Annotated in this window: 793 protein-coding genes, 10 tRNA genes, 3 rRNA genes, 21 pseudogenes and 1 riboswitch (1 of these 828 cut by a window edge); of the genes and pseudogenes, 359 read left to right on the top strand and 468 right to left on the bottom strand. The window is 70.2% G+C overall.

Translation table 11 applies throughout. The features are described 5' to 3' along the window. Nucleotides 1-4 precede the first annotated feature (4 nt). Nucleotides 5-1,249, top strand: coding sequence for a cytochrome P450 (locus OG798_RS31655; protein WP_121415335.1), 1,245 nt, complete (start codon nucleotides 5-7; stop codon nucleotides 1,247-1,249). Here OG798_RS31655 and OG798_RS31650 read toward each other — a convergent pair. From OG798_RS31650 to rpsL, 6 genes and pseudogenes are all read right to left on the bottom strand, one after another. Beyond that, a pseudogene (locus tag OG798_RS31650) lies at nucleotides 1,239-1,394 on the bottom strand (hypothetical protein); the annotation flags it as partial. The gene OG798_RS31655 and the pseudogene OG798_RS31650 overlap by 11 nt on opposite strands. 2 nt (nucleotides 1,395-1,396) lie before the next feature. Next, complete coding sequence (locus tag OG798_RS31645; protein WP_183127217.1) at nucleotides 1,397-1,540, bottom strand: hypothetical protein; 144 nt, start codon at nucleotides 1,538-1,540, stop codon at nucleotides 1,397-1,399. A 109-nt stretch (nucleotides 1,541-1,649) separates the two neighbouring features. Next, complete coding sequence (gene tuf, locus OG798_RS31640) at nucleotides 1,650-2,843, bottom strand: elongation factor Tu (protein ID WP_060900339.1); 1,194 nt, start codon at nucleotides 2,841-2,843, stop codon at nucleotides 1,650-1,652. A gap of 168 nt (nucleotides 2,844-3,011) precedes the next feature. Continuing rightward, the gene (gene fusA / locus OG798_RS31635; RefSeq protein ID WP_095853111.1) at nucleotides 3,012-5,138 is read right to left on the bottom strand and encodes an elongation factor G; all 2,127 of its coding nucleotides are present in this window, start codon (nucleotides 5,136-5,138) and stop codon (nucleotides 3,012-3,014) included. A 39-nt stretch (nucleotides 5,139-5,177) separates the two neighbouring features. Continuing rightward, nucleotides 5,178-5,648: a 30S ribosomal protein S7 gene (gene rpsG / locus OG798_RS31630; RefSeq protein WP_003992340.1), complete on the bottom strand. Its 471-nt coding sequence runs from the start codon at nucleotides 5,646-5,648 to the stop codon at nucleotides 5,178-5,180. A 2-nt stretch (nucleotides 5,649-5,650) separates the two neighbouring features. Continuing rightward, nucleotides 5,651-6,022: a 30S ribosomal protein S12 gene (gene rpsL / locus OG798_RS31625; RefSeq protein WP_003948652.1), complete on the bottom strand. Its 372-nt coding sequence runs from the start codon at nucleotides 6,020-6,022 to the stop codon at nucleotides 5,651-5,653. 640 nt (nucleotides 6,023-6,662) lie between these two features. Between rpsL and OG798_RS31620 the strand changes: the two genes are divergently transcribed. From OG798_RS31620 to OG798_RS31595, 6 genes are all read left to right on the top strand, one after another. Further along, nucleotides 6,663-7,319, top strand: coding sequence for a Crp/Fnr family transcriptional regulator (locus OG798_RS31620; RefSeq protein WP_257016621.1), 657 nt, complete (start codon nucleotides 6,663-6,665; stop codon nucleotides 7,317-7,319). A gap of 555 nt (nucleotides 7,320-7,874) precedes the next feature. Further along, nucleotides 7,875-8,720, top strand: a complete 846-nt coding sequence (locus OG798_RS31615) for a hypothetical protein (protein ID WP_328758055.1) — start codon at nucleotides 7,875-7,877, stop codon at nucleotides 8,718-8,720. After that, entirely contained in the window at nucleotides 8,717-10,873 is a 2,157-nt protein-coding gene (locus OG798_RS31610) for a hypothetical protein (RefSeq protein ID WP_328758054.1), read from the top strand. Before OG798_RS31615 ends, OG798_RS31610 begins: the two co-directional genes overlap by 4 nt. Nucleotides 10,874-10,897: 24 nt before the next feature. Then, nucleotides 10,898-12,256 (top strand): PE-PGRS family protein, encoded by a 1,359-nt coding sequence (locus tag OG798_RS31605; protein ID WP_328758053.1) that lies wholly within the window; start codon nucleotides 10,898-10,900, stop codon nucleotides 12,254-12,256. After that, nucleotides 12,253-12,756: a Pycsar system effector family protein gene (locus OG798_RS31600; protein WP_095853116.1), complete on the top strand. Its 504-nt coding sequence runs from the start codon at nucleotides 12,253-12,255 to the stop codon at nucleotides 12,754-12,756. The genes OG798_RS31605 and OG798_RS31600 overlap by 4 nt, the downstream gene beginning before the upstream one ends. Nucleotides 12,757-12,782: 26 nt before the next feature. Further along, nucleotides 12,783-14,246, top strand: a complete 1,464-nt coding sequence (locus OG798_RS31595) for a M48 family metalloprotease (protein WP_328758052.1) — start codon at nucleotides 12,783-12,785, stop codon at nucleotides 14,244-14,246. Between the two features lie 91 nt (nucleotides 14,247-14,337). Here OG798_RS31595 and OG798_RS31590 read toward each other — a convergent pair whose 3' ends face one another. The 11 genes from OG798_RS31590 to OG798_RS31540 all read right to left on the bottom strand — a co-directional run bounded on the left by OG798_RS31590 (nucleotide 14,338) and on the right by OG798_RS31540 (nucleotide 28,827). Beyond that, entirely contained in the window at nucleotides 14,338-18,237 is a 3,900-nt protein-coding gene (locus tag OG798_RS31590; protein WP_095853118.1) for a DNA-directed RNA polymerase subunit beta', read from the bottom strand. Nucleotides 18,238-18,351: 114 nt separating this feature from the next. Then, complete coding sequence (gene rpoB / locus OG798_RS31585; protein WP_095853119.1) at nucleotides 18,352-21,837, bottom strand: DNA-directed RNA polymerase subunit beta; 3,486 nt, start codon at nucleotides 21,835-21,837, stop codon at nucleotides 18,352-18,354. A 638-nt stretch (nucleotides 21,838-22,475) separates the two neighbouring features. Then, nucleotides 22,476-22,859, bottom strand: a complete 384-nt coding sequence (rplL, locus tag OG798_RS31580) for a 50S ribosomal protein L7/L12 (RefSeq protein ID WP_067367157.1) — start codon at nucleotides 22,857-22,859, stop codon at nucleotides 22,476-22,478. A 125-nt stretch (nucleotides 22,860-22,984) separates the two neighbouring features. Next, a complete protein-coding gene (rplJ, locus tag OG798_RS31575) occupies nucleotides 22,985-23,515 on the bottom strand; it encodes a 50S ribosomal protein L10 (protein ID WP_060901499.1) in 531 nt (176 codons plus the stop codon). A gap of 360 nt (nucleotides 23,516-23,875) precedes the next feature. Then, nucleotides 23,876-24,727: a DUF1396 domain-containing protein gene (locus OG798_RS31570; RefSeq protein ID WP_328760103.1), complete on the bottom strand. Its 852-nt coding sequence runs from the start codon at nucleotides 24,725-24,727 to the stop codon at nucleotides 23,876-23,878. A 168-nt stretch (nucleotides 24,728-24,895) separates the two neighbouring features. Continuing rightward, nucleotides 24,896-25,834: a hypothetical protein gene (locus OG798_RS31565; protein WP_267062584.1), complete on the bottom strand. Its 939-nt coding sequence runs from the start codon at nucleotides 25,832-25,834 to the stop codon at nucleotides 24,896-24,898. Between the two features lie 155 nt (nucleotides 25,835-25,989). Further along, nucleotides 25,990-26,715, bottom strand: coding sequence for a 50S ribosomal protein L1 (rplA, locus tag OG798_RS31560; RefSeq protein ID WP_060901502.1), 726 nt, complete (start codon nucleotides 26,713-26,715; stop codon nucleotides 25,990-25,992). A 94-nt stretch (nucleotides 26,716-26,809) separates the two neighbouring features. Continuing rightward, nucleotides 26,810-27,244, bottom strand: coding sequence for a 50S ribosomal protein L11 (rplK, locus tag OG798_RS31555; protein ID WP_095853122.1), 435 nt, complete (start codon nucleotides 27,242-27,244; stop codon nucleotides 26,810-26,812). 168 nt (nucleotides 27,245-27,412) lie between these two features. Next, the gene (gene nusG, locus OG798_RS31550; RefSeq protein WP_095853123.1) at nucleotides 27,413-28,288 is read right to left on the bottom strand and encodes a transcription termination/antitermination protein NusG; all 876 of its coding nucleotides are present in this window, start codon (nucleotides 28,286-28,288) and stop codon (nucleotides 27,413-27,415) included. A gap of 77 nt (nucleotides 28,289-28,365) precedes the next feature. After that, nucleotides 28,366-28,647: a preprotein translocase subunit SecE gene (gene secE / locus OG798_RS31545; protein ID WP_067367170.1), complete on the bottom strand. Its 282-nt coding sequence runs from the start codon at nucleotides 28,645-28,647 to the stop codon at nucleotides 28,366-28,368. 107 nt (nucleotides 28,648-28,754) lie between these two features. After that, nucleotides 28,755-28,827: transfer RNA gene (locus OG798_RS31540), tRNA-Trp, on the bottom strand. 247 nt (nucleotides 28,828-29,074) lie between these two features. Between OG798_RS31540 and OG798_RS31535 the strand changes: the two genes are divergently transcribed. Next, complete coding sequence (locus OG798_RS31535) at nucleotides 29,075-30,301, top strand: pyridoxal phosphate-dependent aminotransferase (protein ID WP_267062583.1); 1,227 nt, start codon at nucleotides 29,075-29,077, stop codon at nucleotides 30,299-30,301. Between the two features lie 130 nt (nucleotides 30,302-30,431). Continuing rightward, complete coding sequence (locus tag OG798_RS31530) at nucleotides 30,432-31,472, top strand: adenosine deaminase (protein WP_095853125.1); 1,041 nt, start codon at nucleotides 30,432-30,434, stop codon at nucleotides 31,470-31,472. Here the strand turns inward: OG798_RS31530 and OG798_RS31525 are convergent. Further along, nucleotides 31,417-32,136 (bottom strand): hypothetical protein, encoded by a 720-nt coding sequence (locus OG798_RS31525; protein WP_267062582.1) that lies wholly within the window; start codon nucleotides 32,134-32,136, stop codon nucleotides 31,417-31,419. The two genes, OG798_RS31530 and OG798_RS31525, sit on opposite strands and share 56 nt — an antisense overlap. Before the next feature lie 51 nt (nucleotides 32,137-32,187). Beyond that, entirely contained in the window at nucleotides 32,188-32,799 is a 612-nt protein-coding gene (locus OG798_RS31520; protein ID WP_095853127.1) for a TetR/AcrR family transcriptional regulator, read from the bottom strand. A gap of 124 nt (nucleotides 32,800-32,923) precedes the next feature. Between OG798_RS31520 and OG798_RS31515 the strand changes: the two genes are divergently transcribed. Then, nucleotides 32,924-33,556: an NAD(P)-dependent oxidoreductase gene (locus OG798_RS31515; protein ID WP_267062581.1), complete on the top strand. Its 633-nt coding sequence runs from the start codon at nucleotides 32,924-32,926 to the stop codon at nucleotides 33,554-33,556. 28 nt (nucleotides 33,557-33,584) lie between these two features. Here OG798_RS31515 and OG798_RS31510 read toward each other — a convergent pair whose 3' ends face one another. From OG798_RS31510 to OG798_RS31475, 8 genes are all read right to left on the bottom strand, one after another. Beyond that, nucleotides 33,585-34,640 (bottom strand): UDP-N-acetylmuramate dehydrogenase, encoded by a 1,056-nt coding sequence (locus tag OG798_RS31510; RefSeq protein WP_095853129.1) that lies wholly within the window; start codon nucleotides 34,638-34,640, stop codon nucleotides 33,585-33,587. 147 nt (nucleotides 34,641-34,787) lie between these two features. Further along, on the bottom strand, nucleotides 34,788-36,251 hold the full coding sequence (locus tag OG798_RS31505) for a DHA2 family efflux MFS transporter permease subunit (RefSeq protein WP_121415342.1): 1,464 nt from the start codon (nucleotides 36,249-36,251) through the stop codon (nucleotides 34,788-34,790). A 103-nt stretch (nucleotides 36,252-36,354) separates the two neighbouring features. Further along, nucleotides 36,355-36,924: a TetR/AcrR family transcriptional regulator gene (locus OG798_RS31500; protein ID WP_179436469.1), complete on the bottom strand. Its 570-nt coding sequence runs from the start codon at nucleotides 36,922-36,924 to the stop codon at nucleotides 36,355-36,357. A gap of 438 nt (nucleotides 36,925-37,362) precedes the next feature. Next, nucleotides 37,363-37,791: a MaoC family dehydratase gene (locus tag OG798_RS31495; RefSeq protein WP_095853131.1), complete on the bottom strand. Its 429-nt coding sequence runs from the start codon at nucleotides 37,789-37,791 to the stop codon at nucleotides 37,363-37,365. A gap of 2 nt (nucleotides 37,792-37,793) precedes the next feature. Beyond that, nucleotides 37,794-38,246 carry a MaoC family dehydratase N-terminal domain-containing protein gene (locus OG798_RS31490; RefSeq protein ID WP_060899260.1) on the bottom strand — a complete coding sequence of 151 codons (453 nt, stop codon included), beginning with the start codon at nucleotides 38,244-38,246 and terminating at the stop codon, nucleotides 37,794-37,796. 165 nt (nucleotides 38,247-38,411) lie between these two features. Beyond that, the gene (rpmG, locus tag OG798_RS31485; protein WP_004571794.1) at nucleotides 38,412-38,576 is read right to left on the bottom strand and encodes a 50S ribosomal protein L33; all 165 of its coding nucleotides are present in this window, start codon (nucleotides 38,574-38,576) and stop codon (nucleotides 38,412-38,414) included. Between the two features lie 87 nt (nucleotides 38,577-38,663). Then, nucleotides 38,664-38,736 (bottom strand) — tRNA-Met (locus OG798_RS31480). Nucleotides 38,737-38,782: 46 nt separating this feature from the next. Next, nucleotides 38,783-38,855 (bottom strand) — tRNA-Thr (locus tag OG798_RS31475). 559 nt (nucleotides 38,856-39,414) lie between these two features. On the opposite strand from OG798_RS31475, the gene OG798_RS31470 reads away from it, so the two are divergent. Next, on the top strand, nucleotides 39,415-40,665 hold the full coding sequence (locus OG798_RS31470; RefSeq protein ID WP_267062580.1) for an amidohydrolase family protein: 1,251 nt from the start codon (nucleotides 39,415-39,417) through the stop codon (nucleotides 40,663-40,665). 196 nt (nucleotides 40,666-40,861) lie between these two features. Further along, nucleotides 40,862-41,518, top strand: a complete 657-nt coding sequence (locus OG798_RS31465; protein WP_095853133.1) for an SDR family oxidoreductase — start codon at nucleotides 40,862-40,864, stop codon at nucleotides 41,516-41,518. Between the two features lie 33 nt (nucleotides 41,519-41,551). Here the strand turns inward: OG798_RS31465 and OG798_RS31460 are convergent, their stop codons facing one another. After that, entirely contained in the window at nucleotides 41,552-41,764 is a 213-nt protein-coding gene (locus OG798_RS31460) for a hypothetical protein (protein WP_060901523.1), read from the bottom strand. Nucleotides 41,765-42,841: 1,077 nt separating this feature from the next. On the opposite strand from OG798_RS31460, the gene OG798_RS31455 reads away from it, so the two are divergent. Continuing rightward, a complete protein-coding gene (locus OG798_RS31455) occupies nucleotides 42,842-45,250 on the top strand; it encodes a restriction endonuclease (RefSeq protein ID WP_328758051.1) in 2,409 nt (802 codons plus the stop codon). A 174-nt stretch (nucleotides 45,251-45,424) separates the two neighbouring features. On the opposite strand, the gene OG798_RS31450 is transcribed toward OG798_RS31455, so the two are convergent. After that, the gene (locus OG798_RS31450; RefSeq protein WP_328760102.1) at nucleotides 45,425-46,576 is read right to left on the bottom strand and encodes a helix-turn-helix domain-containing protein; all 1,152 of its coding nucleotides are present in this window, start codon (nucleotides 46,574-46,576) and stop codon (nucleotides 45,425-45,427) included. Continuing rightward, nucleotides 46,557-47,198 (bottom strand): hypothetical protein, encoded by a 642-nt coding sequence (locus OG798_RS31445; protein WP_328758050.1) that lies wholly within the window; start codon nucleotides 47,196-47,198, stop codon nucleotides 46,557-46,559. The genes OG798_RS31450 and OG798_RS31445 overlap by 20 nt, the downstream gene beginning before the upstream one ends. Before the next feature lie 44 nt (nucleotides 47,199-47,242). Between OG798_RS31445 and OG798_RS31440 the strand changes: the two are divergent. The 3 genes and pseudogenes from OG798_RS31440 to OG798_RS31430 all read left to right on the top strand — a co-directional run. After that, a pseudogene (locus OG798_RS31440) lies at nucleotides 47,243-47,500 on the top strand (site-specific integrase); the annotation flags it as partial. Nucleotides 47,501-47,607: 107 nt separating this feature from the next. Next, nucleotides 47,608-48,060 (top strand): GntR family transcriptional regulator, encoded by a 453-nt coding sequence (locus OG798_RS31435; RefSeq protein ID WP_328758049.1) that lies wholly within the window; start codon nucleotides 47,608-47,610, stop codon nucleotides 48,058-48,060. Next, nucleotides 48,057-48,959 carry a phosphotransferase enzyme family protein gene (locus tag OG798_RS31430; RefSeq protein ID WP_328758048.1) on the top strand — a complete coding sequence of 301 codons (903 nt, stop codon included), beginning with the start codon at nucleotides 48,057-48,059 and terminating at the stop codon, nucleotides 48,957-48,959. The genes OG798_RS31435 and OG798_RS31430 overlap by 4 nt, the downstream gene beginning before the upstream one ends. 5 nt (nucleotides 48,960-48,964) lie before the next feature. On the opposite strand, the gene OG798_RS31425 is transcribed toward OG798_RS31430, so the two are convergent. After that, nucleotides 48,965-50,338 (bottom strand): hypothetical protein, encoded by a 1,374-nt coding sequence (locus OG798_RS31425; RefSeq protein WP_328758047.1) that lies wholly within the window; start codon nucleotides 50,336-50,338, stop codon nucleotides 48,965-48,967. A 957-nt stretch (nucleotides 50,339-51,295) separates the two neighbouring features. Between OG798_RS31425 and OG798_RS31420 the strand changes: the two genes are divergently transcribed. The 21 genes from OG798_RS31420 to OG798_RS31320 all read left to right on the top strand — a co-directional run bounded on the left by OG798_RS31420 (nucleotide 51,296) and on the right by OG798_RS31320 (nucleotide 68,170). Further along, complete coding sequence (locus OG798_RS31420) at nucleotides 51,296-51,607, top strand: hypothetical protein (protein ID WP_328758046.1); 312 nt, start codon at nucleotides 51,296-51,298, stop codon at nucleotides 51,605-51,607. Then, on the top strand, nucleotides 51,604-51,936 hold the full coding sequence (locus OG798_RS31415) for a hypothetical protein (protein ID WP_328758045.1): 333 nt from the start codon (nucleotides 51,604-51,606) through the stop codon (nucleotides 51,934-51,936). The genes OG798_RS31420 and OG798_RS31415 overlap by 4 nt, the downstream gene beginning before the upstream one ends. Next, complete coding sequence (locus OG798_RS31410) at nucleotides 51,933-52,823, top strand: DUF2637 domain-containing protein (protein WP_328758044.1); 891 nt, start codon at nucleotides 51,933-51,935, stop codon at nucleotides 52,821-52,823. Before OG798_RS31415 ends, OG798_RS31410 begins: the two co-directional genes overlap by 4 nt. Nucleotides 52,824-52,852: 29 nt before the next feature. Next, entirely contained in the window at nucleotides 52,853-53,083 is a 231-nt protein-coding gene (locus OG798_RS31405; RefSeq protein ID WP_328758043.1) for a hypothetical protein, read from the top strand. 46 nt (nucleotides 53,084-53,129) lie between these two features. After that, entirely contained in the window at nucleotides 53,130-53,660 is a 531-nt protein-coding gene (locus OG798_RS31400; protein ID WP_328758042.1) for a hypothetical protein, read from the top strand. Nucleotides 53,661-53,691: 31 nt separating this feature from the next. Then, entirely contained in the window at nucleotides 53,692-54,147 is a 456-nt protein-coding gene (locus tag OG798_RS31395; protein WP_328758041.1) for a hypothetical protein, read from the top strand. Next, a complete protein-coding gene (locus tag OG798_RS31390; RefSeq protein WP_240361329.1) occupies nucleotides 54,144-54,389 on the top strand; it encodes a carbohydrate ABC transporter in 246 nt (81 codons plus the stop codon). Before OG798_RS31395 ends, OG798_RS31390 begins: the two co-directional genes overlap by 4 nt. Before the next feature lie 151 nt (nucleotides 54,390-54,540). Next, on the top strand, nucleotides 54,541-56,508 hold the full coding sequence (locus OG798_RS31385) for a hypothetical protein (protein ID WP_328758040.1): 1,968 nt from the start codon (nucleotides 54,541-54,543) through the stop codon (nucleotides 56,506-56,508). Nucleotides 56,509-56,517: 9 nt separating this feature from the next. Beyond that, the gene (locus tag OG798_RS31380) at nucleotides 56,518-56,937 is read left to right on the top strand and encodes a conjugal transfer protein TraB (RefSeq protein ID WP_328758039.1); all 420 of its coding nucleotides are present in this window, start codon (nucleotides 56,518-56,520) and stop codon (nucleotides 56,935-56,937) included. A 78-nt stretch (nucleotides 56,938-57,015) separates the two neighbouring features. Beyond that, on the top strand, nucleotides 57,016-59,103 hold the full coding sequence (locus OG798_RS31375) for a chromosome segregation protein ParM (protein ID WP_328758038.1): 2,088 nt from the start codon (nucleotides 57,016-57,018) through the stop codon (nucleotides 59,101-59,103). A gap of 98 nt (nucleotides 59,104-59,201) precedes the next feature. Continuing rightward, the gene (locus OG798_RS31370; RefSeq protein ID WP_328758037.1) at nucleotides 59,202-59,513 is read left to right on the top strand and encodes a hypothetical protein; all 312 of its coding nucleotides are present in this window, start codon (nucleotides 59,202-59,204) and stop codon (nucleotides 59,511-59,513) included. Between the two features lie 89 nt (nucleotides 59,514-59,602). Then, nucleotides 59,603-60,331 carry a DNA methylase gene (locus OG798_RS31365; RefSeq protein WP_328758036.1) on the top strand — a complete coding sequence of 243 codons (729 nt, stop codon included), beginning with the start codon at nucleotides 59,603-59,605 and terminating at the stop codon, nucleotides 60,329-60,331. Continuing rightward, complete coding sequence (locus OG798_RS31360) at nucleotides 60,328-60,597, top strand: hypothetical protein (RefSeq protein WP_328758035.1); 270 nt, start codon at nucleotides 60,328-60,330, stop codon at nucleotides 60,595-60,597. Before OG798_RS31365 ends, OG798_RS31360 begins: the two co-directional genes overlap by 4 nt. Continuing rightward, complete coding sequence (locus OG798_RS31355) at nucleotides 60,594-60,866, top strand: hypothetical protein (RefSeq protein WP_328758034.1); 273 nt, start codon at nucleotides 60,594-60,596, stop codon at nucleotides 60,864-60,866. Before OG798_RS31360 ends, OG798_RS31355 begins: the two co-directional genes overlap by 4 nt. Further along, a complete protein-coding gene (locus tag OG798_RS31350; protein ID WP_328758033.1) occupies nucleotides 60,863-61,375 on the top strand; it encodes a hypothetical protein in 513 nt (170 codons plus the stop codon). The genes OG798_RS31355 and OG798_RS31350 overlap by 4 nt, the downstream gene beginning before the upstream one ends. Next, entirely contained in the window at nucleotides 61,372-63,237 is a 1,866-nt protein-coding gene (locus OG798_RS31345) for a DNA polymerase (RefSeq protein ID WP_328758032.1), read from the top strand. The genes OG798_RS31350 and OG798_RS31345 overlap by 4 nt, the downstream gene beginning before the upstream one ends. 12 nt (nucleotides 63,238-63,249) lie before the next feature. After that, the gene (ssb, locus tag OG798_RS31340; RefSeq protein ID WP_328758031.1) at nucleotides 63,250-63,726 is read left to right on the top strand and encodes a single-stranded DNA-binding protein; all 477 of its coding nucleotides are present in this window, start codon (nucleotides 63,250-63,252) and stop codon (nucleotides 63,724-63,726) included. Between the two features lie 92 nt (nucleotides 63,727-63,818). Continuing rightward, nucleotides 63,819-64,739: a bifunctional DNA primase/polymerase gene (locus OG798_RS31335; protein ID WP_328758030.1), complete on the top strand. Its 921-nt coding sequence runs from the start codon at nucleotides 63,819-63,821 to the stop codon at nucleotides 64,737-64,739. After that, nucleotides 64,736-66,514: an ATP-binding protein gene (locus OG798_RS31330; RefSeq protein ID WP_328758029.1), complete on the top strand. Its 1,779-nt coding sequence runs from the start codon at nucleotides 64,736-64,738 to the stop codon at nucleotides 66,512-66,514. The genes OG798_RS31335 and OG798_RS31330 overlap by 4 nt, the downstream gene beginning before the upstream one ends. Before the next feature lie 85 nt (nucleotides 66,515-66,599). Then, nucleotides 66,600-66,809, top strand: a complete 210-nt coding sequence (locus OG798_RS31325) for a helix-turn-helix transcriptional regulator (protein ID WP_328758028.1) — start codon at nucleotides 66,600-66,602, stop codon at nucleotides 66,807-66,809. After that, entirely contained in the window at nucleotides 66,806-68,170 is a 1,365-nt protein-coding gene (locus OG798_RS31320; protein WP_328758027.1) for a tyrosine-type recombinase/integrase, read from the top strand. The genes OG798_RS31325 and OG798_RS31320 overlap by 4 nt, the downstream gene beginning before the upstream one ends. 154 nt (nucleotides 68,171-68,324) lie before the next feature. Here OG798_RS31320 and OG798_RS31315 read toward each other — a convergent pair. Next, nucleotides 68,325-68,406, bottom strand: a tRNA-Tyr gene (locus OG798_RS31315). 202 nt (nucleotides 68,407-68,608) lie between these two features. On the opposite strand from OG798_RS31315, the gene OG798_RS31310 reads away from it, so the two are divergent. Next, complete coding sequence (locus OG798_RS31310) at nucleotides 68,609-69,097, top strand: YajQ family cyclic di-GMP-binding protein (protein WP_095857852.1); 489 nt, start codon at nucleotides 68,609-68,611, stop codon at nucleotides 69,095-69,097. 131 nt (nucleotides 69,098-69,228) lie between these two features. Here the strand turns inward: OG798_RS31310 and OG798_RS31305 are convergent, their stop codons facing one another. Further along, nucleotides 69,229-69,495 carry a GlsB/YeaQ/YmgE family stress response membrane protein gene (locus OG798_RS31305; RefSeq protein WP_054228314.1) on the bottom strand — a complete coding sequence of 89 codons (267 nt, stop codon included), beginning with the start codon at nucleotides 69,493-69,495 and terminating at the stop codon, nucleotides 69,229-69,231. A gap of 171 nt (nucleotides 69,496-69,666) precedes the next feature. On the opposite strand from OG798_RS31305, the gene OG798_RS31300 reads away from it, so the two are divergent. Further along, complete coding sequence (locus OG798_RS31300; protein WP_328758025.1) at nucleotides 69,667-70,911, top strand: APC family permease; 1,245 nt, start codon at nucleotides 69,667-69,669, stop codon at nucleotides 70,909-70,911. A 77-nt stretch (nucleotides 70,912-70,988) separates the two neighbouring features. Here the strand turns inward: OG798_RS31300 and OG798_RS31295 are convergent, their stop codons facing one another. From OG798_RS31295 to OG798_RS31230, 14 genes are all read right to left on the bottom strand, one after another. Next, complete coding sequence (locus OG798_RS31295) at nucleotides 70,989-71,555, bottom strand: SMI1/KNR4 family protein (protein WP_095853135.1); 567 nt, start codon at nucleotides 71,553-71,555, stop codon at nucleotides 70,989-70,991. Nucleotides 71,556-71,607: 52 nt separating this feature from the next. Then, complete coding sequence (locus OG798_RS31290) at nucleotides 71,608-72,753, bottom strand: barstar family protein (protein ID WP_267062578.1); 1,146 nt, start codon at nucleotides 72,751-72,753, stop codon at nucleotides 71,608-71,610. Nucleotides 72,754-72,768: 15 nt separating this feature from the next. Then, nucleotides 72,769-73,161 (bottom strand): YccF domain-containing protein, encoded by a 393-nt coding sequence (locus OG798_RS31285; RefSeq protein ID WP_095853137.1) that lies wholly within the window; start codon nucleotides 73,159-73,161, stop codon nucleotides 72,769-72,771. After that, nucleotides 73,158-74,021, bottom strand: coding sequence for a zinc metalloprotease HtpX (gene htpX, locus OG798_RS31280; RefSeq protein WP_095853138.1), 864 nt, complete (start codon nucleotides 74,019-74,021; stop codon nucleotides 73,158-73,160). The genes OG798_RS31285 and htpX overlap by 4 nt, the downstream gene beginning before the upstream one ends. Before the next feature lie 168 nt (nucleotides 74,022-74,189). Then, nucleotides 74,190-75,689 (bottom strand): NADH-quinone oxidoreductase subunit N, encoded by a 1,500-nt coding sequence (locus OG798_RS31275; protein ID WP_097225100.1) that lies wholly within the window; start codon nucleotides 75,687-75,689, stop codon nucleotides 74,190-74,192. Then, nucleotides 75,686-77,263, bottom strand: a complete 1,578-nt coding sequence (locus OG798_RS31270; RefSeq protein ID WP_095853140.1) for an NADH-quinone oxidoreductase subunit M — start codon at nucleotides 77,261-77,263, stop codon at nucleotides 75,686-75,688. Before OG798_RS31270 ends, OG798_RS31275 begins: the two co-directional genes overlap by 4 nt. Nucleotides 77,264-77,269: 6 nt before the next feature. Continuing rightward, entirely contained in the window at nucleotides 77,270-79,261 is a 1,992-nt protein-coding gene (locus OG798_RS31265; RefSeq protein WP_097225101.1) for an NADH-quinone oxidoreductase subunit 5 family protein, read from the bottom strand. Next, nucleotides 79,258-79,656, bottom strand: coding sequence for an NADH-quinone oxidoreductase subunit NuoK (nuoK, locus tag OG798_RS31260; protein ID WP_095853142.1), 399 nt, complete (start codon nucleotides 79,654-79,656; stop codon nucleotides 79,258-79,260). The genes OG798_RS31265 and nuoK (OG798_RS31260) overlap by 4 nt, the downstream gene beginning before the upstream one ends. Continuing rightward, entirely contained in the window at nucleotides 79,656-80,327 is a 672-nt protein-coding gene (locus OG798_RS31255) for an NADH-quinone oxidoreductase subunit J family protein (RefSeq protein ID WP_095853143.1), read from the bottom strand. Before OG798_RS31255 ends, nuoK (OG798_RS31260) begins: the two co-directional genes overlap by 1 nt. Then, nucleotides 80,324-81,043 carry a NuoI/complex I 23 kDa subunit family protein gene (locus OG798_RS31250; protein ID WP_267062576.1) on the bottom strand — a complete coding sequence of 240 codons (720 nt, stop codon included), beginning with the start codon at nucleotides 81,041-81,043 and terminating at the stop codon, nucleotides 80,324-80,326. The genes OG798_RS31255 and OG798_RS31250 overlap by 4 nt, the downstream gene beginning before the upstream one ends. Before the next feature lie 2 nt (nucleotides 81,044-81,045). Continuing rightward, complete coding sequence (locus tag OG798_RS31245; RefSeq protein WP_095853145.1) at nucleotides 81,046-82,014, bottom strand: complex I subunit 1/NuoH family protein; 969 nt, start codon at nucleotides 82,012-82,014, stop codon at nucleotides 81,046-81,048. Continuing rightward, complete coding sequence (locus OG798_RS31240) at nucleotides 82,011-83,297, bottom strand: NADH-quinone oxidoreductase subunit C (protein WP_328758024.1); 1,287 nt, start codon at nucleotides 83,295-83,297, stop codon at nucleotides 82,011-82,013. Before OG798_RS31240 ends, OG798_RS31245 begins: the two co-directional genes overlap by 4 nt. Further along, entirely contained in the window at nucleotides 83,294-83,944 is a 651-nt protein-coding gene (locus OG798_RS31235) for an NADH-quinone oxidoreductase subunit B (RefSeq protein ID WP_257016622.1), read from the bottom strand. The genes OG798_RS31240 and OG798_RS31235 overlap by 4 nt, the downstream gene beginning before the upstream one ends. Continuing rightward, nucleotides 83,935-84,348, bottom strand: a complete 414-nt coding sequence (locus OG798_RS31230; RefSeq protein WP_121415350.1) for an NADH-quinone oxidoreductase subunit A — start codon at nucleotides 84,346-84,348, stop codon at nucleotides 83,935-83,937. Before OG798_RS31230 ends, OG798_RS31235 begins: the two co-directional genes overlap by 10 nt. Before the next feature lie 382 nt (nucleotides 84,349-84,730). On the opposite strand from OG798_RS31230, the gene OG798_RS31225 reads away from it, so the two are divergent. The 5 genes from OG798_RS31225 (at nucleotide 84,731) to OG798_RS31205 (ending at nucleotide 92,132) form a co-directional block, all read left to right on the top strand. Next, a complete protein-coding gene (locus OG798_RS31225; RefSeq protein ID WP_328758023.1) occupies nucleotides 84,731-86,023 on the top strand; it encodes a sensor histidine kinase in 1,293 nt (430 codons plus the stop codon). Between the two features lie 260 nt (nucleotides 86,024-86,283). Beyond that, nucleotides 86,284-87,639, top strand: coding sequence for a sensor histidine kinase (locus OG798_RS31220; RefSeq protein WP_328758022.1), 1,356 nt, complete (start codon nucleotides 86,284-86,286; stop codon nucleotides 87,637-87,639). A 504-nt stretch (nucleotides 87,640-88,143) separates the two neighbouring features. Further along, the gene (locus OG798_RS31215) at nucleotides 88,144-88,803 is read left to right on the top strand and encodes a LuxR C-terminal-related transcriptional regulator (protein WP_323138804.1); all 660 of its coding nucleotides are present in this window, start codon (nucleotides 88,144-88,146) and stop codon (nucleotides 88,801-88,803) included. A gap of 325 nt (nucleotides 88,804-89,128) precedes the next feature. Further along, nucleotides 89,129-91,060: a 2-oxoacid:acceptor oxidoreductase subunit alpha gene (locus tag OG798_RS31210; RefSeq protein ID WP_095853151.1), complete on the top strand. Its 1,932-nt coding sequence runs from the start codon at nucleotides 89,129-89,131 to the stop codon at nucleotides 91,058-91,060. Beyond that, nucleotides 91,053-92,132: a 2-oxoacid:ferredoxin oxidoreductase subunit beta gene (locus tag OG798_RS31205; protein WP_095853152.1), complete on the top strand. Its 1,080-nt coding sequence runs from the start codon at nucleotides 91,053-91,055 to the stop codon at nucleotides 92,130-92,132. Before OG798_RS31210 ends, OG798_RS31205 begins: the two co-directional genes overlap by 8 nt. Nucleotides 92,133-92,154: 22 nt before the next feature. Here OG798_RS31205 and OG798_RS31200 read toward each other — a convergent pair whose 3' ends face one another. Further along, nucleotides 92,155-92,517, bottom strand: a complete 363-nt coding sequence (locus OG798_RS31200) for a winged helix-turn-helix transcriptional regulator (protein ID WP_097285807.1) — start codon at nucleotides 92,515-92,517, stop codon at nucleotides 92,155-92,157. A gap of 191 nt (nucleotides 92,518-92,708) precedes the next feature. Here OG798_RS31200 and OG798_RS31195 point away from each other — a divergent pair, with 191 nt between their 5' ends. The 4 genes from OG798_RS31195 to OG798_RS31180 all read left to right on the top strand — a co-directional run bounded on the left by OG798_RS31195 (nucleotide 92,709) and on the right by OG798_RS31180 (nucleotide 96,398). Further along, on the top strand, nucleotides 92,709-93,563 hold the full coding sequence (locus tag OG798_RS31195) for an SDR family oxidoreductase (protein ID WP_328758021.1): 855 nt from the start codon (nucleotides 92,709-92,711) through the stop codon (nucleotides 93,561-93,563). A gap of 253 nt (nucleotides 93,564-93,816) precedes the next feature. Then, complete coding sequence (gene rarD / locus OG798_RS31190) at nucleotides 93,817-94,782, top strand: EamA family transporter RarD (protein WP_121418356.1); 966 nt, start codon at nucleotides 93,817-93,819, stop codon at nucleotides 94,780-94,782. 68 nt (nucleotides 94,783-94,850) lie between these two features. Next, entirely contained in the window at nucleotides 94,851-95,309 is a 459-nt protein-coding gene (locus OG798_RS31185; RefSeq protein WP_095853155.1) for a VOC family protein, read from the top strand. A 144-nt stretch (nucleotides 95,310-95,453) separates the two neighbouring features. Beyond that, nucleotides 95,454-96,398 (top strand): M28 family metallopeptidase, encoded by a 945-nt coding sequence (locus tag OG798_RS31180; RefSeq protein WP_095853156.1) that lies wholly within the window; start codon nucleotides 95,454-95,456, stop codon nucleotides 96,396-96,398. A 70-nt stretch (nucleotides 96,399-96,468) separates the two neighbouring features. Here OG798_RS31180 and OG798_RS31175 read toward each other — a convergent pair whose 3' ends face one another. Further along, complete coding sequence (locus tag OG798_RS31175; RefSeq protein ID WP_267062574.1) at nucleotides 96,469-97,647, bottom strand: tetratricopeptide repeat protein; 1,179 nt, start codon at nucleotides 97,645-97,647, stop codon at nucleotides 96,469-96,471. 181 nt (nucleotides 97,648-97,828) lie between these two features. Here OG798_RS31175 and OG798_RS31170 point away from each other — a divergent pair, with 181 nt between their 5' ends. After that, nucleotides 97,829-98,365, top strand: a complete 537-nt coding sequence (locus tag OG798_RS31170) for a DUF6668 family protein (RefSeq protein ID WP_323138803.1) — start codon at nucleotides 97,829-97,831, stop codon at nucleotides 98,363-98,365. A 184-nt stretch (nucleotides 98,366-98,549) separates the two neighbouring features. Then, on the top strand, nucleotides 98,550-99,155 hold the full coding sequence (locus tag OG798_RS31165; protein ID WP_095857856.1) for a flavodoxin family protein: 606 nt from the start codon (nucleotides 98,550-98,552) through the stop codon (nucleotides 99,153-99,155). Between the two features lie 30 nt (nucleotides 99,156-99,185). Here the strand turns inward: OG798_RS31165 and OG798_RS31160 are convergent, their stop codons facing one another. The 5 genes from OG798_RS31160 to OG798_RS31140 form a co-directional block, all read right to left on the bottom strand. Then, nucleotides 99,186-100,094, bottom strand: a complete 909-nt coding sequence (locus OG798_RS31160; protein WP_121415356.1) for an ABC transporter permease — start codon at nucleotides 100,092-100,094, stop codon at nucleotides 99,186-99,188. Beyond that, entirely contained in the window at nucleotides 100,081-101,076 is a 996-nt protein-coding gene (locus tag OG798_RS31155; protein ID WP_095853159.1) for an ABC transporter ATP-binding protein, read from the bottom strand. The genes OG798_RS31160 and OG798_RS31155 overlap by 14 nt, the downstream gene beginning before the upstream one ends. 77 nt (nucleotides 101,077-101,153) lie before the next feature. Continuing rightward, nucleotides 101,154-102,395, bottom strand: a complete 1,242-nt coding sequence (locus tag OG798_RS31150; RefSeq protein WP_328758020.1) for a LolA family protein — start codon at nucleotides 102,393-102,395, stop codon at nucleotides 101,154-101,156. A gap of 245 nt (nucleotides 102,396-102,640) precedes the next feature. Then, on the bottom strand, nucleotides 102,641-103,672 hold the full coding sequence (locus OG798_RS31145) for a CHRD domain-containing protein (protein WP_328758019.1): 1,032 nt from the start codon (nucleotides 103,670-103,672) through the stop codon (nucleotides 102,641-102,643). A gap of 219 nt (nucleotides 103,673-103,891) precedes the next feature. Continuing rightward, nucleotides 103,892-104,902, bottom strand: a complete 1,011-nt coding sequence (locus OG798_RS31140; protein WP_095853161.1) for a polyprenyl synthetase family protein — start codon at nucleotides 104,900-104,902, stop codon at nucleotides 103,892-103,894. Between the two features lie 285 nt (nucleotides 104,903-105,187). Between OG798_RS31140 and OG798_RS31135 the strand changes: the two are divergent. The 3 genes and pseudogenes from OG798_RS31135 to OG798_RS31125 all read left to right on the top strand — a co-directional run. Next, nucleotides 105,188-106,189: pseudogene (locus OG798_RS31135) on the top strand (CocE/NonD family hydrolase); the annotation flags it as partial. 272 nt (nucleotides 106,190-106,461) lie between these two features. Further along, complete coding sequence (locus OG798_RS31130) at nucleotides 106,462-106,722, top strand: hypothetical protein (RefSeq protein WP_443053884.1); 261 nt, start codon at nucleotides 106,462-106,464, stop codon at nucleotides 106,720-106,722. 272 nt (nucleotides 106,723-106,994) lie between these two features. After that, a riboswitch (cyclic di-AMP (ydaO/yuaA leader) is annotated at nucleotides 106,995-107,155 on the top strand. A 4-nt stretch (nucleotides 107,156-107,159) separates the two neighbouring features. After that, on the top strand, nucleotides 107,160-107,858 hold the full coding sequence (locus OG798_RS31125) for a LysM peptidoglycan-binding domain-containing protein (protein WP_267062571.1): 699 nt from the start codon (nucleotides 107,160-107,162) through the stop codon (nucleotides 107,856-107,858). Between the two features lie 146 nt (nucleotides 107,859-108,004). Here the strand turns inward: OG798_RS31125 and OG798_RS31120 are convergent. The 3 genes and pseudogenes from OG798_RS31120 to OG798_RS31110 all read right to left on the bottom strand — a co-directional run. Further along, a pseudogene (locus tag OG798_RS31120) lies at nucleotides 108,005-108,808 on the bottom strand (HAD family hydrolase); the annotation flags it as partial. A 304-nt stretch (nucleotides 108,809-109,112) separates the two neighbouring features. Beyond that, entirely contained in the window at nucleotides 109,113-110,315 is a 1,203-nt protein-coding gene (locus tag OG798_RS31115; RefSeq protein WP_095853163.1) for an FAD-dependent oxidoreductase, read from the bottom strand. A gap of 27 nt (nucleotides 110,316-110,342) precedes the next feature. Then, nucleotides 110,343-111,614 carry a carboxylate--amine ligase gene (locus tag OG798_RS31110; protein WP_095853164.1) on the bottom strand — a complete coding sequence of 424 codons (1,272 nt, stop codon included), beginning with the start codon at nucleotides 111,612-111,614 and terminating at the stop codon, nucleotides 110,343-110,345. A 333-nt stretch (nucleotides 111,615-111,947) separates the two neighbouring features. Between OG798_RS31110 and fahA the strand changes: the two genes are divergently transcribed. From fahA to OG798_RS31075, 7 genes are all read left to right on the top strand, one after another. Then, a complete protein-coding gene (fahA, locus tag OG798_RS31105) occupies nucleotides 111,948-113,171 on the top strand; it encodes a fumarylacetoacetase (RefSeq protein ID WP_121415359.1) in 1,224 nt (407 codons plus the stop codon). A gap of 403 nt (nucleotides 113,172-113,574) precedes the next feature. Continuing rightward, a complete protein-coding gene (locus tag OG798_RS31100) occupies nucleotides 113,575-114,354 on the top strand; it encodes a GntR family transcriptional regulator (protein ID WP_179857080.1) in 780 nt (259 codons plus the stop codon). Between the two features lie 166 nt (nucleotides 114,355-114,520). Continuing rightward, nucleotides 114,521-114,748 carry a 4Fe-4S dicluster domain-containing protein gene (locus OG798_RS31095; protein ID WP_010986276.1) on the top strand — a complete coding sequence of 76 codons (228 nt, stop codon included), beginning with the start codon at nucleotides 114,521-114,523 and terminating at the stop codon, nucleotides 114,746-114,748. Nucleotides 114,749-114,763: 15 nt separating this feature from the next. Next, a complete protein-coding gene (locus OG798_RS31090; RefSeq protein WP_121415361.1) occupies nucleotides 114,764-116,113 on the top strand; it encodes an ABC transporter substrate-binding protein in 1,350 nt (449 codons plus the stop codon). Then, nucleotides 116,110-116,967 carry an ABC transporter permease gene (locus OG798_RS31085; protein ID WP_267062570.1) on the top strand — a complete coding sequence of 286 codons (858 nt, stop codon included), beginning with the start codon at nucleotides 116,110-116,112 and terminating at the stop codon, nucleotides 116,965-116,967. Before OG798_RS31090 ends, OG798_RS31085 begins: the two co-directional genes overlap by 4 nt. Further along, complete coding sequence (locus OG798_RS31080) at nucleotides 116,951-117,757, top strand: ABC transporter ATP-binding protein (protein ID WP_328758018.1); 807 nt, start codon at nucleotides 116,951-116,953, stop codon at nucleotides 117,755-117,757. Before OG798_RS31085 ends, OG798_RS31080 begins: the two co-directional genes overlap by 17 nt. 11 nt (nucleotides 117,758-117,768) lie before the next feature. Next, nucleotides 117,769-120,540, top strand: coding sequence for a fumarate reductase/succinate dehydrogenase flavoprotein subunit (locus OG798_RS31075; RefSeq protein WP_443053882.1), 2,772 nt, complete (start codon nucleotides 117,769-117,771; stop codon nucleotides 120,538-120,540). Between the two features lie 30 nt (nucleotides 120,541-120,570). On the opposite strand, the gene recQ is transcribed toward OG798_RS31075, so the two are convergent. The 15 genes from recQ to OG798_RS31000 form a co-directional block, all read right to left on the bottom strand. Further along, entirely contained in the window at nucleotides 120,571-122,556 is a 1,986-nt protein-coding gene (recQ, locus tag OG798_RS31070; RefSeq protein WP_097225116.1) for a DNA helicase RecQ, read from the bottom strand. Between the two features lie 238 nt (nucleotides 122,557-122,794). Beyond that, nucleotides 122,795-124,444, bottom strand: a complete 1,650-nt coding sequence (gene nuoN / locus OG798_RS31065) for an NADH-quinone oxidoreductase subunit NuoN (protein ID WP_095853172.1) — start codon at nucleotides 124,442-124,444, stop codon at nucleotides 122,795-122,797. Next, nucleotides 124,441-126,012 (bottom strand): NADH-quinone oxidoreductase subunit M, encoded by a 1,572-nt coding sequence (locus OG798_RS31060; protein WP_095853173.1) that lies wholly within the window; start codon nucleotides 126,010-126,012, stop codon nucleotides 124,441-124,443. The genes nuoN and OG798_RS31060 overlap by 4 nt, the downstream gene beginning before the upstream one ends. 5 nt (nucleotides 126,013-126,017) lie before the next feature. Further along, a complete protein-coding gene (gene nuoL / locus OG798_RS31055; protein ID WP_101400045.1) occupies nucleotides 126,018-127,931 on the bottom strand; it encodes an NADH-quinone oxidoreductase subunit L in 1,914 nt (637 codons plus the stop codon). 14 nt (nucleotides 127,932-127,945) lie between these two features. Next, the gene (gene nuoK, locus OG798_RS31050) at nucleotides 127,946-128,245 is read right to left on the bottom strand and encodes an NADH-quinone oxidoreductase subunit NuoK (protein ID WP_095853175.1); all 300 of its coding nucleotides are present in this window, start codon (nucleotides 128,243-128,245) and stop codon (nucleotides 127,946-127,948) included. Next, complete coding sequence (locus tag OG798_RS31045) at nucleotides 128,242-129,060, bottom strand: NADH-quinone oxidoreductase subunit J (RefSeq protein ID WP_097225117.1); 819 nt, start codon at nucleotides 129,058-129,060, stop codon at nucleotides 128,242-128,244. The genes nuoK (OG798_RS31050) and OG798_RS31045 overlap by 4 nt, the downstream gene beginning before the upstream one ends. Continuing rightward, nucleotides 129,057-129,659, bottom strand: coding sequence for an NADH-quinone oxidoreductase subunit NuoI (nuoI, locus tag OG798_RS31040; RefSeq protein WP_097225118.1), 603 nt, complete (start codon nucleotides 129,657-129,659; stop codon nucleotides 129,057-129,059). Before nuoI ends, OG798_RS31045 begins: the two co-directional genes overlap by 4 nt. Next, nucleotides 129,652-131,028 carry an NADH-quinone oxidoreductase subunit NuoH gene (gene nuoH / locus OG798_RS31035; protein ID WP_121415366.1) on the bottom strand — a complete coding sequence of 459 codons (1,377 nt, stop codon included), beginning with the start codon at nucleotides 131,026-131,028 and terminating at the stop codon, nucleotides 129,652-129,654. The genes nuoI and nuoH overlap by 8 nt, the downstream gene beginning before the upstream one ends. Further along, nucleotides 131,025-133,529, bottom strand: a complete 2,505-nt coding sequence (locus tag OG798_RS31030) for an NADH-quinone oxidoreductase subunit G (protein ID WP_095853179.1) — start codon at nucleotides 133,527-133,529, stop codon at nucleotides 131,025-131,027. The genes nuoH and OG798_RS31030 overlap by 4 nt, the downstream gene beginning before the upstream one ends. Next, nucleotides 133,526-134,875 carry an NADH-quinone oxidoreductase subunit NuoF gene (nuoF, locus tag OG798_RS31025; protein ID WP_177324079.1) on the bottom strand — a complete coding sequence of 450 codons (1,350 nt, stop codon included), beginning with the start codon at nucleotides 134,873-134,875 and terminating at the stop codon, nucleotides 133,526-133,528. Before nuoF ends, OG798_RS31030 begins: the two co-directional genes overlap by 4 nt. Continuing rightward, a complete protein-coding gene (gene nuoE / locus OG798_RS31020) occupies nucleotides 134,872-135,681 on the bottom strand; it encodes an NADH-quinone oxidoreductase subunit NuoE (protein ID WP_095857858.1) in 810 nt (269 codons plus the stop codon). The genes nuoF and nuoE overlap by 4 nt, the downstream gene beginning before the upstream one ends. 29 nt (nucleotides 135,682-135,710) lie before the next feature. Further along, nucleotides 135,711-137,054: an NADH-quinone oxidoreductase subunit D gene (locus OG798_RS31015; protein WP_097225121.1), complete on the bottom strand. Its 1,344-nt coding sequence runs from the start codon at nucleotides 137,052-137,054 to the stop codon at nucleotides 135,711-135,713. Then, the gene (locus OG798_RS31010) at nucleotides 137,051-137,791 is read right to left on the bottom strand and encodes an NADH-quinone oxidoreductase subunit C (RefSeq protein WP_121415367.1); all 741 of its coding nucleotides are present in this window, start codon (nucleotides 137,789-137,791) and stop codon (nucleotides 137,051-137,053) included. The genes OG798_RS31015 and OG798_RS31010 overlap by 4 nt, the downstream gene beginning before the upstream one ends. Then, nucleotides 137,788-138,342 carry a NuoB/complex I 20 kDa subunit family protein gene (locus OG798_RS31005; RefSeq protein WP_053743379.1) on the bottom strand — a complete coding sequence of 185 codons (555 nt, stop codon included), beginning with the start codon at nucleotides 138,340-138,342 and terminating at the stop codon, nucleotides 137,788-137,790. Before OG798_RS31005 ends, OG798_RS31010 begins: the two co-directional genes overlap by 4 nt. Before the next feature lie 14 nt (nucleotides 138,343-138,356). Further along, nucleotides 138,357-138,716: an NADH-quinone oxidoreductase subunit A gene (locus OG798_RS31000; protein ID WP_007383963.1), complete on the bottom strand. Its 360-nt coding sequence runs from the start codon at nucleotides 138,714-138,716 to the stop codon at nucleotides 138,357-138,359. 725 nt (nucleotides 138,717-139,441) lie between these two features. Between OG798_RS31000 and OG798_RS30995 the strand changes: the two genes are divergently transcribed. Further along, on the top strand, nucleotides 139,442-140,287 hold the full coding sequence (locus OG798_RS30995) for a C40 family peptidase (protein ID WP_095853181.1): 846 nt from the start codon (nucleotides 139,442-139,444) through the stop codon (nucleotides 140,285-140,287). 132 nt (nucleotides 140,288-140,419) lie between these two features. On the opposite strand, the gene OG798_RS30990 is transcribed toward OG798_RS30995, so the two are convergent. Next, complete coding sequence (locus OG798_RS30990; protein WP_095853182.1) at nucleotides 140,420-141,715, bottom strand: geranylgeranyl reductase family protein; 1,296 nt, start codon at nucleotides 141,713-141,715, stop codon at nucleotides 140,420-140,422. A 98-nt stretch (nucleotides 141,716-141,813) separates the two neighbouring features. On the opposite strand from OG798_RS30990, the gene OG798_RS30985 reads away from it, so the two are divergent. After that, the gene (locus OG798_RS30985; protein WP_095853183.1) at nucleotides 141,814-142,320 is read left to right on the top strand and encodes a GNAT family N-acetyltransferase; all 507 of its coding nucleotides are present in this window, start codon (nucleotides 141,814-141,816) and stop codon (nucleotides 142,318-142,320) included. 59 nt (nucleotides 142,321-142,379) lie between these two features. Continuing rightward, complete coding sequence (locus OG798_RS30980) at nucleotides 142,380-142,712, top strand: PASTA domain-containing protein (RefSeq protein WP_095853184.1); 333 nt, start codon at nucleotides 142,380-142,382, stop codon at nucleotides 142,710-142,712. Between the two features lie 48 nt (nucleotides 142,713-142,760). Here OG798_RS30980 and OG798_RS30975 read toward each other — a convergent pair whose 3' ends face one another. The 4 genes from OG798_RS30975 to OG798_RS30960 form a co-directional block, all read right to left on the bottom strand. Continuing rightward, nucleotides 142,761-143,456, bottom strand: coding sequence for a demethylmenaquinone methyltransferase (locus OG798_RS30975; RefSeq protein ID WP_095853185.1), 696 nt, complete (start codon nucleotides 143,454-143,456; stop codon nucleotides 142,761-142,763). 72 nt (nucleotides 143,457-143,528) lie between these two features. Continuing rightward, nucleotides 143,529-144,914, bottom strand: a complete 1,386-nt coding sequence (locus OG798_RS30970) for an acyltransferase (protein ID WP_328758017.1) — start codon at nucleotides 144,912-144,914, stop codon at nucleotides 143,529-143,531. 1 nt (nucleotide 144,915) lies between these two features. Beyond that, entirely contained in the window at nucleotides 144,916-147,327 is a 2,412-nt protein-coding gene (locus OG798_RS30965) for a bifunctional polysaccharide deacetylase/glycosyltransferase family 2 protein (protein WP_328758016.1), read from the bottom strand. Nucleotides 147,328-147,346: 19 nt separating this feature from the next. Continuing rightward, entirely contained in the window at nucleotides 147,347-147,667 is a 321-nt protein-coding gene (locus OG798_RS30960; protein WP_306454735.1) for a hypothetical protein, read from the bottom strand. Nucleotides 147,668-148,058: 391 nt separating this feature from the next. On the opposite strand from OG798_RS30960, the gene OG798_RS30955 reads away from it, so the two are divergent. After that, the gene (locus tag OG798_RS30955) at nucleotides 148,059-149,111 is read left to right on the top strand and encodes a chitinase (protein ID WP_328758015.1); all 1,053 of its coding nucleotides are present in this window, start codon (nucleotides 148,059-148,061) and stop codon (nucleotides 149,109-149,111) included. 118 nt (nucleotides 149,112-149,229) lie between these two features. On the opposite strand, the gene OG798_RS30950 is transcribed toward OG798_RS30955, so the two are convergent. The 5 genes from OG798_RS30950 to OG798_RS30930 all read right to left on the bottom strand — a co-directional run bounded on the left by OG798_RS30950 (nucleotide 149,230) and on the right by OG798_RS30930 (nucleotide 154,423). Continuing rightward, nucleotides 149,230-149,676, bottom strand: coding sequence for an imidazolonepropionase-like domain-containing protein (locus OG798_RS30950; RefSeq protein ID WP_121415373.1), 447 nt, complete (start codon nucleotides 149,674-149,676; stop codon nucleotides 149,230-149,232). 7 nt (nucleotides 149,677-149,683) lie between these two features. Further along, nucleotides 149,684-150,898 (bottom strand): cyclic dehypoxanthinyl futalosine synthase, encoded by a 1,215-nt coding sequence (mqnC, locus tag OG798_RS30945; protein ID WP_267062564.1) that lies wholly within the window; start codon nucleotides 150,896-150,898, stop codon nucleotides 149,684-149,686. 72 nt (nucleotides 150,899-150,970) lie between these two features. Then, nucleotides 150,971-151,723 (bottom strand): A24 family peptidase, encoded by a 753-nt coding sequence (locus OG798_RS30940; protein WP_328758014.1) that lies wholly within the window; start codon nucleotides 151,721-151,723, stop codon nucleotides 150,971-150,973. Nucleotides 151,724-151,725: 2 nt separating this feature from the next. After that, nucleotides 151,726-153,465: a serine/threonine-protein kinase gene (locus OG798_RS30935; protein ID WP_328758013.1), complete on the bottom strand. Its 1,740-nt coding sequence runs from the start codon at nucleotides 153,463-153,465 to the stop codon at nucleotides 151,726-151,728. A 109-nt stretch (nucleotides 153,466-153,574) separates the two neighbouring features. Beyond that, nucleotides 153,575-154,423, bottom strand: a complete 849-nt coding sequence (locus OG798_RS30930; protein WP_095853193.1) for a menaquinone biosynthetic enzyme MqnA/MqnD family protein — start codon at nucleotides 154,421-154,423, stop codon at nucleotides 153,575-153,577. A 344-nt stretch (nucleotides 154,424-154,767) separates the two neighbouring features. Here OG798_RS30930 and OG798_RS30925 point away from each other — a divergent pair, with 344 nt between their 5' ends. Next, nucleotides 154,768-154,971 carry a cold-shock protein gene (locus OG798_RS30925; RefSeq protein WP_028805073.1) on the top strand — a complete coding sequence of 68 codons (204 nt, stop codon included), beginning with the start codon at nucleotides 154,768-154,770 and terminating at the stop codon, nucleotides 154,969-154,971. Between the two features lie 137 nt (nucleotides 154,972-155,108). On the opposite strand, the gene OG798_RS30920 is transcribed toward OG798_RS30925, so the two are convergent. Next, nucleotides 155,109-157,013 carry an AMP-dependent synthetase/ligase gene (locus tag OG798_RS30920; protein ID WP_121415377.1) on the bottom strand — a complete coding sequence of 635 codons (1,905 nt, stop codon included), beginning with the start codon at nucleotides 157,011-157,013 and terminating at the stop codon, nucleotides 155,109-155,111. 192 nt (nucleotides 157,014-157,205) lie between these two features. Beyond that, nucleotides 157,206-157,499: pseudogene (locus OG798_RS30915) on the bottom strand (ATP-binding protein); the annotation flags it as partial. A 186-nt stretch (nucleotides 157,500-157,685) separates the two neighbouring features. Between OG798_RS30915 and OG798_RS30910 the strand changes: the two are divergent. The 3 genes from OG798_RS30910 to OG798_RS30900 all read left to right on the top strand — a co-directional run bounded on the left by OG798_RS30910 (nucleotide 157,686) and on the right by OG798_RS30900 (nucleotide 160,463). After that, nucleotides 157,686-158,843, top strand: coding sequence for an RNA-guided endonuclease InsQ/TnpB family protein (locus OG798_RS30910; RefSeq protein ID WP_266648999.1), 1,158 nt, complete (start codon nucleotides 157,686-157,688; stop codon nucleotides 158,841-158,843). Nucleotides 158,844-159,251: 408 nt separating this feature from the next. Further along, entirely contained in the window at nucleotides 159,252-159,512 is a 261-nt protein-coding gene (locus OG798_RS30905) for a DUF397 domain-containing protein (RefSeq protein WP_121418362.1), read from the top strand. 111 nt (nucleotides 159,513-159,623) lie between these two features. Then, entirely contained in the window at nucleotides 159,624-160,463 is an 840-nt protein-coding gene (locus OG798_RS30900; RefSeq protein ID WP_328758012.1) for a MaoC/PaaZ C-terminal domain-containing protein, read from the top strand. Between the two features lie 5 nt (nucleotides 160,464-160,468). Here OG798_RS30900 and OG798_RS30895 read toward each other — a convergent pair whose 3' ends face one another. The 8 genes from OG798_RS30895 to OG798_RS30860 all read right to left on the bottom strand — a co-directional run bounded on the left by OG798_RS30895 (nucleotide 160,469) and on the right by OG798_RS30860 (nucleotide 167,220). Next, nucleotides 160,469-161,113 (bottom strand): TetR/AcrR family transcriptional regulator, encoded by a 645-nt coding sequence (locus OG798_RS30895; RefSeq protein WP_121415380.1) that lies wholly within the window; start codon nucleotides 161,111-161,113, stop codon nucleotides 160,469-160,471. A 42-nt stretch (nucleotides 161,114-161,155) separates the two neighbouring features. After that, on the bottom strand, nucleotides 161,156-161,461 hold the full coding sequence (locus OG798_RS30890; protein ID WP_075028610.1) for a DUF4229 domain-containing protein: 306 nt from the start codon (nucleotides 161,459-161,461) through the stop codon (nucleotides 161,156-161,158). Between the two features lie 94 nt (nucleotides 161,462-161,555). Next, entirely contained in the window at nucleotides 161,556-162,095 is a 540-nt protein-coding gene (locus OG798_RS30885; RefSeq protein ID WP_257038861.1) for a GNAT family N-acetyltransferase, read from the bottom strand. Nucleotides 162,096-162,276: 181 nt separating this feature from the next. Then, nucleotides 162,277-163,440 carry an aminofutalosine synthase MqnE gene (gene mqnE / locus OG798_RS30880; protein WP_067367542.1) on the bottom strand — a complete coding sequence of 388 codons (1,164 nt, stop codon included), beginning with the start codon at nucleotides 163,438-163,440 and terminating at the stop codon, nucleotides 162,277-162,279. Between the two features lie 85 nt (nucleotides 163,441-163,525). Further along, the gene (locus OG798_RS30875) at nucleotides 163,526-163,981 is read right to left on the bottom strand and encodes an Lrp/AsnC family transcriptional regulator (RefSeq protein WP_054232130.1); all 456 of its coding nucleotides are present in this window, start codon (nucleotides 163,979-163,981) and stop codon (nucleotides 163,526-163,528) included. A gap of 123 nt (nucleotides 163,982-164,104) precedes the next feature. Further along, nucleotides 164,105-164,779: a UbiX family flavin prenyltransferase gene (locus OG798_RS30870; RefSeq protein ID WP_121415381.1), complete on the bottom strand. Its 675-nt coding sequence runs from the start codon at nucleotides 164,777-164,779 to the stop codon at nucleotides 164,105-164,107. 31 nt (nucleotides 164,780-164,810) lie between these two features. Next, nucleotides 164,811-165,716 (bottom strand): menaquinone biosynthesis prenyltransferase MqnP, encoded by a 906-nt coding sequence (gene mqnP, locus OG798_RS30865; RefSeq protein WP_095853202.1) that lies wholly within the window; start codon nucleotides 165,714-165,716, stop codon nucleotides 164,811-164,813. Nucleotides 165,717-165,762: 46 nt separating this feature from the next. Beyond that, the gene (locus OG798_RS30860; RefSeq protein WP_095853203.1) at nucleotides 165,763-167,220 is read right to left on the bottom strand and encodes a menaquinone biosynthesis decarboxylase; all 1,458 of its coding nucleotides are present in this window, start codon (nucleotides 167,218-167,220) and stop codon (nucleotides 165,763-165,765) included. A 453-nt stretch (nucleotides 167,221-167,673) separates the two neighbouring features. On the opposite strand from OG798_RS30860, the gene OG798_RS30855 reads away from it, so the two are divergent. After that, nucleotides 167,674-168,081, top strand: a complete 408-nt coding sequence (locus tag OG798_RS30855; RefSeq protein ID WP_097225132.1) for a PLD nuclease N-terminal domain-containing protein — start codon at nucleotides 167,674-167,676, stop codon at nucleotides 168,079-168,081. An 89-nt stretch (nucleotides 168,082-168,170) separates the two neighbouring features. Next, nucleotides 168,171-169,562 carry a purine-cytosine permease family protein gene (locus tag OG798_RS30850; RefSeq protein WP_328758011.1) on the top strand — a complete coding sequence of 464 codons (1,392 nt, stop codon included), beginning with the start codon at nucleotides 168,171-168,173 and terminating at the stop codon, nucleotides 169,560-169,562. A 4-nt stretch (nucleotides 169,563-169,566) separates the two neighbouring features. Here OG798_RS30850 and OG798_RS30845 read toward each other — a convergent pair whose 3' ends face one another. Then, nucleotides 169,567-170,169 carry a hypothetical protein gene (locus OG798_RS30845; RefSeq protein ID WP_328758010.1) on the bottom strand — a complete coding sequence of 201 codons (603 nt, stop codon included), beginning with the start codon at nucleotides 170,167-170,169 and terminating at the stop codon, nucleotides 169,567-169,569. 43 nt (nucleotides 170,170-170,212) lie between these two features. Further along, a complete protein-coding gene (locus OG798_RS30840) occupies nucleotides 170,213-170,548 on the bottom strand; it encodes an ArsR/SmtB family transcription factor (RefSeq protein WP_097225134.1) in 336 nt (111 codons plus the stop codon). Between the two features lie 117 nt (nucleotides 170,549-170,665). Here OG798_RS30840 and OG798_RS30835 point away from each other — a divergent pair, with 117 nt between their 5' ends. The 3 genes from OG798_RS30835 (at nucleotide 170,666) to OG798_RS30825 (ending at nucleotide 173,418) form a co-directional block, all read left to right on the top strand. Continuing rightward, nucleotides 170,666-171,685: a quinone oxidoreductase family protein gene (locus tag OG798_RS30835; RefSeq protein WP_328758009.1), complete on the top strand. Its 1,020-nt coding sequence runs from the start codon at nucleotides 170,666-170,668 to the stop codon at nucleotides 171,683-171,685. Between the two features lie 116 nt (nucleotides 171,686-171,801). Beyond that, on the top strand, nucleotides 171,802-172,191 hold the full coding sequence (locus tag OG798_RS30830; protein ID WP_143669698.1) for a hypothetical protein: 390 nt from the start codon (nucleotides 171,802-171,804) through the stop codon (nucleotides 172,189-172,191). Nucleotides 172,192-172,314: 123 nt separating this feature from the next. Continuing rightward, entirely contained in the window at nucleotides 172,315-173,418 is a 1,104-nt protein-coding gene (locus tag OG798_RS30825; protein WP_267062553.1) for an abortive phage infection protein, read from the top strand. A gap of 48 nt (nucleotides 173,419-173,466) precedes the next feature. On the opposite strand, the gene OG798_RS30820 is transcribed toward OG798_RS30825, so the two are convergent. Next, nucleotides 173,467-174,747 carry a PucR family transcriptional regulator gene (locus OG798_RS30820; RefSeq protein ID WP_095853211.1) on the bottom strand — a complete coding sequence of 427 codons (1,281 nt, stop codon included), beginning with the start codon at nucleotides 174,745-174,747 and terminating at the stop codon, nucleotides 173,467-173,469. Nucleotides 174,748-174,848: 101 nt separating this feature from the next. Between OG798_RS30820 and OG798_RS30815 the strand changes: the two genes are divergently transcribed. From OG798_RS30815 to OG798_RS30800, 4 genes are all read left to right on the top strand, one after another. Beyond that, nucleotides 174,849-175,307 (top strand): nucleoside deaminase, encoded by a 459-nt coding sequence (locus OG798_RS30815; protein WP_095853212.1) that lies wholly within the window; start codon nucleotides 174,849-174,851, stop codon nucleotides 175,305-175,307. Further along, complete coding sequence (locus OG798_RS30810; protein ID WP_328758008.1) at nucleotides 175,300-176,292, top strand: isopenicillin N synthase family dioxygenase; 993 nt, start codon at nucleotides 175,300-175,302, stop codon at nucleotides 176,290-176,292. Before OG798_RS30815 ends, OG798_RS30810 begins: the two co-directional genes overlap by 8 nt. Before the next feature lie 142 nt (nucleotides 176,293-176,434). Continuing rightward, entirely contained in the window at nucleotides 176,435-178,543 is a 2,109-nt protein-coding gene (locus OG798_RS30805) for a hypothetical protein (protein ID WP_328758007.1), read from the top strand. Then, nucleotides 178,543-180,084, top strand: coding sequence for an ABC transporter substrate-binding protein (locus OG798_RS30800; protein ID WP_328758006.1), 1,542 nt, complete (start codon nucleotides 178,543-178,545; stop codon nucleotides 180,082-180,084). Before OG798_RS30805 ends, OG798_RS30800 begins: the two co-directional genes overlap by 1 nt. Before the next feature lie 75 nt (nucleotides 180,085-180,159). Here OG798_RS30800 and OG798_RS30795 read toward each other — a convergent pair whose 3' ends face one another. The 8 genes from OG798_RS30795 to hemL form a co-directional block, all read right to left on the bottom strand. After that, nucleotides 180,160-180,558, bottom strand: a complete 399-nt coding sequence (locus OG798_RS30795) for an SRPBCC domain-containing protein (protein WP_267062550.1) — start codon at nucleotides 180,556-180,558, stop codon at nucleotides 180,160-180,162. A 34-nt stretch (nucleotides 180,559-180,592) separates the two neighbouring features. Continuing rightward, nucleotides 180,593-181,705 (bottom strand): c-type cytochrome biogenesis protein CcsB, encoded by a 1,113-nt coding sequence (ccsB, locus tag OG798_RS30790; protein WP_179436475.1) that lies wholly within the window; start codon nucleotides 181,703-181,705, stop codon nucleotides 180,593-180,595. Further along, nucleotides 181,702-183,519 carry a cytochrome c biogenesis protein ResB gene (gene resB / locus OG798_RS30785; protein ID WP_121415387.1) on the bottom strand — a complete coding sequence of 606 codons (1,818 nt, stop codon included), beginning with the start codon at nucleotides 183,517-183,519 and terminating at the stop codon, nucleotides 181,702-181,704. The genes ccsB and resB overlap by 4 nt, the downstream gene beginning before the upstream one ends. 3 nt (nucleotides 183,520-183,522) lie before the next feature. Then, on the bottom strand, nucleotides 183,523-184,296 hold the full coding sequence (locus OG798_RS30780) for a cytochrome c biogenesis CcdA family protein (RefSeq protein WP_121418366.1): 774 nt from the start codon (nucleotides 184,294-184,296) through the stop codon (nucleotides 183,523-183,525). 5 nt (nucleotides 184,297-184,301) lie between these two features. After that, nucleotides 184,302-184,925: a TlpA family protein disulfide reductase gene (locus OG798_RS30775; RefSeq protein ID WP_121415388.1), complete on the bottom strand. Its 624-nt coding sequence runs from the start codon at nucleotides 184,923-184,925 to the stop codon at nucleotides 184,302-184,304. A gap of 66 nt (nucleotides 184,926-184,991) precedes the next feature. Continuing rightward, complete coding sequence (locus OG798_RS30770) at nucleotides 184,992-186,347, bottom strand: hypothetical protein (protein ID WP_267062547.1); 1,356 nt, start codon at nucleotides 186,345-186,347, stop codon at nucleotides 184,992-184,994. A gap of 174 nt (nucleotides 186,348-186,521) precedes the next feature. After that, complete coding sequence (locus tag OG798_RS30765; RefSeq protein WP_095853219.1) at nucleotides 186,522-187,235, bottom strand: histidine phosphatase family protein; 714 nt, start codon at nucleotides 187,233-187,235, stop codon at nucleotides 186,522-186,524. Further along, on the bottom strand, nucleotides 187,232-188,548 hold the full coding sequence (gene hemL, locus OG798_RS30760; RefSeq protein WP_267062546.1) for a glutamate-1-semialdehyde 2,1-aminomutase: 1,317 nt from the start codon (nucleotides 188,546-188,548) through the stop codon (nucleotides 187,232-187,234). The genes OG798_RS30765 and hemL overlap by 4 nt, the downstream gene beginning before the upstream one ends. A 409-nt stretch (nucleotides 188,549-188,957) precedes the next feature. Between hemL and OG798_RS30755 the strand changes: the two genes are divergently transcribed. Both OG798_RS30755 and OG798_RS30750 read left to right on the top strand, forming a co-directional pair. Further along, nucleotides 188,958-189,395, top strand: coding sequence for a hypothetical protein (locus OG798_RS30755; protein WP_003974483.1), 438 nt, complete (start codon nucleotides 188,958-188,960; stop codon nucleotides 189,393-189,395). A 115-nt stretch (nucleotides 189,396-189,510) separates the two neighbouring features. Next, the gene (locus OG798_RS30750) at nucleotides 189,511-190,116 is read left to right on the top strand and encodes a flavin reductase family protein (protein ID WP_095853222.1); all 606 of its coding nucleotides are present in this window, start codon (nucleotides 189,511-189,513) and stop codon (nucleotides 190,114-190,116) included. Nucleotides 190,117-190,135: 19 nt separating this feature from the next. On the opposite strand, the gene OG798_RS30745 is transcribed toward OG798_RS30750, so the two are convergent. Then, nucleotides 190,136-191,233 carry a magnesium and cobalt transport protein CorA gene (locus OG798_RS30745; protein WP_328758005.1) on the bottom strand — a complete coding sequence of 366 codons (1,098 nt, stop codon included), beginning with the start codon at nucleotides 191,231-191,233 and terminating at the stop codon, nucleotides 190,136-190,138. A 239-nt stretch (nucleotides 191,234-191,472) separates the two neighbouring features. On the opposite strand from OG798_RS30745, the gene OG798_RS30740 reads away from it, so the two are divergent. The 3 genes from OG798_RS30740 to lysA all read left to right on the top strand — a co-directional run bounded on the left by OG798_RS30740 (nucleotide 191,473) and on the right by lysA (nucleotide 194,069). Continuing rightward, the gene (locus tag OG798_RS30740; RefSeq protein WP_183127223.1) at nucleotides 191,473-192,012 is read left to right on the top strand and encodes a universal stress protein; all 540 of its coding nucleotides are present in this window, start codon (nucleotides 191,473-191,475) and stop codon (nucleotides 192,010-192,012) included. Between the two features lie 212 nt (nucleotides 192,013-192,224). Next, nucleotides 192,225-192,641, top strand: coding sequence for an SAV_915 family protein (locus OG798_RS30735; protein ID WP_121415391.1), 417 nt, complete (start codon nucleotides 192,225-192,227; stop codon nucleotides 192,639-192,641). A gap of 9 nt (nucleotides 192,642-192,650) precedes the next feature. After that, entirely contained in the window at nucleotides 192,651-194,069 is a 1,419-nt protein-coding gene (gene lysA, locus OG798_RS30730) for a diaminopimelate decarboxylase (protein ID WP_328758004.1), read from the top strand. A 54-nt stretch (nucleotides 194,070-194,123) separates the two neighbouring features. Here the strand turns inward: lysA and OG798_RS30725 are convergent, their stop codons facing one another. Then, the gene (locus OG798_RS30725; protein WP_328758003.1) at nucleotides 194,124-195,938 is read right to left on the bottom strand and encodes an APC family permease; all 1,815 of its coding nucleotides are present in this window, start codon (nucleotides 195,936-195,938) and stop codon (nucleotides 194,124-194,126) included. Nucleotides 195,939-196,315: 377 nt separating this feature from the next. Here OG798_RS30725 and OG798_RS30720 point away from each other — a divergent pair, with 377 nt between their 5' ends. From OG798_RS30720 to OG798_RS30700, 5 genes are all read left to right on the top strand, one after another. Then, complete coding sequence (locus OG798_RS30720; protein WP_328758002.1) at nucleotides 196,316-197,206, top strand: hypothetical protein; 891 nt, start codon at nucleotides 196,316-196,318, stop codon at nucleotides 197,204-197,206. Between the two features lie 139 nt (nucleotides 197,207-197,345). Continuing rightward, nucleotides 197,346-198,023 (top strand): class F sortase, encoded by a 678-nt coding sequence (locus tag OG798_RS30715; RefSeq protein WP_095853227.1) that lies wholly within the window; start codon nucleotides 197,346-197,348, stop codon nucleotides 198,021-198,023. A gap of 51 nt (nucleotides 198,024-198,074) precedes the next feature. Then, the gene (locus tag OG798_RS30710; RefSeq protein WP_121415393.1) at nucleotides 198,075-198,848 is read left to right on the top strand and encodes a transglutaminase domain-containing protein; all 774 of its coding nucleotides are present in this window, start codon (nucleotides 198,075-198,077) and stop codon (nucleotides 198,846-198,848) included. A 100-nt stretch (nucleotides 198,849-198,948) separates the two neighbouring features. Then, nucleotides 198,949-199,512 (top strand): hypothetical protein, encoded by a 564-nt coding sequence (locus OG798_RS30705; RefSeq protein ID WP_267062542.1) that lies wholly within the window; start codon nucleotides 198,949-198,951, stop codon nucleotides 199,510-199,512. Nucleotides 199,513-199,673: 161 nt separating this feature from the next. Further along, nucleotides 199,674-201,659 (top strand): APC family permease, encoded by a 1,986-nt coding sequence (locus OG798_RS30700; RefSeq protein ID WP_438948426.1) that lies wholly within the window; start codon nucleotides 199,674-199,676, stop codon nucleotides 201,657-201,659. A gap of 67 nt (nucleotides 201,660-201,726) precedes the next feature. Here the strand turns inward: OG798_RS30700 and OG798_RS30695 are convergent, their stop codons facing one another. Next, a complete protein-coding gene (locus tag OG798_RS30695; RefSeq protein ID WP_147474176.1) occupies nucleotides 201,727-203,358 on the bottom strand; it encodes a hypothetical protein in 1,632 nt (543 codons plus the stop codon). 356 nt (nucleotides 203,359-203,714) lie between these two features. On the opposite strand from OG798_RS30695, the gene OG798_RS30690 reads away from it, so the two are divergent. Then, nucleotides 203,715-205,682 (top strand): amino acid transporter, encoded by a 1,968-nt coding sequence (locus tag OG798_RS30690; protein ID WP_267062540.1) that lies wholly within the window; start codon nucleotides 203,715-203,717, stop codon nucleotides 205,680-205,682. 345 nt (nucleotides 205,683-206,027) lie between these two features. On the opposite strand, the gene OG798_RS30685 is transcribed toward OG798_RS30690, so the two are convergent. The 4 genes from OG798_RS30685 to OG798_RS30670 form a co-directional block, all read right to left on the bottom strand. Beyond that, nucleotides 206,028-207,497 (bottom strand): sensor histidine kinase, encoded by a 1,470-nt coding sequence (locus OG798_RS30685; RefSeq protein WP_095853231.1) that lies wholly within the window; start codon nucleotides 207,495-207,497, stop codon nucleotides 206,028-206,030. Next, the gene (locus OG798_RS30680) at nucleotides 207,498-208,238 is read right to left on the bottom strand and encodes a response regulator transcription factor (RefSeq protein WP_121415395.1); all 741 of its coding nucleotides are present in this window, start codon (nucleotides 208,236-208,238) and stop codon (nucleotides 207,498-207,500) included. It lies immediately after the preceding gene. Nucleotides 208,239-208,484: 246 nt separating this feature from the next. After that, nucleotides 208,485-209,195, bottom strand: a complete 711-nt coding sequence (locus tag OG798_RS30675; RefSeq protein ID WP_121415396.1) for an FMN reductase — start codon at nucleotides 209,193-209,195, stop codon at nucleotides 208,485-208,487. After that, nucleotides 209,192-210,277 (bottom strand): LLM class flavin-dependent oxidoreductase, encoded by a 1,086-nt coding sequence (locus OG798_RS30670; protein WP_054232090.1) that lies wholly within the window; start codon nucleotides 210,275-210,277, stop codon nucleotides 209,192-209,194. Before OG798_RS30670 ends, OG798_RS30675 begins: the two co-directional genes overlap by 4 nt. A gap of 166 nt (nucleotides 210,278-210,443) precedes the next feature. On the opposite strand from OG798_RS30670, the gene OG798_RS30665 reads away from it, so the two are divergent. Beyond that, nucleotides 210,444-211,262, top strand: coding sequence for a helix-turn-helix domain-containing protein (locus tag OG798_RS30665; protein ID WP_095853234.1), 819 nt, complete (start codon nucleotides 210,444-210,446; stop codon nucleotides 211,260-211,262). A 327-nt stretch (nucleotides 211,263-211,589) separates the two neighbouring features. Here the strand turns inward: OG798_RS30665 and OG798_RS30660 are convergent, their stop codons facing one another. Further along, a complete protein-coding gene (locus OG798_RS30660; protein ID WP_121415397.1) occupies nucleotides 211,590-212,489 on the bottom strand; it encodes a LysR family transcriptional regulator in 900 nt (299 codons plus the stop codon). Between the two features lie 62 nt (nucleotides 212,490-212,551). Here OG798_RS30660 and OG798_RS30655 point away from each other — a divergent pair, with 62 nt between their 5' ends. Next, nucleotides 212,552-213,508 (top strand): alpha/beta hydrolase fold domain-containing protein, encoded by a 957-nt coding sequence (locus OG798_RS30655; protein WP_267062539.1) that lies wholly within the window; start codon nucleotides 212,552-212,554, stop codon nucleotides 213,506-213,508. Nucleotides 213,509-213,567: 59 nt separating this feature from the next. On the opposite strand, the gene OG798_RS30650 is transcribed toward OG798_RS30655, so the two are convergent. After that, nucleotides 213,568-214,452 carry an NADP-dependent oxidoreductase gene (locus tag OG798_RS30650; RefSeq protein ID WP_328758001.1) on the bottom strand — a complete coding sequence of 295 codons (885 nt, stop codon included), beginning with the start codon at nucleotides 214,450-214,452 and terminating at the stop codon, nucleotides 213,568-213,570. Between the two features lie 144 nt (nucleotides 214,453-214,596). Here OG798_RS30650 and OG798_RS30645 point away from each other — a divergent pair, with 144 nt between their 5' ends. Then, nucleotides 214,597-215,055, top strand: coding sequence for a winged helix-turn-helix transcriptional regulator (locus OG798_RS30645; RefSeq protein WP_095853238.1), 459 nt, complete (start codon nucleotides 214,597-214,599; stop codon nucleotides 215,053-215,055). Here the strand turns inward: OG798_RS30645 and OG798_RS30640 are convergent. Beyond that, nucleotides 214,986-215,525 (bottom strand): MarR family winged helix-turn-helix transcriptional regulator, encoded by a 540-nt coding sequence (locus tag OG798_RS30640; protein ID WP_095853239.1) that lies wholly within the window; start codon nucleotides 215,523-215,525, stop codon nucleotides 214,986-214,988. The genes OG798_RS30645 and OG798_RS30640 overlap by 70 nt on opposite strands. 86 nt (nucleotides 215,526-215,611) lie before the next feature. Next, entirely contained in the window at nucleotides 215,612-216,088 is a 477-nt protein-coding gene (locus OG798_RS30635; RefSeq protein WP_257038890.1) for a hypothetical protein, read from the bottom strand. A gap of 194 nt (nucleotides 216,089-216,282) precedes the next feature. On the opposite strand from OG798_RS30635, the gene OG798_RS30630 reads away from it, so the two are divergent. The 6 genes from OG798_RS30630 (at nucleotide 216,283) to OG798_RS30605 (ending at nucleotide 220,034) form a co-directional block, all read left to right on the top strand. Beyond that, on the top strand, nucleotides 216,283-216,621 hold the full coding sequence (locus tag OG798_RS30630; protein ID WP_121415400.1) for a YnfA family protein: 339 nt from the start codon (nucleotides 216,283-216,285) through the stop codon (nucleotides 216,619-216,621). A 92-nt stretch (nucleotides 216,622-216,713) separates the two neighbouring features. Continuing rightward, nucleotides 216,714-217,490 carry an SDR family NAD(P)-dependent oxidoreductase gene (locus tag OG798_RS30625; protein ID WP_095853240.1) on the top strand — a complete coding sequence of 259 codons (777 nt, stop codon included), beginning with the start codon at nucleotides 216,714-216,716 and terminating at the stop codon, nucleotides 217,488-217,490. Then, nucleotides 217,487-217,672: a hypothetical protein gene (locus tag OG798_RS30620; protein WP_373558951.1), complete on the top strand. Its 186-nt coding sequence runs from the start codon at nucleotides 217,487-217,489 to the stop codon at nucleotides 217,670-217,672. Before OG798_RS30625 ends, OG798_RS30620 begins: the two co-directional genes overlap by 4 nt. A 37-nt stretch (nucleotides 217,673-217,709) precedes the next feature. Then, nucleotides 217,710-218,975 carry a tyrosine-protein phosphatase gene (locus tag OG798_RS30615; RefSeq protein ID WP_328758000.1) on the top strand — a complete coding sequence of 422 codons (1,266 nt, stop codon included), beginning with the start codon at nucleotides 217,710-217,712 and terminating at the stop codon, nucleotides 218,973-218,975. Between the two features lie 144 nt (nucleotides 218,976-219,119). Then, complete coding sequence (locus OG798_RS30610; protein ID WP_328757999.1) at nucleotides 219,120-219,692, top strand: LAGLIDADG family homing endonuclease; 573 nt, start codon at nucleotides 219,120-219,122, stop codon at nucleotides 219,690-219,692. A 6-nt stretch (nucleotides 219,693-219,698) separates the two neighbouring features. Further along, entirely contained in the window at nucleotides 219,699-220,034 is a 336-nt protein-coding gene (locus OG798_RS30605; protein ID WP_328757998.1) for a hypothetical protein, read from the top strand. Between the two features lie 19 nt (nucleotides 220,035-220,053). Here the strand turns inward: OG798_RS30605 and OG798_RS56615 are convergent. Both OG798_RS56615 and OG798_RS30585 read right to left on the bottom strand, forming a co-directional pair. Next, nucleotides 220,054-221,123: pseudogene (locus OG798_RS56615) on the bottom strand (IS630 family transposase). Between the two features lie 66 nt (nucleotides 221,124-221,189). Then, nucleotides 221,190-222,383: an RtcB family protein gene (locus tag OG798_RS30585; RefSeq protein ID WP_267063894.1), complete on the bottom strand. Its 1,194-nt coding sequence runs from the start codon at nucleotides 222,381-222,383 to the stop codon at nucleotides 221,190-221,192. 213 nt (nucleotides 222,384-222,596) lie between these two features. Between OG798_RS30585 and OG798_RS30580 the strand changes: the two genes are divergently transcribed. From OG798_RS30580 to OG798_RS30570, 3 genes are all read left to right on the top strand, one after another. Further along, a complete protein-coding gene (locus OG798_RS30580) occupies nucleotides 222,597-223,433 on the top strand; it encodes a hypothetical protein (protein ID WP_095853245.1) in 837 nt (278 codons plus the stop codon). Nucleotides 223,434-223,580: 147 nt separating this feature from the next. Further along, on the top strand, nucleotides 223,581-224,477 hold the full coding sequence (locus OG798_RS30575; RefSeq protein ID WP_267062534.1) for a DUF3558 domain-containing protein: 897 nt from the start codon (nucleotides 223,581-223,583) through the stop codon (nucleotides 224,475-224,477). Between the two features lie 203 nt (nucleotides 224,478-224,680). Then, the gene (locus tag OG798_RS30570) at nucleotides 224,681-226,003 is read left to right on the top strand and encodes a DUF2637 domain-containing protein (protein WP_328760098.1); all 1,323 of its coding nucleotides are present in this window, start codon (nucleotides 224,681-224,683) and stop codon (nucleotides 226,001-226,003) included. A gap of 73 nt (nucleotides 226,004-226,076) precedes the next feature. On the opposite strand, the gene lysS is transcribed toward OG798_RS30570, so the two are convergent. After that, nucleotides 226,077-227,819: a lysine--tRNA ligase gene (lysS, locus tag OG798_RS30565; RefSeq protein WP_095857869.1), complete on the bottom strand. Its 1,743-nt coding sequence runs from the start codon at nucleotides 227,817-227,819 to the stop codon at nucleotides 226,077-226,079. A gap of 146 nt (nucleotides 227,820-227,965) precedes the next feature. On the opposite strand from lysS, the gene argS reads away from it, so the two are divergent. From argS to OG798_RS30550, 3 genes are all read left to right on the top strand, one after another. Further along, a complete protein-coding gene (gene argS, locus OG798_RS30560; protein ID WP_095857870.1) occupies nucleotides 227,966-229,738 on the top strand; it encodes an arginine--tRNA ligase in 1,773 nt (590 codons plus the stop codon). A 459-nt stretch (nucleotides 229,739-230,197) separates the two neighbouring features. Beyond that, complete coding sequence (locus OG798_RS30555; RefSeq protein WP_095853248.1) at nucleotides 230,198-230,797, top strand: lamin tail domain-containing protein; 600 nt, start codon at nucleotides 230,198-230,200, stop codon at nucleotides 230,795-230,797. A gap of 178 nt (nucleotides 230,798-230,975) precedes the next feature. Beyond that, the gene (locus OG798_RS30550) at nucleotides 230,976-231,857 is read left to right on the top strand and encodes a DUF4253 domain-containing protein (RefSeq protein WP_267062533.1); all 882 of its coding nucleotides are present in this window, start codon (nucleotides 230,976-230,978) and stop codon (nucleotides 231,855-231,857) included. Between the two features lie 144 nt (nucleotides 231,858-232,001). On the opposite strand, the gene OG798_RS30545 is transcribed toward OG798_RS30550, so the two are convergent. From OG798_RS30545 to OG798_RS30535, 3 genes and pseudogenes are all read right to left on the bottom strand, one after another. After that, nucleotides 232,002-232,904 carry an SAM-dependent methyltransferase gene (locus OG798_RS30545; protein ID WP_095853250.1) on the bottom strand — a complete coding sequence of 301 codons (903 nt, stop codon included), beginning with the start codon at nucleotides 232,902-232,904 and terminating at the stop codon, nucleotides 232,002-232,004. A 117-nt stretch (nucleotides 232,905-233,021) separates the two neighbouring features. Further along, nucleotides 233,022-233,330, bottom strand: a pseudogene (locus OG798_RS30540) (transcriptional regulator); the annotation flags it as partial. After that, nucleotides 233,285-233,551, bottom strand: a complete 267-nt coding sequence (locus OG798_RS30535) for a helix-turn-helix domain-containing protein (protein ID WP_267062532.1) — start codon at nucleotides 233,549-233,551, stop codon at nucleotides 233,285-233,287. The pseudogene OG798_RS30540 and the gene OG798_RS30535, both read right to left, overlap by 46 nt. A 162-nt stretch (nucleotides 233,552-233,713) precedes the next feature. Between OG798_RS30535 and OG798_RS30530 the strand changes: the two genes are divergently transcribed. After that, nucleotides 233,714-234,424: a DUF4232 domain-containing protein gene (locus tag OG798_RS30530; protein ID WP_095853252.1), complete on the top strand. Its 711-nt coding sequence runs from the start codon at nucleotides 233,714-233,716 to the stop codon at nucleotides 234,422-234,424. A 4-nt stretch (nucleotides 234,425-234,428) separates the two neighbouring features. Here OG798_RS30530 and hemB read toward each other — a convergent pair whose 3' ends face one another. From hemB to OG798_RS30500, 6 genes are all read right to left on the bottom strand, one after another. Continuing rightward, nucleotides 234,429-235,442, bottom strand: a complete 1,014-nt coding sequence (gene hemB, locus OG798_RS30525; protein ID WP_095853253.1) for a porphobilinogen synthase — start codon at nucleotides 235,440-235,442, stop codon at nucleotides 234,429-234,431. A 216-nt stretch (nucleotides 235,443-235,658) separates the two neighbouring features. Further along, the gene (locus tag OG798_RS30520) at nucleotides 235,659-237,380 is read right to left on the bottom strand and encodes a uroporphyrinogen-III synthase (RefSeq protein WP_095853254.1); all 1,722 of its coding nucleotides are present in this window, start codon (nucleotides 237,378-237,380) and stop codon (nucleotides 235,659-235,661) included. After that, the gene (hemC, locus tag OG798_RS30515; RefSeq protein WP_079064986.1) at nucleotides 237,377-238,399 is read right to left on the bottom strand and encodes a hydroxymethylbilane synthase; all 1,023 of its coding nucleotides are present in this window, start codon (nucleotides 238,397-238,399) and stop codon (nucleotides 237,377-237,379) included. Before hemC ends, OG798_RS30520 begins: the two co-directional genes overlap by 4 nt. Further along, nucleotides 238,396-240,165, bottom strand: coding sequence for a glutamyl-tRNA reductase (locus OG798_RS30510; protein ID WP_097225166.1), 1,770 nt, complete (start codon nucleotides 240,163-240,165; stop codon nucleotides 238,396-238,398). The genes hemC and OG798_RS30510 overlap by 4 nt, the downstream gene beginning before the upstream one ends. Next, a complete protein-coding gene (locus OG798_RS30505; protein ID WP_095853256.1) occupies nucleotides 240,162-240,926 on the bottom strand; it encodes a redox-sensing transcriptional repressor Rex in 765 nt (254 codons plus the stop codon). Before OG798_RS30505 ends, OG798_RS30510 begins: the two co-directional genes overlap by 4 nt. A gap of 362 nt (nucleotides 240,927-241,288) precedes the next feature. Further along, nucleotides 241,289-241,588, bottom strand: a complete 300-nt coding sequence (locus OG798_RS30500) for a glutaredoxin family protein (protein ID WP_075033738.1) — start codon at nucleotides 241,586-241,588, stop codon at nucleotides 241,289-241,291. Between the two features lie 128 nt (nucleotides 241,589-241,716). Between OG798_RS30500 and OG798_RS30495 the strand changes: the two genes are divergently transcribed. The 3 genes from OG798_RS30495 to OG798_RS30485 all read left to right on the top strand — a co-directional run bounded on the left by OG798_RS30495 (nucleotide 241,717) and on the right by OG798_RS30485 (nucleotide 245,538). After that, the gene (locus OG798_RS30495) at nucleotides 241,717-242,667 is read left to right on the top strand and encodes an HAD family hydrolase (RefSeq protein WP_095853257.1); all 951 of its coding nucleotides are present in this window, start codon (nucleotides 241,717-241,719) and stop codon (nucleotides 242,665-242,667) included. 588 nt (nucleotides 242,668-243,255) lie between these two features. Then, nucleotides 243,256-244,035 carry an ECF subfamily RNA polymerase sigma factor, BldN family gene (locus OG798_RS30490; protein WP_054230018.1) on the top strand — a complete coding sequence of 260 codons (780 nt, stop codon included), beginning with the start codon at nucleotides 243,256-243,258 and terminating at the stop codon, nucleotides 244,033-244,035. A 279-nt stretch (nucleotides 244,036-244,314) separates the two neighbouring features. After that, nucleotides 244,315-245,538, top strand: a complete 1,224-nt coding sequence (locus OG798_RS30485; protein ID WP_267062529.1) for a DUF5667 domain-containing protein — start codon at nucleotides 244,315-244,317, stop codon at nucleotides 245,536-245,538. A 90-nt stretch (nucleotides 245,539-245,628) separates the two neighbouring features. On the opposite strand, the gene OG798_RS30480 is transcribed toward OG798_RS30485, so the two are convergent. The 12 genes from OG798_RS30480 to OG798_RS30425 form a co-directional block, all read right to left on the bottom strand. Then, entirely contained in the window at nucleotides 245,629-246,711 is a 1,083-nt protein-coding gene (locus tag OG798_RS30480; protein WP_121415410.1) for a lysophospholipid acyltransferase family protein, read from the bottom strand. 14 nt (nucleotides 246,712-246,725) lie between these two features. Continuing rightward, nucleotides 246,726-247,787: an NAD-dependent epimerase/dehydratase family protein gene (locus OG798_RS30475; RefSeq protein ID WP_121415411.1), complete on the bottom strand. Its 1,062-nt coding sequence runs from the start codon at nucleotides 247,785-247,787 to the stop codon at nucleotides 246,726-246,728. A gap of 405 nt (nucleotides 247,788-248,192) precedes the next feature. Continuing rightward, on the bottom strand, nucleotides 248,193-248,291 hold the full coding sequence (locus OG798_RS30470; RefSeq protein ID WP_003948845.1) for a 30S ribosomal protein bS22: 99 nt from the start codon (nucleotides 248,289-248,291) through the stop codon (nucleotides 248,193-248,195). A gap of 165 nt (nucleotides 248,292-248,456) precedes the next feature. Then, nucleotides 248,457-248,669, bottom strand: coding sequence for a helix-turn-helix domain-containing protein (locus OG798_RS30465; protein ID WP_004984898.1), 213 nt, complete (start codon nucleotides 248,667-248,669; stop codon nucleotides 248,457-248,459). A gap of 129 nt (nucleotides 248,670-248,798) precedes the next feature. Next, the gene (locus OG798_RS30460; protein WP_095857871.1) at nucleotides 248,799-249,614 is read right to left on the bottom strand and encodes a phosphatase; all 816 of its coding nucleotides are present in this window, start codon (nucleotides 249,612-249,614) and stop codon (nucleotides 248,799-248,801) included. A gap of 538 nt (nucleotides 249,615-250,152) precedes the next feature. Next, nucleotides 250,153-251,325, bottom strand: coding sequence for an acetoin utilization protein AcuC (locus OG798_RS30455; RefSeq protein ID WP_267062528.1), 1,173 nt, complete (start codon nucleotides 251,323-251,325; stop codon nucleotides 250,153-250,155). Then, nucleotides 251,276-252,526 (bottom strand): MFS transporter, encoded by a 1,251-nt coding sequence (locus OG798_RS30450; RefSeq protein WP_328757997.1) that lies wholly within the window; start codon nucleotides 252,524-252,526, stop codon nucleotides 251,276-251,278. The genes OG798_RS30455 and OG798_RS30450 overlap by 50 nt, the downstream gene beginning before the upstream one ends. A 60-nt stretch (nucleotides 252,527-252,586) precedes the next feature. Beyond that, a complete protein-coding gene (locus OG798_RS30445; RefSeq protein ID WP_267062527.1) occupies nucleotides 252,587-253,309 on the bottom strand; it encodes a VC0807 family protein in 723 nt (240 codons plus the stop codon). 134 nt (nucleotides 253,310-253,443) lie between these two features. Further along, nucleotides 253,444-254,088 (bottom strand): HAD family hydrolase, encoded by a 645-nt coding sequence (locus OG798_RS30440; RefSeq protein ID WP_121415412.1) that lies wholly within the window; start codon nucleotides 254,086-254,088, stop codon nucleotides 253,444-253,446. Between the two features lie 74 nt (nucleotides 254,089-254,162). Then, nucleotides 254,163-254,279: ribosomal RNA gene (gene rrf, locus OG798_RS30435) — 5S ribosomal RNA — on the bottom strand. 92 nt (nucleotides 254,280-254,371) lie between these two features. Further along, a 23S ribosomal RNA gene (locus OG798_RS30430) occupies nucleotides 254,372-257,492 on the bottom strand. Nucleotides 257,493-257,808: 316 nt separating this feature from the next. Continuing rightward, nucleotides 257,809-259,334, bottom strand: a 16S ribosomal RNA gene (locus OG798_RS30425). Together the 16S, 23S and 5S rRNA genes form the textbook arrangement of a ribosomal RNA operon. A gap of 862 nt (nucleotides 259,335-260,196) precedes the next feature. On the opposite strand from OG798_RS30425, the gene trpS reads away from it, so the two are divergent. Further along, nucleotides 260,197-261,195, top strand: a complete 999-nt coding sequence (gene trpS / locus OG798_RS30420; RefSeq protein ID WP_095853263.1) for a tryptophan--tRNA ligase — start codon at nucleotides 260,197-260,199, stop codon at nucleotides 261,193-261,195. A 77-nt stretch (nucleotides 261,196-261,272) separates the two neighbouring features. On the opposite strand, the gene proC is transcribed toward trpS, so the two are convergent. The 3 genes from proC to OG798_RS30405 form a co-directional block, all read right to left on the bottom strand. Then, nucleotides 261,273-262,082 carry a pyrroline-5-carboxylate reductase gene (gene proC, locus OG798_RS30415; RefSeq protein ID WP_054228694.1) on the bottom strand — a complete coding sequence of 270 codons (810 nt, stop codon included), beginning with the start codon at nucleotides 262,080-262,082 and terminating at the stop codon, nucleotides 261,273-261,275. Between the two features lie 275 nt (nucleotides 262,083-262,357). Next, on the bottom strand, nucleotides 262,358-263,158 hold the full coding sequence (locus OG798_RS30410; RefSeq protein WP_121415415.1) for an ABC transporter permease: 801 nt from the start codon (nucleotides 263,156-263,158) through the stop codon (nucleotides 262,358-262,360). After that, complete coding sequence (locus OG798_RS30405) at nucleotides 263,155-264,015, bottom strand: ABC transporter ATP-binding protein (RefSeq protein ID WP_095853265.1); 861 nt, start codon at nucleotides 264,013-264,015, stop codon at nucleotides 263,155-263,157. The genes OG798_RS30410 and OG798_RS30405 overlap by 4 nt, the downstream gene beginning before the upstream one ends. A 303-nt stretch (nucleotides 264,016-264,318) precedes the next feature. Between OG798_RS30405 and OG798_RS30400 the strand changes: the two genes are divergently transcribed. Further along, a complete protein-coding gene (locus OG798_RS30400) occupies nucleotides 264,319-265,755 on the top strand; it encodes a SulP family inorganic anion transporter (protein ID WP_097225172.1) in 1,437 nt (478 codons plus the stop codon). Here the strand turns inward: OG798_RS30400 and OG798_RS30395 are convergent. The 3 genes from OG798_RS30395 to OG798_RS30385 all read right to left on the bottom strand — a co-directional run bounded on the left by OG798_RS30395 (nucleotide 265,719) and on the right by OG798_RS30385 (nucleotide 267,656). Beyond that, nucleotides 265,719-266,570: a class I SAM-dependent methyltransferase gene (locus OG798_RS30395; protein WP_121415416.1), complete on the bottom strand. Its 852-nt coding sequence runs from the start codon at nucleotides 266,568-266,570 to the stop codon at nucleotides 265,719-265,721. The two genes, OG798_RS30400 and OG798_RS30395, sit on opposite strands and share 37 nt — an antisense overlap. 225 nt (nucleotides 266,571-266,795) lie before the next feature. Next, complete coding sequence (locus tag OG798_RS30390) at nucleotides 266,796-267,275, bottom strand: hypothetical protein (protein ID WP_054228689.1); 480 nt, start codon at nucleotides 267,273-267,275, stop codon at nucleotides 266,796-266,798. A gap of 48 nt (nucleotides 267,276-267,323) precedes the next feature. Then, a complete protein-coding gene (locus OG798_RS30385) occupies nucleotides 267,324-267,656 on the bottom strand; it encodes an SH3 domain-containing protein (RefSeq protein WP_095853268.1) in 333 nt (110 codons plus the stop codon). A gap of 204 nt (nucleotides 267,657-267,860) precedes the next feature. Here OG798_RS30385 and OG798_RS30380 point away from each other — a divergent pair, with 204 nt between their 5' ends. Then, nucleotides 267,861-269,999, top strand: a complete 2,139-nt coding sequence (locus OG798_RS30380) for a serine/threonine-protein kinase (RefSeq protein WP_328757996.1) — start codon at nucleotides 267,861-267,863, stop codon at nucleotides 269,997-269,999. Between the two features lie 115 nt (nucleotides 270,000-270,114). On the opposite strand, the gene ilvD is transcribed toward OG798_RS30380, so the two are convergent. From ilvD to OG798_RS30360, 4 genes are all read right to left on the bottom strand, one after another. After that, nucleotides 270,115-271,968: a dihydroxy-acid dehydratase gene (gene ilvD / locus OG798_RS30375; protein ID WP_095853270.1), complete on the bottom strand. Its 1,854-nt coding sequence runs from the start codon at nucleotides 271,966-271,968 to the stop codon at nucleotides 270,115-270,117. A gap of 200 nt (nucleotides 271,969-272,168) precedes the next feature. Continuing rightward, the gene (locus OG798_RS30370) at nucleotides 272,169-272,786 is read right to left on the bottom strand and encodes a TetR/AcrR family transcriptional regulator (RefSeq protein WP_095853271.1); all 618 of its coding nucleotides are present in this window, start codon (nucleotides 272,784-272,786) and stop codon (nucleotides 272,169-272,171) included. Continuing rightward, nucleotides 272,783-273,607, bottom strand: a complete 825-nt coding sequence (locus OG798_RS30365; RefSeq protein WP_095853272.1) for a sugar phosphate isomerase/epimerase family protein — start codon at nucleotides 273,605-273,607, stop codon at nucleotides 272,783-272,785. Before OG798_RS30365 ends, OG798_RS30370 begins: the two co-directional genes overlap by 4 nt. 250 nt (nucleotides 273,608-273,857) lie before the next feature. After that, nucleotides 273,858-274,790, bottom strand: coding sequence for a Ppx/GppA phosphatase family protein (locus tag OG798_RS30360; RefSeq protein ID WP_095853273.1), 933 nt, complete (start codon nucleotides 274,788-274,790; stop codon nucleotides 273,858-273,860). A gap of 71 nt (nucleotides 274,791-274,861) precedes the next feature. Between OG798_RS30360 and OG798_RS30355 the strand changes: the two genes are divergently transcribed. Then, nucleotides 274,862-275,722, top strand: a complete 861-nt coding sequence (locus tag OG798_RS30355) for a hypothetical protein (RefSeq protein ID WP_095853274.1) — start codon at nucleotides 274,862-274,864, stop codon at nucleotides 275,720-275,722. A 49-nt stretch (nucleotides 275,723-275,771) separates the two neighbouring features. Here OG798_RS30355 and OG798_RS30350 read toward each other — a convergent pair whose 3' ends face one another. Beyond that, nucleotides 275,772-277,559, bottom strand: a complete 1,788-nt coding sequence (locus tag OG798_RS30350; protein ID WP_328757995.1) for a BACON domain-containing protein — start codon at nucleotides 277,557-277,559, stop codon at nucleotides 275,772-275,774. 204 nt (nucleotides 277,560-277,763) lie between these two features. On the opposite strand from OG798_RS30350, the gene radA reads away from it, so the two are divergent. Continuing rightward, the gene (gene radA / locus OG798_RS30345; RefSeq protein ID WP_095853276.1) at nucleotides 277,764-279,173 is read left to right on the top strand and encodes a DNA repair protein RadA; all 1,410 of its coding nucleotides are present in this window, start codon (nucleotides 277,764-277,766) and stop codon (nucleotides 279,171-279,173) included. 79 nt (nucleotides 279,174-279,252) lie between these two features. Next, nucleotides 279,253-280,377, top strand: coding sequence for a DNA integrity scanning diadenylate cyclase DisA (gene disA, locus OG798_RS30340; protein WP_067373625.1), 1,125 nt, complete (start codon nucleotides 279,253-279,255; stop codon nucleotides 280,375-280,377). Between the two features lie 192 nt (nucleotides 280,378-280,569). On the opposite strand, the gene OG798_RS30335 is transcribed toward disA, so the two are convergent. After that, nucleotides 280,570-281,397 carry a hypothetical protein gene (locus tag OG798_RS30335; RefSeq protein ID WP_328757994.1) on the bottom strand — a complete coding sequence of 276 codons (828 nt, stop codon included), beginning with the start codon at nucleotides 281,395-281,397 and terminating at the stop codon, nucleotides 280,570-280,572. A 339-nt stretch (nucleotides 281,398-281,736) separates the two neighbouring features. On the opposite strand from OG798_RS30335, the gene OG798_RS30330 reads away from it, so the two are divergent. From OG798_RS30330 to cseC, 5 genes are all read left to right on the top strand, one after another. Next, a complete protein-coding gene (locus OG798_RS30330) occupies nucleotides 281,737-282,660 on the top strand; it encodes an A/G-specific adenine glycosylase (RefSeq protein WP_121415422.1) in 924 nt (307 codons plus the stop codon). A 270-nt stretch (nucleotides 282,661-282,930) separates the two neighbouring features. Next, on the top strand, nucleotides 282,931-283,470 hold the full coding sequence (locus OG798_RS30325; protein ID WP_060898668.1) for a SigE family RNA polymerase sigma factor: 540 nt from the start codon (nucleotides 282,931-282,933) through the stop codon (nucleotides 283,468-283,470). Further along, complete coding sequence (locus tag OG798_RS30320) at nucleotides 283,458-284,111, top strand: hypothetical protein (RefSeq protein WP_373558953.1); 654 nt, start codon at nucleotides 283,458-283,460, stop codon at nucleotides 284,109-284,111. Before OG798_RS30325 ends, OG798_RS30320 begins: the two co-directional genes overlap by 13 nt. A 19-nt stretch (nucleotides 284,112-284,130) precedes the next feature. After that, nucleotides 284,131-284,835: a two-component system response regulator CseB gene (gene cseB / locus OG798_RS30315; RefSeq protein ID WP_095853279.1), complete on the top strand. Its 705-nt coding sequence runs from the start codon at nucleotides 284,131-284,133 to the stop codon at nucleotides 284,833-284,835. Nucleotides 284,836-285,188: 353 nt separating this feature from the next. After that, nucleotides 285,189-286,514: a two-component system sensor histidine kinase CseC gene (gene cseC, locus OG798_RS30310; protein ID WP_095853280.1), complete on the top strand. Its 1,326-nt coding sequence runs from the start codon at nucleotides 285,189-285,191 to the stop codon at nucleotides 286,512-286,514. A 572-nt stretch (nucleotides 286,515-287,086) separates the two neighbouring features. Here the strand turns inward: cseC and OG798_RS30305 are convergent. Beyond that, nucleotides 287,087-288,685: an MDR family MFS transporter gene (locus OG798_RS30305; RefSeq protein ID WP_257016635.1), complete on the bottom strand. Its 1,599-nt coding sequence runs from the start codon at nucleotides 288,683-288,685 to the stop codon at nucleotides 287,087-287,089. 150 nt (nucleotides 288,686-288,835) lie between these two features. Between OG798_RS30305 and OG798_RS30300 the strand changes: the two genes are divergently transcribed. Beyond that, on the top strand, nucleotides 288,836-289,447 hold the full coding sequence (locus OG798_RS30300; protein WP_095853281.1) for a TetR/AcrR family transcriptional regulator: 612 nt from the start codon (nucleotides 288,836-288,838) through the stop codon (nucleotides 289,445-289,447). On the opposite strand, the gene OG798_RS30295 is transcribed toward OG798_RS30300, so the two are convergent. After that, the gene (locus tag OG798_RS30295; protein WP_328757992.1) at nucleotides 289,444-290,034 is read right to left on the bottom strand and encodes a M23 family metallopeptidase; all 591 of its coding nucleotides are present in this window, start codon (nucleotides 290,032-290,034) and stop codon (nucleotides 289,444-289,446) included. The two genes, OG798_RS30300 and OG798_RS30295, sit on opposite strands and share 4 nt — an antisense overlap. 492 nt (nucleotides 290,035-290,526) lie before the next feature. Here OG798_RS30295 and OG798_RS30290 point away from each other — a divergent pair, with 492 nt between their 5' ends. After that, nucleotides 290,527-293,667: an NACHT domain-containing protein gene (locus OG798_RS30290; RefSeq protein ID WP_328757991.1), complete on the top strand. Its 3,141-nt coding sequence runs from the start codon at nucleotides 290,527-290,529 to the stop codon at nucleotides 293,665-293,667. A 65-nt stretch (nucleotides 293,668-293,732) separates the two neighbouring features. Here OG798_RS30290 and OG798_RS30285 read toward each other — a convergent pair whose 3' ends face one another. After that, nucleotides 293,733-296,258: an ATP-dependent Clp protease ATP-binding subunit gene (locus OG798_RS30285; protein ID WP_054237510.1), complete on the bottom strand. Its 2,526-nt coding sequence runs from the start codon at nucleotides 296,256-296,258 to the stop codon at nucleotides 293,733-293,735. A gap of 430 nt (nucleotides 296,259-296,688) precedes the next feature. Here OG798_RS30285 and OG798_RS30280 point away from each other — a divergent pair, with 430 nt between their 5' ends. Continuing rightward, entirely contained in the window at nucleotides 296,689-297,357 is a 669-nt protein-coding gene (locus tag OG798_RS30280; protein ID WP_267062517.1) for an SCO3374 family protein, read from the top strand. 34 nt (nucleotides 297,358-297,391) lie between these two features. Here the strand turns inward: OG798_RS30280 and OG798_RS30275 are convergent, their stop codons facing one another. The 10 genes from OG798_RS30275 to OG798_RS30230 form a co-directional block, all read right to left on the bottom strand. Continuing rightward, nucleotides 297,392-297,727, bottom strand: coding sequence for a histone-like nucleoid-structuring protein Lsr2 (locus OG798_RS30275; protein ID WP_095853285.1), 336 nt, complete (start codon nucleotides 297,725-297,727; stop codon nucleotides 297,392-297,394). A 226-nt stretch (nucleotides 297,728-297,953) separates the two neighbouring features. After that, nucleotides 297,954-298,505 (bottom strand): amino-acid N-acetyltransferase, encoded by a 552-nt coding sequence (locus OG798_RS30270; protein ID WP_095853286.1) that lies wholly within the window; start codon nucleotides 298,503-298,505, stop codon nucleotides 297,954-297,956. Nucleotides 298,506-298,514: 9 nt separating this feature from the next. Beyond that, nucleotides 298,515-299,048, bottom strand: coding sequence for a BlaI/MecI/CopY family transcriptional regulator (locus OG798_RS30265; RefSeq protein ID WP_121415425.1), 534 nt, complete (start codon nucleotides 299,046-299,048; stop codon nucleotides 298,515-298,517). A 142-nt stretch (nucleotides 299,049-299,190) separates the two neighbouring features. Further along, complete coding sequence (locus OG798_RS30260; protein ID WP_095853288.1) at nucleotides 299,191-299,370, bottom strand: hypothetical protein; 180 nt, start codon at nucleotides 299,368-299,370, stop codon at nucleotides 299,191-299,193. A gap of 13 nt (nucleotides 299,371-299,383) precedes the next feature. Next, nucleotides 299,384-300,007: a hypothetical protein gene (locus tag OG798_RS30255; protein WP_267063891.1), complete on the bottom strand. Its 624-nt coding sequence runs from the start codon at nucleotides 300,005-300,007 to the stop codon at nucleotides 299,384-299,386. Nucleotides 300,008-300,562: 555 nt separating this feature from the next. Continuing rightward, on the bottom strand, nucleotides 300,563-301,360 hold the full coding sequence (locus OG798_RS30250) for a type III pantothenate kinase (RefSeq protein WP_054237503.1): 798 nt from the start codon (nucleotides 301,358-301,360) through the stop codon (nucleotides 300,563-300,565). 5 nt (nucleotides 301,361-301,365) lie between these two features. After that, nucleotides 301,366-302,376: a carboxylating nicotinate-nucleotide diphosphorylase gene (nadC, locus tag OG798_RS30245; RefSeq protein ID WP_095853290.1), complete on the bottom strand. Its 1,011-nt coding sequence runs from the start codon at nucleotides 302,374-302,376 to the stop codon at nucleotides 301,366-301,368. A gap of 5 nt (nucleotides 302,377-302,381) precedes the next feature. Beyond that, nucleotides 302,382-304,172 (bottom strand): L-aspartate oxidase, encoded by a 1,791-nt coding sequence (locus tag OG798_RS30240; RefSeq protein ID WP_097225178.1) that lies wholly within the window; start codon nucleotides 304,170-304,172, stop codon nucleotides 302,382-302,384. Next, entirely contained in the window at nucleotides 304,169-305,161 is a 993-nt protein-coding gene (gene panC, locus OG798_RS30235; protein ID WP_267062516.1) for a pantoate--beta-alanine ligase, read from the bottom strand. The genes OG798_RS30240 and panC overlap by 4 nt, the downstream gene beginning before the upstream one ends. Then, a complete protein-coding gene (locus OG798_RS30230) occupies nucleotides 305,158-306,090 on the bottom strand; it encodes a Rossmann-like and DUF2520 domain-containing protein (RefSeq protein ID WP_075032433.1) in 933 nt (310 codons plus the stop codon). Before OG798_RS30230 ends, panC begins: the two co-directional genes overlap by 4 nt. A 174-nt stretch (nucleotides 306,091-306,264) precedes the next feature. Between OG798_RS30230 and OG798_RS30225 the strand changes: the two genes are divergently transcribed. After that, nucleotides 306,265-307,503: a threonine aldolase family protein gene (locus OG798_RS30225; RefSeq protein WP_267062515.1), complete on the top strand. Its 1,239-nt coding sequence runs from the start codon at nucleotides 306,265-306,267 to the stop codon at nucleotides 307,501-307,503. Between the two features lie 62 nt (nucleotides 307,504-307,565). Here OG798_RS30225 and OG798_RS30220 read toward each other — a convergent pair whose 3' ends face one another. Continuing rightward, nucleotides 307,566-307,784, bottom strand: coding sequence for a hypothetical protein (locus OG798_RS30220; RefSeq protein ID WP_328757989.1), 219 nt, complete (start codon nucleotides 307,782-307,784; stop codon nucleotides 307,566-307,568). Nucleotides 307,785-307,951: 167 nt separating this feature from the next. On the opposite strand from OG798_RS30220, the gene OG798_RS30215 reads away from it, so the two are divergent. Then, nucleotides 307,952-309,058 carry a DUF5937 family protein gene (locus OG798_RS30215; RefSeq protein WP_095853295.1) on the top strand — a complete coding sequence of 369 codons (1,107 nt, stop codon included), beginning with the start codon at nucleotides 307,952-307,954 and terminating at the stop codon, nucleotides 309,056-309,058. Between the two features lie 72 nt (nucleotides 309,059-309,130). On the opposite strand, the gene OG798_RS30210 is transcribed toward OG798_RS30215, so the two are convergent. From OG798_RS30210 to OG798_RS30200, 3 genes are all read right to left on the bottom strand, one after another. Further along, on the bottom strand, nucleotides 309,131-309,763 hold the full coding sequence (locus tag OG798_RS30210) for an AAA family ATPase (protein WP_097225181.1): 633 nt from the start codon (nucleotides 309,761-309,763) through the stop codon (nucleotides 309,131-309,133). 94 nt (nucleotides 309,764-309,857) lie between these two features. Further along, nucleotides 309,858-310,529 (bottom strand): response regulator transcription factor, encoded by a 672-nt coding sequence (locus tag OG798_RS30205; RefSeq protein ID WP_095853297.1) that lies wholly within the window; start codon nucleotides 310,527-310,529, stop codon nucleotides 309,858-309,860. Between the two features lie 70 nt (nucleotides 310,530-310,599). Continuing rightward, complete coding sequence (locus tag OG798_RS30200) at nucleotides 310,600-311,805, bottom strand: sensor histidine kinase (RefSeq protein ID WP_095853298.1); 1,206 nt, start codon at nucleotides 311,803-311,805, stop codon at nucleotides 310,600-310,602. Between the two features lie 142 nt (nucleotides 311,806-311,947). Here OG798_RS30200 and OG798_RS30195 point away from each other — a divergent pair, with 142 nt between their 5' ends. Beyond that, nucleotides 311,948-313,096: an SAM-dependent methyltransferase gene (locus tag OG798_RS30195; RefSeq protein ID WP_328757988.1), complete on the top strand. Its 1,149-nt coding sequence runs from the start codon at nucleotides 311,948-311,950 to the stop codon at nucleotides 313,094-313,096. Here the strand turns inward: OG798_RS30195 and OG798_RS30190 are convergent. After that, nucleotides 313,061-314,212, bottom strand: a complete 1,152-nt coding sequence (locus tag OG798_RS30190; RefSeq protein ID WP_095853300.1) for an NADH-quinone oxidoreductase subunit D — start codon at nucleotides 314,210-314,212, stop codon at nucleotides 313,061-313,063. The genes OG798_RS30195 and OG798_RS30190 overlap by 36 nt on opposite strands. A gap of 31 nt (nucleotides 314,213-314,243) precedes the next feature. On the opposite strand from OG798_RS30190, the gene OG798_RS30185 reads away from it, so the two are divergent. Then, nucleotides 314,244-314,759, top strand: coding sequence for a PH domain-containing protein (locus tag OG798_RS30185; protein ID WP_054237490.1), 516 nt, complete (start codon nucleotides 314,244-314,246; stop codon nucleotides 314,757-314,759). Continuing rightward, nucleotides 314,756-316,090: a PH domain-containing protein gene (locus tag OG798_RS30180; RefSeq protein WP_095853301.1), complete on the top strand. Its 1,335-nt coding sequence runs from the start codon at nucleotides 314,756-314,758 to the stop codon at nucleotides 316,088-316,090. The genes OG798_RS30185 and OG798_RS30180 overlap by 4 nt, the downstream gene beginning before the upstream one ends. Nucleotides 316,091-316,151: 61 nt before the next feature. Here the strand turns inward: OG798_RS30180 and OG798_RS30175 are convergent, their stop codons facing one another. Beyond that, on the bottom strand, nucleotides 316,152-317,645 hold the full coding sequence (locus tag OG798_RS30175) for a hypothetical protein (protein ID WP_328757987.1): 1,494 nt from the start codon (nucleotides 317,643-317,645) through the stop codon (nucleotides 316,152-316,154). 257 nt (nucleotides 317,646-317,902) lie between these two features. Continuing rightward, nucleotides 317,903-319,033, bottom strand: coding sequence for an alpha/beta hydrolase (locus OG798_RS30170; RefSeq protein WP_328757986.1), 1,131 nt, complete (start codon nucleotides 319,031-319,033; stop codon nucleotides 317,903-317,905). A gap of 223 nt (nucleotides 319,034-319,256) precedes the next feature. On the opposite strand from OG798_RS30170, the gene OG798_RS30165 reads away from it, so the two are divergent. The 6 genes from OG798_RS30165 (at nucleotide 319,257) to OG798_RS30140 (ending at nucleotide 324,548) form a co-directional block, all read left to right on the top strand. Continuing rightward, nucleotides 319,257-321,062: a phosphatidylglycerol lysyltransferase domain-containing protein gene (locus OG798_RS30165; protein ID WP_095853304.1), complete on the top strand. Its 1,806-nt coding sequence runs from the start codon at nucleotides 319,257-319,259 to the stop codon at nucleotides 321,060-321,062. Between the two features lie 332 nt (nucleotides 321,063-321,394). Further along, nucleotides 321,395-322,255, top strand: a complete 861-nt coding sequence (folP, locus tag OG798_RS30160; protein WP_328757985.1) for a dihydropteroate synthase — start codon at nucleotides 321,395-321,397, stop codon at nucleotides 322,253-322,255. After that, nucleotides 322,252-322,746 carry a nuclear transport factor 2 family protein gene (locus OG798_RS30155; RefSeq protein ID WP_097225186.1) on the top strand — a complete coding sequence of 165 codons (495 nt, stop codon included), beginning with the start codon at nucleotides 322,252-322,254 and terminating at the stop codon, nucleotides 322,744-322,746. The genes folP and OG798_RS30155 overlap by 4 nt, the downstream gene beginning before the upstream one ends. A gap of 289 nt (nucleotides 322,747-323,035) precedes the next feature. Beyond that, the gene (gene folB, locus OG798_RS30150) at nucleotides 323,036-323,395 is read left to right on the top strand and encodes a dihydroneopterin aldolase (protein WP_054237484.1); all 360 of its coding nucleotides are present in this window, start codon (nucleotides 323,036-323,038) and stop codon (nucleotides 323,393-323,395) included. Then, the gene (gene folK / locus OG798_RS30145; protein ID WP_095853308.1) at nucleotides 323,392-324,003 is read left to right on the top strand and encodes a 2-amino-4-hydroxy-6-hydroxymethyldihydropteridine diphosphokinase; all 612 of its coding nucleotides are present in this window, start codon (nucleotides 323,392-323,394) and stop codon (nucleotides 324,001-324,003) included. Before folB ends, folK begins: the two co-directional genes overlap by 4 nt. 56 nt (nucleotides 324,004-324,059) lie before the next feature. Beyond that, nucleotides 324,060-324,548 carry a DUF3180 domain-containing protein gene (locus tag OG798_RS30140; RefSeq protein ID WP_095853309.1) on the top strand — a complete coding sequence of 163 codons (489 nt, stop codon included), beginning with the start codon at nucleotides 324,060-324,062 and terminating at the stop codon, nucleotides 324,546-324,548. Nucleotides 324,549-324,584: 36 nt separating this feature from the next. On the opposite strand, the gene folE is transcribed toward OG798_RS30140, so the two are convergent. The 6 genes from folE to dacB form a co-directional block, all read right to left on the bottom strand. Further along, nucleotides 324,585-325,190, bottom strand: coding sequence for a GTP cyclohydrolase I FolE (folE, locus tag OG798_RS30135; protein ID WP_095857877.1), 606 nt, complete (start codon nucleotides 325,188-325,190; stop codon nucleotides 324,585-324,587). Between the two features lie 144 nt (nucleotides 325,191-325,334). Next, nucleotides 325,335-327,362 carry an ATP-dependent zinc metalloprotease FtsH gene (gene ftsH / locus OG798_RS30130; RefSeq protein ID WP_095853310.1) on the bottom strand — a complete coding sequence of 676 codons (2,028 nt, stop codon included), beginning with the start codon at nucleotides 327,360-327,362 and terminating at the stop codon, nucleotides 325,335-325,337. A 198-nt stretch (nucleotides 327,363-327,560) separates the two neighbouring features. Further along, nucleotides 327,561-328,121: a hypoxanthine phosphoribosyltransferase gene (gene hpt, locus OG798_RS30125; RefSeq protein ID WP_054237479.1), complete on the bottom strand. Its 561-nt coding sequence runs from the start codon at nucleotides 328,119-328,121 to the stop codon at nucleotides 327,561-327,563. Nucleotides 328,122-328,279: 158 nt separating this feature from the next. Beyond that, a complete protein-coding gene (gene tilS, locus OG798_RS30120; protein WP_095853311.1) occupies nucleotides 328,280-329,287 on the bottom strand; it encodes a tRNA lysidine(34) synthetase TilS in 1,008 nt (335 codons plus the stop codon). 192 nt (nucleotides 329,288-329,479) lie between these two features. Next, nucleotides 329,480-330,604 (bottom strand): zinc-dependent metalloprotease, encoded by a 1,125-nt coding sequence (locus OG798_RS30115; RefSeq protein ID WP_095853312.1) that lies wholly within the window; start codon nucleotides 330,602-330,604, stop codon nucleotides 329,480-329,482. A 298-nt stretch (nucleotides 330,605-330,902) separates the two neighbouring features. Next, nucleotides 330,903-332,516 (bottom strand): D-alanyl-D-alanine carboxypeptidase/D-alanyl-D-alanine endopeptidase, encoded by a 1,614-nt coding sequence (gene dacB / locus OG798_RS30110; RefSeq protein WP_121415431.1) that lies wholly within the window; start codon nucleotides 332,514-332,516, stop codon nucleotides 330,903-330,905. 79 nt (nucleotides 332,517-332,595) lie between these two features. Between dacB and OG798_RS30105 the strand changes: the two genes are divergently transcribed. Together OG798_RS30105 and OG798_RS30100 are read left to right on the top strand one after the other, a co-directional pair. Beyond that, nucleotides 332,596-333,087: an inorganic diphosphatase gene (locus OG798_RS30105; RefSeq protein ID WP_054237475.1), complete on the top strand. Its 492-nt coding sequence runs from the start codon at nucleotides 332,596-332,598 to the stop codon at nucleotides 333,085-333,087. A 118-nt stretch (nucleotides 333,088-333,205) separates the two neighbouring features. Beyond that, the gene (locus OG798_RS30100; protein ID WP_095853314.1) at nucleotides 333,206-334,846 is read left to right on the top strand and encodes a threonine/serine ThrE exporter family protein; all 1,641 of its coding nucleotides are present in this window, start codon (nucleotides 333,206-333,208) and stop codon (nucleotides 334,844-334,846) included. 120 nt (nucleotides 334,847-334,966) lie between these two features. On the opposite strand, the gene OG798_RS30095 is transcribed toward OG798_RS30100, so the two are convergent. Next, nucleotides 334,967-335,971 carry a DedA family protein gene (locus OG798_RS30095; protein ID WP_328757984.1) on the bottom strand — a complete coding sequence of 335 codons (1,005 nt, stop codon included), beginning with the start codon at nucleotides 335,969-335,971 and terminating at the stop codon, nucleotides 334,967-334,969. Between the two features lie 166 nt (nucleotides 335,972-336,137). Between OG798_RS30095 and OG798_RS30090 the strand changes: the two genes are divergently transcribed. Continuing rightward, entirely contained in the window at nucleotides 336,138-336,503 is a 366-nt protein-coding gene (locus OG798_RS30090) for a YbjQ family protein (RefSeq protein WP_097225190.1), read from the top strand. A gap of 73 nt (nucleotides 336,504-336,576) precedes the next feature. Here OG798_RS30090 and OG798_RS30085 read toward each other — a convergent pair whose 3' ends face one another. Next, nucleotides 336,577-337,344 carry a MerR family transcriptional regulator gene (locus OG798_RS30085; RefSeq protein ID WP_095853317.1) on the bottom strand — a complete coding sequence of 256 codons (768 nt, stop codon included), beginning with the start codon at nucleotides 337,342-337,344 and terminating at the stop codon, nucleotides 336,577-336,579. Between the two features lie 129 nt (nucleotides 337,345-337,473). On the opposite strand from OG798_RS30085, the gene OG798_RS30080 reads away from it, so the two are divergent. Both OG798_RS30080 and OG798_RS30075 read left to right on the top strand, forming a co-directional pair. Beyond that, on the top strand, nucleotides 337,474-338,739 hold the full coding sequence (locus OG798_RS30080; protein WP_328757983.1) for an ion channel protein: 1,266 nt from the start codon (nucleotides 337,474-337,476) through the stop codon (nucleotides 338,737-338,739). Between the two features lie 137 nt (nucleotides 338,740-338,876). After that, nucleotides 338,877-340,283 (top strand): glutamate decarboxylase, encoded by a 1,407-nt coding sequence (locus OG798_RS30075; RefSeq protein ID WP_095853318.1) that lies wholly within the window; start codon nucleotides 338,877-338,879, stop codon nucleotides 340,281-340,283. A gap of 23 nt (nucleotides 340,284-340,306) precedes the next feature. Here OG798_RS30075 and OG798_RS30070 read toward each other — a convergent pair whose 3' ends face one another. The 4 genes from OG798_RS30070 to OG798_RS30055 all read right to left on the bottom strand — a co-directional run bounded on the left by OG798_RS30070 (nucleotide 340,307) and on the right by OG798_RS30055 (nucleotide 344,135). Beyond that, nucleotides 340,307-340,948, bottom strand: a complete 642-nt coding sequence (locus tag OG798_RS30070; protein WP_121415433.1) for a PadR family transcriptional regulator — start codon at nucleotides 340,946-340,948, stop codon at nucleotides 340,307-340,309. 37 nt (nucleotides 340,949-340,985) lie between these two features. Then, complete coding sequence (locus OG798_RS30065) at nucleotides 340,986-341,522, bottom strand: DinB family protein (RefSeq protein WP_095853320.1); 537 nt, start codon at nucleotides 341,520-341,522, stop codon at nucleotides 340,986-340,988. Between the two features lie 139 nt (nucleotides 341,523-341,661). Beyond that, nucleotides 341,662-343,122 (bottom strand): aldehyde dehydrogenase family protein, encoded by a 1,461-nt coding sequence (locus OG798_RS30060; RefSeq protein ID WP_267062510.1) that lies wholly within the window; start codon nucleotides 343,120-343,122, stop codon nucleotides 341,662-341,664. Nucleotides 343,123-343,310: 188 nt separating this feature from the next. Beyond that, the gene (locus tag OG798_RS30055) at nucleotides 343,311-344,135 is read right to left on the bottom strand and encodes a helix-turn-helix domain-containing protein (RefSeq protein WP_095857879.1); all 825 of its coding nucleotides are present in this window, start codon (nucleotides 344,133-344,135) and stop codon (nucleotides 343,311-343,313) included. A 337-nt stretch (nucleotides 344,136-344,472) separates the two neighbouring features. Between OG798_RS30055 and OG798_RS30050 the strand changes: the two genes are divergently transcribed. Beyond that, nucleotides 344,473-344,991 carry an ATP-binding protein gene (locus OG798_RS30050; protein ID WP_267062509.1) on the top strand — a complete coding sequence of 173 codons (519 nt, stop codon included), beginning with the start codon at nucleotides 344,473-344,475 and terminating at the stop codon, nucleotides 344,989-344,991. Between the two features lie 124 nt (nucleotides 344,992-345,115). On the opposite strand, the gene OG798_RS30045 is transcribed toward OG798_RS30050, so the two are convergent. The 6 genes and pseudogenes from OG798_RS30045 to rpmG (OG798_RS30020) all read right to left on the bottom strand — a co-directional run bounded on the left by OG798_RS30045 (nucleotide 345,116) and on the right by rpmG (OG798_RS30020) (nucleotide 348,739). Next, the gene (locus OG798_RS30045) at nucleotides 345,116-345,385 is read right to left on the bottom strand and encodes a DUF397 domain-containing protein (RefSeq protein ID WP_060896084.1); all 270 of its coding nucleotides are present in this window, start codon (nucleotides 345,383-345,385) and stop codon (nucleotides 345,116-345,118) included. Between the two features lie 700 nt (nucleotides 345,386-346,085). Next, nucleotides 346,086-346,328, bottom strand: coding sequence for a 30S ribosomal protein S18 (gene rpsR, locus OG798_RS30040; protein WP_190171232.1), 243 nt, complete (start codon nucleotides 346,326-346,328; stop codon nucleotides 346,086-346,088). A gap of 3 nt (nucleotides 346,329-346,331) precedes the next feature. Then, nucleotides 346,332-346,862: pseudogene (locus tag OG798_RS30035) on the bottom strand (GTP-binding protein); the annotation flags it as partial. A gap of 774 nt (nucleotides 346,863-347,636) precedes the next feature. Next, nucleotides 347,637-348,245, bottom strand: a pseudogene (locus tag OG798_RS30030) (GTP-binding protein); the annotation flags it as partial. Further along, on the bottom strand, nucleotides 348,245-348,568 hold the full coding sequence (locus OG798_RS30025; RefSeq protein WP_267062508.1) for a type B 50S ribosomal protein L31: 324 nt from the start codon (nucleotides 348,566-348,568) through the stop codon (nucleotides 348,245-348,247). The gene OG798_RS30025 and the pseudogene OG798_RS30030, both read right to left, overlap by 1 nt. Before the next feature lie 5 nt (nucleotides 348,569-348,573). After that, nucleotides 348,574-348,739: pseudogene (gene rpmG / locus OG798_RS30020) on the bottom strand (50S ribosomal protein L33). A gap of 63 nt (nucleotides 348,740-348,802) precedes the next feature. Between rpmG (OG798_RS30020) and rpmB the strand changes: the two are divergent. The 4 genes from rpmB (at nucleotide 348,803) to OG798_RS30000 (ending at nucleotide 350,899) form a co-directional block, all read left to right on the top strand. Then, on the top strand, nucleotides 348,803-349,039 hold the full coding sequence (rpmB, locus tag OG798_RS30015) for a 50S ribosomal protein L28 (protein WP_095853324.1): 237 nt from the start codon (nucleotides 348,803-348,805) through the stop codon (nucleotides 349,037-349,039). Next, nucleotides 349,039-349,344, top strand: a complete 306-nt coding sequence (gene rpsN / locus OG798_RS30010; protein WP_095853325.1) for a 30S ribosomal protein S14 — start codon at nucleotides 349,039-349,041, stop codon at nucleotides 349,342-349,344. Before rpmB ends, rpsN begins: the two co-directional genes overlap by 1 nt. 272 nt (nucleotides 349,345-349,616) lie before the next feature. Next, nucleotides 349,617-350,087, top strand: coding sequence for a hypothetical protein (locus tag OG798_RS30005; protein ID WP_095853326.1), 471 nt, complete (start codon nucleotides 349,617-349,619; stop codon nucleotides 350,085-350,087). Between the two features lie 260 nt (nucleotides 350,088-350,347). Further along, the gene (locus OG798_RS30000; RefSeq protein WP_328757982.1) at nucleotides 350,348-350,899 is read left to right on the top strand and encodes a DUF4232 domain-containing protein; all 552 of its coding nucleotides are present in this window, start codon (nucleotides 350,348-350,350) and stop codon (nucleotides 350,897-350,899) included. A gap of 53 nt (nucleotides 350,900-350,952) precedes the next feature. Here the strand turns inward: OG798_RS30000 and OG798_RS29995 are convergent, their stop codons facing one another. Further along, nucleotides 350,953-352,101: a DUF2786 domain-containing protein gene (locus OG798_RS29995; RefSeq protein WP_328757981.1), complete on the bottom strand. Its 1,149-nt coding sequence runs from the start codon at nucleotides 352,099-352,101 to the stop codon at nucleotides 350,953-350,955. 126 nt (nucleotides 352,102-352,227) lie between these two features. On the opposite strand from OG798_RS29995, the gene OG798_RS29990 reads away from it, so the two are divergent. Then, nucleotides 352,228-352,989 carry a Clp protease N-terminal domain-containing protein gene (locus OG798_RS29990; protein WP_328757980.1) on the top strand — a complete coding sequence of 254 codons (762 nt, stop codon included), beginning with the start codon at nucleotides 352,228-352,230 and terminating at the stop codon, nucleotides 352,987-352,989. Between the two features lie 47 nt (nucleotides 352,990-353,036). After that, complete coding sequence (locus OG798_RS29985; protein ID WP_095853330.1) at nucleotides 353,037-354,728, top strand: bifunctional 3'-5' exonuclease/DNA polymerase; 1,692 nt, start codon at nucleotides 353,037-353,039, stop codon at nucleotides 354,726-354,728. Nucleotides 354,729-354,778: 50 nt separating this feature from the next. Here OG798_RS29985 and OG798_RS29980 read toward each other — a convergent pair whose 3' ends face one another. The 7 genes from OG798_RS29980 to OG798_RS29950 form a co-directional block, all read right to left on the bottom strand. After that, the gene (locus OG798_RS29980; protein WP_328757979.1) at nucleotides 354,779-357,973 is read right to left on the bottom strand and encodes an AfsR/SARP family transcriptional regulator; all 3,195 of its coding nucleotides are present in this window, start codon (nucleotides 357,971-357,973) and stop codon (nucleotides 354,779-354,781) included. Nucleotides 357,974-358,324: 351 nt separating this feature from the next. Further along, a complete protein-coding gene (locus OG798_RS29975; protein ID WP_373559069.1) occupies nucleotides 358,325-359,182 on the bottom strand; it encodes a glycosyltransferase family 2 protein in 858 nt (285 codons plus the stop codon). A gap of 141 nt (nucleotides 359,183-359,323) precedes the next feature. Next, nucleotides 359,324-359,752: a DUF3052 domain-containing protein gene (locus OG798_RS29970; RefSeq protein WP_267062503.1), complete on the bottom strand. Its 429-nt coding sequence runs from the start codon at nucleotides 359,750-359,752 to the stop codon at nucleotides 359,324-359,326. A gap of 204 nt (nucleotides 359,753-359,956) precedes the next feature. Next, nucleotides 359,957-360,253, bottom strand: coding sequence for a hypothetical protein (locus OG798_RS29965; RefSeq protein WP_095853333.1), 297 nt, complete (start codon nucleotides 360,251-360,253; stop codon nucleotides 359,957-359,959). 126 nt (nucleotides 360,254-360,379) lie between these two features. Further along, the gene (locus OG798_RS29960; protein WP_267062502.1) at nucleotides 360,380-361,135 is read right to left on the bottom strand and encodes an NPP1 family protein; all 756 of its coding nucleotides are present in this window, start codon (nucleotides 361,133-361,135) and stop codon (nucleotides 360,380-360,382) included. Between the two features lie 213 nt (nucleotides 361,136-361,348). Further along, nucleotides 361,349-361,504, bottom strand: coding sequence for a hypothetical protein (locus OG798_RS29955; RefSeq protein ID WP_328757978.1), 156 nt, complete (start codon nucleotides 361,502-361,504; stop codon nucleotides 361,349-361,351). A 151-nt stretch (nucleotides 361,505-361,655) separates the two neighbouring features. After that, a complete protein-coding gene (locus tag OG798_RS29950; protein ID WP_382127062.1) occupies nucleotides 361,656-362,123 on the bottom strand; it encodes a MarR family winged helix-turn-helix transcriptional regulator in 468 nt (155 codons plus the stop codon). Nucleotides 362,124-362,379: 256 nt separating this feature from the next. Here OG798_RS29950 and OG798_RS29945 point away from each other — a divergent pair, with 256 nt between their 5' ends. After that, nucleotides 362,380-363,843 carry an MFS transporter gene (locus tag OG798_RS29945; protein ID WP_121415440.1) on the top strand — a complete coding sequence of 488 codons (1,464 nt, stop codon included), beginning with the start codon at nucleotides 362,380-362,382 and terminating at the stop codon, nucleotides 363,841-363,843. Nucleotides 363,844-363,943: 100 nt separating this feature from the next. Here the strand turns inward: OG798_RS29945 and OG798_RS29940 are convergent, their stop codons facing one another. Further along, nucleotides 363,944-364,141, bottom strand: a complete 198-nt coding sequence (locus OG798_RS29940; protein WP_095853337.1) for an MbtH family protein — start codon at nucleotides 364,139-364,141, stop codon at nucleotides 363,944-363,946. Between the two features lie 257 nt (nucleotides 364,142-364,398). On the opposite strand from OG798_RS29940, the gene OG798_RS29935 reads away from it, so the two are divergent. After that, nucleotides 364,399-367,395: an AfsR/SARP family transcriptional regulator gene (locus OG798_RS29935; RefSeq protein ID WP_267062500.1), complete on the top strand. Its 2,997-nt coding sequence runs from the start codon at nucleotides 364,399-364,401 to the stop codon at nucleotides 367,393-367,395. Nucleotides 367,396-367,470: 75 nt separating this feature from the next. Here OG798_RS29935 and OG798_RS29930 read toward each other — a convergent pair whose 3' ends face one another. Continuing rightward, nucleotides 367,471-367,653 carry a hypothetical protein gene (locus OG798_RS29930; protein WP_095853339.1) on the bottom strand — a complete coding sequence of 61 codons (183 nt, stop codon included), beginning with the start codon at nucleotides 367,651-367,653 and terminating at the stop codon, nucleotides 367,471-367,473. A gap of 245 nt (nucleotides 367,654-367,898) precedes the next feature. Here OG798_RS29930 and OG798_RS29925 point away from each other — a divergent pair, with 245 nt between their 5' ends. Further along, entirely contained in the window at nucleotides 367,899-369,752 is a 1,854-nt protein-coding gene (locus OG798_RS29925) for an AfsR/SARP family transcriptional regulator (RefSeq protein WP_121418375.1), read from the top strand. 27 nt (nucleotides 369,753-369,779) lie between these two features. Here the strand turns inward: OG798_RS29925 and OG798_RS29920 are convergent, their stop codons facing one another. The 22 genes and pseudogenes from OG798_RS29920 to OG798_RS29815 all read right to left on the bottom strand — a co-directional run. After that, the gene (locus OG798_RS29920; protein WP_121415442.1) at nucleotides 369,780-370,340 is read right to left on the bottom strand and encodes a YbaK/EbsC family protein; all 561 of its coding nucleotides are present in this window, start codon (nucleotides 370,338-370,340) and stop codon (nucleotides 369,780-369,782) included. Continuing rightward, nucleotides 370,337-371,959 carry a phosphoglycerate dehydrogenase gene (gene serA, locus OG798_RS29915; protein ID WP_095857883.1) on the bottom strand — a complete coding sequence of 541 codons (1,623 nt, stop codon included), beginning with the start codon at nucleotides 371,957-371,959 and terminating at the stop codon, nucleotides 370,337-370,339. The genes OG798_RS29920 and serA overlap by 4 nt, the downstream gene beginning before the upstream one ends. A gap of 110 nt (nucleotides 371,960-372,069) precedes the next feature. Beyond that, nucleotides 372,070-378,024: a non-ribosomal peptide synthetase gene (locus OG798_RS29910; RefSeq protein WP_328757976.1), complete on the bottom strand. Its 5,955-nt coding sequence runs from the start codon at nucleotides 378,022-378,024 to the stop codon at nucleotides 372,070-372,072. Between the two features lies 1 nt (nucleotide 378,025). Continuing rightward, nucleotides 378,026-381,304, bottom strand: a complete 3,279-nt coding sequence (locus OG798_RS29905; RefSeq protein ID WP_328757975.1) for an amino acid adenylation domain-containing protein — start codon at nucleotides 381,302-381,304, stop codon at nucleotides 378,026-378,028. Next, nucleotides 381,301-382,119 (bottom strand): thioesterase II family protein, encoded by an 819-nt coding sequence (locus tag OG798_RS29900; protein ID WP_328757974.1) that lies wholly within the window; start codon nucleotides 382,117-382,119, stop codon nucleotides 381,301-381,303. Before OG798_RS29900 ends, OG798_RS29905 begins: the two co-directional genes overlap by 4 nt. Before the next feature lie 219 nt (nucleotides 382,120-382,338). After that, nucleotides 382,339-383,001: a DUF4097 family beta strand repeat-containing protein gene (locus OG798_RS29895; protein ID WP_095853344.1), complete on the bottom strand. Its 663-nt coding sequence runs from the start codon at nucleotides 382,999-383,001 to the stop codon at nucleotides 382,339-382,341. A gap of 38 nt (nucleotides 383,002-383,039) precedes the next feature. Then, nucleotides 383,040-385,292 (bottom strand): MMPL family transporter, encoded by a 2,253-nt coding sequence (locus tag OG798_RS29890; protein WP_179436479.1) that lies wholly within the window; start codon nucleotides 385,290-385,292, stop codon nucleotides 383,040-383,042. A gap of 215 nt (nucleotides 385,293-385,507) precedes the next feature. After that, nucleotides 385,508-385,801 carry a hypothetical protein gene (locus OG798_RS29885; protein WP_373558955.1) on the bottom strand — a complete coding sequence of 98 codons (294 nt, stop codon included), beginning with the start codon at nucleotides 385,799-385,801 and terminating at the stop codon, nucleotides 385,508-385,510. Then, nucleotides 385,798-386,160: an ArsR/SmtB family transcription factor gene (locus tag OG798_RS29880; RefSeq protein ID WP_095853346.1), complete on the bottom strand. Its 363-nt coding sequence runs from the start codon at nucleotides 386,158-386,160 to the stop codon at nucleotides 385,798-385,800. Before OG798_RS29880 ends, OG798_RS29885 begins: the two co-directional genes overlap by 4 nt. Before the next feature lie 246 nt (nucleotides 386,161-386,406). Then, a complete protein-coding gene (locus tag OG798_RS29875; RefSeq protein ID WP_257038943.1) occupies nucleotides 386,407-387,666 on the bottom strand; it encodes an MFS transporter in 1,260 nt (419 codons plus the stop codon). After that, nucleotides 387,663-388,637: an ornithine carbamoyltransferase gene (locus OG798_RS29870; protein WP_267062495.1), complete on the bottom strand. Its 975-nt coding sequence runs from the start codon at nucleotides 388,635-388,637 to the stop codon at nucleotides 387,663-387,665. The genes OG798_RS29875 and OG798_RS29870 overlap by 4 nt, the downstream gene beginning before the upstream one ends. Before the next feature lie 88 nt (nucleotides 388,638-388,725). Next, entirely contained in the window at nucleotides 388,726-409,050 is a 20,325-nt protein-coding gene (locus tag OG798_RS29865; protein WP_328757973.1) for a non-ribosomal peptide synthetase, read from the bottom strand. Next, nucleotides 409,047-414,032, bottom strand: coding sequence for a non-ribosomal peptide synthetase (locus tag OG798_RS29860; protein ID WP_328757972.1), 4,986 nt, complete (start codon nucleotides 414,030-414,032; stop codon nucleotides 409,047-409,049). The genes OG798_RS29865 and OG798_RS29860 overlap by 4 nt, the downstream gene beginning before the upstream one ends. 102 nt (nucleotides 414,033-414,134) lie before the next feature. Beyond that, complete coding sequence (locus tag OG798_RS29855) at nucleotides 414,135-414,344, bottom strand: MbtH family protein (RefSeq protein ID WP_097225204.1); 210 nt, start codon at nucleotides 414,342-414,344, stop codon at nucleotides 414,135-414,137. A gap of 234 nt (nucleotides 414,345-414,578) precedes the next feature. After that, entirely contained in the window at nucleotides 414,579-415,517 is a 939-nt protein-coding gene (locus OG798_RS29850) for a TauD/TfdA family dioxygenase (protein WP_267062492.1), read from the bottom strand. A 60-nt stretch (nucleotides 415,518-415,577) separates the two neighbouring features. Then, nucleotides 415,578-416,567, bottom strand: coding sequence for a 2,3-diaminopropionate biosynthesis protein SbnB (gene sbnB / locus OG798_RS29845; protein WP_267062491.1), 990 nt, complete (start codon nucleotides 416,565-416,567; stop codon nucleotides 415,578-415,580). An 8-nt stretch (nucleotides 416,568-416,575) separates the two neighbouring features. Next, the gene (gene sbnA, locus OG798_RS29840; protein ID WP_218835957.1) at nucleotides 416,576-417,523 is read right to left on the bottom strand and encodes a 2,3-diaminopropionate biosynthesis protein SbnA; all 948 of its coding nucleotides are present in this window, start codon (nucleotides 417,521-417,523) and stop codon (nucleotides 416,576-416,578) included. 162 nt (nucleotides 417,524-417,685) lie between these two features. Beyond that, nucleotides 417,686-420,490, bottom strand: a complete 2,805-nt coding sequence (locus OG798_RS29835; RefSeq protein WP_328757971.1) for an amino acid adenylation domain-containing protein — start codon at nucleotides 420,488-420,490, stop codon at nucleotides 417,686-417,688. Between the two features lie 188 nt (nucleotides 420,491-420,678). Continuing rightward, nucleotides 420,679-421,758: a hypothetical protein gene (locus tag OG798_RS29830; protein ID WP_328757970.1), complete on the bottom strand. Its 1,080-nt coding sequence runs from the start codon at nucleotides 421,756-421,758 to the stop codon at nucleotides 420,679-420,681. A 165-nt stretch (nucleotides 421,759-421,923) separates the two neighbouring features. Beyond that, a complete protein-coding gene (locus OG798_RS29825; protein WP_267062488.1) occupies nucleotides 421,924-422,181 on the bottom strand; it encodes a hypothetical protein in 258 nt (85 codons plus the stop codon). A gap of 355 nt (nucleotides 422,182-422,536) precedes the next feature. Continuing rightward, a complete protein-coding gene (locus OG798_RS29820) occupies nucleotides 422,537-424,405 on the bottom strand; it encodes a hypothetical protein (protein WP_143670774.1) in 1,869 nt (622 codons plus the stop codon). Between the two features lie 218 nt (nucleotides 424,406-424,623). Next, nucleotides 424,624-424,861 (bottom strand): annotated as a pseudogene (locus OG798_RS29815) (DUF2201 family putative metallopeptidase); the annotation flags it as partial. On the opposite strand from OG798_RS29815, the pseudogene OG798_RS29810 reads away from it, so the two are divergent. The 4 genes and pseudogenes from OG798_RS29810 to OG798_RS29795 all read left to right on the top strand — a co-directional run. Then, a pseudogene (locus OG798_RS29810) lies at nucleotides 424,834-425,264 on the top strand (tyrosine-type recombinase/integrase); the annotation flags it as partial. The pseudogenes OG798_RS29815 and OG798_RS29810 sit on opposite strands and share 28 nt — an antisense overlap. 693 nt (nucleotides 425,265-425,957) lie before the next feature. Then, the gene (locus OG798_RS29805; RefSeq protein WP_328757969.1) at nucleotides 425,958-429,071 is read left to right on the top strand and encodes a tetratricopeptide repeat protein; all 3,114 of its coding nucleotides are present in this window, start codon (nucleotides 425,958-425,960) and stop codon (nucleotides 429,069-429,071) included. A 225-nt stretch (nucleotides 429,072-429,296) separates the two neighbouring features. Further along, nucleotides 429,297-429,698, top strand: a complete 402-nt coding sequence (locus OG798_RS29800; protein ID WP_328757968.1) for a hypothetical protein — start codon at nucleotides 429,297-429,299, stop codon at nucleotides 429,696-429,698. Nucleotides 429,699-431,024: 1,326 nt separating this feature from the next. Further along, entirely contained in the window at nucleotides 431,025-432,107 is a 1,083-nt protein-coding gene (locus tag OG798_RS29795) for an RICIN domain-containing protein (protein ID WP_328757967.1), read from the top strand. Nucleotides 432,108-432,517: 410 nt separating this feature from the next. Here the strand turns inward: OG798_RS29795 and OG798_RS29790 are convergent, their stop codons facing one another. Beyond that, nucleotides 432,518-433,192, bottom strand: coding sequence for a YdcF family protein (locus OG798_RS29790; RefSeq protein WP_328757966.1), 675 nt, complete (start codon nucleotides 433,190-433,192; stop codon nucleotides 432,518-432,520). Next, entirely contained in the window at nucleotides 433,189-433,983 is a 795-nt protein-coding gene (locus tag OG798_RS29785; protein WP_328757965.1) for a GntR family transcriptional regulator, read from the bottom strand. The genes OG798_RS29790 and OG798_RS29785 overlap by 4 nt, the downstream gene beginning before the upstream one ends. 417 nt (nucleotides 433,984-434,400) lie before the next feature. On the opposite strand from OG798_RS29785, the gene OG798_RS29780 reads away from it, so the two are divergent. From OG798_RS29780 to OG798_RS29725, 12 genes are all read left to right on the top strand, one after another. Beyond that, nucleotides 434,401-434,667, top strand: coding sequence for a DUF6284 family protein (locus tag OG798_RS29780; RefSeq protein ID WP_328757964.1), 267 nt, complete (start codon nucleotides 434,401-434,403; stop codon nucleotides 434,665-434,667). After that, nucleotides 434,664-435,107, top strand: coding sequence for a Pycsar system effector family protein (locus tag OG798_RS29775; protein ID WP_328757963.1), 444 nt, complete (start codon nucleotides 434,664-434,666; stop codon nucleotides 435,105-435,107). Before OG798_RS29780 ends, OG798_RS29775 begins: the two co-directional genes overlap by 4 nt. Beyond that, entirely contained in the window at nucleotides 435,104-436,003 is a 900-nt protein-coding gene (locus tag OG798_RS29770) for a DUF2637 domain-containing protein (RefSeq protein ID WP_328757962.1), read from the top strand. Before OG798_RS29775 ends, OG798_RS29770 begins: the two co-directional genes overlap by 4 nt. Next, a complete protein-coding gene (locus tag OG798_RS29765; protein WP_328757961.1) occupies nucleotides 436,003-436,386 on the top strand; it encodes an RRQRL motif-containing zinc-binding protein in 384 nt (127 codons plus the stop codon). The genes OG798_RS29770 and OG798_RS29765 overlap by 1 nt, the downstream gene beginning before the upstream one ends. Nucleotide 436,387: 1 nt before the next feature. Next, complete coding sequence (locus OG798_RS29760; RefSeq protein ID WP_328757960.1) at nucleotides 436,388-436,723, top strand: hypothetical protein; 336 nt, start codon at nucleotides 436,388-436,390, stop codon at nucleotides 436,721-436,723. 109 nt (nucleotides 436,724-436,832) lie between these two features. Next, complete coding sequence (locus tag OG798_RS29755) at nucleotides 436,833-439,013, top strand: FtsK/SpoIIIE domain-containing protein (protein ID WP_328757959.1); 2,181 nt, start codon at nucleotides 436,833-436,835, stop codon at nucleotides 439,011-439,013. 237 nt (nucleotides 439,014-439,250) lie between these two features. After that, nucleotides 439,251-439,727 (top strand): hypothetical protein, encoded by a 477-nt coding sequence (locus OG798_RS29750; RefSeq protein ID WP_328757958.1) that lies wholly within the window; start codon nucleotides 439,251-439,253, stop codon nucleotides 439,725-439,727. A 90-nt stretch (nucleotides 439,728-439,817) separates the two neighbouring features. After that, nucleotides 439,818-440,558: a DNA methylase gene (locus OG798_RS29745; RefSeq protein WP_328757957.1), complete on the top strand. Its 741-nt coding sequence runs from the start codon at nucleotides 439,818-439,820 to the stop codon at nucleotides 440,556-440,558. Next, nucleotides 440,501-441,394 (top strand): DNA primase, encoded by an 894-nt coding sequence (locus tag OG798_RS29740; RefSeq protein ID WP_443053872.1) that lies wholly within the window; start codon nucleotides 440,501-440,503, stop codon nucleotides 441,392-441,394. Before OG798_RS29745 ends, OG798_RS29740 begins: the two co-directional genes overlap by 58 nt. A 2-nt stretch (nucleotides 441,395-441,396) precedes the next feature. Then, nucleotides 441,397-442,872: an ATP-binding protein gene (locus tag OG798_RS29735; protein ID WP_328760096.1), complete on the top strand. Its 1,476-nt coding sequence runs from the start codon at nucleotides 441,397-441,399 to the stop codon at nucleotides 442,870-442,872. A gap of 467 nt (nucleotides 442,873-443,339) precedes the next feature. Continuing rightward, nucleotides 443,340-443,543 (top strand): helix-turn-helix domain-containing protein, encoded by a 204-nt coding sequence (locus OG798_RS29730; RefSeq protein ID WP_328757955.1) that lies wholly within the window; start codon nucleotides 443,340-443,342, stop codon nucleotides 443,541-443,543. A 65-nt stretch (nucleotides 443,544-443,608) separates the two neighbouring features. Continuing rightward, the gene (locus tag OG798_RS29725) at nucleotides 443,609-445,006 is read left to right on the top strand and encodes a tyrosine-type recombinase/integrase (RefSeq protein WP_328757954.1); all 1,398 of its coding nucleotides are present in this window, start codon (nucleotides 443,609-443,611) and stop codon (nucleotides 445,004-445,006) included. Between the two features lie 51 nt (nucleotides 445,007-445,057). On the opposite strand, the gene OG798_RS29720 is transcribed toward OG798_RS29725, so the two are convergent. The 12 genes from OG798_RS29720 to bldG form a co-directional block, all read right to left on the bottom strand. Beyond that, nucleotides 445,058-445,131: transfer RNA gene (locus OG798_RS29720), tRNA-Thr, on the bottom strand. Nucleotides 445,132-445,238: 107 nt separating this feature from the next. Further along, entirely contained in the window at nucleotides 445,239-446,798 is a 1,560-nt protein-coding gene (locus OG798_RS29715; RefSeq protein ID WP_328757953.1) for an alpha/beta hydrolase, read from the bottom strand. Between the two features lie 368 nt (nucleotides 446,799-447,166). After that, a complete protein-coding gene (locus OG798_RS29710) occupies nucleotides 447,167-448,372 on the bottom strand; it encodes a DNA polymerase III subunit delta' (RefSeq protein ID WP_095853359.1) in 1,206 nt (401 codons plus the stop codon). 77 nt (nucleotides 448,373-448,449) lie between these two features. Next, a complete protein-coding gene (gene tmk / locus OG798_RS29705; protein WP_328757952.1) occupies nucleotides 448,450-451,758 on the bottom strand; it encodes a dTMP kinase in 3,309 nt (1,102 codons plus the stop codon). 174 nt (nucleotides 451,759-451,932) lie between these two features. Next, nucleotides 451,933-454,746 (bottom strand): type I DNA topoisomerase, encoded by a 2,814-nt coding sequence (gene topA, locus OG798_RS29700; protein WP_095853361.1) that lies wholly within the window; start codon nucleotides 454,744-454,746, stop codon nucleotides 451,933-451,935. A gap of 236 nt (nucleotides 454,747-454,982) precedes the next feature. Beyond that, nucleotides 454,983-455,180: a hypothetical protein gene (locus OG798_RS29695; RefSeq protein WP_095853362.1), complete on the bottom strand. Its 198-nt coding sequence runs from the start codon at nucleotides 455,178-455,180 to the stop codon at nucleotides 454,983-454,985. A 108-nt stretch (nucleotides 455,181-455,288) separates the two neighbouring features. Further along, entirely contained in the window at nucleotides 455,289-457,631 is a 2,343-nt protein-coding gene (locus tag OG798_RS29690; protein ID WP_328757951.1) for a serine/threonine-protein kinase, read from the bottom strand. A 156-nt stretch (nucleotides 457,632-457,787) separates the two neighbouring features. After that, the gene (locus OG798_RS29685) at nucleotides 457,788-459,317 is read right to left on the bottom strand and encodes a DUF7059 domain-containing protein (protein WP_373561041.1); all 1,530 of its coding nucleotides are present in this window, start codon (nucleotides 459,315-459,317) and stop codon (nucleotides 457,788-457,790) included. Between the two features lie 228 nt (nucleotides 459,318-459,545). Next, nucleotides 459,546-460,130 carry a small secreted protein gene (locus OG798_RS29680; protein ID WP_095853364.1) on the bottom strand — a complete coding sequence of 195 codons (585 nt, stop codon included), beginning with the start codon at nucleotides 460,128-460,130 and terminating at the stop codon, nucleotides 459,546-459,548. A 212-nt stretch (nucleotides 460,131-460,342) separates the two neighbouring features. After that, complete coding sequence (locus OG798_RS29675) at nucleotides 460,343-462,748, bottom strand: sodium-translocating pyrophosphatase (protein WP_097225212.1); 2,406 nt, start codon at nucleotides 462,746-462,748, stop codon at nucleotides 460,343-460,345. Nucleotides 462,749-463,047: 299 nt separating this feature from the next. Then, nucleotides 463,048-463,482, bottom strand: coding sequence for an ATP-binding protein (locus tag OG798_RS29670; RefSeq protein WP_328757950.1), 435 nt, complete (start codon nucleotides 463,480-463,482; stop codon nucleotides 463,048-463,050). Between the two features lie 117 nt (nucleotides 463,483-463,599). Continuing rightward, a complete protein-coding gene (gene bldG / locus OG798_RS29665) occupies nucleotides 463,600-463,941 on the bottom strand; it encodes an anti-sigma factor antagonist BldG (RefSeq protein ID WP_010986038.1) in 342 nt (113 codons plus the stop codon). An 80-nt stretch (nucleotides 463,942-464,021) separates the two neighbouring features. Between bldG and OG798_RS29660 the strand changes: the two genes are divergently transcribed. After that, nucleotides 464,022-466,475, top strand: a complete 2,454-nt coding sequence (locus tag OG798_RS29660) for a DEAD/DEAH box helicase (RefSeq protein WP_328757949.1) — start codon at nucleotides 464,022-464,024, stop codon at nucleotides 466,473-466,475. On the opposite strand, the gene OG798_RS29655 is transcribed toward OG798_RS29660, so the two are convergent. From OG798_RS29655 to ssd, 7 genes are all read right to left on the bottom strand, one after another. After that, nucleotides 466,441-466,887 carry an Rv3654c family TadE-like protein gene (locus OG798_RS29655; RefSeq protein ID WP_095853367.1) on the bottom strand — a complete coding sequence of 149 codons (447 nt, stop codon included), beginning with the start codon at nucleotides 466,885-466,887 and terminating at the stop codon, nucleotides 466,441-466,443. The genes OG798_RS29660 and OG798_RS29655 overlap by 35 nt on opposite strands. Further along, complete coding sequence (locus OG798_RS29650) at nucleotides 466,884-467,303, bottom strand: TadE family type IV pilus minor pilin (RefSeq protein WP_328757948.1); 420 nt, start codon at nucleotides 467,301-467,303, stop codon at nucleotides 466,884-466,886. Before OG798_RS29650 ends, OG798_RS29655 begins: the two co-directional genes overlap by 4 nt. Then, a complete protein-coding gene (locus OG798_RS29645) occupies nucleotides 467,290-467,496 on the bottom strand; it encodes a DUF4244 domain-containing protein (protein WP_328757947.1) in 207 nt (68 codons plus the stop codon). The genes OG798_RS29650 and OG798_RS29645 overlap by 14 nt, the downstream gene beginning before the upstream one ends. A gap of 61 nt (nucleotides 467,497-467,557) precedes the next feature. Then, entirely contained in the window at nucleotides 467,558-468,319 is a 762-nt protein-coding gene (locus OG798_RS29640; RefSeq protein ID WP_328757946.1) for a type II secretion system F family protein, read from the bottom strand. After that, the gene (locus tag OG798_RS29635; RefSeq protein WP_183127232.1) at nucleotides 468,316-469,185 is read right to left on the bottom strand and encodes a type II secretion system F family protein; all 870 of its coding nucleotides are present in this window, start codon (nucleotides 469,183-469,185) and stop codon (nucleotides 468,316-468,318) included. The genes OG798_RS29640 and OG798_RS29635 overlap by 4 nt, the downstream gene beginning before the upstream one ends. Continuing rightward, on the bottom strand, nucleotides 469,185-470,378 hold the full coding sequence (locus OG798_RS29630; protein WP_328757945.1) for a TadA family conjugal transfer-associated ATPase: 1,194 nt from the start codon (nucleotides 470,376-470,378) through the stop codon (nucleotides 469,185-469,187). The genes OG798_RS29635 and OG798_RS29630 overlap by 1 nt, the downstream gene beginning before the upstream one ends. Continuing rightward, nucleotides 470,375-471,469, bottom strand: coding sequence for a septum site-determining protein Ssd (ssd, locus tag OG798_RS29625; protein ID WP_267062484.1), 1,095 nt, complete (start codon nucleotides 471,467-471,469; stop codon nucleotides 470,375-470,377). Before ssd ends, OG798_RS29630 begins: the two co-directional genes overlap by 4 nt. Before the next feature lie 596 nt (nucleotides 471,470-472,065). On the opposite strand from ssd, the gene OG798_RS29620 reads away from it, so the two are divergent. Continuing rightward, nucleotides 472,066-472,899, top strand: coding sequence for an HAD family hydrolase (locus OG798_RS29620; protein ID WP_095853374.1), 834 nt, complete (start codon nucleotides 472,066-472,068; stop codon nucleotides 472,897-472,899). 358 nt (nucleotides 472,900-473,257) lie between these two features. Here the strand turns inward: OG798_RS29620 and OG798_RS29615 are convergent, their stop codons facing one another. Further along, entirely contained in the window at nucleotides 473,258-474,082 is an 825-nt protein-coding gene (locus tag OG798_RS29615; RefSeq protein WP_095853375.1) for an oxidoreductase, read from the bottom strand. A 101-nt stretch (nucleotides 474,083-474,183) separates the two neighbouring features. Here OG798_RS29615 and OG798_RS29610 point away from each other — a divergent pair, with 101 nt between their 5' ends. Next, complete coding sequence (locus OG798_RS29610) at nucleotides 474,184-475,164, top strand: ATP-binding protein (protein ID WP_095853376.1); 981 nt, start codon at nucleotides 474,184-474,186, stop codon at nucleotides 475,162-475,164. Here the strand turns inward: OG798_RS29610 and OG798_RS29605 are convergent. Beyond that, the gene (locus OG798_RS29605) at nucleotides 475,154-476,416 is read right to left on the bottom strand and encodes a hypothetical protein (protein WP_095853377.1); all 1,263 of its coding nucleotides are present in this window, start codon (nucleotides 476,414-476,416) and stop codon (nucleotides 475,154-475,156) included. The genes OG798_RS29610 and OG798_RS29605 overlap by 11 nt on opposite strands. A 334-nt stretch (nucleotides 476,417-476,750) precedes the next feature. Here OG798_RS29605 and OG798_RS29600 point away from each other — a divergent pair, with 334 nt between their 5' ends. From OG798_RS29600 to OG798_RS29575, 6 genes are all read left to right on the top strand, one after another. Next, nucleotides 476,751-479,174 carry a SulP family inorganic anion transporter gene (locus tag OG798_RS29600; RefSeq protein ID WP_121415462.1) on the top strand — a complete coding sequence of 808 codons (2,424 nt, stop codon included), beginning with the start codon at nucleotides 476,751-476,753 and terminating at the stop codon, nucleotides 479,172-479,174. A 425-nt stretch (nucleotides 479,175-479,599) separates the two neighbouring features. Beyond that, nucleotides 479,600-481,600 carry an acetate--CoA ligase gene (gene acs / locus OG798_RS29595; RefSeq protein WP_095853379.1) on the top strand — a complete coding sequence of 667 codons (2,001 nt, stop codon included), beginning with the start codon at nucleotides 479,600-479,602 and terminating at the stop codon, nucleotides 481,598-481,600. A gap of 872 nt (nucleotides 481,601-482,472) precedes the next feature. Next, complete coding sequence (gene nhaA, locus OG798_RS29590; RefSeq protein ID WP_267062483.1) at nucleotides 482,473-483,873, top strand: Na+/H+ antiporter NhaA; 1,401 nt, start codon at nucleotides 482,473-482,475, stop codon at nucleotides 483,871-483,873. A 190-nt stretch (nucleotides 483,874-484,063) separates the two neighbouring features. Further along, on the top strand, nucleotides 484,064-484,540 hold the full coding sequence (locus OG798_RS29585; protein WP_095853381.1) for a phage holin family protein: 477 nt from the start codon (nucleotides 484,064-484,066) through the stop codon (nucleotides 484,538-484,540). Continuing rightward, nucleotides 484,537-485,487: an alpha/beta fold hydrolase gene (locus tag OG798_RS29580; protein ID WP_095853382.1), complete on the top strand. Its 951-nt coding sequence runs from the start codon at nucleotides 484,537-484,539 to the stop codon at nucleotides 485,485-485,487. Before OG798_RS29585 ends, OG798_RS29580 begins: the two co-directional genes overlap by 4 nt. A gap of 150 nt (nucleotides 485,488-485,637) precedes the next feature. Beyond that, complete coding sequence (locus OG798_RS29575) at nucleotides 485,638-485,817, top strand: hypothetical protein (protein ID WP_075033566.1); 180 nt, start codon at nucleotides 485,638-485,640, stop codon at nucleotides 485,815-485,817. 60 nt (nucleotides 485,818-485,877) lie between these two features. On the opposite strand, the gene OG798_RS29570 is transcribed toward OG798_RS29575, so the two are convergent. The 3 genes from OG798_RS29570 to nth form a co-directional block, all read right to left on the bottom strand. Further along, nucleotides 485,878-487,077, bottom strand: coding sequence for a MarP family serine protease (locus tag OG798_RS29570; RefSeq protein ID WP_095857887.1), 1,200 nt, complete (start codon nucleotides 487,075-487,077; stop codon nucleotides 485,878-485,880). A 13-nt stretch (nucleotides 487,078-487,090) separates the two neighbouring features. Next, the gene (locus OG798_RS29565; protein ID WP_095857888.1) at nucleotides 487,091-487,750 is read right to left on the bottom strand and encodes an NUDIX hydrolase; all 660 of its coding nucleotides are present in this window, start codon (nucleotides 487,748-487,750) and stop codon (nucleotides 487,091-487,093) included. Nucleotides 487,751-488,030: 280 nt separating this feature from the next. Next, on the bottom strand, nucleotides 488,031-489,110 hold the full coding sequence (gene nth / locus OG798_RS29560) for an endonuclease III (protein ID WP_121415464.1): 1,080 nt from the start codon (nucleotides 489,108-489,110) through the stop codon (nucleotides 488,031-488,033). Between the two features lie 303 nt (nucleotides 489,111-489,413). Here nth and OG798_RS29555 point away from each other — a divergent pair, with 303 nt between their 5' ends. Beyond that, nucleotides 489,414-490,088, top strand: a complete 675-nt coding sequence (locus OG798_RS29555) for a Crp/Fnr family transcriptional regulator (RefSeq protein ID WP_006382668.1) — start codon at nucleotides 489,414-489,416, stop codon at nucleotides 490,086-490,088. Nucleotides 490,089-490,195: 107 nt separating this feature from the next. Here the strand turns inward: OG798_RS29555 and OG798_RS29550 are convergent, their stop codons facing one another. The 4 genes from OG798_RS29550 to OG798_RS29535 form a co-directional block, all read right to left on the bottom strand. Beyond that, nucleotides 490,196-491,026 carry an MBL fold metallo-hydrolase gene (locus OG798_RS29550; RefSeq protein WP_267062480.1) on the bottom strand — a complete coding sequence of 277 codons (831 nt, stop codon included), beginning with the start codon at nucleotides 491,024-491,026 and terminating at the stop codon, nucleotides 490,196-490,198. Further along, nucleotides 491,023-491,892, bottom strand: coding sequence for an NUDIX hydrolase (locus OG798_RS29545; protein ID WP_261688375.1), 870 nt, complete (start codon nucleotides 491,890-491,892; stop codon nucleotides 491,023-491,025). Before OG798_RS29545 ends, OG798_RS29550 begins: the two co-directional genes overlap by 4 nt. Before the next feature lie 108 nt (nucleotides 491,893-492,000). Beyond that, nucleotides 492,001-492,471: a RidA family protein gene (locus OG798_RS29540; protein WP_095853386.1), complete on the bottom strand. Its 471-nt coding sequence runs from the start codon at nucleotides 492,469-492,471 to the stop codon at nucleotides 492,001-492,003. Next, nucleotides 492,468-492,629 carry a DUF4177 domain-containing protein gene (locus OG798_RS29535; RefSeq protein WP_075033571.1) on the bottom strand — a complete coding sequence of 54 codons (162 nt, stop codon included), beginning with the start codon at nucleotides 492,627-492,629 and terminating at the stop codon, nucleotides 492,468-492,470. Before OG798_RS29535 ends, OG798_RS29540 begins: the two co-directional genes overlap by 4 nt. A gap of 95 nt (nucleotides 492,630-492,724) precedes the next feature. Here OG798_RS29535 and OG798_RS29530 point away from each other — a divergent pair, with 95 nt between their 5' ends. Next, nucleotides 492,725-493,702: an ArsA family ATPase gene (locus tag OG798_RS29530; RefSeq protein ID WP_097225221.1), complete on the top strand. Its 978-nt coding sequence runs from the start codon at nucleotides 492,725-492,727 to the stop codon at nucleotides 493,700-493,702. Beyond that, on the top strand, nucleotides 493,699-495,132 hold the full coding sequence (locus OG798_RS29525; protein ID WP_121415467.1) for an ArsA family ATPase: 1,434 nt from the start codon (nucleotides 493,699-493,701) through the stop codon (nucleotides 495,130-495,132). Before OG798_RS29530 ends, OG798_RS29525 begins: the two co-directional genes overlap by 4 nt. 236 nt (nucleotides 495,133-495,368) lie before the next feature. Here the strand turns inward: OG798_RS29525 and wblA are convergent, their stop codons facing one another. Beyond that, nucleotides 495,369-495,707 carry a transcriptional regulator WblA gene (gene wblA, locus OG798_RS29520; RefSeq protein ID WP_028799159.1) on the bottom strand — a complete coding sequence of 113 codons (339 nt, stop codon included), beginning with the start codon at nucleotides 495,705-495,707 and terminating at the stop codon, nucleotides 495,369-495,371. Between the two features lie 408 nt (nucleotides 495,708-496,115). Here wblA and OG798_RS29515 point away from each other — a divergent pair, with 408 nt between their 5' ends. Next, on the top strand, nucleotides 496,116-498,419 hold the full coding sequence (locus OG798_RS29515; RefSeq protein WP_095853389.1) for a transglycosylase domain-containing protein: 2,304 nt from the start codon (nucleotides 496,116-496,118) through the stop codon (nucleotides 498,417-498,419). Nucleotides 498,420-498,510: 91 nt separating this feature from the next. Here the strand turns inward: OG798_RS29515 and OG798_RS29510 are convergent, their stop codons facing one another. Continuing rightward, nucleotides 498,511-498,663: a hypothetical protein gene (locus OG798_RS29510; RefSeq protein ID WP_328757943.1), complete on the bottom strand. Its 153-nt coding sequence runs from the start codon at nucleotides 498,661-498,663 to the stop codon at nucleotides 498,511-498,513. Between the two features lie 37 nt (nucleotides 498,664-498,700). Continuing rightward, the gene (locus tag OG798_RS29505; RefSeq protein WP_095857889.1) at nucleotides 498,701-499,165 is read right to left on the bottom strand and encodes a GatB/YqeY domain-containing protein; all 465 of its coding nucleotides are present in this window, start codon (nucleotides 499,163-499,165) and stop codon (nucleotides 498,701-498,703) included. Between the two features lie 153 nt (nucleotides 499,166-499,318). Between OG798_RS29505 and OG798_RS29500 the strand changes: the two genes are divergently transcribed. The 3 genes from OG798_RS29500 (at nucleotide 499,319) to OG798_RS29490 (ending at nucleotide 501,286) form a co-directional block, all read left to right on the top strand. Continuing rightward, on the top strand, nucleotides 499,319-500,245 hold the full coding sequence (locus tag OG798_RS29500) for a metallophosphoesterase (protein ID WP_097225222.1): 927 nt from the start codon (nucleotides 499,319-499,321) through the stop codon (nucleotides 500,243-500,245). 138 nt (nucleotides 500,246-500,383) lie between these two features. Continuing rightward, nucleotides 500,384-501,184 carry a Pr6Pr family membrane protein gene (locus OG798_RS29495; protein ID WP_101896746.1) on the top strand — a complete coding sequence of 267 codons (801 nt, stop codon included), beginning with the start codon at nucleotides 500,384-500,386 and terminating at the stop codon, nucleotides 501,182-501,184. 28 nt (nucleotides 501,185-501,212) lie between these two features. Beyond that, nucleotides 501,213-501,286 (top strand) — tRNA-Pro (locus OG798_RS29490). A gap of 117 nt (nucleotides 501,287-501,403) precedes the next feature. Here OG798_RS29490 and OG798_RS29485 read toward each other — a convergent pair. Next, a pseudogene (locus OG798_RS29485) lies at nucleotides 501,404-501,823 on the bottom strand (tyrosine-type recombinase/integrase); the annotation flags it as partial. Here OG798_RS29485 and OG798_RS29480 point away from each other — a divergent pair. The 3 genes and pseudogenes from OG798_RS29480 to OG798_RS29470 form a co-directional block, all read left to right on the top strand. Further along, nucleotides 501,803-502,040, top strand: a pseudogene (locus tag OG798_RS29480) (hypothetical protein); the annotation flags it as partial. The pseudogenes OG798_RS29485 and OG798_RS29480 sit on opposite strands and share 21 nt — an antisense overlap. A 556-nt stretch (nucleotides 502,041-502,596) precedes the next feature. Further along, complete coding sequence (locus OG798_RS29475; RefSeq protein WP_328757942.1) at nucleotides 502,597-502,944, top strand: hypothetical protein; 348 nt, start codon at nucleotides 502,597-502,599, stop codon at nucleotides 502,942-502,944. Nucleotides 502,945-503,076: 132 nt separating this feature from the next. After that, the gene (locus OG798_RS29470; RefSeq protein ID WP_328757941.1) at nucleotides 503,077-504,939 is read left to right on the top strand and encodes a recombinase family protein; all 1,863 of its coding nucleotides are present in this window, start codon (nucleotides 503,077-503,079) and stop codon (nucleotides 504,937-504,939) included. A 98-nt stretch (nucleotides 504,940-505,037) separates the two neighbouring features. Here OG798_RS29470 and OG798_RS29465 read toward each other — a convergent pair whose 3' ends face one another. Beyond that, a complete protein-coding gene (locus OG798_RS29465; RefSeq protein ID WP_328757940.1) occupies nucleotides 505,038-508,235 on the bottom strand; it encodes an FG-GAP repeat domain-containing protein in 3,198 nt (1,065 codons plus the stop codon). Nucleotides 508,236-508,567: 332 nt separating this feature from the next. Here OG798_RS29465 and OG798_RS29460 point away from each other — a divergent pair, with 332 nt between their 5' ends. Next, nucleotides 508,568-508,861, top strand: coding sequence for a DUF1330 domain-containing protein (locus tag OG798_RS29460; protein WP_121415470.1), 294 nt, complete (start codon nucleotides 508,568-508,570; stop codon nucleotides 508,859-508,861). Nucleotides 508,862-508,906: 45 nt separating this feature from the next. Here the strand turns inward: OG798_RS29460 and OG798_RS29455 are convergent, their stop codons facing one another. Continuing rightward, nucleotides 508,907-509,470, bottom strand: coding sequence for a hypothetical protein (locus tag OG798_RS29455; RefSeq protein WP_328757939.1), 564 nt, complete (start codon nucleotides 509,468-509,470; stop codon nucleotides 508,907-508,909). On the opposite strand from OG798_RS29455, the gene OG798_RS29450 reads away from it, so the two are divergent. The 3 genes from OG798_RS29450 to OG798_RS29440 all read left to right on the top strand — a co-directional run bounded on the left by OG798_RS29450 (nucleotide 509,407) and on the right by OG798_RS29440 (nucleotide 510,822). Further along, nucleotides 509,407-509,784, top strand: coding sequence for a DUF4291 family protein (locus OG798_RS29450; protein WP_328760095.1), 378 nt, complete (start codon nucleotides 509,407-509,409; stop codon nucleotides 509,782-509,784). The genes OG798_RS29455 and OG798_RS29450 overlap by 64 nt on opposite strands. Nucleotides 509,785-509,879: 95 nt before the next feature. Next, complete coding sequence (locus tag OG798_RS29445; protein ID WP_179436178.1) at nucleotides 509,880-510,026, top strand: hypothetical protein; 147 nt, start codon at nucleotides 509,880-509,882, stop codon at nucleotides 510,024-510,026. Nucleotides 510,027-510,351: 325 nt separating this feature from the next. Continuing rightward, on the top strand, nucleotides 510,352-510,822 hold the full coding sequence (locus OG798_RS29440; protein WP_257016648.1) for a GNAT family N-acetyltransferase: 471 nt from the start codon (nucleotides 510,352-510,354) through the stop codon (nucleotides 510,820-510,822). 118 nt (nucleotides 510,823-510,940) lie between these two features. Here the strand turns inward: OG798_RS29440 and OG798_RS56610 are convergent, their stop codons facing one another. Next, nucleotides 510,941-511,015 carry a 50S ribosomal protein bL37 gene (locus tag OG798_RS56610; RefSeq protein WP_101896790.1) on the bottom strand — a complete coding sequence of 25 codons (75 nt, stop codon included), beginning with the start codon at nucleotides 511,013-511,015 and terminating at the stop codon, nucleotides 510,941-510,943. 160 nt (nucleotides 511,016-511,175) lie between these two features. Between OG798_RS56610 and OG798_RS29435 the strand changes: the two genes are divergently transcribed. From OG798_RS29435 to OG798_RS29425, 3 genes are all read left to right on the top strand, one after another. Next, entirely contained in the window at nucleotides 511,176-511,589 is a 414-nt protein-coding gene (locus OG798_RS29435; protein ID WP_121418377.1) for a cytidine deaminase family protein, read from the top strand. A gap of 353 nt (nucleotides 511,590-511,942) precedes the next feature. Further along, nucleotides 511,943-512,221, top strand: coding sequence for a hypothetical protein (locus OG798_RS29430; protein ID WP_121415473.1), 279 nt, complete (start codon nucleotides 511,943-511,945; stop codon nucleotides 512,219-512,221). 101 nt (nucleotides 512,222-512,322) lie between these two features. Then, nucleotides 512,323-512,670 (top strand): hypothetical protein, encoded by a 348-nt coding sequence (locus tag OG798_RS29425; RefSeq protein ID WP_267062459.1) that lies wholly within the window; start codon nucleotides 512,323-512,325, stop codon nucleotides 512,668-512,670. An 84-nt stretch (nucleotides 512,671-512,754) separates the two neighbouring features. On the opposite strand, the gene OG798_RS29420 is transcribed toward OG798_RS29425, so the two are convergent. Together OG798_RS29420 and OG798_RS29415 are read right to left on the bottom strand one after the other, a co-directional pair. Then, a complete protein-coding gene (locus OG798_RS29420; protein ID WP_147474179.1) occupies nucleotides 512,755-513,867 on the bottom strand; it encodes a glycoside hydrolase family 3 N-terminal domain-containing protein in 1,113 nt (370 codons plus the stop codon). Nucleotides 513,868-514,258: 391 nt separating this feature from the next. Then, entirely contained in the window at nucleotides 514,259-514,969 is a 711-nt protein-coding gene (locus OG798_RS29415) for an MBL fold metallo-hydrolase (RefSeq protein WP_267062458.1), read from the bottom strand. A 178-nt stretch (nucleotides 514,970-515,147) separates the two neighbouring features. On the opposite strand from OG798_RS29415, the gene OG798_RS29410 reads away from it, so the two are divergent. Both OG798_RS29410 and OG798_RS29405 read left to right on the top strand, forming a co-directional pair. Next, nucleotides 515,148-515,579: a (2Fe-2S) ferredoxin domain-containing protein gene (locus OG798_RS29410; RefSeq protein ID WP_328757938.1), complete on the top strand. Its 432-nt coding sequence runs from the start codon at nucleotides 515,148-515,150 to the stop codon at nucleotides 515,577-515,579. A gap of 112 nt (nucleotides 515,580-515,691) precedes the next feature. Then, nucleotides 515,692-517,656: an NAD-binding protein gene (locus tag OG798_RS29405; RefSeq protein ID WP_328760094.1), complete on the top strand. Its 1,965-nt coding sequence runs from the start codon at nucleotides 515,692-515,694 to the stop codon at nucleotides 517,654-517,656. A 381-nt stretch (nucleotides 517,657-518,037) separates the two neighbouring features. Here the strand turns inward: OG798_RS29405 and OG798_RS29400 are convergent, their stop codons facing one another. Then, a complete protein-coding gene (locus OG798_RS29400; RefSeq protein ID WP_328757937.1) occupies nucleotides 518,038-519,924 on the bottom strand; it encodes a S9 family peptidase in 1,887 nt (628 codons plus the stop codon). Between the two features lie 153 nt (nucleotides 519,925-520,077). On the opposite strand from OG798_RS29400, the gene OG798_RS29395 reads away from it, so the two are divergent. Continuing rightward, on the top strand, nucleotides 520,078-520,959 hold the full coding sequence (locus OG798_RS29395; RefSeq protein ID WP_328757936.1) for an SURF1 family protein: 882 nt from the start codon (nucleotides 520,078-520,080) through the stop codon (nucleotides 520,957-520,959). On the opposite strand, the gene OG798_RS29390 is transcribed toward OG798_RS29395, so the two are convergent. The 4 genes from OG798_RS29390 to OG798_RS29375 all read right to left on the bottom strand — a co-directional run bounded on the left by OG798_RS29390 (nucleotide 520,929) and on the right by OG798_RS29375 (nucleotide 525,838). Beyond that, nucleotides 520,929-522,179, bottom strand: a complete 1,251-nt coding sequence (locus OG798_RS29390) for a hypothetical protein (RefSeq protein ID WP_267062456.1) — start codon at nucleotides 522,177-522,179, stop codon at nucleotides 520,929-520,931. The two genes, OG798_RS29395 and OG798_RS29390, sit on opposite strands and share 31 nt — an antisense overlap. Beyond that, nucleotides 522,176-522,751, bottom strand: coding sequence for a SigE family RNA polymerase sigma factor (locus tag OG798_RS29385; protein WP_054231405.1), 576 nt, complete (start codon nucleotides 522,749-522,751; stop codon nucleotides 522,176-522,178). The genes OG798_RS29390 and OG798_RS29385 overlap by 4 nt, the downstream gene beginning before the upstream one ends. 716 nt (nucleotides 522,752-523,467) lie before the next feature. Then, nucleotides 523,468-524,526: an aspartate-semialdehyde dehydrogenase gene (locus OG798_RS29380; RefSeq protein ID WP_097225228.1), complete on the bottom strand. Its 1,059-nt coding sequence runs from the start codon at nucleotides 524,524-524,526 to the stop codon at nucleotides 523,468-523,470. A 34-nt stretch (nucleotides 524,527-524,560) separates the two neighbouring features. Then, on the bottom strand, nucleotides 524,561-525,838 hold the full coding sequence (locus tag OG798_RS29375) for an aspartate kinase (RefSeq protein ID WP_095853423.1): 1,278 nt from the start codon (nucleotides 525,836-525,838) through the stop codon (nucleotides 524,561-524,563). A gap of 305 nt (nucleotides 525,839-526,143) precedes the next feature. On the opposite strand from OG798_RS29375, the pseudogene OG798_RS29370 reads away from it, so the two are divergent. Both OG798_RS29370 and OG798_RS29365 read left to right on the top strand, forming a co-directional pair. Continuing rightward, a pseudogene (locus OG798_RS29370) lies at nucleotides 526,144-526,275 on the top strand (response regulator); the annotation flags it as partial. A 351-nt stretch (nucleotides 526,276-526,626) separates the two neighbouring features. Continuing rightward, on the top strand, nucleotides 526,627-527,334 hold the full coding sequence (locus OG798_RS29365; protein WP_267063886.1) for a sulfite exporter TauE/SafE family protein: 708 nt from the start codon (nucleotides 526,627-526,629) through the stop codon (nucleotides 527,332-527,334). 224 nt (nucleotides 527,335-527,558) lie between these two features. Here the strand turns inward: OG798_RS29365 and OG798_RS29360 are convergent, their stop codons facing one another. Then, nucleotides 527,559-528,080, bottom strand: coding sequence for a MarR family winged helix-turn-helix transcriptional regulator (locus OG798_RS29360; RefSeq protein WP_121415478.1), 522 nt, complete (start codon nucleotides 528,078-528,080; stop codon nucleotides 527,559-527,561). A 91-nt stretch (nucleotides 528,081-528,171) separates the two neighbouring features. Between OG798_RS29360 and OG798_RS29355 the strand changes: the two genes are divergently transcribed. Both OG798_RS29355 and OG798_RS29350 read left to right on the top strand, forming a co-directional pair. Then, a complete protein-coding gene (locus OG798_RS29355; protein WP_095853425.1) occupies nucleotides 528,172-528,639 on the top strand; it encodes a cupin domain-containing protein in 468 nt (155 codons plus the stop codon). 41 nt (nucleotides 528,640-528,680) lie between these two features. Then, a complete protein-coding gene (locus OG798_RS29350) occupies nucleotides 528,681-529,577 on the top strand; it encodes an alpha/beta hydrolase fold domain-containing protein (RefSeq protein WP_267062455.1) in 897 nt (298 codons plus the stop codon). Nucleotides 529,578-529,590: 13 nt separating this feature from the next. On the opposite strand, the gene OG798_RS29345 is transcribed toward OG798_RS29350, so the two are convergent. Genes OG798_RS29345 through OG798_RS29335 form a run of 3 tightly spaced genes read right to left on the bottom strand, consistent with a single transcriptional unit; the run spans nucleotide 529,591 to nucleotide 531,241 of the window. Further along, nucleotides 529,591-530,250 carry a DUF5063 domain-containing protein gene (locus OG798_RS29345; protein WP_267062454.1) on the bottom strand — a complete coding sequence of 220 codons (660 nt, stop codon included), beginning with the start codon at nucleotides 530,248-530,250 and terminating at the stop codon, nucleotides 529,591-529,593. After that, entirely contained in the window at nucleotides 530,243-530,842 is a 600-nt protein-coding gene (gene recR / locus OG798_RS29340; protein ID WP_095853428.1) for a recombination mediator RecR, read from the bottom strand. Before recR ends, OG798_RS29345 begins: the two co-directional genes overlap by 8 nt. A 57-nt stretch (nucleotides 530,843-530,899) precedes the next feature. Beyond that, the gene (locus OG798_RS29335) at nucleotides 530,900-531,241 is read right to left on the bottom strand and encodes a YbaB/EbfC family nucleoid-associated protein (RefSeq protein ID WP_075033091.1); all 342 of its coding nucleotides are present in this window, start codon (nucleotides 531,239-531,241) and stop codon (nucleotides 530,900-530,902) included. 316 nt (nucleotides 531,242-531,557) lie between these two features. Between OG798_RS29335 and OG798_RS29330 the strand changes: the two genes are divergently transcribed. Next, nucleotides 531,558-532,298 carry an SLATT domain-containing protein gene (locus OG798_RS29330; RefSeq protein ID WP_097225231.1) on the top strand — a complete coding sequence of 247 codons (741 nt, stop codon included), beginning with the start codon at nucleotides 531,558-531,560 and terminating at the stop codon, nucleotides 532,296-532,298. Nucleotides 532,299-532,556: 258 nt separating this feature from the next. On the opposite strand, the gene OG798_RS29325 is transcribed toward OG798_RS29330, so the two are convergent. The 4 genes from OG798_RS29325 to OG798_RS29310 all read right to left on the bottom strand — a co-directional run bounded on the left by OG798_RS29325 (nucleotide 532,557) and on the right by OG798_RS29310 (nucleotide 537,390). Next, on the bottom strand, nucleotides 532,557-534,089 hold the full coding sequence (locus OG798_RS29325) for a substrate-binding domain-containing protein (RefSeq protein ID WP_328757935.1): 1,533 nt from the start codon (nucleotides 534,087-534,089) through the stop codon (nucleotides 532,557-532,559). Between the two features lie 110 nt (nucleotides 534,090-534,199). After that, the gene (locus tag OG798_RS29320) at nucleotides 534,200-536,146 is read right to left on the bottom strand and encodes a serine/threonine-protein kinase (protein ID WP_095853431.1); all 1,947 of its coding nucleotides are present in this window, start codon (nucleotides 536,144-536,146) and stop codon (nucleotides 534,200-534,202) included. An 84-nt stretch (nucleotides 536,147-536,230) separates the two neighbouring features. Then, nucleotides 536,231-536,755 carry a MarR family winged helix-turn-helix transcriptional regulator gene (locus tag OG798_RS29315; protein ID WP_328757934.1) on the bottom strand — a complete coding sequence of 175 codons (525 nt, stop codon included), beginning with the start codon at nucleotides 536,753-536,755 and terminating at the stop codon, nucleotides 536,231-536,233. After that, nucleotides 536,752-537,390 (bottom strand): type 1 glutamine amidotransferase family protein, encoded by a 639-nt coding sequence (locus tag OG798_RS29310; RefSeq protein ID WP_267062450.1) that lies wholly within the window; start codon nucleotides 537,388-537,390, stop codon nucleotides 536,752-536,754. Before OG798_RS29310 ends, OG798_RS29315 begins: the two co-directional genes overlap by 4 nt. Nucleotides 537,391-537,567: 177 nt before the next feature. Here OG798_RS29310 and OG798_RS29305 point away from each other — a divergent pair, with 177 nt between their 5' ends. The 3 genes from OG798_RS29305 (at nucleotide 537,568) to OG798_RS29295 (ending at nucleotide 540,755) form a co-directional block, all read left to right on the top strand. Continuing rightward, nucleotides 537,568-538,923 carry an aspartate aminotransferase family protein gene (locus OG798_RS29305; RefSeq protein ID WP_328757933.1) on the top strand — a complete coding sequence of 452 codons (1,356 nt, stop codon included), beginning with the start codon at nucleotides 537,568-537,570 and terminating at the stop codon, nucleotides 538,921-538,923. A gap of 327 nt (nucleotides 538,924-539,250) precedes the next feature. Continuing rightward, a complete protein-coding gene (locus OG798_RS29300) occupies nucleotides 539,251-539,946 on the top strand; it encodes a GntR family transcriptional regulator (RefSeq protein WP_095853435.1) in 696 nt (231 codons plus the stop codon). 158 nt (nucleotides 539,947-540,104) lie between these two features. After that, entirely contained in the window at nucleotides 540,105-540,755 is a 651-nt protein-coding gene (locus OG798_RS29295; RefSeq protein ID WP_095853436.1) for a hypothetical protein, read from the top strand. 107 nt (nucleotides 540,756-540,862) lie between these two features. On the opposite strand, the gene OG798_RS29290 is transcribed toward OG798_RS29295, so the two are convergent. From OG798_RS29290 to OG798_RS29265, 6 genes are all read right to left on the bottom strand, one after another. Beyond that, nucleotides 540,863-541,756: an esterase/lipase family protein gene (locus OG798_RS29290; protein WP_095853437.1), complete on the bottom strand. Its 894-nt coding sequence runs from the start codon at nucleotides 541,754-541,756 to the stop codon at nucleotides 540,863-540,865. A gap of 245 nt (nucleotides 541,757-542,001) precedes the next feature. After that, nucleotides 542,002-543,834, bottom strand: a complete 1,833-nt coding sequence (locus OG798_RS29285; RefSeq protein WP_095853438.1) for a bifunctional metallophosphatase/5'-nucleotidase — start codon at nucleotides 543,832-543,834, stop codon at nucleotides 542,002-542,004. Between the two features lie 278 nt (nucleotides 543,835-544,112). Next, entirely contained in the window at nucleotides 544,113-544,526 is a 414-nt protein-coding gene (locus tag OG798_RS29280) for a hypothetical protein (protein WP_328757932.1), read from the bottom strand. Beyond that, nucleotides 544,523-544,786, bottom strand: coding sequence for a hypothetical protein (locus OG798_RS29275; protein ID WP_328757931.1), 264 nt, complete (start codon nucleotides 544,784-544,786; stop codon nucleotides 544,523-544,525). The genes OG798_RS29280 and OG798_RS29275 overlap by 4 nt, the downstream gene beginning before the upstream one ends. 116 nt (nucleotides 544,787-544,902) lie before the next feature. Next, nucleotides 544,903-545,817: a hypothetical protein gene (locus OG798_RS29270; RefSeq protein ID WP_328757930.1), complete on the bottom strand. Its 915-nt coding sequence runs from the start codon at nucleotides 545,815-545,817 to the stop codon at nucleotides 544,903-544,905. A 285-nt stretch (nucleotides 545,818-546,102) separates the two neighbouring features. Then, the gene (locus tag OG798_RS29265) at nucleotides 546,103-547,242 is read right to left on the bottom strand and encodes a winged helix DNA-binding domain-containing protein (protein WP_328757929.1); all 1,140 of its coding nucleotides are present in this window, start codon (nucleotides 547,240-547,242) and stop codon (nucleotides 546,103-546,105) included. A gap of 9 nt (nucleotides 547,243-547,251) precedes the next feature. Here OG798_RS29265 and OG798_RS29260 point away from each other — a divergent pair, with 9 nt between their 5' ends. Further along, a complete protein-coding gene (locus OG798_RS29260; protein ID WP_179436485.1) occupies nucleotides 547,252-547,422 on the top strand; it encodes a hypothetical protein in 171 nt (56 codons plus the stop codon). A gap of 32 nt (nucleotides 547,423-547,454) precedes the next feature. Here the strand turns inward: OG798_RS29260 and OG798_RS29255 are convergent, their stop codons facing one another. After that, the gene (locus tag OG798_RS29255) at nucleotides 547,455-548,738 is read right to left on the bottom strand and encodes an adenylosuccinate synthase (protein WP_095853442.1); all 1,284 of its coding nucleotides are present in this window, start codon (nucleotides 548,736-548,738) and stop codon (nucleotides 547,455-547,457) included. A 191-nt stretch (nucleotides 548,739-548,929) separates the two neighbouring features. Between OG798_RS29255 and OG798_RS29250 the strand changes: the two genes are divergently transcribed. After that, the gene (locus tag OG798_RS29250; protein WP_267062446.1) at nucleotides 548,930-549,880 is read left to right on the top strand and encodes a diacylglycerol kinase; all 951 of its coding nucleotides are present in this window, start codon (nucleotides 548,930-548,932) and stop codon (nucleotides 549,878-549,880) included. 173 nt (nucleotides 549,881-550,053) lie between these two features. Here the strand turns inward: OG798_RS29250 and eutC are convergent, their stop codons facing one another. Together eutC and OG798_RS29240 are read right to left on the bottom strand one after the other, a co-directional pair. Then, nucleotides 550,054-550,818 (bottom strand): ethanolamine ammonia-lyase subunit EutC, encoded by a 765-nt coding sequence (gene eutC, locus OG798_RS29245; protein WP_267062445.1) that lies wholly within the window; start codon nucleotides 550,816-550,818, stop codon nucleotides 550,054-550,056. Continuing rightward, nucleotides 550,815-552,209, bottom strand: a complete 1,395-nt coding sequence (locus tag OG798_RS29240) for an ethanolamine ammonia-lyase subunit EutB (protein WP_097225242.1) — start codon at nucleotides 552,207-552,209, stop codon at nucleotides 550,815-550,817. The genes eutC and OG798_RS29240 overlap by 4 nt, the downstream gene beginning before the upstream one ends. A gap of 217 nt (nucleotides 552,210-552,426) precedes the next feature. On the opposite strand from OG798_RS29240, the gene OG798_RS29235 reads away from it, so the two are divergent. Continuing rightward, a complete protein-coding gene (locus tag OG798_RS29235) occupies nucleotides 552,427-553,947 on the top strand; it encodes an APC family permease (protein WP_328757928.1) in 1,521 nt (506 codons plus the stop codon). A gap of 40 nt (nucleotides 553,948-553,987) precedes the next feature. On the opposite strand, the gene OG798_RS29230 is transcribed toward OG798_RS29235, so the two are convergent. Beyond that, a complete protein-coding gene (locus OG798_RS29230) occupies nucleotides 553,988-554,503 on the bottom strand; it encodes a GbsR/MarR family transcriptional regulator (protein ID WP_097225244.1) in 516 nt (171 codons plus the stop codon). A 98-nt stretch (nucleotides 554,504-554,601) separates the two neighbouring features. Between OG798_RS29230 and OG798_RS29225 the strand changes: the two genes are divergently transcribed. The 3 genes from OG798_RS29225 to OG798_RS29215 all read left to right on the top strand — a co-directional run bounded on the left by OG798_RS29225 (nucleotide 554,602) and on the right by OG798_RS29215 (nucleotide 557,487). After that, nucleotides 554,602-555,555 carry an ABC transporter ATP-binding protein gene (locus OG798_RS29225; RefSeq protein ID WP_328760093.1) on the top strand — a complete coding sequence of 318 codons (954 nt, stop codon included), beginning with the start codon at nucleotides 554,602-554,604 and terminating at the stop codon, nucleotides 555,553-555,555. Continuing rightward, nucleotides 555,552-557,177 carry an ABC transporter permease gene (locus tag OG798_RS29220; protein ID WP_267062444.1) on the top strand — a complete coding sequence of 542 codons (1,626 nt, stop codon included), beginning with the start codon at nucleotides 555,552-555,554 and terminating at the stop codon, nucleotides 557,175-557,177. The genes OG798_RS29225 and OG798_RS29220 overlap by 4 nt, the downstream gene beginning before the upstream one ends. 70 nt (nucleotides 557,178-557,247) lie before the next feature. Beyond that, a complete protein-coding gene (locus OG798_RS29215) occupies nucleotides 557,248-557,487 on the top strand; it encodes a hypothetical protein (RefSeq protein ID WP_267062443.1) in 240 nt (79 codons plus the stop codon). Here OG798_RS29215 and OG798_RS29210 read toward each other — a convergent pair. The 8 genes from OG798_RS29210 to OG798_RS29175 form a co-directional block, all read right to left on the bottom strand. Then, a complete protein-coding gene (locus OG798_RS29210) occupies nucleotides 557,471-558,718 on the bottom strand; it encodes a cytochrome P450 (protein WP_328757927.1) in 1,248 nt (415 codons plus the stop codon). The two genes, OG798_RS29215 and OG798_RS29210, sit on opposite strands and share 17 nt — an antisense overlap. Nucleotides 558,719-558,844: 126 nt before the next feature. After that, nucleotides 558,845-559,519: a response regulator gene (locus tag OG798_RS29205; RefSeq protein ID WP_095853451.1), complete on the bottom strand. Its 675-nt coding sequence runs from the start codon at nucleotides 559,517-559,519 to the stop codon at nucleotides 558,845-558,847. Then, on the bottom strand, nucleotides 559,516-560,865 hold the full coding sequence (locus OG798_RS29200) for a sensor histidine kinase (protein ID WP_179436486.1): 1,350 nt from the start codon (nucleotides 560,863-560,865) through the stop codon (nucleotides 559,516-559,518). The genes OG798_RS29205 and OG798_RS29200 overlap by 4 nt, the downstream gene beginning before the upstream one ends. A 169-nt stretch (nucleotides 560,866-561,034) precedes the next feature. Further along, on the bottom strand, nucleotides 561,035-561,709 hold the full coding sequence (locus OG798_RS29195) for a response regulator (RefSeq protein WP_054231356.1): 675 nt from the start codon (nucleotides 561,707-561,709) through the stop codon (nucleotides 561,035-561,037). Continuing rightward, the gene (locus tag OG798_RS29190; RefSeq protein ID WP_443053871.1) at nucleotides 561,706-563,112 is read right to left on the bottom strand and encodes a sensor histidine kinase; all 1,407 of its coding nucleotides are present in this window, start codon (nucleotides 563,110-563,112) and stop codon (nucleotides 561,706-561,708) included. The genes OG798_RS29195 and OG798_RS29190 overlap by 4 nt, the downstream gene beginning before the upstream one ends. Before the next feature lie 10 nt (nucleotides 563,113-563,122). Further along, nucleotides 563,123-564,301 (bottom strand): acyltransferase family protein, encoded by a 1,179-nt coding sequence (locus OG798_RS29185; RefSeq protein WP_121415488.1) that lies wholly within the window; start codon nucleotides 564,299-564,301, stop codon nucleotides 563,123-563,125. Nucleotides 564,302-564,437: 136 nt separating this feature from the next. Continuing rightward, nucleotides 564,438-565,556, bottom strand: a complete 1,119-nt coding sequence (locus OG798_RS29180) for an alpha/beta hydrolase (RefSeq protein WP_328757926.1) — start codon at nucleotides 565,554-565,556, stop codon at nucleotides 564,438-564,440. Nucleotides 565,557-565,695: 139 nt separating this feature from the next. Further along, nucleotides 565,696-566,574, bottom strand: a complete 879-nt coding sequence (locus OG798_RS29175) for an alpha/beta hydrolase (protein WP_095853455.1) — start codon at nucleotides 566,572-566,574, stop codon at nucleotides 565,696-565,698. A gap of 185 nt (nucleotides 566,575-566,759) precedes the next feature. Here OG798_RS29175 and OG798_RS29170 point away from each other — a divergent pair, with 185 nt between their 5' ends. After that, nucleotides 566,760-567,440 carry a TetR/AcrR family transcriptional regulator gene (locus OG798_RS29170; protein ID WP_328757925.1) on the top strand — a complete coding sequence of 227 codons (681 nt, stop codon included), beginning with the start codon at nucleotides 566,760-566,762 and terminating at the stop codon, nucleotides 567,438-567,440. A gap of 486 nt (nucleotides 567,441-567,926) precedes the next feature. Here the strand turns inward: OG798_RS29170 and kynU are convergent, their stop codons facing one another. The 11 genes from kynU to OG798_RS29115 form a co-directional block, all read right to left on the bottom strand. After that, entirely contained in the window at nucleotides 567,927-569,162 is a 1,236-nt protein-coding gene (kynU, locus tag OG798_RS29165; protein WP_097225248.1) for a kynureninase, read from the bottom strand. After that, nucleotides 569,155-570,003, bottom strand: a complete 849-nt coding sequence (locus OG798_RS29160; RefSeq protein WP_095853458.1) for a tryptophan 2,3-dioxygenase family protein — start codon at nucleotides 570,001-570,003, stop codon at nucleotides 569,155-569,157. Before OG798_RS29160 ends, kynU begins: the two co-directional genes overlap by 8 nt. Nucleotides 570,004-570,219: 216 nt before the next feature. Then, nucleotides 570,220-570,633 carry a DUF3151 domain-containing protein gene (locus OG798_RS29155; protein WP_095853459.1) on the bottom strand — a complete coding sequence of 138 codons (414 nt, stop codon included), beginning with the start codon at nucleotides 570,631-570,633 and terminating at the stop codon, nucleotides 570,220-570,222. Between the two features lie 101 nt (nucleotides 570,634-570,734). Continuing rightward, nucleotides 570,735-572,252 (bottom strand): MFS transporter, encoded by a 1,518-nt coding sequence (locus tag OG798_RS29150; protein WP_267062439.1) that lies wholly within the window; start codon nucleotides 572,250-572,252, stop codon nucleotides 570,735-570,737. Nucleotides 572,253-572,357: 105 nt separating this feature from the next. Next, nucleotides 572,358-573,380 carry a class II fructose-bisphosphate aldolase gene (fbaA, locus tag OG798_RS29145; protein WP_060901612.1) on the bottom strand — a complete coding sequence of 341 codons (1,023 nt, stop codon included), beginning with the start codon at nucleotides 573,378-573,380 and terminating at the stop codon, nucleotides 572,358-572,360. A gap of 184 nt (nucleotides 573,381-573,564) precedes the next feature. Continuing rightward, a complete protein-coding gene (gene pyrE, locus OG798_RS29140) occupies nucleotides 573,565-574,113 on the bottom strand; it encodes an orotate phosphoribosyltransferase (protein ID WP_075033060.1) in 549 nt (182 codons plus the stop codon). Nucleotides 574,114-574,123: 10 nt separating this feature from the next. Next, on the bottom strand, nucleotides 574,124-574,912 hold the full coding sequence (locus OG798_RS29135; RefSeq protein ID WP_121415491.1) for an aldose epimerase family protein: 789 nt from the start codon (nucleotides 574,910-574,912) through the stop codon (nucleotides 574,124-574,126). 162 nt (nucleotides 574,913-575,074) lie between these two features. After that, complete coding sequence (locus tag OG798_RS29130) at nucleotides 575,075-575,863, bottom strand: SRPBCC domain-containing protein (RefSeq protein WP_328757924.1); 789 nt, start codon at nucleotides 575,861-575,863, stop codon at nucleotides 575,075-575,077. A gap of 68 nt (nucleotides 575,864-575,931) precedes the next feature. Continuing rightward, a complete protein-coding gene (locus tag OG798_RS29125; protein ID WP_328757923.1) occupies nucleotides 575,932-577,575 on the bottom strand; it encodes a polyamine aminopropyltransferase in 1,644 nt (547 codons plus the stop codon). 145 nt (nucleotides 577,576-577,720) lie between these two features. Then, on the bottom strand, nucleotides 577,721-578,242 hold the full coding sequence (locus OG798_RS29120; RefSeq protein ID WP_095853465.1) for a DUF2617 family protein: 522 nt from the start codon (nucleotides 578,240-578,242) through the stop codon (nucleotides 577,721-577,723). 393 nt (nucleotides 578,243-578,635) lie between these two features. Further along, on the bottom strand, nucleotides 578,636-578,962 hold the full coding sequence (locus OG798_RS29115) for a hypothetical protein (RefSeq protein WP_179857090.1): 327 nt from the start codon (nucleotides 578,960-578,962) through the stop codon (nucleotides 578,636-578,638). Between the two features lie 268 nt (nucleotides 578,963-579,230). Here OG798_RS29115 and OG798_RS29110 point away from each other — a divergent pair, with 268 nt between their 5' ends. From OG798_RS29110 to OG798_RS29100, 3 genes are all read left to right on the top strand, one after another. Further along, nucleotides 579,231-581,282: a fibronectin type III domain-containing protein gene (locus OG798_RS29110; protein WP_328757922.1), complete on the top strand. Its 2,052-nt coding sequence runs from the start codon at nucleotides 579,231-579,233 to the stop codon at nucleotides 581,280-581,282. 116 nt (nucleotides 581,283-581,398) lie between these two features. Then, on the top strand, nucleotides 581,399-582,613 hold the full coding sequence (locus tag OG798_RS29105; protein ID WP_267062436.1) for a pyridoxal phosphate-dependent aminotransferase: 1,215 nt from the start codon (nucleotides 581,399-581,401) through the stop codon (nucleotides 582,611-582,613). 106 nt (nucleotides 582,614-582,719) lie between these two features. Continuing rightward, nucleotides 582,720-583,919: a hypothetical protein gene (locus OG798_RS29100; protein WP_328757921.1), complete on the top strand. Its 1,200-nt coding sequence runs from the start codon at nucleotides 582,720-582,722 to the stop codon at nucleotides 583,917-583,919. A gap of 15 nt (nucleotides 583,920-583,934) precedes the next feature. Here OG798_RS29100 and OG798_RS29095 read toward each other — a convergent pair whose 3' ends face one another. Beyond that, on the bottom strand, nucleotides 583,935-584,471 hold the full coding sequence (locus OG798_RS29095; protein ID WP_067374173.1) for a YbjN domain-containing protein: 537 nt from the start codon (nucleotides 584,469-584,471) through the stop codon (nucleotides 583,935-583,937). Between the two features lie 174 nt (nucleotides 584,472-584,645). After that, nucleotides 584,646-587,231 (bottom strand): ATP-dependent chaperone ClpB, encoded by a 2,586-nt coding sequence (clpB, locus tag OG798_RS29090; RefSeq protein WP_095853467.1) that lies wholly within the window; start codon nucleotides 587,229-587,231, stop codon nucleotides 584,646-584,648. A 132-nt stretch (nucleotides 587,232-587,363) separates the two neighbouring features. On the opposite strand from clpB, the gene OG798_RS29085 reads away from it, so the two are divergent. Beyond that, entirely contained in the window at nucleotides 587,364-587,777 is a 414-nt protein-coding gene (locus OG798_RS29085; protein ID WP_183127242.1) for a pyridoxamine 5'-phosphate oxidase family protein, read from the top strand. 446 nt (nucleotides 587,778-588,223) lie between these two features. On the opposite strand, the gene OG798_RS29080 is transcribed toward OG798_RS29085, so the two are convergent. Beyond that, nucleotides 588,224-588,520 (bottom strand): (2Fe-2S)-binding protein, encoded by a 297-nt coding sequence (locus OG798_RS29080; RefSeq protein ID WP_179436836.1) that lies wholly within the window; start codon nucleotides 588,518-588,520, stop codon nucleotides 588,224-588,226. A 345-nt stretch (nucleotides 588,521-588,865) separates the two neighbouring features. On the opposite strand from OG798_RS29080, the gene OG798_RS29075 reads away from it, so the two are divergent. Beyond that, the gene (locus OG798_RS29075) at nucleotides 588,866-589,849 is read left to right on the top strand and encodes a helix-turn-helix transcriptional regulator (protein WP_095853470.1); all 984 of its coding nucleotides are present in this window, start codon (nucleotides 588,866-588,868) and stop codon (nucleotides 589,847-589,849) included. Nucleotides 589,850-589,872: 23 nt separating this feature from the next. Beyond that, the gene (locus tag OG798_RS29070; protein WP_095853471.1) at nucleotides 589,873-590,892 is read left to right on the top strand and encodes a helix-turn-helix transcriptional regulator; all 1,020 of its coding nucleotides are present in this window, start codon (nucleotides 589,873-589,875) and stop codon (nucleotides 590,890-590,892) included. Here OG798_RS29070 and OG798_RS29065 read toward each other — a convergent pair. After that, nucleotides 590,825-591,889, bottom strand: a complete 1,065-nt coding sequence (locus tag OG798_RS29065; RefSeq protein ID WP_095853472.1) for a helix-turn-helix transcriptional regulator — start codon at nucleotides 591,887-591,889, stop codon at nucleotides 590,825-590,827. The two genes, OG798_RS29070 and OG798_RS29065, sit on opposite strands and share 68 nt — an antisense overlap. A 360-nt stretch (nucleotides 591,890-592,249) precedes the next feature. Here OG798_RS29065 and OG798_RS29060 point away from each other — a divergent pair, with 360 nt between their 5' ends. The 4 genes from OG798_RS29060 (at nucleotide 592,250) to OG798_RS29045 (ending at nucleotide 596,214) form a co-directional block, all read left to right on the top strand. Continuing rightward, entirely contained in the window at nucleotides 592,250-593,839 is a 1,590-nt protein-coding gene (locus OG798_RS29060) for a circularly permuted type 2 ATP-grasp protein (RefSeq protein ID WP_095853473.1), read from the top strand. Next, entirely contained in the window at nucleotides 593,836-594,768 is a 933-nt protein-coding gene (locus OG798_RS29055; protein ID WP_328757920.1) for an alpha-E domain-containing protein, read from the top strand. The genes OG798_RS29060 and OG798_RS29055 overlap by 4 nt, the downstream gene beginning before the upstream one ends. A gap of 5 nt (nucleotides 594,769-594,773) precedes the next feature. Then, a complete protein-coding gene (locus OG798_RS29050; RefSeq protein ID WP_179436490.1) occupies nucleotides 594,774-595,628 on the top strand; it encodes a transglutaminase family protein in 855 nt (284 codons plus the stop codon). A 187-nt stretch (nucleotides 595,629-595,815) separates the two neighbouring features. After that, the gene (locus OG798_RS29045; RefSeq protein ID WP_328757919.1) at nucleotides 595,816-596,214 is read left to right on the top strand and encodes a DUF397 domain-containing protein; all 399 of its coding nucleotides are present in this window, start codon (nucleotides 595,816-595,818) and stop codon (nucleotides 596,212-596,214) included. On the opposite strand, the gene OG798_RS29040 is transcribed toward OG798_RS29045, so the two are convergent. Further along, nucleotides 596,192-596,731 carry a hypothetical protein gene (locus OG798_RS29040; protein ID WP_328757918.1) on the bottom strand — a complete coding sequence of 180 codons (540 nt, stop codon included), beginning with the start codon at nucleotides 596,729-596,731 and terminating at the stop codon, nucleotides 596,192-596,194. The genes OG798_RS29045 and OG798_RS29040 overlap by 23 nt on opposite strands. A 98-nt stretch (nucleotides 596,732-596,829) precedes the next feature. Between OG798_RS29040 and OG798_RS29035 the strand changes: the two genes are divergently transcribed. Continuing rightward, the gene (locus tag OG798_RS29035; protein WP_147474180.1) at nucleotides 596,830-597,681 is read left to right on the top strand and encodes a hypothetical protein; all 852 of its coding nucleotides are present in this window, start codon (nucleotides 596,830-596,832) and stop codon (nucleotides 597,679-597,681) included. On the opposite strand, the gene OG798_RS29030 is transcribed toward OG798_RS29035, so the two are convergent. Both OG798_RS29030 and OG798_RS29025 read right to left on the bottom strand, forming a co-directional pair. Next, nucleotides 597,678-598,319 (bottom strand): hypothetical protein, encoded by a 642-nt coding sequence (locus OG798_RS29030; RefSeq protein WP_147474181.1) that lies wholly within the window; start codon nucleotides 598,317-598,319, stop codon nucleotides 597,678-597,680. The two genes, OG798_RS29035 and OG798_RS29030, sit on opposite strands and share 4 nt — an antisense overlap. Nucleotides 598,320-598,347: 28 nt before the next feature. Continuing rightward, nucleotides 598,348-598,716 (bottom strand): helix-turn-helix domain-containing protein, encoded by a 369-nt coding sequence (locus OG798_RS29025; protein ID WP_257017304.1) that lies wholly within the window; start codon nucleotides 598,714-598,716, stop codon nucleotides 598,348-598,350. A gap of 413 nt (nucleotides 598,717-599,129) precedes the next feature. On the opposite strand from OG798_RS29025, the gene OG798_RS29020 reads away from it, so the two are divergent. The 7 genes from OG798_RS29020 to OG798_RS28990 all read left to right on the top strand — a co-directional run bounded on the left by OG798_RS29020 (nucleotide 599,130) and on the right by OG798_RS28990 (nucleotide 602,310). Further along, entirely contained in the window at nucleotides 599,130-599,441 is a 312-nt protein-coding gene (locus OG798_RS29020) for a hypothetical protein (RefSeq protein ID WP_328757917.1), read from the top strand. Then, the gene (locus OG798_RS29015) at nucleotides 599,438-599,950 is read left to right on the top strand and encodes a hypothetical protein (protein ID WP_095853478.1); all 513 of its coding nucleotides are present in this window, start codon (nucleotides 599,438-599,440) and stop codon (nucleotides 599,948-599,950) included. The genes OG798_RS29020 and OG798_RS29015 overlap by 4 nt, the downstream gene beginning before the upstream one ends. Continuing rightward, nucleotides 599,947-600,135 (top strand): MerR family DNA-binding transcriptional regulator, encoded by a 189-nt coding sequence (locus tag OG798_RS29010; protein ID WP_095853479.1) that lies wholly within the window; start codon nucleotides 599,947-599,949, stop codon nucleotides 600,133-600,135. Before OG798_RS29015 ends, OG798_RS29010 begins: the two co-directional genes overlap by 4 nt. A 301-nt stretch (nucleotides 600,136-600,436) precedes the next feature. Then, nucleotides 600,437-600,838 carry a hypothetical protein gene (locus tag OG798_RS29005; RefSeq protein ID WP_095853480.1) on the top strand — a complete coding sequence of 134 codons (402 nt, stop codon included), beginning with the start codon at nucleotides 600,437-600,439 and terminating at the stop codon, nucleotides 600,836-600,838. A 55-nt stretch (nucleotides 600,839-600,893) separates the two neighbouring features. Next, nucleotides 600,894-601,490: a phage tail tube protein gene (locus OG798_RS29000; RefSeq protein WP_095853481.1), complete on the top strand. Its 597-nt coding sequence runs from the start codon at nucleotides 600,894-600,896 to the stop codon at nucleotides 601,488-601,490. A gap of 119 nt (nucleotides 601,491-601,609) precedes the next feature. Then, nucleotides 601,610-601,900, top strand: coding sequence for a hypothetical protein (locus OG798_RS28995; protein ID WP_095853482.1), 291 nt, complete (start codon nucleotides 601,610-601,612; stop codon nucleotides 601,898-601,900). 149 nt (nucleotides 601,901-602,049) lie between these two features. After that, nucleotides 602,050-602,310, top strand: coding sequence for a hypothetical protein (locus OG798_RS28990; protein ID WP_413253569.1), 261 nt, complete (start codon nucleotides 602,050-602,052; stop codon nucleotides 602,308-602,310). A gap of 6 nt (nucleotides 602,311-602,316) precedes the next feature. Here the strand turns inward: OG798_RS28990 and OG798_RS28985 are convergent, their stop codons facing one another. Beyond that, a complete protein-coding gene (locus OG798_RS28985) occupies nucleotides 602,317-602,724 on the bottom strand; it encodes a hypothetical protein (protein ID WP_147474182.1) in 408 nt (135 codons plus the stop codon). Nucleotides 602,725-602,785: 61 nt separating this feature from the next. Here OG798_RS28985 and OG798_RS28980 point away from each other — a divergent pair, with 61 nt between their 5' ends. From OG798_RS28980 to OG798_RS28940, 9 genes are all read left to right on the top strand, one after another. Next, nucleotides 602,786-603,400, top strand: a complete 615-nt coding sequence (locus OG798_RS28980) for a hypothetical protein (RefSeq protein ID WP_095853485.1) — start codon at nucleotides 602,786-602,788, stop codon at nucleotides 603,398-603,400. Between the two features lie 38 nt (nucleotides 603,401-603,438). Beyond that, on the top strand, nucleotides 603,439-604,434 hold the full coding sequence (locus tag OG798_RS28975; RefSeq protein ID WP_095853486.1) for a hypothetical protein: 996 nt from the start codon (nucleotides 603,439-603,441) through the stop codon (nucleotides 604,432-604,434). A gap of 9 nt (nucleotides 604,435-604,443) precedes the next feature. Continuing rightward, complete coding sequence (locus OG798_RS28970; RefSeq protein WP_095853487.1) at nucleotides 604,444-605,283, top strand: hypothetical protein; 840 nt, start codon at nucleotides 604,444-604,446, stop codon at nucleotides 605,281-605,283. Beyond that, complete coding sequence (locus OG798_RS28965) at nucleotides 605,270-607,651, top strand: hypothetical protein (protein WP_097225259.1); 2,382 nt, start codon at nucleotides 605,270-605,272, stop codon at nucleotides 607,649-607,651. Before OG798_RS28970 ends, OG798_RS28965 begins: the two co-directional genes overlap by 14 nt. Beyond that, nucleotides 607,648-607,827, top strand: a complete 180-nt coding sequence (locus tag OG798_RS28960; RefSeq protein WP_097225260.1) for a hypothetical protein — start codon at nucleotides 607,648-607,650, stop codon at nucleotides 607,825-607,827. Before OG798_RS28965 ends, OG798_RS28960 begins: the two co-directional genes overlap by 4 nt. A gap of 79 nt (nucleotides 607,828-607,906) precedes the next feature. Further along, on the top strand, nucleotides 607,907-608,548 hold the full coding sequence (locus OG798_RS28955; protein WP_121415506.1) for a hypothetical protein: 642 nt from the start codon (nucleotides 607,907-607,909) through the stop codon (nucleotides 608,546-608,548). Between the two features lie 7 nt (nucleotides 608,549-608,555). Beyond that, complete coding sequence (locus tag OG798_RS28950; RefSeq protein WP_328757916.1) at nucleotides 608,556-609,395, top strand: peptidoglycan-binding protein; 840 nt, start codon at nucleotides 608,556-608,558, stop codon at nucleotides 609,393-609,395. Between the two features lie 50 nt (nucleotides 609,396-609,445). Further along, nucleotides 609,446-609,682, top strand: a complete 237-nt coding sequence (locus tag OG798_RS28945) for a hypothetical protein (RefSeq protein WP_097225262.1) — start codon at nucleotides 609,446-609,448, stop codon at nucleotides 609,680-609,682. Continuing rightward, nucleotides 609,669-609,923: a hypothetical protein gene (locus OG798_RS28940; RefSeq protein ID WP_095853492.1), complete on the top strand. Its 255-nt coding sequence runs from the start codon at nucleotides 609,669-609,671 to the stop codon at nucleotides 609,921-609,923. Before OG798_RS28945 ends, OG798_RS28940 begins: the two co-directional genes overlap by 14 nt. A gap of 123 nt (nucleotides 609,924-610,046) precedes the next feature. On the opposite strand, the gene OG798_RS28935 is transcribed toward OG798_RS28940, so the two are convergent. Next, a complete protein-coding gene (locus OG798_RS28935; RefSeq protein ID WP_095853493.1) occupies nucleotides 610,047-611,117 on the bottom strand; it encodes a sugar ABC transporter substrate-binding protein in 1,071 nt (356 codons plus the stop codon). Nucleotides 611,118-611,449: 332 nt separating this feature from the next. Here OG798_RS28935 and OG798_RS28930 point away from each other — a divergent pair, with 332 nt between their 5' ends. Genes OG798_RS28930 through OG798_RS28925 form a run of 3 tightly spaced genes read left to right on the top strand, consistent with a single transcriptional unit; the run spans nucleotide 611,450 to nucleotide 612,287 of the window. Continuing rightward, nucleotides 611,450-611,836, top strand: coding sequence for a PA14 domain-containing protein (locus tag OG798_RS28930; protein ID WP_443053866.1), 387 nt, complete (start codon nucleotides 611,450-611,452; stop codon nucleotides 611,834-611,836). Continuing rightward, nucleotides 611,833-612,003 (top strand): hypothetical protein, encoded by a 171-nt coding sequence (locus OG798_RS56605; protein ID WP_323138739.1) that lies wholly within the window; start codon nucleotides 611,833-611,835, stop codon nucleotides 612,001-612,003. Before OG798_RS28930 ends, OG798_RS56605 begins: the two co-directional genes overlap by 4 nt. Continuing rightward, the gene (locus OG798_RS28925) at nucleotides 612,000-612,287 is read left to right on the top strand and encodes a hypothetical protein (RefSeq protein ID WP_267063995.1); all 288 of its coding nucleotides are present in this window, start codon (nucleotides 612,000-612,002) and stop codon (nucleotides 612,285-612,287) included. The genes OG798_RS56605 and OG798_RS28925 overlap by 4 nt, the downstream gene beginning before the upstream one ends. Before the next feature lie 63 nt (nucleotides 612,288-612,350). Here the strand turns inward: OG798_RS28925 and OG798_RS28920 are convergent, their stop codons facing one another. From OG798_RS28920 to OG798_RS28900, 5 genes are all read right to left on the bottom strand, one after another. After that, nucleotides 612,351-612,797, bottom strand: a complete 447-nt coding sequence (locus tag OG798_RS28920) for a heat shock protein transcriptional repressor HspR (RefSeq protein WP_054231331.1) — start codon at nucleotides 612,795-612,797, stop codon at nucleotides 612,351-612,353. 4 nt (nucleotides 612,798-612,801) lie between these two features. Continuing rightward, nucleotides 612,802-613,986 carry a molecular chaperone DnaJ gene (gene dnaJ / locus OG798_RS28915; RefSeq protein ID WP_328757915.1) on the bottom strand — a complete coding sequence of 395 codons (1,185 nt, stop codon included), beginning with the start codon at nucleotides 613,984-613,986 and terminating at the stop codon, nucleotides 612,802-612,804. Nucleotides 613,987-614,019: 33 nt separating this feature from the next. Continuing rightward, nucleotides 614,020-614,688, bottom strand: a complete 669-nt coding sequence (gene grpE / locus OG798_RS28910) for a nucleotide exchange factor GrpE (RefSeq protein ID WP_095853494.1) — start codon at nucleotides 614,686-614,688, stop codon at nucleotides 614,020-614,022. Beyond that, complete coding sequence (gene dnaK / locus OG798_RS28905) at nucleotides 614,685-616,535, bottom strand: molecular chaperone DnaK (protein WP_067374231.1); 1,851 nt, start codon at nucleotides 616,533-616,535, stop codon at nucleotides 614,685-614,687. The genes grpE and dnaK overlap by 4 nt, the downstream gene beginning before the upstream one ends. Before the next feature lie 95 nt (nucleotides 616,536-616,630). Further along, on the bottom strand, nucleotides 616,631-617,698 hold the full coding sequence (locus OG798_RS28900; RefSeq protein ID WP_121415508.1) for an MraY family glycosyltransferase: 1,068 nt from the start codon (nucleotides 617,696-617,698) through the stop codon (nucleotides 616,631-616,633). A 281-nt stretch (nucleotides 617,699-617,979) separates the two neighbouring features. Between OG798_RS28900 and OG798_RS28895 the strand changes: the two genes are divergently transcribed. Next, nucleotides 617,980-620,247: a (Fe-S)-binding protein gene (locus tag OG798_RS28895; RefSeq protein ID WP_267062424.1), complete on the top strand. Its 2,268-nt coding sequence runs from the start codon at nucleotides 617,980-617,982 to the stop codon at nucleotides 620,245-620,247. 160 nt (nucleotides 620,248-620,407) lie between these two features. On the opposite strand, the gene OG798_RS28890 is transcribed toward OG798_RS28895, so the two are convergent. Beyond that, nucleotides 620,408-622,075, bottom strand: a complete 1,668-nt coding sequence (locus OG798_RS28890) for a subtype B tannase (RefSeq protein ID WP_328757914.1) — start codon at nucleotides 622,073-622,075, stop codon at nucleotides 620,408-620,410. A gap of 282 nt (nucleotides 622,076-622,357) precedes the next feature. Between OG798_RS28890 and OG798_RS28885 the strand changes: the two genes are divergently transcribed. The 3 genes from OG798_RS28885 (at nucleotide 622,358) to OG798_RS28875 (ending at nucleotide 625,132) form a co-directional block, all read left to right on the top strand. Beyond that, a complete protein-coding gene (locus OG798_RS28885; RefSeq protein WP_328757913.1) occupies nucleotides 622,358-623,677 on the top strand; it encodes an FG-GAP repeat domain-containing protein in 1,320 nt (439 codons plus the stop codon). A 223-nt stretch (nucleotides 623,678-623,900) separates the two neighbouring features. Then, nucleotides 623,901-624,056, top strand: coding sequence for a hypothetical protein (locus OG798_RS28880; protein WP_179856962.1), 156 nt, complete (start codon nucleotides 623,901-623,903; stop codon nucleotides 624,054-624,056). Nucleotides 624,057-624,121: 65 nt separating this feature from the next. Then, nucleotides 624,122-625,132, top strand: coding sequence for a Yip1 family protein (locus OG798_RS28875; RefSeq protein ID WP_328757912.1), 1,011 nt, complete (start codon nucleotides 624,122-624,124; stop codon nucleotides 625,130-625,132). A 204-nt stretch (nucleotides 625,133-625,336) separates the two neighbouring features. On the opposite strand, the gene OG798_RS28870 is transcribed toward OG798_RS28875, so the two are convergent. Together OG798_RS28870 and dcd are read right to left on the bottom strand one after the other, a co-directional pair. Further along, complete coding sequence (locus OG798_RS28870; protein WP_097225268.1) at nucleotides 625,337-625,852, bottom strand: phosphoribosyltransferase; 516 nt, start codon at nucleotides 625,850-625,852, stop codon at nucleotides 625,337-625,339. Between the two features lie 23 nt (nucleotides 625,853-625,875). Next, nucleotides 625,876-626,451 (bottom strand): dCTP deaminase, encoded by a 576-nt coding sequence (gene dcd / locus OG798_RS28865; protein WP_054231394.1) that lies wholly within the window; start codon nucleotides 626,449-626,451, stop codon nucleotides 625,876-625,878. Nucleotides 626,452-626,951: 500 nt separating this feature from the next. Between dcd and OG798_RS28860 the strand changes: the two genes are divergently transcribed. Then, nucleotides 626,952-627,022 (top strand) — tRNA-Gly (locus tag OG798_RS28860). Between the two features lie 305 nt (nucleotides 627,023-627,327). On the opposite strand, the gene OG798_RS28855 is transcribed toward OG798_RS28860, so the two are convergent. Next, the gene (locus OG798_RS28855; RefSeq protein ID WP_095853514.1) at nucleotides 627,328-627,771 is read right to left on the bottom strand and encodes a PIN domain-containing protein; all 444 of its coding nucleotides are present in this window, start codon (nucleotides 627,769-627,771) and stop codon (nucleotides 627,328-627,330) included. Further along, entirely contained in the window at nucleotides 627,768-628,028 is a 261-nt protein-coding gene (locus tag OG798_RS28850) for a CopG family transcriptional regulator (protein WP_095857906.1), read from the bottom strand. The genes OG798_RS28855 and OG798_RS28850 overlap by 4 nt, the downstream gene beginning before the upstream one ends. 673 nt (nucleotides 628,029-628,701) lie before the next feature. Between OG798_RS28850 and OG798_RS28845 the strand changes: the two are divergent. The 6 genes and pseudogenes from OG798_RS28845 to OG798_RS28820 form a co-directional block, all read left to right on the top strand. Next, nucleotides 628,702-628,881 (top strand): annotated as a pseudogene (locus OG798_RS28845) (MFS transporter); the annotation flags it as partial. Beyond that, nucleotides 628,868-629,029, top strand: a pseudogene (locus OG798_RS28840) (transcriptional regulator); the annotation flags it as partial. The pseudogenes OG798_RS28845 and OG798_RS28840, both read left to right, overlap by 14 nt. Nucleotides 629,030-629,574: 545 nt before the next feature. Beyond that, a complete protein-coding gene (locus tag OG798_RS28835) occupies nucleotides 629,575-630,009 on the top strand; it encodes an STAS domain-containing protein (protein ID WP_121415513.1) in 435 nt (144 codons plus the stop codon). 56 nt (nucleotides 630,010-630,065) lie between these two features. Next, nucleotides 630,066-630,707 carry a hypothetical protein gene (locus OG798_RS28830; RefSeq protein WP_328757911.1) on the top strand — a complete coding sequence of 214 codons (642 nt, stop codon included), beginning with the start codon at nucleotides 630,066-630,068 and terminating at the stop codon, nucleotides 630,705-630,707. Beyond that, nucleotides 630,704-631,465, top strand: coding sequence for a GAF and ANTAR domain-containing protein (locus tag OG798_RS28825; protein ID WP_267062419.1), 762 nt, complete (start codon nucleotides 630,704-630,706; stop codon nucleotides 631,463-631,465). Before OG798_RS28830 ends, OG798_RS28825 begins: the two co-directional genes overlap by 4 nt. 134 nt (nucleotides 631,466-631,599) lie before the next feature. Next, nucleotides 631,600-632,316 carry a GAF and ANTAR domain-containing protein gene (locus OG798_RS28820; protein WP_095853517.1) on the top strand — a complete coding sequence of 239 codons (717 nt, stop codon included), beginning with the start codon at nucleotides 631,600-631,602 and terminating at the stop codon, nucleotides 632,314-632,316. A 483-nt stretch (nucleotides 632,317-632,799) separates the two neighbouring features. Here OG798_RS28820 and OG798_RS28815 read toward each other — a convergent pair whose 3' ends face one another. Next, nucleotides 632,800-633,060: a hypothetical protein gene (locus tag OG798_RS28815; protein ID WP_267062418.1), complete on the bottom strand. Its 261-nt coding sequence runs from the start codon at nucleotides 633,058-633,060 to the stop codon at nucleotides 632,800-632,802. A 503-nt stretch (nucleotides 633,061-633,563) separates the two neighbouring features. Between OG798_RS28815 and OG798_RS28810 the strand changes: the two genes are divergently transcribed. The 3 genes from OG798_RS28810 to OG798_RS28800 all read left to right on the top strand — a co-directional run bounded on the left by OG798_RS28810 (nucleotide 633,564) and on the right by OG798_RS28800 (nucleotide 635,376). Then, nucleotides 633,564-634,178 carry a DUF5994 family protein gene (locus tag OG798_RS28810; protein WP_121418383.1) on the top strand — a complete coding sequence of 205 codons (615 nt, stop codon included), beginning with the start codon at nucleotides 633,564-633,566 and terminating at the stop codon, nucleotides 634,176-634,178. Between the two features lie 370 nt (nucleotides 634,179-634,548). After that, the gene (locus tag OG798_RS28805; protein ID WP_147467612.1) at nucleotides 634,549-635,082 is read left to right on the top strand and encodes a DUF5994 family protein; all 534 of its coding nucleotides are present in this window, start codon (nucleotides 634,549-634,551) and stop codon (nucleotides 635,080-635,082) included. Between the two features lie 21 nt (nucleotides 635,083-635,103). After that, complete coding sequence (locus OG798_RS28800; protein ID WP_095857907.1) at nucleotides 635,104-635,376, top strand: hypothetical protein; 273 nt, start codon at nucleotides 635,104-635,106, stop codon at nucleotides 635,374-635,376. 92 nt (nucleotides 635,377-635,468) lie between these two features. Here the strand turns inward: OG798_RS28800 and OG798_RS28795 are convergent, their stop codons facing one another. Both OG798_RS28795 and OG798_RS28790 read right to left on the bottom strand, forming a co-directional pair. Then, nucleotides 635,469-636,710, bottom strand: a complete 1,242-nt coding sequence (locus OG798_RS28795; RefSeq protein ID WP_267062417.1) for a PP2C family protein-serine/threonine phosphatase — start codon at nucleotides 636,708-636,710, stop codon at nucleotides 635,469-635,471. A gap of 479 nt (nucleotides 636,711-637,189) precedes the next feature. Continuing rightward, on the bottom strand, nucleotides 637,190-638,254 hold the full coding sequence (locus OG798_RS28790) for an ice-binding family protein (RefSeq protein ID WP_328760091.1): 1,065 nt from the start codon (nucleotides 638,252-638,254) through the stop codon (nucleotides 637,190-637,192). 699 nt (nucleotides 638,255-638,953) lie between these two features. Here OG798_RS28790 and OG798_RS28785 point away from each other — a divergent pair. Both OG798_RS28785 and OG798_RS28780 read left to right on the top strand, forming a co-directional pair. Then, on the top strand, nucleotides 638,954-639,727 hold the full coding sequence (locus tag OG798_RS28785; RefSeq protein ID WP_095853522.1) for a polysaccharide deacetylase family protein: 774 nt from the start codon (nucleotides 638,954-638,956) through the stop codon (nucleotides 639,725-639,727). A gap of 765 nt (nucleotides 639,728-640,492) precedes the next feature. Next, nucleotides 640,493-642,652, top strand: a complete 2,160-nt coding sequence (locus OG798_RS28780; RefSeq protein ID WP_328757910.1) for a serine/threonine-protein kinase — start codon at nucleotides 640,493-640,495, stop codon at nucleotides 642,650-642,652. Nucleotides 642,653-642,665: 13 nt separating this feature from the next. Here the strand turns inward: OG798_RS28780 and OG798_RS28775 are convergent, their stop codons facing one another. From OG798_RS28775 to OG798_RS28755, 5 genes are all read right to left on the bottom strand, one after another. After that, the gene (locus tag OG798_RS28775) at nucleotides 642,666-643,394 is read right to left on the bottom strand and encodes a helix-turn-helix transcriptional regulator (protein ID WP_267062414.1); all 729 of its coding nucleotides are present in this window, start codon (nucleotides 643,392-643,394) and stop codon (nucleotides 642,666-642,668) included. A 295-nt stretch (nucleotides 643,395-643,689) separates the two neighbouring features. Beyond that, a complete protein-coding gene (locus OG798_RS28770; protein ID WP_328757909.1) occupies nucleotides 643,690-645,996 on the bottom strand; it encodes an N-acetylmuramoyl-L-alanine amidase in 2,307 nt (768 codons plus the stop codon). Nucleotides 645,997-646,225: 229 nt separating this feature from the next. Next, the gene (locus tag OG798_RS28765) at nucleotides 646,226-648,541 is read right to left on the bottom strand and encodes a transglycosylase domain-containing protein (protein WP_328757908.1); all 2,316 of its coding nucleotides are present in this window, start codon (nucleotides 648,539-648,541) and stop codon (nucleotides 646,226-646,228) included. Nucleotides 648,542-648,720: 179 nt separating this feature from the next. Beyond that, complete coding sequence (locus OG798_RS28760) at nucleotides 648,721-649,503, bottom strand: hypothetical protein (RefSeq protein ID WP_183127246.1); 783 nt, start codon at nucleotides 649,501-649,503, stop codon at nucleotides 648,721-648,723. A gap of 173 nt (nucleotides 649,504-649,676) precedes the next feature. Beyond that, nucleotides 649,677-650,171, bottom strand: coding sequence for a DUF1877 family protein (locus tag OG798_RS28755; RefSeq protein WP_095853528.1), 495 nt, complete (start codon nucleotides 650,169-650,171; stop codon nucleotides 649,677-649,679). A 165-nt stretch (nucleotides 650,172-650,336) separates the two neighbouring features. Here OG798_RS28755 and OG798_RS28750 point away from each other — a divergent pair, with 165 nt between their 5' ends. The 3 genes from OG798_RS28750 (at nucleotide 650,337) to OG798_RS28740 (ending at nucleotide 652,424) form a co-directional block, all read left to right on the top strand. Continuing rightward, entirely contained in the window at nucleotides 650,337-650,750 is a 414-nt protein-coding gene (locus OG798_RS28750) for a hypothetical protein (protein WP_183127248.1), read from the top strand. 192 nt (nucleotides 650,751-650,942) lie between these two features. Beyond that, a complete protein-coding gene (locus OG798_RS28745) occupies nucleotides 650,943-651,575 on the top strand; it encodes an RNA polymerase sigma factor (protein WP_179857094.1) in 633 nt (210 codons plus the stop codon). 87 nt (nucleotides 651,576-651,662) lie between these two features. Beyond that, a complete protein-coding gene (locus OG798_RS28740; protein ID WP_097225280.1) occupies nucleotides 651,663-652,424 on the top strand; it encodes a hypothetical protein in 762 nt (253 codons plus the stop codon). Between the two features lie 46 nt (nucleotides 652,425-652,470). Here OG798_RS28740 and OG798_RS28735 read toward each other — a convergent pair whose 3' ends face one another. Beyond that, nucleotides 652,471-653,802 carry a helix-turn-helix domain-containing protein gene (locus tag OG798_RS28735; RefSeq protein ID WP_267062409.1) on the bottom strand — a complete coding sequence of 444 codons (1,332 nt, stop codon included), beginning with the start codon at nucleotides 653,800-653,802 and terminating at the stop codon, nucleotides 652,471-652,473. A gap of 236 nt (nucleotides 653,803-654,038) precedes the next feature. Between OG798_RS28735 and OG798_RS28730 the strand changes: the two genes are divergently transcribed. Both OG798_RS28730 and OG798_RS28725 read left to right on the top strand, forming a co-directional pair. Next, a complete protein-coding gene (locus tag OG798_RS28730; protein ID WP_328757907.1) occupies nucleotides 654,039-654,587 on the top strand; it encodes a DUF4232 domain-containing protein in 549 nt (182 codons plus the stop codon). Nucleotides 654,588-654,845: 258 nt separating this feature from the next. Beyond that, nucleotides 654,846-655,904, top strand: coding sequence for a zinc-dependent alcohol dehydrogenase family protein (locus tag OG798_RS28725; RefSeq protein WP_097225283.1), 1,059 nt, complete (start codon nucleotides 654,846-654,848; stop codon nucleotides 655,902-655,904). A 62-nt stretch (nucleotides 655,905-655,966) separates the two neighbouring features. Here the strand turns inward: OG798_RS28725 and OG798_RS28720 are convergent, their stop codons facing one another. From OG798_RS28720 to OG798_RS28705, 4 genes are all read right to left on the bottom strand, one after another. Beyond that, complete coding sequence (locus OG798_RS28720) at nucleotides 655,967-656,392, bottom strand: hypothetical protein (protein WP_328757906.1); 426 nt, start codon at nucleotides 656,390-656,392, stop codon at nucleotides 655,967-655,969. Nucleotides 656,393-656,481: 89 nt separating this feature from the next. After that, on the bottom strand, nucleotides 656,482-656,712 hold the full coding sequence (locus tag OG798_RS28715; protein ID WP_328757905.1) for a hypothetical protein: 231 nt from the start codon (nucleotides 656,710-656,712) through the stop codon (nucleotides 656,482-656,484). Nucleotides 656,713-656,855: 143 nt separating this feature from the next. Further along, nucleotides 656,856-659,864: a hypothetical protein gene (locus tag OG798_RS28710; protein ID WP_328757904.1), complete on the bottom strand. Its 3,009-nt coding sequence runs from the start codon at nucleotides 659,862-659,864 to the stop codon at nucleotides 656,856-656,858. Nucleotides 659,865-659,967: 103 nt separating this feature from the next. Beyond that, complete coding sequence (locus OG798_RS28705) at nucleotides 659,968-662,277, bottom strand: hypothetical protein (protein WP_328757903.1); 2,310 nt, start codon at nucleotides 662,275-662,277, stop codon at nucleotides 659,968-659,970. 436 nt (nucleotides 662,278-662,713) lie between these two features. On the opposite strand from OG798_RS28705, the gene OG798_RS28700 reads away from it, so the two are divergent. Beyond that, nucleotides 662,714-663,745 carry a polyphosphate kinase 2 family protein gene (locus OG798_RS28700; protein WP_328757902.1) on the top strand — a complete coding sequence of 344 codons (1,032 nt, stop codon included), beginning with the start codon at nucleotides 662,714-662,716 and terminating at the stop codon, nucleotides 663,743-663,745. A 66-nt stretch (nucleotides 663,746-663,811) separates the two neighbouring features. Then, a complete protein-coding gene (locus OG798_RS28695; protein ID WP_328757901.1) occupies nucleotides 663,812-666,532 on the top strand; it encodes a cation-translocating P-type ATPase in 2,721 nt (906 codons plus the stop codon). A 19-nt stretch (nucleotides 666,533-666,551) separates the two neighbouring features. Here OG798_RS28695 and OG798_RS28690 read toward each other — a convergent pair whose 3' ends face one another. From OG798_RS28690 to OG798_RS28655, 8 genes and pseudogenes are all read right to left on the bottom strand, one after another. Beyond that, the gene (locus OG798_RS28690; protein ID WP_095853542.1) at nucleotides 666,552-667,556 is read right to left on the bottom strand and encodes an MASE1 domain-containing protein; all 1,005 of its coding nucleotides are present in this window, start codon (nucleotides 667,554-667,556) and stop codon (nucleotides 666,552-666,554) included. Nucleotides 667,557-667,626: 70 nt separating this feature from the next. After that, nucleotides 667,627-668,496: a PP2C family protein-serine/threonine phosphatase gene (locus OG798_RS28685; protein WP_267062401.1), complete on the bottom strand. Its 870-nt coding sequence runs from the start codon at nucleotides 668,494-668,496 to the stop codon at nucleotides 667,627-667,629. Between the two features lie 133 nt (nucleotides 668,497-668,629). After that, entirely contained in the window at nucleotides 668,630-669,886 is a 1,257-nt protein-coding gene (locus OG798_RS28680; RefSeq protein WP_267062400.1) for a serine hydrolase domain-containing protein, read from the bottom strand. A 138-nt stretch (nucleotides 669,887-670,024) separates the two neighbouring features. Further along, nucleotides 670,025-670,371: pseudogene (locus tag OG798_RS28675) on the bottom strand (KR domain-containing protein); the annotation flags it as partial. A 128-nt stretch (nucleotides 670,372-670,499) separates the two neighbouring features. After that, nucleotides 670,500-671,261 (bottom strand): SDR family oxidoreductase, encoded by a 762-nt coding sequence (locus tag OG798_RS28670; RefSeq protein WP_095853545.1) that lies wholly within the window; start codon nucleotides 671,259-671,261, stop codon nucleotides 670,500-670,502. 104 nt (nucleotides 671,262-671,365) lie between these two features. Then, entirely contained in the window at nucleotides 671,366-671,839 is a 474-nt protein-coding gene (locus tag OG798_RS28665; protein ID WP_328757900.1) for a VOC family protein, read from the bottom strand. Nucleotides 671,840-671,874: 35 nt separating this feature from the next. Further along, nucleotides 671,875-672,384 carry an allene oxide cyclase barrel-like domain-containing protein gene (locus OG798_RS28660; RefSeq protein WP_267062399.1) on the bottom strand — a complete coding sequence of 170 codons (510 nt, stop codon included), beginning with the start codon at nucleotides 672,382-672,384 and terminating at the stop codon, nucleotides 671,875-671,877. 135 nt (nucleotides 672,385-672,519) lie between these two features. After that, on the bottom strand, nucleotides 672,520-673,116 hold the full coding sequence (locus tag OG798_RS28655; protein WP_267062398.1) for a TetR/AcrR family transcriptional regulator: 597 nt from the start codon (nucleotides 673,114-673,116) through the stop codon (nucleotides 672,520-672,522). Between the two features lie 204 nt (nucleotides 673,117-673,320). Between OG798_RS28655 and OG798_RS28650 the strand changes: the two genes are divergently transcribed. After that, the gene (locus tag OG798_RS28650) at nucleotides 673,321-673,914 is read left to right on the top strand and encodes an ATP-binding protein (protein ID WP_257016668.1); all 594 of its coding nucleotides are present in this window, start codon (nucleotides 673,321-673,323) and stop codon (nucleotides 673,912-673,914) included. 25 nt (nucleotides 673,915-673,939) lie between these two features. Here the strand turns inward: OG798_RS28650 and OG798_RS28645 are convergent, their stop codons facing one another. Beyond that, entirely contained in the window at nucleotides 673,940-674,503 is a 564-nt protein-coding gene (locus OG798_RS28645; RefSeq protein WP_267062397.1) for a CGNR zinc finger domain-containing protein, read from the bottom strand. A gap of 118 nt (nucleotides 674,504-674,621) precedes the next feature. On the opposite strand from OG798_RS28645, the gene OG798_RS28640 reads away from it, so the two are divergent. The 4 genes from OG798_RS28640 (at nucleotide 674,622) to OG798_RS28625 (ending at nucleotide 677,492) form a co-directional block, all read left to right on the top strand. Beyond that, nucleotides 674,622-674,807 carry a hypothetical protein gene (locus OG798_RS28640; RefSeq protein ID WP_095853550.1) on the top strand — a complete coding sequence of 62 codons (186 nt, stop codon included), beginning with the start codon at nucleotides 674,622-674,624 and terminating at the stop codon, nucleotides 674,805-674,807. 202 nt (nucleotides 674,808-675,009) lie between these two features. Then, a complete protein-coding gene (locus OG798_RS28635) occupies nucleotides 675,010-675,561 on the top strand; it encodes a hypothetical protein (protein WP_267062396.1) in 552 nt (183 codons plus the stop codon). A gap of 288 nt (nucleotides 675,562-675,849) precedes the next feature. Next, nucleotides 675,850-676,926 carry a chitinase gene (locus OG798_RS28630; protein ID WP_121415535.1) on the top strand — a complete coding sequence of 359 codons (1,077 nt, stop codon included), beginning with the start codon at nucleotides 675,850-675,852 and terminating at the stop codon, nucleotides 676,924-676,926. Between the two features lie 83 nt (nucleotides 676,927-677,009). Further along, on the top strand, nucleotides 677,010-677,492 hold the full coding sequence (locus tag OG798_RS28625; protein WP_220788861.1) for a DUF5990 family protein: 483 nt from the start codon (nucleotides 677,010-677,012) through the stop codon (nucleotides 677,490-677,492). A 57-nt stretch (nucleotides 677,493-677,549) separates the two neighbouring features. On the opposite strand, the gene tatA is transcribed toward OG798_RS28625, so the two are convergent. After that, nucleotides 677,550-677,804, bottom strand: a complete 255-nt coding sequence (gene tatA, locus OG798_RS28620; protein WP_121415536.1) for a Sec-independent protein translocase subunit TatA — start codon at nucleotides 677,802-677,804, stop codon at nucleotides 677,550-677,552. A 78-nt stretch (nucleotides 677,805-677,882) separates the two neighbouring features. Here tatA and OG798_RS28615 point away from each other — a divergent pair, with 78 nt between their 5' ends. After that, nucleotides 677,883-679,412 carry an LCP family protein gene (locus OG798_RS28615; protein WP_267062395.1) on the top strand — a complete coding sequence of 510 codons (1,530 nt, stop codon included), beginning with the start codon at nucleotides 677,883-677,885 and terminating at the stop codon, nucleotides 679,410-679,412. Here the strand turns inward: OG798_RS28615 and OG798_RS28610 are convergent. From OG798_RS28610 to OG798_RS28595, 4 genes are all read right to left on the bottom strand, one after another. Continuing rightward, the gene (locus OG798_RS28610) at nucleotides 679,403-679,639 is read right to left on the bottom strand and encodes a hypothetical protein (RefSeq protein WP_120985331.1); all 237 of its coding nucleotides are present in this window, start codon (nucleotides 679,637-679,639) and stop codon (nucleotides 679,403-679,405) included. The two genes, OG798_RS28615 and OG798_RS28610, sit on opposite strands and share 10 nt — an antisense overlap. Nucleotides 679,640-679,711: 72 nt before the next feature. Beyond that, nucleotides 679,712-682,429 (bottom strand): magnesium-translocating P-type ATPase, encoded by a 2,718-nt coding sequence (gene mgtA / locus OG798_RS28605; protein ID WP_328757899.1) that lies wholly within the window; start codon nucleotides 682,427-682,429, stop codon nucleotides 679,712-679,714. Further along, complete coding sequence (locus OG798_RS28600) at nucleotides 682,422-682,784, bottom strand: ArsR/SmtB family transcription factor (protein WP_095853556.1); 363 nt, start codon at nucleotides 682,782-682,784, stop codon at nucleotides 682,422-682,424. The genes mgtA and OG798_RS28600 overlap by 8 nt, the downstream gene beginning before the upstream one ends. Before the next feature lie 69 nt (nucleotides 682,785-682,853). Then, complete coding sequence (locus OG798_RS28595) at nucleotides 682,854-684,578, bottom strand: LCP family protein (RefSeq protein WP_328757898.1); 1,725 nt, start codon at nucleotides 684,576-684,578, stop codon at nucleotides 682,854-682,856. Between the two features lie 281 nt (nucleotides 684,579-684,859). Between OG798_RS28595 and OG798_RS28590 the strand changes: the two genes are divergently transcribed. Both OG798_RS28590 and OG798_RS28585 read left to right on the top strand, forming a co-directional pair. Next, on the top strand, nucleotides 684,860-685,921 hold the full coding sequence (locus tag OG798_RS28590) for a permease (RefSeq protein ID WP_435863962.1): 1,062 nt from the start codon (nucleotides 684,860-684,862) through the stop codon (nucleotides 685,919-685,921). After that, nucleotides 685,918-686,700, top strand: a complete 783-nt coding sequence (locus OG798_RS28585; protein WP_267062391.1) for a TIGR03943 family putative permease subunit — start codon at nucleotides 685,918-685,920, stop codon at nucleotides 686,698-686,700. The genes OG798_RS28590 and OG798_RS28585 overlap by 4 nt, the downstream gene beginning before the upstream one ends. Nucleotides 686,701-686,709: 9 nt before the next feature. On the opposite strand, the gene OG798_RS28580 is transcribed toward OG798_RS28585, so the two are convergent. Then, nucleotides 686,710-687,312 carry a response regulator gene (locus OG798_RS28580; protein WP_121415542.1) on the bottom strand — a complete coding sequence of 201 codons (603 nt, stop codon included), beginning with the start codon at nucleotides 687,310-687,312 and terminating at the stop codon, nucleotides 686,710-686,712. A 44-nt stretch (nucleotides 687,313-687,356) separates the two neighbouring features. Then, the gene (locus tag OG798_RS28575) at nucleotides 687,357-688,817 is read right to left on the bottom strand and encodes an RNA-guided endonuclease InsQ/TnpB family protein (protein WP_328757897.1); all 1,461 of its coding nucleotides are present in this window, start codon (nucleotides 688,815-688,817) and stop codon (nucleotides 687,357-687,359) included. A gap of 155 nt (nucleotides 688,818-688,972) precedes the next feature. On the opposite strand from OG798_RS28575, the gene OG798_RS28570 reads away from it, so the two are divergent. Beyond that, nucleotides 688,973-689,968: an NAD-dependent epimerase/dehydratase family protein gene (locus OG798_RS28570; protein WP_328757896.1), complete on the top strand. Its 996-nt coding sequence runs from the start codon at nucleotides 688,973-688,975 to the stop codon at nucleotides 689,966-689,968. A 59-nt stretch (nucleotides 689,969-690,027) separates the two neighbouring features. Here the strand turns inward: OG798_RS28570 and OG798_RS28565 are convergent, their stop codons facing one another. Beyond that, on the bottom strand, nucleotides 690,028-691,158 hold the full coding sequence (locus OG798_RS28565; protein ID WP_097227523.1) for a sensor histidine kinase: 1,131 nt from the start codon (nucleotides 691,156-691,158) through the stop codon (nucleotides 690,028-690,030). A 56-nt stretch (nucleotides 691,159-691,214) separates the two neighbouring features. Continuing rightward, nucleotides 691,215-691,985 carry a response regulator transcription factor gene (locus OG798_RS28560; protein ID WP_121415544.1) on the bottom strand — a complete coding sequence of 257 codons (771 nt, stop codon included), beginning with the start codon at nucleotides 691,983-691,985 and terminating at the stop codon, nucleotides 691,215-691,217. 175 nt (nucleotides 691,986-692,160) lie between these two features. Between OG798_RS28560 and OG798_RS28555 the strand changes: the two genes are divergently transcribed. From OG798_RS28555 to OG798_RS28545, 3 genes are read left to right on the top strand one after another with little or no spacing between them, the layout of a single operon-like run. Further along, a complete protein-coding gene (locus tag OG798_RS28555) occupies nucleotides 692,161-692,949 on the top strand; it encodes a glycosyltransferase family 2 protein (protein WP_257039663.1) in 789 nt (262 codons plus the stop codon). Next, nucleotides 692,946-693,566 carry a TIGR04282 family arsenosugar biosynthesis glycosyltransferase gene (locus OG798_RS28550; protein WP_075031714.1) on the top strand — a complete coding sequence of 207 codons (621 nt, stop codon included), beginning with the start codon at nucleotides 692,946-692,948 and terminating at the stop codon, nucleotides 693,564-693,566. Before OG798_RS28555 ends, OG798_RS28550 begins: the two co-directional genes overlap by 4 nt. Beyond that, nucleotides 693,563-694,423 (top strand): class I SAM-dependent methyltransferase, encoded by an 861-nt coding sequence (locus tag OG798_RS28545; protein ID WP_443053863.1) that lies wholly within the window; start codon nucleotides 693,563-693,565, stop codon nucleotides 694,421-694,423. The genes OG798_RS28550 and OG798_RS28545 overlap by 4 nt, the downstream gene beginning before the upstream one ends. Before the next feature lie 367 nt (nucleotides 694,424-694,790). Here the strand turns inward: OG798_RS28545 and OG798_RS28540 are convergent, their stop codons facing one another. Further along, entirely contained in the window at nucleotides 694,791-696,035 is a 1,245-nt protein-coding gene (locus OG798_RS28540; RefSeq protein WP_328757894.1) for a molybdopterin-dependent oxidoreductase, read from the bottom strand. Nucleotides 696,036-696,148: 113 nt separating this feature from the next. Here OG798_RS28540 and OG798_RS28535 point away from each other — a divergent pair, with 113 nt between their 5' ends. Both OG798_RS28535 and OG798_RS28530 read left to right on the top strand, forming a co-directional pair. Continuing rightward, nucleotides 696,149-697,570, top strand: coding sequence for a hypothetical protein (locus tag OG798_RS28535; protein WP_413253567.1), 1,422 nt, complete (start codon nucleotides 696,149-696,151; stop codon nucleotides 697,568-697,570). Nucleotides 697,571-697,907: 337 nt separating this feature from the next. Beyond that, nucleotides 697,908-698,450 (top strand): hypothetical protein, encoded by a 543-nt coding sequence (locus OG798_RS28530; protein ID WP_121418390.1) that lies wholly within the window; start codon nucleotides 697,908-697,910, stop codon nucleotides 698,448-698,450. 25 nt (nucleotides 698,451-698,475) lie between these two features. Here OG798_RS28530 and OG798_RS28525 read toward each other — a convergent pair whose 3' ends face one another. After that, complete coding sequence (locus OG798_RS28525) at nucleotides 698,476-699,285, bottom strand: L,D-transpeptidase family protein (protein ID WP_121415546.1); 810 nt, start codon at nucleotides 699,283-699,285, stop codon at nucleotides 698,476-698,478. A 353-nt stretch (nucleotides 699,286-699,638) separates the two neighbouring features. Here OG798_RS28525 and OG798_RS28520 point away from each other — a divergent pair, with 353 nt between their 5' ends. Beyond that, nucleotides 699,639-700,541 carry a Cof-type HAD-IIB family hydrolase gene (locus tag OG798_RS28520; RefSeq protein ID WP_097225303.1) on the top strand — a complete coding sequence of 301 codons (903 nt, stop codon included), beginning with the start codon at nucleotides 699,639-699,641 and terminating at the stop codon, nucleotides 700,539-700,541. Between the two features lie 10 nt (nucleotides 700,542-700,551). Here OG798_RS28520 and OG798_RS28515 read toward each other — a convergent pair whose 3' ends face one another. From OG798_RS28515 to OG798_RS28500, 4 genes are read right to left on the bottom strand one after another with little or no spacing between them, the layout of a single operon-like run. Beyond that, nucleotides 700,552-701,073 carry a hypothetical protein gene (locus OG798_RS28515; protein ID WP_267062388.1) on the bottom strand — a complete coding sequence of 174 codons (522 nt, stop codon included), beginning with the start codon at nucleotides 701,071-701,073 and terminating at the stop codon, nucleotides 700,552-700,554. Continuing rightward, nucleotides 701,051-702,340, bottom strand: a complete 1,290-nt coding sequence (locus OG798_RS28510) for a WXG100 family type VII secretion target (RefSeq protein ID WP_267062387.1) — start codon at nucleotides 702,338-702,340, stop codon at nucleotides 701,051-701,053. Before OG798_RS28510 ends, OG798_RS28515 begins: the two co-directional genes overlap by 23 nt. Beyond that, nucleotides 702,340-702,642, bottom strand: coding sequence for a DUF6317 family protein (locus OG798_RS28505; RefSeq protein ID WP_267062386.1), 303 nt, complete (start codon nucleotides 702,640-702,642; stop codon nucleotides 702,340-702,342). Before OG798_RS28505 ends, OG798_RS28510 begins: the two co-directional genes overlap by 1 nt. Continuing rightward, a complete protein-coding gene (locus tag OG798_RS28500) occupies nucleotides 702,642-703,172 on the bottom strand; it encodes an SAV_915 family protein (RefSeq protein WP_267062385.1) in 531 nt (176 codons plus the stop codon). The genes OG798_RS28505 and OG798_RS28500 overlap by 1 nt, the downstream gene beginning before the upstream one ends. Nucleotides 703,173-703,437: 265 nt before the next feature. Here OG798_RS28500 and OG798_RS28495 point away from each other — a divergent pair, with 265 nt between their 5' ends. The 3 genes from OG798_RS28495 (at nucleotide 703,438) to OG798_RS28485 (ending at nucleotide 705,262) form a co-directional block, all read left to right on the top strand. After that, on the top strand, nucleotides 703,438-704,010 hold the full coding sequence (locus OG798_RS28495) for a SigE family RNA polymerase sigma factor (RefSeq protein WP_267062384.1): 573 nt from the start codon (nucleotides 703,438-703,440) through the stop codon (nucleotides 704,008-704,010). Nucleotides 704,011-704,078: 68 nt separating this feature from the next. After that, nucleotides 704,079-704,510: a hypothetical protein gene (locus OG798_RS28490; RefSeq protein ID WP_267062383.1), complete on the top strand. Its 432-nt coding sequence runs from the start codon at nucleotides 704,079-704,081 to the stop codon at nucleotides 704,508-704,510. Nucleotides 704,511-704,725: 215 nt separating this feature from the next. Further along, a complete protein-coding gene (locus OG798_RS28485) occupies nucleotides 704,726-705,262 on the top strand; it encodes a universal stress protein (protein WP_267062382.1) in 537 nt (178 codons plus the stop codon). A 44-nt stretch (nucleotides 705,263-705,306) separates the two neighbouring features. Here the strand turns inward: OG798_RS28485 and OG798_RS28480 are convergent, their stop codons facing one another. Together OG798_RS28480 and OG798_RS28475 are read right to left on the bottom strand one after the other, a co-directional pair. After that, a complete protein-coding gene (locus tag OG798_RS28480) occupies nucleotides 705,307-706,833 on the bottom strand; it encodes a serine/threonine-protein kinase (RefSeq protein WP_095853569.1) in 1,527 nt (508 codons plus the stop codon). A 107-nt stretch (nucleotides 706,834-706,940) separates the two neighbouring features. After that, entirely contained in the window at nucleotides 706,941-708,437 is a 1,497-nt protein-coding gene (locus OG798_RS28475; protein WP_443053862.1) for an esterase/lipase family protein, read from the bottom strand. 19 nt (nucleotides 708,438-708,456) lie between these two features. On the opposite strand from OG798_RS28475, the gene OG798_RS28470 reads away from it, so the two are divergent. The 5 genes from OG798_RS28470 (at nucleotide 708,457) to OG798_RS28450 (ending at nucleotide 715,333) form a co-directional block, all read left to right on the top strand. Then, nucleotides 708,457-710,619 (top strand): ATP-binding protein, encoded by a 2,163-nt coding sequence (locus tag OG798_RS28470; protein WP_328757893.1) that lies wholly within the window; start codon nucleotides 708,457-708,459, stop codon nucleotides 710,617-710,619. Next, the gene (locus OG798_RS28465) at nucleotides 710,616-713,054 is read left to right on the top strand and encodes a WD40 repeat domain-containing protein (protein ID WP_328757892.1); all 2,439 of its coding nucleotides are present in this window, start codon (nucleotides 710,616-710,618) and stop codon (nucleotides 713,052-713,054) included. The genes OG798_RS28470 and OG798_RS28465 overlap by 4 nt, the downstream gene beginning before the upstream one ends. A gap of 381 nt (nucleotides 713,055-713,435) precedes the next feature. Next, complete coding sequence (locus tag OG798_RS28460; protein ID WP_095853572.1) at nucleotides 713,436-714,149, top strand: RES domain-containing protein; 714 nt, start codon at nucleotides 713,436-713,438, stop codon at nucleotides 714,147-714,149. Between the two features lie 313 nt (nucleotides 714,150-714,462). After that, complete coding sequence (locus OG798_RS28455) at nucleotides 714,463-714,882, top strand: XRE family transcriptional regulator (RefSeq protein ID WP_095853573.1); 420 nt, start codon at nucleotides 714,463-714,465, stop codon at nucleotides 714,880-714,882. Between the two features lie 55 nt (nucleotides 714,883-714,937). Next, nucleotides 714,938-715,333, top strand: coding sequence for a TOBE domain-containing protein (locus tag OG798_RS28450; protein ID WP_054234136.1), 396 nt, complete (start codon nucleotides 714,938-714,940; stop codon nucleotides 715,331-715,333). Nucleotides 715,334-715,400: 67 nt separating this feature from the next. Here the strand turns inward: OG798_RS28450 and OG798_RS28445 are convergent, their stop codons facing one another. The 3 genes from OG798_RS28445 to OG798_RS28435 all read right to left on the bottom strand — a co-directional run bounded on the left by OG798_RS28445 (nucleotide 715,401) and on the right by OG798_RS28435 (nucleotide 718,169). Beyond that, complete coding sequence (locus tag OG798_RS28445) at nucleotides 715,401-716,561, bottom strand: NAD-dependent formate dehydrogenase (protein ID WP_328757891.1); 1,161 nt, start codon at nucleotides 716,559-716,561, stop codon at nucleotides 715,401-715,403. Between the two features lie 135 nt (nucleotides 716,562-716,696). Further along, nucleotides 716,697-717,629 (bottom strand): LysR family transcriptional regulator, encoded by a 933-nt coding sequence (locus tag OG798_RS28440; protein WP_328757890.1) that lies wholly within the window; start codon nucleotides 717,627-717,629, stop codon nucleotides 716,697-716,699. 63 nt (nucleotides 717,630-717,692) lie between these two features. Beyond that, on the bottom strand, nucleotides 717,693-718,169 hold the full coding sequence (locus tag OG798_RS28435; protein WP_121415554.1) for a molybdopterin-dependent oxidoreductase: 477 nt from the start codon (nucleotides 718,167-718,169) through the stop codon (nucleotides 717,693-717,695). A 177-nt stretch (nucleotides 718,170-718,346) separates the two neighbouring features. On the opposite strand from OG798_RS28435, the gene modA reads away from it, so the two are divergent. The 6 genes from modA (at nucleotide 718,347) to OG798_RS28405 (ending at nucleotide 723,358) form a co-directional block, all read left to right on the top strand. Continuing rightward, a complete protein-coding gene (gene modA, locus OG798_RS28430) occupies nucleotides 718,347-719,183 on the top strand; it encodes a molybdate ABC transporter substrate-binding protein (RefSeq protein ID WP_328757889.1) in 837 nt (278 codons plus the stop codon). After that, a complete protein-coding gene (gene modB, locus OG798_RS28425) occupies nucleotides 719,180-720,046 on the top strand; it encodes a molybdate ABC transporter permease subunit (RefSeq protein WP_121415556.1) in 867 nt (288 codons plus the stop codon). The genes modA and modB overlap by 4 nt, the downstream gene beginning before the upstream one ends. Beyond that, nucleotides 720,043-721,128, top strand: a complete 1,086-nt coding sequence (locus OG798_RS28420) for an ABC transporter ATP-binding protein (RefSeq protein ID WP_121415557.1) — start codon at nucleotides 720,043-720,045, stop codon at nucleotides 721,126-721,128. The genes modB and OG798_RS28420 overlap by 4 nt, the downstream gene beginning before the upstream one ends. A gap of 163 nt (nucleotides 721,129-721,291) precedes the next feature. After that, nucleotides 721,292-721,753: a cupin domain-containing protein gene (locus OG798_RS28415; RefSeq protein WP_323138738.1), complete on the top strand. Its 462-nt coding sequence runs from the start codon at nucleotides 721,292-721,294 to the stop codon at nucleotides 721,751-721,753. 199 nt (nucleotides 721,754-721,952) lie between these two features. Then, a complete protein-coding gene (locus tag OG798_RS28410) occupies nucleotides 721,953-722,375 on the top strand; it encodes an ATP-binding protein (protein ID WP_229889357.1) in 423 nt (140 codons plus the stop codon). A 125-nt stretch (nucleotides 722,376-722,500) separates the two neighbouring features. Then, entirely contained in the window at nucleotides 722,501-723,358 is an 858-nt protein-coding gene (locus tag OG798_RS28405; RefSeq protein ID WP_328757888.1) for a hypothetical protein, read from the top strand. 72 nt (nucleotides 723,359-723,430) lie between these two features. Here the strand turns inward: OG798_RS28405 and OG798_RS28400 are convergent, their stop codons facing one another. Further along, the gene (locus tag OG798_RS28400) at nucleotides 723,431-723,709 is read right to left on the bottom strand and encodes an SCO5918 family protein (RefSeq protein WP_267062375.1); all 279 of its coding nucleotides are present in this window, start codon (nucleotides 723,707-723,709) and stop codon (nucleotides 723,431-723,433) included. A gap of 255 nt (nucleotides 723,710-723,964) precedes the next feature. After that, on the bottom strand, nucleotides 723,965-724,168 hold the full coding sequence (locus OG798_RS28395; protein ID WP_010986199.1) for a cold-shock protein: 204 nt from the start codon (nucleotides 724,166-724,168) through the stop codon (nucleotides 723,965-723,967). Nucleotides 724,169-724,601: 433 nt separating this feature from the next. Between OG798_RS28395 and OG798_RS28390 the strand changes: the two genes are divergently transcribed. Beyond that, entirely contained in the window at nucleotides 724,602-725,729 is a 1,128-nt protein-coding gene (locus tag OG798_RS28390; RefSeq protein ID WP_328757887.1) for a hypothetical protein, read from the top strand. A gap of 174 nt (nucleotides 725,730-725,903) precedes the next feature. Here the strand turns inward: OG798_RS28390 and OG798_RS28385 are convergent, their stop codons facing one another. Together OG798_RS28385 and OG798_RS28380 are read right to left on the bottom strand one after the other, a co-directional pair. Continuing rightward, the gene (locus OG798_RS28385; RefSeq protein ID WP_328757886.1) at nucleotides 725,904-726,692 is read right to left on the bottom strand and encodes a L,D-transpeptidase; all 789 of its coding nucleotides are present in this window, start codon (nucleotides 726,690-726,692) and stop codon (nucleotides 725,904-725,906) included. A gap of 115 nt (nucleotides 726,693-726,807) precedes the next feature. Next, nucleotides 726,808-727,302: pseudogene (locus OG798_RS28380) on the bottom strand (SigE family RNA polymerase sigma factor); the annotation flags it as partial. A 134-nt stretch (nucleotides 727,303-727,436) separates the two neighbouring features. On the opposite strand from OG798_RS28380, the gene OG798_RS28375 reads away from it, so the two are divergent. From OG798_RS28375 to OG798_RS28345, 7 genes are all read left to right on the top strand, one after another. After that, entirely contained in the window at nucleotides 727,437-728,375 is a 939-nt protein-coding gene (locus tag OG798_RS28375; RefSeq protein WP_121415559.1) for a L,D-transpeptidase, read from the top strand. Between the two features lie 89 nt (nucleotides 728,376-728,464). Next, nucleotides 728,465-729,067 (top strand): SigE family RNA polymerase sigma factor, encoded by a 603-nt coding sequence (locus tag OG798_RS28370; RefSeq protein WP_121418395.1) that lies wholly within the window; start codon nucleotides 728,465-728,467, stop codon nucleotides 729,065-729,067. Then, nucleotides 729,064-729,765, top strand: coding sequence for a hypothetical protein (locus tag OG798_RS28365; RefSeq protein WP_095853582.1), 702 nt, complete (start codon nucleotides 729,064-729,066; stop codon nucleotides 729,763-729,765). Before OG798_RS28370 ends, OG798_RS28365 begins: the two co-directional genes overlap by 4 nt. A 143-nt stretch (nucleotides 729,766-729,908) precedes the next feature. Then, nucleotides 729,909-731,675 (top strand): transglycosylase domain-containing protein, encoded by a 1,767-nt coding sequence (locus OG798_RS28360; protein WP_413253655.1) that lies wholly within the window; start codon nucleotides 729,909-729,911, stop codon nucleotides 731,673-731,675. Further along, a complete protein-coding gene (locus tag OG798_RS28355) occupies nucleotides 731,672-731,893 on the top strand; it encodes a hypothetical protein (RefSeq protein ID WP_054234148.1) in 222 nt (73 codons plus the stop codon). Before OG798_RS28360 ends, OG798_RS28355 begins: the two co-directional genes overlap by 4 nt. 91 nt (nucleotides 731,894-731,984) lie before the next feature. After that, nucleotides 731,985-733,823, top strand: a complete 1,839-nt coding sequence (locus OG798_RS28350; RefSeq protein WP_095853583.1) for an alkyl/aryl-sulfatase — start codon at nucleotides 731,985-731,987, stop codon at nucleotides 733,821-733,823. Nucleotides 733,824-733,892: 69 nt separating this feature from the next. Beyond that, the gene (locus tag OG798_RS28345) at nucleotides 733,893-734,477 is read left to right on the top strand and encodes a GNAT family N-acetyltransferase (RefSeq protein WP_323138737.1); all 585 of its coding nucleotides are present in this window, start codon (nucleotides 733,893-733,895) and stop codon (nucleotides 734,475-734,477) included. 223 nt (nucleotides 734,478-734,700) lie between these two features. Here OG798_RS28345 and OG798_RS28340 read toward each other — a convergent pair whose 3' ends face one another. After that, a complete protein-coding gene (locus OG798_RS28340) occupies nucleotides 734,701-736,044 on the bottom strand; it encodes a helix-turn-helix domain-containing protein (RefSeq protein ID WP_328757884.1) in 1,344 nt (447 codons plus the stop codon). Between the two features lie 152 nt (nucleotides 736,045-736,196). On the opposite strand from OG798_RS28340, the gene OG798_RS28335 reads away from it, so the two are divergent. Then, nucleotides 736,197-736,358 carry a hypothetical protein gene (locus OG798_RS28335; protein ID WP_183127257.1) on the top strand — a complete coding sequence of 54 codons (162 nt, stop codon included), beginning with the start codon at nucleotides 736,197-736,199 and terminating at the stop codon, nucleotides 736,356-736,358. Nucleotides 736,359-736,412: 54 nt separating this feature from the next. After that, a pseudogene (locus tag OG798_RS28330) lies at nucleotides 736,413-737,667 on the top strand (amidohydrolase). Here the strand turns inward: OG798_RS28330 and OG798_RS28325 are convergent. From OG798_RS28325 to OG798_RS28315, 3 genes are read right to left on the bottom strand one after another with little or no spacing between them, the layout of a single operon-like run. Further along, nucleotides 737,645-739,144: an extracellular solute-binding protein gene (locus tag OG798_RS28325; protein WP_121415561.1), complete on the bottom strand. Its 1,500-nt coding sequence runs from the start codon at nucleotides 739,142-739,144 to the stop codon at nucleotides 737,645-737,647. The pseudogene OG798_RS28330 and the gene OG798_RS28325 sit on opposite strands and share 23 nt — an antisense overlap. Continuing rightward, nucleotides 739,144-741,846, bottom strand: coding sequence for a caspase family protein (locus OG798_RS28320; RefSeq protein ID WP_267062368.1), 2,703 nt, complete (start codon nucleotides 741,844-741,846; stop codon nucleotides 739,144-739,146). Before OG798_RS28320 ends, OG798_RS28325 begins: the two co-directional genes overlap by 1 nt. A 4-nt stretch (nucleotides 741,847-741,850) precedes the next feature. Beyond that, nucleotides 741,851-742,216: a hypothetical protein gene (locus OG798_RS28315; protein ID WP_211179035.1), complete on the bottom strand. Its 366-nt coding sequence runs from the start codon at nucleotides 742,214-742,216 to the stop codon at nucleotides 741,851-741,853. Nucleotides 742,217-742,365: 149 nt separating this feature from the next. On the opposite strand from OG798_RS28315, the pseudogene OG798_RS28310 reads away from it, so the two are divergent. Next, nucleotides 742,366-742,734, top strand: a pseudogene (locus OG798_RS28310) (Ig-like domain repeat protein); the annotation flags it as partial. 52 nt (nucleotides 742,735-742,786) lie between these two features. Here the strand turns inward: OG798_RS28310 and OG798_RS28305 are convergent. The 3 genes from OG798_RS28305 to OG798_RS28295 all read right to left on the bottom strand — a co-directional run bounded on the left by OG798_RS28305 (nucleotide 742,787) and on the right by OG798_RS28295 (nucleotide 745,845). After that, nucleotides 742,787-743,854 (bottom strand): hypothetical protein, encoded by a 1,068-nt coding sequence (locus OG798_RS28305; RefSeq protein ID WP_328757883.1) that lies wholly within the window; start codon nucleotides 743,852-743,854, stop codon nucleotides 742,787-742,789. Between the two features lie 87 nt (nucleotides 743,855-743,941). Next, nucleotides 743,942-745,096, bottom strand: a complete 1,155-nt coding sequence (locus OG798_RS28300) for a PP2C family protein-serine/threonine phosphatase (RefSeq protein WP_121418397.1) — start codon at nucleotides 745,094-745,096, stop codon at nucleotides 743,942-743,944. A gap of 113 nt (nucleotides 745,097-745,209) precedes the next feature. After that, the gene (locus OG798_RS28295) at nucleotides 745,210-745,845 is read right to left on the bottom strand and encodes an NAD(P)-dependent oxidoreductase (protein WP_095853590.1); all 636 of its coding nucleotides are present in this window, start codon (nucleotides 745,843-745,845) and stop codon (nucleotides 745,210-745,212) included. 154 nt (nucleotides 745,846-745,999) lie between these two features. Between OG798_RS28295 and OG798_RS28290 the strand changes: the two genes are divergently transcribed. Together OG798_RS28290 and OG798_RS28285 are read left to right on the top strand one after the other, a co-directional pair. Beyond that, entirely contained in the window at nucleotides 746,000-746,458 is a 459-nt protein-coding gene (locus tag OG798_RS28290) for a hypothetical protein (protein WP_257016677.1), read from the top strand. A gap of 241 nt (nucleotides 746,459-746,699) precedes the next feature. After that, nucleotides 746,700-747,599 carry a hypothetical protein gene (locus tag OG798_RS28285; RefSeq protein ID WP_095857932.1) on the top strand — a complete coding sequence of 300 codons (900 nt, stop codon included), beginning with the start codon at nucleotides 746,700-746,702 and terminating at the stop codon, nucleotides 747,597-747,599. Here the strand turns inward: OG798_RS28285 and OG798_RS28280 are convergent. Further along, a complete protein-coding gene (locus OG798_RS28280) occupies nucleotides 747,514-748,854 on the bottom strand; it encodes an aminotransferase-like domain-containing protein (RefSeq protein WP_121418398.1) in 1,341 nt (446 codons plus the stop codon). The two genes, OG798_RS28285 and OG798_RS28280, sit on opposite strands and share 86 nt — an antisense overlap. 151 nt (nucleotides 748,855-749,005) lie before the next feature. Here OG798_RS28280 and OG798_RS28275 point away from each other — a divergent pair, with 151 nt between their 5' ends. The 3 genes from OG798_RS28275 (at nucleotide 749,006) to OG798_RS28265 (ending at nucleotide 752,892) form a co-directional block, all read left to right on the top strand. Beyond that, entirely contained in the window at nucleotides 749,006-749,791 is a 786-nt protein-coding gene (locus tag OG798_RS28275; protein WP_121418399.1) for an alpha/beta fold hydrolase, read from the top strand. 71 nt (nucleotides 749,792-749,862) lie between these two features. After that, nucleotides 749,863-750,870, top strand: a complete 1,008-nt coding sequence (locus tag OG798_RS28270; protein WP_095853591.1) for an endonuclease/exonuclease/phosphatase family protein — start codon at nucleotides 749,863-749,865, stop codon at nucleotides 750,868-750,870. 39 nt (nucleotides 750,871-750,909) lie between these two features. Next, nucleotides 750,910-752,892: an FUSC family protein gene (locus OG798_RS28265; RefSeq protein WP_328757882.1), complete on the top strand. Its 1,983-nt coding sequence runs from the start codon at nucleotides 750,910-750,912 to the stop codon at nucleotides 752,890-752,892. 117 nt (nucleotides 752,893-753,009) lie between these two features. Here the strand turns inward: OG798_RS28265 and snpA are convergent, their stop codons facing one another. Then, the gene (snpA, locus tag OG798_RS28260; RefSeq protein ID WP_179436500.1) at nucleotides 753,010-753,684 is read right to left on the bottom strand and encodes a snapalysin; all 675 of its coding nucleotides are present in this window, start codon (nucleotides 753,682-753,684) and stop codon (nucleotides 753,010-753,012) included. Between the two features lie 199 nt (nucleotides 753,685-753,883). On the opposite strand from snpA, the gene OG798_RS28255 reads away from it, so the two are divergent. Continuing rightward, the gene (locus OG798_RS28255; protein WP_267062365.1) at nucleotides 753,884-754,825 is read left to right on the top strand and encodes a LysR family transcriptional regulator; all 942 of its coding nucleotides are present in this window, start codon (nucleotides 753,884-753,886) and stop codon (nucleotides 754,823-754,825) included. Between the two features lie 30 nt (nucleotides 754,826-754,855). Here the strand turns inward: OG798_RS28255 and OG798_RS28250 are convergent, their stop codons facing one another. Beyond that, on the bottom strand, nucleotides 754,856-756,940 hold the full coding sequence (locus OG798_RS28250; protein ID WP_267062364.1) for a PhoX family protein: 2,085 nt from the start codon (nucleotides 756,938-756,940) through the stop codon (nucleotides 754,856-754,858). Between the two features lie 242 nt (nucleotides 756,941-757,182). On the opposite strand from OG798_RS28250, the gene OG798_RS28245 reads away from it, so the two are divergent. From OG798_RS28245 to OG798_RS28230, 4 genes are all read left to right on the top strand, one after another. Beyond that, a complete protein-coding gene (locus OG798_RS28245) occupies nucleotides 757,183-758,916 on the top strand; it encodes a VWA domain-containing protein (RefSeq protein ID WP_328757881.1) in 1,734 nt (577 codons plus the stop codon). Between the two features lie 180 nt (nucleotides 758,917-759,096). Beyond that, nucleotides 759,097-760,833 carry a methionine--tRNA ligase gene (gene metG / locus OG798_RS28240; RefSeq protein ID WP_097225321.1) on the top strand — a complete coding sequence of 579 codons (1,737 nt, stop codon included), beginning with the start codon at nucleotides 759,097-759,099 and terminating at the stop codon, nucleotides 760,831-760,833. A 128-nt stretch (nucleotides 760,834-760,961) separates the two neighbouring features. Then, a complete protein-coding gene (locus OG798_RS28235; RefSeq protein WP_121415567.1) occupies nucleotides 760,962-761,438 on the top strand; it encodes a hypothetical protein in 477 nt (158 codons plus the stop codon). Between the two features lie 117 nt (nucleotides 761,439-761,555). Then, nucleotides 761,556-764,693, top strand: coding sequence for an FG-GAP repeat domain-containing protein (locus OG798_RS28230; RefSeq protein WP_328757880.1), 3,138 nt, complete (start codon nucleotides 761,556-761,558; stop codon nucleotides 764,691-764,693). Nucleotides 764,694-764,775: 82 nt separating this feature from the next. On the opposite strand, the gene OG798_RS28225 is transcribed toward OG798_RS28230, so the two are convergent. From OG798_RS28225 to OG798_RS28215, 3 genes are all read right to left on the bottom strand, one after another. Beyond that, nucleotides 764,776-766,122, bottom strand: coding sequence for a pectate lyase family protein (locus OG798_RS28225; RefSeq protein ID WP_328757879.1), 1,347 nt, complete (start codon nucleotides 766,120-766,122; stop codon nucleotides 764,776-764,778). A 134-nt stretch (nucleotides 766,123-766,256) separates the two neighbouring features. Then, on the bottom strand, nucleotides 766,257-766,925 hold the full coding sequence (locus OG798_RS28220) for a hypothetical protein (RefSeq protein ID WP_328757878.1): 669 nt from the start codon (nucleotides 766,923-766,925) through the stop codon (nucleotides 766,257-766,259). 138 nt (nucleotides 766,926-767,063) lie between these two features. Beyond that, nucleotides 767,064-767,897 carry a helix-turn-helix domain-containing protein gene (locus OG798_RS28215; RefSeq protein ID WP_121415570.1) on the bottom strand — a complete coding sequence of 278 codons (834 nt, stop codon included), beginning with the start codon at nucleotides 767,895-767,897 and terminating at the stop codon, nucleotides 767,064-767,066. Nucleotides 767,898-768,066: 169 nt separating this feature from the next. Here OG798_RS28215 and OG798_RS28210 point away from each other — a divergent pair, with 169 nt between their 5' ends. Next, nucleotides 768,067-768,792 carry an alpha/beta fold hydrolase gene (locus tag OG798_RS28210; RefSeq protein WP_095853604.1) on the top strand — a complete coding sequence of 242 codons (726 nt, stop codon included), beginning with the start codon at nucleotides 768,067-768,069 and terminating at the stop codon, nucleotides 768,790-768,792. Between the two features lie 77 nt (nucleotides 768,793-768,869). On the opposite strand, the gene OG798_RS28205 is transcribed toward OG798_RS28210, so the two are convergent. Both OG798_RS28205 and aspS read right to left on the bottom strand, forming a co-directional pair. Next, nucleotides 768,870-769,796, bottom strand: coding sequence for an intradiol ring-cleavage dioxygenase (locus OG798_RS28205; RefSeq protein WP_121415571.1), 927 nt, complete (start codon nucleotides 769,794-769,796; stop codon nucleotides 768,870-768,872). A gap of 128 nt (nucleotides 769,797-769,924) precedes the next feature. Beyond that, nucleotides 769,925-771,688, bottom strand: a complete 1,764-nt coding sequence (gene aspS, locus OG798_RS28200) for an aspartate--tRNA ligase (protein WP_054234171.1) — start codon at nucleotides 771,686-771,688, stop codon at nucleotides 769,925-769,927. Between the two features lie 173 nt (nucleotides 771,689-771,861). On the opposite strand from aspS, the gene OG798_RS28195 reads away from it, so the two are divergent. Next, entirely contained in the window at nucleotides 771,862-774,057 is a 2,196-nt protein-coding gene (locus tag OG798_RS28195) for a SpoIIE family protein phosphatase (protein WP_267062359.1), read from the top strand. Here the strand turns inward: OG798_RS28195 and OG798_RS28190 are convergent. The 3 genes from OG798_RS28190 to OG798_RS28180 form a co-directional block, all read right to left on the bottom strand. Beyond that, nucleotides 773,982-775,073, bottom strand: a complete 1,092-nt coding sequence (locus OG798_RS28190; protein WP_267062358.1) for an AI-2E family transporter — start codon at nucleotides 775,071-775,073, stop codon at nucleotides 773,982-773,984. The two genes, OG798_RS28195 and OG798_RS28190, sit on opposite strands and share 76 nt — an antisense overlap. Nucleotides 775,074-775,199: 126 nt before the next feature. Continuing rightward, entirely contained in the window at nucleotides 775,200-776,171 is a 972-nt protein-coding gene (locus tag OG798_RS28185; RefSeq protein ID WP_097225328.1) for a pirin family protein, read from the bottom strand. A gap of 123 nt (nucleotides 776,172-776,294) precedes the next feature. Further along, the gene (locus tag OG798_RS28180) at nucleotides 776,295-776,759 is read right to left on the bottom strand and encodes an SseB family protein (protein ID WP_095853608.1); all 465 of its coding nucleotides are present in this window, start codon (nucleotides 776,757-776,759) and stop codon (nucleotides 776,295-776,297) included. A 143-nt stretch (nucleotides 776,760-776,902) separates the two neighbouring features. Here OG798_RS28180 and OG798_RS28175 point away from each other — a divergent pair, with 143 nt between their 5' ends. From OG798_RS28175 to OG798_RS28165, 3 genes are all read left to right on the top strand, one after another. Continuing rightward, nucleotides 776,903-778,729 carry an acyl-CoA dehydrogenase gene (locus OG798_RS28175; RefSeq protein ID WP_095853609.1) on the top strand — a complete coding sequence of 609 codons (1,827 nt, stop codon included), beginning with the start codon at nucleotides 776,903-776,905 and terminating at the stop codon, nucleotides 778,727-778,729. Between the two features lie 212 nt (nucleotides 778,730-778,941). Continuing rightward, entirely contained in the window at nucleotides 778,942-780,294 is a 1,353-nt protein-coding gene (locus OG798_RS28170; protein ID WP_328757877.1) for a M18 family aminopeptidase, read from the top strand. A gap of 78 nt (nucleotides 780,295-780,372) precedes the next feature. Beyond that, a complete protein-coding gene (locus tag OG798_RS28165; protein WP_095853611.1) occupies nucleotides 780,373-780,606 on the top strand; it encodes a hypothetical protein in 234 nt (77 codons plus the stop codon). Between the two features lie 24 nt (nucleotides 780,607-780,630). Here the strand turns inward: OG798_RS28165 and OG798_RS28160 are convergent, their stop codons facing one another. Next, a complete protein-coding gene (locus tag OG798_RS28160) occupies nucleotides 780,631-782,436 on the bottom strand; it encodes an NHL domain-containing thioredoxin family protein (RefSeq protein WP_267062356.1) in 1,806 nt (601 codons plus the stop codon). A 128-nt stretch (nucleotides 782,437-782,564) separates the two neighbouring features. On the opposite strand from OG798_RS28160, the gene OG798_RS28155 reads away from it, so the two are divergent. Continuing rightward, nucleotides 782,565-783,077: an LURP-one-related/scramblase family protein gene (locus tag OG798_RS28155; RefSeq protein ID WP_095857934.1), complete on the top strand. Its 513-nt coding sequence runs from the start codon at nucleotides 782,565-782,567 to the stop codon at nucleotides 783,075-783,077. A 52-nt stretch (nucleotides 783,078-783,129) separates the two neighbouring features. Here the strand turns inward: OG798_RS28155 and OG798_RS28150 are convergent, their stop codons facing one another. Further along, nucleotides 783,130-783,924, bottom strand: coding sequence for a carbon-nitrogen family hydrolase (locus tag OG798_RS28150; RefSeq protein WP_097225331.1), 795 nt, complete (start codon nucleotides 783,922-783,924; stop codon nucleotides 783,130-783,132). Between the two features lie 154 nt (nucleotides 783,925-784,078). Between OG798_RS28150 and OG798_RS28145 the strand changes: the two genes are divergently transcribed. Beyond that, nucleotides 784,079-784,903, top strand: coding sequence for a maleylpyruvate isomerase family mycothiol-dependent enzyme (locus tag OG798_RS28145; protein WP_261691408.1), 825 nt, complete (start codon nucleotides 784,079-784,081; stop codon nucleotides 784,901-784,903). A 103-nt stretch (nucleotides 784,904-785,006) separates the two neighbouring features. Here OG798_RS28145 and OG798_RS28140 read toward each other — a convergent pair whose 3' ends face one another. Then, entirely contained in the window at nucleotides 785,007-786,311 is a 1,305-nt protein-coding gene (locus tag OG798_RS28140; RefSeq protein WP_267062355.1) for an MFS transporter, read from the bottom strand. Then, nucleotides 786,308-786,982, bottom strand: a complete 675-nt coding sequence (locus OG798_RS28135; RefSeq protein WP_095853616.1) for a GntR family transcriptional regulator — start codon at nucleotides 786,980-786,982, stop codon at nucleotides 786,308-786,310. Before OG798_RS28135 ends, OG798_RS28140 begins: the two co-directional genes overlap by 4 nt. Before the next feature lie 221 nt (nucleotides 786,983-787,203). On the opposite strand from OG798_RS28135, the gene OG798_RS28130 reads away from it, so the two are divergent. Continuing rightward, entirely contained in the window at nucleotides 787,204-788,100 is an 897-nt protein-coding gene (locus OG798_RS28130; RefSeq protein WP_095853617.1) for a D-alanyl-D-alanine carboxypeptidase family protein, read from the top strand. Between the two features lie 102 nt (nucleotides 788,101-788,202). On the opposite strand, the gene OG798_RS28125 is transcribed toward OG798_RS28130, so the two are convergent. The 3 genes from OG798_RS28125 to pdhA (OG798_RS28115) are packed head-to-tail and all read right to left on the bottom strand — an operon-like array spanning nucleotide 788,203 to nucleotide 791,913. Further along, nucleotides 788,203-789,669, bottom strand: a complete 1,467-nt coding sequence (locus OG798_RS28125) for a dihydrolipoamide acetyltransferase family protein (protein ID WP_267062354.1) — start codon at nucleotides 789,667-789,669, stop codon at nucleotides 788,203-788,205. 10 nt (nucleotides 789,670-789,679) lie between these two features. Beyond that, a complete protein-coding gene (locus OG798_RS28120; RefSeq protein ID WP_095853619.1) occupies nucleotides 789,680-790,660 on the bottom strand; it encodes an alpha-ketoacid dehydrogenase subunit beta in 981 nt (326 codons plus the stop codon). Nucleotides 790,661-790,662: 2 nt separating this feature from the next. After that, entirely contained in the window at nucleotides 790,663-791,913 is a 1,251-nt protein-coding gene (pdhA, locus tag OG798_RS28115; RefSeq protein ID WP_095853620.1) for a pyruvate dehydrogenase (acetyl-transferring) E1 component subunit alpha, read from the bottom strand. Between the two features lie 380 nt (nucleotides 791,914-792,293). Between pdhA (OG798_RS28115) and OG798_RS28110 the strand changes: the two genes are divergently transcribed. The 3 genes from OG798_RS28110 (at nucleotide 792,294) to OG798_RS28100 (ending at nucleotide 794,721) form a co-directional block, all read left to right on the top strand. Further along, nucleotides 792,294-792,959, top strand: coding sequence for a response regulator (locus OG798_RS28110; RefSeq protein ID WP_267062353.1), 666 nt, complete (start codon nucleotides 792,294-792,296; stop codon nucleotides 792,957-792,959). Nucleotides 792,960-793,094: 135 nt separating this feature from the next. Further along, complete coding sequence (locus OG798_RS28105) at nucleotides 793,095-793,517, top strand: pyridoxamine 5'-phosphate oxidase family protein (RefSeq protein WP_121415578.1); 423 nt, start codon at nucleotides 793,095-793,097, stop codon at nucleotides 793,515-793,517. Between the two features lie 103 nt (nucleotides 793,518-793,620). Further along, entirely contained in the window at nucleotides 793,621-794,721 is a 1,101-nt protein-coding gene (locus tag OG798_RS28100; protein ID WP_183127751.1) for a phosphotransferase, read from the top strand. A gap of 126 nt (nucleotides 794,722-794,847) precedes the next feature. On the opposite strand, the gene OG798_RS28095 is transcribed toward OG798_RS28100, so the two are convergent. Continuing rightward, nucleotides 794,848-796,419 (bottom strand): protein kinase domain-containing protein, encoded by a 1,572-nt coding sequence (locus OG798_RS28095; RefSeq protein ID WP_267062352.1) that lies wholly within the window; start codon nucleotides 796,417-796,419, stop codon nucleotides 794,848-794,850. A gap of 435 nt (nucleotides 796,420-796,854) precedes the next feature. On the opposite strand from OG798_RS28095, the gene OG798_RS28090 reads away from it, so the two are divergent. Beyond that, nucleotides 796,855-798,495, top strand: a complete 1,641-nt coding sequence (locus OG798_RS28090) for a protein kinase domain-containing protein (RefSeq protein ID WP_095853625.1) — start codon at nucleotides 796,855-796,857, stop codon at nucleotides 798,493-798,495. A 105-nt stretch (nucleotides 798,496-798,600) separates the two neighbouring features. On the opposite strand, the gene OG798_RS28085 is transcribed toward OG798_RS28090, so the two are convergent. Then, entirely contained in the window at nucleotides 798,601-799,143 is a 543-nt protein-coding gene (locus OG798_RS28085; RefSeq protein WP_054234194.1) for a bacterial proteasome activator family protein, read from the bottom strand. Between the two features lie 156 nt (nucleotides 799,144-799,299). Here OG798_RS28085 and OG798_RS28080 point away from each other — a divergent pair, with 156 nt between their 5' ends. After that, the gene (locus OG798_RS28080; RefSeq protein ID WP_095853626.1) at nucleotides 799,300-799,779 is read left to right on the top strand and encodes a hypothetical protein; all 480 of its coding nucleotides are present in this window, start codon (nucleotides 799,300-799,302) and stop codon (nucleotides 799,777-799,779) included. A gap of 51 nt (nucleotides 799,780-799,830) precedes the next feature. Here the strand turns inward: OG798_RS28080 and OG798_RS28075 are convergent, their stop codons facing one another. The 7 genes from OG798_RS28075 to pdhA (OG798_RS28045) form a co-directional block, all read right to left on the bottom strand. Continuing rightward, the gene (locus tag OG798_RS28075; RefSeq protein WP_095853627.1) at nucleotides 799,831-800,820 is read right to left on the bottom strand and encodes an NAD(P)H-quinone oxidoreductase; all 990 of its coding nucleotides are present in this window, start codon (nucleotides 800,818-800,820) and stop codon (nucleotides 799,831-799,833) included. A gap of 182 nt (nucleotides 800,821-801,002) precedes the next feature. Beyond that, nucleotides 801,003-802,109 carry a potassium channel family protein gene (locus tag OG798_RS28070; protein ID WP_179436503.1) on the bottom strand — a complete coding sequence of 369 codons (1,107 nt, stop codon included), beginning with the start codon at nucleotides 802,107-802,109 and terminating at the stop codon, nucleotides 801,003-801,005. Nucleotides 802,110-802,151: 42 nt separating this feature from the next. Further along, nucleotides 802,152-803,546 (bottom strand): molybdopterin molybdotransferase MoeA, encoded by a 1,395-nt coding sequence (locus tag OG798_RS28065; RefSeq protein WP_267062350.1) that lies wholly within the window; start codon nucleotides 803,544-803,546, stop codon nucleotides 802,152-802,154. Beyond that, complete coding sequence (locus tag OG798_RS28060; protein WP_097225336.1) at nucleotides 803,543-804,496, bottom strand: NTP transferase domain-containing protein; 954 nt, start codon at nucleotides 804,494-804,496, stop codon at nucleotides 803,543-803,545. Before OG798_RS28060 ends, OG798_RS28065 begins: the two co-directional genes overlap by 4 nt. A 25-nt stretch (nucleotides 804,497-804,521) precedes the next feature. Continuing rightward, entirely contained in the window at nucleotides 804,522-805,907 is a 1,386-nt protein-coding gene (locus OG798_RS28055) for a dihydrolipoamide acetyltransferase family protein (RefSeq protein WP_095857935.1), read from the bottom strand. Further along, nucleotides 805,907-806,911, bottom strand: coding sequence for an alpha-ketoacid dehydrogenase subunit beta (locus tag OG798_RS28050; protein ID WP_095853631.1), 1,005 nt, complete (start codon nucleotides 806,909-806,911; stop codon nucleotides 805,907-805,909). Before OG798_RS28050 ends, OG798_RS28055 begins: the two co-directional genes overlap by 1 nt. Continuing rightward, nucleotides 806,908-808,050: a pyruvate dehydrogenase (acetyl-transferring) E1 component subunit alpha gene (gene pdhA, locus OG798_RS28045; protein WP_328757876.1), complete on the bottom strand. Its 1,143-nt coding sequence runs from the start codon at nucleotides 808,048-808,050 to the stop codon at nucleotides 806,908-806,910. Before pdhA (OG798_RS28045) ends, OG798_RS28050 begins: the two co-directional genes overlap by 4 nt. A gap of 173 nt (nucleotides 808,051-808,223) precedes the next feature. Here pdhA (OG798_RS28045) and OG798_RS28040 point away from each other — a divergent pair, with 173 nt between their 5' ends. After that, entirely contained in the window at nucleotides 808,224-808,724 is a 501-nt protein-coding gene (locus tag OG798_RS28040; RefSeq protein WP_373558965.1) for an Lrp/AsnC family transcriptional regulator, read from the top strand. A 12-nt stretch (nucleotides 808,725-808,736) separates the two neighbouring features. On the opposite strand, the gene OG798_RS28035 is transcribed toward OG798_RS28040, so the two are convergent. Together OG798_RS28035 and OG798_RS28030 are read right to left on the bottom strand one after the other, a co-directional pair. Further along, a complete protein-coding gene (locus OG798_RS28035) occupies nucleotides 808,737-809,327 on the bottom strand; it encodes a TetR/AcrR family transcriptional regulator (protein WP_121415581.1) in 591 nt (196 codons plus the stop codon). Continuing rightward, complete coding sequence (locus OG798_RS28030) at nucleotides 809,324-810,838, bottom strand: 3-hydroxyacyl-CoA dehydrogenase (RefSeq protein ID WP_095853633.1); 1,515 nt, start codon at nucleotides 810,836-810,838, stop codon at nucleotides 809,324-809,326. Before OG798_RS28030 ends, OG798_RS28035 begins: the two co-directional genes overlap by 4 nt. 148 nt (nucleotides 810,839-810,986) lie before the next feature. Here OG798_RS28030 and paaN point away from each other — a divergent pair, with 148 nt between their 5' ends. Beyond that, a complete protein-coding gene (paaN, locus tag OG798_RS28025; RefSeq protein ID WP_328757875.1) occupies nucleotides 810,987-812,687 on the top strand; it encodes a phenylacetic acid degradation protein PaaN in 1,701 nt (566 codons plus the stop codon). Between the two features lie 72 nt (nucleotides 812,688-812,759). Here the strand turns inward: paaN and OG798_RS28020 are convergent, their stop codons facing one another. From OG798_RS28020 to OG798_RS28010, 3 genes are read right to left on the bottom strand one after another with little or no spacing between them, the layout of a single operon-like run. Further along, on the bottom strand, nucleotides 812,760-813,566 hold the full coding sequence (locus tag OG798_RS28020; RefSeq protein ID WP_267062346.1) for a TrmH family RNA methyltransferase: 807 nt from the start codon (nucleotides 813,564-813,566) through the stop codon (nucleotides 812,760-812,762). Continuing rightward, a complete protein-coding gene (locus OG798_RS28015) occupies nucleotides 813,563-814,792 on the bottom strand; it encodes an HTTM domain-containing protein (protein WP_328757874.1) in 1,230 nt (409 codons plus the stop codon). The genes OG798_RS28020 and OG798_RS28015 overlap by 4 nt, the downstream gene beginning before the upstream one ends. Beyond that, entirely contained in the window at nucleotides 814,789-815,712 is a 924-nt protein-coding gene (locus tag OG798_RS28010; protein ID WP_328757873.1) for a DUF5819 family protein, read from the bottom strand. The genes OG798_RS28015 and OG798_RS28010 overlap by 4 nt, the downstream gene beginning before the upstream one ends. 366 nt (nucleotides 815,713-816,078) lie before the next feature. On the opposite strand from OG798_RS28010, the gene OG798_RS28005 reads away from it, so the two are divergent. Then, entirely contained in the window at nucleotides 816,079-817,212 is a 1,134-nt protein-coding gene (locus OG798_RS28005; RefSeq protein WP_095853638.1) for an acyl-CoA dehydrogenase family protein, read from the top strand. Between the two features lie 177 nt (nucleotides 817,213-817,389). On the opposite strand, the gene OG798_RS28000 is transcribed toward OG798_RS28005, so the two are convergent. The 4 genes from OG798_RS28000 to OG798_RS27985 all read right to left on the bottom strand — a co-directional run bounded on the left by OG798_RS28000 (nucleotide 817,390) and on the right by OG798_RS27985 (nucleotide 820,855). Next, complete coding sequence (locus tag OG798_RS28000; RefSeq protein WP_054237233.1) at nucleotides 817,390-817,719, bottom strand: rhodanese-like domain-containing protein; 330 nt, start codon at nucleotides 817,717-817,719, stop codon at nucleotides 817,390-817,392. Nucleotides 817,720-817,846: 127 nt separating this feature from the next. Further along, nucleotides 817,847-818,746, bottom strand: coding sequence for a hypothetical protein (locus tag OG798_RS27995; protein ID WP_257039120.1), 900 nt, complete (start codon nucleotides 818,744-818,746; stop codon nucleotides 817,847-817,849). Between the two features lie 80 nt (nucleotides 818,747-818,826). Further along, on the bottom strand, nucleotides 818,827-820,347 hold the full coding sequence (locus OG798_RS27990; protein WP_097225342.1) for a DUF2252 domain-containing protein: 1,521 nt from the start codon (nucleotides 820,345-820,347) through the stop codon (nucleotides 818,827-818,829). A 136-nt stretch (nucleotides 820,348-820,483) separates the two neighbouring features. Continuing rightward, the gene (locus OG798_RS27985; RefSeq protein ID WP_095853641.1) at nucleotides 820,484-820,855 is read right to left on the bottom strand and encodes a winged helix-turn-helix transcriptional regulator; all 372 of its coding nucleotides are present in this window, start codon (nucleotides 820,853-820,855) and stop codon (nucleotides 820,484-820,486) included. A 104-nt stretch (nucleotides 820,856-820,959) separates the two neighbouring features. On the opposite strand from OG798_RS27985, the gene OG798_RS27980 reads away from it, so the two are divergent. Then, complete coding sequence (locus OG798_RS27980; RefSeq protein WP_095853642.1) at nucleotides 820,960-821,613, top strand: FMN-dependent NADH-azoreductase; 654 nt, start codon at nucleotides 820,960-820,962, stop codon at nucleotides 821,611-821,613. 232 nt (nucleotides 821,614-821,845) lie between these two features. Here the strand turns inward: OG798_RS27980 and OG798_RS27975 are convergent, their stop codons facing one another. Both OG798_RS27975 and OG798_RS27970 read right to left on the bottom strand, forming a co-directional pair. Continuing rightward, entirely contained in the window at nucleotides 821,846-822,688 is an 843-nt protein-coding gene (locus tag OG798_RS27975; RefSeq protein WP_097225343.1) for an NAD(P)H-binding protein, read from the bottom strand. Between the two features lie 176 nt (nucleotides 822,689-822,864). Then, nucleotides 822,865-823,899 carry a helix-turn-helix transcriptional regulator gene (locus OG798_RS27970; protein ID WP_097225344.1) on the bottom strand — a complete coding sequence of 345 codons (1,035 nt, stop codon included), beginning with the start codon at nucleotides 823,897-823,899 and terminating at the stop codon, nucleotides 822,865-822,867. A 148-nt stretch (nucleotides 823,900-824,047) separates the two neighbouring features. Here OG798_RS27970 and OG798_RS27965 point away from each other — a divergent pair, with 148 nt between their 5' ends. Continuing rightward, nucleotides 824,048-824,650 (top strand): TIGR03086 family metal-binding protein, encoded by a 603-nt coding sequence (locus tag OG798_RS27965; RefSeq protein ID WP_095853645.1) that lies wholly within the window; start codon nucleotides 824,048-824,050, stop codon nucleotides 824,648-824,650. 101 nt (nucleotides 824,651-824,751) lie between these two features. On the opposite strand, the gene OG798_RS27960 is transcribed toward OG798_RS27965, so the two are convergent. The 5 genes from OG798_RS27960 to OG798_RS27940 all read right to left on the bottom strand — a co-directional run bounded on the left by OG798_RS27960 (nucleotide 824,752) and on the right by OG798_RS27940 (nucleotide 831,946). Further along, nucleotides 824,752-826,263 (bottom strand): FAD-binding oxidoreductase, encoded by a 1,512-nt coding sequence (locus tag OG798_RS27960; RefSeq protein ID WP_328757872.1) that lies wholly within the window; start codon nucleotides 826,261-826,263, stop codon nucleotides 824,752-824,754. Between the two features lie 224 nt (nucleotides 826,264-826,487). Next, nucleotides 826,488-828,188 (bottom strand): NAD(P)/FAD-dependent oxidoreductase, encoded by a 1,701-nt coding sequence (locus OG798_RS27955; protein ID WP_095853647.1) that lies wholly within the window; start codon nucleotides 828,186-828,188, stop codon nucleotides 826,488-826,490. 110 nt (nucleotides 828,189-828,298) lie between these two features. Then, on the bottom strand, nucleotides 828,299-829,774 hold the full coding sequence (locus OG798_RS27950; protein WP_095853648.1) for an FAD-dependent monooxygenase: 1,476 nt from the start codon (nucleotides 829,772-829,774) through the stop codon (nucleotides 828,299-828,301). Between the two features lie 235 nt (nucleotides 829,775-830,009). Continuing rightward, nucleotides 830,010-830,405, bottom strand: a complete 396-nt coding sequence (locus tag OG798_RS27945; RefSeq protein WP_095853649.1) for a pyridoxamine 5'-phosphate oxidase family protein — start codon at nucleotides 830,403-830,405, stop codon at nucleotides 830,010-830,012. Between the two features lie 47 nt (nucleotides 830,406-830,452). Then, nucleotides 830,453-831,946, bottom strand: coding sequence for an MFS transporter (locus OG798_RS27940; RefSeq protein ID WP_095853650.1), 1,494 nt, complete (start codon nucleotides 831,944-831,946; stop codon nucleotides 830,453-830,455). A gap of 137 nt (nucleotides 831,947-832,083) precedes the next feature. On the opposite strand from OG798_RS27940, the gene OG798_RS27935 reads away from it, so the two are divergent. Next, nucleotides 832,084-832,557: a winged helix-turn-helix transcriptional regulator gene (locus OG798_RS27935; RefSeq protein ID WP_121418401.1), complete on the top strand. Its 474-nt coding sequence runs from the start codon at nucleotides 832,084-832,086 to the stop codon at nucleotides 832,555-832,557. 14 nt (nucleotides 832,558-832,571) lie between these two features. Here the strand turns inward: OG798_RS27935 and OG798_RS27930 are convergent, their stop codons facing one another. The 3 genes from OG798_RS27930 to OG798_RS27920 form a co-directional block, all read right to left on the bottom strand. Beyond that, nucleotides 832,572-833,096, bottom strand: coding sequence for a flavin reductase family protein (locus OG798_RS27930; protein WP_225900379.1), 525 nt, complete (start codon nucleotides 833,094-833,096; stop codon nucleotides 832,572-832,574). Between the two features lie 79 nt (nucleotides 833,097-833,175). After that, entirely contained in the window at nucleotides 833,176-834,486 is a 1,311-nt protein-coding gene (locus OG798_RS27925) for a cation:proton antiporter (RefSeq protein WP_121415588.1), read from the bottom strand. Continuing rightward, entirely contained in the window at nucleotides 834,483-834,929 is a 447-nt protein-coding gene (locus OG798_RS27920; RefSeq protein WP_095853652.1) for a nuclear transport factor 2 family protein, read from the bottom strand. Before OG798_RS27920 ends, OG798_RS27925 begins: the two co-directional genes overlap by 4 nt. 248 nt (nucleotides 834,930-835,177) lie before the next feature. Between OG798_RS27920 and OG798_RS27915 the strand changes: the two genes are divergently transcribed. From OG798_RS27915 to OG798_RS27905, 3 genes are all read left to right on the top strand, one after another. Then, nucleotides 835,178-835,873 carry an antibiotic biosynthesis monooxygenase family protein gene (locus tag OG798_RS27915; RefSeq protein WP_067384753.1) on the top strand — a complete coding sequence of 232 codons (696 nt, stop codon included), beginning with the start codon at nucleotides 835,178-835,180 and terminating at the stop codon, nucleotides 835,871-835,873. 304 nt (nucleotides 835,874-836,177) lie between these two features. Continuing rightward, complete coding sequence (locus OG798_RS27910) at nucleotides 836,178-837,131, top strand: aromatase/cyclase (protein ID WP_121415589.1); 954 nt, start codon at nucleotides 836,178-836,180, stop codon at nucleotides 837,129-837,131. Next, entirely contained in the window at nucleotides 837,128-837,934 is an 807-nt protein-coding gene (locus OG798_RS27905) for a 4'-phosphopantetheinyl transferase family protein (RefSeq protein ID WP_129592043.1), read from the top strand. Before OG798_RS27910 ends, OG798_RS27905 begins: the two co-directional genes overlap by 4 nt. A 156-nt stretch (nucleotides 837,935-838,090) precedes the next feature. On the opposite strand, the gene OG798_RS27900 is transcribed toward OG798_RS27905, so the two are convergent. From OG798_RS27900 to OG798_RS27825, 16 genes are all read right to left on the bottom strand, one after another. Continuing rightward, nucleotides 838,091-838,393, bottom strand: a complete 303-nt coding sequence (locus tag OG798_RS27900; RefSeq protein ID WP_097225348.1) for an acyl-CoA carboxylase subunit epsilon — start codon at nucleotides 838,391-838,393, stop codon at nucleotides 838,091-838,093. Nucleotides 838,394-838,407: 14 nt separating this feature from the next. Then, the gene (locus OG798_RS27895) at nucleotides 838,408-839,976 is read right to left on the bottom strand and encodes an acyl-CoA carboxylase subunit beta (protein ID WP_067384835.1); all 1,569 of its coding nucleotides are present in this window, start codon (nucleotides 839,974-839,976) and stop codon (nucleotides 838,408-838,410) included. 55 nt (nucleotides 839,977-840,031) lie between these two features. Next, a complete protein-coding gene (locus OG798_RS27890) occupies nucleotides 840,032-840,346 on the bottom strand; it encodes an acyl carrier protein (RefSeq protein ID WP_095853656.1) in 315 nt (104 codons plus the stop codon). Beyond that, entirely contained in the window at nucleotides 840,330-841,694 is a 1,365-nt protein-coding gene (locus tag OG798_RS27885) for an MFS transporter (protein ID WP_328757871.1), read from the bottom strand. The genes OG798_RS27890 and OG798_RS27885 overlap by 17 nt, the downstream gene beginning before the upstream one ends. 4 nt (nucleotides 841,695-841,698) lie before the next feature. After that, on the bottom strand, nucleotides 841,699-842,598 hold the full coding sequence (locus OG798_RS27880) for an alpha/beta hydrolase (RefSeq protein ID WP_177324387.1): 900 nt from the start codon (nucleotides 842,596-842,598) through the stop codon (nucleotides 841,699-841,701). 136 nt (nucleotides 842,599-842,734) lie between these two features. Further along, on the bottom strand, nucleotides 842,735-844,198 hold the full coding sequence (locus OG798_RS27875; RefSeq protein ID WP_443054199.1) for an FAD-dependent monooxygenase: 1,464 nt from the start codon (nucleotides 844,196-844,198) through the stop codon (nucleotides 842,735-842,737). Nucleotides 844,199-844,407: 209 nt separating this feature from the next. After that, on the bottom strand, nucleotides 844,408-845,928 hold the full coding sequence (locus OG798_RS27870) for an FAD-dependent monooxygenase (RefSeq protein WP_121415591.1): 1,521 nt from the start codon (nucleotides 845,926-845,928) through the stop codon (nucleotides 844,408-844,410). A 2-nt stretch (nucleotides 845,929-845,930) separates the two neighbouring features. After that, a complete protein-coding gene (locus OG798_RS27865) occupies nucleotides 845,931-846,866 on the bottom strand; it encodes an aromatase/cyclase (RefSeq protein ID WP_267062338.1) in 936 nt (311 codons plus the stop codon). Between the two features lie 50 nt (nucleotides 846,867-846,916). Next, the gene (fabG, locus tag OG798_RS27860) at nucleotides 846,917-847,702 is read right to left on the bottom strand and encodes a 3-oxoacyl-ACP reductase FabG (protein WP_060898869.1); all 786 of its coding nucleotides are present in this window, start codon (nucleotides 847,700-847,702) and stop codon (nucleotides 846,917-846,919) included. A 125-nt stretch (nucleotides 847,703-847,827) separates the two neighbouring features. Further along, complete coding sequence (locus OG798_RS27855) at nucleotides 847,828-848,103, bottom strand: acyl carrier protein (RefSeq protein ID WP_054237212.1); 276 nt, start codon at nucleotides 848,101-848,103, stop codon at nucleotides 847,828-847,830. Nucleotides 848,104-848,176: 73 nt separating this feature from the next. Beyond that, entirely contained in the window at nucleotides 848,177-849,391 is a 1,215-nt protein-coding gene (locus OG798_RS27850) for a ketosynthase chain-length factor (protein ID WP_095853661.1), read from the bottom strand. Then, on the bottom strand, nucleotides 849,388-850,659 hold the full coding sequence (locus OG798_RS27845; protein ID WP_054237210.1) for a beta-ketoacyl-[acyl-carrier-protein] synthase family protein: 1,272 nt from the start codon (nucleotides 850,657-850,659) through the stop codon (nucleotides 849,388-849,390). The genes OG798_RS27850 and OG798_RS27845 overlap by 4 nt, the downstream gene beginning before the upstream one ends. Beyond that, a complete protein-coding gene (locus tag OG798_RS27840) occupies nucleotides 850,656-850,985 on the bottom strand; it encodes a TcmI family type II polyketide cyclase (protein WP_054237209.1) in 330 nt (109 codons plus the stop codon). Before OG798_RS27840 ends, OG798_RS27845 begins: the two co-directional genes overlap by 4 nt. Nucleotides 850,986-851,170: 185 nt before the next feature. Beyond that, nucleotides 851,171-852,946, bottom strand: coding sequence for an acetyl/propionyl/methylcrotonyl-CoA carboxylase subunit alpha (locus tag OG798_RS27835; RefSeq protein ID WP_267062337.1), 1,776 nt, complete (start codon nucleotides 852,944-852,946; stop codon nucleotides 851,171-851,173). A gap of 410 nt (nucleotides 852,947-853,356) precedes the next feature. Next, the gene (locus tag OG798_RS27830) at nucleotides 853,357-854,316 is read right to left on the bottom strand and encodes an NAD-dependent epimerase/dehydratase family protein (protein WP_328757869.1); all 960 of its coding nucleotides are present in this window, start codon (nucleotides 854,314-854,316) and stop codon (nucleotides 853,357-853,359) included. 56 nt (nucleotides 854,317-854,372) lie between these two features. Further along, nucleotides 854,373-855,467 (bottom strand): ScbA/BarX family gamma-butyrolactone biosynthesis protein, encoded by a 1,095-nt coding sequence (locus OG798_RS27825; RefSeq protein WP_328757868.1) that lies wholly within the window; start codon nucleotides 855,465-855,467, stop codon nucleotides 854,373-854,375. 474 nt (nucleotides 855,468-855,941) lie between these two features. Here OG798_RS27825 and OG798_RS27820 point away from each other — a divergent pair, with 474 nt between their 5' ends. After that, the gene (locus OG798_RS27820; protein WP_095853665.1) at nucleotides 855,942-856,736 is read left to right on the top strand and encodes a response regulator transcription factor; all 795 of its coding nucleotides are present in this window, start codon (nucleotides 855,942-855,944) and stop codon (nucleotides 856,734-856,736) included. Between the two features lie 222 nt (nucleotides 856,737-856,958). After that, nucleotides 856,959-857,579 carry a ScbR family autoregulator-binding transcription factor gene (locus OG798_RS27815; protein WP_054236402.1) on the top strand — a complete coding sequence of 207 codons (621 nt, stop codon included), beginning with the start codon at nucleotides 856,959-856,961 and terminating at the stop codon, nucleotides 857,577-857,579. A gap of 453 nt (nucleotides 857,580-858,032) precedes the next feature. Here the strand turns inward: OG798_RS27815 and OG798_RS27810 are convergent, their stop codons facing one another. Then, nucleotides 858,033-858,638, bottom strand: a complete 606-nt coding sequence (locus OG798_RS27810) for a TetR/AcrR family transcriptional regulator (RefSeq protein WP_328757867.1) — start codon at nucleotides 858,636-858,638, stop codon at nucleotides 858,033-858,035. 311 nt (nucleotides 858,639-858,949) lie between these two features. On the opposite strand from OG798_RS27810, the gene OG798_RS27805 reads away from it, so the two are divergent. After that, nucleotides 858,950-860,155, top strand: a complete 1,206-nt coding sequence (locus tag OG798_RS27805) for a sensor histidine kinase (protein WP_267062335.1) — start codon at nucleotides 858,950-858,952, stop codon at nucleotides 860,153-860,155. Nucleotides 860,156-860,289: 134 nt separating this feature from the next. Here the strand turns inward: OG798_RS27805 and OG798_RS27800 are convergent. Next, nucleotides 860,290-860,376 (bottom strand) — tRNA-Leu (locus OG798_RS27800). A 367-nt stretch (nucleotides 860,377-860,743) separates the two neighbouring features. Between OG798_RS27800 and OG798_RS27795 the strand changes: the two genes are divergently transcribed. The 7 genes from OG798_RS27795 to pknB all read left to right on the top strand — a co-directional run bounded on the left by OG798_RS27795 (nucleotide 860,744) and on the right by pknB (nucleotide 869,080). After that, the gene (locus OG798_RS27795) at nucleotides 860,744-860,887 is read left to right on the top strand and encodes a hypothetical protein (protein WP_179436504.1); all 144 of its coding nucleotides are present in this window, start codon (nucleotides 860,744-860,746) and stop codon (nucleotides 860,885-860,887) included. Further along, entirely contained in the window at nucleotides 860,875-861,732 is an 858-nt protein-coding gene (locus OG798_RS27790; RefSeq protein ID WP_097225354.1) for an FhaA domain-containing protein, read from the top strand. The genes OG798_RS27795 and OG798_RS27790 overlap by 13 nt, the downstream gene beginning before the upstream one ends. A gap of 10 nt (nucleotides 861,733-861,742) precedes the next feature. Then, a complete protein-coding gene (locus OG798_RS27785) occupies nucleotides 861,743-862,273 on the top strand; it encodes an FHA domain-containing protein FhaB/FipA (protein WP_095853669.1) in 531 nt (176 codons plus the stop codon). Nucleotides 862,274-862,363: 90 nt separating this feature from the next. Beyond that, nucleotides 862,364-863,950, top strand: coding sequence for a Stp1/IreP family PP2C-type Ser/Thr phosphatase (locus OG798_RS27780; protein ID WP_328760088.1), 1,587 nt, complete (start codon nucleotides 862,364-862,366; stop codon nucleotides 863,948-863,950). A gap of 26 nt (nucleotides 863,951-863,976) precedes the next feature. Beyond that, nucleotides 863,977-865,425, top strand: coding sequence for an FtsW/RodA/SpoVE family cell cycle protein (locus OG798_RS27775; RefSeq protein WP_095853670.1), 1,449 nt, complete (start codon nucleotides 863,977-863,979; stop codon nucleotides 865,423-865,425). Beyond that, a complete protein-coding gene (locus OG798_RS27770; RefSeq protein WP_097225356.1) occupies nucleotides 865,422-866,906 on the top strand; it encodes a peptidoglycan D,D-transpeptidase FtsI family protein in 1,485 nt (494 codons plus the stop codon). Before OG798_RS27775 ends, OG798_RS27770 begins: the two co-directional genes overlap by 4 nt. Nucleotides 866,907-867,076: 170 nt before the next feature. Further along, nucleotides 867,077-869,080, top strand: coding sequence for a Stk1 family PASTA domain-containing Ser/Thr kinase (gene pknB, locus OG798_RS27765; RefSeq protein ID WP_121415598.1), 2,004 nt, complete (start codon nucleotides 867,077-867,079; stop codon nucleotides 869,078-869,080). A 105-nt stretch (nucleotides 869,081-869,185) separates the two neighbouring features. Here the strand turns inward: pknB and OG798_RS27760 are convergent, their stop codons facing one another. The 6 genes from OG798_RS27760 to OG798_RS27735 form a co-directional block, all read right to left on the bottom strand. Next, entirely contained in the window at nucleotides 869,186-869,938 is a 753-nt protein-coding gene (locus OG798_RS27760; protein WP_257039139.1) for a class E sortase, read from the bottom strand. A gap of 62 nt (nucleotides 869,939-870,000) precedes the next feature. Then, nucleotides 870,001-871,272, bottom strand: a complete 1,272-nt coding sequence (locus OG798_RS27755) for a class E sortase (RefSeq protein ID WP_095853673.1) — start codon at nucleotides 871,270-871,272, stop codon at nucleotides 870,001-870,003. Beyond that, entirely contained in the window at nucleotides 871,269-871,907 is a 639-nt protein-coding gene (locus OG798_RS27750) for an aminodeoxychorismate/anthranilate synthase component II (protein WP_267062334.1), read from the bottom strand. The genes OG798_RS27755 and OG798_RS27750 overlap by 4 nt, the downstream gene beginning before the upstream one ends. Next, nucleotides 871,904-872,065 carry a hypothetical protein gene (locus tag OG798_RS27745; RefSeq protein ID WP_179436505.1) on the bottom strand — a complete coding sequence of 54 codons (162 nt, stop codon included), beginning with the start codon at nucleotides 872,063-872,065 and terminating at the stop codon, nucleotides 871,904-871,906. Before OG798_RS27745 ends, OG798_RS27750 begins: the two co-directional genes overlap by 4 nt. Nucleotides 872,066-872,138: 73 nt before the next feature. Beyond that, nucleotides 872,139-872,894 (bottom strand): class E sortase, encoded by a 756-nt coding sequence (locus tag OG798_RS27740; protein WP_267063875.1) that lies wholly within the window; start codon nucleotides 872,892-872,894, stop codon nucleotides 872,139-872,141. A 35-nt stretch (nucleotides 872,895-872,929) separates the two neighbouring features. Continuing rightward, nucleotides 872,930-873,709 (bottom strand): DUF881 domain-containing protein, encoded by a 780-nt coding sequence (locus OG798_RS27735; RefSeq protein ID WP_095853674.1) that lies wholly within the window; start codon nucleotides 873,707-873,709, stop codon nucleotides 872,930-872,932. Nucleotides 873,710-873,851: 142 nt separating this feature from the next. On the opposite strand from OG798_RS27735, the gene crgA reads away from it, so the two are divergent. After that, the gene (gene crgA, locus OG798_RS27730) at nucleotides 873,852-874,106 is read left to right on the top strand and encodes a cell division protein CrgA (RefSeq protein ID WP_054236413.1); all 255 of its coding nucleotides are present in this window, start codon (nucleotides 873,852-873,854) and stop codon (nucleotides 874,104-874,106) included. Between the two features lie 264 nt (nucleotides 874,107-874,370). On the opposite strand, the gene OG798_RS27725 is transcribed toward crgA, so the two are convergent. Both OG798_RS27725 and OG798_RS27720 read right to left on the bottom strand, forming a co-directional pair. Then, the gene (locus tag OG798_RS27725) at nucleotides 874,371-875,282 is read right to left on the bottom strand and encodes a rhomboid family intramembrane serine protease (RefSeq protein ID WP_267062333.1); all 912 of its coding nucleotides are present in this window, start codon (nucleotides 875,280-875,282) and stop codon (nucleotides 874,371-874,373) included. A gap of 175 nt (nucleotides 875,283-875,457) precedes the next feature. After that, nucleotides 875,458-875,991 carry a peptidylprolyl isomerase gene (locus tag OG798_RS27720; protein ID WP_095853676.1) on the bottom strand — a complete coding sequence of 178 codons (534 nt, stop codon included), beginning with the start codon at nucleotides 875,989-875,991 and terminating at the stop codon, nucleotides 875,458-875,460. A 312-nt stretch (nucleotides 875,992-876,303) separates the two neighbouring features. Here OG798_RS27720 and OG798_RS27715 point away from each other — a divergent pair, with 312 nt between their 5' ends. Further along, nucleotides 876,304-876,990 carry a DUF5324 family protein gene (locus OG798_RS27715; protein WP_095853677.1) on the top strand — a complete coding sequence of 229 codons (687 nt, stop codon included), beginning with the start codon at nucleotides 876,304-876,306 and terminating at the stop codon, nucleotides 876,988-876,990. Nucleotides 876,991-877,481: 491 nt separating this feature from the next. Here OG798_RS27715 and OG798_RS27710 read toward each other — a convergent pair. After that, nucleotides 877,482-877,554, bottom strand: a tRNA-Ala gene (locus tag OG798_RS27710). A gap of 183 nt (nucleotides 877,555-877,737) precedes the next feature. Between OG798_RS27710 and OG798_RS27705 the strand changes: the two genes are divergently transcribed. Continuing rightward, nucleotides 877,738-878,286, top strand: coding sequence for a DNA-binding protein (locus OG798_RS27705; protein ID WP_095853678.1), 549 nt, complete (start codon nucleotides 877,738-877,740; stop codon nucleotides 878,284-878,286). Nucleotides 878,287-878,418: 132 nt separating this feature from the next. Further along, nucleotides 878,419-880,002, top strand: coding sequence for a serine/threonine-protein kinase (locus OG798_RS27700; RefSeq protein ID WP_328757866.1), 1,584 nt, complete (start codon nucleotides 878,419-878,421; stop codon nucleotides 880,000-880,002). A 37-nt stretch (nucleotides 880,003-880,039) separates the two neighbouring features. Here the strand turns inward: OG798_RS27700 and OG798_RS27695 are convergent, their stop codons facing one another. Continuing rightward, nucleotides 880,040-881,440, bottom strand: coding sequence for a hypothetical protein (locus OG798_RS27695; protein ID WP_328757865.1), 1,401 nt, complete (start codon nucleotides 881,438-881,440; stop codon nucleotides 880,040-880,042). A 169-nt stretch (nucleotides 881,441-881,609) separates the two neighbouring features. Then, a complete protein-coding gene (locus tag OG798_RS27690; RefSeq protein ID WP_003999697.1) occupies nucleotides 881,610-881,738 on the bottom strand; it encodes a DLW-39 family protein in 129 nt (42 codons plus the stop codon). A gap of 348 nt (nucleotides 881,739-882,086) precedes the next feature. Between OG798_RS27690 and OG798_RS27685 the strand changes: the two genes are divergently transcribed. Then, nucleotides 882,087-882,440, top strand: coding sequence for a DUF6344 domain-containing protein (locus OG798_RS27685; RefSeq protein ID WP_097225363.1), 354 nt, complete (start codon nucleotides 882,087-882,089; stop codon nucleotides 882,438-882,440). 448 nt (nucleotides 882,441-882,888) lie between these two features. Here OG798_RS27685 and OG798_RS27680 read toward each other — a convergent pair. The 9 genes from OG798_RS27680 to dnaA all read right to left on the bottom strand — a co-directional run bounded on the left by OG798_RS27680 (nucleotide 882,889) and on the right by dnaA (nucleotide 896,050). Continuing rightward, nucleotides 882,889-882,965, bottom strand: a tRNA-Ile gene (locus OG798_RS27680). A 112-nt stretch (nucleotides 882,966-883,077) separates the two neighbouring features. Then, nucleotides 883,078-883,857 (bottom strand): DUF3566 domain-containing protein, encoded by a 780-nt coding sequence (locus OG798_RS27675; protein ID WP_328757864.1) that lies wholly within the window; start codon nucleotides 883,855-883,857, stop codon nucleotides 883,078-883,080. Between the two features lie 18 nt (nucleotides 883,858-883,875). Beyond that, nucleotides 883,876-886,470: a DNA gyrase subunit A gene (gene gyrA, locus OG798_RS27670; protein ID WP_095853683.1), complete on the bottom strand. Its 2,595-nt coding sequence runs from the start codon at nucleotides 886,468-886,470 to the stop codon at nucleotides 883,876-883,878. A gap of 42 nt (nucleotides 886,471-886,512) precedes the next feature. After that, nucleotides 886,513-888,573, bottom strand: coding sequence for a DNA topoisomerase (ATP-hydrolyzing) subunit B (gene gyrB / locus OG798_RS27665; RefSeq protein ID WP_177324351.1), 2,061 nt, complete (start codon nucleotides 888,571-888,573; stop codon nucleotides 886,513-886,515). A gap of 365 nt (nucleotides 888,574-888,938) precedes the next feature. After that, nucleotides 888,939-889,520: a DUF721 domain-containing protein gene (locus OG798_RS27660; RefSeq protein ID WP_095853684.1), complete on the bottom strand. Its 582-nt coding sequence runs from the start codon at nucleotides 889,518-889,520 to the stop codon at nucleotides 888,939-888,941. Continuing rightward, nucleotides 889,517-890,638: a DNA replication/repair protein RecF gene (gene recF, locus OG798_RS27655; RefSeq protein ID WP_095853685.1), complete on the bottom strand. Its 1,122-nt coding sequence runs from the start codon at nucleotides 890,636-890,638 to the stop codon at nucleotides 889,517-889,519. Before recF ends, OG798_RS27660 begins: the two co-directional genes overlap by 4 nt. A gap of 63 nt (nucleotides 890,639-890,701) precedes the next feature. Next, nucleotides 890,702-891,577 carry a phosphogluconate dehydrogenase (NAD(+)-dependent, decarboxylating) gene (gnd, locus tag OG798_RS27650; protein ID WP_067376663.1) on the bottom strand — a complete coding sequence of 292 codons (876 nt, stop codon included), beginning with the start codon at nucleotides 891,575-891,577 and terminating at the stop codon, nucleotides 890,702-890,704. Between the two features lie 171 nt (nucleotides 891,578-891,748). Further along, nucleotides 891,749-892,879 (bottom strand): DNA polymerase III subunit beta, encoded by a 1,131-nt coding sequence (gene dnaN, locus OG798_RS27645; RefSeq protein WP_121415604.1) that lies wholly within the window; start codon nucleotides 892,877-892,879, stop codon nucleotides 891,749-891,751. 1,089 nt (nucleotides 892,880-893,968) lie between these two features. Then, entirely contained in the window at nucleotides 893,969-896,050 is a 2,082-nt protein-coding gene (dnaA, locus tag OG798_RS27640) for a chromosomal replication initiator protein DnaA (RefSeq protein ID WP_097225365.1), read from the bottom strand. Between the two features lie 399 nt (nucleotides 896,051-896,449). Here dnaA and rpmH point away from each other — a divergent pair, with 399 nt between their 5' ends. From rpmH to OG798_RS27595, 9 genes are all read left to right on the top strand, one after another. Continuing rightward, nucleotides 896,450-896,587 (top strand): 50S ribosomal protein L34, encoded by a 138-nt coding sequence (gene rpmH / locus OG798_RS27635; protein ID WP_006381191.1) that lies wholly within the window; start codon nucleotides 896,450-896,452, stop codon nucleotides 896,585-896,587. Nucleotides 896,588-896,607: 20 nt separating this feature from the next. Further along, on the top strand, nucleotides 896,608-896,979 hold the full coding sequence (rnpA, locus tag OG798_RS27630; protein WP_075031495.1) for a ribonuclease P protein component: 372 nt from the start codon (nucleotides 896,608-896,610) through the stop codon (nucleotides 896,977-896,979). After that, nucleotides 896,976-897,341 (top strand): membrane protein insertion efficiency factor YidD, encoded by a 366-nt coding sequence (gene yidD, locus OG798_RS27625; RefSeq protein ID WP_054236429.1) that lies wholly within the window; start codon nucleotides 896,976-896,978, stop codon nucleotides 897,339-897,341. The genes rnpA and yidD overlap by 4 nt, the downstream gene beginning before the upstream one ends. Nucleotides 897,342-897,344: 3 nt before the next feature. After that, nucleotides 897,345-898,637 (top strand): membrane protein insertase YidC, encoded by a 1,293-nt coding sequence (gene yidC / locus OG798_RS27620; RefSeq protein WP_328757863.1) that lies wholly within the window; start codon nucleotides 897,345-897,347, stop codon nucleotides 898,635-898,637. A gap of 15 nt (nucleotides 898,638-898,652) precedes the next feature. After that, complete coding sequence (locus OG798_RS27615) at nucleotides 898,653-899,162, top strand: Jag family protein (RefSeq protein ID WP_060901646.1); 510 nt, start codon at nucleotides 898,653-898,655, stop codon at nucleotides 899,160-899,162. Nucleotides 899,163-899,308: 146 nt separating this feature from the next. Beyond that, nucleotides 899,309-900,025: a 16S rRNA (guanine(527)-N(7))-methyltransferase RsmG gene (gene rsmG / locus OG798_RS27610; protein ID WP_095853690.1), complete on the top strand. Its 717-nt coding sequence runs from the start codon at nucleotides 899,309-899,311 to the stop codon at nucleotides 900,023-900,025. Nucleotides 900,026-900,364: 339 nt separating this feature from the next. Continuing rightward, entirely contained in the window at nucleotides 900,365-901,438 is a 1,074-nt protein-coding gene (locus tag OG798_RS27605) for a ParA family protein (RefSeq protein ID WP_075031515.1), read from the top strand. Beyond that, complete coding sequence (locus OG798_RS27600) at nucleotides 901,435-902,529, top strand: ParB/RepB/Spo0J family partition protein (RefSeq protein WP_095853691.1); 1,095 nt, start codon at nucleotides 901,435-901,437, stop codon at nucleotides 902,527-902,529. Before OG798_RS27605 ends, OG798_RS27600 begins: the two co-directional genes overlap by 4 nt. Before the next feature lie 319 nt (nucleotides 902,530-902,848). Continuing rightward, nucleotides 902,849-903,466, top strand: coding sequence for a GNAT family N-acetyltransferase (locus OG798_RS27595; RefSeq protein ID WP_054236435.1), 618 nt, complete (start codon nucleotides 902,849-902,851; stop codon nucleotides 903,464-903,466). 116 nt (nucleotides 903,467-903,582) lie between these two features. Here the strand turns inward: OG798_RS27595 and trxA are convergent, their stop codons facing one another. From trxA to OG798_RS27560, 7 genes are all read right to left on the bottom strand, one after another. After that, entirely contained in the window at nucleotides 903,583-903,933 is a 351-nt protein-coding gene (gene trxA / locus OG798_RS27590) for a thioredoxin (RefSeq protein WP_054236436.1), read from the bottom strand. A 42-nt stretch (nucleotides 903,934-903,975) separates the two neighbouring features. Continuing rightward, entirely contained in the window at nucleotides 903,976-904,938 is a 963-nt protein-coding gene (gene trxB, locus OG798_RS27585; RefSeq protein ID WP_095853692.1) for a thioredoxin-disulfide reductase, read from the bottom strand. A gap of 184 nt (nucleotides 904,939-905,122) precedes the next feature. After that, on the bottom strand, nucleotides 905,123-906,067 hold the full coding sequence (locus OG798_RS27580; protein WP_328757862.1) for an anti-sigma factor family protein: 945 nt from the start codon (nucleotides 906,065-906,067) through the stop codon (nucleotides 905,123-905,125). Continuing rightward, on the bottom strand, nucleotides 906,064-906,795 hold the full coding sequence (gene sigM / locus OG798_RS27575; RefSeq protein WP_097225368.1) for an RNA polymerase sigma factor SigM: 732 nt from the start codon (nucleotides 906,793-906,795) through the stop codon (nucleotides 906,064-906,066). Before sigM ends, OG798_RS27580 begins: the two co-directional genes overlap by 4 nt. A 28-nt stretch (nucleotides 906,796-906,823) precedes the next feature. Then, nucleotides 906,824-908,539 (bottom strand): protein kinase family protein, encoded by a 1,716-nt coding sequence (locus tag OG798_RS27570; RefSeq protein ID WP_267062325.1) that lies wholly within the window; start codon nucleotides 908,537-908,539, stop codon nucleotides 906,824-906,826. Between the two features lie 118 nt (nucleotides 908,540-908,657). Beyond that, the gene (gene murJ / locus OG798_RS27565) at nucleotides 908,658-910,949 is read right to left on the bottom strand and encodes a murein biosynthesis integral membrane protein MurJ (RefSeq protein ID WP_097225369.1); all 2,292 of its coding nucleotides are present in this window, start codon (nucleotides 910,947-910,949) and stop codon (nucleotides 908,658-908,660) included. Between the two features lie 46 nt (nucleotides 910,950-910,995). After that, entirely contained in the window at nucleotides 910,996-913,440 is a 2,445-nt protein-coding gene (locus OG798_RS27560) for a DUF6049 family protein (RefSeq protein WP_328757861.1), read from the bottom strand. Nucleotides 913,441-913,661: 221 nt separating this feature from the next. Here OG798_RS27560 and OG798_RS27555 point away from each other — a divergent pair, with 221 nt between their 5' ends. Next, nucleotides 913,662-915,128: a CCA tRNA nucleotidyltransferase gene (locus OG798_RS27555; RefSeq protein WP_328757860.1), complete on the top strand. Its 1,467-nt coding sequence runs from the start codon at nucleotides 913,662-913,664 to the stop codon at nucleotides 915,126-915,128. Between the two features lie 127 nt (nucleotides 915,129-915,255). On the opposite strand, the gene OG798_RS27550 is transcribed toward OG798_RS27555, so the two are convergent. From OG798_RS27550 to OG798_RS27535, 4 genes are all read right to left on the bottom strand, one after another. After that, entirely contained in the window at nucleotides 915,256-915,765 is a 510-nt protein-coding gene (locus tag OG798_RS27550) for an LppU/SCO3897 family protein (protein WP_095853699.1), read from the bottom strand. A gap of 112 nt (nucleotides 915,766-915,877) precedes the next feature. Beyond that, nucleotides 915,878-917,140 (bottom strand): MFS transporter, encoded by a 1,263-nt coding sequence (locus tag OG798_RS27545; RefSeq protein WP_328757859.1) that lies wholly within the window; start codon nucleotides 917,138-917,140, stop codon nucleotides 915,878-915,880. A 124-nt stretch (nucleotides 917,141-917,264) separates the two neighbouring features. Next, nucleotides 917,265-918,347 carry an inositol-3-phosphate synthase gene (locus tag OG798_RS27540; protein ID WP_067376714.1) on the bottom strand — a complete coding sequence of 361 codons (1,083 nt, stop codon included), beginning with the start codon at nucleotides 918,345-918,347 and terminating at the stop codon, nucleotides 917,265-917,267. Between the two features lie 44 nt (nucleotides 918,348-918,391). Then, nucleotides 918,392-919,123: a PadR family transcriptional regulator gene (locus tag OG798_RS27535; protein WP_095853701.1), complete on the bottom strand. Its 732-nt coding sequence runs from the start codon at nucleotides 919,121-919,123 to the stop codon at nucleotides 918,392-918,394. Between the two features lie 374 nt (nucleotides 919,124-919,497). On the opposite strand from OG798_RS27535, the gene OG798_RS27530 reads away from it, so the two are divergent. Next, the gene (locus OG798_RS27530; protein WP_267062321.1) at nucleotides 919,498-922,113 is read left to right on the top strand and encodes a transglycosylase domain-containing protein; all 2,616 of its coding nucleotides are present in this window, start codon (nucleotides 919,498-919,500) and stop codon (nucleotides 922,111-922,113) included. A gap of 106 nt (nucleotides 922,114-922,219) precedes the next feature. Next, nucleotides 922,220-922,746: the 5' end (the start) of a glycosyltransferase family 87 protein gene (locus OG798_RS27525; protein ID WP_267062320.1), read on the top strand. It continues 985 nt past the right edge of the window; the window shows 527 of its 1,512 coding nt (coding positions 1-527); it begins with the start codon at nucleotides 922,220-922,222; its stop codon lies beyond the right edge, outside the window.

Below are 922,746 nucleotides of genomic sequence, written 5' to 3'. Positions count from 1 at the left end.
ACGCATGGCAGAAGAAACCAGCACACTCGCCGAGCGGCCCGAGCAGCCCCTTCCTCCTGTTCGGGACTGGCCCGCCGGTGAGCTGAACGCCACCGAGTTCGAGCCGGTGCTCGCGGAGCTGATGCGGGAGGGGCCGCTGACGCGGATCCGGCTTCCGTACGGGGAGGGCTGGGCGTGGCTGGCGACGCGCTACGCCGACGTGAAGATGATCACGAACGATCCCCGGTTCAGCCGGCGGGAGGCCTCCGTCCGGCAGGTCACGCGACTGGCGCCGCACTTCGCACCGCGCCCCGGAGCCCTGGCCTGGGCCGATCAGCCCGACCACAACCGGCTCCGGAACGCCGTCTCGGCCGCCTACACCGTGAGCGCCGTGAAGCGCCTGCGCCCCCGTGCCCAGGAGATGCTCGATGCCCTGATGGACGGGACGGTGGCGGACGGCCCCCCGGCGGACCTGGTCGAACGGGTCCTCGAACCCTTCCCGATCAACGTCGTCTGCGAGGTCATGGGCGTACCCGTCGACGAGCGGCAGAAGTTGCACGACTGGACGCGGGAGATCATCAGCACGGCGGGCGGCGCCGAGGCCTCCGAGCAGGCCAAGAAGGGGCTCTTCGGGTGGATCGGGGAGGCCGTCCGCGAGCGCAGCGAAAGCGAGAGCGACGGTGACAGCGAGGACGTGTTGTCCCTGCTCGGTGGTGCCGTGCGGCGGGGCGAGCTCGGCCTGGAGGAGGCGATCAGTGTCGCCGGGCCGCTCCAGATCGGCGGCGAGGCCGTCACCAACAACAGCGGCCAGATGTTCTACCTCCTCCTCACCCGGCCCGACCTGCTGGCACGCTTCCGCGACGACCCCGCCTCCCGCCCGGCGGGCATCGAGGAACTCCTGCGCCACATCCCGCACCGCGCCGCCGTCGGTCTGCCCCGCATCGCCACGCAGGACGTCGACCTCCACGGCACCCTCGTCAGCGCGGGCGACGCCGTCTACGTCTCCTACCTGGCCGCCAACCGCGACCCGGACGTCTTCCCCGACCCCGACCGGATCGACTTCGACCGGGACGCGGGCCCCCATGTGTCGTTCGGCAACGGGCCGCACTTCTGTACGGGCGCCGTCTTCTCCCGTATGCAGATCGAGCTGCTGATCGACACCCTGCTCGAACGCCTGCCCGGGCTGCGCCTCGCCGTACCCGCCGATCAGGTCCCCTTCCGGCAGCGCACGATGATCCGCGGCCCGGTGGCACTGCCGGTCACCTGGTGACACCCCGGTCCACGCGACGGCTCTCCGGCGGGCCCAGGTACGTCGGCCCGAGCCCACCCGTGTCGATCACCAGCCGTTGCAGCACCACCGTCCGGTCGACCATCCAGAACTTCAGGCGGCGCACGCCGGGAGCAGCGACCTCATGCTTCACTGCCACACCAGCGCCGGCTGCCGCCACTTCGCCTCCACGGCATCGGCCGGGCCACGCTGATGCGCCCCCGCCACGTCCGGAAGAACCGGCTTCGTCGGCAGCGGCCGGCGTCCCACCATGCCCAGGTCATTGGAATCCACTCACGCAGTGTGCGCGATGGGCACGGCAAAGGGGCCCGTACGACCGAAGTCGTACGGGCCCCTTCAAGGAGCTCGCGAGGAGCTACCAGGCTGTCAAGCCAACAAGGACTTACTTGTTGATCTTGATGACCTGGCCGGCGCCCACGGTCCGGCCACCCTCACGGATGGCGAACTTCAGGCCCTCCTCCATGGCGACGGGCTGGATGAGCGAAACGGTCATCTCAGTGTTGTCGCCCGGCATGACCATCTCGGTGCCCTCGGGGAGGGTCACAACGCCGGTCACGTCCGTGGTACGGAAGTAGAACTGCGGACGGTAGTTGTTGAAGAACGGCGTGTGGCGGCCACCCTCGTCCTTGGACAGGATGTAGGCCTGGGCCTCGAACTCGGTGTGCGGCGTGACCGAACCGGGCTTGATGATGACCTGGCCGCGCTCGACGTCCTCGCGCTTGATGCCACGGAGGAGCAGACCGACGTTCTCACCGGCCTGGCCCTCGTCGAGCAGCTTGCGGAACATCTCGATGCCGGTGACCGTGGTGGTGGTCTTCTCCTGCTTGATGCCCACGATGTCGACGGTCTCGTTGACCTTGAGGACACCACGCTCGATACGACCGGTGACGACGGTGCCACGACCGGTGATCGTGAAGACGTCCTCGATCGGCATCAGGAACGGCTTGTCGACGTCACGCTCGGGCTGCGGGATGTTCTCGTCGACGGCCTGCATCAGGTCGAGGACGGTCTGGCCCCACTCCTTGTCGCCCTCAAGGGCCTTGAGCGCCGAGACCTTGACGACCGGCAGGTCGTCGCCCGGGAACTCGTACTCGGAGAGCAGCTCGCGAACCTCGAGCTCGACGAGCTCCAGGATCTCCTCGTCGTCCACCATGTCGGCCTTGTTCAGGGCGACGACGATGTAGGGAACGCCGACCTGGCGGGCCAGGAGCACGTGCTCCTTGGTCTGCGGCATCGGGCCGTCGGTGGCGGCAACCACGAGGATGGCGCCGTCCATCTGCGCCGCACCCGTGATCATGTTCTTGATGTAGTCCGCGTGACCGGGGCAGTCGACGTGGGCGTAGTGACGCGTCTCGGTCTGGTACTCGACGTGCGCGATCGAGATCGTGATACCGCGCTGGCGCTCCTCAGGAGCCTTGTCGATCTGGTCGAAGGCCGAGGCCTCGTTCAGGTCCGGGTACGCGTCGTGCAGCACCTTGGTAATGGCGGCCGTGAGGGTCGTCTTACCGTGGTCGATGTGACCGATGGTGCCGATGTTGACGTGCGGCTTAGTCCGCTCGAACTTCGCCTTCGCCACTGGGTCCTCCTGTGGAGTGGTTCTGGTACGCCTTACTCATCGGCGCCAGGTGATCTTTGCTGGGATGCCGCCCGCCGGGGTTCTCCCCCGGGGGACGATCCCTCGTCCCCTTGCCGGTTCGAAGCCCCGGCGGTCGGTGTCAAGCCTAAAGCGTGTAAACGGGGTGCGTTACTCGCCCTTGGCCTTCGCGATGATCTCCTCGGCGACGTTCCGGGGAACCTCGGCGTAGGAGTCGAACTGCATCGAGTAGCTTGCGCGACCCGAGGTCTTGCTGCGGAGGTCGCCGACGTAGCCGAACATCTCCGAGAGAGGTACGAGGCCCTTGACGATCCGGGCGCCCATACGCTCCTCCATGGCCTGGATCTGACCACGGCGGGAGTTGATGTCGCCGATGACCTCACCCATGTAGTCCTCGGGCGTGGTGACCTCGACGGCCATCATCGGCTCGAGCAGCACGGGGCTGGCCTTGCGCGCGGCCTCCTTGAAGGCCTGCGAACCGGCGATCTTGAACGCGAGCTCGGAGGAGTCGACCTCGTGGTAGCCACCGTCGAGAAGAATGACGCGGACGCCCGTCATCTCGTAGCCGGCCAGGATGCCGAACTGCATGGCCTCCTGCGCACCCGCGTCGACCGAAGGGATGTACTCCTTCGGGATGCGGCCACCGGTGACCTTGTTCACGAACTCGTACGAGGCGTCGCCGCCCTCGATCGGCTCGATCGCGATCTGCACCTTGGCGAACTGACCGGTACCACCGGTCTGCTTCTTGTGCGTGTAGTCGTGACGCTCGACGGCCTTGCGGATCGTCTCACGGTACGCGACCTGCGGCTTGCCGACGTTGGCCTCGACCTTGAACTCACGGCGCATACGGTCGACCAGCACCTCGAGGTGCAGCTCGCCCATACCACCGATGATGGTCTGGCCGGTCTCCTCGTCCGAGTGAACCTGGAAGGAGGGGTCCTCCTCCGCGAGACGCTGGATGGCGACACCCAGCTTCTCCTGGTCACCCTTGGACTTGGGCTCGATGGCGACCTGAATGACCGGCGCCGGGAAGTCCATGGACTCCAGGATGACCGGGTTCTTGTCGTCGGCCAGCGTCTCACCCGTGGTGGTCTGCTTCAGGCCCATGACGGCGACGATGTCGCCGGCGCCCACCGACTCGATCTCCTCACGCTTGTTCGCGTGCATACGGTAGATCTTGCCGATGCGCTCCTTCTTGCCCTTGACCGAGTTCAGCACTGCCGAACCCGACTCCAGGCGGCCCGAGTAGACCCGGACGAAGGTGAGCTTGCCCAGGTGCGGGTCGCTCATGATCTTGAAGGCGAGCGCGGACAGCGGCTCGTCGTCCGACGGCTTGCGCTTGACGACCAGCTCGGGGTCCTTCACGTCGTGGCCCTCGATGGCCTCGACGTCGAGCGGGGTCGGCAGGTAGCGCACGACCGCGTCGAGCAGGGGCTGGACGCCCTTGTTCTTGAACGCGGTGCCACAGAACACCGGGGTGACGGTGACGCCGTTGGACTTGCCGGACGCGATGGTGACGCGACGGATCGCGGCGTACAGCTGCTCCTCGGTGGGCTCCTGGCCCTCCAGGAACAGCTCCATGATCTCGTCGTCGTGCTCCGCGACCGTCTCGACCAGCTTGCCGCGGTACTCCTCGGCAGCCTCGGCGTGCGTGGCCGGGATGTCGACGACGTCGTACATCTCGCCCTTGGCGGCCTCGGCGGACCACACGAGCGCCTTCATGCGGACCAGGTCCACAACGCCCTTGAAGTCCATCTCGGCACCGATCGGCAGCTGCATGATGATCGGAACGGCGCCAAGCCGGTCCTTGATCATGTCCACGCAGCGGTGGAACTCGGCGCCGGTGCGGTCAAGCTTGTTCACGAAGCAGATGCGCGGCACGCCGTAACGGTCGGCCTGACGCCACACCGTCTCGGACTGCGGCTCCACACCGGCGACACCGTCGAACACCGTGACGGCACCGTCGAGGACGCGGAGCGAACGCTCCACCTCGACCGTGAAGTCGACGTGCCCCGGGGTGTCGATGATGTTGATCGTGTAGTCGTTGTCCTCGAGCGGCCAGTGACAGGTGGTGGCAGCAGAGGTGATCGTGATGCCACGCTCCTGCTCCTGCTCCATCCAGTCCATGGTGGCAGCGCCGTCGTGGACCTCACCGATCTTGTAGCTGACGCCGGTGTAGAAGAGGATCCGCTCGGTGGTGGTCGTCTTGCCCGCGTCGATGTGGGCCATGATCCCGATGTTGCGGACCCTGGCCAGGTCAAGTGAAGTGGTAGCCATAAGGCTTCGGTCTTCTCTCGGTCTCGATGGGGGTAGCGACTACCAGCGGTAGTGCGCGAAGGCCTTGTTGGACTCGGCCATCTTGTGGGTGTCCTCGCGCTTCTTCACAGCGGCACCAAGGCCGTTGGAGGCGTCGAGAAGCTCGTTGAGCAGACGCTCGGTCATGGTCTTCTCGCGACGGGCGCGGGAGTAACCGACGAGCCAGCGCAGCGCGAGCGTGTTGGCGCGACCGGGCTTGACCTCGATCGGAACCTGGTACGTCGCACCACCGACACGGCGGGACTTGACCTCGAGGGTCGGCTTGATGTTCTCCAGCGCGCGCTTCAGCGTGATGATCGGGTCGTTGCCCGTCTTCTCACGCAGACCCTCCATGGCGCCGTAGACGATGCGCTCGGCGGTGGAGCGCTTGCCGTTCAGCAGCACCTTGTTGATGAGGGAGGTCACCAGAGGGGAACCGTAGACCGGGTCGATGATGACCGGGCGCTTCGGGGCGGGGCCCTTACGAGGCATTTCTACTTCTCCTTCTTGGCGCCGTAGCGGCTGCGGGCCTGCTTGCGGTTCTTGACACCCTGGGTGTCGAGCGAACCACGGATGATCTTGTAGCGAACACCCGGCAGGTCCTTCACACGGCCGCCGCGCACGAGCACGATGGAGTGCTCCTGCAGGTTGTGTCCCTCACCCGGAATGTAAGCGGTGACCTCGATCCCGCTGGTCAGACGCACACGCGCGACCTTACGCAGGGCCGAGTTCGGCTTCTTCGGGGTGGTCGTGAACACACGCGTGCAGACGCCGCGACGCTGGGGCGAACCCTCGAGTGCGGGCGTCTTGTTCTTCTCGACCTTGTCCTGCCGGCCCTTCCGGACCAGCTGCTGGATCGTAGGCACTACTTCTCCGGTTTCTGTGTGCCGAATGGTGAAGCTAACCTGGAACATCTCCGACCCACGCGGTCGGGTGTGTCGAATGCTGCAGACTCCCGCCGCGAGGCGAAAAGGGCGCAGATTACGGTGGCCGGTTACGGCTCGCCTTGCGGTTTGAAGGCACGCACGCGAGCCAGGGCACACCCCAGGCACAAGGTCTGAGCGTACCTACCTCAAGGACTTCGGTCAAAACAAATGCTGTCCAGGGCGACACGCCGGACTTCTTGCCACGTCAGCGCGGTGCTCCCGCAGGTCGGACGGGAGTCCGGTACGGGGCGGTCGTGAGGCGGTCGTGAGGCGGTCGTGGGGCGTTGCGGTGCCATGGCGGGGCCGTTGCGGGGTGATCGTTGGGCCGGCCTTAGCGCATTCCCGGGGCGCTCGTCCCCAAAAGTTTCCGATCCCCGACGGTACCGCGCAATCTCTGTCCACCGCCGTGTGCCCTTCAGTACCTTGATCGGTCGGCTGCGGCGATCGGGGGACCATGACGGCAGCACACGCACCGGACTCATCCGGGGCATCCGGGTCATCGGGGTCATCCGGGTCATCGGACTTACCGGGATCGTGGGATTCGTCGGGCTTACCCGGCGACGGGGGGCTCGACGACCGGGTGCCGTTCCTGGCCCGGCTGGAGAGCGAGGACCGCTCGGCGCTGCTCGATCTCGGGCACGAGCTCTCGTTCGCGCCCCGGATGGTGCTACTGCATCAGAGCGAGCCGTCCTCGCACGTCCTGTTCGTCACGCACGGCTGGACGAAGGTGACCGCGGCCGCCTCCAACGGCTACGAGGCGCTGCTCGCGCTGCGCGGCCCCGGCGACATCATCGGGGAGTCCGCGGCGCTCACCGGGCGCCCGCGGTCGGCCACCGTGACGGCCCTGGAGCCGGTCCGTACGGTCGCGGTCGAACGCGGCCGGTTCACCGAGTTCCTCGCCCGCTTCCCCGCCGTCTCCTTCGCCCTCCTCGGCCTCACCACTGATCGCACCCGGGCGGCCGATCGGCGCCGCCTGGAATTCGCCTCCCTCAGCGTGCGGGAGCGCTTCGCGATCCTGCTGCTGGACCTCGCGCGCACGCACGGACGGCGCACCGACCAGGGCATCGAACTCTCCGTCCCCCTGAGCAAACAGGAACTCGCCGGGTCCGTGGGGGCCTCCCGCGAGATGGTCCAACGCCTGCTGAAGGACCTGCGGGAACGGGGGGTCGTGATGACGGGGCGCCGGGCGCTGGTGATCGTGCGGCCGGATGTGCTGCGGCGGATTGCGCGGGGGTGACGTGAGTCTTGTGGATCACTTCGACTGCGGGCCGGTGGGGGCTGGTCGCGCAGTTCCCCGCGCCCCTGGGGGGCCGGGGCTGCGCCCCGGGTCCCCCGGCCGCCAGCAGTTCTCCGGCTGTCGGCCGGTGGGGGTCGGTCGCGCAGTTCCCCGCGCCCCTAAAAGCCTCGGGGTGTCCGGCGTTCGAGGTCGGAGGCCGTGGGCCGCTCCCCGCCCGTCCTGGCCCGCATTTTCAGCCCGTCCGGCGATTGACGACGAGACCGTTCAGGCCGAAACGGGGCCTGGGGGCGCAGCCCCTGGCGGGGGTTCGGGGGCGGAGCCTCTGGCGGAGGTCCGGAGGCACAGCCCCTGGCAGGGCGCCGGGGGCACAACCCCGCCGGGGGCCGGGGGCGAAGGGGCGGAGCCCCTGGGGATGGGACGGGTAGGGGCGGCGGGGGCGAGGGACCGGCCGTTCTGTGTACGCCGTCACACTCCGACTGCGTCATCCGCCCTCACGCCACCACAACCCCGCCCGCCACTCTGCTGCCACTGCCGCACCACCTGCGAAAGGCGACCATGACCGACCCCGTGAGCCGGACGATCCTGTTGCTCGACATCGAGAAGTACAGCGACCGGGACGACATCGAGCAGGCGTACCTGCGGCGCATGCTGTACGACGTCGCCGACCGCACCCTGGAGCGCGCCGGCATCGACGAACGCCTGCGCCTGCGCGCCGACCGGGGCGACTCCGTGATGGAGCTGATCGACGCCAACGCCTCCGTCACCGCACTGCTGCGCGCCCTGCTCACCGAGGTCCCCACCCAGCTGCACGCGGTCAACCGGATGGCGTCCAGCTCGGCGCAGATCCGGCTGCGCGGCGTCGTCGCCACGGGCTACGTCGCCGTGGACGAGCACGACGGCTGGGTCGGCTCCGACCTCAACCACGCCTGCCGCCTCCTCGACGCCCAGCTGCTGCGCGCGGCCCTGCGGGAGCGGAGAGACGACTTCGCCCTGTGCGTCTCGGAGAGCGTGCACACGGGGATCGTGCGGCACGGTCACGCGGGCATCCCCGCGGACGACTTCCACGCGGTGACCGTGGACAGCAAGAACGGCCCGCTGCGCGCCTGGCTGCACGGCCCGGTGCCGGGGGCCGACGCCGACCACAGTGAGAAGGGGGGAACCTCGGTGCCGGGCGCCAGCTCGGGGGAGCGTCCGGCACCGAGGCGGGACCAGCCCGGGGCCCAGGCGCCCGAGGCCCGCGCGGCCCGGCCCTCCGCCCCTCCCGCGGGCGCCGTCTTCCACTTCGACGGAGGCGCCCCCACCTTCGGCGGCAGCCTCGTCGGCGGCGACCAGCACGGCGTGTCGGGCGGGCAGGTCACCGGAGACGTCCACCTCGGCGGGTCCGGGAGTGAGTCGGCGTGACGGTGCCTCCCCCCACGTCGCCGGCCCCCGACGACGTACCCCCGAACGACGTACACCCGGCCCCCGAACCGGACACCCGGCGCCAGGACGCGGAGGCGGAAGGAGAGGCGGAACAGGAGCGGACGCAGGAGGCGCGCGCGGCTCAGCGCGAGCTCTTCGCGCACACCCCGGGGTTCATCCTCGGCTCGGCCGCGTCCTTCGGCGGGAGTCTGGTCGGCGGCGCCCAGCACGGCGTGTCCGGCGGCGAGGTCGCCGGTGACGTGTTCATGGGCGGCAAGACGGAGATCCACCACCACGGCTCGGCGGCTTCGGCGACGTACGCCTCCGGAGAGATCCCACGGCGCCACCTCGAAGACCTGGACGCCGTCTTCGTCGAGAGCCCCTCCTTCGCCGCCGCCCTGGACCGGCTCCGCGAAGAACGCGTCCTCGTCCTCGCCGGCGCCCACGCCACCGGCCGCCACGCCGCCGCGCTGATGCTCCTGCACCGTCTGGGCGTGCCCGCCGTGCACGCCCTCTCGCCGGAGACGAGCCCGGCGACCCTGAGCGCCCCGCTCACCGCACCCGGCGGGCACGTCCTGCGCGATCTGCCGCTGAGCCGCAACCGGCCGCTGCGCGACACCCATCTCTACGCGGCCCGCGACCAGCTCAAGAAGGTCGACGGGTATCTGGTGGTGACGGTCGAGAACTCGCCCTTCCTGCTGGGTGCCACCGCCTCCGTCTGGCAGCCGCCGGAGGCGTCGGCCGTCGTCCGCGCGTATGTGAGCAGGCACCGCGCGCAGGACACCGACGGCCTCCTCGCCCTCGCCCCGGTGCGGGACTTCCTCGCCCGGGGGCACCATCAGCCCGCCGAGGCGGCCGAGTTCGCGAAGGAGGTGGCGGGTTACGACGGCGGCGAGGCGGCCGCGGCCCGGCTCGCGGAGTTCGGGCAGGCGGCCGTGGAGCAGCAGTGCCGGGAGTGGCTGAGCGACCCCGAGTCCACGCTGCGCGACAAGGCCTTCCTCATCTCGCTCGCCGTCTTCGACCGGGCGCCGTACGTCCTCGCGGCCGAGCTCGCGGACAAGCTGTTCGTGCACTTCCAGCGCTTGCAGCACCCCGAGGAGCCGCCGGAGATCCCGGTGTTCGGGCTCGCCGCCGAGACCCGGCTCGCGCGGGCCCGCGCCGAGGGGGAAGTGCGGAACGAGGCGACCGAATGGGGCCCGGTGCCGCAGTTCACCGCGTTCTTCCGGAAGGAGAACACCCCGCGCGCCCTGCTCACCGAGGTGTGGACGGGACATCCCTCGGCCCGGCCCGCGCTGATCGCCTGGCTGAGGGAGCTGGCCCGCGACGGGCGTCCCGTCGTACGGACCCGGGCCGCCGCGGCCACCGCCCTGCTCACGCTCGCCGACCTGCCCTCCGCGGTCGCGCTGCTGATCGACGGCTGGGCGGTGTCGAAGACGTTCGGCCCCCGCGTCACCGCCGCGAACACCCTCACGCTCGCCCAGCTCCTCGACGCGCCCGTCGTCCTGCGCCTGCTCACCCAGTGGTGCACGGACTCCCACCCGGCCCGCCGCTGGACCGCGATCCGCGCCTTCGGGCTGCTCGCGCCGCTGCGCCCGGACCTGGTGGCCCCGGCCCTGAGCGCCCTCGCGACCCTGGCCCGCGCCGACAACAGCAGCCCGGCCGAGGCGGCCAACCTGATCGAGTCCACGGCCCTGCTGCTCTCGGTGGGCCTCAGGCGCGGCGAGATGCTCTCCGAGCTGGTGCGGCTGCTCCACCACGACACCCCCGCGGTCCGCGCCCTGGCACTGGGCGCCTTCGTACTGGCGTGCGACAACGCCGAGGAGGGCGCGCTCGTCGAGTGGTACGCCGGCGACGGCATGTACCAGGCGGACTCGGCCCGTGACCTCGCCACCCTCTGGCGCACCGCCCTCGGCGACCGCGCCCACACCCGGGGCGCCCTGAACGCCCTGCACACCTGGGTGTACGTGGCCGAGCGCCGCCCTGACGCGGCCCAGGCCCTGGAGCTGCTGCTGCCCGCGCTGGTCGTCACCGCGGACGACCACAAACGCCTCAGCCACGAACTGCGCACCCTGCGCGGCCGGGACGGCGGCCCGCGTCCGCCCCTCGCCGACCGTCTGCTCGCCGCACTGCGTCCCCCCGTCCCGACAGCCTGACACAGAGTTACGAGGAGTTGACCCATGGCGGAATTCCGCCGCCCGCCGGAGTGGCAGCAACAGGCCGACCGGCACACCATGCTGATCGACCCGGTGCTCACCGTGCGGCCGATCTCCCGTTTCGACTACACGGCCCGGCGGCCGGTCTCCGCGATCGACCACGCACTGGTGTTCGCCACCGCGGGCGGCGGCTACGACGCGTACATGCCCCCGCACCGGCCGAGCCGCACGGACGCCGCGACCCGCCGCTACACCTCGGTCTACGAGGTCGACATGGGCAGCCACCCGGTCCAGCTGGAACTCGAACTGCCCAGCGACGACGACGCGTTCTCGTTCGGCGCCATCGCCGATCTGACCTGGCGCGTCTCGGACCCGATCGCGTACGTGGCCGGCGGCGAACGCGATGTGCCCACGCGGCTCACCCGTGAACTCCACCAGCTGGCGCGACCGGTCAGCCGCCGGTTCTCCATCGAGGACAGCCGGGACGCCGAGGCCGAGGTCCAGTACGCGGTCGAGAGCGGCGTCTTCGCCGACGGCATCGGGCTCGCGGTCACGTGCGCGGTGCGGCTGCGCCTGGACGACGACGCGATCGCGCACAGACGGCGCAAACGGGCGCTGCGCTACGAGGCCGACATGCTCGACCCCGAGCACGAGTACCGGCTGCGCCAGGCCCAGCAGCTGCACGAGCTGGAGGTGCTGCGCCAGTACCAGTCGCAGGAGCTGATGGCCCAGAAGATCGCCTTCTACCAGCACCACCTGCAACACGGGGGTGTCGCCCAGTGGGCCTTCCACCTCGCCGCGCACCCCGAGGACACCCGGATGGTCATCGGCGCCCTCCAGAAGGACCAGCTCTCCGCCATCGAGAGCCAGCTGGAACTGATCGCCGGAGACACCCTGGAGGACTATCAGAAGGCCGAGTCGGCCCGCTCCACCCTGCGCGTCGTCAAGGAACTCAACAGCCGCCAGGAGCCCCCGCCACAGCCCCCGGTTCCCGGCCGACCGGCGCCGCCGCCCGGGGGCGTACCGCAGCAGCCGTACGACCCCTCGCAGCCGCAGCCGTACAACCCCCCACCGCCGTACGGGGCCGCCGCCCAGCCCTACGGCGGCGCTCCGGTCCCCGGCGGCGTACCGGGCGCCCCCTACCCCCCGCCGGGGCCGCCCGTGTCCCACCAGCCGTACGTCCCGCCCGCGCCCGGAACCGTGCCGCCGGGGCCGTACCAGGCCGAGCCCCCGGCCGCGCCCGCCGCCGGGAACCCGTACGACCAGGCCCCGCCGCCCCCGGCCGTGGCTCCCACGCCCGTCATCCCGCCCGCGCCCTCCGCCTATCCGCCGCGCCCGCCCTCGCCCCCAGCGCCGGAGTCCTCCGAGACGGGCCCGGAGTGACCACCACCGCTCCCGGCACCGGAACCGCCGAACGGCTGTTGGAGGAGCTGCGGGGCGAGATCGCCCGGGCCGACAGCAAGGCGTCCGTGCTCGTGGCGGCGCTCGGGATGACGGCGGGGGTGTTCAGCGGGCTGCTGGCCGGGCGGAACTGGTCACCGAGCTCGCTCTCCGCACCCGGTACGGCCGTCTGGTGGAGCGGCGCCCTGGCCCTCGCCTTCGCCCTGTTCGCGCTGCTGCTCGCGGTGCTGCCCCGGTACCGCGCCAGTTCATGGGCCCCGGGCCGGCCCCTCTGTTTCTTCGGCGACATCCAACAAGCCGTACGTGAAGGTCAGTTGGCGACCGCTCTCGCCGACACCGACCGCGACCCCGCCGCCGGACTCACCGCGGCGCTCACCGAGACCAGCCGCATCGCCGCCCGCAAGCACCAGTGGATCCGTACCGGCCTGATCGCCTTCTGCGCGGGCACGGTGCTGCTTCCCGCCGGGCTGCTCATCGGCTGACGTCCCCATCCTGAAGGAGCCCCACCTTGTCCTACCCACCAGACCCGGCTGCCCCGGAGCCCGGCCCCGTCTACCCGGACCCCCCATACCCGGGCACACCCTCGCCCCCGTACCCCGGGGCCGCCTCGCCCCCACCTCCGTACCCCGGGGCCACCGCCCCCTCGCCCCCGTACCCCGGGGCCACCGCCCCCTCGCCCCCGTACCCCGGGGCCACCGCCCCCTCGCCCCCGTACCCCGGGGCCGGCGCTCCCCCGCCCCCGTACCCCGGAGCCGCCGCCCCCTCGCCCCCGTACCCCGGAGCCGCCGTTCCGCCCGCGTACCCGCAGACCCCCGCGCCCCCGTCCTATCCGGGCGGCGCACCCCAGTACCCGGGGGCCGGGGCCGCACCTTCGTACCCCGCGGCGCCGCCCGCCTACCCGGGGGCCACGCCCACGTACCCGAACGGCCCGCAGCCCACTGCCACCGCACCGCCGTACATCCCGCAGCAGACGCCCCCCGCCCCCACACCCGCAACACCGCCGGAGGCCCCCGCACCCGACGACCTCGACTACCGTCACGCGGGCTCCCGCATCCACGTGGCCGCGCACCAGCGCGGTGCCGACGCCACCGCGATCGGGCAGCTGGCGGTCCAGGTGCCGGGCTTCCTGGTCAGCCTCGCCGTGGTCGCCGCGTTCGCCGTGGGAATACTCGGCACGGCCATGGGCTGGCTGGTCATCCTCGCCTGGCTGGCCTCCGGGGCGCTCGTCTTCCACCGGCCCACCGAGCTGGCCTTCGCCCGGCACGTGATGAAGCTCAGGGCGCCGCTCGCCGAGGAGCGGGCCCGTCTGGAGCCGATCTGGCGCGAGGTCACCGCCCGAGCGGGCATCGAGGCGCACACGTACGAGCTGATGGTGGAGAACAGCACGGACCTGAACGCCGTGGCGGCCGCCGGCCATGTCGTCGGCGTCACGACGTACGCGCTGAACGAGATCCCCAGCAGCAACCTCGCCGCCGTACTCGCCCATGAACTCGGCCACCACACCGGCGGTCACGCCTGGACGGGCCTGCTTGGCTACTGGTACTCGCTGCCCGGCCGGATCGCCTGGGCCTTCATGCGGGGCATCGCCAGGATCGCGATCCGGGTCGCGAGCGTCTTCTCGCTCGCCGCGACCGGGATGGTCTACCTCTTCATCGGGATGTTCGTGATCGGCGGGTTCGTCGCCGCCTGGTACATCACCGTGCCGCTCGTCGTCGCCCCCTATCTGCTCGCCTACGTGGGTCGCCAGGGCGAGCTGCGTGCCGACCGGCAGGCGGCGGACCTCGGCTTCGCGCCCCAGCTGGCACAGGTCCTGTACCACTTCCAGGCCCAGGAGGACGCCGTGAAGGCGCAGGCCGCGGCGCAGGGCAAACAGCTCAAGGAACCGGGCGGCCTGGCCAGGCTGCTGACCACCCACCCGGACAACCACACCCGGCTGCAGGCCCTGGAGCCCTACCTCCAGCTCGGCCGCTGACCACGGACCACGACCGGCACCGGACAACGCCGAAGGGCGGCCACCCCGTACGAAACGGAGTGGCCGCCCTTCAGTACTTCAGACGTACGCCTTACTGGTTGTACGGACCGTAGTCGTAGTCCTCCAGCGGGACGGCCTGGCCGGAGCCGGTGCCGAACGGCGAGTAGTCGATGTCGTCGTAGCCGACGGCCGAGTACATCGCGGCCTTGGCCTCTTCGGTCGGCTCGACCCGGATGTTGCGGTAGCGGGACAGACCCGTACCGGCCGGGATGAGCTTACCGATGATGACGTTCTCCTTGAGGCCGATCAGGGAGTCGGACTTGGCGTTGATCGCCGCGTCCGTCAGAACCCTGGTCGTCTCCTGGAAGGACGCCGCCGACAGCCACGACTCGGTCGCCAGCGAGGCCTTGGTGATACCCATCAGCTGCGGACGGCCGGAGGCCGGGTGGCCGCCTTCCTGGACCACACGACGGTTCTCGGTCTCGAACTTCGAGCGCTCGACCAGCTCGCCGGGCAGCAGCTCCGCGTCGCCCGACTCGATGATCGTCACCCGGCGCAGCATCTGCCGGATGATGATCTCGATGTGCTTGTCGTGGATCGACACACCCTGCGAGTTGTAGACCTTCTGGACCTCGCCGACCAGGTGGACCTGGACGGCACGCTGACCCAGAATGCGCAGCACGTCGTGCGGGTTGGTGGCACCCACGGTGAGCTTCTGGCCCACCTCGACGTGCTCGCCCTCGGACACCAGGAGCCGGGCACGCTTCGAGATCGGGAACGCCGTCTCGTCGCTGCCGTCGTCCGGGGTGACCACGAGCTTCTTGGTCTTCTCGGTCTCCTCGATCCGCACGCGGCCGGAGGCCTCGGAGATCGGGGCGACACCCTTCGGCGTACGAGCCTCGAAGAGCTCGACGACACGGGGCAGACCCTGGGTGATGTCGTCACCGGCCACACCACCGGTGTGGAAGGTACGCATCGTCAGCTGGGTACCGGGCTCACCGATGGACTGGGCGGCGATGATGCCGACCGCCTCACCGATGTCGACCAGCTTGCCGGTGGCCAGCGAACGGCCGTAGCACATGGCGCAGGTGCCGACGGCCGACTCGCAGGTCAGGACCGAACGGGTCTTGACCTCCTCGATGCCGTGCTTGACCAGCTCGTCGATGAGAACGTCGCCGAGGTCGGTGTTGGCCGGGGCCAGCACCCTGCCGTCGACGGTGATGTCCTCGGCCAGCGCACGTGCGTACACGCTGGTCTCGACGTTCTCCGTCTTGCGCAGCACGCCGTCCTCGCCGCGCTCGGCGATGGCCAGACGCAGACCACGGTCGGTGCCGCAGTCCTCCTCACGGATGATGACGTCCTGCGAGACGTCCACCAGACGACGGGTGAGGTAACCCGAGTCGGCGGTACGCAGGGCGGTGTCCGCCAGACCCTTACGGGCACCGTGCGTGGAGATGAAGTACTCCAGCACGGACAGACCCTCACGGAACGACGCCTTGATCGGACGCGGGATCGTCTCGTTCTTGGCGTTCGACACCAGACCGCGCATACCGGCGATCTGACGCATCTGCATCATGTTTCCTCGGGCACCCGAGTCGACCATCATGAAGATGGGGTTCGTCTTCGGGAAGTTCGCGTTCATCGCCTCGGCGACCTCGTTGGTCGCCTTGGTCCAGATCGCGATGAGCTCCTGAGTGCGCTCTTCCTTGGTGATCAGACCGCGCTCGTACTGCTTCTGGACCTTCTCGTCCTGCGCCTCGTAGCCCTTGACGATCTCCTTCTTCGCCTCGGGAACGACGATGTCGGAGATGGCCACGGTGACGCCGGAGCGGGTGCCCCAGTAGAAGCCCGCCGCCTTCAGGTTGTCGAGCGTCGCCGCCACGATGACCTTGGGGTAGCGCTCGGCCAGGTCGTTGACGATCTCGCCGAGCTGCTTCTTGCCCACCGAGTAGTCGACGAACGGGTAGTCCTCGGGCAGCAGCTCGTTGAAGAGCGCGCGGCCCAGAGTCGTACGGAGGCGGAAGGTGTCACCCTGCTGCCACTCGGGCTCGCCCTCCTCCTGCGCCGGCGGGGTCCAGCCGCGCGGCGGGATGGTGCCCACCGGGAAGCGGATGTCGACGGCCGACTGGAGCGCGAGCTCCCCGGCGTCGAACGCCATCGTCGCCTCGGCGGTCGAGCCGAAGGCACGGCCCTCGCCCTTGACGTCGCGCAGCTCGCCGTCCGTGGTCAGGAAGAACAGACCGAGGACCATGTCCTGGGTCGGCATCGTGACCGGGCGGCCGTCGGCGGGCTTGAGGATGTTGTTCGAGGACAGCATCAGGATGCGGGCCTCGGCCTGCGCCTCCGCGGAGAGCGGCAGGTGGACGGCCATCTGGTCACCGTCGAAGTCCGCGTTGAACGCGGTGCAGACGAGCGGGTGGATCTGGATGGCCTTGCCCTCGACCAGCTGCGGCTCGAAGGCCTGGATGCCGAGGCGGTGCAGCGTGGGCGCACGGTTCAGCAGAACCGGGTGCTCCGCGATGACCTCTTCCAGGACGTCGTACACGACCGTGCGGCCGCGCTCGACCATCCGCTTGGCGCTCTTGATGTTCTGCGCGTGATTCAGGTCGACCAGGCGCTTCATCACGAACGGCTTGAAGAGCTCCAGCGCCATGGCCTTGGGCAGACCACACTGGTGCAGCTTCAGCTGCGGACCGACGACGATCACGGAACGCGCGGAGTAGTCCACACGCTTGCCGAGCAGGTTCTGACGGAATCGACCCTGCTTACCCTTCAGCATGTCGCTGAGGGACTTCAGCGGACGGTTGCCGGGGCCCGTGACGGGGCGACCACGACGGCCGTTGTCGAAGAGCGCGTCGACGGCCTCCTGAAGCATGCGCTTCTCGTTGTTCACGATGATCTCGGGGGCACCGAGGTCAAGGAGTCGCTTCAGACGGTTGTTGCGGTTGATCACGCGGCGGTACAGGTCGTTCAGGTCGGAGGTCGCGAAGCGGCCACCGTCCAGCTGCACCATCGGACGAAGGTCCGGCGGGATGACCGGCACGCAGTCGAGCACCATGCCCTTGGGGCTGTTGCTGGTCTGCAGGAACGCGGAGACGACCTTGAGGCGCTTGAGCGCACGGGTCTTCTTCTGGCCCTTGCCGGTGCGGATGATCTCGCGGAGGCGCTCGGCCTCCTCGTCGAGGTCGAAGGACTCCAGGCGCTTCTGCAGCGCCGCGGCACCCATCGAACCGTCGAAGTACGTGCCGAAGCGGTCACGCAGCTCGCGGTAGAGGAGCTCGTCACCCTCAAGGTCCTGGACCTTCAGGTTCTTGAAGCGGGTCCACACCTCGTCGAGACGGTCGATCTCGCGCTGCGAACGGTCACGCAGCTGCTTCATCTCACGCTCGGCACCCTCGCGCACCTTGCGGCGCACATCGGCCTTGGCACCCTCGGCCTCGAGCTCGGCCAGGTCGGTCTCGAGCTTCTTGGCGCGGGCCTCGAGGTCGGCGTCGCGACGGTTCTCGATCTGCTGACGCTCGACGGAGACGTGCGCCTCCAGCGAGGGCAGGTCGCGGGTGCGGCGCTCCTCGTCGACGAACGTGATCATGTACGCCGCGAAGTAGATGACCTTCTCGAGGTCCTTCGGGGCGAGGTCGAGCAGGTAGCCCAGACGCGACGGAACGCCCTTGAAATACCAGATGTGGGTGACGGGAGCGGCCAGCTCGATGTGGCCCATCCGCTCACGACGCACCTTGGCGCGAGTGACCTCGACGCCGCAGCGCTCACAGATGATGCCCTTGAAGCGGACACGCTTGTACTTACCGCAGTAGCACTCCCAGTCCCGGGTCGGGCCGAAGATCTTCTCGCAGAAGAGTCCGTCCTTTTCGGGCTTGAGGGTGCGGTAGTTGATGGTCTCGGGCTTCTTGACCTCGCCGTGGCTCCACTGACGGATGTCGTCAGCGGTGGCCAGACCGATCCGGAGCTCATCGAAGAAGTTGACGTCGAGCACTATGCGTCAATCCCTCTCAGGGTTGTAAGTCTTAGGGGTCTGATACGGGGGTCCTGGGGCCGGCGGGCCTTGGTCACCTTTTCCACAGGCGGTCAAGGCCCGGCCGGACTCCCGTCAGACCTCTTCGACGCTGCTCGGCTCGCGCCGGGACAGGTCGATGCCGAGCTCCTCCGCCGCGCGGAAGACGTCCTCGTCGGTGTCACGCATTTCGATGGACATACCGTCGCTGGACAGCACCTCCACGTTGAGGCAGAGAGACTGCATCTCCTTGATGAGCACCTTGAAGGACTCGGGGATGCCGGGCTCGGGGATGTTCTCGCCCTTGACGATGGCCTCGTAGACCTTCACGCGGCCGGTCACGTCGTCGGACTTGATGGTCAGCAGCTCCTGGAGGGCGTAAGCGGCGCCGTACGCCTCCAGCGCCCACACCTCCATCTCACCGAAGCGCTGGCCACCGAACTGAGCCTTACCACCCAGCGGCTGCTGGGTGATCATCGAGTACGGACCGGTCGAGCGGGCGTGCAGCTTGTCGTCGACCAGGTGGTGGAGCTTGAGGATGTACATGTAGCCGACCGAGATCGGCTCCGGGAACGGCTCGCCGGAGCGGCCGTCGAACAGCGGCGCCTTGCCGGACGGAAGCACCATGCGCTCGCCGTCGCGGTTCGGGATCGTGTGCTGCAGCAGACCCGCGAGCTCGTCCTCACGCGCACCGTCGAAGACGGGGGTGGCGACGTTGGTGCCCGGGGCGACCACGTCGGCCTCGATGGCCTGCAGTCGCTGCGCCCAGTCGTCGGCGAGACCGGAGACGTCCCAGCCGCGGCTGGCGAGCCAGCCGAGGTGGATCTCCAGGACCTGTCCCGGGTTCATTCGGGACGGCACACCGAGCGGGTTGAGGATGATGTCGACCGGGGTGCCGTCCTCCAGGAACGGCATGTCCTCGATCGGCAGGATCTTGGAGATGACACCCTTGTTGCCGTGACGGCCGGCGAGCTTGTCACCGTCCGTGATCTTGCGCTTCTGCGCCACGTAGACACGAACCAGCTGGTTCACGCCCGGCGGCAGCTCGTCGCCCTCTTCACGGTCGAAGACGCGGACGCCGATGACCTTGCCGATCTCGCCGTGCGGCACCTTCAGCGAGGTGTCGCGCACCTCGCGCGCCTTCTCACCGAAGATCGCGCGGAGCAGGCGCTCCTCCGGGGTCAGCTCGGTCTCACCCTTGGGCGTGACCTTGCCGACCAGGATGTCGCCGGCGACGACCTCGGCACCGATGCGGATGATGCCGCGCTCGTCGAGGTCGGCGAGGACCTCTTCGGAGACGTTCGGGATGTCCCGGGTGATCTCCTCGGGGCCGAGCTTGGTGTCACGGGCGTCGACCTCGTGCTCCTCGATGTGGATCGAGGAGAGGACGTCGTCCTGCACGAGGCGCTGCGACAGGATGATCGCGTCCTCGTAGTTGTGACCCTCCCACGGCATGAACGCCACGAGCAGGTTCTTGCCGAGCGCCATCTCGCCGTTCTCGGTCGCCGGACCGTCGGCCAGAACCTGACCGGCGACGACCCGGGCGCCCTCGTCCACGACAACCTTCTGGTTGACGGAGGTGCCCTGGTTCGAGCGGGAGAACTTGTGCAGGCGGTACGTGGTGTACGTGCCGTCGTCGTTGGCGGTGGTGACGTAGTCCGCGGAGACCTCCTGGACCACACCGTCCTTCTCCGACTTCAGGACGTCACCGGCGTCGACCGCACAGCGGTACTCCATGCCGGTGCCGACCAGCGGCGCCTCGGACTTGATGAGCGGCACGGCCTGACGCATCATGTTCGCGCCCATGAGGGCACGGTTGGCGTCGTCGTGCTCGAGGAACGGGATCATGGCGGTCGCGACCGACACCATCTGGCGCGGCGAGACGTCCATGTAGTCGACGTCCTCACCGGGGACGTAGTCGACCTCTCCGCCACGACGGCGGACCAGGACGCGGGACTCCTCGAAGCGGAGCTCGTCCGTCAGCGGCGCGTTGGCCTGCGCGATGACGAACCGGTCCTCTTCGTCGGCCGTGAGGTAGTCGACCTCGTCGGTGACGACACCGCCGGTGACCTTGCGGTACGGCGTCTCGACGAAACCGAACGCGTTGACCCGGCCGTAGGAGGCGAGCGAGCCGATCAGGCCGATGTTCGGGCCTTCGGGGGTCTCGATCGGGCACATGCGGCCGTAGTGCGAGGGGTGCACGTCACGGACCTCGAAGCCGGCCCGCTCACGGGAGAGACCACCCGGGCCAAGAGCCGACAGACGGCGCTTGTGGGTGAGACCCGACAGCGGGTTGTTCTGGTCCATGAACTGCGACAGCTGGCTGGTGCCGAAGAACTCCTTGATGGAGGCGACGACCGGCCGGATGTTGATCAGGGTCTGCGGCGTGATCGCCTCGACGTCCTGGGTCGTCATGCGCTCGCGGACGACGCGCTCCATACGAGCCAGACCCGTGCGGACCTGGTTCTGGATGAGCTCGCCGACGTTGCGCAGACGACGGTTGCCGAAGTGGTCGATGTCGTCCGTCTCGACAACGATCTGCGTGCCGTTGTCACCGACGGTCTCGGTCTCACCGGCGTGCAGCTTCACCAGGTACTTGATCGACGAGATGATGTCCTCGACGGTCAGGATGCCGGCGTCCAGCGGGGCCTCGCCGCCCAGCTTCTTGTTGACCTTGTAACGGCCGACCTTCGCGAGGTCGTAGCGCTTCGGGTTGAAGTAGAGGTTCTCCAGAAGCGTCTGCGCGGCCTCGCGGGTCGGGGGCTCGCCCGGACGCAGCTTGCGGTAGATGTCGAGCAGAGCGTCGTCCTGGCCCTGGGTGTGGTCCTTCTCCAGGGTGGCACGCATGGACTCGTACTCGCCGAACTCCTCGAGGATCTGCTCGGTCGTCCAACCGAGAGCCTTCAGGAGAACGGTGACGGACTGCTTGCGCTTGCGGTCGATGCGGACACCGACCATGTCACGCTTGTCGATCTCCATCTCCAGCCAGGCACCCCGGGACGGGATGACCTTCGCGGAGAAGATGTCCTTGTCGGACGTCTTGTCGATGGAGGAGTCGAAGTAGACGCCCGGCGAGCGGACGAGCTGCGACACCACGACACGCTCGGTGCCGTTGATGACGAAGGTGCCCTTGTTGGTCATGAGCGGGAAGTCGCCCATGAAGACCGTCTGGGACTTGATCTCGCCGGTCTCGTTGTTGGTGAACTCGGCGGTGACGAAGAGCGGGGCCGCGTACGTGAAGTCGCGGTCCTTGCACTCGTCGATGGAATTCTTCGGAGGCTCGAAGCGGTGGTCCCGGAACGTCAGGGACATCGACCCGGAGAAGTCCTCGATCGGGGAGATCTCCTCGAAGATCTCCTCCAGACCGGACTTCGTGGGGACGTCCTGTCCGTTGTCCAGAGCCGCCTCGACACGAGCCTTCCACGCGTCGTTGCCGAGCAGCCAGTCGAAGCTCTCGGTTTGCAGCGCAAGAAGGTTCGGAACCTCGAGGGGCTCCTTGATCTTTGCAAAGGAGATGCGCAGCGGGGCGGTGCTGGCGCCGTTGTTCGTATTCGCGGTCGAGGCAGTGCGCGAGGCGGCCAAGAGGGGGTCCTTCCGAGGGCTCGGACTCACTACGCGCGTACCGGCCCCCCACTGTGGGCACAGAGACAGTCCGTTCCCGATTCAGCCAAAAGGCCAGGTCAGGGATGATCTAGTCATCGGTGCTCACGCGAGGGCATGCCCCTGGTGACGGGCAGGAGGCAGCTAACAGGCAGCGCAAAGGGTCAGTGTAGCCACTAGGCCCACTGATGTCCAGTCCCGGTTTTTTGAGACCATCGTTGTTCTCAACACCTGCGGCAAGCCACGCCCTCAATGCACATCGATACTGCCCTCTTCGCCACCGATCCATGCCTCGGATCCGGATCGTTGTGACGACGCGTCCTGAGAATTGCGCGCTGCGTGCGGTTCGTCAAGGCCCCCCATGCCCTAAGCAAGTGCCGCGATCGTCACGTGCAACCTGTCTTGCAGCCCGCCTTGCAGCCCGTCACGGGCTCGGCCGGAGGCAACAACGAAGATCACCATACTCGTCGCCACCGACAGTGCAAGGCAGCCGCCACCGGACCCCAGGAACGCCGAAGAGCGACCACCCAGTTGGGTGATCGCTCTTCAGTGCGTCAGCGTTACAGGCGCACTAGTGGACCTGTATCAGCTCGCGAGGGGCCCTCAGCGGGCCCGTGGGACTACTTGACCTCGACGGAGGCGCCGGCGCCCTTGAGGGACTCGGCAGCCTTCTCGGCGGCCTCCTTGGCGACCTTCTCGAGAACGGGCTTCGGGGCGCCGTCCACGAGGTCCTTGGCCTCCTTCAGACCCAGGGAGGTCAGCTCACGCACGACCTTGATGACCTGGATCTTCTTCTCGCCGGCACCCGTGAGGATGACGTCGAACTCGTCCTGCTCCTCGACGGCCTCGGCAGCGGCGGCGGGGCCGGCCGGACCGGCAACGGCGACCGCGGCGGCGGCGGTGACGTCGAACTTCTCCTCGAACGCCTTCACGAACTCGGAGAGCTCGATGAGGGTCATGTCCTCGAACTGCGCGAGCAGGTCTTCCTGGCTGAGCTTCGCCATGATGGGCGATCCTTCCACTTATTCGGCTGGTGCCGGGATGTACATGTGAGGCGGGCGTACTTTCGGCCCGCTGCGACCACTGCCTAGGCGGAACTGCTCAGGCGGCGGTCAATGCGCGAGCCGAATTACTCGGCACCGCCCTGCTCGGCCTGCTTGGCACGAAGAGCGTCCACGGTGCGGACGAGCTTCGAGGGGAGCGCCTGGAAGAGCTGGGCAGCCTGAGTCTGCTTGCCCTTGAAGGCACCCGCCAGCTTGGCGAGCAGAACCTCGCGGGACTCGAGGTCCGCAAGCTTCTTGATCTCGTCGGCGGACAGCGCCTTGCCGTCAAGGACACCGCCCTTGATGACGAGGTTGGGGTTGTCCTTGGCGAAGTCACGAAGACCCTTCGCGGACACCACCGGGTCACCGGTGATGAACGCGACCGCCGTCGGACCGTTGAACAGGTCGTCGAGCGTGGAGATCCCGGCCTCGTTGGCCGCAATCTTGGTCAGCGTGTTCTTCACCACGGCGTACTGGGCGTCTTCACCGAGCGAACGACGCAGCGTCTTGAGCTGCGCCACGGTGAGACCCCGGTACTCGGTCAGCACAGCGGCGTTCGAGCTGCGGAACTGGTCCGCGAGCTCGGCTACCGCGGCAGCCTTGTCGGGCCTTGCCATAGAGCGTCGGCCTCCTTCCGGGTGATGAGGACCGCTCAGAAGGGGCTGGGCAAAACGAAACGCCCCGGCGCAGGCGCACGGGGCGTAGCTCGACCGGTACGTCCGCAAGCTGGGCAAGCGAACTCCGGGAGCACATCCACGGTCACCTACGCGGGTCGTCCGCAGTTTCAGCGGATCCTTCGGCCGCCCTGCCCTCTTGCGAGCACAAGGCAACGACCAGCGGTCTTTGGCTTCTGGGGAACAGTACGTGACGGGGTCGCTGTCAAGCAAATCCGCTCGACAGCGCCTCGTCCCGGCACTCGACGGCGCCTCGGCTCAGCGCCCCACGGCGCCTCGTCTCAGCGGCGGTTCAGTGCCGGATCAGCCCTTCTGGGCGTCCTTCATCAGCTGCGCGAGGTCGACGGTGTCCTTGGCGGGCGGGGCCTTCACCGTCACCGGCTTGTTGTAGTCGAGGAAGACCATGGTCATGTCGAGCGGGCCCTTGTCGGAGGCGGCGCGCACCCGGACCTGCTTGGTGTGGTCGTCCGGCCCGACCCACATGTCCATCGTGAGCTTGTCGGCGCCCAGCTCCTCGTACTGCTTCAGGCTCTTCTCGCGCTTGTCCCGCGTCGCCTTGTCCTTCTTCTTGAGCTCGGCGCGGAGTTCGTCGAGGGTGACCGTGCCGTTGTAGTGGGTGGTCTGCACGCCGTCGATCTTCTCGGTGCCGACCTTCTTCACGTCCTTGGAGCCGGTCAGGTAGGTGGACTCCTGGGACGGGTCCTGGTCGGCCTGGTCGGAGAGCTTGCTCGCGTCGATGCCCGCGGAGCCGTCGGCGCCCTTGGCCATCCCGGAGATGTCGAACTTCATCCAGCTCTTGCCGTCCATCTCCTTGGCGGCGGCCGCGCCCCCGCCCAGGTACATCGCCCCGTCGACGACCCGGATCTCCATCTTGCCGTCGGCGCCCTGGTCGAGAGCGGTCATCTTCATGCTCATGGCCAGCGGCTTCATGCTCATCGACGCCTGGGCCTCGACGCGGCCCGTCTCCGGGACCTTGCCGGTCATCCGGTAGCTGAGCGAGGTGATGGCCTCGCTGTTCTTCGCCGCCTTGGCCACGGCCGCCGCGGGCGTCATCTTCGGCGACTCCTCGCCCTTCGCACAGGCGACGGCGCCACCGCCGAGGACCAGGGCCGCGAGCGCGGCTCCCGCCACTCCATGCCGTACGGAGTCACGCACAAAAAACATCAGGATCCCCCCAGGGAACACATGAGCGATACACAGACTGCGCCAGCAGCGTAGCCCAGGGAGGTTCCAGCGGTCTCGTGAATTCTTTTGAGTTTCTTGGTACTTCAGTTGCTTGGTACGTGAGCTTCTTGGCGCCTGGCCCTCCAGGCGCCCGGAGCCTCAGCTCGTGGTGTCCGACGACCCGCTCGAAGTGTCGCCGCTGCCCGGCGTCAGGCCCTGTGTCTTCAGCAGGTCCTTGAAATCGGTCGTGTCGCTCGCCGGGGGCGCCACGGCGGCGACCTTCACTCCGTAGTCGCTGTAGTACGTCGTGGAGGACATCGTGCCGCTCGACAACTCGCCCTTGGAGACGGCCTTGACGAGCAGGTCCTTGCCGTTGACCCAGATGTCGACGTCCTCCGTCGTGATGCCGGCCTGGGTGAACTGCTTCTTGAGGTCGGCGAGTTGGCTCGCGGTGAGGTGGGAGCTCTTGGCCGCGAGGTCCGAGACGTTCACCGTGCCCGCGTAGTGCGTGGTCTTCTCGCCGCGGACCGTCTCGTCGCCGACCTTCTTCACATCGCCGGAGGCCAGCAGGAGCTTCACCGACTGGTTCGGCGAGCTGTTCTGCATCTGGTCCTTCAGGAACGCGCCGGAGCCGCCCGCGATCTTCGCCAGGTCGTCGTACGCGTACCTGATCCAGTGCTTGCCGCCCGTCTGCTCGGCGAACGCCTCGCCCATCTTGGCGTAGTAGGCGTCCGACAGATAGCGAGCCTGCATGGAGGTGCTGCCCGTCTTGCGCATCGCCTCGGCCATCGTGCCGCCGGTGTACGTGATCGTCATGTCACCGGTGAGGCCTCCGCCCCAGCCCATGGAGCCGTCCGACTTCATGGACATCAGCGTGCCCAGGCTCGTCGTGGACTCGATCCTGGCGGAGTCGGCGCCGTCGGTGGACTTCTCGGCCGACTGCAGGGCCGCTATGGGGCTGACGCGAGTCGTGTCCTGGGCCGCCTTGTCGTCCTTGCCGGAGCCTCCGGAGGAGCCCGAGGAACAGGCGGCCACCCCCGCCAGCGCGCTCACCAGCGCGATCGAAAGGGTCACTCGGCGCACGCTCGTGCTCTTCATTTCGTCCCACCCCTATGCGAATCCTGAGAGCTGCACGCTAACGCAGCCCACTGACACACGTATCCGGGAATGGAGACGGGCCCCGCACCTCGAAAGGTTGCGGGGCCCGTGCCAAGAACGCGTATGCGACGCGGTCACCGTGGTGAGCGGAAGGCTCAGACGGCGGCCGGGTCCTCCTCGACGAGGAGGTTGCGGGTGCGGTTCGGGTCGACCGGAACGCCGGGGCCGATCGTGGTGCTGATCGCGGCCTTCTTGATGTAGCGACCCTTGGCGGCGGACGGCTTCAGACGAAGGATCTCGTCCAGCGCGGCGCCGTAGTTCTCCACCAGCTTGGCCTCGTCGAAGGAGGTCTTGCCGATGATGAAGTGCAGGTTCGAGTGCTTGTCGACGCGGAACTCGATCTTGCCGCCCTTGATCTCGGTCACGGCCTTGGCCACGTCCGGGGTCACGGTGCCGGTCTTCGGGTTCGGCATCAGACCACGCGGGCCGAGGACACGGCCCAGACGGCCGACCTTGCCCATGAGGTCCGGGGTGGCGACGACGGCGTCGAAGTCCAGACGGCCCTTCGACACCTCGTCGATGAGCTCGTCGGAGCCGACGATGTCGGCGCCCGCGGCGAGTGCGGCCTCGGCACGGTCACCGGTCGCGAAGACCAGGACCCGGGCGGTCTTACCGGTGCCGTGCGGGAGGTTCACGGTGCCGCGGACCATCTGGTCGGCCTTGCGCGGGTCTACACCCAGGCGGAAGGCGACCTCGACGGTGCCGTCGAACTTGCTCGTGGAGGTCTCCTTGGCGAGACGGACGGCCTCGAGCGGGGCGTAGAGCTTCTCCCGGTCGATCTTGGCGTCCGCAGCGCGGAGAGACTTGCTGCGCTTGCTCACTACTGCTCCTGATGTGTTCTGAGGAGTCGTGGTACGGACCGAGCAGGCCCTGCCACGTGCGGCTCGCGCCGCATGATTCCTACGAAGGTGGGTGTCAGCCCTCGACCGTGATGCCCATGGAACGGGCGGTGCCGGCGATGATCTTCGACGCGGCGTCCAGGTCGTTGGCGTTGAGGTCGGGCATCTTCGTGGTGGCGATCTCGCGGACCTGCGCCTGGGTGATCTTGGCGACCTTGGTCTTGTGCGGCTCGCCGGAGCCCTTCTCGACACCCGCGGCCTTGAGGATCATCTTGGCGGCCGGCGGAGTCTTGGTGACGAAGGTGAAGGAGCGGTCTTCGTAGACCGTGATCTCCACCGGGATGACCCAACCGCGCTGCGACTCGGTCGCGGCGTTGTAGGCCTTGCAGAACTCCATGATGTTGACGCCGTGCTGGCCCAGCGCCGGGCCGACCGGCGGAGCCGGGTTGGCCGCGCCGGCCTGGATCTGGAGCTTGATAAGCCCCGTGACCTTCTTCTTCTTGGGAGGCATGTGCTCTCTCCGGGTCCTAGTGAGAGTTTTCAGCTTCCGCCCGGTTCATCCGGATGGAGGCATACCGCACAACGATAACGGGTATCCATGCGCGGCCAAAAACCGAGCAGGTCAGACGGGCTGCGTGAGCCCGTCTGACCTGTTCGGAAGACGTACGTCCAGAAGCTGCTAGTTCTTCTGGATCTGGTCGAACGAAAGCTCGACCGGGGTCTCGCGACCGAAGATCTCCACCAGGCCCTTGACCTTCTTGGAGTCGGCGTTGATCTCGTTGATGGTCGCCTGCAGCGTGGCGAACGGGCCGTCCGTGACGGTGACCGAGTCGCCGACCTCGAAGTCCAGCACCTGGACCTCGACCTTGCGCTGCGGAGCGGGCTTGCCCTCGGCCTCGGCGGCCTCACGGGCGGCCTTCTCCTCGGCCTCCGGGGCGAGCATCTTGACGATCTCGTCCAGCGTCAGCGGGTACGGGTCGTAGGCGTTGCCCACGAAGCCGGTGACACCGGGAGTGTTGCGAACGACACCCCAGGACTCGTTCGTCAGGTCCATGCGGACCAGGACGTAGCCCGGGAGCTTGTTCTGCTTGATCGTCTTGCGCTCGCCGTTCTTGATCTGCGCGACCTCTTCCTGCGGCACCTCGGCCTGGAAGATGAAGTCCTCGACGTTCAGCGAGACGGCGCGCTGCTCGAGGTTGGTCTTCACGCGGTTCTCGTAACCGGCGTAGGTGTGGATGACGTACCACTCGCCGGGGAGCGTGCGCAGCTCCTCGCGCAGTGCGGTGACGGGGTCGACGGGCTCGGCCTCTTCTTCGGCCTCTTCCTCGTCGCTCTCTTCGGCGTCTTCAGCGAGGGCCTCGTCGGGAACGTCCTCGTCCTCGACGTCCTCACCGGACTCGTCCTCGACGTGCAGGGCCGCTTCCTCGGCGGGCTCGCCGGTGGCGGCATCGGCAGCCTCGAACTCGTCCACGACGTCCGCGCCCTCGACGATGTCGAGCTCGTCGTCAACGGACTCGACCGACTCGCTGGCATCGTTCAGGTTCGGGTCAGACACGGTGGCTGCTTCTTCCTGGATACATGGGGGTGGAACGCGCGAAAGGGGCGCCGGTGACGGCGCCCTTCGCTCTCGGCTCAGCCGAAGACGTACTTGGCGGCGTGGTTGAGCCCATAGTCAATCACGGTCACCAGGCCAATCATGATGACGACGAAGACAATCACCACTGTGGTGTACGTCGTCAGCTGATTGCGAGTCGGCCAGACGACCTTGCGGAGTTCCGCGACGATCTGGCGGTAGAAAGTGGCAAGGCGCTTCAGCGGGCCCTTCTTGGCACGCTTACCACCCTTGCGGGCCTTCTTCTGAGACTCTGGCGCCTCGGCATCAGGCATGTCGATGGAGCCCACGGCGTCCGTCACTCGTCCTCACCTGATTCCGGGTCGTGGCCGTGCCGCGCCCGGTTGAGCCGCACGGCGGTGCATTGCAGTACGTACATGCGCACACATCCTGGCGAAGGTGTGTGTAGCAGGGCCGGAGGGACTTGAACCCCCAACCGCTGGTTTTGGAGACCAGTGCTCTACCAATTGAGCTACGACCCTTTGTTTTCCCCAACGTACCGCATCCACCCGGATGCTCGGTGTGCATCGGATGAGTGCGGCCGGTGAAGGCCAACGAGGTGAGAGTGTACGTGGTCCGGGGCCGGTCGTCGAACAGAAAGTGTCCGTACGGGCTTTGTCCGCCGAAGATCGACCGGTGAGGGATCCGGATCCGGACGGTTGTTCTCTTGCTGTTCAGTCTGTGAAACCCGCGTGCCGGGGGAGTTTCCGGTCTGAAACGATGGGTGCCATGAGCCCTGCAACCCCTCCCACCGAGCGCCGGGTCTCCGCCCGAGTCGGCGCGATCTCCGAGTCCGCCACCCTCGCCGTGGACGCCAAGGCCAAGGCACTCAAGGCCGCTGGACGTCCGGTGATCGGTTTCGGCGCCGGTGAGCCCGACTTCCCGACCCCGGACTACATCGTCCAGGCCGCCATCGAGGCCTGCTCGAACCCCAAGTACCACCGCTACACGCCGGCCGGCGGGCTCCCCGAGCTGAAGGCCGCGATCGCCGCGAAGACCCTGCGCGACTCCGGCTACGAGGTGGAGGCCGCCCAGGTCCTGGTCACCAACGGCGGCAAGCAGGCCATCTACGAGGCCTTCGCCGCGATCCTCGACCCGGGCGACGAGGTCATCGTCCCGGCGCCCTACTGGACGACGTACCCGGAGTCGATCCGTCTCGCCGGCGGTGTCCCGGTCGAGGTCATCGCCGACGAGACCACCGGCTACCGCGTCTCGGTCGAGCAGCTGGAGGCCGCCCGCACCGAGAACACCAAGGTGCTGCTCTTCGTCTCCCCGTCCAACCCGACGGGCGCCGTCTACAGCCGCGAGCAGATCGAGGAGATCGGCCGCTGGGCCGCCGAGAAGGGCCTGTGGGTCCTGACGGACGAGATCTACGAGCACCTGGTCTACGGGGACGCGGAATTCCACTCCCTCCCGGTGGTCGTCCCCGAGCTCGCCGACAAGTGCATCGTCGTGAACGGCGTCGCGAAGACGTACGCCATGACGGGCTGGCGCGTGGGCTGGGTCATCGGCCCGAAGGACGTCATCAAGGCCGCGACCAACCTCCAGTCGCACGCCACCTCGAACGTGTCCAACGTCGCCCAGGTCGCCGCCCTCGCCGCCGTCTCCGGCGATCTGACGGCCGTCGCCGAGATGCGCGAGGCCTTCGACCGCCGCCGCAAGACCATCGTGCGGATGCTCAACGAGATCGACGGCGTGCTCTGCCCCGAGCCCGAGGGCGCCTTCTACGCGTACCCCTCGGTCAAGGCCCTCGTCGGCAAGGAGATCCGCGGCAAGCGCCCCCAGGACACGGTCGAGCTGGCCGCGCTCATCCTGGAGGAGGCCGAGGTCGCGGTCGTCCCGGGTGAGGCCTTCGGCACCCCGGGGTACCTGCGCCTGTCGTACGCCCTGGGTGACGAGGATCTCGTCGAGGGCGTCAGCCGGATCCAGAAGCTCCTGGCCGAGGCACGGGACTGACGTTTTCGCGCTCCACGCGTGTGTGCGGGCCGTCTCCCCCGGGGGGAGACGGCCCGCTTCTTCGTGCGAGCAAGACCACGAACGGGGAAAGCGCTACCGACACGGCGGGAACGTACGGCAGGATCCTGGAATGGAGCGCGTACGTGATCTCTCTGAACTGCCGAAAGCCCATCTGCACCTGCACTTCACCGGTTCGATGCGGCCCACCACCGTGCTGGAGCTGGCCGACAAATACGGCGTCCGGCTGCCCGAAGCCCTCACCGACGCCCTGACCAGCGGCGAACCGCCCAGGCTGCGGGCGACCGACGAGCGCGGCTGGTTCCGCTTCCAGCGGCTGTACGACGCGGCGCGGTCCTGCCTCAGAGAGCCCGAGGACATCCAGCGGCTGGTGCGCGAGGCCGCCGAGGAGGACCTGAAGGACGGCTCCGGCTGGCTGGAGATCCAGGTCGACCCGACCTCGTACGCGCCCCGCCTGGGCGGGCTCATCCCGGCCCTGGAGATCATCCTGGACGCGGTGGACTCGGCCGTGCGGGAGACCGGGCTCGGAATGCGCGTCCTGGTGGCCGCGAACCGTATGAAGCACCCGCTGGACGCCCGCACCCTGGCCCGGCTCGCCGTGCGCTACGCGGACCGCGGCGTCGTCGGCTTCGGGCTCTCCAACGACGAGCGGCGGGGCATGGCGCGGGACTTCGACCGGGCCTTCGCCATCGCGCGGGACGGCGGCTTGCTGTCCGCGCCGCACGGCGGCGAGCTGACCGGCCCTGCGTCGGTCCGCGACTGCCTGGACGACCTGCACGCCACCCGCATCGGGCACGGTGTGCGCGCGGCCGAGGACCCGCGGCTGCTGAAGCGGCTCGCGGACCGCGGCATCACCTGCGAGGTGTGCCCGGCGTCGAACGTCGCCCTGGGGGTCTACGAGAAGGCCGAGGACGTCCCCCTGCGCACCCTCTTCGACGCCGGCGTCCCGATGGCCCTCGGCGCCGACGACCCCCTGCTGTTCGGCTCCCGGCTGGCCGACCAGTACGAGCTGGCACGCCATCACCACGGCTTCACGGACGCGGAACTGGCCGAGCTCGCACGCCAGTCGGTGCGGGCCACAGCGGCCCCCAAGGACGTCAAGGAGAAGCTGCTGTCGGGCATCGACGACTGGCTGGCCGCCCCGGTCGCCTGAAGTGGGTGTACGGCGGATACGCCTGGAAGCCGATGTCCAGCTCGACGTGACGGCCTCGGGACGGCGGCAGGTGCCGGGTGAGGGAGGCGGCGAGCACGTCGAGCCCCTCGGCGGCCCGCTTCCCCCGCGGCCCGAACCCGGCCGCCGCCTCCAGGTGCGTGGCGGCCGAGGCGAAGGTGTCACGGGCGCCGAGGAGGAAGAGCGTCCCCGCGTGCACGGCCGGATGGATCCGGTCCCGCGCGTCGAGGCGGTCCCAGCCCTGCTCCCAGCGCGCCTCCCAGGCGGCCGCGTGGGCGGCGGTGCGCTCCTCGTCCGTGCGCACGGTGAGCGGGGTGCCCGCACGCAGCCGACGGCGCAGTTCGGGCCAGGCGGAAGCTCGCAGGCCCGGCGACCGGTGGGCCAGGACGAGGTCGACCGGCACTCCGGGCGCAAAGGCCCTGGGGATGCTCCGCCGCAGCGGGACGTACACGATCGTGTGCCGGGAGAACGCGGCGAACGAGAAGAGCGCGGCGAGGCGGGCGAGTCCGTCGTGGTCGCCCACGAGGTAGCCCCAGCCTTCGACGGGGTCACTGAGCGTGGTGTGCCGCAGCGGCGGACGCGGCTGGACGACCCGGTAGGCGCGGGGGCCGACGCGCGGCGTGAACTCCGTGACGCTCAGCCGCACAGGGAGCGTCGCACGGCCGTGGGGGCTTGTCTCATCGGGCCAGGTTGATCGTCACGAGGGCTCGTCCGCAACGGAGATTCCGCCCAGCAGCGTGCGGGCGATCGACAGGGCGAACTCGTCCACGGGCGGCGGCTTGCCCTCCTGCGTGGAGTCGTAGGCGAAGGCGCGTTGGGCGCAGGCGCCCAGCAGGAGCGAGGCGGCCGCGTAGGTGTCGACCCCGGCGCGGACCCGGCCCGCCTCCTGCTCGGCACGGAGATAGGCGTCGAGACCCCGGATGGGCATGTGGGGTCCGGACCCCATGGAGCGCATCGACTCCTCGTGCCGGCGCTTGAGCTGCGTTTCCGCGTACAAGGAGGCGGCGATCGGAAAACTCTGCTCATAGAAGAGGGCCGCCTGGCGGGCGATCCCGGTGAGGTTCTCCAGGAGGGTGCCCCGGCCCGGCTCGGCCGCGAGGCCGGCCAGCAGCGGGGTCAGCTGGGGCAGGCGTTCTTTGAGCACGTTGACGAACAGTTCCTCCTTGCTCGGGAAGTACTTGTAGAGCGCCGCCTCCGAGCAGCCCGCGGCCTTGGCGATCTCCTTGGTCGTGGCGCGGGCGAGGCCGATGGTGAGCATGAGCTCGTGCGCCGCCTCGAGGATGCGGATCCGGGCCGGTTTCTGCTGCATGGGCCCCAAGGATTCCATGGTCACCCCTGTTCGGCCTTGACGGGTGGGTGAGTGCTTACCCACTCTAGGAGCAAGCAGAGGTGAGTGAATACTCACCCACCCGATCATCCAGGGGGATCACGTCATGAAACTCACCGTCTTCGGGGCCACCGGCGGCATCGGCCAGGAGATCGTCCGGCAGGCGCTGGACTCCGGCCACCAGGTCACGGCCGTCGTACGGGACCCGGCGCGGCTGACCGTCACGGGTGCGGGCCTGGATGTGTTCCGCGCGGACCTCACGGACCCGCAGGCGCTGCGCCCCGCGGTCGCGGACCGGGACGCCGTCCTCTCCGGGCTCGGCGCCCGCACCCGCAAGGACGCCGGGATCGCGACCCGGCTGACCCGTACGGTGCTGGGCGCCATGGAGGCCGAGGGGGTGCGCAGGCTGCTGGTGGTGAGCGCGGGGCCGGTCGGTCCCGACCCCGAGGGCGCGGCGTTCGTCGACCGCGCCGCGCGGGGCCTGGTCTCGCTGATCCTGAAGGACGTCTACGCCGACCTGGCGGCCATGGAGGGCGAACTGGCCCGGAGCGCGACCGACTGGACGGTCGTACGCCCGCCGCGCCTGCAGAACAAGCCGGCGCCCGGCTCGTACCGGACGGTCGTCGGAGGCTTCCCGCTCAAGGGCCGCTTCATCGGGCGCGCCGACGTGGCGCACGCGATGCTGGCGATGATCAACGACCCCGGGACGGTGAAACAGGGCGTCGGAGTCGCGTATTAGGAGTCGCGTACCAGAACTGGAGCCCTGCCTAGAGCTCCACGCCCACCGTCACCGGCTCGTTGACGAGGGTGATCCCGAAGGCGTCGCGTACGCCGGTGACGACCTCGCGGGCCAGCGCGAGGAGGTCCTCGGTGGTGGCCCGGCCCCGGTTGGTGAGCGCCAGGGTGTGCTTGGTGGAGATCCGGGCGGGTCCGGAGCCGTAGCCCTTGGTGAAGCCGGACTTGTCGATCAGCCAGGCCGCGGAGGTCTTGGTGTGGCCCTCGCCCGCCGGGTACGCGGGCGGCACGACGTCGCTGCCCAGCCTCTCCACCACGCGCGCGTGGAACGCGGCGAAGTCCTCGTCCGTGAGGATCGGGTTGGTGAAGAACGACCCGGCCGACCAGGTGTCGTGGTCCTCGGGGTCGAGCACCATGCCCTTGCCGGAGCGCAGCTTCAGGACGGTCTCGCGGGCGGTGGCGAGCGGCACCCTGTCGCCGGGCTCGACCCCGAGGGAGCGCGCCGTCTCGGCGTACTTGATCGGCGCCGACAGCCCGTCCGCGTCCTCCAGCTCGAACCTGACGCGCAGCACGACGTACCGCTCGGGGTCGGTCTTGAAGCGGCTGTGGCGGTACGAGAAGGCGCAGTCGGCGTTGGCCAGGGTGACCGTCTCGCGCGCCCCACGGTCGTACGCGATCACTTCAGTGATGGTGGAGGACACTTCCTGGCCGTACGCGCCCACGTTCTGGATCGGGGTCGCGCCGGCGGAGCCGGGGATCCCGGCGAGGCACTCGACGCCGGCGAGCCCGGCCTCGACGGTGCGGGCGACCGCGTCGGTCCACACCTCGCCCGCCGCCAGCTCCAGCCTCGTACCGTCGAGGGCGAAGCCGGTGGTCGCGATGCGCAGGGCGGTCCCGGCGAAGCCCTTGTCGCCGATGACCAGGTTCGATCCGCCGCCGATGATCAGCAGCGGCGTACCGGTGTCGTCGGCCTCTTGGACGGCGGCGATCACCTCGGCGTCGGTCGTGGCGGTGATCAGCCGGGTCGCGGGACCCCCCAGCCGGAAGGTGGTCAGTGGGGCGAGCGGAGCGTCGTGGAGTTCCTGCACGGGCTCAAGAGTACGAGAAGGGCCCCGCCGGTCGAGGCGGGGCCGCTTCTGGGTGCGCACGGGATGGACCAATCAAGGGTTTGGATCCTGGACCCTCTACCGGGGAGCGGTTGCCCTCCCACTCACCGCGAGGTGGTTTCCCTTGCCTCAGCGTGAGGCGGTTTCCAGAACCGGCGCCTGGGCCAGATCCTGCCCCTGGGGCGACTCGGAGGCGACGACCCGGGTCCGAGCCGCACGTCGCGCCGTCGGGATGAGCAGCGCCGCGACGCCCGCCAGGGCGACCACCGCCGCACCCACCACGAGCGCGGGCCGCAGACCGTCCACGAAGGTCTGCGCGGTCCCGTAGCCGCCCTGCGCGGAGAAGATCGAGGACATCACCGCGATGCCGAGCGCGCCGCCCACCTCACGCAGCGCGTTGTTGGCGCCGGAGGCGATGCCCTGCTCCTGCGGACGGACGCTGGACATGACCAGGTTGGAGGCCGGGGCGAAGTACAGGGACATTCCGATGCCGCTGACGATCAGGGCGGGCAACTGGGCGGCGTACGAGGCGTGGGCGGCGACCACGGAGGCGTAGTACGCGAGCCCGGCGGCCTGCAGGAAGAGCCCGGTGGCGACCACGGGACGCCCGCCGACGCGGTCGGAGAGGTACCCGGCGATCGGCGCGACGAGCATCGGCATCCCGGTCCAGGGCAGCATCCGCAGGCCGGCCTGGGTGGGCGAGTAGCCGAGGACGCCCTGCATGTACTGGCTGAGCAGGAAGATCGAGCCGAACATTCCGAGGAACATCAGCAGGCTCGCGGCGTTGATCCCGGCGAAGGCACGGGAGCGGAAGAGCCGCATCGGCAGCATCGGGTTCTTGGCGCGGACGCCGTGGACGACGAAGCCGGCGAGCAGCGCGGCGCCGGCGAGCAGACCGGTCAGGACGATCGGGCTGGTCCAGCCCTCGGCGGGCCCGCGGACCAGGCCGTACACGATCCCGAACAGACCGCCGCTGACGAGCAGGGTGCCGGTGATGTCGAGCGGGGCGCCGGTGCCGTGGGACTCGGCCAGCCGCAGTCGGGCGAGGGGCAGCAGGGCGAGGCCCAGCGGAACGTTCAGCCAGAAGATCCAGTGCCAGGAGACGTGTTCGGTGAGACTGCCGCCGATGAGGGGCCCGGAGGCGACCGCGAGTCCGTTCACGGCGCCCCAGATCCCGTACGCCATGCCGCGCTTGGCGGCCGGCACCGCGGCCGTCAGCAGGGTGAGCGTGAGCGGCATCATGATCGCCGCGCCGACGCCCTGGACCGCGCGGGCGGCGATCAGCGAGTCGAGGCCGGGCGCCATGGCGGCGGCCGCCGAGGCACCGGTGAAGACGGAGAGACCGACGAGGAAGAGCCGACGACGGCCGAACCGGTCGCCGAGCGCCGCGCCGAACATCAGCAGGACGGCGAAGGTGAGCGTGTAGGCGCTCACGGTCCATTCCAGGTCGTCCAGCGCTCCGCCGAGATCCCTGCGGATGGAGGGCAGTGCGGTGGTGACGACGAGATTGTCGAGAGCCGCCATGAATCCGGCGACGCTGGTGATGATGAGGGCCCAGGTTGCTCCCCCGCGACGTGCGGTCTGCTGTGACATCGCTCCCCCTAAGGGCGATCGTTCCCTATAATTAGTTATTGCTGACTAACTTTCGCGGCCAAAAAAAGGCGCTTCCACCCGCCTCCCCCACCCGCTTCCCTGCCTACTTCTCCAGCCGGCCACTGAGCCGCGCCGACGGATAGAGCCCTTCCCAGACCCTGTGCTCGGGCGGAAAACCCATGGCCACCAGGCAGTTGATGAGCATCCCGTACGCCATGAAGCCCGTCGTCTCGTTCAGATCGGCGCCCAGCGACAGGTGGGCGGTCTCCCACAGCCGCATCCAACCGGCCCGTACGGCCTCACCGAGCTCGCGATCACCGGCCTGCTCAGCGGCAGCGGTCGCGACGTACATCTGCATCTGCATCAGCAGTTGCTCCGGGTGCTCCGCGATGCTCTTCGTGTACGCGTTCGCCATGGCATGCAGGGCACCTTCGCCCTCCAGCCCCTTGGCGGCTTCCTCGAAGGCGCGGATGGTGTCCTCCATGCAGCGCTGGGCCGCCGCGAGGAACATTGCCCGCTTGTCGGGGAAGAGCCGGAAGAGATACGGCTGCGAGACGCCCACACGCTTGGCGATCGCCTCGGTGGACGTGCCGTAGTAACCACCCCGGGCGAACTCCGCGATCGCCGCGCGGATGACGCTCTCGCGCCTCTCGTCTGCGCTCATCCTGACCATGCGAATAAGTTAGTGCCCAATCACTAACTAAGTCAAGCGGTAGACGGGAGCGGCTTCGGGCGACCCCCGCGGCCACCGACGACCCGCAGCCGCCATGCGACACGAGGGGCCGTGCCGGTACGTCGCAAGCCCGTCGCTTACGCCCGGATCGAGCAGCGGCTCCCACGTCTGATCCAGCGGCGACGGGCTCGACGTACCGGCACGGCCCCGACCCACCACCGGCGGGCAGCCGGACCGCGGACGACAGACCACGGACACCGGCAGACAGCCGGACCCCGGACAACAGACCACGGGAACCCGCAGACAACCGGACCACGGACGGACAAGACAGGGACGGTAAGACCAGGCGAGGCCGGGCGCGACCGGACGCACGTAAGGGGCGCCGACCATGGCCGACGCCCCTTACCCGCTCCTACCCATCGCTTCTCGGGCCGGCCATCAGGCCAGTCGAACGACCGCTCGCGACATGCCCAGGACCTTCTGCCCCGCGCTCATCGCGGTGAGGTCGACGCGGACGGTGTTGTCGTCCAGCTTGGCCGCGACCTTGCCGCTGACCTCGATGGTCGCTCCCTTGTCGTCGTTGGGGACGACGACGGGCTTGGTGAAGCGGACGCCGTACTCCACGACCGCACCCGGGTCACCGGCCCAGTCCGTGACGACACGGATCGCCTCGGCCATGGTGAACATGCCGTGCGCGATGACGTCGGGGAGACCGACCTCGACCGCGAACTTCTCGTTCCAGTGGATGGGGTTGAAGTCCCCGGAGGCGCCCGCGTACTGCACGAGTGTGGCGCGTGTCACGGGAAAAGTCTGGGCCGGCAGCTCGGCACCGACCTCTACGTCGTCATACGCGATCTTCGCCGTCATGGTCAGCCCTCCTCCGCCGCACGTGCCACAAGCTTGGTGACGGCCGTCACCACGTGCTCGCCCGCCTCGTCGTGGACCTCACCACGGATGTCCACGATGTCGTTGCCCGCCATGGACTTGATCGCCTCGATGGTCGAGGTGACCGTGAGCCGGTCGCCCGCGCGCACCGGACGGGTGTAGGCGAATTTCTGGTCACCATGCACCACGCGGCTGTAGTCGAGACCCAGTTGGGGGTCCTGGACGACCTGCCCCGCGGCCTTGAAGGTGATCGCGAACACAAAGGTCGGGGGGGCGATCACATCGGAGTACCCGAGCGCCTTGGCGGCCTCCGGGTCCGTGTACGCCGGGTTGGTGTCCCCCACGGCCTCCGCGAACTCGCGGATCTTCTCCCGACCGACCTCATAGGGATCGGTGGGCGGGTAGGACCGCCCCACGAAGGACTGGTCGAGCGCCATGGGCTCGGTACCTCCTGGTTTTCAGCCGGTGCAGCGATTCTCGGACCGATGCCCGTACGAGGACTGTCGGCGAATGCTCGACGACCACTCGCGCCTCGGCACTCGGCCGGTGAACGACGCGAGGCCGCCCCCGTTACTGGGGACGGCCTCGTGTACGAGCCTGATTTATCGCGTTTCGCGGTGCGCGGTGTGCGCGTTGCAACGCGGGCAGTGCTTCTTCATCTCCAGTCGGTCCGGGTCGTTACGCCGGTTCTTCTTGGTGATGTAGTTCCGCTCCTTGCACTCCACGCAGGCCAGCGTGATCTTCGGGCGGACGTCGGTGGCAGCCACAGGAGTGCTCCTTGACGAACGGATGGGACATTAATGCATAGAAGAGTAGCCGATCGAAGGACCGACCCCACAATCGGCTACTGTCTGTAGCGGTGACCGGACTTGAACCGGTGACACAGCGATTATGAGCCGCTTGCTCTACCGACTGAGCTACACCGCTGTGATGCGATTGGTCCCCGCCTTGCGACGGGAACCCCTCACACCAGAGCCCCAATACGGAATCGAACCGTAGACCTTCTCCTTACCATGGAGACGCTCTACCGACTGAGCTATTGGGGCGAGCGATGAAGACATTACACGCTCGCCCGCCGATCGCCCAAATCCGTTTCACGGCTCCCGCCCCGGCCTGTTACCAGCCGTTCCCCGCCGCTCCTTCGGCCCCTCACGAACGGTGCGTCACGGCCGCGACTCCGGCCGCTCCCGCCCCACGGATCACGGGCACACAGCCCGGTCGACAGCCCCCGGTCCCAGCCTCTCCGCCCGGCCGACCAGCGGCTCCGTCCCGCCGACCAGCGAGTCCGCCCGGCTGCCCCGACTCGCGTGTCCGGCTCTCATCTCCCGCCTTCTGTCCGTGCACGGACCACACCGGTACGACTATTGCGCTCCTCCCGGACGAGGAGGGCTCGCCACCCTAGGCTCGACTCACGCTGCGTGATCATGCCCCTCACCACCCACGACCTCGCCCCACCCCTCCACCCGGCCACCTCCCACTCCTCCCCCCAGCCACTCCACAACCCCACCACCGAAGCGCCCGCCTCCCCGGTCGGCCCTCCCCACCGAAGCGCCCACCTCCTCAGTCGCCCCTCCCCCGCAGCCGCCCCCGAGCCCCAGGAGCGCGATGCCCGACAGTCAGCCGCAGCCACCCCACTCCTCGTCGGGACAGACCGACACCGCCACCCTGCTGCTGCGCGGAGCGCGGCTCACCGACGGCCGGACTGTGGACGTGCGGCTGGGCGGCGGGCGCATCGAGGCGGTCGGCACCGCCGGGAGCCTGGCGACACCCGCCTCCGGCTCGCGCGCCGCGAAGGTGGACCTCAACGGCTACCTGCTCCTGCCGGCCCCCGCCGAGCCCCACGCACACGGCGACACGGCCCTGACGGCCGACGGCGACGGTCCCCTCTCGTACGACACCCAGGAGGTCCAGCGCCGGGCCACCGAGGCCGCGTTGCTGCAACTCGGGCACGGGGCGACGGCGTTGCGCTCGCACGTGCGCGTCGGCGACGTACAGGGACTCGACGCGCTGGTGGCGGTGCTCCAGGCGCGGCGGGCGCTGCGCGGGCTGGCCGAGCTGACGACGGTGGCGATGCCGCGGGTGCTCACCGGGGTCGCCGGTGCCGACGGGCTCGCGATACTGCGGGACGCGGTGAAGATGGGCGCTTCGGTGGTGGGCGGCTGCCCGGACGCCGACCCGGATCCGACGGGGTACGTGGAGGCGGTCCTGGAACTCGCCTCGGAACACGGCTGCCCGGTCGACCTGCACACGGACGCCTCCGATCCCGCCCGGCTCGCCCGGCTCGCGGCGATGTCGGGGGGCCTGCGGTCCGGCGTGACGCTCGGCCCGTGCGGCGGCCTCGGCCGGCTGCCGTCCGAGGTGGCCTCCCGGGCGGCCGATCAACTCGCCGCGGCGGGCGTGACCGTGGTGTGCCTGCCGCAGGGCGGCTGCGGGGGCGTCGACCGGCGCGGAACGGCTCCGGTGCGGATGCTGCGGGCGGCCGGGGTACGGATCGCCGCGGGCAGCGGCGCCCTCCGGGACGTATCGAACCCGGTGGGCCGCGGTGACCCCCTGGAGGCCGCGTACCTGCTGGCCTCACGGCACGGTCTGCGCCCCGAGGACGCGTACGACGCCGTGAGCTCCGGCGCGCGGGCCGCCCTCGGACTGCCCGAGGTACGCGTGGAAGCGGGTTTCCCGGCCGAGTTGCTCGCGGTGCGCGGGAACCGGCTGGCAGGGGCGCTGTCGCTCGCGTACAGCCGGATCGTGGTGCACCGGGGGCGCGTGGTGGCACGGACCAGCGCGGTGCGGGAGTACTGCAACTCGGTGGCAGCGACGGGGCTGGACCTGCCCCGACAGGGACGCGGAGAGCCCTCCTAACCACAACTGCCGTCCACCACCCCACACGTGGTGCGCGCACAGCCACAACCGCCGCCCGAGCGCCCCCTGTTCACCACGCGGGCCGAGGGCACGACTGCCTCCGCCGCCGCGCGTCCTTGTGGACAACTCAAGAGACCCCTGAGTTGTCCCCAGGGTCGTGCGGCGAACGGGTCCATCCGGGCGTACGGTCGGAAACATGCGCATTGTCATCGCTGGAGGTCATGGTCAGATCGCGCTGCGGCTGGAGCGACTGCTCGCCGCGCGCGGTGACGAGGTCGCGGGGATCATCCGCCGCGCCGAGCAGGGCGACGATCTGCGGGCGGCCGGTGCCGAGCCGGTCCTCTGCGATCTGGAGTCGGCTTCGGTGGAGGAGGTCGCCGCCCATCTGCAGGGCGCGGACGCGGCCGTCTTCGCGGCGGGCGCGGGCCCGGGCAGCGGTCCGGCCCGCAAGAAGACGGTGGACAGGGACGCCGCCGTCCTGTTCGCCGACGCCGCGGAACGAGCGGGCGTACGGCGCCACGTCGTCGTGTCATCCATGGGCGCGGACCCGGCGCACCCGGGCGACGACGTCTTCGACCTGTATCTGCGCGCCAAGGGCGAGGCCGACGAGTACGTACGCGGTCGTACGTCCCTGGAGTGGACGATCCTGCGCCCCGGATCGCTGACCGACGACCCCGGCACCGGCCTCGTACGCCTGGAGGCCTCGACCGGCCGCGGAGCGGTCCCACGGGACGACGTCGCGGCGGTCCTGGCGGGGCTGGTGGAGACTCCTGCGACGGCCGGGCTGACCCTGGAGTTGATCAGCGGCTCGACGCCGATTTCGGTGGCTCTCAAATCGGTCGCGGGGAACTAGACACCGACCGCACCAGGCCATTCGCCGACCCACTCAGAACAACGGAAGCTGCCCGGGGAAGTCGGGCACGGAGTACCCGTCCAGCGTCGGCTGGGCCGCCCCCAGCTGCGCCGGCCGACGCGACCCAGGACACGAGACCAGCTCACCGCTCCCCCGCGCACCAGGCGGATCATGCCGGGCGAACCGTCCCGCGACGACGGCGATCTCCCGACGGCACTCGGGGCAGTTCCTACGACGCGATGACATGAGATCAGTCTGCCCGGCGGGCAGCAGCCGCACCGACAGCACCCGACCCCAGCCCCGGTCGCCATCCACCGAGACCTGCCACGGCGAGGGGGACTACGCCTGGGTGGGCACCTTGGTCGCCATCGCCTGGCGCCAAGGGCGTCTCCGGCTGCATCGGCGACGGCGCCAATCGCTGGCCCGCAGCACACCGCCTCGATATCGCACGGCTGTCGACTGGCAAGCCGACCCACCCCGGCCTCCTCGAAGACCTCGAAAAGGGCCTACCCCGACACACATCGAGTCGCACGCAAGGAATGGGCAGAGGGGCCCAGTTGGGCTGAGGCCGACGGCTTCGGCCATGCGGCTGATCCGGCAGAGGCTCGGGAGAAGTCGCCCACCGAGGCTGAGTGACAGCCCGCCCGTCCCCTGGGGGACGCCTGGGGGACACAGGCCGATCAGGAGCGGAATCCGGGTGGGACGCGGTGAGACAAGTCACCTTGTTTCGATTCCACTCACTAGATCATGTTCGATAACGCAGAAACCCCCTCTGATCTACGTTCTCGCAGATCAGAGGGGGTTTCCCTCAGCGTGGCGGCGCCAGGATTCGAACCTGGGAAGGCTGAGCCGGCAGATTTACAGTCCTCTCGAGATCGCGCCTCAGAGCATGCGTTGACCTGGCAAAATCGGGGCGTTCGCGCCGCGTCCGCCAGTGACTGTCCACGCCTCGTCCAGAGATGCGTGAGGAACCGCCAACGTTGGTGGCCTAAGGCTCAGACAGCGGCGCCCATCGTGCACGCTCAGTGAGTTCGTCCCAGACCCCCGTGCCTCGGTCCGTGGATCGACGGATCGGGCACATAGCCCCACGAGATCCGCCTTTGGGTACAGCCGCGGTCGCGTGGAGGCATGCGGACCGCCCGCAGCAGCGGAAACGCGTCTACTTTGACGATCTACCTACCTGTTGTCGGCTCGCTGCCACTAGGACCAACAGTGCATTTGGGAAAAATCAGGATATTCTCTGCTTCCTTGTTCGTGCGACTGGAGGGCAGGAAATGCTATGGCCAGGCTTCAGCTACTCAAGGGCAGCAGGGGAAAGACTCAGTGAACGCACCCGACTACGATTTTAAGGAACTATCGCCCTACGATTTCGAGGCTCTGGCCCGCGATCTACTATCTCGACACGAGGGAATTACCTTCTCGACGTATGCGATTGGGCGTGATGGTGGAATTGATTTGCGCGCCAAGGATCATAGGGGAGTTCATGTTGCTCAGTGCAAACACACCCCTGAAGCTCGACGCGGAAAACTCCTCACGCACGCAAGAAAGGAAAAGGAAAAGATTGATAATTCAGGCGTAAGTCTCGGTAGGTATCTGTTCTTAACGACGGCTGATATTTCTCCGGGACTAGAGGATGACCTGCTCGAAATACTCGATGGCCTTGCAGATACGGTGGAAGTCCATGGTCGGGGTTGGCTGAACGCACTTCTCTCTGAACACCCCAAGGTTGAACGCCGACACTTCAAGCTGTGGCTTAAATCTTCGATGGCAGTCAGTGAAATGTTGCGCGGAGGAGTCTTTCTGCGCGGCCACTCAAGAGTAAGTAAAATCAAGAGAAACTACATGAGGTTTGTTCATCATGTAGGATGCGAAAATGCTGAGCGGGCATTAGCGGACACCGGAGTGGCCATCATTAGCGGAGCGCCGGGGTCAGGGAAGACAGCTATAGCAGAGTATCTAATTCTTCAATGGTGGCGGCGCGGGTACCGGGTGATCGTGGACCCGCGCACCGTAGATAGTTGGTGGGGGTGGCTTGAAGACGATGTCCCGACCATATTCTTCTTCGATGACGCGTGGGGACAAACGCGTCTTCATGATTTCGCTTCCAGCCACTACGAAAAGGATTTCGCCGAATTTCTTGCATCGGTACTGGAAAAGCGCCTTCATGGTGTAGTAGGCGAAAATTACGAAAAAGTTGTGGTGATCACTAGCCGGTCGCTTATCATGCATGACCTTCTCAGGAGCAGCGACTCTACAAGCCACCTCTTCGAGGGGCTCCCTGACTCAATAGTTCGCGTTGAAAAGCTCCCACATGAGGTACGGGCGAGGATACTTTTCAATCACGTCAACTCAGCTTTCGCTGACCAAAGGATGAGGGACGAGCTCGCTACCGGTAACTGGTGGCACCGAATATCCGCCCACCGCAATTACTCGCCTCGTATCATCGAGCTCGTCACTGCTAGGCGCGGCTTCAAGTCGGGGCACGAGATAATCGACGCACTTGACGCAGCACTACAAGACCCTAAGGAGATTTGGGAGAAATCCTTCAACTCCCTGTCTTCATTCGAGCAGTTGTTCCTGTCGATGCTTGCGGTATCCAGTTCCAGGGGATCTAGCAGCGTTGACCTAGCGAGACGGCTGAGGTCGCATTCAATGACCGACCTCAGTAATGCGCTGGGCCGCCTAACTGGGACTTGGGTAGAACGAACGCATTCGACCTCTATCGACTTACTTGACTTGGCAGATCCCAGTCAGCGAGATTTCCTAGTGCACCACCTTGCCCGCGAGTCTATGGCGTGTCTCGATGTGATTAAAAATACTGACTCTATCGGCGACCTAGCTTTAATCTGCGAGCGAGGGCGCCCCCCTGAATTGGAATACCAGCAATCCCTCTTCTCTTTCGAGGAAGACTCTTTAAGAAATTCATTGGATGGCTGTGCATCATTGCTCCTGGAGAAACTTAGGGCGACATTCGATTACAGGCTAGACGAGATTATGAGGCAAGTTGGCGGACAGCCCGCCATAAATGATCTCGTGGAGGCGTTCCGAGACCTTACACGCGCTCTCATATACCAAGCGGACAGGTACGCTGTTCCTGATACGAACGCGATGGAGGTTGCAGTTTGGTTCGAGGCGAGCGTAGCTATTTTGTTTCCGCTACTGGATCAGATCCAATTTGAGACTTTTGGAGACGCGCTCGATTCGATTTCAGATATGGCTGGAACTTTAGGTGACCTCACTGAAAATCGAGTGTTCCCGGAGCCATACGCAGAGATGATCGAAGGTCTTCGCTTGGCAGTCGCGCTGATGTGGGAAGAGTGGGATGTTCAAGTGCAGGGCGCATCGGGCCTACTCGGCTTCAGTGATGCCGTACATGCAGCCTTAGTGGATCAGCCCGGAGTATTCCGCGAGATCGGGCTGACGCGAACCGCTAAGGAGGTTCTTGATGTTGAACTGCTGGATGCTGAACTCGCTAGCCGTATAGAGGAGGATCCTTTCCGGAATTGGGATTGGGTAACAAGCGACTTGGAGCATCTCCTCAAGTGCAGGCTTGACGTATCCCGAACTGCACTTGCGATACTGGCGAGAGAAGAGGATCGAGCATTTCGGAAGGGAATCAAACCTAAGGTGCCCCGTATTCAACTTGAACTAGGTGGCCCAGAAGTGCCATCTGGCGAAGTTGATGTTCTTTTTAGGTCCCTCGCGGTTTCTGCTAGCGCTGAGGATGTGTAAACCCATCGCTAGCGTCTGGGTACCTTTTTGGTCCATATCCAGCACCTCGTGCCGCATCGAGCGAGAGAACAGTGAAGGGCGCCGGTAGACCGGCGCCCTTCACTAGTACTCGGCGTCAGTGGCCTGCGTCGCCAGCGCTGCCAATCACCACGTGGATCAGGAGCCGACCAGTGACTAGAGAGCCTGGAGGCGGGAGCTCTGACGGCGGCGGTCACCGAGGTTGATGACATTGGCGACTGCACGAGGCGCTGGGTCGATCGCGACGTCTGGCGCCAGGGAGCGCATGAGCACGGGGTGGAGTCCTAGTTCCTCGGAAGCCTGGAGCAGGGACGGCGGCTCGCCGTACTTGCGACCGAGCATTGCCCTCATCAGGGTCGGCTGCTCCGCGTGGACCACAACAGGCTCGTTCGTCCTCCACCCTCGGGCGCCGAGCTGCTTGTAGAGACTTTCTCGGCGGGCCTGGTCGATGTGCCCGAGATCGTAGGCACGGTTGATGAGGGCCTGGATTGAGATACCCCACCGCTTTTTGAGTGCGGCGAACTCCCTCAGCATTAGGGGCCCCGTGAACGCTTCTTCCGCACGCTCCCGCGGCAGCAGGAAGGCGCCGGCGAACCGGTGGGCCTCGCTCTCTGCGCGCTTGCCGTCCAGCCCGTTGCGGCGCGCGGGATGGAGTACCAGGTGCCCCAGTTCGTGCGCCGTTGTGAACCGCTGCCGGTCTCCGCTCCCGGCAGAGAAATAGCTGATCATGGACGGCTCGGCCGTCCCTCGCCAGCAGGAGGCGCCGGAGTGACCCACCACGATGTCTTCTCCCTGCCCCTGGGAGTCGACCAACATGAGAGGAACGACAGGGAGGCCTGCGCGCTCGCAGGCGCGGATGACGTGCCCGATCACCCCATCAGAGCCGATGCCCAGCGCCGCGCGCGTCTGCGCGGCCAAGTCCTCAATGTCGTCGGCGGTGATGTCCCCCTCTGCCCGAGGCAGAGAGGTCCGTCGCACCTTGGTGTCGGCCATGAGGCGTACTGAAACTCGGTACGCCTCCCTGACCGTCGCCTCTACTCGAGCGACCTCCTTGGCCGACGCGCTGGCCTTCTTGCGAAACATCAGCGTGTCGGCAGGGAGGTCAGCAGGGTCAACGTCGAAGAAGGACATGGGCGTGCCGGTCGCCTCAGCGATGCGCACAAGTACGTCATCGGTGACGAGCTTGATGCCCTTCTGGATCTGCGAGATGAGTGGCTGTGACACGCCAGCAGCCTGCGCGAGCTCCCCCTGAGTCAGCCCCATGAGGAGCCTCAGAGTTCGAATGCGCTCAGCTGGATCCCGTGCCACTTCCTTCACCCTCTTCGCGCTGGTCTTCTTCGAACTCGAAGGGCAGTGCCAAGCCCTTGTCGTCGGGGACGAACTCCCAGTCTGTGAACGACTCAGTGTTCCTGGGGAGCTCAAAATCGAGGTCGAACTTCGGGGGCCGACCCGGCTTCCACTCACCGATCGGACGAACGATGCGTACGGAGATCTCTCCGCCCTCCTCAGGAGGGGAGAGCCATACGGCGAGGAGGTTGCTGGCCTCGACCCCAAATAGATCGACAGTTCGATTGTAGTAGTAGCTGATCCGCGCCCTGTTGCGGCCCGGTGCCGGAATCATGTCGTACGGAGTGGCATGCAGGAGCCGCAGGGTCATCATCCCGTTGCGCAGGTGCAAGCGCCCGCTGGAGTTCTTGATCGGTTCCCAGCCGCCGAGGTCAAGGTGCTCCCCGTGGCGACGCTCGATGAAGCGGCGCGCATGGTCCCGGGCCAGGTCGGTGCGGCCCTTGGCGTAGCCCTCACCGGTCATGCCGGAGTCGTCGTAGTGACCGTGGGCAGCGGTGTAGCCATGATCGAGAGCTTCGTAGAGGGGGGTGGCAAGGCCCTCGGTGGCCGTGGTGATGAGAGACGCGTCCTCAGGTGTGAGCATGGCGGTTATTTTATAACTGCTCTACGCACGTCATCAATGACCGGGACGCGCGAGTTCGGGACGGCCGGCTTCACGACGCCCGGCACACGGCCGCCACCGGGCTCATGCTGCTCGGGGTCCCGGACCGGGTCATCGACCAGATCATGGGATGGGGACCAGGCGCCTCCGCACGCATGCGGGCGAGGTACCTCCGCGTCCCCGACGCGATGGTCAAGGACGTCGCCCGGAAGATCGCCGATGCGATCCTGGGAAGCCCGGAAGCACCCGCTGTGGGCAAAAACCCGGACAACGAGCGGTGCTGAACAGAACAGGGGAGACAGGACCATCGGTCAGTTGCGCGGGACGTGGAAAACTTGAATCTGTGAGGCGCCCACTGGGACGCCGGCGAGGTCTAGGAAGGGGAGGCCACGTGCCGCAGGGCAGTCCGCGAGGTACGTACCTTGAGGTCTCGGAATCTCTCCGCGAGAAGATCGGGAAGGGGAAGATCACTGAGGCGCTGCCGTCTCAGGCGGCTCTCGTGAGCCAGTACAGCGTGAGCCGGAGCACCATCGAACGGGCGCTCGCCACGCTCAAGGCTGACGGCGTGATCGAGTCGGTACAGGGTGCCGGGTGGTTCGTGGTGGGGACCGGTGACCGTCGGCCGCTGGTCGAGAAGGTGACCGACCTGTTGCGGGCCGACGGGGTCAAGGTTGGCGACCGCTTCCCCACCGAGAAAGACCTGTGCGAGCGGTTCGGAGCGTCGCGGACTGCCGTCCGTTCCGCCATCGCGCAGATGGAGGGGCAAGGGCTCATCGGCAAGGGGGCCGCGCGAGGGCGGGAAGTCCGCGCGCTGCCGGTCGGACGGGGGACTCAGACGGCATGACAACGACCGAGCGCACCGAGTTCGACGCGGACGCGGCAGCGACCATCCTGCGCAAGGCGTGTGAGGTGGCCGCCGTGGACCCGGACGGAATCGAGATGTTGCGATTCGGGGACCACGCGGTGTTCCGCGTGGATGGCGGCCGTATCGTCTCCCGGGTTGGCCGGAGTCCCGATCGGCTCACCTCCGTGCGGGGGGAAGTAGCCGTGGCGGAATGGCTTGCGGCCGAGGGGTATCCAGCGGCGAGACTCGTGACGGCGGCCGAACAGCCGGTCGTCATCGAGGGCCACCCCGTGACGTTCTGGGAAGGGCTCGCTGACGGGGAAAAGTACGCGAGTACGGGCGAGATGGGTGTTCTGCTGCGGCGGCTTCACGAATTGGAACCGCCGCCTTTTTCGCTACCGCTCCTTCGACCCTTCGAAAGGGTCACACAGCGTTTGGAGCGCGCTGCGATCCCAGACGCTACCCGCGCATTTCTCCGTTCCATGGCTGATGATTTGGCGGCCGAGTACGACCATCTTCAGTTCGCACTTCCGGCCGGCCATCTGCACGGGGACTTCAACGTCGGCAACGTCCTCCATGACGCGGCTGGCCGTCCCAAGGTCATCGACCTGGACGGGTTCGTCACCGGGCCTCGCGAGTGGGACCTCATGCAGACGGCCATGTACTACGACAGCTTCGGTTGGCACACGGAGGCCGAGTACGCTGACTTCGTCGCCGGGTACGGGTTCGACGTGCGGGAATGGTCTGGGTACTCCGTTCTCCGGAGCGTCCGCGAACTACTGATGGTCACGTGGCTCTCGCAGAACGCTGGCACCAATTCGCGTGCGGCCGAGGAAGTTGAGAAGCGGGTGGAAAGCCTGCGCTCTGGTGGATCTCGCCGAGACTGGGCGCCTTTCTAGAGCCATCAGGCGATCTGTTGCCAGAGGCGGAAGCCATAGGCCTGTTCCTCGAATTGGCGGAACTCCGTGGCCCGCCTCATCCCGTCGGTGACGCGCTCTTGGAACTCACGCACGTACTGAACGCAGCGTGCAGACTTCAACCCTTCGCCGAGTTCCAGCGCACTCAGTGCGAACTCAAAACCACGGCCAATCTCGCCGTGGATGATGTATGACTCGGCCTGCACCATCGTCGCGAAGAAGTCACTTCGGTTGTTTAGGCCGTCGCCGAAGATGGAGCCCGCTCCGCGCTCCGTGGCTTCGACAGAGCGCCCCAGGTCGCGGAAGCAGTGGCCTATCTCGGCTGCAAGCTCGACCTCGTCGAAGTAGGCGATGTATGGCGGGTCGCTGTCGGCCGTCTTCTGGCTGAGCTTGCGTTCCGCCTCCACAAGGGCGAGGTCACAGCCTCGCTCATCCCCGAGACGGGCGAGGGCCCGCGCCTCCATCGCCAGGTGATGCGCCGCCATCGTCGGCCCCAGGCTGCCGGCCGGGCCCGCGATCGCAGCACGGGCGAGAGTCGCAGCATCCTGGTACCGCCCCAGGAACGTCGCCTGATGACTCATCGCAGAGAGAATGCTGCTGCCGAGAAGCCGATCACCGGCCGCCTGCGTCATGCGCAGGGCCTGGGTGAAGTACCGCTGTGCGATGCCGTGCAACCCGCTGTCGTACGACATGAATCCGGCGAGCAAGAGTGCTTCGGCAACAGCGGAGTGGAGTTGCTTGCCCACGGAATCGGAGTATGTCCCTTCCAGCATCGGCCGGACATCCGTGTGCAGGTACTGAATCAGGGCGCGCCGGGCGTGGCCGCCGCCGAACTTCCCGTCAAGCATGCTGAACGCGTCGGCTGTCGAGCGCACCATGTCCACGTCCACGGCGCCGACCGCCTGGTTGCCCGCCCGTGTCAGTTCTCCGTCCGGCGGGGCCACGATCCAGCGCAGAGACGCGGTGTTCCAAGCTGCGGAATCGGGCAGTGCCCGAACCAGCGTCTCAGCATCGGCCAGGTCGGCACGCCAGAGGTCAGCAACGGCCTTGGCCGAGCTCTCCGGCTTGTCCGCGAAGTCAAGCCCCAACTCCGGCTGTACTGCGGACACCGCCGCGTCGCCCATCCCGATGTCATCGATCGTGAGGCTACGCCCCAGCTTGCGCCCGATCGCGTCGGCGATGAACTGCGGCATGTTGCCGCGCGGGATGGAGCCCTTGAGCCACCTGGTCACGTATGTGTGGTCACAGGTGATGTCTTCACCTGACCGAGCGGCAGCAGCGACCACCGCGCGAGCAAGCGACTTGTGCGAGAAGTCGCTTTCCTGCATGAGCGCGGCCAGTCTGGCGTTCCGGTCTGCCATTGAACCCCCAGAGAGCGGCCGTAGTGCCAGCTTGACTCACCGTCACTCTACGCAGGTCAGAGCCGGTGAGTAGAGGGTTTGCCCGCAGGAGTGCACAAGTGCACCCCCAAGTACACGCTCCCGAAGTCCTTGCCGTCTGGCGACAGTTGAACCACCACAGCACGGAGCAGGTCAGCGGGTCCGAGTCGAAAGCCACGGGTTGACGGCGCGGAATCCTTCTGGCAACGTGAGTGGTAGGTAATACACACCACGCATTGCAGGTGTGTATGTCGTAATCGCTTGACCTGCAAGAACCTCACCACCCTCTGGCCGTCAGGTCGGAGGGGCGCGGCAGACACAGCCCGTCGGCTGTCAGACCCGGTGCGAACAACTTGGACAGCGGTCCACGAGCGCGGAACCGAACTTCGCAGGCTCGTGAGTGCACTGGCACTGAGACACCGAATCCCGAGCGAGGGCGACTCCCCGCGATGACCGGTCGGTGGATAGGACCGGGCGACACAGCTTCCGAGTGTCGCCACGGACGGTGTAGGTACTCACTCACGTTGCGCGTGAGAGCCGAAACGGACGATGTCACCGGAAGACCTCGGCCGCAGCGCTTCGAGCGCTCACGTGGCCGCCTTGCACTGTTTCACCCTTATTGACCTCAACTGATGGGAAATCCAGTGCACCGACGAAGACTGTGGGCGCCGCCGCGATGGACCGGCCGGCGGGCGCCCGTACGGCATCCCGGCCCGTGAGCGGAACGCGCGCTCACGGCCAATCCGGTCCGCTCTCTACCTGCCATCGCGGCGGCTAGCGCTGCGGCCGGTTGCCTCCGTCGCCCGTCCGGCCCTCGCGGTCGTACGGGCGGGGTTGCAGGGAGCCGGATTCCCCTGGTTCTACAACGGCGTGCGGCCCCGGTGCTCGAACACCGGGGCCGCTGTTTTGGGCCGTTCCCGTCTGAGAGGAGTACGTCCCATGAGGTACATCGTTGCTGGTCATGAGGCTGTTACCGCACGGGAGTTCGCGGAGTTGGCGTTCGGTATCGACCTGGAGCTGTTCACCGGTCCGGCTGTGGAGTCCGCGAAGGAGCGGACGGCGCGGCTGGACGTTGCCCGCGAGGTGCTCGTGGAGCTCCGCGAGTCGGACCCGGAGGCCGCGGCGTACGCCGAATCGCTGCTGCGTACGAGCCCGCTGAAGGACGCGCGGGCCGCCGGTCGCCGACCGCGCCGGACGTCGGCACGCCGGTCGGTGCGGCGCCACGTGGCGGGTACGGCGGTGGCGGCGTGAGCGAGAACCTGACGTTGGACGACCTGGTCGTGCCGCTGTGCGCGCTGCGCCTGCTGGCGGTCGACTTCGGGCATCTGCCGGCACCGAGCGTGAGTATCTCGCCCATCTACCCGGACCGGTTGGAGCTGTCGCTTCACTCCGGCCTGCCCGGCTTCGAGGCGTGGCGTGAGGCGCTGGCCATCGTTCCCGAGGACGTGAACTACCGCGTGCAGAGTGACGGCCGGACGTGCGTCCTGCGCTCGACGGCTGCCTACGCGGGTGCCGAACTGGAGCTGATCGGCTACGGCGACGTCGCCGTCCCGGCGACGGTGGAAGCGGGTGCGGCATGAGCGCCGCGGCCCGCGTCGAGGCACGGTCGACGGGCGTCGAGCCCGCGTTGACGCCCGTCGGTGTGGAGCGTGCGATCACCACCCTGGCGAGTGTGCTGACGGTGGTCCTCACCGCGGTGGCGTTCTGGCTCTCCTACGAGCACTTGCAGGAAGTCGCCGCCGCACACGGCATGGCGGAAGCGGTGGCCCGTTCGTGGGCCTGGCCGGCCACGGTGGATCTGTTCATCGTGATCGGTGAGCTGTTGATCCTTCGTGCCTCGCTCGCCCACCGGGTCGACTGGTGGGCAATCGGGCTGGTCACCGCAGGGGACGGCGCCTCCATCGGGCTGAACGTGGCCGGGGTCGGCCAGGACGCGAGCGCCCTGAACTACGTGGTGGCCGCGGTGCCTCCGGTGGCCGCGCTGCTGGCGTTCGGCGCGCTGATGCGGCAGGTGCACGCCTACCTCGCCCGCCGCGCGATGACGGGCGTCGGCGCCCCGCCGCCGGGCGTCGAAGCACCGTTGACGCCCGTCATGGTGAGCGTCGACCGCCCGACGCCCCCTCCGCCCGTGGAGACCGCGGGCGGAGCGGAGCCGCTGCCGGAGCTTCCGGCGCTGGTGCCGGGAGCCGAGGGAGCGTCGACGCCCGTCGCCGTGGATCCGGCTTCCGTCGCTGCGTCGTCGACGGCCGTCGACCTGTGCACGCCGGTGGTCTACCCGAACCGGGTCGATCAGTTGGTGCGGGCTCTGTATGGGACCGACTTCACCCAGCCGAGTACCGCCCGGATGACTCAGGCGATGGCGGCGGTGGGATTGGGTGCGTCGGAGTCGACGGCCCGCACCGCCCGGGGCCGGGTCAAGGCGCGTGAGCCGTACCTGACCGGCTTTCCCACCGCGATCGCCGGCTGAACATCCGCATCCTCGTGAGGAGTCGCCCCGTGAGCACCCCGACCAGCGTCGGTGCCGGTAGGGCCGTCGGTTTCCACTACATCCTGACCGTCCAGACCGCCGCTGGCGACGTGCTGACCGTGTCGTCGGTCGCCACGTTCGACCCCGCTGTGTTCTCCCGCTCCGCGGCCTATCAGGAGATCCGGTCCATCGCCGCGGACGAGCTGGGTCACGACCGGTTCAGCGTCCTGTTCTTCGCGCTCGAACCCGACCGGTTCTGACCCGCACAGCACCCCATCCCAGCCCCTTCTCTCCAGGAGATCCGCTGTGTCCAGCCGTACCCGCTCCCGGATACGCACCCTGAAGGTGCCTGCCGGGATCACCACCGTCCGCATCCCGCGCCAGCGCGGGCGCCGCTCCGCTCAGCCGTTCGTCGTCATCGTGCCCGAACGTCGGTCCCTGGCCGGCGAGATGGCCGCCGGCCTGGCGCTCATGGTGTGGGATCACCGCCGCCAGCTCGCCCCGCTCGCCCTCGCCGTGCTGGCGCTGCCGCTGACCGGGCTCCTGCACTGGTGGGCGTGGTGGTCCGGGCTGATCCTCGCCCCGCTGGCCGCCGCCCCGGCGGCGTGGCTGGCGTTCGTCCTGCTGCGCCGCCCGGCCGGCCGCTCCGTCCTGCTGTGGCGCCTGGGTCTGACCCTGGGGGCCACCTCGGTGCTGACCTGGCTGGCGATGGCCGCCGCGTTCGGCCCGCTCGCCGGACCGCTCCTGACGCTGTGGCTGATCACCACCATCGCCGCCCAGGTGGCATGGCTGGTCATCCGCAGGACTGACGGCCGACGCATCCACACAGAGGCGTGACCAGCCCTTTTCTCGAAGGAGTGTTCCACCCGTGAACGAGCAGAACCCCGCGCCGCTGCGTGACGTGGCGGCCAACCCGCACGCCTTCACCACCTACCTCAAGAGCCACCAGAGCAGCCTCCTGGACTCGGAGGACAGCCTGGCCGTCCTCGCTCGCGAAGCGAGGGTCCACTGCCGCAACACTCGCGTGGACGGTGATCGCTGGTACCACCCCCGGATGCGGTCCGCGCAGGTCGAGAAGTCGATGCGGCGCGTACTGAAGCACCTCGAAGCGGCTGCCGCCGAGATGGAGAAGGCCACCGCCGCGCGGCACGCGTTCGAGGAGGACGTGCGGACCCTGCCCGGCAAGCGCCGGCAGAAGGCCCTGGAGAAGGCCCGCAAGAAGGGCGCCGTCCCGGCCCAGGCGGTCAACGGCACCACCGTGCCGCAGTCGCCGCGCTACACGAGTCCGGCCTCCGTCTTCGATCTCGGGAAGGAGAGCGCGTGAGCACTTCGATGCCCGCCCGGCCGCTCACCAAGGAGGAGCTGCGCAAGCAGCGCAGCCGCGAGTATCTGATGCGGCAGCAGCAGCGGTTCATCGACCGGCACGGTGAGGACTTGGGTGTCCTCTACTTCGTGCTGATGCTGCTCCAGACGCACGGCAGCAAGGCGTACAAGCGGGGTGATGTGCAGTCGCTGCGGCTGCTCGCCCACGACTTGAACGCGATCTACACCAAGCACACGGCGTAACCGCCGCGACCGTGCGAAAGAGGGGTCCCGTCGCCGCGGGGCCCCTCTTTGGAACCTCCAAGGCGCAGGCGCCCAGGCACCTAGACGCCCAGACGCGCACGCGCGTACGCGAACCGACCACTCTCCGTCAAGACTTGAGAGGAGGGAATCCGTGTCCGACGACACCGAGGGAAGGCTGATTCACTTCCCCGCCGGCGACGATGTGACGAGCCGCCCGCCGGTGATCCCGGATCTGGGCCGTCTCTACGGCCCCGACGACATTCCACCGGAGACTCCAGAAGAGACCACGCTGGAGCTCCCGGCGATCCCGCAACCGATGGACCCCCAGCAGGCGATGGCCTCCACGCTGCCGAACGTCGTGGTCCCCGGCGGGGACGGCGAAGCGGGCCACGATGGGGGTGCGCAGGGCGAGTTCACCCCCCGTACCCCGCTTGCCGAGCGTCTGGGCGCCTGGATCGACTACCGCATCCGCCTCGGACAGGCCCGTATGGAAGCGGAGGCGCCGCTGCGTGAGGCCGAGATTGCCCACAAGGCAGCCCGGCTGGAGGCGCAGACCAAGCGGGACCTGGCACTGCTGGAAGCACGCAACAAGCTCCGCACGGCGCAGATGAAGGCCCAGGCGGACCGGGCGGCGGCCAAGGGCAAGGCGGACGCCGACCGGGCGAAGGCGGCGGGGAAGGCATCCGCCGCCGGTATGGGTGCGGACAAGGGACGATCCAAGCGAGGCCAGCAGGGGACCACGCCGAAGCCTCAGCCCAAGCCTGCACCGAAGCCTCAGTCCAAGGTCGCGCCGAAGCCTGACGACAAGGCGAAGGCGAGGGCGGACGCCGACCGCAGGAAGGCGCAGAACAAAGCCGCTGCCGACAAAGCCAAGGCCAGGGGCCAGGAGCAGGCCGCGGCAGCCAAGGCCAACGAACGGAAACGGCGGGCGGACGACAAGGCCCGCGATGACCGGCGAAAGGCCGCCGACCAGCGCAAGGCCGACAAGCAGGCATCCAGGGCCGGCAAGCAGGCGTCCAAGATCGCCGATCAGAAGGCCAAGGACGATCAGCGCAAGCGGGAGGAGAAGTCCCGCGATGACCGCAAGAAGGACAAGGCCGCAGGCGAGCGCAAGTCCGACAAGACCGCCGACCACAAGCGCAAGCAGGGCGGGAAAGACGGCGCCGCGGACCGCGAGAAGACAGAGAAGGTCGACCTCCGCAAGGGCGACAAGAAGGACGGCAAGGAGAAGGGCTCCGGGAAGCCGAAGGACAGCAAGCCGAAGGACGCGCCCAAAGTCGCCCCTGATGCGCCTTCTGGCGGCCCAAAGGGTGACGAGGCAAAGCCGGAGGGTGGCAAGAGCGGCCCGGAGAAGGCCGATGGTGGCCCTGAGGAGGCGAAGCCGGACGGCGCCCCCGGCAAAGGCGCCGGCGGCAAGGCCGGGCCGGATGCCGAGGAGACCGCGAGGCCCGGCGAGGACGGGCCCGAGAGGGGCCGTTTCTGGGAGAAGTTCAGCAAGAACCGCCCTGCCCCGGAGGAGCCCGGCGGTCCTATCCCGGCGGAAGAGGCCGGTATCACCGTCGAGCGTGCCGACGCGCCGTCGAGCCGGCAGCCCGCCCCGTCCGAGCCGGCGGCAATCGCCCCCGGGCCCAAAGGTCTGCCGCCCGCACCGGAGCCGCACGCGCAGCGACCCGGCACCAACAGCCCAACCACGCAGGAGAACGTCATGAGCGCAACCGCACCCGGACAGTCCGACCTGGCCACCAAGCACCGGGCATCCATAACCGTCTACCAGTACATGCACGAGATGGAGGACATCGCCCTCCAGGCTGGACAGGACCGGGACGTGGCCGAGCGGCTGTCCGAAGCACTGGGCCGGATCGCACGCGAACTCAAGGCGATCGCCGCAGAGTTGGCCGACGACGACAACGTCATCACCGAGGTCGCCGACGAGGTGTCCGGCCTCGCGAGCGATGCCGCCGCCATGGCCGTTATGGCGGACCACTTCGCCCAGGTCAGCCGCACGGCCGCCGACTACGCGCACACCGCCTCCGACTGGGTCGCCAACGTCTACGGCGAGGACATCGCCGCGATGAAGGACTCGGGTCTGACCATGGCTTCCGCCGCGAGCCACCACTAGGAGAGCGACATGGGTGAGATCGAACCCGCAGGCAGCAAAACCCTTACGCCGGCCGCCGGAGGAGAGGCCCGCTACACCGCCCTCCAGCGCAAGCTGAAAGGCTTCGCGGAGGACATGGACCAGGCAAAGGTGCTGCTCGACCTGCTCGCCACGCGCGTCGGTCAGAACGCCACCAGGGCCGGCAGCGTCTCCCGGCGCGCAGCAGAGACCGAGTTCGACCGCAAGCCCGTCGAACTCGCGATGGCCGTCGCGACCGCCCTGGGCGGCGTCGCGACCGACGGCGCAAGGCTGGTCGAAAAGGCCGGCGAGGTCGCCGCCAAGGCGCACCGGACGCAGGTCACGCACCAGAAGCGCTACGAGCGTCTGCACACCGTCCGCCAGCGCAGGGAACGGACCCCGAAACCCGGCGCATTCGTCAGGAACAACTGACCCAGCGACCTCACCACCACCGAGGGCAGCCCCGCCACGGGGCTGCCCTCGCCCTTTCCCGGAACCAGGAGGTTTCCCGTGTCCGCCACTGGCATCGCATGGCGCACGCCCCGCAGTGTCGTCCTGGAGCGCTGGATGTACGCGGCGGGCGCGCCCGTGCTGGCCATCGCCCCCAACGCCTCCCCGGACGGCACAGTCAACGGCGTCATCCTCGCGGCCGGAGCCGCCGCGACGGCGCTGGCCGCCAAGAAGCTGCACGACGGCGCGCACGGCGCCGGCTGCACGCTGATCCGGCTGTCGCCTCTGGTGACGGCCCTGGGGGTCGACATCTTCGCGTTGCAGACGTCCGGCTGGGGCCCGGATGCGCTGCTGGCCGCGGGCTGGGCCGCCCTCGGGGTGCTGTTCTCCCCGCTGTCGCGGACCTCGCGCAAGGGCCGCCGCCCTGTCCTGACGCACGTCGCCGTCCCGCAACTGGCGCCGGCCGTAGAGCCCGAGCCCGCGGCGGACTGGGGTGTCGATGACTTCACCCAGGGTGTCCGGTACCTGTGGGAGCGCGCTGGCAGGCCGGGTCGGACGGTCGTCGCCCACGTCGAGCGCCATCCGGGCATGCCGCACGACTTCACGATGATGCTGCGCGCCTCCGAAGAGGGCCGCCCCATCACCAGCCTGACGGAGGTCGACGTGGCCGCCGCCTTCGGCGTCGAGCCGGAACCGGAAGAGGTGCAGATCCTGCGCACCCAGCGCACTGCGGGCCGCCCCTCCGGCCCCGGCTGGGCGGAAGTCCGCGTCACACCCGACGCCGCCAGCCGGCCGCGGCAGGCGCTGACCGACGCCGAATGGTGGGACCTCAAGGTCGGCCACGCCAAGGGCCCGGTCCCGAACACCAGGTTTGTCAGGAAGGGCCGCGACACGCAGCGCGGCTTCACCTACTGGATCGCGCGTAGTACGGACGGCGGCGAGCCGCTGTGGGACACCGCGGCCATGTGCGCTGTCCTCGGGGTCAAGCCCGAGGACAACGTCGTGCAGTTCTACGACGACGGCGACCAGGTCATGGCCCAGGTGTGGGACGTCTCCCCGCTGTCCAAGGTCTACCCGGCGAGCAGGGACCTGCTGACGCCAGGAGCTGATGGCCGGTACGTGGTCGGTTTCCTGGAGAACGGCCAGCCCGCCCGTGGGCGCGTCTACACACCGCGCGGCGCCGCTCACGACATGTACATCGCGCCGTCCGGCGGCGGCAAGACGGAGCTGATCGGGGCGGCGGCCGCGGCCTACGCCAACTGGGGCGCGATCGTGATGGTGGCCGCCGAAGCGCCGGACGGCAAGACGCGGATGCTCGCCGAGCACGTCGCCCGGCTCGGGTACGGGCCGCTGTACATGGTGCGCCTGCTGCGCATGCTCATCGCGCTGATGGAGATCCGCGGCGAGATGCCCTGGGCCGATGGCGGCTACCACGACTGGAGCCCGGACGCCGTCGGCTGCCCCTACCTGCCGCTCAAAGCGCTGCTGGACGAGTTCCTGTCCGCGGCCCGGCACCCGGTGTACGGGGCGGAGATCACCGACCTGGGCGAGCAGGTCACGGTCAAGGGCCGCAAGTACGGCATCGGCCTGGGCATCGGCGCCCAGTCCGCCGAAGTGCAGGACGGCTTCACGCGCCTGATGGCGGAGAACATCCGGGAGAACTCCATCCCGGTCCTGCTGCGCACCCCGCCCGGCAGGATCACCGAGGAATTCAAGGCCCTCGGCTTCCCGAAGGACAAGATCCCCGAACCGCTGCCACGCACCTTCACCAGCCTGAAGGCAACCGGCCGCTTCGACCGCATCATGAAGGGCGAGGCAGAGCCCCCGGCGGACCCGAACACGGGCGGCGTCGGCTGGATCATCGAGGGCAACGAGGCGCCCCGGCTGCGCACGCTGCAGGTGTTCGCCCCCGGCCAGAGCATCGACCACCTTTTCCCCGGCCTGGTGGCCCACCTCACCGACCACGAGATTAGCGAGCTGGACAAGCGCGGTCTGTGGGGCGACTGGAACGCACCCGACTCCGACCTCATCGAGCCCGAGGGCGGGACCAAGACGGGCGGGCGCGGCAAGAGGCCGCGCCGCACCGGCACAGCGGGATCCGCCGCGCTGGCCGAGGCCGAGGCGCTCATGAAGTCGGTCATGGACTGACCAGCAGCGCCAACGAACGGACGGAACCCCTGGGGCCACATCCCCAGGGGTTCCTGCTTCTCCCGATTCCACCCACCCCCGACTTGAAGGAGCACGTCATGGACCGGACGGACCCGCCGGGGTTCCTCGCCCCGCACATCCCTGCCGACACCTGGAACCGCGCGCAGGCGATCGGGCAGCCCGTCGTCATCGTCGTCCAGACCACCGACCCCAACGCCATCGCCTGGCGCCGGGTCCTGGTCCCGTTCGCCATCGCCGGCGCCGTCGTCCTCGGAGGCTGGGGACTGGTCGCCGCGCTGTGCGCGCTGATGGACGCCGCCGCGCACACCGCCACCGTCATCGCCGGCGCCGCCGGGCCCGTCGGGGCCGGTGGCATCACCCTCAAACTCGCCCGCGGCAAGGGCGAATGAAGCCCGGAGCGGGCCGCCCACATCTCGCCAAAGATCGCGGCCCGCTCCGGCAGTCCAGTCCCTTCAAAGAGATCTGGAGACCTCCCAGCATGACCCAACCCACCGACATCCGGCGAGCGCACGGCTTACGGCCGCGAGCGCTGGACGTGTTCTCGTGCGCCGGCGGCGCCGGTACCGGCTACCAGCGAGCAGGGTTCGACGTGGACGGCTGTGACATCGCTGACTGCCCGAACTACCCCTTCCCGTATCACCGGGGTGACGCGCTCGAATACCTCGCCCACCTGATCACCACGGGGGACATCGAGCGGTACACGCTGGTCCACGCCTCCCCGCCGTGCCAGGGCAAGTGCTCCCTGACCGTGGGCACCAACCGCTCGCAAGGGTGGGGCGGCACCCACGAAGACCTGGTGGCACCCACCCGTGACCTGCTCGACAAGACCGGGCTGCCGTACGTCATCGAGCAGCCCAACGGCCGCGCGGAGATCCGCAAAGACCTGACCCTGTGCGGTGAGATGTTCGGGCTCGGGGTGATCCGGCACCGCAACTTCGAGTTGGGCGGCTGGACGCTTGCCCGGCCGGCGCACGTCCCGCACCGGGGGAGGGTGCGCGGGTGGCGGCACGGTGAGTACTTCGACGGCCCGTACGTCGCCGCGTACGGCGCCGGCGGGGGTAAGCCTTCCATCCCCGAGCTGCAAGCGGCGATGGGTATCACGTGGACCGACATCCGCGAGGAGCTAACCGAGGCCATCCCACCCGCCTACACCGAGTGGATCGGCCGCGGCTACCTCGCCGCACTCGCGGCGCGGGAGGCGGCGTGACCGCCCCGCCCGCCGAACTGGCCCTGTTCGACGCCGAGACCGACCCGGAGCAGATGCCCGGGGCGGTCCGCTACCAGGCCGCCAATACCGCCGCCTACGGCCGCGCGCTGGCCGGGGACGGCTACACGTGGCTGGCCCGCATCCTGCCGCCGCCCACACCGCTGCCCTGCCCGCGCTGCCGCCGCCCGATGAACCTGGGCACCGTGCCGCTGCTGTGGGAGTGCCCGCCTTGCGACACCCGCGACGAAGGGAGGAACAGCACGTGACCAGCAAGAAGAAGGAGGAACCATCCACGCCCCCGGCCGGGGCCCAGCTCACCTATCCGGAGGGCAGCCCACACGCACGCTGCGAGATCTGCCGACAGCCGCGCAAACCGCTGTTCCAGACCACCCCGGAAACCCACCGCATCGAGCAGTCCGGCAAACCGGTCGCCGCGCGGGTGTGCCTGCGCTGCTGGTCACGGCTGCACATCGACGCCGACGACGTGTGCCCGCACTGCGGTAAGCGTCTCGATGAGGAGCCGACGCTGTGGTGACCGCTGTGGAAACCCCGGCCCAGGAGTACACCCGCCTCACCGGCGAGCGCGGCGAGCTCGCCGCAGCCCTCCGCAAGGCAGGTGACGCGAGCCCTGAGAACAGGGACCGGCTCGCATCGGTGGACCGCCGCCTGCGCGAGCTGGTGGCCTCCCCGCCGCCCGGCTACGTACTGCCGAAGGCCGCGGCTGATCTGGTCACACATGCCCAGGTGCACGGCTGGCTGACGCTCGTGCAGTGGACGCCACCCGGCTACGGAGGCGAGCCGTTCGTGAGCGTCCAGGTGGGCCGCCTCCTGCATGCGGGAGAGCAGTCCGGCGCCCGCGGAGACCGGTGGACCTACAACGTGACCTGGCATTCCCGTGACTGCGCGCCGGGAAGGGTGCGGCTGTTCGGGCGGCACCTGGCGACGACGCCGGAACAACCGTGGCTGCACGACGGGCCGTCAGTGAAGGCGATCCGCGCCGTCATCACCCAGCACCCCGCACCCCGGGACGGCGGTGCATCGTGACCGACTACACCCGCACCCACGGCGGCCACACGATGACCATCAACGCCCCTGCGGACGCGACGGAGTTCGATCCGGCAGCCTTCGCGGCGTTCGCGGCATCGGATCTGGTGCTGGGGCTGGACGTGGAGACCCGCGCCATCGTCAAGGGCGGCCCCGGGCACTTCGGTCCCGACGCTGGGGTCCGCCTGGTGCAGTTCGGCGCACCCACCGCGGCGTGGGTCCTCAACCCCCTCATCCCCGAGCAGCGTCGGGCCATCGCGGAGGTTCTGGCAGACGAGCGGCGCCGCTTCGTGACCCACACCTCCTATGACGTGCTGGCGGTGTGGTCGGCGTTCGGCCTCGGGCTCGGACACCGGGTCATCGACACCCACCTGCTGTCCAAGCTGCTGGCGCCCGACGAGCGGGCCGGACACGGCCTGAAGGAACTCACCGGCCGCTACCTGGACGACGGTCTGAAGCAGGCGGAGACCGCGCTGCACGCGCGGATGCGTGAGTTGGCCCCGGTCGGCTCCCGTGCCGGGAACAACCCGATCGACTGGGGATGGAACCATCTGCCGGCCACGGATGAGGCGTTCACCGTGTACGCGGGCCTGGACGCTGTCTACGTGCGCCGACTGCTGCCGCTGCTACTCAGCCGCTGCGCCCCGTTCTCGCACCTGGTGCGGATGGAGGCGTGGCTGGCCGCGCAGTCCACCGGCATCACCGTGCGCGGCCTGCTCCTGGACACCCTCTACACCCGCGGTCTGCTGGCGGAGTTCCGTAGCGAGTTCGACCAGGGTGACCAGGTCATCCGCCAGGCGCTCGGGTTCTCCGGGCGCTCCCCGAGGTTCGCGGCCTGGCTGGAGTCGCAGGTGGACGGCTTCACCCTGCCCCGCACCGAGGGAGGGCAGGTCTCCACCAGCGCCGACAGCCTCACCGCGCTCCAGGACGCCGTGACCGCGGGCGCCGCCCGGATCTCGGAGGAGGGGGCCGCGATGGTGGCCGCGCGGCAGCGGCTGGCGGCCACCTCCAACACCATCAGCAACCTGGAATCGTTCCTGGCCGCAGCGGACGCGACGGGGCGGGTGCATCCGCAGATCAACACGCTGCGGGCCCGCACCGGCCGCATGTCGATCACCGGACCGGCGCTCCAGACCCTCAAGAAGCACGACCCCAGGTTGCGGCACTGCTTCCGCGCGGACCCCGGGCACGTGCTGGTCGCCTGCGACTTCTCCCAGGTGGAAGTGCGGGTGGCCGCCGCCCTGTCTAGGGACCGGACCCTGATGGACGTGATCGCCTCCGGGGTGGATCTGCATGACGCGACCGCGACCCTGATGTACGGGCCCGGCTTCACCAAGGAACAGCGCACCGTCTCCAAGCGGGCCACGTTCGGCACGATCTACGGCGGCGGCGCCAAGGCCCTCGCCGCGCAGACCGGGGTGCCCGTGCATGTGGCGCGCGGGGTGATCCAGCGCTGGCAGCGCACCTACCCCGAAGTGATCCGCTTCGGCAAGGACATCGCCAACGCGACCACCGTCATCACCGGCTCCGGCCGCAGGATCCCGGCCGACCCGGACCGGCCGTACGCCAACAGCAACTACGCGATCCAGTCCACCGCCCGTGACCTGCTGGTGGCCGCCGTCTACGAACTCGCCACCACCCACGGCCTGGCCGGCGCTTTGTGGCTGTTCGTCCACGACGAGGTCATCGTCCAGGTCCCCGAGCAGGACGCCGAACACGTCCGCGACCTGCTCACGAAGGTGATGACCAGCGCGTTCCGCGGCGTCCCGATCGCCGCGGACGCCGAGATCCTCGGCACCCACTGGGGCCGCCTGCCACAAGAGCAGGCAGGTCCGTCCGTACCGGAGCACGCCGGAGCCTAGGAGGCCCGCACCATGCCCATCGGAGAAACCACCCTCACCCTGGTCGGCAACCTCACCGCCGACCCCGAACTGCGCCACACCAGCGACGGCACCCCCTGGATCTCGTTCAACGTCGCCTCCAACAGCCGCAACTGGGACAAAACCCGCGCCGAATGGAGCGAGGGCAACACCCTGTTCCTGCGATGCACCGCCTGGCGCTGGCTCGCCCAAAACGCCGAAGCCACCCTCACCAAAGGCACCCGGGTCATCGTCACCGGCGCCCTGCGCCAGTTCGAATACACCAGCCCCGACGGCGTCACCCGCACCGGCGTCGGCCTGGACGTCGAGGACATCGCCGTCAGCCTCCGCTACGCCACCGCCACCATCCACCGCACCAAGGACGCCGCCAGCAGCTCCAGCGGCCAGGGCGACCGGCCGGCGACCGGATCGAAGAACGACCCCTGGGCCACCGCCGGTGCCGGCAGCTACGACGACAAGCCCCCGTTCTAGACCCCACCTCATGAGTTGGGCGCCCGCGCGACTTTGGCGAGCCGCGGGCGCCCTGCTCCAGCCCAGCACCAGCGACCCGGAGGTACTCCAGCATGACCCAACAGCGCCCCGGCGACCAGCGGCCCGGTCCGTTTTGGGCCGCGGCACGCGCCCACGCCCTGTCCGCCGCGACCCTGCACGGCCTCCCGGCCTTCCCCCTCACCCGCAGCAAGCTGCCGGCCATCGCCACCGCCCACCGCGAGGCGTCCGCGACGTGCACCGGCCAGTGCGGAAAGGCTGGCCACGGTGTCCACGACGCCAGCGCCGACCCCGACCAGGTGCGGGCGCTGTTCGCCGCAGCCCCGTGGGCGGCCGGCTACGGCATCGCCTGCGGGCGGCCCCCGCATCACCTGTTCGGCCTGGACCTGGACCGCAAAGACGGCACCGGCGGCACCGACGGCATCGCCAACTTCCGGGCCCTCGCCGCCCGGTACGACTTCGAGCTGCCGCGTACAGCGACCGTGGTAACCCAATCCGGCGGCCTGCACCTGTGGCTGACCGTTCAGACTGACATGCGGATCCCCAACACGGCCAGCCTCCTCGCACCGGGGGTCGACACCCGAGGCACCGGAGGCTATCTCGTCGGCCCCGGCTCCCTGGGCCCCAAGGGCCGCTACCGCTTCGCCCCCGGCTCTGGGCCACGTCACATTGCTTCCGTCCCGACCCGCCTGCTCGAACTTCTGCTGACGTCGCAAGCGCCCGAGCGAGCGAGCCAGACGCTGTCCCCGCTCGGCAGTCCACAGCGGCGCCTGGACGGCCTGGTGCGTACCGTCCGAGCAACCCGGACGGGACGGAACAACTGCCTGTACTGGGCCGCCCGAAGGGCCTTTGCCGCCTCGGATATCGACCCTGAGATCGCCACAGCAGACTTGCTGGCCGCCGCACTGGAGACCGGCCTGCCCGAAGCGGAGGCCCAGCGCACCATCGCCAGCGCCGCCAAGGGCGCCGCACGCAGCAAGGAGACCCGCACATGAGCGCCGGCGACAAGGGCCCCTCCCAGGCATCCCAGCTCGTCAGCCTCGCCAGGGCCGGATACGACCTGGTCATGTCCGAAGACGGACGCCCCTACGGCGTGCGCCGCAACGGCCCCCACATCGCCCTCCCCCTGCGCGGAAGGGCCGGGCTGCGCACCCAACTGGCCCGCCGCTTCACCATCAACAACGGCGGCCAAGTCCCCTCCCAGTCCGCGCTGGCCGACGCGATGACCGTCCTGGAAGGCGAGGCCGCCGCCGGTGACCCCGTCCCCGTCCACCTGCGCGTCGCCGGCGACGCCTCCCGCGTCGTCGTGGACCTCGGCACCGCCGACGGACACTGCGTCATCGCCACCCCCGACGGCTGGCAGAACGCCGACCGCTCCCCGGTCCTCTTCCGCCGCTCCGGCGCCATGGCCCCCATGCCCCGCCCCGAAGGCACCACGGACGGCCTCGCCCTGCTGCGCGACCTGGTCAACATGGACGACCCCACGTTCCACCAACTCGTCGCCTGGCTGATCGCTGCCTGGATCCCGCACATCCCCCACCCCGTACTCACCTGCAAGGGCGAGCAGGGCACCGGGAAATCCAAGGCCGCCCAGATGATCGTCAACCTGGTCGACCCGTCCGCGGCCACCAAGCGCTCCCAGCCCAGGGACGTCAAAGCCTGGGCCACCCAGGCGTTCAACTCCTGGGCCCTGTGCCTGGACAACATCAGCACCATCCCGCCCTGGCTGTCGGACACCCTGTGCAAAGCCGTGACCGGCGACGGCATCGTCGACCGCGCGCTGTACACCGACGACGACGTCGTCGTGCTGACGTTCCGCCGAGTGCTGGCACTGACCACCATCGACGCCGGAGCACTCGCCGGTGACCTCGCCGAACGCCTGCTGGTCCTGGATCTCCAGCTCATCGGCGAGGACCGGCGCCGTTCCGAGGAAGATTTGGACACCGCCTACGACACCGCCCGGCCCGCGATCCTGGGCGCCCTGCTGGACCTGCTCGTCGCCGTCCTGCGGGAGCTCCCGTCCGTCCGGCTGGAGCGCATGCCCCGCATGGCCGACTTCGCCCGTGTCCTCGCGGCCGTGGACCACGTCCAGGGCTGGGACACTCTCGGCAGCTACACCGCCGCTGCCCAGACCGTCTACGCCGACGCCCTCGAAGGCGACCCCTTCGGCACCGCTGTCGTCGGCTTCGTCGAAACCCACGGGGCCTGGTCCGGCACCGCTGGCCAACTCCTGGACCTGCTGCCCCCGCCCGACGGCTACCACCCCAAATGGCCCAAGGACGCGCCACGCGCCGGAGGGCAGCTCAAGCGACTCGCCCCGATGCTGCGCTCCGTCGGCATCAACTACGACGACACCAGCCGCACCCCCGACCGGCGCCGCCAGCGGCTCATCAGCCTCACCCCTACAGAGATGGGTCGCAAAACACTGTCCGCACCCGCCCTACTGTCCGCAACCACGTCTGACCAGGCCAAACCTGCGGACAGTACGGACGCTTCTACTGTCCAGATGCTGTCCGCGCACTGTCCGCAGCCTCCCGCCGCGGACAGTGCGGACAGTGCGGACAGTGAAGCGGACAGTGAAGCGGCGTTACTGTCCGCACCTCCGCATGCCTCTGAGCAGGCCAACCGACCCCCTGCGGACAGTAGGGCGAGTACGGACAGTAAAACGCACGCCATCTCTGGCCCACACCTGATCTGCCCGGTATGCGAACAGCCCATGGCCCCGGAACTGACCACCGTCGGCCACCTCATTCACCCCAACTGCCAATAGCGGCCTGACAGTCCAGCGACCCATCCCACCCATGCGGGGCCCTACCGGGCCCCGCATTCCGTTTCTGTCCCAAGGAGATCTCGGCATGGCCACCCCTTCCCGCCGACGTCGCTCCCCCAAAGACGAACTGCTGCCGCTGAGCGACGCCCTGGTCGAACTCGGCATAACCCGCGCGACCTGGTATCGCTGGCGCAACCGCGGCTACGGGCCGGAGGCCAAGCGCACCCCGACCGGCCGCATCTGCGTGCGCCGAAGTGTCCTGGACGCCTTTCTCGATGAAATGGACGCTGCGTGACGGAGTGGAGCTACACCGTAAAGATCTGGGCCATCCGCAAGCGTGACTACCGGAAGCCCTACCAACTCCGCTGGAAGGTGGGCACGCGCCCGCACTCGGAGTCGTTCCTCACGCTGGGCCTGGCGGAGAGCCGACGGGCCCAGCTCATCACCGCGGCCCGCCAGGGTGAGCCGTTCGACGTGGACAGCGGACTGCCGAAATCCATGGTCGCCAAGGAACGGGATATCTCGTGGTACGAGCACGCCCGGAACTACATCGAGATGAAGTGGGACGACTCCCCCGCCTCCACACGGCGGACTCTGGCTGAAGCGATGGCGACCGTGACGCCCACGCTAGTGAAGGACACCAAGGGGATGCCCGACGCCAGCGTCGTGCGCACCGCCCTGTACAGCTGGGCATTCAACAAGAACCGTTGGGAGGAAGACACCCCCGCCGACGTCACCAAGGTGCTGGACTGGTTCAAGCGCAAGTCCGTGCCCACGTCCGCGCTCACCGATCGCCTGCTCGTACGGGCCACCCTGAACGCCCTCTCCAAGAAACTGGACGGCAAGACGGCCGCGGCAGCGACGATCCGGCGCAAGCGAGCGATCTTCCACAACTCCCTGGAGTACGCGGTAGAGGCCGAACTCCTCAGCGAGAACCCGCTCACCCGCATCAAGTGGAAGCCGCCGGAGCAGGTGGAAGAGGAGGTGGACCCAGCCTGTGTGCCAGATCCCGAGCAGGCCTCGAAGCTCTTGACCGCCGTACGGGACCAGAGCCCCCGTGGTCGCCGTCTGGCGGGGTTCTTCGGCTGCATGTACTACGCCGCGGCCCGCCCGGCGGAAGTCATCGGGCTACGGCTCCAGGACTGCGACCTCCCGCGCCGCGGCTGGGGCATGCTTCGACTCCGGCAGACACGGCCGCGATCGGGCTCAGCGTGGACAGACAGCGGCGAAGCGCACGACAAGCGAGGACTGAAGCACCGTTCGAGCAAGGCGGTCCGACCAGTCCCGATCCCGCCCGAACTGGTGGCCCTACTGCGCTGGCACGTCACCGCGTACGGCACGGCGCCCGACGGCCGGTTGTTTCAGACCCAGCGCGGCGGGCTGATCCAGGACACCGGATACGGCGAAGTCTGGGCCGAAGCCCGATCACGCGCCCTGACACCCGCGCAGAAGGAATCACCCCTGGCCAAGCGACCATATGATCTACGTCACGCGGCAGTCTCCACATGGCTCAGCTCAGGGGTAGAACCTCAGCTCGTGGCCAAGCGCGCCGGCCACAGCGTCGGCGTCCTCTTTCGGGTCTACGCGAAGTTCCTCAGCGACGGCGACGATGCCGCTAACGCCAAGATCTCCGCCCGCCTGGGGAAGCACGTCTGACGGGGCCGGACTGCCCGTCCACGGCCCGTCCACACACCCCGAGACGGGGCGTTCTAATGCGAGACAGCGCGAGACAGTGCGCCCCTCGCAAGAGCACATGACAAAGGCCCCGTGACCTGCGTAGAGGGCAGGTCACGGGGCCTTTGTTCCCGTGTGGCGGCGCCAGGATTCGAACCTGGGAAGGCTGAGCCGGCAGATTTACAGTCTGCTCCCTTTGGCCGCTCGGGCACACCGCCGGGGTTGCTGCCCTGAGGACCGCTTTTTGGCGGCGCTCCCTGGCAACGACGTAAACGATACCTGATGCTCGGGGGTGCTTCGCCACCCAATTGATCTGCGCTTGGAGGGGAGGGGGTGGCTAGGCTTATGCGGATGCGGCCGGGGACCTACGCCGGGCTCGATGGCCGCCCCTACGCACCCCGATACAAGGAGCCACAGGACATGGCCGACTCCAGTTTCGACATCGTCTCGAAGGTCGAGCGGCAGGAGGTCGACAACGCCCTCAACCAGGCCGCCAAGGAGATCTCGCAGCGCTACGACTTCAAGAACGTGGGCGCCTCCATCTCCTGGTCCGGCGAGAAGATCCTGATGGAGGCGAACTCCGAGGAGCGGGTCAAGGCCATCCTCGATGTGTTCGAGACCAAGCTGGTCAAGCGCGGTATCTCGCTGAAGTCGCTGGACGCGGGCGAGCCCCAGCTCTCCGGCAAGGAGTACAAGATCTTCGCGTCCATCGAGGAGGGCATCTCCCAGGACAACGCGAAGAAGGTGGCGAAGATCATTCGCGACGAGGGCCCGAAGGGCGTGAAGGCGCAGGTGCAGGGCGACGAGCTGCGCGTCAGCTCGAAGAGCCGTGACGACCTGCAGGCCGTGCAGGCACTGCTCAAGGGCAAGGACTTCGACTTCGCGCTGCAGTTCGTGAACTACCGGTAGCCATCGGCCGCCAACCGGCTTCGGCCGGTGGTTCATTACGCGTACGAGGAAAGTTTCGCGTACGAGGAAGGGTGGGCCCCCGGGGGGTGCCCACCCTTCTCGCCTGCTGGCTGCGGCCTAGGGGGGCGCGCTCAACGGCGCGAGTCGCCGAACAGGATGCGGTAGAGAATGAGCAGGACGAGCGAGCCGCCGATCGCGGCGGCCCACGTGGCACCGTCGTAGAACTGCTTGGCGATCGGGTGGTCCAGCCAGCGCGCGGAGATCCAGCCGCCGATGAAGGCGCCCGCGATGCCGATGACGGTCGTTCCGATGAAGCCGCCCGGGTCACGGCCCGGCAGCAGGAATTTGGCGATGGCTCCGGCCAACAGTCCCAGAATGATCCAGCTGATGATGCCCATGCCCTGAACCTGCCTCTCCGCGCTGTGCCTGTGCTGTGATCCTGCTCCGGACCTGCTGTCTCATGCCTTCGCGTTCGAGCAGCCGGTGGTCGTGCTGGTGTTCGTGGCGCGTTGTCGGGAAGGACGCCTGGTCGACGGCGGTCGGTTGCAGCGATCGGTAGGGTGCCGCCCATGGCACAGTCCGGATCCGAGTTGCGGCGCACCCTGGGCGTCGGGGACGCCGTGGTCATCGGGCTCGGGTCGATGGTGGGTGCCGGGATCTTCGCGGCGTTGGGACCGGCCGCACGGGCGGCCGGGTCCGGCCTGCTCCTCGGACTCGCGGTCGCGGCCGTGGTCGCGTACTGCAATGCGATGTCCTCGGCACGGCTGGCCGCTCTGTATCCCGCCTCCGGTGGCACCTATGTGTACGGGCGTGAGCGTCTCGGCGCCTTCTGGGGGTATCTGGCGGGCTGGTCGTTCATCGTCGGGAAGACGGCCTCCTGTGCGGCGATGGCGCTCACCGTGGGCGCGTACGTCTGGCCCGAGCAGGCGCACGCGGTGGCGGTCGGGGCCGTGGTGGCCCTCACCGCGGTGAACTACGGCGGCATGCACAAGTCCGCCCGGCTGACCCGGGTGATCGTTTCGGTGGTCCTCGCGGTCCTCGCTTCCGTGGTGGTCGTGTGTCTCGGATCGGACGCCTCCGACGCCGGGCGGCTGGACGTCGGGGTCTCCGGTGGCGCGGGCGGGGTGCTTCAGGCGGCGGGGCTGCTGTTCTTCGCGTTCGCCGGATACGCGCGGATCGCGACTCTCGGTGAGGAGGTACGGGATCCGGCGCGCACCATTCCGCGCGCGATCCCGACGGCTCTGGGCATCGCGCTCGTGGTGTACGCGGCGGTCGCGGTGGCGGTCCTTTCGGTGCTGGGGGCGGAGGGGCTCGGGCATGCCTCGGCGCCGCTGGCCGACGCGGTGCGGACGGCCGGTGTGCCGGGGCTCGTGCCGGTGGTACGGGTGGGTGCGGCCGTGGCCGCGCTCGGCTCGCTCCTCGCCCTGATCCTGGGCGTCTCACGGACGACGCTGGCCATGGCCCGCGACGGTCATCTGCCGGGCACCCTGGCCGACGTGCATCCGCGTTTCCAGGTGCCGCACCGGGCGGAGCTGGCCGTGGGCGCGGTGGTCGTCGTGCTGGCCGCGACGGTGGACGTGCGGGGCGCGATCGGGTTCTCCTCCTTCGGTGTACTGGCGTACTACGCCGTGGCCAACGCGTCGGCGTGGACCCTGAGCCCCGCTCCGGCGGCGCGGCTGGTGCCGGTGGTGGGACTCGTCGGGTGCGTGACCCTGGCGTTCGCGCTTCCAGCGCTTTCGGTGGTCGTGGGCGCGGCTGTGCTGGGTGTGGGGATGGCGGCGTACGGCGTGAGGCGGTGGCGGCGTACGGCGTGAGGGGGTGGGTGGCGTACGGCGTGAGGGGTGGGCGGCCTCGCGGTAGCCATCGGCGGGCGTCGATGGCGGGCGGGTCGCTACGAGGCCTGTGCCGCCGCCGTGCGTATGCGGAAGTCGGGCCAAGGGGCCAAGTCCGTGTCGTCGTTGGACTCCTCGTACCAGCCGGAGCCCTCCAGCCAGGTGTCCAGCCACGCCTGTAGGTCGGGTGCGTCCACGTACCAGGCGTGGTCGGCCTCGTCGGCGTTCGGCTCGAAGAGCAGGACCATGCCCCGGGGGCTGCGGCAGTCCACGCACGCGTACATCCCGCAGCCCCAGTGGGATATCGGCAGGACGCCCTCCGGCCAGGGCCAGTCGGGGTCCTGGCGGCCGCTCTCCCGGTGGGCGAGATACTGCGGGACGGCGGCGGGCTCGCCGGACGGGGAACCGTCGAGCAGCGGCAACAGGCCGTACTCCGGACCAAAGCCGCCATCCCCTATCTGCAGGTAGAGCGCGGCGAGCAGTGGCGGCAGGGTGAAGCCCAGGACGGCTTCGGCACGGGTGACCGTCGCCGCGTCCACGGGCGCGGGGAGCGAAGGCCAGCCCCACGGGCGGGTGTTGCGGGCCTCCGTACCGACCCGTGCCAGCAACTGCTCGATTTCGGTCATGGCTTCATGATGCAGCGCGCCACTGACAATCGGGCGGCCTGTGGATAACCCATCAGGCGATGCGTACGTCGACGCCGTTATCGGTGAGGAAGGTGAGCAGTTCCTCGAATGTCGGGGGTCTGCGGTCGCGGTACGGCGTCACGCCGAGGCAGGTGCGGGCGACGTCGGCGTCGTGCCAGACGAGGGTGAAGGGCGGCTCGGCGCCGTAGCCGCCTCGCAGGCAGTCGGCGACGGCGCTCAGGTCGTGGCCGAAGTAGCCGCCGGGACCGTTCACCGCCTCGCCGAGCGCGCAGTGGAAGGCCGGCGCGTCGGTGACGTGGCGGCCGTCGAGGTGGTAGGTGGAGCCTGGCTCTGGGTCGGGCCCGGACGGGTTCGTTCCTTCGCGTGCCCGGTCGAGCCAGAACTCGCGCCCCTGCGAGCTGCATCGGGCCCAGCTGTTCGGCTCGGACTGGCGTTCGCGCCACCACACGTCCCAGGCCTCGCGGGCTGCTCTGGGAAGCCGCCGCGACCAGGGGTCGAGCGTGAGATCGACCAGGCCCCGGCCGTGCGCGGAGGGGATCCACGCGATGATCTCGCCTTCGAGTACGGAGCCGACCGTCCGGCCGACCCAGTTGAGGCGCAGCACGCTGGCGTGTCCCAGGTCCTCGTCGCCCGCTTCGAGCGCGTCGCGCAGGGATCCGCGCGGGGAGCAGCCGAGCAGGCGTACCGGCGGGTCCGCCGGTGCGATGAATTCGCCCGGGACTTGGCCGAGGTCCCTGCAGTGGCCCCACGGCTCGCCGTCCGTGCCCAGGAGCCGGTGTCCCGCGGAGAGTAACGGCCGTTGGGGGTGTTCGGCCTGGGTGTCCGGGACCGCCGACGCCTCGACGGTGATGTCGCGCAGCGTCGGGTCGAGCGCGCACGGGCGGTCGCCGAGAACCCGTGCGTACTCCAGTGGCCATGCCTCCCCGACCGGGGTGTGTGTGGCGTCGAGGGTCCGCACCAATAGGCCGCCCAACGGAGCGGAGCCCGTGGTGCGGGCCCGCACCACGGCCCCGGCCAGCTCGCCCCGGGGTGCGCAGCCGAGCAGGTCGTACCGGACGCGCGGGGGAGGGAGCGGATCGGCGTAGAGCTCGTCAGTGGCGTCCTTGCACAGCGCCCATATCGACTCGCCGACGCCCCTGTTGCTGTACGCCGCTACGGCGTACTTCGGATTCTGCACCCCCGCGCCGCCCCGTCAGCGCGTGGCGAACGGCTCGTCCGTGCGGACGATTTCGCGGCCCAGCGGGAGCAACGAGACCGGGATGAGCTTGAAGTTGGCGATGCCGAACGGGATGCCGATGATCGTGATGCACAGCAGGATGCCGGTGACGATGTGGGCGAGGGCGAGCCACCAGCCCGCGAGGATCAGCCACAGGACATTGCCGACGCAGGAGGGGGCGCCCGCGTCGCGGCGCTCCACCGTCGTATAGCCGAAGGGCCACAGGGCGTAGACGCCGATACGGAAGGCCGCGATGCCGAACGGGATGCCGATGATGGTGATACACAGCAGCACGCCGGCGGCCAAGTAGCCGAGGAAAAGCCAGAAGCCGCTCAGGACGAGCCAAATGACGTTCAGGATTGTCTTCATTGCTGGCGACCTGCCATCTGCTCGAGCCGGGCGATGCGCTCCGCCATCGGCGGGTGCGTGGAGAACATCTTCGACATTCCCTGGCCCGGGCGGAAGGGGTTGGCGATCATCATGTGGCTCGCGGTCTCGATGCGCGGCTCGGGAGGCAGCGGCAGTTGCTTGGTGCCCGCGTCGAGCTTGCGCAGGGCACTGGCGAGGGCGAGGGGGTCGCCGGTGAGCTGGGCGCCGGACGCGTCCGCCTCGTACTCCCTGGAGCGGCTGATGGCCAGCTGGATGAGGGACGCGGCGAGCGGACCCAGGATCATGATCAGCAACATGCCGAGGATGCCGGGGCCCTCGTCGTCGTTCGAACGGCCGATCGGGATCAGCCAGGCGAAATTCACCAGGAACATGATCACGGAGGCGAGGGCGCCCGCGACCGACGAGATCAGGATGTCGCGGTTGTAGACATGGCTGAGCTCGTGGCCGATGACGCCGCGCAGCTCGCGTTCGTCCAGGATGCGCAGGATTCCCTCGGTGCAGCACACCGCCGCGTTGCGCGGGTTGCGCCCCGTCGCGAACGCGTTCGGCGCTTCGGTCGGTGAGATGTACAGGCGCGGCATGGGCTGGCGGGCCTGGGTCGAGAGCTCCCGGACGATGCGGTACAGGGCCGGGGCCTCGAATTCGCTCACCGGGCGTGCGCGCATCGCGCGTAGAGCCAGTTTGTCGCTGTTCCAGTACGCGTACGCGTTCGTCCCGATCGCGATGAACAGCGCGACGACGAGGCCGGTACGCCCGAAGAAGCTGCCGATGACGATGATGAGTGCGGACAGTCCCCCGAGGAGTACGGCGGTCCTGAGCCCATTGTGCCGGCGGTGCACGGTACGCCCTCCAAGTGGTGCGGCAGGGGAACCCTTTGCTTGCTGATACCTTGCTTCCACTTTTCAGTGGAACCTCCCGCACTGGTCAACGCCAGGCGAGGAGCACTAGTTCCCTTGTGCGCGCGACAGCACACGTGGACCGTCCGGGTGACGGTCCGGGTGACGCTCTCAGAACAGGCCGGTCGCGGAGAAGCGCAGGACCAGCTGAGGTGCTCCGGAGAGAGCGATGCCCAGGACGGCCGTCAGGGCGATCGCGGCGGTCAGCGGTGCCGGGACGCGGTGCTTCTCGGACTCCCCCTCGGGGGCTCGGAAGAGCAGGGTCGTCCACTGGAGGTAGTAGAAGAGCGCGATCACGACGTTGACGGCCATGACCACGGCCAGCCAGCCGAGCCCCGCGTCGACGGCCGCCGCGAAGACGGTGACCTTGGCGAAGAGCCCGATGATGCCCGGCGGCAGTCCCGCGAGGCAGAGCAGGAAGAAGCCGAGGATCAGCGCGGACAGGGGGCTCCTCGCGTACAGGCCCCGGTAGTCGCTGATGCGGTTCAGGGGGCTCGTACGGGCGACGAGGGCGGCCACGGCGAAGGCGCCGAGGTTCACCACCGCGTACATCAGCGCGTACGCGACGGTGGAGCCGATGGCCTTGTCGGCGTCCTTGGAGTAGGCGGCGGACGCGATCGGGACCAGGAGGTAGCCGGCCTGGCCGACGGAGGACCAGGCGAGCAGGCGGACCGCGCTGTACGCGCGTGTGGCCTGCTGGCGCAGGGCGCCGACGTTGCCGACGGTCATGGTGAGGGCGGCCAGCACGGCGAGCGCCGGGCCCCAGACGTCCCCGTACGAAGGGAGGGCGACGACGGTGACGAGGATCAGGCCGGAGAAGCCGACCGCCTTGCCGACGACCGACAAGTAGGCGGCGATCGGCAAAGGCGCCCCTACGTAGGTGTCGGGCACCCAGAAGTGGAAGGGCACGGCGGCCGTCTTGAAGGCGAAGCCGACGAGGGTGAGGACGACGCCCGCCTGGGCGAGGGTGTGGAACTGTCCGTCGACGTGCTGGATCTTGTCCGCGATCTGGGTCAGGTAGAGGCTGCCGGTCGTCGCGTAGATGAAGCTGACGCCCATGAGACTGACGGCGGTCGCGGTGACGGAGGACAGAAAGAACTTCAGGGCCGCCTCGGAGGACTTCTTGTCGCCGCGTTTGATGCCGACGAGTGCGAAGGCGGGCAGTGAGGCGACTTCGAGGGCGACGATGAGTGTCGCGAGGTCGCGGGAGGCGGGCAGCAGGGCGGCGCCCGCGGCCGAGGAGAGCAACAGGAACCAGAACTCCCCTTCGGGGAGGTCTTTGTTGGCGTCCTTCAGGGCCGTGACCGACAGCAGTGCTGCCAGGAGCGCGCCGCCGAGGACCAGGAACTGGATGACGAGGGTGAAGCGGTCCGCTGTGTAGCTACAGGCGTGCGCGTCGCCCGTCAGACAGAAGGTGGCGCGGTCGCCGTCCCGGAGGGGCAGCAACAGGAGTGCGGACGCGGCGAGCCCCGCCACCGACACCCAGCCGAGTACCGCCTTCTTCTCCTCTCCGATGAAGAGGTCGGCGACGAGCACGACGAGTCCGACGACCGCGGCGAGGGTGGGCGGCGCGATCGCGAGCCAGTCGACGGACTGGACCAGGGAGCTCATCGGGTGCCTCCTGCGAGGAGCTGCTGTACGGCCGGGTCGGTCAGGCCGAGGAGGGCCTTGGGCCACAGACCGGCGACGACGGTGAGGGCTACGAGCGGCGTCCAGGCCGCGAACTCGTAGCTCTGGACGTCGGCGAGCTTCGGCGCCTCCTGTCGCGGGGTCTCGCCCATGCACACACGGCGTACGACGGCGAGCATGTACGCGGCCGTGAGCAGCGTGCCGAAGGCGGCGATCGCCATGAACGTCAGATACGCGGGACGGCTGAGGTCGGCGGCGGGTTTGAACGCGCCGAACAGAGCCAGCATCTCGCCCCAGAATCCGGCGAGGCCCGGAAGCCCGAGGGAGGCGACGGCGGCGAAGGCGAGGAGTCCGCCGAGACGCGGAGCCTTGCCGTAGAGCGCTGCGCCGGTCCCCTCGGCGAGGGTGTCGAGGTCGGTGGTGCCCGTGCGGTCCTTCAGCGCCCCGACGAGGAAGAAGAGGAGTCCGGTGATGAGACCGTGGGCGATGTTGGCGAACAGCGCGCCGTTCACCCCGGTCGGGGTCATCGTCGCGATGCCGAGCAGGACGAATCCCATGTGACCGACGGACGAGTACGCGATGAGCCGCTTGAGATCGCCCTTCGCGCCCTGTTTCGCGAGGGCCAGGCAGGCCAGGGATCCGTAGATGATCCCGACCACGGCGAAGGCGGCGAGGTAGGGGGCGAAGGTGTGCATCCCGTCCGGCGCGATCGGCAGCAGAATCCGGACGAAACCGTACGTACCCATCTTCAGCAGTACACCGGCCAGCAGGACCGAGCCGACGGTGGGCGCGGCGGTGTGGGCGTCCGGCAGCCAGCTGTGCAGCGGCCACATCGGCGTCTTGACCGCGAGCCCGATTCCGATCGCCAAAACTGCGATGACCTGCACGGATGTGGTCAGCGACCGGCCGTTGTCAGTGGCGAGTGCCACCATGTCGAATGTGCCCGCCTTGATTCCGATCAGGAGCAGGCCCAGCAGCATGACGACCGAACCGAGCAGTGTGAAGAGGATGAACTTCCAGGCCGCGGCCTGGCGCTGCGCACCGCCCCACCGGGCGATGAGGAAGTACATCGGGATGAGCACCATCTCGAACGCGAGGAAGAACAGCAGCAGATCGAGGACGGCGAAGGTCGCGAGGGTGCCGGACTCGAGGACGAGCAGCAGTGCGACGAAGGCCTTCGGGGTCGGCCCCGCGGGCATCTTGAAGTAGCTGTAGAGCGCGCAGAGGAAGGTCAGCAGCGCGGTCAGGACCAGAAGGGGGAGGGAAATGCCGTCGATGCCGAGGTGGATCCGCACGTCGAGTGCGGGGATCCAGCTGATGTCCGTCGTGGCCTGCATCTTTGACGGGTGGTCGTGGTCGAAGCCGAGCGCGAGGACGATCGTGGCGATGAGCACCACGCCGGTGACGATCACGCCGTGCCGCAGCACGGCCTGGTCCGGTGACTTCCCCTTCAGTCCGGGCGGCGCGGGCAGGAGCGCGGCGGCGGCGCCGATGAGCGGCCCGACGACGATCAACGCGAGAAGAATCTGCATCACGGATTCACTGATATCGATCACGCCTGCTCACGCTCCCGTGGCGACGAGGAGGGCGGCGACCACCAGGACGACGGTGCCGGCGAGCAGCGCGCTCACATAGGTCTGCACATTGCCGGTCTGCGCGCGCCGTACGGCGGCGCCGAGCAGGCGGGGTAGGGCGGCCGCACCGCGTACGTAGGTGTCGACGACCTCACGGTCGAGGAACCGGACGAGTGCGGCTCCGGCCTGGACGGGGCGGACGAACAGCACGTTGTACACGGCGTCGAGGTGGAATCCGACGGCCGCGTGCCGGTGCAGCGGGCCGAGCAGCAGCCGTCCGGGATCCGCCGGGTCTGGGGCGTAGGCCACGTCTCCGAACACGGGCGCGTGACTGGCGATCGCCTCCGCCTCGACCCGCGCGGGCTCGGCGTCGGGGTGGGCCACGACCGCGCCCATCGGCACGCGGGGAGCCAGCGCGGTGGTGTGCCGCCAGGCGCCGTAGGTGACGATCCCGCCGACCAGGGCGAGCCCCGTGCCGAGGACGGAGGTGGTGAGGACCGGTGTCAGGTCACGGCCGTCGAACCAGTCGGGCAGTGGGCCGTACGCGAGCCCGAAAGCGAGGGAAGGGACGGCGAGCACCCACAGCACGACGGTCATGCTGCGCGGCTCCTTGCCGTGGTCGGGGGCCTCGACGCCCCGGCCGTGGAAGGCCAGCAGCCACAGCCGGGTCGCGTACGCGGCGGTGAGTACGGCGGTGACCAGACCGGCGACGAGGACGATCCAGCCCGCGGAGCCGGGGGCGTGCTCGGTGTGGCCGGTGGCGACGTGCTCGGCTGCGCCGAGGACGGCCTCCTTGGAGAAGAAGCCGCTGAACGGCGGGATCGCGGCGAGCGCGAGCAGCGCCACGGTCATCGTCCAGTAGGCGTCGGGGACGCGGGATCGCAGGCCCGTCATGCGGGACATGACGGCCAGCGAGTTGGTGCCGGAGGCGTGGATGATCACGCCGGCGGCGAGGAACAGCAGCGCCTTGAAGGCGCCGTGGGACAGGAGGTGGAAGACAGCGGCACCGCGGTCGCCGACGGCGAGGGCGCCGGCCATGTAGCCGAGCTGGCCGATCGTCGAGTACGCGAGAACCCGCTTGATGTCGTCCTGGGCGAGTGCGGCGAGAGCCGAGCCCGCCATCGTGACGGCGGCCATGACGGCGAGGACCACCATCGCGGCCGAGGAGGCCTGGAAGACGGGGAGGAGCCGGGCGACGAAGTAGATACCGGCGGCGACCATCGTCGCGGCGTGGATCAGGGCGGAGACGGGTGTCGGGCCCGCCATCGCGTCGGGCAGCCAGGTGTGGAGCGGGAACAGCGCCGACTTGCCCGCCACGCCGGCGAGGAGCAGCAGGGCGATCAGCGTCGGATGGTGCAGTCCGCCGCTCGCGACGGTGCCGAGGACCGTGGTGATGCGGAAGGACCCGGCGTCGGTGCCTAGGGCGAACAGACCGATGAGGAAGGGGACGTCGCCGAGTTTGGTGACCAGGAAGGCCTTGATCGAGGCGGCGCGGGCCTCGGGGGTCTCCCAGTAGTGGCCGACCAGGAAGTACGAGCAGATGCCCATGACCTCCCAGCCGACCAGGAGCACGATCAGGTCGCCGGAGTAGACGACGAGCAGCATCGCGGAGGTGAAGAGGGAGACGAGAGCGGCGTACGAGGGGTAGCGCGGGTCGTCGCGCAGGTAGCCCGTCGAGTAGATCTGCACGCAGGAGGCGACGACGCCGACGAGTACGGCGACGAGGGCGGCGAAGCCGTCGATGTGCAGGGCGAGTTCGATCGGGACCGAGCCGGTGGGCGTCAGTTCGGTGGCCGCGTTGATGGCCTGGCCGCCGCCCTGGCGCACGGCGACCAGTACGGCGAGGACGAGCGAGGTGAGGGACGGGAGTACCGCGAGGGGGCGGACGTAGCCGGGGGCCGTGCGGCCGAGGAGGAGTCCGGCAGCGGCGCCCAGGAACGGAAGGAGGGGGACGAGGACGGCGAGGGTGGTCGTGGTCACGCGGTGGCCTCAGCCTTCTCGTCTCCCGTGACGGGGGCTTCTTCGGTGCCGTCGCCGTGGGAGCCGTCCGGAACGGGGCCCTCGGCGGTCTCGCGGAGCTTGTCGATGTCCGAGGTGCCGCGGCCCCGGTAGACGGCGAGGACGATCGCCAGGCCGATACCGATCTCGGCGGCCGCGATGGCGATGGTGAACAGGGTCAGGGCCTGGCCGGAGTGGAGCGTGTCGCGGGCGGTCCTGGAGAGCCAGACGTCGAAGGCGACGAGGTTCAGGTTGACGGCGTTGAGCATGAGCTCGACGGACATCAGGACCAGGATCGCGTTGCGGCGCGCGAGGACTCCGTACAGGCCGGTGCAGAAGAGGAGGGCGGAGAGCACGGCGGGATAGGCGAGGTGCATCAGCGGGTCCCTTCCTTCTCGCTCCGGCGGCTCTGGGCACCCGAGGGGGTGGCGGTGCCCGCGGGGGTGGTCGCGTTCGCGGGGGTGGTCGCGTCCCCCTTCGCCTTGCGGGAGAGGACGATCGCGCCGACCAGGGCGGCGAGGAGGAGGACGGAGAGGGCTTCGAAGGGGAGGACCCAGTTCTGGAAGAGGCTCGCTCCGGTGACCTCGGTGGAGCCGGCGGCGGGGCCCTTCAGGTCGACCCAGGTGGTGCGGAAGGCGTCCACGACCACCCAGACGAGGGCGGCGGCCGCGGCGACGGCCACGGTGAGAGCGGCCCAGCGGTTGCCCGAGTCGGCGTCCGGGGAGCGGCCGATCGGGGCCTTGGTGAGCATCAGACCGAACAGAAGGAGGACGACGACGGAGCCGACGTAGATGAGGACCTGCACCCAGGCGATGAACTCGGCCGTGAGCAGGAGGTACTCGACGGCGAGGCCGCCGAGCGCCATCACCAGCCACAGGGCGGCGTGCACCAGCTGCTTGGTGGTGACGGTGACGATCGCGGCGCCGAAAGTGACCAGGCCGACGAGGAGGAAGGCGATCTCGACGCCCGTCGGGGAGAGGAAGCCGTGGCTCTCGGCGGCGGTGGTCGTGGCCCGCGCCGCGGCGGCCGTGGCTGCTGCGAGGCTCACGACGCACCGTCCTGCAAGTCGGAGGGCTTGGAGGGCTCGGGCGTGCCCGTGGTCGGGTCCGTGGTCGTGCCCGCGGTCGTGCCTGTGGTCGTAGTCGTGCCGCTGGCCGGGGGTTCGGGCTGGGGAGCCTGTTCGGCTGTCTGCGCCGCGAGTTCGGCTGCCGTGGCTGCCTCGGCGGCGAGCTTGTCGGCGGTTTTGCGGGCGGCGGCCAGTTCCTTCGGTTCCTCGGCGCCGGGGTCGAGGGCGGGCGGGGCCGGAACCGTCCACATCCACTCGCGGAGCTTGTCGCGCTCGTGGGTGAGTTCGTGGATGTCGGTCTCCGCGTACTCGAACTCCGGGGACCAGAACAGCGCGTCGAAAGGACAGACCTCGATGCAGATACCGCAGTACATGCACAGGGAGAAGTCGATGGCGAAGCGGTCGAGGACGTTGCGGCTGCGCTCGCGGCCACCGGGGGCGGCCGGCGGGACCGTCTCCTTGTGGGAGTCGATGTAGATGCACCAGTCCGGGCACTCGCGGGCGCACAGCATGCAGACCGTGCAGTTCTCCTCGAACAGGCCGATGACGCCGCGGGAGCGGGGCGGGAGTTCGGGCTGGGCGTCCGGGTACTGCGCGGTGACGGTCTTCTTCGTCATCGTGCGGAGGGTGACGGCCAGGCCCTTGGCGAGTCCGGAGCCAGGAATGCGGGGACGGGTGGGCGGGAGAGGCTCAGCCATGGTTACGAGATCACCACCTTGACGATGCCGGTGAGGGCGATCTGGGCGAGAGAGAGGGGGACGAGGAGGGTCCAGGAGAGTTTCTGGAGCTGGTCCTCGCGCAGGCGGGGGTAGGTGACGCGCAGCCAGATCACGACGAAGGCGAGGAGGGCCGTCTTCAGAAGGGTCCAGACCCAGCCGAGGCCGTCGGCACCCCACGGGCCGTGCCAGCCGCCCAGGAAGAGGACGGTGGTCAGACCGCACAGGACGACGATTCCGGCGTACTCGGCGAGGAGGAAGAGCGCGAAGCGCAGGCCGGTGTACTCGGTGTACGCGCCGAAGATGATCTCCGAGTCGGCGACGGGCATGTCGAAGGGCGGGCGCTGGAGTTCGGCGAGGCCCGCCACGAAGAAGACGACCGCGCCGACGATCTGCCAGGGCACCCACCACCACTCGAAGGCGGCGACGATGCCGGGCAGGGAGACCGTGCCGGCCGCCATCGCGACGGAGGCGGCGGTCAGCAGCATCGGGAGTTCGTACGCGAGGAGCTGCGCGGCGGTGCGCAGGCCGCCGAGAAGGGAGAACTTGTTGGCCGAGGCCCAGCCCGCCATGAGCGAGCCGAGGACGCCCACGCCCATCACGGCGAGAACGAAGAAGATGCCCGCGTCGACGACCTGGCCGACGGCGCCCTCACCCGGGCCGATCGGGATGGCGAGGAGGACGAGGAGGTACGGGAGAAGGGCGACGGCGGGGGCGAGCTGGAAGATACGGCGGTCCGCACCCGCGGGGACGATGTCTTCCTTCTGCGCGAACTTCACACCGTCCGCGACGAGTTGGGCCCAGCCGTGGAAGCCGCCGGCGTACATCGGGCCGAGGCGGCCCTGCATGTGGGCCATCACCTTGTGCTCGGTCTGACCGACGATCAGGGGGAACGTCAGGAACACGACGAAGACGACGAGGAGGCGTAGGGCGACGTCGAGAGCGTCGTTCACTGCGTGCCTCCGGCTGGGTTTCTGGGGGTGGGGTCTTCGGTGGTGGGGTCTTCGGGAGCGGGGGTGGAGTCGGGGTGCGAGTCGGGGCCCGGCTCGGAGTCCGGCTCGGGGGATGCCGGGGGTTTCATGGTGGCCTCGGGGTCCGGACTCGGGGCAGCCGCGGGCTCCGGGGTGGCCCCCGGCTCCGACTCCGACCTGGACTCCGGCTCCTGCTTCGACTCCTGCGCCTGCTCCGGCTCCGGCTTCGGCTCCTGCTTCGGCTCGTCGAACGCGGGGCGGGCGTGGTGCCAAGGGGCGTCGGAGCTGCGCGGCGCCGCGGCAGCGGGCTGCTGCTCCGTGGCCTGTGTCCTTTGTGTCGCCGAGCCCTGGCTCGCGCTGCGCGTGCGGCGGGGGCCGGCGGGAGGCGTCGGCTCGGTGGTCCCCGAGGCCGCGGGGGCGGCTGCCGAAGGCGCCTGTTCGTCGGCGGCCGAAGCCTCGGTCTGCTGGCTGGCCGAGCCCTGGCTGGCGCTGCGCGCCCGGCGAGGGGACGTGGGGGCCTGCGCACCGGCGGCGGCAGCAGCGGTTGCAGTGGTGCCACCGGCGGCGGGACCGGTTCCCGTGTCGCCGGTGGTGGTGGTCTGGCTCGCCGAGCCCTCGCCCGCCGTGCGGGCCCGCCGTACCGGGCGGTCGCCCGCGGCTCGGGCCGCTCCGCGCGCCGGGCGGGCGGGGGCCGGGGGGAGTTGGCCCTTCAGGGGACCCCATTCGTTGGGGTCGGGTACGCCGGGCGGAAGCATCTGGCGGCGCTTGGGGCCACCGTGATCGGACTCCCCCGGCTCCTTCGCCCCGGGCCAGGCCTTGGCGACGCGGGCGGCCAGGACGAAGTCCTTGCGGAGGGGGTGGCCTTCGAAGCCCTCGGGGAGAAGAAGGGGGTCGAGGCCCGGGTGGCCCTCGAAGGTGACGCCGAACATCTCGTGGGTCTCGCGCTCGTGCCAGCCGGCGCCGGCGTACACGGAGACCGCCGTGGCCAGGACGGGTGCCGAGTGCGGGACGGTCGTACGGACGAGGAGACGGCGTACGGGAGACAGGGCCACCACGTGCGCGGCGACGCGGAAGCCCGTGCCGGGTTCGTCGACGGCGCTCAGCCAGTCGAAGTAGGTGCAGCCCAGCGAGTCGCGCGCGGTCTCCAGGGCGGGGAGCCAGGCGGTCGGCGGTACGTCGACCGTCAGGACCTCGTACGACTCCTCGGCCGTGGCCTCCGGGCCGAAGAGCTCCTCGACGGGGGCGGGGAGCCAGCCGACGGTCATCGGTCCTCCCCCACGGCGGGCGGACGCACCAGGTCGCTCTGGAGGGCGGCGGCCGACGGACGCGGCGAGGAGCTGTAGCGCTCCCCCAGCGACTCCCGGGCGATCTTCTCCTGAAGCTTGAGGATGCCCTGCAGCAGCGCTTCGGGGCGGGGCGGGCACCCGGGGACGTAGACGTCCACCGGGATGATCTGGTCGACGCCCTTGGTGACGGAGTAGGAGTCCCAGTACGGGCCGCCGCAGTTGGAGCACGCGCCGAAGGAGATGACGTACTTCGGCTCGGGCATCTGCTCGTAGAGGCGCTTGACGGCCGGGGCCATCTTGTCCGTGACCGTGCCGGAGACGACCATCAGGTCGGCCTGGCGCGGACCCGGTGCGAACGGGATCACGCCGAGCCGGATGAAGTCGTGGCGGGCCATCGACGCGGCGATGAACTCGATCGCGCAGCAGGCGAGGCCGAAGTTGAAGACCCAGAGCGAGTAGCGGCGGCCCCAGTTCAGGACCACCTTCATCGGCTCCGGAGCCAGCCGGGAGAGCACACCGAGCCGCTTCGGCTCGGGAAGCAGCACCGGTTCGGGCAGCAGCGGCTCGGGCAGCGGCGCCGACTCGGAGGGCGTCGAGGGGGTCACGTCCGAGGGGGTCACGTCCATGTCAGGACGCCCTTCTTGTATGCGTACAGCAGGCCCACGGCCAGAAAGCCGAGGAAGATGAACATCTCCACGAGGGTGGCCGCGCCGTAGCCGGGCGCGGCGAAGACGGTCGCCCAGGGGAAGAGGAAGATCGAGTCGACGGCGAAGATGACGTAGAGGAAGGCGTAGACGTAGTAGCGGACCTGGGTGTGGGCCCAGCCCTCGCCGACGGGGTCGACGCCGCACTCGTACGTCAGGAGTTTCTCGGGGGTCGGGACCACCGGCCGCAGCAGGCGGCCCGCCCCGAAGGCGACGGCGACGAAGAGCACGCCGACGACGACGAGCAGTCCGACGACCGAGTACGACTGGAAGTAGCTCGCCGCGACGACGGCCCCGGTTGCCGTGACAACGGTCGGTTCCGGCACGTCAGCCCCTCACTCCCTGACCTCGTTGCGCCCGGCGCACGCCCCGTCGCGCACGCTGTGATGCGCCCCGTTCGACGATCTGTACGGACGGGAGTCTAGGGCCTGCTAAAGAGACGGTAAGCAGCCCGTCACGCATTGGCTATCGGGGACATGTCACGGACTCGTCCGCCTCGCCCGTCGCCGGGTTCGCGCACTCGCCCGGCTCACGTGTCACCGGGTTCCCGTCCGCACCTCGCGGTCACTTCCCATTTCACCTCGCGAGCACATCCAGGTACACCGCCCGGCGGCCTTCGCTTTCACCTCAAGGGGTGGGGTTTTCCCCAGTGGATCGTGGCGGTCGACCTCATGGCGCGGCGGCTCGCCGCCGGGCAGGCTAGCGAATATGACCGAACGCATCATCCCTGCCGGCCCGCTCGGCCCCCTCGGCCCGTCGGACACGCCGCAAGCACCGGACATACCGGGTGTACCGGGTGTACCGGATGTACCAGATGCACACGATGTACCGGACGAGTCGGCCGACAGCGACCGGCTGCCTCCCCCACGCTTCGCACTCGGCCGGCAGACGTGGAAGGAGATCGCGCACCTCCTCGCCAATCTGCCGGTCTCGATCTTCGGCTTCGTGTACGTCGTGACGCTGGTCTCCACGGGCACGGGGCTGGCCGTGACGGCGATCGGGCTGCCGCTGCTCGCGGGCGGGCTGCGGGGCACACGGCTGCTGGGCCGGATGGAGCGGGCGCGGGCGCGCAAGCTGCTCGGCGTGCGGATCGACGAGCCGAGCCCGATGCCGGTGCGCGGGACGGGCTTCTTCCCCTGGTTGTGGTCGAGCCTGCGGGACCCGGTGGCCTGGCGGACCGTGCTGTACGACTTCATCCGGCTGCCGTGGGGCATCGTCACGTTCACGGTCACGCTGACGTCGTTGTTCCTGCTGTGGCCGGTACTGCCGTTCCTCGCGCGGGGGCTGACGAACGTGGACCGGGCCATGGTGCGCGGGCTGCTGTCGCCCTCGGACGAGTTGGAGCGGCGCATCGCCGAGCTGGAGTCGGACCGGGGGGTCGTGGTCGACACGGCCGCGGCGGACCTGCGGCGCATCGAACGGGACCTGCACGACGGGGCGCAGGCGCGGCTCGTCAACCTCGCGATGGGGCTCGGTCTGGCCAAGGAGAAGATCCTCGAAGGGCAGGCCGACGAGACCGTCGCGGCCATGGTCGACGAGGCGCACGGCGAGGTGAAGCTGGCCCTGCAGGAGCTGCGCGATCTGGCCCGCGGCATCCATCCCGCGGTCCTCACCGACCGGGGCCTCGACGCGGCGCTGTCGTCGGTCGCCTCGCGCTGCACCGTGCCGGTGAAGGTGACGGCCGACCTCCCGACGAGACCGGCCGCCGCCATCGAGGGCATCGCCTACTTCACCGTGTCCGAGCTGTTGCAGAACGTCAGCAAGCACAGCGGGGCGCGCTCCGCGTCCGTCGACGTGTGGCGGACGGACGAGCGGCTGCTCATCCAGGTCCAGGACGACGGGCGCGGTGGGGCCGCCCTCGACGGCGGTACGGGGATGGCGGGGCTCGCGGACCGGCTGGGCGCGGTGGACGGACTGTTCATCATCGACTCACCGCCCGGCGGCCCGACCACCATCACGGCGGAGCTGCCTTGGCGGGACCGGGGGGACGGGCGGGGCTGACGGGACGGGCGGGGCTGACGGGACGGGCGGGGCTGATGGGACGGGCGGGGCTGACGGGGGCGGCCTACGGGGTGACCTGTGCGGGTCCGCCTTGGCGCGTTCGCCTTGGCTGGGGCCGTCGGTATTCGGCTTCCGTCCGGCTTCGAGGTAGGGAAAACCCCCGTCCCAAGACGCCGACCCGCTCCATGGTCGGCAAGGGCCGAGAACAGCAGGGTGGGAGTACGAACCGACGAGCAGGACGAGCAGAACGGACGAGACCGATGGCGACGGAGTACGGACAGGGGTACGGGTACCCGAGCGGGCCCGGATTCCACGAGGCGGGTGCCGAGGAGCGGCGGCACCGTCTCCCGACACCGCTGCGGGCGCCGATCGAGGCGCGCAGCTGGCGCGAGTTCGGTTACGTGATGTCGAGCCTGCCGCTCGGCATCCTCATGTTCACGTTCGCCGTCACGATGTTCTCGCTCGGCATGGGCCTGCTGATCACCTTCCTGGGGATCCCGGTGCTCGCCGCGGCCCTCGCCGGTGTCCTGGGGTTCGGCGCGCTGGAGCGGGCGCGGGCGCGCGGGTTGCTCGGGATCGAGGTGGCCGCGCCGGAGCCCCTGCGGGTGCGCAAGCACGGGGCGCTGGCGTGGATGGGGGCGATCCTCAAGAACGGTTCGGCGTGGCGGCATCTGCTGTACTCGGTGGTGCAGTTCCCGTGGTCGGTGTTCTCGTTCGTGGTGGCGCTGACCTTCTGGGCGTACGGCTGGGCGATGCTGACGTATCCGCTGTGGTTCTGGCTCTTCCCGGTGTACGGCGGGCAGGGCGGCCTCCAGCTCTACGGCGACGGCGCGCACCTTATCTACCTGGACAACCCCTTCGAGATCACCGTCACCGCGCTGCTGGGGCTGCTGATCACGATGGCCACGCCGTGGATCGTGCGGGCGCTGACCACGGTGGACCGGGTGATGGTGGCGGGGCTGCTCGGGCCGTCGCGGCTGGCGAGCCGGGTGGTCGAGCTGGAGTCGGACCGGGGGGTCGTGATCGACACTGCCGCGGCGGACCTGCGGCGCATCGAGCGGGATCTGCACGACGGAGCGCAGGCGCGGCTCGTCAATCTCGCGATGGGGCTCGGTCTGGCCAAGGAGAAGCTCACCGAGGATCCGCAGGCCGCGGCGCGGATGGTGGACGAGGCGCACGGTGAGGTGAAGACGGCGTTGCAGGAGCTGCGGGATCTGGCGCGGGGGATTCATCCGGCCGTGCTGACCGATCGTGGGTTGGATGCGGCGTTGTCTTCCGTGGCCTCGCGGTGCACCGTGCCGGTGCAGGTGGATGTGGATCTGCCCGCTCGGCCGGCGCCGGCGATCGAGGGGATCGCGTACTTCACCGTCTCCGAGCTGCTGCAGAACGTCAGTAAGCATGCGCGGGCGACGCGGGCCACGGTCGATGTGTGGCGGGTCGAGAACCGGTTGATGCTTCAGGTTGTCGACGATGGTGTGGGTGGGGCCGATGTTTCCGGTGGGTCCGGGCTTGCGGGGCTGGCGGAGCGGCTCGATGCGGTGGACGGGGTTCTGGTGGTGGACTCTCCCGTGGGTGGGCCCAGTCGGATCACTGCGGAGTTGCCCTGGCGGGGGTGAGTGGGGGCCGGGGGGTGGGGTGGGGTGTCTCTCGCCCCCGCCGCCCCTACCCGTCCCATCCCCGGGGGCTCCGCCCCCGAACCCCCGGCGGGGCTCCGCCCCTGCGCCCCGCCGGGGGCGCTGCCCCTGGCCTCCGCGGGGCAACTGCCCCGCACCCCACCACAAGCGTCACCTCTGACCCCCATGGGGCTGCGCCCCGCACCCCGCCGGGCGCAGCCCCAAACCCCCGCGCGCGGGGGCTCGGCCCCAACTCCGACGGAGCTCCGCCCCCGCCCCCTGCTCCCCACCGCCAGCCCGAAATCCCCGCCCCCTAAGCCCCACCCCGGAGCCAAAAGTGCGCCCCCCCGTATTCCCCCTTCCCCCTCCCCCTGATTTCCCTTGATTCCCCTTGCTCGGGGGCAGGTGGGTCCGAATGCTGGGATGCTGTGGGCTGATGTAGGGGCGGGGACGCGGCCGACGTGGGTCGGGGAATGGTGTGGGGGGCCGAGAATCGTGGAGGACAGGGTGCGGGTGGTCATCGCCGAGGATTCAGTGCTGCTCAGGGAGGGCCTGACCCGGTTGTTGACCGACCGCGGGCACGACGTCGTGGCCGGTGTCGGAGACGGCGACGCGCTGATCAAGACCATCACCGACCTGGCGGCCCAGGACTCGCTGCCGGACGTCGTGGTCGCCGACGTACGGATGCCGCCGACGCACACCGACGAGGGCGTGAAGGCCGCCGTGCAGCTGCGCAAGCAGCACCCGGGAGTGGGGGTGCTGGTGCTGTCGCAGTACGTGGAGGAGCGCTACGCCACCGAACTGCTGGCCGGTTCGAGCCGCGGCGTCGGCTACCTGCTCAAGGACCGCGTCGCGGAGGTGCGCGAGTTCGTGGACGCGGTGGTGCGGGTGGCCCGGGGGGGTACCGCTCTGGACCCGGAGGTGGTCGCGCAGCTGCTCGGGCGCAGCCGTAAGCAGGACGTACTGGCCGGGCTCACCCCGCGGGAGCGGGAGGTCCTAGGACTTATGGCCGAGGGACGCACCAACTCGGCGATCGCACGGCAGCTCGTGGTGAGTGACGGAGCGGTCGAGAAACACGTCAGCAATATCTTTCTGAAACTCGGGCTTTCCCCGAGCGACGGCGATCATCGGCGTGTTCTCGCGGTCCTCACCTATCTGAACTCCTGAGGGACTGACACTGGGGCAGCCGAAACGCACTGGGTCGGCCGAACGGAATCGCCCTCGAAGGCCGGGGGCCGAAGAACCGGGGGCCCGACACGGCACCAGAGCGGCGCGAGACCGGCACGAGAACCAAAGGATGAGGTAGAAGCGTCTTCCAGAGCAGCGTCGGGGGCGAGTAAGTCATGACAAGTCAGGGCGTCGAACCATCTCAAAATGGTGTCCATCATGCGAACGGCCGAGGGAAGGCGACCCTTACAGACGTAGGGTTGATCCCGGGAAGGCCTGCGGGAAGGCCGCTCCCAGACAGCCGCCTCGAAGGAGGTCCAGTTAAGTGACCAGCCAGGTCAGTAGCCCAGCGGAGCAGGCCGACGGAGCCGTCGTAGGAGAACAGCGCAAACCGGCGGGGGCAAAGGAAACACGCCGGCTCGACCGGGTGATCATCCGGTTCGCGGGTGACTCCGGTGATGGAATGCAACTCACCGGCGACCGCTTCACCTCCGAGACGGCGTCCTTCGGCAATGATCTTTCGACGCTGCCGAACTTCCCCGCCGAAATCCGAGCGCCCGCAGGCACACTGCCGGGCGTTTCTTCATTTCAGCTGCATTTCGCGGACCATGACATCCTCACGCCCGGTGACGCGCCGAATGTGCTGGTGGCCATGAATCCGGCGGCACTCAAGGCGAACATCGGTGATGTGCCGCGCGGCGCGGAGATCATCGTCAACACGGACGAGTTCACGAAGCGGGCGATGGCGAAGGTCGGCTACGCCGCCAGCCCGCTGGAGGACGGTTCGCTGGACGGGTACGCCGTCCATCCGGTCCCGCTGACGACGATGACGGTCGAGGCGCTCAAGGAGTTCGAGCTGTCCCGCAAGGAGGCCGAGCGCAGCAAGAACATGTTCGCGCTGGGGCTTCTGTCGTGGATGTATCACCGGCCCACCGAGGGCACGGAGAAGTTCCTGCAGACCAAGTTCGCGAAGAAGCCCGAGATCGCCGCCGCCAACATCGCCGCGTTCCGGGCGGGCTGGAACTTCGGCGAGACGACCGAGGACTTCGCGGTCTCCTACGAGGTCGCCCCGGCCGCCAAGACCTTCCCGACCGGCACCTACCGCAACATCTCCGGGAACCTGGCCCTGTCGTACGGCCTGATCGCCGCCTCCAAGCAGGCGGACCTGCCCCTCTACCTGGGCTCCTACCCGATCACCCCGGCCTCCGACATCCTGCACGAGCTCAGCAAGCACAAGAACTTCGGTGTGCGGACCTTCCAGGCCGAGGACGAGATCGCGGGCATCGGCGCGGCCCTGGGCGCGGCCTTCGGCGGCTCCCTCGCCGTCACCACCACCTCCGGGCCGGGCGTGGCACTGAAGTCGGAGACCATCGGGCTCGCGGTCTCCCTCGAACTGCCACTGCTGGTCATCGACATCCAGCGCGGCGGGCCGTCCACGGGGCTGCCGACGAAGACGGAGCAGGCGGACCTGCTCCAGGCGATGTACGGGCGCAACGGAGAGGCCCCGGTCCCGGTGGTCGCCCCGTGCACGCCGGTCGACTGCTTCGACGCCGCCCTGGAAGCGGCCCGGATCGCCCTCACCTACCGCACCCCCGTCCTCCTGCTCTCCGACGGCTACCTGGCCAACGGCTCCGAGCCGTGGCGGATCCCGGAGGTCGACGAACTTCCGGACCTGCGGGTGCAGTTCGCGCAGGGTCCGAACCACACCCTGGACGACGGCACCGAGGTGTTCTGGCCGTACAAGCGCGACCCGGGGACCCTGGCCCGCCCGTGGGCGATCCCGGGCACACCGGGACTCGAGCACCGCATCGGCGGCATCGAGAAGCAGGACGGCACGGGCAACATCTCCTACGACCCCGCCAACCACGACTTCATGGTCCGCACCCGCCAGGCGAAGATCGACGGCATCGACGTCCCCGACATCGAGGTCGACGACCCCTCCGGTGAGGCCAACACCCTGGTTCTGGGCTGGGGTTCGACGTACGGCCCCATCACCGCGGCGGTACGGCGGCTGCGGGCCGCCGGGGAGAACATCGCGCAGGCCCATCTGCGCCACCTCAACCCCTTCCCCCGGAATCTCGGCGCGGTGCTGGGGCGTTACGAGAAGGTGGTGATCCCCGAGATGAACCTCGGCCAGCTCGCCACGCTCGTCCGGGCGAAGTACCTGGTCGACGCGCACTCCTACAACCAGGTCAACGGCATGCCGTTCAAGGCCGAACAGCTCGCCACGGCGCTCAAGGAGGCCATCGATGGCTGAGACGACCACAGGAAGCGCGGACACGATCGAGGCCCTCACCCTGGTGCCCAAGGCCGAGGCCAGGCAGTCCATGAAGGACTTCAAGTCCGATCAGGAAGTGCGCTGGTGCCCCGGTTGCGGTGACTACGCGGTCCTGGCCGCCGTGCAGGGCTTCATGCCCGAGCTCGGCCTCGCCAAGGAGAACATCGTCTTCGTGTCGGGCATCGGCTGCTCGTCCCGCTTCCCGTACTACATGAACACGTACGGCATGCACTCCATCCACGGCCGCGCGCCCGCCATCGCGACGGGCCTCGCCTCCAGCAGGCGGGACCTGAGCGTGTGGGTGGTGACCGGTGACGGGGACGCCCTCTCCATCGGCGGCAACCATCTGATCCACGCGCTGCGTCGCAACGTGAACCTGAAGATCCTGCTGTTCAACAACCGGATCTACGGCCTCACCAAGGGCCAGTACTCGCCGACCTCCGAGGTCGGCAAGATCACCAAGTCGACGCCGATGGGCTCGCTGGACGCGCCCTTCAACCCGGTGTCCCTGGCCATCGGCGCGGAGGCGTCCTTCGTGGCCCGGACCGTGGACTCCGACCGCAAGCACCTCACCGACGTACTGCGGCAGGCCGCCGCCCACCCGGGCACGGCACTGGTGGAGATCTACCAGAACTGCAACATCTTCAACGACGGCGCCTTCGAGGTCCTCAAGGACAAGCAGCAGGCCGAGGAGGCGGTGATCCGCCTCGAACACGGGCAGCAGATCCGCTTCGGCGCGGACGGCGCCAAGGGTGTCGTACGGGATCAGCTGACCGGTGACCTGAAGGTCGTCGCCGTCACCCCGGAGAACGAGGCGCAGATCCTGGTCCACGACGCGCACGCCGCGTCCCCGACCACGGCCTTCGCGCTCTCCCGGCTCGCCGACCCGGACACCCTGCACCACACCCCGATCGGTGTCCTGCGCTCCGTGGAACGGCCGGTCTACGACACCCAGATGGCCGACCAGCTCGACACGGCCATCGAACAGAACGGCAAGGGCGACCTCGCCACGCTCCTCGCGGGCGGGGACACCTGGACGGTCGTCGGCTGAGCGAGCCGACCGTTCGAGGCGTTCAGGAAGTTCCAGGGGCCCGGGTGGCTGACACCCGGGCCTCGTCGTATGCGTGGCGGGACTTCTCGACGTCGTCCATCCGGTCCTTGGTCCAGACGGCCAGCGCGCGCACCTGCTCGGCGGCCTCGCGGCCCAGTTCGGTGAGCGAGTAGTCGACGCGGGGCGGGATCACGGGCTTCGCGTCACGGTGGACAAGACCGTCGCGCTCCAGCGTCTGGAGGGTCTGGGTGAGCATCTTCTCGCTGACCCGGCCGATCGCCCGGCGCAGCTCGCTGAAGCGGTAGGGACGGTCGAGGAGCTCGATCAGTACGAGCACACCCCAGCGGCTGGTGACGTGCTCCAGGACGAGGCGGTACGGGCACATCGCCTCGCCCGTGTCGTACTTGGAGACGGCCGCGGGCCTGGAGACGGCCGCGGGCTTGGACGCGGCCGGGGTGTCGGTGGATACCTCTGCACTTACTCCCATGCCAGTACCTTACTTCAAAGTGGGTACTTTCGCAGAGTTAGCGCACCTCCTAGGGTTAGTGGCAGACCTACCCCACAAGGAGCCAAGTCATGAGCATCGTCGTCACCGGAGCCACCGGACACCTCGGCTGCCACGTCATCGAGGGACTGCTGGAGAAGGTTCCGGCCGACCAGATCACCGCCGTCGTCCGCGACGCGGAGAAGGCCGCCGGCTTCGCGGCCCGCGGCGTGAAGCTCGCGGTCGCCAACTACAACGAGCCCGAGACCTTCGGGACCCTCTTCGCCGCCGGCGACAAGGTGCTGCTCATCTCCGGCAACGAGTTCGACAAGGGCCGCGTGGCCCAGCACCAGGTCGTCCTGGACGCCGCCAAGGCCGCCGGGGTCGCGCTCTTCGCGTACACCAGCGCCCCGGGCACCCTCACCGCCGCCCTCGCCGACGACCACAAGGGCACCGAGAAGGCCATCCTGGAGTCGGGCGTGCCCTACGCCCTGCTGCGCAACGGCTGGTACAACGAGAACTACACCGAGAACCTCGCCCCGGTCCTCGAGTACGGCGCCGTCACCCAGGCCGCCGGCGACGGCAAGGTCGCCTCCGCCGCCCGCGCCGACTACGCGGCCGCCGCCGTGGCCGTGCTGACCGGCGAGGGCCACGAGAACAAGACGTACGAGCTGAGCGGCGACACCGCGTGGAGCTTCGCCGAGTACGCCGCCCTGGTGGCCGAGCGGTCCGGCAAGGAGATCGTCTACAACGCCGTCTCCGTCGAGGCGCTCACCGGCATCCTGACCGGCGCCGGACTGCCCGGCCCCCTCGCCGCGATCCTGGCGGGCGTCGACGCGTCCATCGAGAAGGGCGAGCTCGCGGGCACGAGCGGCGACCTGTCCCGGCTGACCGGCCGCCCGACCACGCCGGTCGCCGAGTCGATCGCGGCGGCGCTGAAGGGCTGACTCCCCCTCGGGGTCCTGGCACCGTCGCCCTCCACACCCCCACCTGTCATGACCGTATGGCGATACGGGCATGACAGGCGGGGGTGCTCGGCGCTACCTTCTTGGAGGCTGCACGGGAGCAGCTGTGCGAGAGGGAGGGCCGGTGGCCGTGCAGCAGGCGAAGAATTCGATGGGTGCGACCGGCTCCACGGGTTCCAGTGGCCCCGTCGGCTCCGCGGGTTCCAGTGGTCCCGTCGGCTCGACGGATCCCCGGATGTCCAAGGCCGAGCAGCGCATCGGGCTGTTGAACGGCTTCGCCGCGTACGGCATGTGGGGGCTCGTTCCCCTCTTCTGGCCGCTGCTGAAGCCGGCCGGAGCCCTCGAGATCCTCGCCCACCGGATGGTGTGGTCCCTCGCCGTGGTCGGCGTCGCCCTGCTGGTGATGCGGCGCTGGGCCTGGCTCGGCGAGCTGCTGCGACAGCCGCGCAAACTGGCGCTGATCAGCGTCGCGGCGGCCGTGATCACGGTCAACTGGGGCGTCTACATCTGGGCCGTGAACAGCGAGCACGTCGTCGAGGCGTCCCTCGGCTACTTCATCAACCCGCTCGTCACCATCGCCATGGGCGTCCTGTTGCTGAAGGAACGGCTGCGCCCCCTGCAGTGGACGGCGGTCGGTGTCGGCTTCTCCGCGGTGCTCGTCCTCACCATCGGGTACGGCCGGCCGCCGTGGATCTCCCTCACCCTCGCCTTCTCCTTCGCCACGTACGGACTGGTGAAGAAGAAGGTCAACCTCGGCGGGATCGAGTCGCTCGCCGCCGAGACGGCGATCCAGTTCCTGCCCGCGCTCGCCTATCTGCTGTGGCTGGGTTCGAGCGGGGGCGCGACCTTCGGCACGGAAGGCGCGGGGCACGCGACACTGCTCGCGGCGACGGGCGTGGTGACCGCACTTCCGCTGGTGTGCTTCGGCGCGGCCGCGATACGGGTGCCGTTGTCCACGCTGGGGCTGTTGCAGTACCTCGCCCCGGTGTTCCAGTTCCTGCTCGGCATCCTCTACTTCCACGAGGCCATGCCGCCGGAGCGGTGGGCCGGGTTCGCGCTGGTCTGGCTCGCGCTGTCGCTGCTCACCTTCGACGCGCTGCGGACCGCGCGGCGGGCGGCCAGGGCGCTCAGGGCCGGGGCGGTCGCGGGTGCCGTCGCCGGCGTACGGGATGCCACCACCACCGTGGACGCCAAGTCGTAGAGAGTTGTTCGGCGGCACGTGCGCAATCCCGTTGCACCCCTTGTCACGCAACCACTATGAGTGGCTGTATGACGCCTACGCCCGTGCACTGGAAGCTGGTCATCGACGCCACCGACCCGCATGCCCAAGCCGACTTCTGGGCCGCCGCCCTCGGTTACGAGGTCGAGGACAACAGCGCGCTCGTCGAACAACTGCTGGGCCTCGGTGCCCTGCCTGCCGAGGCCACCGTCGACTTCCACGGCCGCCCGGCCTTCCGGGACCTGATCGCCGTACGGCATCCCGACGACCCGTACGACAAGGAGCGCGGCATCGGGCTCGGACGGCGTCTGCTCTTCCAGCGCGTCCCCGAGCCGAAGACCGTCAAGAACCGGCTCCATCTCGATCTGCACCCGGGCGAGGGCCGACGCGCGGACGAGGTCGCCCGGTTGGAGGGGCTCGGCGCGGAGGTGCTGCGGCACGTGAAGGAACCGGCCGGCGAGTGGGTGGTGATGGCCGACCCGGAGGGGAACGAGTTCTGCGTGCAGTGAGCGTGCGTGCTGCGAGCGTCGCCACCCCGGCGGCCCGGGTTCGTTATGCGAACCAGCCTGACCGGATTACGCTCTTGACGGAACGTCAGCCTCAGAAACACCATCAGGCACCTCATTCCCACAAGGAATCCGGAGCCCCCCCACATGAAGCTCTCCGTTCCCGGGCGTGCCGCCGGCGCCGTCGTCGCGGCCGTCACGCTCCTCACCACCGGCGCGATAACCGGCGCGGCGCCGGCCCCCACCGCCGCGGCAGCCGCACCCGACATCCCCGTGGCCAACGTCAAGGCACATCTCGCACAGCTGCAGTCCATCGCCACCGCCAACGGCGGCAACCGCGCACACGGCCGCACCGGCTACAAGGCCTCCATCGACTATGTGAAGGCGAAGCTGGACGCGGCCGGATTCACCACGACCCTCCAGCAGTTCACGTCCTCCGGCCGCACCGGGTACAACCTGATCGCCGACTGGCCCGGCGGCGACGCCAACCAGGTCGTCATGGCGGGCTCCCACCTCGACAGCGTGACCGCGGGACCCGGCATCAACGACAACGGATCCGGGTCCGCCGCGATCCTGGAGACCGCGCTCGCCGTCTCCCGGGCCCAGTACCAGCCCACCAAGCACCTGCGGTTCGCCTGGTGGGGCGCGGAGGAGCTGGGGATGGTCGGCTCGAAGTACTACGTGAACAGCCTGTCCTCCGCGAACCGGGCGAAGATCAGCGACTATCTCAACTTCGACATGATCGGGTCACCGAACCCCGGCTACTTCGTCTACGACGACGACCCCACGATCGAGAAGACCTTCAAGGACTACTTCGCGGGTGTCGGCATCGCCACGGAGCCGGAGACCGAGGGCGACGGCCGCTCGGACCACTCGCCCTTCAAGAACGTGGGCATTCCGGTCGGCGGTCTCTTCAGCGGCGCCGACTACATCAAGACGGCGGCCCAGGCCGCCAAGTGGGGCGGCACCTCCGGCCTGGCCTTCGACCGCTGCTACCACGCCTCCTGCGACACGGCGTCCAACATCGACGACACGGCGCTGAACCGGAACGCGGACGCGCTGGCGTACGCCGTGTGGACGCTGTCCTCCTAGGACTCCTGGGCTCCTAGGGGCCCGCTGGGGCTCCTAGGGCTCACTGGGGCTCCTCGTCCTCCCAGCCCTCCTAGGGGGTGTACGGGTTGTCCGCCAGGGAGCGGGACCGGGCCCGGTCCGCGAGGCGGGTCATGCGGGTGCGGGCCGACTCGAGCTGTTCGAGGTCGTCGGCGGCGGGGCCGCCGTCGGCCACGAGCTCGGTCCACAGCGTGATCAGGTCCTGTCCCAGGTTCAGCCCCTGCACGGGGTCGCGCACGGCGCGCCAGGCCGTGGCGGCGCTCTGTACGTTGCCGTACGCGGCCTCGGCGTCCTGGTGCCGCCTGCGGACGCGGGCGAGGTCGAGGGACAGGTGGAACGCCCGGAGCGGGTCACCGGCCAAATAGGCGATGTACGAGGTCAGCTCGCGCAGCCGCAGCACCTCCGGGTGCTCGGGGCCCAGCGACCGCGACGCGTCCGCGCCCACCCGCTCCGCCATCCCCGTGGCCTCTTCGATCCGGCCCATCTTCACGGCCTCGTTGATCCGCGCCACGGGCTCCACGAGGAACGCCGCGCCCTCCGTCTCCTGAACCGGTGCCAGCACGGACTCGGCGACGGCGTCGAAGCCGCGCGCGGGAGTGGGCTTCGGTTCCGGCTCCGGCTCGGGGTCCATGACCGACATGGCCTCCATCGCGAGGGCCGGACGCTCAGGAGTCAGCCCCACGGGCGGCGGGCCGAACTCGCCCGTCGGAGCCACCGCGACACCGGGGGCGGCGTCCCGCGTCGGCTCCGGCAGCGCCCGCAGCACATGCGTCGCCGCGGCACCGGGCAGGGGCTGCGGCTCCGACACCGGCACCGGTGGCGCCGCGGGTGGGGTCACCGGCATCGCGGGAGGAGCCGCGGGCATCGCGGGAGGAGCTGCAGGCACCCCGGGCACCTCGGCCGGCGGCCCCACCCGTACCGGCTCACCCGTGTACCGGCTCGACCCGTCCCCGTACACCTCCAGCGGTACGACGAAGCCGATCCGTTCGTCGTGGATGGTGGCGAGGACGGAGTGACCGGCGGCGAGGGCGAGTCGGTGGAGGTGGTTCAGGACGGTGGCCTGGACGGTCTCGCCGGCCATGACGCCGACCGGCACGCCGCCGACCGTGACGCCGCCCCCGCTTTCCCCCGCGGGCGCGGTGACCCACACCTCCAACGGGCCGGCACCGGGGCCGACCGCCGAGCGCTGCCGCTTGGATTCCCGCTTCTGTTCGCGGCTGAGTCGAGACATCGCTTCCCTCACTCGGGTCGTACTTCCATGCGTCGACCTTGCCTCAAGATCCCGTCAGGTACATACAGTCAAGTCTCTCGGCTCACCACCGCTGCATGCGTCACTACGGCGTCACAGCCTCGTAAGAGTGGCCGACAACGCCGACAACGACGAGGAGAGTGGTCAGGTGATGCAGGGGAGCATGCGGCAGGGGGCGGAGGGGCCCGAGATCTGGCTCCGCGGGCCGGTCGCCGACGCGGTGGAACCCACGCGGTGGCCCGAACCCGCCGGGAGCGAACCCGACCACCTCGACGTCGGCCCACGGCGGTTCGCCTGGGTCGCGACACACGGCGGGGCCGGCACCACCACGCTCGCCGCGGTCTTCGGCGGCCATGACGCCGGGCGGAACTGGCCCCGGCCCGACCAGGGAGAACCTGGGTCGGTGCTCCTCGTCGGGCGTACGCACGCGGCCGGACTGGACGCCGTCTCGCACACCCTGGACACCTTCCGCCGGGGCGAGGCGCCCCCGGGGCTCGACCTCGACGCCGTGGTGCTGGTCGCGGACGCGCCCGGACGACTGCCCCGCCCACTCGCCCAGCGCGTCAAGGTGATCGATTCGATGATCGACGTGTATCAGGTGCCGTGGATCCCGGCGTGGCGCATCGGTGACCTCACCTCGGCGCCGCCCCGCGAGACGGCCGCGCTGGCCCGCCTGACGGGCGCCGCGCGCCTGCCCTGAACCCCGGCAGAACCCCGACGGACCCCGACAGACCCAGGAAGCCGGTTGTCGGCGCCCGGCATCCGCCATCCGTGTCTCTCGGGATCTCGGGATGGACGTCACATGCGTATGCATATATTGTGTACGCATGCAGTTGCCGGTCGTGGTGTTCCGCGACCCGTCGCACGCGCACCCTGGGGGACCCATGAGCCGTCACTTCCTGTTCCTGCTCGGCAGCAGCCGCCCCGACGGCAACACCGAGCTCCTGGCCCGCCGGGCCGCCGAACAGTTGCCCGCGGATGTCGAGCAGCGCTGGCTGAGCCTCGCCGAGCACCCGCTGCCCGACTTCGTGGACCTGCGGCGCGACAGCGACCACGTACACCCGGCCGCGGGGAGCAGTCCGGCGCTGCTGCTCGACGCCACCCTGGCGGCCACCGACATCGTGATCGCCTCGCCGCTGTACTGGTACTCGGTGTCCGGTCTCACCAAGCGCTACCTGGACTACTGGTCGGGCTGGCTGCGCACTCCCGGCGTCGACTTCAAGGCCAGGATGGCGGGGCGCACCCTCTGGGGCGTCACCGCGCTGGCCCACGAGGAGGAAGAGGTCGCCGACCCGCTGATCGGCACGCTCAACCACTCGGCCGCGTACCTGGGCATGCGTTTCGGCGGGGTCCTGCTCGGCAACGGCAGCAAGCCCGGTGACGTACTGAAGGACACGGCAGCGCTGGCGCACGCAAAAACGTTCTTCGACGGGGAGGCACCGCTCGCCCGCTACCCCTACGAGACGCAGGGCATGGCAGCCGCGCGCTAGCTGTATTGACCCGCAGCGTTGTTCACACGGCTACGCGGTGATGTCCTTCGCCGTGAACCGCGCCCACGCCGCCGAGCCGAACACCGCCGCGTACAGGCCCTGGAGTCCGAGATTGCGGACGAGGTCGTCCCAGTACACCGGGTCGCGCATGAGGTCGGCGAAGGACAGCCAGTAGTGGGAGAAGAAGTACGGCTGGAGGGCGTGGAGCTGGGGGATCTGGTCGAGGATCTGGATGGTGATGAGAAGGCCGACCGTCGTCGCCATCGCCGCGATCCCGCTGTTGGTCAGCGTCGAGACGAACAGGCCGAGGGCCGCGACGCCTATCAGTGACGCGGCGACGACCAGCGCGATGAGGAACGCCCGTCCGAGCCCCTCGGTGAAGCTGATCCGGGTCCCGGAGATCGTCGTCAGCTCGCCCAGGGGGAAGAGCAGCGCGCCGACCGTGAGCGCCGAGAGCGCCACCACCAGGGTCGCGACCAGGCAGAACGTCATGGTGGTCGCGTACTTGGTGAGCAGCAGGCGGGTACGGCCGGCGGGCGCGACCAGCAGGTAGCGCAGCGTCCCCGCGTTCGCCTCGCCCGCGATCGCGTCGCCCGCGATGACGCCGATGGCCATCGGCAGGAAGAAGGGGAGGGTCGCGGCGAGCGCCGTGAACACCAGGAACAGACCGTTGTTGGTGATCTGCGCGATGAACGCCGGTCCTTCGCCGCCGCCACCGCCCCCCGTCGAGCCGTCACGCGTCTCGATCTTGATCGCGATGCCGATGAGGATCGGCACGGCCGCGAGCACGGCGAGCAGCGCGATGGTCCGCCAGCGCCGGAAGGTGGTGAGGAGCTCGCTGCGGAAGAGTCCGAAGGTCCACAGGGGGCTCGGTTTCCGTATCACCGTGTCCTCGACGCGTACCGGCTCGGCCCCGGCCTCGACCTCAGCCCGCGACATCGAACCCCTCCCCCGTCAGCGCCACGAACGCGTCCTCCAGTGAGGCCCGTTCGACGCCGAAGCCACGGACGCGGACGCCCGCCGTGACCAACGCGGCGTTCAGCTCGGCGAGTTCGCGGTCCGGAGGTTCGGCACTCACGCCCGTCTCCGTCACGACGAGATCCGCGACTCCCTGTTCCTTCAGTACACGCGCCGCGTCCCCGGGGTCCGGGGTGGTCACGACCAGCCGCCCCCGCGCCCCCGCCGCGAGCTCCGCCACCGGGCCCTGGGTGATCAGCCGCCCCTGTGCCATCACGGCGGCGTGCGTGCACACCTGCTCGATCTCGTCGAGCAGGTGTGAGGAGAGGAAGACGGTCGTGCCGTCCGAGGCCAGCTCCCTCACGAGGGAACGGATCTCGCGCATGCCCTGCGGGTCGAGGCCGTTGGTCGGCTCGTCCAGGACGAGCAGGCGGCGGGGCTGGAGCAGCGCGGCCGCGAGCCCGAGCCGCTGCTTCATGCCGAGCGAGTACGCCTTCGCCTTCTTGCCCGCGGCCGCGGTGAGTCCGACCCGGTCGAGGGCGGCCTCGACGCGGGTACGCCGGGTGCGCGGGTCGGCGGTCGGGTCGGCGGCGTCGTACCGGAGGAGGTTGTCGCGGCCGGAGAGGAAGCCGTACAGCGCGGGGCCCTCGATGAGGGCGCCCACGTGCGGGAGCACGGCGCGGGTGGCGCGGGGCATGGGCTGCCCCAGCACACGCGCCGTGCCCGAGGTCGGCTCGATCAGGCCCATCAGCATGCGGATGGTGGTGGTCTTGCCCGAGCCGTTGGGTCCGAGGAAGCCGAAGACGCTGCCCGCCGGGACGGTCAGATCGAGGCCGTCCACGGCGAGCTGTCCGCCGCGGAAGCGCTTGGTGAGGGCGTGGGTGGCGATCACCGTGCCCTCGGCGGACGCGCTGGCGGTGCCCGCCACAGGCGGGTCCGTACCCTCGGCGGACCGCTCCTCCATGGGCTCCCTCGTTTCGGCTTCGTCCGAACGTCGGTTCCGTACGTCAGTTTCGTACGTCAGTTCCGTACGTACGGTACTCAGTGGGCCGCGTTGGCCGCCTTCACCAGCGCGTCCTTGGTGACCGCACCGGCGTACACCTTGCCGTCGACCGTGATCAGCGCGTTGACCAGGCGGGTCGAGAAGACCGTGCCCGAGCCGAACTTGCCCTTGACGTGGTCACCGAGGGAGTTCAGGAACCCGGAGACGTCGCCGCCCTCGGACGACGAGCCGGAGGGCATGCCCTGGCCGCCCGTGTCGAACTCCGCGATGGTGCTCCAGCCCTTGCCGATGGTCTTCAGACCGTCGAGCCCCTTGCCGAGGTCACCGTGGCTCGGAGCGGACTCCGGGGCCTTGGATTCCTTGGATTCCTTGGTGTCCTTGCCATCCTTGTCCTCGGTGACCTTCGCGCCCTTCGGCGGGGTGAAGTCGAAGGTCGAGGCGGCCGGCTTGGCGAAGGCGACCTGGGTGAACCCGGCGTCCACGACGGCCGCGCCGCCACTCGTCGGGACCAACGTGAACTTCAGCGGCACCCCGGTCTTCGCGTCCACCGCGACGGTGATCGCGCCGACCGTGGAACCGGACTGCTTCGGCTTGATGAGCAGCTTGTAGGCGTCACGGCCCGCGACCTGCGCCGTGCCGTCGACCGTCACGGAGGTCGTGTCGTCGACCGACTTCAGGGCCTCGTCGGCGAGCTCCTTGGGCGTCGTCGGGACGTCCTTCGGCGCCTTCTCCTCGCCCTTTTCGGCTGCGGGGGCCGTCGAGTGGTACACCTCGTTCGACTTGCTGTCGTACGCCCACACGTCGTTGCCGTTGTGGATGATGCTGTACTCGGCGGCGTTCTCCAGGACGGAGACCTTGGCCTTGTCCGGGCCGTCTGCCGCGACGCGTACCGTGTGCGTGCCGGAGGCCAGCTCCATGAGCTTGGACTGCGGGTCGGCGGAGGAGCCGCCGGACCCCTCGGTGGCGCCGGACAGCATGCCGCTCTCCAGGCCGCCCAGGCTGGGCAGTCCAAGATCGGTGCTGACCTTGACCGTGCCGGACAGCTGCTGGACGTCCGACTTGGCGATCTTCTCGATGAGCTGCTCTGCGGTGATCTTCGGCAGGCTGGGGTCGCCGGAGTCGGCGAGCGCCGGGACGAGCCCGATGGTCGCGGCCGCCACCCCCACCACTGCGACCGGAACGACGTAACGAGCCGCCTTGCGCCGGCCGGCGCGGACGTCGTCGGCCTCGTCGGGCAGCCCTTCCGCCCCGGCGGTCCTGTCGGATTCGTACGGTGCCATGTGTGCCTTACCTCCGTCGTCGGCGGCGGCCTACCGTCCTCACTTCTCCACCCCTATAGCCGCCATTCTCACCCGAACCGGTGAGGAGTGGTGTTCTCAATCTGACCAAATCGGCCGACGAGAAGCGTCAGACCCCGGACTCAACTCCGTGTAGTCCTGCGGTATGACGTGAGGAGGCGGTGGCTCCCCCGACCCGTAGGGGTTGGGGAAACCACCGCCTGAGCCTCACTGAGCCCCGGTACCCGTCAGCGCTGCACGAACACGTAGTCCGCCTGGTAGGGCACTCCCACGATCGCGCCCGGTGAGCAGGAGCCGGCCGGGGCGACGCCGCCCACGGTGTTGAGCCGCAGGATCTCCTGCGTGTCGGCCAGCAGACCGCGGTGCTTGCCGGACTGGGTGGCCTTGAGGTCCAGCTCGGCGATGTTCTTCTCGCCGTTCGGAGTCTTGGAGATCACCGCTCCGGTGACCGCGCTGCGGTCGGGTGCGACCCACTGCGGCGTACCGGAGTTGGGCTTCACGAACGTGTGCACGATGTTGCCACCGAGCAGCGCCGCGACGTCACGCTGAGCGAAGGCGTAGCCACCGCCCTCGGCGGGCTTGCACTCGTAGATCTGCTTGCCCTTGACCACGGACGCCTGGAAGTTGCCCAGGGCGTCGCGGAAATCGAGGGAACCGGTGACCTTGTGGAGCTGGCCGCGGACGGCTCCACCCGGGAACTCGGCGGTGTGCAGATTGGCGTAGAACGCCCCCGGGTCGTTCTTCAACCGCTCCAGCAGGGCGGCATCCTTCACCTTCACGGTGCCGACCACGTGGTGGCCCTTGATCCTGCCGAGCAGCTTGGTGAAGTCGATCTTGACGCCGCCGTTGGTGCCCTTGGCGCCCTGGTGGATGTGGAGCATGGTCGGCCTGCCGGTGCCGCGCCAGGTCACGGCGACGGACACCTTGTCCCCCTTGACCTTGATGAACTCCAGAGCCGCGCCGTGCTTGTCGCCGACGGCGGGGCCGCCCTGGACGGGCACCTCGTTGGCGCCACGGAGGCTGGTGGCGAGGATGGTGCCGCCGCTGCCGCCGACGACTCCGCTCTGCGCGACGATGGTCTGGTCGCCGTGCGCCGAGTGGCTCATGCCGCCGTGGTCACTGTGGTGGCTGCCGCCTGCGGCGACCGCCGGGATGACGGCGGCGGCGACACCGGCCGCGGCTGCCACCGCGACACCGGCCATGATCAGGCCCTTGCGGCGCGTGTCCGACATGGCCTTGAACGTGGCGTTCGATTCCATGATTCTTTTTTCTCCCCGTAATGCAGCTGACGCCCCCTGCGTCAGCTTCTGTGCGGGAGTACGGACCGATTCCTACTCTGGACTCAATCCAGCAATGTGACGTGCGTCACAGGGGGGAGGGCCCGCGTCGACACCCGGGGAGGGCGTACGCCAGTGGGCCGCTCCGGTAGCGGCTCGCTCCGGCAGGGGCTCGCCCAGGCAGGGGCTCGCTCCGGGCACCTATCCGGCCCGGTGCACCACCGCGTCCACCAGCTCCATGAGCGCCGCCTTCGCGTCGCACTCGGGGAGCGGGACGAGCGCGGCGCGGGCTTCCTCCGCGTACCGCACGGTGTCACGGCGGGCCTGCTCCAGCGCGGGATGCGCCCGCAGCAGGGCCAGCGCCTCCGCGTGCCGGTCGTCGTCCGTGAGGTCGGAGTCGAGCAGCTCGCACAGCGCGATGTCCTCGGCGAGACCGAGCCGCTCCGCCCGCTCACGCAGCCGCAGCACCGGCAGCGTGGCGATGCCCTCGCGCAGGTCCGTACCGGGCGTCTTCCCGGACTCGTGGGAGTCGGAGGCGATGTCCAGCACATCGTCCGCGAGCTGGAAGGCGACGCCCAGCCGCTCCCCGTACTGCGTCAGCACGTCCACGACCGTCTCGTCGGCGCCCGACATCATCGCGCCGAACCGGCATGCCACGGCGACCAGCGAGCCGGTCTTGCCGCTGAGCACGTCGAGGTAGTGGTCGACCGGGTCGCGCCCGTCGCGCGGCCCCGCCGTCTCCAGGATCTGTCCGGTGACGAGCCGCTCGAACGCCTCGGCCTGGATACGGACGGCCTCGGGCCCGAGGTCGGCCAGGGTGTGGGACGCGCGCGCGAAGAGGAAGTCGCCGGTCAGTACGGCGACCGAGTTGCCCCAGCGGGTGTTCGCGCTGGGCACGCCGCGCCGCGCGTCGGCCTCGTCCATCACGTCGTCGTGGTACAGGGTGGCGAGATGGGTCAGTTCGACGACCACGGCCGAGGGCACGACACCCGGCGCGTAGGGGTCACCGAACTGCGCGGCGAGCATCACGAGCAGCGGACGGAACCGCTTCCCGCCGGCGCGCAGCAGGTGCTGCGCGGCCTCTGTGATGAAGGGGACCTCGCTCTTGGTGACTTCGAGCAAGCCCTCCTCCACAGCCGTCAATCCGGCCTGGACATCGGCTTCGAGAGCCTGGTCCCGCACGCTCAGCCCGAACGGCCCGACGACGGTCACGAGAGGTTCTCCTGTCTGCTGACGATCACATGGCGAACTCGGTCGATCATTCGGTCGATGACACGGTTTGTCGATGTGTCGCTGCCATCACTCAAGTCAGCGTATCCGGTCACGTTTCGATCACCACGAGCGCCCACCGTCCCCACTGCCGACTTCCTCCCGACTTCCCTCTCCCCCGCCACCTGATGTCCCCCGAGCGGCAGACAGTCCCGCACCTGGGCGGTACGGGATCACGGGCGGTATGTTCCCGATCGGTCGATATGACCGGATGTGACCGTGATGAGCATGCACATCCGTACGCCCTTCTCCCACGAGACGACTCACGAGGATCTGTGGATCCCGCTCCCGGACGGCATCCGCCTGCACGCGCGCGTGTGGCGCCCGCTGACCGACGCGCCCGTCCCCGCGCTCCTCGAATATCTCCCGGACCGGCTCACCGACCGGACCGCGCCACGCGACTGGCAGCTCCACCCCTGGTACGCGGGCCACGGCTACGCGTCCGTCCGGGTGGATGCCCGCGGTCACGGCAACTCGGAGGGCGTGCCGACGGACCCGTATGGGGAGGGCGAGTGTGGCGCGCCATGTGGGTGAAGCGCCTGGAGACGGTGGAGCCGTTCATCCATACGTGGCTGTAGGTGGCTGTACGTGGCTGTCCCACCCGACCCGGGACGCGTACTGGCGCCACGCCAGTGTGTGCGAGGACGGGGGATCGCGAGGATGGGGATACGGAGGGACCCGGACCGAGGCCTGCCGCCGGGCCCGGCGATCGGCTTCCTCCAGGAGACGCCGGGGTGGTGGGACTACTGGCTCAGGCCGGCCGATCGCGTCGGGGTCAAGGGCCGGGTCAGGCCCGGACCCGGACCCTGACGCGATCGGCCATCCCGACCTCGGTGTGATCAACAGTCCGACCCCGGCGTGAGCAACCGTGACGTCATGGCCGCGGCACCCCCCGGCGACGACGTACCCGTCCCTCCCCGGCCGCTGGGTGGGCGACACCGCCTGACCCTCCCCCTCCGCGACCCCGATCGCGTACGCGCTGCGGGGCGCACCGTGCTGGTGCGCTCCCCTCAGCACACGGGCGTGGACGCGGGCCGTTTCCGCCCCGTCGGGAACGACGCGGGCCTGCCGCCGAACCAGCGGGAGGAGGGCGCGAGGTCGGCCCGCTTCGAGTTCGAGGTCCCGGGGGGACCTGGACCCCGGGGCGCCCCAGGGTCCGCCTCCGCCGACGTCGCTGCCGACGGTTCCTCGACGCTGGTGACCCGGGGTGCTCTGAACCTGTCAGCGCGCTAGGGCCCCGACCAGGCGGTCTCCTGGAAACCGGGCTCTACGGAGGACGTGTCTTCCCTCGAACTTCCGGTGCGAGCAAGGGAGTCGGACCCGGGCGCGTACACCATCGACGAGCCGAACCCGCTCTCCGCCCGTACCTCTCGACGACGTCGATCCGTCTGCACCGCCCGGAGCCGCCCTGGGACGCCCGGGTCGAGACACGCTCCGAACTCAGCTGCGACGCCCGGGAGTTCGTCACCTCGAACGAGCTGATCCGCAAGGACGGCAACGAGGTGGTCTTCCATCGGACGTGGGAGCGAAGAATCCCCCGGGCCGAGGCGGTGACGAGGACCAACAGGGCTTACGCGGGGCAGGAGTTCGGGCCCCACCCGGACCTGATGCGCCACGAACTCCCCGAATATTGGGCCTACGGCCTCTACTTCAACCCCAACGCCGGCCGGCTCCCCGACGACGACCTCGACACGGACCTGTCCGCGGGGGAGGTCCGCCCGGCTCCGCCCGCGGACTCACCGGCCTGGACACTCGAGGCGTGATGTCCGATTTGCCGCCAGTGCCGCTTTATTTCTGCTTGGTCGCGTGAATTGGGTCACTCCCATACAGGGTGGGCTCTTTATCCCGTCTTGACGACTCCCCCTTTGCATAAGGCAAGTTGAGTGTCACGTTCCGGATTAATCGGGCATTTTCTCCCTCGTATTGCCCAGGTGAAAGCGATCTACACCGGGAAATGAGGGCTTGTTCCGGACATGTGCTCTCGCATACGTTCACGTCAATCCGGACGGACCGCCCAATCCTGCCGCCGACCGGAACATCCCAGCCACCCACACACACGCACGGCAGGAGCGGGGGACCCAGGTAAGCCGCCGATCCGGACACCGGAACGGCTAGGGGTGAAGTCGCACACACCGTGCGGCCGGGCAGCTCCCGCCCGAACCCGACAGCTCACTTCGCAGGCGCCGGAGAGGAATTCGCCATGTCCGCACGAGGCAAGCACCGCAGCTTCAAGATCCACGGCATGCTCACTCGGGGCATCCTCGCCGCGGGAATGGGCGGAGTCACACTCGCCCTTCCGCTCGTGAGCGCGGCCTGCGCGCAGGCCGCCACGGCCACCACCACTGATGTCCAGCTCATCACGTACAAGGTGGTCGCGGGCGACACCCTGGCCAAGATCGCGCAGAAGTACCCCAAGAGCGGCGGCGCGGCGAAGCTGTACGCCGCCAACCGCGCGGTCATAGGCCCCAACCCGACGACGCTCCGTCCGGGCCTCACCCTGACCGTGGGCACCAAAACCGTCCAAATCCCCGCCAAGAAGACCCCGGCTAAGACGGCGCCCACCACGTCGAAGACGTACGCGAACAACCTCGACGGATGGATCAAGCACTCGCTGGACATCATGGCCCGCAACAAGATTCCCGGCACCTACAACGGCATCCACCGCAACGTCATGCGCGAGTCCTCCGGAAACCCCCTGGCCATCAACAACTGGGACTCCAACGCCAAGGCCGGCATCCCCTCCAAGGGCCTGCTCCAGGTCATCGACCCCACGTTCAAGGCCTACCACGTGCCGGGCACGTCGATGAACCCCTACGACCCGGTCGCGAACATCACGGCGGCCTGCAACTACGCGGCGCACAAGTACGGCTCGATCGACAACGTCAACGGGGCCTACTGACAGGACTGGTGGGGCTGGTTGGGCCGGTAGGGCTGGTACGACTGCCGGGGCTGATGCGGCTGATACGGCTGATGAGGTCGGAGAGACTCGGAGAGCTGCCGGGACCCACCGGGCTCTCCGGACTCCCGGAACCGATCCGACCGGCACGGGAACAGCCGCTCCAGCACCACCGCGATCCCGTCGTCCTCGTTCGACAACGTCACCTCGTCGGCCACCGCCTTCAGCTCCGGATGGGCGTTGGCCATGGCGACCCCCCGGGCGGCCCAGTCGAACATGGGGATGTCGTTGGGCATGTCGCCGAAGGCGATGGTGGCGGCGGGGGTGAGACCGAGGTGGGCGGCGGCGAGCGCCAGACCGGTTGCCTTGGTCACGCCGCATGGCTGGAGTTCGACGGTCCCGGGCCCCGACATGGTGACGGTGGCCAGCGAGCCCACCACACCCCGGGCCGCCGACGCCAACTCGTCGTCGGACAGCGACGGGTGACGGAGCAACACCTTGCTGATCCGCTCCGTCCACAGGTCGTCGCGGTGGCGCACCCGTACCGCCGGAAGCGTCGGATGCGGCATCACGTACCCCGGCTCGATGAGCGTCAGCCCGTCCACGCCGTCCTGGTCCACCGCGGCGTAGAGCAGCCCGACTTCCGCCTCGATCTTGCCGAGCGCGGTCTCCGCGAGTTCCCTGTCCAGGGTCACCGACCACAGCAGTCGGTCCGCCGCCGCGTCGTACAGCTGCGCCCCCTGCCCGCACACCGCCAGCCCCGCGCCGCCGAGTTCGTCGAGCAACGGTCGTACTCTCGGCGCCGGGCGCCCCGTCACGACCAGGTGTCGGGCGCCCGCCTCGGCGACCCTCTCCAACGCGGCCCGGGACCGGTCGGAGAGGGTGTCGTCGCCGCGGAGCAGCGTTCCGTCCAGGTCAGTGGCGATAAGTGAATATGCAGTCGGAGCGGCCATGATCCGAAGAATACGGATCGAACGACTCGTCGGCCCGGCGGGAACCGGACGACGTCCGGTATCCCGTCAGCAACTGCGTTCACCGTACGAGGCGTACCGGGCGTACAAAGTGCACTTCCGCCCCCGCCCACCGAAGCGGGCGATACGAAAAGACTCCGAGCGGAATGTCACTCCAGAGGATGACGCGGCTGCGGTGACTGTGGCCGCCTGAACCCAACACGAGCTCCGACGCGGCGGGTTGGGCCCCGCCCACGGCGTGGCCCACCGGTCACCGACCCCTCCGGCCGTACGGCCCCCCGTCACCTCATGCGTGCGCGCCCGCCAAGTGCTTGGCCAGCCGCGGCGAAGCGAACTCCGTACCGCACACGAACCGCATCACCGGCCCGTACGAAGCTGCCGCCGGCAACCCCGTGAAGTACAGCCCGGGCACCGAGGAGCAGTACCCCGCACCGAGCTTGGGAGTGCCGCGGCTCACCGCGAGTGCCGTACGCAACTCGTGTCCCAGGAAGTCCATCGCGGCGATGTCGACGCGATATCCGGTCGCCGCGATGACATGGTCGGCGGCGAGCTCCTCGGCCCGGCCGCCCAGGGTCTGCACGGAGAGGACCGGACGCCCGTCCGAGACGTCGGCGCGAACGATCCCGGAGACCTCGCTGACCTCGACCTTGCCCTCGAAGCGGTCGCGCAGCCACCACGCCCCGAGGGGGCCGAGCACCCGGCGGACCAGGTAGTGCCGGGCCTCGCCGGGCAGATAGCGGTACGGATGCGGGTAGTAGCTGAGCGCCCACAGGGACCAGGCGCGCCCGAAGGGCGACTCGGGACGCAGCTTCGGCTGCTTCCAGGGCGGTGCGCCGAAGGCGACCCTGCCCCGTCCCCGGGACACCACCCGGACCTGCGCGCCCGCCTCCGCCGCGAGCGCCGCCGTCTCCAGCGCGGACTGGCCCGCGCCGACGACGATCAGTTCCTTGCCGGAGAACCGGGTGAGGTCGTGGTGCTGGGAACTGTGCGAGACGGGGCCGGTGGGTGTGGGTCCGTCCGCCGCCGCGCCGCCCAGTTCGGGTGGCAGATGGGCGAGTCCGTACAGTCCCGTGGCCACGACGACCGCCCGCGCCGTGAACGACTCCCCCGAGTCCAGCTTGAGTTCGAAGCCCTCGCTGCCCCGGCGGTCGACGGACACCACCCGCACCCGCTCCAGCTCGGGCACCAGCTTCTGCTGGAACCACTCGCCGTACGCGATGAACGTCTCGACCGGAATGATGTCCTCGTCCGTGACGAGCCGGCGGATCCCCGCCGCGTCGCAGTAGTCGGCGATCGTGTGGCCGGGCTGCGGGGCGTCGAGACTGGACGCGACCGGGGTCGACTTGAGGAGCATCCCCTCGGGCATGTGGTCACGCCAGCTCACCATGGGCTCGCCGAACACACGCACCGGGATGCCACGCGCCCGCAGATGGGCGGCGGTGGACAGGCCGAACGGGCCGGCACCGATGACTGCTACCGGATGAATCACGAAGTCCCTCCCCAGGACGTACTTTCGTCACTTCGTGGTCGTACTGGTGCTGTTGCCACGGCGGTTGGTCCGCCACAGCTGATAGAGATGCCTCGCGCCCGGCCGCACGAAGCGCGCGAGCATCGTGAAGAACGGCCGCAGGTCGTCACCCGCGAGCCAGGCCAGCTCCGTGCCACTCGCGCGAGTCGGCGCGTGCGGGGTCGTGTAGCCGCTGCGCCGGTAGGCGAGCAGGGCCGGCAGGTCGATGTTCTCCACGATGTACCGGTGACCGGCCCGTTGTTCCCCTTCGGGAACGGTGCGCCCGGTCAGGTCGAGATGCATGGCCCGGACGACGTCGATCCCCGACTCGTTCTCGAAGAGCCGGAACTGCGCGCCCATCCGGGGGTTGAAGTCGAGGAGTTTGTACTGCCCGTCGCGCCGGTCGAAGCGCAGGTCGAGGTCGATGACGCCGCTGAAGCCGATCTGTTTGATGAAACGTGCGGCGAGGTCCGCGAGTTCCGGATTGTCGACGACGTACGCGTTCGCCGTCATTCCCGCGTGCGGCGGCCAGGAGCGGACCTTCACGCCCGTGAACATCGCGAGCGGCGTCGAGTCCGCGTCGAAGTACGCGTGCACGATCCAGTCCTCCGCCTCCTCCCTGGGCAGGTACTCCTGGAGGATCACGCCCGGCTGATCACCCCAGTCCCGGGCGAGTGACAGCAGCCCCTCCCGGGTCGCGATCCTCGTCGTCCCGTTCACCGCCGGCTGGCTGCGGCGAACGAACGCCTCCCGGTTCTTGGCGACGATCGGAAACCGAGCGCTCTCGGCGAACTCCACGATCTCCTCGTACGACTGCGGAAAGGCCGCCGCCGGACTGGGGATGCCGTGTTCCACACAGAGTTCGTGCAGGCCCTGCTTGCTGGCGAGGCGCCGGGGCAGTTTGGCGTCGACCCGGGGGAAGAGAAACCGCTCCCCCAGCTCCTCCTGGTGCTCGGCGATCAGGACGGCCGCCTCCTCGTCCGTCGGGACGAGCACCGTCGGCCGCCCGATACGGGCCCCGATCCGCAGCAACCCCTCGACGAGACGCTCCGGCTCCTCCGTCCCCGTCGTCGGCCAGACGAAGGCACGGCGCAGATAGCGCGAGGCCGCGGCAGGCGTGTAACGGTCCTCGGTGATCGCATACATCGGTATGCCGAGGCGGCCCAGACTTCGGATGGCGCCCACACCGCCGTGGTGCAGCGGATAGTCGCCAAACTTCACGATCAGGCCCGGAACGTTCCGATCGGCGTCGACCGGTACTCCGCTGACGCTCCTGGCCACGGGTCCCCCCACGTGTCCCCCCTACGGACCGGACCCACCCCGTCCGTGTCCCCAAAGGACGCTAAGCCGGAACTACCGCGTCCGACAAGGCCTATTCGGACATTGCGAACTCTTTAGGCACTGTCGAGGCAACTCTTCGGATACCGCCCCGGCGACTCACGACAACTCGCGGCAACTCGGTGGGCACTGCCACAGCACGTCACTCCCCCGTAACCTGTGCCGCGACCACCCGGAACACGTGAAACACCCGCACATGCACCGCGCGGATGACACGGCCAAGACAGTCACACGAACCACACAGCGCGCACGACCACGAAAGCGAGGCACCACCCGATGCCCCCCTTCGATGTCCCCGAGGGCGATCCCTTCGGCCCGCACAACCTCCCCTACGGCGTCTTCTCCCGGGCCGGAGCGTCCGAGCGGAGCGTCGGCGTCCGGCTCGGCGACCACGTCCTCGACGCGGGAGCGACCGCCCGGGCACTCGGCTCCCCCTACGCCGAACTGCTCGCGCAGCCCACCCTGAACCCGCTGCTCGCCGCCGGCCGCACGGCCTGGTCCGACGTACGCCGCGCACTCACCGCCTGGGTGACGGTCCCGGCCCACCGGGAGACCATCGCACCCCTCCTGCACCCTCTCTCCGAGGTGACCCTGCACCTCCCCTTCGAGGTCGCGGACTACGTCGACTTCTACGCCTCCGAGAACCACGCCCGGAACGTCGGACAGATCTTCCGCCCCGACGCCACCGACTCCCTCACCCCCAACTGGAAGCACCTGCCGATCGGCTACCACGGCCGCTCCGGCACGGTCGTGGTGTCGGGCACGGAGGTGGTCCGCCCCTCGGGCCAGCGCAAGGCTCCTTCCGACACCGCCCCCGTCTTCGGCCCCTCCGTCCGGCTCGACATCGAGGCGGAGGTCGGCTTCGTGGTCGGCGCACCCTCGACCAGGGGCACGTCCGTCCCGCTCTCCTCCTTCCGCGACCACGTCTTCGGCCTCTGCCTCCTCAACGACTGGTCGGCGCGCGACATCCAGGCCTGGGAGTACGTCCCGCTCGGCCCCTTCCTCGGCAAGTCCTTCGCCACCTCCGTGTCGGCCTGGATCACCCCGCTCGACGCGCTGGACGACGCACGGGTCGCGCCCCCGGCCCGCACGCACCAGCTCCTCCCCTACCTGGACGACTCCGAGGACGAGCCCGGCGGCTACGACCTCCGTATCTCCGTCGCCGTCAACGGCCACGTCGTCTCCGAACCCCCCTTCTCCACCATGTACTGGACGGCCGCCCAGCAACTGGCCCACATGACGGTCAACGGAGCCTCCCTGCGCACCGGCGACCTGTACGGCTCGGGAACGGTCAGCGGCCCCTCCGAGCACGAACGCGGCTCCCTCCTGGAACTCACCTGGAACGGCCGCGACACCCTTGACCTCCCCGACGGCAAGCGGGCCTTCCTGGAGGACGGCGACGAGGTCACCCTGACGGCCTGGGCCCCGGGCCCCGGCGGCACACGAGTGGGACTGGGCGAGGTGAGGGGCCGCATCACCCCGGCACCCAACCCCTCCTGACTCCAGCGGCGTCCGGGGGCAACTGCCCCGGCGGAGTCTGGGGCAACAACCCCGGCGGAATCCAAGGGCAATGGGCCCGCACTGTTCCGGGGGTGCAAACCCCGCCGGGGTGGCAGGGGCGAAGCCCCGCGGTGGTTCCCCCGGGGAGGGCAGCCCAGGGGGTCGAAGGGGCGGAGCCCCTGGGATGGGACGGGTAGGGGCGGCGGGGGCGACGACCCCTACCCCGTCGGCCCCACGCCCCCGCACCCACAAGACACCCCCGCCCCACACCGCGCCCCCACGGGTGGCAGATCTCCCCTCCTCCCGGCCAAAACCGCAGGCCAACCACCGACCTTCACCATCGACAGGTGGCGCAACACTCCAGCAACACCACCACCCGCACCCCGTCGGTATGGTCCGTCGCATGCCCACCGAACGCGTCCGAGAGCACGCCGGCCCCGGCGCGACCACCGTCGCCGCCCACCGGCGTCGGCTGCGCGCGGACCGGGCGAGGCAACTCGCCGACCTGCTCCGCCACCAGGTGCTGACCGGCGGTTTCCCGGACGGCGCCCTGCCGCACGAAGCCGCCCTCGGCACCGACTACCGCGCCTCGCGCAACACCGTCCGCCAGGCCCTGGACCTGCTCCGCGCGGAGGGATTGGTGCAGCGCCTCCCCGGCGTCGGCACCGTCGTCGTCGCCCAGAAGTACCCGCACGGACTCGACCGGCTGATGGGACTCGCGGAGACCCTGCGCGAACACGGCCAGGTCACCAACGAGGTCCGCACGGTCGGCCCCGTGGCCGCGCCCACCCCCGTGGCCGACCGCCTCCGTATCGCCCCCGGCGCCGACGTCCTCTACATCGAACGCCTCCGCCGCCTCGACGGACTCCCTCTCTCCCTCGACCTCACCTACATCCCGCTCGACCTCGGCACCGCCCTGCTCGGCGCCGACCTGGAGAACACCGATGTCTTCCGCCTCCTGGAAGCCATCGCCGGCCAGCCGCTGGGGCACGCCGAGATCACCCTGGAGGCGGTCAACTCCGACGCACACTCGGCGGCCGTCCTGCAAGCGCCCCGCGGTGCGGCCGTCCTCATGCTGGAGCGGCTCACTCACCTCGCCGACGGCCGCCCCGTGGACCTGGAGTTCATCCGCTTCCGCGGCGACCGCATCACGATGAGCGGCCAGCTCAACCGCGCGCTCTGACGCCTCTGCTCACCACGCCACCGTCACCTCCCTTCCTCACCGCACCACGCCCCCCACCACAGCTCCCTTTCACCGCCGCGCCCCTCACCGCCGCGCCCCTCCACCCCTTCATCGTTTCGAAGGGTCCTTCCGGTTCATCCCACGCACGACTTTTCTGGAGACAGCCATGCCCTTGGCGCCCCAGCGGGCCGACGTGCCCGTGACCATCGACGAGTCGAAGTGCATCGACGGCTGCACGCTCTGCGTGGACATGTGCCCGTTGGACTCCCTCGCCATCGACGAGAGCAACGGCAAGGCGTACATGCACGTCGACGAGTGCTGGTACTGCGGCCCCTGCGCGGCCCGCTGCCCCACCGGGGCCGTCACGGTCAACATGCCCTACCTCCTCCGGTGAGAGGACCGAACTCCCATGAAACTCAAGGCATTCGCCGCCCTGGCCACGGCCGCCCTCGTGCTTCCTCTCACCGCCTGCGGCAGCGGCACCACGACCGGCGCCGGCTCCACGGTCACCATCACGGTCGGCTACCAGTCCAAGACCATCAACACCGTCACGGCGGGAACCCTGCTTCGTTCCCTCGGCTCCTTCGAGAGGGAGTTGAACGCCCTGAGCGACGGCACCACGTACAAGGTGAACTGGCAGGACTACGCGACCGGCGCCCCGATCACCGCCCAGATGACCGCCGGGAAGATCGACATCGGCTCGATGGGTGACTTCCCGCTGCTGATCAACGCGGCCCGCGGCAAACAGCTCGGCCGCCCCACCCGCCTCGTCTCCGTCACCGGCTACAACCTCCGAGGCGGCCTCAACACCATCGTCACGGCGCCGGACTCGAAGCTCGCCACCCTCGACGACCTGCGCGGCAAGAAGGTGTCCACCAGCATCGGTTCGGCGGCCGACGGCACCCTCGTACGAGCCCTGCAGCGCGCCGGAATCGACCCGGACAGGGGCATCCAGAAGCTCAACCAGCAGCCCGCGGTGGGCGCTTCGGCCCTCACCGCGGGCAGCACCGACGCGCTGTCGCAGTTCGTCGCCTGGCCCGGCCTGCTCGCCTTCCAGGGCAAGGCGAAGGCCCTGTACGACGGCGCCGCACTCGATCTGCCGACCTTCCACGGCGTCACCGCCCGCGAGGACTTCGCGAAGAAGCGTCCGGCCGTGCTGGAGGCCTTCCTCCGGGCGCAGTCGGAGGCGACGGCCTATCTGCACGACCACCCGCTGGCCGCCGCCCAGAAGGTCGCGAAGGCGACCGATCTGCCCGCTGAGGTCGTCTACCTCTACAACGGCGCTCACGGCATCGCCACCTTCGACCCGGCCCTCAAGTCCCAGCTGATCTCCGCGCTGAAGAAGGACGTCTCCGTCCTGAAGTCGGCGAAGCTCGTGGGCGACGTCGACGTGGACGCCTTCGTCGACGACCAGTACGTGAAGCGGGCCCTCGGCCCGACCGCGTACGCCGATCAGCTCGCCGCGTCACCTCCACCGGCCGCGAGCGAGGTGTGGCCCAAGGGCGCCTCCTCGACCCTTACCTTCGCCTCCCCCTCCGCTCTCCTCCACTACGTGTCCTCCCACCGCGACACCGTCCGCGCCGCGTACGTCCCCGACGCCACGACCGGCACCCTGTGGTTCGCCGACCGGGCGGTGTGGGTGGCCGACGGCAGCGACCTGCGCCCCTTCGTCACGGCGGCGACAGCCCTGGCGTACCTCGCCGGCCACCAGGGCGCGCACACGATCTCGTACGCCTCCGCGCTGGAGCGGGCGTCATGACCCGGTATCTCGTCAGGGCCGCGTCGCTCGCCGTGGCCCTGACCGCCTGGCAGCTGCTGACCAGCCTGAACGTCGACCTCTGGCTGCGCTTCTCGCAGTTCCCGACCGTCGCCGACGTGGCCCGTGCCTTCGCTGGCCGCCTCGGCGGCCACGACTACTGGACGGACCTCACCGACAGCCTCACCCGGATCCTCACCGGCTTCCTGCTTGCGGCCGTCCTGGGGGTGGCCACGGGCGTGCTCGTGGCCCGCTCGCGCCTCGCCGAGGACCTGCTCGGCCCGCTGGTGGAGGTGCTCAGGCCGATCCCCGCGATCGCGCTCGTCCCGGTGGCGATCCTCCTCTTCCCCAGCAACGAACAGGGCATCGTCTTCATCACCTGCGCCGCCGCCTTCTTCCCGGTCCTGGTCTCCACCCGGCACGCGGTTCGGGCCCTCGTCCCCGTGTGGGAGGAGGCGGTGCGCACCATGGGCGGCGGCCGATGGCGGATCCTCGGCTCGGTCGTCCTGCCCGGCGCCCTCCCCGGGATCTTCGGCGGTCTCTCGGTCGGCATCGGCGTCTCGTGGATCTGTGTGATCTCCGCCGAGATGATCTCCGGCCAGTACGGCGTCGGCTACCGCACCTGGCAGGACTACACCGTCGTCGACTATCCCGGTGTCTTCGTCGGCATGGTCACGATCGGTGTGCTGGGCTGGGTCACCTCCACGGCCGTCGAGCGCGTGGGGCGATGGCTCACCCGGTGGCTGCCACGCACCGAGTACGTCGCCGCGGCGCGCGTGCGCAGGGCCCCCGCCCCGGTCTCGTCCGTCCCGGAGCCTGTCCGCGAGGAGGGGGTGTGCGATGAGCACCTCGTCTGAGACCGGGACGCCCGTCGCCGCACGCGGCACCCGGCTGTCCCTCACCCGCGCCTCGCTCGGCCGCCCCGGCGCCCCCGTCCTCGAAGGCGTCGACCTGGACACCACCCCCGGCGAGATCCTCACCGTCGTCGGCCCCTCCGGCTGCGGCAAGTCGACCCTCCTGCGCACCCTCGCCGGGCTGCTGCCCGCACTCGCCGGAACCGTCACCCAGGACGGTCGCCCCCTGGTGGGCCCCGGTGCCGACCGGGCCCTCGTCTTCCAGGAGGACGCCCTCCTTCCCTGGCGCACCCTGCGCGCCAACGTCGAACTCCCGCTGGCCATCAAGGGCTCGTCCCGCACCGAGCGACGCGCGCAGGCCTCGGTCTGGCTCGCCCGCGTCGGACTCGCCGACCGCGAACGGCAGTTGCCGCATCGCGTCTCCGGCGGCCAGCGCCAGCGCGTCCAGCTCGCCCGCGCCCTCGCCGGAGCACCCCGCGCCGTCCTCATGGACGAACCCTTCGGCGCCCTCGACGCCCAGACCCGCGCCGGCATGCAGGGCCTCCTCGTCGAGGTACTGCACGGCACCGGAGCGACCGTCGTCTTCGTCACCCACGACGTGGACGAGGCGCTGTTCCTGGGCGACCGGGTCGCACTCCTCGGCTCCGGGCACCCGGCCGACGACAGCGGTCCCGGCAGCCCCGGCCGGCTTCTCGCCGTACGTGAAGTACCGCGCCCGCGTGATCGATCCGCACTCGACGACCCGGCGCGGCTCAGCCTGCGCCGCGAGGTCCTCACGTCCCTCAGCACCTGAAAGGCACCCTCGTGGACACCCCCGTCGACACTCCCGTGGAGATCCCCGCGCTCGCGGACGCCGAAGAGCTGTCCTGCGACGTCCTCGTCATCGGCGGCGGCACGGCCGGCACCATGGCGGCACTCACCGCCGCCGAGCACGGGGCCGATGTCCTCCTCCTGGAGAAGGCGCACGTCCGCCATTCCGGCGCTCTCGCCATGGGCATGGACGGCGTCAACAACGCCGTGATCCCCGGCCGCGCCGAACCCGACGACTACGTCGCCGAGATCACCCGCGCCAACGACGGCATCGTCGACCAGTCCACCGTCCGCCAGACCGCGACCCGCGGCTTCGCGATGGTGCGGCGCCTGGAGTCGTACGGCGTGAAGTTCGAAAAGGACGAGCACGGCGAGTACGCGGTCCGCCAGGTGCACCGCTCCGGCTCGTACGTGCTGCCGATGCCCGAGGGCAAGGACGTCAAGAAGGTCCTCTACCGGCAGTTGCGGCGCCGCGAGATGCGCGAGCGCATCCGCATCGAGAACCGGGTGATGCCGGTACGGGTCCTCACGGCGGAGGGGCGTGCGGTGGGTGCCGCGGGCTTCAACACCCGCACCGGGCGGTTCGTCTCCGTACGCGCCGGGGCCGTGATCCTCGCGACCGGCGCCTGCGGCCGCCTCGGCCTGCCCGCCTCCGGCTACCTCTACGGCACGTACGAGAACCCGACCAACGCCGGTGACGGCTACGCCATGGCCTACCACGCCGGGGCCGAACTCACCGGCATCGAGTGCTTCCAGATCAACCCGCTGATCAAGGACTACAACGGTCCCGCCTGCGCCTACGTCGCCAACCCCTTCGGCGGCTACCAGGTCAACCGGCACGGCGAACGCTTCGTCGACTCCGACTACTGGTCGGGCCAGATGATGGCCGAGTTCGCCGCCGAGATCGCCTCGGACCGGGGCCCGGTGTACCTCAAGCTCAGCCACCTCCCCGAGGAGTCCATCAGCGCCCTCGAGTCCATTCTGCACACCACCGAACGCCCCACGCGCGGTACCTTCCACGCCGGTCGCGGCCACGACTACCGCACCCATGACATCGAGATGCACATCTCCGAGATCGGTCTGTGCGGCGGCCACTCCGCTTCGGGCGTACGGGTCGACGACCACGCCCGTACGACCGTGCCCCGTCTGTACGCCGCCGGGGACCTGGCCTGTGTCCCCCACAACTACATGATCGGCGCGTTCGTCTTCGGCGACCTCGCGGGAGCGGACGCCGCCCAGTACAAGCCCTACGAGGGCGAGTTGCCGCAGGACCAGCTGCGCGACGCACACGAACTGGTCTACCGCCCGCTGCACCACCCGGACGGGCCCCCGCAGTCCCAGGTCGAGTACAAGCTCCGCCGCTTCGTGAACGACTACGTGGCGCCGCCGAAGTCCGGCGCCCGGCTCTCCCTCGCCCTGGAGGCGTTCGAGCGGATGCGCGCGGACATCGCGGAGATGGGTGCCCGCACTCCGCACGAGCTGATGCGGTGCGCCGAGGTCACGTTCATCCGCGACTGCGCGGAGATGGCGGCCCGCGCCTCCCTGGCCCGCACGGAGTCCCGCTGGGGCCTGTACCACGACCGCACGGACCATCCCGCGCGCGACGACGACTCCTGGTTCCACCACCTCGACCTGCACAAGTCCCCCTCCGGCTCCATGAAGTTCACGGCCCGTCCCGTGGCCCCCTATCTCGTCCCGGTTCCCGACTTCGCCCCGACGGGCGGCGCCTCCCGACACCTCGGCGAGGTCCACCCGGAGCCGGTCGCCACGGCGGGGGCACAAGACGCCGCGCCGGTGGCCTCGGCGCCCCCTTCCGGCACGGTCCCCGTCACCGATCCCGACCGCAGGGGACTCGACCACACCGGCGCCGGCACCTCGCCCCGCCTCCTCGAACTTCTCGCCCTCACGGAACAGGAGCCCGAACTCACCGCGCTACTGCCCTACTTGGACGACCCGTCCCCCGCTGTCCGACGCTCGGCCGTCGACGTCCTCACCGAGACCGTGCCGCCCGGCACCGGCCCCGCCCTCGCCGCCGCACTCCGGGACCCGCACGGCGACGTACGGGCCACCGCCGCGGCCTCGCTGCGCGAGCTGGTGGAGACCCTGCCGGCCGAGCCGAACCTGAGCGAAGGCCTCGCCGCCGCCCTCGCCGAGGACGATCCCGTCGTACGCGCCGCCGCCCTGGACGTCCTGCGCGCGCTGCGCCTGGGCGACGGTGAACTGTTCGCGGACGCCCTCGCCGATCCCGAGATCGCCGTCCGCGTCGAGGCCGTGCGCGCCCTCGTCTCCGTCGACGCCGCGGAGCACCTGAGCCGGGCCGCGGCCGACCCGTCCCGCGAGGTCCGCGTCACGGTGGCCAAGGCCCTCGCCAACGTGACCCCGGGAAAGCTCGTCGCGGACACCCTCGACCGGCTCACGACCGATCCGGACGCCCTGGTCCGGGCAGCGGCCTTCGCGACGCTGGCCGTCACCGGCTGTTCGACGTCCCTGGCCGTGCGTGCCGTCGCCGCCCAGGCCGACCCCGCCTGGCAGGTCCGCTCCGGCGCCGCGACCGCGCTGTCCGCCGCGGAGGCCCGGGTCGCCGTCCCGGCGCTGGCCCGGGCTCTGGAAGACCCGAACGCCGACGTCCGCAAGGCGACGGTCCTGGCCCTCGTGCAGCACTCCGCGATCGACGAGGACGCCCGCGCGGCCCTGGCCACGGCCACGGCGGACTCCGACGCGGACGTCAGGGCGTACGCGTCACGGGCCCTGTGCCCACAGGGCTGAGCAGAGAGCTGGGCAGAGGGCCGGGGTGCCCTATATCCAGTCCTCCGGCTCCGGTTCCGCGTCCATCTCGGGCCAGTCCGGGTCCGGTGCCTCACCGGCCGCGGCGGCCGGTGCCGCTCCGGGGGCACCGCCACCCAGGGAGGCGAGCACTCCGATCACGCCCTCTCCGTATGTCGCGAGCTTCTTCTCGCCCACCCCGCTGATGCCGCCGAGTCCTTCGACCGAGGTGGGCCACACCGTGGCGATCTCCCGGAGCGTGGCGTCGTGGAAGATGACGTAGGCCGGGACGCCCTGTTCCTTGGCCTGTTCGGCGCGCCAGGAGCGCAGCGCCTCGAAGGCGGGGACGAGCTCCTGGGGCAGGTCGACCGCGGCGGCCTTGGCCTTGCGATCGCCCCGCGAGGAGGAGGACGAGCGGGAGACGGTGGGCTTCGGCGGCTCCTTGCGGAGCGGCACCTCGCGCTCGCGCCGCAGCACCGTCCCGCTCTCCTCGGTCAGCACCAGCGTCCCGTACTCGCCCTCGACCGCGAGCAGGCCTTGCGCCAGCAACTGCCGCACCACGCCGCGCCATTCGGACTCGGCGAGGTCCTCACCGATGCCGAACACGGACAGCTGGTCGTGATCGAACTGGATCACCTTGGCGGTGCGCCGCCCCAGCAGGATGTCGATGATCTGGCCGGCGCCGAACTTCTGTCCGCGCTCGCGCTGCAGCCGTACCACCGTGGACAGCAGCTTCTGTGCCACGACCGTGCCGTCCGAGGTCTCGGGCGGTGCGAGGCACGTGTCGCAGTTGCCGCATGCCGGGGTGTGCGGGTCCTGGCCGAAGTAGGCGAGGAGCTGGGAGCGCCGGCACTGGACCGTCTCGCACAGGGCCAGCATCGAGTCCAGGTGGGCGGCGGCCCGGCGGCGGAACGCCTCGTCGCCCTCCGAGCCCTGGATCATCTTGCGCTGCTGGACGACGTCCTGAAGCCCGTACGCCATCCATGCCGTGGACGGCAGTCCGTCACGACCCGCGCGTCCCGTCTCCTGGTAATAGCCCTCGACCGACTTGGGCAGGTCGAGGTGGGCGACGAACCGCACGTCCGGCTTGTCGATACCCATGCCGAAGGCGATGGTGGCGACCACGACCAGGCCCTCTTCGCGCAGGAAGCGCGACTGGTGGGTGGCGCGGGTGCCCGCGTCCAGACCCGCGTGGTACGGCACCGCCTCGACGCCGTTGCGGGAGAGGAACTCGGCCGTCTTCTCCACCGAGTTGCGCGAGAGGCAGTACACGATGCCCGCGTCGCCCGCGTGCTCGTCGCGAAGGAAGGACAGCAGCTGCTTCTTGGGATCGGCCTTCGGGACGATCCGGTATTGGATGTTGGGACGGTCGAAGCTCGCCTCGAAGTGACGGGCGGTCGGCATGGCCAGGCGCTGGGTGATCTCCTTGTGCGTCGCGCGGGTGGCCGTGGCCGTCAGCGCGATGCGCGGGACGTCCGGCCAGCGCTCGCCGAGCAGTGAGAGCGCCAGATAGTCGGGGCGGAAGTCGTGGCCCCACTGGGCCACGCAGTGCGCCTCGTCGATCGCGAAGACGGAGATCTTCCCGCGTGACAGCAGGTCCAGCGTGGTCTCCAGGCGCAGGCGCTCCGGGGCCAGGTAGAGCACGTCGAGCTCCCCTGACAGGAACTCGGCCTCCACCACGCGCCGCTCGTCGAAGTCCTGCGTGGAGTTCATGAACCCGGCCCGCACGCCCAGCGCGCGCAACGCGTCCACCTGATCCTGCATCAGCGCGATGAGGGGGGAGACCACGACGCCCGTACCCGGTCTGACCAGGGCCGGAATCTGGTAGCAGAGCGACTTGCCGCCACCCGTCGGCATCAGGACGACAGCGTCACCGCCCGCCACCACGTGCTCGATGATCGCTTCCTGCTCGCCGCGGAAGGCGTCGTACCCGAAGACCCGGTGGAGCGTGGCCAGTGCCTCGCTCACTCCCAGTGTCTCCGTCGCGTCCGCTTCGGTCATCACACCCGTCCCGCCCATCGTCCTGTCCCCCGTACGTCGCGCCTCGACCACTGCGTCCACGATAGGGGTCCGCGCCGACAGTCTCGGAGTTATCCACAGGCTGTGACTGGCCGACTTCCCTACGCACCGGCGCCCGGCCCGTCCAGCCCGCACAGCCCCCTGACGCACGCGGGACACACGGGCCACGCGGCCGACCGGACATGGCTCGGGCCCCGCTCCCTCACGAGGAGGGAGCGGGGCCCGGCCGGTGCGTGGTTCAGCGGACGAAGACTCCCGCCTGGCTCGCCAGGTTCAGGAAGTACTGCGGCGCCACACCGAGCACCAGCGTGACCGCCACGCCGAACCCGATCGCCGTCATGGTCAGCGGCGAGGGCACGGCGACCGTCGGTCCCTCCGGCCGGGGCTCGCTGAAGAACATGAGCACGATCACGCGGATGTAGAAGAACGCCGCGATCGCCGACGAGATCACACCGACCACGACCAGCGGGCCCGCGCCGCCCTCCGCCGCCGCCTTGAAGACGGCGAACTTCCCGGCGAAGCCGGAGGTCAGCGGGATGCCCGCGAAGGCCAGCAGGAAGACCGCGAAGACCGCCGCCACCAGCGGTGAGCGGCGTCCGAGGCCCGCCCACTTCGACAGGTGCGTCGCCTCGCCGCCCGCGTCGCGGACCAGGGTCACGACCGCGAAGGCCCCGATCGTCACGAACGAGTACGCGGCCAGGTAGAAGAGGACTGACGAGACGCCGTCCCGCGAGGTCGCGATGACGCCCGCGAGGATGAATCCGGCGTGCGCGATGGACGAGTACGCCAGGAGCCGCTTGATGTCGGTCTGGGTGATCGCGACGATCGCACCGCCCAGCATGGTGACGATCGCGACGGCCCACATGACCGGCCGCCAGTCCCAGCGCAGGCCCGGCAGGACGACGTACAGCAGCCGCAGCAGCGCCCCGAAGGCGGCCACCTTCGTCGCCGCGGCCATGAAGCCGGTGACCGGTGTCGGCGCACCCTGGTAGACGTCGGGGGTCCACATGTGGAACGGCACCGCGCCGACCTTGAAGAGCAGGCCCATGACGACCATCGCGGCGCCGATGAGCAGCAGCACGTCGTTGCCCATGGTGCCGGCGAGCGCCGGGTCGACGTTCGGGATCGTGCCGTCCACGACCTGCGCGATCGTCGCGTACGACACGGAGCCCGCGTAGCCGTAGAGCAGGGCGATGCCGAAGAGGGTGAACGCGGAGGCGAAGGCGCCGAGCAGGAAGTACTTGACCGCGGCCTCCTGCGACATGAGCCGCTTGCGGCGGGCCACGGCGCACAGCAGATAGAGGGGCAGCGAGAAGACTTCCAGCGCGATGAACAGGGTCAGCAGGTCGTTGGCCGACGGGAAGACCAGCATGCCGCCGATCGCGAAGAGCAGCAGCGGGAACACCTCGGTGGTGGTGAACCCGGCCTTCACCGCGGCCTTCTCGCTGTCGCTGCCGGGCACGGAGGCGGCCTGCGCGGCGAACGAGTCGACGCGGTTGCCGTGCGCCTCCGGGTCGAGCCGTCGCTCGGCGAAGGTGAAGACACCGAGGATGCCCGCCAGCAGGATCGTGCCTTGCAGGAACAGGGACGGTCCGTCGACGGCGATCGCGCCCATGGCCGCGATGTGCGCCTTCGTGGTGCCGTATCCGCCCGCCGCCAGTGCGATCACCGCGGCGAAGGCGGCGGCGAGCGCGACGACGGACAGAAAGACCTGCGCGTAGTAGCGGGACTTGCGCGGCACGAAGGCCTCGACGAGCACCCCTACGAGCGCCGCCCCGATCACGATCAGGGTGGGCGACAATTGCCCGTATTCGATCTTCGGCGCGTCGATCTTGGAGATCGGTTCGGCCGCGGTTGTCCACAGGCTGTGGACAGCTGCTGTGCTCACTTGGCCGCCTCCACCTCGGGCTTGGGGTCCGTCTTATGGACGTCGGACATGGTCTGCTGAACCGCCGGGTTGACGATGTCGGTGACCGGCTTCGGATAGACGCCCAGGAAGATCAGCAGGGCGATCAGCGGGGCGACCACCAAAAGCTCACGCACCCTGAGGTCGGGCATCTCGGCTACCTCCGCCTTCACCGGGCCCGTCATCGTCCGCTGATAGAGGACGAGTGTGTAGAGCGCGGCGAGGACGATGCCGAAGGTGGCGACGATGCCGACGGCCGGGTAGCGCTCGAACGCGCCCACCAGGACCAGGAATTCACTCACGAAGGGCGCGAGCCCGGGGAGCGAGAGGGTCGCGAGACCGCCGATCAGGAAGGTGCCCGCGAGCACCGGGGCGACTTTCTGCACCCCTCCGTAGTCGGCGATCAGACGCGAACCGCGCCGCGAGATCAGGAAGCCCGCCACCAGCATCAGGGCGGCGGTCGAGATCCCGTGGTTGACCATGTAGAGCGTCGCGCCCGACTGGCCCTGGCTGGTCATCGCGAAGATGCCCAGGATGATGAACCCGAAGTGCGAGATCGACGCGTACGCCACCAGCCGTTTGATGTCCCGCTGGCCGACCGCGAGCAGCGCCCCGTAGATGATGCTGATGAGGGCGAGGACGAGGATGACGGGCGTCGCCCACTTGCTCGCCTCCGGGAAGAGCTGGAGGCAGAAGCGGAGCATCGCGAAGGTACCGACCTTGTCGACCACCGCCGTGATCAGTACCGCGACCGGGGCCGTGGCCTCTCCCATGGCGTTGGGCAGCCAGGTGTGCAGCGGCCACAGGGGCGCCTTCACCGCGAACGCGAAGAAGAAACCGAGGAACAGCCACCGCTCCGTGTTGGTCGCCATGTGCAGCGAGCCACTGGCGCGGGCCTGCACGATCTCCTGGAGCGAGAAGTTTCCGGCCACTACGTAGAGGCCGATGACGGCGGCCAGCATGATCAGGCCGCCGACCAGGTTGTAGAGGAGGAACTTCACCGCGGCGTACGAGCGTTGGGTCGCCGCCGCGTCGTTCCCGTGCTCGTGGGCACGGTCCCCGAAGCCGCCGATGAGGAAGTACATCGGGATCAGCATGGCTTCGAAGAAGATGTAGAAGAGGAAGACGTCGGTGGCCTCGAAGGAGATGATCACCATCGCCTCGACGGCCAGGATCAGGCCGAAGAAGCCCTGGGTCGGCCGCCAGCGCCTGCTTCCTGTCTCCTGTGGGTCGGCGTCGTGCCAGCCCGCCAGGATCACGAACGGGATCAGCAGCGCGGTCAGCGCGACGAGCGCCACCCCGATGCCGTCCACGCCCAGCTCGTACCGCACCCCGAAGTCCTTGATCCAGGCGTGGGATTCGGTGAGCTGGTAGCGGTCGCCGCCGGGGTCGAAGCGTACGAGCACGATCGCGGCCAGGACGAGCGTGGCGAGCGAGACGAGCAGCGCCAGCCACTTGGCGGCGACGCGTTGAGCGGCCGGCACGGCGGCCGTGGCGATCGCCCCGACCGCCGGGAGCGCCGCCGTCGCTGTCAGCAGAGGAAAGGACATCGGTATCAGACCGCCCTCATCAGCAGGGTCGCGGCGACGAGGATCGCCACACCGCCGAACATCGAGACCGCGTAACTGCGCGCATAGCCGTTCTGCAGTTTGCGCAGCCGCCCGGAGAGGCCGCCCATGGAGGCCGCGGTGCCGTTGACGACCCCGTCGACCAGGGTGTGGTCGACGTACACCAGGGAGCGTGTGAGGTGCTCCCCGCCGCGCACCAGCACGACGTGGTTGAAGTCGTCCTGGAGCAGGTCGCGCCGGGCGGCCCGGGTGAGCAGGGAACCGCGCGGGGCGACGACCGGGACGGGGCTGCGCCCGTACTGGGCGTACGCGATTCCGGCGCCGACGACGAGCAGCACCATGGTGGCCAGCGTGACCGTGAGGGCGCTGACGGGCGAGTTGCCCTCCGAGTGCCCGGTGACCGGCTCCAGCCAGTTGAGGAAGCGGTCGCCGATACTGAAGAAACCGCCCGCGAAGACCGATCCGAAGGCCAGCACGATCATGGGGATCGTCATGGACCTCGGGGACTCGTGCGGGTGCGGCTCATGCCCTTCGGCGTCCGGCTGCCAGCGCTTCTCCCCGAAGAACGTCATGATCATCACGCGCGTCATGTAGTACGCCGTGATGGCCGCGCCCAGCAGGGCCGCGCCGCCGAGGATCCAGCCCTCGGTGCCGCCCTTCGCGAAGGCCGCCTCGATGATCTTGTCCTTGGAGAAGAAGCCGGACAGGCCCGGGAAGCCGATGATGGCGAGGTAGCCGAGGCCGAAGGTGACGAAGGTGATCGGCATGTACGTGCGCAGGCCGCCGTACTTGCGCATGTCGACCTCGTCGTTCATGCCGTGCATGACCGAGCCGGCGCCGAGGAACAGGCCGGCCTTGAAGAAGCCGTGCGTCACCAGGTGCATGATCGCGAAGACGTAGCCGATGGGGCCGAGGCCCGCGGCCAGCACCATGTAGCCGATCTGCGACATCGTCGATCCGGCGAGCGCCTTCTTGATGTCGTCCTTCGCGCAACCGACGATCGCACCGAACAGGAGCGTGACGGCACCGACCACGGTGACGACGAGCTGGGCGTCGGGCGCGGCGTTGAAGATCGCGGCGGAGCGGACGATCAGGTAGACACCCGCGGTCACCATGGTCGCGGCGTGGATGAGGGCCGAGACCGGGGTCGGGCCCTCCATCGCGTCCCCGAGCCAGGACTGCAGCGGCACCTGGGCGGACTTGCCGCAGGCGGCGAGCAGCAGCATCAGGGCGACTGCGGTGAGCTTGCCCTCGGTCGCACCACCGACGAGCCCCGGGTGCCCCTCGGTACCGAGCACCGGCCCGAAGGCGAAGGACCCGAAGGTGGTGAACATCAGCATGATGGCGATCGACAGGCCCATGTCGCCGACGCGGTTGACCAGGAAGGCCTTCTTCGCGGCGGTGGCGGCGCTGGGCTTGTGCTGCCAGAAGCCGATCAGCAGGTACGAGGCGAGGCCGACGCCCTCCCAGCCGACGTACAGCAGCAGGTAGTTGTCGGCGAGGACGAGCAGCAGCATCGCCGCGAGGAACAGGTTCAGGTAGCCGAAGAAGCGGCGGCGCCGCTCGTCGTGCTCCATGTATCCGATCGAGTACAGGTGGATCAGTGAGCCGACGCCGGTGATCAGCAGGACGAACGTCATCGACAGCTGGTCGAGCTGGAAGGAGACGTCCGCCTGGAAGCCCTCGACGGGGACCCAGCTGAACAGGTACTGGCTCATGGCCCGGTGGTCCGCGCTCTTGCCCAGCATGTCGGCGAAGAGGATCGCGCCGATCACGAAGGACGCGGCCGCGAGCGCCGTGCCGATCCAGTGGCCGACGGCATCGAGCCGCCTGCCGCCGCACAGCAGTACGGCCGCTCCGAGCAGAGGCGCCGCTACCAGCAGCGCAATCAGGTTCTCCACGATTCAGCGACCCCTTACAGCTTCATCAGGCTGGCGTCGTCGACCGAGGCCGAGTGGCGGGAACGGAAGAGCGACACGATGATCGCGAGCCCGACGACGACCTCCGCGGCGGCGACGACCATCGTGAAGAAGGCGATGATCTGGCCGTCGAGATTGCCGTGCAGGCGGGAGAAGACGACGAACGCGAGGTTGCAGGCGTTGAGCATGAGCTCGACGCACATGAACACCACGATCGCGTTGCGTCTGATCAGCACGCCGGTGGCGCCGATCGTGAACAACAGGGCGGCGAGATAGAGGTAGTTGACCGGGTTCACTTGGACGCCTCCTCCGTCTTCGTGCGCTCCAGGCGTTCTTCGGCCCGCTGCTCCAGCGCCTTCAGATCGCTCAGCGCCTCGGTGGACACGTCACGGATCTGGCCGCGGTCCCGCAGCGTCTTGCTGACGGTCAGCTCGGACGGGGTGCCGTCCGGGAGGAGGCCGGCGATGTCCACCGCGTTGTGCCGGGCGTAGACACCGGGGGCCGGCAGCGGCGGTAGGTGCTTGCCTTCCCGTACGCGCTGCTCGGACAGCTCGCGCTGGGTCTTTGCGCGCTCGGTGCGCTCGCGGTGCGTGAGCACCATGGCGCCGACGGCCGCCGTGATGAGCAGGGCGCCGGTGATTTCGAAGGCGAACACGTACTTCGTGAAGATGAGGGCGGCGAGGCCCTCCACGTTCCCGTTGGCGTTGGCCTTGCTCAGGCCGTTGAAGTCCTTCAGGGACGCGTTGCCGATGCCCGCGATCAGCAGGACGCCGAAGCCGAGTCCGCACACCAGGGCCAGCCAGCGCTGACCCTTGATGGTCTCTTTCAGGGAGTCCGCCGCGGTGACACCGACGAGCATGACCACGAAGAGGAACAGCATCATGATCGCGCCGGTGTAGACGACGATCTGCACGACGCCCAGGAAGTAGGCGCCGTTGGCGAGGTAGAACACCGCCAGGACGATCATGGTGCCGGCGAGACAGAGCGCGCTGTGCACGGTCTTCTTCATGAAGACGGTGCACAGGGCGCCGATCACGGCGACCGTGCCGAGGACCCAGAACTGGAAGGCCTCTCCGGTGGAGGTGGAGTAGGCGGCGAGCTGCGCGCTCATGCCCCCACCCCCTCTTCCGTGGGCTTCTCGCCCTTGGACACGGCGACTTGGCGCTGCGTGCCCGGCGCCGCCTCGGTCACCAGACCCTGGTAGTAGTCCTGCTCGTCCGTGCCGGGGAAGATCGAGTGTGGTGTGTCGACCATGCCCTCGTCGAGCCCGGCGAGCAGCTGCTCCTTGGTGTAGATGAGGTTGGCGCGGCTGGAGTCGGCGAGCTCGAACTCGTTCGTCATCGTGAGCGCGCGGGTGGGGCACGCCTCGATGCACAGGCCGCACAGGATGCAGCGGGCGTAGTTGATCTGGTAGACGCGGCCGTACCGCTCGCCCGGCGAGTAGCGCTCCTCTTCGGTGTTGTCCGCGCCCTCCACATAGATGGCGTCCGCGGGGCAGGCCCAGGCACACAGCTCGCAGCCGATGCACTTCTCCAGACCGTCCGGGTGACGGTTGAGCTGGTGCCGGCCGTGGAACCGCGGGGCGGTGGTCTTCTGCTGCTCCGGGTACTGCTCCGTCAGGCGCTTCTTGAACATGGCCTTGAAGGTCACGCCGAAGCCTGCGACGGGGTTCTGGAAACCAGGCTTGGTCTCCTTCGGCTCCTCAGCCATCGGACCCCTCCTTTCCGTCACGAGTTCCGCCATTCGATCCGTCACTCGCAGTATCGGACCCACCACTGACAATCAACTCGCGCTCGCGGCGCGGGCGGCGCCGTGGCACGGGTGGCAGCTCCTGTCCCGGCAGTGGCGGCACCGGGAATCCACCGGCCATCGGGTCGAAGGCGGCGGGCTCGGCGGGCGCTTCCTGGGCGCCCTGCTTGTCGCGGAAGATGTCCGCGGCGAACGAGAGCAGCAGCAGGACGAGGACACCGCCGCCGACGTACAGGGCGATGTCGGCGAAGTCGTAGTTCTCGTTCCTGAGGGTCCGTACGGTCGCGACGAGCATCAGCCAGACCACGGAGACCGGGATGAGGACCTTCCAGCCGAGCTTCATCAGCTGGTCGTAGCGGACACGCGGCAGCGTGCCGCGCAGCCAGATGAAGAAGAACAGCAGCAGCTGCACCTTCACCACGAACCAGAGCATCGGCCACCAGCCGTGGTTGGCACCCTCCCAGAAGGTGCTGATGGGCCACGGGGCCCGCCAGCCGCCCAGGAAGAGCGTGGTCGACACGGCCGAGACCGTCACCATGTTCACGTACTCGGCGAGCATGAACAGCGCGAACTTGATCGACGAGTACTCGGTGTTGAAACCGCCGACGAGGTCGCCCTCGGACTCCGGCATGTCGAAGGGGGCGCGGTTGGTCTCGCCGACCATCGTGATGATGTAGATCACGAACGAGACCGGCAGCAGGATGATGTACCAGCGGTCGTGCTGCTGTTCCACGATCGTCGAGGTCGACATCGACCCGGAGTAGAGGAACACCGAGGCGAAAGCGGCGCCCATGGCGATCTCGTACGAGATCATCTGCGCGCAGGACCGCAGACCGCCCAGCAGCGGGTAGGTGGATCCAGAACTCCAGCCCGCGAGCACGATCCCGTAGATGCCCACCGAGGCGACCGCGAGGATGTAGAGCATCGCGATCGGCAGGTCCGTGAGCTGCATCGTGGTGCGGTGGCCGAAGATCGAGATCTCGTTGCCGGCGGGCCCGAAGGGGATCACCGCGATCGCCATGAAGGCCGGGATGGCCGCGACGATCGGCGCGAGGACGTAGACCACCTTGTCCGCGCGTTTGACGATGACGTCTTCCTTGAGCATCAGCTTCACGCCGTCGGCGAGCGACTGGAGCATGCCCCAGGGGCCGTGCCGGTTGGGTCCGATGCGCAGCTGCATCCAGGCGACGACCTTGCGCTCCCACACGATCGAGAACAGCACGGTGATCATCAGGAAGGCGAAACAGAAGACCGCCTTGACGACCACCAGCCACCAGGGGTCGCGGCCGAACATGGAGAGGTCTTCAGTGGCGAGGTACAGACTGTTCATGCCTCCACCTCCTTGGGGGCCTCGGTGGCGAGCGTCGCCGGGCCGATGCGGACGAGTGCGCCGGGCAGCGCCCCCGTGTCGGAGGCGACGCCCCCTCCGGTGGAGTTCAGCGGGAGCCAGACCACTCGGTCGGGCATCTCGGTGATCTGCAGCGGGAGTTCGACGGTTCCGGCGCTACTGGTGACCGCGAGGAGATCGCCTTCCTTGACGCCCGCCTCGGCGGCCGTGGCGGCCGACACACGCGCGCGTGCGGCATGCCGGGTCCCGGCGAGCGCGTCGTCGCCCTCCTGGAGGCGGCCCTGGTCGAGCAACAGCCGGTGCCCCGCGAGCACGGCCTCCCCCGCGGCGGGACGCGGCAACGATGCCGCGATCTCCACGGGCCCGGTGGCCCGCAGGCCGCCCCAGGGACCGAGCCGGTCCAGCTCCCCGCGCGTGGTGCGCAGGTCCGGCAGACCCAGGTGTACGTCCATGGCGTCGGCGAGCATCTGCAGGACGCGCGCGTCGGTGGGTGCCAGGCGGCGGGTCATCTGGTCGGGCTTGAGCGCGGCCTCGAAGAAGCGCACCCTGCCCTCCCAGTTCAGGAAGGTGCCCGCCTTCTCGGCGACCGCGGCCACTGGGAGGACGACATCCGCGTGCTCGGTGACCTCACCGGGCCGCAGTTCGAGCGACACCAGGAAGCCGACTTCGGAAAGGGCCGCACGCGCGCGTGCCGGGTCGGGAAGGTCGGCGACCTCCACGCCCGCCACCACCAGGGCCCGCAGCTCCCCGCCGACGGCGGCCTCGACGATCTGGCCGGTGTCACGCCCGTAGCGGTGCGGGAGATCGGAGACACCCCAGGCGGTCGCGACCTCCTCCCGCGCGCGCGGGTCGGTGGCCGGACGCCCGCCCGGCAGCAGCGACGGCAGCGCGCCCGCCTCGATCGCGCCGCGCTCCCCGGCCCGGCGCGGGATCCACACCAGCGTGGCGCCGGTCGCGGACGCGGCCCGTACGGCGGCGGTGAGACCGCCCGCCACGCCCGCGAGCCGCTCGCCGACGACGATCACCGCGCCCTCGGCGCGCAGCGCCTCGGCGGCCCTGGCACCGTCGCCCTCCACACCGACACCGCTCGCGAGGGCGTCCAGCCACTCGGTCTCGGTACCGGGCGCGGCGGGCAGCAGCGTGCCGCCCGCCTTCTCCAGGCCGCGTGTCGCGTACGTGGCGAGCGAGAAGGTCTTCTGTCCGTGTCCGCGCCAGGCCTTGCGCAGCCGCAGGAAGACTCCGGGCGCCTCCTCCTCGGACTCGAAGCCGACGAGCAGGACGGCGGGCGCCTTCTCCAAAGAGGTGTAGGTGAGGCCCGTACCGTCGAGGTCCCGTCCGTGTCCGGCGACCCGGGAGGCCAGGAAGTCGGCCTCCTCGGCGCTGTGCACGCGCGCGCGGAAGTCGATGTCGTTCGTGTCGAGGGCGACGCGCGCGAACTTGCTGTAGGCGTAGGCGTCCTCGACGGTGAGACGACCGCCGGTCAGGACGCCGGTCCGGCCGCGGGCCGCCAACAGTCCCCGGGCCGCCGCCTCCAGGGCCTCGGGCCAGGAAGCGGGCTCCAGTTCGCCCGACTCACCCCTTACGAGGGGTGTCTCGAGCCGGTCCCGCTGCTGCGCGTACCGGAATCCGAACCGCCCCTTGTCGCAGAGCCACTCCTCGTTGACCTCGGGGTCGGGGGAGGCCAGGCGCCGCATGACCTTGCCGCGCCGGTGGTCGGTGCGGGTCGCGCAGCCGCCCGCGCAGTGTTCGCACACCGAGTGCGAGGAGACGAGGTCGAACGGACGCGAGCGGAAGCGATACGCCGCCGAGGTCAGCGCGCCCACCGGGCAGATCTGGATGGTGTTCCCGGAGAAGTACGACTCGAACGGGTCGCCCTCGCCGGTGCCGACCTGCTGGAGCGCGCCCCGCTCGATCAGCTCGATCATCGGGTCGCCGGCGATCTGGTTGGAGAAGCGGGTGCAGCGGGCGCACAGCACGCACCGCTCGCGGTCGAGCAGTACTTGCGTGGAGATCGGGACCGGCTTCTCGTAGGTCCGCTTCTTGCCCTCGAAGCGGGATTCGGCGTTGCCGTGCGACATCGCCTGGTTCTGCAGCGGGCACTCGCCGCCCTTGTCGCAGACCGGGCAGTCCAGCGGGTGGTTGATGAGCAGCAGCTCCATCACACCGTGCTGGGCCTTTTCGGCGGCGGGCGAGGTGAGGTGAGTCTTCACCACCATTCCGTCCGTACACGTGATCGTGCAGGACGCCATGGGCTTGCGCTGGCCCTCGACCTCGACGATGCACTGGCGGCAGGCGCCGGCCGGGTCGAGCAGCGGATGGTCGCAGAAGCGGGGGATTTCGATGCCGAGCTGTTCGGCGGCCCGGATGACCAGGGTGCCCTTGGGCACGCTGATCTCGGCTCCGTCGATCGTCAGCGAGACGAGATCCTCCGGCGGAACCGCCGCCTCTCCCCCTCCCGAGGGAGCGCTGGTGGTCACCGTCATGCGTTCACCTCCGTGCGGTCGGCCCAAGCCGTGGACTTGGCCGGGTCAAAGGGGCAGCCGCGGCCCGTGATGTGCTCCTCGTACTCCTCGCGGAAGTACTTGAGCGAGGAGAAGATCGGCGAGGCGGCGCCGTCGCCGAGGGCGCAGAACGACTTGCCGTTGATGTTGTCGGCGATGTCGTTGAGCTTGTCGAGGTCCGACATGACTCCCTTGCCGGCCTCGATGTCGCGCAGCAACTGCACGAGCCAGTACGTCCCTTCGCGGCAGGGTGTGCACTTGCCGCAGGACTCGTGGGCGTAGAACTCGGTCCACCGGGTGACCGCCCGCACGACGCAGGTCGTCTCGTCGAAACACTGGAGTGCTTTTGTGCCGAGCATGGAACCCGCGGCACCCACTCCTTCGTAATCAAGAGGGACGTCGAGGTGCTCGTCGGTGAACATCGGGGTCGAGGAGCCGCCCGGCGTCCAGAACTTCAATCGGTGGCCGGGGCGCATCCCGCCACTCATCTCGAGGAGTTGACGGAGTGTGATGCCGAGCGGAGCCTCGTACTGGCCGGGGCTGGCGACGTGGCCGCTGAGCGAGTACAGCGTGAAGCCCGGGGACTTCTCGCTGCCCATCGACCTGAACCATTCCTTGCCTTTTCGGAGGATTGCGGGAACTGACGCGATCGACTCGACGTTATTCACCACAGTCGGGCACGCGTAGAGGCCCGCGACGGCTGGGAAGGGGGGACGGAGCCGCGGTTGACCACGGCGGCCTTCGAGCGAGTCGAGCAGTGCGGTCTCCTCACCGCAGATGTACGCGCCCGCGCCCGCGTGCACGGTGAGTTTGAGGTCGAGTCCGCTGCCGAGGATGTTCTCGCCCAGGTAGCCCGCCGCGTAGGCCTCTCGAACGGCCTCGTGCAACCGCCGCAACACGGGGACGACTTCACCGCGGAGATAGATGAACGCATGCGAAGACCGGATGGCATAACACGCGATCACAATGCCCTCGATGAGGCTGTGCGGGTTCGCGAAGAGGAGCGGGATGTCCTTGCAGGTTCCCGGTTCCGATTCGTCGGCGTTGACAACTAGATAGTGAGGTTTGCCATCGCCCTGAGGAATGAACTGCCACTTCATTCCGGTGGGGAATCCCGCGCCGCCCCGGCCGCGCAGACCGGAGTCCTTGACGTACGCGATCAGGTCGTCCGGCGACATGGCCAGCGCCTTGCGCAGCCCCTCGTACCCCTCGTGCCTCCGGTAGACGTCCAGCGACCAGGACTTCTCCTCGTCCCAGAAGGCCGACAGCACGGGTGCGAGCAGCTTCTCCGGGCTGGTCTCGTCGATCTCGGGTGCCAACGTCATCACTCCCCCTCCTCGGCTGCGGGACCTGCCGGGTGCGACGGATCGGAGGCCGATGTCTCCTGCGGCGCGTCGTGCGAGCTCAGGTGCTCGGCCGGCGGCTGGTCCTGCGGTGCCCGGCCGCCTCGTGGGTGGACCACGCGCGCGTGCACGCTCTCCCCCTTGGCCAGGCGGAGACCGATCAGTGAGGCGGGGCCCGCGCTGCCGCCCGCCTCCACGGCTCCCTCGCGCTCGTCGGGGAAGCCCGCCAGGATCCGCGCGGTGTCCTTGAAGGTGCACAAGGGGGCGCCGCGGGTGGGTGCGACCTGTGCTCCCGTGCGCAGGTCGTCCACGAGGCGCTTCGCGGAGGCCACGGTCTGGTTGTCGAAGAACTCCCAGTTGACCATCACGACCGGTGCGAAGTCGCAGGCCGCGTTGCACTCGATGTGCTCCAGCGTGACCTTGCCGTCGTCGGTGGTCTCGCCGTTGCCGACGCCCAGGTGGTCCTGCAGGGCCTCGAAGATCGCGTCGCCGCCCATGACCGCGCACAGGGTGTTGGTGCACACACCCACCTGGTAGTCACCGCTCGGCTTGCGCCGGTACATCGAGTAGAAGGTCGCGACAGCGGTGACCTCGGCCGTGGTCAGGTTCAGTACGTCCGCGCAGAACCGCTGCCCCGTGCGCGTGACATGGCCCTCCTCCGACTGCACGAGATGCAGCAGCGGAAGGAGCGCCGAACGGGAGTCCGGGTAGCGGGCGACGATCTCGCGCGCGTCCGCCTCGAGCCGGGCTCGGACGTCGTCCGGATAGTCGGGCGCGGGCAGTTGGGGCATGCCCAGGCTGACGCCCTCGGGGGTGGTGGTCACCGGTCGACGCCTCCCATCACGGGGTCGATGGACGCGACGGCGACGATGACGTCGGCGACCTGGCCGCCCTCGCACATCGCCGCCATGGCCTGCAGATTGGTGAAGGACGGGTCGCGGAAGTGGACCCGGTAGGGGCGGGTGCCTCCGTCGGACACGGCGTGCACCCCGAGCTCGCCCTTGGGCGACTCGACCGCCGCGTACGTCTGTCCCGGCGGGACGCGGAAGCCCTCGGTCACCAGCTTGAAGTGGTGGATCAGGGCCTCCATGGAGGTGCCCATGATCTTCTTGATGTGGTCGAGGGAGTTGCCGAGACCGTCGGGGCCCAGTGCGAGCTGGGCCGGCCAGGCGATCTTCTTGTCGGCGACCATGACCGGGCCGGGCTGCAGCCGGTCCAGGCACTGCTCGACGATGTGCAGCGACTGGCGCATTTCCTCCAGGCGGATCAGGAAGCGCCCGTAGGAGTCGCAGGTGTCGGCGGTCGGGATCTCGAAGTCGTACGTCTCGTAGCCGCAGTACGGCTGGGCCTTGCGCAGGTCGTGCGGCAGGCCCGCGGAGCGCAGGATCGGGCCGGTGGCGCCGAGGGCCATGCAGCCGGCCAGGTCGAGGTAGCCGACGTCCTGCATACGTGCCTTGAAGATGGGGTTCCCGGTGGCGAGCTTGTCGTACTCGGGAAGGTTCTTGTGCATCTTCTTCACGAACTCGCGGATCTGGTCCACCGCGCCGGGCGGCAGGTCCTGGGCGAGTCCGCCGGGGCGGATGTACGCGTGGTTCATCCGCAGGCCGGTGATCAGCTCGTAGATGTCGAGAATGAGTTCGCGATCACGGAACCCGTAGATCATGATCGTGGTGGCGCCGAGTTCCATGCCTCCGGTGGCGATGCACACCAGATGGGAGGAGAGTCGGTTCAGCTCCATCAGCAGGACGCGGATGATCGAGGCGCGGTCGGGGATCTGGTCCTCGATGCCGAGGAGCTTCTCGACGGCGAGGCAGTAGGCCGTCTCGTTGAAGAACGGCGTCAGATAGTCCATGCGCGTCACGAACGTGGTGCCCTGGGTCCACGTGCGGAACTCGAGGTTCTTCTCGATGCCGGTGTGGAGGTAGCCGATGCCGCAGCGGGCCTCGGTGACCGTCTCACCGTCGATCTCCAGGATGAGCCGGAGCACGCCGTGGGTGGACGGGTGCTGCGGGCCCATGTTGACGATGATGCGTTCGTCGTCGGACTTCGCCGCGGACTGGGCGATCTCGTCCCAGTCGCCACCGGTGACCGTATATACGGTGCCCTCGGTCGTCTCCCGCGCCGCCGCGGCGGACGCGCCGGAAGAAGGGGTCTGCGTGCTCATGAGTACGACCTCCGCTGGTCCGGAGCAGGGATCTGGGCGCCCTTGTACTCGATGGGGATGCCACCGAGGGGGTAGTCCTTGCGCTGCGGGTGGCCCTGCCAGTCGTCCGGCATCATGATCCGCGTCAGTGCCGGGTGGCCGTCGAAGATCAGGCCGAAGAAGTCGTACGTCTCGCGCTCGTGCCAGTCGTTCGTCGGGTAGACGGAGACGAGCGAGGGGACGTGCGGGTCGGCGTCGGGGGTGCTGACTTCGAGGCGGATCAGCCGGTTGTGGGTGATCGAGCGCAGGTGGTAGACGGCGTGCAGCTCCCGGCCCTTGTCGCTGGGGTAGTGCACTCCGCTCACACCCGTGCACAGTTCGAAGCGCAGGGCCGGGTCGTCGCGGAGGGTCTGGGCGACCCGGACCAGGTACTCGCGTTCGATGTGGAAGGTGAGCTCGTCGCGGTCGACGATCGTCTTCTCGATGGCGTTGTCGGGGACGAGTCCCTGTTCCTCCAGGGCGCCTTCCAGCTCGTCGGCGACCTCGTCGAACCAGCCGCCGTAGGGGCGGGTGGCCGGACCGGGGAGCCGGACGGAGCGGACCAGGCCTCCGTAGCCGGTGGTGTCGCCGCCGTTGTTGGCGCCGAACATGCCGCGCTGGACGCGGATCTCCTCGCCGCCCTCGCCGCGCTGGCCGGGGAGGTTCGAGGCGCCGAGGTCCTTCTCGGGGTTCACCCCGTTGCCGTTCGCGTCACTCACCGCAGCAGGCCCTTCATCTCGATGGTGGGGAGCGCCTTGAGCGCCGCTTCCTCCGCCTCGCGGGCCGCCTCCTCGGCGTTCACACCGAGCTTGGAGGTCTGGATCTTCTGGTGGAGCTTGAGGATCGCGTCGATCAGCATCTCGGGCCGCGGCGGACAGCCGGGCAAATAGATGTCGACCGGGACGATGTGGTCGACGCCCTGCACAATGGCGTAGTTGTTGAACATTCCGCCCGATGAGGCACAGACCCCCATGGAGATCACCCACTTGGGGTTGGGCATCTGGTCATAGACCTGCCGCAGCACCGGCGCCATCTTCTGGCTGACGCGGCCGGCGACGATCATGAGGTCGGCCTGGCGCGGTGAACCGCGGAAGACCTCCATGCCGAAGCGCGCGAGGTCGTAGCGGCCCGCGCCGGTCGTCATCATCTCGATGGCGCAGCAGGCGAGTCCGAACGTGGCGGGGAAGACGGACGCCTTACGCACCCAGCCCGCGGCCTGCTCGACGGTGGTCAGCAGGAATCCGCTCGGCAGCTTTTCTTCGAGTCCCATGTCTTAAAGGCCCCTCAGTCCCATTCCAGGCCGCCGCGCCGCCATACGTACGCGTACGCGACGAAGACGGTGAGCACGAAGAGCAGCATCTCCACGAGCCCGAAAACACCCAGGGCGTCGAAGGTGACGGCCCAGGGGTAGAGGAAGACGATCTCGATGTCGAAGACGATGAAGAGCATCGCCGTCAGGTAGTACTTGATGGGGAAGCGCCCGCCGCCGGCCGGCGTGGGGGTCGGCTCGATACCGCACTCGTAGGCCTCGAGCTTGGCCCGGTTGTATCGCTTTGGACCGATAAGCGTGGCCATGACCACGGAGAAGATCGCAAAGCCTGCCCCGAGGGCTCCCAGTACGAGGATCGGCGCATACGCGTTCACGCTCCTCGCTCCTCTCAGTCGGCACTGACTGCTGGCGGTTGCGTCAGGCAAGCACTTCCGCCCCACCCGTCCCACGAACCCCGTGCGTCCCGACGAAGATCGCGTACATGTGAAGCAGGTCACAAGCCCAACTGCCTCGCATCTTATGCCCGCCGGTCTGTGATCTGCGACACGGGGTATTGCACAAGCTTTGTGATCTCCACCACCTGACGAAGGATCATGAAGTCGGATGAGCAGTGATCTTCATACGCGAAGCGTCCGCGCGATCACGAGATGTGACATTTCCGCTCGTCATCACAGGTCCGGGGCGGCGTCTCCATATCAAGAGACTTCCGACGCATGCAAATTGGTGCTGGACGTGGGGGCTTGATAGAGGAGCGCGTTCACACATCAGGGGGAGGGGTGTGGACGGATGTGGACGGGCATCGGCGCGTGCATGCGTTCACGAGCGCGGGGCAGTCGAGAGGTGCGCGCGAGACGCCGCCGACCCGGTGACCGTTCCGTGACCTGTGTCACATCCACCTATGGGTCAGATAAGCCGGCCTTGGCCACAGGCTGCAACCAATGGTAAGCAGAGGGCAATTCGGACGTAATGCGGAAAGCGCATGATCACAGGCTTGATCATCTCTGTCCGGAATGCCCGTTACGGCGTCAATAAGAAGTGACGCGCCGTGGATTCGGCCGCGGATTGAACAACTGTGGCGCACCACACGTTTCTTGAAGGTATGAGGGAGTCCCTGATACCGGTTGTACCCATGTCCCACACCGCTCACATACGCAACCACCGGAAGCCCCGCCGCAACGCTTCGACGCTAGCGATGCGCGCCGGAGTTGCCGGTGGTGTTCTCAGCACCTTGGCCGTGGCCGGTGCGGCTGGTTCGGCGAACGCTGCCGAGCCCGTTACTCAGACCCTCGAACTGCCCACCCTGACGGCCGACCTGGCCACTCAGTTGGCGCAGTCCGCGGACGCCACGCAGCAGGCAGCCGCGAACTACGAGCTGCAGGCCGAGCGCGACGCGGCCGCCGCAAAGGCCGCGAAGCAGGCCAAGGCGGACCTCGCGGACGCCAAGAAGAAGGCCGAGGCCAAGAAGAAGGCCGAGGACGCGCGAAAGGCCGCGGCCGCCCAGGCCGCCTCCCGGTCGTCCACGCGGACCGTCCTGTCCAGCTCCGCGGGCTCCTCGGGCTCCTCGAGTTCGTCCGTCTCCGCCCCGGCCAGCGGCAGTGTCGCCACCGTCATCGCCTTCCTCAAGGCTCAGGTCGGCGACGCCTACGTGATGGGCGGTACGGGCCCCAACGCGTGGGACTGCTCCGGCCTCGTGCAGGCGGCGTTCCGGCAGGTCGGTGTCGACCTGCCGCGCGTCTCGCAGGACCAGTCGACGTCCGGTACGCCGGTCTCGCTGTCCAACATCCAGGTCGGCGACATCCTGTACTGGGGTTCGGCCGGTTCGGCGTACCACGTGGGTGTGTACATCGGTAACGGCCAGTACCTGGACGCGGCCAACCCCTCCAAGGGTGTGGTGATTCAGAACCTTTCGGGCTACCCGGCCACGGGCGCGGTGCGCGTTCTCTGAGTCGCGGGACCTTGTGAGTCATACGGCATGAAGGCCGCCACCCGAGTGGGTGGCGGCCTCGTCGTGCTGTCCCGGGGAGGGCGAGAGCGTCCCCGGAGGCCGCCCGGGCCCCCGGGCGACCCCGTGAAGGCGTCAGGACTTCGGCGCCACCTTCGAGAGGCCGTTGATGATGCGGTCCATCGCGTCGCCGCCGGTCGGGTCCGTGAGGTTCGCGAGCATCTTGAGGGTGAACTTCATCAGGAGCGGGTGGGTCAGGCCGCGCTGGGCCGCGATCTTCATGACCTTCGGGTTGCCGATGAGCTTCACGAAGGCGCGGCCGAGGGTGTAGTAGCCGCCGTAGGTGTCCTTGAGGACACGGGGGTAGCGCTGGAGGGCCAGTTCTCGCTGGGTGGGCGTCGAGCGGGCGTGGGCCTGCACGATGACGTCCGCGGCGATCTGGCCCGACTCCATGGCGTAGGCGATGCCCTCGCCGTTGAAGGGGTTGACCAGGCCGCCGGCGTCGCCGACCAGCAGCAGACCCTTGGTGTAGTGCGGTTGGCGGTTGAAGGCCATGGGGAGGGCGGCACCGCGGATCGGGCCGGTCATGTTCTCCGGCGTGTAGCCCCAGTCCTCCGGCATGGACGCGCACCAGGCCTTCAGGACCTCGCGCCAGTCCAGCTCCTTGAAGGAGTCGGAGGTGTTGAGCACGCCGAGGCCGACGTTCGAGGTGCCGTCGCCCATGCCGAAGATCCAGCCGTAGCCGGGCAGCAGACGGTCCTCGGCGCCCCGGCGGTCCCACAGCTCCAGCCAGGACTCCAGGTAGTCGTCCTCGTGGCGCGGGGACGTGAAGTACGTACGGACCGCGACACCCATCGGGCGGTCCTCGCGGCGGTGCAGGCCCATCGCCAGGGACAGGCGGGTGGAGTTGCCGTCGGCGGCGACGACCAGCGGCGCGTGGAAGGTGACCTCGCGCTTCTCCCCCGCGTCGCCCAGCTTCGCGTGCACGCCCGTGATGCGGCCGGTGCGGTCGTCGATGATGGGGGCGCCGACGTTGCAGCGCTCGTACAGCCGCGCGCCCGCCTTCTGCGCCTGCCGGGCCAGCTGCTCGTCGAAGTCGTCGCGCTTGCGGACGAGTCCGTAGTCCGGGTACGAGGCGAGATCCGGCCAGTCCAGCTGGAGGCGGACGCCGCCGCCGATGATGCGCAGGCCCTTGTTGCGCAGCCAGCCGGCCTCTTCGGAGATGTCGATCCCCATGGAAACAAGCTGCTTGGTGGCGCGCGGGGTCAGGCCGTCACCGCAGACCTTCTCCCTCGGGAACGCGGTCTTCTCCAGGAGCAGGACGTCGAGTCCGGCCTTCGCCAGGTAGTACGCGGTCGTGGAACCGGCTGGTCCAGCCCCGACGACGATCACATCTGCGGTGTTTTCGGAGAGGGGTTGGGGCTCGGTCACGGCGGGGTCTCCCCAAGACTCGAAATCTGCGTGCTGACGGGCACTGGACATGGGCAGTCTATGCAGCGGTACTGATCACCTGGCTGAAGGGTTGCCCCGTGAACCGAGCTCTCCCCGACGTACGGCTGCGTGTCCCCACCGACGAGGACGCGTTCGCCTGGCACCGGATCTTCGCCGACCCCGAGGTCATGGAGTTCCACGGTGGGAAGGCGGCCGAACTGTCCGTGTACGAGGAGCTCACCGCGCGGCAGCGCCGGCACGACGCCGAACTGGGTTTCTGTCTGTGGACCATGGTCGGCCCGGAGGACGAGGTGCTGGGCTTCACCGGGGCGCAGCCGTGGCCGCGCGAGTGGGGACCGAAGGGCGAGATCGAGATCGGGTGGCGGCTCGGCAGGGCGCATTGGGGCAAGGGGTACGTCACCGCCGCCGCGCTCACCACTCTGGAGCGGGTGCGCGCGGCGGGCGTCTCGGATGTCGTCGCCGTGGTCAGACAGGGCAACGAGCGCTCCATCGCCGTGACCCGACGCGTCGGCATGGAACTGGCCGAGGTCTTCACCCATCCCGCGACGGCCGAGCCCGCGCACTGCTACCGCCTCGCCCTCTGACGGCTTCCGAAAGGGCCCGGCGCGGGCTTACCCTTCCGGTACCGCTGGGGGTGACGTCTGTGCGTATAACACCCGAGACACCCGAAGTGCGCGTGCCGCGGCTCATCGGCCTGATGGCCGTGGACGCACGTGAGACGGCCGAGGCGCGAGGTGTGCTGCTCGTCGCGCCCGACCGGCCCGACTTCCATCTCACGGTCGTCGACTACGTCGTACGCCAGTTTCCACCGCCCGGCTCCGAGGTACCGCGCGGGGCCGTGGTCACCGTGTGGTTCGACCTCGGTGACGCGGAGGGCGGCTCGGGAGTGCGCGAGCCGCGCCTGCCTCGTCCGCCGTCGGGCGGAATGCGCCGCGAGCTCGACGAGCCCGGAAATTCCTTCGAGGTGCTCAGGTGAGCCGGGCACTCGCGAGAGCCGGGTGCGGCAGGTTGTCCGGCCCAGCGGTCAGGCGGCTTTGAAGCCTCGGTGCAGGGCCACCACGCCGCCCGTCAGGTTCCGCCAGGCCACCTTCGACCAGCCTGCCTTGCGCAGCTTCTCGGCGAGCTCGGGCTGGTTCGGCCAGGCGCGGATGGACTCGGCGAGATAGACGTACGCGTCGGGGTTGGAGGACACGGCACGGGCGACCGGCGGCAGCGCGCGCATCAGGTACTCGGTGTAGACCGTGCGGAACGGCGCCCAGGTGGGGTGCGAGAACTCGCAGATCACGACCCGGCCGCCGGGCTTGGTCACCCGGTACAGCTCGCTCAGCGCCGTGTCGGTCTCCTGGACGTTGCGCAGGCCGAAGGAGATCGTCACCGCGTCGAAGGTGTCGTCCTTGAAGGGCAGCTTCGTCGCGTCGCCCGCGGTCAGCGGCAGCCAGGGGTGGTTCTTCTTGCCGACCCGGAGCATGCCGAGGGAGAAGTCGCAGGGCACGACGTACGCGCCGGTGCGGGCGAAGGGGAGCGACGAGGTCGCCGTACCGGCCGCCAGGTCGAGGATCTTCTGCGCGGGGCGCGCGTCGACCGCCTTCGCGACCTCCTTGCGCCACACCCGGTCCTGGCCGAGCGACAGCACGTCGTTCGTCAGGTCGTACCGTTCCGCCACGTCGTCGAACATCGAGGCGACTTCGTGCGGCTGCTTGTCCAGGGATGCGCGGGTCACTCCCCCATTGTGGCAGCACGGGCCGGGCGACTCTGCGGCGCCCGGCCCGTACGCCGGTCTCACACGCCCCCTTCAGGGGAGCAGCTTCGGCTTCTTCTTGGCGGCCACGTCCTCGACCCAGCCGACCAGCGGGATGGCGACCCAGATCAGCACCCAGCCGATGCCGAACATGAACCACTGGCTCTCCAGCGGCAGCCACTTCTCGAAGGCGGGCACCTTCCAGAACTGGTCGATCAGCGGGACCGTGAGCACGAGGGCGATCTCGTGCCAGAGGTAGATCGTCACCGCCCGGCCGTTGAAGATCGTCACGATCCGGTCGAGCCGCTTGAAGCGGGCGAGCCAGGCGAAGTCGACGTCGTAGTACGCCTTGAAGTACATCAGCAGCGTCACGAAGCCGGCCGACCAGAAGGTCTGCGCGACGGGGACCACCTCGTCCAGGTCGTACGTACCGAACTCCGCCTGGTGCGCGAAGGTGTACCAGCCGCCGTACGCCAGGAGGGCGAGCGACGCCAGGATCACCAGGGCGGGCTTGAGCCGCTGGAGCACGCCCTCGCGGTGCGCGAAGCCGACCAGCCAGCAGAACAGGAAGGTGGCGAAGTCCGTCAGGCCGCTGCCGAAGCGGTTGGACGGAGGCTGCCAGGCGTACTGGAAGACCAGGATCGGGGCGAGGGAGAGGAGCAGGACCGGGAGGGGGGCCTTGCGGAAGACCTTGAGGAGCAGCGGGGACATCAGGACGAACCAGAGGTACGTCCGCAGGTACCAGAGGATCTCCCAGGCCTGGATGCCCCACTGGTTGCCCGGCGGGTCGCCGACCGGCACGATCCAGAAGACGATCTGCCAGCCCGGCATCCAGTCGTGGATCAGCATCGCCACCACGACGAAGAAGCTCCAGAACCAGAAGGGCGGCAGCAGCCGTCGCATCCGGCTCTTGACCACCTTGAGCGCGGGGCGTTCCAGGGACTTGGCCATCAGCGAGCCGGCGAGCGCGAACATCACGCCCATCGACGGGAAGACGAGGCCGGCCCAGGCCCAGCCGAAGGTGTGGTACGCCACGACACGGACCAGCGCGACGGCGCGCAGCGCGTCGAAGTAGCGGTCGCGTCCGGTGCGTTTGGCCTTCGGCGCCGGGTCGGCGGCGGGGCTTTCGGGCTCCCCGGCGTCAGGGCTGGGCTCGGTCGGGACGGCTGCGTCCGCCGCGGGCTCCGGCTCGATCACCGGCACGGGCGCCGTCTCGGTGACGTACACCTGGCCATGGTCGACGTACCCCTGGCCGTAGCCGTACTGCTGGGGGATCTGAGGCTGCCGACCCTGGCCGTAGGGATCGGGCTGCTGCCCGTACCCATAGTCATATCCCTGCTGGCCCTGCTGGCCCTGGTACTCCTGCTGGCCCTGGTACTCCTGCTGGCCTTGGTACCCCTCATATCCCTGGTACCGCTGTTGTTCCGAGCCCCAGCTCATGTCAGCTCACTCCTGCCGGGGTCCCGACCTCACCCGTGCGCTTGAGCTTCTGCCAGCGGAGGCGGCCGCCGGTTAGGGCGGTCACGGAGGAGTGGATCAGGACGAGGTACATCATCTGGCGGTAGGCGAGCTGCTGCAGCGGCAGCATCGCGAGGTAGCGGTACTTCTCGCGGTCGAGGCGGAACGCGTAGGCGGCGCAGACGAGTTGGACGACCAGCACCGCCAGCCAGGCCAGCAGTGAGGCCCAGAAGTCCACGAAGATCATCGAGTAGATGGTGAACACGTCGATGAGCGGAGCGAGGACCGGCGTGATGATCTGGAAGATCACGACGAGCGGCATGCCGATGCGGCCGAAGCGGCCCGACGGACCCTTGTCCGTCAGCGACTTGCGGTGCTTCCACAGCGCCTGCATGGTGCCGTACGACCAGCGGTAGCGCTGCGACCACAGCTGCTTCAGCGAACTCGGCGCCTCCGTCCAGGCCCTGGCGTGCTCCTGGTAGACGACCCGCCAGCCCGCGCGGTGCATCGCGATGGTGATGTCGGTGTCCTCGGCGAGCGTGTCCTCGCTCATGCCGCCGACCTCGAGGACCGCGTCGCGGCGGAACGCGCCGATCGCGCCCGGGATGGTGGGCATGCAGCGCAGCAGGTCGTACATGCGACGGTCGAGGTTGAAGCCCATCACGTACTCGATGTGCTGCCAGGCGCCGATGATGGTGTTGCGGTTGCCGACCTTGGCGTTGCCCGCGACCGCGCCGATGCCCGGGTCCGCGAAGGGCTGGACGAGCTGGTGCACGGCGTCCGGTTCGAAGACGGTGTCGCCGTCCATCATCACGACGATGTCGTAACTGGCGTTGCGGACACCGTTGTTGAGGGCGGCCGGTTTGCCCGCGTTCTCCTGGCGGATGACCCGGACGTTGGGCAGGCCCAGTGACTCGGCGATCTCCTTGGTGCCGTCCGTGGAGCCGTCGTCGACGACGATGATCTCGATCGGATGGGTGCTCTGCGCCAGCGAGTGGAGCGTGTTGGCGATGCACTCCTTCTCGTTGTACGCGGGCACGATCACCGTCACCGGCCTGGTGACCGTCGGCCCCCAGCTGAACTTGCCGCCCTTGCCGCGTTTCCTGTTGCGCTGTCTGTAGTGGCGGCGGGCGAGGATCAGCATCATCCCGAAGCGGCCCATGACGGAGATGCCGACGACCAGCAACAGCCAGGAGAGCAACGGCAGGACCCATTCGGCGACCGCGACCGCGTAGATGAGGGCCTTGCCCTCGTAGAGGGTCGAGCCGGTGGCCTTCTGCTGGCCGGACTGCTCGATGTTCACCTTGTTGGAGGAGTTGTTGGAGGAGCTGTTGGCAGAGCCCGAACCGGGCGCGGACTGCGCGCCGCCCGGCTGCTCGCCCAGCGCACCGGCCCCCGCACCCGCACCCGCTCCGACACCCGCACCCGCACCCGCACCGGTCTGTCCGACCCCGGCCTCGACGGCCTGTCCGGAACCGGCGGTGCCCGTGCGGCCGGCGCCGTTCTGCGCCCCGTTCAGCTTCGCCATCGCGCCGCTGACGGTGGTGAAGGAGTACCCCTTCGCCTTCATCTTCTTGATGTACGTGTCGAGCGCCTTGACCGTCTCCGAGCGGTCGCCGCCCGCGTCGTGCATGAGGACGACGGCGCCCTTGTTGTCCTTCGGCGTGGCCCACTGGACGATCTTCGAGACGCCCGGCTTCTTCCAGTCGTCGCTGTCGGTGTCGACGAAGACGCTGGTGTAGCCGAGGTTGCCGATCTCCTTGTAGACGGGCCAGCTGTAGTTGTCGACGGCGTTGATCTCCGAGGAGTACGGGGCCCGGAACAGCGTCGTCGTGATCCCCGCCGCACCCGCGAGCGCGAGCTGGGTCTGCTTCAGCTCGCGCTGGAGCCGGCCCGCGCCCTGGTAGGAGAGGTCGACGTGGGTGAAGGTGTGGATGCCGACCTCGTTGCCCTGGTCCACGAGGTCCTTCACGACGCCCGGATAGCGGGAGACCATCGAGCCGACCATGAAGAAGGTGGCCTCGACGTTGTTGTCGTCGAGCACCTTGAGGATCTGGGGGGTCCAGGTCGGGGTCGGACCGTCGTCGAAGGTGAGCACGATGGTCTTGTTCGGAACGGACTGGGTCTTGGCCGTGCCGCCCGTGAACGTCAGGAGCGGACCGCCGTCGAGGATCTTCTGCGGCACCTTGTCGTAGGCCGCGCCGTCGCGCACCCGCGCGTCGTTGCCGATCTCGGAACGCAGATAGCCGTCGAGCAGCATCACGCTGGTGAGCCCCAGCAGAAGCAGCAGGGCGAGGATCACACGCGGTTTCTGCAGCGCCGCGGCCTTGCCGGCCGCCCGCTCCATCTTGGTGGGGGCGCGCCGGCGGCCGCGTGAAGGCGTCGTCGAAGTCATGGAGGTGGGTCCGTTCCGGTCAGTTGGCGCCGGTGGAAGCGGACGCGGATGCGGCTGGGGAAGCGACCGAGGAGGGGGCCGTGCCCGTGCGCAGGCCCGACGGCGGGGTGCCGGTCGGCCTGCCGGTGGGGGCCACGCCGCCCTGCGGCCGAAGGTTGCCCCCGGGTGCGGAGCCGGCCTGGCCGCCGCCGAACGGGAAGAGCGAGGACGGGGTCAGCGAGGTGCCCCAGCCCATGAAGGCCATCCCGAGGACGACCGCGTAACCGAAGCAGACGGCACCGACGAGCATGCCGAACCTGCGCAGCAGACGTGCTCTGCGCCCGGAGTTGTCAACGAACACGGGACCGTCTTCGGACGCGTTGCCGCGTTTACGGCGGCGGCCGCGCCCTTGACTGTGGTTTTCGATGGCTGACTCGGATTGCATTCCCCGGATATTAGGGCTCCTTTATGTGGCCAATTCTCTGGTTCTCATGTGAGGCGCCCATGAAACTTGGCCCAAGCTGTCCATTCCCTGAGAGAATCCTTGAACATCCACGCAGCCCAGGGTCGATACATATTTACCTTGTGTACCGATTCGCGACCCTGCTTGCCCGATTCGCGTACCGCTACTCATGGGTTACCCATGCGCTTCCTGTATTCGGGAATCACCCTCGGATGTGCCACCTTGGAACTCCCGAATCGCACTTTGTTTCGGTCCTGAGACAGAAATCACGAGAGCGGGTGCATACGCAATGAGGGGTTATCTGAGGCCGGCTGCCGGGCTCACCTGCCTGTTTGCTCTGGCGGCGGCGGGGTGCTCGTCCGGTGGTACGGGTACCACGGACGCGGCGCCCGCGCAGACCTCCCGGGCTCCGCGGACGAGTGCGGCGCCCTCCGAGAGCGCGTCCTCCTCCGACACCTCGCCCAGCACCTCGTACGCGCCCTACGTGAGCGCCACGGAGGCCTCCGCGACGGACTCGACGGGGTCTCCGACCACGTACAACCTGGCCTTCGTGATCTCCGACGGCACCCACTGCACGGCCAAGTGGAACGGCACGGACGCCATCGACAAGGCCGCCGTGAAGTCCCGGATCTCGGCGCTGAAGGAGTCCGGCGCGAGTGTGCGCGTCTCGTTCGGCGGGGCGTCCGGCAAGGAGCTGGCGGAGGTCTGCGGCAGCGCGAGCGCGCTCGCGGCGGCGTACGGGGCGGCGCTCGACGCCGCCGGGTCCACCCAGGCCGACTTCGACATCGAGGGGGACGCGCTGACCGACTCCGCGTCGGTGGCGCTGCGGTCCAAGGCGATCGCGCTGCTCCAGAAGGAGCGCGGTGACCTGAAAGTGTCCTTCACGCTGCCGGTGATGCCGTCCGGGCTGGATTCGGACGGTCTGGCGCTGCTGGAGTCCGCCAACGACAACGCCGTGACGGTCTCCACGGTCAACATCATGACCATGAATTACGGGAGTTCGTACGCCGGGGACATGGGCGACTACGCCGAGACGTCCGCCAAGGCGACCCACGATCAGCTGCAGGAGGTGTTCGGGCTGTCGAGTGCGGGGGCCTGGCAGGGGCTCGCGTTGACGTCGATGATCGGGGACAACGACGTGGCCAATGAGAAGTTCAGCCTCTCGGACGCGGCGCAGGTCCGTGCGTTTGCCGAGTCCAAGAAGATCGCTTGGGTGTCGATGTGGTCGACGTTCCGGGATCAGCAGTGTTCGAGTGATGACGCTTCTTCGGACGATGCGGCCACCAATTGCAGTGGGGTTTCGCAGAGTTCGGGGGCGTTTGCGGAGGCGTTCGCCGGGTGACGGCGCATCTCTGATCTGCGGGCCGGTGGGGGCTGGTCGCGCCCCGCGGCGGAGCCGCATATATACACAGTCCCGCGCCCCTAAAAACGGGGCGCTTCCCCGCCCGGGATGAAGAAGTTCAGCGGCGTCTGTGTACCAAGCGTCCGGCGCACACCGTCGCCAAGCACGTCCCGTCCGCGTCGAAGACCGCCAAGTCGGCCCGGCCGGTGTCGGTGATCTCGGGCTTTCTTGCACTGCGGAGTACGGCGACCTCGTTGCGGGAGGCCGCCGCGCGGAGGCCGGGGGTGTCGGCGTACTCCGCCAGTACCGCCGTGGCACCCGACTTCAGAATGGCGTGAACCCGTTCCCGTGGGGACGGCGCCTCCGGCAGTGGGTCCTCGTGGACGAGCGCCGGCCCGAGGGTCCCGGGCCAGCTGCGGACCCGCGCCCCCGGAAAGCGCTCAAGGAGCACGTCCAGCGGGCCGGTGCCCGCGACCCGGTCGCCCTCCACGGCGACCGCGCCGTCCTTCAGCGGGTCCGCGTCCCAGCTGATGCGCAGCTCGTCGGCGGTGTGGATCGTCAGCACGGCGGGGCTAGTTGGAGGCGAGCAGCTTCAGCTCGGGGTGCGCCGTGCCGCCCTCGATCGCGGTGGACGAGATGTGGGACATGACGCGCTCGTCGACCGGGTCGTTCGCCGGGTCGTCGTGGACGACGATGTGCTCGTAGGTCGTGGTCCGCTGGGCGGGCACGCGGCCGGCCTTGCGGATCAGGTCGATGATCTCCATACGGTTGGAGCGGTGCTTGGCACCGGCGGAGGAGACGACGTTCTCCTCCAGCATGATCGAACCGAGGTCGTCCGCGCCGTAGTGCAGGGAGAGCTGGCCGACCTCCTTGCCGGTGGTGAGCCAGGAGCCCTGGATGTGGGCGATGTTGTCCATGAACAGCCGGGCGATCGCGATCATCCGCAGGTACTCGAAGAGCGTCGCCTGCGTGCGGCCCTTCAGGTGGTTGTTCTCGGGCTGGTAGGTGTACGGGATGAAGGCGCGGAAGCCGCCCGTGCGGTCCTGTACGTCACGGATCATCCGCAGGTGCTCGATGCGCTCGGCGTTGGTCTCGCCGGTGCCCATGAGCATGGTGGACGTCGACTCGACGCCCAGCCCGTGCGCGGTCTCCATGATTTCCAGCCAGCGCTCGCCGGACTCCTTGAGGGGGGCGATCGCCTTGCGGGGGCGGGCCGGCAGCAGTTCGGCACCGGCGCCCGCGAAGGAGTCCAGGCCGGCGGTGTGGATCCGCTGGATGGCCTCCTCCACGCTCACCTTGGAGATGCGGGCCATGTGCTCGACCTCGGACGCGCCGAGGGAGTGGATGACCAGCTGCGGGTAGGCGGCCTTGATCGCGGCGAAGTGCTTCTCGTAGTACTCGACGCCGTAGTCCGGGTGGTGTCCGCCCTGGAACATGATCTGCGTGCCGCCGAGTTCGACGGTCTCCGCGCAGCGGCGCAGGATGTCGTCGAGGTCGCGCGTCCAGCCCTTGGCGGTGTCCTTGGGAGCCGCGTAGAAGGCGCAGAACTTGCACGCCGTGACGCACACGTTCGTGTAGTTGATGTTGCGCTCGATGATGTACGTGGCGATGTGCTCGGTCCCCGCGTACCGGCGGCGGCGCACCGCGTCCGCGGCGGCGCCCAGGGCGTGCAGCGGGGCCTCGCGGTAGAGGACGAGCGCCTCTTCGGGGGTGATCCGCCCACCCGCGGCAGCACGGTCGAGGACGGCTGTGACATCAAAAGACGTGAGGTCGGCCTTCTCGGTCACCGGGAGCGTCCCTTTCGTAAGGGTTCTGGACGGACCCGGCCAGCCTACGCCAGCCCCGCCCGCGGCCCGACGTCAGGCCGCGTACGCCCCGATCAGCAGCCCGACGTACGCCCCCGCGATCAGGAACGGTCCGAAGGGGATGGACGTCTTGCGCCCCGCGCGTCGCATCAGCACCAGCCCCAACCCGTACAGGCCGCCGAACAGGAACCCGGCGAAGGTCCCGAGCACCACGGTCCCCCATCCGTACCAGCCGAGCACGGCCCCGATTCCCAGCGCGAGCTTCACATCCCCGAAGCCCATGCCGTTCGGGTTGACGAGAAAGAGGAGGAAGTACGCGCCACCCAGCACGAGCGACCCGAACAGCGCGGTCGGCCACGCCCCCGCGTGCTCCGGTACGAGGGCCATCACGCCCAGCAGGACGAGCGCCAGGCCCGCGAGCGGGAGGGTCAGGACGTCCGGCAGGCGCTGCACCCGGAAGTCCACGACCGCGAGCAGCACGCCGAGCGGCGCGAGCAGCAGCCAGACCGCCAGTTCGGGGCGGGCGCCGGTGGCGAGGGCGAGACCGGCGCAGGCCCCCGCGGTGGCGAGGGCGACGAGCGGGGTGCCGGGGCCGTAGCGGCAGTCGGGGCAGCGGGCGAGGCCGAGCCAGCCGCCCGCGGCGCCGGTGAGGACGTGTCCGTCGGGGCACCGGGTCCGCCACGCCTCGTCCGGCTCCACCGCGAAGCGGTAGGCGGCCCGCGGTACCAGCAGTCCCGCCACCGCGCCCCAGAGAGCGGCGAGGACGGTCAGCCACAGCGGCCGGACGGACCAGAGTTCGAGGTCCACGACTACTCGGCCTTCGACATGCGCGCCACCGGATCGCCCGCGTCCGCGTTGTCCGTCTCGTACTTGAGGTCGCCCCCGGCTGGGATCAGCCGCACCTCGTGGCTGCCCGTCGTACAGGTGCCGGAGTTGGACGTCTTGGCGATGCTCGTCGCGGTGAGCTGTTTGTCCGTGACCTTCTTCAGGACGAGTACGTCGTCACAGATGCCGCCGATCAGATCCGTCGACCGGAACGTGCCCAACTCCTTGCCCACGGCGGCCTGGTGGAGGGTGACCCGGAACGTGCCCGCGGGCAGCTTCCCGCTCAGCGCGTAGGCGTCGCCCGACCAGGTGCCGAGGTAGTGCGCGGGCACGGAGGCGAGCGTCGCGTCGGCCGAACCGGCGGCGCTCGGTGTCGCCGCCGGAGGGGTGGCCGCGGAATCGGAGCCGCCGGAAGCCGAGTTGTCGTCACCGCCGCCCGGGAGCAGATGGAACATGAACACCGAGCCCACGGTCACCGCGGCCAGCGCTCCCGCCACGGCCAGCGCGAGCGTGCAACTCACCCTGCGGCCACGGCCGTTCGCACCGGGCGCGGAGGTCGCGGCCATGCTGACGGAGAGTTTGCCCGGGTGATCTCGCCGGTCGTCGTCCCGGTGGCCGGGGCGGGCATCGGACGTGCTCGGGTGGACCGTCGGCGCCGCGACCGCGTCCTGGACATCGCGCTGCCCCGGCACGTACGTCGGCATGGCGTACGGCGGCATGGTCGGCGGCGGACCGAACACCCCGCCGGGCGGCGGCGTCCCGGCCCCGGAGCCCGTGCCCACCGAAGGGCTGCTGAACCCCACCGGGCCGGACGGCGTCACCTCCGCCGCCTCCAGGTTCAGCAGCTGCACCGCGCTGCGGCTGACCTGTTCCACCAGGGGCCCCGGCAGCCAGCCGGCGGTCACCAGCCGCGCCGCCCCCTCGGGGGCCAGGCGTCCGGCCACCTCACCCGGGGTCGGCCTACCGGCCGGGTCCTTGGCGAGGCAGGCGGCCACGAGTTCCCGTAGCTCCCCCTCCAGGGAGCCGAGCCGGGGTTCCTCGTGCACCACCTTGTAGAGGAGGGCGGCCGAGGAGTCGCCCGGGAACGGGGACTCGCCCGTCGCCGCGTACACCAGCACCGCGCCCAGGGAGAAGACGTCCGCCGCGCCCGTGACTCCCTTGCCGAGGATCTGCTCGGGGGACATGTAGCCGGGGGAGCCGACGGAGACGCCCGTCGAGGTGAGCGAGGCGGTGCCGTCGGTGGCCCGGGCGATGCCGAAGTCGATGAGGAGGGGGCCGTCGAGGGTGAGCAGGACGTTGGAGGGCTTGACGTCACGGTGGACGAGGCCCAGTGCGTGCACCGCCGTGAGCGCCTCGGCCAGGCCCGCGCCCAGCACCCGCACCGAATGCGCCGGAAGCGGACCGCCCGCGTCCGCGACCGCCGCCGCGAGCGAGGGACCGGCCGCGTATCCGGTCGCGACCCACGGCACGGACGCCTCCGGATCCGCGTCGAGGACCGGGGCCGTCCACGCGCCGCCCACCCGCCGCGCGGCCTCGACCTCGCGGCGGAAGCGGGCACGGAACTCCTCGTCGAGCGCGAAGTGCGGGTGCACGATCTTGACCGCGACCGTCCGCCCGCCCGCGCTGCGGCCCAGGTACACCCGCCCCATACCGCCGGAACCCAGCCGGCCGAGCAGCCGGTAGGGCCCCACGACCGTGGGTTCATCCACTCCGAGCGGCTGCATGGCGCTCCCACCTCCCCCGTACGCACGGACGCACTGCCCAGCAGGGTAGTTCCGTACGCCCCCGCGGGGTCCCGAACACCCCCGCGGGTTCATCGACGTCCCCGCGATCTCAGGGAGTCAGCAGTTCGACCCTCACGTCGGTCGGGAAGCCGGTGGTCGAGCCGACCCGCCGGGCGAACTCCTGTACGGCCGCGAGCTGCGGGCCGCCGAAGCGGAAGTCGAGCGTGGTGAAGTACTGCTCCAGGGTCCGCTCGTCGAAGGCCTCCCAGCGGGCCGCCTGCTCGGCGACCTTGGAGACCTCGTCCAGCGAGAGGTCCCGGGAGGCGAGGAAGGCCTCGTGCACCTTGCGGGTGACGGCGGGCTCGCGCTCCAGGTAGTCGCGGCGGGCCGCCCACACGGCGAAGACGAACGGCAGGCCCGTCCACTCCTTCCACAGCGTGCCGAGGTCGTGCACCTCCAGACCGAACTTCGGCCCGTCGAGGAGGTTGGCCCGCAGTGCCGCGTCCCCGATGAGGACGGCGGCGTCGGCCTCCTGCATCATCAGGCTGAGGTCGGGCGGGCACGTGTAGTAGGACGGCTGGACGCCCACGCTCTCGGCCAGCAGCAGTTGCGCAAGCCGAACGGATGTCCGAGAGGTGGAGCCGAGGGCGACGCGGGCGCCGTCCAGCTGGTCCAGCGGGACCTGCGAGACGATCACGCAGGACATCACCGGACCGTCGCAGCCGACCGCGATGTCCGGGAAGGCGACCAGCTCGTCGGCGTGCTTGAGGAACTCGACGAGCGTGATGGGCCCGATGTCGAGGTCGCCCTGCACCAGCTTCTCGCTGAGCTTCTCCGGGGTGTCCTTGGTGAGCTCGAAGTCGAGGAGCGTGCCCGTTCTCGCGAGCCCCCAGTAGAGGGGCAGGCAGTTCAGGAACTGGATGTGGCCGACGCGCGGCCGGGTGCGGTAATTGTCCACATCGCGAGGCTAGACCCCATGGAGTACCGTGCAGTCCCCAGGGTCCCCGCGTGGTTTCCGAAACCCTTCCGCCCTCTTGTGTCAACCCTTGCGACAGCGTGTCGACACCACCCTCGTCAACCCATCCGCCATGCGGGTCAAACATCCGGGTGACGTGATCTTGCCCCCTATTGCTTTCGGCTGCCTGCGTGCTAGGCTCGCCGCAAGTTGCAGTTTGGTTTCCCTTGCAGTACAGAGCCTGCGGAGCATGTGACCGCGGGCTCTCGTCGTTTTCAGACGAATGCAGTTGTTTACACAATCGCAGGTTCTGGAGCAGGGCAACCCTTTGGGCCCAAGGAGGGCTTATGGCTACCGGAACCGTGAAGTGGTTCAACGCCGAAAAGGGCTTTGGTTTCATCGCCCAGGAAGGCGGCGGCCCGGACGTCTTCGTCCACTACTCCGCGATCAACGCGAGCGGATTCCGCTCTCTCGAAGAGAACCAGTCGGTTTCCTTCGACGTCACGCAGGGTCCGAAGGGCCCGCAGGCGGAGAACGTCACCCCGATCTGAGTCTGCGGGCTTCATGAGCCCAATGCTTTGATCCGGAACGGATCGCATTACCCAAGGAGCCCCGCGCCAGCCGGTCGCGGGGCTCCTGCCTTGTCCTCCCCTGCCCTCTCTTGTCCTGTCTTGTCGGCGGTGCGTCCCTACCGCACGTACAGCTCCTCGATCTCCTTGCTGAAGTCACGCTCGATCGCCGCCCGCTTCAGCTTCAGGGTGGGGGTCACGTGGCCCGCCAGTTCCGTGAAGTCTCCCGGGAGGACGGCGAAGCGGCGGATGGACTCGGGGCGGGAGACGAGTTTGTTGGCCTCGTCGATCGCGCGCTGGAGGATGACGTTCAGCTCCGGGTCGTCCATGAGGAGCTCCGGCGGGACGGGGTGCTTGCCGATCATCTGGCGCCAGTGGGTGACGCCGTCCTGGTCGAGGGTGATGAGGGCGGTGACGTAGGGGCGGCGGTCGCCGAGGACGATGCACTGGGCGATCAGCGGATGCGAGCGGAGCCAGTTCTCCAGGGGCGCGGGGGCCACGCTCTTGCCGCCCGCGGTGATCAGGATCTCCTTCTTGCGTCCGGTGATGGTGAGGTAGCCCCCGTCGTCCAGTTCGCCGATGTCACCGGTCGCGAACCAGCCGTCCGGCGCCGCGTCGACGACGCCGCCCGCGTTCGGGTCCCAGTAGCCGCGGAAGATCTGTTCGCCGCCCAGCAGGATCTCACCGTCCCCGGCTATCCGTACCCGGGTGCCCGGCAGCGGCCAGCCCACCGTGCCCAGTCGGGGTTTGAGCGGGGGCGTGACGGTCGCGGCGGCGGTGGTCTCCGTCAGGCCGTACCCCTCGAAGATCTCGATGCCGGCACCGGCGTAGAACGCGGCGAGACGGCGGCCCAGCGGGGAGCCGCCGCAGATCGTGTAGCGGACCTTGCCGCCCAGCGCGTTGCGGATCCGGCGGTAGACCAGGGGGTCGTAGAGGGCGCGGGCGGCGCGCAGGGAGCGCGAGGGACCAGGCCCGGTGCCGTGCTGCTTGGCCTCGACCGCCTCGCCGTAGCTGCACGCGATGCGCGCGGCGCGGTCGAAGGAGGACCCGCGGCCCATCTTCTCGGCCGTGGCCCGGCCGGTGTTGAACACCTTCTCCATGACATAAGGGATGGCCAGCAGGAAGGTGGGTCGGAAGCTCGCCAGGTCCGCGAGCAGGTCCTCGGTACTCAGGCTCGGCGCATGGCCCAGGCGCACCCGGGCGCGCAGACAGGCGACCGCGACCATCCGCCCGAAGACATGGGAGAGGGGGAGGAAGAGGAGCATCGACGCGGCGTCCGAGGTCTTCGCCTTGAAGATCGGGTACAGCAGTTCGATCGCGTTGTCGATCTCGGCGAAGAAGTTGCCGTGGGTGAGTACGCAGCCCTTGGGGCGGCCGGTGGTGCCCGAGGTGTAGATGAGGGTGGCGAGCGTGTCGGGGCCGAGCACCCCACGGCGCACGGCGACCTCCTGGTCCGGGATGTCCCGGCCCAGCTCGGCCAGCCGCTCCAGGTGTCCCTTCTCGAAGACCCACATGTGCCGCAGGTCGGGGATCCGGTCGCGTTCCGGGCCGAGCGCGGACGCCTGCGCCACCGTCTCCGTGGCGAGGGCGACGGCTCCCGAGTCCTGGAGGATCCAGCGGACCTGGAAGACGGAGGAGGTGGGATAGACGGGGACGGTGACCAGACCCGCCGCCCAGGCCGCGAAGTCCAGGAGCGTCCACTCGTACGTCGTCCGCGCCATGATTGCGATGCGGTCGCCGGGCGCCAGACCCTCGGCGATCAGGCCCTTCGCCACCGCCAGCACCTGCGCGGCGAACTCGGTGGCGGTCACGTCCTCCCAGGCGCCGTCGGCGTTCTTCCTGCTGAGGACCGCCGCGTTCGGGGCCACGGTCGCGTTGTCGAACGGGATGTCCGCGAGCGAGCCGTGGGTCACCTGACCGACGAGGGGTGGCACGGACACCTCGCGCACCACTCCGTCCAGCCGCCTGATCTCGGGCTCCACGAGGGAGGGTGGGGAGTCGTACGGGCTGGGCTGGGTGGACATGGAGTGGCTCCTTGGCTACCAGGACCCGGTCGGTATGAGGCGGGTTGGGGGCGCAAAGCCTCATACGTGCCTGGGACGTGGGGGGTTCATGCGAGTTTCAACAAGGCAGGGGTGAGCGGGATCGTACGGGGCGGGAGTGTGGGCTTTGTGGGTGTTCAAGGCGGGCGAAGTGCGAGTTACCCGGGGTAAATCTTAATTCTTCAGTGGAAGTTCGGCCCATACCGTCTTGCCGACCAGGCGGTGCGCGACGCCCCATACGGTGGCGAGCACGGCCACGACGACCAGACCCCGCCCTCCCTCACCGTCCACCTCCCGCGCGCCGAACCGCAGATGCCGGTCACCGCGCGTGTCACTCACCTCGATGCGCAACGTGCCCTCCGGGAGGCGCAGCAGGCGGAGTTCGAAGTCGCGTCCGGGTACGCGGCCGTGGGTGACCGCGTTGGCGGCGAGTTCGGCCACGACGTGCTGTGCGGTGTCGTTCACGTCAGGGAGGAATCGCGTCCCGGACCGTGACGCGGAGCGTCACTGCGCCCCACGGCCAGGTGCGGGGCACCCTCATCGATTCCCAGCGGAACCGGGAAATGCGCACGCGCGTGCGATGCGGTCGCGGGTATGGGTGAGCGCATGCGAAACCCGCCCGGGTGTGCGAAGCATTGTCTAGGTTGGCGTGTTGTGAAGCTGGTGGTGCAGGTGAAGCTGCTGCCGTCGCCCGAGCAGGCGGCGGCGCTGGAGGCGACTCTGCGCGCCTGTAACCGGGCCGCCGAGCACGTCTCCCAGACGGCCTTCGCGTCCGGAGTGATGGACCGTAACGGCCTGCAGAAACTGGTGTATACGGACATCAAGGCCAGTTTTGGGCTGTCAGCGCAGCCGGCGGTGCGAGTGGTGAAGAAGGTCGTGGACGCCTACCGCACGCTCGCGGCGAGTCTGCGGGCCGGGCGGCTGGGCCGCCCGTCGTCGAAGCGGTACCGCAAGGCCGTCGGCTCTGCTGTCGGCTTCCGGCCGGAGGCGGCGCAGCCGTTTGACGACCGGTGCCTGTCCTGGCAGACGGATGCGCGCACGGTGTCGATCTGGACGGTGGACGGGCGGATGCGCGGCATCCGCTACACCGGCTGTGCGGACCAGCTCAAGACGCTGGCCGAGTACCGCAAGGGCGAGTCCGACCTGGTGCGGCGGGGCGGGAAGTGGTTCCTGATCGCGACCTGCGAAATCCCCGAGCCGGAGGTGTTCGAGCCGGTGGACTGGATCGGGGTGGACCGTGGCATCGCCAACTTGGCCACCACCAGCGACGGGACCAACTACCAGGGCCGTCGCCTGAACCGTTACCGCAGGTGGCAGGCCCGCAAACGCGCCGAACTCCAGGCCAGGTGCACTCGCTCGGCCACCCGCCGCTTAGCCCGCCATGCGAAGAAGGAGCAGCGCCATGCAGCGCACGTGAATCACCGGATTTCGAAGGAGATTGTGTCTGTCGCGCAACGCACCGGTCGTGGGATTGCCGTCGAGCAGCTCGACGGGATCCGCGAGCGGGTACGGCTTCGTCGCGACCAGCGGGGCACGCTCTCCTCATGGCCGTTCCACCAGCTCGGACAGCATCTCGCCTACAAGGCGCGCCGGGCCGGGGTGCCGTTCCTGGCAGTGGATGCGGCCTACACCTCGCAGCGCTGCCCGCGCTGCGGGCACACCGGGCGGGCCAACCGGCCCACCCGGGACCGTTTCTCCTGTCGTCGGTGCGGCCTCGCTGGGCCCGCCGACCACGTCGCCGGGGTCAACGTGCGCGACCGCGCGCGCTCGGCGTGGGTATTTGTCACCATGCCCGTCCCGTCATCGGCATAGCCGGAACGCGGGAGATGCGCCCCGTGACCGTCCTGTCGTAGGGGACAGTCGGGAGCGCGACAAGGTGTGAACGACCGAGTTGCACAAGCTCTGCCGTTCACGGCCGAGAAGGTGACATCGCCGAGCGTGGTCGGCTCGTCCTACGCTGACCAGGAGCGATCTGGCGACGCTGCGTAGCCGTACGGGTGCGGTGCGCGGGTTGTCGGGCGTGGCGGTGAGCGTGTGAAGGCGGTGGCGTACGTGACGGAAGAGACCGACCGGAGGCCGGAGACTCCGGCGGAGGCCCGAGGGAACGACGGGCTTGTGCACCGCGCTCGGCAAGATGCTGAAGCTCTTGCGTGAGCGGCGGGGATGACACAGAAGGAGTTCGGGCAGATGGCGGGATACGGGCCCGACGCGATCTCGGCGATGGAGCGGGGCGTACGGCAGTTGAACTGGTTCAAGTCCAGCTACAGCAGCGGCGAGGGCGGCGACTGCCTAGAAGTCGCCTACATCTGGCGCAAGTCGAGCTACAGCGACGGCGAGGGAGGTCAGTGCCTCGAAGTCGCTGTCACCCCCCACCCCATCCACATCCGCGACTCCAAGGACCCCACCGGCCCCCGCCTCACCCTCTCCCCCACCACCTGGTCCGCCTTCGTCACCGCCGGGCCCGGGATCGCGGGCCCCTGACGCGGACCACGCGACGAACGCGCGCCGTGCTCTGCCCCGGCAGGTATTGACGCGGACTTACCCCGGGTAACCTGACTCCGGAGTAAATACATCCGAGCCGGGAGCTGGACCATGGCCGACCGCTATCCGATGACCCCTCTCCTCGCCCGAGGCGCCCTGTTCTCCCCCTTCAAACGACCCCGCCCGGACGCCCACGTGCCGCCGACCCGGCTCGTTCTCCCGGACGTCCGTATCGATCTCGCCCGGCTCGCCACGTACGAGCGGGTCTGCGGGTTCGCCACGGGGGCGGACGCGCTGCCGGTGACGTATCCGCATGTCCTCGGGTTTCCGCTCGCCATGCGGATCATGGCGAGCCGCTCGTTCCCCCTGCCGCTGCTCGGGCTCGTCCACACCTCGATCGAGATCACCCAGCGGCAGCCACTGGGCGCCTCGGAGGCGTACGAACTCGACGTGCGCGTAGCGGGGTTGGAACCCCATCACCGTGGGACGCAGGCCTGCGTCGTGACCGAGGCGAGGGTCGACGGCGAGCCGGTGTGGGAGTCGAGGAGTACCTATCTCGCCCGGCACCGGACGGCCGGGGAGCCGACGTCCACGCCCCCGCGGGAGCCGGGCGACGGCAAGCCTCTCCCCGTCCGTGCCCAGTGGCGGCTGGGCGGTGACGTGGGTCGGCGGTACGGCGCCGCCTCGGGGGACCGCAACCCCATTCACCTGCACCCCCTCACCGCCCGCCTGTTCGGCTTTCCCCGCGCCATCGCGCACGGCATGTGGACGGTGGCCCGTTGCCTCGCGGAACAGGGTCCCCAGGACGCGGTACGTCTGCGTGCCGAATTCAAGGCCCCCGTCCTCCTCCCGGGCACGGTCACCTACGCCGCCGACGGCCCCGTGTTCGAGCTGCGCGGCACGGACTCCGGACGCCTGCATCTGACGGGCGATCTACAGCCCGTACGGTGAAGGGGTCAGTCCTGCGGAGGCGTCCACGGGCGGTTCTCCATCAGGTCGCCCAGGCCCGCCCAGGCGAAGTTCATCAGGGTCGCCGCGGCCTGCTTCGCGGAGACGCCCGGCGTGGCGTTGGCCCAGGCGGCGAGGGACTCGGCGGCGCCGACGAGGGCCTCGGCGAGTCCGGCCACCTCCCGTTCGGGGAGCGACGGATCACGGTGTGCGTCGCGCGCGGCGACCACGATCAGCTCGGTGACGAACGCGACGAGTTCCTCGCGCATCGTCGCGACCTCGGCCGCGAACGGCTCGCCGTGCGTACGCGCCTGACGGTGCAGGACCGCCCAGCCGTCCGGATTCTCCGCCGTGTGCGTGAAGAACGCCCGCAGGCCCGCCCAGAGTTGACGGTCGGCGGGCAGGCCGGGCCGGACGCCCGCGCGTACCGCCGTGGTCAGTGCGGCCGCCTCACGGCGGATGCAGGCGGTGAAGAGGTCTTCCTTGGAGTTCAGGTACAGGTACACCAACGGCTTGGACACGCCCGCCAGATCGGCGATCTCGTCCATCGAAGCGGCTCGGTACCCCCGCTGCCCGAAGGTCCGCACGGCGGCGTCCAGCATCTGCTGTTCGCGTACGGCGCGCGGCATCCGCTTGTTCTTCACAGCACCCATACAGGCAAGCGTACGATCGGCCGCCGTCGGCCAGGCACAGCGTTACGAGGTCTGGCCCTGCACGCCGCCGCGGGCGGCGTCGTCCACGCCGTCCTCCTGGCTGCGGTTCTGCTCCAGGTTGGTCTTCATGCGATCCACGCGCGCGACGACCTGGGCGGAGGCGCGGTCGCGCTCCTTGCGCAGCACGACGAAACTGATGGGCGCGGAGATCACCAGCGCGAGCAGGACGATCCACATGTAGTTGGAGTCACCCAGGCCGCGCGGGGCGATGCCCAGGTAGACGAGGCCCCAGACGACCACGAGGCAGCCGGCGAAGACGCCGAGGCGCATCAGTGTGTAGCGGCCCATGTCAATCCACTCTTCCGTTCCGAACCGTTTCGAACGTTCCCAAAGGGCACCGTCCAGTGAAGCACGCCCGGCGTTCCCGGCGCGCAGGGGGGCCTCAGTCGGTGCGCGGGAGAGGCAGCAGCATCGTGATCTCGTCGCGGTCGTCGCCCGGCGCGACACGCAGCGCGTCGGGCGCCCGGCCGATCTCCTTGTAGCCGCAGGAGGCGTAGAAGCGTTCCAGTCCCTCCCCGCCCCGGCAGGTGAGCCGGAGTCCCTCCAGGCCGAGCGCGCGGGCCTGATCCTCGGCCTCGCGGAGCAGGTCGGCGCCGTAGCCGCGGCCCTGGAGGGCCGGGTCGACCATGACGGTGTACAGCCAGGCCCAGTGGAGCATGAGGGGGTGGTCGTTGAAGGCGAGGAACGCGGTGGCGGCGAGCCGGCCGTCGGGGGTGAATCCGGCGAGGAGCCGGGTGCGGCCCTCGGCTATCGCGGTGAGGTGGGCCTCGGCGCGGGGACCTATGTCGACGGCGGTCACCGGCGGCACGAAGCCGACCGCACCGCCCGCGTTGGTGACATCCGTCCAGAGGGTGAGCAGTTGGTCGGGCAGGGGGTGGGGCGGCTTGGCGTCACGGGTGAACAGGGTGAAGGTCAGTGGCACGGCCACCGAGCGTAGAACACCGAGGTCGGAGCGGACCAACTGCGGATGTCACCCGCCCACGCCAGGTTGAACTTCCGGAACACGACCGCGGAGTCGTCGCACGAAGCGACATGCCGGCCCCCTCCGCGAGGAGGGAACCGGCACAGGGACCGTCATGGGCGTACGACCGGACCGCGGAGCGTCAGACGCGCATCGGCTGCGGCGACTCGCGGCGCGCCGGGTCCGGACCGTCGTACTCGCGGATGATCTCGTAGCGGGTGTTGCGCTCGACCGGCCGGAAGCCCGCGTCGCGGATCAGGTCGAGCAGGTCCTCGCGGGTCAGCTTGTTCGGCGTGCCGTAGTTGTCCGCGTCGTGCGTGATCTTGTACTCGACGACCGACCCGTCCATGTCGTCGGCACCGTGCTGGAGGGCGAGCTGCGCGGTCTGCACGCCGTGCATCACCCAGAAGACCTTGACGTGCGGCACGTTGTCGAAGAGGAGACGGGAGACCGCGAAGGTCTTCAGGGCCTCGGCGCCGGTCGCCATCTGGGTGCGCGCCTGGAGCCGGTTGCGGACCTTGCCGTCCTTCATGTCCACGAAGTCGTGCTGGTAGCGCAGCGGGATGAAGACCTGGAAGCCGCCGGTCTCGTCCTGGAGCTCACGGAGCCTGAGGACGTGGTCGACGCGGTGGCGGGGCTCCTCGATGTGCCCGTACAGCATCGTGCACGGGGTCTTCAGACCCTTCTCGTGCGCGAGCCGGTGGATGCGCGACCAGTCCTCCCAGTGCGTACGGTGGTCCACGATGTGCTGGCGGACCTCCCAGTCGAAGATCTCCGCGCCGCCACCGGTGAGGGACTCGAGGCCCGCCTCGATCAGCTCGTCGAGGATCTCCGACGCCGACAGCCCGGAGATCGTCTCGAAGTGGTGGATCTCCGTCGCCGTGAAGGCCTTCAGGGAGACGTTCGGGAGGGCCTTCTTCAGCTCGCTCAGCGACCGCGGGTAGTAGCGCCACGGCAGGTTCGGGTGCAGGCCGTTGACGATGTGCAGCTCGGTGAGGTTGTCGTTCTCCATCGCCTTGGCGAGGCGGACGGCCTCCTCGATGCGCATCGTGTACGCGTCCTTCTCGCCCGGCTTGCGCTGGAACGAGCAGTACGCGCAGGACGCGGTGCACACGTTCGTCATGTTGAGGTGGCGGTTGACGTTGAAGTGGACGACGTCGCCGTTCTTGCGCGTGCGCACCTCGTGGGCGAGCCCGCCCAGCCAGGCCAGGTCGTCCGACTCGTACAGCGCGATGCCGTCCTCGCGGGTCAGCCGCTCACCGGCTCGAACCTTCTGCTCCAGCTCGCGCTTGAGCCCGACGTCCATGCCTCTACCTCTTCCTCAGACAGCCTTCGTAAACCGTACTCCCCCACCCTCCGGGCGGGAGGGGCCCCATCAGGCACTTCGTGCCCTAGCCTTCTTCGGGCAGCTCTCCGACCCGGTTCTCCCACTTCGTGGAGAGCACGATCGTCGTACGGGTCCGGGAGACGCCCTTCGTCCCCGAGAGCCGTCGGATGGTCTTCTCCAGCCCGTCGACGTCACTCGCCCGCACCTTGAGCATGAACGAGTCGTCGCCCGCGATGAACCAGCAGTCCTCGATCTCGCCGAGGTCCCGCATCCGCCGGGCCACGTCCTCGTGGTCCGCGGCGTCGGAGAGCGAGATGCCGATCAGGGCGGTGACGCCGAGACCGAGCGAGGCGGAGTCCACGGTGGCGCGGTAGCCGGTGATGACCCCGGCCGCCTCCAGCCGGTTGATGCGGTCGGTGACGCTGGGTCCCGACAGACCGACGAGGCGCCCCAGCTCCGCGTAGGAGGCCCGGCCGTTCTCTCTCAGGGCCTGGATGAGCTGCCTGTCCACCGCGTCCATGCGATCGCTAGCCTTCCGCTGAAGTGTGTGAGTCGTGAGTGGTGCGATGTTGCTCAGTGGTGCTCGGGTCGTGCGTACTCGGGTCGTGCGTGCTTCGCTTCACAGGTGCTCGGTCGTGGCCGCTCAGGTCGCTCGGGAACCGCCGCCGAGTTCGCCCTCCCACCGGCGGTACAGCTCGTGTTCGACGCCCGCCGCGTCCAGCACCCGCCCGGCGACGAAGTCCACCAGGTCCTGGATGTGGGTGGCCCCCGCGTAGAACGCCGGCGAGGCGGGCAGCACGGTGGCGCCCGCGTCGTCCAGGGAGACCAGATGGCGCAGCGTCTGCCCGTTCAACGGGGTCTCGCGGACGGCGACGACGAGCTTGCGCCCCTCCTTGAGCGTCACACTCGCCGCGCGCTGCAGCAGATCCTTCGACAGCCCCAGGGCGACTCCGGCCACACAGGCCGTCGAGGCCGGCACGATCAGCATGCCCTTCGAGGGGTACGAGCCCGAGGACGGCCCCGCCGCCAGGTCACCGGCGCTCCAGTGCCGTACGTCCTCGATGCGCACGTCAAAAGTGCCGGGCTTGCCGTCCGCGCCACGCGCCAGCCATTCCCGCAGGTCGTTCTGCCAGTGGGCGTCCCGGAAGGGGAGGCCGGTCTCGTCGAGCAGCGTGAGCCGGGAGGCGCGCGAGACCACCAGGTCGACGCTCTCCCCCGCCGCCAGGAGCGCCCGCAGCACGGAGGCGGCGTACGGCGTACCGGAGGCACCCGACACCCCCACGATCCAAGGCCGTCGCTGCGTCTGTCCTGGCTTCATGATGTCGAGGGTATCCGGCGGCTGTCGGGATTCAGACCGTGAGCCCGCGGACCAGCAGATCGAGCAGGGCACACACGAACAGGGCGATGCCGATGAATCCGTTGACTTGGAAGAACGCGCGGTTCAGACGGGACAGATCGTGCGGCTTCACGATGGAGTGCTCGTAGAGGAAAGCGCCCGCGACGATCAGCAGGCCCAGCCAGAAGAACGCGCCCGCGTGGGTGGCGACGGCGTACCAGGCGAACAGGGCGGTGGTGACGGCGTGACAGCCGCGCGCCCCCCAGATCGCGGCGGGGATACCGAAGCGCGCCGGCACCGACATGACCCCGATCTCGCGGTCCGTGTCGACGTCCTGGCAGGCGTAGATCAGGTCGAAGCCGCCGATCCAGATCCCGACCGCGAGCCCCAGGATGACGGCGTCCCACGACCACTCGCCGGAGATCGCCAGCCAGCCGCCGATCGGACCCATCGCCTGGGCCAGACCCAGGATGGCCTGCGGGAAGTTCGTGAACCGCTTGCCGTACGGGTACACCACCATCGGGATCACCGCGATGGGGGCGAGGGCCAGGCACAGGGGGTTCAGGAGGGCCGCGGCGCCCAGGAAGAAGACCAGCGCGACCAGCGCGCCCGTCCACGCGTGCTTCACGCTCATCGCGCCGGTGACCAGCTCACGGTGGGCCGTGCGCGGGTTGCGGGCGTCGATCTCGCGGTCGATGATCCGGTTCGCCGCCATCGCGAACGTGCGCAGCCCGACCATCGCGATCGTGACGAGCAGCAGCCTGCCCCAGTGGACGTTCCTGTCCCACTCGAACATCGCGGTCAGCGCGGCGATGTAGGCGAAGGGCAGCGCGAAGACGGAGTGCTCGATCATGACGAGCCGGAGGAAGGCCTTGGTGCGCCCCGGCTGCTGCGGGAGCGCGGCGGATGCGCTGGTCACCGGCCGGCCGCCTGTCCGCTGTCGATCCGTCCGCTGTCGATGGACCTCACAGGCCGTACTCCTTCCAGCGGCGGTCGACCGTCGCCGCCGTCTCCGGGTCGGAGAGAACCATTTCCGGCCATCCCCCGTCCCGGGTGTAGCCCTCCTCGGGCCACTTCCTCGTCGCGTCGATGCCCGCCTTGCCGCCCCAGAACTGCTGGTAGGAGGCGTGGTCGAGATGATCGACGGGGCCTTCGACGACGGTGAGGTCGCGGGCGTAGTCGGTGTTGCCGAGGGCCCGCCACGCGACCTCGTGCAGATCGTGGACGTCGCAGTCCGAGTCCACGACCACGATGAGCTTCGTGAGGGACATCATGTGCGCCCCCCAGACGGCGTGCATCACCTTCTGGGCGTGCTTGGGGTACTTCTTGTCGATCGCGATGATCGCGCAGTTGTGGAAACCGCCGGCCTCGGGGAGGTGGTAGTCCACGATGTCCGGCACGATGATCTTCAGGAGGGGGAGGAAGAAGCGCTCCGTCGCCCGTCCGAGGGGGCCGTCCTCCGTCGGGGGCCGCCCCACGACGATCGACTGGAGCAGCGGCCGCTTGCGCATGGTGACGCAGTCGATGGTCAGCGCCGGGAAGGGCTCCTGGGGCGTGTAGAACCCGGTGTGGTCACCGAAGGGCCCCTCCGGGAGCATCTCCCCCGGCTCCAGCCACCCTTCGAGCACGACCTCCGCGTTCGCGGGCACCTGCAGCGGGACGGTCTTGCAGTCCACCATCTCGATCCGCTTGCCCTGGATGAACCCGGCGAAGAGGTACTCGTCGATGTCACCGGGCAGGGGGGCGGTGGAGGCGTATGTCACGGCGGGGGGGCACCCGAAGGCGATCGCGACCGGCAGTCGCTCTCCCCTTCTCGCCGCCACCTGGTAGTGGTTGCGGCTGTCCTTGTGGATCTGCCAGTGCATGCCGATGGTGCGCTTGTCGTGGCGCTGGAGGCGGTAGAGCCCGAGGTTGCGGATTCCGCTCTCCGGGTCCTTGGTGTGGGTGAGCCCGAGGTTGAAGAAGGAGCCGCCGTCCTGGGGCCAGGTGAAGAGTGCGGGGAGGGCGTCCAGGTCGACGTCCTCACCGTGCAGCACGACCTCCTGCACGGGCGCGTTGTCGGACTTCACCTTCTTCGGCGGTACGTGGGTCATCGCGCCGAGCTTGCCGAAGGCCTCGCGTACGCCGACGAAGCCGTGCGGGAGTTCGGGCCTGAGCAGGCCGCCGATCTTCTCGCTGATCTCGCCGTACGACTTCAGGCCGAGGGCCTTCAGCAGCCGTCGGTCGGTGCCGAAGACATTCATGGCGAGCGGCATGGCGGATCCGCGCACGTTCTCGAAGAGCAGCGCCGGGCCACCCGCCTTCTGGACCCGGTCGACGATCTCCCCGACCTCCAGATGCGGGTCCACCTCGGCCTTGATGCGCTTGAGGTCGCCCTCGCGCTCCAGCGCCCTCAGCAGGGATCGAAGATCGTCGTAAGCCATGCGTCCAAGTATCGCTGAGGGGTGCTTGGCGCCTACGTGCGCCCCACCGCCGTGGGCTGAACCACCTGGTCTCGCCCCCGCCGCCCCTACCCTCCCCCAAGCTCTCGGCTTCGCTCGAGCAGGGGGGACCCCCATCATCCCTGGGGGCTGCCGCCCCCAGCCCCCCGCATCGGCCTGAACGGCCTCGTCCTCAAACGCCGGACGGGCTGAAGATGCGCGCAGCGCCCCTTCAGGGACGCGGGGAACTGCGCGACCAGCCCCCACCGGCCGGTGGACGAGCGACTGGGGTCGGCGGGGGACCCGGGGCGCAGCCCCCGGCCCAGGGGCGCGGGGAACTGCGCGACCAGCCCCCACCGGCCCGCAGTGTCATACCCCCGTTGAAGTCAGCCGCTACCCTGTGCGCGTCACCGGGGCGCACCGCCCCGCCACCGTCCACTGGGGGACCGTTCCGCCATGCTCAGGTATCTGCCGTTCCTGCTGGTCCTGGCGCTGTGGATCTACTCGTTCATCGACTGCCTGAACACGCCGGAGGAAGAGGTCCGCGGCCTGCCCAAGGTGGTGTGGGTGATCGTCATCCTGCTCTTCGGAGAAGTCCTCGTCGGCCCGATCGCCTGGCTCGTCGCGGGTAAGGTCGGCCGGGGCCCGACCCGAGGCGTCACGCCCTCCGAGTGGCACCGCGACCAGCGTCCGCAGTACGTCGCCCCCGACGACAACCCCGAGTTCCTGAACTCCCTCGGCGCGGAGCCCGCCCCCTCCAAGAACGTCAAGGACGAGGCACTCCTGAAGGACTGGGAGGCCGACCTGCGGCGCCGCGAGGAGGAGCTGCGCCGGCGCGAGGCCGGCGAGGAGTCCGAGAGCTGACGCCCGTACAAGGTGTACGCCGACGAGCCTCCCGGAACGGACAGTGCGCCTCTGCCCGGGGGTGACGGGGCCCCGGACACTTACGGTGCATGACGACCGCTCCCGCCGGCACCACCGCACCGATCACGCCCGAGTACGGCGACCGAGTCATCGCCGTCGAGACGGCGGGCTCGGAACCGATCCCCGACGCCGAACGCCACGGCAGTCCCCTCCAGTTGCTGTGGACCTGGGCCTCCCCGAACATCGAGTTCGCGACCGTGTACATCGGTGTGATCTCGGTCCTGTTCTTCGGGCTGAACTTCTGGCAGGCGGCCGCGGCACTGCTGCTGGGCACGGCGCTGGGCGCGCTGACGCAAGGCGTCCTGTCCCTCGACGGACCCCGGTTCGGCGTCCCGCAGATGGTGATCGGCCGCCTCTCCTTCGGCTACCGGGGCAATCTGCTGCCGGCCGGAGTGAACGCCCTGGTGGCGGGCGTGGGCTGGTTCGCCGTGAACAGCGTGAGCGCCGCGTTCGCGCTGAACACGCTGACGGGTCTGCACCCCCTGCCCTCCCTGCTGCTGGTGGTGGCGGTCGAGATCGTGATCGGCTTCATCGGCCACAACTTCGTGCACGCCTTCGAGAAGTACGCGTTCCCGGCGCTGGCGGTGGTGTTCCTGGTGGCGGGGGTGTGGACGTTCGACCACGCGGACCTGGGCGCCTCGGGCGGGGGCGGCGGCATCGGCGGCTTCCTGCTGGCGTTCAGCACGGCGTGGGGGTACGCGGCGGGCTGGAACCCGTACGCCACGGACTACTCGCGCTACCTCCCCCGTACGGCGAACAGGTTCAGGACCGCCCTCTACCCGGCCGTCGGACTCTTCCTGTCCGTCGCGGTCGTCTCCCTCATCGGTGCGGCGTCGGCGACGATCGCCGCCCCCGACAGCGCGACCCCGACGGCCGCCTTCACCGGTCATCTCCCGTCCTGGCTCGGCGACCTGGTGCTGCTGTCCATCATCCTGGGCGGCATCTCGGCGAACGCGCTGAACGTCTACTCCTCCGCCATGTCCATCACCTCGCTCGGCCTGCGGCTGCCGGCCTGGCTGGGGCGCGGCGTCCTGGTGGTGGTCTCGGGCGTGGCGGGTACGGCGGCGGCGTGGGCGTCGCTGTCCGACGCCGGGCATGCGTACGAGGCGTTCCTGCTGGTCATCGCGTACTGGATCGGACCGTGGCTGGGCGTGGTGCTGGTGGAGCGGTGGCTGCGGACCCGTACGCCGGACGACGAGCCGGCCCGGCGTCTGGGCGACCGCGCGTTCACCAACTGGCCCGGTATCAGTGCCCTGTTGGTCGGCGTGGCGGTTTCGGTCCCGCTCTTCTCCAACCAGGAGAAGTACGTCGGCTGGGTGCCGAAGCACTGGGCGTCCTTCGGCGACATCACCTGCCTGGTGGGCTTCGCGGTGAGCGCGGCGTTGTACGCGCTGATACGACGGGCGCCCCGCACGGGCTGAGCGGTCAGCCGGTGGTGCTCAGCAGCGAAGCCTGTTCGGCGTACCCCACCTCGATGTGCCGTGCGCCGAAGGCCTTCTTGACGAGGGGCGCGGCGGTGGCGGGGTCGTCGACGCCCACGAACACGAACCCGGCCTCGTCCACGCCGACTGCGCGCAGGTCGAAGGTGCCGTTCCAGCGGGTCATGTCCTCGGCGATCCGGTCGGCGAGGGCCTCCAGGTCGGTCCGGTTGGCATCGGTGTCGTGCAGCCGCACCGTGACGCCCTTCTCGGCGGCGCCGCAGAGGTCGGCGTCGAAGGAGGCGGACGGCATGCGGTACACGTCCGTGGCCCGGTCCTCCTCGTCGACCGACATGCCCGTGTACACGGCGGCGTAGCGGGCGGACTCCGCCATCCTGTCCACGTGGGCCAGGGTGCGGTCCAGCGGGGTGAAGTCCTCGGCGCCGCGGTCGGGAAGGCTCCCGGGCGCCCGTGTCCCGACGCAGGTGGCGGTGACGGGCGCGGCATGCGCGGGCTCGGCCTGCGCGACGGCGCTCGATCCCTGGAGAAGGGCCCCCAGCAGCACGACGGCACCGGTCACGGTGACACCGGTGGCCGTCCGATCCCTCACACGCTTCTTCATGCCCCTTCGACGCGGGAGGCGGCGAATCGGTTCAGTGCGTCGGGTCCGGACGCAGAACCAGGTCGAGGAGTCCGGGGAAGCGGGCCTCGAACTCCTCGCGTCGCAGGCGGTTGACGCGCTTGGGGCCCTCGTCGCGCTGCTCGACCAGGCCCGCGCCGCGCAGCACCGCGAAGTGGTGACTGAGGGCCGCCTTGCCGACGGGCACGTCGAAGCTGCCGCAACTCCGTGTCCACTCCGCCGAGTCGGCCAGCTCCCGTACGAGGGTGACGCGTACGGGGTCGGCGAGGGCGGCGAGGGCGGTCTGGACCGGAACGTCGTCGGGGTGGGTGTGTTCCGGGGCGACCCGGTGACTCGCTCGTTCCGCCACGCCCGACTCCCCTCAGATCTCCGGCACCTTGCCGAGTGTTCGATGAAAACCATACACTCCCGAGTGTTCGGTTTTCATTGAACAGTCGAGCGGACGAGTTCTCGTGAGAGGTGTGCCATGCGCGCGGTCGAGATCCAGGAGTACGGCGGTCCCGAGGTGCTGAGGGTCGTCGAGACGGAGGTGCCCGCGCCGGGTGCGGGGCAGGTGAGCATCGACGTGGCGTACACCGGTGTGAACTTCGCCGACCTCAAGGCGCGGGCCGACGGCTATCGGGTGCCCGCCCTGCCCTTCGTCCCCGGTCTGGAGGTCTCGGGCCGCGTCCGGGCCCTCGGCGCGGGGGTCACCGGCCTGGCCGTGGGGCAGGAGGTGGCGGCCCTGACGCAGAGCGGCGCGTACGCGGACGTCGTCGTGGCCGACGCGGTGACCGTCTTCCCGCTGCCGCCCGGCGTGGACCTGCGCACCGGCGCGACCCTCCCCACCGTGCTGCCCACCGCGTACGCCCTGATCCACACCGTGGGCCGGCTCCAGCCCGGCGAGACGGTGCTCGTGCAGGGCGCGGCGGGCGGGGTGGGCACGGTGCTGGGGCAGTTGGCGAGCGCGGCGGGGGCCGGAGCGGTCCACGGGGTGGTGTCGAGCGCGGCGAAGGCCGAGTACGCGCGGGAGCACGGCTACGACGAGGTCTTCATCACCTCCTCCACTCCCCCCTCCGCCTCCTTCGTCAAGGAGGTGCGCGAGGCGACGGACGGTCGCGGGGTCGACCTGGCCCTCGACCCGGTCGGCGGCGAAACCCTCCGGGCCTCCCTCGACTCCCTCGCCCCCTTCGGCCGCCTGGTCTCCTTCGGCAACGCGAGCGGGGCGCAGCCCTGGCAGGTGGGCCAACCGGACCTCTACCCCCTGGCCCTCTCGGTCTCCGGCTTCTCCATCCTCACCCTGGCCCAGACGTCCCCGACCGAACTGCGCACCCTCACCGAACGCGCCTTCCAAACGGTGGTCGACGGGGTGGTGTCCCTGCCGGTGACGGCAGAGTTCGCCCTGACAGACGCGGCGAAGGCACACCGACTGATGGGCACACGAACAAGCACGGGCAAGCTCCTACTGCGCGCCCACGGCACGAACGGGCCCGCCGACCTCGCGTGACGACGACGCCCACGAGAACACCCCGCAGGCGTTCGTGCTGGCTCGCAGGGCGGAACCCTCGGCGTGACGTCGGCGTTTTTCTTCGAGGGACGGGATGAGGCGGGGAGAGGACACGAATGAGAACACGGTTGAGGCTGACCCGGGACGGGGACGCGTTCGTCGCCCGCCTCGCCCCGTCCCAGACGGCGGCGATGCGCGAGGCGCTGATCTACCTGCGTCACCGGGACGACAGTGACCTGACCCTGACCCTGCAGCTCGGTACCGGCCGCGAGACGGTCGACGCGCTCATCGAGCGGCTCTCCGGCGGGCACACGGAGTCGCGCGACATCCGCTTCCGCGCGGAGGAACTGCACGCGGTACACAGCGCGCTGACCACCGTGCCGACCAAGTTCGTCTCTCGGGAGGGCGCGTTCACGGAGGAGCCCTTCCACATCCAACTGGGCTTCTACCGGGAGAACTTCGACGCCCTGGCGCGCGGCATCGTCGAGGCGGCGTCCGAGGTGTGACGTTCACTCGAGGTACCCGCCGATACTTTCGTCGGCCGTCCGTAGACCATCGGCGGACGGCGGGACGAAGGACCGCCTCCCAGACTGAAGTCCGCGAACGCGAAGACGGACACAGGAGGCGCGATGCGGGGGATCACTCGGGCACGGTTCATGGGGATGGCCGCGGGGGTCGGGGGCGCGGTGATGCTGCCCGGCGGGCGGGCCGGGGCGACGGGCCGTCGGCCGGGGCTGACACACCGGGGTGTGGTGTACGAGGTGGCGGACGGGGAGACGCCGAGCACCGGGTGGAGCCCCGTACGCATGCGCCGCGACCTGCGCGCCATCGCGCACGACCTGCACGCCGACTCCGTCAAGGTCACCGGCGACGGCGTCGAACGGCTCACCGCCACCGCGGCCGAGGCGGCGGAGCTCGGTCTGAACGTCTGGCTGGAGCCGACCCTGGGCGACGTACCGGAACGCGAGATCCTCGACCACCTCGCGCAGACGGGCCGGTTCGCCGAGCGGCTGCGGCGACGGGGCGCGGGGGTGCATCTCAGTGTCGGCTGCGAGTTCGTGCTGTACGTGCCCGGGATCGTGCCCGGCGCCAACGCCCAGGAGCGCGTCGAGCATCTGCTCAAGGGCGACTTCGATCCCGTACTGATGGCACGGCGCCTGCACCGGTTCACGGCGAAGGCCGCGTCCGTGGGCAGGTCCGTCTTCCACGGGCGGCTCACGTACGCCGCCGCTCAGGACGAGGACGTCGACTGGAGCCTCTTCGACCTCGTCGGTGTCGACTACTACGGCTGGTTCCGGGACCGGAACGCCTACGTCCGCGACCTCACCGCGCTGCGGCGCTTCGGGAAGCCCGTCGCCGTCATGGAGTTCGGCTGCTGCACCTTCGAGGGCGCGCCGGAGAAGGGCGGCATGGGCTGGGACGTCGTCGACTACAAAAAGGAGCCGCCGGAGATCAAGGCGGGTCTCGTCCGCAGTGAGCGCACCCAGGCCGCGTATCTGACGGACGTACTGTCGGTGTTCGAGTCGATGGGCCTGTACGCGGCGATGGCGTACACCTTCGTCACCCCCGACGCCCCGCACCGCCCCCGCGACCCTCGCCACGACCTCGACATGGCGAGTTACGGCATCGTGAAGACGATCGAGGACCGCCACGGCGGATGGCACTGGGAGCCGAAGGAGTCCTTCCGCGCACTGGCCCGGCAGTACGCACGGGCCCGCGCACACACCTGCTGACGGTCGGGTCGGATCAGATCGGATCGGATCAGGTCAGGTCAGGTCAGGTCAGGCCACTGTCCGCAGGCCGCCGTCCACGGTCGCCGAGACCCCTCGCACGATCCGGTGCGCGCACAGGGCCGCGAGCAGTTCTCCCAGCAGGTCCGGGTCGTCGATCTCCAGGCCCAGGAGGGATTCGATGCGTTCCAGGCGCTGGTAGAGGGACTGGCGGCCGATGTGGAGCAGGGCCGCCGTGCGGGTGGGTGAGCAGCCGTGGCGGAGGTGGATCTCCAGGGTGCGGACAAGGTCGCTGGGGTGGGCGGCCTCCCAGGCCAGCAGGGGGCCCAGGGTGTGCTGGACCAGGCGGGCGAGGCGGTCGCGGTTGGCGTCCACGCCGCCTCGGGTCAGCTCGCGTTCCAGGGTGAGGGAGCGGGAGGAGGTGACGACGGGGCCGCCGGTCGGGCCGGGTTCGGCGGACGGCACGGTGAGCGCCAGTTCCAGGGTCGTCCGGGCCGCCCGCAGTGTCTCGCTCCAGCGCAGCCAGCCGCCGCCCGCGAGGACCGCGTGTCCGACCGCCACGGTCACCCCGGCCTCGGCGACCGTCCGGAAGGCCTCCTGCACGGCCCGTACGACATCCCGCCGCGCCGTCACCGCCCGTACGGCGTCGTCCGGCATCGCCACCAGCGCCAGTACGTCCCCCGGGAACGCCGCCCGCAGCACCGCGACCCCGCCCAGGGAGCGCGCCGCCCGGTCGACCACGCCCAGCTCGCGCGCCCCGTGCGCCGACACCCCGACCAGCCGCGCGCCCGGCCCCGGATGGAACCCGGCGAGCGCCGCGCGTGCCTCCACCTCGGGCTGGTTGAGGGCCTGCCCGTCGGCGAGGTCGGCGAGCAGGGCGGCGGTGTGGTCGCCGCCCCAGGGCCGTACGGAGGCCGCCCGCCCCGACAGGCCACGCGCCACGATCGCCCGGTTGGCGGCCTCGGTGATGCGGACGAAGGGCACCACCCGGTGCAGGGCGAGCAGGGGCAGCCCGAGCCGCCGGGCCTCGTCGACGACCTCCTCCGGCATCCGCACCAGCGACCGTCCGACCTCCACCGCGAGCCCCGCCGCTCCGCGCGCGGTCAGCTCGCGGACGTAGCGCCGCCGGGTGTCCTCGTCCGCGTCGGTCAGCCCGAAGCCGTTGGTCAGAAGCAGTTCGCCGCCGTCGAGGAAGTTCGCCCCCTCGTACACCTCGCTCGAATGCACCCAGCGGACCGGGCGGTCCAGGGCGCCTTCGCCGGCGAGGAGTTCGGGCGCGCTGCCACGGACGGGGTCGAGGGCCAGGATGTCGCGGAGGGTGAGTGCGGGCACGGGTACCTCCTTCAGGCGCTGACAGTCCGTCCGGGTGCGGCTTGCCGGGAGAGTACTTTCCGCACGTTGCCCTCGTGTTTCGGCCACAGGAGAGTGGAGTCATGGAGCGCATCGATCAGGCACGGGCACGGATGTGGTTGTCGACCGCCGTCGCGGAGGCCCGCGCCGGGCTGGCGGAGGGCGGCATCCCCATCGGCGCCGCGCTGTACGGCGCGGACGGCACGCTGCTGGGCCGCGGCCACAACCGTCGGGTCCAGGACGGCGACCCGTCCATGCACGCGGAGACGTCGGCGTTCCGTGCGGCGGGACGACAGCGTTCGTACCGCGGTACGACCATGGTGACGACCCTGTCGCCGTGCTGGTACTGCTCGGGCCTGGTGCGCCAGTTCGGCATCTCGCGGGTCGTGGTGGGCGAGGCGGAGACCTTCCACGGCGGCCACGACTGGCTGGCCGAGCACGGCGTGGAGATCGTGCTCCTGGACGATCCCGAGTGCGCCGCGCTGATGCGCGACTTCATCAAGGACAACCCGGCTCTGTGGAACGAGGACATTGGTGAGTAGCCCGAACAGCCCCCGTACCCCCGGTACCCCGCGCATCCCGACCATCGACCTGCGGCCCTGGCTGGACGGCGACCCCGAGGCCCGTACCGTCATCGCCCGCACCGTCGACGAAGCCCTCCAGAGCGCCGGTTTCCTCCTCGTCACCGGACACGGTGTGGACCCGGCCCTGCGCACCCGCATCCGCGAGGCCGCCCGCGCCTTCTTCACCCTCCCCACGGAGGTCAAGCAGCCCTACGCCGTCCAGGTCGGCGGGCGCGGCTGGCTCGGCCCGGGCGCCGAGGCCAACGGTTACTCGGAAGGTACGCGGACGCCCCCCGACCTCAAGGAGTCGCTGACCTTCGCGACGCACGAGCCCTTCGAGGACCCGGCGACGAACGCGGAGTGGTACGCGCCGAACGTGTGGCCCGCCGAGGCCCCGGAGCTGCGGAAACTCTGCGAGGAGTACCTGAAGGGGATGGGCGAACTGGAGAACCACCTGCTGGCCCTCCTGGGTGAGGCCCTCGGTCTGGAGCCGGACTTCTTCACCCGGCACATGGACCACCCGACGTACGGCTTCAACATCAACTGGTACCCGGGGACGGAGGTCGTCGGCGAGCCCGAGCCCGGCCAGTTCCGTATCGGCCCCCACACCGACTTCGGCACCGTCACCATCCTCGACCGCCAAGCGGGCAAGGGCGGGCTGCAGGTCTACACGGACGAGGGCGGCTGGGCGGACGCGCCCTTCGACCCGGCGGCCTTCACGATCAACATCGGTGACCTGATGGCCCGTTGGACGGGTGACCGGTGGCGCTCGGGCCGGCACCGTGTGCTGCCTCCGCCCGCCGACGCGCCGGCCGAGGAGCTGATGTCGCTGGTCTACTTCGGCGAGTGCACGCCGGGGACTGTGGTGGAGTCGGTCCCCGCGCCGGTGGGCCGCGTCGCGTATCCCCCCGTCGACTCCCATGTTTATCTGCGCGAAAAGCTGGATTCGATCACCGTGGGATAGACGGGCGAAAGGGCGCGGATAATTTTCGTAACCAAACGGACATCCTATGCCCTAGTCCGAATCAACTCCCCCTTTTTACACTGGTGTTGATAGACCTCACAGCAGCACAGAGCAGGACCGGACCGCGCCAGGGGGAGATGCGGTGCACAGAGGGCTGCACGGACGCGGAGCGTTGTTCGACACGGATCCGCCCGGTCTTGCACTACGGCTCGTCGGCCTGCGCCCGTACCAGCTGCGCTCGAACCCGTACGAACACCCGAAGGAACTGCCCTTCGTGGTGTTCGCGGGCGGGCGGGGGCTCGGCAAGAGCGCCGTACTGCGGGAGCTGCGCGACGCGTACCGCGGGCACACACCGGTCGCGCTGATCGACGGCGAGGAGCGGCAGTTCGCGGGGCCGCCCGCCGAGCGGCCCGCGGAGTCCTGGTCGCCGGTGGGACAGGCGCTCACCACCATCGCCGAGCAGCTCGCGGAGCCGGTCACCGGCGCCGTGCGGATCGGCTTTCCCCGCCTGACGTCCGGGCTGCTGGCCGTCGCGGCGGGCGGCTGGAGCGACCGCGACGTGCCCCGCATCCGGCAGGAGGCGGAGCGGATCCTGCTGCTAAACGAGACCGGCTCATGGCTCTCGGGGTTCGCGGGGCGCTGGGTGAGCAAGGTCATCTCCAAGCTCATCGCCTCGCTCAGCGGTACGGGTCCCGTGATCGCGCCGATCATCGAAGCCACCCTGGAGGCGTTCGCCGAGGGGATCGGCCCCGCTCCCCGCCGGCTGCGCAGGGCCGCCACCTGGTACCGCGACTATCCGAACGCGGGCGGCAATCCCAAGCTCGGCCTGATCCTGCTCTCCTCGCACTTCCGGGCCGGCGGCGACTCCCGCACCCACGCCGAGCGCTATCTCGTACGGGCCCTGCTGGCCGACCTCGACGACGCCTACGCGGGGGTCATGCAGCGCTCGCACCGGCTGGGCCGCCCGGTCGTGCTGATCGACAACGTGCAGGAACGGGCGGGCCTCGGCCTGATGGAACCGGTGCTGCGCGACCGCGCCGACGGCATCGCCGACCACGTCGTCTTCTTCGCCGCCCTGCGCGGGTACACCCATGGAGCGCTGCGCAACGCGAGCCGCCGCACCCTCCCCGAGGTAGCCCGGCACGCCGGCTGGGAACCGGGCACCTCACCGTCCTCGCGGGCGCTGCTCGTCGCGCTGCCGCCACTGACCCCGGACGACACCCTGCATCTCGTGGGCGGCGTCTCGCAGGGCCTCGCCGTTCCCCCTCAACTCCCGCACGCCACCCACCGGCTGTCCGGCGGCAGCCCGCTCGGCGTCACCCTCCTCGCGGAGTCCGCCCGCCAGAACCTCCCCCAAGGCGCCAAGTCCCTGGGCGAGTTGCTCACCTCCGACGTCGCCGTCCACGAGGACAACGACGGCCGGCCCACCTATCAGGAGCTGCTCGACCGGCTCGTACCCGGCGGCCGGCTCGACGAGCTGACCGTGCTCGCCGCGGCCCACGACCGCGACTCGGCCTGCGTGCTCGCGGAGGTCCAGCTCTCCGACGACTTCGGCGCGTCGGGGGTCCTCGCGCTGGAGGAGCGGCTCACGGAGGAGGGCTGGACGAGCGCCGCCGGGCAGTTCGTGGGCGATCCGTTCCTGCGTGCGCTGCTCCTGCTGCGGCTGCACCACGACGACCCCGACCACGCACGCTGGCGGTCCGTGCACCGCGCCCTCATCGACCACTACGGCGACGGGGACCGGCCGGACAGCGCCCGCTATCGACTGCACCACGAACTCGCCCTCGGCAAGGCCGACTTCGCGGTGGCGCACCTGCGCGACACCTTCCCGCGCACCGACACCGGGTCCTGGCTGTCCTCGCTCGTCTTCATCGCGTCCGCGCCCTACTATCACGCACACGACCCGGACGGCCGCGACTTCGGCGGCCACGGCGGTCACGACGACCGGGCGGCCGTCGCGCTCGGCCGCACCGACGCCGCCCAGCAGCCGCCGGACAGCGTGGACGCCGTGCTGCACCTACGGGTACGACGGCTGCTGCACGCGGTCTGGCAGCTCACCGATCCGCTGGTGCTGCCGGACCCGAAGGTGTCCGACCGGCTCCGTTTCGAGCTGGAGCAGCTGTCGAACCTGCGGGCCGCGGGCAACCCACTGCTGTGGCGGGCCTCGCGGGAGTGGCCGTCCGACGCGCTCGCCGGCCGCCCCCTGCGCATCCCTGGCGACGACGACGACAACGGGAACGGGGACCTGTGATGGCGCGCTTGTGGACCTGGCTGCGCGAGGACGTCTGGGAGATTCGTTTCCGTAGGTATGTCGCGCTGACCCTCGCGGCGGTGCTCACGGGCCTCGGCGTCTGGGGCGGTATGACGGCCACCAAGGAGAATCGCTCCTGCGCGCCCGGCGTCGTCCAGCCGAAGGGCAGCGACGAGTGCGTGGGTGTCTCGTGGACGACGTACGCCTTCGGGCGTGCGCAGTTCGCCGACACCGTACGGGCCATCCACCGCGAGAACGCCCGTCTGGCGCCCGGCAGTTACGTCACCGTCGCGCTCCTGGAACCCTTCACCGCCACCGACGCGGATAACCTGGCCGATGTGCTGCACGAGCTGCAGGGCGCCTATCTGGCCCAGTACCAGGCCAACCACGACACCACCGGCCTGAAGCCGAAGATCCGCCTGGTGCTGGCCAACCCCGGCTCCACCGGCACGTACTGGCAGCACACGGTCGACCAGCTGGCGGGCATGACGGGAGGCTCCGACCGGCTGCGCGCGGTGACCGGGGTCGGCCTGAGCACCGACAACAACAAGAAGGCCGTCAAGGAGCTCACCGGCCGGGGCATCCCGGTGATAGGGAGTTCGATCACCGCCGACGACCTGGCCAACGGGCAGAACGGCAAGGACCCGTTCCCCGGGCTCGCGCGGGTCTCCCCCACCAACACCGACGAGGCACGCGCCCTCGCCTCCTTCGCCAAGGTCTCCGCCGCCAACGCCTTCCTCGTCTACGACCGCACCGGCGACCCGTACACGCGCACGCTCCAGGCCTCCTTCGAGAAGATGCTCAAGGGCTCGCGCTACGAGGCCCAGCCGTTCACGCCGCCCGCCGACCGCAGCAAGGAGGGCAGCACCTCCAACGTCTTCATGCAGATCACCAACATCCTCTGCAACACGCCGACCACCACGAACACCATCCTGTTCGCGGGGCGCCACACGCAGCTGCGGCAGTTCATCAACATGCTGGGTCAGCGCGGCTGCCACGACCGCCGGTTCACCGTGCTCACCGGCGACGAGGGCTCCTACCTCGCCGGGGACAAGGACCTCGACCCGGCCGCCCTCAAGGACCCGCTACTGACCGTCCGCTACACGTCCCTGGCCCATCCGGACGCCTGGCTGAAGGACACCGCGAAGACGGGCGGCAGCGCGGCCGACGCGAAGGTGCTGCAGTCGCTTCTGGGGAGCGCCGGGAAGGAGCCGGTCGGGCCCGTCGGGCCCGTCGCCCTCGACGACGGCCAGCTGATCATCGCGTACGACGCCATGCGGCTCGCCGTGCGGGGCATCCGCGGGGCGTCGCCGACCGGGAAGATCCCGGCCCTCGCGGACGTCGGGCTCCAGTGGCCGCAGGTCAAGGGCAAGGAGCTGCGTGTCAACGGGGCGAGCGGGTGGATCTGTCTGGACGCCCACGGCAATCCGTACGACAAGGCGGTGCCGATCGTGCAGCTCACGCCCGAGTCGCGGGCTCGTTTCGTGAAGATCGCGTGGCCTGAGGGGAAGCCGCCCACGGGGTGTCTGCCGCCGGCTTGACAGGGGGCGCCGTTGGGGGATCGGTGGTTCGTATGTGCGGGTCGTGTGTGGCTGGTCGCGCAGTTCCCCGCGCCCCTACGGGGCGCTCATCAGTCCCTCGAAACGTCGGCGCCAGCCCGGGTCCTCGTCTCTTGGGGACTCGTGGGTGAAGCGGACCGTCGTGCCTGACGGGCGGGTCGGTTCCAGGTGGAAGCGGATGCGGCCCCGGCCCTCGACCGTGTACTCGGCGATCCGCTCGACGTCCCACGCCGTGATCCGGCCGCTGCCCAGCCCGCGCAGCGTGACCTCGCCGCCGAGTCGCGGCTCGAAGACCTCGGCCTCGGCCAGCCACGCCCTCAGGCCCTCGGGTGTGGCCACCGCCTTCCAGACGTTCTCCACAGGCTGGGGAAAACGCAGCAGGTAGTGAAGGACGCGGGTGCCGTCCTCCCGGGTCTCGGTGGCGCCCTCTTCGATGCCTCGGGTCACTCCGGTCATGACACCAGCGTGGCCCGAGACAGCGGGATCCGCATCAGACCCCGGCGTACGAGTGCTTGCCGGAGACGAAGATGTTGACTCCGTAGTAGTTGAAGAGGAAGCAGGCGAAGGCGATCAGGGCGATGTACGCGGCCTTGCGGCCCTTCCAGCCGGCCGTGGCGCGGGCGTGGAGGTAGCAGGCGTAGGCGACCCAGGTGATGAACGCCCAGGTCTCCTTGGGGTCCCAGCCCCAGTAGCGGCCCCACGCGTCGCCCGCCCAGATGGCGCCCGCGATGATCGTGAAGGTCCACAGCGGGAAGACGGCGGCGTTGACGCGGTAGGAGAACTTGTCGAGGGAGGCCGAGGAGGGCAGCCGCTCCATGACGGAGGTGGCGAAACGGCCCGGCTGACCGCCGGTGGCGAGCTTGTTCTCGTACGAGTCCTTGAAGAGGTACATCAGGGTGCCGACCGCGCCCACGTAGAAGACGGCGCCGCAGAGGATCGCGGTCGAGACGTGGATGTACAGCCAGTACGAGTGGAGCGCGGGCACCAGCTGGTCGCTCGCGGTGTACAGGACGGTGACCGCGAGGCCGAGGTCGAGGAGGACCGTGGTGACCAGGGGCAGGCCCAGCCAGCGGATGTTCTTCTTCAGCGCGAGCATCACCAGGTACACGGCGACGGCGACCGTGGAGAAGGTGACGCTGAACTCGTACATGTTGCCCCACGGCGCCCGCTGCACCGACAGCGCGCGGGCGACGACACCGGCCGCCTCGACGGCCCAGGCGAGCACGGTGAGGGACACCGCGATCCGGCCGTAGAGGTCGCCCTGCTCGTCACCGCCGTGTGCGCCGGGCCCGTCGGGCACGTCACGGGCGCCCGCCGCCGACCGGGTGACGACCTTCGGCCGCTCCAGGACGGCCGTACCGCCCGCCGACTGCACGGTGACCGCGGGGGCCTTCGCCTTCTCCGTGGTGGTGAGCGCGGCGGCCGTACGGGCGACCTTGCTGCGGCTGCCGAAGATCCACTCGGCGATGTACGCGAAGAAGGCCAGGGTGTAGACGGCCATCGCGGAGTAGATCAGCGTGTTGCTGATGTTGGCGAGGTGTTCGTTGGTGGCCGTGGCCAGATCGGTCACGGCGCCCAGGTCGGTTGCGGTGGCGAGAGTCACTTCTCAGCCCCTTCGGCGGCAGGTACGGAGGGTTCGGCGTCGGGGTCGGTTTCGACTGCGGCTTCGTCTGTGTCGGGCTTGGTGGGCGCCTGTTCGTGGACGAGTGCGGCCAGGTCGCCGAGTTCTTCGGGGAGCTTCGCGGACTCGCTGCGGCCGAGGCCCGCCATCTCGACGACGGTGACGCCGTCGGCCCCGGTGGTCGCCCGCACCCACACGCGGCGGCGCTGGATGAAGAGCGAACCGGCGAGACCGAAGATCGCGGTGAAGGCACCGACCAACGCCCAGTCACTGCCGGGCTGCTGGGTGACCTGGAAGTTCGCCCACTCCTTGATGCCCTTGTCGAAGGTGATGGAGCCGGCCCCGTTCGGCAGCTTCATCGTCTCGCCGGGCAGCAGGCGCGCCTTGACGATGTTGCCCTTCGCGTCCTTGAACTGCTTCATCTTCGAGGTCTCGAGCTGGTACACGTTCTGCGGGATGCCCGCGTCGACCCCCAGGCTGCCGTGGAATCCGGACAGCGCGAGCACGGGGAAGTCGAGCGCGGGGAACTGGGAGAACATGTCGCCCTTGCCCGCACCCGCGAAGGTCGGCACGAAGAAGGCGGAGAAGCCGAGCTGTTCGCTCGTCCCCTGCGCGTTCTTGTAGCCGTCCATCACCTTGATCGCGCCCTGCGAGGTGACGTTCGAGTCGAGGGGCAGCATCGGCACGGCGTCGTGGTAGACGACGTTGCCCTTGCCGTCCCGGACGGTGACGACGGGCGCGTAGCCGTGCGCGGTGAGATAGACCTTCGAGTCGCCGATCTCCAGCGGCTCGTTGACCTTGACGGTGGTCTTCTTCGCCTTGCCGTACGCGCCGATGCTGTAGGTGATGTCCGCCTGGTACGTGCGAGGGGTGCCCTTGTTGGGGCCGGTCCGCTCGTAGGTGCCGGTGAACTTCTTGAGGTTGAAGCTGAACGGCGTGAGGTCGTCGGTGCTGAAGAGGTTGCCGGACTTGAAGTCGTCGTACTGCGAGATCGTGTTGGAGAACCCGCCGCCCTCGACGATCAGCTTGTTGCCCTCGGACTTGAAGAGCTGGCCCCAGGCGAAGGCGACCAGCATCACGATCAGCGCGATGTGGAAGAGCAGGTTGCCGGTCTCGCGGAGGTAGCCCTTCTCGGCGGCGACGGCGTCCTTCTCGATGTGCGCCCTGAACCGCCGCTGCTTGAGGATCTTGAGGGCGGCCTCGCGGACCTGCTCGGGCTCGGCCCCGGTGCGCCAGGTCGCGTACGCGGGCAGCCGGTTCAGCCGCTTGGGGGCACCCGGCGGACGGCCGCGCAACTGCCCGACGAACTGCCAGGTGCGCGGGACGATGCAGCCGATGAGCGAGACGAACAGCAGGATGTAGATCGCCGAGAACCACACCGAGCTGTAGACGTGGAACAGGCCGAGCTTGTCGTAGACGGACCCGAGGATGCTGTGCGCGTCCTTGAAGGCCGCCACCTTCTGGGCGTCGGTCCCGGACTGCGGGATCAGCGAGCCGGGGATCGCCCCGAGCGACAGCAGGAAGAGCAGGATCAGGGCGACCCGCATCGACGTCAGCTGCCGCCAGAACCAGCGGGCCCAGCCGACGACCTCACGGCCGGTCCAGGTCAGCCAGCCCAGGGCGCCGGGCGCGCGGGACCCGCCGAAGGAGCCGGGCACGGCCGTGTCGACCGGCGCGGTGGACAGCTGGGATCCGGCTTCGCCGAGTTCGCCGTCGGCGCTCACCCCGATGTGCCGCTTGGCGGTCGCCGGGTCCTTCGTCCTGCCCGTGCCGGTGTCGGTGTCGGTCGTGCTCATCGATCAGATCCCTACCGTGAAGCCGTTGGACCAGGTCTGCATCTGCTGCACGATGCTGTCCCAGGCGCCGGTGAGCAGGAGCAGGCCGGTCACGATCATCATGCCGCCGCCGATCCGCATCACCCATGCGTAGTGCCGCTTGACCCAGGCGAAGGCACCGAGCGCCTTGCGGAAGGCGACGGCAGCGAGGACGAAGGGCACTCCCAGACCGACGCAGTACGCGACGGTCAGTATGGCGCCGCGGCCCGCACTCGCCTGGTTCATGGAAAGAAAATTGATGGAGGAGAGCGTGGGTCCCAGGCAGGGCGTCCAGCCGATGCCGAAGAGCGCGCCGAGTATCGGAGCGCCCACCAGGCCGGTCACCGGCCGCTTGTGGAAGCGGAACTCGCGCTGCGTGAGCCAGGGCATCATCCCCATGAAGAACACGCCCATCGCGATCATCAGCACGCCGAGGATCTTGCTGAGCGTGCTCTGGTACTCCTGGAGGGTCGATCCGAAGTAGCCGAACAGCGCCCCGCCGGAGACGAACACGGCGGTGAACCCCACCACGAACAGGCTGGCGCCCGCGACCATCCGCCCCCGTCTGGCGTCCGCCAGATCCGTGCCGGTGACACCGGTCACGTACGACAGATAGCCGGGGACGAGCGGCAGCACGCACGGTGAGAAGAAGGAGACGAGGCCGCCGAGGACGGCGATCGGCAGGGCGAGCACCAGGGCGCCGCTGACGACGGTGTCGGACGACGCGGCGAGGTTCGTGGACGCGGCGAGAAGGGACACGTCGGTCACTTCTCCGCGACGACGGGGTCGAGCATCTCGCGGAGCTTCTCCTCGCTGAGGGCCTGCAGCGTACGGGCCGCGATCTTCCCGTCCCGGTCGATGACGATCGTGGAGGGGATCGTCTGCAGGTTCAGCGTGCCCTTCTTGAAGCGGAGCAGCAGCTTGCTCGTCGGGTCGTAGAGGCTGGGGTAGGTGACGCCCTGCTGCTTCTCGAACGCCTGGGCCAGACTGATGTTGGCGTCACGGGTGTTGATGCCGACGAACTGCACGCCCTTCGCCGCGGTGTCCTTGGCGACCTTGACGAAGTTCGGCGCCTCGGCGCGGCACGGCGGGCACCAGGAGCCCCACACGTTCACGACGACGACCTTGCCCTTGTAGTCCTTGACGTCGAGCTGCTTGCCGTCCACGGTCGGGCCGGAGAGGTCGGGGGCCTCGGCCCGGGAGCCCTTGGCGACGGTCGAGATGCCGTCCTTGCCCGCCACGAAGTTGCTGTTGCCCGAGCCCCCGGACGTCCCTCCCGAACCGCACGCGGACAGGACAAGCGTGGCGACGGCGGCCCCGGTGGTGAGCAGGGCGGCGCGGCTACGGGTGCGGTTCGAGCGCTGTTCGGCGCGGCAGGCGGCACTCATGTGAAAAGTTTCGCATGCCCGTTTCGAGGATCTTCCGCACCCCCCTTGCGGGCGGAAAACACCATTTCAGGCGGCGTTCCCGGACCCCTTGGAAGCGCCCGTCCCGGAACCCGTACCGGTACCCGTGCCAGTGCCGGTACCCGAACTCGTACCAGCCCCCTTGCCGGTGTCGCCGAGGAACGTCTTCCAGCCACCCGCGGGCCGCTGTCCCACGTCCAACGTCCGCAGCTTGGCCAGGATCTCGGGCTTCTGTACGTCCATCCAGTCCACGTACTGCCGGAAGGAGACGAGGCGGACGTCCTCGCCCTTCTCCTTCTCCCGGGCGATGTGCTTGAAGGCGTACTCGACGGCGTCCATGTAGATGCCGCCGTTCCAGTGCTCGAAGTGGTTGCCGATGAAGAAGGGCGCCCGGTTGCTCTCGTAGGCCCGCCGGAATCCGGCGACGTACGCCTCGCCCGCCTGCTGCCGCCACGCCGGGTAGTTGTGCGCGGGCGCCTTCGTCGAGTTGATCGACTGGTTGGCCAGCATGTTGTAGTCCATGGACAGCACCTCGAAGCTGCGCCCCGGGAAGGGGATCGCCTGGAGGGGCAGGTCCCACAGGCCGTGCCGCTTCTGCGGCCAGACCTGGCGGCCGCCGGGCGAGGAGGCGTCGTAGCGCCAGCCGAGCGCCTTGGCGGTGGGCAGCAGGTTGTCCTGGCCGAGCAGACAGGGGGTGCGCGCGCCGACGAGTTCCTTCTCGTAGTCGAAGGGCAGCGGGGGCAGATCGGTCCAGCCCGTGTTGGTCCGCCACTCCTTGACGAAGGACTTGGCCTGGTCGATCTCGCTGCGCCACTGCGCCGGCGTCCAGTTGCCGACGGTGCCGTGGCCGGAGCAGAAGTGGCCGTTGAAGTGCGTGCCTATCTCGTGGCCGTCGAGCCAGGCCTGCCGGACGAGCCCGAGCGTCGACTTGACGTGGTCGTCGGCGAGATAGCCGATGTCGGAGGCGCCCCGGGGGTTGTTCGGCGGCAGGTACTTGCGCTTCTTCGACTCGGGCAGGAGGTACAGCCCGGAGAGGAAGAAGGTCATGTGCGCCTCGTGCTCGCGGGCGAGCCGGAGGAAGCGGGAGAAGAGCCCGGTCCCGACCTCACCCGCGCCGTCCCAGGAGAAGATGACGAACTGCGGAGGGGTCTGGCCGGGCTCCAGAGGAACCGGCTTCGCGGGCTGGTTCGGCTGCTTGCCCGTGAAGGAGGTGGAGCCGTCGCCTATCAGGCGGGCGGGGTGCGCGGAGGCGCTGGGCTTGCCGGACGGACCGGGCTTGCCCGACCGGGAACCACCGCCCCCGCCATGACCGTCCTGTTGGTCGGTGCCGCACGCCGCGAGTCCCATCGCCGCCGCGGCACCCGTCCCGAGGCCGATCATTCCCCTCCGGCTGATGTCCCGCATTCGGTCCCCATCTCATCGTGCCCTCTCAGCTGGCTCCCAGCTGACACACAATGAGAGGGCACGACAAGCAGATAGGTTCCTTCGAACGCGCAACGTTGATCGTATTTTACGAAGAACAGTTCGGGTAGCGACGCATACAAACACTTTGCGCCAAGATGTACGGGAATGGACGCTCTACGCCCCGAACGCCTTGCCCTTCCCCTTCACCGGCTTGGCTCCCGCGAGGAGATGGGCGGGAACGAGATCCCGGGCGGGCTCGCTGTACCCCACGGACACGATCTTGTCGCCGCGGTAGGTGAAGGACGTCAGGGACGCCAGCGTGCACTGCCGCTTGCGCGGGTCGTGCCACAACCGCCGCTTCTCCACGAAGGACCGCACGATCCAGATCGGCAACTGGTGGCTGACCAGCACCGCTTCATGCCCGCGGGCCGCGTCCTTGGCGGCGTCGAGCGCCCCCATCATCCGTACGACCTGATCGACGTACGGCTCGCCCCAGGACGGCTTGAACGGGTTGACGAGGTGCTTCCAGTTCTCGGGCCGCCGCAGCGCCCCGTCCCCCACACCGAAGGTCTTCCCCTGGAACACGTTCTCGGCCTCGATCAGCCGCCCGTCGGTGTCGAGGTCGAGACCGTGCGCCTTCGCGATGGGCGTCGCGGTCTCCTGCGCCCGCTCCAGCGGGGAGGCGACGACATACGTGACGTCCCGCGGGGCCAGGTGCTCGGCGACCCGCTCGGCCATCTGCCGCCCGAGCTCGGACAGGTGGTAGCCGGGCAGCCGCCCGTACAGCACCCCGTCCGGGTTGGCGACCTCGCCGTGCCGCATGAGATGCACGACGGTGATGTCCTGATCCCGGCCCTGCGTCTGACCCTGCGTCTGATCCTGGCTCATGCCGTGGCCTCCGCCGCTGCCCGAGCCGCCGCCGGAAGGGCGTCGGCGATCCGCTGAATGGCCCGCTCGTCATGGGCCGTGGACACGAACCACGACTCGAAGGACGACGGGGGCAGATAGACGCCCTGCGCCAGCATCGAGTGGAAGAACGCGGTGAACCGGAAGGACTCCTGCGCCTTCGCGCCCTCGTAGTCGCGCACGTCACGCCCGGTGAAGAAGACCGAGAACATGTTGGAGGCGTTCTGCAGCCGGTGTGCCACGCCCTCCTTGCTCAGCGCCTCCGTGACCAGCCCGCGGATCTGCTCGGAGACGGCGTCGACCTTGTCGTACGCGGCGTCGTCGAGCAGCCGCAGCTGGGCGAGCCCGGCGGCGGTCGCGACGGGATTGCCGGAGAGCGTGCCGGCCTGGTAGACGGGCCCCACGGGAGCCAGGTGCTCCATGACGTCCTTGCGGCCACCGAAGGCGGCGGCGGGGAATCCTCCGCCCATGACCTTTCCGAACGTCATGAGATCGGGACGTACCCCGTCGATCCCGTACCAACCGGCCTTACTGGTCCGGAATCCGGTCATGACCTCGTCGGAGATGAACAGGGCGCCGTTGCGCGCGCAGGCGTCCTTGAGTCCCTGGTTGAACCCGGGCTGGGGCGGCACGACGCCCATGTTGCCCGGCGAGGCCTCGGTGATCACACAGGCGATCTCACCGGGGTGCGCGTGGAAGGCCTCGTTCACGGCTTCGAGGTCGTTGTAGGGCAGCACGATCGTGTCGGCGGCCTGGGCGCCGGTGACACCGGGGGTGTCGGGCAGCGCGAAGGTCGCCACCCCACTCCCCGCCGACGCCAGCAGCGAGTCGACATGCCCGTGATAGCACCCGGCGAACTTGATCACCTTCGACCGCCGGGTGAACCCGCGGGCGAGCCGGATGGCGGACATGGTCGCCTCGGTCCCGCTGGAGACGAGCCGGACCTGCTCGACGGGCTCGACGCGGGCGACGATCTCCTCGGCGAGCGCGACCTCGCCCTCACCGGGAGTGCCGAAGGAGGTGCCGCGCGCGACGGCCTCCTGGACGGCGTCGATGACGTCGGGATGCGCGTGCCCGAGGATCATCGGCCCCCATGAACACACGAGGTCGACGTATTCCCTCCCGTCGGCATCGGTCAGGTATGGACCGTTTCCGGACACCATGAAGCGGGGCGTACCGCCCACGGCACGGAACGCGCGCACCGGAGAGTTCACGCCGCCGGGCGTGACGGCAGCCGCACGGTCGAAAAGAGTCTGCGAAACTGGGGCTTCGTACGGATAGCTCACACGAGCCATGGTGTCAGAGGCTGCGAAGATCCTGCGGACAGGTGTTTCAGCGTACGTTTCGGCGTGCGGCCGTGGGGGAGGTCACTGTCACGATGATCGGGTTGCGTGGCGGGGGTCGCGCGCCTTAGAAAAGCAGTCGGGTGGAGATATGCATCGCGGTGGCGGACTGGGCGAGGGGACCGATGACCTCGGTCCTCGGCGTGCCCGGCGGGGAAGGCACCGGCGCGAGGCGGAGGAAGCGGCCGAGGCACGACAGACGCAGGGGTCGCCGGGCTCTCCCGGATCACCCGGAGCACCCGGGTCGCAAGGAACACAGAACGATCCTGAGCGGATCGACCCGTCGGGCCGTATGGACGGTATGGACTACACGGACCGCGGGGCAGACCGGCTCAGGGCAGGAAGCGGGAATGGTGGCCGGGTGGGGGTGACCTACAAATACTTCGGCGCGCCGGACGGCGCGACGGCGGCCCGCGTGCCGATCTCGATGCGCCCCGAGGAACTCGGCGGCGACGAGCTCGGCATGAACGGCATGTTCACCAAGATCAAGCCGGAGACCATGGCCGCGATGGTCCTCACCGGCATCGAGGGCGTCCCTCTCCACAAGGTCCCGCCCCTGGAGCTGGTCGTCCTGCACCCCGACTACGCCGTCGTGAAGCTCCCCATGACCGTCGTCGACCCCCTGCGGGGCATCGGCGAGGAGGCGGTCGGCGCGGCGGCCTTCATCTGGTCGACGGTCCCGGACCGCGGGGGCCCGCGGGACGCCTTCAACGTGTACCAGCTCCTCCACGAATGGCAGGATTTCAGCCATCGTCTGCACGAGGCGGGACATCAGCCGTACTGCCTGGTGTGGCCCTGATCTCAGTTCTCCGTGACACGGGCGAGGCCTTCGGGTCCCGCCCGGGAACGGCCCGCGCGGCGGACATGTCGGGCACGACGGGCATACCGCACCGGCCCGGCGGATACTGGGTTTCATGCGCGTCGATTTCGACCCGGAAGCCATGCCCGGAGCCGACTTCTACCGGTTCCTCACCTCGGTCGTCATCCCTCGTCCGATCGCATGGATCTCCACCGTCACACCGGACGGCTCGACCGAGAACCTCGCCCCGCACTCCTTTTTCAGCATCGCCAGTACCGACCCGCCGATCGTGCAGTTCACCTCGATCGGCCGCAAGGATTCCCTGCGCAATGTCGAGGACACCGGGGAGTTCGTCGTCAACTTCTCCTCCGAACCGCTGCTGCAGTTGATCAACGCCACTGCCACCGACTTCCCCCGGTCGGTCAGTGAATTCGACTACGCGGGAATCGACCGCGAACCGAGCCTGCGGGTACGACCGCCCCGAGTGGCGGCCTCCCCCGTCGTTCTCGAGTGCCGTTCGCACACCACCCTGCGGATGGGAAACTCCACCCTGGTCTTCGGACGGGTGCTCCACGCGGCGGTGCACGAGGACCACATCGTCGAAGGCCGCCCCGGCTCCGCACGGCTGCTCCCGCTCACCAAGCTCGGCGGCGACGAGTGGGGCACGCTGGGAGAGGTCCTGCACCTGAGCCGCATCCCCTACGAGGAACCGCGTCCCTAGGGCCTGGGCACAGCCGCGGTCACAGCCAGCCGTTGCGCTTGAACCCCCGGTGGATGACGAAGCACGACACGGCGATCACCGTGAGAGCCAAGGGGTAGCCGAAGCGCCAGTGGAGTTCGGGCATGTGGTCGAAGTTCATGCCGTAGACGCCGCACACCATCGTCGGTACGGCGATGATCGCGGCCCAGGCCGTGATCTTGCGCATGTCCTCGTTCTGGGCGACGGAGACCTGGGCGAGGTGGGCCTGGAGGATGGAGTCGAGGAGGGCGTCGAAGGCGGTGATCTGTTCGGTGACCCGGGACAGGTGATCCGCGACGTCACGGAAGTACGCCTGTATCTCGGGGGCGATGAGGCGCATCGGCTCGGTCGCCAGGCTGTGGAGAGGGCGGCCGAGGGGAACCACCGCGCGCTTGAGTTCGAGGAGTTCGCGCTTGAGCTGGTACATGCGGCCGGCGTCGGCCCCCTGGGCACCGCGAGGTGAGAAGACGGACGTCTCCACCTGGTCGATGTCGTTCTGGACGGCGTCCGTGACGGTCAGGTAGTCGTCCACGACGTGGTCGGCGATGGCGTGCAGCACCACGGTCGGCCCCTTGGCCAGCTGCTCCGGCTCGGCTTCCAGGTCCTCGCGCAGGGGGCCGAGGGAGCCGTGCCGTCCGTGTCGCACGGTCACCACGAAGTCGGGGCCCGCGAAGACCATGATCTCGCCGGTGTTCACGACCTCGCTGGTGGCGGTCAGTTCGGCGTGTTCGACGTAGGAGACCGTCTTGAAGATGGCGAACAGGACGTCGCCGTACTGCTCGACCTTGGGGCGCTGGTGTGCGTGGACCGCGTCCTCGACGGCGAGCGGGTGCAGGCCGAACAGTTCGGCGACCCGGGCGAACTCCGTCTCGGTGGGCTCGTGCAGCCCCAGCCAGACGAAGCCGTGGCCGCCGCGTTTACGGACCCGGGCGACGGACTCCTCGACGCTGGGCGCGGCCTCCTGGCGGACGCCGTCGCGGTAGATGACGCAGTTGACGACGGCGGAGCCGAGCGGGGAGCGGGCGGGGTGGCTCAGGTCCACCCGGCGTCCGCCGCGTGCCAGACGGGCGACTTTGCGCAGGTTGCCGACCATCGACATGCGGTACTCCTTCCCCGGATTTCCCGGAACGGACGGCCAGTGTGCCAGCAAGGGGTAAGACCGACGTCAGAGCCCGGTTCGAGCGTGCGCCCCGCGCCCGGCCCCGCGGTGTCAGGAGGGCGTCATAAATCACGCCCGCGCCGTCAGGCCCACGCCAACGCGACGGTCCGCCGCCGTCCTCCGGCCGTTCGATGGCCGATGGGTACGTGTGTGGACCGACGTCGAGGAGTGCGCGAGCGATGAGCGAGGAAGAGCGGGGACCGCGCGTGGTCGCGGGAGTCAGCGGTTCGCCGGGGAGCCTGGCGGCCCTGCGCCGGGCCGCCGCAGAGGCCCGGCGCCGCGGAGCCGAGCTGCTGGTCGTGATCGCCTGGGAGCCGCCCGGTGGTGACTTCGCCCACCGCAGTGCGCTCGGTCCACTGCCGACGGCCATGCTCCGGCTGGACGCGGGCCGGCGGCTGCTCGCCGCGCTGCACGCCGCCTTCGGCGACGCGGGGCCCGGGGTCCCGCACCAGGGTCTTGTCGTACGGGGCACACCGGGGCAGGCGCTGGTCGAGACCGCCGACCGGGCCGAGGACCTGCTGGTGGTCGGCCCGGGGTGTCGAGGAAGGATGCACCGGTGGCTGTTCCCGTCCGTCGCCCGGTACTGCCTCGCGCACGCCGTCTGCCCGGTGCTGGCCCTGCCGCCCTCGCCCCTGTCCCGCGAGCTCGCCTCGGTGCACCGCCGAATCCGGCTGTGGCTGCCGCTCGACGCGCGGGAGCTGACCGAGGGCAGATCCTGAGCGACCCGGGGGGGTGTCGCCTGGGTCACCACGGGTCCGGGGTGACCCGCACAACACCCCCAGCCCCCACGTCAGGGGCGCGTTACGGGTCGGGGGCAGCGCGTCAAGCCTCCGTCAGCGAGCGGCTCCGTCCGCGGCCCGGCGGGCATAGCCTCACAGAGGCGCCCGGCCGAACCGGCCGGCGCCCATCGTCTTCCGCGAGGAGCAGCATCATGTCTGCAGTCGAATATTCCGAGGACCCGGAGCCTTCCGAACGCTTCCCGGCCGGACTTCTCTTCGTTCCTGTCCGGTCGGGGCCCGCGGGCTGTACGGCCCGGTTCTTCCGCACCCCGCTGGGCGGCCGTACGGCCGTCGGCTTCACCTCGGCGGCCGAGCTCACCGCCACTCTCGGCACGGACCAGGCCTCCATCAGGCTCTCCGAAGCCGCGCTGCGCGCCCTCGCCGCGCCCCTGGGCGTCACCGCCCTCACCATCGACCCGCAGTTCTCCGCCCCCTCGGCCGACCGCACCGCGGCCACGGCCCGCGAACGCGAGAACTCCTGGCGCCGCTGGCATCCCCAGCACGTCGGCGCCCTGCGGGTGACCGGCGCCGCCGCCGTCGTCGCGTGCCTGAACCTGCTGATCGGCTGAGGAGACGCCATGTCCATTCAGGAACTGCCCGTTCAGGAACAGCCCGTTCAGGAACTACCCGTTCAGGAACCGCACTGGGCGCCCGGGACCGACAGCCCCGGCCAGAAAGCCCACGCCGACGCACGCGACGCCGAAGGCCTCTCCGTCTGGCCCCGCTCCGCCCGCCCCGAACCCCACGGTGACGTCCGCGTCGGGGGTGTCTCCCTCACCGAGGCCGCCGACCGCTTCGGCACCCCTCTCTACATCCTCGACGAGAGGGAAGTCCGCGAGCGCTGCCGCACCTACCGCACCGCCTTCCCCGACGCCGACATCGTCTACGCCGCCAAAGCCTTCCTGTGCCGGGCCATGGCCCACTGGGTCCAGGAAGAAGGCCTGGGCCTGGACGTCTGCTCCGCCGGAGAACTCGCCCTCGCCGTCACCACCGGCTTCCCGCCCGAGAAGATCGTCCTGCACGGCAACGCCAAAAGCCCCGAAGACCTCAGCACCGCCCTGCGCCTCGGCGTCGGCCGCATCGTCGTGGACAGCACCTCCGAGATCGCCCGGCTCGCCGCCCTCACACCCCCCGGCACCCGCCAGCCCGTCATGGTCCGCGTCGTACCCGGCATCGTCGCCGGCGGACACACCAAAATCCGCACCGGCACCGACGACCAGAAATTCGGCCTCTCCCTCACCGACGGCTCCGCACAACACGCCGTCACCCGCATACTCGACCAGCCCCACCTCGAACTCGTCGGCCTGCACTGCCACATCGGCTCCCAGGTCACCACCGTCAAGCCCTACGTCGCCGCCGTACGCCGCATGATCGGACTCCTCGCCCGCATCCGCGACCAGCACGGCATCACCCTCCCCCAGCTGAACATCGGCGGCGGCCACGCCATCGCCTACCGCCCCGGCGAAGAAGCCCTCAACATCTCCGTCCTCGCCGGACGCGTCCGCGCCGAACTCGAAGACGGCTGCACCCGCGCCGCCCTGCCCGTACCCCGCCTCACCCTCGAACCCGGCCGCGCCATCGCCGGCCCCGCCGGCATCGCCGTCTACCGCGTCCTGGCCGTCAAACGCACCGGCACCCACACCTTCGTCGCAGTCGACGGCGGCATGAGCGACAACCCCCGACCCGCCCTCTACGGAGTGCGCTACGCACCCCGCCTCATCGGCCGCCCCTCCACCGCACCACCCCGCCTCGTCACCGTCGTCGGCCGCCACTGCGAAGCCGGCGACATCCTCGCCGACGACGTAGCCCTCCCCGGCGACATCCGCCCCGGCGACCTCCTCGCCGTCCCCGCAGCCGGCGCCTACCACCTCTCCATGGCCTCCGGCTACAACCTCGTCGGCCGCCCACCCGTCGTCGCCGTATCCGACGGCATCGCACGCGTACTCGTACGCCGCGAATCCCTCGACGACATGAACCGCCGGGACATCGGACTGTAGGGCTGTAGGGCTGTAGGGCCCCTCTTCGGGATCAGGCCCTGGCCGGCGGCCGGTTCAGAGGCTGAGCCGGTAGGGCACCACGCAGACGACCACGTCCGTGCGGGCCCGCAGCGCGGCGGCGAGGAGCAGGCCGCGCTGGTTCTGCAGGATCTGATAGCGGCGGTGGAGGGGCTCCACCTCGGGGATGAGGACGGCGATCTGCCGTCCTCCCTCCTGCGCCCTTTGGACGTAGTCGACGATCGGTTCCACGAGCGAGCGCTGCGGGCTGTCGACGACGTCCAGGCGTACGCCCGGGTTCCAGCGGTCCCAACTCTCCCTGAGCGCACGGACTTTGGCCGGGTCGGCGTGGACAGCGACGGCGACCACCTCGTGGCCGAGGGCGCGGGCGGCGGACAGCGCGTGCTGGGTGAGTCTGCTGACCTCGCCGACCGGCACGATGACGAGGGAGTCGCCGCCGCGCACGGGCGGCGGGACCTCGCCGAGTCCGAGTTCCCGGCCGACGGTCGTGTAGTAGCGCTGGATGCGGTCGAACAGCAGCATCAGCAGCGGGATGGCGACGACCACCACCCAGGCTCCTTCCAGGAACTTGGTGGTGAGCAGGACGACGCCCGCCACGGCGGTCAGTACCGCGCCGACCCCGTTGAGGAACGCGCGCCGCAGCCAGCCGTGCGGACGCTGCCCCGTCCAGTGCCGCACGAGACCGATCTGACTGATGGTGAAGCCGATGAACACGCCGATCGCGAAGAGCGGGATCATGCGGTGGGTGTCGGCGTTCACGGCGATCAGGAGAACGGCCGCGAGCAGGGCGAGGGTCACCACGCCCCAGCGGTACACCGGCCGTTCCGTGCGCAGCCCGAAGAGGTGCGGCAGCCGGTGGTCCTTGGCGAGCAGGCTCATCAGGACGGGCAGACCGCCGAAGCTGGTGTTCGCGGCGAAGGCGAGGGCCAGGGTGACGATGAGATTGGTCGCGTAGTACGGCCATCCCGTCCCGTACGCGCCCGCCGTCAGCTGCGCGAGTACGGTCACGCCGCCACGCGGGGCGACATGGTCGCGGCGGATCAGCAGGGCCATGCCGATGAGCATCAGACCGAGGAGTGCGCCGAGCATCAGCTCCGTGCGCTGGGCGCGTTTGACGCGCGGCTCGCGGAAGGAGGGCACGCCGTTGGCGATGGCCTCGACCCCGGTGAGCGCGGAGCAGCCGGAGGAGAACGCCTTGAGGAGCAGCAGGACGCTCACTGCCTCGGTGGCGTGGACGGGCTGGGCGGTGCCGACGAACGCCACGGGATGGCCTCGCGCCAGGCCGATCACGACGATGCCGAGGATGCTCACAATGAACAGCACGGTGGGCAGCATCAGCACCCGCGCGCTCTCGGCCACACCGCGCAGGTTGACGGCCGTGAGCAGGGCGAGCCCGATCAGGCAGACCGCGAGCAGGTGCGAGTCGAGCACCGGGAACGCGGAGGCGAGGCTGGCCGCGCCCGCCGCCAGACTGACCGTCACGGTCAGCACGTAGTCGACGACGAGGCTGGCCGCCGCGAGCAGGCTGACGGTCGGTCCGAGATCCTTCTTCCCCACCGCGTACGCGCCGCCGCCGTCCGGATGCACGGCGATCACCTGTCCGTACGACACGACGAGCACCGCCAGCAGTCCGGCGATGACGAGCGTCACCGGGAGCGTGGCGGACAGCGCGCTCGTTCCGGCGGCGATCAGTACGAGCACGATCGCCTCGGGGCCGTACGCCACCGAGCTCAGCGCGTCCAGGGAGAGCGCGGCGAGCCCCTCGACGCTGGTCAGGTGGTACTTGTCGCCCTCCCCGTGCCGCAGTGGAACTCTCGGCCGCAGTTCGCGGCGGGCCAGGCCGTACGCCATGGGGACCTCGCGGGGGTGGGGGTGTTTGAGTCAGTGTGACCGGCTTGGTGCGGCGTGTCGGGGCAAGGACGCGCCAGGACCGCCGCGGACCGAAGGTGCGGGACGCGCAGTCGTGTTGCCGCCGATCGGGTAGTACCCGAGGCACGGTGCGGGCGGGGCCACGGCCACTCACCCCTGACGAAACAGCAGGTCAGTGCAGTCTGACGAGTCATCGGTTGGCCCAATGGGCCCGAGTGGGCGTGACCTCGGGGGTGCGCCAGGTGAGCGGCTCGAGTGGTGCGCGGAGCCCGGCGGACTGACGGTGGATCACGTCGGGGTCGGGTTCTCACGAGCTGACGCAGTGTCAGCTGCCTGGCTGCGACGGAAGGACTCCGAAGATGCGATCTGCCCGCATGCTCCTCGCCACCGCGACGGCCACAGCCGCCCTCGCGATCGGCGCACCAGGCGCCCTCGCCGCCACGGCGGGTGACGAGGGCCACGATGACTCTTCCTACAGCAGGGAGCACCACAAGCCGAACGGGGGGATCCACGCGGGCGGCGGAGCACTGACCACCGTGCGCGGTGACGACTCGGGTTCCGACCGTGGAAAGAGCGATTCGGGCTCGGACCGTGGCAACAGCGATTCCGGCTCGGACCGTGGCAAGAGCGACTCGGGCTCGGACCGTGGCAAGAGCGACGACTCCGGCTCCGAACACGGCAAGAAGGGCGGCTCCGACTACGGCAAGGGCGACGACTCCGGCTCCGAACGCCACGGGCCCCGCGGCGGCGTGCACACCGGCGGCGGCGCCCTCAGCGCCGTGCGCGGCGAGGACTCGAACAGGGACGACTCCGGCTCCGACCATGGCAAGAGCGACTCCGGCTCCGACCATGGCAAGAGCGACGACTCCGGCTCCGAACACGGCAAGAAGGGCGGCTCCGACTACGGCAAGGGCGACGACTCCGGCTCCGAACGCCACGGGCCCCGCGGCGGCGTGCACACCGGCGGCGGCGCCCTCAGCGCCGTGCGCAGTGACGACTGGAACAAGGACGACGAGAAGTTCAACCCTGAGACCTACAAGGACAAGGGCGACAAGGGCAACGACGACTCGGGTTCCGACCGCGACAGCGACTCGGACTCGGGGCGCGACAAGCCCCGCGGCGGCATGCACACGGGTGGCGGTGCGCTCGCCACACCGGGCAGGACGGCCGGTGGGCTGGCGGTCCTGGCTCTCGCCGGTGCAGGTGCCTACGTCGTGCGCCGCAAGCGTGCGGCGGTCGGCCTTTCCTGATCCATGCCTGACGACATAGCAGCCCGGGCCGCCTCCTGCGCACAGTGTGGCGGCCCGGCTGGTTGCCCCCGTGCCGCGCCGGCTCCGCCGCCGTGGTCCAGCGAGTTGTCCCGTACGTGTTCCAGTGAGGTGGTGCCCGATGGCATCCCGGTTGTCCTCCCCTGTCGAGCCCCGGGCCGTGACGCCGCTCCAGGGCGCGCGGCCCGGCGTGCCGATGTTCGTGTGGTGCGTCGGAATCCTGGTCTTGGCGCTGAGCCTGTTCGGCGGCCATGGCAAGCCCTCCGACCCCTCCGACCCCTCGGCCAAGCCCCATGGCGCGGCGGCGCTCGCACCGCCGTCCCCGGCCCGGCCGCTGGGCAAGCATCTGCCGCGGTCCGAGCCGACGCGGCTGCTCATCCCGAAGATCGAGGTGGACGCCCCGTTCACCGAACTGGCCGTCGACGCCGCGGGCAAGCTCCAGCCTCCGGTCGCCGACGACACGAACCTGGTCGGCTGGTACTCCAAGGGTGTGTCCCCCGGTGAGCCGGGCACCGCGATCATCGCCGGCCATGTCGACACGACCACCTCCGCGGCCGTCTTCGCCGACCTCAGGGAGTTGGAGAAGGGCGACCGGTTCACCGTGGACAGGGCCGACGGGCGCAAGGCCACCTTCGAGGTCGACAACGCCGACACGTTCGCGAAGGACGACTTCCCCGACCAGCGTGTGTACGCCGACACCCGCGACGCCGAGGTCCGGCTGATCACCTGCGCCGGCGACTACGACCATTCGGCGAAGGACTACACCGAGAACCTGGTGGTCTTCGCCCACCTCGTCTGACCTCTGGTGTCGAAGCGTAGGCTGAGAGGAAACGGGGGAAATGGGCGGGCCATGACGAGTCGTTTGCTGATGCCGTGCCGACGTGCGGGAGGCGACCCGGTCGCCCCGGGGACCGAACCCGTACCCGGCTCCACGCGCCCCACCCCGATCCTCGACTGGACCCACCCGAACGTCACCGCCCTCGTCGAGCGGATCCCCACCGACGACACCGCCCGCGAGTCACTCCGCGTGGCACACGGGATCATCGCGCGTGAGGTACGCCCGGTGTACTCCGTGGACGACCTGCGGAGCACCTCGCGGACGCTGACGCTCGGGCGGGGCTCGTGCAGTCAGCGGATGGCGGTGCTGGAGGCCGTCGCGCGGGCCATCGCCGTACCCACGCGTGTACGGGGCCTGCTCGTCGACGGAGTCTTCTGGTATCCACGGTTCCCCCGGCTCAAGCCGCTGGTCCCGGAACGGATCCTGCTCGCGTGGCCCGAGTTCCTGCTGGACGGCGACTGGGTACCGATCGCCGGGCTGTTCGCAAGCCCGGACGAGATGAGCGCGGCCTCGGGCGGCTTCACCAACAAGGGTGGCGAGACCCTCTTCGACGCCGTGGCCCGTACGGCGGTCGACTGGGACGGTCACGCCGCCGCGAGCTGCGACGGCGGCCCGGGAGCCGTCTGCGACCTGTCCGGCCACCTCCGCCTCGACCTCGGTCACTTCACCTCCCGCGACGAACTCTTCGCCCGCCACGGCCAGACCCTGTGCCTCCCGGCCCGCACCTTCGCGGAGCCGGTGCTCGGGCGATGGGCCGCGGGAGGCCGGGCCGCCCGGGTCGCGTAGCGGCAGGCCGACGCTTCTTGTCGCATCCTTGACGCCCGCGTCATCAGAGACCCGTCAAGGCATGCTGCCCCGGGCCTCCCCGGTCTCTACCGTCGGTCGTATGGAACGCCGCAACCGCCGCAGCGACACGCGTACCGCGGTCGCCGCAACCGCCCCACCCTCGGCGGAAGTCGCGCGCGACCGCCTCTGGGCCCAGGACGTACGCAGTTCGATCCGCTGCGCGGCCGTGCTGCTCGCCCTTCTCCTCCTCATCGACTGGGGAGTCGGCACCCTCTCCGCGCCGCGCGCCACCCTGTGGGCCGCGCTCGCGGTGCTGCTGTTCGTCGTGCTGTACCCCACCCGGGTCTCCGCGGGCGAGGGCTGGCTGGTGGCGCGCGGGCTGCTGCGCACGCGGCTGGTGCGCACCGACCACCTGGTGTCGGTGCGCTGCCTGGACGGAGTCGGCCAGCGGCTCGTGCTGAGGGACACGTTCGGCGCGCGCGTCGAGGTCGACCCCCGGGTCCTGGTCGCCAATCCGCCGCTGTGGCGCCGCCTCGACGAGGACGCGCGCCTGTCCGCCCTGCGCTCCACGCTCTCGTGCGGGCAGACCGCGCTGCACCGCGTCTCGGAGCGGATCGACCGCGAGACGGCAATGACGGTCTTCAAGGTGTCGGGGCTGGAGTGAGCGAGCGGTCGTGCGGAAGGGGACCTGTGCCCGCCCTCGCCGACATGGTGAGGAGCGGCCCGGAGTGAGTGTCGGGCCCCTTCCCGGCCCCTCCCCCGGCTTACCCTCCGCCCGTGTTCAACGTCACGGGGATCCTCAAGCGGCTGGTGATCGGCCGGGCCATGCGCAGCGAAGAGCTGCACGAGACGCTGCTGCCCAAGCGGCTCGCCCTGCCGATCTTCGCCTCGGACCCGCTGTCCTCGGTGGCGTACGCGACCCAGGAGATCCTGCTGGTCCTCACCCTGGGCGGCCTTGCCTACCTGCACTTCACCCCGTGGATCGCGGCCGCGGTCGTGGCGCTGATGACGGTCGTGGTGCTGTCGTACCGCCAGGTGGTGCACGCCTACCCGAGCGGCGGCGGCTCGTACGAGGTGGTGTCGACGAACCTCGGCCCGACCGCCGGACTGGTCGTCGCCGCCTCGCTCCTCGTCGACTACGTCATGACGGTGGCCGTCTCGGTCGCCTCCGGCGTCGACAACATCATCTCCGCCGTCCCACGCCTCGCCGACCACCGCGTTCTGATGGCGATCGGCTTCGTGGCGGTCCTGACGGCGATGAACCTGCGGGGCGTCCGGGAGTCGGGACGCGCCTTCGCCGCACCGACGTACCTGTTCATCAGCGGTGTGCTCGTCATGGTGGTCACGGGCCTGATCCGCTACGCCCTCGGGGACGCGCCGGTCGCCGAGAGCGCCCGCTACGGCGTCGCGCCGGACCCCTCGGACGCGCACCTGACGGGTCTCGCCCTGCTGATGCTGGTGCTGCGCGCGTTCTCCTCCGGCTGTACGGCGCTGACCGGGGTGGAGGCCATCTCCAACGGCGTACCGGCCTTCCGCAAGCCCAAGTCGAGGAACGCGGCCGAGACACTGACCGCGATGGGCGCCCTCGCGATCGTCATGTTCGTGGGCGTCACCGCGCTGGCGCTGATCACCAAGGTGCACATCACGGACGACGCGTGCCGGCTGACGGGGCTCACCGGCGACTGCGGCTCGTACACCCAGCGCACGGTGATCGCGCAGATCGCGGCGGCGGTCTTCGGCGGCGAGCACAGCGTCGGCTTCTACGTCATCCAGGCGGCGACCGCGCTGGTCCTGATCCTGGCCGCGAACACGGCCTTCAACGGCTTCCCCCTGCTCGCGTCCATCCTGGCCCAACACCGTTACCTTCCGCACCAGTTGCACAACCGGGGCGACCGGCTCGCGTTCTCCAACGGCATCCTGGCGCTCGCGATCGTCGCGGCTCTGCTGTTGTGGGGCTTCAAGGCGAACGTCACCAGCCTCATCCACCTCTACATCCTGGGCGTGTTCACCGCCTTCACACTCTCCCAGCTGGGCATGGTCCGGCACTGGAACAGCGAGCTGCGCACGGAACGCGACCCGGCGCCGCGCCGCCGCCACCACACGGCCCGCGTGATCAACGCACTCGGCGCGGTCGTCACCGGCCTGGTCCTGGTGATCGTGCTGGCCACCAAGTTCACGGAGGGCGCGTGGCTCGCCGTACTCGCGGCGATCGTGCTCTGGGTGATGATGCGCGGCATCCGGCGCCATTACGACGCCACGTCGGCGGAACTGGCGGTGACCGACCCGAAGGGCGAACTCACCCTTCCTTCACGCGTGCTGGGGATCGTACTGGTCTCCACCCTGCACAAGCCGACCCTCCGTGCCCTCGCCTACGCGCACGCCTTCCGCCCCGACCGGCTGGAGGCCCTGACGGTCTCCGTCGACCGTGCCGAGGCGGCGGCGCTGCTCAGGCGCTGGGAGGAGTACGGCATCGACATCCCACTGAAGATCATCGACTCGCCGTACCGCGAGGTGACCCGGCCTGTCGTGGAGTACGTCCGCTCGATCCGCCGCGAGAGCCCGCGGGACATCGTCGCCGTCTTCATCCCCGAGTACGTCGTCGGACACTGGTGGGAGAACCTCCTGCACAACCAGTCGGCGCTGTGGCTGAAGAACCGGCTCCTGTTCACGCCGGGGGTCATGGTCACGAGCGTGCCGTGGCAGCTGACGTCCTCGGCCCACGCCGACCGGCCCGCGGCCAGGGCGCCGGGGTCCTTCCGGCGGGGGGAACCGCAGGGGCCGACGCCCCGGGCGGGCACCCGGCACCGGTGACGCGCCCTCGGCGGAACCCGGCTCGGCGCACCCCCGCTCAGCGCACGCCCGTTCAGCGGACCCCGGTTCAGCGGAACTCGGCGAGCCTCGGTCGCAGCCCCAGCAGGATCAGCGCACCCGCGCCGAGCAGCAGACCGCACGTCCACGGGAGCAGTCCGGTGGCCTCGAAGCGGCCCGCGCGGACCGCCGCCGTGAAGTGCCGCCGGTTGATGTCCGTCACCTGGTCCAGCGCCCTCATCCAGGCCCCGAAGTGGGCGTTGGACGTGCCCGGCTCCCAGCCCATGCAGAACGCGACGGCCTCGCGCTCCTTGCCCTGCGCGACCAGGGCCCGGATCCTCCGGTCGTCGCGCTGGTAGACGGCGTACGCGTCCACCGTCCGCTCCGCCGCGGTCCGTTCGCCGGGGAAGGTGAGGTTGGCGAGCTCACGCGCGAACTCGCCGCCGAAGTCGAGGGTGTGGTGGTCGGCGCGGTACTCCTTCCAGGTCGTGGCGAGCCCGAAGTCGTACGAGTCGAGACGCGCGCCCTTCATCCCGTACAGCTGCTGCGACTTGGCGAGGAACGCCTGCGCGTACTGTTCGCGGCGCTCGGGGTCCAGCAGGTAGCGGCTCTCGTCGGCGTTCGCGTCGTAGGCGATCGCGCGGGCGCGGGAGAGGGCGACGACGGAGTCGAAGGCGTCGCGGCGGGCGCCGTACAGCCGGTCGGCGGAGGCGGCGAGCGCCTGGCCGCCGAGGAGCACGGCGAGCAGCGCGCAGACGGTGGCGGCCAGCACGCCGGGGTTGAGGATCCGGTGGAAGCGGCGGGCCAGGTACCACTGGAGGACGCCGAGGGCGGCGAGCAGCAGCGCGCCGAGCACGAGGACGGCGGCAAGCTGGGCCGAGAGGACCGAACGGGCCTGGTCGTACTGCCGGTCGAAGGCGCTGTCGTTGGAGTCCACCAGCTTCCTCGCGCTCGGCAGGAGCTGGGCCTGGAGGAGATCGGTGGCCTCGCGGTAGTCGACGAGGGCGGCCGGTCTGCCGCCGGCGCGGTCGTCGTTCTCCAGCGCGCGGCCGATCAGCTCCTGGTACTCGGCGAAGTCGTCGGTGAGCGACTCCACGGTGTGCTCGTCGGCGGCGTCGCCCTGGGCGGCGACGGCGAGGGTGCGCAGGTCGTGGCCGATCGCGCGGCGCGCGTCCCCGTAGAAGCCGACCGCCTTCTCGTACGGCGTCGCCAGGCGTCCCTTGCCCCCGTCGCCGCCGGCCAGCAGGAGGTTGGCGGCCTGCGCGTCCATGTCGTTCAGGGCGAGGTTCAGGTCGGCGGCGCTGGTGGTGCGGGGTGCGTCGCGGCCCGCGACCGTGTCCCAGGTGCCGGTGGCGGCGAGTCCGGCCAGCCCGAGCAGCAGGGCGAGGGCGACGGTCAGCAGGAGGGTGACGGTCCGCAGCAGCCGCAGTCGCGCGGGCAGGGTCGCCCAGAAACGGCGGTGCAGGGCGGTGGCGGCTCTTCGGGGTGCGAGGCGGAGAGGCAGCCGGGGACTTCGGGGCCGCCCGGCGCGTCGGGGGCGTCTCGATCGCGGCCCCCCGCGCCTGGGCCGAGGCCGGCGCCCACCCCCGGAGGGGGCGCTCGCCACACGCGGTGGCGCTCCGACGGTGCCGGCTCGCGCCGGACTGTGCGTGGTCGCGGCTCGCGCCGCGGGACTGTGCGTGGTACCGGTCGTGACAGCCACGAGCCCCTCCATCGGCACGCCACGGACGCTCGTCCGTGTCCCCCGTGCCGTGCACAGTCTGCGACCGCTCCACTCACACACACCGAACCTTGATGGGCCCCTGATGTCACACCGGACGACTTTGACGCGGCCTTGACGCCTTCGGCCGACCATGTGTGCGAAAGCACGGCATTCTCGTGGTCGGGGGGCCGACCGGAGTGCCGGACCGCGATGCCGCACCGGGGGCTGCCACCCCCGCGACCGCACCGCCGTCCCCCGTTCGCCGTAATGTCCGCCCGCCCTGCCGTTCCCTCTCCCAGTGACCACAATCGGATCACCATGGGCACGACGCCGGGCAGCACGTCAGGAGCACCCCGATGGCCACCACCGACCACGCTCGTACCAGAGGTACGACGGGTACGAGCCGGCTGCGCGCGTGGATGCTCGAGGGACTGTCCGACATGGGCAAGACCCCGCAGGGCCCACACGCCCCGCCGGAGCCCGTGCACCAGGGGCAGCGCTGGTGGCGGGTGATGTGCCTGACCGGCGTCGACTACTTCTCGACACTGGGCTACCAGCCCGGCATCGCGGCCCTGGCCGCCGGACTCCTCTCGCCCATCGCGACCATCGTGCTCGTCATCGTCACCCTGACGGGCGCACTGCCCGTCTACCGGCGGGTGGCCGAGGAGAGCCCGCGCGGCGAGGGCTCGATCGCGATGCTGGAGCGGCTGCTGTCGTTCTGGAAGGGCAAGCTGTTCGTCCTGACCCTGCTGGGCTTCGCCGCCACCGACTTCCTGATCACCATCACCCTGTCGGCGGCCGACGCCTCCACCCACCTGGTCGAGAACCCCCATCTCACCAGCACGCTGCACGACCAGCAGATGCTGATCACGCTCATCCTGGTGGCCCTGCTCGGCGCGGTGTTCCTCAAGGGCTTCCTGGAGGCGATCGGCGTCGCCGTCGTCCTGGTGGGGATCTATCTCGCGCTCAACGTCGTGGTCGTGGTCGTGGGCCTGTGGCACGTGGCGACCGCCGAACATGTGATCACCGACTGGACCAGCGCTCTGACCACCCAGCACGGAAACGTTTTCGCGATGGTCGGGGTCGCCCTCCTGGTCTTCCCCAAGCTGGCCCTCGGCCTCTCCGGCTTCGAGACCGGCGTCGCCGTCATGCCGCACGTCCAGGGCGACGCCACCGACACCGACGCGAAGCCGGCCGGCCGCATCCGGGACACCAAGAAGCTGCTGACCACCGCCGCCGTGATCATGAGCGTCTTCCTCATCTTCACCAGCTTCATCACCACGCTCCTCATCCCGGAGCAGGAGTTCAAGTCCGGCGGCCAGGCCAACGGCCGCGCCCTCGCCTATCTCGCGCACGAATACCTCGGCGGCGCCTTCGGCACGGTCTACGACGTGTCGACCATCGCCATCCTGTGGTTCGCGGGCGCCTCCGCCATGGCCGGACTGCTCAACCTCATGCCCCGCTACCTCCCCCGCTACGGCATGGCCCCACACTGGGCACGCGCCGTCCGCCCCATGGTGATCGTCTTCACCCTGGTCGCGTTCCTGGTCACCTGGATCTTCAACGCCGACGTCGACGCGCAGGGCGGCGCCTACGCCACCGGTGTCCTCGTCCTCATCAGCTCCGCCGCGATCGCCGTGACCATCGCCGCGCGCAAGGCCGGCCAGCGCAACTGGACCATCGCCTTCGCCGTCATCTCCGCGGTCTTCCTCTACACGACCGTCGTCAACGTCATCGAACGCCCCGACGGCGTCAAGATCGGCGCCTGCTTCATCGCCGGCATCATCCTCGTCTCGCTGCTCTCCCGGCTGGCCCGCGCCTTCGAACTGCGGGTGACCAGCGTGAGCCTGGACGACATGGCGGACCGGTTCGTACGCGACATAGCCAGCCGCCGGATCCGGTTCATCGCCAACGAACCCGACAACCGCGACAAGGCCGAGTACCGCGAGAAGATCGAGCAGATCCGCGCCGACAACGACCTCCCGGCCCAGGAGGACTTCGTCTTCGTCGAGGTCACCGTCCTGGACCCCTCGGAATTCGAGGCGGGCCTGACCGTACGCGGCGAGGTGCTCCACGGCCGCTACCGCGTCCTGACCCTGGAGTCCTCCTCCATCCCCAACGCCCTGGCCGCCCTGCTCCTGTACGTCCGCGACCGCACCGGCTGCACCCCGCACATCTACTTCGAGTGGACCGAGGGCGACCCCTTCACCAACTTCCTGCGCTTCTTCCTCTTCGGCCAGGGCGAGGTCGCCCCCGTCACCCGGGAGGTCCTGCGCGAGGCCGAACCCGACCGCTCCCGCCGACCGCGCGTACACGTCGGCTAGGGCCTGTCCGGCGGATCAGGTCGCAGGCAACGAGCGGTGCCTCGTGAACGCTGGTGAGCGGGGCTTGGTGCGTGCAGCTGCAAGGCGGAGGAGGGAGTCGACGCGATGGGGGTCCCCCCTGCTCGAGTGAAGCCGAGAGCTTGGGGGAGTCGGCGAGTGACGACAACGCGGCTGGGGGCACCCCCTGCTCGAAGAGCTTGGGGGAGTGCGTGCCAAGCCCCGCGTCTGCGGCATGATCCGCCGGACAGGCCCTAGGCACTCCGCCGAAAGCGCGGTACGCCACCTGCGGGTCCGTCGTGGCTGGTCGCGCGGTTCCCCGCACCCCTTCAGGGCGCTGTCCGCCCGTCAGTCCTCCTCCGTCGGGTAGTCCGCGCTCACTGTGAAGCCGATGACCGCGCCTCCCCCCTCCCGCCGGAAGGCGAACGGCGCTCCGCCGTGGCCGGTGGCCACCTCACGGACGATGGACAGACCGAGCCCGGAACCGGGCAGGCTGCGGGCGTCGGTGGCGCGGTAGAAACGGTCGAAGACCCGGACGAGATCGCCCTCGACCACGCCCGGACCCCGGTCGAGGACCTCGATCCGGACGCTGCCGGGAAGACCGCCGCCCACCCCGACGCCGGGGCGCACCGGACCGGTGACCGCGATCTCGATCGGCGCCTTGCCCTCGCGGTCGAACTTGGCCGCGTTCTCCACCAGGTTGGATATCGCCCGCTGGAGCGCCGTGGGACGGCCGTCGACCGTCGTGTCACCGCCCACCCGGACGAGGATGTCCCGCCCGGTGCGGCGCCGCGAGGCGATCGCCACGTCCTCCGCGAGATCGGCCAGGTCGATCCGCTGCACGGGCTCGGTGTCGGACCGCCCGGCCGCGAGCGCCACCAGCTCGTTGACGAGGTCGGTCAGCTCACGGGACTCCTGTGCCAGGTCGGCGACCAGTTCCTCGCGGGCGTCGGGCGGCAGCTCGTCGATGCGGCGCAGCATGGAGATGTTCGTGCGCAGCGAGGTCAGCGGCGTACGGAGTTCATGGCCCGCGTCCTGGACCAGCCGACGCTGGTCCTCCTCGGACTGCGCGAGCCGGCCGAGCATCCGGTCGAAGGAGCGGCCGAGGCGGGCCACCTCGTCGTATCCCGCCACCGGCACCTGGATGCCGAGCCGCCCGGTGCGCGCCACGTCCTCCGCGGCCCCGGCCAGCCGCACCAGCCGCCGGGTGATGCGCCGCGCCAGCCACCAGCCGAACAGCCCCGACGCGATCACCACCGCTCCCACAAGGAGCACGGTCCGCTGCTGCAGCTCCCGCAACAGATCCTCGGTGTCGCTGAACTGCTGGGCCACCTGCACCGCGCCCCGCCCGCCGCCGAGCGCGACGGTCGCCACCCGGTAGCGGTCGCCGGCGACGTCGACCTCCCCGTGCTCCACCCACTTGCCCGCGGTGGCGGACGCGGCTGTCCGCCGGTCGGCGGCGGTCACGGGCAGCGCGGGGTTCCCGCGGTCGGATATCACCCCACCGCGCCCGAGCACCTGCACATCCGTTCGAGCGGGCCGGATGATGTCGTCCAGGGGCCCGTCGTGATCGGGGTCGGACGACGAGAAATCACCCGGGTCCAACGCCGTCTCGCGCACCTGGACCCGCAGGTCCTGCACGACCCCGGAGAAGACGGTCTGCTGGTCCACCCGCACCAGCCGGGCGGCGGCGTCGTAACTCAGGAATCCGACGAGGACGGTGACCGCGGCGGCCACGGCGGCGAAGGACAGGGTGAAGGTGGCCCGCAGGGAGGACACCCGCCGGGGCCGCAGCCCCGTGAGCCATCGGGGGGGCACTCAGTCCTCCCTCAGCACATACCCCACGCCCCGGACGGTGTGGATCAGCGCCGGTGCCCCCGGCTCGTCGAGCTTGCGCCGCAGATATCCCACGTACACGGCGAGGTTCTTGGAGCCGGGACCGAAGTCGTAGCCCCAGATGCGGTCGTAGATCGTGGCGTGGTCGAGGACGATGCCCGCGTTGCGGACGAGTAGTTCGAGCAGCTCGAACTCGGTGCGGGTGAGCTCCAGCTCGCGCTGTCCGCGCCAGGCGCGGCGTGCCTGGATGTCCATGCGCAGCCCGGCCGCGGAGATCTGCCCCGCCGCCTCCTTCGACGCGGACGCGGACACCGACGGCGACGACGCCGGTACGTCTGCGGGGGTGCCGTTCACCGGAAGGGTCCGGCGGAGCAGGGCCCGCAGCCGGGCGAAGACCTCCTCCACGTCGAACGGCTTGACCACGTAGTCGTCGGCCCCGGCGTCCAGGCCCGCGATGCGGTCGGCCGTCTCGACCAGTGCGGTGAGCATCAGGATCGGCGTACGGTCCCCCTCCGCGCGCAGCACGCGGCACACCTGCAGCCCGTCGATACCGGGCATCATCACGTCCAGGACGAGGACGTCCGGTGGCGTGCGGTGGGCCTGGGCCAGCGCCTCCACGCCGTCGGCGACGGCCGTCACCGCGTAGCCCTCCAGTGTCAGTGCCCTTTCCAGGGCATGGCGGATGGCACGGTCGTCCTCGGCGAGCAGCACATTCTGGGGCACCCCACCAGTCTGCCAAGCCGCCGGCCGGGTACCACCTGGTGGGCGGTGGTGGGGGTGGGCTTCTTACCGGCCTCTCACCCCTCCTCCCGCGCGCGCCTTACCTCGCCCGGTCAGTCTGTCCCGTATGTCAGGACGGGCGGACCCGCGAATCCCCCAGTAGGGGTCCGGCCGGTGCGGAGGGGGTGGGCCGGAAGCGCAGGACGGTGGCGGCCCACCCCCTCTTTTGGCCTTTACGGCCTGCTCCCCCTACGGCCGCAGCGCGGCGAGCTGCTGCTCGAAGGGGATGACGGTGAACCTGTCGGCCGAGGCGAGGGCCCCGTCGAGCGCGCGCGGCGCGATGGCGGCGGCGGTGTCGGTGTCCACGGCCATCGACGCGTCCGCCCTTTCCGCCGCATCCGCCGCGTCGGCCCTTCGCACAGCCCCGGTCTCAGCCCCGGCCCCGGAGCCCAGGCCTTCCATGAGCCTCCCCAGTTCGCCCGCCGCGCGGTCGATCCGCTCGGCCAGGCCTTCCGCGCCCCAGTCCTCCGAGGCCGCGTAGACCGCGGTCGGGACGACCACGGCGCGCAGGTAGGCGAAGAGGGGACGCAGGGCGTGTTCGAGGACGAGGGAGTGGCGGGCGGAGCCGCCGGTCGCGGCGATCAGGACCGGCTTGCCGGTGAGCGCGTCCTGGTCCAGTACGTCGAAGAAGGACTTGAACAGGCCGCTGTAGGAGGCGGAGAACACCGGGGTGACCACGATCAGCCCGTCCGCCTCCGTCACCGCCTCCAGGGCCGCGGACAGGGCCCGCCCGGGAAAGCCGGTGGTGAAGTTGTGGGCGATCTCGACGGCCAGGTCGCGCAGTTCGACGACCTGGACGTCGACGGACGTGTACCGGCCGGTGGCGGCGGCCAGCCGGTCGGCCAGCAGCCGGGTCGACGAGGGGACGCTCAGCCCCGCCGAGACGACGACGAGCTTCATGCGACGCTCACTTCCTGAGCCTTGAGCAGGGACTGGTGGGTCGGCGCGTCCGGCACATCCGCCGGGCGCCCCTTGGCGAACTCCTCGCGCAGCACCGGGACGACCTCCTCGCCGAGCAGGTCGAGCTGCTCGAGGACCGTCTTCAGCGGCAGCCCGGCGTGGTCCACCAGGAACAGCTGGCGCTGGTAGTCACCGGCGTACTCGCGGAAGGCCAGGGTCTTCTCGATGACCTCCTGCGGGGAGCCGACGGTCAGCGGGGTCTGGTCGGTGAACTCCTCCAGGGAGGGACCGTGCCCGTAGACCGGCGCGTTGTCGAAGTACGGGCGGAACTCGCGCACCGCGTCCTGGGAGTTCTTCCGCATGAACACCTGCCCGCCGAGACCGACGATCGCCTGCTCGGGCGTGCCGTGCCCGTAGTGCGCGTACCGCTCCCGGTAGAGCTCGACCATCCGCTGGGTGTGGTCGGCCGGCCAGAAGATGTTGTTGTGGAAGAAGCCGTCACCGTAGTACGCGGCCTGCTCGGCTATCTCCGGCGACCGGATCGAGCCGTGCCACACGAACGGGGGCACCCCGTCCAGCGGACGCGGCGTCGAGGTGAACGACTGCAGCGGCGTGCGGAACTTGCCCTCCCACGTCACCACGTCCTCGCGCCACAGCCGGCGCAGCAGCGCGTAGTTCTCCACGGCCAGGTTGATGCCCTGGCGGATGTCCTGCCCGAACCAGGGATACACCGGCCCGGTGTTCCCGCGCCCCATCATCAGGTCCACCCGCCCGTCGGCCAGGTGCTGCAGCATCGCGAAGTCCTCCGCGATCTTCACCGGGTCGTTGGTGGTGATGAGCGTGGTCGACGTCGACAGGATCAGCCGCTCGGTCCGCGCCGCGACATAGCCGAGCATCGTGGTGGGCGACGACGGCACGAACGGCGGGTTGTGGTGCTCGCCGGTCGCGAACACGTCCAGGCCCACCTCCTCGGCCTTCTGCGCGATGGCGACCATGGCCTTGATCCGCTCGGCCTCGGTCGGCGTACGGCCGGTCGTCGGGTCCGCCGTGACATCGCCGACGCTGAAGATTCCGAACTGCATGGTCGCTCACCCTCCAGGTTGTTTACGATTCAACTATACCCCCAAACGATCCACCCCCCGTCGCTATTCCGCGCACCCCCCACCCCCGACTCCTCACCCCTGCCCCTGCCCCTACCTCCGGCTGCCTCTGCCCCCGACTGTCAGTGCTCCGCCCTACGATCCCTTCATGGCCGCCCCACGCCGTGACACCCGAGGCATCGTCGACGCCGCGGAGCTCTTCGCGCGCGTCCGCTTCCGCCGCCGCGAACCCGCCGAGCCGCTCCGCCCCTACCTGGAGCACTACTGGCTGATCGACTGGGACCTGCCCGAGCCGTACGCCTCCCACGTGGTCCCGCACCCGTCCGTGAACGTCGTCTTCCAGAGGTACGCGGGTCAGCACCCCGTCGACTTCGGCGAGGTGGCCGGCATCGGCCTCGACCTGTTCACACAGAAACTGGAGGGCCGGGGACGGGTGTGCGGGATCCAGTTCCGCCCGGGGGGCTTCCGCCCCTTCGCGCCGGGACGGGCCCTGACGTCACTCACGGGCGAGCGCATCGCGCTCCACACGGTGTTTCCCACGGTGGACGCCGCCACGGTCCCCTCCGTCCTCGACCCCGCCGACGAGGACGCGCGCGTGGCCGCACTCGACGCGTTCCTCCTGGGCCTCGGTCCGCGCCCGGATCCCCAGGCCGACCTCGCCATGTCCCTGGTGGACCGCATCCGGGGCGACCGCGCCATCCGGCACGTCGGCGACTTCGCACGCGCCGAGGGGATGACCGTACGGGCCCTGCAACGGCTCTTCGCCGCGTACGTCGGCGTCGGCCCGAAGTGGATCATCCTGCGCTACCGGATCCACGAGGCCCTGTCCCGCGCGGAGGCCTCCGGCCCGGTCGACTGGGCCGCCCTCGCCGCCGACCTCGGCTACGCCGACCAGGCCCACCTCGTCCGCGACTTCACAGCGACGGTAGGAGTACCCCCCACCACCTACGCAACCACCACCCACTGACCCGACTCCGATTGCGGGGCGGGCGGGGGCTCGGCTGCGGGCGGGTGGGGGCTTGGCGCGCAGCCGTGCCCCTGGGGCACGGGGCTGCGCCCCGGTGCCCCATCGCCCCATCGGCCTCGTTCTCACACGCCGGACGGGCTGGAGGCTTTCAGGGGCGCGGGGAACTGCGCGACCAGCCCCCACCGGCCCCGCAGCCAAACGAATCCGGGCAGGCAGGGGACGCGGGGCGAAGCCCCCGCATCAGGGGCGCGGGGAACTGCGCGCCAAACCCCCACCGGCCGGCAGCCGACAAACCCACCCAAAACCTGGGGACGGAGTCCCCGGGCCTCACCGCGTGGTGGTGCTGGTGATCGTGTCGCGGAGCCAGCGTTGCGCGGCGTCGTCGTCCAGGCGGGGATGCCAGGACATCGCACAGCTCAACGGGCCGATCTCGCTCGGCGCCGGGATGACGGTGGTGCTCCCCGGCGACGCGTGCCGGATCGCGAAGCTCCTCGGCAGAGTCGCCATCAGCAAGGTTCCCGGCACCGCGGCGGCCGCCGCCGCGTGGTAGGGCACGGTCACGCTCGCTCGCCTCGGGCTGCCCAGCAGTTCGAGACACCGGTCGACGTGCCCCTGCCGTCCATCGGCGACGTCCACCACGATGTGCGCGCACTCCAGATAGTCCCGCAGCGACACGGCAGAGCGTTGTGCGAGCGGGTGGTGGCTGGAGACCAGGCAGGCGTAGTCCTCCTCGAACAGCACCTGCGAGCGCAGCGGCGGCGGAGCCGAACCACCGTGGACGAGCAGGTCCACCATGCCGTGCTCGGCGTCGCTGAAGACGGCATGGTGCCAGCGCGAGAAGAACACGGTCGAGCCCGGCGACTGCTCGAACACTCGGGCGAGCAGCGCCCCGCTGAGTACGGAGACCGTGTAGTCGGTCCCGGCCAGGCGGAACGAACGTGCCGCTGTCGCAGGATCGAACACCTCACCGGAGAAGACGTGTTCGAGCCTTGGCAGTGCGTGCTCCAGTTCGGCCCGGATCCGCTCGGCCCGAGGGGTGAGCCGGTATCCGCCGGGCCCGCGCACGAGCAGCTCGTCACCGAGGGTGGCACGCAAGCGCTGGAGAGCCCTGCTCATCGAGGGCTGGCTCATGTGCAGCCGGCCCGCCGCGCGGGAGACGTGCCGCTCCTCGAGCAACGCGTGCAACGGCGCCAGCAGGTTCAGGTCCACCGAATCTATACGCGGCACGCATACACGGTATGCAACATATGGCATTGCCGCATAGTCCCTGGATGCAGAACGCTGAGGGCATGAGTAAAGAGCAGCGCGAAGCGCTCGACACCCTCTTCCGCAACGGCCCGCTCGACATCGGCGGCGACCACGTGCAACAGCGCGAGATCTTCAGCCGGATGCTCACTTCCCGGCCGCTGCCCGAGGACGTGGTGCTCACCCCCGGCAGACTGGGCGAGATCCCGGTGCTGGAGATCGACATCGACGGCGTCACCCCGGACGGCACACTGCTGTGGTTCCACGGCGGCTTCTACGTGTTCGGTTCGGCGCGCACCTCGGCAGGTCTGGCCTCGAACGTCGCCCGCCGGACCCGGACGAGGGTGATCCTGGTCGACTACCGGCTCGCGCCCGAGCACCCCTTCCCGGCCGCGCCGGACGACGCCCTGGCCGCCTACCGCGCCCTGCTCGGCGAGACCAAAAGCGGCAACCCGGCGCGGATCGCCGTGGTCGGTGAGTCGGCCGGCGCCGGCCTCGCCGGGGCCCTGCTGGTGCGTGCGCGTGAGCAGAACCTGCCGATGCCGGCCGCCGGCGTGCTCTTCTCGCCGTACGCGGACCTGACGCTGAGCGGCGCGAGCATGACGACCAAGATCGCGGTCGACCCGTCGTTCACCCCCGATGCCATCGCGGTCCGGGCCAAGGACTACACAGGTGCCGCGGACCCCGCGGATCCGCTGATCAGCCCGGTGTTCGCGAACCTGCGTGGCCTGCCGCGGCTGCTGATCCAGGCCGGGTCGAACGAGCTGCTGCTCGACGACGCGGTCAGGCTCGCGGCGCGCGCGGCCGCGGACGACGTCCCGGTCACACTCGAGGTCACCCCGGGCGTCCCGCACCTGTTCCAGGCTTTCGCCCCGATGCTCGACGAAGGCGAGGCCGCGCTCAGTCGGGTGACCGCGTTCCTGCACGCGGCCTTCACCCTCCCGCCCCGGGCAGGGACGACAGCTCGACCTCACCCCGACAACGTTGAGCCGAACGGGTGAGGGGCAGAAGCACCCAGGACTTCGCAATCACCCCAGGACCCCTTCGGGCACCCGCGGACTCAGGGGATCAGGACCAGCCGCCCCCGCAGCCCGCCCTCGGCCAGCCGCGCGTGCGCCTTCCCCGCCTCCTCCAGCCCGTACGTGCCGGCGACCCGGGTCGTGAGCACCCCCTCGTCGACGAGCGCCACCAGCTCCGCGAGGCGCGCCCCGTCGGCGCGCACCTCCACCGAGTCCGTCCGCACCCCCCGCACGGACGCCGGATGCATCCCCGGGATGACACCCACGAACACCCCGCCGTCCCGCACCCACTCCAACGCCGCCGCGCCCAGAATCGCCGCGTCCAGCACCCCGTCCACGCCCTCCACGCCACCCGGCGCGAAGTGGGCCGCCCCCAGCGACCGTACGAGCTCCTCGTCGCCCTCGCGGGCCACCCCCGTCACCACGAGACCCCGGTGGGCGGCGAGTTGGACGGCGTACCCGCCGACCGCCCCCGCCGCACCCGTCACCGCCAGGCTCTGCCCGGGCTCCAGGGCCAGCAGGTCCAGGGCCCGGTCCGCGGTGAGGGCGTTGAGGGGCAGGGTGGCCGCGTGGACGGGGTCCACCGAGCTCGGCGCCCCGGCCACCGCGTCCGCGCCCACGACCACGTGATCGGCGTGCGTGCCAAGGGACTTGACCGCCCCGTACGACAGCGCCACCACCTCGTCGCCGACCCTCCACCCCGCGTCCGCGCCCACCGCGTCCACCGTCCCGGCCACGTCCCAGCCCAGTCCGAGCCGCCGCCCCGCGCCCCCGAAGCCACCCGCGCGCACCCCGGCGTCCACCGGATTGAGCGCGGCGGCCGCCACCTTGATCCGTATCTGCCGGGCACCCGGCTCCGGCACCTCGACCTCCGCGATCTCCACCGCTTCCGGCCCACCGAACTCCGTCACGACCACTGCCCGCATGTCGGCTCTCCCTGTTTCCCGCGCCCAGCGCGTGGATTCACCTGATTCACCCGGGTTTCTCTCCCGTTGCAACAACCCTAGGAAGAGCTACTCTCTTTTGGTAAGTAGGCACCTGAAGGTGCGTACATCACCCGGAGGTGAGTCATGGCGACCACGACCGCGGCACAGCGGCGCGCGCAGGCGCGGATCGAGTACGACGCGTTCATCCGCAGCTGCCCCACCAACCAGCTCCTCGACCGCATCAGCGACAAGTGGGTCAGCCTGGTCGTCAGCGCGCTCGCCCAGGCGGACGAGGCGTCGATGCGCTACAGCGACCTGGGCCGCAAGCTCGCGGGGATCAGCCCCAAGATGCTGACGCAGACGCTGCGTTCACTGGAGCGCGACGGCATCCTGGTCCGCACGGTCACGCCGTCCGTGCCCGTCCGCGTCGACTACGAACTGACCCCCCTGGGCACCAGCCTCGCCGGACTGCTCTCCGCCGTGAAGGACTGGGCGGAACTGCACATCGAGGAGGTCAACGAGGCGCGGGAGCGCTACGACGACGACGGCCACGCCTCGTCCGCAGGCTCCGCAGACTCCGGGCGGTCCTCGTCGGCCTCCTGAAGGTCCCCGTCCCGCAGGCGGGCGATCTGCTCCGCGCTCAGGTCCACCGTGCGGCGCATGTGCCCGATGATCAGGGCCAGTTCGTCGTCCGCCAGCTCGTCGAAGAGCGCGTACCAGCCGCCGCCCAGCCGGTCCCACACCCGCCCGAACTCGGCGACCTTCTCCGGCACGGTCGCCACCAGCACCCGTCGCCGGTCGACGGCGTCCCGCTGCCGTACGACATAGCCCGCCTTCTCCAGCCGGTCCACCAGCCGCGTCGCCGACCCGGTCGTCAGACCGGTCAGCTCCGCGATCCGGCCGGTCGTCACCGGCCCGCCCTCCAGGCTGAGCAGGTTCACGCACTGCATGTCCGTGGGGTGCAGCTTCAGACGGTCGGCGAGGGCCTGGTTGAAGAGCGCGTACGAGGCCATGTAGCGGCGCGAGACGGTGGACAGCTCGTCGAGCAGCCGCGCACGCGCATTCCCTGGCATGGCACGCCCCTTCGCTGCCGCTTCACCCACGTCGGACAAAGATCGTACGTGCAACCAGCACAACCACCCGGCGAACCGGACAGCTCCTAGAACACGTACGAGTCTCCGGTGTCCAGCACCAGCACCCGCTGCCGGTCGTTGCCGTGATTGCGGTCGACCGCACCGCCGCCCCACACCGTGTCGATCTCCAGCATCACCTCCGACGGCTCCCCCAGCAGCCGTACCGTCAGCCGCGTCCGGTCCCCCGGCCCGTCCGCCGCCAGCGGCCCCGTACGGCACACCACCTCCCGTTCACCCGAACGCGCGCAGTCGCCCGGCAGCCGCTGCACATCCGCGAGCGGGGCCGACCAGCGCAGCCGGACCGTCGCGTCCTCGACGGTGCTCGGGCCGTGGTTCTGCGGGGTCAGCCACAGGTCGACGAGCCCGGCCGCCATGGTCACCGAGCCGTGATAGGCGAGATCGGCCTCGGGAGCGAGGGCACCGACGGACGACGCCCCGCCCATCGCCAGGGCCGCCCCCACACCCACCACACCCATGCCCCGCACCCACGCGCCATTCCCCATCCCCGACCGCATCCCCGACCGCTTCCGCAATCGCATCCGCATCTCCATCATCCGCATGACGTCGCTTCCTTCGCTCGGGGCCCGCACGCACTCACGCTCACGTGATCACCCGATGTATGCCACCCCAGACCGTCGACAGGCGCCGTCCATCAGGTGACGGAAGTGGCGGAAGTGGCCCGTGCGAGAGTGACGGCATGCTGGTCGTCCGCTCCGCCGCCCTCTTCGTCATCGCCGCGCTCTTCGAGATCGGCGGCGCCTGGCTGGTCTGGCAAGGCGTGCGCGAGCACCGCGGCTGGCTCTGGATCGGCGCGGGCGTCATGGCGCTCGGCGTCTACGGCTTCGTGGCGACACTCCAGCCGGACGCCGAGTTCGGCCGCATCCTCGCCGCGTACGGCGGAGTGTTCGTGGCCGGCTCCCTCGTCTGGGGCATGGTCGCGGACGGCTACCGCCCTGACCGCTGGGACGTGACCGGCGCCCTCATCTGCCTCGCCGGAATGGCCGTGATCATGTACGCGCCGCGCGGCGGCAACTGAGCCCACGACCCCGCGAACGCCGACCGCCTGCCTATCCTGACGAGGACCGACCACACCACGTACGCCAGTCAGCCACGTCCTAGGAGCAGCCCATGACGTCCGCCGTGCCCTCCGCCTCCTCCCGTATCGCCGTCGTCACCGGCGCGAGCAGCGGCATCGGCGCGGCGACGGCCCGGCAGCTGGCCGCGGCCGGCTACCGCGTCGTGCTGACCGCCCGCCGCAAGGACCGCATCGAGGCACTCGCCGAAGAGATCAACGCGACGGGCCACCAGGCGACCGCGTACGCGCTGGACGTCACGGACCGCGCGGCGGTCGACGAGTTCGCCGGCGCCTTCAAGACGATCGGTGTCCTGGTCAACAACGCGGGCGGCGCGCTGGGCGCCGACCCGGTCGCGACCGGCGACCCGGCCGAGTGGCGCCAGATGTACGAGACGAACGTCATCGGCACGCTGAACATCACCCAGGCCCTGCTCCCGGCGCTCACCGCGAGCGGCGACGGCACGGTCGTCGTGCTGTCGTCGACGGCGGGGCACGGCACGTACGAGGGCGGCGCGGGCTATGTCGCCGCCAAGCACGCCGAACACGTCCTCGCCGAGACCCTCCGCCTGGAGATCGTCGGAACGCCGGTCCGGGTCATCGAGGTCGCGCCCGGCATGGTCAAGACGGACGAGTTCGCGCTGACCCGCTTCGGCGGCGACACGGAGAAGGCGGCCAAGGTCTACGCGGGCGTGGCCGAGCCACTGACCGCCGACGACGTCGCCGACACCATCACCTGGGCCGTCACCCGCCCCAGCCACGTCAACATCGACCTCCTCGTCGTCCGCCCCCGCGCCCAGGCGTCGAACACCAAGGTCCACCGGGAACTGTGATGCCGGACGGGATACCGATCGAGGCGCCGGACGAGACGTCGGAAGCGCCCTCCGCGGAGCGCCGCCACCTCGCCGCGGAGAAGAAGAACCGGCGCTACGTCTGGTGGTACCTCGCGTACTTCCTCTTCGGCATCCACATCGTGGCCTTCGTCATGATCTACGCGATATCCCACGCGAAGTGATCGCGGCAGCCGTACGTCCGCCGTACGCTGCCGCGATGTGAACGGACACGATGCGAACAGACACCTGCCCTTCGCCCGTCTGCACAACTTTCGCGACCTGGGCGGATACACCACCGCGGACGGCCGTACGGTCCGCCGGTCCCGCCTGTACCGCGCGGACTCGCTCGGCAAACTGACGCCCGGTACGCAGGACTGGGATCTCTTCCTCTCCCTCGGCATCCGCACGGTCGTGGACCTCCGCTATCCCTGGGAGATCGACGCGAAGGGCCGCGTCCCCGAGCACCCCTCCCTCACGTACCACAACCAGAGCATCGAACACCGCCCGTACGACCAGGCGGCACTGCCCCCGTCCGTCGCCCCCGGCCCCTACCTGGCGGCGCGCTACGCGGAGGTCGCCGAGGACGGCACCAAGGAAATCCGCGAGACACTGCAACTGATCGGGGCAGCGGCCGAATCGGACACCCCCCTGGTCTTCCACTGCGCCTCGGGCAAGGACCGCACGGGCCTGGTGGCGGCGCTGGTCCTGTCTCTCCTGGGCGTCCCCGAGCAGACGATCACCGACGACTTCACCCTCACGGAACATGCCATGCCCCTCCTGGTGGCGGACTGGCGCGCCAACAACCCCGACCGCGAACTCCAGTGGCCGGCCTACGGCACGGCCCCCGCCGAGGTCATGACCCGGTTCCTGTCGACGATGAACTCCCGCTACGGCTCGATCCAGTCCTACGTCACGGAGCCCCTGGGCCTGGACGCCACCTTCACCACGGCCCTCCGCTCGACCCTCCTCGAACCCGCCTCTCCCCTCACCTACCGCCAGGCGACCGAGGCCGACATCCCCACCCTGGTCCGCCTCCGGGACGAAGCGGCCCACTGGCAGATCACCCACGGCATCGACCAGTGGAAGCCCGGCCAACTCACCGAACCCCACTTCCGCACCCGCCTGGCGAAGGGCGAAGTCTGGCTGGCCCTCCTGGACGACCAGGTGGCGGGCGCCTGGGAACTCTGGTGGGACGACCCGGCCGCCTGGGGTCCCCAACCCCCCACCGCCGCCTACATACACCGCCTGATGACCGACCGCCGCGTGGCCCCGCCCGGAGCGGGCCGCCACATGCTGGCGGAGGCGGAACGCCGCATCGCCGCCGCGGGCCGCCCGCTGTCCCGCCTGGACTGCCTCTCCACCAACCCCCGCCTGCGCGAGTACTACCAAGCCGCCGGCTACACGGTCGTAGGCGAACAGACCGCCAAGGACGGCGGCCTGGACACCCCCTACGCGGTGACCCTCCTGGAAAAGCGCCTCCGCTAACTCACAAGGGTGAACCGCATAGATCACCCATACGACACCAGAACTCCCGACCTAGGCTCGCGCCACAACATCAAACACGACGGCCCTCGGCCGGGACTGCCATCCCGCCCGAGGGCCTGACCAAGAAGGAAGGCGGACTTCCTCATGGCTGAACGCGAGCCTAACGCGCACCAATTCACGCTGGACGAAGCCCTCGGCATTGACACGGCGGGGTTCATGGACCTGGAAATCCCGGAGTACGCCTACATGTTCGGGTTTTTGCAGGCCGACGGGCATCTCTCCCAGCAGTCAAGGCAGCGAGGGCGACTGACCGTCGAGATCAACGTGCGGGACATCGACCTCTTGCGCAGATTTCAGGAGTTGACGCCACATAAAAGCAGCATTACCGAACGCACCCGGTCCACGAACTTCACCGAGACCAGTCACACCGCTCTCTGGAGCCTGTACTCCCTCGAAGCCCGGACCAAACTCAACCAACTCGGCCTGCCCTACGGCCGCAAGTCGAAAACGATCACTCCGCCACGCGTCGTCTTCTCCCGTCGCGACTACCTCCGAGGCTTCATCGACGCAGACGGTTCCTTGGGCTACACCCAGGGCTACCCCTTCATCTCCTTGACAACAGCCAGCACGTCCATCATGGCCGACCTGTGCTCCTACGCGGAGGAGATCACAGGCACCGAACGCAGGCTACGACGCAACCAACGCGACGACCTCTAAAACATCATGTACATCACCGAGGCAGCACAAAGTCTGGCTGCGCACCTCTACTATCCGGGCTGCCTGTCCTTGAAGCGTAAGCAGACAACCGCAGAGGGCGTCGCGGCATGGACTCGCCCAGCCGGCTCCAAGCCCAGGCCACCGCGCATCGAGTGGACCCACGAAATGGACCGGGTGCTGCTCGCCGCCCCGACCATTGCCCACGCAGCAGCCGAATTGAACTACTCCTGGAGCGCCTGCCAGGTTCGCCGCTGGAAACTGCTAAACGCGCAGCAGGACTGCCGGACCAACCGGTTCAAGATGGGCGCGGCAAATGTCCGCCACGCCCATCGCCGCTTCTAGAGATCTTCAATGGCTGAGGTTACGGCGCTCGGAGGTCGAGGCCGGTCTTGGCGATGAGGCCGTCAATGAGGCCGGGACGGTACTGCATCCGTTTGAGGCGGGTCTTCACCAGCGCGGTGAGCTGGTCGAGGCTGTGTTTGGTGAGGTTGGCCAGGGACCGTTTCAGGTGTGACCACACGCCCTCGACCGGGTTGAACTCAGGAGCTTACGTGGGGAGTTGGTAGACGGTCAGCCATAATCGGGCGTCGATGAGCTCCCGCATGGTGCGGCTGACGTGTGTGTTTAAGTTGTCCCAGACCAGGACGATCGGGCCACCGAGCTGCTGGTGTGCGGCGTCGAGCAGGCGGGCGTAGTCGGCCTCGGTGAAGCCCTTGCGGCGGCCTTTGACGGGACCGCGGTCGAGGTGGATGCGGTAGATCAGTCGGGACCGGTGGCCAGACTTGGTGCAGATCAGCGCCGCCATCGAGATCCGTTTGGTGCCCGCGGCGGTGATCCGCACGACCGGCGTGTGGCCTCGTCGGCCCCAGGTTCGGCCTTTGGGCGGCCTCAGGCCCTGGCCGGCTTCGTCTTCGAAGCAGAGCCAGGCGCCCAGGTCCGCCGCCGTCTTTCTATGACGGGCCACTGCTCGTCCTTCCAGGCGGCGATCTTCTCCTCATTCCGCTCGGTGGCCTTGCGGGAGGGAACCTGCACGCTCCAGCCGATGCGGTGCAGCAGCAGGTCCAGCCCGGCCAGGGTGTACTCGACGCCGAACCGGCGGCGCACGACCTCGGCGATCCTCGCCAGAGTCCAGCACTGGTCGCTCCAGCCGGCGGCGGCCGGGCCGGCGTCCAACACCGCCTCCAGCACGCGCAACTGCCCCGCATCGAGCTTGCAGCGGGCACCGCCGGGACCCTTGGAGACCAGGGCCTGCCTGCCGCCCGAAGTCAACGCCCGCCGCCAGCGATTCGCCGACATCCGGGTCACCCTGAACCGCCGGGCCACCTCCCGGTCACTGGCCCCGGCCTCGATCAGATCAGCGGCCGCCAACCGGACTCGCTCACGCCGAACCCGCTCCTCAGCCGTCAGCCCTCCGCCATCGGGATACCTCATCCCTCCGGCATAGCGCGGCCCCCGACAGCCGTCACGACCCCACGTAACCCACACCCTTAATGATCTCTAGCCCTTCACGCAGACGACCTGCTTCAGCTTCGCCACGACCTCCACGAGGTCGCTCTGCTGCTCGATGACCTGCTCGATCGGCTTGTACGCACCCGGGATCTCATCCACGACGCCGGAGTCCTTACGGCACTCGACGCCCTGCGTCTGCTCCTCCAGGTCCCGCGTCGAGAACTTGCGCTTCGCCGCGTTGCGGCTCATGCGCCGGCCCGCGCCGTGCGACGCGGAGTTGAAGGCCTTCTCGTTGCCGAGTCCCTTCACGATGTACGAACCCGTGCCCATCGAGCCCGGAATGATTCCGTACTCGCCGGAGCCCGCGCGGATCGCGCCCTTGCGGGTGACCAGCAGGTCCATTCCGTCGTACCGCTCTTCGGCAACGTAGTTGTGATGCGCACTGATCTCCTGCTCGAAGGTCGGCTTCGCCTTCTTGAATTCCTTGCGGATCACGTCCTTCAGGAGCGCCATCATCAGGGTGCGGTTGTACTTCGCGTACTCCTGCGCCCAGAACAGGTCATTGCGGTACGCGGCCATCTGCGGAGTGTCCGCCACGAAGACCGCAAGATCACGGTCGACCAGCCCCTGGTTGTGCGGGAGCTTCTGGGCGACGCCGATGTGGTACTCGGCCAGTTCCTTGCCGATGTTGCGCGAACCGGAGTGCAGCATCAACCAGACAGAACCGGTTGTATCTGTGCAGACCTCGATGAAATGATTCCCCGATCCGAGCGATCCCATCTGCTTAATGGCACGCTCCTGACGGAATTTGACCGCTTCGGCGATGCCATCGAACCGCCCCCAGAAGTCGTCCCACCCACTCGTCGCCAGCCCATGGAAGCCGCCCGGCTCGACCGGGGAGTCGTGCATCCCCCGTCCCACCGGAATCGCCTGCTCGATCTTCGACCGAAGCCGCGAAAGATCCCCCGGCAGATCATTGGCCGTGAGCGACGTCTTGACGGCAGACATCCCGCAGCCGATGTCGACCCCCACCGCCGCCGGACACACCGCGTCACGCATGGCGATGACCGAGCCGACCGTCGCGCCCTTGCCGTAGTGGACGTCCGGCATGACGGCGAGCCCCTTGATCCACGGGAGCGTGGCCACGTTCTGGAGCTGGCGCAGGGCCACGTCCTCGACCGACGCCGGGTCCGTCCACATGCGGATGGGCACCTTGGCACCCGGTATCTCTACGTACGACATAACATCCTCATTCCCCCGACAAACAACAAAAGTCATAGAACGCAAAACCCGCGCCAAGGTCGACGTATCGGACAACGGACCGGCATCCACGGCTGTGCGTGCGATACACATTGTCTGCAGGGGCCGCCCCCGTGCGGCAACCGAATAACCACAGGACAGCACCACAGAGCATCCCGGCCACAGGCCCCGGGAGCCGTCGAGAGGAGCCCGACCGTGCAGCGGAAGGCGTACGTTCCCGGCATCGCCGCGCTCCTCGCGGCTCTGCTGGCCGGCTGCACCGGAGGTTCGGGAAGCAACAGCAAGGCGGCCGACCCCAAGCCGGGCGACGTCAGCGTGAACACCCCGGCCGCCCAGCCGGGCAAGTACCGCACGCTCCCGGAGGCCTGCGCCGCGGTGAGCCACGACAGCCTCGACTCCCTCCTGCCCGGCATCAAGCAGATCACCGACCCGGACCAGCGCGACACGGCGTACGAGGGCCAGGCCACCCTCACCTACGACACCGACCGCCGCGTCGGCTGCGGCTGGAAGGTGGAGTCCACGGACGCCACCGACCATCTCAGCGTCGACTTCGAGCGCGTGGTCTCGTACGACAACGCGGTGAGCGACGACTCCCGCGCCGAGGACATCTACGCGACCGAGGAGACCGCGGCGAACCTCCCCGAGGCCTCCGCTTCGGCCACGCCGTCCGACACGGCTTCCGCCACCGGTTCCGCCACCGCCACCCCCTCGGCGACCCCCTCCACGTCCGCCTCCTCGACCTCCTCCGCCTCCGCCTCGACCTCGGCCGGCCCGAGCCAGACCCCCGCCGACCTCCAGCCCCGCAAGCTCAGCGGCCTGGGCGACGAGGCGTTCCTCGACGACAAACTCAACTCTGGCTCCTCGACGGCCCAGCAGCGCACCGTGACTGTGGTGTTCCGCACGTCCAACGTGATCGTGAGGATCGAGTACGCCGAGCAGCCGACCGCTTCCACCGGCACCCCGGACAGCGAAGAAATGCAGGACAAGGCCCGGAATCTGGCACGGAAGCTCGTCGACCGGTTCAACGACTAGCGGGTCCGCCGGGGCGCAGGGGCACCCCACGCGAACCCCTCGAACGGGAAACGCATGACTGCCTCACCGCGTACCGTGGCCCCTCGGACCCGACCGGCCGCACCAGCCACGTGCGGTCGCACCACGAGCGCCACGAGTGAAGGAACCATGCACCGACCAGCACAGCGAGTAGGCCGAGCCCCGCGACTCACCCGCATCCTTGTCAGCGCAGCCGCCGTCCCGGTGGCGCTCGCCGCCGCCGGTTGTTCCTCGGACTCCGGCTCCGGCTCGGGATCGGGTTCGAGCGCCGACAACGCCGCCCAGAAGGGCACGGCCGCGACCTCGTCCGTGTCCCCGAGCACCTCCGCGGACGCCGTCAAGCCGGCCGCGTACGCGACGCTGCCGGCCCCCTGCTCGGTGTTCTCGAAGAAGACGCTGGGCGAACTCGTACCGAAGGGTCTGAAGTCCGCCAAATCAGGCAAGTCGGACGACGCGAAGGACCGCAGCAGCTGCTCCTGGAACAGCCTCGACAACAAGGGCGTCAAGGGTTCCCAGTTCCGCTGGCTGAACGTCTCCCTGCTGCGTTTCGACTCGGACGCGACCCGCGGTGAGGGCAACCAGCTCGCGCAGGCCTACTACGACAAGCAGGCCAAGGAGGCGCAGACGGTGATCGGCGCCACGGGCGCCCGGTCGGAGCCGGTCTCCGGGATCGGCGACGCGTCGACGGCGGTGCGCTACGACCTGAAGAAGAAGGAAGGCTCCTTCAAGCAGCAGACGGTCGTGACGCGCGTCGAGAACGTCGTCATCACGCTCGACTACAACGGCGCCGGTCTGGCCGGCGACAAGGCCCCCAGCGCGGACGACCTGACGAAGGCCGCGGAGAAGGCCGCCAAGGAGGCGGTGGCCGCGGTGGCCTCCGCGAACAAGGACGGCAGCCGGGCGACCACCGCCCCGTCGAAGTCGGCCTCCCCCTCCAAGTCCGCGAGCCCGTCGAAATCGGCCTCACCGTCGGCATCGGCCAGCTCCAAGCCCTCGGCCTCGGCGTCGGCCACCAAGAAGAACTGACCTTCGAGAAGTACTGACATTTCACGGGCGTCGGCGCGCAACTCGCCCGCCCAGCAGGGCATTTGACGGAGTCCGGTGACCTCACGGGCCGGGCTCCTGCCATACCGGCCGCCCGTGCGCCGTACACATGTGCCACCCTGTTGCGCGCAACAACACGCAAGGAGAGGGGAGTACGGGTGTCCGCGCCAATCCAGCTCACACGAATGCACCGGATTCTCATCGGTGTGGTCGTCGCCGGTGCGCTCGTCATCGCGGGTATCGGCTTCGCGGGTTCGTACGCGGCCGTGCGCGAGCTGGCCCTCAAAAAGGGCTTCGGGAACTTCGCGTACGTCTTCCCGATAGGCATCGACGCGGGTATCTGCGTCCTGCTCGCCCTGGACCTCCTGCTGACCTGGATCCGCATCCCCTTCCCGCTGCTGCGCCAGACGGCGTGGCTGCTGACGGTCGCGACGATCGCCTTCAACGGCGCGGCGGCCTGGCCGGACCCGCTGGGCGTCGGCATGCACGCGGTCATCCCGGTCCTGTTCGTGGTCTCCGTCGAGGCGGCCCGGCACGCGATCGGCCGGATCGCGGACATCACCGCCGACAAGCACATGGAGGGCGTCCGCCTCACCCGCTGGCTGCTCTCGCCCATCCCGACCTTCCTCCTCTGGCGCCGCATGAAGCTGTGGGAGCTGCGCTCCTACGAGCAGGTCATCAAGCTGGAGCAGGACCGCCTCGTCTACCAGGCCCGCCTCCACTCCCGCTTCGGGCGCGCCTGGCGCCGCAAGGCCCCGGTGGAGTCCATGATGCCGCTGCGCCTGGCCCGCTACGGTGTCCCGCTCGCCGAGACCGCCCCCTCCGGCCTGGCGGCGGCGGGCATCGAGCCGGCCCTCCTGCCCCCGGCGCCGCAGTTGGAGGTGGCGCGCGAGCCGGAACCGACGGCACCCGTCGTGCAGAGCAACGCGGCGTCTGTCCGGGAACAGCTTCCCGCCGCTGGGGCGAACGAGCCCCCCGAGCAGCCGGAGGACTACGCCGAGCCGCAGAGTCAGTGGCTTCAGGCGCGGAACCCCCAGTCCGTCGCGTATCAGGGCGGCTACGACCCGACGTACGACCCGGATGTCGCGTACCGGCAGTGGTACGAGGAGCAGCAGCAGGCCGAGCAGTTCGAGGAGCAGCAGCAGTTCCGGGCTCGGCGGGAGTTCGAGGAGCAGCAGCGGTTCGAGCAGCAGACGTTCCCGCAGCAGCGGTACGAGGAGCAGCCTGCCCCCGAGCCCTCTCCGGAGGACACCGGCACCTTTCCGATCCCGTCCGGCCCGGGCCGTACCCGCGAGCTGGGTGCGGGCGGCGGCTCGGAGCCGACCGAGGAGGACTACTACCTGGTCTTCAAGAAGTCGATAGACGGCAGCTATCCGACCTCGGGCCAGTTCAGGGGCGACGTGGAGGCGACGTACGGCACCACGCTCCCGCCGCGCGAGGCCGACCGCTTGGTCAACCGCTTCACCAACCGCCACACGGCGGAACTCCAGGAAGATCACATCGCGTAGGCACGTCAGCGTGCAAAAGGAAGGGGGCGCCCGGTGTTCACCGGGCGCCCCCTTCCTCGTACAGCCGAAGGCCCTACGCGCCGAGCAGCTTGCGCACCCGGTCCTGTCCGACCGCGAGCAGCAGCGTGGGCAGGCGCGGTCCGGTGTCACGCCCGACCAGCAGGTGGTACAGCAGCGCGAAGAAGGTGCGCTGGGCGACCTTGATCTCCGGCGGGAGCTCCTTGGCGGTGGCGTCGGCGGGGAAGCCGGCCTGGACCTTGGGGACGCCGTAGACGAGGTGGGTGAGGCCGTCCAGGGACCAGTTCTGCTCGAGTCCGTCGAGGAGCAGTCGCAGCGACTCGCGGCCCTGGTCGTCGAGCGACTTGAGCAGGTCGACGTCGGGCTCGTCGCGCACGACGGTGCGCTCCTCGGCCGGCACCTGGGTGTTGATCCAGGTCTCGGCCTTGTCGAGCCGGGGCCGGGCCTCGTCCAGGGAGGCGAGCGGGTTCTCGGGGTCGAGTTCGCTCAGGATCCGCAGGGTCTGGTCCTCGGCGCCGGCGGTGATGTCGGCGACGGAGGCGAGGGTGCGGTACGGCATCGGGCGGGGGGTCCTGGGCAGCTCTCCGGCGGCGGTGCCGACCGCGCGGGCGTACGCGGCGGCGTCGGCCGGGAGGACCGAGCCGTCGGCGACCTTGCCCGCGAGCTTGTCCCACTCGTCGTACAGCCGCTGGATCTCCTGGTCGAAGGCGATCTTGAACGACTGGTTGGGTCGGCGGCGGGCGTACAGCCAGCGCAGCAGCTGCGGCTCCATGATCTGGAGGGCGTCGGCCGGGGTGGGCACCCCGCCCTTGCTGCTGGACATCTTGGCCATGCCGGAGATGCCGACGAACGCGTACATGGGCCCGATGGGCTGCTTGCCGCCGAAGATGCCGACGATCTGGCCGCCCACCTGGAAGGAGGACCCCGGCGAGGAGTGGTCGACTCCGCTCGGCTCGAAGATGACGCCCTCGTAGGCCCAGCGCATGGGCCAGTCGACCTTCCAGACCAGCTTGCCGCGGTTGAACTCGCTCAGCCGGACGGTCTCGGAGAAGCCGCAGGCGGAGCAGGTGTAGGCCAGCTCGGTGGTCTCGTCGTCGTAGGAGGTGACGGTGGTGAGGTCCTTCTCGCACCGGCCGCAGTAGGGCTTGTACGGGTAGTACCCGGCGGCGGAGCTGCCGTCGTCCTCGGCGGCGGCACCGGAGCCTTCGGCGGCTTCGAGCTCGGCCTCGTCGACCGGCTTCTGGCCCTGCTGCTTCTTCGCGGGGCCCTTCTTGGTCCGGTACTGGTCGAGGATCGCGTCGATGTCACCGCGGTGCTTCATCGCGAACAGCACCTGCTCGCGGTAGACACCGGAGGTGTACTGCTCGGTCTGACTGATGCCGTCGTACTCGACGCCGAGCTCGGCCAGTGCCTCGACCATGGCGGCCTTGAAGTGCTCGGCCCAGTTCGGGTGCTGCGAGCCCTTGGGGGCGGGGACGGAGGTCAGCGGCTTGCCGATGTGCTCGGCCCAGGAGTCGTCGATGCCGGGGACGCCGGCCGGGACCTTGCGGTAGCGGTCGTAGTCGTCCCAGGAGAGCAGGTGGCGCACGGTGTGCCCGCGGCGGCGGATCTCGTCGGCGACCAGGTGCGGGGTCATGACCTCGCGGAGGTTGCCGAGGTGGATCGGGCCGGAGGGGGAGAGCCCGGACGCGACAACGACCGGTTTGCCCGGGGCTCGACGCTCCGATTCCTCGATGACCTCATCCGCGAAACGGGAGACCCAGTCGGTGGTCTCGGTGCTCTGAGCCACGATCGGCACGTCCTTCTTTCTCATACGCCAGTACGGCTGACCCCACCATTCTCCCAGCTCGGGCGTGAACCGCGAAAACGGCTTTTCACCGCATGGGATACTGGCTTTCCTGTACTCAGAAACTCCCGGAACCCGAGCAGAACGGCAGCCACTCCATGGCCTCGGTCACGTCCCTCACCGCCTCCGTCCACCAGCGCCTCGCGGACGCCCTCTCGGCAGCCCTGCCGGAGGCCGGTTCCGCGGACCCGCTGCTGCGACGAAGCGACCGGGCCGACTTCCAGGCCAACGGGATCCTGGCCCTCGCGAAGAAGGCGAAGGCGAACCCGAGAGAGCTGGCGACGCAGGTCGTGGCGCGGGTCGAGTCGGGTGACGTGATCAAGGACATCGAGGTCTCCGGGCCCGGCTTCCTGAACATCACGATCACCGACAAGGCCATCACCGAGAACCTGGCCGCGCGGTACGAGGACGGCGAGCGCCTCGGTGTGCCGCCGGCCGAGAACCCGGGCACCACGGTCATCGACTACGCGCAGCCGAACGTGGCGAAGGAGATGCACGTCGGTCACCTGCGTTCGGCGGTCATCGGTGACGCGGTGGTCCAGATCCTGGAGTTCACCGGCGAGAGCGTGGTCAGGCGCCATCACATCGGCGACTGGGGCACCCAGTTCGGCATGCTCATCCAGTACCTGATCGAGCACCCGCACGAGCTGGACCACAAGGGCGCGGCGGAGGTCTCCGGCGAGGAGGCCATGTCGAACCTGAACCGGCTCTACAAGGCGGCGCGGACGCTCTTCGACTCCGACGAGGAGTTCAAGACGCGGGCGCGGCGCCGGGTGGTCGACCTCCAGGCGGGCGAGCCCGAGACCCTCGCCATGTGGCAGAAGTTCGTGGACGAGTCGAAGATCTACTTCTACTCGGTCTTCGACAAGCTGGACATGGAGATCCGGGACCCGGACGTGGTCGGCGAGTCGGGCTACAACGACATGCTGGACGAGACCTGCCGCCTCCTGGAGGAGTCGGGGGTGGCGGTCCGCTCGGACGGCGCGCTCTGTGTGTTCTTCGACGATGTGAAGGGCCCGGACGGCAACCCGGTCCCGCTGATCGTGAAGAAGTCGGACGGCGGCTACGGCTATGCGGCGACCGACCTCTCGGCGATCAGGGACCGTGTCTTCAACCTCAAGGCGAACACCCTCGTCTACGTGGTCGACGCCCGTCAGTCCCTGCACTTCAAGATGGTCTTCGAGACCGCGCGCAGGGCGGGCTGGCTGGGCGACGACGTGCAGGCTCAGCAGCTGGCCTTCGGCACGGTGCTGGGCAAGGACGGCAAGCCGTTCAAGACGCGTGAGGGCGAGACGGTCCGGCTGGTGGATCTCCTGGACGAGGCGATCGAGCGGGCCACCGCCGTCGTGCGGGAGAAGGCCGAGAAGGTGGGTCTGAGCGAGCAGGAGATCGAGGAGAACGGCCGGTACGTCGGTATCGGCGCCGTGAAGTACGCGGACCTCTCGACCTCCGCCGTCCGGGACTACAAGTTCGACCTGGACCAGATGGTCTCGCTGAACGGCGACACGTCCGTGTACCTCCAGTACGCGTACGCCCGTATCCGGTCGATCTTCGGCAAGGCCGGCGATCGTGCGCCGCTGGCCCACCCGGAGCTCGAACTGGCCCCGGCGGAGCGGGCGTTGGGTCTGCACCTGGACCGGTTCGGGGAGACGCTGGACGAGGCGGCCGTCGAGTACGCGCCGCACAAGCTGGCGGCGTACCTGTACCAGCTGGCGTCGCTCTACACGACGTTCTACGACCAGTGCCCGGTCATCAAGCCGGCGCCGGCGCAGGAGGTCGCGGAGAACCGCCTCTTCCTGTGCGACCTCACGGCCCGCACGCTTCACCAGGGCATGGCCCTGCTGGGCATCAGGACGCCCGAGCGTCTCTGATCTCCCGCAGGGCGCCGAGCCCGGCGCACCCGACCCGTAGTACCTGATCCCGTAGGCCGCTGACGCGCCTGCGGGATCAGGCGTTTCCGCACCCGGACGCGCGTACGCACGATCACCCGAGCGGGTACCCCTGTCCGCTCGGGACTGTTACTCACTTTCGGGTGACGGCGGCGGTCGCGGACGGGTGGCGCGGCGTGGCGAAGAAGTGGCGCAGGCCAGTACTGATGCGGCCACACCCCCCGAAGGGGCGTCAACCCGACACACCTTCACAAAACGTGCGCACTACATGCGACTATCACGACAATGTCGTTGATCAGCAACGCCCTCCGATTCCAGGACGTAGCGGAGCACTTCAGTCGGCAAGCTATGCGGTGTCCGGCCAGCAGGCCGGGTGCACGAACAGCGGGCCGACAGCACGATCCTGTCGCCACGGCCCGCCAGTACCCCAAGGGGGCACCCATGACCGCTTCGCAGACCTTCACGGCCCGTCGCCTGGCCGCCGCCGCTCTGTCCGCCGCCGCGCTGGTGGGGGCAGCCGCCCTGCCGGCGGTGGCCGACGGATCAGGGCCGCGCGATTCGCGGGTGGAGATCAGCAAGGTCCAGTACGACGCCCCGGGACACGGCTCCAGGTCCAACCGCTCGCTGAACGAGGAGTGGGTGCAGATCACCAACAGCGGGCGCGAGAGCGTGAACCTGGACGACTGGACGCTGTCCAACCGTCAGGGCCGCGTCTACACGTTCCACCACCTGCGCCTGAACGGTCACTCCACCGTCCGCGTCCACACCGGCTTCGGCCGTGACACCTACCGCGACGTCTACCAGGACCGCCGCAACTTCGTCTGGGACGACCGCAAGGACACCGCCACGCTCCGCAACGACCACCGTCGCGTGGTCGACACCATCTCCTGGGACGCCAGGCACCACGGCGACGACGGTCGCGGCCACGGCGACGGTCGTGGCCACGGCGACGACCGCGGACACGGCGACGACCGTGGCCACGGCAGTGACCGCGGACACGGCGACAACCACGGCGGCGGTCCGGGCCACGGCCACCGCTGACCCCTGGCGGGTCGGGACCGGCGTACGGACTGCGCCTTCCTCGACCCGCGCCTGACCCTCTTCGCGCGGCGTGCCACGAACCACCTGTGGCACGCCGCGCACGTGTGTCCCGGCCGTCCAGGACCTCGTACGCGGACCCCGAGGCGCGTTGTCAGTGGCGGGCCCTAAAGTCACCGACATGGCGACACTTCCGAACCCGCTGCCCTCGCTGGCGGCAGATCCGAGCGGGCGCGCGCTCGGCCTCGAACTCCCGCCCGGGAAACTGATCGACGCGACAGACGAGGGCCCCTGGCACGAGCCGTTGCTGTGGCACGCCGAGGCGCCGGCCACCCCCGGAGACTGGGCCACGCTGGGTTCCGCCCCCCGCACGGCCGGCCTGCTCCCCCTCCTCATAGACGTCGGCGGCGGCCAGGGCGGCCCGGAGGAATGGGAGTTGATGCCCGAGGAGACGTCGTATCCGGGGGATCACGACGCCGACGAGGTACTGGCGGGGTACTGGGAGGAGTACGCGGAGGACGAGCTCGAAGCCGACGCGGACTACCCCGGCAAGGAAGCGGTCACCGAACTCTTCGGTGAGGCGAAGGAGTTCGCCGAGACGATCGCGCCGCACGGCGTGCAGTGGCCCGGCCTGGCGCCGGCCACCGCGCCCGAGGCGGACGCGGACGACCGGGCCACCGAGGTCGCCGACTCCCTCGCGGGCGGCGGCTCCTGGCTGAAGGAGCCGCGCCTCGCCCTGGTCCCGGCGCGCCGCAGCGCGGACATCCCGGCGGCGATCGGCTGGTCCGGTCCGGTGAACTACGAGGGCGACGTGGCCCGCCTCTGCGCGGTCCTGCGCTCCTGGGAGGACCGCTTCGGCGTACGGGTCGTGGCCCTCACCTTCGACCAGCTGGTCCTGTCGGTGGCGGCCCCGCCCACGACGGCGGCCGAGGCCGAGGCGGTGGCCGCCGAGCACTTCGCCTTCTGCCCGGACAACATCACGCAGGGCGAGAGCGAGACGCTGCGCGCGTACGCGGCGGACGAGGTGCTCGGCAGGCGGGTGTGGTCCTTCTGGTGGGACTGACCGGCTCCCTGTCCACCGAAGCGAGTCTTTCAGGGGCGCGGGGAACTGCGCGCCCAGCCCCCACCGGCCCGCAGGCGGCGAACGCACCCGGGGGCTGGGGGCGGAGCCCCAGGCCGGGACGGGTAGGGGCGGCGGGGGCGGGAGTCAGGGCTTGATGCCCGTCACCCCGTACACATTGATGTCCGCGTCCGTCACGTCATTGATGTCGCGATAGCGGATCTTCTCGATGTCGTCGAGGCCGGCGAAGTACGTGGGATCCACCTTCTCGGGGAGCGGAGCCGCACCGTCGGGCCGCCAGCGGTGCACGGGCACGACACCCGGCTCCTCCACCTCGAGCCCGTTCTCCGTGAAGAACCGCTCCACCTCGGCCCTGGACCGCAGCACGAACGTGAACCCCCGCTCGGTGAACGTCCGCTGAACCGCCCGGATGTTCTCCGCGTTGAGATCCTCGGTGAGGTGGCTGAGCACGAGCCGGCTGCCCGAAGGCAACGCCTCCACCAGCTCACGCACGATCGGATAGGCCGCCTCGTCCTCGATGAAGTGCAGGATCGCCACCAGCACGAGCGCGATCGGCTGCTCGAAGTCGAGGGTCTTCGCGGCCTCTTCGAGGATCCGCGCGGGCTCCTCGAGGTCCGCGTCGATGTAGTCCGTCCGCCCCTCGGGCCCACTGGTGAGCAACGCACGCGCGTGAGCGAGCACAACGGGGTCGTTGTCGACGTACACGACCCGCGACTCCGGAGTGATCCGCTGCGCGATCTGGTGGACGTTCTCCTGCGTCGGCAGCCCGGTACCGATGTCCAGGAACTGGCGGATACCCGCTTCCTGGGTCAGCGTGGTGACCGCCCTGCGCAGGAAGTCCCGGTTGTGCCGGACGTCGAGGTACCCGCGCGGATTGGCCACGACCGCCGCGGCGGCCGCGGACCGGTCGACCGGGTAGTTGTCCTTGCCCCCGAGGAAGACGTCGTAGACGCGCGCCGGGTGCGCCTTGGTGGTGTCGATCCTCCTTCTCAGCTCGGCGGGGTCCTGGCTGAGAGCATCACCGGGCATAAAGCCTCTCCCTGGAGAGTCGCGTCATTCAACGGGCAACAACGTAACTCCTAGGGGGACTTGATAGTGCCCGTCTCCTGGCTAACCTGTCGCGGCCGTCTCCCACTCGCTGCCGCCGTCGTGCGCCCGCGCGTCCGCGAAGACGTAGAAGACCTCGGGATCGGACTCGCTGACCTCGTAGGGGAAGTCCCGCTGCCCGGCCTTGGGCGGGGTCACGGGCCGCACCGCGTCGAGATCCACGGCGAAGGACTTCGCCTCCACGCCGCCGCAGCAGCCGACGCCCATCGCGTAGACGTTCCAGGCGAGCGGCGCGTTCTTCCCCACCACCCGCACGTGCAGCCCGTCCAGGACCACGGTGGCCTTCCCGGTCCCCTGCACGGTCAGCGCGAGCATCTGCTCCTGACCGGCGACCCCGCCGAGCGCCGTGCCTCACCCGCGAGCCGCTCCACGGGTGCGTAGTCCGTCGGTACGGCGTCCCCGTTGACGTACCGATGCGGCGTGGACGTACTCACGTGCAGCCGCTTCGCGAGCACCCCGTAACTGAGTCCGGACCGCTCCTTCAGCTCCCGCAGCAGCCCCGCGATCTCGTCCCCGTCCACCGTTCCTCCACCCCCCGTGTCCCGGTCCGCGTTCCAGGGGGACGACATTCCGCCTGGTCAGACCCCCTGCGAACGTTCCGGCGTCCCGTATCCCCCGGCAACCGTGGCGCCCGGGACGGATCAACCGACAAGCTGTGGTCATCCCAGCACGCCGCTCCCCTCGACCGGTCGAGCGGCCACCGACCAGCCACACCCACAGGGGGATCACCCATGTCCGCACGCACCGCCCGCACCCGCCTCCTCGCCGCCACGACGGTCGCGCTCGCCGCGCTCGCCCTCACGGCGTGCGACAACGGAAAGGGCGTACGTGACGAGGGTCCGTCCGCCGCGTCCCATTCCTCGTCGCAGCCGACCGCGTCCACGGCCGACGGCGGTACGACGGCGAAGCCGGCGGGTGAGACGGGAGGCTCGACGGCCGCCCCCAAGAGCACCACCACGCCGGGCACCACCACGGCGGGCACCAGCGGCGGCTCCGGCTCCGCGGGCAAGAACGGCGGAGGCACCACGACCACCCGGAACCCCGCCTGCAACGGCGCCAACACCAAGACCACCGCGACCGAGGTCTCCCGCCCCCTCAACCACCTGCTCCTCACCGTCACCAACACCGGTGCGAAGAACTGCGATCTGACCGGCTACCCGATCGCCCGCTTCGGCGAGGCCCAGTCGGTCCCGCCGGTCGCCGAGTCGACCCACCCCCAGGCGGTCGTCACCCTGACCCCGGGTGAGTCCGGCTACGCGGGCGTCCTGCTCTCGGCCGCCGACGGCAGCGGCAGCAACGGCTACACGGCCAAGACCCTGGTCGTCGGCTTCGCCAAGGGCAGCAGCGCGACCCCGGCGCTCCCGGCGAAGGGCGTACACGTGGACGACAAGCTCACGGTGACTTACTGGCAGCAGAGCCTGGACGACGCGCTGGCCTACTGAGCGCCTACTGAGCGGCTGCCGGGCCCTGTCGGAGCTTCTGCGCGACCTCGGTGGCCCAGTAGGTGAGGATGTTCTGGGCGCCGGCCCGCTTGATGCCGGTCAGCGTCTCCAGGATCGCCTTGTCACGGTCGATCCAGCCCTTCTCGGCCGCCGCCTCGATCATCGAGTACTCGCCGGAGATCTGGTAGGCGGCCACGGGCACGTCGACGGAGTCCGCGACCCGCGCCAGGATGTCCAGATACGGTCCCGCCGGCTTCACCATCACCATGTCGGCCCCCTCCTCCAGATCGAGGGCCAACTCCCGCAGGGACTCCCGCGCATTGGCGGGGTCCTGCTGGTACGTCTTGCGGTCGCCCTTCAGCGAGGAGGCCACGGCCTCCCGGAAGGGCCCGTAGAAGGCGGAGGAGTACTTCGCGGTGTAGGCGAGGATGGCGACGTCCTCGCGCCCGATCTGGTCCAGGGCGTCCCGGATGACCCCGATCTGCCCGTCCATCATCCCGCTGGGCCCCACCACGTGCGCCCCGGCGTCGGCCTGGACCTGGGCCATCTCGGCGTAGCGCTCCAGGGTCGCGTCGTTGTCGACGCGGCCCTCCGCGTCGAGCACTCCGCAGTGCCCGTGGTCGGTGGTCTCGTCGAGACACAGATCGGACATGACGATCAGTTCGTCGCCGACCTCGGCGCGCACGTCGCGGAGGGCGACCTGCAGAATCCCGTCCGGGTCGGTCCCGGGGGTTCCGACAGCGTCCTTCTTCGCGTCCTCCGGCACACCGAAGAGCATGATCCCGGAGATCCCGGCCTCCACGGCCTCCAGCGCGGCCTTCTTCAGGCTGTCGCGCGTGTGCTGCACGACGCCGGGCATCGCCGCGATGGGAACCGGCTCGCTCACACCCTCCCGTACGAACGCGGGGAGGATGAAGTCGGCGGGGTGCAGCCGGGTCTCGGCGACCATGCGCCGCATGACCGGCGTCGTACGCAGCCGCCGCGGCCGCGTACCGGGGAAGGATCCGTACTTCGTCATGCCCTCTACGCTACGCCCGCCCCTCCACTCCCCTTGCCGACACCGTGCCGGTACCCGTTCGTTCGGTGACGGCCGGTGGAGCACTGGGGCGCAGCCCCGTGCTTCAGGGGCGCGGGGAACTGCGCGACCGGCCCCCACCCACCCGCAGCCGAAAAACACGCGGGGGGTATGGGGGCCGAAGCCCTCATACCCCCTGCGCACACCTATGCCGCACGACTACGTCGTACGACGCCTCCGCGCCCCCGGCCGACGCTCACTCGGCCGAGTAACCGGATCCCCCGCCTCCGCGGCGGCGGCCCGACGCCGGAGACCGAAGTCCGCCAACGCCTCGGCCAGCTTGTGCACGGACGGCTCCGGAGCCATGACATCGACCCGCAGCCCGTGCTCCTCCGCCGTCTTGGCGGTGGCCGGACCGATACAGGCGATCACCGTCACGTTGTGCGGCTTGCCCGCGATGCCCACCAGATTGCGTACGGTCGAGGACGACGTGAAGAGCACGGCGTCGAAACCGCCCCCCTTGATCGCCTCCCGCGTCTCCGCCGGCGGCGGCGAGGCCCGTACGGTCCGGTAGGCCGTGACGTCGTCGACCTCCCAGCCCAGGTCGATGAGCCCCGCGACCAGCGTCTCGGTGGCGATGTCGGCCCGCGGCAGGAACACCCGGTCGATCGGGTCGAACACCGGGTCGTACGGAGGCCAGTCCTCCAGAAGACCCGCGGCCGACTGCTCACCGCTCGGCACCAGATCCGGCTTCACGCCGAAGGCGACCAGCGCCTTCGTCGTCTGCTCACCCACCGCCGCGACCTTGATCCCGGCGAAGGCCCGCGCGTCGAGCCCGTACTCCTCGAACTTCTCCCGCACGGCCTTGACCGCGTTCACGGAGGTGAAGGCGATCCACTCGTAGCGGCCCGTCACCAGGCCCTTGACCGCGCGCTCCATCTGCTGCGGAGTCCGCGGCGGCTCGACGGCGATCGTCGGCACCTCGTGCGGCACGGCTCCGTAGGACCGCAGTTGGTCGGAGAGCGAGGCCGCCTGCTCCTTCGTCCGCGGGACGAGCACCTTCCAGCCGAACAGCGGCTTCGACTCGAACCACGAGAGCTGCTCACGCTGAGCCGCGGCGGAACGCTCACCGACCACGGCTATCACCGGGCGCCCCCCGTCCGGGGACGGCAGCACCTTCGCCTGCTTCAGGGTCTGGGCGATGGTCCCGAGCGTGGCCGACCAGGTCCGCTGACGCGTCGTCGTACCGGCGATCGTCACCGTCATCGGCGTGTCCGGCTTGCGGCCGGCCGCGACCAGCTCGCCCGCGGCAGCGGCCACGGAGTCCAGCGTCGACGAGACGACGACCGTCCCGTCCGACGCCCCGACCTCGGTCCAGCACCGGTCGGAGGCCGTACGCCCATCGACGAACCGCACGTCGGCGCCCTGCGCGTCGCGCAGTGGCACACCGGCGTACGCGGGCACGCCCACGGCCGCGGCAACACCCGGCACGACCTCGAACGGCACGCCCGCGGCGGCGCAGGCCAACATCTCCTCGGCGGCGTACGTGTCGAGCCCGGGGTCACCGGACACCGCACGCACGACCCGCTTGCCGCCCCGCGCGGCCTCCATGACAAGATTGGCAGCGTCCCTCAACGCGGGGTCACCAGCGGTCGTTGACACGGCGTCAACAACCGCTAGTTGAGGCGTGCCTGTGCCCGGATACGTACTGGAAGACGTGCCCAAAGGCGTCCCCCCGTCCGTATTCGTACTCAGTACGGCGACGCCTTGTCTGGCATGGACGCGGACCATGTCGAGTACCTCGTACTCGGCGACGAGAACATCCGCGTTCGCCAGCGCCTCGACGGCGCGCAGTGTCAGTAGTCCCGGATCTCCGGGTCCGGCACCGAGGAAGGTGACGTGCCCGTGATCGGGACCGGCGGGAAGGGTGGTGGGGCTCAATGTGCTCGCTCCCCCATCAGACCGGCCGCGCCCTTGGCAAGCATCTCGGCGGCGAGTTCACGGCCGAGCGCCATTGCTTGGTCATGTGTCTCGGGCACGGGACCGGTGGTGGACAGCTGCACCAGCGTCGTGCCGTCGGTCGTGCCGACGACGCCGCGCAGGCGCATCTCCTTGACAATCTGCCCGTCGGCCAAAAGGTCGGCGAGAGCACCCACAGGTGCGCTGCAGCCGGCCTCCAGGGCGGCGAGCAGGGACCGCTCGGCGGTCACGGCGGCCCGGGTGAACGGGTCGTCGAGTTCTCCGAGCGCGGCGACGAGATCCGCGTTGTCCGCGGCACACTCGATCGCCAGTGCCCCCTGGCCGGGGGCGGGCAAAACGGTGTCGACGGACAGGAAGTCCGTCACGTCCTCTATCCGCCCGAGGCGGCCGAGGCCGGCGGCGGCGAGCACGACGGCGTCGAGCTCCCCGCTGCGTACGTATCCGATCCGCGTGTCGACGTTCCCACGGATCGGGACCGTCTCGATCGTCATCCCGTGGTTACGGGCGTACGCGTTCAGCTGGGCCATCCGGCGCGGCGAACCGGTGCCGACGCGCGCGCCGTCCGGAAGCTCCTCGAAGCGCAGCCCGTCGCGGGCGACGAGCACGTCGCGCGGGTCCTCGCGCAGCGGCACGGCGGCCAGCGCGAGCTCGTCGGGCTGCCCGGTCGGCAGGTCCTTCAGGGAGTGCACGGCGAAGTCGATCTCACCGAGCAGCAGCGCCTCGCGCAGCGCGGTGACGAAGACGCCCGTGCCGCCGATCTGGGCGAGGTGCTCACGGGAGGTGTCTCCGTACGTCGTGATCTCCACGAGCTCGACGGGCCTGCCGGTCACCTGGCTCACGGCCTGCGCCACCAGCCCGGACTGGGCCATGGCGAGCTTGCTGCGCCTGGTCCCCAGCCTCAGTGCCGCCTTCTCATCTGGTCGCCCTTGGGGCGCTCCAGCCTGCCCCTGCGGCGCACGTGGCTCACGTGGCTCACTCATGCTCGCCCTCGGTTCTTGGCGTTCTCGTTGTTGTTCTCGGCCCGCGAGACGGAGGCGACCGTCTCGGGGTCCAGGTCGAACAGGGTGCGCAGCGCGTCCGCGTACCCGGCGCCACCGGGTTCGGCGGCGAGTTGCTTGACCCGTACGGTCGGCGCGTGCAGCAGCTTGTCGACGACGCGCCGCACGGTCTGCGTGATCTCGCCCCGCTCCTTGTCGTCGAGGTCCGGCAGCCGCCCGTCGAGCCGCGCGATCTCGCTCGCGACGAGGTCGGCGGCCATGGTGCGCAGCGCCACGACGGTGGGGGTGATGTGGGCGGCCCGCTGGGCGGCGCTGAAGGCGGCCACCTCGTCGGAAACGATCCTCCGCACCTGGTCCACGTCCGCCGCCATCGGCGCGTCCGCGGACGCCTCGGCCAGCGACTCGATGTCGACGAGCCGCACGCCGAGCAGCCGGTGCACGGCCGCGTCGATGTCACGGGGCATGGCGAGGTCCAGCAGCGCGAGCACGGGCGCGGGCCGGGGGGCCTCGGCGACCGGCTCGGGCCTGCGGCGCTCGGGCACCCGGCCGACGGTGGCGACGGCCAGGACGAGCGCGGCGATGGCCTCGGCGTCGGCCTCCGGGTCGAGCACGGCCGCCCCACGCGGGGCACGGGCCGCGGCATCGCCCTTGTCCACCCAGGCCGCGTGCTGCTCCAGCTCGGCGGCGGCCATTCCGGCGACGGCGGCCTCGCCGAGCACGGAGAAGCCGGCCGTGCCCTGCACGGCGGACAGGTCGAGCGGACAGTCGTCGTCGGTACCGACACCGGTGGGAGCGAGCTGCGCCTGGTCGCCCACGACCGCGGACGACGCCGTGCGAGCGGAGCCGGCACCGCGCACGGCGGGCTTCACCGCCGGCTCGGCCGTGGCCACGGACTCTCCCGTACGTCCCGCCACGGCCGCCGCGACCGACTCGGCCGTCAGGACGAGCCCGGTGGCGCCGGTGCACGAGATGGCGATGTCGGCACGTGTCAGCTCGACCGGCACCGAATCCATCGGTACCGCGCGGGCCACCACGTCCGTGTCGCCGCCCTCGTTCTCGTTGAGGATCTGGGCGAGCCGCTCCGCGCGGTCCGGGGTGCGGTTGGCGATGACGATCTCGGAGACTCCGGCGCGCGCGAGCGTCGCCGCGGCCAGCGAGGACATCGAGCCCGCGCCGATGACGAGGGCCTTCTTGCCCTTGGCCCAGGCGTCAACGGCGGTGCCGGCCGACAGCTGCTGGAGGCCGAAGGTGACGAGGGACTGCCCGGCGCGGTCGATGCCGGTCTCGGAGTGCGCGCGCTTGCCGACCCGCAGCGACTGCTGGAGCAGGTCGTTCAGCAGCCGGCCCGCGGTGTGCATCTCCTGCGCGGTGGCGAGCGCGTCCTTGATCTGGCCGAGGATCTGCCCCTCGCCCACGACCATCGAGTCGAGCCCGCAGGCCACCGAGAAGAGGTGGTGGACGGCCCGGTCCTCGTAGTGCACGTAGAGGTGGGGGGTGAGCTCGTCGAGGCCGACCCCGCTGTGCTGGGCGAGCAGCGTGGACAGCTCGGCGACGCCCGCGTGGAACTTGTCCACGTCGGCGTACAGCTCGATGCGGTTGCAGGTGGCGAGCAGCGTGGCCTCGGCGGCCGGTTCGGCGGCGACCGTGTCCTGCAGCAGCTTGATCTGGGCGTCCGCGTTCAGCGTGGCCCGCTCCAGGACGCTGACCGGGGCGCTGCGGTGGCTCAGCCCGACGACGAGGAGACTCATGCCGGCATCACGGCGGGGATGTCCCCGTCAGGACCTTTGCCGTCGTCCTCCTGGGCGGCCTGGGCCACGGCGGCGGCACCGGCCTGGGCCTCGGCCTCCTCGCCGGCCTTGCGCTGCTCGTGGAAGGCGAGGATCTGCAGCTCGATGGAGAGATCGACCTTGCGCACGTCGACGCCGTCCGGGACGGACAGGACGGTCGGCGCGAAGTTGAGGATGGAGGTGACCCCGGCGGCGACCAGGCGGTCGCAGACCTGCTGGGCCACGCCCGGCGGGGTGGTGATGACGCCGATGGAGACGCCGTTCTCGTCGATGATCTTCTCGAGGCCGTCGCTGTGCTGCACGGCGATCCCTGCGACCTGCTTTCCGGCCATCTCCGGATCGGCGTCGATCAGCGCGGCGACCCGGAAACCACGGGAGGCGAACCCGCCGTAGTTGGCCAGCGCGGCGCCGAGGTTACCGATACCGACGATCACTACCGGCCAGTCCTGGGTCAGGCCCAGCTCACGGGAGATCTGGTACACGAGATACTCGACGTCGTACCCCACACCACGCGTCCCGTAGGAGCCGAGGTAGGAGAAGTCCTTGCGCAGCTTCGCGGAGTTGACCCCCGCCGCGGCCGCGAGCTCCTCGGAGGAGACCGTGGGTACCGAGCGCTCCGACAGTGCGGTGAGGGCTCGGAGGTACAGCGGAAGCCGGGCGACGGTGGCCTCGGGAATCCCTCGGCTGCGGGTCGCCGGTCGGTGAGTTCGGCCAGTTGCCACGGTGCTCCTGCGGGTAGCGCGGGGCTGCAGGCGGTCACACGTACCTAGACCGCCCCGTCGAATGCAGGCTATGTCTTTGTGAACGCGTGCACAAAGATGGTGTCCGATTTGCCCGGGCAACGTGACGGGCGTCACGCACTCCCGGCGCGCCCGTATGGAACCGGCGCGCACACCGCTTCGTTCCGCTCCTGAAGGGGGCAAAACCGCACACTCTCCTCAACGAACCCCGCCCCCGAGACCAATCGCCGTCGATCCTAGGCGACTTTCCGGACCCGTTGGACTCACCGGTCAGGACGGGGTCCGGACCCGATCACGGCACAATCCGGACGGAACACCAGGCCTCACCGCGCCACACCGCGCCGCTACGGAGCGAGGGCTTTACGCAGCCGAGCCTCGTCCACACGCCAGAAGGTGTGCTGCGCCCCGTCCACCAGCACCACGGGGATCTGCTCCCAGTAGGCACGGTGCAGCTCTTCATCCTCGGTGATGTCCTTGTGCTCCCAGGGGACCCCGAGATCCCCACACACCTTCTCCACCACTTCTTGTGCGTCATCACACAGATGACAACCAGGCTTCCTGATGAGCGTGACCAGCCGCTCCGAGGGTGCCTTCTGCGTCGTACGGCGCCCACCGCGCCGGAACATGGAACTCATACGGGTCATTCTCCCGCCACCCGCGCGGCCCGGAGGTGCCGGTCGGACCACTTCTTTAACGGCTCGGTCGCGGAGAGTTCACAGCCTCGCATCCTCTCGACTCCGGAAGCTCCGAACAAACTGGCTATGCTCACGACATGGCCGCTCTCGGATGGCTCACTCCCCGTAGGCGCTCCGCCACCGCGCGGAGCGTGTTGGCAGGCGAGGCCTCGGCAGAGGCAGCGCGCAAGTCCTCCCAGGAACTGGAGGAACTAGCCCACGACGCCGCGCCCGACGCCGACGCGCCCGACCAGGAACCGGAGTTCCCGGTCCTCGGCGACGAGAAGGCCGCGGCCTTCTTCGACCTCGACAACACCGTGATGCAAGGCGCCGCCCTCTTCCACTTCGGCCGGGGCCTGTACAAGCGGAAGTTCTTCGAGACCCGCGACCTCGCCCGATTCGCCTGGCAGCAGGCGTGGTTCAGGCTGGCCGGCGTCGAGGACCCGGAACACATGCAGGACGCCCGCGACTCGGCACTCTCGATCGTCAAGGGCCACCGGGTCTCGGAGCTGATGTCGATCGGCGAGGAGATCTACGACGAGTACATGGCCGAACGCATCTGGCCCGGTACGCGCGCCCTCGCCCAGGCCCACCTGGACGCGGGCCAGAAGGTCTGGCTGGTCACGGCGGCCCCCGTGGAGATCGCCACGGTGATCGCCCGCCGGCTGGGCCTGACCGGTGCGCTGGGCACGGTCGCGGAGTCGGTGGACGGCGTCTACACGGGCAAGCTGGTGGGCGAGCCCCTGCACGGCCCGGCGAAGGCGGAGGCGGTCCGCGCGCTGGCCAGTGCCGAGGGCCTGGACCTGTCCCGCTGCGCCGCCTACAGCGACTCCCACAACGACATCCCCATGCTGTCCCTGGTCGGCCACCCCTACGCGATCAACCCGGACGCGAAACTCCGCAAACACGCTCGTACGTTCGAGTGGCGTCTGCGGGACTATCGCACGGCCCGCAAGGCCGCGAAGGTCGGCATCCCCGCCGCGGCCGGAGTGGGCGCCGTGGCCGGCGGCACAGCCGCCGCCATCGCCCTCCACCGCCGCCGCCGCTGACCCCCGGGGCCACGCCCCGCATCCCCTGCGCGCCCATAGTTCTTCGACTACCGGCCGGTGGGGGCTGGTCGCGCAGTTCCCCGCGCCCCTAAAGACCTCCAGCCCGCCCTGCGTGCGAGGACAAGGCCACTCAGACCACTCAGGCCGATGGGGCGCCGGGGCACTGGGGCGCAGCCCCGTGCCCCAGGGGCGCGGGGAACTGCGCGACCAGCCCCCACCCACTCGTACCCGGAGAACCCACCCGGGGGTCTGGGGGCGGAGTCCCCAGGACACCCCGCCGGAAGTCGGCCAATCCCCTGTCCTACCCCCGTGGCCCCCCACCCAGTCACCCCACCCCCACACGGCCACAACACGCCCCGCGCCCAGACGGAAACCGAACCCATCCGATCAACAACCGGTCACTGTCCGGCACTTGATCAGGCGTCAATCGGTTACAGAAGCGACGTAATCGATGATTTGAGCAACTCGGTGTAGCGCTGCCTGTACGAAGCGTTATTCTCCTCAGACGCAAACCGGTACCCCTCCGTCGCTACGACGGGTGAACGGTCCCGCACTGCACGTGATGGAAGCTCTGCCTCTGGGAGTCCCGTGTACTCACACGTCGGGGTTGACGCCTCGGGCCTGGCTACGCTGCGCGCAACGGTCCTGGACCGCTTGCGCGGCTTCGTCCCCACCGCGTACGCCGTCCCCGCCCTCGCCGCCGTCCCCGCGCCCCTCGGTCCTTGCTACGCCCTGGCCGAGGGCAGCGCGGCGGTCGGCAGACGAGGCCGCTCAGGCTCGGCCGCCACGCCCACCGCACGCCGCCCGGCCGCAGACAGCGACAGCGCCCGGATGATGGATCTCGTCGAGCGCGCCCAGGCCGGCGAGGCCGACGCCTTTGGCCGCCTCTACGACCAGTACAGCGACACCGTGTACCGCTACATCTACTACCGCGTCGGCGGCAAGGCGACCGCCGAGGACCTCACCAGTGAGACGTTCCTGCGCGCCCTGCGCCGCATCGGAACGTTCACCTGGCAGGGCCGCGACTTCGGCGCCTGGCTGGTCACCATCGCCCGCAACCTGGTCGCGGACCACTTCAAATCGAGCCGATTCCGACTCGAAGTGACCACCGGCGAAATGCTCGACGCGAACGAGGTCGAGCGAAGCCCCGAGGACTCCGTCCTGGAGTCACTGTCGAACGCGGCCCTGCTCGACGCCGTACGACGGCTCAACCCTCAGCAGCAGGAGTGCGTCACCCTGCGCTTCCTGCAGGGGCTGTCGGTCGCCGAGACCGCCCGGGTGATGGGCAAGAACGAGGGCGCGATCAAGACCCTCCAGTACCGAGCCGTCCGCACCCTGGCACGGCTCCTCCCGGACGACGCCCGCTGAAAGCTGAAACCCGTACGAACACCGGCCCGTACGAACGCCCCCGCGATCCCACACACTCAGCGACGCTCAACTCACCCTCCGTGAAAGTCCGTTGACTTCACGGTCCGATCATCCGTCGTCCGTAACCCAAGTGCCGCGACGCTCGTTGTGCGGGATACAGGCTCCCTGTGGTCACGACCCGGCCATCGCCGATCACTCGATCGTGTGGATGCGCTCGGGGCGTGCAACCCTCAGGACCCCCTGGGGAGTCGACCGTCTTGACGAGAGGAGGTGCCGCCAGTGATCGCGAACGTATCGGCACACCGGCGGGCGAACGCCTTCGCCCAGGCCCTGGAGGACCAGTCCGACCAGGGCACGGCGGCCGAGCAGCCCGATGGATCGGCACCGTCCCAGGCTGCTTCGGAACAGACTGAGCAGGGCCTGCTGTTGGCCCTCGCCACCGGTCTCGGCGAGCTGCCCAAACCGGAGCTGGACCCCGAGGTCAAGGTCGTGCAGCGAGCACAGCTCGTGGCAGCGATGGAGGCCATGCTGCTGGAAGGCACCGCCGCGGGGGGCGAAGGTCCGGACCGTTCCGTGCCCGAGCAGCGCTCGCACCGGGCACGGGGCGCACACCGGGCGACCGGACTGGGGAAGCTGCGACCGCGTTCGCGTTTGTCCAAGGGCCTGGCCGCGGGCGGGCTCACCGTGGGCGTGGCCGCGGGAGCCTTCGGCGGCGTGGCAGCCGCCAGCTCCGACGCCCTGCCCGGTGACTCGCTCTACGGGCTCAAACGAGGCATGGAGGACATCAAACTCGGCCTGGCCCACGGCGACAGCGACCGCGGCGAGCTCTACCTCGACCAGGCGTCCACACGCCTGAGCGAGGCCCGCCGGCTGATGGAGCGTGGCCGCTCGGGCCCCCTCGACCACGAATCCCTGGGCGAGATCCGCCGCGCCCTGTCAGGCATGCAGCACGACGCCTCCGAGGGCCACCGCCTGCTGTACGAGGCGTACGAGCGGGACGGTTCACTGGGCCCCATCCAGGCCCTGTCCGCCTTCGCCCAGTCGCACCGCGAGGCCTGGGGCGCACTGCGCGACCGGCTGCCCGTCCAGCTCGGCGACGTCAGTCAGCAGGTCTCGTCGGTGTTCGCCGCCATAGACGAGGAGGTCGACCCGCTGCTCCCGGGCACCCCCGCGAAGGAGGGCACGGGCCGTCACCGGGGTGCCAGTTCGGACGCCCCCGGCTCATCGTCCGGTACGGACCGTCCGGCGCCCAGCGCCAGCAGCGGCTCCACCGCCGGCAGCCACAGCAGCGGCAAGCCGAAGCCGTCCAGCTCCAGCAGCACCGGCGAGGGCCTGCTCGGCGGCACCACGGGCGGTCTCCTGGACCCGCCCAAGGACACCACCAGCTCCTCCCCGTCGGCCGGCAAGTCCACCCCGACGAGCGGCGGCCCGGACGTCACCCTGCCCCCGCTGCTGCCCGGTCTCCTGCCGGGCCTGGGCATCGACAGCGAGGACAGCAGGTAACACCGCGACGTGGCTGGGGGCGCCCTTCTCAGGAAGGGCGCCCCCAGCCACGTACGTCCATCGCCGACGGAACATCCGGCCGCATGTCCGTCAGAAGAAGACCGACCGACGCTGCACCAGCAGCTTGTACAGCGTGTGCTGGATCTGCTCCCTGACCTGGTCCGTCAGGTTGAACATCAGCATCGGGTCCTCGGCGGCCTCCGGCGGATAGCCGTCCGTGGGGATCGGCTCGCCGAACTGGATCGTCCACTTCGTGGGAAGCGGGACGGCGCCCAGCGGACCCAGCCACGGGAAGGTCGGCGTGATCGGGAAGTACGGGAAACCCAGCAGCCGCGCCAACGTCTTCGCGTTGCCGATCATCGGGTAGATCTCCTCCGCGCCGACGATCGAGCACGGAATGATCGGGGCGCCCTGCCGCAGGGCCGTCGACACGAACCCGCCCCGGCCGAAGCGCTGGAGCTTGTAGCGCTCGCCGAACGGCTTGCCGATGCCCTTGAAGCCCTCCGGCATCACACCGACCAGCTCGCCGCGCTCCAGGAGCCGTTCGGCGTCCTCGGCGCAGGCGAGGGTGTGGCCGGCCTTGCGGGCCAACTCGTTGACCACCGGCAGCATGAACACCAGGTCGGCCGCGAGAAGGCGCAGATGGCGGCTCTCGGGGTGGTTGTCGTGGACGGCGACCTGCATCATCAGGCCGTCCAGCGGGAGGGTGCCCGAGTGGTTGGCGACGATCAGCGCGCCGCCGTCGGTCGGGATGTTCTCGATGCCCTTCACCTCGACCCGGAAGTACTTCTCGTACAGCGGCCGGATCAGGGACATCAGGACCTGCTCGGTGAGCTCCTGGTCGTACCCGAAGTCGTCGATCTCGTAGTCACCGGTGAGGCGCCGGCGCAGGAAGGCGAGGCCACCGGCGACGCGCCGTTCCAACCCGCCGCTCACCCGTGCCTGTGACGTCGACGGCGCGTCGTTCGGCGTCGACGGCTGAGGCTGCTGTTCCTCACGCGTCACAGGAACATCATCCTGCGGGAAGGTCCGGCCGGGCAGGGGCTGGACCTCACGTACCACCACGGGATCGCCCTTGCGCCGGCTCCCCGCGGCCCGCCGCCGCGGCGGGCGCTGCACAGCACCCCCGCGCGACCGGTCGTCGTCGAACGGAATGACCTTGGCGTCCGCCATCGTCGATGCGCTCCTCAGTTGGCGCTCAGTGTCGGGGGGTGGCCGCCACCCACGTAACGCAGCGCGGCGATCCGGTCGACGGCCCCCGCGAGGGCCTCGGGGGGCAGGAGTCCGGGCCCCCGGCTGCGTGCGAAGTCCGCGAAGGTCTCCGCGGTCGAGTATCTCGGTTTGTAGCCCAGCGTCTCGCGCATCTGGTTCGTCGACACGACCCTGCCGTGGGTGAGCAGCCGCAGCTGCTCCGGCGAGAAGTCCGTCACGCCCAGGGTACGCACAACCGTGCCCGCCCAGCTGAGCGCCGGCAGCAGCAGAGGCACCGTGGGGCGGCCCAGGCGTCGAGCGCACTGCGAGAGCAACAGGACGCCGTCTCCGGCGATGTTGAAGGTGCCGCTGTTGAGCGTGCCGCGCTGCGGATCGTGCGAGGCGATCCGCAGCACCTCGATCACGTCGTCCTCGTGCACGAACTGCAGCCGCGGGTCGTAGCCGAAGACGGTCGGCAGCACCGGCAGCGCGAAGTACGAGGCGAGCGGCGAGTCGGCGCTCGGCCCGAGGATGTTCGCGAACCGCAGCACACACACGGCGACGTCGGGCCGCCGCCGCGCGAAGCCACGCACATACCCCTCGACCTCCACCGTGTCCTTCGCGAAGCCGCCGCTGGGCAGCGACTTGGGCGGGGTGGTCTCGGTGAACACGGCAGGATCCCGCGGCGCGGACCCGTAGACGTTCGTACTGGACTTCACGACGAGCCGCTTGACCGACGGGGACTTCTGGCAGGCGCCCAGCAGCTGCATGGTGCCGATGACGTTGGTCTCCTTGACCGTCGTCCGGCTGCCACCGCCCAGCGCGATGCCCGTCACGTCCATGTGGACGACCGTGTCGACGGAGTGCTCGGCGAGCACGCGGGCGATCGTGGGCTGGCGGATGTCGGCCTGGACGAACTCGGCCTCGCCCAGATGGTGCTCGGGCAGCACCGCGTCCACGGCGATCACCCGGTCCACCTGAGGGTCACGCTGGATCCGTCGTACGAACCGGCCTCCCAGCTGACGGGCCACTCCGGTGACGAGCACGACCTTCCCCAAGATCAGCGCCTCTCTTCCCGTTCTGGACGTGAGCCGACGTAGCTCTGCTCGTACCCTGCCGTGTTCCCCGTGTGCCCCAACCTAGCGGGTTGATGTTGCGCTGTGATGACCGCCCGATGCACGAAGTGACGACAGCCACGAACGTACGATCAGACCAAGCCACCCGGCACATGGGCGTATGCACAGCATCGCCCTCCGGGGCCCTCGCGCAGGAGACGCGCGCCCGCTCCCCACGGAAAGTACCCGCTCTGGGCGAAAGCCGCCGCGACGGCGGAGGCCGGTACGCCGAAAGCCTGGCCGGAAAACGGCTGTGGCCCCCCACCGGCCGGTGGGGGGCCACAGAGCGCGCCGTTCGCAGCGCTCGCACAAGCGCAAGGACGAGCCCCGGCGATCCGGGGCACGGTCTTACTTCTTGTTGCGACGCTGAACGCGAGTGCGCTTGAGCAGCTTGCGGTGCTTCTTCTTGGCCATCCGCTTGCGCCGCTTCTTGATAACAGAGCCCACGACTACCCTCGCTCACTTCTCTTTACTCGGTGCTGGGCTGCATGGGCCCACACGACCTATGAGGGGCCAGCCTACCCGTCCGAGCGCTGAGGTCGTAATCGAGGGGATCCGAGTGGATTCCCGAGGTGACCACAAGGGCCTCTCGGGAACCCCTCGAAGCAACCGTCAGGCTGTCTCCACCCCCACATAGCTCTCGCGGAGATACTCGTGAACCGCTTGCTCCGGCACCCGGAAGGACCTCCCCACCCGGATCGCCGGCAGATGACCGCTGTGCACCAAGCGGTACACGGTCATCTTCGACACTCGCATCACCGAGGCGACTTCCGCCACGGTAAGGAACTGAACCTCGTTCAGAGGCCTCTCGCCAGCTGCAGCCATGACACACCTGAACCTTCCGCACTCGACGGCCACCGGCTTCCCCTTCCGGTGACTCTTCGTCGTTGCGTGCTCACTCCCCAATGTAGGGGCGGGTGATGCGAGTGGGGAAGAGGAGATGGCATCGGCCGCCTACTGTGACAGACACGCTCGATTGAGTACATAGCGAGTAAGCGGTCGGTAGTAATCAGACCGCACAGCGTCATCAAGCGGAACGACGACGGACACCCGCCCCTCTGCCTCTCCGACGAAGAGCGCAGGATCGTCCGTATCGGCCAGCCCCATGGCCTCGAACCCCAGCTGACCTGCTCCGCAGACCCAGCCGTGGTCCCCGATGACGAGTTCCGGGAGCGGCCCGCCACCCTCCGCGGCGGCCGCCAGAACCGTCCGAACCGGCAGCGGTGAGTGGGTATGTGCGCCGGTCGCACCACCGGGGGCTTGCGTGCCGGGTTCGCGTACCAGCGCGACACCTTGTACGTAGTCAAGGTTGTACGTGCGTAGGCCGAACCGGGTCGTTATGTCGACAGAGCTACCCTGCGCGGGGGTGAGGACGGTACATCCCGCCGCCGACAGGGCGTCCGCAAGGGCGGCGTAGAAACCGAGCAGACGGTGCGGGTGACCGGTCCCGAGGAGTACCGGCTCACGCTTCCGGGCCGCCGTTCCGAGTCGCGCCGCGAAGGAATCCAGCGCGACCAGAGTCCGCTCGGGGTCGATCACATCATGCCCACTCGTGTGCGTCGGATCGGCCGAAACTCCACACTTGTCGGCCATCAACTCGATCAGATCCCGCTGCTCCCACGTCCACTCGGGATCGAGCCCGAGCAGCACACGGGGATCGCGGGCCGCGAAAAGCCGATAACTCCGCAGACTCTCCTCACGCGAGGTGGCAACGGGCCCGGCCAACCGGGCCGCCAGCAGGTGCGCACGTAATGCTCCGGTGCTCAACACGACAGCGATGCTGACGCACACACCCCCCCTTCACCCCGAATTTCCCGAAAACGCCCCACACTTGGCGTAATGCACACTCTGGCCCCCTATCCCCCGACAGAGCCCCATCCGGGGCACGGGAGCCCGGCCTCCGGGGGGCGGGGCGAAGCCCCGCGGAGGGCAGGCTGCGGGGGTGCGGGGGCGGAGCCCCGCGGGGTGCAGGGATCCGGGGCGCAGCCCCGCAGGGGGTGCGGGGATCCGGGGCGCAGCCCCGCAGGGGATCCGGGGGCGCAGCCCCGCAGGGATCCGGGGGTGCAGCCCCGCAGGGATCCGGGGGTGCAGCCCCGCAGGGATCCGGGGGTGCAGCCCCGCAGGGGTGCAGGGGCGGAGCCCCGCAGGGGTGCAGGGGCGGAGCCCCGCAGGGGTGCAGGGGCGGAGCCCCGCAGGGGTGCAGGGGCGGAGCCCCGCAGGGGTGCAGGGGCGGAGCCCCGTCGGGGTTGAAGGGGCGGAGCCCCTGGGGATGGGTCGGGTAGGGGCGGCGGGGGCGAAGGAAGAAGGGTCAGGGCAGGAGGCCCCGAAGGGGGAAGACCGCGCGGCGCGTCGCAACGATCGCCTGGTCGAGGCGGTCGGCCGGGTCGTACCCGGACTCCCACCCCTTCCAGGACACGGGCCACCGCCCGTCCGTCATCCGCACGGGCGCCAACTGCCGCGTACGAGCGAAGACCTCCTGCCGCCAGCTCTCAGGAATCACCGTCTCGGGGTCGATCGGCCGCCCCGCCGCGACGGCGACCAGATGCGTCCAGGACCGCGGCACGACGTCCACGACCGCATACCCGCCCCCACCCAACGCGACCCACCGCCCGTCGGCGTACTCGTGCGCCAGGTCGTGACAGGCGACCTGCACGGCCCGCTGCGCGTCGAGCGAGACGGCCAGATGAGCGAGCGGGTCCTCGAAGTGGGTGTCGGCACCGTGCTGGGTGACCAGCACCTGCGGCCGAAACTCGGCGACGAGCTCAGGCACCACGGAGTGGAACGCCCGCAGCCACCCCGCGTCCCCGGTCCCGGCCGGCAGCGCGACATTGACGGCGGAGCCCTCCGCCGAGGAGGCCCCCGTCTCCTCCGGCCACCCGGTCTGCGGGAACAGCGTCCGCGGATGCTCGTGCAGCGAGATCGTCAGAACCCGGGGGTCATCCCAGAACGCCGCCTGCACCCCGTCCCCGTGATGCACATCGACATCCACGTACGCGACCCGCTCGGCCCCCAGCTCCAGCAGCCGCGCGATCGCGAGAGAGGCGTCGTTGTAGATGCAGAACCCGGACGCCCCGCCCGGCATCGCATGGTGCAGCCCACCCGCGAAGTTCACGGCGTGCAGCGCGTCCCCGTGCCACACCGCCTCCGCCGCCCCGACCGACTGCCCGGCGATCAGCGCCGACACCTCGTGCATTCCCACGAAGGCGGGATCGTCCATGGTCCCGAGCCCGTACGAGGCATCCGCGGCCCCCGGATCCACCGACGCGACCTTGACCGCCTCGACATAGTCCTCACGATGCACGAGCCGCAACGTCGACTCCCCGGCCGGCTTCGCCGCGACGACATCGACCTCCCGATCGAGCCCGAAGGCATCGACCAGTCGCCGGGTCAGCGCCAGCCGGACTGGATCCATCGGATGGTCCGGGCCGAAGTCATAGCCCGTTACTGCCTCGTCCCACATCAGCTGTGCGCGGCCGCTCATGTCCGTCACCGTATCGGTCCGGTTCGGGCGCGAACGAGCGGGCGTACCCCAAGGTCGCAAGGACCAACACCATCGGCACAAGCATGGCGCCCCGGTAGTTCCAGGCGTCGCCCAACGCCCCCACCAACGGCGAACCGATCAAGAACCCGACGTAATTGAAGATGTTCAGCCGTGCGATGGCAGCGTCCGAAGCCCCGGGAAACAACCGTCCGGCCGCCGCGAACGTCTGCGGCACCAGCACACACAACCCCAGCCCCAGCAACGTGAACCCGAGCATCCCGACCCACGCCCCCGGTGCCACCGCCACCACCGCGAACCCCAGCGCCGCCACGACCGCCCCCAGCCGTACGACGGCCACCGCCCCGAACCGCCGCACCCCGAAGTCCCCGACGGCCCGTCCCACCAGCGTCATCACCATGTAGACGTTGTAGGGAACGGTCGCCAACTGCTCCGAACTGCCCAGCACATCCTGCAGATACTTCGCACTCCAGTTTGAAACTGTCGAGTCCCCGATGTACGCGAACGTCATCACCAGGCACAGCGGCAACAGCAGCCTGAAGACCAGGGCCCCACTCTCTCCCTGCCTCTTCCCGGCCTCCGCATCCACACTGGCATCGGCATCGGCCTCAAGACCAGAGGCGGCGCCCCCGTCGACGTACCACCGACTCCCCACGAACGCCGCCGGCAGCAGCACGAGCACCACCGGCAGATAGGACACCAACAGCGAGAGGTGCCAGTGCGCCCCCACCCACGCGAGCGAGGCGCCCACGATCCCGCCCAGGCTGTACGTGGCGTGAAAGCCGAGCATAATGCTGCGCCCGTACGTCCGCTGGAGGCTCACCCCGAGCATGTTCATGGACGCGTCGAGCGCGCCGACCGCGAGCCCGAAGGCACCGAGCGCGACCGCCAGTTCGACCAGCCGGTCCCCCGCCCCGACCCCGAGCAGCGCCAGGAGCACAACAGGCTGGGACCAGCGCAGCAGCCGACTGGGCCGTATTCGCTTCACCAGCTGCTCGGTCGTCACGCTGCCGACCCCGGCGAGGATCGGCACGGCGGCCAGGAACGCGGGCAGCAGAGCGTCGGAGACGCCGTACCGGTCCTGGATGGCCGGAATGCGCGTCACGAGCAGGGCAAAGGCGGCGCCCTGAGCGAAGAAGCTGAACGCCAAAGAGGCCCTACCGCGACGCAGCACATCTGTCATGGCGGCGAGCGTAGGGCCCCGGCATACCGGTGGGTAGATCCAGCCGAAGATGAATTTTGCTCAACTCTTGGACTGGATCGTCCCGGCGACGTCGTTCTCCAGCATCTTCTCCATCGGACCGACCGCCAGCCGCCCACTGACCAGGATGGCCACCGCGATCGAACCGATCATCACGACCGTGCCCAGCCAGACCATCGTGTCGACCGGCAGGGTGTACGCCCCCACGACCCGCGCGACGCACTCGCCGAGCAGCACCACGCCCCAGACCAGGGAGAAGGTCCGCTCGGCCTTCCGGAACCGCGGGGAGCCTGCCGCCAGCCGGTCCCAGGCGGCGTTCTTGGCCGCGTCGCCCTTGATGAGGAACGGCTTCATGCCCGCCGTCATCATCGGCCTGCCGAGCTTCACGGAGACCAGGATGCCGATGCCGATCGCGCTGCTGACCCCGCTGTCCTTGGCCAGCATCAGCCGCGGGTCACCGGCGACGAGGCTGAGCGCCAGCCCGACGACGTTGACGAACAGGATCAGCCCGGCCAGGGCGTTGGCCTTGCGCTCCTTCACCACGCCCCACACGGTCCGCACCGCCGGCACCACGCTGCTCCAGCCGAGGGCCGCCATGGTGCTCATGCCGAACCCGTTCTTGAGGAGGTAGTACGACCCGACGGGCACCGCCACGTCGAGGATCAGCGGCAGGAAGCTGGGCCTGGCGGCGGCAGCGGCGCTCGTGGCTGCCGGTGCCTCGACGGTGGTCGCTCCAGTGCTGGTCTCGATGGCCGTGATGCTCATGATCGGGTCCCTCCGTCGTCGCTGTGTACGTCCCGTTCCGATGTACTCAGCTTCGCGGTCGGACCCCACTCGCCAACAGAAACGATCGTCCGGAGCTCGGCGTGACAAATGTCAGTGCCGCGCGATGGGTGCCGTCATACGAGCAGGTCAGCCAACTCTCCCAGCTCGGAGAAGAGTTGAGTGGCACCGGTGAGCTTGGCGGCCGGCGTCATGGCGGTGAACCCGTACACGTCCATCCCCGCGGCGTTCGCGGCCCGCACCCCGAGCGGACTGTCCTCCACGACGACACACCGCTCCGGCGCCACGCTCATCCGCTCGGCCGCGTAAAGAAACAGATCGGGGGCCGGCTTGCCCCGCCCCACATCCTGCGAGCTGAAGACACGCCCCTCGTCGAACCATCGGTCGAGCCCGGTCTTCCGATGCCCCACCCGGATCCGCTCATGGCTCCCGGAGGAGGCCACGCAGTACGGGACCTCGTCCGCGGCCAGCTTCTCCAGCAACTGCACGGCACCGGGAACGGGTTGCAGCTCCCGCTCGAAGGCGGCGAACACCCGCCCGTGAAAGACGTCGTCGAAATCCTCCGGCAGCCGCTGCCCGCTCCGCTCCTGGACGAGCTCGTGGATGCGGTGCATGGCAGACCCCATGTAGTCCCGGATGGACTCCTCGTACGAGGTCGGGTATCCGAGTTCGGTGAGATAGGCGGCCAGAATCGTGTTGGAGATCGGCTCACTGTCCACGAGGACGCCGTCGTTGTCGAAGATCACCAAGTCATAGCGCATGACAAAACACTAGACCCCCGAACGCAGAAAACCCCCGTACCGATTTCCCGGTACGGGGGTTCTCCCTACAATTAGTTCGGCGGCGTCCTACTCTCCCACAGGGTCCCCCCTGCAGTACCATCGGCGCTGTGAGGCTTAGCTTCCGGGTTCGGAATGTAACCGGGCGTTTCCCTCACGCTATGACCACCGAAACACTATGAAACTGTAACTACCGCACCATTGCCGTGGCCCGACAACGGGGTTGTTCGTGGTTTCAGAACCAACACAGTGGACGCGAGCAACTGAGGACAAGCCCTCGGCCTATTAGTACCGGTCACCTCCAGCGGTTACCCGCCTTCCAGATCCGGCCTATCAACCCAGTCGTCTACTGGGAGCCTTAACCCCTCAAAGGGGGTGGGAATACTCATCTCGAAGCAGGCTTCCCGCTTAGATGCTTTCAGCGGTTATCCCTCCCGAACGTAGCCAACCAGCCATGCCCTTGGCAGGACAACTGGCACACCAGAGGTTCGTCCGTCCCGGTCCTCTCGTACTAGGGACAGCCCTTCTCAATATTCCTACGCGCGCAGCGGATAGGGACCGAACTGTCTCACGACGTTCTAAACCCAGCTCGCGTACCGCTTTAATGGGCGAACAGCCCAACCCTTGGGACCGACTCCAGCCCCAGGATGCGACGAGCCGACATCGAGGTGCCAAACCATCCCGTCGATATGGACTCTTGGGGAAGATCAGCCTGTTATCCCCGGGGTACCTTTTATCCGTTGAGCGACGGCGCTTCCACAAGCCACCGCCGGATCACTAGTCCCGACTTTCGTCCCTGCTCGACCCGTCGGTCTCACAGTCAAGCTCCCTTGTGCACTTACACTCAACACCTGATTACCAACCAGGCTGAGGGAACCTTTGGGCGCCTCCGTTACTCTTTAGGAGGCAACCGCCCCAGTTAAACTACCCATCAGACACTGTCCCTGATCCGGATCACGGACCCAGGTTAGACATCCAGCACGACCAGAGTGGTATTTCAACGACGACTCCCCCTGAGCTGGCGCTCAGAGTTCAAAGTCTCCCACCTATCCTACACAAGCCGAACCGAACACCAATATCAAACTGTAGTAAAGGTCCCGGGGTCTTTCCGTCCTGCTGCGCGAAACGAGCATCTTTACTCGTAGTGCAATTTCACCGGGCCTATGGTTGAGACAGTCGAGAAGTCGTTACGCCATTCGTGCAGGTCGGAACTTACCCGACAAGGAATTTCGCTACCTTAGGATGGTTATAGTTACCACCGCCGTTTACTGGCGCTTAAGTTCTCAGCTTCGCCACCCCGAAGAGTGACTAACCGGTCCCCTTAACGTTCCAGCACCGGGCAGGCGTCAGTCCGTATACATCGCCTTACGGCTTCGCACGGACCTGTGTTTTTAGTAAACAGTCGCTTCTCGCTGGTCTCTGCGGCCACCCCCAGCTCACGGAGTAAATCCGATCACCGGTGATGGCCCCCTTCTCCCGAAGTTACGGGGGCATTTTGCCGAGTTCCTTAACCATAGTTCACCCGAACGCCTCGGTATTCTCTACCTGACCACCTGAGTCGGTTTAGGGTACGGGCCGCCATGAAACTCGCTAGAGGCTTTTCTCGACAGCATAGGATCATCCACTTCACCACAATCGGCTCGGCATCAGGTCTCAGCCTTAATGTGTGACGGATTTACCTATCACACGGCCTACACCCTTACCCCGGGACAACCACCGCCCGGGATGGACTACCTTCCTGCGTCACCCCATCACTCACCTACTGCAGGTCTGGTCCGTCGGCTCCACCACTCCCCTTTGCCCGAAGGCTCCGGGGCGGCTTCACGGACTTAGCATCGCCTGGTTCAATGTTTGACGCTTCACAGCGGGTACCGGAATATCAACCGGTTATCCATCGACTACGCCTGTCGGCCTCGCCTTAGGTCCCGACTTACCCTGGGCAGATCAGCTTGACCCAGGAACCCTTAGTCAATCGGCGCACACGTTTCTCACGTGTGTATCGCTACTCATGCCTGCATTCTCACTCGTGAACCGTCCACCACTGCCTTCCGGCGCGGCTTCACCCGGCACACGACGCTCCCCTACCCATCACAGCGGGCGTTGGCCCTATTGCTGCAATGACACGACTTCGGCGGTACGCTTGAGCCCCGCTACATTGTCGGCGCGGAATCACTAGACCAGTGAGCTATTACGCACTCTTTCAAGGGTGGCTGCTTCTAAGCCAACCTCCTGGTTGTCTCTGCGACTCCACATCCTTTCCCACTTAGCGTACGCTTAGGGGCCTTAGTCGATGCTCTGGGCTGTTTCCCTCTCGACCATGGAGCTTATCCCCCACAGTCTCACTGCCGCGCTCTCACTTACCGGCATTCGGAGTTTGGCTAAGGTCAGTAACCCGGTAGGGCCCATCGCCTATCCAGTGCTCTACCTCCGGCAAGAAACACACGACGCTGCACCTAAATGCATTTCGGGGAGAACCAGCTATCACGGAGTTTGATTGGCCTTTCACCCCTAACCACAGGTCATCCCCCAGGTTTTCAACCCTGGTGGGTTCGGTCCTCCACGACCTCTTACAGCCGCTTCAACCTGCCCATGGCTAGATCACTCCGCTTCGGGTCTTGAGCGCGCTACTAAATCGCCCTATTCGGACTCGCTTTCGCTACGGCTTCCCCACACGGGTTAACCTCGCAACACACCGCAAACTCGCAGGCTCATTCTTCAAAAGGCACGCAGTCACGAGGCAAGCACAAGTGCTTGCCCGACGCTCCCACGGCTTGTAGGCACACGGTTTCAGGTACTATTTCACTCCGCTCCCGCGGTACTTTTCACCATTCCCTCACGGTACTATCCGCTATCGGTCACCAGGGAATATTTAGGCTTAGCGGGTGGTCCCGCCAGATTCACACGGGATTTCTCGGGCCCCGTGCTACTTGGGTGTTTCTCAAACGAGCCGTTGACGTTTCGACTACGGGGGTCTTACCCTCTACGCCGGACCTTTCGCATGTCCTTCGCCTACATCAACGGTTTCTGACTCGTCTCACGGCCGGCAGACCGTGAAAGAGAAATCCCACAACCCCACATACGCAACCCCTGCCGGGTCTCACACGCATATGGTTTGGCCTCATCCAGTTTCGCTCGCCACTACTCCCGGAATCACGGTTGTTTTCTCTTCCTGCGGGTACTGAGATGTTTCACTTCCCCGCGTTCCCTCCACATACCCTATGTGTTCAGGTATGGGTGACAGCCCATGACGACTGCCGGGTTTCCCCATTCGGAAACCCCCGGATCAAAGCCTGGTTGACGACTCCCCGGGGACTATCGTGGCCTCCCACGTCCTTCATCGGTTCCTGGTGCCAAGGCATCCACCGTGCGCCCTTAAAAACTTGGCCACAGATGCTCGCGTCCACTGTGCAGTTCTCAAACAACGACCAACCACCCATCACCCCAAACCTTCCGGTTCGAGTGCACTGGGGCCGGCACTGAAGGCAGCCGATTCGGCCGTACCTTCAGACACCCAACAGCGTGCCCGGCACCCTTGCCGCTTCCCTCATTCGTTCCACGCCCCGAAGAGCAGTACTGGAAGGAGAAGACAGTCAAGTGTGCCGAATAATCAACGTTCCACCCATGAGCAACCAGCATCAGACATTCGCCGATGTACTGGCCTCTGACCTCACCCCGGAGGGATCGGTAAGAAGTGCTCCTTAGAAAGGAGGTGATCCAGCCGCACCTTCCGGTACGGCTACCTTGTTACGACTTCGTCCCAATCGCCAGTCCCACCTTCGACAGCTCCCTCCCACAAGGGGTTGGGCCACCGGCTTCGGGTGTTACCGACTTTCGTGACGTGACGGGCGGTGTGTACAAGGCCCGGGAACGTATTCACCGCAGCAATGCTGATCTGCGATTACTAGCAACTCCGACTTCATGGGGTCGAGTTGCAGACCCCAATCCGAACTGAGACAGGCTTTTTGAGATTCGCTCCGCCTCACGGCTTCGCAGCTCATTGTACCTGCCATTGTAGCACGTGTGCAGCCCAAGACATAAGGGGCATGATGACTTGACGTCGTCCCCACCTTCCTCCGAGTTGACCCCGGCAGTCTCCTGTGAGTCCCCATCACCCCGAAGGGCATGCTGGCAACACAGAACAAGGGTTGCGCTCGTTGCGGGACTTAACCCAACATCTCACGACACGAGCTGACGACAGCCATGCACCACCTGTACACCGACCACAAGGGGGCGACCATCTCTGGCCGTTTCCGGTGTATGTCAAGCCTTGGTAAGGTTCTTCGCGTTGCGTCGAATTAAGCCACATGCTCCGCTGCTTGTGCGGGCCCCCGTCAATTCCTTTGAGTTTTAGCCTTGCGGCCGTACTCCCCAGGCGGGGAACTTAATGCGTTAGCTGCGGCACCGACGACGTGGAATGTCGCCAACACCTAGTTCCCACCGTTTACGGCGTGGACTACCAGGGTATCTAATCCTGTTCGCTCCCCACGCTTTCGCTCCTCAGCGTCAGTAATGGCCCAGAGATCCGCCTTCGCCACCGGTGTTCCTCCTGATATCTGCGCATTTCACCGCTACACCAGGAATTCCGATCTCCCCTACCACACTCTAGCTAGCCCGTATCGAATGCAGACCCGGGGTTAAGCCCCGGGCTTTCACACCCGACGTGACAAGCCGCCTACGAGCTCTTTACGCCCAATAATTCCGGACAACGCTTGCGCCCTACGTATTACCGCGGCTGCTGGCACGTAGTTAGCCGGCGCTTCTTCTGCAGGTACCGTCACTTTCGCTTCTTCCCTGCTGAAAGAGGTTTACAACCCGAAGGCCGTCATCCCTCACGCGGCGTCGCTGCATCAGGCTTTCGCCCATTGTGCAATATTCCCCACTGCTGCCTCCCGTAGGAGTCTGGGCCGTGTCTCAGTCCCAGTGTGGCCGGTCGCCCTCTCAGGCCGGCTACCCGTCGTCGCCTTGGTGAGCCACTACCTCACCAACAAGCTGATAGGCCGCGGGCTCATCCTTCACCGCCGGAGCTTTTAACCCACCCAGATGCCCGGGCAGGTGTTATCCGGTATTAGACCCCGTTTCCAGGGCTTGTCCCAGAGTGAAGGGCAGATTGCCCACGTGTTACTCACCCGTTCGCCACTAATCCACCCCGAAGGGCTTCATCGTTCGACTTGCATGTGTTAAGCACGCCGCCAGCGTTCGTCCTGAGCCAGGATCAAACTCTCCGTGAATGTTTTCCCGTAATCGGGACGACACCACGAGAGCGGAACCGAGGAGAGGAATAATCCCCCCGGTTCACAGCGTCCTCGCTGTGCGCCTGCCAGGCAGTGCCCGGCAGGACTTTTTCAAAGGAACCTCGTCCCAGCCGATCGGCCGGAGACGGGGTATCAACATATCTGGCGTTGATTTTTGGCACGCTGTTGAGTTCTCAAGGAACGGACGCTTCCTTTGTACTCACCCTCTCGGGCTTTCCTCCGGGCGCTTCCCTTCGGTCCTGCTGTCTTGCTTTGTTCTTGCGTTTCCGACTCTATCAGACCGTTTCGCGATCCGATTTCCTCGGTGCTTTCCAGGTTTCCGCTCTCGCGTTTCCCTTTCCGGCGGTTCCGACTCTATCAGATCCTTTCGGGCCTGATTCCCAGTCAGCGGGGCTTGTCTTCCAGGCCCTTGGGCCGTTCCGACGAGTGAGACTTTAGCGGATTCCTGGCTCCCGAGCTAATCGGGGTGGCGCCCTTTCGAACGCGGAATCCTCATTTCGCAAACACGCATGAAAACGAGCCGACGACGAGTCGCCGTTCGCTGAGTGCTTGTTGCGGAATGGCTGTCCGGGGACCGACCGGAGTCGGCGCTCACGTCGGACAACTCGGAGAACACTACGTACGGGGTAGGGGCGTGTCAAATCCGCCCCGGGGCGCCCTCCGGAGGCGTAGCCTCTGGGCCATGACTACGCATACGTGCACCCAGCAGTGGTGGGCCGCCTGACGGCGGCCGTACTCACGTATGTACTCAACGGCCGCCGCCTCGGCGGCCGTTTTTGTGTCTCCCTCCTGGGAAGCCGGCCGACGGGTGCGGCGGCCTCGACCAGGAGGTGGAGAGATGACGCGGGTCTTCAGTGGGGTCAAGCCGACCGGGCATCTGACGCTGGGGAACTATCTCGGGGCCATGCGGCGGTGGGCCGATGTCGATCAGCACCAGGCCGACGCCCTGTTCTGCGTCGTAGACCTGCACGCGCTGACCGTGGACCACGATCCGGGACGGGTACGCAGGCTCAGTAGGCAGGCGGCGACGTTGTTGCTGGCCTCGGGGCTCGATCCGGAGCTGTGCACCGTCTTCGTACAGAGTCATGTGGACGAGCACACGCGGCTGTCGTATCTGCTGGAGTGCGTCGCGACCGACGGGGAGATGCGGCGGATGATCCAGTACAAGGAGAAGGCCGCGCGCGAGCGGGAGCGGGGCGGGAGTGTGCGGCTGTCCTTGCTGACGTATCCCGTACTGATGGCGGCGGACATCCTGGCGTACGGGACCGACGAGGTGCCGGTCGGGGACGACCAGACGCAGCATGTGGAGCTGACCCGGGATCTCGCGGTGCGGTTCAACCAGCGCTACGGGCACACCTTCGTGGTGCCCCGTGCCACGCGGCCGCAGGTCGCGGCGCGGGTCATGAATCTGCAGGAGCCGACGTCGAAGATGGGCAAGAGCGATGACGTGGGGCCGGGCGTCGTCTATCTGCTCGATGAGCCGGATGCCGTACGGAAGAAGATCATGCGGGCCATGACCGACAGCGGGCAGGACGTCGTGTACGACCCCGAGGCGCGGCCGGGGGTCTCGAACCTGCTGGAGATTCTCGCCGCGTGTGAGGGTGGGGATCCGGAAACCCTGGGCGGCGCCTATGAGTCGTACGGCGCCTTGAAGAAGGACACCGCCGAGGCCGTGATCGAACTTCTCCGGCCCGTGCAGGAGAGGCACAAGCGGTTGTGCGCGGATCCCTCTTATGTGGAGGCGGTCTTGCGCGACGGCGCCGTGAAGGCCCGGGAGATGGCGCGTCCTCGGGTGGACGCGGCGTATCGGGCGATCGGGCTGCTGGCCGTCGGCTGAAGTCCCGGAGGGGGCGGGGTTGAGTGAGCGGCGGGCCGGGGCGGTGGCCCCGGCCCCGGTCCCGGCCCCGCTGTCTTTCAGCTGTTGCCGGAGGCCAGTTCGCGGCTGCGGTCGCGGGCTGCCTCCAGTGCGGCGATGAGGGCCGCGCGGACGCCGTGGTTCTCGAGTTCGCGGATCGCGTTGATCGTGGTGCCCGCGGGAGAGGTGACGGCCTCGCGGAGTTTCACGGGGTGCTCCCCGCTGTCGCGGAGCATCACGGCGGCGCCGATCGCGGACTGGACGATCAGGTCGTGGGCCTTGTCGCGCGGCAGGCCCAGCAGGATGCCCGCGTCCGTCATGGCCTCGACCAGATAGAAGAAGTACGCCGGTCCCGAGCCGGAGAGCGCGGTGCAGGCGTCCTGCTGGGACTCGGGGACGCGGAGCGTCTTGCCGACGGCCCCGAAGATCTCCTCGGCGTGGGCGAGGTGCGCTTCGGTGGCGTGGCTGCCGGCGGAGATGACGGACATCGCCTCGTCGACGAGGGCCGGGGTGTTCGTCATGACCCGGACGACGGGGGTGCCCGCGGTCAGGCGCTCCTCGAAGAAGGAGGTGGGGATGCCGGCCGCGCCGCTGATCACCAGGCGGTCGGCGGGGACGTGGGGGGCGAGTTCGTCGAGGAGGGTGCCCATGTCCTGCGGCTTGACCGTGAGGATCAGGGTGTCGGCGTTCTTGGCGGCCTCGGCGTTGGTGACGGCGGTGACGCCGTAGCGCTCCTGGAGTTCCCTGGCGCGCTCGGGGCGGCGGGCCGTGACCAGGAGGTCGGTGGGGGCCCAGCCGGATCGGATCACTCCGCTGAGCAGGGCTTCGCCGATCTTGCCGGTGCCGAGGACTGCGACTTTCTGGGTCATGGTGCGGGTGCCCTCCGGGGGTGCGTCGTCCTGGGGTCATCCTCGCACTTGGGGGGTTGGGCGGGGTGGGGTGTCCGTTGGGCGGACGGGGGTGGGTCTGCCGCCGTGGGGGGTTTCTCGCCCCCGCCGCCCCTACCCTTCCCATCCCTACCTGGGGGCTCCGCCCCCAGACCCCCGGGTGGGTTTGTACCTGCGAGCCGGTGGGGGCTTGGCGCGCAGTTCCCCGCGCCCCTGGGGGCGGGGCTGCGCCCCTGCCCCCCATCGGCGGGGATTCGTCATGCGGTGCGGCGCCTCAGGGTTGCCGCGCCCAGGGCCAGGACCAGGAGGGCGCAGCCCGCCACGATGAACGCGTCGCGGACGAAGTCGGTCGTCATGTCGGTGTGCTTGAGGACTTCGTTCATGCCGTCGACGGCGTAGGACATGGGGAGGACGTCGGAGAGGGCTTCGAGGACGGGGTGCATGGTCGAGCGGGCCGTGAAGAGGCCGCAGAGGAGGAGCTGGGGGAAGATCACCGCCGGCATGAACTGGACCGCCTGGAATTCCGAGGCCGCGAAGGCCGAGACGAAGAGGCCGAGCGCCGTGCCGAGCAGGGCGTCGAGGAGGGCCACGAGCAGCAGGAGCCAGGGGGAGCCCGTGACGTCGAGGCCGAGGAACCAGACCGCGAGGCCCGTGGCCAGGGCCGACTGGACGACGGCGACGGCGCCGAAGGCCAGGGCATAGCCGGCGATCAGGTCGCCCTTGCCGAGGGGCATGGCGAGGAGGCGTTCCAGGGTGCCCGAGGTGCGTTCGCGCAGGGTGGCGATGGAGGTGACCAGGAACATCGTGATCAGCGGGAAGATCCCGAGGAGGGAGGCCCCGATGGAGTCGAAGGTGCGCGCGCTGCCGTCGAAGACGTAGCGGAGCAGGACGAGCATCAGGCACGGGATGAGGATCATCAGCGCGATGGTGCGCGGGTCGTGGCGGAGCTGGCGCAGGACGCGGGTCGCGGTGGCGGTCGTACGGGAGTAGTTGATCGCGCTCGGGCGGGCGGGGGTCGTCGTGTCCGCGTGCAGGGTCGCGTTCGTGGGCGTGGTCATCGGACGGTCTCCTTGCGGGTGTCGGCGGTCGCGGTGGCCTCGTCGACCAGGTGGAGGAAGGCGGCCTCGACGGTGTCGCGGCCGGTGCGTTCGCGCAGGGCGTCGGGCGTGTCGTCGGCGAGGATCTCGCCCTCGCGCATCAGGAGCAGGCGGTGGCAGCGCTCGGCCTCGTCCATGACGTGGGAGGAGACCAGCAGCGTCGCCTTCCGTTCCGTGGCGATGGCGTGGAAGAGGTTCCACAGGTCGCGGCGCAGGACCGGGTCGAGGCCGACGGTGGGCTCGTCGAGGACCAGGAGTTCGGGGGTGCCGAGCAGCGCGACGGCGAGGGAGACGCGGTTGCGCTGGCCGCCGGAGAGGTTGCCGGCGAGGGAGTCGGCGTGGGTGGTGAGGTCGACGTCGGCGATGGCCTGGGTGACATGGGCGGCGCGGCGGTCGGCGGCGGCGCGGCCGGGGTCGAGGATCGCGGCGAAGTAGTCGAGGTTCTGGCGGATGGTCAGGTCGTCGTAGACCGAGGGGGCCTGGGTGACGTATCCGATGCGGGAGCGGAGTGCGGCGTCTCCGGCGGGGCGGCCGAGGACTTCGAGGGTGCCGGTGACTTTGGCCTGGGTGCCGACGATGGTGCGCATGAGGGTGGACTTGCCGCAGCCGGAGGGGCCGAGGAGGCCGGTGATCTGGCCGCGGGGTACGGCGAAGTCGAGGCCGCGCAGGACGGTGCGGGGGCCGCGTACGACGGTGAGGCCTTCGGCGTGGATGGCGGTGGCCGGGGGCTGGGAGGACTGGGAGGGCTGGAAGGACCGGGGGGTGGTGGTGGCCGTGGCCGTGGGGCGGTCGGGGGGCCGGGGAGCAATATTCATCATGCGATGAATATTGCTCGGGAGGGGTGGCGTCGTCAACCCCGGCAACCCCGGTCGCATTCGACGGCGCAGGCGCGCGGCGGCGTGATCGGAAGGGGGCACTCCGGCATGCGGTGGGGTGGTGCGCTTCCGTGTTCACTCGACGGTTACGCGGAAGGGCTGCGCGATCAACTCCCGTTACCGACAATGGATTTCAGTGCGCGGTCATATGCCCACCGGCCTTGGTGCCGCGCCGCTGGATCCGCCGTGCCCTCCCCCGGCCCGGCACCCACGCATCTTCCGCTCTCAACCGGAGGTGCCGTCGCCATGCGTAAAGCCGATCTGCGTCGAGCCGATCTGTCCGCGTCTCTCGTCGTGTTTCTCGTCGCGTTGCCGTTGTGTGTAGGGGTCGCCATCGCCTCGGGCGTGCCGGCCGAGTTGGGGCTGGTGACCGGGATAGTCGGCGGGCTGGTCGCCGGGGTGCTGCCCGGGAGCAGCCTTCAGGTGAGCGGGCCCGCGGCCGGGCTGACCGTGCTGGTGTACGAGGCGGTGCAGACGTACGGGCTGCGGGCCCTGGGTGTGCTGGTGCTCGGCGCCGGGCTGGTGCAGCTCTTGCTCGGGGCGCTGCGGCTCGGGCGGTGGTTCCGGGCCGTGTCCGTGGCGGTGGTGCAGGGGATGCTCGCCGGTATCGGGCTCGTGCTGATCGCGGGCCAGGTCTACGCGATGGGTGACGCGTCCGCGCCCGCGAGCGGGCTCGGGAAGATCGCCGGGCTGGTGTCGCTGCCCGGGGACGCGGACCCGGTGGCCCTCGCGGTCGGGGGCGCCACCGTGGTCGTACTGCTGCTGTGGCCGCGTTGGCGGCGCGGGGCGCGGGTGGTGCCGGCGCCGTTGCTGGCGGTGGCGCTCGCGGCGGGGGTGACCGGGGTGTTCGATCTGTCCGTGCGGCGGGTCGAGGTGCGCGGGCTGCTCGATGCCGTGCAGCCGCCGTCCTTGGCGGACCTGGGGCGGCTCACGGAAGTGGGCATGCTCGGGACGGTGGTCGCCTTCTCGCTGATCGCCTCCGCCGAGTCGCTGTTCAGCGCGGCGGCGGTGGACCGTCTGCACCGGGGGCCGCGGACCGACTACGACCGTGAACTCATCGCGCAGGGTGCAGGGAACGCCGTGTGCGGGGTGCTCGGGGCGCTGCCGATGACCGCGGTGATCGTGCGGAGCGCGGCGAATGTGCAGGCCGGGGCCCAGACCAAGGTCTCGCGCGTACTGCACGGGGTGTGGCTGCTGGTCTTCACCGTGGTGGTGCCCGGGGTCCTCGGGATCATTCCGGTGGCGGCGCTGGCGGGGTTGCTGGTGCACGCGGGCTGCAAGTTGGTGCCGGTGCGCGAGGTGCGGGTGCTGTGGCGCGGGCATCGCGGGGAGGTGGTCGTGCTGGGTGTGACGGCGGTGGCGATCGTGGTGGGGAATCTGTTTGAAGGGGTGCTGGTCGGGCTTGCGCTCGCCGTCGCCAAGACCGCGTGGGACATCAGCCATGTGCATGTGGAGACGGAGGACCGGGGGGCCGCGGGGGTGGTCGTCCGGGTGATGGGGAACGCCACGTTCCTACGGCTGCCGAAGCTGCTGGACGCCTTGGAGGCGTTGCCGCACGACCGTGACGTACGGCTGGAGTTGGGCGGGTTGCGGCATGTGGACCACGCGTGTGCGGCGGCCCTGGAGCGGTGGGCCGCCGCGCGGGATCACGAGCGGGTGGCCACGATCACCAGTACGTCGTAGACCTCCTCGACCCGGCCGTCCGGGAAGGTCTCCAGGAGGCGGGTGCGCTCCTCGGCGAGGAAGGCGTCGGTGCCTTCCTTGCCGAGGACCAGGAAGGCCGAGTGGCTGCCGATGTTGGCGAGGTGGGTGTCCACGGGGACGTGGCGGCTCCAGCGGACGACGCGATGGGTGTGGGGCGGGGGTTCGGGGGCGCCTTTGAAGGCGCGTTCGGCGAGGAAGCCTGGGGCTCGCTGGTGGGATTCGGTGTCCTTTTTGGTCTTGGTGGCGGTGCCTTCTTCGGTTTTCGTGGCGGTGGCTTCTTCGGTGGGGTGGGCGTCCTCGAAGTACTGATCGATGCGCTGGGCCTGGGCGGCGATCCAGGGGACGTCGAGGGCGGACGTGTTCCACCAGAGCGCGAGGGCGCCGCCGGGGCGCAGGACGCGGAAGGCCTCCGGGAGGGAGTGGGCCGGGTTCGTCCAGTGCCAGGACTGGGCGTAGGTGAGGAAGTCGGCGGAGGCGGTGGCGAGGGGCAGGGTGTCGCCGGTGCCCCGGACCAGGGGGATGTCGGGGTGGGCGCGGCGGAACTCGGCGGCCATGCCCGCCCCGGGTTCCACGGCGATGACGTCCGCGCCTCGGGCGTGCAGGAGGGTGGTGGAGATGCCGGTGCCCGCGCCCACGTCGATGACCTTCGCGCCCTTGAGGGGGCGGGCGGCCAGGTCTTCGAGGGTGGTGAAGAGGGCGGGTGGGTAGGAGGGGCGGTTCGCGGCGTACTGGGCTGCGGCCGTGTTGAAGGAGTGGGCTCGGGTGGTGTGGGAGAAGCGCGGGTGGGTGGTCATAAGGGAATGGTGGTGCGGGTTGGGGGTGGGGCACAGCGGTTTTCGCCCCCGCCGCCCCTACCCTCCCCCAAGCTCTCGACTTCGCTCGAGCAGGGGGGACCCCCATCATCCCTACCTGGGGGCTCCGCCCCCAGACCCCCGGGTGGGCTTGTCGGCTGCGGGTGGGTGGGGGCTGGTCGCGCAGTTCCCCGCGCCCCTGGAAGGCACGGGGCTGCGCCCCTGCCTTCAGGGGCGGCGGCGTTTTTTGGAGGGGTTGCGGGAGCGGCGCTCGTACTGGCGGCGTGCCTCCTCGTACTCCTCGCGGGCCAGCTTCTCGCCCGGGGCCTCGGTGAGGGTGCGGAAGGCGTAGGCGAGGAGGGAGCCGATGAAGCCGATGGCCAGGAGGCCGCGGAGGGAGGCCTGGCGGTCGGGGTCGGGGCGCTTGGAGAAGGCGTCCCAGGTGTGGCGGAACGCGAGCGCGCTGCACACCGCGAACATCACCACGACCAGGAGGGTCACCGGTTTGCCGACGTCCGCGATCGCCAGGCCCTGGTAGGCGAAGCGAAGCACGAAACAGGCGGCGACCGCGGCGGCGAGCGAGCCGACGGCCACGGCGATGCGGCGGGCCGTGTAGCCGCCGTCCTGGGCCACCCAGGTCGTCCCGAAGAAGCGGAGGGGTTCGGGCTGGGGTCCCGCGGGGGTACCGGACTGGTTCTCGTCACTCACTCGACGATTATCGCTCCGGCCGGCCGCGGGGCCCCAGGCCTCGTTCCGTCAGGAGCAGCGCGGCGCGACGTAGCCGTCGCTGCCGGTCTTCACGTAGGCGTCGGAGATGTACTCGCCGTTGGCGATGTTGTCCCAGATGCTGGTGGTGCCGTACGGGCCACTCACGGAGTCGCCCGGGCGCTGGCAGGAGATCGACACACGTGAGCCCTCGGGCAGGACCCGCACGATGCGGTAGCCGGTGCCGGGGCCGCTGCGGACGTTCACCGCGTAACCGGGTGCGATGGGGTAGGTGACTTGCGCTGCGGTCGCGCTCGCGGTCGCCGTCGTCGACACCGCTTCCCCGTCACTGCTTTCCACGTTTTCAATTCGCTCAACAGCCATTGAGAACTCCCCCGTTGAATCAGATGGAACAGATCCAGCAGATCGAGCAGTTCGAGCTGATGGATCGGTGGACCGATGGATTCAGGCAGTGCACATGTGTACGCCTGTCGCACGCGGAGGCTAGCAAGCCGCCTCGGTCTCGTACGAGGAATCGACTAGGCTCCGTGCGTCGGGCGCGCGGACGAACAGCACGGGGGTGGGTCCATGGCGCCACAGCGGAACTCCGGAGCGGATCCGGAAGCGGAACTTCCCGAGTATGCGGGGCAGTACCGCCTCGACGAGCGCCTCGGATCCGGCGGCATGGGCGTGGTCCATCTGGCCCGCAGCGGCTCGGGGCTGCGGCTCGCGGTGAAGGTCGTGCATGCCGCGTTTGCCATGGATCCCGAGTTCAGGGGGCGTTTCCGGCAGGAGATCGCCGCGGCGCGGCGGGTGAGCGGTGCGTTCACCGCCCCCGTGGTCGACGCCGACCCGGAAGCCGAGCGCCCCTGGATGGCCACCCTGTTCATCCCGGGCCCGACCCTCGCCGAGCAGGTGAAACGGAACGGGCCCATGTCCGCCTCCCAGCTGCGCCGGCTGATGGCCGGGTTGGCCGAGGCACTGCGCGACATCCATCGGGTGGGCGTCGTACACCGGGATCTCAAGCCCAGCAACGTCCTGCTCGCCGAGGACGGCCCGAAGGTCATCGACTTCGGTATTTCACGGCCGTCGGACAGTGAACTGCGGACCGAGACGGGCAAATTGATCGGAACGCCGCCGTTCATGGCACCTGAGCAGTTCCGCCGTCCGCGGGAGGTGGGACCGGCCGCCGACATCTTCGCCCTGGGCTCGGTGATGGTGCACGCGGCGACGGGACGTGGCCCCTTCGACTCCGACAGCCCCTACGTCGTCGCCTACCAAGTCGTCCACGACGAGCCGGACCTGACCGACGTGCCCGGCAACCTCGCACCGCTCATCACCCGCTGCCTCGCCAAAGAGCCCGAGGACCGGCCGACGCCCGACGAGCTGATGCGGGAGCTGCGCTCGTTGGCGGCTTCGTACGACACGCAGGCGTTCATTCCGGCTCAGCGCACCAACCAGGCCGACGACCCCGCCACTCCGGCCGCCCCCACCGCCCCGTCCGCTCCCGCCGACGCGCAGTCTCCGCCGCCCGCGCGACGCTCCAAGGGCCGAGCGCTCAGGCGCGTCGCCCTCGCCATCGGCGCTCTCGTCCTTGTCGCGGGCGGGACACTGGCCACGACCCGGCTGCTCGGACCGGACGGCACCAGCACCGCTCCGCCGGACCATCAGCAGCGGTCCGCACCGGCCGCCTTCGGCGGGTGGGACACGAAGCCCGCGGCCCGAGCCGACGGGGCGCCCCAATGCTCGTACGGCGGCGGGAAGTTGTTCTGTGCCCAGCCGGGACTGGTCTCCGCCCTCGACCCGGTCGACGGCAAGGTGCTGTGGCGTCACGCCTCGGCCGAGCAGGGTCTCCCGGACGGGGCGCCGACGATTTCGGGCGGCCTGGTGCATGCCGTGACGCACGCCGGTCGGCTCCTGGAGGCGCTCGATCCTGCCTCGGGCAAGGTGCGCTGGAAGATGGACCTCACGGCGTACGGTCGATGGCAGCACGTGGGGGGCCTGGTGCTCCTCACCCGTGCCGACGGGAAGGTCAGCGGGGTGGACGGCGCCACGGGTGAGGACCGTTGGAGCCGCCGGCTGCCGGGACAGACCGCGCCGAACGTTGCCGCGTTCGCCGGGGACGAACTCGCCTACGCCACGAGCACGACGGGCGACGGAACGCGTACGCAGGTGACCGCGGTGGACCCGGAGAGCGGCGACGTGCGGTGGAACACCGGTCTGAAGGGGACGCTGTATCCGGTCGGCGCATGGCGGGGCACCGTTTTCTTCACGTCGGTCGACAAGTACACCCAGACCGTCGCCCTGGTCCAGTACGACCCGAAGAGCAGGACGTCGCACCGGGTGGGGCTCGATGTGGCGCTGCCGCAGGCTCAGACCACCGTCCGCGGGAGCACCGTCTACATGATGAGCACCCTCGGCGCGCTGGTGGCCGTCGACATGGACGCCCGGGAACAGCTCTGGCGCCTCGAGACCTCCGCGAGCCGGGGCTCGGCACCGGCCGCCGACGCCAAGCACGTGTACTTCACCGCGGCCGACGGGCGGCTGCTCGCCGTGGACGCCGTCCGGGGCAAGCTCGTCGGCCAGACCCGGACAAGACTCGGAGCGGAGTCGGACCGGGTCGCGGCCGGACTGCAGAAGCCGATGATCGCCGATGGCCACGTCTACACGAGCGCGCCCGACGGGACCGTGTTCGGCGTGGCGGGGGACGATCCGGCGGCCTGGTGAGCCGAAGGGGCAGAACTACAAGCGGGCGGAACAACAAGGGGGCCGAACAACAAGGGGGCGGAACAAAGGAGCCGCTTCCGAAGAAGCGGCCCCTTCATGAGCTTGTGAGGTCGGGTCAGCCCAGCTTGGAGACGTCTCGTACCGCGCCCTTGTCGGCGCTCGTTGCCATCGCGGCGTAGGCGCGGAGGGCGGCGGAGACCTTGCGGTCGCGGTTCGCGGGGGCGTAGACGCCGTTCAGGGCGTCGCGGCGGGTGGTGAGTTCCTCGTCGGAGACCAGGAGCTCGACCGACCGGTTCGGGATGTCGATGCGGATGCGGTCGCCGTCCTGGACCAGGGCGATGGTGCCGCCGGAGGCCGCCTCGGGGGAGGCGTGGCCGATGGACAGGCCCGAGGTGCCGCCGGAGAAGCGGCCGTCGGTGATCAGGGCGCAGGTCTTGCCGAGGCCGCGGCCCTTGAGGAAGGACGTCGGGTAGAGCATCTCCTGCATGCCGGGGCCGCCCTTGGGGCCCTCGTAGCGGATGACCACGACGTCGCCGTGCGTGATCTCCTTCTTGAGGATCTTGTCGACGGCCTCGTCCTGGGACTCGCAGACGACCGCGGGGCCCTCGAAGGTCCAGATGGACTCGTCGACGCCCGCCGTCTTCACGACGCAGCCGTCGACCGCCAGGTTGCCCTTGAGGACCGCCAGGCCGCCGTCCTTGGAGTAGGCGTGCTCGGCGGAGCGGATGCAGCCGCCCTCGGCGTCCTCGTCCAGGGCCTCCCAGCGCTCGGACTGGGAGAAGGCCTCGGAGGAGCGGACGCAGCCGGGGGCCGCGTGCCACAGTTCGATCGCCTCGGGGGACGGGGATCCGGCGCGCACGTCCCAGGTCTTCAGCCAGTCGGAGAGGGACGGGCTGTGGACCGAGTGGACGTCCTCGTTCAGGAGGCCCGCGCGGTGCAGCTCGCCCAGCAGGGCGGGGATGCCGCCGGCGCGGTGCACGTCCTCCATGTAGTACGTGCGGTCCTTGGCGACGTTCGGGGCGACCTTGGCGAGGCACGGCACGCGGCGCGAGACCTCGTTGATCTCGTCCAGGCCGAAGGGGACGCCCGCCTCCTGGGCGGCGGCCAGCAGGTGCAGGATCGTGTTGGTGGAGCCGCCCATGGCGATGTCGAGGGCCATGGCGTTCTCGAACGCGGCGTGCGTGGCGATGTTGCGGGGCAGGACCGACTCGTCGTCCTGGTCGTAGTAGCGGCGCGTGATGTCGACCACCGTGCGGGCCGCGTCCTCGTACAGGCCCTTGCGGGCCGTGTGGGTGGCGAGCACCGAGCCGTTGCCGGGGAGGGACAGGCCGATGGCCTCGGTCAGGCAGTTCATCGAGTTGGCCGTGAACATGCCGGAGCAGGAGCCGCAGGTCGGACAGGCGTTCTCCTCGATACGGAGGATGTCCTCGTCCGAGATCTTGTCGTTCACGGCGTCGGAGATCGCGTCGACCAGGTCGAGCGTACGGACCGTGCCGTCGACCAGGGTGGCGCGGCCGGACTCCATGGGGCCGCCGGAGACGAAGACCGTCGGGATGTTCAGGCGCAGGGCCGCCATGAGCATGCCGGGGGTGATCTTGTCGCAGTTCGAGATGCAGATCAGGGCGTCGGCGCAGTGCGCCTCGACCATGTACTCCACCGAGTCCGCGATCAGGTCGCGGGAGGGCAGCGAGTACAGCATGCCGCCGTGGCCCATCGCGATGCCGTCGTCGACCGCGATCGTGTTGAACTCGCGGGCGATGCCCCCGGCCGCGGTGATCGCCTCGCTGACGATGCGGCCGACGGGCTGGAGGTGGGTGTGACCCGGCACGAACTCCGTGAAGGAGTTGGCGACCGCGATGATCGGCTTCCGTCCGATGTCCGCGCCCGGTACACCGGAGGCGCGCATAAGGGCGCGTGCGCCCGCCATATTGCGGCCGTGGGTGACTGTGCGGGACCTCAGCTCGGGCATCGTCGCTCGCTCCTTCGGAGAGTAATGACTGAGGTCGAGCCTACGCCGGTGCGCCAGGATTCGGACGGGGCGTCCGGAATGCGGGATGCGCGTCTCGGTGGGCGAGTGTCGGGGGCTGTTCTCGGTGGGTGGCTGGATGGGGATGCGGGTTCGGTGTGACTTGGCACGCGGTTCCTCGCGCTCCTTACGGGGCGCTCAGCTCACGGGGCTGTCAAGTGACCCTGTACCACCGGCGCCACCCGCTCGACGATGCGTTCCACGTCCGCCGATGCCAGCGGCTCGACCTTGATGACGTAGCGGAGCATCGCCACCCCCACCAGCTGGGCCGCCGCCAGTTCGGCGCGCAGTTCCGCGTCGGGCAGGTCGAGGCGGCCCGCGATGCGGCGCAGCAGCTGGGCGGCGACGAGGCGGCGGAAGACGGCGGCCGCGGTCTCGTTGTTCACGGCGGAACGGACGATGGCGAGCAGCGGGGTCCGAGTGGTGGGGTTCTCCCAGATACCGAGGAGGAAGCGGGTCAGGCGCTCGCCGACCGTGTCGAGCGGGCCGTCCTCGACCGCGGTCGGCGCGGCCAGGGCGGGCGCGAACGCGCCCTCGATGGCCGCCTCGAAGACCTGCTCCTTGGTGCCGAAGTAGTGGTGCACGAGGGCGGAGTCGACCCCGGCGGCCTTGGCGATGCCGCGCACCGATGTTTTCTCGTAGCCGCGCTCGGAGAACTCCTCGCGGGCCGCGTCCAGGATGCGGTCGCGGGTGGCGGGGGCCGCCGCCGTCTCCGTACGGGAAGGCCGTCCCCTACGACGGGGGGTCGCGGCGTCCGTCACCGGCGGGGCACCTTCACCGCGGAGGCCAGGTGCAGGCGGGTGAAGGCCAGCGCCTCCGCCAGGTCCGCCTCGCGTTCGGCGCTGGACATGGCACGGCGGGTGTTGACCTCGATGACGACGTGACCGTCGAAACCGGAGAGGGCGAGGCGCTCCAGCAGTTCGGCGCAGGGCTGGGTGCCGCGGCCCGGAACGAGGTGCTCGTCCTTGTTGGAGCCGTTGCCGTCGGCGAGGTGGACGTGGCCGAGGCGGTCGCCCATGCGGTCGATCATCTGCAGGGCGTCGCTGCGGGCCGTCGAGGTGTGGCTGAGGTCGATCGTGAAGTGGCGGTAGTCGTCCTTCGTCACGTCCCAGTCGGGGGCGTACGCGAGCATCTCGCGGTCGCGGTAGCGCCAGGGGTACATGTTTTCGACGGCGAACCGTACGTCCGTCTCGTTCGCCATGCGCCACATCCCCGTGACGAAGTCGCGCGCGTACTGGCGCTGCCAGCGGAAGGGGGGGTGTACGACGACCGTCGACGCGCCCAGCTTCTCCGCCGCCGCCTGGGCGCGCTGGAGCTTGACCCAGGGGTCGGTGGACCAGACGCGCTGGGTGATCAGCAGGCAGGGGGCGTGCACGGCGAGGATCGGGATCTGGTGGTACTCGCTGAGGCGGCGGAGGGCTTCGATGTCCTGGCTGACCGGGTCGGTCCAGACCATCACCTCTACACCGTCGTAACCGAGGCGCGCGGCGATCTCGAAGGCCGTCGCCGTCGACTCCGGATACACGGACGCCGTGGACAGCGCGACCTTCGCATCCGGGATGCGCACGACTGGTTCTGCCACGAGGGACAGCGTAAGCCTCCGGCGGTTGGGCGGGGGGTGGTGGGGGTTGGGTGGGGGGTCGGCGTTCGGTGGGGCGCCCTGTCGCCGTTGTGGGGTTCACCGTGGGCGGGTGCGGGTGGTTTGTGGCTGGGCGCGCAGTTCCTCGCGCCCCTGGGGGGCGGGCGTCGGTGGGTCAGTGTGGGTTGTTTGTGGCTGGGCGTGCCGTTTCCCGCGCCCCTGGGGGCGCGGGGCGTGACGTCGGGCTAGTTGGTCACTCTGAGGCCATCTGGTCCAGGCGGCGGAGGATGACGCCTTCCCGTAGGGCCCAGGGGCAGATTTCCAGGGTTTCCACGGCGAAGAGGTCCATGGCGCCCTCGGCGACGAGAGCGCCGGCGAGGAGTTGGCTGGAGCGGCCGGGGGAGACGCCGGGGAGTTCGGCGCGTTCGTCGGCGGTCATGGAGGCCAGGCGGGGGACCCAGTCCTCCAGGGAGCGGCGTTTGAGTTCGCGCTGGACGTAGAGGCCGTCCGTGGAGCGGGCGGCGCCGGCCAGGCGGGCGAGCTGCTTGAAGGTCTTGGAGGTGGCGACCACGTGGTCGGGGGCGCCGAAGCGGCTGAATTCACCGACGGTACGGGCGATCTCGGCCCGGACGTGGCGGCGCAGGGCCTTGATGTCCGCCGGGTCGGCGGGGTCGGTGGGCAGCCAGCCCGCGGTCAGCCGTCCGGCACCGAGTGGCAGCGACGCCGCCGCGTCCGGCTCCTCGTCCATGCCGTACGCGATCTCCAGCGAGCCGCCGCCGATGTCGAGGACCAGCAGCTTCCCCGCCGACCAGCCGAACCAGCGGCGGGCCGCCAGGAAGGTCAGCCGGGCCTCTTCCGCCCCGGTCAGGACCTGGAGCTCGACACCGGTCTCGGCCTGCACCCGGGCCAGTACGTCGTCGGCGTTGCTGGCCTCGCGCACGGCAGAGGTCGCGAACGGCAGCAGGGCCTGGACGCCCTTGTCCTCGGCGGCCTCCAGCGCGTCCCGGACGGTCGCGATCAGTTTTTCGACACCGTCGAGGCCGATCGCCCCGCTCTCGTCGAGCAGTTGGGCGAGCCGCAAATCGGCCTTGTGCGAGTGCGCGGGCAGCGGGCGCGCGCCGGGGTGTGCATCCACCACCAGCAGGTGCACCGTGTTCGAACCCACGTCGAGGACACCGAGTCTCATATACGGAACGCTACTGCGAGTACGGCGATCGTCCGTCCCCGGAGCAGGCTGAAGCGACTTACCCTGGACGGGTGCCAAAGACGAAAAAGGCGAAGCCCGACAAATCGACCAAGGGCTCTTCGCAGGCGAAGGCCTCCGCGTCCAAGAAGTCCCCGACGAAGTCCCCGAAGAAGGCCACCGTGACCGACGAGAAGGGGCTCGACTTCGCTCGGGCATGGGTGGAGTTTCCGGATCCCGCCGACGACGAGCAGGTCTTCCGGTGCGATCTGACATGGCTGACCTCTCGCTGGAACTGCATCTTCGGAAGTGGCTGTCAGGGCATCCAGGCCGGTCGCGCCGACGACGGCTGCTGCACCCTCGGAGCCCACTTCTCCGACGAGGACGACGAGAAGCGGGTGGCCGGGCACGTGGCACGGCTCACGCCCGACATCTGGCAGCACCATGACGTGGGGCTGAAGACCGGCTGGGTCTCCGAGGACGAGGACGGCGACCGCCAGACCCGCCCCTACCAGGGCTCGTGCATCTTCCAGAACCGGCCCGGCTTCGCCGGCGGCGCGGGCTGCTCGTTGCACATCCTGGCGATCAAGGAGGGGCGCGAGCCCCTGGAGACCAAGCCGGACGTCTGCTGGCAGCTGCCCGTGCGCCGGACGTACGAGTGGATCGACCGGCCCGACGACACGCGCGTGCTCCAGGTCTCCATCGGCGAGTACGACCGCCGGGGCTGGGGCCCGGGCGGCCACGACCTGCACTGGTGGTGCACGTCGGCGACCTCGGCACACGGCGCGGGCGACCCGGTGTACGTCTCGTACCGCCCGGAACTGATCGAGCTGATGGGCAGGGCGGGGTACGACCGGCTGGTCGAGCTCTGCGAGGAGCGGCTGGCCTCGCAGCTGCCGTTGCTGGCGCCGCATCCCGCGGATCCGGTCGCCTGAGACCCCCCGGTCCATCGTCTTCCCGCCCCTTCCCGACCCGCAGGCGGTACTAGGACGGGGTCGGGGCGGAGCTGTCGCCGGGCGGCGGCGTCGAACCGCCCGGGTCCGACGGGTCGGACGGGCCCGACGGGTCCGGCGAAGGGGGCGGGGACGACGTGTCCGTGGGCGTCGGCTGGGGGTCGCTGGGCGTCGGTGGCGGGTCCGAGGCGGGCGGGGTCGGGCCGGGGGCGGACGGAGTGGGACGGCCGGGCGTCGGGCCGGAGCCGACCGGGGCGGACGGACCCGCTGTTCCGTACCCCCCGATCGTGACCACCGCTCCCGCCGGTGCGATCGCCACCCGCGCGCCCCAGGGGCCCACCGGCTCGCGAAGATGATCGACGTACACCTTGATCGTGAACGTTTCTCCTGGGGCCAGCGTTCCCGACGACTGACTGAAGTAGAGCCAGGACGCTCCCGTCTCGGCGGACCAGTGGACCGGTGAGTTCCCGGAGGCGGCGAGCGTGACAAAGGTCGTGTCGCCGCTGCCCGAGGCCCGGACCGAGAGGTGTCCGGCGCCGCTTCCCGCACTGGGGGCGCTGATGACCTCCACGGAGACGTCGGGCGAGCGGTTCCCCTTGGCGAAACGGGCGTCGGGTCTGGCGCCGGCGTTGCCGGCGTTCTCGTAGCCGCCCGCCTCCTCGCCGGTGATGCCGTCGGGGCCGTGCGCCTCACTCGCGGTGATCGAGCGGCCGTCGGCACCCTCACCGGTGAGGGGCGCGCCACGGTAGGCCGCCCAGAGGGCCAGGACGGGTGCGGCGACGACGGTGGCGACGACGGTCGTCGTGACGGCACGCGCGCGAAGTCGGTCCCGGCGGGCGGCGTGGTCCTTGGGGTCCACGGGGAAACCGCGCCGGTCGAATCGTGGAGCGGCACCCCGCGCGCGCGGGACGTGTGCCATCGCGATGTGCAGGGCCGCGCGCGGGGCCTCGATGACGGGGAGCTCGGCGGGCGTGACGGTGGTGCCGGGCCAGGCGCCGGGCGCGGCGCGCTCGGCGGTGCGGCGGCAGCGCGGACAGTCGTCGACGTGCCGGACCAGTTCCCGGCGCAGGGTGGCGCTCAGGACGAGCTGGTTGTCGCCGGTGAGGCGGCCGACGCTCGGACAGGTGCCGGTCTCCACGACGGCGAGGGCGGCGCGGGTGCGTTCGACCTCGCAGGCGGCGGTGGCGAGCAGTTCGCGCGCCTTGACGAGGTCCAGGCCGAGAACGGCGGCGACCTCGGCGGCGGCGAGCTGGTGGCGCACGGCGAGTTCGAGCGCCTCGCGCTGCTCGGGGGTGGTGCCGGCCGCCTCCGGCCAGGCCAGCAGGGCGAGTTCGTGCCGACGCCGGTCCTGCGCCTCCTCGGAGACCGGGGCGCTCTGGGCCTCGGCCGCATGCCGGCCGGCGGCTTCCTTGTGCCCCTTGAAGAGGGCCTTGTGGCCCTTGGCGGGCGTACGCCGGCCGGAGGCGTGGGCCGCCTGGCGCCTGCGCCGGGCCTCGGTGAGCTTGCGCAGACAGGACCAGCGGGCGAGGGCGTACAGCCAGGCCCTGCGGTCGTCCGCGGACACCGGGCCACGCTGACCACGGCGCTCGGCCAGCGCGAGGGCGTCCCCGAGGGCGGCGGTGGCCTCGTCGTGGTCGCACAGCACGGACAGGCAGTAGGTGAAAAGGCCGTCCAAGTAGGGCTCGTAGCGCGCGGGAGGGCGCTGAGCCAGGGTGCGGGTGTGCGCACCACGGGGCGCGGTCACCCGCTTGCGCGCATCTCCGTGCGCCCGGTGTGCACCGGTCGTGTGCGTGGAGGTCTCCGGACTGCTGCTCATCACCCGTGCGACCGTAGGTGCCCCGGGGTGGCCCCTTCCTCCCCCTTGAGCACATTTAATCCGTACGGGTGAAACGATCCCTCAAAAGGGGACAGGACCCTCCGATTCCGTGGCCCACACCGTCACAGGCGGCAACGGCAGGCCATGGCGGATGCCTCACCCAGCGGGCCCGCCCGTGCTGTCAGTCCTCTCGGTTACGGTTCCGTCATGGCTGCCCGTACGAAAACCGCGAAGGACCGGCCGTCCTACCGCTGCACCGAGTGCGGATGGCAGACGGCCAAATGGCTGGGCCGCTGCCCCGAGTGCCAGGCGTGGGGCACGGTCGAGGAGTACGGCGCGCCCGCGGTCCGTACGACGACACCGGGCCGCGTCACCACCTCCGCGGTGCCGATCGGGCAGGTCGACGGCCGCCAGGCCACGGCCCGCTCCACCGGCGTACCCGAGCTGGACCGCGTCCTCGGCGGCGGTCTCGTGCCCGGCGCGGTCGTCCTGATCGCGGGCGAGCCCGGTGTGGGCAAGTCCACGCTCCTCCTGGACGTGGCGGCGAAGGCGGCGAGCGACGAGCACCGCACGCTGTACGTGACGGGTGAGGAGTCGGCCAGCCAGGTCCGTCTGCGCGCCGACCGCATCAAGGCGATCGACGACCACCTGTATCTGGCGGCGGAGACCGACCTGGCCGCCGTGCTCGGCCACTTGGACGCCGTGAAGCCCTCGCTCCTCATCCTGGACTCGGTCCAGACCGTCGCCTCTCCGGAGATCGACGGGGCGCCGGGCGGTATGGCCCAGGTCCGGGAGGTCGCCGGGGCGCTCATCCGTGCCTCCAAGGAGCGCGGCATGTCCACGCTCCTTGTGGGCCATGTCACCAAGGACGGCGCGATCGCGGGCCCCCGCCTGCTCGAACACCTCGTGGACGTCGTCCTGAGCTTCGAGGGCGACCGTCACGCGCGCCTGCGCCTCGTCCGAGGCGTCAAGAACCGGTACGGGACGACGGACGAGGTCGGCTGCTTCGAGCTGCACGACGAGGGCATCACGGGCCTCGCGGACCCCTCCGGCCTCTTCCTCACCCGCCGTGCCGAGCCCGTCCCCGGCACCTGCCTGACCGTCACTCTGGAGGGCCGCCGCCCGCTGGTGGCCGAGGTGCAGGCCCTCACCGTCGACTCCCAGATCCCCTCCCCCCGTCGTACGACGTCCGGCCTGGAGACCTCCCGGGTCTCGATGATGCTGGCGGTCCTGGAGCAGCGAGGCCGGATCAGCGCCCTCGGGAAGCGGGACATCTACTCGGCGACGGTGGGCGGCGTGAAGCTCTCCGAGCCCGCCGCGGACCTCGCGATCGCCCTCGCGCTCGCGTCGGCGGCGAGTGACACCCCTCTCCCCAAGAACCTCGTGGCGATCGGCGAAGTAGGGCTCGCGGGCGAGGTCAGACGGGTCACGGGAGTGCAGCGGAGGCTCGCCGAAGCCCACCGTCTGGGCTTCACGCACGCCCTCGTTCCCGGCGATCCGGGCAAGATCCCCGCCGGTATGAAGGTCCTGGAAGTCGCCGACATGGGCGAGGCGCTGCGGGTCCTTCCACGCTCCCGTCACAGAGAGGCCCCACGGGACGAGGAGCAGCGCCGGTAGACTTTGCCCTGGTCTTGCCCGTCCGTACGAACTCTGGACGAATCTTGGGCGACCGGAAACCCGCGACCGGAGGAGTGCAGTGGCAGCCAACGACCGGGCAGCAGCTCCCGGAAAGTCCGGTGGGAGCTCCGGTGCCGATGGCCTGATGCGCGCCTCACTGAGCGCCGTGGCACCTGGCACGGCCCTGCGCGACGGGCTCGAGCGGATCCTCCGCGGAAACACCGGCGGACTCATCGTGCTCGGCTGGGACAAGACCGTCGAGTCGATGTGCACGGGCGGCTTCGTCCTGGACGTCGACTTCACGGCGACCCGGTTGCGCGAGCTGTGCAAGCTCGACGGCGGCATCGTCGTCGACAAGGACATCACCAAGATCCTGCGGGCGGGCGTCCAGCTCGTGCCCGACCCGACGATCCCGACGGAGGAGACCGGCACCCGGCACCGCACGGCGGACCGGGTGAGCAAGCAGGTCGGCTTCCCCGTCGTCTCGGTCTCCCAGTCGATGCGTCTGATCGCGCTGTACGTCGACGGTCAGCGCCGCGTCCTGGAGGACTCCGCCGCGATCCTCTCCCGCGCCAACCAGGCCCTCGCGACCTTGGAGCGCTACAAGCTCCGCCTCGACGAGGTCGCGGGCACGCTCTCCGCCCTGGAGATCGAGGACCTCGTCACCGTCCGGGACGTGTCGGCGGTGGCGCAGCGTCTGGAGATGGTGCGGCGCATCGCCACGGAAATCGCCGAGTACGTGGTGGAGTTGGGCACGGACGGGCGTCTGCTCGCCCTCCAGCTGGACGAGTTGATCGCGGGCGTGGAGCCCGAGCGGGAGCTGGTGGTCCGGGACTATGTGCCGGAGCCGACCGCGAAGCGTTCCCGCACGGTCGACGAGGCCCTCTCCGACCTGAACGCCCTGCCCCACTCCGAGCTGCTCGAACTGCCCACGGTGGCAAGAGCCTTGGGCTACACCGGCTCCCCCGAAGCGCTCGACTCCGCGGTCTCCCCGCGCGGCTTCCGCCTCCTCGCCAAGGTCCCGCGTCTGCCCGGCGCGATCATCGACCGCCTCGTGGAGCACTTCGGTGGTCTGCAGAAGCTCCTCGCCGCGAGCGTCGACGAGCTTCAGGCGGTCGACGGGGTGGGCGAGGCGCGGGCCCGCAGCGTCCGTGAGGGACTGTCGCGGCTGGCGGAGTCGTCGATCCTGGAGCGCTACGTCTGACGCACTGCGTCTGACCCGCTCCGTCGTACGCACTCCGTCGTACGCGCTGTGCCTTACGCACTGTGTCTTACGCGCTACTACTTACGGGGCCGGGTACGTTTCAAGGGTGCGTGCGGGCCGTGCGGGCGCGATCGCGCGCCTGGGACCTCGGGGGCTCCATGGCCGCCCCTCCGAGGGCTCCCGCCCCCGGGCTCAGTCCTGGGACAGCACGAACGACGTCGTCGCCTTCGCCAGGCCCGGCGCCTTCGCCTCCACCAGATAGGTGCCCGCGGTCGCCGAACCCGCCGGAGGCGTGGCGCACTGGGCGGCGCTCGCCGTGCGGTCCCAGTCGACCGTGTAGGTCACCTGGTCGCCGGCCGGAACGCGGAAGAAGAGACTGGCCGCGTCCTTGGGACAGTCGCTCGAAGACCAGAAGCTCTTGTCGCCGCCGGCCTGAGTGATCGTCAGGACCGCGCTCTTCGGGCCGAGATCGACCTTGCAGTCATTGGCGGAGGAGTTCTTCGCGATCAGCTCGATCGAGGGCTTGTCGCCGGGGGCGTACGTGTTGTGCACGCTGCGCAGGGTCAACTTGACGGCGTTCGCGGTGCAGTTGGGGAGGGTGGAGCCGGCCGGGACCTGATCCCCGGAGCTGGTGCCACCGCTGGAACCGCCGTCCGAGCCACCGCCGTCCGCGCTGCCGGTCCCGCCGGACCCGTCCCCACTGCCGCTACCGCTGCCACTGTCACTGCTGCCGCCACTGCTGCCGCTTGCCGTGCCGGCACTCGTACCGGGGCTGGACTCGTCGCGGCCGCCCGGGTGTTGGCTGATCGCGGGTCCGGAACCGGAGGGGCCCGGCGTGATCGTGTGCACGGGGTTCTTCCCGTTGGACCCGTCCGCGTTCTTCTTGCCGCCCCCGCCGCCGCTGCTGACCACCCAGGCGATCAGCAGCGCCAACAGCGCTACCAGGGACAGCAGAACGGCCCTCCGACGCCAGTAGATGGTGGAGGGAAGTGGCCCGACCGGATTGCGCATAGATCCCACGGCGCAAACTGTACGAGAGATCCACGCCGGCGCTCGCCCCACCCGCCGCCCTGAGCGCCAACTTTTCCTGATCATCATTCCGGCACACCGGCCGAGTTGCCCCCACACCACCCCTTCCCGTCCTCCAGGGGGCTGCCGCGCACGGCCCTCCGGCCGACCGGAGCGCCCCTTCAAGTGCGTGGGGCTGTGACATTGCGCGGCTCCGCCGCGTGGGCGCGACCAGCCCCCACCGCCCCACGGGCGAAGGAGCCCGTGTGGGACCGGGGCGAAAAGCCACTCCTCCGCGCCTTCGGAGGAAACCGCGTAGTCCCACCCCCGCATGGCAGGATCGGAACCGCCATGACTGCACCCACCATGCCCACACCCAGCCCCCAGCCCGACGCCCCCGGCAAGACCCTGCACGAGCCGGTGATCACCTGGTTCGACGAGCACGCCCGCGACCTCCCCTGGCGCCGCCCCGACGCCGGGCCCTGGGGCGTGATGGTCAGTGAGTTCATGTTGCAGCAGACCCCGGTGAGCCGTGTCCTGCCCGTGTACGAGCAGTGGGTCGCCCGCTGGCCCCGCCCCGCCGACCTGGCCAAGGAGGCTCCGGGCGAAGCCGTCCGCGCCTGGGGCCGGCTCGGCTACCCCCGCCGTGCGCTCCGGCTGCACGGCGCCGCGGTCGCCATAACGGAACGGCACGGCGGCGACGTACCCACGGAGCACGCTCAGCTGCTCGCGCTGCCCGGTATCGGGGAGTACACGGCCGCCGCCGTCGCCTCGTTCGCGTACGGGCAGCGGCATGCCGTGCTGGACACGAACGTCCGGAGGGTGTTCGCACGGGCCGTCAGCGGCGTGCAGTACCCGCCGAACGCCACCACCGCCGCCGAGCGCAAGCTCGCCCGTGCCCTCCTGCCCGAGAACGAGGGCACCGCCTCCCACTGGGCCGCCGCCTCCATGGAGCTCGGCGCGCTCATCTGCACGGCGAAGAACGAGGCCTGCCACCGCTGCCCGATCGCCACGCAGTGCGCCTGGCGGCTGGCGGGCAAGCCGGCGCACGACGGCCCGCCACGGCGCGGCCAGACGTACGCGGGCACGGACCGCCAGGTGCGCGGCAAACTCCTCGCCGTACTGAGGGAGGCCGTCGAGGGCCCGGTCCCGCAGTCCGTACTCGATCGCGTGTGGGACGAGCCCGTGCAGCGGGCCCGCGCCCTCGACGGACTCGTCGCCGACGGACTCGTGGAGCCGCTCCCGGGTGGTTTGTATCGGCTGCCCTTGACCTAGTCACCGCCCCCAGGACACCGGTCACACCCGCAAAACCACCCCAACCGGGACTTGTAACCACACCGCCTTACCCACCTCATACATCCGTTACACAACCGACGTACAGCCGAGCGCTCACCGAAGGCTGCCTCGGACAACCCCGTGACAACGCCTCCGTAGCTTCATTTCCGTACCGCGCACCCAGCAGAACGACAGCGGGACACAGGAAACGGACAACCGGCAGCAGGCGCGAGCCAGGCACGTCGGAAACGGGGATGGAGGCGGTTGATCATGGCGCACGGCGAGGTGCTCGAATTCGAGGAGTACGTCCGCACTCGGCAGGACGCGCTGCTGCGCAGTGCCCGTCGCCTGGTCCCCGACCCCGTCGACGCCCAGGACCTCCTGCAGACGGCGCTCGTACGGACGTACGGCCGCTGGGACGGCATCGCGGACAAGCGGCTCGCGGACGCCTACCTGCGCCGCGTGATGATCAATACGCGGACCGAGTGGTGGCGGGCGCGGAAACTCGAAGAGGTGCCCACCGAGCAGCTCCCTGACGCCTGCGTCGACGACTCGACCGAGCAGCACGCCGACCGGGCGCTTCTTATGGACATCATGAAGGTTCTCGCTCCCAAGCAACGCAGCGTCGTGGTACTGCGACACTGGGAGCAGATGTCCACGGAGGAGACGGCCGCCGCCCTCGGCATGTCGGCCGGAACGGTCAAGAGCACGCTGCACCGGGCGCTCGCCCGGCTCCGCGAGGAGCTGGAGAGCCGCGACCTGGACGCACGCGCGCTCGAACGTGAGGAGCGGGAGCGTTGCGCGGCCTAGGAACTCGGGCCAGGCAGGTCCTGAAGGCGGGGAGCGCGGTGACGGCCGCGCTCGCCGCCATCGGCCTTTTCCTGACCGCCTGCGCCACGGGTGGCACGGGCGCCCGCGACGAGGGCCCGGCGAGCAGTGAGGCGGTGGCGAAGGGGGCGGCCCCGAGCCCCGCGGCCTCCGCCCCCCCGTCCAGGACGCCCAAGCGCGTGGACGCGGTCAAGCTCGTCAAGGACGACCCGGAGGTCAGCGAGTCGGTCAAGAGCGCCCTGACGAAACCGTGCGTCGCCGACGAGTACCCGGTCGACGTGTCGTACGGGGATCTGACCGGAGGAACCACCGACGACGTCGTGGTCAACGTCATGACCTGCGGGGATGCCGTGGGGATCGGCTCGTACGTCTACCGCGAGGAAAGCGGCAGGTACGAGAATGTCTTCAAAACCGAGGAGCCGCCGGTCTACGCGGAGATAGACCGGGGCGACCTGGTGATCACCCAGCAGTTGTACAAGAAGGGCGATCCGGTGGAATACCCCTCCAGCGAAGAAGTGATCACCTACGGGTGGACCGCGACCCGCTTCACCGAGAGGTCCCGGACGCACAACGACTACAGCAACGCGGTGGGCGGCGTCGACACGCCCGCTCCCGCGAACTGAGCGCAGACGGAGCAGCCGGATGGCAGAACAGACCCACGTCCTGTTCGTCGAGGACGACGACGTCATCCGCGAGGCCACGCAGCTCGCTCTCGAGCGCGACGGCTTCGCGGTGACGGCCATGCCCGACGGGCTGTCGGGCCTGGAGGCGTTTCGCGCCGACCGTCCCGACATCGCCCTGCTGGACGTGATGGTCCCCGGACTCGACGGTGTCTCGCTGTGCCGCCGCATCCGTGACGAGTCGACCGTCCCCGTGATCATGCTGTCCGCGCGTGCCGACTCGATCGACGTCGTGCTGGGCCTGGAGGCGGGCGCCGACGACTATGTGACCAAGCCCTTCGACGGGGCCGTGCTGGTGGCCCGGATCCGCGCCGTGCTGCGCCGTTTCGGACACGCGAGCGGTCCGAACGGAACCCCCGAAGAGGCCTCGTCCGTCGACGGCGGGGTGCTCTCCTTCGGTGACCTGGAGATCGACACCGAGGGCATGGAGGTGCTCAGGAGTGGTACGCCGGTGGCCCTGACGCCCACCGAGATGCGACTGCTGCTGGAGTTCTCCTCCGCGCCGGGTACGGTGCTGAGCCGCGACAAGCTGCTCGAACGCGTGTGGGACTACGGCTGGGGTGGGGACACCCGTGTCGTCGACGTCCACGTACAGCGGCTGCGGACGAAGATCGGCCAGGACCGGATCGAGACGGTCCGTGGCTTCGGCTACAAGTTGAAGGCCTGAGCAGGGGTATGCGGGGGATATTTCGGCGCCGGACTCCGGCGGGCGGCGACGGCCCGGCCGGCCGCAACAGACCGGCCGGCGGGGGTGGCGGGGGTGGCGGGCGCGGGCCGGTCAATGGGTACGGCCCGTCCGACGGGCACGGGCCTGTCAACGGGTACGGCTCGGCCGACGGGCACGGCTCGGTGACAGGGAGGAGTCCGGTGATCGGGAGCGGTCCGGTGACCGGGAGCAGTCGGACCGGCTGGAACACACCTGCCGACGGCCGGGGCACACCCGTCGGCCGGGGCGCACCCGTTCGTCGCGGCACGCCCGTCGGCCGGGGCCCGGCTGCCCGTCGCGGCGCGCCTGTGGGCATGCGCATGGCGGCCGCCGCCGGGAACTCCGGCATTCGCACGGGTATCCGGTGGAAGCTCAGCGCGGCGATCGCCATGGTCGGCGCGCTGGTCGCGGTCGCGCTCAGCCTCGTCGTGCACAACGCGGCGCGCGTGTCGATGCTGGACAACTCGCGCGACCTGGCGGACGAGCGCATCACGGTCGCCGAGCGCATGTACGAGTCCGGGCGGACCCAGGCCTTCGGGGTCAAGGTCGACGACCCGGCCATCCCGAAGGACCTGCTGGCGAAGGTCATGCAGGGCCGGCGGGCCACCTTTGTGGCCGACCGTCCGAACGGGGTCCCGGACATCTGGGCGGCCGTACCCCTCAAGGACGGCCGCGTCCTCTCGCTCCACACCGGTTTCACGGACCGCAACACCGACGTCATGAAGGACCTCGACCAGGCGCTGATCATCGGCTCGATCGCGGTCGTCTTCGGCGGCAGCGCGCTCGGCGTGCTGATCGGCGGCCAGCTCTCGCGCCGGCTGCGCAAGGCCGCGGCCGCGGCGAACCAGGTCGCCAAGGGTGAGACCGACGTACGGGTACGGGAAGCGATCGGCGGGGTCGTACGGGACGAGACCGACGACCTCGCGCGCGCGGTGGACGCGATGGCGGACGCGCTCCAGCAACGCATCGAGGCCGAGCGCCGGGTGACCGCCGACATCGCCCACGAACTGCGCACGCCGGTGACCGGCCTGCTGACGGCGGCGGAGCTCCTTCCCCCCGGCCGCCCCACGGAACTCGTCCGCGACCGGGCCCAGGCGATGCGGACCCTCGTCGAGGACGTCCTCGAGGTGGCGCGGCTGGACGGCGCCTCCGAGCGGGCCGAACTCCAGGACATCCTGCTCGGCGAGTTCGTGTCGCGGCGGGTGGCCGCCAAGGACGCGGACGTCGACGTACGCGTGATCCACGAGTCGGAGGTCACGACGGATCCGCGTCGCCTGGAGCGCGTGCTGTTCAATCTGCTGGCCAACGCGGCACGGCACGGCAAGCCGCCGATCGAGGTCTCGGTCGAGGGCCGGGTCATCCGGGTCCGGGACCACGGTCCCGGCTTCCCCGAGGAGCTTCTCGCCGAGGGCCCCAGCCGGTTCCGCACCGGCAGCAGCGATCGCTCGGGCCACGGTCATGGCCTCGGCCTCACCATCGCGGCCGGTCAGGCCCGGGTGCTCGGTGCCCGGCTGACCTTCCGCAACGTCCGGCCCGCGGGAGCCCCGGAGCACGTGCCTGCGGAGGGTGCGGTCGCGGTGCTGTGGCTGCCGGAACATGCGCCGACGAACACCGGCAGCTATCCGATGCTGCCGACCTGATGCCGGTGAGCGAGTACCGGTTGCTGTTGCCGTAGTTGTCGCGGGAGTTGTCACCGTCGGCCGGGCCCGGCTCGACCCGTTCCCCCGATTCGTTCGGCTGCGGGCCGGCGGGGGCTGGGCGCGCAGTTCCCCGCGCCCCTAAAAACCTCGCCTCACCCGGTGCCGCGAACACAAGGCCGAACACCAACCCGCATCACTCAGCCCGTCCGGACTTGAGGACGAGGCCGAAGGGCGACACCCCACCCACCCCGACCCGCGTCGCTCAGCCCGTCCGGCACTTGAGGACAAGGCCGAAGGCCGATACCCCACCCACCGCACATCCACCCCACCCACCCCGGCCCGCTCCCTTCAGCCCGTCCGGCGTTTGAGGACGAGGCCGTTCAGGCCGATAGCGGGGGTCTGGGGGCGCAGCCCCCAGGGATGGGACGGGTAGGGGCGGCGGGGGCGAGAAGGCTCGGGTGGCGCCAGGTGCGTACAGGAGAAGACCCCCGGGGCGGACACTCCGGGGGTCTTCGAATCAAGCGGGGTTGGATCGGGCGAGGTCGGGTCAGGTGCTGTCGGGTCGGGCGACGTCAGACGGTCTCGGCGACGGTCGGCTTCGGCGCCGAGTCGTTCACCGCACCCTCGTCCGAACCCTCCGGCGCAGACGCCCCCGCCCCGGCCCCCCGAAGCGGAACCTCCTTCACGAACACCGCGGCCACCAGCGCCCCCAACGACACCACCGCACCCAGCAGGAACGCGGAGTGCGTTCCGGAAGACACCGCGTACTGGTACGCCTCCCGCGCCGCCGCCGGCAACTTCGCCAGGCTCGCCGCGTCCAGCTGCGCCGACTGCTCGGTGACCTTGGACCCCAGCGCCCCGGCCCGCTCGTTCATCACGTCCTGGACCCGCTGGTTGAACAGCGCACCCATGATCGCGACGCCGAAGGAGGAGCCGAGCGTACGGAAGAGGGTGGTGGACGAGGACGCGACGCCCATGTCCTTCATCTCGACGCTGTTCTGCGCGACCAGCATGGTGATCTGCATCAGGCAGCCCATGCCGAGGCCGAGTACGGCCATGTACAGCCCGGAGGTGAACCGGGTCGTACCGGTGTCCATCTGAGCGAGCAGGAACAGGCCGACCGCCATGAGGACGCCGCCGACGATCGGGAAGGCCTTGTAGCGCCCGGTGCCGGTGGTGACCCGACCGGCGACCATCGAGGTCACCAGCATCGCGCCGAGCATCGGCAGCAGGAGCAGCCCGGAGTTGGTCGCGGACGCGCCCTGCACGGACTGCTGGTACAGCGGCAGGAAGAGCGTGGCGCCGAACATCACGAAGCCGGTGATGAAGCCGATGATCGACATCAGCGTGAAGTTGCGGCTGCGGAAGATGTGCAGCGGCATGATCGGCGCGGCTGCCTTGGTCTGCACGAAGACGAAGCCGACCAGCGCGGCGACACCGATACCGATGAGCTCCATGATCCTGGCCGAGCCCCAGGCGTACTCGCTGCCGCCCCAGGTGGTGACCAGCACGATGGACGAGATACCGAGGGCCAGCAGTCCGGCACCGAGGTAGTCGATCTTCGCCTGGACGCGCTTCTTCGGCAGGTGCAGGACGGCACTGATGGCGAGGAGCGCGACGATGCCGAGCGGCAGATTGATGTAGAAGGACCAGCGCCAGCCCCAGTGGTCGGTGATGGTGCCGCCGATGAGCGGTCCGCCGATCATGGCGAGCGCCATGATGCCGGCCATCATGCCCTGGTACTTGCCGCGCTCCCGCGGCGGGATCAGGTCACCGATGATCGCCATGACGCCGACCATCAGACCACCGGCGCCCAGGCCCTGAACGGCACGGAAGCCGATGAGCTGCCCCATGTCCTGGGCCATACCGCTGAGCGCGGAGCCGACCAGGAAGATCACGATCGAGGTCATGAAGGCGCCCTTGCGCCCGTACATGTCGCCGAGCTTGCCCCAGATGGGGGTGGAGGCGGCGGTCGCGAGGGTGTACGCGGTGACGACCCATGACAGGTGCTGGAGGCCGCCCAGCTCGCCCACGATCGTCGGCATCGCCGTGCCCACGATCATGTTGTCGAGCATGGCCAGCATCATGGTGATCATGAGCGCGAGCAGCACGACGCGTACGCTGCGCGGTTGTTTCTCGGTCTCTATGACCGCTTCCTTGTTGTCCGCCACGGTTCCACTCCCCTGGGTACTTACTTGCCGCCCGGCAAGTTGACTACACTGAGGGAAGTTAGACCGGTAACTAGCCGGGCGTCAAGTAAGTTTTCCTGGATTTGCCAGTCGGACGACGCGTACGTTTCAAGGAGTGCGAGGAGTACAGGGATGGGCGGCGACACCATGGACGGCACCAAGCGACAGCGCCGCGGGGACACCCGCCAGCGCATCCAGGACGTCGCCCTCGAACTCTTCTCCGAGCACGGCTACGAGAAGACCTCGCTGCGCGAGATCGCCGAGCACCTCGACGTCACGAAGGCGGCGCTCTACTACCACTTCAAGACCAAGGAAGACATCCTCATCAGTCTCTTCCAGGACCTGTCCAGGCCCATGGACGAGCTGATCGAGTGGGCGCGGCAGCAGCCTCGCACGCTGGAGACGAAGCAGGAGATCCTGCGCCGCTACAGCAACGCGCTCGCCGACGCGGCCCCGCTCTTCCGCTTCATGCAGGAGAACCAGGCGGCCGTCCGCGAGCTGCGCACGGGCGAGGACTTCAAGGACCGCATGATCCGGATGGTCGGCCTGCTCAAGGAGCCGGACGCCGATCTGACGGACCAGGTGCGCTGCATCAGCGCACTGTTCTCGATGCACGCCGGGATGTTTTTGCTCAAGGACGTCGAAGGCGACCCCGAGGAGAAGCGCAAGGCTGTCCTCGAGGTCGCGATCGACTTGGTGACGCAGGCGCACGGTGGCGCCGTCGACACCCCTGAAGCGTCTTAGACGGTCACGCCCTTGGCGCGCAGGAAGGCCACCGGGTTGACCGCGGAACCGTAGTTCGGGGTCGTACGGATCTCGAAGTGCAGGTGCGGGCCGGTGGAGTTGCCGGTGCTGCCGGAGAGCGCGATGTGCTGGCCGGTCGCGACGACCTGCCCGATCCGCACGTCTATCCGGGACAGGTGGGCGTACTGCGAGTAGGTCCCGTTGCCGTGCTTGACGACGACGGCGTTGCCGTACGCGGGACCGTCACCGGCGCCGTTGCCGCCGGCCTTGACGACGGTGCCGCCGTGCGCGGCGACGACCTCGGTGCCGGTGGGCACGGCGAAGTCCTGGCCGGAGTGGTTGTGCTGCCACAGGTTGCCGGCCTGGTTGAAGCCCGCGGAGAGCGTGTACTTCTTCACCGGGTCGACCCAGGAGGCGGTCGCCTTGGTGGCGACCGTCTTCACGGCGGCCTGCGGGGCCGCCTCGGTGGCGGCGGCCGCGACCCCGGCGCCCAGTACGGCCGTGGCACCCACGCCGACGGCCAGGACGGCCGCCCTGGAGCGGAGCAGGGACATACGGGAGTGGCGGGACGTGACGCGCTTCGACATGCGGAACCTCGTGGGAACGGAGACGGGGGTCAGGTCCACCCGGCGGACAGGTTGTCGCCGAGTGGGCCATCCCTTGGTAACCCGAGTCCTGGCCGTCCCACAAAGTCCCCATCTACGACGCCAGGTCGTAGTTCACCCTAAAATTTCCAGCTTCTTGACAGACGCCCCACCCCGTATAGAATACGCCCGATTTTTCAGAGTAGAGACGTTTAACCCCACATACGGGCGTTGCGTTCCGGCGCGAGACAGCCCCACCGCACCGCCGACCACGGCACCGCACACCCCATGGGGGTTGTGCACCGTTACGTCCGTTTTGCCCTTCCCTCGTTGTCTACTACACGCCCTAGTAAGGGAAAAATCGCCTGTGCGTCATGTCACCGCGAGGGCGTGTCACAAGGCTGTGCGGCACCCTCGATCCCGACCGCACACCCCACCTGCGACAGGCCCTAATGTGGTCTGCGCAGCCGTCACCGTGCCGTCCGGGGGAGCGTCATGGAACCAGCGTCCGTAGGTGCCAAACTGGCCTCGAGCGTGGTCGCGCCGCTCATCAGGAAGCTGTTCGTGGCGGACGGGCCGGGCGCCGGGCTGGTCGAGAAGCCGCTGCGGATCTCCGGGTTCGTCTCCTTCAGGGGAGAGAAGCGGACCCTCGGGGAGAAGGAGCTGACCAGGCTGGCGGCGGAGCTGGTCGCACGAGCCCTGCGCACCGGGGAGCGCCCGCTGGCCCCCGACGAGGAGCAGGCCGTCGTCCACGCCCTCGGCGACACCCTGCACGCCCTCGGCGACCTCGCCATGACCGACGTACAGGCCGTGGAACTCGGTCACGAGGCGCTCGCCCTGCGGCTGCGCGCCGCGAGCGGCAACCCCGAGCGGGACCTCTCCTTCGACGCGACCCTGTCCTACGAGCGGATCCTGAGCGCGGCCTGCCTGCACATCCTGCACTTCTTCACCCAGCGCTCGGCCTTCGTGGCCCGCACGCTGGTGGAGCAGAGCCGCAGGCAGAGCGAACTCATCGCCAAGGTGGACGAGCTGATCGCGCGGACTCCGCCGCCCGGCGGCACGGATCCCGCCTTCGAACAGCGGTACCTCGCGTACGTCGCGACCAAGCACAGCCGGCTCACGATCTACGGCATCGATCTCGTCAACTCCCCCGAGCGCTGGCCCCTCGACGCCGCCTACCTCAGCCTGCAAGCCGTACGGGCCACCGAGGACGCGGAGGCGACCGGCCCGAGCGGGACACACATCGCGGCCGCCGGCAGCACCCTTCCCGCCGACCAGGCCCTCGCCGAACAGGACCTGGTGCTGCTGCGCGGAGTGGCCGGCTCCGGCAAGACCACCCTCGTGCAGTGGCTGGCCGTGACCGCGGCCCGGGGTGAGCGCGGCGACCGGATCCCGTTCGTCCTGCCCCTGCGCACCCTCGTACGCCGCCCCGACGGACTCCCGGCACCCGACGGCTTCCTCGCCGCCGCCCGCGTGCCCATCCACGCGACCCAGCCGGACGGCTGGAGCGACCGCGTCCTCGCCGCCGGGCGCGGGCTGCTCCTCGTCGACGGCATCGACGAGATCCCCGAGCGCGACCGCGAGCGGACCCGCCGCTGGCTGCGCGAGCTGCTGGACGTCTATCCCGGCAATCAGTGGCTGGTGACCTCCCGCCCCTCGGCCGTCCGCGAGGACTGGCTCACCCCCGACGGCTTCACCGAGCTCGCCCTCACCCCCATGAGCCGCGACGACGTCACCGCCTTCATCCGCCGATGGCACACGGCGGCCCGGCTCGACGCCCCGGACACCGACCGTCTCGACGGCTACGAACACTCCCTCCTCACCGCCGTCGGCACCAAGCCCGACCTCGGCCGGCTCGCCACCAACCCGCTGATGTGCGGGCTGATCTGCGCGCTGCACCGCGACCGGCGGGGCTATCTGCCGCACGGCCGGCAGGAGCTGTACGACGCCGCCCTGTCCATGCTGCTGTCGCGCCGTGACGAGGAGCGCGACATGTTCGCGCCCGAACGCACCGGCGGCATCCACCTCACGGAACTCCCGCAGGTCCAGCTCCTCCAGCGCCTGGCCTACTGGCTCATCCGCAACAACCAGTCCGAGATGGACCGCGACCGTGCCGAACGCATCGTCGCCGACGTCCTGCCGTCCCTCCCGTCCGCCGCCGCGCAGGGCGACGCCCCGGCGATCCTGCGCCACCTTCTCGTCCGCAGCGGCCTGCTCCGCGAACCCACCCTCGGCACCGTCGAGTTCGTCCATCGCACCTTCCAGGACTACCTGGGCGCGCGGGCGGCGGTGGAGGACGGGGACTTCGGGCTGCTGGTGCGAGGCGCCTTCGACTCCCAGTGGTCGGACGTCATCCGGATGGCGGTCGCCCACGCCCGCCCCCGCGAACGAGCCACCCTCCTGTCCGACTTGGCCAAGTCCGCCGAGGAGACGTCCGGAACGGCGGGTACGCGTATACGACTTCTCGCCCTGGCCGCGCTGGAACACGCCACGGAACTCGACCCCCACGTCCGCGCGACCGTGGAGCGGAACGCCGCCTCGCTCATCCCGCCCCGTACGACCGAGGAGGCCCGCACCCTCGCCGACGCGGGCCCGCTCGTCCTGGAACTGCTGCCCGGCCCCGAGGGACTCACCGACGATCAGGCCAGGGCCGTGGTCATCACCGCGTCACTCATCGGCACGGACGCGGCGCTTCCGGTCCTGTCCCGCTTCCGGTCGCATGCGTCGCTGCCCGTACGGGCCCAACTCACCTGGACGGCCCACCGGTTCGACACCCGGCGCTACACGGCCGACGTCATCGCCCATCTGCCACCGGACGACCTGTATTTCGTCGCGCACACCGCCGCCCAGCTGCGCGCCCTGCGCGACCTCGGCGGCCGCCCCATGCTCCAGGTCGTCGGGGACATCGGCGCGGACGACCTACGCGAGGGGCTGCTGCCGGACCAGCTGTGTGAACTCGTCGTACGCGACAATCGGATCCTGCGCGACATGACGTTCCTGTCGGACCAGGGGCGGCTCACGCACCTGGACATCAGCGGCAGCAACCCGAGCGTCGACGACCTCACCCCGCTCGCCGAACTGCCCCTGAAATGGCTTTCGGTGGATACCGTGCCAGGACTCGAGAAGCCGGGTGCCCTGACGCCGCTCTCCGCCTCCCGCACTCTACGGATGCTCGACATCGGTTTTCCGCTGCACGGCGACTCCCTCGACGCCGCTCTCCCCCGGGACCTGCCGCTGACGTATCTGCGGCTCACCAGGAACGCCCTCCGATTCACCGGATTGCGCGGCCTGAGTCATATGCACTCGCTGAAGCAGCTGAGTCTGGCCACACTCCCCGAAATCCTCACCCCCGAGGACTTCGAAGAGATCACCCGGCTTCCCGCACTACAAGAACTTCGTGTGAACTGGAATGCCGTCGGGTGGAGCGCGGGTCCGGTACTGCCGAACGTGACGAGACTGCGGCTCAACAAGTTCACAGGAAACGAAGACCTCTCAAATGTCCCGGCCCTCTTTCCCGGGCTGCGCAGGGTCACGTTCCATCTCGCCCCGGACGTGACCGACGTACCGGAGCATCTCCTGGCGTCCCTCCCGGACACCGCGGCCTTCACGATCGAGAAAACGGACAGCGTGGTGTGAAAAAAAGGGGCTGCCCCGGGACCGAGGTCCCGGGGCAGCCCCTTCGTTCAGGCGAGCGCCGAGCGCTACGCCTCCTTGCTCAGGTTGGGTCCTGCCCCACCCGCGGCCTGCTCGATCGGCGGGACGTCGGGCAGCGCCGACTTCTCCTCACCGCGGAAGGTGAAGGTCTTGGTGTCGCCCTCGCCCTCCGTGTCGACGACCACGATGTGACCGGGTCGCAGCTCGCCGAAGAGGATCTTCTCCGAGAGCGTGTCCTCGATCTCGCGCTGGATCGTGCGACGCAGCGGCCGCGCGCCCAGGACGGGGTCGTAACCCTTCTTGGACAGCAGTTCCTTGGCGGACTGGGAGAGCTCGATGCCCATGTCCCGGTCCTTGAGGCGCTCGTCCACCTTGCCGACCATCAGGTCGACGATCTTGAGGATGTCCTCCTGCGTCAGCTGCGGGAAGACGACCACGTCGTCGACGCGGTTGAGGAACTCGGGGCGGAAGTGCTGCTTGAGCTCGTCCGACACCTTGTTCTTCATGCGCTCGTAGTTCGACTTCGTGTCACCCGTGGCCGCGAAGCCCAGGTTGAAGCCCTTCGAGATGTCCCGCGTGCCGAGGTTGGTCGTCATGATGATGACCGTGTTCTTGAAGTCCACGACCCGGCCCTGGGAGTCGGTCAGACGACCGTCCTCCAGGATCTGCAGCAGCGAGTTGAAGATGTCCGGGTGGGCCTTCTCGACCTCGTCGAAGAGGACCACCGAGAACGGCTTGCGCCGCACCTTCTCCGTCAGCTGACCGCCCTCTTCGTAGCCCACGTATCCGGGGGGCGAACCGAAGAGACGCGACACCGTGTGCTTCTCGCTGAACTCCGACATGTCGAGGGAGATCAGCGCGTCCTCGTCACCGAAGAGGAACTCGGCGAGGGCCTTGGACAGCTCGGTCTTACCGACACCGGACGGGCCCGCGAAGATGAACGAACCACCCGGACGCTTCGGGTCCTTCAGACCGGCCCGCGTACGACGGATCGCCTTCGAGAGCGCCTTGACGGCGTCCTTCTGACCGATGACCCGCTTGTGGAGCTCGTCCTCCATGCGCAGCAGACGCGAGGACTCCTCCTCCGTCAGCTTGAAGACGGGGATGCCGGTCGCGGTCGCGAGGACCTCGGCGATCAGCTCGCCGTCGACCTCGGCGACGACGTCCATGTCGCCGGCCTTCCACTCCTTCTCGCGCTTGGCCTTCGCCGCCAGCAGCTGCTTCTCCTTGTCGCGGAGAGAGGCCGCCTTCTCGAAGTCCTGGGAGTCGATGGCCGACTCCTTGTCGCGGCGGACGCCCGCGATCTTCTCGTCGAACTCGCGGAGGTCCGGCGGCGCGGTCATCCGGCGGATGCGCATCCGGGAACCGGCCTCGTCGATGAGGTCGATCGCCTTGTCCGGCAGGAAGCGGTCCGAGATGTACCGGTCGGCCAGGGTGGCGGCCTGGACCAGCGCCTCGTCCGTGATGGAGACCCGGTGGTGCGCCTCGTAGCGGTCGCGCAGGCCCTTGAGGATCTCGATCGTGTGGGGGAGGGAAGGCTCCGCCACCTGGATCGGCTGGAAGCGGCGCTCGAGGGCCGCGTCCTTCTCGAGGTGCTTGCGGTACTCGTCCAGGGTCGTCGCACCGATGGTCTGGAGCTCACCGCGCGCCAGCATCGGCTTCAGGATCGACGCCGCGTCGATGGCGCCCTCGGCGGCACCCGCACCCACGAGCGTGTGCAGCTCGTCGATGAACAGGATGATGTCGCCGCGGGTGCGGATCTCCTTGAGGACCTTCTTCAGCCGCTCCTCGAAGTCACCGCGGTAGCGGGAACCGGCGACCAGCGCGCCCAGGTCGAGGGTGTAGAGGTGCTTGTCCTTGAGGGTCTCGGGCACCTCGCCCTTGACGATGGCCTGCGCCAGGCCCTCGACGACGGCGGTCTTGCCGACGCCGGGCTCGCCGATGAGGACCGGGTTGTTCTTGGTCCGGCGGGACAGCACCTGCATGACCCGCTCGATCTCCTTCTCGCGCCCGATGACCGGGTCGAGCTTGGACTCACGAGCGGCCTGGGTGAGGTTCCGGCCGAACTGATCGAGGACCAGGGACGTGGAGGGGGTGCCCTCGGCAGGACCGCCGGCGGTGGCGGTCTCCTTGCCCTGGTAGCCGGAGAGCAGCTGGATGACCTGCTGCCGCACCCGGTTGAGGTCTGCGCCCAGCTTGACCAGGACCTGGGCGGCGACGCCCTCGCCCTCTCGGATCAGGCCGAGCAGGATGTGCTCCGTGCCGATGTAGTTGTGGCCCAGCTGAAGGGCCTCGCGGAGCGAGAGCTCCAGGACCTTCTTGGCACGGGGGGTGAAGGGGATGTGCCCGGACGGGGCCTGCTGCCCCTGCCCGATGATCTCCTCCACCTGCTGGCGGACCGCCTCGAGCGAAATCCCGAGGCTCTCCAGGGCCTTAGCGGCGACACCCTCACCCTCGTGGATCAGGCCCAGGAGGATGTGCTCGGTGCCGATGTAGTTGTGGTTGAGCATCCGGGCTTCTTCCTGAGCCAGGACGACAACCCGCCGCGCGCGGTCGGTGAACCTCTCGAACATCGTTAATCGCTCCTCAGAGCGGTCAGGCAGTAAGGGGACGCTCCCCTCCCTGTCCTTCCGCAGCTTAGTCCCGCAAGCGGGGACCGCTCATTCCAACTGCCGACACCGTCCTTGGCCTCCTGACCCCGAACGCCGACATCCTGTCCAACCTGATGGTGCGAGACGATGTTCCCGCAGGCCAGGCAGATACCCTCACCAGCTGTACGCCGATGGCGAACGTGAGATGCCCGAGCCATGCGTGTCGCCCTTCCCACTAGGGATGTCTTACCCGCACGCACTGACACTCCATGCCGCGCGCACCGGTTCCCTCCGCTATGGGCGAACATCCTTGCGCCACCGATCGCCCCCACACGCCCTTTCTTTCGATACTCAGCGCACATGACGAAACACCCAGCGTAACCCTGGAGCCCTTCTGACGGTTGCTCCTGACATGCTTCCCACTGTCCCCCTCCCCCGCCGCCCGCTCCACCCGAGCGACCGGGTGCGGCAGTGGTACGAGAACGAACTCGGCTGGGCGACAGTGCCCGGTTCGCCGCTACGACTGGCCGCCGGCCTGCGCTTCGACGTCCTGGACGTCCCTGCGGAGGCGGGTGTCAGGGCCCTGCGACACCTGGGACCGGTCTCTCCGGTGGCACTGCACGCAAGCCGATCGGCACCGTGCGAGGATCCGGCGGCTCGGCGTGAGAAGTGGCCGGCGCGGCACGGGAAGCGGATGTGGCTACTGGTGGCCGCGGGAAGCGCGGAGGAGCTGCCGGGGCTGCTCGACTGGCTGGAGTGGGGCGCTCTGGCGCTCGATCTCACGGCGATCGGCGCGGGCGGGAGCATCGAGGCTCCGCTGCCGCCGGGGGTGCCCGAAGGGCCACTCACCGCTGACGGGGCCGGGACGGACGGGCCCGGCGGGTCCGGTCCACAGGGGGCCGCCGTCTGGCTGCGGCCCCCCGAGCCGGGGTGCGAGGTGGAACCCTCGTTGCCGACTCTGTCGGCCGTGGGGGGCGGTGGGGGCGCCCCCGATCTCGTACGACTCGTGAACACGGTGGCGACGCAGTGCCACCGGGTCCGGCTGCGACGCGCGTGCGCCCAGCCGCCGGCCTACTCGTAGACCTTGGCTGGGCAACTGGGCCATGGGCCTCGACTCAGCCGTTGGCCTTCTCGTAGGCCTCGCGAATGGACGCCGGAACGCGGCCACGGTCGTTGACCTCGTAACCGTTCTCCTTCGCCCACGCGCGGATCTGCGCGGTGTCCTGGCTGCCACCGGAAGCGACACGCGCCTTTCCACGCCCCCCCGCAGCGCGACCTCCGGTACGACGACCACCCTTCACGTAGGCCTCGAGAAGGCCACGGAGCTTGTCCGCATTGGCGGTCGTGAGATCGATTTCGTACGTCTTGCCGTCCAGCGCGAACGTCACGGTCTCGTCCGCCTCGCCACCGTCGAGGTCGTCGACAAGAAGGACCTGAACCTTCTGTGCCACCGGATTTCCTTTCATCGATAACTGAGGGTCGAGGGCCTGCGGCGTCTGCCGCTGTTTCACGTCCCCTGATATATGCAGTACTGCAGTACGTCGGAAAGCAAACCGCTTTTGCTGGAAAAACACAAACCCCTGGGTGAGACCCAGGGGCCGCTGGAAGACCGGAAACGTGCGCGTTTCGGACATAGGGAACGCGGGCAAGGCGGTCGGACGGAATAGTCGCCGGCGATCACAGATGCAGAAGCATCCGACTGTTGCCCAAGGTGTTCGGTTTCACTCGTTCGAGACCGAGGAACTCTGCCACACCCTCGTCATAGGAACGCAGCAGCTCGGCGTAGACATCCCTGTCGACGGGCGTCTCACCGATCTCCACGAAGCCGTGCTTCGCGAAGAAGTCGACTTCGAAGGTCAGACAGAAAACCCGGCGAACGCCGAGCCAGCGGGCGGTCTGCAGCAACTTCTCCAGCAACTGATGACCGGCGCCGACGCCCTTGACCGCGGGGTTCACCGCGAGAGTGCGGACTTCCGCGAGGTCTTCCCACATGACGTGCAGCGCACCGCAGCCGACCACCTCAGTACTTGAGCCGGTGCCGCGTTCCGCGACCCAGAACTCCTGGATGTCCTCGTAAAGCGTCACCGTCGCTTTGTCGAGCAGGATGCCACGGCGGACGTTCGCGTCGAGGAGGCGGCGCACGGCCGGGACATCACTGGTCCTGGCCCGCCGGACGGTGACGGCTTTCGCGAAGTCTTCGGGACGCGGTGCTGGATGCTCTGCTGGCATGGGCGGACGCTATCGCCCGGTACCGCCCGGGCCGGAGTCGGGGTTCTCGCCCGGCTTCTCACCCGGCTTCTCGCCCGACGCCTCAACGGGCTTCTCGTCGGGCTTCTCGACCCGCTTCTCGTCGGCGGCATCAGGGGTTACACGTGTTTCGCCGCCGCCCTCGCCTTGTTCGGGGCCTTCTTCAGGGCCTTGCACGATGTGTACGGCATCCCGCAGCGCGCGCCGCTGTTCCTCACTCATCATGCCGAAGAAGGCGACGAGAGCGGCGGCGGGGTTGTCGCTCTGGGACCACGCGTCGTTCATCAGTGCGGCCGAGTAGGCGGCACGTGTGGAGACCGCCTCATATCGATAGGCCCGGCCTTCCGCCTCCCGGCGCACCCAGCCCTTCTGATGGAGATTGTCCAAAACGGTCATCACGGTGGTGTACGCGATGGACCGTTCCTGTTGAAGGTCTTCCAGGACTTCTCGAACGGTCACCGGGCGGTTCCACTTCCACACCCGCGTCATGACCGCGTCTTCGAGTTCTCCCAATGGGCGAGGCACAGCTCAGAACAATAGTGGGAGATCACCAACAAAAAGGGCGTACGACTCGAAAAACGTATGAGAACGTATGAGTCGTACGCCGATGAGTGCCCCGGCGGGGACGCGGGCCGCGTCGGCCGGGGCATGTGACCTTGGTGTCGCCTCAGGCCTTGATGTCGGGGGAGGCCTGACGGGCGCTCTCCGCGCGCGCGAGGGCGGCGTCGACGACCGCGTCCTCCTTGGACTTGTTGGCCCCGCCCTGGGTCTTCACGATCGTCACGATCAACCCGATGAAGAACACGGCCATCACTACGGGGGGCACCAGCGCGGAGACATAGTCCATGCCCCCAGAGTAGCTAGCCCGCGGCGAGTTGCTGCGGCGGGTTCGCCGGTGGCGGCGCGGGCTTGCGCTTCGGCGGGAAGACCTCGCCCGGGGTCGGGATCGGACGGTCCGGGCGCGGGCTCCTGGCCGGGGACTGCGGCCGCGGCTCGGCGGCGGGGCTGCCCGCGGGCTTCTTCGCGGGTTCCTCCGCGGCCGAGATCGCGGCCAGGCCGCCGGGCAGGGCCGTCAGGCGGGTACGGGAGGCGGGGACCGTGGGTGTGGTGCCGCAGCCCGCGAGGCGGGTGCGGACGTCCTGTTCGGCGAGGGTGTGGCAGCGGTCCAGGAGGGCGGCGGCGGTGGGGTTGCCGCGCAGCGCCCGGAGCGCGGCGAGGTCGTCCGGGTCGGGACGGTATCCCGAGCCGAGCGCCTCCTCCAGGAGGACGAGATAGCCCGCGACGGTGCCGGGCAGGGCGGCCCGGTAGCGGGCGAGGTCGGCCAGCAGGAAGGCCCTGAGCCTGGCTCCCTCGCGGGCCGCCTCGTCGACGGACTCGGCGAGACGGAGGCAGTCCTGGACGTCTTCGGCCGAGGCGGGGGTGGGGTGGAGGGCGAGGGCGAGAGCGCGACGGAGCACACGCAGCTCCTGTGCTCCGAACGCCATGCCGCCGCGGGATCCGTAGGGCGTGGGCATGCGGTGACGATACGCGCTAATCAGACAAAATCCGCATAGCGTCTGCGCGTGTCCCTCCGGGGGTCGGCGGGGGTTCGACCGCGGGTGAGTGTCCCCGACGGCACCCCCTGCCGGGGCTCCGCCCCGCATGCCCCGCCCGCCCGAGTTCGTTCGGCTGACGGCCGGTGGGGGCTGGGCGCGCAGTTACCCGCGCCCCTGACGGGGCGCTGCCGACGCGGGATTTGCGGCTGCGGGACGGTGGGGGCTGGGCGCGCAGTTCCTTGCGCCCCTGAGAGCCTCGGCTCGACCGGCGTTTGAAGGCGCGGCCGAAGGTCGCATCGCAGCCCCGGCCCGCATCCGTCCAGCGTCCGGCGTTCGAGGACGAGAACTCGCAGACCGATCCCCACCCACCCCCGTCAGCCCACCCACCCCGGCCCGCACCACCCAGCCCGTCCGGCGTTTGAGGACGAGCCCTTCGGGCGATGCGGGGGTCCGGGGGCGGAGCCCCTGGGATGGGACGGGTAGGGGCGGCGGGGGCGAGGGAAGCTAGGTGCGGGACACGTTGCGTTCGTAGACCAGGCGCAGGCCGATCAGCGTGAGCCACGGCTCGTGCTCGTCGATGACCGACGACTCGCCGAGAACCATCGGCGCCAGCCCACCCGTAGCGATGACGGTGACGTCGTCGGGATCCTCCGCCAGCTCGCGCACCATCCGGTTGACGACCCCGTCGACCTGCCCCGCGAACCCGTAGATGATCCCGGACTGCATCGCCTCGACGGTGTTCTTGCCGATGACCGCCCGCGGCCGAGCCACCTCGATCTTGCGCAGCTGGGCCCCCTTGACCCCGAGCGCGTCCACGGAGATCTCGATCCCGGGCGCGATGACACCGCCGACGTACTCACCCCGCGCACTCACCGCGTCGAAAGTGGTCGCCGTACCGAAGTCGACGACGATCGCCGGCCCCCCGTAGAGCTCGACGGCGGCGACCGAGTTGATGATGCGGTCCGCGCCGACCTCCTTGGGGTTGTCCGTGAGGATCGGCACGCCGGTCTTGACGCCGGGCTCGACCAGCACGGCCGGCACGTCGCCGTAGTAGCGGCGGGTCACCTCGCGCAGTTCGTGCAGTACGGACGGGACGGTGGCGCAGATCGCGATGCCGTCGATGCCGTCGCCCAGTTCCTCGCCGAGCAGCGGATGCATGCCCATCAGGCCCTGGAGGAGCACGGCGAGCTCGTCGGCGGTGCGGCGGGCGTCCGTGGAGATGCGCCAGTGCTCGACGATCTCCTCGCCGTCGAAGAGACCGAGGACGGTGTGCGTGTTGCCGACATCGATGGTGAGCAGCATGGGTCCTACTCCGCCTCGTCCGTCGAGGCCTGGTCCGTCGACGCCTCGCGCAGGTCGAGGCCGATGTCCAGGATCGGCGAGGAGTGGGTCAGCGCGCCCACGGCCAGGAAGTCGACGCCGGTCTTCGCGTACACCGCGGCGCCCTCGAGCGTGAGCCGCCCCGAGGCTTCGAGGAGCGCCCGGCCCTCCACGATGGCCACCGCCTCCTCGCACTCGACGGGCGTGAAGTTGTCGAGAAGGATCAGGTCGGCGCCCGCGTCCACGACCTCGCGCAGCTGGTGCAGAGTGTCGACCTCGACCTCGATCGGCACCTCCGGGAAGGCCTCGCGGACGGCCTCGAAGGCCTGGGCGACGCCGCCGGCGGCGACCACATGGTTGTCCTTGACCAGCGCCGCGTCCGACAACGACATGCGGTGGTTGACGCCGCCGCCCATGCGCACCGCGAACTTCTCCAGGGCGCGCAGGCCCGGCGTCGTCTTGCGGGTGTCGCGCACGCGGGTGCTGGTGCCCTCCAGGGCGTCCGCCCACGCGCGTGTGGCGGTCGCGATGCCGGACAGCCTGCACAGCAGGTTCAGCGCGCTGCGCTCGGCGGTGAGGAGGTCGCGGGTGCGGGTGGTGACGCTGAGGAGCTTCTGGCCCTCCTCGACCCGGTCGCCGTCCTCGACGTGCCGCTCCACCTCGAACTCGTCGGTGCAGACCACGGAGATGACCGCCTCGGCCACCCGCAGGCCCGCGACGACGCCCGCGTCACGGGCGACGAAGTCGGCGGTGGAGACGGCGTCCTCGGGGATGGTCGCGACGGTCGTCACGTCCACGCCGTGGTCGAGGTCCTCCTGGATGGCGACGTTCGCGATGTCCTCGACCTCCAGCGGGTCGAGTCCGGCGTCGGCGAGGAGCTGGGCGAGCGCGGGGTCGAGGCCGCACTCCATGTACGCGTCGTCGTCCGCTTCGGCGCCGCAGCCGCAGCCGTCGCCGCAGCCGCCGCTCTGGGCGAGGGGAAGGTCGGGGGTGCTCACTGCTGTCACTGCTCCTGGAGGCGCTGGGGCACGGGGGTCCCACCTGATCGGGGGGAGCCGGGGGTTTGCTGGAGGGTCGGGGGGAAGTCTGCGGTGTCCGTGGTGTGTACGGCCAGCGTGCGGTCGGGATTCAGCCGTACGACGATGTGGCGGCGCCAGTCGGCGTCGTCGCGGTCGGCGTGGTCCTCGCGCCAGTGGCAGCCACGGGTCTCCTCGCGCAGGCGCGCGGCCGCGACCAGGACCCGGGCCACGCACAGGAGGTTGGTGGCCTCCCAGGTGTCGACGCCGGGCTCGGAGGTCTTGCCGTTCTCGTCGAGGGCGTCGCGGGCGTCGGTGTGGAGCTGCTGGAGCCGGCCGGTGGCGGTCGCGAGGGAGGCGGCGGAGCGCAGTACACCGGCGCCCTCCGTCATGATCCGCTGGATCGCGAACCGAGCCTCGGGGGCGAGCAGGGGGTGGGCGGGCTTCTCGGGGTGCGGGACCGGTACGGGCACGCGCGCGTGGATGCCGTTCTCCGAGCGGCTCCGCGCGATGTCCGCAGCGATGCGCTCGGCGTAGACGAGGCCCTCCAGGAGGGAGTTGGAGGCGAGCCGGTTGGCGCCGTGGACGCCGGTGCAGGCGACCTCGCCGCACGCGTAGAGGCCGGGCACCGTGGTGCGGCCGCGGGCGTCCGTGCGGACGCCTCCGGAGGCGTAGTGGGCGGCCGGGGCGACCGGGACGGGCTCGGTGACCGGGTCGATGCCGTGGGCACGGCAGGCGGCGAGGATGGTCGGGAAGCGGTGCTCCCACATGTCGGCGCCGAAGTGCCGGGCGTCGAGGTACATGTGCTCGGCGTCCTGCTCCTGCATGCGCCGCGTGATGCCCTTGGCGACGATGTCCCGGGGCGCCAGTTCGGCCAGCTCGTGCTGGCCGACCATGAAGCGCACGCCGTCCGCGTCGACCAGGTGGGCGCCCTCGCCGCGTACCGCCTCCGACACCAGCGGCTGCTGGCCCTCGGCGTCCGGGCCGAGGAAGAGCACGGTCGGGTGGAACTGGACGAATTCGAGGTCGGAGACCTCGGCGCCCGCGCGCAGGGCGAGTGCCACGCCGTCGCCCGTGGAGACCGACGGGTTGGTGGTCGCGGAGAAGACCTGGCCCATGCCGCCGGTGGCGAGGACCACGTTGGGGGCGTGGACGGCTCCTACGCCGTCGTGCTGGCCCTCTCCCATGACGTGGAGGGTCACACCCGCGGTGCGGCCGTCGGAGTCCGTGAGGAGGTCCAGGACGAGCGCGTTCTCGACCGTGCGCAGGCCACGCGCGCGTACCGCCTCGACGAGGGCCCGGGAGATCTCGGCGCCGGTCGCGTCGCCGCCGGCGTGCGCGATGCGACGGCGGTGGTGACCGCCCTCGCGGGCGAGTGCCAGCTCGCCTTCGGTGGACTCGTCGAAGTGGGCGCCGGTCTCGATCAGGCGGCGTACGGCGTCGGGGCCCTCGGTGACGAGGATGCGTACGGCGTTCTCGTCGCACAGGCCCGCGCCCGCCACCAGGGTGTCGTCGAGGTGCTGCTCGGGGGTGTCGCCGTCGCCGAGGGCCGCGGCGATGCCGCCCTGTGCCCAGCGCGTGGATCCGTCGTCGAGGCGGGCCTTGGTGACGACGACGGTCCTCAGGCCCGCGGCCTCGCAGCGCAGCGCCGCGGTGAGGCCCGCGACGCCGGAGCCGACGACCACCACGTCAGCGGTGAGGGCCCAGCCGGGGGCGGGCGCGTGCAGTCGTATGCCAGTGCCCGTAGGTGTACCTGTACCTGTGCCTGTGCCGGTCACGAGGCGGCTCCGAAGGTGAGGGGGAGGTTGTCGATCAGGCGGGTCGTCCCGACCCGGGCGGCGACGGCGAGGACCGCCTCGCCGGTGAAGTCGTCCTCGATCTCGGTGAAGTCGGACGGATCGACCAGCGCCAGGTAGTCCAGGACCACCGGCGGCTGGAGGCGGGCGGCCTCGTCCAGGACGAGGCGGGCGGCGGCGCGGACGGCCGCGGGGGCGCCGGGTGCGGCCTTGGCGACCGCGTGCGCATCGGCGGCGGCGCGGGATTCGCCGATCGCGCTGAGCGCCTCGGCACGCGCGCGTGTGGCGGGCACTTCGCGGGCCCGGGCGCGCAGGGCCTCCTGGGCGGCGTGCCGGTCGCGGCCCGCGAAGAGGGCCTGCGAGAGGGCGAGCGCGGTGCGCCGCTCCTCGGGCGAGAGGAAGCGGTTGCGGCTGGAGAGGGCGAGCCCGTCCTCCTCGCGCACGGTGGGCACGCCGACGATCTCCACGCCGAAGTTCAGGTCGCGCACCATGCGGCGGATCAGGGCGAGCTGCTGGGCGTCCTTCTGCCCGAACAGCGCCGCGTCGGGGCGGGTGAGGTGCAGCAGCTTGGCGACGACGGTGAGCATGCCGTCGAAGTGACCGGGGCGCACGGCACCCTCCAGGCGCTCGCCCATGGGTCCCGCGGAGAGGCGGACTTGGGGGTCGCCGCCGGGGTAGACCTCGTCCACGGAGGGGGCGAACACGGCGTCCGCGCCCGCCTCCTCGGCGATCTTGAGGTCGGCGTCGAGGGTGCGCGGGTAGCGGTCGAGGTCCTCGCCCGCGCCGAACTGGAGCGGGTTCACGAAGACCGTGACGACGACCTCGCCCTCGGGCCCGGCGATCTCGCGGGCGGCGCGGATCAGCGTGGCGTGGCCCTCGTGCAGGGCGCCCATGGTCATCACGACGGCCCGGCTGCCGCGCCGTACGCGCGCGTGCAGCTCGTCGGCGGTGTGCAGCAAGGTGGTGGTCATCGGTCGCTCCCGTCGTCGGGCAGGGTCGCGCCGTCGGCGAGTACCCCGAGGAGGTCCTCGGCGAGTTCCGGCTTCAGCAGACCGTGGGCCAGCGCCCGGTCGGCGGTCGCGCGGGCCATCGCGAGATAGCCGGCGACGGTCCCCGGGGCGTGCTTGCGCAGCTCGGCGACGTGCGCGGCGACCGTGCCGGCGTCTCCGCGCGCGACGGGCCCGGTGAGGGCGGCGTCGCCCGACCTGAGGGCGTTGTCGAGGGCGGCGCCGAGCAGCGGGCCGAGCATCCGGTCCGGGGCCTCCACGCCGGCGGTGCGCAGCAGTTCCATGGACTCGGCGACCAGGGTCACCAGGTGGTTGGCGCCGAGCGCGAGGGCCGCGTGGTAGAGCGGGCGGGACTCCTCGGCGATCCACTCGGGCTCGCCGCCCATCTCGATCACCAGGGCCTCGGCGGCCAGGCGCAGCTGTTCGGGTGCGGTGACCCCGAAGGAGCATCCGGCGAGCCGCTGCACGTCCACGGGGGTGCCGGTGAACGTCATGGCGGGGTGCAGCGCGAGCGGCAGGGCGCCCGCCCTGAGCGCCGGGTCGAGCACCCGCGCGCCGTACCGCCCGGAGGTGTGCACGAGCAGCTGTCCGGGCCGGATGGCGCCCGTCTCGGCGAGCCCCTCGACGAGCCCGGGCAGGGCGTCGTCCGGGACGGTCAGCAGGACCAGGTCGGAGCGCTCCAGGACCTGCGCCGGGGAGAGCAGCGGCACATCGGGCAGGAGCAGCGCGGCCCGCCGCCTGGAGGCGTCGGAGACCCCGGAGACGGCCACCGGGCGGTGCCCGGCCAGCTGGAGCGCCGCGGCGAGGGCGGGGCCGACCCGGCCCGCGCCGACAACGCCGACGGTGAGCCGCGCGGGGCGGTCCTTGGGGTCTGGCTGGGGGAATGTACTCACTCGACGGCGGCCTTCCGTTCCAGTCCGCTCGGGGTACCGGACGATTTCTCGTCATGTTAACGCGATTGGTTCGAGCGTCGTTTCCGTTGTCCACAGGCTGTGAGTTTCCGCAGGTCGCGGGGGGTGTGGAAAACGAGGATGCCGAGGCGGGGCCGCGCGCGACATCATCCGGGGATGAGCGATACGGCGGAAGCGACGGCGGGACAGGACCCGATGACGGTGGGACAGGACCCGGAGACGGCGGGGCAGGAGCCGGAGAGTGCGGGCCAGGATCCGGAAGCGGCGGCCGAGCGGCTGCGGGAGCGGCGGAGTGCCGCGCTGCGGGCGGCCCGGCGCGTGCTGTGGCAGCCCAGCTACCAGCCCACGGTCCGGGAGCGGCTGACCTGGCTGAACGACGGCGCCGAGGGCGTGTACGACCTCGACCGGCCCGTCGACATGTACGGCGGCCAGATCGTCGAGACCCTGGAGGAGCGGGTCGCGGGCCTGCTCGGCAAGGAGGCGGCCGCCTTCTTCCCCACCGGCACCATGGCCCAGCAGGTCGCCCTGCGCTGCTGGGCGGGCCGTACCGGGAACCCGACCGTCGCACTCCATGCGCTCGGCCACCCCGAGGTCCATGAACGGCAGGCGTTCAGCCAGGTCAGCGGCTTGCGACCGGTGCGGGTGACCGACGAGCCCCGGCTGCCCACGGCCCAGGAGGTACGGGACTTCGAGGAGCCCTTCGGGGCGCTGCTGCTCGAACTGCCGCTCAGGGACGCCGGTTTTGTGCTGCCCTCCTGGGAGGAACTCTCCGAGGTCGTGGAGGCCGCCCGGGATCGTGACGCGGTGGTCCATTTCGACGGGGCCCGCCTGTGGGAGTGCACCTCGCACTTCGGCCGCCCGCTGGACGAGATCGCGGGCCTCGCGGACAGCGTCTACGTGTCGTTCTACAAGTCGCTCGGGGGCTTCGGCGGGGCGGTGATCGCGGGCCCGAAGACGCTGATCGACGAGGCGAAGACCTGGCGCCACCGGTACGGCGGCATGATCCTCCAGCAGTTCCCCACGGTGCTCGCCGCGCTCATCGGCCTGGACCAGGAGCTGCCCCGGCTGCCGCGGTACGTGGCCCACGCGCGCGTGGTCGCCGCCGCCCTGCGCGAGGGTTTCACGGAGGCCAAGGTCCCCTGGGTGCGCGTGCACCCGGAAGAGCCGCACACCCACCAGTTCCAGGTCTGGCTGCCGTACGACCCGGACGTCCTCACGGACGCGGCGCTGCGGCAGACCGAGGAGACGAAGACCTCGCTCTTCTCCCACAGGTGGATGCGGGGCGGTCCGGGGCTCGCGTTCACCGAGGTCACGGTGGCGGCGGGCGGTCTGGAGTGGACGGCGCAGGACGTACGGGCGGCCGTCCGGGAGTTCGTCGAGCGACTGCCCGGCTGACCGCACAGGGCGACCGGCGACCCGCCGACCCCGCACGGAAACCCGCGCGACCCGCACGGAGGTCAGCAGCCCGGGTGCGGCCGCCGTCCGCGCAGCCACCGGCCCAGGGCCCGGCGTATCCGCCCGTGGGCCGGGCGGCCCGCCACGACCGCCCGGAACCGCCGGAGGTCGCGCAGCTCGCGGGCGACCTGCCAGTCGTGCGCGCCGGGCGCCGGAGGAGTCGGCTCGCCGCGCCGACGGGCCCGGTAGGTGTCGAGGAAGTACTGCTGGGTGATGCTCATGGCTCGTCGCCTCTCGGGACGGGAAACACGCGACGGGAGGGAAATCCGAAGGCCCGCGGTTGCCCCGGTCGTCCCAGATTGCGGCCGGCCTCGGCGGCTGTCGCCCCGATTGACGGTCGCCGTCAATCGACGACGGCGTTGTCAGTGGCGGGGTGCACCATGAGGTCATGAGCGTGCACATCGACGTCACCGGGCTGCGCCAGGAGCGGATCTCCGTCGTGCCGTCGCCCCTGGCCGAGCTCTGCATGGCGCTGCACGCGCTGTCCGAGCCGGGTCACCACCCCGGGCTGCAGGGCTGGGCGACCGGCGTGACCGCCCGGCTCGACTCGCATCTCGCGGACCGGATGTCCGAGGCCGACTTCCTGTGGCGGACGACGTTCTCGGACCTGTTCCTGCCGTACGCGGGGATTCCCGGCAGAACCACACTCCCGGGCGCCACGCTCGCCGAGGAGCTGGACCTGCTGGACAAGCTGACCGACGAGCAGTTCGTGGACGCCGCCCTGGAGTTCACCTGCGCGCTTCCGTACGCGACGCCGTGCCGGGACACGCTCTCCGACCCCGAGCTGCAGCAGCGCGCGCTGGAGCTGGCCGCCGCGCGCGGACCCCAGCAGGTGCGGTTCAGCAAGCGGCTGCTGGACGATCCGCCGCAGATCCGGGCCTGGCTGCGGCAGTTCCTGGAGGACTGCGACGAGGCCTTCTTCGCCGAGACCTGGTCCCGGCTGCGCCACCAGCTCGCGGCGGACGCCCGCCACAAGACGGACCTGCTGCGGCACAAGGGCCTGGCCGAGGCCATGGCCTCGGTGTCCCCGGCGGTGACGCTCGACGAGACCGGCCGGACGATCACGGTCGACAAGCTGGGCCAGGGCCAGACCGCCACCGGGGAGGGCGGGCTCCTCCTCGTGCCGACCAGTCTCGGCTGGCCGCACCTGATGGTGCTGCATCGCTACGGCTGGCAGCCGGTGCTGCACTACCCGGTCGGTTCCCCGGAGCTCGCGGCACCGTTCTCGCTGGAGCAGCTGACCCTGCGGATGACCGCGCTGTCCCATCCGGTCCGGATGCGGATCTGCCGCAGCCTGGCCCGCAGCGCGTTCACCACGGGCGAGCTGGCGCAGGTGAACGGGATGACGGCCCCGGAGATATCCCGGCACCTGGGCGTGCTCAAGAAGGCGGGCCTGATCACCACGAGACGCCGCGGGCGGTACGTGCTGCACCAGCTGGACGTCAGCGTCGTGGCCCGGCTGGGCAGCGACTTCCTGGAGGGCATCCTGCGCTGAGCCCGGCGGACCCATGCCGACCCGGCGGACCCACGGCCGGCTCGACGGCCGCGTGTCCGGCGCTCCGGAGGCTCAGTCGAACCGGATGTGCTTGGCGCCGGTCCACGCCCGTCGCAGCCGTCCCCGCACCGCCCCGTCCTTGTTCGGCGTCAGCGTCAGTCCCGCGAGCACGGCGATCCGGTCGGCCGTCTTGGCGACCGTCGTGTGATCGGTCCACAGGTGCTCCGCGAACTCCGGCTCGCGCAGCCGCTCCAGGCAGTCGTCGAGCTGCCGCACGGCCCAACTCTCGCGCCGCAGCGGGGCGCCCTTCCCGGCGACGTACTGAAGGAGGTGTCCGAAGCCGCGTTCCCGCAGCCGCTTCAGTACGGTCTCGCGCTCGGCGAGGAGCGCGAAGTGCCGTACGTCGTGGCCCAGTTCGGCAAGTCGCCCGACCGTCTCCTCGAAATAGCGGGCGTTGGTGACCGTCATGGGGGCGATGACCACGCCGTCGTGTTTGCCGAGGGCGAGGTCGAGCACCTCGACCACACCCTGCCGCCAGGACGCCAAGTCCTGGAAGTCCCCGCGCAGTTCGGGCGGCAGCATGCGGCGCAGACCGAAGCCGGCGTGTTCCGGGTCGCAGACGACGCTGCCGGGCAGCCGTCGCTGGATCTCGTGTGCGGTCTGTGTCTTGCCGCCCCCGAAGGGGCCGTTGATCCACAGGAGCATGCGCAGACCCTAGTGGGCCCCGGTTACGCCCCGGTCACGCACCCACGATCGCCCCGTCGGCCCGTCGGCCCGGATCAGCGGTGCCCGCCCCGGATCAACGCTGCCCGCCCGCCCGTACGAGCCCGGTCTCATAGGCGAGGACCACCACCTGCACCCGGTCCCGCAGCCCCAGCTTGGTCAGGATGCGCCCCACATGCGTCTTCACGGTGGCCTCGGACAGCACGAGACGGGCCGCGATCTCGCCGTTCGACAGACCCTGCGCGACCAGCACCATCACCTCGCGCTCACGGTCGGTGAGCCGCTCCAGCCCCTTGTGCTGGGGCTCCTTGCCGGCGTGGGGCAGCATCGGCGCGAACCGGTCGAGCAGGCGCCGGGTGGTCGAAGGCGCGACCACGGCGTCACCGCTGTGCACGGAGCGGATGGCGGTGAGCAGCTCGCCGGGCGGCACGTCCTTGAGCATGAAGCCGGAGGCGCCCGCCTTCAGCCCGGAGAAGGCGTACTCGTCGAGGTCGAAGGTGGTGAGGATCAGCACCTTCGGAGGGTTGGGGTCCGAGCAGATGCGGCGGGTGGTCTCCACACCGTCCAGCTTCGGCATGCGTACGTCCATCAGCACCACGTCGACCGCGGTCGACCGCAGGACCTGGAGGGCCTCGACGCCGTCGCCCGCCTCGGCCACGACCTCCATGTCCGGCTGGGCATCGAGCACCATCCGGAAGCCGGTGCGCAGCAGCACCTGGTCGTCGACGAGCATCACGCGGATCGCCATCGGGGTCTCTTCCCTCTCCATCAACGGTCAAAAAGCTCTTGGAACTGACCAAAAGGTGTCGTTACAGGTGTCAGTGAGCCGACTTGAGCGGCAGCAGGACGCTGATGCGGAAGCCTCCACCGGGGCGCGGCCCCGCGTCCAGAGTGCCTCCGACCATACCGACGCGCTCGCGCATCCCGATCAGGCCGTGCCCCTGGCCGTCGGCGCCGCCCTCCTCGTACAGCTCGTGGGGCGCGCCCTTGCCGTCGTCCTCGACGAGCAGCCCGAGCCCGTCGTCGAAGTAGACCAGGCGCACGCTCGCGCCCGCGTTCGGGCCACCGTGCTTGCGCGTGTTGGTGAGCGCCTCCTGGACGATGCGGTACGCCGTGAGCTCCACCCCGCTGGGCAGCGGGCGCGGGGTGCCCTCGACCTTGAAGTCGACGGGCAGGCCCGAGGTGCGGCACTGCTCGATGAGGTCGTCGAGCTGCTCGACGTCGGGCTGCGGCACGTACTCACCGCTCTCCTGGTGCTCGCCGGTGCGCAGCACGCCGAGCAGGCGGCGCATCTCGGCGAGGGCCTGGCGACCGGTCCCGGAGATGGTCTCGAGGGCCTTCCTGGCCTGCTCGGGGGCGGCGTCCATGACGTACGCGGCGCCGTCTGCCTGGACCACCATCACCGAGACGTTGTGCGCGACCACGTCGTGCAGTTCGCGGGCGATCCGGGCGCGCTCGGCCGCGACGGCCACCTTGGCCTGCGCCTCGCGCTCCTTCTCCAGGCGGGCGGCGCGCTCCTCCAGCTGGGCGAGGTAGGCGCGGCGGGTGCGGATGGAGTCGCCGAGCACCCAGGCGAGCGCGAACGGAACCGTCTGGAAGATCACTATCAGGACGGCGCCCAGCGGGCCCTCATCCCGCAGGGGCCAGCGGAGCTGCCCGACGGTCGCCGCGCAGAGGCCACCGATCAGCCCGAGGCGCGAAGCCCAGCGGGCACCGTCCGCGGCGACGGTATAGATGATCACCAGCATCGCGAAGTCCGCGGGCGCCGGCGGGACATCCAGGACCACCTGCGCGACACCCGTCACCGCGGCCAGGACCAGCATCTTCTCGGGCATGAGACGGCGCAGCGCGACGACCGCACTCAGTACGACGGCGATCGGGAGCGCCGCGGCGAGCGACCCGCGCTGGTCGGCGGCGCCGTTGACATTGGTCAGGCTCACGCCGGAGATCCCGAGCAGGACGACGGCCCAGAAGCTGTCGACCCACGTCGGGTGCCTGCGGAGAAAGTCATAGAGGCGCTGCACGTAACCCAGCGTAGGGAAGCATGCAGTGTGCAGGGGTCAACCGGAGGGTCGATCCGCAAGGGGCGCTCGTACTCCCCAAGGTGGATGCTCCCCCGCCCGAGACGGCTAGAGCCTCTCGTCCAGGGGGGCCTAGCCTGGTTCGGTGAGTCGTGTGGGGACGGGTGCGTGGCGAGGTTGGCGCGAGGCGACGGAGGAGGCCCTGTACGGGCCCTCCGGCTTCTATCGCGGGCCCGAGGGGCCGGCCGGCCACTTCCGTACGTCGGTGCACGCGTCCTCGCTGTTCGCCGCGGCCGTGGCCCGGCTGCTGTGCCGGGTCGACGAGGCCCTCGGCCGCCCTGCCGAGCTCGCCTTCGTCGACATGGCGGCGGGCCGCGGTGAGCTGGTGACCGGTGTCCTCGCCGCGCTCCCCGCCGAAGTGGCCTCCCGCGCGCGCGGGTACGCCGTCGAACGCGCCGACCGCCCCGCTGTTCTCGATCACCGGATCGAGTGGCTCAGCCGGCCCCCGAAGGGGATCACCGGGCTGCTGTTCGCCAACGAGTGGCTGGACAACGTGCCGGTGGAGGTGGCGGAGGTGGACGCGACGGGCGTACCCCGGGTGGTTCTCGTACGGGACGACGACGGGGCCGAGCGCCTGGGTGAGCCCGTGGGCGGGGCGGAGGCGGAGTGGCTGCGGAGGTGGTGGCCACTGGCCTCCGAAGAGATGCCTTTCCCAGGGGCGCCCTCCGAAGAGATGCCTTCCGATGACGTGCCCTCCCATGGGATGCCCTTCGAGGGGGCCCGCGCCGAGATCGGTCTCCCTAGGGACACCGCTTGGGCCGGTGCGGTCGCCTCCCTGGACCGGGGCCTCGCCGTCGCCGTCGACTACGCGCACTTCGCCGCCGCGCGACCGCCTTTCGGGACACTCACCGGCTTCCGCGAGGGCAGGGAGACGGCGCCCGTGCCGGACGGTTCGTGCGACATCACGGCGCATGTGGCGCTGGACGCGTGCGCGCTGCCCGGAGGGCGCGTGGTGACCCAGCGGGCGGCTCTGCGCGCGCTCGGCGTGAGCGGCGCCCGGCCGGCGCTCTCACTCGCCGCCACGGACCCCACCGCCTACGTACGCGCTCTGGCGGGCGCGGGGGAAGCCGCCGAGCTCACCGCGGCCGGCGGCCTGGGCGACTTCGGCTGGCTGCTCCAGCCGGTGGGAATTCCGAACCCAACGATCGACGGCCTCCTCGCCGACGATCCACCAGCCGATGATCCACCGGCCGACGGCCTACTTGTCGATGTCCCCGACCACGAAGAACAGTGACCCCAGGATCGCCACCATGTCCGCGACCAGCGTCCCGGGCAGCAGCTCCACCAGCGCTTGGATGTTGTTGAACGAGGCCGAGCGCAGCTTCAGCCGGTACGGGGTCTTCTCGCCCTTGCTGACCAGGTAGTAGCCGTTGATCCCGAGGGGGTTCTCGGTCCAGGCGTAGGTGTGTCCCTCGGGCGCCTTCAGGACCTTCGGGAGGCGCTGGTTGATCGGCCCGGGCGGAAGGTCCGCGAGTCGGTCGAGACAGGCGTCCGCGAGGTCGAGCGCGTTGTGGGTCTGCCCCAGGAGGCACTCGAAGCGGGCCAGGCAGTCGCCCTCCTGGCGGGTGACGACCTTCAGGGTGTCCTGGAGCTCCCCGTAGGCGAGGTACGGCTCGTCCCGGCGCAGGTCGAAGTCGACGCCCGAAGCGCGCGCGATCGGCCCGCTCACTCCGTAGGCGTGCACGGTCTCCGGCGTGAGAGCGCCCACACCCCGCGTACGCCCCCGGAAGATCTCGTTGCCGAGTACCAGGTCGTCGTACACGCCCATCCGCGAGCGCAGGGCCGTGACGGCGCCCCGCGCGCGGGTGGTCCAGCCGGCCGGGAGGTCCTCCTTGAGACCGCCGACGCGGTTGAACATGTAGTGCATGCGCCCGCCGGAGATCTCCTCCATGACGTGCTGGAGTTCCTCGCGCTCCGTGAAGGCGTAGAAGATCGGGGTGATCCCGCCCAGCTCCAGGGGGTACGAGCCCAGGAACATCAAGTGGTTCAGGACCCGGTTGAGCTCCGCGAGGAGGGTCCGCATCCACACCGCGCGCTCGGGGACCTCCATGCCGAGCATCCGCTCCACGGCGAGGACCACGCCCAGCTCGTTCGAGAAGGCGGAGAGCCAGTCGTGGCGGTTGGCGAGCATGATGATCTGGCGGTAGTCGCGCGCCTCGAAGAGCTTCTCCGCGCCGCGGTGCATATAGCCGATCACCGGCTCCGCGTGCTGGATCCGCTCACCGTCCAGGACCAGCTTCAGCCGCAGCACCCCGTGCGTGGACGGGTGCTGGGGTCCGATGTTGAGCACCATGTCGGTGCTCTCCGCGGCGCCGCCGATACCGACCATCGTCTCCGTCGTAGGAGTCATGGGGACAGTCTGTCGTACGTACCCTTGCGGCATGGATACGGGGAGCGCGGAGACCGCGGGAAACACCGTGGGAAGCACGGCGGCGGAGCCGGTCTGGACCGGGCTGCCGCCGGGACTGCTGCGGATGCGCCGGCTGCTGCTGGTGGTGTGGCTGGGACTGCTGACGATCGTCCTGGGGGTGCTTCTCGCGGTCTTCGCGGGCGCCGTCTGGGCGGCCTTCGCGCTGCTGCCGTTCGCCCTGCTGGTGTGGGGCTGGGGGATGCTGGGGCGCAACTGGCGCTCCTGGCGGTACGCCGAGCGCGCGGACGACCTGCTGATCAGCCGGGGTGTGCTGTTCCGCGAGGAGACCGTGGTGCCGTACGGGCGGATGCAGCTGGTCGAGGTGACCTCCGGGCCCGTGGAGCGGCACTTCGGGCTGGCGAGCGTGCAGCTGCACACGGCGGCCGCCGCGACGGACGCGTGCATCCCGGGCCTGGACCCGACCGAGGCCGAGCGGCTGCGCGACCGGCTGACCGAGCTGGGCGAAGCCCGATCGGCGGGGCTGTGAACGCGCCGGCGCCCGGCGCGGAGGACGCCATACGGGAGCAGAAGCCGCTGGTGGAGCGGCGGCTGCACCCCGTGACACCGTTCCGGCGCGCCTGGGCGCCGGTCGCCGTGATCGCCGGTTGGGCCGTGCACGACCCCAACCAGGCACAGGAGCAGCTGACCAGGCTGACGACGACCGCGCTGCTCATCGGGCTCGCCGTCATCGTCCCGGCGGCCGCCCTCTACGGCTTTCTGAGCTGGTGGTTCACGCACTTCGCGGTGACCGAGACCGAACTGCGCATCCGTACCGGCCTGTTGTTCCGGCGCACCGCGCACATCCGACTCGACCGGCTGCAGGCCGTCGACGTCACCCAGCCGCTGCTGGCCCGTGTCGCGGGCGTCACCAAGCTCAAACTCGACGTCATAGGAACGGACAAGAAGGACGAACTTGCCTATCTCGGCGAGGACGAGGCCCGCGCCCTGCGCGCCGAACTCCTCGCCCGCGCCGCCGGTTTCGCCCCCGAGACGGCTCACGAGGTCGGCGAGGCGCCGGTACGGCAGCTGCTGCACGTGCCGGCGGGCTTCCTCGCCGTCTCCCTCGTCCTCACCGGCGCCACCTGGGGTTCCCTGGCCGCCGCGCTCGTCGTGCCCCCGTTCCTGTGGTTCGCCACCCACAGCGTGTGGACGGTCCTCGCCACCGGGGTGCCGCTGCTCGGCGCCGCGGGCGCGAGCAGCGTGGGGCGGTTCGTCGGCGAGTACGACTGGACGGTGGGCGAGTCGCCGGACGGGCTCCGCATCGACCACGGCCTCCTGGACCGTACGCACGAGACGGTGCCGCCCGGACGCGTGCAGACCGTACGGATCGTCGAACCGCTGCTGTGGCGGCGACGCGGCTGGGTACGGGTGGAACTCGACGTGGCGGGGTCCTCGAACTCCGTCCTCGTGCCCGTCGCTCCGCGCGAGGCCGCCGAGTCGGTGATCGCGAGGGTGCTGCCCGGGGTGACGGTGCCGTCCGCCCTGTCCCGGCCGCCGCGCCGGGCCTGGTGGTGCGTGCCGCTGTGGTGGCGGGGGTACGGGCTCGCCGTCACCGACACCGTCTTCGCGGCGCGTCACGGACTGCTGCGCCGCCGCCTGTCGCTCGTGCCGCATGCGAAGGTGCAGAGCGTACGGCTGACGCAGGGGCCCTGGGAGCGCTTCAGGGGCGTCGCCGACGTCCATGTGGACACGGGGGCCAACCACACGGTGACGGCGCGGCTGCGGGACGCCGCGGAGGCCGCGGAGCTTCTTCAGGCGCAGGCCGACCGGTCACGGACGGGGCGGCGCGAGGCCCGGCCGGACCGCTGGATGGCGTGAGACGACCAGAGGGCAGTGGCCCGAGCCACTGCCCTCTCGTCGTGAGCCACGTACAGACGCCTCAGGAAGCCGCGGTCCGCAGCTCCGTCAGGTCGATGTGCTCGGTCTCGTCGTGCGCGGTCAGGTCGATGACCTGGCCGACACCGCGTGACCCCTCGCCGACGGGCTTGAAACCGGACTCGGCCTCGGCCTTGTGCAGGGCGAGCGCCTCCTGTCCGACCACGTCCGCGAGGTCCTCGTTCTGCATGGCGTCCATGGCGGCCGAGGACGCCCCCTTCTGCGTACCGAAGAAGTCGAACCCGCCCTCGACCGAGGGGCGCCGCACGGGCGCGGCCGGGGCGACGGCCACCGCGGTCGGCACGGTGAAGTGCCCGGAGGCACGGGCGGGCTTCGTCGGCTTCACGGGGTGGGCCGCCGGGGCGGTCGGCTCCGCCGGGGCGGACACCGCGCGTGCGGCGGGGACGGGCAGCGCCGCCGTCTTGGCGTCGGTCAGGGGGCGGTTGCCCTTCGGAGGACCGTCCGTCGGGGGTTCCCCTTTGTCGGACTCTCCTTTGGCGGGCTCGCGCTCGTCGGAACCGGAGGCGGCGGCATCCGCATCCGCATCGGACTCGGACTCGGAATCCGAGGCGGTCTCGGTTTCGACCGCGACTTCGGAATCGGCTTCGGTGTCGACTTCGGCTTCGGCTTCGGCGACGGGCTTCGCATCGTCGTCCGGATCAGTGTCCGGGTCGATGTCCGGATCGGCGTCCGCGTCGGAGACGTCGGTCGCCGCGTCGCCGTGCGTGATCCGGCTCAGCGCGGCGTCGGCGCGCAGGAAGAGCGACGACCCGGCCGGGGAGAAGACCTGGGGAGACTCGGGCGCGTCCGTCGGCTCCTCGGCGGCGTTCTCCGCCTCTACGGTGGTCACGTCTTCGGCGGTGGGACCGTCCGCGGCGCCCTCGCCCGCGTCCTCGCCCGTGCCTTCGCCCGCGCCCTCGTTCATGTCCTCGTCCGTGACAGCCACGCCCTCGGGAGCCTCCGGCTCCGCCGAGTCCACGGCGTCCACAGATTCCGCGGACTCCACGGTCTCCGTCGCGGCGGTCAGCGCGCGAGCGGGGGCCACCGTCTCTATCTCGAGCAGCCGGCGACCCTCCAGGGCACTCGCCCGCTCGGTCTCCGCCGTGGCGTACCGCCGAAGCAGCGCCGCGTGTTCGTTGCGCAGGCCCGCCAGCTCCGCCCGCTTCGCGCGCAGCTTGTGCTCGAGCTTGGTGCGCAGCTCGCGCGACTCGTCGAGGTCGGTCTCGAGCTCGGCGACGCGCTCCTCGTGACGCCACTCGTCACTCGCCCGCGCGCGCGTGAGGTCCGCGACGCGCTTGCCCGCCGCCGTGTCCCAGCGGCGCATGACGATGCCGCCCACGACGGCGGTCACCGCGGCGGCCGCGGCCAAGGCGCGGAGCACCGTTGGTTCCGTGAACAGCCAGGGCCCCACGGCGCAGACGAGCGAGACGCCTGCGATCGCCGAAGGAGGCAGCAGCCGGTGCAGAGGTGGGGAATGGCGGTGACGTCCACGTGGCATGGCCAGAAACTTACCGCGCGTAGGCGAATCTTGGAGCCCAGCCCGGTAAAAACACGGCTACCCCAGGGGCTTCACACCGCCTCAGCCGCCTATAAGGGCAACTCCTTGTCCCACAAGGGCTCCCGCTTGCCCCGCAAAGCGGCTACTTGTTGATCAATTCCCTTGAGTTCGCGTGATTCGAGAGATTCGAGGGACTCCATGAATTCCAGGAGGCTCGGCGCGGATCACGAGGGCCGTCACCTATTCGGGGACGACGGTCAGCGGTCGCTCAGCCGCCCGCTGAGCCACTGAAGCGTCGGCGGGATCTCCCGCCGCCACGTGTTGAAGTTGTGGCCGCCGCTGTCGAGGATGATCGACGCGATCCGGGTGCGGTGCTTGGACTGCACGAGGCTGATGAACTTGAGGGTCTCCTTGTAGTTGTGCTCGCCCACCTTGCTGCTGGTGACCAGCAGCGATGTGTCGGGGGCGGGCTTGTGCTGTATGAACCAGCGCAGGTCCGCGCTGTTGCGCAGCTCCTTGTTCCCGTGGAAGAGGTCGCCCGTCGTGGGGTCGATCGGCGCCTTGTAGTACGGCGACAGTCCCGCTGCGGCGGCGTACGCCTCGGGGTGATGCAGGGCCAGCTTCAGCGCGCAGTAGCCGCCCGTGGAGTCACCGACGATGCCCCAGCTTCCGGGCTTTTTGCCCACCCTGTAGTGAGCCGACACGGCATCGGGGAGGTCCTTGGCGAAGAACTTCTCGGTCTGCGGACCACCCGGGATGTCCACGCACTCCGTGTCCCGCGGCGGCGCGACCGTCGGCCTCATCATGACGAGGATCATCGGCTGCATCTGCCCGTTCTTGGACAACTCGTGAGCCGTCTGCGGATAGTGCAGGCCCTTGATGAGCGCCGCGGCGGTGCCCGGGTAGCCGGTGAGGATCGTGACCGCCGGGAAAGTGCGGGTGCGGTAGCGCGACTGGAAGTACTCGGGGGGAAGGTAGACGTACGCGGGCGTGGCGATGTGCGTCGTACGGCCGACGATGTCGACCTTCTGGATCTGGCCGCCGATCGTCGGCCGGGTCCCGCCCGACACGCTCACCGGCTGGGTGCCGACCACTTGGAGAGGCCCGCCGGCGGGGCCGCCTTGGCCGCCGTGGTACATGACGACGCCCTGGCCGCTCTCCTGACCGAAGAGGTCCGCCCAGCTCGCGTAGAACCCGAACGCCTGGTTGGCGAACAGGCCGATCGAAGCGAAGACCGCCACCTGGGTGACCAGAAGCAGCCCGATCCGTCCGCTGACGGCCCGCCAGTTGCGCCGCGCCAGCCGCGGCCACCACCACACCGTGCCGACGAACAGCAGCACGGCGAACAGAATCGCCAGCACCAGCACCTTGTTGCTCGTGAGACCCATGAGCTGTCCTGCCTGCGCTTTCCGCCCCTGGCCGCCGTGCTGCTTCGCGAGGCCTTGCCCTGGACTTTCCTTGCCTTTTGAACCGGCTTTCCGCTGGGGAGTGAACCTGACTCCCCAAGACACCGTCCTAGAGGGCGCAATGTCGCCGGATGCCGGAATGGCGCCGGATTCAAGGTCTCTCGCAGAACTACGGGATGCGATGTCTGTCAGGATAGATGGGGAAATGTCGAGCGAGGTTCCAGACCGCACGGGCAGGACGCGACGCATACTCCGTGGTCCGCGCCCAGATGCCGTTCCCGCCCTCGTCGCCAGGGCCTGCACACTCGTAGGGGTCCTGGACATCGCCGCGGGGGTCTTCCCGCGCTTCCGGCGCAGCCGTATGCACGCCATGGCCGAGGTGCTGCCCGGCTCGTTCGGCCCCTTCGCCGCCGCGCTGTCGCTCAGCGCGGGCGTACTCCTGCTGCTGCTCGCTCATGGGCTGCGGCGCCGCAAGCGCCGAGCGTGGCGGGCCGCCGTGGTCCTGCTGCCGGCGGGTGCCGTCGCCCAGTTCGCGTATCGCCATTCGATCATCGGCGTCGTCATCTCCCTCGCGCTGCTCGCGCCGCTGCTGCGCCACCGGAGCGAGTTCGCCGCCCTGCCCGATCCGCGCAGCCGCTGGCGCGCGCTCGCCAACTTCGTCCTGATGGGCGCCGGTTCCCTCCTCCTCGGACTGGTCATCGTCAGCGCCCACCAGAACCGGATGGTCGGCGACCCGAGCCTGGCCGACCGCATCACGCACGTCCTGTACGGCCTGGTCGGCTTCGAAGGCCCCGTCGACTACGCCGGACCCACGTCCTGGACGGTCGCCTTCTCGCTCGGCGCGCTCGGCTGGCTGACCGCCGTCACCACGATCTACCTGGCCTTCCGGCCCGAACACCCCGCCGCCCGCCTCACGGAGGACGACGAGACCCGGCTGCGAGCCCTGCTGGACAAGCACGGCGGCCGTGACTCGCTCGGCCACTTCGCGCTCCGCCGCGACAAGGCCGTCGTCTTCTCCCCCAGCGGCAAGGCGGCCGTCACCTACCGCGTCGTCTCCGGCGTGATGCTCGCCAGCGGCGACCCCATCGGCGACGTCGAGGCCTGGCCCGGCGCGATCGAACGCTTCATGGACGAGGCCAAGGCCCACTCCTGGACCCCCGCCGTCATGGGCTGCTCGGAAACGGGCGGCGAGGTGTGGACCCGCGAGACCGGTCTCGACGCCCTCGAACTGGGCGACGAGGCGGTGGTGGACGTCGCGGATTTCTCCCTGTCCGGACGCGCGATGCGCAACGTGCGTCAAATGGTGAAGCGCATCGAACGGGCTGGCTACGAGACCCGGGTGCGGCGCATCCGTGACCTCAGCGAGGGCGAGCTGGAGCGGATACGCCGGGCGGCGGAGGCCTGGCGCGGCACGGACACCGAGCGCGGCTTCTCCATGGCGCTCGGCCGCATCGGCGACCCGTCCGACGGCGACTGCCTGATCGCCACCGCCCACAAGGCGGACGACGCGCTCGGCCCGTACGGCGATCTGAAGGCCGTCCTGCACTTCGTCCCCTGGGGCACGGACGGTGTCTCCCTCGACCTCATGCGCCGCGACCGCTCGGCCGACCCCGGCATGAACGAGCTCCTCATCGTGGCGGCGCTCGAGGCGTCCCCGCGTCTGGACATCAACCGGATCTCGCTCAACTTCGCGATGTTCCGCTCGGCGCTCGCACGCGGCGAGAAGATCGGCGCGGGGCCGGTGCTGCGGGCCTGGCGTGGCCTGCTCGTCTTCCTCTCGCGCTGGTTCCAGATCGAGTCCCTGTACAAGTTCAACGCGAAGTTCCGCCCCCGCTGGGAGCCCCGCTTCGTCGTCTACCGCTCCTCCCGCGACCTCCCGCGCATCGGCATCGCCGCCATGCAGGCCGAGGGCTTCGTGAACCTGGCCCTCCCGAGCCTGCTGCGCCGCCGCACACCGGCTCCGCGCCCGTGCGCCCACGCCGTGGCGGAACGCGGGGTCAGGGCGGCGTAGTCCCCCTGAACAGGCCCGAGCGAGGGCCCCTCCCCCAGCCCTGGGGACCCTCGCTCGTGCCGCGGCCTCTCCTGGGGCCCGATATCAACACTCCCGCCCTTTTCGAGGCACTATTCACCTGCCCGAGGCCCTGCCCCGAGGGCATCCCTCACCCGCCCGAGACCCCACCCCAAGGGCACTCCTCACCCGACCGAGACCCCACCCCGACGGGGCTGCTTGGCCGACCGAGTCGGGTGGGTGGGCGGGAAACAGGCCGCGAAGCGGCCAAAAGACCCCCGCCGGAGCGAACCCGCAGACGATTCGGCCCCCCGCCGGAGGCCTAGGCTGGACGTATGAACTCCGAGCGCCGCCGCGGCCACGTCGCGGGACTGCCGACCTGGGACCGCTGCGCGGTCATGGGGGTCGTCAACGTGACCCCCGATTCCTTCTCCGACGGCGGCCGCTGGTTCGACACGACGGCCGCCGTCAAACACGGCCTCCACCTGGTCACCGAGGGCGCCGACCTGGTGGACGTCGGCGGCGAGTCAACCCGCCCCGGCGCGACCCGCGTCGACGAGGCGGAAGAGCTCAAGCGCGTCATCCCGGTCGTCCGCGGCCTCGCCTCCGAGGGCGTCACCGTCTCCGTCGACACCATGCGCGCATCCGTCGCCGAGCAATCGCTCGCCGCGGGCGCCGCCCTCGTCAACGACGTGAGCGGCGGTCTCGCCGACCCCGCGATGATCCCCGCCGTCGCCGCGGCCGGCGCACCCTTCGTGGTCATGCACTGGCGCGGCTTCCTCGAGGGCGGCAACGTGAGGGGAACGTACGCGGACGTCGTCTCCGAAGTCGTCGACGAGCTGCACGCACGTGTGGAGGCCGTTCTGGCGGGCGGCATCGCCCCCGACCGCGTCGTCATCGACCCGGGCCTCGGCTTCTCCAAGGACTCCGAGCACGACCTGTCGCTGCTCGCCCACCTCGACCGGCTGAGCGAACTCGGCCACCCCCTGCTCGTCGCCGCCTCCCGCAAGCGGTTCCTGGGCCGCGTACTGGCGGGCCCTGAGGGCGCCCCGCCGCCGGCCCGCGAGCGGGACGCCGCCACCGCCGCCGTCTCCGCGCTCGCCGCCCACCAGGGTGCCTGGGCGGTCCGGGTCCACGAGGTACGGGCCACCTCCGACGCCGTACGAGTCGCCCGGGCCGTAGAGGGAGCCCAGTGAGCGCACCCCGCACCGACATCGAGCAGGTCGAACGCGCCAACACCGCCTTCTACGAGGCACTCGAGCGGGGTGACTTCGAAGAACTGTCGTCACTGTGGCTGGCTCCCCTGGACACCTCCGACGACGACATCGAGGGCGACGGCCCGGTGGTCTCCTGCGTCCACCCCGGCTGGCCGGTCCTCAACGGCCGTGGCGAGGTCCTGCGCTCGTACGCGCTGATCATGGCGAACACGGAGTACATCCAGTTCTTCCTCACGGACGTGCATGTCTCCCTCACGGGCGACACCGCGCTGGTGACCTGCACCGAGAACATCCTCAGCGGCGGCCCCGCCCCCGAGGACAGCGACGAGCTCGGCCCGCTCGTCGGCCAGCTGGTCGTCGCCACGAACGTGTTCCGCCGCACGGCCGACGGCTGGAAACTCTGGTCGCACCACGCCTCACCCGTACTCGCCGAATCGGGCGAGGAGGAGGACGAGGACACCCCCGGCTGAGGACGAGAACACCCCGCTGAGCCCCTGGACACCCCCGGTCGGGTGGGCGGGCGGTCCACGGGGACCAAGGAGTGGTTGGAATCACGAACCGCTGGGTAGGGGCGGCTACCAACCCGTGAGCCGCCGTGTTCCCCAGAGGAAACGCCCGATGAAGCCTCGGACCATCATGTGGGCGCGTGTCCCCGTGGGTGAGCGCTGTCAGTGCCCGCAGGTAGATTCGTTTGAGGCCGGTGCGCCGACCGCACTCGGTGGACATCGGCCGCTACCGACGATTGCAGGAGTGATTCGCGTGGATCGTGTCGCGCTGCGCGGCCTCAAGGCCCGCGGGCACCACGGTGTCTTCCAGAAGGAACGCGAGGAAGGCCAGACCTTCATCGTGGACCTGACACTGGGCCTGGACACCCGACCGGCCGCGGCCGAGGACGACCTGTCGAAGACCGTGCACTACGGCATCGTGGCGGAGGAGGTCGTGGCCGTCGTCGAGGGCGAGCCCGTCAACCTCATCGAGACCCTCGCCGAGCGCATCGCCCAGACCTGCCTGAAGCACGACGGGGTCCAGGAAGTCGAGGTCTGCGTGCACAAACCGGACGCGCCGATCACGGTCCCCTTCGACGACGTGACCGTCACGATCACCCGGAGCCGAGTATGACCGCCTACTTCACCGAGGGTCAGAGCGACCCGACCGTACAGCCGGTGCCCGCCTCCGTGGTCGAGCGGGTGGACGCCGCCGACACGACCCTGCAGAACCCGAAACGGGCGGTGCTCTCCCTCGGCTCGAACCTGGGCAACCGCCTGGAGACCCTCCAGGGCGCCATCGACGCCCTGGAGGACACCCCCGGCGTCCGCGTCAAGGCGGTCTCCCCCGTCTACGAGACGGAGCCCTGGGGCGTCGAACCGGGCAGCCAGCCGACGTACTTCAACGCGGTCGTGGTCCTCAAGACCACCCTCCCGCCGTCCTCGCTCCTGGAGCGGGCACACGCGATCGAGGAGGCCTTCCACCGCGTACGGGACGGGCGCTGGGGCCCGCGCACGATCGACGTGGACATCGTGGCGTACGCCGATGCCGTCTCCGGCGACCCGGTCCTGACCCTCCCTCACCCGCACGCCCACGAACGGGCCTTCGTGCTGGCCCCCTGGCACGACGTGGAGCCCGAGGCCCAGCTGCCCGGCCGCGGCCCCGTGCACCACCTGCTCACCGCCGTCACCCGGGAAGGCGTCCTGCCCCGGCCCGACCTGGAACTCCGGCTGCCCGAGTAGTCGTTAAGGTCAGGACGACCAAGACGGGCTTACAAGAGGGGCAAAGGGACAACAACGTGAAACAGCTGCGCATCAGGACGCTGGCAGCCGTGTTCGTGGTGGCCGGTGTGCTGTCCTGGGCGGGCGCACGCCTGTGGAGCGCGGTGGGGACCCTCCCGCGAGTCCCGCTGGCCGCCCCCATCGTCCTGGCCCTGATCGCCGTCGTCCTGCTGTCCACGGCGCTCTCGCTGCGCGCCCGCCTCAAGGCCCAGCGTGAACGCCGCCCCGGCGCCAAGGGCGTCGACCCCCTGATGGCGGCCCGCGCGGTCGTCTTCGGCCAGGCGAGCGCCCTGGTCGCCGCCCTGGTGTCGGGCATGTACGGCGGTACGGGCGCGTTCCTGCTCGAGTCCCTGGACGTCCCCGCCCGCCGCGACCAGGCCATCTACGCCGGTTTCTCGGTCCTCGCCGGCATCGCCGTGATAGCGGCCGCCTTCTTCCTGGAGCGCGTCTGCAAGCTCCCTGAGGACGACGACAACGACCACGGCGGCGCGGCCCCGGTCGCCTGACGGACGGGGCGCGCAGCGGGCGTACGGGCCGGGGCGCTAGCGCGCCATGATCAGGCTCATCGCCTCGTTGCGCGTGGCCGGGTCGCGCAGCTGGCCGCGTACGGCCGAGGTGATGGTCTTCGCGCCGGGCTTGCGCACCCCGCGCATCGACATGCACATGTGCTCGCACTCCACGACGACGATCACCCCGCGCGGCTCCAGGATCTTCATCAGGGAGTCGGCGATCTGCGTGGTGAGCCGTTCCTGCACCTGTGGCCGCCGGGCGTAGACGTCCACGAGCCGGGCCAGCTTCGACAGGCCCGTGATCTTGCCGTCCGTGGACGGGATGTAGCCGACATGCGCCACGCCGACGAACGGCACCAGGTGGTGCTCACAGCTGCTGAGGACCTCGATGTCCTTCACGAGCACCATCTCGTCGTGTCCGAGGTCGAAGGTGGTCGTCAGCACGTCCTCGGGCTTCTGCCACAGCCCCGCGAATATCTCCCTGTACGCCCTGGCGACCCGCCCGGGCGTCTCGCGCAGCCCCTCGCGGTCCGGGTCCTCTCCGACCGCGATGAGAAGCTCTCGTACGGCGTTCTCCGCGCGCTTCTCGTCGAACTCGCCGATCACACCTTCGCCGTCCAGCGTCACGGGGTCGGTCATGTGGTCCTCGTTCCTGTGGATCTTCCGCGTGCTGGTCGACGCGTCCAAAACGTGCGGTCGTGTCAAAATGCCGCGCCCCCCAGGCTAGAACCTGGGGGGCGCGGCATGCATTCCGGGCCTGGTGGGGCCACACCGGGAGCCGGATCAGCTCTCGGAGCGGTCCTCCGGAGCCACTTCCTTCGCCGGGACGGACTCCGTCACATTGGCGATGGCCGGCGTCGATCCGTTCGCCCCGTTCGTCAGCGACAGCTCCTTGGGGGAGAGCACCGGCGGGCGGGTGGACGGGGTGCGCCGGGAGGAGCCGGTCCACGCGGGGCGGGCCGGGCGCTTGTGGATCGGAGCGAAGATCTCGGCGATCTGCTCCTTGCTCAGCGTCTCCTTCTCCAGCAGCTGGAGCACCAGCTGGTCGAGGACGTCGCGGTTCTCGACCAGGATCTCCCAGGCCTCGTTGTGCGCGTTCTCGATGAGCTTCTTGACCTCTTCGTCGACGAGCGCGGCGACCTCTTCCGAGTAGTCACGCGGGTGCGACATCTCCCGGCCCAGGAAGGGCTCGGTGTTGTCGCCGCCGAACTTGATCGCGCCCAGCCGCTCGGTCATGCCGTACTGCGTGACCATCGCGCGGGCCGTTGCGGTGGCCTTCTCGATGTCGTTCGCAGCGCCCGTGGTCGGGTCGTGGAAGACGAGCTCCTCGGCCGCGCGGCCGCCCAGCATGTAGGCCAGCTGGTCCAGCATCTCGTTGCGCGTCGTGGAGTACTTGTCCTCGTCCGGCAGGACCATCGTGTAACCGAGGGCACGGCCACGCGACAGGATCGTGATCTTGTGGACCGGGTCGGAGTTCGGAGACGCCGCCGCGACCAGGGCGTGGCCGCCCTCGTGGTACGCGGTGATCTTCTTCTCCTTGTCCGACATGATCCGGGTCCGCTTCTGCGGGCCCGCGACCACGCGGTCGATCGCCTCGTCCAGCATGGAGTTGTCGATCAGCTTCAGGTCGCTGCGGGCCGTCAGAAGCGCGGCCTCGTTCAACACGTTGGCGAGATCGGCACCCGTGAAGCCGGGGGTGCGACGGGCGACGGCCGAGAGGTCGACGTCCTGCGCGACCGGCTTGCCCTTCTGGTGAACCTTGAGGATCTCCAGACGGCCCTGCATGTCCGGGCGGTCGACCGCGATCTGACGGTCGAAGCGGCCGGGACGCAGCAGCGCCGGGTCGAGGATGTCCGGCCGGTTCGTGGCGGCGATGAGGATCACACCGCCCTTCACGTCGAAGCCGTCCATCTCGACGAGCAGCTGGTTCAGCGTCTGCTCGCGCTCGTCGTGACCACCGCCGAGGCCGGCGCCGCGGTGGCGGCCGACCGCGTCGATCTCGTCGACGAAGACGATCGCCGGAGCGTTCGCCTTGGCCTGCTCGAACAGGTCACGGACTCGGGAGGCACCGACACCGACGAACATCTCGACGAAGTCGGAACCCGAGATCGAGTAGAAGGGCACGCCCGCCTCGCCCGCGACAGCGCGTGCGAGCAGCGTCTTACCGGTTCCAGGAGGCCCGTACAGGAGCACACCCTTGGGGATCTTCGCCCCGACCGCCTGGAACTTCGCCGGCTCCTGGAGGAACTCCTTGATCTCCTGGAGCTCCTCGACCGCCTCGTCCGAGCCCGCGACGTCCGAGAACGTCGTCTTCGGGGTGTCCTTGGTGATGAGCTTCGCCTTGGACTTCCCGAAGTTCATGACCCGGGAGCCGCCGCCCTGCATCTGGTTCATCAGGAACAGGAAGACGACGACGATGAGGACGAAGGGAAGCAGAGACAGCAGGATGCCGAGGAACGGGTTCTGCTTGGACGGCGAGACCGTGTAGCCGTCCGGAATCTGCTTGTTCTGGAACTTGTCCTGGAGTGTGTTGGCGAGGTTGACGCCCTGGTCACCGATGTAGCTCGCCTGGATCTTGGAGCTGCCGGAGACCTTCTGGCCATCCTTGAGCTGCACCTTGATGACTTGCTCGTCACCGGTGGTCAGCTTGGCCTCTTGAACCTTGTTGTCATTGATCGCCTGGACGACCTGGCCGGTGTCCACTGTCTTGTAGCCGCCGGACGAGCCGACGACCTGCATCAACACGACCACGGCAAGGACGGCCAGCACGATCCACATGACCGGCCCACGGAAGTATCGCTTCACGTCCATCCATACGGAGCGGTGCCGCCCCGTCCCTCCTGCCATAGTGAGTTTGATAAAGACTTATAAAGACTGTTCTTCGGACGGTACCCCAGCATTGTCACCCGAAGCTGCAGGGGACGACTGGGAATCCCTCCCACGCATGCTCCAACGGCGCGAAACCCGCTGGGGTTCCCGATCGTCTTACGAGGACTGGGACCCGGAGGTTCAGCCGCCGTAGACGTGAGGCGCGAGCGTACCGACGAACGGGAGGTTGCGGTACTTCTCCGCGTAGTCGAGGCCGTAGCCGATCACGAACTCGTTCGGGATGTCGAAGCCGACCCACTCCACGTCGATCGCGACCTTGGCCGCCTCCGGCTTGCGCAGCAGCGTGCACACCTTGAGGGAGGCCGGCTCGCGGGAGCCGAGGTTGGAGATCAGCCAGGACAGGGTCAGCCCGGAGTCGATGATGTCCTCGACGATCAGGACGTGCTTGCCCTTGATGTCGGTGTCGAGGTCCTTGAGGATCCGCACCACACCCGAGGACTGGGTGCCCGCGCCGTACGACGACACCGCCATCCAGTCCATGGTGACGGGGGTGGACAGCGCACGTGCGAGGTCCGCCATGACCATGACGGCGCCCTTGAGCACACCGACGATCAGCAAGTCCTTGCCCACGTACTCCGCGTCGATCTTCGCAGCCAGCTCAGCCAGCTTGGCGTCGATCTCTTCCTTGGTGATGAGCACCGACTTGAGGTCGGTGCCCATGTCTTTCGCGTCCACCCGCATCACTTTCGGTCGTCCGTCCCGCTCTTCTCGGGCTCGTTCACCTACGGGGCGCCGATGTCGCTCCCCTTCGGCTCACTCGCTCGGCCGCCCGGACCGCCCGCGACCCGAGTCAGGGGTCCCGGAAAGCCGCGTGAGCGGTCCCGATGGAGGGTCCGGTTTCAGCCTTGCCGAATCACCAGTCTGCCACCCTGTCGCTGAGCGACGACTTTGCCGGGGAGATTGATGGCTCCCTGACCGCGCCAGCCGGTGATCAGCCGGTCGACTTCTTCGATGTGGCGGGCGAACAGCGAACCGGCCGGGGCGCCCGCCTCGATGGCGGCGCGGCGCAGGATGCGGCGGCGTACGGCGGGCGGCAGGGCGTAGAGCTTCGCGCACTCCAGGAGGCCCGCCGTGTCGCGTACGGAGGCCTCGGCCTGGCGGGCCCAGGAGTCGAGGGCGTCGGCGTCGTCACGGGACAGCTGTGCCGTCCTGGCGAGGGCCTCGACGACTCCCTTGCCGAGCGCCTTCTCCAGGGCGGGCAGGCCCTCGTGGCGCAGCCGGGAGCGGGTGTAGGCCGGGTCGGCGTTGTGCGGGTCGTCCCAGACGGGCAGCGACTGGACCATGCAGGCCTTGCGGGCGGTCTGCCGGTCCAGGTGCAGGAACGGTCGGCGGTAACGGCCGCCGGCCCCCGAGACCGCGGCCATGCCGGACAGGGAGCGGATGCCGGAGCCGCGGGCGAGACCCAGCAGAACCGTCTCGGCCTGGTCGTCACGGGTGTGGCCGAGCAGGACGGCGGAGGCGCCGTGGCGCTCGGCGGCGGCGTCCAGGGCGGCGTATCGGGCGTCGCGGGCGGCGGCCTCGGGGCCGCCGTCGCGGCCCACGGTGACGGCGAGGGACTCGACGGGGGTCATGCCGAGCTCGACGAGGCGGGAGACGACGTCGTCGGCGCGCAGATCGGAGCCGGGCTGCAGACCGTGGTCCACGGTGATGCCACCGGCGCGGATGCCGAGTTTGGGGGCTTCGAAGGCGAGAGCCGAGGCGAGCGCCATGGAGTCGGCGCCGCCGGAGCAGGCGACGAGGACGAGCGGGGAGGACTCGCCTGGGGGACGGGTGTGGTCGGTGAGGACGTCGTGGAGTACGCGGCGGACCGCCAGGCGTATCGCCGCGACCGCAGGATGGGGACCCATGTCCGGTTCCCTTCATGAAGTTTTCGGGGGGTGAGCCCGAGTCTGGTCACGCAGAGTGTGTAGATGGTGACAGAAACGGGCCGTTCCCCGAGCATTGCACGCCTACGGTTGGCTCACGGTCCCTCGGACGGGTGATTGGAGGGGCGTTCACCTGCCGTCGGCCGAATTCGTTTCACGACCTTGCCGTAGGCTTCACGACTCCGCCTTGCGGTGCACCCGTGCGACCCAGTCCGCCGGTTTGGCGATCTCCGTCTTGGTCGGGAGGGTGTTCGGGGAAGTCCACACCCGGTTGAAGCCGTCCATGCCCACCTGGTCGACGACCGCGCGCACGAACCGCTCACCGTCCCTGTACTGCCTCAGTTTGGCATCCAAACCGAGCAGCTTGCGCAGGGCGAGGTCGAGCCGCGAGGCCCCCTTGGCCCGGCGCTGCTGGAACTTTTCGCGGATCTCACCCACGGACGGGACCACGTCGGGCCCCACGCCGTCCATCACGAAGTCCGCGTGGCCCTCCAGGAGGGACATCACGGCGGTGAGGCGGCCGAGGATCTCACGCTGGGCCGGCGTCTGCACGATCTCGACCAGGGACCGGCCCCCGTCGTCCTCCTCGCCCTCGGGACGGCCGCCCGCGAGCGACTGGGCCGCCTCCCTGATGCGCTCCAGGACCGTCATGGGGTCGACCTCGGTCTCGCCCAAGAAAGACTGGATTTCGCCCTCCAGGTGGTCGCGCAACCAGGGCACGGCCGTGAACTGCGTACGGTGCGTCTCCTCGTGCAGACACACCCACAGGCGGAAGTCGTGAGGCTCCACGTCGAGTTCGCGCTCCACATGGACGATGTTCGGCGCGACGAGGAGGAGCCTGCCGCCGCCGTTCTCACCCGCCGGGAGTTCCCTCGTCGGCGGGGCGAAGGTCTCGTACTGCCCGAGGACGCGCGACGACAGGAACGACAGCAGCATGCCCAGCTCCACGCCGGTGACCTTGCCGCCGACGGCGCCGAGGACGGCCCCGCCCGGGGTGGTCCCCCGCCGTTCCTGCATCTTGTCCAGCAGGGGCTTCAGGAGCTCCCGGAACCCCGCGACGTTCGCCCGGACCCAGCCCGGGCGGTCCACCACCAGGATGGGGGTGTCGTGGATGTCGCCCGTGCCCATACGAGTGAAGCCCCGGACGTGTTCCTCCGAGGCCTTCGCATGCCGACGCAGCTCCGCGACGACCTCTCGGGCCTCGTCGCGGCTCACCTCGGGGCCAGGCCGCACAAGCCGTGTCGCGGTCGCCACCGCGAGATTCCAGTCGACCATCTCGGCACCACCGATGCTCGTCATGCGTCAACCGTACGTGAGCGGGTCCGAGTGCGGTGAGGGGTAAGGCACCGGATGCGCCTGTGCTCGGGGGCGCACGGGGCTCCTGATACGAGTGGTGCCCCAGGACCTGCGCGGGCAGGCCCTAGGCCCTGTCGTCACATTCCCGTCGTCCGCCCGGAGGGCGGGCCCTGCGGCGTCAGGTGCGTGCTCTCGGCGTGCCGCGCACAGGCCCTCGTACTGGATGTACTTGGGTCTGTGCCCGGTGCGGCGAGAGGGCGTGCATGGCGTCGCGGGGCAGACGGGAATGTGACGACAGGGCCTAGCGGCAGCCGCAGCCTGCCAGTGCCGAGGCCGTGCGGTCCAGGGCCGACTGGGCCGCCGACGGGTCGGTCGTGTCGGAGGCCAGGAAGGCGAAGGCCAGCAGGCGGCCGTCGGCGTCGACGACCGTGCCCGCCAGGGTGTTCACCCCGGTCAGCGTGCCGGTCTTGGCGCGTACGAGGCCGGTGCCGGACGCGTCGTGGGCGTAACGGTCGCTGAGGGTGCCCGTGAAGCCGGCGACCGGCAGACCGGTCAGGATGGGCCGGAGTTCGGGGTGCGCGGGGTCACCGGCCTTGACCAGGAGGGCCGTGAGCAGGTCCGCCGTCAGTCTGTCGTCCCGGTTCAGACCGCTGCCGTCCGTGAAGTGCGCGCCGGACAGCGGGAGTCCGAGCTTCTTCAGCTCGGCGTCGATCGCCGCCGCGCCGCCGTCGAAGTCGGCCGCCCGGCCGGTGGCGAGGGCGACTTGGCGGGCCATGGCCTCCGCGATGTCGTTGTCGCTGTTCGTCAGCATCCGCTCGATGAGGGCGGACAGGGGCGGCGAGGAGACCGAGGCGAGGGACTGCGAGCGGTTCGTCGCTTTGGAGGGGCCGGGGGTCGTCGTCTTGATGCCCTTGGCCTCCAGCAGCCCCGCGAACTTCACGGCCGCGTCCGCCGCCGGGTCCGCGGCGCGGTTGACCGGGCCGCTGGCCGAGCCGTCGGTGCGGGCCTCGTCGACCATCAGGGCGCTGACCGGCGCGAGGTTGGGGTTGGAGCCGATGGGGTGCAGGGCGGGACCGGTGTAGAGCGAGGTGTCGTAGGAGAGCGTCACCTGGTTCAGATGACGGGCCTTCAGGGCGGTCGCCGTCTCGTCGGCCAGGGTCCGCAGGCTCGCCCAGCCCGCCGCCTCCTTGCGGGCGGTCAGCGTGGGGTCGCCGCCGCCGACGAGCACGACCTCCTTGGTGCCGGGCTCCAGGACCGCGCGGGTCTCGATGCGGTGGTCGGCGCCCGCCGCGGAGAGCGCGGCGACCGCGGTGGCGATCTTCGTGGTGGAGGCCGGGGTCTGCGCGTCGTCGGCGCCCTTGCCGTACAGCCGCTTGCCGGTCGCCACGTCGACGACCACGGCCGTGCGCCGCCCGCCAAGCGCGGGGTCGCCCAGGAGCCGGTCGAGGGTGCTCGTGAGGGCCTTCTGGGTGGGTGCGGGCACCGAGACGGTGGAGCCGCCGAGACCGGTCAGCACGGAGGCGGCGCTGGGCGCGGGCTTCGGCGCCGTGGGGGACGTATCGGAACTACGTCCGTGATCTGCGCCACCCTCCCCTTCTCGCGATGCGGCCCAGTCACGCTCGGCCGTACGCTGACCGGAGGAGTCCCAGGGGCCGGCGAAGGCCACCGCCCCGGCCGCGAGTGCCAGGCCCGCGGTGGCGGCGACGGCTGTGAGCCGCGGGGTCGTGACCTTCACGGGACGCGGCCGCACGGCTTGAGCAGCCCGCACCACATGCGGTCGCACGGACTGCGCAGCCTTCGTCACACGCGGCTGCACGGCCTGCGCGACCCGCGTCACATGCGGCTGCACGGTCCGCTTGATCCGCACCACATGCGGTCTCGCGGCCCGCCAAGCCCTCAGCTCTGGCACGACCACCAGCCCCTTTCGCGATCACACACCTGCGTGAGGGACACTTAACCACCAGAACTATGTGTTGATCATGGAGGAGCCACCGGTGGAGTTCGACGTCACGATCGAGATTCCGAAGGGTTCGCGGAACAAGTACGAGGTGGACCACGAGACCGGTCGGATCCGCTTGGACCGTCGACTCTTCACCTCGACCAGCTACCCGGCCGACTACGGCTTCGTCGAGAACACCCTCGGCGAGGACGGCGACCCGCTGGACGCGCTGGTCATCCTGGACGAGCCGACCTTCCCGGGCTGCCTCATCCAGTGCCGCGCGATCGGCATGTTCCGTATGACGGACGAGGCCGGCGGCGACGACAAGCTGCTGTGCGTCCCGGCGCACGACCCGCGTGTGGAGCACCTGCGGGACATCCACCACGTGTCGGAGTTCGACCGCCTGGAGATCCAGCACTTCTTCGAGGTCTACAAGGACCTCGAGCCCGGCAAGTCCGTCGAGGGCGCCAACTGGGTCGGCCGCGCGGAGGCCGAGGCCGAGATCGAGCGTTCCTACAAGCGCTTGAAGGAGCAGGGCGGTCACTGATCCCTCCTGAGCCCCGCGGGCCGCGTGACCCCTCCCGGGGTGGCGCGGCCCGTTCGCGTATCCGTGCGCATACTGGGGCGTACGGGAGGCGCACGGTCGGCAACAGCGGGAGTGGTGGGTGACGGAGGCGGAGGACCGCAAACCGCAGTCGGACGAGGCGAGGAGTGCCTTCGCACAGCCGGACGGCGTGGCACCGGCGGTCGAGGACGAATCGGGGACCACGTCGGAGTTCGCGGTCCCCAAGGGGCTCGTGCCGCCCGAGACGGCAGGTACCGAGTCCGAGGGATCGGCGTTCAGCAACCCGCGCACCTACAGCGCGAAGCACGCCCCGCCCGCCTTCACACCGGCGACCGGCATCCCCGTGGTCAGCCTGACCAAGGACGTGCCCTGGCAGGACCGGATGCGCACGATGCTGCGCATGCCGGTGGCCGAGCGTCCGGCACCCGAACTGCTGCACAAGGAGGACGAGGCCGGCCCGGCCGTCCCCCGCGTGCTCGACCTGACGCTGCGCATCGGCGAGTTGCTACTCGCGGGCGGTGAGGGCGCCGAGGACGTGGAGACGGCGATGTTCGCCGTCTGCCGCTCGTTCGGCCTGGACCGCTGCGAGCCGAACGTCACCTTCACCCTGTTGTCCATCTCGCACCAGCCGTCCCTGGTGGACGATCCCGTGACGGCTTCCCGGACCGTACGCCGCCGGGGCACCGACTACACGCGGCTCGCGGCCGTCTACCGGCTCGTCGACGACCTGAGCGACCCGGAGACCGCGTTCTCCCTGGAGGAGGCCTACCGGCGCCTCGCGGAGATGCGGCGCAACCGGCATCCGTATCCCGGCTGGGTGCTGACCGGCTGCACCGGGCTGCTGGCGGGTGCGGCCTCGGTGCTCGTGGGCGGTGACGCGATCGTGTTCGTCGCCGCGGCGCTCGGCGCGATGCTGGGCGACCGGCTGGCCTGGCTCTGCGCGGGGCGCGGGCTGCCGGAGTTCTACCAGTTCACGGTGGCCGCGATGCCGCCGGCCGCGATAGGTGTCGCGCTCCAGCTCGCGCACGTCGACACGAACTCGTCCGCGGTGATCACCGGTGGTCTGTTCGCGCTGCTGCCCGGACGGGCGCTCGTCGCGGGCGTCCAGGACGGACTGACCGGCTTCTACATCACCGCGTCCGCGCGCCTCCTGGAGGTCATGTACCTCTTCGTCGGCATCATCGTCGGCGTCCTCATCGTGCTCTATTTCGGCGTGAAGTTCGGCGCCGCGCTCAATCCGGACCAGGCGCTCAGCATCTCCGAGCGGCCCCTGCTTCAGATCGCCGCCGCCATGCTGCTGTCGCTGACCTTCGCCGTCCTGCTCCAACAGGAACGATCCACCGTGCTCGCGGTGACCCTCAACGGAGGCGTCGCCTGGTCGGTGTACGGGGCGATGCACTACGCGGGCGGTATCTCGCCGGTCGCCTCCACCGCCGTCGCCGCGGGCCTGGTGGGCCTCTTCGGGCAGCTGCTGTCCCGCTACCGGTTCGCGTCCGCGCTGCCGTACACGACCGCCGCGATAGGGCCCCTGCTCCCAGGGTCGGCCACTTACTTCGGGCTGCTGTCGATCGCCCAGAGCAACGTCGACAAGGGCCTGGTTTCGCTCTCCAAGGCCGCGGCGCTCGCCATGGCCATCGCCATCGGTGTGAACCTGGGGTCGGAGATCTCCCGGCTGTTCCTGCGGGTGCCGGGGGGCGCCGCCGGGGGGCGCAGGGCCGCGAAGCGGACGCGGGGGTTCTGAGCGCCGGGCGCACGAGAGCTCGGTCGCTTCTGTTCGGCGGCGACTGCGGGCTTGTTGTGGCTGGTCGCGCCCACGCGGCGGAGCCGCATATGTCGCAGCCCCGCGCCCCTTTCGGGACGCTCAGTTGCCGTACGGGTATTGCTGGTAGCTCTGGTCCTGGTTGCTGTAAGGCTGCTGCTGCGGGTAACCCTGCTGGGGCGGGTAGCCCTGCCCCTGGCTCTGGTCGTAGTTCGGGTCGTAGTTCTGACCGTAATTCTGGTCGTAGCCCTGGCCCTGGCCCTGGTAGTAACCCTGGTCCTGGTTGCCGTACGGCTGCTGGGGCTGCTGCTGCGGGTATCCCTGGGCGTACTGGTCCTGCTGGTGCCGCTCCTGCTGGTACGGGTCATGGCTCTGCTGCGGCTGGTGCATGCGCAGCGGGCGCGTCGCGTCGTCCATGGCGGGGGGCGTGGGCTGCTGCTGGTAGGCGGCCGGGCCCTGGGGGGCCTCCGGCTCCGGCGGGTTCTTCTTGGCCTTGGAGCGCGCCCGCAGGAACTCGATGGCGATAGGGATCACCGAGACGAGGACGATCAGGATCAGGATCGCCTCGATGTTGTTGTTGACGAAGTCGATCTTGCCGAGCCAGGAGCCGAGCAGCGTGACGCCCGCGCCCCACAGGACGCCACCGATGATGTTGAAGGTGAGGAAGGAGCGGTACTTCATGCCGCTGACGCCCGCGATGATCGGCGTGAAGGTGCGCACGATGGGCACGAAGCGGGCGAGGACCAGGGACTTGGGCCCGTACTTCTCGAAGAACTCGTGGGCCTTGACCACGTTCTCCTGCTTGAAGAGGCGGGAGTCCGGGCGGGTGAAGAGCGAGGGGCCGACCTTCTTGCCGAACAGGTAACCCGCCTGGTCGCCGAGGACCGCGGCGACGCAGATCAGGGCGACGGCCGCCCACAGCGGGAAGTCCAGCTGGTTCGACGTGATCAGCAGGCCGCAGGTGAACAGCAGCGAGTCACCCGGCAGGAAGAAGCCGATCAGCAGGCCGGACTCGGCGAAGACGATGAGCAGCAGGCCCCAGATGCCGAAGTTGTCCAGGAGCGTGTTCGGATCCAGCCAGCTTGGACCAAGGGCAAGCGTCGTCACGGTTCCGGGCTCCTGAGGGGTGAAGGAAGAGTACGGCGGTCCTGGGACGGCCGTACGGCAGCACATCAGTACTGTCGGCCAAAGCTATCAACGCACAGTGTCCGTGCCAGGTTCCACCGGTGCACCCAGGATGCACTGTGCGCCCACTGGGACAAAGCTGTGGACCATGGGCATCGATGAATACGGAGGCGGCCAGGGACCCCAGTCGGACGTCCTGGTCGTGACGACGAACGACGCGCCCGGCTACCGCGTCCAGCAGGTCATCGGCGAGGTCTTCGGCCTCACCGTGCGATCCCGGCATCTGGGCAGCCAGATCGGCGCGGGTCTGAAGTCGATGATCGGCGGCGAGCTCAAGGGGCTCACCAAGACCCTCGTGGAGACCCGCAACCAGGCCATGGAACGACTCGTCGAGCAGGCACTCGTGCGAGGGGCGAACGGCGTGCTGATGATGCGGTTCGACGTGACCGAGGCGGCGGACGTGGGCACGGAGGTGTGCGCGTACGGCACCGCGGTGGTCCTGGTGAAGGAGTAGGGCGCGACCGGCCGCAGAACCGGAATCCGGTAAGGGGCACCCGCCATTGCGGGTGCCCCTTACCGGCTTGCCGTCAGGCTTCCTGGGAGTGCCTGGCCGCGTTCGCCGTGATCGCGTCCCTGAGGTGCTCGGCGAGACCCGGGCGCATGGAGTCGTAGTACGCCTTGAAGCGTTCGTCGGACACGTACATCGCGCCGAGGCAGCCGTGGAGCTCGTACGAGCAGTCGTAGAACCACTTGCCGATGTGCCGCCGGTGTTCCTCGGCCAGGTCCATGGCCCGCTCGCCGGTCGCGGGCTCGCCCGCTTCCATGAGGGCGCCGTAGCGCTCGCCCCAGGAGGCGACCTCGGCCTGGATGCGCTGCCAGTCGTCCTTGGTGTAGCGGGCGGCGCGGCGCTGTGACTCGGCGTACTCCGCCGTGCCGCCCCACCGCCGCTCGGCCTCCTCCGCGTGCTCCTCGGGATCCTTGTCCCCGAAGACCTCGAACTTCTCCTCGGGCGTGAGGTTGATGCCCATCGTGCGTGCCTCCATGGCGTGCTCCACGGCCGCGGCCATCTTCTGCAGCTTCTCGATCCGGGCGGTCAGCAGCTCGTGCTGCCGGCGCAGGTGCGCGCGCGGGTCCGCCTCCGGGTCGTCGAGCAGGGCCGCGACCTCGTCGAGCGGGAAGCCCAGCTCCCGGTAGAACAGGATCTGTTGCAGCCGGTCGAGGTCGGCGTCGCTGTAGCGCCGGTGCCCCGCGTGGTTGCGCTCGCTCGGAACGAGCAGGCCGATCTCGTCGTAGTGGTGCAGCGTGCGCACCGTGACCCCGGCGAAACCGGCGACCTGCCCCACTGAGTAGCCCACTTCCGCTCCTTCCTCGGTACGCGTCCCACCATCAGCCCTCACGCCACGTGAGGTGCAAGCCGGAATCCCCAGGCGCCGGAGCGCGCCCTTCGGGATGTTGTGCGGCTTTTGCCCGCTTAGGGTGTGGCCGTGAGCACCGATGCGTCCACGGCGACGCCCTTACGGCGTCTGCTGCCGTTGATCGTGCCCTCCGTGGTGGTCGGTGTGGCCGCGGCGCTCGTCCTGCTGGGCGTCAGCCTGCTCGCCGACCGCTTCAAGGACGTCCTGTGGGAGACCCTTCCGGACGCAGTGGGCGTGGGCCGCTACTCCGTGCTGTGGATGGTCGTGATGCTCACGGCGACCGGCATCGCGGTGGGTCTGGTGGTGTGGAAGGTACCGGGGCACGCGGGGCCGGATCCGGCGACCACGGGCCTGGTCGACGCTCCCCTGCCGCCCCGCGTTCTGCCCGGGCTGCTCGTCGCCACCGTCCTGACGCTGGCGGGCGGGGTGAGCCTGGGCCCCGAGAACCCGATCACGGCCGTCAATGTGGCCCTCGCCTACTGGCTCGGCACCCGCGTGGTCCCGGGCTCCGCAGTGGGGCTGTGGGTGGGCCTGGCGGTCGCGGGCACGATCGGCGCCCTGTTCGGCACGCCGGTGGCCGCCGCGCTGATCTTCTCCGAGGTACTGGCCGGGCAGCCGGGGCCCGGCGCCCTCTGGGACCGGCTGCTGCCGCCGCTGCTCGCGGGCGGCACGGGCGCGCTGACCATGGCGCTGCTGGAGCACCCGAGCTTCGACCTCGCGCTGCCCGCCTACGCGGGCCCCCACTGGGGCGACCTGCTGAGCGCCCTGGTGGTCGCCTCGTTGGCCGCGGCGATCGGGATGACCGCGGTGTGCGACCTCCCTTACGTCCACGGCGCCTTCTCGCGGCTCAGGCACCCCATGGTGGCGCTTCCCGTGGGCGGTCTCGTCCTGGGGCTGCTGGGGGCGCTGGGCGGGCCTCTGACGCTCTTCAAGGGCCTGGACGAGGTGAAGACGCTCGCGGCGAACCCGGAGGGCTGGTCGGCGGGACGGTTCGCGCTGATGTTCGTGGTGAAGCTGGCCGCGCTGGTGGTCGCCACCTCGTGCGGCTTCCGGGGCGGCCGGATCTTTCCCTCCGTGTTCGCCGGGGTAGCTCTCGGGCTGTGCGCGCACGCGTTGGTACCGCAGGTGAATCCCACGCTCGCCGTGGTGTGCGCGGTCCTGGGTGTGCTCCTGGCCGTCACCCGGCAGGGCTGGATCAGTCTGTTCACGGCGGCCGTCCTGGTGGCCCAGCCCGCCGTGCTGCCGGTGCTGGTGCTGGCCTCGGTACCGGCCTGGCTGGTCGTCACCGGACGCCCGCAGATGCAGCTGCGCGCCGACGGGAGCTCGATCCGGTGAACCGACAGGCCTGTCCGATCCGATGAACCAGTGGAAACCCGATCCGATGAACCAGTAGAACCCCCGATCCGCTCAACCAGTAGGACCCTCCGATCAACCAGTAGGACCGTCCGACCGCCGACTCGATGGGAGATCCCATGCCGCTCCACCAAGGTCCCGAGAAGCCCGACGAGCGACCGGTGTCCGTCAACCCCTTCTTCGGGGAGGCGAATCCGGTCGGGGGCATGACCGAGGCCCCGCCCAAGCACCGGCTTCCGGACGGGCCGCTGCCACCCAACACCGCGTATCAGGTCGTCCACGACGACCTGATGCTGGACGGGAACGCGCGGCTGAACCTCGCCACCTTCGTCACCACCTGGATGGAACCGCAGGCCGGGGTGCTGATGGGCGAGTGCCGGGACAAGAACATGATCGACAAGGACGAGTACCCGCGCACCGCCGAGCTGGAGCGCCGCTGCGTGGCGATGCTCGCGGACTTGTGGAACGCGCCGGATCCGGCGTCCACCGTCGGCTGTTCGACGACCGGGTCGAGCGAGGCGTGCATGCTCGCCGGCATGGCGCTGAAGCGGCGCTGGATGCAGCGGAACGCGGACCGCTACCCCGGAGCACGCCCCAATCTCGTGATGGGGGTGAACGTCCAGGTGTGCTGGGAGAAGTTCTGCAACTTCTGGGAGGTCGAGGCACGCCAGGTGCCCATGGAGGGCGACCGGTTCCATCTCGACCCACAGGCGGCGGCCGAGCTGTGCGACGAGAACACCATCGGGGTTGTCGGCATCCTCGGCTCCACCTTCGACGGGTCGTACGAGCCGATCGCCGAGCTGTGCGCGGCCCTCGACCAGCTCCAGGAGCGTACGGGCCTGGACATCCCCGTCCATGTCGACGGCGCGTCGGGCGCGATGATCGCGCCCTTCCTCGACCCGGACCTGGTCTGGGACTTCAGGTTGCCGCGGGTGTCCTCGATCAATACTTCGGGCCACAAGTACGGACTGGTCTACCCGGGCGTCGGCTGGGCGCTGTGGCGGACCGCCGCCGAGCTGCCCGAGGAACTCGTCTTCCGGGTCAACTACTTGGGCGGCAACATGCCCACCTTCGCCCTCAACTTCTCCCGTCCGGGCGCGCAGGTCGTGGCGCAGTACTACACGTTCCTACGGCTGGGCCGGGAGGGCTTCCGGACCGTGCAGCAGACGACCAGAGACCTGGCCCGCGGGCTCGCCGAGCGGATCGAGGCGCTGGAGGACTTCCGACTCCTCACCCGGGGCGACGAGTTGCCCGTCTTCGCTTTCACCACGGCACCCCATGTGACGGCGTACGACGTCTTCGACGTGTCCCGGCGCATGCGGGAGAGCGGCTGGCTGGTGCCCGCGTACACCTTCCCGGCCAACCGGGAGGACCTGTCCGTCCTGCGTGTGGTGTGCCGCAACGGCTTCTCGGTGGATCTCGCCGACCTGTTCATCGAGGACCTGAGCCGGTTGGTTCCCCAACTGCGCAAACTGCCGCATCCGCTGACCCAGGACAAGGAGGCGGCGACGGGGTTCCATCACTAGGGTCCCTCCGGCGGAGGGCGTGGCTACTCCTGGTCGCCGGGGTGCGGGGTTCCCGTGGCGTACGGGTTCTCCTCGCCGTCGACCAGGACGCCGACGAAGGGTTCGCCCTCCCCGGCGAAGGTGTACGCGCCGCCCTGGATGCGCTCGATCAGGCCCCGGGTCCACTGTGCGCCGGAGTCGGCGGAGTGGACCCAGAAGTTCATGATCTCGCCGATGTGGCCGAGCTGTCCGGGGCCGTCCTCGGGGGTGTAGTACCCGGTGACGGACTTGCGCCACTCCTCGATGGCGCGCACCCGCTCCTGGAGGAGTTCGAGGGTCTCCGCACGGCCGAGGTCGACCATGAAGCCGAGCGCGGCCGAGAGGATGTCCGGTTTCTGGTCGTACGCGGTCAGCGACCGGCGCAGCAGCGTGAAGTACTCCTCGGTGCCCTGGTCCGTGATCTCGTACTCGGTGCGCGGCGGGCCGCCCGCCGTGGACGGGGCGATCTCGTGGGCGAGCAGCAGTCCCTGTTTCGCCATCTGCTTGAGCGCGTGGTAGATCGAGCCGGGCTTGGCGTTGGACCACTCGTGCGCGCCCCAGTACTCGAGGTCGTTGCGCACCTGGTAGCCGTGGGCCCGCCCGTGCTGGCGGACGGCACCCAGCACCAGGAGACGGATCGCTGACATGCGGTCCAGGTTATGGGGGCAGATGAGGGCGCGGAGGTCAACCCTCCTGCGCGCGGGCGACCAGCTCGAAGGCGGTGGCGCCGTCCAGGGACTCGCGGATGATGTCGGCGTGGCCGGCGTGCCGGGCCGTCTCACGGATCAGGTGGAGCGCCACCCAGCGCATCGAGACCCGCTCCCGGGGGAACCAGGGGGCTTCGGGCAGTGCGAAGGTCTCGTCGAGACTGGGTACCGAGCGGATGAACGCCTCCGTCTCGGCGGCCACCTTCTCCCAGTACGCGAGCTGCGACTCGACGGTCTCGTCGCCGACGAGCGCGAAGCACTCGTGCCAGGTCGACTCGTCCCGCTCGACGGCGGGCTGCTCGCCCTTGGCACGGGCGATCCAGGCCTGCTCGGTCTCGGCGACGTGCTTGAGCAGCCCGGCCAGGGACAGTTCGCTCGCGCTCGGCCGGCTCGTGGCCTGCTCCGGCGTCAGGCCGATCAGGGCCCGGCGGATCCCGCCGCGCTCGGCCTCCAGGAAGGAGAGCAGTGCTCCGCGCTCGTCACCAGGAGTCCCCGCCGAAACGTGAGTAACCATGATCGCCGCCTTTCATCGGTCTGCGTGTCCGGCATCCCCTGCCTGACACCGATGAACGTACGGGCCCTTGCGGTCAGCTTCTGTCCGCAAGGGCCCGATGGCGACGAAGAGTCTCTGAAGTCTCCGAACGGAAGGAGCCCTAGAACGGGAAGAAGCTGCGGCCGTGCTGGACCGAGATCCACTTCTGGGTGGTAAAGGCGTCGACGGTCGTCTCGCCGTTCAGGCGGCCGATGCCGGAGTGCTTCTCGCCGCCGAAGGGGACCAGCGGCTCGTCGTGGACGGTGCCGTCGTTGACGTGGAACATGCCGGTGTCGATCTGCTTGGCGAAGGCGACACCGCGCTCGACGTCGGCGGTGTGCACGGCGCCGCTGAGCCCGTACGGGGTGTCGTTGACGATGCGGACGGCCTCTTCCTCGCCGTCGAAGGTGACGAGGAGCGCGACCGGGCCGAAGATCTCCTGCTGGAGGATGGCGGAGTCGGCGGGCAGGTCCGTCAGGACGGTCGGCTCGACGAGGTTGTCGGTGGTGGCGCCGCGCACCAGGGCCGTGGCGCCCTCGGCGATCGCCTGGTCGACCGCGCCGGTGAGCGCGTCCGCCTGGGAGGAGTTGATGACCGGGCCGATGATCGTCTGGGGGTCGCTCGGGTCGCCGACCTTCAGCGTCCTCACCTTGGCGACGAACTTCTCGGTGAACTCGTCCGCGATCGAGCGGTCCACGAGCACGCGGTTGGCGGCCATGCAGACCTGGCCCTGGTGGACGTAGCGGCTGAAGACCGCCGCGTCGACGGCGTAGTCGATGTCCGCGTCGTCGAGGACCACCAGAGCGCTGTTGCCGCCGAGCTCCAGCACCGCGCTCTTGAAGTGCGAGGCACAGACGGTGGCGACGTGGCGGCCGACCTTGTCGGAGCCGGTGAAGGAGATGACCTTCGGGACGGGGTGCTCGATGAAGGCGTCGCCGATCTCGGCGATGTCGGTGATGACGACGTTGAGCAGACCACCGGGCAGGCCCGCGTCCTCGAAGATCTTCGCCACCAGGGAGCCGCCGACGATCGGGGTGTTCTGGTGCGGCTTGAGGACCACGCCGTTGCCGAGCGCCAGGGCCGGCGCGACGGACTTCAGGGAGAGCAGGAAGGGGAAGTTGAAGGGGCTGATCACGCCCACGACACCGACGGGCACGCGGTAGAGGCGGTTCTCCTTGCCGTCGATCGGCGAGGGGAGGATCTTGCCCTCGGGGCGCAGCGCCAGCTGGATCGACTCGCGCAGGAACTCCTTGGCCAGGTGGAGTTCGAAGCCCGCCTTGAGGTGGGTGCCACCGAGCTCGGCGATGATCACCTCGGTGATCTCGGCCTCGCGCTCCTCGATGATGCGCAGGGCCTTCTCGAAGACGGCGCGACGGGCGTACGGGTTGGTCGCGGCCCATTCCTTCTGGGCGCGCCGGGCGGCGAGGTAGGCCTCGTCGACCTCGTCGACCGTGGCTATGGTGATCGACGCCAGTTTCTCGCCGTTGTACGGGTTGAAATCGATGATGTCCCAGGAGCCGGTGCCCTGGCGCCACTCGCCGTCGATGTACTGCTGGGCCAAGTCGGTGAAGTAGGACGACATGTGCTCCCTCAATCCCCTTGCTGCCGAGGCAGACATCCGAGTCTGAGTCAGCAGACACATCCGATCAACGTCTGATCAGACGTCATCGTACTTGCGTCCAAAGGGAGTTGGAGAGCACCTCCGAAGAGTCCACGAAGACTCACAGGCGAACAGATCGTGAAGACTCACCGGAGGTGGTGGGGAGAAGGTCAGGAGAGCTGGAGCAGTCCCCGCAGCAGATCGCGGCTCTCGGAGGGCCCGGGGCTGTCCTGCTGCAACTGCTTGAGCGCGCCTTCGTACTGGGTGACGTCCTCGCGTTTGTCCAGGTAGAGCGCGCTGGTGAGCTGCTCCAGATAGACGACGTCCGACAGGTCGGACTCGGGGAAGCTCAGGATGGTGAAGGAACCGCTCTCGCCCGAGTGGCCGCCGAAGCTGAACGGCATGACCTGAAGTCGTACGTTGGGACGCTCCGACACCTCGATCAGATGCTGGAGTTGTCCCCGCATCACCTCGCGGTCGCCGTAGGGGCGGCGCAGCGCGGCCTCGTCGAGGACGATGTGGAACTCCGGGGCCTTCTCGGAGACGAGGTATTTCTGCCGCTCCAGGCGCAGCGCGACGCGCCGCTCGATGTCGGCGGGCGAGGCGCCCCGCATGCCGCGTGCGACGACCGCGCGGGCGTAGGCCTCCGTCTGCAACAGGCCGTGCACGAACTGGACTTCGTACGACCGGATCAGGTGGGCCGCACCCTCCAGGCCGACGTAGGTCGGGAACCAGCTGGGCAGGACGTCCGAGTAACTGTGCCACCAGCCCGCGACGTTGGCCTCCTTGGCGAGGGAGACGAGCGACGTGCGCTCGGCCTCGTCGGTGATGCCGTACAGCGTCAGCAGGTCCTCGACGTCGCGCGTCTTGAAGCTCACCCGTCCCAACTCCATGCGGCTGATCTTCGATTCGGAGGCACGGATCGAGTAACCGGCCGCTTCCCGGGTGATTCCGCGCGACTCCCGCAGGCGCCGCAGATGTGATCCCAGCAGCATGCGCCGCACCACCGAGCCACTCGACTCACCAGCGCTCACGTTCGTCCGCCTCCCCAACCGTCTTCAAGGGCCGAAGTCTGCCACTAAAACACTTCAAGCAGTACTCGTTCAGTTACAGAAACGGAAAGACTCCAAAGGGGCCACGCAGAAAAAGATCAGTAGAGGGTCAACAAGCGGGAAGAAGGTGACAGAAGAAATGACCAAGAAAGGGTGGAGGAAGGTCCAATTCGGGCGCGTGCACGTGCATCTGCCCTTGCATCTGCTGTACGCATTCGGAACCATGGTCCTCGCGCCACCGCTGCATCGCAACGACCGCGAACACCCGGGAGTGCCTCGCATGGGGACGAATGGATCGACCATGCTCGAGCCCTTACGGCAGGGACTTCCGCCGCTCGACCCCGCGGCTGTGTCCAGCGCCGCTTCCTGCGCCCTGCCGGCACGCTACGAAGCGGTGCGCGAAGCGCGGCAGTTCACCCGCGGAACGCTGGACCAGTGGGACATCGGCGAGCGCTTCGACGACGTCTGCCTGGTGGTCTCCGAGCTCGTGACCAACGCCCTGCGGCACGCCCTGCCCTCGGACACGCCCCGCTCGGACGATCAAGGCGGGCCCGTGCGGCTGCACTTGATGCGGTGGACCTCACGTCTGGTGTGCGCGGTGCGCGACCCCAGTCACGACAGTCCGGTCGCGGGCGACTCGGAGGACTTCTCGGCGGAGTCGGGCCGGGGCCTGTTCCTGGTCGACTCGTTCGCCGACAGCTGGGGCTGGCACCCGCTCGCGGGCACGCTCAGCGGCAAGGTCGTATGGGCGCTCTTCAGACTTCCGCAGCCGGCCGCCGGCGGGGTTTCGGCCGAATAGAGAACCGCGGCGCTTTTTGGCGCCGCGGTTCTACGCGCGTTACGCGCCGCGAGAAGGTCGTTGCCGTCAGTTATGCCGGTTGCCCCACCCGAAGGCGTGCCCGGGTGTGCGGCGCCGACTCACGTCAGCCGGCGATCAGGTGGTCGAACTCGCCGTCCTTGATGCCCAGGAGCATGGCTTCGATCTCGGCGCGGGTGTAGACGAGCGCGGGCCCTTCCGGGAACCGCGAGTTCCGCACCGCCACGTCGCCTCCGGGCAGCCTCGCGAACTCCACGCAGGAGCCCTGCGAGTTGCTGTGCCTGCTCTTCTGCCAGGCCACCCCGGTCAGCTCGGTCGCAGCCATGCCGTTGTACACGTCATCCAGGTCATCCACGTCGTACACGTCGTGGTCCACAAGTCGCTCCCCGGTCGTGCAGTGGCCAATGTGGCCATTGATGCAGTGGCCAACTGCCCCGGATCATAGCTCTGTTCATGTGCAGATGCATGGGCAGATGCACGTGCACGGGGGGTGGTCCCACGGTTACAGCTTTTACCGCCCTTTGACTACCGAGTGTTGACCGCCCGACTACCGTCTGGTACTCGCCGGGCCGTATCTGGTTCAGCGTCTGCCCTGGAGAGCGCATCACATGCGCTCCCCAGCCCCCGTGCATGATCTTCCACGCCATCATCCGCGCTGGGTCGTCCGGGTCGAACCCCTCATGCAATAAGAAGAGACGCGTACCGGGCCCTTCGAGTTTCAACGTTCACGTAATGGCCCAATCCGGAGGGGTCACCGGAGCGGCGTCGGCTCACCGGACGCACGGCGTCCGTTCCGGCTCGTACGCGAGAAGCCGCACGTCGACGGTGCCGGGGAAGCGGATCGTCCTCCGGAGCGGGGGGCGGGACTCCGTCCGGACGGGGTTCATGACGTGCTGCCGCCGGGTTCAGTCTCGGCCTCGGTCCCCGCTTCGGCTTCGGTGTCCATGGGGTCGAGGAGTTCGCCCGTGACGGAGGGGGCTTGGGTGATGTTCATGGGCGACGACGACAGGCAGGAGATTCCCTACGGGGCGACCGTAGGGAATCTCCTGCCTGTGGCGCGTGTCGGCCGGGTGGGATCAGCGGCCGGTGCCGGAGTACGGCAACAGCGCCATCTCGCGCGCGTTCTTGATCGCGCGGGCGAGCATCCGCTGCTGCTGCGCGGTCACCCGGGTGACCCGGCGGCTGCGGATCTTGCCGCGGTCGGAGATGAACTTCCGCAGCAGGTCGGTGTCCTTGTAGTCGATGTACGTGATCCCGTCGCGGTCCAGCGGGTTGGGGCGGGACTTGGCGGCGGGCTTGCGTTCCGGCTTGCGGGCCATGGGTCAGATCTCCAGGAGGGAGTCGAAGGCGGGCGGGAGTCGCTTCCAGAGGGCGGGGCCCGCGGTGTACTCGGCGTCGGTCAACAGGCAGGACTCCAGGAGCAGTTCGAGCCCCTCGCGGTCGAGCCCAGGCGAGGTGAAGACGAGGTGCTGGCAGCAGTCGCCGTGCTCCGGGTGCCAGTCGAGCGCGGCGGCGGCGCGACGGACGGGCGGGACCATGTCCCACGCGGCGTCCGGGAGCGAGGCGAGCCAGGGGCCCGCGCTCTCCACGCAGAGCGCGCCTCCGGCCGCGTCCCAGTGCAGCAGGGTGTCGGGCCGGTCGGCGAGCCAGAACCGCCCCCGGCTGCGCGCGGCCGCGCAGGTCAGGTCCTCCAGCGCCGCGTACAGCCGCTCGGGGTGGAACGGCCGTCGCCGATGCCATACGAGCGTGCCGACACCGGCCTCGTCGGCCTCGGCCGGCAACAGCGCACAGGCCGGATGCTGGGCCGCTGCCGCGGCTTCGACGTCGAACCCGGCGAACGCGGCGTCGACGAGCGCGGAGCCGGTTCTCTCGGACCGGAGTTCGGCCCCGCCCACAGCGGAACCGATCCCGTCAGAGCACGGCCCCGCACCACCAACAACAGAGCCTGACCCCCCGGACGGGGGTTCCGCACCGCCGACAGCGGGGTCCAGCCCCTCGGACCGAGACCCCGCACCACCAACAGCAGAACCCGAACCCACAGACCGGAGCCCCGCACCATCCACGGCGGAGCCTGACCCCTCGGACCGGGGTTCCGCACCGCCGACAGCGGGGTCCAGCCCCTCGGACCGAGACCCCGCACCACCAACAGCAGAACCCGAACCCACAGACCGGAGCCCCGCACCATCCACGGCGGAGCCTGACCCCTCAGACCGGGGTTCCGCACCGCCGACAGCGGGGTCCAGCCCCTCGGACCGAGACCCCGCACCACCAACAGCGGGGCCCGGTCCCTCGGATCGGACTTCCGCACCGCCGACAGCAGAACCCGGACCCGCGGACCGGGGGCCCGCACCATCCATGGCGGAGCCGACCCCCTCGGACCGGGGGCCCGCACCGGCCGCAGCGGGGCCGGCCCCCGGGCCACCGGCACCGGCACCGGCACCGGCAGCCATATCGGCGCCGTCGATTCCGTCCGTGCCGGAGGTGGCCGCGCCCGGGCTCCCGCCCCCGCGCGGGGGAGCGGCGTTCTTCGTGTCGACGGGGGCCGCTTCCCATCCTGGTGGGGTCCAGCCCTCGGCCGGGGGCCGGGTCGGTGCGAACCAGTTGGTTTCGCTGGCCTCGCCGTCCGTCACGTCGAGTGCGTCGATCGGGACCCGACGGGCCGTGGGATGGAGTTGGGCCAGCAGCGCGCGGTCCTCGTCGTCGGCCTGTTCCGAGGCGGCGACGGCAAGGACGGGGGCGTACTCCAGTTGGCGGGCGAAGGTGTCGGCGACCGTGCGCCGGTCGGTGGCGGCAGCGGCGAGGCCGACCTCTGCGAGGTCGTCGCCGTTGGCGAGGTACGGCAGGAGCAGCGCCGGGTCGACAGCGGTGATCACGGAGGTCAGCCGGAGCCCGCCCGCCGCGACGACCTCGGCCATGGCCTTGGGCTCGACCGAGTCCCACAGTTCGACGACGGCGAGGCGTGTCAGGCCCGCGTCCGCGAGGCGCCGCAGCTCCGGCACCAGATCCTCGCGCAGGGCGCAGCACGCGCAGTCGTTGACGAGCGGGGCCTCGCCCGCCGACACGATTCCGGTGGCGTCCCGGATCGTACGGACGACCGTGCCCGCCGCGGCCGTCGCCAGGTCGTGGTGGAGGGCGACGCTGCCGGGAACGTCGGCGAGCAGCCGTGCGACGGCGGCCCGCCGCGCATCCGCGTGCAGGCCGCCGACGATCACGACGCAGAGGTGCGAGGACGGCATCAGCCGGCACCGCCGCGCTTGCCGCCCGCCGCGCCGAGCGCCTTGTCGCCTGCCTTGCCGCGCGCGTCGCCGGCCGCTCCGTACCGGCGCTCGAAGCGTTCCACCCGGCCCGCGGTGTCCAGCACCCGCGCGTTGCCCGTGTAGAAGGGGTGGCTCACGTTCGAGATCTCGACGTCCACCACCGGGTAGGTGTGGCCGTCCTGCCATTCGATCGTCTTCTCCCCCGCCGTGGCGGCGAGCGTCGAGCGGGTGAGAAAGGCGTGGTTCGCGGCGCGGTCGCGGAAGACGACGGGGCCGTACTCCGGGTGGGTTCCCTCGCGCATGGCGGTCAGCGCTCCTCTCGGAAGTCGACGTGCCGGCCGGCGACCGGGTCGAACTTGCGCAGGGTCATCCGGTCCGGGTCGTTGCGGCCGGTTCTTGCGGGTGACGTACGTGAAGCCGGTCCCGGCCGTGGACCGGAGCTTGATGACGGGACGGAGTTCGTTGCGTGCCATGGCTGGTATGTTAACGAAAATGACTCCCATTTCCAATACGTCTCAGGGAGAGGTGCGTCACCCTTGTCCGCGCACTGCATGCTGACCGGCGCCACGCCGGGCTTCGGCAACTCCATCTCCCACTCCCACCGGCGCACGTCCCGCCGCTTCGACCCGAACGTCCAGCACAAGCGCTACTGGCTGCCGAGCGAGGGCCGTCACGTACGGCTGCGGCTGAGCGCGAAGGGCATCAAGACCGTGGACGCGATCGGCGTCGAGGCGGCCGTGGCCAGGATCCGGGCCCGTGGGGTGAGGGTCTGATGGCCAAGAAGAGCAAGATCGCGAAGAACGAGCGGCGCAGGGAGGTCGTCGCCCGGTACGCGGCGCGGCGGGCCGAACTGAAGGAGATCCTCCGCCGGCCGTCCTCGACCGAGGCCGAACGGGCCGCCGCACGGGAGGAACTGCGCCGCCAGCCGCGCGACGCGAGCGCCACCCGCGTCCGCAACCGCGACAGCATGGACGGCCGCCCCCGCGGCTACCTGCGTACCTTCGGGCTGTCCCGGGTGAATCTGCGGGAGCAGGCGCACGCGGGATTCCTGCCGGGTGTCCGCAAGTCGTCCTGGTAGCGCGTCGCGTCCGACGGCGCCCTCGAGGCACTCCCGATGCCGCGCCGACTCCCAAGGAGCGGTGACTCGACAACTCCCTCGGAATCACCCCCCGACAACTCCCTCAGAAGATTCGTAAGTTCTCCCGATGTCTCGCTCAGGGTGTTCGTGAGTGTGGCTGATAGCTTGCTGCGGTCGTTCCGGCGACCCCAGCGACACCATCACCCTTGGGGGCTTCAGTGACATCGGCGACTTCGGCGACCCTTCCGCGGCGGCGGACCCGGGGCGCGGCCATGGCCGTGGCCGCGGGCCTGGCGGGCACGCTCGCCCTGACCGGGTGCAGCAGCGACTCGGGGTCCGGCTCCGGGGACGGGTCCGCGAGTCCCGGCGCGTCCGCCTCGGGGACGGCCGGCACGGGCGGCGACTCGAGCACTCCGTCGGCCGCCGCCGGAAAGCTGGAGGGCAGCTGGGTGGCCACGACCGGCGGCAAGGCCGTGGCGCTGGTGATCACCGGCAAGCAGGCCGGGCTCTTCACGACGGGCGGCACCGTGTGCACCGGGACCGCCGGTGACGAGGCGGGCATGCAGATGATCCACCTCAAGTGCACCGACGGGAACAAGGACCGCGCGACGGGCATGGTCGACTCCGTGAACAGCACGACGCTGAAGGTCACCTGGTCGGGGAACCTCGGCAAGGAGTCGTACACGAAGGCCGAGGGCGGTCAGCTCCCGTCGGGACTGCCGACGGCGAGCCTGGGCTCCTGACCGGCCCGACCCCTTCCTGACCCGCCCTGACCTGCACCGATCTACCCCGGTCGGCGCTTGGCGGCGGGCCCGCGGAATCCCTGGGACTCCGCGGCCCGTTCGTGTGTCCGTCGCTCATACCGTCGTCGCGGGGCGGCCTTCGGTTCGCATTCGGGATATACGCGACACGGGAGAGGTGCGCGATGGGGGGGCCGCGCAACGCGCGCCCAGCGGTCTGCGTGATGATCCATGAGCACCTTCACGAACCCAGGGGGAAACCCATGCGCGCCCTTCCGATCGCCGTCGTCGCCGCCGCGGCGGCACTCACCCTCACCGCCTGCGACAGCGGCGGCAGCAGCAGCGACAGTGACGGCGGCAAGAAGGCCTCGACCGCCTCCTCCGCCGCCGCCTCCACGGCCTGCAAGATCGACCAGATCGGCATCCAGGTCGGCCCCGCCAACGCCGCCCCGGCCGCCGGCGACACCGGCAACGTGCCCGTCACACTCACCAACAAGGGCGCCGAGTGCACCCTTCAGGGCTTCCCCGCCGTCAAGGTGCTGGACGGGGGCACGGGTACGGACGTGCCCGAGGAGAAGTCCGCGACCCCGCCGAAGCTGACGCTGGCGGCGAGCGGTACCGCCTCCTTCACGATCACCTACGTACGGGGCACGGCGGGCGACGGGAAGAGCCTCGCCGCGACCACGCTGAAGATCGGCCTGCCCGGCGCCGCCACCACCCAGAGCTTCAAGTGGTCGTACGGTCCCCTCGCGGGCAAGACCGGTCCGACCGACCCGAACGCCTCCGTGAGCTCGTTCCAGCCCGCGGGCGACTGAGCGGCTCCCGGCGCAGGCCGGGAGGCGCCCAGCCGCCCCGCGCAAGCCGGGCGTCAGCGAAGCGGCGGACGTGCCCTGACCTGGGCGCGGTCCGCCGCCGCGGCTCCTTCCTGCCATCCGGCCGCGTCGTTGACCCCGCGCAGCCGGGTGGTGACGGTGTCCGGGAACATCCGCTCCATGTGGTCGTTGACCGCCACGTCACGGGCCGCCAGGACGGGCAGCAGCTCCGCCACCGGGGCCTGCGACGCGGCTTCCCCCTCGGCCCCCTCGGCGGCGGTCGCCAGCCGGTCGCCGATCCGGTGCGCGTACGCGGCCAGGAACGACTGCCGGAAGCTCTTCGTCCGCTTCCTTCCCCCGGCCCGCTGGGCCGCCTCCGCCTTTGTCATCGCGGCCGTGGCCTGCACGAGCAGCGAGGTGTAGAGGAGTTCGACGGCCTCCAGGTCGGGTTCGAAGCCGACGACGGTCGAGAATCCGAGCGACTCGTTCCACACGGCGCGACAGCGGTTCGTGCCGGCCACCGCGTCCAGCAGCACCGCCTTGGCCGTCTCGTACGGCGGCTCGACACCGATGCGGCAGGCGCCGGGCGCGTCCTTGGCGTGCGTACGGGCCGCGAGCAGCGCCTCGTCGATGCTGTGCCGGGCCATCAGCTCCTGGGCCTTGGCGCTCAGCGCCTCCGCCTCCTCCGGGAATCCGGTCGCCTCGGCCTTGGCGAGCAGCGCGCGGATACGCATGAGCATGCGGGAGTCCTGGGAGGCGGCCGGGTGCCGTGACGTGACGTCGGACAGGTGCGTATCGAGGGGTTCGAGGGTGGGGAGGCGGAGCAGCAGCCGGTACAGCTCCAGTGCGGCGGTCGCGAGCGAGAAGCGGTCGGTGCGCGGGGCGCGGGCGTCCAGCTCTTCGAGCTGCGCCGCCCAGCGCGGGCCCCGGGGCCGCCGGTCCCGGCCGGCCTCCGCGCGCACCAGCTCCGACACCAACTGCAGGTGTACGTCGTCCAACTCGCGCCGCACGATCCGTACGACGTCGGCGGGCTGCCAGCCGCGACGCCACGCCGCGGCGACGAACTCCTCGCCGCGGCGGGCGAGTTCGGTGTCGGAGGCGGGGTCGGCGGCGAGCAGCGAGGCGCCCGTGTCGAGGGCCGCGTCACTGTCGGCGTAGAGCGCGGTCTCGAAGGCGCGCTCCACGGTGCTGGGCGTACTGCTCATGCGTCGATCGTGTCACGCCCGCCGGACCGGACCGTCCACACCCTGTGGACAGAGAAGCCTGGACGGGAGCCCGGAGGGTGTCAACTCCGGGTTGACACCCCCCGTCCGTCAACCTACGGTTGACACATGACGACGAACCCACCTGTCAAGGCATCCGTACGTCTCGACGACCTCATCGAGGCCATCAAGAAGGTCCACACCGACGCGCTCGAGCAGCTCCAGGACGCGGTGCTCGCGGCGGACCACCTCGGCGACGTGGCCGACCACCTGATCGGCCACTTCGTGGACCAGGCCCGGCGATCGGGCGCGTCCTGGACGGACATCGGCAAGAGCATGGGGGTCACCCGGCAGGCGGCGCAGAAGCGCTTCGTCCCCAAAGCCGAGTCGGACCTCGACCCCAGCCAGGGCTTCGGCCGCTACACGCCCCGAGCCCGGAACGCGGTCATGGCCGCGCACAACGAGGCGAAGGCCGCGGGCAACGCGGAGGGACTCACCGAGCACCTCGTCCTCGGCCTCCTCTCCGAACCCGAGGGACTCGCCGCGAAGGCGATCACCGCGCAGGGCGTGACCCTGGACGCCGTCCGCGAGGCCGCGACCGCGGCGCTCCCGCCGGCGGCCGAAGAGGTCCCGGAGCTCATCCCGTACGGCCCCGCCGCCAAGAAGGCCCTGGAACTCACCTTCCGCGAGGCCCTCCGCCTCGGCCACAACTACATCGGCACCGAACACATCCTCCTGGCCCTCCTGGAGTACGAGAACGGCAACGGCGTCCTCAGCGGCCTCGGCATCGACAAGACAGCGGCGGAGTCCTACCTCGCGCGCGTGCTGGAGATCATCGCGGTGGGGGGACAGCCGGAGGACCAGCAGAAGGACCAGCAAGAAGATCAGTAGGGTCGCGTCCGCGGCCGTTGTCAGACCCCCCTGCGAGACTCGGAACCATGAGCGACCGGTGGGCTCTCGGGCCGGCCGAGGACGGTGGTGCGGAGGTCGCCCCCCTCGGCCCCGACGGGCTGCCCGCGGGGCCGGTGCGCAGGGAGGCGGACCTGGTCGAGGCCGTGCGGGGGCGACCCGACGTGGTCCGGTGGGTCTGGCGGTCCACGGCCGAGGTCTATCCGCGTCTGCTCGCCGCGGGGGTGCGAGTGGAGCGGTGTTACGACATCGAGGCCGCCGAGACACTGCTGCTGGGCCACGAGGGCCGGCTCGGGGAGGCCCGGTCGGCGGCCGCCGCGCTGGCGAGGCTGCGCGGCGGCCCCGTACCGCCGGATCCCCCGCAGCGCTCCGCCGAGCCCGGCTCGCAGTCGTCCCTCTTCGAGCCGCGCCCGGTCCGCGTACCCCTGGAAGACCTCCTGGCGGTGTACGCCGATCAGCGCCGCCGGCACGACACGACCGCGCACCCGGAGCGCATGCACCTGCTGACGACGGCCGAGTCCGCGGGCATGCTGGTGGCGGCCGAGATGAACCGCACCGGGCTGCCGTGGCGCGCGGACGTCCACCGCGAGGTACTGCACGAACTGCTCGGCGAGCGGTACGCGGGCGGCGGCGAGCCCAGACGCCTCGCCGAGCTCACGGACGAGGTGTCGGCCGCCTTCGGCAGACGCGTCCGCCCCGACCTGCCCGCCGACGTCATCAAGGCCTTCGCGCAGGCCGGGATCAAGATCAAGTCCACTCGGCGGTGGGAGATCGAGACCATCGAGCACCCTGCCGTGAAGCCCCTGCTCGCATACAAGAAGCTGTACCGGATCTGGGTGGCGCACGGCTGGTCCTGGCTCCAGGACTGGGTGCGCGACGGACGCTTCCGGCCCGAGTACCTGCCCGGCGGGACCGTCACCGGCCGCTGGGTGACCAACGGCGGTGGCGCCCTGCAGATCCCCAAGGTGATCCGGCGTGCCGTCGTCGCCGACCCGGGCTGGCGGCTCGTGGTGGCCGACGCCGACCAGATGGAGCCGCGGGTGCTGGCCGCGATCTCGCGCGACCCCGGCCTGATGGAGGTCGCGGGCCGGGAGAGCGACCTGTACCAGTCGGTGTCGGACCGGGCCTTCGCCGGCGACCGGGCACAGGCCAAACTCGCGGTGCTCGGCGCGGTGTACGGGCAGACGTCCGGCGACGGCCTGAAGAACCTGGCCGCGCTGAGAAGACGCTTCCCGCGCGCCGTCGCCTACGTGGACGACGCGGCGCGGGCCGGCGAGGAGGGCCGACTCGTACGGACGTGGCTGGGGCGGACGAGTCCCCCGGCGGCCGGCGCGTCCGACGCCTCCTCGGAAGAGGCGGGCCTCCCCCAGGACGAACCCGCCGAGGCCCTCGGAGACCAGGGCTGGGTGCCGGGCTACGCCTCCTCCAACTCCCGCGCCCGCGGCCGCTTCGCGCGCAACTTCGTCGTCCAGGGCAGCGCCGCCGACTGGGCGCTGCTGCTGCTCGCCGCCCTGCGGCGCACCTGCGCGGACCTCGCCGCCGAGCTGGTCTTCTTCCAGCACGACGAGGTGATCGTGCACTGTCCGGCCGAGGAGGCGGACGCGGTCGTGGCCGCGATCCGGGAGGCCGCGGAGCTGGCGGGACGGCTGACGTTCGGCGAGAGTCCGGTCCGCTTCCCGTTCACGACGGCGGTGGTGGAGTGCTACGCGGACGCGAAATGACCCGGACGGCGGCCCGCTCTCTCAGGTGACCTACTCCTACGCCAGGTGACCTACTCCTCCTCCAGGAGTTCCTTCAGCGCTCCCACCACCGAGGTGTCCGTCCCGTCCAGCGCCGCGAGCGCCGACTTCCACAGCTCGTACGCCCCTCCGGCATCCCCCTGCGCGTGCAGCAGCAGCCCCAGTTGATGCCGGGCGAGCCCGCCGGTGTACCGGTCGGCGCGCTGATCGGCCCGGAACAGCAGCAGGTCGCACTCGCGCGTGGCCCGTTCGACATGCCCGACCCCGCGCAGCGCGCGCACCAGCCCGAGCCGCGTCTGCGACTCCCCGTGCCAGTCGCCATGACCGCCGAGGATGCGCAGACTCTCCTCGAAGTGCGGTACGGCGGCGGCCGGTTCGCCGAGCGTCAGATGGGCGTAGCCGATGTTGCAGTGCGCGGAGTGCCGGATGATCACGTCGTCCATCGCGTCGCCGATCGCCAGGCTGCGCTTGTGGTGGTCGATGGCGGCCCGGGCGTCCGTGTGCTCATACAGATTGCCGAGGTGGCTGTAGGTGATGGCCTCGGTGTGCGGGTCGCCCAGTTCCCGGGAGAGTTCGAGGCTCTGCAGCAGCGCCTCGCTGGACTCGGCGTGGCGGCCCAGCCCCTCGAGGAGCATGCCGCGGTTGTTCAGACCGCGCCGGATCCACGACAGCACCCCGAGCCGCCGCCAGATCGCCAGCGCCTCGTCGTTCAGCGTGAGCGCCTCGCTCGCGCGGCCCGTCATGAAGTGCAGCCCCGCGAGGTCCCCGAGCGCGTACGCCTGCGCGGCCTCGTCCCCGAGCCGCCGCGCCGCGCCCAGCGCGGCCCGCAGGAGCACCTCCGCCTCCGGGACGCGGCCGCTGCGCTGGAGGTAGGGGTTGAGCAGCCGCACCAGCACGGGAACGTACGCGGAGGTGTCCGCGTACCGCTCCACCAGCGCCACCACGTTCTCCAGTTCCAGGTCGCCCCAGGCGAAGGCGTCCCTGGCGGTGCAGAACGGCGGCGTGGCCGCGGCGTCCACCGTGTGCGCGGCCGGCTGCGCGGCGGTCGGCCGGCTGCGGTCCTCGCGGTCGAGTCCCGGCTCGACGATCGCTTCGAGGGAGCGGGCGGCGACACCGGCGTACCAGCGCAACGCCCGCTCGGACACGTGGATGTCCACGCCCCCGCCCCCGGGTTCCCCGTCCGTCTCGCCCGCGATCTCCCGGGCGAAGTCGCGGACGAGGTCGTGGGGTGCGTAGCGGCCGAACGCCGTCTCCTCCAGGAGCGCGACGTCGACGAGGCGGTCGAGGGCGGCCTCGGCACGGAACTCGGCGACGCCGGAGAGCCGGGCGAGCAGGGGCGCCCCGTACACGGGGAGGTCGAGCGCGCCGATGCCGCGCAGCACGAGCGCCGCGTCCTGGTCGGCCTCACGCTCCGAGGCACGCAGCGCGTCGAGCGCGACGGCCAGCGATCTGCGGACGCTCAGGTCGTCGTACTCCAGATGATGCAACCGCCCTTCGGTGGCGGTCAGTTGACCGGCGAGGACGTCCGGCGTGAGCGCGCGGCGCGCGGCGAGACGGGCCGCGACCACGCGCAGGGCGAGCGGGAGCCGGCCAGTGAGTTCGACGAGGGGGTGCGCACCGTCGAGGCCGTCCACCCGTCCGGACACCGCGCGCAGCAGCGCCGCGCTGTCCTCGACCGAGAGCGGCGCGAGCGGGAAGCGCCGCACGCCGTCCAGCGCGGTGAGCGGTGAACGGCTCGTCACGATCACCGCGCACCCCGGGCCCGCGGGCAGCAGCGGCCGTACCTGGGCGGCGTGCGCGGCGTCGTCGAGCACCATCAGGGTGCGCGTCGGAGCCAGCATCGAGCGGAGCAACGCGGCGGCGGCGTCCGGGTGTTCGGGGATCCGGCGCGGCTCGGCACCGAGGTCACGCAGCAGCGCGGCGAGCGCCTGGCCGGGGGTGAGGGGGGTCATTCCGGGCGTGGCGCCGTGCAGGTTGACGTACAGCTGGCCGTCGGGGAAACGTTCCCGCAGGCCGTGTGCCACATGCAGCGCCAGCGCGCTCTTGCCGACTCCGGCCATCCCGCTGATGACGGCGACGGCCGGAGCGGAGGGGCTGGGGTGCCGGGCCGTGTCGAGGGCCACGTTCAGTTCCCGGCGTACGTCGGCACGACCGGTGAAGTGCCCGGGCGGGGGCGGGAGCTGGGCGGGCCGGGGCGGGGCCGGTTCCGCCGGGGCGGTCCGCTCCGCGCGGTCTTCGTCCGCGCCCCCGTTCCCGTCCCTGTGGTGTGCGGAGTCGTCCCTCTCCTCCGCCCGCTCACGCAGGATCTCCAGATGCGCCGCGCGCACCGCGGGCCCGGGCTCGACACCGAGTTCCTCGACCAGGCGGGCCCGTAGGTCGCGGTGGACGGCCAGGGCCTCGGCCTGACGTCCGGTGCGGTGCAGTACGAGCATCAGCAGCCGGTGGAAGGCCTCGCGCAGGGGGTACTCGGCGACGAGTGCGGACAACTCGGGTGCGAGGGCGGCGAGTCGGGTGGTGCCGGGGGCGCTGGAGGTGTGGGGGGCACCGGTGGCTTCCGTTGCTTTTGCGTCGGCGGAGGCTCCGGGGTCGCCGATATCACCGATGTCACCGAAAACCCAGCCGACCCCGGCACTCTCGACTCGCCCGACCCCACCGGTACCCTCGCCCGCACCGCCGGTACCGACACCCCCGGCTCCCGGCCCCGCAAGCCGCAACTCGGCCTCGTACCGCCACTCCAGGACGAGCAGCCGTGCCTCCTCCAGGCGCTGGACGAGCGCGTGTCCGCCGAGTTCGGGCGGGACCCCGCCGAGCGGTGTGCCGCGCCACAGCGCGAGCGCCGCCAGTGCCTCGCGCAGCGCCCGCTCCCAGTCGCGCCCGGCGTGCGCGGCGCGTGCGGCCGTGACGTGGGACTCGAAGACGCGCACGTCCAACTCGCCCTCGCCGACGCGCAGGAGATACCCGGGCGGCATGGCCCGCAGCCGCTCCGGATCGTCGAGGAGCCGCCGCAGCCGGGTGACGTGGTTCTGCAACGACGCCTGCGCGGACGCGGGCGGCGCCCCGCCCCACAGTGCGTCCTTGAGCGCGTCCACCGAGACGACCCGGCCCGGTTCCAGGAGCAGCGCGACCAGCAGGGCGCGCATCTTGCCGCCGCCGATCGAACGGACCTCGCCGTCGGCGTCGTACAACACCGGAGGCCCCAGCAGCCCGAACCGCAGCCCGTACCGCATAGCCCGCCCCACTGCCTTTCCGTGCGATCGACCCGACCGGTTCAGACCGGTACCGACCACACCCATGGCGACTTCGCGCCTTCTTGCGACGACTTCACGCCGACCGACTTCCGGTTTCCGGGTTTCCGGATGGAAACCCGTTGGCGACATGTTAGCGATCCGTTGGCGCGGGCTGATGGGATCACTCCATCGGATCTGGCCCGACGGTGCGCGCGTACGACGCGTAACTCGGGGGAGTGTCGCCGCCGTGGCCGGATCCGGGGACAGAGAGGGCCCCGGTCGTCGGAGGTGAGCGACCGGGGCCCTCGTCCGCCCCCGGCCGTCCTGCCGCCTGTCGGCCGTCGGCCGCCGTCAGATGACGGGCGGGCGTCCCAGTCGCGTCAGCCGCCACACGGTCCGCCACCGCATCGGCCGCCGCTCGCCGCCCGACTGCCGCAGCCCTTCCGCGAAGCCGCCGAACCAGGCCCGCAGCCCGCCGAGCGACCGCGTCCGTGCGAGCGTCAGCAGCATCCAGATTCCCAGGTGCACGGGGATGAGCGGGAGGGGCAGCCTGCGACGGGTGAGCCAGACCCGGTTGCGGGCGGTGACCCGGTAGTAGATGGCGTGCCGGGCGGGCGAGGTCTTGGGGTGCTGGAGCAGCAGTTCGGGCTCGTAGAGCACGGTCCACCCGTCGTCGATGGCCCGCCAGGCCATGTCCGTCTCCTCGTGTGCGAAGAAGAACTCGGCGGGCCAGTCCCCGATCCGGGCGAGCATGGGCATGGCCAGCGCGTGTCCGCCGCCGAGGAACCCGGTGACCGGACCGCCCCGCATCGGATCCTTGGCCCCGACCCGGGGCACGTGCCGGCGCTGGGTCTCCCCGTGCTCGTCGGCGATGCGGAAGCCGACGATGCCCAGGCGCGGATCGGCGGTGTACAGGTCCCGCACCTTGCGCAGCACATCCGCGTCGACCAGCAGTCCGTCGTCGTCCAGCTCGACGACGACGTCCACGTCCGCGAACTCCCTGAGCCGGGCGAGGCCCACGTTGCGCCCGCCCGGGCAGCCGAGGTTCTCGTCGACCTCGATGCCGGTCACCTCGCCGGGCAGTCCCAGCCGCTCGGCGAACTCGGGCAGTGGACACCCGTTCCCCACGATCACGATCCGTGCGGGCGCGACGTCCTGCTTGGCCACCGAGGCGAGCAGCGCGTCGACCTCGTCGGGCCGGTTCCCCATGGTCACGACGGCAACGGCGATCCGAGGCCCCTCCGACACGACACCACTCCATCCCAGGCCGACAACTCTGCCCGCGATGCTAGCCGTTCACCCGGAGTCTCCCTCGCGTACGCCGCGTTTCCCCGCGCTCTCCGCATTTACTCACGCCGTACGAAGCTCTTTGCGCCGTACGAACTTCAGTCCCGACCAGTCCTCCCCCAGCGCGGCCACCTTCACGTCGACCACCCCGAGCGGCAGGAAGATCTCGCGCAGGGCGTTCTCGGTGATGTCGCTGCGGTGCCCGGCCGCCTTGCGCGGCCAGGCGATCCAGAGCATCGCGTGATCGGCGAGGCCGCCCACCAGCGCGGGAGCCTCGGCTACCAGTTCCCCCAGGGACCGGTGGAAGACGACGGCGACATCGGTTCCCGCGGCCCCGTCGCCCCCGGACACGGCACACCCCTCCGGCAGTCCGGGGATCTCCCACCCCTCGGGCCGGTGCACCAGCCGTACCCGCTGCCCGGCCTTGACGCCGATCTTCTTGGCGAGCGGCGTACCGGAGTACCCACCGCCGGCCGTACGCGACGTACTCACACCGGGCCCCTTCCCGCCCCTGCTTTCCACGCGATCAGGGGCGAACCTGCTCGGGAACCTACTCGGCGCGGGGGCCACGACACGGGGTGCGCGCCCGGAGTCCCGTCAACTCTTACCGACTCCTGTCGACTCTTACCGACGCTTGTCGGCTCTTACCGACTCTTGTCGACTGTCGCCCCTTGTCGGACGCACACCCGCGCGGCCTCAGGCGGCGTACGCGCCCCGCACCTCGAAACGCTCGGCGGACGGCGGGGCGGCCAGCCAGTCCTTCAGGCCCGCCTGGAACTCACGGAACTCCTGGACCGCGGAAAGCGGATTCTCGATCCCGTCCGCGATCTCGAGTTCCGCGAGGTAGGTGACTCCGTCGGGGAGCCGGTACGAGGCGTAGCGCACGCCCTCGGGCCGCGCGGCCTCGATCGCGGTGAACATCTTCCGCAGCGCCGCTTCGAGTTCGTCGACGCACTCGGGCCTCACCGTCGCACGCACCATCAGAACAGCCATGTCGTCATCTCCTTCTCGTCCCTGTCACACCTGGCGCACCGCTACCGGGCCACGCGGGTGGCGCCATCTCCCTGACGCGCCCGGAGGCGGAGGTGTGACGGGGACGAAGAAGGAATTCCCGACCGGTCAGGCGTTGGGGTCGAACGAGATGCCCGCCGGCATGGCCTTCGTGAGGTGGGCGGCGAAGTTGGCGTCCTTGAGTCCGAAGTTGGCGCTGCCGAAGTCGTAGGCGCTCAGCTTGTCGCGCAGACCCGCCGGGTAGCCGTTCCAGCCGACCAGGGCCGGGTACTGCCAGGTGTGGTAGCCGTTCTCCGACGGCTCGTCGCCCGAGTTCGCGAGCCGGAAGTCGTGGGTGCTCAGACCGTCCTTGTGGTAGACGATCTTGGGGTGCGTGCCGTCCCACAGGACCTGGTCGGCGCTGTAGACGTTGAAGTCGCCGTGCGCGGACGTGGAGACGTACTTGGCCTGGTTGTTCTGCACCCAGACCGCCACGTGCTCCCAGTCGTGGCGGTGCCCGCCGATCGTGGCCTGGTCCTTCTCGAAGTAGAGGCCGTAGAGGATCACGCACCAGCCGTTGTTGCACTTCTCGCGCGCGTAGCCGTTGGTGTTGTCGAGGTCCGAGGTGTCGTGGCACTCGCCGCTGACTGAACCCGAGGGCTTGAGGCCGCCGTTGATGGTCCCGTCGGGGCCGATGGCGGGCGTGGGGTAGCAGCCGTCCGTGTCGTAGTCGTACGCGGGCTGCCAGGTCTTCTCCAAGTCGTCCGCGTTGGCGGGCAGGGCCTTGGGCGGGGCGGCGAGCGCGCTGCCGGGGAAGGCGACGACCAGCGCGACGGCGCTGCCGAGGATGAGAGAGGCCCTGCGTACGCGCGAGCTCTTCTGCACTGCGTCCTCCTGAGGACCGCGAGGGGGGTGGGGCAAGCGGTTTCTTTGGCATGCCCGGATCACCCTCACCCGACTCGTTGAGCGCTCAAGCGGTGCGATGTGTCACAGGAGTGAAAGATCAACCAACAAAGGGGGCGGGCTAGTTGGCTCCGAATGGGCGGCGACAGCCGCGCTTGGCACGACCGCGCCCGTCGCGCGTACCTCCCGCGCCGGTCAGGGACGGGAGTACCGGAAGTCCGTCGCCGTCCGCGTCTTCGAGCGCGGCGGCACCAGGGTCGTGGACCGTTTCGCACGACGGGACCACAACGTGCCCGCGTCCACGGTCCGCGGCAACGACATGTTCTTGACGCGGTCGTGGGCCTCTTCCACGTCCGAACGGGAAAACCGTCGGACAGCGGGACGTCACGCAGGCGGTACCGGCGACGTCCGCGAAGGACGACACGACGACACGACACTCCGAACCACACCGGGGCTGGCCCGAGAACCGGCCCGCCCCGAGTCCCCGCCCTCCTTCACCCGCTCAACCGCGCGGCCAGGGACGCCCGTCGAGACGCTCGATGTCGCGGTTGAAACGGCTGAGATAGGCGGCGAACTCGGCCACCTCCTCGGGATCCCAGTCGGTCGTGATCTTCTCCAGACCGTCCAGGTTCTCGGCGCGGTGGGCGTCCAGCCGGCGCCTGCCCTCCGCGGTGATGGCGAACTTGCGGGCGATACCCCCCTCGGGGTCGGGCATGCGCTCGACGACCCCGGCCCGCAGCATCGCGGCGGTCTGCCGGTTGAGGGTGGACGTGTCCAGACCGAAGGCCTCTCTGAGCTCACCGATGGACATCGGGCCCTGCACCTGAATGCGGCTGAGCAGGACGTACGCGCTGCGGTCCAGCCGCTCCTCACTCGTCCCGCGCCCCCGCGGGTTGAGCATGTGCATGTGGCGCCCGAGCAGCATGGTCTCGAATTCCAGCAGGTCAAGTCGCTTGTCCACGCGAGGCATCCTTCGGCTCCTGGCTCGCTTCCCCTACAGGAAAGCTACCTCCCGCCAGGTATACCACCGCGATGTGTATGATGCATGAGACGTGCATGATGCACATTGCATGCAGCATGCAACTCGCATGCGCCTCGCCCGCGACTCACCGCGACCCGGGTGATCCGGAGACGCGGCGGGCCCGCGGAGATGGCAGGCCCGGATCACCAGCAGGCCCGGATGCGCAGCACAGCAACAAGCCCGGAAAGAGCAACAGGGAGTACCCGTGGACAGTTCCCAGCCCGCAGCCCGCTCCGGCGGTGTTGTCGGCATCCTCGCCTTCGGCGGCATCGTGGCCGCGATCACCCAGACACTGGTGGTGCCACTGATCGGGGAACTCCCGACCCTCTTCGACACCACCGCCTCGAACGCCTCGTGGGTCGTCACCGCCACGCTGCTCGCGGCTGCCGTGATCACCCCCGTCGCCGGCCGCCTCGGTGACATGTACGGCAAGAAGCGCATGCTTCTGGCCTCCCTGGTCCCGCTGATCCTGGGCTCCGTGGTCTGCGCCCTGTCCTCCTCGGTCGTCCCGATGATCGCCGGACGCGGTCTGCAGGGCCTCGGTATGGGCGTGGTGCCCCTCGGCATCAGCCTGCTGCGGGACGTCGTACCGGCGGAGAAGCTCGGCTCGTCCATCGCGTTGATGAGCGCGTCCATGGGTGTGGGCGGCGCGCTCGGCCTGCCGTTCTCCGCGGCGATCGCCGAGAACTCCAGCTGGCGCGTGCTGTTCTGGGTCGTCGCCGCGCTGACCCTCGCGGTCGCCACGCTGATCTGGCTCTTCGTGCCCGCGGGCCGCGAGAACACCACCTCGGGCAGCTTCGACCTGCTCGGCGCGATCGGCCTGGGCATCGCCCTGGTCTGCCTGCTCCTCGGCGTCTCCAAGGGCGCGGACTGGGGCTGGGGCAGCGGCACCACGCTCGGCCTGCTCGCCACCGCGATCGTCCTGCTGCTGGCCTGGGGCTGGTGGGAGCTGCGCAGCGCCGATCCGCTGGTCGACCTGCGGGTGACCGCCCGGCCGCAGGTGCTGATGACGAACGCCGCCTCGATCCTGGTCGGCTTCGCGATGTACTCCCAGTCCCTCGTGATCCCCCAGCTGCTGCAGCTGCCCGAGGAGACCGGCTACGGCCTCGGCGAGTCGATGCTGGCCATGGGCCTGTGGATGGCCCCGGCCGGTCTCATGATGATGATCATCTCCCCGATCGGCGCCAAGCTCTCCGCCGCCAAGGGCCCCCGGATCACCCTGACCGTCGGCGCCCTGGTCATCGCCCTCGGCTACGGCATCTCCCTGCCGCTCATCGGAAACGGCTCCGCCTTGGGCCTGCTCGCCGTGACCATCGTCTGCAGCACGGGCGTCGGTTTCGCCTACGGCGCGATGCCCGCGCTCATCATGGGCGCGGTGCCCCAGTCGGAGACCGCCTCGGCCAACAGCTTCAACACGCTGATGCGCTCGATCGGCAGCTCCGTCTCGGCCGCCGTGATGGCCGTGGTCCTGGCCCAGATGACCACGAAGTTCGGCCCCGTCTCCCTCCCGTCCGAAAGCGGCTTCCGCGTCGCCATGCTGATCGGCTCCGGCGTCGGCATCGCCGCCGCGATCGTCGCCTTCCTCATCCCGACCCGCCCCGCAGCCACCCAGCCGCAGGCGGACTCCATCCCGGATGCCGCCGCCGAGGCAGTCGAGGCAAAGGCCTGACCCCACCCGCGCACCCGAGCCACACTCTCGCACCATCGAAGAAACACCAGCGGCGATGAGGCGCCGCCCGTTTCCTGCGACTTGATCCGCCGGACAGGCCCTAGCGGAGCGAGGCCGGGCGCATGTCCGTCCAGGTGGCGTCGACATGGGCCAGGCACTCCTGGCGGGTGGCGCCCGTCAGGGTCGGCTCCCAGCCCGCCGGGACCTCCGCGAAGGACGGCCAGAGCGAGTGCTGGCCCTCGGAGTTGACCAGGACGGAGAAGGTGCCGTCGGCATCCTCGAAGGGGTTCGTTGCCATGTCAGCTTCCTCTGCTCGGCGGTGCCCCGCCCCCGTACGACGGCGGGCGAACGTCACAATCCACTCTCCGCGATGACCTATATTCCCTCTCCATCGGTCCTACATATAGTGATTTGGATCAGAAAGGAGGCACATGATCACCCGGTATGTGGGTGCAGTGTGAACGCTTTATGGATCTTGGTTGATTCTGCGACACGGCAAGGCCCACAATGTCTCGGCGACTCCGGGTGGGGGACTCGGGGGAAGTGGAGGGCGTCTTGCACCGGATCGACTTCAGGCTGCTCGGACCGCTGGACGTACGGGTGGACGGGGAGCCCGTCAGACTTGGTGGTGGCCGTCAGCGCACCGTGCTGACGATGCTCCTCATCGCTCTGAACAGAGTGGTCTCCGTGGACGCCCTCATCGAGGCCGTCTGGGGCGAGGAGCCACCGGCCACCGCGCGGAACCAGATCGCCATCTGTGTCACCGCGCTGCGCAAGACCTTCCGCACCTCGGCCGGCGTCGACGACCTGATCGTCACCTCCCACCCCGGCTACATCCTCGACCTCGGCGAGCATCGGATCGACATCCACGAGGTCGAGACCCGGGTGCGCAAGGCGCGGGAGCTGGCCCGGGCCGGCGACACCGTCCAGGCGTGCGCCCTGTTCACCGAGGCGCTCTCGCTGTGGCGCGGATCCGCGCTCGACGGGGCTGCGGGCGGACCCATCGACCACGAGGCCTCCCGGCTCGCCGAGTTCCGGCTGGAGCTGCGCGAGGAGCAGGCGGGACTGCAACTGCAGCTCGGCCAGCACCGTTCACTCATCTCCGACCTGGCCGCGCTGGTCCGCGAGCACCCGCTGCGGGAACAGGCCCGGGCCCATCTGATGCTGGCCCAGTACCGTTCGGGGCGACGGGCCGAGGCGCTGGAGATCTTCCGCGAGGGACGCCAGGTGCTCGTGGAGGAGCTGGGCATCGAGCCCGGCGCCGAGCTGCAGGAGCTGCACGAACTGATCCTGCGGGACGACCCCGAGCTGACCCTGCCGCCGGAGCCCCAGGTCGCCCCGGAGCTGCGTACCGTGCCCGCGCAACTCCCCTCGTCGGCCGCCGCGTTCACCGGGCGCAGCCGGGAACTCGCGCTGCTCGACCGGCTGCTCGACGGGGAGGGCCAGGAGTCGCCGCTCGCCGTGGCGGCCGTCTCCGGCATCGCCGGGGTCGGCAAGAGCGCGCTCACGGTGCACTGGGCCCACCAGGTCGCCGGGCGGTTCCCGGACGGCCAGCTCTTCGCCGACCTGCGCGGCTACGACGAGTCGGACTCGCCGCAGGCGCCGACCGCCGTGCTCGACCGGTTCCTGCGCGCGCTCGGCGTGCCGGGGCCCCAGATACCGGGCGACCAGCACGAGCGGGCCGCGCTGTACCGGTCGATCCTGGACGGCAAACGGATCCTGGTGGTGCTCGACAACGCCCGGTCGTTCGCGCAGATCCGGCCGCTGCTGCCGGGCGGCCGCCACTGCTGTGTATTGATCACCAGCCGGGACGCCATCGACGACCTCACCGGCGACTACGACGTACACCGCATCGAGCTGAACGTGCTCGGCCAGGCGGAGGCGACCGCCATGCTCGGTGCGGTGGCCGGACCGGAGCGGATCGCCACCGACCCGGAGGCCGCCGCCCGGCTCGGCACGCTCTGCGACCGGCTGCCGCTGGCACTGCGGATCGCGGGCGCCCGGTTGGCCGCCAAGCCCCACTGGTCGGTCCGGCACCTGGTGCGACGCCTGGAGGACCAGCGACGCCGGCTCGACGAACTCAGCCCCAACGAGGGCGGCGTGCGAGCCGGTTTCCGGCTCAGCTACCGCGATCTACCGCCCGCGGCGGCCCGCATGTACCGGCGGCTCGGGCTGCTGACCATGCCCGACTTCGCGGCATGGGTCGGCGCGGCGGTGCTCGACACCGACCCGATCGAGGCCGAGGACCTCATCGAGGAACTGGTCGACGCCCAGCTCCTGGAGGTCGCCTCGGGCCGCCCCGGCGAGCCGCCCCGCTACCGCTTTCAGGCCCTGCTGCGCCTGTTCGCCTGGGAGTGCGCCCAGGAGGAGGACACCCCGGAGGAGCGCGAGGGCGTCCTCGACCGGGCCCTGGACGGCTGGCTCTCGCTGTGCTGGGTCGCCTACCAGCGGTTGTACGGCGCCGAGTTCGCGTCCCTGGACGGGATCCCGGAGCCGAACCTTCCGCAGTCGCTGGTAGAGGAGCTGCTCACGGATCCGATGGAGTGGATGGAGGCGGAGCACAGCGCCCTGGTCGACGCGGTCCGGCAGGCCGCCGAGACCGGCCGGGCCGCCCATGCCTGGAAGTTGGCGCTGCTCAGCAACCCGCTGCAGGAGTCCCGCAACTATCTGGAGGAGTGGGAGATCTGCTCCGAGCGCGCGTTGGCGGCCGCTCAGCGGTGCTTCGACCGCCAGGGCGAGGCCAGCATGCAGCGGCTGCTCGGCGGGGTCGCGCTGCACACCCAGCGTTACGAGATCGCCGAGGGGCGGCTCAGGGCGGCCCTGCGGATCTTCGACGAGATCGGCGACGTGGCGGGCGCCGCCCTCACCCGGCGCATGCTCACCCACAACGCGCGGGTACGCGGCGACCTCGACCAGGCGCTGCGGGACGGCGAGGCCTCGCTACTCGGCTTCCGGGAGATCGGGGACGCCCGCGGCGAGTCGCACGGGCTCGGCGCCCTGGCACAGATAGAGCTGGAGCGCGGAAACCTGGAGCGCAGCCTGCGGCTGTCCACCGAGGCCATCGCCCTGAGCCGGGCGACGGGGCTGGTGCGCGGCCTCGCACAGTCCATCCTCCGCCTGGCCGAGGCACTGATGCGGCACGGCCGGCTCGACGAGGCGGCGAGCGAGTGCGACGAGGCCCTGAGGATCGTCCGGGAGCACGGCGACCGGACCGGCGAGGCCCACATCCTGCGGCTCGCGGGCGAGATTCTCTGGCGGCAGGGGAATCTGTCCGAGGCGGAGGTGACCCTGCAGCAGGCGTTCACGATCGCCGACGACATCAACGACCATCTGCTGCGGGCCCGGGCCGAGGCCAATCTGGGCTGCCTGGACCTGCTGGCCGGGCGGGACGGGGCAGTGGGCCGGCTGCGCCGGGCCAGGAACACCTTCGCCGAGTACGGCGCCAGACCACAGGGCGAACGGATCACCCTGGTCATGGCCTCGTTGACCGCGGAGCACCCCCCGTACGGGCCGTCGCCCGAGGAACTCCGGCAGTTACTCTCCGCGCACTGACTCTCTCGCCGAAACTGAGCACCTGAACGGAGCGAGCCCCGCACCTGCGCCAGGTGCGGGGCTCCGTCACTCGGGTCAGCTCCAGGGGTTGTTCTCGTCGACGACCGACGGGGTGTCGGCGATGACGACGACCGACGGGGCCTCGACGGCCCGGACGGACGGCATCTCAACCGCGCCTGTGCCGCCGACCAGCAGGACACCGCCCAGAGCGGGCGCGCCGAGAACCGAGGCCAGGAAAGTGCGGGTGCTGCTGCGCATTACTTCTCCCCCATATAAAAACAGTCGTTCGTACGCCATGTGCGGGTGAATGTTTCGTTGACCGCCCCGACCGCTCGCCTTGTCCGCGGTGTGCCCGGTGCGACAGGAGAAACGCTATGGATCACACCTGTCGACCCGATGTTGTTTCGATTTCGCCCCTCACGAAATCGAGCCGAAAAGACGTCAAAAATGAGCCGTCCTATCCTCCAAGAGTGTTCATCACAGAACTCACAACGGGGGCCCAGATGGAATTTCGACTGCTAGGACCGGTCGAGGCGAGCCGGGGCAACACCGTCGCCGCACTGTCGGGATCGAAGATCCACACGGTGCTGGCGGCTCTGCTGCTGGCCCGCGGCCGGGTCGTGTCCGACGCCCGCCTCAGCCACCTGCTGTGGGGCTGGTCGCCTCCCGCGACGCTGAACTCGCAGATCTACACCTACGTCTCGCGGCTGCGCAAACAGCTCGGACCCGATGTCGAGATCGCGCGGCAGCAGCCAGGATATGTACTGCGCCCCGGAAACAGCAGCATCGACTTTCTCGAATTCGAGCGGCTCGACCGGCTCGGCCGGGAGGCGTTGCGGCAGCGAGACTACGAAACGGCCGGAAACTTCCTCAGGGACGCACTCGAACTCTGGCGGGGGCCCGCGCTCGCGAACGTCACCGAATTCCTTTCGGAAGTCGAGATTCCGCAATTGGACGACGCCCGCGCGGCGACCCTGGAAAACCGGATCGAGGCCGATCTCGCCCTCGGCCGGCACCAGGAGATCACCGCCGAGCTGACCGGTCTGGTGACCCGCCACCCCACGCGCGAGAAGCTCCGCTCGCAGCTGATGCTGGCCCTGCACCGCTCGGGCCGGCAGTCCGACGCCCTGCATGCCTACCACCACGGCCGCCGCATCCTCGCCGACGAGCTCGGTGTCGACCCCGGCGCCGAGCTCGAAGCGGCGTACCACATCGTGCTGCGCGGCGAGCGGACCCCGCCGCCCGCCACCGCGGCGCCCGCGACGCTGCCCGCCGACACCGTCGCCTTCACCGGCCGGGAGGACCAACTCGCCTCCCTCTGCGAGCTGGTGAGGCCCACGCCGGGCCGCGACGCCTGGCGCCCCCGGCGCTTGTTGATCACCGGCATGCCCGGCATCGGCAAGACCGCGCTCGCCGTGCGGGCCGCGCACGCCAGCACCGAGCACTTCCCCGACGGGCAGCTCTACGCCGATCTGCGCGGCCCCGACGGCACCCCGAAGGACCCCTGCGACGTCCTGCTGCGGCTGCTGCGGGCGCTCGGCGAGACCGGTCTCGACCGGGAGAGCCACATCGCCGACGACCTCGACGAGCTGGTACGCCGCTACCGCACCCGCACCGCGGGCAAGCGCCTCCTGCTGGTGCTCGACAACGCCTCCGGCGACCTCCAGCTGGGCCCACTGCTCCCCGGCAGCCCCGACATCGCGGTCATCGTCACCGCGCGGACCCCTCTCACCGAGACGGTCGGCGCGCACACCACGGTGCTCGGCCCGCTGGACGACGCCGCCGCGCACGAGCTGCTGCGCACGGCGGCCGGTCCCGGCCGGATCGACGCCGCACCCCAAGCGGCCCGGGAGATAGTGGCGCACTGCGCGGGGCTCCCGCTGGCGCTGCGGATCGCGGGAGCCCGGCTCGCCGCCCGGCCGCACTGGTCGCCGGACCGGCTCGCCCAGCGGCTCGCCGACCCGCGCACCCGGCTGCTCGAACTGCGCCTCGGCGACCTCGATGTACAGCGTTCCCTGGGCCGGCCGCTGGAGGGGCTCGACCGGCCGAGCCGGGCGCTGCTCGGCCGGCTGCCGCTGCTTGGTCGAGAGCCCTTCCACGCGGCGGCCGCCGGGGTGGCGTTCGGCACCGGTGAGGCCGCGGCCGAGGAGGTCCTGGAGCAGCTGGTGGACCTTTCGATGCTCGACCTGTGCGGCATCGACCGCCGTGGCCTGCCGCTGTACCAGCTGCACCCTCTGGTGCGACTGCTCTTCCAAGGGCCGCTGGAGGACGCCGTCGGGTCCGGATCCCTGTCCGGTTCCGCCCCTCGCTCCACCCCGCTCCCCGCGCCCGGCTACGGTCTCGTCAAGGCGGGCTGACACGGGACAGGAGCTCGGCGGGACGGCTCAGGCCGGCATCGGGGCGGGGGTCGCGACGCGGGCGACGCGCGGGCGGGCGAGCGCCCGGTACGGCTCGACGCCGAGCGCCAGGGACAGATCGAGGCGAGCCGCGTTGAAGAAGATCTCCTCCCCGGCGAGCAGGTCCGGGTCGACCACCAGCTCCAGCTCCGGGTGGAAGCTGAACGGCACGATCGAGCCGCTGACGCAGCCCGAGAGCCTCTCGGCGATCTCGCGGGACGCGAAGGCGGTGTCGGTACCCCCGAACAGCTCCTGGACGCGGGCCATGTCGACGCGGCGGTCGCCGGGCACCACCGCCAGCACGTAGCGGCGTCTTCGGCGGCCCGAGCCCACCCTCACCACCAGGCACTTGGCAGCCTGTTCCAGGGGGTGGCCCCGCAGCTCCGAGGCGAGGTCGGTGCGGCCCTCGGGGGCGTGCCGGATCAGCCGGTACGGGACGTGGGCGTCGTTCAGCAGGGAGAGCAGGCGACGCGAGGTGTCGGTGCGCGGGACTTCGGCGCGGGAGGCCCCGATACGCGGGACCTCGGCACGCAGGACTTCGGTGCTCATGCGCGGTCCGTCCGGCCGGTTCGGGCGGTGGCCGCCGGCACGGTCCAGCTCTGGTCGGCGCCGACGGAGGCGGCGGCGCGGCCGAGCGCGGTGGGCGGTACGGGCGAGTCCACGACGAGGCCGGCCAGGGCGGTGGTGCCGGCGGCGTCCCTGGCGACCTGCATGGCCGCGATGTTCACGCCCTCGTCGGCGAACTCGCAGCCGATCAGGCCGACCGCGCCCGGCCGGTCCGGGTAGCGCAGGAAGGCGAGGTCGCCGGAGAGCGGCAGCTCCAGCTCATAGCCGAGCACCTCGACGAGCTTCTCCTGGAGGCGGACACCGGCCAGGGTGCCGCTCACGGTGACGACCCGGCCATCGGGGAAGATGCCGCGCAGGGTGACGGTGGAGCGGTGGCTCCCGCCCCCCTGGTGGGTGGTGAGCCGCGAGGTCAGGCCGCGCTCCAGGGCGACCAGCGGGGCGTTCACACGGCTGACCGCGCCCCCGGCGACGGTCTCCAGCAGGCCCTTGAGCGCCCCGAGTTCGAGCACGCCGGCGTCCAGCTCGGCGATCTCGCCGTGCAGCTGGATCTCCAGCTGGGCGGGGACGCCGCCCACGGCCCGGGTGAAGACCCGGCCGAGCCGCTCGGTCAGCGGCAGCCACGGGCGTACCGCGTCGGGGACCGGGCCGCCCTGCACGTTCACCCCGTCCGGCACGTGATCGCCGGCCAGCGCGAGCCGCACCGAGTGGGCGGCGGCGATGCCCGCCTTCTCCTGCGCCTCGTCGGTGGAGGCACCCAGGTGCGGGGTCACGACGACGTTGTCGAGGTCGAACAGCGGCGATTCGGTGCACGGTTCGGCGGCGTACACGTCGAGTCCGGCGCCCGCGACACGGCCCTCCTTGAGCGCGGCGTACAGCTCGTTCTCGTCGACGATGCCGCCGCGCGCGGCGTTGACGATGCGCACGGTGGGCTTGACCTTGCGCAGCGCCTCGAAGCCGATCAGGCCGGTGGTCTCCGGGGTGCGCGGCAGGTGGACGGTGAGGAAGTCGGCCTGGGCGAGCAGCTCGTCGAGCGAGAGCAGCCGTACACCGACGGCGGCCGCGCCCGCGGCGGTCACGTAGGGGTCGTACGCCGCCACGTCCATTCCGAAGGCGGCCATCCGCTGGGCGACGAGGGTGCCGATGCGGCCGAGGCCGACGACGCCGAGGACCTTGCCGGCCAGCTCGACGCCGGACCACCGGCTGCGCTGCCAGGCGCCGGTCTTCAGGGCCGCGTCGGCCTGCGGGATGTTGCGGGCGACGGCCAGCAGCAGGCCGACGGCCATTTCCGCGGCGCTGGTGATGTTGGACGTCGGGGCGTTGGCGACGAGGACGCCGGCCTCGGTGGCGGCCGGGATGTCGACGTTGTCGAGGCCGACGCCGGCCCGGGCGATGACCTTGAGGCGGGGCGCGGCGGCGATCGCCTCCCGGTCCATCCGGGTGGCGCTGCGCACGAGGACGGCGTCGGCCTCGGCGAGCGCGGGCAGCAGGGCCGCACGGTCGGCGCCGTCGACACGACGGATGTCGACGTCCCAGCCGAGCGCCTCCACGGTGGCCGGGGAGAGCTCTTCGGCGAGCAGGACGACGGGGCGCGGGGAGCGCACGTGGGCACGGTGACGGATCACGGTCTGGCCTCTCGGTGAGTGCTGTCTGCTGACGTGCTCGGGCACAGGGGGCAGCCGCCCCCCTGGGGGCCTGGCGGGCCCGGGACGATCTAGTAGCCGCCCCACTGGACGAGCAGTTGGGCGCGCTCCGCCTCGTCCATCAGGTCGATGCGGTGCACGGGCGTCGCCGGGTCGTCGGCGAAGACCCGCAGCACCTTCGCGGTGCGGCCGAGGAACTTCGCCGCCTCGTCGGCCCCATGGGTGTCGGGGCGGTGGCCGAGGCGCATGGTGAGTGCGCCGCCGGGCCCTGGGACGGCGACCAGGCGCAGCGGATAGTGCGTGGCGTCGTCGACCCCGATGCCGGTGAGCCTGGGGCTCGCGAGGCCGCCGGAGAGGGCGTCGAGGTCGAGCGGGTAGTTGACGAGCATGGTGGTGGTGTCGAACAGCTGGCCGGTGTGGGCGAGTTGCTGGATACGGCCGAGCCCCAGATGGTGGTGGTCGATGAGTTCGGCCTGTTCGCTCTGGAGGCGGGTGAAAACGTCGAGGAGGCTCGCCCCGCCGGGCACCCGGAGCCGTACGGGCAGGGTGTTGACGAAGAGGCCCACCATGCGTTCCATGCCCGCGAGTTCGGAGGGACGCCCGGAGACGGTGGTGCCGAACACGACGTCGTCGCGTCCGGTGGCGCGGGCCAGGACCAGCGCCCAGGCGCCCTGGAGCAGGGTGTTGAGGGTGAGCCCGTGCCGCCGCGCCTCGTCGGTGAGGCGGCCGAGCAACTCGGCGGGGAGCTCCTCGATGACGGTCTCCTGCGGGACGGGGTCCCGGTCGGCCGCCTCGGGGGCGACGAGCAGCGGGCCCTCGAGTCCGTCGAGGTGTGCCGCCCAGGCGGCCTCGGCGGCGGCGGTGTCCTGTCCGGCGAGCCATTCCAGGTGAGCCGCGTGCGGGACGGGCCGGGGCAGGGCTTCGGCGCTGCCGCGCGCCCACAAGGTGAACAGCTCCTCCACGAGGACCGGCGTCGACCAGCCGTCCCAGGCGATGTGGTGCCCGGTGATGATCAACTGGTGTCGTTCGGCGCCGAGCCGCAGCAGTACGAGCCGGAGCAGCGGTGGCCGGGTGAGGTCGAAGCGACGGGCCCGCTCACGGGCGGCCACCGACGCGGCCTCGGCGGCCCGGTCCCGCTCGGGGAGCGCGCCGAGGTCCACCTCGGCCCAGGGCAGGGCCACTTCGCGGTGGACCACCTGGGCCGGGACGGTCAGGCCCTCGTGGTGGAAGCCGGCCCGCAGTGCGGTGTGCCGGGCGACCAGGCGTTCCCCGGCCCGCAGCAGCGCGGCCGTGTCGAGCGGGCCTTCCAGGTCGAGGCGTACCTGCGTGGTGTAGACGTCGAGCCCCTCCCCCGCCTCGGCGGCGTGGAAGAGGAAACCCTCCTGGAGCGGGGTGAGGGGCAGGATGTCGGCGGGACTCGGGGCGGTGGCCTCCAACTGCTCGATATCGTCCTGAGTGAGCCTGATCAGCGGCAGGTCGGACGGGGTACGCCCGCCCGCGCCCGGCCGGCCGGCGAGGAGGGCGAGGGCGTCCAGTTCGGCGAGCCACAGGTGGGTGAGTTCGGCGGTCTCCTCGGGGGTGAAGAGCTCCCCGGGAGTGGTCCACACGGCGTGCAGTTCGGGGCCGGAAGGGGTCTCTTGGGCCAGTACGTGCACTTCGAGGGCGTACGGCGTGGGCATGCCGGGGTCGGCTCCGTGCGGCAGCGCCGCGGACGGCAGGATCCGCCAGCCGCCGCCGGTGGCCGCGGGGTCGTCGCCGATCCTGCCGAGGTAGTTGAACAGGATCTGGGCTCGCGGCGGTCGGGCGTCCGCAGGGTGTGCGCGCAGTTGTTCCTTGACCCGCTTGACCGCGCCGGGCAGGTCGGCGCCCGCCGGGGTGAGCAGGGCCGGGCGGACCTCGGTGAACCAGCCGACCGTGCGGGACAGGTCGCGGGCGTCACCGGTGTCCCGGCCGTGCCCCTCGATGTCGACGGCCACAGACCCCGAGGTACCGCCCCGCTTGACCCGCCAGGCGTCGACGGCCCGGGCGAGCGCGGTGACCAGGAGATCGTCGGGGCGGCCGTGGAAGGCGGCCGGCACCGCGCCGAGCAGGTCTTCGGCGAGGTCGGCCGGGACGACGAGCCGGGTGTGCCGGGCGGCGGCGAAGGTGTCCCGCCCGGGGTCCACGGCGCGCGCGCCGAGCGGCGCCCCGTGGGGGCTCTCCACGGTCCGGGCGCCCTCGGCCGCCCGGGCGCGGGCCCATGTCCGGTAGGAGGCCGGGACCGGGGCGAGGGCAACCGGGCGGCCCTCGGTGAGGGCGGCCGCGGCGGCGGCCAGATCCGGCAGGACGATCCGCCAGGACACCCCGTCGATCACCAGGTGGTGTGCGCAGAGCAGGAGTTGGTCCGGTTCGCCGTCGGGGGTGATCAGGCGTACGGCGCGCAGCATCACGCCGCGCTCGGGGGCGAGCCCGGCACGGGCCGCCTCGGCGGCGGCGGTGACGGCGGCCGTACGCTCCGGGGCGCCCTGGTCCGGGAGCTCGGCGCGGGCCAGGCGGATCGGGGTGGCGCCCGGGGCGCCCGGGGCTGGGATCGCGAAGTGCGGCTCGCCGTCGCCGCGCACCAGAGTGGCGCGCAACATGTCGTGCCGGTCGGCCACGGCCTGCAGGGCAGCGGTGAGGGTGCGGTCGTCGAGTCCGGCGGGCAGCTCCACCAGGACGGCCTGATGGAATCCGTCGAACTCGCCGCCCCTGGCGAGGAGTTCTTGGCCGAGTGGGCTCAGCGGGGCCGAGCCGAGGCCGGCGTCCGGGGCTTCGGCTGCCGGCTCCGCGGCGGCGTCCCGCGCGGCTTCGGCGAGCGCGGCGGCGGTGCGCAGCCGGAAGACCTCGCGGGCCGTGACGACCAGTCCGGCCTCGCGGGCCCGGGAGACGACCTGCATCGCCATGATGGAGTCGCCGCCCAGGTCGAAGAACGAGTCGTCGGCGCCGACCTCGGCGAGGCCGAGCAGCTCGGCGAAGGCGGCGGTGAAGACCCTCTCGCGGCCCCCCGCGGCGCCGCGCCCTCCGCCGCTCGGCGTCTCGGGGGCGGGCAGCGCCTTGCGGTCGGCCTTCCCGTTCGGCGTCAGCGGCAGTTCGTCGAGCACGACGATCGCCGAGGGCACCATGAACTCCGGGAGGACCGAGGCCAGTTCGCCGCGCACTGCTTCCTCGTCGAAGCCGGTGGCCACGACGTACGCGACGATGCGCCGCGCGCCGGGCCGGTCCTCGCGGACGACGACGACCGCCTGGGCGACGCACTCGCAGGCGGTCAGGGCGTTCTCGATCTCGCCGAGCTCGATGCGCAGGCCGCGCACCTTCACCTGGTGGTCGGTGCGGCCCACGTAGTCCAGTACGCCGTCGGCGCGCCAGCGCACCAGGTCACCGGTGCGGTACATGCGCGAGCCGGGCGCCCCGAACGGGTTGGCCACGAATCGCTCGGCGGTCAGCCCCGGGCGGCCCGCGTAGCCGCGCGCGAGGCCGGTGCCCGCCAGATACAGCTCGCCCGCGACCCCGGCCGGGACCGGGCGCAGGCCGCCGTCCAGGACGTACACCTGGGTGTTGGTGATCGGCGCGCCGATCGGCACCGAGCGGGCGTCCGGCTCGGGGCGGCACTCCCAGGACGTGACGTCGACGGAGGCCTCGGTCGGCCCGTACAGGTTGTGCAGCCCGACGTCCGGCAGCACCTCGTGGAAGCGGAGCTGCTGGTCGAGCGGGAGCGCCTCGCCGCTGCACACCACGCGCAGCAGGCCGGTGCAGCGCGCGGCGGCGGGTTCGCGCAGGAACGCGGCGAGCATCGACGGCACGAAGTGCACGGTGGTGACCCGGTGCCGGACGATCAGCTCGGCGAGCTGCTCGGCGTCCTTGTGGGCGTCCGGTGGCGCGACGACGAGGGTGGCGCCTTCGAGCAGCGGCCAGAAGAACTCCCACACGGAGACGTCGAAGCCCGCCGGGGTCTTCTGGAGCACCCGGTCCCGGGCGGTGAGCCGGTAGCGCTCCTGCATCCAGCTGAGCCGGTTGACGATCCCCCGGTGCGGCACCGCGACGCCCTTGGGGCGGCCGGTCGAGCCCGAGGTGAAGATCGTGTACGCCGTGTCGTCGAGGGACGCGGCCGGGTGGCCGTGTGCGGCGGGCCGGGTCCGGGGCAGCCCCGACAGGTCGAGGGTGTCGAGGTGGCGGACCGGGACGTCGGTGGCCGGCAGCCGGACGGCCGTGCCGGTGGTGGTGAGCACGGCGACCGGGGCGCCGTCCTCGAGGAGCTGGGCGATGCGGCCCGCCGGGTAGTCCGGATCGACGGGCAGATAGGCGGCGCCCGCCTTCAGCACGGCGTACAGGGCGACGACCAGTTCGAGGGAGCGCCGCACGGCGACCGCGACGAGCCGGTCGGGGCCCGCCCCGTCGGCGATCAGCAGCCGGGCCAGCTGGTTGGCCCGGGCGTCGAGTTCGCGGTAGGTGAGCGAGGTGTCGCCGAAGACGACGGCGGTGGCGTCGGGCGTGCGGTCGGCCTGCGCCTCGAAGCGCTCGATGAGCGTGGCGGTGGGCCGCGGGCCCTCGGTGGCGTTCCAGGTGGTGAGCAGCCGGTGCCGCTCCTCCTCGGACAGTACGTCGATGGCGCCGACCGGGCGGATGGGCTCGGCGGCGATGGCCTCCAGGACACGGATGAGCCGGTCGAGCAGGGTCGTCGCCTCGGCGGCGCCGACGACGTCGGTGCGGTGGCCGAGGCGGAGGTCGAGCCCGTCGCCGGGGGTGACGGCAAGCCGCAGCGGGTAGTGCGTGGCGTCACCGATGCCGTAACCGGTGAGGCGGAGCCCGCCGCGCGCGAGCAGGCCGTCGAGGGCCGTGTGGTCGAGCGGGAAGTTCTGGAAGACGGTGGTGGTGTCGAAGAGGGTGCCGTGCCCGGCGGCCCGCTGGACGCTCACGAGGCCGAGGTGGTGGTGGTCGAGCAGTTCGGCCTGTTCGGCCTGGAGCCGGGCGAGCGCGGTCAGGGCGGGCTCGTCCTCATGGAACCGGATCCGGACCGGGACGGTGTTGAGGAGCATCCCCACCATCCGTTCCGCTCCCGCGAGCTGCGCCGGACGGCCGGAGACCGTGCCGCCGAGGACGATGTCGTCGCGGCCGGTGAGCCGGCCGAGCAGCAGGCCCCAGGCGAACTGGACCACCGTGTTGGTGGTGACGCCGTGCGGGCGGCCGTGCTCGGCGAGCCGGTCGGCGACCGCGGCGGGGAGCTGCGCCCTGACCTCGTCCTGCGGGGCGGGCGGCAGATCGGCCGCGTGCGGGGCGTACAGGGTGGGTTCGGCGAGCCCGTCGAGCGCGGCCGCCCAGGCCTTCTCGGCGCCCGGTCGGTCCTGGGCACGCTGCCAGGCGAGGAAGGAGCGGTACGGGACGGCCGGGGGCAGTGCCGCGTCCGGGCCGTCGGCGTACAGCGTGAACAGCTCGGTCAGCAGCAACGGCACCGACCAGCCGTCCCACAGGATGTGGTGGGCGGTCAGCACCAGCCGGTGCCGCCCGGCGTCGAGCCCGAGCAGCGCGAACCGCAGCAGCGGCGGACGCGTCAGGTCGAAGCCCCGGGTGCGCTGGGCCGCGGCGAGCCGGGCGGCCTCGTCCTCACGCTCGTCGTCGCCGAGTGCGTCGAGGTCGAACTCCTCCCAGGCGAGGGGCACATGTCGGTGCACCAGCTGGACCGGACGCTTGAGCCCCGCGTGCCGGAAGGCGGCGCGCAGCGCGGTGTGCCGGGCGATCAGCCGCTCGGCGGCCGAGCGGAGCGCGGCCCGGTCGAGCGCACCCTGCAGGTCGATCCGGATCTGAGTGGCGTACACGTCCACGGCGCCCGCGGCCCGCGCGTCGGCGGCGTGGAGCAGGAAACCCTCCTGGAGCGGGGAGAGCGGCAGCAGCTCCTCGATGCCCTCGGGAAGGGCGCGGGCGGGGCGCGCGGCGGCCGCGGATCTTGATGCCTCGACGGCCGGGACCTGCCCGCGGGGCGTCTCCTGTGCCGTGTTCTGTGTCGTCGGTGTCATGTCAGTGCCCCGCTTCCACGGACAGGTCGGCGTCAGCCAGGCCGAGCTCGTCGGCGAACCCGGCTTCCAGTACGGCCAGTTCGTCGTCGTCCAGCTCGATGAGCGGCTCGTCGGAGAGGGCCGGGTCAGCCGGCGCCGGCCGTGCGGACTCGGCGATCGCGGCGGCCGTGCGCAGCCGGAAGACGTCGCGGGCGCTGATCACCAAGCCGGCCTCGCGGACCCGAGCCACCACCTGCATCGCCATGATGGAGTCGCCGCCCAGGTCGAAGAAGGAGTCCTCGACGCCGGCCCCGGCGATGCCGAGGACCTGCTGGAAGGCGGCCGCGAGGATCTCCTCACGTGCGTCGGCCGGGCCCCGGCCGCCTCCTGTGGTGGGGGCCTCGGGGGCGGGCAGCGCCGCGCGGTCGACCTTGCCGTTCGGCGTCAGCGGCAGCTCGTCGAGCGCGACGATCGCCGAGGGCACCATGAACTCAGGCAGCCTGCCCGCGAGTTGGTCGGTCAGCCGCTCCGGCCGGAGGTCCTCGCCGACGACGTACGCCACCAGGCGGCGGGCGCCGGGGCGGTCCTCGCGGACGAGGACGATCGTCCGGGCCACGCCGTCGAGCGCCATCAGGGCGGCCTCGATCTCGCCGAGCTCGATGCGGAAGCCGCGCACCTTCACCTGGTGGTCGGTGCGGCCCACGTACGCGAGTACGCCGTCGGCGCGCCAGCGCACCAGGTCACCGGTGCGGTACATGCGCGAGCCGGGCGCCCCGAACGGGTCGGCGACGAACCGCTCGGCGGTCAGAGCCGGTCGGCGCACATAGCCGCGCGCCAGGCCCGCGCCCGCCAGGTACAGCTCGCCCGCGACCCCGGCCGGGACCGGGCGCAGGCCGCTGTCCAGGACGTACGCCCGCATGTTGTCGAGGGCGGCACCGATCGGCGGCACGTCGTCGACGGTGTCGAGCGGGAAGTGGGTGGCGTAGGTGGTGGTCTCGGTCGGCCCGTAGACATGGGCGAGGGCGAGCTCGGGGCAGGCCTCGCGGACCCGGCGCATGGCGGCGGGGGTAGCGGCCTCGCCACCGGTCAGGACGGTGCGCAAGGGCGCGAAGGCGGCCGGGTCCTCCCCCGCGATCAGGTTGAACAGGGCGGTGGTCAGGAAAACCCCGGTGAGGCCGTGGCGGGCGGCGAGCTCCCGCAGGCCCGGCGCGTCGAGCCCGGCGGGCGGAGCGACGACGATCTGGCCGCCGGAGAGCAGCGGCACCCAGATCTCGTAGGTGGAGGCGTCGAAGGCGTGCGGTGAGTGCATGAGCAGGCGCTCGTGGGCGCCGCCCCGCCAGCGCCGGTCGGCGGCGAACGCGGCCACGTCGCGGTGCGCGACGGCGACGCCCTTGGGCACGCCCGTCGAGCCGGAGGTGTAGATGACGTACGCCAACTGGGCGCTGTCGATGGGGATGTCCAGGTTGCCGGGGTCGGCGTCGGCATCGGCGGCGTGGGCGGTGGTGCCGGCGACCCGCAGGACGGTGACGCCGGCGGCGAAGCCGAGGGCCGCGTCGTCCCGGTCGGTGATCAGGACCGGGGCGCCGGTGTCCTGGAGCACCCAGCCCATCCGCTCCGGCGGGTACCCGGCGTGCAGGGGCACGTACGCGGCACCGGACTTGACGACGGCGAGGGTCGCCACGACGACGTCCGGCGAGCGTTCCAGGAGCATCGCGACGGGGGTCTCCGCGCCGACGCCCAGCGCGGTGAGGCGGCGGGCGAGGGCGTTGGCACGGGAGTTGAGCTCCCGGTAGGTGATCTCCCGCTCGCCCGCGGCGATCGCGACCGCGTCGGGGGTGCGGGCGGCCTGCCGCTCGAAGAGGGCGGCGAGACTGTCGTCCGGCACCGGGTACGCGGTGTCGTTCCAGCCGTCGAGGAGCTGGGCCAGGGAGTCGGCCGGCAGCAGGTCGACCGTGGCGAAGGAGCGGTCGGGTGTCTCGGTGACCTCCTCCAGGAAGTGCAGGAACCACTCCTGGCAGGCGGCCAGGTCGGCGTCGGTGTAGCGCTCGGGGTTGCCGTCGAAGTCGATGCGCAGGCCGGTGCCGTCGCCCCGGTCGTAGAGGGCGACGGACAGGTCGTCGACCGGGCCGAGGCCCAGGTTGTGGATGTCGGCGCGACAGCCCGCGAACCTCAGCTCGTAGTCGAACGCCATGATGTTGACGACCGGGCCCATCAGGCCCTGGTCGCTGCCGGTCAGGCCCAGGTCGCGGCGGAGGTCCTCGTAGCGGGCCCGCTGGTGCTTGAGCGCGCCGCGCGCCTCCCGGGTGACCCGGGGCATCAGCTCACGCATGGAGTCGCCTGGGGCGACCTCGATGCGCAGCGGCAGCACGTTGGAGGCGAGCAGCGGAGTGCGGCGGATCGCGGGGGTGGCGCGGCCCGTGACCGGGAGGCCGACGACGACCTCGCGCTGTCCGGTGACGCGGTGCAGGAACGCGGCGGTGGCGGCGACGGCGAACAGCGGCCAGCGGGTCCGGCAGCCGCGCGCGGCCACGGCGAGGCGGTCGGCGTACTCCTGCGGCAGCCTGCTGGTGCGGCGGATCCGCACGGCGGGCGGGGCCGCCGCGGCACCGGGGCCGCCGGAGAGGTGGTCGCTGAGCAGCGCGGGTACGGGCATCCCGGCGAGCCGCCCGGTCCAGTACTCCCGGTCGGCACCGGCCTGTTCGCCCGCGCGGTACGCGGCGTCCTCGGCGAGGGTCTCGGCGAGCGGGGCGAACGGTTCGAGGCCACCCTCGACGGCGGTGGTGCCCGCCAGCTCCGTGTAGGCGTCGGCGACCTTGCGGGAGATCAGCGAGCCTCCGAAGCCGTCGATGAGGATGTGGTGGACGCGCTGGTAGTAGAGGAAACGGTCGTCGGCGACGCGGAACAGCGCGAACGTGCTGAGGTGGCCCTCGGCCAGGTCGATCGGGCGCTCCATGTCGTCGTCGATCCACGCCCGGGCGGCGTCGAACGCCTCCGGTTCGGCGCGCAGGTCGAAGTACGGGAGCCCGGGCAGCGGCCCGTCGTCGACGAGCTGCCAGAGGCCCCCGTCGGGGTCCTCGACGACGCGGCGGACCCGTAGCGTCTCGGCGTCCGTGAGGAGCCGGTGCCAGGCGGCCTCCATCAGCTTCGGGTCGAGCTCGCCCGTGATGTCGAAGTACTCGGCGATGTTGTAGGCGAAGCCGGTGCGGTCGAGGCCGTGCGCGAACCAGACTCCGGTCTGCGGCACCGACAGCGGCAGCCGCCGCAGGGCGGGAGCGGGCGGGTCGGACGGGTGGCGGTTCACGGGCGGGTCCCCCTGTCGGCGGATGCGGTCACGGTCGTCGCGCGGACGGTCCCGGGCAGTTGGGCGGCGAGCCGGTCGGTGAGCAGCTGCATCAGTTGCTCACCCACCGTCTCCAGGTAGAAGTGGCCGCCGGGCAGGGTGTGCACCTCGTGTCCGGCCACGGTGTGCCGCGCCCACTGGGCGGCGTCGTCCGGTGTGCAGGAACGGTCGCTGTCGCCGGTGACGACGGTGACCGGGCAGGTCAGCGGGGCGCCCGCGGTGAAGCGGTACTTCTCGATGAGGCGGAAGTCACCGCGCAGCACGGGCAGCGTCAGCTCGCGCAGCTCGGGGTTGTCGAGCAGGGCGGCCCCGGCGCCGCCGAGGGCGCGTACGTACTCCATGGCATCGGCGTCGCCGCTGAAGCTCACGGCGCGGCTGATGTCGATGTGCGGGGCCTTGCGGGCGGAGACGAACAGCCGGGTGGGGGCACCCGGGTGGGTGGCGCGCAGCCGGCGCGCGGTCTCGAACGCGACGGTGCCGCCCATGCTGTGGCCGAAGAACGCGGCGGGCTTGTCCAGACGCGGCCTGATGGCCTCGGTGACACCTGCGGCGAGCTCTTCGAGGGTCTCGGCGAGCGGTTCGCCGTAGCGGTCCTGGCGGCCTGGGTACTGAACGGCCACCAGCTCGATGTCCGGCGGAGCGAGCCGGGCCAGCTCGCGAAAGGTGCTGGCCGCGCCGCCCGCGTGCGGGAAACAGAACAGCCGCAGCCTGGCGGCCGGACGGACGGCGAACACCCGCAACCAGTCGGTGCCGGTGGCGGCCTGGACAACAGTCATGAGCGCGGCAACTCCCTGCTCGTCAGCGGTGGTTCGGTGGAGGCGGTGAGATGCACCGCGACAACGGTGAAGCCCCGGACGGATATCCGTCCGGGGCTTCACTCTGCCGGGAGTGCCTATATTTTTCCGTTACGCGACCATGACGGGGGACGTGAAGGCCCCGTACGGAGACGGCCCTCCAGGAGTCTCGTGAACCTGCCGGTTCCCGGCAGGACTTGGCTATGCGGACTGGACGGTGACGTTGCCGCCCGCGCTGTGCGCCTTGACCTTGTTGGCCGAGCCGTCGTTGACCGGCACGTCGACCTTCTTGTTGCCGCCGTCGGTGGAGGCGTCGACGGCGTACGAGCCCTTGGGGAGTTTGACCGTCACGTTGCCGCCCTCGCTGTCGGCGTTGACGCTGGCGGGTGCCGTGCCGAAGGCCACGTCGACGTTGCCGCCGCCGGTCTTGGCGACGACGGTGCCGCCGAGGCCGGTGCCGGTGATGTCGCCGCCGCCGGTGGTGGCATCGACCCGGACGCCGGCCGGCACCTCGATGCGGTAGTCGACGGAGCACTTGGAGGCGGAGCCGCCGCAGTCGCCGCCCTTGAGGGCCAGCGCGCCACCGGAGACGGAGTGCTCGGTCTTCGGCTTGCTGTCGCTGTACTCCAACCGCTCGGTCACCTTGATCGCGCTGCCGGTGCCGGCCACGATCTCGATGTTCCCGCCGTTGTTGTCGACGCTCACCCCGGTGACCTTGTCGGTCACGTCGTACGACTGGCTGGAGCTGGAGGCGGACTTGCCGAGGCCGTCCGACTCCTGGCACCCGGTGGTGACGACCGCCGCGGCCGCCACGGTCACCGCGCACACGACGAACTTCTTGAGGCTCCTGCTGTCAATGCTCACGAGGATCTACCTTCTCATCTTCCGTGCGGGTGGTCGGCTTATCGGCGGGACGTGGCGAGGTCGGCGGACTCCGCCTCGGGCGCGGCGAGTTCGCCGGTGGCGGAGACGGGCGCCGGGGTGGCGGCCTCGGGGCGCTTGCCCCAGGCGCGGTCGCCGAGGAGGGTCAGCGCGGCAGGGAGGAGCAGGCCGCGGACGATGGTCGCGTCGATGGCGATCGCGGCGGCCATGCCGACGCCGAGCATCTTGTACTCGATGCCGGACATCGTGGCGAAGAGCGCGAAGACGGAGATCATCACGACCGCGGCGCTGGTGACGACGCCGGCGCTGGAGCCGACCCCGCCGACCACCGCGTCCTTGGCGCTGTCGCCGCGCTGCCACAGCTCGCGGACCCGGCTGAGGATGAAGACGTGGTAGTCCATGCTCAGGCCGAACAGGATCACGAACATGAAGAGCGGGAGCCAGCTGACGATTCCGCCGTAGGAGTCGAAGCCGAGCAGACCGCCCAGGCCGCCGTTCTGGAAGCCGAGGACGACCAGGCCGTAGGCCGCCCCGATGGAGAGCAGGTTGAGCGCGATGGAGACGAGGGCGACGACCGGCGCGCGGAAGGCGAGGGTCAGCACGACCAGCGCGAGGACCAGGACGAAGGCGAAGACCCAGGGGGCGCGGCCGCTGAGCGCGGAGGCGAAGTCGTGCTGTCCGGCGATGGAGCCGGTGACGGCGTACTCCAGGCCCTTGGTGTCCTTGAAGGCCTTCGGCAGGGCGTCGTCGCGGAGGGTCCTGAGCGCGTCGGTGGAGACCTTGTCGGTGCCGGAACCGGCCAGCGGAACCTTGATGACCAGGGCCTCGCCGACCTTGTGGGTGGAGATCTGCTCGCCGAGGGCCGGGCTGTCGGCGGCCTCGCGGCGCAGTTCGGCGACGGCCGCGTCGGCCTTGCCGGTGGTGGCGCCCTCGCCCCAGACGACGACCGAGGCCGGGGCGGGACCGCCGGGGAAGGCCTCCTGAATGCGGACGCCGGCGTCGACGGCCTCGATGGAGCGCGGCAGCGAGCGGGTCTGACCCGGGTCGGAGAGCTTCATGTGGAGCGCCGGCGCGGCCAGGGCGAGCAGCAGGACCACGGCGGCGGCGCCCATCAGCAGCGGCCTGCGCACCACGCCGCGGGCGATGGCGGTCCAGGTACGGGACTCGGTGGCGGCGGTGCGGCGGCGGCCCAGGAAGGGGATGCGCAGCGCGTCGACGCGGCGGCCGAGCAGGGAGAGGGTGGCGGGCAGCACGGTGACCGAGCCGAGGACGGCGAGGCCGACCACGAGAACGGTGCCGACGGCCATGCCGTTGAAGACGTCGATGCCGGTGATGAAGAGCCCGGCGACGGAGAGCATCACGGTGATACCGGAGACGACGACCGCGTGGCCGGAGGTGCGGGCGCTGGCCTCCAGGGCCTCGATGGCGGACCTGCCCGCCGCGCGCTCCTCGCGTTCGCGGCGCAGGTAGAAGAGCGAGTAGTCGACGCCGACCGCCATGCCGATCAGCAGGACCACGGAGGAGACCGTGCTGTTGGCGGGGATGAAGTTGCCCACGACGCCGAGCAGGCCGAGGGCGGCGAGCACCGAGGTGACGGCGAGCAGCACCGGGATGCCGGCGGCGACCAGGGCGCCGAAGACCACCAGCAGGATGATCAGGGTGAGCGGCAGCGAGGTCAGCTCCGCCTTGGCGAGGTCCTTGTCGGCGGCGTCGTTGACGGCCGTCTGCAGGGACAGGTCGCCGGCCTCGGCGATGCGCACGTCCGGATGGGCGGCCTTGGTCTTCTGCACGGCGGCGAGCACCGATTCGAAGTGCGCGTCGACCTGCTCCTCGGGGCCCGCGACGGTGAGGCCGACCAGGCCGGAGTGGCCGTCCTTGGAGATCTGCTCCGTGCCCTCGGCACCGAGGGGGGACGCCACGTCGGTGGCGGCGCCGCCGGTCGCCTTCAGGTTGGCGACCAGGTCCCGGGCGGCCTGCTGCAGCCTGGCGTCGTCGGCGAACCTCGCGGAGGTCCGGTTCTTGGCCTCGACCAGCACGGACTCCTGGTAAGGCTCCTCGACGTCCTGGTCGCGGATGATTTTCTGGGCCCGGCCGGACTCACCGGGGTCGGAGGTCTGCGCGCCGGACCCGGCCGCACCGCCGATCAGCACGGCGAGCACCACCAGCAGGAGCCAGCCCCCGATCGTCTTCTTGGCGTTGCGGGCGGACCAGCCGGCGACCCGTACGGTCAACGGCCTGTGCCCTTCCCCCAGCGGTGACGTGGGGGGTGTCATGCTCGGCATGAGATGGTCTCCTATGCAGGGGAGTGCAGTGCGGTAGCGGACGCACGCCGGCCGGGGTCACGGCCTTCGGTTCCTAGGCCTTGCCGTGACACCAAGATCGGCTGTGCGGGACTTTCGTGTATTCCCTTGCCCGGGCCGCGCCACCGAGCGCCAACTCGGTGGTGCGGCCCACGGCACGCAGGGGGGTGGGACCAGGCCGCTCGGCCCTATTCGATCTCGCGCATCATCTTCTCCATCGAGACGATGGCCTGACGCGCCTGCGTGAGCTCTTCGGACGTACGGCGGTGAAGCTCCACGTTGTCCTCGAGCAGTTGGGCGTACTTGGCGGTGAGCCGGCGGTACTCGTCCTCCCGGGCGGCCAGCATGCGGGCCCGCCATGTGGCGGCGATCTGCCAGACGATCACGATCAGCAGCAGGAAGACGCCGCCCGACGCCACGAGGCCCGTCGAGTCGCCGCTCCACGGATCACTGGCCAGCTCCACCGTCTCGTACCCGTTCACTTCGCTCCCTTTGTGGTGCTCGCGGTCTCGTTCTTGCTCTCGTCCTGATCGGTCAGGGTCCGGGCCGCGTCGGCCACGGTCTCGGGGGTCAGATGCAGGACGAAGGGGGTGACTTCGAAGTACTTCATCGCCTTACCGCCCTCCGACAGTTCGAGTGTTCCGGTCACGAGCCCCGCCGCCTCGAGGCGCTGCAGATGCATATGGAGCAGCGGGCGGCTCATACCGATCTCGCGGGCGAGCCGACTGACGTAGTTACGCCCCTCCGACAGCGCCGCGACGATCCGCATCCGGTGCGGATTCCCGAGCGCTGCCAGCATCTGCAACACCTCATCACCGGTCGGGGTCGGGAATGTTTCCATCGCGACCTCTTTCATGTGTAAGAAAACCATGACAGGTGCCCGAGGTACCTGTCAACAGTTTCTTACACGTGAAAGACAGACGCTGTGGAGTTGTCCCGCTGCGCCACATGGCGGAGCACCGGACCCATGGGGCGTCCGGTGCTCCGAGCCTTCCGTGCGGCTCTATATCCCTTCGATATTCGGGTACGCCGACGGCGGGCACCCGGAGTCGGCCCACGCCGCCGGGTGCCCGCCGACCGGGCCGGATCAGCCCTGCCGCTCCTCCGCGCCCATGCTGCGCACCGCGGGCGTGGCCAGGGCCACGAGGGCGAGGACGGCCATCGCGGCGGCCACGCCCAGAACGCTCCGGTACGTGCCCGCCGCGGCCAGCAGCAGCCCGCCGACAAGGGCTCCCAGGGAGTTCATGCCGGAGCCGACGAGGCCGAACACGCTCATCGCGCGGCCCTGCATCTCGTCCGGGGTCACCCGGACCTGGTGCACCCCGGCGGCCACGTTGAGCAGCGCCCCGGCCCAGCTGGTGCCCGCGCACAGCGCGCCGAGTACCACCGGCTGCCCGGTCAACGCGATCCCGGCGATCAGGCCCGCCCAGCCGAGCAGCGCGCCGATCAGGATCGCGGGCAGCGGCAGCCGCTTCATGAACCAGGAGGCGGTCAGCGCGCCCAGGACGCCGCCGACGCCCTCGATGATCCCGATGACGGCCATGTACGAAGGCGGGTACCCGCCCTCCTTGACGATCAGCACCAGGGCCAGATTGAGGATCTGGAACAGCAGGTTGCTGCCGCCGACGATGACGATCGCGGCCCGCATGAAGCGCTGTCGCCACACCCAGGCGATGCCCTCGCCGATCTCGGCCCACACCGACCCTCCCGCCTCCTCGTCCCGCTCGTCCTGGAACGACTTGGGGATGAGCAGCAGCGTGACCAGCGCGAAGAAGTGGGTGAACGCGGCCACCCCGAACGGCAGCCAGCGGAACGCCTGGAAGAGGACCGCCGCGCTCGGCTGCCCGAGCAGCCCGGCGGCCTGGCCCCGCGCCTCGTTCTGCGACAGCGCGGCCGACAGGTGGTCGGGGTGCACGACGTGGCGTACGGCGGCCCGCTCGGCGAGCTTGTAGAAGATCACCGCGCCGCCCTCCAGGAACGCCGCGGCCATCACGTGCGGCACCGACAGCACCCCGAACCACAGCGCGGCGGCCAAACTGCCCATCGAGACGAGCCCGACCGCGTCGCACACCACCATCAGCCACCGCCGGTCCCAGCGGTCCACCAGCGCGCCGGCCGGCAGCAGCAGGAGCAGCTGTGGCAACAGTGCCGCCGAGCCGACCAGGCCGGCGTCGGCGGGCGAGCCCGTGTACCAGAGCATCAGCAGCGGGTACGCGGAGACCGCGGCTCGGACGCCGAACTGGGACAGTCCCGCGCCGGACCACAGCAGCAGGAAGTTCTTGTTGCGGCGCAGCGGGGGCGGCTTCTCGGTCTCCTCGGGGACCTCGGCCTGGTCGAGCAGGGTCACCGGCCGGCCCCCACGGCCATCGGCTTGGAACACGGGACGCCGCCGACGGTGCCGAGGCGGCACCACTCCAGGACCGCCATCGCGCTGTGCATCTTGTTCTCCGCCTGGTCGAAGGCGATGCTGTGGCGCCCGTCCAGGACGTCGGCGGCCACCTCCTCGCCGCGGTGCGCGGGCAGGTCGTGCATGAAGACCGCGCGCGGGCTGGTCTTCCACAGGTCGGCGGTGACCCGGAACGGCAGGAAGCCGGCGCGCCAGTCCGGGTCGGCCTTGGCGGTGCCGGTGGTCTGCCAGCGCGTGGTGTAGATGACGTCGAAGTCGCCCGGGAGGGCGTCCATGTGGTGGTGCTCGACGACCGACGAGCCGGTCCGGAAGGCCTGTTCGTCCGCCCGGCGCCGTACCTGCCCGGCCAGCCCGTACCCGTGGGGCGTCCGCAGCTCCAGCGTGGTGCCGTTGAAGCGGCTCAGGCCGAGGGCGAGCGCGGCGGCGGTGTTGTTGCCCTCGCCGAGGTACAGCACCCGCAGCCCGTCGACCCGGCCGAACCGCCGCAGCAGCGTGGTGAGATCGGTGAGGCCCTGCGTGGGGTGCTCGTCCGCGCTCATCGCGTTGACCACCGACATCCGCCGCTGTGCGGCCCAGCCGCGCAGCTCGGCGGGGTCGCCCGCGGTCCGTGCGACCAGCACGTCCAGCATCCGGGAGAAGACCCGGCCGGTGTCCTCGGTGGTCTCGCCGGTGTTCAGCTGCAGGTCGTCCGGCCCGTACGAGAGGATCTGGCCGCCGAGCCGCAGCGCCCCGGCCGAGAAGGCGGTACGGGTCCGGGTGGAGGTCTTGCGGAAGTAGACGCCGGTGACGGTGCCGGCCAACGGGCCTCCGTGGGCGGCGGTGCCGGCGGAGAAGTCGGCGCCGCGGGCCACGAGCGCGCGGAGTTCGGCGTCGGAGAGGTCGTCGAGGGAGATGAGGTGCCGAGGGGTCACAGTGTGCTCCTGGGTGCGTCGATGGCGGCCGGTCCGACGGGGTGGACCAACGAGGCCCTGCCGGACCGGCCACCGGAAAGGGGCGGGGTCAGACGGTGTCCATGGCGGCGGCGATTGCCTTGACCACGTGCTCGCCCGCGTCCCCGTTGGTCAGCACGACCAGTCCGGAGCCCGCGGTGAGCCGGGTGACGGACACCCCGTGGTACCCCGTCGGGGTGCCACCGTGGCCGAACTGGGTGTCGGCGCCGGTGGCGTCGACCACGGTGCCCAGACCGTAGAAGGTGTCCCGGTGGGGCGTGAGCAGCTCGGCCGCCGTCTCCTCACGCAGCAGCGCGAGCGGCCTGCCGAGCGCCGAACGGCGGATCTCCAGGGCCAGCTTGGCGAGGTCGGGCGCGGTGGACCAGAGCCCGGCGGCAGCCGCGTCGGGGCGGATCCGGCGGCCGCCCTCGATCTGCCGGCCCTCGGCGTCGTGACCGAGCGCGACCTTGCCCACGCGCCCCGGCATGACGGGGAAGCCCTGGTCGAAGCTGCTGTCCCGCATGCCGAGCGGGTCGAGCACCAGGGTCCGCATCAGCTGGTGGAACGGCTCGCCGGTGGCGTCCGTCATGGCCTGCTGGAGCACCGAGTAATGGACGTTGGCCTTGCGGAAGACCGTGCCGGGTTCGAGGTCCCGGCCGACCGGGGCGGTCGTCGCGGGCCCGCTGCCGTGCAGCAGGTCGAGCAGGGTCGGTACGGCGTCGCCGGGCTGGAAGCCCTTGCCCGGGGTCGGCGTGAGACCGGCCAGGTGGCCGAGCAACTGCCGTACCGTGACCGGGACCTCACCGTCCGGCACGCGCCAGCCGCGCAGATAGGTGTTGACGTCCTCGTCGAGGGCGAGCACCCCGTCCCCGACCAGCCGCAGCGCGCCGAAGGCGGTGACGTGCTTGCTGAGCGAGCCGACCTGGAACGTCGTGACCGGCGTGACCGGGACCCCACCCGCGGCGAGGCCGTGTGCCTCGGCGGCGACCAGTTCGCCGCCGATGATGACGGCGACGCTGACCCCGGGCACCCGGTACCGCTCCAACACCTCGGCCGGCACCGGCAGCAGGCTCGCCGGGGCGGGCACGGGGGCGGGCTTGGGCGCGGCGGCCGCGACCGCCTCGTCGACGGCCGCCGCCAGCTCCGCCAGCGTCTCGTGCTGGTAGAGCATGAACAGCGAGAGCGGCAGCTGGGCCTCGCGGGCGGCGGCGACCACCTGGATGACCAGAATGGAGTGGCCGCCACGGGCGAAGAAGCTGTCGGTGGAGCCCACCCGCTCCACCCCGAGCACCCTCGCCCAGATGGCCGCGAGGGCGATCTCGGTCGGGGTGGCGGGCTCCACGAACTCGCCCTCGCTGTCGGCCGCTTCGGGGTCGGGAAGCGCCTTGCGGTCGACCTTCCCGTTGGCGTTCAGCGGCATCGAGTCGAGGACCGTGAACGTCGCCGGGACCATGTAGTCGGGCAGCTTCTCGGTGCAGTGCCGGGCGAGCGCGCCCGCCTCGATGGCATCGTCGAGCACCACGTACGCGGCGAGCCGCACATCGCCCGGGGCGTGCTCGCGGCCCGTGACAAAAGCCGCGCGGACCGCCGGGTGGCCGAGCAGGACGGCCTGGATCTCGCCGGTCTCCACCCGGTAGCCGCGGATCTTGACCTGGTCGTCGGCGCGGCCGAGGAACTCGACCGTGCCGTCGGCCAGCCAGCGCGCCAGGTCGCCGGTGCGGTAGATCCGGGCGCCCGGGGGGCCGTACGGGTCGGGCAGGAACGTCTCGGCGGTCAGGGCGGCGCGGCCGATGTAGCCGCGGGCGACTCCGGTGCCGCCGACGTACAGCTCGCCGACGGCCCCGGCCGGTACCCGGCGCATCCCGCCGTCCAGGACGCGCATCACCATGCCGGGAAGCGGGCGCCCGATCGGCACCACCTCGGCGGCGAGAGGCCACGTCAGCGGAAGGACACTGGTGCCGACGGAGGCCTCGGTCGGCCCGTACTCGTTGATGAGCCGACCCGCTCCCAGCACCTCGGCCCAGCGGGAGGCGAGTTCGCCCTGGAGCGCCTCGCCCGCGACCACGATCACTCCGGCGAGGTCCCGGGCCTGCTCGTCGCTCACCTGGTGGGAGAGCACCTCCAGGTGGCCGGGGGTGAGCTTGAGGAAGGCGTACGGGCCATGGGCGAGCAGCCGCTCCCCCAGCTCGGACAGGTCGAGATCCTGCGGCAGCAGCACCACGGGCCGGCCGGTGAGCAGCGGCGCCCACAGGTTGGGGACGACCAGGTCGAAGGCGACCGAGGAGAAGACCGCACCGCCGCCGGTGCCCGCGCCGACGAGTTCGCGGACCGCCCAGCCCAGATGGTTGGCGAGCCCCCGGTGGGAGACCGCGACCCCCTTGGGGCGGCCGGTGGAACCCGAGGTGTAGATGGCGTAGGCGAGTCGGTCCGGTTCGCCGGGGACGCCGGCGGGGGCCGTCGGCCGGGCCGCGATCGCGGCGGCGTCGGCCGCCAGGTCGACGACCGTGACCCCGGCGGCGAACCGGTCGGTGTACCCGGTGCCGGTCAGCGCGAGGGTGGCGCCCGCGTCGTCGAGCATCGTCTCGATACGGGCGGCCGGGAACGCCGGGTCGAGCGGGATGTAGGCCGCTCCGGCCTTCCACACACCGAGCAGCGCGGCGTGCAGGTCCGGGCCCCGGTCGAGGAGCACACCGACGAGCGACTCGGTGCCGACTCCCTGGGCGAGCAGGTGGTGCGCGATCTGATTGCTGCGCGCCTCCAACTCGGCGTAGGTCAGGGTGAATCCTTCCCCGGCGACCGCGACGGCGTCCGGGGTGCGGGCGGCCCGCTCGGCGAACACCTCGTACACCGGGCGGTCGGCGGTCGCCCCCTCGGGAGCCGCCTCCCAGCCCGCGATCCGGCCGGTCTCGGCGGGCGGCAGGCAGCCGGAGCGGGCGTCGCCGTCCGCACCGCCCGCCATCTCCACCAGGACCTGGCGGTAGAGGGCGGCGATCCGCTCGCCATGGGCCCGGCCGACCGCGCGGGGCGCGCAGCGCAGCTGGAGCCGGCCGGGGGCGGTGCCGACGGAGAAGCCGAACTCGTTGGAGCTGGCGCCGGTGCTGGCATCCGCGTCGACCCGGGCGCCCAGGTCCTGCTGCCCGGCGGCGACCGAGGTGAAGTCCTGATAGCTGAAGTACACCTCGACCAGCCGGGAGCCGTCGCCGAACTCCCGCTGGATGGCAGGCATCGGGAAGTGCCGGTGCGGCCAGCCGGCGAGCTCCGCGGCGAGGGTCCGCTCGACGAGCTCGCGCCAGGTGCGGGCGCCGTCGGTGTACCCGATGGGCTGGATGTTCAGGAACATGCCGTGCACCCGGTCGGCGCCGGCCGCCTCGGGCCGCACGTGCGAGGTGAGGCCGGTCAGGAAGGCGGGCTCGGGAGTGAGCAGGCTGAGCGCCTTGAGATGGCCCGCGAGCAGCACGCTCTTCAGCGGCGCCTGGGCCTGCGCGGCGAGCCGCTCCAGGCCCTCGGTCAGGTCGGCGTAGCCGACGTCGAGGAGGTACATCTCCTCGGACGCGTCCGGGTCGGTCTCGCCCCAGCCGGCCGGCAGCGCGAACCGCTCGTGCCCGGCGACGACGGCCTGCCAGTGGGCCCGGTCCTCCGCCGACTCCAGGGCCCGCGCCTCGGCGGCGACGGTGTCGGCGAACCGCACGGCGGGTGCCTCGTGGGCGGGCAGCTTCCCGGCCAGGGCCCCGTCGTACAGCGCGAGCAGTTCGGTGAGCAGCCCGCCCAGGCTCCAGCCGTCCAGGATCACATGGGAGTTGACGGCGGTGAGCTGGCGGCTCCCGTCGGCGCACAGGTGGACGGTGACGTCCAGCAGGGGCGCGGCGGCCGGATCGAGCGCGGTCCGGCCGCGCTCGTCGACGTAGGCCTCGATGGCGGCGGTGGCACCGGCCTCGCCGAGCCCGGTCAGGTCGACAACCTTCAGCCGGAGTTCTGTGGTGCCGTGCACCAGTTGCAGCGGGACGCTGTAGGTGTCGAGGTCGACGCTGGTGCGCAGCACGTCGTGCCGGGCCACCAGGGCGTCCAGGGCCCGCTGGAACGCGGCGGCGTCGAAGGGCCGTGCGTCGCGCAGCCGCAGGCTGGTCACCAGGTGGTAGTCGGGCCGCTCGGGCGCTGACAGCATCTCGATCTGCATGCCGAGCTGGTTCTGCGTCAGCGGATAGGCGTCCACCACACCGGCGGGCAGCAGCTCACGGTCTGCGGTGGATATCTGGGCGTACGGCGCGACCGGGGCCGGGGCGGCGGCGGGCGCGGCACCGGTGCGCCCCGCGAGCAGCTCGGCGAGCCGGCCGAGGACCGGCCGCTCCATGAGCTCGCGCACGCTCAGCTCGTACCCGGCGTCCCGCAGTGTGCCCACGAGCAGTACGGCCCGGATGGAGTCGCCGCCGAGGTCGAAGAAGCTGTCGTGGACGCCGGCCTTGTCGACGCCGAGCACCGACTGGAACACCGCGGCGACCTGGGCCTCGATGGCCGTGCGGGGAGCGACGTACCCGGCGGCCGAGCGGAGCTGACCGCCCTCCTCCGGGGCGGGCAGGGCGCGCTTGTCGAGCTTGCCGTTGGTGGTGAGCGGGAGGGTGTCGAGCGCCACGAAGGCGGCCGGAACCATGTACTCGGGCAGGGTCCGCGCCAGGTGTGCGCGCAGGGCGCCCGCGTCGGGGAGGAACTGCCCGGCCGCCACGAGGTAGCCGACGAGTCGCTTGTCGCCGGGGGTGTCCTCGCGGACGACCACGACGGCCTGGGCGATGTCCTCGTGCGCGGTCAACGCGGCCGAGATCTCGCCGAGCTCGATGCGGTAGCCGCGGATCTTGACCTGGTCGTCGATACGGCCCAGGAACTCAAGGCTGCCGTCCTCACGGCGGCGGGCGAGGTCACCACTGCGGTACATCCGGCCGCCGGCCGGCCCGAACGGGTTCGGCACGAACCGCTCCGCGGTCAGGTCAGGACGTCCGAGGTAACCGCGCGCCACACCCGGACCCGCCACATGGATCTCACCCTCGGTGCCGACGGGCACCTCGGCGCCCTGGGCGTCGAGCAGGTGCACGGTCAGGTCGGCCAGCGGACGGCCGACCGGGTTGCCCGCGCCCGGTGCGAAGTCCCGCTTGGTGAGCCGGTGGTAGGTGGTGTGCACGGTGGTCTCGGTGATGCCGTACATGTTGACGAGCGAGGTGCGACCGAGGCCCAGTCTGTCCGTCCACGGCTGGAGTTCGGAGACCTCCAGCTTCTCGCCCGCGAAAATCACCGCGCGCAGACTCAGCCGCTTGACCCGGCGGTCACCGGAGGCGGCGGCCGCGACCAGCGACCGGAAAGCGGTCGGCGTCTGGGAGAGAACCGACACCTCCTCCCCGACCAGCAGATCCAAGAACTCCTCCGGCGCACGCGTCACCGCCTGCGGAACCACCACCAGCCGCCCACCATGAGCCAGCGCACCCCACATCTCGAAAACCGACACATCGAAGGCATACGAGTGCGCCATCGACCACACATCGGACTCATCGAACCCGTAATGCTCCTGCGCCGTCTCCAACAACCGCACGACATTGGCATGCGTCAGCACCACACCCTTGGGCCGACCCGTCGAACCCGACGTATAGATCGTGTAGATCACATTGTCCGGATCAGAGACCCGCACCGGATTCTCCACCGACGCCGCAGCCAACGCCGCACACGTCTCCTCCGCGTCCAGCACCACCACCGCACCCGCATACACACCCGACAACGACGGCAACAACGCCGACGTCGTCACCACCACCCGCGCACCCGCGTCCCCGAGCACAAACCCCAGACGCTCCACCGGATTCGCCGGATCCAACGGCAGATAACCCGCCCCCGACTTCAGCACACCCAACAACGTGGGAACCAGATCCCCACCCCGCTCCAGATGCACACCCACCAAATCCTCCGGACCCACACCCGCCGCACGCAACACATGCGCCAACCGGTTCGCCCGCTCATTCACCTCCCCATACGACAACGACAACCCACCCGCCACCACCGCCACCGAACCCGGCGACCCCACCACCCACTCCTCGAACAACTCATGAGCGAGAACGCCCACTTCAGCCTCCCCCTGTACTGGTTCCGTGGTCCCGAACTCGTCGAGCCCGATCTCTCCGTCGAGCCCGATCTCTCCGTCGAGCCCGTTCGCGATCGACTCCAGAACCTCGCGGTACATCCGGGCCAGGAGCTCGCCGTTGGCGCGGGTGATCAGGCCGGTGTCGCTGTGGATGCCGATCTTGCGGTCGCCGTGCGCGTGCACGGAGAGCCCGAACTCGGTCGGCGCCTCGCTGATGCCCGTCCCGGTGTCCACCAGGTCGGTGTCGGTCTGGTGGAAGTCGATGTAGTTGAAGTGGACGTCGAGCAGGCGCCGTCGGCCGCCCCAGGCACGCTGGATGGCGGGCAGCGGGTAGCGGCGGTGGGCCCAGATCTCCGTCTCGCGGCGGAACACCTGGACGATCGCCTCGCGCCAGGAGCGCGCCCCGCGCTCGTGGGCGAACGGCAGCGTGTTGAGGTGCATGCCGATCACCTGGTCGGCGCCGACGGCCTCGGGCCGGGCGTGGAAGACGACACCGGTGTGGAAGGCCGCGGCGTCCGTGAGGCGACCCATCACGGTCAGGTGGGCGGTGAGGAGCACGGTCTTGAGCGGCACGTCCGCCTCGGCGGCCCGCGCGCGCAGGGCCTCGGCGAGCGAGTCCAGCGGCACGTCGATGCCGTACGGCTCCGCGGTGGCCGGGTCGCCGGCCCAGGCGGCGGGCGGGGCGAGCCGGGCGTGCTCCTTGACGATCCGCTCCCAGTAGGCGCGGTCGGCGGCGCTGTCCAGCGAGTCGAGTTCCCCCGCGACGAAGTCCGCGAAGCGCACCGGCGGGGCCTGGTACGGGGCGGACTCGCCCGAGTCGCGGAACTCCCGGTAGGCGTTCACAAGCTCCATCTCCAGGGTGTGCTGGCTCCAGCCCTCGACGATCACGTGGGACTGGGTCAGGGTCAGCCACCAGGCGTCGTCGCTCTCCAGGTGGATGGCGACGCGCAGCAGCGGGGCGACACGGAAGTCGAACAGGTCGGCGCGCTCGGCGGCGACGTACGCGAGCAGTTCGCGCTCGCCGTCCACCGGGCCGGTCTTCCTCAAGTCGTCGATCCGCACGGGCACTTCAGCCGTCGCGTGCACCACCTGCATCGGTACGCCGTAGCCGGTGACGTGCACCGAGGTGCGCAGCGTGTCGTGGCGGGCGGTGACGGTGCGGACGGCGGCGCGCAGCGCGTCGGCGTCGAAGGGCCGGTCGTCGCGGATCCGCTTGGAGACCACCGTGTGGTAGTTGTTGCGGCCGTTCTCGGAGAGCAGTTCGGCGACCATGCCGAGCTGGACCTGGCCGAGCGGGTAGGCGTCGACGGCGTCGGCGGGCAGCAGCCCCCGGTCGGCCGCGCCGATCAGGGAGAACGGGCGGACCGCACCGGCCTGGGCGGTCAACTTGTCGCGCCCGGCCGCCAGTTCGGCCAGGGCCGCGACCGTACGGTGCTCGAAGACGTCCCGCACGGACACGTCGTAGCCCCGGCCGCGCAGCGCTCCGACGACGGTGACGGCGCGGATCGAGTCGCCGCCCCGGTCGAAGAAGCCGTCCTGGGCGCCGATCCGGCGGGCCCCGAGGGCCTGCTCCCAGACCTCGGCGACCACGCGCTCGGCCTCGGTGGTGGGCTCGGCATACGCCGCGTCGGCGTCCGCGTCCGCCTCGGGGACCGGCAGGCCGCGCCGGTCGACCTTGCCGTTCGGGGTGAGCGGCAGGGCGTCCAGGGTGACGTAGGCGCCGGGGACCATCGCCGGCGGCAGCTGCTCGGCGAGTTCGGCGCGTAGCGCGGCCACGTCGAGCGTGTCGTCCTCGGCGGGCACCAGGTAGGCGACCAGGAGCTGGACGCCCGGGGTGTCCTCACGGACGACCGCGGCGGCGTCGGCGACCTCGGGGCGGTCGACGAGCGCGGCCTCGATCTCGCCGAGTTCGATGCGCTGGCCGCGGATCTTCACCTGGTGGTCGACGCGGCCCAGGAACTCGAGGTCGCCCTCCCGGTTCCAGGCGACGACGTCACCGGTCCGGTACAGGCGGGAGCCAGCCGGGCCGTACGGGTCGGGCACGAACCGCTCGGCCGTCAGACCGGGGCGGCCACCGTAGCCGCGAGCGACGCCGACGCCACCCGCGTAGAGCTCGCCGGGGACACCGACCGGGACCGGGGCCAGGTGCTCGTCCAGTACGTACAGCCGGAAGTTGCGGACCGGCTTTCCGATGGTGACGCGGGTGTCGCCGATCTCGTCACCGGACCGGATCAGGGCGTGTGTGATGTCGTCGGAGCACTCGGTCGGGCCGTAGGCGTTGACCATCGGCACGTGCGGGAAGCGGTCGAACCAGCGGCGGCACAGGTCCGGCGGCAGCGCCTCGCCGGTCACCACCATCCAGCGCAGGGACGGGAGCCGGACCTCGAGGGCGCCCGCGTCCATCGCGTCGAGCGCGGCGCGCAGCAGCGACGGTACGACTTCGAGGACGGTGATGTGCTCGTCGGCGGTGCGCGGGAACAAGGACAGTGGGTCGAGCGCGGTGTCCGCGTCGGCCACCCGGACCCGGCCGCCGACCGCGAACGCGGCGAGCATCTGCCACACCGAGATGTCGAAGGCCATCGACGCGTTCTGCACGATGCTGTCGGCGCCGGTCAGTTCCAGGTCCTCGACCTTGGCGAGCAGGTGGTTGGCCATGCCGTGCCGGTGGACGTGGACGCCCTTGGGCCTGCCGGTGGAGCCGGAGGTGTAGATGACGTACGCCAGGTCGTCGGGGTGGGCGGTCTCCGGCAGATCGGTGGCCTCCTGCGCGGCCCAGTCGGCCGGCTCGTCGAGCAGCACCGCGGCGGCGTCGATCCCGGCCAGGGCGTCGGCGTACGAGCCCTGGGTGATCAGCACCTTCACCCGCGCGTCGGCGGCCATGAAGGCGAGCCGGGACGCCGGGTAGCCCGGGTCGAGCGGCAGGTAGGCGCCGCCCGCCTTGAGCACCGCGAGGACGGCGAGGACCGTCTTGGGGGAACGGTCGGCGCTGATGCCGACCACCGTGTCGGGGCCGACGCCGAGGCCGCGCAGGTGGCGGGCGAGCCGGTTGGCCTCCGCGTTGGCGGCGGCGTAGCTGAGCGCGCTGGTGTCGTCGGAGATCGCCGGCCGGTCGGGGTACTTGGCGGCATACCGCTCGAACTCCCGCTCGATGCTGATCCAGGACGGCGTACGGGCCGTGTCCGCCCAGGAGCCGAGCAGTTCCGCGTCGGCGGCGCACAGACGGGTCGTGCGGGCATCACCGTCGACACCCTCGACGGCCATCGCCTCCAGGACCGACCGGTACATCGCGGCCAGGCGGTCCGCCGCGTCCCGGCCCAGCACCGAGGTGTCGGTCTTCAGGGCGAGACCCCCGCCGGAGGTCGAGACCTCCAGGGCGAACTCGGTGGAGCCCGAGCCGAGCCCGGCCGCGAGATCGAGCTGCCGGCCGTCCAGGTTGTGGAAGTCCTGGTAGTTGAAGATCACCTCGATGAGGCGCCCGGCCGTACCGGCGGTGCGCTGGATCTCCGGCAGCGGGAAGCGGCGGTGCGGCCAGAGCGCGACCTCGCGGTCGAAGACCTGGCGCACCAGCTCCCGCCAGGTGCGGGCGGTACGGGTGTGCGGGAACGGCAAGGTGTTGACGTACATGCCGAACACCCGGTCGGAGCCCAGGACTTCGGTGCGCGTGTCGCAGATCAGTCCCGTGTGGAAGGCAGGCTCGTCGGTGAGCTGGCTGAGCACCTTGAGGTGGGCGGCGAGCAGCACGCTCTTGACGGAGACCCCGGCCCTGGCGGCGAAGGCGCGCAGCGGCGCCTCCAGGTCCATCAGCTCCACGGTGACCGCGTAGTCCTCGGCCGCGCCCGTGCGGTCCGCCCAGTCGGCGGGCAGCACGAACGGCGTGTACCCCTGTACCACGCCCTGCCAGTGCGCGCGGTCCTCGGCCGACTCCAGGGAGGCCAGCTCGGCGGCCACGGTGTCCGCGAAGCGGACATCCGGCGCCTGGTACGTCTCGGGCGCGCGGCCCGCCGCGAACGCCCGGTAGCAGGCGATGATCTCCATCAGCATCGCGTGCTGCGACCAGCCCTCGGTGATCAGGTGGGACTGTGTGAGCCCCAGCCACCACCCGTCACCCACGACATGCGCCGCGACCCTCAGCTGCGGAGCGACCGCCGGGTCGAGCACCTCGGCCCGCTCCGCGGCCTGGTGGGCTCGCAGCGCCGCGTCGACGCCCGCCGCGTCCAGGTCGCTCAGGTCGTGCACCGCGACCGGAGTCCCGGCCGAGGCGTGCACGAGCTGCAGCGGCCGGGAGGCCGTGGACAGGTCGAAGGAGGTGCGCAGCACCTCGTGCCGGGCCGTGACGGTGCGCACCGCCGCGCGGAGCGCGTCCGCGTCGAACGGCCGCTCGTCGCGGACCTTGTAGCTCGCGGTCGAGTGGTACGCCGCCGGGGCGCCGTCCCGCGAACCGGCCAGCATCTCGACGAGCATGCCGGTCTGCACCTGGGTCAGCGGGTATGCGTCGACCACGCCGACCGGCAGCAGCGCCCGGTCCGCCGCACTGATCATCGCGAACCGCTCGACCGTGCGGAACTCCTCGACCGGGGCGGTGCGGCCCGCGAGCAGCTCGGCGACCGAGGCGATGGTGCGCCGCTCGAAGACGTCCCGGACGGACACGTCGAGACCGGCCGCGCGCATCGCGCCGACCAGCGCGACGGCGCGGATCGAGTCGCCGCCGAGGTCGAAGAACGCGTCCTCGACGCCGACCGAGTCCAGACCGAGGGCGTCGGCCCAGATCAGCGCGAGCCGCTGCTCCTGCGGGGTGCGCGGGGCGACCGAGCCGGCCGCCACCGCCAGGTCGGAGCGGTCCGGGGCGGGCAGGGCGCGCTTGTCGAGCTTGCCGTTGGTGGTGAGCGGAATGGTGTCGAGCGCCACGAAGAGGGCCGGGACCATGTAGTCCGGCAGTGCGCGGCCCAGGCTCTCACGCAGCGTGCGCGGATCGGCGAGTCCGCCCTCGGCGGGCACCGCGTACGCCACGAGCTGCTTGTCGCCGGGGGTGTCCTCGCGGACGACCACGACGGCCTGAGCGATGGACGGCTCGGCGGCGAGCGCGGCGGCGATCTCGCCCAGTTCGATGCGGTAGCCGCGGATCTTGACCTGGTCGTCGATACGGCCCAGGACTTCCAGGCCTCCGTCGGCCAGCCGCTTGGCCACATCGCCGCTTCGGTACATCCGGCCGCCGGCCGGCCCGAACGGGTTCGGCACGAACCGCTCCGCGGTCAGGTCAGGACGTCCGAGGTAACCGCGCGCCACACCCGGGCCCGCCACATGGATCTCGCCGGGGACACCGACCGGCACCGGCCGGCCGTCCGCGTCGAGCAGCAGCACCGAGAGGTCGGAGAGCGGATGCCCGACCCGGCTGGTCGCCGGACGGGCCAGGTCCACACCGTCCACCTTGTGGTAGGTGGTGTGGACGGTGGTCTCGGTGATGCCGTACATGTTGACGAGCGCGGGAGCGTCGAGGCCCAGTCTGTCCGTCCATGGCTGGAGTTCGGAGACCTCCAGCTTCTCCCCCGCGAAGACGACAGCACGCAGGGAAAGCTCGTGAACCCGGCGGTCACCGGAGGCGGCGGCCGCGACCAGCGACCGGAAAGCGGTCGGCGTCTGGGAGAGAACCGACACCTCCTCCCCGACCAGCAGATCCAAGAACTCCTCCGGCGCACGCGTCACCGCCTGCGGAACCACCACCAGCCGCCCACCATGAGCCAGCGCACCCCACATCTCGAAAACCGACACATCGAAGGCGTACGAGTGCGCCATCGACCACACATCGGACTCATCGAACCCGTAATGCTCCTGCGCCGTCTCCAACAACCGCACGACATTGGCATGTGTCAGCACCACACCCTTGGGCCGACCCGTCGAACCCGACGTATAGATCGTGTAGATCACATTGTCCGGATCAGAGACCCGCACCGGATTCTCCACCGACGCCGCAGCCAACGCCGCACACGTCTCCTCCGCGTCCAGCACCACCACCGCACCCGCATACACACCCGACAACGACGGCAACAACGCCGACGTCGTCACCACCACCCGCGCACCCGCGTCCCCGAGCACAAACCCCAGACGCTCCACCGGATTCGCCGGATCCAACGGCAGATAACCCGCCCCCGACTTCAGCACACCCAACAACGTGGGAACCAGATCCCCACCCCGCTCCAGATGCACACCCACCAAATCCTCCGGACCCACACCCGCCGCACGCAACACATGCGCCAACCGGTTCGCCCGCTCATTCACCTCCCCATACGACAACGACAACCCACCCGCCACCACCGCCACCGAACCCGGCGACCCCACCACCCACTCCTCGAACAACTCATGAGCGAGAGAGGTGACTTCGGAGCCCGGGGTCCGGGCGTCACGTACAAGCAGGTCGTACTCTCCGGCCGTCACCCGAACCGCTCGCGCGTCGCCGTCGATGCCCTCGACGGCCATCGCCTCCAGGACCGAGCGGTACATGCCCGCGACGCGCTCCGCGTTCTCGGCGGACAGGACGTGCGAACTGGCGCGGAGGCTGATGAAGCCACCGATGGCGGTGACGCCGAGGCCGAACTCGGTGGAGCTGCTGTTGATGCCGTTGCCCTCGTCGACCACCTGGTCCTCCCCGACGAGGTGGAAGTCGAGGTAGACGAAGTAGACGTCGATCAGGCGGCGGCCGCCGCTCTCGATGGCCGGCAGCGGGAAGTTCCGGTGCGGCCAGGCCGCGACCTCACCGTCGAAGGCCTGCCTCGCCAGCTCACCCCAGGTCCGGGAGGACCGGTCGTGGGCGTGCGGCATGGTGTTGAGATACATGCCCAACAGGCGCTCGGAGCCGGGGACTTCGGGCCTCTGGTGGCCGACGATGCCGGTGAAGAAGCGCTCCTCGTCGGTCAGCTGCGACATCACCTTCAGGTGGGCCGCGTGCAGCACCGCCTTGATCGGCACTCCCGCCTTGGTCGCGAGGCCGCGCAGCGCGGGCTCCAGGTCGCGGAAGGAGAAGCCGGCCCCCACCGTCTCGGGGGGTGCGGTGCGGTCGCCGTGCCAGTCGGCGGGCAGCGCGAACGGCGTGTGGGTGTCCACGATGCCCTGCCAGTAGGCGCGGTCCTCGGCGTCGTCGAGGGACGCGAGCTCGGCGGCGACGGTGTCCGCGAAGCGCACGGGCGGCGCCTCGTACGGGGCGGGCTCGGCGCCGTCGCGCAGCGCCCGGTAGACCTCGACCAATTCGTTGAGCAGGGTGTGGTAGCTCCAGCCTTCCAGCATGGCGTGGCTCTTGGTGAAGGTCAGCCGCCAGGCCGCGTCGCTCTGGACGTGGACGAAGATCCGCAGCAGTGGCGCGGACGACGTCATGTCGAAGAGGGTGGCCCGCTCGGTGGCGGCGAACTCCGCCAGCTCCGCCGCCAGTCGGTCCTCGTCGAGGTGGCGTACGTCGGCCCGGTCCAGCGGGATGGCGACCTCGCTGTGTACCAGTTGCATCGGCACGCTGTACCCGGTCAGGTCGACCGAGGTGCGCAGGATGTCGTGGCGGGCACCGACAACCTCCACGGCCCGCTGAAGGGCGCCGAAGTCGAACGGCGCGCCGTCACGGACCAGGAAGGAGGTCAGGTCGTGATAGTTGTTGCGGCCGTCCGACGCGAGGGTCTCGACGAGCATGCCGGTCTGGTTCTGCGACAGCGGGTAGGCGTCGCTCAGGCCCTCGGGCAGCAGCGCCCGGTCCGCGTCCGAGAGCAGCGCGAACGGCTCGACGGCGGTGACCTGCGCGGTGGGCGCGGGGCGCCCGGTGACGGACTCGCAGAGCGCGGCGACGGTGGCCTTCTCGAAGACCTCACGGACGCCGACCTCGAACCCCGCCGCGCGCAACGCGCCGACCAGGCCGACCGCGCGGATCGAGTCGCCGCCCAGCTGGAAGAAGCTGTCGAGGACGCCGACCCGCTCCAGGCCCAGGTGCTCGGCCCAGACCGCGGCCATCCGCTCTTCGGCGGGGGTGCGTGGCGCGACGTGCGGGGCCGCGTCGAAGGCGGCGGCGTCAGGGGCGGGCAGGGCGCGCTGGTCCAGCTTGCCGTTGGCGGTCAGCGGGATGCGCTCCAGCGCCAGGTAGGCGGAGGGCAGCAGGTAGGGGGGCAGCCGGTCGGCGGCGTACGCGTCGAGCTCGGCGTGCGGGGGCAGTTCGCCCTCCGGGACGACGGGAACGACGTAGGCGACAAGCTGCTTGCCGGTGGCGCTCTCATGGACGCGGACGCGGGCCTCGCCGATCGCCGGGTGGCTGCCGAGAACGGCCTCGATCTCGCCGGGTTCGACGCGGTAGCCGCGGATCTTGACCTGTCCGTCGATACGGCCGAGGAAGTCGACCGTGCCGTCGGCGAGGACCCGGGCGAGGTCGCCGGTGCGATAGAGGCGGGCGCCGGCCGGGCCGAACGGGTCGGGCAGGAAGGACGCCGCCGTCTGGGCCGGGCGGCCCGCATAGCCGCGGGCGAGGCCGTGGCCGCCGACGTACAGCTCGCCGGTGCCGCCGACCGGTACCGGCTGGAGGTTGTCGTCGAGGACATGCATCGTGGTGCCCGGCAGCGGACGGCCCACGGGCACGATCTCGGTGGCCTGGGGACCGGTGACGTCGTGGACGCTGTTGCCGACGGTGATCTCGGTCGGGCCGTACTCGTTGACGACACGGCCGCCGCCGACGAGGTCGAGCCAGCGCTCCGCGGTGCGGCTGAGCAGGGCCTCGCCGCCGACGACGAGCACCGGCGCGAGGCCGTACGCGCGCTCGCCGTCGAACTGCTGGCCCAGCATCTCCAGATGGCCGGGGGTCAGCTTGAGGAAGCCGTACGGGCCCGACTCGGCCAGCCAGTCGCCGAGCTCGGACAGGTCGCGCTCGGAGCCGAACAGGTTCAGCGCGCCGCCGGTCATCAGCGGGGCGTACAGCGTCGGCACGACCAGGTCGAAGGCGACGGACGAGAACAGCGCGGTGTCGCCGGGGGCGCCGCCGAAGTAGTCGGTGACCGCCCAGTCCAGGTAGCCGGCGAGCGAGCGGTGGGTGATCTGGACGCCCTTGGGCCTGCCGGTGGAGCCGGAGGTGTAGATGACATAGGCGAGCTGCTCGGGGTCGGCCCCGGGCAGCGGGTTCGGGTCCAGGACCTCCGCACCCTCACCGATACCCCGGACGCCGGCGTCCTCATCGACGAGCAGGACCCGGCCGCCGAATCCGGCGAAGCGATCGGCGTACTCGGCCTGGGTGACGACGGCGGGGCAGCCGGCGTCGGCGACGACGGTCGCGATGCGCTCGGTCGGCCAGGAGGCGTCCATCGGGACGTACGCCGCTCCGGCCCGCCACACCGCGAGGAGAGCGACCGGCAGGTCGACGGTCGGGTCGAGGAGCACACCGACCACGGATTCGGGACCCGCGCCGGCCGCGCGAACGCGGCGGGCCAGGGCCCCCGAACGGGCGGACAGCCCCGCGTAGTCGAGGGAACCTGAGGCGTCGCGGACGGCGACCGCGCCGGGCGTACGGGCCGCGGTGGCCAGGATCGCGTCGAGCGCGGTGCGGCTGACCGGCTCGGTGGCGGGGCCCTCGGCGGCGGCGAGCAGGGCGGCCCGCTCGCCCTCTGGCAGGAAGGTGCGGGTGGCGTCGCCGTCCGCGTCGGCGGCCATGGCCTCCAGGACCGACCGGTACATCTCGGCGAGCCGCTCGGCGTGGGCCGGGGTGACGGCGCGGGTGTCGGCGGTCAGGATGACATGCCCGGCGCGCGAGGAGACGCTGAGCGGGAACTCGGTGGGGCTGTCGTCGATGCCGGCCAGCTCGTCCACCAGGTCCGTGTCGACCTGCCGGAAGTCCTGGTAGTTGAAGTAGACGTCCATGAGGCGGCCGGTGCCGCCCCAGTCGCGCTGGACGGCGGGCAGCGGGTAACGGCGGTGACCCCACAGCTCGACCTCGGCCGCGAAGGTCCGGCCCACCAGCTCACGCCAGGTGCGGGCGCCCTTGGTGTGCGGGAACGGCAGCGTGTTGAGGTACATGCCGTAGACGCGGTCGGCGCCTGTCTCCTCGGGGCGCGCGTCGCAGACCAGGCCGGTGTGGAAGGCCTGCTCGTGAGTGAGCTGGCCGAGCACCTTGAGGTGGGCGGCGATCATGACGCTCTTGAGGGAGGCGTCGGCGGCCGTAGCCAGCGCACGCAGGCCCGGCTCCAGGTCCTGCCAGGAGATGCCGGTCTGGAAGGTGGTGTGCGCGGCCCCTGGCTCGCCCCAGGTGGTGGGCAGGATGAACTTGGCGTGGTTCTCGGTGACTTCGGCCCAGTACGCACGGTCGTCGGCCGAGTCGAGGGCGGCGAGCTCGCCCGCGATGAAGTCGGCGAAGCGCAGCGAGGGCAGCTCCGTCGGCTCCGGGTCGCGGCCGTCACGTATGACCTGATAGGTCGTCAACAGCTCCATCAGTAGGGAGTGGTGACTCCAGCCCTCCAGGATGGGGTGGCACTCGGTGACCGAGATCCACCAGCCGCCGTCATCCGTGGTGTGCGCGTGGAAGCGCATCAGCGACGGCACCGCCAGGTCGAAGAGGCGGGCCCGCTCGGCGACGGTGAAGGCGCGCAGCGCGGCCTCCACCTGCTCGGCGTCGAGGCCGGTCAGATCCTGTGCGGTGATGGGCAGTTCGGCGGTGGCGTGGACGAGCTGGAGGGGTCGCGAGTAGGACGCCAGGTCGATGGACGTGCGGAGCACCTCGTGCCGGGCGGTGACGATACGGCCGGCCTCGACCAGGGCGTCGAGCGAGAAGGGGTGCTCGTCACGGATCCGGAAGGTGGAGACGTTGTGGTAGTGGTTGCGGCCGTCGTCCATCAGCATCTCGATGACCATGCCCAGCTGGTTCTGGCCCAGCGGGTAGGCGTCGACGACGTCGGCGGGCAGGACGGCCCGGTCCTCGTCGCCGATCAGCTCGAAGGGGGCGACGCGGCGCTCGGCGCCGGCCGTGGCGGCGGGGCGGCCGGTGGCCAGCTCGGTGAGGCGGGCAACCGTACGGCAGTCGAAGACGTCGCGGACCGCGACCTCGTGGCCGGCCTCGCGGAGCTCGCCGACCAGGGCGACGGCGCGGATCGAGTCGCCGCCCAGCTCGAAGAAGCTGTCGTGGACGCCGACCCGGTCGACGCCGAGCACCGAACGCCAGACGGCGGCGACGGACTCCTCGTCCGGGGTGCGCGGCGCGGTGAACTCGCCCGCGGCGCGCAGTTGGAGGGCGGCGTCGGGGGCGGGCAGGGCGCGCTTGTCGAGCTTGCCGTTGGTGGTGAGCGGAATGGTGTCGAGCGCCACGAAGGCGGCCGGAACCATGTACTCGGGCAGCTCGCGGGCGAGGGCCGCGCGAATCTCGGCGACGGGCAGCCCGGCACCGGACCGCGCCGGGACGAGGTAGCCGACGAGTCGCTTGTCGCCGGGGGTGTCCTCGCGGACGACCACGACGGCCTGGGCGATGTCCTCGTGCGCGGTCAACGCGGCCGAGATCTCGCCGAGCTCGATGCGGTAGCCGCGGATCTTGACCTGGTCGTCGATACGGCCCAGGAACTCAAGGCTGCCGTCCTCACGGCGGCGGGCGAGGTCACCACTGCGGTACATACGAGCGCCGGCCGGCCCGAACGGGTTCGGCACGAACCGCTCCGCGGTCAGGTCCGGACGTCCGAGGTAACCGCGCGCCACACCCGGGCCCGCCACATGGATCTCACCCGGTACACCGACGGGCGCGAGCGAACCCGAGGCGTCCAGCAGATAGACCGAAAGGTCGCTGAGCGGGTAGCCCACGCGATTCGCCGCCAGGCCGTCAACGTCCTGTTCCTCGACCTTGTGGTAGGTGGTGTGGACGGTGGTCTCGGTGATGCCGTACATGTTGACGAGCGCGGGAGCGTCGAGGCCCAACAGATCCGTCCACGGCCGGAGTTCGGAGACCTCCAGCTTCTCCCCCGCGAAGACGACAGCACGCAGGGAAAGCTCGTGAACCCGGCGGTCACCGGAGGCGGCGGCCGCGACCAGCGACCGGAAAGCGGTCGGCGTCTGAGAGAGAACCGACACCTCCTCCCCGACCAGCAGATCCAAGAACTCCTCCGGCGCACGCGTCACCGCCTGCGGAACCACCACCAGCCGCCCACCATGAGCCAGCGCACCCCACATCTCGAAAACCGACACATCGAAGGCATACGAGTGCGCCATCGACCACACATCGGACTCATCGAACCCGTAATGCTCCTGCGCCGTCTCCAACAACCGCACGACATTGGCATGCGTCAGCACCACACCCTTGGGCCGACCCGTCGAACCCGACGTATAGATCGTGTAGATCACATTGTCCGGATCAGAGACCCGCACCGGATTCTCCACCGACGCCGCAGCCAACGCCGCACACGTCTCCTCCGCGTCCAGCACCACCACCGCACCCGCATACACACCCGACAACGACGGCAACAACGCCGACGTCGTCACCACCACCCGCGCACCCGCGTCCCCGAGCACAAACCCCAGACGCTCCACCGGATTCGCCGGATCCAACGGCAGATAACCCGCCCCCGACTTCAGCACACCCAACAACGTGGGAACCAGATCCCCACCCCGCTCCAGATGCACACCCACCAAATCCTCCGGACCCACACCCGCCGCACGCAACACATGCGCCAACCGGTTCGCCCGCTCATTCACCTCCCCATACGACAACGACAACCCACCCGCCACCACCGCCACCGAACCCGGCGACCCCACCACCCACTCCTCGAACAACTCATGAGCGAGAGAGGTGACCGGCTCGGTGGTGCGGTGGCCGTCCAGAGCGCCGGTGACGATGGCGCGCTCGGCCTCGCTGAGGATGTCGATGGCCTCGAGGGGGGTGTCCGGGGCGTTCAGGACCTGGTCGAGCAGGCGCACGAAGTTGCCGGCGAGGCGGCGGACCGTGCTCTGGTCGAAGAGGGCGGTGGCGTACTGGAAGCGGGCCCTGAAGGAGCCGTCGGGCAGTTCCTGCACCTGGAGGGCGAGGTCGCACTTGGCGATGCCGTCGCTGTCACCGAACGGGTCCACCGTGAGGCCGGGCAGCTCGAAGGAGTCCAGGCGCCACTCGTGCAGGGTGAAGGCGACCTGGTAGAGGGGGGTGCGGGACTGGTCGCGCTCCGGCTGGAGCTCGTCGACCAGCTGCGCGAACGGCACCTGCTGGTGGTCGAAGGCGTCCAGGATGTGCCGGCGACCGGATGCGACGAGGCCGCCGAACGTGGCCTGATCGTCCCACTCGGCGCGCATGACGAGGGTGTTGATGCCGTAGCCGATGAGCTGCTGGAGCTCGGGGCGGCCACGCCCGGAGACGACGGTCCCGACGGTCACGTCCCGCTTTCCGGTGTAGCGGGCGATCAGCGTCTGGTAGGCGGTGAGCAGCACGGTGAACGGCGTGGTGTCGTGGTTCAGCGCGGCTTCTCGGACCCGGTCGGCGAGCCCGTCGGGCAGCTCGAAGTCCAGGTCGGCGCCCGCGTGGTCGCGGACGGCCGGGCGCGGCCGGTCGGTCGGCAGGTCGGTCGCCTCGACGCCGGCCAGGCGCTCGCGCCAGTAGTCGAGGTGAGCCTCGGCGCCGGGGCCGGTGAGCTGCTGCCGCTGCCAGGCCGCGTAGTCGGCGTACTGGAGGGTGAGCGGCGGCAGCTGGGCCTCGCGGCCGGAGACGAACGCGGCGTACAAGGCGCTGAGTTCGCCGCCGAAGACGCGGGTGGACCAGGCGTCGCAGGCGATGTGGTGGAAGACGAAAGCCAGGATGTGGTCGTCGTCGGCGAGGCGCAGCAGCGTGCCGCGCACCGGCCACTCGGTGGCCAGGTCGAAGCCGGTGGCGAGCTGCTCGCGCAGCACCTCGGTGGCCTTCCGCTCGCGCTCGGCGGCCGGTGCCCCGGTGAGCGGGACGACCGGCAGCGGCAGTGCGCGGGCGCCGGGCGCGTCCACGACCTGGACCGGGCCGCCGTTCTCGAAGGCGTACCGGGTGCGCAGGATCTCGTGGCGGGCGGCGATCGTCTCGAAGGCGCGGCCGAGGGCGGCGGCGTCGAGGGTGCCGCGAAGCCGCAGCACCAGCGGCACCAGATACTCGGTGCTGTCCGGCTCCAGGCGGTTGAGGAACCACATCTGCTGCTGGCCGGCGCTGAGCGCCAGGGGGGCGCCGCGGTCGGCACGGGTGATCTCGTCGCGGCGGGCACCGCGGCGGCCGGCCAGGCGGCGGCGCAGCAGTTCGTCGCGGAGCGAGGCACCCGACGGGGCGGGCACGGCGGTGGTTGCTTCCTCGGTGCTCATGCGTTCTGCTCCTTCAGCAGCATCGAGTCCGCCATCACTTCGGAGTCGGACATCTCGGCGATCTCCGCGCGGATCCGGTCCTCGATCGTCTGCGCCAGTTCGGCGACGGTCGGGCCCTCGAACACGGCGCGTACGGGCAGGGTGATCTCGAAGTCGGTCTGGATCGCGGCGATGAGCCGGATCGCGAGGATCGAATTTCCACCGGCGTGGAAGAAGTTGTCGTCGAGGCCGGCCTCGATCCCACAGGCGTCACGCCAGATGTCGAGGAGGCGCTCCTCGACGGGGTTGGCGGGGCGCGCGCGCCGCGGTGGTTCGGCCGCCGCCGGCTCGGGCAGGGCGCGCCGGTCGACCTTGCCGTTCGGGTTGAGCGGGATGCGCTCCAGCTCGGTGAAGCTGCCCGGGACCATGTACGGGGGCAGCAGCAGGGCGCTGTGGGCGGCGAGGGACGCGGCGTCCGCGTCGCCGCCGGGGACGGCGGTGAAGTAGGCGGCGAGCCGGACCCGGGCGCCGCTGCCGACCGGCACGACGACCGCGTCGGCGACGCCGGGGTGGTCGAGCAGGACCGCGCGGATCTCGCCGGTCTCCACCCGGTAGCCGCGGATCTTGACCTGGTCGTCGGTGCGGCCGAGGAACTCCACGGCGCCGCCGTCGAGCCAGCGTGCCAGGTCCCCGGTGCGGTAGAGGCGGGTTCCGGCGGGCCCGTACGGGTCGGGCAGGAACTTCTCGGCGGTCAGGCCGGGGCGGCCGACATAGCCGCGGGCGACTCCGGTGCCGCCGACGTACAGTTCGCCGACCGCGCCGACGGGGACGGGCCGCATCCGCTCGTCCAGGACGCGCATGACCATGCCGGGCAGCGGGCCGCCGATGGGCACGACGCCGGGTCCGGTGCCGGTCGCCACCGGGTGGACGCTGGTGCCTACGGAGGCCTCGGTGGGACCGTACTCGTTGATGAGCCGGCCGCCCTCACCGAGCAGCGAAGCCCAGGTGGCGGCGAGCGAGCCGTCCAGGGCCTCGCCCGCGACCACCACGACCGGGGTCAGCGAGGCTGCCTGACGTTCGGTCAACTGCTGGGCCAGGATGTCGAGATGGCCCGGCGTCAGCTTGAGGAAGCTGAACGGGGCGTGCGCCGCCAGGCGTTCGCCGAGTTCGGACAGGTCGAGATCCTGCGGAAGGAGCAGCACCCGCCGGCCGGTGAGCAGCGGCGCCCACAGGTTGGGGACGACCAGGTCGAAGGCGGCCGAGGAGAAGACCGCGCTGCCGCCGGTGCCCGCGCCCGCGAGCTCGGCGGCCGCCCAGTTCAGGTGGTTGGCGAGGCCGCGGTGGCTGACCGCGACGCCCTTGGGGCGGCCGGTCGAGCCGGAGGTGTAGATGATGTACGCCAGGTCTTCGAAGTGGGCCTCCAGCGGTGGCGTCCAGGCGTCCTGGGCGGCGATCGCGTCGGCGTCGGCCCCGTCGATCCGTACGACCGTGCCGTCGAACACCCCTGTTTCGTAGGCGTTCTGGGTGACCAGGACCCGGGCGTCGGCGTCGGCGAGCATCCCGGTGACGCGCTCGACGGGGAAGGCCGGGTCGATCGGTACGTACGCCGCGCCGGCCTGCCAGACGGCGAGCAGGGTCGCGTGCAACTCCGGGCCCCGGTCGAGCAGGACACCGACGGTGCTGCCCCGGTGGACTCCGATCGAGCGCAGGTGGCGGGCGATCCGCGCGGCGCGGGCCGCCAGCTCCCGGTAGGTCAGGGCGAACCCGTCGCCCTCGACGGCGGTGGCGTGCGGGGTTCGCACGGCCTGCGCGGCGAACATCTGCGGCGTCGACATGACGGGCTGGGGCGTCTCGGCGGTGCCCCAGCGGGTCAGCTCGGCGTGCTCACCGGGGGTGAGCAGGTCGAGGGCGCCGAGCGCGCGGTCGGGGTCGGCGGTGGCGGACGCGAGCAGGGTGGTCAGGCCGGCGGCGAGGCGGGCGGCGGTGGCCTCCTCGTACAGGCTGGTCGCGTACTCCAGGCCGCCCACCAGCGATCCGTCGGCGGCCGGGCGCAGCAGCAGGGTGAGGTCGGTGTGGGTGATCCGCCACATCCTGCGGACCGTCTCGGTGTCGCCGTCGACGGTGCCGTTGAAGTCCTCGCCGTGCAGGTCGAAGGCGGCCTGGTAGAGCGGCGTGCGCGACAGGTCGCGGTCGGGCGCCAGCTCGTCGACGAGGAGGTCGAACGGCAGGTCCTGGTGGCTGAAGGCGTCCCGGGTGATGGCGGCGACCCTGGCGACCGCGTCGTTGAAGCCGAGTTCGCCGTCGAGCACACAGCGCAGCACCACGTTGTTGAGGAAGAAGCCGACGACGCCGTCGAGTTCGGGCCGCTCGCGCCCGGCGACCGGGGTGCCGACCGGCAGGTCCCACTGGCCGCTGTGCCGGGCGAGGACGGTGGCGTACGCGGTGAGCAGGACGGTGAACCGGGTGGTGCCGTGCTCGCGGGCGATCGTGTCGACGGCCGCGAGGGTGCCGGCGTCGATGGTGACCGGGGTGATGCCGCCGCGGCCGTCGCGGACGGCGGGACGCGGGTGGTCGGTGGGCAGGGCGAGTGGCTGGTGTCCGTCGAGGACGGCGCGCCAGTGCGTGAGCTCGCGCCCGACGGCCTCGCCCGTGAGCCGCTCCTGCTGCCAGGCCGCGAAGTCGGCGTACTGGACGGCGAGTTGCGGTAGGACCGGCTGCTCGCCGGCGGTCAGCGCGGCGAGGACCTGGTGGAACTCGCGCTCCAGGACGGCGGTGGACCAGCCGTCGGTGGTGATGTGGTGCATGGCGACGGCGAGCAGCTCGCTGTCGTCGTCGAGCGTGATGTGCGCGGCCCGCAGCAGCTCACCGCCGTCGAGGCGGAAGCCCGTGCCGAGCAGCTCGGCGAGGACAGCGGGCAGCCCCTCGCGGCCGGTGGTGATCGCGCGGATCGGGACGCCGGTCGGCGCCTCGATGAACTGGCGCGGCTCGCCGTCCACTTCGGCGTACCGGGTGCGCAGCGCCTCGTGCCGGGCGACCAGGGTGTCCAGGGCCCGCCCGACGAGTTCGGACGCGGTGCCGCCGGGCACCTTGAGCAGCAGACCGGCGACCCACTCGGGACTGGCCGGATGCATCTTGTCCATGAACCACAGGCGGCGCTGCCCGTACGAGAGCGGCAGGCCGCCCTCGCGCGAGACGGGCCGCACGGGCGCGGAGTCCTCCCCGGCGGCCGCCGTCAGCAGGGCCGCGTGGCCGGCGAGGGTGGGGGCGCCGAGCAGGGCGCGCAAGGAGATGTCGCGGCCGGTGCCGGCGCGCAGCCGGGCGGCGACCCGGGTGAGCTGGAGCGAGGTGCCGCCGCCGCGGAAGAAGTCGCTGGAGGTGGTGAGCGGGCCGAAGTCGAGGACACTCCGCCAGGCCTCGGCGACCAGGAGCTCGGCCTCGGTGGCGGGCGCGGTGCCCGCCGGTTCGGCGACCGCGTCGGGCGAGGGCAGCGCCCGCCGGTCGACCTTGCCGGTCGGGCCCAGCGGGAAGGACTCCAGTTCGATCAGGGCGGCCGGCACATGGGTGCTGGGCAGCCGCTCCAGCAGGTGGCCGCGCAGCTCGGTCTCGGCGACCGGCTCGCGGATCACGTAATAGGCGGCGAGCCGCTTGGCGCCGTCGGCCGCGGCGTAGGGGCGGACCACGGCACCGGCGATCGCCGGGTGCGCGGCCAGCTGGGCCTCGACCTCGGCGGGTTCGATGCGTACGCCGTTGACCTTGACCTGGTCGTCCATGCGGCCCAGGTATTCGAGTACGCCGTCGGCGCGCCAGCTGACCCGGTCGCCGGTGCGGTACAGGCGGCTGCCGTCCTTGGCGAACGGGTCGGGCACGAAGCGCTCGGCGGTCTGGCCGGGGCGGCCGAGATAGCCGCGCGCCACACCGGCACCGCCCGCGAGCAGCTCGCCGGGGACACCGACGCCGACCGGGCTGCCGGACGCGTCCACGACCAGGACGCGCATCTTCTCGATGGGGCGGCCGATCGGCACCGGACCGGTCAGCTGGGCGGGGTCGAACCGGTGCGCGGTGACGTCGATGGAGCACTCGGTCGGACCATAGGTGTTCCACAGCTCGGCGTCGCTCAACGCCCGCAGCCGGTGGGCGAGTTCGGCGTGCAGCGGCTCACCGGCACTGCACACCAGGCGCAGCGCGCCGCACTTCTGCCAGCCGTCCTCGGCGACGAGCAGGCGCAGCACGGACGGCACGACCTGCAGCACCGTGATCCGGTGCTCGCCGACCGCACGGACCAGGGCGGCCGGATCGCGTTCGGCACCGGCCGGGGCGAGCACCAGGGTGCCGCCGCTGACCAGCGGGGCGAAGACCTCCCAGACATGGGCGTCGAAAACCAGGGCGGTCTTCTGCAGCACCCGGTCGGCGGTCGAGAGGCCGTGCTGTCGCACCGCCCAGCCGATGCGGTTGGCGATGCCGGCGTGGCTGACCACGACGCCCTTGGGGGTGCCGGTGGACCCGGAGGTGTGCAGGACGTAGGCGGCGTTGGTGCTGTGTACGCCGGTGACCGGGGCGTCGGCGGGCTGCTCCCGGAGTTCGGCGGCGAGGTCCTCGGGGACGACGGGCTGGGCCCCGGCGTCGGTGACGGCGGCGCTGCCCCGGGCGTCGGTGAGGACGAGTGCGGTGCCGGACGCGGCGATCAGCGCGGAGGTGCGGGACCGCGGCGCCTCGGTGTCCAGCGGCAGGTAGGCGGCACCGGCCCGCCAGATGGCGAGCAGTCCGACGACCAGGTCGAGGCCGCGGGCGAGCCGGACGCCGACCGGCAGGTCGGGTCCGGCACCCTGGGCCCTCAGCAGGTGGGCGAGCCGGTTGCTGCGGGCGTCGAGCTCCGCGTACGTCATCCGCTGCCGACCGTGCTCCACGGCGATCGCTTCCGGAGTCAGCGAAGCCTGACGGCCGACGAGCACGGGGGTGAGCTGGGCTGCATCGGCCGATGCGTCCGTCCGTGACTCGGGAAACATGGAGGGTGTGCTCCTCGTGTGGTGAGTGACTGATCGAGAGCGGGGGTGACGGGCCGAAGCCCGGTCGTACGCGTGGTGCGCCGTCGGCCGGAGCCGGGCCGGTTACGCGGCGTCCATCCGACGGCGGAGGCTGGCCGGGCGCATGTCGGTCCAGATCCGGTCGATGTGGGCCAGGCACTCCTCGCGGGTGCCCTCGGTACCCTCGGCGTGCCAGCCGGCCGGCAGGTCGCGGTCGGCCCACCAGATCGAGTACTGCTCCTCGTCGTTGAGCACGACGCGGTGGGTGATGGCGGATTCGTGCTGCTCGGACACGGTGGTCTCCTGTGTTTTCGGTGGAGCGGTGGTGTGCTGGTCGTAGTGCGTTGGCCAGTTTTCGACCCGGGCCCATATCCGGCCTATACGAGGCCTGAAACAGGCCGCGGGGCCCGGCCGATGGCGGGGGATCCACCGGCTGGGCCCCGCTGTGGGGGGTGGCCTACGGAGGTTGGCCAACCGCGGTAGGCCAACGGAAGTCGACCTACGAAGGTCGGCCGGTCGGACCGGCCGTCAGTCGGACATCGCGACGAGGATCCGGCGCGGGCCGGTGAACGGGCGGCGGCCATGGCCGACCAGCAGGTTGTCGATGAGCAGCAGGTCGCCCTCGTACCAGTCGACGTTCACCGCGTTCTCCAGGCCACGGTCGCGCACCTGCAGGACGTACTCGTCCGGGATCGGGCTGCCGTCCGCGAAGGTCACGGACTGTGGAAGCTCGTCGGCCGGCATGATCTGGGCGAGCGCCTTCGCGGTGTCGTCGCCGAGCGAGGCCGGGTGCCACTGGTCGGACTGGTTGAACCAGACCTCGGCGCCGGTGACCGGGTGACGCATCGTGGAGTGGCGCAGCTGGCTGACCTTCAGGCTGTTGCCCGGCCCCCAGCTCCACTCGGCCTCCGACTCCTTGAGGAAGACGTCGACCTCGTCCCGGTCCCCGGTTTCGAAGGTGTCCTGCCAGCTCTTGCCGAGGCCCTTGCCGCCATGCAGGTTCTGCGTGTAGCGCACCCCGGCCTCGAAGGCCTCGCGGACCTCCGGGTCGAGGGCCTCCAGCCACAGCGCGGCGTCGACGACCGGCGTGGCACCGCCGGTCTCCGGGGCGACGGCGCAGTAGAAGGCGAGCCGGGTCGGCCAGGCGTGGGCGTACGACATCTCGTTGTGCATCGAGATGGTGTACTCCTGCGGGTACTCCGTCGAGGTGTACACGTTGGAGCCGACCTTGGTGCGCGGCGAGTTGCCGTGCACGTAGGCGAGGCGGCGGGGCAGCAGCCGGTCGAGGACCGGGTCCAGCCCCTCGCCGGGCACCTTGAACCCGCGGAAGACCACGGCCTTCTCGCGGACCAGCAGCCCGGCCAGGTCGATGCTGTCGAGGTGCTCGACGAGCGCCTCCGGGGTCGCCGCTGCGCCCACGTCGCCCGGAGTGATCTCCAGCGGCGACCAGCCGTTGCGGTCGGTCATGGTTGCTTTCCTCTCGTGTCGTCGTTCAGGTGATGCCGGTACGCCGCCGAGCGGCCGGGGCTACGGCAGGAAGCCCTCCACCTCCACGCCCAGCCCCTTCTGCCGGGCCGTGGTCAGCACGTCGTCGGCCAGCGCGATGTCGAGGACGCCTAGACCGAAGGGCGCGTAGACGATCGTGCGGCCCGACTGGGGGGTGAACGTGCCCTCGCCCAGGAGGAGTTCGCCGATCGTCGGGTCGATGAAGTCGTGGTGGCCCGCGAGCTGCTCGGCCAGGTGCAGCGAGGTGCGCTCGCGCAGCGCGTGGTCGACGTCGTCGACGATGTTGTGGGCGTCGAGCAGCGACTCGGGCAGCAGGTCGCGCAGCGAGATGTGCAGGACGACCGTGCCGGGCACGGCGGCCCTCAGGTCCAGGTGCGGTTCGATGGCGGAGGTCGCGATGGAGACCAGGCCCTGGGCGGCGAGCGCCTCCTCGGCGGTGGAGACCGTGACCACCCGCGCCTCCGGGGCGGCCTCGGCCGCCTGGGCGGCGAACGAAGCGGCCCGCTCGGCCGAACTGTCGTACAGCGTCACGGTCTTGAGGCCGGGGACGGCCGCCCGGGTGTGGCGCAGGATCTCCAGGTTGATGACGCCGCAGCCGATCAGCGAGAGGCCGTCCGGGCGGCGGTCGCGGGTGAGCAGTTCGGCGGCGAGCGCCGCGCTGGCGGCGGTGCGCTTGGCGGAGATCAGCGAGCCCTCGACGAGCGCCTCGGGGCGGCCGGTCTCCAGGGAGTTGAGGATGATCGCCGCGTTGGCGCGCTGAATGCCCCGGTCGATGTTGGCCGGGAAGGACGAGATCCACTTCATACCCGCGGCCGGCTTCTCTCCGCCCCGGTAGGCGGGCAGGCCGATGATGCGATTGCGCGGCTGTCCGGGAAAGCGAAGGAATATGGAGTGCGGCACCGCGGTGTCGCCCTGTGCGTGAATGCGGTAGGCGTCCGCGACGGCCTCGATGTTCTCGAGTTCACGGCCGTTCAGAATCTGCCCGACCTCGGAGTGCCGGATGATGAGCATGACGGGGTTCAGTCCTTCCAGAGGTGCGCGACTTCACCGAAATGTCGGCGCACCCACGTGTCGGAATAAATCGTGTCGAGATAACGGTCGCCGCCGTCGGGGAAGACGAGCGCGACGGTCGAGTCGGCCGGGATCTCGTCCCTCAGCCGGGCCAGCGCGGCGACGGTCGCCCCGGACGAGCCGCCGGCCAGGATGGCCTCGCGGTGGATGAGCTTGCGGCAGGCCACCACGCAGTCCAGGTCGGAGACGTGGACGACCCGGTCGGCGGCGGTCGGGTCCATCAGGGCCGGCACGACCGACGCCCCGTGCCCGGGGATGAGACGGCGGGTGGACTCCAGGCCGAAGATGGCACTGCCCTCGGCGTCCACCGCGACGACGGTGGTGTCCATCCCCTGCTTGCGGATGTGGTCGGCGCAGCCCCGCAACGTGCCGAAGGTGCTGACCGAGCAGAACAGGTAGTCCACCCGGCCGTCGAGGGCGCGCGCTATCTCCCCCATGGTCTTCTCGTGTGCCTGCGGGTTGAGCAGGTTGGCGTACTGGTTGGGCCAGAACGCGTACGGCGTCCGCGCGACGAGTTCCCGCACGCGGCGCAGCCGCATCGGCAGGTACTCGCCGGTCAGCTCGTCCCGCTCGGTCACCACCTCGATCTCGGCGCCGTAGGCGCGCAGGATCGCCAGGTTCTGCTCCGTGGTCTTTCCGTCCACCACGCAGATGAAGCGGAACCCGAAGTAGCGGCATATCTGGGCGAGTCCGACCGCCAGGTTCCCCGAGCTGGACTCGACCACCACGGAGCGGCCGGGCACCAGCTCGCCGCTCTCGATCGCGCTGCTCAGCATGCTGAGCCCGGACCGGTCCTTGATACTGCCGCCCGGATTGAATCTCTCTATCTTGGCGAATACCCGGGCCTCAAACCCCGGCAGTAGCCTCTCCAATTCCACGAGCGGGGTGTTCCCCACGGTCGAAAGAATTCCTGAGAATGGTGGCTCCGACACGACTGTCACCTCCCGAACCTTGATCGCGTCGAATGCTCGACGTGCTCCTTGACATTCTTGAGGTGTCGCCTATCCGGCAGCTATATTCTCGTCATATCGCAAGCACTTTGGCGCCGTATTTCACGGCTATCGAGCCAATGTCGGCAGAATTTCAGGTTGGGTCTGGCCCAGTTCCATCCGTACACCGCGCAGCCTCGCCTGGTCGTCGGCGCGCCCGTGGAGCTCCAGGGTGCCGTCCGCACGCCAGCTCGCCAGGTCGCCCGTGCGGTACATCCTCGCTCCCGGCCGCAGCCCGTACGGGTCTGCCAGGAACCGCTCGGCGGTGAGTCCGGGACGGTTCATGTACCCGTCGGCCAGGTCGTCGCCCGCCAGGTACAGTTCGGCGGTCGCACCGGGCGGCACCGGCCGCAGCCGCCGGTCGAGCACATAGCAGCGGGCGTTGGCGATCGGCCGCCCGATCGGAAGCCGCGTCCCGCCCGCCCCGTCCTCGGGACCGACCGGGTGGACGGTGGCCGTCATGGTCGACTCGGTCGGCCCGTACTGGTTGACCAGCCGCCAGTCCGCGCCGATCGAGGCCGCCCGCCGCAGGTGTGCGGCGGTCAGCTCCTCACCGCTGACCAGGCCCATCCGCAGCCAGGGCGACGGTACGTCCCCCTCGCCCGCCGCATCCCGCGCCGCGTCCGCGAGCGCGTTCAGCATCGTCGGCGTCAGAGCGGGCAGCACGGTCACCCGATGCCGCCTGAGCAGGGCGAACAGCGCGGCCGGGTCCTGGGCCTCGTCCTGCTCCGCCACGACGAGCCGGGAGCCCGCTGTCAGCGGCCCGAAGATGTCCCGCACCGACGGGTCGAAGGACACCGACGCCAGGTTCAGGACGGTGTCGTCGCCCCCGAGCCCCGTCAGATCGTGCAGATAGGACAGATAGCCCGCCACGGCCTCGTGCCGGATCACCACGCCCTTGGGCCGCCCCGTCGAACCGGGGGTGTGGATGACGTACGCCGGATGCCTGGCCGCGCCTTCCTGCGCGGCGGGGTTGCTCTCGGACCACCCGTCGGTGTCCCGCACGTCCGCCGGCTCCGCGAGTACGGCGACGGACTTGACGTCGTCCAGCATGAACGCGATCCGCTCGGCCGGATACCCGGGGTCCACGGGCAGATACGCCGCCCCCGACTTCATGACCGCGAGGAGCGCCACCACCAGCTCCACCGAGGGCGGCAGCGACACCGCGACCACGGTGCGCGGCCCTGCCCCCTGGTCGATCAGCCGGTGCGCCAGCCGGTTGGCCCGCGCGTTCAGCTCCGCGTAGGTGAGCCGCTCCTCGCCGTGGATCAGGGCGATCCGGGTCGGCGTGGTGGCGGCCTGCGCCTCGAACAGTCCGTGCACGGTCGCCGGCCTCAGCTCGACGGCGGTGTCGTTCCACTCCTCGAGCAGCCGCTCCCGCTCGCCCGGAAGCAGTAGGGGCACATCGCCCACCAGGGCATCGGGATCGGCGGCGAAGGCGGCGAGGAATCGGGCGAACCTGCGCAGGTGGGCGTTGAGTTCGGACTCCGTGTAGCGCGAGGGATGGCCGGCCAGCCGGATCTGGAGACCCCCCTCACCGGGCAAGGGACAGGCCGCGATCTCCAGGTCTTCGACGGGGCCGGAGGTGAGCCGGTGAGCGATACCCAGGGTGCCGTCGAAGGAGATGCCGAGGTCGAAGCCCATGATGTCGACCAACGGGCCGAACTGCCGATGTGCGCTCTCGGATCCGCCGTCGCGCAGGTCACGGAGCAGTTCCTCGTAGCGGTACTGCTGGTGGCGCAGGGTCTGGCGGGTCTCGTCGAGCGCACCGCGGATGAGGGTGTGGACGGTCGTGTCGCGGTCCGCCCTGATGCGCAGCGGAAGGATGTTGGCCGTCATGCCGGGCGTCCGCCGCGCGACCTCCGTGACACGGCCGACGACCGGCAGGCTGAGCAGGATGTCGTCCTGGCCGGTCATGCGGTGCAGGTAGGCGGCGACGGCGGCGACGAGACCGGTGGACCAGTTGGTGCGGGCCAGCCGGGCGGTCGCGCCGAGCCGGTCCAGGGTCTCCCGCGGAATGCACGCCGCGCTCCGTACGAGATCGTCCGCGCCCTGCGTGCGCTCCGTACGCCCTCGCGGCCGGGCCAGGCCGAGGGACAGGCCGACGGGCTCCGGCCTGTCGGCCATGCGCCGGGCCCAGTGGGCGCGGTCCGCGGTGAACCGTTCCGACGCCCGGTACTCGGCCTGTGCCGCGTGGAGCTCGGCGAGGCCCGGCAGGGCGCCCTCCGAAGGATCCCGGCCCCCGCGCAGGGCGGTGTAGATCTCGGCGGTGCGGCGCAGCACGAGCACACCGCTGTGCCCGTCGAGGACCACATGGTGGGCGCGCTGGTAGAAGAAGTGCCGTTCTGGGGCGACGGTGATCAGCGCGAAGGCGAACAGCGGATCCCTGCCGAGTTCGACGGGCCGGGCCAGGTCGGCGCGCATCCAGTCATGGGCGGCCGCCTCGTCGCCGGCCCGGACGAGCGGCAGCTCCCAGTCGAGGGGCGGCCCGACCTCCTGCCGGATCCCGTCGTCCGCGTACTGCCCCGGACGCCCGCCGGTCCAGCCCGCCCCATGCCCGTCGGCTCCGGCTCCGGCTCCGGCTTCGGCTTCGGCTTCGGCTTCGGCTTCGGCTTCGGCTTCGGCTTCGGCTTCGGCTTCGGCTTCGGCTTCGGCTTCGGCTTCGACGAATCGCACCCGCAGCGCCTCGGTCTCGGCCACGGCGAGGCGGGCGGCTTCCTGGAAGTCCGGGACATGCAGCGGTCCGCGCACATCGGTGTAGAGGCCGACGGTGTACTGCTGGCTGCCGGCGCCGGCCCGGAGGTCATGCCAGATGCCGGACTGGCCCGCCAGGAGCGGGAGTTGAAGAGACGGAACCGGGGCGGGGCGGGGCATCGGTCACTCCGTTTCGGAGGAAGGGTCTTGAGCGACGTCGTGAAGGGGACGGGGAGGGGACGCGGATGGGATCACGGGTGACGAGGGAGGCAATGCACAGGAGCCGGTTCCGGCACGATGGAGTGACCGTGCCGGAACCGGCTGGGGGTGCCGAAACCGCGGCCGGGGAGTCCCGGCCGCGCGGATCGTCAGCCGGCGGCCGGCGCCGCGAGCCTGGCGGCGAACGGCGACGAGCTGCCGAAGAAGGACATGGTCCGGCCGGCCACCCACAGGCTCCCGTCGGTAGCCGTGGTCAGCCGGACGCCGTCCGCCGAGTAGGAGACGGGACCGGTGACGGCCTCCCAGGCCTGTCCGTTCCAGCGGGCGAAGGCGCCGTCGGTGCCGGAGTGCAGACCGGCGTACAACTGTCCGCCGTAGAAAGCCAGATCGGCGAAGCTCGTGACTCCCTTCAGGGTGATGTCCGCGCGGGTCCAACCGGTGCCGTTCCAGTGCAGGGCGGTGGTACCGCCGACGACCCACACATCACCGGAGCCGCGGGCGACGACCTTGGTGAGGGAGCCCGTGAGGCCGGTGGGCGTGGCGACCTCCTTCCAGTTGGCGCCGTCGTACTTCACGACGTACGGACGGCAGTTGGTGCCCGCGACATCCGTGCAGGTCTGTCCGGCCGCCCAGATGTCGGTGGCGGAGTTGACCTGGACGGAGTTCAGCTTGGTACTGCCGCCGGCGGCCTGCGGGAGCTTGGTGACCTTCCAGGAGGTGCCGTCCCAGTGCCCGACGACGCCCGGGACACTCGTGGCGGTGTCCGTTCGCGACTCGCCCACGGCCCACACATCGGTGGCCGAAACCGCCTTGATGCCACGGAAGTTGACGGACGCGTCGGCCGGGTTCCGCTTCTCCCAGGCCGTGCCGTTCCAGTGGCTGACGGAAAGGGACTGCTGGTACTTCTTGCCCAGAACCCAGAAGTCGGTGGCAGACGTGGCGGCCCAGATCCCGTCGTCCGCACGATCCTTCTCGTAGGTCAGCTCCTTCCACGCCGTCCCCTGACGCAGCCAGTAACGGACGACTTCGGCGTCCCCGCTGTTGCGGCCCCAGACGGTCTGGCCGAAGGCGGTGCTGCCGTCGCCGACCGGCAGAACGTCATAGAGCGAGCCGTCGGTGTTGGGCTTCGCAAGGGTCTCCCAACCGGGCGACGCCGCCTGAGCCGGGCCCGCGGTGAGCGACAGGGTGGCGCCGCCCGCCAGCAGGACGACGGCGGCTTTGCGGAGCAAGGCGGATGTGGCGCTTGAAGGCGGACTTGAAGGCAGAGTGGACATGGAACCTCCGAGAATCGGCGATATCGGTGGGGTGAGGAGCGGCCGGTGCGGATGTGCCCGGCCGCGTTGCGGCTCTCGTCGCGCCGCGAACGGCGTGCTCCGCCGGACACCGAACGGGCCTCAGGCCGCCAGGACGTCGACGGAAGCGACGGAGCCGAACTCGTCGACGGCTTGCTGATAAGTCCAGGCCGTGGCGTCGCGGGAGGTCTTCTTCACTCCGCTGCACACCGCGCGGACCCGCTTGAGGTCGCCATGGAGGGCGCCACCGATGAGGTACTCGTCGGCGCTGGTGGTGCCGACCGCGGGCGCGGCGAGTCCGGGAACGGCCGAGAGCGCGGCGGCGGCGCCGACGACCAGCATGGCGGGACGGCGACGCACGGGTCCTCCACGGATTCGGTACCCCGCCGGCCAGTCCCGGCGAGCGCCTCCAAAACTCCGCGATCCGCCTATACGCCTTCTCTATCGGGCAACCCTCGACCTGCGAACGGGAGCGGTTCCCGACGTGCACGAAGCCAGGTGCGACAGGGGCCGTGCGATGCGGTGGTGGCGCCATGGCAGGTGGCCGGGAACGGTGGCGGTCACCGGGATGGGACGGCGTCGCGCTCCCCGTTCACCTGGACGCGGGCCGGATGGAGGCGGAGCTCCTGGCGGCCGTGGCCACGCTGCCGTAAAGGTGAAGGGCGCCCCGGGGGTTCCCGGGGCGCCCTTCGTCGTGGTCGTCAGAAGAGGCTACTCAGCGCACGTCCACGTAGTCGTGGTAGCTCTCGGCGTCCACGTAGGAGCCGGACGCGAGATAGACCCCGACCCAGGTGCCGTCCTGCTTCGCGGTGAAGCGGGCAGTGAAGCGGCCGTGCGAGTCGGCCTTGACGGAGCCCAACTGCGTCCAGGACTTCTTGCCCTTGGCCTGGAAGAGGATGTAGACGCGCTGCTTGCCGAATGCCACCCACTTCGTGCCGCTCAGCCGCTGCAAGGTGCCGGTGGTGGTCACGGTGTGGCCCTTGCGCACCGGCTCGGGACCGGCGTTGAAGCCGGTGATCCGGGTGGCGGTGCGGTTGAAGTGTACGGAGTTGGAGTAGCCGGGCTGGTAGTCCGACGACCCCGCCGAGTACAGCCGCCAGTAGCCCTTGGGCACCGACACGTACCCCTCGAGGTTGAAGGTGCCGTCGGACTTCGTGTTGAACCAGCCGAGCGACTTCCAGCCGGTCTTGCCGTCGGCCGACTGCTGGAGGTACAGCTTCCGGTTCGGCGGCACCTTGCCGTTGCTGGCGCTCATGCTGCCCTGGATGTGCAGGTCGGAGTACTCGTCGATCCAGCTCGAACAGAAGCAGATGTTCGTCCGGTTGATGACATCGACCTTGAACTGGGCGTGCGAGGCCTTCAGATACGGGTCGGCCAGGTAGCTGTCGAGGCTGGTCTCGACCGTGAATGTGCTGTCGTCGTAAGGGATGTACGGGTAGGTGAGCGTGAAGCGCCCGCCGGCACCGCTCGTCGCCTTGGCGTAGTAGCCCATTTCGAGCGCGACGCCCTTGGCCGGGCGCCAGGTGCCGTCGTACAGGTACTCCACGACACCGGACGAGGTCACCTTGGCACCGAACTTGATCCGCACGCTGGAGTGGTCCAGCCGAATCCGGCTCGGGCTGACCACGACCGGCAGGGTCTTGCTGTCGACGAGCACATAGGTGTTCGTGCCGTCGGGGTTGGCGATCCAGAAGGACAGGGAGACCGGCACGGACGTGGCGTTCAGGCCGTTCAGCTTCGGTGTCACGTCGATCGCGTAGCTGCCGTCGGCGGCGGTGACGGCGCTGGCGCCGTTCTCGGCCGTCGCGCTCAGCGTCTTGCCGGCCAGTGGCGAGGTGTCGCCGGTGATCGGGTCGAAGAGCGAGATGCGGCCGCTGAGCGTGACGTGCGTGTGCTCCACGTCCAGTACGGCGGGGCTGATGCTGCGATCGGCGAAGACCGGCTTCGGCTCGACGTCCACGGTGGTGGCGTGTGCCGACGAGGTGCTGTCGCCGTCGCTGTCCTGGGCGCTGACCGTCACGTCGTAGCTGCCGTACGACGGCAGTTGCGACATGCGCGGCGAGCGCCATACGCCGTCCTGCGGCGTGCCGGATACGAGCGTGAAGCCGGTGACTGCGACGGTCGCCGGGGCCGCGCCGCGCAGCTCGGTCAGGTCGGCGGACACCTCGGTGACCGCCGAATCGGAGGAGACGGCGACCGTCAGGAAGCCCGCGTCGGAAGGGTCGGAACCGACGTTGCCGAACACCGGGGCGCCGGTGCCGTCGGCAGGCGCGCTGCTGCTCGGGGCGGGCGTCGGGTCGCCGGAGGGCGAGTCGGACGGGGTCGGATCGGCGGGGGTCGGGGTGTCCGACGGTTCGCCGATGGGCGGGTTGGACGGGGTCGGGGTGTCCGAAGGAGTACCGGACGGGGCGCTGGTGGGCGTGTCCGTCGACGTCGGATCAGCCGCCGGGTTCGTGGTCGCGGTGGCCGCCGGGTCCTGCCCGGACGTGCCGCCCTCGTCCGCGTACGCCAGCGCCGGCGCGGCGAGGAGCGCGGCGCCCAGTGCGGCGGACACGGCCGCCGACACCAAAGAGCGTGTTCTCACTGCTGGATTCCCCCCACGGGAATGGCGCGGCCCCGCCGCCCCAAATATTCGGAGGCCGGCCGCGCTCTTTGTACGGTTGCTGTGAACATCACGCAACGCATCGGACTCTAGCGCCTGCCCCCGACACAGGAGCAACGGGGTTTACGGAACCGGCCGAGGACCTCAACTGTCCCTGCCCGCAGTCCTGTTAAGAATCCTGCCCAGAGCGGTCGGCCGCGTCAGGGCGACCCGATGACGACCACTCGCGCCCAGTCGGGCGGTACGTCCGGCACGTGGTCGGGATCGTCCTCGATCCGGGACTGGTGGCCGCCCTGACACAGGAACAGGCCACTACGTCCGGCAGGCCGGCCGTACGGCCGACCAGGGGGTCTGGCCGTCGGTCAGGACCACGACGACGTCCGGCCGGGGGCGGATGCCCAGCGCCTCGACGCGCCTTGAAGATCGCCCACCGTCGCCAGATCATCGGCGAGAACGTGGCCACCCTCGTGGATCGGCCGACCGTCGACGAACCCGAGGCGAACCCGTTCACGACCGAGCAGGCGAAGGCCTTCCTGGAAGCTGCGGTCAAGCGGCCCACCTTCATGTGCGACAGGGGGAAGCCCTGGGGCTGCGATGGACCTACGTCGACTTCGAAGCCGAGTTGTTCCACCCTCAGTGGCAGCTTCAGCGGCTCACCGGTTCGCGCCGTGCTCGGAGGACTGCCGGACCCACAAGCACTACAAGCGCGGTCGTCCCAAGACCAAGAAGAGTACGAGCCCCGTACCGATCCCGTCACGAAGCGCTCTTCACGCGGCCGGACGGCCGTCCCCTCGACCCATGCGCGGACTGGGAGGAGTTCCAAGACCTGCTCGCCGAAGCAGAAGCGCTTCAGCACCCCCATCTGAACCCGTGACTGAGACCAGAACTGAGACCACCGACACGCGAGCGGGCCGCTTCCACCCCCACCACCGCATCCGCCAAAAGCAAAAGCCCCAGGTCACGGCGAGTGAGAATCCTGGGGCTTCCACAGAGCCGCCTTCGGGATTCGAACCCGAGACCTACGCATTACGAGTTGTCCGATCTTGATCCACCGACGTCCATAGGCATCCACCACGAGAACGAAACACCTGGTCAGTGTTGGTGTCGGACGACCATGGACCAAGGTGGACCACCCCAGATTCCCCACCAACTGAGACCACAACTGAGACTGAGGAGTCTTGAGACCACTGGCTCCTGAAGAGAGCGTGGCCGACCTCAACATCAACGATCGTGTCAGCGACGAAGCCCCGATTCCATGCAACTCTCGCCGCCGTTCAGCCGATACTGACCGAACATGGGAACGCGTACGCTCCGTGCTGGAGAGCGAGACATCCAGCCGGCCTGCAGAGGGGACGGAGATGGGGGCACGCAGTAGGCCGTCGGGCAAAGAAAGGTCGAAGGTCACCGTTCGCCACGGGAGTCGGCGGGTCCTGCGGTGACGGACTCCACTTTCCAGGCGATAGGGGCCGGATCCGTCGCCGCCCATCACATCGGGACAGCGGTCACCGGCCCGGTCAACGTTCTGACGGCCGAGTTGCTCAACTCGGCGCGCGATGTCCAGGCACCTACCGGGCTCACCAACCTGCCGCCGCTCCCCCTGTGTTTCGGCCGCACGAGCGAGCTGGGCTGGCTGCGCGGCACGCTTGAGCAGCCGGCCGCCGGGACTGCCGTCGTCCAAGGCCTCGGTGGCGTCGGCAAGAGCACCCTCGCGCTTGCGTATGCCCACAGACACCGACGCGACTACACCGTGATGTGGTGGATTGCCGCCGCATCACCCGACCACATCGAGCAATCGCTGGCCGACCTCGCTCTGCGGCTGATCCCCGTGTGGGCCGGCAGCGCGTCTACCGAAGATCGGGCCGCCTGGGCGATGTTGTGGCTGCAGTGGCATCCGGGGTGGCTGCTGATCTTCGACAACGTTGAGGATCCGGCCGATCTGCAGCCCTACGTCAGCACGTCTAACGGGCACGTCATCGCTACCAGCCGACGATCAGCTAGCTGGCCGACCTCCGTCGCAACGCTGGCCCTCGACGTACTAGACCTGGCTGCAGCGAGTGAACTCCTCTGTAGCCAGGTGCTCGGTGCGACTTCGCCGACCCACCGTCAGATACAGGAGACCCGGGCCCTCTCAGTAGACCTGGGGCAGCTTCCCATCGCCCTGATGCAGGCCGGCGCCTACCTCGCGCAGAACCCGACGATCAGCATCGAACGCTACCGCCGAAAGCTGATAGGAGCGTTGGACAAGGCTCCCGAGGGTGTAGACCCAGAGCGCACCGTCGCCCGGATCTGGCGCCAGACGATTAGCACCCTCACGGAGCGCAACCCCCTGGCAGTCCGCGTCCTGTCCACACTGGCGTGGCTGGCCCCCGACGACATCCCAGTTGGACTGCTGACCCCTATCACCGACGACAGCGACGACCTTCACGAAGCCCTTGGGGTGCTTGCTGTCTACTGCATGGTCTCCCTCACTCAGGACTCGGTGAGCATCCACCGCCTCGTCCAGACCACACTCCGGAACCAGTCGCCCGTCGGTGACAGCGCGCCAACCGGCAGGCTAGAGGCCGAAAGGCTGCTGAGCGCCACGGTCGCCCCCATGGGAGAACCGCCCGACTCTGGCCGGTCCCCCGCCTGGGATCGGCTCCTCCCGCACCTCGTCGCGCTCGCGGCCACCACTCCTGACGGACACGCTGACACCTTTCCCGCCGGACGGTACGCGAGCGCTGCAAGCTACCTCCAGGGCCTCGGTCATGACGCCCGCGCCGTTCCGCTGCTCACGGCGGCCCTCGCCCGCTGCGAAGCGCTCGTCGGCGCCGAGCACGAACTCACCATGAAGGTCCGCGCGAACCTGGCCAACGCCTACCACGGAGCCAGCGACTTCGAACGATCCATCGCCATCCTCGAACCTTTGGTCGCCCAGTGCGCCCAGGTACTCGGCGACTCGCACCCGGGGACGCTGACTGTCGCCTTCAACCTTGCCAACTCGTACTGTGACTACGGCGATCCGGCCCGTGCCATCACACTTCACGAGGAGACGTTGTCCCGGCGTAGGCACACACTCGGCAACGATCACCCCGCCACTCTCGTCAGCTGCGAGGAACTGGCCCGCGCCTACCATGCATCCGGCGACTTGGATCGTGCTGTCTCTCTGCATGAGGCCACACTGACGCAGTACCAGCGGCTCCTAGGACCAACCCACCCTGCCACGCTGACCAGCCAGCACGGTCTAGCAGCGGTCTACCTCGCTTCCGGCGACCTGTCCCGCGCCATTCCGATGTACACCGCCGTCTTCGCACAACGGCAGCAGGCGCTCGGCGACAGCGATCCCGAAACCATCACCAGCCGGAACAACCTTGCCTACGCCTATCTGACCGCCGGACGCCCTGGCCTGGCAGCGCAGCACCTCGAGACGGCCCTGGCCCGATGCGAGGAGGTGTACGGCGAGGCGCACCCAGAGACCATTGCCGTCCGTGCGAACCTCGGCTGCGCCTACCGAGACGCTGGAGACTCCACCCGTTCGCTTCCATTGCTGGAGACCGCGGCCGCGCAGAGCGCCCACCTCCTCGGCAACGCTCATCCCCAGACCTTGACCACCAGGAACGGGCTGGCGCGGGCATACCAGGCCGCCGGCCACGATGGACGGGCGATCGCCCAGTACGACACCATCCTCAAGCACCGTGCCACGCTGCTCGGCGAAACCCACCCCCATACCATCGCCACCCGAAGCGGCCTCGCGAATGCACACCTCGCGACGGGCGACCCTGATCGCGCCGTTCCGCTGTTCGAAACCGTCGTCGCCCAGTGCGAGCAAGTCTTCGGCGAGTCCCACCCGGACACCCTGGCCAACTACATCGGCCTGGCCGACGCACTACGCCAGACGAACAATCCGGCACGGGCCGTGCCTCTCTCTGAGTCAACGCTGGAGCGGTGCGTCCGTTCGCTCGGCGAGGACCACCCGCACACCATGGTGTGTCGGAGCAACCTGGCCCTCGCACACCTCACAGTTGGCGACGCTCCGCGCGCCGTCCAGCTCCTCGAAGCCGCCGTGTGCAACGCCAGCCTCAGCTTCGGCGACACACACCCGCACACGGTCACCAGCCGGATAAACCTGGCCGCCGCTCACATGGAGTCCGACAATGCGGCACAGGCAGTCGCCGTCCTGGAGGACGTCCGCGCCCAGCTGGAGGCCGAACTCGGCCGCGTCCACCCGCAAACACTTCACTGCACCGCCATGCTGGCCCGCGCCCTCGGCGGGTCCGGCGGCCTCCCCCGAGCGACCGAACTGCTGGAACACAGCATTGCGCTCGCCGAGAAGGAACTCGGCGTCACCCACCCGAACACAGTCAAGCAACGGCAGTATCTGGCTGAGATCTACCGGGCCAACGACCAACCCGACTTGGCTGTGCCGCTGTACGAAACCAACCTCACCCACTGGCAGCAGACCCTCGGCGACCACCCCAACGTCCTGAACGCCCAACTCACCCTGGCGGACACCCACCAGGAAGCCGGCGCACACCAAAAAGCGATCGCCGTCTATCGCGTAGCCCTCGGCCGGATCGAGCCCACCCTGGGCCCGGAGAACCCGCTCGTCGCTCAGATCCGCGCAAAGATCGACGCATCCGAGAACGCCATTTCGAGGCCTGACCGTTAGCACTCCATTGAAGTTCTCCGTTTCCCTGGTCAGCGATCTGGCAGTCGGGAGCGTAGCCAGGCGGCGCCAGGGGCGGGAAGGTGTTCGCTGGCTCGTGTGGAGTAAGACCGGTCGACGTTCCGCGAATGCAAAGTTGCCGCGTGCACGCTGGCTGGGCGGCTTAATCTGATGCCCTGGCGTCAGTCATTGACAGGATTTCGGGGGTGGGTTGTGGGAGCGGAGATCGTGCAGTTTCTGGAGCAGGCAGGGCCGTATCTAAGCGCGGCTCTGGGTGCCTATGGTGCGGGGGTACTGGCCCGAGCTGAGGACGCTGCGGTGGGAGCCACGGCAAATGCAGGGCGCAGCATCTTGCACGCGGTCTGGCGGCGCCGGGGCCCGGCCGGACAGCCCGAGCTGGAGGCGGCGGTGCGTGAGGCGGCCGAGGAGCCGGAGGACGCCGACGCTGCTGCCGCGCTACGTCAGCAGATCAAGCGGACGCTAAGGGAGAATCCGCATTTGCTTGCCGAACTGGCCGCCCAGCTTCCCCCGACCGGTGCGGTGACGATCACCGCGTCCGGTGAACGGTCTATCGCCGCACAGACGATCGGCACGGCCGTCACTGGAGACAACACAACGATCCGTCCGTGACCCCGCCCCAGCCCGAACGCGGCACCGGTCCCACCGCCTCGGGTCACCAGCCCGTGGCAGCAAACCGAATCGAAGCGGCCACCTGCTACTGAACTGTCGCGGTGTCGACGTTGGTCATCGTTGAGCGCCCTACCACTGCCCGGGAGGGCGCTCGTGCGTGAACACCGCACTAAGAGCTGTCCGATCTTGGTCCGGGGGCGTCCATAGGCGTCCACCACAAGCCTTGCGCGCCTGGTCAGCCGCCATGTCGGACGGCTATGGATTGAAGCGAACCGCCCTGGAATCAGCGCTAACTGAGACTGCAACTGAGACCGGGACCCGTGCCCCTGGGTCATCTACGGTCCCCCGAGGAGGGCACTCTGCTGGCAAGCCCGGCTTATGACCCTCGCCTTACAAGTTCCCCCCAACAGTCCAATGACCAGGGGTGCAGTCGTCCGGCCTGGCCTGCGAGGTGCGCGGCTGGTTCTCCCGATACGGCAATGTGCACGGGTGTTGCCGTCAAAGACTGCCGTCACGCCACGGGGCTCGGAGCTGCGCTTTCGTCCACGAGCCCATGTTCCGCCGGCCGTGCGGAGCACTGAGCGATCCAGCCAGAGATCCGCGGGCCACCGTTCACCGCCGCCCCTGGACCCTCACGGTCGCGTGGCTCCAGACCACCCCCGAGATCCCGTCCAGCCACACCATCGATCCAGCCCGCAACTGACCTGCTGGCCCACCGGTGGCCCATGATGGTCCGCCCAACGGGTATGGCAGCCTCCATCCGGAGGAGCACCAGCCACCAACAGCGCGCCTGCGCCCCTGAACTGGCCAAAGCGAGAAACCCGCTCTTGTCGGGGGCCAGGTGGGGGACGAGCCGTGCTTTCGCCAGGCTCTGCATAGCCATGCCACCGCCACCGCAGCAGAGCGGCAAGTGCCCTGTTTCCGCATACGAAATGGAGAATTGAGCAAAGAACGCGCCAGCGACACCAGTGAAATCCGCCAACAATGCGGCAACCTCGATTGAGTCTGAGGGCTCACCACAAACTGTTGCAGCGATTCTTCGAGTTGCACCCCCTCTTCATGCGAGTGATAATGGATTACGGCCTTTGAGGTCCTAGTAGGGGGCTCACCACGGCGAGGCACTGGCAGGTCTGTAGCGCACTGGATCTCTTCATTGTCGATTCTGCGATCCTGGAAATTTCGAGGAAGTCTCTGGCGCTTCCTAGGTTCCACGGCTTGACGGTGGATCGCGCTTACCCTACCTCCCCACCCCAACCTCCCTTATGTCAGCTGCCCACCGTCGAGTTATGCATCTCCCATTGGCCTTTCATGAAGTGGAGCGCAGCGATGGGAAAAAACGCATCCCGGCTGGCCTTGCTGACAGCGCTTCTGATGGGGCTCGGCCTACTGACTCCCAGCCCGGCTAAAGCCGATCCTTCTGGTGGCGAATTCATCTACAACCAAAGTTCCGGGTTGGTAGTAAACGTCATGAATGCGCGTCCGGAAGATGGCCAGTTTATCAACCTCTGGCAACGGAGTAACGATGCAAAAAACGAGCAGTTCGACTTCGTGGACGCAGGCGGCGGGAGGGGCTATAAGGCCGTCGCACGGCATTCAGGCAAGTGTCTGGGGCTCTACGGTGATTCCAAGGACAACGGGGTACAAGTCGTTCAATGGGCATGCAATGGCGGCGCCAACCAGCTTTGGGAATTCGTGGATATAGGGGACCCAGGCTGCCGCCCCAGCGGCAACGGTTGCAGTGAAAACGTTGTGGGATACCTGATTCGGTCAAAACACAGCGGAAAGTGTCTCGACGCAGGAAACGCGAATTTTCCCAACCCACCCCAGCAAGGCGCTTTGCTGCAACAGTTCACGTGCGCCAGGAGCACTGGTGACCCTTGGTGGGTCAATCAAGCGTGGGGAACCGAAACAAGTGGTCAGGCTCATCCTGGCACAGCCGTTGAGCCTCGCCCCCTTCCGCCGATGCCTCCTGATTCGAAACAAATAGTCGACCAGATCATTCAGGCGCGACGCGACGAGGGTAAGTGCGGCGATCCGAGTGTGCGTCTTGACCCCCGACTCAGCGGGGTAGCGCACAAACACAGCGTGGATCTGGCTGTTAACTACGCAACACTCATCGACGCGCGCAGCGGCGATCCTAAGCGAGGCCACATAGGCTCAGACAACACTATGCCCGCGGATCGGATAAAAGCGGAGGACTTCACCCCCGCACAGCGTCCTGAGAACTGGAGCTACGGCACCAACCAGACTTTCGCTCAGGCGATGGATAATTGGTTGCATCACGATGAGGCATCCAATTGGGGACATCGCGCGGCGATCCTTGACTGTAGCTACAGGGTGCTCGGCGTGGGCAACGCCAACGGCCACAACTCCCGAATCTACTGGACGCAAAACTTTGCCCTCAGTTGATATATCTGTCGGGCAGCCCGGGTGATTTCACCCCCGGGCTCTCACAGATCTAGCGCAGAGGCTGTGCGCGCTCGTGCCGTTCCTGGGCCTTGATGATGCAGGGAAAGTTTCACCGCGCCAGGCTCTTGGCCCCGAGATCGAAGGCCATCATGCTGCCTGCTTCCCGCTGGTGACTGTCGTGGGCGGCTCTCCGACAGATCAGGTGCGGCGAGATTACGACTACCTTCTGCTCCGTAGTGAGGTGACGTCCCCGCCCATCGCCTACGAACACACAAAGGGGGCCGACGGAGAAAACCTCGGCCCCTCAAGTCTCAGCAAACCAATGCAAGAGGCCCCGGATCATCGCCGAGGCCTCCCTTGTACGGCACGTCCGACAGAATTCGAACACTGTGGGGGTTGCCGCCCTGGGGTCACGCGCCAGGACGGGCGACAACGTCAGCCGGCAGGAGTCGAGTGGTGAAGCCCTCGGCGCAAAGGCGCTTGTAGGCGGCCACAACCGCATCCGGGACATCCTGCTCGATGGCCAGGCCCCAGCCGGGGAAAACGAGCACTCGTTGTAGGGCTCCCACGATCATGTCGATCACCATGCGAGCGTCCCCGATGGAGTCGGCGTATTCCTCCAGACCCATCGGCGTAGATGCGCACACAACCTCGACGTCAGCCCAGAGCTTGCGCATCATGGCGTACGAACGTCGCTCTTCATACGGCTTGCTTACAAGCAGGACAGACGAGACCGTGATGGCAGCCTCGACCAGTACCGCTTTCGTGAACTCGATGTTCTCGCCGGTATTCGTCGCGCGCGGTTCCAGGAGGACGGCGGAATCAGGCACCCCGAGCTGCAAAGCCCGCTCTCGGTAGTGGACAGCCTCTCCACGCGGCATGCGCGCTCGGGTCGTGGGGCTGGTGGCCCCAGTGAACACGATGACCGGCGCCATGCCTTGGTGATACAGCTCCGCTGTCACGTCAGCCACCCCCAGGTCGTGGCTACCCAGACCGACAGCCACCGAACAGGGCCGCGGATCGTGGTGCATGCGGTGGTAGTCCCAAAGAAGTCGGGTATCCGCCCATGCCTGTGCCGAGATCATTCCTGGCCCTTCCTGTCTTGTGCCGAGTCCGGAACCTTGAAGTCGTACTCCCACGCGAAGCGAGAAGCTGAGTGGATACCCACCGCGAACTCGACCACCGTGCCATCTGCCGTGTACGTGGTCCGGTGAAGCTCGACCACGGGTTCACCGACAGGGAGTTGCAGGAGCTGCACCTCGTCCGCGGTCGGGACTCGGGCGAACAAGGCCTCCCTCATGTGGTCGATCTCGTACCCGGCGTCATAGAGGACCCGGTATCCGCCGCCACGGCCGGCAGGGCCCGGAGTGGGGTCGACGATGCGTGTTCCCTCAACGTGCTCCGGTCTGTAATAGCTGGTCAGGGTATGGGTCGGCTGCGTTCCCTCCTTCACGAGGCGGGCGCGCGAGTACACCTCAGAACCGACTGGGACACCTAGTCCCTCCGCCACAAGGCTGTTCGCCTGCACGCGGCCCACGGTCTGCGTTTGCTCGTTGCGCTTATACGCCCGGCCTGAGGCAACGCGGTCAGCGATGAACGCAACCTCGTCCCCGTCACGCCACTTCGCCTTGTCGTAACGGGCGATGCCGAGCCGCTTGAGGGGAGTGCGCGGACGCACCACGGTGCCGTGACCGCGTGTAGACGTCACCAGGCCTTCAGCCTCCAAAGCCTTGTAGGCCTGATGAACGGTGGCCTTAGACCCTTCCCCCGCGTCGACCAACTCTCTGATCTGGGGCAACTGGGCGCCCGGTGCATACTCACCGTTCCTGATCTGCTCCGCGAGCCTGTCCGCCAGGTCGCGCCACTTCGGTGCCACGCAGAACTCCTCTCGACGCGAACTAGTGAAGCACAGTCCTAGGACTATTGACAGTCCTAGGACTGCGTGCCACTGTCATCTCAGGCCGCTCGCAGTCCTAGGACAGCGTGTCGAAAGGGCTCTTCTTCGGGCTGCTTCCAGGCCGTGCCGGTTCGGGATAGCTCACCTTCGCAGGAGGGCCCTGACCTGGTCGTTCCTTGAGAACTCAACAGAGTGCCGATCCAGCCGCCTGCACACGGGCGGTCGATGGGTCGAAGTGAGCCCGAGTGCTCACGGTCCTTGACGCCTCGGTACGGGGCGCCGGGGGCCGTGGCTGCTCGGCCGAGCAGATCAACCCAACAACGGCGCGCGGCTCCCGGGGTGCCACCCGGGAGCCGCTGTTCGGGCCGTTCCACCTACAAGGGAGAACACGACCCAATGAACCCCATCGTCACTGTTCAAGATGCTGTTACCGCGTTCGCCGACTTCATGGAGCCGACGGCCGCAGAACTGGACGCGATCGACCTTGAGATGCCCGCCATCGAGGCGGACATCGACCTGTTGGACGCACAGATCATCGCCCTAGACCGCACCCCCACCGAGCTGGACACCCGCCGCATCCGCCGGGCCCGCAGCGTGGCGCTGGCCATGCGGCTGGTGCTCGCCAACCAGGTCGCGCCGCTGGTTCCGGGGGTGGGCGCGTGAGCACCCCTCAGACGCTCGCCACCGCGCACGCGGAGGTGAAGGCGGAAATCGCGCGGACCGACACCAAGACCGGTCTGTTACTGGCGTTCGTCGGAGCCGTCCTCGCCGGCACGTGGACCGTCGCCAAGGACGTCCCCCTCGCCGTCCCCGCGTGCATCGCCGGCGGGCTCGGGATGGGGCTGCTGGTCGCTGCGGCTGACCTGCTGCTGCGGGCGGTCCGCCCGAACCTGGGCGGTGGCCGCGGGTTCCCGCTGTGGGCGACGCTCACGGCCGAGGAGATCCGCACCACCCTCGCCGACGACCAGGCCGCGGACATCGCGGGACTGTCCCGGATCGCCGTCGCCAAGTTCACCAACCTGCGCCGGGCGGTCCACCTGACCCGCGCGGGCGGCGCCCTGCTCATCCTCGCGGCTCTGCTCGCACTCGGGGGTGCGGCATGAACCGCGCGGGCAGGATCCTGCTGGTAACGGCGCTGGTCGCAGTCGTCGCGATGGCATTCCGCGTCTCGTGGAACGCGTTGCGGGACATCGCCAACGCCATCGGCGCGGACCACACCGCCGCGACGCTCTACCCGTTCGTGGTCGACGGCCTCATGGCCCTCGCTCTGGTCGCCACCCTCGTTCTGGCCGGACGGGACCGGACGTTCGCGCTGCGGGTGCTGGGCACCTACACGCTCGCCTCACTGGTCCTCAACTACGTCCACGGACTCGTTCCCGAGCTCCACGGCCGGACGGTCGACTGGGGACGACTCGCGGACTGGGACCCGGCGAACTGGGCGCTCGTACTGCTGGCCACCTCGCTTCCGGTCGGGTCGATCTACTTCGGCTCCGATCTCGTCGCGAAGGTGCTGCACCACCGCCCCGCCCCGATCCCGCCCCCGGTCATGAATGCGGAGGAATCTACCGAGACCGTAAGGAATCGGTCTACGGCTGACCTGCCGGAATCGACCCCGGCGCCCGCCGTGGCGAACCCGGTGCGGATGCCCGATCCGGTCGCGGTCGGCTTCCTGAAGTCGGCTCTCCCGCTCAAGCCCGTTCCGGCTATCGCCCCGACCCCGGTCAAGCCGATCGGGTCGACTCCGAAGAGCACGGTGGCGGCCACGTCGCCGCGTCCGCGTGGGGCGACCGGTCGGGTTCCTGAAGCGGCTCGATCGCCCCGACCGAAGCGGACGCCGGCGCAGTTGCTCGACGAGGCCCGTACCGCGATGACCGGACTGCCGGACAGCAAGGTGACGGCTGAGGGCATCCGCCGCGAGGTGCACACGTCGCCGGCCAACGCCCGCGTGCTGCGCGACACGCTGCTTACCGAGCGCGCCGCCGCTGTCGGGGCGCCGTGATGTCCGCCGCGTTCGGCAAGTGCTTCGACCCGTCCGGCGCCCGCTACGGCATCCCCACCTACCCCTGGAAGTTCGCCCCCGACGACCACCAGTTGGCCACCCGCCGACAGTTACGGGCCCGGGGGCTGCGTCCGGGCGGTCAGCCGATCGCGGCGCAGGTCATGCGCATCAACCGCCGCTCCGGCACGGTCCGGGTCGCCTACCTGTACCGCATCGACCTCGCCCTGCCGGTACGGCCGATGACCTCACGGAAGTGGGGCGCGCTCGCGCTCGCGATGCTCGCCCGCCGCACCTGCCCGACCTGCCAAATCACCTACAGCTACTGCATGCCGCGTTCGCTCGGCTGCTGCGTGCTGTGCGCCTACCCGGAAGGAACTGCCTGACATGGGCAACAACGCAGAGATCCGCCGTGTGGACCGCGAGATCGTCATGGCCACCGCCAAGCTGGAAGCGGTCAAGCGGGGCGAGTGGTGGCCGCTGACCGGCTCGGAGAAGCGCAAGGTGTTCGGCGCGCTGGCCGGCGGCTCCCGCAGTGTCGTGCGGGGCAACAGTCCTTCCCGTGCGGAGAGCAAGCTGGACCGGCTCTCGGAGCAGATCGAGAGTCGGCTCGAGACCGAGCTGAGCGCGCTGCGGACCGTGCGGGAGACGCTCGTCCGTGAGGACGCCAAGGCCAAGGCCAAGAACGTGGCGGCGGGCAAGAAGTCCTCGTCCTGGTGGTGACCGCCGGCGCCAACCATCGCGCCCGGCACCCCCGTTGACCTCCCCGAACCTCCCCCCTTTGCTGTGCCCTCGGACCGCTGGTCCGGGGGCAGTCAGGAGTACCTGCGTCATGTCCGAACCCGCCACCGAGAACGCCCCGATGGGCACCGTCCACCGCCTCGACGACCACCGCACCGGCACCACCGCCCTGGTGGTCGACCTCGCCAAGCCCACCGCCACCGCCGGCGCCACCGCCGCCGTACCGGTCACGGCCGCTGAGGGTGAGGCGGTTGACCGGCCTGGCAACCCGCTCGCCGACTGGCTGACCGTCCCGGACGCGCCCGTGCTGCCCGCGTGGGCCCGCTCGCGGGATTCCGTCATCGCCAACGTCCAGGCACTCGGACGTCTGACCTGGTGGCACACCCGCTACCACGGCTTCCGCACCCCGAAATACCTGCTCAAGACCATACTGCTGGCCGCACGCGGGTTCTTCAGGGCGGCGGCCGGTCTATGGCCGACGCTGTCCGCGCAGGACCACAGCGCCGCCGTGAAGGCACTGCGCGCGCAGGTCAAGGCCCGCCCCGAAGACGTCGACCTTGCCGCCCGCCTGCAGATGGCGCACTACGCCCGCACCCAGACCCGCCGCTGGCGCTTCGGCGCCGCCGCCGCAGCGGTCGCCACCGCCGCGCTCGGCATCGCGCTCGCGCCCCCGCTCGTCCAGGTCCTGAGCGCCGCCGCCGTGGTCACGCCGCTCGCCTACCTCGGGCGCGGCAAGGAGACCCGCCTCCTGGACCAGGCGGCGCCGCCGCTGAAGGTGGACATGTCCGCGCAGCAGCTCAACGACGCTCTGCGCGCCGCCGGCCTCCTCAAAAGCGGCAGCGGCAAGGACGAAAAAGACCTTCCGAAGGTGTCGTGCACGATGGGCCCGGTCCGCGATGGCCGTGGCTGGGCCGTGATCTTCGACCTGCCGCGCGGCGGCGGCAAGACCGCCTCCGACGTGCTGGCCAAGCGGGAGGTCATCGCGCAGGAACTCGGGGTCGACGAGATCCAGGTCATCATGTCCCGCGTGCGCGCGGCCAAGGGCGGCAACGCCGGCCGCGTGTCCATGTGGGTGGCCGACGATGACCCCTACCTGGGCCCGCTCAACCCGTCGCCGCTGGAGAAGGCGGAGAAGTTCTCCATCTGGGACGCAGTCCCGTTCGGGCAGGACGCGCGCGGCAACCGCATCGACGTGCCGGTCATGTGGCAGTCGATGTTCTTCGGCGGCCTGCCCCGCCGGGGCAAGACGTTCTCGCAGCGGCTGCTGACCGCGGCCGGTCTGCTGGACGCCTACGTGCGCCACTACATCGCCGACGGCAAGGGCGGCGCCGACTGGATGCCCGCCAAGGCAGTCGCCCACCGCCTGATCATGGGGGCCGAGGACGACGCGATCGAAGCACTCAAGGCCATGCTGCAAGAGCTGCTGGCGGAGATGGAACGGCGGTTCGCGCTGCTGCGGGACCTGCCGACGTCGGTGTGCCCGGAGGGCAAGCTGACCCCGGACATCATGGTCAAGTACAACCTGCCGGTCATCTTCGTGACGATCGACGAGTTGCAGGAGTTCTTCACCGCGATGGAGCGCGAGGACCGCGAGCAGGTCATCAACGACCTGTGCCGCGTCGCCCGCCGGGGCCCGGCTGCCGGGTTCGTCTCCAACTTCGCCTCCCAGCGTCCCGACGCGGAGTCGGTGCCGGCGAAGCTGCGGGAGATCATCACCATCCGCTACTCGACGCAGGTCGTCGACCGCACCAGCTCCGACATGGTCCTCGGCAAGGGCAAGGCCGCCCAGGGCGCCGACGCGTCCGTGCTGTCCGAGGACCACAAGGGTGTGGGTGTCCTGGTCACCGGCCCCGCCTCCTACGTCACCGTGCGGGCCGACTACCTCGACGGCCCCGGGTTCGCCGCTCTGTGCCGCAAGGGCCGCGCCCTGCGCGAAGTGGCCGGACAGCTCACCGGAGACGCTGCGGGTGACGTGACCGCCGCTGCCGACGCGGCGGGCCTGAGCGTGCCCGCGATCGTCTCGGATGCCCTGGAGGTCATGCGGCACTCGCCGCGCATGTTCACCACCGACCTGCTCGCCGGTCTCGTCAACCTCGACGAGGACGTCTACGGCGACTTCAACGCCGAACGACTCGCCTCCGAGCTGGAGAGCGCGGGCGTCAAGCGCACCAGCAAGCAGGTGAAGATCAGCGGCGCCAACGGGGCCGGATACCAGCGCCGCGACATCGAAGCGGCCGTGCCCGCCGAGGTGCTGCTGAGCGTCGGCAGGTAAAGACCCCCCGCCCTACCCCAACCCCCTCCAGAGACCCCTTCACCCGGCGGCGCGCGCTCTTCCGTGACCGCCGCCGGGTAGAGGGGACTCCTTACCCCGGTAGAGGGGCAGGTAGAGGCCTCTGACCTGCAAGGTAAGGCCGGTAAAGGGGGCTGAGCGGCCCCCTGGCCAACCCCTCACAACCGCCCCGTGCAGGGGCGCCCCGCCTCCCCGAACCGTGCCCGGAAGGGACCCCGCATGTACCCCGACACCACCCCCGGCACCACCCAGCCGAACGCCGTGATGACCGACGAGCAAGCCGCGAGCGAGGCTCGCAGGATCATCGCCGACGCCTACCGGCCCACCGCCTACCGCGACGACACCCCCGTGCCCACCCACGGCGACACCCCGCCCGTCGCACAGCCCGGACGTCCCCCGATGGGCCAGGGAGCCACCGACGCGAGCGTGCTCATGCTCGCCGGCGCCACCGCCACCACCATGGTCGGCGGCACAGCGGCCGTGCTCATGTACGTCTCCCAGTTCGCCGACCCCATCGTGTGCGGCCTCGTCTTCGGCGCGCCCACCGCCCTCGTGCTCGCGCTCGCCCGGCTCGCCAAGCACGCGAAGCCCGCCCCCGACGTCCACCACCACTACGAGGGCCCCGTCTACCAGGACCGGCGCAACGTCCACAGCCGGACCACCGGCGTGTGGGCCAAGACGAACAACCAGCAGTGACGCCAAGGGCGACCCCCCAACTCACGCCAATGAATCCGGGGTCGCCCTTGCCCAACCAGCCATCAACAGACCTGTTGGAGGTCACCCAGCATGACCCAAGCCACTGACATTCGGCGAGTGCCCGCCACGCTCGCGCCCGTCCGGGTTCTGGACGGCTGCTGCTGCATCGGCGGCGCCACCAAGGGACTCAAGCGCGCGTTCGGCCCGAACTGCCACATCACCGGCGTCGACAAGGAAGCCCAACCCGACTACTGCGGGGACACCTTCCACCAGGGCGACATCGTCGACTTCATCCGCGCCCACGGCCACGAGTTCGACTTCATCCACGTGTCTCCGCCCTGCCAGGGAGAAGGCGCCCCCACGAAGGGCACCAACGCCGCACGCAACGCCGCGATCGGCCGCACCTACCCCCGGCTCATCCGCCCCGTCCGCACCGCTCTGGAAGCGACCGGCCGCCCGTACGTCATGGAGAACGTGGCCGGCTCCGAGGTTCGCAAGGACATCCGCCTGTGCGGGGAACAGTTCGGCCTCGGCGTGTTGATGCACCGCTACTTCGAGTTGGGCGGGTGGACGACCCCGCAGCCGGCGCACCCCGAGCACCGTGGCTACGTGCGCGGTTGGCGCCACGGCGTCTACCGCGAGGGTCCCTACGTCGCCGCATACGGCAAGGGCGGCGGCAAGGCCACCACAGCGGAGATCCGGGAGGCCAAGGGCATCGACTGGTCCACCGACCACTTCCGTCTGCGTGAAGCCCTCCCGCCCGCGTACACAGAATGGATCGGCCGCACCTTCCTCGCCACCCTCACCACCGTGTTGGAGGTCGCTGCGTGACCGCCCTTCTGCACACAGCGCTCGAACTCGCGGCGGCCAGCGTGCCGGTGCTGCCGCTGCGGGCGGGAAAGGGGCCGTTCGGCAACTGCCGCACCTGCGCGAAGAACGCGTGCGGCGGCCGGCCGAACATGAAGACCCCGGGCCCCTGCCACTGCCCCGCTCCCTGTCACGCATGGGCCGCCGCCACCACCGACCCGCACGTCCTCAACTCCCCCCAGTGGGAGGCAGCATGGCAACAGGCGGCGGCGGTCGCCTACCACCCTGGGGGCGCCGGGCTGACCGTGGTCGACCTCGACAACGCGGCGGCGGTCGCGTGGGCTCGCGAGACGCTGCCCGCGACCCGTACCGTGCCGACGACCCGAGGTGAGCACTGGATCTACCGGGGCGTCATGCAGTCCGCCAACGCGGTCCGGCCCGGCGTGGACGTCAAGTCGCTGATGTCCTACGCCCGTTGGCTCGGGCCCGGCGCCGGCACCATGGCCGCTCTCCCGGACTCTGCGCGCGCCCTGGCAGTAATGGAACCGTCCCCGGCCCGCAGGACGCCACAGGCCATCTCAGCGCCTCTGGGAGGCCACGGCGGAGTGTGCCGGCATCGCACGCCCGCCTTCCTGAACCGTGGCATCGCCATGGCGGAGCAGCGCATCACCGGCGCCCGTGAGGCGATCCACGCCACCGTCTATGGCACGTTCCTTGCCGTGCTGTCCACCCACGGCCGGTGCGGCTGCCTCACCGACACCCACATCGCCCGGCTGTTCACCGCCGCGCAGGCCAAGGGCGAATCGGTCCGGCACTGCACCGACGCGTGGACCAACGCCCGCACCACGTTGGGACTGTGACCATGGCCGACGACGAGAAGAACCCCGCCCGCCAGATCATCACCGACTACGCGCAGGCCCACTTCCGGTACTTCCGCACGCCTGACGGGACCGTGTACGCGCAGAAGAACGGCCACCCCGTAGCCCGCCCCATCCGCTCCCAGGGCACCACGGGCAGCCACCGCCAGGAACTCATGGTCGGCCTCTTCCGCGATGGTCGTGGCGTGTTCAATGGCACCGCTCTGAAGGAAGCGTTGGACCTGATCGAAGCGCTCGCGCTGGCAGAGGACGTGCAGCCCGTGCACATCCGCGTCGCCCCCGGATTCGACGGGGCGACCTGGCTGGACCTGGGCCGCGATGACGGACAGTCCGTCCGCATCCACCCCACCGGCTGGGACATCCTCACCCCCGACCCGCAGGAAGTCTGCTGGCGGCGCACCCAGCTCACCGGGGAACTGCCCCTGCCCGCCAAGGACACGAACGGCAAGGGCATCGACCTGCTGATGCGGCTGTGCAACTTCGCCACCGCGGAGACCGAGTGCCTGGCCATCGCGTGGCTGATCGGCTGTCTCGGTCCGTCCGTGCCCGTTCCCGCGCCGTTCCTCACCGGTCCGCAGGGTGCGGGGAAGTCCACCGGCGGACGCATGCTCGTGCGGCTCATCGAGGGCATGAGCGGTGACCTGCGCCGGGCGCCGAAGGATGAGGAGAACCTGATCGCGGCGGTGGCGGCGGGATGGGTCACCGCCCTGGACAACCTCTCCCACATGACGCCGGACCTGTCCGACGCCATGTGCTGCATCGTCACCGGAGCCGAGAGCGTCAAGCGCGCCCTGTTCACCGACGGGGACGTGTTCCGCGTCGGCTACCGCCGGCCGCTGCTGCTGACCGGTATCGATGTCGGTGTCATCCGGCCCGACCTCGCCGAACGGCTTCTCCCGCTGCGCCTGGAACGCCCCCGCATCCGGCGCACCGAAGCCGAACTGTGGACGGACTACGCGGAGGCTCTCCCCATCGTCCTCGGCTCGCTCCTGGACCTGACGGTCAAGGTCCGCGCCGTGGACGCGGAGACCCCTACCGACCTGCGCATGGCCGACTTCGCGCACCTGTGCGCGCAGCTCGACGCGGCAACCGGGCTCGGGGCGCTGGCCGCGTACCGGGCCAGCCTGGACGATCTGAACGACGACGTGATCGAGGGCGACCTGTTGGCACAGACCGTCCTCAAGCACGCCGACACCATCGAGCCGGGCACCGCGCAGCGGATGACCTCCACCGAGTGGCTGCACTGCCTCAGCCTCCTCTACAGCGGCGACGACTGCCGTCCGCTGCCCAAGGGGTGGCCGACCACGGGAAAGGTCCTCTCCGACCGGCTCAAGCGCCTCCAGCCGACCCTCGCTGCCCGGGGTGTCCTCATCGACTCGGGCCGCACCAGCGAGGGCCGCTACCTGGAAATGACCCGCCCGGCCACCTCGCCGCCGCACGAGCAGCAGCGGATGCTCTGACCCGCAGGCTCACCCGGACAAGCAAGAGGAGCACCACCCGCCGGGGGCGTGCTCCTCTTGCTGTTCGGCGCTCGCGCCGCGCTAAGGACGCGCCGCGCAGCGGCTCCTTCTTCACGCTTTGAGCAGCACCGGACTACAGCAGGCACCCCCTCTTTTGTTCTAAGAGGGAAGACGCTGCGTCATCTGCGTCATGCACGCCGAAAAACGGCACCTGACCTGCGCATACAGCCATGACGCAGACGACGAACCCTGCGTCATCCTGCGTCATCTGCGTCATGGGCTACGTCACGGATGACGCAGACCATGACGCACCCCCTAGCCGCTGCGTCACCCGAAACCGCAGGTCAGACGCCTGAATGACGCTGAGGACGCAATGACGCAGAAATCCACACCTCGGACAGGCGCGGAACCAAGGTCTCCCGCGCAACTCTCTGAAGGCGAAGACGAACTGCCCAGGAGGCACCCGGATGCGCACCGCGATCGCCGCCCCCGTCGACCGACTCCTGTACAAGCCCGAGGAAGCCGCCGAAGCACTCGCCCTTGGTCGGTCCACCGTCTATGAGCTGATGGCCGACGGCGCCCTGAAGTACATCAAGTTGGGTCGCACGCGCCGGATTCGGCGTGCTGACCTCGAAGCCTTCGTAGCCGCCCTCGCTCTGCTGCCCAACTGATCTGAGCACACCCTGAGGCGCCCCGAGCACTCCGCTCGGGGCGCCTCCTGCATGGAGGAACACACATGAGCCCCCGGAAGTCGAATCTGGAATCGACCATCTACTCCGGCAATGACGGCTGGTGGCACGGTCGCGTGACCATGGGCGTACTGCCCGATGGAAGCCCCGACCGCCGCCACCGCATGGCCCGCACCGAACCCGCAGTGCGCCGCAAGGTCCGCGAGCTGGAGAAGCTCCGTGACGAGGGGCGCGCGACCAAGGCGGGCCGTAAGCCCACGGTCGGACAGTGGATGGAGACCTACCTGACCGACATCGCGAGCCTGAAGCTCAAGCCCCGTTCCCTAGACGACTACTGGTCCAAGACCCGCAACGACATCGTCCCCGGCGTCGGGAAGCACCGCATCGACAAGCTCGCCCCGGAGCACCTTGAGCAGATGTACCGGGCCATGCTCGATGCCGGTCACGCACCGTCCCACATCGTCAAGGTGCACCGCATCCTGTCGCGGGCCCTGAAGATTGCCCACCGCCGCCGGATGATCGGCGAGAACGTCGCCACGCTGGTCGACCCGCCCAGCATCGACGAGACCGAGGCGAACCCGTTCACCCAGGAAGAGGCCAAGGCGTTCCTGGAAGCGGCGGCCAAGCGGCCCACGTTCATGCGGTGGATCGTCGGCGTCGGCATGGGGTTCCGGCAGGGCGAAACCCTGGGACTGCGATGGCCGTACGTCGACCTCGCGGCCGAACTGTTCCACCCCAAGTGGCAGCTACAGCGCCTCACATGGCGGCACGGCTGCGGCGACGCGCACGCCTGCGGGGAGCGCCTGCACCGCTTCGACCCCTGCCCGCCCAACTGCGCCACGCACAAGAACTACAAGCGCGGATGCCCGAAACCGTGCTCGGCAACGTGCGTCAAGCACGCGAGCATCTGCCCCGACCGCAAGGGCGGAGGACTGGACTTCACCCGCCCGAAGACCAAGAAGAGCACGAACCCCGTACCGATCCCGCCCGCCTTCATCCCCTACCTGATCGCGCACAAGGCACAGCAGGACGAACTACGCGCCGCCGCCGGCGAACTCTGGCAGGAACACCACGCCGTGTTCACCCGGCCCGATGGCCGCCCCATCGACCCCCGCGACGACTGGGAGGAATTCAAGGAACTGCTGGCAGAGGCGGGCATCGGAGACCGCCGCCTCTACGACGGAAGTCGCCACACGGCCGGCACGATCCTCAACGAACTCGGGGTCGACATGCCCACGATCATGGAGATCCTGCGCCACACCCAGATCAGCCAGACCCGCCGCTACGTCAAGGGCCGCTCGCACCTCTCGAAGGACGCCATGCGCCGCATGGGAGACACATTCCTGCCCGCTCCGGAACCTGCCCCTGCGCCCGCAACTGAGACTAGAACTGAGACTGGAGACCGCCGCGCGGCCCGCTCCCGCGCCCGCCGCCGCGTCCGGTAAAAAAGCAAAAGCCCCAGGTCACGGCGAGTGAGAATCCTGGGGCTTCCACAGAGCCGCCTTCGGGATTCGAACCCGAGACCTACGCATTACGAGTGCGTTGCTCTGGCCATCTGAGCTAAGGCGGCGCGCTGTCCGCACTATGGTGCGATCAGCAACGTCGGTAAGTCTACACAGTTTCCCGGGGTGCTCCGTACACGCCCCGGAAGGACCGGTTCCGGGGCGTGCGGGAGGGCTATGCGCAGCGTTTCCCCTTCGCAGGAGGGGTGCCCTGGAGGAGGTAGCGGTCGATCGTGGAGTCGATGCAGACGCTGCCGCGGCCGTACGCGGTGTGGCCGTCGCCGACGTAGGTGAGGAGGACGCCGGAGGAGAGCTGGGAGGCGAGGGCCTTGGCCCAGGCGTAGGGGGTGGCCGGGTCCCGGGTGGTGCCGACCACGAGGATCGGGCCCGCGCCCTTCGCCTCGATGCGGTGCGGCTCGCCGGTGGGCCGCACGGGCCAGTACGCGCAGTTCAGAGAGGCCCAGACGAGACCGTCACCGAAGACGGGGGACGCCTTCTCGAACGCGGGAAGGTCCTTCTCCACCTGGTCGGGCGTGGAGAAGGCGGCCGGGAGGTCGAGGCAGTTCACGGCCGCGTTGGCGAACATGAGGTTCGCGTACTTGCCGTCGGCGTCGCGCTCGTAATAGCTGTCGGAGAGGGCGAGCAGGCCCGCGCCGTCCTTGTCCTTCATCGCCGCGGTGAGCGCCTGGCGCAGCTGCGGCCACGCCGCCTGGTCGTACATCGCCGCGATCACACCCGTGGTCGCGAGCGCCTCGCCGAGCTTGCGGCCGTCCGCGTCGCCTGTCGGGATCGGCTTCGCGTCGAGCTGCTTGAAGAAGGCGCTGAGGTTCTTGCCGACCTGGTCCGGGCTCGTGCCCGGGCCACCCAGCGGGCAGTCGCTCCGGCGCACGCAGTCCTTCGCGAAGGACTGGAACGCCGTCTCGAAGCCCGCCGTCTGGTCCTGGTTGAGCTTGCGCGCGGACAGGGACGGGTCCATCGCGCCGTCCAGGACCATGCGGCCCACCCGGTCCGGGAACAGGCCCGCGTACGTCGCCCCGAGGAGCGTCCCGTACGACGCCCCCACGTAGTTCAGCTTCGGGTCGCCCAGGACCGCGCGCAGGATGTCCATGTCCCGGGCCGCCTCGACCGTGGACACGTGCCGCAGCAGGTTCGGCGAGTGCCGGCCGCAGCCCTCGGCGAACTTCTTGTACGCGTCGACCAGTTCACCCGTCTCCTTCTTGTCGTCGGGGGTGACATCCGTCTCCGTGTACGTGTCCATCTGGCGGCCGGTGAGGCACTCGACGGGCTCGCTGCGGGCCACCCCGCGCGGGTCGACCGCGACCATGTCGTAGCGGGCGCGGACCTCCGCCGGGTAGCCGATCCCCGCGTACGACTGCAGGTAGCCCACCGCCGAGCCGCCCGGCCCGCCCGGGTTGACCAGCAGCGAGCCGATGCGCTTGCCGGGGCCGGTCGCCTTCTTGCGGGCCACGGCCAGCTTGACGTCGCCCGAGGCCGGTTTCGCGTAGTCGAGCGGCGCCTTCATCGTGGCGCACTCGAAGCCGGAGACGCCGCAGCTGCGCCAGGTCAGCTTCTGGTCGTAGTACGACGACAGCGTGGAGGGTGTGGCCCGGGGCAGTGCGGCCAGCACCGCGTCCGCCGACGTCGTGGTCGTCCTGGTCGAACTCCCCGTGGAGCAGGCGGTGACGAGCAACGTGGTGGCGGCGAGCAGCACGCCGCCCGCACGGACGGTACGCATCGCGCGGATCGCACCGCGGGGTCGGTTCGGCCGCCGGGACCGGGACGGCCGAGGGGTGCGCCTGAAGTACCTGGAGTACATCTCGCGAGCGTAACCCTGTGCGACGCCGTGATCACCAACAGTCGTGGATGTGCCTCGTACGAGTGATGTCGTCAACACGGCGACTCAACTCCTGCTCCCCACACCTCGCCTCAGCTCCTCACTCCGGCCCCTCGGCACGGCCCCCGGCTGTCGGCCAGGTCGCGGTCACAGTCACCTGTTCGCCGGTCACCGGTCACCGACAGGTGCTCACCGGTCGCTGTCGGCCGTTCGCCGGTCGCTGTCGGCTCCGGGTCCTCGGCCCGACCGCGGCTTCGAGCCCTCTCGGCTCAGCCTGCCCGCAGCGCCATCGTCATCGCCTCCACCGCCAGCAGCGGGGCCACATTGCGGTCCAGCGCCTCGCGGCACGCGGCGATCGCGTCGATCCGGCGGAGGGTCGCCTCCGGCGAGCCGCCGCGGGCGAGACGCTCGAGTACATCCTCGGCCTCCGTGTTGGCGAGGGCCACCCGGGAGCCGAGCTGGAGGGCGAGGACGTCGCGGTAGAAGCCGGTGAGGTCGATGAGGGCCAGGTCCAGGCTGTCGCGCTGCGTACGCGTTCTCCGGCGCTTCTGCCGGTCCTCCAGCTCCTTCATGGCGCCCGCGGTGCCACGCGGCATACGGCCGCCCTGCGACGCGCCGAGGGCCGCCTTCAGGTCTTCGGTCTCCTTGACGTCGACTTCCTCGGCGAGCTGCTTCGCGTCCTCCGAGGCCGTGTCGATCAGCTCCTGGGCCGCCTTGAGACAGCCGCCGATGTCGTCGACCCGCAGCGGGAGCTTGAGGACGGCGGCCCGGCGCTCACGGGCACGCTGGTCCGTGGCGAGACGGCGGGCGCGCCCGATGTGCCCCTGTGTCGCGCGGGCGGCGGCCGCCGCGACAGCGGGCTCGATGCCGTCACGGCGAACGAGGATGTCGGCGACCGCGTCCACCGGCGGGGTACGCAGGGTGAGCAGGCGGCAGCGGGAGCGGATGGTGGGCAGGACGTCCTCGACGGAGGGCGCGCAGAGCAGCCAGACCGTACGCGGGGCCGGTTCCTCGACAGCCTTCAGAAGGACGTTGCCCGCGCCCTCCGTGAGGCGGTCCGCGTCCTCCAGGACGATGACCTGCCAGCGGCCGGTCGCCGGGGACAACTGGGCACGGCGGACCAGGTCGCGGGTCTCCTTCACACCGATGGAGAGGAGGTCGGTGCGGACGATCTGCACATCGGCGTGCGTCCCGATCAGGCTGGTGTGGCAGCCGTCGCAAAAGCCGCAGCCGGGGACTCCGCCCAGCGCGCGGTCGGGGCTCACGCACTGGAGCGCCGCCGCGAAGGCCCGCGCCGCGGTGGAACGCCCGGAGCCGGGCGGACCGGTGAACAGCCAGGCGTGCGTCATCTTGGACGCCTCGGGGAGCGGGGTGTCCGCGGCGACCGCCGAGACGAGGGCGTCGGCGTCACGAGCGGCGGCGGCGAGCTGCTCGCTCACCTTGTCCTGGCCCACCAGGTCGTCCCATACCGGCACGGGGCACCGCCCTTTCGTCGCACTTTGCCTTGCCGCGTCCATTGTGCGGGTCGCCACTGACAACGGGTCCCCGGACCTCAGCGACGGCGGCGACCGCCCCGTCCCTCGCGCCCGTCGTCCTGCTCGTCGTCGTCACGCGGGCCCAGCAGTTCGTCCGCCAGGGTCGGGAGGTCGTCGAGCGGGGTCTCCTCCGCCCAGTCGGAACGGGGGCGGCGACGCGGTGCGCCCTCGGCATCGACCTGGGGCAGCTCGCGCGTACGGTCACCGGCCCTCTCGGGCCGGGGCGCGGGCCGCTCGTCCCGGAAGAAGCCCGGAGGCACCCGGTTCGCGGGATCACTCGCACCGGCATCCGGGGCGGCACCCGCACCCCCGTCGCGTACCGGAGGAAGCACCGCCGTCTCGTCGGCCGCGCCCGGCGCCACCGGCGGCAGCACGGCGGTCTCGTCCGCGGCACCCGGAACCACCGGCGGGAGCACGGCCGTCTTCTCGGCCGCCGCCTCGGGCACGGGCGGCTTCGGCAGCTTGGCCGTCTCCTCCGAGTCGGAGCGGGAACGCTCGCGGCTCTCTCCGGAGCGCACGGGCCGCAGCACCGTCGTCTCGTCCACCGAGCCGCCCGGGGTGCTCGGGGGCGTCACGACCGGCGTGGGCACCGTCGTCTCGTTGTCGGCCACGGGACCCACGGCCGCCGGCTCACCAGAACCCACAGGCACCGAACCGGAAGCAGGAGCCGACGTAGGCGATGAAGCGGAAGCCGCAGTCGAAGCAGACGTCGAAGCCGCCGTGGCTGCGGCCGCCGCCGCCGCTGCCGCCGTCTCCGTCGCGGCCCGTCGCGCCTCCTCCGCCCGCAGCAACGCCTCCTCGGCCTTGCGCTGCTTCTCCAGACGGCGCTCCTCGGCCTCGGCCCGCAGCCGTGCCTGCTCCTCGGCCAGCCTGCGCAGCCGGTCCTGCTCGGCGGCCTGGGCCTGCTCCTGGGCCAGCAGCCGCGCCCGCTCCTCCTCGGCCCGGCGACGGGCCTCCTCGGCGCGCTGTCGAGCCTCCTCCGCCTGGCGCTCGGCCTCGCGCCGCTGCGCCTCCTCCAGCTCGCGCTGCTTGCGCTCCTCTTCCTCCGCACGCAGCCGGGCGAGCTGTTCCTGGCGCTCGCGCTCCAGTCGCTCCTCCTCGGCCTTGCGGGCGGCCTCCTCCTCGGCCTTGCGCCGGGCCTCCTCCTCGGCCGCCTTGCGTGCCTCCGCCTGGGCCTTCACCTCGGCCTCGGAGAGGGGCAGCATCACGTCGAGCCGGTGCCGGACGACGGTGGTGACCGCCTCGGGCTCCTGGGCGGCGTCGACGACCAGGTACCGGCCCGGGTCGGCGGCGGCCAGCGTCAAGAAACCGGACCGCACGCGCGTGTGGAACTCGACCGGCTCCGACTCGAGCCGGTCGGGCGCCTCCGTGAAGCGCTCACGAGCCGCCTCCGGGGAGACGTCGAGGAGCACCGTCAGATGCGGCACCAGTCCGTTGGTCGCCCATCGGTTGATGCGGGCGATCTCGGTCGGAGAAAGGTCCCGGCCAGCTCCCTGGTAGGCCACCGACGAGTCGATGTAGCGGTCGGAGATGACGACGGCACCCCGCTCCAGCGCGGGCCGCACCACCGTGTCCACGTGCTCGGCGCGGTCGGCGGCGTACAGCAGCGCCTCCGCACGGTGCGACAGGCCCGCCGACGACACGTCCAGCAGGATCGACCGCAGCCGCTTGCCGACCGGCGTGGCGCCCGGCTCGCGGGTCACCACGACCTCGTGGCCCTTGGCGCGGATCCACTCCGCGAGCGCTTCCGCCTGCGTCGACTTCCCGGCCCCGTCGCCGCCCTCCAGGGCGATGAAGAACCCGTTCGCGGTGGATTTCTGCACCGGGTCGTCGCCGCCGCGCAGCGCGTCCAGCAGGTCGTGCCGCAGCGGCACTCCGGAGCGGTCGTCGACCTTGGCGAGCACCAGGGCGGCGACAGGCAGCAGCAGGGCGCCCACCAGCATCAGTGTGAAGGCGGCGCCTCCGTGCGCGAACACGAACTTGCCGTTCTCGAGCCGGTGCGGGCCGATCGCCGCGGCCACCACGGGCGCCAGCAGGGCACCGAGCGCCACGGAGACCCGTACGACCGCGTGCAGGTGTTCCGTCGTACGCGCCCGCCGGTACTCCTCGGTCTCCTGGTCGAGCAGCGCGTGCCCGGTGTTCGCGGCGACGCCCGCGCCGATGCCCGCGAGGCCGGCGATCAGCAGCACCGTGGTGACGTCCGGGACCAGGCCGGCGGCCAGCAGCGCGATCCCAGTGAAGGCGATCGCCAGCGAGAGCAGCCTGCGCCGCGACAGCGACGGCAGCACGGAGGGGGCCGTCCGGATGCCGATGACGACACCCCCGGTCAGCGCCAGCACCAGCAGGCCGTACATGACCGGTCCGCCGCCCAGGTCCTTGGCCTGCAGCACGGAGACGGCGACAGCGGCGGCGATCGCCGCGGCGACGGCCGCGCAGGCGAGCACCAGGAGCGGGATCGCGCCCGTACGGCCGTTGTCGACGCCCGTGCCCGTCCTGGGGCGGCGCAGGCCCTCCAGGGGCGAGCGCGCACGCGGGGTGCGGGTGTCGGGCAGTTCGAGGGACGTGAGCACGGAGAGCGAGGCGGCGAACAGTCCGGCGGCGACGTACGAGGCGAGCGCCCCCTGGTGCTGGTCGAACCAGGCGATCCCGGCACCCAGCAGGTTGCTGACGAGTGACACCACGACGAGCGTGGCGGCCGCGATCGGCACCGCCACGAAGGCCGTACGCAGTGACAGGCGCCGCAGCGCGTCCAGGTGGTCCGGCAGCGGGCGTACGGTGGCGCCCTCCAGCGGCGGCGCGGGCAGCAGCGCGGGCGCCGCGCTCTCCCGGCACACCGTCCAGAAGCGCTCGGCGACGCCGGTCACGAAGGCGAGGACGAGGAGGGCGGCGAGTGCGTTGTCCGGGGTCCAGTCGATCCACAGGGGCGCGATGAGCATGAGCACGGCGCGCAGTCCGTCGGCTCCGACCATGGTCCAGCGCCGGTCGAGCGGCCCCTCCTGGGACGTCAGCGAGGTGAGCGGCCCGAGGAGTACGGCTCCGAAGAGCAGCGTGGCCAGAATGCGTGCCCCGAAGACGGCCGCCACGGCGAGGGCGACCCCGCGGTAGCCACCGCCGAAGGAACCCTCCGCGATCGCCGCCTGAAGGACGAGGATGACCAGCACGAGCAGGGCCAGGGCGTCACCGACACCGCCCACCAGGTGGGCGCTCCACAACCGTTTCAGCTGAGGTCGGCGCAGCAGCGCGCGGACGGCGCGCTCGCGGGAATCCGCGACCAGGGCGTCGTCGGGGGCCGGAGTGTGGGCCGTTGGCTGCTCGGCTCGCGTCATTCTGCAAGCCTATCCGGCCCCACTGACTGCCCGTAGGGGTGCCCGAACATGTGGACGCCCCCACACCGAAAGGTGTAGAGGCGTCCACATCTGAATCTGACAGAGACCGCTGAATCTGACAGGGCCCGCGTCCTGACGGGGGCCGCGTCCTGACGGGGGCCGCGAGCCCGGACCTCAGTTCTCCGAAGCCGCCGTCTTCTTGGCAGCGGCCTTCTTGGCCGGAGCCTTCTTGGCAGCCGTCTTCGAAGTCGTCGTCTTCTTTGCGGCCGTCTTCTTGGCGGGGGCCTTCTTGGCCGGAGCCTTCTTGGCGGCCGCCTTCTTCGCGGTCTTCTTGGCGGGAGCCTTGGCGCGCTTCTCCGCCAGCAGCTCGTAGCCGCGCTCCGGAGTGATCTCTTCGACGCTGTCGGCGGAGCGCAGGGTCGCGTTGGTCTCGCCGTCGGTCACGTACGGCCCGAAACGGCCGTCCTTGACCACGACGGGCTTCCCGCTGACCGGGTCCTCGCCCAGCTCCTTGAGCGGCGGCTTGGCGGCCGCTCGCCCGCGCTGCTTGGGCTGGGAGTAGATCTCCAGCGCCTCTTCGAGGGTGATGGTGAAGAGCTGGTCCTCGGACTGCAGGGAGCGCGAGTCCGTGCCCTTCTTCAGGTAGGGCCCGTAGCGCCCGTTCTGCGCGGTGATCTCCACGCCCTCGGCGTCCTTGCCGACGACGCGCGGCAGGGACATCAGTTTGAGGGCGTCGCCGAGCGTCACCGTGTCGAGCGACATCGACTTGAAGAGGGAGGCGGTACGCGGCTTGACGGCGTTCTTGCCCGTCTTCGGGGTGCCCTCGGGGAGCACCTCGGTGACGTACGGGCCGTAGCGGCCGTCCCTGGCGATGATCTGGTGGCCCGACTCCGGGTCCGTACCGAGCTCGAAGTCGCCGCTCGGCTTGGCGAGCAGCTCCTCCGCGAGCTCGATGCTCAGCTCGTCCGGGGCCAGGTCCTCGGGCACGTCCGCGCGCTGGTGCTGCTCGGAGTCCTTCTCGCCGCGCTCGATGTACGGGCCGTAGCGGCCCACACGCAGCATGATGCCGTCGCCGACCGGGAAGGACGACACCTCACGGGCGTCAATGGCGCCCAGGTCGGTGACGAGCTCCTTGAGGCCGCCCAGGTGGTCCCCGTCGCCGTTGCCGGCCTCGGCGGCGCCCGCGGCGTCGCCCTCGCCGAAGTAGAACCGCTTGAGCCACGGCACGGCCTGCGCCTCGCCCCGCGCGATGCGGTCGAGGTCGTCCTCCATCTTGGCCGTGAAGTCGTAGTCCACGAGCCGCCCGAAGTGCTTCTCCAGGAGGTTGACCACGGCGAAGGACAGGAAGGACGGCACGAGTGCCGTGCCCTTCTTGAACACGTATCCGCGGTCGAGGATCGTGCCGATGATCGACGCGTACGTCGACGGGCGGCCGATCTCGCGCTCTTCGAGCTCCTTGACCAGCGACGCCTCGGTGTAGCGGGCCGGGGGCTTGGTGGCGTGCCCGTCGACCGTGATCTCCTCGGCGGACAGCGGGTCGCCCTCGTTGACCTGCGGGAGCCGGCGCTCACGGTCGTCGAGCTCGGCGTTCGGGTCGTCCGCGCCCTCGACGTACGCCTTCAGGAAGCCGTGGAAGGTGATCGTCTTGCCGGACGCGCTGAACTCGGCGTCACGGCCGTCGGAGGCCGTGCCCGCGATCTTCACGGTGACGGAGTTGCCGACCGCGTCCTTCATCTGGGAGGCGACGGTCCGCTTCCAGATGAGCTCATACAGCTTGAACTGGTCGCCGGTCAGGCCCGTCTCGGCCGGGGTGCGGAAACGATCACCCGAGGGACGGATCGCCTCGTGCGCCTCCTGCGCGTTCTTGACCTTCCCGGCGTACGTCCGCGGCTGGGCCGGCAGGTAGTCGGCGCCGTAGAGCTGCGTGACCTGGGCGCGGGCGGCGGAGATCGCCGTTTCCGAGAGGGTCGTGGAGTCCGTACGCATGTACGTGATGAAGCCGTTCTCGTACAGCTTCTGGGCCACCTGCATGGTGGCCTTCGCGCCGAAGCCGAGCTTGCGCGAGGCCTCCTGCTGGAGGGTCGTCGTGCGGAACGGCGCGTACGGCGAGCGGCGGTACGGCTTGGACTCGACCGAGCGGACCGCGAAGTTCGTGTCCTGGAGGGCGGCGGCGAGCGCACGGGCGTTCGTCTCGTCCAGGTGGAGCGTGTTCGCGCCCTTGATCTGGCCCAGCGAGTCGAAGTCGCGGCCCTGGGCGATGCGCTTTCCGTCGACCGCGCTCAGACGGGCGACCAGGTTGGACGGGTCGCTGGCGTCACCGGCGCGGCCGGTGCCGAAGGTGCCGGTCAGGTCCCAGTACTCGGCGGAGCGGAAGGCGATGCGCTCGCGCTCCCGCTCGACGACGAGCCGGGTCGCCACGGACTGCACACGGCCCGCCGACAGCCGCGGCATGACCTTCTTCCACAGAACCGGCGAGACCTCGTAGCCGTAGAGGCGGTCGAGGATGCGGCGGGTCTCCTGGGCGTCGACGAGCTTCTGGTTGAGCTCGCGCGGGTTGGCGACGGCGGCCTGGATCGCGGCCTTGGTGATCTCGTGGAAGACCATCCGCTTGACCGGGACCTTGGGCTTGAGCACTTCCTGGAGGTGCCACGCGATGGCTTCGCCCTCGCGGTCCTCATCGGTGGCGAGGTAGAGCTCGTCGGAGTCGCGCAGCAGGTCCTTGAGCTTCTTGACCTGGGCCTTCTTGTCGGCGTTGACCACATAGATGGGCTGGAAGTCGTTATCGACGTCCACCCCGAGGCGGCGCACCTCGCCGGTGTACTCCTCCGGCACCTCCGCGGCGCCGTTGGGGAGGTCGCGGATGTGCCCGACGCTCGCTTCGACGACATAGCCGGGGCCGAGATAGCCCTTGATCGTCTTCGCCTTGGCAGGCGACTCGACGATGACGAGTCGGCGGCCGCCGTGTGCGGTGTCGCTGGTCGGGGACAACTTCGCTCTTCTCTCCGGTCGACGCAGGGGGTCTCCCCGGGCCTTGGTCCCGGGGGTCGGGTCATGCTGACGCTGCGGAGTGTGACGGTACATCCCGCCCCCGTGTCAAACGGGAAAAGCCCGCAACGGCCACTCGAACGGTAACCCGACTACCGCCATTCCTGCCGCCCGGAGTGTCCAGCGGCCTTTTCGGGCCTATCCGGAGCGTGACCTCTCAGTTACCGGAGAGCCGCCTCTCACGCGCGCGTAAAACACCACATCCCGAGCGCCAGCACACCAGCTCCGGCGACGCCGGCGAGCGTCGCCGATGCGACGCGGTTCACACCGACGGCGACGGGCTCGCCCTGTCGCACCCGCACCGCGGTCCAGACCAGCAGTCCGCCTCCAAACAGGGCGAACACCGTCCCCACGAAGATCGCCGGTCCGCTTTCCATTGATATGTCCCTCCACCCCGGAGCCCCAGGATGGGGAGGTTGCCACTCCCCGGAAGCCGACGTGCGAACCTGTGGTGAACGCCGGGAAGACGGCGCCCCATGGACCGCTCAGACCGTGGCGGGATCGGGTATCCGCTCGCTCGTCCGCGCACCGTCGACCCGTCTCACGGTGCACACGACTTTGTTGAATCCTTGATTCCACTCCTCTTCACTGGCCAGCCAACCGGAGACGGTGTGCTCCGTGTCGGACGCCCAACTCGACGCAAACTTGTTGGTACAGAGCTTGCCTCCCTGGGCGAGGGCCTTCTTGTAGTCCATGCCCGCCGCGGCCCGCGCGGTGCCGATCACCTGGTCGGTGTGCGGCTCACCACAGTCCGCCAGGTGAGCCTCGAAGCTCTTGCCCTTCTCCGCGTAGTTCCAGCAGTCCCCGGTGCCCATCTGAGTGGGCCACAGATTCACCCCCGCATCCCGGAACCGCCCCACTTCGCCGCCTATCGCGACATGGCGTCCGAGCACGAGACACGCCGTACCGCCCTTGGCCACGCCGAACCCGTCCTTCGTCGGTGCGACGGCGTAGACACCCGCGTCGGGCAGGACGTCGGCCGTATCCGTGCTCTGGCTGGTGCAGCGCTGCGCGCCATGGGCGAGAGCATCGGCGTAGTCGTCGGCCGTGTCGACGGCCACGACCTGGCCGTCCGGCCAGTCCTTGGCGCAGTTGACGACGCCCAAGTTGACCGCCGACTTGAAGGCGGGTCCCGACCAGACCGCCTTCACGCAGTCGCCGGCCTGCAACGGCTTGGTGAGGCCCACCTGTTCGCCGTACGGATACACAGGCTCCGTCGGTCCCGACGACGGGCTCCCTGTGGGGCGCTTCTTCGCGGTCGCGCCCTTCGTGCCGCCGTCGTCGCCGGTGAGTGAAACGGCGGCCCAGGTGCCGCCGACGACCACCAGGAGGACGCCCACGACGAGGGCGACGACGGGGACCAGAGGCCTCCTGCGGCGCGCCGGCGGCAGGGGCAGAGCGGCCGTGGACCGGGTGGCCGCACCGGTCCCGGCGTACGGGTTCCACTCGTACGCACCACTCGGAGTGGACGGGCGCCAAGGGCCGTACGCAGGCGGGGAGCCGGAGGGCGGTCCGAGCGGGCCACCGGGGGCGGCCGGGCCGCCTGGTGGAGTGTGCGGGGTGTTGGGGTTGTGCGGGGTGTTCGGGTTGTACGGGGTGCTGGGGTTGTACGGGGTGTTCGGGGTCGGGGGCGCGCCTGGGGTCTGCGGGACGCCGGGGGCTTGTGGGACGCCTGAGGTCTGCGGAACGCCAGGGGCCTGTGGGACGCCTAAGGTCTGCGGAACGCCAGGGATCGGCGGAACGCCAGGGGTCTGCGGAGTTCCCGGAGGCGAGCCCGCGACATGCCCGGGCGGTGCCCCGGCAACGAACCCGGGCGGCGCCCCTGCGACATACCCGGGTGACGGTCCGGCGGCGTACCCGGACGACGGTCCCGCGACGTACCCGGGCGGCAGCTCCGCGGGATACCCCGGTGGTAGCCCCGCGGGATACCCCGGCGGTGGCCCGAACACCCCGCCCGCCGCCGCCTGCGCCACCCGCTCGAGCCCCCGCGCGACCGCCTCCGGCGACGACCGCCGCAATGGGTCCTTGACGAGCAGTCCTTGCAGTACGGAGGTCAGTTCACCCGCTCGGACGGGCGGGGTGGGTTCCTCGCCGAGCAGGGCCGTCAGAGTCGCGTACTGCCCCGGCCGGTCGAAGGGACCACGGCCCTCGACGGCGGCGTACAACGTGGCGCCGAGGGAGAAGAGGTCCGCGGCCGGGGTGGGCGGCTCGCCACGGGCGCGCTCGGGGGCGAGATAGCCGGGCGTGCCGAGGATGCCGGCGGTGGCGGTGAGCCGGGGCTCGCGGGACTCGGGCTGGAGCGCGATCCCGTAGTCGGTGAGCAGTACGCGCGCGTAGGGATCGCCCGAAGAGTCGGGAGCCAGAAGGATGTTGGCCGGTTTCACATCCCTGTGGAGGATCCCGATCCGGTGTCCGGCGGAGAGCGCGTCGAGGACGGCCAGCCCGATCCGGGCGGCCCGAGCGGGCGACAGCGGCCCCGACTGCCGTACGACCGCCTGCAGATCGACCGCGTCCGGCACGTACTCCATGACGATCCACGGCAGTCCCTCGTGCACCACCACGTCGTGCACGGTCACCACATGGGGATGCCCGCGCAGCCGCGCCGCGTGCCGGGCCTCGCTGCGCGCCCGGGCGACGCGCTGCCCATGCTCCGCCGCGTCCATCGGCACGTCCGGCAGCGCGATCTCCTTCATGGAGACCTCGCAGGCCAACTCCGCGTCGTACGCGAGCCACACCCTCCCCATGCCGCCCGCGCCGAGCGTCCGCAGCAGCCGGTACCGGCCGCCGATGATCCTGCCCTCGCCCTGATCCGGCGTCTCCCCCGCCATGGCGCCTCCCCCGAGACAGCGCGCCTCCCCCGAGGACGCATGGAGCTTGTCTCTTGAAGGTAGCTTCGCACGCGCCACTGACAGGAGCCCTTTTACCGACCAATCCTGATCAATATTGCCCAATCCCGTCAGAACAGGCACATGCGACTCAGCCCTTCACTCCGCGGGCTCAAGGAACCCCTGCTCCACCAGCAGCCGGATCTGCGCGGGCGTCCGGTCACGCAGCAACACCGGGTCCTCGCCGACCAATTGGGCGATGGCGTCCAGGATCCGCCCGGCGCTCAGCGTGCCGTCACACACGCCCGCGAAGCCCGCGCCGACCGTGTCCACCTTGGTGGCCCGGCGCATCCCACGGTGCTGGCGCAGCACCACGTGCTCCGGGTCCTCGGCGCCGGGCAGCCCGACCTGCTCCTGCACGACCTCGGCCACGAGCCTGAAGTGACCGGCGAGCAGGGCAGCGTCGTCGCTCGCCCGCAGGTAGTCGACGCGGTCGAAGTGCGCGCGCACGGTCTCACCGAGCGGCTGTTCGATGGAGTGCGGCCACTCCTCGACCGTGATCGAGGGCTCGGCGGCGGCCGTTCTGCGCAGCGTGATCCATCCGAAGCCGACGGCCTTGACCTTGCGGGCCTCGAACTCGTCCAGCCAGGCGTCGTACCGCGCCTGGTACTCGGCGGGGGCGTCGCGGTGGTCGCCCGCGTCGCGCAGCCACAACTCCGCGTACTGCGTGACGTCCTGCACCTCGCGCTGCACGATCCAGGCGTCACAGCCGCGCGGCACCCAGGAACGCAGCCGGTCCTGCCAGTCCTCGCCCTCCACGTGCTGCCAGTTGGCCAGGAACTGCGCATACCCCCCGTCGTTGAGCCGGTCCCCCGCCTGCTGAACGAGCGTGCGGCACAGATCGTCCCCGCCCATCCCGCCGTCGCGGTAGGTGAGCCGGGCGCCGGGCGAGATCACGAAGGGCGGGTTCGAGACGATCAGGTCGTACGTCTCGTCGTCCGCGATCGGCGCGAAGAGGGAGCCCTCGCGCAGATCGGCCGCCGGGGCACCGGACAGCGCCAGGGTGAGCGCGGTGATGTGCAGGGCGCGCGGGTTGAGGTCGGTCGCGGTCACGCGCGTGGCGTGCTGCGCGGCGTGCAGGGCCTGGATCCCGGAGCCGGTGCCGAGGTCGAGCGCGGAGGAGACGGGCGTACGTACGGTGATGCCGGCCAGGGTCGTGGACGCGCCGCCCACACCCAGGACGACGCCCTCCTCCCGGCTGCCGATGCCGCCCGCGCCACCGACGGCGCACCCCAGGTCGGACACGATGAACCAGTCCTCGCCGCCGGGCCCGCCGTACGGCCGGACGTCCACGGTCGCGGCGACCTCGTCCGCGCCCGCCCGGGTCAGCCAGCCGCTCTCCAGGCAGTCCTCCACCGGCAGCACGTCCGCCACGCGCGCGTGCGGGACGGGCTGCTGGAGCAGGAACAGCCGTACGAGCGTCTCCAGCGGTGTGTCCCCGCGGGTCGCCCGGAGCGCGGGCACGGTCTCGCTGCGCGCCAGCGCCGCGTACGCGGGGGCGCCGAGCAGGTCGAGCAGACCGTCAGCGGTGAAGGAGGCGCCGAGCAGGGCGTCCCGCAGCCGAGCGGCGACGTCGACGCGGTCGGACGAGGGCAACGGTGACAGGCTGGTGTGACTCACGTACCCCATTGTGTCCGCTCCCGCCGAAAGGGACGCACACCTGTGGACAGAGCCCGTGCGAATGTGGACAAGCCCGCACGAGGAGCCCTGGGGGCTGTACGGGGAGCCGTGGGCCGTGCTTGTGCCGGGAAGCCATAGGGCGCGCGCCACGGGCCCGGTACGCGCGCGTACCGGGCTCTTTCCGGGTGCCGGACCGAATCCCGTTCTGCGGTCGCTCTCCGGGCGCTCCTCGGGGGGTCAGCCCTGGGTGGTCGCCGGCGAGGCGGACGCGGAGGCGGCGGACTTGCAGCTGACCTGCTTCGCCATCGCCTTGCCGACGTCGCCCGCTTCGAGCTCCTTCAGGGCGTCGGTCCCGGTCTTGCTGAGCTTCTCCAGCTGCTTGGCGACGCCGTCGAGACCGTCCGCGAACTTCGCCTGGTTCTTCGTGTTCAGCGCGTCGGACTGCTTCCCCAGATCGGCGTAGGAGGCGGAGAGGGCGTTGAGCTCCTTGACCGCGTTCTCCTGCTTGGTCTTGCCGCTGTCCACGTCCGGCGGGCCGGCCTTCTCGATGGCGGCAGCCATCGCCTTGTAGGCGTCGGAGATGTCCTGGAAGCCCTTGGAGTCGGCCTTCTGCACGTCCGCCGGTGCGCTCTGGTCCGTGGTCTCCTTCTGGATCGCGGTGTTGGCGGCCGCGATCTTCTGGACCTGCGGCTGCACCGCGTCACAGACCTGCTTGGCCCAGGGGTCCAGCTTGTCGTCCTTGCTGCTACCGCTGCTGCATGCCGACAGCGCCAGCACCAGTACCGCACCGCCGGACAGTGCGGCCGTGAGCTTCTTGTTCACCGGTTTGGTCCCTTCCGTGGCTCTCGGCCCCGGAACTTACACGCCGCATGGACGCCGCCCCTATGGCGAATTTCCGATTTAGTCTCTATTGCAGCCATTTGCTCCATACGAGAGAAGGCTCACGACACGGGTGCGAACACACCCGAACGACGGGCGGGCGGCACGTCGCTGCGTGCCGCCCGCCCGCGGGGACCTGCCCAAAGACCCGAACGCTACGAAACCACCGCGGCGTCGTGAGACTTGGACACTCGTTCCGCGTTGCCTTCGTCACCCACGGCGATCCCGCGCCGCTTGGAGATGTACACCGCGCCCACGATCACCAGGATCGAGAGCACCGCGATCAGGATGCGCATACCGAGGTTCTTGTCCTCGCCGTACGAGAACTTCACGACCGCGGGTGCGATCAACAGCGCCACCAGGTTCATCACCTTGAGGAGCGGGTTGATCGCGGGGCCCGCGGTGTCCTTGAAGGGGTCGCCGACGGTGTCGCCGATCACCGTGGCGGCGTGGGCCTCGCTGCCCTTGCCGCCGTGGTGGCCGTCCTCGACGAGTTTCTTCGCGTTGTCCCACGCACCGCCGGAGTTGGCGAGGAAGACCGCCATCAGCGTGCCGGTGCCGATCGCGCCCGCCAGATACGAGCCGAGCGCGCCGACGCCGAGCGTGAAGCCGATGGCGATGGGCGCCAGGACGGCGAGCAGACCCGGAGTGGCCAGCTCCCGCAGGGCGTCCTTGGTGCAGATGTCGACGACCCGCCCGTACTCCGGCTTCTCCGTGTAGTCCATGATCCCGGGGTGCTCGCGGAACTGCCGCCGCACCTCGTAGACCACGGCCCCCGCGGACCGGGACACCGCGTTGATCGCGAGGCCCGAGAAGAGGAAGACGACCGCCGCGCCCGCGATCAGGCCCACCAGGTTGTTGGGCTGCGAGATGTCCATCATCAGGTTCAGCGGCGCGCCAGGACCGGAGACCTTCTCGCCCACGTCGTTCGCGGCCGTGAGGATCGCGTCCCGGTACGAGCCGAAGAGCGCCGAGGCCGCGAGGACGGCCGTGGCGATGGCGATGCCCTTGGTGATGGCCTTGGTGGTGTTGCCCACCGCGTCCAGGTCGGTGAGCACCTGGGCGCCCGCGCCCGTGACGTCGCCGGACATCTCGGCGATGCCCTGCGCGTTGTCGGAGACCGGACCGAAGGTGTCCATGGCGACGATGACACCGACCGTGGTGAGCAGGCCGGTTCCGGCGAGCGCCACCGCGAACAGCGCGAGGATGATCGACGTACCGCCGAGCAGGAAGGCCCCGTAGACGCCGAGGCCGATCAGCAGGGCGGTGTAGACGGCCGATTCCAGGCCGATGGAGATACCGGCCAGGACGACGGTGGCCGCGCCGGTGAGCGAGCTCTTGCCGATGTCCCGTACGGGACGACGGGTGGTCTCGGTGAAGTAGCCGGTCAGCTGCTGGATGAGCGCGGCCAGCACGATGCCGATGGCCACCGCGATGAGCGCCAGGATCCGCGGATCGCCGTCCTTCGCCTTGATCGCCGCGTCCGTGACGCCGTCGAGGTCGGCGTACTTCCCCGGCAGGTAGATGAAGACGGCCACCGCCACCAGCACCAACGAGATCACCGCGGAGATGAAGAAGCCGCGGTTGATCGCGGACATGCCGCTGCGGTCGGAGCGTCGGGGTGCCACCGCGAAGATGCCGACCATCGCGGTGAGAACGCCGATCGCGGGCACGATCAACGGGAAGGCGAGCCCGGAGTCGCCGAACGCCGCTTTGCCGAGGATCAGCGCGGCGACGAGCGTGACGGCGTACGACTCGAAGAGGTCCGCGGCCATGCCGGCGCAGTCGCCGACGTTGTCGCCCACGTTGTCGGCGATGGTCGCGGCATTGCGCGGATCGTCCTCCGGAATGCCCTGCTCGACCTTGCCGACCAGGTCGGCGCCGACGTCGGCGGCCTTGGTGAAGATGCCGCCGCCGACACGCATGAACATGGCGATCAGCGCCGCGCCGAGACCGAAGCCCTCCAGGACCTTCGGCGCGTCGGCCGCGTACACCAGCACCACACAGGAGGCGCCCAGCAGACCGAGCCCCACCGTGAACATGCCGACGACGCCGCCGGTACGGAAAGCGATCTTCATGGCTTTGTGCGAGACGGCGGTGAGATCCTTTTCGGGTTCGCCCTTGGCCGGAGTCGCTTCCCTTGCCGCGGCGGCCACGCGGACGTTGCTGCGTACGGCGAGCCACATACCGATATAACCGGTGGTCGCCGAGAACGCCGCGCCGATCAAGAAGAAGATCGATCGTCCGGCGCGCTGATTCCAGTCGTCCGCGGGCAGCAGCATGAGCAGGAAGAACACCACGACGGCGAATACACCGAGCGTGCGCATCTGCCGCCCCAGGTAGGCGTTCGCGCCTTCCTGGATGGCCGTCGCGATCTTCTTCATGCTGTCGGTGCCCTCGCCGGCCGCGAGCACTTGCCGTACCAGCACCCCGGCGACCACCAGGGCCGCCAGGGCCACGGCACCGATGACCATCACGATCAAGCGATTGTCATTGGTCAGTACTGCGGATGCGAAGGTTGTGGGATGGTCAAACTGATGAGGGGTAGAAAGCCCCGCCATTCGTCCTCCTTGACGCCTGTGCTGAGCTCAAGATGTGGACGGATTGTAGGTACCGGAACCTGATCAAAACAGTGCCCGGTAAGCGGAATTCGCCTTCACATGCCCATCAGCAAATGATCGACGGGCATCCATGGAACCCAAAAGAAGTAATGCCCTAAAAGCGTTGACGCTTGATCCAATAATCGCGTGATTGATCGTGAATTAATTCACGAAAAGGCCGGGCCGGGCCCCGGCCGGAAGCGGGCATACAAAAAGGGCCCTGCTGAGCAGGGCCCTTCGAGTGTGTTGCGGGGGTGCGATCAGGGAACGAGCGCGGCCGGCGGCGTGGTCGGCCAGCTCATCTTGATCAGTCCACCGTGCTCCCCGGCGGTGACTTCGACGTCGTCGACGAGGCCACTGATGACCGCGAGGCCCATCTCGTCCTCCTCGGCATCCATGTCCGGATCACCCGAGGCACTGGGTGCCGTCTCACCGGGCGCCGAACGCGGCGCCTCGTCGCCGACCTCGATGGAGAACTGCTTCTCCTCCTCGATCAGCTTCACCTGCACCGGCGCCGAGATGCCGTTGCTCTGGTGCAGTCCGACGGCACGAGTACAGGCCTCGCCGACGGCGAGTCTGACCTCGTCGAGGACGGCCTCGTCCACTCCGGCCCTGCGCGCCACCGCCGCCGCCACCAGTCGGGCGGTCCTGACGTGCTCGGGCAGCGCGCTGAAGCGGAGTTCAACGGTGGCCATGCATCCCCCTCAACTACGGGCGTGCTGTCAGGGGGCCGGGCCGCCGAGGCCCGGTCCCCCGTCCATTGCTTCTACCGTCTCGGACACCACATCACTCGTGACGCCCAGGGGACGGGGTCAGTCGGTGGCCGCTACCGCTTCCTCGACCGAGGTGTGGATGGGGAACACCTTGGTGAGACCGGTGATGCGGAAGATCTTCAGAATGCGCTCCTGGTTGCAGACCAGTCGCAGCGAGCCCTCATGGGCACGCACACGCTTCAGGCCGCCCACCAGCACGCCGAGCCCGGTGGAGTCGAGGAAGTCCACGCCCTCCATGTCGACGACAAGGTGAAAATTGCCGTCGTTCACCAGCTCGACCAGCTGCTCGCGCAGCTTGGGCGCGGTATATACATCGATTTCGCCACCGACCTCGACGACCGTACGATCGCCGACGGTACGGGTCGACAGGGACAGGTCCACGGATCCTCCAGCACCTTGCTATCGAGCGGTCATCCCAAGGGACACCTCGGCAGAGCCCCCGGGACGGTTCGCCAGCCGCGATGGCATTCGATCACTTACCGGCAGGCGTGCACGACGCCTTGGGCCCATTGTCCGTCACGCCAGTGACACACTCGGTGCCGATGGCCAAGAATCAGCGATCCGATCGACCCTCGACGGACACCGCTTCCCGCCCCGATCCGGGCACTGTCCTGGACCGGCTCGCCTCGGGGCCGAGCCGGGCTTCGCGCATCACTCATACGGAGCACTTGCCCCCGCGGGCGGGTCGCCATGCCGTATGGCCCGACCGGATCCGTCCGGAGGTCATCGCCGCGGTGCAGGCCGCGGGCATCGAACACCCCTGGGCCCACCAGGCGCTGGCCGCCGAGCACGCCCTGGACGGCGACTCCGTGATCGTCGCCACCGGCACCGCCTCGGGAAAGTCCCTGGCGTACCTCACACCGGTCCTGACGGCCCTCCTGGACGGCTCCGAGGCTCCGAACGGCCGGGGGGCCACCGCGCTCTATCTGGCCCCCACAAAGGCCCTCGCAGCCGATCAGCGCCGTTCGGTGAAGGAACTTTCACAACCTTTGGGCAATGCGGTTCGCCCAGCCGTGTACGACGGCGATACTCCGTTCGAGGAACGCGAGTGGGTACGGCAGTACGCCAACTACGTCCTGACCAACCCCGACATGCTGCACCGCGGGATATTGCCCTCCCACCCCCGCTGGTCCTCCTTCCTCCGCGCCCTGAAGTACGTCGTCATCGACGAGGTCCACACCTACCGCGGCGTCTTCGGCTCCCACGTGGCCCAGGTACTGCGCAGACTGCGCCGCCTGTGCGCCCGCTACGGCTCCTCCCCCGTCTTCCTGCTGGCCTCCGCGACCGCCGCGGAGCCCTCGGTCGCCGCCCGTCGGCTGACCGGCCTCCCGGTCGTCGAGATCGCCGACGACGCCTCGCCCCGCGGCGAACTCGTGTTCGCCCTCTGGGAGCCCCCGCTCACCGAGTTGCACGGCGAGAAGGGAGCACCCGTTCGGCGTACCGCCACCGCCGAGACGGCCGACCTCCTCACCGACCTGACCCTCCAGGGCGTGCGCTCCGTCGCCTTCGTACGATCCCGCCGCGGCGCCGAGCTGATCGCGGTGATCGCCCAGGAGCGCCTCGCCGAGATCGACCGCTCACTGGCCCGGCGCGTGGCCGCCTACCGCGGCGGCTACCTCCCCGAGGAACGTCGCGCCCTGGAGCGCGCCCTGCACTCCGGCGAACTCCTCGGCCTCGCCGCCACCACCGCCCTCGAACTCGGCATCGACGTCTCCGGCCTGGACGCCGTCGTCATCGCGGGCTACCCGGGCACCCGGGCCTCCCTGTGGCAGCAGGCGGGCCGCGCCGGCCGCTCGGGGCAGGGCGCACTCGCCATCCTCGTCGCCCGCGACGACCCGCTGGACACCTTCCTCGTGCACCACCCCGAGGCCCTGTTCGACCAGCCGGTGGAATCCACCGTCCTCGACCCCGACAACCCGTACGTCCTCGCCCCGCACCTGTGCGCCGCCGCCTCCGAGATCCCCCTCACCGAAGAGGATCTGGAGCTCTTCGGCCCGGCCGCCGCGGACCTGCTGCCACAGCTGGAGGCCGCGAAGCTGCTGCGCCGGCGAACGACGGCGTGGCACTGGACCCGTCGGGAGCGGGCCGCCGACCTGACCGACATCCGCGGCGAGGGCGGCAATCCGGTACAGATCGTCGAGGCCGGGACCGGGCGGCTGCTCGGCACGGTCGACGCGGGCTCCGCGCACACCACGGTCCACGAGGGCGCGGTCCACCTCCACCAGGGCCGTACGTACCTGGTGAAGCACCTGGACCTGGAGGACTCCGTCGCCCTGGTCGAGGAGGCCAACCCGCCGTATTCGACGGTCGCCCGCGACACGACGTCCATCTCCGTCCTGGAGACGGACATCGAAGTCCCCTGGGGCGAGGGCCGGTTGTGCTACGGCTCCGTCGAAGTCACCAACCAGGTCGTCTCCTTCCTGCGTCGTCGTGTCATCACCGGTGAAGTACTGGGCGAGTCGAAACTCGACCTCCCTCCTCGTACGCTCCGCACGCGCGCCGTGTGGTGGACGGTCACCGAGGACCAGCTGGACGCGGCCCGGATCAGCCCGGAGATCCTCGGCGGCGCCCTGCACGCCGCCGAGCACGCGTCGATCGGCATGCTCCCGCTGTTCGCCACCTGCGACCGCTGGGACATCGGCGGCGTGTCCATCCCGCTGCACCCCGACACGCTCCTGCCCACGGTCTTCGTCTACGACGGCCACCCGGGCGGCGCGGGGTTCGCGGAGCGCGCCTTCCACACCGCCCGCGCCTGGCTCACCGCCACCCGGCAGGCCATCGCGTCCTGCGAGTGCGAGGCCGGCTGCCCGTCCTGCATCCAGTCCCCCAAGTGCGGCAACGGGAACGAGCCGCTGCACAAACGGGGCGCTGTGCGGCTGCTCACGGAGCTGCTGCGGGGAGCGCCGGAGGGCTAGGCGCCGGCTCCTGTGGTCTCGCGGGACCGGCTCTGGACCTGACCTCCACGTCGAAGGGGCCGGCGCCCGACGCGGCCGTGACGTCCGAGATCTCGCCCTCCACAGCGCACCGCACCAGCCGGGCACGCTGGGCCCGCGCCACCCGGTCCGCCTGGGCGCAGGCCGCCGTGCCGCCGTCCGCCCAGTGGTCCGCCGCGGCGAGCGCGGCCAGGTCGGCCGCCCCCGCCGCGCGGTGCCGGACCACGACCGCCTGTCCCATGGCCAGGACGGCCCCGAACACGACACACAGCACGGCGATCGCCCCGACGGTCCAGACGGTGGCCGATCCTCTGTCCGAGCAACGGATCCGGTACGTGTGCCCCCTGTTCCCAGCGGCCGTCCGCGCGATGTGACCGCGGCTCCGGACCCTCATCCCCTCACCACCCCCACGGTCTCCTCCGCCAGCGCCACGGCCTCGTCGCTGAGCTCCAGTGACAGTCCGTCCGGTCCCGGCGCGCTCGCCTTGACCGTGACCCGGACGAGGTCGCCGTCCCGGGTCACCGCGACCCTGGCGCCGCGCGGTGCCGCGCGGCGGGTCGTCGCCAGCACTGTGTCCGGCGGGTCCTGTCGGGCCGCCGCGCGGGCGCCCGCCCTGGCCGCGTCCACGCACTGGATCTGCGCCGACGCGGCGAGCAGGGCCCAGACCAGCGCCATTCCGACGAGCACCACGGAGGGCAGCACCACGGCGGCCTCGGCGGTCACGAATCCCCGGTCCCGGCTCCGGTCCCAACTCCGACTCCGGCCGCGGCTCCGATCCCGACTCGGCGTCCCGCGTTCACATCGGCGCATTGAGCGCCCGCCCCACGATGTCCTGCAACTCCGCGCCGACCTGGCCGCTCGTCACCACCTTGTAGAGCACCGCCGCGAAGGCCACCGCCGCGAGGACACCCACCGCGTACTCCGAGGTGACCATTCCCGCGTCCCCGCGCGCCGCCAGACCCAGCAGCCACGCCCGCATCCGTACGCCCACCGTCTTGCACATCTCAACCCCCGTAAGGTTCGAACCTGTTGATCGTCCGTCGTTCACCGCACGCCGCCGCCCGTCATCCGCCACCCCCTCCCAACACCCCGTCCGCCAGCCCGATCACCACGGGCAGGACACCCATCGCGAGGAACGCGGGAAGAAAGCACAGCCCCACGGGCGCGGTGACCATGACGGCCGCCCGCCGCGCCCGCGCCGTCGCGGTGCGGCCCCGCTCGGCGCGGGCCTCCATGGCGAGCCGCCCGACCGGCACGGCCGCCGGTACACCCGACTCCCCCGCCCGTTCCAACAGCCGTGCCAGCGCCCCCGCGCCCGGGAGCGACGCCAATCTCCGCCATGCCTCGACCGGTTCGCCCCCGAGCCGCACCTCCGCCGCGCCCCGCGCGAGCCGCTCCCCCACCGGTCCGCCCAGGGCCTCGCCCACCGCCTGCGCCGCAACCACCGGGTCCGCCCCCGCCGCGATGCAGGCCGCGACCAGGTCCGCCGCCAAGGGGAGTTGCCGGGCGGCCAGCGCCACGTCGTACTCCTCCACCGGCCCCGGTCTGCGTCGCCGCCGCCAGGCCCCGAACCCGGCCAGCAGCCCCACCACAACCCCGGCAAGACCCCCGACCAACACCCAGCCGGCGCACACCGCGCCCGCCACCGGCAGCCACGGCCGCACGACGTCCCGGACCGCGAAGTGCCGCCTCTCGGGCGCCCTTTCCAGGGCCAGTAGCTCGGTCAGCCTTCTGCGCGCCCGTCGCTCACGCCGCGCCGCACCGAGCGCTCGCGGCAGCCACCCCAGCGCGAGCGCCCCCAGCCTGTGGACAACTTCCGTGCTCATGCCGCCTCCGCTCCCCTCACGATGCGCAGCGCCCACCACAGCCCCACGCCCTCCAGCACCCCACCGACCACCAGACAGCCCAGGCCCGGCCCGCTGTGCAGCAGCACGTGCAGCGGATCGGCGCCCAGCGCGGTGCCGAGCAGAAGACCCAGAACGGGCAGTCCCGCGAGCATCACCGCCGTAGATCGCGATCCCGCCAATTGAGCGCGCAGGTCGGCCCGTTGGTCCCGCTCCGCGCACAGGGCCCCTTCCAGACGGTCGAGTCCCGCCGCCAGGCCCGCACCCCGGTCCACCGCCACCCGCCAACACGCGGCGAGCCCCACCAGCCCGTCGGCCCCCGGCTGCCGTGCCGCGTCGGTGAGCGCGCCCGGCACGTCACCGCCGAACCGCGCCGCCGCCAGCACCACCGCCTGCGCCTCCCCGAGCCCGCCCGAGTCGCGCGCGGCTCTCCGCAGTGCCTCGCCCGGCTGATGCCCGGCACGCACCTCGCCGGCCAGCGCCCCGCACAGGGCGATCACCTCCTCACCCCGACGCTCCCCCGCGCGCCGCGCCTCCCCGGCCCGCCGTACTCGGCGGAGCAGCGGCATCCCGGCCGCCCCGAGGAACAGCGGCACCACGGACGCGCCCAGTGCCGCGATCACCAGCCCGGCCACCATTGACCAGCCCTCGGGACGCAGCCGCCCGCGCAGTCGCCGCCACTCGGCCCGGGCCCGCTCCCACGCCGGCGGTCCGTTGGCCACCACCCCACCGTCCGCGCACAGCAGCCGCGCCCTGCGTGCCCCCGCGTCCCAGCCACCCATCAACCAGGCCGCCGCCCCGGCACACGCCATGGCCGCTCCCACCGAGATGTCACCGGCCCCCGTCATCACAGCCCACTCCCCTCGGTCCCGTCCCGGAGCAACCCCCGCAGCCGCTCCCACCCCCGCTCGTACGCGAACGCCTCCGCGCCCCACCGCAGCGCGGGCACCGTCACCACCAGCCCCGTCGCATCGCGCTCCAGGACATGCACCTCGGCGATCCGCCGCCGCCCGGCCCGGTCGCGTACGAGATGCAGGACCACGGACAGCGCCGCCGCCAACTGGCTGTGCAGCGCGGCCCTGTCGAGCCCTGCCGCGGTGCCCAGGGCCTCCAGGCGGGCCGGTACCTGCGCCGCCGCGTTCGCGTGCACCGTTCCGCAGCCGCCCTCGTGGCCGGTGTTGAGAGCCGCCAGGAGCGACACGACCTCCGGTCCGCGCACCTCGCCCACCACCAGCCGGTCAGGTCGCATGCGCAGGGCCTGACGGACCAGGTCCTGCAGCGCGACGAGTCCGACGCCTTCCTGGTTGGCGGGCCTCCCCTCCAGGCGCACCACATGGGGATGGTCGGGCCGCAGCTCCGCCGAGTCCTCGGCCAGCACGATCCGCTCACCGGCACCGACCAGCCCCAGCAGCGTGCTCAGCAGGGTCGTCTTGCCGCTTCCGGTGCCGCCGCTGATCAGGAACGACAGCCGGGCGTCCAGCAGGGCTCTGAGTACCCGGTCCCCGCCCGGCGGGACTGTCCCCGCCACCACCAACTCGTCGAGGGTGAACGCGCGCGGCCGTACGACCCGCAGCGACAGGCAGGTGGAGCCGACGGCCACCGGGGGCAGCACCGCGTGCAGGCGGGTGCCGTCCGGAAGCCGGGCGTCGACCCAGGGGCGGGCGTCGTCGAGCCTTCGCCCGGCCACGGCCGCGAGGCGCTGCGCGAGCCGTCGTACGGCCGCCGTGTCCGGAAAGGAGACGGTCGTCAGCTCCAGGCCACAGCCCCGGTCCACCCACACCCGGTCCGGCGCGGACACCAGGACGTCGGTCACCGACGGGTCGGCGAGCAGCGGCTCCAGCGGCCCACTGCCGACCAGCTCGGAACGCAACCGCTCGGCGGCGCCGAGGACTTCGGCGTCTCCGAGCACTCGCCCCTGCTCGCGCAGGGCCTGTGCCACGCGCGCGGGAGTCGCTTCCGACCCGCTCTCGGCGAGCCACTGCCGTACGCCGTCCAGCAGTCCCGTGCCGGTCCCCGCGCCCGTGCCCGCATCCCAGCTCATACGCCCCCGCCTTCCACCGGAACCCGCTGCCAGAAGGCCCTGCAGAACCTTGCGAGCGGCCCCCGCGCCGCTCCCCCGGGTGGCATGGCGGCGTCCAGCGGCGCGGACTCCGCGGGCACTTCGCCGACGAGTGGCAGTCCGAGCAGGCGGGCCACTTCACGGTCGTCGAGGCCGGGCGCGTAGGGGCCGCGGACCGCGACGCGCAGGTCGCGCAGGACCATGCCGACCACGGACGCCACCCGTTTGGCCGCCGCGACGGCGCGCAGATCGGCGGGGACGACCAGCAGCCCGAGGTCGAGCTGGGCGAGGGCTTCCGCTACTCCTTCGTCGACGCGGCGGGGCAGGTCGACGACCACGGTGCCGCCGCGCCGTCTGGCGGCGGCCAGCACCGCGCGGACGGCCTGCGCCGGGATGGTGACGGAGTCGCCGCGGTCCCAGCTGAGGACGCGCAGCGCGTGCAGTTCGGGAAGGGACTCCTCCAGGGCGCCGCCGCCGACCCTGCCACGGGAGGCGGCGAACGCCGGCCAGCGCAGGCCTTCGGCGGCCTCTCCGCCCAGGAGTACGTCGAGTCCGCCACCCAGGGGATCCGCGTCCACGAGCAGGGTGCGGCGTCCCTCGCGCGCAGAGGTGACGGCGAGCGCGCACGCCAGCGTGGAGGCTCCGGCCCCGCCGCGGCCGCCGATCACGCCGACGGTCAGCGCGGGTCGGCCGACTCCCTCGGCCACGTCGGCGATGCGGTCGACGAGCCACTGCTCGCCGTCCGGAAGCATCAGGACGTGGTCGGCTCCGATCTCGACAGCCCGTTTCCAGACGCCGGAGTCGTCCTGGTCCCGGCCGACCAGCACGACTCCGCGTCGGCGCGCTGCTCCGCGTAGGCGCCACGCCGCGTCGTCGCCGACCAGGACGAGCGGTGCCGCCTCCCAGCTGCCGCGGCCCTCAGGCACCCCGTGGTGGACCTCCGGCCTCGCGCCCGCCGCGGCGCACAGGCGCAGCAGGTCGTCGAGGAGTTCGGCGTCCTCCGTGACAATCAATGGTCCGCCCTGCCGCCCGTCGGCGGCGGGCGGCAGGTCGTGTGTGATGGCTCCCGCCACGATCTCCAGCCCCCTTCGCTGCTCCTTGCGCGGAGCTCGCAAGGTCCTCTGCGGACCCGCGATTCCCGCTCGTGTGAAGAACCGGCGAGCGGCCTCCATATGAACGGCCGATACGAACCGGCCAAACGCGTCCGACAAACGGAACCCGCCATGAACTTGTCGCGAGGAACTCGCCGCGAGCGGGACGCGCTGGAATCACGGTGCAGCGATCCAGAAAATCGTGTGGATCTTGGTCGATAACTGTGGACAACTCAGTGGTTGTGAATATCGCCTTCACCCATACCAATGAGTCGCCTGTGACTTCCACAGAGCAGTCTCACGGATACGCAGAGTGACGAATCATGAGCGCGCCGAAGGAGCGGCCACAGCGGTGACAACGGGGTCCCGGGGCCGCGCGAAAGAGGGGAAAAACCCATCCGGACATGCGACGACCCCCGCCGGGGGGGAGAGCGGGGGTCGTCCCCACGGCCGACTCGGGGGGGGAGGAGCCGGACCGGGTTAGCACGGTCGCGAACGATCCGTGACTTCCATGGTGTACCCGAGAGCCCTCTCAGGCAAACCCACGCGCCCCACACTAGCCCGAATGGTGGGCGCATATGCTCGGGCTCGTGGAAAACCACTCCTTGCCTCGCACGGCAGCCTTCTTTGACCTGGACAAGACGGTCATTGCGAAGTCGAGCACGCTCACGTTCAGCAAGTCGTTCTACCAAGGCGGGCTGATCAACCGAAGGGCCGTGTTGCGCACCGCATATGCCCAGTTCGTGTTCATGGCGGGCGGCGCGGACCACGATCAGATGGAGCGGATGCGCGCATACCTGTCCGCGCTGTGCCGGGGCTGGAACGTCCAGCAGGTCAGGGAGATCGTCGCCGAGACGCTGCACGACCTGATCGACCCGATCATTTACGACGAGGCCGCCTCCCTCATCGAGGAGCACCACACCGCCGGGCGCGACGTCGTGATCGTCTCCACGTCCGGGGCGGAAGTGGTCGAGCCGATCGGAGAGCTGCTCGGCGCGGACCGGGTGGTGGCCACGCGCATGGTCGTCGGCGAGGACGGCTGCTTCACCGGAGAAGTGGAGTACTACGCGTACGGGCCGACGAAGGCCGAGGCGGTCAAGGAGCTGGCCGCCTCCGAGGGGTACGACCTCTCGCGCTGCTACGCCTACAGCGACTCCGCGACCGACGTTCCGATGCTGGAGGCCGTAGGCCATCCCCATGCGGTGAATCCGGACCGTGCGCTGCGCCGCGAGGCGCTTGCCCGCTCGTGGCCGATTCTGGACTTCCACCGGCCGGTCCGGCTCAAGCAGCGACTGCCCGCGCTGTCGGTGCCGCCGCGTCCGGCGCTCGTCGCGGCGGCCGCGATAGGAGCGGCGGCGGCCACGGCGGGACTGGTCTGGTACGCGAGCAAACGGCGCACGCCGGTGGTGTGAGCGCGTCACGCGTGTGCGTGCGGCACATCTACGTCCCGATTCACTCCCATTTGAACCTAAAAGTAAAGAAGTACAGCCAGGGGTTCCGCTTCCTCTGGACCAGGAGTAGAAAGGGTTTAACGGCCCGCGAGACCAAGGACATCCGAAAGGATCACCTTCAAACGCAACCAAGGCCCCACGGACCGCGCATGGACATCGAGCACCCACGCGACGTCGACCCGTCGATTACGGGCCAGCCGCACCAGGTGACGGGCAGGAGTTCCCGACCTGATGGGCAAATATCGAGGACGCTTGGTAACCCGGTGAGCATGCCAGCGGCGGTACGAAAACTCGTACCGCCGCAACCCTGTCCTGAGACTTACGCCGCGCCGCGCTGAAGCGCCTCGCAGACGGCTGTCGACTCCCTGGCTCCCAGTTCGATCGCCCTGCCGCAGTGGGCGATCCAGGTCGCCATGCCCTCCGGGGTGCCGGAGACATAGCCTTCCAGTGCCGCCAGGTAGGCCGCGCGGCCCGGCTCGGCGTGACCGACCTCCGCCGGGCAGACGGATTTGGGGTCGAGGCCGCTGCCGACCAGGACGATGCGCTCGGCCGCGCGTGCGACCAGGCCGTTGTGGGTGCCGAAGGGGCGCAGGGCGAGCAGTTCGCCGTGCACGACGGCAGCCGTCACCAGGGCCGGCGCCGAACCACCCGCGATGATCAGCTGCGAGAGCCCTTCGAGTCGGCCCGCCACCTCGGTCGCGTCCGGCAGGGGCAGCTCGACGAGCGGCTCGTCGACCGGTTCGCCCTCCTGGCGGGGCCTGCCGACGGTGTCCTCCTGGCCCGCGGCCGCGACGAGGTGCAGCCGGGCCAGCACCCGGAGGGGCGACTGTCGCCAGATGGACAGGAGTTGGCCCGCCTCCGCGGTCAGCCGCAGGGCAGCGCCGACCGTGTGGGCCTCGTCGTCACCGCTGAAGTCGGTGCGGCGGCGTACCTCTTCGAGGGCCCAGTCGGCGCCGGACAGCGCCGCGGAACCACGGGCGCCCCGCAGTGCGGCCTCGGAAGTGATCTCGTTGCTGCGGCGCCGCATGATCCGGTGTCCGTAGACCCGGTCCACCGCCTTGCGGACGGACTCGACGGATTCGGCCACGCCGGGCAGCGAGCCCAGGGCCGCGAGCGGATCGGCGGTCGCGCCTGTCGTACTCATGAGTACGACCCTACGCACCCCGGCGGCCCACCCCACGAAGGAGTGGTCTTCTTCACGTCACCAGGGCACTGTGCGCAATCATCCCACTACCCTTGGTGAACATGAAAATTGCTTTCGTAGGGAAGGGCGGCAGCGGCAAGACGACCCTGTCCTCCCTCTTCATCCGCCACCTCGCGGCCTCGGGATCGCCGGTCGTCGCGGTGGACGCCGACATCAACCAACACCTGGGGGCCGCTCTCGGCCTCGACGAAGTGGTGGCCGCCGGGCTGCCCGCCATGGGCCCGCGGCTAAAGCTGATCAAGGACTACCTGCGCGGCTCCAATCCGCGGATCACGTCCGCCGAGACGATGATCAAGACGACCCCGCCCGGTGAGGGGTCCCGACTGCTGCGGGTGCGCGAGAACAATCCGGTGTACGACGCCTGTGCGCGGCCGGTGGAACTCGACGGCGGCGCCGTCCGTTTGATGGTCACCGGCCCGTTCAGCGAGGCCGATTTGGGAGTGGCCTGCTACCACTCCAAGACCGGTGCAGTGGAGCTCTGCCTGAACCATCTCGTCGACGGCCAGAGCGAGTACGTCGTCGTCGACATGACGGCGGGCTCAGACTCCTTCGCGTCCGGCATGTTCACCCGCTTCGACATCACGTTCCTCGTCGCCGAGCCGACCCGGAAGGGAGTCTCCGTCTATCGGCAGTACAAGGAGTACGCCCGCGACTTCGGAGTCATCCTGAAAGTCGTCGGCAACAAGGTGCAGGGCCAGGACGACATCGACTTCCTCCGCGCCGAGGTCGGTGACGACCTCCTGGTCACAGTCGGGCACTCGGACTGGGTGCGCGCCATGGAGAAGGGCCGCCCACCCCGGTTCGAGCTCCTGGAGGACGCCAACCGCCGCTCCCTGCGCACCTTGCAGACCGCCGCCGACGCCACGTACGACCTGCGGGACTGGGAGCGCTACACGCGCCAGATGGTGCACTTCCACCTGAAGAACGCGGGCAGCTGGGGCAACGAGAGGACCGGGGCCGACCTGGCGGCGCAGGTCGACCCCGGTTTCGTGCTGGGAGAGGGACTGGTGGCTACGGCTTGAGGGCCGGCGCCCCGGGGATGCCCTTCGGGGCCGGGGCGGGGCGGCCCGACAGGAAGGACGCCCAGCCCTGCTTCGGAACCTCTCCGACGTTGAGGCCGCGCAGCCTGTCCAGCGTGGTCGGGTCCTGGGCGTCGAGCCAGTCGGCCAGTTGCCGGAAGGAGACACAGCGGACGTCGGGCTTGTTGCAGACGTTCTCCACGACCTGGTCGATGGCACGCATGTAGGTGCCGCCGTTCCAGGACTCGAAGTGGTTGCCGATGATCAGCGGCGCACGGTTGCCGTCGTAGGCGCGGTCGAAGCCCTTGAGCAGGCCGTCACGCATCTGATTGCCCCAGTACTCCCGCTTGTCGGGGTCGCCCTGGGTCTTTGTGCCCGACTGGTTGACCATGAAGTTGTAGTCCATGGTGAGCTGCTCGAAGGTGTGCCCGGGGAAGGGGACCAGCTGCATCGACAGGTCCCACAGGCCGTTCTTCTTCTTGGGCCAGACCTGGTTGTTGACGCCGCTGGTGTCATAGCGGAAGCCCAGCTGCCGGGCCGCCTTCATGAAGTTCTTCTGGCCCTCCAGGCAGGGCGTGCGGGCGCCGATGAGCTCCTTGTCGTAGTCGAAGGGCAGCGGAGCCGCGTTCTTCATGGCCGCGTTGGTCTTCCAGGACTTCACGAACGCCTTCGCCTGGGCGATCTCGCTCTTCCACTCCGCGACCGACCATTCGCCGACACCGCCGTCCGGTCCACAGAAGTGGCCATTGAAGTGCGTGCCGATCTCGTTGCCCTCCAGCCATGCACCGCGTAGCTGCTCGACGGTGTCCTTGATGCCCTTCTCGTCGTTGAAGCCGATCTCCGAGCTGCCCGGCGAGTGCTCCGGCGGCTTGTACAGCTCGCGCTTGTCCTCCGGCAGCAGGTACACGCCGCTCAGGAAGTAGGTCATCGTCGCCCCGTTGGCCTTGGCGACCTCGCGAAAGTGCGAAAAGAGCTTCTGACTGTCCTCGCCGGCGCCGTCCCACGAGAAGACCACGAACTGCGGGGGCTTCTGGCCGGGCTTCAGCCGCTCGGGCTTGGGCAGATGCGGCTGCGCTCCGGTGTACGCGGTGGAGCCGTCGCCGATCAGGCGGACCGCGCTCTGGGGCGCCGGGGCCCCCTCCGCCTCGTTCGCGCCGTGCGTGCCTTCCTTGGAGCCGGTGGCGCAGCCGGCGAGCGCCGTGGCGCAGGCCGCGGCGACTGCTACGCCCGCGGCGATCCTCTGGGTGGCGGCCATCTCCGCCCACCTTCTTCCTTCTGTCAGAGCAACGCCGCTTTGGGCGTTCTAGGGTGCTGTGCGTCGAAATGCCGACAGCGCCGTCAAGGTCGCACGAGGCCGAGATTGAATAAATACGACAAGCCGATAAAAAGCCCGCTTCACCCACGAGAGTGAAGTACTGCCCCATTTGCCACTAAAGTCCGCATGTGGGCTTTACTCTGGATTACGATCCATTTACCGAATATTGAAAGTCCCGCCGCTGCACGCCGTGACCCACGGCCGCGATCTGCCCCCGTCCTCCCTGGACGGGGACCACCAATTCCGCGACCGCGCTGCCCCGGAGGAGACGGGAATGCCTGCCTGCGTCCCCACTCGCGCCGCCGACTCGACTCGGCCCAGGCGCATCCACCAACCCCACAGCCCCCCGCCGACCCCGCCCCGCCGATTCCGTATCGCGGGCGCCGATCTGTCAGCCTCGATCGCGGTCTTCCTGATCGCCCTGCCCCTGTCCCTCGGCATCGCGCTCGCCACCGGCGCGCCGCTCCAGTCGGGCCTCGTCGCCGCCGCCGTGGGCGGAATCGTCGCCGCCCGGCTCGGCGGCTCACCGCTCCAGGTGAGCGGGCCCGCCGCCGGGCTCACGGTCGTCACTGCCGAGCTCATCCACCGCTACGGATGGCGTGCGACCTGCGCCATCACCGTCCTCGCCGGAGTCGCCCAGCTGGGCCTGGGATGCCTGCGCGTGGCCCGCACGGCGCTCGCCGTCAGCCCCGCGATCGTGCACGGCATGCTCGCCGGCATCGGTGTGACCATCGCCGTCGCCCAGCTGCACATCGTGCTGGGCGGCACCCCGCAGAGCTCCGTGCTCGACAACCTGCGCGCGCTACCCGCCCAGTTGGCGCACGTTCACCCCGCGGCGGTCTCGATGAGCGTGCTGACACTGACGCTCCTCTTCGTCTGGCCACGGATTCCCGGACGGGTGGGGCACGCCCTGCGCACCGTGCCGGCCGCGCTCGTCGCCGTCGCAGGGGCCACCCTGACCGCCTCACTCACCGGGCTGGTCCTGCCCAAGGTCGACCTGCCGTCCTGGAGCAGCCACGCGCTGGCCGGGCTGCCCGAGGGGCCGGTGCTCGGGATCGCCGCCGCCGTCCTCACCGTCACGCTGGTGTGCAGTGTGCAGTCGCTGCTCGGCGCCGTGGCCGTGGACAAGCTGGTGGCGAGGCGGCCCGCGCAGCAAACCCGGGTGGGCCGCTCCGACCTGAACCGGGAGTTGCTCGGTCAGGGCGCCGCCAATGTCGTCTCCGGCGCGCTCGGCGGGCTGCCCGTCGCCGGGGTCGCCGTGCGCAGTTCGGCGAATGTGCAAGCCGGTGCCGTGAGCCGGAACTCCGCGATGCTGCACGGCGTTTTCGTAGTAGTTGCCGCGCTGCTGATGGTCCCGATCCTGGAGCTGATCCCCCTCGCATCGCTCGCCGCCCTGGTGATGGCCGTCGGCATCCAGATGGTGTCCCTGCACCACATCCGCACGGTCACCCGCCACCGCGAAGTGCTGGTGTACGTCGTCACCACGCTCGGCGTCGTGTGCCTCGGTGTTCTCGAGGGCGTGGTGCTGGGAGTCTCCATGGCCGTCGCCGTCGCCCTGCACCGCCTCGCCCGCACGCGCATCACGCATGAAGAAAGAGGAGGAGTCCATTACGTACAAGTACGGGGGCAGTTGACGTTCCTCGCGGTGCCTCGGCTCAGCCGCACCCTGCACCTGATGCCTCAAGGGGCACATGTGGCCCTGGAGTTGGACGGATCGTTCATGGACCACGCGGCATACGAGTCCCTGCAGGACTGGCAGAACGCGCATGTCGCGCGAGGTGGCACGGTCGAGTTGACCGGGCGGACCGGCACCCGGATCGCCGAGCCCGCGGGCCCCTCCCACTGCCGCTGCCGCCCCTGGACACCATGGCGCAACCACCACTGCGAACCCTCCGCCGGTCCGCAGCCCGCATCCGCCGACGACCGGTCGGGTGGGGCGGGCCCGACAGACGAGCCGGAGGCGCCGGACGGCGCGGACGGTGCATCCGGCGCCGCCGGGCCCGATGGCCGCAGCGGGCAGAGCGGGCATCAACTGGCGCGTGGAATCAGCGCGTTCCAGCGCAACACCGCGCCCCTGGTGCGGGGTGAGCTGGCACGGCTGGCGCGGGAAGGGCAGCGGCCGTCGCAGCTGTTCCTGACCTGTGCCGACTCGCGGCTCGTCACGTCGATGATCACCTCCAGTGGTCCGGGCGACCTGTTCGTCGTACGCAACGTGGGCAACCTCGTGCCGAAGCCCGGGGAGGAGAGCGGGGACGACTCGGTGGCCGCGGCGATCGAGTACGCGGTGGACGTGCTGCATGTGCGATCCATCACGGTGTGCGGGCACTCCGGATGCGGGGCCATGCAGGCCCTGTTGAACGCGGAGCCCGGCGCGGCGCAGACCCCACTCAAGCGGTGGCTGCGGCACGGGGTGCCCAGTCTGGACCGGATGGCCGCCAAGAACCGTCCCTGGGCCCGGCTCGCCGGGCGGGCGCCGGCCGATGCGGTGGAGCAGCTGTGTCTGACCAACGTGGTGCAGCAGTTGGAGCATCTACGGGCGCACGAGTCCGTGGCGCGGGCCCTGCGGGAGGGTGCGCTCGAGCTGCACGGGATGTACTTCCACGTCGGGGAGGCGCAGGCGTATCTGCTGGTCGAACGCGACGACGGTGAGCTGTTCGATCATGTGGGGGCGACGGAGGATCTGCGGCACCCCGCCTGACCTCGCCACCCGTGTGACCTCGGCGTGGTGCGCGACCCCGCTCGGCGGGGGTGCGCACCACGCTGTGCGTGGGGATGCGGCGGGGGTGTGGGCGCGCCGGCTCCCTTGTCGGGGGCGGGGCGGGAGCGGGATCCGGGTGCGGGGGCCGGGGCCGGGGCCGGGAGTGCAGGCCAGTGTGGGGCCGGGCAGGGGGGCAGACGTGGAGGGGGCGCGACACGCCCGGGCGTCGCGTGTGTCATGGCATCCATGTGGGGGGCGGTCGCGGGAAAGGTTGGCGGGTGAACCCGCGCGCCTGTCCGTACGTGGCTCGGAGTGCGTACCCCGTGCGTGCCTGACACGTAGTTCTGAAGGGACCTCAGCTCCTCAATAGGTCTAAACCAATTTGAGATCGGCCCTTGTCATCGAGGCCCCCGGTCTGATGAGCTGTGGCCTGGGACACAACGGACACCCTGGGAAAGGGAGATGTCGTGAGCAACGAAAGCCTGGCCAACCTGCTGAAGGAAGAGCGCAGGTTCGCGCCGCCCGCCGACCTGGCGGCGAACGCCAATGTCACCGCGGAGGCGTATGAGCAGGCCAAGGCTGACAGGCTCGGCTTCTGGGCCGAGCAGGCCCGCCGGCTGACCTGGGCCACCGAGCCGACCGAAACGCTGGACTGGTCGAACCCGCCGTTCGCGAAGTGGTTCGCCGACGGGAAGCTGAACGTCGCGTACAACTGCGTCGACCGGCATGTGGAGGCGGGGCACGGAGACCGTGTCGCCATCCATTTCGAGGGCGAGCCCGGTGACAGCCGGGCGATCACCTACGCCGAGCTCAAGGACGAGGTCAGCAAGGCCGCCAACGCACTGATCGAGCTAGGCGTCGGGAAGGGCGACCGGGTCGCCGTCTATCTGCCGATGATCCCCGAGGCCGTCGTCGCGATGCTGGCCTGTGCACGGATCGGCGCGGCGCATTCGGTCGTCTTCGGCGGATTCTCCGCGGACGCGATCGCCACGCGCATCCAGGACGCGGACGCCAAGCTGGTCATCACCTCCGACGGCGGTTACCGGCGCGGCAAGCCGTCCGCGCTCAAGCCGGCCGTCGACGACGCGGTGAGCCGGGTCGACGGGGTCGACAAGGTGCTGGTGGTCCGCCGTACCGGCCAGGAGGTCGACTGGACCGAGGGCCGCGACGTGTGGTGGCACGAGATCGTCGAGCGGCAGTCCGCCGAGCACACGCCGGAGGCCTTCGACGCCGAGCAGCCGCTGTTCATCCTCTACACCTCCGGGACCACGGGGAAGCCGAAGGGCATCCTGCACACCTCGGGCGGGTACCTCACGCAGGCCTCGTACACCCACCACGCCGTCTTCGACCTCAAGCCGGAGACCGACGTGTACTGGTGCACGGCCGACATCGGCTGGGTCACCGGGCACTCGTACATCACGTACGGGCCGCTTTCGAACGGTGCGACGCAGGTGATGTACGAGGGGACGCCGGACACGCCGCACCAGGGGCGGTTCTGGGAGATCGTGCAGAAGTACGGGGTGACGATTCTCTACACGGCGCCCACCGCTATCCGTACGTTCATGAAGTGGGGGGACGACATCCCCGCGAAGTTCGATCTCAGCAGCCTGCGGGTGCTGGGGTCCGTGGGTGAGCCGATCAACCCCGAGGCGTGGGTCTGGTACCGCAAGCACATCGGCGGCGACCGGACGCCCATCGTGGACACGTGGTGGCAGACCGAGACCGGCGCGATGATGATCTCACCGCTGCCGGGGGTCACCGAGACCAAGCCGGGATCGGCGCAGCGGCCGTTGCCGGGGATCTCGGCGACCGTGGTCGACGACGAGGCGCGGGAGGTTCCCAACGGGGGTGGCGGGTACCTGGTGCTCACCGAGCCGTGGCCGTCGATGCTGCGCACGATCTGGCGCGACGACCAGCGGTTCCTCGACACGTACTGGTCGCGGTTCGAGGGGAAGTACTTCGCCGGGGACGGGGCGAAGAAGGACGACGACGGGGACATCTGGCTCCTCGGGCGGGTCGACGACGTGATGCTCGTGTCCGGGCACAACATCTCGACGACCGAGGTCGAGTCGGCGCTCGTCTCGCATCCTTCGGTCGCCGAGGCGGCGGTGGTCGGTGCGGCGGACGAGACGACGGGGCAGGCGATTGTCGCGTTCGTGATTCTGCGGGGGACCGCTTCCGCGGAGGATGCCGGGCTGGTGGCGGATCTGCGGAATCACGTGGGGGCGACGCTGGGGCCGATCGCCAAGCCGAAGCGGGTGTTGCCGGTGGCCGAGCTTCCCAAGACTCGGTCCGGGAAGATCATGCGGCGGTTGTTGCGTGACGTGGCGGAGAACCGGGAGCTGGGGGATGTCACGACGTTGACGGACTCCACGGTGATGGATCTCATCCAGGAGAAGCTGCCGGCGGCGCCGAGCGAGGACTGAGGGTTCCCCCACCCGCCCGCCCCTTTTTGGTGTGGGGGCCCTACGTGCCCCCACACCCCCACCATGCGGGGCTCCATCCCAAACCCCAACCCCACCCCCGGGGGCTCCGCCCCAAACCTTGCGGGGCCCCGCCCCCTGCCCAGCGGCGCTGGACTCCGCGCGCACGCCGGGCAGGGCTCCGCCCCTGCACCCCGCCCGGGGCTTCGACTCGCCCCCCAATGCCGCGGTGCCGCCATCGCTGGGCCTCTTCGGCGCCTCATCGTTGGGACCCTGCGCCCCCGCCATCGCTGGGGCCCGCCCTGCGCCCGCCCGCACCCATGCGGGGCTCCGCCCCGGCACCCCTGTGGTGACCGCACCCCCTGACCACCCCGCGCTCGCGCGGCCCCGCTGAGGCCTGGTGCCCGGCCTCGGCCGTGTTGCCCGCGGCGGCGAGGCGTGCGGTGCTGGGCCGCTGCCCTGGAGCACAGCGCTGGGAGGCTTCCTCCCGGCGCTCGTGCTGGGCCTGGAGGCTCGTGAGGTCTCCGTCGAGTCGGCTGCCGCCGCTCCGGTCTCCGCCCCCGTCGGGCCCGTCCACTACCCGGCCGTGGGGTCGCTTCCCGTACGCCGTGTCCCGGTCGGGCTCTCGCAAGTCCGTGCGGCGCGGCCGCGAGCCATCGTGTCCAGCCCTCGTTGGTGCCGAGGCTCGCCCCCGCGCGTCTACGCGGCCACCCATCTCCCTTGTGCGCCATATATCCGTAGCGCGAAATATCTCGCTGTAATGGCAAGGTAAAGTAGTGGCCCAAGGGTGTGTCGGGAAGTCTGGTCGACGGTGTCGTCGGCGATCCCGCGTGGCGGCCGTCAGCAAACAGCCGTAACGACCCGGAGGTCCCGCCGTGGCGACGACGCCCAGCGCCAACAACCGCAAGCTCCTCGGACGCCTGTCCCTGCCCGAGCGGAACTTCGTCGCGGAGGCGTTGCGGACCGAGACCGTCGGTGGGGTGCTGTTGCTCATCGCGGCCGTTGCCGCGCTGGTATGGGCCAACACGCCACTGCGGGACAGTTACGCGAGCGTCAGCCATTTCCATCTCGGGCCCTCCGCGCTCGGGCTGAACCTGTCCGTTCAGCACTGGGCGGCGGACGGACTGCTGGCCGTGTTCTTCTTCGTCGCCGGTATCGAACTCAAGCGCGAGCTGGTGGCCGGGGATCTGCGCGATCCGAAGGCCGCGATACTGCCCGTCGTCGCGGCCGTGTCCGGAATGGCCGTGCCCGCGCTGGTCTACATCCTCACCAATGTGATCGAGGGAGGATCCCTCAGCGGGTGGGCCGTACCCACCGCCACCGACATCGCCTTCGCCCTCGCCGTACTCGCCGTGATCGGCACCTCCCTGCCGTCCGCCCTGCGCGCCTTTCTGCTCACCCTCGCCGTCGTCGACGACCTGTTCGCGATTCTCATCATCGCGATCTTCTTCACCGACCACATCGACTTCGGCGCGCTGGGCGGGGCCGTCGTCGGGCTCGGCGTGTTCTGGGTACTGCTGCGCAAGGGCGTACGCGGGTGGTACGTGTATGTGCCGCTCGCGCTCGTCATCTGGGGGCTGATGTACAACAGCGGCGTCCACGCGACCATCTCCGGCGTCGCGATGGGGCTGATGCTGCGCTGTCACCCGCACGAGGGCGAGGAGCACTCACCCGGGGAGCACATCGAGCATCTTGTACGGCCTCTTTCCGCCGGGCTCGCCGTGCCGCTGTTCGCGCTCTTCAGCGCCGGGGTCGTCGTCTCCGGCGGGGCGATCGGTGACGTGTTCACGCGACCCGAGACACTCGGTGTCGTGCTGGGGCTCGTCGTCGGGAAGGCCGTGGGCATTTTCGGGGGGACCTGGCTGGCTGCCCGGTTCACCAGGGCCTCGCTCAGTGACGACCTCGTCTGGCCCGATGTCTTCGCCGTCGCCTCCCTCGCCGGAATCGGCTTCACCGTCTCCCTCCTCATCGGCGAACTCGCCTTCAAGGACGATCTGGTACTCACCGACGAGGTCAAGGCCGCCGTACTGATCGGCTCGCTCATAGCCGCCGTACTCGCCACGACACTGCTGAAGGTACGCAACGCCAAGTACCGTGCGCTGTACGAGGCCGAGGAGCTCGACGAGGACAGCGACGGCATCCCCGACATCTACGAGCAGAACAACCCGGCGTACCACCTGCGGATGGCCGAGATCCACGAACGGAAGGCCGCCGAGCACCGAAGGCTTGCCGAAGTGGCGGGCGGGGCAAGCGGGGAGAACGACGGTCCGGCATGATCTGAGCAGAACCGGACAGTCAGGACCGGATGGTCAGGGCCGGATGGTCAGGGCCGGATGGTCAGGGCCGGGCGGTCGGCAGTGGACGGTACGGGCACTGGAGCAGCCAGGGCCGTGCCGACACCGTTGACAGCCGGACCGTACAGAGCAGCCCGTACAGAGCAGGCACATACAGAAGAGGGAGTCCGCGATGAGCGCACCCGACGGCAGCCCGGTCGGCGCCGAACGCAGCATCGGCCAGTTGTTCGCCTCGGCGACGACCGAGATGTCCGCGCTGGTGCACGACGAGATCGCGCTGGCGAAGGCGCAGCTCAAGCGGGACGTCAAGCGCGGCGCGGTCAGCGGCGGCGCGTTCTCCGCGGCCGGAGCGGTGCTGATCTTCTCCCTCCCGATGCTGAACTTCGCCCTGGCCTACGGCATCCGGACCTGGAGCCACTGGAATCTCGCGATCTGCTTCGTCCTGTCGTTCGCCGCGAACGTGCTGGTCGCCGGCGCCCTCGCGCTGATCGGCCTGGTCTTCGCGAAGAAGGCGAAAAAGGGCAAGGGCCCGCAGAAGGTCGCCGCCTCGGTCAAGGAGACCGCGGGTGTGCTCCAGAACGCCAAACCCCACCCCCGGACCGCCCCTGTGAGTGACGCGGTCGAGGTTGTGGCACGCTCGACGTCATGACGGACCCCGCCACACCCTCGGCGCAACCCACCTCAGTCGTGCGGCTCGACGTCCCCGGCGGGAGAGAAGTGACCCACCGGGACGTCGCCGCCAACGGCGCGCGCTTCCACATCGCCGAGATGGGCGACGGGCCGCTCGTCCTACTGCTGCACGGATTCCCGCAGTTCTGGTGGACCTGGCGCCGGCAGATGGTGGCGCTCGCGGACGCGGGTTTCCGGGCCGTGGCCATGGATCTGCGCGGCGTCGGCGGCAGCGACCGCACGCCGCGCGGTTACGACCCCGCCAACCTCGCGCTCGACATCACCGGGGTCGTACGGTCCCTCGGTGAGCCCGACGCCGCGCTGGTCGGACACGACCTGGGCGGCTATCTGGCGTGGACGGCGGCCGTGATGCGCCCCAAGCTCGTCCGCCGGCTCGCCGTGTCGTCCATGCCGCACCCGCGGCGCTGGCGCTCGGCCATGCTCTCCGACGTCAAGCAGTCGGCGGCGGGTTCGTACATCTGGGGGTTCCAGCGGCCCTGGATCCCGGAGCGCCAACTCGTCGCCGACGAAGGTGCCCTGGTGGGTCGTCTGGTGCGGGACTGGTCGGGGCCTCGACAGCCGGACGACGAGGCCGTGGAGACGTACCGTCGCGCCATGTGCATCCCGTCGACGGCGCATTGTGCGATCGAGCCCTATCGGTGGATGGTCCGTTCGATGGCACGACCGGACGGGATCCAGTTCAACCGGCGCATGAAGCGGCCGGTTCGGGTGCCGACGCTGCATCTGCACGGATCGCTCGATCCGGTGATGCGGACGCGGAGTGCGGCCGGTTCCGGGGAGTACGTCGAAGCGCCCTACCGTTGGCGACTGTTCGACGGTCTCGGACACTTCCCCCACGAAGAGGACCCGGTGGCGTTTTCGACCGAATTGGTCAGCTGGCTGAAGGATCCCGAGCCTGACCGGTGACCCGTCGGTGACTGTCCGATTGCGGCCCGTGGCCCGCCCGGTATGCGGACGCGAACGCCTGTCCTACGAACAGCCAAATGCCTCGCGCATAGGCCAATTGGGGGGCTCGGGCGAGGTTATCGACCTTGGGGCAGGGGCAGACGTCGAGGTATGGGCTGGACGCACGACTACAGTGACGCACCACGCAACCGCCGCTCGGCGACGGGCCTGAGCTCCCATCAGAGGGGCACCCCGCAGTTGCCGGGCGCGGACCCCCAAGTGGGGATCCCGCGCATTTTGCGCCGCCGGGCCCGCTGGGTTTCGGTACGGCTGCGTCACCCACGAGGCTGAGGCCCCGCAGACCGCCGCCTGTCACCCTTCGCTCTCAGAGCGGCCCGTCACCCTTCGCTCTCAGAGCGCGCAGCTGTCGCTGTCCACCTGCTGATCGGCCGCACGGCCCTTGGTGGCGTCCGGCTGGACCTCGTCCGCGGTGAGCGCGTACCCGGTGTTGGCGTCGTCGAGGGACTTCGCGAAGACCACTCCGTACACCTTGCCGTCGGGCGTGAGCAGCGGGCCGCCCGAGTTGCCCTGGCGCACGGTCGCGTAGAGCGAGTAGACGTCGCGGCGCACGGTTCCGCGGTGGTAGATGTCCGGGCCGTTGGCCGTGATGCGGCCGCGCACGCGCGCGGGCTGGACGTTGTACGCGCCGTTCTGCGGGAAGCCGGCGACGATCGCGTTGTTGCCGCTCGCCGCGTCCTTGGCGGTGAACTGGAGGGCGGGCGCGTCCAGGTTCGGTACGTCGAGTACGGCGATGTCGCGCTCCCAGTCGTACAGGACGACCTTGGCGTCGTACTTCCTGCCCTCGCCGCCGATCTGGACGGTGGGCTCGTCGACTCCGCCGACCACGTGCGCGTTGGTCATCACGCGGCGGTTGCCGAAGACGAAGCCGCTGCCCTCGAGGACCTTGCCGCAGCTCTGCGCGGTGCCCATCACCTTGACGATGGACTTCTGGGCGCGGATGGAGACGGGGCTGTTCGCGAGCGCCGGGTCGGGGGGCTGGACGTCGGTGATGGGTTCGTTGGCGAACGGGCTGAAGACCTGCGGGAAGCCGTTCTGCGCGAGGACCGAGGAGAAGTCGGCGAACCAGGTGTCGGCCTGGGAGGGCAGGGCGCTGGAGACGCCGTGGAGCACCTTGGAGCCCCGGACCTCCTTGCCGAGCGTCGGCAGCGTCGTGCCCGCGAGGGCCGAGCCGATCAGCCAGGCGACCAGGAGCATCGCGACGACGTTGACGAGGGCGCCGCCGGTCGCGTCCAGGGCGCGGGCCGGGGACCAGGTGATGTACCGGCGCAGTTTGTTGCCGAGGTGGGTGGTGAGGGCCTGGCCGACGGAGGCGCAGACGATCACGACGATCACCGCGACCACGGCGGCGGTCGTACTCACCTTGGAGTCGTCTGTCAGGGCACCCCAGATGACGGGGAGCAGATAGACGGCGACGAGGCCGCCGCCCAGGAAGCCGATCACCGACAGGATGCCGACGACGAAGCCCTGGCGGTAGCCCACGATCGCGAACCACACGGCGGCGACCAGCAACAGGATGTCCAGCACGTTCACGGGGGCCACCCTGTCATGCGCGCCAGTCGAGCGGGACCTGCTTCTCGCGGTCCCAGGGCAGCTCCCAGCCCGCGTAGTGCAGCAGGCGGTCGATGATCCCCGCGGTGAAGCCCCAGACAAGGGCCGATTCGACCAGGAATGCCGGACCTCGGTGACCGCTGGGGTGCACGGTCGTCGCGCGGTGGGCGGGGTTCGTGAGATCCGCCACGGGGACCGTGAAGACCCGGGCCGTCTCGGCCGGATCGACCACGCCGACCGGGGTCGGCTCACGCCACCAGCCCAGGACCGGGGTGACCACGAAGCTGCTCACCGGGATGTAGAGCTTCGGCAGCACGCCGAAGAGCTGGACGCCGCTCGGGTCGAGCCCGGTCTCCTCCTCGGCCTCCCGCAGCGCGGCTCGCAGCGGCCCGTCGGCCTTCGGGTCACCGTCCTGCGGGTCGAGTGCACCACCGGGGAAAGAAGGCTGCCCCGCGTGCGAGCGCAGGGAGCTGGCACGCTCCATCAGCAGCAGCTCGGGGCCGCGGACGCCCTCGCCGAAGAGGATGAGCACGGCGGACTGCCGCCCCGCGCCGTTCGACGGCGGCAGGAAGCGGCTCAGCTGGAGCGGCTCCACGGTCTCGACGGCGTGCACCACCGGGTCGAGCCAGGCGGGCAGACCGTCCTTGGTCACCACGACCCGGCCGTTGTCCGAGTCGGGGCCTTCGTGTGAGCGGTGGTGTGCGCCGGGTCCGTCGTACGTGCGGTGTGAGCCCGTCTCGTTCAGCGTGCCGTGCGTGCCCGACTCGTTCTGCGTGCCGTGCGTGCCGGGCTCGATCTGTGTGCCGTGCGTGCCCGTCTCGTCGTGCGTGCGGTGTGTGTCCGGCTCGTCGTGCCTGCTGTGCGTGTTGCTCGCGTGCGTCATCGCCACCCCCGTTCTGCTCTCCCCAACGCCGGGCGGCGCCGTGTTCGTTCCGTCATCCGGCGCCCAGTGGGGGTGCCGGGATGCCGCCCGCGTCCAGGTAGGACTGCGGCGGGTTGAGGCGTTGGCCGGGGAAGCCGCCCTTCTCGTACTTCAGGAGCTTGCGCGCCTTCTCCGGGTCCGTCTCGCCCTCCCCGTACGCGGGGCAGAGCGGGGCGATGGGGCAGGCGCCGCACGCGGGCTTGCGGGCGTGGCAGATGCGGCGGCCGTGGAAGATCACGTGGTGCGAGAGCATCGTCCACTCGCTCTTCGGGAAGAGCGCGCCGACGGCGGCCTCGACCTTGTCCGGGTCGGTCTCGTCGGTCCACTGCCAGCGGCGCACGAGCCGGCCGAAGTGGGTGTCCACGGTGATGCCGGGCCGCCCGAAGGCGTTGCCCAGGACGACGAAGGCGGTCTTGCGGCCTACGCCGGGGAGCTTGACGAGGTCTTCGAGGCGGCCGGGGACCTCGCCCCCGAAGTCCTCCACCAAGGCCTTGGAGAGCCCTATCACCGACTTGGTCTTGGCCCGGAAGAAACCGGTCGGACGGAGGATCTCCTCGACCTCCTCCGGATTCGCCGCGGCGAGGTCCTCGGGCGTGGGGTACTTGGCGAAGAGCCCCGGAGTCGTCTGGTTCACCCGCAGGTCGGTCGTCTGGGCCGACAGGACCGTGGCGATCACCAGCTGGAAGGGGTTCTCGAAGTCCAGCTCCGGGTGGGCGTACGGGTACACCTCGGCGAGCTCGCGGTTGATGCGGCGGGCGCGGCGCACGAGAGCGGCGTGGGACTCGACGATCGCCTTCTTGGGGGCGGCTTGGGCGGGGGCAGTCTTCTTGGCCACGGTCTTGGCAGCCGCCACCTTCTTGGAAGCAGCCGTCTTGGCCGGCGCCACCTTCTTGGAAGCAGCCGTCTTGGCCGGTGCCGCCTCCTTGGAAGCAGCCGCCGCCTTCTTGACCGTGGCCGTCGCCTTCTTGGCCACGCCTGTCGTCTTCCCCGTCGTGGGTGTCACCTTTTTGGCAGCCTTCTTCGCGGCCTTCTTCGCGACTGGCTTCTCGACCGGCTTCACCGGCGTCGATTTTGTCGCTTTTGTCGTTTTCATACTGTCAGTGGAACTCTGTTCGCCCACAGCGGAATCGCGACGTACAACCACCCGCCCAGCCCCCTTGGCCTGTGCTCTCACCGGCGATTTGGACACCCGGCCAGCCTAAAGCCCCCCACCGACATCCGCCCCGGACCCAGAAGATCAGCCCCCAATTGGCCCCCTGCCGCACTGCCCGGCACGCCAGTGCGGCAGACTTGTGACTGATCACACTGTTTGGACCGTCCAGCAAGATGGGGAACACGCTCCCCTGGTATCACGGGGGAGCAAGATCCCCTGAGCAGGTCGACAAGGAGAGAACTCGTGGACGACGTTCTGCGGCGCGCCCCGCTCTTCGCGGCGCTCGATGACGAGCAGGCCGCGGAGCTCCGCGCCTCCATGAGTGAGGTGACCCTCGCACGCGGCGACGCTCTCTTCCACGAGGGCGACCCCGGCGACCGCCTTTACGTGGTCACCGAGGGCAAGGTGAAGCTCCACCGCACCTCACCCGACGGCCGCGAGAACATGCTGGCCGTCCTGGGCCCCGGTGAGCTCATCGGCGAGCTGTCGCTGTTCGACCCGGGCCCGCGCACGGCGACCGCCACCGCGCTGACCGAGGTCAAGCTGCTCGGCCTCGGCCACGGCGACCTCCAGCCCTGGCTGAACGCGCGGCCCGAGGTGGCCGCCGCACTGCTGCGCGCCGTCGCCCGGCGCCTGCGCAAGACCAATGACCAGATGTCCGACCTGGTCTTCTCGGACGTGCCCGGCCGCGTGGCCCGCGCGCTCCTGGACCTCTCCCGGCGCTTCGGTGTGCAGTCGGAGGAGGGCATCCACGTCGTGCACGACCTCACGCAGGAGGAGCTGGCCCAGCTGGTCGGCGCGTCCCGCGAGACGGTCAACAAGGCGCTCGCCGACTTCGCCGGCCGCGGCTGGCTCCGGCTGGAGGCCCGCGCGGTCATCCTGCTGGACGTGGAGCGCCTCGCGAAGCGCTCGCGCTGACCGCACCGCGCGCCGACTTTCGACGCACCTGAAGGGCCTCGCTGCACAGCGGGGCCCTTCTCGTGTCCCCGCTGTCCCGGCATCCCCGCTATCGCCGGTTCTCGCGCCTAGATGAGGCCGTGTTCCCGGAGGTAGTCCAGCTGCGCCCGGACCGACAGCTCCGCCGCCGGCCACAGCGAGCGGTCCACGTCCGCGTACACGTGCGCGACGACCTCGGCCGGCAACCGGTAGCCGTTCTCGACCGCCGTCTCGACCTGGGCGAGGCGGTGAGCGCGGTGGGCGAGATAGAACTCGACGGCGCCCTGGGCGTCCTCCAGGACGGGCCCGTGCCCCGGGAGCACGGTGTGCACGCCGTCGTCCACGGTCAGGGACCTGAGCCGCCGCAGCGAGTCCAGATAGTCGCCCAGACGGCCGTCGGGGTGGGCCACCACGGTCGTACCGCGGCCGAGGATGGTGTCACCCGTCAGGACGGCCCGATCGGCCGGGAGATGGAAGCACAGCGAGTCGGCGGTGTGGCCCGGGGTCGGTACGACACGCAGTTCGAGCCCGCCCACGGCGATGACGTCACGGTGCGCCAGCCCCTCGTCCCCGAGCCGCAGCGCCGGATCCAGCGCCCGCACCTTCGTGTCCGTCAGTTCTGCGAACCGCCCGGCGCCCTCGGCGTGATCGGGGTGCCCGTGCGTCAGCAGGGTCAGCGCCACCCGCTTCCCCGCCTTCTCGGCGGTGTCCACGACATTGCGCAGATGTACGTCGTCCAGGGGCCCGGGGTCGATCACCACCGCCAGGTCGGAGTCCGGCTCGGAGACGATCCAGGTGTTGGTGCCGTCCAGGGTCATCGCGGACGCGTTGGGCGCGAGCACGTTGACGGCGCGCGGGGTGGCGGAGCCGGAGAGGACCCCGCCTCGCGGCTGGCCGGGGAGGGCTGCGGCGTCGGTCATGCGGGGGCTCCACCGGTCGGGATGTGCTTGGTGAACTCGTCGTGGCCCGGCCAGGCGAGGACGACTTCGCCGTTCTCCAGGCGGGCCTTGGCCAGGACCGGGGTCAGATCACGGGCGGGTGCGGCGGCGAGGACGTCGGCGGCGCTGTCGTACGGGATGAGCTGGCGCAGGGTCGCGACGGTGGGCGGCATCATCAGGAGCTCGCCCTTGTCGTACCCGTCCGCCGCGTCCGCGGGGCGGATCCAGACCGTGCGGTCGGCCTCCGTGGAGGCGTTGCGGGTGCGCTGGCCCTCCGGGAGGGCGGCCACGAAGAACCAGGTGTCGTAGCGGCGGCTTTCGAACTCCGGGGTGATCCAGCGGGTCCAGACGCCCAGGAGGTCGGACCTGAGCACGAGTCCGCGGCGGTCGAGGAACTCGGCGAAGGAGAGGTCGCGGGCGACCAGGGCCGCACGGTCCGCCTCCCAGTCCTCTCCGGTGGTGTCGCCGACCACGGTGTCCGGGGTGGGACCCGCCAGCAGGACACCGGCCTCCTCGTACGTCTCGCGGACCGCCGCGCAGACGACGGCCTGGGCGGACGTCTCGTCGGTGCCGAGCCTGTTCGCCCACCACGCGCGCGTGGGGCCCGCCCAGCGGATCTGGTGTTCGTCGTCGCGTGGGTCCACGCCGCCGCCCGGATACGCGTACGCGCCTCCGGCGAAGGCCATGGAGGCGCGTCTGCGCAGCATGTGCACCACAGGGGTGGTGGGGGTGTCCTTGAGCAGCATGACGGTGGCCGCGCGCTTGGGGGCTACCGGGATCAGCGTGCCCTCCGCGAGCGCGCGGATCCGCTCGGGCCACTCCGGTGGATACCACTGCCCATTCGCCATGGCCGGAGGCTATCCCGAGCCGGGCGAATGTTCGAGGGGCCCATGGGGATCCCCGGGCCGGGGGTGGGGGCGGCGGGGGCGAAGAAAACCGCCCCCGGTCCCGACCGCCTACACCGCCGTCAGCTCCACCTGGATCTCGACCTCGACCGGGGCGTCCAGCGGGAGGACGGCCACGCCGACCGCGCTGCGGGCGTGGACGCCCTTGTCGCCCAGGGCCGCGCCCAGGAGCTCGCTCGCGCCGTTGAGGACACCCGGCTGGCCGGTGAAGTCCGAGGCCGAGGCCACGAAGCCGACGACCTTCACGACACGCGCGATGCGGTCGAGGTCGCCCGCGACGGACTTGACCGCGGCCAGCGCGTTCAGCGCGCAGATGCGGGCCAGGTCCTTGGCCTCCTCGGCCGTGACCTCCGCACCCACCTTGCCGGTGAGCGGAAGCTTGCCGTCCACCATCGGCAGCTGCCCTGCCGTGAAGACGTACACGCCGGACTGCACGGCGGGCTGATAGGCGGCCAGCGGCGGAACGACGCCCGGCAGCGTCAGACCGAGCTCCGCGAGCTTCGCCTCGACGGCGCCGCTCATGCCGACTTCTCGCGCTTCAGGTAGGCCACCAGCTGCTCGGGGTTGTTCGGCCCGGGCACGACCTGGACGAGCTCCCAGCCGTCCTCGCCCCAGGTGTCCAGAATCTGCTTCGTGGCATGGACGAGCAGCGGCACGGTTGCGTATTCCCACTTGGTCATGTCGCCGACTGTAGTCGTTGCCGCGGGGGGCCTCGCGCGCACGTTGTCCACAGCCTCCTGCGTAGTACGGCGGCGGACTGGTTAGGCTCGAAGACGTGAGCAGGCTCCAGGTCGTCAGCGGCAAGGGCGGTACCGGCAAGACCACGGTAGCCGCGGCCCTCGCGCTCGCCCTCGCGACCGAGGGCAAGCGCACCCTCCTCGTCGAGGTCGAGGGCAGACAGGGCATCGCGCAGCTCTTCGAAACAGAAGCGCTGCCCTACGAGGAGAGGAAGATCGCCGTCGCTCCGGGGGGCGGGGAGGTGTACGCCCTCGCCATCGACCCCGAACTGGCCCTTCTGGACTACCTCCAGATGTTCTACAAACTGGGCGGCGCCGGCCGGGCCCTGAAGAAGCTCGGCGCCATCGACTTCGCGACCACCATCGCGCCCGGTCTCAGGGACGTGCTCCTGACGGGGAAGGCGTGCGAGGCCGTCCGCAGGAAGGACAAGAGCGGGCGCTTCGCGTACGACTACGTCGTCATGGACGCGCCACCCACGGGCCGCATCACCCGCTTCCTGAACGTCAACGACGAGGTCGCGGGGCTCGCCAAGATCGGGCCGATACACAATCAGGCGCAGGCCGTGATGCGCGTCCTGAAGTCGCCGGAGACGGCGGTGCACATGGTGACGCTGCTGGAGGAGATGCCCGTCCAGGAGACCGCGGACGGCATCGCCGAGCTGCGGACGGCGAAGCTGCCGGTGGGACGGATCATCGTGAACATGGTGCGGCCCGCGCTCCTGGACGAAGTCGACCTGGAGCTCACGGGCGCTGTCGCGCGCAGCGCCATCGCCAAGTCGCTCTCGGCGGCGGGGCTCGGCGGCGCCCGCCGCGGCGGGAACGCCGAGCGGCTCGTCGGGCCTCTCCTGGAACAGGCCGAGGAGTACGCCGAACGGCACACCCTGGAGCGCGAGCAGCGGGCCGTCCTGACCGAGCAGGACCTCCCGCTGCACGAACTCCCCCTGCTCGCCGAGGGAATGGACCTGGCGGGCCTGTACGAGCTCGCCACGGAACTGCGCACTCAAGGGATCTCATGAGTCTGGACCCGGCCCGCGTACTCGACCTCGACCCACTGCTCGACGACCCCGACACCCGCATCGTGGTGTGCTGCGGCTCGGGCGGCGTCGGCAAGACGACCACGGCGGCGGCTCTGGGGCTGCGCGCCGCCGAGCGGGGCCGCAAAGTGGTCGTTCTCACCATCGACCCGGCGCGCCGGCTCGCCCAGTCGATGGGCATCGACTCCCTCGACAACGTCCCACGCCGCGTGAAGGGCATCGACGACTCCGCGGGCGGCGAGCTGCACGCCATGATGCTCGACATGAAGCGCACGTTCGACGAGATCGTCGAGGCGCACGCGGACGGCGAGCGGGCGGCCGTGATCCTGAACAACCCCTTCTACCAGTCGCTTTCGGCGGGCTTCGCGGGCACGCAGGAGTACATGGCGATGGAGAAGTTGGGGCAGCTGCGGGCCCGGGACGAGTGGGACCTGATCGTCGTCGACACGCCGCCGTCCCGCTCGGCGCTCGACTTCCTTGACGCGCCCAAGCGGCTCGGGTCCTTCCTCGACGGACGGCTGATCCGGCTCCTGACGGCGCCGGCGAAGCTGGGCGGGCGTGCGGGGATGAAATTCCTGAACGTCGGGATGTCGATGATGACCGGCACCCTGGGGAAGCTGCTGGGCGGACAACTCCTGAAGGACGTGCAGACGTTCGTGGCGGCGATGGACACGACGTTCGGGGGCTTCCGTACGCGCGCGGACGCCACGTACAAGCTGCTCCAGGCGCCCGGGACGGCGTTCCTGGTGGTGGCGGCCCCGGAGCGGGACGCGCTGCGCGAGGCCGCGTACTTCGTGGAGCGGCTGGCGGCCGAGGACATGCCGTTCGCCGGTCTCGTACTCAACCGGGTGCACGGCAGCGGTGCCGCCCACCTCTCCGCCGAGCGGGCGCTCGCGGCCGCGGAGAACCTCGATGCCGAGGCTGCGGAAGATCTTGAATCCACGGCTGTAGAAAATCTTGACGACGCCCGCATTGTGGATCAGGAGGGCGGGAAAGCTGGACTTCGTAACTCTCCCGACATGTACGGCAGTTCAGGATCTCCCGCTTCCGAGACATCAGCTCCCGACGGCTCCGAAGGTCCAGCCGGCTCCGACGGTTCCGATGAAGGCTCCCCCGCCGCCACGGACAGCACAGACGCCATGGACAGGACCGACGCACCGACCGACACGCCGCCGCACGGGCACCGGACCGTCGAACAACTCACCGCAGGCCTGCTGAGACTGCACGCCGAGCGCATGCAGCTGCTCTCCCGCGAGCAGCGCACGCGTGACCGCTTCGCCGCGCTCCACCCGGAGGTGGCGGTTGCCGAAGTGGCCGCGCTGCCCGGCGACGTACACGACCTCGCAGGACTGCGGGACATCGGAGACCGGCTCGCGGCCAACCGGCCGGAGCTGCCTGAAACCGACGCCTGAGCGGCGCCGTCCACGGGCCCGGGGCCGGGCCTGAGTCATGAGCTCGTGCCATGAGCTCGTGCCATGAGCTCGTGGTCATGAACTCATGGTCATGAACTCGTGGCCGGCCCGAGATGGCCTGAGGCAAGCCCGAGATGGCCTGACGCGAGTGGGTCCGAGGCGGTGAGTGGGTCTGAGGCGGCGGGTGGGTCCGACGCGGGCCGAGGTGGCCCCGCGGGACGCCCTCCGTGGCGCCCTCAGCCCACCGCCGCGTAGCGCTCGTACACCTCTTCCTCGTCGAGGGGCAGCAGGCCCGCGCCGCGCTCGTACTCCGTACGCGCGGTCTCCAGCAGGCGACGCCACGAGGTGACGGTGGGACGCCTGCGCAGCAATGCGCGACGCTCCCGCTCCGTCATGCCACCCCACACGCCGAATTCGACGCGGTTGTCGAGCGCATCGGCGAGGCACTCCGTGCGTACCGGACATCCGGTGCACACTGCCTTCGCCCTGTTCTGCGCTGCTCCTTGAACGAACAGTTCATCCGGATCGGTAGTGCGGCAGGCCGCCTGCGCACTCCAGTCGGTTACCCAGCCCATACCGGCGCCGTCCTCTCCCGAATCGAGGCTCCCCCACGGCGGCAGCGGCATATTCACCGCCGCCAGTTGAGGACGTTACGGAAGGCAGGCACAGCGCAACACCCCCTGCGGGCCCAATCTTGAATGGCCCGAACGGACTATGCGTAAGCGGCAGATCACCCGGGGGAGTGAGCGGCGGACATACGTGAGTATCCCGGCAAACCGGGACAGTTCAGTTGAGTCACAACGGACGCCTGGTGACGCATGAGGCTGATTCGGACACGACCTCCCCAAAAAAGTTGGGGAACCTCCGGAACGATTCGGGGTCGCCGGACGTATTGATACGTGGCCATACTGCTGTGACAGTTGAGAGCAGCTTAGGCCAAGGCATATACGCGTGTCCGGCGAATGAGAACGTAGGCTGCCCCTATGCCAAAGAAGCGCTCGGGCGGTGGTCTGTCGCCAACGCAACAGGCCGCCAAGTTCCTCGGTGTCAGCGTGCTCGCTGGAGCAGTCATGGCCGGAATCGCGCTGCCCGCAGCGGGCGCGCTCGGTCTCGCGGCCAAGGGTTCCGTCCAGGGGTTCGACGAGATTCCCGACAACCTGAAGAGTCCCGCGCTGAGTCAGCGCACCACCATCCTGGACAGCAAGGGCGGTCAGATCGCGACGGTCTACTCGCGCGACCGCACGGTGGTCGACCTCAAGGACATCTCGCCGTACATGCAGAAGGCGATCGTCGCGATCGAGGACTCCCGCTTCTACCAGCACGGCGCGATCGACCTGAAGGGCGTCCTGCGCGCCCTGAACCAGAACGCGCAGAACGGCGGGGTCGCCCAGGGCGCCTCCACGCTCACCCAGCAGCTGGTGAAGAACTACTTCGTGGAGGAGGCCGGCGACGACCCGACGAAGGTCGCCCAGGCCACCCAGCAGACCCTCGGCCGCAAGGTCCGCGAGCTCAAGTACGCGATCCAGCTGGAAGAGAAGCTCGGCAAGAAGAAGATCCTCGAGAACTACCTGAACATCACGTTCTTCGGCGAGCAGGCCTACGGCATCGAGGCCGCCGCCCAGCGCTACTTCTCCAAGCCCGCCAAGGACCTGAACCTCCAGGAGTCGGCGCTGCTCGCGGGCATCGTCCAGTCGCCCAGCCGGTACGACCCGGTGAACGACGAGGCGGAGGCCACCAAGCGTCGCAACACCGTGCTGCAGCGCATGGCCGAGGTGCACGACATCTCCCAGCAGGAGGCCGACCAGGCCAAGGAGGCGAAGCTCGGCCTGAAGGTCAGCCAGCCGAAGAACGGCTGCATCACGGCGGCCAAGGGCGCGAGCTTCTTCTGCAAGTACGTGGAGAACGTGTTCCTCACCGACCCGGTCTTCGGCAAGACCAAGGAGGCCCGGGCGAAGCTCTGGAACCAGGGCGGCCTGACCATCCGTACGACGCTCGACCCGCAGGCGCAGAAGTCGGTGCAGTCCTCGATCAAGTCCCACGTCAACAAGTCGGACTCGGTCGCCACGGCGGCCACCCTGGTCGAGCCGGGCACCGGGAAGATCGTCGGCATGGGCCAGTCGAGGCCGTACGGCTACGGGAAGAACGAGACGGAGTACAACTACTCGGTCGACCGTGACATGGGCGGTTCGAACTACGGCTTCCCGACCGGTTCGACCTTCAAGCCGTTCGTGGCCGCGGCCGCGCTGGAGGAGGGCCGGCCGGCGACCCAGCAGTACCCGTCGCCGTACGAGATGGCCTACCCCAGCCCCGTACAGACGTGCAGCAGCAAGCCCTGGACCAACCTGACCAACGAGAAGCTGTCGAACGAGAGCACCGAAGAGAAGGGCCCGTACGCACTGAAGACGGCGATGGCCAAGTCGGTCAACACCTACTTCGTGCAGATGATCTCGGACATCGGCATCTGCCCCGTGGTGAAGATCACCGACAAGCTGCACGTCGTGCAGGGCAATGGCGACAAGCTGCCCGAGGTGCCCGCCATCACCCTCGGCTCCAAGGGCATCTCCCCGCTGACCATGGCGAGCGCGTACGCGACCTTCGCCTCTCGGGGCATGTACTGCACGCCGATCGCCATCGAGTCGATCACCCAGAAGGCCGACGGCAAGGAGAAGTCGCTCGAGGTCCCGAAGTCGACCTGCTCGCGAGCCATGTCCGAGAAGACCGCGGACACCGTCAACACGCTGCTCCAGGGTGTGATCGACTCCGGTACGGGTCAGCAGGCCGGCCTTTCCGACCGCGACAACGCCGGTAAGACGGGTACGACGGACGAGCGCAAGAACGCCTGGTTCGTCGGGTACACGCCGAACCTGTCGGGCGCGGTCTGGGTCGGCAGCCCCAAGCAGAACGTCAAGATGACGGGCATCCGCATCGGTGGCGTCTACCACGACCTCGTCTACGGCGGTCAGGTGCCCGGCCCGATCTGGAAGGACGCCATGACCGGCGCCCTCTCGGGTAAGGGCTCCCCGTCCTTCAACCTCGTCGACATTCCCGACGAGAAGCCCAAGGACAACGAGCATGGCCCGGGCGACGGGAACAACGGCGACAACAAGGGCAACGCGAACGGTGGGAACACCACCAACGGCAACACCATCAACGGGAACACGACCAGCGGCAACACCATCAGTGGCGCCACTGGTGACACGAACGGTGGCGGGTTCCCGACGCCCACGTTCTCGATCCCCTCGGGCTTCATTCAGGGTCAGAACGGCAACGGGGGTCGTCGCGGGTAACCCACCCCGACACGACCGCTGACAGAGAACGGCACAGCACAGCCATCGGCCTCGGCGCTTCCCCGATCGGGAGCGCCGAGGCCGATGGCTTTTAGTGAGTGGGGTGGTGGGGGTGCGGGCACGGGTACGGGTGCTCGTGCGGATTCGGGTGCAGGTACGAGTACGGGTGCAGGTACGAGTACGGGTGCAGGTACTCGTACGGGTGCAGGTACTCGTACGGGTGCAGGTACTTGTACGGGTCCACGTACCGCGTCTACTACTGGTTCCGGTCCCTCTCGGACTCAGCCCGCGAGCAGCTTCTTGACCACGGCGGCGACACGGCCGCCCTCGGCCTGCCCCGCGACCTTCGGGTTCACGATCTTCATGACCTGGCCCATGGCACGCGGCCCCTCGGCACCCGCCGCCCTGGCCTCCTCGACGGCCTGCCCGACGATCTGCTGGAGCTCCTCGTCGGACAGCTGCTTGGGCAGGTACGCGGCGAGGACCACCCCCTCCGCCTTCTCCCGCTCGGCCGACTCGGGACGCCCGCCCTGCGCGAAGGCGTCCGCGGCCTCGCGGCGCTTCTTCGCCTCGCGGGTGATCACCTTCTGTACTTCGTCGTCGGAGAGCTCGCGCTTCGTCTTGCCCGCGACCTCCTCCTTGGTGATCGCGGCGAGGGTCAGCCGGAGCGTCGCGGAGCGGAGCTCGTCGCGCTCCTTGATGGCGGCGTTGAGGTCTTCCTGCAGCTTCGACTTGAGCGTGGTCATGCCGTCGATTGTCGCAGGTGTGGTGCGACGGTCGCCTGCTGATTTCAGTGCCGTGCCCTGGGACACGCCGTCGATGGGCGCGAGGCTGTCCACAGGTTCGAGGCTGTCCACAGGGTGGAACGCGGGGCTGTCGGGGTCTGACACGATGGACGTATGCGCGCGCAATACGGAGTACCCCTGGGAATCGCGGCGGTGGGCGCCGCCGGACTGTTGTACGCGGCGGGTTTCGAGGCCCGCTCGTTCCGCCTCCGACGGGTGACGGTCCCGGTCCTGCCACCAGGCATGCGGCCGCTGCGCATCCTCCAGGTCTCCGACATCCACATGGTGAGCGGTCAGCGCAAGAAGCAGCGCTGGCTGCGCTCCCTGGCCGGGCTGCGCCCCGACTTCGTCATCAACACCGGGGACAACCTCTCCGACACGGAGGGCATCCCCGAAGTCCTGGACGCCCTCGGCCCGTTGATGGAGTTCCCCGGTGCGTACGTCTTCGGTTCGAACGACTACTACGGCCCCAAACTCCGCAACCCCGCCCTGTACCTGCTGGAGAAGTCCAAGGGCCGCCACGGTCTGAACGGCAACAGGCCGGCCGTGGGCGTCATCCACAACCCGTGGGAAGACCTGCGCGACGGCTTCGACACGGCGGGCTGGCTGAACCTGACGAACGCCCGGGGGACGCTCAAGATAGAAGGCGCCGAGATCGAGCTGACCGGCCTCGACGACCCGCACATCAAGCGGGACCGGTACGCGCGCGTGGCCGGTGGCCCGTCGGAGTCGGCCGACTTCTCGATGGGCGTGGTCCACGCCCCGTACCTGCGTGCGCTCGACGCGTTCACGGCGGACGGCTACCCCCTGGTCCTGGCCGGTCACACCCACGGCGGCCAGCTGTGCCTCCCCTTCTACGGCGCCTTCGTCACCAACTGTGACCTGGACACGGACCGCGTGAAGGGCCTGTCCACGCACACGGCGGAGGGGCAGACGTCGTACCTGCACGTCTCGGCGGGCTGCGGTACGAACCGCTACACGCCGGTACGGTTCGCGTGCCCGCCGGAGGCGTCACTGCTGACGTTGGTCGCTCGGCAGTAGGTCGGACGGCAGCAGGTCGGAGGGCGGTCGACCGGACGGATGCGGGTCGGCCGGAGTGCGGCGGTCGAGAGCGCTCGACCGTCACCCATCCGGGTGACCCATATCGCCCGATTCGCCCCCTCTGCTTAGCGTGGGGGCATGATCCCCCCACTCCCCAGGGACATACCCGACCTGCCCGCCATACCGGGCATCCCCCCGCCGACCCCCTCCATCGTCCCGGCGACGGCAGTGGTGGCCCCGGTGCGCCGCCCCCTGGTGGCCGTCTTCCGCCTGCTGGTCGCCCTCGTCGCGGCCGCGGGCGTGGCCATCGAGATGCGCCTGGGCAGTCCGCTCCACGTGCTCAGCTACTTCACCATCCAGGCCAACCTGCTGGTGGCGGTGGTCTTCGTCGCTTCGGCTCGGCGGGCACGAGCGGCGCGTCGCCCGCTGCCCCCGGTCCTCATGGGCGGCACGCTGCTCTACATCTCGATCACGGGCCTGGTCTACCACCTGATCCTGGCGGACCCCTCCAGCGGCTTCTCCATGACCGGGGGCATCGCCCCGCACACCGGCTGGCAGGCGCTGTCGAACCAGATCCTGCACACGGTGATCCCCATCGCCGCGGTGATCGACTGGCTCCTGCTGACCCGCCCGGCACCGTTCGCCGTCCGGCATGCGACGACGTGGCTCGTCTACCCTCTCGCCTACCTGGTCTTTTCCCTCGTCCGCGGAGAGATCCTGCCGCCCGGCACCCCGGCGCGCTACCTCTACCCCTTCGTCGACGTCGACCGGCACGGCTACGTGGGCATCCTCGGCAACACCGCGATCCTCGGCGTCGCCTTCTACGCCCTCGCCCTCCTCGTCATCGCCCTGGACCACGTCCGCCCCGACCAGTTCCGCCGCCGCGGACGACGCCCCGAAAACCGGATTTCGTCTCGGGCCACCGGTGGGCTAAAGTAAACGACGTCGCCGCGAGAGCAGCGACAATCGGGGTGTAGCGCAGCTTGGCAGCGCGCTTCGTTCGGGACGAAGAGGTCGTGGGTTCAAATCCCGCCACCCCGACAGCTGAAACACCAGGTCAGGGCCGGTTTTCCTTCACGGGAAACCGGCCCTGACTCGTTCCACAGGGCCTGTGGGGAGTGGATGGGGAGTGGATCAAGGAAATCGACTCCCCGAACGTCACCGCTGACGCGCTCTCAGCAGCGCATCGAGCGCGCGCACCGGTGACCGCGGGTGCATGGCAGACCGTGCCGCCAACGCCTCCTCCCACTGCTCGGTCAGTTCGTCCATGAGCCGGTTCCTCATCCGCGCCGTGATGTGCGAGTAGCGGGCTTGCACCGAGCCATCCTCGTGCCCCATGCATTCGTCCATGAGCTTGGGTGGGGTCCCGAGCTCCTCCATGACTGTCTTGTGGGAGTGCCTGAGCCCGTGCGGAGTGAGGCCTCGTGCGATCGGCAGCCAGCATGCGTCGGCACGGCCCGAGGCATTCCGGCCCCGCGCCGGCACCCCTGGCCAAGGGTGCGCCATCACGGGTACGGGGCGCGCCTCCTGTGGGGCCTTCTTCGGGTACCACCCCGTCGTGGCCGGATGGAACAGCCATCGGCGGAGATCGCCGATCGCCCGAAGATCGCGGCAGGTACGAAGGCCGTATTGCGGTTCTGTCATCGCTATGTAGACGACGTTCCTTGGTCGACCCAGGCGACCTACAGCGGATCGGCCTATCCGGTGCACCATCACGACGTTCCGGGGCGACTTGAACCAGATGAACTACGAGATCGGCGACCTGTCCGCCCGGAGTGAGAACGAGCCTCAGTGAGAATTATCCCTGCCCAACCGGGCGACGTGACCAAGCTGGTGACGAGACCGTGGCCACCATCACGCTCACGCCGGAAGCCGAGGAAGGGCTCTGGACGGAGGCAGAGTTGAGTGTGAAAGCTGAAGGTCTCCGGCTTTCACGAAGCCCATATGGTGATGGCGACGTCCGTCAGGATCCACAGCGTGGCGACGGCAAGAATCGAACGTTTGACCAACCGGGATCGTCGCCGCGCCTCGGTGGCGACTTCCTCGGTGCTCCTGCCTTCAGGGCGTGGGTGGTACCGCCATCGGCCTGTCGCTCCCCAGATGACCAAGAGTGCCATGGCGACCCAGCCGTCCAACTGGCCCAATTGATATGACGTCATCTACGGGCTCCCCCTCGTCAGTGAAGCAGGGAGTCTAATGCGGTGACGGAACAACACATCGCACAGGGCGCTCCTCACGCCCTCAACGCAATGGGCAACTTCTGCTTCGAGGTGACGCTCAGCTACCGTCGGCTGGAACTCCTTCCCCGCACGGAGGGTAAGGGGCGTCACAATGGGTAGTAGGTTTGTGACATGGTGCGTGGTGATCGTGTCGATAGCGTCGAGTACGCCCGGCGGGTCAACGCCGCCGCGGATCTGGCCGCAGCGGGTGTGCCCGCGGCCGCAGCCGCCCGCACGTTGGCGAGCAGGTACGGGGTGTCGGTGCGTCAGGCACGCCGGTATCTGGAGCAGGCCATGGCTGCTGGCCGAGTCGAAGTCCCCGAGTCGAGCGTGGTGTTCACCGTCAAGCTGCCGGAATCTCTGGCAGGACGGATTCGCAGCCGTGCCCACGAGAGCGACCGGGCGATCTCCGCGGTGGTGGCCCAGGCCCTGGCCGAGTTCCTGCAGCGGGATGCCCCGGAGGGCCAGCCGGGCCGGTGAGCGGCCGACGGGTGGAGGTGGAGGCGGTCTTCGACCGTCATGCGGCGGCGGACCTGTCCGCGGCCTACGCGGTGTTGGTGCCGCAGCGCCGGGCCCGGGTGCGGGCCGGCCCCGATCAGGCAGGAGGAGCCGATGACCAGCGCGGCGATCTACGCCCGGGTGTCGTCCGCCCGGCAGAAGAAGGACCAGACGATCGGCTCGCAGACCGCGGCCCTGCGGGCACACGCCGCCGCCTCGCATCTTGAGCTGCCCGAGGAGTGGGTGTTCGAGGACGAGGGCCACTCCGGGGCGACCCTGGTGCGGCCCGCGCTGGAGCGGCTGCGGGACCTTGTCGCCCAGGTCGGCGTGGACGTGGTCCTGTGTTACGCACCCGACCGCCTGGCCCGCAAGTTCGCCTACCAGGCCCTGCTGATCGAGGAGTTCGCCCGGGCGGGCACCCGGGTGGAGTTCGTACGGGGCCCGCGCGGCGACACTCCCGAGGACCAGCTGATGGTCCAGTTCCAGGGCATGTTCGCCGAATACGAGAAAGCCCAGCTGATGGAGCGCTACCGGCGCGGGAAGACCTACCGGGCCCGCTCCGGATCGGTCAACGTGCTGGGCGGCGCCCCGTTCGGCTACCGCTACCTGCGCAAAACCCCCGAATGCGGGGCCACTTACGAGATCGTCGAGTCCGAGGCGGCGCTGGTGGTGGAGCTGTTCCGCCGCTACACCGACGACGGAGCCTCCATCGCGGACCTGACCCGCTGGCTCACCAGCAGCAACACCCCCACCCGCACCGGGAAGACCCGCTGGGACCGCAGCGTGGTCTGGGGCATGCTCCGCAACCCCGCCTACGCAGGCCAGGCGGCCTTCGGCAAGACCCGGATCCTCCACGAGTCTCCGGGTCTCAACCGCAGGGCCCGCCTGGAGGGCCGCAGCACCCCACGCGCCGTCAAGGCCGCCGACCGGCCCCACGAGGAGTGGATCACCATCCCCGTTCCCGCACTCATCACCCCGGCGACCTTCGAACGCGCCGCCCAGCGGCTCGCCGACAACAAACGCTTCGCCTCCCGCAACAGCAAGGTCCCCTCCCTCCTTCAGGGCCTGTCGGCCTGCGTGAGCTGCGGATACGGCTACTACCGCACCTCGACCACCACCACCTCAGGCAAGAAGATCTACTACTACCGGTGCCTGGGCTCCGACGACTACCGCTACGAGGGAGGCCGGGTCTGCACCAACAAGCCCGTCCGCGCCGACTACCTCGACACCGTCGTCTGGGACCACATCATCGGCATGATCGCCGACCCGCACCTGATCCGGAACGAGATCGACAAGCGGCTCGAACGCGCCCGCACGTCCGACCCCGCCACACGGCAGCGCGGCCGGCTCGAACTGGCCCTGTCCAAGGCCACCACCTCGATCACCCGCATGATCGAAGCGTTCCAGGAACAGCTCGTCACCCTCGACGAACTCCGCTCCCGCATGCCCGATCTACGCGCCCGCGAGAGCAACCTCCGCAGCCAGCTCGCCGCTCTGGACGCATCGATCGCCGACCGCGACGCCTACCTCAAGCTCGCCGACGACCTCGAAGGATTCCTCGCCCAGCTCCGCGACAACGCCGAAAGCGCCGAGGTCCCCGAGCGCCAGCGCGTCCTGCGACTCCTCGTCAAAGACGTGCTCATCGGCCCCGAGAAGATCACCATCCGGCACCGCATCCCCGTCCGCGAACACGCCGCCAACGATAGCCAGCACCAAGATCAAGACGCTACGGAGGGTGACTCACGCCCGAGTTACCCATTGCGTTGGGGGCGTGTCTGGCCATCCTCTGGCCAACAGCTCATCCCAATCTCGGCTGTGGGCGAGAAACGTGCTGGTCAGGGTGGGATTGGGCTCGCAAAGCGCAACGCTCTTGAAAACCGTCGTGGCAGCTATGTCACCACGAGTACGAATCCCACACTCTCCGCCAGCGAACGCACCCGCCAGGGGGTGCCCTGGACACGGGGGGCACCCCTCTGACATTCACCGCACCCTGTGTCGCGCAGCATTGCGGTCGCCCTCATCAGGCCCGCATCTCCCTGTGGAGGCGCAGGCCTGGAGGCTGTTGTTCCCGACCGTCAGTACAGCGCCTTGTAGACGCCCCAGCCACTGCCGATCTTCACACGTCCACCGAAGCCGCCCTTGCCGTTGCCCGCCCAGCGGTACAGGTTGCCCGCGGTATCGCGGGTGAGGAGGTCGTTGCGCCCGTCCTGGGTCAGGTCGCCGACACCGACCAGGGCGTTGTACGTGTTGAAGCCCGAGGCGATCTTCACTCGCCCCCCGAAGCCGCCCCTTCCGTTGCCGTACCAGCGGTAGAGGCTCCCGGCCTTGTCCCGACCCAGAAGGTCTCCGGTTCCGTCGCCATTGAGGTCGCCCACTCCCACCAGCGCCGTATAGCCGGACAGCCCGGTGCCTACGCGCACCCGAGACTTGAACGTGCCCTTGCCAGTGCCGGCGTGGAACCACAGGGCTCCGGACCGGTCACGGGTCAACAGGTCGGAGCGGCCGTCGCGGTTGAGGTCCCCGGACGAGGTCAGCAGGTTGTACGTGTTCCAGCCCTTGCCGATGACGGTGGACTTGTTAGTCCCCCGGGCGAAGTACACCTGCCCGAAGCCCCAGTACGCCCGCAGCTCGCCGGTGGAGTTGCGGACCAGCATGTCCGCGTACCCGTCGCCGTTGATGTCGCCGACCGGCACGAGGGTGGAGGAGGTCGGCCAGTCCGCGGTGTAGCTGCGGTTGTAGAGGTGCCCCTGGGGGTGCCCCTCCCACGAGTCGGTCCGGCCGTCCTTGCGGACCGCCACCATGTCGGGGAAGCCGTCGCAGTCGTAGACGTGGGTGGGCAGGGCGCCGCACATCACCTGGAGGGTGCCGCTTCCCACCCGCACCGGCGCGGTCCCGCCACCGACGCGGGCGGTCAGCTGCCAGGTGTAGGTACCACTCGGGGGGAGAGCGCCGTTCGGCTCCCTGCCGTTCCACGAGGCCCCGATGGCGTCGCGGCCGCGTACGGCTCCGCCCCGCAGCGTGGCCACCCTGCGCCCGGTCGCCTTCTGGGCGATGTCCACTTCCCAGGAGTCCACGGGGCGGCTCAGCTCGAACGAGGCCGTCCAGGTCGAGTAGTACGACGAGGTCGTCCTCGGCGCCACGCCATCGGCGATGTACTCCTCCCCCCTGACCGGGGCGGAGTCCGGCACGCCGTCCGCCGCCACGTGCACGCGGCGGTCGGCGTCCACGTAGGCGACGTGACCGCTGTACTTGTCCACGGTCCACGTGATCCTGCGGTCGTCCGCGAGCGTGCCGGCGGGGAGGGCGGCGAAGAAGCGCTCCGCGAGCGGGCTGCCGGTGTGGAAGTCAGTCAGCTTGAGCTCGCCCGCCGCACGGTCGTGCCGGATCACGTAGCCGTCGCCGAGCATGGCGGGGCCCGACGGCACGGTGAAACCACGGTTGTTCGTCAGGTCGTACACGCCGGCCTGCTTGTCGGCACCGCAGGACCAGTAGAGCCATCGCGCGGTCGCCTGCAGCTCGGTGGGCACGCAGGTGGCGCCGGTCCGCACGGTGCGCACGGGCTTGGCGGGCGTGGTGGCGTCCGAGGTCAGCCGCTCCGCGGTCAGCGTTCCGGGGTTGGCGGGGGTCGCGCTCCACAGGGTGGAGTACCAGAGCGCCGCGGCCTGCACCGGGCGGCTGCGGATCACCTTGCTGTAGCCCGGGTAGATCAGGTACTGGGTCTTCGGGGAACCGCCGTCCACCACCACGTACGAGGGGGACGCGTCCCGGACCTCGCCGCCGCTGCCGGGCAACTGCATCTGCACGTGCGAGGTGTAGGGGTCCACCCGGGTCTCCAGGTACGTCCGCCCGCCCGTCTCGGAGAGGAAGGACACCCCGTACCCGTTGCCCTCCACGATCCGTACGCAGTCCTCACCCGTCGCACAGCGCACGGTGGACGTGGGCATGCCCACGGGCAGGGGCTCGGCCGCTCCCGCGACGGGGACCGGCCCGATGCCGATGTCCTGCTGGTGGATGGAGATCTTGCCCTCGGTGCTGTCCACCCGGTCGAGGGTGCCCCGGTACAGGCTCAGTCCCAGGAGCTTGGCGGTCACCGGGGGCAGCGGCTGGGCCACCTCGTGTGCCGGTGTCTCCTCGGGGCGCGCGGTGAAGCGGTGCACCGCCCAGTCGCCGCTGCCGGTACCGCCGACGAACAAGGTGCTTCCGTCCGCCGCCTGCGGCGGGGAGTCCGATACGAGCGCGAGATGGTCGAGTACGGTGGTCGGCTCCGCGCCGTCGAGCGACCGGGCGGTCAGCCGCCGGCCGAGCGTGGTGCCCGAGGTGGTGTCCGGGGCCGAGGTCAGGAGGGTGTCGCCGAGCAGGGCCAGGGGGTACGCGTCGTCGGGGAGCGGGAACTCCTGCGTCCCGGAGGAGAAGTCCCCTCGCGGCAGCCAGCGCAGGCTGGCGTAGCCGTGCCCCCACCAGGCGATGCGATCGGCGCTCAGCAGGATGTTCAGGCCCTCGCCGCTCATCGCCTCGGGGAGCGGGGTGATCACGGCCGTCGTAGGGTCCAGTAGGCCGTAGCGGTACGCGCCGTCCTGCCGGAAGGAGATCACCGCGCCGCGGTCGTCCGTGGCCTGCTGCTGCAGGGAGAGGCTGTTCAGCTGGGCACCCGCGGGCAGGCCGGTGATGTGCAGCGGCTGCGCGGCGTCGGCTCCCGGGTCCAGGAGCACTCCGGCGGAGCTGGTGGTGCTGGTCGCGGACTCCAGTGCCAGCACCTTGCCGTCGACGGTCCCCCGGAAGGTATAGCGCGCCGGGAGCTGCACGTCCCGGCGCTCACCGGTATGCGGATCGAGCAAGGTGTACCAGGTGGCGCCCCGGGCCAGGCTCGGTGAGATGGCGAGCAGGTCGCCCCCGGCGCCGACGGGGCGTACGAGCGCATTGGCTGGCAAGGTCTTCAGGCCGGGCACCTGCGTCGAGGTGCCGCTCGCGAAGTCAGTCCAGGTGTAGCCGTCGCGGCCCTCCTGCTGGTGCAGAAAACCGGTGCTGCCCACCGCCAGCGGGGTGTCCACACGGGGTGTGGCCCGGTCGGCGGGCGGGATCACGACCTCCTGGGACGAGTCCGCCGCGGTCGCCATCTGGGCGGCCTGCGCGGGCGGCGCGGCCACGGCGAGCGGGATTGCTGTTCCCGCGACCGCCAGAATCGTGGCGGCCGCACCGGCCGCGAGGCCCGCGCCACCTCTGCGGCGGCGGCCTCCACGCAGTGGTTCCGTCGACGTCCGGGTCAGTGCCCCCACGCCCCCCTCATTGATGTGATTGTCTGCCGCCGCACGGCGCCCCGTTCGCGGCCGGACGCACTGCCGCGTCAGTCCCCGGTGGCTGCGATGGATCTCGTCAGCCACTTGCGCGGTAAACGCTAGTCGATCAACGAGGGTCCCAGTCCGCCTTGACGGGATTACGATCAGACAATCCGACGACGCCCCGGCGGGGGCGGCCCGGGAGCGACCATCCGGGGGCCGGTGGTGGCCGAAGGCGGTGACGCCCGCTAACGCCGGCTCGCTGACCCACAGCGCGCCGGCCATGGATCTGAGCATGCTTCTGAGCATCAATTCCGAACACAGGAGGTACCGTGGCCAAGGGCTATTGGGTCAGCGCCTACCGCACCATTGCGGACCCCGAGAAGCTGGTTGCCTACAGCAAGCTGGCTGGTCCAGCCGTCGAGGCCGCAGGCGGGCGGCTGCTCGCCCGCGGCAGCCGGGTCGTCGCACACGACGCCGGAATCGCCGAGCGCACCGTCCTGATCGAGTTCGACAGCTTCGAACAGGCGGTCGCCGCACATGCGAGTGCGGCCTACCAGGAGGCGCTGGCCGCACTTGCTGACGGCGTCGAGCGCGACTTCCGCATCATCGAAGGCCTCGACTGACGATCGAGGCTGCGTCGGCGACGAACACGAAGCCGACTGCGGGGATCACCCCGGCTCGTCAGCGCGCCGCACCGTCGCGAACAGCGTCAGGCCAGTGGCATCGGCGGTGATGTCCAGTCCGGTGACGGTTCCCGGTGGCGCGGCGGCACGGACGTCGGCCTCGATGTCGGCGGGGGTGCGTTCGACGAGGTTCCAGCGGCCGATGTGGGTCATCAGGGCGGCGTAGGGGTTCGGGGTCGCGATGTTGGAGAAGTAGAACGTGCCTCCGGGGCGGCACAGGCGGGACAGGCGGGACAGGCGGGGCAGGCGGGGCAGGCGGGACAGAGTGGTGCGGATCAGGGCTCGGGCGAAGCGTTCCTCGAGGTAGTCGAAGAGGCCTCCGGCCAGGACCAGGTCGAAGGGGCCGTGGTCGGCGGCCAAGTGGGCGGCGGTGCGCAGGACGTTGCCGGGGGCCGCGGCGGTCTGGGCGCGGGTCGCGGGCGGCAGGTGTGTGAGGGCGTACCGGAGGGCGTCGGGCCGGGCGATCGCACCCTCCAGCGCCGTGCATACACCTACCGCAGCGACGGTCACCTCACCGTCCTCGAAGACCAGTTGAACGGCCTTCGTCACTTGGACCTCGACGCGGTCGGCCGCGTCGCGCGGGGGTCGCCGATTGCCCGGTGCGCGTGCAGTGGGATCCGGACCGGTCGATCCATCTGGAAGCACAACCGTGGCGTGCCATTCAGGTCGGCCTGTCCGACGAAGCCGTGGACCGTTACGTGGACCATTGGATCGTGGACATGGCGGACGTCACCGAACTGGCACGGTCGACCCACTCCGCCGTACTCGATGGAAGGGCCGAGGAAGCCCTGCGTCAGCTGCCGGCCGAGCACCCTTACCCGCTTCCGGAGCACCTTCGCCGGCGATTGGGAGCGGACGGCTGACCGGTTCATCAACTCCTGTGTAGGCCACTCATGGCGTTCACGCCGTCGACCAGTTCGACGCCCTCAGATCCGGATCCAGCGTCCTGCTGGTACGCGTGCTCGCCTGGGACGTGCCGATGGTGACGGACCATCAGGAGAAGGTCGCCGCGGCCGTCGTGGCCCTCAAGCTGAGCAGCCGGGGAGAGACGGCGCTGATCACCGGAGACTGCATCCACCACCCGGTCCAGTGCAGCCGTGCATGACGCGGGTGGGCTGTGATCGTCGTGGAGATGTCCACCACCATGCCTCCCTCCTGTGAGCCCGATCGGACAGCCGAACTGGTGCGGTGTCCCACCCCCCGGCAGGGGGCTCTGGGCTCTGGGCGCGAGCATCGCCACGTCAGGTCGAGTTGCTCTCCACCAGGAGCTGCCTCGGACGCGGTCACAGTCCGGCGTGCCAGTCCCGCTCCGGATCGCCGGTGTCGAATACGCTGCGAAGATGTCCGACTTGGCGTCCTCGATAACGCGTACGGACAAGGCTTCACGTCGGTTCGGATGGCGCGGCTGCCGGATGCGGAAGAGGTGTGGCATGAGATCCCCAGGTGTGCACCTACGGGAGATCACCGACGAGAACCGGGATGCCGTACGCGCCCTCCGGGTCCGACGTGACCAGAAGCAGTTCGTCGCCTCCGTGTCCAAGTCGCTCAAGGAGGCGGCAAAGAAACCGGAGGCCAATCCCTGGTATCGCGCCGTGTACCGCGGCGACGAGCCAGTCGGCTTCGTGATGCTGTCGTGGAAGCCGCCGTCCGGCCCTTTCAAAGGGCGGCACTTCATCTGGCGCCTCCTCGTCGACAAGCGGTACCAGCGGCGAGGAATCGGCGAAGAGGCGCTCACGCAGATCGCCGCCCTGGTGCGCGCGGACGGCGCCACCGAGCTACTGACCAGCTACGAACCCGGCGACGGCGAACCGTGGCCCTTCTACCGGAAGTTCGGGTTCGAGCCCACCGGGGAGTTGGACGACGGTGAGATCGTTCTGCGGCTCGCCTTCCCCGCTCAGTGAGCTCACACGGGGAACGACGGAGCTCTTTGCCGTGCTCGCGCACCGCTGCGGGTCCCAGTCCGTGGCCTCGATCCGGGCGGCGAAGACATGGGACCCCGCGGCCCTCTGCTCGGTTGGCTCAGGCGTTGGGACGCTTGCCGTGATTGGCCTTCTTCTTCTTACGGCTGCGTCGCTTGTTCCCTCGCTTGGCCATGGCGCATATCTCCCTAATTCAGTACTTTCTATGCCTTCGCCAGTCTAGATTTGGACCGGGATGTCCGCATCAGGGGTGCCGCGGGCACACCGCCGATATTCGCTTGCACACCAGCGTCACTCGGGTCAACGTCGCCTGACACCTGATGAAGGCGGAGAAGATGACCACGCAGATCCAACCCGTCGACCACGAACTCATCCAGGCCGCGGAGCACGTCGCTCGCACTCGCTGCCAGGGCGACAACCACACCATGGCGGCCGCGGCCCGTGCCCGGGACGGCCGGATCGTCACGGCGGTGAACGCCTACCACTTCACGGGAGGACCCTGCGCCGAGCTGGTCGTCATCGGCGCGGCAGCCGCCCAGGGCGCCTACGAGCTGGACACGATCGTTGCCGTGGGCGACCGCGACCGGGGAGTTGTCCCCCCGTGCGGCCGGTGCCGGCAGGTCCTTCTCGACTACTTCCCTGCCCTCAAGGTCATCGTCGGCGAAGACGACCGCATCCGAACCGTCCTCATCACCGACTTGCTCCCCGAAAGCTACATCTGGGCCGACCACCAGCTCGACGCCGAGTAACCGCGCCACGGGAGCCTTCCAGGCGTCGGCCTCGGTGAGTCGCTCCTGCAAGAGATCGTCGAGCCCGGCCACCGGAGGCGTTGGGGCACCTCGCGGACTTTCGGCCGACGCGGCGATCCAAAGCCGACGCAGCAATCCAAAAGGGCGCCGTCAACGTACTGATAAGCGAGCTGCAACCTGGGGATACGCCCCGGTCGGCTGGTCTCCGTACAGAGGGGATCTTGGCTGCAAGACGTGCTCCTCGTCTGTGCGGGGCGACGCCTGCGACCGCGCCGCTTCTTCCTTTCGGCTGCGGCTGTCCATCTCGTGCCGCTGAGAGCCGCGCGAGACGATGGAGGAAAGGTGCATCCATCATGCGAGCACAACGCGCGAGGCGTCTCGCCGCGGTGTCGGCGGCCGGCCTTTTGATGGCCGGCGGCGCTGCGATCGGCACAGCAGGCACGGCCGCAGCAGCAGCCCCTGCCGTGCACACTCAGGTGACCACCAACTGGTGCGGCGACCGCGGTGACTGGGGCGGACGCTGCTTCGACCGCTTCGACCACCACGGGTTCCGCTTCGACCACCGCTTCGACCACCGCTTCGACCACCACCGCTTCTTCAACCACGGAGGTGTCGTGATCATCGTGCTCTAGTACTCCCCTGTCGAGTCCCCGTCGTATGACTGGCCTGACATGCTCTCTACGCTGCTGGAACGAGCCGCAGAGCCGACGTGGTGAGGGATGGGTCGTCAGTCGTGGACACCTTTGAATGGGCAGTGGCGATCTTGGCCGCAACGATCTGCTTCGGGCCCGGCCTGGCTGCCGTGACAACGGCCTGGCTGTTCCCCTGGCTCAGAGGCTCGATCGCACGGCCACGCCTTTGGGGCTGGGGCGAGCTGATGCTCGGCCTCTTCTTCGCCATGCAGCTCATGGACCAAACGATCATTTTCACCCCCCACAGCGGCGACGTGCTCTTCTACGGAGGATTGGCATTCGGCATCGCCGGCCTGTATCTGATGATGCTCGCCCGGAGTCCGGGCACAACTCCTGAGGTGCCGGCGCAGCCGTACAGCAGCGAAGTGCGGCTGCCTCCCAGCCCGTAGCCGACCCGAGCCACCCGTCAGCGACCCGGCGGTGGCCAGTACCGAGTCGGGTGAGCCAAGGGCTTCCTTGCGATCCGGGTGGGCTCAGGAGCAGAGATTCACGTGCCGGACGGCCAGGACGTGCCCCGCCGCGTCGATGAGGCGGCTGCGGGAGAGGTGTCCGCCGGTCACCGCATTGGTGATCGCCGTGGCGATCGAGGACGTTTGGGAGCTGACGTTGCCCCCCAGGTCGAACATGACCATGTCGGCGCCGGAGCGCAGGGCCTGGACGGCGGCTGCGGGGATGCTGAAGCCGGCGGCGGAGATCGCCTTGGCGCTGAGCGAGTCGGTGACCACCAGTCCCTTGAATCCCATCTTGCCGCGCAGCTCGGAGGTGATGGCGGTGGGTGACAGGCTCGCCGGATTGGTGCCCAGGCCCGGCACGATGTTGTTGGAGACCATGATGGCCGGGGCGCCGGCCTTGATGGCCGCTGTGAACGGCGGGATGCCCACCTTCTGCAGGGTGGACCAGGGCAGGGTGCGTGCGGGGCCGAAGTCGGAGTTGTAAGTGGAGCCGCCGAGGCCCGGGAAGTGCTTGACGACGGGTATCACGCCTCCGGCGCGCAACCCGTTCATGTACGCGACACCGGCCTTGGAGACCACCGTGGTGTTGCCGCTGAAGGACCGCCACCCGTCGGGATTGGTCTTGCTGGGTGCCACGTTCCTGCCGTCGACGTCGACCACCGGCGCGAGGTCCATGTTCACCTGGGCGGCAGCCATCTTTTTGGCGACCTTCGTGACGTTCTGCTGGATCTGGGCCGGGGTCCAGTGCGCGCCCATGTACGCGGGCCAGGGCAGGGACCCGACGAGGTTCGACATGCGCTGGATGCCGCCACCCTCCTCGTCGGTCATCACCAACAGGCCCAGATGGCCGGGTACATGGGACTTCAGGGTGGTCAGCCGGGAGCCGAGGTCGGACGGCGCCTTGCTGCCGAACAGCAGCACACCGCCCGCACCGGCGCTCACCTCGGACGTGGCGTCGGACACCGAGGTCTCCGACACCGGGACGGCGATGGTCAGCATGGCCAGCCGACGGTTCGACCACCCGGCCAGCTTCGTGCTGTTGGTGCACGCGGTGGCGGAGGAGGAGGCGGCGGTGAGGGCCGGAGCGAAGGTCGAACGGGAGTGGGAAGGCATGGCGGACGGGGCGAGGGACACGCCGGGACCATTGGAGTGAGGGGACGCCTTGGGAGTGCCCGTGTCACAGCCCACCAGGAGCATCGCCGCCACGGCGGCGACAGCGCTCAGTCTTCGTGCGTTCCCGGCCCGGCCGGGGAGCCGCGGCGGTGCTGTCGCTCTTCTGCAGTCACGGTACGACGGGAGATTCATCGCCCCGCCTCCTTCGGGAAGGCGCGACGGTACCCGTCGCGCTGAGGGCCGTATGACCATGAGATGGGCTTTACGACGCGTGAGAGGCGCACCAGCCCGTACTTGTTCGCTGGTCCACGGTCGGAGTACCAGGATCTCGCGCCTCGAAGCCGGACGAAAGTCCAGCCGCCGTGAGCCGGGGCTTGCCTTGGAGCGCGCTTCAACCAGGTCACAGCGCGGTTCACCGTGGGACGGGTGTGGGGTGAGAGGGCCCTCGGGCCGGGAAACGGCAGGTCTGGGGAGTCTCCCGGCGCCCCTGACCCAAGGTTCCGGGAGCCCGACGCGTGGTCGGCACGCGGTCGACCTCACGGTGGACAGCTTCAGGGGATCTGCCGTGGAGCGGGAAGTACGGCTTCGGAGGGGACCGGGAGCCAGCGGCGCTAGCGGAATCGTCCCTGGTGACACGCCCAAAGGGCTGGTCACCGAAGTGGAAGGCGAAAACCGATGGTGCCCGGCGTCTCCAGTCCTCACCGTCGTCGATCGCAGTGCGCACTGCGGCCAGCGGCTCGATGAAATCGGTGCGCGAGGGAGCACCCAGGCCGATGTCGTCTCGGCCGTAAGTGACCCATTCCGCATCCGTCACCAGGTAGCGAGCTTTCGGGAACGTCTTTGCGCGCTTCCCGCCGGCGTCACGAACGAAGCCCCAGCCGGTGTGGTCGGTGTGCGGGTGGGTGAAGGCGAGCGCCTCGACGTCCTGCGGCTCGTGCCCCAGCGCGGTCAGGGTGTCCAGCAGTGCGCCACTCTTGCTGACGGCGACACCCAGGTCGCCATCAGCGACACCAAGCCCGGCGTCGATCAGCAGGCAGCGGCCCTGGCGCTGGACCAGGAGACCCCCTGCCGACGCCGCAACCCGCCCCGGCCCGGCGCACGCCTCGAGATGATCGGTCGGCACCGGCAGGTTGTCTCCTGGCCATCGACGAAGCCCGACCGTCGGTTGGGTCCCGGACGAATTCACCTGGCCTGCCCGGCCTTCGCTGTTGCGCCGCCGTCCGTCTCGAACCACTCGCGACGGGGATCGTCAACTATCGTCTGCGGCTGTAGACGTACGTTCGACAAGGAGAGCCGATCCGTTGAACCGAGCCTCGGCCGCCAGGTCTCGTACGGTGGCGATCGGTGCCGCCGCGTCGCGGCCCTGCACGCTGGTCGTCTGCCGTGGGTGTTGTTGTGGCGATCCGCGGAAGTATCCCGACGACGATCACGCCTGGCAGCTGGAGCGGTTGCAGGCCGGGGCCGAGGCCTCCGGGGGGCGGTTCATGATGCGGACCGTGGACTGTCTCGGGCCCTGCGACCAGGCCAATGTCGTGGTCGTGCAGCCTTCGGGGGACGCGCGGCGCCGGGGTGCGCGGGCGATCTGGATCGGGTTCGCGATGGGGGACGACTGCACCGAGGAGCTGGTGAGTTGGGCGTCCGCCGGAGGGCCGGGGGTCGCCGAACCTCCGGTCGCGCTGGAGTTGCAGTTCGTCCGGCCGCCACGCGAGGCACGGGCCCGTACGCGTCGCTGAGGCGATCTCGGTCCGCCGGCCGCCCTCTGGAACCACACCTCCCAGTGCGGCACTCTTCTCCGTCGTGGGGACCCTTCCGTATCAAAGCCCGTCGACCGACACGACCGCGCACATGGTGGTGGCCGGTGACGACGCCCTGGCGCACCGGCTGGCCGCCGAACTAAGGGGTGTGTACGGCGAACGGGTGACCCTCGTCGTACCGCCCACCCAGCGCAGTGTCCGGCCGCCGGTGGTCGGGCGGGCGCGGGCCTCGACTCTGTTCGACCGGATGTCCGCGGCGGTGAACCGCGCCGCGGGCAACGGGGAGGGGCCGCAGGGGCCGCCCAACCGGAGGGCCGAACCCGCCGGTTCCGAGCGGGTGTTGGAAGCCACCGAACTCACCGAGGCCGTACTCGCCGAGGCGGGTGTGGAACGGGCCGCCGCCCTCGCGCTCGTCCATGACGACGACGAGACCAACATCCGGGCCGCGCTCACCGCGCGCCGCCTCAATCCGCGGCTGCGGCTCGTCATACGGCTCTACAACCGGCGCCTCGGACAGCACATCGAGGAACTCCTCGATCAGGCCTCGGCGTTGGCCATGGCCGTGGCCGATGGCGAGGGGGACGGTGGCGGGGAGAGCGGGGGGCTCGGGTTCGATGCGTCCACCACCGTGTTGTCCGATGCCGACACCGCCGCGCCCGCGCTCGCCGCGACCGCCGTCGCCGGGACCAGCAAGGTCGTCCAGACCGATGGATTGATGCTGCGGGCGGTGGAGCGGCCGCCGCCGGGGCCCGGCGAGGTCGCCGATCCCGGGCTGTGCACGCTCGCGCTGCTGTCCGCCACCACCAACGACCCCGCCGGCGCGGACGGTTCCGAGAGCAGCGGCTCGCAGGGGCCTCGGCTGCTGCCCGACGAGCGGGCCGTGGCGGCGGCCACCGGGCGCGGGACCGTCGTCCTGGAGACCGTGTCGTACGCCGCGTCCGCGCCGTCCGCCGGGCGCAGTGTCGTGCCCTTCGGCTCGCTGCTGTCGCGGCGGCTGCGCTGGTCGTTCGCCGGGCTGGTGGGGTGTGTGGTGGGGCTGGCGGTCGCGTCGATGGTCGTCACCGGGGAGCCCCCGCTGCAGGCGACCTATCTGACGCTGCTCGATCTCTTCGCCATCAACAACCCCGCCATCGGTGAGCCCATCGGGCGGCAGATTCTTCAGCTCTTCTCCGGGCTCGTCGGGTTGTTGCTGCTGCCTGTGCTGCTCGCCGCCGTGCTGGAGGCGCTCGGTACGTTCCGGAGCGGGTCCGCGTTGCGCAAGCCGCCGCGGGGACTGTCCGGGCATGTGGTGCTGCTCGGGGTCGGGAAGATCGGGACGCGGGTGCTGACGCGGCTGCGGGAGCTGAACATTCCGGTGGTGTGCGTCGAGGCCGATCCGGAGGCGCGGGGGCTGGCGCTGGCGCGGCGGTTGCGGGTGTCGGTGGTGTTGGGGGACGTGACTCAGGAGGGTGTGCTCGAAGCCGCGAAGATTCATCGGGCGCATGCGCTGCTCGCGTTGACCAGCGCGGACACGACGAATCTGGAGGCCGCGTTGTACGCGCGTGGCGTGCGGCCCGATCTTCGGGTCGTGCTGCGGTTGTACGACGACGACTTCGCCACCGCCGTGTATCGGACCCTGCGGGCCGCGCATCCGCAGGCGCTGACCCGGAGTCGTAGCGTGTCGCATCTGGCGGCGCCCGCGTTTGCCGGGGCCATGATGGGGCGGCAGATCCTCGGGGCGATTCCGGTGGAGCGGCGGGTGTTGCTGTTCGCGGCCATCGTGGTGGGTGGGCATCCACAGTTGGAGGGGCGGACTGTGGGGGAGGCGTTTCGGGCGGGGGCGTGGCGGGTGCTTGCGTTGGATACGGCTGCGTCGGGGGGACGGCGGGGTGGTGAACCGGCGTCCGCCGTGGGGGGTGGTGGGAGCGGTGGGGGTGAGCGTGGTGGTTCCGGGCTGGTCTGGGATCTTCCCTCTACGTATGTGCTTCGGGCGCAGGATCGGGTGGTGTTGGCTGCTACTCGGAGGGGGCTGGCGGAGTTGTTGGGGCGGCGGCGACGGGAATCGGCGGGTACGTAGGTTTTTGGGCTCGGGGGTGTCTGGGGCTGGTGCCGGTGCCGGTGCCGGTTCTGGCGTGGGGGTGGGGTGGGGGGATTTTCTTCGCCCCCGCCGCCCCTACCCGTCTCATCCCTCTGGGGCTCCGCCCCAGACCCCGCCAGGGGGCTCCGCCCCCACACCCCCGCGGGGCTCCGCCGCTGCACCCCGCCGAGCGACACCCCCCGGACTCCCTCAGGACTGCGCCCCTGCACCCCGCCAAACGACACCGCCTCCGGACTCTCTCTGGGCTGCACCCCGGCCCGCGCGGGGTTCGCTCCTGCAGGCCGTTGAAGGGGGGCGTCGCCGGGGTTCTGCGGGCTGCGTCCTTGTGTCTGCCGGGGGTTCGTCGCTGTTGGGGGCGGGTTACTGGGGGAGGTGTCTGGTTGCGAAGTCGAGTTCGAGCTTTACCTGTTTGATGCGTTCGTCGACGACCAGGGAGCCGTGGCCCGCGTCGTAGCGGTAGACCTCGTGGATGGCGCTGCGGGCGGTGAGGCGGGCTACGTAGTTGTCGATCTGGCGGATGGGGCAGCGGGGGTCGTTGACGCCGGCCGAGATGTAGACGGGGGCCTTGACCGCGTCGACGTAGGTGAGGGGGGAGGACGCCTCGAAGCGTTCGGGGACCTCCTCGGGGGTGCCGCCGAGGAGGGTGCGGTCCATCGCCTTCAGGGCTTCCATCTCGTCGTGGTACGCCGTCACGTAGTCGGCGACCGGGACGGCGGCGATGCCGAGGGTCCACGCGTCCGGCTGTGTGCCGAGACCCAGGAGGGTGAGATAGCCGCCCCAGGAGCCGCCGGTGAGGATCAGGCGGGCGGGGTCGGCGAGGCCCGACGTCACCGCCCATTCCCGGACCACCGCGATGTCTTCGAGTTCGATCAGGCCGACCCGGTGCTTGAGGGCGTCCGTCCACTCGCGGCCGTAGCCCGTGGAGCCTCGGTAGTTGATCCGGACCACTGCGTACCCGTGGTCCACCCAGGCCGCCGGGCCGGCCGCGAAGGAGTCGCTGTCGTGCCAGGTCGGGCCGCCGTGGATGTCGAAGACGGTGGGCAGGGGGCCCGTCGTGCCCGCCGGCTTCTGGATGAGCGCGTGGACACGGCCGCCGGGGCCCTCCACCCACACGTCCTCCACGGGGACCGAGCCCGGGGACTTCAGGCCGGGGGGATCGAGGACGATCTCGCCCGTCGTCGAGCGGACCACGGACGGCTCGGCCGCCGAGGACCACAGGTACTCCACGGTTCCGTCGGGGCGGGCCGTCGCCCCGGAGACGGTGCCCTGCGGGGTGGGCACCTGGACCAGCTCGCGGGACGCCAGGTCGTAGCGCCACAGATCGCTGCGGGCCTCGAAGCTGTGGGCGATGAGGAGGGCCGAACCGTCGGGGTACCACTCGGCCGCCACGTCGCCCGGGAGGTCCAGGGCCAGGTCCGTCTCCTCCCCCGTCGCCACGTCCCACACCAGCGGCTCCCAACGGCCGCGCCGCTGATGGCCGATGAGGAGACGGGTGTCGCCATCGACGGGTGCGAAGCCGAGTACTTCCAGGCCCAGCTCGACCGTGCCGCCCTTGGTGTCGTCCAGCTCGGTGACCGTCGAGCCGTCCGGGCGCAGCACCCGCAGTGCCGAGTGCATCGCGTCGCCGTGCTCGGTGTGCTCGACGGCGATCAGGGAGCCGTCGTGCGAGAGGTCGCCGACGCCCGCCGACTCCCGGTGGCGGTAGATCTCCACCGGCTCCTCGCCGAGGCGGACCACGTGGATCGTCGAGCCGTCCTCGTCCGTCGAGCGGCCCACGACCGCCGTCCGGCCGTCCCTGCCGATGGCCAGGCCCCCGGGGTAGGAGGGCTCCAGGCCCGGAGCGGCGGGGGCGTCGGCCTCAGGAACACCGGCACCGGCACCGGCACCGGCATCGAGGCCGCTGTCGCCGTCGACGGCATGCGAGCTCTTGGGAGCGGTGAAGCGTTGGCGGCGCCAGATGCCGAACTCGTCCCCGTCCTTGTCGTCGAACCACCAGATCCACTCGCCGTCCGGGGAGAGCACGCCATCCGTCGTGCCGTTCGCCCGGTTCGTGACCTGGCGCTGCTGCCCCGTCCCGCGGTCCCACGCGTACAGCTCGTACGTCCCCGTCGCGTTGGAGACGAACAGCGCGCGGTGCGGGGCGTCCTCCGCCCAGTCGGGCAGCGACACCCGCGGCGCCCGGAAGCGCTTCTCCCAGTCGGGCATGGCTGCCTGCTGCTGCTCGATGGACCCGTTGCTCTCAGTCATGGCCCCAATAGTGCCTGGCCCGACCGACCCCGCGCTGGCGAGGTCCCCAGCCTGTGGATAACTTCGCCGATCGCTCCGAACGAACTTCGAAAGAGCTCCGACAGGAGGGGCCCCGAAGCCTCGGCGCCGTGCGCGGCACCGTACCTTTAAGTCGTGTACCGGTTCCTGCTGACGCCCCGCTGGTGGGGGATCAACGTCTTCGTGCTGTTGGCCATCCCCTTCTGCATTTTCATGGGGTCGTGGCAGTTGAGCCGGTTCGAGGCTCGGGTGCAGGACCACCGCGCGGCCGGTGAGCAGGCCGCCGCGGCCAGGACGGAGGGGGCCCGTCCGCTCGCCCGGCTGCTGCCCGTGAGCACGGAGACCTCCGGAAAGCAGGCCACCGCGACCGGCCGGTACGGCAAGCAGCTCCTCGTGCCGGGCCGCGAGCTCGACGGCGAGCGCGGGTTCTACGTGCTGACGCTGCTGCGCGTCGACGGCGGCAAGGCACTGCCCGTCGTACGGGGCTGGCTGCCCGGAACCGCCGACCCCGCGAAGGCGCCCGCCGCCCCGACCGCTGAGGTCACCGTCACGGGTGCGCTCCAGGCGTCCGAGAGCCCGGGGGCGAACGGCGTCACCGCCGCCGGGGGTCTGCCCGCAGGACAGACCGGCGCGATCAGCTCGGCGTCACTGGTGAACCTGGTGCCGTACGAGGTGTACGACGCCTGGATCACCCTCGCGAAGGCCGACAGCGGGATGCGTGCGGTGCCCGCGACCGAGCCTCAGGGCACCGGCTTGGACCTGAAGGCGTTCCAGAACCTCGGTTACACCGGTGAGTGGTTCGTCTTCGCGGGCTTCGTGGTCTTCATGTGGTTCCGGCTGCTGCGCCGCGAGGCGGAGTTCGCCCGGGACGCGGAGCTGGGACTCGTCCCGGAGCACGACGAAGAAGAAGCCACCGTCACCGAAGCCACCGCCGAAGCCGAGACCGCTGCCGAAGCCACCGCCCGAGTCGATGCCGCCGACGCCCCTCAGGACGCCGACAACATCCCCGTCCGGTAGATCGTCCCGGCACACGCGTTGGACACGGTCGTCGTGGCCGTCGCCGCGCCCGTCTCCGCCGTGTACGACACGGTGACGCTGCCGTCGGCCAGTCCGCCGTCCTCCGTCACCATCTGGGTCGAGGTGCCGGTGCCACCGGTGTCCGTGCCGGTGCCGCCCGTGTTGGTGGCGCCGTCCGTGGTGGTGGTCGGGGTCGGCGAGGGCTGACCGCCGCCGGTGGTCGGACAGGTCTCCGAGGGCACCCAGGCGAACTTCACGACGTACGAGGCGCTCGGCTTCAGCACCACCGAGGCGACCTCCGTGGTGGGGTCGGGCAGCCCGGTGGCCGCGTCGCCCGCCACATGCGTCACCACACTGATCTTGGCCGAGTCCGCGGCGCCCTGCGCGAGGGTGCCGAGCGTGCCCGCGCCGCTGACGGTGCAGCTGGTGGCCGAGACGTTCGACAGGGTGAAGGAGCCGTAGACCGCGCCGGTGGCGTCCGGGGTGCCGACGGTACTGGTGGCTCCGCCGAGCTGCGCCGGTGTGCACGCGGGCGAGATCGAGGCCGAGGCCGAGGGATCGGGGCCGCCCGTGGCCGATCCGGTGTTCGTCCCCTTGCCCTTGTCGGGCGTACCGGTCTGGCTGCCCTTGCCCGTGCCCTTGGAGGTGCCTGAGCTGCCGCCCACGGAGCTCTCGCCGCCGTCGGGGCCCTTGCCCTGGCTGGTGCCGCCCTGGGCCTGTGAGCTGTTGCCCGCTATGGACGGGTCGGCGTTCGACCCGGAGGCGTTCGAGACGTGCACGAGGGCGGGGACGGCGGTGCCGATGAAGAGCGCGGCCGCGGCCACGCCGACGATGGCCTGACGCTTGCGGGCCCGTCGTGCGGGGACCGCGCGGCGCAGGTGCTCCAGCGTGCCGTCGGTGGGTTCGATCTCCTGGACGGCCTGGTGCAGCAGCCGGCGCAGCGCCAGCTCGTCCGAACCGAACCCGTCGGAGCCCAGCTCGTCCGAACCGGACCTGTCCGAGCCCAGTGCGTGCGGGCCCAGTGCGCGCGGGCCCTGTGCGTCCGGGCCCTGCGGGTGGGGGCCGTTTGCGTCGGGGCCGTGGTTCACAGTTCCGTTCCCAGCTTGCTGCTCGTGCTCGTGCTCTTGCTCGTGCTCGTCTTCGGCCGGCGTGGGCCGGTGTGTCGGCGCATGCCGCTCGAAGGGCTCGTGTCGGTCGTGGTTGTCGCGTCGCTGGCTCATGCCGGGGCCTCCATGGCGACACGGAGCGCCGCGATGCCGCGCGAGCCGTACGCCTTGACCGACCCGAGCGATATCCCGAGGGTCTCGGCGACCTGGGCCTCGGTCATGTCCGCGAAGTAGCGCAGGACGAGGACCTCGCGCTGACGGCGCTGCAGGCCCTTCATCGCCTTGATGAGGGCGTCGCGCTCCAGCTGGTCGTAGGCGCCCTCCTCCGCGCTCGCCATGTCGGGCATCGGCTTCGAGAGGAGCTTGAGGCCGAGGATGCGCCGGCGCAGCGCGGAGCGCGAGAGGTTGACGACGGTCTGACGCAGATACGCGAGCGTCTTCTCGGGGTCACGGACGCGTTTGCGCGCCGAGTGCACGCGGATGAAGGCCTCCTGGACGACGTCCTCGCAGGAGGCGGTGTCGTCGAGCAGAAGTGCCGCGAGGCCCAGCAGCGACCGGTAGTGGGCGCGGTAGGTCTCGGTGAGATGGTCGACCGTGGTGCCGGCGGCCATGCTGTCTTCAGCGCCGTCGCGCTGACTCGGTATGCGGGCGGGCCGCGCTGCGGGCATGGGCGCGATCACCGGCATGCCGCCGGGCACGCCGGGGCTGCGGAGTCGGCGGGGTGGACGCAGGGGCATGACCCTGGTCTGTACCGCGGTGAATTCGAGAACCTCTGCCACGCCAGTTGGACACGCTTACCCCCGTCAGGGTTGTACGCGACAGGCATCACATTCGCTCCAGGGTTCACACCGGCCGAAGCGCCCGCTCCCACGCACCCCACGACGCCCGTCCCCACGCACCCCACGACACCCGTCCCCACACGCCGCACAACGCCCGCCCCCACGCGCTCCACAAGACCCGCCCCCACGCACCTCGCAACGCCCGCCGGACCATGTGCCCGAACGCCTGCCGACGCGACCGGAAGCGCGCCTGGCAGTGCATTGAATGCCCTCATGCGTACTAGCTCATCCCCTATGCCCCGTTATGCCGTGCCGCCCCCGGACACCCGTTCAGGGCGACCGCAAAGACGCTCCCCGCCCTCCGCGCGGTTGCGGAGAACGGGGAGGGAAATCTTCGAACGCCAAGCGGGTCCTGTACAAGTGGTCTGGACCATTATTCCGGCCACACAACTGACACAGATCCTACAAACGAATCCGGCCATGGCCAGGGAGTTTTTGCCCCCTGGACACACTGCGCAGGGAAACCCACCGGCCGGGCAGGACGACGCTCGGAGGCGTGCCACCGAAATCGGTTCGCGGCTACGGCGGGCGCCACCGCACGGAGCCCCGGCTGACGCGGCTGTCTAGAACAGCTCCGCCGCCACCAGTTCCGCGATCTGGGCCGTGTTGAGGGCGGCGCCCTTGCGGAGGTTGTCGCCGCAGACGAAGAGTTCGAGGGCGGTCGGGTCGTCGAGGGCCCGGCGGACGCGGCCCACCCAGGTCGGGTCGGTGCCGACGACGTCCGCGGGGGTGGGGAACTCACCGGCGGCCGGATTGTCGAACAGGACGACTCCGGGCGCGGTGGCCAGGATCTCGCGGGCCTTGGTCACGGTGACCTTGCCCTCGAAGCGGGCGTGCACGGTGAGGGAGTGCGTGGTCACGACCGGGACGCGGACGCAGGTCACGGCCACGGGCAGGGCCGGCAGCCCGAGGATCTTGCGGGACTCGTCCCGCACCTTCATCTCCTCCGAGGACCAACCGTCCTCGCGCAGCGACCCGGCCCACGGGACGACGTTCAGCGCCACCGGCTCCGGGAAGGGGCCCGTGTTGTCGCCCACGGCCCGGCGTACGTCACCGGGGCTGGTCCCCAGTTCCGTACCGGCGACGAGGGACAGCTGCTGGCGCAGGGTGTCGACGCCCGCGCGCCCGGCACCGCTCACCGCCTGGTACGAGGAGACCACCAGCTCGCGCAGGCCGAACTCGGCGTGCAGCGCGCCGAGCGCCACGATCATGGAGAGGGTGGTGCAGTTCGGGTTGGAGATGATCCCGCGCGGGCGCACGCGCGCGGCGTGCGGATTCACCTCGGGGACGACCAGCGGCACGTCCGGGTCCATCCGGAACGCGCCCGAGTTGTCGACCACGATGACGCCCTTGGCCGCGGCGATCGGCGCCCACTGCGCGGCCACCTCGTCGGGGACGTCGAACATCGCGACGTCGACCCCGTCGAAGGCGGCCTCACTGAGCGCCACCACCTCGACTTCCTCGCCGCGCACGGCCAGCTTGCGGCCGGCCGAGCGCGGGGAGGCGAGCAGACGGATCTCGCCCCAGATGTCCGCGTGCTGGGACAGGATCTGGAGCATGACCGTGCCGACGGCCCCGGTCGCACCCACGACCGCCAGCGTCGGTCCTGCCGGCCTGGTCATCAGCGGCGGCCAGTGCCGCCGTACGAGAGGACGGTCATCGTCCGGTGCCTCCGTAGACGACGGCCTCGTCGCTGTCGGAGTCGAGTCCGAAGGCGGTGTGCACCGCGCGGACGGCCTCGGGGACGTCGTCGGCACGCGTGACCACCGAGATGCGGATCTCGGAGGTGGAGATCAGCTCGATGTTCACCCCCGCGTCGGACAGCGCCTCGAAGAAGCCGGCCGTGACACCCGGGTTCGTCTTCATGCCCGCGCCGACGAGCGAGATCTTGCCGATCTGGTCGTCGTAGCGCAGCGAGTCGAAGCCGATCACGTTCCTCGCCTTCTCCAAGGCGTCGATGGCCTTGCGGCCCTCGGTCTTGGGGAGGGTGAAGGAGATGTCCGTCAGGCCGGTGGAGGCGGCGGACACGTTCTGCACGACCATGTCGATGTTGATCTCGGCGTCGGCGATGGCGCGGAAGATCGAGGCGGCCTCGCCCGGCTTGTCCGGAACACCGACGACCGTGACCTTGGCCTCGGAGGTGTCGTGAGCGACACCGGAAATGATGGCCTGCTCCACCTTCTGGTCCCCTTGCTTGATCGGTGCACTGCTGACCCAGGTGCCCTGGAGTCCGCTGAAGGACGAGCGCACATGGATCGGGATGTTGTAGCGGCGGGCGTACTCCACACAGCGGTGGAGCAGCACCTTGGAGCCGGAGGCGGCGAGCTCCAGCATGTCCTCGAAGGAGATCCAGTCGATCTTCTTCGCCTTCTTCACCACCCGCGGGTCGGCGGTGAACACGCCGTCCACGTCGGTGTAAATCTCGCAGACCTCGGCGTCCAGCGCCGCGGCGAGCGCGACGGCCGTGGTGTCGGACCCGCCGCGCCCGAGCGTGGTGATGTCCTTCTTGTCCTGCGAGACGCCCTGGAAGCCGGCGACGATGGCGATGTTGCCCTCGTCGAGCGCCGTCCGGATACGGCCGGGCGTGACGTCGATGATCCGCGCTTTGTTGTGGACCGAGTCGGTGATGACGCCTGCCTGGCTGCCGGTGAAGCTCTGGGCGCTGTGGCCCAGGTTTTTGATCGCCATCGCCAGCAGGGCCATGGAGATCCGCTCTCCGGCGGTCAGCAGCATGTCGAACTCTCGTCCGCTGGGCATCGGAGATACCTGCTCGGCGAGATCGATCAGCTCGTCCGTCGTGTCGCCCATCGCGGAAACGACCACGACCACCTGGTGGCCGTTCTTCTTCGCTTCCACGATTCGCTTGGCGACGCGCTTGATGCCCTCGGCATCGGCTACGGAGGAGCCTCCGTACTTCTGCACGACAAGGCCCACGTGCGCTCCTCGCTCAATCTGTCTCTGTACCGCACAACTGCGGTCGGCTCAGTCTAACGAGCGGCCGGATTTCCCTTCCGGAGTATCGGATCGTGAGATGTCCCGCTCACGACGTGATCACTCCGGACCGTCAGGGTCCACCGGGAGTCCACCGGAGTCGTCAGATCCACCGGTTTCGGCAGGGTTCCTCCGGCCGCTCCGAGCGGCACCTGCCCGCCCACACGCCTCGCCACTCCGGAAAGTGCCCCGTGTCACACGACACCGCCGTGTCTTAACTCTCAAGCACTAAGGCTCGGCTGTGCGCGGGCCCGTACGACGTCGTCCTCCTCGATCTCGGCCTGCCCGACACCGACGGCCTCGACGTCTGCAAGGCGCTGCGGACCCGCGGTGACGTGCCGATCATCGTGATCAGCGCGCGCAGCGACGAGACCGGCCGGGCGTGCGTGTCGCGGATCTTGTTCGAAACGTGCGCCCTGGTGGGCGGCTTCTGCGGGGCCGCGCCGGCCGACGTGCCGATCCCGACGCCCAGGGCGCCCGCCGCAACGAGGGTGGAGACGGTGATGACGGCGGCGCGCTTGCGTATCCGGCGCTTCGTGAGAACTTCCGTGCGGTGGGGGTGCTCCGCTTGCTGCGGGAGCGACTTCAGCCTCTCTTAGCGCTGGTTCGGGGCCGTCCAGCGGACGTGCAGGGCTGATCCAACTCCCCGCCAGCTCACGCTGTGCGAGGGGGTGGTGACGGGCGTGTGGGGGTGCCGGGTGGGGTAAGGGGCGTGGGTGACGGGCGAGTTGATGCTGGGCGGGATCGTGCTGTTGGGGTCCTGTGTGCAGTGGCTGACCGGGATGGGCTTCGCGCTCGTCGCCGTGCCGGCGCTCGTGCTGCTGCTCGGGCCCGCCCAGGGTGTCGTCCTCGCGAACTGCGCCGCGGGGGCGATCTGCGTCGTGGGGCTGGCCGGTGGGTGGCAGCGGGTGCGGCCGCGCGCGATGGTGCCGTTGTGTCTGGCGGCGGCGCTCACCGTGCCGGTGGGCAGCTGGGTCGCACGGCGGCTGCCGCCCGCCGAACTGTTGATTTTCATGGGCGCGCTGGTGACGGTGGCCGTGGTCGTGGTCATGCGGGGCGCCCGGCTGCCCGCGCTGCGGGGCACGCGGGGCGCGGTGGCCGCGGGGGCGGCGGGCGGGTTCATGAACTCCGCGGCGGGGGTGGGGGGTCCGCCGGTCTCCCTGTACGCCCTCAACGCGGGGTGGACGGTACGGGAGTTCGTGCCGAACGCGCTGTTCTACGGGGTGGTGGTGAACGCCTTCTCGGTGGCCTCGAACGGCGTTCCGCATCTTGGGGCGGCGCGGTGGGGGGGCGTGGTGACGGGGATGGTGGTGGGGGCCTCCGTCGGGAGGATGCTTGCCGAACGGGTGCCGGAGCGGCGGGCGCGGATGCTGGTGCTGTTGCTGGCGTTGATTGGTGGGCTCACCACGTTGGGGAAGGGGTTGTGGGGGCTGGGGTGATGTGGGGCGCCAATGCAGGTGGTGGGGCGCCAGTGCCGGTGGTGGGTCGGGGCCGTGCCGGTACGTCGAGCCCGTCGCCGCTGGATCAGACGTGGGCCGGGCGAGGGAGCCGCTGCTCGATCCGGGCGTAAGCGACGGGCTTGCGACGTACCGGCACGGCCCCTCGCGTCGCATGGCGGCCATGCGACGCGTGGCGGCCTCGGGTGGTCGGCGGCTGCGGGTGGTCAGTCGTGGTGTGTTGTGGGCTTGCGGCGGGGGGTTGCCGATCGGGGTGGGGTCGTGCGCATGTGGGTGCGGACCCGGCCCAGTACGTCGCTGAGTGTGGTGATGTCGGAGCGGTTCAGGGGTGTGACGAGGAGCCTGCGTACGACCGTCACGTGGCCCGGCATCACTCGGCCGAGGAGCTCGTGGCCCTGTGGGGTGGCGGTGACGTTGACGCTGCGTTCGTCGTCCGCCGAGGGTGCCCTGGTGACCAGTCCCGCCTTGGCCAACTGGGCCACCTGATAGGTCAGTCCGCTGCGGCTGTGGACCAGGCGGTCGGCGATGTCGGTCATCCGCAGCTGCCCCTCGGGGGCCTGCCCGAGCACGGCGAGGATCTGGAACTGGGTGTAGCTGAGGCCGCCCTCGTCGCGCAGCTGCTGGTCGACGGCGTGCTGGAGCAGGCTGCTGACCTCCATCAGGGCGAAGTAGGCGGCCAGTTGCTCGGGATCCAGTCGCTCGGGATCGGGGGGCGGGGTGTGCGGCATGACCAGGAGTTTACTTGCTGCGAATTCGAAGCAGACGTAAGGTCGGGATGTGCTTCGAATTCGCAGCATCTGCCAACGAAGGGGACTGGTCATGAGCATGGCTTATCTCGCGCAGGCCGATCAGCAGCAGAAGCTCGAGTGGCTCGACGGCGGCGTCTTCGCCGTGTTGCTGGACAGCGCGGCCACCGACGGGCAGCTGACCGTCGGGCGGTTCAGCGTCAGCAAGGGCGAGGCGCCGCCGTACCACCTGCACACCCGTGAGGACGAGGTCTTCATGCTGATCAAGGGGACCGCGCTGGTCTGGTCCGGCGATCAGGAGATGGAGCTGTCCGAGGGCGGCATCGTCTATCTGCCCAGGAACGTCCCGCACGGCTACCGGATCACCTCCGACACCGCCGACCTGCTGATGATCTGCACCCCGGGCGGCATCGAGGGCATGTTCCGGCACGCCGGACGCGATCTGGCCACCCCTCGACCCGAGGGCTTCCGGATCGAGCCGGAGCTGCTCGCCGAGGCCGCCGACAAGTACGGGCAGGTCGTTCTGGGACCGCCCCGCTGACCGACGCCCGCCCCACCCCGCTCACCGATGAGAGGTCCCTCATGACCCAGCAGCAACGCCAGGCTCTTGATGAGCTCCTGCGGCACGCCCCGTTCGACATCGGCGGTGAACTCGGCGAACAGCGCGCCCTCTTCCACGAGATGATCGCGTCCGTGCCGCTGCCCGAAGACGTCACGGCCACACCGGGCCGGCTCGGTGGCATACCGATCGTCACCGTGGAGACTCCGGGTGATGGTTCTTCGGCTGTGGTGCTCTACTTCCACGGCGGCGCGTACGCCCTCGGCTCGGCCGGCGACTCCGTGGGCCTGGCCGCCGACGTGGCCCGGCGGGTCGGGGTCCGCGCCGTGTCGGTGGACTACCGGCTGGCCCCGGAGCATCCGTTCCCCGCGGCCGTCGACGACGCCGTGGCCGCCTATCGCGCCCTGCTCGCGGACGGGACACCCAGCTCCGAGGTCGCGTTCGTCGGTGAGTCCGCGGGCGGCGGGCTGGCGGTGGCCACGCTCGTCGCGCTCAAGGAGGCGGGGCTGCCACAGCCGTCGTCGGCCGTGGTCTTCTCCCCGTGGGCCGATCTGACCCTGTCCGGGGACAGCCTGACTGGCAAGGCCGACGTCGACCCCGCGCTGACCGCGAAGGGACTGCAGATCCGCGCCCGCGACTACCTGGGCGAGACCGACCCCGCCACGCCCCTGGCCAGCCCGGTCTTCGCCGACCTGACGGGGCTCGCGCCCCTGCTCATCCAGGTCGGCTCGCACGAGATCCTGCTGGACGACGCCGTAGGACTGGCCGCCCGCGCCGCCGAGCACGACGTGGCGGTCGAGCTGCAGGTCTGGCCCCAGGTCCCGCACGTCTTCCAGGGGTTCGCCGCGCTGCTCGACGACGCCGACGCCGCGCTGACCTCCGCCGCCGCCTTCACCCGGGCGCACTGGCCCGCCGGCTGACCCCGCACCGGGGCTACTTGGACGACCTGATGCCGAGCGGTCCGCCGATCTCCTCGGCCATGACCCGGCCCGCCTCCTCCGCGAGGGCCTCCTCGCCGAGGTCCTGGTCGGTGTCGAGGCCGTTGAGGTCGTCCAGGGGCTGGTTCAGACGGACGTGGGCCACCAGGGACTGGAGGGCGCGCAGGGCCGCCGAGGTGGTGGACCCCCAGTTGGAGAAGTAGGAGAACTGCCACCACCACAGGGCCTCGGTGGTGCGGCCCGCGCGGTAGTGGGCCATGCCGTGGCGCAGATCGGTGACGACGTCCGCGAGGTCGTCCGAGATGCGGCAGGCCACCGGGGCCTTGCGCGGTTCGTAGGGGTCGAACACCTCGGAGTAGACGTCGATCGGGTCCAGCATGACCGCGAGGCGCTCACGCAGGTCGTCGACGTCCGGCTCCGGACCGAGGTCCGGCTCGTAGCGCTCGTCGGGGACGATGTCCTCGTGCGCGCCGAGACGGCCGCCCGCCAGCAGCAGCTGGGACACCTCCAGGAGGAGGAAGGGCACGGCGGAGTCCGGCTCGTCGCCCTTCGCCACTTCGGTGACGGCGACGATGAAGCTCTCGACCTGGTCCGCGATCTGGACCACGAAGTCGTCGGGATCCTGGCTGGTCGCGTGCAGCGTGGCGTCAGACATCTAGGAGTCGTCTCCCCTCGAAGGCGCGGCCGAGTGTGACCTCGTCCGCGTATTCCAGGTCGCCACCCACCGGGAGGCCGCTGGCCAGGCGGGTGACCCTGAGGCCCATGGGCTTGATCATGCGGGCGAGGTACGTGGCCGTCGCCTCGCCCTCCAGGTTCGGGTCCGTGGCGAGGATGAGCTCCGTGACCGTGCCGTCGGCGAGACGGGCGAGGAGTTCCCTTATCCGGAGGTCGTCGGGGCCGACGCCCTCGATCGGGCTGATCGCGCCGCCCAGCACGTGGTACTTGCCCCGGAACTCGCGCGTCCGCTCGACCGCGACGACGTCCTTGGGCTCCTCGACCACACAGATGACGGTCAGATCCCGACGTGGGTCGCGGCAGATGTTGCACAGTTCCTCCTGCGCCACATTGCCGCAGGTCGCGCAGAAGCGGACCTTCGCCTTGACCTCCATGAGGCACTGCGCGAGCCGGCGGACGTCCGTCGGCTCGGCCTGCAGGATGTGGAAGGCGATCCGCTGCGCGCTCTTGGGACCGACGCCGGGCAGCCGCCCCAACTCGTCGATGAGGTCCTGGACCACGCCTTCGTACACGGACTGCCGCCCTTCCTGGAATCTTTCAGTACGTACGGTAGTTGGCCGCCGCCGGTCTTAGAAAGGCAGGCCGGGGATGCCACTGCCGCCGAGGCCCTGGGCGAGCGGGCCGAGCTTCTGCTGCTGGAGCGCCTGGGCGTTCTCGTTGGCCGCCTGGACCGCCGCGACGACCAGGTCGGCGAGGGTCTCGGTGTCCTCGGGGTCCACGGCCTTCGGGTCGATGACCAGGGCGCGCAGCTCACCCGAGCCCGTCACCGTCGCCGTCACCAGACCGCCACCCGCCTGGCCTTCGACCTCGGTGCGCGCGAGTTCCTCCTGCGCGTTGGCGAGGTCCTGCTGCATCTTCTGGGCCTGCTGGAGCAGCTGCTGCATATTGGGCTGGCCACCACCGGGGATCACGATCAGCTCCTGGCTCGTACGGCTGTCTGGACGGGGTTTTCCCGTTCAGCACGAGCCTACGTGGTTGGCGGGGCCGTCGCCCAAGCACTCTTTCGAGTGAGGCGATCTCGAAGCCTATACCTGATTAAGACCCTCTTTCAGGCGGAAAAGCGGCGAAACCCGGGCCATCGCCACCCATTGGGCGGTAGGAAGGGAGCGGCGCCTCGGCACCACGCGTCACTTGACATCACACAACGTCACCAGGCACAACGTCAGCAGCAACATCCAACATCACCAGCTTCGTCCTTCGTCGTCCTTCGCCAGTAGGGAGTGCCGGGTGAGCCAGCCGGAGATGCAGCCCGAGGGGCCGCCCCAGGACGGGCGGGACGGCGGGGCCGCGGGGACCCGGCCGGATGATCTGACCGGCCGGGCGTTTCCGCTCGGGGACTGGGGGGAGCCGGCCGAGCGGCTCCATGAGCTGTACCGGTGGGTGGAGCGGGGGGCGCTCGACACGGCGTCCTGGTATCTCGCGGACCGGGTGTGGAAGCGGCGGGGGGCGCGGGTGCTGCGGGGTGGGGCGGCGGTGGGGGCGGTGGCCGGGGCCGCGCTTCCCCTGCTGGACCTCACCGGAGTGGTCGGCGGGGTCGCTCCCTGGGGGTATCTCGCGCTGCTGCTCGGGGTCGCGTGCGTGGCCGGGGACCGGTTCTTCGGGGTGACCTCCGGGTGGATAAGGGACGTGGCGACCGCGCAGGCCGTGCAGCGGCGGTTGCAGGTGTTGCAGTTCGACTGGGCGTCGGAGAGTGTGCGGGAGGTTTTGGGGCCGACGGAGGGGACCGCGAGCGAGGCGGCGGATCGGTGCCTGGGGGTGTTACGTCGGTTTTCGGAGGACATCACGGAGTTGGTGCGGGTGGAGACGGCGGACTGGATGGTGGAGTTCCGGACCGGGCCCGCGCCGCTGGGGATTCAGTCGTCGCTGGCGGGGGTTCCTCGGGCGGAGGGTGCGTCGGCTGGGCGGCTGCCGTTGCCTCCGGGCACCCGCCCGAACATGCCCCGCCAGCGCCCCCCGGAGCCGCGCTAGCTTTTCCTCGCCCCCGCCGCCCCTACCCAACCCATCCCCAGGGGCTCCGCCCCTTCAACCCCGCATCGGCCTGGACGGCCTCGTCCTCAAACGCCGGACGGGCTGAAGATGCGCGCCAGCGCCCTTGAGGGGCGCGGGGAACTGCGCGCCCAGCCCCCACCGGACCCGCAGCCAAACGAACCGGGCGAGCGGGGGACGCGGGGCGAAGCCCCCGCCTCAGGGCGCCCGCAGTCGAGCAACGCACCCGGCGTCGAAGGATCAGTTGGTGCCGCAGATTTTCAGGCCCACCGGGGTGCCGCACGGTAGGTGGCCGTGGGTGCGGATGACGTCCTGGCCGTTGCCGCGGCTGATGTAGGTGAGGAAGCTGGAGGCGAGGGAGTCGGCGGGCGGCTGGGCGTAGGTGTAGGCGTACTCGATCTCCCGGTACGGGTAGGAGGACGTGCCGTGTTCCAGGTCCTCCACGGACGCGGCATGTCCGTCGAGGGTGAGCTGGTGCAGGCCCTTGTATCCGGTGGCGAGGTTCAGCTCGCTGTAGCCGATCGCCCCGGGCAACCCGGCCACGGTACTCAGCACCTGCCCGGTGGAGTCGAGTTCGCACCGCACCACGGGCACCGTCGCGTCGTCCTTGTGGACGCAGTCCAGGGAGGAGTTGGCGATTTCGCCCCGGCCCAGGACCCGGCGCTGAAAGACCTGGCGGGTACCGGAGTTGGCGTCCCGGCTGACGAGGAGCACGGGGCGGTCGGGGCCGCCGAGCTGCTTCCAGTTCGTGATCTCGCCGAGGTAGAGGCGGCGTACGTCGGCGAGGGCCAGGTTCCGCACGGGCAGGTCGTCGTTCACGACCAGGACGAAGACCGAGACCGCGACCCGGTTCTCGCGCAGTTGCGGGAACCCGCTCGGCTTCGGCCCGTCCGAGAGGGCGATGACGGGCGGCGAGCCCTTCGAGGACTTGGCGCCGGCCTCGCCGAGTTCCCGCACCCCCGCCGTGCTCCCGTGCGCGTCGACCACGATGTCGGCGCCCTCGCAGTCCTGCTCGTACTTCTTCGCCAGCTCGCTCATCACGGGCGCGAAGGCCGTCGAGCCGGTGACGGTGAGCGTGCCCTTCTCGCAGCCGATCGGCGGCGGGGAGTCGTCCCGCAGCACAACGATCAGCGCGAGCGTGACGACACACACGGTCAGCAGCACGGTGATCAGCCGGGCCGCACGGCTGAACAGGGGCGGCTGATCGTCCGGTGTCGTACTGCGGTTGGGGCTGACCTCGCCGTCCCGCAGCCCGCCGATCAGCCGTATCTCGCGCCCCACGTCCCCGCCCGACAGCAGCACGAGGAGCTTGAAGTGCTCGCCCCGGTTGAGCGGGACGCGCGGGATGCGCAGGACGCCGTCCTCGTAACTGAGCCCCGCGGCGGGGGTGAAGTGGTCCATGAGGTGTTCGGTGCCGGGCGGCTGGGTGACGGACACACCGCGGATGGTGCGGTCGGTGAACACCGCTGTCAGACCGTGGCGTTCCCTGCTCGTGTAGTCGTCACCGGCGATGCTCTGCGACCCGTCGTTCTCGATCCGCAGCAGCACGAGGGTGGCGTCCATCATGCCCGGCGTCTCGTCGAACAGCCCGAGCCGTACGTTGGCGCGCCCCGAACGCACGTCGTCGCCTATCGGGTTGTCCATCTGCACCCGGTAGCCGATCCGCTTGCGCCGCGGCACCCGGCGTTCGTACCAGACCATCACCGCGGAGGCGACGACACCGATCACGGCGGTCCCCACGGCCACAACGTTCTCCGCGCTCAGCCACTCCATCGCGAGCCACTCCCCCGAGCCCAAGGTGCGGTCACCGTACGGCTCGAGGCGGGAACACCCGGCGTACGCCGGGTGAAGTTCAGCGGCCGCTCAACCAAACTGACGCTTCGTCAGCCACTCTTCGTGTAGGTCAACGACTCGCCCGAGCCCGTGTTCACCCGGCGCAGCCGCCCGTCGGACAGAAGGGTGATCTCGGAGGCGGCACCCGGCGAGCAGGACGAGATCGGTGCGCCGCCGGTGACTTCGGAGGGGCCGATCACCAGGGGACCCCCGGCGCCGGGGGCAGCGGTCAGTTCGGCCTGGAAGACGCAGTGGTAGGTGCTGCTGCCGGACGGACCGTCCGCGACGAGCGAGAGGACCGTGTCGCCCACCGCGCCCTGCTGGATGGTCAGTCGGCGGGTGTTGTGGCCGGTCGCGTTGTCGATGGAGGCGTCCCAGGTGCCGAGGAACCCCTCCGGGATCGTGCCCCCCTGGGATGTCTGGGGCGAGGGGGAATCGGAAGGGGAGGAGGAGGGAGTGGAGGAGGGCGGGGGCGAGTCGGGGGAGGTCGGGCTCGTGGACGCGGCCGAGGACGCCTTCGCGTCGTCGGTGCCCTTGGCCGTGCCGCCCTGCATCAGCGCGTAGACGGAACCGCCCGCGCCGAGCGCGACGACCAGCGCCACGACGATCAGGGCGGCGGTGGAGCGGCCGCTTCTGCGCGGCGGCTCGGGTTCGGGGACGCCCGCGGGGCCGTACGGCGTGGTGGGCATGCCCGGTCCGTACGGCGGCGTAGGGCCGTACGAGCCGGGTGCGCCCCAGCCGCCCTGCGGATAGCCGTACACGGGCGGGCCCGTGGGGCTGGGGTGCTGCTGGGGATGGCCGTACGCCGGGTGCGCGGCGGGTGGTGCGGCCGGCGGGGGTGTCTGGTCGGCGCCCGCGATCAGCGTCGGGAGGTGGTCCGTCGAGGCCGGTCCTCCCGGCGGGGGCGGGGTGGCGGCGTGCTCCGGGGCGACCTCGGGAGCGGGGGTGGGTGCAGGGGTGGGTGCGGGGGTGGACTTGGACAGGTCCAGGGCCGCCGGGGCGGATCCCGGGGCCGGTTCCTGAGCGGGGGCGGCGGCCTGGCGCGCGGGCGGCGCCGGAGCCGGTGCGGGGCGCTCGTCCGGGTTCTCCGTGTCCAGCAACCGCACGGCGTGCCGCCCGAGTTGGGCCACCAGCGCGCTGGGCAGCCACGGATCGCGGGAGCGTCCTTCCACGACGGTGTCCTCCGCGCCGATGCGCTCCAGGATCTCGTCGAGGCCGGGGCGGGCGGCGGGGTCCTTGCGCAGACAGTGCCGTACGAGGTCGGCGAGGCCCTCCGGTACGCCGTCCAGGTCGGGATCCTCCTGTGCGATGCGGAACATCATCGCGTGCACCCCGCTGTTCGCCGCCCCGAAGGGCAGGGCGCCGGTGGCGGCGTACGAGAGGACCGAGCCCAGGCAGAAGACGTCGCACGCGGGCGTGACGCGGTCGCCGCGGACCTGCTCGGGCGCCATGAATCCGGGCGAGCCGACGAGGGCGCCGGTGCGGGTGAGGCCACCGTCGGTGACGGTCTCCAGGGCGCGCGCGATCCCGAAGTCGATGACGCGCGGGCCGTCGATGGTCACGAGGACGTTGGAGGGCTTGAGGTCGCGGTGGATGAGTCCGGCGGCGTGGATGTCCTTGAGGGCGTGGGCGAGTCCGGCCGCGAGGATGCGGACGGAACGTTCCGGGAGCGCTCCGTGGTCGTGGCCCACGACCGTCTGGAGGGAGGGTCCTGCGACATATCCGGTCGCGACCCACGGGACGGCGGCCTCGGTGTCCGCGTCGAGGACGGGGGCGGTCCAGAGGCCGCCGACCCGGCGCGCGGCCAGCACTTCCTGGCGGAAGCGGGCCCGGAACTCCTCCTGCGCGGCGAGTTCCTCGCGCACCAGCTTCACGGCGACGGTACGGCCCCGGTCGGAGCGGGCCAGATAGACGCGTCCCATGCCACCGGCACCGAGCCGCGCGAGCAGTCGGTACGCCCCGATCTGCTGCGGTTCCCCCGCCCCCAGCTTCTCCATCGTCGTGCCGCCCTCCCCCGTGCCGGTGCAACCGCCCGAGGCCGAGGATAGTGCGGCCCCACCAGGAGGTGGGTGGGGCGGTGTCTACGGTTCAGTAACAGCACCTGGCGTTTTCGTGACGTCCGTCGCGGCCCCGTCGATCTCGTCGATCTCGTCGATCTCGTCGATCTCGTCGATCTCGTCGAGAACCGCCGACAGTCGCTCCAGGATCCGTACGGTCTCGGCGAAGCCGTCCTCCCCGAGCGCCCGCGCCAGCCGGTCGGCGAGGCGCGCGTGGCCGGGGCCGATCGCGGCGACGGCGGTGCGGCCGGCGGCGGTCGGGGAGAGCAGTTTGGCGCGGCGGTGGGCGGGGTTGGGCAGGTACTCGGCGAGGCCCTTGCCGACCAGCAGGTCGGCGACGCGCTGCACGCTCTGCCGGGTGATGCCCATGACGCGGGCGATCCCGGCGACGGGGAGCGGCTCGGGGAGCACCGCGCCCAGCACCTGCCACCAGGCGGCGGTCAGCCCCGCGGGGCGGGCCAGTTCGTCCGCCACGGAGAGGAACTGGCCGTTGAGCCGGAAGACGCCGAGGGCGGCGCGGCTGAGGAGGTCCTGCCGTTCCCGGCTCATCGGGCGGCCTCCCCGGCGGCCCCTGAGGCCTTCTCCAGTACGGCGTACGCGGACGCGTCGGAGTCGTGGAACAGGCGGTACCAGGCGTCCAGGACCTCCCCCTCGTACACCCCGAGGAGCCGCAGGACCTCCCGGGCGAAGGCGACGGGCTCGGTCGGTCCGGCGGTGACGAGGTTGCCGTCGGTGACGGCGTCGGTGTCGACGTACCGCCCGCCGCCCCGGTAGCCGGTGGCGGCGAGGTAGAAGGACACGGCACTGGTGTGGTCCCGGTCGTCGAGGAGCCCCTCGCGGGCGAGCCCGGCCGTCGCCCCGCAGATCGCGGCGACCGGCACGCCCGCGTCGAGGAAGGCACGGGCCTTGCGCGCGAAGGGGGCGAGGTCGTCGGAGGTGTCCCAGAGGTCGGCGCCGGTGAGGACCAGCAGGGAACTGTCCTCGGGGCGGAGTTCGTCGAGTGCGAGGTCGGGCTGGATCCGGAGACCGCCGATCGTCGTCACCGGCTCCCGGGTGGGGCCGACGGTCCGGATCTCGCGACCGGCGCGGGCCAGATACGCGGTGGTGTGACCGGTCTCCCAGTCGGCGTAGGTGTCGTAGACGGCGAGGTGGACGGGACTGCCGTGGTCGTTCGTCGCGCTCATCGCTCTCTCCTCGCATAGATCATGACGGTGCGTCATGCCAGCATGCTGTCATTTCGACAGGATACTGTCAATGAACCGTTGTCGGCGGCCAAGCCCGACAGACTGTCGTGGAAAGCCCCCGGTCACAGACAGGACGCCGATGTCGCGCCCCCTCCGGGGACATTTACGCTTCGGCGCATGACCCCTCAGCCCAACCCCCAGGTCGGCGCCGCCGTGAAGGCCGCGGACCGCGCGCACGTGTTCCACTCCTGGTCCGCTCAGGAGCTCATCGACCCGCTCGCCGTCGCCGGCGCGGAGGGGTCGTACTTCTGGGACTACGAAGGCAAGCGGTATCTGGACTTCACCAGCGGGCTCGTCTTCACCAACATCGGCTACCAGCACCCGAAGGTCGTCGCCGCGATCCAGGAACAGGCCGCGACCCTGTCCACGTTCGCGCCCGCCTTCGCCGTGGAGGCCCGTTCGGAGGCGGCCCGGCTGATCGCCGAGCGGACCCCGGGCGACCTGGACAAGATCTTCTTCACCAACGGTGGCGCGGAGGCCGTCGAGAACGCCACGCGGATGGCCCGGCTGCACACCGGGCGTCCGAAGGTGCTCTCCGCGTACCGCTCGTACCACGGGGCCACGTCCACCGCGATCAACCTCACCGGTGACCCGCGGCGCTGGCCGAACGACAGCGGCGCGGCGGGCGTCGTCCACTTCTGGGCGCCGTTCCTCTACCGCTCCCCCTTCCACTCCGACAGTGAGCAGCAGGAGTGCGAGCGGGCGCTTCAGCACCTGGAGGACACGATCGCCTTCGAGGGGCCGGGGACCGTCGCGGCCATCATCCTCGAGACGATTCCGGGGACGGCGGGGATCATGACGCCGCCGCCGGGCTATCTCGCCGGGGTGCGGGCGCTCTGCGACCAGTACGGGATCGTCTTCATCCTGGACGAGGTCATGGCGGGGTTCGGGCGTACGGGGAAGTGGTTCGCGGCGGACCACTACGACGTGACGCCGGACCTCATGACCTTCGCGAAGGGCGTGAACTCGGGCTACGTTCCGCTCGGCGGCGTCGCGATCTCCTCGGCGATCGCGGAGACCTTCGCCCGGCGGCCCTACCCCGGGGGGCTCACGTACTCCGGGCATCCGCTGGCCTGTGCCGCCGCCGTCGCCACCATCAACGTGATGGAGGAGGAGGGCATCGTCGAGCAGGCCGCGCGGATCGGGGAGACGGTGCTCGAGCCCGGGCTGCGGGAGCTGGCCGCGCGGCATCCCAGCGTGGGTGAGGTGCGCGGTACGGGGGTGTTCTGGGCGCTGGAACTGGTCAAGGACCGGGAGAGCCGGGAGCCGTTGGTGCCGTACAACGCCGCCGGTGAGGCCAATGGGCCGATGGTCGCGTTCGGGGCGGCGGCGAAGGCGCGGGGGCTGTGGCCGTTCATCAACATGAACCGGACTCATGTCGTGCCGCCGTGCAATGTCTCCGAGGGGGAGGCGAAGGAGGGGCTCGCGGTGCTGGACGAGGCGTTGTCGGTGGCGGACGAGTACACCGTGTGACGCGTGGGGGCGTGCGGGGCATGTGGGGCATGTGGGTCGGCTGCGGCTAGGTGGGGGCTGAGCGCGCAGTTCCCCGCGCCCCTCAGGGCGGGGCTCCGCCCCGCACCCCGGCCGTGCGAAGTTCGTCGGCTGACGGCCGGTGGGGGCTGAGCGCGCGGTTCCCCGCGCCCCCCGGGGCGGGGCTTCGCCCCGCATGCGCCGCGCCCCTGGGGCAGGGCTGGGGCCCGTCTTCTCCGGCCCATGAAAGGCTCCTGTCCGCGTAAGGTGACCGTGCTTGTAGAGAAGCGCACGCACGTGCACCCGTACGCGACGAGGGAGCGAGAGACCATGCCCGGCACCGGCGGCAACGGCGCCGTAACCCGTAGCACCCTGCGGCAGCAGCTCGCGGACGCGCTCCGCGACGAGGTGCTGGCAGGCCGGCTCCGGCCCGGGCAGGCGTTCACGGTGAAGGAGATCGCCGAGCAGTACGGCGTCTCCGCGACCCCCGTCCGCGAGGCCCTCGTCGATCTGTCGGCCCAGGGCCTCCTGGAGGCGGACCAGCACCGCGGCTTCCGCGTGCACGAGTACTCGCTCGACGACTACCGCGGCATGATCGAGGCCCGGAGTCTCGTCACCGACGGGATGTTCCGGAGTCTCCTCGGGTCAGGCATGGCGCAGGCCGACGATCCGCGCACCCTCGCCGCCCTCGCCGGGGTCCGCCGCCGCGGCGAGGAGGCCCAGCGCGCCGCGACCGCCGGCGTCCTGAACATCCTCATCGGCTACGACCTGCGCTTCTGGCGCGAGCTGAGCGCCCTGTTCGGCAACGCCTACCTCGCCGACTTCCTGCACCGCCTGCGCGTCCAGTCCTGGGTGTGCACGGTGCAGCACCTGCGCCGGGTGGAGGATCTGAAGGGCCACCTGTGGGCGGGCCACACGGAGCTCGTGGACGCGCTGGCCCGCCGCGACCCGGGCGCGGCGCACGCGATCGTGGCCGCGTACAACGAGCACTCCCTCGCCCTCCTCGAGCGCCTGGCCGCCGGATGAGCGCGACGTGAGATCGTGGCGGGAGGCCTGTGCGCCGGTGCGACAGGTGGGCGCTCGGGGTGTGGGTACGGGATCCGCACGAGGGGGACTGAGGACGGGTCCCACCCATTACGCTTCCCTGACCACCGTGCTTCCCAAGGAGCTAGAGGAGCCGTCTGTTGGCATGTGACCTGTGGCTGGTCCCGCTCGTCGACGTGTTGTGCCACACCCCCGACAATCCCTTCGCCGAGGAACTGGCGCTCTACGACAAAGCGCTGGGCGAGGCCGGACTTCCGCCGGTCCCGGTGTACGCGTACATGCCGGGGCTTTCCGGCGACGTGGCCCCGGTCGCCGGTTTCGACTACGACGCGCTGCACTTCCTGCGCCGGGCGTATCTGCTCCAGATGTGCGGCCTCGCGGTCACCCCGGTGGACGAACTGGGCGGCGACTACGAGCAGTTGCTGGAGATGTTCGAGACGAACGTCCAGCAGTCGCACCTCGTGTGGCACTACGACCACGCGGGCGCGTACGTCCCGGTCGACTTCCCGCACCCGCTCGCCAATGACGAACTCCTCGCCGGGGGCGGCCCCCTGGGCTCCTCCCAGACGCTGCTGCGCGAGCTGGAGTTCGTCGCCCCGTCGATCGGTATCGACCCGGCGAACCCGCCGGCCGCCCCGCAGCCGCCCATGGCTCCCACGGAGCTGGAGGAACCGGCCGCGCCCGCCCCGTACGACGCGAGTCCGTTCGCGCGCGAGCGGCATGTGTGGCTCGGCCTGCACGCGGCGGCGACCCGCAGCCTCGCCCAAGGGTCGATGATCATCTTCAGCTGAGGCGCACGCAGCCCGAAGGAAGGCCCAGGTCCCACCGGAGTCGGTGGGACCTGGGCCGCCTTTCTGTGTCGGTCACCGAGCGCCGAGCGGCGACCGCCGGGTACCGGCTACCAGGCCGCGGGGGCTCTCATGGCCTCGTACGCGTAGCGGACCGGGGCGTGACGGTCGCGGTTAGGCGACCAGGTTCTGCCGTTGTTGTCGGAGAACTTGTAGGACCAGAGCCCGTTGCCGCCGGCGTTCTTGATGGTGCTGTGCTCGAGCCCCTGGCCGCTGTTGTAGACGACCTTGTGCTTGGCGTTCATGCCGATGGCGGAGCCGGACGTGACGGCGTCGTCGTCACCGGCGCCGATGAGGGTCCAGTCCGTCTTCATCTTGGACTGCGGGTTCTGTCCGGCCCAGGAGAGGAAGCCGCTGCCCGGTCGCAGGTCGCTGCACTGCTTGTAGGTGTAGGCGGCCGTGCACGCCGTCGCCCAGTTGGAGCCCGTGAACGGGCTGCTGAAGGTGACCGCGTCCTCGACGTAGATGTAGTCCGGCCACTGCGACGACGTCCGGCCGTACTTGTTCACGCCGGTGATCGCCGCCCGGATGACCTGACCGCCCATGGAGTGGCCGACCACGTCGACCTTCTTGCCGTGCTTGGAGTAGTTGTTGTAGATGTCCCAGGCGAGCAGCCGGCCAAGTTCCTGGATCCGGGTCTGCAGGTTGCCGTTGACCTTGCGGGTGCAGTTGACGTCGTTCTTGTAGTAGCCCCACGTGACGAACTTGCCCGTCCAGCCCTTCGTCCGAAGGTCGGACATGGCCTTGCCCCAGACCGACTTGCAGTCCTGCTTGGCGTGGTACGGGCTCCCGTGCTTCCAGTCGATGCCGTGGACGAAGTACACGGCGTTGCTCACACCCGCCTTCCGGGGCGGGGTGGCGGCGCTGGCCGGCCCCGCCGCCAGCGCCACCATGACTCCCGCGGTCGCCATGGCGACCAGAACCCGAACGATCCTGTTCTTCAACAAGACTCCTCGTGGAGTGACCGCCGCGACGCGGCGGTCGTCCGAAGGCCGGACCCGCTGGGGGTGCGAGCTCCAGGTCCGGCGCGCCGTTTTGACGCGGGATCATCTTGTTGAACAGGCCATGACAGCGGCATCAGCCGCCCTACTCGTCACGGTTGAGTACGCATACTCATGCACATCCGTGACACCTATGACCGGATTTCTACATTCAACTTGCCCCTGAACCAGAGTCTTTTGACTGACTATCAGCTCGCTGTGAACACCGGCGTCCCGTCCTGTGTCAGCTTCCAGTTGGTGACCGCGAAGTCGGCCGGGTCGAGGGTGCCCTTGGACGTGACGTAGTCGATCATCAGCTGGCGGATCTCGTTGGTGGAGCTGTACGCGATGTCGGCGGCCGCGATGTGCGGGTAGCCGCTGCCGCCGTTGGCGCGGTAGTTGTTGACGGCGACGACGAAGACCTGGTCGTCGGCGACCGGCGCGCCCTTGTAGGTGAGGTTCTTGATGCGGGAGCCCTCGGCCTGCGCGATGTCGATGTCGTACTCGACCCCGGCGGCGGTGTCGTACATGTAGTCCCAGAAGTTGTTGGCGTTGGTGAGGGTGGCCGTGTCCACCTTCGTGCCGGACGCGACCTGGTGGTAGTACTTCGCCGCGTACTCCAGGTAGTCCTTGAGCTGGGCGCCCGTGAGCTTCTTTCCGTACAGGGTGTTGTCGTAGATGTAGAGCCCGGCCACGTCGCGGATGGTGACATTGCCCGCCGGGATGTCGGCGGTGCGGCTGAAGGGCGCCGCGACGGAGATCAGGGGGAGGGCGGCGTCGGCGGTGGACAGGCCGGAGGCCACCGTCGCCATCTGGACCTGGTGGATGAAGTCCATCACCGGGACGTCCTTCCAGCAGGCCTCGGCCGCGGAGAGGTCCACGGTGCAGGTGCCCACCGGAGTGTTGACGTACTTCACGACCAGGTCGTGGTCGGCCTTGAGGAGCCTGGTGATCTCCGGGTCCTCCTCGACCGTGTTGCTGTTGAGGGTCTGCGCCTTGGTGCTCGTCACCTTCCACTGGCCGTGGTGGAGTTCGAGCTCGAAGTCGAAGACGGTCAGGCGCATGCCCCAGCAGTACGGCTCGGAGAGGACGACGTCCTTGCCGGTCTCCTCGTTCTTCACCGTGTACGACGAGACCTCGACGTGCGTGTGACCGACGAGGATCGCGTCGATGCCGGGTACCTGCTGGGCGACGAGGTTCGAGGCGTTCTCGACGTACGGCAGCTCACTGCCGTACGACGAACTGCCGTCCAGGCCCGAGTGGTCGGTGAGGAACACGACGTCGCAGCCGAGGGCGCGCATCCGCGGGACGTACTTCTTCGCCTGCTCGACGAGCCCGGTGAACGCCATCTTCCCGGAGACGTTGTCCTTGTCCCACAGGGCGATGCCCGGGTTGGTGAGGCCGAGGATGCCGACCTTGATGTCCGGGGCGCCGGGGACACAGATGCGCTTCACGGTGTACGGCTGGAAGGCCGGACGCAGCGTCTTGGCGTCCAGCGCGTTGGCGCCGAGCAGCGGGAAGTGACACTGCTTCTCGAACTTGCGCAGGGTCTCGATGCCGTAGTTGAACTCGTGGTTGCCGAGGGCGGCGGCGTCGTAGCGCATGGCGTTCATGGCGACGGCCATCGGGTGCTTGGGCCCGTGCTTGCCGGTGGCGGGGACGATCGGGTCCACGCGCGCGTAGTAGTACGCCAGCGAGGTGCCCTGGATGATGTCGCCGGCGTCGACGAGCAGGACATGCTTCTCACCCTTGGCGGCGCGCTGCTGCTTGATGAGGGTGGCGACGCGGGCGACGCCCACGGAGTTGCCCTTGCTGTCCTTGTACGCCGCGTCCGTGTAGTAGTCCCAGTCGAAGACGTGGCTGTGCAGGTCGGTGGTGCCCAGGATGGAGAACGACCAGGTACGGGGCGCCTTTTCGGGCTTGTGGTCCGCGGTCTGGGCCTGGGCCGGGGTCGCGGCGACAGCCCCCGCGACCGTGACGGCCGCCCCGGTGACGGCCGACTTCTTCACGAACTCCCGGCGGTTCATGGGATTGACGGGCATGCGTGTCTCCTGGGACTGGCTGGGACTTGACTGACGGGAGCAACTGCGCGAGTCGTGCGGGGACTTCGGGCACTGCAGCTGCGTCGGGGGCGCTACGTGCGCTTCGCGAACTCAGTGCACTACACGCGTAGATCGTCGTCGGGTCCCGGCCGGTCGGGAACCAGGAACAGGCCATGTCCAGGTCAAGGATGGGCATGGCGTGGCAGTCAATGGTGCCGGTGCGCCCCGCAAACAAGTGCGGGGCGCACCGGCGGTGGACCGGGCTCACCGGTCATGGGTCACCGCTGCCGCGGCAGCCTGATGGTGCGTACGAGGGGCATATCCGCGTACAGATCGGGGTCGGTGGTGACGACGTAGCGTCCGTTCGGCCAGTCCGCCGTCGGGCGGGACAGATGGACCGCGTGACCGAGCCGCCACTCAACTCCCTCGCGCAGCAACGCGCCAACGGTGGACGCACCCGCAAGATCGAGCTCGACGATCTCGGCCGCGGGCAGGGCGCCCACCTGCTCGGCCAGCCCCTTGCGACGACCGTCGGCGGCGGCCAGGCAGAGCGCGGGCACGTACACGTGGCGGGTGGGCCCGTGCTCGGTGTTGGAGATGAACTGCGAGGCCAGCGAATTCCCCGACCCCAACGCCAGCAGAGCCGACTCGTCGAAGACGACGGCCGTCGACCCCGCCCTCGTCCCGCTCACAGGCTGTCCACGGGCCGACCGGCCTCCAGGTCCTGCCAGACTTTCTCGGCCCTGTCGTGGTCCTCGTCCGTGAGCGTCACGCCGAAGTGCGTCTCGCAGTACGCCTTCGTCTCCTCGTACCGCTTCCGCAGCTCCTCCCGTGTGGGCGTCGCCTCGGCCAGCTCTGCGATCAGATCGCGCATGGTCATCCCGCGCTCGCGGGCGAGCACCATGAGGCGGTCACGGACAGCGGGGTCGACCTTGACGGTGGTGTCAGCCATGACGAAAGTATACCGGTGGTATACCGCCTCGGACCGCTCAAGCAATGTGGTCGTAGCGTCCTTCTCGGTGGGTTGGCCCGGCTGCACGGACGTGCGGCCGGGAGTCTGCTCGGGCCCTATGCGGGCTCCGGTCGCCCGCTCAGCAGCGCGCGTGCCAGCGCGCCGCCGCGTCGGGCGGCCTCCCGGTAGGCGGTTGCGCCGGGCCTACGGAAATCGACGGTGCGGATCTCGACGGTCGCGGCCGGAGCGGCTGTCGGCTCGGATGGCTCAGCGGGCCCTTCTGACCCAGTCGGCCCAGTCGGCCCAGTCGGCTCTGGGGTCGCCGGACGCTTGCGGCGCAGGCGGTCCTCGACAAGGGCGCGGGCGGAGTACACCGGGGACGGCAGCCCCTGTGTCAACGCGCACCGCACCTGGGCGCTCGTCGCACCCCGCTCCCACCACTCCTCCACCAGCGGCGCGAGCCGCAGCGCCTCCGCGCCACCGAGGGCGAGCCGGGGTTCCGCGCGGCCGAGCGAGCCGAGCAGCTTCGCGGCGAGCGTCGTTCGCGCGGTCGGCGCGACCTCGCGCTCACCCTTGCCCTTGCCCTTGCCCTCGGGCTCGGGCTCGGGTGGCGGGGAGGGAGGTTCTTGTTCCCGGGTTTTTTCTCCCGAAGGGAGAGCGCCCGCCCCGGCGACGTCCGACTCACCGGAGGCCAGGTTCTCGACTTTTTCGGGTTCACCCGCAGGGGGCTCGTTGTCGTACGGGGTATCGAACACCTCGTACACGGTGAAGAGTTGACCCGACTCCCCGTCCTTGCGGACCACCCGCCGCAGATACCGGGATTCCTCCAGCTCCCGCAAGGCGGCCGCGATCCGCGCCCGCCCCTCCTTGCGCTGCTCGGCGAGCGTGCGGATGGTGGCGCGGGCGCCGTTCGGGAGGCTCAGGAGGTACGTCAGTACGCCAACCGCGCACCAGAAGAGGCTCCGGTCGCGAAGAAGAGCGTTACTGAAGACTGAAAAGGCGCACGTGGGCGTCGTACGATGAATACGCATCGGGAGGTCTTGCTCCTGGTGTCGAGCCCCCGGGTGTTGGCGCACCGCGGGGGCGTTTCTGTGAGCGTGACTCTATGGGCACTCAGAGCGACGAAAGCAAGTCGGAACTCCCTTTTCCCTGACTGAAGTTCGCGTTCTTCACTCGTGGGAGTGAAGCGCCGAGCGCAGGAGCAGGGCGTGGACCAGGCCGCCGTCGGCGCGGGGGCGATAGCGCCAGCTCAGGCCAGGGCCGGGACGGGGACGTACGAGATGTGCTGCGGCCCTGAGGGCCGCGGGGCGGAGCGGTCAGCTCTTGACGATCATGCTCTCGGCACCGGGAAACCCCTTGTCCCACCAGTGTCCGTAGCGCCGGTAGACGGCTGGATCGCGGTCGGCGAGCAGCGCGGACAGCTTCTCCGCCTCCTCGGTCAGACCCTGCCACGCAGCCTTGCCGAGTTTGCGGAAGGCGGTCAGTTCCAGCCCGCCGTCGGCTGCGCGCCACACGCCTGCGACTTGTCCGTCGACGAGCAGGCAGGGCAGCATGTCGCCGTTGCGCCGGACGACCAGCGGCCGGTACTCCTGGGGCACGACCCGCCCGGGGACGGCGTGGGCCAGCAGCGTGCTGTCCCACATCGGCAGCAGCCTCGGCGGCGCCGGGGTGTCCTCGGCAGGCACGGTTGCCCCTGCCAGGTCGAACAGGGCGGCGCGACCCGGACCTGTCACCCGCACCACCTGGTCTCCGAGCTCGTGCAGCGCCTGGGTGATCACGGGGCGCCCCAGCAAGGTGAACCGGGCGAAGTCCTGGGCCGACGCGGGCCCGAACGCCCGCAGATAGGCGAGCAACAGCCGCTGCACACCGGCTGCCGCGTCCTGTGGCGCGGACCCGGGGGCCATGGGGGAGGCGAGGTAGGCGTTCGGCTGTGTGAACGACCACGGGCCGCCGGTCGGCACATGATGTATCGGCGCGTACGTCCGCAGCGCCCACCACACGCGGTGTGCGTGCTCGCCGAACCGCCCCGTGACCTCCTCCTCCACCTCGGCGCCGGTGCGGGGTCGCGCCAAGAACCCTGCAAGCTTTGGGAGCAGCGCGTCGGCGTCGGCGTGGGTCAGTTCTGTCGAGGTGAAGCGGCGGTCGTACAGCCGCGACGCCCGCAGAGTGCTCAACATGGCAGCGTGGTAGGGCGCGTAGTCCTCGGCGTGGACGGCGTGCAGCGTGATCCGCATGAGGGTCGCCTTCACGATCCGGCGGTCCGCGAACGCCGCATCGAGATCCTCGGGCGCGAAATCCTGCAAGCGGTTCCACAGCGCCAGGTACGGCGACGCTGGTGTCTGCGCCTGCATGGCGCAGACCCGGCGAACCGCCTCTGCCACATCAAGGCGCCGGCGTTCCAGCAGGAGCTGACGGTCCAAGGTGGACAGCGCGAGCCGTCGCGCAGTGAGACTCATGGCCGGATTATGCCGCCCACCGCACTCGCGAACGCCAGCCGCCGAAGCGAGCGATACCTGGTCGTACAGGGGGTCTCCGGCGAGGGCGCCGCCCGCATCGGCGCCCCGTCCCGCACGGGTTCCTGCCGCCTGATGGAAAACGAGGAGGGGCGCCCGGCCGGACGCCCCTCCCTGCACTGAACGTGTGCGCTGCACGCGCACCAAACCCGTTACTAGATGAACGAGTTGATCTCGATCGTCTCGTCGCGGCCCGGGCCGACGCCGATCGCGGAGATCCGGGCGCCGGACATGTCCTCCAGCGCCTTGACGTACGCCTGGGCGTTCTTCGGGAGGTCGGAGAAGGACTTCGCCTTGGTGATGTCCTCGGACCAGCCCGGGAGGTTCTCGTAGATCGGCTTCGCGTGGTGGAAGTCGGTCTGGGAGTACGGGAGTTCCTCGACGCGCTTGCCGTCGATCTCGTACGCCACGCAGACCGGGATCTCCTCCCAGCCGGTCAGGACGTCCAGCTTGGTGAGGAAGAAGTCGGTCAGGCCGTTCACACGGGTCGCGTAGCGGGCGATGACCGCGTCGAACCAGCCGCAGCGACGGTCACGACCGGTGGTGACACCGCGCTCGCCACCGATGCGGCGCAGCGCCTCGCCGTCCTCGTCGAGGAGCTCGGTCGGGAACGGGCCCGAGCCGACACGGGTCGTGTACGCCTTGAGGATGCCGATGACCCGGCTGATCTTCGTCGGGCCGACGCCCGAACCGGTGCAGGCACCGCCGGCCGTCGGGTTCGACGACGTCACGAAGGGGTACGTGCCGTGGTCGATGTCGAGGAGCGTGCCCTGGCCGCCCTCGAAGAGCACGACCTTGTCCTGCTCCAGCGCCTGGTTCAGGATCAGGACCGTGTCCGCGACGTACGGCTTGAGCCGGTCCGCGTAGCCCAGCAGCTCCTCGACGACCTGTCCGGCCTCGATGGCACGGCGGTTGTAGAGCTTGGTCAGCAGCTGGTTCTTGACCTCGAGGGCCGCCTCGACCTTCTGGGTCAGGATCGACTCGTCGTAGAGGTCCTGGATACGGATGCCGACGCGGTTGATCTTGTCCGCGTAGGTGGGCCCGATGCCACGCCCGGTCGTGCCGATCTTCCGCTTCCCGAGGAAGCGTTCGGTCACCTTGTCGACGGTGACGTTGTACGGCGTGATGATGTGAGCGTTTCCGCTGATCAGAAGCTTGGAGGTGTCGACGCCGCGCTCGTTCAGTCCGTTCAGCTCGGAGAACAGGACCGACGGGTCGACGACGACTCCGTTTCCGATCACCGGAGTGCACTCCGGTGTGAGGATTCCGGAAGGGAGGAGGTGGAGGGCGTACTTCTGATCGCCCACGACTACCGTATGGCCGGCGTTGTTGCCGCCCTGGTAGCGCACCACATAGTCCACGGATCCACCGAGCAGGTCGGTGGCCTTTCCCTTGCCTTCGTCACCCCACTGAGCACCGAGCAGCACAAGTGCGGGCACAGGCGTACACCCCTTCCGGGCGGGGCATGTCCAAGGTCGGGGACGTACGCGGCTGGTTTTCGATACGGCTGCGTACGCCGGCGACCTCCTTTGGCCGCGACCGTCGGACCGGATGCCCCGGAATAGACGAAGCCCCTGGCGCAATAGCGCAAGGGGCTCTTGCACAAAGATGCTACCCGAGGAAGCGAGGCATGACCGAGGTGGCGGCTTCCGACCAGCTCCTGGTGGTCATCGACCCGGTCGCCCGTCGGACGGACGGCGAGTCTGTACGGATCGCAAAAGACGTGCTCAGCGCGGGTGCGGCGACGAAAGTATGCCTGCCGGAAGGGCCCGAGGAATTTGCCCGGGCGCTGGCCCGGAGAGGTTCCCGGCGGCCGGTCGTGGTGGGCGACGACCGTGCCCTCTTGCGCGCTGTGTCCCTTTTGCACCGACAGCGGGAGCTGGCCGGATGTGGGGTGTCGTTGGTGCCGGTGGGGGGTGTGCTGTCGCTGGCACGGGCGCTCGGGGTGCCCGTCGGGGCCGTCGCGGCGGCCCGTGCCGTGCTCGACGGGGTCGAGCGGCGGCTCGACCTGCTGGTCGACGAGAGTGACGGGGTGGTGTTGGGGGCGTTGCGGATTCCGCCGGTGGGGGCGGGTGGGGGGATGAGAGGGGCCGAGGAGGTCGACATGGGGGGTGTCGGCGGTATCGGCGGTATCGGCGGTTTCGGGGATTCTGGGAGTTCTGGCGGTTCCGGGGGCTTCGGGAGTTTCGGTGGTGGTGCTTCCGGGCTCGGGGGGCATGCGTGGCTGCGGACCTGTCAGTCACTGGTCCGTACGCTCGCGGCGCGGCCCGCGCGTGTGGCGTCCGTGCCGGGGCCCGGGCCTTCGCGGCTGCGGGTCGAGGTCGACGGGGTCACCCTGGTCGATCTGGATCAGCCGGTCGAGGCGGTGTCCGTGACGCCCGGGGTTGCCGGGGGTGCGGAGGTGGAGGTTCGGCCGGTTTCCGTGGGGGCGGAGGCTTCGCCGTTGCGGGTGGTGGGGCGGCGGGTGACGGTGTCCGGGGCGGACTTTCGGTATCGGGCGGATTCCGTGGTGTCCGGGCCTGTGCGGACGCGGACGTGGACGGTTCGGGAAGGGGGGTGGGGGCTCACGCTGCCGAGCTGAGCCCCCGGGGGCTTTCTCGCCCCCGCCGCCCCTACCCGTCCCATCCCCCAGGGGCTCCGCCCCTTCGACCCCGGGGTGTGTTGGTCGACTGCGGGTGGGTGGGGGCTGGTCGCGCAGTTCCCCGCGCCCCTCAGGCGGGGGCTTCGCCCCGCCTCGTCAGCGTGTCCGGCACGCTATGGCTGGGGCAGTGTGGGGGTGAAGTCGTCCTTCAGGGATATGCCGGTGCGGCCGAGGTCGCGTGCTCTGCGCATCAGTGTCGCCAGCTTCGTCGCCGCGGCGGTGTGGGACAGGCCGAGGGGCGGGCGGATGTTGGAGAGGCAGTTGCGGTCGGCGTCCGTGGTGCGACCCGGGCGCGGGTCGTACGTGAGATACGCGCCGAGCGAGTCCGCGGCGGACATCCCGGGCCGCTCCCCGATGAGGACGACGGCCATCCCGGCCCCCAACGCGTGCGCGATGTCGTCGCCGAGAGCCACCCGCGCCTGCTCGGCGAGTACGACGGGAGCGACACGCCAGTCGGAGGGCAGCCGCTGTGTCGTCGCACGCACGACGGCCGCCGCGTGCTCGTGCACCGCCCGGCTGGACAGGCCGTCGGCGACGACGAACACCACGTCCCAGCCGTCGCGGGGCAGGTGCGCCCGGTCCACGTCGTGGAGTCTGCGTCCGAGGTCGGGGCGCTGGAGATAGGTGAGCCGGTCGGGGGCGGCGCTGCGCACCCGTATCGTCGCCGCACCCGCCAGCGCGGACGCCACCACGTCCGGGTCGAACGGCGAGTGCACCGCGTCCCGCGCGGCGGCGTGCGCGGCCTGCAGTTCGAGCCGGTGCCGTGTGGGCAACGCCGAGCCGGCCCGCCCGAGCCCGATCCGGGCCTGGGTGTGCCGACGCAGGGAGTTCCAGAGGGCGGTGTCCGAGTCCGGCGCAATTACCTGACGTTCCGTCATGCCGCCAGCCCCCGCCCGATCGCCGTCAGTGGATGGCCCGTACCCGCCACGTCCCGTATCCCGCCACCTTCGTCCAGCAGACCGATCCGCCCCAGCCACGCCTCGAACTCCGGCGCCGGGCGCAGTCCGAGCACCTCGCGCAGGTACAACGCGTCGTGGTACGAGGCGGATTGGTAGTTGAGCATGATGTCGTCGCCTCCGGGGGTGCAGATCACGAAGGAGGCGCCGGCGACACCGAGCATGGTGAGCATCGTGGCGATGTCGTCGTCATCGGCGTCGGCGTGGTTGGTGTAGCAGATGTCGAGGCCCATGGGCAGGCCGAGCAGTTTGCCGCAGAAGTGGTCCTCCAGGGCCGCGCGGAGGATCTGGCGGCCGTCGTAGAGGTACTCCGGGCCGATGAAGCCGACCACCGTGTTCACGAGCAGCGGGTCGTAGCGGCGGGCAACCGCGTACGCCCGCGCCTCCACCGTCTGCTGGTCCACCCCGTGGTGCGCGTCGGCGGAGAGCGCGCTGCCCTGCCCCGTCTCGAAGTACAGGGCGTTGGAGCCGACCGTGCCCCGAGCCAGCGAGCGCGCCGCCTCGTACGCCTCGTCCAGGAGCCCCAGCGTGACCCCGAACGAGGCGTTCGCGGCCTGCGTACCGGCGATGGACTGGAAGACGAGGTCCACCGGGGCGCCGCGTTCCATCAGGTCGATGCTGGTGGTCACGTGGCACAGGACGCAGGACTGGGTGGGGATGGAGTAGCGGTCGATCACTCCGTCCAGGAGGTCCAGCAGGTCCCGTACCGCCTGGGGGCTGTCCGTGGCCGGGTTGATGCCGATCACCGCGTCGCCGGAGCCGAGGAGCAGTCCGTCCAGCAGGGCCGCCGCCACGCCCGCGGGGTCGTCGGTGGGGTGGTTGGGCTGGAGGCGGGTGGCCAGGCGGCCCGGGAGGCCGATCGTGGAGCGGAAGGCGGTGACGACCTGGACCTTGCGGGCGACCGCCACCAGGTCCGCGTTGCCCATCAGTTTCGACACCGCGGCGACCATCTCGGGGGTCAGCCCGGGGGCGAGTGCGGCGAGTGTCGGCGCGTCCGCCGCGTCCGACAGCAGCCATTCGCGCAACTCCCCCACCGTGAGGCCCGAGACGGGGGCGAAGGCCGCCGCGTCGTGGCTGTCCATGATGAGGCGGGTCACGTCGTCGGTCTCGTACGGGATCACCGGCTCGGCGAGGAACCGCGTGAGCGGGACCTCGGCCAGCGCCCACCGCGCGGCGACGCGCGCCTGCGCGGAGTCGGCGGCGAGCCCGGCGAGACGGTCGCCGGAACGCTCGGGGCTCGCGGCGGCGAGCAGCCCCGCGAGACCGGCGAAGGAGTGCGTCCGGCCGCCGAGGGTGGCGGAGTAGGTGCTCATGCCAGGGACCGTACGGAGGCGCGTCGGGCGCGGTCCACGATCCGGCGCAGAGTTAACAAGGACGTTCGCTCCACCCGGACTCCTAAAGGTCTGGTTGACGCACATTTAACGTTCCGACCCGTGACAGGACTCATTTCTCGTGCAGCATTCCGGTTCGTAATCCACTCCGCCGCACCCAGGGTGCGGACGGCGGGCGACCATGGGAAGGGGCCACTCGATGGCAGTGCAAGAGGGCGTGGTCCCTGAGGCGGCGGGCACTCCGGAGGTCCCCGGAGGCGCAGTTCACCGGCTCAAGCCGAACGCGATCGGACTGCTGGGCGTGGTCTTCATGGCCGTCGCCACCGCCGCCCCGATCACCGCCATGACGGGCAACGTGCCCTTCATGGTCTCCGCCGGCAACGGCATCGGCGCCCCGGCGAGCTACCTCGTCGCAATGGTCGTCCTGGCCATCTTTGCGGTCGGCTTCACCTCGATGGCGAAGCACATCACGTCCACCGGCGCCTTCTACGGCTTCATCTCCTACGGCCTCGGCCGTACCGCGGGACTCGCCTCGGGACTCCTCGCGACCTTCGCGTACGTCGTCTTCGAGCCGGCCCTGATCGGCATCTTCTCGACCTTCGCCACCGGAACCCTCAAGGACCAGACGGGACTTGACGTGCCCTGGTGGGCGTTCGCGGTCCTGATGCTCGCCGTCAACGCGACGGGCACGTGGTTCGGGGTGTCCGTCGCCGAGAAGCTGCTCGTCGTCCTGCTGGCCACCGAGGTGACGATCCTGGCCGCCATGGCCGTCTCCGTCGCCCTGCACGGCGGCGGCCCGCACGGCTTCACCTTCGGCCCGGTCAACCCGGTCAACGCCTTCAAGGGGACCTCGGCGGGCCTCGGTCTCTTCTTCGCCTTCTGGTCGTGGGTCGGCTTCGAGTCCACGGCGATGTACGGCGAGGAGTCCCGCGACCCGAAGAAGATCATCCCCAAGGCGACGATGATCTCCGTCCTGGGCGTCGGCGTCTTCTACGTCTTCGTCTCCTGGATGGCCATCATCGGCAACGGCGAGAGCGAGGCCGTCACGGCCGCCTCCTCCTCGAACCCGCTCGCCCTGTTCTTCAACCCCACCGAGCACTACGTCGGCCACTGGGCCGTCGACGTCATGCAGTGGCTGATGATCACCGGCTCACTGGCCTGCGGCATGGCCTTCCACAACTGCGCCGCCCGATACATGTACGCACTGGGCCGCGAGGGCGTCCTCCCCTCGCTCCAGCGCACGATCGGCCGCACCCACCCCCAGCACGGCTCCCCGCACATCTCGGGCCTCGTCCAGACGGTCGTCAGCGCCGTCCTCATCGCCGCGTTCTGGCTGGCCGGCAAGGACCCGTACACCGGTACGTACGTCCTGCTCGCCATCCTCGGCACGATGGCCATCCTGGTGGTGCAGGCGGTCTGCTCCTTCGCGGTGCTGGCCTACTTCCGCAAGAACCACCCCGAGAGCAGGCACTGGTTCAAGACCTTCACCGCCCCGCTCATCGGCGGCCTCGCGATGCTCGGCGTGGTCGTCCTGCTGGTGTCCAACATGGGGGCCGCGGCCGGCACGGAGTCCGGCTCCCTCGTGCTGAAGGCGACCCCCTGGATCGTCGCCCTGATCGCGGCGGGCGGCGTGGCCTACGCGACGTACCTCAAGCGCCGCGCACCGCAGCGGTACGCCCTGCTCGGGCGGACGGTCCTGGAGGAGACCAAGGAACGGTAGGACCAAGAAGCGGTAGGAAGCATTTCTTCGGCGGGGGCTCTCAGCCCTCGCCGAAGTGCTGCTCCCGGTGGATCCGCCAGCGGTCCATCATCGACTCCAGTTCGCCCTCCATGAACTCGAAGAAGGCGAGGGTCTCCGCGAGCCGACCGCCCGCCGGGGTGTCCGCGCCCAGGCTGGCGACGCCTTCGCGCAGCGCGTCCTCCCAGCGCTTGATGATCGCCTCACGGTTGGTCAGCGCCTCGTACCACTGGTCGCTGTGCACGCGGTACCGCTCCCGGCGCGATCCGGGTTCCCGCTCGCGCGACACCATGTGCACCTGCGCCAGATAGCGCACCGCACCGGAGACCGCCGCGGGGCTGATCCGCAGTTGCTCGCCCAGTTCGACCGAGGTCAGAGCGCCGGTGTCCGAGGCGAGCAGCGCCCCGAAGACCCGGGACGGCATCCGGGGCATCCCGGCCTCCACGAGTTGCGCCGCGAAGTGCTCGACGAACCGCGAGACCGCCTCCGCGTCCCGGCCCACCGCTCCTGCCGCTCCCACCGCCTCCGGCTCTGCCATCCCTCGATTGTATCCGATCATTTATACAATTCGTTAACTTCACAAATTTCTGAAAGAAGCGTACGTTCTGAGGCATGACGAAGGGCAGGGCCAAGGGAATGACGAAGGCTACGACGAAGGCGATCACCGTCTCCGGGCTGCACAAGTCGTTCGGCGGGACACACGCGCTGGACGGTCTCGACCTGGACGTCGAGGCCGGCGAGGTGCACGGCTTCCTCGGTCCGAACGGCTCCGGGAAGTCCACCACCATCAGGGTCCTGCTGGGCCTGCTGCGCGGCGACGCGGGCGCGGCGCAGGTGCTCGGCCAAGACCCCTGGGCGGACGCGGTGGAGCTGCACCGCCGGGTCGCCTACGTTCCCGGTGACGTCACCCTGTGGCGCAACCTCTCCGGCGGCGAGGTCATCGACCTGTACGGGCGGCTGCGCGGGGGGCTCGACCGGGCGCGCCGGGCGGAACTGATCGAACGCTTCGAACTCGACCCCACCAAGAAGGGACGCACCTACTCCAAGGGCAATCGCCAGAAGGTCGCCCTCGTCGGCGCCTTCGCCTCGGACGTCGACCTGCTGATCCTCGACGAGCCCACGTCGGGTCTCGACCCGCTGATGGAGGAGGTCTTCCAGCGGTGCGTCGAGGAGGAGCGCGACCGCGGCCGGACCGTCCTGCTCTCCTCGCACATCCTCAGCGAGGTGGAGGAGCTGTGCGACCGCGTCAGCATCATCCGCAAGGGCCGCACCGTCGAGAGCGGCACCCTCGCCGACCTGCGCCATCTGACCCGTACCAGCGTCACCGCCGAACTCGCGGGGGCGCCCAACGGGCTGGCGCACCTGCCCGGCGTGCACGACCTCGACGTCCAGGGCCACCGGGTCAGGCTCCAGGTCGAGACCGACAAGCTCGACGCCGTACTGCGCTCGCTCACCGACTCGGGCGTACGGTCGCTGACCTCGACGCCGCCGACCCTGGAGGAACTGTTCCTGCGGCACTACCAGGACGACGTCCAAGGCGACGTCCGGGACAACGTCCGGGTGAACGGCGAAGGGACGATGGCGCGATGACCACCGCGACCACCGCGACCGCTGCCGTACGGGGTGGGGTACGGGCCCGGAGTGCCCGCCAACTCGCCGGAACCGGCACGCTGTTGCGGTTCTCCCTGCGCCGCGACCGGCTGATGATGCCGCTGTGGGTCGGCGTGATCGGCCTGCTGGTGCTGTCCATGCCGAACTCCCTGAAGTCCATCTACGGCACCGCCGCCGAACGCGCCGACCTCGGCCGCCAGATGCTCACCAACAGCTCCCTGCGCGCCACGTACGGGCCGGTGTTCGACGACTCGCTCGGCGGACTCACCGCCTGGCGCATCGGCGGCTACGCCGGTCTGTTCGCCGGGATCATGAGCCTGCTCGTCGTCGTACGGCACACCCGCGAGGAGGAGGAGAGCGGGCGCCAGGAACTCCTCTCGTCGGCGATGGTGGGGCGCCGGGCCCCGCTGACGGCGGCGCTGCTGGCCGCCCTCGTCGCCAACGGCGTGCTCGCGCTGCTCATCGCGGGCGGGCTGGCAGGGCAGGGCGGCGGCGGGGCGCTGGCCCTCGGGCTCGGCGTCGGGGGTGTCGGCATGGTCTTCGCGACCATGGCGGCGATCGTCGCCCAGCTCACCGAGAGCGCGCGGCTCGCCAAGGGGCTGACGGGCGGGCTGCTCGGCGCGGCGTTCGTGCTGCGGGCGGCGGGCGACTCGTCGACGAACGACGGTTCCTCCGTGCTGACCTGGGTGTCGCCGCTGGGGTGGCTGGAGAACGAACGCCCCTTCGCCCACGAGCGGTGGTGGGTGCTGCCGCTGTTCGTCGCGGCCGTGGTGATCCAGGGCGCGGTCGCCTACGAACTCGCCGGGCGGCGCGACGTCGGGATGAGCTTCCTGCCGACCCGGCCGGGGCCCGCGCGGGGGCGGCTCGGGTCGGCCGGGGCGCTGGCCTGGCGGCTGCAGCGGGGCGCCGTGCTGGGGTGGAGCCTCGGGTTCCTCGCCGCGGGGGCCGCGTTCGGCGGGATCACGAAGGGGGCCGCCGATCTCGTCGGGAGCAACGACAAGACCCGGCAGATCATCGAGCGGATGGGCGGGCAGTCCGGGATCACGGACGCGTTCCTCGCGACGATGGTCGGCATGCTGGGGATGGTGGCCGCGCTGTACATCGTCGCGTCGGTGCTGCGGTTGCACGGCGAGGAGACCTCGCAACGGGCGGAACCGGTGCTGGCGAACGCGGTGGGGCGGCTGCGGTGGGCCTGCGGCCATCTGGTCGTCGCCTTCGGCGGCGCGGCGCTCATCATGGCGCTGGGCGGGCTCGGCCTCGGACTCGGGTACGGCCATGAGTTCTGGCCCGTGCTCGGCGCCTGCCTCGTCCAGGTCGCGGCGGTCTGGACGCTGGGCGGGCTTGCGGTCCTTCTCTACGGGGTCTCGCCCCAGCTGGCCCCCGGCGCCTGGGGCGCGGCCGGCGTGGCCCTGCTGCTGGGCTGGATCGGCCCCGCCCTGAACGTCCCCCAGGCCGCCATGGACCTCTCCCCCTTCGGCCACCTCCCCAAGCTGCCGGGCGGGGAGATGGCATGGACACCGGTACTGATCCTGACGGCGATCGCGCTGGCCCTGACCGCCACGGGGCTGGCGGCGTTGCGGCGCCGGGACATCAGCACCTGAGGGCGGGCGCACGCGTGCCTGGTGCGGGGACCGGGGAACCCCGGGTCCCCGCACCACGTCCATGAGGGGCATGGGGCAAAGGATGCAGGCCGCGGGCGGTTGTCTGATCGCTGTCGTCGGCGCGGGGGCGGGGCTTGCGGTCTGGGCCGTCAACAGCCGCGACCGGTTCCAGCGGTTCGAGCAGGGGCCCGACTGGAGCGTGCTCTATGCCGAGCTGCCCCTGATGGTCCTCGGCGGGACGGCCGCCGCGCTGGGACTCTGGGCCCTGGGACTCCGGACCCTCGGCCGACGGGTCAGAGCACGACGCTGAGCCCCTCGAGCCCGCGGATCACGAAGTTCGGCTTGCGCTCCGGCTCCGCGGCGAGGGCGAGCGTCGGCGCCTTCTCCAGCAGAGCGCCCAGGGACGCCGCCAGTTCGAGGCGGGCCAGCGGGGCGCCGATGCAGTAGTGAATGCCGGCGCTGAAGGAGATGTGGGGGTTGTCGGTGCGGGAGAGATCCAGACTCTCCGGGGACGCGAAGACCTTCGGGTCGTGGTTGGCGGAACCGAAGAGCAGGGCGATCTCCGCGCCCCGGGGAACGGTCGTGCCGTCGATCTCGATGTCGTCCAGAACCCACCGTTCGAAGAGCTGGAGCGGGGTGTCGTAGCGCATCAGCTCCTCCACCGCCGTGGGGATCAGCGAACGGTCGCCGCGCAGGGCCGCCAACTGATCGGGGTTGCGGAACAGCGCCCACCACCCGTTCACCGTGGCGTTCACCGTCGCCTCGTGGCCCGCGTTCAGCAGCAGGACACAGGTGGAGATCATCTCCTGTTCGGTCAGGCGGTCGCCCTCGTCGTGCGCGGCGATGAGGCCCGAGATCAGGTCGTCGCCCGGCTCCTTGCGACGCGCGGCGATCAGCTCCCGGAGGTACTCGGTGAACTCCACCGACGCCCGGACCGCCTTCTCCGCCGTCTCCTCGGAGGGGTTCAGCTCGTACATCCCGCAGATGTCCGCCGACCACGGCCTGAGCGGCGCCCGGTCCGACTCCGGGATGCCCAGCATCTCGGCGATCACGGCCACCGGGAGCGGCTCGGCGACATCGGTGAGCAGATCACCGCCGCCGGCCGCCACCAGGCCCGCGACCAGCTCGTTCGCCAGCCGGTCGACATACGGCCTGAGCTGCTCGACCGTGCGCGGTGTGAACGCCTTGGAGACCAGCCGTCGGATCCGCGTGTGGTCCGGCGGCTCCAGGTCCAGCATTCCGTGGTCGTTGAGGACGTGGAACGGCTCGTGCTCGGGCGGAGGTGCCGTCCGCCCGAAGTCCTCGTGCGTGTAACGGTGCTGGTAGGTCCGGCCAAGGCGCCGCTCCCGCAGCAGCGCCGACACGTCCGCGTGGTGCGGGACCAGCCACTGATCGGTGGGCTCGTAGTAGTGCACCCGGCCGCGCTCACGCAGCTCCGCGTACGCGGGGTACGGGTTCGCCACGAACTCCGGGTTCCAGGGATCGAAGGCCGACGGTGTCCGCGGGGACTGCGAGGACTGCGGGGTGTGCGAGGCTGCCATGGGCGGACGCTAGCCCGACTCGGCCCCGCTGAACAGGGGTGTCCCGGCGGCCGAGCCGTCGGCGGAGACCCCCGTACCCCGCCATCGGCCCGGCCACCGCGCTCCCCCAATCAGGGGTCACCTGGGTCACCTGGGGATGATCAGCCGCGCCTCGTACGCGAACACCGCCGCCTGTGTGCGGTCCCGCAGGCCCAGCTTCACCAGGATCCGGCTCACATGGGTCTTGATCGTGGACTCGGCGACGAACAACTGCGAAGCGATCTCCGCATTCGACAGACCCTGGGCGATCAGGACCAGCACCTCCGTCTCCCGCTCGGTCAGCTCGCCGTAGGCCGCCTGGGCCGTGGCCGAGAGCCGCGGAGCGTCCGAGAGCTTGGAGAACTCGGTGATCAGCCGCTTGGTCACGGACGGGGCGAGCAACGCCTCACCGGCCGCCACCACCCGCACCCCGTCGGCGAGTTGACGCGCCGAGGCGTCCTTGAGCAGAAAGCCCGAGGCTCCCGCGCGCAGCGCCTGGTACACGTACTCGTCGAGGTCGAAGGTGGTCAGCACCAGCACCTTCGCGGCGCTGTCCGCGGCGACGATCTCCCGGGTCGCCTCGATGCCGTTCATCTCCGGCATGCGGATGTCCATCAGCACGACGTCCGGCCCGAGCTCACGGACCCGCTCGACCGCGTCCCGGCCGTTGACCGCCTCGCCGACCACCTCGATGTCCGGCATCGCGCCGAGCAGCACCGAGAAGCCCTCGCGGACCATCACCTGGTCGTCGGCTATCAGGACGCGGATGGTGCCGTTCGTCATCCGGATTCCTCCGCCGCCCGTAGCGGCACCGGCAGGAAGACCGTCACCTCGTAGCCCCCGTCGTCCGTCTCGCCCGTCGTCATCTCACCGTCCAGCATCGTGACCCGCTCGCGCATCCCGGTGATGCCGTGCCCCGCGCCGTGGGTGGACTTCACCAGGGTCGTGGTCTGCGCGGGGCCGTTGACTATGCGCAGACCGAGTCCGCCGAGAACGTAGCCGATCTCGACGCGGGCCGTCGCGCCCGGCGCATGTCGCAGGGTGTTGCTCAGCGCCTCCTGGACTATGCGGTACGCCGACAGCTCCACGCCCTGCGGGAGTTCACGCACCGCGCCCGTGACCGTCTTCTCCACGCTCAGGCCCGCCTCCCGCACATTGGCGAGGAGCGCGCCGAGGTCGGCGAGGGTGGGCTGCGGGGCGTCCGGAGCCTCGTAGTCCGCGGCCCGTACGACACCGAGGACGCGGCGCAGCTCGGTGAGCGCCGCCACCGCGTTCTCGCGGATCGTGACGAAGGCCTGCTCCAGCTCGGGCGGTGGGTTCTCCACCCGGTAGGGCGCGGCCTCCGCCTGGATGGCGACCACCGACATGTGGTGGGCGACCACGTCGTGCAGCTCGCGGGCGATCGTGGTGCGCTCCTCCAGGAGGGTGCGCTTGGAGCGCTCCTGCGCCGTCTCCGACTGGTGGGCGGTCACCTCCTGCTCGGCCGCGCGGCGTACGTGCAGGACGGTGACGACCAGGAGGGCGAGAGCGGAGAGGAACAGCAGCGGAGCCGCGTTGCCCCCCATGTGCCCGGCGCCGAAGAGGGACTCGGACATGAATCCGTACCACGCGGTCAGCACCCACATCCAGGCGGCGGTGCGCGGCCGCGTCCGCAGCGCCACGACCGTCAGCACCACCAGGTGGGTGATGAAGGCGCCCTCCGACCAGGGCCATTCGCCCCAGGCGCCGCTGAACGCGGCCGCGAACGGTGTCGCCGCCATGGAGAACCAGAAAGCTCCGACCGGCCGGACGAGCGTCAGCAGGACCGGGAGCAGCGCGAGGAGGCTGGGCACCAGACTCTCGATGCCGGGGCCGCCTTGGTTCGCGGTGCTCGCGACGGACATCGCGAGCAGCCCGCACGCCGTGATCACGGCGTGCGGAGTCCAGGCCGCGTACTCCCTGACGCGCTCGGGGAGGCGTCGGGCGAGCGGACCGTCCACCCGCATCCGCGGCAGGGGGCGGTAGGCGAAGGCGTCGTGGAACAGGTCCTGCCGCAGCCCGCGCAGGGCGTCCGCGGCCAGCCGGAACTCCGGGCTGCGGGGCTTGGCCCCGCCCGGCGGCTTCATCTGCGTCTGGGTCGTCTCGGTCACGTTCAAAACGGTAGGCCGCCTGCCGGGTCGCGGTCGTCACCAGTGAGAAGGGTCCTGCGGGATCCGTCTCAGGTACTACGGGTATCCCCAGGATGTCCCCCAGGAGGGATCCGGGAGGGATCCGGGAGGGGACACCCGGGGGATGGGGTGGGCGCGGAAGTCCGCGGGCTCAGTAGCCGGACGGGCGCACGAGGCCCGACTCGTAGGCGAAGACCGCGGCCTGGGTGCGGTCGCGCAGGCCCAGCTTCACCAGGATGCGGCCCACATGGGTCTTCACGGTCTGCTCGGCGACGACCAGGCGCTCGGCGATCTCCGCGTTCGACAGGCCCTGCGCGATGAGGGCCAGCACCTCCGTCTCCCGCTCGGTCAGCTCGCCCACGCGCTGCTTGAGCGGGGCGCGGGGTGTGGAGTCCAGGCGGGAGAACTCGGCGATGAGACGGCGGGTGATCCCGGGGGCGAGCAGCGCGTCGCCCGCCGCCACCACCCGTACCGCCTCGGCCAGCTGGTCGGCGGACGCGTCCTTGAGCAGGAACCCGGAGGCGCCGGCCCGCAGCGCCTCGTACACGTACTCGTCGAGGTCGAAGGTCGTGAGCACCAGCACCTTGATGTGCGGGGTCTCGCCGGTGATGCGTCTGGTCGCGTCGATGCCGCCCAGCTCGGGCATGCGGATGTCCATCAGCACGACGTCCGGGGCGAGTTCGGCGACCTTGGCGATCGCGTCCAGGCCGTCGACCGCCTGGCCGACCACCTCGATGTCGGGCTGGGTGTTGAGCAGCACGGTGAAACCCTGGCGGACCATCTGCTGGTCATCGGCGATCAGTACGCGGATGGTGCTGCTCGTCATCGGCTCTCGTCTCCTGTGCGGCCTGAACGATCGACGTCGGTGAAAGGGGAAGCGGAAAGGTCGGTGGAAAGGGCGTCGCCTGTGATCGCGCCGTCGCGGGGCAGGAAGGCCGCCACCACGAAACCGCCGTGCGCGGTCTCGGAGGTCACGAGGGTGCCGCCCAGCATCGCGGCGCGCTCCCGCATGCCGAGCAGCCCGTGCCCCGCGCCCGGGGAGGCCGGGGCGGGACGCTCGGGCCTGGAGTTGATCACCCGCACCTGAAGCCCGCGCGGGAAGTGCCACAACTCGACGCGGACCGCCGAACCGGGCGCGTGCCGCAGGGCGTTGCTCAGCGCCTCCTGGATGATCCGGTACGCCGACAGCTCCACGCCGGGCGGCAGTGGGAGCTGCTCGCCGGTGATCTCCGTGGTGACCTGGAGACCGGCGGCGCGGGTGTTCTCGACGAGGGCGTCGAGGCGGTCGAGCGTGGGCTGCGGGGAGTTGGGGGCCGCACCGGTGCCGGCACCGAGGCCGTACGGGTCCTCGGGGTTCTCGGAGCGCAGCACGCCGAGGACGCGGCGCAGCTCGGTGAGCGCCTCCAGGGCGTTCTGCCGGATGCCCTCGAGGTTCTCCTTCAGTTCGTCGGAGGGGTTCTCGACCAGGTGCGGGGCGACCTGGGCCTGGATGGAGATCACCGACATGTGGTGGGCGACCACGTCGTGCAGCTCGCGCGCGATCCGGCTGCGCTCCTCGAGGAGGGTGCGGCGGGCGCGCTCCTCCTCGGTCTGCGAGGCCTGTTCGACGAGCTGGGTGCGGGCTTCGCGGCGGCCGCGCAGGGCGATGCCGAGGAGGACCGCCGCGGCGAAGACGACGACCGCCAGGAACCCCGTCGAGTGGTACCGCTGTCCGCCGACCAGGCCCTGCATGACGTACGTCAGCAGGGCGGTCACGGACAGCGCGCCGATGGCCACCCGTGTGGGCAGCCGCAGCGCCAGCAAGAAGAGCACGAGGGCCTGCGCGACCAGCGCGGGCGAACTCCACGGCCAGTCGAGGCCCGGCGCCGGGATGCCCGCCCTCATGTGCGACCTGGCCCCGGCGGCGGCCAGGAGCGAGGCGCCCAGCGACAGCCACCAGGCCGGCACGGGCCGCCGCAGGGCGAGGGCGATCGCCACGCCCTGCGCGGGCCCGGTCACCTCACCCAGCGGGAAGCCGGGTCGATAGGTGTCGTTCCACTCGGCCACGCCCGCGAGTGCGAGCCCGAGCGCGATCAGGCACAGCACCACGTGCGGCAGCCGGCGCAGCAGGCGGGGCCGGGACAGCGGGGGCAGCGGGGCCGCCGACGGTGACGCGAGGCTGGTGAGGACCTCGCGCAGGAGGGCGCGGATCGGCTCGCTGTCCGGGGGCCTCGGCTCGGCGCTGGTCACGTGATCAACCCTAGGCACGGCGGGCCGTTCGCGACCCCGCCTGACCACCACGACGGTGGACGCGGACGACCCGGGAGGGACGGCCGGACCGGCGGCGCGGACCCTGCTCGTAGGAGCGAAAGGCGACCCAGCAGACGCCGAGCGCGAAGGCGAAGACCGGAAGCCAGGCGAGGCGGGCAGCCACCCAGCCCAAACCGTCGGGAACCATGTGCAGACCGGGCAGCCTTCCCACCAGCAGGCCCAGGGCGGTGACCGCCATCATGGACGTCTGGTGCCAGAGGAATATCGTCATCGCCGACAGATTGACCAGGGCCACCACAGCCCACGCCAGGGGCCGCCGCAACCACCGGCGCAACGGCTCGCGCAGCAGAAGAGCGAGGCCGCACTGGGCCACGCCGAAGGTGACCGCGGCCAGCGTCGGCGGGTTCAGGTTCGAGACCGCCGCGCCCGGGACGCCGACCATCGACGCCGGGTAGCCGGCCCACGTCACCAGCGCCGCGGTCGCCGCCGCGCCGCACAGGAGCAGCACCCAGCCCGCACGCCGTCGGTCCAACTCGCCGCGCGTCCAGGCCGCGCCCAGCGTGTACGGGACCATCCAGCCCGCCGCCACGTTCACCCAGCCGAGCCAGGACGGGCCGCCCAGTCCGAAGCGCATCAGGTCCACATGGAGAACGACGGCCAGCGGCCACAGCGGGTTGAGCCGGGTGAGCAGGGGCGTGGCGGCCGTCAGTCCCGCGAAGACCAGGAGGAACCACAGCGGGGACAGGGCGAGTTTGACGAGGGTGTGGACCGTGCCGACTCCCGTGCCCGACGCGAGCAGGCCGACGGTGGCCACCGTCCAGAGGGTCAGCACCGCGGCCACGGGTTTGAAGAGCCGCGTGAGGCGGGCGCGCAGCCACCGTCCGTACGTCGTGCCGCGCGCCCGCGCCGACGCGTAGCTCTTCGTCGCCACATGGCCGCCGACCAGGAAGAACACCGCGAGCGTCTGGAAGACCCAGGAGATGGGGGCCAGCCACGGCATGTGCTGCAACGGGCTCGCCGTGTGCAGCGCGCCGCCGTCCGCGACCAAGGCCGTCACCAGCCAGTGGCCCAGGACCACGCCGAGGATCGCGAAGGCACGCAGGGCGTCGACCGCGCGGTCCCGCTCCGCGGGGGTCGCGGCGTCGATACGGCGGGCGCCTTCTCCCATGGCGTGGGTGACGGTGCGCAGGGCGGCCGTGCGCGTGGGGGTGGAGGGGCGTATGGGGGCGGAGGGGGGTGTGCGTCGCTTCGGTGCGGTCTGTGGGGTCGTTCGGCGGGTGGCTGCCTCTTCTTGAACCGTCGACTCACGCACGGGTTACCTCCGAGGTGTCTCCGAGGACGATCCGGGCGAGGTTGTCCAAGGACACGGAGCCCGGTTTGAAGTAGTCGCTGTGGCCGCCGGTGCCCGCCGCGAAGACGCGGGCGCCGAAGGCCGGGGACACCGGGTCGGCGCCGAAGCCGACGGTGGTGCCGAAGAGATCGGCGTGGACGTGCGGCACGTTCACGATCCAGTCGTCGGCGCCTCGGGCCGCCCAGATCCGGGCGGAGGTGCGCAGTGCCGACACGGAGTCCGCGCCGGTGCCCGGGCTGCCGACGAGGGCGATGTCGTCCACGTCCAGCCCGCGTGCCGCGCGGCCGCAGACGACCGTGCCGTACGAGTGGCAGAGCAGGGAGACGTGCGCCTTCTCGCCGACGACGCCCCGCAGTTCGTGTATGAACCGCTTCAGCGGCGGGGCCGCGTCCTCGGCGCGGCCGGTCGTCAGGACCGTGGTGCTGACCGTGCCCGGTGTCTCGTAGCCGAGCCAGGCGACGACCGCCGTATGCGGACGCGAGGTGGATCCGTGGGCTCCGTGGGCTCCGTGGTGATGGTCGAGGCTGTCGAGGTGGTCCTGGAGGGCTGCCGCTCCTGCTCGGAAGCGGCCGTAGGTCTCCAAGGTCGTGTCGGAACCCGGGACCAGGACCGCGACGCGGTCGGCGTGGGCGAGGTCGCCGAGGACCTCGACGGCCAGTCCCTGGCCGCGGCCGTCGAAGGTGAGGAAGTGGCGGGAGGGGGCGGCCATGGCGTGGTCCGCGGCGGCGCGGGTGCGGTCGCCGTGGGCGGCGGCCATGCGGGACGCCTCCTCGGCGTTCGCCCGGTTCGCCGTGTACGCCTTGTCCAGCGTCGCTGTCGTCGGCGGGGCGAGGGCGGCGGGGGCCGGGGCGGGGATCCGGGGGCGGGCCGCGGCGGAGACGGGGACGACCACGGCGGCCGTGACCAGGGCGGCGAGCAGGGTGCGGCCCAGGCGCCGGAGGAATCGGGCGCGGGGGGTGGGGGGTGGCTTGGGTGGCTGAGGTGGAATGGGCCGCTCAAGAGCCGGATCAGGTGGTGTTGTTCGGGCGGCTTTCGCCCTTCCCGCCGCGGTCGGCTTCCCCCGGAGCTCCATGGCGTCCTTCCCATCCGGTCCGCCCGCTCATCGGGCGCCTCTGGATGGGAAGTTACGGATCGTGACGTGTCGTTCGCGTCCCGCCAGGGAGCTCACCTTGGAGGTAGCTCTCAGGTACTACGGGTATGACCGGGGGACGCTACCAAGCCAGTTGGGCGATCTCCTCGGCCACCACCGCGCACGCGTCCGCCGCCGGGTCGATCAGCGGGAAGTGGCCCACGTCCTCCAGGAGCGTCAGGCCGACCACCTCGCCCGCCCTCGCCGCCGCCTCCGCGTACGACTCGGCGACCGCCTCCGGGACGATGACGTCGGTACGGCCCTGCACGAGGGTCGTGGCGATGCCGGTGGGGAGCAGGAACGCCGGGTCGGCGTACGGCTGCCGCTCCGCGAACCTGGCCTCGCCGCCGAGGAGTTGGCGGGATGCGCCGGAGCAGACGTTCAGTTTCTCGGCGACCGTGAAGTCCGCGATCGGAGCGAGGGCCACGACACCGCGCAGCGGGGCGGGGCGGTCGGTGCGCCAAGGAGCGTCGGCGGGCAGGACGTGGCGCGCGGCGGCCCACAGGGCGAGGTGGCCGCCGGCCGAGTGGCCGGTGATCACCGTGCGGCGGAGGTCCGCCCTCGGCAGGTGCTCGCGGGCGAGCGCCGGCAGCGCGTCGAGTGCGGCCGCGATGTCGTCGAAGGTGTCCGGCCAGCGGCCCGCGACCGGGCCCTCGCCGCCCTGCGCGGGGATCGCGGCGCCCCGGCGGTACTCCACGTTGGCCACGGCGAAGCCCCGGCGGGCCAGGAAGTCCGCGAACGGGGTGATGTGGCGACGGTCGTACGGGGCGCGCCAGGCGCCGCCGTGCAGGACGATCACCAGCGGGGCGGGGACCTCGGGGTCGGGTTCGCGCGGGGTGTAGAAGTCGATCAGCTGGTCGGGATGGTCGCCGTACGTGGCGGTGACGTCGGGGTCGACCGGCGGGTGGGAGAAGGCCGAGGCCTCCTCGGCGGCGTCCCGTGCTGCGGCGTCGTCCGGCATGCTCCAACCTCTCAGCGGTGAAACGGATTTGGCGGACCAGGAGTGAATTCGGCCGTTGGCGGGGACGGTATCAGGCCCGTGACGTGCGTCTACACCCGGATGTCACGCTCGGTGAGGGGTAAACGGATCTGGTGTTTCGTTACGCTGGGTGGGGTTACTTGAACGGCATTGCTAAGGAGTCCGTCATGTCCGCCGAGTCCGGCACCGTGGGTCGTGGCGAGCCTGATGCCGTGGGTTCTGGTGAACCCGGCACCGTACGTCCTGGTGTACCCGGCACCGTACGTCCTGGTGGGCGTACCGCCCGGGTTCGTGCGGCCGTGTTGCGCGCCGCGGGGGATGTACTCGCCGAGGAGGGGTTCGCGCATCTCGATCTCGCCGATGTGGCGCGGCGGGCGGAGGTCGGGAAGACGACGGTGTACCGGCGGTGGGGGTCGGTGACGGGGCTCGTCGCCGATCTGCTGAGTGACATGGCGGAGCAGTCGTCGCCGCGTGCGGAGACCGGGTCCGTACTCGGTGATCTGCGGGCCAACGCCGCGTTGGTGCGGCGGACGCTGGCCGATCCTCGGCAGGGGGCGTTGTTTCGGGCCGTGATCGCCGCGGCGACGTGCGATGCGCGTACGGCGGAGGCGTTGCGGCGGTTCTATGACGTGCGGGTGGGTGAGTGGGTGCCGTGTGTCGAGGACGGGGTGGCTCGGGGGGAGTTGCCCGTGGGGACCGATGCGGCGATGGTCGTGCGGGCGGTGTCGGCGCCGCTGTATTACTCGTTGCTGACGGTTGGGGTGGTGCCGGACGAGGGGGCTGCCGTGCGGGCGGCGGAGGGGGCGTTTGCTGCGGCGGTGGCGGGGGTGTACGTCGTTGGGGAGTGAACCGGTGTGGGGGTCGGCCGGGGGTTGATCGCCCCCGCCGCCCCTACCCGTCCCATCCCCAGGGGCTCCGCCCCTTCGACCCCACCGGGGGCTACGCCCCCGAGCCCCAGCGGGGCTCCGCCCCTGCACCCCACCGGGGGCTGCCGCCCCCTGGACCCCCGCGGGACTGCGGCCCCAGACCCCGCGGGACTGCGGCCCCAGACCCCGCGGGACTGCGGCCCCAGACCCCGCGGGACTGCGGCCCCGGACCCCGCGGGACTGCGGCCCCGGACCCCGCAGGGCTGCGGCCCCGGACCCCCGCATCGGCCTGAACGGCCTCGTCCTCAAACGCCGGACGGGCTGGAGGTGCGGGCCGGGGTGGGGTGGGGCCTCCGGCCTCGTCCCTCGAACGCCGGACGGCCCGAGGCTTTTGGGGGCGCGGGGAACTGCGCGATCGGCCCCCACCGGCCCGCACCCGAACCACCGCGGCCGACATGGATCGCCGGGCTACGCCCCCTGGCTCACCGTCTCCCCCAGCACCCGCGCCGCCCGTTCCGCGTCCCCGAAACCCACGTACAGGGGGGTGAAGCCGAAGCGGAGGACGTCGGGGTGGCGGAAGTCGCCCACGACGCCCCGTTCGATCAGGCGCTTCATCACCTCGCCCGCGTCCGCGCAGCGCAGGGCGACCTGGCTGCCGCGTTCGGCGTGGTGGGAGGGGGTCAGGGACTCGACGCGACCCCGGGGGACGTACGCCTCGACGCATTCCAGGAAGAAGTCGGTCAGGGCCAGGGACTTGGTGCGGACGGAGTCGATCGAGACGCCCTCCCACACCTCCAGCGCGGCCTCCAGGGCCAGCATGGAGAGGATGTCCGGGGTGCCGACGCGGCCCCGCAGGGCGCCCGGGGCCGGTTCGTAGGCGGGGCTCATGCCGAAGGGATCGGCGTGGGAGTTCCAGCCGGGGAGCGGGGAGTCGAAACGGGGCTGGAGGGAGGAACGGACGTAGAGGTACGCGGGGGAGCCCGGGCCTCCGTTCAGGTACTTGTATGTGCAGCCGACGGCCAGGTCGACCCCGTGGGCGTCGAGGTCCACCGGCAGTGCCCCGGCGCTGTGGCACAGGTCCCAGACCGCCAGGGCGCCCGCGTCGTGGATCGCGGACGTGAGGGCCGGGAGGTCGTGCAGACGGCCGGTGCGGTAGTCGACGTGGTTCAGCAACACCGCCGCCGTGCGGGGGCCCACCGCCGACGGAACGTCCGCCGGTTCCACGGGGCGCAGTTCGCAGCCGGTCAGGCGGGCCGCGGACGCCGCGATGTAGCCGTCCGTCGGGAACGTCGTCGCGTCGACGATGATCTCGTCACGCCCGTCGGAGGTCAGCGCGGCCAGGCGGACCGCTCCCACCAGGGCCTTGAAGACGTTCACGCTCGTGGAGTCGCCCACCACGATCTGGCCGGGGGCCGCTCCGACCAGCGGCGCGATGCGGTCGCCGATCCGTTCCGGCGCCGTCCACCAGCCGCTCTCCTCCCAGGAGCGGATGCGCATTTCACCCCACTGGCGGCGTACGACGTCGTCGACTCGGCCAGGGACCGACGCCGGGAGCGCGCCGAGTGAGTTCCCGTCGAGGTACACCACGTCATCCAGGACGAACTGCGCGCGCAGTTTGGCGAGTTCGTCGGAGGCGTCCAGCTCGGCGGCCCTGACACCCAGCTCAGAACGCAGTTCGGACCGCAGTTCAGACCGCTCAGACATGAGACCTCGCCGTCCACAGCTCGGGGAACACGTTCTTCTGCGCCCGCTTCTCCAGCCAGGCCACCCCGGCGGAGCCGCCCGTGCCCGTCTTCGCGCCCATCGCGCGGCGCGTCGCGACAAGGTGGTCGTTGCGCCATCGCCACACCAGTTCGGCGACGTCCGTCAACGCCTCACCGAGGCGGGCGAGTTCGTCGTGCTCGTCGCCCGCGTACAGGGCCGTCCACACCGCCTCCACCTCCGGCGAGGACTCGTAGCGCCGGGACACGTCCCGGACCAGCACGGACTTGGGGACCGCGTGGCCGCGGCGCGCGAGCAGCCTCAGGACCTCGTCGTAGAGGCTCGGTTCGTGCAGTGCCTTCTCCAGTTCCGCGTGCACGCGCGGCGCGCCCCGGTGCGGGACCAGCATGGACGCGGACTTCTCGCCGAGCAGGAACTCCATCCGGCGGTACATCGCGGACTGGAAGCCGGAGCCCTCGCCGAGGGCCGAGCGGTACGAGTTGAACTGGGCGGGGGTGAGCTGGGCGAGGGGCCGCCAGGAGGCGTTCAGCGCCTCCAGCTCCCGTACGGACCGCTTCAGCGCGGCCACCGCGACCGGCACGCGGTCCTCGCGGAGCGCGTTCGCCGCGGTCTCCCACTCGTGGACGATGACCGTGAACCACAGCTCCATGACCTGGGTGGTGACCAGGAAGACCATCTCTCCGGGGTCGTCGGAGAGGGTGTGCTGGAGGTGGGTCAGAACGTCCGCCTGGACATAGTCCTCGTACGGGGTCGTTCCTTGGAAGTCGAGATGCGGGGTCTCGGGCTCCTGGGCCTCGACGGGCCGAGCCTGCTGGGACGACATCGCTGTCTCCTGATGCGTACTCCGGGTAGCGGTCCGCCCCTGCCGTTTTCGACACGGGGGCCCCGGTCCCCACCGGGCATCCTCCACAATCGTCACCCGAAACCGCAAGGTCCGCCCGGTCACATCGACCAGGCGGACCCGTACGACCTGCGAGTACACCCGGAGGGCTACACGACGGGTACACCCTGGGAGGGCTCGGTCACCCCCGGGGAGGACTCAGCCCAGCGTCTGCGCCGCCGTCGGCGAGGAGTCCTTCAGGAACTGGCTGCAGCGCTCGTACTCCTCCTGCTCGCCGATCGCCTGCGCGGCGCGGGCGAGGCCGTGCAGGGCGCGCAGGAAGCCGCGGTTCGGCTCGTGCTCCCAGGGCACCGGGCCGTGGCCCTTCCAGCCGTTGCGGCGCAGGGAGTCCAGGCCCCGGTGGTAGCCCGTTCGGGCGTACGCGTACGACTCGACGACACTGCCCCGCTCGAACGCGTCGTCGGCCAGCTGGGCCCAGGCGAGCGAGGAGGTGGGGTACTTGGCGGCGACATCGGCGGGCGCCGTGCCGTTCGCGAGGAGCTCGCGCGGCTCCGGGTCGTCGGGGAGGTGAGTCGGGGGCGGGCCCCCGAGGAGGTTCTCGTGAATCGTCATACCTTCCAGTCTGCGGCACCCTCCGGGGGTCGTGCCGTACGGGGTACCCGGCGCCCGGGCAGCCGCCCCGGAGCCACGACGGGCGGCCCCGCCTTCCGGTCTCACCGGGGCTGGGGCGGGCGCGACCTCGAAGGTTCCAGTGGCGGGGCCGTCACACAGCTGTGCGTACGGCACTGGGGGCGCCGGCAGTCGGGAGCCGGGCGGCGCACGGTGGCGAAGGCCAGCACCGCCCCGACGACCAGCACCCCGGCGCACAGGGGCATCGCACGCCGGAAGGCGGCGTTGAAGGCGTCCGCCGAGCGGTACGCCTCTGGGCCCATCCCGGTCAGCAGGGGCAGCGCGGCCACCGCGATCAGTCCGGCCGCGCGGGCCGCCGCGTTGTTGATCCCGCTCGCCAGGCCCGCCCGCCCGGCGTCCACGGAGGCGAGGACGGTCGCGGTCAGGGGCGCGACCAGGGTCACCATGCCCGCGCCCATCACCACCAGCGCGGGAAGCACATCGCCGAGGTACGAGGCGTGCGGGCCCACCCGCAGCATGAGCAGCATGCCCGTCGCGCACAGCAGCGGGCCGACGGTGAGCGGGATGCGCGGGCCGATGCGCTGGGCGAGCTCGCCGGAGCGGGCGGAGAAGAGCAGCATCAGGACGGTCGTCGGCAGCAGTGCCGTACCGGCTCCCAGGGCCGAGTAGCCCGCCACGACCTGGAGCTGGAGCGCGGTCAGGAAGAAGAAGCCGCCGAAGGCTGCGTACACGCACAGCGTGACGAGGTTGACGGCCGTGAACTGCCGCGACGAGAAGATGTCCGGCGGCATCATCGGGTCGGGTCGGCGCCGCTCGACGTACACGAAGGCCACGCCGGCCGCCACGCCCCCGGCCGCCGACACCCAGACCAGTACGGAACCGCTCGTGGCCTCGATCAGGGCGTACGTCACCAGGGCGAGCGCCAGGGCGCCGAGGGCGGCGCCGAGGACGTCGAAGCCCCGGCCGTGCGCACGTCCGTCGGACGACTCGGGGACGTGGCGCACGGCGATGGGGACGCAGATCAGCGCCACCGGAACGTTGAGCAGGAAGACCCAGCGCCAGCCGGGACCGTCCACCAGCCAGCCGCCCAGGAACGGGCCGACCGCCGCGCCGACGCCGCCGAAACCCGACCACAGGCCGACGGCCCTGGCCCGGTCGTCGGGGTGGAAGGACGCCTGGATGATCGCGAGCGAACCGGGGGTGAGCAGGGCTCCGCCGATTCCCTGCAGGGCGCGGGCCGCGATCAGTACGCCCCCGGTCGGCGCGAGGCCGCACAGCAGCGAGGCGGAGGCGAACCACACCACACCGAGGACGAAGATCTTGCGCCGTCCGAAGCGGTCGCCGAGCGACCCGCCGAGCAGGATCAGGCCCGCGAGGGTCAGCATGTACGCGTTCACGGTCCACTGGAGTGCCGCGAGGCCCGTGCCCAGGTCACGGCCGATCGTGGGCAGCGCGACGTTGACGACCGTCGAGTCCAGCATGGCCATGCTGGAGCCGAGGACGGTGGTCAGCAGGATCCACTTGCCGGTGGGACTGGAGATCCGCACATCGGGACCCGGTCCCGCTCCCTCACCCGATGTCTTCTCCAGAGGCACAGCCATACTTCGGAGCATACGGAAGGGCCCGGCACCGTGGGCGGTGCCGAGCCCTTTCTCGTACGGTCCGAACCAGGGGAACCCGGGTACCGACCGGGGAAACCCGGGTGACTACTTGAGCTTGTTGCCCGCGGAGCGCAGCATCTCGCACGCCTCGGTCACACGCCCCGCCATGCCCGCCTCGGCGAGCTTGCCCCAGGTGCGCGGGTCGTAGGTCTTCTTGGAGCCGACCTCGCCGTCGACCTTCAGGACACCGTCGTAGTTCTTGAACATGTGGTCCGCGACGGGGCGCGTGAAGGCGTACTGGGTGTCGGTGTCGAGGTTCATCTTCACGACACCGTTCTCCAGCGCGGTGGCGATCTCCTCGGCCGTGGAGCCGGAGCCGCCGTGGAAGACGAAGTCGAACGGGGACGGCTTGCCGTACTTGGCGGCGACGCCGTCGTTCAGCTCCTTCAGGAGGTCGGGGCGCAGGACGACGTTGCCCGGCTTGTAGACGCCGTGCACGTTGCCGAAGGACGCGGCCAGCAGGTAGCGGCCCTTCTCACCCAGGCCGAGGGCCTCGGCGGTGCGCAGCGCGTCGTCGACGGTGGTGTAGAGGGAGTCGTTGATCTCGTGGCTGACGCCGTCCTCCTCACCGCCGGTCGGGGTGATCTCGACCTCGAGGATGATCTTCGCGGCGGCGGCCTTGGCGAGCAGCTCCTGGGCGATGGCCAGGTTGTCGGCGAGGGTCTCGGCGGAGCCGTCCCACATGTGCGACTGGAACAGCGGGTTCTCGCCCTTGGCGACGCGCTCGGCGGAGATGTCGAGGAGCGGACGGACGTACGTATCCAGCTTGTCCTTGGGACAGTGGTCCGTGTGCAGCGCGACGGTGATGTCGTACTTGGCGGCGACGATGTGCGCGAACTCGGCGAGCGCGACGGCGCCGGTCACCATGTCCTTCTTGTGCTGGCCGCCGAGGAACTCCGCACCACCGGTGGACATCTGGATGATGCCGTCGCTCTCCGCCTCCGCGAAGCCGCGCAGTGCAGCGTGCAGCGTCTGGGAGGAGGTCACGTTGATGGCCGGGTAGGCGAACTTGCCTGCCTTCGCCCGGTCGAGCATCTCGTTGTAGACCTCGGGGGTTGCGATGGGCATCTGTCCGCTCCTTGTATGTGCGGGTCTGCGTACCGCTGCTGCGGCACGACGGGACTGGTGCTTACGGCCCTGACCTAGGGGGGCGACGTCATCGTCGTCCCCATCTTTCCAGACTTGACCGGATGCTCCAGACACCCTGTCCGGGATACGGGACCCCGAATTCCGCGGGGTCCCGTGTCGGCGTCTAGTCCAGGCCGAGATCCGTCTTGGAGTAGGCGAAGAGGTACGGCACTCCAGCCTTCTCGGCGACGGCCTCTGCGGCACCGGTGTCCCGGTCCACGATCGTGGCCACGGCGACGACCTCGGCACCGGCTTCGCGCAGCGCCTCCACCGCGGTCAGCACCGAGCCACCGGTGGTCGAGGTGTCCTCGACCGCCAGGACACGGCGCCCCTTGACCTCGGCACCCTCGATGCGACGCTGGAGGCCGTGGGCCTTGCCGGCCTTGCGCACGACAAAGGCGTCCAGCGTCTTCCCGCGCGCGGCGGAGGCGTGCAGCATCGCGGTCGCGACCGGGTCCGCTCCGAGGGTCAGACCGCCGACGGCCTCGTAGTCGAGTTCGTCGGTCAGGTCGAGCATGACCTGACCGACCAGCGGTGCGGCCACACCGTCGAGCGTGATCCGGCGAAGGTCGATGTAGTAGTCGGCTTCCTTGCCCGACGAAAGGGTCACCTTGCCGTGCACCACGGCCTTGTCCTTGATCTGCTGCAGCAGCGCGCCGCGTACGTCACTCATGTCCGCCAGCTTAGAGGCGCCGCCAGCTCCAGGTCATGGTCGCCTCGAGGGGGTCGATGGGGGTGACCAGGCGCGGGTGGGTGTTCAGCCCGTTGGGCGGGCCGGTCTGCGGCTCGACGCAGACGGCGGCCTCCTGCTCGTCGTACACCACCACCCACTCCTCCCTGCTGGCGACCTTCAGCTCCAGCTGCCCCGGCCAGGTGAGCGTGACGTCGACGCCGTCGGGCATGCCGAAGCAGTCGTCCCAGGGGCTGGGCTTCGGCTCGATGCGGTGGCCGGTGGGCAGGTGGTCCGCGCCGCGTTCCTCCTGCCAGGCCGGGGTGAAGTCGACCTGGACGTCTTCTCGGCCGAGGTTCCTGTTGAACCACGGGTGCCAGCCGACCTGGGCGGGGAACGAGTCCTCGTACGTCTCCACGGACATGGTGACCGTGAAGGCGTCCTCGGTCAGGGTGAAGAGCTGGGTGACGCGGCCGGGGTGGGGCCAGGGGGCCACGAGGTCGTACGTGATCACGGCCTCGGACTTGCCGGCGCGGGCGGTGCGCCAGGCGCCGTCCCGGGCGGTGCCGTGGATGGCGTGCGGTGGGGCGTTGAGCGGCATCTGCTGGATGGTGGCGCCGTCCAGGAAGCGGCCGTCGCGGATTCTTCCGCACCACGGGACCATCGGGAAACAGCCGAACTTCTGGCCCTGGCGCAGTAGTTCGGCGTCGCCGATTCGTAGACTGCCGATCCGTCCGCCGTTGCCGGGTGTGACGGTCACTTCCGCGTCGCCCGCGGTCAGCGTGATGTCTTCGTTACTCACGGAGTTGACCCTACTGGGCCGGATTCTTTGTTCGCCCCCGCCGCCCCTACCCGTCCCATCCCAAACCCGGGGGCTCCGCCCCCGGGTCCCCCGGGTGGGGTTGTCGACCGCGGGACGGTGGGGGCCGGTCGCGCAGTTCCCCGCGCCCCTCGCGGGGCTCGGTCAGCGGCGTTTGCGCAGGGCTCGGGTGACGGCGATGGCCGAGGCCAGGGCGACGGCCGCGGCGGGGGCCGCCCAGCGGAGCGTGGCGCGGGCGTCGGCGGTCTCCGGCGCCGGGACGGGGGCGTAGCGGCCACGCGGTGGGGCGTGGTCCACCTCCTCCGCGCTGCGGCCGATCATCGTCCGCCGCGCATGCGCCGCCTCGGCCACGGCATCCTCCCTGTTCACACGGCTCGGGGCGGGCGGGGCCTGTTCCTCCTCCTCGAAGAGGGCGGAGGGCTCGGCCTCCGGGGCGGGCTCGACCTCCGCTTCCGGCTCCGGCTTCTCCGGCTCCCGCTCCGGCTCGCGTTCCGCCGCGCCCTGTGGCGTCTCCGGCGCCTCCGCCAAGTTCTCGACGAACCGGTTCAGCAGGCGGTTCGTGGTCGCGGAGACCGCGTCCGGGGGGAGATCCGCCACGCGGCCGTCCGCGGTGGTGGTTCCGGTGATGGTGACGGTCGTGCCGCCGTCGGAGGGGGTGAGGGTGAGGGCGAGGGCGAGTTTCACGGTGCCGGGGCCGCGCGCCTCGGCGGCGTCGCCCTCGACGGCGTACGAACCGTCTTCCCGGGCGGTGACCCGGACCGTCCCCCGGTAGGTGATGGTGTGGCCGCCGACGCGGACTTTCAGGCGCCCGGAGACGGGCGGCGTCCCGGCGTCCTGCTGGAGTCCGGGGACCGCCCGGGCCACCCGTACGGGATCGGCCAGCGCCTCCCTCAGCCGTTCGGCCTGAACCGGAACGAACACCTCATGCTCCATGTCGGCCGAGCCTACCCAGGACGGCCCGCACCGCACCCTCGTATCCGGGGATTCGTCCGTCCGCCGTCTCAGTCGGCGTAGCGCGGATGGACCAGTGTGGAGGGCGCCAGGCCGGTTACGCGGGTACGCCAGGCGGCGTAAGCGTCGGCGGTGAGGGACGGCTGCGTGAGCGTACGCAGGCGTGGTCCGTGCGGGGCGAGGCGCAGGGGCGTGCCCGTGACGGAGGCGAGGATGAAGCCCCAGTCGCGGGGGGCGCTCGACGCGCCCGCCGTGCGGTCGGGGCCGGCCGCGAAACTGGAGTCCCGGCCGCCGACGCAGTAGGGGGCGGTGCGCAGGCCGGCCGCCCGGAGTGTGGACTCGACCGTCCAGAAGACGCGGGGGCGGGAGGAGACGGGGCCCGCGTGGACGGCCAGGCGGCCACCGGGGGCGAGGACGCGACGCGTCAGGCCGTAGAACTCCTGCGAGTACAGCTTGGTGCTCGCCGTGATCCCGGGGTCGGGCAGATCCGAGATGACCACGTCGTACGTCGATGTGGCCCCGCGCAGCCAGCCGAAGGCGTCGGCGGTGAACACGTGCACGCGCCGGTCGTCGAACGCGTGCCCGTTGAGCGCCGACAGAGCCGGGTCGGTGCGCGCCAACCGCAGCACCCCCGGGTCGAGTTCGACCACGTCGACGCGGCGCACACCCGGGTCGCGCAGTACCTCGCGGGTGGCGAGTCCGTCGCCGCCGCCGAGGACGAGCACGCGCGCGTGCGGGCCGTTCATCGCGGGGTGGACCAGCGCCTCGTGGTAGCGGTGCTCGTCGCGGCCGCTGACCCGCAGGCGTCCGTCGAGGAAGAGGTCGAGCGGGCGGCCGTGCGTGCCGCCGGTGAGCACGACCTCCTGGACACCGGTCTGCAGGGCGACCCGTACGTCCTTGCCGTAGACGGCGCGCCGGGCCGCGCGTTCGAAGTCGCCGACGTGGGCGGCGGCCGCGGCGAGCAGGGCGAGGACCAGGATGTTGGCGATGAGCAGGAACCAGCGTCCGCGCCGGCTCAAGTCCCGGCGGAACAGGCCCAGTACGAGGGCTCCGCCGGCCAGCGCGTTCACGGTTCCGGTGAGCAGCGCGCCCTCCAGTTGCCCGAGGAGGGGGAGCAGGAGGAAGGGGAAGGCGAGGCCGCCGACGAGGGCGCCGACGTAGTCCGCCGCGAAGAGGTCCGCCACCGCACCACCCGGGTCCTGGCGGCGGATGCGCTGTATCAGCTCCATGAGGAGGGGGACTTCGGCGCCGATGAGGAGGCCGATGGCGAGGGAGAAGGCCGCCAGGAGGTAGCGGGAGCCGCTCGTCCACACTCCGCCCCAGTCGCCGGTCCACGCGAACACCGCGTACAGGGCCATCGCGCTGCAGCCGCCGATCAGGGCGAGCGCCGCCTCGACGGCGCCGAAGCCGGCCGCGGCGCGGGGGCGCAGGCGTTTCGCGGCGAGGGAGCCGATGCCCATGGCGAAGACCATCACGGAGAGGACCACGGAGGCCTGGGTGACCGAGTCGCCGATCAGGTACGAGGCGAGGGCGACGAGTTCGAGTTCGTACACGAGTCCACAGGCCGCACAGACGAACACGCCCGCGAGGACCAGGAACCGCCCGATGCCCGGGCGGACGGGCAGCCGCGCCTGGCCCTGGACGCCCCAGGACGGCGGCGCGCCGGGGGGAGCAGGCGCGTGCGGTTCGATCACGCGTGGAACGCTACGTCACGCCACCACGACGCTTCGTCACCCACACGTGTGGAAGTGTCGTCCCGATGTGTGGCGTCCGGCGCTGATGACGGGTTCGTCGGCAGCCGAAATGGCGGGCGAATCGGCAGCCGAAGCATCACCCCCCTCAAAGCGCCCCCGCCGTCACCCGTACCCCCACTCTGGTGCGTGTCGCCACCAGCTGGCCGTCCTGCGGGTAGGCGTGCCACGTACGCCAGTGGACCTGCCCCTCGTGGCGCTGGGCGAGCAGCGCGGTGAAGGCGTGCGGGCTGCCGGGGAAGACGCCGGCGAGTCCGTTGGGGTGGTCGGAGACCAGGGCGAGTAACTCCTGCGCCCGTCCCGCGAAGGACCCGCAGGAGAGCGTCTCGACGCGCGCCGCGAACTCGTACTCCCAGTCGCCGACCCGCTTGGCCACCCCGAGCGGAAGCGGCGTGCTGCTGCCGGCGATGCACGCGACGGTTTCCGAACAGCTGCCCCGCTCCTCCTCCAGGAGGACCTGGTGGGACGCGCCGAGGAGCCGCAACTGCAGTCTCGCCCCGTCGAGTTCGAGGTCGAGGGTCGCGAGCGCGGGGAGCGGTTCGCGCCCCAGGGCCCAGGCGAGATCGGCCGCGCGCGTGTCGGTGTACGAAGTGTTCAGGGTCGTGAGCATGGGTCGGCTCCGCTAGCACGCAAAAAGGGAGGTGGGGGTCCGGCGCACCCGGTCGGTACCTCGGTACCGGGGGATCGGCCCGGTCAGCCCGGTCTGCCCTGTGGGGAAGGGACGATCCGAGGGCTGCTTTGGTGTTTTAGAGGGAATCATGAACTGTGGCGCCACCACAGCGTTTTTACCCAACTTCGTAGGGTTTCCATCCCCCCGAGGGCTCCACAGTTCAACTGTTCAACTACGGCGTGCGCCGGGGCGCGCGGAATGAAGCGCCCCGGCGCACCATAAGGGGCGCGGGGCGGTGAGATCTTCGGCTCCGCCGCGCGGGCGCGACCAGCCCCCACCGACCCGCGGCAGAGGCCCCTCCCTCGACTCCGCGCCCCACACCCCCGGCGAGGCTCAGCTGCCTCCGCCGCACCCCCCGCCGCCCCCGCACGACGACCCGCCTCCGCAGGACGAGCCGCCCCCGCACGACGAGTGCCCGCCGCACGAGTGCCCCCCGTGGTGCCCGCCGGACGAACCGCTGCCGCAGGACGACACGGCTCCCCCGGCCCCGCCGGCCCACCAGCTGCCTGAGCTGTCCGAGGACCTGCCCCGCGAGCGGCGGCCCCGCGCCGAACCCGACGAACTCTTCGAGAGCCCGACCTTCTTGCGGCCGCGGACGGCGGCACGCAGCGACACGACGAACAGGATGAAGACGACCGCCAGGATGAAGCCGATGAACATGGCGTCACCCTCCTTTCGTTCCCCCGAAGCGACCCCCCGTGGGCGCCTCGCTTCTTGCGTGCCAGGGGGATGCCCTCGCGTCTCACCGGCCAAAGCCGAGTTGAGGAAGTTCAGAGGGTTCAGCAGCGTCAGCGCCGGGTCGAAAACTTCCGTGAAAGAGGTGGGAGGCGGGGCAACCCTGCCCTCACCTCATGAGTCACACAGGCACCACCTGTTTCATCTGTTTCTCATGTTTCCCATTGGTCGGGAAGGGGCCCCACTCTCTGTGATGACTCGTACCCGGCTGACCGCGCTGGCCGCGACGGCCACCCTCGCCGCCACCGGCGGCCTGATCACCGCCTCCCCGGCCTCCGCGGCCGTCACCTGCACCTCTCCTGTCTGGAAGGCGCAGTACTTCGGCAACTCCACCTTCAGCGGCACGCCGAAGCTGACCGCCTGCGACTCCGCCATCAGCGAGAACTACGGGTACGGCGACCCGGCCGGCGTCACGCTGCCCGAGGACAACTTCTCCGTCCGCTGGTCCCTCACCCGGGACTTCGGCTCCGGCGGCCCCTTCCGGCTCTCCGCCGCCACGCAGGACGGCATGCGCGTCTACGTCGACGGCGTGCGGAAGATCGACCTGTGGAAGAACGTCTCCACCACCGCCCGCAAGACCGTCGACCTGACCATCCCGGCCGGCAAGCACACGATCCGCGTGGACTACGTGGCCTGGACCGGCCTCGCCAACGCCGCGTCCACGTACGCCCCGCGCACCGAGGCCGCCGTCGACAAGGTCAATCCGCTCGCCCCGACCGGCCTCACCGCCGCGTACAACCGGGACACCACGAAGACCACGCTGCGCTGGGCCGCGAACAAGGAGATGGACCTCGCCGGTTACCGCGTGCACCGACGGCTGAGCACCACCCAGTGGGCGAAGGCCGGCGGCCCGTCGCTGGTCACCTCCCCGTCGTTCGTGGACGCGACGCCCGCCACGGGCCAGACCTTCCTGTACGAGGTCCGCGCCGTCGACAAGGCGGGCCGCGAGTCCGCCGGCAGCCCCGACGCCACCGCCGTGACCGTGGACCGCACGGGCCCGGCGGCGCCGACCGGTCTCACGGTCACCAGCGACGCGTGGTGGGCCACGCTGGCCTGGCATGGGGGCGCCGACGCCGCGAAGTACGAGGTGTACGCCGCCTCCGCGGCCGCCGGCCCGTTCACGCTGCTGGGCACGACGACCACGACGTCGTACCGCACCGACGCGCCCATGAACACCGCCCGGTACTACCGGGTCCGCGCCCTCGACGCGCTCGGCAACCCGTCGGCGTACGCCGGTGTCACCGGCGACGGCGTCGACCGGACGCCGCCGAAGTCCCCGACCTCCCTCGGCTCCGTCGTCCGCCCCGGCTCCACCGAGGTGTACTGGAAGCAGCCCGACGGCTTCTACGAGGACTTCGACAACGGCGGGACCTACCACGTCTACCGCTCGCCCGGTAAAACCCTCGACCCGGCCGAGCTCACCCGCGTGACCTGCGCCGAGGGGAGCGACGAGACCAGCGCCGACGGAAAGTGCTACGACCTGGGCATGCCCGCGGGCACGTACGTGACGTACGCGGTCGTGGCGGTGGACCCGGCCGGCAACGAGTCGGCGCTGTCCGCACCGCACGTCGTCCGCACCGGCGACCGCGTCGCGCCCGGACCGGTCACCGGCGTGAAGGCCACCCCGCGCGCCGACGGCGTGCTGGTGAGCTGGGCGGCCTCGACCGACGACGACGTCGAGAGCTACGTGGTCCGGAACGGCACCCGGCAGGCGGACGGCACGGTCAAATGGCTCGGCACCAGCTCCTGCTGGGAGGGCACGAGCGACCCGCTCGCGGTGCTGTGCGGCGACGTGCCGGACGGCGAGACGTACGTGTACTCGGTCGTCGCCAGGGACCGCTGGGGCAATGCGCTGCTCCCGAGCGACCCGAAGGTCACGGTCGTCGAGGCCACCGAGCTGGACGTCCGGCCGTCCGTGACGGTCGCCCGGGACTGGGACCTCGGCAGCATGGGCTACGTCACCCTGATCGGCGGACCCGGCGTGAAGGGGCCGTCCATCAACTGGGAGTGCACCAAGACGGCCGAGTGCGACACCGTCGCGGGCTACCGGATCAGCCGGTGGAACGCGGCCACGCAGGCGTACGAGCCGCTGCACGCCGGACTGCTGCCGACGGATACCCGTGCCTACACGGACACCACGGCCGCGCAGGGGACCACGTACTTCTACACGCTGGAGGCGGTGCGCGCCGACGGCAGCGTCGCGGGCACACACGTGTGGGGCTGCGTCTTCCAGGACCGCGTCTAGTCCAGGACGGCCAGGGATGGCTCTTCCCCCGCTCAGAGGTGGTGCCTTCGGTACCCCCTCTGAGCAGGTACCGAATCGTGAACGTAAGTTGAGGAAGTTCAGAGCTTCGGCGCAGGATGACCGGCATGACCTCCAATGGCCGCCGCCCCCTCCTCAACCGCCGACTCGCCGAGTTCGGCACGACGATCTTCGCCGAGATGTCGGCCCTGGCCCTGAGTACCGGGTCGATCAACCTGGGCCAGGGCTTCCCCGACACGGACGGGCCCGAGGAGATCAGGGAAGCGGCCGTACGGGCGCTGCGCGACGGGCGCGGCAACCAGTACCCGCCGGGCCCCGGCGTGCCCGAGCTGCGTACGGCGATCGCCGCGCACCAGAAGCACCGGTACGGACTGGCGTACGACCCGGACCGCGAGGTGCTCGTCACGGCCGGTGCCACGGAGGCCATCGCGGCGTCGCTGCTCGCGCTGGTCGAGCCCGGTGACGAGGTCATCGCCCTGGAGCCGTACTACGACTCGTACGCGGCCAGCATCGCGATGGCGGGCGGGACCAGGATCCCGGTCACCCTGCGCCCGCACGAGGAGACCCGCGCCGGAGTCACCCACCGGCGCTTCAGGCTCGACCTCGACGAGCTGCGCGACGCGGTCACCGACAACACCCGGCTGCTGCTCGTCAACACCCCGCACAACCCGACCGGCACCGTCCTGACCCGCGAGGAGCTCGGGGAGATCGCGAAGCTCGCCGTCGAGCGGGATCTCCTCGTCATCACGGACGAGGTGTACGAGCACCTGGTGTTCGACGAGGCCGAGCACCTGCCGCTGGCGTCCTTCCCGGGGATGCGGGAGCGGACGGTCACCATCGGCAGCGCGGGAAAGACCTTCTCCTTCACGGGGTGGAAGGTGGGCTGGGTGACGGGCACGCCGGACCTCGTCACCGCCGTACGGTCGGCCAAGCAGTTCCTGACGTACGTGGCGTCGGGGCCGTTCCAGTACGCCGTGGCCGAGGCGCTGGCGCTGCCGGACACGTACTTCGCGGCGTTCCGTGCGGACATGCTGGCCAAGCGGGACGTGCTGGCGACCGGACTCACGGAGGCGGGGTTCAAGGTCTTCCAGCCGGCGGGCACGTACTTCATCACCACCGACATCCGGCCCCTCGGCGAGTCCGACGGCTTCGCCTTCTGCCGCGCGCTCCCGGAGCGCGCCGGGGTCGTCGCCATCCCGAACGCGGTCTTCTACGACCACCGGGAGGCGGGCGCACCCTTCGTGCGGTTCGCGTTCTGCAAGCGGACCGAGGTGCTGGAGGAGGCGGCGAAGCGGCTCAAGGCGGCCTGGTAGCACGGGGGCCCGGGCCGGTGGGGACGGCGCGCCGAAGTGGGGGAAACCGCACTCGCCCAGGCGTGTAAAGCTCGCAAATACCCCGCAAGGGACGCACAGTTCGGGTGTGACCCACGCCAGTACCCTTCCGGCCCCCGCCGCCCCGAAGCCCGGTGACGGGGGGCACGGCCGTCCGGCGCGCCCCGCGCACGGCCTGCCCCCTCTCGCGCAGGCGCTGGCGCTGTTCGCGACGGCGCGACTCGTCGGCGTTCTCGTGCTCGCCGGAACCGCCTGGGCGGGCGGCAAGCGCCCCCTCGCCCTGCTCGGGCGGTCCTGGGACTCGCTCTGGTACCTGGGGATCGCGGCGCACGGCTACGGACGCACGCAGTACTTCAGGCCCACCGTCGTCCACAGCGATCTGGCCTTCTTCCCGCTGTATCCGGGGCTGATCCGCGCCCTCACGACGCTGACCGCGCTGAGCGGCGGCGCGGCGGGGCTGCTGGTCGCCTGGACCGCCGCCGCGGTCGCCGCCTGCGGGATCTACGCGATCGGGGCCCGGCTGCACGGCCGCGCCGTCGCCACCGTGCTGGTCCTGCTGTGGGGCCTGCTCCCGCACTCGATCGTGCTGTCCCTGGCCTACACCGAGCCCGTCCTCACCGCCTTCGCCGCCTGGTCGCTGTACGCGGTGCTCACCGAGCGCTGGCTGTGGGCGGGCACGCTGGCCGCGCTCGCGGGCGTGTCGCGGCCGAACGGGCTCGCGGTGGCCGCGGCGGTGCTGGCCGCGGCGGCGTGCGAGGTCTGGCGGCGGCGCGGACGGGTTTCCCACAGGCTGTGGACGGGCGCCGCGCTCGCGCCGGTCGGCTGGGGCGGCTACGTGCTGTGGGTGGGCCGGCGCGAGGGAGATCCGTTCGGCGGCTATTTCGAGGTGCAGCGGCTGTGGGGCTCGCGCTTCGACTTCGGCGTCGGCTCACTGCGCTTCGTCCGGCATCTGCTGACGCACGGCGACCGTTTCGTGTTCCCGATGACGATGGTGGTCGTGGCGGCGGCCGTGCTGCTGTACGCGCTGCTGATCGCGGACCGTGCCCCGCTGCCCCTGCTCGTGCACAGCGGGGTACTGCTGCTGATCGCGCTCGGCGGCTCCGGGTTCTTCGAGTGCAAGCCGCGCTTCCTGCTGCCCGCGTTCCCGCTGCTGCTGCCGCTGGCACGGGCGCTGGTCCGCACGGCAAGAGCCCGGCCCTGGCACGCCGTCCTGGTGGTCGGCGCCCTGGCCGGGCTCTCGTTCGCCTACGGCGCGTATCTGGTCGTCATCGCACACACGCCGTTGTAAAACCTGGTGGGAGGACTACTCCTCGTCGTCGTCCTCGGGCTTCTCCTCCGCCTCGTTGACTTCCTGCTCGAGGCCGAGCTGCTCGACGAGCCACTTGTCGAACTCGATGGCGGCCCGCACCCAGCTGACCGTCGACGACACGAAGTGCTCGAGGGCGACGCCGGTGCCGATCAGCATCTGTGCCTCGCCGATCAGGCGGACCGTGCCGTCGTCGTGCGTGTGGCTGTAGACCTTCGGCCACAGCGTGCGGCGGTTCCAGTCGTCGATGGACTCCAGCAGAGTCGGCTTCTCGTCGATCTGGTGCGGCCGGTCGTAGAACGTCCGCACCGAGAAGACCTGCTGGTCCCCCTCGCCGCGGAACATGAAGTACGTACGGAACTCCTCCCACGGCGCCGCGAGGTCACCCTCGTCGTCGACGACGTACTTCAGCTCCATCTGATCCAGGAGCTGCTTCACGAGGTCCTGATCCGGGACGACGGGGCCCGCCGGTCCGCCGGGCTGCGGCTCGGGCTGGCCCCCGAAATTCGGAATCGAGGACGGGTCGATGCTCACCGTGTATTTCCCTTCGTACGGATGCTGCCATCCTCCCCCATCACGGGCGGTCAGTGGCAACCCCCACAGGCAAAGGCACGGACACCACCACCGGGAGTGTGTATCCGCTGCGGCCAGTGACGACGGCGCCGCCGGGACCGGCGCCGTCGACCGCTGAGAATCAGCCCGTCCGGGCTACTGCGCGACCCCCACGATCAGGCCGTCCCCGAAGGCGTCCACCCGGACCGTGTCGCCGTCCTTGACCTCGCCCGCCAGGATCTCCTTGGCCAGCCGGTCGCCGATCGCGGTCTGGACGAGGCGGCGCAGCGGCCGGGCCCCGTACGCCGGATCGTTGCCCTCGTCCGCGAGCCAGGCCAGGGCCGCGTCGGTGACCTCCAGGGTGAGCCGGCGCTCGGCCAGCCGCTTGGCGAGGCGGCCGATCTGGAGCCCGGCGATGCGCTCCAGCTCCTCCCTGTTGAGGGCCGAGAACACCACGAGGTCGTCGAGGCGGTTGAGGAATTCTGGCTTGAAGGAGGCCCTCACGACCTCCAGGACCTGCTGCTTCTTCTCCTCCTCGGAGGTCAGCGGCTCGACCAGGAACTGGCTGCCCAGGTTCGAGGTCAGGACGAGGATGGTGTTGCGGAAGTCGACCGTGCGGCCCTGTCCGTCGGTGAGCCGTCCGTCGTCCAGCACCTGGAGGAGGATGTCGAAGACCTCGGGGTGCGCCTTCTCGACCTCGTCCAGCAGGACGACGCTGTACGGGCGCCGGCGCACGGCCTCCGTGAGCTGGCCGCCCTCCTCGTAGCCGATGTAACCGGGAGGGGCGCCGACCAGCCGGGCGACGCTGTGCTTCTCGCCGTACTCGCTCATGTCGATGCGGATCATGGCCCGCTCGTCGTCGAAGAGGAAGTCGGCGAGGGCCTTGGCGAGTTCGGTCTTGCCGACGCCGGTCGGGCCGAGGAAGAGGAAGGATCCGGTGGGCCGGTCCGGGTCGGCGATGCCGGCGCGGGTGCGGCGTACGGCGTCGGACACGGCCTGGACGGCCTCGCTCTGGCCGATGAGACGGCGGCCCAGCTCCTCCTCCATGCGCAGGAGCTTCTGGGTCTCGCCCTCCAGGAGGCGCCCGGCCGGGATGCCCGTCCAGGAGCCGACCACGTCCGCGATGTCGTCGGGGCCGACCTCCTCCTTGACCATGGTGTCCCTGGCGGCTTCCTCCTCCGCCTCGGAGGCCTCCTCCAAGTCCCGCTCCAGGGTGGGGATCTCGCCGTAGAGCAGCTTGGAGGCTGTGTCGAAGTCGCCGTCGCGCTGGGCGCGCTCGGCCTGGCCGCGCAGCTCGTCCAGCTTCTCCTTCAACTCGCCGACGCGGTTGAGGGACTGCTTCTCCTTCTCCCAGCGGGCGGTCAGGCCCCGCAGCTCCTCCTCCTTGTCGGCGAGGTCGCGGCGCAGCTTCTCCAGACGCTGCCGGGAGGCGGGGTCGGTCTCCTTGTCGAGGGCCAGCTCCTCCATGCGCAGCCGGTCCACCGCGCGCTGGAGTTCGTCGATCTCGACGGGGGACGAGTCGATCTCCATGCGCAGCCGGGAGGCGGCCTCGTCGACGAGGTCGATGGCCTTGTCGGGCAGGAAGCGGGAGGTGATGTACCGGTCGGAGAGGGTGGCCGCGGCGACCAGCGCGCTGTCCGCGATCACGACCTTGTGGTGGGCCTCGTAGCGGCCCTTGAGTCCGCGCAGGATCGCGATGGTGTCCTCGACGGACGGCTCGGCGACCAGGACCTGCTGGAAGCGGCGCTCCAGGGCGGGGTCCTTCTCGATCCGCTCGCGGTACTCGTCGAGGGTGGTGGCACCGACCATCCGCAGCTCACCGCGGGCGAGCATCGGCTTGAGCATGTTGCCGGCGTCCATGGCGGAGTCGCCGCCCGCACCCGCGCCGACGACCGTGTGCAGCTCGTCGATGAAGGTGATGATCTGCCCGTCGGAGTCCTTGATCTCGGCGAGGACGGTCTTCAGCCGCTCCTCGAACTCACCCCGGTACTTCGCCCCGGCCACCATGGCGCCGAGGTCGAGCGAGACGAGCCGCTTGTTCTTGAGCGACTCGGGCACGTCGCCCTTCACGATCCGCTGGGCGAGCCCCTCCACGACGGCGGTCTTGCCGACGCCGGGCTCACCGATGAGGACGGGGTTGTTCTTGGTGCGCCGGGACAGCACCTGCACGACCCGGCGGATCTCCTGGTCCCGGCCGATGACCGGGTCGAGCTTCCCCTCGCGCGCGGCGGCGGTGAAGTCCGTACCGAACTTTTCGAGCGCCTTGTACTGGCCCTCGGGATCCGGGGTCGTCACCCGGCGTCCTCCCCTGCTCTTCTGGAACGCCTCAAGCAGCTTCTTCGCACTGGCGCCCTGCTGGGAGAGTACGTCGCCGCTCGGGCCGCCCTTCGCGGCGATCCCGATGAGGAGGTGCTCGGTGGAGAGGTACTCGTCCCCGAGCTCCTTGGCCTTGTCGGCCGCCTCGGCGATGACGGCGAGCAGGTCGCGGTTGGGCTGCGGGGGCGCGACGGTGGATCCGGTCACGCTGGGCAGGCCGGCGAGGACGCGCTCGGTCGCGGCCCGTACGGCGGCCTGGTCGGCGTCGACCGCGGCCAGCAGGTCGGTGATGTTCTCGTTCTCCTGACCACCGAGCAGCGCGAGCAGCAGGTGGGCAGGGGTGAGGTCGGGGTGCCCCTCGGACACGGCCCGGCTGGTGGCCGCGTTGATCGCGTCCCGGCTCCTGTTGGTCAGCTCGGCGTCCACGTTCGCGTTCTCCTCCTCAATACGACCCTGATGTACGGACTGACTCGCCCAACGTACACAAAGTTGAGTCTATTCCACTCAAGGACGGCCGGGGAAGCCATGGCGTGCACGGGTCGGGGTACATTTCCGACCATGAGCGCATACCCGGTGGACCCCCACGATCCCGACCCCGCCTACCTCACCTTCTGGCGGGAACGCCATCTGTGCACCCTCACCACCCTCCGGGCGGACGGCAGCCCGCACGTCGTACCCGTCGGGGTTACATACGACCCCGAGGCGGGCCTGGCTCGGGTGATCACCAACAAGTCCAGCGCGAAGGTGGGGCACGTACTGGCCGCGGGGGCGCAGGGGGCGCGCGTATCGGTCTGCCAGGTGGACGGGCGCCGGTGGGCGACGCTGGAGGGGCGCGCGAGGATCGCCACGGACCCCGCGCATGTCGCGGAGGCGGAGCGGCGGTACGCGGAGCGGTACGGGAGGGTGCCGTCGCCGAACCCCGACCGGGTGGCGATCGAAATCACCCTGACCTCAGCAATGGGACACGGCTGACCGGCCCGGGACACGGGACCCGGCCGACCGACCCCTGGCATGGGGGGGCGGCCGGCACGGCCACGAGCGCGGGGGTTCGGCCGACCGATCCCGGGCGAGGGAGTTCGACTGACCGATCCCAGGCGCGAGACCCGGCCGACCGGCCCCGGGCGAGGGAGTTCGGCTGACCGGCCCCGGGCACGGGGGTTCGGCTGACCGGTCCCCGGCACGAGACCCAGCTGACCGCCCCGGGCGCGGAATCCGGCAACCGACCTCGGGCACGGGACCCCGGCGGACCGGTCCGGGCACGAGACCCGGCTGATTTCAGCCGTTGTGGAGATGGCATGAAGATGGGCGGATACCTGGATCTTTCGCCCAAAACTGCAGCGGCGTCACCGTGTTCAGGTCACGGTGACGCCGCTGCGGGGGGAAGTACCTGCGCGATCTACTACGACGGGGGAATCGCGTCAGGCACTGCGGGGGGTGGCTGAGATGGTCCTTACGTCCGGGACTTCCGGCTCGGCCAGCTGGTGGTCACGCTGGTCGAGGTTCACAAAGATCATTCCGTACCGAATGGCACATCGCACGGGCTGCGGCGCGCCGCGCGGGCGCCGCAGACACCGGTACGCCCGGACGTCCTCGTCGTCGTCCCGGGTGACGACTACCGGCTCTCCGAACACCGTCACCATCAACGAGTCGCCAGTGTGGGGAATGGCGGTGGCCAGGTCGATGAAGTGCCATCCAGAGCGGTAGGCGGTGGCCATTTCTCGACGGAAGGAGCGGTCGTCGGGTGGAGTGGTCACGTCAGCCTCCAGCTCCCTCTGCCGTGCCCACGGGCGTGGTGGACACGGCGACCGCCGGCCACTTGCTGTCCGCTCGCATGTCGCTCTTCGTACCGGATAGGCCACTCAGAGCTCCGATGGCCACAACGGCAGAGAAGGCAGCGACAAGCACCGAGCGAAGCATTCTGTTACGCATAGTCGGCTTCGTCCTCACTTGAAGGTCCCCTCTTCCCCCGTCGGATACGACGATGGCTCATTCGGGCACGTCATGGCCACACAATCGGTGCATCATGTTCCTGCACGTTCAGGACCCTGGGGGGTGGAGATTTGGCAACGAATCGGACTAAAGCGACACATCCCCATGCGGTGACCGAACTGTGTGAGGAAGGTGGCCGACTTTATGCGCATGCCCTGCGCACCGGACGTATCGCCCGCGAAGACGTAAAGTCGGCTTCCTGTCTGATGGAATTGTCCCTTCTTCACCCTGATCCCGATGACCCGGACTGGCTGCGACCCGTACCTCCGGCAGTCGCCCTGGCTCAACGGCTCAACCCCCTAGAGCAGGAGATAGCCGAGCGCAGGCGCTGGTCAATCGAACTGTCCGATGCTTTCGAGCCGTTCATGGCACTCAGCACGCAGACGACGGCGACCACGCACTCGATCACGGTGCTGGAGGGCGGCGACCGCATCAACGCGGCGCTCAATCTGGCCACGGCCCAGTGCCAGACCGAGATGCTCACGGTCCAGCCGAGCAACCGGTTCTCCGAACGCAGCGTCCTCCAGGGGCTGGAGCGCGACCGGCCGCTGACCGAGCGCGGGGTGCGCATCCGGACGCTCTATCAGCACACGGTCCGCTACGACCTGGAGCGGCTGGCCTACGTGGAGCAGCTCTCGAACGGCAAGGTGGAGTACCGCACCATCGACGAGCTGGTCGAGCGCCTGATCATCTGCGACGAGACCGTCGCCTTCATCCCCACCCGCGACGACCAGCAAGTCGCCCTGGAACTCCGCAACCCGGGACTCGTCCGCTACCTGATCAAGGTCTTCGAGTTCATGTGGGGCCGGTCCGTCCCGCTGAGCGCCGGCGCCCCCTACGAGACGGCCCCCGACGGCATCACGGAGATCCAGCACTCCATCGCCAAACTCCTCGTGGAGGGGCACGTCGACGAGGCCATCGCCCGCCGCCTCGGCATGAACGTCCGCACCTGCCGCGCCCACATCGCCAAGCTGGCCACCGCCCTCGGCAGCGGCAGCCGGGCCCAACTCGGCTTCCTCATCGCACAGTCGGGGATCCTGGACCAGGATCGCTGAACGAGCGAGGAGGTGCACCACCCATGACAGCCGAGGCACACAGCCACGGAGTGGACGAGGTGTGCGAGGCCGGCCGCACCCTGTACGAACGCGCGTTACGCAACGGCGGCGTACGCACCCATGAGGCCAGGGACGTCCCCTGCCTGATCGACCTCGGCCTGCTCCACCCGAGCATCGAGGACCTGGAGTGGCTGGAACCCACGGCCCCGGCCGTCTCACTCCACCAGCTGCTGCGCGACATCGAGGACCGCATCGCGAACGAGCGGCGGCGCGAGGCCCGGCTGGCCGCCCTGTTCGAGCCCCTCATGCGTATCGACGGCCGGCACACGTCGTCCGCGTCGGACACCCCGACGCTCAGGGTCCTCAGCGGTTCGGACCGGATCAACCGGGCCATCACCGAGGCCATGGCCGAAGCGACCCGGGAACTCCTGTGCATCCAGCCCCACACGGGCCACACCGGTCAACGCAGCGCGGTGGCGCAGGCCCGCTCCCTGACCCGCGACCAGGATCTGCTGAGCCGCGGAGGCCGCATCCGCACCCTCTACCAGCACACGCTCCGACACGCCCCGTCCCTCCTCGCCCGCTATGAGCAGCTGCGAGGCGACGCCGAGGCCCGTTCGCTCGACGAGGTTACCGACCGGCTCATCGTCGTGGACTCCACCATCGCCTTCATCCCCGCCAACAAGGACGGCTCCCTCGCCCTGGAAGTCCGCCACCCCGCCCTCGTCGACTACTTCGTCACCACCTTCGACCGCCTCTGGCGCCTGGCCACCCCCATGTACCCCCAAGCCGTCCAACGCCCGTCCCTGAACGGCGTCACCCCGCGCCAGCGCGCCATCGCCGGCCTCCTCATAGAAGGCCACACCGACTCCACCATCGCCGACCGCCTCGGCATGAACGTCCGTACCGCCCGCGTCCACATCGCCAAACTCGCCGCGACCCTGGGAAGTGAGAGCCGGGCGCAACTCGGCTATCTCATAGGCCGGTCGGGGATTCTGGATCAGGAACAGGAACAGGACCAGGAGCCGAGCCGGGAGCCGTGAGTGTCTGCAGTTCCGGGGAGCGCGGCGGCCCGTCCAGCCCCGCCTGCGCGATCCGCACCCCCAACTGCGTGCGACTCGCCGCGCCCAGGGTCTCCGAGAGGCGTGCGATGTGCGCCCGGCAGGTACGGACGCTGATCCCCAGCCGCTCCGCGACCACCGCGTCCTGGTGTCCCTCCGCGAGCAGCGCCGCGATGGACCGCTCGCGGTGGGTGATGCCCTCGATGCCGGTCTCCGGGAGCGGCGCGGCGAGAGGGATCGCGAGGCGCCACAGCCGCTCGAAGACCGTGACCAGGTAGTCGACGAGGGCGGGGTGGCGCAGTTCCAGGGCGATCGTGCGGTCCGCGTTCGCCGGGATGAAGGCCACCTTGCGGTCGAAGAGGATGAGGCGCTCGACGACTTCGTCGAGGGTGCGGGCCTCCGCCGCGTCGCCCATCAGCTCCATGTAGTTGTGCAGGCCCTGGCCGTGCCGGGCCACGTGCGTGTAGAGGTCGCGCATGCGCACGCCCCGCCGGCGCATCTCCAGCGCCCGGTGCAGTCCCTCGGAGAGTTCGTCCTCGCGGCGGATGCCGCCGGGCTGCACGGTGAGCACCTCGGTCGCGCACGCCTCGGTCGCCTCGTCCATCGCGGCCCGGATCCGGGGCAGTCCGTCGAGCACGCGGATCGCCACGCCCTCCGTGGGCGCCTGGACGCGTCCGCCCAGACCGGCGTACCACTCGAACGCGGCCACCGCGTCGCCCACCCGCGTCTGGCTCGCGCTGACCTCCTCGTACACCCCGCGCAGCAGCCGTGTCATGACCTCCTGCGGCGAGGTCGGCACCAGCCACCCCATGTCGTCGGGGTCCGGATGCAGCAGCGCCAACTCGACAAGACAGGGCACCGTCTCGGCGTCCTCGCGCGGCACGCGTCCGCGCCGCACGGCCCGGGAGTACACCCGGTCCCCGGCCTCGCACAGTCGGTCAGCGCCGTGCGGATGCCTGTCCCTCCTGTGCCCGGCCATCTTCCACCCCTGGCTCCAGCATCCTCGCGATGCGACGCCTCCGCGCCGTCCGCAGCGCAACTATGCGCGGACCCGACCGCCATCGCAACACGGCTGCGCCCTTCACGCGCCCCCTCTCGCCCCTGTACGTACGGAAATATCCCCACCTCCGCACGGCACTCTGCAACAAGATGACGGTGGTCGGGGTACGCGACCCGGTGCCATCGTGGACCCGCTTCCCCCAGGGCGACACGGCGTCCTGGCCCGCCCTGGCCGGACACCCCCGTCCGGCCAGGGCTCCCCGACCCACGTCCGGATCGCGTGAACTGCCGGAAATCGTCGAGTGATCAGTACGTCACGTACCGCACCTACCGTCGGGCCATGGCGGACATATTTGACGCGTACGCGTTGGCCGATGCGTGGGACGAGATGTTTGAGCGGCCGGGTGAAGTCAGGGCCGCCTATGAGCCGGTACTGGCCGCCCTGCAGCCGATCGAGCCGGGTGAACTGCGCTTCCGGGCGGACCAGATGGCCCGCGCGTTCACCGACCGGGGCGTGACCTACGCCTTCGCTGGCGAGGAGCGCCCCTGGCCGCTGGACGTGGTCCCCAGGATCCTCGACGCCCTCGAATGGGACCTCGTCCAACGGGGGGTCTCCCAACGGGTGAGGGCCCTGGAGGCCTACCTCTCCGACGCCTACGGGCCCTGCCGCGCCTTCGAGGACGGGGTCGTGCCCTGGCGTCTCCTGCTCAACTCCCCCCACTTCCACCGGGCGGCGCACGGGATCGAGCCACCGGGCGGCGTACGGATCCACGTCGCAGGCATCGATCTCGTACGGGACGAGGCCGGGGACTTCCGGGTCCTGGAGGACAACGTCCGCGTGCCGTCCGGGGTCTCGTACGTCATCGAGAACCGGCGCGCGATGACCAGGATCTTTCCGTCCCTCTTCGCCGAACAGCACGTCGTACCCGTGGACGGCTACGCGCAGAGACTTCTGGCGGCCCTGCGCGCCGCCGCGCCCGACGGGGTCGGCGACCCGAGGGTCGTCGTCCTCACCCCCGGCCCCAGCAACGCCGCCTACTTCGAACACGCCCTGCTGGCCCGGCTGATGGGGGTGCAGCTGGTCGAGGGGCACGATCTCGCCTGCCGCAACAACCGTGTCTGGATGCGGACCACGCGGGGCGAGATGCCGGTGCATGTCGTATACCGGCGGCTCGACGACGACTTCCTCGATCCGCTGCACTTCCGGCCCGATTCGGTGATCGGCTGCCCGGGCATTCTCAGCGCCGCCCAGGCGGGCACCGTCACGCTCGCCAACGCCGTGGGCAACGGCATCGCCGACGACAAACTCCTCTACACGTACGTACCGGATCTGATCCGGTACTACCTCGGCGAGGAGCCCGTTCTCCCGAACGTCGAGTCCTACCGTCCGGACGAACCGGGCCAGTTGGACGCCGTCCTCGACCAGATCGACCAGCTGGTGATCAAGCCGGTGGACGGGGCGGGCGGCCAAGGCATCGTCATCGGCCCCAAGGCCGACCGGGACACCCTGGAGCGCACCCGGGCGGCCGTCGCCGCCGACCCGCGTGGCTGGATCGCGCAGCGGCCCGTCGCGCTCTCCACCTCGCCCACCCTCGCGGGCGACCGGATGGCGCCCCGCCACATCGACCTGCGCCCGTTCGCCGTCAACGACGGCACGGACGTCTGGGTGCTGCCCGGCGGCCTCACCCGGGTCGCCCTCCAGGAGGGCAACCTCATCGTCAACTCCAGCCAGGGCGGCGGCTCCAAGGACACCTGGGTGCTGGCGGAGGGCCCCGCCGAGCTCCCCCAGGTTCTCGACTTCGCCCGAACAGGGGGGACCCTCATCGGCGAGGACCCCGACGGCGGCGGCACGGCGTTGGACGTGGTCCCGCGCCAGCTCGGACCCGACGCTGCCCGTGGCGTCGTACAGGAAGGGGCACAGCAGCAGTGAACGACGTGATCCTCTCCCGCATAGCCGAGGCCCTGACCTGGACGGGCCGTTACGTCGAGCGGGCGGACGCCACCAGCCGCATCCTCGACGCCTACCTCCACCGCCTCCTGGAGGACCCCTGGCGCGACGAGGACGTGGCCTGCCGCTCCCTGTACGCCATCCTCGGCGTCGACGCGGGCGCCGAACGCGTCGACATGCAGCAGGTCCTGGACCAGCTCGCCTTCGACGCCCGCTCCACCTGCTCCATCGAGGGCGCGCTCGGAGCCGCCCGCCTCAACGCCCGCAGCGCCCGCGAGGCCGTCTCCTCCGAGATGTGGGAGTGCCTCAACTCCACCTGGCACGCGCTGGCCGACCAGCGCCTCGCGGCCCGCCGTACGGGCCCGTACGCGTACCTGGAGCTGGTACGCCGCCGGGCCGCCCTCTTCTTCGGCCTCGCCGACTCCACGATGAGCCGCGACGACAGCTGGCGTTTCGTGGTGCTGGGCCGGAGCCTGGAGCGGGTGGACATGACCGTACGGCTCCTCTCCGTCCGCGTGCTGGACGCCGCCCACGCCCCCGACTGGCCGACGCTGCTGAGCGCGAGCGGCGCGGACGAGGCGTATGCCCGGGTGTACGGCGGTTTCGGCGACACCCCGAGAGTGGCCGAATTCCTCCTCCTTGACCGGGACTTCCCGCGGTCCGCCCTGCACGCGCTCACCACCGCCGAGGAGTGCCTCGCCGCCCTCGGCCGCCCCCGTCAGGACCCGGCCCGTCGCCCGATAGGCCGTATGCGAACCCGCCTGGAATACCTGGACCTGGTGGCTCTGGAGGAACAGCTCCCCTTGCTCCTGCGCGACCTGCAACAAGCGTGCACGGCCTCGGCGGAGGCGGTGGCGGAGAGGTTCTTCCCGTACCAGGGGCCCGTCGAGTGGGCCCAGGAAGGAGCGTGAGCGCGATGAGCACTCCCGTGACACGCCGGCTGCGGATCCGGCACACCACCCGCGTCTCGTACGCGCAGGCCGCGGTCTCCTCCCACAACGAGGTCCGCATGACCCCCCTGACGCTTCCCGGGCAGACGACCCTGGACGCCAGGGTCACGGTCGACCCGACCACGCCCACCTGGTCGTACTGGGACTACTGGGGCACCCAGGTCACGGGCTTCGACCTGATGGAACCGCACGAGGACCTGACCATCACGGCGTCGAGCCTGGTGGAAACGGCCCCACCGGGCCCGCCGGCCCCCGCGCCGACCTGGGCGGAGGTCGCGAGAGCAACGGCGAACTCCCGCCTCCTGGAGTACGCGTCCCCGACCGGCCGTACGACAGTGACGCGGGAGTTGGTGGAGCGGGCGAGGTCGGCGTCGACGGGCCTGGACCCCCACGAGACGGCGGTCGCGGTCTCGGCCATGGTCACCGACCAGGTCGCGTACCTCCCCGGCGCCACCGGCGTGAACACCGGCGCCATGGAGGCCTGGGCGCAGGGCGCGGGCGTCTGCCAGGACATCGCCCACCTGACGGCGGCCCTCCTGCGCGGCCTGGGCCTGCCCACCCGCTATGTCTCGGGCTACCTCCACCCCGAACGCGAGGCCGAACTCCACCGCCCCGTCGCCGGCCAGAGCCACGCCTGGATCGAGTACTGGGCCGGCGACTGGGCCGGCTACGACCCCACCAACAGCACCCGGGCCGACGAGTCCCACGTCGTGGTCGGCCGCGGCCGCGACTACGACGACGTCACCCCGCACAAGGGGATCTACCGGGGCGTGGCCGGGGGCCCGCCGGAGGTGACGGTGGAGTTCACGCGGGTGGCGTGAGGACGACGCGGCGGGCTCAGCTCCGCTTGGGCCCGGTGATCGTCTCCCCGAGGTCGTCCTCATCACCCCAGGGTTCCGTGTCCTCCGGCGTGCGCGGGGGGTCTCGTCGTACACGCCGACCCGCAGACGGGCCGGGGTGAGCTGGACGCGGAGCATGGTCGTGCCCTTGGTGTGCAGGTGGACGTTGGTGACGAGTTCCGAGGTGCACAGGATCGCGGGCAGCACGAGGGGCGCGCGGTCGAGGGTGCGGAGCACGGCGCGTACGAAGTCCCGGCAGACCTGGGGAGCGGTGGCGTCGGCGGGAGCGAAGAGGCTGAAGCCGTGGGCGAGTTGGGCAGGCCGGTGGGGCGCCTGCGGGCAGCTTCCATGGGGGGCGGCTCCTGTCGTACGCCCGCGATGGCAGTCCGAACTCGACCGGCAGAAGTCGACGTTCAGCGGCCCGCAGGGCGAGTGCGTAAACGTCGCCACCGCCCCCGACGGAACGATCCGCCTACGCGAGAGCGACGAACCCCGCACCGTACTCGCCACCACCCCGGTGGGGCTCTCCGCCCTTCTCCAGCACCTCAGGCCGCGGCCCAGCTCGTGAGCAGGGCCTCGCGGGCGGCCCGCCAGGGCGTCACGCCGTCGCCGTCGACGCTCCCCCACTCCAGCAGCCGCCCCACGTCCGCCGTACCGTCCACGAACCGGTTCAGCAATGCCACCGACAGCTCGTACTCGGACTGGACGTAGCCCCCGACGGCCGCGGTGTACACCGTCAGCTCGGCCTTCTCCTCGTCCGTCCGTATGTGGAGTTCGAACGCGGGCGGTGCCTCACCGCCCCCCGTCGCCATGTCGAAGACCGTGTCCATCACGTTGTTCACCAGCCACCGGGTACTGGAGCGCACCCGCACGTCGTGGACGGTGACCGCGCGGACGTCCGCCCAGGACCAGAACCCCTCCTGGCCCGTACCCACGGCCTCAAGCCCCTCGGGGGTGAGCCGCACCCCGCGCCCGTACCCCTCGGGTTCGGCGCCCACATACACGCTCTCCTTGGTGAACCAGAACAGGCCGATCATGGCCACGGACGCCTCCAGCACGACGAGCACAACAAGTACGACAAACACGGTCCCCCTCTGAGACACCGACGGGCCCGGAATGGTTCAGCAGGGACGTGAGAGTCGGGACTGTCGAACACGCGTACAGGTGCCCTATGTTGCTCCTCGTGACGGAACTGGTGTTGCGCGCCCGCCGTACCACGGCCCTCTTCGAGCGGGACGCCGTGCTGTTGGACCGGAGAGGGAACCGACTGCGCATCCCCCTCGCCGCGATCGAGACCGTCCGTACAGGCGGAGGATCGAGGCGGCGCGTCATCGAGATCGTCCTGACCTCCGCCGGCGCCACCCCCGTCGTCCACACGCTGAGCCCACCGAGTGCCACCGCCGCGACCGCGTTCGCCGACGCGGTCAACGCCGCGCTGCCCGTCCGGGACGCCGTTGAACCGCGTACGGACGGGGCGACGTTGGTGACCACCGTGCCCGTGCCACCGCGGACGGAACGGAAGGACCGCTGGACGACATCCCGCGAGCGGAGGGTGCAATGGGCGTTCGGCGCGCTGTTCGCGCTGGGGACTGCCCTCGCCGCGGCCACCGGGGAGTGGGTGCTCGTCCTCCTCTGGGTCACCTCCTACGCACCGTTCCTCGTCGGGTGCGCGCTCACGCACATCGTGTACCGGGTCACGGTGGACTGGTGGCTGCTGCGCCGCCGCGGTATCACCGTCCTCGCCGTCTACAAGGACAGCGACTACGTCGGCGACGTGCTCGTCAAGAGGTACTCGTTCACCGACGCGGCAGGCGAGGAGCGGACGTTCAGCGGAGGCGGCCGGCTCGTGGCGACTGACCCGGAACGGATCGAGGTGACCTACGACCCTTGTGCCCCGAAGCGGAGGGCCACGCGCGACGGGCCCGTCGTACGCACGCTCTCCGTCCTGGCGTACGTGCTCCTGGGCCTGCCCGTCACAGCGGTGACCGCCGCGTACCCACCCGCCTCCCTCATCGTCCTGCTGTCCGCGCTCTAGGGACTGTCCGGCGACGCGTCCCCGTCGTCCTCGTCCTCGCCCTCCCGTAATCGCCTGAGGCGCGGCCGGTGCGGCATCAGGTCGCGTATGCGGGACTCGCCCGTGCCCACCACGGGCAGCCGTAACTCTTCGGTCTTGTGGTGTTCCTGGGGGCCTTCGGTGGAGCGGGAGCGCCGCTCGTCCTGGTGGTCGTGGTCCTCCGGCTGCCGCTCGGGGAAGCGGAGCAGTCGTGCCGGCGGCACGGGGAAGCCCTCGCTGTCCGGGTGCTGGCCGGGGCCGTTGGAGGGGTCGGGGCCGTCGGGCCGGTCGCCGTCGGAGCGGTCGGGGGACGTCGCTCGGGCATGCTCGGTCCAGCCTGCGCGGAACCAGGCCAGCTGGTCCCGCTGCACCTCGTCATCGGTGAGGATGCGCACGCCGTCCGTACCGGCCCGCCGGATCTTCTCCCCCAGCTCGATCAGCAGGCCGCCCACGGTGTACGCCACGGCGTCCGGATCCGGTGCGGCGGCCGGTCCGTCCGCCTCCTCCTCCGGTGGACGTGGATCACGTGCGTGCGAGTCGTGCGAACCACGCGCACGCGGGTCGCGCGCCTGCGGGTCTCCCCCCTCGTGCCCGTGCCCCACCTGCACACCCCTCTTCACCGCTGCTCCGAATCCCCCCGCCGAAGCGTCACTCTCGTCTGCGTTCCTCCGGCAGGAACTGGCCAACCACCTTCACGAAAAGTTCTTGCAGCTCCGACGGCACCCCGAGCAGCCGTGCCGCCTCCGCCGGGCTGAGTGACGCAGCCGGGCCCCCGGAGGTTTCGCCGATCCGCGGATCGAGCGGAAGATCGTCCTCCGACAGTCGGCCGGACCGGATCAACATGTCCCTCAAGGGAACGGCCAGAACCGTCGCCAACCGGCGCATCGTCTCCAGATCCGGCATGCTTTGCCGCTGCAACAGCCGACTGACCGCGGCCCGGTGGACCCCCGCGTCGTCGGCGAGCTTGGACTTGCCACCGCCCCGCGGGCTGTCGATGTCGTAGCCACGCCTGCGCATCAGTCCTTCTATCCAGACCGCGAACTCCTCCAGGCCGTCGGCCCTGGGCGTTCGGCCACTGTCGGCGCGATGGCCCTGGTCGTTGTAGGCGTTGGCCCACGAGCTTGCACCCATGTGGTGGCTCTCCCCTCGTCGCGAGGGAAGAGTACCGAGCGCGCGCGCACCTCTGGGAGTGCGCGCTCGCACGCATTCGTAAAGTTCTCACCTGCGCGGGCGCTCTCATCGCGGCATATGCGGCTGATACAGGCGCTGTTGACACCTCCCGAGCGGACCCCGGCCCCGACTCCGACCCTGATTCCGGTCGCGCGCGACTCCGGAGCGTAGTCACTTGCGCACGCGCTCGCACCATGCAACTCTGATCGCGCGTTCGCAACTGTCGAACATATGTTCCCACACCTGGGGAGGGGTTGCACGTGCCCAACCAGCCGACCGCATCCGCCACTGCCACGACCTGGCGCTTTCCCTCTGCACGCGAAGAACTGGACTGGCGCCGCGCCGCAGCCTGCGCCGATCTTCCCGAACACTCCGTGTTCACCCGCATCCCCTCCGAGGCGGAGCCGGTATTGCGCGCCTGCAATCAGTGCCTGATCCGTCACGCATGCGAGGCGCTCGTCGATCCCGCTCACACCTGGTTCGACGGGGTCAGCGGGGGACGGCTGTGGCGCAACGGGCGCGAGGTGTCTCGTGCGATGCCGCAGGGCGCACCGGGGGGAGCCGCACGATGAACCGCGAACTGCCCGGCGCCGTCTGGATCGCCTCGCTCGTCCGCCGCTTCCCCGACCTCGTCGACGAGTTGGCACCCGCTGCCCACGGGGGGCTGCGGGAGCGCCGTGGGGGCGGGCCCGTCGCGGGGACGACGCTGCCCGTACGGCTGCACATCTCGGACGCCGTACGGGACATCACCGACGGCGTGGTCGAACTGGAGGAGGCCGTACGGGAACGGCTCGGGCTGCGGGCCGTGCCGCCCGCCCCCGTCCCGGTGCGGCTGCGCCGGATCGCCGGCCTGCTGGAGCGCGTCGCCGCGGACTCCGTCCTCGCCGCACATGTCGAGGACGAGAGCCGGCGCATGGCCGCCCGCTGCGCACGGGCGCTCGGCGACCCCGAACAACTGGTACGGCTGCCGGGCCGCTGCCCCACCTGCGACTCCGTCTCCCTCCGCGCCTTCCCGGAACGCGCCGAGGTGCGCTGCGTCAATCCCGTGTGCGGACAGGTACTCGAACCGGAGGCCTCATGAACTCCCCCCTGATCACCACCGAGTTGGCGGCCGACGAGGCCGGGGTCTCCACGGCCACGATCCGCAAGTGGGTCCAGCGAGGCCACCTGCGCCCGGCGGACACCCGGGGCCGACGCCGGCTGTATCGCCTGGAGGACGTGTTCGCGGCGGAGCGCGCGACGCACCGGGCGGGCGCCGACCGCTGACCGTGCCTCCCCACCTTCAAGGGCCCCGCCGCGCGCTGCGGCGGGGCCCTCGTGGTCCTCGTGGTCCACGCCGTTGCTCCGCCCCGGCGGCGCGCGCTGCGGGCCGTGCGCGGTGTGCCGAACATGCCGGATGAATACCCGCACCGAATAGACCAGTTGCACGATCCGAGCGGTCGCGTCACACTCGATGCAGCGGCAGAGCTGCGCCCACCCTCAACGGGGGCGACGGACCTGCCGCTTTGTGTTGCCCGGAAACGGGCCCCCGCCCGGCACGAAGCCGGGCCCCGAAGGGAGCGTCCATGTGGCCATCCTGACCTTTCCCGACGCCGAGCAACTCGTCGTCGACTTCCTCAAGAACCGGGCCGAGCTGACCGGTGTCGTCGTCGACAGCCGCCCGCCCGCCGGATTCGACGGCACCCAGAAGGTCGTCCTCGTCTCGCACATGGGCGGCGCCTGGGTCGACGACCAGCATCTCGACCAGCCGCTGCTCGACCTGGAGGTGTACGGCCCGGACAAGCCCACGGCACACACCGTGGCGCTGTCCGCCCGCGCCTGCGTGCTGGAGCTGGCCGACACCGTGTACGGCTCCGCGGCCGTCGTCGACGTCTCCGAGGCCGACGGGCCGCGCTGGCTGCCCGACTACACCCGCTCGGCCGCCAGCCGCTACCGCTCCACGATCCGGCTCCTGCTGCGCCTCGGCTGAGCCCGCCCCACCTCGAACCAAGGCCTCACGTCCCTTACGTACACAAGGAGTTCGCATGGCTACGAACAACGGCAAGGAAATCCGTGTCGCCGGTACCGGCCGGGTCCTCGTCGCCCCCGCCGGTACCACCGCGCCGGTCAAGTCCGACGACGCCTGGCCGGCCGGCTGGGTGGAGCTGGGGTACACCTCCACCGACGGCATCAAGCTCAACAAGAAGGACAAGATCGACCCGGTCGACACCTGGCAGTCGGCGAGCCCGGCTCGCTTCATCTACTCCGACCGCGATCTGACCGTGAAGTTCCAGCTGCTCCAGATGAACAAGAGCACGCTCTCCTTCTTCATGGGCATCCCGGCCACCAACATCGCGCAGACCTCGGTCGGCGGCACCGCGGTCGTGGACACCTACGAGTTCCTGGTCCCGAGCACCCCGGCCAAGGACGAGCGGGCGCTCGGCATCGAGTTCACGGACGGAACGGACGCCGTGTACCGCTTCATCCTGCCGCGCGGCCAGGTCACCGAGACCGAGGAACTGGGCTTCACGCGGACCGGGTCGGTGAAGCTCGGCGTCACCTTCACCGCGCTGGAGGCGGAGACCGCCAACCGCGAACTGGCCAAGTGGATCATGAAGGACAAGGCGTACGCCGCCCTGTGACGGTCCTTCCGGTCCACCTTCCGTGACGGGCGCCCCGTAGGGCTCGTCACCCGGGGCGGCGGGCTCCCCCACCCGTCGCCCCGGCCCCATCCACGTACACCTGACAAGGGAGATCCCCGATGACCGGATTCAACGTCAACGCGGCCCGCGCCCAGCGCCTGGAGGCGCTCGGGCACAGCTGGACCTTCGAACTCGACGACGACAGCTTCGAGTTGCCGACCGAGCTGACCCGTACGACCGCGCGCGAGCTGCGCGACCTCGACGACAACGACGTGGACGGGCTGCTCCAACTGCTGCTCGGGGAGCGGCAGTTCGCACGCTTCGAGAAGCACGACGTCACGATGCAGGACATCGCGGCCATCCTGGATGCCTACGGCAAGGAGACGGGGCTGGGCCTGGGGGAAGACTGAGCCTCGGCGAGCTCGTCGAAGAGCACGCCGAGGCCCTGGAGGCGGATCTGCTCCGCCACTACGGGGTCGACCTGCTGGACTGGCACCGCGGCCGCCTCTCCTCGCGCCGGCTGTCGGTCCTGGTCCGGCATCTCCCGAGGGACAGCGCAGTGCTGAAGGAACTCCACGGCGAAGCCGCCGAGTGGACGGCGACCGACTACCTGCTCGCGACCGTGATCGACCAACTCGCTGAGGCGAACTGGATGTTCGCCACCGTCAACCGTGACGACGACAGCGAACCACTGGACTTCCCGGAACCGATTCCGCGGCCGGGAAACGAGTCGACCGACACGGAGCGCGGAGCATCGGGCGATACGGCCGGCGAAAAGGGCGCTCCAACGACGGACCAGCTTCTCCAGTTCTTCCTCTGACCGAGGTCAGTAGCTCAGATAGAGCAGGAATCCCGCACCGAAGAGGGTCTGCAGAGCGACCAGCACCCACAGCGAGAACCAGGCCTCCGAACGCGCATCGAGCTCGCGCCGACTACGCGCCCTGCGCCACGGAGCGCTCGGGTCGTACACGATGGGCGCCTCTTCGTCGGGAGTTCCCCAGACGGTGCCGCTCAGCGGCGAGATGTAGATGATCTCCTCTCCGGATTCCGTCACGAATTCAAAACTCGTGGAATACCGGTCTTCAGAGACAGAGACATTTCTACAACGACCCATCACCTCTATCCCGACTCTTTTCAGTCGTCGATTCACCCACAGGGGAATCACTCCGAACCAGAGCAGGAAGGGCAGCGGGAACAGAAACAAACAGAGGAAGACCCAGGCCAGCGCATCCATTCGGCAATGATGGCATGCGTCACCAGCGGCCACAAGTGCCTTCTGCAGCTTGGAGATTGACGTGGCAGGAACACCGGCAAACAACAACGACAGCGTCTGGTATTTCTGGACGAAGGACGAAGCGGACAAATTCAAGCACAAGCTGAACGGTCTGAGCACCTCGGTGGACGCCCTGAAGGTGGCAGCCGGATTCGCCGCGGTCGGATTCACCCCGCTCAAGATCGATGCCTCCGCGTTCAAGATGGACGAGAAAGGCATCGTCATCGGCGGAGTTCAGAAGTGGACCTGGCCGTACGCGCGGGACGAGAAGGCCAAGCTCGAGGCTCAGGACAAGAAGCTGCTCAGGTTGAGCGAGCGCGCGGAAGCGGCCGGCCGCAGGGCCAAGAACGCCGCGGACACCGCGCAGCGACTCCTGTCGAGGACGCGAGGCAACGCCAACTGGGCGACCGAGGCGGAGCGCCGGCGCGCCGTCGATGTGGAGAAGGACGCGACGCAGGCCCTCAAGAAGGCGACCGACGCCTATACGAAGGTCGAGCAACTGGTCCGGAAGGCGGAAGCGAAGAAGGAACAAGTGGAGACCCAGCGGGCAACCATCAAACGCTCGATGGACGGCATGGGTGCGGACCTGGAACGAGTGCGGACCAAGTTGGATTCCATGGCTTCGGTGGCGGCCTGACCCACTCCGGCAAGAATCTAGATCAGTAAGGGATTCTCGTGACCGTTCAAAGCTCTTTCAAAAAGGCCGCAGAAAGCATCCGTGCTTTTCGCAACGAGCTGATCCTGACCGGTTCCGGCACGGACAAGACCAGTTCCGCGCTCGGCAGGCTGCGTGCCGGTGCGAACAACGGCAGCACCGCGATGGGAAAGCTCAAGGGTGGGCTGGGTGATGCCGGCGGTTCCCTCGACAAATCCAAATCCGCCACCGACAAGTTCAAGACCTCCCTCGACAAGCTCAAGTCCTCAGCCGACAAGACCAAGGCCGCCCTCAAGGACGTGAAGAACCAGGCCGACGCGGTCGAGAAGTCCGTGGGGAAGGCCGGGAAGAACGCCGACAAGGGCGGGAAGTCCATGGGGAGCCTCGGGAAGGGGCTCAAGGGAGCGGGTCTCGCTCAGAAGGGGCTCAACCTCGCCATGGCAGCCAGCCCCTTCGGGCTGGTCATGACGCTGCTCACCCCGCTCATCGCGCAGTTCGTCAACATGGACAAGGTCACCGCCCTCGTCCGCAAGGGCCTCACGGCCGCCTGGAGTCACATCAAGTCCTCCTCGCAGTCCGCCGCGAAGATCCTCGGGCCGCTGTTCAAGGGCGTGGTGAACGGGTTCCTGACCCCGACCCGGATGCTGGTGCGCGGGCTCAACGTCCTCATCGGCGGCCTGAATCACGTGAAGTTCAAGGTCCCTGGCTGGGTGCCCGTCATCGGCGGCAAGGGCTTCGCCTTCGATCTGTCCCCCATCCCGGTGCCGCAGCTCGCCCAGGGCGGCGTCGTGCGCGCCCGCACCGGCGGCACCCTCGCCCTCGTCGGCGAGGGCGGCGAGCACGAGGCCGTCATCCCGCTGTCCCGGCTGGAGCGGATGCTCGGCTCCGGCGGCGGCCTGCGCCGGCTCGCCGCCGCCGTCGAGGCGCTCGCCGACCGGCCCGTCCAGATCGACGTGGACTCCCAGACCATCGCACGCGCCGTCCAGCTCGGGCAGCGCAAGCTCGCCCGGAGGTGAGGCAGGGACATGGCAAGGAATCTCTGGATCGGCAAGCCCGGACTTCTCCGGGAGATCGACCAGGCCGCCAAGAGCTGGGACCGGTCGGCGGAACTCAACGTCACGGAGTTCAAGTCCCTGGAGGGGCGGATCACCACCGTGGCCCCGGCCCGTACCGTCCGCCGGCTCAAGTTCTCCTGGGACTCCCTCGCGCCCGACGACGCCCAGCACCTCTCCCGGCTCGCCCGCCGGATCAACGGGCCCGGCCTGCTCGGCAGCGCGCAGACGTCGTACGGTCCGCTCGCGGTGCTCGACCCGGCCTCGGTGAACCTGCTCGACCCCTACCAGGCCGCCGCGCAGAGCGAGAGCAACGGCACCGACCACTGGTTCGCCATCACCGGCACCATGGTCGTCAGCCCCCTGACCGGGGACACCGTCGTCGCCGACTTCCAGGAGAACACCCGGATCGGCTGGCGGCACGGCGTGTGGACCGGCTGGCCGGTGATGCCCGGCATGCAGGTGTCCTGGCTGGTCCCGGCCGACTGGAACCCGGCACTCGCCACGGCCCAGCTCGACTGGAAGGCCGCCGACGGCGCATATCTCAGCACCTCGTCCGTGAACGGACCGACCGTCTCCGGCGTCGCCCCGGCCGGGGCCGCCTTCGTCACCCCGGTCGGCGGACCCGGCGCGGCCGGCCCCGCGGGGCTGGCCGGAGCCTGCCTGACCATCGGCGAGGCCCCGGCCGCCCACGCGCTCGGCGACGGCTGCCCTGCGATGTCCGTGACCGCGTACAGCGACGTCCCGTCCGCCCGGCTGCCGTACCGCAACGTCAGCGTCGACCTGGTGGAGGTACGCGGTGCAGAACTCTGACGAAACACTCGCCGCCGCGCTCGCCGCCACCGAGCGGATCCCGGCCCACTCCACCCGGCTCGGCGGCCGGGAGATGGGCGGCCAGGTGCAGTCCTGGAAGGTGGAGCGGGCCTACAGCACCGATCTGCCCGAGGCGCTGCGCGCCTTCTCCGGGAGTGCCTCGGCCCAGCTGGAGCTGTCGCTCGGCGGCAGCGGTGCGCCCGCGCCCCGGCTGTACTCGGCCTGGTCGGCCCGCGCCAGCGGCGACGTCGTACGGCCCGGGCAGTCCGTGGTCCACGCGGCGGGCGCGAACGACCGCACCGTCCCCGCCTTCCGCGGCGCCGTCCGGTCCCGCACGGCCGCGTCCGGCAGCGACACCGTCACCGTCCAGGCGCTCGACGGCGCGGAACGGCTGCGCGGACCCGCGCAGCTGCCACGGCCGTACCACGGGCTGCGCTACGGGCAGCCCGTGGCGACCGCGACCTGGTGCGTGGACGAGATCCTGCGCCAGGGCGGCATCCACAGCTGCCCGCCGCCCCGCGCCCCCGGCGTGGCGGACGACACCACCCGGCCGTTCACCGCGCTCTACGCCTCACTGCACGGCGGCTTCAACGCCACGTACGGCCAGCCCGAGACCTTCCCGGCCCCGTCCGCGTACTCCTGGGTGCGGGACGGGGCGCCGTACGAGATGGCGCTGATGCCGAAGGCGGCCGGGCTCACGGCGTCCTGGATGCCGCGCTCCCGCTTCGTCGTCGCGGGGAAGGTGTTCCAGGCCGAGCTGCACGTGAACACCGCCCTCGCGGTGGGCAACGAACTGGAACTCAAGCTGATCTTCGACCGCAGCGCCGGCGCGTACGGGAACTACGCCCTGAACGTCTACTTCGCCACCGGCGTCGTGAAGATCACCTCGGGCACGGTCGGTGGCGGCGGTCTGGTCGCCAGTTGGACCATTCCCAAGCTCGCCTCGCTCAAGGGCGTGTGGCACCTCGGGTTCACCGTGGACACCCGGGCCGGTGCCGTCGGCGGGAACACCCCGGCGACCGTGTACCCGCGGCTCACCGCACCCGACGGGGAGTACGTCACCCCGCCGACGGCCCCCTACACCTTCTCCGACGCCGCCTCGGTGCAGCCACCTTCCGAGCTGTACCAGATCAGTCTGAAGACCGACGTGGCCGTCGAGTGCCTCCAGGTCACCGACCGCTCCTGGCCGGACCTCGACTCGTACACCGCCGAGGAGTGGGAGCAGAAGGGCCGCTGGGCCAAGGGCGCGGTGCTCGACGACGCGACGGTGCCGCTCTACGACGTGCCGAAGATCTCCGGCTCCCAGTGGGACGCCCTCACCGAGATCGCCCGCGCCACCATGTCCACCGCCGAGTTCGACGAGCAGGGCGTCTTCCGCTGGCGCGGGCCCGGCCGGTTCCGGACGGTGCCCGCCAGGCCCGACCTCACGGTGACCACCCGGCGCGACATCGCCGCCCTCACCGTCTCCGAGGAGATCGACGCCTGCCGCAACCACTGCGAACAGCCTTACCAGGACTGGACCGGCATCAGCCACACCTACAGCGACACCGTCACCGACACCGTCGTGCGGGAGGTCAGGCCGGGCGGCTGGGTGGAGGTCGCGTACGCCATCGCCGAGGAGGAACTCGACGTCGGCCCGCTCCAGATCGAGGACGACGTGGCACCCGTCGGCGGCCACCGGGTCCGTTTCGGCAGCGCGGCGGCCGGCGGCACCTCGGTGAAGGGCGCGGTGACGGTCAGCTCGCGACGCGACGGCCCGAACTACCTCGTGCGGTTCGCCAACCACGGCACCACGAGCGTCTGGACGGTCACCAAGGACGGCAAGCCCTCCGTGCAGATCGTCCCGCAGAAGCGCACGGGCGATCCCCGCCTGCGGTCGTTCGCCTGGTACAACACCACCAGCCAGGCCGCCTACGGCAAGCAGGTCTACCAGGCGCCCGCGACCGACTGGGTGCAACAGCAGCAGGTCGCCTCGGACCTCTCGCACGCCATGCTCGACGCCGGCCGCTACCCGGTCCCGGTGCTCGGCGAGGTGGAGGTGCTGCACGATCCACGCATCCAACTCGGTGACGTGGTACGGGTGGTGGACACCAGCGGGGCCACGCTCGACACCCTCGCCTGGGTCGTGGGCATCCGCACCACCTGCCAGGCGGGGGCCGCCCCACAGCAGACGCTGACCCTGCGCGGTACCTCCTACAACGGCGTACCGACCGACTCCGGGCTCACCCCGGACCCGCCGGTCGATCCGGAGTACGGCAACCAGCGGACGTACGCCCTGATCGACGCGCAGAACGCCACACTCGACGCGCTGACCACCAGCAGGATCACCTACCGCGAACTGCTCAAGGCGCCGGGAGGTGCGGCATGAGCGAACTTCCCCCGGAAGAACCGCGCGTGGAAGAACCGCGCGTGGAGGAACCACCGCCGGAGACCGCCGACGACGACGCGAACGTGGCGCATCCGGTCCCGGTCGACAGCGCCGCGGCACGCGACGGCGACGGCGGCACACCGATCGGCTCACTCCCGCCGTCCCTGGGCGACTGACCGCCCCCTCGTCCCGTACGCGCGTCCCGTACGCGATCAGTCGTCCCGTACGCACTCCAGGATCCAGGAGGAAGCCGTCATGGCCCTGCTCACCCCGCTCGGCAACCTGCCCTACCCGCAGCCGGCCGACGCCGCGAACATCCCCGTGCACATCCAGTCGCTCGCGGAGGCCGTCGACGGCCGCACCGTGCTGCGCTTCGCGGACGCCGCGACCCGCGACGCCAAGGTGACCGCCCCGGTGGCGGGCATGCTCTGCTGGCTCGGCACGCCCAAGCAGTACTGGTACTACACCGGCAGCGCCTGGACGCAGCTGGCGCCCGGCCCGGTCCACAAGGCCAACACCACGGCCGGCACGACGACGTCGACGGCGTACGTGGAGACCCTCACCGGCTCCACCGGCGACCCGACCACCGTCACCTTCACCGCTCCGGCCTCCGGCGCCGTGCTCGTCTCGGTGGGCGCGCGCATCAGCAGCAGCGCGGCCACGGCCTGCCACATGTCGGCGAACATCCGCCTGAACACGACGGTCGCGCTCGCCGCCGCCGACACCCGCGCGGCACTCGTCGTCGGCACCAACCAGTGCTCCGCCACGACCCAGTTCCAGGTCACCGGGCTCACCGTGAACGGCGTCTACACCGCGACCGCCGCCTACAAGTCGGCCGCGACCACCAGCACCGCGACCTTCGCCAACCGATTCATCACCGTAACTCCCGTGATGTGAGGCACACATGGCCACACCACTGACCGCCGACGCCCTCGCCCGCGCCCTGCGCGACGAGGGCGTCGTCCTTTCCGAGAGCGGCAACTGGCGCACCCACAACCGCAACAGCCGAGGCCCCTGGGGCCCGGTCCACGGCGTCATGCTCCACCACACGGCCGGCACCGACAGCCTCCGCCTGTGCCGCGAGGGCACCGCGGACCTGCCCGGCCCGCTGTGCATCGGCCTGATCACCAAGGACGGCACCGTCCACCTGGTCGGCTACGGCCGCACCAACCACGCCGGTTCGGGCTCGACCGCGGTCCTGGAGGCCGTACGGGCCGAACGGGCCGCACTGCCCGCCCCCGGACCGGACGCCGTGGACGGCAACGCCCGCTTCTACGGCTTCGAGATCGAGAACCTGGGCAACGGGCGTGACCCCTACCCGGCCGCCCAACTCGCCGCCGTGGAGCGGCTTTCCGCCGCGATCTGCCGCGCCCACGGCTGGTCCGCGTCCAGCGTGATCGCGCACAAGGAGTGGACCCGCCGCAAGATCGACCCGTCGTTCTCGATGTCCGGGATGCGGCAACGGGTGGCGGCCCGGCTCGGCTCCCGCCCGGTCTCGTACGAACCCTTCCCCGGCGCCGCGTTCTTCGCGCTCGGCCGCCGCAGCCCGCTGATCACAGCCGTCGGCGAGCGACTGGTCGCGGAGGGGTGCGGGCGCTACTCGACCGGCCCCGGCCCGGTGTGGACGCGGGCCGACGTCCTGTCGTACGCGGCCTGGCAGCGCGGGCTCGGCTACGTCGGCAAGGACGCCGACGGCACCCCGGGCCGCACCAGCTGGGACAAGCTGCGCGTCCCGCGCGCGTAGGAGGCCGGACGGATCCAAGAAGCACTGGAACACCCGAAAGGAGCCCGGAGATGAGCGACGCCGGCCGCAGAACCCTGCGTACGACACTCCAGACCCTGTTCGCTCTGATCACCGTCCTGCCGCTGGTCGCCGACGACCCGCTGATCCGGGACGTACCCGCGCTCACGGCCGTGGTGGGCGGCGCCGCGCTGCTCAGCCGGGTGATGGCGATGCCCGCGGTGGACCGGCTGCTGCCGGGGTGGCTGCGCGGGCCCTCCCGCGGAGAAACCGCCGATGCCGACGACTGAGGCCGAGAGCGTCGCCCTGGAACTGGAGCGGCTGCGCCGCTCGGTCGACGTCGGGTTCGCCACCACCCGCGGCGACCTCGCCCTCCTCCTGCAACGCGCGGACCAGACCGACAAGACCCTCGACGAGCACGAGTCCCGCCTCGACGCCCTGGAACGCACCCGCTGGCCCCTGCCCTCCCTCGCGGCCGCCACCTCGTGCACGGCGCTGGCGCTGACGATCTGGCAGTCGATGGGGCGCTGACCCCTGATCCTCCGAACGCGCGGGAACCCCTTGCCCAGGGCTCCCGCGCGTTCGTCAGGGAAGTTCGTCAGTGCAGGTCGTCCGTGCAAGACGTCGGTGCAGGTCGTCCGTGCGGGAGCACGACTACTTGAGGCCGATCGCCGAGCAGTAGGCCTTGTTCGCGGCCGTGCAGATCTGCTTGACGGTGTAGATGCCGTCCTGGATCACCGTCTCCTTGATGTTCGCCTTGGTCAGGGCGACCACGGGCATCAGCTGGGAGGGGATCTTCGTGTTCGTGGGGCTGTCGACCTTGTCGCGGGTGAGCGCGTCGAACTCGATGCCACGCCCCTGGACCTTCGCCACCGCCATCTCGGCAGCCGCGGAGGCCTCATCGGGGTAGGACTTGTAGACGCTCATGTACTGCTCGCCCCGGACGATCCGCTGCACCGCGTCCAGCTCGGCGTCCTGGCCGGTGACCGGCGGCACCTTGCTGACGCCCATGGTCTTCAGGGCGTCGATGGCGGCGCCCGCGAGACCGTCGTTGGCGGAGTAGACACCGGCGATGTTGTTCAGGCCGATGGCCGAGATGGCCTTCTCCATGTTGGCCTTGCCGACGACCGGGTCCCAGTCCTTGGTGTCGTACGTCTTGGAGATGACGACCTTGCCGTTGAGCTCACCCAGGGCGCCCGCCTTGAACTGCGCCGCGTTCGGGTCGGTGGGCGAACCGTTCATCATGACGATCTTCTTCGAGGAGGCGTTGGTGCCCAGCGCCTCCAGGAGGGCCTTGCCCTGCACCTGGCCGACGAGCTCGTTGTCGAACGAGATGTACGCGTCGATCGGGCCCTGCGCCAGACGGTCGTAGGCGATGACGGGGATGCCCGCGTCCTTGGCCTTCTGCACGTCGGTCGCGATGGCCTTGGAGTCCACCGCGTCGACGAGGATCACGTCGACCTTGTCGCTCACCATCTGCTGGAACTGCTGGCTCTGCTTGGACGCGCTCTGCTCCGCGTTGGCGGATACGACCTTGCCCTTGCCGTTGGTGAGCTTGGCGACCTGCTGCTCGATGATCGGGTGGTCGAACTTCTCGTAACGGGTGTTGGCCTTCTCCGGGAGGAGGAGACCAACCGTGATGTCGTCACCCTTGGTCGGGCTCGCCTTGGTGTCGCTGCCGCCGATCCCGTCCACGACACCGCAGGCGGCAAGGGAGACGGTCATCGCGGAGCAAGCCAGGGCTATGGCGGTACGACGAAGCCGGGTGTTACGAGTGTTCACATCAGGTGCCTTCCGGGCGAGGTAGCTGCTTTGCGACCCAGGTGGCTGAAAGCCAACGCGGCGATCACCTCAGCGTCAAGGAGTAACCACTTAACGAGATGGCAACAGCATTCTGTGTTCCCCAAGTGAACACGATGGGAAGGGGGTGCGCCGCCACTTCCACAGAACCCCTCTGATCGACTTGCGTCACTCGCTCCCCGGCGACATACAGCCCTCCCCCACCTCCGGAAGTCTCGAAGGTGGCCGCACACATCGCAGCACGAAACAGGGGAAGTATGAGACCAGTTGGGCGGAGCGGACCGGCGCTCGCCGCGACGCTGACGATCGCCACCACCGGGGGCCTGCTCGCCGTCTCGGGGGCGCCCTCCTCCGCCGCGAGCAGCTGCGCATCACCGGCGTACAAGCGGCAGTTCTACGCGAACACCACTTTCTCCGGCACACCGAAGAAAACGGACTGCGACACCGCGGTCGGCGAGAACTGGGGCACGAAGGCCCCCGCCTCCGGGCTCCCCAAGGACAACTTCGGCGTCCGCTGGACCGTGACGAGGGACTTCGGTTCGGGAGGCCCCTTCGCCCTCCCCGTCACCGCCCAGGACGGTCTGCGCGTCTACCTCGACGGCACCGTAAGGTCGACCTCTGGAAGAACGTGTCATCGACGGTGAAGAAGACCGTCAACGTCACCGTCCCCGCCGGCAAGCACACCCTGCGCGTCGACTACGCCAACTGGACCGGCGCCGCCAACGTCTCCTTCGCCTACACCCCCGCACCACCGCCACCGTCGACAAGGTCAAGCCCCCCACCCCGAGCGGGACTTCCGTCTACCGGGTGACCGTTCTCGACGCGGCGGGCAACGAGTCCGCGCGTTCCGTGGCCGCCGTCGGCGGGCGCGAGGACCTCACCCCGCCGCCCGCCGTCACCGGGCTGACGGTCACCCCGACCGAGTACGGCTTCGAGCTGGAGTGGGACAAGAACCCGGCCACCGACCTCGGGCGGTACACCGTCTACTGGGGTGAGCTCTTGGGCGACGAGGGGTCCGCCGAGCCCGCGCAGGGCTTTCGCATCTACCGGTGGAACCCCGTCGGCGACTGGGTGGTCACCGAACCGGCGCGGTGAGCCGAGGAATGCCGAAGGGGGTGGGGAGGTCGTCGACCTCCCCACCCCCTTCGTACGTGGGAGCTAGTCCGACTGCCTCTTCGGCCGCCAGACCACCAGCGCGCTCGTCTGCTGGACCTCCTGGTACGGGACCAGGTCACGGCGGTACGAGGCGTGCACCGCGGCCTCGCGCTGCTGCATCGCGGCAGCGGCGCCGTCCAGGGCCGATTCCAGTTCCGCGACGCGGGACTGGAGGGCCGCCACCTGGTTCTCCAGCTCGATGATGCGCTTGATGCCGGCCAGGTTGATGCCCTCGTCCTGGGACAGCGCCTGCACCGTGCGGAGCAGCTCGATGTCGCGGGCCGAGTAACGCCGGCCGCGGCCGGCGGTGCGGTCCGGGGAGACCAGGCCGAGGCGGTCGTACTGGCGCAGGGTCTGCGGGTGCAGGCCGGAGAGCTGGGCCGCCACCGAGATGACGTAGACCGGGGTCTCCTCGGTCAGTTCATAGGGGTTTCGACGACGGCCGTCCATCTGCTCATGCTCCCTTCGCGGCCTGGAACAGCTCCGCCCGTGGGTCCTCGCCCGCGGTTGCCTCGCGATACGCCTCCAGGGCGTCGCGAGCCTTGCCCGACACGTCCGTGGGGACCGCGACCTCGACGGTGACCAGGAGGTCGCCGCGCGTACCGTCCTTGCGGACGGCACCCTTGCCGCGGGCCCGCATCGTACGGCCGTTGGGCGTGCCCGGGGGCAGTTTCAGGGTGACCGGGGGGCCGCCCAGGGTCGGTACGCGCACCTCGCCGCCGAGTGCCGCCTCCGCGAAGGTGACGGGCACGGTGACGGTGAGGTTGTCGCCCTTGCGGCCGAAGACCGGGTGGGCGTCCACGTGGACCGTGACGTACAGGTCGCCGGCCGGGCCGCCCCGTTCGCCGGGTGCGCCCTTGCCGCGGAGGCGGATGCGCTGGCTGTCGCTCACGCCCGCCGGGATGCGGACCTGCATCGTGCGCGAGGACTTGGCGCGACCGCTGCCGTGGCAGATCTCGCAGGGGTTCTCCGCGATGAGACCGCGGCCCTTGCAGTCCGGGCAGGGGTCCGTGAGCGAGAAGCCGCCGCCGGAGCCGCGCGCGACCTGGCCGGTGCCGACACACGTCGGGCACACGCGCGGTGTGCCGTTCGCGTCGCCGGTGCCCGAACAGGCCTTGCAGGGCGCCTGGGACGTCATCCGCAGCGGGACCGTCGCGCCGTCCACCGCCTCGGTGAAGCTGAGCGTCACCTCGGTGTCGATGTCCTGGCCGCGCCGGGGCTGGGTCCGCGTACCCGTGCCCGCGCCGCCGCGGTTGAACAGGCCCCCGAAGACGTCTCCGATGCCGCCGCCGAAGCCACCGGCACTGCCCGCCCCGCCCTGGGCGCCGCCTCCGAAGAGGTCGCCCAGGTCGAAGTTGAAGTTGCCGCCGCCCGCGCCGGGACCCGGGCGGAAGCCGCCGTTGCCGAAGAGGGCGCGTGCCTCGTCGTACTCCTTGCGCTTCTTGGGGTCTCCGAGCACGTCGTTCGCCTCGGAGATCTCCTTGAAACGCTCCTCGGCCTTGGCGTTGCCCTTGTTGGCGTCCGGGTGGAACTCGCGGGCGAGCTTCCGGTACGCCTTCTTGATCTCTGCCTCGGTGGCGTCCTTGGGGACGCCGAGGACCTTGTAGAAGTCCTTCTCGATGAAGTCCTTGGTGCTCATCCTCGACGCCCCTCCTCTCTCATGCGTTCAACGTCAGCCCTCGTCCGGGCCACCGCTCTCCTTGTCGTCGGCCGCCTCGGCGGAATCCTGGGAGTCCGCCTTGCCGGTCTGCGCCCCCGGCTGGGGTTCGGCGACCGCCACCCGCGCGGGGCGGATGGTGCGCTCGCCGATGCGATACCCCGGCTGCAGAATCGCCACGCACGTCGTCTCCGTGACGTCCGGCGCGTACGAGTGCATCAGGGCCTCGTGGATCATCGGGTCGAAGGGCTCGCCCTCCTTGCCGAACTGCTGAAGGCCCATCTTCGCCGCGACGGTCTCCAGCGACTCGGCCACCGACTTGAAGCCGCCGACCAGTTCGCCGTGGTCCCGCGCGCGGGCGATGTTGTCGAGCACCGGCAGGAGTTCGGTCAGGAGGTTCGCGATGGCGATCTCCTTGACCGCGATCCGGTCGCGCTCGACCCGGCGGCGGTAGTTCTGGTACTCGGCCTGGAGCCGCTGGAGGTCCATCGTGCGCTCGCCGAGCGCCGTACGGACCTGGTCCAGCTGTGCGGTCAGACCGGCCAGTTGTGCTGCTGATGCGTCCCCGGCCGGGGCCGCCCCCTCCTCCGTGGAGGGGGTGGCGGCCTGCGGCTCGGCGTCGTCAGGGGTGGCGCCGGAGGGGACGTCAGGCTTCTCTTCGAAGCCCGGGGTCTCCTCCGTCACGCGGCACCGTCCTTGCGGTCCTCGTCGACGATCTCGGCGTCGACGACGTCGTCATCGGCCTTGGCCTGCTCGGCGCCGGGGGCACCTTCGGCGCCACCGGCGGCCTGCGCGGCCTGGGCGTCGGCGTACATGGCCTGGCCGAGCTTCTGGGAGACCGCGGCGACCTTCTCCGTGGCGGTGCGGATCTCGGCGGTGTCCTCGCCCTTGAGCTTCTCCTTCAGCTCGGCGATGGAGGCCTCGACCTCGGTCTTGACGTCACCCGGGACCTTGTCCTCGTTGTCCTTGAGGAACTTCTCGGTCTGGTAGACGAGCTGCTCGCCCTGGTTGCGGGTCTCGGCGGCCTCGCGGCGCTTGTGGTCCTCGTCCGCGTACTGCTCGGCCTCCTGGCGCATCCGGTCGACCTCGTCCTTCGGCAGCGAGGAGCCGCCGGTGACGGTCATCTTCTGCTCCTTGCCCGTGCCCAGGTCCTTCGCGGTCACGTGCATGATGCCGTTGGCGTCGATGTCGAAGGCGACCTCGATCTGCGGGACACCGCGCGGGGCCGGCGGCAGACCGGTCAGCTCGAACATCCCGAGCTTCTTGTTGTACGCCGCGATCTCGCGCTCGCCCTGGTAGACCTGGATCTGGACGGACGGCTGGTTGTCCTCGGCGGTGGTGAAGATCTCGGACCGCTTGGTCGGGATCGTCGTGTTCCGCTCGATGAGCTTCGTCATGATGCCGCCCTTGGTCTCGATGCCGAGGGACAGCGGGGTGACGTCGAGGAGCAGGACGTCCTTGACCTCACCCTTGAGGACACCGGCCTGCAGGGCGGCGCCGATGGCGACGACCTCGTCCGGGTTGACGCCCTTGTTGGCGTCCTGGCCGCCGGTCAGCTCCTTGACGAGCTCGGCGACGGCGGGCATGCGGGTGGAGCCACCGACGAGAACGACGTGGTCGATCTCGGAGAGGTTGATGCCCGCGTCCTTGATGACGTTGTGGAACGGCGTCTTGCAGCGCTCCAGAAGGTCCGCGGTGAGCTGCTGGAACTGGGCGCGCGTGAGCTTCTCGTCCAGGTGCAGCGGGCCCTCGGCGGAGGCCGTGATGTAGGGCAGGTTGATCGAGGTCTCGGTGGACGAGGACAGCTCGATCTTCGCCTTCTCGGCGGCTTCGCGCAGACGCTGGAGCGCCATCTTGTCCTTGGCGAGGTCCACGCCGTGACCGGAGCGGAACTGCTGCACCAGGTAGTCGACGACGCGCTGGTCCCAGTCGTCGCCACCGAGGTGGTTGTCGCCGTTGGTGGCCTTCACCTCGACGACGCCGTCGCCGATCTCCAGGAGGGACACGTCGAAGGTGCCGCCACCGAGGTCGAAGACGAGGATCGTCTGGTCGTCCTTGTCCAGGCCGTACGCGAGGGCGGCGGCCGTGGGCTCGTTCACGATGCGCAGGACGTTCAGGCCCGCGATCTCGCCGGCCTCCTTCGTCGCCTGGCGCTCGGAGTCGTTGAAGTAGGCCGGGACGGTGATGACCGCGTCCGTGACCTTCTCGCCCAGGTAGGCCTCGGCGTCGCGCTTCAGCTTCTGCAGGATGAAGGCGCTCATCTGCTGCGGGTTGAAGTTCTTCCCGTCGAGCTCGATCTTCCAGTCCGTGCCCATGTGACGCTTCACGGAGCGGATGGTCCGGTCCACGTTCGTGACCGCCTGGCGCTTGGCGACCTCGCCGACGAGCACCTCGCCGTTCTTGGCGAAGGCGACGACGGACGGCGTGGTCCTGGCGCCCTCTGCGTTGGTGATGACGGTGGGCTCGCCGCCTTCAAGAACGCTGACGACGGAGTTAGTCGTGCCCAGGTCGATGCCGACCGCACGTGCCATTTCAATTCCTCCAGCAATGACTTGAGTGGAACGGACTCAAGTGTGCACCACACTCATTGCTGGGTCAACAGACATGAGTCGCGGGGGCTCAAGTCTTATCTCTTGCTTACACGCAGGTGTGCTTGCACATGGGGTCCGACCTGCGGCTTCACGGTCAACCGACTCCCGTACGAGGGGACATGCCGTCCCCCGTAAGTGGGGATCCGAAGCAGCGCGAGTACGGCGACACAGACGCCGCCCGCCACCCACAACGCCGCCGTCGCGCTCACCCATCCCATGTCGATCAGCATCCCGACGAGTGCACCCGCGAAGCCGGTGACCCCCACGACGACCGCGGCGCCCTGGGGTGTGACACCGAGGCGCCGCAGCCGGTGGACCAGATGATCGGGGGCGCCGCGCAGCAGCGGACGCCCGGCCCGCCGCCGCGACACCAGCACCAGTACGGAGTCGGCGGTCGCCACGGCCGTCAGCGCGAACCCGGCGCCCACGCTCGACCCGGTCGCCCGCCCGGTGTGCACCAGTACCGCCGCCGAGGTCAGCACGAACCCGACGAACAGCGCGCCGCAGCGCCCCGGCACGATCCGGGCCGGGGGCCAGTTGTGCATCAGGAACCCGGTCAGCGCGGCGGCCAGCACGCTCAGCAGGGCCGCAAGCCCGTCCATGACCTCGGCGGCCGCGCAGCCACTCAGCGCGAAGGCGGTCACCACCGCGACCGTCCCCATCACTCCGTCGGCGTGATCGAGCGAGGTGAAGGCATGGGTGGCGAGGGCGATCCAGCCGACGGCCACCGCCCCGGCCACCGGGCCGAGCTCATCGTAGGGCACGGTCAGCGCGGCGGCGCCGGTCACGACGGCCGCCTGGAGCGGAACCCGCACAAGAGCCGGCGGAGGCCACAGGTCGACGACGAGTCCGAGGGCACCGACCCCGATCCCGGCGGCCAGCAGCCGCCCGGCCGCCGGCCCCAGCGGCGCCACGCCCGTCCAGTCCCCGACCCCGGCGACGAACGCCGTGACCACCACCACCGCGACCCCGCCGAGCAGCGGCACCGCGCGCGCCCGCCGCCGTTCGACCACGCCCAGGCGCAGGGCGAGGAGCCGCAGCAGGGCGGCGAGCACGGCGGCGAGGAGCAGGGCGGAGGTGGCGGCGGCGATTCCGTACAGCACGCCGCCAATTTAGTGTTAAATGTGGCAAATATGCCGCAGATAGCACGATCGGGTTTACGTGTCGGCCGGAGACCTCGGCAGTTGGCGGCCGGTGACGTGCACAACTGCCGGTCGGTGACTTCGGCGACTCAGGTGGACCTCAGCGACGCAGATCACCGCACCGCTGGCTACAGTGCGGCGGAAGATATGGGTAGTCTCAGACGGACTGCATAAGTTACCGCTTAGTAATCGGCTGAAGGTCGGCCTTCAGCTCCCCCCTCGCAGGCCCGAGGAGCCCCCGAATGCAACTCGCCGCGATCATTGTGTCGCTGGTACTCGCCGTGGTCGGCGTGGCGCTGTTCTCCCGCGCCATCGCGCAGATCTACCGGTTCGTACGGCTCGGCCAGGACGTCCCCGCGGGCACCCGCACCGACGACTGGACCGCGCGCACCGTCACGGTGGTCCGGGAGTTCCTCGGCCACACCCGGATGAACCGGTGGGGGGTGGTCGGCGTCGCGCACTGGTTCGTGGCGGTCGGCTTCTTCTCCCTCGTCGCCACGCTGGTGAACGCCTTCGGGCAGCTCTTCCAGGCCGACTGGACGCTGCCCATCATCGGGCACTGGCTGCCGTACGAGATCTTCGTCGAGTTCATCGGCCTGATGACGACCCTCGGCATCCTCACGCTCATCGTGATCCGCCAGCTGTCCCGGCCCGACCGGCCGGGCCGCAAGTCCCGCTTCGCCGGGTCCAACGCCGGCCAGGCCTACTTCGTCGAGTCGGTCATTCTCATCATCGGCCTCGCGATCATGACCCTGCGCGGACTGGAGGGTGCCCTCGCCGACGTGCACGGCTACGAGGCCGCGTACTTCGCCTCGTACCCGATCGTCGCCGCCTTCAAGGGGACGAGCGTCGGCACGCTCCAGAACCTGATCTACCTCACCGCGATGATCAAGATCGGGACGTCCTTCATCTGGATGATCACGGTCTCCCTCAAGACGGACATGGGTGTCGCCTGGCACCGCTTCCTCGCCTTCCCGAACATCTGGTTCAAGCGGAACGCGAAGGGCGAGACCGCCCTCGGCGCGCTGCTGCCGATGACGAGTGACGGCAAGGCCATCGACTTCACCGACCCCGGCGAGGACGACGTCTTCGGTGTCAGCCAGGTCGAGCAGTTCTCCTGGAAGGGCCTGCTGGACTTCTCCACGTGCACCGAGTGCGGCCGCTGCCAGTCGCAGTGCCCCGCCTGGAACACGGGCAAGCCGCTCTCCCCCAAGCTCCTCATCATGTCGCTGCGCGACCACGCCCACGCCAAGGCGCCCTACCTGCTCGCGGGCGGCGGCAAGAACATGGAGGGCGAGGAGAAGGCGTCGGCGGAGCAGCTGGCCGACGTGCCCGCCGCCGCGCTCGCCGAGGCCGAGCGCCCCCTCATCGGCACGTTCGAGGAGAACGGCGTCATCGACCCCGACGTGCTGTGGTCCTGCACCACGTGCGGCGCGTGCGTCGAGCAGTGCCCGGTCGACATCGAGCACATCGACCACATCGTCGACATGCGCCGCTACCAGGTGATGATCGAGAGCGCGTTCCCGTCCGAGGCGGGCACGATGCTCAAGAACCTGGAGAAGAAGGGCAACCCCTGGGGGCTCGCCAAGAAGCAGCGCCTCGAGTGGACGAAGGAAGTCGACTTCGAGATCCCGGTCGTCGGACGCGACATCGAGGACCTGTCCGAGGTCGAGTACCTGTACTGGGTCGGCTGCGCCGGCGCCCTGGAGGACCGCGCCAAGAAGACCACGAAGGCCTTCGCGGAGCTCCTGCACATGGCGGGCGTGAAGTTCGCCATCATGGGCGGCGACGAGAAGTGCACCGGTGACTCCGCGCGCCGTCTCGGCAACGAGCCGCTCTTCCAGGAGCTCGGCATGGAGAACGTCGCCGCGCTGAACATGGCCTTCGGCGAGGACGACGAGGACGAGTCGACGAAGAAGCCGAAGTCGGCGAAGAAGATCGTCGCGACCTGCCCGCACTGCCTCAACACCATCGGCAACGAGTACCCGCAGCTCGGCGGCGACTACGAGGTCATCCACCACACCCAGCTGCTCCAGCACCTCATCGACGAGGGCAAGCTGCTGCCGGTCACCCCGGTGGACGGCCTCATCACCTACCACGACCCCTGCTACCTGGGCCGCCACAACAAGATCTACACGCCGCCGCGCGAGATCATGTCGGCCGTCCCGGGCCTGCGTCAGCAGGAGATGCACCGCCACAAGGAACGCGGCTTCTGCTGCGGTGCCGGTGGTGCGCGGATGTGGATGGAGGAGCGGATCGGCAAGCGCATCAACAACGAGCGCGTCGACGAGGCTCTTTCGCTGAACCCGGACATCGTGTCCACGGCCTGCCCGTTCTGCCTCGTGATGCTGACCGACTCGGTCAACGGCAAGAAGAACGACGGCCAGGCCAAGGAGTCCGTCCAGGTCGTCGACGTGGCCCAGCTCCTTCTCGACTCCGTCAAGACGCCGGTCGATCCGGCGGGGGCGGCGGAGACGGAGAGCGAGCCCGAGCCCGAGCCGGTGAAGTAACCAGCGTGATCATCCGGACGCCGGTGGGCCGAGCTCCTCGCCCACCGGCGTCCGCGTTTCCTTGGGTAGGGGCGGCGGGGGCGAAGGGGGCTTTGGGTGGTGCGGCGGCGAGGCCGGTGGCGTGCGGGCTCGGCGTCGGGCTCGGGCGACGTCCTGGGCGCTACTTCGCGGAGCGCCGCCGTTTCGAGTCGCCCGTCACCTTCGCGATCCACGTGAGGAAGTCACCCGGGTCGACGTTCGAGCCATGGCCCTCGTCCCAGTAGTAGAGGTGATTGACGTCGTCACCCAGGTTGTCCAGCGCCGCAGCAAGGTTGGCGGACACCGTCAGCGAGGTGTCGGAGTCCTTCGTACCGAGGCGGATCCACCAGTGCCTCGACCGGCCGGGGTTCTCCTCCCCGATGTGATGCATCGGGTTCATCAGGTCGAGCTTCTCGGCGATGTCGCTCGCGACCCGCTTCGTGGCCAGGCCGGTGGTGTCGTTCTTCGCGCCGTACGCCGTGAAGTGCCGCGCCTCGGTGGTACCGACGCCGAACTCGTTGTTCTCGCCCGAAGACAGGTCGAACGCGTCGAAGGCCGGTGTCGTCTTCTTCCGCGCGCCGACGTGGGTGAGGAAGTCGGCCCAGGTGAAGGTCGCCTTGCCGCCGGACCACGTGATGAACGTGTTCGCGGCCAGGTACGTCGCACGGTCGGCCTCCGACAGCGCCGCCAGGTACTTCGTGGCGGACGGCTGGAGGTAGGTCTCCACCATGTACTCGTCGTAGTTGCGGGCCGTGAGCGGGCCGAAGCCGTTCAGACCCCGCAGCCTGAGGGAAGCCTGGTACTCCGCGAACTGGGCCCGCAGCGCCTTCGACACCGTCTGGTCGACGACCTTGACGGTGCTCGCCGTGACATTGGCGCCCCAGTTGAACTCGTACGCGCCGTCGGCGTGCTCGAGGTCGGTGATCGGGCACCACGCGCCGGTGGCGAAGGTCGCGTCGGACGCGTCGGCGGCACCGAGCTCCTTGAGGTACTTGTCGTAGATCGGGCTGTCGCCGGACGCGCCGAGCAGGGAGGACAGGGCACCCCCCGCACTCGTACCGGTGGAGACGATCCGGTCGGTGTTGCCCGGGATGACGCCCTTGTTGGCGCGGACGTAGCGACCGCGGCCTTCAGGTCGACGATGGCGGCCGGGGCGGTGCCGTAGTACGTGCCGGCGGAGTCGGTGAGGGTCCGGCCGCGCGCACCGGGCTCCACGACGACGTAACCCGCCGCCAGGCCCAGCTTCCCGAGGTTGACCATCCCGCCCTGGGCGTTCACCATCGCGTTGCCGCCGGACTGCACCTCGCCCGTGCCGGCGCTGCCAGAGGCCGAGGGGCCGGCCGACGCGCTGGGAGAGGCACTGCCACCCGCGCCGCCCGTGGGCATGCCGCCGGTCATCTCGGCGCCGCCCCACGCCGGTGGCGTCCGCCACGGACGACGGCATGTAGCCGCCCACCGCGTTGGCGAGGACGATCGGGGCGTTCGTCGCGTCCACGGCCTTGCCGTCGATCTTGACGGGGACACTGACGTTCAGGCTCTGATACTTCGCGTCCACCGGACTGGCGACGTAGGTGACGGCCTTCCAGAAGTGGTACACCACCGTGTGGCCGGTGCCGTCGGCGTCCGTGATGGTCGTCGTCAGCTCGGTGTAGGCGTCCTTGTCGAAGACCAGGGAATCCGACGCACCCGAGGACTTCGAGCTCGTACCCGACGCGTTCGCGCTCAAGGCGAAGCCACCGGCCACGGCGACTCCGGCGGTCGCGCCGATACCCATCACGACGGTCCTGCGCTTCACTGCCCTGTGCTTCACAGAAAGCCTTCTCCCTGTTCGCGGCGACCATAAGACGGCCGAAACGGCTGTTCAGGGGCTCGCGGGCCATTCTTCGCGCCGAGCCCCCGTTTGTCCGGTCCTTGCGAACGTAAATTGAGCCCAATATTGTCAACAATTCTGTAAAACTCATCGCTGACACACAGCCTTTTCCGAGGTGGCGGCCCCGCTCCGACAGCCGCCCCGATGCCGCTCCGATTCCGCTCCCATCGAATCCGGCGCATCATGGCGAGGTTGTTGTCCGTGGGGTGGATGAGGTGAACGGTGGGCGGGCGAAAAGCCGGTATACGGGCCGGAGCGGCGATCAGCTGCGTACTGCTGCTCGGGGGATGCGGCGACGCCGGGAACAACGGTTCCGCGCGACACGAACCCGTGACCGTCGCCAAGGCCCCCGCCCAACTCCCCGTCCCCCGCGGCAAGGGCAGCAAGTCCGCCGACGACTTCAACGGCGACGGCCTTCGCGACCTGGTCCTCAACGACCTGGTCAAGAGCCCCGACGACGCCCACGGCGACGACGCGGGCATCGGGATCGTCTACGGAACCGGAGCAGGAGCTGGAACCACACATGGACTCGCGCCCGGCGCACGGCAGTTGCTGAACCCCGCGCGCCAAGCGGCCCGTACGAAGGGCCGGTCGCCCGCCGTCTTCGACGCGGAGGCGAGCTGCGACCTGGACAGGGACGGCTTCACCGATCTCGTCGTGTCGACGGACCCGCCGTACGACGGCCAGGGCCGGCCCCCCGTCCCCCTCCAGATCCTCTTCGGCTCCCCGGCCGGCCTCACCGGCAGGGCGGTCCGGCTGGTCATACCGGCGGCGGCCCGCGCCGGCAACGACTGGCCCGACCAGCCCGTGTGCGGCGACTTCGACGGCGACGGCGCCGAGGACCTGGTCGTGCACGCCTCGGACGGCCGACTCAGCTATCTGCGCGGCCCGTTCACCAGGAAGGGCGCCCCGCGCGCGGCGGGCAAGCCCCTCCCCTCACCCGGCACCGTGCCCACCGGCCCCGCCCTCGACGTGAACCGCGACGGCTACGACGACCTTCTCGTCCGTACGGCGGAAGGCCCCGCCACGTCCGCGCTCGTCCTCGGCGGCCCGGCCGGCCCCACCCGCACCGGCACCGCCCTGCCGAGCGGCATCGACGTCGCCCTCGGCCCCTTCGGCAGGGGCCGCGCCCTCGACGCGGCGGTCGGCTCGATGGACGGAACGTCTCTGCGCTACGACCTCCCCACCGCCGTACGCGACAGCATCAGTACCCCCGGTTCGGTGCTGGACGCCGGGGACTTCGACGGGGACGGCGTGAGCGAACTCGTCTCCAGCGGAGCGGAGTTGCGCATCCTGCGGGGTCGTACGACCGGACTGTCCGCGACGGGGATGGTGACCGTGCCGCCGCCGGCCCGGGGCACCACCCGGGTCCTGACCGTCGCCGACTTCACGGGGGACGGGCGGGCGGACCTGGTCGTGCGGACGTACGACGGGGAGACGAAGGACACGGTCGCGGTGTACGCGGGCAGCAAGGAGGCGCTGGTGACGGCGAAGCCGACGGTCACGTTCTCCACGTCCGAGTTCCTGGGAATGAACTCCTGAACCACGAGTCGCCACCGGCGGTCACCAGCCACCAACAGCGAGGTCTTCTGTTCGCCGACCAGCCTCCGAACCCCGGGACAACGCCCGGTGAACGCGGGCGGTCCGCACCCCATTGACTGGGAATGCCGGGGCGGTCTGCTCACCTTCTCCGCCGCGACGGCGACCGCCGCGGACTCCACGAAGGTCCCGCAGGCCGACTTCAACGGCGACGGCCGATCTCCTCGTGGGCTCCTACGAGAACGGTGGCGACGGCACGGTCACCTACCTGCCCTCCAGCGGTACGAAGATCACCACGACCGGCTCCCGCGCCATCCGGCCGGCCGACGCGGGCGTCTCGACGACGGGCACTCCGGCGTTCGGCGCCAGCTTCGCGGACTGAGTCCAGCTGTCCTACAGCCGGGGCCGTGCCCCCGTAAGGGACACCCATGCTCGTCCCCTTAGGGGATGTCACAGCTCGGACCCAAACCCCCCTCCGATGGCCCGCACCCCGCACGTCACAGTGCGGGACCAGGTACGTTCGATTACGTGGCTGGATTCAGGATCGGACGCGGCCGGGACGACCGAGCCCCGCAAGCGCGACCGCAACAACACCGACCGTCGTACGGACAGCAGGCTCCGCAGGGAGGCCAGCAGCCGTACGGCTACCCGCCCGCGCCCTCGCAGCAGCAGCCGTACGGGGGTCAGCAGTACGGCGGCGGACAGCCGGGCGGACAGCCGGGCTGGCCCCAGGCGAGCGGCGGCGGCGCCGGCGGCCACGGCGAGCCGGAGTACTTCGGCGACGGTCACCCGCAGCAGGGCCCCGACCCGTACGCGGCGAACAGCCCTGGTCACACCCAGGCCTTCTCGGTCGGCGAGGACCCCTACACCCAGGGCGGGACCTACCGCGCCGGCCAAGCGGCGGCCCCGCCGATCGGCCCCCGTCTGCACTGGAAGGACCTGCTGAGGGGCATCGTCACGGCCCCCAACCAGACCTTCCTGCAGATGCGCGACTACACGATGTGGGTCCCGGCCCTGATCGTGACGTTCCTCTACGGCCTGCTGGCCGTCTTCGGCTTCGACGGCGCCCGCGAGGACGCCATAAACGCCACCCTCTCCAACGCCGTCCCGATCGTCCTGACGACGGCCGTGGCGATCGTCATCAGCACGTTCATCCTGGGCGTGGTCACCCACACCCTGGCCCGCCAGCTCGGCGGCGACGGGGCATGGCAGCCCACGGTCGGCCTCTCCATGCTGATCATGTCCATCACGGACACCCCGCGCCTGATCGTCGCCATGTTCTTCGGCGGCGACGCGTCCTTCGTGCAGCTCCTCGGCTGGGCGACCTGGGTCGCGGCGGGCGCCCTGCTGACCATCATGGTCAGCAAGTCCCACGACCTCCCGTGGCCGAAGGCACTGGCCGCGTCGGCGATCCAGCTGATCGCGATCCTGTCGATCATCAAGCTGGGCACGTTCTAGCGAGGACGCGCGGTACGCCGCGTACGGTCGAGTACGCACGAGAGGGCCCCAGGCACGGAACCACTGCCGGGGGCCTTCTCCATCCCTTGCGGGGCCGAGTCGCCGTTCGGGGACGGGCAGCGGTATCGCGCAGCCGAACGGGCCCCGACCGCTTCACCAGGTCAGGGGCCGTTCGGCCTGCGGAGACAGTTACGGAACCGCAGGTCAGAGCGCTTCCTTGTTCGGCTTGGGCGCCTCTCCCGACTTATGTACTGGAGGCAACACACTCCAGGGGAAGTTGATCCAGTCGTCGGTCCGCTTCCACACGTACTCGCACTTCACCAGCGAGTGGGACTTCTCATAGATCACGGCGCTGCGGACCTCGGCGACGGTGTCGACGCAGAAGTCGTGCACGAGCTTGAGCGTCTTGCCGGTGTCGGCGACGTCGTCGGTGATCAGGATCTTCTTGTCGGAGAAGTCGATGGCGTTCGGGACGGGAGCGAGCATGACGGGCATGTCGAGCGTCGTACCCACACCGGTGTAGAACTCGACATTGACCAGGTGGATGTTCTTGCAGTCGAGGGCGTACGCCAGTCCACCCGCGACGAAGACACCCCCGCGGGCGATGCTGAGCACTATGTCGGGCTGGTACCCGTCGTCGGCGATGGTCTGGGCGAGCTCACGGACCGCGACCCCGAACCGCTCGTAGGTGAGGTTCTCCCGCACGCCGGACACACTCATGTCCGCACTCTCCCCGCTCCCGCTCACACCTGGGTCCGGTGGAAGTTGAGGAAGGACCGGGAGGCGGTCGGCCCGCGCTGGCCCTGGTAGCGGGAGCCGTACCGGTCGCTGCCGTACGGGAACTCGGCCGGCGAGCTCAGCCGGAACATGCACAGCTGCCCGATCTTCATACCCGGCCAGAGCTTGATCGGAAGCGTCGCGAGATTGGACAGCTCCAGGGTCACGTGCCCGGAGAAGCCGGGGTCGATGAACCCGGCGGTGGAGTGCGTGACGAGCCCCAGCCGCCCGAGCGAACTCTTGCCCTCCAGCCGCGAGGCAAGGTCCACGGGAAGCGAGATCACCTCGTACGTGCTGGCGAGCACGAACTCCCCGGGGTGCAGGATGAACGGCTCGTCCCCCTCGGGCTCGACGAGCCGAGTCAGATCGGCCTGCTCGACGGAGGGATCGATGTGTGGATAACGGTGATTCTCGAACACCCGGAAGTAGCGGTCGAGCCGCACGTCGATGCTCGAGGGCTGCACCATGGATTCGTCGTACGGGTCGATGCGCACCCGACCGGCGTCGATCTCGGCCCGGATGTCCTTGTCTGAGAGAAGCACGCCCCGAGGATACGCGGGGACTGTCAGCATTTCGCACAGTCCCCGCGCCCCAGGTCCTACCGCTGGTCCTACCGCTGAGTCCTACCGCTTCTCGAGCGTGACCGGAACGACGCTCCGGAGCCGCGCACACCGCGGACACCGGACCAATCGACCGGGGCCGAGTCGCTCGGCCTGCTGCATCGGGAACGAAGCGGTGCTGAACACGTGCCCCTCGGCACAACGGACGACGGTGCGCTCCATCAAGTCCTCAGAGTCCCTTCCCCAAGAGCCGCGTCTGACTGACGACGAAAGCCACATTACGGGATGAAAGGGATGGCCCTTCAAGCGGCACTCCGGTCCCGCCCAGACCCTCTTCCACGCCCCCACCGTACGCCCCAACTCCGGCCCCCCGCACCCACGTCCACCCCCCGAAACGCGCACCGGCCCCTCGGCGTCAGCGCCAGGGACCGGCCATGAGGTAGAGTGAGCGAGCATTCGACACCGGATAATCGGCGTCTTACGCGGGTGTAGTTTAGTGGTAGAACATCAGCTTCCCAAGCTGAGAGTGCGAGTTCGATTCTCGTCACCCGCTCTTATTGAAGCCCCAGGTCAGTGGCCTGGGGCTTGTGTATTGGTGATCCGTTTTGGCGTCCTGCCCGCACCTCTTGGCCCAAAGATTGGGCGCGTGGAGGGCACGAGCGCCTTGCGGGTGCAGTCCCCTCACGTTCCAGGACGGCGCTGGCCTGCGACTTCACGTCGTCCATCAGCGGGCTCGCGCGGTTGAAGCGCTCAGCCCACCCGTCCCGAACGGCGCCGAACGCCTACCGCGTATGACATCCCGACAGGAGGGATCAAGTCCCTTGCGGGAGCGGACACTTGGCGGCGGCGGATCTCTTGTCAGAGCGGGAGGTCGTCGGGCAGCACCCGGAATGCCTTGTGGCGGCCCAATGGTCGTACGGCCCGGAAGTCGCGTCGGTCAAGTGTGAGAATCGCGTCGGTGTCGTAGTCGGCGGCGAGCGCCACGTTCACCGCGTCGGCGAGGTCCAGGTCGAGTGCGCCGTAGCGGACTCGGACGGACTGGGCGGCGCCCAGGTGGGCTTCCGTGATCTCCGGCATGACGACCCGGCCCCGGCTCATCCAGCGCCGCAGATCGTCGACCGCGCTGACGGCGGCCTCACGACCGAGCTCACGCGTGGCCACGTGATCGAGTTCCGCCAGCAGGAGCGGGGACATGACCAGAAGACCGGCCGCCATGATCGTCTCGTTCGCCGCCCCGTGCTCCGGGTGCGTCGAGTCGAGAGCGGCCAGGAGACCCGACGTATCCGCGATGACGATGATCACGCGGTGGTTCCGGAGTCCGCCTCGCGGCGGATCGCGTCGGCGACCGTGTCACGGACCTCAGCCTTGGACGGCGTACGACCCGACCCTTCAAAGGTCCGCGAGAACAACGGCTCGTCCCACACGCGGTTCGCCATGGCCGCGAGGTGAATGCCCTGACGGATGATCTCGGCCTCGCTTATCCCTCGCCGCTTGGCCGCCTCCTTGATGATCGCCAGGTCCTCGGGATCTGCGTAGACGTTCGTGCGCTTCATGGACATGTACCAAGAGTAGTCCATGTACTGGATTGATGTACCTGCCGTCCTCCTGCGGCCGCCGTGGCGTCAACCGCATCGAGACAGCCCGAAGCCGCCACCGATCCCGGAGCGGTTCAGTCAACGGTGGTTCACCGCAGTCGAGACGGGCCGATGCTCTCCGAGCCGTCCGTATACGGAGTGACCTGCGCACCCGCGCCACCCTTGACGACCAGGCTTACAAGGCAGCTGACACCGAATGCTCCAATCGTGGATCGCGAAAGACAGCCACAGGAGGGGACTCCACATCCGAACTCGAGAAACCCTTCCCGCTTGTCCGCGGCCGCCTCGCCCGTCTTCGTGCGGCCGCCGATACGCCCGTACGGCATGCGCAGTAGGCGTGCCCTGACGGCGTACCACCGCGCTACGAGATCCGCCCGATGCCCGGCATGGAACAGCGGATGCAGGCGCGTTCGTGGATTCTCGCCGGCGTGCAGCCCCCGGTGACGAGCAATGCGGCTGCGGCGGTGGTCCGGCCGGACGGGCATCACGCAGGCGGCCGCAGGCCGGCCGGCAGCGGTGTGGGCAGGGTTGCCTGCGGAACACTCTGGTCGTCGAGGACCTGGAGTACTCGGCCGTACCGCCGGCGGGTGACCCGTTGTCGTGTGCCGGATTCGTACAGAAGCGTGGCACGCCCCCTGGGCTCAGCCGTGCAGTGAGCGGCCTGCTGTACGGGCTCACCTTCAACCCGGTCCTCATCATCGTGTTCGGCTTCCCGGTGAACCTCTTCGAGCGCGGCTACACCGCCCTCGCGTACGCCTACTCCCCCGAGCTCTTCGACACCCGCAGCCGCTCCCTGGGAACGAGCGTCTCCTACGGATGAGGCATACGCCGGCCTCGGGGACCTCTCCGCCTGCGAGCGAGCCCTGGACGAGGCGGAGAAAGTGACCGACCTGAGCGGCCCAGCCCACGGCTCCCGCCTCGCCGAGGAACGCGGAGCCCGCTACCTGCGGCTCGGGCGTCTGGACCCGCGGATCCCGGGGCGGGCTGGTACACGCTCAGTGAAACCGGTCATCGCAGCCTGCCGTCCGGTTCACCTGGGAGCGGAGCCGGATGCATTCGCGTATCCAGCTCGTACGAAGGCGACCGCGGCACGTGCACGCACGGTGCGGTGCTCACCGGGCTCGGATCTCTGCGAGGTTGAACTCCCAAATACCTTGCGGTGCCCGGGACATGCGCACGCCACCACGCCTCGATACCGTCCACATGCTGGGAATGGGTCACTCCGACCGTCCGTCGCGCCGGGCGAGGACTACGCTGCTCTACAGACGTCCCAGACCCCGGCGGCATGTCGTTGCTGAGCACGGATCGCCGCGGGGAGCGGGCCCTTCGCCCGTCGCCCGGCGCATCCCTGGAGGGAACCGGGTGGGTCCGCAGTCCTGCCGCGCAGGCCGGCCAGTCGGCCGTTGCCCGACCTCCGCCGAATGTACTCCGCTGCCGGAAGTGGGCCGAGGGTGCCGAGATCCCGGCACCACCGAGTCCCCTGCCGGACGGTCTTCCGAACCGAGGCGTCATGCCCCTTCCACCGCTCACCATCTACCGCCACGACCGAAGAAAACGGGCACTGATCACGCTGGCCGGTGCGATCGACCTGGACACGGTGCCCCTGGTGCGCGCATCGCTGGAACGGTGTCTGCGCGACGGCATCCGCACCATCGACGTCGACCTCACCCTCGTCACCTTCTGCGACTGCAGCGGCCTCAACGCCTTCCTCCACGCCTCACAACGCATCACCGCGGCCGGGGGGACGCTGCGACTGCACCATCCGCCGCGGACACTGGTCGTCATGCTCGACATCGCCGGCTGCGAACTCCTGCTCCTGGGGGTCCCGTTCGGGCAGTTGTCGCCTCCTCCCGGGTACACCCCGGTCACGACCGCTCCCGTCCCGCCGCATCGGTCTGTTCCGCCCGTTCCTCCTGTACCTGTCCTGTCGGGCGGTGCGGTGTGATGGCTCGGGCGCATCAGGGACGGTCACGGCAGCCCCGTGGACACGAGAAGCCCGGCGTGAACTCCGGAGCGGACCTCGGCGCGGACCCGGGACCGGGCGCGGTGCGGATGCGCCGGGTGAACCGATGGCTCGTGGAGGACATCCGCGAGAATCTTGGGAATCTGTACGAGGACTCCTGCGCAACGGCACCCGGGAAGGCGTACCGCCGTCCCAGCCGCCAGGACTTCCTGAGCCATCTGACGGACCACATCCGTCGCCCGGGATTCGCCATGGTGATCGCGGAGACGGACAGTCTGACGGGGTGCGCCTTCGGGTTCCCCGTACTCGGCGACGGCCGCTGGTGGCTCGGTTTCGACGGTGTGCTGCCACGCACCATTGAGCGGATCACCAGGTCCGGCAGTGTCTTCGCGATCAGCGACACCCTGGTCCGCCCGCACCCGCAGGACCAGAAACTGGCCCACCGCCTGCAGGAGAAGCTGCTGACCGACCACCAGGCCACCCTTGGCGCCACCTTGGTGGATCAGGCCGACCGCCCGACTCTCGACTCGCTCCACTCCTCGGGATGGCTGGACATCGGAGAGCTCCGGAGGCCGACGAGCCCCACCACGTTCCGTGCGCTGGTGCTCCCCCTCGGGGAACGGACCACGACAAGGCTGGAGGGTCTCGCGCACGAAGCCCGGATACGGTGGCCCGGGTGAGGTCCGACAACCGGTCGGCCCGGATCCAGGTACTGATCGCCGCGCAGGCGGCCCGGCGGGGTGCCCGGGTCGGCGTGGTGGACGTGTGCACCGCCGCCGTGGCCGCACTGCCGGTCGGCGGGGCCGGGCTCTCCGCGATGTCCAGCTCCGCGGCAAGCCATCCGTTGTGCAGCACCGACGATGTCAGCGAGCAGTTGGAGGAGCTCCAGCTCACCTTGGGCGAGGGGCCTTGCGTGGATGCCTTCACACAGGGTTCGGCCGTGCTGACGCCCGATCTGCTCGCCGCCGAAGTGCAGGACCGCTGGGCCGTGTTCGCCGACGCGGCCCTGGAAGCCGGGGCACGCGCCGTCTTCGCCTTCCCTCTGCAAATGGGGGCGATCAGCCCCGGAGTTCTGGACCTGTACTCCCAAGTCCCACGCCGGTTGAACGCGGAGGAGCTGGCGGACGCGTTGGCTTTCGCCGACACCGCCACTCTGGTCCTGCTCGACTCCCGGATCGACGGGGAAGAGGACCTGGCCGGCGGATGGTCGGCGGACGGCCGCCACGAGGACCTGGGCGCGTACCGGGCGGAGATCGACCAGGCCACGGGCATGCTCACGGCCCAGCTCGGAGTCGGTGCCGAAGAAGCCTTCGTCCGCCTGCGCGCCTACGCCTACGCCAGAGGACGCCGCCTCGCCACGGTGGCCGCCGACGTGGTCGCCCACCGGCTCACGTTCCCCCCAGACTCGGACACGGATCCGACCGACGATGAAGCCTGACACCTTTGCCGAGCCAAGAAGCGAACCAAGAAACCGAACGAAGAGAGCCGGACCAAGAAACCGGACAAGGACACGAGTTGCGCTTCCCGTCCCGTCATCCGGGCCGGGATCAGTCCCGACGGAGGGTGTGCACGATGAATCAGCGACTCCTGGCCAAGACCTTCGTCGAGCTGGCGGACAACCTGGTCGCCGACTTCGACCTGATCGACTTCCTGCGCCTGCTGACCGACCGCTGTGTGGGCATGCTCGGCGCGAGTGCCGCAGGCGTGCTGCTCGCGGACCGTGACGGCGAACTCCGCGTCATGGCCGCCTCCGACGAACAGGTGCGCCTGCTGGAACTCTTCCAGCTGCAGAACGACGAAGGGCCCTGCCTGGACTGCTTCCGCACCGGCGCACCGGTGATCGTCGCCAACCTGAGCGGGGAGGCCGACCGCTGGCCACGCTTTGTCGCGACCGCCCACCGCAGCGGGTTCGGGGCGGTCCAGGCCCTGCCCATGCGTCTACGGGACGAGGTCGTCGGGGCCCTGAACCTCTTCCACGCCACCCCGGGCCCCTTCGAGCCGGACGCCACGCCGCTCGCCCAGGCCCTGGCCGACGTCGCCACCATCAGCCTGCTGCAACAACGCACCGCGCACCGCAGCACCGTCCTCAACGAGCAACTGCAGAGCGCGCTGAACAGCCGCGTCCTGATCGAACAGGCCAAGGGAAAACTCGCCGAACGCCGGGGCATCGACATGGAACAGGCCTTCACCACACTGCGCGGTTACGCCCGTGCTCACAACCGGCGCCTGTCCGACCTGGCCCGCGCGTTCATCGACGACTCCGAAGCCCTCCCGGGCCTGAGGTCCTGACCAAGGCCACGACCTGTCGGTAGCAGCTCCCAGACGGTGGTTCACGGGCTGTGGTTCGCAGACTCTGCTCTCCGGGCCGGACGGCCGCCGCCGATGGTGTTCGGCGGCGGCCGTGGTCGCGAGGACGCGAGGCCCCCCGGCCATCGTGTCCTCGCGCGCTGCCCTCCGAGGCGGCGGGGTGGCGGGAGCACCCCGAGTGGAAAACGCCAGGAGGACGGAAGCTGGAGCCGCGTGCTCCGGCGATGCGGCTCCGGCCGGCCTCGATTGCGACTCGGGGGCTGGGAGCCTGGGTGGGGGACTTGCCGGTTCCGTCGATTCCCGACACGGACGAAGTCCCGCCTGCCTTGCCCTGACCGTAGAGCACATGCACGACGAGCGGAACAGGGCATGGCGTACGCGTTCTGGCCTCGATGCCGCTTCGGAACGGACCTGGCAGGAGCAGCCGGCCACGGTGCGCGGGCGACGCCGGCGGCACTTCGTCGGTCACCCCCGGCGCTCGCGGTCCCGCCGGTCCTCGCGGTTCCAGCGCGCTCGGTGCTGACGGCTGTAGCGGCGATCCCAGCGGTCCTGACGCTCCCGCCGGTCCCGATAGTCCTGGTACTCACCGAAGTCGGACCCGCCGCGGCCCCGGCGGCCGTAACGGGTGGCTCCGAAGACCACCACAGCCGCGGCGACCCACCAGATGGGATTGAGGAAACCGAAGCCGAACAAGACCATGATCAGGACGAGAAGCAGAACGAACACAGCGGACCTCCCCGGGAGCAAAACACAGCATCGGAACCGGGGACTGGGGCCTCACTCCACAGCGTAGTCCCGCCCGAAGAGTGCCGATAGTGCGCGACAGATGCATCTACTGCCGGACAACGATGGCTACTTGGCACGCCGGTTCACTCTCACGTGCAACCGCCCGGAAGGGCGGCTCCGGCGTGTTTGCGCCGGAGCCGTTGGCTCATGCCTCGTGAGGGTGCCGCGCCCGGAAGGGAGAGGGCGTGATCAAGGCAGCCGATGTCCGTGAGCGGCGCGATCACGATGTCGTGGAAAGGGGATCTTCCAGTACTACGGGTAACGGGCGACCGCGAGTCCGGCACGCCGTGGAACTCGCGTCACGGTATCCGTCCGTCGGACCCCGGCCAGGAGTATCCTGAAGATACCGAGGGTACTTCGTACACCGGCTTCGATGCCCGTGCCGTCCCCGGCGATTCACGACACCGGGCCGGTCCTGGCCGGCCCGGGGCAGGGTTCGCATGATGACCGCAACCATGTTCGACAAGCCCGCGGTCGAAGACCGGACCTTCTCTTCTTCACCGCCACCTCTCCGGCTGCAGCTCACGCCGCCTGGCGCGGCGCCCGCCCTGATCGACGGCGCATGGTGGCCACGCTCCCGCGACCTGACGGCCGAACTTTTCGCGCTCACCGCCGTCTTGGACCCGCTGTGGGGGCGGATCACCCACGTCACCGTGAACCCCACGTTCTGGCCGGTCATCCCTCGCAAGGTTCCCGTCCAGGGCCATGTGGTGAAGGTCGGCTGGTTCAAGGCCGAGCAGGACCCGCACAAACTGCTGCTGCTCTCCTACACCGCGGGTCGTTGGGACCTCCTGGTGATCCCACCCGAGACCGACGACGTCACGGCCGCCCGGCTGATGACCACCGCCACGGATCCCGCACTCAGCCTCACCGCAAGCGGCCTGATCCGGGAGGCCGAGCTCTTCCGCATCGCCGCCGAGGCCGAGGCCGCCGCATGGGACTCGGCCCGGGAAACGGTCTGGGACTCCGAAGGCGGACACGACGCCCGTCACACCTCCTCCCACAGTCCCGTGGGCGCCGCCATCGGCCGCCTGCCGATGGCGGCGCCAGGCATGTGAGAGGCATGACGGTCGGACCGGCGCGGTGCGTAATGGCGCGGTGCGCGGTACCTGATGGCGCGGTGCGTAATGGCGCGGTGCGTGATGGCGCACTACGCGGTACCTGATGGTGCGGTGCGTGATGGGCGGCGTTCGGAACCGGGGCCTCGCTCAGGCCCGTTCGGCGTGCCGCCGGAGTAGCGTGGAGGCATCGAGAGTATTTCGCACATCGGCCGCCATGCCGGTGTCGTTCTCGGCGAGTGACGACACCGGGCCGCCGCCCCAAGCAGCGGCCGGGAGACAGGTGCGCGCGATGTCCGCGACCACCGACCGACCCCCGCTGCGGATCGCGCCCTTCAGGGCTCCGACCGCTCGCCTCGCGCTCAAAACCGTGAGCACTTCCCGAGGACTTCTCGATGGTGCCTGGTGGCCCCGCTCCCGGGACCTGACACACGAACTCTCCGCCCTGGCCGACGTACTGGACCCCCTGTCCGGACGGATCACCCGGATCGCCGTCAACGCGACGTACTGGCCTGCCCTCCCGAGCAGGGTGCCCGTCAACGGTCACGTGGTGAAGGTCGGTTGGTTCACGACGGAGCTGGACCCCCACAAGATCATGCTGCTGTCCCACACCACGGGCAGCTGGAACCTGCTGGTGATACCACCGGAGACCAACGCCCCGGCAGCCGCTCGCCTGATGGCCGCCGCGAGCGACAGCACCCGCCCTCCGACGACCGCGAGCGCCCTCATGGCAGCGGAACACGCCCTCCACGGCAGTTCCATGACTGTCCTGGACCAGGATTCCGAGGAAACCTGGGAAGACGGGGATGACACCTCCTCCTACCAGGCAGCTGCCGACCGGCCGTGCCGCCTGGTCATGGAGAACGTAGGTTCTCTTGGCAAGGCCCGGAGTAGAGTGAGGTGACAGGCACGAGTGGCGGCAATCATGGCAACACTGCGCGAGCGGAAGAACTACCGCGAAGCGATCATGAAAACGCTGTACGAGGCCACGGAAGGCAATCGCCTCCTTGGCGTCACCGGGGCGAGGCTGCGTGACGACCTCCAGGTCCCTGAGCAGGATCTGGCCGCGGCGTGCGCATATCTGGTGGGCGAAGAGCTCATCACTGTCGACTGGGTGCAGGGAAACACACCCGCGATGGTGATGTTGACGCATCGGGGGATCCGGCTCATGGAGGCCGAGGAGGAGGAACGCGGCTGACGCGGTCCGGGGCCGGTGCACTCTTATGGGGTGGAAGGCCCGTTGGATCCAGGTCCGGCGCATGCCGATGCCGACCACGTTCGGCTGTCGGCTCAGTCCAGGACGGCGAGGTGGTCGGCATCGCCCCCGCGCCATTCGATCAGGAAGAGGGTCGCGTCGTCGCTGGTGCGACCGCCTCGTTGCCGCTTCAGGGCGTGGGAGAGTGCGCGCACCACCGCTCGTACTCCCTTCTCTCCGTGTTCGATGCGGTTGACCCAGTGAATGAGCTGATCCTCGCCGAACTGTTCTCCGCCGGCCTCGTGCTCCTCGATCAGGCCGTCGGTGAAGCACAGCACTCGGTCGCCGCGTTGGAGCATCTGCTCACTGATCTGGGGATCTTCGCCGCCGAAGCCGACCGGCAAGGTGGTCGGGCCTGCCAGCTGCCGGAGGACCCGGTGGTCGCGGATCAGCAGCGGTGCGGGGTGGCCGGCGTTGACCCACTGCAGGTGGCCCGTCGCGATGTTCAGACGCATCATCTGCGCGGTGACGAAATGGTCGGGCCCGAACTGCTCGGCGATCGCCCGGTCCATGAACGCGTAGATCTCGGACAGGCCGATGTCGGAACGTCGGGCGTGCCGGTAGGCCCCGACGGCGACGGTCGCCATCGTGGCGGCGTCCAGACCGTGGCCCATTGCGTCGACCATGGCGACGTGCAGGATGTCTTCGTTGAGGGCGTAGTCGAAGCTGTCGCCCGCGACGTTGTAGGCGGGCTCCAGGATTCCGGCGACCGAGACCTGCGGGATGGACATCGCCAGCGGCGGCAGCAGGGACCACTGGATCTCCGCGGCCACGCTCATCGGTTCACGGCGCCGGGCGAGGAAGAACTGGTCGGTGTAGCTGTGCTTGGTGACCAGCATGTCGGCGACCAGGCCGGCGAGCCTGCGCAGCAGCCGTCGGTCGTCGTCATCGACGGTGTCCAGGGTGAGGGCCATCACTCCCACCTGGTCGCTGCCGTCCAGCAACGGCAGGTACATCCGGACGCCGTCGTCCTGCGGCACCTCGGCGGTGGTCGCGTACAGGAAGGCCGTGCCGGCGGGAGAGTCGTCGATCGGCTCAGGCTCGCCGACCATCAGCCGCCGACCCGGTAGCGGCACCAGAACCAGCTGGGCGTAGTCCTGCAGCAGGATCGAGACGTCGCGGCCACCCACTCTGGCCACCTCTTCCGCGATCAGCGGGGCGATCAGCTGCGGCGGCATCTCATGTGCCCGGTCCAGCAGCACTCCCAGCAGCCGCTCACCGAACCTTTCCGACCGGTCCACCATGCCCTTGTCGGGCCGCCGCTCACCTTCCGCCACAGCCGCACCCCCGCACCGACGTCTTCAAAGCCTCGGCCACCGTGTCCCTGCTCATCTCGTGCCGCGGATCCATCGCCCGCCCCGACGTTCTCGGGTTCATCCGGCGGCCACGGCGGATACGCTCGACCGCTCACGTGATCTGTACACACGAGCTCCTGACACGGCCGTGATCAACCCGCACAGAGTGACGCGGCCGACCAACCCACAGAGCCCATTACGCCGCACGCGGCATGTCACACACGGTCAGGACAGATGGCCCTCAATGTCGTTGTGGCACTGGCGTCCAGGTCGTTCGTACAGTCGGGGGCGGACTTGTCGCCTCAAAAGCCGCCCACGCAAGACGCTCGGCTGGGAAACACCAGCCGAGCGTCTGCGTACATGAACGTGAGACTTCGCTTCTCAGAGGTCGCCGACGTTGCAATACAGCCATGAGAACGAACGGATGTTATCGAGCCTTGTGACTGCTGCCCTTGTGGCCGCTACCACTTCGATCCCTTGTCTCCCCTATGCCCCTTGGGGCCCCTGTCCCCCTTATGCCCCTTCGGACCCCTGTCTCCCTTGTGCCCTCTCGGGCCCCTGTCTCCCTTATCCCCCTTCGGACCCTTGTCTCCCTTCGGTCCGGCAGGCCCAGTCGGTCCAGCAGGCCCGGAGGGTCCGGCAGGCCCAGTCGGTCCGGCAGGCCCAGTCGGTCCAGCAGGCCCGGAGGGTCCGGCAGGCCCAGTCGGTCCAGCAGGCCCGGAGGGTCCGGCAGGCCCAGTCGGTCCAGCAGGCCCAGTCGGTCCGGCAGGCCCGGAGGGGCCAGTGGATCCGGTCGATCCAGGAGGCCCAGAGGGTCCGGCGGGTCCGGTCGGACCGGCAGGCCCGGCCGGGCCTGTCATGCAAACCGCCCTCGTGATGACGTTGTGGTCCAACGTGACCGCACCATTACGCGCCAGCGCCCGGCCCTCAATCGCCGCATTGGTGTTCACCGTGATGGACTGCAGGGCCAGGATGTTGCCCTTGAAGAAGGAATTGGTGTCGATGGTGGCGGAACTCCCCACCTGCCAGAACACGTTGCAGGCCTGCGCTCCGTTGATGAGCGAGACGTTGCTCGTCGGGGCCGTGATCAGAGTGGATCCGATCTTGAAGATGAAGACGGCGTTCGGGTCGCCCTGGGCGTCGAGAGTGACAGTCCCGGTGAGATTCAGCGACGACGAAGCGCTGTAGACGCCGGGAGCCAGCGTCTGTCCGCCGATGTCACCCGGGGAGGTCAGGACGGTGTTGGTTGCCCTGCTGGCCGCGTCGTTGTAGGCGATGACCAGGTCGGACTTGGCCTGAACGGCGGCGGCATCGGCGACGTGCTGCACTCCGTTGACGACTCCGGGCGGAAAGCCCGTCACCGAGTTCCCAGGGCTGAGTCCCAGGTCGCCGTTGACGACCGTGTTGGGGACCGGGGGGACGACCACATTGGTGACCGTTGTACCGGCCAGGACCGCGTAACTCGTGGCGGCCCCCAATCCCACGGACGCCTCAGCTGCGCTCGCAAGGTTCGAGATCAAAGTCATCGTCAGTAGCAGCGCGGTCGCGGGCAGCATGACGACAGTTGCTCTGAACCTCCGTGTTCGCCGCCTGTCGATAGGGGCGTCGGGGATGGCATCCACTGTCATGGACGAGTCCTTCCTTGTCACCGTTGACCTCAGTCGCCAGGCTTCCTGCCGACTGATGCACTGTCACTTAACTGCGGAAACTACCTATATCAACGCAAGTAGTATCTTCGAGGTCAAAGGGGATGTTATGGCGTGGCGTTCGCCCTATCGGCGGATGCCGATTTCCGCGGCCGGGGCTTCGATGCCGGAGCTCCGTCCTCACAGCGGCAGATCGCCGGACGGCCACGGACGGCCCCAGGTCGGCTCCTACGCGGCCACGCAAGCGATGTCACTCCCAGGCTGAGGAGGATGCAACCGGCGTCCGAGTCGCCAACGCCGTAGGAACCATCTGGAACACCCCGGCGAGCGGCACTCCACTCGGCTGAGGGACGTCGGCTGCGGCGGGCCACCGCGGTGGGCGCGCGCCAGTGTCGGGGGATAGGCGGGATCGGGCCGAGCGGCTCGGTTTCGCCCGCTGCTCGCTGGGTTGTCCGGGAACCACCCCGGGATTGTCCTTGATCGGTAACCGACGCATCCCGTGGCCGCTGTTCCTCGTCCTGACAGATGGTCGCGAGGTGACCAGGAATCGGCGAGGAACTGCGGGAAAGCGGGGCGGACATGGCGCGGCACGGCGGCGGGCAGGGCTGGTACGGCAAGGTTCTCGGCGCGGCGATCGGGGTGGCGTTGCTCGCCGCCGGTGCCTCGATATGGACCGCGCAGGCCGAGGCCGTGGGCGGTTCGTCGCCGAAGGCGACCGCGTCGGCCGCGCCGGGCAGTGGCGTCAAGGCGGTCGCGGTGACCATCGCGCATGCCTCGGACAAGGGGGCGCGCGGTGTCAACATCACCATCGACGACGGCCCCGACCCCGTATGGACCCCTCAAGTGCTCGACGTGCTGCGGGAGTACGGGGTGAAGGCCACGTTCTGCATGGTGGGGACGCAGGCGCAGGCCCACCCGGACCTCGTGAAGAAGGTGGTCGCTGCCGGGCACCGGCTGTGCGACCACTCGGTGTCGCACGACACCACCATGGACAAGAAGTCCCAGGCCTACCAGTCGCAGCAGATCCTCGACGCCGAACGCATGATCACCAAGGCGTCCGGGGGCGTACGACCGATGTACTACCGGGCGCCCGGCGGGGCCTTCACCCCGTACAGCCGCACGCTCGCCGCCTCCCGTGGCATGCGCCCGCTGGGCTGGAACGTGGACACCAAGGACTTCGAGCGGCCAGGTACGGACGCCATCGTCGCCACCGTCGAGCGGGAGTTGCCGGACGGGCCGACGCTCCTCTTCCACGACGCGGGAGGCGATCGCGCCCAGACCGTCGAGGCCCTGCGCCGGATCCTCCCCCGGCTCAAGGAGCAGGGCTACTCCTTCGGCTTCCCGGTGCGCTGAATCCCAGCCCTGGTCGATACCGGTGTTCGAAGGGGCGACTTTCTCTACTGTGCGTCGCCCAAGGGCAGTTCGGTGCCGTCAGCCCCCGCTGCGTCGGTGACGGCCACGGGGTGGCTGTGGACGATCACAGGACGCCGCCTCCCCGACGCCTTCCGGCGCAGAGCCCCTTCGCGCACAGGCTCTGCCGAACGTCCTTCGAAGCCGTGCCCACAGCGTGCCCATAAGAGCGGACAACCACGGTCAACAGCGGTGCGAACGGGTCGCAACACGCCGACACCACAGATCAACGCAGGTCAGAAGCCACGCAGCCCCGCAAGCGCCGCCGCTTCCCAAGCTGAGAGCGCGAGTTCGATTCTCGTCACCCGCTCCAGAGAGAAACCCCAGGTCAGTGGCCTGGGGTTTGTTTGTTGTCCAGTTCGAGTTGGGGGTCGCCCGCTCAAACGAGTCCGGCTGAACTGCAGAAACGCGGCCTTCCTGGGAAGCCGAACGGAATGGGGACTGTGGGGGCGGCTGACGAGACCGTCGGCTCTTGCGAAACGGGCGCGCAGGAACACCTCGACGCACATCGGCATCGGGATCGACATCGGCTCGACTTCGATATCGGGTTGGGCGGCCTGGAGTTGAGCCCTCGTCTGGTCGGATGACCCATCGCTCGGCGCAGGGGCACGGGGACACGGTGCGTGACAGGCGCGGCTCCGTTTCCGGGGCGGCAGGCCCTACTCTGATCCCCGTGAGGCAGGCAGGCGCTGGGAAGGATGATCGGCGATGACGCCCCTGAGCACCGGGGACCCGGAGTCCATAGGCGGGTACACCCTTCTCGGTCGGCTCGGGGCGGGCGGCATGGGAGTCGTCTATCTGGGAGTCTCCGCCTCGGGACGGCAGGTCGCGGTCAAGCTCGTACACGGGCCGTACGCCCAGGAAGAGGAGTTCCGGACGCGCTTCCGGCAGGAGATCGAGGCAGCGCGCAGAGTGAGCGGCGCCTTCACCGCGCCTGTCGTGGACGCCGACCCGGACGCCGACCGGCCGTGGATGGCGACGCTCTACGTACCGGGGCTCAACCTCGCCGAAGTCGTGGAGAAGAACGGCCCGCTGAGCCAGCGGGAACTGCGCGCGCTGGGGCTGGGGCTCACCGAGGCGCTGCGCGACATCCAGCGGGCGGGCCTGGTGCACCGGGACCTCAAACCGCGCAACGTCCTGATGACCGAGGACGGGCCGCGCGTCATCGACTTCGGCATATCGCGGGCTTCCGACCACCAGAGCCTCACCACGACCGGGCGGATGATCGGCACTCCGCCCTTCATGTCGCCGGAACAACTGGCCTCTCCCCGGGACGTCACCCCGGCCTCGGACGTGTTCTCGCTGGGGTCGCTGCTGGTGTTCGCGGCCGTCGGCACGGGACCGTTCGACGCCGACAGCCCGTATATAACCGGCTATCAGGTGGTGTTCGGGACCCCGGACCTCGGCGGCGTGCCCGAAGCGCTCCTGAGCATTGTCGAGCGCTGCCTGGACAAGGACCCGGCCGCACGCCCGGAACTGACGGACATACACCGCATGCTCCAGGCGCTGCCGGAATCCGACGCCACCGGGTCCCCGAAGACCGGGCAGTCCGCGAAACCCCAGCACCCGAAACCCCAGCACCTCCCCACTTCTCGGAGCGCGGCCACCACCTCCGCGGGCGCCGCGACCGGCATCGGTACCGGCAAGCGACGCCGAGCCCGGATGCTGCTCACCAGCCTCGGTGCGGTGCTGGCCGTCACGGGGCTGGGTATCGGGGTGGGTGTCTTCGTGTCCGATCCGGACACCGCCACGGCCACCGCCACCGCCACCGCCCGTGCCGCGTCACTGCCCGCCGGCTGGCGGCCGTGGCAGACGGAGCTGCGGTACGACGTGAAGGGTGTCCCTCTCGACTACGACACCCCTGGATGCGTGACGGAGGGAAGCGCCCTGTTCTGTGGCGGTACGGGTTTCACGGCCGCCAGGATCGACGCGGCCTCCGGCCGCACCCTGTGGCGGACCGGCACCCGCCCTCAGGGGGCGCAGCCGATCGGCGTTCGCGACGGGCTGGTCTACATGTACGAGGAACCGGACGACAAGACCAGGCGCGTGGTGGCCCTCGACGCCGGTACCGGGCACCGGCGGTGGCAACGCGACACCAACCCGTCCGAGGAGGCGGTCCTGTACGACGGCGGACTGCTGACCATGTCTCCCGACTACTCGTCGTTCGTGGCCTACGGGCCTTCCGGCAAGGAACTGTGGCGGGCGCCCTCGCTGGACGAGTACTGCACTCCGTCGGCGCTGGGAGGCGTCCCCTACGCCCTGTGCTCGGAGGGCAACGAGCCCGGCCAGGCCCCGGTCGAGCTGATGAAGCTCGGACCCGGCAGCCTGACCGAAACGGCCACACTGCCCAAGAAGGCGGAAGCGCTCGGCGCTGTCGGCGGGCAACCCCTGTTCCTCGCCCCCCAGACCGCGAAGGACGTGTACGAATCCGGGTACGAACGGCCGTACAACGCGCTGCTGCGGGTGGCCTCGGACACCGGACAGGTCAGACGGATACCGCTGGCACATCCGCTGACCGGCGCGGCCACCCTTGTGGACGGCGTCGTCTACTTCGTACGGTCCGACGGGTCGGTCACCGCGGTGTCGGCGGACAGCGGCAAACAACTCTGGCAGAAGACGACGGACATGGAGAGTCTGTCCGCGCCCGCGGTGTCGGCGACGTACAAGCGGGTCTATTTCTCCAACCGCTTCGGCCGTCTGCTGGCACTGGACAGCCGCACCGGAGCGGAGGTCTGGCGCACCTCCGCACTGGACGACCCCGGGGACAAAGTGCAGAGCTACCCGCCGCGCGTGCTGCTCGTCAAGGACGCGATCGTGGCGACGGCCGGCGACACGGCCTTCTCCCGGAGCCCTGACGGGCCCACCTGACCGGCCGAGGCAATCACCGCGCGGCGTCCCCATGTGCGTGGTCGGCGTGCTGGCGGCCGGCCCGTGGTGTGATCCGCTGGTCGATGATGTCGCGGAGTTGGCGACGGCCGGCGATGCCGAGCTTGGGATAGGAGCGGTACAGGTGTGAGGCGACGGTGCGGGGGGACAGGAACAGACGGTCGGCGATCTCGCCGTTGGTCAGGCCGTGTCCGGCGAGGACGACGATCTCGCGCTGTTGAGCGGTGAGGCCGTCCAGCGCGCCCGGGGCGCCCTGCGGGACTTGCACCGTGACGCCGCAGGCACGCAGCTCGGATTCCGCGCGCCGGGTCCACGGTGCCGCGCCCAGACGGCGGAACGTCTCCAGGGCGGTCACGAGGAGGGGCTTGGCGTCGTTGATCCGTCGCTGCCGGCGCAACCATTCCCCGTAGTCCAGCTGAAGCTGGGCCCGTTCGAACGGCCACGTGTCTCCGGTGGGATCGGCCAGGGGCGCGGCGAAGTGGGCCTCGGCGCTGTCGGGCTCGGCGAGCAGTCCGCGAGCGCGGGCCGTGAGTTGTCCCAGGCGCGGCCCGGGCGCGGGGTCCACGCGAGCCAGCGCGCGCTCCACCAACGTACGTGCTTCGAGGCGCCGTTCGGCACGCACCGCCGCAGCGGCGAGGTCCGCGACGGCAAGGTACGAGAAGTGATGGTGCAGGGGTGTGCCGTCGGCGGCGAAGAGCCGGCTGAACTGCGCGTACGCGGTCACATAGTTGCCCCGGGCCAGCGCGGCCAGACCTGCCGTCTGCCAGATCCCGGCGGCGAACCCGCGCTATTCGCCCGTGTCCACGGCGGCGCGCACGCGGGGTCCAGTACACCGTCCAGTACGGGGGCGACGCGCGGCACGCCTATGCCTACGGCTCGGTCACGGTCAATATCACCTCTGACTGAGCTCTCAGAAGTCGGCCTTCACGACCGCGTACGCCGGGTCGTGAAGGCCGATTTCGTGCTGGGGACCGCATGCGCCGGTCGGAGTGGCGCGCTGCGTCTTCGCGGGGCTTGGGCTACTTGATGTAGACGAGGCCGTCCGTGGTGACGGTGGGACGGCCGCTGGTGCCGACCACGACGATCTTGATGGTGTGCTTGGCGCTGCTGGACCAGGTCTTGGTCCAGCTCGCCTGCCGGTACAGGGTGGTGGAAGACTTCAGGTCGACCGTGGAGACCTTGGTGCCGTCGACGTAGATGTACGCCTGGCCGGACCCGGCGGCGCGGGAGACGACCCAGGCGGCGGAGCGGCCGGTGAAGGTCCAGGTGAGGCTGGCGCCCTTGGAACCGCTGGAGTAGGACTGGCCGCCGAGGTAGCCGGTGGAGGAGCGGGTGGTCCAGCTGCCGGACTTCGTGGCGGCGGTCTCCTGCAGTATCACCGGGGTGTACGAGGGCGAGGACGTGCGGTAGTTACCGGCGTAGTCGTAGGCCCGCATCGACCATGTGGTGGCGGCGCCGGACTTGGCGGTGCGGTTGGAGGTGGTGGTGGTCGGGCCGAAGGTGGCGGTGGTGGGGGACAGCAGCTTCACCTCGCGCAGGGCCTTGTCGTCGGTGGCCTTCCAGCCGAGAGTGACCGGGATGGCGCTGGTGCTGACGGTGCCGGAGCGCAGGGAAAGCTTCGGGTTGGTGGTGAAGGTCGGTGCGGTCGTCTCCGCGACGACGGGCAGCGCGGCACTGGTCGCGGTCCTGCCGGACTGGTGCACGGCCCGCACGGCGACAGTGTGGCTGCCCAGGGCCAGGGTGACGGCGGCGGACGTGGCGGTGCCGGAGGTGGTGGCGACGCTCTTGCCGTCGACCAGCAGCTCGAACTTGGAGATCAACGACGCCGGTGTGGTGGCTGTCCAACGGACGGTGATGCCGCCCTTGGTGTAGTACGTCGAGCCCGAAAGGCCCGCGCCGTCGACCGAGCCGACCTTCAGTCCCTGCACCGGGCCGGATGCCCAGGTGCGGATGGTGGGCAGTTGGTCGTAGAGCAGGCCGCCGGGGCACTGTGTGTTGTAGCCGTCCCGGTGGCCGGAGATCCGCTGGAAGGTGTACTTGCTGCCCGCGGTGAAGTCGGTGCTGAAGTAGTTGTGCTGACTCGCGCCCGCCGTGAGCTGGGTGGTTCCGGCGGGATCGGCGCCGTACTGGCCGAGCTTCCAGGCCGCCAGGCGGGCGACTGACGCCAGCGTGGCGTTGGTGGCGCTGGTGGTGGTGTAGTCACCGAGCACCGCGACGCCTGCGGACTCCCGGTTCCAGCCGTAGGTGTGTGCGCCGAACACCGGAAGGTCCACGCCGCCCTTGCGGCCCTCGAAGATGGTGCCGCATTTGTCGACGAGGAAGTTGTAGCCGATGTCCTTCCAGCCGCTGACCTGGACGTGGTACGCGTAAATGCTCCGGATGATCGACGGCGAGTCGGCGCAGGAGTAGTCGTTGGCCCCGTCGGTGTGGTGGACGAAGACCGCCTTCACGTCCGCGTTGTACTCCGGCGCCTCGGGGCTGATCGACTCGTCGGCACCCCACTCGGCGCGCGAGACGATCGGCGGTTCGGGCACGGTGGACGGCGGCGCCGAGGGCGGCGCGCTGGACGACGTGCTCGGCGACGGCGACACAGAGTCCGTGGGGGACGCCGAGTCGGAGGGCGGGGCGGAGCCCGTGGGGGACGCCGGCGCCGAATCGGTGGCCGCCGGCGTGGTGTCCGTCGCAGCCGGGGATGTGGTGGTCTGGCCGTCCGTCGGCGCGGCGGTGGTGCCGTCGCTGGGCGCGGCGGAGTCGGTGGGCGCGGTTGCCGTGGCGCCGGGACTCTCATCGGCGACGAACGCGGCAGGCTTGGCCGCGGTGCCGCCGACCTTGGTCTCGGCGTCGGTCACCACCCCCGGGTCGACCAGGTTGACCTCAAGGCCCTTGGGCAGAGCGGAGCCGCTGGTGCCGTTCTTGCGGATGACCTGCACCTGCATGCCGTCGGAGGGGCCGACCCACAACGGCTCGGACGCTGCGCGCACTCCGGCGCCGGGGTTCTCGAGCGGGTCGACGTTCAGTTCGAGGTCCTGCCAGGCGCTCCACCGGCCGGTGTCGAGGCTGCGGGTGCGTACCTGCACCGTGCCGTCGAGCCGCTTGGCCGCCCCCGCCCAGGAGACGCCGAGCATCGAGAACTGCTCGGTGTCCGTACGCGGCAGCTCCCGCTTGTCGCCTGTGCCGCCTTTCAGTGCGAGGTCGTACACCTTCACCGGCCGCTTGGCCCGGCCGGCCGCGCCGGGATCGGAGGACGGGCTGGCGACGGCGTAGGTCACCACGCCCCCGCCTCCGAGGACCACCGCACCGAGCGTCAGCCACGCCCGTCGTTTCATGCTCAGCGGTCTGTACACATGCGACGTACGACGACCCACCACGTATCCACCCCTAGAAGGCCCGAAAGGGCCACAGAAAAAAGTCACACGAGGCACACCTGTCACACAGGTGGCCGCCCTCTACAGCGCACCGCGTCCGACGAACATCACGGGGCGACACGCCTCGGTGATGCAGATCACTGCGCGGGCGATCGACTGATGCCTCCTGCCGTGGCCGCTGCTGTCGCGGTCAACGGCACTTGTGGCGGTGGCACTTGGAACCGGCTGCCGGGGCGCCCGGTGTGGGGGCGGCAGTGGTGGTCGTCCTCTTGCCGGTCTTGCCGCCCCGCTTGGCGGGGGCCGCGGACGGGGAGGGCGTGGGAGCGCCGGGCTCGTCGGTGCCGCGGCCGAGGGGGGCGGGCGCGGGGAAGGGGGCGTCGGGCAGGCCGGCGAGGGCATCGCGCATGTACTGGGTCCAGATCTCGGTGGGGATGTCGCCGCCGAATACCTTCTGGAGGCCACCGACGCCTGCCAGGGACTGCAGCTGTGGGTGGTTCGAGTCCTCTCGGAAGAGGACGACAGAGGTGGCGAGTTGCGGGGTGTAGCCGATGAACCAGGCGGAACGGTAGTCGTCGGTGGTTCCGGTCTTGCCCGCCGCGGTCCTGCCGAGAGCCTGGGCCTTGGTGCCGGTACCCCGGGCGATGACGCCGCGGAGCACGTCGGTCACGTTGCCGGCGACCGCCGCCGGCAGGGCTCGCGCGGGGGCGGGGGCGGAGAAGCCGGCCAGTGCCGAGCCGTTGTGGGTGACCTTCGTCACCGAGTACGGGGTGGCCTGCATCCCGTCGGCAGCAAAAGTCGCGTACACGCCTGCCATACGAATGGCGCTCGGTGTGGAGGTGCCGATGTAGAAGCCGGCGCTGGGGGCGGAGAGGCTGCCCGGGCGCAGGCCGAGGGATTCGGCCGTCCTCGCCACGTTCCCGTAGCCGACGTCCTCTCCCAGTTGCACGTACGGCGTGTTGACCGACTGCTCCATGGCCTTGCGCAGAGGGATGTAGCCCCAGCGCTGGGGGGTGTCGTTGTGCTGGTGGAGGAGCCCGGTGGGGTCCTTGGGGTCGGCGACGTAGTTGCCCTGCTGGTCCTTGATCTTGATGCCGTCGTCACCGTTGAACTTGCCGGCCGGGGTGATCGGCTCGGGTGACCTGCCGGGCCGCAGTACGGCTCCATGCTGAAGTGCGGCGGCGAGGACGATGGGTTTGAAGGTCGATCCCACCGGGACGCCGGAGGTGTCGGCGTTGTCCGAGTAGTGGGCGTGGTCGAAGCCGGGGCCGCCGTAGACGGCGAGGATCCTGCCGGTCGTGGGTTCCACCGAGGCGGCTCCGACCTGGACGTCCCGGTCGACCGACCGGTGGGCGGGGTCGAGGCGTTGCCCCCGCACCGTGGCGACAGCCTTCGTCAGTTCCGCCGTCCTCTTCCTGTCGAAGGTGGTGTGGATCTGGTAGCCGCCCCTGCTCAGGCTGCTTTCGGTGATGGCCGGGTCGTGCGTCTCGGCATACGACCTGGCGAGTTGGACCAGGTAGCCGGTCTGGCCCGTGAGCCCTGAACCTCGGGTCCACTTCCTGGGTGTGGGGAAACCGGCGGCCGCGTACCGTGCCCGCTGCCCCGGTGTCAGCTTGCCGGTCTTCACCATCCGGTCGAGCACCCAGGACCAGCGTGCTTCCGCCTTTGCCCTGGCCGCGGGATCGGAGTCCGCGTACTGGAAGAGACTCGGCTCGTTGACCGCCGCGGCGAGGAAGGCTCCCTGGCTCACGTCGAGCCTCTCCACCGGGAGGCCGTAGTACATACGCGCCGCGGCCTGGATGCCGTTGGCCTGACGGCCGAAGAAGCAGGTGTTCAGATACCCCTGGAGTATCTGCTCCTTGGTCATCCCGGCGCCGATCTTGGTGGAGATCAGCAGTTCCTTGAACTTGCGTGAGACCGTCTGCGACTGGTCCAGGTAGGTGTTCTTGACGAACTGCTGGGTGATCGTCGAGCCGGACTGGACGGAGCCGCCCGCGGCCATGTGAACGGCGGCGCGGAGGATTCCCTGCGGGTCGATGCCCGGGTCGGTGTAGAAGGAGGCGTTCTCCGCGGCGATGAAGTCCCACCGCACGTCGGCGGGTACCTGTGAGAGCGACACGTTCTGCCGGTTGACGCTGCCGTCGGTCGCCAGGACCGTGCCGTCCGACCAGTAGTAGACGTTGTTCTGCAGCAGTGTCGTGGGATTGGGGTCGGGGATGGTGACCGTGGCGTAGGCATAGCCGACGGCCGCTGCCGTGCCGCCGAAGATGAGCAGGAAGAGCGCCAGCAGTTGGCGCACCGACGGCAGCCAGCGGCGCGGGCCCGTCCTGCCCCGGCGCGGGTAGTCGATCCAGCGTTTCTTCTGTGGCGCCCTTCCCCGGGCACGGCGTGGCATGTCCTGTCGGGGGGCGTGGTCACGATACGCGGCCCGGTGGCCCGTGGCGCGGTCACCTTCGGCACGCGCGCCGCCGACGGAGCGCTGCGGCGGTCGGCGCCGGTGTCCGCTCATGGGCTCTGATCACTGTCCTCTCAGTACGACTGTGGTGTCTCGTCAGTACGACTGTGGTGTCTCGGACGGTCCGGGCTGCCAGACCTCGGGGTGGGGTGTGGCCTGTGGAAGGCCGTCGTACGGCGGCTGCCGCGCAGGAGCGTCGCGAAGTCGGCGATCGGCCACGTCGGGGCCTTGGATCACTTCACGGGATGGTGGGACGAGCCGATGGCACGACCCTTGCGGGTGGGGGTGGGAGCGGCGCGCGAGGTCGGGGACGTGATCCCGGTGGGCGCCGCGGTGGGCCCGGACGTGGCCGCAGGAGTGGCGGAGGCGGCCGGCCGGTCGGTGGGACCGGGGGTCTTGTGCACCGCGGGGCCGGGGTTCCGCTGCCCTGCGGTGGGACTCGCGCTCCCTGTGGAGTGGCCCGTGCCGGGTGAGGCGTCGGGCGCGGTCGCCCGGGGCGTGGCCGGGTGCGTGGAGTCCGGCTGCGGGCCGAACGGAGAACCGATGCCGGGTCCGCCCAGCATCGTGCTGATCAGCAGGGCGACGTAGCCGCCGGCGGGGATCAGCAGCAGCCGGGCGGCGCGGGGCACGCGGCGTCGGCGTCGCCCCGAGGATTCGACGAGGACGGGCCGCACCGACTCGTTCACCGGCGTCTCCGGTTCCGGCAGGGGGGCGACGGTGTCGAACTCCGGGCGCGGCACGGTGAGGATGTCACCGTGGGGAGAGTCCCACGGCGTCGTGGAGGGGTCCGGTCCGGCCACGTAGGGACGGGCTCCGGCGGCGAGGGGGTCCGTCCACGTCGCATGGGTGCTGTACTGCGGGTGCGTCCACTGCGCGAGTTCCACCGGGTCCCAGGACATCGTGCCCGTGTCCGTGTCGACGCTGCCGCCGTACTCGTAGCCGTAGGCATACGCGTGCCCGGCATCGCCGTACGGATCCTCGCCGTACGCCCCGCCGTCTTCGCCCATCCGCTGCACGAGTCGTGCCCCCTGTCCTGGCCGACCGACACGGTCGTCCGCATGGAAAGAGCGCACTCGGCCGGAAGTGTTACACCTCGGCCTCGCCGTACGTACCTGCTCGACCGCAAGGAACGAGACGGACGAAAGGTGAGCAAACATGACGATGGCTTGCCCAGGGCCCTACGCGCGCCTCAGGTCGGCAGCCACTTCACCACCGCGTCCCCGCACTCGGCCGTCTGTGCGTAGAACGCCCTCAACTCCCGGTGCGCCACCGCGAACGCGTACCACGTCTCGGGCTCCGCGGTCACGCCGCCGTAGCGCGGCAGCAGTTCGGCGCGGGCGAAATCCCACAGCGTGTCGAAGTCGGCCACGGCCAGGAACCTGGCCACCCGGCGGGCCTGGGCCGCCGTCAGCACCAGGAACGGCGGCTTGTGCCGGTCGGTGCGGAACACCGGCCGGCCACCGAGCACCACCTGGGTCTGGGGCCGGTGTTCGGCACGATTCGGGGGAGCGCCGGCGTAGATGCGTTCCTGGTCCAGATAACGCTTGTCCAGCGCCTCTTCGCGGTGCCGGCCGACCCGGTGCCGGACGGTCTCCGAGTCGTCCTCGAAGAGTCGTTCGAGCCAGGTCGTGCTGTTGCGCAGTGCGGGAGGCGGCACCGATCGCAGACGGAGGTACGTACTCATGCCAGAGGGAGCGCACGGGGGCGACGAAGCATTACGCGACCCGACGGACCCCGTTCGAGGCAGGACACCTCGACCGTCGTCCGCGGGGTGGGGCGGCACCTCGCCGGTCGCCGGGAATCCCCCGGTACAGCGTGACGGATCGACCGCCGACCTCGCTCTTCGTATGTGACGACAGAGCAGGAGACGAGACCCCATGCGTCCGCCAGGCCCGTGCGGTGGGCGGCGGACACGGTGGTGACGATGCGGGAGGGGGCACGGCTGCGCCTCGACTACTCGGCATCCAGCCTGTGGCGCGTCGACCGGATGATCGACGACCTGCGGCGGGAGGACACGCCCTACGCCGCCGTGGCGAGCGTGCTGCGCGGCTTCGGGGCGTATGCGGGTGAGGTGATCGTCCGCCAAGCGGACGCCGAGTGGTGGGAGGCGGACGGCGACCACCGGATCCGCACGGCCGAGGGACGGCTGTGGGATCCCATCGACGAGGCCCGCCGTTGCTTCGCCGGACACGGCTCGTTGCGGTTGCTGTGCCGTGACGCGACGGCGGGCGCACCCGAACCCCGGAATCGGCGGCCGCGGTGAGGGCCGTGACCCGCGTCGGCCCGCGCGTCCTCGGCGGCTGGGTGGCGGGCACCGGCGACGGCGTGAAGGGGCGCCCGAGGCGTTGTGACACTTCTGTGAGGACAGACGCTGGTCACCATGGGGCCGTCGATGTGACCGGAGCACGGCGGACGGCACGCACTCGCCATGAACCCGGTACGAACGAGGACAGTCTTGGGCCAGGTACGGCAACCCCGGCGCGTACAGGCGTACGACGGGGAATTGGGCGCGGCGGTCGCGCGGGCCCAGGACGGCGACGAGACGGCCTTCGCGGTCGCATACCGGATCGTGCAGCCGGGCCTGCTCGGCTATCTGCGCGGCCTGGTCGGCGACGACGCGGAGGACGTGGCCTCCGACACCTGGCTGGAGATCGCCCGTGACCTCGGCCGTTTCAAGGGGGACGGGGCCGGGTTCCGCGGCTGGACCTCGACCATCGCCCGGCACCGGGCGCTGGACCATCTGCGCCGCCAGCGCGTACGGCCCCGGCCAGGAGGGACCGAACAGGACGTACTGGACCTGCCCAGCCGGCACAGCACCCATGACGAGGCCCTGGAGTCCCTGTCCACCGAGCGGGCGCTGGAACTGGTCCGCGGGCTGCCGCGGGACCAGGCCGAGGCCGTGCTCCTGCGGGTCGTCGTCGGCCTGGACGGTCCCGCCGCCGCACGCGTCCTCGGCAAGCGCCCGGGAGCGGTGCGCACTGCCGCCCACCGGGGCCTGAAACGCCTCGCCCACCAACTGGGCGTCGCCGGTGAATCGGACAAGGGTGTGACGAATGAGGCTTCCCCCACGCTGGGGGAGTCGAAATGAACGACGCAGGCAACAGTGACCGACTGACAGTCGTCAGACTCGGAACGCCGAACGAATCGAACCGGTCGAACAGGAACGGAAGCGGACATGGGTGAACGGCTGGGCGGCCACGGAGTTCCTGGCCGTCGACGTGTGCACCCTGGCGGCGCCGCGTCCGACACGTGGGAGGCGCGTGACGCCGCCACCCTGGAAACGGAGCTGGGCGCCGTCCTACGAGGCCATCTCGAGCCCGAGGCCGAGCAGCGGGCCCTGACCGCCTTCCGGGCCGCGCACGACACAGGCGCGCACCGGGCGCGTACCCGGCGCCGGGACGACTGGCGGCTGCCCGCGGAGCGGCGCGCCAGGCGTCCTGTGAAGCTGACGCTCGGCGTGGTGTTCGCCAGCCTCACGCTGGGTGGAGTCGCGGTCGCGACCATCGGTTCCGTCGGCTCGTCCACGGACGGTGACGGTGCCGGGCGGGGGACCGTACACCCGTCGGCGGTCGCCCCGGACCAGCCGGGCGGTGGGGCCTCGTCGGCGTCCTCCGGCGTCCCCGGACCGACGGACCGCCCGGCCACCGCCAAGGACACCGAAGCCCACTGCCGCGCCTACGAGCAGGTCAAGGACCGCGGCAAAGCGCTCGACTCGCGAGCCTGGCAGCGACTCGTCACGGCCGCCGGCGGGAAGGACAAGGTCGCCGCGTACTGCTCCGAGCAGCTGGCACGGGCGACAGCCGCGCCGAGCAAGACCACCGGCAACGGCAAGGCGGGGAGCGCCGGCGCCTCCGGCAAGGGCACCTCCGGCGGCACGGACAACACGGCCGGAAACGGCCGGGCAAGCGGCGAGAAGGGCAGCGGGAAGCACAAGTAGCCCCCGCCGTGCCCAGAACATGTCCTCGGTGTCCGGACCCTGGAGATCAGTTCTCCGCCACGCTGAACCACTCGGTGCCGCCGACCAGGTGCTCGTAGACGGGACGGCCCCGACTGCCGCTGGTGCGGAACGGTATTCCGTGGTCGTCGATCCGTGTGGTTCCCTGACGGCCGCCGCTGGACCACTGCAGCTCCACCCACCACTTCACGTCGTGGGCACTGGCATGGGCGGTGATGTACAGGACCTCGGGATCGGACTGGCTGACCTTGTAGGGAAGACCGCGCTGGCCGGCCTTCGGCACGGTGGTGGGGTGACCGGCGTCGAGGTCCGTGTCGAACGACCTCGTCTCCACGCCTCCGCCGCAGCCCGACGACCCCAGGTACGCGTTCCAGGCCGGGGGCGTGCTCGAGTTGACCACGCGGACGTGCATGGACTCGATGACGACGGTTTCGTCCCCGGTGCCCTGGACGGTCAGCGCCACCCGCTGCCGATCGGCGGCGATGGCGCCGTGCGCCTTCACCCAGCCCGGCACGTCCTGCCCCATCACCGGCGGCGAGACTTCGTCGGGAGGCCGGTTGATCAGGTACTTCGCCTCGCACTGCGGGTCGTCCCAGGCATAGGTGCGGGTGCTCACCGTGAGCGGGACCTCATCGCTGTCCTGGGCGCGGCCCGTGTCGGTGCTGTGTACCGACGGCTTGGCGTCGGGCGCCCTGGGGGTTGGGGCCGGGGAGCGGCTCGGACGCGCGGAGGGGGACATGGACGCCGATGGGCGCAGCGTGGAGGCGGTGGAGGCCGGCTGTCCGGAGGAGGTCACGGTGTCGGCCGGCCGGCCGTTCTCCGCCAGGTCCGTCCCCCCGCCCTTCAGGTCGACCGTGAGCGCGGTGGACACGGCGACGACGACGGCGGTGCTCGCCGCGATCAGGGCCCACCGCCTGCGGGTGGTCCGGATGAGCGTCGGCGTGCGGCGAGCGAGGACAACCGCCTCCGGCGACGGTTCGGCGACGGACCCGGGAGGGCCCCCCGGCTCGCTCATGGATGTGGGCGCAGTCGCGGACGCGGTCGGCTGCGCCGGTGCGGGCGGGGGCGCGGTGTCCGGTTCCGAATCCGCTGCGGCCCGCCGGGCGCGTTCCCGCGCTGCGTCCGCCAGGACCCAGCGCCGGTGCAACTCGACCAGTTCCTCGGGAGTCGCCTTGCACACCCGGCCGAAGCGCGAGACGGCCGCGTAGTCGGCCGGCACTCCTTCCCCCTTGCAGTACCGGTGCAGCGTCGAGGTGCTCATGTGCGCCCGTTTCGCCAGAGCCTCGTAACTCAGCCCGGATCGCTGCTTCAACTCGCGCAGCAGCGCCGCGAAATCAGCAATCTCCTCAGCCGCCCCCACCAGTACTCCATTCCGTTCGACTTCCCAGGAAGGTCACGTTTCTCCAGTTCAGAGCCAGTGCGCGCATCCCAGCGTCCCGAAATTCCCGAGGGAATGGCGGATGGGACGCCGCATGGCACAGCCTTGGGCCATCCAAGCACGGCGCCTCGCCGGACACGGTGATCGGCCCCGCTCAACTCCACGTTCATGGCCCGCACTTCAGGCGCGCCCAGACGTTCAGAGAAGGCAGTCCACTCATGCGTATCGCCACTCGTTTCGCCTCCCACACGGCCGCCTCCTCCATGGTCGTCGCCGCCGCCCTCGCGCTCGTCGGATTCCAGGCCGCCGAGCAGACCGCCTCCGCCGCCACCACGAAGGCGTCCTCGGTCGTCACCTGCACGACGGCGAACACCAAGCTGACCGTCACCGAGGTGTCCCGCCCGATCAACCACCTGCTGCTCAAGGCCACCAACACCGGCACCAAGCCCTGCTACGCCTACAGCGCCCCCTTCCTGAGGGCCGGCGCCGACGCCCAGGCCCCGCTGGCGTGGGCTGACGAGACCACTCCGCAGGCCGTGCTGGTGCTCGAGCCCGGCCAGTCCGCGTACGCGGGCATCACGACGTACTCCCCCGACGGCGAAGGTGGCGCCAAGGAGAAGACCCTGGGCGTGATCTTCGCCGACAAGCAGGGCCATGGGACCAACACGGAGAAGACCCTGAAGCTGGCGAACGGCGGTGTCTTCTTCAACAGCGCCGCCACCGTCACCTACTGGCAGGACAACGCGGCGGACGCCCTCTCCTGGTAGCCACCCTGGCGCCCCACGACACAGCCACCGTCCGGCCGCACCGGGCCTCCCGCCTTCATTGGGGGGCGCGGTGCCGTCTGCGGCGGTACTCCGGAGATGCTGCGCGGTGCACTGGCTGCGCGCGCAACGTTGCCTGCGGGACCGGCGACCAGGTGGAGCCGTCGGAGGCTGGATTGCAGAGCCTGCCAGTGGCGCTTAGCGTGATGTCGGGGACTCCAGGGGGCTCTCGGGTGCGAAAGGTCACTCATGCCACAATCCATGCGCGCGCTCGTAGCCGGAAAGGTGGGCGAGCCGGCCGATGTCCTGCGGCTGGAATCCCGTCCTGTTCCCACGCCGGAAGCCGGTCAGGCGTTGATCCGCGTGAAGGCGACTCCGATTCACGCCAGTGATCTGCACGTGCTGCGTGGCCGCTACGGTTTCTCCCCCGAGTTCCCCACTGTCGGGGGTCACATGGAATGCGTGGGCCGTATTGAGGCCCTGGGCCCGGATACCGAGGGCCTGAAGATCGGCGAGCGCGTGGTGGCCGTTGCTGTCCCGGCGATACCCGGGCCGCAGGTGGCCGGCACTTGGCAGGAATACCTTGTCGCCGATACACGAAGGCTCCTACCGGTCTCCGATCATCTGAGCGACTCCAGCGCCTGTCAGCTCGCCGTCAATCCGTTGACCGCGCTGCTCCTGGTGACGCGCGAACTCGACGTACAGCCGGGTGAATGGTTGTTGCAGACGGCCGCGGGCTCCACCGTCGGCCGGCTCGTCATTCAGCTGGCCAGGCATCTGGGTATCCGCACGATCAATGTCGTGCGGCGGCGCGATGCCGTCGAGGAGATCAAGGCGCTCGGTGGTGACGAGGTCATTTGCACGCAGGACGAGGACCTGTTGCAGCGTGTGGCCGAGATCGCGGGATCGGCCGGCGTGCGCAAGGCCATCGACTGTGTCGCGGGCCATGTGGGTGCCCAAGTGTCCCAGGCGTTGGCTCCGGGAGGAGAGGTCGTGGTCTACGGCGCGCTCTCCACCCACCGTCAGACCGACCCGGCAGCACTGACGATCCCGCTGTCGGCACGCTCGGTCATCTACGAGACCAAAGTGGTCCGTGGCTTCTGGCTGAACCGCTGGTTCGGCACTGCCTCACCTGCGGATGCGCTGCGCGCGCTGTCCGAGGTTCGCGGTCTCGTCGCTGATGAGGTGCTGAGCATCCCCCAAGGCGAGCCGTTCCCGCTCGAACGCTTCACTGAGGCCATCTCGTTCGCCGAAGCACCCGCACATGGCGCCAAACCGCTCTTCGTCTTCGACGATGGCCGGGACGAAGACGGCAGCTAGGACGCGGCTCGGCACGTTCGACCCGACCACGCATCGGATCGAACTGCCGACAGCTCAGTCGATCAGACGGGGATCCAGTCGGGCCACTGGGGCGGGACGTTACTCACGGGGCAGAGGCCGGAGTCGCCGGGATAGCCGTCCAGCGTCCCTCGGGTCGCGAAGAACCACCATGCCGGCCACACCGTCGCAACGACGACCAGCACCGTCGGCAGTGAGACGCGGACCGCCGTTGGCGCGCGCAGCACCAGGCGTCGGCCGATGGCCTTCGCCGCGAGCCCGACGAGTGCTTCGGCTCCCACGACCAGAGGGAGCAAGAAGTTGAGTTCGAAGCGTCCGCCGGCGTCGTAACCCGCGTCGCAGTACGCGCGCGCCCAGACGGTCAGCGACCAGGCGACGCACCCCATGGCGGCTCCGAACAACGCGGAGCCCGCCCAGGGGAGACAGGAGTTGGATCTCGGCTTGGCTGTGTGCACGACATGACACGACATCGAACACACCTTGCACGGTTCCGAGATGGGCGGGTGAGTGCGGAACCGGTTGACCCGCCCACAGAGCACCAACTCCACTCCGCCGCAGGTCAGGGCGGAGAGGGCACAAACGTGGCGGTGAGCGTGTCGGCCAGCCACTTCTCGTACGTGTCGGCGGACCAGCCCCGTCCTGCTGTGAACTGGGTGTACAACTGCGGGCCTGCCAGGGCCCAGACGGCGTCCGCCAGGTGGGCCGGATCCGCCTCCGGGTCCAGCGCGCCGGACTCGTCGAGGTGTGCGACGAAGGCGGTGACGCCGGTCAGCCTCGTGCGCAAGGACATCGACATGGAGATCCTGCCCGAGGAAGCGGACTTCGACGGGCCCGCCGACGAAGCCTGAGCGAGGAACGGGCACATGCCGTCGAACGAGCCGACGGCCGTGAGACTGCCGCTGTCGTGGCGGTCTCACGGCCCGGGCGGTCGGGTCAGCGGGTGACCATCACGGCGTCCAGGGCGACGGTGGATCGTCCGGGCGTGCTGCCGGAGAGGATCCGCAACTGCACCTTGTGGGTCGTGATCGTGGTGCCGAGCGTGCGGGTGAACACCACTTGCCGGTAGGCGGTCTTCGCGGCGTAGGTGTTCACCGTACCGACCGTCTTTCCGTCCACCACGACCGCGAAGCGCCCGCCGTTCGACTTCCGGGTCGCCACTACGCGCAGTTGGGTGCCGTCCGCCGAGAAGGACACGTACGCGCCCTTGGCGGCGGAGGTGCGTTCGGTGCCCGACCAGGCGGCGGACGCCGCCGCCGACTTCCAACTGCCCGTGTAGTGCAGTGCCGTCGCACGGTCGTCGACCGGGATGCCGGTGGTCGCCGCCTTGCTCCAGGCGCCGGTCTGGCCGGCGTCGTCGTGAGCGCGGGCGTAGAAGCGGTAGGTGAGTCCGGACACCGGCTTCACGGGGCTGCCCGCCTTGCCGAAGACCGCGGCGGTGGCCGTGGTGCCGGTGCGCCAGGTCTGGAGCGGCCCGAGCTTCCAGACACCCGCGCTGTCACGGATGGCGACCCGCCAGCCGATGTCGTACGACTTCACCCCCGCGGTCTTCGCCGACCAGGTGACCGGCACGGACGCGGTGGTCGCCGCGCTGCTCGCGACGGTCGGCGCGGTGACGGTGGTGGCAGGGGTCGCCCGGCGCAGGGTCACCTTGCCGGTGACGTCGGCCGCCGCACGGCCGGTGACCGTGTCACGCACGGTCAGCGTCCAGGTGTACGCGCCCTCGGTGGCCGCTCCGCCCGTCTGCGTGGTTCCGTTCCACAGCGGTGCGACCTTGCCGTTGGAGGCCGTACCGGTCAGGGAACGCACCTGCATGGTGGCGGACTTGAGGGTGAGCGTCCAGCTCACCGGCCGGTTGTAGGTCCAGGTGGGGGCCCAGGTGTCGGCCGATCCGTCGCTGTTGGGGCTGAAGCCGGTCGGGGCGGCGGCCGAGGCGGCGGTGGGAACGCCCGTCCAGGTCACATGGGTGACGTCGGCGTCGTCCATCCAGGCCGCCCAGGGTGCGACGCGGTCGACCGCCCACCGCTCGGCGGCAGCCGAGTTGGCCTTCTCCGGGAGCGCGAACAGGGGCTGCGCGGCGGTCGTCGTCCCGCCCAGGGGCTGGGCGTTCAGCGTGACGGCGCCGCCGTCCGTGGACCTGGTGAACGTGTAGAGAACGTCCGTGCCGAGGATCGGCGTGTGTACGGAGGCGTCCACGGTGGTGCCGGCCGAGCTGCCCGCCTTGAGCAGCAGGCCGGTGGTGGAGCCGGCCCCGCAGGTGGTCAGCAGGATCCGGGAGCCGCGCACCTGGAGGCCGCCGGGAAGGCAGTTCACGGTGGCGACGGTGGTGGCGGTACCGGTGGCCAGGTCGGTGCGGCGGATCGACCAGGTGGACGTGGTGCCGTTGCGCACCGAGGAGTACACGGCGCCGCCGTTCAGCGCGGAGCCGGAAGGCACTCGCTGCATGTGCCCGTCGGCGAAGGTGTAGAGGAGAAGAGTGCCGTCGGCCGTGGTCGTCCTGTCCGACATCAGGACGCGCTCACCGTCGAAGTCCGCGACGGTCACCGCCGCGACGTTGTCATAGTTCAGCGGTGTGCCGACCGGTTTGCCGTCCTCGTACACCTGGAAGTGGCCCGGCTCGGAGGCGCCGCCCTGCTCGACCAGGACCCGTCCCCCGGCTGCGGCCAGGGTCTGGTGCACCAGACCGCCGGAGTAGGCCAGTACCCGGGACGGTGTGCTCGCCGAGGCCCCGGCCGGGCCGGCCGACAGGCCCGAGCGGAGCAGGACGCCCTGCCGCCGGGAGGAGTCGTCGGCCGTGTAGAGCGCACCGTCGGACAGCGCCAGCGCGTCCAGTCTGGCGGGGCCGGCGGGGATCGTGGTGGCGTCGCCCGCGGCGGTGGAGACCCGGCCGTCGGCGAGCGTCTGGATCGCGGCGTCCACGTCGGGCCGGTAGAGCGTCACTCGCATCTTGCCGTCGTCGCCGACCGCGAGGTCGGTGAAGGTCCCGCCGAGGTCCTTCGCGGCCGTGGATCCGTCCCTGGACATGGCGAACAGCTCGGACGCCCCGTCCACCGCGCTCCACTGGTACCAGGCGAGGGTGTCCTCGCTGATCCAGCGCGCCCCGCTGACGGGCAGGGTGACCGTGGACGGGCCGTCCTCGGGGGCCGACCGCCGCCACTCGGTCAGGGTCGCCCCGTCGATGACCCCGACATGGCCGGGGGTGAACTCCAGGCCCTGCGGCAGCTCGTCGGTCGTGGGCTCGGCCACGGTGACCGCCCTGCCGGTGGCGAAGTCGACGTACACGATCTCGTGGTCCCAGCCGGGCGCGGTCCGCCGGAGCACCAGGGCGCCGTGTGCGTCCGAGGCGAGGACTTCGTACTGCTCGTCGTCGGACAGCAGCGTCCGGTCCGCACCGCCGGGTGTGCGCAGCAGCAGGCGCACCCGGTAGGCGGAAGCGTCGTCGTAGCTCTGCTGGACGAGGATGCCGGCGCCGGCCTGCCCGCGGTAGCGCTCGTCCCCCGCGGCTCCCGAACTGTCGTAGGCGACCGGGAGAACGTCCTGGTCTCCGGAGTCGAGGTGGCGCAGGGTGACATGGTCGGCGAGCGCACCGTTCGGGTTGGCGGAGGTGGCGACGGCCACCACTCCGTCCTGGACGGACACCGTGTCGACGTTCACCGGTTCGCCGTCGTCCGCGAGCCGGCCAAGGTCCTGAGGGGTGCCGCCGGAGACGGCGAGCCAGCCGTGTGCCGGCGTGTCGGCGGAGGTCTTCTGACGCCAGACGACCGCTGGGCCGGAACCGGATATGTCGTCCGCGGCGGGCACGGAGGTCGTCCGCGCGGCCAGCGTGGCCGACACGTCGGTCGCGGGCACGGCGACGGCCGAGACGGGGGTGACGACCTGGGCCACGGCGAGAGCCGCGAGGGCGGCCACCGGGACAGCGAGGAAGCGACGTCTGTGCGAAGGCATGGCAGCCCGATCTCTACTCGAACATCAAGGCGGGGATTCTCACACAGAGGTCCGCCCGCCCAGCGGCGGGATCTTCTTTCGCACCGACCAGAGGGCGTCGGCCTCACGAAGGGCTGCCGGGGCGGATCGTGAGGTACGTCCACTGGCTCCATACGCCGGTGGTCTGTGCGTCCTTGGTCGGTGGGGTGTAGTGGCCGCGGATCCGGTAGTGGTCGTTGCTCGCGAAGAGCTTCAGGGCCCGGCCGTAGCCGTACCACCCGTCGGCGTACAAGGGCACGCAACTCTGTGAGGCGGCCGGGTGCCAGGCCCCCGAGTAGTAGTGCTCGAGGTACACCGTCGTGCAGCCGCCGGACTGACGGGGAGTGACCTGGAGGTCGAAGCCCATGTTGACTTCGGACTTGTAGAAGACCTGGTAGGTGGTGGATCCGATGAGGGTGGTCGCAAGCGGGTACTGCATCGCCGTCCGGACCGTCGGCGTGAGGGTCGCACGGGTGGTCGCCGTACGCGGCGCGTAGCGGTAGTCACCCGCGAAGGCCGCGCTGAGGACGGTGTTGCGGGTGACCTTGTAGTACGCGACGAGGTTCCCGTGCGCGTCGACCTTGCCGCTCTTGAGCTGCGCCCGCGGCTTGCCCGCAGGCTGGTCGTACAGCGTCACGAGACGGGAGTTGTACGTGGCCCCCAGGTGCGCGGTGACCTTGACGGTCGCGCCGGAGTGGTACGACTTCGCGTCGGTCGTCACACTCAGGCTCGGAGTGGCTCGGGACACCTGCACCTTCGCCGACGCCGTGACCGGTAGGTAGGACGTGCCACCGTCGTAGGTGAAGGCGTAGGTGTTCGCACCGCCGACCTGCGGGGTGTCGTGGAAGGCGAAGCTGCCGTCGACGGCGAGGGGCACGGTGCCCACCGAGTAGCCCGAGGGGTGTGCCAGGTCCGTCTTGACGACGTGGACCGCGCCGGTCCTCACGTGCGCGTGCGGCCAGGCCAGACGCCCGGTGACGGTCGTCGGCACGGCTCGGCCGGCGGTGGACGCGGCGCTCAGCGTCATCGTGGGCGCGTACTTCGCGACGGGCACGCCGAAGGTCTGGGCGGCCGGGCGGTAGTGGCCGCTTCCGGAGTAGTCGACGCGGAAGCTCAGTGGACCGGTGAGGGGAGCGGTGCCGGAGACGTAGTAGGAGCCGAAGAAGTCGGCCGGCGTGCGTCCCGGGGTGGTCGTCGGGTCCGGGATGAGCACGCCGTCCGGATCGGCGTCGTCGTAGCGGGTGATCCGTACGGCGCCCGGAATCATGGCTTCTCCGGCGTCGAGGCTGAGGAGCGAATCGAAGCCCGCCCGGAACGAATAGGCCTCACCGGGGGCGAGCGGAGTGGTGGTCGCTCGTCCGTTGAGACGGACCCACGCCGTTTCCGCGTCACGCACTGTCCGGAGCCTCGGTGTTCCCCCGGAGGCGTCCACGCCCACGGCGTAGAGCCGGCTCCCGTCCGGGGCCCAGGCGAGGCCGTGTACGGCCAGACTCACTGGATACCCGAATGTGTACTGCTCGTAGGAACCGTCGCCCGTTTCCGGAAATGTCTCGAACGCGTAGTAGTTCTCGCCGCCGGCCACGGTGCCGTCCGGGGCCACGGCGACAGCACTGGGACCCACCGGCGTGCTGAATCGCCCGTCCACCGCCAGATCCGAGGTGCGGTACCGCTGGTCGCTCGCGCGCAACCAGGACGAGACCGCCAGGTGCAGCCCGTCCGCCGTGACCGCGAAGTCGCTCAGGTCGGGGACGGGCAGCGCCTTCGCGGCCTGCCGGGTCAGCGCACCGCCCTCGGCCTGGTACGTGACGAAGGCGGAGGTGTCGCCCGTCTGCACGGCGGCCGCGAGTACGCCGGAGGGGGTCGGGGTCGTCGCCAGCGTCGGCGATGCTGCCCAAGTGCCGGAATCCTGCCGCAAAGTGACCGCACCGGACCCGTCGACGGACCCGATGCCGCCGGCGCCTGCGGTGCCGTACCCGAACCAGAGAGTGCCCCCGGCGACGGCCAGCGAGTCCGGACGGGTGCCCGCGCCCGTGCCGTAACGAGCCGACTCGGTCAGGTTCTCCGTACTGATCGCCGCGATCGCGTCCCGGCCCGGGAGAGCCGCGTACAGCGCGGATCCGTCGCCGGAGAGGGCGAGACCGGCGGCACCCGGCTCACCACTGATCGTCGTAGGGTTCCCGCCGTCCAGGTCGGTGACGAGAATGCCGTCGGTGCCGGCGCCGCCGCTGATGAACAGGTGTCCGTGGCGGGCGTCCACGACCATGTGCGCGAAGTGCGCGATCGGCAACGGTACGTCCGACGCCGCGTACGAGTCGACCGCGCCGGGACCGATGACGGTCGTCAGTCCCAGGAGCAGCGCCGCGGCGGTCGGCGGCGAGAATCGCACCAGTTTCATGAAAGGCCCCCACACAACCTTCACGATCAAGGAGCGCAACCTAGCACGGGGAAGGTCGCACCCCGGCAGGGGGCGGAGGTCGGGGGCCGGTCCGCGGCGCAAGCGCTGTCGCCTCCCAAGTCGACGGTCTCCGCGGCGCGTTGGGCAGCCTCCCGCTGGTCGTGCAGGGGTGGATGGTTCCCGGCGGGGCGCTCCGGGATGGGCGGGTATCGGTTCACAGGTTCTCGGCCGTCGCCTCACCCGCGGCGGGTGAAACCGGAACCGGGCGCACGAGGTGCACTACGGCCTCAGAGGGCGATCTTGCCGGGGCGAGCAGACAATGAGCACGAGGGAATCCGGAATGTGATGCCCGCGAGGGAATCCGGAACATGGTGGCGCGGCTGAGGGCCGCCTGCCCCTCGGTCGAACGCCGGTCCCGGAAAAGGACTGATAGGTGATGTCGGACGAGAGAGCCGAACGCATCGCGGATTTCATCGGGCCACTGATCGGGCCGCTACGGGTGGAACCGGGGTCGAAGGTGCGCCTGGACCGGGACTTCGACCCTCGCTACAGGGCCGGTCTGAAGAAGCGGGACGGGATCGAGCTGCTGCGGACCGGTGTGTCGGTGCTGGCCGAGTACCAGGAGCGGCTGTCCGCCCAGGACACGTACGGCGTGCTGCTCTGTCTCCAGGCACTCGACGCCGGAGGCAAGGACGGGACGATCCGCCACGTGATGAGCGGCGTCAATCCCCAGGGTGTACGGGTCAGCAGCTTCAAGGTGCCCTCCACCGAGGAACTCGACCACGACTACCTGTGGCGTTACGCCCAGAGGCTGCCCACGCGCGGCGAGATCGCCATCTTCAACCGCTCGCACTACGAGGAGGTTCTCGTCGTACGGGTCCACCCCGAGAACCTGGTCCGGCAGAAGCTGCCGGGCGACACCCTCGGGCCGGGCGTATGGGACCGGCGCTACCGGGAGATCAACCACTGGGAGCGCTACCTCACGGACAACGGGTTCAAGGTGGTGAAGATCTTCCTGAACCTGTCCAAGGAGGAGCAGCGCACCCGCTTCCTGAAGCGGATCGACCTGCCGGAGAGGAACTGGAAGTTCTCCGCGGCCGACGTCCGGGAGCGGCGCCGGTGGGACGACTACCAGGACGCGTTCTCCGAAATGCTGTCGGCCACGAGTACGAAGTGGGCGCCGTGGTACGTCGTGCCGGCGGACCGGAAGTGGTTCGCGCGGATCTGCGCGGCGGCGGTCCTCGCGCACGCCCTGATGGACATCGATCCTCAGTACCCCGAGGTGGGGGAAGAGACGCGGAAGGAACTGCGCGTCATCAAAAGGGAGTTGGAGCAGGAAGCCCCGGCCGGGGCCGCGGCCGATCCGTACACCTCCCGGCACCCGTCGGCCGCTCGAGCCACCGACCGGCCGCCGAAGAAGACGAGCAAGACGAAGACGAAGGCGAAGACGAAGAAGCAGCACGGTTAGGAGACCTGCCGGATCGGCGGACGACCGGCCCGGACGCATCCGCGGCCACGGATCGGAGGCGGAGCGATGACGGTGCGGTCGGATTCCGTGGGAGAACAGCCGCGCGCCTCGGGGGACGACTGGTGCACGCGCGCTCCCGGGGAGGTCGTAGCGGCGTTCGGCGTCGATCCCGCGGTCGGTCTCTCCGCGGCACGGGCCGCGCAGCTCCTGACCGCGCACGGCCCGAACTCGCTGCCCGAGGAGAGGCGCACTCCGGCCTGGCGCCGGTTCCTCAGGCAGTACCGCAGTTACATGCAGATCGTCCTCGTGGCCGCGGCGGTCGTCTCACTGCTCATCAAGCAGTGGACCACCGGGATCCTGCTGATCGTCCTGACCCTGCTGAACGCGGTCGTGGGCCTGCGTCAGGAGGGCAAGGCCGAGAGCGCGATGAACGCGCTCCAGTCGATGATGAAAGCCACGGCGCGCGTGCGCAGGGACGGTACGGAGGCCGAGATCCCCGCCGAACAGCTGGTCGTCGGCGACATCGTGCTCATCGCCGCCGGGGACCAGGTGGCGGCGGACGGACGGATCATCGAGGCCAGCGCCCTGCAGATCGACGAGTCGGCGCTCACCGGCGAGAGCGTTCCCGCCTCGAAGGACACCCGCACGCTGCAGGGCCTCGGACCGGCACCCGGCGACCAGACGAACATGGCGTTCATGAACACCCCGGTCACCCACGGCAGCGGCGTACTCGTCGTGACCGCGACCGGCGCCGGAACCGAAGTCGGCAAGATCTCCGGGATGCTGTCGGCCACCGAGAAGGAGGTACCGCCTCTCACCAAGGAGCTCGACGCCCTGACGCTGTGGATCACGGGGGCGGCGGGCCTGACCATGATCGTGATGTTCGCCCTGGGACGGCAACGGGACCAGGCCTGGGACGTCCTGTTCGTCAGCGCGGTCTCGCTGGCCATCGCCGCCATCCCCGAGGCCCTGCCGACCGTGACCCAGGCGATCCTGTCCGTCGGCAGCCTCAACCTGGCGAAGTGGAACGCCATCGTCAAGGAACTGCCGTCGGTCGAGACCCTGGCGTTCACGTCAGCGATCAACTCGGACAAGACCGGCACCTTGACGATGAACCAGATGACCGCCGTCGAGGTCGTCACTCCCACCGACCGGTACACCGTCTCGGGCACGGGCTACGGACTCGACGGGAAGATCCACCATGCCGCGGGGGCCTCCACGGGCATCCAGGACGCGATCCTGCCGTACGTGGTGGCCTGCGACGCGAAGCTCGTGGACGGCAAGGTGGTGGGCGATCCCACCGAGGGCGCGCTGCTGGTGCTCGCGCACAAGGCCGGGCTGGACATCGATGCCACCAGGGAGAGCCTTCCCCGGCTCGCCACGCTGCCGTTCGACCCGGGCTACAAGCTGATGGCCACCTTCAACTCGGCGGTCGACGCCTCCGGGCGGCAGGTCGTCCGGTGCTTCGTCAAAGGCGCGGTCCCGGCGGTGGTGGCGCGGGCCGTCACCGCGCTCGCGGCGGGCAGGAACGTCCCGTGGGACGCGGAACTGGTCGCACGTGCCGAGGCGCAGACCCAGCGGATGGGCGGCGAGGGCCGCCGGGTGATGGCCGCGGCCACCCGTGACCTGGACCCGGCCGGCTTCGATCCGGACGGCGACCTGCTCGCGTACGTCACCGAGCTGCGGATGACCAGTCTCGTCGGCATGGTCGACCCGCCCCGCGAGGACGCCAAGGCCGCCGTCGCCGGCGCCCAGGCGGGGCACATCCGGGTCCGTATGGTGACCGGTGACGACGTCACCACCGGTGCGGCGATCGCGCGGCAGCTCGGCATTCCCGGCGAGGCGGTCCTCGGCGCCGATTTCGCCGCCATGAGCGAGGAGGAGCGACTCGCCCGTATCGACGGCATCGGTGTGGTGGGGCGCGTCGCGCCGGAGCACAAGGTGCTGCTCGCCGCCACGCTCAAGAAGAAGGGCGATGTCGTGGCGATGACCGGGGACGGCGTCAACGACGCACCCGCCATCAAGGCCGCCGACATCGGTATCGCCATGGGCAGCGGCACGGACGTGGCGAAGAACGCCGGACGCATGATCCTCTCCGACGACAAGTTCGCCACCATCGTCTACGCCGTGGAGCAGGGCAGGAGAATCTACGACAACCTCACCAAGTACATCCGGTTCGTACTGCTCCTGCTGGTCACCTTCGTGCTGACCTTTCTCGGCGCCACCGTCTTCAACATCGCCGCCGGTGAACCCTTCACCCCGCCGCAGGTGTTGTGGATCCACTTCGTGGTCAACGCCTCCTTCGGCTTCGCGCTCGGCTTCGACCGGGAGAGCCCCGGGCTCATGCGACGCAGACCGCGTCCCCGAGGTGAGTCGGTGCTCACCCGGCCCGTACTGGTCACGGTCGGGATCGGCGGACTGGCGATCACCGTCGTGCTGCTCGGACTGATAAAGCTCGGTCAGGCCCACTTCGCCAGCGTCGAGATCGGTCGGTCGATCGCGTTCACCGCCTTCGCCCTCTGTCTGATCGTGGCGGCGTTCGAGTGCCGCAGCGAGACGGATTCGGTGCTGACGACGTCCACCTTCGACAGCAAGCAGATGAACTGGGTGGCACTGGCCCAGTTCGTGCTCGCGGTGCTGGTGACCCAGCTGGACGGCTTCCGCCGCATCCTCGGGACGACGCAGATCAACGCGGGGCAGTTCGGCTGGGCGCTGCTGGCCGCCGTCGCGCTCCTGCTCCTGTGGGAACTGGGCAAGCTCCTGGCCCGTCGGTCGAGAGGCACCTGACGCGCTGACCGCTCACCTGCTACTTCTGATGGTCCGGCCCCTCCGGGCGGCAAGACGGCCACTTGTCGAACGTCTCGTCCGGCGCGAGCCGGGACAGCGCCTCCGTCAGGCGCCCGCAGGCCTCTTCGATCTCACGGAGGGTGCGGTTCTGCTCGCTGATGACCGCCGAGAGCAGAAGCGCCGTCAGTGACACGGTGCCGTTGAAGGCCTGCAGGATGACCATCTTGGCGAGGAGATCGTGGTTGGCGAACGGACCCGCCCCCGCGGCACCCGCGTCGATCGCGATCACGGAAGCGATCAGCGCACAGGGCGCGGCGCCGACCAGCTGGAAGCGGAAGGCGGCCCAGATCAGGAAGGGGACGACGAGAAAGAGAAGGGCGAGCGTGCTGTGCGTGGCCAGCACGCTGACCGCGGCCGTGCCGCCGAGCAGGGCGATCGCCTCGACCCAGCGCAGGACGGGTGCGCCGCGTGGCCATCGGACGGTGCGCGCGGCCAGCAGCAACGGCGCGATGACCAGGACCCCCATCGCGTCGCCCGCCCACCACACCGACCAGGTCGGCCAGAAATCATGGACCGGCAGCGCGCCGGAGGCCACCAGGGCTCCCGTACCGACGGTCGCGCTGATCACCATCCCGCTCAGGGCCCCGAGGAAGACCAGCGCCAGAGCGTCCTGCAGCCGGTCGAGTGCGGTACGGAATCCCACACGCCGCAGGAGGAGGTAGGCGCAGACCGGGGCGAGCGTGTTGCCGACCGCGATGGCGAGCACGGGGAGGATCGACGGCCCGAGCATCACGTTCACCAGGAACGCCCCGAGGGCGATTCCTGGCCACATGCGAAGGCCCCAGAGCATCAGGACGACGACAGCGACGCCGGTGGGCGGCCAGAGCGGCGTGACCTGCCCTCGTACCAGTTGCTGCTCCAGCCCGATCTCGGCGCTGCCGTAGTAAGCGGCCGCGACGGCAGCCAGCTGCAGGCCCTTGACGGTGTACCGCCGGAGCCGCTCACCGCGCGTCGCATTGCTCATCCCCGCCCACCACGGCGATCACACCGGGCGAAGCGCGCCGCACCGGGGTCGTACCTGCCACGCATGCCGCTCATCCTTCGCCCTGCCGCTGTTCCTGGGGCCCTTCGGAGCACCACTCGTCCCGGAGCCCTCCGTAACGGAGGACAAGGACCGCGGCGTCGTCGCTGTGGCCGGTGAGATCAGCCACCTTGATCACCCGCGCGGCCAGCTCATCGGGGTCGGTGTGACAGGCGCCGTTGACCAGGCCGGCCACCTGCTTGAGGCCTTCCTCGATCGGATAGCTGGGGCCTTCCACCACGCCGTCGGTGAGCAGCACGAAGGCGCCCACGCCCGTGAGCGGTCGGCGGGTCGACGGATAGCTCTCGCCGGCCCGGATGCCCAGCGGCAGACCGCCGTCGTTCAGGACGATGTCGCAGCAGCCGTCCGCCATGGCCCAGACGGCGGGGACGTGCCCGGCGCGGGCGTCGGCGAGTTCGCTCGTGACCGGGTCGAAGCGCAGGAACGAACAGGTCACGAACAGCCCGCAGTCCATGGCGACGAGCAGGTCGTTGGTGCGCCGGAGCACCTCCGCCGGGTCCGTGGTGGCGGTGGCGACGGCGCGCAGGCAGGTGCGCACCTGCCCCATGAGAGCCGCGGCCTCGACATCGTGGCCCTGTACATCTCCGATCACGAATCCCACCGAGCCGTCCGGCATGAGGAAGCCGTCGTACCAGTCGCCTCCTATGTCCAGGCCGTCCCGTGCAGGTGCGTACCGTCCCGCCACGTGCAGGTATGGCAGGACCGGCAACTCGGCGGCGAGGACCTGGCGCTGCAGCGCGGCAGCGAGTTCCACGCGGGCCTGCTGGACCTTGATCCGGTCCAGTATCCGGCCGGTGAGATCACCGAGCGTGTTCAGCAGCTCTGCGGTCCCACTGGACGAATCGGTGCGGCGGCGAGGCATGGCATCACATTTCGTGTTTTTTCGCATTTGCGCCGTAGGTCACGAGTTCACGGTACCCCTGTTACAGGCAGCGCATCCTGCCGACGCACACCGCGCTGTCACTGCCACGACCAGCGAAAACGGAGCGATGCGGTCAGTTCGTGGTCGGGACCACGGTGCCGAAGGAGGCGGCGGCGATCTGCTGGACATAGCGCATCTCGGTGCCGTTGAGGTTGGTCGGGTTGACGGAGTAGACGACCTTGCGGGAGAGGTCGCGGGTGGCGAACACACCGCTGGTCCAGCCGGGGCGGGACCCGGTCTTGCCCCAGACCACGACACCGTTGGAGGCCGTCACCCTCATGATGCCCATGGTCATACAGGCACGGCCGGCGTCGGCCACGGTGCGGCACTGGCTGCTGTGGAAGCTGGGGACGTCGGGGACGGTGAAGAGCTCGGCCTGCTGGGCCGGCGGGAGGAAACGGCCACGGAAGAGAGCGGTCATGAAACGGTCGAGGTCGGCGGGAGTGGAGATCATGCCGCCCTCGGCCCAGGGCCAGGGGCTCTGTTCGGTGACGTCCACCGGGTGCGTGGTGCCGTCCGAGGACGTGACCGTCAGGTAGCCGTGGGAGTGCGGGCCGGGCAGGCGCGGGTCGTCGGCGTCGGGGACGTAGGTGTCGTGCAGTCCGAGGGGCCGGGTGATGCGGGATCGCACCTCGTGGGCGAAGGTGTGCCCGGTGATCTTCTCGATGAGCAGGCCGGCGACGTAGTAGTTCATCCCGTTGTACTGCTGCGCGGTGCCCGGCGCGAACTGCATGGGTTGGCCTGCCATCAGGTCGACCACCTGCTGCGGGGTGAAGCTCCTGAGGCGGTTGGCGGCGAACCACTCGGGGCTGCCGTCGCCGAAGTCCGGACTTGCGGCACCGCGCGGCAGGCCGCTGGTGTGGTTGAGCATCTGCCCGACCTCGACGGGCGGCAGGTCGGCGGGCAGGACGCCCGGAAGGTACTGCTGGACGGGCTTGTCCAGGTCGATCCGATGCTCGGCGGCGAGCTGGAGGACGACGGTGGCGGTGAAGGCCTTGGAGATGCTGCCGATCCGGAGGTGCGCGTCGGGCGGGACGCCCTGACCGGTCTCCAGGTCGCCCACGCCCGAGGTGCCCGACCAGTGGCCCGCGCTGCCGGTGATCCGCAGCAGCGCGCCGGTGACGTCCGCGTTCGGCAGGCCCCCGATGGCCGCCCGGAGCTTTGCCGGGTCGAGCCCGGGCAGTGGCGCGCCGGTCGCGGCCACGGTGGCGGGTGCCGGCGCCGGGGTGACGGCGGAGGCGGGAGCGGCCGTACCCGCGGCCAGGGCGACCAGCGCAGCGCCGGACGCGGCCGCGGTGGACCAACGGGTACGGGCGTCAGAGGAGTTCACAGTGAGGCTCTCCAGAGTGGTGGCGGTCGGACCGGCGGTCGAACGGCCCGGCCACGAGTCTCTTCCGCCCCGACACCCCGGCTCATCAGGGAACGCCCCTGAGCAAACCCTGACCACACCCCGACAACTGACTGCGAGTCAGGAGAAGTCGAGGCACAACTCTCCACTCGTGAATGCCAGTTCGCCTTGCCGAAGGACGCGTCGGCGTCGGCCATGATCCCGGCGTACAGCTCGGGCATCCCCGCGCCGACCAGCAGGTCGACGTACGCCTCGACGGTGACCGGCCGGTAGACGATCTCCTTGCCCGTCTGCCGGACCAGCTCGGCGGCGAACTCCGCGAAGCTCCAGGCGTGGTCGCCGCTCAGCTCGTACGTCGTGTTCTCGTGGCCTTCGCCGGTGAGCACCGCCACGGCGCCGGCCGCGTAGTCGGCGCGGGTCGCGGAGGCGATACGGCCCTCGCCCGCGGCCCGGACCAGGACGCCGTGACCTGGTGGGGCGTCCTCGTCCTGATCCGGCTCCTGGAGCGTTCGCACCGCTTCGCCGAACTGCGCCGGGCGATCGACTCCGTCCGGCGAAGGGCCGTGCCTGAACGGCACCTGGCCCCGGGCGGTTGTCAGTGCGGGAGGAGTTGCTGGCCGCCGTCGATGTCGTACGTCGCGCCGGTGAGCGCGTCGTTGCACATGATGTGTACGGCGAGAGCGGCGACGTCGGCCGGGCCGACCACCCGTCGGATGGGAAGCGTGGTCCGCAGTTCCTCGCGCCGGGCATCGAGCTGGTCCCCCAACAACGAGGCGGACAGGGGTGTGTCGACGAATCCGGCGGCGATGAGATTCACCCGGACCGGCGCCATCTCGAGCGCCAGGTTGGCGACGAGGGCGGGCAGAGCCGCGGTGGCGGCCGACGCGACGGCCATGCCGACACCGGGGCGTCGGCCGCCGGTGCCGCCGATGAACAACAGGGTGCCACCGGCGCGGATCTTGTCACGGCTGTAGAGGGCGACCCCGAGGGCCAGGGCGATGCGCTCGTCGAAGGCGCGGCGGGCGTCGGCGAGGTCCATGGTCTCCAACGGCATGTAGTAGGGGCCGCCGGCTGTGACCAGCACATGGTCGACCGGTCCGGACAGATCCTGGAAGAACCGCTGGAGGCGGTCGGTGTCGGTGGCGTCGAACGCGGCCGTGCCTGCGGGTTCCAGCTCCAGCGCGGCCTGCCGCAGCCGTTCGGGGTTGCGGCCGACCAGGACCAACCGGCCGCCGTCCGCACGTACCTGGCGGGCGGCCTCGAGTCCGATTCCCGCGCTGGCGCCGATGACCACGACCGTCCGGCCGGCGAGGTCGGACCGACGGTGGGTGCCGGGAACACCGGGTGCGGCGGTCATGAGGAGGGGCCGTCGTCGAGAACGGTCGCGCCATGGCCATGGTTGCTGTCTGTCATCCCTGCCTCCGGATATCAGCCTGGATCTGCGGTCGCGGGCACGTGGTGTCAGCGGCCGGGAGCCCGCTTCCTCACCTCCTGGAGCACCCAGCCGTTGCCGTCCGGGTCGCTGAAGGTGGCATAGGAGCCGTAGTCGGCACGGTCGGGGTGCGGGCCGGGCACCCGTTCCGCCTCCCCGCCCTGGTGGGTGACCCCCTGGGCGCCGTGGCCGTGCTGGAAGATCCCTCCGGCGTCGTGGAACACCTCGCTCATCTCGACGCCTCGGCCGCTGAGCTCCGCGCGGGCCTTCTCGATGTCCGCGACGATGAGGTACAGGCCCCGGACCGAGCCGGGCTCGGCGGAGGTGACCCTCTTGCCGAAGATGACGGCGCATTCGGAGCCGGGCGGCGTGAACTGCACCACCCGGTAGTCGTCGTCGGCGGCGTGGTCGGCGTCCATCCGGAATCCCGCCGCCTCGTAGAAACTCCTGGCCCGGTCGACGTCGGAGACGGGCAACACGATGACTTCGAGTTTCAGGTCCATGCGGATGTCCTTCTTCTCGGCTCTTCCCGACGGACTCAGTTTCCTGATGAGGCGTCAAGAGTGATGTGGAAGGTGAGGTTCCGTACCGTCTTCCCGGCGGGGACGGTGTGGACGTAGCCCCGAGCCGAACTGAAGGCACCCGAACCGCCGGTGACGGCGATGTCGATGGAGGGGGCCGGAGGGAGGTGGAGCAGCGCCTGCGAGGTGATCTGCCCCTGCGGCAGAGCGAAGGTGCCGACGCACTGGAGCTCGTCCGGATCGAGGTGGACATGGACGCAGACCACGCTGTGGTCGCCGATCTTCCGGCCGTCGCGGTACAGGTCCTCGGCGATGACGAGCTCGTCACCCCGGCTGAGCCCCTTCTTGCCCAGGTCGAGGGATTCCGACTGGGTCTGCCTGGCGGCCAACTGGAATACCTGCGTGCGCTGTTGGGTGTCCGGTCGGCCGTGCGGGGTCGATGTCGCGGCCGACGCCGGCGGGGCGACGACGAGGGCGGCGGCCAGGCCCGCGACCGCACTCAGGCAGCGCTGGCTGATCCTGCGCATGGTGGGTCTCCCACAGGGGCGGAGATGTGCCCTTCATTCCCAACGTACCGGTTCGTACGTCCCTTCGCGCGACGTCGCCCACGGGGTCGCCCCACAGCGTCTCCCCCAGCGGGGCGCGCAGCGGTGCGGCGTTCGCTACATGGCTCGCCAGCCGGGTTCGAGGCGGTCGAGGAGAGTATGGAAGGCCGCGTCGGCCTCGTCCCAGTCCCCGTCGACCACGGGTCCGGCGATCAGACCGAAGCACGCGTCGACCAGGAGGACGGCCTCCGTGCGCGCTCGCGCCTCGGGCAGGCCCATGTCGCGGAAGACGGAGGTGAACAGGCCCGTCCACTCGGCGAGCGTGTCGCGCATGACGGGTCCGTACCGGTCGGGGTGGAGAAGACCGGTGACCATGATCTCGAAATAGAGGGGGAGCGCGGCGCGCAGGTCGGGGTCGGCGAACTGCTGCCAGACCTCCGCCATGAAGCGGCGGACCCACGCCGGGTCCTTGGGAGCGTCGACGGCGCCGAGCAGGCTCCGGGTGCGCAGCAGCGGTCGCCGTTCATCCAGGGCGAGTGCCTCGGCGACCATGCGTTCCTTGGTGCCGAAGTAATACAGGAGCATGCGGTCACTGGTGCCCAGGGCCCGAGCCAGCGGGCGGAGGGACAGGTCCGACAGGCCATTGCGGATCATGTACTCGCGGACCTGGTCCAGCAGGTCGCGTCGTTTGGCCGGGTCGGGCGTGCGCGGCATGGAGGCTCCCCGTGCGCTCGAAGGTGCGGTGTCCGATTTATTGCTTTTCGCAGAGGTATTTACTGTAGCGCCCGCTACGCGTATATTTGAAATGTAGCGAGTGCTACGCGAACGCGGGGCACGGCATGCCGGGCCCGGTCACCGGCGCAGCTCCGCCGTCGCGGCAACCACGGCCGCCGACACTTCAGAAGGGACTGATTCTCCATGGCCTTCCAGGCCATCGGCCTCACCGCGACCCCGCGCAGGGGACTCATCGCCCGGCTTTGCCGCCGCCGACAGGAAGAGTCGGGGCGGAAAGCCGCACTCACCTCGTGGTTCGCCCGGCACCAGGCCCTCTGGTCGCGCACGCTGGCACCCGTACGCCCCTTCGACGCGCCTCGCGGCCGTGCCACCGACTGGGACGCCTCCTGGCCCCTGCCGCGGGAGCTGACCTCGGTCCGCAGGGGCCGACGCCTGGTGACCGCGCAACTGGGCGACTGGGGGCTGCGGGACCTGACCGACACGGCCGAGCTCCTGGTCAGCGAACTGGTCACCAACGCCCTGTGCCACACGCGCGGCCCGCTGCGGCTCAACCTGCAGGTGCGCGACTCCCGCCTGCGGTGCGAGGTCGAGGACACCGACCCCACCGGGCCCGTACGGCGTGTCGTCGACGCCGACGCGGAAGGCGGGCGCGGTATCGACCTGCTCGATCTGCTCGCCGAGGCCTGGGGCAGCACCAGTACCGCGACCGGCAAGACCATGTGGTTCCAACTGCCGGCGGAGGCGTCCTCGCCGCAGGAGTCACCCGCCTTCGACTGAGCCGGTGCGCGGCGCCGACCGTCGATCAGGCGGTCGCGACCGTCCGCGTCTCCCTCTTACGGGCGCGGTAGGCCGCGGCCTTGATCCTGTTGCCGCAGGACTCCATGCCGCACCACTGCCGACGCATGCCGCGCGAGCGGTCGATGTAGATCCGGGTGCACTCCGGGTTGCCGCACTCCTTGAGCAGCGGCACATCCGGTCCGCCCAGCAGCTCGACGGCGAGTCGCGCCACGGTCGACAGCGCTTCTTCCGGGTTCGCCGCCGTCCAGCGGCCCGCCGGGGTGAGCTGCGGTGTCGCCGCGGCGTTCCGGGCCGCGGCGTTCAGCACGGCCAGGGCCTCGTCGTCGTACGCGTCGCCCAGCCGGCGGGCGGTGACCAGCGCGTAGACGGCCTCCCGCACCGCCGTCGCCCGCCCGACGTCGGAGTCCTGGCTCCCGGAGACGGCGTCGACCACTCCGGACTCCAGGTACCAGGCGTCGAGGCGGTCCGGCGAGGCGAACATCTCGAACCGCAGCGAGCGGCGAGCGCGGAGTGTCGCGGCGAAGTCGAGCGCCGGGTTCCCGCAGACGAAGACGTGATCCAGATTCACAGTCACCATCTTGACAGGTGATGCGTGAGGCCGGAACATCTGGGCATCATCACCAGTTGAGTACGTGACTGGTCGATGTCGCCGACCGGGGTGCACCTACCGAAGCGAGGTACGCGAGATGACACAGACGGAGCGGACGAAGACGGCCCCCGACGCCGCGGAGGCGGCACGCCGGGCGCGGTTCGGCACGCTGCCGGAGCGCGTTCGAGTCGAGGACACGGTCGAGGAGCGGCCCGCCACGGTGCCCGACCCGGCGCGAGACGCGTACAACGCGGACGAGTGGCTCGTCCGTTACTGCCTGTGAAAAGGAGTCCGCGATGACGACGAGAACACCCCAGGTGCTCAGAGCCCTGACAGCGATCGTGGGGGTACTCGTGATCGGCTTCGGCTGTTTCACGCAGGTCTTCTGACGGCGTTTCCGACAGCGCAAGGTTTCCCCATGCCCTCCCGAGCGCCGCGTGTCCGGTGATCCGTTACGCTGACCGCCGCTGACCTCAGGGGGAGACATGTTCGGCAGGCGGCTGCTGGTGGCCGGAGCGACCGTGGTGCTCATGGCCGGGCTGGGCGCGTGCGGCGGTGGGGGCGGGGGCGACACGCGCGGCGTGGACCCGGGAGCCGTGACCGGTGTCGGTCAGGGCAGTGCGGGCACCGTCCAGGAGCCCTCGCCGAGCCCGGACACCGTCTCCGGACTCAAGGACTCGGTCCGCCACCTCGCCGCGAAGACCACCAGGGCCACCCGCCCGCACCTGGTCAAGAAGTGCACGTCCGCCACCCGGCAGGTCAGGCACACACAGCGCACGGGCACGGGCACGCACAGGACGACCCGCACCTGGTACACCACGGAGCGGTACCAGAGCTGCAAGAAGGTCCGCGCGGGCACCGAGACGTACACACGAACCGTTCGGCCGCAGCGGTGGTGCGTGAGCCTGGACGACGTCGCCGGTGACACCGCCAGGGACGACGTCTGGTACCAGGTCACCCAGGCCACCTACGCCGAAGCCCGTGGCGCGGACGAGCACGCCCGCATGGAGATCACCCCGAACGGGACCGGCTGCTGAACACCCGCTTGAACACCCGCTGAAGCGGATGACGCCCCGGCCGCGATCCCGGGCCTTGATCCACACCCGCCCCCACCCCGCCGGACAGCCCGGTTCCGGGGTGACTGGGCCATGTTCTGAACAGTTAACTGTAAAGAACCTTGACAGACAATTGGTCTAGTCCAACCATGGTCCCTGTTCGCCCTTGGTCATGGAGAGCTCTCCGGCGTGTGCCGACCGGTGGACATCGCACGAACCTTTCCGGATTCCCGCTGTCCCACCTGCTCTTCCTTCACCATGGGAGCGTCAATGAGACGATCTGGGCCACTTCGCGCGCTGCTGTCCGGCGCCACCGCGACCGCTCTCGCAGCCGGGCTGGTCGCGCTCGGCGGAGGCGGCGCGCTCGCCGCGGAGCGGGCACCCGCGCATGCCGCGCGGCACATGCCCGCGCATGTGGTGGCGCCGTACTTCGAGGCGTGGACGGGCGAGAGCCCCGCCGCGCTCGCCGCCGAGTCGGGCAACAAGTACCTCACGATGGCCTTTCTCCAGACGGCCGCGGCGGGCTCGTGCACCGCTTACTGGAACGGTGCCTCCACCCAGCCGATCGCCAAGGCGACCTTCGGCCGGGACATCGCCGCGATCCAGGCGCGCGGCGGCAACGTCATCCCGTCCTTCGGCGGCTACAGCGCCGACACCACCAACACCGAACTGGCCGACAGCTGCACCGACGTCGACGCCATCGCCTCGGTCTACGAAAGCCTCGTCAAGACCTACGGCGTCACCCGGATCGACCTCGACATCGAAGCCGACTCCATCAACAACACCGCCGGGATCGACCGCCGCAACAAGGCCATCGCCAAGGTGGAGCGCTGGGCCGAACGGACCGGCCGCAGCCTGCAGTTCTCCTACACCCTGCCGACCACCACCACGGGCCTCGCACCCAACGGCGTGGCGCTGCTGCGAAACGCCGTCGACAACGGCGCGCGCGTGGACGTCGTCAACATCATGACGTTCGACTACTGGGACGGCGCCACCCACGACATGGCGGCCGACACCAAGACCGCCGCGTCCGGGCTGCACGACCAACTAGCCGCGCTCTACCCGAAGAAGAACCCGGCGAAGCTCTGGCACATGATCGGCGTCACCGAGATGCCCGGCATCGACGACTACGGCCCGGAGGAGACCTTCACCCCGCAGGACGCGGTGAAGGTGGAGAACTGGGCGGTCGCCAAGGGCATCGACACGCTCTCCTTCTGGGCCCTCCAGCGCGACAACGGCGGTTGCGTGGGCACGGCCGGCGCCAACTCCTGCTCCGGCATCGCCCAGGACACCTGGACCTTCAGCCACATCTTCGAACCGTTCGCGCGGGGCATCCGCGTGGGCTGACGGGGCCGGTGGGCCGTGGGGCGTGACGGCTCCGTCACGCCCCACGGCCTCGGTCGCGCTCGAATGGCGGGATGATGGTCGGCATGCGCATCCGTATCGACGCCGTCGACCTGCCCGGCCGCAGCTGTCCGGCCCCCGTCGGCAGCGGCGCGCCGACGTACGACAACATCCACGTGGCCGTACAACGCCGGGACCGTCCGGCCGAACTCCTCGAACCGCACCCCGGCGACGCCGCGTCCGCGACCTGGACCCTGGAGTGCACCGCGCTCACCTCGCCGACCGGCACGGACGTCAAAGGGCCCTACGTGCAGGACCGTCTGGGCCGCCGGTTCATCTACCTGTCGTGGGGCACGGTCGACGAGTCGGGCGTCTTCAGCATGTTCCGGCGCGCCAAGCTCATGCTCGACGTCGTCCCCGCCGAGGTGCTCGCCGCCGCCGCGCGTGAGGGCCTGCTGGTCGGACGCCTCGGCCTGACCGACGCCCACGGCAACCCCCTGTGCGCGCGGGTCGAACCCCCGCACATCACGTGGACCGCCGAGACATGGACCGCCGAGTCCGCCTCGTAGCCACCCAGGGTGCGGACCTCAGCCAACCAGGCCGGAGAGCAGGCCTGTCGAGGACGCTCAGCGGGTCGCGGTGCCCTCGTCGACCGGGCGGGCCGACGCGGACTCGGGCGCGCTCTCGGACCAGGGCGCGGCGGAGGGCACGGTGGAGGGTGCGGTGCCGTCGTGCTTCATGGCGCCGGCCTCGCTCTTGAGGATGCGCATCGACTTGCCCAGCGCGCGGGCGGTGTCGGGCAGCTTCTTCGAGCCGAACAGCACGATGATCACGATCGCCACGATCAGCAGGTGCCAGGGTTCCAGTCCGTTGCGGAGCATCCCGCCCACCTCTCCCCTTCACTGTTGCTACGTTGCGCAACTTTACAACCATCGGGCGGGGTCGAGCGTCCCCTACGTATGAGTCGGACGGATGAGAGCACACAGGTGACGACCAGCGACCAGGCGCGGCCGCCGCGCCGCAGACGGGGCCCTCTGCGGATCGCCCTCGTCGTGGCCCTGTCCGTGCTGCTGCTCGGCACGGCCGGACTCGGCTGGATCTATCTGAAGCTGAACGGCAACATCGACACCTTCGGCGCCGACGGTCTCTCCAAGGACCGGCCGGCCGGTTCGACGAAGGGCGAGAACGTCCTCGTCATCGGCTCGGACGCGCGCACGGACGGAAACAGCGCGCTGGGCGGCGGCGACAAGGGCGACATCGGCCGCTCCGACACCGCGTTCCTGCTGCACGTCTACGCCGATCACCGGCACGCCGTCGCCGTCTCGATCCCCCGCGACACACTGGTCACCCTCCCCCCGTGCAAGCTCCCGGACGGGAAGTGGACCAGGACGCGGCCGAACACGATGTTCAACGAGGCGTACTCCGTGGGGCAGACGGCCAAGGGCAACCCGGCCTGCACCCAGAACACGGTCGAGAAGCTGACCGGCCTGCGCGTCGACCACACCGTCGTCATCGACTTCAAGGGCTTCGCGGCGCTGACGCGGGTCGTCGGCGGGGTGAAGGTGTGCCTCCCGCAGGACGTGTACGAGAAGGACCTCAACCCCAACCGCGCCACCCGGGGCGGGCTGCTCTTCAAGAAGGGTGAGCAGAAGCTCTCCGGGCAGCGGGCGCTGGACTACGTCCGTATACGGCACGGCATCGGCGACGGCTCCGACATCGGCCGCATCAAACGCCAACAGGCCTTCGTCGCCAGCCTGGTGAAGAAGGTGAAGAGCGACGGGCTCACCCCCACCGGACTGCTGCCGCTCGCCGACGCCGCGACGAATTCGCTGACCGTCGACCCGGGGCTGGGAACGGCGAAGCGGCTGATCTCGTTCGCGATGTCCCTGAAGAACATCGACCTCCACGACACCAAGTTCGCGACCATCCCGTGGCGCTACCAGGGGGAGCGGGTCGCGATCGTCCAGCCGGACGCCGACCAGCTGTGGGCCGCGCTCAGGGCCGACCGCACCCTCGACGGCACCGACGCCGGTGGCAAGAAGGGCGAGCAGGGCGGGCGGACCGCCACCGCGGCCGCCTCGCCCAGCAGCGCCGCGGAGGTCTCGGGGGACGGTATCGATGTCGCCGTCTACAACGGCACCACCACGCGCGGCCTGGCCTCGCGCGCCGCGACGGCCCTCACCGAGCACGGCTTCACGGTCACCCGTACCGCGAACGCGGTCGACCGGGACCGCGCCGACACGGTGATCGAGTACGGGGCGGGCCTGCGGGCCCGGGCCCAGACGGTCGCCCGGCTCTTTCCCGGCGCCGCACTGAACTCCGTGCCGGGCGCGGGCGTCGACGTCGTCCTGGGCCGGACCTACGCCGCCAAGGGCAGCGCGTCGGCGCCGTCCTCACGCGCGTCCACGCCCACCGCCCTCCCCACTTCGGTGGCGCGTGACGCGCGCTCCGCCGACGACGACGTGTGCTCCAACCTGTCCTACGGATAGACCGCGTCCGCCGGAGGCTGAGTGGCCTCGGACGGAGTGGCCTCGGACGAAGGGGTGGCGGACGAAGAAGCGGCGGGTGAGGGAGTGGCACCCGGAGGGGCGACGTGCGAAGGGGTGACGTGCGAAGGGGTGGCCTGCGGGGTGTTGGCCGCCCGCACGATGACGTAGAGGGCCAGGGCGAGGACCAGCAGAGTGAGCCACCGCCACCGCGTCCAGGATGCGGCCATGTCCCGCCTTCTCTCTTCCGCCCGTTCACCGGTGCGCCGAGGCGATTCGCTGGAGGGAAGAGTAAGCCCGCGTCACCCTCCGGCGTGGATGCGCTCGCCGCGCGCCCCTTGATCACTGTGCGAGATCTCGCCGTCGTACTCCGAGCGACGGCGTTCGTAGCGTGACCGTGCGGCCACCAGCCCCACGGCGTAGAGGCCAAGGACCGCGGCGAGCAGCAGGTAGTAGAGGGCGGGCAGTGCGGTCATGCCCAGCGGCGGCCCGAGCGGGGAGAGCGGCAGCGCGAGGCCTGCGGCCGTGAGGGCGGCCGCGCCCCAGCCGACGGGACCCGGTTTCCGCCGGCCCTCGATGCCCCGGCGGCCGAGCCGCAGCAGGAGCATCACCAGGGCCTGGGTGAGCAGGTTCTCGGTGAACCAGCCGGAGTGGAACACGGACTCGTCGTTCGCCGTCCCGGGCCCGTGCGCGGCGAGCGCGAGGACGCCGAAGGTCGCGAGGTCGGCGACGGCGTTCAGCAGGCCGAAGCCGGTGATGAAGCCCAGCAGGTCGCGCGAGCGCAGCACGGTGGGGCGCTTCAGGGTGCCCGGCGCGGGGCGGTCGTAGGCGAAGGCGAGCTGGGCCGCGTCGAAGCACATGTTCTGCACGAGGACCTGCGTCGGCAGCATCGGCAGGAAGGGCAGCAGGATGCCCGCCGCGAGCATCGCGATCACGTTGCCGAGGTTGGAGGAGAGGGTGACCCGCAGATAGGTGCCGATGTTGCCGCTGGAGTAGCGGCCCGCGGTGATCGCGTGCGCGATCGCGGTGAGGTCCTTTTCGGCCAGCACCACGTCGGCGCTCTCCCGGGCCAGGTCGGTGGCGTCGCGCGGGCAGATCCCGACGTCCGCGGCGTGCAGCGCGGGCAGGTCGTTGACGCCGTCGCCGAGGTAGCCGGTGGTGTGTCCGCGTGCGCGCAGTGCGACGGTGATCCGCGCCTTGTGCTCGGGCGTGCAGCGGGCGAAGACGGTGGTGCGGTCGGCGAGTTCGCCCAGTTCGGTGTCCGTGAGACCGTCGAGGTCGGCGGCGGTGCGTACCTCCCCGGGGTCGAGGCCCAGGTCGCGGCAGGCGCGGGCGGCCGTGCCCGGGTGGTCCCCGGTCAGCACCCGTACGGCGACACCCCGGTCGGCGAGCACCCGCAGCGCGTCGGCCGCGCTCGGCACCAGCGCGTCCCGCAGCGTGACGAACCCCTCGAAGGTCAGGCCGCGTTCGTCGGCCGGGGTGTAGTCGCGGTGGCGGGCGGGGCGTACGGCGGTGGCGACCGCCAGGACGCGCAGCCCGTCGTCCGTCAGCCGGTGGGCGCGGGCGAGCAGCCGTGTGCGCTCCCGCGGATCCAGCGCACAGCGCTCCAGTACGGCTTCGGCGGCGCCCTTGACCAGGAGGGTGTGGGAGCCGAGGGTGCCGGGGGTGCGTACGACGGCGGTGGTGAGGCGGCGTACGGGATCGAAGGGCAGCGCCGCGATCCCGTCGTACGCCATCAGGTCGTCCTCGTCGGCCGTGTGCAGGAGCGCCTCGTCGAGGGCGTCGGGTGCGGGCAGGTCGGCGAGTTGCAGGGTCCACCAGGCGGCCGCGGCCGCCCGGCGCAGTACCTCGGGCGCGTCCTCGCCGTCCGCGTCCAGCGCGCGGTCGACGACCGGCCGGTCCTGGGTGAGGGTGCCGGTCTTGTCCACGCAGAGCACGTCGATGGCGCCGAGGTCGTGGAGCGCGGGCAGCCGCTTCACGATCACCCCGTGCGTACGGGCCAGCAGCGACGCCCCGCGGGCCAGACAGGTCGTGATGATGACCGGCAGCATCTCCGGGGTCATCCCGACCGCCACCGCGACGGCGAACGGCAGGGTCTCCAGGCCCCGCCCGCGCAGGGCCGCGCCCGCCATCAGGACCAGCGGCGGGGTGAGCAGCATGAACCGGATGAGGATCCAGGAGATGCCGTGCACGGACCGGTCGAAGGCGCTCGCCTCCCGCCGCCCCGGGTCCCGGTGGCCCTCGGCGAACCGAGTGTGCGCGCCGGTCGCCACGACCACGGCGGTGCCGCTGCCGGAGGCGACGCTGCTGCCCTGGAAGCACAGCTGCGGCTGTTCGAACAGCTCACCCGCCGTGGGGCCCGGCGCGTCGACCGGGTACTTGGCGACCGGCGCCGACTCTCCGGTGAGCGCCGCCTGGTAGACGGTCAGCCCACCGGCCCGCAGCAGCCGTACGTCGGCGGGGACCAGGTCGCCCGGACCTAGCCGGATGACATCCCCCGGCACCAGCTGGTCGACGGGGAGGTCACGGTCGGTGGGTGCCGCGTGCGCGTCGGTCCTACGCAGCACGGTGGCGGTACTGGCGACCAGCTCGCGCAGCGCCGCCATCGAACGGTCGGCCCGGTGCTCGCCGGACGACCGCAGCGCACAACTGACCACCACCAGTACGGTGATCACGCTCGCGGTGCCCCAGGAGGCCACGAGCGCCGAGACCAGGCCGAGGCAGAGCAGTACGGCGGTGAACGGATCCCGCAGACTGCGCAGGAACCGCTCGAACCAGGGAACGGGCCGCCGGGCGGGCAGGATGTTCTCCCCGAACCGGGCGAGGCGTTCGTCGGCCTGCGTCTGCGTCAGCCCCCGCGGGCCGCTGTCCAGCCGCCGGAGCAGCTGGAGCGCGGTCGGCTCGCCGTGTTCCTCCCCACCCGAAGTGCCTTGGAGGACCCGGGGTTTCTCCGCCGCCGGGCCACCCGCCGAGGCGGGGCGCTCGGCGCCCCCTCCCGCCGTCGCGGACGTCTCAGCCACCGATCCCGCGCAGCCTGCGTACGGGTGCCGATGCCTCCTCGGCCCGTGCGGCCAGCTGTCCGACCATCACGCGCACCACGGTCACGACGTCGGGATCGTCGACGTAGTAGACCTGTCGGCGGCCTTCGCGCCGGGAGCGGACGAGGCCCGCGAGCTTCAGCTTCGACAGGTGCTGGCTGACGGCGGGCAGGGCGCCGCCGACACGCTCCGCGAGGTGGGTCACGTCGCTCTCGCCCTGCGCGAGGGCCCACATGATGTGCAGCCGGTGCGAGGAGGCCAGCAGTCCGAACGCGGCGGCCGCGTCCTCCAGCACCTCGGCGGCCGGATCATCGAAGCCACCGGCGTATGCCGTCACAGTCTCTTCTCCCGTTCCGCCCCGGGCATCCGTGCCCGCGTCCGCGCCGACCCAGTTTAGGCGTCCGGCTCACGGTGCCGAGTCCTTGGTTCCGGTGGCTGCGCGGTAGGCCTGGGTGGGGTTCATGGCGACGCCGTCGAGACTGACGGTCTTGTAGGGGCTGACCTTGGCGCAGGTCTTGGACTGGTCGGCGGTCTCGGCGTGGGCGTCGGCGGTGGCGGTCTTGGTGTCGGCGGGGGCGGCGGGGTAGGCGGTGCCGCTCGTCCAGTCGGTGCCGATGACCAGGGTCAGGCCGGTGCCGGTGGCGTCGCTCTGCTTGAGGTGGGAGGACGGCAGGCCCAGGGCCTTGGCGGCGGTCTGGGCCTCGGCCTTGTGCCCGCTGCCGTAGGTGAGGGTGGTCGTGGACGTGGTGCCGGCGGCGTTGCCGGTGGTGGTGCCGGAACTGAAGCCCTTGTCGAGCAGGGCGGTGGCGACGGCCGAGGCCCGGCCGGTGACGGTGGTGCCGTTCTCCACGGTGACCGCGATCTGCGCGGCGGGGACCGCGGAGGCGGAGGCCGGGGCTTTGGCCGTCGCGGAGGCCGCGGCGGTCTTCTTGCCCGACGCGTTGGTCAGGGACTGGTCGTTCGCGATGGTGGCGAACAGGCTCTGGGCCGTGGCGGCGGGCACGAGCCGGTTGCTGTCGCCCGGGTCCGGCGCCGTCTGCATGGTGGTGAAGGTGATGCGGTTCGCCGGGACCTTGTCCACGTCGGCGGCGAGCCCGATCAGCTTCCTGATGCTGCCCAGGCCGGTGTCGACGGTGAGGGCCTTGGTCGCGGCGTCGGCCAGGCGGTAGACGGCGGTGGGGTCGGTGAGGGTGCCGGCGCTCTTGAACTTGCGGATCATCGAGCTGAGGAAGATGTGCTGGGAGTAGGTGCGTCCCAGGTCGCTGCCGTCGCCGAAGCCGTGCCGGGAGCGGACGAACTCCAGGGCCGCGACGCCCTTGAGGGTGTGCGTGCCCTGAGCGAGTTTCAGGTGCGAGTAGGTGTCGTAGACGTCCTTGTCGACGCAGGCCGACACCCCGCCCACCGCGTCGGACATCTTCACCACGCCGGAGAAGTCGAGCTTGACGAAGTGGTCGATGGGGATGCCGGTGAGCCGGTGGACGGTGGCCACCTGACAGGCGGGCCCGTACTGCAGGGCGCTGTTGACCATGCCGGTGTAGCCGTTGGTGGAGACGCCGGTCTCGGTGTCCTTGCAGGCGGGGACGGTGGTCACGGTGTCGCGGGGGATGCTCATCACGGTCGCGTTGGAGCGGTCGGCGGATATGTGCATCACCATCTCCACGTCCGCGTTGGACCCGGACTGCACACCGGTCTGTGAACAGCCGCCGCCGAGCTTGCAGTCGCTCGCGTTGGTACGGCCGTCGCTGCCCACCACCAGGAGGTTGATCGGGGTTCTGCCGAAGGCGTCGGACTTCTCCTTGCCCGCGCTGTCGCCCGAGCCGTCGGTCAACGGGACGCTGTGGAGATTGCCGTTCAGATGCTCGTAGAACCACCACCCCACCCCCGCGGTGGCCAGGACCAGCACCGACAGCGATATCGCGGCCGTCCGCAGGATCCGCCTGCTCCGGCCCACGGGCCGGGCCCGGCGCCCCGCGCCGACCTTGGGACGCGCACGGGATCCCGTCCGGGAGGGCGCGGAACGGGAGGGCGCGTAACCGGAGGTCGCGGAACCTGAGGTGTGGCGCTGCCGGGGCAGCCCGCGTGCGTGGCTGCGTGTGGCGTTGCCGGCGGGGGCGTCCCCAGGGTCGGTCATGTTCGCACTCCCACGAAACGGTCGGGCCGTTCAGGCATACGTCAGGCGTTGCGGGGACGCCTCACTTGCATAGTTGCGCAATATAACAACCCAGCCCGAGACCGGCGCGGCTCCCACCCACCACCCCTTGAGAGGGCTCCGGACGCGGGGGCGTTCCGACGTCTCCGGTCTCCGTTCGCCACAGCGGTCCCGACTCATGACCGAGATGTGGTGAAGTCGTGGTGAGCGGTGGGGCCCGGGCCCGCTATGTTCGGTGCGATCATCCGAGATTCGGAGCTGGCGTGCAGAAGACAGACGAACGGGCCGTGGGGGCGGACGAACCGTCCACGGCGGCGGACGTGGCCGTCGCGGTCCCCGCGGCGAGGGCGAGTGCCAGGGGTCCCCGGCGCGACTGGCCCCGCCACTGGCCCCTTCTGCTCGGAGCGTGCGCGCTGTCCGGGCCCGCGCTCTACGTCCTCAGCCGGTGGATGGAACAACCGGCCATGCAGGCCTGGCGGACCGTCGCTCTCGCCGTCACCGTGCAGGCGCTGCCGTTCCTGCTGCTCGGCACGGCGCTGTCCGGCGCGATCAACGCCTTCGTGCCGGCCCGGGTGTTCACCCGGCTGCTGCCCCGGCGGCCCGTGCTCGCCGTCCCGGTCGCCGGAGTCGCCGGAGTCGTCCTGCCCGGCTGCGAATGCGCGTCGGTGCCGGTGGCCAACAGCCTGATCGGCCGGGGCGTCACCCCGGCCGCCGCGTTCGCGTTCCTGCTCTCGGCGCCCGCCATCAACCCGGTCGTGCTGACCGCCACCGCCATCGCCTTCCCCGGCCACCCCGAGATGATGGTGGCCCGGCTGCTCGCCTCGCTCGCCACCGCCGCCGTGATGGGCTGGCTGTGGCTCTTCCTGGGCCGCGACAAGTGGCTCAAGCCTGTCGTACGGCACACCGGGCACCAGCCCGAGCAGAGCCGCCTGCGGGAGTTCCGGCGCGGCTTCCAGCACGACTTCCTGCACGCGGGCGGCTTCCTGGTCCTCGGGGCCATGGCGGCGGCGACGTTCAACGTGGCGGTCCCGCGCACCGTGCTCGACGCGTTCTCCGGCTCTCCCTGGCTGTCGGTGCTGTTCCTGGCCGCGCTCGCCATCCTGCTCGCGGTGTGCTCCGAGGCCGACGCGTTCGTCGCGGCCTCGCTCACCGGCTTCTCGCCCGTCGCCCGGCTGGCGTTCATGGTCGTCGGGCCGATGGTCGACCTGAAACTGATCGCCCTTCAGGCGGGCACCTTCGGCCGGGCCTTCGCGGTCCGTTTCTCCACGGCCACGACGGTCGTCGCGATCCTGTGCAGCACGCTCATCGGAGGAGTCCTGCTGTGAAACGCCCCCTCCAGGTGACCCTGCTCGTCCTCAGCGGCCTCGGCCTGCTGCACGCCTCGCTCTTCACCGACCTGAGCCTCAGGTTCGTCAAGGAGGGGATGCGTCCGATGCTGGTCGCGTCGGGGGTGCTGCTGCTCGTGCTGGGCGTGGCGGAGGCGTGGTCGCATCAGAAACCGGCCGGCGAGGATGGACACGATCACGAAGACGCGGACGCGAATGCAGACACGGATGCAGACGCAGAGCGGCATGTGGACGCACACGGCCACGACCACTCCACCGTGCCCCGTATCGCCTGGCTGCTGTTCCTCCCCGCGCTGAGTCTGCTCTTCTACGCCCCGCCGGCCCTCGGCGCGTACACCGCCGCGCGCGAGGCGCCCAAGGCCGTCACGGAGCAGAGGTACTTCGATCCGCTGCCCGCGACCTCGCCCGTCCCGCTGACGCTCACCCAGTTCACCAGCCGGGTGCAGCAGGACCACAAGCGGGACATCGGCGGCCGTAGCGTCCGGATGACCGGTTTCGTCACGCCCGACAAGGGGGCCGACGGCTGGTACCTGACCAGGATCATCTTCACCTGCTGCGCGGCGGACGCCCAGTCCGTGAAGGTGCGGATCCACGGGGCGTCGGCCCTGCCCGCCAACACCTGGGTGACCGTCACCGGAACGTGGCACCCCGGCGGAACGCTGGGCACGAGTTCCGCTCCGGCCGCACTGGACGCCCGTACCGTCAAGAAGGTCGCCAAGCCGGTGAACGCGTACACGGACGCCCTCCCGCTGTTCTAGGCCCTGTCGCTACGCCGGCCGCACCAGGCCCACGTCGTACGCGAAGATCACCGCCTGGACCCGGTCCCGTACGCCGATCTTGGCGAGGACGCGGCTGACGTGGGACTTGACGGTGGACTCCGCGAGGGAGAGGCGGTCGGCGATCTCGGCGTTGCTCCAGCCGGAGGCGATGGCGGTGAGGACCTCGCGTTCGCGGTCGGTGAGGGCGTCGAGCCGGCGCTCCTGCTCGACGGTGTGCCCCGGGCGCCGCTCGGTGTAGGCGTCGATGAGTTTGCGGGTCAGGCCGGGGGCGATCACGGCGTCCCCGGCGGCCACCGCACGGATTCCGGCGACGAGTTCGTCGGGCAGCGCGTCCTTGAGGAGGAAGCCGCTGGCCCCGGCGCGCAGCGCGGCGTAGGCGTACTCGTCGAGGTCGAAGGTGGTCAGGACGAGGACGCGGGAGCGGCCGCCGGACTCCACGATGCGGCGGGTGGCCTCGATGCCGTCCATGCCGGGCATCCGGACGTCCATCAGGACGACGTCGGGACGCAGTTCGGCGGTCGAACGGACCGCCTCGGCGCCGTGGGTGGCCTCGCCGACCACGGTCAGGTCGGAGTGCTGTTCCAGGAGCATGGTCAACTACCCGTCGCTAAAGCGACGGGCTTGCACAACGGGCGTCACTGGGTGTGAAGCTGCGTTTGCGTCCAGCCCCACTCCGAGGGTGTTCGGGGTGAGGCAGGGGCCGTTGACTGGGCCCCGCGTCGCCACAACTCTCGTGCTCTGTCACGGATGTTGCGGGAGCTGTTCCGGTCCGCGTGATCAACGAATCCGCAGTTCCGGCACGCGAACCAGGCCTGGGAGACCCGGTTCGCTTTGTCTACGTGGCCGCACTCGGCGCAGGTGCGGGAGGTGTACGCCGGATCGACGTGCACCACCGGCACCCCTGCCCGGCGGGCCTTGTATGCGATGAACGCTCCCAGCTGGTGGAAGGCCCAGGAGGAGTGGGTGGCCCGTTGGGGTTTGCGAAGCCGTACCCGTTCGCGGATCCCTGTCAGGTCTTCCAGGGCGATTCCGCGACCGGTGCGTTCAGCCTCGGCCACCACATGTTTCGCGATCTTGTGGTTGATGTCCCGCGCCCGCCGCGCCTCCTTGCGCCGCCGTTTCTTCAGGCGCCGCTTGGCGGACGGGGTGTTCTTCAGTCCGCGCTCCCGGACCCGGATGCGGTTCAGCTCGCGTCCGGCCATGATCTCGCCGTCCGAGGTGGTGGCGATGTTCACGATCCCCAGGTCGACCCCGAGGAAGTCCACCGGATCGGTGTTGAGCGGCGCTTCAGGGACCTCGCAGGTGGCGTTCAAAAACCACATGCCGTCTCGCTCCAGCAGGTCCGACTCACCCTTGCGGTACAGGGCCAACGTGGCCAGCTGCTCGGGTGAGGCGGTGAAGGCCACGTTCTTGACCCGGCCGCTGGTGGTCCAGATGGACACCGTCCGGTCCGGGATCTGCCAGGACAGCATGCGGTCGTCATAGGGCTGCGCGCCCCGAGGACGGAAGACGATCGGCCTCTCGGCGGCTTTGCGGTAACGGCGCGAGCCGGGCCTGCCGAGGTTCCCGGCCCTCAGGTTCGCCTTCAGCGTGGTGTAGGCGTCACACACTTTCTTGATCGAATGCTGCGCGGCCTGCGCACCGAGATTCCAGCGAGATTTGACCGCATCGTAGGCATGCTTGCGCAAGGCGAAGTTCTTGAACTCCCCACGCTCGAAAGCGATCTCACTCACCCAGGTGGCGGCCTCGTTACAGGCGTGCAGAGTCGCCTCAAGTGCCGCCGCTTGTTGCGGTGTCGGCTCCAGCTTGACCTGCACGACCAGCTTCACGATCACCGATCGTAGGCACCCGTGCGAGACGCCACCGCACGTTCGGGTCCGTTCATCACATTGAGCGAACCGACCAGCCATGCGTTCACACCACCCCGGCTCCGCCGGAGAAGGCATCCGGCCGCTCCGCGGCCGAACAGACACAGTGATAGTGATACTGCGGCGCTCCGCGCCGCAGCCACGGGGATGCGATTCCTCCCGGACGTAAAGGCCAGGGGTTCCTCGCAAGAATTCGCTGAAAGCCGACGGGAGACGGCCGCAGGTCACGCCCGTACGGGACGGAACCGCCGCCCTGTTTCTCAGGAAGTTCCCAGAACCCCGGGTCCGCCGGGGTCCTCTCGGGTCCGCCGGGTCTTACGGACCCGTGACGTGACGGGCGCGGTACTGCCGTGCGCCGCCGTCGCGGTCCTAGCGTTCGGCGTATGCGAGTACTGGTCACCGGCGGTGCCGGGTTCATCGGGTCCCATGTCGTCGAGGCGCTGAGCGCGCGGAGGCACGAGGCCGTCGTGTTCGACCTGCGCGACGGCCTGGACGTACGGGACGCCGAGGCGGTCGGCGCGGCGCTGGCGGGCGTGGACGCCGTGTGCCATCAGGCGGCGATGGTGGGGCTGGGGAAGGGGTTCGACGACGCGGTCGAGTACGTGTCGCGCAACGACCTCGGCACGGCGGTGCTGCTCACCGCGATGGCCGACGCGGGGGTGCGCCGCCTCGTGCTCGCCGGGTCGATGGTCGTGTACGGCGAGGGCGCGTACGGGTGTGAGTGGCACGGGCCGGTACGCCCCGGGCCCCGGACCGTCGCCGATCTCGACGCGGGGCGGTTCGAGCCCCGCTGCCCGCGGTGCGGCGAGGAACTGACACCGGGCCTGGTGCGCGAGGACGCTCCGGTCGACCCCCGGAACGTGTACGCGACGACCAAGCTGGCCCAGGAGCATCTGGCGGCGGCCTGGGCCCGGTCGACGGACGGTTCGGCGGTGTCACTGCGCTACCACAACGTGTACGGGCCCAGGATGCCGCGCGACACCCCGTACGCGGGCGTCGCCTCGTTCTTCCGGTCCGCGCTGGCCCGGGGCGAGGCGCCGCGGGTCTTCGAGGACGGCGGGCAGCGACGGGACTTCGTGCACGTACGGGATGTGGCCGCGGCCAATGTGGCGGCCCTGGAGGCGGGTTCGCCTTCCGGGGCCCTGACCGTCTACAACACCGGGAGCGGCGAGCCGCACACGGTCGGCGAGATGGCCCGGGCCCTGGCCACCGCCCACGGCGGGCCCGAGGCCGTGGTGACCGGGGAGTACCGCCTCGGCGACGTACGCCACATCACGGCCGACTCCGCACGGCTGCGCGCCGAGCTGGGCTGGAAGCCCGAGACCGGCTTCGCGGAGGGGATGCGGGAGTTCGCGACGGCGAGGCTGCGCGGGGAGTAGGCGAGCAGGGGAGTGGCGGCCGGGGTCCGCGCCTCACGCCCTCGCCATGGGCGGCCGCCTCACGCCCCCGCCATGGGCAGTGTGACCTCGAAGCGGCAGCCGCCGGGGACGTTGTGGACGGCGGCCTGGCCCTGGTGCGCCTCGACGATGCCCCGGACGATGGCCAGGCCCAGGCCCGCCCCGGCGGGGGGCGTACGGGCGTGGGTGCCGCGCCAGCCGGTGTCGAAGACGCGCGGGAGGTCCTCCTCCGGGATGCCGCCGCAGCCGTCGGTGACGGACAGGACGACCCCCGCGTCCGAGCGCTCGGCGGCGATCGCGACCGTACCGTCGGCCGGGGTCCGGCGGATCGCGTTGACCAGGAGATTGCCCAGCACCCGGCTCATCTCCTTGCCGTCCACCTCGACCGGCACCGGCTCGATACGGTCCCCGACCAGGCGTACGCCGTACTCGCGGGCGAGCGGGTCCGCGCCCGCGAGGGCGTCGCCGACGAGGTCGTAGAGGGAGATGCGGGAGGGCGACAGGGCGAGGGTCCCGGCGTGTATGCGGGAGAGTTCGAAGAGGTCGCCGACCATGTCGTTGAGGCGTTCGACCTCGGTGCGGATCTGCCGGAGGTAGCGGTCCGGGTCGACGGCCACCCCGTCCTCCAGCGCCTCCGACATTGCCCGCAGTCCGGCGAGCGGGGTGCGCAGGTCGTGCGAGATCCAGGCGACGAGTTCACGGCGGGAGCTCTCCAGCGCGCGTTCACGGTCGCGGGACTCGGCCAGCTTCGCGCTGGTCGCCTGCAACTCCCGGCTCAGCGCGGCGAGTTCGGCGGTCGCCGCGCCGTCGGGGGCCGCGAAGTCGCCGCCGTCGCCGAAGGAGCGCGCGGCGAGGGTGAGCGCCCTGCTGCGGGCCACCACCCAACGGCCCAGCAACAGCGCCGTCGCCAGGGACACCACCGCCGCCATGGCCACCACGGTCGTGACCACGCCCAGGTCGTGCGAGGACAGGAACATCGCCCAGGCGACGGCCAGCGTCCCCGCGAGCATCGCGGTGACCGCCACGGCGGCGACGACGGCGAGGGACACGGTCAGCGACCGCCGCCGGATCAGCCACAGCGTCCCCGCGCCGAGCAGCCCGGCCGCGGCGGCGCCGAGGAAGGCGTACAGGGCGATGAGCAGCATGTCGTGCGTGGAGTGCACGGTCTGCATGGCCTGCGTGACCTGCAGGGAGCGCATGGAGGTCACGGAGTGCATGGAGCGCATGGTCAGACCGCCTCTTCGCGGGGAGTCGGGGTCTCGCGGGGCGTGGGCTCCTCGAAGCGGTAGCCGACCCCCCAGACCGTCTGGATCAGCCGCGGTCTGCCCGGATCCTCCTCGACCTTGCCCCGCAGCCGGCGCACGTGGACCGTGACCGTCGACAGGTCGCCGAAGTCCCAGCCCCACACCTCGCGCATCAGGTCCTCGCGGCTGTACGCCCGGCCGGGATTGCGGAGGAAGAACGCGAGCAGGTCGAACTCGCGGATGGTGAGGGCGAGATCCTCGCCGTTCCTGGTGGCGCGGCGGGCGTCGGGGTCGACGGCGAGACCGGCCAGCCGGAGGGGGCGCGTGCCCGCGGCGGGGCGGCTGCGGCGCAGTACCGACTCCACCCTCAGGACCAGTTCACGGGGGCTGAAGGGCTTGGTGACGTAGTCGTCGGCGCCCACCTCCAGACCGAGGATCCGGTCGTCCTCGTCTCCGCGCGCGGTGAGCATGATGACCGGCACGGGCCCGTGGCCGCGCATCCTGCGGCACACCTCCAGGCCGTCCATCCCCGGCAGCATCAGGTCCAGCACCACCAGGTCGGGCCAGTGCGCGGCGGCCCGGGCGAGCGCGGCGGGTCCGTCCGCGGCACGGTCCACGACGTACCCGGCGCGGTCGAGGTAGCCGGAGACCACCTCGGCGACGGTGGGGTCGTCGTCGACGACGAGGACGCGGGCGCTCTGCCCGGGCCCGCCCGGGGCAGGTCCGGTACCTGCGGATTCGTACGGCTGCTGCATGGATCCAGCGTCCCACCGGCCGCACCCGCCTGCCGCGATCCCGCCGCGACGTCCGTGTTTCGTAAGGACCTGAAGTCCGATATCTCCCTTTCACGTTCGTAGGGTGAAAGCCGTGACGACCTCTCCCCAACCCGAGCCGGACAAGGCCCCGGACACGGACCCGGCGCCCGTCGACGTGGGCCTCGCCTGTCCGGTCGACGCGGTCCTCCCCAGTCCGGTCGACGTGATCCTCCCCTGTCTGAACGAGGCCGAGGCCCTCCCCTGGGTCCTCGCCCGCGTCCCCGCCGGGTGGCGCGCGCTGGTCGTGGACAACGGCTCCACGGACGGCTCGGCGGAACTGGCCCGCGGCCTCGGCGCGACCGTCGTGCGCGAGACGCGCCGCGGGTTCGGCGCCGCCTGCCACGCCGGCCTGCGAGCCGCCACCGCCGACATCGTGTGCTTCTGCGACTGCGACGCCTCGCTGGACCCGGCCCGGCTCCTGCCCTTCGTCCAAGAGGTGCAGGACGGCGAGGCCGACCTCGTGCTCGGGCGGCGCCGCCCACAGGGCCCGGGCGCCTGGCCCGCGCACGCCCGGGCGGGCAACCTCGCCCTCGCCCGGATGCTCCGCCGCCGCACCGGACTGCGCCTGCACGACCTCGGCCCCCTGCGTGCCGCCCGCCGCGAACCGCTGCTCGCCCTCGGCCTCACCGACCGCCGCAGCGGCTACCCGCTCCAGATGGTCGTGCGCGCCGCCGACGCCGGCTGGCGCGTCACCGAGCACGACGTGCCGTATCTGCCGCGCACCGGTGCCTCCAAGGTCACCGGCACCTGGCGCGGCACCTGGCAGGCGGTACGGGACATGCGCCGCGTCCTCGCCGAGCCGCCCGCGCCGTCGCGCCACGCCCACGCCGCCCTCACCCCTTCGCTCGCCTCCCCTTCCCGCGCCTCCACGGATTCCCGTTCCCAGGGAGGAACCAGCCAGTGACGACGCTTCTCGTCATCGCCAAGGAACCGCGACCCGGACGGGTCAAGACCCGCCTCACCCCGCCGTTCACGCCCCGGGAGGCGGCGCTGCTCGCCGAGGCGTCCCTCGTGGACACCCTGCGCACGGTGGCGGCGACCCCGGCACGGCGCCGGGTGCTCGTGCTCGACGGAGCGGCCGGCGACTGGCTGCCGGCCGGCTTCGACGTCGTACCGCAGTGCGCGGGCGGCCTCGACGAACGGCTGGCCGCCGCCTTCGCGGGCTGCGCCGGGCCCGCGCTGCTCATCGGCATGGACACCCCGCAGGTGACGCCCGCGCTCCTCACCGTGGACTTCGCCGGCTGCGACGCGTACTTCGGTCCGGCCGAGGACGGCGGCTTCTGGGCCCTCGGGCTCGCCGCCCCCGATCCGGAGCTTCTGCGGGGCGTGCCGATGTCGACGCCCACGACGGGCGCGGTGCAGCGGGAGCGGCTCGTCGCCGCCGGGCTGCGCGTGCGCGACCTGCCCCGCCTCCGGGACGTCGACACGGCCGCCGACGCGGAGGCGGTCGCCGCCCTCGCGCCGCCCGGCAGCCGCTTCGCCGCCGAGCTCGGACGTCTGCGGACGGCCACCGGACGATGAACACCGTGCACGGGACGACGACACCACCGGGGGTGCCCGGCCCGCGCCCCTGGTCCGCCGACCCCTACTCGGACGCCCTGGTCACCGGCCGGGGCCCGCTCTTCCTCCGGCGCACCGACGGCTGGCTGCTGCCCCTGGAGGTTGAGCGCTGGTGCGCACGGGCCGACGCGGTGGACCTGACCGTGCTGGGGCGCTGCGAGGGGACCGTGCTCGACGTGGGCTGCGGGCCGGGGCGGCTCGTCGCCGAACTCGCCGCCCGGGGGCGGCCCGCGCTCGGCATCGACGTCAGCGAGGCGGCCGTCGCGCACACCGCCCGGCTCGGCGGACAGGCCCTGCGGCGCTCCGTCTTCGAGCCGCTCCCCGGTGAGGGCCGGTGGGACACCGCGCTCCTCCTCGACGGCAATGTCGGCATCGGCGGCGACCCGGCCGCCCTGCTCCGCCGGATGGCCCAACTCCTCACCCCCGGCGGCCTGTTGATCGTCGAGACCCTCGCGGACGTGGACGTCGACGAACGGGTCAGCGTCCACATCGTCCGGGTCGCCGACCCCCGGAGCACGGCGGGGCCCGCCTTCCCGTGGGCCCGCCTCGGCACCCCGGCGCTGCTCCGGCACGCGGCACGCGCGGGCTGGCGCCGGGAGGGTCAGTGGTCGGCCGGGGGCCGCTCGTTCGTCGCCCTGCGCAACCGCGACGGACGCGACGGCCCGGACGACCTCGATGACCGCGATGACCGGGACGACCGGGACGACCGGAACAGCCGCAGTACGAGCAGCGCCGCCGACCCCGCGAACAGCACCGCGGTGATCAACAGCCAGCGGGCCAGGAAGCCGTCGCCCGAGAGCCCGGTGGCCAACCGGTAGTGCTCCGCCATCTGCCCGCTGATCAGCGGAAACCACATCAGCAGCAGAAGCGCCGAGAACGCGGCCGGGAACCGGACGTAGACCGTCCACTCACGGCGGCCGACCGTGCCGAGACCCCTCGACACGGCCCGGTCCGCCCCCGCGTACAACGGAACGAGCACCAGGTCGTGGAGGACCGCCGCGCCCACGAACCACAGCGCCACCCCGAACCAGTCCCCCGCGAGCAGCCGCACCCCGGCGTACCCGGCGAGCGCGAACGAACAGGCCAGCAGCAGGATCTGCAGCGGACTGCCCAGGACAGGCTTCCCGAACGGCCGTCGCATCACAGATCGCCACCTCGCCGGCCGTCGCATCACAGGTCGTCGCATCACAGTTCTCCGAACGTCATCCGGGCCACCCACTTGGTGTTGAGCACGCCGGGCGCCGCGGGGACGATGATCCGCGCGGGATAGCCGTGGTCGGGGGTCAGGTCCTCGCCGTTGGCGAACAGGGCCAGCAGGGAGCGCGGGTCGCGCACCTGGTTGTAGCGCAGGGCCGCGTGCCGGAAGGCCCCGTGCCGCTGCAACGACGCCACCAGCACATCGGGCGCCGTACCCTCCTCGTATCCCACGAGCGCCGCGAGGTCCCGCAGCCGCACCCCCCGCCACCACTGGTCGGAGGTCGACCAGCCCTCCACGCAGGCGATGGGCAACGGGGCGCTGTGGAGCGGGAGTTTCAGCAGCTCGTCCCGGCTCAGCCGGACCGTGCGCCCGCGCCCCTCGACGACCAGCCGCCATGTCTCCCCGGACGTCTCCCGCATGTCGATGCCGACCGCCTCGGCCGTCTTGTTGATCTGGAAGCCGCCGGGTCCGCTGCCCGGTTCGGGGCCGCCGTGCGGCACGAGTACGGCCGTCTCCCGCAGCGGCGCGTCGAAGTTGCGGCCCGCCGTCGTGGCGAACAGCACCAGCGATCCCCCGCCCACGAACCCGAGAGCACCGCGCCGCGAGACGGTGGGCGGGTCGGGATCCGGTGCCACCAACTCGTCCTCCGTTCGAGGGCGTTGATCCTCATCGCGGAGATGACGCAGATTGCGCAGCGCCATGGGCACCCGCAGCACGGCGTGTGCCACGAACGCGGCGAAGAACACCCAGGCCCCGTAGAAGTGCAGCGGATAGAAGGAGCCCGGGAAGATGTAGTCGAGCTGGACGTTCAGCACACCCGTCGTGAACTCGAACAGCGCGCCCCCGACCAGCAGGAGCAGCGAGATGCGCTCCAGCCCGTGCGCGAGCGACCGTACCGGCGGCAGCGTGAACAGCTTCGGCACGACCGACCACAGCTTCGCCAGCAGTACGGGGATCAGCGTGATCCCGAGCGTGACGTGCACGCCCTGGTTGAGGCGGTACAGCCAGGACGGGTTCGTCGGCCAGGAGAAGAGGTAGAAGCCGAGCAGCCCCTTGTCCGGGGTCATGTCGTTCACCGGTGACAGGTTCGGGTTGTAGGCGGCGTACGACACGAGACCCGTCACGAACAGCACGGTGATGCCGCCGAGCAGGACGACGCCGAGCACCGAGGTGAACCAGGGGCCGCGCAGTGGGCTGCGCCAGAACGCGGGGGAGGAGGGAGACCGTGGCATGCCCCGACCGTAGAACCGCGACACCCCCCGAACGGCTCCGCGAACCATGACGAAACTCTGACGTCCACTCCTGCGGCGGCTCCGGCGACCGGTCCGCGGCCTAGCGTGCGCATGTGAACCGCGATCTTCCCCAAGGCCTTCCCCAGGACCTTTCCCCGGGCCGTCCCCCGGAGCTCGACCGGCGCCGCGACCGCCGCCGCGATCCGCTCCTCGACCTGGCCGCCGTCCTCGCCGCCGCCCTGCTCGTCACGGCGGCCGCGCTGGTCGGCACGTCGATCGAGCGCCGCCACCACACGCTCTTCGTCCGCTGGCCTCCCCTGTTCGCCCAGTGGGAGCCGCACCTCGGCCCCGGCACCCCGGCCGCGCTCGCCGTGGCCGTCGCGGTCGTCGCGTACGGGCCGCTCCTCGCCACGCGGCTGCCGTGGCGGGCGCTGCTGTGGACGTCCTGGGGCACCGCCGCCGCCTGGACGTTCTCCCTCGCGCTGGTCGACGGGTGGCAGCGGGGGATCGCCGGGCGGCTGACGGCCACGAACGAGTACCTCACGGTCATCGACCGCTTCCACGACATCCCCGCCACCCTGCGGGACTTCACCCACCACATCGTGAGTCACTCCCCCGCCCCCTGGCCCGCGCACATCGCCGGCCACCCGCCGGGGGCCACCGTCACCTTCGTGCTCCTCGACCGGGTCGGGCTGGCCGGCGGCGGCTGGGCGGGCGTCTGGTGCGTCGTGGTCGGGGCGGCGGCGCCGGCCGCGGTCCTGGTCGCCGTACGGGCGCTGGCCGCGGAGGAGCTCGCCCGCCGCGCCGCCCCCTTCCTGGTCCTCGCCCCGGCCGCCGTGTGGGTGGGCGCCTCCGCGGACGGCTACTTCGCCGCGGTCGCCGCCTGGGCCGTCGCCCTCCTCGCCCTCGCGGTCACCGGACCCAGGCCCCGGGCGACCGGCCTCGCCGCCGGGCTTCTCCTCGGCCTCACCGCGTACCTCTCGTACGGCCTGACGCTGTTCGCCGTGATCGCCGCCGCCGTCCTGCTGCTCGGCTCCCGCCGGCTCCGCCCCCTCCCGTACGTCCTCGTCGGACTGGCCGTCGTCCCCCTCCTGTTCACGCTGCTCGGCTTCAACTGGTGGGAGGCGTACCGCCTGTTGGTCACCCGCTACTACGAAGGGGTCGGCGGCGTACGGCCGTACGGCTACTGGGTCTGGGCGAACCTCGCCTGTACGGCGCTTATCGTGGGCCCGGCGACGGTGGCGGGCCTGCGCCGATCGGTCACGACGGCCGTACGCGAAGGCCCCCGCGCCCTCCGCAGCCCGCACACCCTCTCCCCCGAGCCCCGCCTCGCCCTCCTCGCGCTCGCCGCGCTGCTCGCCCTCCTGGCCGCCGACCTCTCCGGCATGAGCAAGGCGGAGACGGAACGGATCTGGCTGCCGTTCGCGATGTGGCTCCTGCCGACCTGCGCGTTCCTGCCCCGCCCCCGCGCCTGGCTCACCGCCCAGGCCACCCTGGCCCTGCTCCTCAACCACCTACTGCTGACCGGCTGGTGACACCAGGAGCGCGGACCGAGCGGACGGAATGACCCTGGAGGCGAACCTCGCCGATCTGCGACGACACGCGGACGACTTCGCTCGAGGCCGTCACGGCCTGGCTGACCGCCGACTGGCCCCTCGACACCTTCATCTACCGGCCCCGCCCCCGTCGACTCCCCTGACAGCCGAACGGCGGCGGGCCGGGGCGGTCGGTGGCACAGCGGGGGAAAGGCGCTGTTCAGTGCCGTACCGGGGAGGGAACGGGGGGCGCGGCGGGGGCGTGGGGCGGGTTGCGGCGGGGGGTCGTGGATCTCACGGTGGGCCCAAGCAGAAGCAGCCGTCGAAAGGACCACGTATGCGTGCCCACATATCCCGCTCCCTCGTATCCCGATCCGGCACATCCCGATCCCGCGGAATCCTCCTGCCGCCTCTGGTCGGCGCCGCGCCGGTCCCCGGCCCGGTCGGCAGGGCCGACCACGACGCCGTGTTCCACCCGCTGCTGGAGGTACTGTCCGCCGTCGCCGAACGGGGCGGCCGTCTCGACGCGGCCGAGGCCGCCGGTTTCACGCGCGCCCTGGAGACGGCGAATGCGTCTGTCGAACGGCGACTGAAGGAACGGGCCTCCGCCACCTCTGCCACCTCCGCCACCTCCGCCGCCCCCGATCGGGCCGGGGTCGCGGTCGCCGATCCGGTGGCGGTCGCCGATCCGGTCGCGGATCTCCTCGCCCAGCTCCAGTCGACGGTCGACGGGCTGGTCAAGGCCCTGACGGGGGCGCTGGGCACGGTGACCGGTCTGCTGTCGCCGGTGGTCGGGGTGGTCACGGGGCTCCTCGGCGGCGGACTGTCCGGGCTTCCGGACCTGCCCACCGCGGGAAGTCCGGCGACACCCTCGCGCTGACCAGCGCCCCGGGGCCGGAGGGACGTCAGCGGGCGAGGGACTTGACGTCGCCCATGACGATCACCGGGTGCTGGGCGGGATCCAGCGTGCGCATCAGTTCCCTCATGTGCTCCTGCGCCAGGCTCACACAGCCGTGCGTGGGGCCCCCGTGGTCGACGTGCAGCCAGATGCCGCCGCCCTTGCCCGCGCCGAGCGGGCGGGTCCAGTCGAGGGGTGAAGTGCCCGGCACGTGGTTGTAGTTGATCGCGACGACGTAGTCGAAGGAGCCGGCCAGCGACTCCCCCTCGAAGCCCGTGCCGGCGATGGTGAACCCGACCGACCGGTCGTAGGGCAGCTTGGTACCGGGGTCGGGCCGGAGTCCGCCCGCGTCGGTGAGGCCGAACACGCCGATGGGCGAGCGGAGATCACCGGCGTGATGGTCGTCCGCCCAGCCCTTGAGGGCGTTGTGGGCCGGCCAGGTCGCTCCCCGCTCCCAGCCCGCGCCCGTACGCCGGTACAGCGCCACCTGTGACACCGGGGAGTCCTTGCCCCGGCCGGTGACCAGGACGACCTGCCGCGCGTTCCCGGGTATCCCGGCCAGCGTCGTGGGGCCGACGCCCGGCAGCCGCGCCGGTACGACCGGCGCGACGGACTCCGCGCTGTCCGGTGCGGGCCGCCCGGGTCTGGCCTGTGTCGTGCCGGGGGCGCCGGTCGACTCCCGGGCACCGCCGGTCGATTCGGCGGGGGCGCCCCCGCATCCGGCGAGCGTGACGGACAGGACCAGAGCCCCGGCGGCGATCAACGGCGCACGGAGACGCCGTCGGGGGGAGGCCGGGCGACGGGCGAAGGAAGCCATGATCGTCAGCCTGGGGGTGACTTGTGAGGAACTGGTCAGCTCCGCTCAGCGGGGTGAGCCCGAAGCGAGCACGAATGTGCCCGGAATGGGCGTTTTGAGAAGGCAAAAGCCCTTGCTCACCTCCCCCGGGTAGGGTGGCGGAAATGGAGATCCGCCAAGCGACGGCCGGCGCCGCCCTGCCGGAACCCGTACGGGAGGCCGTGAACACACCGGCTCCACCGCCGCCGCCGGCCGAGGCCGGGGCACTGGGCGACGCCGACTGAACCGCCCGAAGGCCACTCGATCCACCGGCCCCGCACGCCCACTGCCGCCCGTCGCCCCCGCACCCCCGCACCCCCGCAACAGGAAAGAACATGCCCCTTCCTCACCCCGCCACCGCCACCGCGACCACCCCCGCCACCACCCCCCTGGCCGTCACCGCGCCCGTGCCCCCGGAGGGAGCGGCCGCCGACATCCGGCTCATCGTCACCGACATGGACGGCACGCTCCTGGACGACGCCAAGCGCATACCCGACGGTTTGTGGTCGCTGCTGGCCGAGCTGCGCCGACGGGACGTGCTCTTCTGCCCGGCGAGCGGCCGTCAGTACGCCACCCTGGCCAAGGAGTTCGCCGACGCGGGGCAGGGCATGGTGTTCATCGCCGAGAACGGCACATACGTCGTACGGGACGGCGTGGAGCTCAGCTCCGACCCGCTGGACCCGTCCGTCGCCGCGCGGATCGTCACCACGACGCGGGGGCTGCGGGCCGAGGGCGTGGACGTCGGCGCGGTGGTCTGCGGCAAGCGGTCCGCCTACGTCGAACGGACCGACGAAGCGTTCCTGGCCGAGGCCAGGCAGTACTACACCCGGCTCCAGTGCGTGCCCGACGCGACCGCCGTCGACGACGAGATCCTCAAGGTCGCCCTCTTCGACTTCGGACCGGTGGAGCGGACCACCGCCCCGGCCCTGCGGCCCTTCTCCTCGACCCACCAGGTCGTCGTCTCCGGCGAGCACTGGGTCGACATCATGAACGTCACCGCCGACAAGGGCGCCGCCGTACGCCGTCTCCAGGACGACCTGGGCATCACACCCGCCCAGACGATGGTGTTCGGCGACTACCTCAACGACCTCGAAATGCTCGACACCGCCGAGTGGTCCTTCGCCATGGCCAACGCCCACCCCGCCATCATCGACCGGGCCCGCCACCTCGCCCCGTCCAACAACGACAACGGCGTCCTGCGCACGATCACCCGCCTGCTCCACCTGCCCCCCATGTGACCGCGACCGATCAGCCCTCCACCACCCGCCGCGCACCGACCTCGCTCGGGTACTCGCGGACGGTGAACGCGGCGAGGACCCAACCGACGGCGTACGCGAGAAGGGCCGGCAGGACGGGTGCCGCGATCAGGAAGAGGATGCGGCCGGCAAGGGCCAGCCCCGTGGAACGGCGGGTCTGGTCACGTTTGCGGCCGCGGGCCTCGCCGGGGGTCGGCGGGTCCAGGAGGTCCCTGCGGTGGCCCCTGCGCTGCACCACCCACCCCCAGACCAAGGCCACACAGGAGGCGGCCACCTGCGCCCAGTCCCACACCGTGCGCACGCCTGACGGCAGGCCGCCGCGGAACGACTGGTAGAGCACGAGCGCGATGTAGCAGGCGAAGGCCAGCACGGCGAACCACAGGACGGCCCCGGAGGCACGACGCAGCCAGTAGCGCGCACCACGCTCGTACCAGGTGGTGCCGAGCCCCGGCAGCGCCGGGATGCGGGCGGGAGTTCCGGAGGCCGGGGCTTCAGAAGAGGCTCTTGATGCCATGCCAGACGTCATCCTTCAGTCGTACGAAATCGTGCCCGGTCTCCGTGAAGACATGGCCGGTGCCGTGCAGCACCCCGCCGACGACGCCGTGGTCGTGGATGTCCTCGCTCCAGTGCTCGTGGAAGGCGTGGTCGATGACCCCGGTCGCGCCGACCACCACCGCGCCGCCGACCCCGGCCACCACGATCGCGGGTGCCTCGAAGGGCGCGGCCGCCACCAGGCCCGCCGTGATGGCCGTACCGGCCGCCAGGCCGGCCAGGTTGGCGCCGCCGTCGACCGTGACGGAGTGCTGCCAGGACCAGCCCTTGTCGTGGTCGTCGGAGGCTTCGAGAATCCCGCAGGCACCGGCCGCGGCGACGTCCAGGACCGGGACCTCCTTGAGGAAGTCGGGCAGCTTGTCGACGCTCTCGCCCGCGCGCAGCGCCGCCGCGGCGTCGGTCAGCTTGACGTTCAGGGCCCGGTCGTAGGGGAGCCTGGTGCTGCCGTGGTCGGCGCGGGCGATGTCCTCTTCCAGCGAGTCGACCTTCGTCATCGCGTCGCGGTAGGCGCTCTTGGCGGGGAGGTCCTTGGGCAGTGCGCGGCCTGCCTTCTGGAAGGCCTTGCGCTCGGCGCGGAGTTCCTTCTTGGCCGCCTGTTCCTCGGCCTTGGCGTCGTCGAGTTCGGTGCGGGCCTTGGCGCCACCGACCCGGGCGTCCTCGGCGTCATAGGCGTACAGGCCGCGCAGGTAGTCGGCAAGGGTGATCTTGTCACCCGGTGACACCGACGCGGTGACCTGGGCGTACAACCCCCGCAACTTGTCCGCCGCGACCAACCTCGCGTGCTGCGCCGTATGCAGTATCTCCGTGCGCACCTTGTCGTACTCGCCGAACGCCGAGATCGTCCGCTGTTCGTCGGCGCTCGGCGGATCGGACGTGACGAACTGGAGCGGGGCGCCCTGGGCGCCCATGGGTACGCCCTTCTTCACGGCGATGTGCTCGGCGTTCTGCAGGGCGGTCTCGCAGGCGGACAGCGCGCCGACGAGGGTGTCGAGAATGTCGCCCGCGTCGTGGACGAGGCCCGCGAAGGCGCCCGCCGTGAGGGCGTCCTCGCTCCAGGCGGCGCGGAAGGTCTCGGCCGCGTCGCCCTTCCAGTTCGCGTCGCCGACCAGCTCCTCGACCGCGCTGCTGAGCGGATGGACTACGTCCTCGAGCTTCTTCTTGGCGTTCTTGTACGTCTCGGCCATCGTGCGCAGTCCACCGATGTCGCCGCCGACCCAGCTGTCGCTCATCAGCCGTCCCCCACCATCAGGTCCTCGAACAGACCGTGTACGTCGATGTCGTGCCGCTGGAACGAGTCGCGGGCGTACGTCACCTTGTCGCCGTGGTCGTCCAGCCGGTCGGCGAAGCCGGTGTGCAGGGCGACGATGAGGTCGGCGACCTCCTTGATGGCGTGGTCGAGGCCGCTGTCACCGCCGCTGACGACGGGCGGGGCCACCTGGTCGTGCAGGTTCCGGTAGTGGGTGGCCTCGCCGTGGAAGGTCTTGGACATCGAGGTGAGGTCGCTCAGGACCGCCTTGAAGTCGGGCGGCATCAGCGCACCTCCCGTGCGTAGGCGGCCAGATCGTCCGGCAGCCAGTTGTGGTGTCCGGGCGCGACGCGCGGGTCGACGCGGACGGTGACGCCGTGCTCGCGCACTCCCTCGGCGAGCGGCCCGATCGACGTGGCGACCCACGGCTGGGCCTCACCGAGCGCGGCCACCAGCCGGGCCGGCGTGGTGAAGGCGAAGGCCACGGTCCCGTCCGTGGGGTGCTCGAACAGTTCGTAGGCGATGAAGGGCACGCGGGTGGGGCGGCCGGAGGCGTCCAGCGCGTCGACGTAGCGCGGATGGGCCGGGACGAGCACGGGGGTGTGGTAGGCCGGAACGCCGGGCTTCGGGGCCTGCCGTCCCTCGGCGTCCGGCCGTACGGGCGGCTCCGCCTCGGCGTAGTCGAGCAGCCGCGAACGACGCGGCTCCGGGTTCGACGGACGAGGTTCCAGGGCCGAGGAACCGGCCTCGGCCGACGGCTCGGCCGGCCCGGTCTCGGCGTAGTCGGAAATGTGCGACCGTATCGGCGCCCCCACCGCCGTCACCCCTTCACTCTTCACCGTGGGCGTGGTTCAACCCGGACGTTTTGGCGCGCTCACCCTAACGACCGGCCCCGAGGGCAAATCCCGCTATGTCAGGCTGCCGAGCCGTGTACATGCCGAGTGCATGCCTACTGCATACCGACCACATACCGACCACATGCTCAACCGATACGGCCGCTGTGACCCAGCTCTCATCTCCGCCGTGCAGCAGACGAGGGGGCTGCCCCGTCGTGGAGGGGTGACAGGAAGGGAGGAGCGTGTGGATCTGGCAACCGAGTGGAAGCTGGGCGCCGAGCGCGGCGGGACCGAGTCGCTGGACATGGACTTTCCCGCTTTCGTCGCCGCCCGGTCGGCCGCCCTGTTCCGTGGCGCCCTCGTCTTGACGGGAAACCGCGAAGCCGCGGAGGACCTGCTCCAGGAGACCCTGGAACGGACCTGCCGCAAGTGGCGCACGATCGCCGCCAAGGACGCCCCCGACGCCTATGTGCGGCGGATCATGGTGAACCTGGCGAACGACCGTTGGCGAAGATTCCGCCGCACGACCCCGCACTCCGACAGCGACGGCGACCGGGCCGCTCCGGGGGACGAGTTCGGGCAGATAGACAGCAGGGACCAGCTCGTTCGCGCCCTTCAGCAGCTGCCGATGCGGATGCGCACGGTCGTGGTCCTGCGGTACTTCCACGATCTGTCGGATGCGGAGATCGCGGCCGATCTGAAGATCTCGGCAAGTACCGTACGGTCCCAGCTCGCTCGTGGGATCGAGAAGCTGAGAAGCCAGTTCCCCGCGCTCCCCGGCCCTTCACCGCAGCGGCCCACGGAAGGAAACCGATGACTTCACACGATGCACGGCCTTCCAGCCGCACCGGTTACACACCCTTCGAAGAGGAACTGGTGAACGCCATGAACGCATTCGCGAACTCCGCCGACGCGCCGACCGTCGACACCGTCGGCATCGTGCGCAAGACCCGCCGCAAGCGCGTCACGGCCATCGTGGGTCTCGGCGCCGCCCTGATCGTGGCCGGCGGCGGCACCGCCCTGGCCACCGCCGTCTCCAACGGTTCGGAGGCCTCGAGGCCCGCCGCCGCGACCACCGCGACCGACGACGCCACCACCGTTCTGGTCAACGGCAGCACAATAAAGCGCGAGTTCGCGGGCCTCGACCTGGACTTCGCCAAGCAGTTGCTGATGAAGTCCCAGCTCAAGCTCGGCACGGTCGGCAAGGTGGACTGCGGCAAGAACGGCAAGCCGGGCTCGGTCCACTCGGTCGACCCGCACAGCCCGAAGACCGTGTCCATCGGCGCCACCATCAACCTGACCCTCTGCGCCGGCTGATCCAAGGCACCTCAACCGCCCCGCCCCGGTCGTCGCGAGCTCCGACGACCGGGGCGGACGACAGAGACGACAGAGACGACAGAGGAGTGTGCCGAAGTGTCATGAACGGTCGGGACCGTGTCAGGTCACCGCCAACCCTCTGGCCCGTCGCCCTCCCCCCGCGTTCGATGGAACGCGGATACCCGTGTCGACGTACGCCGAGGGGTGAGCGAGCGATGGGCGAGGGAGAGCGGCGGCGGGTCGTCGTGGGGGTGAGCGGTTCGCCGGGGAGTCTGGCGGCGCTGCACCGGGGCGCGTTCGAGGCACGCCGCACCGGCGCCGTGCTGCTGGCCGTGGGTGCCTGGGAACCGCCGCGCGGCGCGCTCGCCCACCCGAGTTCGATGCTCGCGCCGCCGATGACCGAGTTCCGGCAGATGGCGGACGACCGGCTGCTCACCGCCCTCGCCACGGCCTTCGGCACCGACGGGCCCGGGGTGCCGTGCCGGGGGCTGGTCGTGTGGGACCGGCCGGGACGCGCCCTGGTGCGGACCGCCGACCGGCTCGGCGACCTCCTGGTGATCGGCGGCGGGCGACGCGGCCGGATGCGCCGGGCGCTGTTCCCGTCCGTCGCGCGCTACTGCCTCGCGCACGCCGCCTGCCCGGTGCTGGCCGTACCGCGCTCACCGCTGCACCGCGAACTCGCCTCCGTACGCCGCCGGGTCAGCCTGCGCCTGCCGCTCGACGCCAGCGAACTGACGGACGGCAGGTCCTGAACCACTGCCCCGACCCGCCGCCGTCCCGATCCGGCCGTCCGGGCTCAGCCGACCCGGAAGCCCGCCGAGACCGTGTCGAAGACCGGGCGGAAGGTGTCCCACTTGAGGTCCGGAGCCGAGAGGTAGATGTCGTACTCCCGGCCGCCCTCCTGCCCGAAGCCCAGGTCGATGGCGCGGAACGCCCGGACCCGGCCCTTGAAGGTGAACTCCCACACGGCCGCGGGCTTCTCCTGGAACGTGGTGCGCTGCATGCGCAGTTTCCGGTACGAGTCGGGGTAGTTGAGCTTGGTGTTCGCCTCGATGTTCGTGAAGTGCGACTCGGGGTTCGCGCCCGCCGGCTCGACCATGCCGATCGTGAGGCCCACGAGACCGGTCTCGTCGGCGTAGGTGACCTGTTCGGAGCTCGCCTTGCCGCGCTTCCAGCCGTCCGGGACCGGGAAGGAGACGCCCAGCTTCTTCTCCGTGACCAGGTGATAGCCCGCGGGAACGGCCGGGGGCGCGGAGGTGGCAGCGGCGGCTTTGTGGTGGGTGCCACCGCTCTTGCCGTCCCGGGTCATGGACCACCCGCCCGCCACCGTCGCGGCCGCCAGCACCACCGCCACCGCACTCCACACGGCCACCCGGCGCCCACGAGCCCGGGGCGGTGCGTCTTCCCGCGCCGGTGCCACCGTCGTCGCGGTCGCCGGAGACTGCGACGACGCCGGTATCGGTGCCGGTATCGGTACCGGGCGTGTGGGCGTCAGCTGCGTCGGTACCCCCGACACCACTTCCCTCAGCACCCGCTCCACCTCCTCCGCCGACGGCCGCTCCTGCGGTTCCTTCGCGAGCAGCGCGTCGATGAGAGGTTCCAGCGGCCCGGCCTGCTTCATGGGGTCGACCGGGTCGACGGCGATGGCGTACGCCGTCTCCACGGCCGTGGCCTTGCGGAACGGGGGCCGCCCCTCGACGGACTGGTAGAGGGTCGCCCCGAGCGCCCACAGGTCCGCGGCGGGTCCGGGCTTCTTGCCCCGCATCCGCTCGGGCGCGATGTAGTCGATCGAGCCGATGATCTCGCCGGTCTTGGTCAGCGTCGAGGTGCCGGTCGCCATGGCGATGCCGAAGTCGGTGAGGACGACGCGGCCGTCGGCGCCGAGCAGGACGTTGCCCGGCTTGACGTCACGGTGCAGCACCCCGGCGGCGTGCGCGGCCCGCAGCGCGGCGACCATGCCGAGGCCGATCCGGGCGGCCTCGGTGGGCGGCACCGCGCCGCCGTCCGTGAGCAGGGCGGCGAGGGTCGTGGAGTGCACGTACTCCATGACGATGCAGGGCAACCCCTCGTCGTCCACCACGTCGTGCACGACGACCACGTGGCGATGGGCGATACGGGCGGCGCTGCGCGCCTCGCGGCGGGTGCGCTCGTGGAGGGTGGCGAGCTCGTCGTCGGTCAGGTGCCGCTGGACATGCAGCCGCTTGACCGCGACCTCCCGGCTGAGGACCTCGTCCTCGGCACGCCACACCGTGCCCATGCCGCCACGGCCGATCTGTTCGATCAGCCGGTAGCGCCCGGCGACCAGCCGCCCCTCGTCCGCCACCGCGTGCCCCTTGCCGTTCCTTCCGGAGCGCTCGCTCCGGACCGGTTCGAACCATTCCGCGTTCGATTCGTGTCGACACCATAGTCGGCGCAGGTTGCGGGGCAGTCTCAGCCGTCGTCCCGCTCGTCAGGGGCCGCGAGGACGAGTTGGGTCAGCGGAGTCGGGTCGCCCGTGTCCAGGGTGACCCGGTAGAGGCCGGGCGCGGGCACGGTGACACGGGCCGCGAGGTGGTCGTCGTCGCCGTACAGCCGGGCGGGTCCGGCGAAGGCCCCGCCGACCTCCTCGACCGCGCAGTCCAGCCCCGCGGGACTGTCGACGCCGCGCACCCGGACCGTCCAGGGCGTGCCCGGCGCGACGAGGTCCGGGACCTCGATGCCGACCCGTGCCCCGGCCTGCGGGGGACCTAGGTGCTCGTCCTCCTCCAGGAACGAGGTCACCGCCTCCAACGCGGCCTCCCCCTGGGCCAGCGCACCGTGCTGCAGCGCGAGGGGCACGATGGCGCGGTTCGAGGGAGAGGTGGCGGACTCCTTGTGTACGGTGCCGTCGCCACCCACGTCGAAGCGGCGCGGGGCGCCGGTCTCGTCGCGCATCAGCTCGCCGTCGCTGTGCTCGCGGTAGCAGTGCTCGGAGGCGGTCACCACGCCTTGACTGAGGGTCAGGGACTGGAAGGTGGGCTGGCTGATGCCCACCAGCGCCCGGTGCCCGGGCAGCGCCCGCCCGCGCAGGGTGTCGTGCAGGGTCTGGGAGTCGACGGCCAGATCCTTGTCGCCACCCAGGTCGGCGATGTCCGTGGGGCTGAGCCGGCGGATGTTCAGGCCCTCGTCGAGACAGGGGAACGTCGGAAGCAGGTCGTGCAGGCCCGGCATGGTGTATGCGAGCCTCCTGAGCCTGCCGTGCGGCAGCGGAACCGGCGCGCCCTGCCCGGTGTTGAGGATCGCGGCGGCGGCCACCGCCCCCTGGAAGGGCGTACCGAGGGTGATCACCCCACGGGTGTCCGCTGCGAGGTCGCCGTCGGGGCCGTCGGTGAGAGCGGCGAGGGTGAGCAGTCCGCCCATGGAGTGCGCGACGAAGACGAGCCGGCCCTCCCGTTCGTCGACCCGGTGCTTGCGGGCGAGCGCGTGTGCGGGGTGCCGCCGCCACCGCTCCAGGTGTTCGCGCGCCGCCTCGGCGAGGAACCGGGCGTTCGTGGCGACGGACAGCCGCCAGTCGTAGGCGAAGGGCAGCACGGCCTCCGGGTCGGCCACGCTCCGGGTGACGGTCGCGACCAGGTCGTTGTAGGGCTCGATGCCGCGCAGGAACGGGCTCCAGGCGGGGGTGCGCAGCAGGCGCCGGGCCCGGATGCGGCCGAGGCGGCCCTCGCGTTCGTCGGACGTGAGGCGCAGGGCGCGTAAGCCCCGGGGCGCCGTCCAGGCCTTCAGCAGCCATCCGGCGTTCGCGAGGCCCCAGACGACGTCGCCGGACTCGGTGTCGTACAACTCGCTCCCCATGATGCCGGGAACGACGACGACGGCGTCCTGCGTCGTGTTCGGGGAGAGGCCGGGGAGGCTGTAGGGCCGCTCGTCCATGCGGCGGCCTGCGGTATTGGGCTGCGACGGCTCGGTCATGGCGGGAAGAATAGAGAGCATGCGAGGGCGGGCGGGCGGGCTTGTCAGGATCGGGGAGCCGGGGGACGCCGGCGATACGGGGCAGGCCACGGCGGGCCGAGCGTCGGTGAACACCGTGGAGGAGGACTCCGCGCGGCGCACCCTGTTGACCCTCGCCGTCCGTGACTACGGCGACGGGGACGCGGAGTTCACCGCCGGCATCGACGAGCAGCTCTCGGTCGTGGCCGACTGGTGGTGCGCCCCGGGAGCGCCGGAGCCCTTCACCCACGTGCCCGCGCCGGAGCTGCGCGAGCGCTACGACGTGGAGCGCTTCCTGCACGAGAGCAAGGTGCGCGAGACGCGCGGCCGCGCCCTGGTCGTCTTCATCACGGGACACGGCCAACTGGGCGCCTCCCGCACCCACTTCCTCCAGTTGCCGAGGACCGAACCCCGGCGCCAGCTGGCCACGGCCATCCGCACCAGCGAGATCGTCGCCGCCGCCCTCGACTCCCGCGCCGAACACGTCCTGGTCGTCATCAACACCTGCTACGCGGCCGGGATCGCCGAGGAGCTGGAGAAGCTGCACCAGGAGATCCTGCCGAGCCGGCGCACCGGCGGCAGCCTGGACGTCGTCGCCACCTGCGCCCACGACCAGCTGGTCCAGGTACGGCAGTTCCCCTCGGTGATGCGCCGTGTGCTGGAGCGGCTGCGCACCACCGCCCAGATCACCACGCCCTGGCTGAGCGTCGCCCATCTGATGACGGAGTTCGAGAGCGAACTCGGCACCGACACCGAGCGGCGCAAGCACCGGCTCAAGCGGGTCCTGGACGGCGGCGGCCAGACCGCCCTGACGCCCTGTCTGCCGAACCCCGGCTACCGTCCCGTACGGGAACTCGTGGGGCCCGCGCGCCGCCAGGTCGCCACCCCCGCCGACGAGGTCGACCACTGGCTCGACCGCGCCAGCGGCCGCCCCCAGGAGACCGACCCCGGCTGGTACTTCAGCGGTCGCGAGGGACTGGGCCGCGCCGTCACCGCGTTCCTCGGCCGTCCCCGCGGTGTCCTGCTGCTGACCGGAACCGCCGGGAGCGGCAAGTCGGCCGTGCTGGCGCGAGCCGTGACGCTCAGCGACCCGCTGTTCCGCGACGACCCGCGCTACGGTCGCGCGCTGCGCTCGGCCGCGCCCGAGACCGTCCCGCCCGAGGGCTCCGTCACCGCCGCGGTACTGGCCCGCCACCGCACCGCCTCCGACGTGCTCGGCGACCTGCTGCGCGCCCTGGAACTGCCACCGCGCCCGGCCGGGCCGACCGACGACCCGGTGGAACTGCGCCGCGCCCAGCTGCTGGCCCATCTGGACGAGCCGGGCGACCCGGTCACCCTCGTCCTCGACGGCCTGGACGAGTCCGTCGAACCCTTCCGCGTGGTCAGGGACGTCCTCGCCCCGCTCACCGCCCACTGCGGCCCCGCCCCCGCCCTGCCCGGCCAGCGCCGTCCGGAGCGGCAGCGGTCCCTGCGGCTGCTGATCGGCGTACGCAGCAGCCGTCCCCGTGCGGACCGCGCCGCCCCTCCCGGCCCCGCGGGGCGGGAGGCGGGGCTGCTCGGCGCGCTCCGGGAGGTCTTTCCCACGGCGTCCGTGCTGCGTACCGACGAGACGGACAGCGAGAGCGACATCGCCGACTACGTCCAGGCGCTGGTCGGCGCCGAGACGTCCGGCGGCGACAGCACCCGGCATGCGGCCGAGACCGTCGCCAAGCGGGTCTGGCCGTCGTTCCTGGACGCCCGGCTGGCCGGCGAGCAGCTGCACCACGCGTCCGACCCCGACGCGCTGGCGGGCAACCCCGACTGGCTCGACCTGCTCCAGGCGGGCACCGTCGGTCTGCTCCGGCGCGATCTGGCGCTCGTCGAGGACGAGGGGCTGCCCGCGGAGGTCGCCCTCGCGCTGCTGCGGGCCGCCGCGTTCGCGCTGGGCGCGGGCATCCCCTGGGCGGACGTGTGGCCTGCCGTCGCGGGGGCGCTGCTCGGCCGGCCGGTCGAGGAGCCGGACCGGATGATCGAGAACCTGCTGAAGAGCAGGCTCGCCGGATATCTGGCCCACGACGACGAGGACGACCGGCTGGTGTACCGGCCGGCCCACGAAGCCCTGGCCGAGCTCCTGCGGGATCCCCGCCAGGACCTGCTGGCCGGCCTCGGGGGCGACGCCGTATGAGCGACGCGGACGGCCCGTACCGCGCGCCCCGTCCGGGCCGCTCCGACACGGGCGACTCGAAGACATGGGCCGACGACTCGAAGGCGTGGGCCGATACGAAGGACGCGCACCGGCTCATCGCCGAGGCGCTGGCCCGGCTCGTCGCCGCGGACCCGACGATCCCGCCCCACCCGTATCTCAGCCGCCACCTGGCCCAGCACGCGGCCCGGGGCGAGGTCCTCGACGACGCCCATGTACCGCTCGCCGTACTGCCCTGGGAGTCCAGCGCGAACGTGCGCACACTGCTGCGGCAGAGCGACGCGGTGAGCGCCGCGCGACGCCAGGAGTGGCTGGAGGCGTGGGCCCGCATCGAGCCCTTCATCGGCGGCGCCGGTCCGCACTCCCGGCTGACGAGTCTGCACCTGGCCCATCACGCGGCGACCCGCCCCCGCACCCCGCTCGACCCGTCCACCGCGCGGGTGTCCGGCTCGCGCGTCACCCCGCTGTGGAGCGACTGGACGGCGCAGGACAACGTACTGGCCGTCTCCGAGACCCGCCTCGAATCGCTGACCCGCACCACGACCACCGACGGCCGCTCCCTGCTGGTCAGCGGCGACAACCACGGCACGATCCGCATGTGGGAGCCGCACGGCGTACCGGCGATGGCGCCGCTGCACACGTACGGCGGCGCGGTCCAGCATCTGCTGCCGCTCCCGGGCGATCTGCTGCTCTCCGCGGGCACCGACGGTTCGGTGCGCGTCTGGCACCTCACCCGGGGCCAGCTGCTCGCCGAACCCGTCCATCGCCCCGGCACCTGGGTCAGCGCCCTCACCCTCTTCGCGGCGAAGGGCGCCCCGGAGGTCGTCCTCGTCGCCCACAGCGACGGCCGTCTCGGCGCGCTGGATCCCGTCACCTTCCGGCCCGTCGACACCCCGCTGCCCTCCCTGGATCCCGCGCCGGCCCTGCTGAGCGGGGTCTCTCTGGGCGGGGCGGAGGGGATGGCGCTGGCCGTGGCCCAGGGCCGGCGGGTGCGCGTCTGGGATCCGCGGCGGGCCGACGGGTACACGCACGAGCACGAGCACGAGGGGGCGGTGCGGGCCCTGGTGGACCTCGCGGCGCCGGGGCGGTACGCGCTCTGCGACGACTCGGGGTACATCGGTTTCCGGGACGCCTCGACGGGCCGGGAGACGGCCGTCGCGCCCGCTCCGCCCGCGGGGCCCGTCGTCGCCCTGACCGCCCTGACCGTGGCGGGCCGGGCGGCGGTGGCGTCCGGGGGCAGCGACCACACCCTGCGGGTCTGGGACGCGCGGACGGGCGCGGCGATCGGCGGCCCGCTGGAAGGGCACACCGCTCCTCCCGTGGCTCTGACCACCCTGCCGGGCACCTCGCGGGAACTCTTCGCCCCGGCCGGGCAGGAACTCCTCGTCTCGGCCGGCGCGGACCACACCCTGCGGCGCTGGAAGCCGGGCGGCCCGGGCGTCGGCGCCGGGCGCGCGGTCCGGCGGCCCGTCACCGCGGCGGCGCTGTCCGGTCCGGGGCCCACCGCCGGGGCGCCGCTGATCGCCGTGGCCGACGAGTCCGGTACGGCGCTGTGGGACACCGGGACCGGCCGCCCGGTCCCCCTCCCGACGGGCCACGCCACGGTGACCGCCTTCGCCTCGGCGCTCGTCCGGGGCGAACCCCTGCTGGTGACCGCGCACAGCGACGCCGGGGTCCAGCTGTGGTCCCTGGACCGGGGCGCCCACGCCGCCCCCGCACGGCTGGCCGGGCTCCTCGGCCACAGCCTGCCGGTGCGGTCGATGGCCGCCTTCCCGCACGACGGGCGGACCCTGCTGGTCACCGGGGGCGCCGACGGCACCGTACGCCTCTGGGACCTCGACCGGGTGTGTGCGCTGGCCTGCCGGGAGGACCATCTGCTCAGCGTCCGGGACGTCGCCGTGCTCGACACGGCGCAGGGTCCGCGGATCGTCTCGGCGGGCACCGACGGGACCGTCCGGCTCTGGGATCCGGTCACACTGCGGCCCGTGGGAGCGCCGCTCCACTGCGAGCAGCGGATCGTCAACGCCGTCGCCGCCGTGCCCGTCGACGAGCCGGACGGTGCCGTCCTCGTCGCGTCCGGCGGGGAGGACGGCACGATCCGGCTCTGGGATCCCGGCACCGGGCGGCCGGTCGGGCGCCGGCTGGACATCGGCGACGGGCCGGTGGCCGCGCTGGCGTTCTTCCGGACCGCGGCCGGCCGCCCCTGCCTCGCGGCGACGGGCCCCGGCGGGACCATCCACCTGTGGGACACCGACACCGGCTCGCACCTGCTGCGGATCGTGACGGGCAGCCCGCTCGGGGCCCTCGACGTGCTCGACGCCCGGCAGCCGGGCGGCCCGCACCTCGCGCACCCCGTCCTCCTCGCGGCCGGAGTCGCTGGCGTATGCGTGTTCGGCATCCGAATGGAGGGGCGCTGATCCGGCGCCCACCGGACCGCCGAATATGGACGTGCGCCTCCCGTGTGCCCCAGCGCCCCCCTCTCGCGCCCCCGCCACGGCGTGGAAGCGGTCATCCCGGGGCGCGCGCTACGGGAGAATGATCGCCCGCATGTTCCGGCGGAACATACGGGCGAGAGACACGTACGGGCACAGGAACGTACGCGCACGGGAACGTACGGGCACGGGAACCTGCGGGACACAGGGACGCGCGCCTCGTGCGGACCGCGCGGACCGCGCGGCGCCTTCCGCACGGCACGCGGGCCGCGCGGGCCACCCGAGCCCGGGACCCTCGGCCCGCCGGGCGGCGCCCCGGCAGTGCGGCAGCGGCCGCAGACCATCGGCTCAGCAGCGAGGACCAGGATGAACAACAGCCCTTCGGCGGTGACCACAGCCCACTTACCGTCACCGTCCCTCGTCCCCGCTCCGGAACGCGGAGTGTGGCGGCTGGGCAAGAGGGACCACCCCAAGGAGTACAACCGGCTCGAACCCGAGACCAGTCAGGGCTCCAGCGCGGGCCGCTTCAGCCTCGCCACCTACGGAATGCTGTACTGCGCCAGCGATCCGGCCGGCTGTTACGCCGAGGCGCTCGCGCCCTTCCGCGTCCATCCCAAGCTGCGCGGGCTCATCGGCCACGAGTGGGACGAGCGGCCCAGCCACATGAGGCTCGGCCACCTGGCCTCGGGCTGGCGCGAGGACCACATCCTGGTCCGGCTCGAACCCGCCAAGGACGCCCAGTTCCTCGACGTCGACGCCGAGGCCACCCGGGCCGTCCTCGCGCGCGAACTCCAGGGCGAGCTGGCGGCGTGGGACATCGAGCCCCCGCTCACCGACCTGCACATCCACGGGCGCGACCGCAGGCTCGCCCGGCAGATCGCGGCCTGGACGGTCGCCCAGCGCAACGAAGCCGGCCACCGGCTGGCCCAGGGCATCGCCTACCGCTCCGGATACGGCGGCCGCACCTGCTGGGCCATCTTCCACGACGTCGATCTCGTCGAGGCCGAGCGGCGCCCCATCCAGCCGGAGTCCCCCGAACTGCGCGCGGTCGCGGCGGAGTACGGCCTGCGAATCTTCTGAACGGGGCCTTCGGGTCCGCCGAACGGCGCCCGCGCCCCGGGCGTTCGGCCGCACCCGCGTCGCCCGATCGAGCGGTGCTCCGTCCCGCACCCACCGGCGGCACCGGAGAAAATCCCTGGTCAAACCCCTCACGCCACTTTCGAGGGGGGATTTCACAGGGGATTGAAGGGGGGAAAACGGTGGAGTGAGAGACCCTCGCACGGGTAGACTTCCCTCAACACAACTGAGGAGACGCCATGTTGACACCCCGTCTGTCGCCCCTCGCGCCATCCCGCGTCTTACCCGTTTCATGACCGCCAGGAAGCGAGGAATCATGCAGCCACTGCGAGAGCCCGCGGCCAAGACGGTCACCACGAGCGTCACCGACAAGGTCACCGAGACCACCGCGCACGCCAACACGGTCCAGAAGTCGATCGCCGACATAGCGCGCTTCCTCCAGGACAACTTCGGGCAGAAGCTCACCGCGTTCATCGCCGGTATCGAGGACCCGAAGCAGGTCGGCAAGTGGTCCAGCGCCCAGAACAGCCCGAGAATCGACTCCGAGCTGCGCCTGCGGGCGGCCTACCAGGTGTTCCAGATCATCGAGCTCCAGGAGAACTGCCACACGGCACGCGCCTGGATGATCGGCATGAATCCGCAGCTGGAGGACGACTCACCGCTGCAGGCCATCGCCGAGGACCGGCACAAGGACGTCATGGCGGCGGCCCGCTCGTACGTCAAGGGCGATCTCTGACGCGGCCCAAGGGCTTGCTTGCATATGCAAGGATCTCGCGCCTATCTTGGCGCGCATGCAGTCCTACACCATCGGTCAGGCGGCCCGGCTGCTCGGCGTGAGCCCGGACACCGCACGGCGGTGGGCGGACGCCGGGCGGATGGCGACGCACCGGGACGAGGGCGGGCGGCGGCTGATCGACGGGCGGGATCTGGCCGCGTTCTCCGTCGAGCTCGCCAAGGGCGGCAGCGGTGAGGAGGACGCCTCCTACACCTCTGTGCGCAACGCGTTCCCGGGCATCGTCACCGCCGTGAAGCTCGGCGACGTGGCGGCCCAGGTGGAGATCCAGGCCGGACCGCACCGGCTGGTCTCCCTGCTGACCCGGGAGGCCGTGGAGGAACTCGGCCTCGAGGTCGGCATGGAGGCCACCGCCCGCGTGAAGTCGACGAACGTGCACATCGACCGGGTCTGAACGGGCGGCGGCCGGCTGCTCCCTCAGCGGATGACGGCGTACGACTCGGCGCGTGACGGCGTACGAATCAGCGCGTGACCGAGTACGAGTGCGCCCCCGTCCCCGCCAACGCACCCCCGTCGACGATCAGGTACTCGTCCCGGATCGGGGTCCCGTCGAGCCAGGACTCCAGGATCTCCCGGGTGCCCGCCGCGTAACGGGCCTGCGCGGACAGCGACGAACCCGAGATGTGCGGGGTCATTCCGTGGTGCGGCATGGTGCGCCAGGGGTGGTCGGCAGGAGCGGGCTGCGGATACCAGACGTCACCCGCGTAGCCCGCCAACTGCCCGCTGCGCAGGGCGCGTTCGACGGCGTCCCGGTCGGTGATCTTCGCCCGGGCCGTGTTGATGAGATAGGCGCCGCGCTTCATCTTCGCGAGCAGTTCGTCGCCGAAGAGTCCCTCGGTCTCCGGGTGGAGCGGGGCGTTGATGGTGACGACGTCGCAGTGCGGGACCATGTCGGCGGCGCTCTCGTGCCAGACCAGCCCGAGTTCACGCTCGACGTCCTCGGACAGGCGGTGGCGGTCGGTGTAGTGCAGCTTCACGTCGAAGGGCGCGAGCCGGCGCAGCACCGCGAGGCCGATGCGGCCGGCGGCGACCGTACCGACGTGCATGCCTTCGAGGTCGTAGGAGCGGGCCACGCAGTCCGCGATGTTCCAGCCGCCGTCGAGGACGACCTGGTGGGAGGGCAGGTAGTTGCGCACCAGCGAGAGCGTCATCATCACGACGTGCTCCGCGACGCTGATGCTGTTGGAGTACGTCACCTCAGCTACCGTCACCCCGTGGGCGACGGCGGCGTCGAGGTCGACGTGGTCGGAGCCGATGCCCGCCGTGATCGCCAGCTTCAGGTTCTTCGCGGCGGCGATCCGCTCGGGGGTCAGATAGGCGGGCCAGAACGGCTGCGAGATGACGACGTCCGCGTCCGGCAGCTCCCGGTCGAAGACGGAACCGTCACCGCCCTTGTCGGAGGTGACGACCAGGGTGTGCCCGCGCTCCTCCAGGAAGCGGCGCAGACCGAGTTCGCCGCTCACGCTGCCGAGGAGGTGGCCGGGGGTGAAGTCGATCGCCTTCGGGGTGGGCGTGGTCCGGCCGCCGGGATAGTGGTCGATGACGGGGAGATCGTCCCGGGCGTACGTCGTGGGGTATCCGTCGGTCGGGTCGTCGTACAGCACGCAGAGCACCTTGGCCATGACGCGGCTCTCCTCAACTCCGTTGATCGTGGGCTCCGTCGAACGGACGGTGCTGTCACCATCCTCGGAGCCGATCGCGCTGGTCAAAGCGAACCTCGCTATGCCCGGATAGACGGCGGCTATCAACTCCCGCCGTCAGCCGCGCCCGCCCAGATAGGTGTGGAGCAGAGTGTCCAGCGCGTCCCTCACCCGCGCCTCCCGCGCCACCGTCAACAGCGCCTCCGCGAGGACGGACGGAGGATCGTCCCGCGCCACGACCAGCCCCACCCTCGGTCCGTGCGCGGGCCCCTCCAACGGAACCACCCGCATCCCCTCCGGCACCCCGAACATGTGCAGCCAGGCATGGGAGATCACGCTGGACCAGCGGCCACTGGGCAGATGCGCGTACAGCCCGGCGACACTGTCCGACTCGATCGCCGGGGTCGCCTGCGCGCCGTCCGCCGCGAAGCACTCGTCGATGATCCGCCGGTTGCGCATCCGGGGACTCAGCAGGCACAGGGGCAGGGCGGCCGCGTGCGCCCAGCGGGCGGTCGTCGCCGCGCCGAGCGGACCGGTCACCGGGGTGAGGAGCACATACCGCTCCTCGTACAGCGGGAAGCGGCGTACGTGACGGAGCTCTTCGTCGTCGAGATACGTCATCGCCGCGTCGAGTTCGAACTCGGCGAGCCCCTGGGTGATCTCGGCCGACGACAGGGACTCCAGGGCGACGCGGGCCCCCGGGTGGCGTTCGCAGAACGGGGTGGTGAGGAGGGAGGCGGCGGGCAGCGCGGTGGGGACGATACCCAGGCGCAGGGTGCCGGTGAGGCCGCCGCGCAGCGCCGACAACTCCTGGTGCAGGGCGTCGCGTTCGGCGAGGATGCGGTGCGCCCAGGCGAGTACCACCTCCCCCTCCGGGGTCAGCCCCTCGTACCGTCTGCCCCGGCGCACGATCGGCACGTCCAGCTCGTGTTCGAGACGGCGGATCGCGGCGGACAACGAGGGCTGCGAGACGAAGCAGGCGGCCGCCGCGCGGGCGAAGTGCCGCTCCCTGGCCAGCGCGACCAGGTACTCCAGCTGACGCAGCAGCATCCACGACCTCCCCGGCGGGTCAGGCTCGCAGACGCGTGTGCGTGGCGTCCATGCCCTGCCCGTCTACGTCCACGACGGGTAGCGCCCGTCCACGCGGATCGCGTTGATGCCGCTGATGTGCCGGGCGCCGCAGCGGTCCTGGGGCAGCACGAGCTGGGGGCCCGCCATATCCAACGGGGTGTCGTCGATGCCGACCGCGAGGAGGACCGGGGCGTGCCCGAAGTCCGGGTCGATCTCGGCCCAGGTGAGGAGCGCGTGATGGCCGTCCGCCCCGGCCACCGCGATGAGGAAACGCAGCCGGTCCTTGCGGCGGGCGGGGTCGAAGCCCGGTCCGGCGTCGTGCAGGACGTCGTGCAGCAGGGGCCCCTCGAAACGGTGTTGCTGCACGCCGCTGGTGGCGCACTCGAAGCTGACCCGGGCCCGGTGCTGGGGCCAGGCCAACAGGTCGGGCACGGTCAGCCGGACCGGGCGGGCGAGGTCTCCGGTCAGGGCGACCGACGCGAGCGGGTGAGCGGGCGACTGAGTCGGGGACTGCCCCACTGGGCACCACCTCCCGCATGTCCGTACCCAGGAGTCGGTCCCGTACAAACGCACATGCATAGATACAGGCAACGATCGTGCAGCTCATGCGATGCGACAGGAGACTTCCGGCTTGCATCTGCGGAAGTATGATCGGCGTAGGCATGCCTGAGGCTTTTCCGAGGGAGTAGACCCGTGATGACCCGATCCACGCGCCGGACCCGCACCCGCACTCTGCGCGTGGCCGGCGTCGGTGCCGCCGCGCTGCTGGCCCTGAGCGCCTGCTCGTCCTCCGACTCCGACTCCTCCTCCCACTCCTCCCCGAAGTCGGACACCTCGGCCTCCTCCTCGCCGAAGCTCTCCGGCACGGTGACCGTGTTCGCCGCCGCCTCGCTCAAGGAGAGCTTCACGACCCTGGGCAAGGAGTTCGAGAAGGCCAACCCGGGCACGAAGGTCACCTTCAACTTCGGCGGCAGCGACACGCTCGCCGCCAGCATCACCGGGGGCGCCCCGGCCGACGTGTTCGCCGCCGCCAGCCCCAAGACGATGGCGATCGTGACGGACAAGAAGGACGCCGCGACCACGCCCGCGACCTTCGTGCGCAACCAGCTGGAGATCGCGACCCTGCCCGGCAACCCCGACAAGGTCGCCTCCCTGAAGGACCTCACGAAGTCCGGCCTCAAGGTCGTACTCTGCGACAAGACGGTGCCGTGCGGTGCCGCCGCGCAGAAGGCGCTGGACGCGAGCAAGCTGAAGCTCACCCCGGCCTCCTACGAACAGGACGTCAAGAGCGCCCTGACGAAGGTGGAGCTGAAGGAGGCCGACGCCGCCGTCGTCTACAAGACCGATGTGAAGGCGGCGGGTGACAAGGTGGAGGGCGTGGAGTTCCCCGAGTCGGCCAAGGCCATCAACGACTACCCGATCGCCCTGCTCAAGGACGCGCCCAACGCGGAGGCGGCGAAGGCGTTCATCGCGCTCGTGCAGTCCGCCGAGGGCCAGAAGGTGCTCACCGCCGCGGGATTCCTGCAGCCGTGACCGAGCTGGACGCCTCCGACGCCGCGGCCGACACCCTCACCGGTGGGCCGCGGCGTCGGCGCGTCCGGACGGGCGGCCGGCCGGCCGGGGTCCCGCTCCCCCTCCTCCTCCCCGCCCTGGTCGGCCTGGCCTTCCTCCTGCTCCCCCTGCTCGCCCTGCTCGTACGAGCCCCCTGGCGGGACCTCCCGAACCAGCTGACCAGTACGGAGGTCTGGCAGGCGCTCCAGCTGTCCCTGGTCTGCGCCACGGCGGCGACCGGGGTGAGCCTGGTGCTGGGCGTCCCGCTGGCCTGGCTCCTCGCCCGTACGGACTTCCCCGGCCGGGGCTTCGTGCGGGCCCTGGTGACGCTGCCCCTCGTGCTGCCTCCGGTCGTGGGCGGTGTCGCGCTGCTGCTGGCGCTCGGGCGCAACGGCGTCGTCGGGCAGTGGCTGGACTCGTGGTTCGGGATCACGCTGCCGTTCACCACGGCGGGCGTCGTCGTCGCGGAGGCGTTCGTGGCGATGCCGTTCCTGGTCATCAGCGTGGAGGGCACGCTCCGGGCGGCCGATCCGCGCTACGAGGAGGCCGCCGCGACGCTCGGCGCCTCCCGGTTCACCGCGTTCCGCCGGGTCACCCTGCCGTTGATCGCGCCCGGGATCGCCGCCGGTGCCGTACTGGCGTGGGCGCGCGCCCTCGGCGAGTTCGGGGCGACGATCACCTTCGCCGGCAACTTCCCCGGCCGCACCCAGACCATGCCGCTCGCCGTCTACCTGGCCCTCCAGAACGACCCGGCCGCCGCGATCGCCCTGAGCCTGGTCCTGCTGGCGGTGTCGATCGCGGTGCTGGCGGGCCTCAGGGACCGCTGGACGGCGGCGCCGTCATGACGGACCCGACGCTTCCCCCGGGCCGGCCTTACGCCTCCGACAAGGGCCTCGACGCCCACCTGGTCGTCCACCGCGACACCTTCCGTCTCGACATCGCCCTGACCGCCGCGCCCGGTGACGTCGTCGCGCTGCTCGGGCCGAACGGGGCGGGCAAGAGCACCGCGCTGCGGGCGCTGGCGGGGCTCACGCCGTTGTCCGACGGCGGCCTGATCCGGCTGGACGGCGCGGACCTGGGGCGTACGCCGCCCGAGGCCCGCCCGGTCGGCGTCGTCTTCCAGGACTATCTGCTCTTCCCGCACCTGTCCGCCCTGGACAACGTGGCGTTCGGGCCGCGCTGCCAGGGCGTACCGAAGGCGGCGGCGCGGGAGCGGGCGGCGCAGTGGCTGGAGCGGATGGGGCTGGCCGAGCACGCGGCCGCCAAGCCGCGCCGGCTGTCCGGCGGACAGGCGCAGCGCGTCGCGCTCGCCCGCGCGCTGGCCACCCACCCCCGGCTGCTCCTGCTCGACGAGCCGCTCGCCGCGCTGGACGCCCGCACCCGCCTCGACGTGCGCTCCCAACTCCGGCGCCACCTCAGCGACTTCGAGGCCGTCGCCGTCCTCGTGACGCACGACCCGCTGGACGCGATGGTGCTCGCCGACCGGCTGGTCGTCGTCGAACACGGCCGGGTGGTCCAGGAGGGGACACCGTCGGACATCGCCCGCCACCCGCGCACGGACTACATCGCCCAGCTCGTCGGCCTCAACCTCTACCGGGGCGCGGCCGAGGGCCACACCGTACGACTGGACACGGGTCCGGCGATCACCACGACCGAGGACCTGGCCGGTCCCGTCTTCGTGGCGTTCCCGCCCAGTGCCGTCACGCTGTACCGCGACCGTCCCACCGGCTCCAGCGCGCGCAACCTGTGGCGGTGCGAGGTCGCGGGCCTGGAGACGCACGGCGACCAGATCCGCGCGGCCCTCACCGGAGAGCTCGCGCTCGCCGCGGACCTGACGACGGTCGCCGCCGCCGAGCTCGACCTGCACACCGGGGCGCCGGTCTGGGCGACGGTGAAGGCCGCCCAGACGCACGCGTATCCGGCCTGAGCCGGTAGACCACCGCCGCACCCGAACCGAGATCAAGAAACCGCACCCCGATCCGGGTCAGCAGACCGAGCATTCTTCGGTAAAGGGTCGGCATCCCCACCCCCTTTCAGACTCCTGTGGGACACGGGAGTGGTCGGAGAACTTTCGAGCGGAAGGACGGAAAGTGAACACGAGCACCGATCCGGAGAAGCCGGCGACGGCCACCGCATTGGGCATGCGGAGGCATCCCGAGGGCGGCTGGTTCGTGGAGACGTGGAGGGCAGCGCGGGACTTCCAGCCCGACGGCTACCCGGGTCCCCGGGCCGTCGCCACCGCCATCTACTTCCTGCTGACCCCCGGGGAGACCAGCGCCTGGCACACGGTCCGCTCCGACGAACTGTGGCTGTGGCACCGCGGCGGCCCCCTCGACCTGCTCCTCGGCGGCGACGGCGAAGCCCCGGACGCGGAGCCGGCGGTCCTACGTCTGGGACCCGCCCTGGAAAGCGGCGAACGCCCGCAGATCCTGGTCCCCGGCCACGTCTGGCAGTCCGCCCGCCCGGCAGGCGACCAGGAAGTCCTGGTCAGCTGTGTGGTGGCCCCCGGCTTCGACTACGCGGACTTCCGCCTCCTCGGCAACGGGTCGTGAACCACCGGCGACCCTGCCGTGAACGACCAGCAACTCTGCACATCCTTAGCGGCTTTGTGACGTCCGCCCCTGGTTGCCGATCGCCAGGGGCGGGCATCACCCGAAGGCAGGACCGGCCGCGCACCGTTCGCGCGGGTCCCGGCCGGCGGGGGTCCGGTCGCCGGGTACCGGTTGTCCTGGGAGGGGAAGTGAGGTTGTCATGCGTGCGCAGCAGCGCGCCGTCCGACTGACCGCCCGCGTGGAGTACACACTGCCGCGCGCGGCCGTTTCGGCAGGCAGGGCCCGCAGGTTGACCTCGGCGTTCCTGACCCGTCCGCGTCCGCGGACGGCGGCGCCGACCGCCGACCAGGTCGACGACGCCACGCTCATCGCTTCGGAGCTCGTCGCCAACGCCGTCCGGCACGGCCGTACGGGCTGCCGGCTGCGGCTGCAGCTGGGACAGGGCGGCGAGGTGACCGTCGAGGTCCATGACGACAGCCCCGGCCGCCCCCGGGTCGGCCTGGTGGACACCGACGCCGAAAGCGGTCGCGGCCTCGCGATGGTCCAGCAACTCGCCCACCGCTTCGAGGTCGTCAACACGGGCGTCGGCGGCAAGACGGTCCGGGCGATCCTGGCGGTGTAGTCCCGCCCGCCTCACCCGGGAGAGTGACCCGGGGCGGCCCGTCCAGCGGAGTCGACCGGTGGAGAGCCCGCCCGCAGGTAGAGACAAGCATGCGCTTCTCTCCTCACGAGCCTCACGAGCTCCACGTGCCGCAACCGCCGCGCGAGCCGGGCAAGCCGCGCGGGCCGCGCAAGAAGATCTGGGTGACGGCGGTCGCGGCCACGACGGCGCTGGCGGGCGCCCTGACCGCCCTCCTGCTGCTGCTCTCCGGCAACACAGGCGCGTCCCCGCACCCGGTCTCGGCGGACGAGGCCCTGCGCATGGCACTGGCCCGGTTCCGCGCGTACGAGGCGAGTCCTGCGGAGGTGACGGTGCGGCTGCCCGCGGCGGAGGCGGGGGACGGGGCGATCACGGTGCGTGCGGTGGTCGACCACCATGTGCGCCGGGCCGTGGGCGCGTACGAGATCGTCGACGACACCCGGACCGTGCAGGGCCTGCTCGCCTGGGACCTGGAGGGCGTCGCCGTGGCCCGCCCGCCGGCTGCCGCGCCCGGCGCCGAGCCCGGCCGAACGACGGCCAGGCCTCCCGCCCCGGACATCGTGACGACCGCCGCGCAGGCCGCCCGCAGGGCCGGCACCCTCAAGCGTGAGGAGTGGACCCGCCGCCCCTACTCGACGGCTCCCCTGGATCGAGCCCTGCGCCTGGTGGTGTCCGTGGCCGCGGACCGGCCCGACAACGCGGCGCTCCTCGCCCGTTCGGGTCCGCTGTGGCTGCGCGACGAACGCCTGGACGGCCACGGTTACGGCGTCTTCTCCGGCCCGCGCCCTGCCCCGAGCGCCTCCGCGAGCCTCGCCGACGACTCCACTCTCACCTACTGGATCGACACCGACGGCAATCTCCGCCGTGTCACGGCGCGGATGTCGCCGGGCCGCTACGCGACGGTGGACTTCGTGGCGACGAGGGTGCGGACGGGTGTCCCCGGCGCCCCGTGGATGAAGGGCTGAGGAGATCTTCTTCGACTGCGCAGGTCCGGCCGGTCCGGAAAAAGGCCCGGGGTTGCTGGGCCGAACGGGGTGTTACGCGGTCTCGGCCCAGCTGGGGACGGCGGAACGGGCCGGGGTGACGGTCGGGTGGCAGACGAAACCCAGACGGGTGAGGGCCCGGGCGACCTCGACCTCGGTGAAGTCACGGCGGTCCTGCTTGGTGATGACCTCCCCGACCTGCTTGACGGGGTAGGTCTGCGGACCGATGACCACGGACGCGCTGGTGACGGTTTCGGGCTCGCGGCCCGCCATCGAGTGCTCGACCTCGCTCTTGATGAGGTCGAAGGGGAAACGGGCGATCACACAACGCATGGTGTCTCCGCGGGATGAAGTTTCACGGCGCCGGAAGGTGGGCGCGGCGTACCGGAAAGTGGGCACAGCGGCCAGAAAATTCGCCGGAAATTCAATCCGGAACGACCGGGAACGGCGGGGAACGGGGGGACTGAACCGGGGCCGACCCGGACGGGAGAAAAAAAGCAGGTGGCCGGGGCCCGCACCTCATGGTGCAGGTCCCGGCCACCTGTAAGCGTCGGCCGACTCAGAAGTCAGGCGTCAGCGGGTCCCGGACTAGGCGGGGACGATGTTCTCCGCCTGCGGGCCCTTCTGGCCCTGCGTGACGTCGAAGGTCACCTTCTGGCCTTCCTGGAGCTCACGGAAGCCCTGGGTGGCGATGTTCGAGTAGTGGGCGAAGACGTCGGCGCCGCCGCCGTCCTGCTCGATGAAGCCGAAGCCCTTTTCCGCGTTGAACCACTTCACGGTGCCAGTAGCCATGTCAAATCTCCTTCGGGGCAAAGCTCGAGGACCCACACTGTGCGGGTCCGCGTCGCCGCAATGATTGCCCCATCCGGAAAAACTTCCGGATAATTCAGAAGCGACCGACCGGTACGGACCGGAAAGTACGCTCCAAGACTTTGGGAACCACAACTGCAACTGATATCGACACTAGCACGTGCAGCTCCCGAAGGGCGGCGCACTATCTCACCCCGCCCGGGGGAATAAAAAAACCGCCCGGACGGCGGCCCATTTTCTACCACGGCCATGACAGATATGTGCCCGCAGAGCCTTGCCGGGGCGGTCCTGCGGGCCGTGGCGGGGTGATCGGCCGGGCCGCTCACCCGGACGGCCCGGTGCGGCTGGTGGGCCACCGGGCCCGGTGGTGGCGTGAGAGGAAAACTCGCGCGCCCGCCCCCTGGAGGCCCCCGCCATGAAGGTTCCGACCGGTCCGAGCGGTCCGTACCGTCTCCTCGCCCGCGCCCTGACCGCGGGCGCCCTGGTGTCGGCGTCCGCGTGCTCGTTGCCCGGCGTCATGAGACACGCGGACGCGCCGCCCATCGTGCCGCCCGCCACCTCCGCCACCCCCTCCCTCACCGACGCCCAGGCCTCGGCCGCGCTGATCACCCAGGGCGAGCTGGGCGGTCGTTGGTCCGCGACACAGGGCGGGGCGACCTGGCGGGACGGGCTCCTCAAGACCAGGACGGACGCGCCGGACTGTCAGCGACTGCTCGACGGTCTGTACGCCGAGGATCTGCTGGGCGAGCCGACGGGGGCCCGGGCCGTCGTGGGCCTCGACGAGAGCGGCAACGCGGCGCAACTGCGCTACCAGGTCGCCGCGTACGCCGCTCCTTCGGAGGTGGACGCCAAGCTGGCCTGGTTGCGGACGCTGCCCACGAAGTGTGCGCAGTTCACGTCCACGGACGTGAACGGTGGGCAGCTCAACGTGACGGTCGTGCCGGCGGTGTTGCCCGGGGTGGGCGATGCGCGGGAGGGGCTGCGGCTGACGATGAGCGGTGCGTCGCCCGCCGACGCCGCTTCCGGCGCGGCGCCGATGCTGACGCTGGACTTCGCCGCCGTGCGGGTCGGGGACCGGGCGGTCTCCCTCACCAACGGTGGGCTCGGCGGGGCGGCGCAGGACTCCACCCAGCAGGCGGTCCAAGTCGGTACGCAACGACTCCAGGACGTCCTGGCGGGCCGCCCCCCCACCACCGAGCCGGCCACCCCCTCCACCGAGCCGGCCACGCCCTCCACCGAGCCGGCCGCCCCCTCCACCGCGCCCGCTGCCCCCACTACTGCGCCGCTCGACTCCCTCACCAAGCCGGCCGCCCCCACCTCTGCGCCGCGCGCCCGCCGCACCGCCCCGGCCGCCCCCACCACTGCGCCGCGCGCCCCCCGCACCGCCCCGGCCGCCCCCCGCACCGAGCCGGTCGACCCCCGCACCGGCAGGCCCACGGAACCCCTCACCGAAAGCCCCGACGACACCACCGACAACGACACCATCGCCGACACCGCCACGGCCGACACCTCCGACACCTCCGACACCGTTCAGGAGGGCTGACCCCGGGGCCCGACACCAGAACGGGGCTGCGCCCCGAACCCCCGCCACCCGAAGTGCCTCGCCCGCAGGCCGGTGGGGGCTGATCGCGCAGTTCCCCGCGCCCCGAGTGTTCCCATGGGGTCAGATCCTAGGGAAGCGCGTCCCCCGGACTCCCGTGCGGCGCAACGACGGCACCTACTCGGCCGGTACCGCCGCCACGGACGGCGTTGCGGACACCGGCGGCACGGGCGTGTCGGCGGTCCGACCGGGAGAGGTCACGGCGCCGCCGGTGCCGCCCGGCAGGACCGTGCCCTCGGTCGCCGACGGCGACAGGTCCACCGTCGGGGTCGGGGTCGGGGTGGCCGCGCCCCTGATCTCGATCACCGCGCCCGGCTCCAACTGCTTGTACAGCCATAGCGCGTCAGCGCGGCGCAGGCCGATCCAGCCGGTCGTGATGTCGTAGTTCCCGGGGGCCTTCTCGTCGGCCATGAGGGTTCCGACGAAGTTCGTCGTCCCGTCGGCGGCACGCAGACCGATCGCCCAGGCCACCTTCTCCAAGTACTTCCCCGCGAACATGGGCAGCGCCTTGACGCTGTCCTTCGAGACGACCAGCATCCGTCCGCCGGCCGTGGGGTAGCGGACGGAACCGGAGGAGATCGGCAGCTCGCGGCCCGCGACCGTCAGCATGCGCCGCGAGAGGTCGACGGTGGCGTCGGGCGCGGCCGGGAAGGGGCTGCTGGGCGGGGCGGTGGGGCTCGCGGCCGGGGAGGGGTGGTCCTCGCGGTCGCCGCCGGTCGGGTTCAGGGCCACGACCAGGGCCAGGCTCGCGGCGGCGCAGGCACCGGCGACGGTCACGGCGGTCCATCGAAAACGCCGACGCCTGCGGCGTACGGCCCGCAGCCGGATCTCGGCGCCGGACACCGACGGGGGAGTCTCGGCGTCCTGGGCCAACTCTCGCAGGCCGGAGGCGAGTTCATCGGACACGGTCGTCCTCCCTCTTCCCCTCGTCCGTCGGATGCAGCGAGCGCGCGGAGCCCGGCGATTCCGGGGAGCCCGCGGAACCCGCGGACGGCTTCCCCCTGTCCGCGCTCTTCTTGCCCCCGTCGACGGTCTCCCACTCGTCCGCCGTCGCCAGCGTCTGCGCCAGCGCCGCCCGGCCGCGGGACAACCGGGCCTTGACCGTGCCCACGGGGGCACCGGTTTCGGAGGCTACCTGCTCGACACTGAGGTCGCACAGATGGTGCAGCACCAGCGCCATCCGCTGCGCCTCGGGCAGCGTGCGCAACGCGGCGACCAGCGCGGTGCGCTCGGGGTCGGGGCCCGGCGTGTGCTCGGGCGGCGGGGTGCGGCGGACGAGTTCCAGCCAGCGGCGCGCGCGGCGCCAGCGGCTCACCGCGAGCCGCATCGCCACGGTCCGTATCCACGCCTCCGGCGCCCCTTCGGCGAGGAACTCCCGCCGCCGGTCCCAGGCGCGGACGAACGCCTCCTGGACGACGTCCTGCGCCTCGCCGTGGTCCCCGGTGAACGCGTACAGCTGACCGGTCAGCCGGGGGAACGCGGCGGCGTAGAACGCGTCGAACTCTTCCTCGGTCATGCCCCCCGTCTCTTCCCCGGTCGTGCCCCCGCCGAAGACTTCGGATTTTCCCCTGCCCCGTGCAACCCGGCGGTCCGTGCCGTGCGTACAGGTCCCGTACGCCGCACATCGAAACACACCGCAGGGGGATCACGATGACCAGGAGAGCCAGGAGCCGTCGTATCGCGGCCGTTGGGACGGCGGCCGCCGTGTGCGCGCTCGCGCTGGCCGGCTGCTCGAAGGGGGCGGTGGCGGGGGGCGCGGGCACCGAGGTGGACACGGCGGCGAAGCCGAACGCGACGGTCGGTCAGCAGCCGACCCCCCGGCCCGTCAGGACCAAACCCCTCGCGAAGCTGACCGGCGCGCACGTCAACATCGCCGACGGGCAGACCGTGGGCGTCGGCATGCCGATATCCGTGACCTTCGACCACGCGATACCGGCCGGTGAACGGGCCGAGGTGGAGCGGCAGTTGAAGGTCGACGCCGATGTCGAGGGCTCCTGGAGCTGGGTGAAGGACCGCAATCTGCTGGAGGGGCAGCGGGTGGACTTCCGGCCGCGCGCGTACTGGAGGCCGGGCACCGAGGTCACGGTGCGGGCGGGCTCGGCCATCACCCGGCACTTCACCGTGGGCCGTTCGCTCGTCGCCACCGTCGACGTGCGCACGCACATGATGAGAGTCGTCAAGGACGGGCAGACCCGGAGTGTGCCCATCACCGCGGGCGCCCCGGGCATGGACACCTGGAACGGCACGATGGTCGTCTCCGACAAGGCGACCAAGGTCTTCATGAACTCGCGGACCGTCGGCTACGGCGACGCCTACGCGGGCTATTACTACTACGCCGTCCACCTCACCACCTCCGGGACCTACCTCCACCAGAACCCGAAGGCCAATACGTACGCCGGGCACCAGAACGTCACCCACGGGTGCGTCGGACTCGCGACGGACGGCACCGCCAAGAAGTTCTACGACGAGGTCATCCCCGGCGACGTCATCACCGTCGTCGGCTCCAAGGACACGGTGGCCGTGGGCAACGGCTACGGCGACTGGAACGCGGACTGGGCCCAGTGGCGGGCCGGCAGCGCGTTGAAGTGAGCGTGCGGGCGGGAGAGCCGGGTGTTCAGGTCCCGGCTCCCCCGCCCGCCCACACCCCCCACGTACCCGACTCCGAGGGACCGCAGGCCGTGCGTCACACCTCCTCCCCCGCTTCCTCCGAAACCGCCGACGCGTCTGCCCGGAACGGCGAGTTCGCCCCGTACGCCTCCGCGGCCTGGCCCCGTCTGGTCCGCACCGCGCACCTGCTCACCGGCGGCCTCCGCGAGGCCGAGGATCTCGTGCGGACCACGCTGGCCCGGGTCCGCGCCCGCTGGCGGCGCATCCCGCGCGACGACGTCGACTTCTACGTACGGCGCTCCCTGGTCAGAACCCACCTCGGCCGGACGCGGAGGAGACGCGCCGCCCGTCTGCTGACGCCGCTCGTGCCCGAGCGGGCGCGCCGATCCCTGCCCGCTCCCGCGGGGGCCGTCGGCCGTGGGGACGCGCTCGGCCGGGCGCTGGCCGCGCTGCCCGCGCGGCGGCGGGCCGTGGTGGTACTGCGCCACTGGGAGGGACTGGGCGAGGCCGAGATCGCGCAGCTGCTCGGCTGCTCGGCCGGCACGGTCAAGGCGCATGCCCGGCGCGGTCTCGCGGCCCTGCGCGCCCATCCCTCCCTCGTCGCCCGCTTGGCCGCCCCCTCCGTCGCCTCGTCCCCCGCTCGCCGATACCCCGTCTCCGGAGCCCGCTCATGAAACGTCACCGCAAGTTCCCGCGTCCCTCGGCCGAGTCCGAGCGGCTGCGCGAGGTGTTCGCCGAAGCCGCCTACGACGTCACCCCCTCGGCCGTGCCGCTGGCCGCCATTGAGCGCGCGGGCCGGCAGCGCGGGCGGCGCCGTACGGCCGCGGTGGCGGGGTCCGCGTGCGCGCTGCTCGTGGTTCCACTGGCCGTGGTCGCCCTGCGCGCGGCCGTGTCCCCGGGGTCGGGCGACGAGCGGGGGGCGTCCCCCTCAGGTACGCCCATGGCCACGGTGCGGGTCGTGACCGCCGGCGAACGGGTCGAGGTCGCGCACGGCATCAAGATCTGGCTCACCGAGGACGGCGCGCACTGGTCCTCGGCCGCCGGCTCCGGGCCGCTGTTCAGCAGTGTGAAGGACGGCGTCGACAAGCCAGGCGTCACCGTCCAGCAGGAGGGCGCGGGGGACCGGGGGTACTTCCTCTCCGGTGTCTACCGCGGCAAGCGCGAGGCGGCGCGGGTCGAGATCGAGACCACCGCGGGCCGGATCGCGGGCACGGCCCTCACCCTCGCGGGCGGACCGCACTGGGGAGTCTGGTACGCGGTGGTGAGCGCACCGAAGTCGGTCGCCCCCGGCAGGCCCGTCGATGTGACCAGGAGAGTCACGGTGTACGACTCGGCGGGCGGGGTGACAGCGAGCACGGGGGCCGGCCGGTGAACGGCGCGGACGCGGGCACGGGCACGGGCACGGGCGCCGGCGGCACCGGCGTCGCTGTGATCGCCGATGACCACGACAGGGGCGGCAGCCCCGGTCATGGGCCCGGTCGCGGACGCCACGGCGTCGGTGGGCGCGGCCGGCTCCTGGCGGGCCTGCGACGCAGGCTCGTCAAGCGGCGGATCCGAATCCGTCGCACCCGCGGGCGCCGGGTGCGCCGCGCGCTCGTCGTGCTGCTCGCGCTCCTCGCGAACCTCGTCGGCGCGGCCGTGGTGGCGTACCACCTGACGAAGATCCCCGAGCCGCACCCGGAGACGGCCATGCAGAGCACGGTCTTCGTCGACGACCACGGCGACTACCTGGGCCGGCGCGGCCCCGTGGACCGGCAGGAGGTCCCGCTCTCGCAGGTCCCCCGTTATGTGCAGGAGGCGGTGATCGCGGCGGAGAACCGGTCCTTCCGCACGGACACCGGGATCTCCCCGAAGGCGATCGCCCGGGCGGCCTGGGCGACGGTGAGCGGGGGCGACCGGCAGGGCGGTTCCACGATCACCCAGCAGTACGTGAAGAACGCCCTGCTCAGCCCGGAGCAGACGCTGTCCCGCAAGGCGCGCGAGGCCTTGATCTCGATCAAGCTGGACCGCACCCGTTCGAAGGACGAGATCCTGCAGGGCTACCTCAACACGGTGTACTTCGGCCGGGGCGCGGCCGGCATCCAGTCCGCCGCCAGGAACTACTTCGGCGTCGACGCCAAGGACCTCACGGTGAGCCAGGGCGCGGCGCTCGCGTCCGTCATCAACATTCCCTCGTACTACGAGAAGGCCGGCTCCGACCCGAAGGTGACGGCCAAGCTGGTGGACCGCTGGGAGTGGGTGCTGGACGCGATGGCGGACAGCGGCGCGATCACGTCCGCGCAGCGGGCCGGGGCCCGTTTCCCGGCCTTCCGCTTCTATCCGCCGGGCGACACGGACGGCCAGCGCCAGTACCTCATCGACGCGGCCGCCTCGGAGGCCGCCGACCGGCTCGGCATCACCGAGGACCAGCTCGCCCGCGGTGGTTACACGGTCCGTACCACCTTCGACCTGACGGCGCAGGACGCGACGGCGGAGCTGGCGGCCGACGGCACCGACAAGAAGACCGGAGAGAAGAGCGGGAAGAAGACCGGGGAGAAGACGGCCGAGGCGAAGGCGGCCGAGGCGAAGGCAGGTGGAAAGAAGCAGGCCGAGGTGACAGCGAGCGGGGACGTCCGGGTCCACACGGCCGTGGTCGCGCTGGTCCCCGGCGACGGCGCGGTCCGCGTGCTGTACGGCGGCGCGGACTACGCCAGCCAGCCCTTCAACGACGCGCGGGACGGTGCGGTGGAGGCGGGCACCGCGCTCGAGCCGTTCTCCAGCATGAAGCTGCTCGCCCCCCTCACGGACCTCACCCGCACCGCGGCGCCGACCCCGCTCCGGCTCGCCTCCGCGTACGCCACGGCGGCGGCGCACGGTGTCTACGCCACGCCGTACACGGTCGCGAAGATCACCCGCGCGGGCCGCACCCTCTACGAGGCCCACCCCCGCACCCGTACGGCCATGACACGCGCCGACGCGGGGACGGTCGCCAAGTTCCTGTACGGCCGGTCGGACGCTCCTCTGGCCACCCAGACCGGCGCCGCGGGTCTGCGCACGCTGTGGCAGACGACCTACGACGAACATCTCACCCTCACCGTCGCCCTCTTCGCGGAACACCCGGCCAAGGGCAAGAAGGCGGCCCTGCCCGCACCCCTCCCGTACACGGCGGGGAGCCGTTCACTGTCCGTCGCCGAGGGTGTCTGGTCCAAGATCGTCGGCACCGCCGAAGGCCACGATCCGGCTGCGGAACCAAATCCGGGGCTTCCAACCGGCCAAACAAAGCCCATACTGGCTACACGATGACGAAACCCTCCGCGCCCCGGCGCCACCTGCCCACCAGCCCCTTCGCCGCCCCGGTCGTCCCCGTGGCCAAGGAATTCAGCCTCGGAGACCGGGTCACCCACGACCAGTTCGGCCTGGGCACGATCATCGGTGTCGAAGAGGGCATCGCCATGCTCGTCGACTTCGGCTCCCGCCAGGCCCGCATCCTCAGCCCCTACACCCGGATGGACCGGCTCTGACGCACGTCACGAGCCCACACCTCGCGACCGCGCACGTCACGAACGGCCCACTCCACTAGCCGCTCACCGCTCGTCGGCAGAGGCTGGACGTATGACCGTCCCGGCGCGTGATGACCTTCCCTTCGACGATCTCACGGACTTCGAGAACGCCGATCGGGGGTTCATCGCGGCGTTGGACCCGCCCGTGATCACCGACGCCGAGGCACAGATCGTCTACGACGGGAACGCGTACGCGTTCCTGGACGAGGACTGCCCCGACACCGCGCACCCCAGCCTGTGGCGGCAGTCACAGCTGTGCGCGCGCCACGGCCTGTACGAGGTCACCGAGGGCGTGTACCAGGTGCGCGGCCTCGATCTCTCGAACATGACCCTCGTCGAGGGCAAGCACGGTGTGATCGTGATCGATCCGCTGATCTCGGCGGAGTGCGCCGCTGCCGCGCTCGGGCTCTACCACGAACACCGGGGCTCACGGCCCGTGACCGGGCTCGTCTACACCCATTCCCACGTCGACCACTTCGGCGGCGCCCGCGGAGTGGTGGCGCACGGCAGCGAGAGCGGGCTGCCCGTCCTCGCACCCGAGGGATTCCTCGAGCACGCGGTCAGTGAGAGCGTCTTCGCCGGCAACGCGATGCTGCGCCGGTCGTCGTTCATGTACGGCTCCCGGCTGCCGAGGGCCCCGCGCGGCCAGATCGGTACCGGGCTCGGCACCATCACCTCCACCGGCACCGTCACGCTCATCGCCCCGAACGTGGACATCACCCGGACGGGGCAGGAGGAGACCATCGACGGCGTGCGGTTCGTCTTCCAGCTCACGCCCGGGACCGAGGCGCCCGCCGAGATGAACTTCCTGCTCCCCGAGCAGCGCGCCCTGTGCGTGGCCGAGAACGCCAGCCACACCCTGCACAACGTGCTCACCCTGCGCGGGGCCCCGGTCCGCGACGCGCACGTGTGGGCCCGCTACCTCGACGAGACGATCGACGTGTTCGGTGACACCTACGACGTGGCGTTCGCCTCCCACCACTGGCCGATCTGGGGCCGGGCGAACGTCGTCAGGTTCCTCGGCGAACAGCGGGACCTGTACGCCTACCTGCACGACCAGACCCTCCGCATGCTCAACCGGGGTCTGACCGGCACCGAGATCGCCGAGGAACTGCTGCTGCCGCCCGCCCTGGAGAGGGCCTGGCACGCCCGCGGCTACTACGGCTCGGTCAGCCACAACGTCAAGGCCGTCTACCAGCGGTACATGGGCTGGTACGACGGCAACCCCGCCCACCTCTGGGAGCATCCGCCGGTCGAACTCGGGCGGCGGTACGTGGAGTTGGCGGGCGGCCAGACGGAGACCCTGGTCAAGGCTCGGGCGTACATCGACTCCGGTGACCTGCGGTTCGCCGCCACCCTCCTCAACCACCTGGTGTTCTCCGACCCGTCGAACAACGCGGCCAAGGACACCCTCGCGGGCGTCTACGAACGGCTCGGCTACGGCGCGGAGAACGGGACCTGGCGCAACGCCTACCTCACGGCCGCCCTGGAACTGCGCGCGGGCACCGCCGACATCCCCGTCGACACCACGAGCCCCGAACTGACGTCCGCACTGACCGTGAGCATGCTCCTCGACTCGCTCGCCGTCCGTATCGAGGGCCCCCGCGCCTGGAACGAACACCTCACCCTCGACCTCGTCATCATCGACGAGCAGCGCCGCCACCGCGTGAACCTCCACAACGGCGCCCTCACCCACCGCGCCATGCCGGTCCATCACACCCCGAAGCCCCACGCGGACCTGACCCTGACCCTCACCCGCCCGGAACTGCTCGGGGTCGTGTCGGGCCGGGGCCTCGCGGGCATCGAGTCGGACGGCGACACCACCGTGCTGGCCCGGCTGCTGTCGTACGTCTCCGAGCCGGACAAGGCGTTCCCGATCGTGACGCCGTAAAGGCCCCGGGAGAGCGTGCCGGGGAAAACCGTTCGACAGGTCCGGCTCCCCCCGATGAGGATCCGCGCTGTGACAGACAACGCTGCAAGAGACCACATCGAGCGACCCACCCGCGTCCTCCCCACCGGCCCGAAGTCGGTGCGATTCGTCGAGGTGACGAGCGCGGCCATGACCGCGCTGCTGGACTCCGACCTCGACCGGGCCGGCGGGGAGGTGGGGGCCGAACTCACCGAGTACTTCCTCAGCGACAGCGCGCGCTGGCTCTGGCGCTACCGGCTGAACCAGCTGACCGCGCACCCCGAGAGCGCGGGATGGCTGTCCAAGGTCGTGATCGCCGAACCGGAGGGTACGGTCGTCGGCTTCGCCGGATTCCACGGGCCGCCGGACGAGACGGGCATGGTGGAGATCGGCTACTCCGTGGACCCCGCCCACCGCCGCCAGGGCTACGCACGGGCGATCCTGGCCGCGTTGATGCGCCGGGCCGCCGCCGACGCCCGGGTCCGGACCCTGCGCGTGACGATCAGTCCCGACAACGCCGCGTCCCTGGCGACGATCGCCGGGTTCGGCTTCACGGAGGTCGGCGAACAGTGGGACGAGGAGGACGGCCTCGAAACCATCTTCGAGATCCCCGCGTCCGAGATACCCGCCTCCTAGACACCGGTCGGGGTACGCCTTTCTCGCCCCCGCCGCCCCTACCCGTCCCATCCCAGGGGGCTGCGCCCCCAGACCCCCGCTATCGGCCTGAACGGCCTCGTCCTCAAACGCCGGACGGGCTGAAAACGAGGGCGCGCCGAGGCTTTTAGGGGCGCGGGGAACTGCGCGACCAGCCCCCACCGGCCCGCGGCCCAGGAACCGCCCGCAGTCGCGGAACCGACCGTTACAGCGGGGGCTGGGCCGGGGCCGGGCCCAGGGTGGTGGTGCCGGGGGCCGTACGGTGGCCGAGGCCCGTACGGTAGGCGTCGAGGGCCGCTTCCACCCGTCCCGTGCGACGCAACAGGTCCCCCAGGAGCCGGCACAGGTCGGCGAGATCCCCCGCCGCCCCCGCCCGCTCGAGAAGACTCAGCGCCCGCACGTAGTGCTCCTCGGCGGACTCCGTGTCCCGGGCGTCCTCGGCGATGATGCCGAGCAGGCGGTGCGCGCCGGCCGAGTGCACGGCGCCGCGCTCGGGACTGAGGTCACCGAGCACCTCGTGGAGGAGGACGGCGGCCTCGGCCGACTTCCCCCGCCGGTGCAGTACGTCCGCGAGCTCCACGTTGACCTGGCTCGTGTACAGCGCGGCGCGCTTCGCGGAGAGCATCGCCTGCGCCTCCCGCAACTCGCCCTCCGCCCGATCCAATTCACCGTTCTGCGCATACAAGTAGCCGCGCATCCAGTGACAGTTGGCGAGCTCGGTACGGATCTGGAGCTGCCGGTAGAGCTCGGAGGCCTTGGCGAGGGAGGCGTCCGCCTCGGCGACCCGGCCCTCGGCGATCATCGTGCGGGCGACGGAGCGGTGCATCCGGGCGACGAGGGCCGGATCACCCACCTGGGGCGCCAGGGCGAGCGCGAACTCCGCCGCCTGCGCGGCCCGCGCATGGGCACCCATGTCCATGTACGGGGCGATGACGCCCGTGTAGAGAAGCAGCAGCGCGTCCGGGTCGTGCATCCCCGTGCGGTTGAGCTCGTCGAGGGTGGACTCGAACAGATAGCAGGCGTACCGGAGTTCACCGGCGAGGTAGTGGGACACGGCCCGGCCGCGCAGGGCGGGCACCCGGTTCGGGAGGGGCGCGTCGCCGAGGCGCTGTTCCGAGGCCTCGAAACGTTCCCGCGCGGTCTCCAGGTTCCCGGTCTCCAGGGCGCATTCGCCGAGCCCGAGCAGCGCCGCGGCCTGCTCGGCGACAAGCCCGTGCGCGTCCGCCTCCGCGAGGAGCGCGTCGTACTGCTCCGCCGCGACCTCCGCCTCGCCGGTGGCGAGCGTGCGCTGGGCGTCGGTGAGCCGCAGCCGCAGATCGGTGGCGAGATGGGCGGGGCGCCCGGTCGCGATCTCCTCGTACGCCACCCCGAGCCGCTCGGCGATGTGCCGCAGCGCGGGCTCGGAGGCCCGCACCCGCCCGGCCTCCAGGGTGGAGATGTACGCGGGCGTGTACGCCGGTTCCGCCAACTGTTTCTGCGTCAGTCCGCGTTCCGTACGCAACTGCTGAACCCTGCGCCCGATGACCTCCGGGCCGTCACGCTCCGCCATGGATTAAGCATGCCATTAACCCGACTTACACTCGGCCAACTTTTGACTATTGTCCAACTCCCCTTGCGCCCCTTGCCCTTTGATGCTTCGAACCCCTACGTTAAGCGGCGGATTAAGCCTGCTTAATACGCCGCTGTTGTTGCGAGGTCGCCATGCTCCGACGTATTTCCGCGCGCTACTTCAGAGGATTCGGTGCGGCCGTCGTCGCCGTCGCCGCCCTGGTCCTGGCAGCGAACGCCGGCCCCGCCCGGGCGGCCGAAGCCACCAACCCGCACCTCCAGCACCTCACGGGCCACGCGCAGGCCCTTCGATAGACCGGCCGCCGACGGGAACTCCCCCGTCCCGTCGGCGGCCCCTACGCTGGCCCCGTGATCTCGCCTGCCGCACGTATCGCACTGGACCTCACAGCCGACCTCCCGGTTCCCGACCTGGAGGACTTCTACCGGGCCCTGCACCGGCACCCGGAGCTGTCGTTGCGGGAACACCGCACGGCCGCCGCGCTCGCCGACCGGCTGCGCACGTCCGGGTTCGACACGGCCACCGGCGTCGGCGGCACCGGAGTCGTCGGCGTCCTGCGCAACGGGCCCGGGCCGACCGTGCTGCTGCGCGCCGACATGGACGCGCTGCCGGTGCAGGAGGAGACCGGACTGCCGTACGCCTCCCGGGTGCCCGGCCTGATGCACGCCTGCGGGCACGATCTGCACGTCACCTGGCTGGCGGGCGCGGCCCGGGCGCTCGCCGCCGGACGCGACGCCTGGTCCGGCACGCTCCTCGTGCTCGGGCAGCCCGCCGAGGAGACCGGCGAGGGCGCCTCGGCGATGGTCGCGGACGGACTGTACGAGAGGTTCCCGCGGCCGGACGTCCTGCTCGCCCAGCACGCGGCCCCCGGTCCCGCCGGGCTCTACGCCCACTCACCCGGCCTGATCATGTCCGCCTCCACCGACGTGGACATCGTCGTGCACGGGCGGGGCGGGCACGGTTCGCGTCCGGAGTCGACCGTCGATCCGGTCGTCACCGCCGCGTACCTCGTGACCCGGCTGCAGACCGTCGTCAGCCGGGAGCTCGCGGCACGCGAGTCGGCCGTGCTGAGCGTGGGACGGATCGAGGCGGGCACCCGGCACAACATCATCCCCGCCGAGGCCCGGATCGCCCTCAACATCCGTACGCAGTCGGACGAGGTCCGTGAGCGGATGATCGCGGCGATCCGGCGGATCGCGGCGGGCGAGTGCCTGGCCGCCGGCTGCCCGCGCGAGCCCGACGTCGTCGTCGGCAACAGCTTCCCGGTCACCGTCAACGACCCGGAGACCGACCGCCGGGTCGCGGCCGTGCACGGCGAGGTCTTCGGCACCGGGACGATCCTCGACCCGGGCCCGGCGATGGGCAGCGAGGACTTCCCCCGGCTCGCGGAGGGGAAGATCCCGTACTCCTACTGGTTCGTGACCAGCACCCCGGCCGAGGTGTGGGACGCGGCCCCGGGCGACGACCTCATGGAGAAGTTCGCGGCCGTGCCCAGCAATCACAGCCCGCAGTTCGCGCCCGACACTGGCGACGCTCGCACCGGGCGTGCGGACACTGGTGTCGGGGGCGCTCGCGTATCTCGTCAGCCCGGGAGAGCCTTCCTGAGTTCCTTGTCCAGTGCGGCGGCCAACTCCGCGTCGCCCGGCGGGTCGTCGCTGAACAGCCTGCCCAGCTCGGTGGCGAACGTCTGGGTGAACGCGCCGTACAAGGGGGTGCGGGGGCGCTGGACGGCGCGCCGGAGCGCGGGGAGCAGGATCGTCCGGGCGTACGCGGGACGCCCGTGGTCGTCGCGCGGCATGCGGTCGGCGCTCTCGCCTGAGGGCGAGGCCGAGGGGGAGGCCGCTCCGGGTGTCCTCGCCACGCCGCAGGTCACGTCGTCGGCGGTGTACGCGGTTTCCCGGGTGGCCGCGAACCCCGCGTCGAGCAGGCAGCGTTCGCTCTCCTTGCTGGTGAGGAACCGTATCAACTCCCTTGCCTTGTCGACCCGTTGGGACGATCCGGCCAGCGCCAGGTTCTGGCCGCCGAGCACCGCCCGGCCGGGCAGCGGAGCGACGCCGAGCTGCGCGTCGCTCAGGGACTGGTGCAGGGTGCGGTAGGCGTAGGGCCAGTGACGCAGGAACGCCGTACGCCCGTCCGCGAAGTCGGTGAGCGACTCGCCCTCGTCCGAGCGGACCGCGTCCCCGAGCGTGTACGCGCCCTGGGTGCGGGCACGCAGCTCCGCGATCCCGTCCGTCAACTGCTGGACGGTGGCGGTGTAACGGCCGCTCTCGTCGGTGAGGCCTGCGCCGTCGGTGGCGGACAGGAACGCCTCGATCCCGTTGACCGTGCGTCCCTCGTACGGGCCGAGCTGGGTGGTCCAGCCCTTCTCGTACCCCTTCGGCCGCGACCGGCCCGGCGCCTCGACGGCGTCGATGAGGTCCCGCAGCTGCCGCCAGGTGATCCCCTTGCTCAGGTCGGTGTCCTGGACATGCGCCTGCTTGAGGTGGTCGCGGCGGTAGTAGAGCAGGCCGACGTCGCTGTTGAAGGGGACGGCGTAGAGCTTTCCGCCCCAACGGGCCGTGCTCGCGACCGACTTGATGACGTCCGCGTCGACCAGGTCGTCCGGCAGCGGGCGGATGAGGTGCGCGGCGGCGAACTCCGGCACCCAGGTGACGTCCAGGTTGACGACGTCGTACTGGGCGCTGCCGGACTGGAGCGCGCCGAGCAGCTGGCTGCGCTGCTGGTCGGCGGAGCCCGGGAGTTCGACCAGGCGGGCGTGGACGTCGCTGTGTTCCCTGTCCTGCCGGGCGTTCCACGCGTCGATGAGCTGCTGGCGGATGCCGCCCTTGCCGGTCACGTCCCGCCCGCTGGCCACGACGATGTCCCCGGAGGCGCCCGGGGAGACCGTGGCGCCGGGTCCGGGTCCGGCCTGCCCGCCGCCGGTGCAGGCGGTCAGCAGCAGAGCGAGGGCCAGCCCGTATCCGTAGACCCGCCCGTGGACTCGTCCGTGGACCCGATCATGGACTCGTCCGTGGACCCGCCCATGGATACGTCCGTGGACCCGCCGAGGGCCCCGCCCGGATGTCCGCCGCCGTCGCCGCATCACTCGTCCCCCGTTCCGGTGCGCGCGACCTCGTCCCGCAGGCCCGCCACGAGGTCGCCCTTGGTGTCCAGGCAGCGCCCGCCGCTCGCGTCGGAGATCCGCTGGTCGGGCCTGCCCTTGGCGCAGCCGCCGCTGTCGAGGGCCGCCATGACCACCGGGACGCCGTTGGCGCGGGCCGCGGTGAGCAGCTCGTCCAAGTGGCCCTTCGCCGTGAGGTGGTTGTCGTCCTCGTCGTCCGTGAGGAAGACGATCAGCTCGGGGCGGTCGTCGTCCCTGCCCTTCCGGTCCATGGTGTCCAGCGCCGCCTTCAGCGCGCCGTACGGGTCGGCCTCCGCGTCCTTGACCGCGGCCCGGTCAAGGGCCCGCTCGGCGTCGCCGCGCTTATGGGGTCCGAAGGGCAGCAGTTCGGCGTACGGGCTCCGGCCCGGGGAGGCCACGGACCAGACGCCGTACTCGTCCTGTGTGCCGAGTCCGCCGAGGGACTGCTTGAGGATGCCGGGGGCGCCGCCCGGCCCCTGCCACAGGCCGGCCATCGAGCCGGAGCTGTCCAGCAGGAAGAGCACCCGGCCGGGTCCCTTGGCGTTGCGGTACTGGTTCAGGGCCGTGTCCATCGCCTCGGCGCCCGCGGCCCCGGCGGGCCGGCCGGGGTCGGAGATCAGACCGGTGGCCGAGTCGTGGGCGGCGAGGAAGGCGCGGGCGCCGGAAGGGGCGCGGAAGCCGTCCTGCCCGAAGACCGCGAGACCGGTGCCCGTGAGCCAGTCGTGGAAACGCCGTACCGCGTCGTCCCGGGCCGCCTCGTCCTTGTCGCCGCCCGTCCAGCGGACGCGGACGAAGGTGGGCGTCAGGCCCGGCACGTCGTCGGGGTACTCGGCCATCCGCGGGGTGCGCGTCGTCCGGTCGCAGCCGACCCCGCTCACCATCAGGAACTCCGGTACCAGGGCCGCGGTGCTCCGGTCGGTGTCCGCGTCGTCGGGCAGGGTGCACAGCAGGTCACCGGCGGTGGGCGCGGGCGGTCCGGTCTGGGCCACGCTCCCCTCCGCCCGGCCCACGTCGGCCTTGCCCGGACCGTAGAGGCCGACCGTGGCGAGCAGCGCGGAGTCGGTGTTCTCCGGGTCCGGGCGCCGTACGGAGGCGCTCTTGTCCCGGCGCGCCAGCTTCGCCCGCAGGCCCGCGAGCGAGTCGCCGGTCCGCTCGCGCTGCGAGTCCTCGGCGATGCCCTGCGGCAGCGACAGCACCATCGGGGAGTACGCGAACGGCGCCGCGTCCGGCTCCAGCGTCACGTAGGTCCGCGCCACCCCCAAGGAGCGCGCCCTGGCCGCGGTCGCGCGCGTGCCCGGGATCCAGATGTCCGGCTGGGGCCCGATGTCGCGCTGCGGGTCGGTGTCGTCGCTCACCGGCCGCTGCCAAGGGTCCGACTGGTCGCGCAGGCCCGCCACCACGGCCGCCGAGCCCGCGCCGTACACCGTGATCCCACTGCGCCGGCAGCCGCCGCCCGTGGTGTTCGCCGCCGACGTGAGATAGGTGTCGGCCGCCTTGCGGACGGTGGATTCGAGATCGGGGTCCGTGAGCAGCCGCAGCTCCACGGGCGGGCCGCAGGCGGACCGGTCGGAGGCCGCGTTGTCGACGACGAAGTAGCCGACGAGACCGAGGGCGGCGGCGAGGACGAGGAGGACGACGGCGGCGCGGCGGGTCGATCGTCCGCCGGGGGCCTGGCCGGGGAGCCGGTTCGGGGCGGGAGCCGAGGGCAGGAGCGCGAGCGGGCCCACGGCCCCGGACCGTAACCGGGCCGTCGCCGCCCGCACCCGGGCCCCGAAGGCGCGCCGCCGACGGCGACCGGACACGGGGCGGCCCGGGGCGCCCGGTGCGACGGCCTCCGCCCTGGAGCCGACGGGTCTCCCGGCCCCCGCCCGGATCCCCAGCACCACGTCCACCGGAGGGTTCTCCGTGCGGCTCTGCGGTTCCCAGGCTTCCCCGCGTTCGGTCCGGTGGTGGGTGGACATGTAGGCCCTGAGCGCCTCCGCGAGGGCCAGGAAGTGAACCTCGTCGCCCCGCCCCTCGTCGCTCTGCCCCTCGCCCTGCTGATCCTCGATGCCCGACGTCAGCAGTTCCACCAGCCGGGCGGTGAACGGCGTGGGGGTGTCGGCGTCGCCCGCGTCGATGCGGTGGTTGGCCTGCACGCTCATCAGCACCGAGACGCGCCGTCGGACGTCGGGGCGCTCCACGGCCTCCCACACCCGGGCGGCATTGCCCGCGTTGCAGCAGTCGAGGACGACCACGATCCGCTCCGCGTGGCTGTTGGCGAGGATGCGCAGCACGTTGGTGAACCGGGCCGCGCCCTCGAACCCCGCCGTCTCGCCCCGGACGACCTCGGCGTCGCGCATCTGCAGCCACAGTTCGTCGCCCGCGCTGGGCACGGCGCCGTGTCCGGCGAAGTAGAGCAGGAGCAGCCCCTCGGCGGAGCCGGCGGCCGCGCGCAGGGAGTGGCGGAAGTCGGCCAGCCGCGGCGAGCGCGCGACGGTGATCTCCAGGGGCCGCAGGACTCCGCCCCGCTCCAGGGCCCGTACGAGCACGGCGAGGTTGTGGGCGACGGCGGGCAGCTGGCCCGGGACGCCGTCGCGGTGCTTCGGCCGCGTGAACTCGTACTCGGACACACCGACCAGCAGCGCCCGGTTCACCTTTCCCCGCGGGTCGAAGCGGTCCACCCCGCTACCTCTCGTCGGGACCCAGGGGATCGACACGGGCCTCCGGCGGATCGCCGTTCTCCACGGAGCCACGGTTGTCGCTCCAGGCCCGCACCGCGCTCTTGACCTGTGCGAGCAGTTCCTTGAAGAGCGTCTCGGCGCCCGCCCCGATCAGCACCAGCACGATGTCCATGCCGACGCCCATGGGTGTGCCCTGTTCGTCGGTCCCGGCGCGCTCCTCGATCCTGAGATCGCCCCGCTTGACCAGCTGCTCCAGCGGCCTCTCCCGCTCCAGCCACTTCTTCAGGGCGCCGACATCGCTGTCGCTCGCCGTCCCGTCCAGACGCACGCGGATGGCCCGGGCTGCCACACCCTCCCCCTCAGCAGTCATGACTCACCATCATGGCACCGGAGTTGACGCCGGGGGAGGCTCTCGACAGGGGCGGAACGGCATGCCCACACATTCCTGGGACCCCTGCGCCTCCTGTTGTCAGTGGCATGACTTAACCTTTGCCCACTCGCCACACACGGCTCACAGTCACGGCGCACCTGGGGTCGACGTACAAGAACCGCACGGTCGAGATCTGGGCCGACCCGTTCGGCTCCGACAAGCCCAACAAGCTGGTGAAGTCAGGCAAGGTGAACTCCTCGGGCAACCTCACCGTGACGCTCGACCTCACGCGCGACGCGAAGGTCACCGCGAAGTTCGCGGGCGACTCGCGCTACAAGTCGAAGTCCGTGAGCAGCACCGTCGGCGCCAAGGTGAAGGTGTCCACGGCGATCAGGGGCCAGTACAAGAAGAAGGGCTACCGGATGCGCGTGCGCTCCTCGTACTACAACGGCACGTCGGGCGACAACGTGAACTCGACGACGCACGGCGACTGGAAGTACTTCATCTTCACCAGCTGATCGTGACCCGGAAGCCCGCCACCAACTGCCCGCCGGGTCCTGAACGCGAGCATCACACCCGCGCCTGGAGCCTGCTGAGGTGCCGCTGCACGTGGTCGAGGGCGCCCCGTCGGCGTCCGGGCACGTGCAGCCTCAACTCGGCCAGCGCGGAGCCGAGTTCGACGGCCCGGGCGGAGTCGCCGATCTGCCCCCACTGGTGGTGGGCCCGGTCCACGGCCGACTCGACGGCCGGGGCGTCGGCGGGCTGGCCCGCGTCCAGCCGGTGTCCGGCGATCGCCAGCCAGGTGCGGCAGCTGCCGACCGGGTCGCCCGCGAGCATCGCCAGGTCCGCGCGGACCTCCGCCCAGTGCAGGGCCTGTTCGGAGGCGACGCCCCAGGTGCGGGCCGCCTCCTGCTCCCAGCGCGCGGCCAGTGCCGCGGCCTCGCCGTGCCGGCCCGCCTGCGCGGCGGCGGTGATCGCGGCGTGCGGGTCCGGGACCACGGGTATCCGTGCGGGAGCCGCCAGCACGATCCCCGACGGCCCGCTCTCGGCCTCGGCCCGTGCCAGCGACTGCTGGTGCAGCAGCGGGAGTTCGGGCCGCAGGCCGCTGCGCAGGATCGTGGCGAGGGCCTTCATGTACGCCGGTGAAGCCACCGTGCGCCGGGGCGGCGGCGGGGCGACGCGCCCATACAGGCCGACCCCCGTACCCGTGGTGAGCGGGCTCGTCGCGAGGTGCTCCCAGGTCTCCGCGTCGGCGTGCAGGTCGACCAGGAGCTCGGTGGTGCCCGGCGCGCGCAGCCGGAGCTCCTCAGTGATCCAGTGCCAGGGGAAGGCCGTGTAGCGGACGGTCGACGGGGTGGTGCGGGCGAGTGCGAGGTGCGGCAGGCGCTGGCGGCGGTCCAGTTGGAGCTGGCCCGTCACGAACATCGTCAGCGGGCCGGGAGCCGTGGCGGCCGCGCGCAGCCGGGTCAGCACGGCCTGCGGCTCCAACGGGTCGGCCAGTTCCACCACGTTCGCGGTGTCCGTGCCGGACAGCACCGCGGGGGACACCGCCGCGAGCACGGGGAGCACGGAGGCCGCGTCCACCAGACACCCCTTGCCCACCGGTGAGGCCGCGAGGAGCAGCACGGTTCCGGGCATGGTTCCCTCCCTCCCCATCGATCACGTACGCCAGCACCGTAACCGCTGTGCCTGCGAAGGGGGGACGGCAGCCGGGCAAACGCCCGCCTATGGCTGGGTTGTACCCCCGCCCGTGCCCTCCGGGACCACGTTCGGCGACACCACCGGCCTGGGGTCCCCCCGCCGTCGTACCGCGAAGATCGTGGTGTCGTCGGCCAGCCGCCCGCCGCAGTGCTGCAGTGTGCCGTCGCGGACGAGTTCGACGAGGCGCTGTGGCTCGGCGGTGCCCGGGTCCTCGGTCAGGGCGTGCGTCACCCGGTCGAGGAGCGGAAAGAACGCGCCGTCGGCGTCGCGGGCCTCGGTCACCCCGTCCGTGACGAGGAGCAGGGTCTCGCCGGGGACCAGTACGGCGGTCAGGACGAGCGGCTGGTCGGAGGTCAGCTCGGAGAGACCCAGCGGGAGTCCGTGGCCCGGCGGCAGGGTGCGTACGCCGTCGGGCGCGACCACGAGGGGCGGCTCGTGGCCGAAGTTGACGAACTCGACGGTGTCCCGGGCGACGTCGGGGAAGCCCACCAGGACGGCGGTGGCGAAGCGGTCGTGGTCGTCGCGGCCGACCGCCGTGCGGTAGCCGACGTGCCGGAGCATCCGCACCTCGAGACGATCGGCGACCGTCCGCAGGAGGGGTTCGTGGTACGCCGCCTCGCGGAACGTGCCGAGCAGCGCGGCCGCCGACTCCACCGCGCCCAGCCCCTTGCCCTGCACGTCGCCGAGGAGGAGCCGGGTGCCGCAGGGGCCCGGCTGGATGTCGTAGAAGTCCCCGCCGACCCGGGCCTCGCTGTCGGCGGCGAGGTACACGGCCGCGTGGTCGAGGCCGCCCCAGCCCTGCGGCATCGGCCGCAGCACCGTGCGCCGGGTGGTCTCGGCGACGTCCATCATGTGCAGCATGCGCCGCTCGCCGCGGACCCGCACGGCACAGGCCAGGATCGCGAGGACGCCGCCCACGCTGACGAGGATGAAGTCGGGAAGGCCGGTCTGGTACTGGTGCTCCCAGGACGCGTCCACCTCGGCGTAGGTGACGACCGCCAGGCAGGCGAAGACCGCCGTGGTCCACACCCCGCAGATCGCCGCCGCGATGCCGGGGACGACGACGATCCAGGTGATGATCCGGAACTCGCCGGAGGTGTTCCAGTCGGCCAGTCCGATCGCGATGAGCAGGACCAGCGGCGGCACCCAGGCGACGCTGTGGCCGCGCAGCCGCAGCATCTTCTGCCGCTGGACGGAGTCGTCGCGCTGTTCCGGGTGCACCGGGCCGAGCAGCGGCGACAGGTCTCGGATGCGTCGCAGGGCGCCCACGTCGCCGTGCCACCCCTTCCTCGTCAGTACGCCACCGACATCCGGGCGCGCGGATGGGCGGGCGTCTCCAGTTCGTCGACGAGGGCGATGGCGTAGTCCTCGGCGCTGATCCGGCTGTTGCCGTGCTCGTCGGTGAGCAGCTGGTCGCCGCCCAGGCGGAAGACGCCGGTGCGGGCGCCGGGGGCGATGTCGGCGGCGGGCGAGATGTACGTCCAGTCGAGGTCGTCGACCGTGCGGTAGAAGTCGAGGGCGTCGCTGTGGGCGCGCGCCTCCGCCACAACGGCCTCCGGGAAGCCGGGCTGGTCCACGACCGCCTGTCCGGGCGCGACCTCCAGACTGCCCGCCCCGCCCACGATCACCAGCCGCCGCACCCCGGCCGCCCGGGCGGCCTCCACCAGCGCCGCGTTCAGCGCCAGAAACGGCCCCTTGGGATCCGTCCCGTCTCTCGGCGGCACGCAGGCCGAGACCACCACGTCCGCGCCCGCCACCAGCTCGGTCACCTTCGCCGTGTCCGAGGCGTCCGCGGCGGTCGCCGTGACCCCGGGGACCGGCGACTGCCCGGAGCGGCTCACCGCCAGGACCTGGTGCCCGCGCGCCGATGCCTCCATTGCGATGCGGCTGCCGATCATTCCTGTGGCGCCGAAGAGTACGACCTTCATGGAGTTCAGCGAAACACGAGGCCAAAACCCCCGCATCCCGACTTGCCAGCCACCCGGCCGGGGTGTGACCTGGAAGGCGGGGCGAGGAGAGAGGAGTGCTCCCATGACTCACGCGGCACCAGTCTCGAAGGCGTCAGGGGCACGACACGGAGCGGTGACAGGGCGTACGGCGGGCACGGCGGGAATCGCGGGTTCGACCTGGGCGGCGCGGACGCACCGCGCACCCGATGTCTTCGACGAGCGCACCCACGCCGTCGCGAAGTGGGCGGTGCCCGTCGTCGGCGGGCTGCTCTACGGGTACTGGGCGGCGGCCAACGTGCGCGACGCCGGATCGATCACGGGCTGGAACGTCCTGTTCGGGTTCGTGTGCGCGATCGTGTTCGCGGCCGCCTACATCGGCGTGCGCATGCTGGCGCCGGTGCTGAGGCGTGAACTGCACGCGCTGGTGTGGACCGCGTTCGCGGGCATCGCGTTCGGGTTCCTCTACAGCCTGACCGGCGCTTCCGTGCTGCGCTCCACGTTCATGGCACTGGGGGTCTCGGTGTTCGTGCTCGCGGGGAGCTTCTACCACTACTACACGCACGAGGACGCGGCGGGCCATCCGGTGAACTGACGCGGCGGCACGCCGACGCGACGCCACGGCATGGTGCACGAGGCCCCGGCAGGCTGCCGGGGCCTCGTGCACCTCCCTCACTCACCTACCCCCTGGGACCAGGTCCCAGGAGTCTGGGGAAGAGCCACTACAACCAGGTAACACCCGTTCGGGTGAGCTCTCCACCCGAGCGGCTTGTCGTTTGCACCCATATGGAGTCACACCGCTCGCGCCCGCCGCCCACGCGGCCTTGCCTGGTGAGGTGTCCCCTCGTGTGCGCAGCACTCTGTCGGCCGTCCTGATCGCCCTCGCCTGCCTGTTCGCGCCGCTCGGCGCGCTGTCGACCTGGGCGGCGTACGGGATCGGTGACGACGAGCGCTACGCGGCCGCGATGGAGCCGCTCGCCGCCGACACGGACGTACGGGAGGCGATCGCCGCGGCCGTCACGACCGGGATCCTGCGCGAAGTCCATGTGCGGGCACCGCTCCAGGGGCCGGTGAACCACTTCGTACGGGACGCGGTGCGCTCGTTCACGCTGACACCGGCGTTCCACACGGCGTGGCAGGCGGCGAACCGGGCCGCGCACGAGGCGGTGATGCGGGCGCTGCGCAGTGACCGGGAGGAGGCCGTGACGATCGACCTCGCCCCGGTCGCCGAACAGGTCAGGAGTCAACTCGCCGGCGCGCACGTGCCGTTGGCGAACCGTATCCACGTCGAGCACACCGAGATCACGGTGTTGCCCTCGAAGAATCTGGCCGAGCTCCGGAAGGGGTTCCACGTGCTTGAGGTCGCCGGATTCTGGCTGCCCGTCTCGGCGGCCGTCCTCGCCGTGACGGGCATCCTCGTCGCGGTGTGCCGCAGACGGGCGGTGCTGGCCACCGGGCTCGGCACGGCGCTGGGCGCCGCGCTGCTCGGCGTCGCGATCGCCGTCGGCCGCCGGCTCACCCTCGCCGACCTGCCGCCCGACGTGTCCCCCACGGCGGTGGGCGCGGTCTACGACGCCCTCACCGACACCTTGCGCCTGGTCTCCTGGGCGCTGCTCGTCCTCGGCCTCACGGTGGCGCTGACCGCCCTGCTCACGGCCGTGTACGCGCGACGTCGGCGAGCGTCCCGAGCGCCCGGGCCAGCTCCGACGGAGCCACCGACCCGAGTCCGAGCCTGACGGCGTCCGCCCCGGCCGCCGAGGCAGCAGGGGCGGCGGCGAAGGCCGAGCCCGGGGTCACCGCGATCCCGCGCGCCGCTGCCGCCGCCGTGAACGTGTCCGCCCGCCACGGCGCGGGCAGCTCCCACCAGACCTGGTACGCCCGCGGATCGGCCCGCACACGGAACCCGGCGAGGTGCTCGGCGACCAGCCCCTGCCGCAGCTGCGCGTCCGCCCGCTTGGCGGTGACCAGCCGGGCGACCGTGCCGTCCCCCAGCCAGCGCACCGCGGCCTCCAGCGCGAACCGTCCCGCGCTCCAGGCACCGGAGCGCAGCGCCGCCGCCACGTCCTCGACCCGGTCCTCGGGCACGACGAGAAAGCCGACGGTGAGGCCGGGCGCGACCCGCTTGGAGAGGCCGTCGACGAGGTAGGTGCGCTCGGGGGCGTGGACGGCGAGGGGGTCACGGCCGGTGTGGAGGAAGGACCAGATGCGGTCCTCGACGAGCGGGAGGTCCAGGTCGCGTGCGGTGTCGGCCAGTTGCCGGCGGCGCGCGTCCCCCATCGTCGCGCCGGTCGGATTGTGCAGGGTGGGCTGTACGTACACGGCGGACAGGGGCGCCGAGCGGTGGGCCGCGGTGACCGCCTCGGGCCGCAGCCCTTCGTCGTCCATGGCCAGCGGGACCAGAGTGATGCCGAGCCGGGTCGCGATCTCCTTGACCAGGGGGTACGTCAGTGCCTCGACGCCGACGCGACCGCCCGGCCGGACGAGGGAGGCGAACGCGGCGGCGATGGCCTGGCGGGCGTTGCCCGCGAAGGCCAGCCGGGACGGGGCCGGACGCCAGCCCGGGGTGGCGAGGAGGTCGGCGGCGGCCTCGCGGGCGGCGGGCGTACCGGTGGCGGGAGCGGTGCGCAGGGACTCGGTGAGGACGTCGGGGCGCAGCAGCGGGGCGAGGGCGGGTGTGAGCAGCTCCGACTGGCCCGGCACGGACGGGTAGTTGAGCTCCAGATTCACGAGCGGGGCCGGGGATTCGGGGGACGGCTCGGCGAGGGCGCGTCCCGAGGGGACCGGGGCGGCCCGGACGAAGGTGCCGCGCCCGACCTCGCCGACCACCAGTCCGCGCCGCACCAGTTCGGCGTAGACGCGTCCGGCCGTCGATCCGGCGATCCCGCGCCGCCGGGCGAACGCCCGCTGCGGGGGCAGTCGTTCGCCGGGCCTGAGCCGCCCGGCGGCGATGTCGTCGGCGAGCCGGTCGGCGATGCGCCGGTAGTCGTCCACCACGTGAAGTTCCCCCCTGTTCGCGTTTGTTCGCGTTCTGATCGCAGCATCGGATCGCATCGGATCGCGGCATCGGGTCGCACCGCCCGGATTGCACCGAGGGCAAAGATCCTATTGCACCGAGCAGTTGGCCGGACCTAGGGTCGTGACCATGGCACCCTTCCTCGCATACGAGGACAAAGGGGACGCCGCCGATGCCACGGCGCTCCCTCTCGTCCTGATCCACGGCCACCCCTTCGACCACACGATGTGGACCCCTCAGATCGCCGCGTTCTCCTCGCGACGGCGAGTGATCGCCCCGGACCTGCGCGGCTACGGCGCGTCCGCGGTGGTCCCCGGCGTCACGCCCCTCGCCACCTTCGCCGAGGACATCGCGGCGCTGCTGGACCACCTCGGGGTGGACCGGTTCATCCTCGCCGGACTCTCCATGGGCGGCCAGATCGCGATGGAGTGCTACCGGCTGTTCCCGGAGCGGATCCGGGGGCTGGTGCTGGCCGACACGTTCCCGACGGCCGAGACCCCGGAGGGCAGGAAGGCGCGCGCCGCGACGGCGGACCGCCTGCTGCGCGAGGGCATGGCCGGCTACGCCGACGAGGTGCTGTACAAGATGGTCGCGCCGTACGCGGACGCCGAGGTCGCGGCGCATGTGCACCGCATGATGACCGCCACGCCGCCCGAGGGCGCGGCGGCGGCCCTGCGCGGACGGGCCGAGCGCCCCGACTACCGCGACCTGCTGACCCGCGTCACCGTCCCGGCCCTCGTCGTCGTGGGCGCCGACGACGAGTACACCCCGGTCGCGGACGCGGAGGCGATGCACGCGGCGCTGCCGCACTCGACGCTCCGCGTGATCGCCTCGGCGGCCCATCTGCCGAACCTGGAGCGACCGAAGGAGTTCAACGGGGCGCTGGCGGACTTCCTGGACGGACTCGACGCCTGAGCAGACGCCCCACCCGTCGGTGAGGGAGGATTCGGGCACCCCACGCGAACGAGCGGAAGGCAGGCCCGGACGTGGAGACTGCGGTGACTGCCCCGGCGGGGTCCGAGGACCGGCCGACGCGGTCCGGGGGCCGACGGGGCGCGGCCTGGGCGGGCGGGCTGCTGCTGGCCGGGGTGAGCGTGGTAGTCGGATGCCGGGCCGCCGACAGCGACGGCATCACCCCCGTGCCCCAACTGCTCGCCTTCCTGCCCTGGCTCCTGGCGCCCACCGGCCTCGCACTCCTGCTCGCCCTGTTCGCCCGCCGACTCATCGGCATGGTGTGGGGTGTGCTGGTGCTGGGCGCGCTCGCCTGGTACATCGAGCCCTACGGCAGGACCAGTGAGCCGACCGGGAGTCCGGTCGCCGAACTGCGGGTGATGACGTCGAACGTGCAGTTCGGAAGAGGTGCCCGCGCGCTCGTCGCCGCCGTCGAACAGCGACGGCCCGACATCGTGTTCGTGGAGGAGTGCGAGTACACGTGCTCCGCCGCGCTCAAGAAGGCCTTCCAGGGCCCGGGGGGCGCCTATCCGTACCGCGTGTCCGTCGAGGGCGCCGGATCCGACGGCTCCGTGATCATCAGCCGGTTCCCGCTCGCGGTGGCGGACGGCGTACGCGGGACGATGGGGATGCCGGGGGCCGTGGCCGACGTACAGGGGCACGCCGTACGGCTCCAGCTCGCGCACCCCATGCCACCGCTGCCGGGGCAGGTCGCACTGTGGCGGCACGAGCTCGGCGAACTGCGCGACTACGCCGCCGCGGGCAAGGACGGCTCCACCATCCTCGCCGGGGACTTCAACGCCTCCCAGGACCACGCCGCGTTCCGCCGCATCCTCGACACCGGACTGCGCGACAGCGCCCGCCTGGCCGGCTCCCCGCGCACCCCCAGCTGGCCCGCCCGCACCGCCCCCACCCTCGGCGCCCAGATCGACCACGTCCTCGTCTCCCGGGACTTCTCCGCGAACGCGGGCACCTTCCTCGGCATCGCCGGCAGCGACCATCGCGCGCTCGTCGTCGATATCACCCTTCACCAGCACAAATGAGCCCCCGGAGCGGTGGCGCGATGCGGTCATAATGGGTCCATGCCCCGCCAGTTGCCCAGTGTTCTCACCCCTCCCGACTGGCTGGTCAGGAACCTCCGACCGCAGCAGGCCCCCGTGCCCTGGGCCGCCGCCGCGCGCGCCGCGATCGCGCTGGCCCTGCCGCTGGCGATCGGCCTCGCGGCGGGCGAACCCGCGTACGGCGCCCTCGCCTCCATGGGCGCCCTGTCCGGCGTCATCGGCGACACCGCGGACGCCTACCGCATGCGCATCTTCAACATCGCGATCCCCCAGCTCTTCGGCGCGATCGGCGTCACCATCGGCTCGCTCGTCCACGGCCACGGCTGGGTCGCCGTCGGCGCGGTCACCGGCGTCGCGCTCGTCTCCGGGATGATCTCGACGATCGGCGCCGTGGCCTCCGTGTCCAGCCTGCTGCTCCTGCTCAACTGCTCCATCGGCGCCGGACTTCCCCTGCCGGGATCCTGGTGGCTCGCGCCCGTGCTGATGTCCGGCGGCGGCCTCCTCGTCCTGGCCCTGGCCCTGCTCGCCTGGCCGCTGCGCTCGGGCATCCCCGAACGGGCCGCCGTCGCCCACACCTACCGGACCGTCGCCGACCTGCTCGCCGCGACCGGCACCGAGCGGTACGTCGACATCCGCTTCGCCGTCACCCAGTCCCTCAACCAGTCCTACGACCTCGCCCTCGCCCGGCGCGCCTTCCACCACGGCCGCAACCCCGAACTCGCCCGGCTGCTCGCCCAGCTCAACGCCATCACGCCCATCATCGAAGCCGCCCCGGCGGCCCACCAGTTCGACGAGCCGCTGGCCCCCGAGGTCCCGGACGCCCTGCGCCACCTCGCCGACGCCGTCGAGACCGGCTACACCGGCCCCATAGGGCTCGGCCTCCCGGTCCCCACCAACGAGACCGCTCGCGCCGTCGACCACGCCCTGCGGCACGCCGCCGACGTCGTCAGCGACCGGTCCGCCGGCCAGGCGTCCCTCCGCAATGTCGACGACCGCCTCGGCAGGCCCTCCCCCAAGCTCTCGGCTTCGCTCGACCAGGGGGGACCCCCATCCCTGCGCGTGCGCGCCGCCCGCGCCTCCCGCAACGTCCTGCTGTCCGCCGCCTCCTGGCGCTACGGCCTGCGCCTCGCCCTCTGCATCGGCCTCGCCCAGGCCCTGGTCTCCCTCGTCCCGGTGCCCCGCTCGTACTGGGTCGCCCTCACCATCACCTTCGTCATGAAGCCCGACTTCGGCTCGGTCTTCTCCCGGGCGCTGCTGCGCGCGCTCGGCACGGTGGCCGGACTCGTCGTCGCGGCCGTCGTCCTCGCCCTGGTGCCGCTCGGCTGGTGGGACGTGCCGGTCATGTTCGTCCTCGGCCCGCTCATCCCGGTCCTCGGCCGACGCGGCTACGGCTACCAGACCGCCGCCGTCACCCCGGTGATCCTCCTCCTCTCCGACGTCCTCAACCAGCTGGGCACCGCCCTGCTGGTGCCACGCCTCGTCGACTCCCTCATCGGCTGCGCGATCGCCCTCGTCGCCGGCTATCTGCTGTGGCCGGAGAGCTGGCACACCCGGGTCGGCGACCGCCTCGCGGACGCGGTCGCGGACACCGCCCGCTATGTGGAGTACGCCTTCGGAGCGGACGTCGACCCCGCGGCCCGCGCCCGGATGCGCCGCCGCCTCTACCGCGACCTGTCCGCCATCCGCACGGAGTTCCAGCGCGCCCTGAGCGAACCGCCGCCCAGTGGTCGGCGCGCCGCCGCCTGGCTGCCGCTCGTCGTCGCGGTCGAGCGGATCGTCGACGCGACCACGGCCGCCGGGGTACGGATCCGGCACGGCGCCCAGTGCCCCTCCTCGGCCGAGATCTCCCACGTCGCGCTGCAACTGCGGGAGTTGTCGGACGGGCTTCGCGAGACCGACACCCTCGTCGCGGTCCGTACGGATCTCACCGGGCCGGCCGGCAGTGTGCTGGAGCCACTGCGCCAGGAGGTCGCGGCGGCCCGCGCCATCGCGTCACCGCACTGACCGACCGGAGACAGCAGCCGCGTCGTCCGGCCCGGAAACAGGGGGGTGCGGGCCGCCCGTGCAGGGGACGGCCCGCACCTGTGGGGGGTGGGGACTGGCTGTTGACGGGTCAGGTGATCAGCGGGCGTTGCTCTTGCTCAGGGCCTTGTCCAGCGCCTGTGCGAGACCGTTGGCCCAGAGCTGGTTGACGCGCGAGCGCTCGGTCGCGTTGGGGATCGCGTTGGTGCAGGACGGGCCGGGGCCACCGCCCGACATCAGCTCGCTGCACGGACCGGAGTAGTGGTCGGGCAGACCCAGCACATGGCCGGTCTCGTGCGCGGTGATACGGATCGGGTCGTACTGCTCGCTCTGCGCGTAGTCGAGGAAGACGTACCCGCTGCCGTGGCCGTCCGTGGAGGCGTAGGAGCCACGCGAGTCGTTGCCCTCGCGGTAGGTGAAGTCGGCGCTCGACGCCGAACCCGACTGGAGCTTGACGTTCGAGACCGCGCTGTTCCATATCTGGGTGCTGCGCGCTATCTCCGCGCTGAAGGACGGCGCGCGGGAGGCGTTGTAGACGACCGTGACGGCGGCGGCGCTGCTCGGGTTCGCGGCGCGCTTCTCGGCGACGGACCTGATGACCGCCTGGAAGAACGCCTGGTTCGCCTTGGCCTCCGCGGCCGATCCGGAGTAGGCGGCGTACGGGGCCGACGCGGAGGCGGGGGCGGGGGCCGCCGTGGCCGGAACCGCGCCGAACGTGGCGGCCGTGAGGCCCAACCCGACCGCGGCCGAGAGCATGGGCAGGGAGAATCGCACGATGACTCCTTGTGTGGGGGTGGAAGTCGTCATCGGTGAGTGTCGATGCCTGTGCGTCCGCTGTGATGATGGCAATCGGCGATAGGACAGCCCTATCGGGACGAGCTGCCCGCACCGTCCCGGAGCGCCCAACTCGCCTGCCTTGCAAGGGATTTATACGTCTGGTGCAACCCACGCTTCCGACTTAGGCTCCGACGGCATGGAGCTTGAGGTCCGGCATCTCCGCGCGCTGTGCGCCATCGCCGACACCGGCAGCCTGCACCGCGCCGCGCGCCTGCTCGGCGTTGCCCAGCCCTCGTTGAGCACCCAGCTGCGGCGGATCGAACAGGAGCTGGGCGGGAAGCTGTTCACCCGCGAACGTACCGGCTGCCGGCCCACCCCGCTCGGCCGGGTCGTGCTCGGCCGGGCCCGCCCGCTGGTGGCCGAAATGCGGTCCCTGGTCGCGGAGGCCCGCGCCGCCGCCGCGGACGACCCCCAACTGCGCATCGGCTCCACCGCGAGCCGTGCCCTCGCGGGCTGGCTGCGCCGACTGCGCGAACGCCGCCAGGAGCCGGTCCTCCAGATGGACGTGTCCGCGAACGCCCTGCTCAACCTGGTCGCCGAGGGCCGGCTCGACGTGGCTTTCGTGCACGAGGTCGAGGGCTGCCCGCTGCGCATCCCCAGCGGGCTGCGGCTGCGCGTCCTGGTCGAGCGCGAGCCCCAGTTCGTGTCCCTGCCGAACGACCACCCGGCCGCCGCACGCTCCGTCGTACACCTCTCCGACCTGGCCGAGGACCGCTGGATGATCGATCCGACGGTCGACGGCGAGTGGGACGCGGTGCACCGGATGCTGCGCTCGGCCGGGATCAACCCCCGTGTCCTGCACGGCGATTACCACACGACGGCGTCCCTGGTGGCGACCGGTGAGGTCATCACCGTCTGCCAGCCGACCCGCCAGTCCGGCCCCGAGTCGGTCGTCCGCAGACTGTACGGCGACCCCCTCGGCGTACGCCTGCTGCTCGCGGCCCGCACCGAGACCGAGCTGGACGGCGTCTATCCGGACCTGGCGGAGGCGTACCGGGAGACGGCACAGCAGTCCCCGGCCTACCGGGAGTGGCTGGAACGCAGCGGCGTGGACAACCCCGTCCCAGCCCTCCCCTAGAACCCGTACGCGACGTTCGCGACCGCGGCTTCAGACCCCGATGTCGCAGCCGTCCGTGCGCCACACCGAGACGACCGCCGGGCGCACGATCTTCCCGGGTCCGTCGGGCCAGTTGCTCGCCGGCTTCTCCACCGACGCGCCGTCGATCTCGCCCGGGTGCTGGACCGCGACGAGCACCCGCCGGTCCTGGATGATCGGCCCGCAGGTCTCCGCGCCGGTCGGCACCGTCAGGAACTGCTTCAGCTCACCGCGCCGCTCGCCCTTCGTCGCCACGCCCAGCAGGCCGTCGTGCGAGCCGAGCTGGTTGCCGTCCGTGGAGATCCACAGGTTGCCGTGCGGGTCGAAGGCCACGTTGTCCGGGCAGGAGATCGGGCTGACCCTGTCCTTCGGGAAGCCCGCGAAGTAGGTCGCGGGGTCGGCGGGGTCGCCCGCGACGAGGAACAGCGACCAGCCGAAGGTGGTCGCCTCGGCGCGGCCCCGGCGCTCGGTGAGCTCCAGGATGTGCCCGTGCTTGTTGGCGTTGCGCGGATTGGCCTCGTCGGCGCCCGCGGACCCGGCCTTGCCACGGTTGGTGTTGTTGGTCAGAACGACATAGACCTTCCCGGTGTGCGGGGAGGGCTGGATGTCCTCGGGCCGGTCCATCTTGGTGGCGCCGACCTTGTCACCGGCGAGCCGCGTGAAGACGAGGACCTCCTCGACCGTCATCCCGTCCACGTGCGAGACGGCCCCGCGGGCGGTCGCGGTGACCAGCGGAATCCACTCACCACTGCCGTCGAACTCCCCGTCGGCCGGAAGCTTCCCGCTCCCGTCGATCTCGGCGGCCGGGGAGTCGCCGGTCAGCCGGGCCACGTAGAGCGTCCCCTCGTCGAGGAGGGAGAGGTTGTGCTCCCGGACGGAGCGCGAGGAACCGTGCCGCATCCGCTTGCTGCCGACGAACTTGTAGAAGTAGTCGAAACGCTCGTCGTCGCCGGTGTAGACGACGGGCCGCCCGTCGTCCGTCAGCCGCACGGTCGCCGCCTCGTGCTTGAAGCGGCCCAGCGCGGTGTGCTTGCGGGGCCTCGAGGAAGGGTCGTACGGGTCGAACTCGACGACGTATCCGAAGCGGTGCGACTCGTTGGGCTCCTGCGCCACGTCGAACCGCTTGTCGAACCGCTCCCACTTGCGCTCGGTCGCGCCCGTACCGAGCCCGTACCGCTTGTCGGTGTCACGGCTCGCGTTGGCGAAGTACTGGTTGAAGTTCTCCTCGCCGTGCAGCGTGGTGCCCCAGGGGGTGGTGCCGCCGGAGCAGTTGTTGAGCGTGCCGAGCACCTTGCGGCCGGTCGGGTCCGCGGAGGTCTTGAGCAGGTCGGACCCGGCGGCGGGGCCGGTGAGCCGGAACTCGGTGGTGGCGGTGACACGACGGTTGAGGGCGTGCCGGGTGACGGCGGTGAGCCGACCGGTCCTGCGGTCCTCCTCGACCACGACGGCGGACAGACCGTGGGCCGCCCACGCCACCTCGACCTGCTCACGGGTGGGGTTCGCGGGGTCGTAGCCGCGGAACATCAGCACCTCGTCGGTGTACTCGTGGTTCGCCACGAGCAGCTGCCGACCGCGCTCACCGGGCAGCGGGAGGAGAGCGAGGAAGTCGTTGTTGTAACCGAACTGGCCGGCCTGGGCCGTGGCGGTCTGGTGCTCCGGGTCGAAGGCGGGAGCACCGCGCAGGATGGGCTCACCCCAACGGATGACGACATTCTGGCCATATCCACCGGGGACGGTGACGGCGTCGGCGGTGTTCGGCGCGACGGGGCTGAACCGGAGCCCGCGCGCGGCCTTGTCGACCGTGTGTCCGGTACGGGCCGCGGCGCCCCCTTCCACCGCCTGAGCGGCCCGCGCGTCCTGGGCGCCGGTGCCGACGACCGCCGCACCCGTCGCCGTGGCGACCGTGACGACGGCCGCGGCCCGCATCATCGAACGGCGACCGATCGCACCGGCGATGACATCACCGACGTACGCGTTGTCGCTGGTGTTGGGCACCTCGTGGAAGCATGCGTCACCACAGCGGAACCGACAGGTCAGGGCGGATCGCCCACCGGGATGCGAACCGGGCGTTCCGATCAACGGCAGCAGTCTGCGCACTTTACTCTCCCCATACGAACCCTTGGTGTGAGCGTGACGCTAGGGGGGTGCGGGTGCAAGCACCCTGCGGCCGGGTGAACAGAGTGTGAACCTCCCGCTCTCACAGGGGTCTTGATAACGCTCTTGACACCGCTACCTGTCGGTACCCGACCCTGCCCAAGATCGCCGAAGACGGCCGCTAACCTTACGTGTCCGTCCTGGCCAGGGATTGACGGCTTCAACTCATGCGAAGGGTTGCGCACATGGGCATTCTCACTCTCCTGCGGAACGCGTTCGGCCGCTCACGCCAGGGGCGTGACGCCGACGCGGAGACCTCGCCGACGGAGGCTACGGCCCCCACGGTCCCGGCCCCTGCCACCGAGCCGGAGCCCGCACCGGCTCCTGCTCAGGAGGCCGAGCCGAAGATCCCCGCACCTTCGTCGGAGCCGTCCGTGGTGGACGAGCTGGTGTCGGCGGCCTTCGACAACGTCACGGTCCCCAAGCCGGCGGAGCCGGTACTGGAGGAGAAGGCGACCGAGGAGACGAAGGCGACGGAGGCGACGGAGGAGGCCGAGACGGAGCCGACTCCGACTGCCGATTCCGCTCCCGCTCCCGCTCCCGCTTCTGCTTCCGCTTCGATTCCGTCTCCGGCTCCGGATCCCGAGCCGGTGAGCGCCGCCGAGGTCGAGACCGAGGTCGCGGCGGAGCCTGAGGCCGAGCCGGTGGCCGAGACTGAGGTCGAGGTCGAGGCTCCGGCCGAAGCTGAGGCAGAGGTCGAGGCTGAGGCCGCGGTCGAGGCTGAGGCCGTGGTCGAGGCGCCCGCGCCCGAGCCGGAGCCCGTGGTCGAATCGGAGCCGGTCGCCGAAACTCCCGAGGTGTCCGCCCCGGAGCCCGAGCCCACGGCCGAAGAGGCTCCCGAGCCCGTGGCCGAGGAGGTCTCCGAGCCCGAGCCGGAACCCGTCATCGAAGAAGCCCCCGCGCCCGCCGCCGAGGAGACCCCGGAACCGGTCGCCGCGGAGGCCTCCGAGCCCGTGGCCGAAGAGGCTCCCGAGCCCGCCGCGGAGGAGCCCTCGGAGCCGGCCGCCGAGGAAACCCCCGCCCCGGTCACCGCCGAGGAAATCCCCACCGAACCGACCGCGGAACCGGTCACCGAACCGACCACGGAACCGGTCACCGAACCGGTGGCAGCCCCGGCGAACGAGCCGGTCGCCGCCGACGGCGATCAGCCCCCGGCGGGGCCACCCGCACCCGACGACGAGAGCGTCACGGGTGGTGCGGGCGGGGAAGAAGACCCGGCCGAAGGCGAAGCCGAGGCCGGAACGACCGGCACCGACACCCCCGCCACCCCCCTCACCCACGTGAAGACCCACGCCCCCGACCTCGCCACCGCCTACCAGGAAGCAGGAACGGCCCTCGCGAAGAGGGACCTCACCGGCACCCGGGCCAAGGTCTACCTCGTCCTCGACCGCTCCGCGTCCATGCGCCCGTACTACAAGGACGGCTCCGCCCAGGCCCTCGGCGAGCAGGCCCTCGCCCTCGCCGCCCACCTCGACCCCGAGGCCAAGGTCCAGGTCGTCTTCTTCTCCACCGAACTGGACGGCACCGGCGAGCTCACCCTCTCCGAGCACGAGAACAAGATCGACGACCTCCACGCCGGCCTCGGCCGCATGGGCCGTACGAGCTACCACATCGCGGTGGAAGAAGTCGTCACGCACCACCAGAAGTCCGGCACCACCGACCCGGCCCTGGTGATCTTCCAGACGGACGGCGCCCCGGACGCCAAGACCCCCGCCACCCAGTCCCTCACGGACGCGGCGAAGGACCACCCCACCGTGTTCTTCTCGTTCGTCGCGTTCGGCGAGCAGGACAACAAGGCCTTCGACTACCTCCGCAAGCTGAAGACCGACAACACGGCCTTCTTCCACGCGGGCCCGACCCCGCGTGAGCTGACCGACGCGGAGGTCTACGAGGGCGTACTGGAGAACTGGCGCCCGTAGCACTCCGTAGGCCCAACGAGAACAATCCGAGGCCGCCCGTTTCCCACCCCTTGAAAAGGGAAACGGGCGGCCCACCCATGTCGGCTACGATTTCAAGGTTCGCAAGACGACCGACGGTACGACCAGCACCGACGATCGTCACCCCACGTAACGACACGTAACGACTTGGGAGCAGCCGCGATGGCTCGACACCTCATCACCAGCGCCCTTCCGTACATCAACGGGATCAAGCACCTGGGCAACATGGTGGGGTCCATGCTCCCGGCGGACGTGTACTCCCGGTACCTCCGCCAGCGCGGCCACGACGTCCTCTACATCTGCGCGACGGACGAGCACGGCACCCCGGCCGAGCTGGCGGCCAAGGAGCAGGGTCTGCCGGTCGACGAGTTCTGCGCACAGGCGCACGACGCGCAGAAGGCGGTGTACGACGGCTTCGAGCTGGCCTTCGACTACTTCGGCCGCAGCTCCAGCCCGCAGAACCGCGAGATCACCCAGCACTTCGCGCGCCGCCTGAACGAGAACGGCTTCATCGAGGAGCGCGCGATCCGCCAGGTGTACTCCCCGGCGGACGGCCGCTTCCTCCCGGACCGCTATGTGGAGGGCACCTGCCCCCACTGCGGCTACGACAAGGCCCGCGGCGACCAGTGCGAGAACTGCACCCGCGTCCTGGACCCGACCGACCTGATCAACCCGCGCAGCGCGATCTCCGGCTCGACGGACCTGGAGGTCCGCGAGACCAAGCACCTCTTCCTCCTCCAGTCGAAGCTCCAGAGCGAGGTCTCGGAGTGGGTGGCGCGCCACGAGCACGAGTGGCCGCAGCTCGCCTCCTCCATCGCCCGCAAGTGGCTGACGGAGGGCCTGCACGACCGGGCGATCACCCGTGACCTGGACTGGGGCGTCCCGGTCCCGGCCGACACCTGGCCGGAGCTGGCGGCGGAGGGCAAGGTCTTCTACGTCTGGTTCGACGCGCCGATCGAGTACATCGGGGCGACGAAGGAGTGGGCAGACGCCGCGCGAGACACAGACTCGGAGAACCGCGACTGGAAGTCCTGGTGGTACGAGGCGGACACCGGCGAGAACCCGGTCCGCTACACGGAGTTCATGGCCAAGGACAACGTCCCCTTCCACACCGTCATGTTCCCGGCCACCGAGCTGGGCGTGCGCGAGCCGTGGAAGAAGGTCGACTACGTCAAGGCCTTCAACTGGCTGACGTACTACGGCGGGAAGTTCTCCACGTCCCAGAAGCGCGGTGTCTTCACCGACCACGCGCTGGACATCCTGCCCGCGGACTACTGGCGCTACTTCCTGATCGCCAACGCCCCCGAGTCGGACGACTCGTCCTTCACCTGGGAGCACTTCACCGCCACGGTGAACAAGGACCTGGCCGACACCCTCGGCAACTTCGTCAACCGCGTCCTGTCCTTCTCCAAGAAGCGCTTCGGCGAGGAGGTCCCGGCGGGCGCCGAGGCGGGCGCGGCTGAGGCGAAGCTCGGCGAGGAGATCGCGGGCCTGCTGGCCGAATACGAGACCCAGATGGAGGCCCTCCAGTTCCGCAAGGCCGCGGCGGCGCTGCGCGCCCTGTGGTCGGCGGGCAACTCCTACCTGGAGGAGAAGGCCCCCTGGCTGGAGATCAAGACCGACCCCGACGGCGCGGCCCTGACCCTGCGCACGGCGATGAACCTGATCCACCTCTACTCGGTGGTCTCGGAGCCCTTCATCCCCGCGTCCTCCCGCGCGATGCGCTCGGCGTTCGCGCTGACGGACGACACGGCGGTGTGGGTGTCGGCGGACGAGGCGAGGTCCCTGTCCTCCGTTCCCGCGGGCACCCCCTTCACGGTTCCCCCGGTCCTGTTCGCCAAGATCACGGACGAGGACCTGGAGTCGTACAAGGAGCGCTTCGGCGGCGCACCGGAGTAGTGACGGCGTAGCGAGGGGCCCGGCACCGAAGAGGTGCCGGGCCCCTCTTTTCCCGTCCTGTGTCTCACTCCTCGGCCGGAAACCGACCCCGCTGGTGACATGCTCTTGACCACCCGTATGGTTTCGCCATGGCAGTCCCTCCGGTCATCCCGATCGCCTACGAGCCGAAGTCCCGCACCGAGAGCATCGGTCGCTACGCGGACGGCCAGTTCCTGGCGTCGATCACCTACGCCTTCCCCGAGGGCTACCGTCCCGACGATGGCTGGGAACAGCACAAACGCCTCTACACGGTGCTGCACACCTTCGACGCCGCAGGCCGCTACCGCGAGTCGGAGATCTGGTGCGCGGGCACCTGGGCCGAACAGCAACTGGCGCCGGACGGACCGGACTCGGTGCTCTCCCGGGCCAGGGCCCATCTGGCGAAACTCCTGCGGAGCCTGCCCCGCCGCTCCTACACGGACATCGCGATCCGCCCCTTCCAACGCACCGTCGACGGCGTCCTGTTCGGCCTGGTGATCAGGGAGGACGAGGAGGAGGCCTGGGCCGAGCTCTACCCGGACCGCCTCGCGTTCGCCGAGCCGTGGGACGGCCAGTACGACACCTGAGCCGCGCGGCGCCCCCGCCCTTCCCCTCCTTTGCCTTTTCTTTAACAAAAGCCAAACCCGCTGGTAGCATCCGGCCACTTGGCGGGGGTGGGGACCCTCGCGGGGAGGGAAACTCACGTGGGCAGACACGCCCTGAGACGGGGCGGTCTTGCCGCTGCCGTCTCCACACTCGCCGTCACGGCCACGGCGATCACCGTGCTCGCGCAGGGGCCGGGCGGCGCGACCGCCCAGGCGGCGCCCGTGGCGGGCGCGGGCACCAAGGAGATCGCGCTCGCCGACCCGAGCACGGACACCCCGCGCGTCGACCGGCCGCTCACCGCGGGCTCCACCGGCTTCCTGCACCGGCAGAGCGGGGTCGACGGACTGCTGTGGACGGACTACGACGACGGCTCCACCGTCGCCGTCGAGAACGCGAACGGCGTCTACACGCCCGGCACGGGCTGCACCCACCTCGGCTCGCAGTGCCGGACGGCCTGGTACGGCTCGGACGGCGACCTGGTCGCCCTGCCGACGTCCCTGACCAGCAAGTCCGTCACCCTCTGGGACCCGGCGACGCACAAGACGTCGACGGTCACCTCGGACTACTACTACCGGGCGCTGGCCGGTGACACCGTGGTCACCGGCCGCACCCTGATCGACTCCGTGGCCGGCGAGCGACGCGAACGCTTCGTGACCGGCGCCTGGTTGACCGTCCAGGACCAGGCGGTCGTGGCCGCCGACTCCGCCGGCGTACTGGTCGAGAGCGGCACCGCCCTGTACTACGTCGACGTCGACTCGGCCGTCGGCACCCGGGCCTTCGGCGACGTCACCGCCAACTCGTCGTACGTACAGAGCGCGGACCGCATCGGCTGGTACGAGCCCGGCACCGGCGACCTCCACCTCAAGTCCCGCACCGACCCGGCCGCCGCCGAGGAACAGGTCGTCGACCTGCCGAACTTCGGCGCCCTCGACGGCGATCCGGTCCTGGTCGGCGACTGGCTGCTGCTGCCCACGGACACGAACACCGGCACGGCGATCACGGCGGTCTCACTCGCCGACGGCTCCTCGCGGACCCTGCTGGGAGCCTCCGGCGCGTACGCGATCCACGCGTCCGGCGACGACGCCCTCGTCACCGGCGGCACCGGCGCCGCCGACTGGTGGGTGCAGCGCGTCGGCCAGGCCGCCGACGGCTCCCCGGAGCTGACGAAGGTGCGGGAGATCCCGGCGGCGGAGAACGCCAAGACGGGGCTCGCGCTCAGCCGGGGCAGTCTGCGCGTGGCCGAGGAGAACCCCTCCTCCACCCTCGACACCACGTCGATCCGGACCCTCACCATGGACGGCGCCGCCGGCCTGACGGCCTCCGCCGCCACGGCGGGCGACTCGGTCCGACCCGCGTGCCCGTACGCCGGCACCACCTGCTCCGCGATGTGGGGCAACCGCGGGAACAGGCCCGAGGACGTCTACCTCACGACGTTCGACGACGTCGACGAAGGCGGCACCGGCCTCCCGAACGCGGACAAACTGGTCGCCATCGGAGACGCCACGTCGAACTACACGCTGGAGTTCGGGACCCAGGGCGGCAGGATCGTCGACGTCTCGGACGGCTACGCGGTCTACGACTCCGGCGGCACCACGCCCATGCAGTACGTCGGCCGGTTCGGCTACGGGCAGCAGCTGAAGCGTACGATCCGGGCCGCGGCACTGAACGGCTCCACCCTCTGGAGCGCCACCTCCACCGCAGGCAAGCTCACCTCGTACGGCCTGACCGAGCAGAAGACCCTCTCCACGGTCACCGTCGCGGGCGCGGGCTGCGTCCCGACCGAGCTCCAGGCGGCGGGCCGCTGGGTGTACTGGTCCTGCGGGGACTCGGCGGGTGTGTACGACACCAAGGCCGGTACGTCCGTGCCCGTGACCCCCGGTGACGTCCTGCTCGGCGACGGATTCACCGTCCGCCACGACCACACGAGGGACGAACTCGTCCTGACCGACGCGGCTACCGGCGCCACCCGTGTCATCGCCTCCCAGCTCCCGGACTCCGGCCTGGTCACCGACCGCCGCCACCGGTGGACGGTGGACGAGTACACGGGCCTGGTCGCCTGGTTCGACACGTACGAGCGGACGCATGTCGCGACGACCGGGGTGGCCCCGTCGGCCACGACCGTCTACGAGGGCACGGTCGACGACCTCATCTGGTCCAAGGCCCCGGACACCGACTCCAAGACGTGGAACGGCTACTGGCTGCTGTCCCGCCCCGTCACCTCCTGGTCCCTGACCTTCACCTCGGTCCAGAGCGGCGAGACCGGCAGGGCGGGCCGCAACCTCACCGGCGGCGCCGCCACGGCCCGGCTGTCGGCGACCTGGAACGCAAAGGCGACGAACGGGACCTACTTCCCCAACGGCCCCTTCAAGTGGACCCTCAAGGCGACCGGCCTCGGCAGCGCGACGGCGGCCACGGTGACCACCGGCACGGGAATAGTGTTCGGCGGCGCGGCGGTACGCCACGACTTCAACAGCATCGAGGGCGAACCGGACGGCGTCGGCGATCTCCTCACCCTCAACTCCTCCGGCGGGCTGACCTACCAACACGGCACGGGCAACGGCACGTTCTCCGAGAAGACGACCGGCACCGGCTGGGCCACCTCCATCAAGGCGGTCCCGTTCGGCGACCTCAGCGGCGACCGCTGCAACGACGTCCTCGTCCGCTACAGCAGCGGGGCGCTGCGCCTCTACAAGCCGGGCTGCAGCAGCGCGCTCAAGCCGTCGACGTCGTACACCACGCTCGCGACGAGCGGCTGGACGCAGTACGACATCCTCACCTCGCCCGGCGACATGAGCGGTGACGGCCGTCCGGACCTGATCACCCGCAACTCCTCCACCGGCGCGGTCTACCTCCACAAGGGCACGAGCACCGGGAAGCTGTCCTCCCGGGTGAAGCTCTACGACAACTGGAAGGGCTACAAGAAGATCGTCGGCGTCGGCGACCTCAACGGCGACGGCATCGGCGACCTGCTCGCCCAGGACAAGTCCAACACCCTCTACCGGTACACCGGTAAGGGCAACGGCACCTTCGCTGCCCGGGTGAAGCTGTTCACCAACTGGGGCTCCACGTACGACACGGTCGTCGGCATCGGCGACTTGAACCGCGACGGCAAGGCCGACCTCGTGGCCCGCGACACCGCCGGAAAGCTCTGGCGCCTGAACGGGAACGGCGCCGGTTCCTTCGGCGGCCGTACGCAGATCGGCACGGGCTGGGGCGGCTACAAGTCCCTGTCCTGAGCCTTCGAAGTCGGGCCGGGCGCCCGGGGCTTTCAAGCCCCGGGCGCCGTTTCCGTATCCCGGCCTAACCGACCTACCCGACCTAGTCGGTCAGAACCGCACCGGTGGTGGTGGCCAGCTCGGTGGGCAGGTTCTTCGCGGAGGACTGGATCCCGGCGTTCAGGGTCGGCGTCCAGTTCACCGTCGTCTTCAGCTTCTTCGAGTTCGCGGCGTTGTACGCGGCGACGAGGTCGGTCGAGGTGCCGTTGACGAGGTTGCCGCCGCCGGCGATCGAGCCGGTCCCGTCGCCGCTGAGCAGCTTGGAGATCTTCCCGCCCGTCGGGACCTTCCAGTAGTTGTCCTCGGCGACGACCTGGGCCTTGGCACGGGAGTTGATGCTGTAGAGGGGCGCGTACCCGTTGACGGTCGTGGTGTCGAAGTAGTTGTTGTAGATGTGCACCTGCCCGATCCGGGTCAGGGGAGCCCTCTGAACGATCCCCTTCCACACGTTGTGGTGGATGGAGACGCGCAGCTTGCCGACGCTGTCGGTGTCGCTGCTGCCGATCAGCATCGTCTTGTCGTGGTTGGTGAACTGGTTGCGCTCGACGGTCACCAGGTCCGAGCCCTTGGTGATGTCGAGGTCACCGTCGTGGATCTGGTACTCGCGGCCGTAGTACTTCGGGTTGGCGCTGTCGAAGTGCGACGCGTCGGTGAAGGTGTTGTGGTCGGCCCACACGTGCGTCGCCCCGCGCAGGGTGACGGCGTCGTACGCGGAGTTCCAGTTGCCGCTGTCGCCGTCGGTCGGGTCCCACTGCGGGAAGCAGTCCTCGGTGGCGGAGAAGGTCAGATTACGGATGATGACGTTGTCGACGCTCTGCACCTGCAGACTGCCACCGGTGATCCCGGCCTTGGTGCCCGGCACGCCCACGATGGTGGTGTTGGCGGGCACCTTGAAGACGATGTTCTTCGCCTGCTTCTGCTGCGCGGCGTCGCGGGCCTTCTCCTGCGTGCCGGAGGGCAGCTTGGAGGTGCCGTACGTGGCCGGGTCGTAGGCCTTCAGATAGGCGGCCAGCGCATACCCCGTACCGGCGGAGTAGTCGGCGCAGGTCAGCTTCTTGCCCGAGTCGTCGGTGTTGGCGTCGATGACGCCCTTGACCTGAATGATCTTCGGCGTGGAGTTGTCGGCCTTGCCCAGTGCCTTCACGAGCTGGGCGCGGGTGCTGACGGTGTAGACGTGCGAGGAGTCGGCCTGCGAGCCGCCGGTCGTCCCGGATCCGGATGCCGCCCAGCCGTCCTTGGCGGGCAGCACCTGGTGCGCGAGGTCGACCGTACCCGCGTTCGCGTTCATCACGAACGCGACGGCGCCGAGGCCCGCGGCCGTGACGGCGGCGGCGGAAACGATGACGACGCGACGCTTGCGGAGGGACCTGCGGTGCGAGGGGGATGCCACGGATGAGTCCTTACGTGGTTGTGGAGCACGTGTTGTGGTGCGCGAAGCCCCGCCGAACGGTGCTTCTGACTCATCAGTGGCCGCGGAGACCGGAAAGGTTGCCGATCTTTGTTCAGAGACCTGAAGCCCGACCTTCAGAAGCGCCCGGCGAAGTCCCCCACACCTCCCAGCCCGCCGAATCCATCGGGTCCGGCCATCGGGCCGCCCCCGTGCGGGCGGCGGAGGCCGTCGAGGAGGGCGTCGGCCAGGATCACCCCGCCGACTCCGGCCGCGCCGGCGACGAGGGCCGTCTTCCACCAGGGGGCGCTGTACCAACCGCCCGGCATCTGCCGGCCGCTGACGACCCCGCCGGGGTAGTAGTACGGCGTCGCGTCACCGGGGCGGGGCGAGGCCGCGTAGGTCCGGCCGTCGACCGTGACGCGGCCGTTCCGGGCGGTGATCGCGCCCGTACCCAGGTCGGGGAGGTCGAGGCCGAGCGAGGTACGGGCGGCGCGGAGGTAGTGCAGGCCCTCCAGGGCGGTCCGCGAGGCCATCGCGTACTGCGCGCCGGAGCGCGCCGTGACCAACTGCCCCTGCGCGGCCCGGTGGCGCTCGGCGGCGTCGGTCAGCGCCTGCGCCGCCGCCGCGTTGCCCCGCGCGTCGAGCGTGGACAGGCTCCCGCCGAGCCGCTCCACCCACCGGTGGGCCTCCGCCTCCGCGTCCAGGTCGGACACCGCGCCGTACGGCTGCGACAGCCGTCGCTGGTAGGCGACCGCGGCCACCGCTCCGACGATCAGCAACACTGCGACCAGCACGACTCCCATGGCTTCCTCCGGCGCTTGCGGTGTCCCGGTACGGCGCGAGGTGACCTCACCCGCCTCCCCCCATCACACGCCCAGCCACTGTGCACCCCCGCCGAACCGCCTGTGCGTCGACGGTGAACCTCCCTCGCGGGACGTCGTTCAGGAGACGGCCGGTGTCTGCAGGGTGGAGGCGAGGAGCAGGAGCTTTTCGGCGCTGTCGGTGCCGGGGTCCGGGTGGTAGATGACGAGCGTCTGGCCTGCCGTTCCGTCGATGCCGAGCCGCTCCCGGTTCAGTCGCAGGTCGCCGACCTGGGGGTGGTCGATGTGCTTGGGTGCGCCTTCGCACGCCTCCACGTCGTGGCGGGCCCAGAGCCGGCTGAAGCGCGGGCTGGCGAGGCAGAGTTCGCCGACGAGCTCGATGCATCTCGGATCGTCGGTGTCCGTGCCCACGGACTCGCGGAAGCCGGCGACCATGCCCCCGGCCGCGCTCTCCCAGTCCGGGTGGAGGGCCTGCTCGGCAGGGTCGAGGAACAGGGCCCGCAGCCGGTTGGCTCCCGCCACGAGGCGCGGTGACACGGCGGTCGCCAGGGCGTTGGCGGCGAGGACGTCGAAGTAGCGGCCCTCGACCAGTGCGGGCAGCGGGAGCGTGGCGACGAGCTTGGCGATGCCCGCGGGAACGGTCTCCCTCCGGCGTCGGCGTCGGTGCCGTCGGGGTTTGTCGGCGCCGAGGCGCAGCAGATACGCCGTCGCGGCGTCGTCCAGGCGCAGCACGCGGGCGAGGGACTCGAGGACCTGCACGGAGGGGTTGCGGTCGCGGCCCTGCTCCAGGCGCAGGTAGTAGTCGGCGCTGATACCGGCGAGCATCGCGACCTCTTCCCTGCGCAGACCCGGCACCCGCCGTACCCCCGAAACGGGGATACCGACCTGTTCGGGAGTGACGAGCTCACGGCGGGCGCGCACGTATGCGCCCAACAGGTTGGGTGCGTCGGTCATCTCTCCACTGTAATTCGGGCCGTCGCGCGCGTGCCTGGTCCTGTCACCCCCAGGATCGCGGGGGCCCTGGCTCGGTCGAAACCCCGGCGGCAGCCTTCAACACGACCGAGCCCGACCACACCGCCATCGACCTCACCGCCGGTATCGACGGCGCGCAAGGAGCGAAACCATGTCAACGTATCTGCTGGTACACGGTGCCTGGCACAGCGGAGAGTGCTGGGAGCGGGTGGTCCCGTTGCTGGCGTCGGCCGGGCATCGGGTGAGCGCGCCGTCCCTGACCGGCTACGGCGACAAGTCGCATCTGCTCGGCCCCGAGGTAGGGCTCGACACACACGTCGACGACGTCGTCGATCTGATCGTCGAGGAAGACCTCACCGAGGTGGTCCTCGTGGGACACAGTTACGCCGGGCTGGTCATCTCGTCCGTGGCCAACCGGGTCCCGGACCGGATCGCGCGGTTGGTCTACCTCGACGCGATGGTCCCCGAGGACGGCGAGAGCGCGGCCGACGTCCTCCCCGTCACCCAGTCCCTGATCGACCTCGCCGTGCGGTCCGACAGCGGCTGGCGGGTCCCGCCGCTGCCCGAGATGCCGCCGCCCTCGGGTCTGTTCGGGGTCACCGACCCGGCGGATGTCGCCTGGCTGCGCACGATGCTGTCCGATCAGCCGGTGCGCTGCCTCCAACAACCGGTCCGGCTGGACAACCCGGCCGTGAACACGATCCCGCGGACGCACATCCACTGCACGGTGGGCAAGCCGGAGGGCTTCGCCCGGCGGCCCGTCCCCGCGACACAGCCCAACGGCACCCCGGCGCAGGTGTGGGAACTGGCGACCGGCCACGACTGCATGGTCACCATGCCGGTCGAACTCACCGAACTGCTGCTCAAGCTCGGCTGACCCGCTCCTCCCGCGCCGACGGCCCAACGGGCCCGGAACCAGTGGAGTTCCGGGCCCGACTCGAGCGGGCTGGTGGGTCAGCTCGCCGAGGGCGACACCGACGGGCTCGGCTGCGTGTCCGAGCTGTCGTGCGTCTCGTCCGGGGCCACGCCCATCGTCAAATGGGCGCGAACCCCCTTCGCGATGTTCCTCTTGTCGTACTTCAGGTACAGGAGGCCGCCCGTGTGGCCGTTCTGGGGGTAGATCGTGTCCTCGGTGAGCGTGGTGCGCGTGCTGGTGTTGGTGGAGTACGGGGCGACCTCCGCCGACGCCAGCACCGACTTCTCGTCGAAGAAGAACTGGCCCGTGTGGCAGGTGTGCCCGCCCTCGTAACCCGCGTCGGTCCAGGTGCCGTCCACGTGCACCTTCGTGTGGATGTGGACGGCGCGGCCCTGGTACCAGCCCGGGAAGATCGTCTTGAAGGTGACATGGCCGTGCCGGTCCGTGTGCCAGGTGCCGCGCAGGAAGCGGTCGTCGTCGGTCGGCTCCTGGTGGCCCCCGCCGCCACCGCCCGGGCCGCCGGTCGGAGGCTCGCCGGTGGGGGTGCCGGAGGGCGGCGGGCCCGTCGGGGCCGGGCCACCGCCGCCGTTGCCGCTCGACTCGTAGCCCGAGTAGACGCCCGTCGCGCTGCAGTGCCAGATGTCCACGGCCGCGTTCCTGAGCGGCTTGCAGGTGTCCGCGTCGATCACCTTGAGTTCGAGGGTGAGCGGGATGCCCTCCTGGTCCTCGGTGATGTCCCGGCGGATCTTGTCGGCGTCTATGTAGTACGGGCCCTCGACGAGCTCCGAAGTGAGCGTGTAGCACGTTTCCGCCGAAGCGTGCGTCTTCGGGGCGGCCTCCTCCGCCGAGGCGTTCACCGACAGCGCGCCGCCGACCCCCACCGCGGTCACCGCCGCACCACTCGCCATCAGGACCGTACGGCGAGCCAATTTCCCTCTGTTTTCGGGTACTTGAGAATCCGTCATGACCCGGGACGGTAGAGGTGGGATGCCTGGGAGAATATTGGAATGCGCTGTGAAACGTGGTGCGCAAGGGAAAGGGCTCGAAACCGGCGTCGGTTTCGAGCCCTTCGGCCTGACTGAGGTCGAACCGCCTACTTCGGCTGCGGCTTCCGCACCGACAGGTGCAGCTCGCGCAGTCGCGTCTCGTCCAGCTCCGTCGGCGCGCCCATCATCAGGTCCTGCGCGTTGCCGTTGAGCGGGAACGCGATCGTCTCGCGGATGTTCGGCTCGTCCGCGAGGAGCATGACGATGCGGTCGACGCCCGGGGCGATCCCGCCGTGCGGCGGGGCGCCGAAGCGGAAGGCGCGCAGCATGCCGGCGAACTGCTCCTCGACGGTGTCACGGTCGTAGCCCGCGATCTCGAAGGCCTTGAGCATGATCTCGGGCTCGTGGTTGCGGATCGCGCCGGAGGACAGCTCGACGCCGTTGCAGACGATGTCGTACTGCCAGCCCAGGATGTCCAGCGGGTCCTGGGACTCCAGGGCCTCCAGGCCGCCCTGCGGCATCGAGAACGGGTTGTGCGAGAAGTCGATCTTCCCGGTGTCCTCGTCCTTCTCGTACATCGGGAAGTCGACGATCCAGCAGAACCGGAAGACGTTCTCCTCGAAGTTGCCCGAGCGCTTCGCGGCCTCGACCCGCACCGCGCCCATGATCTTCGAGACCTCGTCGAACTCGCCCGCGCCGAAGAACACCGCGTGGCCGGGGGCCAGGGAGAGGCGCTTGGTCAGCTCGGCGACGTTGTCCTCGGTGAGGAACTTGGCGATCGGGCCCGTCAGCGAGCCGTCCTCACCCACCCGGACCCAGGCCAGGCCCTTCGCGCCCTGCTCGACCGCGTAGTCGCCGAGGCCGTCGAAGAACTTCCGGGTCTGACCGGCGACGTCCGGCACCGGCAGGGCGCGTACGTGCTTGCCGGCGAAGGCCTTGAACTCCGAGCCCTCGAAGATGTCGGTGATGTCGACCAGCTCCAGCTGGGCGCGCAGGTCCGGCTTGTCGGAGCCGTACTTCAGCATCGCCTCGCGGAACGGGATGCGCGGGAAGGGCGAGGTGACATGACGGCCACCGCCGAACTCCTCGAACAGCTCCGTCATCAGCTTCTCGATGGGCTGGAAGACGTCCTCCTGCTCGACGAAGGACATCTCCACGTCGAGCTGGTAGAACTCGCCCGGCGAGCGGTCCGCGCGCGCGTCCTCGTCGCGGAAGCAGGGCGCGATCTGGAAGTAGCGGTCGAAGCCGGAGATCATCAGCAGCTGCTTGAACTGCTGCGGCGCCTGCGGCAGGGCGTAGAACTTGCCCGGGTTCAGACGGGAGGGGACCACGAAGTCGCGCGCGCCCTCGGGGGAGGTGGCGCTGAGGATCGGGGTCGCCATCTCGTTGAAGCCCAGCGCCGTCATCTTGTGACGGATCGCGGAGATCACGGCCGTACGCAGCAGGATGTTGCGGTGCATGCGCTCGCGGCGCAGGTCGAGGAAGCGGTACTCCAGGCGCCGCTCCTCGTTGACGCCGTCCTCGGCGTTGATCGTGAACGGTAGCGGGGCGGCGGCGCCGAGCAGCTCGACCTCGCTCACCTCGACCTCGATCTCACCGGTGGGCAGGTCCGGGTTGACGTTCTCCGCGCCACGCGAGACGACCTTGCCGTCGACGCGGACCGTCGACTCCTTGGAGACCTTGTCGAGGGCCTCGTAGGCGGGCGTGCCGGGGCGGGCGACGAGCTGCGTGATGCCGTAGTGATCGCGCAGATCGATGAAGAGGATGCCGCCCAGGTCTCGGCGATTGTGCAGCCAGCCGCTCAGCCGGACGTCGCTGCCGACGTCAGAGGCGCGGAGCTCGCCGCAGGTGTGGGACCTGTACCGATGCATCGTCGTTCATCCAGTCTTCGCGGATCGGGGTCTGTCTCACATGAGCTTGGGTCTGTTTCACGTGAAACTTCCGGGCCGACGCCCGGATCCCCCAAGGGTACCGGCCGCCCAAAGATCACCACCCCGAATACTCTCGGTGGCACCTTCCGATCACCTCTTCATACAGTGGGTCAATGCGCACTGGTGAGCCCCTGCCCGCCGTAGGGGACGTACTGGCCGCCCTTGCGACCGGCGTGTGGCGCTGGGACAACGCACACGGGCAGGTCACCGTCGACGCCGAGGCCGCCCGGCTCCTCGGGTTGCCCGCGGAAAGGACGACGGTCACCGAGGTGGCCATGCGCTCCCGGTTCCACCCGGCCGACTGGAACGAGGTCGTCAGCGTCGTACAGCTCGCCGTCGCCGAGGACACGCTCGCCGAGGTCCGGCTGCGGATCATGGACGAGCACGGGCGGGTGATCCGTACCGTGCGCAGCCGCTCCAAGCCGACCGTCGACCCCGAGACCGGGGAGTTCATGCTGTTCGGCACCCTCCAGGAGGTCACCGAGACCTCGGGGGCCACCGCCGCGCGCACCCCGCTCACCGGTGACTGGCGACGCTCGCGCGAGGCGTTCCTGCTGGACGCGGGGCGGGCGCTGGCCGAGGCGCGGTCCACGGCGGAGGTACTGCGGGTCGCGGCAGGGCTGTCGATGCCGGGGTTCACACCGGACGGGCTGGCCGTCTTCGGCGTGGACGGAGACCGGCTCACCGTCGTCGGCCACCACGGGCAGAAGCCGGGAGACGAGGGCCCCTTCACCCATATGTCCCTGGCCACCGACTACCCGGCCGCGGAGGTCGTCCGCACGGGCCGCGCCGTCTATCTCTCCTCCCCGAACGACTACAAGGAGCGCTATCCGGTCTCCTGGCCGCTCGCCGAACACTTCGGGCGGGAGTCCTGGGCCTTTCTGCCGCTGACCGTCGCCGGACGCACGATGGGCGCATGGATGGCGGCCTTCACCTACCCCGTCAGCTTCACGCCCGACGAGCGTTCCGTGCTGACGACCGTGGCCCGGATGCTCGCGCAGGCCCTCTCCCGGGCCGTGGCCGCCGAGACGGAGCGGGAACTCACCGACGGCCTGCAGCGCTCGATGATGCCCACCCTCGGCCCGCAGATGCCGGGCATGGGGGTCGCCGCGCGCTATGTCCCCACCGGCGGCGGCCTCCAGGTCGGCGGCGACTGGTACGACGTGATCCCGCTGCCGAGCGGCCGCTTCGCCCTGGTCATCGGGGACGTCCAAGGCCACGACGTGCGCGCCGCCGGGCTGATGGGCCAGCTCCGTATCGCCCTGCGTGCGTACGCCTCCGAGGGCCACCGGCCCGACGCGGTCCTCTCCCGGGCCTCACGGTTTCTGTGCGGGATCACGGACTCGGTGACGTACGGCTCCACCGGCGAGAGCGGCGGCAACACCTCGGACCCGCGCTTCGCGACCTGCCTGTACGTCGAGGTGGACCCGGCGACCGGCATCCTGGACTTCGCCCGCGCGGGCCACCCGGACCCCGCGATACGCATGGCGGACGGGACGGTGCTGATACGGCCCACGGCGGGCGGACTGCCGCTCGGCATCGACCCGGACGCCGACTACCCCACGACCCGGCTCGCCCTGGAACCCGGCGAGACCATGCTGCTCTGCACCGACGGGCTGATCGAGACCGGCGGCCACGACCTCGACACCGGATGGCGCCGTATCCGCCACATCCTGGAGTCCCACGACGGCGACATGGAGGAGCTCGCCGACGCGCTGGTCCAGGGCGTGCACGGGCCCTCCTCGCACCACACCCCGGGGCCGCTGGCCGACCGGCGCGAGGACGACATCGCCGTGCTGCTGCTGAGCCGGCAGGGCAAGGAGGACGGCGACACGGTCGAGGCCCTGCTCTCCCCCTCGGTGCGACGCACCGCGCTGACCGTGGCGCAGGCCGAGCCCGAGCGGATCTCGGGGGCCCGCCGGCAGCTGCACGAGATGCTGCACGACTGGGCCTCCGACGACCAGCGCGACTCGGCGGTCCTCCTCGTCTCCGAGATGCTGACCAACGTCCTCGTCCACACCGACGCCGACGCGCTGCTCGTCGCCGAGGTGACCGGCGGTGCGGGCGACCGCCGGATGCGGGTCGAGGTCACGGACGCCAGCGACGACCTGCCGCACCGCCGCCACCCGGGCGAACTGGCGTCCTCCGGGCGCGGGCTGATGCTCGTGGAATTCCTCGCCGACGCCTGGGGCGTCGACCCACGGGGCGAGGGCAAGAGCATCTGGTTCGAGTTCTACGAGGCGTCCGGTGGAGACGAGGCGTCCGGTGGGGACGGGGAGGCCGGTGGAGACGGGGAGGCCGACTCGTAGTGGCTCCGTAGCTCCGCGAGGACCCCGAACCCGGCGGCCGTCAGCGGTACGGCGAGCAGCATGCCCAGGATGCCCGCGACGGACGCGCCCGCCGTGATCGCCAGCATCACCACCGCCGGATGCATCTGCACGGTCCGGCTCTGGATCACCGGCTGCAGCACATGCCCTTCGAGGACCTGCACGGCGAGCACGACCCCGAGCGCCCACAGCGCGATCACGAACCCCCGGTCGGCGAGCGCGACCAGCACGGCCACCGCGCCGGAGAGGAACGCGCCGAGGTAGGGGATGTACGCCCCCACGAAGACCAGCGCACCGAGCCCGACCGCGCCCGGGACGCGCAGGATCAGCAGGCCGATCGTGATGCACAGGGCGTCGATCAGGGCGATCACCGTGGTCCCGCGCATGAAGCCCTGGACACCGTCGAAGGCGCGGCGGGCCATGGCCTCCACCGTGTCCGCGGTGCCGTGCGGCGCCAGCGAGCGCAGCAGCCCGACGACGCGGTGGGAGTCGCGGAGGAAGAAGAAGACGAGCAGCAGGGCCAGTACGGCCATGGCGATGGACTCACCCACCACGCTCACGCCACTGATGACGTTGGACGCGGCCGTCCCGCCGAACTTGGTCAGCAGGTCCTTGGCATGGGCGGCGAGGTCGTCGAGCGAGGTGCCCGCCGCACCGAAGTGCTCGGTGACGGACCGCGCGGCCAGCCTGAGCGAGGCGATGATCTGGTCCCCGCTGTCGATGAGCGCGGCGACCACGATGTAGACGGCGCCGCCGACGACCACGACCACCGCGACACAGGTGAGCCCCGCGGCCAGCGACCGGTTGACCCCGACGTCCACCAGCCGCCGGTGCATCGGCCCGAGCAGCGCGGTACCGAGGAGCGCGAGCAGCACGGGCACGACCGCCGTGCGGAACTCCCCGCACAGCCGGATCCCGACCCACGCCACACCGGCGACGAGCAGGATCACGGCGCACCAGGCGGCCAGCCGCCGGGCGCCCTCGGGGAGTAGCTGCACGCTTCCACCCGACCACGCGAGGGCCGGGCCGTCCCGCCGGGACGGCCCGGCCGGGTGACACGGCGTCAACACGAAAAACCCCGTCCGGGGTACGGACGGGGCCTTTCGTGGTCGAGCGGAAGGGGGTCAGATCCCGCCCTCGGACATTCCGTGCACCGCCGGAACGGTGCCCAGGCGGCCCTTCTGGAAGTCCTCGAAGGCCTGCTGCAGCTCCTCGCGGGTGTTCATCACGAAGGGGCCGTAGTGGGCCATGGGCTCGCGGATCGGCTGTCCGCCGAGCAGGACGACCTCGAGGTCCGGCGTGTTCGCGTCCTGCTTCTCGTCCGCGCGGACGGTCAGCGAGCCGCCCGCGCCGAAGACGGCGGTCTGGCCGGTGTGGACCGGTCGACGTCCCGTACCGACGCTGCCGCGTCCGGCGAGGACGTACGCGAGACCGTTGAAGTCCTCGCGCCACGGGAGGGTCATCTCGGCGCCGGGCGCCAGGGTCGCGTGGACCATGGTGATCGGCGTGTGCGTGATGCCGGGACCCTGGTGCCCGTCGAGCTCACCGGCGATGACGCGCAGCAGCGCGCCGCCGTCGGGGGTGCTCAGCAGCTGGACCGAGCCGCCGCGGATGTCCTGGTAGCGGGGGGCCATCATCTTGTCCTTGGCCGGGAGGTTCACCCACAGCTGGAGGCCGTGGAAGAGGCCGCCGGACATGACGAGCGACTCCGGCGGGGCCTCGATGTGCAGGAGGCCGGCGCCCGCGGTCATCCACTGGGTGTCGCCGTTGGTGATGGTGCCACCACCACCGTTGGAGTCCTGGTGGTCGAAGATGCCATCGATGATGTAGGTCACGGTCTCGAAGCCGCGGTGGGGGTGCCAAGGGGTGCCCTTGGGCTCGCCCGGCGCGTACTCCACCTCGCCCATCTGGTCCATCATGATGAACGGGTCGAGGTGGCGGTAGTTGATCCCGGCGAACGCACGGCGGACCGGGAAGCCCTCACCCTCGAAGCCGCTGGGCGCGGTCGTCACGGTGAGCACGGGACGGTCCACGGCGTCGGCCGGCGCGACCACACGGGGAAGGGTCAGCGGGTTCTCGACGGTCACTGCAGGCATGTCGGTACCTCCTTGTGCTTCGAGTTTAGTTGATTGTTGAACTTTCTGCCACCCACAACGACGGACGCCCGGAGGGCATTCCCTCCGGGCGTCCGGACTGTCGTAGGAGTAGGGGAGCGGGCGCTAGCCGTACATACGGCGCATGGCGAAGTCCACCATCTGCTCCACGGCCTTCGCGTCGAAGACCATACGGTGCTCCCCCTCCATGTCGACGACGAAGCCGTAACCGGTGGGGAGCAGGTCGATCACCTCGGCGCCGGTGATCACGAAGTACTTGGACTCCTTGCCGGCGTACCGGCGCAGCTCCTTGAGCGAGGTGAACATCGGGATGACCGGCTGCTGGGTGTTGTGCAGCGCCAGGAATCCGGGGTTGTCGCCGCGCGGACAGTAGACCTTCGACGTCGCGAAGACCTGCTGAAAGTCCTCCGCGGACATCGATCCCGTGGTGAACGCCCGCACCGCGTCCGCCAGCGAGGGCGGGGACGGCTCGGGGTAGAGCGGCGGCTGCTGGCCGTAACCGCCGGGCATCTGCTGCTGCGGCGGGGCGTACTGCTGCTGGGCGCCCGCATTCTGGTCGTAGCCGTACATGGGTCAAAGAGTAGTCGGCCACATATGGGCCATCAGGGGTTGATTCTTATTACCGACGGGTAGCATCATCGTAGCTACTTGCCAGTACGTGTAACGAGGCTGCGAGTACCTCCACCTCCCCGATCCCTTACGGAGCCGTCGCCATGGGGCACTACAAGTCGAATCTCCGCGACATCGAGTTCAACCTCTTCGAGGTGCTCGGGCGCGACAAGCTGTACGGCACCGGACCGTTCGCGGAGATGGACGTCGACACCGCCAAGAGCGTCCTCGACGAGCTGGCCCGTCTCTCGGAGAACGAGCTGGCGGAGTCCTTCGCGGACGCCGACCGCAACCCGCCGGTCTTCGACCCGGAGACCAACACGGCTCCCGTACCGGCTTCCTTCAAGAAGTCGTACAAGGCCTTCATGGACTCCGAGTACTGGCGCCTGGGCCTGCCCGAGGAGCTCGGCGGCACCACCTCGCCCCGCTCCCTGATCTGGGCGTACGCGGAGCTGGTGCTCGGCGCCAACCCGGCGGTCTGGATGTACTCCTCCGGCCCCGCCTTCGCGGGCATCCTCTTCGAGGAGGGCACCGAGGTCCAGAAGCACATCGCGAAGATCGCCGTCGACAAGCAGTGGGGCTCCACCATGGTGCTCACCGAGCCGGACGCCGGCTCGGACGTGGGCGCGGGCCGCACCAAGGCGGTCCAGCAGGAGGACGGCTCCTGGCACATCGAGGGCGTGAAGCGCTTCATCACCTCGGGTGAGCACGACATGGAGGAGAACATCCTCCACTACGTCCTCGCCCGCCCCGAGGGCGCCGGCCCCGGCACCAAGGGCCTGTCCCTCTTCCTCGTCCCGAAGTACGAGTTCGACTTCGAGACCGGCGAGCTGGGCGAGCGCAACGGCGCGTACGCGACGAACGTCGAGCACAAGATGGGCCTCAAGGCGTCCAACACCTGCGAGATGACCTTCGGCGACCGCCACCCCGCCAAGGGCTGGCTGATCGGCGACAAGCACGACGGCATCCGCCAGATGTTCCGGATCATCGAGTTCGCCCGCATGATGGTCGGCACGAAGGCGATCTCCACGCTCTCGACCGGCTACCTGAACGCGCTGGAGTACGCCAAGGAGCGCGTCCAGGGCCCGGACCTCGCGAACTTCATGGACAAGACCGCGCCCAAGGTCACCATCACGCACCACCCCGACGTGCGCCGCTCGCTGATGACGCAGAAGGCGTACGCCGAGGGCATGCGCGCCCTGGTGCTGCACACCGCCGCGATCCAGGACGACATCCAGGTCAAGGAGGCCGCCGGCGAGGACACCGCCGCCCTGGAGGCCCTCAACGACCTGCTCCTGCCGATCGTGAAGGGCTACGGCTCCGAGAAGGGCTACGAGCAGCTCGCCCAGTCGCTGCAGACCTTCGGCGGCTCCGGCTTCCTGCAGGAGTACCCGATCGAGCAGTACATCCGCGACGCCAAGATCGACACCCTGTACGAGGGCACCACCGCGATCCAGGGCCAGGACTTCTTCTTCCGGAAGATCGTCCGCAACCAGGGCGCGGCGCTGAACTCCCTCGCCGAGGACATCAAGAAGTTCCTGGCGCTCGGCACGGGCGGCGAGGACCTGTCCGCGGCCCGCGAGCAGCTCGCCAAGGCGGCCGTCGAGCTGGAGGCCATCGTCGGCCTCATGCTCACGGACCTGGCGGCCACCGAGCAGGACGTCAAGAACATCTACAAGGTCGGCCTCAACACCACCCGCCTGCTGCTGGCCTCCGGCGACGTGGTCGTCGGCTACCTGCTGCTGCGCGGTGCCGCCGTGGCCGCCGAGAAGCTGGAGACGGCCTCGGCGAAGGACAGGCCCTTCTACACCGGCAAGATCGCCGCGGCGAAGTTCTTCGCCGCCAACGTCCTGCCCGGCGTCACCGGCGCCCGCAAGCTCGCCGAGGGCGTGGACCTGGACCTGATGGAGCTGGACGAGGCGGCGTTCTGATCCTCGTGGTCTGAGGGCATCGTCGTGGGCGGCCCGTTCCCGGAGCGAATCTCCGGGGGCGGGCCGCCGCCGTATGCGGCCACAGGGGGCTGGCGGCGGCCCGCTCCTCGCACACCTGCCCCTCCAGTCAGTCGCCCGCCCTTCACATCCCCCTTACGAAGGGCCGTCCCCATCGCCGGGAGCGGGCCCACGGGCCTCGTTAAGGTGAACCCATGAGCACAAGCGCCCGCTTCGACCGCGGCCACACCGACGACCTCATGACCTTTCTGGCGGCGAGCCCGACGCCGTACCACGCCGTGGCGAACGCCGCCGAGCGGCTGGAGAAGGCCGGATTCCGTCAGGTCGCCGAGACCGATGCCTGGGAGGGGACGAGCGGCGGCAAGTACGTGCTGCGCGGCGGCGCGATCGTCGCCTGGTACGTGCCCGAGGGTGCCGAGCCTCACACCCCGTTCCGGATCGTGGGCGCGCACACCGACTCCCCCAATCTGCGGGTGAAGCCGCAGCCGGACAGCGGGGCGCACGGCTGGCGCCAGGTCGCCGTGGAGATCTACGGCGGCCCGCTGATGAACTCCTGGCTGGACCGGGACCTGGGGCTGGCGGGACGGCTGACGCTGAAGGACGGCTCCTCGCGTCTGGTGAACATCGACCGGCCCCTGCTGCGCGTGCCCCAGCTCGCCGTGCACCTCGACCGTTCCGTCTCCACCGACGGCCTCAAGCTCGACAAGCAGCGTCATCTGCAGCCCGTCTGGGGTCTGGGCGACCCCGGCGAGGGCGATCTGATCGCCTTCCTGGAGGAGGAGTCGGGGCTGTCGGCGGGTGAGGTCACCGGCTGGGACCTGATGACCCACTCCGTCGAGCGGCCCGCGTACCTGGGCCGCGACAAGGAGCTGGTGGCCGGACCGCGCATGGACAACCTGCTGTCCGTGCACGCCGGCACGGCGGCGCTGATCGCGGCGGCGACGGGCGAGGGCTCCCCCTCCGGTTCAGATTCCGGTTCGGGTTCCGGGTCGGGTTCGGGGTCGGGGTCGGGGCTTTCGTACATCCCCGTCCTCGCGGCCTTCGACCACGAGGAGAGCGGCTCGCAGAGCGACACCGGCGCCGACGGTCCGCTGCTCGGCGGCGTGCTGGAACGCTCGGTATTCGCGCGGGGCGGCTCGTACGAGGACCGGGCGCGCGCCTTCGCGGGCACCATCTGCCTCTCCTCCGACACCGGCCACGCCGTCCACCCCAACTACGCGGAGCGGCACGACCCGACGCACCACCCGCGGGCGGGCGGCGGCCCCATCCTCAAGGTGAACGTCAACAACCGCTACGCCACGGACGGTTCGGGCCGTGCGGTCTTCGCCGCCGCCTGCGCGAAGGCCGGCGTGCCCTTCCAGTCCTTCGTCTCCAACAACTCGATGCCCTGCGGCACCACCATCGGCCCGATCACCGCAGCCCGCCACGGCATCAGGACCGTCGACATCGGCGTGGCCATCCTCTCGATGCACAGCGTCCGCGAACTCTGCGGCGCTGACGACCCGTTCCTGCTGGCCAACGCGCTGGTGGCGTTCCTGGAAGGTTAGTTCCGCATGCCCGGCGCGCCGCCGGGTACCCGGACCGGGCCTGAGAGAAGCCGAGTTGGTTACAAGGAGGCGACACCCATGAGCCTGGGCGGATGCATCATCCTGATCGCAGCGGGGGCGGTCCTCACATTCGCGACCGACTGGCACATGAAGGGAGTCAACCTCGACCTGGTCGGCCTCATCTTCATGATCGTCGGGCTGATCGGCGTGGTGACGTTCAGCAGCATCGCCAGGAGGCGCCGGGTGGTCATGCCGCCCAGCACCCCGGTGATCGAGGAGGAGCGGCACCACCGGGGCGGCTACGGCGTGTAGCCGACGCCACGGACGTGGGGGCGGTCAGTCGGCCATGCCCGCCAGCACCAGCGGCAGCCGGTCCGTGCCGCCCTCGGTGAGGCGGACCGGCACGCCCCAGTCCTGCTGGTGGACGTGGCAGGCCGGGTACTCGTTCGCGGGATCGTCGTCGCAGGACGCCGCCATCGCGGAGACGTGCAGGACGCCCTCCGTGACGGCCGGGTTCAGCTCCAGGGCGCGGGAGAGATCGGTTCCCGCGCCCTCGCCCGTAAGCAGCAGCTCGGGTGGGGTCGAGGAGACCAGGAGTCTGGTGGACGGGCCGTAGCGGGTGTCGAGCTTCTGGCCGGCCGGCGCCTGGAAGATCACGTCCAACCGAAGCCCTCCCGGAGCCACTTCGGTCGCCGCGCGCTGGGTGCGGTGGGCCACCGACTCCACCCGCACGGCCTCCTCGGGGAGCCGCAGCCGGGTCAGCCGGTGTCGCGCCGACTCCACGACCACGATGTCGTCCCCGACGAGAACCGCGTCGCTGGGCTCCCTCAAGTCGGTCGCCAGCGTGGTCACCTCGCCCGTCGCGGGGTCGTAGCGGCGCAGTGCGTGGTTGTACGTGTCGCTGACCGCGACCGAGCCGTCGGGGAGGGCCGTGACACCCAACGGGTGCTGGAGCAGGGCCTGTTCGGCGGCTCCGTCCCGGTGTCCGAAGTCGAAAAGACCGGTGCCGACGGCGGTGTGCACGCTCCCGTCGAGGTCCACCCAGCGCAGGGCGCTCGTCTCGGAGTCGGCGAGCCAGAGCCGGTCGGCGGTGGCGGCGAGCCCGGACGGCTGCGCGAACCAGGCCTCGGCCCCCGGCCCGTCCACGAGCCCCTCGTTCGTCGTACCGGCGGCGACCCCGACGGTGGCGCCCTCCGGGTCGTACGCCCACAACTGATGCACCCCGGCCATGGCGATCCAGACCTTTCCACCGAACAGCGCCACGTCCCACGGCGAGGACAGGTCCACCTCGCGCGCCGGGCCGGACGTCGGCGAGCCCTGCCACCACTGGCGTCCCGTCCCCGCGAGGGTGCTGACCTCGCCGGTCGCGAGGTCCAGGCGGCGCAGCGCGTGGTTCACGGTGTCCGCGACGACGACCGAACCGTCGTCGAGCAGCGCCAGCCCCTGCGGCTCGCTGAACCCGGCCTCCTCGGCCGACCCGTCCACGAACCCCCGCACCCCGGAGCCGATCCGCCGTACGACGCTCTCCCCGTCGCCCTCCAGCTCGACGAGCTGGTGCCGGGTCGTGTCGCTGACCAGGAGGTTCCCGCTCGGCAGGGCGAGGGCCTTGCCGGGGAAGCGGAGCGTCGTGGGCTCGGGTTCGGGTGCCACGTACGGCCCGTCGCCGCGGCGCAGCGTCCCCTTGGCCGCGTGCTCGGCCTCCAGCTCCTCCACCAGGCGGGTGATGGCGTGCGCGTGCCCCTCACCGGCGTGCTGCGCGACCACGTATCCCTCGGGGTCGATCACGACGAGCGTCGGCCAGGCACGCACGGCGTACTGCTTCCAGGTCGCGAGCTCGGGATCGTCGAGCACCGGGTGCTCGACCCCGTACCGCTCCACCGCGTCCACGACCGCCTGGTGCTCGGCCTCGTGCACGAACTTCGGCGAGTGCACCCCGATGATCACCACCGTGTCCCGGTGCTTCTCCTCCAGCTCCCGCAGCTCGTCCAGGACATGCAGACAGTTCACGCAACAAAATGTCCAAAAATCAACAATTACGATGCGGCCTCGGAGTTCAGTGAGGCCGAGCTGTCCACCGACTGTGTTGATCCAGCCACCCTTACCTGTCAGTTCGGGGGCTCGGACACGCACTCGCTTTGCCATGGATCAAGCCAACCACACCCCGCTGAGCCCTGTTTTACTCCCCACCTCACTTCGCTCCCCTGCTCGACACCCGGCCCCTTCGCGAGGAACGCGTGATGATCTTGCGGTTGCCGGGAACCGGTACCGGTATGAGATTCCTCGTACGCGACCGGCTCCTCGGCTTCGGTGACGACTACTGGATCGAGGACGACCACGGCACCAAGGTGTTCCTCGTCGACGGCAAGGCGATGCGACTGCGGGACACCTTCGAGCTGAAGGACACCCGCGGGCGTGTCCTCATCGACATCCACCAGAAGATGTTCGCCCTGCGGGACACGATGGTGATCGGGCGGGACGGGGAACCGCTGGCGACGATCAGACGCAAGCGGCTGTCCCTGCTCCGCAACCACTACCGGGTGTCCCTGGTGGACGGTACGGAACTCGACGTCAGCGGCAAGATCCTCGACCGCGAGTTCGCCGTCGAGTACGAGGGTGAGCTGCTGGCGGTGATCTCGCGCCGTTGGCTGCACGTACGGGAGACGTACGGCGTCGACGTCGTCCGCGAGGACGCGGACCCCGCGCTGCTGATCGCGGTGGCGGTGTGCGTGATCCACCTGGCGGAGAAGGAGCGGGGCGGGGACGGACTCGACGGACCGAGGTGAGGAAGGCCAGAGGAGAGGAGCGGAGCGGCCAGAAGACCGGGAAAGGACTGACTCAGCGGCGCGGTGCCGTCAGTCCCAGCATCCGGTCCTTCAGCGCCGGGAACTGCTCCCGCGTGGTCGCGACCTTGCCGGGGTCGAAGTCCACCGTGAGCACCTGCTCCCCGGCCCCGGCCTCCGCCAGGACCTCCCCCCATGGATCGACCACGACCGAGTGACCGGCCTGGGGAACGCCCGCGTGCGTGCCGGCCGTTCCACAGGCAAGAACGAACGCCTGGTTCTCGACCGCGCGGGCCTGCGCGAGCAGCGTCCAGTGGGAGCGGCGCCGCTCGGGCCAGCCGGCCGAGAGGACGAGGGTCTCGGCGCCGGCGTCGACGAGCCCGCGGAAGAGCTCGGGGAAGCGGAGGTCGTAGCAGGTGGCGATGCCGAGGGTGGTCTCCGGCAGACGGACCGTCACCAGTTCGCCGCCCGCCCCCATCAGTACGGCCTCGCCCTTGTCGAAGCCGAAGCGGTGGATCTTGCGATAGGCGGCGGCCAGGTCGCCGGAGGGGGTGAAGACGAGGGAGGTGTTGTAGAGCGTGCCGTCGGCGTCCCGCTCGGGGATCGACCCGGCGTGCAGCCAGGTGCCCGCGTCGCTCGCCGCCTTCGCCATGGCCTCGAACGTCGGCCCTTCGAGGGACTCCGCCTCCGTACCGAACGCCTCGTAGGCGAACGCGCCGGTGGTCCACAGCTCCGGCAGCACGATCAGATCGACTCCGGCTTGTTCTCGTACCAGAGCCGCCACACGCCGTCGACGCGAATCGACCGTTTCGCCGTCGTTTACGTCGATCTGGAGGAGAGAGGCGCGCACACTACCACCGTCCTGGCATTCGAGCCGTCCATACAGGCCTACGATCGTCACACGAAAGCACTGCCGGGGTGCCTCACAGCAGCGTAACTTAGCGTCCCAAGACACCCGCTGCCTGAGCACTGCCCGCGTCCAACCGCCCGAGGGGTCCCGTTCCGTGAGTCTGCATCCCAGCCTTCAGTCCTACGCCGACGCCTGGACCCACTCCGTCGATGCGATATCCGAGTTGGTGTCGCCGCTGGTGGAAGGCGAGTGGAACCGGCGCACGCCCTGCCCCGGCTGGTCGGTGCGGGATCTCGTCTCGCATGTCATCGGGCTCGACTGCGAGATGCTGGGCGATCCGCGGCCGATCCACACGCTCCCCCGCGACCTGTACCACGTGACGAACGAACACCAGCGGTACATGGAGATGCAGGTCGACGTGCGCCGCCACCACACGGCGCCGGAGATGACCTCCGAGCTGGAGTACACGATCATCCGCCGCAACCGTCAGCTGCGGAACGAGTCGCGGCAGCCGGACGCCAAGGTGCGTGGGCCGCTCGGGACCGAGATCACCCTCGAACAGGCGATGCGCAGGCGTGCGTTCGACGTATGGGTGCACGAACAGGACCTGCGGGTGGCCCTCGGCGTGCCCGGCAACCTCGACTCTCCCGGCGCACACATCGTCCGCGACAAGCTCCTCGGGGCCCTGCCCAAGGTCGTCGCCAAGGACGCGGGGGCGCCCGCGAACTCGGCGGTCGTCTTCGACATCCACGGGCCGCTGGAGTTCCTGCGGACGGTACGGGTCGATGCGGACGGACGCGGCTCGATAGACGGCGCCCCCTCGCTCGGCCCGGCCGCCACCCTCAGCCTCGACTGGGAGACGTACTTCCGTCTCGCCTGCGGCCGCGTCACGGCCGACGCCGTCTCCGACCGCATCAAGACGGAGGGCGACCCGGAACTGACCACGGCCATCCTGAGGAACTTCGCGGTCACGCCGTAGCGCGGGGTTCTTCGACTGCGGGTGAATCGGGGCCTGCGGGTGAAGGGGAGCCTGCGGGTGGGCGGGGGCTGGTCAGGCAGTTCCCCGCGCTCCTGAAGGGGCGCTACGCGGGGACGTGTACCGTCTCCACGCGGCTGGCCACCAGCCGCTCACGCTCCCTGCGCGCCGCCTGCTTCCGCAACCGGAAGATCTGACTCAGCCCCAGCGCCTGAAGGACGAACACGGCGGAGAAGGCGACGCGATAGCTGTCCCCGGTCGCGTCCAGCAGCACGCCGATCGCGAACAACGTCGTCATGGAGGCGACGAAACCACCCATGTTGGTGATCCCGGACGCGGTGCCCTGCCGCTCCGGCGGATTCGCGGGCCGCGCGAAGTCGAACCCGATCATGGAAGCCGGCCCACACGCCCCGAGCACCGCGCACAGCACGACCAGCAGCCACAGGGGATCCCGGTCACCGGGATACGCCAGCACACTCGCCCAGACCACGGCCGTCGCCGTCACCGTCCCGAGCGCCAGCGGAAGCCGCGCCGCGTGATGCCGGGCGACGATCTGCCCGTAGACAAGACCCACGAACATGTTGGACAGCACCACGAGGGTGAGCAGTTCACCGGCCGTCGCCCGCGACAGCCCCTGCGCCTGGACCAGGAACGGCATGCCCCACAGGAGCAGGAAGACCATCGCCGGGAACTGCGTCGTGAAGTGCACCCACATCCCCAGTCGCGTACCGGGCTCCCGCCACGACGCCGCGATCTGCCGCCGCACATACGCGGCCCCCTGGTGCGGGAACGGTTCCGGCTCGTGCCCCTCGGGGTGGTCCTTCAGGAAGAGAAGGAGGAGTACGAGGACGACGACCCCGGCGAACGCGCTGCCCGCGAACGCCGTCGTCCACCCCACCCCGTGCAGCAGCCGCGCGATGACGAGGGTGGAGACCAGGTTGCCCGCCATGCCCACCAGACCGGCGAGCTGCGCGACCAACGGCCCCCGCCGCGCCGGGAACCACCGCGTGCCCAGCCGCAGCACGCTGATGAACGTCATCGCGTCCCCGCAGCCCAGCAGCGCGCGCGAGGCCAGGGCCATCCCGTACGTGGAGGAGAACGCGAAGCCCAACTGGCCCGCGGTGAAGAGCAGTACGCCGATGGTCAGCACCTTCTTGGTGCCGAGTCCGTCGACCAGCAGTCCCACGGGTATCTGCATGCCCGCGTAGACGAGGAGTTGCAGGATCGAGAAGGTGGAGAGGGCGGAGGCGTTCACATGGAAGCGGTCCGCGGCGTCGAGCCCGGCCACTCCCAGCGAGGTACGGAAGATGACGGCGACGAAGTAGACGGAGACGCCGATGCCCCAGACGCCGATCGCGCGGCGGCCGCCGGGCGGGTCCCCGGGGAGCGAGACGGCCGAGTGGGAGCTCATCGAACCTCTCCCCGCGCCAGGTTCGAGAACCAGCTGACGTGACTGTGGACGATATCGACCGCCGCCTCCGCGTCGCCGGACCGCAGTGCTTCGAGGATCGCCTCGTGCTCGGTGAGCGTCTTGGTGATCCGGTCGGGGTGCGCGTGCATGACGGCGACGCCCATCCGCAACTGCCGGTCGCGCAACTGGTCGTAGAGCCGGGAGAGGATCTCGTTGCCGCCACTGCGGACGATCTCGGCGTGGAAGCAGCGGTCGGTGACGGCGGCGCCGGCCAGGTCCCCCGCGGCTGCCTGCTCCTTCTGCTGCGCGAGGAGTTCCTCCAGGCGCGCGATGAGATACGGCGACGCGGGCACGGCCTTGCGGACCGAGTGCTCCTCCACGAGTTGCCGTGTCTCGACCACGTCCGCGATCTCCTGCGCGGAGACGGGCAGGACGAGCGCGCCCTTCTTCGGGTAGAGCTTGATCAGGCCCTCGACCTCGAGCCGGAGCAACGCCTCGCGCACCGGCGTCCGCGAGACCCCCACGGCCTCGGCGAGCTCACCCTCGGTGAGCAGCGTCCCACCCTCGTAACGACGTTCCAGGACGCCCCGCTTGACGTGGGCGTAGACGCGGTCGGCGGCGGGGGGTTGCTTGGTGGCGGGCGGAGCGGTCACGGACGGCGCGGCAGGCATGCGCACATCATAGATACAACACGTACACATGGTGGTGCGTCGTCCAGGATGCGGACCGGTAGCCTTCACGCGGTCAACGCCCGCCCCTTGGCGTAACCCACGTCACACAATTCCACCCCCTCTTCCGTGCATCCCTTTGGGGCCCTGACTAGTCCGTACGTAAGACGGCACTGCCATGTGCCGTTCTCCCAGGGGCATTTCGCGCATTCGGAGCGTTCATTTTGATTACCGGCATTAAGGGCACGCGTTTCCGCCGAGCCGCCGCTGTCACCGTTACCACCGGCGCCGTACTGGCGGCCGGAGCCTTCGGGGCCGCCCCCGCAGGGGCCGTCACGACGCCCACCATCGCCGCCGCCGGCGGCTACGTGATGAACAACGGCACGGCCAAGACCTTGTACACCAAGGCTGCCGACACCAAGCGTTCCACCGGTTCCACCACCAAGATCATGACCGCCAAGGTCGTGCTCTCGCAGCCGAACCTCAACCTCGACGCCAAGGTCACGATCCAGAAGGCGTACAGCGACTACATCGTCGCCAACACCGCGTCCTCCGCCCACCTGATCGTCGGCGACAAGGTCACCGTCCGTCAGCTCCTCTACGGTCTGATGCTGCCGTCCGGCTGTGACGCCGCCTACGCGCTCGCCGACAAGTTCGGCTCGGGCTCCACCCGTGCCGCCCGTGTGAAGTCGTTCATCGGCAAGATGAACACCACCGCGCGGAGCCTCGGCATGACGAACACGAAGTTCGACTCGTTCGACGGCATCGGCAACGGCAGCAACTACTCGACGCCGCGCGACCTGACGAAGCTCGCCAGCAGCGCGATGAAGAGCACCACGTTCAAGACGGTCGTGAAGACCAAGTCGTACACGGCGAAGACCGTCACGAAGACCGGCAGCACCCGCACCATGGCGGCGTGGACCAACACGAACACGCTGCTCAGCAGCTACAGCGGCACCATCGGCGTGAAGACCGGCTCCGGCCCCGAGGCCAAGTACTGCCTCGTCTTCGCCGCCACCCGCAACGGCAAGACGATCATCGGCACGGTCCTCGCGTCGACCTCGATCACCCAGCGCGCCACGGACGCCACCAAGCTCCTGAACTACGGCTTCGCCAGGTAGTTCCCGGACGGAGTGGTTCCCGCACACCACAGCCGAAGGGGGCCCGTCGCCGAACGCGACGGGCCCCCTTCGTCATGCCGCGCGCCGACTGCGCGCCGACGCTCACGCCCAGGTGATCAGGCGCTTCGGCTGTTCCAGGATCGCCGCCACGTCGGCCAGGACCTTGGAGCCCAGCTCGCCGTCGACCAGGCGGTGGTCGAAGCTCAGCGCGAGCGTCGTCACCTGGCGGGGCTTGACCTTGCCCTTGTGGACCCACGGCTGGAGCTTGATCGCGCCGATCGCGAGGATCGCCGACTCGCCGGGGTTGAGGATCGGCGTGCCGGTGTCGACGCCGAAGACGCCGACGTTCGTGATCGTGACCGTGCCGCCCTGCATCGCGGCGGGTGAGGTCTTGCCCTCGCGGGCCGTGGCCACCAGCTCGCCCAGGGACCCGGCGAGTTGGGGGAGCGTCTTGGTGTGGGCGTCCTTGATGTTCGGGACGATCAGACCACGCGGGGTGGCGGCGGCGATGCCCAGGTTCACGTAGTGCTTGAGCACGATCTCCTGGGCCGCCTCGTCCCAGGACGCGTTGACGTCCGGGTTGCGCTTGATGGCGACCAGCAGGGCCTTGGCGATGAGCAGGAGCGGGTTGACCCGCAGGCCCTGCATCTCCTTGTCCTGCTTGAGCTCCTCGACGAGCTTCATCGTGCGCGTCACGTCGACCGTCACGAACTCCGTGACGTGCGGCGCGGTGAACGCCGAACCGATCATCGCGGCGGCCGTGGCCTTGCGGACCCCCTTGATCGGAATACGCGTCTCACGCGCCGTGTCGTATGTCACGACCGGAGCGGGAGCCTGGGCCTGGGCGGGAACCGGGGGCGCCGTCACCGCCGTCACCGACGGCTGCTCGGGGGCCGGAGCCGGTGCGACCGCCGCGTGCACGTCCTCGCGCGTGATGATGCCGTCCGGGCCCGAAGGCGTGATCGTCGCCAGGTCGACGCCGAGGTCCTTGGCCAGCTTGCGGACCGGGGGCTTGGCGAGCGGGCGCTGCCCGACCACCACGGACGCGTGGCCGTGGCCGTTGAGCTCGCCCTGGATCGCGGTCGCCGCCAGGAACGTCTCGGGCTGCTGGGCCGGGACCTCGGCGCCCTTGCGGGGGCGGCGCTTCGTGGAGGCCTCGGCCACCCCGTACCCGACGAGGACCGGCGTGCGGCCCTCGGGCTTGGGTTCGTCGGCAACCGGTGCCTGGGGGTCGGGGGCGGCGGGCGCCTCGGCCACAGGCGCTTCCTCGGCGACGGGAGCCTGTCCGGTGGGTGCCGATCCGCCGGCCACGTCGACCGCGATGATCACCTGGCCCACGTCCACCGTCGTCCCCTCGGGGAAGTGGAGTTCGCGCACCACGCCGTCGTACGGGATGGGCAGTTCCACGGCGGCCTTGGCGGTCTCGACCTCGCAGACGACCTGGCCGTCGGTGACCGTGTCACCGGGCTGGACGTACCACTTGAGGATCTCCGCCTCGGTGAGCCCCTCGCCCACGTCGGGCATCTTGAACTCGCGGAGCCCCGACGCGTTCTCAGTCATCGTCGTCACGACCCTCTCCTCAGTACGCCAGTGAGCGGTCGACGGCGTCGAGCACCCGGTCCAGGCCCGGAAGGTACTCCTCCTCCAGGCGCGCCGGCGGATAGGGGGCGTGATAGCCGCCCACCCGCAGGACGGGTGCCTCCAGGTGGTAGAAGCACCGCTCCGTGATGCGGGCGGCGATCTCCGCGCCCGTACCGAGGAAGACCGGGGCCTCGTGCACCACGACCAGGCGGCGGGTCTTCTCCACCGAGGCCTGGACGGAGTCGAAGTCGATCGGGGACATCGAGCGCAGGTCCAGGACCTCGATCGACTTGCCCTCCTCCTGGGCGGCCGCGGCCGCCTCCAGGCAGACCTTCACCATCGGGCCGTAGGCGGCGAGCGTCAGATCGCTGCCCTCGCGCGCCACGACCGCCTTGTGCAGCGGTCCGGGAATCGCGTCGGTGGTGACCTCGCCCTTGTCCCAGTAGCGCCGCTTCGGCTCGAAGAAGATCACCGGGTCGTCGCTCTGGATGGCCTGCTGCATCATCCAGTAGGCGTCCGACGCGTTCGACGGAGAGACCACCTTCAGGCCCGCCACGTGCGCGAACAGCGCCTCGGGGGACTCGGAGTGGTGCTCGACCGCGCCGATGCCACCGCCGTACGGAATCCGGATCACGACGGGAAGCTTGATCTTGCCCAGCGCCCGCGCGTGCATCTTCGCGAGCTGCGTGACGATCTGGTCGTACGCCGGGAAGACGAAACCGTCGAACTGGATCTCCACCACCGGCCGGTAGCCGCGCAGCGCGAGACCGATCGCCGTGCCGACGATGCCCGACTCCGCGAGCGGGGTGTCGATGACCCGGTCCTCGCCGAAGTCCTTCTGGAGCCCGTCGGTGACCCGGAAGACACCGCCGAGCTTGCCGACGTCCTCACCCATGATCAGGACCTTGGGGTCGGCGTCGAGGGCCGTGCGCAGCGACTCGTTGATCGCCTTGGCCAACGCCATCTTTTCCGCAGCCATCGCTACTTGCCCTCCCCTTCATCCGCGAACGACGCCTGGTAGGCGGCGAACTGGGCCCGCTCCTCGTCGACGAGCGCGTGCCCGTCGGCGTACACGTTCTCGAAGATGGCGAAGCGGTCCGGGTCCGGCATGGCGCGGACGACTTCGCGTACTCGTTTGCCCAACGCTTCGCTCTCGGCCTCAAGTTCCGCGAAGAATCCCTCGTCCGCGTGGTTTGAAGCCTCCAGGTACGCGCGCAGGCGCAGGATCGGGTCCTTCGCCTCCCACGACTCGCGCTCCTCGTCGGCCCGGTACTTGGTCGGGTCGTCGGAGGTGGTGTGCGCGCCCATGCGGTAGGTGTACGCCTCCACGAGGGTGGGGCCCTCGCCGCGGCGGGCCCGCTCCAGCGCCCACTTGGTGACCGCCAGGCAGGCGAGGACGTCGTTGCCGTCGACCCGGACGCCCGGGAAGCCGTAGCCCTGCGCGCGCTGGTAGAGCGGGACGCGGGTCTGCTTCTCGGTCGGCTCGGAGATCGCCCACTGGTTGTTCTGGCAGAAGAACACGACCGGGGCGTTGTAGACCGCGGAGAAGGTGAACGACTCAGCGACGTCGCCCTGGCTGGAGGCGCCGTCCCCGAAGTACGCGATCACGGCCGAGTCCGCGCCGTCCTTGGCGACGCCCATGGCGTAGCCGGTGGCGTGCAGCGTCTGCGAGCCGATGACGATCGTGTACAGGTGGAAGTTGTTGCTGTTCGGGTCCCAGCCGCCGTTGTTCACACCCCGGAACATGCCGAGCAGGTTGGTCGGGTCGACCCCGCGGCACCAGGCGACGCCGTGCTCACGGTAGGTCGGGAAGACGTAGTCGTCCTCGCGGGTGGCCCGCCCGGAGCCGATCTGGGCGGCCTCCTGGCCGAGCAGCGAGGCCCACAGGCCCAGCTCGCCCTGGCGCTGCAGGGAGGTGGCCTCTGCGTCGAAGCGACGGGTCAGCACCATGTCCCGGTACAGACCGCGCAGGTCTTCGGGGGTGATGTCGGCGACGTACGGGTCGTACGTGGCGTCCTTGACCCGCTCGCCCTCCGGCGTCAGCAGCTGGACGAGCTCGGGACCGGGGCCCGATGCGCCAGGTGCGCCGGGTACGCCCGGTGACTTCTTGCCGGCCGCGCTGGTGCGCTTGCTCGCGGCGCTCTTCGTACCGGTCGTACTGGCGCCGCTTTTCGCAGCGGTCGTACCGGCGCTGCGTCGCGGCTTGCGCGCGGCAGTGCTCTCCACGGTCACGTGTGCTCCTCCGTCGGTCCGGCCCCCGGGGTTGCCGGGTGGCCAGTGCGGCTCGCCTGTTCCAAGTACCCGTGCACGGGGTGGGTGCACTCGGCCGGGAACAGGCGTGACAGGTGCCCCGGCGAGCGCCCTGCAACGGCCACGTTACCCAGTGCTCCACAATTCTGTGAAACCCCTCCTGACCTGCGTTTTTGCTTGGACTTCCCACTATTTATTAGTCGGATTTCCAAGTAATGCACGCAGGTCGGGAACAGTCGCTGGTCACAGCACTGGTCACAGCCTCGCAGGGGGCCGGAACACGGGCACGTTATCCCGGTCACCCCAGGCACGGGAAGAGTTCACCCCGGGCAGGACCAAGGGTGGCGTGTGACACTGACTTTGTGCCCGAAAGCGGAAAAATTACCGTATTTCTCCTCGACGATCACGAAGTGGTACGCCGCGGTGTCCATGAGTTGCTTTCGAGTGAGGGCGACATCGAGGTCGTCGGCGAGGCCGGTACGGCGGCCGACGCGCTGGCGCGGATCCCGGCCACGGCCCCGGACGTCGCGGTCCTGGACGTACGGCTCCCGGACGGCAGCGGAGTGGAGGTCTGCCGCGAGATCCGGTCGCGGAATCAGGACATCAATTGCCTGATGCTGACCTCCTTCGCCGACGACGAGGCGCTTTTCGACGCGATCATGGCGGGCGCGTCGGGCTATGTGCTGAAAGCGATCCGCGGCGCCGAACTGCTCTCGGCCGTACGCGATGTCGCGGCCGGCAAGTCGCTGCTCGACCCCGTGGCCACCGCCCAGGTCCTGGAGCGGCTGCGGCACGGCGGCGGTGCCAGGAACGTCGACAAGCTCGGACACCTCACCGAGCAGGAGCGCAAGGTCCTCGACCTGATCGGCGAGGGGCTCACCAACCGCGTGATCGGCGAGCGGCTGCATCTCGCCGAAAAGACGATCAAGAATTACGTGTCGAGCCTGCTGTCCAAACTGGGCATGGAACGGCGTTCGCAGGCCGCCGCCTATGTGGCGCGCATCCAGGCGGAGAAGCAGCACCACTGAGTGCGGTACCAAGAACACGGGTCACTGAGTGCGGCGCCGCCGATACCGCCCTACTTGCGTTTCGGGACCTTTGGCCCCTCTTCAAGGGGCGGGCGCCTCTTTTTCGGGGCCTTCAGGGTGTCGGAAATTGGGGGCATGCCCATCGACGAAGAGCTCGCCGTGGAACTTCTCGGCCGAACCGACCACGGCCGGTTGGCGGCCAGCCTGCGTGCCATGCCCTTCCTCGCCCCCGCCCGCCACGTCGTGGTGGACGACCGCGTCCTGTTGCGCCTGCACCGGGGCTGCGGCTACCACCGAGCCTGCCTCGGGAGCGTCGTCGCCTACGGCACCGACAACCTGGCTTCGGCAGGGCCCGGCGAGAGCGTGTGGTCCGTGCAGATCGTGGGCCGGTGCGAGGCCGTGGAGCCGACCGCGTCCCAGCGCGAGCTGTTCGCGCCCGCGCCGCGGTTCATGGACGGCGAGCCCTTCGACCCGGTTCATCTGAGCATCGAGCCCCAGTTCTCCACCGTCCATTCCGCGGACGATGCCATGGAACGCCAGTTCCGGCGCACCCTGTGACTGTCCCGTGATCGAAGACGACTGTCTGTGACAAACGCGAGGTCAGAGGCCCGGATCGTGCCCTAGCATCTGGCGCGTGCCGCGCCTATCCGCACCACCCCCGGTGTCTCACGCGCCCCCTCTGGGCGCCCTCCTCCGCCAGTACGCCGCCGGGTCCGCGCTGACCTGCGACCCCGTCGAACAGGGGCTGCTCAACCGCGGCTACCGGCTGCGCACCACCCGCGGCCGCTACTTCCTCAAGCACCATTTCGACCCCGAGACCGCCGACCCGGTCGCGATCGCCCGCCAGCACCGGGCGACCCAGCGTCTCGCCGACCTCGGCGTCCCCGTCGCCCCGCCGCTGACCGGCACCGACGGGCGCACCGTCGCCGTCATCGGAGGCCACGCGTACGCGCTGCACCCCTGGATCGACGGCCGGCACCGGCACGGCGGCCAGCTCACCACGCAGCAGTGCGCACGGCTGGGGGCGCTCCTGGGCGTCGTCCACGCGAGCCTGGAGCGGGTGATGCCGACACAGGGCCGCACCCCGGCGAGACCGACCGACGTCACCGGCGCGACGGACGGCTCGGCGGGAACAGGAGGCTCGGCGAAGGCCGACGCGGGAGGCTCAGCGGCGGCGGAAGGGGTCGATCCGGCCCGGGGAGCCGACCCCGCCGACACCTTCGCACTCATCGACCGCCTGCTCGCCCAGGTACGCCGCCACCGCCCGTACAACGCCTTCGACGAGCTGGCTCGCCACCGGCTCCTGGAGCGGCGCGCCCTCCTGGAGCGCCATGCCGACCGACGGCCCCCGCAGGGCGGCTCGGTGGGCTGGGTGCACGGCGACTTCCACCCCTTCAACCTGCTCTACCGCGACGGCGAACCGGCCGCGATCGTCGACTGGGACCGGCTGGGCGTCCATCCCCGCGCCGAGGAGGCCGTACGCGCCGCGGTGATCTTCTTTGTACGCCCCGTCGGCGCGCTGGACCTGGCGAAGGTGCGGGCCTACGCGCGCGCGTACCGGCGTACCGCGGGCGCCGGCCCCACTCAACTGGCGGCCGCCGTGCACCGGGTGTGGTGGGAGCGCCTCAACGACTTCTGGATGCTGCGCTGGCACTACGAGCGCGGCGACACCCGCGCCGATCCGCAGTTCCCGGCGGCCTCGGCGCTGGCGGTGTGGTGGACGAGGGAGTACGACACGGTGTGCGAGGCGTTCGCGGGCTGACCGACACCGGTCGGGGAAGACGCAGCGGCCGGGGCGCGAACACCGCGACCGGGGGGAAACACCACGCGCGCGTGGCGCCCGTTTCGGGCATCACGCGCGCGTGGAGGACGTTTCCGTCGGTGTCCCTCAGGGGTTCTGCGAGCTGCCCTGGCTGTCGCCGCCGCCGTCGGCGCCGGCCGTCGGATCGACCGGCGTCGGCGGGTCCTGGCTCTCGGTCGCCGGGTCCGAAGGCGTCGTGTCCGTCGGCGTCGTGTCCGGGGCCGTGTTCGACGGCTGGTTCGAGGGCTGGCTGCTGTAGCTCGGCGACGGCGTGTAGGACGGCGTGTAGTCCGAACCACCGCCCGAACTGGTGTTGTCGTCCGTGGAGTCGTCCGTCGCGGTGTCCGTGGGGCTGTCGCTGGGACTCTCGCTGGGCTGCTCGTCCTTGGCGGACGGCGTGGTGGTCGGCGACTGGGTCGTACCGCTCCCGCCGCTCCCGCCGCCACCGGTGTTGTGGAGCGCGAGCGCGACGCCCGCCGCGATCGCGATCACCGCGAGGACCGCGAGGATCCACAGCTTGCCGCGGCCGCTGCCGTGGTTGCCGTGCCCCTCGAAGCCGCCGTCGTCCCCGCCGTTGCCGTACGGCGGGATGAGCGGCGCCGGGATCTGCGTGGTGCCGGACTCACCGGGGTGCGGCAGCGCGGTCGTACCCGCGAAGCCGGACGCCGGGGTGTGGAACCCCTCGTGCAGGGCTACCGGGCCGGTGTTCCAGGTGCCGGTGTGCCCGCCCTGGTCGTACAGCATCTGCAGCCCGTACTGGACAAGGCCGCGCATCTCCTCGGCGGTCTGGAACCGGTCGTCCGGCTCCTTCGCGAGGGAGCGCATGACGAGCCCGTCGAGCTCCGGCGGCGCGCCCTGCGCGACCTCGGAGGGGGGCACCGGGATGTCCTGGACGTGCTGGTAGACCACCGACAGCGGCGTCTCGCCGGTGAACGGGGGCCGCAGCGCGAGCAGTTCGTACAGCAGACAGCCGGTCGCGTACAGGTCGGAGCGGTGGTCGACGGCCTTGCCGAGGGCCTGCTCCGGGGAGAGGTACTGCGGTGTGCCCATGACCATGCCGGTCTGGGTCATCGTCGACTGCGCGCCGTGCAGGGCGCGCGCGATGCCGAAGTCCATCACCTTCACCGCACCGGTGTTCGTGATGATCACGTTCGCCGGCTTGATGTCGCGGTGCACGATGCCGTGCTGGTGCGAGTAGGCGAGCGCCTCCAGGACACCGGACACGATGATCAGCGCCTGCTCGGGCCCGGGGGCCTCGGCGTTGATCAGCAGGTCGCGGATCGTGCGGCCCTCGACGAGCTCCATCACGATGTACGGCACGGTCGCGTGGCCGACGACGTCCTCGCCCGAGTCGTACACGGCGACGACTGCGTGGTGGTTGAGCCCGGCCACCGACTGCGCCTCACGCGTGAAGCGGGCCTTGGACACCGGGTCCTCGGCCAGATCGGAGCGGAGCAGTTTGACCGCGACGGTGCGCCCGAGGCGCACGTCCTCGGCTGCAAACACCTCGGCCATGCCGCCCCGGCCTAGTCTGTGGGTCAGCCGGTATCGGCCGTCCCCCACAAGTCCGCCGTTACCCCACATCTCCGGCGCATCTGACATACCGCCGCCAGTCGCCTCGGGGTCGGACGGGCCCTGAGCGCGCTGCTGCTGTGCCATCAGTCCTCGCCGTCGTTTCTGCCCGCGGTCTGCGCGGTGGTTGTTACGGTCTCCGTCGGGCCACGCTACAGGCTTCGCGCAAGGCTCCGGCCCGAGATGGAAGTGAGATGGACCGGCCATGAAACCTGTCCAGGGTGTCGGCGTGCAAATTCTGTGTACCGCCCGTACGGCACCTGTAACGCTTCCGCGACGCTTCTTTCGCAGACGGTCACGGAACGGGCACCGCGCTTGACGTGTCAGTGCCCTACGGCAGACTTGGCCGGGAATCAGCCAATCGATCACTGAGACACAGATCGATCACAGCACGGACTCGGACGGACTCGGTGCGGATCACAGCGCAGTTCACCGCGCGGACCACCGCACGACCGCGTGGAGCGCGTGCGGGACGGCTCGCAGCACAGGCAGAACAATCCGCGCCAATGGGGGACGCAGAACATGAGCCAGGACGGCGCACAGGGCCGGTACGCGGGACGCGCGGTCGCCGGCGGCCGCTACCAGCTGCGTGATCTGCTCGGCGAAGGCGGCATGGCCTCGGTGCACCTCGCCTACGACTCGGTGCTCGACCGCCAGGTCGCGATCAAGACACTGCACACCGAGCTCGGCCGCGAGCAGGCCTTCCGCGAGCGCTTCCGCCGCGAGGCCCAGGCGGTGGCGAAACTCACGCACACGAACATCGTCTCGGTCTTCGACACCGGCGAGGACGAACTGGGCGGCATGACGACGCCGTACATCGTCATGGAGTACGTCGAGGGCCGCCCGCTCGGCTCCGTGCTCGACCAGGACATCGCGCAGTACGGCGCCATGCCCGCCGACAAGGCCCTGAAGATCACCGCGGACGTGCTGGCGGCCCTGGAGATCAGCCACGAGATGGGCCTGGTCCACCGGGACATCAAGCCGGGCAACGTGATGATGACGAAGCGCAACGTCGTCAAGGTGATGGACTTCGGCATCGCCCGCGCCATGCAGTCCGGCGTCACCTCGATGACGCAGACCGGCATGGTCGTCGGCACCCCGCAGTACCTCTCCCCGGAGCAGGCGCTCGGCCGGGGCGTGGACGCCCGGTCCGACCTCTACTCCGTCGGCATCATGCTGTTCCAACTGGTCACCGGGCGGCTGCCGTTCGAGGCCGACTCGCCGCTGGCCATCGCGTACGCGCATGTCCAGGAGGAGCCGGTCACGCCCTCCTCGATCAACCGCTCACTGCCCCCGGCGGTGGACGCGCTGATCGCCCGCGCGCTGAAGAAGAACCCGAACGAGCGTTTCCCGAGCGCCGAGATCATGCGCGACGAGTGTCTGCGGGTGTCCCAGTCTCTGCAGGCCGCCGCGCCGAGCATCGTGCCGGGGGCCAGGACGTCGAGCGGCGCGGGCGTCGGCTCGGCCGTCTTCCCGCCCGTCGACCAGGCGATGCCGGCCCCGGGTCCCGTACAGACGCCGTACCAGCCCCATCCCTACGGGGCACCGACCCCGCCGCCCGCGCCGTCCCAGGCGTACGGGTATCCGCAGCAGGGGGGCTACCCGACGCCGGGGGCGCCGGTGTACGCCCCCCAGCAGGGCATGTCGACCCCGCCGCCGTACCACCTCGCTCCCCAGCCCCAGACCTCCGTTCCGGGCGGCCCGGGCGGTTCCGGTGGCCGCAAGGGCAACAAGGCGGTCGTCGTCGGCTCGATCGTGGTCGCGCTCGTCGCGATCGGCGGTCTGATCATCGCCCTCGCGCTGAACAACGGTGGCGGCGGCGACAACCAGGGAGGCGGCGGCAGCAGCCCCTCGCCGTCCGTGGTGGCGGGGCACAAGGGTCCGGACACGTCGAAGACGATCGACAAGGAGAAGTGCACGTCTCCGCAGGAGTCGTACAACGACCCGAACAAGATCAAGATCCCGGACTTCCAGTACAAGAACCTGACGTCCGTGAAGTCCTGCTTCCAGGCCGCGGGCTGGCACATGAAGATCAAGCGCGTCGACGAGAACACCTACGGCCAGGACACGATCATGGATCAGTTCCCGTCCGCGGACCAGGACGTCGATCCCAAGAACATGCCGGAGATCGAGCTGAGCGTCTCTTCGGGCAACCCGTCCTGAACCTCCACCTCCACACATAAGCGCCCGTAACACCCACAAGCGCCCATAGGACAGGCCCGGCACTTCACGTGCCGGGCCCGTTACGTGAGAAGGGGTCGCCCGGGGCTACAGGTACGGTCCGCCGGAGCGGCCACCCGCGCGCGGGTCCTCGTCGCCGTCCAGGCCGCCGACGCCCGGCGGGAGCGCGCGGCGCATCTGCTCCAGCTGGGCCCTGGCCGCCATCTGCTGGGCGAACAGGGTCGTCTGGATCCCGTGGAAGAGGCCCTCGAGCCAGCCCACCAGCTGGGCCTGCGCGATGCGCAGCTCGGCGTCGCTGGGGGTCGCGTCGTGCGTGAAGGGCAGCGAGAGCCGCTCCAGCTCCTCGACCAGCTCGGGCGCCAGACCGTCCTCCAGCTCCTTCACGGAGCTGGCGTGGATCTCCTTGAGCCGGACCCGGCTCGCCTCGTCCAGAGGTGCGGCGCGCACCTCTTCGAGAAGTTGCTTGATCATGCTCCCGATACGCATGACCTTGGCGGGCTGTTCGACCATCTCTGTCACCGGGACCTCGCGGGAGTCCTCGTCACCGGTGCCGCCGAGAGCCATCCCGTCCTGGCCCACGACCAGGATCTGGGGGTTCTCCGGCGACCTTTCGTTCCTCGGCATCTCCATGCCGCCATTCTCTCGCACACCTCCACCCCATCACGGTGGTGCCCCCCATACAGCGTGATCCACCGTCCAGGTGACCGTCGAGATGCCGGGAAGAAGAGGTCATGTGAGGCTTGCCCCATTGATCATGGGACTCCTCACCGGGAGGGGGTCACCCACGTGACTCCACGGCTCAGCGCGCTCCGTGTGACCGGACTGCTGCTCGTCCTGACGACCGGCGCGGTATCCCCTTCGTACGCCGTCTCGCGCGCCGTCCCGTACGCGGTGTCGTACGCCGCCGATCCCGCTCCGAGCGCCCGCGCCTCCCACGCGGGAAGCAGCGCGGGCGAGGGCCGTACGCGGCCGGGGCGCGAGGAGTCCCCGGCGCGGGACGAGGACGGGAGCGGGAGCCGCGAGGACACCGTGCCGACGTACACGGACCGCGACCCCGCCGGGGAGAACGCCGCGTCGGACCGCCCGGACGCGACCGGCGCCCCCGAGCCGTCGCGGCCCGCGGCCGTGCCCGTCCAGCACAACGAGGTCGGCCCGGCGACCACCCCCGAACCGGTCCTCAAGATCCTGCCCCTCGGCAGCGGGCTGATCCTCATCGGCCTCGGCCTGGGCCTCGCCTTCCTCGCCCTGCGCCTGCGACGCGGCTGAGCGGATCGCCCGAGGACCTGGCCCTTTCCTGGCCCTTTCCTACTTCTCGTCCTACTTCTCGCCGGGGACCACGAGGAGGACCTTGCCGATGTGACCGCTCTCCTCCAGGACCTGGTGCGCCGTCGCCGCCTCGCCCATCGGTAGCTCGCGGTCGACGACCGGCCGCACGTGGCCGGAGGCGATCAGCGGCCACACGTGCTCGCGCACGGCCGCGACGATCGCCGCCTTCTCGCCGAGCGGGCGGGCGCGCAGCGAGGTGGCGCTGATCGCGGCACGCTTCGTGAGGAGCGCGCCGATGTTCAGCTCCCCCTTGGCGCCGCCCTGCAGACCGATGATCGCGAGCCGTCCGTTGACCGCGAGGGCCCGCACGTTCCGGTCGAGGTACTTGGCGCCCATGTTGTCGAGGATGACGTCGGCGCCCGAGCCGCCCGTGGCCCGCTCGATCTCCTCCACGAAGTCCTGCTCGCGGTAGTTGATGAGGATGTCGGCGCCGAGCTCGGCGCAGAAGTCGAGCTTCTCCTTGGTACCGGCCGTGACGGCGACCTTCGCACCGACGGCCTTCGCCAGCTGGATCGCCATGGTGCCGATGCCGCTGGAGCCGCCGTGCACGAGCAGGGTCTCGCCCGGGCGCAGGTGGGAGACCATGAAGACGTTGGACCAGACGGTGCAGGTCACCTCGGGCAGCGCGGCCGCCCGCTTGAGGTCCAGGCCCTCGGGAACGGGCAGCAGCTGTCCGGCCGGGACGGCGACCTTCTCGCCGTATCCGCCGCCCGCGAGCAGCGCGCAGACCTCGTCGCCGACGGCCCATCCGGAGACTCCGGGGCCGATCTCGACGATCCGGCCCGAGCATTCGAGTCCGGGGTACGGGGAGGCGCCGGGCGGCGGGTTGTAGAAGCCCTGCCGTTGCATCAGATCGGCGCGGTTGACGGCGCTGGCCACTACTTCGACGAGAACTTCCCCGTCACCGGGAACGGGATCCGGCACATCCGTCCAGGTGAGCACTTCGGGTCCGCCGGGCTGGGTGATCGTCACTGCCTTCATGAAGCTGACGCTACCCCTGCCACACGGTGAGACGCCCGCGGGCACCGTCCGCGGCGCGCTGCCGGCGCTCGGCCCGGCGGACGACGACGAGGGCGGTCGCGTGCTGCCCGCACGCGGGGTGGGTGTCTGCGGGAGTCCGAGGAAGCTCCGAGGATTCAGTCCTGGGGATTCGGCCCCGGGATTCAGTCCTGGGGCAGCGGTCGGCTGTGCGGTGCCACCCGGGTGCCGGGCGTGACCCGCACGATGGTGATGAGCCGGTCGGTCAACTGGAGCTTCCCGATGGCCGGATCGTCGTAGCCGAGCACGCGATGCCCCCGTACGACGCTGACCACCAGGTCGTCCGTCTCGCGTACGCCCTTGCCCACCTCGGCCTTCACGACCGGCCGTTCCACGATGTCGAGCCCGCTGCCCTGCTGGATGAGGTCTTCCATGACCATGCCGGCGCTGGGGCTGAGCACGGAGAGCCCGAGGAGCCGTCCGGCCGCGCTGGCACTGGTGATGACGGCGTCGGCACCCGACTGCTTGAGCAGCGGAGCGTTCTCCTCCTCGCGCACCGCGGCGACGATCTTTGCCTGCCGGTTGAGCTGACGTGCGGTCAACGTGACCAGCACGGCCGTGTCGTCGCGCTGGGTCGCGATGATGATCTGCCGCGCCTTGTGGACCTCGGCCCCCATCAGCACATCGCTGCGCGTCGCGTCCCCTATGACCCCGGCGTACCCCTCGGCCGTCGCCGCGTCGACCGCCTGGGCACTGGGGTCGACGACCACGACCTGCTCCTTCTTCAGCCCGGTCGCACAGACGGTCTGCACCGCCGACCGCCCCTTGGTCCCGAACCCGACAACGACGGTGTGGTCGCGCAAAGCCGCCCTCCAGCGGTTGAATCGCCACTCCTCGCGGGTGCGTTCCGTGAGGACCTCGAGCGTGGTGCCGACCAGGATGATCAGGAACAGCACGCGCAGCGGCGTGATGACGAAGATGTTGGTGAGCCGGGCGGCGTCGCTGACCGGGGTGATGTCGCCGTATCCGGTGGTCGAGAGAGTGACGGTCGCGTAGTAGAGGGAGTCGAGGAAGTCGACGCCGTCACCCGCGTTGTCGTGGTAGCCGTCGCGGTCGACCCAGACGATGAAGGCGGTCACGGCGAGCAAGAACAAGGCCATCGCCAGGCGTTTGACGACCTGGCGGATGGGGCGTTCCACGACTTTTCTCGGGAGTTTCACCCGGCGGGTCACGAGATGCTCGTCCGCTTGGCGGGCGATCGCATCATGGCCCGGCAGTTTCACGTGAAACACTCCCCGATCCGACTCACCGTCCGGTTCATGCCCCCACTCATCTCAGGCATTCCCCATATCCACCAACGCCCAGGGTAGATCGAGGAGTTCCAGCTCCTGCCCCGGACGGGCGCCGCCGGGTGGTACGACCGCGAGGGCGTCGGCGGCCGCGATGCCCCGCAGCATGGCCGGACCGTTGTAGTGCAGCGGCATGGCCCGGTCGGCACGCACCACGACGGGGATGAGCCGGGTGTCGTACGGGTGCCCGTGGACCGCGTCCCCGAGGGGCAGCGTGTACGGCTCCGGGGCCGCCCTACCTGCCAGGACGCGCAGGAGGGGCTCCGCGAGCGTCAGCAGGCCGGAGACGGCCGCCAAGGGGTTGCCGGGCAGGCCGACGAGGTGCTGGTTCTCCTTGGTGCGGGCCAGGACCATGGGGTGACCCGGGCGGACCTCGACGCCGTCCACGAGGAGTTGGGCACCGATGCGGCTCAGGGTGGGGTGGACGTGGTCGACGGGGCCCGAGGCGGTGCCCCCGGTCGTGACGATCAGGTCGGCTTCGGAGCGGGTGATCGCCTTGTGCAGGGCCTTGGCGTCGTCGCCCAGCCTGCGTACCGCGAGGACCTCGGCACCGAGCGAGCGCAGCCAGGGCGGCAGCATCGGGCCGAGCGCGTCCCGGATCAGGCCCTCCTGGGGAAGCCCCTCGGTGAGCAGTTCGTCGCCGAGGACGAGGACTTCGGCACGGGGGCGGGGGATCACGGTGAGGGTGTCGTATCCGGCGGCCGCGGCGAGGCCCAGCACGGCGGGGGTGACCAGGGCGCCGGCCGGCAGGAGTTGGTCGCCGCTGCGGCATTCCTGGCCACGGGGCCGGATGTCCTGCCCGTGCACGGCCTCCAGGGTGGCGTGCAGCCGCCCCTTGTCGTCGAGGCGCCCGTGCTCGCTGCGCAGCACGGCGGTGGCGTCCTGCGGGATGCGCGCACCGGTGGCGATCCGCACCGCCTCGCCGTCGATGAGCGGCTCCGGCTTCGTGTGGCCCGCGAGTACCCGCTCCTCGCGGAGGTCCCAGGGGCCGGGTCCGGCGACCGCGTAGCCGTCCATCGCGGAGGTGTCGAAGGAGGGGAGGTCGGTGAGCGCGGCGAGCGGGGCGGCGAGGACCAGACCGAGGGCCGCGTCCAGGGACACGGAGACGGGGGCGCGCCGCGGGACGGAACGGGCGGCCCGCTCGGCGGTCGTACGGGCCTGGGGCCAGGGGGTGGCCCTGCGCCCGTCGCCCTTGCCCTTGGCGCTGTCGGGGGCTTGGGTGCGGCTCTCGCCCTCCGACGTGGGCGAGGGAACAGCGGGGGTGCCGTGGCCGTGCCGGGGGCCGGACGTGCCTCGGGGGTCCTTGACCAAGGCCAGGGCCTCCTCCACGTCGAGGTCGTCGGCGTCCTGACCGAGGGGCCGGGCGCGGGGCGCGTTCATCCGGCGTCGGGGGTCGGCTTGGCTTCGGCGGTCGGCTTGGCGTCCGAGGCCGGCTTGGCGTCGGGGGTGTCCTCGGCCGCCCAGCGGAGCGCGAGCGCCGTGGCCTTGCGGGACGCCTCCGCGACGGCCTCGGGGCCGCCCCCGGCCTGTGCGGCGGCGTACCCCACGAGGAACGTGGTCAGCGGCGCCGCGGGCCGGGCCACACCGTGCGCGGCGTCGCGGGCCACGTCGAGCAGGCCACCGGTGTCGACGTCCAGGTCGATGCCCAGCTCGTCCTTGACTGCGGAAATCCATTCATCCAACACGTTCCCATGCTCCCTGATGCGGGCCCGGGCGGCGGCGATGTCGTCCCAGGTGTCGCAGTCGAAGGACGCGACGGGGTCGGAGATGCGGGTGAGGTCGAGCGCGGCGGTGAGCCGCCGCAGCGGCAGCCCGGTGACTCCACCGTGGGCGACGGCGAGCGCGGCCAGCTCCCGGCGCAGGGCGTCCGCGCGGTAGGCGGCCACGAGCGGCTGGTCGCGGCCGTCGGGGTCGGTGAGCAGCACGCCGTCGGGTCGCGCCGGACCCTGGGGGGCGTCGCCCGTCCGCAGGGCGTCCAGCAGGCGCCGTACCGTCACCTGATCCAGGAACGGCAGGTCGGCGGAGAGCACCACGACGTGTTCCGCCGAAATGTGCCGCAGGCCGGCGTCGAGCGCGGCGAGCGGCCCCCCGCCGGGCGGCTCCTCGCGCGCCCACTCCACGGGGCGCGCGGTCTCCCTCGGCGCGGCGACGACCACCGTGGTGGTGGCGGTGGCGCAGGCGGCGAGCACCCGGTCGAGCAGCGGGCGCCCGCCCACGCGCAGACCGGGCTTGTCCGCTCCGCCGAGCCGGCGGGCGGCGCCGCCCGCGAGGACGACGGCGTCGTACGGGGCGGCGGGGCCGGGGGTGCCCGGTGGCTCGTACGCGGTCATCCCCCGAGTATGCGTGCCGCCGCGATCACAGGGAACGCAGGAGCACCGCCGGCTGTTCGACGCAGTCCGCGACATGGCGCAGGAAGCCGCCCGCCGTGCCGCCGTCGCACACCCGGTGGTCGAAGGTGAGCGAGAGCTGGACGACCTGGCGCACGGCCAGCTCGCCCTCGTACACCCAGGGCTTGGGGACGATCCGGCCGACGCCGAGCATGGCGGCCTCGGGGTGGTTGATGATCGGTGTGGAGCCGTCGACGCCGAACACTCCGTAGTTGTTCAACGTGAAGGTGCCGCCCGTGAGGTCCGCGGGTGTCAGCGTGCCGGTGCGTGCGGCCTCGGTCAGCCGGGCGAACTCCGCGCTCAGCGATTCCGCGTCGCGCGTGTGGGCGTCCCGGACGACGGGGACGACGAGACCGCGCTCGGTCTGCGCCGCGAAGCCCAGGTGGATGTGGTCGAGGCGGACGATCTCGCGGGCTTCCGTGTCGACCGTGGAGTTGAGTTCCGGGTAGCGGGCCAGTGCGGCGGTGCAGATGCGGGCGAGCAGCGCCAGCAGGGAGATCTTGGGACCGCCGGTGGCGTTCATCGCCCGGCGCGCGTGCAGGAGTTCCGTCGCGTCGGCGTCCACCCAGCAGGTCGCGTCGGGGATCTCGCGACGGCTGCGGGAGAGTTTTTCGGCGACCGTGCCGCGGATGCCGCGGAGGGGGATACGGGTGCCGCCCGTGGCAGATGCGGGGGCCGCGGGGGTGGGTTCGGGGGTGTGCGGGGCGAGCGGAATTTCCGGCTGCCGGACCGGGGTGCCGGCCGAGCGCAACGCGTGCTCCACGTCCGACCGCAGGATCAGCCCGTCGGGGCCGGAGCCCACCAGGGTCCGCAGGTCCAGGCCGTTCTCCCGGGCGAGCCTGCGGACGAGCGGGGAGATCACCGGTACGGGGCCGTCGGCGCGTGCCGCCGCCGCGATGTGGTCGCGGGCCGGTCCGGGTTCGCGCGCCGGGGCGCCCGGGTGGCCGTCGGCGGCGGGTTGGTGCGCGGGCCGGGTCCGTGTGTGCGCCCCGGGCGGTGTGGCTGCCCCGGTGGTCGGCCGTACCCTTCTGCGGCGCGCCGGCGGCGCCCCGGTGCCGTACCCCACCAGCACGTTGCCGGAGCCCTCGGTCTCTTCGCCGGAGGTCGGCGCGCCGACCGCGACGGTCAACAGGGGGGATCCCACGGGCAGTTCCGTGCCCTCCTCGCCGAAGCGTGCGGTGACCACGCCTCCGTAGGGGCAGGGGACCTCGACCATCGCCTTGGCCGTCTCGACCTCGACGACGGGCTGGTCGACGGCGACGACATCGCCGACCTCCACCAGCCAGCGGACGATCTCCGCCTCGGTGAGACCCTCACCGAGGTCGGGGAGCTTGAACTCGAGCACCTGGGCCATCAGCTGTCCGCCTCCCATTGCAGGCGCCCCACGGCGTCCAGGATCCGGTCGACGCCGGGCAGGTGGTGCCGCTCCAGCATCGGCGGCGGGTACGGGATGTCGAATCCGGCGACGCGCAGCACCGGCGCCTCCAGGTGGTGGAAGCAGCGCTCGGTGACGCGGGCCGCGATCTCGCCGCCCGGGCCGCCGTAACCACCGGCCTCGTGCACGACGACCGCGCGTCCGGTCCGCCGCACCGATGCCGCCACGGTCTCGTCGTCGAAGGGCACGAGCGAGCGCAGGTCGACGACCTCGAGGTCCCAACCCTCGGCCCGCGCCGCCTCGGCCGCCTCCAGGCAGACGGGCACGGACGGCCCGTACGTGATGAGCGTGGCGCTGTGGCCCGGGCGCCGCACCACCGCGCGGCCTATCGGGTCGACGGCCGTCGGCTCGTCGGGGTTCCAGGAGTCCTTCGACCAGTACAGGCGCTTGGGCTCCAGGAAGACGACCGGGTCGTCGGAGGCGATGGCGGCGCGCAGCAGCCCATAGGCGTCGGCGACGGTCGCGGGCGTGACGACATGGAGTCCCGGAGTCGCCATGTAGTACGCCTCGGAGGAGTCGCTGTGGTGCTCGACTCCGCCGATGCCGCCGCCGTACGGGACCCGGATGGTGATCGGGAGCGGCATCGCGCCGCGGGTGCGGTTGCGCATCCGCGCCACGTGCGAGATCAGCTGCTCGAACGCGGGGTAGGCGAACGCGTCGAACTGCATCTCGACGACCGGCCTGAGCCCATACATGGCCATGCCGACGGCCGTCCCCAGGATGCCCGCCTCGGCGAGCGGGGTGTCCGTGCAGCGGTCCTCGCCGAACTCCTTGGCGAGCCCGTCGGTGACGCGGAAGACGCCGCCCAGGGTGCCGACGTCCTCGCCCATGACATGGACGGTCGGGTCGGCGGCCATGGCGTCACGGAGCGCGCGGGTCAGGGCCTGCGCCATGGTGGCGGGTTTGAGCGCGACGGTGGTCATCGGGCCGTACCCTCCGACTCGGCTTCGGCCGCGAGCTCGGCGCGCAACAGCGCCTCTTGCTCGCGCAGTTGTGGTGTGGGCTCGGCGTACACGTGGGCGAAGAGGTCCATGGGGTCGAGCACCGGGTCCTGGTTCATGCGGGCGCGCAGGTCGGCGGCCATGATCTCGGCGGCCTCGCGGGCCTCCCGTATGCCGTCGTCGTCGAGCAGGCCGCGCTCGGTCAACTCGTGCTCCAGGAGGGCGATCGGGTCGTGCGCCCGCCAGGTCTCGACCTCGGAGTCTCCGCGGTAGCGGGTGGCGTCGTCGGCGTTCGTGTGGGCTTCCATGCGGTACGTCACGGCCTCGACCAGCGTCGGGCCGCCCCCCGCGCGCGCGTGGCGCACGGCGTCGCTCAGGACCTCGTGCACGGCCGCCGCGTCGTTGCCGTCGACCAGCCGGCCGGGCATTCCGTAGCCCACGGCCTTGTGGGCCAGGGAGGGGGCGGCGGTCTGCTTGGCGAGCGGGACGGAGATGGCGAAGCCGTTGTTCTGGACGAGGAAGACGACCGGGGCCTGCCAGACCGCCGCGAAGTTCAGCGCCTCGTGGAAGTCGCCCTCGCTGGTGCCGCCGTCGCCGACCAGGGCGAGCGCGACCACGTCGTCGCTCTTGAGGCGGGCGGCGTGCGCGAGGCCCACGGCGTGCGGGAGCTGGGTGGCGAGGGGGGTGCACAGGGGTGCGATGCGGTGCTCGTGGGGGTCGTAGCCGGTGTGCCAGTCGCCGCGCAGGAGGGTGAGGGCCTGGACGGGGTCGAGGCCGCGGGCGACGGCGGCGAGGGTGTCGCGGTAGCTCGGGAAGAGCCAGTCGCGCTCCTCGAGGACGAGTGCGGCGGCGACCTCGCAGGCCTCCTGGCCGGTGCTGGACGGGTAGACGGCGAGGCGGCCCTGCTTGGTGAGGGCGGTGGCCTGCGCGTTGTAGCGACGACCGCGGACCAGCTCCGCGTACAGACGGCGCAGCAGGCCCGGGTCGACCTGCGCGGCGGCTTCGGTGCCGAGGACGCGGTGGGGCAGCGCGTCGGGCAGCAGCGGCGCGGGGTCGGTGCGGGGCTGCCAGGCGGGCGGCGGCGTGGGCCGGTAAGCGCCTCGCTGCTCCATGACCGTCATGACGGCACCTCCTCGTGGGAGCGGCTTGGGCGCTGCACGGGTGTGAGGCGCCTCACCTACCGATTGTTCGGTCGTCGGCACATTTTGGCTACAGGCAGCGCCAGGCTGTGGACAAACGGTTCTGCACAGCCTGAGATGGACGCAGTACGTCCATGGTAGGGAGGCGGGGGGACATGGCACCTGAACAAATGGCCGAGCCGCCGGAGGCCGGCCCCGTCCCGCCGCCCGCCCGTCCGCTCGACGCCATCGATCAGGACATCCTGCAGATGCTCCAGGCGGACGGCCGCGCCTCGATACGCTCCGTGGCCGAACGGGTCCATGTGTCCCGCGCCAACGCCTACGCGCGGATCAACCGGCTCATCGAGGACGGTGTGATCCGCGGCTTCGGGGCGCGCGTCGACCACGAACGCGCCGGGCAGGGCACGTCCGCGTACATCACCCTCAAGATCGTGCAGAACTCCTGGCGCACGGTCCGTGAGCAGCTCAGGGTGCTGCCCGGCGCCTCCCACATCGCCCTGGTGGGCGGCGACTTCGATGTCCTGCTCCTGGTGCACACGCCCGACAACCGAGCCCTCCGCGAACTGGTCCTCACCCGCCTCCAGGCCATCCCCGAGGTCCTCAGCACCCGCACACTCCTGGTCTTCGAGGAGGAGGACCTGGAGCCGGAGGGGTGAAGGGGCGGAGGGTCAGCGTTCCTCTCTGAGGCCGCTGAAGACCAGTTGCGCCACCGCGTCGGCGACCTCGCGTTCGCCCATTCCCCGGCTGTCGGGGCGGTACCACTCGACGAGCGAGTTGATCATTCCGAAGACCAGGCGGGTCGCGAGGCGGACCTCGATGTCACCGCGTACGTCGCCGTCGGCGGCCGCCGCCTTCAGGAGTTCGGCCACCTGGTGGTCGAACTCGCGGCGCCGCTCCAGGGCCCAGCGCTCGGTGCCCGTGTTGCCGCGCACGCGCAGCAACAGGGTCACGTACGGGAGTTCCGCGGTGAGTACCTCGACCATGCGCCGGACGACGTACTCCAGGCGCTCCACCGCACGCCCCACGCGCGCGTGCTCCTCGTCGAGGATGGCGAAGAGGCCGTCCAGGGCCCGGCTGACGGCGCGGCGCAGCAGCTCCTCCTTGCCCGTGACGTGGTGGTATATCGACGACTTGGAGATGCCCGCCGCCTTGGAGAGGTGCTCCATGGAGGTACCGTCGTAGCCACGCTCGTTGAAGACCTGGACGGCGACGGAGAGCAGGCTCTCGGGGGTGTACGTGTCGCGCTTGGCGGTGGTCATGAGGTTCCCTCGCGCTTCTCGGTGGCGTACGCGTGGCGGTAGAGCGCGAGAGAGGGCGCGTAGCGCCCGGAGGGATCGCGCTGGTGCAGGTCGTCCAGAAGGGAGCAGGCCCAGCTCCGGCCGAGCCTTCGGCTCCATTCGAAGGGGCCCAGGGGGTAGTTGACCCCGAGCCGCATCGCGGTGTCGATGTCCTCCTCGGTGGCGACGCCCTTGGCGACGGCGTCGTGCGCCAGGTCGACGATCCTCGCCACGGTCCGGGCGACGATCATGCCGGGTGCGTCCCCGATGACGCTGACGGTCTTGCCCAGCGCCTGGAACAGGCCGACCGCCTCGGCGAGGGTCTGCGGGGCGGTGTCCTGGGAGGCGGAGAGGGCGATCCTGGTCGCCCGGCGGTAGTCGAGCGCCAGGTCGAAGTAGACGACGTCGCGGAACTCGACCGACGTCTGGCCGTCGGCGAGGACCAGCTGGCCGCCGCTGGGCAGCACCAGGCGGGTCCCGTGGTCCTCCTCGTCCTCGCGGACCTGGATGCCCGCCTCGCGGATCAGCGCGAGCAGTTCGGAGGCCGGACCCAGATCACCCTCGGCGACGACGTACGCGGGTGCCTGCGCCTTCTCCGCGGTGTGCGGCTCCGGGCGCTCGGCGTCGGCCCCGTGGTCGTACCAGCCGTACCCCGTCTTGCGGCCGAGCCGGCCGGACTCGACGAGCCGCCGCTGGGCGAGCGAGGGCGTGAAGCGCACGTCCTGGAAGAAGGACTGCCACACGGAGTGCGTCACGGACTCGTTGACGTCCTGGCCGATCAGGTCGGTCAGCTCGAAGGCCCCCATCCGGAAGCCGCCGCACTCGCGCAGGACGGCGTCGATCGTCGCGGGGTCGGCGGCCTGCGCCTCGTACACCGCGAAGGCCTCGGCGTAGAAGGGCCTGGCGATGCGGTTGACGATGAAGCCGGGGGTGTCGGCGCAGGCGACCGGCGTCTTGCCCCAGGCGCGTGCCGTCTCGTACGCGCGCGTGGCCGACGAGAAGTCGCTCGCGTACCCGGAGACGACCTCCACCAGCGGCAGCAGCGGCGCCGGGTTGAAGAAGTGCAGTCCGACCAGCCGGCCGGGGTTGCGCAGGGCGCCGCCGATGGCCGTGACGGACAGCGACGAGGTGTTGGTGGCGAGCAGACAGTCGTGCTCGACGATGTCCTCGAGCTCGCGGAACAGCTGCTGTTTCGCCTCGAGTTGTTCGAGCACCGCCTCGACGACGAGCGCGCAGTCCGCCAGCTCGGCGAGGCTGTGCGCGGGGTGCAGCCGGGCGCGTGCCGCGTCCCGGTCGGCGGCGGCGAGCCGGTCCTTCTCGACGAGCCGGTCGAGCCGCGCGCCGATCGCTTCGGCCGCCGCGTCGGCACGCCCGGGAACCGTGTCGTAGAGCCGCACGGGGTGGCCCGCGACGAGCGCGACCTGGGCGATGCCCTGGCCCATGGTGCCGGTGCCGACGACGGCCACGGGGCTGCTGAGGTCGAGTGCTGTCATGTGCGCGATCCTCCCGCACGGGGTTTTCCACAGATGCGGCGGTCCCCCTTGTCCCGACCGATCGTTCGGTTACTCTAACTCTGTCCGGCTATTTCTGCCCAGGTCATGAGCTCAGCGAAGAGTTCTTGAGACGAGGAGATGGTCCCGCATGGCCGCCGAACTGACCGCGCACGAGCTGACCGCCCAGCACCGGCCCACGCTCGACCAGGCGCTGGAAGCGATCCGTACGCGCGCGTACTGGTCCCCGCACCCCGAGCACCCGAAGGCCTACGGGGAGAACGGCAGCCTGAGCATGGCCGAGGGCAAGGCCGCCTTCGACGCCCTCCTCGGCAGCCGCCTCGACCTCGGCCAGCCCGGCACCGACGACTGGGTGGGCGGCGAGACCTCCCCGTACGGCATCGAGCTGGGCGTCACCTACCCGCACGCGGACGTCGACGTGCTGCTGCCCGCCATGCGGGCCGGACAGCGGGCCTGGCGCGACGCGGGCGCGGAGATGCGCGCGATGGTCTGTCTGGAGATCCTCAAGCGGATCGCCGACCGCACGCACGAGTTCGCGCACGCGGTCATGCACACCAGCGGCCAGGCCTTCATGATGGCGTTCCAGGCGGGCGGCCCGCACGCGCAGGACCGCGGCCTGGAGGCGGTGGCGTACGCGTATGTGGAGCAGGTCCGCACGCCCGACACCGCGGAGTGGACCAAGCCCCAGGGCAAGCGCGACCCGCTCGCGATGACCAAGCAGTTCACGCCGGTGCCGCGCGGTATCGCGCTGATGATCGGCTGCAACACCTTCCCGACGTGGAACGGCTATCCGGGCCTGTTCGCCTCCCTGGCCACCGGTAACGCCGTGCTCGTCAAGCCGCACCCGCGCGCGGTGCTGCCGCTCGCGCTCACCGTGCAGGTCGCGCGCGAGGTGCTCGCCGCGGCGGGCTTCGACCCGAACCTGGTGGCGCTGGCCGCCGAGCGGCCCGGGGAGGGCATCGCCAAGACCCTGGCCGTGCGCCCCGAGATCCGGATCATCGACTACACCGGGTCGACGGCGTTCGGCGACTGGCTGGAGACCCACGCCCGCCAGGCGCAGGTCTACACGGAGAAGGCCGGCGTCAACACGGTGATCGTGGAGTCGACCGACGACTACAAGGGGATGCTGTCCAACCTGGCCTTCTCCTTGTCCCTGTACAGCGGCCAGATGTGCACGACCCCGCAGAACCTCCTCATCCCCCGCGACGGCATCCGTACGGAGGAGGGCTCCAAGTCGTACGACGAGGTGGTCGCCGACCTCGCCCGGTCGGTCGACGGACTCCTCGGGGACGACGCGCGTGCCAACGGGCTGCTGGGCGCGATCGTGAACCCGGACGTCAAGGCGCGTCTGGAGGCCGCGGCAGGGCTCGGCGAGGTCGCCCTCGCGTCGCGTGAGGTGGGCAACGCGGAGTTCCCGGACGCGGTCGTCCGCACCCCGGTGATCGTCAAGCTCGACGGTGCCCGGAAGTACTGGGAGGGTGCCGACGACGAGGCCGCCTACATGAACGAGTGCTTCGGACCGGTGTCCTTCGCGGTCGCGGTCGACTCGGCGGGGGACGCGGTGGAGCTGCTGCGCCGGACCGTCCGGGAGAAGGGGGCGATGACCGTCGGGGCGTACACCACCGACGAGGTCGTCGAGGAGGCCGTACGGGAGGCCTGTCTGGAGGAGTGTGCCCAGCTGTCCCTGAATCTGACGGGCGGCGTGTACGTCAACCAGACGGCGGCGTTCTCGGACTTCCACGGGTCGGGCGGCAACCCGGCGGCGAACGCCGCGCTGTGCGACGGCGGCTTCGTGGCCAACCGGTTCCGAGTGGTGGAGGTCCGACGCTAGGACCTGATTCGCCGGACAGGTCCCAGGCCTCGCGCCTGCGGCGTGATCCGCCGGACACCCCCTAGCCCACCCCTAGCCCCCTTGTGGGGCGCTCCAGTGGAACAGGGTCATGGCCACGCTCGTCGCCAGGTTGTAGCTGGAGACCTGGGGGCGCATCGGGAGTGACACCAAGTGGTCGGCACGCGCGCGTAGGTCGGTGGAAAGGCCGCTGCGCTCGGAGCCGAAGGCGAGCACGGCGTCGTCCGGGAGCTTGAGTCCCCGGATGTCCTCGCCGTCCGGGTCGAGGGCGAACACCGGCCCGGACGGCAGCTCGGCCACCGTCAGCCGCTCCACGGCGGTCGCGAAGTGCAGGCCCGCCCCGCCCCGCACCACCGTGGGGTGCCAGGGGTCGAGGGTGCCCGTGGTGACGACGCCGGTCGCGCCGAAGCCGGCCGCCAGGCGGATCACGGCGCCGGCGTTGCCGAGGTTGCGCGGATGGTCGAGGACGACCACGGGGGCGGTGCGGGGCGTGCGGGCCAGCGCCCGCAGATTGGCCTCGCGGGAGGGACGTACCGCCAGCGCGGCCACCGCGGTCGGGTGCGGACGCGGGACGAGGGAGCGGTACGTGGCCTCCGGGACCTCCACCAAGAGGGCGTCCAGGTTGTCGCGTACGTCCGGGGCCAGCTCGTCGGTGAGGGCGAGCGCCGCCTGCCGGTCGCTGGTGACCGCCACCAGGACCTCGGCCCGGAAGCGCACGGCGTGCTTGAGGGCGTGGAAGCCGTCGAGCAGGACGCAGGTGTCGGCGAGGCGGTGCCAGGCGCTCACGGGGTCGTGGTCCTGCCGGCGGTCGCCCACCGGGTCCTGCACACGGTCCGTGGGGTCGCTTGCGGGGTCCTTCATGCGGTGAAGCCTACGTGCGGGTCCTCGGCCGGCTCCGAGGTGCGCGGCCCCTGAGCGCGCTGGCCCGGCAGCTTGCGGGCGCCGGGCGGGAACAGTCGTCCCCGCGCGCGTGCCGCCCATCCGCCGAGGCGCCGCAGGAACGACGTCGGCAGGAACACCGCGTCGGCGGCGATCATCGCGAGCGAGAAGAACGGCAGCCCGAGGACCACGGCGATCACGGCGTGCTCGGTCATCATGGCGGCCAGCAGGACGTTCTTGACGCGCCGGTTGATCAGGGTGAAGGGGAAGGCGACCTGCACGGCGACCGTCCCGTAGGTCACCAGCATCACGATCGTGCCGTGTGAGGCCAGCAGGTCGGACAGGGCGGGCCACGGGGAGAAGTAGTCCAGGTGGAGCGGGTAGTAGACGGCCGTGCCGTCCTGCCAGCGCGAGCCCTGGATCTTGTACCAGCCGGCGGTCGCGTAGATCAGACACGCCTCGGCCATGATCACGAGCAGGGCCGCGTTGTGCACGGCGTTGGCGATGACGTCGAGCAGGATCCGAGGCTCCGCGGTGCGCGCCAGGCGGCCGACGGCCCACCACAGCGCCTGGACCGCCCACAGCCCCCAGAAGATCATCAACCAGCCGGGGCTGAGCCGCCCCGCGCCCGTCGCCGCGGCCAGCAGCAGGCCGAGCGCCGCCCACAGGACGAGACCGACCCGGTCCTGGGCCCCGGCCCGCGGAAGGTCCCCCCGCGCGCGAGCCTCCCGCGCGAGCCGGGCCCGCCGGGCGTCCAGCGACCACACCTGTCCACAGCGCGTGAACACCAGATAGATCGCCATGAGGTGGATGACGTTGTCGCCGCCGTCCCCCATGAAGATGCTGCGGTTCTGCAGCGAGAGCACGCCGACCATGAACAGCACGGACATCGTGCGGGTCCGCCAGCCCACCAGCAGCAGGAGAGCGGAGAGGACGGCGAGGGCGTAGACGGTCTCGAACCACACCTGGCTGTCGGACCACATCAGGATCGTGAAGGCGTGGTTGTCCGCGACGAGCCGCTGGGCGAGGTCCCACTTCCACGGTCCGTCGGGGCCGTACATCTCCTGGCGGTGCGGGAACTCGCGCAGCAGGAACAGCAGCCAGGTGGCGGCGAAGCCGATGCGGATCACGGCCGTCTGGTACGGGCCGAGGGCGGCGTCGGTGACCCGGGCGATAGCGCGCGAGAGCGACACTGCGATGCGGTTCATCCGGCGCTCGCCTCCGTCCGCGCGTCCGTGACGTCCTCCTCGGGCACGGTCCACCAGGGCAGCTCGCGCAGGACGGGCGTGTCGGACACCTTCTCCTCGCTCCATTTCGGGGGCGGCACGTTGGTGGTACGGGAACGGACCTGGACGCCTTCGACGACGGCGCCCTTGCCGCCGGCCCCCTCGCGGTCGAGACGCAGCACGACGATCCGGCGCAGATAGCGCTGGGAGAGGTCGCCGCGCAGGCCCACCGGGCGGTTCTCGTTGTCGTGCGTGCCGATGTAGAAGTCCCAGGCCCGGCGCAGTTCGTTCTGCTGGGTGTGGCTCGGCAGCAGATTGCCGTCGATCGCCGCGCCGTCCAGCGCGGACAGGTCGTACCAGCCGGTCTCGGTGATGCCACCGTCCGCGCCGCGGACCTGCGCACGGACCTGGACGTCGATGTTCTGCTGCAGCGGGTTGGGGGCGAAGAGCTTCCAGTTCTGCTCGAACTCCGGGTAGATCCAGTCGTCGATCGCCCGGCCGTGCTGCTTGGTGACCGTGTTCGAGGGTGCGACGTGCAGGAACACCATGCCGAGGTGCACACAGGCGACAACCGCGACGACCGCGAGGGCGAGGGCGGCGACAACCTGGGAGCGGAGGGGGAGGGAGGCTATGCCGGTGGGGGTAGGGGTGGGGACGGGGGGATCGGCGGTGGGTGCCTGGGGGTCGGGTGCCAGGGCGTCGGGTGCCTGAGCGGTGGGTGCCTGGGAAGCGGGTTGCTGGGGAGCGGATTCCTGGCCGGTGGATTCCTGGCCGATGGATTCCTGGTCGGTGGAGGGGGTGCTGTCGGGGGTGGGACCGGCCGAGGCGGGGCCCTCGGGCAGGGAGCCGTCAGGGCCGTCCGGCAGATGCCGGGCCCTCGAGCCCTCGTCGTACGCGTCCATTCCGCCCCGATTCCCGATCCCGGTCCGATTCCTGCCGCCGGACCGCGCTGCGCCGTGGCGCCCGCGCGCACCACACCGCGGCGTGCGCACGGGAACGGTACTCAGGCCGGACCGCCCGGCACAGCCCCATTCGGCACAGCGGGCACAACAGCGACACAACAGCGACCCTGAGGTTATCCACAGCGGTGGACACCCTACGGCCGCCCGTCCCGCCATGCGGCGATAAATACCGAACGTTCGGTCTGTCGAGGTGTCGGGCCTTCCACGACCGCACCGTTCCCTTCTTGTAGAACCTGTTCTATCTTGACGCTCCGTCAGATCCGGTGTCCGCCGGGTCGGTGGATCGGTGCGTGGGAGGACAGGGACGTGGACTTCACCTTCACCGAGGAGCAGCAGGCGGCGGTCGAGGCGGCGAAGGCGGTGTTCGGCGGGGTCGCGCCGGACGGAGTGCCCAGCCCCGCGATCACCGCGGGCGCCGTCGCCGACGACTTCGACCGGGTGCTGTGGACGAAGCTCGCCGACGCGGATCTGTTGAGTCTGTTGCTCGCCGCAGAGTACGGCGGGGCGGGCCTGGACGCGATCGCGCTGTGTCTGGTGCTGCGCGAGGCGGCGAAGGTGCTGGCGCGGGTGCCGTTGCTGGAGAGCAGCGCGGCGGCGGTGGCCGTACAGGCGTACGGCGGCGAGGAGTTGAAGGCGGAGCTGCTCGCGCGGGCGGGCCGGGGCGAGGTCGTGCTGACCGTCGCGGCGAACGGGCGGACCGGGCACGACCCGGCCGAACTCGCCGTGACCGCACGACGGGACGGTGACGCGTGGGTGCTGGACGGGGTACAGACGGCGGTTCCGTGGGCGGAGTACGCCGACTTCACCGTCGTACCCGCGCACACGGGCGGCGGCCGGACCGTCCTCGCGCTGGTACCCCGGGTTCATGAAGGCGTCGTCCTCGGCGAGCAGATCTCCACGACCGGGGAACGGCTCGGTGAGCTGCGTCTGGAGTCCGCGCGGATCACCGCCCGGGATGTCATCGACGCCGACGGGGCGTGGGAGTGGCTGCGGGAGCTGTTGGCCACCGGGACGTGCGCGCTGGCGCTCGGGCTCGGTGAGCGGGTGCTCGCGATGACGAGCGCGTACACGGGCAAGCGGGAGCAGTTCGGGTTCCCGGTCGCCACGTTCCAGGCCGTCGCCGTGCAGGCCGCCGACCGCTATATCGACCTGCGGGCGATGGAGGCGACGCTGTGGCAGGCCGCGTGGCGGATCAGTACGGGGGCGGGGGGTGCGCTTCCGGCGTCCGGGGACGTGGCCGTCGCCAAGATCTGGGCGTCGGAAGGGGTGCGGCGGGTCGTGCAGACCGCGCAGCATCTGCACGGGGGGTTCGGCGCCGACGTCGACTACCCGCTGCACCGGTACCACGCCTGGGCCAAGCAGCTTGAGCTGTCGCTCGGACCGGCGGCGGCGCACGAGGAGGCACTGGGGGATCTGCTCGCGGCCCATCCCCTGGGCTGAACGCCCACGCCCACGGCACGCCCTCGCCTCTCCAGGCGAGTCCTCGCCTCTCCAGGCGTGGGCAAGCCCCGGGCAGCGGTGATGAACGCCGCTCGGCGGATGCGGGCGCGGGTGCGAGCGCGGGCGTGAACCCTCGCCGGTGGCTACCGCACGAAGCCGGGGATGCCCTGCCGGTGGCTACAGCACGAAGCCGGGGGTGCCCTTGTCGTCCACGACCGGGCGGCCGGCGGCGGCCCAGACCTGCATGCCACCGTCGACGTTCACGGCGTCGATGCCCTGCTGGACCAGGTACATCGTGACCTGCGCCGAACGGCCCCCGGAGCGGCAGATCACATGGACCCTGCCGTCCTGCGGCGCCGCCTCGGTCAGCTCGCCGTAGCGTGCGACGAACTCACTGATGGGGATGTGCAGCGCCCCCGCGGCATGGCCCGCCTGCCACTCGTCGTCCTCCCGGACGTCCAGCAGGAAGTCTCCGTCCGCGAGATCCCCGACCTCGACCGTGGGCACACCAGATCCAAAACTCATGCCCCCGACGCTACCCGACCGCGCAGTCGACCCAAAGCCCCCCAAGCCCCGCTGACCGGCGTCGATGAGGCACCGCCCGTTTCCTGCGACCTGATCCGCCTGACAGGCCCTAGCCGACCAGCCGGGCCAGCTCCTTCTCGCGCTCGTCGACCTGGGCCAGCAGCTGCTCGGCGATCTCGTCCAGGAGCTGGTCCGGGTCCTCCGGAGCCATTTTGAGCATGGCGCCGATGGCGCTCTCCTCCAGCTCGTGGGCGACCAGGGTCAGCAGTTCCTTGCGCTGGGCGAGCCACTCGAGGCGGGCGTAGAGCTCCTCGCTGCGACTCGGCTTCCACTCCTCGGGCACCGGGCCCGCCGCCCACTCCTCGGACAGCTCCCGCAGGAGGGGCTCGTCGCCACGGCTGTACGCGGCGTTGACCCGGGCGATGAACTCGTCGCGCCGCCTGCGCTCGGCATCGTCCTGTGCCAGGTCGGGGTGGGCCTTGCGGACCAGCTCACGGTAGAGCTGACGGGCCTCGTCGCTGGGGCGTACGCGCTGCGGGGGGCGTACGGGCTGGTCCGTCAGCATCGCCACCGCCTCGGGGAACAGACCCTCGGAGTCCATCCAGCCGTGGAAGAGCTCCTCGACCCCGGGCATCGGCATGACCCGCGCCCGCGCCTCGTCCGCCTTGCGTATGTCCTCCACGTCCCCGGTGCGCGCGGCGACCGCCTCGGCGATCTGCGCGTCCAGCTCGTCGAGCCGCGAGTACATCGGGCCGAGCTTCTGGTGGTGCAGACGCGAGAAGTTCTCGACCTCGACGCGGAAGGTCTCCACGGCGATCTCGAACTCGATCAACGCCTGCTCGGCCGCCCGCACGGCCCGCTCCAGCCGCTCCTCGGGCCGCGCCTGCGCCTCGGGCGCCGCCTCCGGGGCGGACTCGTCGTGGGCATCCGCATCCCCGGCGCCCTGGGGCCGGGCATCCTCGGCCTGGGTACGGTCGGACTCGCTGTGCTCGGCTTCCGGGGTCGTCACCCGACCAGACTAGGCCACGGCCCCGCACGACTCGCGGCCTTCCCCCGGCCGGGGCGGTGCGGCGGTGTCCCTCTTGTGGCTCACACCCCGAGCTCCGCCGCCAGCCGCCCCTCCCTGACCGCCGCGACCAGCTCCGCGTGGTCCGCCTCCGTACGGTCGGCGTAGGCCACGGCGAACGAGGCGATGGACTCGTCCAACTCCTCGCTCTTCCCGCAGTACCCGGCGATGAGGCGGGGGTCGGCGGTGTGGGTGTGGGCGCGCGCGAGAAGGGCGCCGGTCATACGGGCGTAGTCGTCGACCTGGTCGGCGGCGAGGGCGGCGGGGTCGACGCTGCCCTTGCGGTTGCGGAACTGGCGTACCTGGAAGGGGCGGCCCTCGACGGTGGTCCAGCCGAGCAGGATGTCGCTGACGACCTGCATGCGCTTCTGGCCGAGGACGACCCGGCGGCCCTCGTGCGGCACCTCCGGTATGGCGTGGCCGGCCGTCGCCAGGTGCGGGAGCAGCGCCGAGGCACGGGCCTCCTTCACCTGGAGGACCAGGGGTTCGCCGCGGTGGTCGAGGAGCAGCACGACGTAGGAGCGGGTGCCGACGCTGCCGGTGCCGACGACGCGGAAGGCGACGTCGTGCACCGCGTACCGGGCGAGGAGGGGGAGGCGGTCCTCGGAGACGGTGGTCAGGTAGTGCTCCAGCGAGGCCGCGACCGCCGCGGCCTCCGCGTCGGGTACCCGGCGCAGCACCGGAGGCGCGTCCACGAAGCGGTGGCTGCCGTCCTCCGTCGGCTTGGTCGACTTGGCCGCGAACCGTCCGCTGGTGTTGGCCCGCGCCTTCTCCATGACCCGCTCCAGGGTGCCGAGCAGGTCGTGGGCGTCGGCGTGGGAGACGAGTTCCTCGTCCGCGATGGCGTTCCACGCGTCCAGCACCGGGAGCTTCGCGAGCAGCCGCTGCGTGCGTCGGTAGGCACCGACCGCGTCGTGGGCGGCCTTGCGGCAGGTGTCCTCGTCCGCGCCCGCCTCCCGGCCCGCGAGCACGAGCGAGGTGGCGAGGCGCTTGAGGTCCCACTCCCAGGGGCCGTGTGCCGTCTCGTCGAAGTCGTTCAGATCGATGACCAGGCCGCCGCGCGCGTCTCCGTACAGGCCGAAGTTGGCCGCGTGGGCGTCGCCGCAGATCTGGGCGGCGATGCCGGTCGCGGGGGTGCGCGCGAGGTCGTAGGCCATGAGGCCGGCCGAACCGCGCAGGAAGGCGAAGGGGGTGGCGGCCATCCTACCGACCCGTATCGGAGTGAGCTCCGGGATCCGGCCGCGGTTGGACTCCTCGACGGCGGTCACCGCGTCCGGCCGGCCGGCGTCGAAGGTCAGCTCCGCGTGCACGCCGCGCGGCACCCGTCGGCGCAGCGCCTTGCCCTCTTCCTTGGGTGCGGCCTGCACGGGCCGGCCCGCGAATCCCCGCACGTCGAAGACCCCGGAGACCCTGGACGCCTGCCGACCCTGTTCGCTCCGGCGGCTTTCCTCGCCCTGCCGGCCCTGTCCGTCCTGATGGCCCTGCCCGCCCGGCCGGCTCCGCTGGTCCTGCTGCGCCCGATCCGCTGCACCAAGATCCGTCATACCGATTGCCTCCCCCGTCACGCACGAACATCAACTCGTGATGACCGTACCGCCGGTGGCTGAAACGCGTCAGACCCTGTGGACAACTCCCAGCCTGTGGAAAACCCGGATCCTGTGAATCAGCCCCGGTCCAGGGTCACTTGCGGAGTTCGCCCGGGCACGGCGGGCTCCCCGGCAGGTGCTTCTCCGCCCAGGTTCCGAGTTCCAGGAGCGCGGGCTGCAGTGCGGCGCCCGCCTCCGTCAGGCCGTACACGACCCGCAGCGGAGGGCCCTCGTCGACCTCGCGGACGACCAGCCCCGCCGCGCCGAGTTCCGTGAGGCGGTCGGAGAGCATCCGCTCGCTGATGCCGGGGATCGCTCTGCGCAGGTCGGCGAAGTGCGCGGGGTGCGGCAGCAACACGGCCACGACCAGGCCGGTCCAGCGCTTCCCGAGCAGTTGGAAGACGCGGGCCATGCCGTCGTCGACCCTCTGGCACGGCCCTGCGTCGTGAGTCCCCGGCTCTGGCATGGGTCCAGGGTACTGTGTTCCCGTAGGGGGATGAAAAAAAGTAAGTAGCTGTGTTATCTCTAGTCCAGTACGAAAAGTTCGCCCCCTTCTTCTGGAGATTCCCCATGGCCACCCTCCTGCACGTCGACTCGTCCGTTTTCCCGGGCGCAGCCTCCGCCTCCCGCACGGTCACGGACGCGTTCCGCAAGGCCTGGGAGGAGCAGCACCCGCAGGGCACCGTGATCTACCGCGACCTCGCCGTGAACCCGGTCCCGCACATCACGGCCGACGCCCACACCGCCGGTTTCGCCCCCGCGGACGCGCACACCCCCGAGCAGGCCGCGGCCTTCGCCGAGCGCCTGACGTTCATAGAGGAGCTGGAGCAGGCGGACGCGATCCTGATCGGCGCGCCCATGTACAACTTCACGATCCCCTCGACCCTCAAGGCGTGGCTGGACCAGGTGATCCTCATCGGCCGTACCGCCATGAGCGAGGACTCGAAGATCAAGGGCACCCCGGTCACGGTCGTCGCCAGCCGCGGCGGCTCCTACGCTCCGGGCACCCCGCGCGAGGGTTACGAGTACGTCCAGAACTACCTGGAGGCGGTCCTGCGCGACACCCTCGCCCTGGACGTCCACGTCATCGTCCCGGAGCTCACGATGGCGCCGCACAACCCGGCGATGGCCGACCTGATCCCGATGTACGAGGCCTCCCGCGCCAAGGCCGTCGACGAGGCGGTCACGAAGGCCAAGGAGTTCGCCGAGCGCTTCGCCGCCTAGCCCCTCCGGGGGCGGGCGAATGAGCCCCTGCCTCGGTACACCCCCCATGAGGCGACGGCCCCGCAGGTTCGTGACCTGCGGGGCCGTCGCGTCGCACGGGCCGAGGGCCCATGCGAACTGTTGTGCTGCATGGGCCGCCGAATGCCCACTGCCGCGGGGGATGGATCACAGCGGGCATCCGGCGGCGGTACCGGGGGACGAACGGGCCGAGTGGCCGAGTGGGCCGAGCCCGCTACTTGAACGCCGGGAGGCTGCGGCTCACCCAGCCGGAGAAGGGGGCGGCCGGGCGGCCCAGGACCTTCTCCACATCGGGACTGACCCGCTGTTCGGCGGGGAGCGGGGCGCCGAGGATGTCCAGGGTGCCGGGGATGACGTCCTCCGGCATGAACTGGGCCATGTGGGTGTGGGCGGCCTCGCGGGTCAGTTCCACGAAGGTCACTTCCTCACCGATGGCCTCGGCGATCACCTCGGCCTGCGCACGCGGGCTGACCGCTTCGGGGCCGGTGACCTCGTACGTACGACCGGCATGACCGTCCTCGCGCAGGACGACCGCGGCGACCGCGGCGATGTCCGCGGGGTCGACGACCGGCAGGGCCACGTCACCGAACGGGGCGAAGACCGTGCGGTCGGCGCGGACCGACTCGGCCCAGGCGAAGGCGTTGGAGGCGAATCCGCCCGCGCGCAGGATCGTGAAGTCGAGGCCCGAGCCGCGTACCGCCTCCTCGAACTCGCGCAGCCTGCCGTGCGAGGCGGAGTCGGGGCGGGTGGCGTTGATCTGCGAGGAGAGCAGGACGACCCGCTTGACGCCGGCGTCCCTGGCGACGGCCAGCAGGTCGGTCGCGGCCTCGCCGTAACCGAGCAGTTCGCCGGCGAGCAGGATGAAGAAGGCGTCGGCGCCTTCGAGGACCGGCCGCATGCTCTCGGCGCTGCCGAGGTCGGCCTGGGCGTGGCGGACACCGTCCGTCGGGGACGGCAGCGGGCGGCGCGAGACCGCCACGACCTGCTCCCCCGCCTCGGCGAGCGCCTCGATCAGCGGACGTCCGACATTTCCGGTGGCTCCAGTGACGACAATCATCAGAAAAAACTCCCTAGTGCGTTAATCCGAACCAGTAATCAGCAGTCATCAGTTGCATCGGTGTGGGGAGGGGAGTGGAGAGCGGGGTGGGGGTGGGGGGTGGGGGTCGGGGTGGGGGTCGGCGTGGGGATCGGGGTGGGGATCGGGGTGGGGATCGGGGTGGGGAAATCCGCCGGTCATCCGTGGTTGGCGGCCATGACAGGGACGCTAACATCCTCCGTATAGTAGGTACCTAGAGGAAAGTGGCTATCCAAGCGAGCCTCTTCCCCGCGCCCGCCGTACACCGCGGTGAGCGAGCGGCCCAGACGTACGAGCGACTCCCGCGCCTCCGGAGGATCGAGCACCTCGACGCGGCTGCCGAGACCGGCCAGTTGCGCGGCGAGCACCTCGACCGAAGGACCGTCGGCCGTGAACTCGACCCGGCCGTCGATCTGGGCCTCGCCCGTCCGCAGCCGACCGCCCAGCAGTTGCCGCAGCACCGGCAGGGCGTCGCGGTCGGCCCGCGCCCGCACGGTCGCCGCGGTCAGCCGCTGTTCCACCTCGGCGGCCAACTCCCGCCAGGCGGCGGCGAGATCGAAATTCTCCGGGCGCCGCACCGGCTCACCGGTCCTGGTCGCGGAGGTGACCCGGCCGAGCCGGAAGGTGCGCAGCCCCTCCTCGGTACCGGCGACGAGGTACCAGCGGCCGGCCTTCGAGACCAGGCCGAGCGGGTGCACCGTGCGCTCGCCGGGAGCCCGGTCGGGAGGGGCGTAGCCGAGCCGGACCTGTTCGCCGTCGAGCACCGCCCGCTCCAGAGTGTGCTGGTGGGGGCCGCCGCCACCCGCCGTGCGCGACCAGTCGACACCGTCGATGAGGATGGCCTTGGCGGCCGCCTCGGCGTGCGGCCGCATGGGCGCGGGCACCGCCCGCATCAACTTCCGTAACGCGGCACGCAGTTCGGGCGAGGCCGACAAGGGGCCCGCGGCCAGGAACAACGCCCCGATCTCCCGCGAGGTGAAACCGGTCAGATCGGTGCGGGCGCCGCCGACCAGACTCCAGCCACCGCCCCGGCCGCGCTGCGAGTAGACGGGGACACCGGCGGTGGTGAGAGCCTCCAGGTCGCGGCGCGCGGTGCGCTCCGACACCTCCAGCTCCTGGGCCACCTCGCGCACGGTCACCCGCCCGCGCGCCTGGAGCAGCAGCAGGGTCGCCACCAGACGGTCAGCCTTCACAACAACCGGCCCTCTCCGAGACGTTGAGATCTGAGATTTTGAGATACTTCGAGCCAATACATCTATTTTCAGCAAGATCTGATGAGGCTTTAGAAATAGGCCACAAGATGACCTGTTTGACCTCGACGATGAAGACATGACTCAAGACATGGCTGACAGCACCAATTCCCCCGCCAACCCGCCCGCCGACCCCCGTGGCGGCCTGTTCAAGGCCGTCGAGCTCACCGGACGTACGCTCGCCGCGCTGCGCCCCGAGCAGTACGACACCGTCACCCCGTGTCCCGACTACTCGGTCCGTGACATGGCCAACCACGTGGTGTCCGTGCTGCGCCGGGTCGCCGTCATGGGCGCGGGCGGCTCCTTCATGAGCGTTCCGCACTTCGCCCAGGACGTCCCCGACGGCGACTGGGCGAAGGCCTGGGCGGAGGCGACGAAGGAGTTCGACGCGGTGTGGTCGGACCCGGCCGTACTGGGCCGCCAGATCGGTCTGCCCTGGGGCCCGGTTCCCGGGGTGGTCGCCTCGGTGATCTACACCAACGAGTTCGTGCTGCACGCCTGGGACCTGGCGAAGGCGACCGGTCAGAGCCCCGAGTGGGACCCGGAGATGCTCGCCGCGCCGCTGGCCAACATGCACCGGGCCGTGCCCGCGGAGCCCCGCGGCGGCCAGGTGCCGTTCGGTCCGGTGGTGGAGGTGCACGAGGACGCTCCCGACATCGACAAGCTGGTGGGCTGGTACGGACGTCGTCCCTGACGGGGCGACGCGGCAGACGATCGAGCGGGCGGGCCGCCGGAGACCGATCCGGCGGCCTTTCCCTCTGTTCGGGTTCAAGAAATGTCCGGGATCACGAAGCGTCAGGCTCCGATGCCCTGGGCGAACTTGAAGTAGCGGTACGGGTCGTACTTCGCCTTCACGACCTTCAGCCGCGCGTAGTTCTCGGCGTAGTACGACTGCCGCCAGTTCGGCAGCTCCGCGTCCATCCAGTTCTGGTACGTCTCGCCGTTGGACAGCGGGTCGATGGTGTCGAACCCGTGGTCCACCCAGCTCGTGGCGACGGCCGTGGCCTCGGCGGTGACCTGGGCCGGGTCGTTGATCAGGACCCGGTAGTTGACGGAGAAGAGCGAGTCACGGTGCACGTACGCCGTGTCGGTGCGGGCCGGGTCGTTGGCCGCGCCCCCGAAGAAGTGGAAGTCGAGGTACCGGGCCTGCCCGGCCTTGCGGTCGGCGTCGAAGGCCGTCACCACGCTCGCCCAGTCGCTCTGCGCGTAGGGCGCGCTGCCCAGCCGGGTCCGCTCCAGACCGAAGGCCGGCCGGGTGAGCACCCCGCTCGGCGACTTCCCGGCGCGCTGGCACTGGTCCTGGGTCAGGGTGCTGCAACCGAAGATCATCATCATGACCTGCTGGTACGTCATGACCGCGTCCTGGCGGGCCGTCACCGCACCGGTCAGCGACAGCAGCCGCGCCGCCTCCGAGGCCAGTTCGGCCGGGGTGCCGCGGGAGGCGAGGAAAACGTTGAGCGCCGGTACGGTGCCGGGCGCCGCGTCGGCCTGGACGAGGTAGGCGCCGCCGCCGATGGTGCGGGGGGCGTCCACCAGCCACTGGCCCACGCCGTGCAGCACCTCGGCCGCGCGGTCGTACGGGAAGATCAGGTTGCTGATGGCCATCTGGTCGCCCTCGTGCGGGGTGACCGTGAAGCGGGTGACGACACCGAAGTTGCCGCCACCGCCGCCGCGGATCGCCCAGAAGAGGTCGGGGTGGCTGGTCGGCGAGGCGGTGACCACGCAGCCGTCGGCGAGGACCACCTCGGCCGAGGTGATCGCGTCGCAGGCCATGCCGGTCGGGCGGGTCAGGAAGCCGAATCCGCCGCCCTGGAGGAAGCCGCCGGCCGACACGGTGGGGCAGCCGCCCTCGCTGACCACCAGGGCGTGCGGGGCGAGCGCGTTGAGTATCTCGACGTTCTTGGCGCCGGGGCCGATGTCGACGGTCCCGTTGCCGACGGTGATCGCGTTGAGCCGCGACACGTCGATGATCAGGCCGGGCGTGGTCGAGTAGCCCGCGAAGCTGTGGCCGCCGCTGCGGACGGCGGACGGGAGTCCGTTGTCCTGGGCGAAGCGCAGCGCGACGGAGACGTCGGAGGAGCTGACGCAGTACGCGACGGCCCGCGGATTGACCGAGTCGAACTGGCCGAGTTCCAGCTGCTTGGCCACGCCGTAGCTGGAGTCGGTGGGCAGCACCAGCTGTCCCTGGAGCTTGCCGGCGAGGGTGCTCCAGGGGGCGGAGGAGCCTGCGGAGACGGGGCTGTTGGGCAGGACGGCCAGGCCGACGGCGGCGGTTCCCGCACCGATCAGTGCTCTACGAGTGATCACGGATGTCCCAAGGTTCTAGGAAACGGTGGATGTAGGTGGAAATCAGTGAGGGGGAGACGTGCAGAGAGGAGCAAGGGGGCCGGCGCCGGGCCCACGGGGGGAAGGTGGGCCCGGCGCCGGAACCGGGGGGAAAGTGGCTCTGTGAAGGCGGGCCCGGGAGACGGGCCCGGGAGGCCGGGCCTTCGAAGCGGTGCCTCGCGATGAGGCCTCGAGAGGGGCCGGGGTCAGGACACCTTGCGGCCGCGCACCCCCTGCTTGACGACGCCGGCCAGCATCGATCGGCCGAGGTCGCGCATCTCCTTGGGGCCGGAGGTGCTGGCCCACCACATGAACTTCATCATCGTGGGGGTGGTGGCCCGGAAGAACCGGAGGTCCTCGGGGCCCTTCCAGCCGAAGGGCGTGTTGACGGACTCGCAGTCGCGGATCGCCTCGAAGACGATGTCCGCGGCCTTGTCACCGTCGATCTCGCCCGCCTCGTACCGCTCGCAGGTCTCGGCGGTGGTGTCGAAGAGGACCTTGAAGGCGTGGCTGTCCGGCCACCACAGGCCGGTGTAGGGCGCCTTCTCCATCTCCTTGAAGTGCCGGTCGTCACCGTCGAGCTGGAAGTTCTGGCGCGCCATGATCTGGCGCATGGTGGCCGGCGTGGTGAAGCACGCCCACACCCGGAACACCGCGTTCCACAGCCGGAAGTGGCTGAAGGCGATGTAGGAGCTGTTGACGATCTTGTCGTTGTACTCCAGGAGCCCCTGCTCCAGGCGCTCCACGTACTCGAAGCGCTCCTCGGTGAAGTCGTTCTCGCGCAGGGCGTCCAGGATCCGGTAGGCGAGGGCGTCGACGACCTCGAAGGTGTTGGACAGGCCGCGCGAGTACAGCGGGTCGATGAAACCGGCCGCGTGCGACATCAGGCACCAGCGGGCGCCTATGGTGCGCTTGGAGGAGTACTGGAGGCGGTCGGTGGAGACCCACTCGCGGATCCGCTTGGCGCCCTCGAACTGCCGCTTCACCGCCGGGTACATGTCGAGGTAGTGGTTGAACTCCTCGTCCGGCGTCATGTCCTTCGGCTTGGGGTACAGCCGCTCGTCGAAGGTCAGGCCGACACTGCAGGCCGGGTTCTTGGAGTCCTTGTAGTTGTCGAACGGGATGATCCAGAACCAGCCCCGTTCGATGAGGTGGTGCAGGGTGCCGCCGTGGAAGGGCGACTCGGTGGGCGGGCGCAGCGCTTCCGGGTAGTTGCACACGTCGTCGTACGGCTTGATGCCGACGTAGTGCGTGAACAGTGAGCGCGCGTGGTGCTTGTGCCGGGGCGGGTTCTCGCGCAGGTCGAACTTCTGCGCGAGCGGGGAGCGGAAACCACTCGCGTCGATCAGGTACTTGGCTCGGAAGACCTCGCCGTTCCTGCCGGTGATGGTGACACCGTCGTCGTCGACGTCGAGGTCGGTGGCGAACCAGTTCTGGCGGAGCGTGCAGCCGTACTTGGCGGCGACGTTCAGGTAGTGCGAGTCCGTGTCCTGCCGGAAGAGGTGCACCGCCTCGGTGAGCATCTTCGGGATGACGAACATCGTCGCCTCGTGCGGGTCCGGCTCGCGGTTCGGCCGGTGCGTGACGAAGCCGAAGCTCTGCTTGCGGCCGTGCGTCGGGCCGATGTGCTCGGTGACCGCCTTCACGTCCAGCATGTGCTTGATCTCGGGCACGTCGTAGCGCACGGCCAGAATGTGCAGCCACTCGACGAGCTGCGGGTTCTGGGACTCGCCGACGGCGAACCTGGGGTGCTGACCTGCGTCGATGAGCACCACGTTCGCGCCCTGACGGGCCAGGATCGCTCCCATGATCGAGCCCGCGAGGCCCGACCCGAGGATGGCTACGTCGCATTCGGTCCACTCGGCGGCCTTGTCGGCCTTCTTCGCTTCCTCAGCCTTGGTGGGCAAGACCGCACTCCTCTTTCTCGTTTCACGGACGGGTCGGATGGGTGGCGCGCGTCCTACTGGAGGGATTCGGATCAACAGGTCGGATCAACAGGTCTGGTCGACCGGGGGCTTCAGGCGGCGGTGCCGGGCTCGCCGAACCACTGGGCGAGCGCGTCGGTCAGGCCGTCCGTGGAACCGTCGGTGCCGACCCAGGCGATGTAGCCGTCGGGGCGTACGAGGAGGTCGGCGGCCGGGGCGGCGGCGTCGGGCCGGGTGGCCGTGACGACGTCGACACGGTCGGACCAGGCGGCCGCGGCCTCGCGCAGCGCCGCGTTGTCGTGCAGGTCGAGGAGGACCGGGCGGCCCTGGTGCAGCAGCTCGTACGTGGTGGTCTTCTCGTCGCCGACCAGCAGTTCCTGGTCGGGCAGCCGGCGGCCGAGCAGCGGGTGACCGCCCTCGACGGCGCTGTAGGTGATGTCCAGGCCGGTGACCAGGCCGACGAGGTGACGTCGTACGTCCTCGATCTGGACCAGTTCCGCGAACAGGTCGCGCAGCGGCTGGGCCTCGGGACCGCCGAGGTAGAGGGTGCGCTGGACCAGGGTGTTGTAGACGATGCGGGCGCCGACCGGGTGGCGCTCGGAGTGGTAGGTGTCGAGCAGGCCCTCCGGGGCGTGCCCCTTGACCGCGGCGGCGAGCTTCCAGCCGAGGTTGACCACGTCGCCGACGCCCGCGCTGATGCCCTGGGCGCCGATCGGCAGGTGGATGTGGGCGGCGTCGCCCGCGAGGAAGACCCGGCCCTTGCGGTACTCGGCGGCGTGCCGGCTGGCGTCGGTGAAGTAGCTGGTCCACAGCTGCTTGGCACCGCTGATGTCCTCGCCGGTCACCCGCTGGAAGGCGGCGGCCACCTCCTCGAAGGTGGGCGGCTCCTGGGTGGGTCGGACACCGGCGCCGCGCTCGAAGACCACCACGCGGGTGGCGCCCGGGCCGAGCGGCAGGACCACGACCATGCCGGCCTCGCCGACCTCACCGGTGGGGCGCAGCCGCAGCTGGACTCCGGCGACGTCCGCCATCTTCATCTCGATGGTGGCGCTGACGCCGGGGAAGTCGATCCCGGCCAGGTGGCGGACGGTGGAGCGGGCGCCGTCACAGCCGACGACGTACGCGGCGCGCAGCGTCTCGACGCCCTCCGGGCCCGCGACCTCGACCTGGACCCCGTTCTCGTCCTGCGTCAGGCCGATGACCTCGTGGCCCCGGCGGACGTCGGCGCCCAGACCCACGGCCCACTTGTTGATGATGGCCTCGGTGCGCGACTGCGGAACACCGCGGACACCGAAATTGCCGCCCTCGACAATGCGGTAGTCGATGGGGAGTCCACCGAAATGGCCGCCGGGTATGGTCTCCAGCGGACCGAAATCCTCGAGAAGGCCGCGCTGGCCGAATTCCTCGATCGTACGGGCGGAGAATCCCAGCGCACGGGACTGCTGCATCGGCTGTTCCAGCCGGTCGAGCACGATGACCGAGAGACCCGAGAGGCGCAGTTCTCCCGCGAGCATGAGACCCGAGGGCCCCGCTCCGGCAACGATCACATCGGCATTGAAGGCGTCCATATTCCCTCTCCCGCTGGCGTTTTCTCCAGTATTCCGAGGGCTCCCGGGAAGCTGAATGGCCGTCGATACAGAACTCTGACAAGTTCTGACAAGTTCGTCAGAGGCCCTGCAGCTACTGCGTGGTACCGGGTGGCGAGTACCGGGCAGGTACAGGCGGAGCATGCGAGAGGGTGCCGGAAGCGTCTTCCGGCACCCTCTCGACCCGTATGTGCTCCGGGAGTTCGGTACGGGCCGTTCAGTACAGGCCCATCACGCGGTCGACCGCGATCTCGATGACCGCGAGGCCCGGGGGCTGCGGCGGCTGGGACCAGTACCGCTTGGCGTAGCGGCGCATCCCCTCCACCACCCGGGGCGGGTCGGTGGAGACGGTGGCCGGGCCCTCCAGGGTGATCCAGCGGGGGCCGACCAGCTGGCACACGGCGGCCCGGCCACCGGCCCTGGCTAACAGATTGCGGGACTTGCGGCGGTGCACCGTGGTCATCACCCGGGCCAGGCCCGCCTCACCGTCCCAGGTGAACCGTACGGGCGCGACGTGCGGCGTGCCGTCCGGGCGAAGGGTGGTGAGGGTGCACAGGGCATTCTCGGCGAGGAACTCCTCCGCCGCGGCGGACAGGGGCAGGGGTTGGGACATGGCCGGGTCCGTTCTTCCGTCGTCCGACTTCGGTCTCTGGTCTGCCGTCAGGCGTGCGCGGGGACGGCCGCGGACTGCTCGGAGGACTTGGTGAAGGGCAGCAGCACCAGGGTCACCACGAAGGCGGCCGCGGCGAAGCAGGCGCCCACGAGGAACGCGTCGTGGAAGACGGTCGTACGGGCCTCCTGGACCAGGGCGGGAACACCGTGGGCCTTGGCCGTCAGCTCGTCGACCCGGCGGAAGGCGTAGGTCGCCGCGACCGCGAGGCCGAGCGCGCCGCCGACTTCCTGGGCGGTGTTGATGAGACCGGCGGCCAGACCCGACTCGCGCTCCTCGATCCCCGCGAACGCGGAGACCTGCAGCGGGACGAAGGACATTCCGAGGCCGAGGCCCATCAGGACGAAGGCGGGCAGTACGTCCGTCAGGTAGGAGGCGTCGGACGGGGCACGCCACAGCAGCATCATGCCGGTCGCGGCGAGCGCGAGGCCGACCAGCAGGACGGGCTTGGCGGCGACCTTGGTGACGACCTGGGAGGCGACGCCGGCGCCGACGGCGGTGAGCACCGCGAGCGGCACGTACGCGAAGCCGGTCTTGACGGCCGAGTAGTCCAGGACCTGCTGCATGAAGAGGCTGGCGAAGAAGAACAGGGTGACGCAGGTGCCGAGCAGCAGGATGGCGATGCCGTTGGCGGCGCGCAGCGAGGGGCGGCGGAAGATGCCGAGCGGCATCAGCGGCTCCTTGGCGCGGCGCTCGATGACGATGAAGGAGACGAGCAGGATCGCGGAGAGGATGAACCCGCCGACGACCCGGCCGGTCGGGACGTCGGAGTCGGAGACGGTCTGACCGAGGGTGAAGATCAGCAGGACCAGGCCGGCGGTGAGGGTGACCGCACCGGCGACGTCGAAGGACTTGGTGCGCTGGGCGGAGCGGCTCTCGCCGACGACCATCGGGGCGACCAGGGCGCCGATGACGCCGATCGGGACGTTGATGAAGAAGATCCAGCGCCAGCCGGGCCCATCGGTGAGCAGACCGCCGAGGGTGACACCGGCGACGGCGGCGAGACCGCTGAGCGCGCCCCAGGCACCGAGCGCCTTGTTGCGGGCCGCGCCCTCTTCGAAGTTGTTGGTCAGCAGGCTCAGCGCGGCGGTGGCGATGAACGCGGCCCCCAGGCCCTGGGCACCGCGGGCGCCGATCAGCATCGCGGCGTTCTGCGAGACACCGGCGAGCAGAGAGGAACCGGCGAACAGGAGCAGACCGGTCTGCAGCATCCGGCGGCGGCCGAGGGTGTCGGCGAGCCGGCCGGTCAGCAGCAGGAAGCCGCCGAGGAGCATGCCGTAGGTCGTGACCACGTACTGGAGAGCGGTGGTGGAGATGTTGAGCTCGTCCTCAATGGTCGGCAGGGCGACGTTCACGATCGACACGTCGAGGAAGGTCATGAAGCCGGCCAGGCAGAGGAAGGCCAGGATGAGGCCGGGGCGGCGGACCGGCCCGGACTCGCCCGCCGCCTTGGCGGGGCTGTGGGTGGACTCTTGGATGGACATGTCACTCCCTAGGAGCATGAGGATTCTCGGACGGGGACGTACAGGGAGGTACTGGCTTTGCTGGCTTCTTGGAAGCTAGCATCCTGGGTATAGTAGGTACCTAGAGGAAAGTGACTTCCCGGAAGGTGATGGTCGGAATGAAGGACACAGCCACGCAGGGCCGTACGGCCGCGAGCGGCGCCGCCGACGCGACCGGCACGCCGGTCGTGACCAGCCCCGAAGCCGCGCACGCGGCCGCCGCCGGCACCCCGCAGAGGTGCCCGATCGCCCCGGTCCTCGACATCGTGTTCAGCCGCTGGACCACGCCGATCCTGTGGACGCTGAACGCCTTCGGCACCCAGCGCTTCGTGGAACTGCACCGCAACATCGGCACCATCACGCCGAAGGTGCTGACGCAGCGGCTGCGTCAGCTGGAGCGGGACGGGCTGGTGATCCGCACGTACTACCCGGAGGTGCCGCCCCGGGTGGAGTACGAGATCAGCGATCTGGGACGGACCCTGGCCCCCCTGTTCGCCTCGCTCTTCGACTGGTCGACCGGCCACCTGCCGCTCGTGGAGCAGGCGCGGCAGGCGTTCGACGAGGCGGAGGAGCAGGCCGCGGCCCGCCACTGAACCTGGTAGGTCCTTCAGCTCCATGCCGGTGTCCGCATGGAGCCCTGGAAGAAGATCAGCGGGTCCTCCTGTTCGGCTTCGGAGGGCGCGCGCAGACCGACGACCTCGCCCAGCAGGATGGTGTGGTCGCCGCCGTCGTACTCGGTGACCAGCCGGCACTCCAGATGCGCGAGTGCCTCGCTGAGCACCGGCAGGTCGAGGACAGACCTGTGGTGCGGCACCTCCTCGATCCGGGCCGTCCGCCGACCGGCGAACGCCCAGGCCACGGGCTCCTGTCGCTGCGTCAGGAAGTTCACGACGAAGCCGCCGGACTCCTGGACCACGGGCAGCAGCCGGGAGTTGTCGTGCAGGCAGATGAGCACCAGCGCCGGGTCCAGGGAGACCGAGGTGAAGGAGTTCACCGTGGCGCCCGTGGCGTTGTCGCCGCTGCCCGAGGTGATGACCGTGACACCGGTGGCGAAGTGTCCGCACACGGTGCGCAGCGCGCGGCCGTCGACCGGACCGAGCTGCTCGGGGATGGCTTGCGAAACGGGGATCACGACAGCCCTCTCGTTCTCGGGTACGGGGTTACGGAGTTACGCGGTTACGGAGTTACGGGGGTGCCGGGGGCGTTCCTGATCAGGCCGCGCGTGAAGCCGGGGTCTCGGACGGCTCGGACGGCTCGGGCACGACAGCCGGCGCCGGACGACGCCTGGACAGCAGCGGACCCGCCATCGCCGTCGTGACCAGCGCCATGATCACGAGCATCGTGAACATGCGGGTGTCGAGCACGCCCAGGCTGACGGCCGCGTTGAGGATGATGAGTTCGGTCAGACCCCGGGTGTTCATCAGCAGCCCCAGGTCCTTCGACTCACGCCAGGAGAACCCGGCCAGCCGCGCCGGAAGGATGGCGCCGACCAGCTTGCCGGTGCAGGCCACGACGATGATCGCGACGAGCGCGACGACGTCGCCGGCGGTGAGCGCACCGAGGTCCACGCCGAGCCCGGTGACGATGAAGAAGACCGGAAGCAGCACGACGCTGACGTGATCCATGGGCTTGCGCAGATGCTCCGCGAGGACCATGGCGGGCTCACGGGGCATCACGAACCCGAACAGGAAGGCCCCGAAGATGGCGTGGATGCCGATCCAAGTGGTCAGCCAGGCCGAGGTCAGGGCGCCCGCGCACAACACCGCGAGCAGCGCCGACCAGCGCTCGGTGGCCGCCCAGCGCCACACCAGCCGGGCCACCAGCGGGCGTACGACCAGCAGCATCCCGGCCACGTAGAGCACGCTGTAGAAACCGATGCGGGCGAGGTCGGAGTAGTTCCCGTTCGCCGTGACCAGGGCCGAGACATAAGCCAGCAGGCACCAGGCGAGCAGGTCGTCGATGGCGGCGCTGGCCAGCGAGAGCGAACCGGCCCGGGTGTCCAGGAGCTTGTTCTCGGTGAGGATCCGCGCGAGCACGGGGAAGGCGGTCACCGACATCGCGGTGCCGATGAAGGTGGCGAACGCGACGAAGGAGATGTGGTGTCCGGCCACCGTGGAGTGCTCGTCGTACAGGAACGGGGCCAGCGCCACCCCGAGGCCGAAGGCCATCGCGATCGACGAGAGCGAGACGCCCGCGGCGAGCCGGGCGTGCGGCCTGATCAGGCGCTTCTCGAACTCCCAGCCGACCACGAACATGAACAGGATCAGACCGACCTGGGAGACCGCGGACAGCAACGGCCGTACGTCGGCGGGGAAGAGACGCTCGGTGGGGTTCCCCGGCAGTAGGCCGAGGACGCTCGGGCCGAGCAGGATGCCCGCGGTGATCTCGCCGACCACCATCGGCTGACGCAGCTTCTGCGCGAGCCGGCCGAGTGCGGCGCCGGCCACGAGCACCACGCCGATGTCGGCAAGCATGATCGCGAGTTTCATGTCCTGGGGACTGGCCGCCGCCAGCGTCGTCATTGGGGCTCCCGGGGTCGGGGCGGGGTGCCGCGGGTCCACAGCACGCGGAAGGTCAGTGAGGAGAGCCGCCAGCCCTCCGCGGCGCGGCGGGCTTCGCCGGTCGCGAGGGTGCCGACCTGGAACAGGGGCCCGTCCGCCGCGTCGGGGTGGTGCACATGCGTCGAGACGAGGTTGGCGCGCAGCACGGCCCGTTCACCGGCGTCGTCGAGGTCGACGACCGCGGGCGAGCCGAGGTGCTGGGTGGCGGCGAAGGCCGCCAGCGCGTCACGGTGGTAGCCGGCGAGTCCGTCGAGGCCCTCGTGCCGGCTCATGGGGAACTCGACCAAGGCGTCCTTCGTGAAGAGCCCCCGCGCCCACGCGTCGTCGAGTTCGTCGTCGTCGAGACCGATGAGGTACCGGTCAAGGAGAGTGGATATCTCTAATACTTCCGGGCCTGACTGCATTACCCGAGCATGGCGCCCACGCCAATCGGCAACCAAGGCCGCTTTTCACAGCCCTGACGAAGTTGAGAAAGATCTGACACCGCCCTCGAACAATTGACAAAAGCGCTGCCAATCCTGAAGTGCCGACCCTTTCACATGGGCAGATCTTCTTGCCATGCTGCATTCGTAGCTCCATTCGTAGCTCCACCCGCACCTTCATTCGCACCTCCATTCGCACTCCCATTTCCTCGAACGGAAGAGACGAGAGAATGCCGAAGATCGCAGCCGATGGTCAGCACCTGACCGTTCTCAACCTGTTCTCGACCGACGCCGCCGAGAAGCAGGTCAAGCTGCTCGCCGCGATGCGCCAGATCGTCGACACGGCGGCCTACGAGGGCTGGATATCCAGCACGGTCCACGCCGGGCAGGACAAGCCGGGAACGGCCAACTTCATCCAGTGGCGCAGCACCGAGGACCTGGAGAGCCGTTACGCCGGTGAGGAGTTCAAGCACCGCACCCTCCCGCTCTTCGGTGAGATCACCACCTCGATCCGTCTGCTCCAGAACGAGATCGCCTTCACGCAGCAGAAGCCGGAGCTGGGCGGCGTCACCGAGATCTCCCCGTCCCGCGACGACTACACGGCCATCGAGCTGTTCGGCGTTCTGCCGGAGAACCAGGAGGACCTGATCGACGCCCTGGGCGAGTCCCAGACGTGGCTGGTCGACGTCCCCGGCTACCGCACCCACACGGTGCTGCGCGGCCTGCGTGCCCGCGGCATCGAGGGCAAGTTCGTCGTCGTCTACTCCCAGTGGGACAGCAAGGAGGCGTACGACGCCTTCCGCTCCGTGCCGCAGGGTGAGCGCTCCCCGGAGCGCCAGAAGGTCGACGCCCGCGTCGCCGCGCTCCAGACCTGGCAGGACGAGAACACCTACCAGGTCGTCCACACCCGCGCCGCGGGCGAGTGAGCCACCCGGTGGCGGGCCGACCGGTCGGGCGGCGGCCGGCCCGCCACCGGGTCTGCACGTTGTTTCACGTGAAACACCCGCACGGCAGCTCTGAAGACATGGCAGCCCCGCCCGCACGGCAGACCCACGCACAACCGAAGCACGTATGACAGATCGCGCACGGACGCGGACGCACGGGCGCGTTCCCATCCCCACTGGCTGGCCGCTGCCGGGAATCCCCCACCCGGCAGCGGCTTTTCTGTCCGTCACGTTCCCGTTCCCGTCCCGCCCCCGCGCGCCACACCAGGACGAGGAGACAGCACGCATGGAACACCCGGGCATGCGCCAAGTCGCGCACGAGATCAACATCGCGGTCCCGGCGGACACCGTCCACCGGCTGATCGCCGAGGTCGGGAACTGGCCACGGATCTTCCCCTCGGTCATCCACGTCGAGCACGAGGAGGCTCCCGAGGGCGAGGAACGGCTGACGATCTGGGAGACCGCACCGACCGCGGCGGGCGAACCGCGCTGCCGTCCGCTGCGCCGGATCGTCGAACCCGCCACGCTGCGGGTCAACTTCCAGCACCTGGTCACCGCGTCCCCCGTCGCCGGCCTCGGCGGCGCCTGGCTCGTCGAACCGCTCGGGGAGAACGCCTCCCGGGTACGGCTGCTGCACGAGTTCCGGGCCGCCGACGACGACGCCGGGGCCCTGGACCGGATCGGCGCCGAGATCGACCGGAGTGCCGTCGCGGAACTCGCGGCGCTGAAGGAGAACGCGGAACGCGAATACGCCGAAGCCGAGTTGACGTTCTCGTTCGAGGACACCGTCTACGTCGACGGGTCCGCCAAGGACCTGTTCGCCTTCATCAACGAGGCGAACCTGTGGTCGGAGCGTCTGCCGCACGTGGCGACGGTCCGTCTGGAAGAGGACACCGTGGGACTCCAGACCCTGGAGATGGACACCCGGGCCAAGGACGGCTCCGTCCACACCACCAAGTCCTACCGGGTGACCTTCCCCCACCAGCGCATCGCGTACAAGCAGGTCACCCTGCCCGCGCTGATGACCCTCCACACCGGCCACTGGACCTTCCAGGACACCGACCAGGGCGTCGCGGCCACCTCCCAGCACACCGTCAGTCTCAACACGGACAACATCGCCCGCATCCTCGGTGACACCGCCACCGTCGCCGACGCGCGCGAGTACGTCCACACCGCCCTGTCCACCAACAGCCTGGCCACCCTGAACCATGCCAAGGCTCACGCGGAGGGCCGCCGTTGACCCCGACGGTGCGCCGGCTCGCCGTAGCGCGAGGGGAGTTGGACGTGTGGCTGCTGCCGCCGCCCGACTCGCCGCGTGACGTCCCGTACGACGAGCTCGACGCGTACGAGAGAGGTCGGGCCGACTCCTACCGTCGCCCCGACGACCGCCAGATGTACGCCGCGGCGCACGTGGGACTGCGCCGGGTCCTCGCCGGTTACACCGGCATCGAACCGAGCCGGCTCAACCTCGCCGGCGAGCGGTACAACGGCAACGGTGAACGCCACGGCCGGCCCGTGGTGCTCGGCGTGCCCGGCGGCGCCCCCCAGTTCTCGCTCTCGCACAGCCACGGCCTGGCGATCGTGGTGGTGGCGGAGTCGCGGGTGGGCGCCGACGTCCAACGGCTGCCGTCGCCCCAGACCGCCGAGGCGTGTCTGCCGGCGCTGCATCCGGCCGAGCGTGAGGAGCTCGAGAAGATTCCCGAGCACGAACGGACCATGGCCTTCGGCCGCCTGTGGACACGGAAGGAGGCGTATCTGAAGGGGCTGGGCACCGGGCTGACCCGGGGGGCCGACCTCGACTACCTCGGTGAGGCGGGACTGGCCGAGCGGCCGACGGGCTGGGTGGTGGGCAACCTGCCCCTGTGTTCCACCCACATCGCGGCGGTGGCGCTGGCCGGGGCGGGGGATCGGCCCGTCGCCCTTCGCGCCGTGCCCACCGCCTATCTGTACGCCCCGGATGCGGTGGAGCGTCTTGTGGAGATGGAACCGGGGCTGCGGTCGATGCTCCGGGATCCCGCTCAGCACGGGGATCTGGAGCGCTGAGGAGATGGGGGGACTGCGGGTCGGCCTCAGGGTGCGGGTTGTCCTGGGCTGGTCGCGCGGTTCCCCACGCCCCTGAGGGGGCACGGCCAAGGGGCCGGAGAGTTCCTGTGAACTCTCCGGCCCCTTCGGCCTGTTTCTTCCCCCGAAGGGCCCGGCTCAGGCCGCCGCTCGCCAGGTGCGGGGGCCGTCGAAGCCGGTGACGCGTTCGGGGCGGCGCCACAGGGCGACGACCTGGTGCTTGCGGGCCGTGTCGTCGGGTGCGACGCCGGGGCCCGCGGTGACGGCCATCAGTACCGCGGTCAGCGCGGCCAGCTCCTCCGGGGAGGGGCAGCCGCGCTCGATCCGGAAAAGCGGACCGGCCGCGGGTTCGCAGACGGGACCGGCCGCCGGTTCGGATACGGGATCGGGGGCGGGAACGGGATCGGGAACGGGGACAAGGGCGGGGCGCTGGATGCTCATGGTTTCCTCCCTGCTCACTGGGGCGGGTTGCCGTGCTTGCGGCGCGGCAGCTCGGCGTGCTTGGCCGCGAGCATGGCGAGCGAACGGGCCAGGACCGCCCGGGTCTCGCGCGGGTCGATGACGTCGTCGACCAGCCCGCGTTCGGCGGCGTAGTAAGGGTGGACCAGCTCCTCCTTGTACTGGTCGATTTTCTCTTGACGCATCGCGTCGGGGTCGTCCGCGGCCGCGATCTCCCGCCGGAAGACCACGTTGGCGGCCCCCTCGGCACCCATGACCGCGATCTCGTTGGTCGGCCAGGCCAGCGCGATGTCGGCGCCTATGGAGCGGGAGTCCATCACGATGTACGCGCCGCCGTACGCCTTGCGCAGCACCACGGAGACCCGCGGCACGGTCGCGTTGCAGTACGCGTACAGCAGCTTGGCGCCGCGCCGGATGATGCCCTCGTGCTCCTGGTCCACGCCGGGCAGGAAGCCGGGCACGTCGACCAGCGTGACCAGCGGGATGTTGAAGGAGTCGCAGAACTGCACGAACCGCGCGGCCTTCTCGCTCGCCTTGATGTCCAGGACACCCGCCATGGCGGCCGGCTGGTTGGCGACGATGCCGACGGTGTGACCGTCGATCCGGGCCAGGGCGCAGACGATGTTCGGCGCCCAGCCCGCGTGCACCTCCACGTAGTCGCCGTCGTCGACGAGTTCCTCGACGACCCCGCGCATGTCGTACGAACGGTTGCCGTCGTGCGGCACCAGGTCGAGCAGCACGTCCCCGGACCGGTCGCCCGGGTCGCCGCTGACGTGCCGGGGCGGCAGCTCGCGGTTGTTGGACGGCAGCAGCGACAGCAGATAGCGCACCTCGGCGAGGCAGCTCTCCTCGTCGTCGTGGACGAAGTGCGCCACTCCCGAGACAGCGCCGTGCACATCGGCCCCGCCGAGCCCGTTCTGGCTGATCTCCTCGCCGGTGACCGCGCGGACCACGTCGGGCCCGGTGATGAACATCTGCGAGATGTCCCGGACGGCGAAGATGAAGTCGGTCAGGGCGGGCGAGTACGCCGCGCCACCCGCGCACGGGCCGAGCATCACGCTGATCTGCGGGATGACACCGGAGGCCCGGGTGTTGCGCTGGAAGATGCCGCCGTACCCGGCGAGCGCGGAGACACCCTCCTGGATGCGGGCGCCCGCACCGTCGTTGAGCGACACCAGCGGCGCCCCGGCGGCGATGGCCATGTCCATGATTTTGTGGATCTTGCAGGCGTGGGCCTCGCCCAGCGCGCCGCCGAAGACACGGAAGTCATGGGCGTAGACGAAGACCGTACGGCCCTCGACCGTGCCCCAGCCGGTGATCACACCGTCGCCGTAGGGCTTCTTGGCCTCCAGGCCGAAGCCGGTCGCACGGTGCCGGCGCAGCGGTTCGACCTCCTGGAAGCTGCCCTTGTCCAGCAGTAGTTCGATGCGCTCGTGAGCGGTCAGCTTGCCCTTGGCGTGCTGTCGTTCGGTCGCCTTCGGGTCCTGCCCGGCACGGGCGATGTCCTTGCGTTCGGCCAGCTCCATCAGCCGGCCGCCCAGTTCGATGGGTATCGCGGGCTCCATGTACGGATCTCCCATTCAAGTGGATCAAAGTGGATCAAGAGGAACGACGGTTCGGTCAGCGGGCGAGCAACGCGGTCAGTTCGCCGACGGTGCTCTCCCGCAGCACCTCGGCGGGCACCTCGGCGTCGAGGGCGCGCCGGATCCGGCGCCCCAGGTGCAGGGCGTCGAGCGGGTCCAGGCCCTGGCCGCGCAACGGCAGACCGGGCGAGAGCCGGTGCCCCGGCGGGACCGCGAGCAGGTCGTGCAGTTCGAGGCGCAGGCAGTGGCCGATGGTGCGGGCTCGTGCGTCGGGGGGCATGGCGCGCAGCTGGACCGGGTCCGGGAGCCGGTCGAGCCAACTGCACGGGGTGTCGTCACTCAGGGGACTCATGGGGCTGCCTTTCAGGGAGAGGGCCGGGCCCGAGGAGTGCCGGTTCCGGCCGATGGCTGGGAAGGAATCGACGTGTGCGCCCCGCGAGCAGCACCGCGAGCGCCGCCGCCGACGAGGCGAGCCCTCCCACGTACAGGCCGGAGCGCGCACCGTGACGGACGGTGAGCCAGCCCACGAGGAGGGCGCCGAGTGGGGTGAGTCCTTGCAGGATGAGCGTGTAGAGCGCCATCACCCGGCCGCGATAGGCGGCGTCGCTGCCCAACTGGATGCGGTGGTTGGCGGCTTGGGCGAAGTAGAGGGTGGCGAAGCCGGTCAGAAACAGCAGCAGGGCCGCCCACGCGTAGGTGGGCGACCAGCCTGCCGCCGTCTCGAGGAGCCCGAAGGCGAGTGCGGAGGCGGTGACGGTCAGGGCGGCCGGGCGGGCGCTGCGCACGGTGGAGGCGAACGCGCCGAGCAGCGAACCGGCGGCGAACGCCGTGGTCAGCAGCCCGAACGCGGTCGCGCCCGAGTGGAAGACGGTCTTGGCGAGCAGCGGCAGGGTGAGCTGGAAGTTGAAGCCGAACAGGCCGACCACGGCGACCAGCGCCAGCGGCACGAACAGGTCAGGGTGCCCGCGCACGTACCGCAGCCCGTCGACCACCTTGACCCCGCGCTCCGGCGGGGCCGTGCGCAGGAGTTCCCCCGGGCGCATCAGCCGCAGCCCGGTCACGGTGGCGAGATAGCTGACCGCGTTGATCAGCATGGCCGTCCCCGCGCCGACCGCGCTGATCAGCAGTCCGGCGAGGGCGGGACCCACCACGCGGGCGGTGTTGAAGTAGGCGGCGCTGAGCGCCGAGGCGTTGGGCAGCAGTTCGGGGCCGACCATCTCGCTGACGAACGCCATCCGGGTGGGCACCTCGACCGCGTTGACGGTGCCGAGGCCCAGCGCGAACAGATACAGCTGCCACAGCTGGGCGGAGCCGGCCAGGACGAGTACGGAGAGTGCCAGCGCGAGGGCGCCGGAGACCAGGTTGGCGAGGGTGAGCAGCAGCCGCTTGTCGTGGCGGTCGGCGAGCCGGCCGCCGTACAGCGTGAACAGCAGCAGTGGGGTGAACTGGAGCGCGGTCACGGTGCCCAGGGCCGTGCCGGAGTCCCCCGTCAGGGAGAGCACCAGCCAGTCCTGGGCGGTGACCATCATCCAGGTGCCCGCGACCGAGACGACCTGGCCGGCCGCGAAGAGCCGGAAGTTGCGCACGGACAGAGACCGGAAGGGCGTACGACGGCTGCCGACGCCCGCGGCCGACCTGCCCCTCCTTCCCCGCCTCGCCCTCTTCGTCGTGTCCCTGGCGCCGGGCCGTGTGGTCGTCATGGCATCAGGGCGTCACGGACGCGCCCGCGGACCGGCGCGCGAGGCATTCCTCGAAGAACGCGAACGCGCGCAGGTGGTAGGTGCGGGCGGCCCAGCCGAGGCTGATGTTGTGCCCGGCACCGGGCTGACGGTCGACGGCTGCGGACGGCGCCGAGGCGAAGTGCGCGGCGAGGTCGGCGACGGTGTCCTCGTCGTGGTGCCACCACAGTTCCTGCTCGGCGAACGTCAGCCGCACCGGGACCTGCACGGCCGCCGCCGCGACCGGGAACCGCCGCGGCCACTGGAGTGCCTCGGCCTGCTCGCGCGGGGGCATCGGGGCGACCAGGCCCTCGGCCTCGCGGAAGGTGTTCGGCGGGTAGAAGCGCAGGGCACCCCAGTTCCGCTTCCAGTGCCGGTGCTGGTGCGGGTCGGGGCCGCCCTCCGGGTGGTCGACCGCGTAGTCCCGGCCGAGCCCGGAGATGTCGAGCCCGAGCAGCGGCGGTACGGCCGGATCCGGATCGCCGGCCTGGCAGGCGGCGTACGTCAGGGCGAGCTTGCCGCCGAAGGAGTGCGCGAGCAGGAACACCCCGGCGCCCGTCTCGGCGCGGCCGGCCAGGTGCCGCAGTGCCGCGTGCAGCGCCGCTGACTGCTCGGCCAGGGTCTGACCGCTCGGGGCGTCCGCGGCGGACAGCCCGTAGCCGGGCCGGTCGACGGCGACCATGGTGTAGCCGAGCCGGGCGCCGAGGGCGAGCAGGGAGACGTCGGGGTGGGCCTGCCCGTCGAAGTACCCGGCGCTCATTCCTCCCCCGTGCACCGCGACGACCGTGGCCCGCGGCGGCCCGGAGGGTTGGGCGATCAGCGCGGAGAGCGTGACGTCACCGGCCGCCAGGGCGACGGGGCGCACACCCGGGGACATCGAGGGCATGGCCGGACCGGGTACGGACGAGGGGATGGTCTCGACCGTGGGAACGCTCACTGGGGTACTTCCTCTCGTGTTCGTGCTTGCGTGTTCGTGCTTTCGTGTGGGTGCTCTCGTGCGGAGCGGTTGCCGGTGGTGGCTCTCAGCGGGCTTCGGGTGCGCCGAACCAGCGGCGCAGCGTCGCGCACAGCTCCGCCGAACCGGTGTCCGCCCAGGCCACATAGCCGTCGGGGCGGACCAGCACCGCGGCGGCGCCGCCGAACGCGGCCGGGTCCTGCGGGGTGCCGGTGACGACGGTGACGCGGTCCTTCCAGCGGGCAGCCGCCTCGCGCAGTACGGAGTCGTCGGCGAGGTCGAGCAGCACGCCCTGGGCGGCGTGGAGGAGTTCGGGCGTACGGACCTCGCCGGCGGCGGTGTTCAGCGCCCGCGGCGGCAACCTGCGCCCGACCAGCGAGTCCCCGGCGCCTCCGAGGTCGTAGCGGACGTCGAGGTGGCTGACCACCCCGGCGAGGTGCCGCTTGACCGAATCGAGGCCGATGAGCTCGGCGAACAGATCACGCAGCGGCTGGGACTCGGGGCCGCCGAGGAAGACCGTGCCCTGTGCCTTGGTGTTCATCAGCAGCCGCGCGCCGACCGCGTGACGCTCGTCGTGGTAGGTGTCGAGCAGTCCCTCGGGAGCCCGGCCCTGGACGGTCGCCGCGAGCTTCCAGCCGAGGTTGACCGCGTCCTGGACACCGGTGCTCAGTCCCTGGCCGCCGGCCGGCAGATGGATGTGCGCGGCGTCGCCGACGAGCAGCACCCGCCCGCGCCGGTACTCGGTGACCTGGCGGGTGGCATCCGTGAAGGAGCTGACCCAGTCCGCGCCGCCGCCGGAGATGTCCTCACCCGTCAACCGCTCCCAGGCCGCCGCCACTTCGGCGAACTCCGGGGTCTCACTGCGGTCGGCCGGCGGGGTGCCGTGCTCACACACGATGATCCGGTCCACGCCCTCCTTCAGCGGCGCGGCCATCACCATGCCGCCGGGCAGCCGCTCGCCCAGGAAGCGCGGCGGGATCTCGCAGCCGACGACATCCGCGAGATACATGCCGCGGGTGGCGGGCGTACCGGGGAAGTCGAAGCCCGCGGCCTTGCGCACCGGGCTGTGCCCGCCGTCGGCGCCCACCAGGTACGCGGCGCGCAGCGTGCGCTCGCCGTCGGGCGCGGCCACGGTGACGGTGACCCCGGTCCCGTCCTGCTCCAGCGCCAGGAACTCCCAGCCCCGCCGGATGTCCGCGCCGAGCTCGCCCGCCCACTCCTCCAGAACCGCCTCCGTCTGGGACTGGGGGACGCCGCGGGCCCCGAAGTGGGCGTCCTCCAGCACGGTGTAGTCGAACTGCACCCCGCCGAAGTGGCCCATCGGGCTCTTCTCCAGCCCGCCGAAGCGCGGGACGAGACCGCGCTGGTCGAAGGACTCCATGGCGCGGGCGGTGAACCCGAGCCCGCGCGACTGTCCGGTGGGCCGCGCCAGCCGCTCGGCGACGATGACGCTCACCCCGCCCAGCCGCAGTTCCCCGGCCAGCATCAGCCCGGCCGGGCCGGCGCCGACGACGATGACGTCCGCGTCCATCTGCGCGTCCATGGGTGTCCTCTCCTCGCGCGCCCGGGCGCGCGTCGCATCGGTGGGTGACGTGCGGTGCCTCAGCTGTGCGTGTGCTGGTCCGTGCGTGTGCGTGAGCTTGTCCGTGCCCTGCCGTGCCGTGCCTTTGCCTGTGGCTGTGCGTGCGCCTGGGCTTGTCCGTGACGGGCCGTGCGGTCGTACGCCGTCCTTGGTCGTACTCAGTCGTCGGCGGCCGCGGTGCCGAACCAGCGGGTCAGCGCCCGCGCCAGACCGGCCGCACCGGAACCGGCCCAGGCCACATAGCCGTCGGGGCGGACCAGCAGGGTCTGCCCGGCCGACAGCGGGCCGCCGGCCACGGGGCGGTCGGCGACGAAGGCGACCCGGTCCGACCAGGGAGCCGCCGTCGCGCGCAGCGCCGGGGCGCCGTCCCCGTCCAGGGACAGCAGCAACCCGCGACCGGTGCGCAACAGTTCGGTCGTACGGCGCCGCGCGCCGCCCTCCGCGGGCTCCAGCCACACGTCCGGCAACCGCCGCCCGAGCAGCGGGTGTGCGGCGGAGTGGATCTCGGGGCCCTCGACGTCGTACCGGATGCCGAGGCCGCTGATCATCCCGGCGAGATGCTGCCGTACGCCGTCCAGGGCGACGAGTTCGGTGAGCAGGGCGCGGGCGGGTTCGACCTCCGGGCCGCCGAGCAGCAGCTCGACCTGGGCCCGGATGTTCGCGAGGACCTGGCGGCCCACGGTGTGGCGCTCGGAGTGGTAGGTGTCGAGGAGGTCCTCGCCCGCGCTGCCGCCGACGACGGCGGCGAGCTTCCAGCCGAGGTTGAAGGCGTCCTGGACGCCCAGGTTGAGGGCCTGTCCGCCGCTCGGCATCTGCCGGTGCGCCGCGTCCCCGGCGAACAGGACGCGACCGTGCCGGTAGTGGGCGAGCTGCCGGTTGGCGTCGCCGAAGGCGTTGACCCACAGCGGGGTGCCCTGGCTGATGTCCTCGCCGGTGACGCGCTTCCAGACGTCGGTGACCTCCGCGAAGTCCGGCTCGGCGCCGCCGCGTTCGGCGGCGGGGCGCCCGAACTCGTGGACCATCACCCGGGTCACCCCCTCGCGGGTGGCGGCGATGGCGAGCCCGTGCTCCAGGCGCTGGAAGCGCCGGTCGGCGACCTCGACGCCGCAGACGTCGGCGCGCAGCAGTTCGCGTGCGGCGTCCCGGCCCGGGAAGGGGGCCCGGACCAGGCGCCGTACGGTGCTGTCCTCGCCGTCGCAGCCGACCAGGTAGCGGGCCCGGATGCGGACGGGACCGTAGGGACCGATGGCCTCGGCCTCCACCCCGTCCTCCGCCGTGAGGGACAGCAGCTGGTGCCGGCGCCGGAGATCGGCGCCCAGCTCGGCGGCCCGCCGCTGCAGCAGCTCCTCGGTGCGGGTCTGCGCGACCTTCCACTGCCCGGGGTGCGAGCTGGGCAGCGTCAGGTCCAGCGGTACGCCGCCGAAGTGACCGCGCGGCTCGCACGGCGGCGTACCGAGCTCGTTCAGCAGCCCGCGGGAGTCGAGGATCTCCATCGTGCGGGCGTGCAGGGTGGAGGCCCGGGATTCGGTGGTCGGGCCGGGGCGCTGGTCGACGACGACCACCTCGGCGCCGCCCAGCCTCAGCTCGGTGGCGAGCATCAGCCCGGCGGGGCCCGCTCCGACCACGAGGACGTCGGTGTCCAGGATGGCCGTGTCGGTGTCCTGATGGTCCGTCGTCATCGTCAACGCCTGTTCTCTGCGAAGGCCTTGGCGTGGGTGAGGGTGGCTCGGCTGTTGGTGGACAGGGCCGTGTGGACGTACTCGCGGGCGTCGGCGACGGTGGCCCCGCAGCCGAGGATGCTCTCGATGTTGTCCGTGTTGAGGGTGACGGTGTGCTGGGAGGTGGCCGCGACGCCCTGGTCGGTGTCCTGGAAGGTCCAGTGGCCGGTGTGGAGGGTCATCAGCGCGGGCAGGGTGACCTGCTTGTACGCGATGCGCTGGTGGGGGAAGGTCACCCGGTAGGACTTGGTGGTGTGGACGGAGCCGTCCTTGGCCCGGGTGTCCATCTCCAGGGTCTGGAGTCCCACGGTGTCCTCTTCCAGACGGACCGTCGCCACGTGCGGCAGACGCTCCGACCACAGGTTCGCCTCGTTGATGAAGGCGTACACGTCCTTCGCCGAACCGTCGACGTAGACGGTGTCCTCGAAGGAGAAGGTCACCTCCTCCGCCGCGTGCGCGAACTCGACGTTCTTCTTCAGCGCGGCCAGCTCGGAACGGCTGTTCTTGTCGACGGCCTGGTCGATCCACAGGAGGTCGTGCGGGTCGTCGTCGACGGCGCGGTAGTCGTGCAGCAGCCGTACCCGGGAGGCGTTCTCGCCGAGCGGCTCGATGATCCAGGTGCCGCCCATCGCGGCGACCGGCGGGGCGGTCACCTCCTGGCGGAAGGTGATGCGCAGGGCCTCGGGGTCCAGTTCGCGGCGCGAGGTCCAGTTCTTGGCCTCGCCGTTGGCGGTGGCCCAGATCCGTATCCGCTCCTGGGAGCCGTCGTGCTCCACGCGGTCCACGTGGATGGTGGGCGGGAAGATCCGGGGCCAGTTGGTGACCTCCGCCAGCAGCCGGTACACGGCCGGTGCGGGCGCGGCGATCGTGATCTCGTGCTCTACCTCACGGGTCGTCATGACGCTTTCTTCTCCATGGCTGGGTACGGGCTGCCGGTCGGTGGGGGTGCTCAGAAGTTGCCGAGTCCGCCGCAGACGTTGATGGCCTGAGCGGTGACCGAGGCGGCCGTGTCGGAGGCGAGGTAGGCGACCATGCCGGCGACCTCCTCGGGGGTGGAGTAGCGGCCGAGCGGGATCTTGGCCTGGAACTTCTCGAGGATGGCGTCCTCGGAGGTGTCGTAGGCGGCCGCGTATCCGGCGCGCACGCGCTGGGCCATCGGCGTCTCGACATAGCCCGGGCAGACGGCGTTCACGGTGATGCCGGTGGGGGCCAGCTCATTGCCGAGGGCCTTGGTGAAACCGACCACGCCGTGCTTCGAGGCGGAGTAGGGGGCTCCCAGGACCACGCCCTGCTTGCCGGCCGTGGAGGCGATGTTGATGATGCGGCCACGGCTCTTGTGGCGCATGCCGCCGGTGTTGAGCACCTCCCGCGTCAGCCGGAACACGCTGTTGAGGTTGGTGTCGATGACATCGGTCCACAGCTCGTCCTCGATGTCGGCGGTGACGCCGCCACCGGACCGGCCGGCGTTGTTGACCAGGACGTCGACGGTGCCGAAGCGGTCGACCGCGGCCTGCACGAAGGCGCCGACCGAGGCGGGGTCGCGGACGTCGAGGACCGTGCCGTCGGCGTCGATGCCCTCCTCCTGGAGGATCTTGACGGTCTCGGCGACGTTGTCCGCGCTGCGGGCGCCGATGAACACACGGTGGCCGGCCGCGGCCAGCGCCCGCGCGGACGCGAGGCCGATGCCGCTGGTGGCCCCCGATATGAGAGCGACCCGCTTTTCCAGCGTTGACATGTGCTTCCTCTCCCTCTTGTTCTGCGGGATGGCGCTTGCTTCTGCGGGGCTGCGGCGGAGCCGGACCGGACGAGGTCACGAGGTCAGGTGAAAGGTTTCGCCCGGTCCGGGAACGCCGTCGGGCGTCAGGCGGCGGCGGGCTCGTCGGCGCCGAACTGCTGGTTCACGGCCTCGATGAGGGCGCGCGGGGTGTCGGCGTCGGTCAGCAGGTCCTCGTCGAGGACGATCCCGTACTCGCGCTCGATACGGCTGCCGGTCTCCAGGAGCGCCAGCGACTCGTAGCCGAGGACTTCGAACGGCTCGTCGAGGATGTCGCCGTCGAGGTCGACGCCCTCGTCGACACCGGCGCCCTCCTGGAGGATGCGGCGCAGGTCGTCCAGGGTGAATTCCGAAGTGGACACGTGGGTTCCTTCCCAGGTCGAAATGGATCGTTCAGTCGGGGGTCTTGGGGGTGTGGGGGGCAGGGGGTGCCGGTCAGTCGACGGCGCGGACCACGACGGCCGAGTTGAAGCCGCCGTAACCGCGGGCCAGGACCAGGGCGGTGCGCACCTGGGCGGTGCGCGACTGGTTGAGGACCAGGTCGAGGCCGTACTCCTCGTCGGGGTTGATGTGGACCGTCGGAGGGATGAGGCCCTCCTCGATGGCCAGCAGCGCGGTGGCGACGTCGAGCGGGGCCGCGCCGGAGTACAGCCGGCCCGTCATCGTCTTGGGCGCGGTGACCGGGACACCCCGGACCCCGAAGACCGCCGAGATCGCGTCGGCCTCGACACGGTCCAGCTCCGGCACGCCCGCCGCGTCCGCGAAGACCACGTCGACGTCCTCGGGGGCGGTGCCCGCGTCGGCGAGGGCGAGTTCGATCGCCTTGCGCAGGGCGGGCTCGCGGTCGCTGCCGGGCCGCGGGTCGAACGTCGAGCCGTAGCCCGCGATCTCGCCGTAGATCTTGGCGCCGCGCTCGCACGCCGACTCGACCGACTCCATGATCAGGATGGCGCCGCCCTCGCCCGGTACGTAACCGGCCGCGTCGGCGTCGAAGGGCAGGTAGGCACGGGTCGGCTCGTCGCTGGTGCTCAGCCGGTCGCCGGCCATCTGCGCCACCCAGCCCCAGGGGCAGATCGACGCGTCGACGCCCCCGGAGACGATCATCGGGGTGCCCTTGCGGATGAGCCGCCGGCCGTGCGCCACCGCGTCGAGACCGCCGGCCTCGTCACTGACGATGACGCCGCTGGGGCCCTTGAGCCCGTTGCGGATGGATATCTGGCCGCTGTTGACGGCGTAGAACCAGGCGAAGGACTGGTACGCGGACACGTACTGGCTGCCCTGGCTCCACAGCTTCTCCAGCTCGCCCTGTCCGAACTCGAAGCCGCCCGAGGAACTGGCCGTGACGACGCCCATGTCGTACTCGGGCAGTTCCTTGGGGTCGATGCCCGCGTCCGCGAGCGCCCACTCGGCGGCGACCAGCGCCATCCGGGTCATGTGGTCGGTCTGCGGCAGCAGCCGGCTCGGCAGCACGTCCGCGGCGACGAAGCCGGGCACCTCGCCCGCGAGGGTCGAGGGGTAGGAGGACGGGTCGAAGCGGGTGACCCGCCCGATGCCGTTCTTGCCGGTCCGGGTGGCGGCCCAGTAGTCCTGTGTGCCCAGTCCGTTGGGGGCGGCGATGCCCAGACCGGTCACTACCACCGTGGTGGTCATGCCACGCTCCTCTCGGGACGCGCCAGCACCATGGCGCTCTGGAATCCCCCGAAGCCGCTGCCGACCGTGAGCACCGCGTCGGTGAGCTGCTCACGGGCGACCAGCGGCACGTAGTCGAGGTCGCACTTGGGGTCGGGGGTGGTGAGGTTGGCCGTGGGCGGCACGACGTGGTTCTCCATCGCCAGCGCGGACGCGGCGATCTCGATGGAGCCGATCGCGCCGAGCGAGTGCCCGACCATCGACTTGATCGAGCTGACCGGGGTCCGGTAGGCGTGGTCGCCCAGGCTCCGCTTGAACGCCTCGGTCTCGTGGCGGTCGTTCTGCTTGGTGCCCGAGCCGTGCGCGTTGATGTAGTCGATCTCGGTCGCGTTCATCCTGGCCTCGTCGAGCGCGACCGTGATGGCCTCGGCCATCTCCGCCCCGTCCGGACGCAGACCCGTCATGTGGTACGCGTTCGAGCGCGTCGCATAGCCCGCGATCTCGGCGTAGATGTGTGCGCCGCGCCGCTTGGCGCTCTCCAGCTCCTCCAGGACGAACACGGCGGCACCCTCCCCGAGGACGAACCCGTTGCGGGTCCCGTCGAAGGGGCGCGAGGCACGCTCGGGTACGTCGTCCCGGGGCGTCGTCGCCTTGATCGCGTCGAAGCACGCCATCGTGATCGGCGAGATCGGGGCGTCGGACGAACCCGTGATCATGACGTCCGCCGAGCCCTCGCGGAGCAGCTCCACGGCGTGCCCGACCGAGTCGATGCCGGACGTACAGCCCGTGGAGACCACCGTGTTGGGGCCCTGCGCGCCCACGGCCCACGCGACCTCGGCCGCGAAGGAGCTGGGGACCAGGTAGTTGTACAGGTGCGGGGCCGTGTAGGCGTGGTCGACCAGGTGGAGCCGGCCGCCGTCGCTGACGACGTTGTACTCCTCGTCCAGACCCATGGTCGCGCCGACCGCGCTGCCGATGGTGACGCCGACCCGGTACGGGTCGTAGGCGTCGATGTCGATACCGCTGTCGGCGACCGCACCACGGGCCGCGACCACCGCGAACTGCGCGGCGCGGTCCATCCGGCGTATCTCCTGCGGGCGCAGCCCGTGCTCCGCGGGATCGAAGTCGATCTCGGCGGCGACCCGGGAACGGAACGGGCTGGGGTCGAAGAACGTGATGCGGCGGGTGGCCGTACGGCCCTCGCTCAGCAGGTTCCAGAAGTTCTTCGCCCCGACACCACCGGGGGCGAGCACCTCGATACCGGTGATGACAACTCGTCGGCCGGTCACGCGGACGCCTCCCAGTTGTAGAAGCGTGTGGCCATCGCGTCGGCCGGGGAGCGCCAGGTGGCCGGGTCGTACGCCTCGATGAACGGCTTCAGGTCCTCGCTGATCTGTATGAAGCGGGGGTCGTGCCGGGCGTGCTGGATCAGCTCGCCGCCGTTGTCCGCGTCGAAGTCCTGGAGGTGGAAGTACAGACCCCGGTACTGGAAGAGCTGGCGCCGGCGCGTGCCCATGCGGTGCGGCATTTCCGTGTCGTCGAAATCACCGAAAATCTTCGCGACGTCGACGCTCGACCCGGGATCCATCCGAGCCACAATCAGCGTGCTGTACATACGTTTCCCTCTCCTCGGGGCCCACCACACAACAGTTGACGAAAGCTCATATTCAGTATCTTGGGCGGTACGAGCGGTTTCAATATTCCCCGTGTCAGGGAATTGTCAGACCGGTTCAGAATTGCGCTGGAAAATGCCGGGGAATACTGGAGACCGCCAGGGAATACTGGGGACTGCCGGGGAATTCAGCTGGTGATTTCGCACATGGCGGCGCCCGCGGCGACGGACGCGCCCACTTCGGCGGTGAGGCTCTTGACGATCCCCGAGCGGTGGGCGTTGAGGGGCTGTTCCATCTTCATGGCCTCCAGGACGACGACGAGGTCGCCCTCCTTGACCTCCTGGCCCTCCTCGACCGCGACCTTGACGATCGTGCCCTGCATGGGCGAGGCGAGCGTGTCACCGGAGGCGACCGGGCCCGACCTCCTCGCCGCGCGGCGCTTGGGCTTGGCGCCGGCCGCGAGGCCGGTGCGGGCCAGGGACATGCCCAGCGAGGACGGCAGCGAGACCTCGAGGCGCTTGCCGCCGACCTCGACGACGACGGACTCGCGGCCCGGCTCGCCCTCCGCCTCCGCCACCTCGGCGGGGTGGGTGAAGGCCGGGATGTCATTGGCGAACTCGGTCTCGATCCAGCGGGTGTGGACCGTGAACGGGTCGGCGGAGCCGGTCAGTTCGGGGGCGAAGGCCGGATCCTTGACGACCGCGCGGTGGAAAGGAAGCGCGGTGGCCATCCCGCCGATCTCGAACTCCTCGAGGGCGCGGGCGGCGCGCTGGAGCGCCTGCTCGCGGGTGGCGCCGGTGACGATCAGCTTGGCGAGCAGGGAGTCCCAGGCCGGACCGATCACGCTGCCGCACTGCACACCCGCGTCCAGGCGGACGCCGGGGCCGGAGGGCGGCGCGAAGGTGGAGACCGTGCCGGGGGCCGGGAGGAAACCCCGGCCGGGGTCTTCGCCGTTGATGCGGAACTCGAAGGAGTGGCCGCGCAGGGCGGGGTCGCCGTAGCCGAGTTCCTCGCCGTCGGCGATGCGGAACATCTCGCGGACGAGGTCGATGCCGGCGACTTCCTCGGTGACGGGGTGCTCGACCTGGAGGCGGGTGTTGACCTCGAGGAAGGAGATCGTGCCGTCCATGCCGACGAGGAACTCCACGGTGCCGGCGCCGACGTAACCGGCCTCCTTGAGGATCGCCTTGGAGGAGGAGTACAGCTCCGCCACCTGGGCGTCCGACAGGAACGGCGCGGGGGCCTCTTCCACCAGTTTCTGGTGGCGGCGCTGGAGGGAGCAGTCGCGGGTGGAGACGACGACGACGTTGCCGTGGGTGTCGGCCAGGCACTGGGTCTCGACGTGGCGGGGCTTGTCGAGGTAGCGCTCGACGAAGCACTCGCCGCGGCCGAACGCGGCGACCGCCTCACGCACGGCGGAGTCGTAGAGCTCGGGGACCTCTTCGAGGGTGCGGGCGACCTTCAGGCCGCGTCCGCCGCCGCCGAAGGCGGCCTTGATCGCGATCGGCAGCCCGTGCTCCTTGGCGAAGGCGACGACCTCGTCGGCGCCGTTCACCGGGTCGGGGGTGCCCGCGACGAGGGGGGCGCCGGCGCGCTGGGCGATGTGGCGGGCGGCGACCTTGTCGCCGAGGTCGCGGATGGCCTGCGGAGGCGGGCCGATCCAGGTCAGGCCGGCGTCCAGGACCGCCTGGGCGAACTCGGCGTTCTCCGACAGGAAGCCGTAGCCCGGGTGGATGGCGTCCGCGCCGGAGTCCTTGGCGGCCTGGAGGACCTTGGCGATGTCCAGGTAGCTGGTGGCGGGGGTGTCACCGCCCAAAGCGAACGCCTCGTCCGCCGCCCGGACATGCGACGCGTCCCTGTCTGGTTCCGCATACACGGCAACGCTCGCGATCCCGGCATCCCGGCACGCCCGGGCCACGCGGACAGCGATTTCGCCACGGTTGGCGATGAGCACCTTGCGCACGATGAACCTCCCAGACTCCGCTCGGAGCCACAAGACTGTTCGAGTGCGCACTTCCCCTTCAATACGGTCCGTTGCAGAACTGGGTCAGAATCCGCAGACCCGGGGCAGTACTTACCGGAAGAGGAAAGAGGAAGGTCAGACCTCCGTCAAATAGCCGGACCCGGCGGACGGATCCACCGGGTCCGGAAAGAAAAGGAATGCGCCATTCCGCAGAGAATTTCTAGGGACGATCGGGGGGCGTTCGGAGGCGTTCCGGGACGGCGTTCGGGAGGGTTCCGGGACGGCGTTCCGGAGCGGCGTTCGGGAGGGGTTCGGGAGGCGCTTCACAACGTCCCGCGGGGTTTCGCGGGACGGTCGACCACGTGGCAGATCAACCACGTGGCCGGTCGAGCTCCCGGGCTCGTCCCCGGTCAACCGTCCCGCAGGGCCTTGCGGTACCAGGGCGCCGCGAGGGGGAAATCGGTGTCGAAACCGGCGCCGGGTGCGCGACGCAGGTCGGACCAGAGCGGGGTGCTGTCGAAGACGTGGTCGGTGGTGAACATGTCGAGTCCGGACGGAGGTACGCCGTTCTCGGCCAGGACCGCCCGGGCTCGGTCGACGGTCAGTTCCCGGTCAGGCCGGTCGGCCCCGGTGCACTCGGCGACCGCCCGCAGAAGAGTGTCCACGGGGAGGGGCTCCGGGTGGGTGGCGTGGTAGATGGAGGCGGTCAGGTCGGCGGCGGGAGCGAGCGCGCTGGCCACCAGCAGCGCGGCCAGTTCGGGTACGGCGATCACGGAGCTCCGGGCGGGCCAGCCCTCCACCGTGCCGGGCAGCACGCGCAGCATCCGGGTCAGGCCGGGCACCACCCACCTGTCGCCCTCCCCGTACACCAGGTGCGGGCGCAGGACGACACCGCCGGCCGCGAGAACGGTGTCCTCGGCCGCGGCCCGGGTGCGCGACGTGGGCGAGCCCGGGTTGCGGCGCAGTTCTTCGGGCCGGGCGCCGCGGAAGGTGCCACGGCCGTAGACGGACGCGGTGCTCAGCTGGACGATGCGCGCAACCCCCGCGCGGCGCGCTTCCTCGACGAGCGCCGCCGTGCCACGGGCGTTGACGGCCTCGTTGGCCTCGACGCCGCCGCCGATCCGCGAGGCGCAGTGGATCAGGACGTCGACGCCGTCGCACACCCCGCGCAAGGACGCGGGGTCGGTCAGATCGGCCCGAACGACGCGAGCACCGTCATGGCCCGCAGGACCCTCCTGGGTCGGGGGACCGGAGCCGAGCAGGGGACTGCGATGGGACATGAGCCTCAAGTCGGCCCGGTACCGGGCCGCTTCACGGATGACGTGTCCGCCGACGAAGCCGGCGGCGCCGGTGATCAGGATGGTGGGCACGGGTCTGTCTCCTCGGGATGGGGACGATCTCCCAGGCGTACGGAGGATGCGCGGGCTCAGCGGCCGCGCGGGCTCAGGACGAGCTCGGCGGTGAAGACGGTCTCAGCGTGCTGCGTACCGCGCACCCGCACCAGTACGCCGCCCTCCGTACCGTGCGGTTCGGCCTGCGGCTCGATCCAGCAGGGCGCGTCGAACTCGGCGTAGCGCGCGAAGTTGCTCTTGAGACCCAGCAGGAGGGCGTCCGGCATCCCGGTCGACACGAGGCCGGCCTGCCGGGCGGCTTCCAGCAGGACCATGCCCGGTATGTGATCGACGGGGTGGTCGAAGAAGGTGGGATGGGCGGTGTCGACGCGCAGTTCCCAGCGGTCGCCGCTGCCGGAGGCCGATCCGGGCTCGGCGAGCAGCACGTGCCGGTCGTCGGCGTGGCCCACCGCGGCCGGGTCGATCGCGGGCGGCACGACGCGGTCGGTGGTGGTGGGCCGGCCGGCGCGCAGCCTGCGGTGGACGGCGGGACTGGTGCAGCTGAACGCGGCGCCGGCGGTGGCCAGCGCCCTTCCGTCGCGCAGCACGGTGACGTCGTAGCGCATACCGCCGAGCACCCGGCCCCTGCGGACGATGTCGCGGCAGACCGTGCGCAGTTCGACCTCCGTGGGGACGGCGTCCGCGACGAGGAGTTCGGGGGAGGTGCTGAAGAACATGTCCCACATCAGGAACTGGTGCCCGAAGGGGACGCCGAACTCCGCGTGCGCGAGCAGGGAACCGATCTGGCGGACGGACTCGATCAGGAGCATCGGGTCCTGGTAGCCGCCGGACTGGGTGAAGAAGGAGTGGCTGCGCGGCCATTGGGCGCTGACCGCGAATTCGTCCGGGTCGGGTCCGGCTGGCTCGGCGGCGGCCTCCCAGCCGGTCAGCAACACCTCCGAGACGGCGGCGCGATGGACGTACTCGCGCGGAACCGTCGTGGTCAGCCGCGGCGTCAGAGTTCGCGTGGCGGTCTGAACGGAGGCTTGGGCAGAGGCCTGGGCAGAGGTCTGAACGGCGGGTTGAACAGCGGTTCGGGCAGCGGGTCGTGAGGCGGTTCGTGAGGCGCTGGTGCCCACCGTCGCGACGTCGTCTTCGACGGACACACGGGTGGAGGTGGTGTACGACATGTACGGCACTCCTGTCTGTTTCCGAGCAGGGGGCAGCAATCCGTACCGCCGGCAGCCACCCCCCGTGGCCGACGTTCTCTCGCCCACACAAGATACAGACATGTCTGTTCGGTTTTTCAAGTAAAGCTTTAGCATCCTTCGAGCGATGAGCCGCCGCTACGGGCCGATACAGCACGATTGCGCCACCGGGGACGCCCGATCTTACAAACCGTGCAGACCTGCATGGTTAGCGCCAAGGACACACGCAGGACAAGGAGGTCCACCCCGACCGCAACCTGCCGGAAACATGACCTTGAAGCGTTGAGTCTCTCCACATACACGCAGGTCAACATGGGTAGATTGGAAAAGGTACGGACCGACGCGCGGGGGATTTCGAACGCGTTGACAATCAGACAAGTCTGTTTGCTATCGTCCTCATTGTGAGAGTTCAGCAGTCCGTTCCGTGATGACGAGACTGTGCCTCAGGAGGAGCAGATGAATCGGCAAGCCGTGGATCTACTCGACGCCCGATCGCAGCGCAATCTTCCGCACCGCCCCACGATTCCCCAGCCCGGGCGGGCCGTTGCCCCACAGACGGCCGCCGACCACCCCGGCCCCCCGGCCGGCGCACTGCGCGTCCTGGTCGTAGAAAACGACGTCAGGGCCGCCGACTCCCTCGTCCAGGGCCTGCTGCGGCAGGGGTACGCCGCGCAGAGCGTGGCCACCGGCACCAAGGCGCTCCAGGCGCACCGCGATGCCGATCTCCTCCTGCTCGACCTGGACCTGCCCGACCTGGACGGGCTCGAGGTGTGCCGGGGCATCCGAGCGGTCTGCGACACCCCGGTCATCGCCGTCACCGCGCGCGGCTCCGAGCTCGACAGGGTGCTCGGACTGCAGGCCGGCTCGGACGACTACCTGGTCAAGCCGTACGGCTTCCGCGAGTTGCTGGCCCGGATGGAGGCGGTGATGCGCCGGGTGCGTCAACAGCCCGCCGCCGCCCAGGTCATCACCCACGGGCCGCTGCGCATCGACGTCGGCACCCGGGTGGCCACGCTGCACGGGAAGCCGGTGGACCTGACCCGCAAGGAGTTCGACCTGCTGCACTTACTGGCCTCGCAGCCCGGCACCGTCATGCCGCGACGCCAGCTCATGGCGCAGGTCTGGGACGACACCTGGTCCCACCGCGGGCGCACCATCGACACCCACGTCAGCAGCCTGCGCGGCAAGCTCGGTTCGAGCAGTTGGATCATCACCGTACGCGGTGTCGGTTTTCGGCTCGGCCACCCCTGAGCGGCACCCGCAGGCCGTATGAAGACCACGCAAAAGCCGCTTGAGGGGCCACTTGAAGACCACTCGAGGTCCGCTTGAGAAGCACTCGGTGAACGGCCGAGGACCGACCGAAAATCGAGCCAAACCGGAAGCAAATACTCCCGCGTACTGGCGGCGTGCCGCCTTGCCGATACAATACAGACCAGTCGGTAAAATTCCAGTGGGCGAGAGCAAGGACCTGGTATGGCCACACAAGAGCGCGGGACGAGGTCGAGGCACTCGATCCTGGAGTCCGCGGCCCGCGTGTTCGACGAGCGCGGCTACGACGCGGCGAGCACCAACGACATCCTGGCCCGGACGGGCCTCACTCGAGGAGCGCTTTACCACCACTTCCCCTCCAAGGAAGCGATCGCCGTGGCCCTCGTGACCGCGCACAGCGAGGCGCTGGTGGTGCCGGACCAGGCGGTGAAGCTCCAGGCCGTCATCGACCTCACCCTGGAGTTCGCCCAGCGTCTCCAGCGCGATCCGGTGCTACGGGCCAGCGTGCGGCTCGCCGTCGAGCAGACGTCGTTCTCGCGGCCGCCGCAGACGGCGTACGAGCAGTCCGGCGCCGCCATACTCGCTCTGCTGCGGCAGGCCGAGGAGCAGGGCGAGATCCTGCCGGGCGTGGACATCCAGGAAGCCACGTCGACCATCGTCGGCGCCTTCACCGGCCTGCAGTTGATGTCCCAGGTCTACAGCAACCGCGAGGACCTGCCGGAACGCATCGGTGCGTTCTGGCGCTTCATGCTGCCCGGCCTGGCCACGCCCGGCATGCTCGGCCGCCTCCGCACCATCCCGCCGCCGGCCCGCGAGACGGCCTGACCCCCGCCCGGCACCTTCACACCCGAGTCCCACAACCGAGCCCCGCGCCCTGCCCCCACCCTGCACCGCGCCCCGCACCGCCTGCCGAACAACACACGGCGCCCCGAACGCGAACTCCCGGGCGGGGCCGCCTCACCCGTGACGGACCCGAGCCCGACACCTCACCCGGGCCAAGCCCCCCACCACGGGGCCCCTTCACATGCCACGGGTCCCCTTCTCATGCCGTCCCGTTCACAGGCACCGCCCCGCAACCGACCTCTGGACACCGAGGGCTCCACCCACACCCGGGCTCCAGCCCTCTCCCGCCTGCCGGACGGGGCCGGTGTCCCCCGGGTCCTGGGCCGCGTACCCAAGCCCTGCCGAGTTCCGCGCACCGGCCCTCAGGCCAACTCCGCCCAGGACGCGGGACCTTGAGGAGACCGCGGAGGCCCGCCCTCACCCCCGCTGCCGAACTCAGCCCGCCTCGGACCCGCTCCCCACCCGTCGTTCCTCTCCCGCCAGCCCCTCCCCGGCCAACGAGAACAACGGGCGCAGCAACACCCACAACCGCTTGGACGTCTTGGGGTCCCACCACTCCGCGTCCGTGTGCCCGAGCGACTCCAGCCCCGCGGCCACCACCACCGCCAGGTCGGCCAGATCCTCCGGCGCCGGCACGACGTCCCGGTGCGCGTCGACCACGCGCCTGCGCACCAATGCCAGTACGTCGTCACGCAACCGAGGCGGGTCCGCCGACCCGTCCACCGCCAGCTGTATGCCGGCCCGGACCAGTTCCTCCGTACGCAACGCCTCGCACAGGGCGACCAGGAGGCGCTCCGGGGCATCCTCCACGGGCCCCTCGAAGGCCTCGTCCATCAGCGCGACGACCCGCTCGTGCGCCTGCTCGTACACCGCGGCCGTCAACTCCGCGGTGGAGGAGAAGTGGTGATAGAGAGCCCCCCGGCTCACCCCGGCCCGGCGACAGATGTTGACCAGTCCCGCATCGGAGAGCCGGCCGTTCGCTATCAGTTCCGCCGCGGCACGGACGAGAGCCTGACGGGTCTGTTCGGACCGGGTCTGCATCAGGCTGCACCTGCCTATTCCTGCTCTTGGCATGAAGGAGCGCGCGGGTGCCCCGAAGGCGCCAGCAACAACCGGAATCATACAACCATGCCTGTTTTAGTCGACAGCCCCGTGAACCCGGACCTCCATTCAATCCCCATAAATCCTGCAGCTCTTACCCATGGACGGACTCTTGACGGCCGGGCGATCCCGTGACCACACCCCATCCGGAACGCCCGTCCACTCTTGACAATCAGACAAGTCTGTTTGTTACGTTGGCGATGGCCACGTTGCCCCGGCACCCAAGCGTCACCCGAGCGTCGAGGAGTCCGATGAGCAGCACGACCGCCCCCACCGCGCCCACCTCCACGACAGCGCCGACCTCACCGACCAGCCCGGTCTCCGCTGTCACCGCGGCCATCCCCCTGGTCGGCAGTGGATTCGGCGAAGCCCTGCACGAGGGCCTGGTCCGCGCGGCGGCCCGGATGTCGTCCCGCCCGGGCCACTCCCCCCTCATGTCGTCCACCACCACCCTGGGGTCCTGGGAGACCGGCGCCGTCCTGGACCGCTTCGCCGCCCGCCTCCCCACCGCACTCGCCCCCGCCGAGGCGGAAGTGCCCACCCTGCTCACCACGCTGACGGAGTTCGCCCGCACCGCCCTGGCCCGCGCCGCGGACACCACCCCCGCACCCATCCCCATCGCCCCGCCCGCCGCCTCCCCGCACCAGGTGGCCGCCGCGGTCGCCCTGCTCCTCGAGTGCGCCCTCCTGCACGTCCTGGAGAACGGCATCGCGCACCACGAGAGCGCGCTGCCCCGCGCGGTCGCGGTCGTCCGGCGCCTCGGCGAGGTCGTCCGGGAGGCAGGGGAGGGCATGTGGTCCGGCGACGACGGCCGCGGCGAGCGCCGCCGGCTGGCCCGGCAGCTGCACGACGAACTGGGCGGCGCCCTGTCCCTCGCCCGACTCAGCCTCGACGCCGCCGCGACCTGCGCTCCCGTCAGGACCGGCTCACCCACGCCTGACTCTCCCGGCGTCGTCGCGGCCCACCTCGCCACCGCCCAAAGCGCACTGGCCGCCGCGGCCAGGGAGAACCAGGCGCTCATCGACGGCGTGCGCCACCGCGCCGACCTGCCGCCCCTGCGCGAGGCCCTGGAGGCCTTCCTCGCGGGCCCCCGTCCCCGCGACGGCCGCCGTGTCCAGGCCTCCGTCGAGGTCATCGGTGACGAGTGGACCCTCTCCGAGCGGCACCGGGAGGAGACCTTCCTCGCTCTGCGCGAGGCCCTGCGCGACCGCCTGGCCCGCTCGGGCGCGCGCCGCGTGGACACCGTCGTACGCATCACCAGGCGCTGGCTGTACGCGAAGGTGACCGACGACGGCCACGGCCCCGCGGCGGGCTCCGCCGGCTCCGCCGATTCCGCGCGGGCCCTGCGCTCCCTCACCGACCGCGTCGAGGACCTCGGCGGCCGGACCGGCATCACCCCGGGCACCCCCACCGGCACCCTGCTGGAGATCCATCTGCCCCTGCGCAGACACCCCTGAGCCCCGCCCGAGGAAAACTGAGAGACAGAACACACTCCGACCGGCACCCCGGCCAACCCCACCCCGGCTCGCCCCCGGACCCGTACCGGAGACATGGAAAAGGGCCCATCGTCTTGACGATGAGCCCTTTTCGCTGGTGCGCGAGGGGGGAGTTGAACCCCCACGCCCTTGCGGGCACTGGAACCTGAATCCAGCGCGTCTGCCTATTCCGCCACCCGCGCATTGGGTGTGTCTTCGGTCTCTCACCAAGTGGTGCGAGCGCCTGTCGACATGCAGAAGATTAGCACGCTGTCCGGGGTGGAATCACATCCCTTTCCACGGCCACGGGCCCCGCCGGCACCGCACGTCTCAGGCCTAACCGGTTCACGTATCAACCTCGTACCGGTCCAGGCCATCTCCCCAGGAGCAGGACAGGGTGCACAGTCAGGTGCGGGACACTGGTCTCGGGTCGCCTCTACGATCCTTGGCAGGAGTAGTGCCGGGAAGTGTTCGAAGAGGAGCCCCGGAGGGAACTCCGGGAAGGGACTTCGGAAGGCGTCGACACCCGTCGACAGGGCCGACAGGGGGAACCAGCCGATTTCCCGACGCGTGGATACGATCAGTAAGCAGTACCAGCAGGACCAGGACGACTACGGCAGGCCGTGGGACACGGTGGGCCGTACGCAGTACGACATGGACAGCAGGCAGAACCAGGACGGTCACGAAGGAGGAGGTGCCCCATGGGAGTCCTGAAGAAGTTCGAGCAGCGTCTCGAAGGTCTGGTCAACGGCACCTTCGCCAAGGTGTTCAAGTCCGAGGTCCAGCCCGTGGAGATCGCCGGAGCACTGCAGCGCGAGTGCGACAACAACGCCACGATCTGGAACCGCGACCGGACCGTCGTACCCAACGACTTCATCGTGGAGCTGAGCACGCCGGACTTCGAGCGCCTCAGCCCCTACTCCGGCCAGCTCGGCGACGAGCTCGCCGGGATGGTGCGCGACTACGCCAAGCAGCAGCGCTACACCTTCATGGGACCCATCAAGGTCCACCTGGAGAAGGCGGACGACCTCGACACCGGTCTCTACCGGGTGCGCAGCCGTACGCTCGCCTCCTCCACCGACCAGCAGGCACCCGAGCGCGCCCCGGCGGGCCCGCCCCCCGGCCGACCCGGTGGCTACGGCTATCCGGCAGCCGCACCGAGCGCGGGTCCCACGGGCGCTCCCCCGATGCCGTCCGCGCCGCCGCCCGGCGTGCGCCCCGGCCCCTCGCCGATGGGCTCACGGCCCGGCGCGGCTCCGGGCCCGGCAGCCGGCGGCCGCATGCGGCACTGGATCGAGGTCAATGGCGCCCGCCATCAGATCTCCCGCCCGACGCTGGTGCTGGGTCGCAGCACCGAAGCCGACGTGCGGATCGACGACCCCGGCGTATCGCGCCGGCACTGTGAGATCCGGACCGGAACGCCCTCGACGATCCAGGATCTCGGGTCCACCAACGGCATCGTGGTGGACGGGCAGCACACCACCCGCGCTACGCTCCGCGACGGCTCGCGGATCGTCGTGGGCAGCACCACCATCATTTACCGGCAAGCCGAAGGGTGAAGCGGGGGCAATGTCAGAGCTGACCCTCACGGTCATGCGGCTGGGTTTCCTGGCCGTACTGTGGCTGTTCGTGATCGTGGCCGTGCAGGTCATCCGCAGCGACCTGTTCGGAACGCGCGTCACACAGCGCGGCTCGCGCAGGGACGCCTCCAGGCCGCAGCAGGCCGCGCGCCAAACCACACCACCTCCGCAGCGCCAGCAGCAGGCGGCGCCGCCGAGCGGCGGCGGTGGCCGACAGCGCCGCGGCGCCCCCACCAAGCTGGTCGTCTCCGAGGGCACTCTCACGGGAACGACCGTCGCGCTGCAGGGGCAGACCATCACCCTGGGCCGCGCGCACGACAGCACCATCGTGCTGGACGACGACTACGCGTCCAGCCGCCATGCCAGGATCTACCCGGACCGGGACGGCCAGTGGATCGTCGAGGACCTCGGCTCCACCAATGGCACGTATCTCGACCGGAGCCGACTGACGACTCCCACGCCCGTTCCGCTGGGCGCGCCGATCCGCATCGGCAAGACCGTCATCGAGCTGCGGAAGTAGTACGACAATGAGCGAGCGGAGCGAGCACGCAGCAGCGGTCCACACGACGGACCGCGGCGCGCTCCCGACCGGAGGGTGGGCACCGTGCGGATGTACCCGGAGCCGACGGGCGAGGTGCGCATGAGTCTGTCACTGCGCTTCGCCGCCGGATCGCACAAAGGCATGATCCGCGAGGGCAACGAGGACTCCGGTTACGCCGGTCCCCGCCTACTCGCGATCGCCGACGGCATGGGCGGCCAGGCCGCCGGTGAGGTCGCCTCCTCCGAGGTGATCTCCACCATCGTCGCGCTCGACGACGACGTCCCGGGCTCCGACATCCTCACCTCGCTGGGCACCGCCGTGCAGCGTGCCAACGATCAGCTGCGGATGATGGTCGAGGAGGACCCCCAGCTGGAGGGCATGGGGACCACCCTCACCGCACTCCTGTGGACCGGTCAGCGCCTCGGCCTCGTGCACGTCGGCGACTCGCGCGCGTACCTCCTGCGTGACGGCGTCCTCACGCAGATCACCCAGGACCACACGTGGGTGCAGCGCCTCGTCGACGAGGGCCGCATCACCGAAGAGGAAGCCACCACCCACCCGCAGCGCTCCCTCCTGATGCGCGCGCTGGGCAGCGGCGACCACGTCGAGCCGGACCTCTCCATCCGCGAAGTCCGCGCCGGCGACCGCTACTTGATCTGCTCCGACGGCCTGTCCGGCGTCGTCTCCCATCAGACGATGGAGGACACGCTCGCCAGCTACCAGGGCCCGCAGGAGACCGTCCAGAACCTCATCGAGCTCGCGCTGCGCGGCGGCGGCCCCGACAACATCACCGTCATCGTCGCCGACGTCCTCGACATCGACTCCGGCGACACCCTCGCCGCACAGCTCTCCGACACCCCGGTCGTGGTCGGCGCGGTCGCCGAGAACCAGCACCAGCACCAGCTGCACGACAACGGCGCCATGCAGACCCCCGCGGGCCGCGCCTCCAGCCTCGGCCGTCCGGTGCCCGGACAGGGCGGTGGCGGCGAGTTCGGCCCGCCCGGCAGTGGCGACACCACCGGTTACGTCTCGACGGGCGGCTACGGCGACTACTCCGACGAGGACTTCGTCAAGCCGAGCGCCGGACGCAAGTGGCTGAAGAGATCCCTTTACACCACGCTGGCCCTCGCCGTCATCGGCGGCGGTCTGTACGGCGGCTACCGGTGGACGCAGACGCAGTACTACGTCGGCACCCAGGACGAGCACGTCGCGCTGTACCGCGGGATCAGCCAGGACCTGGCCTGGGTCTCGCTCTCGAAGGTGGAGAAGGATCACCCCGAGATCGAACTCAAGTACCTGCCGCCGTACCAGCAGAAGCAGGTCAAGGCGACGATCGCGGAGGGCGGCCTCCAGAACGCCCAGAAGAAGATCAGCGAGCTCGCCACACAGGCCTCCGCGTGCAAGAAGGACGCCGAGCGCCGCACCGTCGACAGCCAGAACAACGCGAAGACCGGCACGGGCCAGGCAGGTGGAACCACGGGAACCACATCCACCTCTCTGACGTCCAAGGCCACGTCCAGCCCGTCCGCGACGCCGAACCCATCGAGCTCGGCACCGTCTTCGAAACCGTCCACATCCGCCGCACCCACTCCCACACCCGGCCCCAGCCTCTCCGACGAGGAGCAGAAGCTGGTCTCGCTGTGCGGTAAGCAGTAAGAAGCCGTGAGGGGCCCTGTCACACCATGAGCAGTAGTACGAACACGCCGACGCACCACACATCGACCATCGGTTCGATCGGCACACCGAGCCGCCGCAACACCGAGTTGGCGCTGCTGGTGTTCGCCGTTCTCATCCCGGTCTTCGCGTACGCCAACGTGGGCCTGGCCATCGATGAGAAGGTGCCGGCCGGCCTGCTGAGCTACGGCCTCGGCCTCGGCCTGATCGCGGGCGTCGCGCATCTCGGCGTCCGCAAGTTCGCGCCGTACGCCGACCCGCTGCTGCTGCCGCTGGCGACGCTGCTCAACGGCCTCGGCCTGGTGATGATCTGGCGCCTCGACCAGTCCAAGCTGCTCCAGTCGCTGCCCAACTTCGCCCAGGCGGCGCCCCGCCAGCTGATGTACACCGCGCTGGGCATCGGTCTGTTCGTCGCCGTGCTGATCTTCCTGAAGGACCACCGCGTCCTGCAGCGCTACACCTACATCTCCATGTTCGGCGCGCTGATCCTGCTCCTGCTGCCGCTGGTCCCCGGTCTCGGCGCCAACATCTACGGCGCCAAGATCTGGATCTCGATCCCCGGTCTTGGCACCCTCCAGCCCGGTGAGTTCGCGAAGATCATCCTCGCGGTCTTCTTCGCCGGCTACCTCATGGTGAAGCGCGACGCGCTGGCCCTCGCCAGCCGCCGTTTCATGGGCCTCTACCTGCCGCGCGGCCGCGACCTCGGCCCGATCCTGGTCGTCTGGTTCGTCTCCATCCTGATCCTGGTCTTCGAGACCGACCTCGGTACCTCGCTGCTGTTCTTCGGCATGTTCGTGATCATGCTGTACGTCGCCACGGAGCGGACCAGCTGGATCGTCTTCGGTCTGCTGATGTCGGCGGTCGGCGCCGTGGGCGTGGCGAGCTTCGAACCGCACATCCAGACGCGTGTCCAGGCCTGGCTCAACCCGCTGCACGAGTACAAGCTCAGCCAGGCCGGAACCCACGACGGCATCCTCCACTCCGAGCAGGCCATGCAGGCCCTGTGGGCCTTCGGCTCCGGCGGCACGCTCGGCACCGGATGGGGACAGGGCCACTCCGAACTCATCCGGTTCGCCGCCAACTCCGACTTCATCCTCGCCAGCTTCGGCGAGGAACTGGGCCTGGCGGGGATCATGGCGATCCTGGTCATCTACGGCCTGATCGTGGAGCGCGGCATCCGTACGGCGCTCGCGGCCCGCGACCCGTTCGGCAAGCTCCTCGCCGTCGGTCTCTCCGGCGGCTTCGCGCTCCAGGTCTTCGTCGTCGCGGGCGGCGTCATGGGCCTGATCCCCCTCACCGGTATGACGATGCCGTTCGTGGCCTACGGAGGCTCCTCCGTCATCGCCAACTGGGCGCTGATGGGCATCCTCATCAGAATCAGCGACACCGCCCGCCGCCCGGCCCCCGCACCCGCACCCAGCCCCGACGCCGAGATGACCCAGGTGGTCCGCCCGTGAACAAGCCCCTGCGCCGGATCGCGATCTTCTGCGGACTCCTCGTCCTCGCCCTGCTCATCCGCGACAACTACATCCAGTACGTCCAGGCCGACAGCCTGCGGACCGACACGCTCAACCGCCGCGTCGCCATCGAGCGGTACGCCACCCCGCGCGGCGACATCATCGTCGACGGCAACCCGATCACCGGAGCCACCAAGTCGGCGAAGAGCGGCATCAACGACTTCGAGTACAAGCGCACCTACAAGGACGGCGCGATGTGGGCCCCCGTCACCGGGTACGCCTCCCAGGCCTTCGGCGCCACCCAGCTGGAGAGCATCGAAGACGGCATCCTCACCGGCAACGACGACCGGCTCTTCTTCCGCAACACCCTCGACATGATCACGGGTAAGAAGAAGCAGGGCGGCAACGTCGTCACCACCCTCAACGCCGCCGCGCAGAAGGCCGCGTACCAGGGCCTGCTGAAGCAGGGCAAGGGCGCCGTCGCCGCGATCGACCCGGAGACCGGCGCGATCCTCGCCCTCGCCTCCACCCCGTCGTACGACCCGTCGACCTTCGCCGGGAACTCGTCGAGCGTCGACAGCAAGGCGTGGACGAAGCTGCAGAAGAAGAACAACCCCGACGACCCGACGCTCAACCGGGCGCTGCGCGAGACCTACCCGCCCGGCTCCACCTTCAAGGTGGTCACCGCGGCCGCGGCGCTGCAGAACGGGCTGTACACGTCCGCGGACCAGAAGACGAACTCGCCGCTGCCGTACACCCTGCCGAACACCAAGACCGAGCTGAAGAACGAGGGCAGCATCCCCTGCAAGGACGCGAGCATGCGCATCGCGCTCCGCTACTCCTGCAACACCGTCTTCGGCAAGATCGGCGCCGACCTCGGCAAGGACAAGATGCTGTCGGAGGCCGAGAAGTTCGGCTTCAACGCCGAGCAATTCACGCCGGTCCGCTCGAACGCCTCCGTCTTCCCCAAGTCGATGGACAAGCCGCAGACCGCGCTCAGCTCCATCGGCCAGTTCGAGACCGCCGCGACCCCGCTGCAGATGGCCATGGTGGCCTCCGCCGTCGCCAATGACGGCACCCTGATGAAGCCGTACATGGTCGACAAGCTGCAGGCCCCGAGCCTGGACGTCATCTCGCAGACCGAGCCGCAGAAGATGAGCGAGCCGCTCTCGAAGGACAACGCCCAGATCCTGCAGTCGATGATGGAGACGGTCGTCAAGGAGGGCACGGGTACCAAGGCGCAGATCCCCGGCGTCACCGTCGGTGGCAAGACCGGCACCGCCCAGCACGGCGTCGCCAACAGCGAGAACCCCTATGCCTGGTTCATCTCGTACGCGAAGCTCGCCGACGGCAGCTCTCCGGTCGCCGTCGCCGTGGTGGTCGAGGACGAGAGCGCCAACCGGGACGACATCTCCGGTGGTGGTCTCGCCGCCCCCATCGCGAGGAGCGTGATGAAGGCAGTCATCGACAGCAAGAAGTGACCCCTGTCACGTCCCCTTCACATCGGTGCACGTTGCGATACCGGTCCTGTATCGGGTGACGGGCTTGGCCAGGTCACAGAAGCCGAGCCGGGTACGGTATGCCCGGACGGCACACCGCCGGACCACACAAGTGTGCGGTCGGGACCGACGGAGAGGGCTGGTAGGTAGCTATGGAAGAGCCGCGTCGCCTCGGCGGCCGGTACGAGCTGGGCCAGGTGCTCGGTCGTGGTGGCATGGCGGAGGTACATCTCGCCCATGACACCCGGCTCGGCCGCACCGTGGCGGTGAAGACGCTGCGAGCCGACCTCGCACGCGATCCGTCGTTCCAGGCCCGGTTCCGCCGGGAGGCCCAGTCGGCCGCCTCGCTCAACCATCCCGCGATCGTCGCCGTGTACGACACGGGTGAGGACTACATCGAGGGCATCTCCATCCCGTACATCGTGATGGAGTACGTCGACGGGTCCACGCTGCGCGAGCTGCTGCACTCGGGCCGCAGACTGCTCCCCGAGCGGTCCATGGAGATGACCATCGGCATCCTCCAGGCCCTCGAGTACTCGCACCGCGCCGGAATCGTCCACCGCGACATCAAGCCGGCGAACGTCATGCTGACGCGCAACGGCCAGGTCAAGGTCATGGACTTCGGTATCGCCCGCGCCATGGGTGACTCCGGCATGACGATGACGCAGACCGCCGCGGTCATCGGCACCGCCCAGTACCTCTCCCCGGAGCAGGCGAAGGGCGAGCAGGTCGACGCGCGCTCGGACCTCTACTCGACCGGCTGCCTCCTCTACGAGCTGTTGACCGTGCGTCCGCCGTTCGTGGGCGACTCCCCGGTCGCGGTGGCGTACCAGCACGTACGCGAGGAGCCGCAGCCGCCATCGGTCTTCGATCCCGAGATCACGCCCGAGATGGACGCGATCGTCCTGAAGGCACTGGTCAAGGACCCGGACTACCGCTATCAGTCCGCCGACGAGATGCGCCAGGACATCGAGGCCTGCCTCGACGGCCAGCCCGTCGCCGCCACGGCCGCCATGGGCTCCGTGGGCTACGGCGGCTACCCGGACGACCAGGCCACCACGGCACTGCGCTCCTCGGACGCCCAGGCCACGTCCATGCTGCCCCCGATGAACCCGGACGAGGGCGGCTACGGCTACAACAACTACGACGACCGCCCGGCCCGCCGCCGCCAGCAGAAGAAGTCGAACACCTCGACGATCTTGCTGGTCGTGGCGGGTGTGCTGGTCCTGGTCGGCGCGATCCTGATCGGGAAGTGGATGTTCGGGGGCGGCGGGGTGAGCAACAACAGCGTCACCGTGCCCAACCTCGTCAGCCAGTCGCAGAAGGAAGCCACCCAGCTGGCCACCAACGCCGAGCTGAAGGTTTCGATCACCAAGAAACCCTGCGAGAACGAGAAGACGGGCAACGTCTGCGACCAGGACCCCAAGGCGGGCGTGAAGGCCACCAAGGGCGACACCATCAGCCTGGTGGTGTCCACGGGAGCGCCCAAGGTCGCGGTGCCCAGTGTCCTCGGCAAGAGCCTGGACGACGCCAAGACGATCCTCCAGGGCGACGGCTACCAGTTCGAGGTCAAGACGAAGGCCCAGGAATCCACGGAGACCCCGGACACCGTCCTGGAGCAGTCCCTGCCGCTCGGCAAGGAGGTGGAGAAGGGATCGACGATCACCCTCACCATCGCCAAGGCCGCCGAGAAGGCCACGGTCCCGGACGTCACCGGCAAGTCGTGTGACGAGGCCAAGGCCGCGATGACGGCCAACAACCTGGTCGGCAACTGCACCGAGATCGACGTGGCCGACCCGAACCAGGCCGGCAAGGTCGTCTCGACCGTTCCGGCGATCGGCAGCTCGGCCGACAAGAACTCCAGCGTGAACATCCAGATCGGCAAGGCGCAGGCCCAGCAGAAGCAGGTCCCGAGCGTCTTCGGCAAGACCGTCCAGCAGGCCAAGCAGATCCTGCAGCAGAACGGCTTCAACAACATCCAGTTCGCCGACGGCAGCGATTCGAGCGACAACGCGTTCGTCATCAACCAGGACCCTGCGGCGGGAACGCAGGCAGACCCGAACGCCACGACGATCACCCTCACCACCCAAAGCTTCGGCAACAACGGCGGCAACAACAACGGCGGCAACGGCTTCGGCGGTCTCACCGGAGGCTGACGCAGCGGTTGGAACAGCGGTCGAACGAACTGTGCCCCGCCCGGGAATCCTCCCGGGCGGGGCACAGTTCGTTCGCGTTCGGTCGAGTCGTTTGACCGGCCCGCCTCAGCCCAGTTCCTTCGGCGGCGTGCGCGCGCTGTCCACCTTCTGCACGCGCTCCAGCTCGCCCCACACGATGTAGCGGTACTCCGACGTGTAGACCGGCGTGCAGGTCGTCAGGGTGATGTAGTGGCCCGGCTTCGTCTTGCCCGACTGCTTCGGGAGCGACTGGAGGACCTTGACGTTGTACTTCGAGGTCTCCGGGAGGATCGAGAAGACCTTGTAGACGTACCAGTCGTCCTTGGTCTCGAAGACGATCGGGTCGCCCTTCTTTATCTTGTCGATGTTGTGGAACTTGGCGCCGTGGCCGTCGCGGTGGGCGGCGAGCGTGAAGTTGCCCGTCTTGTCGGTCATCGGCAGCGTCGCCTTGACGGGGTCGATGTAGTAGCCGGCGACACCGTCGTTGAGGACCTTCGTGGAGGTGCCCTTCTCGACCAGCACCTCGCCGTTCTTCATGGACGGAACGTGCAAAAAGCCGATGCCGTCCTTGGTGTCCAGCGCACCCGGGCCGCTCTTGTCCTGGGCCCAGTTGTCGCGGACCTTGTCACCCTGCTTGTCGGCCTTGCGGTCCGCGACGACGTTCGTCCACCACAGCGAGTAGACGACGAACAGGCCGAGCACCAGGCCCGCGGTGATGAGGAGTTCACCCAGGATGCTGACCGCCATCGCGATCTTGCTCGCCCCACGACGCTTCGGAGCGGCCGTTTCGGCGTCGGCGTCGGCCTCGGCGCGCTCGTCGTGGTCGGTCCTCGCTGCCACTGTGCATCTGCCCCGTCTGGTCTGTCTCAGGTTGTCTCACGTGCTGGTGCCCGACGGGGCTCCTATCCGAGGAGCGCGTCCGGCTTGCCCTTGCTGCGCGGGCGTTCCTCGACCATCTTGCCCCACACGATCATGCGGTACTTGCTGGTGAATTCCGGCGTGCAGGTGGTCAGTGTGATGTAGCGGCCCGGCGCCGTGAAACCGGACCCCTGGGGGATCGGATCCAGCACCTTCGTGTTCGACGGGGACGTCACCGGCAGGATCGACGTCATCTTGTAGACGAAGTAGTCGTCCTGGGTCTCGACCACGATGGAGTCGCCGGGCTTGAGCCGGTTGATGTACCGGAACGGTTCTCCGTGCGTGTTGCGGTGCCCCGCGAGACCGAAGTTGCCGGTCTTGGCGTCCGGCATCGCCGTCTTCAGGGCTCCCTCGCCGTAGTGACCCACCATTCCGCGGTCGAGGACCTTCGACTTGCTGGTGCCCTCGGCGATCGGAGCGACCACGTCCAGCTTCGGGATGTGCAGGATGGCGAAACCCTGCCCAGGCTCGAACGTCCCCGGACTCCGCTTGCCGCTCGCCCAGTCCTCCTGGAGGTGGTGCGCGGCACTGCCCGCCTGCTGGTGCGCCCGCACGTTCGACCACCACAACTGGTAGGTCACGAACAGCAGCATCAGGACGCCGGTGGTGATGAACACCTCGCCGATCAGCCGGCTGACGAGGACGGCCGCACCCGGCTTCCGCGCGCGCGCCGCCCGCCGGGCCTGAACACGGCTCAGCGGGGCCTCAGCGGCCCTCTCCGCCGACTCCACCGACTCCTGGGCACCCGGGGACTCCTGGGGCTCCTGAGCCCCTCCGTGGCGCCCGTGGCGCCGCGCCGCCTTGCGCCGCGCCGCACGGCCCCCGGGAGCGGGCATCCCCTCGTTCGTGGCCCGACCCGCCAACTGCTCGGCCCTGCGCCGCGCCTCGGAGATCTCCGAGGCGCGCAGCGCCACGGTCTCGTCGTCCAGCTTCGGGGCCGCGACGACCGGTTCGGCGTACACGGGCATGGGTCTGGTGGGCGGTGCGCCGTAGGCGGGAGCAGGATCCTGCGCACCTCCGGGCACCCCCTGCCAGTCGGGCGCGTACCCCTCGGGGCCGTCCGCGGCGTACTGGTGCTGTCCCTGACCGGACCACTCCTGGCCCGGCAGCGGATCGGTGAGCGGATCCGCGAGCTGCTCGACCGCGGCCTCGAACGCGCCGGGTCCCCCGTACGGCTGCTGCCCGTACGAGGACCCGTCGTCTCCGGTGCCGCCGTAGGCGGCGCCGGACTCGCGCTCGGGGCGCAGGGCGGTCACGCCGTGGCCCTGCCCACCACCGGGGCGAGCCCCACCGACCTCGCCACGGCACCCTGGTCGCCGCACTCCACCAACCAGTTGGCGAGCATCCGGTGACCGTGCTCGGTCAGCACCGACTCGGGATGGAACTGCACACCCTCGACCGGGAGTTCACGGTGGCGCAGCCCCATGATGATCCCGTCGTGGGTACGGGCGGTGACCTCCAGCTCGGCCGGGACGGTCTCCGGCTCGGCGGCCAGCGAGTGGTAGCGGGTCGCGGTGAAGGGGGACGGCAGTCCGTCGAAGACCCCTCTGCCCTCGTGCTCCACCAACGACGTCTTGCCGTGCAGCAGCTCGGGCGCCCGGTCCACGACACCGCCGTACGCCACCTGCATCGACTGCATGCCGAGGCAGACGCCGAAGACGGGGACGCCCGTGTCCGCGCAGTGGCGGACCATGTCGACGCAGACGCCGGCCTGCTCGGGAGCGCCGGGGCCGGGTGACAGCAGTACGCCGTCGAATCCGTCCTGGGCGTGCGCGGTCGAGACCTCGTCGTTGCGCAGCACCTCGCACTCGGCGCCGAGCTGGTACAGGTACTGGACCAGGTTGAAGACGAAGCTGTCGTAGTTGTCGACGACGAGAATCCGCGCGCTCACTGGTTGTCCACCGTCACATCGTTGAAGGGGAGCAGCGGTTCGGCCCACGGGAAGACGTACTGGAAGAGTACGTAGACCACCGCGAGGACGAGCACGAGTGAGATCAGCGCCTTCACCCATGCGTTACCCGGCAAATGCCGCCAGATGAAGCCGTACATGCTGTCCCTTCCGTCGCATCACGGCACCAGAGCCACGCCCTACACCATCGGACCCACGCCGTACGGGACCAGACTAACGGCGTAGCGCCTGAGGTTTCCCGGCCTCCACGGGCTGCGTGGAATCCAGGTGGGCCCAGACGATCAGCCGATGGCTGTGTCCCCACTCCGGATCGCACGTGGTCAGCGTGAGATAGCGGCCCGGAGCCGTGTACCCGGACTTACGTGGCACAGGATCGATCACCTCAACGTCCGTGGGCACTGTTTTGTAGGGGCCTTTGTCGATCCGATACGTGAACCAGGTCGTCCCGTCGGTCAGCACCACCGCGTCCCCCCTGCGCAGCTGGGGAAAGTCCTTGAACGGGTCGCCGTACGTGCGCCGGTGCCCCGCGACGGCGAAGTTCCCCTCCTGCCCGAGCTGGGCCGTCCCCCGGTAGTGGCCGAGCCCCTTCTGCAGGACGCTCGTGCCGGTGCCTTCGAGTACGGGCTTGTTCCACGTGAAACCAAGACGGGGGATATACATCACCGCGAAGGGCTTGCCGTAGGCGTAGGGGCCCGGGGCCTTCGGGCTCTCGGTCGTTCTCGCCGTCGGCGTCTTCGGGTTCCCGGTTGCCGGGGTGGTGGTCGGGGTGGTGGTCGGGCTGCTCGGAGGCGCCTTCGACCGCTGCGCGACCGATCCCTTCGACCACTGCTTCTGGAGCTGGTCGATCTGGTGGTTCATCTCGCTGTCGGCCTTCACGCCCGTCCAGAACAGGACGTAGACCACGAAGAGCACGATGAGCGTGCCGATGGTGATGCACAGTTCGCTCACTGTCCGGACGAGCACTCGCACCGACACGGGACCCCCAGCGGCAGCTGCTTCAGCCACTACTCCACAGGTTTTGCGTAGTGGAGATCCACTGTGCCCGAGTAGCCGGGAAGAGTCACCGTCCCGTTCTCCTCGACTTTCCAGCCGAGCCCGTAGACGTTGACGTACACCATGTAGTTCTGGATCGCCGGAGAGTCGGCGAGGGCCTTCTGGAGCTTCTGGGGGTCACCGATCGCGGTGATCTTGTACGGGGGCGAGTAGACCCGGCCCTGGAGGATCAGGGTGTTTCCGACGCAGCGCACGGCGCTGGTGGAGATCAGCCGCTGGTCCATCACCTTGATGCCCTGGGCGCCACCCAGCCACAGGGCGTTCACCACGGCCTGCAGGTCCTGCTGGTGGATAACCAGGTAATCGGGCTGTGGCTCGGGGTAGCCGGGCAGCTTGGCCGTGGCGTTCGGCGGTGCGTCATTGAGGGTGACCGTGACGGCCTTGCCCTTGAGCTTCTGGGTGCCGGTGTTCTTCTCCAGCGCGGCGAGCTTGGCGGTGTCGGCCTCGCTGCCGCCGTTCTCCCGCCCGGCGAGCGTGTCGACCTCGTCACGCAGGACGCCGTTGGACTCGTCCAGCGACGCGTTCTTGTGGCTGCGCTCCTGGATGAGGTCGGAGAGCTTCAGCAACGACGCGTCCGTGCGAATATTGGTGCCCTTGGCCGTGTTGAAGCTGGTGAAGAAAATCAGCCCGGCGAGCGCGAAGACGGCGACGGTGAGTACACGTACGGGCCGGAAACGGCGCGTAACGGCAGGACTCGAACCCGTCCCGGGGGAGTCGGCAGAATTGCTCAACGTACCCTTATCTCCTTCGGCGCCGCGGAAGCACTACGCTAACGGACGCCCGGGGGAGCGCTCAGTGTCCCCTTGTACGCTGCCCCGGAGCCCGCCCCAGTTCCCTGCGCGGCCACGCAGCGCATCGACAGGAGAGACCCTCGTGCCGAAGTCACGTATCCGCAAGAAGGCCGACTACACGCCGCCCCCGGCGAAGCAGGCGACCAACATCAAGCTGACCAGCCGCGGCTGGGTCGCACCCGTCATGCTGGCCATGTTCCTCATCGGCCTCGCCTGGATCGTCATCTTCTACGTGACGGACGGCTCGCTGCCCATCGACGCCCTCGGCAACTGGAACATCGTGGTCGGCTTCGGCTTCATCGCGGCGGGATTCGGCGTCTCCACGCAGTGGAAGTAGCTCTGCCCAGGGTTATCCACTGAGTTATCCACAAGAGTTTTCCACAGGTGGAAAACTAAGACGATCTGTGGATAACTCATCCGGGGTTGACGCCGGTGTGACTGACCTACCGGGATCCGCAAACCTGTTCGCCCCCTGTCCGACCTGCGAAAACTCGGGTCAGCGACAGGGGGCACAGCTGTTCCCACACAGCGTGCACAAGATCCACCACGGTCTGTGGACAACACAGCTCTCCCAGGCTTCTCGGGTGAGCCGAGCGGTACCTCAGGTGAGCTGAGCCGTCCTGACCAGCGTCGCGACGACCACCGCGGCCAGGACCACGGCACACACCCCGTACTGGATCAGGGCCCGTCGCTCGCGCGGGGCGTGGACCATGGCGTAACCGACGACGACACCACCGACGAGTCCGCCGATGTGGGCCTGCCAGGCGATGTTGCTCCACCCGAAGGTGAAGATCAGGTTGATCACCAGCAGGGCGATCACGGGCCGCATGTCGTAGTTGAGCCGGCGCATCAGGACGGCGGTCGCGCCGAAGAGGCCGAAGATCGCGCCGGAGGCGCCGAGTGAGGCCTTTTCCGGGGCGACGAGGAAGTAGCTGAGTGCGCTGCCCGCGAGGCCCGAGACGAAGTAGAGGGTGAGATAGCGGGCACGGCCGAGGGCCGCTTCCAGGGGGCCGCCGATCCACCACAGGCTGAGCATGTTGAACAGGATGTGGACATAGCTGCCGTGCAGGAACATCGCCGTCAGCATGCGGTACCACTGGCCCTCGGCGACGCCCTCGGCCGAGCCGAGCAGCGGGATGTACGCGTGACCGATGAGGTAGAAGCGGTCGGTGAAGCCGTCGCCCACCGACCGCTGGACCAGGAAGACGGCGAGGTTGAGCCCGATCAGGATCTTGGTGACGAGCCGGGGGTCCGCGGCGATGGTGCCGCCCGCGAGGGTGCGGGGCTGCGAGGCGGACGGCGCGTGGCCCGTACCGGAGCCGGCGCGGACGCACTCGGGGCACTGGAAGCCCACGGAGGCACTGATCATGCACTCGGGGCAGATGGGGCGCTCGCAGCGGGTGCAGCGCACGCCGGTTTCACGATCCGGATGCCGGTAGCAGGTGGGCAGGGCCTGGGCGTCCTGATGCCCCTGGTCCTGCGGGCCCTGCGGGTTGCCTGGCGCCTGGTCCATGGGGTCCCCTCAATCCGGTCGTACGCAATGCACCGCCCCGCCCATCCTTACGGATGAGCGGGGCGTTTGGTTCCCTGCGGGAGCCCTCGGGACCTTCGGGTCCTTGGGCCTCAGCCTTCGTCTCAGCCTTCGCGGGGTTCAGCCCTCGCGGGTCTCAGCCCTCGCGGGGTGGGTCTCAGCTCTTGCGGGTCTCGACGACGACCGACTCGATGACGACGTCGTTGACCGGGCGGTCGGTGCGCGGGTTGGTCTGGGTGCTCGCGATGGTGTCCACGACCTTCTGGCTGGCCGCGTTGGTGACCTCGCCGAAGATGGTGTGCTTGCGGGTCAGCCAGGCTGTCGGGGAGACGGTGATGAAGAACTGCGAGCCGTTGGTGCCGGGGCCGGCGTTGGCCATGGCCAGCAGGTACGGCTTGTCGAAGGCGAGCTCCGGGTGGAATTCGTCCTCGAACTGGTAACCGGGGCCGCCGGTGCCGTTGCCCAGCGGGTCACCGCCCTGGATCATGAATCCGCTGATCACCCGGTGGAAGACCGTGCCGTCGTAGAGCTTGTCGGTGGACTTCTCACCCGTCTCCGGGTTGATCCACTCACGCTCGCCCGTGGCAAGCTCGACAAAGTTCCGGACCGTCTTGGGCGCGTGGTTCGGCAGAAGCCGGACTTCGATGTCGCCTTGGTTGGTCTTCAGGGTGGCGTAAAGCTGCTCAGCCACGATCTGCCTTCCGTTGCCTTCTTTTGACCCCCCGATCCTCGCACGGACCGGGCCGCGCGTCGCTCGACCACCACCTCCGAGCGAATATCCGGGGTCGCCCTTGCGGAAATCCCATCGAGTCCTTGCGTGGACGGGACGCGAAGCGACGATCCGTGGCATTGTCGGCGACAAGCTCCTGTTGCCCCGTATGCCCTATCTCGCATGCCTCGCGGCCCCTCGGGGGGCATGATCTCGAACAGGGCGGAAAGGTGAACCGTGCCCCCTTTGGGGTACTCGAACGCCCACGTACGCCACCGAGGAGGAGGAAGACCCGTGACCCGCATTGACAGCGTGCGCGCCGCGACCGGCTCGGCGAAGGACAGCGTGCTGCACGCCGCGGAAGTGGTGGCGCCTTACGCCGACACGGCCAAGGACCGGGCCTCGTACTACGCGAACGAGGCACTCGTACGGCTCGCGCCCAAGGTGTCGCTGGCCGCAGAACAGGCCCGCGTCCAGTACGGCGCCCATCTCGCGCCGCGCCTTGAACAGGCCCGTACGCATGTGCCGCCGAAGGTCGATCAGGCCGCCGTCCGTACCCGGCAGGCGGCCGTGCAGGCCGCCGAGTACACCAGGCCGAGGATCGAGCAGGCGGTGGCCGCCGCCCAGCCTGTACGTGAGGAGGCCGCATCACGCGGTGTGGCGGCCATCGCCGCGCTGCGCGGACAGGTCTCGCCCCAGGAGATCCAGAAACTGGTCCGCAAGCACGAGCGGCGCGCGAAAGCCGGCCGCGTCGCCAAGGGGCTGCTCGTTCTGGGGATTCTCGCGGGCGGCGCCTTCGCCGCCTGGAAGTGGTGGGACAAGCAGGCCAACCCCGACTGGCTGGTCGAGCCGCCCGCCGCGACGGAGGTGCCCGAGACGGGCCGTCTGTCCTCGGTCGACGGCACTGGCCTGTCCGACCTGGACCCCGAGGTCCAGGCCAAGCAGGCCGAGGAGGAGACGGACCGCGACGACCGCCGCTGACCCCGGACCAGGAAAACGGGCCCTGAGCAAGGGCAACAACATCGCCGTGGGGCAGGAGACTTGAGAGTCTCCTGCCCCACGGCGATGTTTCACGTGGAACCGGCGGAACCGGCGAACCGGGGCGGCGGAACCGGCGGAGTGGAACCGAACGACGGACCCGTGGGCGCGGCACGCGAACAAGCCGATTTACGCCTTCCGCCACGATGCCGTTTGCAACGACCGATGCTCACAACATCCACACAGACTCTCTTCACCCTGCGCATTGCCATGATTACGCATATCTGCTTACAGCAGCTCACGGGATGCTTCGACGGCGGCGCGGACCGCCCCCCTGCCACGTAGGCCACCGGCGGGGCGCCATCGACGCCCGCACGCAAGCCGATCGTTTGCGCAAACAACTGCAACGACTGCGAAGCCTGCCGCGTGACTCAGGTCACCGAAAAACAAGAACCGGCCAGCCGCCTCGAAGGGCGTCTGACCGGTCCGGGATGTGGAGCCTAGGGGAGTCGAACCCCTGACATCTGCCATGCAAAGACAGCGCTCTACCAACTGAGCTAAGGCCCCGGAAGACAGGCGTCCAGCCGGTGGAATCGGATACCGGTGGGGCGCCGCAGACCAGAGTACCGGGTCACCCCCGGGATCTCGCAAAAAGATTGGGGGTCCCCGTGGGCGACCACTCTCCGTAAGATGCTCGACGTGGTTCGCGACAGCGAACCGCCGTATTTGGGGAAGCGATGGGGAGACGCAATGGACGCTGCACAGCAGGAAGCAACCGCAAGAGCCCAAGAGCTGCAGCGGAACTGGTACGGGGAGCCACTGGGGGCGCTCTTCCGTAGGCTCATAGAGGATCTGGGCCTCAACCAGGCGCGTCTTGCCGGGGTGCTGGGACTTTCCGCGCCCATGCTGTCGCAGCTGATGAGCGGTCAGCGTGCCAAGATCGGCAATCCGGCGGTGGTCCAGCGCGTGCAGCTGTTGCAGGACCTGGCGGGGCAGGTCGCGGACGGCAGCGTCAGCGCCGCCGAGGCGACCGAGCGCATGGACGAGATCAAGAAGTCGCAAGGGGGCTCGGTGCTCAGCAACACCACACAGTCGACGAGCAGTTCAGGTGCGCCCACGGTGAAGCGGGTGGTCCGCGAGATCCAGTCGCTGCTGCGCTCCGTGGCAGCCGCGGGGGACATCATCGACGCGGCCGACACCCTCGCCCCGACCCACCCGGAACTGGCAGAGTTCCTCCGGGTGTACGGCGCCGGCCGCACCTCCGACGCGGTCGCGCACTACCAGTCGCACCAGAACTGAGCCGACGGCCCGGACGCCGCACACCCGGCGCCGGGGGCTCAGGACGCCCTCCGGCTCCGCACCTCGGGCCGCCGGGCGTCTCAACGGGGGGCCTGCGCCGGACCGACCGCCGAAGGGGAGCGACGCACGACCATGGGTGAGGTCTTCGCCGGACGCTACGAACTGGTCGACCCGATCGGCCACGGGGGAGTCGGTGCGGTCTGGCGCGCCTGGGACCAACGGCGGCGCCGTTATGTGGCCGCCAAGGTGCTCCAGCAGAGCGACGCGCACGCGCTGCTGCGCTTCGTGCGGGAGCAGGCGCTGCGGATCGATCATCCACATGTGCTCGCGCCCGCCAGCTGGGCCGCCGACGACGACAAGGTCCTGTTCACCATGGACCTGGTGGCCGGGGGCTCCCTGGTCCACCTGGTCAACGACTACGGCCCGCTGCCGCCCCCGTTCGTCTGCACCCTGCTCGACCAGCTCCTCTCGGGAGTCGCCGCGGTACACGCGGAGAGCGTCGTGCACCGTGACATCAAGCCCGCCAACATCCTGCTCGAAGCGACCGGTACGGCCCGTCCACGGCTGCGGCTGTCCGACTTCGGCATCGCGATGCGACTGGGTGAGCCACGGCTGACCGAGACCAACTACGTGGTCGGAACGCCCGGTTACTTCGCTCCCGAGCAGATGATGGGCGCCGAGCCGGACTTCCCCGCCGATCTGTTCGCCGTCGGGCTGGTCGCCCTCTACCTGCTCGAAGGGGCCAGACCCGATGCCAAGGCCCTGATCGAGTACTTCGCGGAGAACGGCACACCGGCCGCTCCCCAGAGCATCCCCGAACCGCTGTGGCAGGTCGTGGCCACGCTGCTGCAGCCGGACCCGCGGGCACGGTTCCGCACCGCGACCGGGGCACGCAAGGCGCTGGCCTCGGCCGCCGAGCTGCTGCCCGAGCCCGGCCCCGACGACGAGCTGGTCGAGGTCTTCGACCAACTCGGTCCGCTTCCACCGGGGTTCGGCCCGGAAGGGCCGCTCAGGGCGACCACGGCACGCACCGCGGAGAACGCGGCTTCGTGGTCCGGCTCTGCCTCCGACACCGGCACCGGGACCGGCCCCGAGCCCGCGACCGGCTCCAGCACCACTTCTGGCACGGCGTCCGGCGCTGCCTCCGGCACCGGTTCCGGCCCCCACGACTCGAGGCCGTGGCGTCACGATTCCGGGGCGCTGTCCGGGGAGCCCGTCTCCGGTGCCGCGTGGGCGGATCGTTCCTCCGGGGGCGTACGACACGAGGCCGCCCCCGCCGCCGTACGACACGAGCCCGCTCCCGGCGCCGCACTTCCCCGCCCCGCCCCGGGCGCCGCGCCACCGCACCCCGCTCCCGGCGCCACACCACCGCACCCCGTTCCCGACGCCACACCCCCGCAGCCGTCCACGATGTCGGACACCGGCAGCTTCCACCTGCCGCCACCGCAGCCACGGCCCCAGTCCTTGTGGCAGCACGATCAGCCGCCCACTCCCCCCACCTCGGTCGTGCTGCCGGTGCCGGCCCCCACCCATGCCCTGCCGTTCGACCACACGCCCGTGCAGCCGCCCTCCCTCGTGCGGCCCGCGGATCCGACCGCCGCGACGCGTCAGCACGCGCAGCCCCGCCCCGGACCGCCCGCGAAGGTGGCCGTCCCGGTGCTGCTCCTCGCGCTGGCCTGTTTCGCGGTGGGCTTCTGGGCGCTGACCCAGATCTGAGCTCCGGTGCCCGTAGGCCCTGTCCCCCTTGACGGGCCTACCAGCCGCGCGGCGTCGCCCGCCGTCGTGCGGCCAGCGTCCACAGCCCGAGCGCCAGCACCAGGACGGTCCCGGTGCCGATACCGCCCACGGCGACCAGCTTCATGGTGGTGGCGTCGTCGCTCCCGCCGCTTCCGGCAGGCGCCATCCCACCCGTGGCCGGCACGGAGTCACCGGTCGCGGAGTCGAACACGTCCTGCGGTACGGCCCGCCCCGCGTACGCCGGGCCGGTCTGCGCGGCGCCGTCCACCCGTACGCGCAAGGTCAGTCCGAACGGCCCGTCGCCGAACTTGTCGGCGACCTGCGCCGCGAGGTGTACGACGAGGTAGTACGAACCGGCGAACCGCATGCCGCTGGTCCGGTTGTTGAAGGCGTAGCGGTTGTCGTACTCGACGGGCGGCAGCGGATCCAGAGCGGCCGACCGCTGGCTGCCGTCGTATCCCGCGCCCACGTCGGTGACGAGTCCGCGCACGGGGTTGTAGAGGGACATGACGAGAGCCGTGCCCATGGATCCCTCACCGCCGCTCGAACTGCCGAGTTCGGCGGTGGCGTGGAACTGCTGTCCCCAGTCGACCGGCACCTTGTAGAAGAGCGTCTGCGCGGGGCTGATCCCGTCCTTCCAGACTCCCTGTTCGAGGGCGCCGGCCGTGGTGAACCCCGCGCCGCCCCGGCGTGGCCGTGCGTCCCCCTGGAGGGCCTCGGGCGAGGCGGAGTTCCAGGTCTCGGGGGCACTGGTCGAACCCGCCTTCTTCAAGCGGGGTTCCGACACATAGCTCAGTTCGAGGTCCCAGGCGTCGGGGGAGGAGGGCGGGGAGGCCGGGGAGACGGGTGCCGAGGTGCGCTCGACGACCACGTAGTACGTTCCGGCCGCCTGGCAGGCGTACTTGCCGGGGCCTATCTCGCGCGACGCCCAGGCGGTGATGGGGTGGGGGCTCTGGGAGGCGCCGAAGTGGGCGGTCGTGGAGGAGGAGCAGCTGCTGCTGTTGCCGTCCTGTACGGAGACCTTGACGCCGTCGGAGTAGGCGACCTCGGCGCCGGGCCTGGGGACTGCGGTGGCGGCGATGTACGCGTTGGAGGTGGCGTCGAGCTCCAGGCGGTAGTAGAGCTTGCCGTCCTTGCCGAGGGAACTGCGGTACGTCCCGCCGCGCTCCAGCCGTACGGCGTCCGTGGTGCCCGTGGCTCCCCGGACCGTCGTGGCGTCCTGGGCGAAGGCGTACGGCTTCGGTGTACCGGTCTCGGCTGCCGCGGCGGGCCGTCCGGGCAGGGCCGCCGTCGCGCACAAGACCGTTGCCACGATCGCGAGCGGCCGACCGCCGTGCCACCATGCCGTGCGCCGCCCCATCACGCGCCACCCCTCGTCGTCGCCCCGGACCGTGGCCCATCCTGCCCCGCCGGTCACGGGGTCACCCCCGCTATCCGTACAAGCGGCCGAAACGACCCGCCCAAAGGCCGATGCCTTCGCCTACGCAATCAATTCGTTCACTGAAGCGAATTCAGGACGAGTCGGGGCAATACAAAACCCCGACCGCAAGGGCGGCCGGGGTCTGATCTGAGACTGGTGTCGATTCTCACGAACCCGTGGGCACGGAGTCAGTCGCCTCCGTCCACAGATCCTGCTCGGCGCGATCCGCCTGGATCTGGCGGTACACGAGGAGCCCGCCGATGGCGGCCAGTGCGACCAGGAGAAGCTTCTTCACCGCGCGACCTCGTCTTTCGTTGACGTAGGGGACCTCTGGCGCCCGACTATACACACCGACCGATATCGATCGGTGACCTGCATCGGCCGCCAACTGCCGCCCGGCGGAGAGCAGTAGGAGCGGATCCGGCCGCTCCGACCACGGTCGTATCGCAGGGTGATCACACCTCACATACAGCGACTTTCGGCACCCTCTCGTGCCTTCCGGGCACTTTTCCGCCCTCTTGCGTCCATCCGAGTGGTGTTGATCTGAACATCGACGCGCCACGGGCGTCGGTCCACCACTTCGCAGCCCGCATACACATCATGAGGAAAGTACGCAAATCGCCTGACCCGAAAGTGAGGGGCCATGACCCAGAACAAGGTCATGAAGCTGTGGACCGCCATCGTCACCGCCTTCGTCGCGCTGTGCACGGCGCTCGGTTTCATCACGACCACCGCGGCCGCGGCTGTACCGCAGGCCGAAGCGACGCGCAACAGCACGGTCTCCGCGACAGTACCGACGATCTCTCCCTGGGTCGGTCCACACAGCCGGGCCCTGCCCCCCACGATGAAGCAACGCATCCGCGCCGAGGCCCACGGCTCCTCACCGAGCTGCCGGCACCGCCCGCCGACCGAGGCCACCGAGGCCGACCTGGCCGATCTCGCGTCGCTCTACGCTCCTGACCCCCACACCGAGCCCGAGACCCGCCTGCAGCGCTGACAGACGCGGCTCCGCCCCATCCCCAGTCCCTCTCCCCCGACGTAGCGGCGAACTTGCGTACACCGCACTCACGGATCCGAAGGCCCGGCACCTCGAAAGAGCTGCCGGGACTTCGCCATGTCCGGCACCTCGCCCCGTCCCGCACACCAGCGCCGCTCGACAATCGTGCCGCTCGACAATCGTCAGGATCGCCTCCCGGTGGCCGCAGATCCGGCCCGTCCAGTGGCGTCCGTGTCGTGGTTCACGGCCACCAGTTCAGGGGCAGGCAGACCACGCCGTGGGCCTGCTGGGCGAGCCCGGCTCGCACTGAGAAGGACGCCTCCCTGGCGAACTCCACCGGCCGACCCGGTGCGGCGCTCCGCGCAATCATCGCTTTCCTGAGCCCGCACTGATGTCAGCCGTAGATGCCCAAAAACCCCCGGGTGTGATCACCCGGGGGTTTTTTGGTTGGTGGGGCTAACAGGATTTGAACCTGTGGCCTCATCCTTATCAGGGATGCGCTCTAACCAACTGAGCTATAGCCCCGCCGCGCTTTGCGGTGTGTGTCCCGCGCGCTGACCTCTGAAGATTAGCGCACGACGCGGCCAGTCCCAAAATCGGTATCCCAGGCCTCCTGGCCGAGCCCGACGAGCTGCTGTTACTCGTCCTCGGCGAGGGTCAGTTCAATACCGCCGACGAAGCCCGCGGAGAGGTTGTAGATGAACGAGCCGAGCGTCGCGAGCGCCGTGGCGAGCACGACGTCGATGACCGCGATGATCGACGTGAACATCAGGACGTGCGGCAGGGAGAGGAACGACTGCAGGTCGAAGCCGTTCGACTCGTTCGAACCCGTCGCCTCGGAGATCGTGCCGCCGACCGTCGAGAAGACGCCCATCGCGTCCAGGACCATCCACAACACCGCCGCCGCCACGATCGTGCAGATGCCGAGCGCGATGGAGAGCAGGAAGCTGACCTTCATCACCGACCAGGGGTCGGTCTTGGCCACCCGCAGCCGCGCCTTGCGGGTGCGGGGCGCGGTGCGCGCTCCGGTCCGCGGCCGGCGTACGGCGCCGGACGGCGTCTGAGCCGGGTACGCCTGCGGCGGGTGGTACGGCTGCGCGGGCTGCTGCGGCTGCCGTTCCCCCGGCAGCGCGGAGCCGGCCTCGGGTGCGGCCCCAGCAGGGGCCGCCGAAGCGGTCGAACCGGCCGAAGGAGCCCCCGGTGGGGCCGCCGCACCGGGCGCGGCCTTGGTCTTTGCCGGACCGGCCGCCGCCGGGCCCGCTCCGGCCGCGTACTGCTGGGCCTGCGGGCCTCGGGTGTCCGTCACAGTTCCCCCCTGGGATCCATGAGAGTCATGGGAGTCAGCCGCCTCCGCGGCGGAGCCACGGCCGCCGTCCGTATCCGTACCGGTCGATCCGGCGCCCGTGGCTCCGCTCACGATGACTCACTCCTCGCGCTACTCGGGCGAGGACTGCTCGCCCTCGTCCGTACCGACGGCCTCGACGCCCTCGGCGGTCTCGTCCTCGGCGATCTCGCCGTCGACTTCCTCCGCCTCGCGACCGGCCTCGGCGTTACGAGCGATGCCGACCACGGCATCGCGCTTGCCCAGGTTGATCAGTTGGACACCCATGGTGTCACGGCCCGTCTCCCTGACCTCGTTGACTCGCGTGCGAATCACACCGCCGGACAGGCTGATGGCGAGGATCTCGTCCGTCTCCTCGACCACCAGCGCGCCAACGAGGGACCCGCGGTCCTCGACGATCTTGGCGGCCTTGATACCGAGGCCACCACGACCCTGAACGCGGTACTCGTCAACGGCGGTCCGCTTCGCGTACCCGCCGTCCGTAGCAGTGAACACGAACGTACCGGGTCGAACAACATTCATCGAGAGCAGCTCGTCGCCCTCGCGGAAACTCATCCCCTTGACGCCCGAGGTCGCACGGCCCATGGGCCGCAGAGCGTCGTCCGTCGCCGTGAACCTGATCGACTGCGCCTTCTTACTGATCAGCAGCAGATCGTCCTCGGCCGATACGAGCTCGGCTCCGATCAGTTCGTCGTCGGAACCGTCCTCCGTCTCGCGCAGATTGATCGCGATGACACCGCCGGAGCGCGGGGAATCGTAATCCTTCAGAGGCGTCTTCTTCACGAGGCCGCCCTTGGTGGCCAGCACCAGATAAGGCACCGCCTCGTAGTCACGGATCGCGAGGATCTCGGCGATCGCCTCGTCCGGCTGGAAGGCCAGCAGGTTCGCGACGTGCTGTCCACGCGCGTCCCGCCCGGCGTCCGGGAGCTCGTACGCCTTCGCGCGGTAGACGCGGCCCTTGTTGGTGAAGAACAGCAGCCAGTGGTGCGTGGTCGACACGAAGAAGTGGTCGACGATGTCGTCCTGCTTCAGCTTCGCGCCGCGTACGCCCTTGCCGCCCCGCTTCTGCGAGCGGTAGTCCTCGGTCTTGGTCCGCTTGATGTAGCCGCCACGCGTGATGGTGACGACGATGTCCTCCTCGGCGATCAGGTCCTCGATGGACATGTCACCGTCGAAGGGCACCAGCTTGGAGCGACGGTCCTCGCCGAACTTGTCGACGATCGCCGCGAGTTCCTCGCTGATGATGGAGCGCTGGCGCTCCGGCGAGGCGAGGATCGCGTTGTACTCGGTGATCTTCGCCTGGAGCTCGTCGTGCTCCTGGATGATCTTCTGACGCTCCAGGGCGGCCAGTCGGCGCAGCTGCATCTCGAGGATGGCGTTGGCCTGGATCTCGTCGATCTCCAGGAGGCCCATCAGGCCCTCGCGCGCGATCTCGACGGTGTCACTGCGCCTGATCAGCGCGATGACCTCGTCGATGGCGTCCAGGGCCTTCAGGAGACCGCGCAGGATGTGCGCGCGCTCCTCGGCCTTGCGCAGCCTGAAGCGCGTACGACGGACGATGACCTCGATCTGGTGCGTCACCCAGTGGCGAATGAACGCGTCGAGCGACAGCGTGCGCGGAACGCCGTCCACCAGCGCCAGCATGTTGGCGCCGAAGTTCGACTGCAGATCGGTGTGCTTGTAGAGGTTGTTCAGGACGACCTTGGCGACCGCGTCGCGCTTCAGGACGATGACCAGCCGCTGGCCCGTACGGGACGAGGTCTCGTCGCGGACGTCCGCGATGCCGCCGACCTTGCCGTCCTTCACCAGGTCGGCGATCTTCTGCGCGAGGTTGTCGGGGTTGGTCTGGTAGGGGAGCTCGGTGACCACCAGGCACTGGCGGTTCTGGATCTCCTCGACCTCGACGACCGCGCGCATCGTGATGGAGCCACGGCCCGTGCGGTACGCCTCCTCGATGCCCTTTCGGCCCACTACAAGGGCGCCGGTCGGGAAATCGGGGCCCTTGATGCGCTCGATCAGGGCGTCGAGCAGCTCCTCGTGGCTGGCCTCGGGGTTCTCGAGGTACCACTGGGCGCCGGCCGCGACCTCACGGAGGTTGTGCGGCGGGATGTTGGTGGCCATGCCGACCGCGATGCCCGCCGAGCCGTTGATCAGCAGGTTCGGGAACCGGGCCGGCAGAACCGTCGGCTCCTGGTTGCGGCCGTCGTAGTTGTCCGTGAAGTCGACGGTCTCCTCGTCGATGTCACGGACCATCTCCATGGACAGCGGCGCCATCTTGCACTCGGTGTAGCGCATGGCGGCCGCGGGGTCGTTGCCCGGAGAGCCGAAGTTGCCGTTGGAGTCCACCAGCGGCATTCGCATGGACCACGGCTGCGCGAGGCGGACCAGCGCGTCGTAGATCGAGGAGTCACCGTGCGGGTGGTAGGTGCCCATGACGTCGCCGACGACGCGGGCGCACTTGTAGAAGCCCTTCTCGGGCCGGTAGCCGCCGTCGTACATGGCGTACAGGACGCGGCGGTGGACGGGCTTGAGGCCGTCCCGGACGTCGGGCAGCGCGCGCGACACGATGACGGACATCGCGTAGTCGAGATACGAGCGCTGCATCTCCGTCTCGAGCCCGACGGGCTCGACGCGCAGGGTGATCTCGCCGCCTTCTTCAGGCGTGCTGGGAGTGTTCTCGTCGGCCATTGCTGGTGAGGATCCTTTCTGCTGCGGTCAGCTGAGACCGACTCAGATGTCGAGGAAGCGGACGTCCTTGGCATTGCGCTGGATGAACGCGCGGCGGGCCTCGACGTCCTCGCCCATGAGGACCGAGAACAGGTCGTCGGCCTGGGCGGCGTCGTCGAGCGTGACCTGGCCGAGGACCCGGTGCTCTTGGTCCATGGTCGTGATCCGCAGCTCCTCGGCGTTCATCTCGCCGAGGCCCTTGAAGCGCTGGACCGAGTCGTCGCGGATGCGCTTGCCGGCCTGCTTGCCCAGCTCGATCAACGCGTCGCGCTCACGGTCCGAGTACGCGTACTCGAAGTCGTCCCGGCCCCACTTGATCTTGTACAGCGGGGGGCGCGACAGGAACACGTGCCCGGCCTCGACCAGCGGCCGCATGAAGCGGAACAGGAAGGTCAGCAGCAGGGTGTTGATGTGCTGGCCGTCGACGTCGGCGTCCGCCATCAGGATGATCTTGTGATAGCGGAGCTTCTCGATGTCGAAGTCCTCGTGGACCCCGGTGCCGAAGGCCGAGATCAGCGCCTGGATCTCCTGGTTCTGCAGGATCTTGTCGATCCGCGCCTTCTCGACGTTGAGGATCTTGCCTCGGATCGGGAGGATCGCCTGGTACTGCGGGTTGCGTCCGGACTTGGCCGAGCCGCCGGCGGAGTCACCCTCGACGATGAAGATCTCGCACTTGGTGGGGTCGTTCGACTGGCAGTCGGACAGCTTGCCCGGCAGGGACGCCGTCTCCAGGAGGCCCTTGCGGCGGGTGAGGTCGCGAGCCTTGCGGGCCGCCACGCGCGCGGTGGCCGCCTGGATGGACTTGCGGACGATGTCCGCGGCCTCGTTCGGGTTGCGGTCCAGCCAGTCGTTGAGGTGCTCGTAGACGGCCTTCTGGACGAAGGTCTTCGCCTCCGTGTTGCCCAGCTTGGTCTTCGTCTGGCCCTCGAACTGCGGCTCGCTCAGCTTGACCGAGATGATCGCGGTCAGACCCTCACGGATGTCGTCACCGGTGAGGTTGTCGTCCTTCTCGCGCAGCAGCTTCTTGTCGCGCGCGTACTTGTTGATCAGCGAGGTCAGCGCCGCACGGAAGCCCTCCTCGTGCGTACCGCCCTCGTGGGTGTGGATGATGTTGGCGAAGGAGTACACGCCCTCGCTGTAGCCGCTGTTCCACTGCATCGCGACCTCGAGGGACAGGCTCTTGTCCTTGTCCTCGGCCTCGAGATCGATGACGGTGGGGTGCACCACGTCTCCCTTGCGGGAGTTGAGGTACTTCACGAAGTCGACGATGCCGCCCTCGTAGTGGTACGTGACGGTCTTGACCTCGGCCTTCTCGTCCGCACCCGCCTCGTCCGCACCGGCCGTGGCCTTCGCCGACTCGCGCTCATCAGTGAGTTTGATCGTCAAACCCTTGTTGAGGAACGCCATCTCCTGGAAGCGCCGCGAGAGCGTCTCGAAGGAGTACTCGGTCGTCTCGAAGATGTCGCCGTCGGCCCAGAAGGTGACCGAGGTGCCGGTCTCGTCGGTGGCCTCGTGCTCGACGAGAGGGGCGGTCGGGACGCCCATCTTGTAGTCCTGCGTCCAGCGCCGTCCGTCGGTCTTGACCTCGACGGAGACCTTGCTCGACAGGGCGTTCACGACGGAGACGCCGACGCCGTGCAGACCACCGGAGACCGCGTAGCCGCCGCCGCCGAACTTACCGCCCGCGTGCAGGACCGTCAGCACGACCTCGAGGGCCGGCTTCCCTTCGGAGGGAACGATGCCCACGGGGATGCCGCGGCCGTTGTCCACGACGCGCACGCCGCCGTCGGCGAGGATCGTGATGTCGATCGTGTCCGCGTGGCCGGCCAGCGCCTCGTCGACGGAGTTGTCGACGACCTCGTACACGAGGTGGTGCAGTCCGCGCTCGCCGGTCGAGCCGATGTACATACCGGGTCGCTTGCGAACCGCGTCCAGACCCTCGAGGACGGTGATGGCGCTGGCGTCGTACGAGGCTGTGACCTCGCCGTTCGAGGTCGTGGCCTCGGCGTTGTCGCCGGCGTCGGTGGACGGGGTGTTCTCGTTGGGGTTGCCGGAATCGGCCACGAAGCGCCCTTTCTGGCACAGCACAAGCCAAGCTCGTCGGCGGGTTGCCGGAGCGGCTGCGGCACGTTGCGTTGGTAAGCCTTGATCAGCGTTGCTCAGCTTTTCCCGGACGGTCCCCGCAAGCGGGGCGGGATTAGCTTCCAGTCTACCGGTAGCGCCGACAGTGATGGGTGTTTGCCGGTACCTGAGTCCGCATGTGCCGCCCTGAACCGGTCTCTCCCGACTCCCCATATGTGGACCCGGGCTCAAAGAGGCTTACAGCGGCACTCAGCGCTTCCGGGTGTCAACCCTTGGCTACCGCGGAGTCAGGTCGGTGTTCGCAACCGCGTGCACTCCCGCGCAGGAGCCGGTCGATGTGGCCTCTGTCACCCGTAGGTGTCGCCGGGACCCGTGCTTCCAGGGGCGCGCAAGGGGCCGAAACGGCGCGCGGGACCGTTGGGGCCCTGCACCTTGATCAGTCGCACCGTGCCGTGCCCGAGGTCCTGGTTCAGCCGCGCGACCACCTGCGGGGCGAGCAGCCGCAACTGGGTGGCCCAGGCGGTCGAGTCGCACTGCACGCTCAGCACCCGCTCGTCCTCTTCGTACTTCTGCGGGACGCAGTGCTTGGCCAGGTCCTCGCCGACGATCTGCGGCCAGCGGCCCATCACACCGCCCACCGCGGCCGGGGTCTCCCAGCCGCGCTCGGTGAGCAGCCGGTTGATCGCGGCGCCGAGCGCCATCGGATCACGCCCGTCGGCGCGCGCGCCGGAGCGCAGGCCGCCGCGCCGCGCCTGCTTCTTCTGCTGCGCCGCGTCCCCCCGCGCGCGTGCCTGCTCCTTCGCCGCGCGCAACGCCACGCGCGCGAGGTCGACGCCGGAGTGCTCGGGGGTCTTCTTGGAGGCCGTTTCCGGGCCCTTTTCCGGAGCTCCCTCGGAGGCGGCCGATCCGCCGGGTGTGTTCTCCGTCATACCCGCTCCACCAGGCCCTCGGAGACGGCGTACCGCGTCCCCGTCAGTACGTCCGGTACGTCGTCGTCGACCGCGGCCGTCACCAGGACCTGCTCGCCGGGAGCGACGAGTTCGGCGAGGCGCTCTCTTCTGCGGCTGTCCAGCTCGGCGAAGACGTCGTCGAGGACCAGCACCGGTTCATTGCCCTCGGCCCTCAGGAGGTCGTACGAGGCCAGGCGCAGCGCCAGCGCGTACGACCAGGACTCGCCGTGCGAGGCGTATCCCTTGGCGGGCAGCTGGCCGAGTTTGAGGACCACATCGTCCCGATGGGGTCCTACGAGGGTCACGCCCCGCTCGATCTCCTGCTTGCGGACCTCGGCGAGCGCCGCCATCACCTGCTCGTACAGGTCCTCGCGGGTGTGTGCCTCGCCGGGCGCGGACGACTTGTACTCCAGGGCGACGGGTCCGCCGCCGGGGGCCAGCTGCTCGTACGCCTTGTCGGCCAGCGGCTGGATCGCGGCGACCAGGTCGAGCCGTTGGGCCAGCAGCTCGGCGCTCACGCGCGCGAGGTGCTGGTCCCACACGTCGAGCGTGGAGAGGTCCATGGTGCGGCCGCCGTGACGGCGGGCCAGCATGGCCGACTTCAGGAGGGTGTTGCGCTGCTTGAGGACCCGCTCGTAGTCGGAGCGGACGCCCGCCATCCGCGGGGAGCGGGCGGTGATCAGCTCGTCCAGGAAGCGGCGCCGCTCACCGGGGTCGCCCTTGATCAGCGCGAGATCCTCGGGCGCGAACAGCACGGTGCGCACGATGCCGAGCACATCACGGGGTCTGACCTGCGAGGACCTGTTGATGCGGGCGCGGTTGGCCCTGCCGGGGTTCAGCTCGAGCTCGATGAGTTGCTGGCGCTCGCCCTGGCGGACATTGGCCCGGATGATCGCCCGCTCGGCGCCCATGCGCACCAGCGGTGCGTCGGAGGAGACGCGGTGGCTGCCGAGGGTCGCGAGATAGCCGACCGCCTCGACCAGATTCGTCTTGCCCTGTCCGTTGGGGCCCACGAACGCGGTGACGCCCGGGTCGAGCGGGACCTCGACCCGGGCGTACGAGCGGAAGTCGGCCAGCGACAGGTGCGTGACGTGCATGGTCGTTCGCCGACCTCCCCCAGGGTTGTGGATCCACCGCCGTACGGCCTGTGGATCTGTGGATTACTTCGTCTCGACCGCGTGGCCGCCGAACTGGTTGCGCAGCGCCGCGACCATCTTCATCTGCGGCGAGTCCTCCTGCCGCGAGGCGAACCGCGCGAACAGCGACGCGGTGATCGCGGGCAGCGGCACCGCGTGGTCGATGGCGGCTTCCACCGTCCAGCGGCCCTCGCCGGAGTCCTGTGCGTAACCGCGCAGCTTCTCCAGGTGCTCGTCCTCGTCCAGGGCGTTCACCGCCAGATCCAGCAGCCAGGAACGGATGACCGTGCCTTCCTGCCAGGAGCGGAAGACCTCGCGCACGTCGGTGACGGAGTGGACCTTCTCCAGGAGCTCCCAGCCCTCGGCGTAGGCCTGCATCATGGCGTACTCGATGCCGTTGTGGACCATCTTGGAGAAGTGGCCCGCGCCGACCTTGCCGGCGTGCACCGCGCCGAAGTCGCCCTCCGGCTTGAGTGCCTCGAAGATCGGCTGCACCTTGGCGATGTTCTCGGCGTCGCCGCCGTACATCAGCGCATAGCCGTTCTCCAGGCCCCAGACGCCGCCGGAGACGCCGCAGTCGACGAAACCGATGCCCTTGGCCGCCAGCTCCTCCGCGTGCTTCTCGTCGTCCGTCCAGCGGGAGTTGCCGCCGTCCACGACGACGTCCCCGGGCTCCAGGAGCTCGCCGAGCTGGTCGACGGTGGACTGCGTGGCGGCACCGGCCGGGACCATCACCCACACCACGCGCGGACCCTTGAGCTTGCCCACAAGCTCTTCCAGGCTGTGGACGTCGGCGAGGTCCGGGTTGCGGTCGTATCCGATGACGGTGTGGCCTGCGCGGCGGATCCGCTCGCGCATGTTGCCGCCCATCTTGCCGAGGCCGACGAGACCGAGCTCCATCAGTTGTTCCTTAGGTTTTCGACGTGGCGTGAGGGCACTTTCGTACCTGTGTCTGAGCCTAAACCCGGACTCTCACGCACACCTGTGGGCATAGCCGCTCAGACGTACGCCCCACCTGTGGGTGAGCCCGCCGGACCGATCAGACCGATCGGTCCGGCGGGCTCAGCTCACTCAGCCGCTCAGACGCACCGGCATGATCAGGTACTTGTAGGCCTCGTCCGCCTCGGCGTCCACCGCGGGCCTGCCGCTCAGCAGCGCGGGCTTCGTGGACGTCGTGAAGGAGAGCTGCGCCACCGGCGAGTCGATGGCGCTGAGGCCGTCGAGCAGGAACGTCGGGTTGAAGGCGATCGAGACGTCGTCGCCCTCCAACTGCGCGTCGACCCTTTCCACAGCCTGTGCGTCGTCGCTGGAGCCCGCCTCCAGGATCAGCACGCCCTGCTCGAAGCTCAGACGCACCGGGGTGTTGCGCTCGGCGACCAGGGCGACACGCTTGACGGCCTCCACGAAGGGGGCGGTCTCGATCACCGCGATGGAGTTGAACTCCGTCGGGAAGAGCGAGCGGTACTTCGGCAGGTCGCCCTCCAGCAGGCGGGTGGTCGTACGCCGCCCCGCCCCCTCGAAGCCGATGAGGCCCTCGCCGGCGCCCGAGCCGGACAGCGCCAGGATCACGCTGTCGCCGCTCGTGAGGGCCTTGGCGGTGTCCAGGAGCGTCTTGGCGGGCACCAGGGCCACCGCGGACGCCTCGGGGTTCTCCGGCTTCCACAGGAACTCGCGGACCGCGAAGCGGTAGCGGTCGGTGGAGGCCAGCGTGACCGTGTCGCCCTCGATCTCGATGCGCACACCGGTGAGCACGGGCAGCGTGTCGTCACGGCCCGCCGCGATGGCCACCTGGGCGGCCGCCGATGCGAAGACCTCACCGGGGACGGTGCCGGTCGCCAACGGCATCTGCGGCAGCGCGGGGTACTCCTCCACAGGCAGGGTGTGGAGTGTGAATCGCGAGGAGCCGCAGACCACGGTCGCCCGTACACCGTCTGTGGAAATCTCCACCGGCCGGTTGGGGAGGGCGCGGCAGATGTCCGCGAGCAGACGGCCGGAGACGAGGACCGTGCCCTCCTCGTCGATCTCCGCGTCCACGGAGACGCGTGCCGAGACCTCGTAGTCGAAGCTGGAGAGGCTCAGGGCACCCTCCTCGGCCTTCAGAAGGAGGCCGGCGAGCACAGGCGCCGGCGGACGGGCCGGGAGGCTGCGTGCCGCCCAGGCCACTGCCTCCGCGAGTACGTCGCGTTCCACCCGGATCTTCACCGTTGCCGCCTCCGTCTGTTGCCGGCGCTCTCGCCCTGCTGGCCTTCGTCGTCTGACTCGGTGTCGTTCAGCCCTGTGGCGGGCAGGACACCGGGGACCAGTCTGACGCACCGCACTGACAGTCGGTGCCCCTCGGGGTCAAGTCGTGCCGAGCGGCACCAGAGCCTCCGAGAGCAAGTTGTGCACAGCCCCGTCTTCGAATCGATTCCCAGCCTCTATCTAGTTGGTCTTAGTAGTAGGGCCTGTGGAAACCGTGGATAACCGCGTTTGCGCAGGTCAGCCGGGATTTTTTGTCCACTGACCCTGTGGGCGGAGACGGTGGACAACCGGGGGTCTCTGTGGACGACGAAAAGTTCTGCACACTCGATGCACAGGCTCGGGCCACTTCTCCCCAGATCCGTCCCCAGCTTTACCCACGTTCCCCACAGGCCAATCCGGCACCTTGGTGTGACGCCTTTCACTCGACACGGTGATCGGGCGCGTCACGTTGCCGAACAGTGGACAGGGGTGTGGAGAAGCCGGGGATGGCTGGGGACAACCAGCTCCAGCCTGTGGGTCGTCGGTGGACAACTTCGCGCACACCCTGTGGATCCTTTCTTCGTCCACAGTCTGTGGAGAGTCTTCGTCCACGAATCCACAGGGGGCTGACCTGGTCTGATGGTCTTTCGACAGTGACCCCTGTGGACACGATCGGGACAACTTCGCGGTCCCCAGGGTGTGGACGCCAGAAAGTCACCGAATCTGTGGAGAGTGGCCGTAACCCGGCTCGTATTCGAACATCTGATGTCGTTCCGGTAGCGGTGAAACGAGAGCCGACGGCCTCGGAACAGGCCCGGGAAGCCCTCGGAGCCCCCTTGGGACCGGGTCTCAGGAGCTCGCGGGGCCCCTCGGAGCGAGGTCCAGAGCCTTCCGGGGGCGTCTCGGAGCGGATCCCGAAAGCTCCGAAACGGCTGCCGGAATCCCTCGCGGCGCGCATGCGAGAGCCGCGGGTCGGAGCTGCGGGCTAGCCAGATCAGCGCGCCAGAACAGCGAAAGGCGCCCTCGGGACCGTGTCCCGGGGGCGCCCTCGGCGGCGTACTGCCGCGCCTGTCAGCCGTTCTTGATGCGGTTGGTGAGCTCGGTGACCTGGTTGTAGATGGAGCGGCGCTCGGCCATCAGCGCGCGGATCTTGCGGTCGGCGTGCATGACGGTCGTGTGGTCACGGCCGCCGAACTGCGCGCCGATCTTCGGCAGCGAGAGATCGGTGAGCTCGCGGCACAGATACATGGCGATCTGCCGCGCGGTCACCAGGACGCGACTGCGTGAGGACCCGCACAGGTCGTCCACCGTGAGGCCGAAGTAGTCCGCGGTGGCCGCCATGATCGCCGTGGCCGTGATCTCCGGAGCCGAGTCCTCGCCGCCGGGGATCAGGTCCTTCAGGACGATCTCGGTCAGGCCGAGGTCGACTGGCTGCCGGTTGAGCGACGCGAACGCCGTCACCCGGATCAGCGCGCCCTCCAGCTCACGGATGTTGCGCGAGATCCGGGACGCGATGAACTCGAGCACCTCCGGCGGAGCGTTGAGCTGCTCCTGCACCGCCTTCTTACGAAGGATGGCGATACGGGTCTCCAGCTCGGGCGGCTGGACGTCCGTGATCAGACCCCACTCGAAACGGTTCCGCAGCCGGTCCTCCAGGGTCACCAGCTGCTTGGGCGGCCGGTCGCTGGAGAGCACGATCTGCTTGTTCGCGTTGTGGAGCGTGTTGAAGGTGTGGAAGAACTCCTCCTGCGTCGACTCCTTGTCCGCCAGGAACTGGATGTCGTCGACCAGCAGGATGTCCATCTCCCGGTACCGCTTGCGGAAGCTGTCGCCCTTGCCGTCGCGGATGGAGTTGATGAACTCGTTGGTGAACTCCTCGGAGCTCACGTACCGCACCCGCGTGCCCGGGTAGAGGCTGCGCGCGTAGTGCCCGATCGCGTGCAGCAGGTGCGTCTTGCCGAGACCCGACTCCCCATAGATGAAGAGGGGGTTGTACGCCTTCGCAGGCGCCTCGGCGACGGCGACCGCGGCCGCGTGCGCGAAGCGGTTCGAGGCGCCGATGACGAACGTGTCGAAGAGGTACTTCGGGTTGAGGCGCGCGGTGGGCTCGCCCGGACCGGACGCCGGCGCCGGCTTCGCGCCCAGCGGGCCGGGAGCGCCGCCGGAGGACTGCAGCGAGGGGCCGCCTCGGTGTGGCGGCGCACCGCCCGAGGACGGCTCCTGGAGGTCGCGGCGGTCGGGGCGCTCGTACTCGGAGCGCGGCTGGTCGTAGTCCTGGCGCTGCTGCTCGTAGGGCGGGCGCTCCATCGACTGCGGCCGGTAGTCCTGCGAGGGCGAGGCGTACGGGTCGCGGTCGGGGAAGCCGAGGCGCTGCTGCTGCCAGCCGTAGTCGTCCTGGGTGTGCCGCGGCCAGGCGCCGGGCTCGGGGCGCTGGTAGTCCGGGTAGGCGGGGCGGGCGGTCGGCAGGTGGTCCGCGCGGGACTGGTCGGAGCGGCCGGGCGGCAGCTGGTCGCCGGGGGCGCCGGGGAGCTGGTCGGAGCGACCGCCTCGGTGGTCACCCCGGTGGTCGTCGGCGCGGTGGCGGCCGTACCCCTCGTACCCGTCGCGGCGCTGAGCGTCATAGGGGTTGCGCTCGTCACGGCCCGGGGAGTCGTAGCCGCCCCGGTCTTCGCGGCCCTGGGAGTCGTAGGCGTGGCGCTCGTCACGGCCCTGGCCGCCGTAGCCGTTGCGGTCCTCGCCGCCCTGGCCGCCGTAGGGGTTCCGCTCGTCGCCGCCCTGACCGTCGTACGCGTCACGGCCCTGGCCCGCGCCGGAGGGGAGCTCGGACTCCTCGTACCGGGCCTGGGGGGCGGGCGGCGTCGGAGGCTGGGGTTCCCCGGCCGAGTCGTCGACGGTGATCGCGATGCGGATCGGGCGGCCGCACTCGCGGCTCAGCGTGTCACTGACGATCGGCGCGAGACGTCCTTCGAGGACGCCCTTCGCGAATTCGTTCGGAACCGCGAGCAGAGCGGTGTCCGCGACCAGTGCCAGCGGCTGGCAGCGCTTGATCCAGTGCTCGTCCTTCGCCTCCACACCCTGACCGCGGCCCTCACCGAGGAGCTGTTCCAGTACTCGTGGCCACACTGCGGCAAGATCGGCAGGTACGTCAGCCACAGGGCACGCTCTCTCACGGGTCCCACGAACGTGTGGTTCTGGGAACAGGTTGGGAAGTCAGTCGGGTGGGGCGGTGGGAACAAATCCGCTGGGGCGGTGGGAAGGGAACGAATCGGAGTTCAGCCACGGTAGTCAGGGCGACCGCTGCGGTTCAAGTTGTTGTCCCCAGCCTGTGGATAGTGTCTCCCGCCAGGAGCCGGTTTGACCGGATGGCGTAGCCGCGCGTACCGTGACCAGGTCGAGTTGTCGATGGCTGCTGCCGCCTGCCTCCGATGGGCACAGGTCACGTCGAGTGATCGGGAAGCGGTGCACTCGGGCGTAATTACGAGCTACCTCGTGGGCGCACGGTGACAGCCAAGGCGGCACCCCGCCACCACCGATTCTTTCTGGAGCCCCCGAGTGAGCAAGCGCACCTTCCAGCCGAACAACCGTCGTCGCGCCAAGACCCACGGCTTCCGCCTGCGGATGCGCACCCGTGCCGGCCGCGCGATTCTCGCGAACCGCCGTGGCAAGGGTCGCGCCAGCCTGTCCGCCTGATAACAACAGGTCATGATGTCGTGCTGCCTACCGAGCATCGGCTGAGGCGGCGCGAGGACTTCGCGACCGCGGTACGCCGAGGACGCCGGGCCGGACGCCCGCTCCTCGTCGTCCATCTACGTAGCGGTGCAACGGACCCGCACGCGCCTGGGGAGAGCGCTCCCCCGACGCGTGCGGGTTTCGTCGTGAGCAAGGCCGTGGGCGGGGCGGTCGTCCGCAACAAGGTGAAGCGCAGACTTCGCCATTTGATGCGTGACCGAGTCGCCCAGTTGCCCCCCGGTAGCCTGGTAGTCGTACGAGCGCTGCCCGGTGCGGGCGACGCCGACCATGAACAGCTGGCCCGAGACCTGGATGCCGCCCTTCAGCGGCTGCTGGGAGGGGGCGCGCGATGAAGTACCCGCTGCTGGCTCTTATCAAGCTGTACCAGTGGACGATCAGCCCGCTGCTCGGGCCGGTGTGCAAGTACTACCCGTCGTGCTCCCACTACGGCTACCAAGCCATCGACCGGCACGGTGCGATCAAGGGAACGGCACTCACCGCCTGGCGCATCCTCCGGTGCAATCCGTGGTCGCTGGGCGGCGTGGACCATGTTCCGCCGCGCAAGCGTCCGCGGTGGCACGAAATGCTGCGTAACGCCTGGCGCGCACGCAAGGGCGGGAACTCCGCCGCCGAACCGGCCATTGAGGGTCATGGAATGTCCGACCATCCCTCGAGCCCGGCCGCCGAGACCCCGTCCCATGCTCAAGGAGCCTGATTAGTGGACACGATTGCCAGTCTTTTCAGCTTCATCACGACACCCGTTTCCTGGGTCATCGTCCAGTTCCACTCTGTGTACGGGAAGATCTTCGGTCCCGATACGGGCTGGGCCTGGGGCCTGTCCATCGTGTCCCTGGTGATCCTGATCCGTATCTGCCTCATTCCGCTCTTCGTGAAGCAGATCAAGTCGACTCGGGCGATGCAGACGCTGCAGCCCGAGATGAAGAAGATCCAGGAGCGCTACAAGAACGACAAGCAGCGCCAGTCCGAAGAGATGATGAAGCTGTACAAGGAGACGGGTACCAACCCGCTCTCCTCGTGCCTTCCCATCCTGGCGCAGTCGCCGTTCTTCTTCGCCCTGTACCACGTGCTCAACGGCATCGCGACCGGCAAGACGATCGGTGTGATCAACCAGGGCCTGCTGGAGAGTGCGCAGAAGGCGCACATCTTCGGCGCACCGCTCGCGGCGAAGTTCACCGACAGCGCCGACAAGGTCTCCCAGCTCGGTGCCACGCTGACCGATGTCCGGGTCGTCACCGCGATCATGATCGTGCTGATGTCGAGCTCGCAGTTCTACACCCAGCGTCAGCTGATGACGAAGAACGTCGACACCACGGTGAAGACGCCCTTCATGCAGCAGCAGAAGATGCTGATGTACGTCTTCCCGGTCATGTTCGCCGTCTTCGGCATCAACTTCCCGGTCGGTGTCCTCGTCTACTGGCTGACCACCAACGTGTGGACCATGGGCCAGCAGATGTACGTCATCCGCAACAACCCGACCCCGGGTTCCAAGGCTCAGGCCGCGTACCTCGAGCGCCTGGAGAAGCACGTCACGCACCACGAGAAGACGCGCAGCCGTGGCGAGAAGGCCATCGTCAAGGCGATCGTCGCCAAGGGCCGCGACCGTAACGAGTTCGAGCGCAAGTTCATCAACAGCCTGACCAAGGTGGGCCTGGTGGCCCAGGCTGACGGCACTGTGGTGAAGGGTCAGGCCGAGGCGACCGTCGAGGCCGAGGACGGCACCACGACCACCACGGGTGGCGCTCCCAAGCGTCAGCAGCCCAAGCGCCAGTCCAAGTCCCAGCGTCAGTCGGGCACGGCGGCCGGTGGGGCGAAGGCGGCGGGTGAGGCCGAGCCGAAGACCTCGCTGACCAAGTCCGACGAGCCGCAGGACGCCAAGCCCGCCGCCAAGCCGGCCGGAGGCGGCAACAAGCCGGGCACCGGTACCCGCAGCAAAGCCCAGTCCGGACAGCGCAAGGGTCCGCAGCGGCCCAAGTCCCCGTCCAAGAAGTAAGAAGGAGTCCATCCCGTGACGGAAGGCACCACCTCCGCCGCCGCTGAGGGCGACACCCTGACCCGCCTTGAGCAGGAAGGCGAGATCGCGGCGGACTACCTCGAGGGTCTGCTGGACATCGCCGATCTCGACGGCGACATCGACATGGACGTCGAGGCCGACCGCGCCGCTGTCTCGATCATCAGCGACGCGAGCAGCCGTGACCTGCAGAAGCTGGTCGGTCGCGACGGCGAGGTGCTCGAGGCCCTCCAGGAGCTCACGCGCCTGGCCGTTCACCGGGAGACCGGGGACCGCAGCCGACTGATGCTGGACATCGCGGGCTACCGCGCCAAGAAGCGCGAGGAGCTCTCCGAGCTGGGCGCCAAGGCCGCGGCCGAGGTGAAGAGCTCCGGCGAGCCGGTGAAGATGAAGCCGATGACGCCCTTCGAGCGCAAGGTCGTCCACGACGCGGTCAAGGCCGCGGGTCTGCGCAGTGAGTCCGAGGGCGAGGAGCCGCAGCGCTTCGTCGTCGTGCTTCCCGCCTGATCGGTACGAAGGTTTCTTCGGCCCCGTCTGTTGAGCAGGCGGGGCCGAACTTTGTCAGCCTGATAGTCCCTCGTAGTTCCTGGTAATCCCTGATAGCCCTGGTGTCAGCGCTCAGCGCGCTTATGCGGTACGGAAGGACGGTCCCCGTGACGGAGGCAGCGGAGCTTCCCCCTGCGCCCGAGCAGGCGCGCGAGGTATTCGGCGATCGCTTCGCAGACGCGGTCCGGTACGCGGAGCTGTTGGCCGAGACGGGAGTGCAGCGGGGGCTGATCGGCCCCCGCGAGGTGCCCCGACTGTGGGAGCGGCACCTGCTGAACTGCGCGGTGCTCTCCGAGGTCGTGCCCGAAGGTGTGACCGTGTGCGACGTCGGCTCCGGCGCGGGGCTCCCCGGCATTCCGCTGGCCCTGGTCCGGGATGACATCAAGATCACTCTGCTGGAACCGTTGCTGCGGCGGACCAACTTCCTCACCGAGGTCGTCGAGCTCCTCGGCCTCGACCATGTCACCGTCGTGCGCGGTCGCGCCGAGGAGGTCATGGGAAAGCTGCCGGCGGTCCACGTGGTGACGGCCCGGGCTGTCGCTCCACTGGACCGGCTGGCGACGTGGGGCATTCCCCTCCTCCGCCCGTACGGCGAGATGCTGGCTCTCAAGGGCGACACCGCTGAGGAGGAGCTGAAGAGCGCCGCGACGGCCCTCAGCAAGCTCGGCGCCGTGGAGACGTCGATCCTGCACGTCGGTGAGGGCATTGTGGACCCGCTGTCGACCGTGGTGCGGGTCGAGGTCGGGGAGAGCCCGGGTGGCGTGCGTTTCGCCGCGAAGAGGGCGAAGGCGGCCCGGACGGGGCGGACGCGCCGACGGCGCTGATCCTGAGCGCGAAGTGGATCGTGGACTCCCGGTTCCGCAGGGCGGAGCCGGGAGTTCTTTATCACTCCGGCTGATCCTTCCTGACGACGAGCCGTACTCCACACAAGCTGCCAAACCTACGCATCTCGGAGTGTCGCGCCGCGATGGCCCTGGCCGCTAGGCATCGTGTTTCACGTGAAACGTCGCTCACTGCTGCACGGCATCATCAGTCGCGGCCGCGCCGCGGCCGAACCCCGCGACCGGAAGCCTCTCGGTTCACTCGCGGAGGGTGCGGAGTTGTCCACAGAGGTGGATTTCTCCACAGAAGAACGGGCCTCGCTGGTTCATGACCCCGAAGACATGGGAGGCTCTGTTCATTGCGAGCCTGAAGTCGAGGAGAGTGAATCCTTGCGGTCCGACGCCAACATCGCGGGACCGATGACCGATCCGGTCCCCGGTCCCCGTACCGAGTCGATGGGGGAGGATGTTTCACGTGAAACACCGCCCCCAATGGACGACACTCCTATTGGTCGTGCTGCCCAACTGGCGGTGGAGGCGCTGGGTCGCGCCGGTGAGGGCCTGCCACGGCCCGAACAGACCCGCGTCATGGTCGTCGCCAACCAGAAGGGTGGGGTGGGCAAGACCACGACCACGGTCAACCTTGCTGCCTCGCTTGCCCTGCATGGCGGCCGTGTCCTGGTGATCGACCTCGACCCTCAGGGCAACGCCTCCACCGCGCTCGGCATCGATCATCACGCCGAGGTGCCTTCCATCTACGACGTGCTGATTGACAGCAAGCCGCTCTCCGAAGTCGTCCAACCGGTCCCCGATGTCGAGGGCCTCTTCTGTGCGCCTGCCACGATCGATCTCGCCGGTGCGGAGATCGAGCTGGTGTCCCTGGTGGCACGGGAGAGCCGGCTGGAGCGAGCGATCCAGGCGTATGAGCAGCCGCTGGACTACATCCTCATCGACTGCCCGCCGTCGCTCGGCCTCCTGACGGTCAACGCGCTGGTCGCCGGTGCGGAGGTCCTCATTCCTATCCAGTGCGAGTACTACGCGCTGGAAGGCCTGGGCCAGCTCCTGCGTAACGTCGACCTGGTGCGGGGGCATCTCAACCCCAACCTCCATGTCTCGACGATCCTGCTCACCATGTACGACGGCCGGACGCGCCTCGCGTCCCAGGTCGCGGACGAGGTGCGCAGCCACTTCGGTGACGAGGTGCTGCGGACGAGCATTCCTCGCTCGGTCCGTATCTCCGAGGCCCCGAGCTACGGCCAGACGGTGCTGACCTACGATCCAGGGTCGAGCGGTGCCCTCTCGTATCTTGAGGCCGCACGAGAAATCGCCCTCCGCGGAGTCGGAGTGGCGTACGACGCGCAGAACGCCCATGTGGGCGTACAGAACAGTCAGAACATGGTGGAGGGGATCCAGTGAGTGAGCGACGACGAGGGCTGGGGCGGGGCCTCGGCGCACTGATCCCCGCGGCTCCGACAGAGAAGACGGTTCCCTCGCCGGCGGGCGGAGCCTCCGCCTCGTCGGCGGCTGGACCCGTGCTCACGGCAGAGCGCGGGGTCGCCGCGGCGAAGGTGACCACGCTGCCGCCTGTTTCACATGAAACAGAGGAGCCGGCGACGATCGGGACCCCGGAGGTGCCCTCCTCGCCTGTCGGCGCTCACTTTGCTGAACTGCCTCTCGACTACATCACCCCCAACCCGCGTCAGCCCCGTGAGGTGTTCGACGAGGACGCTCTTGCCGAGCTGGTTACCTCCATCAAGGAGGTCGGGCTTCTCCAGCCGGTCGTCGTGCGTCAGGTGGGTCCGGCACGCTACGAGCTCATCATGGGTGAGCGGCGCTTCCGTGCCTGCCGTGAGGCGGGGCTTGAGGCCATTCCCGCGATCGTGCGGGCCACGGAGGACGAGAAGCTTCTCCTGGACGCGCTGCTGGAGAACCTGCACCGTGCTCAGTTGAATCCGCTGGAAGAGGCGGCTGCCTACGACCAGCTGCTGCAGGACTTCAACTGCACGCACGACCAGCTGGCGGACCGTATCGGCCGTTCGCGCCCGCAGGTCTCCAACACCCTGCGGCTGCTGAAGCTCTCGCCGGCGGTTCAGCGTCGTGTCGCCGCAGGAGTACTCTCCGCGGGCCACGCCCGCGCCCTGCTCTCCGTCGCGGACTCGGAGGAGCAGGACCGGCTGGCCCACCGCATCGTGGCCGAGGGGCTGTCGGTGCGGGCCGTCGAGGAGATCGTCACCCTCATGGGATCGCGCCCCCAGACCGCTGCGCGCTCCAAGGGACCGCGGGCCGGCACCCGTCTCTCCCCGGCACTGAGCGACCTTGCCACCCGCCTCTCGGACCGCTTCGAGACCCGCGTGAAGGTCGACCTGGGGCAGAAGAAGGGAAAGATCACGGTCGAGTTCGCCTCGATGGACGACCTCGAGCGGATCCTCAGCTCTCTCGCCCCCGGTGAGGGAGGCGTTCTCCAGAGGAGTCTCCTGGACGAGGACTCCGAGGACACGGAGGCCTGAGTCGCGCGGCGACATCCCGTTGGTCGACCACAAGAGCGGGCTGTGTCCGGTGTGTACCGGAACACGGCCTGCTCTTTGCTTTCAGGCAGTATCGATGCAATCGCATCGTGGATACGATGCCATCGGGTATGGCGCATCCACCTGGCGGCACCTTCATTGGGGAGGCGGGGGCCATGCAAACCGTGAGCCGTACCGGACTGGTGACCGCGGGCCTGGGACTGGGGGCGGTCGGTGGGTTCATCGGCAGCCTGCTCAGGGAGCGAAGCGCTCTGACAGCCGCTCGCGATGCTGCGGGCGAAGGAAGCGAGGAACATCCTTCATGGGGCGCAGGCTCGTACCGCTCACGCTGGACAACCTTCCGGACCTTCCCAAGCGCTGTCGCGCGTGTGTCTTCTGGGAACTGGATCCCGTCAGTGGGGAAGCCGCGGTAAAGGCGGGAAGGCCCGAACTCGAGAAGGAGGCGTGGATCTCCGCCGTCCTGCTGGAGTGGGGATCCTGCGGCCGCGTCGTCTACGTGGACGACGTACCGGTGGGCTTCGTGCTGTACGCACCCCCGGCCTATGTACCCCGCTCCACGGCGTTCCCCACGAGCCCGGTCTCACCGGACGCCGTCCAGTTGATGACCGCCTTCATCATGCCGGGCTACCAGGGCCAGGGCCTCGGCCGGGTGATGGTGCAGACGGTCGCCAAGGATCTGCTGCGCCGAGGCTTCAAGGCGATCGAGGCTTTCGGGGACGCACGGTGGAAGGAACCGGCCTGCGTGCTCCCCGCCGACCATCTCCTCGCGGTCGGCTTCAAGACGGTGCGCCCCCACCCGAGGTACCCCCGCCTGAGGCTGGAGCTGCGGACGACGCTCTCCTGGAAGGAAGATGTGGAGTTGGCTCTGGACCGCCTCCTGGGAGCGGTACAGAAGGAACCAGCGCTTCGTCCTCTGTAGCCGTGATGCCGCCCGCCGACGCAACCCCTCCGTCATGCGAATGGGCCAGCCCTTTCGGGCTGGCCCATTCGTGTTTCACGTGAAACATCGCCGCCGTTGCAGGACGGCGCTTCCGGTCAGACGGTCTTCTCGGCGCCCTCGGTGATGAAGTCCTCCAGGTCGCGGACGATCGCGGCCTTCGGCTTCGCACCCACGATGGTCTTGGCGACCTCGCCACCCTGGTAGACGTTCAGGGTCGGGATGGACATGACGCCGTACTTGGCGGCCGTACCCGGGTTCTCATCGATGTTGAGCTTGACAACCTCGATCTGGTCGCCGTACTCCGCGGCGATCGCCTCGAGGGACGGCGCGATCTGGCGGCACGGACCGCACCAGGCGGCCCAGAAGTCCACCAGGACGGGCTTGTCGCTCTTGAGGACGTCCTGCTCGAAGGAATCGTCGGTCACATTCTTCAGGGTGCCGGCCACGGCGGGCTCCTTAACTGGTTGGTGCGGTGGGGCGGACGGGGGTCAGACGGTGGCAGCCGCGGCGCTCTCGCTGTCCGCGAGGGCAGCGAGGTAGCGCTCGGCGTCGAGGGCGGCGGAGCAGCCGGTGCCGGCCGCGGTGATCGCCTGGCGGTACGTGTGGTCGACGACGTCACCGGCGCCGAAGACACCGGTCAGGTTCGTCCGGGTCGAAGGCGCCTCGACCTCGAGGTAGCCCTCCTCGTCCAGGTCGAGCTGGCCCTTGAAGAGCTCGGTGCGCGGGTCGTGGCCGATCGCGATGAACAGGCCGGTCACCGCCAGGTCGGAGATCTCACCGGTCTTGAGGTTGCGCAGCTTCAGGCCGGCAAGCTTGGGGTCGCCCTCGATCGTGGCGATCTCGCTGTCCCAGACGAAGTTGATCTTCGGGTCGGCGAAGGCACGCTCCTGCATCGCCTTGGAGGCGCGCAGGGTGTCACGGCGGTGCACGATCGTCACGGACTTGGCGAAGCGGGAGAGGAAGGTGGCCTCCTCCATCGCGGTGTCGCCACCGCCGATCACGGCGATGTCCTGGTCCTTGAAGAAGAAGCCGTCACAGGTCGCGCACCACGAGACGCCGCGTCCGGAGAGCGCGTCCTCGTTGGGCAGACCGAGCTTGCGGTGCTGCGAGCCCGTCGTGACGATGACGGCCTTGGCGCGGTGCACGGTGCCCGCGGTGTCCGTGACGGTCTTGATCTCGCCCGTCAGGTCGACGGCGACGACGTCGTCCGGGATCAGCTCGGCACCGAAGCGCTCGGCCTGGGCGCGCATGTTGTCCATGAGCTCGGGGCCCATGATGCCGTCCTGGAAACCGGGGAAGTTCTCCACCTCGGTGGTGTTCATCAGCGCACCACCGGCGGTGACGGCGCCTTCGAAGACCAGCGGCTTCAGCGACGCGCGCGCGGTGTAGAGCGCTGCCGTGTAGCCGGCAGGCCCGGATCCGATGATGATCACGTTACGGACGTCGCTCACGGCTTGATTCCTCGTCTCTGGAGACTGCTGCGTACTACTGGTGGGAGCCTCTCTCAGAACTCTCACCCCACCCAACGGATCCTAAGGGGCGTGCATTCCCTCTGTGTCCGGGCACACGGAGACGAGACACTGCACAGAGATCCCATGGGGTTATTGGGGAGGCGGCCGGTCGACGCGGAGGCGCTCAGGAGCGGGCGTACGAGTGCGTCAGCAGGAGCTTGCCAGGGGACGCCGAAGCCTGCTTTACGCACGCGGCTTCGACGATGTACGCCGTGACCTTCGTGCTGTCGGAGGCATCGGGCACTACGACGAGATACACCGTCGTCCCCTTGTACGTGCCCTGCTGCGCCGCGAGGATCGTCGCGGTGCTTCCGGTCCCCTTCTGAATACAGTCGGGGACCTGCACCGTGGGCGTGATCAAGGTGTCGACCCCGGCGGACCCGTTGCCCGCCTCGTTGGACTGAACTCCCCAAGGACGCTTCGGGCTGGCGGAGGGGGTGCGCGCGCTCTTGTTCCTCGCGAGGAGATCCGCGACCTGAGTCTTCAGCTTCCCCTCGGAAAAAGTGTCCTTCGCTCCCTGCTGTGTCACGGTCTGCGGGCTCTTGCCGGAGCCGTCGCCCAGCGACTGTACGAGGATCGTGCCCAGCCCGAGAGCAGCGGCCGTGAACACCGTGCCGAGAACGACCACCCTGCGGCGCCCACGGCGGCCCCGACGTGAGCGACCGGGGCCGGTGGCAGCGTGGGGACGTCCCGAGGGACGGTCGGTGAGGGAAGCGGGGCTCGGTTCGCCGGACGTGTGGGAAACCCCGGCGAGCGATGTTTCACGTGAAACGCTCGTGCTGTCGCCCTCGGCCGTTGCGCGGTCGGGCGCCGTGGCACTCAGCAGGGCCTCCGCGGCAAGGGCGGCATCGATACGGCCGGCCACATCATCGGGCATGCGCGTGGGGCCCGGCAGAGTGCCGAGCAGCCCCCGGATCTCCTCCAGGGAGTCGTACACGTCGGCGCAGAGCACGCACTCGTCGAGGTGTCGCCGTACGTCCGCGGTGCGGGAAGGCGGGAGCAGCCCCTCGGAGAGGTCGGAGATCTCCGCGACATCCGGGTGCCCGGCCGTATCCGTCGTGGATGTCACGCTCGCCCACCTCCGCCCTTCACAGCAGCTGAATCGCTTGGTCCTGCCTCGCGTGGACCTGCATCGTGCGGTCCCGCTGCCGGTGGGACGGATGTCCCCTGCGTCCGGTTCCTTCCGCCGCCCGACTTGTTGCCGCCCCCGCCGCTTCCGTTCTCCGTACGGAGATGGGTGAGCAGTGGCAGCAGTCTGGCTCTGCCCCGTGCGCAACGGCTCTTCACCGTTCCGACGGGCACATCGAGGACGCGGGCCGCCTCTGCCACGGGGTAGCCCTGCATGTCCACAAGGACGAGAGCGGCGCGCTGGTCGGCCGGGAGCGTACGCAGTGCCGCCAGCAGCTCGCGGTGCAGATCGTTGCGCTCGGCCGGGGCGGAGGCGGACTCGTGCGGTTCGAGGAGCTGTTCCAGGCGTTCGGTGTCATCGACAGGGGACGTCTTCCTGGATGCGGCTTTGCGCGCGCGGTCCAGGCAGGCGTTCACCGTGATGCGGTGCAGCCAGGTCGTGACGGCCGACTGGCCGCGGAAGGTGTGAGCGGCCCGGTAGGCGGAGACCAGCGCGTCCTGGACGGCGTCAGCGGCCTCCTCGCGGTCTCCCAGCGTCCTCAGGGCGACTGCCCAGAGGCGGTCGCGATGGCGCCGCACGATCTCGCCGAAGGCCTCGTGGTCGCCCTCTACGTGACGGGCGAGGAGGTCCTGATCGCTTGCGTTGCCGTATCCGGTTTCATCGGCCATCGGACCCCCTCCCTTTCGTCGACGAGCGTCAGCCGGTGAACTTCACGTCCGTGATGGCTTGCTTGTAGCCGGCGCCGCTGTACTGATCACCGGACGCGTAGGGCATCGCCGTGATCCAGAGCAGCACGTACTGAGTCTTCGCCTTCTGGCTGACCGTGATCTTCGCGCTGGTGCCGCTCGTCGTGATGGTCCCGATCTTCGTCATCGAATCCACCGGCGTCGAGGAACTCATCGAGTCCGTCCCATAGAGGGTGATCGTCGTGTGATCACCGGGGTACCGGAGCCCTATCGAAGCAGCCGTGACGGTCTGCTGGGAACCGAGGTCGTAGACGATGCCGACGCCGGGCTTGAAGGCCGGCTTCATCTCCGGACCGTCCACGAAGCTCTTGCTCCGCCAGTACGTCGAGCTGTCGCCGTCGTACGTCTTGCCCACGTCCCCGGACGCCTGGGCGTCACCCTTCGCGACGTACTCCTGCGCACCCTTGATGGCGATCGGCTTGACCGGCTTGGTCTTGTCGGTGCCCTTGCCGTTGCCGTCCGTCGTCTTGGGCTTCTGTGTGTCGTTGGACTTTGCGTGGTCCATCAGGGCATCCGCGAGCTGCCAGCTGCCGAGGCCCAGGGCGGCGATCAGGAGGGCCGACACGGCCCACTTGAGGGCCTTGCCGGTGCGGCTCTGCAGCGGGGGCGGCGGGGCCGGTACGGGCTGCGTGGCGCCCATGTGGGGCGCGGGGCGGCCGTAGCCCTGCTGGTACGAGGTGCGCTGGTACTCCGGCGGGGCCGTGAACGTGGGCTCCGGCGGGCGGATGCGGGGCATCTCGGCGATCGCCTTCACCAGTTCCTCCGGCGTGGTGCACGGAGTCTCGTGGCGGGAGGCGGTCGCGCCGTCGTTGGCGAGCGCACGCATGGCGAGCTCCGACAGACCGCGGTGAACACCGGCACGTACCTGGTCGGGGGCGATCAGGCCGACCCCCTTGGGTAGCCCGGACAGACCGTAGGCGTCGTTGTCGTAGGGCCAGCGCTGGGTGAGCGCGGCGTACAGGAGCGCCCCGATCGCCTCCGTGTCGGTGCGCTGCGGGGTGTCCGAGCTGATGCCGCGCAGCGCGGCGTTCACGGCCAGCCCACGGATGCGCCACTGGCCGGTCGAGGTGCGCAGCACGGCGCTGGGCGTCAGCCGCAGATGCGCGAGGCCCTCACGGTGCGCGGCGGCCATGGCCTGGGAGACCTGGCTGACCATCTGGTAGGCCTCGTGCACCTCCAGCGGGCCGGAGGCCAGCAGCGAGGTCAGCTCCGTGGCGTCCGGCAGCCACTCGTGCACCACATAGACGAGGTCGTTCTCCTCGACCGCGTCCAGGACCTGGACGAACCTGGGATCGCCCAGCAGGGCCGAGGAACGGGCCGCCGCCAGTACGGAGCGGGCCCGTGGATGGTCGGCGGGCAGGAGATGCACACCGACGGCGCGGCGGAGTTTCTCGTCCACCGCACGCCAACTGCTGAAGCCGTCCAGACGGGTGACGCACTCCTCGAGGCGGTAGCGCCTGGCGAGTTTGTGTCCGCTGTGCAGTTCGGGCGGTGAGGCCTTTCCGGGACTCTCGGTCCCGCCGCTCCCCTGTGCCTCTTCGCTGTCCGTCTCCCGCTCCCGGTTCTGGGCCACCCCGTCGGACGTGGACTGGTCCGCCTTGGCGGTCAGCGGCTCGTCGCCGCTGTTGTCTGCCACGTCGACGGCAGCCGTGCTCCGTTCCGCCACCGTCGTTCCCGCCTCCCCATTCGTTGCGCGCTGTCCGACGCAGAAACCAATTGTGCCCACAGTCCGGCGCTATGCACGACACACGGCGACGGACGATGGTTGTGCGCGTACCCCCGCCTTAGCGCCCCAGGCGCCCGCGGACCATTCCGACCATTGAGTTGAGTTCTTCGATGCGCATCTTTCGCGCGGCGACGTAGAAGACACCGAGCAGGGCGATGCCGCCCGCGAGGAGGGCCGCCAGGGAGCCCCCGACGCCCTGTCCGAGGGTGTGGCCGATGCCGTAGCAGGCCGCGCCGCTCAGCAGGGCTGCGGGCACCGAGGCGATGCCGAGACGGGCGTACGTCCGCAGGACGCGGGTGCCGTCCAGGTCACCGCCGAGCCGCTTGCGCAGCCTGCTCCAGGCCACACCGACGCCGATCGCGTAGGCGACACCGTAGGAGGCGGCCATGCCGACCACCGCCCAGCGGGCCGGAAGCACGAAGTAGCACGCGGCGGAGGCCACGGCGTTGACGGCGGCGACGATGACCGTGTTGTAGAAGGGGGTGCGCGTGTCCTCGTACGCGTAGAAGGCACGCAGGACGACGTACTGCACGGAGTACGGGATCAGGCCGAGGCCGAAAGCCATGAGCATGAAGCCCATGTTGGTGGCTTCGCTGGTGCCCGAGGAACCGAAGATCAGGGTGCACATCGGGATGCCGAGGGCGACGAAGCCGAAGGCGATCGGCACGATGGCCACGGCAGTCGTGCGCAGTCCCTGAGAGATGTCGTCACGGACGGCTCCGCCGTCTCCCTCATGGGCCGAACGGGCGATGCGCGGCAGCAGCGCCGCCATCAACGAGACCGTGATGATGGCCTGCGGCAGGCCCCACACGAGCTGGGCGTTGGCGTAGGCGGAGAAGCCGACACCCTTGACCTTGCTGTCATTGGTGGCGGCGGTGGCCAGCTGGGTGACGACGAGGGCGCCGGCCTGGTTCGCGAGGACGAAGAGCACGGTCCACTTGGCGAGCATCGCGGCCTTGCCGAGGCCGTGGCCCTTCCAGTCGAAGCGCAGCCGCATCCGGAATCCGGTCTCGCGCAGATACGGAATCATCGCGAGGGCCTGCACGACGAGGCCGAGGAGGACGCCGACGCCGAGGAGCCGCTGCCCGTCCGGCGGGATGTTCGTGACCTCCATGCCGGAGTTCGCCGCGGTGCCGTACACCCAGATGAACATGCCGAGCGTCACGATGATGACGATGTTGTTCAGGACCGGGGTCCACATCATCGCGCCGAATTTCCCGCGGGCGTTGAGGATCTGGCCCATCACCACGTGGATGCCCATGAAGAAGATCGTGGGCAGGAAGTAGCGGGTGAAGGTGACGGCGACCTCATTGGCCGCGGGGTTGTCCGCGACCGACGTCGACAGCATCCGGACGAGCAGCGGGGCGGCGAAGACCGCGAGTGCGGTGAGTACGCCGAGCGCCACCATGACGAGAGTCAGCAGCCGGTTGGCGAAGGCCTCGCCGCCGTCCTCGTCGTCCTTCATGGCGCGTACCAGCTGTGGCACGAAGACCGAGTTGAGGCCGCCGCCCACGGTGAGGATGTAGATCATCGTCGGCAGCTGGTAGGCGACCTGGAAGGAGTCGCCCAGGAAGCCGATCCCCAGGGCCGAGACGATCAGCGCGGAGCGGATGAAGCCGGTGAGCCGGGACACCAGCGTGCCCGCCGCCATCACCGCGCTCGACTTCAGCAGGCCCGACGCGCGCCCGCCGGGCTTCTTCGCGGCGGGCGCCGGTTCGGGCGCGGGGGTCTGCGGGGCGGCCGGAGCCGGCTCGTGGGCCGGAGACGGTACGCCTGGCGGGGCGACGGATGTACGCGTGCCTGCCTGGCCCTGGTCGCGGAAGAGGTGGGCGAAGGCGTCCGGCTCGTGCTGCTGCTCGCCGGCCTGGGTCACGAGGTCGTCCACGCCGACGAACTGGGTCGTGCGGGCGTCCTCGCCGTAGGGCAGGTGCCGCGTCGGCCCCGCGGGCTCCGGCGGGGGCGTCTGGGCCCACACACGGGGGTCGGGGCTGTACTGCGAGGCGGGCGGCTGGGCGTAGAGCGGCTGCTGTGGGTAGTAGGAGCCCGGGGGCGGCGGGGGGTGCGCCGCACGGTCGTAGAGCGCCTCGGTCACCGGATCCTGGGCGGCGAGGTCCTGCGCCCGGTACGGGTCCTGGGTATAGGCGTCCTGAAAGTACATGTCCTGGTACTGCCCCTGCGGCTGCTGCGCGGGGTCGGCCGGTGGCCCCTCCGGGTACCCCTCGGGGTAGCCGGCGTTGGCCATGCCCTGGTCCGGGTAGCCCGAGCCGCCCGCGGCCTGGTCCGGGTAGCCCTCGGGGTAGCCCGAGTTGCCCGCGCCCTGGCCGCGGTCACCGTCGTACGGCGCGTTCATGGTTACCCCACCTCATCGTCCCCGGGCCCACCGGCCACGACATCGCTCAACGGTCCACTCTCTCACCCGTGCCGGACGGGTCGGTGCTTTCCGGTGCGGTGTCCGGTGTCGGGTCACTCGGGTGCTCCGGGTCGTCTGCCCCGGACTCCGTCGTGGACTCCCCGTCGGGACCGTCCTTGGAGCGCTCAGTGTCCTCAGTAGTGTCTACGGTGCCCTCGGCGTCCGTGTTCACGCCGTTCAGAGCCTCGGCCCCGCCCTCGGTGTCGGGGGTGTTCTCCTGCTCCTCCTCGGCCTGGCGGGCCGCCGCGCGCTTGCGCTGGGTGTACATCCGGAATCCGGCGAGCACGAGCAGCAGGACGCCACCGCCGATCACCAGCATCACCGTGGGAGTGATCTCGGTGACCTTCACTTCGAACTTGACGGGGGGACCGTACGCCTGGCCGTCGTCCGTGAACAACTGCGCGACGACCGTCACCGGACCGTTGGCCTTCGCGGAGGTGGTGAACTTCACCGACTGGCTGTGCTCGCCCGCGACCTGGATCGGCCGCTCGTCGAAGGCGTCGTTGCCGATCTTGAGTCGGGTCGGCTGCAGTGAGGTGAGACGCAGCACCAGGTGGTGGACGCCCTGCACGAGGTTGTTCTGCACCGTCACGGGGATCGTGGCACTGCGGCCCGAGAGCTTCGCGTCGGACTTGTCGATCAGCCTGACGAGACCGGTGAGGTCGTCGAGGTACGACTTGACGCCGCTGCGGAAGGTCCCCGCCTGGTCGGCACGGCCGCGCCAGGACGTGGACATCCCTCGGTCTATGGCCCGACCGAAGGGAGTGACCACGCGGGACTTGTCGGTGAGGATGACCTTGAAGTTTTCGAGCGCGCTCTGTGTGCGCTGGATCTGCTCGAAGGCCGACCGCGGCAGCTCCTGCTTGCGCAGCGAGGAGGGGTACGAGGACGCCGAGGGCACCTTCGTCGTGGCGCTCGGGTCCGGCTTGGCTTTGGCGGCCGCGGGGAGGTTCTGGGAGTCGGACCAGTTCCCGTCCTGGAGGGCCCTCACCGCCGTCGCCATGGTCTGGGCCTGGCTCACGGAGGGCATGCGCTGCGGGGCGACGACGATGCTCCGCTGCTTGCTCGGCTCCTGCAGATCGACCATCAGGCTCTGGGCCAGGAATTCCTGCACGGCGAGCGTCGAGTTGTCGGCCTTCGCCATGTCGCCCTCGAACGCGGTCGACAGCCTGGAGTCCGCGACCACCGCCGTCGTGCCGCCCCCGATGGGGCGGGCGGCGGTGGGCGTGTAGGTGAGCCCGCCGGTCTCGCGCAGGCTGTCGCTGCGGGCGATCACCTTGTCGGCGCCGGCGGAGGTGGCGACCTTGACGATCGACGGATCGACCGCGCCCTCGGCGGGCCAGGCGAAGTCCGTGTTCGGCTTCACATGGAGGATCGTCTGCACCGTGCTGGAGGCCACGGTCGTGGCGTCCTTGAGGTGGCTGAGGGAGCCCGTGACGTCCTTGCCGTTGTGCGCCAGCGACGCGAGGTCGGGGTCGGCGAAGGGGAGAGCGACGACTTCCTTTTCCTTGTCCGCGACGGTCTTCTCGAGCTTGTCGAGCCACGCCTTGGCGACGGCCTGGTTCTTGCCCGCCGTCGTGGTGTCGCCGTTCTTGATCTGGTAGTTGCGCGTCATGGCGTCGACGGAGGCCAGCAGGTCCGGGTCGAGGACCCAGGTGACGTCGAGGTCGCTGCCCAGGGACAGGAGCTGGTCCAGGCGGCCGCCGGGGGAGATCTCCTTGGCCAGGTCGTCGTTCTGGAAGACAGGCGTCTGCTGCGCGTCCGAGCCGGTCTCCGCCCGCAGGTGGACCGTCGAGATCAGCGGCCAGAGATACGTCGTCTTCGTCTTCGTGTCGGCGCCGGCGGGCTGCCAGGGCAGGAACGTCCGCTTGATGCCGAGCACCTGGTCCCACGGCTGCGCGGCGGTCTGGCCGGTGAGGGAGACCCCGAGCTGGTACACCCCGTCGGAGTCGAGGTTCAGGTCTTTGACGGGCACCGAGATGCTGAAGTGCTGCGAGACGCCCGCGGCGAGCTTGGAGAACTTCTCGACGTACTTGCCGCCGACCTCCAGGGGGTCAGGACCCAGCTGGAACCCGGTGCGCTTCGCCGCGTCGTCGATGGCGACCCGGCCCTGGAGGGTCGGGCCCACCCGCAGGCCCACGTGCGCGCCCGTGACCGTCTGCTTGCCCTTGTTGGTGACCGAACCGGAGACGGTGATCGTGTCGCCCTCCGTGGGCGCGCTGGGGGTCAGCGAGTCCAGGGAGATGTCCACCGTGCCGGACCCGGTGGCGTCGGCCACAGCGGCCGTCTGAGCGGCGTGTGCGGCCGGGGAAGAGGGCAGCTGGAGCACGCCGGCCAGCAGGGGCGCACCGGCCAGCAGTGTGCCGGTGCGCCGCAGCCACCGGCGGGCAGGTGAGGGACTCATCCCCTGGAAGTCTGCCGCCTCGGCCACGCGCTCGTCCGTCCCTCGTCATCGTCAGTGGTCGTCGGAATGTGCGTCCACGCATGGTAACGATGTGCGCTGAGGGTAAGTGCCGCGGACCGCTTCGCAAGATCAGTAGACAGGGTCGAGTGTCCTGTATGCGTAAGTATTGATCCCCCACGAGAAGGGGATGGCTGTGCACGTTTTATGGAGGCGCCCGCGAGTGCCTCGGCCACGTACCCTTTTCTGTTGTGCCGAACGCCAACGAAGACAACCCCAGTGCCCTGAGTCAGGTGCAGCGCCGCGCGGTGAGTGAACTGTTGCGGGTGTCCCCTGTCGCCGACGACCTCGCCCGCCGTTTCCAGGAGGCGGGGTTCTCACTCGCCCTGGTCGGTGGCTCGGTCCGAGACGCGCTCCTTGGCCGGCTCGGCAATGATCTGGACTTCACGACCGACGCCCGCCCCGATGACGTACTGAAGATCGTGCGGCCCTGGGCGGACGCCGTCTGGGAGGTCGGGATCGCTTTCGGCACCGTCGGCGCGCAGAAGGACGCACGCGTGGACGACGTGCAGCAGTCCTTCCAGATCGAGATCACGACGTACCGCTCCGAGGCGTACGACCGGACCTCGCGCAAGCCCGAGGTGTCCTACGGCGACTCGATCGAGGAAGACCTCGTGCGCCGCGACTTCACTGTGAACGCGATGGCCGTGGCGCTGCCGGAGAAGGAGTTCATCGATCCGTACGGCGGTCGGGACGACCTGTCCGCGCGGGTCCTGCGCACTCCGGGTACACCCGAAGAGTCCTTCTCCGACGATCCGCTGCGGATGATGCGAGCCGCGCGGTTCGCCGCGCAGCTCGACTTCGAGGTGGCGCCCGACGTCGTCGCCGCGATGACGGACATGGCCGGGCGCATCGAGATCGTCTCGGCGGAGCGGGTGCGGGACGAGCTGAACAAGCTGGTCCTCTCCGCTCACCCGCGCAAGGGTCTGACGCTGCTCGTGGACACCGGCCTCGCCGACCATGTGCTGCCGGAGCTTCCCGCGCTGCGACTGGAGCGTGATGAGCACCACCGGCACAAGGACGTCTACGACCACACGCTGATCGTCCTGGAACAGGCCATGGCGCTCGAGGAAAATGGTCCGGACCTGACGCTCCGGATCGCCGCGCTGCTGCACGACATCGGCAAGCCGAGGACGCGGCGCTTCGAGAAGGACGGGCGGGTCTCCTTCCACCACCACGAGGTGGTGGGCGCGAAGATGACCAAGAAGCGGATGACGGCGCTCAAGTACTCCAATGACCTCGTGAAGGACGTCTCGCGTCTGGTCGAACTTCATCTGCGCTTTCACGGATACGGCACCGGCGAGTGGACGGACTCCGCGGTCCGTCGCTACGTCCGTGACGCGGGTCCGCTCCTCGACCGCCTCCACAAGCTGACCCGCTCCGACTGCACCACGCGCAACAAGCGCAAGGCGACGGCGCTCTCTCAGGCGTATGACGGCCTGGAGAAGCGCATCGCCGAGCTCCAGGAGCAGGAGGAGCTGGACGCGATCCGTCCCGACCTCGACGGCAACCAGATCATGGAGATCCTGGGCATCGGCCCTGGTCCGGCGATCGGCCAGGCGTACAAGTTCATGCTGGAGCTGAGGCTGGAGAACGGGCCCATGGGGCACGACGCTGCGGTGACGGCACTCAAGGAGTGGTGGGCCGAGCAGGACTGAGGCTCACAGAACGGGCCGCGTGGGGTCATGTTTCACGTGAAACATGACCCCGGGGTCTGTGCCGGGAACAACAAGGGGCGGTGTTTCACGTGAAACACCGCCCCTTGGCACGTTCAGATCGGCTGGGTTACTTGTTGGCCCCGAGGCACAGCGTGAAGGACTCGCCGGTTTCCTTCCACGTCAGCGTCGCCGTCGTGCCCGTGACGTTCTGGCACGTCAGTGAAGGAAGCGAGGCGCCGTCCGCCTTCTTGAGGACCTTGTGTGTGGCCTTGGAGTCGGTGCAGTCGACCTGGATGACGTCCGGGTCGTTGGCGGTCCCCTTGTTGTACAGGCAGTCGCCCACGGCCAGCTTCTTGGCGTCCTCGCTGTCGTTATTGAGCACCAAACCGCCCACGACGACGCTGAGGCCCGCAATGGCAAGGACTATGCGCAGGTACCACTTGACGCCGCGCTTCGGGCGCTGCGGTGCGACCGGAGCGTAGGGAATCGGTCCCTGCTGCGGGAAGCCCGGCTGGGCGGGCTGCTGGGGATACCCCTGCGGCGGCGCCCCGTACGGAGCCTGGCCCTGGGGCGGCTGTCCGTAGGGCTGCTGGCCCTGGGCGAACGGGTTCTGGCCCTGGGGCGGCGGAGTGGTCACTTAGGGGTCCCCCTAGAACGTAAGTGCGTGGCGTGAATAAGACGCACGTAAGTTATCGGGACCGACTGACAACGCAGTAGTCCAGAGAGGCTCTGTGGCCCTGATGTGACACTTACTGCATCTCAAAGCGGGCCATAGCAACAGCAATTGCTGTGTAGACCGCGGCCAGTGTGACGACGAGGGAAGCTGAGCGGCCGTCAGGAGGCAGCATCAGGGCGGCTACTGCGGCCGCGCCGACGAAGGCGATGTTGAACAGGACGTCGTAAACGGAGAAGATCCGGCCGCGGTAACCATCGTCGACCGAGGACTGCACGATCGTGTCGGTGGCGATCTTCGCGCCCTGTGTGGTCAGGCCGAGAACGAAGGCGGCGGCCAGCATGGGCGCTGCCTCGAAAGGGAGGCCGAGCGCCGGTTCCAGGACCGCCACCGCGGCCGCGCACGCGGCGATCCAGCCACCGGGGCCCAGTCGTCCCACGGCCCAGGGCGTCACCACGGCCGCGACGAAGAAGCCCGCCCCGGAGATGCCCACCGCCAGGCCCAGCAGGGCGACCCCGCCGTCGGAGCCGGACGACCAGGCGTACCGGCACAGCATCAGCACCATGACGGTCAGGGCGCCGTAGCAGAAGCGCATCAGGGTCATCGACAGGAGCGCCCAGGCCGCCTCCCGCCGCGCGGGCTCGGCGAGATGGCGCACACCGGCCGCGAGACCGCGCGCGGTGCCGGTGAGCGCCGTACGCAAGCTCGGCTGCACCAACTCCTGATCGGGGCCGAGCAGTTCCGGTGCCATGCGCAGCGAGGCGAGCGCGGCGCACAGATAGAGGGCCGCACCGAGGAGGACGACCGCCGCGTCCGAGTCCGAGGCGACCAGGCGTACGACGAACGCGAGACCGCCGCCCGCGGTCGCGGCGAGTGTTCCGGCGGTGGGCGACAGGGCGTTGGCCATGACCAGCCGGTGGGAGTCGACGACACGGGGCAGGGCGGCCGAGAGGCCCGCGAGGACGAACCGGTTGACCGCGGTGACGCACAGCGCGGAGGCGTAGAAGAGCCAGTCGGGGACATGGCTCAGCATCAGCAAGGCCGTCACACAGGCCAGCGCGGTCCGCAGCAGATTGCCGTACAGGAGGACCTGGCGGCGCCGCCAGCGGTCCAGCAGGACGCCGGCGAAGGGGCCGACCAGGGAGTACGGCAGGAGCAGTACCGCCATCGCGGAGGCGATAGAGGCCGCTGAGGTCTGCTTCTCCGGTGAGAAGACGACGTACGTGGCGAGCGCGACCTGGTAGACGCCGTCGGCGCCCTGGGACAGCAACCGGACACCGAGCAGGCGTCTGAAGCCTTGGAAGCGCAGGAGGACGCGCAGGTCACGCACGACAGCCATGGGGCACAGCCTCACATACGAGGAGGGTCCCCGGGTCAAAGACCCAGGGACCCTCGACGGGCAGGAGCGAAAAGCCCCTCGGCGCTCCGCGCCGTGTCTCGACGGCGCGCGGAGGCCTGTCTTGCTAGCGCTCGACCTCGCCCTTGATGAACTTCTCGACGTTGGCGAAGGCCTCGTCGTCGAAGTACTGGACCGGCGGGGACTTCATGAAGTACGAGGACGCCGACAGGATCGGGCCGCCGATGCCGCGGTCCTTGGCGATCTTCGCGGCGCGCAGGGCGTCGATGATGACACCCGCGGAGTTCGGGGAGTCCCAGACCTCGAGCTTGTACTCCAGGTTCAGCGGGACGTCACCGAAGGCGCGGCCCTCGAGACGGACGTACGCCCACTTGCGGTCGTCGAGCCAGGCCACGTAGTCCGAGGGACCGATGTGGACGTTCTTCTCGCCCATGTCGCGGTCGGGGATCTGCGAGGTGACGGCCTGCGTCTTCGAGATCTTCTTCGACTCGAGGCGGTCGCGCTCCAGCATGTTCTTGAAGTCCATGTTGCCGCCGACGTTGAGCTGCATGGTGCGCTCAAGACGGACACCGCGGTCCTCGAACAGCTTCGCCATCACACGGTGCGTGATCGTGGCGCCGACCTGCGACTTGATGTCGTCGCCGACGATCGGGACGCCCGCCTCGGTGAACTTGTCCGCCCACTCCTTGGTGCCGGCGATGAAGACCGGGAGGGCGTTGACGAAGGCGACCTTGGCGTCGATGGCGCACTGGGCGTAGAACTTCGCCGCGTCCTCGGAACCGACGGGCAGGTAGCAGACGAGGACGTCGACCTGCTTGTCCTTGAGGATCTGGACGATGTCGACCGGCGCCTCGGCGGACTCCTCGATGGTCATGCGGTAGTACTTGCCGAGACCGTCGAGGGTGTGGCCGCGCTGGACCGTGACGCCCTTGTTCGGGACGTCGCAGATCTTGATGGTGTTGTTCTCGCTGGCACCGATGGCGTCGGAGAGGTCGAGGCCGACCTTCTTCGCGTCGACGTCGAAGGCGGCGACGAACTCGACGTCACCGACGTGGTAGTCGCCGAACTGGACGTGCATCAGACCCGGGACCTTGGACGCCGGGTCGGCGTCCTTGTAGTACTCGACGCCCTGCACCAGCGAGGCGGCGCAGTTGCCCACGCCGACGATGGCTACGCGAACCGAACCCATTCCGGTTGCTCCCTGTGTGTACGAGGTGAAGCCCCGACTGGACCTCACGTGGTGGTGTCGTCGGACGGATCCGGCCGGGACTGGTCCCGGTGCCGGGGCAGGCCGCCCGTCTCTCCAGATGTGCTGTTCTGCTGAGCGGAGCCTTCGAAGGCGCCCGGAGAGCTGCCTTCGGGGACACCTCGTGAGGTGCCTTCGGAGGCGGAGTCCTTGACGTCCCGTCCTGCCCGCTCGCTCTCGATGAGCTCGTTCAGCCAGCGCACTTCGCGCTCCACGGACTCCATTCCGTGGCGCTGGAGCTCAAGGGTGTAGTCGTCGAGGCGCTCCCTGGTGCGTGCCAGCGAGGCACGCATCTTCTCCAGTCGCTCCTCGAGCCGACTGCGGCGGCCCTCCAGTACGCGCATGCGCACGTCGCGTGACGTCTGCCCGAAGAACGCGAAACGAGCGGCGAAGTGCTCGTCCTCGTATGCGTCGGGCCCCGTCTGCGCGAGCAACTCCTCGAAGTGCTCTTTACCTTCAGCCGTCAACCGATAGACGATCTTGGCGCGACGCCCAGCAAGCGGAGCGGCGAGGGCGTCCTCGGTGGTGCTCCCCGATTCCTCGATCAACCAGCCGCTCGTGACCAGCGTCTTGAGGCAGGGGTAGAGCGTCCCGTAGCTGAACGCACGGAACACACCCAGTGACGTATTGAGTCGTTTGCGCAGCTCATAGCCGTGCATCGGGGACTCGCGAAGCAGGCCGAGTACGGCGAACTCGAGGATCCCGGAACGCCGGCTCATGTCGCCTCCTCACTGCCACGGTGTCCTCGGCACGTTCTTTATGCCGAGCTGATGTATCGACTCGATACATCAGCACGATAGATCGGCCATCCGTCTGCGACAAGGGGGGCCATGGTGAACGGCGTCACATCACCGATTCATACGAAGCAAGTTGCCTGATTTGGGGTGAACTTCAGGATTAGGGGGGTTTTGACGGTGCGTAGTCTGTGCGCCATGCAAAACCACCGGGAACCGAGTGACGCCTGAGGGCGTCCTCATCCCTGGTGCAGTACGGGTGAATGCGCAAACGACCGCATCCGTACTTCGGGGGGACCGGAAACCAGCTGCCGTTTCCAGGCGCGCACGGGTGCGCCTGCCCGAGGAGTAATCGTTCGATGAGCGAGCACCGTCGCAAACCGTCGCAGCCACAGGGCGGCGGACGTGCCGCGGCCCGACGCGGCCAGACCGGCCCGTCCTCCGGCCGCCGTGCGGCACCGCGAGGCGCCACCGGGTCCCCTGCCGACTCCTACGAGTCGGGAGGTGAGGAGGAGCGCCCCTACACCGGCCGCGCCGAGGCCCGGCGCGCAGCCCAGAGAAGCAGCAGTGGCGGCCGGCGCAGAGGCGCCGACGCCACAGGGCCCGGCGGCCGCCGCGGCGGTCCTGAGGGACCCGGGCGCGCGCGGGCCTCTGGGCCCGTAAAGAAGCGTTTCATCGACTACCCGCGCGCGGGTAAGTCGGGGGCCGGGCGCTGGATGCCCTCCTGGAAGCTGGTGACGGGTACGTTCCTCACCTTCTGCGGGGGGTTGCTGGTCGCGGCAGGCATCGGGTACGCCATGGTGGGCGTCCCGAACCCGAACGACACCGCCCTGGCCCAGAACAACGTCTTCTACTGGTCCGACGGGACTCAGATGGCAGCCACCGGCGGCCAGACGAACCGGCAGATCGTGGGGCCGGAGGCGATCCCGAAGGCCATGAAGAACGCGGTGGTCTCCGCCGAGAACGCGTCCTTCTACAAGGACCGAGGTGTCGATCCGAAGGGCATTGCGCGCGCCTTCGTCAACATGGCCCGGGGTGGCGAGACACAGGGTGGCTCGACCATCACTCAGCAGTACGTGAAGAACACGTACCTGAACCAGGACCAGACCATCACGCGCAAGTTCAAAGAGCTCTTCATCTCCATCAAGGTGAACTCGAAGCTGAGCAAGGACCAGATCCTCGCGGGCTACCTGAACACCGCGTACTACGGGCGCAACGCCTACGGGATCCAGGCGGCGGCCCAGGCCTACTTCGGTGTGGACGCCGAAAAGCTCAGCACCGAGCAGTGCGTCTTCCTCGCGTCCGTTCTCAAGGGCCCGAACCTGTACAACCCCGACGGGGGTGTCGGGGCGCTGGCCGATCCCGACTCCAACACCAAGCGGGTCAAGGAACGGTGGACATGGATCCTCGACCGTGAGGTCACGGTCGGGAACATGACCCAGGCCGAGCGGACCAAGATTAAGACATTCCCCACGCTCAAGAAGGCGAATTCGACCCTGTCCGGCCAGACCGGTTACCTCGTCGACATCGCCAAGGAGTACGTGGCGAAGAAGGCCGGCATCACGCCGGAGCAGTTGGAGAAGGGCGGCTACCGGATCTACACGACCTTCGACAAGAAGAAGGTCACTGAGCTGGAGAAGGCCGTCAAGGCGACGAAGAAGAGCTTCCTCGATACCAAGGCGCGGCCCAAGACCGACAAGGACGTGCAGTTCGGCGCGGCGTCGGTCGATCCGAAGACCGGCAAGATCGTGGCGCTCTACGGGGGCGACGGCTTCGACAAGGGCCACTACTCCAACAACGCCAATACGACGGGTGTGCCGGTCGGATCGACCTGGAAGCCGATCGTGCTGGCCACCGCGATGCAGTACGGAACGTACAAGACCACCCCAGAGCCCCTCTCGCCGATGGCCCGCTACAACGGCGACGACCTTCTGGTGATCAAGGACCAGAACGGCGACCCGATCATGGGTAACGACGGGAAGCCGTTCCGGCAGAAGAACGAGGGCACCAAGGCCTGGGGGATGGTGACGCTCAAGAAGGCCATGGAGCAGTCCATCAACTCCCCGTTCGCGCAGCTGGGCGTCGACGTCGGCCTTTCCAAGACCCGGAAGGTCGCGCAGTCCATGGGCATCCTGCAGGACTCCTTCGACCAGGGAAACCTCAACAACGTCTCCTTCTCCCTCGGTACGTCGACCCCGAGCGCCATTCGCATGGCCGACGCGTACGGAACCTTCGCCGCGTCGGGCTCGCACTACGAGCCGTACTCGGTCACCAAGGTGCTCAAGGACAGCGAGCCGCTCCCCGACTTCAAGCCGCCCGCCGAGCAGACCGCGATGCCCGAGAACGTGGCGAACAACGTCACCGACGTCCTGCAGAACGTGGTCCAGAACGGAACCGGCAAGAAGGTCGCCGACATGGGCTTCCCCGTGGCCGGCAAGACGGGTACGACCGACAAGAACAAGTCGGCGTGGTTCGTCGGCTACACCAGGGAGCTGTCCACGGCCGTCACCCTGTTCAGGTCCGACCCGAAGACGAGCAAGCTGGAATCGATGAACGGCACCGGCGGTGTGGCGTCCGTCCACGGTGGTGACATCCCGGCCCAGGTCTGGAAGGACTACATGGCCGTGGCCCTGAAGGACTCCAAGCACGAGGACTTCCCGAAGGCCGAACCGCTCGGCGAGATCCTCAACGCCAGCCCCAGCCCGAGCCCGACCCCGTCGACCACACCGTCGCCGTCGGCCAGCCCGACGCCGAGTACCTCGCCGAGCCCGTCCCTCAGCAGCTCTCCCACGGCCTCGCCGACCGACACCTGCGGCAACTTCAGCTGGAACTGTGGGAACAACGGTGGGACGGACGCGGGGGGCAGCGGCGGTCCGACCGGAAGCACGTCACCCACGGCGACGGCGACCATTACCAACGGGAACACCAGAGGTAATGGCAACGGCGGCATCTTCGCCGGACAGAACGGCGGATAGGTAGACGCGTAACCCGAGGAACAGGGGCCGTCAGCTGTGGCTGACGGCCCCTGTTCTCTTACCGCCCCTGCGGCCATTCTCAGACGCGTACGGCAGGATGTGCGCCATGCCCAGTGCAGAGACGACGCGAACGAGCGTGCGCGAGCCGGAGCCGGTGCGGCCGACCAAGGACGATGAGGTCGCCGCGGCCGGAAGTGAGCTGATCGGCGGCCCCATCGGACGGAGAGCACTGCTGGGGGCGTCCTGGTGGACCCCGGTACGGGTGATCGCACTCGTCGCGATCGGCATGTTCGCCCTCGGTATGGTGCAGAAACTGCCCTGCTACGACAGTGGCTGGTTCTTCGGGGCCAGCACGCAGTACACGCACGCGTGCTACTCGGACATCCCGCACCTCTACCAGGGACGCGGTTTCGCCGACGGGCTCGTGCCGTACTTCGACAAGCTCCCCGGCGACATGGACTACCTCGAGTACCCGGTCCTGACCGGTCTGTTCATGGAGGTCGCGGCCTGGCTCACGCCGGGCGGCGGCAGCATCCAGCACCAGGAGCAGATCTACTGGATGGTCAACGCCGGGATGCTGATGGTGTGCGCGGCGGTCATCGCCGTATGCACCGCGCGCACCCACCGCCTGCG

The sequence above is a fragment of the Streptomyces sp. NBC_00271 genome (assembly GCF_036178845.1).
GTDB lineage: Bacteria > Actinomycetota > Actinomycetes > Streptomycetales > Streptomycetaceae > Streptomyces.
Note: the sequence above shows the minus strand (reverse complement) of the source record. Positions and strands in the feature narration are given on the sequence as shown.

Coding starts and splice junctions, on each gene's coding strand:
- OG798_RS29385 (WP_054231405.1), bottom strand. CDS start 522,751: ATGCCGGTGATCGCGCCCATGCCCGCAGCGCGGCCCGCCCGCATACCG.
- fabG (WP_060898869.1), bottom strand. CDS start 847,702: ATGTCAACGCTGGAAAAGCGGGTCGCTCTCATATCGGGGGCCACCAGC.
- OG798_RS28295 (WP_095853590.1), bottom strand. CDS start 745,845: ATGAAGGTCGTACTCTTCGGCGCCACAGGAATGATCGGCAGCCGCATC.
- OG798_RS31235 (WP_257016622.1), bottom strand. CDS start 83,944: ATGGACGTGACCCCCTCGGACGTGACCCCCTCGACGCCCTCCGAGTCG.
- OG798_RS27825 (WP_328757868.1), bottom strand. CDS start 855,467: ATGTCGTACACCACCTCCACCCGTGTGTCCGTCGAAGACGACGTCGCG.
- OG798_RS31520 (WP_095853127.1), bottom strand. CDS start 32,799: ATGCAGCAGAAACCGGCCCGGATCCGCATCCTCGAGGCGGCGCACGAG.
- OG798_RS29630 (WP_328757945.1), bottom strand. CDS start 470,378: ATGAGCTGGGATGCGGGCACGGGCGCGGGGACCGGCACGGGACTGCTG.
- OG798_RS29390 (WP_267062456.1), bottom strand. CDS start 522,179: ATGAGCCAGCGACGCGACAACCACGACCGACACGAGCCCTTCGAGCGG.
- OG798_RS30925 (WP_028805073.1), top strand. CDS start 154,768: ATGGCTACCGGAACCGTGAAGTGGTTCAACGCCGAAAAGGGCTTTGGT.
- OG798_RS29765 (WP_328757961.1), top strand. CDS start 436,003: ATGTCCGCCGCGTTCGGCAAGTGCTTCGACCCGTCCGGCGCCCGCTAC.
- OG798_RS30735 (WP_121415391.1), top strand. CDS start 192,225: ATGTCTGCAGTCGAATATTCCGAGGACCCGGAGCCTTCCGAACGCTTC.
- OG798_RS31200 (WP_097285807.1), bottom strand. CDS start 92,517: ATGTGCCCGTACCGCCTCGTCCTGGAGCACGTCACCAGCCGCTGGGGT.
- OG798_RS29975 (WP_373559069.1), bottom strand. CDS start 359,182: ATGGGGAACCGGCCCGACGAGGTCGACGCGCTGCTCGCCTCGGTGGCC.
- OG798_RS28740 (WP_097225280.1), top strand. CDS start 651,663: ATGGGTGAACGGCTGGGCGGCCACGGAGTTCCTGGCCGTCGACGTGTG.
- OG798_RS29635 (WP_183127232.1), bottom strand. CDS start 469,185: ATGACGGGGGCCGGTGACATCTCGGTGGGAGCGGCCATGGCGTGTGCC.
- OG798_RS30090 (WP_097225190.1), top strand. CDS start 336,138: ATGGGCATCGATGAATACGGAGGCGGCCAGGGACCCCAGTCGGACGTC.
- OG798_RS29210 (WP_328757927.1), bottom strand. CDS start 558,718: ATGGCAGCCTCGCACACCCCGCAGTCCTCGCAGTCCCCGCGGACACCG.
- OG798_RS27785 (WP_095853669.1), top strand. CDS start 861,743: ATGTCAGAGCTGACCCTCACGGTCATGCGGCTGGGTTTCCTGGCCGTA.
- OG798_RS28985 (WP_147474182.1), bottom strand. CDS start 602,724: ATGGATGCGCTGGCCTGGGTCTTCCTCTGTTTGTTTCTGTTCCCGCTG.
- tatA (WP_121415536.1), bottom strand. CDS start 677,804: ATGCTCCGCAACGGACTGGAACCCTGGCACCTGCTGATCGTGGCGATC.
- OG798_RS28365 (WP_095853582.1), top strand. CDS start 729,064: ATGAAACGTCACCGCAAGTTCCCGCGTCCCTCGGCCGAGTCCGAGCGG.
- OG798_RS30705 (WP_267062542.1), top strand. CDS start 198,949: ATGGAACGCCGCAACCGCCGCAGCGACACGCGTACCGCGGTCGCCGCA.
- OG798_RS29400 (WP_328757937.1), bottom strand. CDS start 519,924: ATGACTGAGAGCAACGGGTCCATCGAGCAGCAGCAGGCAGCCATGCCC.
- OG798_RS29940 (WP_095853337.1), bottom strand. CDS start 364,141: ATGGCAACGAACCCCTTCGAGGATGCCGACGGCACCTTCTCCGTCCTG.
- OG798_RS31535 (WP_267062583.1), top strand. CDS start 29,075: ATGAGCCCTGCAACCCCTCCCACCGAGCGCCGGGTCTCCGCCCGAGTC.
- OG798_RS30285 (WP_054237510.1), bottom strand. CDS start 296,258: ATGTTCGAGAGGTTCACCGACCGCGCGCGGCGGGTTGTCGTCCTGGCT.
- OG798_RS27880 (WP_177324387.1), bottom strand. CDS start 842,598: ATGCCCTCGATGTCCCCGGGTGTGCGCCCCGTCGCCCTGGCGGCCGGT.
- OG798_RS30385 (WP_095853268.1), bottom strand. CDS start 267,656: ATGGCTGTTGAGCGAATTGAAAACGTGGAAAGCAGTGACGGGGAAGCG.
- OG798_RS29275 (WP_328757931.1), bottom strand. CDS start 544,786: ATGGCTGACACCACCGTCAAGGTCGACCCCGCTGTCCGTGACCGCCTC.
- OG798_RS29365 (WP_267063886.1), top strand. CDS start 526,627: ATGCTGGGCGGGATCGTGCTGTTGGGGTCCTGTGTGCAGTGGCTGACC.
- OG798_RS28690 (WP_095853542.1), bottom strand. CDS start 667,556: ATGAGCAATGCGACGCGCGGTGAGCGGCTCCGGCGGTACACCGTCAAG.
- OG798_RS28265 (WP_328757882.1), top strand. CDS start 750,910: ATGCCCCGCCAGTTGCCCAGTGTTCTCACCCCTCCCGACTGGCTGGTC.
- OG798_RS30970 (WP_328758017.1), bottom strand. CDS start 144,914: ATGAGCTGGGGCTCGGAACAACAGCGGTACCAGGGATATGAGGGGTAC.
- OG798_RS28850 (WP_095857906.1), bottom strand. CDS start 628,028: ATGTCCATGAAGCGCACGAACGTCTACGCAGATCCCGAGGACCTGGCG.
- OG798_RS30300 (WP_095853281.1), top strand. CDS start 288,836: ATGGGCGGCGACACCATGGACGGCACCAAGCGACAGCGCCGCGGGGAC.
- OG798_RS29470 (WP_328757941.1), top strand. CDS start 503,077: ATGACCAGCGCGGCGATCTACGCCCGGGTGTCGTCCGCCCGGCAGAAG.
- OG798_RS30570 (WP_328760098.1), top strand. CDS start 224,681: ATGCACCGGATTCTCATCGGTGTGGTCGTCGCCGGTGCGCTCGTCATC.
- OG798_RS30630 (WP_121415400.1), top strand. CDS start 216,283: ATGCTGGTCGTCCGCTCCGCCGCCCTCTTCGTCATCGCCGCGCTCTTC.
- OG798_RS29690 (WP_328757951.1), bottom strand. CDS start 457,631: ATGGCGGGGGAGACGCCGGATCAGGGCGAGGGCAGGATCATCGGCGGC.
- OG798_RS28120 (WP_095853619.1), bottom strand. CDS start 790,660: ATGGCTGCGGAAAAGATGGCGTTGGCCAAGGCGATCAACGAGTCGCTG.
- OG798_RS28725 (WP_097225283.1), top strand. CDS start 654,846: ATGCGCGCGCTCGTAGCCGGAAAGGTGGGCGAGCCGGCCGATGTCCTG.
- OG798_RS28970 (WP_095853487.1), top strand. CDS start 604,444: ATGGCAAGGAATCTCTGGATCGGCAAGCCCGGACTTCTCCGGGAGATC.
- OG798_RS28220 (WP_328757878.1), bottom strand. CDS start 766,925: ATGGGAGTCGTGCTGGTCGCAGTGTTGCTGATCGTCGGAGCGGTGGCC.
- OG798_RS31205 (WP_095853152.1), top strand. CDS start 91,053: ATGGCTGAGACGACCACAGGAAGCGCGGACACGATCGAGGCCCTCACC.
- OG798_RS29015 (WP_095853478.1), top strand. CDS start 599,438: ATGAACCGCGAACTGCCCGGCGCCGTCTGGATCGCCTCGCTCGTCCGC.
- OG798_RS28770 (WP_328757909.1), bottom strand. CDS start 645,996: ATGAAACGACGGGCGTGGCTGACGCTCGGTGCGGTGGTCCTCGGAGGC.
- OG798_RS31460 (WP_060901523.1), bottom strand. CDS start 41,764: ATGTCATCGCGTCGTAGGAACTGCCCCGAGTGCCGTCGGGAGATCGCC.
- OG798_RS29600 (WP_121415462.1), top strand. CDS start 476,751: ATGCCTGCCTGCGTCCCCACTCGCGCCGCCGACTCGACTCGGCCCAGG.
- recF (WP_095853685.1), bottom strand. CDS start 890,638: ATGCACGTCACGCACCTGTCGCTGGCCGACTTCCGCTCGTACGCCCGG.
- OG798_RS27945 (WP_095853649.1), bottom strand. CDS start 830,405: ATGTCCCAACCCCTGCCCCTGTCCGCCGCGGCGGAGGAGTTCCTCGCC.
- OG798_RS28870 (WP_097225268.1), bottom strand. CDS start 625,852: ATGAGTGTGTCCGGCGTGCGGGAGAACCTCACCTACGAGCGGTTCGGG.
- OG798_RS28995 (WP_095853482.1), top strand. CDS start 601,610: ATGACCGGATTCAACGTCAACGCGGCCCGCGCCCAGCGCCTGGAGGCG.
- OG798_RS31015 (WP_097225121.1), bottom strand. CDS start 137,054: ATGAGCACGCAGACCCCTTCTTCCGGCGCGTCCGCCGCGGCGGCGCGG.
- OG798_RS29225 (WP_328760093.1), top strand. CDS start 554,602: ATGACGAAGGCTACGACGAAGGCGATCACCGTCTCCGGGCTGCACAAG.
- OG798_RS27815 (WP_054236402.1), top strand. CDS start 856,959: ATGGCCACACAAGAGCGCGGGACGAGGTCGAGGCACTCGATCCTGGAG.
- OG798_RS30000 (WP_328757982.1), top strand. CDS start 350,348: ATGCGCGCCCTTCCGATCGCCGTCGTCGCCGCCGCGGCGGCACTCACC.
- OG798_RS28135 (WP_095853616.1), bottom strand. CDS start 786,982: ATGCCTGCCGCGCCGTCCGTGACCGCTCCGCCCGCCACCAAGCAACCC.
- OG798_RS28010 (WP_328757873.1), bottom strand. CDS start 815,712: ATGGACGCGTACGACGAGGGCTCGAGGGCCCGGCATCTGCCGGACGGC.
- OG798_RS27700 (WP_328757866.1), top strand. CDS start 878,419: ATGGGTGAGGTCTTCGCCGGACGCTACGAACTGGTCGACCCGATCGGC.
- OG798_RS27805 (WP_267062335.1), top strand. CDS start 858,950: ATGAGCAGCACGACCGCCCCCACCGCGCCCACCTCCACGACAGCGCCG.
- OG798_RS28655 (WP_267062398.1), bottom strand. CDS start 673,116: ATGCCGCGCACGCCCGACCCGGCCAAACGACGCGACCTGCTGGACCAG.
- OG798_RS29235 (WP_328757928.1), top strand. CDS start 552,427: ATGGCAGTGCAAGAGGGCGTGGTCCCTGAGGCGGCGGGCACTCCGGAG.
- OG798_RS29065 (WP_095853472.1), bottom strand. CDS start 591,889: ATGGCCGGGCACAGGAGGGACAGGCATCCGCACGGCGCTGACCGACTG.
- gyrA (WP_095853683.1), bottom strand. CDS start 886,470: ATGGCCGACGAGAACACTCCCAGCACGCCTGAAGAAGGCGGCGAGATC.
- OG798_RS29670 (WP_328757950.1), bottom strand. CDS start 463,482: ATGGCCACCGTTGAACTCCGCTTCAGCGCGCTGCCCGAGCACGTCAGG.
- OG798_RS28935 (WP_095853493.1), bottom strand. CDS start 611,117: ATGACCGTCTCCCTTGCCGCCTGCGGTGTCGTGGACGGGATCGGCGGC.
- OG798_RS27890 (WP_095853656.1), bottom strand. CDS start 840,346: ATGAGTCCCCTGAGTGACGACACCCCGTGCAGTTGGCTCGACCGGCTC.
- OG798_RS30260 (WP_095853288.1), bottom strand. CDS start 299,370: ATGGACTATGTCTCCGCGCTGGTGCCCCCCGTAGTGATGGCCGTGTTC.
- OG798_RS31085 (WP_267062570.1), top strand. CDS start 116,110: ATGACCCGGTATCTCGTCAGGGCCGCGTCGCTCGCCGTGGCCCTGACC.
- OG798_RS29615 (WP_095853375.1), bottom strand. CDS start 474,082: ATGAGTACGACAGGCGCGACCGCCGATCCGCTCGCGGCCCTGGGCTCG.
- OG798_RS29965 (WP_095853333.1), bottom strand. CDS start 360,253: ATGGCTGTTCTGATGGTGCGTGCGACGGTGAGGCCCGAGTGCGTCGAC.
- OG798_RS30715 (WP_095853227.1), top strand. CDS start 197,346: ATGGCATCCCGGTTGTCCTCCCCTGTCGAGCCCCGGGCCGTGACGCCG.
- OG798_RS29925 (WP_121418375.1), top strand. CDS start 367,899: ATGGAATTTCGACTGCTAGGACCGGTCGAGGCGAGCCGGGGCAACACC.
- OG798_RS30065 (WP_095853320.1), bottom strand. CDS start 341,522: ATGGTTACTCACGTTTCGGCGGGGACTCCTGGTGACGAGCGCGGAGCA.
- OG798_RS28955 (WP_121415506.1), top strand. CDS start 607,907: ATGGCCCTGCTCACCCCGCTCGGCAACCTGCCCTACCCGCAGCCGGCC.
- OG798_RS28170 (WP_328757877.1), top strand. CDS start 778,942: ATGAGCACAAGCGCCCGCTTCGACCGCGGCCACACCGACGACCTCATG.
- OG798_RS28755 (WP_095853528.1), bottom strand. CDS start 650,171: ATGAGTACGTACCTCCGTCTGCGATCGGTGCCGCCTCCCGCACTGCGC.
- OG798_RS27790 (WP_097225354.1), top strand. CDS start 860,875: ATGGGAGTCCTGAAGAAGTTCGAGCAGCGTCTCGAAGGTCTGGTCAAC.
- OG798_RS30175 (WP_328757987.1), bottom strand. CDS start 317,645: ATGCCACGTGGACGTCACCGCCATTCCCCACCTCTGCACCGGCTGCTG.
- OG798_RS27965 (WP_095853645.1), top strand. CDS start 824,048: ATGGCTGACAGCACCAATTCCCCCGCCAACCCGCCCGCCGACCCCCGT.
- OG798_RS31195 (WP_328758021.1), top strand. CDS start 92,709: ATGAGCATCGTCGTCACCGGAGCCACCGGACACCTCGGCTGCCACGTC.
- OG798_RS29980 (WP_328757979.1), bottom strand. CDS start 357,973: ATGCGGTACGGGCTGCGGTTCGGGCTGCTGGGGCCTCCGGTGTTGTAC.
- OG798_RS28625 (WP_220788861.1), top strand. CDS start 677,010: ATGCGCATCCGTATCGACGCCGTCGACCTGCCCGGCCGCAGCTGTCCG.
- OG798_RS31495 (WP_095853131.1), bottom strand. CDS start 37,791: ATGACGGCGAAGATCGCGTATGACGACGTAGAGGTCGGTGCCGAGCTG.
- OG798_RS27780 (WP_328760088.1), top strand. CDS start 862,364: ATGTACCCGGAGCCGACGGGCGAGGTGCGCATGAGTCTGTCACTGCGC.
- OG798_RS29060 (WP_095853473.1), top strand. CDS start 592,250: ATGGCGGACATATTTGACGCGTACGCGTTGGCCGATGCGTGGGACGAG.
- OG798_RS31325 (WP_328758028.1), top strand. CDS start 66,600: ATGGCCACCCCTTCCCGCCGACGTCGCTCCCCCAAAGACGAACTGCTG.
- OG798_RS27980 (WP_095853642.1), top strand. CDS start 820,960: ATGGCCACCCTCCTGCACGTCGACTCGTCCGTTTTCCCGGGCGCAGCC.
- OG798_RS28595 (WP_328757898.1), bottom strand. CDS start 684,578: ATGACCGACCCTGGGGACGCCCCCGCCGGCAACGCCACACGCAGCCAC.
- OG798_RS28475 (WP_443053862.1), bottom strand. CDS start 708,437: ATGACCGAGCCGTCGCAGCCCAATACCGCAGGCCGCCGCATGGACGAG.
- resB (WP_121415387.1), bottom strand. CDS start 183,519: ATGAGCACGACCGACACCGACACCGGCACGGGCAGGACGAAGGACCCG.
- OG798_RS27705 (WP_095853678.1), top strand. CDS start 877,738: ATGGACGCTGCACAGCAGGAAGCAACCGCAAGAGCCCAAGAGCTGCAG.
- OG798_RS30450 (WP_328757997.1), bottom strand. CDS start 252,526: ATGACAGATGTGCTGCGTCGCGGTAGGGCCTCTTTGGCGTTCAGCTTC.
- OG798_RS31220 (WP_328758022.1), top strand. CDS start 86,284: ATGGCGACGGAGTACGGACAGGGGTACGGGTACCCGAGCGGGCCCGGA.
- OG798_RS30360 (WP_095853273.1), bottom strand. CDS start 274,790: ATGAGACTCGGTGTCCTCGACGTGGGTTCGAACACGGTGCACCTGCTG.
- OG798_RS28440 (WP_328757890.1), bottom strand. CDS start 717,629: ATGCTGCTGCGTCAGCTGGAGTACCTGGTCGCGCTGGCCAGGGAGCGG.
- OG798_RS28245 (WP_328757881.1), top strand. CDS start 757,183: ATGGGCATTCTCACTCTCCTGCGGAACGCGTTCGGCCGCTCACGCCAG.
- OG798_RS30555 (WP_095853248.1), top strand. CDS start 230,198: ATGACCGCTTCGCAGACCTTCACGGCCCGTCGCCTGGCCGCCGCCGCT.
- OG798_RS27895 (WP_067384835.1), bottom strand. CDS start 839,976: ATGGAGCCCGCGATACCCATCGAACTGGGCGGCCGGCTGATGGAGCTG.
- OG798_RS29695 (WP_095853362.1), bottom strand. CDS start 455,180: ATGGAAAGCGGACCGGCGATCTTCGTGGGGACGGTGTTCGCCCTGTTT.
- OG798_RS28205 (WP_121415571.1), bottom strand. CDS start 769,796: ATGACGGATTCTCAAGTACCCGAAAACAGAGGGAAATTGGCTCGCCGT.
- OG798_RS28660 (WP_267062399.1), bottom strand. CDS start 672,384: ATGCGCAGGATCAGCCAGCGCTGCCTGAGTGCGGTCGCGGGCCTGGCC.
- OG798_RS30625 (WP_095853240.1), top strand. CDS start 216,714: ATGACGTCCGCCGTGCCCTCCGCCTCCTCCCGTATCGCCGTCGTCACC.
- OG798_RS29575 (WP_075033566.1), top strand. CDS start 485,638: ATGGGCTGGACGCACGACTACAGTGACGCACCACGCAACCGCCGCTCG.
- OG798_RS30465 (WP_004984898.1), bottom strand. CDS start 248,669: ATGGCTGCAGCTGGCGAGAGGCCTCTGAACGAGGTTCAGTTCCTTACC.
- OG798_RS27535 (WP_095853701.1), bottom strand. CDS start 919,123: ATGAGCCGGCGTTCCGGGATCCTCGAGTTCGCCGTACTCGGCCTGCTT.
- OG798_RS31445 (WP_328758050.1), bottom strand. CDS start 47,198: ATGCTCACACCTGAGGACGCGTCTCTCATCACCACGGCCACCGAGGGC.
- OG798_RS30900 (WP_328758012.1), top strand. CDS start 159,624: ATGGCCGACCGCTATCCGATGACCCCTCTCCTCGCCCGAGGCGCCCTG.
- OG798_RS27875 (WP_443054199.1), bottom strand. CDS start 844,198: ATGGACGCGGACGTCATCGTCGTCGGCGCCGGCCCGGCCGGGCTGATG.
- OG798_RS31060 (WP_095853173.1), bottom strand. CDS start 126,012: ATGTCCTTTCCTCTGCTGACAGCGACGGCGGCGCTCCCGGCGGTCGGG.
- lysA (WP_328758004.1), top strand. CDS start 192,651: ATGTCCATTCAGGAACTGCCCGTTCAGGAACAGCCCGTTCAGGAACTA.
- OG798_RS28175 (WP_095853609.1), top strand. CDS start 776,903: ATGGGGCACTACAAGTCGAATCTCCGCGACATCGAGTTCAACCTCTTC.
- fbaA (WP_060901612.1), bottom strand. CDS start 573,380: ATGCCCATCGCAACCCCCGAGGTCTACAACGAGATGCTCGACCGGGCG.
- OG798_RS29745 (WP_328757957.1), top strand. CDS start 439,818: ATGACCCAAGCCACTGACATTCGGCGAGTGCCCGCCACGCTCGCGCCC.
- OG798_RS30815 (WP_095853212.1), top strand. CDS start 174,849: ATGGAGCGCATCGATCAGGCACGGGCACGGATGTGGTTGTCGACCGCC.
- OG798_RS29735 (WP_328760096.1), top strand. CDS start 441,397: ATGGCCGACGACGAGAAGAACCCCGCCCGCCAGATCATCACCGACTAC.
- OG798_RS29660 (WP_328757949.1), top strand. CDS start 464,022: ATGGCATTCGATCACTTACCGGCAGGCGTGCACGACGCCTTGGGCCCA.
- OG798_RS28610 (WP_120985331.1), bottom strand. CDS start 679,639: ATGGCCGCATCCTGGACGCGGTGGCGGTGGCTCACTCTGCTGGTCCTC.
- OG798_RS30295 (WP_328757992.1), bottom strand. CDS start 290,034: ATGTCGAAGCGCGTCACGTCCCGCCACTCCCGTATGTCCCTGCTCCGC.
- OG798_RS29715 (WP_328757953.1), bottom strand. CDS start 446,798: ATGCGTACCGTCCGTGCGGGCGGCGTGCTGCTCGCCGCCACCACGTTG.
- OG798_RS28720 (WP_328757906.1), bottom strand. CDS start 656,392: ATGTCGTGTCATGTCGTGCACACAGCCAAGCCGAGATCCAACTCCTGT.
- OG798_RS31090 (WP_121415361.1), top strand. CDS start 114,764: ATGAAACTCAAGGCATTCGCCGCCCTGGCCACGGCCGCCCTCGTGCTT.
- folE (WP_095857877.1), bottom strand. CDS start 325,190: ATGACCGACCCCGTGACGCTGGACGGCGAAGGTGTGATCGGCGAGTTC.
- OG798_RS30585 (WP_267063894.1), bottom strand. CDS start 222,383: ATGTCGTACGTAGAGATACCGGGTGCCAAGGTGCCCATCCGCATGTGG.
- OG798_RS28410 (WP_229889357.1), top strand. CDS start 721,953: ATGCGTGCGCAGCAGCGCGCCGTCCGACTGACCGCCCGCGTGGAGTAC.
- OG798_RS28785 (WP_095853522.1), top strand. CDS start 638,954: ATGGCGCGGCACGGCGGCGGGCAGGGCTGGTACGGCAAGGTTCTCGGC.
- cseC (WP_095853280.1), top strand. CDS start 285,189: ATGCGCATGGCGGCCGCCGCCGGGAACTCCGGCATTCGCACGGGTATC.
- OG798_RS30400 (WP_097225172.1), top strand. CDS start 264,319: ATGCGTAAAGCCGATCTGCGTCGAGCCGATCTGTCCGCGTCTCTCGTC.
- rpsN (WP_095853325.1), top strand. CDS start 349,039: ATGGCCAAGAAGAGCAAGATCGCGAAGAACGAGCGGCGCAGGGAGGTC.
- OG798_RS29285 (WP_095853438.1), bottom strand. CDS start 543,834: ATGCCCGTCAATCCCATGAACCGCCGGGAGTTCGTGAAGAAGTCGGCC.
- OG798_RS31365 (WP_328758036.1), top strand. CDS start 59,603: ATGACCCAACCCACCGACATCCGGCGAGCGCACGGCTTACGGCCGCGA.
- OG798_RS28210 (WP_095853604.1), top strand. CDS start 768,067: ATGTCAACGTATCTGCTGGTACACGGTGCCTGGCACAGCGGAGAGTGC.
- cseB (WP_095853279.1), top strand. CDS start 284,131: ATGGCAGAACAGACCCACGTCCTGTTCGTCGAGGACGACGACGTCATC.
- radA (WP_095853276.1), top strand. CDS start 277,764: ATGGCTGCCCGTACGAAAACCGCGAAGGACCGGCCGTCCTACCGCTGC.
- OG798_RS28510 (WP_267062387.1), bottom strand. CDS start 702,340: ATGAGCGACAGCTGGGTCGGCGGCGACATCGGTGGACTGCGCACGATG.
- OG798_RS31160 (WP_121415356.1), bottom strand. CDS start 100,094: ATGTCGCGGGCTGAGGTCGAGGCCGGGGCCGAGCCGGTACGCGTCGAG.
- OG798_RS31295 (WP_095853135.1), bottom strand. CDS start 71,555: ATGACCGAAATCGAGCAGTTGCTGGCACGGGTCGGTACGGAGGCCCGC.
- OG798_RS27775 (WP_095853670.1), top strand. CDS start 863,977: ATGAGCAGTAGTACGAACACGCCGACGCACCACACATCGACCATCGGT.
- OG798_RS31530 (WP_095853125.1), top strand. CDS start 30,432: ATGGAGCGCGTACGTGATCTCTCTGAACTGCCGAAAGCCCATCTGCAC.
- OG798_RS28615 (WP_267062395.1), top strand. CDS start 677,883: ATGAGTCGGACGGATGAGAGCACACAGGTGACGACCAGCGACCAGGCG.
- OG798_RS31275 (WP_097225100.1), bottom strand. CDS start 75,689: ATGAGCTCCCTGGTCCAGTCCGTCGACTGGCTCGCGATCGCGCCGCCC.
- OG798_RS30070 (WP_121415433.1), bottom strand. CDS start 340,948: ATGTCAGCGATCCGTCTCCTGGTGCTGGGTGCCGTCCGCCAGCACGGG.
- OG798_RS31605 (WP_328758053.1), top strand. CDS start 10,898: ATGGCGGAATTCCGCCGCCCGCCGGAGTGGCAGCAACAGGCCGACCGG.
- OG798_RS31490 (WP_060899260.1), bottom strand. CDS start 38,246: ATGGCGCTCGACCAGTCCTTCGTGGGGCGGTCCTACCCGCCCACCGAT.
- OG798_RS30875 (WP_054232130.1), bottom strand. CDS start 163,981: ATGGACGCGGTGGACAGGCAGCTCATCCAGGCCCTGAGAGAGAACGGC.
- OG798_RS30650 (WP_328758001.1), bottom strand. CDS start 214,452: ATGCGGGCAGTGGTCGTGACGGAGTTCGGTGGGCCGGAAGCGGTGGAG.
- OG798_RS30510 (WP_097225166.1), bottom strand. CDS start 240,165: ATGAGTCTCCTCGTCGTCGGGCTGAGCCACCGCAGCGCCCCGGTCAGC.
- dnaK (WP_067374231.1), bottom strand. CDS start 616,535: ATGGCACGTGCGGTCGGCATCGACCTGGGCACGACTAACTCCGTCGTC.
- OG798_RS29430 (WP_121415473.1), top strand. CDS start 511,943: ATGCGAGCACAACGCGCGAGGCGTCTCGCCGCGGTGTCGGCGGCCGGC.
- OG798_RS30720 (WP_328758002.1), top strand. CDS start 196,316: ATGCGATCTGCCCGCATGCTCCTCGCCACCGCGACGGCCACAGCCGCC.
- OG798_RS29185 (WP_121415488.1), bottom strand. CDS start 564,301: ATGGGAGAAGGCGCCCGCCGTATCGACGCCGCGACCCCCGCGGAGCGG.
- OG798_RS30190 (WP_095853300.1), bottom strand. CDS start 314,212: ATGACTCCTACGACGGAGACGATGGTCGGTATCGGCGGCGCCGCGGAG.
- OG798_RS30640 (WP_095853239.1), bottom strand. CDS start 215,525: ATGCCAGGGAATGCGCGTGCGCGGCTGCTCGACGAGCTGTCCACCGTC.
- OG798_RS30800 (WP_328758006.1), top strand. CDS start 178,543: ATGGCGCGCTTGTGGACCTGGCTGCGCGAGGACGTCTGGGAGATTCGT.
- OG798_RS30690 (WP_267062540.1), top strand. CDS start 203,715: ATGGCCACCACCGACCACGCTCGTACCAGAGGTACGACGGGTACGAGC.
- OG798_RS29545 (WP_261688375.1), bottom strand. CDS start 491,892: ATGGCGAATGGGCAGTGGTATCCACCGGAGTGGCCCGAGCGGATCCGC.
- OG798_RS30895 (WP_121415380.1), bottom strand. CDS start 161,113: ATGGGTGCTGTGAAGAACAAGCGGATGCCGCGCGCCGTACGCGAACAG.
- OG798_RS31150 (WP_328758020.1), bottom strand. CDS start 102,395: ATGGCACCGTACGAATCCGACAGGACCGCCGGGGCGGAAGGGCTGCCC.
- OG798_RS28715 (WP_328757905.1), bottom strand. CDS start 656,712: ATGTCCTTGCGCACGAGGCTGACCGGCGTCACCGCCTTCGTCGCACAC.
- OG798_RS29985 (WP_095853330.1), top strand. CDS start 353,037: ATGAGCGACCGGTGGGCTCTCGGGCCGGCCGAGGACGGTGGTGCGGAG.
- OG798_RS30675 (WP_121415396.1), bottom strand. CDS start 209,195: ATGAAGCTCGTCGTCGTCTCGGCGGGGCTGAGCGTCCCCTCGTCGACC.
- OG798_RS28390 (WP_328757887.1), top strand. CDS start 724,602: ATGAAGGTTCCGACCGGTCCGAGCGGTCCGTACCGTCTCCTCGCCCGC.
- OG798_RS30710 (WP_121415393.1), top strand. CDS start 198,075: ATGACGAGTCGTTTGCTGATGCCGTGCCGACGTGCGGGAGGCGACCCG.
- OG798_RS31655 (WP_121415335.1), top strand. CDS start 5: ATGGCAGAAGAAACCAGCACACTCGCCGAGCGGCCCGAGCAGCCCCTT.
- OG798_RS28520 (WP_097225303.1), top strand. CDS start 699,639: ATGCCCCTTCCTCACCCCGCCACCGCCACCGCGACCACCCCCGCCACC.
- OG798_RS27940 (WP_095853650.1), bottom strand. CDS start 831,946: ATGTCCATCCAAGAGTCCACCCACAGCCCCGCCAAGGCGGCGGGCGAG.
- recQ (WP_097225116.1), bottom strand. CDS start 122,556: ATGGGCGGGACGGGTGTGATGACCGAAGCGGACGCGACGGAGACACTG.
- OG798_RS28085 (WP_054234194.1), bottom strand. CDS start 799,143: ATGGAGATGCCGAGGAACGAAAGGTCGCCGGAGAACCCCCAGATCCTG.
- OG798_RS29910 (WP_328757976.1), bottom strand. CDS start 378,024: ATGACACCGACGACACAGAACACGGCACAGGAGACGCCCCGCGGGCAG.
- folP (WP_328757985.1), top strand. CDS start 321,395: ATGAACTCCGAGCGCCGCCGCGGCCACGTCGCGGGACTGCCGACCTGG.
- OG798_RS29000 (WP_095853481.1), top strand. CDS start 600,894: ATGGCTACGAACAACGGCAAGGAAATCCGTGTCGCCGGTACCGGCCGG.
- metG (WP_097225321.1), top strand. CDS start 759,097: ATGGCTCGACACCTCATCACCAGCGCCCTTCCGTACATCAACGGGATC.
- OG798_RS30935 (WP_328758013.1), bottom strand. CDS start 153,465: ATGCAGCCGCTCGGAGTGGATGAACCCACGGTCGTGGGGCCCTACCGG.
- OG798_RS29435 (WP_121418377.1), top strand. CDS start 511,176: ATGACCACGCAGATCCAACCCGTCGACCACGAACTCATCCAGGCCGCG.
- OG798_RS28015 (WP_328757874.1), bottom strand. CDS start 814,792: ATGAACCGCATCGCAGTGTCGCTCTCGCGCGCTATCGCCCGGGTCACC.
- OG798_RS28400 (WP_267062375.1), bottom strand. CDS start 723,709: ATGCGTTGTGTGATCGCCCGTTTCCCCTTCGACCTCATCAAGAGCGAG.
- OG798_RS28020 (WP_267062346.1), bottom strand. CDS start 813,566: ATGAAGGACCCCGCAAGCGACCCCACGGACCGTGTGCAGGACCCGGTG.
- OG798_RS28780 (WP_328757910.1), top strand. CDS start 640,493: ATGACGCCCCTGAGCACCGGGGACCCGGAGTCCATAGGCGGGTACACC.
- OG798_RS29180 (WP_328757926.1), bottom strand. CDS start 565,556: ATGGAGCTCCGGGGGAAGCCGACCGCGGCGGGAAGGGCGAAAGCCGCC.
- OG798_RS27540 (WP_067376714.1), bottom strand. CDS start 918,347: ATGGGTTCGGTTCGCGTAGCCATCGTCGGCGTGGGCAACTGCGCCGCC.
- rpsR (WP_190171232.1), bottom strand. CDS start 346,328: ATGGCCCGCAAGCCGGAACGCAAGCCCGCCGCCAAGTCCCGCCCCAAC.
- OG798_RS27990 (WP_097225342.1), bottom strand. CDS start 820,347: ATGACGGATCTTGGTGCAGCGGATCGGGCGCAGCAGGACCAGCGGAGC.
- trpS (WP_095853263.1), top strand. CDS start 260,197: ATGACGCGGGTCTTCAGTGGGGTCAAGCCGACCGGGCATCTGACGCTG.
- OG798_RS29990 (WP_328757980.1), top strand. CDS start 352,228: ATGACGACGAACCCACCTGTCAAGGCATCCGTACGTCTCGACGACCTC.
- pyrE (WP_075033060.1), bottom strand. CDS start 574,113: ATGAGTGACGTACGCGGCGCGCTGCTGCAGCAGATCAAGGACAAGGCC.
- nth (WP_121415464.1), bottom strand. CDS start 489,110: ATGAAAACGACAAAAGCGACAAAATCGACGCCGGTGAAGCCGGTCGAG.
- OG798_RS30530 (WP_095853252.1), top strand. CDS start 233,714: ATGTCCGCACGCACCGCCCGCACCCGCCTCCTCGCCGCCACGACGGTC.
- OG798_RS30955 (WP_328758015.1), top strand. CDS start 148,059: ATGAGGGGTTATCTGAGGCCGGCTGCCGGGCTCACCTGCCTGTTTGCT.
- OG798_RS27595 (WP_054236435.1), top strand. CDS start 902,849: ATGGGGCGCAGGCTCGTACCGCTCACGCTGGACAACCTTCCGGACCTT.
- OG798_RS29675 (WP_097225212.1), bottom strand. CDS start 462,748: ATGGCGGGGCTTTCTACCCCTCATCAGTTTGACCATCCCACAACCTTC.
- OG798_RS27910 (WP_121415589.1), top strand. CDS start 836,178: ATGGAACACCCGGGCATGCGCCAAGTCGCGCACGAGATCAACATCGCG.
- OG798_RS29890 (WP_179436479.1), bottom strand. CDS start 385,292: ATGACACCCCCCACGTCACCGCTGGGGGAAGGGCACAGGCCGTTGACC.
- OG798_RS27920 (WP_095853652.1), bottom strand. CDS start 834,929: ATGCAGTCAGGCCCGGAAGTATTAGAGATATCCACTCTCCTTGACCGG.
- OG798_RS27660 (WP_095853684.1), bottom strand. CDS start 889,520: ATGACGGAGAACACACCCGGCGGATCGGCCGCCTCCGAGGGAGCTCCG.
- OG798_RS28630 (WP_121415535.1), top strand. CDS start 675,850: ATGAGACGATCTGGGCCACTTCGCGCGCTGCTGTCCGGCGCCACCGCG.
- OG798_RS29345 (WP_267062454.1), bottom strand. CDS start 530,250: ATGTCTGACGCCACGCTGCACGCGACCAGCCAGGATCCCGACGACTTC.
- OG798_RS29650 (WP_328757948.1), bottom strand. CDS start 467,303: ATGCGCCGATGTGAACGCGGGACGCCGAGTCGGGATCGGAGCCGCGGC.
- OG798_RS29540 (WP_095853386.1), bottom strand. CDS start 492,471: ATGAGCGGCGCCGTCGAGGCGAAGCTCGCGGAGCTCGGTCTGACGCTG.
- OG798_RS28035 (WP_121415581.1), bottom strand. CDS start 809,327: ATGACCACCGCCAAGCGCGACACGTACACCCCCGAGAGCCTGCTCTCC.
- OG798_RS30165 (WP_095853304.1), top strand. CDS start 319,257: ATGTCGAGCGAGGTTCCAGACCGCACGGGCAGGACGCGACGCATACTC.
- OG798_RS28950 (WP_328757916.1), top strand. CDS start 608,556: ATGGCCACACCACTGACCGCCGACGCCCTCGCCCGCGCCCTGCGCGAC.
- OG798_RS28090 (WP_095853625.1), top strand. CDS start 796,855: ATGAGCCAGGACGGCGCACAGGGCCGGTACGCGGGACGCGCGGTCGCC.
- OG798_RS29880 (WP_095853346.1), bottom strand. CDS start 386,160: ATGGAAACATTCCCGACCCCGACCGGTGATGAGGTGTTGCAGATGCTG.
- OG798_RS31410 (WP_328758044.1), top strand. CDS start 51,933: ATGAGCGCCGCGGCCCGCGTCGAGGCACGGTCGACGGGCGTCGAGCCC.
- OG798_RS29900 (WP_328757974.1), bottom strand. CDS start 382,119: ATGACTGTTGTCCAGGCCGCCACCGGCACCGACTGGTTGCGGGTGTTC.
- OG798_RS29995 (WP_328757981.1), bottom strand. CDS start 352,101: ATGAGCAGTACGCCCAGCACCGTGGAGCGCGCCTTCGAGACCGCGCTC.
- OG798_RS28710 (WP_328757904.1), bottom strand. CDS start 659,864: ATGCCTTCGCACAGACGTCGCTTCCTCGCTGTCCCGGTGGCCGCCCTC.
- OG798_RS29250 (WP_267062446.1), top strand. CDS start 548,930: ATGACCGAGGTGGCGGCTTCCGACCAGCTCCTGGTGGTCATCGACCCG.
- OG798_RS29605 (WP_095853377.1), bottom strand. CDS start 476,416: ATGGCCGCCACCCAGAGGATCGCCGCGGGCGTAGCAGTCGCCGCGGCC.
- OG798_RS28350 (WP_095853583.1), top strand. CDS start 731,985: ATGACCGTCCCGGCGCGTGATGACCTTCCCTTCGACGATCTCACGGAC.
- OG798_RS29585 (WP_095853381.1), top strand. CDS start 484,064: ATGAGCGCACCCGACGGCAGCCCGGTCGGCGCCGAACGCAGCATCGGC.
- OG798_RS28765 (WP_328757908.1), bottom strand. CDS start 648,541: ATGAGCGGACACCGGCGCCGACCGCCGCAGCGCTCCGTCGGCGGCGCG.
- OG798_RS31030 (WP_095853179.1), bottom strand. CDS start 133,529: ATGACGGTGACCACCAGCGCTCCCTCGGGAGGGGGAGAGGCGGCGGTT.
- OG798_RS28095 (WP_267062352.1), bottom strand. CDS start 796,419: ATGGCACAGCAGCAGCGCGCTCAGGGCCCGTCCGACCCCGAGGCGACT.
- OG798_RS29920 (WP_121415442.1), bottom strand. CDS start 370,340: ATGAGCACCGAAGTCCTGCGTGCCGAGGTCCCGCGTATCGGGGCCTCC.
- OG798_RS28515 (WP_267062388.1), bottom strand. CDS start 701,073: ATGGCATCAAGAGCCTCTTCTGAAGCCCCGGCCTCCGGAACTCCCGCC.
- OG798_RS29350 (WP_267062455.1), top strand. CDS start 528,681: ATGACCCAGCAGCAACGCCAGGCTCTTGATGAGCTCCTGCGGCACGCC.
- OG798_RS30210 (WP_097225181.1), bottom strand. CDS start 309,763: ATGCTCCTGTGGATCAACGGCCCCTTCGGGGGCGGCAAGACACAGACC.
- OG798_RS28540 (WP_328757894.1), bottom strand. CDS start 696,035: ATGCCACGGTCTCCCTCCTCCCCCGCGTTCTGGCGCAGCCCACTGCGC.
- OG798_RS27935 (WP_121418401.1), top strand. CDS start 832,084: ATGAAGGACACAGCCACGCAGGGCCGTACGGCCGCGAGCGGCGCCGCC.
- OG798_RS30965 (WP_328758016.1), bottom strand. CDS start 147,327: ATGACTTCGACGACGCCTTCACGCGGCCGCCGGCGCGCCCCCACCAAG.
- OG798_RS29740 (WP_443053872.1), top strand. CDS start 440,501: ATGGATCGGCCGCACCTTCCTCGCCACCCTCACCACCGTGTTGGAGGT.
- OG798_RS29550 (WP_267062480.1), bottom strand. CDS start 491,026: ATGACCGACGCCGCAGCCCTCCCCGGCCAGCCGCGAGGCGGGGTCCTC.
- OG798_RS28670 (WP_095853545.1), bottom strand. CDS start 671,261: ATGACCGCCGCACCCGGTGTTCCCGGCACCCACCGTCGGTCCGACCTC.
- OG798_RS29850 (WP_267062492.1), bottom strand. CDS start 415,517: ATGACCGACCGCAACGGCTGGTCGCCGCTGGAGATCACTCCGGGCGAC.
- OG798_RS28165 (WP_095853611.1), top strand. CDS start 780,373: ATGAGCCTGGGCGGATGCATCATCCTGATCGCAGCGGGGGCGGTCCTC.
- OG798_RS27820 (WP_095853665.1), top strand. CDS start 855,942: ATGAATCGGCAAGCCGTGGATCTACTCGACGCCCGATCGCAGCGCAAT.
- OG798_RS30825 (WP_267062553.1), top strand. CDS start 172,315: ATGCGGGGGATCACTCGGGCACGGTTCATGGGGATGGCCGCGGGGGTC.
- OG798_RS28875 (WP_328757912.1), top strand. CDS start 624,122: ATGTCACAGCTCGGACCCAAACCCCCCTCCGATGGCCCGCACCCCGCA.
- OG798_RS30170 (WP_328757986.1), bottom strand. CDS start 319,033: ATGGGTCTCACGAGCAACAAGGTGCTGGTGCTGGCGATTCTGTTCGCC.
- OG798_RS31425 (WP_328758047.1), bottom strand. CDS start 50,338: ATGGCAGACCGGAACGCCAGACTGGCCGCGCTCATGCAGGAAAGCGAC.
- OG798_RS27810 (WP_328757867.1), bottom strand. CDS start 858,638: ATGCAGACCCGGTCCGAACAGACCCGTCAGGCTCTCGTCCGTGCCGCG.
- nuoI (WP_097225118.1), bottom strand. CDS start 129,659: ATGGCTGAGGAGCCGAAGGAGACCAAGCCTGGTTTCCAGAACCCCGTC.
- OG798_RS30890 (WP_075028610.1), bottom strand. CDS start 161,461: ATGGGCCGCTACACACTGATGCGCCTCGGCGTCTTCGCCGGCTGCCTC.
- OG798_RS29195 (WP_054231356.1), bottom strand. CDS start 561,709: ATGACGAGCAGCACCATCCGCGTACTGATCGCCGATGACCAGCAGATG.
- OG798_RS29655 (WP_095853367.1), bottom strand. CDS start 466,887: ATGAGGGTCCGGAGCCGCGGTCACATCGCGCGGACGGCCGCTGGGAAC.
- nuoH (WP_121415366.1), bottom strand. CDS start 131,028: ATGAACAGTCTGTACCTCGCCACTGAAGACCTCTCCATGTTCGGCCGC.
- OG798_RS29645 (WP_328757947.1), bottom strand. CDS start 467,496: ATGTGCAAGACGGTGGGCGTACGGATGCGGGCGTGGCTGCTGGGTCTG.
- OG798_RS29305 (WP_328757933.1), top strand. CDS start 537,568: ATGACCCCTCAGCCCAACCCCCAGGTCGGCGCCGCCGTGAAGGCCGCG.
- OG798_RS28530 (WP_121418390.1), top strand. CDS start 697,908: ATGCGTGCCCACATATCCCGCTCCCTCGTATCCCGATCCGGCACATCC.
- rplJ (WP_060901499.1), bottom strand. CDS start 23,515: ATGGCAAGGCCCGACAAGGCTGCCGCGGTAGCCGAGCTCGCGGACCAG.
- OG798_RS28325 (WP_121415561.1), bottom strand. CDS start 739,144: ATGCGGCGACGGCGGCGGACATCCGGGCGGGGCCCTCGGCGGGTCCAC.
- OG798_RS29175 (WP_095853455.1), bottom strand. CDS start 566,574: ATGCCGGACGACGCCGCAGCACGGGACGCCGCCGAGGAGGCCTCGGCC.
- OG798_RS29930 (WP_095853339.1), bottom strand. CDS start 367,653: ATGCGCAGCAGCACCCGCACTTTCCTGGCCTCGGTTCTCGGCGCGCCC.
- OG798_RS28140 (WP_267062355.1), bottom strand. CDS start 786,311: ATGAGCTCCCACTCGGCCGTCTCGCTCCCCGGGGACCCGCCCGGCGGC.
- OG798_RS31285 (WP_095853137.1), bottom strand. CDS start 73,161: ATGAAGACAATCCTGAACGTCATTTGGCTCGTCCTGAGCGGCTTCTGG.
- OG798_RS30905 (WP_121418362.1), top strand. CDS start 159,252: ATGGAGCGGGGCGTACGGCAGTTGAACTGGTTCAAGTCCAGCTACAGC.
- OG798_RS28315 (WP_211179035.1), bottom strand. CDS start 742,216: ATGACTGCTGAGGGGGAGGGTGTGGCAGCCCGGGCCATCCGCGTGCGT.
- OG798_RS28450 (WP_054234136.1), top strand. CDS start 714,938: ATGCAGTCCTACACCATCGGTCAGGCGGCCCGGCTGCTCGGCGTGAGC.
- OG798_RS31420 (WP_328758046.1), top strand. CDS start 51,296: ATGAGGTACATCGTTGCTGGTCATGAGGCTGTTACCGCACGGGAGTTC.
- OG798_RS29860 (WP_328757972.1), bottom strand. CDS start 414,032: ATGTTTCCCGAGTCACGGACGGACGCATCGGCCGATGCAGCCCAGCTC.
- OG798_RS29505 (WP_095857889.1), bottom strand. CDS start 499,165: ATGACCACGCTCAAGTCGAAGCTGCAGGAAGACCTCAACGCCGCCATC.
- OG798_RS28395 (WP_010986199.1), bottom strand. CDS start 724,168: ATGGCTACTGGCACCGTGAAGTGGTTCAACGCGGAAAAGGGCTTCGGC.
- OG798_RS27985 (WP_095853641.1), bottom strand. CDS start 820,855: ATGCCAGAGCCGGGGACTCACGACGCAGGGCCGTGCCAGAGGGTCGAC.
- OG798_RS31615 (WP_328758055.1), top strand. CDS start 7,875: ATGACCGACCCCGTGAGCCGGACGATCCTGTTGCTCGACATCGAGAAG.
- OG798_RS29115 (WP_179857090.1), bottom strand. CDS start 578,962: ATGTTCATCGGCTTCATCCTGGCGGTCGTCTTCATCCTGTTCGTCGTG.
- OG798_RS28340 (WP_328757884.1), bottom strand. CDS start 736,044: ATGGCGGAGCGTGACGGCCCGGAGGTCATCGGGCGCAGGGTTCAGCAG.
- OG798_RS30835 (WP_328758009.1), top strand. CDS start 170,666: ATGCGCGCGGTCGAGATCCAGGAGTACGGCGGTCCCGAGGTGCTGAGG.
- OG798_RS30495 (WP_095853257.1), top strand. CDS start 241,717: ATGGCCGCTCTCGGATGGCTCACTCCCCGTAGGCGCTCCGCCACCGCG.
- OG798_RS29085 (WP_183127242.1), top strand. CDS start 587,364: ATGAGCGCATACCCGGTGGACCCCCACGATCCCGACCCCGCCTACCTC.
- OG798_RS29160 (WP_095853458.1), bottom strand. CDS start 570,003: ATGTCGTCCCAGCAGGCTCGGCCCGTCGAGGCCCAGGAGCCCGAGACC.
- fusA (WP_095853111.1), bottom strand. CDS start 5,138: ATGGCTACCACTTCACTTGACCTGGCCAGGGTCCGCAACATCGGGATC.
- OG798_RS29240 (WP_097225242.1), bottom strand. CDS start 552,209: ATGAGCACCTACTCCGCCACCCTCGGCGGCCGGACGCACTCCTTCGCC.
- OG798_RS29155 (WP_095853459.1), bottom strand. CDS start 570,633: ATGACGATTCACGAGAACCTCCTCGGGGGCCCGCCCCCGACTCACCTC.
- OG798_RS27925 (WP_121415588.1), bottom strand. CDS start 834,486: ATGACGACGCTGGCGGCGGCCAGTCCCCAGGACATGAAACTCGCGATC.
- OG798_RS30850 (WP_328758011.1), top strand. CDS start 168,171: ATGACGACCGCTCCCGCCGGCACCACCGCACCGATCACGCCCGAGTAC.
- OG798_RS31465 (WP_095853133.1), top strand. CDS start 40,862: ATGCGCATTGTCATCGCTGGAGGTCATGGTCAGATCGCGCTGCGGCTG.
- rarD (WP_121418356.1), top strand. CDS start 93,817: ATGTCCAAGGCCGAGCAGCGCATCGGGCTGTTGAACGGCTTCGCCGCG.
- OG798_RS30480 (WP_121415410.1), bottom strand. CDS start 246,711: ATGGCGGACGCCAAGGTCATTCCGTTCGACGACGACCGGTCGCGCGGG.
- OG798_RS31005 (WP_053743379.1), bottom strand. CDS start 138,342: ATGGGACTCGAAGAAAAGCTGCCGAGCGGATTCCTGCTGACCACCGTC.
- OG798_RS29500 (WP_097225222.1), top strand. CDS start 499,319: ATGCGCGCGCAATACGGAGTACCCCTGGGAATCGCGGCGGTGGGCGCC.
- OG798_RS29120 (WP_095853465.1), bottom strand. CDS start 578,242: ATGCTCACGACCCTGAACACTTCGTACACCGACACGCGCGCGGCCGAT.
- OG798_RS28835 (WP_121415513.1), top strand. CDS start 629,575: ATGCCCCTTCCACCGCTCACCATCTACCGCCACGACCGAAGAAAACGG.
- OG798_RS28030 (WP_095853633.1), bottom strand. CDS start 810,838: ATGACAGCACTCGACCTCAGCAGCCCCGTGGCCGTCGTCGGCACCGGC.
- murJ (WP_097225369.1), bottom strand. CDS start 910,949: ATGAACGCGCCGTACGACGGTGACCGCGGCCAGGGCGCGGGCAACTCG.
- OG798_RS29760 (WP_328757960.1), top strand. CDS start 436,388: ATGGGCAACAACGCAGAGATCCGCCGTGTGGACCGCGAGATCGTCATG.
- OG798_RS30290 (WP_328757991.1), top strand. CDS start 290,527: ATGGAACCAGCGTCCGTAGGTGCCAAACTGGCCTCGAGCGTGGTCGCG.
- OG798_RS30550 (WP_267062533.1), top strand. CDS start 230,976: ATGGCGACACTTCCGAACCCGCTGCCCTCGCTGGCGGCAGATCCGAGC.
- gnd (WP_067376663.1), bottom strand. CDS start 891,577: ATGGAGCTCGGTCTCGTCGGCCTCGGCAAGATGGGCGGCAACATGCGC.
- OG798_RS28305 (WP_328757883.1), bottom strand. CDS start 743,854: ATGCCCGGAACCGTGCTGCTCCTCGCGGCCTCACCGGTGGGCAAGGGG.
- OG798_RS31370 (WP_328758037.1), top strand. CDS start 59,202: ATGGACCGGACGGACCCGCCGGGGTTCCTCGCCCCGCACATCCCTGCC.
- OG798_RS28355 (WP_054234148.1), top strand. CDS start 731,672: ATGACGAAACCCTCCGCGCCCCGGCGCCACCTGCCCACCAGCCCCTTC.
- OG798_RS29790 (WP_328757966.1), bottom strand. CDS start 433,192: ATGATCTCGGCACAGGCATGGGCGGATACCCGACTTCTTTGGGACTAC.
- OG798_RS28565 (WP_097227523.1), bottom strand. CDS start 691,158: ATGCAGACCGTGCACTCCACGCACGACATGCTGCTCATCGCCCTGTAC.
- OG798_RS28420 (WP_121415557.1), top strand. CDS start 720,043: ATGACGGACCCGACGCTTCCCCCGGGCCGGCCTTACGCCTCCGACAAG.
- OG798_RS30060 (WP_267062510.1), bottom strand. CDS start 343,122: ATGTCGTCCTACTTCACCGACTTGGCCCAGCAGTACATCGACGGCGAG.
- OG798_RS31305 (WP_054228314.1), bottom strand. CDS start 69,495: ATGGGCATCATCAGCTGGATCATTCTGGGACTGTTGGCCGGAGCCATC.
- OG798_RS31335 (WP_328758030.1), top strand. CDS start 63,819: ATGACCCAACAGCGCCCCGGCGACCAGCGGCCCGGTCCGTTTTGGGCC.
- proC (WP_054228694.1), bottom strand. CDS start 262,082: ATGACCCAGAAAGTCGCAGTCCTCGGCACCGGCAAGATCGGCGAAGCC.
- OG798_RS31300 (WP_328758025.1), top strand. CDS start 69,667: ATGGCACAGTCCGGATCCGAGTTGCGGCGCACCCTGGGCGTCGGGGAC.
- OG798_RS29150 (WP_267062439.1), bottom strand. CDS start 572,252: ATGGCTGTGCCTCTGGAGAAGACATCGGGTGAGGGAGCGGGACCGGGT.
- OG798_RS29770 (WP_328757962.1), top strand. CDS start 435,104: ATGAACCGCGCGGGCAGGATCCTGCTGGTAACGGCGCTGGTCGCAGTC.
- OG798_RS28485 (WP_267062382.1), top strand. CDS start 704,726: ATGGGCGAGGGAGAGCGGCGGCGGGTCGTCGTGGGGGTGAGCGGTTCG.
- OG798_RS28055 (WP_095857935.1), bottom strand. CDS start 805,907: ATGGCCCAGGTGCTCGAGTTCAAGCTCCCCGACCTCGGTGAGGGTCTC.
- OG798_RS29230 (WP_097225244.1), bottom strand. CDS start 554,503: ATGGCAGAGCCGGAGGCGGTGGGAGCGGCAGGAGCGGTGGGCCGGGAC.
- OG798_RS28960 (WP_097225260.1), top strand. CDS start 607,648: ATGAGCGAACTTCCCCCGGAAGAACCGCGCGTGGAAGAACCGCGCGTG.
- OG798_RS28235 (WP_121415567.1), top strand. CDS start 760,962: ATGGCAGTCCCTCCGGTCATCCCGATCGCCTACGAGCCGAAGTCCCGC.
- OG798_RS30750 (WP_095853222.1), top strand. CDS start 189,511: ATGCGCGTCGATTTCGACCCGGAAGCCATGCCCGGAGCCGACTTCTAC.
- OG798_RS29525 (WP_121415467.1), top strand. CDS start 493,699: ATGAGTCTGGACCCGGCCCGCGTACTCGACCTCGACCCACTGCTCGAC.
- OG798_RS28465 (WP_328757892.1), top strand. CDS start 710,616: ATGAGCGACGCGGACGGCCCGTACCGCGCGCCCCGTCCGGGCCGCTCC.
- OG798_RS31430 (WP_328758048.1), top strand. CDS start 48,057: ATGACAACGACCGAGCGCACCGAGTTCGACGCGGACGCGGCAGCGACC.
- OG798_RS30830 (WP_143669698.1), top strand. CDS start 171,802: ATGAGAACACGGTTGAGGCTGACCCGGGACGGGGACGCGTTCGTCGCC.
- OG798_RS30605 (WP_328757998.1), top strand. CDS start 219,699: ATGTACATCACCGAGGCAGCACAAAGTCTGGCTGCGCACCTCTACTAT.
- OG798_RS30855 (WP_097225132.1), top strand. CDS start 167,674: ATGCTCAGGTATCTGCCGTTCCTGCTGGTCCTGGCGCTGTGGATCTAC.
- OG798_RS30440 (WP_121415412.1), bottom strand. CDS start 254,088: ATGCGCTATGACTTGGTGATCTTCGACAACGACGGCGTCCTCGTGGAC.
- OG798_RS27605 (WP_075031515.1), top strand. CDS start 900,365: ATGGGAGGCTCTGTTCATTGCGAGCCTGAAGTCGAGGAGAGTGAATCC.
- OG798_RS29440 (WP_257016648.1), top strand. CDS start 510,352: ATGAGATCCCCAGGTGTGCACCTACGGGAGATCACCGACGAGAACCGG.
- OG798_RS31240 (WP_328758024.1), bottom strand. CDS start 83,297: ATGACCGTCGGCTGGCTCCCCGCCCCCGTCGAGGAGCTCTTCGGCCCG.
- OG798_RS30545 (WP_095853250.1), bottom strand. CDS start 232,904: ATGCCCGGTGATGCTCTCAGCCAGGACCCCGCCGAGCTGAGAAGGAGG.
- OG798_RS30380 (WP_328757996.1), top strand. CDS start 267,861: ATGGCGCCACAGCGGAACTCCGGAGCGGATCCGGAAGCGGAACTTCCC.
- modA (WP_328757889.1), top strand. CDS start 718,347: ATGACCCGATCCACGCGCCGGACCCGCACCCGCACTCTGCGCGTGGCC.
- OG798_RS30765 (WP_095853219.1), bottom strand. CDS start 187,235: ATGAGCCAGGATCAGACGCAGGGTCAGACGCAGGGCCGGGATCAGGAC.
- OG798_RS28560 (WP_121415544.1), bottom strand. CDS start 691,985: ATGCAGCAGCCGTACGAATCCGCAGGTACCGGACCTGCCCCGGGCGGG.
- pdhA (WP_328757876.1), bottom strand. CDS start 808,050: ATGACGGTCATGGAGCAGCGAGGCGCTTACCGGCCCACGCCGCCGCCC.
- OG798_RS31170 (WP_323138803.1), top strand. CDS start 97,829: ATGCGGCAGGGGGCGGAGGGGCCCGAGATCTGGCTCCGCGGGCCGGTC.
- OG798_RS29750 (WP_328757958.1), top strand. CDS start 439,251: ATGTACCCCGACACCACCCCCGGCACCACCCAGCCGAACGCCGTGATG.
- OG798_RS31100 (WP_179857080.1), top strand. CDS start 113,575: ATGCCCACCGAACGCGTCCGAGAGCACGCCGGCCCCGGCGCGACCACC.
- argS (WP_095857870.1), top strand. CDS start 227,966: ATGGCCTCGGTCACGTCCCTCACCGCCTCCGTCCACCAGCGCCTCGCG.
- fahA (WP_121415359.1), top strand. CDS start 111,948: ATGCCCCCCTTCGATGTCCCCGAGGGCGATCCCTTCGGCCCGCACAAC.
- OG798_RS28820 (WP_095853517.1), top strand. CDS start 631,600: ATGAATCAGCGACTCCTGGCCAAGACCTTCGTCGAGCTGGCGGACAAC.
- OG798_RS29080 (WP_179436836.1), bottom strand. CDS start 588,520: ATGGCCACCGCCTACCGCTCTGGATGGCACTTCATCGACCTGGCCACC.
- OG798_RS30215 (WP_095853295.1), top strand. CDS start 307,952: ATGAGCGTGCACATCGACGTCACCGGGCTGCGCCAGGAGCGGATCTCC.
- OG798_RS28800 (WP_095857907.1), top strand. CDS start 635,104: ATGGCAACACTGCGCGAGCGGAAGAACTACCGCGAAGCGATCATGAAA.
- sigM (WP_097225368.1), bottom strand. CDS start 906,795: ATGGCCGATGAAACCGGATACGGCAACGCAAGCGATCAGGACCTCCTC.
- OG798_RS27840 (WP_054237209.1), bottom strand. CDS start 850,985: ATGTACAGCACGCTGATTGTGGCTCGGATGGATCCCGGGTCGAGCGTC.
- ssb (WP_328758031.1), top strand. CDS start 63,250: ATGCCCATCGGAGAAACCACCCTCACCCTGGTCGGCAACCTCACCGCC.
- OG798_RS31250 (WP_267062576.1), bottom strand. CDS start 81,043: ATGGCTGAGCCTCTCCCGCCCACCCGTCCCCGCATTCCTGGCTCCGGA.
- OG798_RS28920 (WP_054231331.1), bottom strand. CDS start 612,797: ATGGACGGCCGTCGTCGAAACCCCTATGAACTGACCGAGGAGACCCCG.
- OG798_RS27545 (WP_328757859.1), bottom strand. CDS start 917,140: ATGGCTGTCGTGCGTGACCTGCGCGTCCTCCTGCGCTTCCAAGGCTTC.
- OG798_RS28445 (WP_328757891.1), bottom strand. CDS start 716,561: ATGGCCAAGGTGCTCTGCGTGCTGTACGACGACCCGACCGACGGATAC.
- ftsH (WP_095853310.1), bottom strand. CDS start 327,362: ATGGACGTGAAGCGATACTTCCGTGGGCCGGTCATGTGGATCGTGCTG.
- OG798_RS31225 (WP_328758023.1), top strand. CDS start 84,731: ATGACCGAACGCATCATCCCTGCCGGCCCGCTCGGCCCCCTCGGCCCG.
- OG798_RS29325 (WP_328757935.1), bottom strand. CDS start 534,089: ATGGAGTGGCTGAGCGCGGAGAACGTTGTGGCCGTGGGGACCGCCGTG.
- OG798_RS28700 (WP_328757902.1), top strand. CDS start 662,714: ATGTCGGACGAGAGAGCCGAACGCATCGCGGATTTCATCGGGCCACTG.
- OG798_RS28505 (WP_267062386.1), bottom strand. CDS start 702,642: ATGCCGCCCGACTTCAAGGCGGTCCTGAGCGACCTCACCTCGATGTCC.
- nuoE (WP_095857858.1), bottom strand. CDS start 135,681: ATGCCCCAACTGCCCGCGCCCGACTATCCGGACGACGTCCGAGCCCGG.
- OG798_RS27870 (WP_121415591.1), bottom strand. CDS start 845,928: ATGACGACGGACCATCAGGACACCGACACGGCCATCCTGGACACCGAC.
- OG798_RS29405 (WP_328760094.1), top strand. CDS start 515,692: ATGGTGGTGGCCGGTGACGACGCCCTGGCGCACCGGCTGGCCGCCGAA.
- OG798_RS30500 (WP_075033738.1), bottom strand. CDS start 241,588: ATGACCCGTATGAGTTCCATGTTCCGGCGCGGTGGGCGCCGTACGACG.
- OG798_RS30795 (WP_267062550.1), bottom strand. CDS start 180,558: ATGACCGGAGTGACCCGAGGCATCGAAGAGGGCGCCACCGAGACCCGG.
- OG798_RS30645 (WP_095853238.1), top strand. CDS start 214,597: ATGGCGACCACGACCGCGGCACAGCGGCGCGCGCAGGCGCGGATCGAG.
- OG798_RS28060 (WP_097225336.1), bottom strand. CDS start 804,496: ATGACCGCGTACGAGCCACCGGGCACCCCCGGCCCCGCCGCCCCGTAC.
- rplL (WP_067367157.1), bottom strand. CDS start 22,859: ATGGCGAAGCTCAGCCAGGAAGACCTGCTCGCGCAGTTCGAGGACATG.
- OG798_RS31165 (WP_095857856.1), top strand. CDS start 98,550: ATGAGCCGTCACTTCCTGTTCCTGCTCGGCAGCAGCCGCCCCGACGGC.
- OG798_RS28695 (WP_328757901.1), top strand. CDS start 663,812: ATGACGGTGCGGTCGGATTCCGTGGGAGAACAGCCGCGCGCCTCGGGG.
- OG798_RS29315 (WP_328757934.1), bottom strand. CDS start 536,755: ATGAGCCGGGAACGGCAGGACCTCCTCAGCCGCGCCGCCCTCGGCGTC.
- OG798_RS28790 (WP_328760091.1), bottom strand. CDS start 638,254: ATGACTTTGATCTCGAACCTTGCGAGCGCAGCTGAGGCGTCCGTGGGA.
- OG798_RS27530 (WP_267062321.1), top strand. CDS start 919,498: ATGAGCGAGCACCGTCGCAAACCGTCGCAGCCACAGGGCGGCGGACGT.
- OG798_RS28930 (WP_443053866.1), top strand. CDS start 611,450: ATGAGACCAGTTGGGCGGAGCGGACCGGCGCTCGCCGCGACGCTGACG.
- OG798_RS28940 (WP_095853492.1), top strand. CDS start 609,669: ATGCCGACGACTGAGGCCGAGAGCGTCGCCCTGGAACTGGAGCGGCTG.
- OG798_RS30870 (WP_121415381.1), bottom strand. CDS start 164,779: ATGAAGCCAGGACAGACGCAGCGACGGCCTTGGATCGTGGGGGTGTCG.
- panC (WP_267062516.1), bottom strand. CDS start 305,161: ATGACCACCACCTTGCTGCACACCGCCGACGAGCTGCACGCGCGCGTA.
- OG798_RS28195 (WP_267062359.1), top strand. CDS start 771,862: ATGCGCACTGGTGAGCCCCTGCCCGCCGTAGGGGACGTACTGGCCGCC.
- OG798_RS29380 (WP_097225228.1), bottom strand. CDS start 524,526: ATGACCAGGCCGGCAGGACCGACGCTGGCGGTCGTGGGTGCGACCGGG.
- OG798_RS30445 (WP_267062527.1), bottom strand. CDS start 253,309: ATGAGCATCACGGCCATCGAGACCAGCACTGGAGCGACCACCGTCGAG.
- OG798_RS29105 (WP_267062436.1), top strand. CDS start 581,399: ATGACCGGCATGACCTCCAATGGCCGCCGCCCCCTCCTCAACCGCCGA.
- OG798_RS30575 (WP_267062534.1), top strand. CDS start 223,581: ATGCACCGACCAGCACAGCGAGTAGGCCGAGCCCCGCGACTCACCCGC.
- OG798_RS29170 (WP_328757925.1), top strand. CDS start 566,760: ATGTCCGCCGAGTCCGGCACCGTGGGTCGTGGCGAGCCTGATGCCGTG.
- OG798_RS29320 (WP_095853431.1), bottom strand. CDS start 536,146: ATGGAGAAGCTGGGGGCGGGGGAACCGCAGCAGATCGGGGCGTACCGA.
- OG798_RS30325 (WP_060898668.1), top strand. CDS start 282,931: ATGGCGCACGGCGAGGTGCTCGAATTCGAGGAGTACGTCCGCACTCGG.
- OG798_RS28180 (WP_095853608.1), bottom strand. CDS start 776,759: ATGTACGGCTACGACCAGAATGCGGGCGCCCAGCAGCAGTACGCCCCG.
- OG798_RS28650 (WP_257016668.1), top strand. CDS start 673,321: ATGGCCTTCCAGGCCATCGGCCTCACCGCGACCCCGCGCAGGGGACTC.
- OG798_RS28945 (WP_097225262.1), top strand. CDS start 609,446: ATGAGCGACGCCGGCCGCAGAACCCTGCGTACGACACTCCAGACCCTG.
- OG798_RS30050 (WP_267062509.1), top strand. CDS start 344,473: ATGGGGACGAATGGATCGACCATGCTCGAGCCCTTACGGCAGGGACTT.
- OG798_RS29475 (WP_328757942.1), top strand. CDS start 502,597: ATGGTGCGTGGTGATCGTGTCGATAGCGTCGAGTACGCCCGGCGGGTC.
- OG798_RS28685 (WP_267062401.1), bottom strand. CDS start 668,496: ATGCCTCGCCGCCGCACCGATTCGTCCAGTGGGACCGCAGAGCTGCTG.
- OG798_RS30405 (WP_095853265.1), bottom strand. CDS start 264,015: ATGATGAATATTGCTCCCCGGCCCCCCGACCGCCCCACGGCCACGGCC.
- OG798_RS28545 (WP_443053863.1), top strand. CDS start 693,563: ATGAACACCGTGCACGGGACGACGACACCACCGGGGGTGCCCGGCCCG.
- mqnE (WP_067367542.1), bottom strand. CDS start 163,440: ATGGACGTCGGGCTCAAGCGCGAGCTGGAGCAGAAGGTTCGAGCCGGT.
- OG798_RS28065 (WP_267062350.1), bottom strand. CDS start 803,546: ATGAACGCGCCCCGCGCCCGGCCCCTCGGTCAGGACGCCGACGACCTC.
- OG798_RS29725 (WP_328757954.1), top strand. CDS start 443,609: ATGAGCCCCCGGAAGTCGAATCTGGAATCGACCATCTACTCCGGCAAT.
- OG798_RS29050 (WP_179436490.1), top strand. CDS start 594,774: ATGAGCACTCCCGTGACACGCCGGCTGCGGATCCGGCACACCACCCGC.
- OG798_RS30700 (WP_438948426.1), top strand. CDS start 199,674: ATGCGCAGCGAAGAGCTGCACGAGACGCTGCTGCCCAAGCGGCTCGCC.
- OG798_RS30280 (WP_267062517.1), top strand. CDS start 296,689: ATGCTTCCCACTGTCCCCCTCCCCCGCCGCCCGCTCCACCCGAGCGAC.
- OG798_RS31175 (WP_267062574.1), bottom strand. CDS start 97,647: ATGTCTCGACTCAGCCGCGAACAGAAGCGGGAATCCAAGCGGCAGCGC.
- eutC (WP_267062445.1), bottom strand. CDS start 550,818: ATGACGGAACGTCAGGTAATTGCGCCGGACTCGGACACCGCCCTCTGG.
- OG798_RS29265 (WP_328757929.1), bottom strand. CDS start 547,242: ATGAGTCTCACTGCGCGACGGCTCGCGCTGTCCACCTTGGACCGTCAG.
- yidD (WP_054236429.1), top strand. CDS start 896,976: ATGAAGTACCCGCTGCTGGCTCTTATCAAGCTGTACCAGTGGACGATC.
- aspS (WP_054234171.1), bottom strand. CDS start 771,688: ATGCATCGGTACAGGTCCCACACCTGCGGCGAGCTCCGCGCCTCTGAC.
- OG798_RS29130 (WP_328757924.1), bottom strand. CDS start 575,863: ATGGAGCATGAGGTGTTCGTTCCGGTTCAGGCCGAACGGCTGAGGGAG.
- hemL (WP_267062546.1), bottom strand. CDS start 188,548: ATGGCTCGTGTGAGCTATCCGTACGAAGCCCCAGTTTCGCAGACTCTT.
- OG798_RS31515 (WP_267062581.1), top strand. CDS start 32,924: ATGAAACTCACCGTCTTCGGGGCCACCGGCGGCATCGGCCAGGAGATC.
- hpt (WP_054237479.1), bottom strand. CDS start 328,121: ATGCGGGTGGACGCGAAAGACATGGGCACCGACCTCAAGTCGGTGCTC.
- OG798_RS28335 (WP_183127257.1), top strand. CDS start 736,197: ATGCTCCGACGTATTTCCGCGCGCTACTTCAGAGGATTCGGTGCGGCC.
- OG798_RS27975 (WP_097225343.1), bottom strand. CDS start 822,688: ATGATTGTCGTCACTGGAGCCACCGGAAATGTCGGACGTCCGCTGATC.
- OG798_RS30395 (WP_121415416.1), bottom strand. CDS start 266,570: ATGACCACCCACCCGCGCTTCTCCCACACCACCCGAGCCCACTCCTTC.
- OG798_RS31500 (WP_179436469.1), bottom strand. CDS start 36,924: ATGGTCAGGATGAGCGCAGACGAGAGGCGCGAGAGCGTCATCCGCGCG.
- OG798_RS28470 (WP_328757893.1), top strand. CDS start 708,457: ATGCGAGGGCGGGCGGGCGGGCTTGTCAGGATCGGGGAGCCGGGGGAC.
- OG798_RS28275 (WP_121418399.1), top strand. CDS start 749,006: ATGGCACCCTTCCTCGCATACGAGGACAAAGGGGACGCCGCCGATGCC.
- OG798_RS28570 (WP_328757896.1), top strand. CDS start 688,973: ATGCGAGTACTGGTCACCGGCGGTGCCGGGTTCATCGGGTCCCATGTC.
- OG798_RS31310 (WP_095857852.1), top strand. CDS start 68,609: ATGGCCGACTCCAGTTTCGACATCGTCTCGAAGGTCGAGCGGCAGGAG.
- OG798_RS29360 (WP_121415478.1), bottom strand. CDS start 528,080: ATGCCGCACACCCCGCCCCCCGATCCCGAGCGACTGGATCCCGAGCAA.
- OG798_RS30055 (WP_095857879.1), bottom strand. CDS start 344,135: ATGCTGCTGGGATCACATCTGCGGCGCCTGCGGGAGTCGCGCGGAATC.
- OG798_RS28730 (WP_328757907.1), top strand. CDS start 654,039: ATGCGTATCGCCACTCGTTTCGCCTCCCACACGGCCGCCTCCTCCATG.
- OG798_RS28635 (WP_267062396.1), top strand. CDS start 675,010: ATGTTCGGCAGGCGGCTGCTGGTGGCCGGAGCGACCGTGGTGCTCATG.
- OG798_RS29070 (WP_095853471.1), top strand. CDS start 589,873: ATGACAGCCGAGGCACACAGCCACGGAGTGGACGAGGTGTGCGAGGCC.
- OG798_RS30025 (WP_267062508.1), bottom strand. CDS start 348,568: ATGCGCGAGGGAACCCACCCGGAGTACGGCCCCGTCGTCTTCCGCGAC.
- OG798_RS28455 (WP_095853573.1), top strand. CDS start 714,463: ATGCAGCCACTGCGAGAGCCCGCGGCCAAGACGGTCACCACGAGCGTC.
- OG798_RS29535 (WP_075033571.1), bottom strand. CDS start 492,629: ATGACCAAGTGGGAATACGCAACCGTGCCGCTGCTCGTCCATGCCACG.
- OG798_RS30005 (WP_095853326.1), top strand. CDS start 349,617: ATGGCCGTGGCCGCGGGCCTGGCGGGCACGCTCGCCCTGACCGGGTGC.
- OG798_RS28580 (WP_121415542.1), bottom strand. CDS start 687,312: ATGCTCCTGGAACAGCACTCCGACCTGACCGTGGTCGGCGAGGCCACC.
- OG798_RS29950 (WP_382127062.1), bottom strand. CDS start 362,123: ATGCCTCGCGTGGACAAGCGACTTGACCTGCTGGAATTCGAGACCATG.
- OG798_RS30770 (WP_267062547.1), bottom strand. CDS start 186,347: ATGCGGGACATCAGCCGGAGGGGAATGATCGGCCTCGGGACGGGTGCC.
- OG798_RS29310 (WP_267062450.1), bottom strand. CDS start 537,390: ATGAGCGCGACGAACGACCACGGCAGTCCCGTCCACCTCGCCGTCTAC.
- OG798_RS29610 (WP_095853376.1), top strand. CDS start 474,184: ATGAAAATTGCTTTCGTAGGGAAGGGCGGCAGCGGCAAGACGACCCTG.
- OG798_RS28215 (WP_121415570.1), bottom strand. CDS start 767,897: ATGACCGACGCACCCAACCTGTTGGGCGCATACGTGCGCGCCCGCCGT.
- sbnB (WP_267062491.1), bottom strand. CDS start 416,567: ATGCTCATCATCCGGCACTCCGAGGTCGGGCAGATTCTGAACGGCCGT.
- OG798_RS29205 (WP_095853451.1), bottom strand. CDS start 559,519: ATGACGAACGGCACCATCCGCGTCCTGATAGCCGACGACCAGGTGATG.
- OG798_RS28705 (WP_328757903.1), bottom strand. CDS start 662,277: ATGAAACTGGTGCGATTCTCGCCGCCGACCGCCGCGGCGCTGCTCCTG.
- OG798_RS29220 (WP_267062444.1), top strand. CDS start 555,552: ATGACCACCGCGACCACCGCGACCGCTGCCGTACGGGGTGGGGTACGG.
- OG798_RS30860 (WP_095853203.1), bottom strand. CDS start 167,220: ATGGCTTACGACGATCTTCGATCCCTGCTGAGGGCGCTGGAGCGCGAG.
- OG798_RS31095 (WP_010986276.1), top strand. CDS start 114,521: ATGCCCTTGGCGCCCCAGCGGGCCGACGTGCCCGTGACCATCGACGAG.
- OG798_RS29025 (WP_257017304.1), bottom strand. CDS start 598,716: ATGCGCAGGCGTGGCTACGACATCGACAGCCCGCGGGGCGGTGGCAAG.
- OG798_RS29300 (WP_095853435.1), top strand. CDS start 539,251: ATGCCCGGCACCGGCGGCAACGGCGCCGTAACCCGTAGCACCCTGCGG.
- OG798_RS30635 (WP_257038890.1), bottom strand. CDS start 216,088: ATGGGGAATGGCGCGTGGGTGCGGGGCATGGGTGTGGTGGGTGTGGGG.
- OG798_RS30330 (WP_121415422.1), top strand. CDS start 281,737: ATGACTGCACCCACCATGCCCACACCCAGCCCCCAGCCCGACGCCCCC.
- OG798_RS31155 (WP_095853159.1), bottom strand. CDS start 101,076: ATGGAGGAGCGGTCCGCCGAGGGTACGGACCCGCCTGTGGCGGGCACC.
- OG798_RS28155 (WP_095857934.1), top strand. CDS start 782,565: ATGAGATTCCTCGTACGCGACCGGCTCCTCGGCTTCGGTGACGACTAC.
- pknB (WP_121415598.1), top strand. CDS start 867,077: ATGGAAGAGCCGCGTCGCCTCGGCGGCCGGTACGAGCTGGGCCAGGTG.
- OG798_RS29835 (WP_328757971.1), bottom strand. CDS start 420,490: ATGCCCCGCCCCGCCCCGGTTCCGTCTCTTCAACTCCCGCTCCTGGCG.
- OG798_RS31505 (WP_121415342.1), bottom strand. CDS start 36,251: ATGTCACAGCAGACCGCACGTCGCGGGGGAGCAACCTGGGCCCTCATC.
- OG798_RS28810 (WP_121418383.1), top strand. CDS start 633,564: ATGACCGCAACCATGTTCGACAAGCCCGCGGTCGAAGACCGGACCTTC.
- tilS (WP_095853311.1), bottom strand. CDS start 329,287: ATGGGTCCCCATCCTGCGGTCGCGGCGATACGCCTGGCGGTCCGCCGC.
- OG798_RS29260 (WP_179436485.1), top strand. CDS start 547,252: ATGCCGCCCACCGCACTCGCGAACGCCAGCCGCCGAAGCGAGCGATAC.
- wblA (WP_028799159.1), bottom strand. CDS start 495,707: ATGGGCTGGGTAACCGACTGGAGTGCGCAGGCGGCCTGCCGCACTACC.
- OG798_RS31185 (WP_095853155.1), top strand. CDS start 94,851: ATGACGCCTACGCCCGTGCACTGGAAGCTGGTCATCGACGCCACCGAC.
- nuoK (WP_095853142.1), bottom strand. CDS start 79,656: ATGCACCTCGCCTATCCCGCCGTGCTCTCCGCCCTCCTCTTCTGCACC.
- OG798_RS27900 (WP_097225348.1), bottom strand. CDS start 838,393: ATGAGCATCCAGCGCCCCGCCCTTGTCCCCGTTCCCGATCCCGTTCCC.
- OG798_RS30775 (WP_121415388.1), bottom strand. CDS start 184,925: ATGAGTGCCGCCTGCCGCGCCGAACAGCGCTCGAACCGCACCCGTAGC.
- OG798_RS30920 (WP_121415377.1), bottom strand. CDS start 157,013: ATGTCCACCCAGCCCAGCCCGTACGACTCCCCACCCTCCCTCGTGGAG.
- OG798_RS28895 (WP_267062424.1), top strand. CDS start 617,980: ATGCAACTCGCCGCGATCATTGTGTCGCTGGTACTCGCCGTGGTCGGC.
- OG798_RS31565 (WP_267062584.1), bottom strand. CDS start 25,834: ATGAAGAGCACGAGCGTGCGCCGAGTGACCCTTTCGATCGCGCTGGTG.
- OG798_RS28185 (WP_097225328.1), bottom strand. CDS start 776,171: ATGCCTGCAGTGACCGTCGAGAACCCGCTGACCCTTCCCCGTGTGGTC.
- OG798_RS31080 (WP_328758018.1), top strand. CDS start 116,951: ATGAGCACCTCGTCTGAGACCGGGACGCCCGTCGCCGCACGCGGCACC.
- OG798_RS28160 (WP_267062356.1), bottom strand. CDS start 782,436: ATGGCAAAGCGAGTGCGTGTCCGAGCCCCCGAACTGACAGGTAAGGGT.
- OG798_RS27915 (WP_067384753.1), top strand. CDS start 835,178: ATGCCGAAGATCGCAGCCGATGGTCAGCACCTGACCGTTCTCAACCTG.
- dnaJ (WP_328757915.1), bottom strand. CDS start 613,986: ATGAGCACCAAGGACTTCATCGAGAAGGACTTCTACAAGGTCCTCGGC.
- OG798_RS27950 (WP_095853648.1), bottom strand. CDS start 829,774: ATGGACGCCTTCAATGCCGATGTGATCGTTGCCGGAGCGGGGCCCTCG.
- OG798_RS30670 (WP_054232090.1), bottom strand. CDS start 210,277: ATGCAGTTCGGAATCTTCAGCGTCGGCGATGTCACGGCGGACCCGACG.
- OG798_RS27885 (WP_328757871.1), bottom strand. CDS start 841,694: ATGACGACCACACGGCCCGGCGCCAGGGACACGACGAAGAGGGCGAGG.
- OG798_RS30250 (WP_054237503.1), bottom strand. CDS start 301,360: ATGCTGCTCACCATCGATGTCGGCAACACGCACACCGTCCTCGGTCTC.
- OG798_RS31180 (WP_095853156.1), top strand. CDS start 95,454: ATGAAGCTCTCCGTTCCCGGGCGTGCCGCCGGCGCCGTCGTCGCGGCC.
- OG798_RS28375 (WP_121415559.1), top strand. CDS start 727,437: ATGACCAGGAGAGCCAGGAGCCGTCGTATCGCGGCCGTTGGGACGGCG.
- OG798_RS29270 (WP_328757930.1), bottom strand. CDS start 545,817: ATGCGTATTCATCGTACGACGCCCACGTGCGCCTTTTCAGTCTTCAGT.
- OG798_RS30535 (WP_267062532.1), bottom strand. CDS start 233,551: ATGTCGTCCCCCTGGAACGCGGACCGGGACACGGGGGGTGGAGGAACG.
- OG798_RS29355 (WP_095853425.1), top strand. CDS start 528,172: ATGAGCATGGCTTATCTCGCGCAGGCCGATCAGCAGCAGAAGCTCGAG.
- OG798_RS30995 (WP_095853181.1), top strand. CDS start 139,442: ATGAGGGAGTCCCTGATACCGGTTGTACCCATGTCCCACACCGCTCAC.
- OG798_RS29640 (WP_328757946.1), bottom strand. CDS start 468,319: ATGAGCACGGAAGTTGTCCACAGGCTGGGGGCGCTCGCGCTGGGGTGG.
- OG798_RS29730 (WP_328757955.1), top strand. CDS start 443,340: ATGCGCACCGCGATCGCCGCCCCCGTCGACCGACTCCTGTACAAGCCC.
- OG798_RS28490 (WP_267062383.1), top strand. CDS start 704,079: ATGAACGCATTCGCGAACTCCGCCGACGCGCCGACCGTCGACACCGTC.
- OG798_RS29010 (WP_095853479.1), top strand. CDS start 599,947: ATGAACTCCCCCCTGATCACCACCGAGTTGGCGGCCGACGAGGCCGGG.
- OG798_RS30410 (WP_121415415.1), bottom strand. CDS start 263,158: ATGACCACGCCCACGAACGCGACCCTGCACGCGGACACGACGACCCCC.
- folK (WP_095853308.1), top strand. CDS start 323,392: ATGACCGCCTACTTCACCGAGGGTCAGAGCGACCCGACCGTACAGCCG.
- OG798_RS30610 (WP_328757999.1), top strand. CDS start 219,120: ATGGCTGAACGCGAGCCTAACGCGCACCAATTCACGCTGGACGAAGCC.
- OG798_RS29685 (WP_373561041.1), bottom strand. CDS start 459,317: ATGGGGTACGTGAGTCACACCAGCCTGTCACCGTTGCCCTCGTCCGAC.
- OG798_RS28300 (WP_121418397.1), bottom strand. CDS start 745,096: ATGCTGCGGCTGCGCGGCCACAGCGTCGCCTGGGTGCCGCCGCTGGTC.
- OG798_RS27725 (WP_267062333.1), bottom strand. CDS start 875,282: ATGGACCAGGCGCCAGGCAACCCGCAGGGCCCGCAGGACCAGGGGCAT.
- OG798_RS31145 (WP_328758019.1), bottom strand. CDS start 103,672: ATGGAATCGAACGCCACGTTCAAGGCCATGTCGGACACGCGCCGCAAG.
- OG798_RS30655 (WP_267062539.1), top strand. CDS start 212,552: ATGAGTAAAGAGCAGCGCGAAGCGCTCGACACCCTCTTCCGCAACGGC.
- kynU (WP_097225248.1), bottom strand. CDS start 569,162: ATGTCTGAGCGGTCTGAACTGCGGTCCGAACTGCGTTCTGAGCTGGGT.
- OG798_RS29755 (WP_328757959.1), top strand. CDS start 436,833: ATGTCCGAACCCGCCACCGAGAACGCCCCGATGGGCACCGTCCACCGC.
- OG798_RS27745 (WP_179436505.1), bottom strand. CDS start 872,065: ATGTACGGCTTCATCTGGCGGCATTTGCCGGGTAACGCATGGGTGAAG.
- OG798_RS29620 (WP_095853374.1), top strand. CDS start 472,066: ATGCTCGGGCTCGTGGAAAACCACTCCTTGCCTCGCACGGCAGCCTTC.
- OG798_RS29215 (WP_267062443.1), top strand. CDS start 557,248: ATGGGGCAAAGGATGCAGGCCGCGGGCGGTTGTCTGATCGCTGTCGTC.
- OG798_RS28040 (WP_373558965.1), top strand. CDS start 808,224: ATGGCACCTGAACAAATGGCCGAGCCGCCGGAGGCCGGCCCCGTCCCG.
- hemB (WP_095853253.1), bottom strand. CDS start 235,442: ATGACGAAGTACGGATCCTTCCCCGGTACGCGGCCGCGGCGGCTGCGT.
- OG798_RS28665 (WP_328757900.1), bottom strand. CDS start 671,839: ATGGACCTGAAACTCGAAGTCATCGTGTTGCCCGTCTCCGACGTCGAC.
- OG798_RS28460 (WP_095853572.1), top strand. CDS start 713,436: ATGAACAACAGCCCTTCGGCGGTGACCACAGCCCACTTACCGTCACCG.
- OG798_RS29495 (WP_101896746.1), top strand. CDS start 500,384: ATGATCCCCCCACTCCCCAGGGACATACCCGACCTGCCCGCCATACCG.
- OG798_RS30225 (WP_267062515.1), top strand. CDS start 306,265: ATGAGCGATACGGCGGAAGCGACGGCGGGACAGGACCCGATGACGGTG.
- OG798_RS30665 (WP_095853234.1), top strand. CDS start 210,444: ATGGCCGCCCCACGCCGTGACACCCGAGGCATCGTCGACGCCGCGGAG.
- OG798_RS31125 (WP_267062571.1), top strand. CDS start 107,160: ATGTCCGCACGAGGCAAGCACCGCAGCTTCAAGATCCACGGCATGCTC.
- OG798_RS28640 (WP_095853550.1), top strand. CDS start 674,622: ATGACACAGACGGAGCGGACGAAGACGGCCCCCGACGCCGCGGAGGCG.
- OG798_RS30075 (WP_095853318.1), top strand. CDS start 338,877: ATGCCGCTCCACCAAGGTCCCGAGAAGCCCGACGAGCGACCGGTGTCC.
- ilvD (WP_095853270.1), bottom strand. CDS start 271,968: ATGCCCGAGCTGAGGTCCCGCACAGTCACCCACGGCCGCAATATGGCG.
- OG798_RS30185 (WP_054237490.1), top strand. CDS start 314,244: ATGGATACGGGGAGCGCGGAGACCGCGGGAAACACCGTGGGAAGCACG.
- OG798_RS28075 (WP_095853627.1), bottom strand. CDS start 800,820: ATGAAGGCAGTGACGATCACCCAGCCCGGCGGACCCGAAGTGCTCACC.
- OG798_RS28105 (WP_121415578.1), top strand. CDS start 793,095: ATGCCCATCGACGAAGAGCTCGCCGTGGAACTTCTCGGCCGAACCGAC.
- OG798_RS30270 (WP_095853286.1), bottom strand. CDS start 298,505: ATGCCAGCAGAGCATCCAGCACCGCGTCCCGAAGACTTCGCGAAAGCC.
- OG798_RS27850 (WP_095853661.1), bottom strand. CDS start 849,391: ATGACCACCACGGTGGTAGTGACCGGTCTGGGCATCGCCGCCCCCAAC.
- OG798_RS31045 (WP_097225117.1), bottom strand. CDS start 129,060: ATGAGCGCGCAGCTCGCCGCCTACTCCACCTCCACCGGAGAGGCCTTC.
- OG798_RS29795 (WP_328757967.1), top strand. CDS start 431,025: ATGGGAAAAAACGCATCCCGGCTGGCCTTGCTGACAGCGCTTCTGATG.
- OG798_RS29110 (WP_328757922.1), top strand. CDS start 579,231: ATGACTCGTACCCGGCTGACCGCGCTGGCCGCGACGGCCACCCTCGCC.
- OG798_RS30220 (WP_328757989.1), bottom strand. CDS start 307,784: ATGAGCATCACCCAGCAGTACTTCCTCGACACCTACCGGGCCCGTCGG.
- OG798_RS30745 (WP_328758005.1), bottom strand. CDS start 191,233: ATGTCGATGGTCGGCAACCTGCGCAAAGTCGCCCGTCTGGCACGCGGC.
- OG798_RS28255 (WP_267062365.1), top strand. CDS start 753,884: ATGGAGCTTGAGGTCCGGCATCTCCGCGCGCTGTGCGCCATCGCCGAC.
- OG798_RS29865 (WP_328757973.1), bottom strand. CDS start 409,050: ATGAGCACCGAGGAAGCAACCACCGCCGTGCCCGCCCCGTCGGGTGCC.
- OG798_RS28525 (WP_121415546.1), bottom strand. CDS start 699,285: ATGGCTTCCTTCGCCCGTCGCCCGGCCTCCCCCCGACGGCGTCTCCGT.
- rplK (WP_095853122.1), bottom strand. CDS start 27,244: ATGCCTCCCAAGAAGAAGAAGGTCACGGGGCTTATCAAGCTCCAGATC.
- OG798_RS30205 (WP_095853297.1), bottom strand. CDS start 310,529: ATGGCGATCCGCGTGATGCTCGTCGACGACCAGGTGCTGCTGCGCACC.
- OG798_RS31330 (WP_328758029.1), top strand. CDS start 64,736: ATGAGCGCCGGCGACAAGGGCCCCTCCCAGGCATCCCAGCTCGTCAGC.
- OG798_RS30740 (WP_183127223.1), top strand. CDS start 191,473: ATGAGCGAGGAAGAGCGGGGACCGCGCGTGGTCGCGGGAGTCAGCGGT.
- OG798_RS29515 (WP_095853389.1), top strand. CDS start 496,116: ATGCCAAAGAAGCGCTCGGGCGGTGGTCTGTCGCCAACGCAACAGGCC.
- OG798_RS27865 (WP_267062338.1), bottom strand. CDS start 846,866: ATGACGACCCGTGAGGTAGAGCACGAGATCACGATCGCCGCGCCCGCA.
- OG798_RS31380 (WP_328758039.1), top strand. CDS start 56,518: ATGGGTGAGATCGAACCCGCAGGCAGCAAAACCCTTACGCCGGCCGCC.
- rpsG (WP_003992340.1), bottom strand. CDS start 5,648: ATGCCTCGTAAGGGCCCCGCCCCGAAGCGCCCGGTCATCATCGACCCG.
- OG798_RS30115 (WP_095853312.1), bottom strand. CDS start 330,604: ATGACGAGCATCGGTGGTGCCGAGATGGTCGACTGGAATCTCGCGGTG.
- OG798_RS30455 (WP_267062528.1), bottom strand. CDS start 251,325: ATGAGCGGCCGCGCACAGCTGATGTGGGACGAGGCAGTAACGGGCTAT.
- hemC (WP_079064986.1), bottom strand. CDS start 238,399: ATGAGTGAGCCACGTGAGCCACGTGCGCCGCAGGGGCAGGCTGGAGCG.
- OG798_RS29780 (WP_328757964.1), top strand. CDS start 434,401: ATGAACCCCATCGTCACTGTTCAAGATGCTGTTACCGCGTTCGCCGAC.
- OG798_RS30255 (WP_267063891.1), bottom strand. CDS start 300,007: ATGGCGTTCGGAGCACAGGAGCTGCGTGTGCTCCGTCGCGCTCTCGCC.
- OG798_RS29580 (WP_095853382.1), top strand. CDS start 484,537: ATGACGGACCCCGCCACACCCTCGGCGCAACCCACCTCAGTCGTGCGG.
- tmk (WP_328757952.1), bottom strand. CDS start 451,758: ATGACGCGAGCCGAGCAGCCAACGGCCCACACTCCGGCCCCCGACGAC.
- OG798_RS31470 (WP_267062580.1), top strand. CDS start 39,415: ATGCCCGACAGTCAGCCGCAGCCACCCCACTCCTCGTCGGGACAGACC.
- paaN (WP_328757875.1), top strand. CDS start 810,987: ATGGCCGCCGAACTGACCGCGCACGAGCTGACCGCCCAGCACCGGCCC.
- OG798_RS30725 (WP_328758003.1), bottom strand. CDS start 195,938: ATGGCGTACGGCCTGGCCCGCCGCGAACTGCGGCCGAGAGTTCCACTG.
- OG798_RS27685 (WP_097225363.1), top strand. CDS start 882,087: ATGACCCAGAACAAGGTCATGAAGCTGTGGACCGCCATCGTCACCGCC.
- OG798_RS28050 (WP_095853631.1), bottom strand. CDS start 806,911: ATGACCACCGTCGCGCTCAAACCCGCCACCATGGCGCAGGCCCTGACC.